The 922,746-nt window shown below is 46.1% G+C and carries 754 protein-coding genes, 18 tRNA genes, 2 other RNA genes, 2 pseudogenes, 2 riboswitches and 1 other annotated feature (2 of these 779 cut by a window edge); of the genes and pseudogenes, 478 read left to right on the top strand and 298 right to left on the bottom strand.

Annotation, left to right across the window (positions count from 1 at the left end; all coding sequences use genetic code 11):
• Window positions 1-128 carry the 3' portion of a putative RNA methyltransferase gene (locus K0H61_RS12965; RefSeq protein ID WP_220049778.1) on the top strand. The gene continues 697 nt to the left of window position 1, outside the view, so 128 of the gene's 825 nt are visible here — the last part of the coding sequence; its start codon lies off the left edge, out of view; it ends in the stop codon at window positions 126-128.
• Between the two features lie 648 nt (window positions 129-776).
• On the opposite strand, the gene K0H61_RS12960 is transcribed toward K0H61_RS12965, so the two are convergent.
• Window positions 777-1,043, bottom strand: coding sequence for an Lpp/OprI family alanine-zipper lipoprotein (locus tag K0H61_RS12960; RefSeq protein WP_011623648.1), 267 nt, complete (start codon window positions 1,041-1,043; stop codon window positions 777-779).
• A 256-nt stretch (window positions 1,044-1,299) separates the two neighbouring features.
• Window positions 1,300-2,529: a multifunctional CCA addition/repair protein gene (locus K0H61_RS12955; protein ID WP_220049777.1), complete on the bottom strand. Its 1,230-nt coding sequence runs from the start codon at window positions 2,527-2,529 to the stop codon at window positions 1,300-1,302.
• A gap of 155 nt (window positions 2,530-2,684) precedes the next feature.
• Between K0H61_RS12955 and K0H61_RS12950 the strand changes: the two genes are divergently transcribed.
• The gene (locus K0H61_RS12950) at window positions 2,685-4,340 is read left to right on the top strand and encodes an ExeA family protein (protein WP_220049776.1); all 1,656 of its coding nucleotides are present in this window, start codon (window positions 2,685-2,687) and stop codon (window positions 4,338-4,340) included.
• Window positions 4,340-5,446, top strand: coding sequence for a general secretion pathway protein GspB (locus K0H61_RS12945; protein ID WP_220049774.1), 1,107 nt, complete (start codon window positions 4,340-4,342; stop codon window positions 5,444-5,446). Before K0H61_RS12950 ends, K0H61_RS12945 begins: the two co-directional genes overlap by 1 nt.
• A 73-nt stretch (window positions 5,447-5,519) precedes the next feature.
• Here K0H61_RS12945 and nhaD read toward each other — a convergent pair whose 3' ends face one another.
• The 4 genes from nhaD to K0H61_RS12925 all read right to left on the bottom strand — a co-directional run bounded on the left by nhaD (window position 5,520) and on the right by K0H61_RS12925 (window position 11,548).
• Entirely contained in the window at window positions 5,520-6,767 is a 1,248-nt protein-coding gene (nhaD, locus tag K0H61_RS12940) for a sodium:proton antiporter NhaD (protein WP_220049773.1), read from the bottom strand.
• A gap of 534 nt (window positions 6,768-7,301) precedes the next feature.
• Window positions 7,302-8,588 (bottom strand): glutamate-1-semialdehyde 2,1-aminomutase, encoded by a 1,287-nt coding sequence (gene hemL, locus K0H61_RS12935; RefSeq protein WP_220049772.1) that lies wholly within the window; start codon window positions 8,586-8,588, stop codon window positions 7,302-7,304.
• A 26-nt stretch (window positions 8,589-8,614) separates the two neighbouring features.
• Entirely contained in the window at window positions 8,615-9,634 is a 1,020-nt protein-coding gene (locus K0H61_RS12930; RefSeq protein ID WP_220049770.1) for an aspartate carbamoyltransferase, read from the bottom strand.
• A 189-nt stretch (window positions 9,635-9,823) separates the two neighbouring features.
• Window positions 9,824-11,548 (bottom strand): chloride channel protein, encoded by a 1,725-nt coding sequence (locus K0H61_RS12925; protein ID WP_220052706.1) that lies wholly within the window; start codon window positions 11,546-11,548, stop codon window positions 9,824-9,826.
• Between the two features lie 72 nt (window positions 11,549-11,620).
• Between K0H61_RS12925 and K0H61_RS12920 the strand changes: the two genes are divergently transcribed.
• Window positions 11,621-12,424, top strand: a complete 804-nt coding sequence (locus tag K0H61_RS12920) for a DUF6776 family protein (RefSeq protein WP_220049769.1) — start codon at window positions 11,621-11,623, stop codon at window positions 12,422-12,424.
• Window positions 12,417-12,767, top strand: a complete 351-nt coding sequence (erpA, locus tag K0H61_RS12915; protein ID WP_007649973.1) for an iron-sulfur cluster insertion protein ErpA — start codon at window positions 12,417-12,419, stop codon at window positions 12,765-12,767. The genes K0H61_RS12920 and erpA overlap by 8 nt, the downstream gene beginning before the upstream one ends.
• A gap of 70 nt (window positions 12,768-12,837) precedes the next feature.
• Here the strand turns inward: erpA and K0H61_RS12910 are convergent, their stop codons facing one another.
• From K0H61_RS12910 to K0H61_RS12890, 5 genes are all read right to left on the bottom strand, one after another.
• Window positions 12,838-13,287, bottom strand: coding sequence for a hypothetical protein (locus K0H61_RS12910; RefSeq protein ID WP_220049768.1), 450 nt, complete (start codon window positions 13,285-13,287; stop codon window positions 12,838-12,840).
• A gap of 25 nt (window positions 13,288-13,312) precedes the next feature.
• Window positions 13,313-13,693: a DUF2750 domain-containing protein gene (locus K0H61_RS12905; protein WP_220049767.1), complete on the bottom strand. Its 381-nt coding sequence runs from the start codon at window positions 13,691-13,693 to the stop codon at window positions 13,313-13,315.
• Between the two features lie 145 nt (window positions 13,694-13,838).
• The gene (aqpZ, locus tag K0H61_RS12900; RefSeq protein WP_220049766.1) at window positions 13,839-14,534 is read right to left on the bottom strand and encodes an aquaporin Z; all 696 of its coding nucleotides are present in this window, start codon (window positions 14,532-14,534) and stop codon (window positions 13,839-13,841) included.
• A gap of 531 nt (window positions 14,535-15,065) precedes the next feature.
• Window positions 15,066-16,196 (bottom strand): anhydro-N-acetylmuramic acid kinase, encoded by a 1,131-nt coding sequence (locus tag K0H61_RS12895; RefSeq protein ID WP_220049765.1) that lies wholly within the window; start codon window positions 16,194-16,196, stop codon window positions 15,066-15,068.
• The gene (locus K0H61_RS12890; protein WP_220049764.1) at window positions 16,196-17,605 is read right to left on the bottom strand and encodes a peptidoglycan DD-metalloendopeptidase family protein; all 1,410 of its coding nucleotides are present in this window, start codon (window positions 17,603-17,605) and stop codon (window positions 16,196-16,198) included. The genes K0H61_RS12895 and K0H61_RS12890 overlap by 1 nt, the downstream gene beginning before the upstream one ends.
• Before the next feature lie 125 nt (window positions 17,606-17,730).
• Between K0H61_RS12890 and tyrS the strand changes: the two genes are divergently transcribed.
• Window positions 17,731-18,927 (top strand): tyrosine--tRNA ligase, encoded by a 1,197-nt coding sequence (gene tyrS / locus K0H61_RS12885; protein ID WP_220049763.1) that lies wholly within the window; start codon window positions 17,731-17,733, stop codon window positions 18,925-18,927.
• A gap of 85 nt (window positions 18,928-19,012) precedes the next feature.
• Here tyrS and K0H61_RS12880 read toward each other — a convergent pair whose 3' ends face one another.
• From K0H61_RS12880 to gltB, 8 genes are all read right to left on the bottom strand, one after another.
• Complete coding sequence (locus K0H61_RS12880; RefSeq protein ID WP_220049762.1) at window positions 19,013-19,441, bottom strand: hypothetical protein; 429 nt, start codon at window positions 19,439-19,441, stop codon at window positions 19,013-19,015.
• 115 nt (window positions 19,442-19,556) lie between these two features.
• Complete coding sequence (locus tag K0H61_RS12875) at window positions 19,557-20,042, bottom strand: nuclear transport factor 2 family protein (RefSeq protein ID WP_220049761.1); 486 nt, start codon at window positions 20,040-20,042, stop codon at window positions 19,557-19,559.
• 1 nt (window position 20,043) lies between these two features.
• Entirely contained in the window at window positions 20,044-20,670 is a 627-nt protein-coding gene (locus tag K0H61_RS12870) for a trimeric intracellular cation channel family protein (protein ID WP_220049759.1), read from the bottom strand.
• Window positions 20,667-21,044, bottom strand: coding sequence for a DUF2721 domain-containing protein (locus K0H61_RS12865; RefSeq protein ID WP_220052705.1), 378 nt, complete (start codon window positions 21,042-21,044; stop codon window positions 20,667-20,669). Before K0H61_RS12865 ends, K0H61_RS12870 begins: the two co-directional genes overlap by 4 nt.
• 55 nt (window positions 21,045-21,099) lie before the next feature.
• On the bottom strand, window positions 21,100-22,089 hold the full coding sequence (locus K0H61_RS12860) for a cobalamin biosynthesis protein CobD/CbiB (protein WP_220049758.1): 990 nt from the start codon (window positions 22,087-22,089) through the stop codon (window positions 21,100-21,102).
• A gap of 21 nt (window positions 22,090-22,110) precedes the next feature.
• The gene (locus tag K0H61_RS12855; protein WP_220049756.1) at window positions 22,111-22,818 is read right to left on the bottom strand and encodes a 5'-methylthioadenosine/adenosylhomocysteine nucleosidase; all 708 of its coding nucleotides are present in this window, start codon (window positions 22,816-22,818) and stop codon (window positions 22,111-22,113) included.
• Between the two features lie 227 nt (window positions 22,819-23,045).
• Window positions 23,046-24,467, bottom strand: coding sequence for an FAD-dependent oxidoreductase (locus K0H61_RS12850; RefSeq protein ID WP_220049754.1), 1,422 nt, complete (start codon window positions 24,465-24,467; stop codon window positions 23,046-23,048).
• A gap of 6 nt (window positions 24,468-24,473) precedes the next feature.
• Entirely contained in the window at window positions 24,474-28,922 is a 4,449-nt protein-coding gene (gene gltB, locus K0H61_RS12845; protein WP_220049752.1) for a glutamate synthase large subunit, read from the bottom strand.
• Between the two features lie 587 nt (window positions 28,923-29,509).
• Between gltB and mnmL the strand changes: the two genes are divergently transcribed.
• The 3 genes from mnmL to oxyR all read left to right on the top strand — a co-directional run bounded on the left by mnmL (window position 29,510) and on the right by oxyR (window position 32,104).
• Window positions 29,510-30,448, top strand: a complete 939-nt coding sequence (gene mnmL, locus K0H61_RS12840; protein WP_220049750.1) for a tRNA modification radical SAM protein MnmL/YtqA — start codon at window positions 29,510-29,512, stop codon at window positions 30,446-30,448.
• A gap of 173 nt (window positions 30,449-30,621) precedes the next feature.
• Entirely contained in the window at window positions 30,622-30,987 is a 366-nt protein-coding gene (locus K0H61_RS12835) for an Hpt domain-containing protein (RefSeq protein WP_220049748.1), read from the top strand.
• 205 nt (window positions 30,988-31,192) lie between these two features.
• Window positions 31,193-32,104, top strand: a complete 912-nt coding sequence (gene oxyR / locus K0H61_RS12830; RefSeq protein WP_220049747.1) for a hydrogen peroxide-inducible genes transcriptional activator OxyR — start codon at window positions 31,193-31,195, stop codon at window positions 32,102-32,104.
• Between the two features lie 72 nt (window positions 32,105-32,176).
• Here oxyR and K0H61_RS12825 read toward each other — a convergent pair whose 3' ends face one another.
• The gene (locus tag K0H61_RS12825; protein WP_220049746.1) at window positions 32,177-33,253 is read right to left on the bottom strand and encodes an adenylate/guanylate cyclase domain-containing protein; all 1,077 of its coding nucleotides are present in this window, start codon (window positions 33,251-33,253) and stop codon (window positions 32,177-32,179) included.
• Between the two features lie 123 nt (window positions 33,254-33,376).
• Complete coding sequence (mutH, locus tag K0H61_RS12820; RefSeq protein WP_220049745.1) at window positions 33,377-34,048, bottom strand: DNA mismatch repair endonuclease MutH; 672 nt, start codon at window positions 34,046-34,048, stop codon at window positions 33,377-33,379.
• Between the two features lie 689 nt (window positions 34,049-34,737).
• Here mutH and rppH point away from each other — a divergent pair.
• From rppH to K0H61_RS12770, 10 genes are all read left to right on the top strand, one after another.
• The gene (rppH, locus tag K0H61_RS12815) at window positions 34,738-35,262 is read left to right on the top strand and encodes an RNA pyrophosphohydrolase (protein ID WP_220049744.1); all 525 of its coding nucleotides are present in this window, start codon (window positions 34,738-34,740) and stop codon (window positions 35,260-35,262) included.
• 23 nt (window positions 35,263-35,285) lie between these two features.
• Window positions 35,286-37,520: a phosphoenolpyruvate--protein phosphotransferase gene (ptsP, locus tag K0H61_RS12810; RefSeq protein ID WP_220049743.1), complete on the top strand. Its 2,235-nt coding sequence runs from the start codon at window positions 35,286-35,288 to the stop codon at window positions 37,518-37,520.
• Between the two features lie 61 nt (window positions 37,521-37,581).
• On the top strand, window positions 37,582-38,382 hold the full coding sequence (locus K0H61_RS12805) for a sulfite exporter TauE/SafE family protein (protein ID WP_220049742.1): 801 nt from the start codon (window positions 37,582-37,584) through the stop codon (window positions 38,380-38,382).
• 44 nt (window positions 38,383-38,426) lie between these two features.
• Entirely contained in the window at window positions 38,427-39,233 is an 807-nt protein-coding gene (lgt, locus tag K0H61_RS12800) for a prolipoprotein diacylglyceryl transferase (RefSeq protein WP_220049741.1), read from the top strand.
• Entirely contained in the window at window positions 39,233-40,027 is a 795-nt protein-coding gene (gene thyA / locus K0H61_RS12795; protein WP_220049740.1) for a thymidylate synthase, read from the top strand. Before lgt ends, thyA begins: the two co-directional genes overlap by 1 nt.
• Window positions 40,028-40,144: 117 nt before the next feature.
• On the top strand, window positions 40,145-41,320 hold the full coding sequence (gene nhaA, locus K0H61_RS12790; RefSeq protein WP_220049739.1) for a Na+/H+ antiporter NhaA: 1,176 nt from the start codon (window positions 40,145-40,147) through the stop codon (window positions 41,318-41,320).
• On the top strand, window positions 41,317-41,703 hold the full coding sequence (locus K0H61_RS12785) for a hypothetical protein (protein ID WP_220049738.1): 387 nt from the start codon (window positions 41,317-41,319) through the stop codon (window positions 41,701-41,703). Before nhaA ends, K0H61_RS12785 begins: the two co-directional genes overlap by 4 nt.
• 92 nt (window positions 41,704-41,795) lie before the next feature.
• Window positions 41,796-42,704 carry a transcriptional activator NhaR gene (gene nhaR / locus K0H61_RS12780; protein WP_220049737.1) on the top strand — a complete coding sequence of 303 codons (909 nt, stop codon included), beginning with the start codon at window positions 41,796-41,798 and terminating at the stop codon, window positions 42,702-42,704.
• A gap of 83 nt (window positions 42,705-42,787) precedes the next feature.
• A complete protein-coding gene (locus K0H61_RS12775) occupies window positions 42,788-43,036 on the top strand; it encodes an FAD assembly factor SdhE (protein WP_220049736.1) in 249 nt (82 codons plus the stop codon).
• A complete protein-coding gene (locus K0H61_RS12770) occupies window positions 43,017-43,457 on the top strand; it encodes a protein YgfX (protein ID WP_220049735.1) in 441 nt (146 codons plus the stop codon). Before K0H61_RS12775 ends, K0H61_RS12770 begins: the two co-directional genes overlap by 20 nt.
• 26 nt (window positions 43,458-43,483) lie before the next feature.
• On the opposite strand, the gene nadB is transcribed toward K0H61_RS12770, so the two are convergent.
• Window positions 43,484-45,097: an L-aspartate oxidase gene (gene nadB / locus K0H61_RS12765; protein ID WP_220049734.1), complete on the bottom strand. Its 1,614-nt coding sequence runs from the start codon at window positions 45,095-45,097 to the stop codon at window positions 43,484-43,486.
• 189 nt (window positions 45,098-45,286) lie between these two features.
• On the opposite strand from nadB, the gene rpoE reads away from it, so the two are divergent.
• The 12 genes from rpoE (at window position 45,287) to K0H61_RS12705 (ending at window position 55,443) form a co-directional block, all read left to right on the top strand.
• Entirely contained in the window at window positions 45,287-45,865 is a 579-nt protein-coding gene (gene rpoE / locus K0H61_RS12760; protein ID WP_220049733.1) for an RNA polymerase sigma factor RpoE, read from the top strand.
• A gap of 26 nt (window positions 45,866-45,891) precedes the next feature.
• Window positions 45,892-46,500, top strand: a complete 609-nt coding sequence (locus K0H61_RS12755; protein WP_220049732.1) for a sigma-E factor negative regulatory protein — start codon at window positions 45,892-45,894, stop codon at window positions 46,498-46,500.
• A gap of 12 nt (window positions 46,501-46,512) precedes the next feature.
• Window positions 46,513-47,445, top strand: coding sequence for a MucB/RseB C-terminal domain-containing protein (locus K0H61_RS12750; RefSeq protein ID WP_220049731.1), 933 nt, complete (start codon window positions 46,513-46,515; stop codon window positions 47,443-47,445).
• A gap of 7 nt (window positions 47,446-47,452) precedes the next feature.
• Window positions 47,453-47,920, top strand: coding sequence for a SoxR reducing system RseC family protein (locus tag K0H61_RS12745; protein ID WP_220049730.1), 468 nt, complete (start codon window positions 47,453-47,455; stop codon window positions 47,918-47,920).
• Between the two features lie 168 nt (window positions 47,921-48,088).
• On the top strand, window positions 48,089-49,879 hold the full coding sequence (gene lepA / locus K0H61_RS12740; protein WP_220049729.1) for a translation elongation factor 4: 1,791 nt from the start codon (window positions 48,089-48,091) through the stop codon (window positions 49,877-49,879).
• Window positions 49,880-50,059: 180 nt separating this feature from the next.
• Entirely contained in the window at window positions 50,060-50,977 is a 918-nt protein-coding gene (gene lepB / locus K0H61_RS12735) for a signal peptidase I (protein ID WP_220049728.1), read from the top strand.
• Window position 50,978: 1 nt separating this feature from the next.
• Window positions 50,979-51,659, top strand: coding sequence for a ribonuclease III (gene rnc, locus K0H61_RS12730; protein WP_220049727.1), 681 nt, complete (start codon window positions 50,979-50,981; stop codon window positions 51,657-51,659).
• Complete coding sequence (gene era, locus K0H61_RS12725) at window positions 51,656-52,675, top strand: GTPase Era (RefSeq protein ID WP_220049725.1); 1,020 nt, start codon at window positions 51,656-51,658, stop codon at window positions 52,673-52,675. The genes rnc and era overlap by 4 nt, the downstream gene beginning before the upstream one ends.
• Before the next feature lie 21 nt (window positions 52,676-52,696).
• A complete protein-coding gene (gene recO, locus K0H61_RS12720; protein ID WP_220049724.1) occupies window positions 52,697-53,446 on the top strand; it encodes a DNA repair protein RecO in 750 nt (249 codons plus the stop codon).
• A gap of 111 nt (window positions 53,447-53,557) precedes the next feature.
• Window positions 53,558-54,295: a pyridoxine 5'-phosphate synthase gene (pdxJ, locus tag K0H61_RS12715; RefSeq protein WP_220049723.1), complete on the top strand. Its 738-nt coding sequence runs from the start codon at window positions 53,558-53,560 to the stop codon at window positions 54,293-54,295.
• Complete coding sequence (gene acpS, locus K0H61_RS12710) at window positions 54,295-54,678, top strand: holo-ACP synthase (protein WP_220049722.1); 384 nt, start codon at window positions 54,295-54,297, stop codon at window positions 54,676-54,678. The genes pdxJ and acpS overlap by 1 nt, the downstream gene beginning before the upstream one ends.
• A gap of 228 nt (window positions 54,679-54,906) precedes the next feature.
• Window positions 54,907-55,443, top strand: coding sequence for an Mpo1 family 2-hydroxy fatty acid dioxygenase (locus tag K0H61_RS12705; RefSeq protein WP_220049721.1), 537 nt, complete (start codon window positions 54,907-54,909; stop codon window positions 55,441-55,443).
• Between the two features lie 77 nt (window positions 55,444-55,520).
• On the opposite strand, the gene K0H61_RS12700 is transcribed toward K0H61_RS12705, so the two are convergent.
• Both K0H61_RS12700 and K0H61_RS12695 read right to left on the bottom strand, forming a co-directional pair.
• Window positions 55,521-56,792 carry an HlyC/CorC family transporter gene (locus tag K0H61_RS12700; RefSeq protein WP_220049720.1) on the bottom strand — a complete coding sequence of 424 codons (1,272 nt, stop codon included), beginning with the start codon at window positions 56,790-56,792 and terminating at the stop codon, window positions 55,521-55,523.
• A 103-nt stretch (window positions 56,793-56,895) separates the two neighbouring features.
• Window positions 56,896-57,684, bottom strand: coding sequence for a cytochrome C assembly family protein (locus K0H61_RS12695; protein ID WP_220049719.1), 789 nt, complete (start codon window positions 57,682-57,684; stop codon window positions 56,896-56,898).
• 285 nt (window positions 57,685-57,969) lie between these two features.
• Between K0H61_RS12695 and ffh the strand changes: the two genes are divergently transcribed.
• The 10 genes from ffh to K0H61_RS12645 all read left to right on the top strand — a co-directional run bounded on the left by ffh (window position 57,970) and on the right by K0H61_RS12645 (window position 67,667).
• A complete protein-coding gene (gene ffh, locus K0H61_RS12690; RefSeq protein ID WP_220049718.1) occupies window positions 57,970-59,343 on the top strand; it encodes a signal recognition particle protein in 1,374 nt (457 codons plus the stop codon).
• A gap of 219 nt (window positions 59,344-59,562) precedes the next feature.
• Window positions 59,563-59,814 (top strand): 30S ribosomal protein S16, encoded by a 252-nt coding sequence (gene rpsP / locus K0H61_RS12685; protein WP_220049717.1) that lies wholly within the window; start codon window positions 59,563-59,565, stop codon window positions 59,812-59,814.
• 20 nt (window positions 59,815-59,834) lie between these two features.
• Window positions 59,835-60,365: a ribosome maturation factor RimM gene (rimM, locus tag K0H61_RS12680; protein ID WP_220049715.1), complete on the top strand. Its 531-nt coding sequence runs from the start codon at window positions 59,835-59,837 to the stop codon at window positions 60,363-60,365.
• Between the two features lie 15 nt (window positions 60,366-60,380).
• On the top strand, window positions 60,381-61,127 hold the full coding sequence (gene trmD / locus K0H61_RS12675; protein ID WP_220049714.1) for a tRNA (guanosine(37)-N1)-methyltransferase TrmD: 747 nt from the start codon (window positions 60,381-60,383) through the stop codon (window positions 61,125-61,127).
• Window positions 61,128-61,161: 34 nt separating this feature from the next.
• Window positions 61,162-61,515, top strand: a complete 354-nt coding sequence (gene rplS / locus K0H61_RS12670; RefSeq protein WP_220049713.1) for a 50S ribosomal protein L19 — start codon at window positions 61,162-61,164, stop codon at window positions 61,513-61,515.
• 290 nt (window positions 61,516-61,805) lie between these two features.
• Window positions 61,806-62,897 carry a 3-deoxy-7-phosphoheptulonate synthase gene (locus K0H61_RS12665; protein WP_220049712.1) on the top strand — a complete coding sequence of 364 codons (1,092 nt, stop codon included), beginning with the start codon at window positions 61,806-61,808 and terminating at the stop codon, window positions 62,895-62,897.
• 23 nt (window positions 62,898-62,920) lie between these two features.
• Entirely contained in the window at window positions 62,921-64,060 is a 1,140-nt protein-coding gene (tyrA, locus tag K0H61_RS12660; RefSeq protein ID WP_220049711.1) for a bifunctional chorismate mutase/prephenate dehydrogenase, read from the top strand.
• Between the two features lie 254 nt (window positions 64,061-64,314).
• Window positions 64,315-65,979 (top strand): hydroxylamine reductase, encoded by a 1,665-nt coding sequence (hcp, locus tag K0H61_RS12655; protein ID WP_220049710.1) that lies wholly within the window; start codon window positions 64,315-64,317, stop codon window positions 65,977-65,979.
• 65 nt (window positions 65,980-66,044) lie between these two features.
• Entirely contained in the window at window positions 66,045-67,151 is a 1,107-nt protein-coding gene (locus tag K0H61_RS12650) for an FAD-binding oxidoreductase (protein ID WP_220049709.1), read from the top strand.
• Window positions 67,152-67,331: 180 nt separating this feature from the next.
• On the top strand, window positions 67,332-67,667 hold the full coding sequence (locus K0H61_RS12645; protein ID WP_220049708.1) for a hypothetical protein: 336 nt from the start codon (window positions 67,332-67,334) through the stop codon (window positions 67,665-67,667).
• A gap of 164 nt (window positions 67,668-67,831) precedes the next feature.
• Here the strand turns inward: K0H61_RS12645 and K0H61_RS12640 are convergent, their stop codons facing one another.
• On the bottom strand, window positions 67,832-69,826 hold the full coding sequence (locus K0H61_RS12640) for a chorismate mutase (RefSeq protein WP_220049707.1): 1,995 nt from the start codon (window positions 69,824-69,826) through the stop codon (window positions 67,832-67,834).
• Between the two features lie 38 nt (window positions 69,827-69,864).
• Window positions 69,865-69,984 (bottom strand) — a sequence feature (Phe leader region).
• Window positions 69,985-70,154: 170 nt separating this feature from the next.
• Window positions 70,155-71,663, bottom strand: a complete 1,509-nt coding sequence (gene pepA / locus K0H61_RS12635) for a leucyl aminopeptidase (protein ID WP_220049706.1) — start codon at window positions 71,661-71,663, stop codon at window positions 70,155-70,157.
• 252 nt (window positions 71,664-71,915) lie between these two features.
• Between pepA and lptF the strand changes: the two genes are divergently transcribed.
• Both lptF and lptG read left to right on the top strand, forming a co-directional pair.
• Complete coding sequence (gene lptF / locus K0H61_RS12630; protein ID WP_220049705.1) at window positions 71,916-73,028, top strand: LPS export ABC transporter permease LptF; 1,113 nt, start codon at window positions 71,916-71,918, stop codon at window positions 73,026-73,028.
• Window positions 73,025-74,083 (top strand): LPS export ABC transporter permease LptG, encoded by a 1,059-nt coding sequence (gene lptG / locus K0H61_RS12625; protein WP_220049703.1) that lies wholly within the window; start codon window positions 73,025-73,027, stop codon window positions 74,081-74,083. The genes lptF and lptG overlap by 4 nt, the downstream gene beginning before the upstream one ends.
• A gap of 87 nt (window positions 74,084-74,170) precedes the next feature.
• Here the strand turns inward: lptG and K0H61_RS12620 are convergent, their stop codons facing one another.
• The 5 genes from K0H61_RS12620 to K0H61_RS12600 form a co-directional block, all read right to left on the bottom strand.
• A complete protein-coding gene (locus K0H61_RS12620) occupies window positions 74,171-74,680 on the bottom strand; it encodes an RDD family protein (RefSeq protein WP_220049702.1) in 510 nt (169 codons plus the stop codon).
• 40 nt (window positions 74,681-74,720) lie between these two features.
• Entirely contained in the window at window positions 74,721-74,975 is a 255-nt protein-coding gene (locus K0H61_RS12615; protein ID WP_220049700.1) for a DUF2960 domain-containing protein, read from the bottom strand.
• A gap of 37 nt (window positions 74,976-75,012) precedes the next feature.
• Window positions 75,013-75,363, bottom strand: a complete 351-nt coding sequence (locus K0H61_RS12610; RefSeq protein WP_037415674.1) for a DMT family protein — start codon at window positions 75,361-75,363, stop codon at window positions 75,013-75,015.
• Between the two features lie 13 nt (window positions 75,364-75,376).
• Complete coding sequence (locus K0H61_RS12605) at window positions 75,377-75,859, bottom strand: GNAT family N-acetyltransferase (RefSeq protein ID WP_220049698.1); 483 nt, start codon at window positions 75,857-75,859, stop codon at window positions 75,377-75,379.
• A 124-nt stretch (window positions 75,860-75,983) separates the two neighbouring features.
• Window positions 75,984-77,477, bottom strand: a complete 1,494-nt coding sequence (locus tag K0H61_RS12600; RefSeq protein WP_220049697.1) for a carboxypeptidase M32 — start codon at window positions 77,475-77,477, stop codon at window positions 75,984-75,986.
• 76 nt (window positions 77,478-77,553) lie between these two features.
• Here K0H61_RS12600 and K0H61_RS12595 point away from each other — a divergent pair, with 76 nt between their 5' ends.
• From K0H61_RS12595 to K0H61_RS12580, 4 genes are all read left to right on the top strand, one after another.
• A complete protein-coding gene (locus tag K0H61_RS12595) occupies window positions 77,554-78,120 on the top strand; it encodes a DsrE family protein (RefSeq protein WP_220049695.1) in 567 nt (188 codons plus the stop codon).
• Between the two features lie 105 nt (window positions 78,121-78,225).
• The gene (locus K0H61_RS12590) at window positions 78,226-78,861 is read left to right on the top strand and encodes a YqiJ family protein (RefSeq protein WP_220049694.1); all 636 of its coding nucleotides are present in this window, start codon (window positions 78,226-78,228) and stop codon (window positions 78,859-78,861) included.
• Window positions 78,862-78,903: 42 nt separating this feature from the next.
• Window positions 78,904-80,670 carry a flotillin family protein gene (locus K0H61_RS12585; RefSeq protein ID WP_220049692.1) on the top strand — a complete coding sequence of 589 codons (1,767 nt, stop codon included), beginning with the start codon at window positions 78,904-78,906 and terminating at the stop codon, window positions 80,668-80,670.
• Between the two features lie 410 nt (window positions 80,671-81,080).
• Window positions 81,081-82,013 carry a diguanylate cyclase gene (locus K0H61_RS12580; RefSeq protein ID WP_220049690.1) on the top strand — a complete coding sequence of 311 codons (933 nt, stop codon included), beginning with the start codon at window positions 81,081-81,083 and terminating at the stop codon, window positions 82,011-82,013.
• Window positions 82,014-82,153: 140 nt separating this feature from the next.
• On the opposite strand, the gene K0H61_RS12575 is transcribed toward K0H61_RS12580, so the two are convergent.
• From K0H61_RS12575 to K0H61_RS12560, 4 genes are all read right to left on the bottom strand, one after another.
• The gene (locus tag K0H61_RS12575; RefSeq protein ID WP_220049689.1) at window positions 82,154-82,789 is read right to left on the bottom strand and encodes a DUF2913 family protein; all 636 of its coding nucleotides are present in this window, start codon (window positions 82,787-82,789) and stop codon (window positions 82,154-82,156) included.
• A gap of 203 nt (window positions 82,790-82,992) precedes the next feature.
• Window positions 82,993-84,294, bottom strand: a complete 1,302-nt coding sequence (locus K0H61_RS12570) for a DEAD/DEAH box helicase (protein ID WP_220049687.1) — start codon at window positions 84,292-84,294, stop codon at window positions 82,993-82,995.
• 337 nt (window positions 84,295-84,631) lie between these two features.
• Complete coding sequence (locus tag K0H61_RS12565; RefSeq protein WP_220049685.1) at window positions 84,632-86,197, bottom strand: methyl-accepting chemotaxis protein; 1,566 nt, start codon at window positions 86,195-86,197, stop codon at window positions 84,632-84,634.
• Between the two features lie 360 nt (window positions 86,198-86,557).
• On the bottom strand, window positions 86,558-88,357 hold the full coding sequence (locus K0H61_RS12560; RefSeq protein ID WP_220049684.1) for an aminopeptidase P family protein: 1,800 nt from the start codon (window positions 88,355-88,357) through the stop codon (window positions 86,558-86,560).
• Between the two features lie 359 nt (window positions 88,358-88,716).
• Window positions 88,717-88,804, top strand: a riboswitch (cyclic di-GMP riboswitch).
• Window positions 88,805-88,908: 104 nt separating this feature from the next.
• Between K0H61_RS12560 and K0H61_RS12555 the strand changes: the two genes are divergently transcribed.
• The gene (locus K0H61_RS12555) at window positions 88,909-91,518 is read left to right on the top strand and encodes a glycosyl hydrolase family 18 protein (RefSeq protein WP_220049682.1); all 2,610 of its coding nucleotides are present in this window, start codon (window positions 88,909-88,911) and stop codon (window positions 91,516-91,518) included.
• A 91-nt stretch (window positions 91,519-91,609) separates the two neighbouring features.
• Here K0H61_RS12555 and bamJ read toward each other — a convergent pair whose 3' ends face one another.
• The 3 genes from bamJ to K0H61_RS12540 form a co-directional block, all read right to left on the bottom strand.
• Complete coding sequence (gene bamJ / locus K0H61_RS12550) at window positions 91,610-92,080, bottom strand: BamJ family beta-barrel-assembly machinery protein (protein WP_220049680.1); 471 nt, start codon at window positions 92,078-92,080, stop codon at window positions 91,610-91,612.
• A gap of 124 nt (window positions 92,081-92,204) precedes the next feature.
• Window positions 92,205-92,549, bottom strand: coding sequence for a DUF1294 domain-containing protein (locus tag K0H61_RS12545; protein WP_258406059.1), 345 nt, complete (start codon window positions 92,547-92,549; stop codon window positions 92,205-92,207).
• Between the two features lie 154 nt (window positions 92,550-92,703).
• The gene (locus tag K0H61_RS12540) at window positions 92,704-93,921 is read right to left on the bottom strand and encodes a DUF418 domain-containing protein (RefSeq protein ID WP_434086589.1); all 1,218 of its coding nucleotides are present in this window, start codon (window positions 93,919-93,921) and stop codon (window positions 92,704-92,706) included.
• Between the two features lie 279 nt (window positions 93,922-94,200).
• On the opposite strand from K0H61_RS12540, the gene K0H61_RS12535 reads away from it, so the two are divergent.
• Window positions 94,201-95,115, top strand: coding sequence for a polyprenyl-phosphate transporter (locus K0H61_RS12535; RefSeq protein ID WP_220049677.1), 915 nt, complete (start codon window positions 94,201-94,203; stop codon window positions 95,113-95,115).
• Window positions 95,116-95,187: 72 nt separating this feature from the next.
• Here the strand turns inward: K0H61_RS12535 and K0H61_RS12530 are convergent.
• Window positions 95,188-96,463 (bottom strand): annotated as a pseudogene (locus K0H61_RS12530) (L-cysteine desulfidase family protein).
• A gap of 485 nt (window positions 96,464-96,948) precedes the next feature.
• On the opposite strand from K0H61_RS12530, the gene K0H61_RS12525 reads away from it, so the two are divergent.
• The 5 genes from K0H61_RS12525 to K0H61_RS12505 all read left to right on the top strand — a co-directional run bounded on the left by K0H61_RS12525 (window position 96,949) and on the right by K0H61_RS12505 (window position 116,421).
• Complete coding sequence (locus K0H61_RS12525) at window positions 96,949-98,160, top strand: NnrS family protein (protein WP_220049675.1); 1,212 nt, start codon at window positions 96,949-96,951, stop codon at window positions 98,158-98,160.
• Window positions 98,161-98,179: 19 nt separating this feature from the next.
• Window positions 98,180-99,544, top strand: a complete 1,365-nt coding sequence (locus K0H61_RS12520; protein ID WP_258405949.1) for an ammonia-forming cytochrome c nitrite reductase subunit c552 — start codon at window positions 98,180-98,182, stop codon at window positions 99,542-99,544.
• Between the two features lie 410 nt (window positions 99,545-99,954).
• Entirely contained in the window at window positions 99,955-114,285 is a 14,331-nt protein-coding gene (locus K0H61_RS12515) for a tandem-95 repeat protein (RefSeq protein ID WP_220049672.1), read from the top strand.
• On the top strand, window positions 114,282-114,947 hold the full coding sequence (locus tag K0H61_RS12510) for a porin family protein (RefSeq protein WP_220049670.1): 666 nt from the start codon (window positions 114,282-114,284) through the stop codon (window positions 114,945-114,947). Before K0H61_RS12515 ends, K0H61_RS12510 begins: the two co-directional genes overlap by 4 nt.
• Before the next feature lie 1,096 nt (window positions 114,948-116,043).
• A complete protein-coding gene (locus K0H61_RS12505) occupies window positions 116,044-116,421 on the top strand; it encodes a hypothetical protein (RefSeq protein ID WP_220049669.1) in 378 nt (125 codons plus the stop codon).
• 132 nt (window positions 116,422-116,553) lie between these two features.
• On the opposite strand, the gene K0H61_RS12500 is transcribed toward K0H61_RS12505, so the two are convergent.
• Window positions 116,554-117,225 (bottom strand): hypothetical protein, encoded by a 672-nt coding sequence (locus K0H61_RS12500; protein WP_220049667.1) that lies wholly within the window; start codon window positions 117,223-117,225, stop codon window positions 116,554-116,556.
• 204 nt (window positions 117,226-117,429) lie between these two features.
• Here K0H61_RS12500 and K0H61_RS12495 point away from each other — a divergent pair, with 204 nt between their 5' ends.
• Window positions 117,430-118,740: a hypothetical protein gene (locus K0H61_RS12495; protein WP_220049666.1), complete on the top strand. Its 1,311-nt coding sequence runs from the start codon at window positions 117,430-117,432 to the stop codon at window positions 118,738-118,740.
• 309 nt (window positions 118,741-119,049) lie between these two features.
• Window positions 119,050-119,718: an inovirus Gp2 family protein gene (locus tag K0H61_RS12490; protein ID WP_220049665.1), complete on the top strand. Its 669-nt coding sequence runs from the start codon at window positions 119,050-119,052 to the stop codon at window positions 119,716-119,718.
• A 76-nt stretch (window positions 119,719-119,794) separates the two neighbouring features.
• Here K0H61_RS12490 and K0H61_RS12485 read toward each other — a convergent pair whose 3' ends face one another.
• The 5 genes from K0H61_RS12485 to radC form a co-directional block, all read right to left on the bottom strand.
• Entirely contained in the window at window positions 119,795-120,520 is a 726-nt protein-coding gene (locus K0H61_RS12485; RefSeq protein WP_220049664.1) for a lecithin retinol acyltransferase family protein, read from the bottom strand.
• A gap of 84 nt (window positions 120,521-120,604) precedes the next feature.
• The gene (locus tag K0H61_RS12480) at window positions 120,605-121,171 is read right to left on the bottom strand and encodes a site-specific integrase (RefSeq protein ID WP_220049663.1); all 567 of its coding nucleotides are present in this window, start codon (window positions 121,169-121,171) and stop codon (window positions 120,605-120,607) included.
• A gap of 108 nt (window positions 121,172-121,279) precedes the next feature.
• The gene (locus K0H61_RS12475) at window positions 121,280-121,687 is read right to left on the bottom strand and encodes a DUF2787 domain-containing protein (RefSeq protein WP_220049661.1); all 408 of its coding nucleotides are present in this window, start codon (window positions 121,685-121,687) and stop codon (window positions 121,280-121,282) included.
• Between the two features lie 120 nt (window positions 121,688-121,807).
• The gene (locus K0H61_RS12470) at window positions 121,808-122,170 is read right to left on the bottom strand and encodes a hypothetical protein (protein ID WP_220049660.1); all 363 of its coding nucleotides are present in this window, start codon (window positions 122,168-122,170) and stop codon (window positions 121,808-121,810) included.
• Between the two features lie 49 nt (window positions 122,171-122,219).
• Window positions 122,220-122,702: a RadC family protein gene (gene radC / locus K0H61_RS12465; protein ID WP_220049658.1), complete on the bottom strand. Its 483-nt coding sequence runs from the start codon at window positions 122,700-122,702 to the stop codon at window positions 122,220-122,222.
• Window positions 122,703-122,832: 130 nt separating this feature from the next.
• On the opposite strand from radC, the gene K0H61_RS12460 reads away from it, so the two are divergent.
• The gene (locus K0H61_RS12460) at window positions 122,833-123,018 is read left to right on the top strand and encodes a helix-turn-helix transcriptional regulator (RefSeq protein WP_220049656.1); all 186 of its coding nucleotides are present in this window, start codon (window positions 122,833-122,835) and stop codon (window positions 123,016-123,018) included.
• Between the two features lie 504 nt (window positions 123,019-123,522).
• Here the strand turns inward: K0H61_RS12460 and K0H61_RS12455 are convergent.
• Together K0H61_RS12455 and K0H61_RS12450 are read right to left on the bottom strand one after the other, a co-directional pair.
• Window positions 123,523-124,260, bottom strand: a complete 738-nt coding sequence (locus K0H61_RS12455; protein WP_220049655.1) for a GTPase — start codon at window positions 124,258-124,260, stop codon at window positions 123,523-123,525.
• 11 nt (window positions 124,261-124,271) lie between these two features.
• Window positions 124,272-125,180 (bottom strand): GTPase, encoded by a 909-nt coding sequence (locus K0H61_RS12450; protein WP_220049653.1) that lies wholly within the window; start codon window positions 125,178-125,180, stop codon window positions 124,272-124,274.
• Between the two features lie 406 nt (window positions 125,181-125,586).
• Here K0H61_RS12450 and dptF point away from each other — a divergent pair, with 406 nt between their 5' ends.
• The 6 genes from dptF (at window position 125,587) to K0H61_RS12420 (ending at window position 136,117) form a co-directional block, all read left to right on the top strand.
• Window positions 125,587-127,179 (top strand): DNA phosphorothioation-dependent restriction protein DptF, encoded by a 1,593-nt coding sequence (gene dptF, locus K0H61_RS12445; RefSeq protein ID WP_220049651.1) that lies wholly within the window; start codon window positions 125,587-125,589, stop codon window positions 127,177-127,179.
• 1 nt (window position 127,180) lies between these two features.
• The gene (dptG, locus tag K0H61_RS12440; RefSeq protein ID WP_258405948.1) at window positions 127,181-128,506 is read left to right on the top strand and encodes a DNA phosphorothioation-dependent restriction protein DptG; all 1,326 of its coding nucleotides are present in this window, start codon (window positions 127,181-127,183) and stop codon (window positions 128,504-128,506) included.
• Complete coding sequence (dptH, locus tag K0H61_RS12435; RefSeq protein WP_220049650.1) at window positions 128,487-133,583, top strand: DNA phosphorothioation-dependent restriction protein DptH; 5,097 nt, start codon at window positions 128,487-128,489, stop codon at window positions 133,581-133,583. Before dptG ends, dptH begins: the two co-directional genes overlap by 20 nt.
• 136 nt (window positions 133,584-133,719) lie before the next feature.
• Window positions 133,720-134,232, top strand: a complete 513-nt coding sequence (locus tag K0H61_RS12430) for a hypothetical protein (protein ID WP_220049648.1) — start codon at window positions 133,720-133,722, stop codon at window positions 134,230-134,232.
• 2 nt (window positions 134,233-134,234) lie between these two features.
• Window positions 134,235-134,828, top strand: coding sequence for a hypothetical protein (locus tag K0H61_RS12425; protein WP_220049647.1), 594 nt, complete (start codon window positions 134,235-134,237; stop codon window positions 134,826-134,828).
• Between the two features lie 14 nt (window positions 134,829-134,842).
• Window positions 134,843-136,117 carry a DNA sulfur modification protein DndB gene (locus K0H61_RS12420; RefSeq protein ID WP_220049645.1) on the top strand — a complete coding sequence of 425 codons (1,275 nt, stop codon included), beginning with the start codon at window positions 134,843-134,845 and terminating at the stop codon, window positions 136,115-136,117.
• Between the two features lie 14 nt (window positions 136,118-136,131).
• Here the strand turns inward: K0H61_RS12420 and dndE are convergent, their stop codons facing one another.
• The 4 genes from dndE to dndB are packed head-to-tail and all read right to left on the bottom strand — an operon-like array spanning window position 136,132 to window position 141,242.
• A complete protein-coding gene (gene dndE, locus K0H61_RS12415; protein WP_220049643.1) occupies window positions 136,132-136,500 on the bottom strand; it encodes a DNA sulfur modification protein DndE in 369 nt (122 codons plus the stop codon).
• Between the two features lies 1 nt (window position 136,501).
• Window positions 136,502-138,466 (bottom strand): DNA sulfur modification protein DndD, encoded by a 1,965-nt coding sequence (gene dndD / locus K0H61_RS12410; protein WP_220049642.1) that lies wholly within the window; start codon window positions 138,464-138,466, stop codon window positions 136,502-136,504.
• On the bottom strand, window positions 138,463-140,124 hold the full coding sequence (gene dndC / locus K0H61_RS12405; protein ID WP_220049640.1) for a DNA phosphorothioation system sulfurtransferase DndC: 1,662 nt from the start codon (window positions 140,122-140,124) through the stop codon (window positions 138,463-138,465). Before dndC ends, dndD begins: the two co-directional genes overlap by 4 nt.
• A 23-nt stretch (window positions 140,125-140,147) precedes the next feature.
• A complete protein-coding gene (gene dndB, locus K0H61_RS12400; RefSeq protein ID WP_220049639.1) occupies window positions 140,148-141,242 on the bottom strand; it encodes a DNA sulfur modification protein DndB in 1,095 nt (364 codons plus the stop codon).
• Between the two features lie 113 nt (window positions 141,243-141,355).
• Between dndB and dndA the strand changes: the two genes are divergently transcribed.
• On the top strand, window positions 141,356-142,480 hold the full coding sequence (gene dndA / locus K0H61_RS12395; protein ID WP_220049638.1) for a cysteine desulfurase DndA: 1,125 nt from the start codon (window positions 141,356-141,358) through the stop codon (window positions 142,478-142,480).
• Complete coding sequence (locus K0H61_RS12390; RefSeq protein ID WP_258405947.1) at window positions 142,477-143,286, top strand: restriction endonuclease; 810 nt, start codon at window positions 142,477-142,479, stop codon at window positions 143,284-143,286. Before dndA ends, K0H61_RS12390 begins: the two co-directional genes overlap by 4 nt.
• A gap of 1 nt (window position 143,287) precedes the next feature.
• Here the strand turns inward: K0H61_RS12390 and K0H61_RS12385 are convergent, their stop codons facing one another.
• From K0H61_RS12385 to K0H61_RS12375, 3 genes are all read right to left on the bottom strand, one after another.
• The gene (locus K0H61_RS12385) at window positions 143,288-145,309 is read right to left on the bottom strand and encodes a DNA phosphorothioation-associated putative methyltransferase (RefSeq protein ID WP_220049636.1); all 2,022 of its coding nucleotides are present in this window, start codon (window positions 145,307-145,309) and stop codon (window positions 143,288-143,290) included.
• Window positions 145,310-145,316: 7 nt separating this feature from the next.
• Complete coding sequence (locus K0H61_RS12380; RefSeq protein ID WP_220049635.1) at window positions 145,317-145,886, bottom strand: hypothetical protein; 570 nt, start codon at window positions 145,884-145,886, stop codon at window positions 145,317-145,319.
• 88 nt (window positions 145,887-145,974) lie between these two features.
• Entirely contained in the window at window positions 145,975-148,701 is a 2,727-nt protein-coding gene (locus K0H61_RS12375; RefSeq protein WP_220049633.1) for an ankyrin repeat domain-containing protein, read from the bottom strand.
• Window positions 148,702-148,873: 172 nt separating this feature from the next.
• Here K0H61_RS12375 and K0H61_RS12370 point away from each other — a divergent pair, with 172 nt between their 5' ends.
• Window positions 148,874-149,794: a viperin family antiviral radical SAM protein gene (locus tag K0H61_RS12370; protein ID WP_220049631.1), complete on the top strand. Its 921-nt coding sequence runs from the start codon at window positions 148,874-148,876 to the stop codon at window positions 149,792-149,794.
• Window positions 149,795-149,889: 95 nt separating this feature from the next.
• Window positions 149,890-150,045 carry a hypothetical protein gene (locus tag K0H61_RS12365; protein ID WP_220049630.1) on the top strand — a complete coding sequence of 52 codons (156 nt, stop codon included), beginning with the start codon at window positions 149,890-149,892 and terminating at the stop codon, window positions 150,043-150,045.
• 23 nt (window positions 150,046-150,068) lie between these two features.
• On the opposite strand, the gene K0H61_RS12360 is transcribed toward K0H61_RS12365, so the two are convergent.
• From K0H61_RS12360 to smpB, 3 genes are all read right to left on the bottom strand, one after another.
• Complete coding sequence (locus K0H61_RS12360; protein WP_220049628.1) at window positions 150,069-151,289, bottom strand: integrase domain-containing protein; 1,221 nt, start codon at window positions 151,287-151,289, stop codon at window positions 150,069-150,071.
• A 199-nt stretch (window positions 151,290-151,488) separates the two neighbouring features.
• Window positions 151,489-151,843, bottom strand: a transfer-messenger RNA (tmRNA) gene (gene ssrA, locus K0H61_RS12355).
• 72 nt (window positions 151,844-151,915) lie between these two features.
• Complete coding sequence (gene smpB / locus K0H61_RS12350; RefSeq protein ID WP_220049626.1) at window positions 151,916-152,407, bottom strand: SsrA-binding protein SmpB; 492 nt, start codon at window positions 152,405-152,407, stop codon at window positions 151,916-151,918.
• Window positions 152,408-152,674: 267 nt separating this feature from the next.
• Here smpB and K0H61_RS12345 point away from each other — a divergent pair, with 267 nt between their 5' ends.
• The gene (locus K0H61_RS12345; protein WP_220049625.1) at window positions 152,675-153,112 is read left to right on the top strand and encodes a type II toxin-antitoxin system RatA family toxin; all 438 of its coding nucleotides are present in this window, start codon (window positions 152,675-152,677) and stop codon (window positions 153,110-153,112) included.
• A complete protein-coding gene (locus tag K0H61_RS12340) occupies window positions 153,102-153,434 on the top strand; it encodes an RnfH family protein (RefSeq protein ID WP_220049623.1) in 333 nt (110 codons plus the stop codon). Before K0H61_RS12345 ends, K0H61_RS12340 begins: the two co-directional genes overlap by 11 nt.
• Before the next feature lie 93 nt (window positions 153,435-153,527).
• Here K0H61_RS12340 and K0H61_RS12335 read toward each other — a convergent pair whose 3' ends face one another.
• Window positions 153,528-154,019, bottom strand: a complete 492-nt coding sequence (locus K0H61_RS12335; RefSeq protein ID WP_220049622.1) for an outer membrane protein assembly factor BamE — start codon at window positions 154,017-154,019, stop codon at window positions 153,528-153,530.
• 374 nt (window positions 154,020-154,393) lie between these two features.
• Here K0H61_RS12335 and K0H61_RS12330 point away from each other — a divergent pair, with 374 nt between their 5' ends.
• The 7 genes and pseudogenes from K0H61_RS12330 to K0H61_RS12300 all read left to right on the top strand — a co-directional run bounded on the left by K0H61_RS12330 (window position 154,394) and on the right by K0H61_RS12300 (window position 164,101).
• A complete protein-coding gene (locus tag K0H61_RS12330) occupies window positions 154,394-155,185 on the top strand; it encodes an SAM-dependent methyltransferase (protein WP_220049621.1) in 792 nt (263 codons plus the stop codon).
• 57 nt (window positions 155,186-155,242) lie between these two features.
• Window positions 155,243-155,458, top strand: a complete 216-nt coding sequence (locus tag K0H61_RS12325; protein ID WP_220049619.1) for a hypothetical protein — start codon at window positions 155,243-155,245, stop codon at window positions 155,456-155,458.
• A gap of 48 nt (window positions 155,459-155,506) precedes the next feature.
• Window positions 155,507-157,273, top strand: coding sequence for a tetratricopeptide repeat-containing diguanylate cyclase (locus K0H61_RS12320; RefSeq protein ID WP_220052696.1), 1,767 nt, complete (start codon window positions 155,507-155,509; stop codon window positions 157,271-157,273).
• 204 nt (window positions 157,274-157,477) lie between these two features.
• A pseudogene (locus K0H61_RS12315) lies at window positions 157,478-159,248 on the top strand (monovalent cation:proton antiporter-2 (CPA2) family protein).
• Window positions 159,249-160,216: 968 nt separating this feature from the next.
• Window positions 160,217-161,863 (top strand): malate synthase A, encoded by a 1,647-nt coding sequence (gene aceB, locus K0H61_RS12310; protein ID WP_220049617.1) that lies wholly within the window; start codon window positions 160,217-160,219, stop codon window positions 161,861-161,863.
• A gap of 149 nt (window positions 161,864-162,012) precedes the next feature.
• Complete coding sequence (gene aceA / locus K0H61_RS12305; protein WP_220049616.1) at window positions 162,013-163,335, top strand: isocitrate lyase; 1,323 nt, start codon at window positions 162,013-162,015, stop codon at window positions 163,333-163,335.
• Between the two features lie 397 nt (window positions 163,336-163,732).
• Window positions 163,733-164,101 carry an acyl-CoA thioesterase gene (locus K0H61_RS12300; RefSeq protein ID WP_220049614.1) on the top strand — a complete coding sequence of 123 codons (369 nt, stop codon included), beginning with the start codon at window positions 163,733-163,735 and terminating at the stop codon, window positions 164,099-164,101.
• Window positions 164,102-164,161: 60 nt separating this feature from the next.
• Here K0H61_RS12300 and K0H61_RS12295 read toward each other — a convergent pair whose 3' ends face one another.
• The 4 genes from K0H61_RS12295 to K0H61_RS12280 all read right to left on the bottom strand — a co-directional run bounded on the left by K0H61_RS12295 (window position 164,162) and on the right by K0H61_RS12280 (window position 167,681).
• Entirely contained in the window at window positions 164,162-164,365 is a 204-nt protein-coding gene (locus K0H61_RS12295) for a hypothetical protein (protein ID WP_220049613.1), read from the bottom strand.
• Window positions 164,366-164,566: 201 nt separating this feature from the next.
• Window positions 164,567-164,932, bottom strand: coding sequence for a cytoplasmic protein (locus tag K0H61_RS12290; protein ID WP_220049612.1), 366 nt, complete (start codon window positions 164,930-164,932; stop codon window positions 164,567-164,569).
• Between the two features lie 663 nt (window positions 164,933-165,595).
• Window positions 165,596-166,744 carry an L-threonine dehydrogenase gene (gene yiaY / locus K0H61_RS12285; protein WP_220049611.1) on the bottom strand — a complete coding sequence of 383 codons (1,149 nt, stop codon included), beginning with the start codon at window positions 166,742-166,744 and terminating at the stop codon, window positions 165,596-165,598.
• A 301-nt stretch (window positions 166,745-167,045) separates the two neighbouring features.
• On the bottom strand, window positions 167,046-167,681 hold the full coding sequence (locus K0H61_RS12280) for a peptidylprolyl isomerase (RefSeq protein WP_220049610.1): 636 nt from the start codon (window positions 167,679-167,681) through the stop codon (window positions 167,046-167,048).
• 519 nt (window positions 167,682-168,200) lie between these two features.
• On the opposite strand from K0H61_RS12280, the gene malQ reads away from it, so the two are divergent.
• The 10 genes from malQ to K0H61_RS12230 all read left to right on the top strand — a co-directional run bounded on the left by malQ (window position 168,201) and on the right by K0H61_RS12230 (window position 187,073).
• On the top strand, window positions 168,201-170,465 hold the full coding sequence (gene malQ / locus K0H61_RS12275; protein WP_220049609.1) for a 4-alpha-glucanotransferase: 2,265 nt from the start codon (window positions 168,201-168,203) through the stop codon (window positions 170,463-170,465).
• Window positions 170,466-170,521: 56 nt separating this feature from the next.
• Window positions 170,522-172,765: a 1,4-alpha-glucan branching protein GlgB gene (glgB, locus tag K0H61_RS12270; RefSeq protein ID WP_220049608.1), complete on the top strand. Its 2,244-nt coding sequence runs from the start codon at window positions 170,522-170,524 to the stop codon at window positions 172,763-172,765.
• Window positions 172,762-174,972, top strand: coding sequence for a glycogen debranching protein GlgX (gene glgX, locus K0H61_RS12265; RefSeq protein WP_220049607.1), 2,211 nt, complete (start codon window positions 172,762-172,764; stop codon window positions 174,970-174,972). The genes glgB and glgX overlap by 4 nt, the downstream gene beginning before the upstream one ends.
• Window positions 174,973-174,974: 2 nt before the next feature.
• The gene (locus K0H61_RS12260) at window positions 174,975-177,491 is read left to right on the top strand and encodes a glycogen/starch/alpha-glucan phosphorylase (RefSeq protein ID WP_220049606.1); all 2,517 of its coding nucleotides are present in this window, start codon (window positions 174,975-174,977) and stop codon (window positions 177,489-177,491) included.
• A gap of 118 nt (window positions 177,492-177,609) precedes the next feature.
• On the top strand, window positions 177,610-178,872 hold the full coding sequence (glgC, locus tag K0H61_RS12255) for a glucose-1-phosphate adenylyltransferase (protein WP_220049605.1): 1,263 nt from the start codon (window positions 177,610-177,612) through the stop codon (window positions 178,870-178,872).
• Between the two features lie 84 nt (window positions 178,873-178,956).
• Window positions 178,957-180,543, top strand: coding sequence for a glycogen synthase (locus tag K0H61_RS12250; RefSeq protein WP_220052695.1), 1,587 nt, complete (start codon window positions 178,957-178,959; stop codon window positions 180,541-180,543).
• A 110-nt stretch (window positions 180,544-180,653) separates the two neighbouring features.
• On the top strand, window positions 180,654-183,704 hold the full coding sequence (locus K0H61_RS12245; RefSeq protein WP_220049604.1) for an EAL domain-containing protein: 3,051 nt from the start codon (window positions 180,654-180,656) through the stop codon (window positions 183,702-183,704).
• Between the two features lie 199 nt (window positions 183,705-183,903).
• On the top strand, window positions 183,904-185,259 hold the full coding sequence (locus K0H61_RS12240) for a DEAD/DEAH box helicase (protein WP_220049602.1): 1,356 nt from the start codon (window positions 183,904-183,906) through the stop codon (window positions 185,257-185,259).
• Window positions 185,260-185,347: 88 nt separating this feature from the next.
• Window positions 185,348-186,445 carry a CobW family GTP-binding protein gene (locus K0H61_RS12235; RefSeq protein WP_220049601.1) on the top strand — a complete coding sequence of 366 codons (1,098 nt, stop codon included), beginning with the start codon at window positions 185,348-185,350 and terminating at the stop codon, window positions 186,443-186,445.
• Window positions 186,446-186,551: 106 nt separating this feature from the next.
• Window positions 186,552-187,073 (top strand): DUF3087 domain-containing protein, encoded by a 522-nt coding sequence (locus K0H61_RS12230; protein ID WP_220049599.1) that lies wholly within the window; start codon window positions 186,552-186,554, stop codon window positions 187,071-187,073.
• Between the two features lie 57 nt (window positions 187,074-187,130).
• On the opposite strand, the gene K0H61_RS12225 is transcribed toward K0H61_RS12230, so the two are convergent.
• Window positions 187,131-188,672, bottom strand: a complete 1,542-nt coding sequence (locus K0H61_RS12225; RefSeq protein WP_220049597.1) for an MFS transporter — start codon at window positions 188,670-188,672, stop codon at window positions 187,131-187,133.
• 384 nt (window positions 188,673-189,056) lie between these two features.
• On the opposite strand from K0H61_RS12225, the gene K0H61_RS12220 reads away from it, so the two are divergent.
• Both K0H61_RS12220 and bdpA read left to right on the top strand, forming a co-directional pair.
• Window positions 189,057-190,403: an MATE family efflux transporter gene (locus K0H61_RS12220; RefSeq protein WP_220049596.1), complete on the top strand. Its 1,347-nt coding sequence runs from the start codon at window positions 189,057-189,059 to the stop codon at window positions 190,401-190,403.
• 161 nt (window positions 190,404-190,564) lie between these two features.
• Window positions 190,565-192,076 (top strand): BAR domain-like protein A BdpA, encoded by a 1,512-nt coding sequence (bdpA, locus tag K0H61_RS12215; protein WP_220049594.1) that lies wholly within the window; start codon window positions 190,565-190,567, stop codon window positions 192,074-192,076.
• 101 nt (window positions 192,077-192,177) lie between these two features.
• Here bdpA and K0H61_RS12210 read toward each other — a convergent pair whose 3' ends face one another.
• Complete coding sequence (locus K0H61_RS12210; protein ID WP_220049592.1) at window positions 192,178-193,242, bottom strand: HD domain-containing phosphohydrolase; 1,065 nt, start codon at window positions 193,240-193,242, stop codon at window positions 192,178-192,180.
• Between the two features lie 285 nt (window positions 193,243-193,527).
• On the opposite strand from K0H61_RS12210, the gene K0H61_RS12205 reads away from it, so the two are divergent.
• Window positions 193,528-193,884: a DUF1428 domain-containing protein gene (locus K0H61_RS12205; RefSeq protein WP_220049590.1), complete on the top strand. Its 357-nt coding sequence runs from the start codon at window positions 193,528-193,530 to the stop codon at window positions 193,882-193,884.
• 81 nt (window positions 193,885-193,965) lie between these two features.
• Here K0H61_RS12205 and K0H61_RS12200 read toward each other — a convergent pair whose 3' ends face one another.
• Window positions 193,966-196,779, bottom strand: a complete 2,814-nt coding sequence (locus K0H61_RS12200; protein WP_220049589.1) for an FAD-binding and (Fe-S)-binding domain-containing protein — start codon at window positions 196,777-196,779, stop codon at window positions 193,966-193,968.
• Between the two features lie 195 nt (window positions 196,780-196,974).
• On the bottom strand, window positions 196,975-197,853 hold the full coding sequence (nadK, locus tag K0H61_RS12195) for an NAD(+) kinase (protein ID WP_220049587.1): 879 nt from the start codon (window positions 197,851-197,853) through the stop codon (window positions 196,975-196,977).
• 99 nt (window positions 197,854-197,952) lie between these two features.
• Here nadK and grpE point away from each other — a divergent pair, with 99 nt between their 5' ends.
• Entirely contained in the window at window positions 197,953-198,573 is a 621-nt protein-coding gene (gene grpE, locus K0H61_RS12190) for a nucleotide exchange factor GrpE (protein ID WP_220049586.1), read from the top strand.
• A gap of 141 nt (window positions 198,574-198,714) precedes the next feature.
• On the opposite strand, the gene dxs is transcribed toward grpE, so the two are convergent.
• The 3 genes from dxs to xseB are packed head-to-tail and all read right to left on the bottom strand — an operon-like array spanning window position 198,715 to window position 201,728.
• Window positions 198,715-200,583 carry a 1-deoxy-D-xylulose-5-phosphate synthase gene (gene dxs, locus K0H61_RS12185; protein WP_220049584.1) on the bottom strand — a complete coding sequence of 623 codons (1,869 nt, stop codon included), beginning with the start codon at window positions 200,581-200,583 and terminating at the stop codon, window positions 198,715-198,717.
• Between the two features lie 21 nt (window positions 200,584-200,604).
• Window positions 200,605-201,486, bottom strand: coding sequence for a (2E,6E)-farnesyl diphosphate synthase (ispA, locus tag K0H61_RS12180; RefSeq protein WP_220049583.1), 882 nt, complete (start codon window positions 201,484-201,486; stop codon window positions 200,605-200,607).
• 2 nt (window positions 201,487-201,488) lie between these two features.
• The gene (gene xseB, locus K0H61_RS12175; protein WP_220049582.1) at window positions 201,489-201,728 is read right to left on the bottom strand and encodes an exodeoxyribonuclease VII small subunit; all 240 of its coding nucleotides are present in this window, start codon (window positions 201,726-201,728) and stop codon (window positions 201,489-201,491) included.
• Window positions 201,729-202,041: 313 nt separating this feature from the next.
• On the opposite strand from xseB, the gene pomA reads away from it, so the two are divergent.
• The 3 genes from pomA (at window position 202,042) to thiI (ending at window position 205,406) form a co-directional block, all read left to right on the top strand.
• The gene (gene pomA / locus K0H61_RS12170) at window positions 202,042-202,809 is read left to right on the top strand and encodes a flagellar motor protein PomA (protein ID WP_220049581.1); all 768 of its coding nucleotides are present in this window, start codon (window positions 202,042-202,044) and stop codon (window positions 202,807-202,809) included.
• Between the two features lie 3 nt (window positions 202,810-202,812).
• The gene (locus tag K0H61_RS12165) at window positions 202,813-203,739 is read left to right on the top strand and encodes a flagellar motor protein MotB (protein ID WP_220049580.1); all 927 of its coding nucleotides are present in this window, start codon (window positions 202,813-202,815) and stop codon (window positions 203,737-203,739) included.
• A gap of 212 nt (window positions 203,740-203,951) precedes the next feature.
• Window positions 203,952-205,406, top strand: coding sequence for a tRNA uracil 4-sulfurtransferase ThiI (gene thiI / locus K0H61_RS12160; protein WP_220049579.1), 1,455 nt, complete (start codon window positions 203,952-203,954; stop codon window positions 205,404-205,406).
• An 89-nt stretch (window positions 205,407-205,495) separates the two neighbouring features.
• Here the strand turns inward: thiI and K0H61_RS12155 are convergent, their stop codons facing one another.
• On the bottom strand, window positions 205,496-205,744 hold the full coding sequence (locus K0H61_RS12155) for a hypothetical protein (RefSeq protein WP_220049578.1): 249 nt from the start codon (window positions 205,742-205,744) through the stop codon (window positions 205,496-205,498).
• A gap of 176 nt (window positions 205,745-205,920) precedes the next feature.
• Here K0H61_RS12155 and K0H61_RS12150 point away from each other — a divergent pair, with 176 nt between their 5' ends.
• The 4 genes from K0H61_RS12150 (at window position 205,921) to rlmM (ending at window position 209,260) form a co-directional block, all read left to right on the top strand.
• Window positions 205,921-206,832 carry a transcriptional regulator GcvA gene (locus K0H61_RS12150; protein ID WP_220049577.1) on the top strand — a complete coding sequence of 304 codons (912 nt, stop codon included), beginning with the start codon at window positions 205,921-205,923 and terminating at the stop codon, window positions 206,830-206,832.
• Complete coding sequence (locus K0H61_RS12145) at window positions 206,813-207,472, top strand: alpha/beta fold hydrolase (protein WP_220049576.1); 660 nt, start codon at window positions 206,813-206,815, stop codon at window positions 207,470-207,472. Before K0H61_RS12150 ends, K0H61_RS12145 begins: the two co-directional genes overlap by 20 nt.
• Before the next feature lie 105 nt (window positions 207,473-207,577).
• Window positions 207,578-207,964 (top strand): DUF423 domain-containing protein, encoded by a 387-nt coding sequence (locus K0H61_RS12140; protein ID WP_220049575.1) that lies wholly within the window; start codon window positions 207,578-207,580, stop codon window positions 207,962-207,964.
• Window positions 207,965-208,174: 210 nt separating this feature from the next.
• On the top strand, window positions 208,175-209,260 hold the full coding sequence (gene rlmM, locus K0H61_RS12135; RefSeq protein WP_220049574.1) for a 23S rRNA (cytidine(2498)-2'-O)-methyltransferase RlmM: 1,086 nt from the start codon (window positions 208,175-208,177) through the stop codon (window positions 209,258-209,260).
• Between the two features lie 245 nt (window positions 209,261-209,505).
• Here rlmM and K0H61_RS12130 read toward each other — a convergent pair whose 3' ends face one another.
• Window positions 209,506-210,513 carry an isocitrate dehydrogenase gene (locus tag K0H61_RS12130; protein ID WP_220049572.1) on the bottom strand — a complete coding sequence of 336 codons (1,008 nt, stop codon included), beginning with the start codon at window positions 210,511-210,513 and terminating at the stop codon, window positions 209,506-209,508.
• A gap of 254 nt (window positions 210,514-210,767) precedes the next feature.
• Here K0H61_RS12130 and K0H61_RS12125 point away from each other — a divergent pair, with 254 nt between their 5' ends.
• Entirely contained in the window at window positions 210,768-213,629 is a 2,862-nt protein-coding gene (locus K0H61_RS12125) for a prolyl oligopeptidase family serine peptidase (protein ID WP_220049571.1), read from the top strand.
• Window positions 213,630-213,746: 117 nt separating this feature from the next.
• On the opposite strand, the gene K0H61_RS12120 is transcribed toward K0H61_RS12125, so the two are convergent.
• The 5 genes from K0H61_RS12120 to K0H61_RS12100 all read right to left on the bottom strand — a co-directional run bounded on the left by K0H61_RS12120 (window position 213,747) and on the right by K0H61_RS12100 (window position 220,272).
• Complete coding sequence (locus K0H61_RS12120) at window positions 213,747-214,154, bottom strand: DUF3192 domain-containing protein (protein ID WP_220049569.1); 408 nt, start codon at window positions 214,152-214,154, stop codon at window positions 213,747-213,749.
• 44 nt (window positions 214,155-214,198) lie between these two features.
• A complete protein-coding gene (gene xni / locus K0H61_RS12115; protein ID WP_220049567.1) occupies window positions 214,199-214,978 on the bottom strand; it encodes a flap endonuclease Xni in 780 nt (259 codons plus the stop codon).
• A 10-nt stretch (window positions 214,979-214,988) separates the two neighbouring features.
• Entirely contained in the window at window positions 214,989-216,344 is a 1,356-nt protein-coding gene (gene ppnN / locus K0H61_RS12110) for a nucleotide 5'-monophosphate nucleosidase PpnN (protein WP_220049565.1), read from the bottom strand.
• A gap of 59 nt (window positions 216,345-216,403) precedes the next feature.
• Entirely contained in the window at window positions 216,404-217,960 is a 1,557-nt protein-coding gene (locus K0H61_RS12105) for a GGDEF domain-containing protein (RefSeq protein WP_220049564.1), read from the bottom strand.
• A 146-nt stretch (window positions 217,961-218,106) separates the two neighbouring features.
• On the bottom strand, window positions 218,107-220,272 hold the full coding sequence (locus tag K0H61_RS12100; protein ID WP_220049562.1) for a tetratricopeptide repeat protein: 2,166 nt from the start codon (window positions 220,270-220,272) through the stop codon (window positions 218,107-218,109).
• A gap of 135 nt (window positions 220,273-220,407) precedes the next feature.
• Between K0H61_RS12100 and K0H61_RS12095 the strand changes: the two genes are divergently transcribed.
• Entirely contained in the window at window positions 220,408-222,219 is a 1,812-nt protein-coding gene (locus tag K0H61_RS12095; protein WP_220049561.1) for a M61 family metallopeptidase, read from the top strand.
• Window positions 222,220-222,381: 162 nt separating this feature from the next.
• Here K0H61_RS12095 and rdgC read toward each other — a convergent pair whose 3' ends face one another.
• On the bottom strand, window positions 222,382-223,296 hold the full coding sequence (gene rdgC, locus K0H61_RS12090) for a recombination-associated protein RdgC (protein WP_220049559.1): 915 nt from the start codon (window positions 223,294-223,296) through the stop codon (window positions 222,382-222,384).
• Window positions 223,297-223,587: 291 nt separating this feature from the next.
• On the opposite strand from rdgC, the gene K0H61_RS12085 reads away from it, so the two are divergent.
• From K0H61_RS12085 to K0H61_RS12065, 5 genes are all read left to right on the top strand, one after another.
• Complete coding sequence (locus K0H61_RS12085; protein ID WP_220049557.1) at window positions 223,588-224,532, top strand: porin; 945 nt, start codon at window positions 223,588-223,590, stop codon at window positions 224,530-224,532.
• Window positions 224,533-224,718: 186 nt separating this feature from the next.
• Window positions 224,719-225,408: a phosphate regulon transcriptional regulator PhoB gene (phoB, locus tag K0H61_RS12080; RefSeq protein WP_220049555.1), complete on the top strand. Its 690-nt coding sequence runs from the start codon at window positions 224,719-224,721 to the stop codon at window positions 225,406-225,408.
• 80 nt (window positions 225,409-225,488) lie between these two features.
• Entirely contained in the window at window positions 225,489-226,787 is a 1,299-nt protein-coding gene (gene phoR / locus K0H61_RS12075) for a phosphate regulon sensor histidine kinase PhoR (RefSeq protein ID WP_220049553.1), read from the top strand.
• Window positions 226,788-227,009: 222 nt separating this feature from the next.
• Window positions 227,010-227,981: a PstS family phosphate ABC transporter substrate-binding protein gene (locus K0H61_RS12070; protein ID WP_220049552.1), complete on the top strand. Its 972-nt coding sequence runs from the start codon at window positions 227,010-227,012 to the stop codon at window positions 227,979-227,981.
• Between the two features lie 431 nt (window positions 227,982-228,412).
• On the top strand, window positions 228,413-230,221 hold the full coding sequence (locus K0H61_RS12065; protein WP_220049550.1) for a M1 family metallopeptidase: 1,809 nt from the start codon (window positions 228,413-228,415) through the stop codon (window positions 230,219-230,221).
• Between the two features lie 592 nt (window positions 230,222-230,813).
• Here the strand turns inward: K0H61_RS12065 and K0H61_RS12060 are convergent.
• On the bottom strand, window positions 230,814-231,299 hold the full coding sequence (locus K0H61_RS12060) for a glutathione peroxidase (protein WP_220049548.1): 486 nt from the start codon (window positions 231,297-231,299) through the stop codon (window positions 230,814-230,816).
• A 150-nt stretch (window positions 231,300-231,449) separates the two neighbouring features.
• On the opposite strand from K0H61_RS12060, the gene K0H61_RS12055 reads away from it, so the two are divergent.
• The 3 genes from K0H61_RS12055 to K0H61_RS12045 all read left to right on the top strand — a co-directional run bounded on the left by K0H61_RS12055 (window position 231,450) and on the right by K0H61_RS12045 (window position 234,110).
• Entirely contained in the window at window positions 231,450-232,820 is a 1,371-nt protein-coding gene (locus tag K0H61_RS12055; RefSeq protein ID WP_220049547.1) for a magnesium transporter, read from the top strand.
• A gap of 66 nt (window positions 232,821-232,886) precedes the next feature.
• Entirely contained in the window at window positions 232,887-233,390 is a 504-nt protein-coding gene (locus K0H61_RS12050; RefSeq protein ID WP_220049545.1) for a GNAT family N-acetyltransferase, read from the top strand.
• Between the two features lie 165 nt (window positions 233,391-233,555).
• A complete protein-coding gene (locus K0H61_RS12045; RefSeq protein ID WP_220049543.1) occupies window positions 233,556-234,110 on the top strand; it encodes a YfaZ family outer membrane protein in 555 nt (184 codons plus the stop codon).
• Window positions 234,111-234,174: 64 nt separating this feature from the next.
• Here K0H61_RS12045 and K0H61_RS12040 read toward each other — a convergent pair whose 3' ends face one another.
• From K0H61_RS12040 to K0H61_RS12020, 5 genes are all read right to left on the bottom strand, one after another.
• Window positions 234,175-235,032, bottom strand: coding sequence for a DMT family transporter (locus K0H61_RS12040; RefSeq protein WP_350355044.1), 858 nt, complete (start codon window positions 235,030-235,032; stop codon window positions 234,175-234,177).
• 440 nt (window positions 235,033-235,472) lie between these two features.
• On the bottom strand, window positions 235,473-235,631 hold the full coding sequence (locus K0H61_RS12035) for a small highly charged protein (RefSeq protein ID WP_220049542.1): 159 nt from the start codon (window positions 235,629-235,631) through the stop codon (window positions 235,473-235,475).
• A 276-nt stretch (window positions 235,632-235,907) separates the two neighbouring features.
• Window positions 235,908-237,296, bottom strand: coding sequence for an RsmB/NOP family class I SAM-dependent RNA methyltransferase (locus tag K0H61_RS12030; RefSeq protein WP_220049541.1), 1,389 nt, complete (start codon window positions 237,294-237,296; stop codon window positions 235,908-235,910).
• A gap of 166 nt (window positions 237,297-237,462) precedes the next feature.
• Entirely contained in the window at window positions 237,463-238,131 is a 669-nt protein-coding gene (locus K0H61_RS12025) for a glutathione S-transferase family protein (protein ID WP_220049539.1), read from the bottom strand.
• A gap of 45 nt (window positions 238,132-238,176) precedes the next feature.
• Entirely contained in the window at window positions 238,177-238,803 is a 627-nt protein-coding gene (locus tag K0H61_RS12020; protein ID WP_220049538.1) for a glutathione S-transferase family protein, read from the bottom strand.
• Window positions 238,804-238,955: 152 nt separating this feature from the next.
• On the opposite strand from K0H61_RS12020, the gene K0H61_RS12015 reads away from it, so the two are divergent.
• Window positions 238,956-239,543, top strand: a complete 588-nt coding sequence (locus K0H61_RS12015) for a TetR/AcrR family transcriptional regulator (RefSeq protein WP_220049536.1) — start codon at window positions 238,956-238,958, stop codon at window positions 239,541-239,543.
• 70 nt (window positions 239,544-239,613) lie between these two features.
• Here K0H61_RS12015 and K0H61_RS12010 read toward each other — a convergent pair whose 3' ends face one another.
• Window positions 239,614-240,309, bottom strand: coding sequence for a DUF2461 domain-containing protein (locus K0H61_RS12010; protein ID WP_220049534.1), 696 nt, complete (start codon window positions 240,307-240,309; stop codon window positions 239,614-239,616).
• Between the two features lie 351 nt (window positions 240,310-240,660).
• On the opposite strand from K0H61_RS12010, the gene K0H61_RS12005 reads away from it, so the two are divergent.
• The 3 genes from K0H61_RS12005 to K0H61_RS11995 all read left to right on the top strand — a co-directional run bounded on the left by K0H61_RS12005 (window position 240,661) and on the right by K0H61_RS11995 (window position 243,162).
• Window positions 240,661-241,224: a PhnA domain-containing protein gene (locus K0H61_RS12005; protein WP_220049532.1), complete on the top strand. Its 564-nt coding sequence runs from the start codon at window positions 240,661-240,663 to the stop codon at window positions 241,222-241,224.
• Window positions 241,225-241,492: 268 nt separating this feature from the next.
• On the top strand, window positions 241,493-242,506 hold the full coding sequence (locus K0H61_RS12000; RefSeq protein WP_220049530.1) for a succinylglutamate desuccinylase/aspartoacylase family protein: 1,014 nt from the start codon (window positions 241,493-241,495) through the stop codon (window positions 242,504-242,506).
• 35 nt (window positions 242,507-242,541) lie between these two features.
• Window positions 242,542-243,162 (top strand): fumarylacetoacetate hydrolase family protein, encoded by a 621-nt coding sequence (locus K0H61_RS11995; protein ID WP_220049529.1) that lies wholly within the window; start codon window positions 242,542-242,544, stop codon window positions 243,160-243,162.
• A 45-nt stretch (window positions 243,163-243,207) separates the two neighbouring features.
• Here K0H61_RS11995 and K0H61_RS11990 read toward each other — a convergent pair whose 3' ends face one another.
• Window positions 243,208-243,459, bottom strand: a complete 252-nt coding sequence (locus tag K0H61_RS11990; protein WP_220049527.1) for a hypothetical protein — start codon at window positions 243,457-243,459, stop codon at window positions 243,208-243,210.
• Between the two features lie 307 nt (window positions 243,460-243,766).
• Here K0H61_RS11990 and K0H61_RS11985 point away from each other — a divergent pair, with 307 nt between their 5' ends.
• Complete coding sequence (locus K0H61_RS11985; protein WP_434086588.1) at window positions 243,767-244,201, top strand: DUF3224 domain-containing protein; 435 nt, start codon at window positions 243,767-243,769, stop codon at window positions 244,199-244,201.
• Between the two features lie 103 nt (window positions 244,202-244,304).
• Here K0H61_RS11985 and pfaD read toward each other — a convergent pair whose 3' ends face one another.
• From pfaD to K0H61_RS11960, 5 genes are all read right to left on the bottom strand, one after another.
• Window positions 244,305-245,957, bottom strand: a complete 1,653-nt coding sequence (pfaD, locus tag K0H61_RS11980; protein WP_220049525.1) for an eicosapentaenoate synthase subunit PfaD — start codon at window positions 245,955-245,957, stop codon at window positions 244,305-244,307.
• A gap of 93 nt (window positions 245,958-246,050) precedes the next feature.
• Window positions 246,051-252,083, bottom strand: a complete 6,033-nt coding sequence (locus K0H61_RS11975; RefSeq protein ID WP_258405945.1) for a hotdog fold thioesterase — start codon at window positions 252,081-252,083, stop codon at window positions 246,051-246,053.
• On the bottom strand, window positions 252,080-254,578 hold the full coding sequence (locus tag K0H61_RS11970; RefSeq protein ID WP_258405944.1) for a PfaB family protein: 2,499 nt from the start codon (window positions 254,576-254,578) through the stop codon (window positions 252,080-252,082). Before K0H61_RS11970 ends, K0H61_RS11975 begins: the two co-directional genes overlap by 4 nt.
• Entirely contained in the window at window positions 254,575-262,590 is an 8,016-nt protein-coding gene (locus tag K0H61_RS11965; RefSeq protein ID WP_220049524.1) for a type I polyketide synthase, read from the bottom strand. The genes K0H61_RS11970 and K0H61_RS11965 overlap by 4 nt, the downstream gene beginning before the upstream one ends.
• A complete protein-coding gene (locus K0H61_RS11960) occupies window positions 262,587-263,444 on the bottom strand; it encodes a transcriptional regulator (RefSeq protein ID WP_220049523.1) in 858 nt (285 codons plus the stop codon). The genes K0H61_RS11965 and K0H61_RS11960 overlap by 4 nt, the downstream gene beginning before the upstream one ends.
• Before the next feature lie 393 nt (window positions 263,445-263,837).
• Between K0H61_RS11960 and K0H61_RS11955 the strand changes: the two genes are divergently transcribed.
• Window positions 263,838-264,845, top strand: a complete 1,008-nt coding sequence (locus K0H61_RS11955) for a 4'-phosphopantetheinyl transferase family protein (RefSeq protein WP_220049522.1) — start codon at window positions 263,838-263,840, stop codon at window positions 264,843-264,845.
• Between the two features lie 111 nt (window positions 264,846-264,956).
• Here the strand turns inward: K0H61_RS11955 and queF are convergent, their stop codons facing one another.
• Complete coding sequence (gene queF / locus K0H61_RS11950; RefSeq protein ID WP_220049521.1) at window positions 264,957-265,817, bottom strand: NADPH-dependent 7-cyano-7-deazaguanine reductase QueF; 861 nt, start codon at window positions 265,815-265,817, stop codon at window positions 264,957-264,959.
• A gap of 59 nt (window positions 265,818-265,876) precedes the next feature.
• On the opposite strand from queF, the gene syd reads away from it, so the two are divergent.
• Entirely contained in the window at window positions 265,877-266,527 is a 651-nt protein-coding gene (syd, locus tag K0H61_RS11945; RefSeq protein ID WP_220049520.1) for a SecY-interacting protein, read from the top strand.
• 105 nt (window positions 266,528-266,632) lie between these two features.
• Here the strand turns inward: syd and K0H61_RS11940 are convergent, their stop codons facing one another.
• On the bottom strand, window positions 266,633-267,406 hold the full coding sequence (locus K0H61_RS11940; protein WP_220049519.1) for a Zn-ribbon-containing protein: 774 nt from the start codon (window positions 267,404-267,406) through the stop codon (window positions 266,633-266,635).
• The gene (locus K0H61_RS11935) at window positions 267,406-267,795 is read right to left on the bottom strand and encodes a hypothetical protein (RefSeq protein WP_220049518.1); all 390 of its coding nucleotides are present in this window, start codon (window positions 267,793-267,795) and stop codon (window positions 267,406-267,408) included. Before K0H61_RS11935 ends, K0H61_RS11940 begins: the two co-directional genes overlap by 1 nt.
• Window positions 267,796-267,942: 147 nt before the next feature.
• On the opposite strand from K0H61_RS11935, the gene K0H61_RS11930 reads away from it, so the two are divergent.
• A complete protein-coding gene (locus tag K0H61_RS11930) occupies window positions 267,943-268,347 on the top strand; it encodes a DUF3192 domain-containing protein (RefSeq protein ID WP_220049517.1) in 405 nt (134 codons plus the stop codon).
• Between the two features lie 118 nt (window positions 268,348-268,465).
• On the opposite strand, the gene K0H61_RS11925 is transcribed toward K0H61_RS11930, so the two are convergent.
• The gene (locus K0H61_RS11925) at window positions 268,466-268,699 is read right to left on the bottom strand and encodes a DUF2789 domain-containing protein (protein WP_220049516.1); all 234 of its coding nucleotides are present in this window, start codon (window positions 268,697-268,699) and stop codon (window positions 268,466-268,468) included.
• 145 nt (window positions 268,700-268,844) lie between these two features.
• Between K0H61_RS11925 and K0H61_RS11920 the strand changes: the two genes are divergently transcribed.
• Window positions 268,845-269,483 carry a GNAT family N-acetyltransferase gene (locus K0H61_RS11920; protein WP_220049515.1) on the top strand — a complete coding sequence of 213 codons (639 nt, stop codon included), beginning with the start codon at window positions 268,845-268,847 and terminating at the stop codon, window positions 269,481-269,483.
• A complete protein-coding gene (locus tag K0H61_RS11915; RefSeq protein ID WP_220049513.1) occupies window positions 269,476-269,811 on the top strand; it encodes an Mpo1-like protein in 336 nt (111 codons plus the stop codon). Before K0H61_RS11920 ends, K0H61_RS11915 begins: the two co-directional genes overlap by 8 nt.
• A 1,596-nt stretch (window positions 269,812-271,407) precedes the next feature.
• Here K0H61_RS11915 and K0H61_RS11910 read toward each other — a convergent pair.
• Complete coding sequence (locus K0H61_RS11910; protein ID WP_220049511.1) at window positions 271,408-271,800, bottom strand: DUF3301 domain-containing protein; 393 nt, start codon at window positions 271,798-271,800, stop codon at window positions 271,408-271,410.
• Window positions 271,797-272,810 carry a DUF3549 family protein gene (locus K0H61_RS11905; protein WP_220049510.1) on the bottom strand — a complete coding sequence of 338 codons (1,014 nt, stop codon included), beginning with the start codon at window positions 272,808-272,810 and terminating at the stop codon, window positions 271,797-271,799. The genes K0H61_RS11910 and K0H61_RS11905 overlap by 4 nt, the downstream gene beginning before the upstream one ends.
• Before the next feature lie 147 nt (window positions 272,811-272,957).
• Here K0H61_RS11905 and K0H61_RS11900 point away from each other — a divergent pair, with 147 nt between their 5' ends.
• Window positions 272,958-273,278: a YqcC family protein gene (locus K0H61_RS11900; RefSeq protein WP_220049508.1), complete on the top strand. Its 321-nt coding sequence runs from the start codon at window positions 272,958-272,960 to the stop codon at window positions 273,276-273,278.
• Entirely contained in the window at window positions 273,265-274,104 is an 840-nt protein-coding gene (gene truC / locus K0H61_RS11895; protein ID WP_220049507.1) for a tRNA pseudouridine(65) synthase TruC, read from the top strand. Before K0H61_RS11900 ends, truC begins: the two co-directional genes overlap by 14 nt.
• A gap of 30 nt (window positions 274,105-274,134) precedes the next feature.
• On the opposite strand, the gene K0H61_RS11890 is transcribed toward truC, so the two are convergent.
• On the bottom strand, window positions 274,135-274,329 hold the full coding sequence (locus tag K0H61_RS11890; protein WP_220049505.1) for a hypothetical protein: 195 nt from the start codon (window positions 274,327-274,329) through the stop codon (window positions 274,135-274,137).
• 122 nt (window positions 274,330-274,451) lie between these two features.
• On the opposite strand from K0H61_RS11890, the gene K0H61_RS11885 reads away from it, so the two are divergent.
• The 3 genes from K0H61_RS11885 (at window position 274,452) to purU (ending at window position 277,418) form a co-directional block, all read left to right on the top strand.
• Window positions 274,452-274,916 (top strand): flavodoxin, encoded by a 465-nt coding sequence (locus K0H61_RS11885; RefSeq protein WP_220049503.1) that lies wholly within the window; start codon window positions 274,452-274,454, stop codon window positions 274,914-274,916.
• Window positions 274,868-276,349 (top strand): PTS transporter subunit EIIC, encoded by a 1,482-nt coding sequence (locus tag K0H61_RS11880; RefSeq protein ID WP_220049501.1) that lies wholly within the window; start codon window positions 274,868-274,870, stop codon window positions 276,347-276,349. Before K0H61_RS11885 ends, K0H61_RS11880 begins: the two co-directional genes overlap by 49 nt.
• A gap of 172 nt (window positions 276,350-276,521) precedes the next feature.
• The gene (gene purU / locus K0H61_RS11875) at window positions 276,522-277,418 is read left to right on the top strand and encodes a formyltetrahydrofolate deformylase (protein ID WP_220049500.1); all 897 of its coding nucleotides are present in this window, start codon (window positions 276,522-276,524) and stop codon (window positions 277,416-277,418) included.
• Between the two features lie 86 nt (window positions 277,419-277,504).
• On the opposite strand, the gene K0H61_RS11870 is transcribed toward purU, so the two are convergent.
• From K0H61_RS11870 to map, 4 genes are all read right to left on the bottom strand, one after another.
• Window positions 277,505-277,858: a DUF3718 domain-containing protein gene (locus tag K0H61_RS11870; RefSeq protein ID WP_220049499.1), complete on the bottom strand. Its 354-nt coding sequence runs from the start codon at window positions 277,856-277,858 to the stop codon at window positions 277,505-277,507.
• 234 nt (window positions 277,859-278,092) lie between these two features.
• Complete coding sequence (gene dapD / locus K0H61_RS11865; protein WP_220049497.1) at window positions 278,093-278,917, bottom strand: 2,3,4,5-tetrahydropyridine-2,6-dicarboxylate N-succinyltransferase; 825 nt, start codon at window positions 278,915-278,917, stop codon at window positions 278,093-278,095.
• A 23-nt stretch (window positions 278,918-278,940) separates the two neighbouring features.
• The gene (gene glnD, locus K0H61_RS11860; RefSeq protein ID WP_220049496.1) at window positions 278,941-281,526 is read right to left on the bottom strand and encodes a bifunctional uridylyltransferase/uridylyl-removing protein GlnD; all 2,586 of its coding nucleotides are present in this window, start codon (window positions 281,524-281,526) and stop codon (window positions 278,941-278,943) included.
• Between the two features lie 78 nt (window positions 281,527-281,604).
• A complete protein-coding gene (gene map, locus K0H61_RS11855; RefSeq protein WP_220049494.1) occupies window positions 281,605-282,402 on the bottom strand; it encodes a type I methionyl aminopeptidase in 798 nt (265 codons plus the stop codon).
• Window positions 282,403-282,710: 308 nt separating this feature from the next.
• On the opposite strand from map, the gene rpsB reads away from it, so the two are divergent.
• The 17 genes from rpsB (at window position 282,711) to tilS (ending at window position 302,631) form a co-directional block, all read left to right on the top strand.
• Complete coding sequence (gene rpsB, locus K0H61_RS11850; protein WP_011790028.1) at window positions 282,711-283,439, top strand: 30S ribosomal protein S2; 729 nt, start codon at window positions 282,711-282,713, stop codon at window positions 283,437-283,439.
• A gap of 120 nt (window positions 283,440-283,559) precedes the next feature.
• Window positions 283,560-284,411: a translation elongation factor Ts gene (gene tsf / locus K0H61_RS11845; protein WP_220049493.1), complete on the top strand. Its 852-nt coding sequence runs from the start codon at window positions 283,560-283,562 to the stop codon at window positions 284,409-284,411.
• A 70-nt stretch (window positions 284,412-284,481) separates the two neighbouring features.
• Complete coding sequence (gene pyrH / locus K0H61_RS11840; protein ID WP_089067413.1) at window positions 284,482-285,210, top strand: UMP kinase; 729 nt, start codon at window positions 284,482-284,484, stop codon at window positions 285,208-285,210.
• Between the two features lie 29 nt (window positions 285,211-285,239).
• Window positions 285,240-285,797: a ribosome recycling factor gene (gene frr / locus K0H61_RS11835; RefSeq protein ID WP_220049491.1), complete on the top strand. Its 558-nt coding sequence runs from the start codon at window positions 285,240-285,242 to the stop codon at window positions 285,795-285,797.
• 82 nt (window positions 285,798-285,879) lie between these two features.
• On the top strand, window positions 285,880-286,707 hold the full coding sequence (uppS, locus tag K0H61_RS11830) for a polyprenyl diphosphate synthase (RefSeq protein ID WP_220049490.1): 828 nt from the start codon (window positions 285,880-285,882) through the stop codon (window positions 286,705-286,707).
• 19 nt (window positions 286,708-286,726) lie between these two features.
• Entirely contained in the window at window positions 286,727-287,584 is an 858-nt protein-coding gene (locus K0H61_RS11825; RefSeq protein ID WP_220049488.1) for a phosphatidate cytidylyltransferase, read from the top strand.
• A gap of 4 nt (window positions 287,585-287,588) precedes the next feature.
• The gene (gene ispC / locus K0H61_RS11820) at window positions 287,589-288,779 is read left to right on the top strand and encodes a 1-deoxy-D-xylulose-5-phosphate reductoisomerase (RefSeq protein ID WP_220049486.1); all 1,191 of its coding nucleotides are present in this window, start codon (window positions 287,589-287,591) and stop codon (window positions 288,777-288,779) included.
• Between the two features lie 41 nt (window positions 288,780-288,820).
• Window positions 288,821-290,191: a sigma E protease regulator RseP gene (gene rseP / locus K0H61_RS11815; protein ID WP_220049485.1), complete on the top strand. Its 1,371-nt coding sequence runs from the start codon at window positions 288,821-288,823 to the stop codon at window positions 290,189-290,191.
• A 31-nt stretch (window positions 290,192-290,222) separates the two neighbouring features.
• Complete coding sequence (gene bamA, locus K0H61_RS11810) at window positions 290,223-292,703, top strand: outer membrane protein assembly factor BamA (RefSeq protein ID WP_220049483.1); 2,481 nt, start codon at window positions 290,223-290,225, stop codon at window positions 292,701-292,703.
• Window positions 292,704-292,769: 66 nt separating this feature from the next.
• Window positions 292,770-293,267: an OmpH family outer membrane protein gene (locus K0H61_RS11805; protein ID WP_220052688.1), complete on the top strand. Its 498-nt coding sequence runs from the start codon at window positions 292,770-292,772 to the stop codon at window positions 293,265-293,267.
• A 3-nt stretch (window positions 293,268-293,270) separates the two neighbouring features.
• On the top strand, window positions 293,271-294,296 hold the full coding sequence (gene lpxD, locus K0H61_RS11800; protein ID WP_220049482.1) for a UDP-3-O-(3-hydroxymyristoyl)glucosamine N-acyltransferase: 1,026 nt from the start codon (window positions 293,271-293,273) through the stop codon (window positions 294,294-294,296).
• A gap of 30 nt (window positions 294,297-294,326) precedes the next feature.
• Window positions 294,327-294,785: a 3-hydroxyacyl-ACP dehydratase FabZ gene (gene fabZ / locus K0H61_RS11795; RefSeq protein WP_220049480.1), complete on the top strand. Its 459-nt coding sequence runs from the start codon at window positions 294,327-294,329 to the stop codon at window positions 294,783-294,785.
• Window positions 294,786-294,788: 3 nt separating this feature from the next.
• Complete coding sequence (gene lpxA / locus K0H61_RS11790) at window positions 294,789-295,559, top strand: acyl-ACP--UDP-N-acetylglucosamine O-acyltransferase (RefSeq protein WP_220049479.1); 771 nt, start codon at window positions 294,789-294,791, stop codon at window positions 295,557-295,559.
• A gap of 212 nt (window positions 295,560-295,771) precedes the next feature.
• Window positions 295,772-296,950, top strand: coding sequence for a lipid-A-disaccharide synthase (gene lpxB / locus K0H61_RS11785; RefSeq protein ID WP_220049477.1), 1,179 nt, complete (start codon window positions 295,772-295,774; stop codon window positions 296,948-296,950).
• Window positions 296,950-297,579 carry a ribonuclease HII gene (rnhB, locus tag K0H61_RS11780; RefSeq protein ID WP_220049475.1) on the top strand — a complete coding sequence of 210 codons (630 nt, stop codon included), beginning with the start codon at window positions 296,950-296,952 and terminating at the stop codon, window positions 297,577-297,579. The genes lpxB and rnhB overlap by 1 nt, the downstream gene beginning before the upstream one ends.
• Window positions 297,580-297,692: 113 nt before the next feature.
• Complete coding sequence (dnaE, locus tag K0H61_RS11775) at window positions 297,693-301,169, top strand: DNA polymerase III subunit alpha (protein ID WP_220049474.1); 3,477 nt, start codon at window positions 297,693-297,695, stop codon at window positions 301,167-301,169.
• Between the two features lie 22 nt (window positions 301,170-301,191).
• Window positions 301,192-302,631, top strand: a complete 1,440-nt coding sequence (gene tilS, locus K0H61_RS11770; protein WP_220049472.1) for a tRNA lysidine(34) synthetase TilS — start codon at window positions 301,192-301,194, stop codon at window positions 302,629-302,631.
• Window positions 302,632-302,685: 54 nt separating this feature from the next.
• On the opposite strand, the gene dgcS is transcribed toward tilS, so the two are convergent.
• Window positions 302,686-303,576: a diguanylate cyclase DgcS gene (dgcS, locus tag K0H61_RS11765; RefSeq protein ID WP_220049470.1), complete on the bottom strand. Its 891-nt coding sequence runs from the start codon at window positions 303,574-303,576 to the stop codon at window positions 302,686-302,688.
• A 167-nt stretch (window positions 303,577-303,743) separates the two neighbouring features.
• Here dgcS and K0H61_RS11760 point away from each other — a divergent pair, with 167 nt between their 5' ends.
• The 8 genes from K0H61_RS11760 to K0H61_RS11725 all read left to right on the top strand — a co-directional run bounded on the left by K0H61_RS11760 (window position 303,744) and on the right by K0H61_RS11725 (window position 314,766).
• Window positions 303,744-305,690, top strand: a complete 1,947-nt coding sequence (locus K0H61_RS11760) for a monovalent cation:proton antiporter family protein (RefSeq protein WP_220049469.1) — start codon at window positions 303,744-303,746, stop codon at window positions 305,688-305,690.
• Window positions 305,691-305,932: 242 nt separating this feature from the next.
• Window positions 305,933-309,190 (top strand): DEAD/DEAH box helicase, encoded by a 3,258-nt coding sequence (locus tag K0H61_RS11755; RefSeq protein ID WP_220049467.1) that lies wholly within the window; start codon window positions 305,933-305,935, stop codon window positions 309,188-309,190.
• A gap of 48 nt (window positions 309,191-309,238) precedes the next feature.
• On the top strand, window positions 309,239-309,997 hold the full coding sequence (locus tag K0H61_RS11750; protein ID WP_220049466.1) for a phosphatase: 759 nt from the start codon (window positions 309,239-309,241) through the stop codon (window positions 309,995-309,997).
• Window positions 309,990-311,132 (top strand): SDR family oxidoreductase, encoded by a 1,143-nt coding sequence (locus K0H61_RS11745; RefSeq protein WP_220049465.1) that lies wholly within the window; start codon window positions 309,990-309,992, stop codon window positions 311,130-311,132. The genes K0H61_RS11750 and K0H61_RS11745 overlap by 8 nt, the downstream gene beginning before the upstream one ends.
• Window positions 311,133-311,426: 294 nt before the next feature.
• Window positions 311,427-312,185: a 3'(2'),5'-bisphosphate nucleotidase CysQ gene (gene cysQ / locus K0H61_RS11740; protein WP_220052686.1), complete on the top strand. Its 759-nt coding sequence runs from the start codon at window positions 311,427-311,429 to the stop codon at window positions 312,183-312,185.
• Between the two features lie 48 nt (window positions 312,186-312,233).
• Window positions 312,234-313,154 carry a fructokinase gene (mak, locus tag K0H61_RS11735; protein ID WP_220049463.1) on the top strand — a complete coding sequence of 307 codons (921 nt, stop codon included), beginning with the start codon at window positions 312,234-312,236 and terminating at the stop codon, window positions 313,152-313,154.
• A 132-nt stretch (window positions 313,155-313,286) separates the two neighbouring features.
• Window positions 313,287-313,985 (top strand): YdcF family protein, encoded by a 699-nt coding sequence (locus tag K0H61_RS11730; protein WP_220052684.1) that lies wholly within the window; start codon window positions 313,287-313,289, stop codon window positions 313,983-313,985.
• A 97-nt stretch (window positions 313,986-314,082) separates the two neighbouring features.
• Window positions 314,083-314,766: a DUF2982 domain-containing protein gene (locus K0H61_RS11725; protein ID WP_220049462.1), complete on the top strand. Its 684-nt coding sequence runs from the start codon at window positions 314,083-314,085 to the stop codon at window positions 314,764-314,766.
• 91 nt (window positions 314,767-314,857) lie between these two features.
• On the opposite strand, the gene K0H61_RS11720 is transcribed toward K0H61_RS11725, so the two are convergent.
• From K0H61_RS11720 to galU, 6 genes are all read right to left on the bottom strand, one after another.
• Window positions 314,858-317,128 (bottom strand): OmcA/MtrC family decaheme c-type cytochrome, encoded by a 2,271-nt coding sequence (locus K0H61_RS11720; RefSeq protein WP_220049460.1) that lies wholly within the window; start codon window positions 317,126-317,128, stop codon window positions 314,858-314,860.
• A gap of 493 nt (window positions 317,129-317,621) precedes the next feature.
• The gene (locus K0H61_RS11715) at window positions 317,622-318,590 is read right to left on the bottom strand and encodes a LysR family transcriptional regulator (RefSeq protein ID WP_220049458.1); all 969 of its coding nucleotides are present in this window, start codon (window positions 318,588-318,590) and stop codon (window positions 317,622-317,624) included.
• 166 nt (window positions 318,591-318,756) lie between these two features.
• Entirely contained in the window at window positions 318,757-319,185 is a 429-nt protein-coding gene (locus K0H61_RS11710) for a bactofilin family protein (protein ID WP_220049457.1), read from the bottom strand.
• Window positions 319,186-319,301: 116 nt separating this feature from the next.
• A complete protein-coding gene (gene napF, locus K0H61_RS11705) occupies window positions 319,302-319,790 on the bottom strand; it encodes a ferredoxin-type protein NapF (protein ID WP_220049455.1) in 489 nt (162 codons plus the stop codon).
• 107 nt (window positions 319,791-319,897) lie between these two features.
• Entirely contained in the window at window positions 319,898-320,911 is a 1,014-nt protein-coding gene (galE, locus tag K0H61_RS11700) for a UDP-glucose 4-epimerase GalE (RefSeq protein ID WP_220049454.1), read from the bottom strand.
• On the bottom strand, window positions 320,911-321,819 hold the full coding sequence (gene galU, locus K0H61_RS11695; RefSeq protein ID WP_220049452.1) for a UTP--glucose-1-phosphate uridylyltransferase GalU: 909 nt from the start codon (window positions 321,817-321,819) through the stop codon (window positions 320,911-320,913). Before galU ends, galE begins: the two co-directional genes overlap by 1 nt.
• A gap of 323 nt (window positions 321,820-322,142) precedes the next feature.
• Here galU and phhA point away from each other — a divergent pair, with 323 nt between their 5' ends.
• The 7 genes from phhA to ompW all read left to right on the top strand — a co-directional run bounded on the left by phhA (window position 322,143) and on the right by ompW (window position 329,062).
• A complete protein-coding gene (gene phhA / locus K0H61_RS11690; RefSeq protein ID WP_220049451.1) occupies window positions 322,143-322,955 on the top strand; it encodes a phenylalanine 4-monooxygenase in 813 nt (270 codons plus the stop codon).
• A gap of 73 nt (window positions 322,956-323,028) precedes the next feature.
• Window positions 323,029-323,367: a 4a-hydroxytetrahydrobiopterin dehydratase gene (locus tag K0H61_RS11685; RefSeq protein WP_220049449.1), complete on the top strand. Its 339-nt coding sequence runs from the start codon at window positions 323,029-323,031 to the stop codon at window positions 323,365-323,367.
• Window positions 323,368-323,622: 255 nt separating this feature from the next.
• The gene (tyrR, locus tag K0H61_RS11680) at window positions 323,623-325,161 is read left to right on the top strand and encodes a transcriptional regulator TyrR (RefSeq protein ID WP_220049448.1); all 1,539 of its coding nucleotides are present in this window, start codon (window positions 323,623-323,625) and stop codon (window positions 325,159-325,161) included.
• 366 nt (window positions 325,162-325,527) lie between these two features.
• Complete coding sequence (locus K0H61_RS11675) at window positions 325,528-326,514, top strand: fumarylacetoacetate hydrolase family protein (RefSeq protein WP_220049446.1); 987 nt, start codon at window positions 325,528-325,530, stop codon at window positions 326,512-326,514.
• Window positions 326,515-326,646: 132 nt separating this feature from the next.
• On the top strand, window positions 326,647-327,297 hold the full coding sequence (maiA, locus tag K0H61_RS11670; protein WP_220049445.1) for a maleylacetoacetate isomerase: 651 nt from the start codon (window positions 326,647-326,649) through the stop codon (window positions 327,295-327,297).
• 190 nt (window positions 327,298-327,487) lie between these two features.
• Entirely contained in the window at window positions 327,488-328,099 is a 612-nt protein-coding gene (locus K0H61_RS11665; protein WP_220052673.1) for a nucleotidyltransferase family protein, read from the top strand.
• 318 nt (window positions 328,100-328,417) lie between these two features.
• On the top strand, window positions 328,418-329,062 hold the full coding sequence (gene ompW, locus K0H61_RS11660) for an outer membrane protein OmpW (protein ID WP_220049443.1): 645 nt from the start codon (window positions 328,418-328,420) through the stop codon (window positions 329,060-329,062).
• Window positions 329,063-329,179: 117 nt separating this feature from the next.
• Here ompW and K0H61_RS11655 read toward each other — a convergent pair whose 3' ends face one another.
• Window positions 329,180-329,932 (bottom strand): SDR family NAD(P)-dependent oxidoreductase, encoded by a 753-nt coding sequence (locus tag K0H61_RS11655; RefSeq protein ID WP_220049441.1) that lies wholly within the window; start codon window positions 329,930-329,932, stop codon window positions 329,180-329,182.
• A gap of 117 nt (window positions 329,933-330,049) precedes the next feature.
• On the opposite strand from K0H61_RS11655, the gene K0H61_RS11650 reads away from it, so the two are divergent.
• From K0H61_RS11650 to K0H61_RS11595, 12 genes are all read left to right on the top strand, one after another.
• Window positions 330,050-330,529: a YbaY family lipoprotein gene (locus K0H61_RS11650; protein WP_220049439.1), complete on the top strand. Its 480-nt coding sequence runs from the start codon at window positions 330,050-330,052 to the stop codon at window positions 330,527-330,529.
• A 65-nt stretch (window positions 330,530-330,594) separates the two neighbouring features.
• Window positions 330,595-331,536, top strand: a complete 942-nt coding sequence (metA, locus tag K0H61_RS11645) for a homoserine O-acetyltransferase MetA (RefSeq protein ID WP_220049438.1) — start codon at window positions 330,595-330,597, stop codon at window positions 331,534-331,536.
• 399 nt (window positions 331,537-331,935) lie between these two features.
• A complete protein-coding gene (locus K0H61_RS11640; RefSeq protein ID WP_220049436.1) occupies window positions 331,936-333,126 on the top strand; it encodes a thiolase family protein in 1,191 nt (396 codons plus the stop codon).
• 302 nt (window positions 333,127-333,428) lie between these two features.
• Window positions 333,429-334,928 carry a CoA-acylating methylmalonate-semialdehyde dehydrogenase gene (locus K0H61_RS11635; protein WP_220049435.1) on the top strand — a complete coding sequence of 500 codons (1,500 nt, stop codon included), beginning with the start codon at window positions 333,429-333,431 and terminating at the stop codon, window positions 334,926-334,928.
• Window positions 334,929-335,123: 195 nt separating this feature from the next.
• Complete coding sequence (locus K0H61_RS11630; RefSeq protein ID WP_220049433.1) at window positions 335,124-336,281, top strand: acyl-CoA dehydrogenase family protein; 1,158 nt, start codon at window positions 335,124-335,126, stop codon at window positions 336,279-336,281.
• A 53-nt stretch (window positions 336,282-336,334) separates the two neighbouring features.
• The gene (locus tag K0H61_RS11625) at window positions 336,335-337,108 is read left to right on the top strand and encodes an enoyl-CoA hydratase (protein WP_220049432.1); all 774 of its coding nucleotides are present in this window, start codon (window positions 336,335-336,337) and stop codon (window positions 337,106-337,108) included.
• Window positions 337,108-338,286, top strand: a complete 1,179-nt coding sequence (locus tag K0H61_RS11620; RefSeq protein WP_220049430.1) for an enoyl-CoA hydratase/isomerase family protein — start codon at window positions 337,108-337,110, stop codon at window positions 338,284-338,286. Before K0H61_RS11625 ends, K0H61_RS11620 begins: the two co-directional genes overlap by 1 nt.
• Before the next feature lie 115 nt (window positions 338,287-338,401).
• Entirely contained in the window at window positions 338,402-339,304 is a 903-nt protein-coding gene (mmsB, locus tag K0H61_RS11615; protein WP_220049428.1) for a 3-hydroxyisobutyrate dehydrogenase, read from the top strand.
• A 19-nt stretch (window positions 339,305-339,323) separates the two neighbouring features.
• On the top strand, window positions 339,324-340,082 hold the full coding sequence (locus K0H61_RS11610; RefSeq protein ID WP_220049427.1) for an SDR family oxidoreductase: 759 nt from the start codon (window positions 339,324-339,326) through the stop codon (window positions 340,080-340,082).
• Window positions 340,083-340,314: 232 nt separating this feature from the next.
• Complete coding sequence (locus tag K0H61_RS11605; RefSeq protein WP_220049426.1) at window positions 340,315-340,557, top strand: hypothetical protein; 243 nt, start codon at window positions 340,315-340,317, stop codon at window positions 340,555-340,557.
• Between the two features lie 61 nt (window positions 340,558-340,618).
• Entirely contained in the window at window positions 340,619-342,655 is a 2,037-nt protein-coding gene (locus K0H61_RS11600) for a S9 family peptidase (RefSeq protein WP_220049425.1), read from the top strand.
• A gap of 304 nt (window positions 342,656-342,959) precedes the next feature.
• Window positions 342,960-344,552 (top strand): ABC-F family ATPase, encoded by a 1,593-nt coding sequence (locus tag K0H61_RS11595; protein WP_220049423.1) that lies wholly within the window; start codon window positions 342,960-342,962, stop codon window positions 344,550-344,552.
• An 87-nt stretch (window positions 344,553-344,639) separates the two neighbouring features.
• Here the strand turns inward: K0H61_RS11595 and K0H61_RS11590 are convergent, their stop codons facing one another.
• Window positions 344,640-345,170, bottom strand: coding sequence for a lipocalin family protein (locus K0H61_RS11590; protein ID WP_220049422.1), 531 nt, complete (start codon window positions 345,168-345,170; stop codon window positions 344,640-344,642).
• A gap of 44 nt (window positions 345,171-345,214) precedes the next feature.
• Window positions 345,215-346,117 (bottom strand): DMT family transporter, encoded by a 903-nt coding sequence (locus K0H61_RS11585; RefSeq protein ID WP_220049420.1) that lies wholly within the window; start codon window positions 346,115-346,117, stop codon window positions 345,215-345,217.
• Between the two features lie 526 nt (window positions 346,118-346,643).
• On the opposite strand from K0H61_RS11585, the gene K0H61_RS11580 reads away from it, so the two are divergent.
• The 5 genes from K0H61_RS11580 to K0H61_RS11560 all read left to right on the top strand — a co-directional run bounded on the left by K0H61_RS11580 (window position 346,644) and on the right by K0H61_RS11560 (window position 351,639).
• Window positions 346,644-346,991 carry a hypothetical protein gene (locus tag K0H61_RS11580; protein WP_220052672.1) on the top strand — a complete coding sequence of 116 codons (348 nt, stop codon included), beginning with the start codon at window positions 346,644-346,646 and terminating at the stop codon, window positions 346,989-346,991.
• A gap of 182 nt (window positions 346,992-347,173) precedes the next feature.
• A complete protein-coding gene (locus K0H61_RS11575; protein WP_434086620.1) occupies window positions 347,174-348,085 on the top strand; it encodes an HlyD family secretion protein in 912 nt (303 codons plus the stop codon).
• Window positions 348,086-348,152: 67 nt separating this feature from the next.
• Window positions 348,153-349,118, top strand: a complete 966-nt coding sequence (locus K0H61_RS11570) for an ABC transporter ATP-binding protein (protein WP_220049416.1) — start codon at window positions 348,153-348,155, stop codon at window positions 349,116-349,118.
• Complete coding sequence (locus K0H61_RS11565; protein WP_220049415.1) at window positions 349,108-350,229, top strand: ABC transporter permease; 1,122 nt, start codon at window positions 349,108-349,110, stop codon at window positions 350,227-350,229. Before K0H61_RS11570 ends, K0H61_RS11565 begins: the two co-directional genes overlap by 11 nt.
• Window positions 350,230-350,352: 123 nt before the next feature.
• A complete protein-coding gene (locus K0H61_RS11560; RefSeq protein WP_220049413.1) occupies window positions 350,353-351,639 on the top strand; it encodes an acetyl-CoA hydrolase/transferase family protein in 1,287 nt (428 codons plus the stop codon).
• A 93-nt stretch (window positions 351,640-351,732) separates the two neighbouring features.
• On the opposite strand, the gene K0H61_RS11555 is transcribed toward K0H61_RS11560, so the two are convergent.
• From K0H61_RS11555 to K0H61_RS11540, 4 genes are all read right to left on the bottom strand, one after another.
• Window positions 351,733-353,298 (bottom strand): S8 family serine peptidase, encoded by a 1,566-nt coding sequence (locus K0H61_RS11555; protein ID WP_220049411.1) that lies wholly within the window; start codon window positions 353,296-353,298, stop codon window positions 351,733-351,735.
• Between the two features lie 460 nt (window positions 353,299-353,758).
• The gene (locus K0H61_RS11550; protein WP_220049409.1) at window positions 353,759-355,327 is read right to left on the bottom strand and encodes a S8 family serine peptidase; all 1,569 of its coding nucleotides are present in this window, start codon (window positions 355,325-355,327) and stop codon (window positions 353,759-353,761) included.
• 495 nt (window positions 355,328-355,822) lie between these two features.
• Complete coding sequence (locus K0H61_RS11545; RefSeq protein ID WP_220049408.1) at window positions 355,823-356,374, bottom strand: DUF1415 domain-containing protein; 552 nt, start codon at window positions 356,372-356,374, stop codon at window positions 355,823-355,825.
• Between the two features lie 33 nt (window positions 356,375-356,407).
• Window positions 356,408-357,001 (bottom strand): LysE family translocator, encoded by a 594-nt coding sequence (locus K0H61_RS11540; protein ID WP_220049406.1) that lies wholly within the window; start codon window positions 356,999-357,001, stop codon window positions 356,408-356,410.
• 339 nt (window positions 357,002-357,340) lie between these two features.
• Between K0H61_RS11540 and K0H61_RS11535 the strand changes: the two genes are divergently transcribed.
• On the top strand, window positions 357,341-357,940 hold the full coding sequence (locus K0H61_RS11535; protein WP_220049405.1) for a hypothetical protein: 600 nt from the start codon (window positions 357,341-357,343) through the stop codon (window positions 357,938-357,940).
• A 287-nt stretch (window positions 357,941-358,227) separates the two neighbouring features.
• A complete protein-coding gene (locus K0H61_RS11530; protein ID WP_220049403.1) occupies window positions 358,228-359,886 on the top strand; it encodes a diguanylate cyclase in 1,659 nt (552 codons plus the stop codon).
• A 263-nt stretch (window positions 359,887-360,149) separates the two neighbouring features.
• On the opposite strand, the gene K0H61_RS11525 is transcribed toward K0H61_RS11530, so the two are convergent.
• Window positions 360,150-360,974 (bottom strand): DUF2797 domain-containing protein, encoded by an 825-nt coding sequence (locus K0H61_RS11525; protein WP_220049401.1) that lies wholly within the window; start codon window positions 360,972-360,974, stop codon window positions 360,150-360,152.
• A gap of 309 nt (window positions 360,975-361,283) precedes the next feature.
• Between K0H61_RS11525 and K0H61_RS11520 the strand changes: the two genes are divergently transcribed.
• Window positions 361,284-362,171 carry a DMT family transporter gene (locus K0H61_RS11520; protein WP_220049400.1) on the top strand — a complete coding sequence of 296 codons (888 nt, stop codon included), beginning with the start codon at window positions 361,284-361,286 and terminating at the stop codon, window positions 362,169-362,171.
• 76 nt (window positions 362,172-362,247) lie between these two features.
• Here the strand turns inward: K0H61_RS11520 and K0H61_RS11515 are convergent, their stop codons facing one another.
• On the bottom strand, window positions 362,248-362,748 hold the full coding sequence (locus K0H61_RS11515; protein WP_220049398.1) for a glycine cleavage system transcriptional repressor: 501 nt from the start codon (window positions 362,746-362,748) through the stop codon (window positions 362,248-362,250).
• Window positions 362,749-362,946: 198 nt separating this feature from the next.
• Between K0H61_RS11515 and K0H61_RS11510 the strand changes: the two genes are divergently transcribed.
• The 4 genes from K0H61_RS11510 to phoU all read left to right on the top strand — a co-directional run bounded on the left by K0H61_RS11510 (window position 362,947) and on the right by phoU (window position 368,616).
• Window positions 362,947-365,205, top strand: coding sequence for an ABC transporter permease subunit (locus K0H61_RS11510; protein ID WP_220049396.1), 2,259 nt, complete (start codon window positions 362,947-362,949; stop codon window positions 365,203-365,205).
• Window positions 365,206-365,264: 59 nt separating this feature from the next.
• Window positions 365,265-366,923: a phosphate ABC transporter permease PstA gene (gene pstA, locus K0H61_RS11505; RefSeq protein WP_220049394.1), complete on the top strand. Its 1,659-nt coding sequence runs from the start codon at window positions 365,265-365,267 to the stop codon at window positions 366,921-366,923.
• 33 nt (window positions 366,924-366,956) lie between these two features.
• Window positions 366,957-367,775: a phosphate ABC transporter ATP-binding protein PstB gene (gene pstB, locus K0H61_RS11500; protein WP_220049393.1), complete on the top strand. Its 819-nt coding sequence runs from the start codon at window positions 366,957-366,959 to the stop codon at window positions 367,773-367,775.
• A gap of 130 nt (window positions 367,776-367,905) precedes the next feature.
• Window positions 367,906-368,616: a phosphate signaling complex protein PhoU gene (gene phoU, locus K0H61_RS11495; protein ID WP_220049391.1), complete on the top strand. Its 711-nt coding sequence runs from the start codon at window positions 367,906-367,908 to the stop codon at window positions 368,614-368,616.
• A gap of 67 nt (window positions 368,617-368,683) precedes the next feature.
• Here phoU and K0H61_RS11490 read toward each other — a convergent pair whose 3' ends face one another.
• The 3 genes from K0H61_RS11490 to K0H61_RS11480 form a co-directional block, all read right to left on the bottom strand.
• A complete protein-coding gene (locus tag K0H61_RS11490) occupies window positions 368,684-370,555 on the bottom strand; it encodes a sensor domain-containing diguanylate cyclase (protein ID WP_220049389.1) in 1,872 nt (623 codons plus the stop codon).
• 101 nt (window positions 370,556-370,656) lie between these two features.
• On the bottom strand, window positions 370,657-371,043 hold the full coding sequence (locus K0H61_RS11485) for a hypothetical protein (protein ID WP_220049388.1): 387 nt from the start codon (window positions 371,041-371,043) through the stop codon (window positions 370,657-370,659).
• Window positions 371,044-371,410: 367 nt separating this feature from the next.
• Entirely contained in the window at window positions 371,411-371,806 is a 396-nt protein-coding gene (locus K0H61_RS11480) for a VOC family protein (RefSeq protein ID WP_220049386.1), read from the bottom strand.
• Between the two features lie 159 nt (window positions 371,807-371,965).
• On the opposite strand from K0H61_RS11480, the gene K0H61_RS11475 reads away from it, so the two are divergent.
• From K0H61_RS11475 to K0H61_RS11465, 3 genes are all read left to right on the top strand, one after another.
• Window positions 371,966-372,562 carry a DUF502 domain-containing protein gene (locus K0H61_RS11475; protein WP_220049385.1) on the top strand — a complete coding sequence of 199 codons (597 nt, stop codon included), beginning with the start codon at window positions 371,966-371,968 and terminating at the stop codon, window positions 372,560-372,562.
• 301 nt (window positions 372,563-372,863) lie between these two features.
• On the top strand, window positions 372,864-374,840 hold the full coding sequence (locus K0H61_RS11470) for a BCCT family transporter (protein ID WP_220052671.1): 1,977 nt from the start codon (window positions 372,864-372,866) through the stop codon (window positions 374,838-374,840).
• Between the two features lie 87 nt (window positions 374,841-374,927).
• Window positions 374,928-375,290 (top strand): YajD family HNH nuclease, encoded by a 363-nt coding sequence (locus K0H61_RS11465; RefSeq protein ID WP_220049384.1) that lies wholly within the window; start codon window positions 374,928-374,930, stop codon window positions 375,288-375,290.
• Window positions 375,291-375,357: 67 nt separating this feature from the next.
• Here K0H61_RS11465 and K0H61_RS11460 read toward each other — a convergent pair whose 3' ends face one another.
• Entirely contained in the window at window positions 375,358-375,591 is a 234-nt protein-coding gene (locus K0H61_RS11460; protein ID WP_220049382.1) for a DUF1289 domain-containing protein, read from the bottom strand.
• 192 nt (window positions 375,592-375,783) lie between these two features.
• Between K0H61_RS11460 and K0H61_RS11455 the strand changes: the two genes are divergently transcribed.
• The 8 genes from K0H61_RS11455 (at window position 375,784) to K0H61_RS11420 (ending at window position 386,439) form a co-directional block, all read left to right on the top strand.
• Window positions 375,784-377,091, top strand: a complete 1,308-nt coding sequence (locus tag K0H61_RS11455; RefSeq protein ID WP_220049380.1) for a methyltransferase — start codon at window positions 375,784-375,786, stop codon at window positions 377,089-377,091.
• Window positions 377,092-377,335: 244 nt separating this feature from the next.
• Window positions 377,336-378,385 carry a 3-oxoacyl-ACP synthase III gene (locus K0H61_RS11450; protein WP_220049378.1) on the top strand — a complete coding sequence of 350 codons (1,050 nt, stop codon included), beginning with the start codon at window positions 377,336-377,338 and terminating at the stop codon, window positions 378,383-378,385.
• 78 nt (window positions 378,386-378,463) lie between these two features.
• The gene (locus K0H61_RS11445) at window positions 378,464-379,423 is read left to right on the top strand and encodes an alpha/beta fold hydrolase (protein ID WP_220049376.1); all 960 of its coding nucleotides are present in this window, start codon (window positions 378,464-378,466) and stop codon (window positions 379,421-379,423) included.
• Between the two features lie 65 nt (window positions 379,424-379,488).
• Window positions 379,489-381,240 (top strand): olefin beta-lactone synthetase, encoded by a 1,752-nt coding sequence (gene oleC, locus K0H61_RS11440; protein WP_220052670.1) that lies wholly within the window; start codon window positions 379,489-379,491, stop codon window positions 381,238-381,240.
• Window positions 381,241-381,272: 32 nt separating this feature from the next.
• Window positions 381,273-382,364, top strand: coding sequence for a 2-alkyl-3-oxoalkanoate reductase (gene oleD, locus K0H61_RS11435; RefSeq protein WP_220049375.1), 1,092 nt, complete (start codon window positions 381,273-381,275; stop codon window positions 382,362-382,364).
• 382 nt (window positions 382,365-382,746) lie between these two features.
• Window positions 382,747-383,715: a TerC family protein gene (locus tag K0H61_RS11430; RefSeq protein ID WP_434086587.1), complete on the top strand. Its 969-nt coding sequence runs from the start codon at window positions 382,747-382,749 to the stop codon at window positions 383,713-383,715.
• Between the two features lie 459 nt (window positions 383,716-384,174).
• The gene (locus K0H61_RS11425) at window positions 384,175-384,480 is read left to right on the top strand and encodes a hypothetical protein (protein WP_220049372.1); all 306 of its coding nucleotides are present in this window, start codon (window positions 384,175-384,177) and stop codon (window positions 384,478-384,480) included.
• A gap of 237 nt (window positions 384,481-384,717) precedes the next feature.
• Window positions 384,718-386,439 carry a phospho-sugar mutase gene (locus K0H61_RS11420; protein WP_220049370.1) on the top strand — a complete coding sequence of 574 codons (1,722 nt, stop codon included), beginning with the start codon at window positions 384,718-384,720 and terminating at the stop codon, window positions 386,437-386,439.
• A gap of 90 nt (window positions 386,440-386,529) precedes the next feature.
• Here K0H61_RS11420 and panP read toward each other — a convergent pair whose 3' ends face one another.
• From panP to K0H61_RS11400, 4 genes are all read right to left on the bottom strand, one after another.
• A complete protein-coding gene (gene panP / locus K0H61_RS11415; RefSeq protein ID WP_220049369.1) occupies window positions 386,530-388,179 on the bottom strand; it encodes a pyridoxal-dependent aspartate 1-decarboxylase PanP in 1,650 nt (549 codons plus the stop codon).
• 237 nt (window positions 388,180-388,416) lie between these two features.
• A complete protein-coding gene (locus K0H61_RS11410) occupies window positions 388,417-389,589 on the bottom strand; it encodes a glycerate kinase (protein ID WP_220049367.1) in 1,173 nt (390 codons plus the stop codon).
• Window positions 389,590-389,644: 55 nt separating this feature from the next.
• On the bottom strand, window positions 389,645-391,003 hold the full coding sequence (locus K0H61_RS11405; RefSeq protein ID WP_220049366.1) for a GntP family permease: 1,359 nt from the start codon (window positions 391,001-391,003) through the stop codon (window positions 389,645-389,647).
• Window positions 391,004-391,272: 269 nt separating this feature from the next.
• The gene (locus K0H61_RS11400; RefSeq protein WP_220049364.1) at window positions 391,273-392,526 is read right to left on the bottom strand and encodes a sugar diacid recognition domain-containing protein; all 1,254 of its coding nucleotides are present in this window, start codon (window positions 392,524-392,526) and stop codon (window positions 391,273-391,275) included.
• Between the two features lie 359 nt (window positions 392,527-392,885).
• Between K0H61_RS11400 and K0H61_RS11395 the strand changes: the two genes are divergently transcribed.
• Entirely contained in the window at window positions 392,886-394,382 is a 1,497-nt protein-coding gene (locus K0H61_RS11395; RefSeq protein WP_258405943.1) for a M4 family metallopeptidase, read from the top strand.
• Between the two features lie 68 nt (window positions 394,383-394,450).
• Here the strand turns inward: K0H61_RS11395 and K0H61_RS11390 are convergent, their stop codons facing one another.
• The 6 genes from K0H61_RS11390 to K0H61_RS11365 form a co-directional block, all read right to left on the bottom strand.
• The gene (locus tag K0H61_RS11390) at window positions 394,451-395,188 is read right to left on the bottom strand and encodes a uracil-DNA glycosylase family protein (protein ID WP_220049361.1); all 738 of its coding nucleotides are present in this window, start codon (window positions 395,186-395,188) and stop codon (window positions 394,451-394,453) included.
• Between the two features lie 228 nt (window positions 395,189-395,416).
• Window positions 395,417-397,504, bottom strand: a complete 2,088-nt coding sequence (locus K0H61_RS11385) for an MtrB/PioB family decaheme-associated outer membrane protein (RefSeq protein ID WP_220049359.1) — start codon at window positions 397,502-397,504, stop codon at window positions 395,417-395,419.
• Between the two features lie 12 nt (window positions 397,505-397,516).
• Window positions 397,517-398,506, bottom strand: a complete 990-nt coding sequence (locus K0H61_RS11380; protein ID WP_220049357.1) for a DmsE family decaheme c-type cytochrome — start codon at window positions 398,504-398,506, stop codon at window positions 397,517-397,519.
• Between the two features lie 68 nt (window positions 398,507-398,574).
• Window positions 398,575-400,533, bottom strand: coding sequence for an OmcA/MtrC family decaheme c-type cytochrome (locus K0H61_RS11375; RefSeq protein WP_220049356.1), 1,959 nt, complete (start codon window positions 400,531-400,533; stop codon window positions 398,575-398,577).
• 331 nt (window positions 400,534-400,864) lie between these two features.
• Window positions 400,865-403,033: an OmcA/MtrC family decaheme c-type cytochrome gene (locus tag K0H61_RS11370; RefSeq protein ID WP_220049354.1), complete on the bottom strand. Its 2,169-nt coding sequence runs from the start codon at window positions 403,031-403,033 to the stop codon at window positions 400,865-400,867.
• Window positions 403,034-403,442: 409 nt separating this feature from the next.
• Window positions 403,443-404,687 carry an MtrB/PioB family outer membrane beta-barrel protein gene (locus K0H61_RS11365; protein WP_220049352.1) on the bottom strand — a complete coding sequence of 415 codons (1,245 nt, stop codon included), beginning with the start codon at window positions 404,685-404,687 and terminating at the stop codon, window positions 403,443-403,445.
• Window positions 404,688-405,255: 568 nt separating this feature from the next.
• Between K0H61_RS11365 and K0H61_RS11360 the strand changes: the two genes are divergently transcribed.
• From K0H61_RS11360 to glnS, 3 genes are all read left to right on the top strand, one after another.
• Window positions 405,256-405,495 carry a FeoA family protein gene (locus tag K0H61_RS11360; protein ID WP_007647118.1) on the top strand — a complete coding sequence of 80 codons (240 nt, stop codon included), beginning with the start codon at window positions 405,256-405,258 and terminating at the stop codon, window positions 405,493-405,495.
• Window positions 405,488-407,782 carry a Fe(2+) transporter permease subunit FeoB gene (gene feoB, locus K0H61_RS11355; RefSeq protein ID WP_220049350.1) on the top strand — a complete coding sequence of 765 codons (2,295 nt, stop codon included), beginning with the start codon at window positions 405,488-405,490 and terminating at the stop codon, window positions 407,780-407,782. Before K0H61_RS11360 ends, feoB begins: the two co-directional genes overlap by 8 nt.
• A gap of 359 nt (window positions 407,783-408,141) precedes the next feature.
• A complete protein-coding gene (gene glnS, locus K0H61_RS11350) occupies window positions 408,142-409,812 on the top strand; it encodes a glutamine--tRNA ligase (RefSeq protein ID WP_220049349.1) in 1,671 nt (556 codons plus the stop codon).
• A 150-nt stretch (window positions 409,813-409,962) separates the two neighbouring features.
• Here glnS and K0H61_RS11345 read toward each other — a convergent pair whose 3' ends face one another.
• Window positions 409,963-410,559 (bottom strand): Yip1 family protein, encoded by a 597-nt coding sequence (locus K0H61_RS11345; RefSeq protein WP_220049347.1) that lies wholly within the window; start codon window positions 410,557-410,559, stop codon window positions 409,963-409,965.
• Between the two features lie 277 nt (window positions 410,560-410,836).
• Here K0H61_RS11345 and miaE point away from each other — a divergent pair, with 277 nt between their 5' ends.
• The gene (miaE, locus tag K0H61_RS11340) at window positions 410,837-411,634 is read left to right on the top strand and encodes a tRNA isopentenyl-2-thiomethyl-A-37 hydroxylase MiaE (protein WP_220049345.1); all 798 of its coding nucleotides are present in this window, start codon (window positions 410,837-410,839) and stop codon (window positions 411,632-411,634) included.
• 61 nt (window positions 411,635-411,695) lie between these two features.
• On the opposite strand, the gene K0H61_RS11335 is transcribed toward miaE, so the two are convergent.
• Together K0H61_RS11335 and K0H61_RS11330 are read right to left on the bottom strand one after the other, a co-directional pair.
• Window positions 411,696-412,415, bottom strand: a complete 720-nt coding sequence (locus K0H61_RS11335) for a UDP-2,3-diacylglucosamine diphosphatase (RefSeq protein WP_220049343.1) — start codon at window positions 412,413-412,415, stop codon at window positions 411,696-411,698.
• A 9-nt stretch (window positions 412,416-412,424) separates the two neighbouring features.
• Entirely contained in the window at window positions 412,425-412,919 is a 495-nt protein-coding gene (locus K0H61_RS11330) for a peptidylprolyl isomerase (protein ID WP_220049342.1), read from the bottom strand.
• A 140-nt stretch (window positions 412,920-413,059) separates the two neighbouring features.
• Between K0H61_RS11330 and cysS the strand changes: the two genes are divergently transcribed.
• A complete protein-coding gene (gene cysS, locus K0H61_RS11325) occupies window positions 413,060-414,439 on the top strand; it encodes a cysteine--tRNA ligase (RefSeq protein WP_220049340.1) in 1,380 nt (459 codons plus the stop codon).
• An 82-nt stretch (window positions 414,440-414,521) separates the two neighbouring features.
• On the opposite strand, the gene folD is transcribed toward cysS, so the two are convergent.
• Window positions 414,522-415,376 carry a bifunctional methylenetetrahydrofolate dehydrogenase/methenyltetrahydrofolate cyclohydrolase FolD gene (gene folD, locus K0H61_RS11320; protein WP_220049338.1) on the bottom strand — a complete coding sequence of 285 codons (855 nt, stop codon included), beginning with the start codon at window positions 415,374-415,376 and terminating at the stop codon, window positions 414,522-414,524.
• A gap of 254 nt (window positions 415,377-415,630) precedes the next feature.
• On the opposite strand from folD, the gene K0H61_RS11315 reads away from it, so the two are divergent.
• From K0H61_RS11315 to K0H61_RS11275, 9 genes are all read left to right on the top strand, one after another.
• Window positions 415,631-415,707 (top strand) — tRNA-Pro (locus tag K0H61_RS11315).
• A gap of 115 nt (window positions 415,708-415,822) precedes the next feature.
• A tRNA-Arg gene (locus tag K0H61_RS11310) sits at window positions 415,823-415,899 on the top strand.
• Between the two features lie 9 nt (window positions 415,900-415,908).
• Window positions 415,909-415,984: transfer RNA gene (locus tag K0H61_RS11305), tRNA-His, on the top strand.
• A gap of 260 nt (window positions 415,985-416,244) precedes the next feature.
• On the top strand, window positions 416,245-417,549 hold the full coding sequence (gene tig, locus K0H61_RS11300) for a trigger factor (RefSeq protein WP_220049337.1): 1,305 nt from the start codon (window positions 416,245-416,247) through the stop codon (window positions 417,547-417,549).
• A 91-nt stretch (window positions 417,550-417,640) separates the two neighbouring features.
• Window positions 417,641-418,249: an ATP-dependent Clp endopeptidase proteolytic subunit ClpP gene (gene clpP / locus K0H61_RS11295; RefSeq protein ID WP_220049335.1), complete on the top strand. Its 609-nt coding sequence runs from the start codon at window positions 417,641-417,643 to the stop codon at window positions 418,247-418,249.
• A 99-nt stretch (window positions 418,250-418,348) separates the two neighbouring features.
• Window positions 418,349-419,629, top strand: coding sequence for an ATP-dependent protease ATP-binding subunit ClpX (clpX, locus tag K0H61_RS11290; RefSeq protein WP_220049333.1), 1,281 nt, complete (start codon window positions 418,349-418,351; stop codon window positions 419,627-419,629).
• 131 nt (window positions 419,630-419,760) lie between these two features.
• On the top strand, window positions 419,761-422,118 hold the full coding sequence (gene lon, locus K0H61_RS11285) for an endopeptidase La (protein WP_220049332.1): 2,358 nt from the start codon (window positions 419,761-419,763) through the stop codon (window positions 422,116-422,118).
• 261 nt (window positions 422,119-422,379) lie between these two features.
• Window positions 422,380-422,652 (top strand): nucleoid-associated protein HU-beta, encoded by a 273-nt coding sequence (gene hupB, locus K0H61_RS11280; protein WP_220049330.1) that lies wholly within the window; start codon window positions 422,380-422,382, stop codon window positions 422,650-422,652.
• A gap of 224 nt (window positions 422,653-422,876) precedes the next feature.
• Window positions 422,877-424,742, top strand: a complete 1,866-nt coding sequence (locus tag K0H61_RS11275) for a SurA N-terminal domain-containing protein (protein WP_220049328.1) — start codon at window positions 422,877-422,879, stop codon at window positions 424,740-424,742.
• 88 nt (window positions 424,743-424,830) lie between these two features.
• Here the strand turns inward: K0H61_RS11275 and K0H61_RS17840 are convergent, their stop codons facing one another.
• The 8 genes from K0H61_RS17840 to pspF form a co-directional block, all read right to left on the bottom strand.
• The gene (locus K0H61_RS17840) at window positions 424,831-424,980 is read right to left on the bottom strand and encodes a TOBE domain-containing protein (protein ID WP_258406055.1); all 150 of its coding nucleotides are present in this window, start codon (window positions 424,978-424,980) and stop codon (window positions 424,831-424,833) included.
• Window positions 424,981-425,218: 238 nt separating this feature from the next.
• On the bottom strand, window positions 425,219-426,421 hold the full coding sequence (gene fabV, locus K0H61_RS11265; RefSeq protein WP_220049327.1) for an enoyl-ACP reductase FabV: 1,203 nt from the start codon (window positions 426,419-426,421) through the stop codon (window positions 425,219-425,221).
• A gap of 105 nt (window positions 426,422-426,526) precedes the next feature.
• Entirely contained in the window at window positions 426,527-427,312 is a 786-nt protein-coding gene (locus tag K0H61_RS11260; protein WP_220049325.1) for a peptide ABC transporter ATP-binding protein, read from the bottom strand.
• Window positions 427,293-428,300: a peptide ABC transporter ATP-binding protein gene (locus K0H61_RS11255; protein WP_220049324.1), complete on the bottom strand. Its 1,008-nt coding sequence runs from the start codon at window positions 428,298-428,300 to the stop codon at window positions 427,293-427,295. Before K0H61_RS11255 ends, K0H61_RS11260 begins: the two co-directional genes overlap by 20 nt.
• A 3-nt stretch (window positions 428,301-428,303) precedes the next feature.
• Window positions 428,304-429,194, bottom strand: a complete 891-nt coding sequence (locus tag K0H61_RS11250) for an ABC transporter permease subunit (RefSeq protein WP_220049323.1) — start codon at window positions 429,192-429,194, stop codon at window positions 428,304-428,306.
• Complete coding sequence (locus K0H61_RS11245) at window positions 429,181-430,212, bottom strand: ABC transporter permease (RefSeq protein WP_220049322.1); 1,032 nt, start codon at window positions 430,210-430,212, stop codon at window positions 429,181-429,183. Before K0H61_RS11245 ends, K0H61_RS11250 begins: the two co-directional genes overlap by 14 nt.
• Window positions 430,212-431,837, bottom strand: a complete 1,626-nt coding sequence (locus K0H61_RS11240; RefSeq protein WP_220049321.1) for an ABC transporter substrate-binding protein — start codon at window positions 431,835-431,837, stop codon at window positions 430,212-430,214. The genes K0H61_RS11245 and K0H61_RS11240 overlap by 1 nt, the downstream gene beginning before the upstream one ends.
• Before the next feature lie 69 nt (window positions 431,838-431,906).
• Window positions 431,907-433,022 carry a phage shock protein operon transcriptional activator gene (pspF, locus tag K0H61_RS11235; RefSeq protein WP_220049320.1) on the bottom strand — a complete coding sequence of 372 codons (1,116 nt, stop codon included), beginning with the start codon at window positions 433,020-433,022 and terminating at the stop codon, window positions 431,907-431,909.
• Window positions 433,023-433,199: 177 nt separating this feature from the next.
• On the opposite strand from pspF, the gene pspA reads away from it, so the two are divergent.
• From pspA to ffs, 7 genes are all read left to right on the top strand, one after another.
• Window positions 433,200-433,883, top strand: coding sequence for a phage shock protein PspA (gene pspA / locus K0H61_RS11230; protein ID WP_220052669.1), 684 nt, complete (start codon window positions 433,200-433,202; stop codon window positions 433,881-433,883).
• Between the two features lie 17 nt (window positions 433,884-433,900).
• Entirely contained in the window at window positions 433,901-434,140 is a 240-nt protein-coding gene (gene pspB / locus K0H61_RS11225; protein WP_220049319.1) for an envelope stress response membrane protein PspB, read from the top strand.
• The gene (gene pspC, locus K0H61_RS11220; protein WP_220049318.1) at window positions 434,127-434,513 is read left to right on the top strand and encodes an envelope stress response membrane protein PspC; all 387 of its coding nucleotides are present in this window, start codon (window positions 434,127-434,129) and stop codon (window positions 434,511-434,513) included. The genes pspB and pspC overlap by 14 nt, the downstream gene beginning before the upstream one ends.
• A gap of 95 nt (window positions 434,514-434,608) precedes the next feature.
• Window positions 434,609-436,069, top strand: coding sequence for a YcjX family GTP-binding protein (locus K0H61_RS11215; protein WP_220049317.1), 1,461 nt, complete (start codon window positions 434,609-434,611; stop codon window positions 436,067-436,069).
• Window positions 436,066-437,253, top strand: a complete 1,188-nt coding sequence (locus K0H61_RS11210) for a TIGR01620 family protein (protein ID WP_220049316.1) — start codon at window positions 436,066-436,068, stop codon at window positions 437,251-437,253. The genes K0H61_RS11215 and K0H61_RS11210 overlap by 4 nt, the downstream gene beginning before the upstream one ends.
• Before the next feature lie 309 nt (window positions 437,254-437,562).
• Window positions 437,563-437,916: a ComEA family DNA-binding protein gene (locus K0H61_RS17895; protein WP_220049315.1), complete on the top strand. Its 354-nt coding sequence runs from the start codon at window positions 437,563-437,565 to the stop codon at window positions 437,914-437,916.
• A gap of 217 nt (window positions 437,917-438,133) precedes the next feature.
• An RNA gene (ffs, locus tag K0H61_RS11200) (signal recognition particle sRNA small type) lies at window positions 438,134-438,231 on the top strand.
• Between the two features lie 209 nt (window positions 438,232-438,440).
• On the opposite strand, the gene K0H61_RS11195 is transcribed toward ffs, so the two are convergent.
• The 6 genes from K0H61_RS11195 to dinG all read right to left on the bottom strand — a co-directional run bounded on the left by K0H61_RS11195 (window position 438,441) and on the right by dinG (window position 443,939).
• On the bottom strand, window positions 438,441-438,719 hold the full coding sequence (locus K0H61_RS11195) for a late competence development ComFB family protein (RefSeq protein ID WP_220049314.1): 279 nt from the start codon (window positions 438,717-438,719) through the stop codon (window positions 438,441-438,443).
• A 20-nt stretch (window positions 438,720-438,739) separates the two neighbouring features.
• Window positions 438,740-439,654 (bottom strand): histone deacetylase family protein, encoded by a 915-nt coding sequence (locus K0H61_RS11190; protein ID WP_220049312.1) that lies wholly within the window; start codon window positions 439,652-439,654, stop codon window positions 438,740-438,742.
• Window positions 439,655-439,717: 63 nt separating this feature from the next.
• Entirely contained in the window at window positions 439,718-440,416 is a 699-nt protein-coding gene (locus K0H61_RS11185; RefSeq protein ID WP_220049311.1) for a DUF2057 domain-containing protein, read from the bottom strand.
• 9 nt (window positions 440,417-440,425) lie between these two features.
• On the bottom strand, window positions 440,426-441,088 hold the full coding sequence (locus K0H61_RS11180; protein ID WP_220049309.1) for a primosomal replication protein: 663 nt from the start codon (window positions 441,086-441,088) through the stop codon (window positions 440,426-440,428).
• Entirely contained in the window at window positions 441,085-441,858 is a 774-nt protein-coding gene (locus K0H61_RS11175) for a sulfite exporter TauE/SafE family protein (RefSeq protein ID WP_220052668.1), read from the bottom strand. Before K0H61_RS11175 ends, K0H61_RS11180 begins: the two co-directional genes overlap by 4 nt.
• 8 nt (window positions 441,859-441,866) lie before the next feature.
• Complete coding sequence (gene dinG, locus K0H61_RS11170; protein WP_220049308.1) at window positions 441,867-443,939, bottom strand: ATP-dependent DNA helicase DinG; 2,073 nt, start codon at window positions 443,937-443,939, stop codon at window positions 441,867-441,869.
• Window positions 443,940-444,042: 103 nt separating this feature from the next.
• Between dinG and K0H61_RS11165 the strand changes: the two genes are divergently transcribed.
• The 9 genes from K0H61_RS11165 (at window position 444,043) to K0H61_RS11125 (ending at window position 456,518) form a co-directional block, all read left to right on the top strand.
• Entirely contained in the window at window positions 444,043-446,466 is a 2,424-nt protein-coding gene (locus K0H61_RS11165; RefSeq protein ID WP_220052667.1) for a DNA polymerase II, read from the top strand.
• A 219-nt stretch (window positions 446,467-446,685) separates the two neighbouring features.
• Window positions 446,686-447,894 carry a porin gene (locus K0H61_RS11160; protein ID WP_220049306.1) on the top strand — a complete coding sequence of 403 codons (1,209 nt, stop codon included), beginning with the start codon at window positions 446,686-446,688 and terminating at the stop codon, window positions 447,892-447,894.
• A 362-nt stretch (window positions 447,895-448,256) separates the two neighbouring features.
• Window positions 448,257-451,016, top strand: a complete 2,760-nt coding sequence (locus K0H61_RS11155; RefSeq protein ID WP_220049305.1) for a TonB-dependent receptor — start codon at window positions 448,257-448,259, stop codon at window positions 451,014-451,016.
• Window positions 451,017-451,564: 548 nt separating this feature from the next.
• Window positions 451,565-452,347: a DUF3450 domain-containing protein gene (locus K0H61_RS11150; RefSeq protein WP_220049303.1), complete on the top strand. Its 783-nt coding sequence runs from the start codon at window positions 451,565-451,567 to the stop codon at window positions 452,345-452,347.
• Entirely contained in the window at window positions 452,347-453,705 is a 1,359-nt protein-coding gene (locus K0H61_RS11145) for a MotA/TolQ/ExbB proton channel family protein (RefSeq protein ID WP_220049301.1), read from the top strand. The genes K0H61_RS11150 and K0H61_RS11145 overlap by 1 nt, the downstream gene beginning before the upstream one ends.
• Entirely contained in the window at window positions 453,705-454,232 is a 528-nt protein-coding gene (locus K0H61_RS11140) for a MotA/TolQ/ExbB proton channel family protein (protein WP_220049300.1), read from the top strand. Before K0H61_RS11145 ends, K0H61_RS11140 begins: the two co-directional genes overlap by 1 nt.
• Window positions 454,233-454,245: 13 nt before the next feature.
• The gene (locus K0H61_RS11135) at window positions 454,246-454,650 is read left to right on the top strand and encodes an ExbD/TolR family protein (RefSeq protein ID WP_011623215.1); all 405 of its coding nucleotides are present in this window, start codon (window positions 454,246-454,248) and stop codon (window positions 454,648-454,650) included.
• Window position 454,651: 1 nt separating this feature from the next.
• Entirely contained in the window at window positions 454,652-455,272 is a 621-nt protein-coding gene (locus tag K0H61_RS11130; RefSeq protein ID WP_220049298.1) for an energy transducer TonB, read from the top strand.
• A 1-nt stretch (window position 455,273) separates the two neighbouring features.
• Entirely contained in the window at window positions 455,274-456,518 is a 1,245-nt protein-coding gene (locus K0H61_RS11125; RefSeq protein WP_220049297.1) for a tetratricopeptide repeat protein, read from the top strand.
• A gap of 72 nt (window positions 456,519-456,590) precedes the next feature.
• Here the strand turns inward: K0H61_RS11125 and K0H61_RS11120 are convergent, their stop codons facing one another.
• Window positions 456,591-457,100 (bottom strand): diguanylate cyclase domain-containing protein, encoded by a 510-nt coding sequence (locus tag K0H61_RS11120; RefSeq protein ID WP_220049295.1) that lies wholly within the window; start codon window positions 457,098-457,100, stop codon window positions 456,591-456,593.
• 79 nt (window positions 457,101-457,179) lie between these two features.
• Here K0H61_RS11120 and K0H61_RS11115 point away from each other — a divergent pair, with 79 nt between their 5' ends.
• The 9 genes from K0H61_RS11115 to K0H61_RS11075 all read left to right on the top strand — a co-directional run bounded on the left by K0H61_RS11115 (window position 457,180) and on the right by K0H61_RS11075 (window position 467,712).
• Window positions 457,180-459,003, top strand: a complete 1,824-nt coding sequence (locus K0H61_RS11115; RefSeq protein WP_220049293.1) for a DUF885 domain-containing protein — start codon at window positions 457,180-457,182, stop codon at window positions 459,001-459,003.
• 177 nt (window positions 459,004-459,180) lie between these two features.
• Window positions 459,181-459,459 carry a peptidylprolyl isomerase gene (locus K0H61_RS11110; protein ID WP_220049292.1) on the top strand — a complete coding sequence of 93 codons (279 nt, stop codon included), beginning with the start codon at window positions 459,181-459,183 and terminating at the stop codon, window positions 459,457-459,459.
• A 66-nt stretch (window positions 459,460-459,525) separates the two neighbouring features.
• Window positions 459,526-460,062 carry a GNAT family N-acetyltransferase gene (locus K0H61_RS11105; protein ID WP_220052666.1) on the top strand — a complete coding sequence of 179 codons (537 nt, stop codon included), beginning with the start codon at window positions 459,526-459,528 and terminating at the stop codon, window positions 460,060-460,062.
• Between the two features lie 72 nt (window positions 460,063-460,134).
• Window positions 460,135-460,365 carry an RNA-binding S4 domain-containing protein gene (locus tag K0H61_RS11100; protein ID WP_220049290.1) on the top strand — a complete coding sequence of 77 codons (231 nt, stop codon included), beginning with the start codon at window positions 460,135-460,137 and terminating at the stop codon, window positions 460,363-460,365.
• Window positions 460,366-460,386: 21 nt separating this feature from the next.
• On the top strand, window positions 460,387-460,779 hold the full coding sequence (locus tag K0H61_RS11095; RefSeq protein ID WP_220049288.1) for a ribonuclease E inhibitor RraB: 393 nt from the start codon (window positions 460,387-460,389) through the stop codon (window positions 460,777-460,779).
• Window positions 460,780-460,956: 177 nt separating this feature from the next.
• Window positions 460,957-461,727 carry a TSUP family transporter gene (locus K0H61_RS11090; RefSeq protein ID WP_220049286.1) on the top strand — a complete coding sequence of 257 codons (771 nt, stop codon included), beginning with the start codon at window positions 460,957-460,959 and terminating at the stop codon, window positions 461,725-461,727.
• Between the two features lie 230 nt (window positions 461,728-461,957).
• Entirely contained in the window at window positions 461,958-463,100 is a 1,143-nt protein-coding gene (locus K0H61_RS11085; RefSeq protein WP_220049283.1) for an exonuclease SbcCD subunit D, read from the top strand.
• Entirely contained in the window at window positions 463,097-466,153 is a 3,057-nt protein-coding gene (locus K0H61_RS11080; RefSeq protein ID WP_220049282.1) for an SbcC/MukB-like Walker B domain-containing protein, read from the top strand. The genes K0H61_RS11085 and K0H61_RS11080 overlap by 4 nt, the downstream gene beginning before the upstream one ends.
• A gap of 263 nt (window positions 466,154-466,416) precedes the next feature.
• The gene (locus tag K0H61_RS11075; RefSeq protein ID WP_220049280.1) at window positions 466,417-467,712 is read left to right on the top strand and encodes a peptidoglycan DD-metalloendopeptidase family protein; all 1,296 of its coding nucleotides are present in this window, start codon (window positions 466,417-466,419) and stop codon (window positions 467,710-467,712) included.
• A gap of 183 nt (window positions 467,713-467,895) precedes the next feature.
• On the opposite strand, the gene K0H61_RS11070 is transcribed toward K0H61_RS11075, so the two are convergent.
• The 4 genes from K0H61_RS11070 to K0H61_RS11055 form a co-directional block, all read right to left on the bottom strand.
• Window positions 467,896-468,408: a hypothetical protein gene (locus K0H61_RS11070; protein ID WP_220049279.1), complete on the bottom strand. Its 513-nt coding sequence runs from the start codon at window positions 468,406-468,408 to the stop codon at window positions 467,896-467,898.
• A gap of 109 nt (window positions 468,409-468,517) precedes the next feature.
• Entirely contained in the window at window positions 468,518-469,030 is a 513-nt protein-coding gene (locus K0H61_RS11065; RefSeq protein WP_220049278.1) for a M48 family metallopeptidase, read from the bottom strand.
• Window positions 469,031-469,071: 41 nt separating this feature from the next.
• Window positions 469,072-469,509 carry a DUF3010 family protein gene (locus tag K0H61_RS11060; RefSeq protein ID WP_220049276.1) on the bottom strand — a complete coding sequence of 146 codons (438 nt, stop codon included), beginning with the start codon at window positions 469,507-469,509 and terminating at the stop codon, window positions 469,072-469,074.
• A 140-nt stretch (window positions 469,510-469,649) separates the two neighbouring features.
• Entirely contained in the window at window positions 469,650-470,996 is a 1,347-nt protein-coding gene (locus K0H61_RS11055) for a DEAD/DEAH box helicase (protein ID WP_220049275.1), read from the bottom strand.
• Window positions 470,997-471,296: 300 nt separating this feature from the next.
• Here K0H61_RS11055 and rssA point away from each other — a divergent pair, with 300 nt between their 5' ends.
• The 7 genes from rssA (at window position 471,297) to K0H61_RS11020 (ending at window position 478,745) form a co-directional block, all read left to right on the top strand.
• Entirely contained in the window at window positions 471,297-472,244 is a 948-nt protein-coding gene (gene rssA, locus K0H61_RS11050; protein ID WP_220049274.1) for a patatin-like phospholipase RssA, read from the top strand.
• A 142-nt stretch (window positions 472,245-472,386) separates the two neighbouring features.
• Window positions 472,387-473,352, top strand: a complete 966-nt coding sequence (locus K0H61_RS11045; protein WP_220049273.1) for a hypothetical protein — start codon at window positions 472,387-472,389, stop codon at window positions 473,350-473,352.
• Window positions 473,353-473,787: 435 nt separating this feature from the next.
• Window positions 473,788-475,905 carry an anaerobic ribonucleoside-triphosphate reductase gene (gene nrdD / locus K0H61_RS11040; RefSeq protein WP_220049271.1) on the top strand — a complete coding sequence of 706 codons (2,118 nt, stop codon included), beginning with the start codon at window positions 473,788-473,790 and terminating at the stop codon, window positions 475,903-475,905.
• An 86-nt stretch (window positions 475,906-475,991) separates the two neighbouring features.
• Window positions 475,992-476,453 carry an anaerobic ribonucleoside-triphosphate reductase-activating protein gene (gene nrdG, locus K0H61_RS11035; protein ID WP_220052664.1) on the top strand — a complete coding sequence of 154 codons (462 nt, stop codon included), beginning with the start codon at window positions 475,992-475,994 and terminating at the stop codon, window positions 476,451-476,453.
• A 111-nt stretch (window positions 476,454-476,564) separates the two neighbouring features.
• The gene (locus tag K0H61_RS11030; RefSeq protein ID WP_220049270.1) at window positions 476,565-476,921 is read left to right on the top strand and encodes a YibL family ribosome-associated protein; all 357 of its coding nucleotides are present in this window, start codon (window positions 476,565-476,567) and stop codon (window positions 476,919-476,921) included.
• Window positions 476,922-477,135: 214 nt separating this feature from the next.
• Entirely contained in the window at window positions 477,136-477,747 is a 612-nt protein-coding gene (ribA, locus tag K0H61_RS11025) for a GTP cyclohydrolase II (RefSeq protein WP_220049269.1), read from the top strand.
• 194 nt (window positions 477,748-477,941) lie between these two features.
• Window positions 477,942-478,745, top strand: coding sequence for a hypothetical protein (locus K0H61_RS11020; RefSeq protein WP_258406053.1), 804 nt, complete (start codon window positions 477,942-477,944; stop codon window positions 478,743-478,745).
• Between the two features lie 12 nt (window positions 478,746-478,757).
• Here K0H61_RS11020 and K0H61_RS11015 read toward each other — a convergent pair whose 3' ends face one another.
• From K0H61_RS11015 to K0H61_RS10995, 5 genes are all read right to left on the bottom strand, one after another.
• Window positions 478,758-479,300: a hypothetical protein gene (locus tag K0H61_RS11015; RefSeq protein WP_220049268.1), complete on the bottom strand. Its 543-nt coding sequence runs from the start codon at window positions 479,298-479,300 to the stop codon at window positions 478,758-478,760.
• Between the two features lie 208 nt (window positions 479,301-479,508).
• Window positions 479,509-479,898, bottom strand: coding sequence for a VF530 family protein (locus K0H61_RS11010; RefSeq protein WP_220049266.1), 390 nt, complete (start codon window positions 479,896-479,898; stop codon window positions 479,509-479,511).
• A gap of 130 nt (window positions 479,899-480,028) precedes the next feature.
• Window positions 480,029-481,477: a carbon starvation CstA family protein gene (locus tag K0H61_RS11005; RefSeq protein ID WP_220049265.1), complete on the bottom strand. Its 1,449-nt coding sequence runs from the start codon at window positions 481,475-481,477 to the stop codon at window positions 480,029-480,031.
• A 330-nt stretch (window positions 481,478-481,807) separates the two neighbouring features.
• On the bottom strand, window positions 481,808-482,518 hold the full coding sequence (btsR, locus tag K0H61_RS11000) for a two-component system response regulator BtsR (protein WP_220049264.1): 711 nt from the start codon (window positions 482,516-482,518) through the stop codon (window positions 481,808-481,810).
• Window positions 482,515-484,197, bottom strand: a complete 1,683-nt coding sequence (locus K0H61_RS10995; RefSeq protein ID WP_220049262.1) for a sensor histidine kinase — start codon at window positions 484,195-484,197, stop codon at window positions 482,515-482,517. Before K0H61_RS10995 ends, btsR begins: the two co-directional genes overlap by 4 nt.
• A 127-nt stretch (window positions 484,198-484,324) precedes the next feature.
• Between K0H61_RS10995 and K0H61_RS10990 the strand changes: the two genes are divergently transcribed.
• Window positions 484,325-484,609: a YecH family metal-binding protein gene (locus tag K0H61_RS10990; RefSeq protein WP_220049261.1), complete on the top strand. Its 285-nt coding sequence runs from the start codon at window positions 484,325-484,327 to the stop codon at window positions 484,607-484,609.
• An 80-nt stretch (window positions 484,610-484,689) separates the two neighbouring features.
• On the opposite strand, the gene K0H61_RS10985 is transcribed toward K0H61_RS10990, so the two are convergent.
• The 5 genes from K0H61_RS10985 to K0H61_RS10965 all read right to left on the bottom strand — a co-directional run bounded on the left by K0H61_RS10985 (window position 484,690) and on the right by K0H61_RS10965 (window position 487,402).
• On the bottom strand, window positions 484,690-485,025 hold the full coding sequence (locus K0H61_RS10985; RefSeq protein WP_220049260.1) for a ribbon-helix-helix domain-containing protein: 336 nt from the start codon (window positions 485,023-485,025) through the stop codon (window positions 484,690-484,692).
• Window positions 485,012-485,680, bottom strand: a complete 669-nt coding sequence (locus tag K0H61_RS10980; protein WP_220049258.1) for an AAA family ATPase — start codon at window positions 485,678-485,680, stop codon at window positions 485,012-485,014. The genes K0H61_RS10985 and K0H61_RS10980 overlap by 14 nt, the downstream gene beginning before the upstream one ends.
• 74 nt (window positions 485,681-485,754) lie before the next feature.
• Window positions 485,755-486,057 carry a PilZ domain-containing protein gene (locus tag K0H61_RS10975; protein WP_220049257.1) on the bottom strand — a complete coding sequence of 101 codons (303 nt, stop codon included), beginning with the start codon at window positions 486,055-486,057 and terminating at the stop codon, window positions 485,755-485,757.
• Between the two features lie 155 nt (window positions 486,058-486,212).
• Window positions 486,213-486,617, bottom strand: a complete 405-nt coding sequence (locus K0H61_RS10970; RefSeq protein ID WP_220049256.1) for a phosphate-starvation-inducible protein PsiE — start codon at window positions 486,615-486,617, stop codon at window positions 486,213-486,215.
• A gap of 275 nt (window positions 486,618-486,892) precedes the next feature.
• Window positions 486,893-487,402 (bottom strand): DUF2062 domain-containing protein, encoded by a 510-nt coding sequence (locus K0H61_RS10965; RefSeq protein WP_220049254.1) that lies wholly within the window; start codon window positions 487,400-487,402, stop codon window positions 486,893-486,895.
• 32 nt (window positions 487,403-487,434) lie between these two features.
• Here K0H61_RS10965 and K0H61_RS10960 point away from each other — a divergent pair, with 32 nt between their 5' ends.
• Genes K0H61_RS10960 through K0H61_RS10945 form a run of 4 tightly spaced genes read left to right on the top strand, consistent with a single transcriptional unit; the run spans window position 487,435 to window position 492,825 of the window.
• Window positions 487,435-489,780 (top strand): DNA internalization-related competence protein ComEC/Rec2, encoded by a 2,346-nt coding sequence (locus K0H61_RS10960; protein ID WP_220049253.1) that lies wholly within the window; start codon window positions 487,435-487,437, stop codon window positions 489,778-489,780.
• Between the two features lie 32 nt (window positions 489,781-489,812).
• The gene (msbA, locus tag K0H61_RS10955; protein ID WP_220049251.1) at window positions 489,813-491,615 is read left to right on the top strand and encodes a lipid A export permease/ATP-binding protein MsbA; all 1,803 of its coding nucleotides are present in this window, start codon (window positions 489,813-489,815) and stop codon (window positions 491,613-491,615) included.
• Window positions 491,616-492,641 (top strand): tetraacyldisaccharide 4'-kinase, encoded by a 1,026-nt coding sequence (gene lpxK, locus K0H61_RS10950; protein ID WP_220049249.1) that lies wholly within the window; start codon window positions 491,616-491,618, stop codon window positions 492,639-492,641.
• A gap of 4 nt (window positions 492,642-492,645) precedes the next feature.
• Window positions 492,646-492,825, top strand: coding sequence for a Trm112 family protein (locus K0H61_RS10945; protein ID WP_220049247.1), 180 nt, complete (start codon window positions 492,646-492,648; stop codon window positions 492,823-492,825).
• Window positions 492,826-492,967: 142 nt separating this feature from the next.
• Here the strand turns inward: K0H61_RS10945 and K0H61_RS10940 are convergent, their stop codons facing one another.
• A complete protein-coding gene (locus K0H61_RS10940) occupies window positions 492,968-493,468 on the bottom strand; it encodes a hypothetical protein (protein ID WP_220049245.1) in 501 nt (166 codons plus the stop codon).
• A 259-nt stretch (window positions 493,469-493,727) separates the two neighbouring features.
• Between K0H61_RS10940 and K0H61_RS10935 the strand changes: the two genes are divergently transcribed.
• Window positions 493,728-494,417: an energy-coupling factor ABC transporter permease gene (locus tag K0H61_RS10935; RefSeq protein ID WP_220049244.1), complete on the top strand. Its 690-nt coding sequence runs from the start codon at window positions 493,728-493,730 to the stop codon at window positions 494,415-494,417.
• Window positions 494,418-494,508: 91 nt separating this feature from the next.
• Here K0H61_RS10935 and K0H61_RS10930 read toward each other — a convergent pair whose 3' ends face one another.
• Both K0H61_RS10930 and K0H61_RS10925 read right to left on the bottom strand, forming a co-directional pair.
• The gene (locus K0H61_RS10930; RefSeq protein WP_220049243.1) at window positions 494,509-494,865 is read right to left on the bottom strand and encodes a glutaredoxin family protein; all 357 of its coding nucleotides are present in this window, start codon (window positions 494,863-494,865) and stop codon (window positions 494,509-494,511) included.
• 298 nt (window positions 494,866-495,163) lie between these two features.
• Window positions 495,164-498,334 (bottom strand): DUF748 domain-containing protein, encoded by a 3,171-nt coding sequence (locus K0H61_RS10925; RefSeq protein ID WP_220049241.1) that lies wholly within the window; start codon window positions 498,332-498,334, stop codon window positions 495,164-495,166.
• 303 nt (window positions 498,335-498,637) lie between these two features.
• Here K0H61_RS10925 and K0H61_RS10920 point away from each other — a divergent pair, with 303 nt between their 5' ends.
• From K0H61_RS10920 to K0H61_RS10910, 3 genes are all read left to right on the top strand, one after another.
• Complete coding sequence (locus tag K0H61_RS10920; RefSeq protein WP_220049240.1) at window positions 498,638-499,342, top strand: DUF445 domain-containing protein; 705 nt, start codon at window positions 498,638-498,640, stop codon at window positions 499,340-499,342.
• 70 nt (window positions 499,343-499,412) lie between these two features.
• A complete protein-coding gene (locus K0H61_RS10915; protein WP_220049238.1) occupies window positions 499,413-499,763 on the top strand; it encodes a VOC family protein in 351 nt (116 codons plus the stop codon).
• On the top strand, window positions 499,744-499,959 hold the full coding sequence (locus K0H61_RS10910) for a DUF1289 domain-containing protein (RefSeq protein WP_220049236.1): 216 nt from the start codon (window positions 499,744-499,746) through the stop codon (window positions 499,957-499,959). The genes K0H61_RS10915 and K0H61_RS10910 overlap by 20 nt, the downstream gene beginning before the upstream one ends.
• 81 nt (window positions 499,960-500,040) lie before the next feature.
• Here K0H61_RS10910 and cdd read toward each other — a convergent pair whose 3' ends face one another.
• Window positions 500,041-500,931, bottom strand: coding sequence for a cytidine deaminase (cdd, locus tag K0H61_RS10905; RefSeq protein WP_220049234.1), 891 nt, complete (start codon window positions 500,929-500,931; stop codon window positions 500,041-500,043).
• A 249-nt stretch (window positions 500,932-501,180) separates the two neighbouring features.
• On the bottom strand, window positions 501,181-502,593 hold the full coding sequence (gene sbcB / locus K0H61_RS10900; RefSeq protein ID WP_220049233.1) for an exodeoxyribonuclease I: 1,413 nt from the start codon (window positions 502,591-502,593) through the stop codon (window positions 501,181-501,183).
• A 177-nt stretch (window positions 502,594-502,770) separates the two neighbouring features.
• Between sbcB and K0H61_RS10895 the strand changes: the two genes are divergently transcribed.
• From K0H61_RS10895 to K0H61_RS10885, 3 genes are all read left to right on the top strand, one after another.
• Window positions 502,771-503,592, top strand: coding sequence for a hypothetical protein (locus K0H61_RS10895; RefSeq protein ID WP_220052661.1), 822 nt, complete (start codon window positions 502,771-502,773; stop codon window positions 503,590-503,592).
• 74 nt (window positions 503,593-503,666) lie between these two features.
• Complete coding sequence (gene rlmA, locus K0H61_RS10890; RefSeq protein ID WP_220049231.1) at window positions 503,667-504,485, top strand: 23S rRNA (guanine(745)-N(1))-methyltransferase; 819 nt, start codon at window positions 503,667-503,669, stop codon at window positions 504,483-504,485.
• Between the two features lie 303 nt (window positions 504,486-504,788).
• Window positions 504,789-504,998: a cold-shock protein gene (locus K0H61_RS10885; protein ID WP_011072720.1), complete on the top strand. Its 210-nt coding sequence runs from the start codon at window positions 504,789-504,791 to the stop codon at window positions 504,996-504,998.
• A 403-nt stretch (window positions 504,999-505,401) separates the two neighbouring features.
• On the opposite strand, the gene K0H61_RS10880 is transcribed toward K0H61_RS10885, so the two are convergent.
• Together K0H61_RS10880 and rne are read right to left on the bottom strand one after the other, a co-directional pair.
• Window positions 505,402-506,958, bottom strand: coding sequence for a SulP family inorganic anion transporter (locus K0H61_RS10880; protein ID WP_220049229.1), 1,557 nt, complete (start codon window positions 506,956-506,958; stop codon window positions 505,402-505,404).
• A gap of 143 nt (window positions 506,959-507,101) precedes the next feature.
• Window positions 507,102-510,344 (bottom strand): ribonuclease E, encoded by a 3,243-nt coding sequence (rne, locus tag K0H61_RS10875; RefSeq protein ID WP_220049228.1) that lies wholly within the window; start codon window positions 510,342-510,344, stop codon window positions 507,102-507,104.
• 597 nt (window positions 510,345-510,941) lie between these two features.
• Between rne and rluC the strand changes: the two genes are divergently transcribed.
• Both rluC and K0H61_RS10865 read left to right on the top strand, forming a co-directional pair.
• Window positions 510,942-511,901, top strand: coding sequence for a 23S rRNA pseudouridine(955/2504/2580) synthase RluC (gene rluC / locus K0H61_RS10870; RefSeq protein WP_220049226.1), 960 nt, complete (start codon window positions 510,942-510,944; stop codon window positions 511,899-511,901).
• 124 nt (window positions 511,902-512,025) lie between these two features.
• A complete protein-coding gene (locus K0H61_RS10865) occupies window positions 512,026-512,721 on the top strand; it encodes an HAD-IIIA family hydrolase (RefSeq protein ID WP_434086619.1) in 696 nt (231 codons plus the stop codon).
• Between the two features lie 73 nt (window positions 512,722-512,794).
• On the opposite strand, the gene K0H61_RS10860 is transcribed toward K0H61_RS10865, so the two are convergent.
• The gene (locus K0H61_RS10860) at window positions 512,795-513,379 is read right to left on the bottom strand and encodes a Maf family protein (protein WP_220049223.1); all 585 of its coding nucleotides are present in this window, start codon (window positions 513,377-513,379) and stop codon (window positions 512,795-512,797) included.
• A 262-nt stretch (window positions 513,380-513,641) separates the two neighbouring features.
• Here K0H61_RS10860 and yceD point away from each other — a divergent pair, with 262 nt between their 5' ends.
• The 11 genes from yceD to K0H61_RS10805 all read left to right on the top strand — a co-directional run bounded on the left by yceD (window position 513,642) and on the right by K0H61_RS10805 (window position 522,453).
• On the top strand, window positions 513,642-514,166 hold the full coding sequence (gene yceD, locus K0H61_RS10855) for a 23S rRNA accumulation protein YceD (RefSeq protein WP_220049222.1): 525 nt from the start codon (window positions 513,642-513,644) through the stop codon (window positions 514,164-514,166).
• A gap of 17 nt (window positions 514,167-514,183) precedes the next feature.
• Complete coding sequence (rpmF, locus tag K0H61_RS10850; protein WP_220049220.1) at window positions 514,184-514,354, top strand: 50S ribosomal protein L32; 171 nt, start codon at window positions 514,184-514,186, stop codon at window positions 514,352-514,354.
• A 15-nt stretch (window positions 514,355-514,369) separates the two neighbouring features.
• Window positions 514,370-515,398, top strand: a complete 1,029-nt coding sequence (gene plsX / locus K0H61_RS10845; protein ID WP_220049218.1) for a phosphate acyltransferase PlsX — start codon at window positions 514,370-514,372, stop codon at window positions 515,396-515,398.
• Between the two features lie 9 nt (window positions 515,399-515,407).
• A complete protein-coding gene (locus K0H61_RS10840) occupies window positions 515,408-516,367 on the top strand; it encodes a beta-ketoacyl-ACP synthase III (protein ID WP_220049217.1) in 960 nt (319 codons plus the stop codon).
• A 108-nt stretch (window positions 516,368-516,475) separates the two neighbouring features.
• On the top strand, window positions 516,476-517,402 hold the full coding sequence (gene fabD / locus K0H61_RS10835; RefSeq protein WP_220049215.1) for an ACP S-malonyltransferase: 927 nt from the start codon (window positions 516,476-516,478) through the stop codon (window positions 517,400-517,402).
• A 9-nt stretch (window positions 517,403-517,411) separates the two neighbouring features.
• Window positions 517,412-518,152: a 3-oxoacyl-ACP reductase FabG gene (fabG, locus tag K0H61_RS10830; protein WP_220049213.1), complete on the top strand. Its 741-nt coding sequence runs from the start codon at window positions 517,412-517,414 to the stop codon at window positions 518,150-518,152.
• A gap of 162 nt (window positions 518,153-518,314) precedes the next feature.
• A complete protein-coding gene (gene acpP, locus K0H61_RS10825) occupies window positions 518,315-518,548 on the top strand; it encodes an acyl carrier protein (RefSeq protein WP_006081231.1) in 234 nt (77 codons plus the stop codon).
• A gap of 236 nt (window positions 518,549-518,784) precedes the next feature.
• Window positions 518,785-520,023, top strand: a complete 1,239-nt coding sequence (fabF, locus tag K0H61_RS10820) for a beta-ketoacyl-ACP synthase II (RefSeq protein WP_220049212.1) — start codon at window positions 518,785-518,787, stop codon at window positions 520,021-520,023.
• A 250-nt stretch (window positions 520,024-520,273) separates the two neighbouring features.
• Window positions 520,274-520,639 carry a hypothetical protein gene (locus K0H61_RS10815; protein WP_220049210.1) on the top strand — a complete coding sequence of 122 codons (366 nt, stop codon included), beginning with the start codon at window positions 520,274-520,276 and terminating at the stop codon, window positions 520,637-520,639.
• Window positions 520,640-520,755: 116 nt separating this feature from the next.
• The gene (locus K0H61_RS10810; protein WP_220049209.1) at window positions 520,756-521,235 is read left to right on the top strand and encodes an acyl-CoA thioesterase; all 480 of its coding nucleotides are present in this window, start codon (window positions 520,756-520,758) and stop codon (window positions 521,233-521,235) included.
• Window positions 521,236-521,577: 342 nt separating this feature from the next.
• Complete coding sequence (locus K0H61_RS10805) at window positions 521,578-522,453, top strand: NAD(P)-dependent oxidoreductase (RefSeq protein WP_220049207.1); 876 nt, start codon at window positions 521,578-521,580, stop codon at window positions 522,451-522,453.
• Between the two features lie 86 nt (window positions 522,454-522,539).
• Here K0H61_RS10805 and K0H61_RS10800 read toward each other — a convergent pair whose 3' ends face one another.
• Entirely contained in the window at window positions 522,540-523,388 is an 849-nt protein-coding gene (locus tag K0H61_RS10800; protein ID WP_220049206.1) for a D-hexose-6-phosphate mutarotase, read from the bottom strand.
• A 224-nt stretch (window positions 523,389-523,612) separates the two neighbouring features.
• Between K0H61_RS10800 and K0H61_RS10795 the strand changes: the two genes are divergently transcribed.
• Both K0H61_RS10795 and K0H61_RS10790 read left to right on the top strand, forming a co-directional pair.
• Entirely contained in the window at window positions 523,613-525,403 is a 1,791-nt protein-coding gene (locus tag K0H61_RS10795; RefSeq protein ID WP_220049205.1) for an acyl-CoA dehydrogenase C-terminal domain-containing protein, read from the top strand.
• A gap of 197 nt (window positions 525,404-525,600) precedes the next feature.
• Window positions 525,601-526,584, top strand: coding sequence for a patatin-like phospholipase family protein (locus tag K0H61_RS10790; protein ID WP_220049204.1), 984 nt, complete (start codon window positions 525,601-525,603; stop codon window positions 526,582-526,584).
• Window positions 526,585-526,742: 158 nt separating this feature from the next.
• Here K0H61_RS10790 and asnB read toward each other — a convergent pair whose 3' ends face one another.
• The 5 genes from asnB to purM form a co-directional block, all read right to left on the bottom strand.
• Window positions 526,743-528,407, bottom strand: a complete 1,665-nt coding sequence (gene asnB, locus K0H61_RS10785) for an asparagine synthase B (protein WP_220049203.1) — start codon at window positions 528,405-528,407, stop codon at window positions 526,743-526,745.
• Between the two features lie 458 nt (window positions 528,408-528,865).
• Entirely contained in the window at window positions 528,866-530,539 is a 1,674-nt protein-coding gene (locus K0H61_RS10780) for a M28 family metallopeptidase (RefSeq protein WP_220049202.1), read from the bottom strand.
• A 271-nt stretch (window positions 530,540-530,810) separates the two neighbouring features.
• The gene (locus K0H61_RS10775; RefSeq protein ID WP_220049201.1) at window positions 530,811-531,557 is read right to left on the bottom strand and encodes an HAD-IIA family hydrolase; all 747 of its coding nucleotides are present in this window, start codon (window positions 531,555-531,557) and stop codon (window positions 530,811-530,813) included.
• Between the two features lie 226 nt (window positions 531,558-531,783).
• Window positions 531,784-532,428, bottom strand: coding sequence for a phosphoribosylglycinamide formyltransferase (gene purN / locus K0H61_RS10770; RefSeq protein WP_220049200.1), 645 nt, complete (start codon window positions 532,426-532,428; stop codon window positions 531,784-531,786).
• On the bottom strand, window positions 532,428-533,465 hold the full coding sequence (gene purM / locus K0H61_RS10765) for a phosphoribosylformylglycinamidine cyclo-ligase (protein WP_220049199.1): 1,038 nt from the start codon (window positions 533,463-533,465) through the stop codon (window positions 532,428-532,430). The genes purN and purM overlap by 1 nt, the downstream gene beginning before the upstream one ends.
• 325 nt (window positions 533,466-533,790) lie before the next feature.
• Between purM and upp the strand changes: the two genes are divergently transcribed.
• Window positions 533,791-534,417, top strand: coding sequence for a uracil phosphoribosyltransferase (upp, locus tag K0H61_RS10760; protein WP_220049198.1), 627 nt, complete (start codon window positions 533,791-533,793; stop codon window positions 534,415-534,417).
• 83 nt (window positions 534,418-534,500) lie between these two features.
• Here the strand turns inward: upp and K0H61_RS10755 are convergent, their stop codons facing one another.
• Window positions 534,501-535,820, bottom strand: a complete 1,320-nt coding sequence (locus K0H61_RS10755) for a Na+/H+ antiporter family protein (RefSeq protein WP_220049197.1) — start codon at window positions 535,818-535,820, stop codon at window positions 534,501-534,503.
• 374 nt (window positions 535,821-536,194) lie between these two features.
• Between K0H61_RS10755 and K0H61_RS10750 the strand changes: the two genes are divergently transcribed.
• Window positions 536,195-536,800 carry a peroxiredoxin C gene (locus tag K0H61_RS10750; protein ID WP_220049196.1) on the top strand — a complete coding sequence of 202 codons (606 nt, stop codon included), beginning with the start codon at window positions 536,195-536,197 and terminating at the stop codon, window positions 536,798-536,800.
• 78 nt (window positions 536,801-536,878) lie between these two features.
• On the opposite strand, the gene rnt is transcribed toward K0H61_RS10750, so the two are convergent.
• A complete protein-coding gene (rnt, locus tag K0H61_RS10745; protein WP_220049194.1) occupies window positions 536,879-537,568 on the bottom strand; it encodes a ribonuclease T in 690 nt (229 codons plus the stop codon).
• A 141-nt stretch (window positions 537,569-537,709) separates the two neighbouring features.
• Here rnt and motY point away from each other — a divergent pair, with 141 nt between their 5' ends.
• The 17 genes from motY (at window position 537,710) to K0H61_RS10660 (ending at window position 547,288) form a co-directional block, all read left to right on the top strand.
• Complete coding sequence (gene motY, locus K0H61_RS10740; RefSeq protein WP_220049192.1) at window positions 537,710-538,579, top strand: flagellar protein MotY; 870 nt, start codon at window positions 537,710-537,712, stop codon at window positions 538,577-538,579.
• A gap of 984 nt (window positions 538,580-539,563) precedes the next feature.
• The gene (gene ybgC, locus K0H61_RS10735; protein WP_220049191.1) at window positions 539,564-539,965 is read left to right on the top strand and encodes a tol-pal system-associated acyl-CoA thioesterase; all 402 of its coding nucleotides are present in this window, start codon (window positions 539,564-539,566) and stop codon (window positions 539,963-539,965) included.
• Complete coding sequence (gene tolQ, locus K0H61_RS10730) at window positions 539,955-540,641, top strand: protein TolQ (protein ID WP_220049190.1); 687 nt, start codon at window positions 539,955-539,957, stop codon at window positions 540,639-540,641. Before ybgC ends, tolQ begins: the two co-directional genes overlap by 11 nt.
• Window positions 540,641-541,075: a protein TolR gene (tolR, locus tag K0H61_RS10725; RefSeq protein ID WP_220049189.1), complete on the top strand. Its 435-nt coding sequence runs from the start codon at window positions 540,641-540,643 to the stop codon at window positions 541,073-541,075. The genes tolQ and tolR overlap by 1 nt, the downstream gene beginning before the upstream one ends.
• On the top strand, window positions 541,076-542,125 hold the full coding sequence (gene tolA, locus K0H61_RS10720) for a cell envelope integrity protein TolA (RefSeq protein ID WP_220049188.1): 1,050 nt from the start codon (window positions 541,076-541,078) through the stop codon (window positions 542,123-542,125).
• Window positions 542,126-542,134: 9 nt separating this feature from the next.
• Window positions 542,135-543,463 carry a Tol-Pal system beta propeller repeat protein TolB gene (gene tolB, locus K0H61_RS10715; protein WP_220049187.1) on the top strand — a complete coding sequence of 443 codons (1,329 nt, stop codon included), beginning with the start codon at window positions 542,135-542,137 and terminating at the stop codon, window positions 543,461-543,463.
• A 47-nt stretch (window positions 543,464-543,510) separates the two neighbouring features.
• Complete coding sequence (gene pal, locus K0H61_RS10710) at window positions 543,511-544,044, top strand: peptidoglycan-associated lipoprotein Pal (protein WP_220049186.1); 534 nt, start codon at window positions 543,511-543,513, stop codon at window positions 544,042-544,044.
• Between the two features lie 23 nt (window positions 544,045-544,067).
• Window positions 544,068-544,829 (top strand): tol-pal system protein YbgF, encoded by a 762-nt coding sequence (gene ybgF, locus K0H61_RS10705; protein WP_220049185.1) that lies wholly within the window; start codon window positions 544,068-544,070, stop codon window positions 544,827-544,829.
• Window positions 544,830-544,971: 142 nt separating this feature from the next.
• Window positions 544,972-545,047, top strand: a tRNA-Lys gene (locus K0H61_RS10700).
• Between the two features lie 54 nt (window positions 545,048-545,101).
• Window positions 545,102-545,177: transfer RNA gene (locus tag K0H61_RS10695), tRNA-Lys, on the top strand.
• A gap of 33 nt (window positions 545,178-545,210) precedes the next feature.
• A tRNA-Lys gene (locus tag K0H61_RS10690) sits at window positions 545,211-545,286 on the top strand.
• Between the two features lie 32 nt (window positions 545,287-545,318).
• A tRNA-Lys gene (locus tag K0H61_RS10685) sits at window positions 545,319-545,394 on the top strand.
• 33 nt (window positions 545,395-545,427) lie between these two features.
• Window positions 545,428-545,517: transfer RNA gene (locus tag K0H61_RS10680), tRNA-Lys, on the top strand.
• A 33-nt stretch (window positions 545,518-545,550) separates the two neighbouring features.
• Window positions 545,551-545,626 (top strand) — tRNA-Lys (locus K0H61_RS10675).
• Between the two features lie 33 nt (window positions 545,627-545,659).
• Window positions 545,660-545,735: transfer RNA gene (locus K0H61_RS10670), tRNA-Lys, on the top strand.
• A 33-nt stretch (window positions 545,736-545,768) separates the two neighbouring features.
• Window positions 545,769-545,844, top strand: a tRNA-Lys gene (locus tag K0H61_RS10665).
• Between the two features lie 280 nt (window positions 545,845-546,124).
• Window positions 546,125-547,288 carry a DcaP family trimeric outer membrane transporter gene (locus K0H61_RS10660; protein WP_220049184.1) on the top strand — a complete coding sequence of 388 codons (1,164 nt, stop codon included), beginning with the start codon at window positions 546,125-546,127 and terminating at the stop codon, window positions 547,286-547,288.
• 57 nt (window positions 547,289-547,345) lie between these two features.
• Here K0H61_RS10660 and K0H61_RS10655 read toward each other — a convergent pair whose 3' ends face one another.
• From K0H61_RS10655 to acs, 3 genes are all read right to left on the bottom strand, one after another.
• Window positions 547,346-547,606 (bottom strand): GrxA family glutaredoxin, encoded by a 261-nt coding sequence (locus K0H61_RS10655; protein WP_220049183.1) that lies wholly within the window; start codon window positions 547,604-547,606, stop codon window positions 547,346-547,348.
• 60 nt (window positions 547,607-547,666) lie between these two features.
• Window positions 547,667-549,421: a DNA repair helicase RadD gene (gene radD / locus K0H61_RS10650; RefSeq protein WP_220049182.1), complete on the bottom strand. Its 1,755-nt coding sequence runs from the start codon at window positions 549,419-549,421 to the stop codon at window positions 547,667-547,669.
• Between the two features lie 195 nt (window positions 549,422-549,616).
• Complete coding sequence (gene acs, locus K0H61_RS10645) at window positions 549,617-551,569, bottom strand: acetate--CoA ligase (protein WP_220049180.1); 1,953 nt, start codon at window positions 551,567-551,569, stop codon at window positions 549,617-549,619.
• 174 nt (window positions 551,570-551,743) lie between these two features.
• Between acs and K0H61_RS10640 the strand changes: the two genes are divergently transcribed.
• Window positions 551,744-555,163 (top strand): hybrid sensor histidine kinase/response regulator, encoded by a 3,420-nt coding sequence (locus tag K0H61_RS10640; RefSeq protein WP_220049178.1) that lies wholly within the window; start codon window positions 551,744-551,746, stop codon window positions 555,161-555,163.
• Between the two features lie 23 nt (window positions 555,164-555,186).
• Here K0H61_RS10640 and bioA read toward each other — a convergent pair whose 3' ends face one another.
• Window positions 555,187-556,527 (bottom strand): adenosylmethionine--8-amino-7-oxononanoate transaminase, encoded by a 1,341-nt coding sequence (gene bioA, locus K0H61_RS10635; protein ID WP_220049177.1) that lies wholly within the window; start codon window positions 556,525-556,527, stop codon window positions 555,187-555,189.
• A 121-nt stretch (window positions 556,528-556,648) separates the two neighbouring features.
• Between bioA and bioB the strand changes: the two genes are divergently transcribed.
• From bioB to bioD, 4 genes are all read left to right on the top strand, one after another.
• On the top strand, window positions 556,649-557,701 hold the full coding sequence (bioB, locus tag K0H61_RS10630) for a biotin synthase BioB (protein WP_220049175.1): 1,053 nt from the start codon (window positions 556,649-556,651) through the stop codon (window positions 557,699-557,701).
• Between the two features lie 152 nt (window positions 557,702-557,853).
• Window positions 557,854-559,062: an aminotransferase class I/II-fold pyridoxal phosphate-dependent enzyme gene (locus K0H61_RS10625; RefSeq protein WP_220052653.1), complete on the top strand. Its 1,209-nt coding sequence runs from the start codon at window positions 557,854-557,856 to the stop codon at window positions 559,060-559,062.
• Window positions 559,063-559,147: 85 nt separating this feature from the next.
• Window positions 559,148-559,921 carry a malonyl-ACP O-methyltransferase BioC gene (gene bioC, locus K0H61_RS10620; protein WP_220052652.1) on the top strand — a complete coding sequence of 258 codons (774 nt, stop codon included), beginning with the start codon at window positions 559,148-559,150 and terminating at the stop codon, window positions 559,919-559,921.
• 34 nt (window positions 559,922-559,955) lie between these two features.
• Complete coding sequence (bioD, locus tag K0H61_RS10615; protein WP_220049173.1) at window positions 559,956-560,645, top strand: dethiobiotin synthase; 690 nt, start codon at window positions 559,956-559,958, stop codon at window positions 560,643-560,645.
• A gap of 23 nt (window positions 560,646-560,668) precedes the next feature.
• On the opposite strand, the gene K0H61_RS10610 is transcribed toward bioD, so the two are convergent.
• From K0H61_RS10610 to pepE, 3 genes are all read right to left on the bottom strand, one after another.
• Window positions 560,669-560,818 carry a hypothetical protein gene (locus tag K0H61_RS10610; protein ID WP_220049172.1) on the bottom strand — a complete coding sequence of 50 codons (150 nt, stop codon included), beginning with the start codon at window positions 560,816-560,818 and terminating at the stop codon, window positions 560,669-560,671.
• 326 nt (window positions 560,819-561,144) lie between these two features.
• Entirely contained in the window at window positions 561,145-562,686 is a 1,542-nt protein-coding gene (locus K0H61_RS10605; RefSeq protein WP_220052650.1) for a glucan biosynthesis protein G, read from the bottom strand.
• A gap of 321 nt (window positions 562,687-563,007) precedes the next feature.
• Window positions 563,008-563,718 (bottom strand): dipeptidase PepE, encoded by a 711-nt coding sequence (pepE, locus tag K0H61_RS10600; RefSeq protein ID WP_220049171.1) that lies wholly within the window; start codon window positions 563,716-563,718, stop codon window positions 563,008-563,010.
• A gap of 288 nt (window positions 563,719-564,006) precedes the next feature.
• Here pepE and htpX point away from each other — a divergent pair, with 288 nt between their 5' ends.
• Together htpX and cctA are read left to right on the top strand one after the other, a co-directional pair.
• Window positions 564,007-564,870, top strand: coding sequence for a protease HtpX (gene htpX, locus K0H61_RS10595; protein WP_220049170.1), 864 nt, complete (start codon window positions 564,007-564,009; stop codon window positions 564,868-564,870).
• A gap of 327 nt (window positions 564,871-565,197) precedes the next feature.
• Window positions 565,198-565,551, top strand: coding sequence for a tetraheme c-type cytochrome CctA (gene cctA, locus K0H61_RS10590; protein WP_220049169.1), 354 nt, complete (start codon window positions 565,198-565,200; stop codon window positions 565,549-565,551).
• 71 nt (window positions 565,552-565,622) lie between these two features.
• Here the strand turns inward: cctA and K0H61_RS10585 are convergent, their stop codons facing one another.
• On the bottom strand, window positions 565,623-566,366 hold the full coding sequence (locus K0H61_RS10585) for a cytochrome b/b6 domain-containing protein (protein ID WP_220049168.1): 744 nt from the start codon (window positions 566,364-566,366) through the stop codon (window positions 565,623-565,625).
• 291 nt (window positions 566,367-566,657) lie between these two features.
• Here K0H61_RS10585 and K0H61_RS10580 point away from each other — a divergent pair, with 291 nt between their 5' ends.
• Window positions 566,658-567,293 (top strand): LuxR C-terminal-related transcriptional regulator, encoded by a 636-nt coding sequence (locus K0H61_RS10580; RefSeq protein WP_220049167.1) that lies wholly within the window; start codon window positions 566,658-566,660, stop codon window positions 567,291-567,293.
• A gap of 124 nt (window positions 567,294-567,417) precedes the next feature.
• On the opposite strand, the gene K0H61_RS10575 is transcribed toward K0H61_RS10580, so the two are convergent.
• Window positions 567,418-569,184, bottom strand: a complete 1,767-nt coding sequence (locus K0H61_RS10575) for a M61 family metallopeptidase (RefSeq protein ID WP_220049166.1) — start codon at window positions 569,182-569,184, stop codon at window positions 567,418-567,420.
• A gap of 143 nt (window positions 569,185-569,327) precedes the next feature.
• On the opposite strand from K0H61_RS10575, the gene hinT reads away from it, so the two are divergent.
• The 11 genes from hinT (at window position 569,328) to K0H61_RS10520 (ending at window position 578,766) form a co-directional block, all read left to right on the top strand.
• On the top strand, window positions 569,328-569,684 hold the full coding sequence (gene hinT / locus K0H61_RS10570; protein WP_220049165.1) for a purine nucleoside phosphoramidase: 357 nt from the start codon (window positions 569,328-569,330) through the stop codon (window positions 569,682-569,684).
• Window positions 569,681-570,682: a PaaI family thioesterase gene (locus K0H61_RS17935; RefSeq protein ID WP_220049164.1), complete on the top strand. Its 1,002-nt coding sequence runs from the start codon at window positions 569,681-569,683 to the stop codon at window positions 570,680-570,682. Before hinT ends, K0H61_RS17935 begins: the two co-directional genes overlap by 4 nt.
• Before the next feature lie 27 nt (window positions 570,683-570,709).
• Window positions 570,710-571,117, top strand: coding sequence for a YcfL family putative periplasmic lipoprotein (locus K0H61_RS10560; RefSeq protein ID WP_220049163.1), 408 nt, complete (start codon window positions 570,710-570,712; stop codon window positions 571,115-571,117).
• A gap of 96 nt (window positions 571,118-571,213) precedes the next feature.
• Window positions 571,214-571,346: riboswitch (TPP riboswitch) on the top strand.
• A gap of 53 nt (window positions 571,347-571,399) precedes the next feature.
• Entirely contained in the window at window positions 571,400-573,601 is a 2,202-nt protein-coding gene (locus tag K0H61_RS10555) for a TonB-dependent receptor (protein WP_220049162.1), read from the top strand.
• A 108-nt stretch (window positions 573,602-573,709) separates the two neighbouring features.
• A complete protein-coding gene (locus K0H61_RS10550) occupies window positions 573,710-573,970 on the top strand; it encodes a hypothetical protein (protein WP_220049161.1) in 261 nt (86 codons plus the stop codon).
• A 42-nt stretch (window positions 573,971-574,012) separates the two neighbouring features.
• Window positions 574,013-574,663 carry a nicotinamide riboside transporter PnuC gene (pnuC, locus tag K0H61_RS10545; RefSeq protein ID WP_220049159.1) on the top strand — a complete coding sequence of 217 codons (651 nt, stop codon included), beginning with the start codon at window positions 574,013-574,015 and terminating at the stop codon, window positions 574,661-574,663.
• 62 nt (window positions 574,664-574,725) lie between these two features.
• A complete protein-coding gene (locus K0H61_RS10540; RefSeq protein ID WP_220049157.1) occupies window positions 574,726-575,931 on the top strand; it encodes a phosphotransferase in 1,206 nt (401 codons plus the stop codon).
• 73 nt (window positions 575,932-576,004) lie between these two features.
• Window positions 576,005-576,868, top strand: coding sequence for a DUF6279 family lipoprotein (locus tag K0H61_RS10535; RefSeq protein ID WP_220052648.1), 864 nt, complete (start codon window positions 576,005-576,007; stop codon window positions 576,866-576,868).
• Window positions 576,869-576,927: 59 nt separating this feature from the next.
• The gene (locus K0H61_RS10530; protein ID WP_220049156.1) at window positions 576,928-577,557 is read left to right on the top strand and encodes an HvfX family Cu-binding RiPP maturation protein; all 630 of its coding nucleotides are present in this window, start codon (window positions 576,928-576,930) and stop codon (window positions 577,555-577,557) included.
• Window positions 577,558-577,693: 136 nt separating this feature from the next.
• On the top strand, window positions 577,694-578,242 hold the full coding sequence (locus tag K0H61_RS10525; protein WP_220049155.1) for an NAD(P)H nitroreductase: 549 nt from the start codon (window positions 577,694-577,696) through the stop codon (window positions 578,240-578,242).
• 26 nt (window positions 578,243-578,268) lie between these two features.
• A complete protein-coding gene (locus tag K0H61_RS10520) occupies window positions 578,269-578,766 on the top strand; it encodes a GNAT family N-acetyltransferase (RefSeq protein WP_220049154.1) in 498 nt (165 codons plus the stop codon).
• A 158-nt stretch (window positions 578,767-578,924) separates the two neighbouring features.
• Here the strand turns inward: K0H61_RS10520 and K0H61_RS10515 are convergent, their stop codons facing one another.
• Window positions 578,925-580,241 carry a BamA/TamA family outer membrane protein gene (locus tag K0H61_RS10515; protein WP_220049153.1) on the bottom strand — a complete coding sequence of 439 codons (1,317 nt, stop codon included), beginning with the start codon at window positions 580,239-580,241 and terminating at the stop codon, window positions 578,925-578,927.
• A gap of 744 nt (window positions 580,242-580,985) precedes the next feature.
• Here K0H61_RS10515 and K0H61_RS10510 point away from each other — a divergent pair.
• Both K0H61_RS10510 and K0H61_RS10505 read left to right on the top strand, forming a co-directional pair.
• On the top strand, window positions 580,986-582,392 hold the full coding sequence (locus tag K0H61_RS10510) for a carboxypeptidase-like regulatory domain-containing protein (RefSeq protein WP_220049152.1): 1,407 nt from the start codon (window positions 580,986-580,988) through the stop codon (window positions 582,390-582,392).
• Window positions 582,393-582,791: 399 nt separating this feature from the next.
• Entirely contained in the window at window positions 582,792-583,592 is an 801-nt protein-coding gene (locus tag K0H61_RS10505) for a hypothetical protein (protein WP_220049151.1), read from the top strand.
• Window positions 583,593-583,726: 134 nt separating this feature from the next.
• On the opposite strand, the gene K0H61_RS10500 is transcribed toward K0H61_RS10505, so the two are convergent.
• Complete coding sequence (locus tag K0H61_RS10500; protein ID WP_220049150.1) at window positions 583,727-585,934, bottom strand: M3 family metallopeptidase; 2,208 nt, start codon at window positions 585,932-585,934, stop codon at window positions 583,727-583,729.
• A gap of 297 nt (window positions 585,935-586,231) precedes the next feature.
• Between K0H61_RS10500 and K0H61_RS10495 the strand changes: the two genes are divergently transcribed.
• Complete coding sequence (locus K0H61_RS10495; protein ID WP_220049149.1) at window positions 586,232-587,905, top strand: dipeptidase; 1,674 nt, start codon at window positions 586,232-586,234, stop codon at window positions 587,903-587,905.
• A 150-nt stretch (window positions 587,906-588,055) separates the two neighbouring features.
• On the opposite strand, the gene ggt is transcribed toward K0H61_RS10495, so the two are convergent.
• A complete protein-coding gene (ggt, locus tag K0H61_RS10490; protein WP_220049148.1) occupies window positions 588,056-589,804 on the bottom strand; it encodes a gamma-glutamyltransferase in 1,749 nt (582 codons plus the stop codon).
• A 139-nt stretch (window positions 589,805-589,943) separates the two neighbouring features.
• Between ggt and K0H61_RS10485 the strand changes: the two genes are divergently transcribed.
• The gene (locus K0H61_RS10485) at window positions 589,944-591,302 is read left to right on the top strand and encodes a GNAT family N-acetyltransferase (RefSeq protein ID WP_220049147.1); all 1,359 of its coding nucleotides are present in this window, start codon (window positions 589,944-589,946) and stop codon (window positions 591,300-591,302) included.
• Between the two features lie 108 nt (window positions 591,303-591,410).
• Here K0H61_RS10485 and K0H61_RS10480 read toward each other — a convergent pair whose 3' ends face one another.
• The 5 genes from K0H61_RS10480 to cysP form a co-directional block, all read right to left on the bottom strand.
• A complete protein-coding gene (locus K0H61_RS10480; protein ID WP_220049146.1) occupies window positions 591,411-592,034 on the bottom strand; it encodes a LysE family translocator in 624 nt (207 codons plus the stop codon).
• Between the two features lie 254 nt (window positions 592,035-592,288).
• Window positions 592,289-593,431 (bottom strand): sulfate/molybdate ABC transporter ATP-binding protein, encoded by a 1,143-nt coding sequence (locus K0H61_RS10475; RefSeq protein ID WP_220049144.1) that lies wholly within the window; start codon window positions 593,429-593,431, stop codon window positions 592,289-592,291.
• The gene (gene cysW / locus K0H61_RS10470) at window positions 593,428-594,294 is read right to left on the bottom strand and encodes a sulfate ABC transporter permease subunit CysW (RefSeq protein WP_220049143.1); all 867 of its coding nucleotides are present in this window, start codon (window positions 594,292-594,294) and stop codon (window positions 593,428-593,430) included. Before cysW ends, K0H61_RS10475 begins: the two co-directional genes overlap by 4 nt.
• 9 nt (window positions 594,295-594,303) lie before the next feature.
• Window positions 594,304-595,149, bottom strand: a complete 846-nt coding sequence (cysT, locus tag K0H61_RS10465) for a sulfate/thiosulfate ABC transporter permease CysT (protein ID WP_220049141.1) — start codon at window positions 595,147-595,149, stop codon at window positions 594,304-594,306.
• Between the two features lie 162 nt (window positions 595,150-595,311).
• Window positions 595,312-596,319: a thiosulfate ABC transporter substrate-binding protein CysP gene (cysP, locus tag K0H61_RS10460; protein WP_220049140.1), complete on the bottom strand. Its 1,008-nt coding sequence runs from the start codon at window positions 596,317-596,319 to the stop codon at window positions 595,312-595,314.
• A gap of 234 nt (window positions 596,320-596,553) precedes the next feature.
• Here cysP and cysM point away from each other — a divergent pair, with 234 nt between their 5' ends.
• Complete coding sequence (gene cysM, locus K0H61_RS10455; protein ID WP_220049138.1) at window positions 596,554-597,432, top strand: cysteine synthase CysM; 879 nt, start codon at window positions 596,554-596,556, stop codon at window positions 597,430-597,432.
• 113 nt (window positions 597,433-597,545) lie between these two features.
• On the opposite strand, the gene hppD is transcribed toward cysM, so the two are convergent.
• Window positions 597,546-598,586 carry a 4-hydroxyphenylpyruvate dioxygenase gene (hppD, locus tag K0H61_RS10450; RefSeq protein WP_220049137.1) on the bottom strand — a complete coding sequence of 347 codons (1,041 nt, stop codon included), beginning with the start codon at window positions 598,584-598,586 and terminating at the stop codon, window positions 597,546-597,548.
• Between the two features lie 188 nt (window positions 598,587-598,774).
• Window positions 598,775-599,935 carry a homogentisate 1,2-dioxygenase gene (locus K0H61_RS10445; protein WP_220049135.1) on the bottom strand — a complete coding sequence of 387 codons (1,161 nt, stop codon included), beginning with the start codon at window positions 599,933-599,935 and terminating at the stop codon, window positions 598,775-598,777.
• Window positions 599,936-600,171: 236 nt separating this feature from the next.
• Between K0H61_RS10445 and K0H61_RS10440 the strand changes: the two genes are divergently transcribed.
• Complete coding sequence (locus K0H61_RS10440) at window positions 600,172-601,086, top strand: LysR family transcriptional regulator (protein ID WP_220049134.1); 915 nt, start codon at window positions 600,172-600,174, stop codon at window positions 601,084-601,086.
• Between the two features lie 180 nt (window positions 601,087-601,266).
• On the opposite strand, the gene K0H61_RS10435 is transcribed toward K0H61_RS10440, so the two are convergent.
• The gene (locus tag K0H61_RS10435) at window positions 601,267-601,641 is read right to left on the bottom strand and encodes a hypothetical protein (protein WP_220049132.1); all 375 of its coding nucleotides are present in this window, start codon (window positions 601,639-601,641) and stop codon (window positions 601,267-601,269) included.
• A gap of 103 nt (window positions 601,642-601,744) precedes the next feature.
• On the bottom strand, window positions 601,745-602,206 hold the full coding sequence (locus K0H61_RS10430) for an EVE domain-containing protein (protein ID WP_220049131.1): 462 nt from the start codon (window positions 602,204-602,206) through the stop codon (window positions 601,745-601,747).
• Window positions 602,207-602,439: 233 nt separating this feature from the next.
• Here K0H61_RS10430 and K0H61_RS10425 point away from each other — a divergent pair, with 233 nt between their 5' ends.
• The 4 genes from K0H61_RS10425 to K0H61_RS10410 all read left to right on the top strand — a co-directional run bounded on the left by K0H61_RS10425 (window position 602,440) and on the right by K0H61_RS10410 (window position 607,300).
• Window positions 602,440-604,152, top strand: coding sequence for an AMP-binding protein (locus K0H61_RS10425; protein WP_220049129.1), 1,713 nt, complete (start codon window positions 602,440-602,442; stop codon window positions 604,150-604,152).
• Window positions 604,153-604,412: 260 nt separating this feature from the next.
• Window positions 604,413-605,180 carry a substrate-binding periplasmic protein gene (locus tag K0H61_RS10420; protein ID WP_220049128.1) on the top strand — a complete coding sequence of 256 codons (768 nt, stop codon included), beginning with the start codon at window positions 604,413-604,415 and terminating at the stop codon, window positions 605,178-605,180.
• A gap of 120 nt (window positions 605,181-605,300) precedes the next feature.
• Window positions 605,301-606,383 carry a M14 family zinc carboxypeptidase gene (locus K0H61_RS10415; RefSeq protein ID WP_220049126.1) on the top strand — a complete coding sequence of 361 codons (1,083 nt, stop codon included), beginning with the start codon at window positions 605,301-605,303 and terminating at the stop codon, window positions 606,381-606,383.
• Entirely contained in the window at window positions 606,383-607,300 is a 918-nt protein-coding gene (locus tag K0H61_RS10410; RefSeq protein ID WP_220049125.1) for an alpha/beta fold hydrolase, read from the top strand. The genes K0H61_RS10415 and K0H61_RS10410 overlap by 1 nt, the downstream gene beginning before the upstream one ends.
• Window positions 607,301-607,411: 111 nt before the next feature.
• On the opposite strand, the gene K0H61_RS10405 is transcribed toward K0H61_RS10410, so the two are convergent.
• The gene (locus tag K0H61_RS10405) at window positions 607,412-607,822 is read right to left on the bottom strand and encodes a YccF domain-containing protein (RefSeq protein ID WP_220049123.1); all 411 of its coding nucleotides are present in this window, start codon (window positions 607,820-607,822) and stop codon (window positions 607,412-607,414) included.
• Window positions 607,823-608,075: 253 nt separating this feature from the next.
• On the opposite strand from K0H61_RS10405, the gene K0H61_RS10400 reads away from it, so the two are divergent.
• Entirely contained in the window at window positions 608,076-608,999 is a 924-nt protein-coding gene (locus tag K0H61_RS10400) for a pyridoxal-phosphate dependent enzyme (protein ID WP_220049122.1), read from the top strand.
• Between the two features lie 570 nt (window positions 609,000-609,569).
• Here K0H61_RS10400 and K0H61_RS10395 read toward each other — a convergent pair.
• Window positions 609,570-609,743 (bottom strand): hypothetical protein, encoded by a 174-nt coding sequence (locus K0H61_RS10395; protein WP_220049120.1) that lies wholly within the window; start codon window positions 609,741-609,743, stop codon window positions 609,570-609,572.
• A 662-nt stretch (window positions 609,744-610,405) separates the two neighbouring features.
• Window positions 610,406-610,966, bottom strand: coding sequence for an LON peptidase substrate-binding domain-containing protein (locus K0H61_RS10390; RefSeq protein ID WP_220049118.1), 561 nt, complete (start codon window positions 610,964-610,966; stop codon window positions 610,406-610,408).
• 93 nt (window positions 610,967-611,059) lie between these two features.
• On the opposite strand from K0H61_RS10390, the gene K0H61_RS10385 reads away from it, so the two are divergent.
• A complete protein-coding gene (locus tag K0H61_RS10385) occupies window positions 611,060-611,689 on the top strand; it encodes a class I SAM-dependent methyltransferase (RefSeq protein ID WP_220049117.1) in 630 nt (209 codons plus the stop codon).
• A 168-nt stretch (window positions 611,690-611,857) separates the two neighbouring features.
• Window positions 611,858-612,805 carry a chemotaxis protein CheV gene (locus tag K0H61_RS10380; RefSeq protein WP_220049115.1) on the top strand — a complete coding sequence of 316 codons (948 nt, stop codon included), beginning with the start codon at window positions 611,858-611,860 and terminating at the stop codon, window positions 612,803-612,805.
• A gap of 120 nt (window positions 612,806-612,925) precedes the next feature.
• Here K0H61_RS10380 and K0H61_RS10375 read toward each other — a convergent pair whose 3' ends face one another.
• Together K0H61_RS10375 and K0H61_RS10370 are read right to left on the bottom strand one after the other, a co-directional pair.
• The gene (locus K0H61_RS10375) at window positions 612,926-613,567 is read right to left on the bottom strand and encodes a hypothetical protein (RefSeq protein ID WP_220049113.1); all 642 of its coding nucleotides are present in this window, start codon (window positions 613,565-613,567) and stop codon (window positions 612,926-612,928) included.
• Between the two features lie 48 nt (window positions 613,568-613,615).
• Window positions 613,616-613,978 (bottom strand): DUF2750 domain-containing protein, encoded by a 363-nt coding sequence (locus K0H61_RS10370; protein ID WP_220049112.1) that lies wholly within the window; start codon window positions 613,976-613,978, stop codon window positions 613,616-613,618.
• A 401-nt stretch (window positions 613,979-614,379) separates the two neighbouring features.
• Here K0H61_RS10370 and K0H61_RS10365 point away from each other — a divergent pair, with 401 nt between their 5' ends.
• The 4 genes from K0H61_RS10365 to K0H61_RS10350 all read left to right on the top strand — a co-directional run bounded on the left by K0H61_RS10365 (window position 614,380) and on the right by K0H61_RS10350 (window position 618,019).
• Complete coding sequence (locus tag K0H61_RS10365) at window positions 614,380-615,678, top strand: lytic murein transglycosylase (protein WP_220049111.1); 1,299 nt, start codon at window positions 614,380-614,382, stop codon at window positions 615,676-615,678.
• 85 nt (window positions 615,679-615,763) lie between these two features.
• Window positions 615,764-616,252, top strand: a complete 489-nt coding sequence (locus K0H61_RS10360) for an FKBP-type peptidyl-prolyl cis-trans isomerase (protein ID WP_220049110.1) — start codon at window positions 615,764-615,766, stop codon at window positions 616,250-616,252.
• A gap of 815 nt (window positions 616,253-617,067) precedes the next feature.
• Window positions 617,068-617,295: a DUF3389 domain-containing protein gene (locus tag K0H61_RS10355; RefSeq protein WP_220049109.1), complete on the top strand. Its 228-nt coding sequence runs from the start codon at window positions 617,068-617,070 to the stop codon at window positions 617,293-617,295.
• 58 nt (window positions 617,296-617,353) lie between these two features.
• Window positions 617,354-618,019 (top strand): alpha/beta hydrolase, encoded by a 666-nt coding sequence (locus K0H61_RS10350; protein WP_220049108.1) that lies wholly within the window; start codon window positions 617,354-617,356, stop codon window positions 618,017-618,019.
• Window positions 618,020-618,128: 109 nt separating this feature from the next.
• Here the strand turns inward: K0H61_RS10350 and K0H61_RS10345 are convergent, their stop codons facing one another.
• Together K0H61_RS10345 and K0H61_RS10340 are read right to left on the bottom strand one after the other, a co-directional pair.
• Complete coding sequence (locus tag K0H61_RS10345; RefSeq protein WP_220049107.1) at window positions 618,129-618,488, bottom strand: TraR/DksA family transcriptional regulator; 360 nt, start codon at window positions 618,486-618,488, stop codon at window positions 618,129-618,131.
• 168 nt (window positions 618,489-618,656) lie between these two features.
• Window positions 618,657-619,601 (bottom strand): tRNA-dihydrouridine synthase, encoded by a 945-nt coding sequence (locus K0H61_RS10340; protein WP_220052646.1) that lies wholly within the window; start codon window positions 619,599-619,601, stop codon window positions 618,657-618,659.
• Window positions 619,602-619,859: 258 nt separating this feature from the next.
• On the opposite strand from K0H61_RS10340, the gene K0H61_RS10335 reads away from it, so the two are divergent.
• The 14 genes from K0H61_RS10335 (at window position 619,860) to nadE (ending at window position 635,602) form a co-directional block, all read left to right on the top strand.
• Window positions 619,860-620,288: an HvfA family oxazolone/thioamide-modified RiPP metallophore gene (locus K0H61_RS10335; RefSeq protein ID WP_220049106.1), complete on the top strand. Its 429-nt coding sequence runs from the start codon at window positions 619,860-619,862 to the stop codon at window positions 620,286-620,288.
• Window positions 620,289-620,431: 143 nt separating this feature from the next.
• Window positions 620,432-621,283 carry an HvfB family MNIO-type RiPP peptide maturase gene (locus K0H61_RS10330; RefSeq protein WP_220049105.1) on the top strand — a complete coding sequence of 284 codons (852 nt, stop codon included), beginning with the start codon at window positions 620,432-620,434 and terminating at the stop codon, window positions 621,281-621,283.
• A gap of 14 nt (window positions 621,284-621,297) precedes the next feature.
• Complete coding sequence (locus K0H61_RS10325) at window positions 621,298-622,038, top strand: HvfC family RiPP maturation protein (RefSeq protein WP_220052639.1); 741 nt, start codon at window positions 621,298-621,300, stop codon at window positions 622,036-622,038.
• Between the two features lie 358 nt (window positions 622,039-622,396).
• Window positions 622,397-622,762, top strand: coding sequence for a YbaN family protein (locus K0H61_RS10320; protein WP_220052632.1), 366 nt, complete (start codon window positions 622,397-622,399; stop codon window positions 622,760-622,762).
• Window positions 622,763-622,974: 212 nt separating this feature from the next.
• Window positions 622,975-623,526 (top strand): adenine phosphoribosyltransferase, encoded by a 552-nt coding sequence (gene apt, locus K0H61_RS10315; protein WP_220049104.1) that lies wholly within the window; start codon window positions 622,975-622,977, stop codon window positions 623,524-623,526.
• 131 nt (window positions 623,527-623,657) lie between these two features.
• Entirely contained in the window at window positions 623,658-626,849 is a 3,192-nt protein-coding gene (gene dnaX / locus K0H61_RS10310; RefSeq protein WP_220049103.1) for a DNA polymerase III subunit gamma/tau, read from the top strand.
• A 160-nt stretch (window positions 626,850-627,009) separates the two neighbouring features.
• A complete protein-coding gene (locus tag K0H61_RS10305; protein ID WP_220052630.1) occupies window positions 627,010-627,339 on the top strand; it encodes a YbaB/EbfC family nucleoid-associated protein in 330 nt (109 codons plus the stop codon).
• Window positions 627,340-627,350: 11 nt separating this feature from the next.
• On the top strand, window positions 627,351-627,950 hold the full coding sequence (gene recR, locus K0H61_RS10300; protein WP_220049101.1) for a recombination mediator RecR: 600 nt from the start codon (window positions 627,351-627,353) through the stop codon (window positions 627,948-627,950).
• Window positions 627,951-628,189: 239 nt separating this feature from the next.
• Window positions 628,190-630,103, top strand: a complete 1,914-nt coding sequence (htpG, locus tag K0H61_RS10295) for a molecular chaperone HtpG (protein WP_220049099.1) — start codon at window positions 628,190-628,192, stop codon at window positions 630,101-630,103.
• A gap of 188 nt (window positions 630,104-630,291) precedes the next feature.
• Complete coding sequence (locus K0H61_RS10290) at window positions 630,292-631,155, top strand: co-chaperone YbbN (protein WP_220049098.1); 864 nt, start codon at window positions 630,292-630,294, stop codon at window positions 631,153-631,155.
• Between the two features lie 140 nt (window positions 631,156-631,295).
• Window positions 631,296-631,940 (top strand): adenylate kinase, encoded by a 645-nt coding sequence (gene adk, locus K0H61_RS10285; protein ID WP_220049097.1) that lies wholly within the window; start codon window positions 631,296-631,298, stop codon window positions 631,938-631,940.
• 82 nt (window positions 631,941-632,022) lie between these two features.
• Complete coding sequence (hemH, locus tag K0H61_RS10280; protein ID WP_220052626.1) at window positions 632,023-633,060, top strand: ferrochelatase; 1,038 nt, start codon at window positions 632,023-632,025, stop codon at window positions 633,058-633,060.
• Between the two features lie 198 nt (window positions 633,061-633,258).
• Window positions 633,259-634,563, top strand: coding sequence for an inosine/guanosine kinase (locus K0H61_RS10275; RefSeq protein WP_220049096.1), 1,305 nt, complete (start codon window positions 633,259-633,261; stop codon window positions 634,561-634,563).
• 208 nt (window positions 634,564-634,771) lie between these two features.
• Window positions 634,772-635,602 carry an NAD(+) synthase gene (gene nadE, locus K0H61_RS10270; RefSeq protein WP_220049095.1) on the top strand — a complete coding sequence of 277 codons (831 nt, stop codon included), beginning with the start codon at window positions 634,772-634,774 and terminating at the stop codon, window positions 635,600-635,602.
• A 67-nt stretch (window positions 635,603-635,669) separates the two neighbouring features.
• Here the strand turns inward: nadE and K0H61_RS10265 are convergent, their stop codons facing one another.
• Window positions 635,670-636,143: a DUF6942 family protein gene (locus K0H61_RS10265; RefSeq protein ID WP_220049094.1), complete on the bottom strand. Its 474-nt coding sequence runs from the start codon at window positions 636,141-636,143 to the stop codon at window positions 635,670-635,672.
• Window positions 636,144-636,294: 151 nt separating this feature from the next.
• On the opposite strand from K0H61_RS10265, the gene K0H61_RS10260 reads away from it, so the two are divergent.
• The gene (locus K0H61_RS10260) at window positions 636,295-637,761 is read left to right on the top strand and encodes an alpha/beta hydrolase (protein WP_220049093.1); all 1,467 of its coding nucleotides are present in this window, start codon (window positions 636,295-636,297) and stop codon (window positions 637,759-637,761) included.
• Between the two features lie 162 nt (window positions 637,762-637,923).
• Here K0H61_RS10260 and K0H61_RS10255 read toward each other — a convergent pair whose 3' ends face one another.
• Window positions 637,924-640,101: a sensor domain-containing diguanylate cyclase gene (locus tag K0H61_RS10255; RefSeq protein WP_220049092.1), complete on the bottom strand. Its 2,178-nt coding sequence runs from the start codon at window positions 640,099-640,101 to the stop codon at window positions 637,924-637,926.
• 344 nt (window positions 640,102-640,445) lie between these two features.
• On the opposite strand from K0H61_RS10255, the gene K0H61_RS10250 reads away from it, so the two are divergent.
• A tRNA-Pro gene (locus K0H61_RS10250) sits at window positions 640,446-640,522 on the top strand.
• A 199-nt stretch (window positions 640,523-640,721) separates the two neighbouring features.
• On the opposite strand, the gene K0H61_RS10245 is transcribed toward K0H61_RS10250, so the two are convergent.
• The 3 genes from K0H61_RS10245 to K0H61_RS10235 all read right to left on the bottom strand — a co-directional run bounded on the left by K0H61_RS10245 (window position 640,722) and on the right by K0H61_RS10235 (window position 644,367).
• The gene (locus K0H61_RS10245) at window positions 640,722-642,077 is read right to left on the bottom strand and encodes a sigma-54-dependent transcriptional regulator (protein WP_258405940.1); all 1,356 of its coding nucleotides are present in this window, start codon (window positions 642,075-642,077) and stop codon (window positions 640,722-640,724) included.
• A gap of 284 nt (window positions 642,078-642,361) precedes the next feature.
• Window positions 642,362-643,378, bottom strand: a complete 1,017-nt coding sequence (locus K0H61_RS10240) for a GGDEF domain-containing protein (RefSeq protein WP_258405939.1) — start codon at window positions 643,376-643,378, stop codon at window positions 642,362-642,364.
• Between the two features lie 122 nt (window positions 643,379-643,500).
• The gene (locus K0H61_RS10235; protein WP_220049090.1) at window positions 643,501-644,367 is read right to left on the bottom strand and encodes a LysR family transcriptional regulator; all 867 of its coding nucleotides are present in this window, start codon (window positions 644,365-644,367) and stop codon (window positions 643,501-643,503) included.
• A gap of 100 nt (window positions 644,368-644,467) precedes the next feature.
• On the opposite strand from K0H61_RS10235, the gene K0H61_RS10230 reads away from it, so the two are divergent.
• Window positions 644,468-645,562, top strand: a complete 1,095-nt coding sequence (locus K0H61_RS10230; protein WP_220049089.1) for an NADH:flavin oxidoreductase/NADH oxidase — start codon at window positions 644,468-644,470, stop codon at window positions 645,560-645,562.
• A gap of 79 nt (window positions 645,563-645,641) precedes the next feature.
• Here K0H61_RS10230 and K0H61_RS10225 read toward each other — a convergent pair whose 3' ends face one another.
• Window positions 645,642-647,432: a DUF3413 domain-containing protein gene (locus tag K0H61_RS10225; RefSeq protein ID WP_220049087.1), complete on the bottom strand. Its 1,791-nt coding sequence runs from the start codon at window positions 647,430-647,432 to the stop codon at window positions 645,642-645,644.
• Between the two features lie 66 nt (window positions 647,433-647,498).
• A complete protein-coding gene (locus K0H61_RS10220) occupies window positions 647,499-647,717 on the bottom strand; it encodes a YejL family protein (protein ID WP_220049085.1) in 219 nt (72 codons plus the stop codon).
• Window positions 647,718-647,794: 77 nt separating this feature from the next.
• On the opposite strand from K0H61_RS10220, the gene yejK reads away from it, so the two are divergent.
• The 3 genes from yejK to K0H61_RS10205 all read left to right on the top strand — a co-directional run bounded on the left by yejK (window position 647,795) and on the right by K0H61_RS10205 (window position 651,137).
• A complete protein-coding gene (yejK, locus tag K0H61_RS10215; RefSeq protein WP_220049084.1) occupies window positions 647,795-648,823 on the top strand; it encodes a nucleoid-associated protein YejK in 1,029 nt (342 codons plus the stop codon).
• 358 nt (window positions 648,824-649,181) lie between these two features.
• Window positions 649,182-650,066: a 6-carboxytetrahydropterin synthase gene (locus tag K0H61_RS10210; RefSeq protein WP_220049083.1), complete on the top strand. Its 885-nt coding sequence runs from the start codon at window positions 649,182-649,184 to the stop codon at window positions 650,064-650,066.
• Between the two features lie 153 nt (window positions 650,067-650,219).
• Window positions 650,220-651,137, top strand: coding sequence for a M23 family metallopeptidase (locus tag K0H61_RS10205; protein ID WP_220049082.1), 918 nt, complete (start codon window positions 650,220-650,222; stop codon window positions 651,135-651,137).
• Window positions 651,138-651,248: 111 nt separating this feature from the next.
• Here K0H61_RS10205 and K0H61_RS10200 read toward each other — a convergent pair whose 3' ends face one another.
• Together K0H61_RS10200 and K0H61_RS10195 are read right to left on the bottom strand one after the other, a co-directional pair.
• A complete protein-coding gene (locus K0H61_RS10200) occupies window positions 651,249-651,605 on the bottom strand; it encodes a GvpU-like protein (protein WP_220049081.1) in 357 nt (118 codons plus the stop codon).
• Between the two features lie 378 nt (window positions 651,606-651,983).
• A complete protein-coding gene (locus tag K0H61_RS10195; RefSeq protein ID WP_220049080.1) occupies window positions 651,984-653,369 on the bottom strand; it encodes an FAD-binding oxidoreductase in 1,386 nt (461 codons plus the stop codon).
• A gap of 504 nt (window positions 653,370-653,873) precedes the next feature.
• On the opposite strand from K0H61_RS10195, the gene K0H61_RS10190 reads away from it, so the two are divergent.
• On the top strand, window positions 653,874-654,413 hold the full coding sequence (locus K0H61_RS10190; protein ID WP_220049079.1) for a DUF3332 domain-containing protein: 540 nt from the start codon (window positions 653,874-653,876) through the stop codon (window positions 654,411-654,413).
• Window positions 654,414-654,700: 287 nt separating this feature from the next.
• Here K0H61_RS10190 and K0H61_RS10185 read toward each other — a convergent pair whose 3' ends face one another.
• The 3 genes from K0H61_RS10185 to K0H61_RS10175 all read right to left on the bottom strand — a co-directional run bounded on the left by K0H61_RS10185 (window position 654,701) and on the right by K0H61_RS10175 (window position 656,394).
• Window positions 654,701-654,961: a DUF5062 family protein gene (locus K0H61_RS10185; RefSeq protein ID WP_220049078.1), complete on the bottom strand. Its 261-nt coding sequence runs from the start codon at window positions 654,959-654,961 to the stop codon at window positions 654,701-654,703.
• A gap of 223 nt (window positions 654,962-655,184) precedes the next feature.
• The gene (locus K0H61_RS10180; protein WP_220049077.1) at window positions 655,185-655,793 is read right to left on the bottom strand and encodes a VOC family protein; all 609 of its coding nucleotides are present in this window, start codon (window positions 655,791-655,793) and stop codon (window positions 655,185-655,187) included.
• Between the two features lie 85 nt (window positions 655,794-655,878).
• Window positions 655,879-656,394 (bottom strand): L,D-transpeptidase family protein, encoded by a 516-nt coding sequence (locus K0H61_RS10175; protein ID WP_220049076.1) that lies wholly within the window; start codon window positions 656,392-656,394, stop codon window positions 655,879-655,881.
• Window positions 656,395-656,573: 179 nt separating this feature from the next.
• On the opposite strand from K0H61_RS10175, the gene K0H61_RS10170 reads away from it, so the two are divergent.
• Window positions 656,574-657,437, top strand: a complete 864-nt coding sequence (locus K0H61_RS10170) for an ion transporter (protein WP_220052624.1) — start codon at window positions 656,574-656,576, stop codon at window positions 657,435-657,437.
• A gap of 59 nt (window positions 657,438-657,496) precedes the next feature.
• Here the strand turns inward: K0H61_RS10170 and K0H61_RS10165 are convergent, their stop codons facing one another.
• Together K0H61_RS10165 and ppk1 are read right to left on the bottom strand one after the other, a co-directional pair.
• A complete protein-coding gene (locus tag K0H61_RS10165; protein ID WP_258405938.1) occupies window positions 657,497-659,041 on the bottom strand; it encodes a Ppx/GppA phosphatase family protein in 1,545 nt (514 codons plus the stop codon).
• 42 nt (window positions 659,042-659,083) lie between these two features.
• Window positions 659,084-661,240, bottom strand: a complete 2,157-nt coding sequence (gene ppk1, locus K0H61_RS10160) for a polyphosphate kinase 1 (RefSeq protein WP_220049075.1) — start codon at window positions 661,238-661,240, stop codon at window positions 659,084-659,086.
• Between the two features lie 373 nt (window positions 661,241-661,613).
• Between ppk1 and yegD the strand changes: the two genes are divergently transcribed.
• From yegD to K0H61_RS10110, 10 genes are all read left to right on the top strand, one after another.
• Window positions 661,614-663,080, top strand: a complete 1,467-nt coding sequence (gene yegD / locus K0H61_RS10155; protein WP_220049074.1) for a molecular chaperone — start codon at window positions 661,614-661,616, stop codon at window positions 663,078-663,080.
• 143 nt (window positions 663,081-663,223) lie between these two features.
• Window positions 663,224-663,724 carry a CreA family protein gene (locus tag K0H61_RS10150; RefSeq protein ID WP_220049073.1) on the top strand — a complete coding sequence of 167 codons (501 nt, stop codon included), beginning with the start codon at window positions 663,224-663,226 and terminating at the stop codon, window positions 663,722-663,724.
• An 857-nt stretch (window positions 663,725-664,581) separates the two neighbouring features.
• Window positions 664,582-665,271 (top strand): hypothetical protein, encoded by a 690-nt coding sequence (locus K0H61_RS10145; protein WP_220049071.1) that lies wholly within the window; start codon window positions 664,582-664,584, stop codon window positions 665,269-665,271.
• A 167-nt stretch (window positions 665,272-665,438) separates the two neighbouring features.
• Window positions 665,439-665,633: a hypothetical protein gene (locus K0H61_RS10140; RefSeq protein WP_220049070.1), complete on the top strand. Its 195-nt coding sequence runs from the start codon at window positions 665,439-665,441 to the stop codon at window positions 665,631-665,633.
• Window positions 665,634-665,763: 130 nt separating this feature from the next.
• On the top strand, window positions 665,764-666,207 hold the full coding sequence (locus tag K0H61_RS10135) for an Imm26 family immunity protein (RefSeq protein ID WP_220049069.1): 444 nt from the start codon (window positions 665,764-665,766) through the stop codon (window positions 666,205-666,207).
• Between the two features lie 86 nt (window positions 666,208-666,293).
• A complete protein-coding gene (locus K0H61_RS10130; RefSeq protein WP_220049068.1) occupies window positions 666,294-666,827 on the top strand; it encodes a hypothetical protein in 534 nt (177 codons plus the stop codon).
• Window positions 666,828-666,935: 108 nt separating this feature from the next.
• Complete coding sequence (locus tag K0H61_RS10125; RefSeq protein WP_220049067.1) at window positions 666,936-667,415, top strand: DUF1851 domain-containing protein; 480 nt, start codon at window positions 666,936-666,938, stop codon at window positions 667,413-667,415.
• Window positions 667,416-667,493: 78 nt separating this feature from the next.
• The gene (locus tag K0H61_RS10120) at window positions 667,494-667,901 is read left to right on the top strand and encodes a DUF4386 domain-containing protein (RefSeq protein WP_220049066.1); all 408 of its coding nucleotides are present in this window, start codon (window positions 667,494-667,496) and stop codon (window positions 667,899-667,901) included.
• A 76-nt stretch (window positions 667,902-667,977) separates the two neighbouring features.
• Entirely contained in the window at window positions 667,978-668,550 is a 573-nt protein-coding gene (locus K0H61_RS10115; RefSeq protein ID WP_220049065.1) for a hypothetical protein, read from the top strand.
• Between the two features lie 118 nt (window positions 668,551-668,668).
• A complete protein-coding gene (locus tag K0H61_RS10110; RefSeq protein ID WP_220049064.1) occupies window positions 668,669-668,989 on the top strand; it encodes a hypothetical protein in 321 nt (106 codons plus the stop codon).
• A 171-nt stretch (window positions 668,990-669,160) separates the two neighbouring features.
• On the opposite strand, the gene K0H61_RS10105 is transcribed toward K0H61_RS10110, so the two are convergent.
• From K0H61_RS10105 to pdsR, 3 genes are all read right to left on the bottom strand, one after another.
• Window positions 669,161-670,360 carry a cystathionine beta-lyase gene (locus K0H61_RS10105; protein ID WP_220049063.1) on the bottom strand — a complete coding sequence of 400 codons (1,200 nt, stop codon included), beginning with the start codon at window positions 670,358-670,360 and terminating at the stop codon, window positions 669,161-669,163.
• Between the two features lie 204 nt (window positions 670,361-670,564).
• Window positions 670,565-672,754 carry a proteobacterial dedicated sortase system histidine kinase gene (gene pdsS, locus K0H61_RS10100; RefSeq protein WP_220049062.1) on the bottom strand — a complete coding sequence of 730 codons (2,190 nt, stop codon included), beginning with the start codon at window positions 672,752-672,754 and terminating at the stop codon, window positions 670,565-670,567.
• 8 nt (window positions 672,755-672,762) lie between these two features.
• Complete coding sequence (gene pdsR, locus K0H61_RS10095; RefSeq protein WP_220049061.1) at window positions 672,763-673,455, bottom strand: proteobacterial dedicated sortase system response regulator; 693 nt, start codon at window positions 673,453-673,455, stop codon at window positions 672,763-672,765.
• A gap of 235 nt (window positions 673,456-673,690) precedes the next feature.
• Here pdsR and pdsO point away from each other — a divergent pair, with 235 nt between their 5' ends.
• The 5 genes from pdsO to K0H61_RS10070 all read left to right on the top strand — a co-directional run bounded on the left by pdsO (window position 673,691) and on the right by K0H61_RS10070 (window position 679,341).
• Window positions 673,691-674,446, top strand: coding sequence for a sortase-associated OmpA-like protein PdsO (gene pdsO, locus K0H61_RS10090; RefSeq protein WP_220049060.1), 756 nt, complete (start codon window positions 673,691-673,693; stop codon window positions 674,444-674,446).
• Between the two features lie 84 nt (window positions 674,447-674,530).
• A complete protein-coding gene (locus K0H61_RS10085) occupies window positions 674,531-676,819 on the top strand; it encodes a marine proteobacterial sortase target protein (RefSeq protein WP_220049058.1) in 2,289 nt (762 codons plus the stop codon).
• 193 nt (window positions 676,820-677,012) lie between these two features.
• Window positions 677,013-678,626: a M28 family metallopeptidase gene (locus K0H61_RS10080; protein WP_220049057.1), complete on the top strand. Its 1,614-nt coding sequence runs from the start codon at window positions 677,013-677,015 to the stop codon at window positions 678,624-678,626.
• A 157-nt stretch (window positions 678,627-678,783) separates the two neighbouring features.
• On the top strand, window positions 678,784-678,894 hold the full coding sequence (locus K0H61_RS17910; protein WP_220049055.1) for a DUF817 family protein: 111 nt from the start codon (window positions 678,784-678,786) through the stop codon (window positions 678,892-678,894).
• 186 nt (window positions 678,895-679,080) lie between these two features.
• Window positions 679,081-679,341, top strand: a complete 261-nt coding sequence (locus K0H61_RS10070) for a hypothetical protein (RefSeq protein WP_220049054.1) — start codon at window positions 679,081-679,083, stop codon at window positions 679,339-679,341.
• 233 nt (window positions 679,342-679,574) lie between these two features.
• Here K0H61_RS10070 and K0H61_RS10065 read toward each other — a convergent pair whose 3' ends face one another.
• Together K0H61_RS10065 and K0H61_RS10060 are read right to left on the bottom strand one after the other, a co-directional pair.
• Entirely contained in the window at window positions 679,575-682,196 is a 2,622-nt protein-coding gene (locus tag K0H61_RS10065; RefSeq protein ID WP_220049052.1) for a WD40 repeat domain-containing protein, read from the bottom strand.
• On the bottom strand, window positions 682,196-682,801 hold the full coding sequence (locus tag K0H61_RS10060) for a hypothetical protein (protein ID WP_220049050.1): 606 nt from the start codon (window positions 682,799-682,801) through the stop codon (window positions 682,196-682,198). The genes K0H61_RS10065 and K0H61_RS10060 overlap by 1 nt, the downstream gene beginning before the upstream one ends.
• A gap of 361 nt (window positions 682,802-683,162) precedes the next feature.
• Here K0H61_RS10060 and K0H61_RS10055 point away from each other — a divergent pair, with 361 nt between their 5' ends.
• Window positions 683,163-683,576 carry an EAL domain-containing protein gene (locus tag K0H61_RS10055; RefSeq protein ID WP_220052622.1) on the top strand — a complete coding sequence of 138 codons (414 nt, stop codon included), beginning with the start codon at window positions 683,163-683,165 and terminating at the stop codon, window positions 683,574-683,576.
• A gap of 255 nt (window positions 683,577-683,831) precedes the next feature.
• Here K0H61_RS10055 and ylqF read toward each other — a convergent pair whose 3' ends face one another.
• On the bottom strand, window positions 683,832-684,773 hold the full coding sequence (gene ylqF / locus K0H61_RS10050; RefSeq protein WP_220049049.1) for a ribosome biogenesis GTPase YlqF: 942 nt from the start codon (window positions 684,771-684,773) through the stop codon (window positions 683,832-683,834).
• Window positions 684,774-684,898: 125 nt separating this feature from the next.
• Window positions 684,899-685,738 carry a 2OG-Fe(II) oxygenase family protein gene (locus K0H61_RS10045; protein WP_220049047.1) on the bottom strand — a complete coding sequence of 280 codons (840 nt, stop codon included), beginning with the start codon at window positions 685,736-685,738 and terminating at the stop codon, window positions 684,899-684,901.
• Between the two features lie 450 nt (window positions 685,739-686,188).
• Between K0H61_RS10045 and K0H61_RS10040 the strand changes: the two genes are divergently transcribed.
• The 8 genes from K0H61_RS10040 to rnd all read left to right on the top strand — a co-directional run bounded on the left by K0H61_RS10040 (window position 686,189) and on the right by rnd (window position 694,144).
• Entirely contained in the window at window positions 686,189-687,091 is a 903-nt protein-coding gene (locus tag K0H61_RS10040) for a bifunctional methionine sulfoxide reductase B/A protein (protein ID WP_220049045.1), read from the top strand.
• A gap of 247 nt (window positions 687,092-687,338) precedes the next feature.
• Entirely contained in the window at window positions 687,339-688,049 is a 711-nt protein-coding gene (gene tsaB / locus K0H61_RS10035) for a tRNA (adenosine(37)-N6)-threonylcarbamoyltransferase complex dimerization subunit type 1 TsaB (RefSeq protein WP_220049043.1), read from the top strand.
• A 187-nt stretch (window positions 688,050-688,236) separates the two neighbouring features.
• Window positions 688,237-688,560 carry a hypothetical protein gene (locus K0H61_RS10030; protein WP_220049042.1) on the top strand — a complete coding sequence of 108 codons (324 nt, stop codon included), beginning with the start codon at window positions 688,237-688,239 and terminating at the stop codon, window positions 688,558-688,560.
• Window positions 688,553-689,278 carry a M50 family metallopeptidase gene (locus tag K0H61_RS10025; RefSeq protein WP_220049041.1) on the top strand — a complete coding sequence of 242 codons (726 nt, stop codon included), beginning with the start codon at window positions 688,553-688,555 and terminating at the stop codon, window positions 689,276-689,278. The genes K0H61_RS10030 and K0H61_RS10025 overlap by 8 nt, the downstream gene beginning before the upstream one ends.
• Window positions 689,279-689,399: 121 nt before the next feature.
• Window positions 689,400-690,212: a class I SAM-dependent methyltransferase gene (locus K0H61_RS10020; RefSeq protein WP_220049039.1), complete on the top strand. Its 813-nt coding sequence runs from the start codon at window positions 689,400-689,402 to the stop codon at window positions 690,210-690,212.
• Between the two features lie 21 nt (window positions 690,213-690,233).
• The gene (locus K0H61_RS10015) at window positions 690,234-691,106 is read left to right on the top strand and encodes an alpha/beta fold hydrolase (RefSeq protein WP_220049038.1); all 873 of its coding nucleotides are present in this window, start codon (window positions 690,234-690,236) and stop codon (window positions 691,104-691,106) included.
• Window positions 691,107-691,289: 183 nt separating this feature from the next.
• Window positions 691,290-692,963, top strand: a complete 1,674-nt coding sequence (gene fadD, locus K0H61_RS10010; RefSeq protein ID WP_220049036.1) for a long-chain-fatty-acid--CoA ligase FadD — start codon at window positions 691,290-691,292, stop codon at window positions 692,961-692,963.
• Between the two features lie 71 nt (window positions 692,964-693,034).
• Complete coding sequence (gene rnd / locus K0H61_RS10005; protein WP_220049034.1) at window positions 693,035-694,144, top strand: ribonuclease D; 1,110 nt, start codon at window positions 693,035-693,037, stop codon at window positions 694,142-694,144.
• Window positions 694,145-694,230: 86 nt separating this feature from the next.
• Here rnd and minE read toward each other — a convergent pair whose 3' ends face one another.
• Genes minE through minC form a run of 3 tightly spaced genes read right to left on the bottom strand, consistent with a single transcriptional unit; the run spans window position 694,231 to window position 696,016 of the window.
• Entirely contained in the window at window positions 694,231-694,488 is a 258-nt protein-coding gene (gene minE, locus K0H61_RS10000) for a cell division topological specificity factor MinE (protein ID WP_220049033.1), read from the bottom strand.
• A 2-nt stretch (window positions 694,489-694,490) separates the two neighbouring features.
• A complete protein-coding gene (gene minD, locus K0H61_RS09995) occupies window positions 694,491-695,300 on the bottom strand; it encodes a septum site-determining protein MinD (protein ID WP_220049031.1) in 810 nt (269 codons plus the stop codon).
• A gap of 26 nt (window positions 695,301-695,326) precedes the next feature.
• Window positions 695,327-696,016, bottom strand: coding sequence for a septum site-determining protein MinC (minC, locus tag K0H61_RS09990; RefSeq protein WP_220049030.1), 690 nt, complete (start codon window positions 696,014-696,016; stop codon window positions 695,327-695,329).
• Window positions 696,017-696,139: 123 nt separating this feature from the next.
• Between minC and K0H61_RS09985 the strand changes: the two genes are divergently transcribed.
• The 3 genes from K0H61_RS09985 to K0H61_RS09975 are packed head-to-tail and all read left to right on the top strand — an operon-like array spanning window position 696,140 to window position 697,928.
• On the top strand, window positions 696,140-696,418 hold the full coding sequence (locus K0H61_RS09985) for a YcgL domain-containing protein (protein WP_220049028.1): 279 nt from the start codon (window positions 696,140-696,142) through the stop codon (window positions 696,416-696,418).
• A gap of 29 nt (window positions 696,419-696,447) precedes the next feature.
• On the top strand, window positions 696,448-697,431 hold the full coding sequence (locus K0H61_RS09980; RefSeq protein ID WP_220049027.1) for a lytic murein transglycosylase: 984 nt from the start codon (window positions 696,448-696,450) through the stop codon (window positions 697,429-697,431).
• Window positions 697,432-697,487: 56 nt separating this feature from the next.
• A complete protein-coding gene (locus K0H61_RS09975; protein WP_220049025.1) occupies window positions 697,488-697,928 on the top strand; it encodes a YcgN family cysteine cluster protein in 441 nt (146 codons plus the stop codon).
• Window positions 697,929-698,043: 115 nt separating this feature from the next.
• On the opposite strand, the gene K0H61_RS09970 is transcribed toward K0H61_RS09975, so the two are convergent.
• A complete protein-coding gene (locus K0H61_RS09970; RefSeq protein ID WP_220049023.1) occupies window positions 698,044-698,538 on the bottom strand; it encodes a peptidylprolyl isomerase in 495 nt (164 codons plus the stop codon).
• 31 nt (window positions 698,539-698,569) lie between these two features.
• Window positions 698,570-700,051 carry a DEAD/DEAH box helicase gene (locus K0H61_RS09965; RefSeq protein ID WP_220049022.1) on the bottom strand — a complete coding sequence of 494 codons (1,482 nt, stop codon included), beginning with the start codon at window positions 700,049-700,051 and terminating at the stop codon, window positions 698,570-698,572.
• A gap of 354 nt (window positions 700,052-700,405) precedes the next feature.
• On the opposite strand from K0H61_RS09965, the gene K0H61_RS09960 reads away from it, so the two are divergent.
• The gene (locus tag K0H61_RS09960) at window positions 700,406-702,175 is read left to right on the top strand and encodes a DUF885 domain-containing protein (protein ID WP_220049020.1); all 1,770 of its coding nucleotides are present in this window, start codon (window positions 700,406-700,408) and stop codon (window positions 702,173-702,175) included.
• A 182-nt stretch (window positions 702,176-702,357) separates the two neighbouring features.
• Here the strand turns inward: K0H61_RS09960 and K0H61_RS09955 are convergent, their stop codons facing one another.
• Window positions 702,358-702,678: a hypothetical protein gene (locus tag K0H61_RS09955; protein ID WP_220049018.1), complete on the bottom strand. Its 321-nt coding sequence runs from the start codon at window positions 702,676-702,678 to the stop codon at window positions 702,358-702,360.
• A gap of 218 nt (window positions 702,679-702,896) precedes the next feature.
• On the opposite strand from K0H61_RS09955, the gene K0H61_RS09950 reads away from it, so the two are divergent.
• Together K0H61_RS09950 and K0H61_RS09945 are read left to right on the top strand one after the other, a co-directional pair.
• On the top strand, window positions 702,897-703,391 hold the full coding sequence (locus K0H61_RS09950; protein WP_220049016.1) for a putative 4-hydroxy-4-methyl-2-oxoglutarate aldolase: 495 nt from the start codon (window positions 702,897-702,899) through the stop codon (window positions 703,389-703,391).
• A gap of 43 nt (window positions 703,392-703,434) precedes the next feature.
• Window positions 703,435-705,249: an AsmA family protein gene (locus K0H61_RS09945; protein ID WP_220049015.1), complete on the top strand. Its 1,815-nt coding sequence runs from the start codon at window positions 703,435-703,437 to the stop codon at window positions 705,247-705,249.
• A 95-nt stretch (window positions 705,250-705,344) separates the two neighbouring features.
• Here K0H61_RS09945 and K0H61_RS09940 read toward each other — a convergent pair whose 3' ends face one another.
• On the bottom strand, window positions 705,345-706,889 hold the full coding sequence (locus tag K0H61_RS09940) for a LysM peptidoglycan-binding domain-containing protein (protein WP_220049013.1): 1,545 nt from the start codon (window positions 706,887-706,889) through the stop codon (window positions 705,345-705,347).
• Between the two features lie 249 nt (window positions 706,890-707,138).
• Window positions 707,139-707,942 (bottom strand): hydroxyacylglutathione hydrolase, encoded by an 804-nt coding sequence (gene gloB / locus K0H61_RS09935; protein WP_220049012.1) that lies wholly within the window; start codon window positions 707,940-707,942, stop codon window positions 707,139-707,141.
• 221 nt (window positions 707,943-708,163) lie between these two features.
• Between gloB and K0H61_RS09930 the strand changes: the two genes are divergently transcribed.
• Window positions 708,164-708,901 (top strand): methyltransferase domain-containing protein, encoded by a 738-nt coding sequence (locus tag K0H61_RS09930; RefSeq protein WP_220049010.1) that lies wholly within the window; start codon window positions 708,164-708,166, stop codon window positions 708,899-708,901.
• A gap of 19 nt (window positions 708,902-708,920) precedes the next feature.
• Window positions 708,921-709,823, top strand: a complete 903-nt coding sequence (locus tag K0H61_RS09925; protein ID WP_220049009.1) for a LysR substrate-binding domain-containing protein — start codon at window positions 708,921-708,923, stop codon at window positions 709,821-709,823.
• Between the two features lie 156 nt (window positions 709,824-709,979).
• Here K0H61_RS09925 and rnhA read toward each other — a convergent pair whose 3' ends face one another.
• Window positions 709,980-710,450: a ribonuclease HI gene (gene rnhA / locus K0H61_RS09920; RefSeq protein WP_220049008.1), complete on the bottom strand. Its 471-nt coding sequence runs from the start codon at window positions 710,448-710,450 to the stop codon at window positions 709,980-709,982.
• Between the two features lie 70 nt (window positions 710,451-710,520).
• On the opposite strand from rnhA, the gene dnaQ reads away from it, so the two are divergent.
• The 5 genes from dnaQ to K0H61_RS09895 all read left to right on the top strand — a co-directional run bounded on the left by dnaQ (window position 710,521) and on the right by K0H61_RS09895 (window position 715,487).
• Entirely contained in the window at window positions 710,521-711,249 is a 729-nt protein-coding gene (gene dnaQ, locus K0H61_RS09915) for a DNA polymerase III subunit epsilon (protein WP_220049006.1), read from the top strand.
• 10 nt (window positions 711,250-711,259) lie between these two features.
• Window positions 711,260-712,741 carry a TIGR03503 family protein gene (locus K0H61_RS09910; protein ID WP_220049004.1) on the top strand — a complete coding sequence of 494 codons (1,482 nt, stop codon included), beginning with the start codon at window positions 711,260-711,262 and terminating at the stop codon, window positions 712,739-712,741.
• A 163-nt stretch (window positions 712,742-712,904) separates the two neighbouring features.
• Window positions 712,905-712,981: transfer RNA gene (locus K0H61_RS09905), tRNA-Asp, on the top strand.
• 117 nt (window positions 712,982-713,098) lie between these two features.
• Window positions 713,099-713,175: transfer RNA gene (locus K0H61_RS09900), tRNA-Asp, on the top strand.
• 386 nt (window positions 713,176-713,561) lie between these two features.
• Window positions 713,562-715,487 (top strand): cation:proton antiporter, encoded by a 1,926-nt coding sequence (locus tag K0H61_RS09895; protein ID WP_220049002.1) that lies wholly within the window; start codon window positions 713,562-713,564, stop codon window positions 715,485-715,487.
• A 92-nt stretch (window positions 715,488-715,579) separates the two neighbouring features.
• Here K0H61_RS09895 and fadE read toward each other — a convergent pair whose 3' ends face one another.
• Window positions 715,580-718,027, bottom strand: a complete 2,448-nt coding sequence (fadE, locus tag K0H61_RS09890) for an acyl-CoA dehydrogenase FadE (protein ID WP_220049000.1) — start codon at window positions 718,025-718,027, stop codon at window positions 715,580-715,582.
• Window positions 718,028-718,270: 243 nt separating this feature from the next.
• Here fadE and K0H61_RS09885 point away from each other — a divergent pair, with 243 nt between their 5' ends.
• The gene (locus tag K0H61_RS09885) at window positions 718,271-719,062 is read left to right on the top strand and encodes a class II glutamine amidotransferase (RefSeq protein WP_220048999.1); all 792 of its coding nucleotides are present in this window, start codon (window positions 718,271-718,273) and stop codon (window positions 719,060-719,062) included.
• Between the two features lie 133 nt (window positions 719,063-719,195).
• Here the strand turns inward: K0H61_RS09885 and K0H61_RS09880 are convergent, their stop codons facing one another.
• Both K0H61_RS09880 and K0H61_RS09875 read right to left on the bottom strand, forming a co-directional pair.
• Entirely contained in the window at window positions 719,196-719,996 is an 801-nt protein-coding gene (locus K0H61_RS09880) for a DUF3108 domain-containing protein (RefSeq protein ID WP_220048997.1), read from the bottom strand.
• Between the two features lie 161 nt (window positions 719,997-720,157).
• The gene (locus K0H61_RS09875; RefSeq protein WP_220048996.1) at window positions 720,158-720,580 is read right to left on the bottom strand and encodes an MGMT family protein; all 423 of its coding nucleotides are present in this window, start codon (window positions 720,578-720,580) and stop codon (window positions 720,158-720,160) included.
• A gap of 213 nt (window positions 720,581-720,793) precedes the next feature.
• Between K0H61_RS09875 and def the strand changes: the two genes are divergently transcribed.
• Window positions 720,794-721,285, top strand: coding sequence for a peptide deformylase (gene def / locus K0H61_RS09870; protein ID WP_220048994.1), 492 nt, complete (start codon window positions 720,794-720,796; stop codon window positions 721,283-721,285).
• Between the two features lie 110 nt (window positions 721,286-721,395).
• Here the strand turns inward: def and K0H61_RS09865 are convergent, their stop codons facing one another.
• The 8 genes from K0H61_RS09865 to K0H61_RS09830 form a co-directional block, all read right to left on the bottom strand.
• The gene (locus K0H61_RS09865) at window positions 721,396-722,340 is read right to left on the bottom strand and encodes a GGDEF domain-containing response regulator (RefSeq protein ID WP_220048992.1); all 945 of its coding nucleotides are present in this window, start codon (window positions 722,338-722,340) and stop codon (window positions 721,396-721,398) included.
• Window positions 722,333-727,141 (bottom strand): CHASE domain-containing protein, encoded by a 4,809-nt coding sequence (locus tag K0H61_RS09860; RefSeq protein WP_220048990.1) that lies wholly within the window; start codon window positions 727,139-727,141, stop codon window positions 722,333-722,335. The genes K0H61_RS09865 and K0H61_RS09860 overlap by 8 nt, the downstream gene beginning before the upstream one ends.
• A complete protein-coding gene (locus K0H61_RS09855) occupies window positions 727,138-729,219 on the bottom strand; it encodes a two-component system response regulator (RefSeq protein ID WP_220048988.1) in 2,082 nt (693 codons plus the stop codon). Before K0H61_RS09855 ends, K0H61_RS09860 begins: the two co-directional genes overlap by 4 nt.
• A gap of 383 nt (window positions 729,220-729,602) precedes the next feature.
• Window positions 729,603-729,986: an SMU1112c/YaeR family gloxylase I-like metalloprotein gene (gloA2, locus tag K0H61_RS09850; protein WP_220052620.1), complete on the bottom strand. Its 384-nt coding sequence runs from the start codon at window positions 729,984-729,986 to the stop codon at window positions 729,603-729,605.
• Between the two features lie 69 nt (window positions 729,987-730,055).
• Window positions 730,056-732,029, bottom strand: a complete 1,974-nt coding sequence (locus tag K0H61_RS09845) for an alpha-amylase family protein (RefSeq protein ID WP_434086618.1) — start codon at window positions 732,027-732,029, stop codon at window positions 730,056-730,058.
• Window positions 732,030-732,144: 115 nt separating this feature from the next.
• A complete protein-coding gene (locus tag K0H61_RS09840) occupies window positions 732,145-734,223 on the bottom strand; it encodes a glycoside hydrolase family 13 protein (protein WP_258405936.1) in 2,079 nt (692 codons plus the stop codon).
• A gap of 131 nt (window positions 734,224-734,354) precedes the next feature.
• Window positions 734,355-735,842, bottom strand: coding sequence for a tryptophan halogenase family protein (locus tag K0H61_RS09835; protein WP_220048986.1), 1,488 nt, complete (start codon window positions 735,840-735,842; stop codon window positions 734,355-734,357).
• Window positions 735,843-735,959: 117 nt separating this feature from the next.
• On the bottom strand, window positions 735,960-738,680 hold the full coding sequence (locus K0H61_RS09830; protein WP_220048984.1) for a TonB-dependent receptor: 2,721 nt from the start codon (window positions 738,678-738,680) through the stop codon (window positions 735,960-735,962).
• A gap of 489 nt (window positions 738,681-739,169) precedes the next feature.
• Between K0H61_RS09830 and K0H61_RS09825 the strand changes: the two genes are divergently transcribed.
• The 3 genes from K0H61_RS09825 (at window position 739,170) to K0H61_RS09815 (ending at window position 743,780) form a co-directional block, all read left to right on the top strand.
• Complete coding sequence (locus K0H61_RS09825; protein WP_220048983.1) at window positions 739,170-740,804, top strand: alpha-glucosidase family protein; 1,635 nt, start codon at window positions 739,170-739,172, stop codon at window positions 740,802-740,804.
• Window positions 740,805-741,077: 273 nt separating this feature from the next.
• Window positions 741,078-742,349: a sugar MFS transporter gene (locus K0H61_RS09820; RefSeq protein ID WP_220048981.1), complete on the top strand. Its 1,272-nt coding sequence runs from the start codon at window positions 741,078-741,080 to the stop codon at window positions 742,347-742,349.
• A gap of 216 nt (window positions 742,350-742,565) precedes the next feature.
• Window positions 742,566-743,780, top strand: a complete 1,215-nt coding sequence (locus tag K0H61_RS09815) for an RsmB/NOP family class I SAM-dependent RNA methyltransferase (RefSeq protein ID WP_220048979.1) — start codon at window positions 742,566-742,568, stop codon at window positions 743,778-743,780.
• 121 nt (window positions 743,781-743,901) lie between these two features.
• Here K0H61_RS09815 and K0H61_RS09810 read toward each other — a convergent pair whose 3' ends face one another.
• Window positions 743,902-744,912, bottom strand: a complete 1,011-nt coding sequence (locus K0H61_RS09810) for a D-alanine--D-alanine ligase (protein ID WP_220048977.1) — start codon at window positions 744,910-744,912, stop codon at window positions 743,902-743,904.
• 328 nt (window positions 744,913-745,240) lie between these two features.
• Window positions 745,241-746,641 (bottom strand): asparagine--tRNA ligase, encoded by a 1,401-nt coding sequence (gene asnS / locus K0H61_RS09805; protein WP_220048976.1) that lies wholly within the window; start codon window positions 746,639-746,641, stop codon window positions 745,241-745,243.
• A 152-nt stretch (window positions 746,642-746,793) separates the two neighbouring features.
• Here asnS and K0H61_RS09800 point away from each other — a divergent pair, with 152 nt between their 5' ends.
• Window positions 746,794-747,129, top strand: a complete 336-nt coding sequence (locus K0H61_RS09800; protein WP_220048974.1) for a hypothetical protein — start codon at window positions 746,794-746,796, stop codon at window positions 747,127-747,129.
• An 18-nt stretch (window positions 747,130-747,147) separates the two neighbouring features.
• Here the strand turns inward: K0H61_RS09800 and K0H61_RS09795 are convergent, their stop codons facing one another.
• Both K0H61_RS09795 and pabB read right to left on the bottom strand, forming a co-directional pair.
• Window positions 747,148-747,735 (bottom strand): CoA pyrophosphatase, encoded by a 588-nt coding sequence (locus K0H61_RS09795; protein ID WP_220048972.1) that lies wholly within the window; start codon window positions 747,733-747,735, stop codon window positions 747,148-747,150.
• Between the two features lie 39 nt (window positions 747,736-747,774).
• Window positions 747,775-749,229, bottom strand: a complete 1,455-nt coding sequence (pabB, locus tag K0H61_RS09790; RefSeq protein ID WP_220048971.1) for an aminodeoxychorismate synthase component I — start codon at window positions 749,227-749,229, stop codon at window positions 747,775-747,777.
• Window positions 749,230-749,350: 121 nt separating this feature from the next.
• Here pabB and K0H61_RS09785 point away from each other — a divergent pair, with 121 nt between their 5' ends.
• The 5 genes from K0H61_RS09785 (at window position 749,351) to K0H61_RS09765 (ending at window position 755,655) form a co-directional block, all read left to right on the top strand.
• Complete coding sequence (locus tag K0H61_RS09785) at window positions 749,351-750,895, top strand: fumarate hydratase (protein ID WP_220048969.1); 1,545 nt, start codon at window positions 749,351-749,353, stop codon at window positions 750,893-750,895.
• Window positions 750,896-751,154: 259 nt separating this feature from the next.
• The gene (locus K0H61_RS09780; protein WP_220048967.1) at window positions 751,155-753,206 is read left to right on the top strand and encodes a dipeptidyl-peptidase 5; all 2,052 of its coding nucleotides are present in this window, start codon (window positions 751,155-751,157) and stop codon (window positions 753,204-753,206) included.
• 178 nt (window positions 753,207-753,384) lie between these two features.
• Entirely contained in the window at window positions 753,385-754,338 is a 954-nt protein-coding gene (locus K0H61_RS09775) for a M14 family metallopeptidase (RefSeq protein WP_220048966.1), read from the top strand.
• Window positions 754,339-754,566: 228 nt separating this feature from the next.
• On the top strand, window positions 754,567-755,199 hold the full coding sequence (locus K0H61_RS09770) for a YchE family NAAT transporter (RefSeq protein ID WP_220048964.1): 633 nt from the start codon (window positions 754,567-754,569) through the stop codon (window positions 755,197-755,199).
• Window positions 755,200-755,567: 368 nt separating this feature from the next.
• A tRNA-Ser gene (locus tag K0H61_RS09765) sits at window positions 755,568-755,655 on the top strand.
• A gap of 191 nt (window positions 755,656-755,846) precedes the next feature.
• On the opposite strand, the gene K0H61_RS09760 is transcribed toward K0H61_RS09765, so the two are convergent.
• The 3 genes from K0H61_RS09760 to xisR all read right to left on the bottom strand — a co-directional run bounded on the left by K0H61_RS09760 (window position 755,847) and on the right by xisR (window position 758,620).
• Window positions 755,847-756,770: an IS5 family transposase gene (locus K0H61_RS09760; protein ID WP_220048962.1), complete on the bottom strand. Its 924-nt coding sequence runs from the start codon at window positions 756,768-756,770 to the stop codon at window positions 755,847-755,849.
• Window positions 756,771-757,142: 372 nt separating this feature from the next.
• Entirely contained in the window at window positions 757,143-758,426 is a 1,284-nt protein-coding gene (locus tag K0H61_RS09755; RefSeq protein WP_220048961.1) for a tyrosine-type recombinase/integrase, read from the bottom strand.
• Window positions 758,423-758,620, bottom strand: a complete 198-nt coding sequence (xisR, locus tag K0H61_RS09750; RefSeq protein ID WP_220048959.1) for an excisionase family protein — start codon at window positions 758,618-758,620, stop codon at window positions 758,423-758,425. The genes K0H61_RS09755 and xisR overlap by 4 nt, the downstream gene beginning before the upstream one ends.
• Before the next feature lie 331 nt (window positions 758,621-758,951).
• On the opposite strand from xisR, the gene K0H61_RS09745 reads away from it, so the two are divergent.
• The 11 genes from K0H61_RS09745 (at window position 758,952) to K0H61_RS09695 (ending at window position 773,495) form a co-directional block, all read left to right on the top strand.
• The gene (locus tag K0H61_RS09745; protein ID WP_258405935.1) at window positions 758,952-760,241 is read left to right on the top strand and encodes a tyrosine-type recombinase/integrase; all 1,290 of its coding nucleotides are present in this window, start codon (window positions 758,952-758,954) and stop codon (window positions 760,239-760,241) included.
• A 96-nt stretch (window positions 760,242-760,337) separates the two neighbouring features.
• Entirely contained in the window at window positions 760,338-760,727 is a 390-nt protein-coding gene (locus K0H61_RS09740) for an H-NS histone family protein (RefSeq protein WP_220048958.1), read from the top strand.
• Window positions 760,728-761,157: 430 nt separating this feature from the next.
• Window positions 761,158-762,075 carry a fructokinase gene (gene mak, locus K0H61_RS09735; RefSeq protein WP_220048957.1) on the top strand — a complete coding sequence of 306 codons (918 nt, stop codon included), beginning with the start codon at window positions 761,158-761,160 and terminating at the stop codon, window positions 762,073-762,075.
• A 289-nt stretch (window positions 762,076-762,364) separates the two neighbouring features.
• Window positions 762,365-763,390 carry a helix-turn-helix domain-containing protein gene (locus tag K0H61_RS09730; RefSeq protein ID WP_220048955.1) on the top strand — a complete coding sequence of 342 codons (1,026 nt, stop codon included), beginning with the start codon at window positions 762,365-762,367 and terminating at the stop codon, window positions 763,388-763,390.
• 115 nt (window positions 763,391-763,505) lie between these two features.
• Window positions 763,506-764,540 carry a 5'/3'-nucleotidase SurE gene (locus K0H61_RS09725; RefSeq protein ID WP_220048954.1) on the top strand — a complete coding sequence of 345 codons (1,035 nt, stop codon included), beginning with the start codon at window positions 763,506-763,508 and terminating at the stop codon, window positions 764,538-764,540.
• Window positions 764,541-764,551: 11 nt separating this feature from the next.
• Window positions 764,552-765,163: a hypothetical protein gene (locus K0H61_RS09720; RefSeq protein ID WP_220048952.1), complete on the top strand. Its 612-nt coding sequence runs from the start codon at window positions 764,552-764,554 to the stop codon at window positions 765,161-765,163.
• Window positions 765,164-766,432 carry a sugar MFS transporter gene (locus tag K0H61_RS09715; RefSeq protein WP_220048950.1) on the top strand — a complete coding sequence of 423 codons (1,269 nt, stop codon included), beginning with the start codon at window positions 765,164-765,166 and terminating at the stop codon, window positions 766,430-766,432.
• Between the two features lie 51 nt (window positions 766,433-766,483).
• Window positions 766,484-767,803, top strand: a complete 1,320-nt coding sequence (locus tag K0H61_RS09710) for a carbohydrate porin (protein ID WP_220048949.1) — start codon at window positions 766,484-766,486, stop codon at window positions 767,801-767,803.
• Window positions 767,804-767,830: 27 nt separating this feature from the next.
• The gene (locus K0H61_RS09705; RefSeq protein WP_220048947.1) at window positions 767,831-769,516 is read left to right on the top strand and encodes a glycoside hydrolase family 1 protein; all 1,686 of its coding nucleotides are present in this window, start codon (window positions 767,831-767,833) and stop codon (window positions 769,514-769,516) included.
• A gap of 221 nt (window positions 769,517-769,737) precedes the next feature.
• Window positions 769,738-771,264: an NADP-dependent phosphogluconate dehydrogenase gene (gene gnd, locus K0H61_RS09700; protein ID WP_220048945.1), complete on the top strand. Its 1,527-nt coding sequence runs from the start codon at window positions 769,738-769,740 to the stop codon at window positions 771,262-771,264.
• Between the two features lie 512 nt (window positions 771,265-771,776).
• Window positions 771,777-773,495: a carboxylesterase/lipase family protein gene (locus K0H61_RS09695; RefSeq protein WP_220048944.1), complete on the top strand. Its 1,719-nt coding sequence runs from the start codon at window positions 771,777-771,779 to the stop codon at window positions 773,493-773,495.
• Window positions 773,496-774,143: 648 nt separating this feature from the next.
• Here K0H61_RS09695 and K0H61_RS09690 read toward each other — a convergent pair.
• Window positions 774,144-774,365: a hypothetical protein gene (locus tag K0H61_RS09690; protein WP_220048943.1), complete on the bottom strand. Its 222-nt coding sequence runs from the start codon at window positions 774,363-774,365 to the stop codon at window positions 774,144-774,146.
• A gap of 898 nt (window positions 774,366-775,263) precedes the next feature.
• Here K0H61_RS09690 and K0H61_RS09685 point away from each other — a divergent pair.
• Entirely contained in the window at window positions 775,264-776,064 is an 801-nt protein-coding gene (locus tag K0H61_RS09685) for a hypothetical protein (protein ID WP_258405934.1), read from the top strand.
• Between the two features lie 523 nt (window positions 776,065-776,587).
• Here the strand turns inward: K0H61_RS09685 and K0H61_RS09680 are convergent.
• From K0H61_RS09680 to K0H61_RS09665, 4 genes are all read right to left on the bottom strand, one after another.
• Complete coding sequence (locus K0H61_RS09680; protein ID WP_220048941.1) at window positions 776,588-776,986, bottom strand: hypothetical protein; 399 nt, start codon at window positions 776,984-776,986, stop codon at window positions 776,588-776,590.
• 1,066 nt (window positions 776,987-778,052) lie between these two features.
• Window positions 778,053-779,231, bottom strand: a complete 1,179-nt coding sequence (locus K0H61_RS09675) for a hypothetical protein (protein WP_220048940.1) — start codon at window positions 779,229-779,231, stop codon at window positions 778,053-778,055.
• A 299-nt stretch (window positions 779,232-779,530) separates the two neighbouring features.
• A complete protein-coding gene (locus K0H61_RS09670) occupies window positions 779,531-782,029 on the bottom strand; it encodes a glycoside hydrolase family 15 protein (RefSeq protein WP_220048938.1) in 2,499 nt (832 codons plus the stop codon).
• A gap of 70 nt (window positions 782,030-782,099) precedes the next feature.
• Entirely contained in the window at window positions 782,100-783,728 is a 1,629-nt protein-coding gene (locus K0H61_RS09665) for an MFS transporter (RefSeq protein WP_220048936.1), read from the bottom strand.
• 538 nt (window positions 783,729-784,266) lie between these two features.
• Between K0H61_RS09665 and K0H61_RS09660 the strand changes: the two genes are divergently transcribed.
• The 3 genes from K0H61_RS09660 (at window position 784,267) to K0H61_RS09650 (ending at window position 787,872) form a co-directional block, all read left to right on the top strand.
• Entirely contained in the window at window positions 784,267-784,815 is a 549-nt protein-coding gene (locus K0H61_RS09660) for a YbhB/YbcL family Raf kinase inhibitor-like protein (protein WP_220048934.1), read from the top strand.
• Window positions 784,816-785,262: 447 nt separating this feature from the next.
• Window positions 785,263-785,697 (top strand): PaaI family thioesterase, encoded by a 435-nt coding sequence (locus tag K0H61_RS09655; protein ID WP_220048933.1) that lies wholly within the window; start codon window positions 785,263-785,265, stop codon window positions 785,695-785,697.
• A 201-nt stretch (window positions 785,698-785,898) separates the two neighbouring features.
• Window positions 785,899-787,872 (top strand): RecQ family ATP-dependent DNA helicase, encoded by a 1,974-nt coding sequence (locus tag K0H61_RS09650; RefSeq protein ID WP_220048931.1) that lies wholly within the window; start codon window positions 785,899-785,901, stop codon window positions 787,870-787,872.
• Between the two features lie 112 nt (window positions 787,873-787,984).
• Here the strand turns inward: K0H61_RS09650 and eco are convergent, their stop codons facing one another.
• From eco to K0H61_RS09630, 4 genes are all read right to left on the bottom strand, one after another.
• Window positions 787,985-788,536 (bottom strand): serine protease inhibitor ecotin, encoded by a 552-nt coding sequence (eco, locus tag K0H61_RS09645; protein ID WP_220048929.1) that lies wholly within the window; start codon window positions 788,534-788,536, stop codon window positions 787,985-787,987.
• A 270-nt stretch (window positions 788,537-788,806) separates the two neighbouring features.
• A tRNA-Val gene (locus K0H61_RS09640) sits at window positions 788,807-788,883 on the bottom strand.
• A 49-nt stretch (window positions 788,884-788,932) separates the two neighbouring features.
• Window positions 788,933-789,009 (bottom strand) — tRNA-Val (locus tag K0H61_RS09635).
• A 251-nt stretch (window positions 789,010-789,260) separates the two neighbouring features.
• Window positions 789,261-790,637 (bottom strand): MATE family efflux transporter, encoded by a 1,377-nt coding sequence (locus tag K0H61_RS09630; protein WP_220048928.1) that lies wholly within the window; start codon window positions 790,635-790,637, stop codon window positions 789,261-789,263.
• A gap of 34 nt (window positions 790,638-790,671) precedes the next feature.
• Between K0H61_RS09630 and K0H61_RS09625 the strand changes: the two genes are divergently transcribed.
• Window positions 790,672-791,292 (top strand): riboflavin synthase subunit alpha, encoded by a 621-nt coding sequence (locus K0H61_RS09625; protein WP_220048926.1) that lies wholly within the window; start codon window positions 790,672-790,674, stop codon window positions 791,290-791,292.
• 57 nt (window positions 791,293-791,349) lie between these two features.
• On the opposite strand, the gene K0H61_RS09620 is transcribed toward K0H61_RS09625, so the two are convergent.
• Window positions 791,350-791,550 (bottom strand): CPXCG motif-containing cysteine-rich protein, encoded by a 201-nt coding sequence (locus K0H61_RS09620; RefSeq protein ID WP_220048924.1) that lies wholly within the window; start codon window positions 791,548-791,550, stop codon window positions 791,350-791,352.
• 471 nt (window positions 791,551-792,021) lie between these two features.
• Here K0H61_RS09620 and thrS point away from each other — a divergent pair, with 471 nt between their 5' ends.
• The 4 genes from thrS to rplT all read left to right on the top strand — a co-directional run bounded on the left by thrS (window position 792,022) and on the right by rplT (window position 795,150).
• Entirely contained in the window at window positions 792,022-793,950 is a 1,929-nt protein-coding gene (gene thrS / locus K0H61_RS09615) for a threonine--tRNA ligase (protein ID WP_220048923.1), read from the top strand.
• A gap of 3 nt (window positions 793,951-793,953) precedes the next feature.
• Complete coding sequence (gene infC, locus K0H61_RS09610) at window positions 793,954-794,496, top strand: translation initiation factor IF-3 (RefSeq protein ID WP_084294816.1); 543 nt, start codon at window positions 793,954-793,956, stop codon at window positions 794,494-794,496.
• 86 nt (window positions 794,497-794,582) lie between these two features.
• Complete coding sequence (gene rpmI, locus K0H61_RS09605; protein WP_011072303.1) at window positions 794,583-794,777, top strand: 50S ribosomal protein L35; 195 nt, start codon at window positions 794,583-794,585, stop codon at window positions 794,775-794,777.
• Window positions 794,778-794,793: 16 nt separating this feature from the next.
• The gene (gene rplT, locus K0H61_RS09600; protein WP_182676207.1) at window positions 794,794-795,150 is read left to right on the top strand and encodes a 50S ribosomal protein L20; all 357 of its coding nucleotides are present in this window, start codon (window positions 794,794-794,796) and stop codon (window positions 795,148-795,150) included.
• 311 nt (window positions 795,151-795,461) lie between these two features.
• On the opposite strand, the gene trxB is transcribed toward rplT, so the two are convergent.
• A complete protein-coding gene (gene trxB / locus K0H61_RS09595) occupies window positions 795,462-796,415 on the bottom strand; it encodes a thioredoxin-disulfide reductase (RefSeq protein ID WP_220048921.1) in 954 nt (317 codons plus the stop codon).
• 248 nt (window positions 796,416-796,663) lie between these two features.
• Window positions 796,664-797,779 carry an alanine dehydrogenase gene (ald, locus tag K0H61_RS09590; RefSeq protein ID WP_220048919.1) on the bottom strand — a complete coding sequence of 372 codons (1,116 nt, stop codon included), beginning with the start codon at window positions 797,777-797,779 and terminating at the stop codon, window positions 796,664-796,666.
• A gap of 179 nt (window positions 797,780-797,958) precedes the next feature.
• Here ald and lrp point away from each other — a divergent pair, with 179 nt between their 5' ends.
• The 7 genes from lrp to K0H61_RS17830 all read left to right on the top strand — a co-directional run bounded on the left by lrp (window position 797,959) and on the right by K0H61_RS17830 (window position 805,431).
• Entirely contained in the window at window positions 797,959-798,465 is a 507-nt protein-coding gene (gene lrp / locus K0H61_RS09585; RefSeq protein ID WP_220048917.1) for a leucine-responsive transcriptional regulator Lrp, read from the top strand.
• A gap of 321 nt (window positions 798,466-798,786) precedes the next feature.
• Window positions 798,787-801,546: a DNA translocase FtsK gene (locus K0H61_RS09580; protein ID WP_220048915.1), complete on the top strand. Its 2,760-nt coding sequence runs from the start codon at window positions 798,787-798,789 to the stop codon at window positions 801,544-801,546.
• 109 nt (window positions 801,547-801,655) lie between these two features.
• A complete protein-coding gene (gene lolA / locus K0H61_RS09575) occupies window positions 801,656-802,282 on the top strand; it encodes an outer membrane lipoprotein periplasmic chaperone LolA (RefSeq protein WP_220048913.1) in 627 nt (208 codons plus the stop codon).
• 4 nt (window positions 802,283-802,286) lie between these two features.
• A complete protein-coding gene (locus tag K0H61_RS09570) occupies window positions 802,287-803,618 on the top strand; it encodes a replication-associated recombination protein A (protein ID WP_220048912.1) in 1,332 nt (443 codons plus the stop codon).
• Window positions 803,611-803,985: a fluoride efflux transporter CrcB gene (gene crcB / locus K0H61_RS09565; RefSeq protein ID WP_220048911.1), complete on the top strand. Its 375-nt coding sequence runs from the start codon at window positions 803,611-803,613 to the stop codon at window positions 803,983-803,985. The genes K0H61_RS09570 and crcB overlap by 8 nt, the downstream gene beginning before the upstream one ends.
• A gap of 18 nt (window positions 803,986-804,003) precedes the next feature.
• Window positions 804,004-805,290 carry a serine--tRNA ligase gene (serS, locus tag K0H61_RS09560; protein WP_220048910.1) on the top strand — a complete coding sequence of 429 codons (1,287 nt, stop codon included), beginning with the start codon at window positions 804,004-804,006 and terminating at the stop codon, window positions 805,288-805,290.
• 18 nt (window positions 805,291-805,308) lie between these two features.
• Complete coding sequence (locus tag K0H61_RS17830; protein ID WP_258405933.1) at window positions 805,309-805,431, top strand: hypothetical protein; 123 nt, start codon at window positions 805,309-805,311, stop codon at window positions 805,429-805,431.
• 90 nt (window positions 805,432-805,521) lie between these two features.
• Here the strand turns inward: K0H61_RS17830 and K0H61_RS09555 are convergent, their stop codons facing one another.
• The 6 genes from K0H61_RS09555 to punR all read right to left on the bottom strand — a co-directional run bounded on the left by K0H61_RS09555 (window position 805,522) and on the right by punR (window position 808,891).
• Entirely contained in the window at window positions 805,522-805,860 is a 339-nt protein-coding gene (locus tag K0H61_RS09555; protein ID WP_220048909.1) for a TusE/DsrC/DsvC family sulfur relay protein, read from the bottom strand.
• Window positions 805,854-806,135: a sulfurtransferase complex subunit TusB gene (gene tusB / locus K0H61_RS09550; RefSeq protein ID WP_220048908.1), complete on the bottom strand. Its 282-nt coding sequence runs from the start codon at window positions 806,133-806,135 to the stop codon at window positions 805,854-805,856. The genes K0H61_RS09555 and tusB overlap by 7 nt, the downstream gene beginning before the upstream one ends.
• Entirely contained in the window at window positions 806,135-806,491 is a 357-nt protein-coding gene (tusC, locus tag K0H61_RS09545) for a sulfurtransferase complex subunit TusC (protein WP_220048907.1), read from the bottom strand. Before tusC ends, tusB begins: the two co-directional genes overlap by 1 nt.
• A 14-nt stretch (window positions 806,492-806,505) precedes the next feature.
• Window positions 806,506-806,895, bottom strand: coding sequence for a sulfurtransferase complex subunit TusD (tusD, locus tag K0H61_RS09540; RefSeq protein ID WP_220052615.1), 390 nt, complete (start codon window positions 806,893-806,895; stop codon window positions 806,506-806,508).
• 59 nt (window positions 806,896-806,954) lie between these two features.
• Window positions 806,955-807,614: a Bax inhibitor-1/YccA family protein gene (locus tag K0H61_RS09535; RefSeq protein ID WP_220048906.1), complete on the bottom strand. Its 660-nt coding sequence runs from the start codon at window positions 807,612-807,614 to the stop codon at window positions 806,955-806,957.
• Window positions 807,615-807,988: 374 nt separating this feature from the next.
• Entirely contained in the window at window positions 807,989-808,891 is a 903-nt protein-coding gene (gene punR / locus K0H61_RS09530; RefSeq protein ID WP_220048905.1) for a DNA-binding transcriptional activator PunR, read from the bottom strand.
• Between the two features lie 116 nt (window positions 808,892-809,007).
• Between punR and punC the strand changes: the two genes are divergently transcribed.
• Together punC and K0H61_RS09520 are read left to right on the top strand one after the other, a co-directional pair.
• Entirely contained in the window at window positions 809,008-810,273 is a 1,266-nt protein-coding gene (gene punC, locus K0H61_RS09525) for a purine nucleoside transporter PunC (protein ID WP_220048904.1), read from the top strand.
• Window positions 810,274-810,363: 90 nt separating this feature from the next.
• Window positions 810,364-810,454, top strand: a tRNA-Ser gene (locus K0H61_RS09520).
• Between the two features lie 364 nt (window positions 810,455-810,818).
• Here K0H61_RS09520 and K0H61_RS09515 read toward each other — a convergent pair.
• Window positions 810,819-811,136: a hypothetical protein gene (locus tag K0H61_RS09515; protein WP_220048903.1), complete on the bottom strand. Its 318-nt coding sequence runs from the start codon at window positions 811,134-811,136 to the stop codon at window positions 810,819-810,821.
• Window positions 811,137-811,825: 689 nt separating this feature from the next.
• Here K0H61_RS09515 and K0H61_RS09510 point away from each other — a divergent pair.
• The 5 genes from K0H61_RS09510 to K0H61_RS09490 all read left to right on the top strand — a co-directional run bounded on the left by K0H61_RS09510 (window position 811,826) and on the right by K0H61_RS09490 (window position 817,364).
• Entirely contained in the window at window positions 811,826-813,499 is a 1,674-nt protein-coding gene (locus K0H61_RS09510) for a ribulokinase (protein ID WP_220048902.1), read from the top strand.
• A 1-nt stretch (window position 813,500) separates the two neighbouring features.
• Complete coding sequence (locus K0H61_RS09505) at window positions 813,501-814,196, top strand: L-ribulose-5-phosphate 4-epimerase (protein ID WP_220048900.1); 696 nt, start codon at window positions 813,501-813,503, stop codon at window positions 814,194-814,196.
• A gap of 37 nt (window positions 814,197-814,233) precedes the next feature.
• Window positions 814,234-815,736: an L-arabinose isomerase gene (gene araA / locus K0H61_RS09500; protein ID WP_220048899.1), complete on the top strand. Its 1,503-nt coding sequence runs from the start codon at window positions 814,234-814,236 to the stop codon at window positions 815,734-815,736.
• A 79-nt stretch (window positions 815,737-815,815) separates the two neighbouring features.
• Window positions 815,816-816,421 (top strand): beta-phosphoglucomutase family hydrolase, encoded by a 606-nt coding sequence (locus K0H61_RS09495; protein ID WP_220048898.1) that lies wholly within the window; start codon window positions 815,816-815,818, stop codon window positions 816,419-816,421.
• Window positions 816,422-816,647: 226 nt separating this feature from the next.
• On the top strand, window positions 816,648-817,364 hold the full coding sequence (locus K0H61_RS09490) for a FadR/GntR family transcriptional regulator (RefSeq protein WP_220048896.1): 717 nt from the start codon (window positions 816,648-816,650) through the stop codon (window positions 817,362-817,364).
• A gap of 94 nt (window positions 817,365-817,458) precedes the next feature.
• On the opposite strand, the gene K0H61_RS09485 is transcribed toward K0H61_RS09490, so the two are convergent.
• Complete coding sequence (locus tag K0H61_RS09485) at window positions 817,459-818,394, bottom strand: glycoside hydrolase family 43 protein (protein WP_220048895.1); 936 nt, start codon at window positions 818,392-818,394, stop codon at window positions 817,459-817,461.
• 178 nt (window positions 818,395-818,572) lie between these two features.
• Between K0H61_RS09485 and K0H61_RS09480 the strand changes: the two genes are divergently transcribed.
• From K0H61_RS09480 to K0H61_RS09435, 10 genes are all read left to right on the top strand, one after another.
• Window positions 818,573-820,306, top strand: coding sequence for an IlvD/Edd family dehydratase (locus tag K0H61_RS09480; RefSeq protein ID WP_220048894.1), 1,734 nt, complete (start codon window positions 818,573-818,575; stop codon window positions 820,304-820,306).
• A gap of 58 nt (window positions 820,307-820,364) precedes the next feature.
• Window positions 820,365-821,135, top strand: a complete 771-nt coding sequence (locus tag K0H61_RS09475) for an SDR family NAD(P)-dependent oxidoreductase (RefSeq protein ID WP_220048893.1) — start codon at window positions 820,365-820,367, stop codon at window positions 821,133-821,135.
• 77 nt (window positions 821,136-821,212) lie between these two features.
• The gene (locus K0H61_RS09470; RefSeq protein WP_220048892.1) at window positions 821,213-822,265 is read left to right on the top strand and encodes an aldose epimerase family protein; all 1,053 of its coding nucleotides are present in this window, start codon (window positions 821,213-821,215) and stop codon (window positions 822,263-822,265) included.
• 95 nt (window positions 822,266-822,360) lie between these two features.
• Entirely contained in the window at window positions 822,361-823,302 is a 942-nt protein-coding gene (locus K0H61_RS09465; RefSeq protein WP_220048891.1) for an ABC transporter substrate-binding protein, read from the top strand.
• Window positions 823,303-823,332: 30 nt separating this feature from the next.
• Complete coding sequence (locus K0H61_RS09460; RefSeq protein WP_220048890.1) at window positions 823,333-824,832, top strand: sugar ABC transporter ATP-binding protein; 1,500 nt, start codon at window positions 823,333-823,335, stop codon at window positions 824,830-824,832.
• Window positions 824,833-825,969, top strand: a complete 1,137-nt coding sequence (locus K0H61_RS09455; protein ID WP_220048889.1) for an ABC transporter permease — start codon at window positions 824,833-824,835, stop codon at window positions 825,967-825,969.
• Window positions 825,966-826,928, top strand: coding sequence for a galactofuranose ABC transporter, permease protein YjfF (yjfF, locus tag K0H61_RS09450; protein ID WP_220048888.1), 963 nt, complete (start codon window positions 825,966-825,968; stop codon window positions 826,926-826,928). Before K0H61_RS09455 ends, yjfF begins: the two co-directional genes overlap by 4 nt.
• A gap of 37 nt (window positions 826,929-826,965) precedes the next feature.
• On the top strand, window positions 826,966-828,030 hold the full coding sequence (locus tag K0H61_RS09445) for a glycoside hydrolase family 43 protein (protein WP_434086617.1): 1,065 nt from the start codon (window positions 826,966-826,968) through the stop codon (window positions 828,028-828,030).
• 235 nt (window positions 828,031-828,265) lie between these two features.
• Window positions 828,266-829,267, top strand: coding sequence for a family 43 glycosylhydrolase (locus K0H61_RS09440; protein ID WP_220048886.1), 1,002 nt, complete (start codon window positions 828,266-828,268; stop codon window positions 829,265-829,267).
• Window positions 829,268-829,537: 270 nt separating this feature from the next.
• Window positions 829,538-830,530, top strand: a complete 993-nt coding sequence (locus tag K0H61_RS09435) for a sensor domain-containing diguanylate cyclase (protein WP_220048883.1) — start codon at window positions 829,538-829,540, stop codon at window positions 830,528-830,530.
• 265 nt (window positions 830,531-830,795) lie between these two features.
• Here K0H61_RS09435 and K0H61_RS09430 read toward each other — a convergent pair whose 3' ends face one another.
• The 3 genes from K0H61_RS09430 to K0H61_RS09420 form a co-directional block, all read right to left on the bottom strand.
• Window positions 830,796-831,497, bottom strand: a complete 702-nt coding sequence (locus K0H61_RS09430; protein ID WP_220048881.1) for an SDR family oxidoreductase — start codon at window positions 831,495-831,497, stop codon at window positions 830,796-830,798.
• 455 nt (window positions 831,498-831,952) lie between these two features.
• Window positions 831,953-834,301 (bottom strand): glycoside hydrolase family 127 protein, encoded by a 2,349-nt coding sequence (locus K0H61_RS09425; protein WP_220048880.1) that lies wholly within the window; start codon window positions 834,299-834,301, stop codon window positions 831,953-831,955.
• Between the two features lie 147 nt (window positions 834,302-834,448).
• Window positions 834,449-835,852, bottom strand: a complete 1,404-nt coding sequence (locus tag K0H61_RS09420) for an MFS transporter (protein ID WP_220048878.1) — start codon at window positions 835,850-835,852, stop codon at window positions 834,449-834,451.
• Window positions 835,853-836,061: 209 nt separating this feature from the next.
• On the opposite strand from K0H61_RS09420, the gene K0H61_RS09415 reads away from it, so the two are divergent.
• Together K0H61_RS09415 and K0H61_RS09410 are read left to right on the top strand one after the other, a co-directional pair.
• Window positions 836,062-837,129: an arabinan endo-1,5-alpha-L-arabinosidase gene (locus tag K0H61_RS09415; protein ID WP_220048876.1), complete on the top strand. Its 1,068-nt coding sequence runs from the start codon at window positions 836,062-836,064 to the stop codon at window positions 837,127-837,129.
• 2 nt (window positions 837,130-837,131) lie between these two features.
• On the top strand, window positions 837,132-839,039 hold the full coding sequence (locus K0H61_RS09410; RefSeq protein WP_220048875.1) for a family 43 glycosylhydrolase: 1,908 nt from the start codon (window positions 837,132-837,134) through the stop codon (window positions 839,037-839,039).
• Window positions 839,040-839,816: 777 nt separating this feature from the next.
• Here K0H61_RS09410 and K0H61_RS09405 read toward each other — a convergent pair.
• The gene (locus K0H61_RS09405; protein ID WP_220048873.1) at window positions 839,817-842,606 is read right to left on the bottom strand and encodes a TonB-dependent receptor; all 2,790 of its coding nucleotides are present in this window, start codon (window positions 842,604-842,606) and stop codon (window positions 839,817-839,819) included.
• 586 nt (window positions 842,607-843,192) lie between these two features.
• Between K0H61_RS09405 and K0H61_RS09400 the strand changes: the two genes are divergently transcribed.
• The 3 genes from K0H61_RS09400 (at window position 843,193) to K0H61_RS09390 (ending at window position 848,753) form a co-directional block, all read left to right on the top strand.
• A complete protein-coding gene (locus K0H61_RS09400; protein WP_220048871.1) occupies window positions 843,193-846,534 on the top strand; it encodes a LamG-like jellyroll fold domain-containing protein in 3,342 nt (1,113 codons plus the stop codon).
• A 105-nt stretch (window positions 846,535-846,639) separates the two neighbouring features.
• Window positions 846,640-847,488 (top strand): DMT family transporter, encoded by an 849-nt coding sequence (locus K0H61_RS09395; protein ID WP_220048869.1) that lies wholly within the window; start codon window positions 846,640-846,642, stop codon window positions 847,486-847,488.
• 332 nt (window positions 847,489-847,820) lie between these two features.
• Window positions 847,821-848,753 (top strand): SMP-30/gluconolactonase/LRE family protein, encoded by a 933-nt coding sequence (locus K0H61_RS09390; RefSeq protein ID WP_220048868.1) that lies wholly within the window; start codon window positions 847,821-847,823, stop codon window positions 848,751-848,753.
• Window positions 848,754-848,801: 48 nt separating this feature from the next.
• On the opposite strand, the gene K0H61_RS09385 is transcribed toward K0H61_RS09390, so the two are convergent.
• Complete coding sequence (locus tag K0H61_RS09385) at window positions 848,802-850,328, bottom strand: EAL domain-containing protein (protein WP_220048867.1); 1,527 nt, start codon at window positions 850,326-850,328, stop codon at window positions 848,802-848,804.
• Between the two features lie 469 nt (window positions 850,329-850,797).
• On the opposite strand from K0H61_RS09385, the gene K0H61_RS09380 reads away from it, so the two are divergent.
• Window positions 850,798-851,739: a hypothetical protein gene (locus tag K0H61_RS09380; protein ID WP_220048865.1), complete on the top strand. Its 942-nt coding sequence runs from the start codon at window positions 850,798-850,800 to the stop codon at window positions 851,737-851,739.
• Between the two features lie 460 nt (window positions 851,740-852,199).
• On the opposite strand, the gene K0H61_RS09375 is transcribed toward K0H61_RS09380, so the two are convergent.
• Window positions 852,200-852,556, bottom strand: a complete 357-nt coding sequence (locus K0H61_RS09375; RefSeq protein ID WP_220048863.1) for a HopJ type III effector protein — start codon at window positions 852,554-852,556, stop codon at window positions 852,200-852,202.
• A gap of 272 nt (window positions 852,557-852,828) precedes the next feature.
• Between K0H61_RS09375 and K0H61_RS09370 the strand changes: the two genes are divergently transcribed.
• The 7 genes from K0H61_RS09370 (at window position 852,829) to K0H61_RS09340 (ending at window position 861,790) form a co-directional block, all read left to right on the top strand.
• Entirely contained in the window at window positions 852,829-853,245 is a 417-nt protein-coding gene (locus tag K0H61_RS09370; protein ID WP_220048862.1) for a CBS domain-containing protein, read from the top strand.
• Window positions 853,246-853,372: 127 nt separating this feature from the next.
• Entirely contained in the window at window positions 853,373-857,254 is a 3,882-nt protein-coding gene (gene hrpA / locus K0H61_RS09365) for an ATP-dependent RNA helicase HrpA (RefSeq protein ID WP_220048860.1), read from the top strand.
• Between the two features lie 491 nt (window positions 857,255-857,745).
• Window positions 857,746-857,904, top strand: a complete 159-nt coding sequence (locus K0H61_RS09360; protein WP_011716898.1) for a periplasmic nitrate reductase, NapE protein — start codon at window positions 857,746-857,748, stop codon at window positions 857,902-857,904.
• Window positions 857,905-857,948: 44 nt separating this feature from the next.
• The gene (locus K0H61_RS09355) at window positions 857,949-858,206 is read left to right on the top strand and encodes a chaperone NapD (protein ID WP_220048858.1); all 258 of its coding nucleotides are present in this window, start codon (window positions 857,949-857,951) and stop codon (window positions 858,204-858,206) included.
• Between the two features lie 2 nt (window positions 858,207-858,208).
• Window positions 858,209-860,698 carry a nitrate reductase catalytic subunit NapA gene (napA, locus tag K0H61_RS09350; RefSeq protein WP_220052612.1) on the top strand — a complete coding sequence of 830 codons (2,490 nt, stop codon included), beginning with the start codon at window positions 858,209-858,211 and terminating at the stop codon, window positions 860,696-860,698.
• Window positions 860,699-860,708: 10 nt separating this feature from the next.
• The gene (locus tag K0H61_RS09345; protein ID WP_220048856.1) at window positions 860,709-861,194 is read left to right on the top strand and encodes a nitrate reductase cytochrome c-type subunit; all 486 of its coding nucleotides are present in this window, start codon (window positions 860,709-860,711) and stop codon (window positions 861,192-861,194) included.
• An 8-nt stretch (window positions 861,195-861,202) separates the two neighbouring features.
• The gene (locus K0H61_RS09340) at window positions 861,203-861,790 is read left to right on the top strand and encodes a cytochrome c3 family protein (RefSeq protein WP_220048854.1); all 588 of its coding nucleotides are present in this window, start codon (window positions 861,203-861,205) and stop codon (window positions 861,788-861,790) included.
• Between the two features lie 197 nt (window positions 861,791-861,987).
• Here the strand turns inward: K0H61_RS09340 and K0H61_RS09335 are convergent, their stop codons facing one another.
• Complete coding sequence (locus tag K0H61_RS09335) at window positions 861,988-864,084, bottom strand: glycoside hydrolase family 97 protein (RefSeq protein WP_220048853.1); 2,097 nt, start codon at window positions 864,082-864,084, stop codon at window positions 861,988-861,990.
• Between the two features lie 193 nt (window positions 864,085-864,277).
• On the opposite strand from K0H61_RS09335, the gene K0H61_RS09330 reads away from it, so the two are divergent.
• Entirely contained in the window at window positions 864,278-865,078 is an 801-nt protein-coding gene (locus tag K0H61_RS09330; RefSeq protein ID WP_220048851.1) for a tRNA (adenine(22)-N(1))-methyltransferase TrmK, read from the top strand.
• A gap of 77 nt (window positions 865,079-865,155) precedes the next feature.
• Window positions 865,156-865,686, top strand: a complete 531-nt coding sequence (locus K0H61_RS09325; RefSeq protein WP_220048849.1) for an NUDIX hydrolase — start codon at window positions 865,156-865,158, stop codon at window positions 865,684-865,686.
• A 130-nt stretch (window positions 865,687-865,816) separates the two neighbouring features.
• On the opposite strand, the gene trhA is transcribed toward K0H61_RS09325, so the two are convergent.
• Entirely contained in the window at window positions 865,817-866,500 is a 684-nt protein-coding gene (gene trhA, locus K0H61_RS09320; RefSeq protein WP_220048847.1) for a PAQR family membrane homeostasis protein TrhA, read from the bottom strand.
• Between the two features lie 303 nt (window positions 866,501-866,803).
• Between trhA and K0H61_RS09315 the strand changes: the two genes are divergently transcribed.
• Window positions 866,804-867,067 carry a chemotaxis protein gene (locus K0H61_RS09315; protein WP_220048845.1) on the top strand — a complete coding sequence of 88 codons (264 nt, stop codon included), beginning with the start codon at window positions 866,804-866,806 and terminating at the stop codon, window positions 867,065-867,067.
• Window positions 867,068-867,069: 2 nt separating this feature from the next.
• Window positions 867,070-868,914 carry a putative metalloprotease CJM1_0395 family protein gene (locus tag K0H61_RS09310; RefSeq protein WP_220048843.1) on the top strand — a complete coding sequence of 615 codons (1,845 nt, stop codon included), beginning with the start codon at window positions 867,070-867,072 and terminating at the stop codon, window positions 868,912-868,914.
• Between the two features lie 108 nt (window positions 868,915-869,022).
• Here K0H61_RS09310 and K0H61_RS09305 read toward each other — a convergent pair whose 3' ends face one another.
• The 4 genes from K0H61_RS09305 to cmoA form a co-directional block, all read right to left on the bottom strand.
• Window positions 869,023-869,931 carry a LysR family transcriptional regulator gene (locus K0H61_RS09305; RefSeq protein WP_220048841.1) on the bottom strand — a complete coding sequence of 303 codons (909 nt, stop codon included), beginning with the start codon at window positions 869,929-869,931 and terminating at the stop codon, window positions 869,023-869,025.
• A 214-nt stretch (window positions 869,932-870,145) separates the two neighbouring features.
• Window positions 870,146-872,074 carry a M2 family metallopeptidase gene (locus tag K0H61_RS09300; RefSeq protein ID WP_258405932.1) on the bottom strand — a complete coding sequence of 643 codons (1,929 nt, stop codon included), beginning with the start codon at window positions 872,072-872,074 and terminating at the stop codon, window positions 870,146-870,148.
• Window positions 872,075-872,278: 204 nt separating this feature from the next.
• Window positions 872,279-873,271 (bottom strand): tRNA 5-methoxyuridine(34)/uridine 5-oxyacetic acid(34) synthase CmoB, encoded by a 993-nt coding sequence (gene cmoB, locus K0H61_RS09295; protein ID WP_220048839.1) that lies wholly within the window; start codon window positions 873,269-873,271, stop codon window positions 872,279-872,281.
• Window positions 873,268-873,999, bottom strand: a complete 732-nt coding sequence (gene cmoA, locus K0H61_RS09290) for a carboxy-S-adenosyl-L-methionine synthase CmoA (RefSeq protein ID WP_220048838.1) — start codon at window positions 873,997-873,999, stop codon at window positions 873,268-873,270. Before cmoA ends, cmoB begins: the two co-directional genes overlap by 4 nt.
• A 147-nt stretch (window positions 874,000-874,146) precedes the next feature.
• Here cmoA and K0H61_RS09285 point away from each other — a divergent pair, with 147 nt between their 5' ends.
• The 11 genes from K0H61_RS09285 (at window position 874,147) to K0H61_RS09235 (ending at window position 888,658) form a co-directional block, all read left to right on the top strand.
• On the top strand, window positions 874,147-876,957 hold the full coding sequence (locus tag K0H61_RS09285; RefSeq protein ID WP_220048836.1) for a transporter substrate-binding domain-containing protein: 2,811 nt from the start codon (window positions 874,147-874,149) through the stop codon (window positions 876,955-876,957).
• Between the two features lie 183 nt (window positions 876,958-877,140).
• The gene (gene aspS, locus K0H61_RS09280; protein WP_220048835.1) at window positions 877,141-878,916 is read left to right on the top strand and encodes an aspartate--tRNA ligase; all 1,776 of its coding nucleotides are present in this window, start codon (window positions 877,141-877,143) and stop codon (window positions 878,914-878,916) included.
• 294 nt (window positions 878,917-879,210) lie between these two features.
• Window positions 879,211-879,957, top strand: coding sequence for a YebC/PmpR family DNA-binding transcriptional regulator (locus tag K0H61_RS09275; protein WP_220048833.1), 747 nt, complete (start codon window positions 879,211-879,213; stop codon window positions 879,955-879,957).
• Between the two features lie 187 nt (window positions 879,958-880,144).
• On the top strand, window positions 880,145-880,666 hold the full coding sequence (ruvC, locus tag K0H61_RS09270; protein WP_220048831.1) for a crossover junction endodeoxyribonuclease RuvC: 522 nt from the start codon (window positions 880,145-880,147) through the stop codon (window positions 880,664-880,666).
• Window positions 880,663-881,280, top strand: coding sequence for a Holliday junction branch migration protein RuvA (gene ruvA / locus K0H61_RS09265; protein ID WP_220048829.1), 618 nt, complete (start codon window positions 880,663-880,665; stop codon window positions 881,278-881,280). Before ruvC ends, ruvA begins: the two co-directional genes overlap by 4 nt.
• An 88-nt stretch (window positions 881,281-881,368) precedes the next feature.
• Window positions 881,369-882,373 (top strand): Holliday junction branch migration DNA helicase RuvB, encoded by a 1,005-nt coding sequence (gene ruvB / locus K0H61_RS09260; protein WP_220048827.1) that lies wholly within the window; start codon window positions 881,369-881,371, stop codon window positions 882,371-882,373.
• A gap of 977 nt (window positions 882,374-883,350) precedes the next feature.
• Window positions 883,351-885,912: a TonB-dependent receptor plug domain-containing protein gene (locus K0H61_RS09255; RefSeq protein ID WP_220048825.1), complete on the top strand. Its 2,562-nt coding sequence runs from the start codon at window positions 883,351-883,353 to the stop codon at window positions 885,910-885,912.
• A 172-nt stretch (window positions 885,913-886,084) separates the two neighbouring features.
• Window positions 886,085-886,756 (top strand): response regulator transcription factor, encoded by a 672-nt coding sequence (locus K0H61_RS09250; protein ID WP_220048824.1) that lies wholly within the window; start codon window positions 886,085-886,087, stop codon window positions 886,754-886,756.
• 170 nt (window positions 886,757-886,926) lie between these two features.
• Window positions 886,927-888,054, top strand: a complete 1,128-nt coding sequence (locus K0H61_RS09245; protein WP_220048822.1) for a M14 family metallopeptidase — start codon at window positions 886,927-886,929, stop codon at window positions 888,052-888,054.
• A gap of 8 nt (window positions 888,055-888,062) precedes the next feature.
• Complete coding sequence (locus K0H61_RS09240) at window positions 888,063-888,380, top strand: zinc ribbon domain-containing protein (RefSeq protein ID WP_220048821.1); 318 nt, start codon at window positions 888,063-888,065, stop codon at window positions 888,378-888,380.
• Window positions 888,377-888,658: a YeaC family protein gene (locus K0H61_RS09235; RefSeq protein WP_220048819.1), complete on the top strand. Its 282-nt coding sequence runs from the start codon at window positions 888,377-888,379 to the stop codon at window positions 888,656-888,658. The genes K0H61_RS09240 and K0H61_RS09235 overlap by 4 nt, the downstream gene beginning before the upstream one ends.
• A 122-nt stretch (window positions 888,659-888,780) precedes the next feature.
• Here K0H61_RS09235 and ansA read toward each other — a convergent pair whose 3' ends face one another.
• Window positions 888,781-889,794 (bottom strand): asparaginase, encoded by a 1,014-nt coding sequence (gene ansA, locus K0H61_RS09230; protein ID WP_220052607.1) that lies wholly within the window; start codon window positions 889,792-889,794, stop codon window positions 888,781-888,783.
• Window positions 889,795-889,954: 160 nt separating this feature from the next.
• Window positions 889,955-891,799, bottom strand: a complete 1,845-nt coding sequence (gene sppA / locus K0H61_RS09225; RefSeq protein ID WP_220048817.1) for a signal peptide peptidase SppA — start codon at window positions 891,797-891,799, stop codon at window positions 889,955-889,957.
• A 165-nt stretch (window positions 891,800-891,964) separates the two neighbouring features.
• On the opposite strand from sppA, the gene K0H61_RS09220 reads away from it, so the two are divergent.
• The 3 genes from K0H61_RS09220 (at window position 891,965) to K0H61_RS09210 (ending at window position 895,437) form a co-directional block, all read left to right on the top strand.
• Window positions 891,965-893,983 carry an NADPH-dependent 2,4-dienoyl-CoA reductase gene (locus K0H61_RS09220; protein WP_220048816.1) on the top strand — a complete coding sequence of 673 codons (2,019 nt, stop codon included), beginning with the start codon at window positions 891,965-891,967 and terminating at the stop codon, window positions 893,981-893,983.
• Window positions 893,984-894,626: 643 nt separating this feature from the next.
• Window positions 894,627-894,923 carry a hypothetical protein gene (locus K0H61_RS09215; protein ID WP_220048814.1) on the top strand — a complete coding sequence of 99 codons (297 nt, stop codon included), beginning with the start codon at window positions 894,627-894,629 and terminating at the stop codon, window positions 894,921-894,923.
• Between the two features lies 1 nt (window position 894,924).
• A complete protein-coding gene (locus tag K0H61_RS09210; RefSeq protein WP_220048813.1) occupies window positions 894,925-895,437 on the top strand; it encodes a hypothetical protein in 513 nt (170 codons plus the stop codon).
• Window positions 895,438-895,792: 355 nt separating this feature from the next.
• Here the strand turns inward: K0H61_RS09210 and yfaE are convergent, their stop codons facing one another.
• From yfaE to ubiG, 5 genes are all read right to left on the bottom strand, one after another.
• The gene (gene yfaE / locus K0H61_RS09205; RefSeq protein WP_258405931.1) at window positions 895,793-896,221 is read right to left on the bottom strand and encodes a class I ribonucleotide reductase maintenance protein YfaE; all 429 of its coding nucleotides are present in this window, start codon (window positions 896,219-896,221) and stop codon (window positions 895,793-895,795) included.
• A 32-nt stretch (window positions 896,222-896,253) separates the two neighbouring features.
• Window positions 896,254-897,384, bottom strand: coding sequence for a class Ia ribonucleoside-diphosphate reductase subunit beta (nrdB, locus tag K0H61_RS09200; RefSeq protein ID WP_220048811.1), 1,131 nt, complete (start codon window positions 897,382-897,384; stop codon window positions 896,254-896,256).
• 60 nt (window positions 897,385-897,444) lie between these two features.
• Entirely contained in the window at window positions 897,445-899,733 is a 2,289-nt protein-coding gene (nrdA, locus tag K0H61_RS09195; protein ID WP_220048809.1) for a class 1a ribonucleoside-diphosphate reductase subunit alpha, read from the bottom strand.
• Between the two features lie 630 nt (window positions 899,734-900,363).
• Window positions 900,364-901,041 carry an HAD family hydrolase gene (locus K0H61_RS09190; RefSeq protein WP_220048807.1) on the bottom strand — a complete coding sequence of 226 codons (678 nt, stop codon included), beginning with the start codon at window positions 901,039-901,041 and terminating at the stop codon, window positions 900,364-900,366.
• A 1-nt stretch (window position 901,042) separates the two neighbouring features.
• Entirely contained in the window at window positions 901,043-901,753 is a 711-nt protein-coding gene (gene ubiG, locus K0H61_RS09185) for a bifunctional 2-polyprenyl-6-hydroxyphenol methylase/3-demethylubiquinol 3-O-methyltransferase UbiG (RefSeq protein WP_220048806.1), read from the bottom strand.
• Window positions 901,754-902,137: 384 nt separating this feature from the next.
• Between ubiG and gyrA the strand changes: the two genes are divergently transcribed.
• Both gyrA and serC read left to right on the top strand, forming a co-directional pair.
• Entirely contained in the window at window positions 902,138-904,900 is a 2,763-nt protein-coding gene (gyrA, locus tag K0H61_RS09180; RefSeq protein ID WP_220048804.1) for a DNA gyrase subunit A, read from the top strand.
• A 104-nt stretch (window positions 904,901-905,004) separates the two neighbouring features.
• A complete protein-coding gene (serC, locus tag K0H61_RS09175; RefSeq protein ID WP_220048802.1) occupies window positions 905,005-906,099 on the top strand; it encodes a 3-phosphoserine/phosphohydroxythreonine transaminase in 1,095 nt (364 codons plus the stop codon).
• A gap of 241 nt (window positions 906,100-906,340) precedes the next feature.
• On the opposite strand, the gene K0H61_RS09170 is transcribed toward serC, so the two are convergent.
• Window positions 906,341-907,531: an amino acid aminotransferase gene (locus K0H61_RS09170; protein WP_220048801.1), complete on the bottom strand. Its 1,191-nt coding sequence runs from the start codon at window positions 907,529-907,531 to the stop codon at window positions 906,341-906,343.
• Between the two features lie 457 nt (window positions 907,532-907,988).
• Here K0H61_RS09170 and aroA point away from each other — a divergent pair, with 457 nt between their 5' ends.
• From aroA to K0H61_RS09120, 10 genes are all read left to right on the top strand, one after another.
• Window positions 907,989-909,269 (top strand): 3-phosphoshikimate 1-carboxyvinyltransferase, encoded by a 1,281-nt coding sequence (gene aroA, locus K0H61_RS09165; protein ID WP_220048799.1) that lies wholly within the window; start codon window positions 907,989-907,991, stop codon window positions 909,267-909,269.
• 166 nt (window positions 909,270-909,435) lie between these two features.
• Window positions 909,436-910,128 (top strand): (d)CMP kinase, encoded by a 693-nt coding sequence (gene cmk, locus K0H61_RS09160; protein WP_220048798.1) that lies wholly within the window; start codon window positions 909,436-909,438, stop codon window positions 910,126-910,128.
• A 116-nt stretch (window positions 910,129-910,244) separates the two neighbouring features.
• Window positions 910,245-911,912, top strand: coding sequence for a 30S ribosomal protein S1 (gene rpsA, locus K0H61_RS09155; RefSeq protein WP_089067834.1), 1,668 nt, complete (start codon window positions 910,245-910,247; stop codon window positions 911,910-911,912).
• Between the two features lie 73 nt (window positions 911,913-911,985).
• Window positions 911,986-912,273: an integration host factor subunit beta gene (gene ihfB, locus K0H61_RS09150; protein ID WP_220048796.1), complete on the top strand. Its 288-nt coding sequence runs from the start codon at window positions 911,986-911,988 to the stop codon at window positions 912,271-912,273.
• Window positions 912,274-912,395: 122 nt separating this feature from the next.
• Complete coding sequence (locus K0H61_RS09145) at window positions 912,396-912,671, top strand: LapA family protein (protein WP_220048795.1); 276 nt, start codon at window positions 912,396-912,398, stop codon at window positions 912,669-912,671.
• Between the two features lies 1 nt (window position 912,672).
• On the top strand, window positions 912,673-913,833 hold the full coding sequence (lapB, locus tag K0H61_RS09140) for a lipopolysaccharide assembly protein LapB (RefSeq protein ID WP_220048793.1): 1,161 nt from the start codon (window positions 912,673-912,675) through the stop codon (window positions 913,831-913,833).
• Between the two features lie 44 nt (window positions 913,834-913,877).
• Window positions 913,878-914,573, top strand: coding sequence for an orotidine-5'-phosphate decarboxylase (gene pyrF / locus K0H61_RS09135; RefSeq protein ID WP_220048791.1), 696 nt, complete (start codon window positions 913,878-913,880; stop codon window positions 914,571-914,573).
• A gap of 49 nt (window positions 914,574-914,622) precedes the next feature.
• Window positions 914,623-915,450, top strand: a complete 828-nt coding sequence (locus K0H61_RS09130; protein WP_220048789.1) for an SDR family oxidoreductase — start codon at window positions 914,623-914,625, stop codon at window positions 915,448-915,450.
• A gap of 28 nt (window positions 915,451-915,478) precedes the next feature.
• The gene (locus tag K0H61_RS09125) at window positions 915,479-916,021 is read left to right on the top strand and encodes a DUF2058 domain-containing protein (protein WP_220048787.1); all 543 of its coding nucleotides are present in this window, start codon (window positions 915,479-915,481) and stop codon (window positions 916,019-916,021) included.
• A 273-nt stretch (window positions 916,022-916,294) separates the two neighbouring features.
• Complete coding sequence (locus tag K0H61_RS09120) at window positions 916,295-918,052, top strand: acyl-CoA dehydrogenase C-terminal domain-containing protein (protein ID WP_220048786.1); 1,758 nt, start codon at window positions 916,295-916,297, stop codon at window positions 918,050-918,052.
• 140 nt (window positions 918,053-918,192) lie between these two features.
• Here the strand turns inward: K0H61_RS09120 and dacB are convergent, their stop codons facing one another.
• Window positions 918,193-919,878, bottom strand: coding sequence for a D-alanyl-D-alanine carboxypeptidase/D-alanyl-D-alanine endopeptidase (dacB, locus tag K0H61_RS09115; protein WP_258405930.1), 1,686 nt, complete (start codon window positions 919,876-919,878; stop codon window positions 918,193-918,195).
• Window positions 919,856-920,032: a hypothetical protein gene (locus tag K0H61_RS09110; RefSeq protein WP_220048784.1), complete on the bottom strand. Its 177-nt coding sequence runs from the start codon at window positions 920,030-920,032 to the stop codon at window positions 919,856-919,858. The genes dacB and K0H61_RS09110 overlap by 23 nt, the downstream gene beginning before the upstream one ends.
• A gap of 416 nt (window positions 920,033-920,448) precedes the next feature.
• Here K0H61_RS09110 and K0H61_RS09105 point away from each other — a divergent pair, with 416 nt between their 5' ends.
• From K0H61_RS09105 to K0H61_RS09095, 3 genes are all read left to right on the top strand, one after another.
• A complete protein-coding gene (locus tag K0H61_RS09105) occupies window positions 920,449-920,781 on the top strand; it encodes a DUF1904 domain-containing protein (protein WP_220048782.1) in 333 nt (110 codons plus the stop codon).
• Between the two features lie 11 nt (window positions 920,782-920,792).
• Window positions 920,793-922,106: a CDP-diacylglycerol--serine O-phosphatidyltransferase gene (gene pssA, locus K0H61_RS09100; RefSeq protein WP_220048781.1), complete on the top strand. Its 1,314-nt coding sequence runs from the start codon at window positions 920,793-920,795 to the stop codon at window positions 922,104-922,106.
• Window positions 922,107-922,372: 266 nt separating this feature from the next.
• A protein-coding gene (locus K0H61_RS09095; RefSeq protein ID WP_220048779.1) for a tRNA-uridine aminocarboxypropyltransferase crosses the window boundary here: on the top strand, window positions 922,373-922,746 show its start. The gene runs 385 nt beyond the window's last position; only the first 374 of its 759 coding nucleotides appear in the window; it begins with the start codon at window positions 922,373-922,375; its stop codon lies beyond the right edge, outside the window.

Raw genomic sequence — 922,746 nt, 5'->3', positions numbered from 1 at the left:
AGGCGTTAATTCTATTGGAGATGGCACCATTCGCATGGCGTGTATCGGATAAGACTAAACAAAGCATTCGCTCACAACAATTCGATGATCTGGAAATCGACTTTTTATTGATATTGGCGCAGAAATAGCCGAACTGAGCTAAATTGTCTGAAAATAGCGTTTAAATTTGGAGTTAGGTAATTTTTTCAGTAGCTTAACCGATGCGTTTTTGGAGGGTTTCATTAGGTCAATTACGCAAGTACATGATAGTAATCGACCTTTTTTGTTGTTTATATGTAAATAGTAATTGTCATATAGCAAATACTTGCCTTGATACTTTTTTAGTCCCCAATAATAGCCTTACCTGATTGTCCTCTAGCACTTTAATTGTGAATGCTAGAGCAGTTTTATTTTCTTTATATTGGGGAGAAAAAACGTTACTAAAAATAAAATTCCTGAATATAAGCTTAACGAAAAGAGCAAATGTTTAAATTAACTATTGGATAGGGATTTTTAATTCTGTAAATAAAAAAGTCGCCGTGCGGTTAACTGTTGGTTTTAATTTATTCAGCAGTAAATGGTCGCGGTATATAAAGATGAAAGGCTTAAAGAGACTGTGATGAAACTTGCTAAAATGCTGTTAAAGAATTCAGTGTTTTATATTGAACAATTAGGATAGCTTTGAAAAGAGAAATAAAAAAGGCAATAAAAAAAGGCTTGATTGGATGTGCTCATCGCTAGCATCTCATTCAAGCCTTTCAGGTTAACCTGTTGAAATACAGGTTATTTACTTATCATTACTTCTTGTAACGAGAAGCAACGTTGTCTAAACGGTCGTTAGCGCGCTTAGCTTCTGCTTGTGCGTCCATAGCTGCTGCTTTAGCATCTTTAACGTCTGCAGACAGTTTGCTTTGCTCTGATTTCAGAGAGCTAACATCAGCTGATAATTGATCAACTTTGTTGCCCAGAGTAGCAACGCTTTCTTCTAGAGCAGTAGTGTTTGCACAACCACCTAGCAGGGCAGTCATTGCTAAACCAGCAATCATCAGTACTTTTTTGTTCATTGTAAAAAATCCCTTAAAATAGGTTGGATTTGAAAGTTTCGCCACTTTAGAATCGAAACTTCCCTAATTATGACATAGCTATTTTAATTTGCTACGAATATTAATGGGTTTAACCACTATAAACATATAAATTTTTTTAAAAAGCGTTTTTTCCCCTTTATTCCATCATTTTTCATCGAAAAAAAGGACCAAATTTACCAGAAAGTGTGGCTATTTTTACATTTTTGCTACATATTCGTGGCGCTTTTTATTCAGCCTAACAATCTGTTAGTGCCTTTAGTTGCTGGACAGCTTCGATACGCTGTAAATGGAGCTGTTGTTTAATCTCAGCACCCTTAAATCCCGCCTCAATAATTGCACCGACATTGACCTTACTTGCCGTTGAAAAACATGCCCTCAAGTAATTGGCTTGAGGATAATCATGCTCCTCAAATCCAGTTCTGCCACGCATATCGGCGATGCAAACAAGCAGTAGCTGCTCAAGACGTTCAGGTTTTCGCCAAAAATCGGCTTTATCGAACAGTTTGACGATGGTTTCAGCTCTTAGCTCGAAGGCTTGATGTACATTCTGATGCTTATCGCTCACTAACAGGGCAAGATCCCGGTATTCATTTTGAATTCGAAGGCGAGTACACAGGGCATTAATCAGCGGAAGCCCCTTTTGTCCATGTCCGTGATGCTTAGGTAAATGCGCCTTGGGGCTTAATGCCTTGCCAAGGTCGTGTACTAAGGCGGCAAATCGAACTGCGCTAGCTTGGCTGAGGCGTGTTGCCTGCGACAACACCATTAGAGTGTGAACCCCTGTATCGATTTCTGGGTGCCATTTTTCAGGCTGAGGTATACCAAATAGGGCATCGATTTCAGGAAATAACACCTTTAAGGCGCCGCATTGGCGCAGCACTTCAAAGAAGATTTCTGGATTTGGCCCCTTTAAACTTCTATCGACTTCCTGCCAGACACGCTCTGGCGTGATAGCATTAAGCTCATCGCTATGGCTCATTTGCTGCATCAACGCCATGGTTTCGGAAGCGACTTTAAAGCCTAACTCGTAAAAGCGGGCGGCAAATCGAGCGACGCGAAGCACCCTTAAAGGATCTTCCGCGAAGGCTGCTGACACATGGCGCAGCTGCCTAGCTTCAATATCTTTTATCCCATTATAGGGATCATAGAGATTGCCTTCGTCGTCCTTTGCGATGGCATTAATGGTCAAATCTCGGCGAAGTAAGTCCTGCTCGAGAGTGACATCGGGGCTGGCATAACAGCTAAAGCCACCATAACCTAAGCCCACTTTACGCTCAGTACGTGCGAGGGCATATTCCTGTTGGGTGGTGGGGTGAAGGAACACGGGAAAGTCCTTCCCGACCTGACGATAACCCAATTGCAGCATCTGCTCGGGCGTCGCGCCAACGACCATAAAGTCTTTATCTTTGATAGGAAGATTGAGTAGGCTGTCACGTACAGCCCCGCCGACTAAATATATTTTCACTGTTATGCGATTGCTAATGTGTTCTTACGATAGCTTAACATGATAATTTGAGCGCAAACATGTATTGAGTGTTCCCCACGGCCGCAGAGGCTTTGACAATGTCTTTAGGACGTTTTAACGTGGGGCGACTTTATTAGCTTAGGATGATTGGTGGTATGTACAAGGCCTTTTACGGACTCAGTGATAACCCTTTTTCAATTGCACCAAACCCCCATTATTTATTTTTAAGTGATAGGCATAGGGAGGCCTTAGCCCATTTAACTTATGGCCTAGGTGAAACCGGCGGCTTTGTGTTGTTAACGGGGGAAGTGGGAACAGGCAAGACCACGGTTTCTCGCTGTTTACTAGGACAATTACCCGATCATACCGATACTGCATTTATTCTTAATCCCTCGCTGACAGAGTTAGAGTTACTTGCAACACTTTGTGATGAACTAAAAATCAGCTATGGAGAAAATCCAACGCTTAAGCAACTTACCGATCATTTGAGTCGCTTCTTACTAGCAAACCATGAAAAAGGCCGCAATACGGTACTGATTATTGATGAAGCGCAGCATTTACGTGCTGAGGTATTAGAGCAATTGAGGTTGTTAACTAACCTCGAAACCGATACCAAAAAACTGCTGCAGGTGATCCTTATTGGCCAGCCTGAGTTACAGCAACTGTTAAGGCGTCAGGAGTTGAGACAGTTAGCTCAACGCATTACTGCCCGTTATCATTTATTGCCACTCAACGAAGATGAAATTGCGCTTTACGTGTTACACCGTTTGCAGGTGGCAGGCCGTTTTGAACCTTTGTTTACCCGCAAAGCCATTAAAGTTCTTCACCATTACAGTGGTGGGATCCCCCGTTTAATCAACTTATTATGTGAACGTGCCCTGATGGCAGGTTATGCCCAATCTAAAGTGCCAATAGATCACCGCATGGTGAGGCAAGCCGCTGCAGAGGTGTTGGGGGAAGAAGAACAAAAACCTAATAAATTATTGTGGCCGAGTGCCAGTGCTGCGGCCTTACTTATTGCCTTTGGTGTCTCTTATTGGCTATTTACTGATCTTAAAGCTGTCGCTACAGAGTCGGTAAAAATTGAATCGCAACCGCATTCGCCTAGCGAATCGCAATTGTCTTTAAACGCCAATCAGGCGTCGATACAGCCAGCCGCCAAGCAGGTTCAAACTGATGTAACCGCTTCATCAAGTCTGCGTATATTGCAGGATGCGATTCAGCAGAGCCGGAATATCGATACCGCTTTCGCAGGACTTTTCAGCGTCTGGGGCAAAGTGCCCTATAAGGGCTTAACGGCATGTCAGTCAGCCTTTGAGCAAGGACTTTCCTGTTATCAGCAGCAGGGCAATTGGATGTCGTTAACTCGGTTGAATTATCCTGCTGTGGTGTATCTTGTGGATGACAATCAACAGGATTTTTATGGCGCTGTGGTTGCTGTTGATGGTGAGCAGCTACTTATGCAGTTAGGTGAGCAACGCCTTTGGGTGGATCGCGCTTGGTTTAATCAACACTTTAGCGGCACCTTTGAAATTCTCTGGCAGGCGCCTAGCTATCCCATGCTGGAAATCGGTCAAAAATCCAATCAGGTTCAAGTGCAGTGGCTCGAAAACGCGCTGGCTCAGGTCGCCAATCGCAGCCCGAGAAATATTTCGCAATTCGACGTGCAATTAGAAATCGACCTTAAAACCTTCCAAAGCCAACATGGCCTCAAAGCCGATGGTATTGCAGGAAATCAAACTTTAGTGAGATTGAATTTGTATTTAAGTGAGCAGGGGCCGCGCCTAACTGATAACGGAGCGCAGAGTTAATGTCTATTTTACTCGATGCGGTAACCCGCAATAAGCAGCAACAGACATCTCCTTTACCTGATGCGGTTTTTACCCCTAGGGTGAATTACCCTGCGCCGCGTGAATCGCGCATTCCAGTGGCAAAACTATCATTACTCGCCCTGGCGATGAGTGTCGGCGTTGGTGCTGCGTGGGGGCTTTCTGTATGGCAGCCTCAAATACAGTCAACCTTGTCTGTACAAACGGAGAATGCCACTGTTAAAGGCCAAGCACTAACTAATAGCCAAGCATTAATGGAACAATTTGTATCTGGCCAAAGTTCGCCTGTTCAACAAGAGCAACGTCTTGAGCTGGGAAGCGCGGGATCATCCACTGATACATCGGGTATCCGTCTCGCAGGCAAAGTCGCGCTACCTCGGGCACAGGTGTTTTCTGAACCCAATCGGATAGATTCAATACCAGTAGGAAATGCGACAGCCCAAACGATGCAAATGGCACCCAGCGGGCGAAACGATCCAAGTTATGATGACTATCTTGAAACCTCATCTGCGTTAGATGAATCACTTAACCAGAACGCAAATGATGATATTGCTTATCCAAATAATATTGCTGAGACTCGCGACGACCCTTATGGCGAAACATTGCCTTCAGAGCCACAGGAAATCGCCCTGGGCGCTAATGCCGAACGCTATAATCAAGCTCAGCTGGAGGCGCTACGACTGCAGGTGAGCGCCGCTGCCGCCGATGTTGGGCTAGATAAAGTACCTCCTCGCCGTAATGAACAGCAATTAGCTGAGACCTTTCAAGAGGCATTGAAAGAAGTTGAATATGTTAAGTCGGCAACCACGCCAGTAACAGAGCCAAAACTAGATCCTATTCCAAAGCCCCAAGGAGATAACATTCCTAAATATGGTCAGCTACCGGCGGCAGTGCAGTTACAGGTGCCAGAATTTAATATTGTTGCCCATGTCTATTCTACTAATGCCCGCCAGCGCTGGCTTAATGTCGATGGCGCTGAATTACAGGAAGGCGATAAGATTCGTGGTAAGTTAACGATTGTTTCCATTCGTCCAAGGGATGTAGTGCTCGAAATAGAAGGAACCCAATTTAAGGTGCCAGCGATTTAATCGATTCGATACCGTTAAAAAAGCACCAAAAAACAAAAGGCGCCAATTGGCGCCTTTTCGTTTGCAGTCAAGGTTAAGCAAAGAAGTTATAGGCGATAAACAGGGTTAACGCATAACCAACGCTGTAGCACAGGAGAAGGGCAGGAACGTATTTAAGGTAGCTCACGAAAGTCAGTTCCTTAACTTTGCTCATAGCCACGATACCGGCCGCAGAACCAATCACCAGCAGAGAGCCACCTACGCCAACACTGTAGGTTAAGCCTAACCATTCTGGGGTGTTTAGAACTGGGTTAGCTTTAAGCAATGCAGCAGTTAACGGCACGTTATCGATCAGTGCTGAACCCATACCTGTAACGAAGTTAGAAATGTTAGGGTTAAACATTGCATAGGCTTCAGTCAGCATATCTAAAGTACCGATTTCTTTAAGCATACCAACTAGCAGCAGAATACCTAAGAAGAACAACAGGGTGTCGTATTCCACTTGGCGAATGTATTCAAGAATTTTGACTTCCTCTGAATCGCTACGAAAGATATGGCCAATCAGGAACATGATCGACAGGCCGCTTAAGAAGGTCAGTACTGGTGGTATACCAAAGAGAATGTTCATTACCATGGTCATGATAATGGTAATGAAGAAGACCAGTGCGATCAGCAAATCGACGGTTTGGTAGCTTTGCTTGAGCGGAGTCGTGCTAACCACACCTTCGGCTTTTAATGAGAACAGCGTCGCTAGCAGGATAACACTCAGTGCGGCTGGCACGAACAGCACGAGAAGTTCAGAAATATGAACATGGCCACCGAGGAAAATCATCAGAGTAGTTACGTCACCAGTGATTAGTGCCACACCGCCTGAGTTAACTGCGAAGATAATTAACACCGCCATTCTACGGCGCATTTGTTTCTCGAGTTTAAAGGTGGTTAACAGGCCAAGAGACACCAGCGTCGCGGTTACGTTATCGCAGAATGCTGATAAGACGAGGGCAAATAAAGCAACTTGGATCATCAACATACGTACAGAAACTTTTTGAGGGAACAGCTTCTGCACCATAATCTGGATCATGCCTTTGGCGTTGAGATAGGCTACAAAAGTCATAGTTGACATCAAAAATAGCCACAGAGTAGCAATTTCCAGCAGGTTTTCATTGAGTTGGTGTGCCACTAATTTCTCATGGCTGGGGTCACCGGCGGCCATAAATAGTGCAATCCAAGAAATACAACCAAAGAACAGAGTCGTCTTGGCTTTATTAAGGTGGGTCACTTCTTCGAAAATAATACTCAGCAATGCAAGCACCGCCAGTATGATAAGAAAGGTATGTAACATAACTGCAATTCCAACTGCTGTTTTATTGTGTGGCCGCTCGTAGCTGAGCGATGGGTTGGCGTCTCTATAGTGACCTATTTAGGCCAGCCCTATGAACGCGTGCGGATCAGAACATAATGGGGTAAATAACGCAACTGTTAGCCGTGACTCAGTTTTGGGTAGGTTTGTGATGCTTACCACGAAAAAATAGGTTGTTTTGTAGTCATGCGTGCTAAGTTGGTGTCATTTTGTGGTGATATATGTGGTTATCTATAAGTAAATTATCGAGTGTAAAGTTAAATCTACGATGAAATACACTTGGGCCTAACTGAAGATCCTGCAATTAAATTTTCTTTATAAATGAAATTTTGCGAGAAAATGCAATTTGCTCGATTTTTGAAGGCTAGATTTGTCATTGCAGATAGCGATGCTGTTCATTTTTAAAAACAATCGAAAGGGGCACTTTTCTCCTTTTTGACGACAAGCGTGACTACTCGGCCAGTGATAACAAAAAGGGACGCATGAGCGTCCCTTTTTAATGGGTTATCAAAAGCCTTAGCTTGCCATACGCGCCAGAACACGATCAGCCGCTTCTAAGGTTAAGCGTAACTCATCTTCACCGTGAGCCATCGACAGGAAGCCTGCCTCATAGGCGCTCGGTGCTAAGTAAACGCCTTCGTCTAACATGCCGTGGTAGAAGGTACGGAAGTGCTCGATATTGCACTGAGTCACTTGGTCAAAACGGGTAATTTCCGCTTGCTCGGTAAAGAAGAAACCGAACATCCCGCCAACATAGTTAATGGCCATTGGAATACCGTGCTTATCAGCTGCCGCTTTAAAGCCTTCGGCGATACGTTTGGTTTTTGCACTTAGCGCTTCGTAAAGTCCTTCTTCACACAGGGCTTCCATTTGTGCTAGACCCGCTGACATCGCAATCGGGTTACCCGACAGTGTGCCCGCTTGGTAAACTGGGCCGCTAGGTGCGATAAACTGCATCACTTCTTTACGACCACCAAAAGCTCCTACTGGCATACCACCACCGATCACTTTACCTAGGGTGGTTAGGTCTGGTGTGACCCCGTAGTAGCCTTGTGCACCACTTTTAGATACACGGAAACCTGTCATGACTTCATCGATGATCAGTAGCGCACCGAACTCATCACAGATGTCACGCAGGCCTTCAAGGAAGCCTGGGATAGGAGGAATGCAGTTCATGTTGCCGGCAACAGGCTCGATGATGATGCAAGAGATGTCAGTTGGATACTGCTCAAACAGGGTACGTACAGAATCTAAATCGTTATACACAGCGGTTAAGGTGTGTTTTGCGAAGTCTTCAGGGATCCCTGGAGAGCTTGGTTGACCCAATGTTAATGCGCCAGACCCCGCTTTAACTAATAGGCAATCGGCGTGACCATGGTAGCAACCTTCAAACTTTAAGATCTTGTCACGATTCGTGAAACCGCGCGCTAAACGAATCGCACTCATGGTCGCTTCAGTACCTGAGCTCACCATACGAACTTGCTCAATCGAAGGCACCATAGAAATCACTTTCTCGGCCATTTGTACTTCGAGTTCAGTGGGGGCTCCGAAAGACAAACCGTTTTCTACCGCAGCAAGAACCGCTTCGCGGATCTTAGGATGATTGTGACCTAAGATCATCGGGCCCCAAGAACCGACATAGTCGATATAGGCTTTGCCATCTGCATCGTAAATATAAGCGCCATCGGCTTTTTCAATAAACAGGGGAGAGCCACCGACACCATTAAAGGCTCGTACGGGTGAGTTAACACCGCCGGGAATGGTTTTTTTAGCCTGTTCAAATAGCGCTTCGGAACGGGTCATGTTGAGTCCTTAAAGTTTGTCGCCGATTAGCGATCGGCTTTACGTGAATACCAGTTAACGGGACACTCGTATTTTTCGAGTTGCGATTCTACGCCGAGTGTCAATGCAAACAGTGCCATACGAATTAGCAGTCCATTGTCCGCCTGTCTGAAGATAGCGAGATTAGGGTGACTGTTCAAATCATTATCTAACTCATTGGCTTGCGCACGTGAATCCCTTGGAAGTGGATGCATGATCACAGTGTTAGATTTGCAGTGTTGAGTATAAATACTTTGGTTTAAACGGAATTTGCCGCGGTATTTATTGGCTTCCTCCTGTGAGGGGAAGCGTTCTTCTTGAATGCGGGTCAGATACAGAATATCGGCTTTATCTAAATTGCCTTCAAGTTGGTCTGTTATTTTGATGCTATGGCCAGCATTTTCAATGGCAGAGATCACATAGTCAGGCATTGCTAATTCACTTGGTGAAATCAGCGTGAAGCTAATGTTTTTGTACATGCACAACAAGCGAGAAAGCGAATGCACTGTACGGCCAAACTTCAAATCGCCAACCATCGCGATATGCATGCCATCGATGCCACGACCCGCGTGACCCAGTTCCTTTTGGATGGTGAACAAATCGAGCAAAGCTTGGGTTGGATGTTCATTTGGGCCGTCACCACCGTTGATGACGGGCACACGGCTGCCTTCGGCAAACTCTCTGACCGAGTAAGCATCGGGATGGCGCATTGCAATCACATCTGAGTAGGTCGATAACACGCGGGCGGTGTCGTATAGAGATTCGCCCTTCGACAATGATGAAGACGCCATACCGGTTGTTTCACGCACATGACCGCCAAGTAAGTTAAAGGCACAGCCAAAACTTACGCGGGTACGGGTGCTAGGTTCGAAAAACAGGTTACCTAAAATGGCGCCATCGAGCACTTTGGTGCGCTTCTCGCGAAGTGCGTAGGGCGTCATACGGTTAGCGACATTAAAAATAGTTTGGATTGAATCAAGATCTAACTGGTTTACTGAGAGGATGTGGGATCCTTCGAACTGGTTCATCAGCCTGTTTTCCAATTTTGGGGGGCGTTAAAGTGCATATTCGCGCTTTGCCCTGGGTGTATATGTAGGGTGGCTGAGGCGCAATTCTAGCAGATGCACTCTGGCAACGAAATAGCAGCTGCGCCCTAGCAAGGCTTTTTTAGGGCGCTAATACAGTATTTTGTGAATCTAAGCGCAACTTTGCAGGACTTAGACTTGGCCAGAGCGGATTTCCTGTTGCAGGTTTGACCAACTTATAACCCCTACAACATTTTCTGGACTGCCCTGATAGATAAAGACTTCGCCACTTCGTTTGGCAGAAAGCAACAAATACACTTCGTCTAAGGTTTTTGTGTCACTTAAGCCCTGCATTGGATGGCGCGAAAGGGTGACATTATCATCGTAGGACTGCATTTCAAGGCTGAGCATCTCAATGACCCCATCGGCATTACGTACTAGCACTGGGCGACCTTCGGCGCGTTTTAATACCTCAAGTAGCAGTTCGTCGTTGTTATTGACGATAACAAAGCGTTTATCCATCAGTGAGCGCACGCCCTTTTTCTGCAGCGCTAAATTGACCGGCGCGACCTTGTAGCCCAGTCCCATAATGTCGAGCTGTTTAAAGAAAATGGAATCGGTTTTAAAGCCTTGATAGGCAATCAAAAATGCAGGAATAGTCACAAACATCGCTGGCAAAATAATACTGGCGTCATTGGTCATCTCGAGTAATGCAACTAACGCCGCGAGCGGCGCACTTAAGCAAACCCCCATCATGGCTGTCATGCCAATCACGGTATAGAGTCCGACATAGGGGGCAATAGAAGGAAATATAATGGCGCTGACCAAGGCGAGAATGGCGCCAATCAGTGCGCCAATGCCATAGAGTGGGCCAATCAAGCCCCCTGGAATACCTAGGCCAATTGCCGCAATAGTCGCGATAATTTTAGCGGCCAGCAGCGCCATTAATAGCAATAAACTCGGGTGCTCGCTGATGGCTTCACTTATGGCTAAATCACCACTGCCCAGAGCTTGGGGCAGGATTAGACCAATGAGTGTAGTGATGCTACCTGCCAGTAATAGCCGATAAATCAACGGCCAGTTTTGCCCTGTTGCGGTTACTTTAAGCAGGGTGTAATTAAAGAAGGCAGCGGCGCAGCCAAGACCAATACCGCCTAAAGCTAAAATTGGATAGTGATCGAGCGGAATATGGATCACTTGAATGCGGTCAAATTCGTGAACATTCCCAAACACCAACTGGCTAGATACTGCGCCGCATATGGCTGAGAGCATAATTGGGAAGAAGTAATGGACTTTGTATTCCCGAACAATCACTTCAAGCACGAATATCACCGCTGCGAGTGGCGCGTTAAAGGTGGCGGCAATCCCCGCGGCAATACCGCTGGCGCACATGATGCGCACGCTGTTATCGGGGAGATTAAATTTCTCCGCAAGTACACTGGCGCTCACTGCACCTAGGTGAATCGCAGGGCCTTCTCGACCGACTGAAAAGTTAGTCCCCAAGGCAAATAGCGCTTGGAAGAATTGTCCTGGGGCTGATTGAAGTGGGATTTTGCCGTAGTGCAATTTCACCCTATGCAGTACGTAAGCGATGCCCATACGTTTGTATCGCTTAGACCCCAACCGTGCCACAATCCAAATTAATAATGCGCCCAAAAGTGGCAGTATCACTCGCCAATCGGCGGCGTGGCTCGTAAAATCCATCTCTTCAATTTGGGTATATTGATTTGCCCAAAGCAGAAGTAGTCTAAACAATATGATGACGCCAGAGGCGAAGATGGCAAACAAGAGAGCCAAGAGGCAGAGCTGTGCACTGATTTTGGCCTGAGATAAGTGATCCCTAAGCTCGGTTGCAAGGTATTTTTTTAAAGCGACAATGGCTTGCTGAATCGCGACTTTATTTAGGGTTATTTGCACTGCAATGGCCTGAGTTGTATTGTATCGCACTCATTATTGAGTTGACTGTATTTTATAAGGGGCTGTTACCTAATGCCAAATTATCATCGTTGGCTAGATCGGCTGCAAGTGATGGACCGCAAGTATCGGCCATCTACAGTGTATTTATTGCTTTTAGTCCTCGTGGCTTTTGTCCTTGGTGCTTGGGTCAGTTTTATGCTGCTAAACAGTGACGACCCCGTCGTTAAACATATCGGCGGTAAAACTCAGAGATTAACCGCTGAGCTTGAAGCGCAGACCCAACTTTTGGCTTCAAAAAATTTAGAACTCACTGTAGAGCGAGAGGCCAACGCCCAAATGCAGGGCATGTTTGCCGAGCAGATGAAAAAACAAAAGGAATTGGAACGCGATTTAGCCTTTTATCGTAGCATTATGTCGCCCGACGATAATGCCGAAGGGGTGGCTATCCATGGGATGGAAATGACCCAAGGTGCGTTGAAAAATGAATTACTGTTTAAATTGATTTTGACCCAGCTACAGAAGCGAAAGCAGGCCGTTCAGGGGCGCACTGAAATAACCTTGATTGGTGTTCAGGATGGTAAGCCTGCTGAGCTTAGTGTGAACAAACTCACGGGGGGAAAGCTTGAATTTGATTTTCGTTATTTTCAGGTGATAGAAACCAAGGTCACTCTGCCCGATGGCTTTAATTTGTCCCAAGTTAAGGTGAAGGTAGTCGTCCCATCGAGCCGCTGGACCAAGAATTCGCAGACTGAGCATGTCTACAGTGTCCCTGAGTTATTACAGGGTGAAAAAGAACCGCGGGTAATACTTGAACAAAATAGTCAGGTAACGGATAATTTGCCCCAGAAAACTGATGTAAGAGGTAGTAATGACTGATCAAGCTGACGCAGCAATGCCAATCAAATTTACCGATGCGGCAGCCGCTAAGGTGAAAGGCTTGTTGGAAGAAGAGCAAAATCCTGCACTTAAGCTACGTGTCTATGTGACCGGTGGCGGTTGTTCTGGATTCCAGTATGGTTTTACCTTCGATGAAAAGGTCAATGACGGTGACTTTACCGTCGAGAAACAAGGCGTCCAATTGGTCGTCGATCCAATGAGTTTACAATACCTTGTTGGTGGCGAAGTGGATTATACTTCGGGTCTTGAAGGTTCACGCTTCTTCGTTAAAAACCCAAATGCAACAACAACCTGTGGTTGTGGTGCGAGCTTCTCAGTATAAGATTTCGTCTCTTATTGAGAACAAAAAAGCCGTCGATAAGACGGCTTTTTTATGGCTGTGTTAAGGGCCATTAATTCATGATATTAAGGTTAAGCTGCGGCTTAAACCATAATTTCACTTTTTTATCGAATGCTATCCAAACTTGGAGGAGCGACAGGATTATCAGCACGGAGAAAATAACATAGTCAGGTAGTTTTCCTTGCCATTCACCAAAGTGTACTGTCGTTGGACCTGCCACAAGGTTATCGGGATCGTACATTATTACCGGCAGCATGCTAATAAGTGCAAGTTGCAATAAGGTATATCCCCTTAGCATGATAAGCCCAGCCTTTTGACGGCCTAAAATCCCTAGCACCATAAACAGGGTAAGCACACAGAATAACACTCCTTGCTTAGCCATTATGCCACTTACGGAAGCGGCTACATAGACAAGGAGCAACACTATCAGTCGTTTGGGTAAACGAGGGCGGGACGCTGCTACAGCGTCTTCTTTAGGTAATGTCGCTTGGTGCTCACTCATAGTTTTTCTCGCTTAACTTAGCCTATTAGTGGCTTTGCTTAGTGATAAGGCGTTGATCTAACTCATAAGGTGGGATTACAACACCAAGATCGTCCTGCACTGGGAATACGGCCACAAACAGGTCATCATCTTCCATCCCTGGCACCCAACGCTCATGCCACTCATCGTATGGAATCGCTAACGTTTGACATTCGCTCCAATCGTCAACGGCCCACGATTCTGCCGCTTCTTCAGTTGGCCACAATGGGATGCAATCTTCATCTTCGGTTGTTAGCATTACGCAACCGTCTTGATCCTGCAGTGTCCATAACACTTTGCTCGCTTTAACTTGTTCAACGAGGTAGTCGTAACGACCCTCTGGCGTCATGGCTGCGGCTTCGGCGAAGGTTTTAACTGTCTTGCTCATGAAAATATCTCTTATGCGTGGATTGGGCGAAGCCTGTTGTGTTTGACATCAACACAGCAAAAGTCACCGGATAGCGAAATGGTAACATTAGAGCGAGGTTTGAAAAAGCACAACAGCGCCAAGTGGGCGCTGTTGGCTCATAGGGCTATTTAGCTTCGTTAAAATAGCGGTAAATAAAGCCTGCGATAATTGCACCAAGGATAGGAGCTACCCAGAAAATCCACAGCTGCGAAACCGCCCAATCACCAACAAATAACGCAGGACCGGTACTGCGAGCGGGGTTTACTGAGGTGTTTGACACTGGAATGCTAATAAGGTGAATCAGGGTCAAACAGAGACCGATGGCGATAGGGGCAAAGCCCTGTGGGGCTCTCGAATCGGTTGAGCCCAAAATCATTAACAAGAAGAACAGCGTCATCACTATTTCACAGATAAGCACCGACATCATGCTATAGCCGCCGGGAGAGTGTTCGCCAAATCCGTTAGACGCAAAACCCGCAGCAAGGCTGAATCCTTCTTGGCCAGAGGCGATTAAGAACAAAATGCCAGCCCCTGCAATGCCGCCTGCTACTTGGGCAATGATATAGGGCAGTAACTCTGCGGCAGGAAAGCGACCGCCAGCCCAAAGGCCAAAAGATACTGCAGGGTTGAGGTGACACCCTGAGATATGACCTATGGCAAATGCCATAGTTAGCACGGTTAAACCGAAGGCGAGTGAGACGCCAAGGAGACCGATGCCAACATCGGGGAAGGCTGCAGCCAATACTGCGCTGCCACAACCGCCAAGTACCAACCAAAGTGTACCGAGAAATTCTGCCGCCATTTTTTGTGACATATTCATTGTTAAATTTCCTATTCAATGACTTAGCTATGATCATCAGCTTATTTTGCTGAAGTTCTGCATAGGCCAAGCGCATAAGTCTGGATTATCAGGCCATGGGAAGCGCGAGATAGTGTTTTATTCCCTTAAAATAAGTGTGATTGCGCACAGTAATGCCATTACATTATGCCAAAACTAAAATGCCCTAAGGCAATACTCGAACGCTAAATGCAACGTCGTTACTGCTTAGTTAACAATGACTTTAGCTTGAGTAGATGACACTACTGTGATTAATCATAGACGGATTTTTATACTTCGTATTTTTATCAAAGTAGGATTAAAAGCGAGAAATGCGGTTACAGGCGGGGTACTGCGAAAATGCCTAGTTCAAGGTATGAGGGGAGAAGCGGGGGAGGGGATGAAAGGCGAAAAATTGTTAGTTGCTAAAAACAGGGTTGCTTGAATTCATTAGACCAGAAAGTAAAAGTGCACAAATGCCTTTTTTATTAGGCCTTTATGCACTTTTGATTAAAAAGGTTGAGCTAAAGCGATTTATTTAGCGCTAAATCTTCCGCCAAGCACAGCTTCACGGGAGGCGCCTGTGACGGCGGGAAGGTTTGCCGGCAGCCCCAAATGATGACGCATCGCGAGCCAAGCAAAGGCGATACCTTCGGCCCATTTAGGGTCGACCCCAAGGGCTGATGTGGTCTCTATGCTGTAACCTGGCAGAAGCGTGCTTAAGCGCTGCATCAATTCGCGGTTAAAGGCGCCGCCCCCACAGACAAACAATTCACCCTCAGGGGAAAGTTTACCGATTTCCATCGCGATGCTGTGGCAGGTTAAATCCAGTAAGGTCGATTGAATATCTTCTTCATCTAACTGATTAAAAGCCGATAATTGCTGCTCTAACCAAGCCTGATTAAAGAGTTCACGCCCCGTACTTTTAGGATAAGCGAGGGAGAAGTAGGGATGAGAGAGCATATGGGATAGGAGCTGGGGATCCGTTTTCCCCGATGCGGCCCAATCACCATCCCTATCAAATGACTCACCTTTGACCTGTTGGATCCAGGCATCTATCAAAGTGTTGCCAGGGCCAGTATCGAAACCTAATACCTCTTCGCTGTTGCCTGGCAAATAGGTAATGTTGGCGATGCCACCAATGTTGAGGATCACGCGCTTTTTACCCAATCGGGCAAAACTTTGCTGATGGAATGCGGGAACCAGCGGCGCACCTTGTCCACCTAAGGCAATGTCTTTACGACGAAAATCGGCAATCACATCGATGCCTGTTTCAGTCGCAATGGTATTTGGGTCACCAATTTGCAAGGTGAAGCCGACTTCGAGGTTTGGCATATGGCGCACAGTTTGGCCGTGGCTGCCGATGGCGATAATGTCTTCTTTGGGGATATCGGTTTTGGCTAACAGGTTATTGACCGCCAAGGCAAATAACTGCCCGACACTGCGATCGATGCGTCCGAGTCTGTTAATTTCATCGGCGCCCGGAATACAGAGACGTTGTAGCCCTTTGAGCAAATGGGTCGGAATAGTTTCGGTATGGCTGCTAATCAGCTTAGGCTGCTCAGATGCAAAATCGACCAATACGGCATCAACCCCATCCATACTGGTGCCCGACATTAGCCCAATATAATAGGCATGTTGTTTAGCTTGATAGTTTTCCGTCATTATTGCATCGCCAATTCAGATTGCTTGCTTTGCGAAATTGTAGCCATCAACTGCTTACTTAGGGCATCAAATTGCGGTTTTTCTTTCTGCGCTATGGCTTCAGCCTTAGGTAAGGTCACGGTTCTTGGGTTGCGGTGCACGCCATTAACGATGAACTCATAGTGTAGGTGAGCGCCAGTCACACGACCTGTTTTGCCTAAAGTACCAATAATTTGGCCCTGTTTTACACTCGCGCCTTTGCTCACATTGCGTTTAGTTAAGTGCAAATACTTAGTGGTGTAGGTATCGTTGTGTTTGATAAACACATAGTTACCGTTGAATTGATTGTATCCAGCTTCAATGACCTTACCGCTACCCGCCGCCTTAATGGGTGTGCCAATCGCCGCAACGTAATCCACGCCGCGGTGGGCTTTTACTTGGCCAGTTACAGGGTGTAAGCGTTTGGGATTGAAATTAGAGCTTACGTACTTGAAATCGACCGGTGAGCGCAGGAAGGCCTTACGCATACTCGTACCGTTTTCGGAGTAGTAGTTGCCGTCGGTATAACGAATGGCGGTATAGCGCTCACCTTGGTTGATAAATTCGGCGGCTAAGATATTCCCATTGCGCAAAAATTCGCCTTCGGCATATTCCTGCTCATAGACAATGGCAAAAGTGTCACCTTCACGTAAATCTAAGGCGAAGTCGATGTCCCAGCCAAATACCGTAGATAGTTGCATGATTTGGTTTGCATTTAAGCCGGCATCGACAGCAGCATTCCAAAAGTTACTCTTGATCTTGGCATTGACGAAGTGGCTACGAATTTCGATATCTTTCTCGGAAATCTTTTCGTGGTATTGATCGTTCTCTTTACTGATGACTAAGGTTGAGGCCGCATTAAGACGATAGCGCACTTCAGTAAGTTCACCATTAATATCCTTAGAGATCACAATTTCTTCCCCTGGGATAATTTTCAGTAAATTCTGTTTAGCCAGAGGAAGTTGAGTAATTTGGTATACATCCTTACTGCTCAGGCCCGCGCGTTCAAATACCGCGGCTAAGGTGTCACCGTTTTTCACATTAAAATGCTCCACATCTCTGTGTTGGGCATTTTCTCGGGTTTCGATGTCTAACTTAGCCTCGCCCGACGCCAGTGCGGCTGCAGATGACATTGGCTCTGCACCATTGAGGTTGCTAGGTTGTGATTCTTCACTGATTAAGCCTTCAGGGCGACCGGGTGTGCGAAAGGCTAACGGCACATCATAACGGGTGTTAATCTGTGCGTTTTCAACTATACCCGCCGTCTGTCTTGAAGCTTGCGCTTCTTCTGATGGGAAGAGCATGGTTATCATAGTGATAACAGAAAGAATGCTGAGGAGAACTTGGTGCTTTTTTGGCAACAATTTAAATAACGTAATAACCTTTCCCATTAACGCCGATACCGATTACCTGTGGCTTGAATAATCCCGATAGTGTACACACTTTCAATTATGGTGGCTAACAAGTAACATAAGTCTCTTTAATTTTGACCATGGCCTTAGGAGTCCCCGCCGAGATGGCTGATTTAGACCAAGTATTAGCAGAAATTAGACGTGGCACTGACGAGATCCTACTCGAAGCGGATCTGCTGGAAAAACTCAAAGAAGGACGTCCATTACGGATTAAATTAGGTGCAGACCCAACCGCACCAGACATCCACCTTGGGCACACGGTAATTTTAAATAAATTAAGATTATTCCAAGAGTTAGGCCATGAAGTCATTTTCTTGATTGGTGACTTTACCGGTATGGTCGGTGACCCAAGTGGTAAAAACAGTACTCGTCCACCGCTGACTCGTGAGCAGGTGTTAGCCAACGCTGAGACCTATAAAGAGCAGGTGTACAAGATTTTAGACCCAGCCAAAACCCGAATTGAGTTCAACTCAAGCTGGTTAGAGCCATTGGGCGCAGCGGGTATGATCCGCTTAGCTTCTCAGCAAACCGTTGCCCGTATGATGGAGCGTGACGACTTTAAGAAGCGTTATGCAGCTGGTCAATCGATTGCCATTCATGAATTTATGTACCCATTACTGCAGGGTTATGACTCTGTCGCATTGAATGCCGACGTTGAGCTTGGCGGTACAGATCAGAAGTTCAACCTACTGATGGGCCGTGAGCTGCAAAAAGCCGAAGGCCAAAAACCACAGACAGTAATTATGATGCCGCTGCTGGTGGGCTTAGATGGCGTGAAGAAAATGTCTAAGTCGGCCAACAACTATATCGGTGTAAGCGAGCCTGCCAACGAAATGTTTGGCAAGATCATGTCGATTTCGGACGATCTGATGTGGAGTTACTTCGAACTGCTGTCTTTCCGCCCCTTGGCTGAAATTGAGCAATTCAAACAGGATATCGCCAACGGTGCGAACCCTCGTGACACTAAGATTGCTCTGGCGAAGGAAATCATTGCTCGCTTCCACGACGAAGCGGCGGCAGAAGGGGCGCATCAAGCCTTTATCGACCGTTTCCAGAAGGGTGCAATTCCAGACGATATCCCAGAAGTGGAGCTCGCAGCGGGTGAAGGTCTTGCAATCGCTAACTTGTTGAAAGACGCAGACTTAGTCGGTTCAACCTCAGATGCGATGCGTATGATTAAACAAGGTGCGGTGAAGATGGACGGCGAAAAATTAGAAGATAGCCGTTTGACGCTGCCAGCGGGCACAGTTGCCGTATTCCAAGTGGGTAAACGTAAGTTTGCTAAAGTAACGCTTGTATAAATAACCTAAGGGGTTAAATGCAAGAATAAAAAGAGCGCCTAGTGGCGCTCTTTTTGTTTGTGATGTGATAACTGAATGAGAAATATTAGGGCGCGCTGCCGGCTTCGTGCCTGGCGATATTGCATCTTTCGGTACCAAAGTGCTGACCTTCGCGACATTTCCACGCGAGCTGGGCTGAATCGACCTGCCAAAGCTTGGCATTTTTCTTCAATGACATAATCAATAGCATCTGCGGATGCTGCGCTGACATTTCACTGAGCTGATAGGTCAGCATGCCATTCTTATTGGGCTGGGTGCGCACTAAGGTGAATTTTTTTCCGGCATATTCACTGCTGATCTGCGCAGGGTTATCACTCCAGGCTTGATGCTCTGCCTGTGCTTTTTTAAGCGCTTGATTGAAGTGGCTTACAGGCTGTACCGCATAGGAGACGATAATAGGTTGTATTGCATGTGCTTTGGCTATCAGCACTAGGCTACCTAGGGCGAGTAGGGCCAGCCGTCCCAAATATCTCATACGAACCTCATTGCAATGTCGGGCGTCAGACCATAGCGGGCTGACGTAAATTCATTCATTGCAGGTTTCGACTATCAATAAGCGTTCAAGTTTCCGACGGGGGGAAAATTTGTGACTACTGCAGCGCTAATTGATCCGACATGGTTTGGTAATCGATAAGATCGACATGTTCTGTCACGCGATGACTTCGCATGTCTAGTTTAATGCTAGTGACACCGGGAATGGCTACGTCGATGATTTTTCCCGGCTTACCAAATTGCTCGCCAGGCCCCTTAAAGTGGTAGTTGCCGATCATTACCACGAGTGGGCCTGCGTTATACATGTGTTCGATATTGAAGGTGTATTCGAGCACGCCCTCGTGGGCACGTTCGAGAAAGTCGATAATGAAACGGCCGCCGGTATATTTGCGATTAGCGGTTTTGTCATAAAACACACTGTCGCGATTGTAGAATTTGCTGAGTGTTCTGTAATCGTGTTCTGTAAGTGCAGTGATGTATTTTACCGCTAATTGTTGTTCCTCCGGCATTTCACCCGAATTGGCTTGGGCCGCCAATACACTCGGAACAAACATAAGGCACACTAAAAGCCACAATATTCGCAAATCATTCCCTCTTGCTCTTGAGATCGAAGGCCGGTAACGACAAGTGCCATTTGATGGCACATAGGCGGATAAACAAGGTACTTGTCATGGCTAGAAACAGCGCCATTTTATCCCCCATCCCGTAGGCTAAGCTTACGGTATAGCCTATTCCCCCAAAAATTGAGGCGGTGGCATAAATCTCTGTACGCAGCACCATAGGGATTTGCCTGCACAGTATGTCTCGAATAATGCCTCCTCCCACGCCAGTGATCAACCCCAAGACCACGGCAATCATGCCACTTAGGCCGAGATTGAGGGCTTTTTCAGCACCAATAATGGTAAAGAGCGCCAGACCAAAGGCATCAGCAACGGGTAGGGCATATTGTGAGATGCGATGCGGGCGGCGTACCATAGCAAGACATATAAGCACTGTTACCAATATCACTATGATGTAGTTATGGTCGCGTATCCAAAAGACGGGCGTTGCGCCAATCAAGGCATCACGAATACTTCCCCCACCAATGGCGGTCACAGATGCTAGAACTATGACGCCAAAGGGATCCATTCGATGCTTACCAGCAGCAAGGGCGCCTGAGAGCGCAAATACCGCAGTGCCACACAAATCAAAGAAATAAACCCACTGGCTCATTTACTCATCTCTTTGATATGAATATTTAAGGCATCGACCGAGATGCGAATTTCAATCACTGATAGAACTAAGGAGTAGAGCAGCAATAGCAGGCTTGCGCCAAAAATTACCGAACCGGTCTTATTAAAACCAACATAGATAAAAATCATGCAGAGCACACACAGAGCGAAACTAAGCACACCCGCTTCCTGCATACGGCGGATGATATTGATCCGCTGGCTTAGGTTTTTTATCTGATCCTGATGAACGGGTTTGGCTTCGCTGCTTAAAGTGCGGATAAGCGCAGCAAGGGCAAAGAAACGATTAGTATAGGCGAGTAGCAGCAGTGAAATGGCGGGAAATAATAGCGCGGGTGTTGTTAATGATACATGCATGTTCTCAAACATAGGAGCCATCCTTTAACCCAGTTTTTGACTACAAGAAAGCATATCACAGGCTTTGTAAGTAACGTAAACCCGCCCATAGAATGGGTAATAAGGTGATGAAACCAAACCAGATCCCACTTGCGCGAGAGGTTAACTGCACTGCAGGGGCGATAGCATCAAAGTGTGGCTGTGGGCCGTAGACAACTTTGGCGATTTCGACGCGCTGACCAGCTAATTTTTGTGGTCCGCCAAGTTCTATCTGCAAAATACTCGCAACCATGTTCACGCTCATCACATAACCACGAACCCCGGGATGATTTTTAGGAAGGGTAAACAGTTTACTAAAGGAAGTTGGGCCGCCTTGCATGGCAATCGACAAGCTCCATAACCAAGCGGGAATGGCAAGCAACACTGTCGATAGTGCATTTACCGAGCGGGAGAAATACTGATATTGCGGCTGGATTGGTGGCCAGCTGATTTCGAGCTGCTTTAGCATTCGCACTGCCAGTACCATAGGTGCGCCGGCAAGGGCGAAAAAGAAAATAGTCGCAGCGGTGCCGTAAATTGGCGCCGTGGCGAGCTTTTCGATAGTGGCTTTAGTGATTCCCACTTCGGATAGACTTTCGGTATCACGCACAACCCAGGGCTGGAGCAGCTTTTTCGCGCTAGCGTTATCCTGGCGTTTAAGTGCCTTGGCGATTTCATCGGCTACTTGGGAAAAAGCTGAGTCAGTTAAACACAGGTACAGCACTAAGAATTCGAAAAACCAAGGGAAGGCGGCAAGTTCAAGCAAAAAGGTAATAATGGCCCAGAAGGGAAACACCAACAGCAGCATGGCTAAAAAGCCAGCGGTTGTTTGCTGATTGGCACCGCGCTCTGGGCGATTCACTTTTGCTGCGAGCTGCTTAGCTAAATGGGCGAACCAAATAAGCGGCTGCATTTCACGTGGCAGTGGCGCAAGACGCGCCAGCAACAGTGCGAAAAAAAGTACCAAAAAGCCTTCAAACAAAGCGCCATCAATCTCGACAAGTTGTTGAAACAAAGAGCTGTGCATCTGGTACTTTCCAATCTTTACTTAAGCGGCCTTAGGGGCGATATGTTGCAGTAATTCCATCACCATCAATGCTGAATGGTAACCTGCCTTAACAATGTAGGAATCGAAATCGACTGGCGAGTCGTTATTGGCATTGTCAGACAGTGATCGGATCACCACAAATGGTACGCAAAACTGGTGACAGACTTGGGCAATGGCCGCACCTTCCATCTCACAGGCCGCCATCGTTGGGAAGTTTTGACGCATGGTTTGGGTACGTACTGGATCGCAAATAAAGCTATCACCAGTACAGATTAACCCTTCAATTGCTTTCACTTCACCTAATTGAGTGATGGCTTTGTTGGCCGCAGCCACAAGCTCTGGTGATGGCATAAACGCGGCGGGTTGCTGTGCCATCTGGCCAATTTCGTAGCCGAATGCAGTAACATCTACATCGTGGTGGCGCACTTCAGATGAAATCACAATATCGCCAATTGATAGAGAATCGACAAAACCACCGGCCGAACCCGTATTGATCACCGCATCTGGGGCATATTTTTCAATTAGCAGTGTGGTGGCAATACTGGCGGCCACTTTGCCAATACCAGAGCGGGTGACGACAACGTCTTTGCCCGCCAAAGTGCCTGCGATAAATTCAATGCCAGCAATCGTTTGTGAAGATGCGTTTGTCATAGCAGCAATCAAATGCGCTACTTCTGGCTCCATAGCGCCAATAATACCAATTTTCATGGGAGACCCTTTCTATTCAACACGTAACACGTGGGACGATGGAATGGCGGCTAATATATCACACTTATGCCCAGTCGTTATTGCCCGATTGTGCCGAATACAAAGTGGTTGTTAGCCCAATTGATTAGATCATAGTTTGAGGGATAAAAAATGCGCCATTTGGCGCATTTTTCTTTAAAGCTTAATCAGATACAGCGCTTTAATTGAACTTTGATAAGTAAATTCAATTAGTCGAGGAAGTTTAAAATCCCCAGGGCTGCATCACGGCCTTCGGCAATGGCGGTGACCACTAAGTCCGAGCCACGAACCATGTCGCCACCGGCAAATACCTTAGGATTGCTGGTTTGGAAGGGATTCTCATCGAACTTATTAGCTTTGACTCGGCCCCATTGGTCGAGCTCAATGCCATATTCGGCAAACCAAGGTGCTGGGCTGGGTTGGAAACCAAAGGCGATGATCACCGCATCGGCTTCGAGTAACTGTTCACTACCGGCAATCACTTCGGCCTTTTGACGACCGCTGGCATCCGCTTGACCCATTTGAGTCTCGACGCATTCAACGCCAATCACTTTGCCGCCCTCGGTTTTAATCGCAACTGGTTGACGGTTAAAGAGGAAGTTTACCCCTTCTTCGCGGGCATTTTGCACTTCGCGGCGCGAGCCTGGCATGTTGGCTTCATCGCGGCGGTAGGCGCAAATCACGCTGCTCGCGCCTTGACGTACGGCGGTGCGGACGCAGTCCATCGCGGTATCGCCGCCCCCTAGCACTACCACTCGCTTACCCTCAAGGTTTAGGTATGGGGTGTCAGCACTGCTGCTGCCCATCAAATGATGGGTGTTGCCAATAAGATAGGGCAGGGCTTGGTAAACACCCGTTGCATCTTCGCCTGGGAGCCCCGCTTTCATCGCGGTGTAGGTGCCCATGCCGAGGAACACGGCATCGTATTCCTCTAGTAGCTGGTTAAAACCGACATCCTTACCCACGGTTTCTTTGCCAATAGTGACGCCAAGTTTAAACTCGATACCCATGCCTTCTAATACACTACGGCGAGTCGCCATTACGGATTTATCGAGCTTGAAGGCGGGAATGCCATAGGTTAGTAGTCCACCGATTTGTGGATACTTGTCAAAAACCACAGCTTTAACACCATTACGTGCGAGGATATCGGCGCAGCCTAATCCCGCAGGGCCCGCGCCAACAATAGCGACCTTTTCCTTTCGGGGCGTCACTTTGCTCATATCTGGGCGCCAGCCTTGAGCAATCGCTGTATCGGTAATGTATTTCTCAACGTTACCAATAGTCACGGCGCCAAAGTCAGCGTTAAGCGTACAAGCCCCTTCGCAGAGGCGGTCCTGTGGGCAAACGCGGCCGCATATTTCCGGTAGGGTGTTGGTTTCATGCACTAAATCCGCCGCTTCCATAATTCGGCCCTGCTGTGCAAGCTTGAGCCAGTTTGGAATATAGTTGTGTAGCGGGCACTTCCATTCACAGTATGGGTTACCACAATCTAAACACCGGTCCGCTTGCTCTGTGACTTGAGCTTGTGCAAAAGGCTGATAAATCTCAATAAACTGAGTCGAACGCTTTGCCGCTGGGTGTTTGTGTGGGTCTTTGCGACCCACTTCAATAAATTGAAAATCGTTACTCATCGGCAATTACCCCACTTTTACCGCTAGTTCCGGGCTCGATTGCTCTAATTTCAGCAGATCGGCTACGGCAATATTTTTAGGTTTTACTAACACGAAGCAATCTAACCAGTTCGCAAAATCACTTAAGATCATTCTGGCATGTTCACTGCCAGTTTCTGCGACGTGCTCTTCGATTAAGCCCTTTAAATGTTGCTGATGAATTGGTGATTCGAGTTTTTGCGTATCGACTAACTCGGTATTCACGCGGCGTTTAAAGCGGCCAAATTGATCGAACACATAGGCAAAACCGCCAGTCATACCTGCACCGAAATTAACGCCCGTTTTGCCGAGTACGACTACAATACCGCTGGTCATATATTCACAGCCGTTGTCCCCTAAACCTTCGACCACTGCGATGGCGCCTGAGTTACGTACGGCAAAACGCTCGCCCGCTTGACCTGCGGCGAAGAAGCGGCCTCCGGTAGCACCATATAGACAAGTGTTACCAACAATGGCACTGCGCTCGCTCTGGAATGGGCTGCCTACTGGCGGATAAATGACAATCTTTCCGCCGGACATGCCTTTACCGACGTAGTCGTTGGCATCACCGCACAGTTTTAGCTCAAGACCTGGGCTGTTCCACACACCAAAGCTTTGACCTGCACTACCGTTAAAGCTGAGTTTAATCGGTGCTTTGGTGCCTTTTACGCCTTGGGTCGTCGCGATATAGCCTGATAGACGAGCGCCCACTGAGCGGTCGGTGTTGTTGATGCTGTATGCCGCATCAAAACATTCACCCTTATCCACGGCTGATTGGCACTCGTTCAGCAGATGCTGGTTGAGTAAACCTAAGTCCGCTGGTGGGTTGGTTTCCTTCCATGTGCGAGAGGTGGTTGCTTTCACCTTTGGCTGATACAAAATCGGCGCGAGATTAAGGCCTTGCTGCTTCTCTGTCTGGCCTTCTAAGGCGTGTAACCACTCACTGCGGCCAACTAAATCTTCAAATTGGCTTACGCCTAAAGCCGCCATCCATTCACGTACTTCCTCGGCGACAAACTCAAAGTAAGTCATCACTCGCTCTGGCAGGCCGTGGTAATGGTTATCGCGCAGTTTCTTATCTTGAGTCGCAACCCCGGTTGCACAGTTATTCAGATGGCAGATACGTAGGTACTTACAACCTAAGGCAATCATAGGCACAGTACCGAAGCCAAAGCTCTCGGCGCCGAGTAATGCCGCTTTTATCACGTCGGTTCCGGTTTTTAAGCCGCCATCGACTTGCAAACGGATTTTATGGCGCAGACCGTTTTCAACTAAAGACTGATGCACTTCGGCAAGGCCTAACTCCCATGGGCTACCCGCATATTTCACCGAGGTAATAGGGCTTGCGCCTGTGCCGCCATCGTAACCCGAGATAGTAATCATATCGGCATAGGCCTTCGCCACACCGGTTGCGATTGTGCCAACGCCGGGCTCAGACACTAATTTGACTGAGATCAGTGCTTTAGTGTTGATTTGCTTTAGGTCGAAAATCAGCTGGGCTAAGTCTTCGATAGAGTAAATGTCGTGGTGCGGCGGCGGTGAAATCAAAGTCACACCAGGGCGAGCGTGACGCAGCCCTGCGATTTCAACACTGACCTTATGACCTGGCAGCTGACCGCCTTCACCGGGTTTTGCGCCCTGCGCGACCTTAATCTGCAGTACATCGGCGTTCACTAGGTAATGTGCGGTAACACCAAAGCGCGCCGAGGCGATTTGCTTGATGGCGGAATTTCGCTCGGTATTAAAGCGGCGAGCATCCTCACCACCTTCGCCCGAGTTAGAGCGGCCACCTAAACGGTTCATCGCAATGGCTAGTGCTTCATGGGCCTCAGGGCTTAATGCACCGATACTCATGGCTGCGCTATCAAAGCGAGGATAGAGCGCGGAAGCGGCTTCAACATCAGCAACATCGATAGCCGCTTGGCTACCCTTAATGCCAATTAAATCCCTTAAAGTGGCAACTGGGCGGTCATCGACTAAGCTTGCAAACTTTTTATAGGTCGCGAAGTTTTTATCTATCAACGATGCCTGCAGCGTGTTGACGACATCAGGGTTAAAGCAGTGGTACTCGCCGCCCTCAACGTATTTGAGTAAACCGCCCTGCGGTAGTGGAACATGGGCGCGGTAGGCTGCTTTATGCAGTAGTGCTTGATCTTTGGCGATATCGGCAAAGCTTGCGCCTTCGATACGACTCACTACGCCCTTAAAGCACAGCTCAATCACATCGCTGGCGATACCGATAGCTTCAAACTGTTGGCTACAGCGGTAGGAGCCCACGGTACTGATGCCCATCTTCGACATAATCTTACGCAGACCCTTCTCGATGCCGTAACGGAAGTTAAGCATCAGTGCTGTGGTGTCACTTAGATTGTGGCGTTTCGCTAAATCTGAAATTGATTCATAGACTAAGTACGGATAAATTGCCGTCGCACCAAAGCCTAGCAGCACCGCAAAATGGTGCGGATCGCGGGCTGATGCGGTCTCAACGATAATGTTGGTGTCGCAGCGCAGGCTCTTGTTCACTAGCATTTGCTGCACTGCACCGACGGCCATGGCTGCAGGGATTACCTGCGCCGATTTATCAATGGCGCGATCCGACAGGATCAGCAAGGTAGTGCCGCTGCGTGCTAAACGCTCGGCTTCTGCGGTAATACGGCGAATCGCGTTTTCTAAGCCTTCATTAGGATCGTAGTTAAGATCGACGATGTTGGCGCGATAATAAGTACTATCTAACCCGAGTAATTGGTTGAAATCACTGAACAACAGAATCGGTGAATTAAACATCACCCGATAGGCGTGGCCCGTGGTTTCGTTAAACAGGTTTTGCTCGCGGCCAATACAGGTCGTCAACGACATCACGTGTTTTTCACGCAATGGGTCGATTGGAGGGTTGGTCACTTGGGCAAATTTTTGTCTGAAATAGTCGTAAAGCGAACGAGATTTCTTAGACAACACCGCCATTGGTGTATCGTCACCCATAGAGCCGGTGGCTTCTTCGCCCTGTTGTGCCAATACCCAAATGACTTGCTCGAGTTCCTCGCGGGTGTAGCCGAATTGTTTTTGGTATTGCAGTAACTGTTCGGGGCTTAACTCGCTGGCGCCGTGCTGCTCGCTTGCGAGCTGCTCAGCTGGCACTAGGGTACGGCTGTTCTTCGCCATCCATTCTTTGTAGGGATGGCGACGTTTTAAGTCATCGTCAATCTCAAAGGATTGATATAGTCGCCCATTTAGGGTGTCGAGTACGAGTAATTCGCCAGGACCTACGCGGCCTTTCTCGATGACTTCATCAGCGGCGTAGTCCCAAATACCGACTTCCGAGGCCAGTGTTAAAATCCTGTCTTTTGTGATCACATAGCGTGATGGGCGCAGACCATTACGGTCGACGGCGCAAGCGGCATGGCGACCGTTAGTCATTACGATACCCGCTGGACCATCCCAAGGCTCCATATGCATGGAGTTAAAGTCGTAGAACGCCTTTAATTCGTCATCCATTTCAGGATTACTTTGCCATGCTGGCGGGATCAATAGGCGCATGGCGCGGTATAAGTCCATACCACCGGATAACAGCATTTCGAGCATGTTATCAAGTGATGATGAGTCTGAGCCAGTTTCGTTCACAAAAGGCGCTGCTTGCTGCAAATCGGGCAGCAATGGCGAATTAAACTTGTACGCGCGGGCGCGGGCCCATTGGCGGTTACCCGTAATGGTGTTGATTTCACCGTTATGAGCTAAGTATCTGAATGGCTGAGCTAATGGCCATTTAGGGGAGGTGTTGGTCGAAAAGCGTTGGTGGAATAAACAAATAGAGCTTTTAAGACGGATGTCTGCCAAATCGGGGTAAAACGCCGGCAGATCCGCAGGCATCATCAGACCTTTATAGACAATGACTTGGCCTGAAAGGCTGGCGACATAGAAATCTTTGTCGTCAGTGATTTGTTGTTCGAGGCGGCGACGCGCCATGTATAGGCGACGCTCTAAGTCTTTCTCACGCCAACCAATAGGGGCGTTGATCAATACCTGATAAATTTGTGGCAGGCTCGATTTACCAATTTCACCTAATACATCTGCGTTGACTGGCACTTTACGCCAACCCGCAATGCTTAAGGTTTCACGTTCCAGCTCACGCTCAAGAATGAACTTGGCTTGATCAGCACGTTCTTCATCCTGACTTAAAAACAGCATGCCCACGGCAAACTTGCGACTTAAATGCCAATCATTTTCCGAAGCGATTGCCTCAAAAAATTGAATTGGTAATTGCATGAGAAGACCACAGCCGTCCCCAGTACGGCCGTCGGAGGCAATGCCACCACGGTGCTTCATGCGATCGAGGCCATGGATGGCGGTGCGCACGATACGATGGCTCGCTTCGCCATCCATCTGCGCTATCAACCCAAAACCACAATTGTCCCGCTCAAAACTGGGATGATATAAGCTCATACAAAAACCTCCCTAGACCCCAACTAAATACCCCTCGGGAGAAATAACAATGACTTTCTATAGATATGCACCCGAACCACCCAAATTATCCTGAGATTCATCAAAGGTCAAACCCAATATTTGCATAAAATCAGTATATAAATTCATGTTCGTTATAAAAGATACATTAACCTTACGTTAACGTTAACTGGTGATTTGTCTGTATAACATTATGAATAAAAAGAATTTTAAAAAATGGCGAGCATGGTGTTTACTTTTTTGTAACAGTGATTTGCATTGGCTCTGATTTAAAAATAGTGATTTTTTTTGCAAACACAGTGGTTGTATAAAAAATTAAAATAAGTGAATTGTTATTCTTTTGGGGGGAGAGTTGTTTCACGTTATCTGAACTTGATGTGAGTTATGACTCAAGTTTGTACTTAGCGCTTGAACTGACTGGGCTGAGTTTGATTAAGGCCTAAGAAATTCTTAGTTAATTGGTTTAGTGTAGAGTTTTGTTCTGAAAAATCCCTTTTGGATGTTGCAGTTTTGAGATTTTATCTGGATTGTTTTGTCCTAAGTTGTATGAAATCAGGTTGGGGGAGATTATGGGATTAGATGCATACGTGAACACTTTTGGGGCCGTGTGTAAGGCTCGCTATGGGCAACGGCTTCGTAAGCTCACGATTGATGCCAAGTTCACTTGCCCGAACCGTGACGGCAGCCTCGGGCGCGGGGGCTGTACCTTTTGTAATGTCGCTTCTTTTAGTTATCAAGAATCCGAACCTCTCACTATTACTCAGCAATTGCAGCGGGGAAAGGAGCGTTACAAACAGGCAAAGCCAAAGCTGACTGCTGATAAGTTTATTGCCTATTTTCAAGCCTACACGAGTACCTACGACGAGTATCAAGTGTTGATGGCGAAATATGATGAAGCGGTTGAAGACGGTGAAATTGTTGGTTTGTGTGTCGGGACTCGCCCCGACTGTGTACCCGATAACGTGCTCGATTTACTTGTGAGTTATCAACGGCGAGGCGTAGATGTTTGGCTCGAACTTGGTCTGCAGACGGCGAATGATTTGACCTTAAAGCGGATTAATCGTGGTCACGATTTTGCTTGTTACTGTGATACGGTTAAACGCGCTCGGGAGCGAGGCTTAAAGGTTTGCACCCATCTTATCCTTGGCTTGCCGGCTGAAACTCATCACGATTATATGACGACGCTTAACGCGGTGTTAAAACAGGGAGTAGATGGTTTGAAGCTACATCCCCTGCATGTGGTTGAAGGCAGTACTATGGCCAAATCTTGGCGCGCTGGCCGTTTGCCACTTTCAAGTATTGAAGAGTACGCTCAAAGTGCAGGAGAGCTTATTAGGCACACGCCTAGGAATGTGATTTTTCACCGAGTCACTGCCTATGCTAAGAAACCGATGTTACTTGCGCCAGATTGGTGTGGCTATCGTTGGAATGGCTTAGTCGCCATCACCGAAAATTTGAGGCAATACGGTGGGCAGGGGAGTGCATTGGTGGTTAGTAATGTGGGCTGAAGACCAGGGAATGCTGCAATTTCTTGATAATCAAGCGCTCTCAATAATGTTGGGGTTTTGTTAATATTGTAATAGTTTCAAGCTCATTTGCGGCCAGCAGTTGCACTGCCGATTTTAGTGGGTATCATGTCTTAAACCTGTGTTAAGAATTGGACTACTTAAGGGAGGCCTAGATGGCCACAGTGGAATTAGAAACAATCCTAGATCTCAATACGTTAGAGCAATACTGCAGTGCAATTGGTGCTGGCACTCTGCTTAAAAGCGTGATTTTATTTGAGCAATTAATGCCTGAATATGTTGGAAATCTAGTTAAGGCTAACGAAGCTGGCGATAAAGACACTCTCTGCTCTGAAGCTCATAAGTTTAAAGGGGCAGCAGGTTCAGTTGGCTTAAAACGCATTCAGCAGATTGCACAGTTATTGCAACACGGTGATGAAGCAAAATGGACGACTGAGCATAGCACATGGGTTGCGCAGATTGTTGAGTTTGCCAGTGCGGATTTACAGCATTTGAAACAGTTTTTACAGGCAAAAGCCTAATCATCAATAATTAAGGTGCAGCATTTTAGCTGCACCGAGTGATTTTTAAGATATCGCTATCTAATCTTACCCCTCATTATTTCATTCCCCTTCGCTAATATCGATTCTGCTCACAATATTACATAGTTAGATTGTCCGCTTATTGATAAGTTAAGCTATTGTTGATTTAATTTGTTAATTCAAAATTAGTGCGGCAATCGATTAAATGAAAAGCTTACCTAGCCTTAAAAATCTCTACTATCTGGTGAATCTGCATCAGGAGCAAAATTTTAACCGCGCCGCTAAGGTGTGTTTTGTCAGTCAATCAACGCTGTCTAGCGGTATCCAAAATTTAGAGGAGCAGTTAGGGCACCAGCTTATCGAACGTGACCATAAATCCTTTATGTTCACAGCTATTGGCGAGGAAGTGGTGCAGCGTTCACGTAAGATTTTAACCGACGTCGATGACTTGGTTGAACTGGTAAAAAACCAAGGTGAGCCGATGACAGGAGACATCCGACTAGGATGTATTCCGACAATCGCCCCTTTCTTACTAAGTCGTGTGGTCAAGCAATGTCAGCAGTCCTATCCAGCCATGAGTTTATTGCTTAAGGAAGACACGACTGAACGCTTATTGGATGCACTGGGTAAAGGTGAGCTTGATTTACTTATTCTAGCGCTCCCCGTAGATACCAGTGGTTACCATAGCATGAAAGTCGGCATTGACCCTTTTAAGATGGTGATCCATAAAGATTTAATTGGAACTGTACATCAGCCAGTTGATTACCAGACGCTGCCAGATGAGAGCATTTTCCTGCTGCAGGGGGAGCATTGTATTACGGGCCATGCAATAACTGCCTGTAAACTGGGTGATAGCGCTAAGATTAATCCCTTTGCAGCAACCAGTTTGCATACCTTAGTGCAAATGGTGGACAGTAAATTGGGGACGACGTTCTTACCACAGATGGCGATTGATGCGGGGATCTTAAATGATACCGATCTTGAAGTGATGACGCCTCCGGGCGAAGCGCCTTACCGCGATATTGGTTTAGTTTGGCGTCAGACAACCAGCCGTATTTTGACCTTCCGTACCCTTGGCTTACTGATTCAAAAACTGTTAGCCAAAGAGAGCCAATAATTGGGCGTCCTAGAGCCTAATTTGATTTAGGTTCTAGGTTTGGTAGGTGTCTTATGTTCTCAATGGGGAGATTTATTGAACAGACTTGGGAGTAACGCCAAACACTTCAATAGAGTGTTGTTTCCCTTTTAATTTGACGTGACCCAGATTTGTTAGTTGATATTCACTATTGGGGTTTTCTAAACGACCTGCTAATGCGCCTGAAATCAACATACGCTGACCTAGTGGATTACATTGATCCTGCAGGCGAGCTAATGTATTTAGCACATCACTAAAGAAACTAATCTCTTGTTTTTGCACGCCGACGACAGCTGCGACAACTTGCCCACAGTGGGCAGCGGCTTTGAACTTAGGCACAAAGCCATAGTGTTCTTCAAAGTAACGTCTTTGCCAGTTAAGCTGTTGACTGAATTCATAATAGATATTCATACAGCGATCGTGTACTACACCTTCTTCTAACGGCCAGTGAATCAAGACCGCATCCCCCATATAGCGATAAATCTCGGCATCATTATTGGTTATGGTGTCCGAGAGTAGGCTAAAACAATCCTGAATAAGCCTGCTAAAACGATAATCACCGAGGGATTCAGCATGAGTCGTTGAAGCCACCATATCCAAATACAGGAATAAACGCTGTTCGTATCTGGGTCTGTGGTATTTACCTAAACCAATGTTAAGCAGAATACGTGGGCCAACGAGCAGCGCCATTTGTTCGACAAAAGCTAAGCTGACCCGCACCACCACTAAATACACAATTAATGCCTGGAAGGATGGGCTGTAGAGAATATGTGCCGTTAACATTTGTCTTAGGGTAGACATATGGTTTTCAATGGCCCACATATTCAAGAATTGGGTCATATAGGCGAGTGTTGTTGCCCCAAGCAAGAGAAATAATCCCTTGAAAATTACTGAAAAAATATAAGGAAGTCGATTAATGGCGCTAAAGTCTGCAATCAGGTTAGACATCCAGTGCAAACTACCAAAAATGATCCCCATATAAATTGCCAGGGTCGCAAGATCGGCCGAACCCACCGCCCACTGCGGTAGTTCTGGCGATTGCGCGTAACGAAAAAACACGAACGCAGCCATAGCAATTGCCCAAGCTAATATGGCAAACAGAAGTTTTGTGGCTTGTCTACGTGCTCTCACAGATTACTAGTTATCCGAATACGGCAGTTATTTTCAGGATGCGGTAGTTTATAGAAAATCATCTGTCCTGTGCCAGTCATATTTGTGATCTGGATCAATCGGAGCCCATATCCTTGCGAAAATTTATCCAAAAACTTTTCTCAAAATCATGGCAGTGAACGCGGTCTTCAAATAAAAACCACGGGGATTCGTCATTTTTAGTCCGCCATCCTCAGCAATACTTTGGGTTAAAGTCCTGCTGTTAGCCGCCTTGGGTCTTAGCTGAAGTACTTCGCCATGCCTTGCGGTGAGTTTCTCAACTCTACCTAGGGCAATTTGCTCCATGATTTCTTCCCAATCTTGCTGCAGTAATGCTTGTTCCTGCTGGTCTGGCTCCCAAAGAATAGGAGTGCCTATTCTGCGTTCAGCAATGGGGATATGGCGCTCACCTTCAACGGGAACCCAGAGAACTCGTTGTAACTTGTGGCACACTAAACTGTTCTGCCATGTTAAACCTTCGATATTCGTTAAGGGAGCTACGCACACATAGGTGGTTTCTAGGGGCTTGCCTTGGCTGTCGATGGGGATGGTTTTTAATTCAACCCCAAGGTGGAGGAAATCCTGTTCAGGTTTTGAGCCTGCGGTTGCACCAAGTTCCATTTCTATTAGTTGGCCAACCCAGCCCTTATCACGCTTGAGATCTTTAGGGACTGACACCCCGAGACTGGCTGCAATTTGCGATAGGTTAACGCCCGCCATCATATCAGCGCGTTTTAGCAGTTCATCAAGATCTTGGGGGGGAATTATTGATTTCATGGGGGAATATTACTGGAAAATACATCTTTAGCAACGCTGTATAAAAAATGAGCTTAATAATTTCATCATGTTTTACTGATAGCTAACTTCTGTAAGTGCATGATTATATTTTGTTTGTCATTAACAGCACCCTTAAAGGGGAAGAATATTCAAAGTTACTCGCGGCTTTCCCTTGCGTTTCTCACACATTTATCCACAGATATTATGGATAACTCACAAAAAATGAGGGCTTAACCGATTAAAAAACTCAAGTCAACAGTAAATACGGCCATTTTTAACGACTTATGTGGGCAATTCAGGGAGAGTGCTGTGTATAACATAAGTGATGTGAACATGTGAAAAAATCAAAATAAGGGTAGGTTAAAAAATGTTCTATTTGAGTTTTTGTTATAAATAATCGATCTTCACCTTAACTAAGTGGTTGAAGTGTAATGTTTTATTATTTTTGTGTTTAAACAGGTTTTTATGGGGATAAGATGTTTTTTGAACGATATCCAGAGTTTAAGCCAGTTTCGAACAGAGATATCCACAGAATTTGTGGATATCCACGATGTTCTCTCCCTGCAGTTGTTGATAAAACTGATACTTTGGCAGAATTATCCCAGTGCTCGCATGAAATAGAGGTTTGCTGAGAGACTTGCTTTGTGAAACAATCAGTTTATTAAAAGTTATCCTTATTTGGAGTCCATGTGATTGATAGCGACGGCTTTCGCGCAAATGTGGGCATAATAATTTGTAATAGATACGGTCAAGTGATGTGGGCAAGGCGTTTTGGCCAACATTCATGGCAATTTCCTCAGGGTGGTGTTGATGATGGTGAATCAGCTGAGGAAGCGATGTACCGAGAATTATACGAAGAAGTGGGTTTAAGACCTGAGCACGTTACGATATTAACCTCGACACGTTCTTGGTTAAGGTATCGTTTGCCTAAACGTTTAGTCAGGCAAGACAGTAAGCCTGTGTGCATCGGTCAGAAACAAAAATGGTTTCTGTTACAACTAAAAAGCCAAGATAGTGCGATTAATTTGAGTTCTTCAGGTCACCCCGAGTTTGATGATTGGCGCTGGGTCAGTTATTGGTATCCTGTGCGTCAAGTTGTATCATTTAAACGCGATGTTTATCGTAAAGTAATGAAAGAGTTTGCGGTGACCGCATTGTCATTCCAGACCCAAGAAATACCTAGGAAACGGGGAAGGCAAAAGGCAATAGGCTGATTTTCAAAAGAGGATTGAAAACAGTGTTAAATACGCTCAGGGATATTACTCAGGCAGTGGCTTCAGCCCACAGCCTCGATACTGCGTTAGAGGTCCTAGTTTCATCTACAAAAGCGGCGATGGAAACTCAATGTTGTTCGGTCTATATCCTTGATCAGAATGAGCTAGTGTTATCTGCCACCGACGGTCTTGAAAAAAGTGCGGTCGGCCATGTCCGTATGCCCTTAACTCAAGGTTTGGTGGGCTTGGCCGCCGAGAGGGAAGAGGCGGTTAACCTTGCCGATGCAAGACTTCATCCCAGATTCAAACTCTTTCCTGAAGTTGCCGAGGAAGAATACCGCGCCTTTTTAGCCGTCCCGATCATTTACCAAAAGGCTGTTGTTGGCGTTATTGTTGTACAACAGGCGAGTGCTCGCCAATTTAGCGAAGGTGAAGAAGCCTTCCTGATGACCCTAGCTGCCCAGCTTGCGATGGCGGTTCGTGGTTTAAAACAAAAAGCCCAAGTTAGCTCACTCGAACATCAGATATTATTCCAAGGCACAGCTGCTTCAAATGGCATTGCGATTGCCCATGCATTTGTGCTTGGTGGTGAGATTTCCATCGAGCAGCCAGAAGTCAAATGTGAAGACATAGCACTAGAATCGGCTCGTCTAATGGCGGCGATGGGGCGTTGTAAGGAAGCGGTAAGTGCATTATCCCAACGTTTTGACCGTGAGCAGGATGAAGAAGTCGTATCTATCTTCAATGCGTTACTGCTACTTCTCGACGATGCCAGCCTAGGTGGTGAATATGCCCGTGAAGTACAGCAAGGCTGGGAAGCCGAGTCTGCGGTAAGCCGTGTGTCCCTTCGCTATATCCAGCAATTTATGGCTATGGAAGACCCTTATCTTAAAGAGCGCGCCAGTGATATTCGCGATCTCGGACAACGGGTGTTACGTCAGCTCATTGAGCCTGAGCGATTAGAGCTTGAACCCGATAAGCCTGTGATTTTAGTGACCCGTGAAGCCGATGCGACTATGCTCGCCGAATTTCCACGCCAAAAGCTTGCCGGTATTGTTACCGAACTTGGCGGGGTAAATTCCCACGCCGCGATATTGGCAAGGGCGTTAGGCGTGCCTGCTATTACTGGGGTTGAGCAGTTACTTTCCGCCGATATTGATCAAAAACTGTTAGTGGTTAATGCTAGCCGTGGCCAATTGATGGTATCGCCATCGCCTGCAATTGTGAGTGAATATCGCAGCCTCATTTCAGCGCAAAAGGCGTTGCAACGCCAATATGCCCAAGAATTAGCGCTACCTTCGATAACTCTCGATGGCAGCCGTATCCGCTTGTATTTAAATGCCGGCTTATTGAGTGGGGTAGCCTCAGAGATCGCTGAAGGCGCCGATGGGATAGGGCTATACCGAACCGAAATTCCGTTTATGCTGCAGCAACGTTTCCCAAGCGAGTCGGAGCAGATTAAGGTCTATCAGCAGGTGTTATCTGCTGCATCTGGCAGACCCGTTGTGATGCGAACCCTTGATGTGGGCGGCGATAAGCCATTGCCTTACTTCCCCATTAAAGAGGATAACCCCTTCCTAGGTTGGCGGGGGATTCGTCTATCGCTCGATCATCCCGAGCTGTTTTTAGTGCAATTAAGGGCGATGTTACAGGCGGGCAGTGATGGCAAGCAGCTCAGTATTTTGCTTCCTATGGTTAGCAATTTAGATGAAATTGACCAGTCATTAGAATACTTGCATCAGGCCTATGATGAGCTCAAAAATGATTTTGATAGTCAGTTAGTGATGCCGCGTATTGGTATTATGCTCGAAGTACCAGCGCTGCTTTATCAATTAGATGAAGTGGCAAAACGGGTGAATTTTGTCTCTGTGGGCAGTAACGACTTAACCCAGTACCTGCTAGCAGTTGATCGAAATAATCCGAGGGTGAGTTCACTATTTGATAGTTATCATCCTGGCATTTTACGGGCGCTGCATCAGGCCCGTCTGGATTGTGATTACCACAAGCTTGATATCAGTATTTGTGGTGAATTGGCGGGCGAGCCGATTGGTGCGATTCTGTTAGTGGCGATGGGGTACTGTCATTTAAGTATGAACCAAGGCAGTTTAGCGCGTATTAATTACCTACTGCGCCGAGTTTCTCGTGATGACTTGGATTCGTTGCTGGCACAGTCATTGAGCCTATCTAACGGTTTTCAGGTGCGGGAGTTGGTTAAAGAATATTTAACCCAAAAAGGCCTAGAGACCATTCTTAACTAATTAACTAATAGTGTCTTTTGCATTAAGCTAGGGCATCGTTTATCACGCAGTAGGGATTCGAGTGGATAGTTTGCTGTCGGTATTTTTTATTTGCCTTGGGCTTGGCGCATTTGTTGGATTTATGGCTGGGCTATTGGGAATCGGCGGCGGTTTAATTGTGGTTCCCGCGTTAATTTATATCCTGGCTTCTGTGGGTATTGCCGCAACCAATTTACCCCATATTGCGATTGCTACTTCCCTTGCAGCCATCATTCTAACCTCCATTTCTTCAGCGAGGGCTCACCATAAGCGGGGGAATGTGCCCTGGCCACTGTTTCGCACTATGATGCCGGGTATCTTGCTTGGGGCGTTAATGTCAGGCTTTATTGCCGAACAAATCCCTGCAGCAACGCTGCAATCAGTGTTTGCAGTCTTCGTGATTCTAATGGCTGTTCAAATGGCTTATCCGGTTCAGGCGCAATCACATCGCCAGTTACCTGCTCAAGGTGTGCTTTTTGTTGTTGCCGTAATAGTGGCCATTATTGCGGGGTTGATGGGGATTGGCGGAGGAGTGCTTTTAGTGCCGTTTTTAACCTTCTTTGGTCTTGAGATGCGTAAAGCCGTCGGATTTTCAGCCGCTACGGGATTATTAATCTCCTTGTCGGGCAGCTTAGGGTATATAATTGCGGGTTTTAATACGCCGGATTTACCTGATGGCACACTAGGTTATATCTATTTGCCTGCGCTGTTTGGCCTGATTATGACATCAATATTGATGGCGCCAGTAGGAGTTAAGGCGGCGAGCACTTGGCCTACTTCCGTACTAAAAAAAATATTTGCAGTTTTACTCCTTTGTGTCGGCTTCAAGTTAATTCTGAGCTGATGTTCGTTTTGAGTCCTCGATTTGAGGCAGTTGATGGATAAGTTATGGCATTGAATTTTCCTAATATTGATCCTGTGATCGTCAAGTTTGGTCCCTTTGATATTTTCGGACAAACCTTTGAACCCGCGCTACGTTGGTACGGTTTTACCTATTTGGTGGGCTTTGTGGCGGCGATGTGGTTACTCAACCGAATGGCGGATCGCTCAAATGGCTTGTGGAGTCGTGAGCAGGTGTCTGATCTGTTGTTTTATGGTTTTCTAGGGGTGATCTTAGGTGGCCGTATCGGCTATGTGATTTTCTATCATTTTGATTACTTTCTCGCCAATCCAATGTATTTATTCAAGATTTCCGAAGGTGGTATGTCATTCCACGGTGGATTGATGGGGGTGATTACCGCCATGATTTACATCGCTTGGAAACAAAAACGCACCTTTTTTGCGGTAGCTGATATGGTTGCACCAGTGGTACCTATTGGGCTAGGAGCTGGACGTATCGGTAACTTTATCAATGGTGAACTCTGGGGACGTGTTACTGATGTGCCTTGGGCCATGGTGTTCCCAACCGGTGGTCCGGAGCCGCGTCATCCTTCGCAGCTATATCAATTTGCCCTCGAGGGCGTTGCTTTGTTTCTTTTGCTTTATTGGTTTAGCAAGCGAACCACTAAAGTGGGGGCGGTATCGGGCATGTTCCTCTTAGGCTACGGTGTGTTCCGCGTTATTGTGGAAACCGTAAGACAACCTGACTCGCAGTTGGGCCTCTACTGGGGCTTTATGACGATGGGACAAATACTCTCAGTACCGATGATTTTATTCGGTTTATATCTCATTCTTCGTCCACAGGGTAAGCAGTAATGCAACAGTATTTAGACTTAATGAAGCACATCTTAGCGGAAGGTGTGGATAAAACTGACCGTACTGGAACGGGTACTCGCTCGGTTTTTGGCTATCAAATGCGGTTTGATTTGAGCAAGGGGTTCCCCTTAGTCACGACTAAGAAATGCCATTTACGCTCGATTATTCATGAGCTGTTGTGGTTTCTGAAGGGCGAAACCAATATCGCTTACCTACGTGAGCACAATGTGAGTATTTGGGATGAGTGGGCCGATGAGAACGGTGATTTAGGCCCTGTTTACGGCGCCCAGTGGCGCAGCTGGCCAACTCAAAGTGGCGATGCCATAGACCAGATTTCCCAAGTTATTGCCCAAATTAAGGCTCAACCGGATTCTCGCCGTTTGATTGTTTCAGCGTGGAACGTTGGGGAGCTAGATAAGATGGCGCTGGCGCCTTGTCATGCTTTCTTCCAGTTTTATGTGGCAGACGGTAAGTTGTCATGTCAGTTATATCAACGTAGCTGTGATGTGTTTCTAGGTTTACCTTTCAATATCGCGAGTTACGCGCTGCTGACCATGATGGTCGCCCAACAATGCAATTTAGCATTAGGAGACTTTGTTTGGACTGGCGGTGATACCCATTTGTATTCTAATCACATGGAGCAAACGGCGCTGCAATTAACCCGCGAGCCAAGACCTCTTCCAACAATGACGATTCTGCGTAAACCTGACTCCATTTTCGATTATCATTTCGAAGATTTTGAGTTAACGGGTTACGAACCTCATCCTCATATCAAAGCTCCTGTCGCCATTTAACGGTTAAACTTTCGACTGATACCTCGGGATTATCGAGGTTTTCAGTCGAAACTATCGATTATATTTGTTTTATAGCTTCGTCTACACTGATTCAATGATGAATTTATGGAGAGTGAGATGGAAAAAGCTATTCGAAATTTCTTAAGTCAGGAGTCCGCCGGAGGCATATTGCTGTTAGTGGCGGTTGTCTTGGCGATGCTGATGGCTAACTCACCTTTAGCTGGGTTATATCAGGGATTTTTAGGGACTGAAGTTCAAGTACGTGTTGGTGCATTAGATCTACATAAGCCACTGTTGTTATGGATTAACGATGGTTTAATGGCATTATTCTTTTTACTTATTGGCCTAGAAGTTAAGCGTGAACTGTTAGAGGGCGCATTGTCGAGCGTGGCTAAAGCGTCCTTGCCTACCTTTGCGGCGATTGGCGGTATGCTGGTTCCTGCTGCTATCTACTTAGTATTCAATTATGGTGATCCGGTAACTCAAGCGGGTTGGGCTATTCCGGCTGCGACCGATATTGCCTTTGCGCTGGGGATTATGGCGCTCCTTGGTAGCCGCGTCCCTGTGGCGCTTAAGGTATTCTTGTTAGCGTTAGCGATTATCGATGACTTAGGTGTCATTGTGATTATTGCGCTGTTCTACAGTAGCGATCTGTCCACCATCAGCTTGATTGTTGCGGGTATTTCGATTGTCGGCCTGGTTGCACTTAACCGAAAAGGGATAACTGCATTGGCTCCCTACGGTGTATTAGGATTAATCCTGTGGATTGCAGTACTTAAATCCGGCGTACATGCAACGCTGGCTGGTGTGATTATCGCCTTCTGTATACCGTTACGAGCTAAAGATGGCAGTTCACCGTCAGAGCATTTAGAGCATAGCCTGCATCCTTGGAGCACATTCCTTATCCTGCCGGTGTTTGCTTTTGCTAATGCGGGTGTTGCGCTAGATAACATGAGTTTAGAGACATTAATTTCCCCTGTGCCTGTGGGTATTGCGCTGGGCTTGATGTTGGGTAAACCCATAGGTGTGATGTTATTTAGTTTTGTCGCGGTAAAACTCAATCTTGCCAAACTGCCTGACGGTATTGGTTGGAAACAGATTGCTCCAGTTGCAGCAATGTGTGGTATTGGTTTTACCATGTCGATGTTTATTGCCTCTCTGGCCTTTGAACAGGCTGCTCCACTCTACGGCGATCTCGCTCGTTTAGGGACGTTAATCGGTTCCATTTTGGCAGCAACCATAGGCTATTTCTGGTTATCAAAAGTGTTACCTGAAAAAGGAGCATCAAAATGATCAAAAACAAGTACGTGTTATTGACGTTGTTACTAGGAATGTCTTCTGGCGTCATGGCCTCGCAGATTGAAGCTTGTAATCAGCAAGCTACATCACCTACCTGCCAAAGTTACCTTGAAGGGATTGTTGATGGGGCTCTGATGTTCAAATCCGAGGCCCTAGGCGCAAGGCTTGAAAGCAATGGTTATGAGTCTCGCGCGCTTAAATATCGTAGTGGTAAACGATTCCAAGAAGCTAACCGTACCTATTGTGCTAATCGTATACCTGATCGTGATGATTTAGTTTCAGGTGTAACTGAAGCCGTAAGTACTGGGACTGCGGAGGATTTAGATCAATTGCAGGCAATAGTTGTTAACCTACTGGATTGTCAGCGGTTAAAATAAATACGTATCGCGTCTGCGCGTACTACACACTTTTTAACTTTTAGATGTCATTTGCCGCCCGAAGCGGTATTAGCTAAAGGACTGCTGTGACAATGCTGCACCTTAATTACAATCACTTGTATTATTTTTGGATGATCAAGAAAAAGGGCTCGGTCGCGAAGGCGGCTGAAGCACTTTGCCTTACCCCGCAAACCATTACTGGACAAATCCGTGCTTTGGAAGACAGATTAAATGGCAGTCTCTTTAAGCGTGTTGGGCGAAATTTAGAGGCCACAGAGCTGGGTGAATTAGTTTATCGCTATGCCGAAAAGATGTTTTCCTTAAGCTACGAAATGCTCGATTTACTCAATTATCAAAAGGATAATGCGATCCTATTTGAAGTGGGTATTGCCGATGCGCTTTCTAAAGCCCTATCGAGCAGAGTACTACTTTCGGTTGTGCCCAATGATGGTTCCATGCACCTTGCTTGTTATGAAGCGACTCACGAAAGCTTAATGACTCGCCTTAGGGAGCATAAACTGGATATGATCCTGTCTGATTGCGCAGGTGAGTCCCTCAAATATCCTGAAATTCTGTCCAAAAAGCTCGGTGAATGCGGGGTCAGTTTTTTTTCCGCCGAAACCTATAGCGCCGATTTTCCCGCCTGTTTAGAACAAGCGCCACTGCTTATTCCTGGTCGTAGAACCTCCCTTGGTCAGCAGCTTTATCGATGGTTCGATGAGCAAAACCTGAAGGTGAGCATTTTGGGGGAATTTGATGATGCAGCGATGATGAAAGCTTTTGGCTATCTTAAACGTGGTATCTTTGTAACCCCCTCAGTGTATCCGCAGGAGGTGATTTCCAATGGCATGCACCTTCTAGGGGAAACCCTCGATGTGAAAGAGGAATATCATGTGATGTTTGCCGAACGGATGATCCAGCACCCTGCGGTAAAACGTCTCTTAGAGACTGACTTTAGTGATTTATTCGCGGGCCTCGATACTCAGGTGAAGCCCTGCTAGCCTAGAAAGTGAGTTATCCACGCATCGACACCTTCGCGCCTAAACTGCTAGACTATGCGCAAATTTGTTAGGGGAGATAGACCTTGGAATTAATGAACATCGCGCGGGTTCGCTGGGCATGTCGCCGCGGAATGCTGGAATTAGATGTATTGTTTCAACCATTCGTCGAGAATGTATATCAACAATTAAGCGATGAAGACAAAGCCTTATTCGTTCGTCTGTTAGAGTGCGAAGATCCCGAGTTATTTGCTTGGTTCATGGGCCATGAAGCTTGCCCTGATGCCGAACTAGCCCGCATGGTTGTACAAGTCCGTGGAAGAGCGGCGCCATAGTTTTAGCGTTTCCTCTTCATTCGACCAGCGTCTCTCGCTGGTCGTTTTTATCCTTGTCTGTTCAACTTCTTTTCTCGTTTGGCCATCACCCGATAACCTTCTATTAAGGCTATTTAAATATGTGCTTATTGCTGTGGTATTCGTCTTTTTAATACACAGTTTGTGGCGCTTAGGGGATTGGCAGCGACGTTTCAGCCTCAATGCTAATGGGGAAGGGCGGCTAGAGGATGGTGAGGTCTTTTATATTTTAAAGGAGACTCGGGTAACGCCGTTTGTCTGCCTTATCTATTACGTGGCGAATGATAAAAAGCAGTTATTACCCATCTGGGCGGATATGCTAAGTGATACTGATTATCGCCACCTTTGCCGATTATTGCTGCAGGCCAAAACAAAACAGGCTAAATCCCATCTCGAGACTTAGCCTGTTGTTATTCAATCACCACCGACTTATTTTTCCGGTTGCAGAATGGTTGGCATTGGTGAATCTAACTTCTCGGGGTGGTCAATGTTGTAGTGCAGACCTCGGCTTTCTTTGCGGTCCATCGCGCAGCGGATAATCAGTTCTGCTACTTGCACTAAGTTACGCAGTTCGAGCAGGTTGTTACTCACTCTAAAGTTACTGTAATACTCTTGGATTTCTTGCTGCAGCATCAGGCAGCGGCGTAGGGCGCGCTCTAAACGTTTGTCAGAGCGCACAATACCCACATAGTCCCACATAAAAAGACGCAGTTCATGCCAGTTGTGGGCAATTACCACTTCCTCATCAGAGTTACAGACTTTGCTCTCATCCCATGGCGGGATTTGCCCTGGCATTGGAATTTTAGCGAGCTGGCTTTCAATATCTTCCGAGGCGGCACGGGCAAAGACTAAACACTCGAGCAGTGAGTTACTCGCGAGGCGGTTCGCACCGTGCAGCCCCGTGTAGGCAACTTCGCCGATAGCATAGAGGCCATTAAGATCGGTTTGACCGTGAAGGTCTGTCATCACGCCGCCACAGGTGTAGTGGGCCGCAGGCACAACAGGGATAGGATCTTTCGTGATATCGATACCAAGATCTAAACAGCGACTGTAAATAGTCGGGAAGTGCTTGATTACAAAGTCACTGTCTTTATGACTGATATCGAGGTACACACAGTCGGCACCTAAGCGTTTCATTTCATAGTCGATAGCGCGGGCAACGATATCGCGGGGGGCAAGTTCGGCACGCTCGTCAAAATCCGGCATAAAACGGCTGCCATCAGGGCGGCGCAGGTAGGCGCCTTCACCACGAAGGGCTTCGGTCAGCAGGAAGTTACGTGCATCAGCATGGTATAGGCAGGTTGGATGGAATTGGTTAAATTCCATATTGGCAACGCGGCAACCCGCACGCCACGCCATGGCGATACCATCACCACTGGCAACATCTGGATTTGAGGTATATTGATAAACCTTAGAGCTACCGCCTGTGGCTAGAGCCACAAATTTAGCTTTTATAGTTTCGACCTGCTCGGCATTACGGTTCCAAACATAGGCACCAAGTACTCGGTTGCCTGGGCGATTGAGTTTACGGGTCGTGATTAAGTCGATGGCGTTATAGCGTTCAAGCACCTGAATATTGGGATGCGACATAGCGCGTTCTTGCAACGTTGTTTGCACCGCTTTACCTGTTGCATCGGCGGCATGCAAAATACGTCTGTGGCTATGGCCACCTTCACGGGTTAAGTGATAGGGTGCGTCTTGCTCATTTCCATCATTGGTTTCTTCTTTATCGAAGGCAACACCACACTCGATAAGCCATTGCATCGAGCTTTTGGCGTTTTCTGCCGTAAAAGTCACGACGTCTTTGTCACACAGGCCTGCACCGGCAACTAACGTATCTGAAACATGGGATTCGATGGTATCCCCTTCATCAAAAACCGAGGCGATGCCGCCCTGTGCGTATAACGTAGAACCTTCCGAAAGAGGGCCCTTTGAGAGTAAGATGACTTTAGCTTTTTCAGCGAGATGCAAAGCGAGTGTCAGACCTGCGGCACCGCTACCTATGACTAATATGTCAGATTGGTGTTCAACGACTTGTTTCATCGAGTATCATGATATGGCTGAGAGTGCTGTCTATGGTAAACCAACTGATGAATTATGGGTACTTTCCTTTTAGCCTTACTTTTTTTGTATAATTTTTAGAACTTTTTTACATGCCGCTAGTCTACATAAGGGAATATGATTCGAGCGACTGAGAAATCAGCATTTTAGATTTGGGAGAAGTCGGCTCGGATGAGTGGACAATTAAGTGATCAACAATTAGTTGAGCGCGTACAACGGGGTGATAAAAACGCTTTTAACCTGTTAGTGCTTAAGTATCAGAGTAAAGTGATCAGCTTGATTTCACGTTATGTGCGTAATCAAGCGGACGTTACCGATGTGGCACAGGAAGCCTTTATCAAAGCCTATCGAGCTTTGGCAAATTTTCGAGGGGAAAGTGCGTTTTACACTTGGTTGTACCGCATTGCAGTAAACACTGCGAAGAATTATCTCGTATCACAGGGGCGCCGCGCGCCAGCAAACGATGTTGATGCAGAGGAAGCTGAATATTACGAAGGCAGTGATGCGCTAAAGGAGTTTGCCTCCCCCGAGCGTTTAATGTTGTCCGATGAAATCAAAAAAGTGGTTTTTGAAACATTAGAGACATTGCCTGAAGAATTACGCATGGCTATCTCGCTGCGTGAGCTCGACGGTATGAGTTACGAAGATATTGCTATCATCATGGATTGCCCTGTTGGGACAGTAAGATCACGTATCTTCCGTGCCCGTGAAGCAATCGATAAAAAACTCCAGCCTTTATTGGAAGAGTAACACCCTTAAATTTAGACAGGTGAATAATGGATAAATTAGGTCAAGAATGGGTATCTGCCGCTGTCGATGGAGAGACGGATGCACAGACGTTGGCAGAATTAGCCGCTGATACACATTCGCATAATAAATGGCATAACTACCATTTAATTGGTGATGCTATGCGAGGTGAATTGCCTCAGACAATGGTGTTAGATCTTTCTGCAAGTATTGCCGCTGCAATTGAGCTTGAACCTGCCATTGTGGCACCACAAGCGGCATCAACTGCAACGCCAGCAGTGGTCAATTCTGCTCAAAGCAAGGTTGTGCCACTGTTCAAGCAATTTGGCCAATACGCTATTGCTGCAACGGTTGCTATGTTTGCGATTGTTGGCGTACAGAATTTTAGTGAGCCAAGCGATGATGCAGCGTCTCCATCGCCAGTGTTAATGACCCGTCCTCTTGTGGGCAGTGCATCACCTGTGAGCTTACAGACGGGACCTGCACCACAAAACCAAAGCTATACTAATGATCAGATGAATGAGCAACGTCGTCGAATTAATACTTATATTCAAGATCATATGTTGCAACAACGATTGAATACCGGTGCAGTTGTTGAAGACAATAGCGAGGTTATTCCGGTTCCTGTCAATCAGTAGTAAGGAGTTAGCTTGCGTCTAATCCTGTTGGCTTTGTTAGCTTTCGTCTTCCCAGTTGTTGCCGCGGAAGATATGCCTGCCAAGGTTTGGCTTGAGAAAATGAGCCAAGCCTTAAAAGAGAAAGAATTTAAAGCATCGATTATTCAACTTCAGGCCGATCATATTCGGCCTTTGGTTTATCTTCATGGTAAGGTAAATAATCAAGAAGTCGCTTTCCTCGAATACCTCAATGGTCCACCGAAAAATGCCGTTCGAGTAGGCAACAGAGTCACCTTTATCGAACACGACCAGCCTGCTTACAGTATTCAATCTAACCATATTCAGGGCGTGTGGCCTGCGGCATTTTCGGCCAAAATGAGCGATTTGGAAGTGGGTTATCAATTTGTGCTCGGGGGCAGAACTCGTATTGCGGGACGTCCTGGGCAGATGATCCGCCTATTACCTAACGATGAGTATCGCTACGGTTTTCAAATCTGGCTTGATATGGACACCTATTTACCACTGCGTTACGACATGTTGACTCAAGATAAACAATTACTTGAGCAAATCATGGTGATTGAGCTGGTTGAGTTTAATGAGCCGCCTTCAATCCTGCAGGAAGCCTTTAAGCAAGAATGGCCCGCAGTGATTGACCAAGCCGAGCGTCAAGATGGACAAAACTGGCAATTCTCATGGTTACCAGCGGGCTTTAGTGTAGTTGTTCGCGATCACCATAGATTAATAGGCAGTCACGAAGCCGTCGAGTACATCGCGCTTACCGATGGCCTTGCCAATATTTCTGTTTATGTGGCGAGAGCCGGCTCTACGCCCTTACCAGAGGAACTGATTACCCGTAACGGCCTGTCGTTGGTTTCTGAGAGTGTGGGCAATGCCGAGGTGGTTGCAGTGGGTAAAGTCCCAACTGAAACCTTAGCTCGTATCGCTAAGAGCTTGATGCTGGAGTAGTTATCCTATGATGGAGGAAGTGGCGCGCGTCATTGGTAGTGATAATCAGGGGTGGCTGACGGTTGAAGTTGAGCTAAAAAGTACCTGCAAAAACTGCAGTAGCAGTGAGTCCTGTGGCACATCTGCAGTAGCACAAGCCTTTAGCGCCAAAACCCAACAATTTTCGATTCAAAGCGAGCGCGCCTGTGATGTGGGCGAGATGCTTAAATTAGGCTTGCCCGAGAGCGTTATCTTAAAAGCAGCGGCACTGGTTTATGTCGTACCACTATTAGGCTTATTTGTTGGCGCACTTTTAGGCCAGTTTCTAGCCACTTTCGTTGAGCTTAATAGCGATTTATTGGCCATCGTGTTTGCAATGTTAGGTACTGCAATAGCTTGGTTATTTGGTAAAGCTAAAGCCAAACAGCTCGAAGGCGAGTCACAGCCAGTGATTTTGGCCTACCTAGGGAAAACAATCACCGTCGAAAATCAATAACTCTATACCCATTCAAAGTCGTTAATTGATCAATACAGGTGATTTAATCCGTCGTTTATTAGCTCAAAGGACAAGGATGAGTGAATCTGATTGGTATTGAAACCGCAATCAGGTACAATTTCGCACCTTTGAATCGTATCCATTTTCAGTAATAGTCATTGCAGCATAATGAAACACATTAGAAACTTCTCAATTATTGCCCATATCGACCATGGTAAATCGACGCTATCAGATCGTCTAATTCAGGTTTGTGGCGGTTTATCCGATCGTGAAATGGATGCTCAAGTTCTTGATTCTATGGATTTAGAGCGTGAGCGTGGTATCACGATTAAGGCGCAAAGCGTTACGTTGGAATACAAAGCTAAAAACGGCGAAACATACCAACTTAACTTTATTGATACGCCTGGTCACGTGGACTTCTCCTATGAAGTTTCCCGTTCATTAGCCGCCTGTGAAGGTGCTTTGCTGGTAGTCGATGCTGGCCAAGGTGTTGAAGCGCAAACCTTAGCAAACTGCTACACCGCATTAGACATGAATCTTGATGTGGTGCCAATCCTGAACAAAATCGACTTACCACAGGCCGATCCTGAGCGCGTAGCCGCCGAGATTGAAGACATCGTGGGTATCGATGCGATGGATGCAGTGCGCTGCTCCGCCAAAACCGGTGTGGGTATCGATGACGTATTAGAAGTTATCGTTGACCAAATTCCACCGCCTGAAGGCGATCCTGATGCGCCACTTCAAGCACTTATCATCGACTCTTGGTTCGACAGCTACTTAGGCGTTGTCTCTTTAGTACGTATTAAAAATGGTGTACTGAAGAAGGGCGATAAGTTCAAGGTGATGTCTACTGGACAAAACCACACCGCCGATCGCGTGGGTATTTTCACGCCAAAACAAACCGACAAAACCGAGCTTAAAACCGGTGAAGTAGGTTTCGTTATCGCGGGTATTAAAGAGATTCACGGTGCGCCAGTAGGTGACACCTTAACGCTGGCTAAGCATGGCGCAGAGAAGCCATTACCTGGTTTTAAGAAAGTGAAACCTCAGGTTTATGCCGGTGTATTCCCTATTTCTACCGATGAATACGAGAACTTCCGTGACGCACTGAACAAGCTGAGTTTGAACGATGCTTCCTTATTCTTCGAACCAGAAAGTTCATCTGCATTAGGCTTTGGTTTCCGTATTGGTTACTTAGGCTTGCTCCACATGGAAATCATTCAGGAGCGTTTAGAGCGTGAGTATGATCTTGACCTGATTACCACAGCTCCAACGGTTGTGTACGAAGTCGTGTTGACCAGCGGCGAAACCATCTATGTTGATAACCCAGCAGATTTACCTGCCATTAATAACATTGAAGAGATGCGTGAGCCAATCGTTGAAGCTAACATTCTGGTACCAAAAGAATACTTAGGTAACGTAATCACTCTATGTATCGAAAAACGTGGTACCCAAGTGAACATGGTATACCACGGTAACCAAGTGGCTGTGACTTACCATCTGCCAATGGCGGAAGTGGTGATGGACTTCTTCGACCGTCTGAAATCAACCAGCCGCGGTTATGCGTCACTCGAATATAACTTTATTCGCTTCGATCCTGCTGATATGGTGCGTTTAGACATCCTGATCAACGGTGATCGCGTTGACGCGTTAGCGATGATTATTCACCGCTCTAACATTCGTCACCGTGGTTTGGCGTTGGTTGAGAAGATGAAAGAACTTATTCCACGCCAAATGTTTGATATCGCGATTCAGGCCGCCGTAGGCAGCCAGATCATTGCCCGTTCTACCGTAAAAGCCCTGCGTAAAGACGTCACGGCTAAGTGTTACGGTGGTGACGTTTCCCGTAAGAAGAAACTCTTAAATAAACAAAAAGAGGGTAAAAAACGGATGAAACAAGTGGGTAACGTCGAAGTACCACAAGAGGCCTTCCTCGCGGTACTGAAGCTAAACGAGTAAGGCTCGATTAGCACAAGTTAGCCTGATTATTGCGCCGCAGTTTGCGGCGCTTTATTTAGCTTATCGTTTGTTCAGTGGTGTTTTTTCACCGATACGGTAAGTTAACTAAAGTTCGATAATCTACATACAATAGTCGCTGAGTTTGGATCTTTACATTTCAAGGCAGGAGTTCAATAAGTAATGGCAGCCTATTTTTCCCTTATTTTAGTGCTGGTCACCCTGACATCAGGGCTGATTTGGTTAGTCGATGTGCTGGCATTTGCCCCCAAACGCCGTGAAAGTTTGGCCCAAGCAAAGGCCGCTCAGCCTGAGTTGAGCGAAGAGGCTGAATACAATATAGTTCGTGAGCCTGCCGTGGTTGAAACCGCGCACTCTATCTTCCCGGTTATCGCTTTTGTATTGATTCTCCGCTCATTTATTTATGAGCCATTCCAAATTCCATCGGGTTCTATGATGCCAACCCTGTTGGTTGGTGATTTTATTTTGGTCGAAAAGTTTAGCTATGGCCTTAAAGACCCGGTTTGGCGATCTAAACTGATTGAAACGGGTGAGCCTAAGCGCGGTGATGTGATTGTGTTTAAATATCCAGAGAATCCGCAAATTGACTATATCAAGCGCGTCATTGGTTTACCGGGTGACAGAATTATTTACCGCAATAAGCAGTTGATGATTCAAAAAGCCTGTGATGAATCCCAAACCAACTGTCCAGAGCCAGAAGTCGTTGCCCGTACCGAAATTAGCCGTGGCGATTTTACGCAGGATGGCGTGCCTTTACTGCGCTATCAAGAGCAGCTTAGCGATGTGGCACACGATATTTTAATTAACCCGAGTCGCCCTGACATGTTGGGCTATTTTAAACGTGAAGCAGGACTCCCTGCGGGGGAGTTCTTAGTGCCAGAAGGTCATTACTTTACTATGGGGGATAACCGCGATAACAGTACCGATAGTCGTTTCTGGGGCTTTGTACCAGAGGCTAACTTAGTCGGGAAAGCAGTCGCTATTTGGATTAGTTTTGAATTTGACCGCACAGAAGCAGATTTCCTGCCGACTTGGGTACCAAGTGGCGTGCGTTTTGAGCGAGTAGGTGGAATTAAGTAGCATGGAACCGATTAAGAATTTGCCACGTCTGTGCCGTACCTTAGGTTATGAGTTCAAAAATATGGACTTATTAACCCAGGCATTGACCCATAGAAGTGCGGCAAATAAGCACAATGAGCGTTTAGAATTTTTAGGCGATTCGATTCTATCAATTGTGATTTCGGATGCGTTATATCACCAATTTCCAAAGGCAACCGAAGGTGATTTGAGTCGTATGCGGGCAACGCTTGTTCGCGGTGACACCTTAACGCTTATTGCGAAGGCATTTAAGCTAGGGGATTATCTGTTTTTAGGCCCTGGTGAGCTGAAAAGTGGTGGCTTTAGACGTGAATCCATCCTTGCCGATGCGGTTGAGGCCATTATCGGTGCGATTTACTTAGATTCGGATTTAGAGGTTTGCCGTAAACTGTTACTTAACTGGTATGCAGAGCGTCTCGCCGAAATCCAACCAGGCGTGAACCAAAAAGACGCTAAAACCCTATTACAGGAATATTTACAGGGCCTTAAGAAACCGCTTCCCGATTACCAAGTGATCAATATAGAAGGCGATGCCCACGATCAAACATTCACTGTTGAATGTCGTATAAATGACTTGAGTCAGAGCGTTATCGGTGTCGCGAGTTCGCGTCGTAAGGCCGAGCAAATTGCCGCTGCTCAAGTATTGGAGTTACTGAAGAAATGACCAAAAAAACAGACTTGCCAGGTATCGATGCCGCAAACGCGAGCAATGAGCCGAGCTTAGATGAATTACTGGCAAGGATGAATGCAGCAAGTACAGCTGCGCCAACGGTGCACTATGATGTGACCTATTGTGGTATGGTAGCGATTGTTGGCCGCCCAAACGTGGGTAAATCGACCTTACTGAATCGTTTGCTTGGGCAAAAAATCAGTATCACCTCGAAAAAACCGCAAACCACTCGTCATCGCATCATGGGTATTCATACCGATGGTCCGCGTCAAATCGTGTTTATCGATACCCCAGGTCTGCACATTGAAGAGCAGCGCGCCATCAACCGTTTGATGAACCGCGCCGCGGCAAGTTCATTAGCCGATGTGTCTATGGTCATTTTTGTGGTCGATGGCATGACTTGGACCGCTGATGACGAAATGGTGCTCAGCAAATTACGCCGTGGCGGTGAAGAGCGTAAAACCGTTCTTGCTATTAACAAAGTCGATAATATCAAAGACAAAGAAGCGCTTTTCCCTTATTTGGAAGAGATTGCGAAGAAGTACCCCTTCGATGAAATTCTGCCGGTTTCAGCGAGTAAAGGCACTAACGTTAAACGCATTCTGGATATGGCATCAGAATCTCTGCCCGAGAATCCCTTCTTCTTCCCTGAAGATTATGTGACCGACCGTTCCCAGCGCTTTATGGCCTCTGAGATCGTCCGAGAAAAACTGATGCGTTTTTTAGGGGATGAATTACCCTACGACGCCACGGTGGAAATCGAGCAGTTCAAGATGATGGAGAACGGCGTATATCAAATTAACGCCCTAATCCTTGTTGAGCGTGAAGGCCAAAAACGTATGGTGATTGGTAGCAAAGGTGAGCGCATTCGCACCATCGCCACCCAAGCCCGTCTCGATATGGAAACCCTGTTTGATAACAAAGTGTTCCTCGAAGTGTGGGTGAAGGTGAAATCCGGCTGGGCCGACGATGAGCGCGCCCTACGAAGCCTTGGTTACGGCGACGATTAATCGAGCCTGAGCCGCTGACAGATGAAACGTGGTTATGTTCTGCATCATCGTCCCTATCGCGAATCCAGCGCACTGGTCAATCTCTTGGTTGATGGTGTAGGGCGCGTTGATGCAGTTGCCAGACTCGGCAGTGGCAAACGTTCGATTAAGAGTATTCTTCAGCCTTTTCAGCCGCTAATTTTCGAGTTCAGCGGCAAGTCCGAGCTAAAAAACTTAACCCAAATTGAGGCCGCGGCGCCCGCCATTCCCTTAAGCGGTTATAGCCTCTATGCTGGCATGTATATCAACGAGTTGTTGATGCGTACTCTATCGGTACACCACAACGCTGAAGCGCTTTTTTTTATCTACCATCAATCCTTGATAGCGCTAGCAACGGAGTTTTGTGAGTCCAAACTGCGTTACCTTGAGTTGGCACTGCTAAGGGAGCTCGGCGCTATGCCATCGCTTATTCGAGATACCCAAGGGGAGCCTCTAATGAGCGACTATTTTTATCAACTCATCCCTGAACATGGTTTTCAGTTTGTACTCAATAGCCGAGCGAGACACGCATATCAAGGTGAGATGCTTATCGCTTTGAATGATAATCAACTGATTGAACCGCAGTTTATGAGCGCTAAGCGTTTGATGCGCGCTATGCTGCAGCCTTTACTTGGCAATAAACCGCTCGTAAGCAGGCAGTTGTTTATCAATGCGGCTCATTCAACAAACTCAACTAGTTTAATAAGCTCAACTAACGCAACTAAATCACAGCCCAATACAGGGAATAATTAACCCAGAGTCTGTATTTCGCTGCGCCTACCAGTACAATAGACGCATTGTTTATTTTAAAAGTTTGCATTAACTGCAGGCTCAAGTATTAGTCCTACAAACAAGGAGTTCCCGATGAGCGGTATTTTATTGGGTGTCAACATCGACCACATCGCCACTTTGCGTAACGCCCGTGGTACTAGTTATCCAGATCCCGTTCATGCAGCAGCCGTTGCAGAGCATGCTGGCGCCGATGGTATTACCATTCATTTGCGTGAAGACAGACGCCACATCATCGACCGCGATGTTTATTTACTGGCTAAGACCCTGAAGACGCGAATGAACTTCGAGTGCGCCGTCACTGAAGAAATGCTCAATATCGCCTGTGAAGTCAAACCCACTTACGTTTGTTTGGTCCCAGAGAAGCGTCAAGAAGTGACCACTGAGGGTGGTTTGGATGTGGCGGGACAATTAGACAAGATCACCGCAGCAGTGACGCGCTTAGCCGCAGAGGGCATTAAAGTGTCATTATTTATCGATGCCGATAAAGACCAGATTGACGCAGCACATGCCTCTGGCGCGCCATTAATCGAAATCCATACCGGTTGTTACGCCGATGCGAAAACCGACGAGGAAGCGGCAAAAGAGCTTGCTCGCATCACCGAAATGGCGAAATACGCCCACGGCAAAGGCTTAATTGTCAATGCAGGTCATGGATTGCATTACCACAACGTTAAACCGATTGCGGCCATTCCTGAGCTCTATGAGCTTAATATCGGTCACGCAATTGTCGCCCGTGCGGCAATTGATGGTTTAGCGACGGCGGTTAAGGATATGAAAACCCTGATGCTAGAAGGGCGCAGAGGCGAGTAATGGCAATTGTCGGTTTAGGTACAGATATCGTTGAGATTGGGCGCATTGAGGCACAGGTTGCACGTGGCGGTGACCGGTTAGCAAAGCGAGTGCTAACGGAAGCTGAGCTTGAGATTTACCTAAATCATAGTCAGCCAAGTCGATACCTCGCCAAACGTTTTGCGGCAAAGGAAGCCGCCGCTAAGGCACTAGGAACGGGTATCGGCCGAGGCGTGTCGTTTCAACATATCCACATTGGCAACAATAGTGATGGTGCGCCGACCATTCAGTTTACCGATGGTGCGCGCTCAAGGCTCGAGTTACTTAAGGGCGCGGTTGGCCATATCTCTATCGCCGATGAAAAGTCCTACGCTATTGCTACGGTTATACTCGAATCTGTTTGAGTATAACCGCACTTGAGATAAGTCTTGATTGCTCATAAGAAAGGGAACCTCTGGTTCCCTTTCTTATATCATCCAACCCATCATCATTTTATTGCAACATTTAATTAACTTTATCTGTTAAGTAGGCTACTTTTGGGCTAGGTTATGACTTCACGTGCATTTGTGTGTTAGATACGAATGCAGTGGCAAGTAGGAAGTCCTTTATCGGTAGAAATCGAGGAACTTGAGATGAAATCAGCCGTCGAGCAGTTATCAACCTATAAAAGTGTGCACTTGGATAAACGTAATATCCAAACCCACTTTATTGGCATTCCAATGATTATCTGGGCGGCTTTTTTACTGCTAGCGACGATTCGCATTTCCCTTGGCCCCATAGGTGAATTAAGCCTTGGGGTGATTTTAGGCGCCTGTGTATTGGCTTACTATGTACGTTTACATTTGCGCCTAGCGCTTGGACTGTTTTTATTTGTGATCCCCGTGGTCTATACCACAGAGCTTGCAGTACGCTCCGCCGATGCCTTATGGCTAGGGTTAGGCGTATTCATTATTGGATGGATATTCCAACTCATTGGTCATCATTATGAAAAGGCAAAACCTGCCTTTGTCGATGATTTAAACCAATTACTAATTGGGCCATTTTTTCTGATGGCAGAACTGTATTTTATGTTGGGGCTTGAAAAGCCACTTAACGATGAGATTACGCCGATAGCCCTTGAAAAGCGACGCCAACTGGAGGCAAGACTTAAAACACAAAGCGTAAGATAGGTTATCTCGGGGGAGAGGAGAAACGGCTGATTTCCACTTGGATTCAGCCTTTTTTTCTTTTGTTGTAAAGTTTAATTTTAGCGTGGCTGCTGATAATGCTGTGGGATAATACGTACTGTTTTAATCATATTATCGGCGACCTCGATGACTTCGAGGGGGTAGCCAGCGAGGCGTAAACTGGTATTTTCCGACGGGATATCCTCTAAATATTCCAAGATAAGACCGTTGAGTGTTTTCGGGCCATCGGTTGGGAAGTCCCACTTCATTTCTTTATTGAGATCGCGGATGGTGATGCTGGCATCGATTAAGTAGCTGCCATCCTGCTGCACGTTAATATCTTCGCTCGGAGTGGCGAGCATTGAGGTGGTAAAGTCCCCAACAATTTCTTCGAGAATATCTTCAAGTGTCACAAGGCCTTGAATATCACCGTATTCATCTACAACTAAGCCGATACGCTCTTTGTTATGCTGGAAATTAGCCAGCTGCACGTTGAGTGGCGTGCCTTCGGGAATAAAGTACAGTTCTTTTACGGCGCGAAGTAAGGAAGACTTACTGAATTGTTCTTTAGATTGTAAGCGAAGAGCATCGCGTAAATGGATAAAACCAACAGCATCGTCAATGGTATCGCGATAAACCAGTACGCGGGTGTGTGGGCTTTGGATTACCTGACGATTGATATATTTAAAGTCATCATTAACATTAATGGCATAGATATCCGAGCGTGGCACCATGATGTCTTCTACTGTGACTTTTTCTAAATCTAGAATCGATAACAGCATTTCTTGATGGCGCTGGGGGATAAGGGCGCCGGCCTCATGAACAACGGTACGAAGTTCCTCTTGGCTGAGAGCCTCATTAGTTTTCACCGAATGAACCCCAATCAGGCGCAACAACGATGAGGTAATGATGTTCATTACCCGTACCAATGGTGACAAAATCACTAATAACCAGCGGAGTAAAAAACTGGAGGGGAAGGCGATAGGTTCTGGGTGCAACGCCGCCAAGGTTTTGGGAGTCACTTCGGCAAATACCAGTACAAGTAGAGTTAAGACGCCAGTTGCAATGGCCATCCCCATGTCGCCGTATAAACGCATGCCTATGATGGTCGCAACCTGCGCAGCTAAGATATTGACAAGGTTGTTGCCGATGAGGATCACGCCGATTAGTTTATCTGGGCGATCGAGTAGATGCAGTGCACGCTGTGCCCCTTTGTGACCATTTGAGGCGAGATGTCTTAAACGATAGCGGTTAAGGGTCATCATGGCGGTTTCTGAGCCTGAAAAGTAGGCTGAGATGAGGATTAGCACTAGCAAGAAAAGAAGGAGTGCGCTTGTCGATATAGCGTCCAAAAAAATAGGCTCCAATTAGGCCGCAAAGAATATGTAAATACCGAGAATAGGCTTGAGTGTCAAGTCAGCAAAGGCAATAACTGCCTTTGCTGACTTGAAATTATTAACTAAGGATTAACTCTTTGACAATGCGAGCGCCAAAATACGCCATTGACAATAGTGTGGCACCGGACAGGGTATAGATGACTGCCGTGCGGATTTTGCAGCCCACGGAATATTGTTGCCACAGCATGGCGATATAAACAAACCAAGCAATGATAGACAAAATGGCTTTGTGCCCTTTGCCGCCAACGAACATGTCATCGAGGAAAATAAAACCCGTTGCTAGGGATAAGCTCAGTAAGATCACCCCGATTATGACTAAATGATAGAGCTGCTTTTCTACCGTCATTAACGGTGGAATGCTTGGGCTTAACATCAACTGCTTTTTCTTCAGCTTACTTTGGATTAGGGACAACTGAATTGCATACAGCGCCGCAATCATTAGCGCACTGTACGCCATAAGCGAGAGCACCACGTGGGCCAACACTTCGGGATAAAGCTCAAAATGGGTGATGAATTTGGGAGGTAACAACCAAAGCAATGCCACAGACAAAATGGAGCAGGCGTATACCACGGGCACGACGACGATAAGTTTTAACCTTGGCATCAATATGGTGAAGGTGAAGGCGATAATCCAGTTCACCAGTGATATCACATTGGTCAGACTGAAGTTTTGACCATTTGGGGTGAATATCGCCATATAGAGGGCAACGGCATGTAAAATCACACCTATGCCTGCAACAGTGGCAACGGCTTTCCGATTCGGGCCATCAGGATGCAGCAAGCGGCTCGTTACCAATACCAAGGCGATGCAGTAAAAAAACATGGCTGAGGCAGAAAAAATGACCATGGGTACTTAACCTATTTGTGTTGTTAATGGTGCCTAAGAAGCACTGCAAGCAGATCAATATTTCCCCTAGAATAACATGAGCGCTTGGCAAATGGGCAGTGACATAAGTTGCAAAATTAAGCAGATTCTTATTGTTAGATAAAAAAATTGTCCTCTATACGCAAAATTTAAAGCTGGGCGTAAGAACAGCTAATTAACCCAAGTGTTGTGTGACAGTAGCATAATACGTCCGCATCGTTATAATACAGGCCATTAATCGAGATCCTAAAGGTATAGAGCAGGACGATGTTTGAGAATCTAACCGACAGACTGTCACGCACGCTGAAAAATATCAGTGGCCGTGGTCGCTTAACTGAAGAAAACGTTAAGGAAACCCTGCGCGAAGTGCGCATGGCGCTGCTGGAGGCTGATGTTGCCCTGCCTGTAGTGCGTGAATTCGTTAACAATGTGAAAGAGCGTGCCGTAGGCCAGGAAGTCGCTAAAAGCTTAAGTCCGGGTCAAGCCTTTATTAAAATAGTTCAAAGTGAACTTGAAAAATCCATGGGTGAGGCAAACCAAGCCCTAGATTTAGCCACTCAGCCGCCTGCGGTTGTCATGATGGCCGGTCTTCAAGGTGCGGGTAAAACAACCAGCGTTGCTAAGCTCGGTAAATTGCTCCGTACTCGCCATAAGAAATCAGTTCTGGTGGTCAGCGCCGACGTTTATCGTCCAGCGGCGATTAAACAGCTAGAAACCTTAGCGTCTGAAGTCGATGTGGAATTCTTCCCATCGGATGTGAGCCAAAAGCCAATTGATATTGCTAAAGCAGCAATTGCCCACGCAAAACTTAAGTTTATCGATGTAGTTTTACTCGATACCGCGGGGCGTCTGCACGTCGATGAAGCCATGATGGATGAAATCAAGGCGCTACATGCCGCGGTTAATCCAATTGAAACCCTGTTTGTAGTCGACGCCATGACGGGTCAAGACGCGGCCAATACCGCTAAAGCCTTTAACGAAGCGCTGCCACTGACCGGTATTATCTTAACTAAGGTTGACGGTGATGCGCGCGGCGGTGCGGCGTTATCGATTCGCCACATTACTGGCAAACCGATTAAATTCCTCGGTGTGGGTGAAAAGACCGATGCACTTGAGCCTTTCCATCCGGATCGTATCGCGTCACGCATTTTAGGTATGGGCGATGTGCTGTCGCTTATCGAAGAAGTTGAGCGCGGTGTCGATAAAGAAAAGGCGATGAAGCTGGCTTCAAAGGTGAAGCAGGGCGGTAGCTTTGATTTAGAAGATTTCCGTGAGCAGCTGCAGCAAATGAAAAACATGGGCGGCATGATGAGCATGATTGAAAAGCTGCCAGGTGTTGGCCAATTGCCACCAGAAGCGCTCTCTCAAATTCAAGACGGTAAAATGACCCGTCAAATGGAAGCTATCATTAACTCGATGACAGCCAAAGAACGTCAAAACCCTGATTTAATCAAGGGTTCACGTAAGCGTCGTATCGCTGCAGGTTCTGGCACTCAAATTCAAGATGTAAACCGTTTGTTAAAACAGTTTACTCAGATGCAAAAGATGATGAAGAAGATGTCGGCCAAGGGCGGCATCCAAAAGATGATGCGTGGTATGCGTGGCATGATGCCAGGCGGAATGAAATTTCCAGGCCGTTAATGGTCGCCATTTGCACCAAAGTTAATGTTTTATCAGTTGGTTGATAGGGTTTGACCCAAGGACTGCAGCCAATCTAGCGATTTAATAATCGCCAGATTTGGTTGCATTCGTTGAAAAGTCAGGTAAAATCTTCCGGCTTTCTTTCTGGGACTCTTCGCGAACACGGGGTTCCAGTTTTTATTTTTGCTTCAATGCAAATCATTAGAGGATTGAAAACGCATGGTTACCATTCGTTTAGCTCGTGGCGGCGCTAAAAAGCGTCCATTTTACAACATCGTTGTTGCTGACAGCCGTAACGCTCGTGACGGTCGTTTCATTGAGCGTGTTGGTTTCTTCAACCCATTGGCTCGTGGCCAAGAAGAAACTTTACGTTTAGACCTAGCTCGTGTTGAGCACTGGGTTGCGAACGGCGCTGCGACAACTGATCGCGTAGCAAAACTGATCAAAGACGCTCGTAAAGCTGCTGCTTAATAGCGTTAAGGTATAGATTGATGAGCAGTAACCAACAGCCAGTCGTACTGGGGAAATTAGGCTCCTGTCATGGCATTAAAGGTTGGCTGAAAATCACCGCCTATACCGATTCTGTTGAAGGTATCTTTGACTATTCACCTTGGCTTATTAAAGAAAACGGTGAATGGCGTGAAATAAAGGTCATTCAGTGGCGTTACCAAGGCAAGGCGGTTGTCGCCGAGCTTGAAGGTGTCACCACGCGGGAGCGAGCGCAAATGCTCACCAATTGCGAAATTGGTATCCTGCCAGAACAGATGAACGATTTGCCAGAAGATGAATTCTACTGGCGTGACCTCATCGGTTGTGAAGTGATTAATACCAATGGTTATAACATGGGGGTTGTCGCTCAAATCGTGGAAACCGGTTCGAACGACGTGCTACTCGTTAAAGCCAATGCCAAAGATAGTTTCGGCAAAGTGGAGCGTATGCTTCCCTTTGTCCCAGGACAATTCATCCTGAAGGTGGATGTCCAAGGTAAACAGATTTTAGTGGATTGGGATCCTGACTTCTAAGTCGAGGTACAACATATGTGGTTAGGGGTTATCACCCTGTTCCCAGACATGTTCCGTGCCGTAACAGACTTTGGCGTTACGGGTCGTGCCGTGAAGAACGGTCTGCTTGAGTTGCATACGTGGAATCCTCGCGATTTCACCCATGATAGACACAGTACGGTGGATGACAGGCCTTACGGCGGTGGCCCCGGAATGTTGATGATGGTGCAACCCTTGCGCGATGCCATCCATGCTGCGAAAGCCGCAGCAGGCGAAGGTGCGAAGGTGATTTATTTGTCACCTCAAGGACGTAAGCTGGATCAGCGAGGCGTTACTGAGTTGGCTGAATCACCCCGGTTGATTTTGGTGTGTGGTCGATACGAAGGTATTGATGAGCGCATTATTCAAACGGAAGTGGATGAGGAGTGGTCGATTGGGGATTACGTGCTTTCGGGCGGCGAATTACCCGCGATGACACTGATTGATGCAGTATCGAGATTGGTTCCTGGCGTGCTAGGAAAACAAGCTTCAGCGGAGCAAGACTCTTTCTCCGATGGATTACTGGATTGTCCTCACTACACGCGTCCCGAAAGCTTGGATGGACTCGATGTACCAGCAGTACTGCTAAGTGGCAACCACGAACAAATTAGACTCTGGCGTTTACAGCAAAGCCTTGGTAGGACTTTTCTGAGACGACCAGAATTATTGCAAAATCTAGCTCTGACTGACGAACAATCGACTCTTTTAGCGCAGTTCGTTGAAGCAATGGACAAGAATGCTTAGTCGTAGCTCAGTTAATTCTAGAACGGAGTAAGTTATGAACAACATCATTAAAATGCTCAACGATGAGCAAATGAAACAAGACGTACCTGCGTTTGGTGCTGGTGATACAGTAGTAGTTCAGGTTCGTGTTAAAGAAGGTGATAAAGAGCGTTTACAGGCTTTCGAAGGCGTTGTAATTGCTAAACGTAACCGTGGTCTGCACTCTGCATTCACAGTACGTAAAATCTCTAATGGCGAAGGTGTAGAGCGTGCATTCCAAACGCACAGCCCGCTGATCGCTAGCATTGAAGTTAAGCGTCGTGGTCGCGTTCGTCGCGCCAAACTGTACTACTTACGTGAGCGTTCAGGTAAATCTGCACGTATCCGTGAAAAGCTGGCAACTAAGTAATAGTACCCGCTACAGAAAACAAGACGTAGTGTTCGCACAGAAAACCGCCCTCGTGGCGGTTTTTTGTTGCCTGCAATTTGTTATTGAAACCGCAAATTGTCTCAATTTTGCTAAAGATGTGAATTCCTCCTTGATCTTCCCTCTGTGAACAGGCATAGTGGTCGCTCATTGTAATGATGTAGCATTACAAAATTACATTAAGCGGTAGACTCACATTTTCTTAAATCCCCAAGGTGCATTTTAAGCAGCCAATGTAATAGGGTCATTAACTTAGGTTTTAGGTGATAAACATGCAGCAAGATACGATTAACAACGTCCATATCAGTTCAGAGAAAGTGTTAATTACGCCGCAGGAGCTTAAAGAGGCTCTGCCGCTATCTACGCATGCATATCGCTATATTCTTAACGCCCGTCAAACCGTTGCTGATATCGTCCATAAACGTGATAACCGCGTGCTTATCATTACTGGCCCTTGCTCTATTCACGATACTGATGCTGCCAAGGAGTACGCCTTAAAGCTTAAAAAACTTCACGACGAGTTAAGTGATGAGTTCTACATCCTGATGCGGGTCTACTTTGAAAAACCACGCACTACGGTTGGTTGGAAGGGGATGATAAACGATCCCGATATGGATGAATCCTTCGATGTCGAGAAGGGCCTTAAAATGGCGCGCGAGCTGATGATTTGGCTAGCAGAATTAGAACTTCCTGTGGCGACTGAAGCGCTCGATCCTATTAGTCCGCAGTACATTTCTGAATTGGTCACTTGGTCAGCCATCGGTGCCCGTACCACCGAATCACAAACCCACAGGGAAATGGCATCGGGGCTTTCTATGCCCGTTGGTTTTAAAAATGGCACCGATGGCAAACTCGATGTAGCTATCAACGCGCTGAAATCGGCGGCAAGTAGCCATCGATTTATGGGCATTAACCAACAGGGGCAGGTGGCGCTTTTGCAAACGGCGGGTAATCCTGACGGCCATGTGATCCTCCGCGGCGGCGCAACACCAAACTACGATGCCGCGAGTGTGGCCGAGTGTGAGGCGCAGTTACATAAGGCAAAACTTAACGCTCGCCTGATTATCGATTGCAGCCATGGTAACTCTTCCAAGGATTACACCCGTCAAGTGCCCGTGTGTGAGGATGTGTTTGCGCAAATCTACAATGGTAATAAATCCATTATTGGCGTCATGTTAGAGAGCCACTTAAACGAGGGTAATCAAAGCTGTGATAAACCGCTAAGCGAATTAGCCTATGGAGTGTCGGTCACAGATTCCTGTATTAATTGGGAAAAAACCGAAAGCGTTTTACGTGCGGGGGCTTCGAAGTTATCTTCAGTATTGGCAACGCGTTTTGATATGCTCAAAGTTGCTAATGCATAAACGCTATGGTCAAGGACTAGATGATGAGTGAAAAAACAACGGCGGAATTAGAGCACCTTCGTGGTCTAATCGATGGCGTGGATCAGCAGTTATTGCATTTACTGCGTAAGCGGTTAGATCTTGTCGCCCAAGTCGGCACGGTGAAACATGCTGCAGGTTTACCTATCTATGCACCGCAGCGCGAAGCTGCAATGTTAGCTAAGCGCCGAGATGAAGCAAAAGGAATGGGAATAGCCCCACAGCTTATTGAAGATATTCTTAGGCGTCTCATGCGTGAATCCTACTTAAACGAAAAGGATGTGGGCTTTAAGCAGGTTAAAAACGATCTTGGCACCGTGGTGATTGTCGGTGGTAAGGGGCAACTTGGTGGTCTGTTTAAACAGATGTTTTGCTTGTCGGGCTATCAAGTTGAAACAATCGATAAGAACGATTGGCAGCGTGCTGAAACTGTGTTTGCGGATGCGGGATTAGTGCTGGTCACTGTACCAATTGCCATTACCTGTGAACTTATTCGCGACAAGCTAAGCCGATTGCCTGTGAACTGTATTTTGGCAGATCTCACCTCGATTAAGGCTGAGCCCGTCGATGCAATGATGGCGGCGCATCCTGGCCCTGTAGTAGGCTTTCATCCTATGTTTGGCCCAGATGTCGGCAGCTTTGCGAAGCAAGTTGTTGTGGTTTGCCATGGACGTGAACAAGATAAATACCAATGGCTGCTCGATCAGATCGCCATTTGGGGCGCGCGTTTAGTCGAGGCTGAAGCGGAACGCCACGATAATGCCATGCAACTAGTGCAGGCAATGCGTCACTTCTCGACTTTTGTCTACGGTCTTAACCTTTGTAAGGAAGAGGCGGATATTGAAACGCTATTGCAGTTTAGCTCGCCCATATATCGATTAGAGCTTGCTATGGTAGGGCGTTTATTTGCCCAAAGCCCAGAGCTCTATGCCGACATTATCTTTGCCCAGCAGGACAGTCAGCATGCGATAAGTGACTATTTAGAGAATTACCGTGATGCGCTTGAGATGCTTAAGCGTGGCGATAGGCCAGAGTTTATTGCCCAGTTCAAGACAGTTGCTAAATGGTTTGGGGATTTTGCGCCGCAGTTCCAGCAAGAAAGCCGAGCAATGCTCCAGTCCGTCAATGATATGCGAACAAGTTGATTGATACGCACAAGTCATCAATAAGATTTTTAGCAAAGTGCCCATCATCGATGGGCATTTTTTTATGCAAAAAGCGCAAGACAATAAGGTCCACATTGCCACCCTTTTAATTAATGCTAACGAAAAGTTAATAAGTGATCCTTCTCTAAGATTTGCGATATGAAATGAAAAAGATCTATCACTTATACGCCGTTTCGGTAGACTGTTTTTAACATGTATAAATAATGCATGAATTAAATATAAGGAGTCTATCCATGTTCTGTATTCAGTGTGAGCAAACTATTCGTACCCCAGTTGGCAATGGTTGTAGCTATGCCCAAGGCATGTGTGGCAAGTTGGCAGCCACTTCAGATTTGCAAGACCTATTGATTTATATGCTTCAGGGCGTTTCAGTTTATGCGGTGAAGGCGCGTGAATTTGGCATTATTGATTCGCAAATCGACAGCTTTGTCCCCAAAGCATTTTTCTCTACTCTGACCAATGTTAATTTCGATGATGAGCGAATCGTTGAGTACGCTAAGCAAGCGGCGACATACCGTGAAAGTTTAAAAAATGCCTATGAGGCCGCTTGTGCACAGGCTGGTAAAACGCCAGAACATGTTCCTGAGGTGGCGCAGTTAATCCTAGGAACCAGCAAGGTTGAAATGCTCACTCAAGCGCCGATAGCCGCACTGAATAAAGATAAAAATGACATTCATGAGGATATCTTAGGCTTAAGATTACTTTGTTTATATGGCCTTAAAGGCGCGGCAGCTTATATGGAGCACGCCCGCGTACTCGGTAAAACCGACGCTGATATCGCCGCCAGTTTCCATCAGATGATGGCGTTCCTCGGTGAACCGAGTGTCGATGCTGATAAGTTATTTTCAACTGCGATGGAAATTGGTCAGCTGAACTATCGCATTATGGCGATGCTCGATGCGGGTGAAACTGAAGCCTTCGGTCACCCTGAGCCTACAGTGGTAAACACTAAGTTTGTTAAAGGTAAGGCGATTTTAGTCTCTGGTCACGATATGAAAGACTTAGAGCTTATCCTTAAGCAAACCGCTGGCAAGGGCATTAACGTTTATACCCATGGTGAAATGTTGCCAGCGCTTGCCTATCCAGCCTTTAAAAAATACCCGAATTTAGTGGGTAACTACGGCAGTGCTTGGCAGAATCAGCAAAAAGAATTCGCGAATTTCCCTGGCGCAGTTGTGATGACGTCTAACTGCATTATCGATCCGAATGTTGGCCACTATAGCGATCGTATTTTTACCCGCAGTATCGTTGGTTGGCCAGGTGTTACCCATATAACGGGTGATGACTTCTCGGTGGTGATTGATAAAGCTCTGGCATTAGATGGTTTCCAATTCGATGAAATCCCCCACAACATTACGATTGGTTTTGCCCGAAATGCGCTAATGACTGCGGCACCGACTGTGGTTGAAAATGTGAAGAATGGTTCAATTAAGCACTTCTTCCTTGTGGGTGGCTGTGATGGTGATAAGTCTGAGCGTAGCTATTTCACCGACTTAGCGAAATCGGCGCCGAAGGACTCTGTCATTCTGACCTTAGGTTGCGGTAAGTACAAATTCAATAAATTGGACTTTGGCGACATCAATGGGATTCCACGTTTACTCGATATCGGCCAGTGTAATGATGCCTACTCGGCTATCCAGTTAGCGATTGCGCTGTCTGAAATCTTCGAGTGCGATATTAATGAATTACCACTGAACTTAGTACTCTCATGGTTCGAGCAGAAGGCGATTGTGGTGCTGCTAACCCTGCTGTCACTTGGGGTAAAAAACATTCGCACTGGCCCAACGCCGCCGGCGTTCTTAACGGCGAATCTTGCCAAGATTCTGGAAGAAAAATTTGGTCTGCGTAATACCACCACGGTTGAAGCCGATCTTAAGACCATGTTGAACGTAGCATAAGCAGTTCAATCCAAATATGCTCGGCGGCTTTAGACAAAAGCCGCCGTCTAATGGATACACAAACTATGAATATCAGTACTATATCGAATGAATTTTCGCTTTCGTTCACCACATCTCAAACCGTTTTTAATCAACTAGTCTGTGTCGAGCGTTGGGATGAGACTGCAGACGTGGTGAGTTTTCGCTTTCAAGCCACAGAGCCTATGAGATTTGATTATAAGCCGGGTCAATTTATGACCTTTGTGCTCGATATCAATGGTGAGCAAGCTTGTCGTAGTTATACCCTGTCTTCTTCCCCCTCTCGGCCCTATTCGTTAATGGTGACCATTAAGCGCGTAACGGGTGGACTCGTTTCTAATTACTTGATTGATTATCTCCAACCAGGTCAGTCCGTGAGGGTATTACCGCCGACAGGGCAATTTAATCTGTTTGATATTCCGGCTGAAAAGTACCTATTTTTGAGTGCAGGCTGCGGCATTACACCTATGTATTCGATGTCGCGTTATTTGACTGATACTCGGGTGCATGCCGATATCGCCTTTGTTCATAGCGCTAAAACGCAAGCCGATATCATTTTTAAATCTTCTTTACAGACCCTTGCGCAGAGCAAACATTATTTTAAATTGTGCTATATGGTAGAGGAGGTTACAACCGATTCGGCCTGGCATGATGAAAATGTTGTACATGAACTGGGGCGTTTAACTGCGGAAAACTTGATTAACCTCGTGCCTGATTTGGCGCAAAGAACGGTTTTCTTATGTGGCCCAGAGCACTATATGCAGGCGGTAAAACACATACTCACAGAGCTTAATTTCGACTTAAGTCACCTTTATCACGAGAGTTTTGCTACCGCTGTTAAAGAGGCGCAGTGCCAAGTTTTGCAAGCAAAATCGCATGCAGCTCCCCCTTCAGCGAATGGTTTTATGTTATCCATTGGAGACAAAACGCGATTACTGTCGCTTGAGCAAACTTTACTAGAGGGAATTGAGGCCGAAGGATTGCCCATTATTGCGGCGTGTCGCTCGGGCGTGTGCGGCGCCTGTAAATGTCAGGTCGTGGAAGGGGATACAGAATCCACAAGCCAGATGACATTGACGCCAGCTGAAATTGAATCGGGTTACGTGTTAGCCTGCTCAACCAGGCTAAAGTCGGATGTGAGATTAGTGCTTTAAATGTGTCCATCCTGTAAAGGCATTTAGCCGTGATGCGCTGACATATTCCTTTGTGTGGTGCTTGCTTTGGTTGATAAGGTAAATATTTTTCCGACTTGGTTGCGAATATATTCGCAAGAACGTAAGGTTAAATAGAGGTGCTAATGTAGAGCTTATCCATCGTCTGGCTGGAGTCTTTCAATGACAACGACAACCACTTATGCCGCAAAAGTTGAAGACCGCAGCTTAGGCCATTTGCTTTATGCCTTAATGTCTGGCTTTCCATTATTGTTAGTGCCGTTGCTGCTAAGTTTGTTTATTAATTTGTCGCAGCGCCAAACTTCGGCCAATACCCTGTTAAATTCCCACCTTCGTTGGCAGCGTTATTCCAACATCATTTTTTTAAGTCTGCTGGTATTGGGTTATCTTGTGCCGACTCTTTGGCTTAGTCTGTCGATTTATCTTTTTGGCATCATTTGGTTTTGCCATCGGATTATTAAGGGTTGGTTAAGCTTAATTGATGGGTTAGAAGTCTAATCACCTCCTGGAATGCAGTTGTGCTTAGATAGACCATTTTCGGTATTAGCGTCTAGGTTCGTTCTATTAAAGCAAAAGCCCTTAACATTGAGACGCGATGTTAAGGGCTTTTTCTTTATGGCTTTTTTACTGTATGGGCAGACAGTGCCCTTAAGATTCAAGCGCTAGCGATATAACTCGCGCACGACCTCGGCCATCATAGGCAGTGAATCCTGTTCTCCCTCTTCCCCTAGGGTGCAATTTAGCACTAAACCATCGGCATTTAGCTGTTTAATGCCTTTTGTTTGCAGTAGCAAGGCGTCAGTTGTAATGGCATTGCAGGGATTTATCACAATCGGTAAGTGGCTAGTGGCCTTAATTTGAATAAGGCTAGCTAAGTCCAAGGTCGGTAGATTGGCATTATTAAAAGTGCGAATGCCTGAGTCACACAGTATCAGCTGCTGATTGCCTTGGCTTAAAATGACTTCAGTCGCTGCAAGGAATTCTTCTAAGCTTGCCATCTCATTGCGCTCAAGAATTAATGGCATGGGCAGGGTTCCTGCCTGTGCCAGCAAAGATTGATTGAACATCTGTTTGCCCGTCAACAACAGCATGTCCCCTTGTTGGGTTGCCACTGTCAGATCGCTACTTTGTTCAATTGCCACAATGCACAGCAAATCATATTGATGCAATGTTTGACGAAGTTTAGGCAGCGTCAGTTCAGTTGAGGGAAGTCGCTGACAGCCCTCTAGGATAACGGCTTGGAATCCAGCCGATTTTAACTGTTTTGCCCTATGCTCAAAACTTGAGAGAACAATATTCGGCAGCGCATCGGTTAAGGTGATTTTTGCGATAGCACCAATATGGCCAGCGCCAATAGTGAATGGGCCGCACTGGATTTCACTCGCATTGGCTTTATAGGCTTTGCTATAACGGACTGGCTGGGCGGCTGACTCCGCCTGTGGCTCACTAATCACTTGAGACTTTGAGGTATTTGGCTCAATCAACAGTTGACTGTTACTGAGCTGAGTAGGCTTTACTGTCTCGCATGGGTAGCAACCCAAGACTTTAATAAAGCGAGTTATCCGCTCTAACTGCTTTAAACCTTCCTGCATGGCTGCGCTGGAGATATTGGCATCAATATCTAAATAGAACATTTCCTCCCAAGGGGTTCCTGGGATGGGGCGAGACTCCAACTTGCTCATGTTTAGTTGATGGGCTTTCAGTACCAGTAGCGCTTCGACTAAGGCGCCAGCCTTTTGGCCTGTCGCCATAATTAGCGTAGTTTTAGCGGGCAATTGTTCTGGCACAGCAACAGCCTTGCGAGCGACCACTATAAAGCGGCTCTGATTTATCTTTTGATTGGCAAGGCCCGATTCAATCGACTCTAACTGATAAAGCGCACCACCTTCGGCGCTACCGATGGCTGCAGCGCTATTGTCGCGACATTGATTAACCATCTCCATCGCTTCGGCGCTGCTTGAGCAGTATTCCAGCTTTAATTCCCTGTGCATACTGAGATAGCGACTGCATTGGCTAATGGGCTGCGGATGGGCGTAAACGGTTTTGATATCGGATAATTTACTGCCAGGTTTACCTAACAAACAGTGGCTTACTTCGATGGTGGTTTCACCCACAATCGACAGACTGGTGTGCTGCAACACATCGTAGACTTCGTTAATCGAGCCCGATGAGGTGTTTTCAATCGGTAAAAAGCCATAATCGGCATGGCCTAACTCCACCGCCTGCACAATTTCATCAAAGCTCTGGCAGCCTAAATCCAGCATTTCCACTTGACGGCGCTGGCAATAACGTGACGCGGCTAAGTAGGAGTAAGAACCACGAGCACCTAAGTAGGCAATGCAGTATTGCTGCTTTTGGGTTTCAGGGTTGGCGCGGCCATGGAGATAAGCCTGTTGATTCAGCACTGAGTCTTCGATAATGCTTTGGTAGAGCGAAAGTACGTAATGGGCATCTAAGCCCTTTTCACGGCCAATGGTGACGAGGCGAGCAAGTAACTCCTTTTCCCTTTGGGTGTCGCGAATGGGTCTGATATCGACTTCTTTGCTGCGAGCAACTTCGAGGCTTAAGCGTCTGCGTTCGGCGAGTAATGACAATAGCTCATTATCAAGATTTGTAATTTGCTCTCGCGTTTGATTTAAAGGCTGTGGTTTTTGCATTCTGACCTCATGTGCCGCCGCAGTTAACAATCGAATTAGACAAAAAAGCCTCCCAGTTGGGAGGCTTTGGATTTTTACTTTCGTTTTTACACAGTAAATCCGCCTCCTAGAGTGGGGGTGTAAAAAAGAAAGTAAAAAAAGCAGAAGTAATCGTTTTCATGGAATTTAAACTAATGGGCGAGGGCGTGACTGTCAATCAAAATTTACTCATAAAAGAGCATCTTATTTGGCTTTCAAACGTTTTGCCGAACATTGTCAGCGATAGTGCCGAAGATAAATAAAAAAGGCGAAGCATTAAGCTTCGCCTTTTCATTAATCATCGTGATGATTACTCGCCTAATTCGACGCCAGCACGGTTAATCAGGAACTGAGTTAAAATCGGCACTGGACGACCCGTTGAGCCTTTGTTTGCGCCGCTGTTCCATGCAGTACCGGCCACGTCTAAGTGAGCCCAGTTGTACTTTTTCGCAAAGCGAGACAGGAAGCAAGCCGCAGTGATAGCGCCAGCTGGACGACCACCTAAGTTAGTCATATCCGCAAACGGGCTATCTAACATGTCTTGGTATTCATCCCACAGTGGCATGCGCCATGCGCGGTCACCACTTTGCTCGCCCGCATTTAACAGCTCGTGGGCCAGTGGGTTGTGCGATGAGAACAGACCTGAAGCGTGTTTACCTAGTGCAATAACACAGGCGCCGGTCAGGGTGGCGGTGTCGATAACTAACTCTGGATCGAACCGTTCAACGTAGGTTAATACATCACACAATACTAAACGGCCTTCTGCGTCGGTATTCAATACTTCAACAGTTTGGCCAGACATAGTAGTTAAAATGTCACCTGGACGGTAAGCATTGCCCGATGGCATGTTTTCACAACCAGCGAGAATACCGACAACGTTGATTGGCAGTTTCATTTCACAAATGGCTTTCATGGTGCCGATAACACCCGCAGCGCCGCCCATGTCGTATTTCATTTCGTCCATGGCTTCGCCAGGTTTTAATGAAATACCGCCTGAGTCGAAGGTTAAGCCTTTGCCAATCAATACGATAGGTTTTTCAGTGCTATCGATTGCGCCCTTGTATTCCATCACTGTCATAATGGATTCGTTCGCGCTTGCACGGCCAACGGCAAGGTATGAGTTCATGCCTAATTTAGCCATCTGCTCTTCGCCAATCGTAGTCACGTGCAGGTTTTCATGCACTTCACCCAGTTGACGGGCTTGAGAGGCTAAATAGGCTGGATTACAGATGTTCGGTGGCATGTTAGCCACGTCGCGGCATAAATGCATCCCCGCTGACACTGCCATACCGTGTTCAATGGCGCGCTCACCTAAGGTCAATTCACGGCGAGTGGGTACGTTGAATACCAATTTACGCAGTGGACGACGGGTTTCCCCCTTACGGGTTTTTAGTGCGTCAAAGCTGTACAGGGTGCTGTTAGTCGTCTCAACTGCTTGACGAACTTTCCAATAAGTATCACGTCCCTTAACATGTAACTCGGTCAAGAAACACACGGCTTCCATTGAACCAGTTTCATTTAAGGTATTGATTGTTTTTGTGATAATTTGTTTGTATTGACGTTCGTCCAGTTCACGTTCTTTACCGCAACCGACTAACAGTACACGCTCACTGAGGACATTGGGAACGTGGTGCAATAATAGCATCTGGCCAGGCTTGCCTTCTAAATCACCGCGACGCAGTAGATTACTGATGTAACCTTCGCTAATCTTGTCTAATTGCTCGGCGATACCGGATAGACGGCGGGGTTCATAAACACCGACAACGATGCAGGCTGAGCGTTGTTTTTCGGGGCTACCGCTCTTTACGCTAAACTCCATGAGCACTCCTAGATTCTTAAAGACAAATTTTTATATTTATTGGATAATGTCTGCCTGTCCCGAAAGGGCCTAAGTTATTACTCCAAAGGTGATTTATTATAGGCAATTGCATCATGTTTTGTGAAAATTCGTGATACTTAAGTTTGCCATAATCCCCTGAAGCTGGTCAGAAAACTACCAAAAGTGGACAGTTTACATGAAAGTTAGTCTGTTTCCAGTAAAAAGATAAGATTTAGAGGTCGGATCCTACCTGTGATTGTATTTAAATACCTTATTCGAGAAGTTTTAAAGGCGCAAATTGCCGTACTTTTTGTACTGCTAACTATTTTTATTAGCCAGCATTTCGTTCGCATACTGGCCGACGCCTCAGATGGGGAATTTCCCGCATCTCTCATCGCGACCTTAATCGGTCTTAATCTCCCCTATTTAGTGGTATTGGTTTTACCTTTAAGTTTATTCCTTGGCATCTTGATGGCCCACGGCCGGATGTACGCCGAAAACGAAATGGTCATTCTTCACGGTGTTGGCGTCAGTGAATGGTATGTCACCCGAGTAACCTTAATTCTCGCCATCCTGAACATGTTGTTTACGGGGTATTTGTCCCTCTATGTTGCGCCATGGGCTGAGGAGCTGCAGAACCAAGTGCTTGAAAAAGCGCAATCTGAGGCCGGTCTTGCCGCACTTATTCAAGGCCGTTTTCAGGCGAGTCCCAATGGCCGCGCAGTGCTGTTCGTTGAGCGCATAGGTAAAGACAATGAACTTGATAAAGTGTTTGTTGCCCAGTTACCCGATCCGAATGATGAAATCGGTTTGACTAACGTGGTGGTTGCCAAGGGCGGACGTGTCATTGAAGATCAAAACGGCGCACAGCAATTGCAGTTAAACGATGGAGTGCGTTATCAGGGCAGTCCACAGCAAAAAGACTATCAAATGATTGAGTTTGGTGGTTATAAAATGCAGATAAAAGAGCAGCAAATTGATGAGCGTCGTCGGAAATTATCGTCGCTGCCTTTGGCTAAGTTGCGCGAGGTCGAAGGCCCTGAGGCCGTTGCCGAGTTTCATTGGCGTTTAGCGATTCCACTTGCCATCCCAATTATGACCTTAATCGCTGTACCTCTTGCGAGGGTGAATGTGCGTCAGGGTAAATTTGCCAAGATGTTACCTGCAGTGCTGCTCTATCTAGGGTACTTCGGCCTGATGGTCGCAGGTAAAAAGGCGCTGCAGGATGGCGTTATCCCGCAATATTTAGGCATGTGGTGGATCCATGTGTCGGCGTTGATTATGGGTATTTTGCTGCTCGGTAAAGACAGACCGCTATTTGGGCGTTTAACAACGGCAATGGCGCGCCGTAAGGTGGCTGCATGAAGATTTTAGACTTATATATCGCTAGGGTTTTGCTCAGCACTTCGGCATTGTGTTTGTTGGTGTTAACTGGGCTTTCGGGCATTATCAAATGGGTCGATCAGCTACGTTTAGTTGGCCGAGGCAGTTACAGCATGATGGATGCAGGTATTTACGTGCTCTATCTGGTGCCACGGGATATCGAAATGTTCTTCCCGATGGCGGTGCTGCTCGGTGCACTGATTGGTATGGGCATGCTGGCCTCAAACTCTGAGCTGGTGGTCATGCAAGCATCGGGGATGTCCCGTCTGCAAATCACACTATCGGCAATGAAAACCGCAGTACCGTTAATGTTAATGGTAATGGCGTTAGGCGAGTGGGGCGCGCCCGTTGCCGAGCAAAGGGCAAATGAGCTGCAAGCGATTAAAATTTCTGGTGGTAGTTTGATTAAATCCCACCGCGGGATTTGGGCTAAGGATGGGGATTTATTCGTGAATATCGGCGAAGTTGCCGACATCGATAAACTTAATAACATCACTCTATATAAGTTTAATTCGGATCTTAAACTCACCAACGTAGTACACGCCAAGAGCGCGCAATTTAATGGCGAAAGCTGGCACCTTATTGACGTTAAGCGTACCGCTTTAAGTTATGATGAGGTCAAGTTGGAGCAGCTTAATGATGACAATTGGCGTTCGAGTCTGACCCCAGACAAGCTCAGTGTGGTATCGGCAAAACCCGAGGCCCTTTCCATTCGTGGCCTTATGGGCTACCTCGAATACTTGAAAAACAACAGTCAAGATCCTAGTCGTTACGAGTTAGCACTGTGGCGCAAGTTGATGCAGCCGATAACAGTAGGCGTGATGATGTTGGTGGCACTGTCGTTCGTGTTTGGACCACTTCGTACCGTAACTATGGGCGCCCGTGTATTACTCGGTGTGGTGGCCGGCTTTAGCTTCTACATCAGTAACGAGATTTTTGGCCCCATGAGTATGGTTTATGAGCTTCCCGCCTATGTGGGGGCGATGGCGCCGAGTCTACTGTTTACCTGTATCGCCTTTTATTTTATCAGGCGATAATATCGGTTGGACTAAAGACATAAAAAACGACGCTTTCGCGTCGTTTTTTATTATTTCAATCTAAGTGGGTTTGCTGATTATGCGTGCTTAAGCGCCGTGCCAGTTGCGCATTTGATTGGCTTCCTTTGATAGCACAACCACTTCGGAGCGGGTCATCATATCCTGCAGCGCGAGCTTATCGGCATTGATTAACACCCAAAGATTACCAATCCCAAGTAGCGACCAAATGATTCGAGCATAGGCGGTGATTAAACTTAAGTTTTGGCCATTAGGGTGCTGGATTTTAAGGCGCCAGGCGCGCATGCCGAGGGTTTGACCGCCCTTGCTCCAAAACAGCGCATAGAAGGTGCTGACACATACTACCAACCAGAATTGATAAATGCCGTGGTAAATGGGCGTGCCATTAAGTGCATCAGACACATGCTCAAAGCCATTTATGCTGATAAGGTTGGTGGTTGTGAGGCCAAAGAAAATCCCGAAGCCGATGGCTCCGGAAAACATATACACGGCAACTGCAAGCAGCAGATCGTAAATGATGGCGCCAAGGCGACGGAAAAATCCCGCTCTGGGAAAATTAGCATGTTCAGTGTTTATCATCGGCTCTTCCTGATCCTAAAAATGAGCTTCATTGGGAGGATTACTCTTGTTCATCGTCACGCACAAAATGAATGTTACTAAAACCAAAGCGCGCAAACTCCACCTTACGGTAATCCTTTTCAGCCTTGGCGCCCTTGCGCGAGGTCATAGCAATCTGTTGTTCCATTGCCAAAAACTTTGTTAAATCGATACCTTCCGCTGCGGCGACCGCCTCATATAAATCATGGTGTTTAGCGTAACTGAAGGGAATGGTTTTCGTTTGACCTTTAAAGGTGTACGTCACTTGACGGGCCATGGATGACTCCTAGATTCTGTTATAAATTGTGCTTAAACTAATTGAATTCGCTTCTAAAAATAAAATACACCGCGCCTAAAATGCACAGCCCCGCCCACAGGTAATCGAGTTTTAATGGCTCTTTCATATAGAAATAGGCGAAGGGCACAAACAGGCTTAAGGTAATGACTTCCTGTAGGATTTTTAATTGGCCTACATTCATCACTGTGTAACCGATACGATTGGCAGGTACCTGCAATAGATACTCGAACAAGGCGATGCCCCAGCTGACAAGGGCGGCAATGATCCAAGGCTTTGAACCTAAGGATTTTAAATGACCATACCATGCGAAGGTCATAAAGATATTACTTAAACAGAGTAAACCAATTGTGGTGAGGGTTGGGTTCATTTGTTCCTCTGTGCTATTGCAGCGCCAACACCATATACATGGCGTCATCGGTGTAACTACTTAGGTCCTTTTCGATTGCCTTTGGGGTAAATCCCATCTTACGCCAATAGCTATCGGCGCCTTGTACCGCGACAAGGGAAAGACTATTAAGCGTAAGTTGATGGGCCAACTGTTTGAGTTCATTGAGCGCTTGAGCGCCAGCGCCTAATCCCTGTGCCTTAGCCGAAATCGCAATATCGTGCAGATACAAAGTATCTGCCACAGGCAGGTTGCTCAGTTCTTGATAGAGAGCTGGCGGCTTATTACTTGTCCAAGGGTGTGCGAGGCAATAACCCACAACGGTATTATTGGCTTCGATAACAAAGCAGGATTGTGGTGAGACCAGCCATTTACTCTGAAGTACCTCCAGAGGCTCGGGCTCTAATTGGGAATAACATTCATCCTGAATAGCTAAAATTGCGTCCCAATCCCCTTGGGTAATGGCTCTTAATAACATGCTCAACTCTTTTACTTATTGGCTACGGATTAGCGCTAATATTTTGTGACTCATCGAGGCTTGGCATTATATACCCAAACGCCCTTAAAAGCTGTGAAACTCGAAGGGCAAGGCTTGAACAATCCTAACCTAAATAGCGCGAGCGTAAATGGCGTTCGAGGTATTGTCCATTTAGCGTTTCCCCCGTCGCTTGCGTGATTAATTCATCCGTCGTTAGTAGTGATGCCTTTGACCAAATATTGTCCTGTAACCAGTTAAATACCATCGGTAATTTACCTTCAGCTATTAGAGTCTCAATAGGACCTAGTACTTTTTCCATCGCAAAGCGGCACTGGGCTGCGTACATGGCACCTAAGGTATAACTTGGGAAATAGCCAAGCTCACCCACAGTCCAATGAATATCTTGCATACAGCCGTCTTTGTAGTTGCCATCGGTATTGAGCCCTAAAAGTTGTTGCATCTGACTCGACCAAAAATCCGGTAGGTCATCGACGTCTAAGCTGCCATTAACAAAGGCTTTTTCCGCTTCATAGCGAAGTAAAATATGGCAAGGATAGGTCACTTCATCAGCATCGACACGGATAAGACCAGGACTCACACGAGTGTAATGCATGGCTAATTGCGCAGCGCTTAAATCAAGGTTCAAGTGGCGCTTGATGAGCGATTGCAGCTGAGTTAAAAACGCAGGATTTGCCCCAAGCTGCATTTCACAAAACAGGCTCTGGCTTTCATGAATTCCCATTGAGCGCGCAAGCCCTGCTGGCTGCCCCTTCCAAGCTTTAGGGAGCCCCTGCTCATAACGAGCATGACCCGTCTCATGGATAATACCCATAATGGCGCTGCTAAAATCTGCCTCGTTATAGCGGGTGGTAATACGTACATCGCTTGGCACGCCGCCACAAAATGGATGACTGCTGATATCCAACCTGCCGTGGTTAAAATCAAATCCTAATAGCGCCATCACTTCCTTACCCATAGCTTGTTGGGCACTGATATCGAAGGGGCCCTTCAGCACCAATTTAGGCTCAGAGACTTGTTTAGCTTGCACTTCTTGGATCAGGTTGGGTAACCAAGTCTTAAGAGCACCAAAGGTCTGCTCGAGCTTAGCGCTGGTCATCCCAGGTTCAAACTTACTCATTAGGGCATCGTAGGGGAGGATATTTTGTGCCTTTGCTCTAATAGCCGCCTCTTCCTTTGCGAGCGCAATCACCGCTTTGAGATTAGGCTTAAATCCCTGCCAATCATTGTTTTTTCGCTGCTCACGCCACGCATTTTCGCACTGATAGGCCATCTTGGTTTTGGCCTGAACCAGCTCCCCTGGCACGACAGTGGCTTGCTGATATTGATAATTCATTTCCCGAAGGTTAGCGCGCTGATTGGAACTTAAGGCTTCGTCTGCTGCTAAGGCTAAGTTATCTGCAACTTGAGTTGAGGTTTTTAGTTCATGGATGTGTAGGGCGAGTTCCGCCATTGCATCACCACGCTCCACTCCGCCACCAAGTGGCATCATCGCCGCCTGATCCCAATCCCCCAATGCGCTAAAGTGTTCAAAATGTGAAATTTTCTGGAAATGAGCTGCAAGTTTATCGTAACTTGGGGTTGGTTCGTTGGTATGCATAGGGTATCCATTACCGAATGAGGGCCGCTGGCGGTATGCCAGTATTAAAATATAACAATAACAGGATGATAATATAATGATGCCTAAACCGTGTAGCACAAAACTGCGCTTTGGAATGATGTGTTTGATACTTGCAGGTTATGCCAACCTTACCCATGCAAAGGAGGATAAATTCAATCCCGGTATGGCTATACCTGAGTTTGGTAAAATTGCGTTTGTTGATAGCAGCATGCCAATCCCTAAGGGCATGAAATTCAAAGTGGCCTTCGATATGAGTAAGGCAGCTGAAGCGGGGAAAGTGAACCGTCAATTAGACAGTCTAGCGCGTTTTATCAATATGCATGTGGCCGCAGGCGTAAAAGAGAGTGATATTAAATTAGCCATGGTGCTTCACGGCAGTGCGGTGGCCGATGTGGCCAATGATGCCTATTACGCTAAGCAGAATCCAAACGCTCAGAACGGCAATAAAGCGCTCATAAATCAACTGATTGCCCACGGTGTTAAATTTTACGTATGTGGCCAGAGCGCGGCCTATTTTGATTTACCCAAAGATCAATTGCTTCCCGGTGTCGATATGGCACTTTCCGCCATGACAGCCCATGCGATTTTGGCGCAGCAGGGCTATAGCCAAAATCCATTTTAGACTTAAAGTTCTATTTAGAAGTGAGACTGCCTTTGCTATCATGTTGCGCGTAAGTTGATAAAAAACCGCAATAAATGGAATGCTGTATTGTTAAAGGAGATAACCATGTGGGCATTTTTAGTCGAGCAGCCTAACCTTCCCTATACCATTGCCATTGCCTGTGTCATTTTCCTCGGTATTTTCGAAGCCTGTGCTCTTGTGTTTGGTTTAAGCCTGTTGGGGGCTTTTGACCAATGGGTACCCGCAGATGTGGATTACGATGCGGACATTAACGCCGGTGGCCTGACGGGTATCGCAGGCTGGTTGTGCTTAAATCGCTTGCCGCTGTTGATCTGGTTTGTACTTGCCTTCAGTAGCTTTGCCATCGTTGGTTATATCGTTAATTTTGTGAGTTTAGTGATAACTGGTGCGTTATTGCCCGAACTTTTTACCTTGCCAACGGCCGCGCTGGGCTGCGCGATTGCCTGTCGCTACCTTGGTCGCATGCTTGCCGATGTGCTCCCTAAAAATGAATCCTCTGTAATTTCTCTCGATGATTTAAGTGGTTACGTAGGGACTATTACCTTAGGTTGTGCCATGAAGGGTATGCCATCTGAGGCTGTCGTTCGTGATAAATACCAACAGAAACATTATGTGTTGGTTGAACCCGAAACCTCAGAGTGTGAATTTGTAAGTGGGACTCAAGTCGTACTGCTGAAACGAGTCGGCAGAGTCTGGTCTGCAACTCGATTTGATAGCTAAAAACCAATAATCATTAATAAAAACCCATAAAAAGGAACTTAAATGGCGCTGTTAAATGACGCTGCAAATTCAGGCAATTTTGTGTTGTTAATTGCTGGCCTTGTGTTGATAACTCTGATTGTTATCGGGCTGATCTTTGCCAAATTATATAAAAGAGCCACCAAGGAAATGGCCTTTGTTCGCACTGGTTTTGGCGGCGAGAAAATTATTAAGGATGGCGGTGCAATCGTTCTGCCCGTGTTACACGAGACCATTTCGGTCAACATGAATACCCTACGTATCGAGGTGGAGAAAACCCAAAAGGATGCGCTGATCACCAAGGACAGAATGCGTGTCGATGTGAAGGCCGACTTCTACCTACGAGTGGCACCGAATGCCGAAGGCATTTCGATGGCCGCGCAAACCTTAGGCACGCGTACTACCCGTGTCGAAGAGCTGAAAAAGCTGATGGAGTCCAAATTTGTCGACGTGCTGCGTGCCGTCGCCGCCGAGATGAGCATGACTGAAATGCATGAACAGCGTGCCGACTTTGTGCAGCGAGTACAGAATAATGTGGCTAACGATCTCGAGAAAAACGGTCTAGAGCTCGAATCGGTCTCATTAACCGGCTTCGATCAAACTGACCTGTTATTCTTTAACGAAAATAATGCCTTCGACGCAGAAGGTCGTGCGCGTCTTGCAAAAATTATTGAAGAAAAACGTAAAGAAACCAACGATATTCAGCAGGAAAACCGCATCAAAATCGAGCAGCGAAATTTAGAGGCCGAGAAGGAATCACTGGAAATTGAAAAGGCCGAGGAAGAAGCTCGCCTTATCCAGCAACAATCACTCGAATTCAAGCGCGCCGAGCAAAAGGCTGAAATCATTAAGCAAAAAGAAAACAAGGCCCGTGAAGAGCGCGAAGCTGAAATTGCTAAAGAGCGCGCTATTGAGACCGCCGAAATCGAGAAGACCAAGGATATTGAAACCCGCGAGATTGAAAAGCGTAAGTCTATTGAACAGGCGCGCATTCAGCAGCAGCGTGATATCGAAGTCGCTGAGCAGGAAAAACACATTGCGGTAGCCGCGAAGTCGGAAGAAGAGTCGGCAGCCCGTGCCCGCGCTGCTGAAGCTGAAAAGACCAAAGTTGAGAAAGAAGAAGCGGTTATTACGGTGCGCCAAGTGGCAGAAGCTAATCGTCGCAAAGAGATTGAAGTCATTGATGCCCGTAAAGAAGCGGAACGTGAAGCGGTTGGGGTGACGGTTCAAGCCGAAGCCGAGAAGCGTGCATCAGAAGACAGATCGAGTGCTATCTTGATTGAAGCGCGTGCCAGTGCCGATGCTAAGAAGCTCCAAGCCGAGGCAGATGAGAAGGTTTATGCGGTGGAGGCCGCAGGTAAGCAGGCGTTGTATGAGGCTGAAAACGTGCTCCGTGATGAGCAAATTGCCCTTCAAAAATCCCTCGCAATCCTTAAGGCGCTGCCTGAGATTGTCGCTCAGGCAGTTAAACCACTTGAAAATATCGAAGGGATTAAAATCCTGCAGGGTTATGGAATGGCTCATCAATTTGCCTCGGGCGCTGATGGAGCAAGTGTTAATCAAGGTGGAATTGCCGAGCAGGTGACCAGCGCCGCACTGAACTACCGCGCAAATGCGCCTGTGGTGGATGCTATGCTGCGGGAATTAGGCCTAGTTCAGGGGGACACTGGCACTCTGAATGATTTACTCAACGGCAATAATGCCCTGACCACCGAGGCCTTAGATGTAGTCAAATCGGCCAATACGAGCCTGAATGGACATGTGCATAAAACCAATGGTCATTTAAGCTAGAGAGTATTGGAAATAATAGATTAAGGCTCTGAACTTCATGCCTAATCTTGAATGCCTTCGTAGTGGAAAACAAAAGCGCTTTTGGGCGCTTTTGTTATTTAAGCGAATTGTTCGGCGATTTATTTACTCACGCCATTTGGTGTAATCACTCCTAAGAACTCTTTTAATCTTAGACGTTATCTTCTTGAATGGCAGTTAGATTTATATCTCTTATACTCGATAAGTGACTGACACTTTTCGTAAAGACTTAGGATAATTTTCCTTTAATAGGCGCTATGGCTTGTACTACGGAATTCTTACGTGTTGTAGGTCGCTTCATCAGGGGGGGGAGCATGTTTGCTAGCTAACGCCTTTAAGACACTTAATAAAGTCTAGTGCCAACTTTTAGATAACAGTATTGGGATTGCAGGATGAAGGTAAATGCCATTAAAAATGTAGGCAAAGCTCGCTACAGTTTTTCACCCAAGGAAGCTGAAAGTTCATTGGCGGCATTAGACTTAGCCATCGAAAACCACCGAAATTGGTATATTCATTTACATGAAGGATTACTTTGTAATCAGATGTTTAGCGACACAGTCACAGATATTGCTGCCCATACTAAATGTAAATTAGGCTGCTGGTATTATAATGTGGCGAGCGAGACCATTACATCCCACCCAGATTTTCAAGAGCTTGCCAAGGCTCATCAATCTTTGCACGACCAAGCCCGTAAATTAGTGACTGAGTTTAAATCGGTGAGAGTGGTCGATATCAATGAATACCGTTTGCTAACGGAAAAACAAATTGAAGTTATGAACCTTTTAGTACGTATGCGAGATTGCATTATTGATCAGCAACATTGCTTTGACCCGCTGACAGGATTGCTCAATCGCAAGTCGATGGGATTACTTCTCGACAAAAATCATACTCAATTTTTAAGCCATAGTGCGCCCTATGTGATTGCCATGTTGGATATCGATTTTTTTAAAGCGGTAAACGATACCTACGGACATTTAGGCGGAGATGAAGTGCTTAAATCCGTTTCAAATTATCTCTCATCGGCGATAAGGGATTCCGATTGCATTTGTCGTTATGGTGGTGAGGAGTTTCAATTATTGTTGCCCAGTACCACATTAGAAGTGGCAGAACGGGTATTGGAAAGACTGCGCCAAGGGATAGCCAATGTCAGTGTGCCCTTTGAGTCAAAAAATATTAAAGTCACTATTTCAATTGGTTATGCTCTATCTAAGGCTGATATTGGTATTGGTGCCTTGGTCAAGCAAGCAGATATCGCTCTCTATCAAGCGAAAGCCTCAGGTCGTAATCGAGTGGTGCAATACGATCCGGATATCGAAGGTAAGTAAGTAGGTTTGATGATGTTTTTGCTTAATTCTGCTCGTATTCGATTCTGTTTTGTTCCACCTGTATCCTAAGGTGTTGTGATACCACAAAAGCACCTTAGGATGTGATGTATTTAGATCAAGACTTGCTATATACCCCGCATTTAATTTAACAATAAACACAGCGCAGGTTGCTGATTTTGTGGATAAATCACATAGGTTTTATGGTGTTTGATTAAGCTGGTTTTCTTATTGCCTTGACTGATTAAGAGACCATGTGACAGGGCTATTTGGGCAAATGTCTGCTCATCGGCTCTCACGTACAGATGGGTAGGTTTGATAAGTTCACCATCTTGAATATGTTGGCTAAACTCTTTTACATCAATCACTATGCTAGATAGTCCATCGCCATCGAGTTTTAATTTCGTGTTCACTTCGGTATCGGTAAAGACTAACCACTCGGCTTCAAGTAACTCGTTAATCATGGCATTTAAGCCATGTCCTAGCCCTGTATTCGCATTTTCAACGGTTTGGTATTGAAACACGATACGTTCTAGCAAGCGTTTTAGCTCCGCGCCAGCACCTTGGCTGCGGGCAAGTCTTATCCAAGCGGTAAGATCATCGGCAACGAGTTTGGAAAAACGCTTTTCCTTCAGGGACTCAACCATCCAGTTACAGATAAAATGGCTTTCTTGGGCGGGTGTGCGCTGTGCTTTTTTAGTTTGTGCAGAGGAGGTTAACTCGGCAAGGCCTGCTAGGGCTAATTCTAAAATGGCTTGGTTATAGGTTTGAGAATTCATTATTACTCCGCCGCGATTTGAGGATTATGCCGTTTAACAGAGGGGGATTTGATTGCGGCAAACTAGTTTAACAAAGCCAAAGTCAGATCAACATCTATTCTTATTTCATCACAAGTTGTGAAGCGATCTTTGCCTTAGGCTACCCAATAAAAAGCGTCCATTTGGACGCTTTTCTATTTTCTCTGCAAAATACAATTTAGCCGTTATTTTAGCTTTTTAGCCTTGCTGGGGGCTTGACCTACTTTTACCTTTACGCGGCGGCCTTGCATGCTCTTTTCTGCAACAATTTGCGCGCTAACGTTATCGCTGCGCTGTTGTTTTTTGGCAAAGCTGCGGCGGGTTTGTAGGTGTTTAAGCAGTAAATCACGGCTGCCGACTTCATAGCCTGGCACTGTGATGCGGCGAATTTTTTGGCCAATGAGTTTTTCGATATCGGCAAGCGTGCGCTCTTCTTCGCGGCTGACGAAGGAGATGGCGACACCGGATTTACCCGCGCGGCCGGTACGACCAATACGGTGCACATAGTCTTCGGCGAGGAAAGGTAAATCGTAGTTCACTACGTACTCAAGACTTGGAATATCCAAACCACGGGCGGCCACTTCGGTTGCGACTAATACGCGTACTTTACCCGATACGAATTCACGCAGGGCGCGGCGACGACTGCCTTGCGCCTTTTCGCCGTGGACGACTTCCGATGGAATACCGTCGAGATTGAGTTCTTTTACAAGATTGTCAGCATCTTCACGGGTCGCGGTAAACACCAGTACCTGCTGCCAGTTCTTCTTACCAATCAGTTCGGATAACAGCTCGCGTTTACGGCGCTGCTCGACTGGATATACCACTTGGCTCACGGTGTCCGCTGTGGTGTTTTGCTTATGTGCGCTGATCACCTGAGGTTTAACCATCATTTCGTTAGCGAGTTGTTTTACGGCGCTTGAGAAGGTGGCAGAGAACAACAGGTTTTGGCGCTTCTTGCCCACGGCCTGCATGATTTTTTGAATATCGGCGTTAAAGCCCATATCTAACATACGGTCGGCTTCGTCGAGTACTAAAAACTCCACGCTCGAAAGGCTTAAGTTACAGGCGGTTAAATGCTCGAGTAAGCGGCCTGGGGTCGCAACGATAATGTCGGCGCCGCGCTTGAGTTTTTGCGCTTGGGTCTCAACTTTTACGCCGCCGAAAATGGTTAACACGCTGAAATTAAGATACTTGCCATAGGCGACAATGTTATCTGCCACTTGAGCGGCAAGCTCACGGGTTGGCGTTAAAATCAGTACGCGGGTGTTAGATTTTTGAGTCTCGCTTGGCTTTTCAACCATCTTTTGCAGGATAGGCAGGGCAAAGGCGGCGGTTTTACCCGTACCGGTTTGCGCACTGGCGAGTACGTCCTGACCGCGGCGAATCGCAGGCATGGCTTGCTGCTGAATAGGTGTCATTTGTTGATAACCGCAATCTGAGATAGCGCGTAAAATCTCGGGGGAAAAACTAAAAGATTCAAATCTCATTTTGGATTCCTGTCATTCACTTATTCAAACATTCAAGTGTCAATTCGACCTGAAGGTACGTTTACCCCCTAAGCATATCGAAAGATAACGTAGTGGGGTATTTTACCTAGGCGGCGAACTGAGACCAAAAGGCGGGGGCGGAGTATAGCAAAGTTTTAGGTTAAAACCTGTACTTTTTAACCCCTTGATGGATTATCAATGATAAAAATAAAAAAGGATAACGCAGGGTAACGTCTTCACCCTAAAGTACAGTAAGCGTTGAGCTGTCTCGCATGTAGATTTATGCGCTATTAGCCATTGGCGGCGAATAGCGCATAAAAGATGACAACTAGCCTCGTTAGCCAAAGGCTTTACGCAGTCCCAATGCCTTTTCAGCGTTGAGCTTGAGATGATTCACCGCATCACCAATTTGATGGGTGGCTGCTAGGTTTTCGCTACTGCTTTGGCTGATGGCATGGATATTATTAGTGATTTCATTCACTACTTGACGCTGCTGAACCGCGGCGACCGCATTTTGCTGCGCGAAGTTATGGATCTCACTTACTTCTCGATAAAGGATGTCCACATTGTTGGCCGAATTTTGAATATCGGTTGCGCAGGTCTCAGCATGGGTGCGGCTCTGTTCCATCTCTTTTGCCCAGTCACTGAGCATGCTGAACATCTTATCCACGCTTTGGGAGATACTGTTGGTGGAGAGCTGGGTGCGACTCGACAGCGCTCTAACCTCATCGGCCACCACGGCAAAACCACGACCTTGTTCGCCGGCACGTGCGGCTTCGATGGCAGCATTAAGAGCAAGCAAATTAGTTTGCTCAGCGATTGAGTCAATTTCCCCCATGGCATTCGCTACACGTTGGGCTTCTAAATTCAGTTGCTGGGCATTATGGGCTGCATCGGCAACAGATTGTGCTAATGACTCAATTTTTTGGGTATTTGCCTTCATATTGGCACTGCTTTTAAGGCACAGGTCATAGGCGGTGGTGATACTGTTTGAGGTTTGCTGGGTATTATTGGCAACCTCGGCAATAGTGGAGTTCATTTCTTCCATGGCGCTGGCGAGCTGCTCAAGCTGGTGTTTCTCCTGATCTAAGCTGACATAGGTTTGCCCCGTGGTCACGACGAGTTGATTGGCGATATCATTTAATTGATTTGCCTGATCTTGAGTACGACCTAAAACGCCATTCATTTTAGCTTGCTGCATAATCAGCTGAAAATCGAGGATGGATGAAGTATCGGCCCCCGAGTAGATATAGCGACTGACTGAGTCGTATTTTGCCTTCATCTTCATCAGCTTTGCGGGAATACGAAAAGCCTCGTCATAAAAGATGGCAAGATTTATCCCCATTAGCAGGGCCCCTGCAAAGATAACGCCCCATCCCCAAATAAAGCCGGCAATGCCAAGACCCGATGCAGCCACTATGGCTGATACAAGGCGTTTTTGCTCCAAGCTTAAGGGTTTAGGAATGGCTTTACCCGTATTAAGCTGTTGGTAGAGTTTTGTTGCCTTGGAGACATATTTTAGCTGCGGTTGCACCCGTACCGATTGATAACCAACGATTTTCCCATTTTCAAACAGCGGTGATACGAAGGCATCGACCCAATAATAATCGCCATTTTTACAGCGATTTTTCACTATGCCGCGCCAGGATTGGCCCGCTTTCAATTTTTCCCACATTTCCTTAAAGGCGGCGCTCGGCATATCGCCATGGCGAACTATATTGTGTGGACTACCAATAAGTTCCTGCTCGCTGTAGCCACTGATTTCGGTAAAGCGTTCATTGACATAGGTAATCACGCCGCGGCTATCTGTGGTGGAGATCAATTCATCTTGAGCATTAAGACGGACTTCTTGGGAATTGGATTTAAGCTGATGGGTTGGTCGACTCGGCTGACGCGGGCTCATGTAAAGGTTCCATTTAGATCAGGCTTGCGGGCCTTTTATCACAGGCTAGGGGATGACACTGCCCCGATAAAACGGCGGATTTGTGATAATGGTACCATTTTTGTGTGGATATTAGAGAGGGGTTTTTAACGTTATCCTTAAATATTTTAATGTTTTAAATTTTGTTAATTACTTAAAAAGGTTGTGTTTTTCTATTGGCTTAAGCGCTTGGATGGCTAAGACTTTTAGTGATGCACTCCGTTTACATAAATGAGCTAGGCTAGCGCAATCGTGGCTCGGCAGATGACGCCTTAGGTGAAAAACAAAAAGCCCGAGTGATTCACTGGGGCTTTTTTATATCGAACTACTCAAACCGCAAAATTAAATGGCGCGGGTTGCCTGAGTCAACCAAGCCAGTTCATCACCCGACATCAATGGAGATAGGGTATTAAACACTTTTTGGTGGTAGGCGTTAAACCAAGTAACTTCTTCTTGAGTTAACAGTGTCTTATCGATAAGACGCGAATCCATAGGAATGAGTGTCAGTGCGTCAAATTCATAGATTTCACGCTCGGCGCCTTTCAAGGCTTCACATGGCTGTACTACGACGAGGTTTTCGAGGCGAATACCGAAGCAGTCGGCGCGGTAATAGCCAGGCTCATTGGATAACACCATGCCAGGGAGTAATTGAACGGCGTTAATGTTCTTGCCGATGCGCTGCGGCCCTTCATGTACGCTCAAGAAATGTCCCACGCCATGGCCCGTGCCATGGTCGTAATCGAAGCCATGTTGCCACAGGTATTGACGGGCAAAAGCATCGAGCTGTTGTCCGGTAGTGCCCTTGGGGAAGCGTGCTTGATCGAGTGCAATATGGCCTTTTAATACCAAGGTCACCATTTTTTTCTGCTCATCGGTCACCTTACCGATAGCGATGGTGCGGGTAACGTCGGTTGTGCCATCGAGGTACTGGGCGCCAGAATCCACCAAATAAATGCTGTCCATGGCCATCAAAGCTGGCGTGCCATTGTTGTGGTTGTAATGGCACATGGCCGCATTTGGGCCGGCGGCAGAAATGGTATCGAAACTTGGCTCGCGATACTGTGGATCTTCGAGGCGGAAGCTTTCTAACTTATCGGCAAGTGTGGCTTCATCGTGCAGACGCTTGGCTGCAACTTCATTGTCTAACCAAGCCAGGAAGCGACTCACGGCGACACCATCGCGGATATGACAGGCACGCATGCCAGCAAGTTCGGCGGCATTTTTCTGCGCCTTTGGTAAGGATACTGGGTCTATGCCAGCGATTAACAGTGCGCCAGCTTCACGGGCAATATTTTGCGACCAAGCGTTGGCAGAATTTGGATCGGCAAGCAGCTTCACGCCCTTAAGGCTTGCCAGCGTATCTGCGAGTGACGTTTCAGCCTTAAAGCTAACGCCTGTGCCCACATGGGCTTCGATACCCTCTGGAAGCTTGGTTAAATCGGTGAATAACTGCATGTCGCCATTGGCGTGCAGCAGGGCAGAGCCTAGTACCACAGGGAAGCGTGGTACATCGTTTCCACGAATGTTAAGTAACCAGCAGTAGGAATCCGGCGCGGCAATCAGTGCTACATCGGCGCCGGCTTTTTTCACTAACGCACCAATTTCTGTACGTTTCTGCTGACTGGTTTTGCCTGCACTGTCATTGCTGAACAGTAAAATCGGTGCACTTGAGAGCGCAGGTCTATCCTGCCAATGTTTGTCGATGGGGTTTTGCTCAACATTGACGAGTTCAATGTGTGCTTTTGCCAGTGTCGCCTTGGCATTTTCAAACCAAGCTAGGGTATGAAGGCGTGCATCAAAACCCACACGAGAATGGGCTGGCAGGGTGTCGCACAACCACTCAATTTGTGGTGTGTCGGTTAAGCTTTCATAGCTAAATAGATTGGCATCGACCTGTAGGCGCACCTGCACTGTATAACGGCCATCGGTGAAAATGGCGGCCTTATCCCTGAGCACTATCGCCATACCGGCCGAGCCGGTAAAGCCCGTTGCCCATAGCAGGCGCTCATTATGCTCAGGCACATATTCACCGAGGTATTCATCGGCACGGGGAATAATAAAAGCATCGAGATTAGCATTGGCGAGTTCGCCACGAATGGCATCGAGGCGGCTGGCAATTGCTTGAGATGGGTTTGACGGCATAGGGACTCCAATTGGGCGGCAATCACGACACATTAATGCTAACCATAGCAAGGTTCGTAAGCCAAGGAATAGGCGTGATGATTCTAGTTGATACGCTAATGGGCTGGGATTATCGCAAACAATGACCAAGATGCAAGGGGAGCTAGATAGGATTTTGTATACAAATTTTAATGGCTTTTAGCTTGGCAGCCATCGCGTGGGATTATTTACACATTCGGCATCACTATTACGCAGCGGCCTTGGTTCGACGTCAGCTAATGGAGAAATATTCAAATCTACTTAACCATTTTTTGTTAATAATAAGTTGCATTCTAAATCAGCTCGCGTTTATGCTTAACTCGTTTTGACAGCGCTGTCAAAATTGTGAAAGGCAAACCAGTTGAAAGACTGGGACGCAAAGCCTCCGGTCTAAGGGTATGTGGTACCTATGATAGCGGGGATACCGCAGGTTGTTTCTTCATGCGCCTCAAGTGCATGGTTTTAAGAGTGTTGTTTCCTGTCTACGCGTTGTTTGCCTTATTGATAAATAGTTTATTCAATAGGGATTTCTCATGTTTAAGACTCAATTATCTACCCCTGCGCTGCTGGTGGCTTCGGTTCTGGCTTCTGCCTGCAGTTTCGATGCACTGGCCGCTAAGCCTGGCAAACCAACACTTGCTTGGGGGGAAACTAAGTTCGCGATTGTCGAGGTCAATCAATCGGCCACGGCCTACGAACAGTTAGTCACAGTGAAAGATGCCGCCGATGTGTCGGTCAGTTGGAACCTTTGGAGTGGCGATGTTGGCAATACCGCTAAAGTGTTGTTAAACGGCCAAGTGGCATGGGAAGGACCCTCGAGCGCATCTGGCACAGCAAATTTTAAAGTGAGTCAGGGCGGTCGTTATCAGTTGCAGGTGCAACTGTGTAATAGCGAGGGCTGCACTGCAAGTGATGCGCGAGAGATCCTTGTCGCCGATACCGACGGCAGTCATTTGTTGCCATTAAAATCGGCACTGGCTGAAAACAACCGTCCCTACGTCAATAAGTCGGGCAAAGTGGTGGGTAGTTACTTTGTTGAGTGGGGCGTCTATGGCCGTAAATTCCCTGTCGATAAAATCCCAGCACAAAACCTGACCCATATTCTCTATGGCTTTACCCCGATTTGTGGTGGCAATGGCATTAACGACAGCCTTAAGGAAATTGAAGGCAGTTTCCAAGCGCTGCAGCGCGCCTGTAGTGGCCGCAGCGATTTTAAAGTAGCGATTCATGACCCTTGGGCCGCAATTCAAATGCCGCAGGTCGGTGTGAGTGATTACTCCGACCCATATAAAGGTAACTTCGGCCAATTGATGGCGCTCAAGCAAGCCTATCCTGATTTAAAAATCCTCCCCTCGGTGGGAGGCTGGACGTTATCCGATCCCTTTTTCTTTTTAGACGATAGTGCCAAGCGTGCGACCTTTGTCGCTTCGGTCAAAGAGTTTTTACAAACCTGGAAATTCTTTGATGGGGTGGATATCGACTGGGAATTCCCAGGCGGTAATGGCGCCAACACCAGCTTAGGAAAGCCAACCGATGGCCAAACCTACGTGACCCTTATGCGGGAACTGAGGGCCATGCTGGATGAGCTCAGCGCCGAAACCGGTCGCAGTTATGAGTTAACCTCGGCGATTAGTGCGGGTGACGATAAAATTGTGAAGGTGGATTATCAGGCTGCTCAGCAATATATGGATTACCTGTTCCTGATGAGTTACGACTTTAACGGTGGCTGGAGTAATACCGAGCTTGGTCATCAGACCAACCTCTATGAAGCGAGTTGGGATCCTAACATTCGCTATACCACTGACAATGGCGTTAAAGCGCTATTAGCCCAAGGCGTGACACCGAGCAAAATTGTTGTAGGTGCTGCTATGTATGGCCGTGGCTGGACTGGCGTGCATGGTTATTCGGGCAATAACCCCTTCACAGGGACTGCTACCGGAAAAGTAAAAGGGACTTGGGAGGCTGGGGTTGTCGATTATCGCCAAATCGTAAATGACTATATGGGCGCAGGCTGGAGTTATAGCTACGATGAAACCGCCGAGGCGCCCTCGGTGTTTAATGCTGCTACTGGCGATCTAATTACGTTTGACGATCCGCGTTCGGTGAAAGCCAAGGGGCAGTATGTGTTGGCAAACCAATTAGCTGGGTTATTTGCCTGGGAAATCGATGCCGACAATGGCGATATCCTCAATGCAATGCACGAAGGGCTTGGTCATGGTGAGGGTGTCACTCCTCCTGCTAACAAGGCGCCAATCGCCAATGCGGGCAACGATATCGTGGTCACAGGCCCAGCAGACGTTGTGCTTTCTGGCAGTGCGTCACGGGATCCTGAAAACGGCGCATTAACCTACGAATGGACGCAAACCTCAGGCCCGAGTATCGCCATCAGTAATGCCGATGTTGCCGATGTGTCGATATTCCTTGGTGCTGTCACTGTCGATACACAATACCGTTTTACCCTTACTGTGACCGATTCAGAAGGCTTAAGCGCCAGCGATACAGTGATGATCACCAATAAAGCACTAACGGCTAATCAAGCACCTGAAGTTTCTGTTACCTCTAGCGCAACAGTCGAAGCGGGGAGCGCTGTAACCATCAGTGCCAGTGCCACTGATGAAGATGGCGATGCTCTTACCTACGTTTGGTCTGTGCCCGCTGGGATCAGTGCTTCTGGGATTAATAGCCCAACACTGGTGCTGACAGGGCCTAATGTTACGACACAAACCCAATATGGTCTCAGCCTGCTGGTTTCCGATGGCGCCTTAGATACCACTGCCACGGTCAACCTAACCGTTACGCCTAAGGCCACAACTGGCGGTGGTTGCTCGGCGATAGATCCCAATGCGGGTAATTACCCCGCTTGGAGCGCAGCAAAGATTTACAATACGGGCGATACCGTTAGCTATAACCAACTGGTGTGGAAGGCAAAATACTGGACCCAAGGTAATACACCGTCACGCACAGCTGACCAATGGCTGCTACTAAGCCAAGTCGAACTCGGTTGGGATGCGCAGGTAGCCTATGTTGGCGGCGCGACCACCATTTACCATGGTCGTCAATGGCAGGCCAGTTACTGGACTAAGGGCGATGTACCAGGCGCTTCTGCCGTGTGGGTCGATATTGGCGCGGCGAGCTGCCAATAAGCTCAGGTCTAGCCGAAGCCATAAATAAAAAGCCCTGCAATGTTGCAGGGCTTTTTTAGCCATGTTTTAAGCCAAGACTTTAGTCCAAAGCTTAGTTAATTTTTAATAGCTCAACATCGAAAATTAGCATAGAGCCAGCGCCGATTTTACCCATGCTGCGATTGCCGTAGGCGAGTTCACTCGGGATAAAAAAGCGGTACTTGTCACCTTCAACCATGAGTTGCACTCCTTCAGTCCACCCCTTAATAACACGATTAAGTGGGAAGGCAATCGGCTCGCCTCTGTCGACGGAGCTGTCGAACACTGTGCCATCGATAAGCGTACCGTGGTAGTGCACAGTTACGCTATCGGTTGCCTTTGGATGAACTGTGCCAGTGCCTTTAGACAATACTTGGTACTGCAGGCCAGAGGCTGTTGTCACAACGCCTTCTTTATCCTTGTTTTGGGCGAGAAACTCCTGCCCACGTTGGATATTTTCCAGCGCTTCCTTAGGATTGTTTAGCGAGGTAAAAACATAAAAAATGGCCCCAGTAAGCACCAGAATCACAAGTAACAATTTCATAGTGTATGCACCTTCAATAAATTTGCGGCATGGTAGCAGTTTCACCCTGCTGAGGCTATATCCAATGGGGTTTTCTCCCCTTTTGGCTGGAATTAAGTGACTGTTCTTAAGGTAAAATTCAGCTTTAGATAAAGCGGTGGATTTGACCACTTTGGATGCCATAACCCAGCAGCGCTAGATTGACGACAACCGACAGCCAATAACGGGTTCTAAAACTCGTTTTTACCGATTTATGCCGCAGCAGATTTTGCGCCATCAAAGCGCCAGGCCAACCACCAAAGAGGGATAATAGGTGCAGCGTGCGCTCCTGTGTGCGCCAGTTACCGCGTTTGGCTGCAGATTTATCCAAGGCATAGACAATAAATGTCATCAAACTTAAGCCCAGATACAACCCTGTGATAACTAAAGGGAAAAAATGCCAATAACAGGCCGCAGTTAACAAGCCTAAAAAGCTTATCGCGAATAACACTGGCAACGAACTGCGCGTTTTGGCTTTGGATCTTGGTTTAGAATAAGTCCTAGGCTTAGGGTTGACCTGTCTTGATTTGGGTGGTGTTCTCACTGTCTTAGTAGGTTGACTCGATTTGTCTGTTTGTTGACGTGGCGGCATCTTTTTAATTACATCATTTAGTTATATCAGTGTGGCCGCTGTTAAAGGCCAAGTAGCGCCAGAGTTTTTCCAGTGGTCCTTGATTAAACCAACGAAAATAGAGCGTTGCAATCAGCAGTTGTACTAGGGAATAGCTCAATGCCAGCCCGAAATAGCCCCATCTGTCTAAGGTCAATAATAATTCGGGTGCCAAGTAGCGGAACAAGAGTACACCGACAATGGACTGCAGTATGTAGAGGCTAAAGGCGAGTTTCCCTACTCTTTGCAGGGCGTCTACAAAGGGGGAGGGATTTTGGCAGAATTTCACCAGAATATGAACATAAATCAGTGCCATTGGGATGGCGCTCAACATGACCAATACATCGGCAATGGCTTCAAGAGTGCTGTTATGTGAAAAGCCAAAGACGGTATCTAGAGTGGAAAGCACCAGCGTCAGCAGCAGAAGTTGGAGCAGGCTGCGCCGACTAAATCCACGTTCGAAATGCCCTTCTTGATAAAGCGCGATGCCAAGTAGCATAAGGCCTGCACTAAACCACATCAATGTAAATGGGATGATCATTACCATATAGCCAATCTGTAATAAGTGCAGTTTTAACTGGCTAGCGTAGCTTGCGGTCCAAGCACTGTACTGGGAGGCAAAAACAGGAGACTCGCGGGTAAAGACTACATCATCACCGTTTAGGGTGATCAGCGCGACAAACACTAGACCAATGAAAATAAATAACCCCGCCCTGAGCTTAAGGCTGGCGATACTGTTACCTGAGTAGCGCAGGGCTAAAAATCCGCTGACCCCATAGGTCAGCAGAATATCCCCCGGCCAGATAAGAATGCCGTGTATGAGTCCAAACACAATAAGCCAACGTAATCGCGCGTGGATTAGCGACGTTGTGTTTCGCCCTTCGAGTTTGAATTTTTGAGATTGAAGATAGATACCTATTCCAAACAACAATGAAAACAAACTGATAAATCGCCCCTCAATAAACAGATTTTGAAAGGTTTCAATAATCTCATCGAGGATTAAGGGCGTGACGTGTCCGGCATAACCAAAAAAAGTGATTCCCATAAAATAGATATTCATAAAGAAAATCCCGAGCAGGGCAAAGCCCCGAATCGCATCGAGTAGGATAATGCGTTGTTGGGGGACTATCTTCAGCTCTGACAGCTCGGATGATGCTGTATTGGCGTAGTGGCTATGAGCCAAATTCTCCTTGGCATTTTCTTGGGTCGGCAAAATAGCAGGGTTCCTTTGGCTATGTTGTATATTTAAACATCATTAACAGTAACTTATCAGACACCAATCCCATTTAATATAGCTGTTCAGCTTACCCTACCAATTAAATCGTACTCTCTTAAAAATTGTGCTTTGGCGGTTTATTTAGTCTTTATATACAGCCTTCAGACATCCTGTGTTAATTGCAAACTTAGTTCCCCCTTTGATGTGAGACACCGTATAATCCCTGCGCATTGATGGTGTTAAGCCGAAAACTCATATTAACCACAAGGACTCACAGTGAAATATTTGCTGACCTATTTTAAGGGGATGGCCATGGGGGCCGCCGATGTTGTGCCAGGGGTGTCGGGCGGCACTATCGCCTTCATTACGGGTATTTTGGATACCCTACTAGAGAGTGTAAAAAAGATTAATCCTTCGCTGTTTGGGGTAATTAAAGCTCAAGGGATCAAGGGGGCATTTATCCACATAAATGGCGCTTTTCTTATCAGTTTACTTGCGGGGATCCTGACCAGTATTTTTAGCTTCGCCAAACTGATTTCGTGGCTGCTGGTGACTCATCCCATTCCGATTTGGTCGTTCTTTTTTGGACTGATTATTATCTCTGTGGTGCACATGCTTAAGCAGGTGAGTGGCTTTACGTTGGCGCGTTTAGGCCTCTTCGTTTTAGGCGTGTTGGCCGCTTGGGTGATTACGGTGCTTAATCCCGTGTCGGTCGATGCCAGTTATGTAAATATCTTTTTTGGCGGCGCAATTGCGATTTGTGCCATGGTGCTTCCTGGGATTTCGGGCAGTTTTATCCTTTTATTATTAGGACTTTATCCTGTGGTATTAGGCGCGGCTAAGAACCTGCAGATTGATATCCTGGCGTGCTTTGCCGTTGGCGCTGTGATTGGTCTATTAAGCTTTAGCCATCTGTTATCGGCGCTACTTCGCAAATATCACGATGGCACTGTGGTGTTTTTAACGGGATTAATGTTAGGCACTCTAGGCAAAATTTGGCCTTGGAAACAAACTTTGACTTGGCGCACCAATTCCCACGGTGAGCAAGTGCCACTGCTGGAGCAAAATCTTTCGCCTTTTCAGTTCGAACAATTAACCGGACAACCTTCGCAAATGTGGATTGCGCTAATCTGTATGTTGGCCGCTATTGCGCTGGTGTGGGGATTAGAAAAGGTGGCACAGCGGGATTAAGCAAACGCTAGTAAAAGGTAGATCAATAAGGACTAAGATTTCGATATCTCAGTCCTTTTTACTTTAAAGTAATTACTGCGACATAATATTGATAATGGTGACATCGGTGGATGACATGCCGTTCAGCACCATGTTGCCAATATTTTTAATGGTCTTTTCAACGTGGTTGGCGATGATGCCCTGACCGGAAACGTTCTGGCTATTAAGCGCCATTAAAAACGAGCGCACAGCCGCACTTGAAGAGGTGCTGACTTTCATGGCACAGGAAGCTTTTGCGCCATCGCACACCATGCCTGAGCTATCACTTATCACATTTTGAATGGCATAACAGGACTGCTCAAAACTGCCGCCTGCAAGATACACCATGGCCATGGATGCTGCTGCGCTGGTCACCGTATTACCGCAAAATGCAGATAGTGGAGGGTAGTGGGACTTGATATAGATCGCCCCTAGGTGACTCATAATCAGCGCCCGCGCGAGCTGTTCTTCGCTTACCTTGTAGCACTGGGCTGTGATCACCACAGGAATGGTAGCGGCTATGCCTTGATTGCCGCTACCTAGATTACTCATGGCTGGTAAGTTTGCACCACCCATGCGTGCATCCGATGCGGCCGCAGTTAACATCACGATTTTATTAAGTAGATCTTCACCGATAATCCCCGCGGCAATACCGTTTTTCATGGTGCGACCCACTTCTAAACCGTAGGGTTTAGCCATGCCTTCATCCGACAGCTTAGTATTTAACTCGGACGCCTTAAGGATAAACTGAATGGCTTCGAAGGGAACTTCGAGGGCGAAGCGATAAATCGACTCGATATTGATATCGACGCCATCACAGATAGAGCCAGTCGCTTTGGCTTGAGTGTTATCGGCGGTAAATACCGGTACACCATTAAGGCGTTTCTCGGCGATGAGCGTGTGGCCGCCACAAATTTTAACCATTGCTTCTTGCTCACCCGATCTTAAGGTCACGCAGCAATAGATAAACTCATCGGTTTCGGTGCGCTGAACATTAACCTTGCCCGCATCGATTAGGCTCTGTGCTCGAGTCACCTGCTCAGGTGTTACATTGGCGAGCACTTCTAATCCTGAATCGGCATTTCCCGCGAGAGCCCCAGCCGAGGCTGCGATGGCTAAACCTATTTTGCCCGTGCCCGGAACATAGACCCCCCATGGAGTTTTTATAGAGGTTGTCAGATACCTGAACATGAATGGCATCGGGCTCTGCACCCATTAGCGTTCTTGCAACGGCGGCTGCATAGGCCGCCGCTATAGGTTCGGTGCAGCCTAACGCAGGTTTTACAACTTGATTAATGATCTGAAGATACTGCTGCCATTGAGGTTTCATGCGGCTACAACCCGATTGCTATGTTTTTAATGTTGTTCAAAGGTTAACAGGCTTTGGCTTTCGAGGGACTGCACAAGCAGATAGTTAAGTGCTTCTAAAAAGCGTTCACTAATCCAGTTTATCGCTCTACCTGCATTTTTTTATGCGCAAACTAAAGCACAAATGAGCGCTAATTCGGCGCAACATTATTTGTACTCGTTAACAATATTGCAAATGTTTATGCAAGTTTGAGTGACTCGGGGACGTCGCAAAGTGTTTTTAAAGCTTTACAGATAATACACTATTCCTAATTGAGTATTTTTAACCTATGTGTATGAAATTAAGATATTTAGATCCTTAGCTGGATGATTTGAAGTGTAGTTGCTTTATAGGATTTTTACTCAGTCTGAGACCTCTATACCAAATCGAGCGTTCGCATTTGTAATCGCAGTACCAGTTAAATAACATGCTTTATATATGCACGTTTTATTTTGGCAAGGTGACCTGTGATTAATATCGATGATCCTAAACAAACTGAAACTACGCCTGCGATTTGGCGTTTAGGTTTTAGGCCATTCTTTCTCGGTGGCAGTGTCGTTGCGGCGATTTATATCCCCCTGTGGCTGGTGACTTGGCTATTGCCCCAATACAGTCCATTCAATACTTCCTTTTGGGCAAAGGTACTGCCGCTTTGGTGGCATCCCCATGAACTGTTGTTTGGCTTTGCCATGGCAATTGTGGCGGGATTTTTGTTAACCGCAGTACAAAATTGGACCAATCAACCTTCACTCAAAGGCTGGCCACTGGCGCTGACCTTCGGTTGCTGGGCGCTAGCGCGACTGCTGTTATTACTGCCGATGCAAATTCCGGTGTTACTGCCGGCGCTGTTTGATGCGCTCTTCCTAAGCACGGTAGCTATCACACTGTGGCGCTGTATTTATCGGGTTAAACAATGGCGCAATATTGGTTTTCCAATAATGATTTTCGCGGCATTGGGCATCAATTTATACAGCTATTACACGCTATTGCAGAGGGACTTTATTGTTGCCCATCAGATTTGGCAGGCAATGCTATGGTGGCTTGCACTGTTAATCACCATTGTGGGTGGCAGGGTGATTGCTTTCTTTACCGCAATGCGTATTAAAGCCACTAAGGCCGAACCGTTACCATGGATAGAATATCCCTTAATTGCGGCGATGTTACTGCTGGTGTTGCAGGCGCTGACAGATTTCGATGCACCGGTACTAAAGCAGGCCCTTTTAGTCATTGCTGGCGTGTTACATTTGATTCGCTTTTCTCGCTGGCTGCCCCATAAAACCTTAAAGGAACCTATGCTGTGGTCGCTGCATTTAGCCTATGTCACATTGCCAATCAGTCTGCTATTGATGAGTTGGTATATCGATGATGAATATGCCTATCGATGCCTACTACACTTATTTGCAATAGGTTGTATGGCCATGCTGTGTTTATCGATGATATCGAGGGTGTCCCTCGGCCACACCAGCCGCAATATCTACGAAGGCCCCAATATGCGCTTAGGGTTTATTTGCTTACCCTTAGCAGCGGTATTTAGAGCATTGATGCCAATCTATTTTCCCGAGAATACCTCGCTATGGTTATGGCTTGCAGCTGGGTGTTGGTTCGGTGCATTTGCCCTATTTGTGTGGCATTACACACCTATTTTAACGCGCCCCCGAATCGATGGTCGCCCCGGATAAAGAAGCAAAGGATCGAATAATGAAATTAACACTTAAAACCCTATTGTTACCAACGTTAGCCGTTATCTTCCCCTTTGTTGCAAGTGCGATTGCTGATGAATCCCAACAGGCCATGGCGGAAAAGTATCCACAGCAATACCAAAGCTGGGATGCCACTTTAGAACAAAAAGAACGTGAAGATGTGCTGGCTAAGAATCCACACAATATCATCCTTTGGGCGGGCTCTTCCTATGCCAAGGAATACCATAGTCCCCGCGGCCATCAATTTGCGGTGGCGGATGTGGCACAAACCCTGCGAACAGGAGTAGCGCCTAAAGCGGGGGACAAGGGATTATCGGCAAGTTGCTGGACCTGTAAGACCCCCGACGCTCCTAGACTCATCAATGAATTGGGGTTTGAAGGCTATGCGGCGAAAAACTTTACCGATTTGGGCCGTGAAATTAAAAGCGTCGTTTATTGCACTGACTGCCATGAAGCAGGTACTGAAAAACTCAGTTTACCTCGTCCCCATGCGAAGGATGCGATGGCCAAAATTCATCTGCCTTTTGAGGAACAAAATGCTTCGATGAAAGGCGCGCAGGTGTGCGGGCAATGTCATGTGACTTACTATTTTCGTCCCGAGAAAAGTAATATCGTCAATATTCCTTGGATCTTCGGTAATACCGCAGATTTAATCGAAAAATATTACGATACCCGCCGTTTCTACGAGTGGATCCATCCCTTATCGCAAACCCCAATGTTAAAAGCCCGCCACCCAGAATTTGAACACTGGAGCCGCAGTAAGCATGCAGAGGTTGGCGTGACCTGCGTGACTTGCCATATGCCAGCCGCAGAAGACGACAAAGGCAATGCGTTTACTAGCCATAAAGTAGATAAAGCGCTCCCCAACTTCGACGTTAGCTGTAAAGGTTGTCACAGCAGCCAAGAAGCGATGACAACAAAACTTAGCAACTTAAAAAAACAGATTGAAACCAAAGCCCATGAGGTCGAGGATCTCTTAGTGAAAGCCCATTATGAAGCAAAAGCTGCTTGGGGTGCGGGGGCCAATTGGGAGCAAATGAATGATGTCATTATGGATATTCGTCATAGCCAATGGCGTTGGGATTTTGCCATGTCATCCCACGGTATTTATGCCCATAACCCTGATGAAGCCATGCAATTGCTTACCAAAGCTAGTGAGCAGGCCAAGAGTGCCCGTGCTGGATTAGCCAAAGTCTTAAAGCAACTTAAGGTCGAACAAGTGTCTTACCCTGATATCAGCACTAAGGAAAAAGCTCAGCAAGCAGTAGGTTTGGTTGAAGCAGATTTAGTCAAAGAAAAACAACAGTTTATTGAAGATGAAATCAATAAACACTGGGATCCTATCGCCAAAAGAGGGTATTAGTTTTGGAGAGTGCGAAGCGCAATGACACCAAAACAGCAATGTCGGTTTTTTGGCGTGTGTTTTTTGAGCTGTTGTTATCCTCATAAACTTCATTTGCAAACTTGTATTTCATCCGCAATCGAAAAGATGGCATATCCCAGTTTTCCCTCTACCTAGAAAGGGTTATTAGTAACCTGCAGGCGGGTTTAGTTTAGTGACTTAAGCTTGTTTGGGGAACGCGATGCTTAGCATTAGCTTAGTAACTTTTGGAAACAATTTTGTTACCTTTTGCTAGCTTTTTTTATCGGACGTCTATACTGATTTCTAAGCTTAAAAGATGCTCAGTGGTTCGATGAAAGACCAGAAGATTTATTTTATTGATGTCTTCCCGAGAGTCTTTGGCATGTGGCGCACTATCTGGGATATCACAAATGAATAAAAATTATCTCATCAAACTTGTCACTTCTGCTTTCAGTTCTTTTGCTCCATTGGCTCGAACTTCACCGCGACCTGATATAAAAAAGACTGGCTTTAGTGCAGCGCCGAAATGGCTGTTTTCCCTTAAGGGGCTTGCAGCTGCCTGCCTATTATTCTGCAGTGCGGCAGCAAATGCTGACATTACTATTGTGGCTTCAGATACCGTAAAGACAAATTGTACCGACAACTCAGGTAGTTTTACTGAACTTGTCGATTGCGAAATTTTAGTTGCTGACATTTCTGCTTATCTTAATGCTGATACGGATGTAACGATTTCTAGTACCGGCTCAATTTCTATCAATTCGGATATTGTTAAAAGTGGTGGCTCCACTTCCACGCTAACCCTAAAAGCAAACTTGAGGTTGTTCGTTTATGCAGGCATTACAACGGTTTCTGGAAGCCCCTTAAATATTATTCTTTGGAGTGATACGGGAAACACTAACACTGCTGGAGTGACCTTGGGTAGTACTGCTTCAGCTAACTTAATCACAGCTGGCGGCCATATATGGATTGGGGGCAGTAATAGCGCTGGAGGAACCTCGACTTGGAATGGCCTTACCGTCGGGGATGGCCCTTCAGTCGGAAGTGTTGCTTCTAATAATAACGCGATAGATTTTGTCCGAAGCAATTTTAATACTTCGGGTGGGGATGTACTTATTTGGGCAGGCCTAGGATCGGGACTTGATGGTTTAGCTGTTTCTGCCGCAAATCTAAATCAAATCAACACGGGTAGCGGTGATATCACCATTATTGCAGATAACATTGTCCGACGTGACTCAGGCTCAAACCCTATTCAGCTCACAACGACAGGCCATTTTACCCTGTTACCTCATACACCTACGCAGGCAATGAACTGGCAGCATGATGAAAATGCGAATGGCAATATTCAGTTCAATAGTAGCCAATATCAATATCTTAAGTTCAATTCTGATTTTCGCACCTTAACTGGCGTTACTCTTGGGGATTACACCGGTATGTCCGGTGTAAACTTTGGCTATCAAGGCGTAGTCACGCTTAACGACAGCATTTCAGCTAATGGCCCTATTTCGGTATACGGCGGTCGTATTTCTCAAGCTTCTACTGCACCAATAACCGCCACCAATGGCGATATTATTTTGGATGCCGATACGGGCGCTGATTTAACGCTTGGAGCTACAAGTGCCGCTTTGTCACTCAATGGCACCATCAGCACGTCAACAAGTGGTAATATTTCACTATTTGCTCGCACTCCCAGTGATGCTGTCGATAATGGTGCGATCACCGCATCTGCAGCTTCAATCAATTCTGCAGGAACATTGACCTTACAAAATGCTAAGTCTGCGATCGGCGGCGGTTACCGCGGGATTCAACTTAATAACTCAAATTTGACTGCTGTGGGTAATGTGCTAGTCGACGGTTCATCTGGTACTGTTTCTGGTCGGGATATTTTGGTCTACGGCACCACAGTGACCAGTACCAGTGGTGACATCATATTAATCGCGCAAGGTGTTGAACAAAATGATGTTTTAGCATTCCAAAGCGATAGCGGGGCTAGTCCCAATGTCCTGACGGGTAAGAATATTACGTTTCGCGCAGATAGGTTTGATGTTCAATTCAACCTAAATAACACCACATTGAATACCACGGGGATTTTTACTGTTGAGCCAACCCACGCCTCCTTCGATTTCGATAGTGATTTAAATTACGGGGAATTAACAGAAGATCTGTTTACTTGGAGTGGTAGTGGTTCGCCCGATTTCACTTTATCTGGCATTTTAAACAAGGTCGTCATTAAAAATATCGCCAGTCTTGGCGGTCTTGTTCTCGGAAAATCCACCAATACAGGGGGAATGACCCTTGCGAGTGCGACAACCCTTAATGGTCCGGTTTCGGTGTATGGAAGTGAGATTCAAGTCAACGGGGCACTGACTACGACTTCAGCCACGAGCAGTGGTAATGTGCTATTGCAATCTCATCAAAATGTTACCACAGTCAGCAGTCCCATTACGGCGAATGGCACTATTACAATGACTGACGGTGGGGAAATCGCCATTAATGCTGCGTTAAATACCAGCAGTGCTGGTGCTAATGGCAATATCTCGATGAAAGCCCTAGGCGGTATTTCTAATGTTAGTGGCAACATAATCACTAATGGCGGTAGTGTCATTTTTTGGGCTGACTCAGATGGTGATGGTGGCGGCTCCATCGGTGTTGGAAATATCACCACAGCGGGCGGCCATGTCTGGATGGGAGGCGGCTCGGGTTCTGCCACTTGGAATGGTCTTGCTGTGGGTAATGGTTATGCTGGAACAAACTCGGCTAATGCGGCAATTACCTGGGATTCGAATGTGCGTACAGTCAATACCGGAGGTGGGGACTTTTATGCAGCAGGGCGAAATCGAGCGTCAGCAAATCATAACTTAGATCACGGTATTTGGATTCGCTCTGGTGGACAGGTTATTACTGGCACAGGGGATGTAACCCTTATTGGGGATATTGATACCGCGACGAATCTTGGTCATGTTGCAGGGGTGGGGATTGACCTTGGCAGCACTATCACGACCACCAGTGGTACGATTGATATCACAGGTTCATTAACGTCAGTGGGGACTGTCACTAATAAGCAGGGGATTTGGATTGGCCTGCAGATGAACAATAGTACTAGTCCTAAGGGGCAACTGACCACCACTAGCGGTGATGTGTTGCTTACCGCGGTTAACGGTGATATTCACTTTGACCCAGCAAGCGCAACGACGACATCAGGGCTGTTATCTTTAGAAACCAACACAGCCCTTACCCTTGGCTATGCCATTAATACTGCAGGTGAGTTTAGTGCAACTGGTAAAACCATTAGCCAAACTGCAAGCGTTACCGCAGGCGGTGGCGTCACCTTCAATGCCACGGATACCGCTTTAGATACCCAAGATGCGATTACTGTTTCTGCTGCCGTTGACGGCGGTAGCGGTGATATCAGCATGACCAGCCAAACCGGCGATATTGTGATTAATGCCAATCTTACGACCACCTCGGTATCTGCAACTGCGATTGAATTAACGGCTGGGGATGCTGCTACGGCAGGTACCGAAACGGGGGGGGATGTGGTGTATCAGTCTGGGGTGCTCACGACCGGCAGCGGTGGGAAAATCAATATTTACACCGGTAGCTTCCTTGACTCGACAGGGGTTGCTGATTTGGTCAGCGGTGATGATGGGGCCTCCTATTACAACTCCGATGGCACAGGGGTGACTTGGATTGCTGATCTAAATGCAGTATATCGTCAGGCGACACCGCCCATGCCCAAGGCGCTCAATTTTGATGCTGTGAGGGGAAGTATCAGTATTCCCACTACGGGCTGGGCCCCACTCTCAACGACCAACATTATCACCATTGAGACTTGGGTGAAATTTAACACCACCGATGATATGAATTTCATCGCTCGCCATGATATCTCAACTGCCGAATATGGCGCGATGACTTGGGGATTAGGTTATCGTAATAACACGTTAATGATGCATATTGGTGGTAGCGCTAATTACATTCGCTGCTATGGAAGTTCACACCCCGCGGATGATGGCCAATGGCACCATGTTGCAGGTGTTTTTGAAAGCGGAGTGGGAATGACGCTGTATGTCGATGGCGTTAAAGAAACCCCATCAACGCCCTGTCAAACCGGTGGACTGGGTGCTAGCTCAAACATTCTCAATACAGGCACAAATGTTCGAATAGGTATTGGAACCTCGGGAAGTACCTTTTTGATGAATGGACAGCTCGATGAAATGCGAATTTGGAATTCAGTGCGAAGTGAGCAAGACATTCGCGATAATATGTTCCGTACCTTAGCAAACCCCAAGTCTCAAACATCGTTACTCGCCTATTATCAAGCAAATGCCAGTAGCGGCACCAGTCTTTCAGACGACAGTGGTAAGGGACATGACGGTACCTTGAATAGCATGATTGAACCTAATTGGGTCGATTCAAGCTCCTTCAACACTTGGCTAGGTTATACCTCGGATTGGACAGACGCCAATAACTGGTCATTGCAACGCGCACCTATCGATACCGATAACGTGGGTATTACCAGTAAAACGACGGTGTTACCTTCGATTGCAGCTGTGCCTACGGTCAATCTTTTCGGTATCACCAGCACTTCGTCACCCACACTGTCGACTGACATGACAGTCAACAGTTATTTCTTCCTTTCAACGACTTTAGACTTAAACGGCCAAACCATTAATATGGGGCCAAGCGCCTACCTGTTTGAGCAAGGTCTACTCTTTGATACCCTCGGCACAGGGGAAATCACGACCACAAGGCCTTTAAGTAACATCAGCGCGCAGAACGTTGCAGGTTTAGGCGCGATTTTGACCACCGCCGCCGATATGGGCTCAACCACAGTGAGCCGCAGTCATGGTGTAGGATTTACGGGCTTAGGTATCAAACGGGTATATGACATCACCCCAACTAACGATACAGGCCTGAATGGCACCTTGGTTTTTAACTACGATGAAAGTGAACTCAACGGCATTGATGAAACGAGTTTACTCCTCTATAAATCGACCGACAGCGGTGTGACTTGGATTAAACAAGCTGCAGCGTTTGATGACACGCTCAATACCTTCACCCTGACAGGCATCAATAGTTTTTCAACTTGGACTGCAGCGCTTGATAGCATAGATACCGATGGCGATGGCGCGCCTGACGCTATCGACCCCGATGATGATAATGACGGCTTAAGTGATACCGACGAGGCTACCTATGGCACTAATCCACTGCTGACGGATACCGATGGCGATGGTATAACCGACGGCGATGAAATCGCCAATGGTAGCGATCCCCTCAATGCCCCGCCAGTGATTGCGCAATCTGCGCCGCTCACCGTGACGATTGATGAGGATGAGTCGCCTATTGCTTGGGTTGCGCCGAGTGTTACAGCCGTTGATTTAAACATTGGTGACACCCTCACTTGGAGTCTGGAAACCGATGGCCTGCATGGTACTGCCACGGTAAGTGGCACGGGATCGAGCCCAAGCGTGTTGACCTATACACCAGATGCTGACTTTTATGGTGTTGATTACTTCAAGATTAAAGTCACTGACGGCATCGAAACCGATTACCTGTTAATTAAAGTGATTGTTAATGCTCAGCCAGAAGCGGGCGATCCGAATGCCGGCGGCTCAAGTGCTATCAATAATTTTATTCCCTACACCGTGGGCGGTCAGGTGGTGTACGACCATGAAAGCTCAAGCGATCCCACCAATGGCGGCGCGGCGGTGCAGCCATCGGCTATCGATATTGCTTCTTGCTCAGCCGATGGTGCAAGCCCCGGTGCTATGCCCAGTACTTGGATTAAATACGAGGATACCGATACTAATCTTGCCACCACCAATGATGCGTATCTCGTGCTGAGGATGCGTCTCGATGCTAACCCATCGGAGAGTGGTCGTAATGGTCCTGGCTTACAAAGTGCCCACTGGGATTTCTTGATTGATATCGATAACGACGGTACTAATGACTACATTATCGATATCGACGGCACCTATGCGTCGAGTAAGCTCGATAGGGTCTGGCTCTATCAAGACACCAACAGCAATTATCTGATTGATGATGGTGCGGCGGTGAAAGATTATATTGCCGCGGGCTCTAATGCGACTGCTGCCGATAAGGCGCTATCCGCTGTTACCGTGACCGAAGATACCTCAGTGATTTGCGGTAAGAGTCACGATTTTTACCTCGATGTACGCATCCCTGTGGATGACTTCCCAGACTCCTTCGCCAACTACGATGCCAATGTTGGCATTGGGGTGTTCTATTCCTCTTCTGCGTCTAACACAGACCCACTGCAAAAAGACTGGCAGGGTTTCCGTGATGTGCCGCCCGATACCTTTGAGGCGGTGAATGGTGGCTTTGCAGCCCCTGTAGGGTCTATCGCGGGCACCGTATTTGTCGATGATAATGGCGATGATACCTATCAAGTCGGCACTGAATCGGCTTTCGGTTCTCAAGCGGTTGAGATCTTCACCGAAGCCGGTGTGCTGCTGACTTCTGGCGTGGATTACACCTTTGTTGATAACGGCGACAGTTACAGTGTGACGGGATTTGCCGCGGGGAACTATCGCATCCGCAATGCGTTGGCCTCGGGTTATACGCAAACCACTAAAAATGTCACTGTGATTGGTGCATCGACCGCTGCCATTGATATTCCAGTACGAGTGGTTTCTCACATCACCGTCTTTACCTTCGATGACCTCGACGGCGATGGGGTTTTCGATACGGGTGAACCCAGCCTTGATGGTGTGGCCATTAATCTTGATGGCGGCAGTGCAGGCACGACCAGTGGCGGTGGTTTGTTGTCCCTTGATTTCACCTCGAGCAGCAGCGGTGTTTACACTATCTCTAATGTGGGTTACCCCTCAGGCTATATTCCCAGCTCAGCGGTCAATGTCACGGTCAATTACACCAGTGGCAGTAATCTTTCGGTGAGTTTTGGTTTGGTCGCCGAAGGCGAAATACGCGGAGTGGTCTACTACGACAAGGATGGTGACGGCGCTAAAGATGGCTCTGAGTCGGGTCTATCTGGTGTAACCGTGACGGTGACCGACGAGTCCAGTGCCGTGGTGGGAAGTACCACTACGGCAAGTGATGGCAGTTACAGTGTTACCGGTCTTGCCGCCAACACCCGTTATTATGTGACCGAAACTAACCCTGCGGGCTATGTCAGTAGCACCAGCGATATGTTGCCCGCCTCCTTCGCCTCAGGTGGTAGCGCGATAGTGAATTTTGGTGACCTCGGAGCAGGGAGTCTTTCAGGGTTTGTGTTCAGTGATGATAACGGCAACGGCCGCTCCGATGATGGTGAGCAAGGCCTGCAATATGTGGTTATCACCATTTACAACCAAGGCAGCAGTGCGGTATTAATCGATGGCGTAACCTACCAACCTGGGGATATCGTCACTGCTGTGCTGACCGATGCCGATGGCTATTACAATGTGACCTTGCCAGAGGGGCGTTACCGCGTCGAAGAGCAAGACCCATTAGGCTATGTCAGTGTGACCAGCAATTCTAAAAATATCACCCTGCCAAGTTCACAGACGGTGGCCAACTTTGCTGATATGAAGCGGGGCGTGGTGACGGGGCTAGTGTTTAATGACCTCAATGCCAACGGTGTCTATGACGATGGCGAGCCCGGCGTTAATGGCGTGGTGATGACCATTACCGCAGGCCCTGTAACGGACACGACTCAATCCGATGGCAGCTTCTATTTCGGTAATCTTGCCGATGCAACCTATAGCTTGAGCATCACCGTGCCAACGGGCTTTGTGGCGACCACAGCCGAAACTAAAACGGTGATTGTGAGCGACATTAACGTTAATGCCGGTCTGCAGTTTGGCATAAAAGTCTCAGGCACCATCGATGGTGAGGTGTATCACGACATTAACGGTAACCTGCGCCGGGATGCGGGTGAAAACGGCATTGGTGGGGTAACGATTAGCTTAAATGGTGGCGCAACGACCCAAACCTTAGTCAATGGCCAGTACAGCTTTACGGGCGTGACCGCCAGTCAAACCTATACGGTGGAGGAAACTGACCCAACGAACTATGTCAGTACCACAGCCAACAGTGTGTCGGTTACCCTAGACAGCAATGGTAAGGCCGATATCCCAGCGGTATTTGGTGACCAATTTTCGGGCATTGTGGCAGGGACGGTGTTTGAGGATATCGACGCTAACAGTGTGCAAGATGCGCAGGAACAGTCGCTACCTGGTCTGACCCTCAGCCTAACGGGCTTTACCGATACCGTGACATCAAGCAGTGGTACTTTTGAGTTCATGCGGGTATCGGGCAGTGGACTGTCGTTGAGCCTGACGGTGCCCCAGGGCTATGAGGTGACCACCAATAACAACCCTGAAACCATTAATATGACCTCCTATGATGGCAGCAGCAATTTCGGTCTGCAGCCCGATGCCACTGTGTTGGTGTATGTGTTCAGTGATGCGAATAACAATGGGGTGCAGGATGGTGAAGAACTGCCCTTAGCTGGGGTGACGGTCACCATGACTTCGGGTGAAACTGGGGTGAGCGATGCCAATGGCTTAGTGCGCTTAACGGGCATTACCCCTGGGGTAAATACGGCGACGGTGTCTGCGTTTGGCGGGTACACCGATACCACTCCAACGAGTGTGGTGCTGTACGCTGAAGCGGGCGAAACTGCGCCGGTGCGCTTTGGTAAGTTTATCAATGAAGCGCCCTGGGCACGCCCTGAAACCATTGAGGTTGCCGAAAACACCGCAACGCCACTCTCACTGGTGACCGTGGTCAGTGGCGATAACAATGGTGATAGCGTGACCTACAGCATCACGGCCGGAAATAGCGCGGGTAAGTTCAGCATTAATCCGACCACGGGTGAAATCACCCTGATTGGAACACTCGATTATGAGACCGTTAACAGCTATAGCCTGACAGTACAGGTCAGTGATGGCAGCTTAACGGGTTCGGCCATCGTTACCATTAATGTCACCAATGTGAATGAAGCGCCGGTGGCGAACTCGCAAAGTCTGAGTACCAATGAGGATGTGCCGTTAAGCATCACCTTAACCGGCAGCGATGTTGACGGTAACAGCTTAAGTTACACCTTACTGAGCTCGCCAACCCGTGGCAGTGTAACGGGGAATGCACCTAATCTGGTTTACACGCCGACGGCAAACTTCAACGGCACTGACAGCTTCACCTTTAGTGTTTCTGACGGTTCCTTAACCTCCAACATTGCGACGGTGAGCATCACAATAAATGACATCAATGACTTACCTATCGCCAATGCCCAAAGTCTGAGCACCAATGAGGATGTGCCACTCAATATCACCTTAACGGGCCTTGATATCGACGGCAGCATTGTCGGCTACACTTTGGTTGGCCAACCAAGCCACGGCCAGCTTTCCGGCACGGGGGCAAGTCGAGTCTACACGCCAGCGGCGAATTATTTTGGGACAGACAGCTTTACCTTCACCGTCACCGATGATGACAGCGGTGTGTCGGCGTTAGCAACCGTTGTCATTACGGTTGCGGACGTGAATGACTTGCCTGTCGCCAATGCCCAAAGTCTGACCACCAATGAGGATGTGCCACTCAATATTACCCTGACGGGCACCGATGTGGACGGCACTATCGCCAGTTACACACTTGTCAGTCAACCCAGCCATGGTCAACTGTCGGGCAGTGGCGCGAACCTCGTTTATACTCCTTCGAGCAATTACTTTGGCTCCGACAGTTTCACCTTCAGAGTCACCGATGATGACGGCGGAGTGTCTGCACCTGCCACCATAGTGATTAACGTCAGTGATGTGAATGACCTGCCTGTCGCTAACGCCCAAAGCCTGACCACCAATGAGGATGTGCCGCTGAATATCACGCTGTCGGGCACCGATGTGGATGGCACGATTGCCAGTTACACACTTGTTAGTCAACCCAGCCATGGTCAACTGTCGGGCACTGGCGCAAATAGGGTATATACACCTGCGGCCAATTACTTCGGTCCTGACAGTTTTACCTTCACTGTGACCGATGACGACAGCGGTGTGTCGGCGTTAGCAACCATTGTCATTACGGTTGCAGATGTGAATGACCTGCCTGTCGCCAATGCCCAAAGTCTGACCACCAATGAGGATGTGCCACTCAATATCACGCTTACAGGGCTGGATGTGGATGGCAGTATCGCCAGTTACACACTTGTCAGTCAACCAAGCCATGGCCAATTGTCGGGCACTGGCGCGAACCTCGTCTATACCCCTGCCAGTAATTACTTTGGCAGTGATAGTTTCACCTTCAGAGTCACCGATGATGACGGCGGAGTGTCTGCACCTGCCACCATAGTGATTAACGTCAGTGATGTGAATGACATTCCTGTCGCCAATGCCCAAAGCCTGACCACCAATGAGGATGTGCCACTCACTATTACCCTGACGGGCACCGATGTGGACGGCACGATTGCCAGTTACACACTTGTTAGTCAACCCAGCCATGGTCAACTGTCGGGCACTGGCGCGAATAGGGTATACACACCTGCGGCCAATTACTTCGGCACTGACAGCTTTACCTTCAGGGTGACCGATGACGATGGTGGCGTTTCAACGGTGGCCACGATTGCGATTAACGTGGTAAGCGTGAATGACGTACCGGTGGCAGTTGATGATGTGTTGACCATGGAAGAGGATGGCGGCCCCGTTACTGTTAATGTACTGGGTAATGATACCGACGCCGATGGCGATACCCTGACAGTGACTTCAGCAATCGCCACCTCTGGGCAAGTGAGCATCAATCCCGATGGTAGCTTAAGCTTTACGCCCGATGCGGATTTTAATGGCACCGTCACTATCACCTATACCATCTCCGATGGTAAGGGCGGCACCGCCACCGCCACCGTGACCATCACGGTGACCTCGGTCAATGATGCACCTGTGGCCATTGACGATGTCACTTCCACCCTAGAAGAAACCCCAGTGACTATCGATGTCTTGGCCAATGACAGCGATGATGATAACCGCCTCATTCCATCGAGCGTTATCATCACTCAAATGCCGTTGCATGGTGTTGTTTCTGTGAGTCCCACCAACGGTAGGGTGACCTATACCCCAGCGCTGAACTTCAACGGTGTGGACAGTTTCAGCTATCAAGTGAGTGATAATTTGAAAGTCAGCTCCAATGTGGCGAGTGTGACGATTAACGTGATTGAGGTCAATGATGCGCCACAAGCCATCAGCGATGCGGTGAGCACCGATGAAGACCTGCCAGTTGATATTGATATTCTGCAAAACGATATCGATATCGATGGGGATGACTTGGATGTCAGCAGCATCGTGATTGTGCAGCAACCGGCACATGGTCAAGTGAGTGAGCAAAATGGCGTGCTGACATTCACTCCGGATACTGACTTTGTTGGTAATGATGCACTGCAATATAAAGTCGCCGATGAACATGGGCTAATGAGTAATGTGGCAACAGTGTACTTTACCGTGCTTGATGTGAATGATGCGCCCGTTGCCGAAGACGATACCGCGACAGTGGATGAAGATGCTTCGGTCGAGATTGATATACTGGCGAACGATACTGATATCGAGGACGGTAAACCCGATCCCGCAACGGTATTGATTATTCAATCACCACAACATGGCCGAGTGAGTGTCGACCCCATCACTGGTGTGGTCACTTACACCCCAGATAAGGATTACTTTGGCCCTGATAGCTTCGTCTATCTGGTCGATGATAGCGGTAATGCTTCACCCGAAGAGCCGCCCGTGCACTCTAACCCTGCGACGGTCACTATCACTGTGAACCCCGTAAACGATGCGCCAGTGGCTAAGGATGATGACATCATTCTGGAGGAAACCGACTTACCCGTGGTGATCAACATCCTCGGTAATGATTTGGATGTGGATGGCACAATATTGGGTTCTAGCGTGACAATCGTCGCCCAGCCACAGCTCGGCACGGTCGCCGTAAACCCCGTGACAGGCTTAGTGGAATACACCCCAAGTTTGAATTACAACGGTTACGATGAGTTCACGTACCAAGTGAAGGATGACCAAGGCGCCATCAGTAATATTGCTAAAGTGCTGTTGAGTATTGTGGCGGTGAACGATGCCCCCGTTGCCGATGAGCAATCGATTAACCTCGATGAGGACAGCAGTGCCAGTGTGATATTAACGGGTTATGACATCGAGGGCAGTGCGCTGAGCTTCACTATCATTCAGCTCCCTGCACACGGCACCCTGTCTGGGGATGCGCCTACCTTGGTTTACACCCCTAATGCGGGATTCTCTGGAGAAGATACGCTGGTATTTAAGGTATCCGATGGTGAGCTGGACTCCAATGAGGCCACCGTGACCTTCTATGTGGCAGCGGGTAATGATGCCCCGGTGGCGATGCCACTTGAACTGAGCACGGCGGCTAATCAGACCTTACCGATTGTGCTTGATGGCAGTGATGAGGATGGGGATACCCTTAGCTATGTGATAGTCACCGCGCCACTGCATGGCACGCTCACAGGGACAGGACCTAATGTGATTTACACCCCAGATGCAGATTACGTCGGGGCGGATAGCTTTACCTATCTGGTTAATGATGGTCGCCTTGATTCTGTTGCTGTAACGGTGAACATAAACGTCACTGTGGCTGCGGTGGCCTTCGATGCGGTGGATGACACCTTCGAGGTGCCAGCGAATACCAGTACCTTATTGGATGTGTTGCTCAATGATATTGGCCCCCAAGGCCTATTAGCCTTGATCTCGGCTAAGACCTCCCTTGGTTTGGTTGAGGTCGTGGATGGCAAGCTGTTATTTACGCCGCCAGAAGGGTTCAGCGGTGATGTCATTATCCATTATCTGGTGAGAAACGATGACGGCACTTTCGATACCGCAACGGCGACTATCAAGGTGATAGGCGATGCCAATGCCCCCGTCGTAACGGCACCTGCAGCGGTATTTGTAGACGCTAACGCGCTTTACACGAAGGTGGATTTAGGTGTTGCAACAGCCGTTGACCGCTTTGGTAATCCTTTGCCAGTGTCTTTAGTGTCGGGCGTGCCATTCTTTGAACCTGGGGTAAACCGCGCCCTTTGGCAAGCAACGGATGCCGATGGTAATCGCTCGACCGCCCAGCAGTTAGTCTATGTGCGGCCGCTGATTTCCCTAAGTAAGGATCAGAAAGTGATTGAAGGGCAAAACGCCACTATTGGTGTGCACTTAAACGGCGTGTCGCCCACCTATCCGTTGGCGATCCCCTATACGGTGTCAGGTACCAGCGATAGTAGCGACCATACCTTAGTATCTGGCGTGCTAACGATAACTAAGGGCACGGAAGGGGTCATCAATGTTGCTCTCCTCAAGGACAATACCGCCGAGAGCGATGAAACTCTGATTGTATCCTTGTCCGGTGATATCAATATGGGCAATAAGCGGGTGCATACCATTACCATCACCGAAGGTAATATCGCGCCTCAAGTTAGCCTGAATATGGTTCAAAATGATCATGAAAGGTTGACGATAGCGAAAGACCAAGGTCTTGCGCTAATTAGCAGTCAGATTTTCGACCCTAATGAAGGCGATAGCCATAGTTATCACTGGCAGGTTACCCGTGGCAGCTTTAGTGATGTCGATGCCGATGAGACTAGCTTTACGGTTGATCCTAGCAGTATGGCGGAAGGGCTATATGTGGTGCAGATGACGGTGACCGATGACGGCGTGCCAGCGTTATCTCAAGTGGTGGATATTTACTTTGAAGTGGTGAGTTCGCTTCCTGAACTAGGCTTGAGTGACACGGATGGTGACTTAATACCCGATGTCATTGAGGGCTTTGCCGACAGTGATCAGGATGGTATTCCTAATTATCTGGACTCCCGTGATGAGTGTAACGTGCTACCAGAGCAGGGACTTGAGCAGGATGCATTTATGGTAGAAGGGGATCCTGGGGTGTGCTTACGCATCGGTTTATACACTTACAGTGGTGAATACTCGGGTGCCCAGTTAAGTGACGCCGATATCGATAAGCCGGACGATGAACTGATCCCTGACCCCGATGCGGACCATGTTGGCGGTATCTTCGACTTTATCGCCCGCGGCTTGCCTGAGTTTGGTCAAAGCTACCAAATCACGTTGCCTCAACGTACGGTTATTCCAGATAACGCTGTATATCGTAAATTCAGTGCAGAAAAAGGCTGGTTCAACTTTGTTGAAGATGATACGAACGCGGTGCACAGTGCCCAAGGTGAGTCTGGTTTCTGTCCGCCTCCGGGTGGGGATGTATGGCAACCTGGCTTAGTACCGGGTTATTGGTGCGTCCAGTTAACGATCTCCGATGGCGGTCCGAACGATGATGATGGTTTAGCCAATGGCACCATTGTCGACCCGGGTGGGGTTGCAGTGCTTCTTAGCAATAATCAATCGCCCGTGGCAATGGATGACACCGTGAGCATGAAGCAGGACTCGCATATCGACATCAATGTGCTCGGTAATGACACAGACCCCGATGGTGATGTAGTGCGGGTACTGTCTGCCTCGGCTAATTTTGGCACTGTGGTGGTCAATGCGGATAACACCTTGACCTTCACACCGCCGGTGGGCTTTGTCGGCACGGTAATCATCACCTACAGTATTGCCGATGGTAATGGCGGCACCGCGACGGCCAGCGTGACGGTAACGGTTGAAACCAACCTCGTCATAAACGATGAGTTAGTGACTAAGGGCGGCGGGGCATTAACCCTTTACTGGTTACTGTTATTGATAATGGGATTAGGGATTACACGTAGGGGCAGACTATGAACATCAAAGATAAAATCCTCTTGTTATCGCTAATGTCGGTGATGTTTTCCGCACAGGCCAGTGAGTATTCGACTCGGGCAGACCAACAAAAACAGGGGAAACCTTGGTATGTTGGCGGCTCCATTGGCTGGGCGAATAGCTCAGCCAGTTTAGGTGACATGAATCACCGCTTTACTGCCACAGGGATGAATGCAGTCGCGACAGAAGTCGATGACAAAGATACCGCCTATGATGTAAGGATTGGCTATGCCTTTGACCGCCATTGGAGTTTGGAGGTGGGTTATAAGGATTTAGGTGAAGTGTTAGTGCGATTTACCGGAAGATATCAAGACGCCGATGCGTTTTTCGATGCAGTTGAGCATGTGCATCCCGAATCGGGAGAGGGGTATTTTATCGCGGGGAATTACCATTATTACTTCACCGATGAGATAGCCGTGTTTGGGAAATTGGGGTACTTCGATTGGGAAGGTAAATACGTGACTACCGATGTGGGCGATCCCGTCGGCCACGATAAAATGAAGGGCAATACTTGGTTCTATGGCCTTGGTCTGCAATACGATTTATCCAAGGATTGGGCGGTGGATGCCAAGTGGGAGCAGTTTGATTTTGATAATGACACCACAAACGTGTTGAGTGTCGGGGTAGTCTATAGGTTTAAATAGTGCTGAGTATGAGGGATTGGAGTTACCGTGTCGTGAAGAGAATAGGTGCAAATTTTATCAGGGGAGTGGTGTCTACAAATGTTCCTCATTTGTTCCCCGTCTCCTTAACACATGATACTGCGGGGCAAGAAAGGCTCGGATAAGGTGATACTCTAGAATGAAGGGATAATCATTAGAAGGCAATCCCCCTGCCTATCCGCAAGCTTCAGAAAGCACAAAGGCTTAGTCAATTGAATGAGCTAAGCCTTTGAAGAATATGGTGGCCCCTCACGGACTTGAACCGTGGACCTAACGATTATGAGTCGTGTAGTGAAATTGTGATTCAGATTTCATTAGCGGCGGCGTCATCTGAACAGGTGATGCAAGGCTTTGTTTATTATGATTTTTCTTTGGTTTGACTTTTGTGTTGGTAATACCAAATGGAATACCAAAACCAGAAGTGTTGTTTTACCATGAATTTCAGTATTTTGTATAATTTTTAATGATTTATACAATTTTCCCTGTTTGGGAGCTGAATCGGCGTCCTGATAGCATCAATTCAGCCATATTACTGATTATAGCTTCAGTGGGGTGAGTCTACTAATTGCTTATTTTGTTACTCTGATTTCAATTGAGCTTTATGTCATACATGACTTGTAGCGACGAGTTGTTCGATGCATTGATAGTCACTCTGATACAACCTTTGATAGCTTATTCTTTCTTTTATCTGCATACCAAGAAATCGACACTAGCAGAGTAGAGGTTGTGACTTCCTCTTCTTAAAAACACTGTCGATTGTGATGCCTCACTGAATTTACTTGCTGGGTGAAATCTTTCGTACTAGATAGCTGTATCAGAACTTTAATATTGAAAAATAAAGAATTCCCTCTTTTAAACATGTTATTAAATTAATTGGGTTTTACCTCCAGTTAATTTTGATTAAGTAGATTAAGTATATGTTTTTTGTAGTTTGTTTTTTAAATAAAAAATTACCTTTAATAAATTAAAAAGTGAGCTAACATTAAATTGGTCTTCGTATGTTAAGAAATTCTTTACTTGCAGTTATAGGATCTAAAAGCGGTCACTCTAAGTCTTATATATTGGTGGAGATTTATTTATGAGTAAAGTGACATATGTTTCTACGCGTAATCAATTAAAATGGGCACTTAAAAATGAGGATAAGTATATTGTCATTACTGAACCTGATTTAGCTGGAAATGTTAAAGTCCTTAAATATACATCGAGGGCTGTTATTTTAGCCGCATTAAGTATAACTGCAATAGCTGTAACTAATGTATGGAATCCTATTGGTTGGGGGGCTGGCTTTATCGGTATTGCTGTGGTTAGTTCTACAGTCACAGTTATATCAGCCATAGGGATTAGTGCTGGATTGATATGGTTGATATATGACAGTTACGATATTATTGCAAGGGGGAGGATTGAATTACCAGATGGAACAATACTTGAGGGTGAAGTGATTTTGAAGAGAAATTGATTTAACTTAAGATATTAATGTTAATATTGGGTTTTATCCTGATTTTTATACGTATCATTCATTGTTATATTTATAGCTTTGTATTTAAAATGTTTGTTTAAGGTGCGCAATATGGTTTTGCGCACTTTTTGTTTAAATTTTATTTATTTTATTTTTTGTTTTTATATTGAATTTTGTAGGAGTTTTGTGAAGCTCATTGGCCTTGGTAAAATCTGCATCAGAGATGCATGAGTTATTTTCTTTTGAATGTTTTATGATATTGAAAAGTTCTGTTGTTATTTTTGATATATTTTTTATGTTCTCTTCAAGTATTTTATTTTTTTCAGTTAAGAATGAAATTTCATTCTCTATTTTTACGCGGTCTTGGAGATTAATTTTGAGTTTTTCACTTTTAATTTCTAGTTTTAATTTTTCTATTTCTTCTTTTGAATAACAAAAGTTCTTATAGTTATCATTGATCAAATTCTTAACTACTTCTGACTTAACGAATCCTTTGCTCATCTCGGTCAACTTTTTAATTACATCAGGTTCTAGAGAAACTGATAAAGGACGTTTACTATTGCTTTTTCTTCTGCTCTGGCGAGTCCTCCAAGCATTTCTAAATCTTTGAATAAGCCTAACATGCGCAACATTTTGAGGGTCAATATAAGCTTTTAATTGGCTTTTTAGCTCACTCATGTCCTCGTTAATATTATTGAGAGGTACACCTCTTTTTAGCAGATAGTTCTCACACCAACGAGCACTATGCATTGTCAAACTATCAATAAAATTTAACTGATCAACATTATTATCTTCTATGTGCATTTTTATAACCCAGATGATTTTAAAGCATTTAAGAAAACAGATTGATATTTTTACTTTGTTACATGTATCAATGCATGTATCGTTACATATAAATTTGTAGCGTTACTATAAATTTACATGTATCGTTACATGTATGTAAGTGGTAGTCAATATCAGTTTTTATTGGTTTTTTTTGGAAAATATCAAGTTTTACAGGTGTAAATCATGAACATCCTTGAATCAATGACGGGTGCATCACCAGAAACGAGATTGTTCTTACTTAAATTTTTTAATTACTATGGTGAGAATTTAGTTTCGATGAATGCTTCTATGCTGAGCAAAGACTTGTTAATGCCGAAAAAATCAGTGGCTACCGCGCTGCAGTATTTGGTTGAAGAGGGTTATATAACGCGAATAATTAATCAGGATAAATATGTTAGTGGCTTAGATTTGGATATGAGGGGTGTTAAGGAGACAGTATCTAGATATAGATTTCAACTAAAACCACTTGCCTTTAAATGGTGTAATAAATTAGTCGAAGCAACAGGCATAGAGCCTAAATTTAAAGTTATTTTTTATAAGCTGTCACAAGGTGATGGGAGGTTAAAAACACTTCTTGCTATTGCACTCATGATATCTATGAATTCCACTGGTTATATTTTGGGGCAAGTCGAAAAGTTAAAGCAGATGACAGGGTTTTCTGATGCTCAATTAGAGGGTGAGGCGAAAGCTTTAGTAAATGTTGGGTTTTTGTCAATTGTTAAAGGAGTGTCTAGGAGTGAATTACTTTCGACATTAAGAACAATCTATCATGTTAATATAGCCTGGCTTGAATTTCCGAGGTTATACATTGGTACTGATTTAAGAGAGTCTGAAATCACATATTCTAGATTTTTTGAATTTAACGATATGTATCATGGAAATTTGTACTCGTCATCGAAAATACTAAAGTCATTTCCTGGGTTTGAATTTTTTGAAGATATTACTAAATCTTTGTCTTTGAAAAATGTGCAGTATATTTTTGCAGTTAAAGAGTGGGGGTTTTCTGAGCTGATGCTGCGGTATTTGTCAACAGGTTCTTTTGCCTTTATGGATGTGTATGATGACTGCGTTAATTTTTTTAAGCATCATTTACCTCCTAGTGCTGACTTTGGGTCAGACTCTAATGATAAATCTGAAAAATATTCAAGGCTATATGAGAGTCTTATAAAAACGTTATCTGAGGAATTGGCTTCAAAACTAGATGTTTATTACGAATCTTTCAAGTTTTTACCTAAGTCATATAAGAAATCTATCCTCAGTATTGACTTGGTTTTGAAGAAGAGAATGGTTGTTATGTTAGATGATAAAAATAATACTTCACTAGTTTCATCATCTTTGTTTTCTATGCGAACCAACCACGGAGTGAGTCTTAAAGATGTGCTTATAAACTCTGAGGCTATCTTAAGTGTTAATTCAAAAGTTTCATTTGTTGATGACTCGAAGGTCGAGAGCCTCAAAATTGTTGATGTTAAGAGGGAAGAATCAATTTTATAAATTTTAATTAGAGAGTGATGCTTCATCTTAATTGATGTTTTTTATCTTGATTTAATAGTGAAATTGTTCTTGTTTTTTGTATTTTATCCTATATCTATTCATTCTTAATGTCTGTTTGTTATTACTATGTATTTCTTATCAGTAATATATCTACAGTTACTCATTCCTTAATCCTCTTAAGAATATCCATAAGTAGATTGGTAAATGAGCATCTCGTTAGCTAAGTACAGTAATGGACTGTGATGTACTCAAGTTGAAATTTACGTAACCCATACACGTTATGTACAATAACCAATATGGGAAATTAAAATGCGTAATCGTTATTCAGCTAATACCAATCTAACCGTAATCAATAATGGCCTGTATCGAGGCTACGCTGTTTATCCGAGGCCATTAAGTGCTGAGTACTTAGAGGCTATCTATAGGACCATGAACGCGGCATTGGACGAACATCCTAGAACACTATTGATAAGATTTGATTTGCATCTACCTCAACTTAACTTCCCGGATTCGCCAACGGTGTACGATTCAACAGTTATCACTAAGTTCAACAAATCACTGAATGCAAAAATCCTGCATGATAGGCACATCAAGGGCCGCGATGGGAAACGTGTGCATCCTTGTTCAGTAAGTAATACTTGGGCTAAGGAGCGAGCTGATGCAGATACCGACCATTACCACGTGGCAATTTTGCTTAATGCAGATGCGTATAACCATCTAGGGAATTACCGACATAACGGCCAAAACCTAAGTACTAAAATTGTAGAAGCATGGGCTAGCGCCTTGGGAATAGATGCTCATGGAGTTGAGCATCTTGTGCATTTCCCTGAAGATACTCCCCTCTACTATCTCAATCAGAATGCGCCTGATTTTGAGGAGACCTTTGCGAAAGCTTTCTTTCGTTTAAGTTACTTAGCCAAGCTAGATACCAAGCACTATGGTGATAGGACGCGTTCCTTTGGGTGTAGTCAAGGTTAATGAATGCCGTTCCTAACGAAAAAATAACGCAGTAACTCAGGGGCATTAAGCCCCTGTGTTCACTATAGGCAAAATCTCAGTAGCGCAGCCATAGCCAGATATCCTTCCCGATATCTGCGACAGCAACGATACCATCACCGACCACTTTAATCGGTGTCACTAGCGTTGCTTCTACGGTTGTCGATACAGCCCCTTTAACTAGGGAACTTGCCGCTTTGCCGTAATCACCATCACGCAGATGGTCTGCCGAGGTTGATAGGGTATTACTGGTGCCGTTAATCAATGACTCAATGGGCTTAGCGACTAAATCACCTGGCGTACCAATTACCTTGTTCACCGAGTCAGGTAGACCGATATATTCACCAGCCATCTTAGTTACCGTTGAAGCTAACGCGATATTTGCCGCGCTCCCTTGGACAATACGTTTAGCTGCTAATCCAAGCAAGCCTGCTCTAGCACTTATCTGAGTCGCTAGGTGCAGGTTATTGCTGACTTGATCTGAGGTGTAGGTTTCGTCAATACACCAGTTAACGAAGTGCTCGCAGTTGCTGTCTAGCAAGCGATAGGGTTGGTTACCCAGTAGGCTACGGGCACGTTCAACCGCACCATCCCTATCATATGCAATAGCCTTGCGTCTGACCTTAGCTCCTTCGGCAAACTCTTCTAAGCTGACTTGTTCAATAAAGCCATCTTTACGCTGATGGATAACTTGGTTTTGACCTACGCATAGGCCATGGTGTTTCGTGAGACCTAAAGGGTCGATATTAACGACAAGGTGATCACCAGCTTTAAACTTCTTCATAGGACGCTCCTAAATAAAAAGAGCCGGACCTTAAGGGGCCAGCTCTGGTTGGGGTTTACTGAGTGGTGTTACGTAGTGAAGGGGTTAGATTTCCAGCTCAACAAAATCCTTATCGATTTGCTGCTGGGTGATACCGATATAGCGCAGTGTTACGGCTTCGGATTGGTGGCGGAGCATACGCATCACTCGCCCAATATCCTTACTGGCTTGGTACAAGTGATAACCTCGGGTCTTACGCATTGAGTGGGTGCCTAGGGCGAGCTTGATATCCTCCCCGACATAGGCGAACGCCCTAGCGACAGCACGGCGCGTTAATGGCTTCGCGGGGGCATGCCAATCCTTGGCCTGGCTTGAGCGGTAGGATTGGAACAGATACACATGCTCTGGGTGACGCTCATGTATCGCATCAATCAGCGCCTTGGTCTTATCGTTGAGCTTGATGTTGGCTGGCTTACCCGTCTTCTGCTCAATGATGCTTAAGCGATCCCCTTGGATATCACTGAACTTAATCGCCAGTAAGTCAGAGATCCGCAGCGCTAGGTTCAGACCAATATTCCAGACATCGGCCATCTGCTGGCCAAAGTGGCGCTCCAGCAGGTAGCTGATAAGCTTGATGGTGTCGCGGTTCTTGACCGCTTCGACTTCTTTCATCGTTGCTTCCCTCTTTTGGCTATTGCGTGAATATGAGAAGCAGCCATTCCCAAACCCGCATCGGGCCTAGGTTTACTGCTTCCCACAATACCTTTGTGGGCACCAACCTTAGTCGGCGCTGACCTGCAGCTGATACACCTCCATCTCGATGTAGTTACAGAAGTTCTCCAGTAGCAGCCGAACCAAGCTGTCAGCATCACGAAGGTAACAACGGCCAAAGAAGCTGTTGTAGACCTCCTTCTCCTGAAACAGCACTTCCATTTCTTTCTCAAGCTCAGGGAAGGGGCCGCCGCAGTAGGCAAAGTCAGTGAAGTAATTGAGGTACCAGTAATCCCCTTGGCGGTAGAGATTGATTTCTACCGGGTGATAACCGCCGCGCTCATAGCTGTAGTCGGGATCACGGTAGTTAAAGGTGACGATGTTGATGTTGGGGTTATTGAGTGCTGCCAGTTGTCGTTCTAACACTTCATAAAAGGGCTCTGGCAGTGGCAATGTGGTTTCGCGGTAGATTTTCATGCTGGACTCCAAAACAAAAAGCCCACCAGCGCTAAGCACTGTGGGCATGGGGTGTGGGGGGTAGTAAAGGGAAACGGGTAAAGCGTGCTTAAGTGCAGACGGGCTTGTGTAAGTACGAGCTTAAGTGTGACTGCTCCACTGCGGATGGGCATTGTCACCGTGGTTGTAATAACTGCCATTTAAGATCATCCGCCACTCACCGTGGGGCGTGCCGTACTTGTCGCAATCGCGGACCATATGACAAAAACCAATTTCTTTGGGCAGGTTATCCACCATGTCGCGCTGGCAAACAAACAGCTGCGTTTTGCGGATGCGGTCGGGGGGAATGATTTCTGCAGGGCCGCAGATATCGCCATATTCATCCCGTGGGCGGATAAATATCGGCAAGGTTAATTCTAGGCAGATGCGTTCCAGCAATGCCGGAAAGGCTGAGCAGGCCTCTGCAACCGCCGCCTGGGAAAAGCTATCGGTAAATTCAATCATGATGCACTCCAGCGCATAAAGGGCTCCCAAGTGGGAGCCCTTTATGCCGTTATGGATTTGAGATATAGCCGCGCTCGGCGAAAGAAACGCAGGTATCACCGACGACGATGTGATCCAGTACCGGCACATCGATGGTAGTGAGAGCTTCGATGAGCCTTTCTGTGATCCTCCGGTCGGCAATAGATGGCTCAGGACAACCCGAGGGATGGTTGTGGGCGAAGATCACCGCAGCGGCGTTACACAGCAGCACGGCTTTAACCACCTCTCGTGGGTACACACTGCTGCAATCGATCGTGCCGAAGAACATCTCATTAAACTCAATCAGTCGGTGCTGACTGTCGAGCATCATCACGCCAAACACTTCGCGCTGGTGCTGGTGAAGCTTAAAGCGCAGAAAGTCCATGGTGGCCTGTGGGTTACAGAAGGCATCGCCGCGCACAAAGCGCTCAGCGACTATGCCTGCTGCGGTTTCTAAGATTTGCGATGAGGTTTGTGACCAGCTGTTGCGGGGTAGGGTAATCACTTTGTGCATAGCGCCTCCAAGGTTGCTAAATCGGTATATGCACAGCGGTGATATATATCTGAAAAGGTTTGGAAATCGGAAAAAAGTTAAAAATTACTGGAAGCGCATATGTGATGAGACAATAACCAAGGAACTCATCATGAAGCTCATTAAACTGAAAGAAGTCATTGAAATCACTTGTCTAACCAAAGCAACAATTTATCGCATGATTGCGGCCGGGAAGTTTCCTAAACAAGTGTCATTGGGTGATAGGGCGGTGGCTTGGATAGAAAGTGAAATAGAAGGGTGGATTAATGAACGAATTGTTGAGCGAGATGCATTGTGATGTGTTTTATAAATGAAAGTTGTTTTGTGGGGACAAGCGCTGTTTAGCTGCACTTGTCCCGTTTTTGGCTTAGAGGTGTGGTCTAAAGCTTTTCGCTTTAGTAAATATCTCATGGTATCGATTTTCTAAATCATTGTATTCAATAAATGGAGCAAATGTCTTGCAACCAAAGGCAAGTTCAGCCCCACTCTTATAAAATAATAATCCTGTTATTTCAGAATGTTGCTGAATAGCTTGATCACTACCACAACATCCGCATCCACAAGTACACCAATCATTATTTCTACAGCCAGAGCAACATTCGCACATGCACATAATCGTCCCCTCGTATTCCATAGAGTCCTACTAGATAATAAGTGAATAATAAAAGGTAGCAGCATTGAGCTTAAGGGAGAAAAAAATAGAGAAAAATTAAAATAGCAGGCCAAGAGATCATCTTGGCATAGTAATATCTAAATTTACACTTTAAGTAGGATGAAATTTTATTATAAATTCAGCCTATGGCTAGGCTTTCCTTAAATGGTTTTGCCGAATTTTTTGTATACTAGGATAGACAACTAATGCCTGCAGTATCTTTTCATATAGCGTGGGCATCCATGTCTGCCCGTTAGGAAGTGTTTTTAAATTGTTAGAAAGGCTGACGACCGAGATTTGCTCTTCAACATTAATTTTTGAAAAGGCGTATATAGTTTCCTTTAGTAGCTCAGATCTTTTGGAAAGTACACTTTCGTAGTCTTGGGATGAAGTTCTATCTGTTCCAGTGAATACAATTATAGATTGATTCCAAACTGTCTTACCCAATGTTTCAGTTAACATCTTTATTGCTCTTTTCTCATCACTAGCAACTCTTGATGAGTCTATTTCTGTTATATAGAGTAAACAAAAAGACCCAGCGATGCGTTTTTTTAACTCAGTTAAGTTTTGAATGTCTTTTCGCTCTTCTTGCATTGAATCACAAAGTCCTGGAGTATCAGTAAATCTAAATTTGATACCTCCATACTCGCGCTGAAACGTCATTATTTCAGTCGTGCCTGTTTTATATCTGTCAACATTAGTCACCTTTTTATCCATCAAAGTGTTTACAGTGCTGCTTTTTCCTACACCTGCTCGGCCTGCTAAGATTACATCGAAGAATATATTGTCAGAGCGAACTTCTTTGAATAGCCTTTCGACTAGAGCATCTTTAACTGAAATAAAATCATCTGGTAGAGATACAACATTATCGCGATTTATAGAAGTCATTTTTTACCCCATTAATCTGAAAATAATCCACACAGGAAGCCTATAATTGCTCCTGCAATTACCCCCGGTTTACCAAAGTATTTCCCAACAGCAACCCCAGCAGCAGTACCCGCTGCAGCGTTTTTAAGCCTGTCCAACGCGTTGATTCTTATTCTTTGTTGTTGGCCTTTTGATAATGGAATGCGTGGAGGTTCAATATGCTTTTTGCCACTAGTTTCATGTTTCTCGCCAATGCCTATATCATTTCGCATTGAGATCAGAAATTTGATAGCGACTCGCTCGTTGATCTGTTCGAATATTTTAGTGAAAAGTTCACCAAGCCAATGGGTTCCATCTGGAAGTAAACTGCTAGAATTGCTTATCGCTATTGCGGGAATATCTGATTTTAATCTTGGAGCATTTTTCCTGATCTCTGAGTGAATAATACGTGTTCGTTCTTTCAGATCGAGATTAAAGGACTCTTCATCTGAGAAGTCAGCTCGTGTAAATACAATTATTGCGTGCTGCCAAATTTTAGGTCCCATTGCTTTAGTTATTAGTTTTATCCCTTCTCTTTCTGCGCCAGAAAGTCTTGTTGCAGAGAGTTCAGTAACAAACCAGAGCAGGTCAATTTTTTTTACTGTATCTGAGATTTTTTTCAGATATTTATCATTGTTTCCTTGTTCTGGGAGGTCATCACAAAGTCCAGGAGTATCGTAAATTTGGTAATCAATATCGTCATGTGTATAGCTGTATGATGTTATATCCATCGTTGTGGGATTGAATTTGCCTACTGGAGCTAATTCAGTTCCCAATAATGAGTTGATAGTGCTTGATTTACCTACGCCAGTCCTACCAACCAGTAAGAACTTAATAGGGCCTCTATCATCGGCGATAGCCGCAATTTTTCGTTTTAGCTCTTGCTCAACTTCACTTTCCATTGACTGATTCTTCTCTTTTCCTTGAAAACATAAAGTTAGCGCAATAATCGTGAGCTTGCGAATACCTTGTGAATTTCCAGATATCGATTTTCCGATTAACCAAATTCAGATATCTATGTAGTGTCAGCTGGCATCTTTGCTATTTGGTTTAAAGAGACTTTTTTAAAGACTGAACAACTTATTTAACTAATTGTAAATCAGTGAATTGAGTAAGCGTAGTAATGACAAAGCACCAATACTAATACTTTATATGGTTTCAACGTCTGTATAGTTGATTATTTGATCACATTTGGACTGGAATGAAATTAATACATTGTTCAGGTTTTGCAAAAATATTGATGACTTTCTTATAGTTAAGGAGATAAACTTAAAGAAATTTGTTCTTTCTTCATCCAGGGAGTGGTCATTGAAGCTCATTGATGCCTTGTCTATTCTGTCCAAATCCTCACCATTTGCTGTGAGCACTGACAGAGTTGCTGAAAGTGTCCTATCTACTTTCAAAAAATACATCTACATCCAGACTGATATTGAAGCTGATTTTAAAAACAAGCTGCAGCAGTGTCAGCCCGGACAGATTGTCTTCCTGTGTGGCTCCAGTGGGGATGGCAAGTCAGAAATCCTCACCCAGTATAAAAATCAATGGAAATCAAAAATAGACTTCCATCTAGATGCTACCCACAGCTTTAATCCCGACCAAACTGCTATTAATACCCTTGATGAGCGTTTTAGGCAGTTTAAAGAGTCAGGCCGTCCACTGGTGGTAGGCATTAACATCGGGATGCTGGGTAATTACGCAGAAGAAGGGAGTAAAGAGCACGGCGAAATCACTCTAGCCATTAAGTCATTTTTGTCTGGTCGTCGGGAAGATATACCAAGCAAGTATGTGTTTTTGGATTTTGAAGATTACCCTAAATTTTCGCTCTCTGATGCAGGGAATACTTCTGATTTTGCATTGCAACTTATTAAGCGGTTAACAGCACAAACTCTTGATAATCCATTTTATGCACTTCACCAGAATCAAGTTCAAAAGTATGGACATGATAGTGTGACAGCTAATTTTTCCTTGCTTGCATTACCTGCAGTACAACAGTCAGTGATAGATCTTTTGCTTAAAGCTAGGCTGATAAAAGACCAATTTTTAACCGCACGTGCCTTATTGGATTTTTTGTTTCAAATATTGGCAATGAAAGGTTATTTATTTGACAACTTGTTTTTAGGTGGCGATAACGAGCTTTTACAACATATAAAAACCTTTGACCCCAGTAATTTACATACCCGAAATATAGATGAATTTGTCTTGCAATATAGTTTGGGAGTAACGGGAGATGATTTTGAATTACTCAAAAATCAATTAAAACCTCTAGGTGTTTACGAGCTAAAGTCAGCAGCATCCTGTTTACGACTAGCTTATATTCTCCGTAATGATGGCGGTATGAGCTTAGGATTTATTGATTCATTCAAGGCTGATTTCAATAATATCCTAGTTGATCAATATTCCTCTATCTGGTTGTTACATAAGAATTTTGATGGTTCAGGTAAGCAAAAAAAGGTATTGAATTCATTTTACAAGGAAACCTTGATTGCAGCAGTGCATCGATATTGTAATCGTCATGCACATACACTTGATAAAGATGCTTACTTTATTAGCGAATACAACGGCTTCAAAACAGCGGTTGAGTTAGATGTTAAGCCAAACTTCGTTGCGATCTCACAAAATGCTTCAAATAAAATAGGTGCATTTTTTGCTCAACTCCTTGTAGATGATAAACCACTCAAACCTATGCCAATCAGCATGAACCTTTTTGGGCTATTGCAGCGCATAACTCAAGGTTATCGTCCTAATAAACATGATAAAAATGCGGTCTTATTGCTCGATGAAGTGATTGAGCAAATAGTGTCTGTCGCCAATAAAAAGGAAACACTATTAATCCTCAAGTCCGACAAAAGATACAAGGTAACCAATCAAGACAATGAGTATTTTGAAGTGAGTGGCCTTTGAGATGATGACAGATAAATTTACTATGCCGATAAACGCTGAGTTACCACAAACAGAAAAAGACATTCCTAATAAAAATAGTCTTAATAGCTATTTGCCTATTAGAACAAAGGGCAATGATTTTGAATGGGATGCTGTTATTGGCCTAGTGTTACGTGGGTTGCTGCGCAAAAAAGTTGAAAAATACGAATACGATCAGTTTGTCACCGATTGCAGAAATACACTGCAAGAGAAACTAGGCGAAGAAGCCTTTTGGGATGTACTTAGGGAGATGTACTTTGATAATAAAGACATCTTTGCTGTGAGTCCTGAGTTATTACTATTTCGTGCCCAAAAAGAGCTCATTAATGCTGGTGATAGCAGAATTGCATCTATGTTTACCAATCTCGCGGGAGGGCAAAAGATTGAATCCTTTAATGGCAATCTAAATTTTCTTGAGCGCGAGATGTTAGAAACTTTACGTCGCGAAATGAAAGACGATGGCGCGTTTGAACCTTCTGAGCGACCTTATTTACCTTTTTTATCCAAAGTGTTCCGTAAAGACTTAAGGTTTTTGGCAAGCCGCCCAAAGTACTTGCTGAGTGAAATTGAGCATTTTTTGTCTTTCTACGGTTTTACTTATACCGCGCAACTGAGTTTGTCACTTCCATCTTGGCTAGAAGGTAAAGAGCCAAGTGCTAAACCTCTGTACTTTATCATGGATCATGAGCGAGCGAGCAATGAGCGCAGCCATGTAAAAAACCATGGATACATTATGTTCAAAGCGTCAGCTGAACGCTTATTTCCTATGTTGACCATGCTGGAGCTACTCCAACTCAAAGATGTCGAAAAACGTCCGTTATGGGAAATTGCCCGAGATGTGATTGACTGCCAATTAGATTTAAAGCCTAAGCTGGAGGCCTTTGCGTATGCGTTTCGGAGTCAAAGGCAACTGGTTACGGAGTTTATCCGCTCAGATTCTTCATTAGATTGGCTTGAAAACATTATGAAGCTTGCGATGGCGCAGTTTAATTTCGGTGAGCGCCTCAATATTAATAAAAAATACGTACAAGAAGTTGAAACCCATCTTGCGGCCAATTTTGTCCAATCGAGAGGTCGCTCTGGAAAAGTGCTGGTCCTCAATCAAGATCACATCATATTGCTGACCAATATTGTTATTGGCGATGAAGAGAAGCTTCGCTTCCATGATTTATTGGAAGAATTCAAATTGCGTGGCATTTTCGTCGATAAGCAAACCGAGCAAGAGCTGATTAAATTTTACGAGCGCATAGGTAACGTGGAGCGCATGAGCGACAGTGGAGATGCAGTATATGTCCGTAAAACCATTTGAGACATTTTTGGTTGAACAATTTTCAGGCAAGGCTGGCGCTGTTGTTGAGGCTGGCTTTCGTTACCAGTTTAAATCGCCCGATAGTGAAAACAGCAGCCGTTTATACCAAGCATTAATAGCCTTAAAAGCAGGTGATATTTCTTCGGTTCATGGAGTATTACTACCTTATCTTCAGCTTGGTAGCAGTAAAGTTGTACCAGTTATTCAGAGTGAAAATCCTCATGAGTTTATGGGCTTTACTGAAAATTATATTTCCTTATTACGTGATGAAGTTGCCGGGCAAGAAGGATTTTTAAAGGGCTGCGCGCTGCTCATTATTCACAATAGTTTGCTCGATACCGTTATTAACTCTGCAGAAGACTTATCTCAACCCGGGCAGGTGTGGAGTACTGAGGAAATTAAGCGGGCATTAAAGGGACTGATAGATCAGCAAGATACAGGTAGAGGAGTATCTCTGTGTCTGCTTGAAGATCAGTTTGATGCCATTCTAGAAGATGGCGCAACCATGTTTGGTTTCGAAGCCTTATATAACGCAGTGCGCGATGGTGATTTGCGTTTTAACGAGCTGGGAATGCTCAATGACCCACAAATTGAGCTTTATGAAGGCCAACCCGCTCAGCTTCGTCGCCGTCTTGCTGAAAACAGAGCTTTGTATGAGGAGCTGAGTTTTGAAGTGGAGCATTTTGGTGATCAGCTTGAAGATCGGTTGAAATCCTTTGGTGAAAAATTTATCCGCGAACACTTTTCCGAGACGGATAGCTGGAAAAACGTCGATTTTCAACATTATTTGGATGAGATGAAGCGTAATTCCACTCAGCAGTTGATACTGGAAGATGAGCAAGGCATTAAAGGCATGACCGTCATTGCTCGCAATAAATCGGAATCCAAAGCAGGCATGCGCGATAGGCATATCATTATCGAACTGGATGATGAGGTAAATGAGTATGAGCTCAAGCTTAATTTTGCGGGTGCAAATAATCTAGATAAGAGTCAATTCAGCCTTAAACCAGCTAAGGGCATAAAGGTTGATTATCAAATCAGCGCCAGAAATAATCCACTTCATGGATGTAGCGCAACGCTAAAGGCGACATATGCGCATGAGCCGCAGTTTTTTAACCTGCAGTTAAAGCGTGAAAATAAGTCTGAAGTTTATAACTTCCGCTGTTTAGTTGTGCGTAAAGGTGAGTTTTACATCGAACCGATTAAAAACTTGTTTTTGATTGAGCCAGCTAAAATGCGCCTCACCCTTAATATGGATGAAAACAAGCTGCAAATAAGTGAAGGCGGTACAAAAGCCGTGTCATTATTTGATGCTAAGCAGGTGGTCAATAAAGCGGAATATGGTTTAGTTGATTTTGAAGCACTTGCAAATGAGTCTGACGAAATCGATTTTATTGTGCAGTCGGGTGAGAACCAGCTTTGTTTTAACGTCGAAGGCGCTGTCGCGACCGATTCATTAACGATACCGCTACTGCTTAATCGAGGACGTTTTCACAAGTTATTTAACGATAGCTATAACGGTGAGCTGCTATACCTAAAAGGCAAAGTTAACTTAGATAACAGCGAATTCGTTGTCCCAGGGTTACGCCTAAAATTACTGCGTTGGGAGCAAGATTTCGTCAATAACCGTATCGTTGCGCAGCTCGACAATAAGCCCATTGAACTGAGTCAGCTGCTGGCTGTAGACGATAACATTCACAGTGCTTACCTGGAACTATTCGAATATCTATCGACCCACAACACGATTCCATCATTGGTGTCTTGGGGAGTTAATTTCACCGCAATCGTTTCTCGACTCGTGGATGCCTATTTAAGGCTTTTTGAAGCCATACCCACAGGTGGCATGCTTTCAAGCGCACAAAAATTAGCGATTAAAATCGGAGTCATCTCGGCTGATGGTGAAGAATACTATTCGCCTTACCATCCTTTGTTGCTGGCCTATAACCTCTATCTAAGTCAGACAATGCAACGGGATAGTAGCTTTGAAGATTTACCCGATGTGACCTTTGAGCGGCTGTCGGCAACAGGCTTACTGCCTTATGTTTATCATCCCGAATATGGCTTTGCCTATAACCAAAGGGTTAGAGAAAACGCTTTTTGGCTGCGCAGTGTGCCACAAGAAAAAAGTGCACTGACCTTTGTGCGCAAACTGGTAAAAGAAAAGTTAGATGAGTTTCAGCTTGCTTTTACTCAACTGTTTAGTGGTAATGACAACAGCATTTTAGTGAATGCCGTTAACCAAGATGCTGCTAATGAGCTGTTTTTAGGTTTGGTCGATTACATCCGCACAAACATGGATAAGTCGGCTGCGATTCACGTTAACCTGTACGATGATGACCTATCGTTTAACGCCTTTGACCGCTTTGCTGAAACAGCAAACTATGATGAGTTAAAAGAATGGCTTGAGCTCAATAAAGGTAAAGCCCGTGAGACAGCGGATACTGTGATTGATCTGCTACGTACCCGCCTGACTTACAGTAAATTTACCAATGCCCAGGGTGACTCTGCCGGACAAGCTTATGCACATTTAACCTTTTTCCGAAATAACAATAAGGTTGATTGCACCAGTATCGCTATCGACAGCATGGTTTCGGGTATTGCCTGCGATGGTTTATTAGCGGGTGAGGCCTCAAAGAGTGATAATGGCTCTTACCTAACTGGATTTGGCTTGCAGGGGGTGGAATATAGTGATTTACCACACCTGAAAATGGCTAAATATATTGGTTCACTAATCAAGCCAGCATTACAGCCAAATACACCTTATCAAGGGACTGACGCAGTCGTTATTGCGGTCAATGAAGATTTTAAAACCTTGCTAAAGCGCTCATACGAGAGTTCTATTTGGACCACCATTATTGACCCTAAGGTCACCTTGGACTTTTTTCACAGCAATGAAGATGTAGTGCTGATCCATTACTCTGACCAATACACCAGCTCTGCGAGTTATGATGCAATTACTGTAACAGCTCAAACCCAGTTATTTGAGCGCGTAATACAGCAGGGGGAAGGTGGCAGACTAAATGAGTTCAACGCCTTTAATGGCGATTGGTTACTTAAGATGATGACCTGTACACCAAAGGTGAATAAAGAGCGCAAGGGAATTATTGGTGCCTACAAGTTTATTGTGAGTCTTTTGCACCAATCCGATATCACTTGGGTGCCATTGTCTGTAGGTGAGATGATCCGCGTTGCTGGTAATATTGGTTTGAAAATTTCTGAAAGTGATTTTTCGTGCAAACTGAATGGTTACGTTAAAGGGGCGATATCTGACGATGTGCTTTTGGTTGGCTTTAAAGCGCAGCAAGTCTATTTATTGCCGCTTGAGGTAAAAACCGGCGCAACGCCAAATTATCAAAAGGCTGTCGCTCAGGCTAAAGAATTACTTCGTTATTTGAGCGTTGATATTCTGGGTAAATCAACGGTCGCAGGAAAGCTGCATCGTGGTTTATTTATGCGCCAAGTATTGATGCAGATTGATAAATATCGTCTCTATAACGTCTTTAATCCTGGTTATTTTGATGGATTACTTACCGAAAAAGAGCTGTGGTTAAAAGGTGATTTCGGACTTGCTTGCATTGCAGACTATCCATCGGGCTTTGTGGTCAGTCACCTTGAAAGTGATGCTGTATTTGAACCTGACTATCAGCTGGTAGATGGTATTCTGCGTATCGATTTACCCATGGCCATTCTTAAAACTTTGGTTGAAACGCCGCTGCAGCAGCTGTTAACAACAATGGATATCGCAAAACTTTGTCATGTTCCAACAAAGTACGTTTTAACAAGGGATTACAGCGGAACTCCGATAGATTCCGTAGTAGAAGAAACCGAAGAGCTTAGTACTGGTAATAAATTCACGCAGCCAAATGTAAATACTGATGAGGTTGAGAATATTGATAACAAAACTCAGCAAGAGTCTGAGTCTACGATAACCACGCAAAGGTTAAATACTGCCACGAGTGGGCACTTGTCAGTACTATTTGGTCATAATGCCACTACCGAAGCACCGTTAAATTGGGAGCCTACTAATACTGCCAAATTTATGAATACCAATACGGGCATTATTGGCACCATGGGCACGGGTAAAACTCAATTTACCAAGTCGGTCATTACTCAACTGCATCGTAATCAAGCGGATAACGTCAATGGCGCGCCCATCGGCATGCTGATTTTTGATTACAAGTCAGACTATGTCGACGATAAGTTTATCGATGCGACACAGGCCAAAAAATACAAACTTCACAAGCTGCCCTATAACCCGCTGAGCCTCTATGGCGATACGCCAATGCTGCCCGTGCATACGGCGCGAGGTTTTGCTGAGACTATGGGTAAAGCCTTTAACTTAGGCCAAAAGCAGCAGTTAAAGCTGCGTAAGTTAGTTGGCGAGGCCTACGAGCTTGCGGGGATCAATAAATCTGACCCAAACACATGGCAAAAACTGGCACCAACTATCGCCGATGTGTGGGAGTTGTTTATTGAAACCGAACCCGATGAAGACTCACTTTATGCAGCGCTCGAAAGCTTGTATGAGCTGGAGATTTTTGAAGACAAAAATGACCAATGCATGAGTCTGTATGATCTGATTAGTGGCATTACTGTTGTAGAGCTGGCGGGATATCCCTCTGAGGTTCAAAACCTGGTGGTGGCGTTAACCTTAGACTTGTTTTACTCGCAAATGCAAAAGCATGGCAAACCCGAAGTTGTTGGTGATTTTCGTCAAATCACCAAGCTTGTGCTGGTGGATGAGGCCGATAATTTTATGTCACAAAACTTCCCCAGCCTGCGAAAAATCCTTAAAGAAGGGCGAGAATATGGTGTTGGCGTGGTGCTCTCTACTCAGGATATTACTCACTTCCAAACCGGTGAAAATGATTATTCCAGTTATGTAATGACTTGGGTGGTACACCGCGTTGCCAAGATCAAACCCCAAGATATTAAGGCGATATTCAGTGTTAACGAAAAATCCGAACAAGAAAGACTGATGGAAACTATTAATAAGCTTGAAAAGCATAACAGCTTATATATTGATGGGTCTAAAAAATTACAAAAGATGCGGGATAGGGCATTTTGGGAGCTTTGATTGTTAATATTTAAGCAGTTGGTTATTGATGTGTCAAAATTTATCGATGACTGTAGTGAAAGTTGAAATATATTTTTCAGGCAAAAGGTTAGGAGTTACAAGTCATGATAGTTGGTTGTGTCATAAGAGATTATATATGAGTTATACAGAAACAATATTACTCGGTGTGCCGAGCGGAATCGTATCAGCGTTGATTGTGTGGTTATCTATAACTACATGGTCCAATGTGGTTACACCATGGATAAGAAAACAGATATATCGCGGTGTAGAGGTTACTGGCGAATGGACATCTGTGTTAATGACGGATGAGGATGACATCAGAGTTGACGATATATCTAAAGCTTTTAAGACTATGAGTTACAGCCTAACAATAGAGCGCCAATATGGCCACGTGCTAAAAGGATGCTTTTTTCAAAGTTATAAAAGCCAAGATTCAGAGTCTCAGGGGCGATATAGATTCAAAGGTCAAATAATGGATGGTGTTGTCATGCTTTCACTGGAACCAGAGGTAAAAAGCAAATCAACTTTTGGAACTCTATTAATGTATGTTACATCCGCAGGAGGAGAATTAAATGGAATGTTTACGTTTAAGGGCGCTAAATCAAATATGATAAAGACAACTGATTTAATTCTTAAAAAGAGAATCTAACTATGGAGAAATCGCTAGCCAGATATAAGACGTCTGAAAGTAATCCGTTAGAACTGTCTTATCCCATGGAGTTTCTCCAGGATAAAATTTTCTGTAGCGCTCTCATTGAAGATTTAGAAGCTTTCAGTGATGGATGGGAGCGCATTCAAAACTTATCATCAAACTCATCAGCATTGATTCCGGATCGTAAAGGAGTATATATGTTTGTTTGGAGACCGAGTATTGAATTTAAGCTGCATAATGAAAGTTATAATTTTAGGTTTGTCGTTTATGTTGGGGCTGCTTCTAAGGGAGAGAGCAGTATACTTAGTAGGTTTAATTCAGACTATAAATCATTAATAAATAAAAAACCAAGTGTCCATTGGACAGAGAACAATCCTCATGATCGAGAAAGTCGTCTGAGAAAAGTGTTAAATCTTTGGGATTTAGAGTATTGGTACGCTACGATGGATAACGCAAGTTCTGAACAGATTCTTGATATAGAGAAGAGACTTATTAACGTTTTTAATCCACCAGGAAATAAATCATTTAAGCAACAGATAAGAGCCAAGATAGATATACAAAAGAAGACTCCAGCATTTGAACCAGCTTTTTAAATAAGGATTAAACTATGTCAAATAAAACTCTGATACCAGCATTGAAAGCTAAAGTTGGTGACTGGGATTACTATATATGTGTAATGAAATATGCACAGGTTGCAAAAGAAGTTAACTTTGCATATGAATTAGGCGGGAATGATGAGCTTAATTCGCTTATACAGAGGGGGATTTCTGAGCGTACTAAAGAAATCACAGAATACCTCTTAAGATCAGAACATCGATTTCTTGGCTCATTAATTGTTGCTGCTTATGGTGGTGATCCTCATTACATGCCTGTGAGAATGGTGGATAGTGAAGAGATTCTAAATGGGCTTGATAATAGCTTCGGTGTTCTTACATTTGACGGAGGTCAGCAGTACTTCGCATTAGATGGGCAGCATCGTCTTAAAGCGATTAAAGACGCTATTAAGAAGAATCCGGAACTTGGTTCAGAGGAAATTAGTGTTATTCTAGTTAGTCATTATGATACCGAAGAAGGTAAAGAAAAAACTAGGAGGTTGTTTACTAACATAAATAAGAATGCTAAGAGTACTACACGAAGTGAGAACCTCGCTCTTGATGAAGATGATGGTTTTGCAATTTTAACGAGACGACTTATTAGTGAAAACAACTTTTTCAGTGAAGAAGGGCGAGTTGCCGTATTTACAAAACAAGGTGAAAATGGCGAGCTGTCAATTGCTTCGAGTGTAAGAGATACTGATAAAAAGGCTGTGACGTCAATTAAGCAGCTGTATGAAATTGTTGGCGACTTGTCTTTTGGTACGCCTCTTGAAGGGGTGTCATTGACGAGAAGACCAACAGATGACGAGCTTGAAGACTCTTATAAAATAATTTCAAAAAGGGTAGAAGAACTGTTTGAATCATGCGGTAATATTGTATCTAAAGCTAGCAAAACAGATGATCTACGTGGTTTGAGAAAGAACAAACTTTCACCTGGAGTTGAAGAAGCATTTTTGAAGGGAATAGTTCAACGGTGTGTTTCTGAGTCTGTCAAAATAATAATTGAGCAAAGGCTCTTAACATGGGATGAGGTGTTGGCTAAATTAAAAGAATTATCTTGGAATTTAGGGGATGGACCTTGGTCAAGTGTATGCGTAATTAGTGAAGATAAGCTGAAAATGCAAACGAGTAGAGAGTTTGCAAGCTTGCTAAGCGAATTATTGCTTGTTCATTTAGCTCCCAATAGTAAACAACAGATAAAAAGAGCTAGGAAGCTATACTCAGAAGTGAAAAATCAAAACTATGTATTCACTCAGGAAGAGTTAGAAAAAAACCTGACCGAATAGAGTGGTAACTGGCCCTAATGGGCCAGTTCTACAAGCTCATCTATATTGGAAGTATTGTTCCCTAAATATGATATTCCTCGGTGTAGATGAAGTCTAAAATAATAATTAAGTTTAGACTCATCTATTTCATTATAGTCAATATAAATTCTATGAATTAGCATTGTGGTATAAAGATCTGAGTATTCACCCGAGAAAACTTTCCACGTCATTTCTACATTACTATCTGTAGGGATATTCTCGTGTGGTGGAATGCTGGTTTCTCGTAATGAAAGCATAAATGCCCACCGACAGAGTACGTTCCAGTTTTCGATACCCGTCTTTCTTTTTAAAACAATTAGCTGATTTTTGGCTTTCTCTGAAAGTTTAACACTATCTATTTTCATTTTAACTTCCAAAATAACCTACTGAAATGGTTGATGTCTTCAACGTCTCATTGTATTGAATATGGTACTCTTTGGCTATGAATGGTTTTAATTCATTGTAGTACTGACCCATTATCTCTTCATCAGTAGATAAAAGGATCACCTGATCAGATGCGAGTGGGAAGTAATTTTTTATTAGTTTAGTCCTGTGCTGCCCATCAAGACGTCCCATAGGTGTGTCTATTACAGAGGGTATTTCTTTTCCTGATGTGCTAGCAAGCGCCCACAGAACAGCAACAGAGATGAGTTGTCTTTCACCAGCTGATAGTCTAGAAGGGGATAATGGTTGCCCATCTATTCCTATCAAAGTTAAAGTGTAATTTTTAGTATCAATTTTAACCTGGCTAATTAAACCTGATTTTCGCTCTAGTTTTTCGAACATAAGTTTAATTTGTCGCTCGAGTTTTATTATGTTCTCATCGATTAATTTCTCTTTGAAAGAGTCCACGATCAACTTAATATTTTCTATATGTCCAACTATTTGGCTTCCTCTTATTTCCTCAAAATTCTGAATATTCTCTTTCAATAAGGCGGAGTTTAGCCTGAGTTGCTGGTCTCGAAGTTGAGACTCAATACTTCGAAGTTCTTCTACTGAGGCTGCAAGTTGACTGTTTTTATTACTTAGTTCATGTTCGATTATAGCAAGTGACTTTATCTCATCTGCGACGTTTTGAAAACTTGGAATCGACTCAAGCTTTTGTTTTATAAGCACTAGTTTATCATTGAGCTCTTTCTTTTCCTTGATTAGCGATTCAGTTTCACGTAAATCACTATCAATTGCCGATTTGGCAATATTAAATAGATCAATGCTCACTCTGGTTAAGTGTTGGGGAGAATTACTTAGATCTTCATCTTTGTGTAACTTTTTTAATTCAGACTTTATGATATCTAAAACTTCACCACTTATGCTTTTAGAACATGAAGCTAAAAATAGCTTCTCATGTTCGGATATATACTTCCTTGCAATACTATATTCTTTAACTCTTATTTCTTCTGTAGCTCTTTTTTCAACTTCAGAGAATAATTGACTGGCTACTTTCAGTGGCAACGCACCAGCAGCATGTTTCTTTAATAGACTATTTATTGCAGAAATACTATTTTCTAGATTTTTCTCTTCTTCTTTCAAGCTATCTAATTCATCTAAAAGAAAAGCTCCTGAGTTTTGAAGTTCCGCACGTTTCTGCTCTACTTTAAAATCCAGGTCATATATTTTTTCGGTAATACTATCTACTTCATTGCTTTTTGTAGAAATATTTAACTCTAATTTTATGATGCCTTCTCTAATTTCATCAACTTTTGCTGACGCCCTGTCATCCAGTAATGTTGCTTGTTTCTTTTGTTTCGCAATATTCAAATCTTTTGATAACTGTGATAGTAAATCTAATCCAAGTAATGCTTCAATACCGGTCTTTATGAGTTTTGCTGAATTTAATGGGTCAGCCAAGCTTTCAATCTTTTCGCCGTCAAAGAAAAACAACTCAGACAGATTCTGAGGTATAAACTCTGAAACAAAGTCATCCCAATGCTCAGACAAAAATGCATCTTGCTGGTTATTGCATTCAACGGTTACATTTTCATGAACTTGTTTTTTGTCCGAGGCCTTCCAGCTTCTAGATATTTTATATTTTTGCTCTTTTGTACCGTGCTTATGCCTAAATTCCATGCAGATATATGCATGCTTTTCTGGACTAAAGCGGTTGATAGATTGGTACAAGAAATCATGATAGGCTAACCTTCCACGATTAGAGCACTTCGCGTTTTTTCCATAAAGTACAAGCTGTAGTGAATCGAGGAAAGTTGTTTTTCCTCCTCCATTCAGTCCACCAAATAAAATGACGTTTTTTTCGATATCATTAACGTTTAAATCGATTTGATGTGTGCCTTGGTATATGCCAAAGTTATGTAGTGTAACTTTTTCAATGATCATGATTGAAGCTCTTCGGTGGAGATAATATCTTGCTCTAACAATACTTGGTCTCTGAGCGCCATCTCGACTTTTTCTATCTTTTCTCGAATCTCTTTTATGCTAATCTCGTCAATTCCTTGCTGTTCAAGCTTTATTATTAGCTCATTCTTAGTTCTATTTAGAGCGAACTTTCTGGCATCATCTATGTTATTAAATGCGCCTTTGTCAATTGCTTTTTCAAGCTCATCGAAGAGCTTTGTTCTTCTTAGTTGGTGCTTATATCTATCTGTAATTGATAGTAATGTCCTGACTTGCTCATATTTGAGATTATCGTTATCGCCAAATTGACCGCAATGTTCCTTTAGTTTGTTTAATACTTCATTATTTAATAAAGGGTGATGGCTTCTCTTCGTGCCAATATAAGTTTTACCAGTTGCTTCTTTATATATTTTTGGCAAACTATCTTCAATTTCATTTTTACTTTCTATCCAAATTCTACGTATTTCTTCCAAATCTTCCAAAGACAGTAATTCCAAGTTCTTAACGTCTTTGGGACCAACACTCTGCACGTAACATTGAGCTTCGAGTACTTTTTTAAGCATGTATTCTCTAAACTCTTGACGATAAGGCCCTCTAACAATATCCGCCCCATGGTCAGCAATATGTACGGTAAGACTACCGTTCATTCTACGAAAGTCTCGGTTCGATTTGTCTCTATTTATTTTAGCAATTTTTCGTTCTTTATTAGAGTCATTAACGTCTATTTCGTTACGAAGTTGAAGTAAAGGCAGCATCCATTCCTTTTCTTCATCGTTGGCTATCATTGCCGCCATAGACTTATCTTCACCAACCATTGTGCAGACATAGCAACCAAATCGACTATCACCGCAACTAGGTGTTGATTTGTCTACAACTAAGGGACATTCGCCTCCTTCAGTTGCACCTTGATACATTCCGAGTAGATCTGTGTTGTTAAAACCCCATGGATTTTTGACTTGAGTTAGGTAACTCCAGACATCATCATTTGTCCAATCTGCAATAGGTGTGTATACCCATACTCGATCAAGTTCTTTATTTACGGTGAGTCCGTCGTCTTTACGAGTATTATCAGCACGATTTTCATAACCTTCCATATTGGCTGCGCGAACAGTACTTTCATGTTTGCGCGTACCAAGGACCAGAATTGCTTCGCCATTTTTCTTAACGACATCCTGAATAAAGGTATTGGATGGACTTATTTTTAATCTATCTGTACACCATCTAAATTTATAACGCGGCGCTGGATAACCTCGACCAATGAGGTTAACCCAAAATCTATCTGTTACTTTTGGAGTTAATCTATGAGCTTGTATTGGCAGCTTTTGCTGGTTGTATGCTATACGCATGTGATGCAGTGATTTTTCTACCCATAGTGCAACGATGGGGTTTTCAACCAAAGTGTCAGTACTAATTACATGAACTAACTTTTTGGATTTACCTTCTGCCGTTAGTTCTTGAACTGCATTCCAGACAATTTGCAAAATAGCTGTAGAGTCTTTGCCACCACTGTATCCTAGGACCCATGGAATATCGTCCTTCAGGTATAGCTCTTTAGTTTTATCTATTAGATCTCTAATAGTTTTTTTAAACCCTAATTCATTAAATGCCGAATAGTTAGGGATATATGTATTTACAGTCATGATAATCACTTAGCCTTGAGAGGCTATTTCCCGTGCTTTTGTTGCTTAAATTTTTGTTCTTCACTCTTTTCTTTTGTGTTAAGAGGAATTCCTAAATAATGCTTGATTCGATTAGCGGTTAACTTGGTTGCGACAGAGTTATTACGCATTGCTCCGTTTACTACACAACGACCATCCCAGTCTTTTTTATTAGCTCTTGACCAGTTCAGAAGTGACAACCTTTCTGTGGTCTTTTTCCACTTGAGATCGTTTTTTAGGAGCCAGTTTCCTACTATGCCTAGAGCTTGGAAAGTTACAGAGTGCGCATGTATGGATTCTTCACGCACTTCACCGCCAGAAATTTGTTCTTTGTAAACTAGGTTCCAAGCAGGTATAACCTGCACAAGGTGCTCCCAGTATTCAGTCGCAATTGGTATCTGCAGGTCGATGCTTTCCTTCTCAATTACATCGAATAGTTCACAGGTTGCTTTGTTGAGAGCACTGTGACTTACAAGCTTTTTCGAGCGAGGCCCTAAGTTGCTTTTCTCCATGTGGATTAGTTTTGACAGTATTTCACTGTTGAAAACTATGTTTTTAGACAGAATGGCTCCCGGTTCGTCATCGTAAGTGATACTTAGCGAACTATCCGTTTTCACAGGATAAAGGTTCAAATCCTTAAAAATCTTTTGTCGTTCGGGGAGTGACTTACCAACAAAAAATACTACTGAGATACTTTCATCACCTAGAGAAGGATCTTGTTGAAGCGCTTCCAGAATAGCAGCATTTCGGTGTTGCCCATCGGTGATGTAGACTTCGGCATCATCATCGATAGTCAGTGTGCCGATTTTTTGCTGGTGTCGACCTTCACCAACAGGTTCAAATTCTGTTTCACCGTCGATACAAGCCGTAAGTGCTGAAAACACATAGCTATCTCTATTGGATAGGATGTAGTTACTGATTTCAGGTATACGTTCGGTATTTAAGATACGTTGTGCGCGTTCATTTACTGGTAAAGTGCTCTCATCAAACGTAAAGATTCTACGTAATCTTTTCAATGGGCACATCACTGTATAGAACTCTGTTTCAGCTTGTATCCCTTTGATTGCCGGGAAGGATGTGCCAGAAATGATTTTAGTCATGAATTTATAATCTATTTATTGTTTTTAAGAACATTGACTGTTGTTCGTACGAACAGGGCTGTACTATACGTCAAACCATTATTATTGTCTTCACGTTTTAAAGGAATTTTCAAGTGACAGTCTATTTAGATTGCAATGCAACAACACCAATGTCTCCTGAGGTTTCACTTATCGTCGGTCGTTATCTGATGGAAGAGTTTGGGAATGCTGGAAGTCGAACCCATGAATTTGGTGTCATCGCAAAACAAGCAGTGGAACAGGCGAGGCAGTTCGTGGCAGAAGTTGTTGATGCAGAAAAATCAGAAGTTATTTTCACTAGTGGAGCTACAGAAAGTAATAACTTAGCGATTTTGGGGCTTAAGGACTATGCCGAAAAAATTGGAAAAAAACACATCATAACTACTCGCATAGAACATAAAGCAGTTTTAGAGCCTATTGAAGAACTTGTAAAACAAGGGTTTGAGGTTACTTACTTAAACACAGATGGTTCAGGAATTGTTTCTGCAAAACAACTTAGTGCAAGCCTTAGGGCTGATACTTTTTTAGTTAGCATAATGCACGTGAATAATGAAACCGGTTCGATACAACAGATTGAGGACTATTGCGAAGTATTGAGTGAACATGAGGCATTTTTCCATGTTGATGCAGCTCAAAGCTTTGGGAAGTTAAATCTTCCCTTACGCAATAAGAGATTGGACTTAATAAGTGTTAGTGGGCATAAATTTTACGCACCTAAAGGCGTTGGCGCTCTTATCTGTCGCAGGCGTGGTTTCAAAAAACCACCTTTGAAAGCTTTAATGTTTGGTGGTGGACAAGAAAAGGGGCTCCGTCCAGGAACCTTACCTGTCGCACTTATTGCTGGTCTTGGTGAGGCCGCTCGGCAATCTATTCTAAATGCTGACGAAAGGCATAAGCGTTGTGAGGTAATAAAACTAAATGCTATTGAAAGGCTTCACGAGTTAGGGGCTGTTATTAATGGCGCAAACACAATGCCACATGTCTTAAATTTTTCGATCCCAGGTTTGAATTCCGAAACAGCTATGGTCGCACTTAAAGGTTTAGTTGCAGTATCGAATGGCTCAGCTTGCACTTCTTCAAGCTATACTCCCAGTCATGTTCTTACGGCGATGGGATTGGATGAAGAGAATATTGAAAATGCTATTAGAATGTCTTGGTGTTATATGACTAAAGATATACCATGGGACCAAATCATTGATAAATTGAAACAATATCTGTGACGACTAACCACACTATATCCAGTGCAGCAGTTGCTGCTCTTACTGAACTCGGTGGCCGAGCCACCTTAGAAAGCATACTTGATGTTATTGTAAAGCATGAGCTATATGTGTTTGGCGCGAGTTCACCAATAAGTGTTTTACGTGTAACGTTAGGCCGACATTGTATAAATAAATCGCTAAGCAATATGTACAAGGAAAGGTACTTCGTTGCCTATTCTGACGGAACATATGCCCTTATTTCTAAGAATGATACAGAAGCAGACCAAGATGCCATTTTGATTTGTGAAGAAATTGCAGTTGGTGATTATATAAGCAGGATTAATGAGCTTGCCATGGAACAGCGTGAGCGAGTCAAAGGTGAAATACTGGCATCCCTAAGACAGTTAACGCCATCACGTTTTGAAGAGTTCAGTCAAATATTTCTGAGTCGTTATGGCTTCACACGCATGAATGTGACGAGTTTAAGTCGTGATGGAGGGATTGACGTTAAAGGATTGCTCAAAATCGGTTTGGCTGAAATGCGTGTAGCTGCTCAATGCAAAAGATATGCAGAAGGAAATAAGGTTGGACGGCCTGATGTTTCCCAATTTAGGGGGGATATTACTGGTGACTTTGAGCAAGGGATCTTTATAACAACAAGCACATTTACAAAAGAGGCTCAAGAGATTTCATTTAAACCTGGATGTGTTCCAATTATCTTGATCGACGGTGAACAACTTGCCGATATTATGATCGACAAAGGTATTGGGGTTCAAAGACAGTCGATTGACGTATATGACTTTGAGGCAGACCTGCTGTTTGCGTAGATTAGTGAGATACATTTACGTTTACGATTTGAAACCCCTGAATACGCTTAGATGTTTCGCTAAGTGCTTGTTCAAACTTAGCTCTGCTCATTAAGATTTCTTCGGTGTCAGTAGTTCCAAATAGTTTTGCTAAACGTTTATCGAAGCTTTGCTGCTTATGAAAATGATCGCTGTCTTGGTGGAGATATAGCGAGCGGTTCAACAAAGGCGGTCGCTTTGCTTCATTGATGTAGTCAAAAAAGTCGATTTCCTGCTCGGCCATTTTTATCTTCACGCGTTCCCTCAGAAAGGGAACTGCTTTTTCAAAATCATCATAACCTGTGAGCGTGAGCTTGCCCGAGGTGATATGGATTTTGATCAAATCTATGTCGTCTAATTCACCATAGAGCTGTAGCCCTGCACCGACATAAACTCTGAGGAGTAGTGGTAGGGATGTGATAAATTTTTTGTGCAGGATTAGCGAGTGCTTGGGATTCAGTAATGAGGCGGGTAAGAGTTTATGAGCTTCATTACAGGCTTGTTCAATCGCTGCAGTATTGGCAATGCTAAATAAGAGCTCGGATGCCTGTGTTAGTGCTGTTTGAGGCTCACCAAAAAACACTTTGATATCCCGCTTTATATTTTCGGGTAGCCGTGTATAGGGTTTGCGTTTTTCAAATTGGGCCATCGCAAAGAACAGCAGTAGGTCTTGGGTGTGTTGCTCTACAGCTTGGTTGTATTCTTCTCTGCCTTCTATCTCTAGCAAAATTCTAAGTGCCTTGGCTGGCGTGCCTACGATGGTTTTAAGGTCGGTTAGTTGTTCAAACTCATCCATTTGGGGCAGTCTACCGAGGTCGAGTACCGTTTGCCAAAATGCAGTAAATAGCGCTTGGTGTTTGGCAACTAAAAGACGTGCTTTATCACCTTGTGTTGGCCTAGTTAATTGCTTCCACTGTTTATCTCTGCGATAGCGCCGGGATAAAAATTGTTGTTCTTCAACCTTGTCTTTAAAAATGTAGAAAATCCCAGGTGCAACCGCGATTGCACTTTCATCCAATGTGCGTTCAATAAAGGACTTAATTTCTGCTTGCTGATAGTACTTTTGGAAGGTGTTGCGGCTGGTGATTACCCCATCCCTGAAAGGTGTAAATTGAGCGATAAACTCATCATTCGCCAACATAACACTTACAACCATGAGACGCTGAGTTAATTCCCAAGCCTCTAGCAATGCTTCTAGTCGTTCGTGTTTATCTTCTATTACGTTTAGTACAAAGCCAAGGTTAACTATATCTGCTGGTGATTTGTCTCCTTCGGGAAAATGGTTAGGATCCCAACCAAGTGCATCTAAACCATGGCATTGTAATTCTCGTAGATCATCTCCACGGCCACAGCCGTAATCGAATACTGAATAGTTGCCACTGAGGAATCCATGCTTAGCTAGAAACTTCATTGGCGCCGATAAAGAATGGCGTACTAATGCCGTTTTATGACGGTCAATTGAGAGCGATTCATTATCCTGCAGCATTGATGCTCTGAAGAGTCTGCCATCAACTAGTACATATCCGTGCTTAGTAATGTGAGCTTCCCATGAAGCTTTAAAACCGATTAAGTGAGTATTTTCATATAAACCTGCTGTTTCACCTTCAATCGTAATTGTTCTAAATGTGTTGAACTGGGGATGTTCTGGCAGAATAAATAACTCTTTTCGGTGCAATATAGGGGGATTATCAGAGTCAGTGTAGTTCACGATCTTATGGGTCAATTTTGTTAAATCGACACTGATACTTTTAACTAAACCTGGGTAAGCCTCAGAGAAAAAAGTTGGATAATGGAGAAGGGATAATCCAAATTGGCGTCTGGAGAGCTTTACGATATTCCAATGCTCATCTTCAACTTTTAGGGCCTGTGAGACAGCTTTTGCGAAATTAAAGAGACGTGGGTTACTTGCTTCCAGAGTATCTCGATGAAGGTAAACTGCTTCTGGTAATTTTTTACCAATAGATAAAGCTTCTACATCCCGCTGGAACTCTGTTGCCGATAGCATACTTACCTCATCCGTTATTAGCTAAATTGGTCAGATTTTCCAAGGTAATCTGCCTAGGAATAAGTCTATTCCCAAAATTTTTTAACCAAATGATCTGTCGATTATTCTGCGGTCCAATACTGATATGGAGCGGTCGATCACTTCCGTAATAATAGAGTCTATCAAATGGTAAGTTGCTTGCGGCCCAGATAGCTAGTATCTGAGATGATGTATTGATAACCTTCAAATCGATAGCTGCACCACCACGAGGACAAATAAGTCCACCGCTTTGATTTAGTTCATAAGCTGCATGTTGATCTAGATTTGGGGCTATTCTGGGGCGATCTTTTTTGAGGATAAGATTACGAAGTTGCTTACCGCAGAAACCGAAGGAAAGATGAATTTCCCCAAATTGCTCTGTGAGGGGGTCTAGAATCTCAGTAGCGATCTGAGAGTAAGCAGTCCAACTTTGTGGTTGGGATGGAAGGTTGTCACATTGTGAGTAAAGCCATGTTTCTCCACAGTGGAACAAATCCCTGAATCGATAGTGATGACTACAGTACTTATCAAGTTTTTCGACTAGCTCTTGATTGGTCATTTTATAAAATTCAAATGGTTACTGAACTTTAATTATGCTCTAATTTCATTTTTGTAAAGAATGAAATTAGAGCATGAAAAGTATAGCATCAGTGTGTAGTTTTTAACTCTGTCGAATATTCAACCAATTCGAGAGTTGAATATACTTCTTTCAGTTTCGCTTTTGATAGCGGAGCATATCCTTCTTTCTGTACTCCTATATTATAACTTTCAAAAAATGCAGTATTGTTTAAGAGCTTTTCAACCAACTCTAATGGAGTTGGTGCTCCTTGATATCTTGTCCAGACCAGCATCGGATTAGCTGTAGTTAAAAGTTTTACAGCTTCAAGATTTCCTCTCCAGCAGGCAGTATGAAGAGCTGTCATTCCATCGTAAGTTGTAAGATCAAGATTGTGCTGTCTTTCTAATATTGCTTTTATGATGTCTAAATTTCCTGATTTTATCGCCGCATGAAGAGCTGTTCGACCTTTAAAATCTTGTAAATCAGGGGCTGCACCATTGGCAAGTAGTGTATTAACCAATAAAGTATCGCCAGTTTGAGCAGCTAACATCAGAGGCGACTGGCCTTTAAAGTCTGTTACGTTGACAGACTTTGGTATGGTCTTGATGATAATACAAATGCTGTTATGCCAAAAAGATAACTGCTGTTCTAAGCGGTTCATATCGTCTTTTAGCTCATGCGGAATATGAGGCTTTCTAATTGACAAGCGGTTAATCCAGTCATTTCTCATTTTTATCCATGTGAGTAGCAGTGTGTCACCTCTGACATCAGCCATAGATTTTTCAAGACGTACTCGATTTTTTATTAACCAGTTAGCGAGTAAGTTTTCATCTTGGCTGAAAATGATTTTGGTCGATTGTTCAAATAGGTCTATATCTTTGTGGTTCTGTTTGGGATACTGCGGGTATGTTTTGTACAAAGTTCCCCAAAATAGCTCGGAGCAATCAATTGCTATATCTTCAATATCAGGAATAGTGCGAGATTTAATAATTCCTTCGAGTAACATCAATCTGAAATATTTTTGATGGTTATTGGGATTTACTTTGTTGCAGGCCACTGCAACACAAAGTGCATCTTTAGCTAAAGTGCCTTTAAGGGAGCCATATAGTCCTTGTTCACATTCATCAATGGCTTGACGAAAATATCCCTCAGCACTTTTAAAGTCATTAGAGTAGAGTGCGTGAAAGCCTCTTGATCTGAGAATAACTGGATTTGACATCCCGCTGTGCGCAGTTTCATCGATTTGAGATAAAAGTTCTTCTACTTGCGCTTTTGTTGATTTAGTGAGCTTTAGTTCAGGTCGACCGATCAAACTTTCAAGCTCAATGCAAAAAGCTAAAACGAGTTGATCTGGAGTGGCTGCTAACTCTTTTAAACGCGCACAAGCGGCGGATTTTGCGTCAGGAGTTAGTAATGAATGCTGTGCTACTTGGCTTACTACCCAAAAGCTCGATTCTTTTTGTAAGGCGCGCCAAGGCGAAGATGTTGTGATTCTGGACAGTAGATTATTGATGGAACGATCAATAACTAACTCGTTGTTAATTGTATCCTTGGTTTGTATTAAAATTGGTTCCAATTGTTCAGGAAGTAGCGCAAAAACATCTTGCAAGGACGATTCAGGCGACATTAGCCAAAATTGTCGAGTTAAATCAGACGCTAGCGCTTTAACACCATTCGTTTTCATTGATGGTAGAATTGACACTAGCATTGGACGGTAAGGGATTGGTATGAGGCTTTCAAAGTGCTCGTTTTCAGCATCTAAACCAAGGTGTTTTTTCTGTTTAGATGCCTCGATCGTAGCGTTGAATATCATTTCGTAAATAGCGCTCGCTTGGAGTAATTTATTTTTAGCTGGATCAGCGCACAATCTGTCTACTTCGGGGCAAAGAAAGTTGAGTAACTTGATGTAGCCTTCTTGCGCAGCCCTGGCTACAAGAAGTCGTTGACGTATCGTTTGCATTGACGGCTTGGAGTATCTCTCGACTATGCAATTGATGAAGCATAGTTTTTCGTCATCACTAATATTGCCTTCGAAAACTTCCTCTAAACGACCCTGTTCAGTCATTGGTATTTCAAATCTCAAGTTCTCTGGCGTTAGGTCTTTCTCACAAACAAATGTTAATGCTGATTGAAATGCTTCATTTAGTGACTGATTTTCTCTAAGCGTAAAAGCTCCGCTAAACGGCAGTACCACATCATCATTAAAGTATTTTCGTATTGTACTTGCCTCTGGCAAAGTATCATTCATCCACTTATAGAGGGAGCGTCTTAGCGCGTCATGAACACCATCTGTCGCTTCACTGCGTGTATCAGCGAGTGTTTCGATAGATGTTCCAATCAAATCGATTAGCCATTCGATGACCTGAGAGACTGGCATTACAATTTTAGTTTGAGTTTCAGAGCTTCGTCTTTCTGGTAGATACCAAAATTTTCCCCCCGGCATACCGCGATCCCATCGTTCTTCAAGTTGCCAATTCGCCATATACCGAGCTAATCCAGGAATAAAATGATGGGTGAGCAACATCCAAACAACTTGCCTAGAGCTCGCCTTGAACGTCCATAGGTTGCTATATAGCTCAGTTAGCCCTGAGCTAAATTCAAGGATATTGGCCAAGGCGTCGTCCCTTGCTTGGTTATCCATTTCTGTGGCGTCAAAGATATCCTTACAGAGTTGTAGATTAAGGCTCATTAGCTTTTCTAGACTACAGTCACCGCTAAAAAATTTGTTTTTCAACTCACTATTGCCTGGCCATTTACAAGCAAAAATTTGGTGGACGTTCAGTAAAATTGATTGCAACGAAGGGACTTTACTCATAGTGGATAATCCTTAACTTAATATCGAAATTCCATTTTCACTATTTCCTCGGCATGAACACTGAATAGAGCTGTCCCCCCCCCCAATAATCAGGGGGGGACAGCTCTATTCATACCGTTTGGAATGGGGCTTTTGCATGATTATAACTCTAAACTATTTTAGGAGTTGTAACATGAAATCAAATAATAATCAGCTGGTTATAAATTGGCATTTAACTGAACTGTGTAACTATGAATGTCAGTACTGCTATGCAAAGTGGAGTGACAGTGATTACAGAAAGAACATTATTATCGAGCCTCACTCTAGGACACGGTTGCTCGATGAGTTGTACGCATTTTTCCGGCCCGATAACCCAAATACCCCATTAATGCCGCAACTTTCATGGTCTCGAGTTCGCTTGAACTTTGCGGGCGGGGAGCCGCTCATTTATGACAAATGGCTTCCTGATAGCGCAAGTCAAGCATCTTCGTTAGGCATGGATGTATCTTTGATAACGAATGGCTCTCGCTTGGGTCGTTCTGCATTTAAAAGATTACTGCCTTTTTTAACCACCCTTGGCGTTAGTATCGATTCTGCATGTGACCAAACTAACAATCTTATTGGTAGAAAAAGTCGTTTAGGTAGCCCTATGGATGTCAGTCAAATTTGCGAACAATTGATTGAAACAAAGAAGGCTTATCCACGTTTGCAGCTAAAAATTAATACGGTCGTAAGCTCGTTGAATTACCATGAAGATTTGACCGATTTGATAACGGATTTATCACCAGCCAAATGGAAAGTGCTGAAAATGCTTCCTGTTGTGGATGACAAGTTAACGATTACTGATGCGCAGTTTTGTCAATTTATTTCACGACACAAAGCCTTGAGCTCCATTATGTATCCTGAAAACGGTACCGATATGCGAGAGTCATACATCATGATAGATCCTTATGGTCGTTTCTATCAGAATGTACCTGACGGCATTGGATATCAGTACAGCGCTTCAATACTAGAGGTTGGTGTTGAACAGGCCTTTAGACAATTAACTTTTAATTCCCAGCGATTCGAGAATAGATATTTGGCTCTTAATCAGAGGGTTAAGTATGAAGTATAGTTCTAACAAGGATCTTAACCAATGTATAAGAGAGCTAGTTAAGAATGGATGGATTTATTACTCAAAGAAAAAACATGGCCGTTTAGTGAGTTCAGATGGCAGAACCAAAATTACTGTTTCTAAATCCCCCAGCGATTGTAATGCGTTTAGACAGCTACAAAGAGATATTAGGCGAATATCATTGGACAATGTTTGGTTTGCATAATGTACTGCGTAGAGCAGAGACTAAAAATATAGCCTCTGCTCTTTAAGGGATTTTCTGGCTAGGGGGATGTTATTGGCTCCCTAACGATAGGTTCCCCTCGGCAGATTTTTCAATATGCTCGCTCCACCAGCACATCATTGGGCGCCTAAGTTCCAGATATGTAGCACGGTTATATGCTGTACGTACCTCGTTAGCGCCTACGTGAGATAATGCTGATTCTATCCAGTCAGAATTGTAGCCCTGTTCGTTTAGAGTGGTACTCGCTAATGAACGAAGCCCATGGCTTACTAACTTTCCATGAAATCCCATACGCTTGAGCGCCATATTAGCCGTTTGAGTATTACAGTGAGTTTTGGGTTCCCTGTCGGCAGGAAATATGTATTCTCTATGGCCGCTGATGGGCCTTACTGCTGCTAGTACTCCAAGCATTTGTGGCGTAATCGGGATCAAATGTTCTAGTTTATTTTTCATTTTTTCAGCTGGAATAGTCCAGATCAGCTTTTCTAGATCTAGTTCTGCCCAACGTGCTGTTGCTGCTTCAGAGGGGCGAGTCATAGTGTGCAACTGCCACTCAATCAGACATCGAGTTACACGCTTAATCGAAGCTTGTGAAAGGGCTCGCATTAAATCAGGTAGCTCCTCTGGGCTTAGCGTGGCCATATGTTCTTTTTTAGGCTTTTTAAATGCAGCACGAATGCCCACTAATGGGTTTGCTGCGATATATCCACAGTTAACACCATAATTCATGATCTCATTCAGTCGCTGGTTGAGTCGTTTTACTGTTTCTAAGCTGCCCTTAGCCTCGATAGGGCGGAATAGAGTGATAACATTTGGAGCTGTGATTTTGATTAGAGGTGTCTCACCAAAATCAGGAAATACATATCTCTCTAATGATTGCCAAATTTTTCGACAGTGATCCTCTGTCACTTCATCTCTTTTTACCTCTAACCACTCAATTGCTACATTTTTAAGGGTGTAGAGTACCTCTTGTTTATTTTTGAATGATTCTTGTTCGCGTTTGTCTTTTGGGTCTATCCCACTAGCAACAAGCTCTCTATACTCTGTGACCGCTTTTCGAGCTTTAGCCAGAGATATTTCTGGATAGGGGCCAATCCCAATATTGACGCGTTTCTTAGTTGTTGGATGGTAATAGTTGAAGTTCCAGAGTTTGGAACCATTAGCACGAACCCTTAGCTGAAGGCCATCACCATCTGAGAGAACAATATCTTTTGGGCCTGGCTTTTGGTTTTTGATTTGAGTGTCAGTTAAACGAGTTGTGCTGGTGGCCATAAGTCTCTCAATCGCTCAATATGGGGGATTTCTACCTTGGTATACCAAAGATAGGCTAAAAATCCTTGGCATACCAGTTGAAATACCATTGCTCTGAGCTTTAGTGAGACGCCCCAAGACCTTTTGATACTATAAGTCATTGATTTTATTGTTTTTAGATAAGAAAAAAGACGTCCTGAGACGTCTTAATCCTTACATTTGGTGGAGGCGGCGGGACTTGAACCCGCGTCCAGAAAACCTACATCCAAGGCGCTACATGCTTAGTCTTTCTATTGTTTAACCGTCTGAACTCCGAAAGACAGGATCCCACACGGTGAGTCCGGTACTGTTTCGCGGTTCACCCCCGGACAGGGTTCCCTCGCTAGCACGATGTAAGATGACCATCAAATCCACTGCCCATGTGCAAAGCGTGTGGTAGATGGCTAGCGGCATTAAGCGGCTAGAGCGTAGTTATCGTCGTTTGCAACTATAACTTTGCGGCTTTTTACGAGGCCAACCGCCCCTCGGCATGCTCCCAGGGTTTCGTGAATCCTGTCGAATCCAGAATCGCCCCCAAGAAATTTGATTGTAACCCGTAGCATTAAGATAACCTAGTATCATTTGCTGCAAGTTCAATCGTTTGTTCATTATCCGCGCGTTTTTTCCTTTTTCATTACGCGGGCTTTTTCAACTTCCCACTCGCGCGCTTTGGTATCTTCACGCTTATCATGGTCTTTTTTACCTTTACCTAGGCCGATTTCCACTTTCACCCAAGCCCCCTTACGCCAGTACATTGAGATAGGGATAATCGAGTAGCCTTGGCGTTCCACAAGTCCGGCTAATTTGTCTAACTCTTTACGGCTTAGGAGTAATTTCTTGAGTCGGATTGGGTCACACACCACATGAGTTGACGCGGTATTAAGTGGAATAATGGTACAGCCGTGCATAAAGGCTTCGCCATTTTTGATAAAAACATAACAATCCGACAGGTTGACTTTGCCCATACGGATAGACTTTACCTCCCATCCCATGAGGGACAGGCCTGCTTCCATTTTCTCTTCGAATCGATATTCGAAGGTTGCGCGCTTATTGCGTGCGATTGTCGCAGGCGCGGCTTTTTTCGAGTTTTTCTTTACCATAGTGGCGCCATTATACGCACGGTGAATCAATTTGAAATGGATATAAGGGTTTATTTGACTGAATTCAAGCCCTAGGCATATTGTTGGTGGTTTTTTGTGCTCAATAAGGCATAAATTCATTGGCTTAGATGAGCGGTTGAGTAAGGGATGCGTTTTTTGTGTATCGTGGTAGAATCCCAATCAATTTTGTTAGCTTCCCTCGTTTGTTAGGGCGCGCGGAGTTCGCTTTCAATCGCGTGATTATTTTGATTAAGAGTGCCAAAAGCGATGCCACAAATTTCTCGCAGTGTGTTAGTCCGATTTAGTGCGATACAAATGTATGATTTAGTTAATGATGTTGAATCATACAAAGAGTTTTTACCCGGTTGTGTCGGCGGTAAAGTACTCGAGTTTGATGGCAAAACCATGGTGGCGTCGGTAGATGTGAGTAAGGCTGGGATACGTAAGACCTTCACGACTCGCAACCAAGTTGTGCCTGGTAAGCGCATTGATTTACAACTTGAAAACGGGCCGTTCAAGCACTTGCTTGGACAATGGCGATTTACCGAATTAACTGAAGATGCCTGTAAAGTTGAATTCGATTTGAACTTCGAATTTTCTAGTTCATTAGTCGATATGGCATTTGGCAAAGTGTTCAACGATCTTATGGTTTCAATGGTGACGGCATTTACGAGCCGCGCTAAGGTAATTTACAGTGGTAAATGAAGCAGATAAATTTGTGGTCGATGTCATTTATGCATTGCCAACACAACAAAAAGTCATCTCTGTGAGTGTGCATCCGGGCACTAGTGCGATTGAGATTGTTCGCCAGAGTAATATGGTAAGCTTTTTTCCTGAGATTGATTTAGACACGGTCAAACTAGGGGTTTTTAGCAATCTCGTGAAGCATGACCAAGTCATATTACCAGGGCAACGAGTTGAAATTTATCGTCCCTTGATTGCCGATCCTAAGGATGTTCGCCGTCGCCGCGCCGATAAGGCAAAGGATGAAGGACGCGCTAACAAGGTGACAGGCGGCAGAGTTTAACGTCAACTTGGCACTCAATTTAGCTGTAAAATATGTTTTGAAATTCAAAAAAAGCGCCTTAGGGCGCTTTTTTACTGCTCAAAAGAGGTCAAACTACTTTATCGGTTTTTGGACCTGAGCTTCCGGATCATTTTCTTTCACTAATGGCTTTTCATCAGGGCGCTCGGCAGGTACCAATGGTGCCGATTCCTTTGTATTCACCATCGGTAACTTACTCTGTTCAAGTGGCGTATTAAACTCAGGGCTTAAATCGTAATCGCCTTTAACTAAGCTTAGTTTGTTACCGGTAAAATGCAGGATCAGTTCTTTGTGGGTGATGCTGGCATCACGGCCACTTTTATAATGGTAAACATAATACCAAGTATCGTCGGCAAAACTGTCTCGAAGAACGGGGCGACCCAAAATATACTCGGCCTGCTCCTTGGTCATGTCGATACGTAGCTTTTCAACCTGTTGTTGCTCCATATAGTTACCTTGTGGAATATCGGGCTTATAGATAAGCCAATCGAACATGCTACAGGCACTGAGCGAGACAGAGAGCGCAAAAGCGCTCAGCAGGGTAATACTTTGCTTTTTATTAATCATTGTATGCGCTACTTCTGAAAATCTGGCGGCCATCATACCCAAGCATTCCCCCTGCTGACAAGGGTAATTGGGTTTTGCACGCGTCCTAGTTCAAATTGTGTGAGTTTTCGACCAAGAACCAATGATTTAGTTCAGCTTCGAACAAGATATTTATTTTAAAACTTTCTGGTAATTTCAATGTTACTAAATTGTAAGCTTTTGAATGTATTTAATTGTGAATTAGCGGCTAAGATGATGTATGTGTGTAGAGTTTTTGTAAAATTATCGGTAGAGTTATTGCGGTAACAACTTTAATTAAATCGGTTTTTCAGCCAACAAAGGCTGAGGTGCGCCCAAGCTTGGTATTTGGCGAGTAAATAATGGGCGGAGGTGGGATGGGGTCTTTAATCTGTGTTGGTACTGGATTGCAACTGGCTGGTCAGGTGAGTGTGCTCAGTCGCAGTTATATTGAACATGCCGATATAGTATTTTCACTCTTGCCAGACGTTTTCGCACAACAGTGGCTTAAATCTATTAACCCAAGCGTTGTGAATTTGCAGCAATTTTATGCTCAGCAGGGGGAGTTTAAGAATCGCCGCGATACCTATGACGAGATGGTGAATGCAATTTTAACGTCAGTACGAGCAGGTAAAAATACGGTTTGTGCGCTTTATGGTCACCCAGGTGTTTTTGCCTGCGTTGCACATATGGCCATAGAGAGGGCGCGCGCAGAAGGGTTTGCTGCCAAGATGGAGCCTGGGATTTCAGCAGAAGCTTGTTTGTGGGCGGATTTAGGGATAGATCCTGGCAGCTTTGGTCATCAGAGTTTCGAGGCCAGCCAATTTATGTTTTTTAAGCACGCACCGGATCCCACTGCATATTTATTACTGTGGCAAATCGCCATAGCTGGCGAGCATACATTGACACATTTCCATACCAGCAGTGACAGATTACAAGTGTTGGTCGCCCAATTAAATGAGTGGTATCCACTAGCACATGAAGTCATTATCTATGAGGCGGCAAATTTACCTATCCAAAATCCACGAATTGAGCGTTTACCGCTATCTTTGTTGCCCGAGGCTAATCTAAGTCCCATTAGTACTTTGATTATTCCACCTGCAATGAAACTGGAATACAACTATGCTATTTTAGCTAAGCTAGGTATTCGCCCTGAGGATTTAGGATAAGTCACCGCGTAATTTTGCGACCTAAAATTAAAAATTTATCAATAATAGGGAGAATACATGTCTAATTTATCAGATTTTTTTACTCAGTTAGGTCAAGATGCACAATTAATGGATGCCTATAAACAAGATCCAGAATCCGTAATGCGTGCCCACGGGTTAAATGATGAAGAGATTAGTGCGGTGATGGCGGGCGACATGGAAAAACTCAAAGCACTCAGCGGCGAAGAAAACTATCAGTCCTATCTAATTATCTATCAAGGAAATGGTGAGTAATTGAAGCGATTCAGCGCGTTAATAGGTGTGGTGTTGGGTATCTTTTGTATGCCCTTAGTTGCCGCGACCGTGGATTATGATGTCGCGCTGAATGAAATTGCAAAATTACAGTACACAGATTTATCTGCTGTGGCGGCTAAGCTTCCAGTGTTAGAAGCCGATTTTGAGCATATGACGCACCAGCAACAGGGACGTTTCTTGATTTTTAAAGGGGCGTCACTGACTTTTAATGGTAAGTATCAAGAAGCAATTGAAACTTTAAGACGTGTTGAACTCTTAGTGCATGATGTGGATTTGCTGTTTTCTGCATATAACTATCTTGCCACAGCGAATGTTGCCCAGCGCAATTTCAAGGATGCCTTCGATGCACTGGCAAAAAGTTTGGCGCTTATTGAACGCATTGAAAACGTGAATTTTAAACGCACATCTTATATCCGTATTGCCGGTCTATATATTGCGATGGGGGCGACAGAGGATGTGGGAATTTATGCTTCAAAAGCGCTTTCACTTGCCACCGAAAAGGACACCAAAGATATTTGCTTTGCTAAGTTATATCTGGCAGTGCATAGCTTAGAGTTTAAAAATTTTGCTATTGCCTTTGATGAGTTTCAATCCACAAGAACTTATTGTGATTCAGTAGAAGTACCTTTGGTTGCAAATATTGCCTTAAAGGGCATGGGTGAATCTAAACTGAAACTAATGCAACCTTCAGAGGCTATTCCCTATCTTTTGGATGCCCTCAAAAAATACGAACTGTTCAAATATCAGCTTGAGATTAACAGTGTGCATGCCCTCCTTGCGGAGGCCTACCTCGGTATTAAAGATTTGCAAAAGGCGAATGAGCATGCCCAGTTTGTGATGGGGTTAGCGGATGAGCCTAGTACCACAGAGCATAAATACAAGGCTACGCGCGTCATGGCACAATTGTCCGCTCAGCGAAATGATTATCAGCAAGCCTATGAATATTCGAATAAAGAGCAGGGTTATAATCAGCAGATCCTCGATGAGGCTAAAATTAAAAACTTGGCGTATCAGTCGGCCAAATTTAACGCCGATGAGCAAATACGCGAAATAAATCTGCTTAATAAAGAGCGTGAACTTTATATCGCCCAGCAAACAGTTAAAGAACGTGAATACACCAACATGCTGATGTTCATTACGATTTTGGTTGGTGGCATATTCTTCTTGGGGATATTGTTGGTGGTGGGCACCTTACAAAAACGTAAGTTTATGCGTATGGCTAAAATAGATGCGCTCACTGGGGTGCTCAATCGTGGCGCAGGCCAAGATCTCGGCGAAAACTTGTTTGTGCAAGTGGCTGCTCGTGGTGGTGATTTTTGCGTGATCCTATTCGATCTTGATTATTTCAAACAAATCAATGATTCCTTTGGGCATGGCACTGGTGATTGGGCCTTAAAGAAAGTAGCTGAATCTCTTAAATCCTGCATCCGTAATGGCGATGTACTTGCCCGCATTGGTGGTGAGGAATTTGCGATATTTTTACCCTACGCCAATGTCGAAAAGGGGAGAGAGGTTGCAGAATTATGCCGAACTAAAATCGCTGCAATCGATACCCATCTATCGGGACATCAATTTAATATCACCGCCAGTTTTGGTGTAAGTGGTTTAAAGCAAGATGATTTGAGTCTTGATCCTCTCTTACACCGTGCGGACATGGCTCTTTATGCCGCTAAATCAAGCGGCCGTAATACCGTATGTTGTTATGCCGAGACTATGGTTTCAAGTAAACGCGCTACTAACATCAATAAGCCGTTAGTTAATCAGCCCGCGGTCGAGTCGACTAAAGCACTCTAATTCGCTTTCCATGGGCACTATCAATTCTGGTTTGCACTTTTAGGATTATCTAGACAGGTCAAGTCTATCAATATGTTGTGCGAACATAATTTGATCAATAATTGTTCGGTTCAACAGGGCAGACTTGGCGTATCATTGTAAACGTCCACTCTTAATTAGTGATTAAGACCTTATTGGTCTTCATTCTTACCCTGTTGGAGTGTCATGGAAGATTCAAGCATGCTCTCGTCGGTATTGTTATTCCTGTTAGCTGCAGTGATTTTTGTGCCACTTGGGAAGCGTTTCGGCGCAGGCCCTATTCTTTCTTATCTTGCGGCTGGGGTTATTTTAGGTCCCGGCGGTCTGGCGTTAGTCTCTGAGCCTTCTGCTGTATTACATTTTGCCGAGCTGGGTGTCGTACTCATGCTGTTTGTGTTGGGGCTTGAGCTCAACCCCACTAAATTGTGGGAACTGCGCAGCGCTATCTTTGGTTTAGGTAGCGGTCAGTTACTGCTCTCATGGCTTGCGATTGGTGGCATTGCTTGGAGTTTAGGGCTTTCAATTGAAGCGGCGGTAATTGTTGGTGCGGCCCTGTCATTGTCTTCAACCGCCTTTGCTGTACAACTGATGAGTGAGCATCGATTGCTGACAACCCACCTTGGTCGCGATGCCTTTGGGGTGCTGTTGATGCAAGACCTTGCCGTTATCCCCATGCTGTTACTCACTGCTTACCTCGCCCCTCATTCGGCGCAAATTGCTCACCATGCTGTGCCTTGGTACTGGACCTGCGCCGCGTTAGTCGGATTTGTGTTAGTGGGTAAGTACTTGCTGCCCCGGATATTAGCTATCGTTGCCAGTAGTGGCGTACGCGAAGTGCTAACCGCATTTGCCTTGCTACTCGTGATGGGCAGTGCTGAACTTATGGCCATACTCGGTTTGTCTGCGGGGATGGGCGCCTTCCTTGCGGGGATCATGCTTGCTAACTCAAGCTATCGACATCAGCTAGAAACCGATATCGAGCCCTTTAAGGGGCTGCTGTTAGGCTTATTCTTTATGGCGGTTGGGATGAGTATGGATCTTAAGCTCTTCTTAACCGAGCCCTTACTCATTGTCGCTACACTTTTAGGCATGCTGGCGATTAAGACGCTGATGTTGATTTTCCTCGGGCGTTTACGCCACCACACTTGGCGACCAAGTATTGCGCTAGGATTGATCCTCGCCGAGGGCGGTGAGTTTGCCTTTGTGTTGTTATCCCAAGCTCAGCTTTCCAATATTGTGGACGTTAGAATTGCGCAAGTATTAGTGCTTGCAATTGGCTTATCGATGGCAATTACACCGATGATCTTCAGCCTGTTCCGTTCAACTAAGTCTAAAGTGGTTGAAACTCGATTACCTGATACCATCAATCCCACTGACTCTGAGGTGATTATCGCGGGTTTTGGGCGAGTAGGGCAGATAACGGGTCGTATTCTTGCTTCATCAGGTATTCCATTCGTCGCCTTGGATAAGGACGCCAGTCATGTGGATGTTATCCGTAAATACGGGGGGGGAAGTCTATTTTGGCGATGCCCGCAGGCTAGATATGCTGATGTCGGCGGGGATTGCCCGTTCAAGGCTGTTATTACTTGCAGTGGATAACGTCGAAGATTCGCTCGAAATTGCCCATCAAGTGATGACCTATTTTCCCCATATTCATATCGTCGCTCGGGCAAGGGATCGTAATCATGCCTATCGGTTACTGAGTTTAGGTGTCACCGATGTGTATCGTGAAACCTTCGGTTCGGCATTATCGGCCAGTGAGAAAGTCCTCCAAGGCTTAGGTTTATCGCAAGTGCAGGCCAATGAACGGGTTAAAATCTTCGCCGAGCATGATAAGAACCTAGTGATTGCCGGAGCTGCACATCAAGACGACTTAGCTAAACTCTTGGATATATCAACTAAGGGGAAGGCCGAGCTCGAATCGCTAATGCGTGGCGATCGGGAAAATGTCAACTAAGCCATTATTTGGGGAGCACTGATATTACAGCGAATGGCGTTTTTAGTTATGAGTTGCTCTCTTAATTGAATTCATTACTTTTCCCTAATCGATTATATGGCGTTACAGAGCAATGTTCGATGACAACCTAATTTGGTGTAGTTGTCTTAATACGCCATCTCTGCAATGGAATTGACCGAAATATTGGCTCTAACATCATCCATCCCCACGTTATTACTTGATATTCAAGCTCCATAGACAATGAATACTTCGTCAGACAGTACCTTTTCTATTCATCCTTTTTCACTGAGCGGCCGCAAATTTCCACTATTTTTATCCCACCAAAGATAATGTTTCATTTTTTTTATAAAAAAGTAATTTTTTTGCGAGTTAACCAAGTCAATTGTGCTTGTTGATCGAGAAACACGACTTGATTACTGGTATTCATTTTATCGATGTTGCCGTATGTTTACGTAAAGGTAAGGTTTAAACGGTTGTTTGAATTTATTGCTTGTTGTTAATTTGTTAAATTGCTGTTTTTATTAATTTTTTGTACTTTCCCCTTGCGTGAGTTCAAAACATATGGTGAATACTACTAAAGTGGAGTATGTATAAATAAATGTAAACATTTAAAATATTTAGGTAATTAAATTACGTAATAAATTACATCGATATCTGATTGGTAAAGTTGTCAGACAAATTTCATGCTGAAAAAGTAATTATAATTTTTAAATTAAATAATTTATTTATAATCAGTAATTTATACTTGTATTTTCGGCTTGGTCATACCAATTGTAAAGTGTGATTTGGTCAATTTTTGCAGGTTTTATGGCACTTTTGGATAGTTGCAAATACAAATGTTTGCCTGTAAGTTTTGGTTCTAAACGAACATTTGAATGTTTTGCGGATGATATTTGTTCGATTGGTGAGTCGTATTCGCCAATGGTGGCAAGTCGCAAAATGGAAGAGCCTTTTGGGGAGGGCGTAAGATGACGCAACATACATATAGTGAACAGCAATTACAGTCAGCGAAGGGGCAGGATAATACCCAAAGCTTAACTATCGTCGGTGAACATATCGCAGGCCAAGAAGTTATCTTTACTGAAGGTGCAATTGCATTACTCGAGTCACTTTGCCGCGACTTTGGAGGAGAAGTCCCAGCATTACTTGCCAAGCGTAAGGAAAAGCAAGCGCGTATCGATAAAGGGGCTTTACCAGACTTTTTACCCGAGACACGCGCTATTCGTGATGGCGCGTGGCAAATCCGAGGCATTCCCGCCGATCTTCAAGATCGCCGCGTTGAAATCACGGGTCCCGTTGAGCGAAAAATGGTGATCAACGCCTTAAACGCCAATGCCAAAGTTTTTATGGCTGACTTTGAAGATTCCCTCGCGCCAAGTTGGCAAAAGGTGGTAGAAGGCCAAATCAATCTGCGTGATGCGGTGCGTGGTGATATCGAATACACCGCGCTTGAAACCGGTAAACACTATAAGCTTGAGCCAAATCCAGCGGTATTAATCTGCCGCGTTCGTGGTCTGCATCTTAAAGAAAAACATGTGGAATTTAACGGCCAAGCAATTCCTGGCGCACTGTTTGATTTCGCCCTGTATTTCTACCACAACTACCGCCAGCTACTTGCTAAGGGCAGCGGTCCATACTTCTATATTCCTAAACTTGAAAGCCATGTTGAAGCACGCTGGTGGGCAAAAGTCTTTGCTTATGTGGAAGAAAGATTCTGCCTGCAAGCTGGCACGATTAAATGTACCTGCTTGATTGAAACCTTACCCGCGGTGTTTGAAATGGATGAAATTCTCTATGAATTACGTTCAAACATCGTCGCACTGAACTGTGGTCGTTGGGACTATATCTTCAGTTATATCAAAACATTAAAACGCCATAGTGACCGTGTTCTGCCGGATCGCCAAGCGGTAACTATGGATACGCCTTTCTTAAGCGCCTATTCACGTTTACTAATTAAAACCTGTCATAAGCGCGGCGCACTGGCGATGGGCGGCATGGCAGCCTTTATTCCAGCCAAGGATCCCGCGCAAAACGAATTGGTGCTGCAGCGCGTTCGTAAGGATAAAGAGCTCGAAGCCCGCAATGGCCACGACGGTACTTGGGTAGCACACCCAGGTCTTGCCGATACTGCGATGGCCATTTTTAACGAATACATAGGTCAGGGGCATAGCAATCAACTGCATATTACCCGTGATGTTGATGCGCCGATTTTAGCCTCTGAATTGTTACAAACCTGCGATGGTGAGCGTACTGAGCAAGGGATGCGTCTGAATATCCGTATCGCACTGCAATACCTCGAAGCGTGGATCAGCGGTAATGGTTGCGTGCCGATTTATGGATTGATGGAGGATGCGGCGACCGCTGAAATCTCCAGAGCCTCTATTTGGCAATGGATCCAACACGGAAAATCCCTATCGAACGGTAAGTTAGTCACTAAGCAACTGTTCAAGGACATGTTGGTTGAGGAACTCGCTAACGTGAAAAAAGAAGTGGGCAGTGACAGATTCACCCACGGCAAGTTTACCCAGGCGGCGGTGTTGTTAGAGGACATCACTACCTCCGATGAGCTGGTCGATTTCTTAACCTTACCCGGTTACGAGATGCTGACGGCTTAAGTAGGACAGTTTTACCCGTAACGTTTTCATGATGAATCGGTGCTTAGCATTCAGTGTCTAAGTACCACAAAACTGATTGTTTACTCAATCCAAGCATTGCATGAACCCGGGGGGCATTCATGCTACGCAAACCCACAAAGGAGAGCACTATGACTAAGGCAACACAGACTTCACGTCAGGCACAAATTGACGCGTTAAAGAAAGATTGGGCAGAAAATCCACGTTGGAAAAACGTGCGTCGTCCATACACGGCTGAAGAGGTTGTGGCGCTGCGCGGTTCTATCGTGCCAGAAAATACTATCGCTTCACGTGGTGCAGCTAAATTGTGGGAGTTGGTTAACGGTGGGGCTAAAAAGGGTTACGTTAACTCATTAGGCGCATTGACTGGCGGCCAAGCGGTACAACAGGCCAAAGCCGGTATCGAAGCCATTTATCTGTCAGGTTGGCAGGTAGCGGCCGACGCTAACCTTGCGGGCACCATGTACCCAGACCAATCTTTATACCCAGCGAACTCGGTACCAGCTGTCGTATCACGTATCAACAATTCATTTCGCCGTGCTGATCAAATCCAATGGAGTAACGGTGTAAATCCTGAAGATGAAAAATTTGTTGATTACTTCCTGCCAATCATTGCCGATGCGGAAGCGGGTTTCGGTGGCGTATTGAATGCATATGAGCTGATGAAGTCGATGATCGATGCGGGCGCTGCTGGTGTTCACTTCGAAGACCAATTAGCGTCAGTGAAAAAATGTGGTCACATGGGTGGTAAGGTTTTAGTACCGACCCAAGAAGCGGTACAAAAACTGGTTGCAGCGCGCCTTGCTGCAGACGTGAGCGGTGTACAAACCCTGGTTATTGCTCGTACCGATGCTAACGCTGCAGACTTACTGACCTCTGATTGCGACCCATACGATCGCGATTTTGTGACCGGCGAGCGCACCAGTGAAGGTTTCTACCGCGTGAAAGCCGGTCTGGACCAAGCGATTTCCCGCGGTCTGGCTTATGCACCTTATGCTGATTTAATTTGGTGTGAAACGGCTAAACCAGATTTAGAAGAGGCTCGCCGTTTCGCCGAGGCTATCCATGCCCAGTACCCAGATCAATTGCTGGCCTATAACTGCTCACCTTCCTTCAACTGGAAGAAAAATTTGGACGACGCGACGATTGCACGCTTCCAACAAGAGCTGTCAGACATGGGCTACAAGTACCAGTTCATCACGTTAGCCGGTATCCATAACATGTGGTACAACATGTTTGACTTGGCTTACGACTACGCTCGTGGTGAAGGCATGAAGCATTATGTTGAGAAAGTTCAAGAAGTAGAGTTTGCAGCAGCGAAGAAAGGTTATACCTTTGTGGCGCACCAACAGGAAGTGGGTACAGGTTACTTTGACCAAGTGACCACGGTTATCCAAGGCGGTCATTCTTCCGTAACCGCTCTGACAGGCTCGACTGAAGAAGAGCAGTTTTAAGAATCTTATTAACAGTAAGATGTTGTAATTGTAAGTCTTGTGTTTGCTGCTATGCAGCTGTCGTTCCCCGTGCAGTTTTCCTACATTAGCTGCACGGTTTTTAAGTCAGCCCTTGTGACTTAACCATATTTAGCAATTTTGCTTGCCTGTGCTTGGCGACTCCTAGAGTCGCCATTTTTTTGCCTTAGGTCTGGGGATGATGGGAATAATCTATTTGCGGATTTTATGGTGCAGCGCTGAATCTAAATGGTGCAAAAGTTCAACACATCGAATCAGTGATATTTATATCTTGTTGTTATTGAATGAATTTTAAAGATGGCCTGATTAATGCTCTATGGAAAGTGCAAGTATTAATGCATTGAAGCTGTCCGTTGGCATTCACATTGAGGTCACCGCCATGAAATATTACAGTCGTCGTTTAGTCAAACCTGAACATTTAAATCCTGCAAATACCCTGTTTGGCGGCCAGCTGCTGAGTTGGATCGACGAAGAGGCCGCAATCTTTGCCGCCTGCCAGATGAAGAGCAGCAGTCATGTCACTAAGCTTATCTCTGAAATCAATTTTATGACCCCTGCTCGCCAGGGAGATGTGCTTGAATTTGGCTTGGAATTAGTGAGCCTAGGTCACAGCTCAATTACGGTCAGTTGCCAAGTGCGCAATAAAATGACACAAGCCCCAGTGGTAAGTATCGATAAGATGGTGTTTGTGAACGTGAATGCCCAGGGGCTACCTGTGCCCCATGGTATGAGAGCTAATGCTGCCTAAGTTAGGATTGCGTGAATCTAAGTGCAAGCTCAAAAGCCGGTGATGCCGAGGCGTCACTGGTTATTCACATAACGCTTCTTTTACTGACGTCACCGCATCGCAGGAGGCATGCCCAATTGCCTTGGTTGTATCACAAGCAGCATGTCCAATGGCCTTAGTGACATCCTTTGTAGTAGTGCCAATGGCACGGCCAGCATCTTTTAAATCGGCGCTTGCAGAAGTTCCGAGCACTATAGCTAACATCACGACAACGGTTTTTAGCATCGGAATGAACCCTGATTAACACTGCTTATTGCAGCCTTGCATCGCAATATCAAAGTTCTTAAGTTGGGACATCTGTTCAACAATTGAAATCGGGCTTTCACACATTGAATAGAAAACGCCAGTGGCAATGCACTGGCGTTTGAAGATGTGATGCTTCATCACCCTGAATCGGGTCATTTCACTTATTTGGGTTAAATTGGGCTAATCTAGTTTGGCGAGACGCTGCTGATAATCCTGAATGAGGTGTTGCATAATTTCTTCGGGGGCAGCATCGTCACAGCAGGTATCGAGGAAAATCTTAAAGGTAACTAATGCATGTCCATCGTTTTTAAGCCTATCGCTCTGCATCGAGAAATAAGCCTGTTCATTATCAGCCTTGCGAACAACGAATTTATTGGTTTCAAAAGATTTTGAGCCAGATAGCTCATGCCATTTAGTGATACGGTTGAGGGCAATTTCACAGGATTGATTTAATTCAATGTGGTTTAACCAACTGACGGGATGCTCGGGATCTTTGTAGTGGGGACATCTAACTGTGTAGTTATATACATGAGTAATTGCTGTCATAGCTTACCTACCTGTTGCGGATGTTACTGCCATCATAGGCATCATTTTTTATTTCGGTCAATCATTAATTAGTTGGTAAAACATCAAGTTAACCTTCAGTGTATGATTGCAAATTATCATCCAAATGAATCAGTTAATGACTGCGCTGACCCTTTTGTAACATGAGTCTTTGCCTAATAACTTTGTGCTATCTCTCAGTTTAGGATTCAAATTCGAATTCGCTTAATTACTGCTTAATAAATCAGCAATGATTGCAGGTAAGCTTCTCTATTTTTGGACTAACGCATAGGGATACAAGAATAAAGGAAGAAACAGATAAATATGGGGTAGATGGACAGAGGCCCATTCCTTAAGAACGGGCCTCTCAGCTGGCTTCATCTTTTGCAGGGAAAAAGCGAACTGGGTTCAGTCTAACGTATTAATTCAGAGCTGTAACCAATAAAGATCACGTTTTTGTGTTATTTCGGATACCTTGGGAGGCATAGATTTTGAGGGGAATTATTGCCGACGAGTCAGTGGAATGTATGAGCTTGTCTTTCCTACATTATTTTCTCTGGGATGGTGTCATCATAGTGATGATTTCGAGTACAAATATTTTAAAAGGCCCAATCAGTCAACTTGATTGAGCCTTAAGTATGACTCGCACCGAACTAAATCTAAGCGTTACAGTGCATTAGTGAAGATTTGACAAATCTCTTCATGGGTGGCTTGTTTCGGGTTAGTTAGACCGCAAGCATCCTTGAGCGCATTTTCAGCAAGTGTTGGAATATCTTCCTCCTTCACCCCAAGTAGAGTCAGATTTTCAGGAATATTGACCGAAACCGACAGGGCTTTGATGGCGTTGATTGCTGCAGCAGCACCTTGCTCATCGGATAAATTAACGACATCAACTCCCATGGCTTTGGCGATATCCTTTAAACGATGTGGCACAACGTTAGCGTTGTACTCTTGTACGTGCGGCAGTAATAGGGCATTACATACACCGTGGGGCAAATCGTAGAACCCACCTAATTGGTGCGCCATGGCATGCACGTAGCCAAGGCTTGCGTTGTTAAATGCCATCCCCGCTAAAAACTGGGCGTAGGCCATTTGCTCACGGGCGGCAAGATTGTCGCCATGGTTGACTGCATCAGCAAGGTTAGCTTGGATAAGCTCTATCGCTTTGATGGCGCAGGCATCTGTGATGGGGTTTGCCGCTATAGAGACATAGGCTTCAATCGCGTGGGTGAGTGCATCCATCCCCGTTGCAGCGGTTAAGCTTGCAGGTTTTTTCAGCATAAGCTCTGGATCGTTCACCGATAAAATGGGGGTTGTGTGCTTATCGACAATAGCCATTTTAATATGGCGCGCTTCATCTGTGATGATGCAGAATCGAGTCATCTCACTGGCAGTGCCTGCAGTAGTGTTAATGGCTACTAAGGGTAATTGAGGGCGGGCGGATTGATCTAGCCCTTCATAATCTTTGATGCTGCCGCCGTTAGTGGCAACCAGTGCAATCCCTTTGGCGCAATCGTGCGGAGAGCCGCCGCCCAATGAAATTACAAAGTCACAGCCCTTTGCTTTAAGTATTGCAAGGCCCGCCTCAACATTGCCTACGGTTGGATTAGGTTGTACCCCGTCAAATACTGTAGAAACAATGCCTTGACTCCCCAATTTTTCAGCAATCTCACCCACTAAACCGATATTCACTAAGGGCTTATCGGTCACAATTAACGCGTGTTTAAAGCCTAAGGTTTTGATATCGCCAATCGCATCGTCCACTGCGCCTTGGCCGAGTACGTTTACTGAAGGGATAAAAAATTTAGCAGCCATAAGGTCCACCTCTTTGCTTGTAAATGAAATCTGTTGCGTTTGAAATTAAATTACCAATTTAGGGGTAGGCCAGTTGTGACTTCGATCGGGATTGGCCAATTTTTGCTGATAATGTCTGCAGAAATTGGAACTAGATAACTAAAAGCTCGGTTTTTATGACAGGGATCGGTAACGTTGCCTTAGTCCTATAGGACGAATGCACTTTGTAAAAAGACGACCAAAGGTAAAGGATCACAAAGAGGGCAAATCAACTAATAAATGAGTTAAAGCACTGCCCAAGCAGTGCTTTAACCTTGAATGTTTAAACCGCAGGGCAGCTAACTTCGCTGATGCTTTCAATCAGAATTTCATCCACTGGTGTATCGTTAAAACCATTGATGGATGTCGTTGGCACAATACTGATTTGGTCGACCACGTCCATGCCTTCAGTGACTTGGCCAAATACCGCGTAACCATAACTGCTGGCACTGGCATCGAGATGAGGATTATCTAAAACGTTGATAAAAAACTGTGATGTAGCACTGTCTGGGGCTTGGGTTCTTGCCATCGCAATCGTGCCACGTTCATTGCTAATACCGACTGCTGCTTCATTTTTAATTGGCTCGTCGGTGTCCTTATGATTTAAACCCGAGGTAAAGCCACCTCCCTGAATGACAAAGTTATTTATCGTTCTGTGGAATAGGGTGCCATCGAAAAAAGACTTATCGACATATTGTTTGAAGTTTTGCCCTGTGATTGGGGTGTTTGTCAGGTCTATGGCGAGGGTAATATCACCAAGGGTGGTTTGCATTAAATAGCAGGCATCCGCGGATAACTCGGGTGGTGTTTGATCCGGCGTTGGAATTGTTGGGGTCTTATCGGCGTCACTGCTACCGCCACATGCGGTCAAACCGAAACTTAACGCTAGCGCCAGACTTAATCCTGATAATACTTTCATCTTCATTCCTTTATGCTTCAACAGGTTCTGCGTCCTTCACTTTTGACTCAAGTCAAGCAGAGATGCTGACGCGGTTGAAAGTAGAGAATGCATAATTAGGTCGAATGTTGTCAGAGATGCTCAATGGGTATCAAGGTTGAAAAGCAAATTGATACAAAGTGTTGCACCTATGTGTCACTGCTATTGACATAAAAAGAGGCATTTTCGACTACCAATTTCGGCTTGCGGTATAAAAATGACCTTTAGCAATCTTTGTGTTGAGGTTGGAGCGTTCAATGCCCTTAACTAGCGCATTGCACCTTTTTTAACCGTATTGCGCCTCATTCTGGTGCAATTTTAATCCATTCCCGGGTAGTCGAATCTCAATTTGTATCTCGTATTTATTTGTTAAGTTAATGATTTTAAGCTGATATTTTTTGTCATTGGCTTGAAATAAATCTGTCATCTTGTTGTTATTTTGTACTGGCATGGTTAGTGCCTAACTATTGCTATGGATGGGCTGTCGCGGAGGCGACAAATATGGGGCTGGAGAAGTTACTGTATTTACGGGGCGTAGGAGCAGACTTTACTGACTGCTTCGGTCAGTACATCCGTATACCCGAGACTGACAGGCAAGGGATATTAGCCTGTATGCTCGCTAACCAAAATGCGCTACAGGATACCAAGCAGATTACTTCGATGGCCGATGAGCCACCCAGTGATGCTGAGATTGAAGCACAGATTTATCAATTAGATGCCCATCATTGGACGCAAATTATCCCCGCTTTTCATTGGTGTTATGTCGATGAGCCTTGGGTTTGTTTTTACCTGCCAAGTGACTTTGCTGGATCATTAAGACTGACTTTAGAGTGTGAGTCGGGTGCAATGCTCGTTTTTGATGTGCTTAAAGAGGCCTTAATCCCGATTGGTGATTATTGCATTCAAGGCATAGATGGTGTCGATGGCAACTATGTAAAATACCGCTTCGACCTCCTAGGAAAACTCTGTATCGAGTTGCCTCGCAATCGCCAAAATATTCAGTCTGTGGCCTTAGATTCCCCTCTACACAGTAAACACCTATCGGATTTTTCAGCACTTTCATACGGTTATCATCACATTACAGTAACTACTCACTCAGCTATTACTGATAATAGTGTACAGACTACTCACTCAGGTACTTTGATGGTCGCGCCCCGAACAGCCTATCAAGGGATATTGGCTGAAGAAAATAAGGGGCAAGGATCTAAGCCTTGGGGAATTAGCATTCAGCTATATAGCCTTCGCAGTGAGGCGCAGTGGGGCATTGGTGACTTTGGAGATTTGGGAGAACTTATTGAGGAGATCGCGCCCCATGGTGCTGACTTTATTCAATTAAATCCACTACATGCTCTAGATATCGCAGCTCCTGATAATCCAAGCCCCTATAGTCCCTGCGATCGCAGACGGCTTAATCCTCTCTATATTTGCATTCAAGATGTGCCTGAATACCAACTCCTCACGCAGGAGTTTTCTAAGGCGTCTTGGCAGCAGGATATTCTTCAGCTCAATCAGGGGGAGTGGCTTGATTATCCCAAGATTAGTGAACTGAAATACCGTGCCTTTGAAAAACTATACAGTGCATTTTGTGAGCATCATTTAGTACCTAAAAGCTTAAGGTCGCAGGAGTATCAAACATTTGTGGCGGAGCAGGGCGGTGCGCTTCTCGAATTTGCCAAGGAAGAATCCCATCGTTCCCCAAGTACTATCCTCCAAGACGAAGGCTTTTATCTCTATCTGCAATTTGTTGCCGAATCCCAATTAAAGGCTTGCCAACGTAAGGCGCAATCTATGGGGATGCAGCTTGGGTTAGTGCGTGATCTCGCGGTGGGTGCCGCTTTACATGGGGTTGAAGTGCAGGCTAATGCCGCGCAGTTTTGCTTAAATGCCAGCATAGGCGCACCACCCGATCCCTTCGCGCCCCAAGGTCAAAATTGGGGCTTAACGCCGCTTGATCCTATTAAGCTTAAACAGCATGATTTTCAGCATTTTATCGCGCTGACCCGCGCCAACATGATCTATTGCGGAGCGTTGCGTATCGACCATGTGATGGGGCTACTGCGTCTTTGGTGGTGGCCATTGGAGAAGCAACTGGGACATGGCGCCTATGTGTATTATCCGGTCGAGACCCTGTTTGCGATTTTGTGCCTAGAGAGTCAAAGGGCGCAATGCATCGTCATAGGTGAAGATCTTGGCATAGTGCCGCCCGACATTATTCACAGGCTGTATATTGACGGTATTTACTCCAATGAACTGTTTTATTTTTGCAAAGACCATCAAGGCTTTAAGCATCCGAGTCAATACAAATCCCAAAGCCTAATGATGCTCGCCAATCACGATGTGCCCACTCTAGTCGCTTGGTGGACGGCAAGCGATTTGCAATTGCGGCGTCAACTCAATCTCTTTGACAGTGATCAGCAATTGGCTGATGCCTTAGGTGGGCGCGAGCATGAGAAATATCAATTATCAAGGATGTTAATTTCTAACGGCTACTTAGATGAGGCCGAGGTATCTCAGATCGATTTAGATGCATTACTCACCGCCTGGATGGGATTTGCCGCCTCGGGAAACAGCGCACTCTATAGCGTGCAATGGTGCGATCTGCTTGGCGACCGCCATGCGGTCAATATTCCTGGCACTTGGCACGAATATCCGAATTGGCAGCGGCGGTTACCGACAAGCATTAAGACTGCATCGACCGACATCAATGTGCAAACAAGGTTAAGGCATATCGCAGCTAAACGAAAACAGCCCTCGGGCACTCAGTAACCGGACGCAAACTTGATTGAACTCGATACACAAAATTGAATGACATTGGAAGCCAAATGATGACCCAAGCTAATACTTACTTCTATGACGGTGCCGATGTGGCCCTGCTGAATGGTCAATATACCGATGTGTTTTCGCTGCTCGGTATGCACAGCACCGAGGATGGAAAAGGCCTGATAGTGCGCTGCTTTTTACGTAATGCGATAAGTGTCGATGTCGTCAGCCTTAAGGATGGGCGCCGCGTTGCAGGCCTTGAGAAGGTTAATGATGCGGGGTTATTTGCGGGCACCCTAGGGCGAAGAGTCAAACCCTTTCCTTACTTGCTGCGGGTGGAATATCCACTGTGTCACGAGGATATCATCGACCCCTATCAATTTGGCTCCTTACTCCATGCCGATGATTTGTATCTCTTTGGTGAGGGTAGTAGTGAATGTGCTTATCGGTTTTTAGGGGCAAATTGGCGTGAGGTGCAGGGTATTGAGGGCGTTCATTTTTGTGTATGGGCACCGAATGCGAAACGGGTTTCCGTGGTGGGTGATTTTAACGATTGGGACGATACCCGTCATGTGATGCGCCAGCATCTTGCCAATGGCCTGTGGGAAATCTTTTTACCCAATGTGGCCGAGGGCTCGCACTATAAATTTGATCTTGTGTATCAAGACGGTGAGCGTCACGCCAAGTCAGACCCTATGGCGACGCAAATGGAATGCGCGCCTCATAATGCCTCCATAGTGCCGAAGAAAAATGGCCACCAATGGCAAGACAATCACTGGATGGCAGCGCGTGAGTCGACGCCTTGGCATACCCGCCCCATGTCGATTTATGAGGTGCATTTAGGTTCTTGGCGCCGCAAGGGCGAACAGGGCGAGCAGTATTTTGATTATTATGATTTGATAGACCAGCTCATTCCCTATGTGAAGGAGCAGGGCTTTACCCATATCGAACTCATGCCCATCAGTGAGTTTCCCTTCGACGGTTCATGGGGCTATCAACCCGTCGGGCTCTATGCACCCAGTTATCGTTTTGGCGATGCGCAAGAATTAAAAGCCTTTATCGATGCTTGCCATCAGGCCAATATCGGCGTGTTACTCGATTGGGTGGCGGCACATTTTCCTAAGGATCCCCATGGCTTAGTGCGCTTCGATGGCACTTGTTTGTATGAGCACGAAGATCCGCGTAAGGGCACTCATCCCGACTGGGATACCCTTATCTATAACTACGACCGTGGTGAAGTGCGTAGTTTTTTACTCAGCAATGCCTGTTACTGGTTACGGGAATTCCATATCGATGGCCTGCGTTTAGATGCCGTTTCATCAATGCTGTACCTCGACTACAGCCGCGAGCCGGGCCAATGGTTACCCAACGCCTACGGCGGCCGCGAAAACCTCGAGGCAATTCATTTCCTGCAGATGCTCAATCAGCGTTTGTATCAATCTTTCCCCGGTATTTGCATGATTGCCGAAGAGTCCACCGCCTTTGCGGGTGTGACTAAGCCGACTGACAGCGGTGGCCTAGGTTTTGGCTTTAAGTGGAACATGGGCTGGATGAACGACACCCTTAATTACCTCGGGCGCGATCCTATCTATCGGCAGTACCATCACCACCAACTGACATTTAGTTTGATGTACGCCTACTCTGAGCAATTTATGCTTTCTATCAGTCACGATGAAGTGGTGCACGGCAAGGGCTCTTTGCTGCATAAAATCCCGGGGGACGATTGGCAGAAATTCGCCACCCTACGTGCTTACTACGGTTTTATGTGGGGGCATCCGGGTAAGAAGCTGTTGTTTATGGGCAGCGAGTTTGCCCAGCGCAATGAATGGAATCACAACCATAGTCTCGATTGGCATTTGCTCGCCTATGAGCCGCACCAAGGTGTGCAGCGCTGGCTTAAGGATTTAAATCATCTTTATCAATCCCTAGGAGCGCTTTCGGTAAAAGACTACGATACCCAAGGCTTCCGCTGGCTCGATTGCGATAATGGTAACGACAGCATCTTTACCTTTGTGCGTTACGGTGGCGAGCAGGACGCGCCATTAGTGTTTGTGGTGAATATGACGCCTACCGTGCACCAAGGTTTTAGGGTCGGTCTGCCCTCATTGGGTAATTATTGCGAGTACCTCAATAGCGACAGCCAGCACTATGGCGGCAGCAATCAAGGTAATGCGGGTGTGGTGGTGAGCGAGGCACTATCATGGCAGGGGATGGACTCGAGCGCCCTGATTACAGTGCCGCCCTTGGGCTGCTTGATTTTAGGGCCCGAATGGGGCTTACCTAGCGTGAGGCCGTCATCCCTATGACCAACACTGCGCGAGTCGATAGCAATACTGCATCATCTTACGTGTTAAGCGCCGGAAAGCCTTTCCCGCTTGGGGCGAATGTCGATGATAAAGGCGTGAATTTTGCGTTGTTTTCGGCCCATGCAACCGCGGTGGAGCTGTGTCTTTTCGATGATACAGGAACTCAAGAGCTGGCCCGTATTCCCCTCGGCGAACAAACCCAACAGGTTTGGCATGTCTATGTTGAAGGCCTAAACGCAGGGCAGTTATATGGTTACAGAGTGTATGGCCCCTACGAGCCGCAGCTTGGTCATCGATTTAACCCCAATAAATTGCTGCTCGACCCTTATGCGCGCCAGTTAGTGGGGCGTTACCAACATAACGAGGCCAATTTTGGCTACGAGCTTAATCATGTCAACGAAGACCTGTCCTTCTGTACCTTAGATAACGCCGCCTTTATGCCCAAATGCCGCGTGGTGGATATTCGAGAGCTTCAAGCTGCCGTGGATGATTCGCCGATTCGTCCACTACAGCATTTGGATAATCCAAGGCCGCTTGAGCAGTGCATTATCTATGAGATGCACGTAAAGGGTTTTACCGCGACTCATCCTGAGATTGACGAAAACCTACGTGGCACTTTTGCGGGCCTTGGTTCCTCCCAAGCGATTGAATACTTAGTGAACCTTGGGGTGACTTGCGTCGAATTGCTACCAGTGCAGGCGTTTTTCTCCGAGCCCTTTTTGCTTGAAAAGGCGCTGACAAATTACTGGGGTTACAACAGTATTGGCTTTTTTGCCCCTGAGCCAAGCTATCTGTCTTCGAACGATATCGGGGAATTTCGCGCTATGGTGGATGCACTGCATGGCGCGGGTATCGAAGTGATCCTCGATGTGGTTTATAACCACAGTGCCGAGGGCAGTCGCCTTGGCCCTACCTACAGTTTTCGCGGTATCGATAACCACAGCTACTATCGCTTACATCCCAACGATAAACGCTTTTATATCAATGATACTGGCTGCGGCAATACCTTAAACCTCAATCATCCGCGGATGTTGCAGCTGGTGCTTGATTCACTGCGTTATTGGGTTGAAGTCATGGGCGTCGATGGGTTTAGATTCGATTTAGCCGCTTGCCTTGGCCGCGAGGCCTATGGCTTTGACCCAGGATCTGGCTTTTTCGATGCGCTTTTGCAAGATCCCGTTTTATGCCGCGTTAAACTGATTGCCGAGCCCTGGGACATAGGCCCAGGTGGGTATCAGTTAGGCAATTTCCCCGTGGCTTTTAGTGAGTGGAACGACAGATACCGCGACACTATGCGCCGCTTTTGGCGTGGCGATCATGGCATGTTGCCAGAGTTTGCTCGGCGTTTTCACGGCTCGGGGGATTTCTTCGAGCACAGCGGCCGTACGCCATCGGCCAGCATCAATTTTTTAACCAGCCACGACGGTTATACACTCAAGGATTTAGTCAGTTATTCCCAGCGCCACAATGAGGCTAATGGTGAGGAAAACCGCGACGGCCACCATGAGAATTTCAGTCATCACTATGGCGAGGAAGGTTCAACGACCAATCAATCAATATTGGCCATCAGGGCGCGTCAACAACGTAACTTGCTGACGACCTTATTTTTATCCCAAGGCGTGCCTATGTTGCTATGCGGTGATGAAACCGGTCGCACCCAACTGGGTAACAACAACGCCTATTGCCAAGACAACCCTTTAAATTGGTTCGATTGGTCAACTAAGGGGATGGATGAGGGATTACTCGCCTTTACCAAGCAGCTTATTCAGTTGCGTAAACGATTTCCTAAGCTCTGCGCCAAACGTTTTATTCATGATCAACTCATGGTTCAGCCGCTGGCAGAGCCCGGTATTCGCCTCGATTGGTTTAGTCGTCACGGTGAGCCCATGACTAAGAGCCTCTGGAGTGAGTCCATGTGCCGCAGTCTGTGTGTGGTGTTATCGGGCAATCTCGACACCGCGGAATGCACCCCTAAAGAGAATCATATGCAGGCGCTACTGCTGATGGTGAATGCAGATGAGAACCCCTTGGCATTTACCCTACCAAAGGTCGCGGACTTACACCCGTGGCAGTGCCTGCTGTATACCCAAGCCGAAGTGCAACAGATTGATATAAACGATGGGCTGGATGCTCAGTCCTCACCGACGCGTTACCTGCTTCAGGATCGCAGTCTTATGTTGTTTCATGCTGATTTTATGAGGATTTGACTATGAGTAACGACAGTGAATTGAGCCAAAATACCAGTGATGCTTACAAAACAAAGGCCACAACGCGCAAAAAGAAAACTGAAGCCGTGCAAAGACATGAACCCTGTGAGCCCTGCGATGCATTGCCCGCCTGTTTTGAGCGTCACGTGCGTTACGGACTTAGCCGAGGCGAAGTGGCTCGAGGCGAGTTGTTTCAAGCGCTCGCCATTAGTGTTAAAGAGCAAATGTTAGATGATTGGCGCGAGACCCGTATCAAAGATAGTCGCTATGAGAACAAGCAAGTCGCCTATCTGTCACTTGAGTTTTTAATGGGCAGGGCACTCGGTAATGCCTTGTTGAACTTAGATTTAGAGCAAGAGAGTCGCGATGCTCTTAGCCAATATTGCGTGTCTTTAGAGGATCTAGAAGAGGCTGAACACGACGCCGGTTTGGGCAATGGCGGCCTTGGTCGTCTTGCTGCTTGTTTTCTCGATAGCTGCGCCAGCATGGATTTAGCAGTGACGGGTTATGGCATCCGCTACGAATACGGCATGTTTGCTCAAAAGATTGTTGATGGTTATCAGATAGAGCGCCCCGATCGCTGGCTGCGTGAGGGCAATCCGTGGGAGGTGCGTGTCCCCCACCATAATGTGACAGTGCGTTTCTTTGGCCACACGGAGTCCTATGTCGATAAAAATGGCCGTAGACACATGATTTGGGTCGATACCCACGATGTCCTCGCGGTAGCCTATGACATGCCCGTGCCCGGTTATCGCAATGGTCGTGTCAATGCCTTGAGGCTATGGAAGGCCGAAGCGACCGATGATTTTGATTTAGCAGAGTTTAACCAAGGGGATTACACCGAGGCCGTGGCCTGTAAAAACCTTGCCGAGCAGATCACTATGGTGCTCTACCCCAATGATGCCAGTGAGAATGGCAAAGAGTTGCGCCTGCGTCAGCAATACTTTTTATCCTCTGCGAGCTTGCAGTCGATTTTGAAACGTTGGGTGCATCATTACGGGACTGACTTTACCGATTTTGCCGCTAAAAATGTGATCCAGCTGAATGATACTCACCCCAGTATTGCGGTGCCTGAACTCATGCGCTTGTTAGTGGATGAATACGGTCTGGAATGGGATGAGGCGTGGGCGATTACCACTAAAACCATGGCTTATACCAACCATACCCTGTTGCCCGAAGCTTTGGAGCGCTGGCCTGTGCGTATGATGTCTCAAATGCTGCCGCGGATTTTAGAAATCATCTATGAAATTAATGCTAGATACTTAGATTTGGTCGCCCATCATTGGCCTGGGGATGGCGCAAAGCTAGCCAGTATGTCGATTATTCAAGACGGTCCTGATCCGCACGTGCGCATGGCTTACTTAGCTATCGTGGCGAGTTTTTCAGTAAACGGTGTGGCAGCGCTGCACACCCAGTTACTTAAATCGGGTCTCTTTAAAGACTTCTATAGCCTGTGGCCAGAGAAGTTTAATAATCGTACCAATGGTGTCACGCCAAGACGTTGGTTAGCCCACTGTAATCCAGGTCTTGCCAAACTGTTAACCAGTCATTTGGGCGCTAATTGGGTTACAGACTTAAGTCAGTTAACCGCGCTTAATGCTTTAACCCAGGATGCCAGCTTTATTCAAAAATGGCGCGATGTGAAGCAGGCCAACAAGGCGACGCTGGCTAAGATGATAGCCCAGGAATGCGGCGTCGAATTCGACCCTACAATGCTGTTCGATGTTCAAGTAAAACGCATTCACGAGTATAAACGCCAGCTACTTAACATTTTGCATGTAATTCATTTATATCATCAAATTCAACAGGGTAATACCGAGCATATGGTGCCGCGCTGTGTACTGATTGGCGGTAAGGCCGCGCCTGGCTACTTTATGGCAAAACTCATCATCAAACTTGCGGGCAATGTGGCGCACATGGTTAATTGCGATCCTGTGGTGGCGCCTTATCTGCGCTTTGCGTTCCAGCCTAATTACAACGTGAGTGCGATGGAGAAAATCTGCCCAGGTACGGATCTTTCCGAGCAAATTTCCACCGCAGGCAAGGAGGCTTCTGGTACTGGCAATATGAAATTTATGATGAATGGTGCGCTGACTATTGGCACCTTAGATGGCGCGAATATCGAAATGCTTGAGCAGGTCGGGGAGGAGAACTTTTTCCTTTTCGGGCTCAATGCAGAGCAGGTCGCGACAGCTCGCTGCGACTATCAACCTAAACGCATTATCGAAAATTCCCCCGCATTATCTGATGTGATGGCGCTATTAAAAAGTGGTCATTTCAATTTGTTGGAGCCCGGAATTTTTGACCCGATTATTTCCGCTATTGAGAGCAGCGATGACCAGTGGGTCACCGCCGCAGATTTTGACAGTTATCGCTTAGCCCAAGAGGCCGTCGCCAAGGCCTACAAAGATCCTAAAAAATGGACGCAGATGAGTATTCGTAACAGTGCCGCCAGTGGCCGTTTTTCGAGTGATGTCACGATTGCGGGCTATCGAGACGAAATTTGGAAATTAACTTAATCCGAGGAATATCAAGGAAGGGGGGCGTAAATGGAAGCGGTAAAAATGCAAAGTGTTTGGTGCACTTTGTTGGGGAAAGCACTCATCGGCACCACAGTGCCATTAATGGAGTAAAGCCATGTCTAATGTACGTTATATCAGTAATTTAACTCGTGAAACCTATGCATTGATTCTGGCTGGTGGCCGAGGCTCGCGTTTACATGAACTGACGGATTGGCGCGCTAAACCTGCGCTGTATTTTGGTGGCAAGTTCCGTATTATCGATTTTCCGCTATCTAATTGCATCAACTCGGGCATACGTCGTGTGGGCGTAGTGACCCAATATAAGTCCCACTCATTAATTCGCCATGTAATGCGTGGTTGGGGGCATTTTAAGAAGGAGCATGGCGAGTCGGTTGAAATTCTGCCCGCCTCACAACGCTATTCCGAAAACTGGTACCAAGGCACCGCCGATGCGGTATTCCAAAATATCGACATCATCCGCCACGAGTTGCCTAAGTATGTGATGGTGTTGTCTGGTGATCACGTGTATCGCATGGATTATGCGGGCTTGTTGGCGGCGCATGCCGAATCCGGCGCTGACATGACTGTATCTTGCTTAGAGGTTCCCGTTGCGGAAGCTGCTGGCGCCTTCGGGGTGATGGAGGTCAATGAGGATATGCGCATATTGGGCTTTGAAGAAAAACCTAAAGTCCCCAAACACAGCCCTGGTAACCCTGAAATGTGCTTAGCCTCCATGGGGAACTATGTGTTTAACACTGAGTTTTTGTTTGACCAGCTGAAAAAGGATGCCCAGAACGAGAGTTCGGATCGTGATTTTGGTAAGGATATTATTCCCTCAATCATCGAAAAACATAAAGTGTATGCCTATCCCTTCAAGAGTGCTTTCCCCAATGAGCAGGCTTACTGGCGTGATGTGGGAACCTTGGATTCCTTTTGGTTGGCAAATATGGAGTTATTGTCGCCGACTCCTGCGCTTAATCTTTATGATGCCAAATGGCCGATTTGGACCTTTCAGGAACAATTGCCCCCCGCTAAATTTGTCTTCGATGACGATGACAGACGCGGCATGGCGTTAGACTCAATTATCTCTGGGGGCTGCATTATTTCAGGCTCGACGGTGCGTCGCAGCGTGCTCTTTAACGAAGTGAGAGTGTGTTCCTATTCCGTGGTGGAAGACTCGGTTGTTTTGCCCGATGTTGTGGTATTGCGCCACTGCAAAATCAAAAATGCCATTATCGACCGGGGGTGTATCATCCCAGAAGGGATGGTGATTGGTTACAACCACGACCACGATAGGGCTAAGGGTTTTAGGGTATCGGAGAAGGGCATTACCTTAGTTACTCGGGATATGTTAGGTTTACCAGTAGGTTATGAGTAAATCTTAGCAATTGGCAGTGCATCATTTAATAACATCATTGGGTCATCATGTCTGGGAGTGCGCTTGTAAGTGAAAAGAGTATTAATGCTGGCGGCTGAGAATGGGGCACTCGAAGGGGCAAAGGTTGGCGGCATGGCGGATGTTATTCGTGATCTGCCCGAAGCGTTAGCAAGCGTAGGGGTTGTTGTCGATGTAGTGATGCCAAGTTATGGCTTTTTAACTTCATCGAAAGCCACCTTACTCGGTGAATTAGAGGTGCCTTTTACTGGGCGCACTTTAAGGGTAAAGCTATATCGGATGCCCCATCCTGCGGTCGATAACGCCAGTATCTACCTACTTGAGCACGGCCTATGGCAATCAACACCAGGTAAAATATACAGTCAGGGGACGAGTGAGCGCCCCTTTGCCGATGATGCCACTAAGTTTGCCCTGTTGTGCTCAAGTTTTGCTAGTGCATTAGTCTCTGGGTTAATCCCCCAGCCCGATATGCTGCATTTACACGATTGGCATACGGGCTGTTTTGCGATGCTAAGAGCTTTTGCCCCTGAATATCAATCCCTTAAATCCATCGAATGCGTATTTTCTATTCATAATCTTGCCCTGCAGGGCATTCGCCCATTGCAGATGGATGCTTCCTCACTTGCGGCATGGTTTCCCGCATTGTTTGCAAGCCTAAATACCAAGCAACTGGCGGCGATTAGCGATCCCCGCTATCCCCATTGCATCAATCCGATGCGGATGGGCATAGTGCTCAGTGATAGGGTGCATTTAGTGTCGAAAACTTACGCTAAAGAGGTGCTACTTGCCTCAAAACCCGAGCTCGGTTTTTTCGGCGGAGAAGGCTTAGAGGCGGACTTACAATCTAAGGCAGAGCAGGGCAATGTGTTTGGGATTATCAACGGCAGCCATTACCGTCCCTTAGATGCCGAGTTGGCACCAAGAATGCGAGTCGCAGATTTTAAATCATTGTTAACCCATATCGATTCGGCGCTCGCACAATGGCAGGCGACAGCCACTCAAGTATCTGGGGTAGATATGATTGCCTGTATACGGACTCAGGCATTATGGCGTCAGGCATTATCGGACAATTTACCTCCCCTATTGTTGACCTCGGTTGGACGCTTGACGGATCAAAAAGTATTGATTTTACGCCATATCCTGCCGACAGGCTTATCTGTACTCGAAACGTTGATGTTAGCGTTACAGCAAGATGAGCCCGAAGCACTGTTTATTATGCTTGGGAGTGGCGATGCTCAAATTGCCATTGAATTTCAACGCATTGCCGCCAAATTTAGCAATTTCTTATTTTTGCATGGCTATCATGAGGCGTTATCGGAAAGCTTATACAAGGTGGGGGATATGTTTATCATGCCAAGCTCCTTCGAGCCCTGTGGCATTAGTCAAATGTTGGCAATGCGTCAGGGGCAACCCTGCATTGTCCATGGTGTGGGCGGGCTTAAAGATACCGTTGTGGATGCCGAGGATGGTTTTGTGTTTTATGGTGATTCTATTGAGCAGCAGGGACTGAGTTTTATGAATAAACTGTGTGAGGCCATCGCGCTCTTTAAGACTGAGCGCTGGCAACAAGTCAGACAAAATGCACACCAGAAACGCTTTAGCTGGGGCGATATTGCCAAGGAGTATAAAACTCAGCTGTATCACTTTTTATGAGCACCATTCTGTAATTAGACCATGATTTGTAAGCTATTCTGCTACACTATTGGTGGGGACGTCATTCCGCGATTCTTATTCTCTCATCAATGGAGCTGCTCCCACTTTTTATGGACACAAGCATTTTTTTTCCGCTCATTCAGAATGCGGCATTATTACTCGCATTGGTCTTTTTGTATGACGCGATACCAAAGAAAAACCAGCGTCAGCATTTTGTGCTGTGGCGGATTGGTATTGGGTTTCTGATTGCCGCCATTGGCGTGACGATTATGAGTACGCCGTGGATGTATGAGCCAGGCATTATTTTTGATACTCGATCCGTGCTTCTTGGTGTTTCTGGCTTGTTCTTTGGTGGCGTATCTACTGCTGTCGCCATTATTGTGACTTCTCTTTATCGTCTTACCATTGGCGGCAGCGCCGCGTGGATTGGTATTGGGGTGATCATTACCTCCGGACTCATTGGCATTATTTGGCGCAAATTTCGAAAATATCAGCTCGCATCAATCTCGGCTCGCGAAATTTTCACCTTTGCTTATGTTGTCCATCTGGCAATGCTGGCATGGTTTCTCCTGCTTCCCGGCGATTCCGCTTGGCAAGTATTACAAAAAATCTCCCTTCCTGTGCTTACGGTATACCCCATAGCAACCTGGCTATTGAGCCGATTACTATCACGGCGATATGAGCTTGAACGGGATGAGCAAATTCGCTTGCAGGATGACTTTTTGTTCCGAAGCCAGTTTGATGTTGGCAACATAGGAATTGCCATCACGAGCCCCGAACAGGTCTGGATTAAGGTCAATCCTCGATTGTGCAAAATGCTGAAATACACGGAGGATGAGCTGCTGAACCTGTCTTGGAAACAACTTACCCATCCGGAAGATGTTGAAGCTGATTTGGTGAACTTTGAGCTGATGCTGGCGGGGAAAATTGATAATTATGAGATGGATAAGCGTTTTATTGCCAAGGATGAGTCCATTGTTTATACCCATATGATGGTGGCCTGTCAGCGCAGTCATAATGGGGTTCAACTTGTTATAGCTGGATTTTTAGATGTCACCGCGCAAACCCTCGCCGACAGTGAAGTATTGGCGAGTCGCGAGCAGCTTGAATTGGTACTAAGCAGCAGTGAGTTAGGATTGTGGGATTGGGATATCAAACGGGATCTCATCGAGCGTAATGCTCGTAGTGCTGACATTTTGGGTTGTGATATTAACGAGCTCAATGCAAATAGCCGCCTGTGGATGGACGCTATTTTAGCTGAGGATAGGCCTAAGGTGCTGCATTCGATAGAGGCTCATATTCGCGGCGAAACACCGCAGCACAGAATGGAATACCGACTCAATACCTTTGAGGGAAAGGTTCGCTGGATTTTGGATACTGGCAAAGTTGTCAGTCGTGATGCAAACAACAATGCGCTGCGTATGTGTGGCACCTACACCGACATTACCGATTCAAAACTGATTGAAGAGTCGTTAAAACTCTCGGCGCTGGTCTATGAAAACAGCTCTGAGGCCATGAGTGTGCTCGATGAGCGGGGGGTTATCATTACGGTTAATGCCGCCTTCTGTGAGATTACCGGCTATAAGGCCGAGGAAGTGGTGGGCGAACATATTCGCATCATGTATTGCGACCTCAACGGACATGATTTTTATACCAATATGAATGCCTCTATCCGTGAAACCGGAGAATGGCAGGGGGAGATGTGGCAGCGACGCCGCAACAAGGAAGAATATGTAATATGGCTGACTATCAACACCATTAAGGACAAAGATGGCTTACCCTTTCGCCGCGTAGCGCTGTTTTCAGACATAACGGATAAGAAACAAAGCGAGCATTTAATTTGGAAGCAAGCTAATTACGATACTTTAACAGGACTACCAAATCGGCGAATGCTGCTCGAATATCTCAGTGCAGAAATTAAACATTCCGATCGTAATCGGAATCATTTTGCCTTGTTATTCTTAGATTTAGATTACTTTAAAGAAGTCAACGATACCCTCGGGCATGCCATGGGGGACTTGTTGCTTATCGAAACCGCGGCAAGGCTTAAAGCCTGTGTGCGTGATACCGATGTGGTTGCACGCCTTGGGGGGGATGAGTTCACCGTCGTACTCAGTGCCATGGTCGATCACAAGGGCATAGAGCGTGTTGCCGAGCATATCCTTCGTAGCCTTGCCGAACCCTTTGAATTAGGCGAGGAAACTGCCTACATCAGTGCCAGTATTGGGATCACCTTATATCCAGATGATGCCACCAGCATTGAAGGGCTACTTAAACATGCCGATCAGGCCATGTATGCGGCCAAGGATCAGGGACGTAATCGCTTTAATTATTTCACCGCCTCGATGCAGGAATACGCCAGATACCGCATGCGTTTAATTCAAGATTTGCGTATGGCGCTCACAAATAATGAGTTTGTGCTGCATTTTCAGCCCATAGTGACCTTAGCTAACGGTTGTGTTTCCAAAGCTGAGGCGTTGCTGCGTTGGCATCACCCCGAACGGGGACAGGTGTCCCCCGCGGAGTTTATTCCCATCGCTGAAGATACTGGGCTGATAGTCGAGATTGGAAATTGGGTATTTGAGCAGGCAGCGCGTCAAAGTGCACAATGGCGTGAGACCTTAGGCGTTGAGATCCAAATCAGTGTGAATAAATCTCCCATCCAGTTCCGTGATGAGGGAGCATTACTTAACAACTGGTTAGAATTGCTTCAAGACTTAGATATTACCGGTTCAGGGGTGTGCGTCGAAATCACTGAAGGTCTTTTGTTGGATGCCAGTATGGGGGTGACGGAAAAACTGCTGGCCTACCGTGATGCAGGGGTACAAGTGTCACTGGATGACTTTGGTACAGGGTATTCTTCGCTGGCATACCTTAAAAAATTTGATATCGATTATTTGAAAATCGATCAATCCTTCACCCGTAATGTGGATTCCGACGAAAACGATCAAACGCTGTGTGAAGCTATTATCATGATGGCCCATAAATTAGGGATGAAGGTGATTGCCGAAGGCGTTGAAACGCAGGCGCAGCGACAGGTATTGCTCGATGCGGGCTGTGATTATGGACAAGGTTATTTATTTGCCAAACCATTAACAGCCGATGAGTTTGCTAAGAGGTATATAAAACCTTGCACTGATAATACTTCGGCAACAGTGTAATAGGGATTAACGATGAACGCGTAAACACTTGCCTATAAATACGGAGGGGAATTTGTTAGACTCCGCGGCCTAAAATACGAGGTCGCTAGTTAGGCGTTGATGTTAAGCGTAGCTAACCTTGCGTTTGTTGGTCACTATTTTCCTTTAGTGGATTTCTGAAATTTTACCTTTCAATACGGCCTTAGGCTAAAGAGTTGCTATGAAATTTGACACACTCGGATTAACCTCCCCGATACTAAATGCCATTACCGAGTGCGGTTATCAAGAGCTCACCCAAGTTCAAGAGCGGGTTATCCCACTCGCTTTACAGGACAAGGATATAATGGCCTGCGCGCAAACGGGAACGGGCAAAACGGCTTCCTTTGCACTACCCGTGCTTGAAAAATTGGCCAAAGACACCTGTGATACCCCAAAACTGCGCGCACTGGTGATGACCCCGACCCGCGAGCTAGCGATTCAAGTCTGTGCCAACATTCAGAAATACAGCCAGTTTCTGCCATTAAAAACCCTTGCGGTTTATGGCGGCGCCAATATGAATCCACAGCGTAAAGCACTGGAGCAGGGCGTGGACATTTTGGTGGCAACGCCAGGGCGTCTATTCGACATTATTGGTCAGTTCAATTTATCCCTCGCCGATGTGACTACACTCGTTGTCGATGAAGCCGACCGCATGTTGGACTTAGGCTTTGTGCGTGATATCGAAAAGGTTAAACGTTTGATCGCGCCTGTTCATCAAACGCTACTTTTCTCAGCGACTTACAGCGACGCTGTTAAAGCTCTGTCCCATAAGATGCTCAATCAACCCGAGTGGGTGAACGTGGCCGAAAACGCCACGGCATCAACGGTTGAACAGTTGGTTTACCGCGTTGATAAACGTCGTAAGGCAGAGCTGTTATCCGAGCTGGTGGGTCGTAATAACTGGCGTCAGGTGATGGTGTTTGCCAGCACCAAAGAGTGCGCTGAGCATTTTCTACAGGAACTGAGCTTAGATGGGATTAGCGCTGGGGTATTCCATGGCGATAAAACCCAAGGCGCCCGCAATCGAGTGCTTGAGGATTTTAAGACGGGCAAATTGCGAGTATTAGTGGCGACTGATGTGGCTGCAAGGGGCCTCGATATTGAGGCTTTGCCGATAGTGATTAACTTAGAACTGCCATTCCTTGCCGAAGATTATGTGCACCGTATTGGGCGCACAGGTCGTGCAGGGCTTTCAGGTCGCGCTATCTCTTTTGTGTCACCCTCGGATGATGAAATGCTCGCTGAAATCGAGGCGCTCATAGGCTTCACACTGCCGGTGTCTGTACAACCGGGTTACGAAGAGGGCTCGCCTTTACCTGCCCGTTACCGTGAGCTGCCAGCCGTGAAGACCAAAACCGCTAAATGGAATTACAAACCTTCTGTAATCGGGAAGTCTAGCGAAAGTCAGGCCCGTGCCCGTAAAACCCCCTCGCGAGAAGGCAAATATACTAAGGATAAGGCGAATCCCGATGCCAATAAAGGTAAGTCATTTAATGACAAGGCAAAGTCTTTTAAGGGAAAGCCAAAGGCTCGCTAGTCGTTAATGCTAACTGACGCATCTGTGCTGTTGAGCTTTATTGGGAATATCCCTACACTCAAAGCCCCTTAGCTGTGCAGGTGCGTCAATGATAGTCAAAGCCATTCCTACTAATATCATCACAGGTTTTTTGGGTGTTGGTAAAACCTCATTAATCAAACAATTACTCGCAGCCAAACCCGAGGGTGAAACTTGGGCAATTCTGGTCAATGAATTTGGTGAAGTGGGTATTGATGCAGGCTTAATGGATGCCAATAACAAAGGCGTGCAAATCCGAGAAGTGGCGGGCGGTTGTATGTGCTGCGCAGCGGGTGTACCGACTCAGGTAGCGATTAATCAACTTATCAGTCGTGCTAAACCCGATCGCTTACTTATCGAGCCCACAGGGCTTGGGCATCCAAACGAGATTATTAAACTCTTAAGCGCCCCCCATTACCAAAATGTCATCGACCTTAAGGGGACCTTTTGCCTCGTCGATTTGCGAAAACTCACCGATAGCCGCTACCTTGAACATGCGCTATTTCGGCTGCAGCTATTGGTGGCCGATATCATCGTCGCGACTAAGTCCGACTTATACCCAGAGTTTGAAGCCCAATGCACAGTGGTTTTAGATGATGCCTTGGCCTGCTTCCTTGAGCAAATTGGCCAAGCGGATGCGCAGGTATTACGCCATAGCAACCTTGTGTCAATTCAAGACGATAATAATGAGCTTGTTAAGTTGCTTAATCATCCTCGGATCAATAAGCGTCGTACCCATACGCCAATCACTCAACAGAGCAGTGTGTTATTGCCGGGGATAAATCGAATCGAACAGCAGGGGATATTTACTGCAATCCGTTCAGAAAAACCATTAGCGTTTGATGAACGTGGCATAGTAAGAAAACTCAATCAAAGTGACGGTTTTTTTAGCTGTGGATGGGTATTTCAGCCCAAGTTGGAATTTGATTTTGATGCGCTGATGACCTTGATTAAGCGCTTAGAAACCCAAAAATTAGTGGCTGGATTGTTGAGGTTAAAGGCGGTAATGATAACCACTGATGGTATTGCGGGTATTAACTGGATTGACGGTGAAATGAGCGTGTCTGAGCTGGAGGATTGTATGGATTCTCGCATTGAAATGATAAGCATGCACGAGCCGAATGTTGGCCCATTAGAGCAAGCTTTGCTTAGTTGCTTAGTTGCTTAGTTGCTTAGTCTTAAACGATTAAAAACTACTATCACCTTTTTAGTTAATATTCAGCTTATGATGCTATGTTAGCGCCAGCAAATTCACTCCTAAATTTGGACGCTTTATGAAGTTACAACAGGTAGATAAAAGTCGTTATCGCAAGAATATGAACTTATTTTTAGTGTGCTTGGTGGGTGGGTTGATTTTACTTTCCCTTGGGTTTGGCGCAGGTCTTATTGCGCTATTTGGTGTTGAGGCTATACCGGGTGAACCGACTGGTAATTTTCACTGGAATTTATTGGGAGTCATTCTGGCAGTACTCCTTTGTAGTCTTGTAGTTAATCAGTTAAAAACTCAACCTTTTTTTCATGAGATTTACTATGTTTGGCAATTAAAACAATTACAAAACCGCACCTATCGCAAACTCGCTAAGATTAAATCGGCTGCGGCAGAAAACCAGAGTAGTGCTTTGATAATTATGCTGTTTTACTATTCTAGCCTAAGGCTGGTTTATCAATTGGACGACAATACCCTGACACTGTCTCACCTTGAAAAGGAACTCGGGCAGTTGCAGTCGCAAATTGATGCGGCGGGATTAACCTTAAATGTCTCGCAATTTGAGGTGGGATTACTCGAAAAATATTAAGGTCAGTGAATGCTAAGCACTCACTGACCTATAGCAAATATGATAAATCGAAAGGGGTTAAGCTGCCTGCTGAGCCCTTTGTAACGTCAGTAACCACTTACCATAGATATAAATCCCCACTGCCGAGATTGTGCCTATTGCGGCAATGATGTACCACGCCATGCCAATATTGTGGCTATGATACAGGAGCTGAGTCAGCTCGTTAGCCGTTTGTCCGGTGTAACTGACTAGGGTAGTGAATGCTTCACCCAGGGGAATCGCGTCAACGTCGTTGGCGCTCATACCGCGCTCAAGCAATAATTCCCGAGAGAAAAGCTCTTTCGATGCAAAAATTTCATAGAGTTTAGGGCCAAAATAGCCTTCTAAACCCCAGCCTATCCCCTGAGGTAACATGACAAAGCCGAGGTACATGGCTTTTTTACCCTCTGGAGCAATGTTACCCATAAATTCGTTTTTCTTCGGGCTTATCATCATTTCGCCGATGGAGAACATCGCAATGGCCAACACGATAAACCAGGCTGCATGGAATGCGCCAATGAACACAAAGGCTAAGATACTGAGCAAACAGCCAATCAGCATCGAAGTGGTTATACGATATTTAGCGGTTAGGGCAGCGATGATAAAACAGCTGGTCATGATAAGGCCTGCGTTCAGGTTTAACATGCCCTCAGGCATGACCTTAGTGCCTTCGTTATTCAGCCCAAGCCAAAATTGTAAAATGCCATTACTTGTGCCTTCAGTGCCAAATAACGAGGTGACAATCACACTGGTATCGACCCACTCGGAAATATGGATAGGCAGTACGTCAAAAAGGGAGTTAAACAGGAACCAAAAGCCTGAAAATACCAGCATGTAATAGATAACAATGGGCTTTTTGAGTTCATGCCAAGCATCTCGCCACAGGGCATCTTGTTGGATGTTACCTGCGCGTATTTGGGCATTTCGGGCGAGTCGCTCTTCCTTGCCTGGCTCTTTGTAAGTTAATAAAAACAGGAAATTCAGAGAAATAATGGCCGCACAGGCAAAGAACACATTATCCCATGACAGCTGGCGCATATGCACCGCAACTAAGGGGCCAAGGAAGCCACCAATATTCACCACCTGATAGAAAATACCCCACGCCATCGAAGTATTATTGCGATTGGTGGAGAGCACTAAGGTGCCCTGAATGCCGGGTTTAAATATCCCTGTACCTGTCGCTAGCAGTAATGACCCTGCCAGAAAGCCCCAGAAAGAGGGGAAGAAGGCCATCGTCAGATAACCTGCAATCTTGATGATGGTGGAGGCGAAGATCGTTTCCTTGTAGCCCACGCGGTCAGAAATACCGCCGGTGAAAACTGGCACAAAGGTCTGCATAATCGCCCATAGCGAGATGATAACCCCGTAATCGCTTAGGCTGATACCTAAACCACCCGCCGATTCAGGTGCTTTGGCATAGAGACCGGCGCTGGCTTTTACCCCGTAGTAGGCGATGCGTTCGACTAACTCCATGCCGCCTACTAACCAGAAAATATAACTTAGGCTAGCGATGGATGCCCACATCCCTAACTGTTTGACTTCTCTCAGATCATTCTCTGAATTTGGACTATTTTGCTGCATGTCCTTTCCTTTGTTCTTGTTATTGAGTTTTTATGATTTAACTCTTTGTTATATAGCATATTAATGATTTTCTTTATGCCAAGTTCGTCATAAAGAAAAGCGATTAAAGGCTATTTTTTGCCAACACTTTACCTAATTAAGCGAGAAATACCAAAAAAGTGGTGAAAATAATGTTTTTTCAAGACCAATATTTTTTTCTCTAGCAAGTTAATGATTTGATTATTAAATAATGAATTTTACAAGTATCTGTCTCGTAAGGTTTTTTCTCAGAAAGGTGATAAATTACGGTTTGGTTTACATGCCAAAATTGGGTACAATTCGATGCCGCATTTTTGAACATCCATATTATTTTCCTCCCATGCGTGCCTAAGGTGATACAGGGTTATGACAACCAATACCGCAAGTGCGGATCAACGCCTGCTACAGGAACCTATCGTTAAATTATTTTGGCGCTATGCCATTCCAACGATTGCCTCCATGTTAGTGACGGGTGTTTACGTTACCATCGATGGGATTTTTATTGGCCATTACTTAGGTGAAACTGGGCTTGCGGGCATGATGTTGGCTTATCCCGTTGGCGCAATTTTGTATGCCGTTGGCGCGATGATCGGCATGGGCAGCGCGGCGTTAGTGTCGATAAACTTGGGCCAAGGCAATGTGGCAAAGGCGCGAAAGCTCCTCGGTAATGCTTTTAGTTTGTGTTTACTGGCGGGCAGCATTTTTGCGCTTTTAGGCACAGTATTCTCCCAGGATATTTTGACTGCCCTTGGCGCCGAAGGGGCAATCCTTCATGACGCTAACGAATACTTGTTCTGGTATTTCGCCCTGTGCCATTTCCCCATTATCTCGATGGCGTTTACGTCACTGCTTCGCAATGACGGTCGGCCGACGATGGTGACCTATGTCCTAATCTTAGGAGGGGTACTCAATACTTTCTTAGATTGGCTGTTTATCGCGGTATTTCCCTTTGGTCTGGCGGGCGCTGCGATTGCGACAATGTTGTCGCAGGCGGTCACGGGCTTATTGTGCCTGCAGCATTTTTTCGGCGATAAAACCCAGCTTAAGATCAATCTCGAGCAGATGAAGCTAAACCTTGACCATTGTTTGAATATCGCTCGGGTCGGCTTACCTAGCTTTTTAATGAATCTGTATCTTTCTATTGTTTTAACCCTACACAACACGGCTTTTTTGTGGGTGGGTGGTCCCTTGCATGTCGCTGCCTATGGGGTGGTGAGTTATACCGAAGCCTTCTTTTATCTTATTTTTGAAGGGATTGCCCTCGGTACTCAGCCTATTTACAGCTTTAATACCGGTGCAGGACGGTATGATAGGGTAAAGCAAGCGCGCAATATTGCGTTTGGTATGACGCTACTGACTGCCGCCTGCGGTTTGGCGTTAATTTATTCTCGCCCTGAATGGTTGGTGTATCTATTTGCCGGAGACAACCCAAATCTAGCGCCTGTGGCAATTGAAGGGATGCGTTATTACTTCTGGGGATTACCCTTTGAAGGATTAATATTAGTTGGAGCAAGCTATTTTCAAGCGATTAACTGCGCCAAGCAGGCTTCTATGCTAACTGGTACTAAACTGCTACTGATTGCAGCCATTATTTATTGTTTTGCTTGGGCTTTTGGCGTCAATGGGGTATGGGTATCGCTCGCAACTTGTAGCACTATGCTGGTGGTTTGGATGTTTTGGGCGTTAAAGCGTCTCGACCATTCCCATCGATAACGGGGGGCGATGTATCCCTAGGGGCTAGCGTGTTGCCAAGGGCTCTGATACATTGCGCTGGTTTAATCCCTGCTTAAAAATAAGCCAGCTTATGGGATTGATTACAGAGTCCTGCTGCTGACTCTTTACCTTATGTTTTTATTATGTTTTATGAGGCTTTTATGCGCACCGCTGCAGTTATTTCAATGCTGTTGTTTGGCGTGTTAACCAGTGTTAATACCAGTGCCAAAGAAAATGAGTTAGTGTTTGCCAGTGATTTTGAAGGTAACCGGCTCGCTCAACCTTGGTCTTGGATCATGGGATGTCAGTTTGAAGGCGCCGAGCCCCATAGTGGTGAAAGTGCGCTGTTATGTGCCGAAGGCAATAGCAGCATTGTGAGTAAATACCCGATTGCTGAGGCCGGGCTATTGGAATTTTGGGTCAAGACTCAGAACCTTCAAACCCAGTATCGCATCAATGTACTGACCTCACCGGTATTAAAACTCGATGCCCAGTGGCAACATGTTGCGCTAATTGATATTGCACCGGGCCATACTGAATACCTAGCACACCGAGTGTCGATTGACGATCCGAGCCGTCAATATCTTCGCCTTGATATTGAGGCTATTAATGGTCCTATTAGCCTCGATGACTTAACCCTAGATAAAATTCACCTCGATATTGCCCTGCAAAAAAATGAGCAAAAAATCATTGGTGGCATCCTTGATAAATTAAAAGCGGATAAAAACTACGAGGTGCAGGCTGAGTCCTTTAGAACCTTAGGTAAGAACTACGCAGCGCAGCTTGAAAGCCAAAGACAATATCTCGAATATTCTAATGCGATTTATTCGAGCATTACTTTCGTGTTAGCGACATCTGAGCGTAATAAGATGTCTAACCCATTGGGTTATAACACCTTTAGAAATGTACTTAAGGATGCCAAACGGGTTGCTTCGCCTATTCAGCAGGCACGCTTAGGTTCTATGGTTAAACCCTTCGGAGACTTAGCGACCGCAACCTTAAACGTGGTCAGTGCAGGAGCATATTCGGCCTTTGCTGAACCTTTTAAGTCATTTTTGGCGGCGACCTTCGACCGTTCAAACTACGAAAATGGCGATCTCAGCCGCAGTGACAGAAAATTTGCCGAGGAAAATGGCCTTAAGATTTACCAACAGGCCGAACGCTTTATGGCGGAAATAGAGAAAGAGTTGCAGCAGGTCACCGCGCTCGATAATGATTTGATTGCGATGCAGAAAAACTTGGATACTTTCCGTAAGGATTTGGACAAGCATCTGCGTGGTTACTTACAGCACGCCAGTATTGCTCGCACCCCTGAAAATTACAGCCAAGTGATGAGTAAAGATGAGCAAACCCGTGCGCAAATCATGGCGGAAACGAGCACGAATATTAGTACTAAGGCGGAGGCATTATTAGCTGCGAATAATAACGCTGAGCTTGTGCAGTATATGATTAAAACCACTGAAAAAATGGATGAATTCCAAGAGTTTAAGGAACGATTTAATCAGATTACCTCGGCGATGTTGACCTATTATGACCGCTTCGAGCGTTCTATTGCCGCTGAACAAAACCCCTTCACTGAGGCAAGTGATCGGGCGGTATGGGAGCAACATGCCCAAACGGCGCGCAATTATATTCGTCAGTCGAAGGAAGCCTTTACGGAAGCTTTTATGTAAGGCGGGTTAACTATCAAGGCTAATTAGTGCCGTAAAATGACAAAAGCGCATTGATTTCATATAGAAAGTAATGTGCTTTTTTATTCATTAGGGTTTGCTGTTTACGCGCGATTATCCCGATAACTTTCTTTAATCGTGAGAATTTTATCAAGGTTAGCTACAAATAAGCGTACTAGATCAGGATCAAATTGCTTTCCGGATTTCTGATTGATTTCTGTTAGAGCATCTTCGACGGACCAAGCCTCCTTATAGGGGCGTTTAGTGGTGAGTGCATCAAACACATCACAAATTGCGGTGATCCTGCCCTCAATTGGAATTGATTCCCCCTGTAACCCACTGGGGTAGCCCGTTCCGTCCCAGCATTCATGGTGAGAGAGGGCAATAGTTGCGCCCATATTCACTAAAAGGGATTGATGATTTTCGAGCAGTGCTGCGCCAATTTTTGTGTGCTCGTTCATCTTAAGCCGTTCTTCAGCATTTAATTTTCCGGGTTTAAGCAAGATAGCGTCGGGGATGCCAATTTTACCGAGATCGTGCAGAGGCGCCGCTTGTTCAATCATAAAACACAGATCACCGGGCAAGTGCAGAGCTTCGGCCAACACCCTCGCATATTTACCGACTCTCAGAACGTGACGACCAGTGTCGCAGTCCTTAAGCTCTCCCGCCTTTGCTAAGCGTTCGATTAATAAACTGTTGGCTATTGAGAGTTCTTTGGTGCGCGCTTCAACTTGGCGTTCTAGTTCATGTGCATGGTGCTGCATCGCACTATAGGCACGATACACATTGAGTGCATTGCGAATTCGAAGTAGCGTTTCAGTCTGATCGAAGGGTTTATTGATAAAGTCGGCAGCACCGCTTTCAAGCGCCCGATTACGGGTTTCGGCATCCTGCCGACCTGTCATGATGATGATCGGAAAATACTCATCGACCACTTGGGTTTCTCGGATCAACTCCATAACATCAAAGCCACTCATTTGCGGCATTTCGATATCGAGAATAAGACACTGATATCCCCCATTGGCCAGTTCGGGAACCACTTTTTCTGGGATTGTTAATGTGGTGATAAGCTCGTAGCCAGCATCTTTTAAATACGCGCTGAGAATGAGGGTGTTAGTGATGGAATCATCGCAAATCATGATTTTTGCGTCTTGGTCTTTCACAAACATAACGCACTTATTCCTTTAAAAGTTCGGCATTTTTACTGATATGTTTGAAGAAGTGTAGGTGATAATTAAAAATAATAAAGGACGCTGTCCTATATGCAAGGCAAAGATATTTACTGTTGTAGCCCCAGAGTGTTATATCGCTAACCCTTTGGAGGTAATACATTTTTGAGTGCTTTATATCAATAATCACTCATCTTGTTATTAGCTACCGAAAATGACTTACAACACACGCCGAGATTTATAGGCTATTTTTAGAATAGATTCACCAAAATAGGAAATTATTGAATGAGTTATGTCGATGGATATGTGATCCCTGTACCTAAAAAAAGTCGGGAAAAATACCTGCAATTAGCCCAAGAAGCCGCCGTAGTGTTTAAGGAGCATGGTGCATTGGCTGTGGTTGAGAATTGGGGTGACGATGTGCCTGATGGGGTACAAACTTCTTTCCCTATGGCCGTAAAGTGTGAGGCCGATGAAGTGGTGGTTTTCTCTTGGATTGTATGGCCGTCCAAGGAAGTAAGGGACGTGGGCAACGAAGCGGCGATTTCCGATCCAAGAATGCAAAATTGGGATCCTAAGGATATGCCATTCGATGGTAAACGCATGATTTTTGGTGGCTTTACTACGATTGTTTCCTTTTAGTATGGCATTGGTTTTCACGGTTAAGCCCCAGGTCAAACCTGAGGGAGTGCTGTGCCACTCCCTTAAGGCCTAAAACTTTATTTAAAATTCCTCACGGCTACATTCCTCGAGTAAATAGGCTAAATGGCGGTAGGAGATGCCGCTGTGCTGGGTGAGCCCCACTTCACACATGCGGTTGGCATAATAACCCTCACGTATTTCGGCGGGGAGCAGTTTTTTGATGTTACGAAGGGCGCTGGCATTGATCTCGGGTTTATACAGCCCCTTTTCCCCCGCATAGCCACAGCAATCGATACCCGCAGGTCTATGCACTGTTGCTGCGCAGGCATCGGCAATCGCTTGCATTTTAGGTTCGATTTTCATCTTACGGGCGCTGCAACCTAAGTGAAGGGCAACATTCGTTTTTTTGTTGATGGTCAATTTGGCAAGCAAGTCATCGTGCATAAAATCCACTAAGTCGATAATGGGTATCTGTGTTTCACCGGTTAAGGTGCGGTAGGTACAGGAGAGCGCATCGACAAGCACAGGATATTTACCCCCTTGGGAAAGTCGGCTCATGTGTTCGATAAGCTCATCACGTTTGGCATTGGCGTTTTTAAAATCCCCTTTAGATTCCCACATTTGTCCGCAGCAGAGCTCACGGGTGTTATCGGGAGTAATCACGTTATAGCCCGCGCGCTCAAGCAAAGTGACTACTACTTCTGGCAATGTACGGTTATCGGGATCTTTTGGTGTCGGTCCAAAGGTTCTGCCGCCACAGGCAGGGAAATAAACCACGGTTTCTTGCCCAGCTTTGGCGGGCGAGGGGGTAGGTAATTTTCCGCCCTTAGGGAAATCTGGATTCCAGTAAGGCACTTCCTTGGAAATTAATCGCCCCGTTTTCATCAGCGCATTAGTGATGCTATCGCCAGTAATTTTGTGAATGACCCCAAGCACATCAAATCCTGTGCTAATGACTTGATTGACCGCGCCAAAATGCTTGGCTTGGAAATCCAGTACCTTTTGTTCGGTGGTGGTGATGTAGGGCGTACGCAATTTTCGAACAAGCTGTCCCATGCTGTTATCGACGGGGCAGGCAATAGTGCAAAGCTGACAGGCTGCGCAGGTATCGACGACATCGTACTTGGCATCATGGCGCATTTTATCTGCAGCCGCGTTATCACCTGATTGCTCAAGCCGTTCAATCTCCCTAAGGGTGGCAATACGTTGGCGGGGGGAGAAGTTAAGTGCAGACGTAGGACAGGTTTTTTCACAAAAACCACACTCGATACATTTATCCACATAGTCATCAACTACAGTGCAGGACTTAATGTGTTTAACATGCACGCTGAGGTCATTGTTAAGGATAACACCGGGGTTTAATAGGCCTTCGGGGTCGAAAATATGCTTAATCCGCTGCATCAGAGTATAGGCATCCGAGCCCCACTCCATTTCTACAAACGGTGCGACCGCACGGCCCGTACCGTGCTCGGCTTTCATCGAGCCATCGTATTTATGGATAACCATGTCTGCGACATCACTCATAAAGGCTTGGAAACGGTCGATATCGGCTTGGGTGGCAAAGGTTGGGGTGATAATAAAGTGGAAATTGCCCGCTAAGGCGTGACCATAGATCACCCCTTCGTGATAGCCGTGTTTTTGAAATAGCGCGGTTAAATCGGCGGCGGCGTCTGCTAAGTGCTCAACATGAAAGGCCACATCTTCAATGATGACTGAGCTGCCCTTAGGCCGCTCACCACCAATAATGGGGAAAAGCCCTGAGCGCATGGCCCAATATTGACTGTAAACACTGGGATCGCTGCTAAAGCTTAAAGGGCGCTCGGTTTGAATGAATTTCAGTTTATCAATCACATCTTGGGTATAGGATTCGAGGGTTTTGGCATCGTTAGCACGGGACTCAATCAATAAAATCGCCGCGCCTTCGGGTAGGCTATTAATCCACTCTGGCATGCCTTTTTTGCCCATTACCGCTTTAATGGATGCCCAATCGAGCAATTCAGCGGCGGCAACACTGGGACCAATCAGCGGTGGTACGGCACTTGCGGCATCGACCATATTGTAAAACACCACCATGGCCGAGGCTTTAAAGGCGGCGTCCTCCACTGTGTTGTAGGTGACTTCTTCAACAAAGGCTAGGGTGCCTTCGGCACCGACAATCAAGTGATTTATTAAATCGAAGGGATCGTCAAAATCCACGAGTGCATTAATGCTGTAACCTGTAGTGTTTTTAATTGCGTATTTTTTGCGAATTCGCTGGGCTAATGCTTCGTTATTGCGGGTGAGCTTGGCAAGGTCGCTAAGGGACGCTAACAATTCCCTATGGGATTCATTAAAGGCCTTTTTAGAGGACTCTGAACCTGTATCTAGTTCTGTTCCGTCAGCAAATAATAACTTGGCTGAGGCGATGGTTTGGTAACTGTTTTGCGCCGTGCCGCAGCACATACCCGAGGCATTGTTAGAAACAATTCCGCCCACCATGGCTGAGGTTAAGGTGGCGGGATCAGGGCCAATTTTTTTATTGAAGGGTTTAAGCGCGGCATTAGCGTCGCTACCAATTACGGCTGCACCTAAGGTAATTTGCGAACTGTCGGGACTGATTGTTAAGGTTCTAAAACCATCGTGGCCGAGCATCAACAAAATGCCTTCGCCTATCGCTTGGCCTGAAAGGCTTGTGCCAGCTGCGCGGAACGTCACGGGCACTTGATATTTGCTGGCGACGCTTAGGGTGTGTTTCACTTGTGCTAGGTGTTCGGCGTGCACCACTATTTCGGGCACGATGCGAAAATAACTCGCATCCGTTGACCAAGCGAAGCGGCGAACAGGATCCTTGGTAACGGCAGTTTCACCTAACAGGTTAATTAAATCTTGATAAACAACATCATAATTGATGGACATTGGCAACTCCCTGCGCACAAACCCTATTCGATGGATGTTTTTTATCGATAATTTTAGTCGGGTTAGCGGATATCGCCGCAATCAATTAGCAGGAGCTTTGATAGCCGTCACACTGGATGGAGTGTTTGGTGTCGAAGGAAGCTCATTGCCGTAAACACGGCAATGAGCTAAGGCGTAAGCTTGATAATCAAAAGCTTAAAACAATTTACTACCCCAGCCTAATTTTGAGCGCAACACGTGGAAATAGTTATGGCCCTTAGGGTGGATAAGACATAACTGCTCTGCGCTGCGGCGCACGATAATTTCATCCCCTGGCAGTACGGCTAAATGCACGTGGCCATCGCAGCTGACCTCTAAATTCTCACCGTTATCGGGGGAAACCACCATTTTTATGGTGCTGCAGGCATCGACGACAATCGGGCGGCAGGAAAGGGTATGGGGGAACATGGGCACTAAAATCAAAGCTTGCAAGTTGGGGGTTAAAATCGCCCCACCCGCAGAAAGTGAATAGGCTGTAGAACCCGTAGGGGTTGATACAATCATGCCATCGGCACGTTGGCTATACATGAATTGGTCGTCGATATAGACTTCAAATTCAATCATATGGGCGATTTTCCCCGGATGGAGCACCGCTTCGTTTACCGCTGTATTACTTGCTTTAAGTTGGCCGTGGCGATAAACCTCGGCCTCTAATAGGAAGCGATGTTCGGTATCAAATTCGCCATCGAGTACTTTAGCCAGCGCCTCTTCAAAGGCATCGGGCGGTAAATCCGTTAAAAAGCCGAGGTTACCACGGTTAACACCAATCACGGCCACATCGAAACGCGCCAGCACCCTTGCTGCCCCCAGCATATTACCGTCACCACCGACGACGATAGCTAAATCGCAGCGCTGACCAATTTCGAGTAACTCAACGGCTTCAACACTGCTGCCTAACTCGGAGGCAACCCGCTCTTCGACCAACACTTCATAACCTTGCATCGTCAGCCAGTGGTGCAGACGTTTTAAGGTTTGATTGGTCCCAGAATGATGGGGCTTGCCGATTAGGCCGATAGTGTGGAACTTTGTGGTCATATTTAAGTTTGATCTGCCCTTAGGCCTTGAAACGACAAAATTGATCCCCATAATATGCCCAGAGTATTTAGAAACAAAGCATTTTTAGCTGGAGTGAAAATGAGCAACGAGTCGATTAAAGCAGAACAGGATCTGATCCAAGAGGGTGTAGAGACTGAAGTTTCTACCGAAGAAGCGAGTCTGATTGACGAGCTTACCCACGCCAATTTCCGTATTGAAGAGCTGGAACAGTTACTCGCTGACGCTTTGGCGAAAGTTGATGAGCAGAAAGATTCAGTTATCCGTGCCGCCGCCGAAGTAGACAACATCCGTCGCCGTGCTGCCATGGACGTGGAAAAGGCCAATAAGTTTGCCCTTGAAAAATTCGCCAACGAATTATTACCCGTCATTGATAACATGGAGCGTGCACTTCAGGGGACTAATCCTGAGGATGAGACCACCAAAGCCATTTATGAAGGTGTCGAATTAACCCAAAAGAGCCTGCTGACTGCAGTCGCTAAGTTTGGTGTTAAGCCAATTGACCCACAAGGTCAGGCGTTTAACCCTGATCATCACCAAGCGATTGGCATGCAGCCAAGTGCCGAGTTTCCCGCGAATACGGTAATGCTGGTGATGCAAAAGGGTTATGAGCTGAATAGCCGTCTGTTGCGTCCAGCTATGGTAATGGTGTCCCAAGGCGGCCCAAGCCAAGAAACAGCTTCAATCGATATCGAAGCTTAATTGCACGTTTAGCTGTCGCAATAAAAAAGGACTGCCATAGCAGTCCTTTTTTATTTCAATCTCGGGTGGACCTTGGGATTAATATTGCCGCCTATTTCCTCGATGAAGAGTGTGTAAGCGGCCAATTCCCATTACTGAGCGCTACTTGGCAAGATAGGCCTGAATTTGCGCTAACATACCTTCCGCATCGAGTTGTAACTCATGGATCACTTCTTCTGGCGCACCATGTTTAATGAACTCGTCTGGTAGACCGATTTGCAAGACTGGTTTTGGCATCTTAAGGTGTTGCAGTAACTCAATAACCCCAGAACCTGCACCGCCCATAATCGCGTTTTCTTCAACCGTGACCAAGGTATCGTGGCTTGCGGCCATTTCTTTAATCAGCTCAACGTCTAATGGCTTAACAAAGCGCATATCGACAACTGTTGCATCTAAGCTTTCAGCGGCTTGACTGGCGGCTGCAAGCGTGGTGCCGAAGTTTAGGATAGCTACATTTTTACCGCGACGTTTAACCACGCCCTTACCGATAGGCATCGCCGTCATTTCTTCAACTTGGGCAGCCCCCGTTGCACTGCCCCTTGGGTAACGTACCGCTGTTGGGCCTTCGTTGTAGCAATAGCCTGTATAGAGCATTTGGCGACATTCGTTTTCATCCGATGGCGCCATGATCACCATATTCGGGATGCAGCGCATAAAGCTTAAATCGAATGCACCTTGGTGGGTTGGGCCGTCAGCACCGACAATGCCGCCACGGTCAATCGCAAACAGCACGGGTAATCGCTGCAGAGCCACATCGTGAATTAACTGATCGTAACCCCGTTGCAGGAAGGTCGAGTAAATCGCTACCACTGGTTTAAAGCCTTCACAGGCAAAACCTGCACCGAGCGTCACTGCGTGTTGCTCGGCAATCGCTGCATCGAAATACTGTTTCGGGAAACGCTGTGAAAACTCCACCATGCCTGAACCTTCACGCATTGCTGGCGTAATACCGAGCACTTTTTCATCCTTCGCCGCAATATCACAAAGCCATTTGCCAAAGACCTGCGAGAAAGTCGGCAGGCCAGGTTTAGTGGCAGGCTTTTTAAATTGTGATGGGTCGAATTTTGGCACTGCGTGCCAACCGATAGGGTCTTTCTCAGCAGGCTCATAACCACGCCCTTTTTTGGTCATGATATGCAAAACCTGCGGGCCCTTGAGGTTACGCATATTGCGCAGGGTTTCAACCAGTGCGTCTACATCATGGCCATCGATAGGGCCGATGTAGTTAAAACCTAATTCTTCAAACAAGGTGCCGGGTACGACCATGCCCTTGAGGTGCTCTTCGGTACGCTTAGCCATTTCCTTGATAACAGGCATGCCCTTAAGGACTTTTTTACTGCTTTCACGGATGGTGGTGTAAAGACGACCTGACATCAACTGCGCGAGGTGATTATTGAGTGCGCCGACGTTTTCTGAAATCGACATCTCGTTGTCGTTAAGTACCATCAGCATATCGTTATGCAGATCGCCAGCATGGTTCATGGCTTCGAACACCATGCCGCCTGTCATTGCGCCATCGCCAATCACAGCAACCACTTTACGGCCAGCTTGCTCTTTTTCGGCGGCAACGGCCATACCCAGTGCCGCACTGATAGACGTACCTGAGTGACCCACGCTGAAGGTGTCGTATTCACTTTCTTCTCGCCATGGGAATGGGTGCAAACCGTTCTTTTGGCGAATGGTGTGCATTCTGTCCCGACGACCTGTCAGGATTTTATGGGGATACGCCTGGTGGCCAACGTCCCAAATCAAACGATCGAAGGGAGTGTTGTACACATAATGCAAGGCCACGGTCAGTTCAACCGTACCTAGGCCTGAGGCAAAGTGTCCGCTGGACATGCCAACAGACTTAAGGAGAAACTCCCGCAGTTCATCGGCCAATTGGGGTAACAGGGCCTGAGGAAGTTGGCGGAGTTCATTTGGAGTATTGGCCTGCGCCAACACGGGAAACTGGGAAATGTCCAAACTCATAGCGAGATACTTCGTCTCTTTTTATATTCTTCGCTCAATGATATAGCGTGCGAAGTCTGCAATTAACTGACTATTGTATGGCAATTTTGCCAGCGCTGATAGTGCTTCTTGGATGAGTTGCTCGGCAGTGTCTTGAGCCCCTTCTAATCCAAGCAGTTGCGGAAAGGTACTCTTGTTCGATTCCAAATCAGAACCTTGAGGCTTACCAAGCTCCTCGGTAGTGGCTGTGATATCAAGAATATCGTCCTGAACTTGGAAGGCTAATCCAATTGCATGGGCGAATGCCCTCATCGATTCAGCTTCAGCCTGATTGGCGTCGGCTACAATTAACGCCAATTCAACGGCACAGCTAATCAGCGCACCGGTTTTTAAATTATGTAACTGGGTTAAGGCCTTAAGATCGATTTGCTTATTAGTTGAGGCTAAATCGATGGCTTGGCCGCCACACATGCCGCGATAACCCGAGGCTTTGGCCAAGACTTTTACCATGGCAAGCTGTTGTTCGCTGCGAATGCCAGGAATGGATTCGGTGATAATTTCAAAAGCTAAAGTTTGCAGCGCGTCACCGGCTAAAATGGCGGTGGCTTCATCGAATGCAATATGCACCGTTGGTTGACCGCGGCGCAAGTCGTCATCGTCCATAGCGGGTAAATCGTCATGGATTAACGAGTAGGCATGAATACACTCGATAGCTGCGGCGCAGGCGTCGAGTTTTTCAAGCTCCACCCCAAACATCTGTCCAACGCTATAAACGAGGAAGGGGCGAATGCGTTTACCGCCGAGCAGGGCGCCATGGGTCATGGCGGCTTTGAGCTTGGGTGCAACCTCTTCGAGCGTAGTGAAACGCGCTGTTAATTGGGCATCAACGCGTTGTTGATAGGTTTTAATGGCATCGGCTAACACGCTTATTCGCCCTCAACGACATAGGGAGACAGCGGCGCATTTTCATCTTGTTTAAGTAGAATGGCCACTTTTTGTTGGGCTTGTTCGAGTTTGGCTTGGCTGTTTCGGACTAAATTTATCCCGCGCTCGAATTGTTTTAACGCATCATCGAGGGACACATCGCCCTGTTCTAGTTCGGCTACAATGCGCTCGAGTTCGCCAAGGGATTCTTCAAAACTGAGATTTTCGGGTTTCTTAGCCACGTTAATAATTCCTTTGAAAGAGCGGACACAAGGTATATCAGGGCGGCTCAAGGGTCAAATTCAGACGCTGGATATTTGCTCAATAGCACGCTTTGTTGCTGAATTTTTTTCAGAAAATTTAAATTGTCGCTAAACTTGCTGTGGGCTTGTCCGATAACTAACAATAACAGCATTTTGTTTATGGTCATCTTTTCGCATCAGAGGGATAAGGCTCAGGTAATTTGGGGAATGTTAGCCGGTATGGATAACATCGGTATTATTTTACTAATAGAGTCAGTATGATGTCGTTTATACCGGATATTGAGGAGCCGTTGTGGATTTAGCAACACTAATAGGACTTATTGGGGGCCTAGGGTTTATCCTTTGGGCGATGATTTCAAGCGGTGGCTTGATGATTTTCGTCGATGTGGCTTCCATTCTCATTGTCTTCGGTGGCTCCTTTTTCGTTGTGATGATGAAATTCAATTTAAAGCAGTTTTTCGGCGCGGTTAAAATCGCGGTGAAAGCTTTTACCTTCAAAATTGATAAACCAGAAGATCTCATCGAACAATCAGTGACCATGGCCGATGCGGCTCGTAAAGGTGGCTTTCTGGCCCTCGAAGAAGCGCAGATCTCCAATAGCTTTATGCAAAAAGCCGTCGACATGTTGGTAGACGGGCATGATGGTGAAGTTGTGCGCGCTGCACTTGAGAAGGACATTGCTTTAACCGAAGAGCGCCATCGCAATGGTATTTCCATTTTTAGATCCTTTGGTGATGTGGCGCCTGCGATGGGGATGATTGGTACACTTGTGGGGTTGGTTGCCATGTTGTCCAATATGTCCGATCCCAAATCTATTGGCCCTTCGATGGCGGTTGCGCTGTTAACCACGCTCTATGGCGCTATGCTGGCAAATATGGTGTGTATTCCGATTGCGGATAAGTTGAGTTTGCGCATGGGCGAAGAAATGCTTAACCGTAATCTTATTATGGATGCGGTGCTAGCGATTCAAGATGGCCAAAACCCAAGGGTGATCGAAGGTTTCTTAAAGAATTATTTGGCTGAAAAACAGCGCCAAGTCGATACGACGGACGGGGAATAGTCCATGGCTAAGTGCAACTGTCCACCACCGGGAGCCCCGCTCTGGCTGGCTACATTTGCTGACTTAATGTCACTTCTGCTGTGCTTTTTTGTGTTGTTGTTATCCTTCTCCGAAATGGACGTGCTTAAGTTTAAGCAAATTGCAGGCTCGATGAAGTATGCCTTCGGTGTGCAAAATAAGGTCGAAGTCAAAGACATTCCTAAGGGTACTTCGGTGATTGCACTGGAGTTTCGCCCAGGTCGCCCCGATCCTACGCCGATTGAAATCATTAACCAACAAACCAACGAGATGACCGAACCTGTACTCGATTATCAAGCCGGGCAGGATGAAAGCTCTGGCGGAGTACAGGAGCAGAATGGTTCCCAGCGTGGTGGTGAGGCGAGTGCCACCGCTCAGGAAAGTGCCGATGCTGTCAAGGCTGATGCCTCTGCCGCTCAGGAAAAAATCAATCAGCAGGTCAAAAAAATGGCCGAAGAACTCAACAAAGAGATTATTGACGGCGCGATTGAAATAGAATCCTTGGGTCAGCAAATTATTATCCGTATCCGTGAGAAGGGGTCCTTTGCCTCGGGTTCGGGCTTCCTGCAGCCAAGATTCAAACCAGTAGTTCGCTCAGTGGGTGAGTTGCTTAAGGATGTGCCAGGCATTATCACAGTATCGGGTTACACCGATGATATGCTTATCAGTGATGAACTTTATAGCTCTAACTGGGATCTCTCTAGTAAGCGTGCTGTTGCGGTGGCCGATGTGCTATTACAGGTTAAAGGCTTTGACTCTAAAAGATTAAAAGTGGTGGGCATGGCGTCAAATAATCCACTCGTGCCCAATGATTCACCTGACAGCCGTGCCCGCAACCGTCGCGTAGAAATTGCTATCGAGCAGGGGAAGGCCAAGGAGTCAGAAGAGATCCAAGTAGGGAATTCGCCCTAACCGCAAAGTAATTTTTGAGCAGAACAAGCCGTGCTACAACGCATGGCTTTTTTTATTGGTGGTTTTTGACTATAAGTTCAAGTGTGCTTCAGCTCAGGTCTTGAGGGGCTGAAGTGCCGAAACAGGTGCGCCAATCGCGGTGAGTTTGTTATAATCGCCTGATTATTCTTTTAACCAATTTTGCTGTTTACAAAATTGCCCGCGGAAATCCCATGAAGTTTATTGTAAAGCTGTACCCAGAAATCATGATGAAGAGCAAGCCGGTACGCATGCGCTTCACCAAAATGCTTGAAACCAATATCCGTAACGTACTCAAGAAAGTTGACGAAGAGGCCAAAGTGCAACGTCAATGGGACCGTATTTGGGTTAAGGTGCCTAAGGATAAACCTGAATTAGCTCAGGCTTTTGGTGAGCGTTTAGCATGCATTCCTGGTATTGCCCACGTGGTTCAAGTGGACGAATACAGTTTTACTTCGGTCGATGATATTTATCAGCAAGTGCTGCCCGTTTACCGTGACCAAATTGCTGGCAAAACCTTCTGTGTACGTGTAAAACGTACTGGCGACCACGATTTTAACTCCATCGAAGTGGAACGTTATGTGGGTGGTGGTTTAAATCAGTTTACCGATGCCGTAGGCGTGCGTTTAAAGAACCCTGAAGTGACAGTTAACCTCGAAATTGAGGGCGATAAACTGTACATGGTAACTAAACGTATCGAAGGCTTAGGTGGCTTCCCAATGGCGACACAGGAAGATGTGTTGTCCTTAATTTCGGGCGGGTTTGACTCCGGCGTTTCGAGCTATCAGTTCATCAAGAAGGGGGCCCGTACCCATTACTGTTTCTTTAACCTAGGTGGCGCGCAGCACGAAATTGGGGTTAAGCAGGTTGCCTATCATCTGTGGAAAACCTACGGTGAGTCCCACAAGGTGAAGTTTGTGTCGGTACCGTTTGAGCCTGTGGTTGCCGAGATTTTAGAGAAGATTGACAACGGTCAAATGGGCGTGGTGCTTAAGCGCATGATGATGCGCACTGCGGCGCGTATTGCTGAGCGCATGGGTATCCAAGCGATTGTCACCGGTGAAAGCTTAGGTCAAGTATCGAGCCAAACCCTGACCAACCTAAATGTTATCGACCGCTGCACTGACATGTTGATTTTGCGTCCATTGATCGCCATGGATAAGCAGGACATCATCAACGAATGTCGCCGTATTGGTACTGAGGATTTCGCTAAATCGATGCCTGAGTACTGCGGCGTGATTTCACAAAAACCGACGGTTAAAGCGGTACTGGCTAAGGTTGAGGCTGAGGAAACTAAGTTCTCCGAGGACTTGATTGACCGTATCGTAGAACAAGCTGTTGCGATTGATATCAGGGAGATAGCAGATCAAATGAATACGCGTATCACTGAAACCGAAACCGTAGTCGCTATCGATACTAACGAAGTGGTGATTGATATTCGTGCTCCTGAGGAAGAAGAGAATAAGCCGCTTGAAATCGACGGCGTTGAAATCAAGCGTATTCCATTCTTCAAGTTAGCGACCCAATTTGCCGATCTCGATAAGCAAAAGACTTATCTGCTCTATTGTGAACGCGGCGTGATGAGCAAATTGCAGGCCTTGTACCTGATTGAGCAGGGCTATCACAATGTGAAGGTGTATCGCCCTTAGGCGATTTCGCTCTCGGTAATACAATTTAGATAAATAAAAGCCGCATAAAGATGCGGCTTTTTTTGTATTTGAGGATTAGACCGTTTAAATTATTTGGTCAAAACTTGCTCATTCATCTCTGTATCATCAGCAATCAGCAGCGTGGGCTCCTGCAGGGCTTCGCGGTGCATCTGCGCCATAGTGTCATTCAGTTCTGCTTGAATATTTGCCTGCAAATCGGCGGTATCTATGGTAATTTCAGCATTGATAGTGCTGCCGTTACTGAGCGCCGCTGCGCTAACGTTTACGCTCAGTAAAGTCAGTATTGTTACTGCAAAAAGAGATTTTAAATTGGTCATCGTCGCCTCCGGGCTGACATAAAATTTCTGTCAGACATTCCCATCACCATTTCGAGACTGTCCAACCTAAGTGTTTCAACGGCGCAAAATTTAACCAAAACGGCTGGCTTTTACAAACGATTAAATGTAACAATAAGGATTAGAAAAACTAATTAAAAAATGCGATAGAGATCACTATGTCAAGACGATTGCCCCCCCTCAATGCGGTAAAAGCTTTCGAGGCTGCCGCTAGGCATTTGAGCTTTACTCGAGCCGCGGAAGAATTGTTTGTCACCCAGGCTGCGGTGAGTCACCAAATTAAGGCATTAGAGGACTTTCTCGGATTAAAATTATTTCGTCGAAAGAACCGCTCATTGTTACTCACTGAAGAGGGGCAGAGCTATTTCCTCGATATTAAAGATATCTTTACTCAACTCACCGATGCTACCGACAGACTGTTAGCCCGTAGCGCGATTGGTTCCTTAACAGTAAGTATGTCGCCTAGTTTTGCAATTCAATGGCTTGTACCGCGTCTGTCTAAGTTTAGTGAAAAGAATCCCGATATCGACGTGCGTATTAAAGCCGTGGATAGCGAAGCGAGTTCTTTGACCGACGACGTGGATGTGGCGATTTATTATGGTCTGGGCAATTGGCCAGGGCTACGTGCCGATAAGTTGCGTAATGAAGTGCTTATTCCCGTGTGTTCACCCATGTTACTTAATGGTCCTAAGCCGCTTTCAAAGCCTGAAGATTTAAAACATCACACCCTACTGCACGACATGAGCCGCCACGATTGGCAGGCTTGGTTTAGACAATGTGGGATTAATGATATTAATGTGAATCAGGGGCCGATATTCAGTCATTCATCCTTGGTGTTGCAGGCGGCTGCCCATGGCCAAGGTGTTGCGTTAGGTTATAGCGTATTAGCTAGACCCGATATCAAGGCGGGCCGTTTAGTGTGTCCATTCCAAGAGGTGTTGGTCAGTAAAGATGCCTACTATTTGGTGTGTCAGCAAAATCATGCCGAGCTAGGTAAAGTGGTCGCGTTTAGGGAATGGATGCTAGATATGTTCGCCGAGGAGTCCCGTAGTGAGTTGTTACCCGGATAATATAAATAGTGAAGAGTCCGCCTATATCTTTGATGGCGAGCCTAGCGAGACGTTGATCCTATTTGCCCATGGGGCAGGAGCGAATCGCGATTCTGACTTTATGCTGCAAATGGCAAAGGGATTAGCTACTAAGGGCTATCGCGTGATGCGCTTTAATTTTCCCTATATGCAGGCCAATGCGATTGACGGAAAAAAACGCCCGCCCGATAGAGCGCCCAAGTTGCTCGCCTGTTTTACCGAGATGTTAGACATAGCCAACGCGCAATCGGGCGTTAAGCGTGTGGTACTCATGGGTAAATCCATGGGGGGGCGGATGGCGGCGCTCCTTGGCTGCGATCCCGCGCTTTCATCCTCAATTGATTCTATCGTCTGTCTAGGTTATCCCTTTATTCCACTCAAGGGCGGTGAGCCAAGATTAGCGCCCCTTAACGACTGCCAAGTGCCAGTGTTAGTACTGCAGGGTGAGCGAGATAAATTTGGTAGCAAAATACAAATTCCGACTTGGCCCATTAAGGCCGACATTCATGTCGAATACTTAGTCGATGGCGATCATAGTTTTGTACCAAGAAAGTCGTCAGGGACCAGTGAAGCGGCTAACCTAGCCCAAGCTATCGAGTTAGCCGTTAATTTTATTAAATAAAGTCTTTGTCTGAGCCTGCATGCCTTAAATCACGGTCGATGGCTAGGCATTTTAAAAATGGATTTATCGCGGCTTAATTAGGTTTTACGATATTTGGAGAAGGGAATGAAAAAAGGTTTGTTGTTACTCGCCGCCGTCAGTGGTTTTTTAGCGGTGGCCCTTGGGGCATTTGGTTCCCATGGTTTAAAGGCGGTGGCACCGCCGCATTTGATTGAAGTATTTAGCCTTGGGGTTCAGTATCAGTTCTACCACACCTTTGCCATTATTGCGGTGGCTTTTACCGGGCATTGGATCCGTTCACGCTTGCTAGATTGGGCTGCGTATTTGTTTATCGCAGGCATAGTGTTGTTCTCGGGCTCCCTCTATGGTTTAGCGCTGATGGGCAGCAAATGGTTAGGGCCCATTACTCCCTTAGGTGGTACTTGCTTCCTTCTCGGTTGGCTCTTATTAGCCGTGGCTGTTTGGCGCCACCGAGTTGTCGATGGCAACTAATTGAAATCACGCAAGTGAAAACACCTAAGTAAGAACAATTTGTTCAAATGAAAGCCTAGGATAACCTAGGCTTTTTTTATCGTTGGACGTTATGTTCAAGCATAAAACCTTAGGACAAGGCAAATAGGGCATTTGTGTCTTGAAATTGCTATACTGACGCCCAAATCGATTGTCAGCCAGTTTTATGGCTTGGATTTCTTAAGGATCTCCATGAAAAACCTATTTTTATTTTGCCGCGCAGGTTACGAGAAAGAATGCGCAGCAGAAATTCAGCAGCGTGCCGGCGAGCTTAACGTCGGTGGCTTTGTAAAAGCGACTAATAACGACGCCTATGTGGTCTATCAATGTTTTGAAGACGGCGGCGCTGATACGCTAGCAAAAGAGTTGTCACTGGATTCGTTGATCTTCGCAAGACAGATGTTTGCAGCCAGCGAGTTACTCGCAGACTTACCCGAAAGTGATCGAGTAAGCCCTATTGTTGAGGCGTTAGCTGAGGTCAGTAAAGCGGGTGAACTGCGAGTTGAAACCCCTGATACCAACGAAGCGAAAGAACTATCGGCATTTTGCCGTAAATTCACTGTGCCACTGCGTCAACATTTAAAAAAATCCGGCAGTTTACTCGCTCAGGAAAATCCGAAGCGTCCGATTATCCACGTGTGCTTTGTTGGCCCTGGTCGCGCCTATGCGGGATACTCTTTTAGTAACAACAGCTCTCCTTACTTTATGGGGATCCCTCGGCTTAAGATGGCCGCTGATGCGCCAAGTCGTTCAAGCTTAAAACTCGATGAAGCCTTTGCGCAGTTTGTGCCTAAAGAAGAGCAGGAAGAGCGCGTTCGCAGCGGCATGAATGCCGTTGACCTAGGCGCTTGCCCTGGTGGTTGGACCTATCAGTTAGTGCGTCGTGGCATGATGGTTTCCGCGGTCGACAATGGCCCGATGAACGAAAAACTGATGGAAACAGGCCAAGTGAAACACTACCGTGAAGATGGTTTTCGTTTCGAGCCGCAGCGTAAGAACATCTACTGGTTGGTGTGCGATATGGTCGAAAAGCCCGCGCGCGTTGCTGAATTGATGGAAGCATGGGCTATCAATGGTTGGTTTAAGGAAGCGATTTTTAACCTTAAACTGCCGATGAAGAGCCGTTATAAGGAAGTGACGGCCATTCTGTCGACCATGAAGGAAATCCTGAAGGAAAATGGCATCAACGAATTCCAAATCCAGTGTAAGCACTTGTACCACGACCGTGATGAAGTGACTGTGCATCTATGGCTTCGTCCAAGTCAGGCTTGGAATTAAACCTGATTTGACGGATTTCTGTGGCGCTAGCACCCGTTTAAGTAGTCATACTTCGCGATATAACGTTAGCTGACATAAAGACCATTGTTTGAATCATAAAAAGCCCCAATCTCGGTTGGGGCTTTTGTATGAAAGGGCTGTAAATATCACAGTGATAAAAAAACGCACCTTAAGTTGTAACTTCAGGTGCGTTATTCTTATCTAATGGGCTATCTACTTACTTGATAGCTATCAATAGATAGCGATTACAGACGGTCTAATACTGACTGAGTGAAGTCGGTAGTACCGTGAGTGCCGCCTAAATCGCGAGTCGTTCGGTCGCCTTCTTCGATCACCGCTGATACGGCTTTACGGATAAGCTCAGCTTTGTCTGCCATACCTAAGTATTCCAGCATTTGGATTGACGCTAGGATTACAGAAGTTGGGTTAGCCAGGTTTTTACCTGCGATGTCTGGCGCACTGCCGTGAACCGCTTCGAAAATCGCCGCGTTACGGCCGATGTTTGCACCCGGCGCCATGCCTAAACCGCCAACTAAGCCCGCACATAGATCCGACAGAATGTCACCAAACAGGTTGGTGGTCACGATCACGTCAAAGTTTTCAGGGTTCATCACTAACTTCATGCAAGTCGCGTCAACGATCATTTCTTCAGTTTGGATATCTGGGTAGCGTTGGCTCACTTCACGTGCCACTTTCAGGAACAGACCTGAAGTTGACTTCATGATGTTTGCTTTGTGAACGATAGTCACTTTTTTACGGTTTTCTTTGCGCGCTAATTCGTAGGCGAAAGTCGCGATTTGCTCAGCACCTTGACGAGTTACGATGCTGGTCGCTTCAGCAGTGGTACCGTCTTCAGAGACTTTCTGGCCGTGACCAGAGTACATACCTTCGGTGTTTTCACGAACGGTGATGATGTCGATATTCTCGTAACGGGCTTGAGTACCTTTGAAAGACAGTACTGGACGAACGTTAGCATACAGACCGAACTTCTTACGCAGAGTTACGTTGATAGAGGTAAAACCTTCACCGACTGGTGTGGTCAGTGGACCTTTTAGGGTGATGCTGTTTTTCTCAATCAGATCTAGGGTGCGCTGTGGAAGTAGTTCACCGTGTTTTTCCAGTGCAGTTAAACCTGCATCTGCAAATTCATATTCAAAATCACAACCCGCCTTATCAAGAATTTTTAAGGCTGAATCAATAATACTTGGACCAATTCCATCACCAGGAATTACGGTTATTGTTCTTTTTGACATGGAGAAATCCTTCCACGGTTCGTCGTTACTGCAATCTGTCAGCTCCGGAATGGGCCGGAGGGCATGACAATGAATTCGATTTTTTTCTGCGCGGTATTTTACCCGCGTTTGATCCAAGTTCACAGGATTTAGTGAGCAATATCACTCATTTTTCTGGGGTAAAACTTGTAAAAATATCGGCTTCTAAGGATGATGGTGACGCAATGGTTAAAAAACTCTACTTTAGTCTAACAAATACGTAAAAGAGGAAGACATTGAAGTTACTCCCACTCACATCTTTGGTGCTGTTATCCTTGGGCATCGTGCCTTCCGTGCAGGCTGACACCAGTACAAAACCGCTCACCCTAACCGACATCATGCATTTCGTATCCCTTGAGAAACCTGTCATTGCCGACAATGGACAAGTGATTGCGGTAGAAGTGGCTCCCGATCGTGGTGATAGCCATGGCTTAGTGAAGAAAGTGCAGTCGGGGCAGCAATTTATCATCGAAGGGGGATCCGACCCAATCATCAGCCATAATGGACGCTTTGTGGCAATGGCGGTTAAGCCTAGTCTACTCAAAGTCGAAACCAGCGATGCTAAGGCCAAGAAAAAACTTAAGTCCGATATGGTGTTATTCGATACCCAAACCGGCAATCAAACTCGCTTCGAGCGCGTTAAAGAATTTGTTTTTAGTGACGATGGCGAGCACCTAGCGATTTGGTTTGAAGCCGATGACGAAGCTAAAAAAGCTGCGGATGCTCAAGAGGTTGACAAGAGTGCTTTGGGCGCCGAAAAGTCCAATGAAGAAAAACGGAAGGATGAAAAACCAAAAATCGATAAATTCGATGTGGGTCGCAGGTTCAGTTTAGTAAATCTTAACAATCCACAATTGCGTATCGATGTCGAGCATGTCACTGCTTATGTCTTTGATAAAGCGAGCCAAAGATTGGCGCTGGCCGTAAATGATGGTGAGGCGAAGCTTCATAGTCTTAAACTGATTTCACTCGATACTTACCAGCAATCAACGGCATTTGAATCCTCTTCAGAGCAGATAGGTGCACTCGCACTTGCTAAGAATGGCCAGTGGTTAGCCTTCACTCACGGTGATGCAGCAGAGTTACCTTTTGGTCGCCGTTACCAGTTAAGTCTGATTGATGTAAGCGCTGGAACAGCTAGCACGGGCAAGCTGCGCCAAATTAAAGATTCCTCTGAATGGGTATTAAACCGTTACGCCAATTTAAGTTTCTCTGACGACAGTGAGCGTTTATTCTTTGGCCGAGTGCCCGAGGTGAGTCAGCAGTTATCCCTTAAGAAAATCACCGAGGAGCAAGATCTCTTTGATAAAGCCATAGTGACAGGGCAGCGCGGCCTTAAAGTGTGGCACGGTGATGATCCTGTTATTAAGCCGCAGGAACTTAAAGCATTTGAGAAGGAGCAGCAACGCACCTATCTCGCTGTATTGCATCTCGATGCGAACAAAGTGGTGCAGTTGGCGGATAAAACCGTCCCGGATGTGGCATTATCCCCACAACAGCGCCGCTTTTTGTTAGCAAGTTCCGATGTGCCATACCGCAAAATGGCGACTTGGGCGGGCGGACATCAGGACTATTACATTGTCGACACCAATACTGGCCGTAAAACGTTATTTTTAACCCAGCAGTCGAGCGAAGAGTTGCCGACGCTGTCGGCCGATGGCAAATATGTAGCCTATTACCAGTTAGGTCAGGTGTACCTTTATGATGTGGTAAATGGTCGTCGCAGCAATTTGACTCAATCCCTAAACGTCAGCTTTGCCGATGAGGATCATGATTATCCATCCAATGCGCCTGGTTATGGTTTTGGGCCTTGGCTTAAGGATGACGCAGGCATTCTGGTTTACGACAAGTTCGATGTTTGGCAGTTTGATACCGAGACTAAACAAGGGATTAACTTAACTGCAGGCAAAGGACGCGCGAAGAAAATCCAATACCGCGTCGAAGGTTTAGTCGATAATCAAGATAAACCAACAGTGCTTGAAAACAATCAACTCGTATTGCTGCACGGTTATAGTGATAAGACAAAGGCCGATGGTTTTTATCAGGCGAAGATAGGTCAATCAGGGGTAACCACTCTGATGGAAGGGGAGTACAAACTCACAGTGCTTGGGCGCAGTAAAAATGACGACACTATTGTGTTTTCCAAGGAGCGCTTCGATTTATTCCCAGATCTTTACACTGCAAGCTACAGTTCGCCGCAGCAAGGCATAAAGCAAACCGATTTCGATAAGCAGCGCCAAGCGTTTAATTGGAGTCAGGCGGAGCTTATTCATTGGACCAATGGCGACGGTAAGCCGCTCGATGGTGTATTGATTAAGCCGACCAATTATAAAGCGGGTGAGCGCTATCCTGTGCTGGTTTACTACTACCGCTTTATGACGGACAGATTGCATGCTTTCCCGCAAATGAAAATCAACCATAGACCGAATTTTGCTTGGTATATCAATAACGGTTATGCGGTATTCCTGCCGGATATTCGCTTCGATATTGGCTTCCCAGGTGCAAGTTCAGTCCAAGCCTTAACCTCTGGGGTGCAAAAGCTGATTGAGTTAGGCATTGCCGATCCTGATGCTATTGGCCTACAGGGCCATTCTTGGAGTGGGTATCAAACAGCATTTGCGATTACCCAAACCAAGATGTTTAAGGCTGCGGTTGCGGGCGCACCTGTGGCTAACATGACCAGTGCCTACAGCGGTATTCGCCACGGTACAGGTCTTGCGCGTCAATTCCAGTATGAACAGGGGCAGAGCCGTATTGGTGCTAGCCTTTTTGCTGCGCCGCAAAAATACATTGAAAACTCACCGGTATTTTATGCTGACCGTATTCAAACGCCATTGATGATCATGTTTGGTGACAAGGACGATGCGGTGCCTTGGGAGCAGGGTGTTGAAATGTATTTAGCCATGCGCCGCGCGGGTAAGGATGTGGTGTTTTTACAGTATGAAGATGAGCCGCATCACCTGAAGAAATACCCGAATAAGCTCGATTACACTATCCGGATGATGGACTATTTCGACCATTACCTTAAGGGTAAACCAGCACCAGAATGGCTTTCAAAGGGGGAGGCCTATGTCGAATTTAAGAATGACGCCGAATAATGAATGGTAATGGTCTTTATCAAAGTTAAGCAAACGCCACCCTAGGGTGGCGTTTTTATGAGGTATTTAGTGAAGGATACCTTTGTTAGATGTGCTGTTATACACCAACTGAGTGGATTAAGGTGCTGGCGGCTTTGGCTCGCTGTTATCACTTAAACCAATGAATTGTTGATATGTCCCTTCGCCCCAAGCAATTAACTTATTATTTTTAAAGACTAGGGGCGTGCATTCGTCCTTTGAGGTAACGCCATCGGCTATCTGTTTATGGGTGCGATAAAAGAGGATATGCAGTTCCTCATCGTTAAGGGAACTCGCCTCCGAAAAATCGGCATTGCCCATCAGCTTGACGACTTCAGTGATGTTCTGTCCTAGCGTTAGCTCGGCTAATTTTTGGCGATTATAAAGTTGTCTATCTTCCCAGTTCATTTCATCGGGGGAAGGTTCATAAACTAAAACAATTACCGCCACAAAGGCGATATAGGCTGCGAAAATTGAGCCAATAATAACGGACAATTTTGATTTCATTTATATTCTCTAATGATACTCGCCTAAGCGATTGCCGCTTAATCTTACTGTGGTTGACCCACGATTGGGTTAGGCGCCCTAAAATCCTTCAAGTTTATATTAAGCGGTAAATCTGTCTGCAATTGAGCGAGTTTATAACTTAAGCGCGCCATCTCTTTGCCTTCGGCAAGTTTTCTCGCCTGTTTGGCTCCTAGGTTTGAAAGCGATGAGAACAAGGTGGCTAGCGTTCGAAAAGTACGTAGTAACTCCGCTGCCGATTTAGGGCCAATACCCGCAATGCCTGGGATCTTATTACCGCTGTCACCTGCAAGCGCCATAAAATCAAGAAATTGCTTACGGTCAACGCCAAGTTTATTCTCCAGTTCAGTAATATCTAAATACTGCTGATTAAAATGATCCCACTGTAAAATGCGCGGATGATTGAGCTGACTGAAGCCCTTATCGGTCGATACAAGAATGGCCTCTCCCTGAGCTTTAACGGTTTTTACCGCCAATGTCGCAATCACATCATCGGCTTCTGATGCGGCGTAAATCGAATTGATATGACGTTGCTGTAATTGTTGCTGCAGCGCCGCAAGTTCCTTCGCCAAAGGTTCGGGCATAGGTTTACGGCCTTTTTTGTAATCGGGGTAGAGTTGTTTGCGCCAGGATATTTCATCACCGTCCCAGACGATGGCGACATGGGTTGGCTGGTGAAAGCGCATCAACTTAGTGCAGGCAGAAATCACTCGCTCCCTTAGGCTGTCCATGTCGTTTTCATCTGGGATCGCCGCATAAATGCGCCGAACAAGATTTAGTCCATCGATTATCAAGAATTTATTCATGCTGCATTTATTACTTCACAATGTCGTAGCAGGGAACGTAGGCACTCCCCGGAAGCTTCATCCTATGCTGTGTCACAAAGGCATTTAACAGATTATCCATTAAGGTCATCAACCTTGGGTCACCCTTCAGTTTGAAGGGGCCGAGTTTCTCTATCTGCTTGATAGTATCCGTTTTTACATTACCGGCCACAATACCCGAAAACGCCTTTCTAAGATTGGCAGCCAATTCGGCCTTATTAGTTTGAAAGTGTAAGTTCAAATTCGCCATAATGTCATGGGTCGGGTTAAAGGGCAGCTGAAACTCCGGCTCAATCTTGAGTGACCATTGGTACTGATAGGCATCGCCTGTGACCTTGCGGTGACTTTTGACCTGTTCCATGCCTTGCTTCATTACCCGTGCGACTTCGGCGGGATCATCGATGATAATTTGGTATTTTTGCCGTGCCTCTTCACCTAAGGTTGCAGAAATAAACTCATCGATTTCAATAAAGTAATCCGCACTTTCAACGGGGCCTGTTAGCACGAGCGGGAAGGGGGTTTGCTGATTTTCCCTATTAAGCAGAATCCCAAGAATATAGAGCAGTTCCTCTGCTGTACCCGCACCGCCAGGGAAGATAATGATGCCGTGACCGAGCCTGACAAAGGCTTCTAAGCGTTTTTCGATATCAGGCAGGATAACTAACTCATTGACGATTTGATTGGGGGGCTCGGCGGCGATGATGCTTGGCTCAGTCAAACCAATATAACGGGCATTCTTAACCCGTTGTTTGGCATGACCAATGGCCGCGCCCTTCATTGGCCCTTCCATAGCGCCTGGCCCGCAGCCAGTACAGATATTCAGCTCCCTTAACCCCAGTTGGTAACCCACTTCACGGGTATATTGATATTCGTGGGCCTTAATACTGTGGCCGCCCCAGCACACCACCACATTGGGGTCTTTCATGGGGGCGATGGCGCGGGCGTTCCTTAAAATATCGAATACTACATTGGTGATATGACTGGCGTTGGTGAGGTTGATATGTTTGAGGGTGTCGTATTTGTCACTGATATAAAGAATATCCCGGAGCACTGAGAATAAATGTTCTTGAATACCCGTGATAATTTGGCCGTCGACAAAAGCCTGCTCAGGGGGATTAATCAGTTCTAGTTGAACCCCCCGTTCACGCTGCAATACGTTGATATCGAAATTACTGTACTGCTCGAACAGGGCTTTTGAATTGTCGGTTTTAAGGCCCGCGGCTAGTACTGCCAGTGAACAGTTGCGGTAGAGTTGATAGAGGCCGCTTTTAGCGCTTTTTTTGAGACGGTCAACTTCAAGTTGCGAAAGCTGATCCATGCTGCCCTTGGGGCTTACTTTGACGATCATTAATCACTCCTTCGGCAAGACAGGAGTGATTAAAACCAAGGCGTGCAGTTTAGATGTGGCTACACGTCAATCACGACCCTGTCTCTGCTCTCATTTTTAGCTTTGTAGAGGGCCGCATCCGCGCGCTCGAAGGTTTCATTGATGAGCTCGTTCCCCATAACCTGAGCAGCCCCTATAGATACTGTAACCGTAATTCGCTGATTTTTAAATTTAAATGGAATATTTTTTACTTTTTCTCGTACTCGGTTTAAAAGTTGGGCTATATCACCATCACTGATCTCTGGTAGCAATAACACAAATTCCTCACCGCCGTAACGAGCCACAAATTCGGTATCCCTGAGGGAGTTTTTAAGTGCCATAGCAATGACTTGTAAAGTCTTATCCCCTGTGCTGTGGCCAAAGCTGTCATTGATACTCTTAAAGTGATCGATATCGGCCACCGCAATCCATAGCGGAGTCCGTTGCCGTTGGTAATTGCGATACTCCAATTCCATCCTTTCTTCGAGTGCGGCCCGGTTGGGAAGCTGGGTAAGTGCATCCAGTAAATTGAGTTTTTGCTGCTCGAACAGACGTTCTTTATAGCTATTGGCCTCACTGCTGAGTTCATTGAGCTCCTTACGCATGGTTTCCATCGATTTGCGCAGCAGTGCCTGCTCACGCTGTTCAAGTGCTTCTTTTCGTGCGAGGGCAGAGCGAATGGAATTGAGCTGTTCGGTCAGTTGGATTTTGAGATTAATGATATCGTCGACATCGACAATTAATTCCCCGGCATTTTCGACACGGGAATTAATTTCTCTGTTTAATTGATTTTTAAGCTGAAAACTACGTTGGTTGTGGTTATAGGATTCGCTAACAATTTCACGCACTGCAGAAAGTGCGTCATTGAGTGCATACAGGAATTCCTGAGATGCTGATTTTTCCCGCGCAATATTATCGATGAGCAGGGATAGAATCGTCTGATATGCATCGAGCAGGGTGTCTAAATCGATTTCGCTGGCTAAGACTTCTTTGATCACGAGTACCTGATCACGTTGGTCCTTACGGAATTCGATTTCCGAAATCATATGTGCCAACTCGTGCGCGAGTTGTCGATGTTTCGGCAGGACTTCGAGTTTTTCTGGCTCGCCAAATTGTTGCTGCAGAATTGTATCGTAGAAGCCAATCAATTGTTTTACTTTAGGAATATATTCCCAAACCGTGTGGAACGGCTTAGAAAGATCCTGCTTAAAATAATTGACTTCTTTTTTGAATTTTTCAGGAACCGAATTTATCCGCTGAATTTGGCGGATGACATGGCTGAGGCTGCTGCGGCTTTCTTCTAGCTGCGCCATTACATGGTGATATTGCCCTTTTAAAAGGCGCTCAACATCAACCAATTCAGGGAGGGCTTCATCGACCTGTTCAAAGCTGTTTAAACTGTGACGTAGCTTAGCCAGCTTATTATCAAGTTCGAGATTTTGCCCCTTACAGGCAAGACTTAAATGACCAATCAGTTGCAGAAGGGTCTGTAATTTTGCATTCCTATCTTCATTGACTTCATCGAGCGCCAATTTCGCTGAGTGAAGTTTTTGTTGTAGTAATGGCAGTTGTGCAACTGACTCACTGGTATCCTTCATCTGGAGTATTTTCCTAACTTTGCAAGGCTAAAAGCATGACGTCACTGTCCAGATTAGCGGTTAATACATATGCTATTAATGGTATAACAACGATGTAAGAGTGCAAATCTGTTTGCTTGCATGAATGTGTTTAATTGCAATAACGATCAAATATTTTCCAGTAAATGTCGGTCCTGATTATGCTCCCAACGTGGCCAGATAATGTCTTCTTTACGGCCATTGGTCTCAAAGCGAATTAAACCTCGTTCTATACCTTTCTCTAAGTGAAGGAATATTGGGTTTGCAAATAGGCTTGATGGCACAAAATCTAACGCCCGCAGGCTGACGTAATGATTGTGGTCTCTTGATAGACTCCGACATCCCGCCAACGCCATTTGAGCACATTCAAACTTAAGTTTAGGATCCATATTGATGTCGGATTTGCCCAGTAAGGGGAGATTTATCATCCCCATATTAAATTGATGCGTTAGCAATTGGGAACGCATCTGTTCTGTGAGTCGCGAAAGTAACATTTCGGCCTGTACAGATTCAGTAAAGCGAATCGCAAAGAGTCCTTGGCGCACAACATAAACGGGCATGGCAAAACAGTCGTTTAGCAGTTGTGTGAATTGTTTTGTGACGGCATTAGCAAAATATTGGCCGTGATTAAGATCGGACTTCAAGTGGGCAGGGAATTCAACCAGAACCAAGGCTTCTGTCGCTGGCTCGTTAGGTGTTCTGTCGTCTAGATCTGCGATTAGTGCGGTGTAACCAGGATGTTGAGTGAAAGGATCCTGTTGACTTAAGGTAATCAGCATTTGGTTTTGGGCGGTTAACTTACTGCGTTTTTTCAATAGAATCAGTAGAGTGATTAAAAATAGCGTCGCAAGCAGCGCACAAAGAGCCAACAATCGATTGGTATTTTTAGTGCTGCGTTGGGCCTCTGAGAGCTTACCTTTTACTACATTGAGTTCAAGTTTGAGTTGTTGCTCGGCAAGTAGCGATGCTGAAACCGCGGAGTCAACCTCGGCTTCGGGCTTTTGCTGCCCGAGGGCGATGATTTGTTTCTGGGTACTGATTAACTTATTCGTGTCACCCATCTGTTCTGATGCGAAGGCGATTTGCGTTAAGGCTGATCTCTGTTCATCGGGTAGCTTTAAGTCCGTTGCTAGGCTTAAGGCTTTTTCGGCGTGGTTTATCATCAAAGTCCAATCCTGCTTGGTTTGGGCAATCTCGCCAATTAACAATTCGTTGTAGACCTGATAGTGGTAGCTCTTTTTATCGATAAACACTTGGTTTGCCATCAGTAGGTATTTAAGTGCATTTTCCTCATCATTGATATGGGAATAAGCTTGACCAAGGTTATGGAAATTTAAGCCCTGGGCGATATAGTTGCCGTTTTTGGCATCCAACTGCTGGGCGTTAAGGTAGTAATCGATGGCCTTATTCCAATCCCCTTGCTCGCTGTAGACCATGGCAATCACTGTCATACAACTCGAAAGATAGGTATCGTTGCCCAATTTTTTAAAGCCTGCGGCAGCCTCATGGGCGTTTTTAAGGGCCTCATCCCATTGCTTTAAATCCCGATATACCTTAGCCAATTGCAGCTGAAGATGGGTTTTCATTGTAGGGTAATTAGATTGGTTCGACAGACGAATCGCCTCACTATAATGTTGCAGCGATTTTGTGAGTTGCTGATTTTTATTGTAATAATGCCCAAGTTTTGCCTCGGCAGCGGCGATGAGATAATCATTTCTCAGTTTGTAGGCGATATCGCGGTAGGTGTGAAAATGCATTAGCGCAGGCACATCCTGACGAAGCACTAAATGCAGTCCACCTAAGTGTTCGTGAATGGTGTGTTTAAGCAGCATTGACTCAATGTCATAGCTGTCGTTGATGCGGGTCAGGGCCTCATTATAAAAGGCAATTGCTTCTTGGTATCGCTGCGCAGTTCTTCCAAGGTTTCTCCCCCTTAACATGGCTACGCTTGCTTTTTCGTAGGGCGACTCGGCAATACTGGCTAAAAGTTCGATTAATTGTGTGGCATCGAGGCTACCCTGAGCTGACTTTACACTGGGTTCCATCGTTAAACGGGCGAGCAGCAATAACTTATGTTCAAGTTCATCATTGTCGTAGCCCTGGGATGCGGCTTGCTGCTCAAACTGTTCCCGGTTCTTAAAATCAATGGGTAAGGACACTGACTGACTAATTTTGTCGTACATGGACTGCGGGGCTTCACGCAGTTCGACCTCTTCAGATTCGAGATCGCGAGCCAACACATTGACCGAAAATATCAGTAACCAAGACGCCAATATCACAGTGAGTTTATGCATTTGTAGTTAAGTCCATCTTTCCTATGTCAAGGAACTTATTTTGTTAGCTTTTGTTAGCGCCTAATGAGGATGCCACATCGACTTGTTATACTTGGAAAAATTTAATAAAAAGCATAATAACAGAAGGAAGTAAGAGTGAAACCCAGCAGTTTATCTATCTTGGTTTTAAGTGCGCTATTTTCGGCCAACGCCCTCGCTGAGGTAGATTATAAAATCGATTTAAGCCAGCCAGAACATCATCTTGCACAGGTAACAGTGACCTTCCCCGAAGCTAAAGCCGGTGATTTTATTGTTAATCTTCCCGTTTGGCGCACGGGTAAATACCAAGTATTACCGCTAGCTGATGGTGTGCGCTTATTCAATGCAAAAGACAGCGACGGTAATGCACTTAACTGGAAACGTACCGCCAGCGGTGAATGGCAAGTGGCGTTATCAAAGCCGACGAAGGTGAGTGTGACTTATCAGCTGTATGCCAATGAACTAGGTCAACGTGTTCGTCATATTGATGCGAGTCACGCCTATCTCGATGCGAGCGGCGTGTTTATGTATAGCCCCGCATTTCGTGACCAAAGTGTGGCAGTGCAGCTAACCGTGCCTGAAAGCTGGAAAAGCTATTCGGGCATGAATACGGGCAGTCAGGCTCATTCGTTTGTTGCGCCAAACTACGATGTACTGATTGATTCACCAATCGAAACGGGCATCAGTACCCATAGGCAGTTTAGTGCTAATGGCAAAGACTATGAGGTGGTGTTTTGGGGGGAAGGGAATTACGACACTGTTCAAGTGGTGAAGGATTTAACCGCGCTAAGTGGTGCGGCTAAAGCGATTTGGGATGGTTACCCCTTCGAGCGCTATGTGTATATGGTGCATGCCACCAGTGGCGCTGGCGGCGCGACTGAGCATTTAAACTCGACGGTCATTCAGTTGCCGCGGTTTAGCTTCCGTGAGCGTAAGGATTACCTGCGATTTATTGGTACGGCCTCTCACGAGTTTATCCATACCTGGAACGTTAAGGCATATCGCCCTGATGGCTTAGTGCCCTACGATTATCAGCATGAAAATATGACCGAACTGCTGTGGATTGCAGAGGGTTCAACCAGTTATTTCCAAGGACAATTATTGCTGCGTGCAGGGGTGATGACACCTAAGGAATTCCTCGAGGATTTAGCCAAGCGCGTGGAGAAAAGTGAGTTAACACCGGGTCGTGAAATTCAATCTGTGGCCGAGGCGAGCGCGGGTGAGTGGAGCAGCACAGGTGGTGACTATGCCATTAACCATAGCGTTAACATTTACTCAGAAGGCTATCTAGCGTCTCTCGCGCTGGATTTCGCCTTATTGAAAGACACAAAGCTTGCGCATTCCTACCGCGATGTTCACCGTCGTCTTTATAACGAACACCGTGTACCTAATGGGTATAGCGTGAGTGATGTTCAGCAAATTCTGAAGGACTTATCGGGTAAGGATTATGCCCCATGGTGGCAGGCGCATGTGAATAGTCCACTGAGCCTCGATTTTAAAAATTTACTGGCTCAAGCAGGTCTTGTCTTGTCCTACGGCAAAGACGCGAAAACCGAAGCCTTTACTGGCATGACACTGAGCAGCGAACATGATTCATTGGAACTTAGCCAAGTGCTACGCGATGGGCCTGCTTGGAAGTCGGGCATTACAGCGGGTGATGAAATCATTGCCATTAATGACCTTCGAGTGACGGCCAAAGGTTTTGATAAGCGTATTCAAGACTTTAAAGCGGGCGATACCATTAATCTCACCCTGTTCAGTAATGACAAAATTAAACAAGTTGCAATGACCTTAGGTTCGAAACAAAGCGGTAAACTTGAATTGAAGGGGGATGCTAAGGCGAGTAAGGAGCAAAAAGCTTTCTTCAAAGCTTGGTTAGGCATCGATTGGCCTTTTGATGATAAAGGCGAATTAACCGCTAAAAAATAAGTCTATTTATTAGCTCTAAACGCTTGTAGCGTATTGAAATAGAAAAGGCGCAGGGATTTTCCCTGCGCCTTTTGTTTTAGTGAATGTTTTAGCGATTCATTCAGCGATCGGTTCAGCTTATACAGCAAAGCGTTTTCTCGCTAAAGCATTTACAGGCTGAGACTAAGCTTGAGTCTCTTCGAGTCCGCCGAGGGCCGAAACCAGCGCATGCATCAGCGCCACGAGTTCGCTTCCCATCAGGGCGAAGTCAGCGTCTAATCGTGCCATCGGATCTTCATTGCCGAGTTCATCGTTACCGGCTCTAAATTCCTCGGAGAATTTTAAGCGTTTCACGCTGGCATCGGATTGCAATAAGAGTGCGATGGATTGACCAAAGTGCAGTGCCATTTTGTGGACTTCTTTACCCGTTTCAAGGTGTGCAAGCACTTCATCTTCTTTTAAATCCTGCTGCTTAAAGCGCACGATTCCACCCTCATCTGCGGCGGATTTCAGCTCAGCTTCATCTTGCATTTCAAAGGGTAATGGCGCGCTGCCTTCTTTTAACCATTGGGTTAATTGGCTTTCGACCGGTGCTTTAAAGGAGAGCGGGATAATCGGCAGACTGCCCAATGCTTTACGCAGCAGCGCCAGTAATTCTTCGGCTTTAGTGGCGCTCGAGCTGTCCACTAGGATCATTTCAAGCTCAGGTAAAATCAGCGCGCGAGTTTGGCTGCGACGTGAAAACGCACGTGGTAACAGACTCGTGGTGATTTCATCTTTTAGCGCATCTTTTTCTTTCTTTGCTAATTTGCGGTTTTCTTCATCTTCAATCTGCGCCACTTTTTCTTCGAGGGCTTCTTTGATGACTTGGCCTGGAAGAATTTTCTCTTCCTTAGTCACGCAAATCAGATGACGGTTGTTAGCACTATGAACCAGTGAGCTGCCCTGTTTGCCTAATGCATTAGAAAAACCAAATTTGCTGATGTCTTGGCTGCCGCAGGGGGAAAATGTGAAATCGGCTAACGCGGTTTCAAGGGCCTCGGTTTCGATAGCAAAAGGTTTATTGAAACGGTAAAGAGTAAGATTTTTAAACCACATAGAATGCGCTCATTGGAAAATAAAGGGGCAGTTTACGGCATAGTTTGCGCGGGGTAAACCTTGTCAAAAGCCGTAATTTTTAGCTAAGTCGCAGAATTCATTAAAATGTAATATTCGAAAAAATCACGCTGTAACCCTTGGTATTAATGGGTTTTTCGCTTGCGATGTTGCGCTGTTTTTTCAAGGGGAATCGCAGTTGTCACAATTGAAATAAAACTGAAATAGAATCATTGCACACTTTCGCTCGTTCCAAACCAATAACCAAGACGAACAGAACGTCGAAAGGATTAAATGATGAACGTTTTTTGTAAAACTCTACTTGCTTCTGCGCTAGCTTCTGCAACTCTGGCTTCAGCTTATGCCGCTGAACCTTTGACTGTTTACGGTAAGTTAAATGTGACTGCTCAATCCAATGATGTGGATGATGAATCAGAAACGACGATTCAAAGTAACGCTTCACGTTTTGGTGTTAAGGGCGATTTTGAACTGTCTAGCTCGTTAGAAGCCTTCTATACAGTTGAATACGAAGTGGATACAGGAGCTGATTCAAGCAATAACTTCAAAGCACGTAACCAATTCGTTGGTTTGAAAGGTGCATTTGGTTCTTTCTCTGTGGGTCGTAACGACACGTTACTGAAAATTTCTCAAGGTAACGTTGACCAATTCAACGACTTATCAGGCGACTTAAAAAGTTTGTTTAAGGGCGATAACCGCTTAGCACAAACTGCAACTTACCTGTCGCCATCCTTTGGTGGTTTCGTGTTCGGTGCAACCTATGTAGCCGACGGCGATGCTGAGCAACAAGGCCAAGACGGTTTTAGCTTAGCGGCCATGTACGGTGACGCTAAACTGAAAAAATCACCAATTTATGCTGCAATCGCCTATGACTCGGACGTGAAAGGTTATGAAGTTCTGCGTGCCTCTGTGCAAGGTAAAATCGTGGGTATCACCCTAGGCGGTATGTACCAACAGCAAGAGGAAACCTATAAAAATGACTTACCAGTAAATAGTGACAGCATTGATGGGTTCCTGTTCAGCGCAGCCTACGACATTGATGCCGTGACCTTAAAAGCCCAATTCCAAGATATGGAAGACAAAGGTGATTCATGGTCAATCGGCGCCGATTACAGCCTAGCTAAACCCACTAAACTGTTCGCGTTCTACACTAGCCGCTCATTAGATTCATCTGACAATGATGACAGCTACTTAGGTATTGGCTTAGAACACAAGTTCTAATCCCTAGGTAATAGGTTGGATAAAGGAGGCGAATGCCTCCTTTTTTATTGCTATAAACAAATGCTTATATAAAATTAATATGACAATTATCGCTACTATATAGCCTGTTCAGTCTAGTTATTCATAAATTTGTAATAAAAATGACTAATAATGGCTAGGTTGACATTCACTGACAGAAAATCACTTATGACTGCAAGGATATTAATAGTAGAAGACGAGTTAGCCATCCGTGAGATGCTGACTTTTGTGATGGAACAGCATGGGTTTACCACCTCTGCTGCTGAGGATTTTGATTCGGCCATTGCGCTGCTAAAGGAACCTTATCCTGATCTCATTTTATTAGATTGGATGTTTCCAGGCGGAAGTGGTATTCAACTGGCTAAGCGACTCAAGCAGGATGAGTTTACTCGCCAAATTCCCATCATTATGCTCACTGCCCGCGGCGAAGAGGAAGATAAAGTCAAAGGCTTAGAAGTGGGCGCCGATGACTACATTACCAAACCTTTTTCCCCTAAGGAGCTGGTGGCACGCATCAAGGCGGTACTACGTCGCAGCGCGCCAACACGCTTAGAAGAAACCATCGATGTGCAAGGTTTATCACTCGACCCAGTGAGTCACAGGGTCAGTGTTGGCGAAACCGTGCTCGATATGGGGCCGACGGAGTTCCGATTATTACACTTCTTTATGACCCACCCAGAACGGGTTTATAGCCGTGAACAGTTACTCGACAACGTGTGGGGGACTAATGTTTACGTCGAAGACAGAACCGTGGATGTACATATTCGTCGCCTGCGAAAAGCAGTTGAAGAATCGGGTCATGACAGACTCATTCAAACGGTTCGTGGTGCAGGTTATCGTTTCTCAACACGCATTTAGCGCCAAATTAGAGATAGGCACAAGTTAGCTTTTAGGCTATCTTGTGCTTCTCTTATTTAGCCTGATGCTTGGGTTAATTTATGTTTGACTCCTATTCAGGGTACCGGATGTATTCGCGTCTAGCGGCCTATTTGCTGCTATGCGTCGTAATTGGTTTATTGGTCGGGAAACCTCTCTGGATACTGATTCTTGGTTTGGGCGGTTTATTGTTGTGGCATTACCGTCAGCTAGCACGCCTTAATTTTTGGTTATGGCGTGATAGAAAATTAACACCTCCCCAAGGCAGTGGCAGTTGGGAAGGAGTGTTTAATGGGATTTATCGTCTTCAAGGCAAAAACCGTCGCCGACTTGGGCAATTAGCTGCACTTTTAGGCCGATTTCGCCAAGGCGCTGAGGCCTTACCCGATGCCGCCATCGTGCTCGATTCTGAGCTTAATATCCTTTGGTGCAATAAGTTAGCACAATTGATGCTGGGCTTAGTCTGGCCGCAGGATAATGGTCAGCGAATCGATAATTTACTCCGCCATCCCGATTTCTCCCTCTATATTAAAGCGGGCAAGTTCAAGGAACCCTTGGAGCTGCCATCCCCTGTGTCCGATAGACGCTTAATCGAGATTAGGATCATGGGTTACGGCGACAGACAAATGTTACTGATCGCGCGGGATATCACCCGAATTCGCCAGCTTGAAGGGATGCGTAAGGAATTTGTCGCTAACGTGTCACATGAGCTTAAGACCCCCTTGACTGTGCTTCAGGGTTATCTCGAGATGATGCAGAGCATGGCTGAGCCCGGCTCAATGAATGCTAAGCCATTGAGTTTAATGCAGCAGCAGACCCAGCGAATGCAGTCTATGGTTGAGCAGTTATTGATGTTGTCCCGTATTGAGGATGCCTCGGATATTAATCTCGAGGAAACCGTCAATATGACACTGATGATGGAAGTACTTAAGGAAGAAGCCATGGCGCTGGCCCAAGACAGGTACGAATTAACCTTTAGCTGCGAAGCGGGACTCGATACCCATGGTAATGAACTTCAGCTTAGAAGTGCTTGTTCTAACTTGATTTCTAACGCGATTCGTTACACTGAACCTGGTGGTAAAATTACCGTCAAATGGCAAAGGGTGGCGACGGGGGCGCGCTTTAGTGTGACTGATACCGGTGAGGGCATAGCACCGCAGCATATCAATCGTTTAACTGAACGGTTTTACCGCGTCGACAGTGCACGTTCACGACAAACGGGCGGCACCGGGCTTGGGCTCGCGATTGTGAAACATGCCCTAAATCATCACCACAGTGAGCTCAACATTAGCAGTGATTTGGGTAAAGGCAGCACTTTTAGCTTTGTTATCCCATTACATCTGCTCGAACAGAGTAAGTAGTGGTTTATCTTGATTATTTCGTTATCAAAAACAGGCCATAGGTGCCTGTTTTTGTTTTTAAGGGTTGAATGCGACAGTTTTTATTTATCAAAGGTCGAAATAATCTTTGTCTGTCATCTAAGCGTCATATTACGGACATAGAATTGTCACTGTAGCGATTGATACTGGCTGCGTCTGAAAAACTTGAGTTAGAAATTAGTTAGCTTATTACTGGAGCACATAATGAAACTGAAAAAGCTTGTCGGCGCGATGACGATTACAGCCGCTGGTGTATTCTCTACAGCTGCAATGGCAACTGTTGATCAATCTCTGCCAACCTATGAAAAAGCAAGTGGCGTATCCGGCAACCTGTCTTCTGTCGGTTCAGATACCTTAGCTAACATGATGACGCTGTGGGCTGAAGAATTTAAACAGATGTATCCAAACGTCAATATCCAAATTCAAGCTGCCGGTTCTTCTACCGCGCCTCCAGCGTTAACTGAAGGCACTTCACAATTCGGTCCTATGAGCCGCAAGATGAAGCCTAATGAAGAAGAAGCCTTCGAAAAACACTATGGCTATAAGCCAACTGCTATCCGTGTAGCGATCGACGCATTAGCCGTGTTTGTACACAAAGATAACCCAATCAAAGGGTTAACCGTTGAGCAAGTGGATGGTATTTTCTCTTCTACCCACAAATGTGGTAGCACGGACGTCCAACGTTGGGGTGACTTAGGTCTGGACGGTAACTGGTCTGCGAAAGATGTACAGTTATACGGTCGTAACTCAGTATCGGGAACCTACGGTTACTTTAAAGAGCATGCCCTGTGTAAAGGCGACTTTAAAGCTAACGTGAACGAGCAACCAGGTTCTGCTTCTGTTGTGCAATCTGTATCTCAATCACTGAACGCTATCGGTTACTCTGGTATCGGGTACAAAACTGCTGGCGTCAAAGCCGTGGCGATTGCGAAGAAAGGTAACGAGTTTATCGAAGCAACCGCCGAGAACGCAGCAAACGGTACTTATCCATTATCACGTTACCTCTACGTTTACGTGAATAAACAACCAAACAAAGATTTAGCGCCGATGGAAAAAGAATTCATCCGTTACGTGCTCTCGAAGCAAGGTCAGCAAGTGGTTGAAAAAGATGGGTATGTCACTCTGCCTAAAAGCGTAGTGGCTAAAGATTTAGAACAAGTAGGCATCCGTCTCTAGTCTAAAATAATCATCCTAAAGGGTCTCTTCGGAGGCCCTTTTTGTTTTGCAGACTAAAATCTGAGGGAAATCAGACATAAAAAAAGCAACCTAATCAGGTTGCTGTAAATTCCAAGTTGGAATTTTTGGATGGTCGCGCTAGAAACCATCGAAGGGAGAATGATGATGAACAATGAAACCTTGCAGAGAATCTGTTCATAATATCTGACCAGAGGCTTTAAGATTAGTTCAGCATTTTTAAGAAAATAAATAAAATTTTTAAATAAGTGAACTTGCCTGCTGTAAAGTGCTGAAATTATTTAGTTTTATTATTTCATGTAAAATACACTATTGAACAATACCTCTATCTATAGCATCAGGATTCTATTTGCTACTCACTCTCGCCTCGGTCGATAATAGCTAGAAATCATTTCAATAAGGTTAACTAGGTTATGACGTTAGGCAGTACTGGCAGGATGAGCAGCACACAATGGGATCTAAATCGTGATTACCATTCCTTTGCCAATAGCGACCAAATCCAAGTGACTCATCTATCATTGGATTTGAGCGTTGATTTCGACACTCAATTAGTAGCGGGCAGTGCGACGCTATCGCTGACTTATTTAGATGAAAAGGTGACTGAGCTATGGCTCGATAGTCGCGAATTAAAGATTCAATCCGTTGTCACCGAGTCAAATCAAGCATTAGCTTTCTCGTTCACAGAGACGAGCGACATCCTAGGGCAGAAGCTGTGCATTCAATTGCCTGCTAGCCATTGCACCCACATCACTATTCAGTATCAAACCTCACCAAGTGCACAGGGCTTACAGTGGTTAACGCCTGAGCAAACTGCGGGTAAACGGTTACCCTATTTATTTAGTCAGTCACAGCCGATCAATGCTCGCAGTTGGCTTCCACTTCAGGATACGCCGAAAGTGAGAATCACCTTTGATGCTAAAGTCACAGTGCCTAAGGGCATGCGCGCAGTCATGAGCGCGATGAATCAACCCGACACACCGCTTGAAGGCGTATTTCAGTTCGAGATGGAAAAACCAATCCCGACACATTTAATGGCATTGGCGGTGGGGGATTTAGCCTACCAAGCCATTGGCCCTCGAAGTGGTATTTACACTGAGCCCAGTATGCTCGCCGCCGCAGTTGCAGAATTCAATGATACCGAGCACATGATAGATGTGGCCGAATCTCTGTTAGGTGCATACGCTTGGGGGCGCTATGACATGATTATTCTGCCGCCGAGCTTTCCCTTTGGTGGAATGGAAAATCCCCGTTTAGCTTTTTTAACGCCAACATTAATTGCTGGCGATAAGAGTCTCGTTTCCACCGTTGCCCATGAACTGGCTCATTCTTGGACCGGTAATTTGGTGAGTAACGCAACTTGGCGCGATCTCTGGTTAAACGAAGGCTTTACCACTTATTTTACCAATCGGATTGTCGAGGCCGTTTATGGCAAAGAGCAGGCAGAATTGGAGTGGGTGATTGAATTCGGTCGCTTAAAAGAGGAAATGGCAGTATTACCAATCGAAAGGCAAACCTTGCCCGCCAATGTGCAGCTAAGTGATCCTAATCTGGCTTTTAACCGATTTACCTACGATAAGGCTTCCATGTTTGTGCACGAGCTTGAGTATCGTCTCGGTCGCTCCGTTTTTGATAAGTTCTTATTTGAATACGTTGAGCACTTTGCCTTTAAGGCCATTACCACAGAGATGTTTGTCGAATACGCTAAGCAGGCATTAGTGGCAAAGCATAGCGATAAGATCACCGAAGCCGAATTGTTGGAATGGATTTATGGTGAAGGTTTGCCTCAAGGTTTTTGTGGCCCGACATCCCAAAGCCTAGATAAAGTCGAGGATGCATTGCAGAAGTTTTTACAGGGCTTCGCGGCCAACAAACTCGATGTAAAAGGTTGGCGAGTGCACCATTGGCAGTATTTTCTGACCCAATTACCTGAAGTTTTATCTCAAGTGCAACTGATGGATTTAGATGACACTTTTAAACTAACTGAATCAACCAATGCTGAAATTGCCTGTGATTGGTTTAGGGTTGCGATCCGTAACCATTACGATCCGGTATTGCCTGCGCTTAGTGCGTATTTACAACGTATTGGGCGTGGCAAGTTTGTACGCCCCTTATATGCGGAATTACAAATTGCTGGATATCAGACCGAGCTACGTGACATCTACGCCAAAGCGAGGGCGGGTTATCATCCCTCACTTCAAGTGCAATTAGATCAGAGTTTGTAAGGGTAAATTGGGCTAAATCGAGAATAAAAAAATGGCAACCAAAGGTTGCCATAAAGAAATCAAATTAGGAGACAATGGAATATATTGCGCTAGCGTATTCGATTGTTTCCCAAAAGGGAGATGATGATGAACGACCAACCAATTAGATAAATGACGTAAAACTAAAATTGTTTCATAGAAGCAAGTGACTAATCTAATACACTTAATTCTTAACTACGCTAAATCCAATCCGTTAATCCTTACGTTAAATCAGACTGGTCACTTTTAATAAAGTTCATCCCAATGCATAAAATTATCAGAAAATTTTTAATTAATTTTGCTTATGAGTTTTTACTAACGTTTATTGCAAAGTGATTGAACAATTGTATTACATACAAAGTGTCGAGATAAAAAAAGGCAACCAATCGGTTGCCTAGTGACCTATTCCTAGGTCAAGGGGGCTGCGCTAGAAGCCCCAGGGAGAATGATGAACATGAAAAAGACATTCGCTGTTCACTATATTTGAGGGAACGATACGGTTAAAGTTCCATCGCATTTCTAAAAAAATTGAATTAATTTTTAAAATAATAAAATTCAGTTAGATACGAGCTAATTATTTTAAAAGTTCAGCAATTTTTGCGCTAATGGCTTCGGGTTTAGTTGTTGGCGCGAATCGCTCAACCACTTCACCCTGACGATTAATTAAGAATTTGGTGAAGTTCCACTTAATGCCTTGGGTGCCTAACATGCCTGGAGCCGCTTTTTTCATAAATTGATAAACGGGATGGGCGTTTTCACCGTTGACTTCAATTTTAGCGAACATCGGAAAACTAATACCGAAATTGAGTTCGCAAAAACTTTGTATGCCTTGCTCATCGGCTTTTTCCTGGGCACCAAATTGATTGCAAGGAAAACCTAAAACCACAAATCCTTGATCTTTATATTGTTGATAGAGTTCTTCTAACCCTTTGTATTGAGGTGTAAAACCACAGGCACTGGCAGTATTAACCACTAACATTACTTTACCTTCGAATGTGGAAAGCGGGGTGGGTGTGCCTTGAATATCAGTCGCGGTATGTTCAAAGATTGTGCTTGCCATTGTTAACTCCTTAAATGTGATAATTCAGCATAGTGAATATATAAGTTACAAACAATATATTTGTGTGCAAGGTATTTTGCGGGTTTGCCAAATATCTCAAATATCCATATAGTTACGCTAAATTTTTTTAAGCAGCAGAAGGGCCTTTACGTGACTGAGTATGAAGCCGAATACGAAACCAATACTCAAGCCGATGTAGGGCAAGTCGTTCAACAACTTACAGAAGTTGAAGGGGAAGAACAGGCTGAAGTTTTCAGTGAAATTTTAGGGGAGGCGGAACCTGGTACCATCGCCCTCGCACTGGAATCCTTGCCCTTAGATGAGCGTTACGAGCGTTGGCAACAGGTTGAATTTGGCGAGCGAGTCACGGTTTTAAGCTTAATGCGCGCCGATCCTCGGATGGGGATCCTAAAGCAGATGCCCGACAATGAGGTGGATCTGCTGTTTGCTCAATTGAGTCCTGAGGATTTGATTGAGTGGAGTGACTATCTCCCCGAGAGTTTTACCGATCGCGCGCTGGCACAAATGGGCGAGCGTCAACGTCAGCGCTTCGAGTTATATGATCAATATTCTGAGAACGAGATTGGTCGTTATACCGATCACCAAATGTTGGTGCTGAGCGACAAGGCGACTGTTGCCCAAGCGCAGCGATTCTTTCGACGGATTGAACTCGATTGTAACGATAATCTGTTTATTGTCGACGAAGACGATAAGTACCTTGGCACCGTTAGGCGCTACGATATTTTTAAGCATGATCCTGATGAGTTATTAATTTCCTTACTCTCCGAAGATAGCCGTGCCCTAATGGCCGATACCACTTTGCTCGATGCCGCAGAGGCGATTGAACATAGCCGAGAAATTGAATTGCCGGTTATTGATGAAGAGGGCGAACTCATTGGCCGAGTGACATTACGGGCCGCAACGGCGCTGGTGCGTGAACATTATGAAGCCCAGTTAATGGCAACGGCCGGTATGGATGAATCCGACGACTTATTCGCCCCCATTGTGAAGGGGGCGCAGCGCCGCGCCGTATGGCTTGGGATCAATTTACTTACCGCATTTTTAGCCTCGGCGACTATTGGTTTATTTGAGAATGTGCTTTCACAGGTGGTTGCCTTAGCGGTATTGATGCCAATTGTTGCCTCCATGGGCGGGATTGCTGGTAGTCAGTCGTTAACACTGATGATCCGCGGTATGGCAATGGGGCAGATCTCGGCGGGTAACTTGTTCTCCTTAATGAAGAACGAGCTGGGGATTGGCCTCGTTAATGGCACGCTGTGGGCTATTGTGATTGGTATTGTTGCTGGCTGGTGGTTTGCCGACACTACTATAGGCATTGTCATCGGCTGCGCGATTTTAATCAATATGGCGGTGGCGGCATTGGCGGGTGTGTTTGTGCCGATGATTTTACAGCGATTTAATCAGGACGCGGCACTTTCCGGTTCGGTGATCTTAACCACAGTCACCGATGTGGTGGGTTTTTTCACTTTCTTAGGTTTGGCGACTGTGCTTTATCTGTGATGGGTATAAGCATTGTTAGATACTGGATAACTCGGTTTGAGATTGGGCGTGAGAGTCGTGTGATAGATGAATAGGTTTCAGTACGTGCTGTGTCAAAACGATGCCGAATTAGCAGCAGCTGCTCAGCTGATAGAGAACCGTGATGATAACGCCCACCCGCTAGACCATAGCGTATTTGCTCGCTCAAGGGCGGTTGTCCTAGCTAAAAACCTTCAAGGGGAGATTGTTGGCTGCGCCGCAATTAAAGCGGGCGAGGGCATAGTTGGCGAGCTTGGCTATTTGGTCGTTGCGCCACTTTATCGACGTCAGGGGATTGCTCAGGACTTGACCCTCAAGCGTATCGAAGTCGCTAAATCCTTAAATATCAAATTGTTGTTTGCTACTATTCGCGACGAAAATACTGCCAGTCGAGTTAATTTGCTTAAGGCGGGATTCCGGTTTTGGCGTAACTATCTCAGTATTCGAGGTACAGGTAATACCATAGGTTGGTTTTACTTAGCCCTTGATCCTCAACTTGATATTGAGCGGATGATGCTTAATCTGGTGGGGGATCGCGTGCAGGTTAAATAAATGTTTTAAAATGGACGCTTATTTGATCTTTTTATGTTTGGTTTTTATATTAATTTGCTTCAAAAATCCTCAATTACTTTCTGTTCAGCTCAAAATCAGCAAATTTCTTCGTTTTATTCGGTATGATGCGCGCCATTAACCCATGGTCATTATGAAGGTGTTTTTATGGCTAAGTTCAAACTAGCAAGTGTCTTATTATTGGGCGCAGCCGCGCTACAAGCGAACGCAACGGAATTAAATGTTGGACTGAACAACGATGTAGTGCTGACGGAGTTAGAACTGCAAGTTGATAAGGATATCAATGGGGTATTAGGTTACACCTATTCTGACGATAGCGGCCATATCGCATCGGGTGCACTGCACATGACCTATGATGCTGGCGTACATCACTTCGAAGTGGGTGGTAAGTTAAGTCAATTGTGGTCTTTCTACACTCCTAACGGCAGCACCATCTCTGTGGGCGGTCGTTATGCGCTGACGCTAAATCAAAATATTTCCTTGCATGCTGCGGCCTATTTCGCGCCATCAGTACTGTCCTTTGGTGATGTCGATGGCCAGTATGAGCTTGATGCGAAGGTGCAATACCGCCTGAAACCAAACATGGCATTCTATGTGGGTTACCACAAAATTGGTTACGACTACGATCATGACCGTTATGCCCACGAGCATAACTTCACATTTGAAGACGGTGTGTATATTGGCGGCAAATTCCGCTTCTAATCACAAAAGCGGTCTCGTGTAGCACCAAAGAAAAACATTGTTTATTGATAAAAGCCGGCGAAGGTTACCTTTGCCGGCTTTTCCATCTGGACTTAAGTTCACTATAACTTGGCAAAATGGATGAAAAAATCACCAATAAAATGCCAATAAAGACCAATAGGCTAATGCTTTCATCTAAGAAGCACCATCCTAAAATTGCCGCAAAAATCAGCCCTGTATATTCAACGGGGGCCATTTGGCTGGCATCGGCGCGTCGATAGGCGTGAATGATGCAGTAGGTCATGCCGACATAAAAGAGGCCTAGAGTTAATCCCACTTTGGCGACAGGCAGGCTAAATTCGGCGCCCTCATACCAAGTGGCCGGAATTAAAAACACCATGGCAAAGGCATTCGACCAGAATAGGGTCGAGAAGGGATGCTCGTGGGTGGAATAGGTTTTAAGGATCAAACTATTCAAGGCTGTAGTCATGGCGCCGAAAAAGGCTAAACCAATATAGAGGTTAAATTCGGTCGGTTGCGAGATAAGCAAAATCCCCGTAAAGCCGATAATCCCTGCCACAGTACGCCGATAACCTATGCGCTCCTTTAAGAATATTGCTGACAGTACCAGTAGCATTAGCGGAGAGGTGTAAATCACCGCGGTGACGGTCGCGAGTGGCAGATGCAATACTGCCAGCATAAAAATGGCATTCCCGAGACCAATCAGCAGCGCTCGGCTTAAGTGCACTTTATAGAAGGGACTGATTTTTAAATTGCCCTGCAATCTCCAGACAAACGGCAGCACCAGCAAGGTGGCAAATAACTGACGATAAAGCACTAGTTGAAACACGGGCGCACTGGTTTCAAGCAATTTTACTAAGAGGTTACCGCTAGCAATCATTAACTGCGCGGCTAATATCAACAATAATGGAGGTGCTTTTATCACGAAATGGTTACCACTAAAAAGTAGGGCGCTATAGGGATTTAGGGCTTGGCTTTATCGAAAAATACTGACGATTAACAGTCATCGTTTATAAAAGCGTCATGGGTTGTACTGATGTGGCTCGAGGCCAATTGCATGATTGCGGCATACCTTCACTCAGTTTCGGTTTCAAGGTTCCAGATTTACCTCCTATATTCTAATCAATTTATGAATGAATAACTTGAGCTTATGCAATTTAATTTTGCGATTGCTTATACAGGGAAAATAACTCAGCAAGTGATTTTGCGCTGGTAAATTTAAGAGTTTTCAAGTGCAAATTGAGGAGATATGTTGAAATAAATTAGCAAGTTGGAGTTAACCAACTTGCTGTAATTTGACAGGCTTTATGAGCCGTTAGGGATGAGCGAGAATTTGCGAGGGCAAATCAGAGTTGCAGGTGATTATTTGGTTTTATATTGGTAAAAATCCACCTCTGAGTCATCCGAATAACGACGCTTGGTGTCCCTGCGACGTTGTTTTACGCGTTTGTTCTTTTGTTTACCTTTAACGTGATCGCCCCATGGCGCATCATCGTCGTCAAATTGATAGGAGTGTGACATGGTCAAAATTCCAAAAATACCTGTGCCATTTGTAGCACTCGATCTTTTTACCCAAAGGAAAGGGTAAGCTAAAGCGAAATATTTCTTCGCTGATGGTGAAAAGTTTTGTCCAATAAGCTCCTTTTAATACATGCAATTAGGACAAAGCGCTTAAATTAATGGCGTATAAAATTATCTTATTGATAAATAATGAGTAAAAATAACTGAAAGAGATGTTATGGGAAGGGGCGCTCTTAGAGCGAGCGCCAAGTTCTAATAAAAAAGAAGGAGTTAGGACTAAAGCTTACGCTGCATTCGCGCAACAAACATCCCATCGCTGTTAGCTTCAAAGGGCCAGACGGTCAACATTTCTGTTTGTTCACCGGTAAAGGGGTGCTTAACAGGCACTAGGCTGAATTCGCTGTGTTGCTGTAAAAATGCCTTCACGACGTCTTCGTTTTCAATGGGGGACAGCGAGCAGGTGGCATATACTAATGTGCCCGCAGGTTTTACCGCCTGGCTACTGCGACTCAAAATATCGAGTTGCAGTGCAGCTTTATCGGTAACGGCTTCGACTGAATCTAGCCAGCGCATATCGGGATTTCGGCGCCAAGTGCCAGTACAGCTGCAGGGGGCATCCACTAACACGCCATCGAAATGCTTGCTTGGCACTGGTAGGGCATCACTCTTCCAGCGGGCGACTTGAATACCGTCGAATTTGGCCCGTGAAGCGCGTTTAGTGAGTTCCTCCAACGCATGGGAGCGAATATCTGAGGAAATAATTGAGCCCGAGAGTTTAACCTTCTGCGATTTGGCTTCAATTTGCATTAATGAGCGCAGTTGCAATGTTTTTCCGCCCGCGCCGCTGCAAGTATCCCACCAATTATCGGCAGGTTTTGGCGCACAGGTTTGGCCTATTACCTGGGAAGCTAAATCTTGGATCTCAATTTTTCCGTCTTTATAAAGCGAGATTTCATTAAGGTTTATGCTTTTAGAACCGAGGCTTAAGGCATCATCAAAGTAATGACCCGCACTTGCATCAATCCCCAACTGCTGCAATTGAGTTACCGCGCTTTGGCTGCTGATGCCTTGAGCACGTCCCCAAATCGGTGGGCGACTGACCATGGCTTCGATCAGTTGTGCTTTACGTTCTGGTGCAATAGGGCACACATCCCAAAACCAGTTAGGCAGTAGATCTTCAAGCGCAAACAGCGCACTCGGGAAGAGTTTTTGGGCAAGAGCTAACTTGCCATCAAGACTATCAACATCAAGGGATTGAAGCGCTTCAAAGTCCGTGCTTAATTGGGCTAATTCATGCCAAGCCTTAGCGATATCCTGCCAAGGGTGAGCTTCGATTAATGCGGCGGCCGAGAGCTTGGCAAAGAAGCTGCTAATTTGGTTATCTTCTAACTTTTTAAACCAACCCCACCAACGAAATAGGCTAAATAGCGATTCGCGGATGACCTTGCGATCCTTTGAACCGTGCTTTTTATGTTCCCTAAAGTAGTTGGCAAGTACGCGGTCGGCGGGTTGCTTGCTCGAGAAAATGTCATCAAACAATTGCTTAATGGTATTTGCGTAGCTTAGTGCGCGTTTTTGTGAAGGGGTGTGAGTATCCACATTTAAGCCCATAGCTGAGGATGTATCATGAGTCGTTGGTTGAGATAAGCTGGTTGGATTGCCCATAAAAGTAGCCTGATTAATGTCTCGGTAACTCGCTAAGCTTAGGCTTTGCGCGACGGAGTTGTGCCAAAAATGGTGCAGAGTGTAGCAGTTTTACATCTTACTGGCAGTAAAAAGCCCCAAATGACGTTGAGTCTTTGGGGCTTAACCTTGTTTTTAAACATTAATACTATTTAGTCACCATCTTTTGGATTTGTTTCGCGCGCTCTTCGTCACTGAGATTCGATGGCGGCGGCGTGACAATGCCCTTCTGACAGGCGGGTCTTTGGGCTAATTCGTCGAGCCAACGCTGAAGGTGTGGTAATCCTTGCATATCCACACCGCTCCACTCGTGAATACGTACCCAGGGCCAAGTCGCGATATCGGCGATGGTATATTCATCCCCCGCGAGATATTGATGTGTGGCTAATTGGGTATTCATTACCTCAAACAGACGGCGACCTTCCTTTTGATAACGTTCAATGGCGGCGGGGATTTTTTCAGGAAAGTAGCGGTAGAACACATTCGCCTGACCCATCATGGGGCCGACGCCACTCATTTGGAACATTAACCATTGAATGACCTGCGATCGTTTTTTCGCATCAGTTGGCAAAAACTTCCCCGTTTTTTCAGCTAAGTAAAGCAGAATGGCGCCTGACTCGAACACTGTGAAGTCATCGTTATCGCGGTCGATAATCGCAGGGATGCGACCGTTGGGATTGATGGCGAGAAACTCAGGTTGTTTCTGCTCATTGCTGGTCAAATCTAGCTGATGCACACGGTATTCTAGGCCCATTTCTTCCAATGCGATGGAAATCTTAAAGCCGTTGGGTGTTGCGGCTGTGTATAAATCAATCATTTCATTCCCGTTAATACTGTAAGTTAACAGATTGGATTAACAAGCTTAGTTTTTAGGAGTCAGTGACAGTACCGCTGGGCGCTGGGCAATTTTTTGATACCAAGCATGGATATGCGGCAGATTACCTTCGGTGTGGATCTCAAGGTTTTTGATAAAGCTAATAAATACAAAGGCGGAAATATCGGCGATGCTGAAGTTTTCGCCAGCAACATAGGGGGATTGTGCCAATTGGTTTTCCAATGTTGGCAGAAATTCAACGACACGCTTACGTGACTCTGTGCCCCAGGCTTCGACACAGGTTTCACGGTCTTTATAGACGCCCGTCAGGTTTCTAAAGGCTTGAAAGCCCGCGGTGATCCCTTGAAGTTCGATGATGCGTTGCCACATTTCAACCTTAGCACGCTCCAGTGGCGAGTTACCAAAGAGTGAAGTTTCGCTTGGATGAATTTCTTCTAGATAGCGGCAAATGGCTACGGATTCACATAGGTAGCTGCCATCGTCGAGTTCGAGCAGGGGAATACGGCCATTTAAACTTTTGGCTTTAAATTCTGGGCTAAGGTTTTCGCCACCACGAATATCCACATGAACCCTTGGCACTTCTATACCTTTTTCGGCAAGGAAAATACTCACACGGCGCGCACTCGGGGTTGGGGCTAATTCATAAAGCTTCATGCTGATTCCTTTGTTGTATCATCTGGTGCAATTAAATTGGGCTTTAACTGAACGTTCGGTTAGGATAAAATTTACGTCATATCTAAACGGTCAGTCAAGAATGATTTTGTGCCGAAAAGGGTGTTATTTAGGTATTAAGTGGATGGGTAATCATGGCGCGAACGTGCAATTTTGATAGGCAGGAAAAATTAACCCAGGCGATGGATCTTTTCTGGCAAAAGGGCTTTGCGCAAACCTCGATTGCCGATTTGGTCGACCATTTAGGGATTAACCGTTTCAGTATCTACAACAGCTTTGGCGATAAACAGACTCTGTACCGCGAGTGCCTGCGGTTTTATCTCGAGCATGTGTCCTTTGGAGCGCAAGATAAGCTGCTTCATCAAGAGGCGGGAATAGCTGAATTAAAAGCGTATTTGAGAGGTTTTATCGATGTTCAGCGGGAGCAAAAATTTGGCTGCTTTATGCAAAATGCCATCCTTGAGAAGTGTCTCGACGATGATTGCGTTCAGCAGGAATGCCAGCGTTTGATGGCGCAGTTACAACAGCGCTTCATCCAAGTGTTAAGCCATAGTCAGGCTAAAGGCGAGCTTTCCCAAACGTTATCGATTAAGGACATTGCCGCGTTTCTGGTGCTGCAATTACAGGGGATCCGAGTACTGGGTAAGGCGGGGGAATACGCCCTTCTAGATAATGCCTATTCGGTATTAGAGGCTTATTTAACGAGCCTGCAGCGGCCTTAGTAAGCCGCTGGCATCGCTTTAATCAGTTTGGTTTAATGACTTAATGTAATGACTTAACTCATTTCGCACATCAAAAATCCAGTTCAAGTGCAAAGCAGAGATAGGCCATCAATTGGCGGCAATGGCTAAATTCCTTGGCTAGCACACTTGCAGCATCCTCTTGGCATAAAAGCGAAAAATCGAAGGGTTTAACTGCAATAAAATCTTTTCGTTTAAGTTCACTAAGCATTGGATGATGCTTATCAAATCCCTTAGGCGGCCGAGTTAAACTGTCGCCATCCATCTGAAATCCATGCGCTTCAAGACAGGCTTTGGCCTTTTTATAGCTATTGGGGTTTTCATCGAGGCAGGTACGAATGGCACTGAGCGCCTTGGATTCGGGATGCCACATACCCGCAGCAATAAAACAACCATCGGTTGCAATATGCAAATAGAGGCCTGGAGCATGCACATCTTTGCCCTGAAAATGGCGGAATTGGATCCCGACATTGGTCTTATAGGGCGTCTTATCGTGGCTAAAGCGGCTGTCCCGTTGCGGGCGCATCAAACTGCCACCCACCTTTTTGGCGACTGCCGTTAGCCGCGGTGAAATGTCGAGAATAAGGGGCTGAATTTGCTCAATCAATTTAAGGGCAGGGCTTCTTACCTTGTCTTCGTATTCTGCTTGATGGGTCTTAAACCATTCTCTGTCATTGTTCTGACTTAAGCGGGTTAAAAAATCTAGGCAATCGTTTGAGAAGGGAGCGTTAGAGGTTTGGTTAGCCATGTGAAATTGTCCGTATTTTGGCGCGCAATCTGTAGATTTTAGGTGGGATCTTATATTGCAGAGTCAGCACAGGCGAGTTGTTTACTTAAAAACGGCTTAAAAAATAGGATTATTTGAAAAGGTGAGTGTGCTTTAGTTCACAATTAAGTGAATCCTCTTTCTTTGTACACTGTTGTATGACTCGCAATAGGGGCGATATTAGAGATTGATTAATAAGGACAAAATTTTAGATAGCCGATCACAGTTTAATTTTTATGCTTAGATAAAGTAGGGATATTTGTGCTAAGCCCCTGCCGTGTATAGTGAATTTATGGCATAATTCGTTTTTTATTAGGTATGTAGGCGCAAAAAATGACTGAAAATGAATTGCTAAGTCGCTGCGGTGGCAAATGTGAACTCTGTGGGAGTGATGTTGAACTCTCTATTTATGACTTACCCGCATCGGATGGCCGCGAAAACGAGATCATGATTTGCGAAACCTGCAGTAGTCAAATTGCAGCACCAGATACTATGGACATGAATCACTGGCGTTGTCTGAACGATAGCATGTGGAGTCCAGTTCCTGCGGTGCAGGTGATGTCCTACCGTATGCTGAAGCGCTTAAACAGTGAAAGCTGGGCGCAGGATCTGCTCGACATGTTGTATTTAGAAGACGATCTAAAAACATGGGGCGATGCAGAAGCCGCAGCGGCCAGTGAAGATACACCACCGACCTTAGACAGTAATGGCGCGGTGCTAAACGCTGGAGATACTGTGGTGATCATCAAAGACTTAAACGTTAAGGGCACCAGTTTTGTGGCTAAACGCGGCACCGCGGTGCGCAATATCTCTTTGACTAACAATCCAGAACATATCGAAGGCCGTGTCAATGGCACTCGTATTGTGATTCTGACTTGCTTTGTGAAGAAGTCTTAAGTTCTCCTTCCAAATTCGTATCTCAAAAACCGTCCCATACAGCATGGGACGGTTTTTTTATGGGCATTTTTTTCCTAAGAGGAACAACATAGTCTGTCATAATCAGCAAGCAGGGCTTTAAGCCGTTTCATCACCTATGGCATTATGTACCCCAAAGATTTAGATTTAAGCCTTTGATTAGGATTAGTTTGCTCGGTATGTTTGTTTCTAAACTGTCTCAGTTTTAAGGGGAAGCGGGCATTGGGGCAAAGTGCATCAGGGAGTCTCTATGGCAAAAAAACGTGAAGCATTTGAACTGGCTGGGAATAAGGTCAGTGCCGGGACTCAGCTGGGGATAAAACTGCCCGCCGCAAAGCTGTATACCGATACCCAACTCGATATCTATGTCGAAGTTTTCCACGGCTTAAAACCCGGGCCAATCCTGTTAGTTTGCGCCGCAATCCATGGCGATGAACTTAACGGTATCGAAATTTGTCGCCGCCTGCTTGTGCGGGTGAATCCTAAAAATCTATCGGGTACCTTAATTGTGGTGCCGATAGTCAATGTCTTTGGTTTTATTCAGCAATCCCGTTATTTGCCCGACAGACGCGATCTTAACCGCTGTTTTCCTGGCTCTGGTAAGGGGGCGCTGGCAAGCCGTTTAGCGAATTTGTTCGCAACGCAATTATTGGTACATGCCACCCATGTGATTGACCTTCACACTGGTGCTATTCATCGAGACAATCTGCCGCAAATTCGCTGTGATACCACTGATGAGACTATGCTCGCCATGGCCAATGCCTTTGGTGCGCCGCTGATCATGCACTCAAAGGCGCGCAGTGTATCGATGCGAGGCTATGCCAATCAGCAGGGCATTCCGTGTATTTTGTACGAGGCGGGTGAAGCATTACGTTTCAGTGAGTTATCGATTAAATCGGGCCTTAAGGGCGTACTCAATGTGATGCGAAGCCTCAATATGCTTAAGGGGCGAGTCAGTAATAAGGGCGGTAGCGTAAAAGCCATTCGCAGCTATTGGGTTCGCAGCGAATCCGATGGATTAGTGAATATGAAACTTAAACTCGGCCAGCGGGTGAATAAGGGCTACATCATCGCCCATATTGTGAGCCCACACGGCGGCGACAGCGTCGCGATTCGCGCGCCGACCGATGGCATTATTATCGGCATTAGCAATATCCCCGTTACCAATGAGGGGGAAGGCATGTTCCATATCGCCCAATTTGAGGGGGATGAAATTGAGATGGCAAACGAGCAGCTCGATGAATTCTTAATGGAATATGCGTAAGTACGCTCTGTATTCCACCACTTTTAAGGAATGAAATGAAATCAGTCTTGACCCCAGAAGGTACCGTGAGCCCGAGTAAAATTCTCTGTATTGGTCGAAACTATGTGGACCATATCCACGAGTTAGGTAATGAAGTGCCTGAGGATATGGTGGTGTTCCTAAAACCTAATTCGGCGCTGTCAGACACCCTCAACAGTCACCATTTAGAGGATGTGCTGCACTTTGAAACTGAGCTGTGTTTCATGTTTGAGCAAGGGCGTTTTAGCCATGTGGGCATTGGACTCGATCTCACAAAGCGTGAGCTGCAAAACAAGCTTAAAGCTAAGGGATTACCCTGGGAAAAAGCTAAGGCCTTCGATGGTGCGGCGCTATTCAGCCCCTTTGTAGCCATTAAAGATGCCAGTATGCCATTTGAATTTGAATTAAAAATCAATGGTGAAACTACGCAGCTTGGCCATGCGGATTTGATGATCTATAGCCCCGCCACCATCTTAACTGAGCTGCAATCGATTTTTAGTTTAGAAGATGGCGATATAGTCATGACGGGCACCCCTAAGGGAGTTGGGGTTATTCCTGCCAACACGCTCTTTGAGGTGAGTTTAAGAGGCGGAGAAACCAAAGCGCCGCTGCTTGAGTGGCAATGGCAATCTAACTGATTGTTTAATTTGTTTTAGGTGAAAAAGAAGCGCGAGTGCAATGGATTATTGCGCTATCGCTTCCATATCCAGTTCGATATCCGTACAACCTTTAGCGCAATAAATGCCCGCCAGTTGCTCCGCCTTCACCTGCTCGGGCAGTATCACTTTTAGTGATTGTTTACAGCTGGGGCATTGGGCGGCTTGTCCCTTCAACACACGTTTGATCAGGTTTTTTTGTTCATTAAACGACGCAGCTGTGCTCTTATTTAATACGCCGAAGGGATTAGATGGTGTGCTGGTATTTGGGTTTGTCATGGAATTGTCATTCTTCCCGCTGAAAATCTGATAAAGGTAGCAATAAGCTTGACCTAATGCTGGGATTATACCCCGAGCATGCAAGGTTTAAAAATGGCAATTTACCCGCGTTTACTGTATTGCGTAACTAGTTGTGTTATTTGCTTTTTTAAACCCTGAACTAAGTTGATTTAACTTGATAGCCTTAAAGCGCATATGTGGTGGCGAGTAGGTGATTCGAAATAAGCAATGGCTCAGAGTCTGTTGGGGGCTTGGGAAGTGAATATCTCTTGATAATGCCAATTAATAACACGATAAGGAGAGTGTCATGGATATGACCAATGCAGATATCACTAAAGTCAGCGGGACATTCGAGGTAAAGCTTGAACCACACTCTGCCTATGCAACGGGTGTGGGCGGGATGAATCTTGGCCGCATGACCTTAGATAAAGCCTTCATAGGGGAGCTCGAAGGGCGCAGCCAAGGGGAAATGCTAAGCGCCATGACCGCGAAAAAGGGCTCTGCAGGCTATGTGGCGATAGAGCAATTTGTCGGCAAACTTTGTGGTAAGCAGGGCAGTTTTGTGTTGCAACACTTTGGCATTATGACCGATGGTCAAAACCGCTTGCACCTTGAGGTTATCCCTAACTCTGGGGCGGGGGAATTAACCGGACTCTACGGCAATATGGCCATCACCATCGAAAATGGTCAGCACTTCTATGAATTTAGCTTCAGTATGGCCAAGGAAGAAGAGCCCATGTGATAGGTTTGACCTTAAGCGCTGGGTGAGTATTTCATGCTTAGCAACAATAAAACCAGCCGCAGCTGGTTTTATTGATTATGGTATCTTAAAACTGATACAACAGTTAGCAGCGCTGTAATGGTTTCCAGCGTTGCAGGCTCACAGGAATTGTCACTCCTTGGGATAACAACAGGTTAATTCGCGCCTGATAGGCGGCGCCGAGCATTAAGTGTTTCGCTAAATCGACCGCATTTCGCTCGCGGTAATCGTCTAAGTAGCTGCCCTTGGCCCAGGCATTAAAGGCGCCAAGTGCAGGACCAGCCCAAATTTGATAATCCATTTCACGGCCGATTTCGCCCGTGTTTGACCAGCGGCTCGAAAGACCCAAATACCAGCGGAAAATCAGTGCCATCTTGCGTTTTGGATTATCCAATGCGCGCTCGATTTGCTTAGGATCGCGCTCATTAAAGTGGGCAACCGTGCCCGCCCAAATTTCATCTAGGGATGCGCGAAAAACCTGCTCTTCAAGCTTTTGACGCTCATCCAAGGGGATGGCTTCGATTGAGTCATAGCGGGTGTAAATCTCATAGAGTTTGTTGGCCCGCATAGGGAACAGGGTGCCGCGCTTAACGACTTGTAATTTAACGCCCATTTCGAACATATCGGCGGCTGGCGCCATAGTCACATCGGCCATTTCCGTGGTCGAGAGTAACTTACGGGTATGCTCGCTCGCGCCCGCTTCGACGCAGGCTTGGTTAATCGAGCCTGTGACTATGTAGGCCGCGCCCATGTTGAAGGTGGCGAGCGCCGCATCGGGCGTACCGATACCACCGCCCGCACCGACGCGAATGGGGGTTTTGTATTGGTATTTGGCTTGGATTGCATCCTTAAGGGCCAAGATGGTGGGCAGCAAAGTAACCAGTGGGCGATTGTCGGTGTGACCACCGGAATCGGCTTCTGCGGTAATGTCATCGGCCATAGGCACTGATTGCGCCATCGCCATTTGGTCTTCGCTGATAAGCCCTTCATTGACCAATTGCTGCAGCATTTTGACTGGAGCTGGCTCCATAAACTTAGTGGCGACTTCGGTGCGGCTGATTTTCGCTATCACTTTATTGCCAATCACAATCTCGCCATTGGCATCGCGGCTTAACCCCGCGGCGCGGTAGTAAACGATTTGCGGCGTTAAGGCGAGGAAGGCGGAGGCTTCAACCGTGCGCACTTTATGCTTGAGGAATAGCTCAACGCTACCACGCTCTAGGGCGGGTTCGCTCGGGCTGTGAATTAAGTTAAAGGCGTAAGGGCCATTGGGTAGTGCCGCTTGAATGCGGTTAATGGCCGCTTCGACTCGAGATGGGATTAGTCCCGCCGCGCCAAAGGAGCACAATATACCTGCTTGCCCTAGGGCGATAACTAGCTCTTCCGAGGCAATACCATTGGCCATCGCGCCCGCGTAGTAGGCGTATTTTACTCCATGCACGCGGCGAAAATTACTGTCACCTAAGCTTTGGGTGCCAAGGGCGGGGGCGAAGGCGCTCACTGGGTGCCATCCATGATTTGACTCAAGTTCCTTAGCACTTTGAGGCTCAGCAAGGCCGACAACCTCGGCGCTTTGGGCAATGCCTAAGCCCTTTTCGGCATGATTGACCAAGTAGCAGGCCTGATTGAGATCTTTGAGTTTTTTACTTAACGTTTCGGCATCGAAGCTAATGGCGGCATCGCTCACCTGCCATGGCCAAGGACTGAGTTTATTGTTATCGAGTGTTGCGTTTGTCATGTTGGGCTTTTCACTTTTGCGTGTTTGGGGCCTAAATTGTTATGCCGCAGTGGTTAAAGTCGAATGCGTTAAATCAGCTTAAGTTAAGCCGAGTTAGGCTTCCTCAATGCAGATAGCGATATCGGTCACTTCATAGATGCGAAGGCCATCCTTACTCAGGTTGGCATCGCCCTTAATAATGCGTTTTCCGTCTTTATCTTCGATGCTGGTGATATGGACATCCAGCGACATCTGTTTGTTTAAGGGATTAATTTGACCACGGTATTTCCATTTTATGGTCGACAGAATTTGGCCAAATTTGGGATTGGTAAAGCCCGCGCCTAAATCCTTTTCGATGGCATAGGTCTGCATTAACTCGATAATCGCCTCCACCCCGAGGGAGCCTGGCATTACAGGGTCCTGATGGAAATGGAATTGGAAGAACCAATCACTCGGGTCAATGGTACGCTCGGCATATAAATAACCTAAGCCCGCCTTACCGCCGCTATTAACAATTTCAACATGGTCGATAAAGTTAAGTTGGCCACCCGCGAGGCGGTAATGTGGTTTACCAACTGGGGCGACAAAACTGCGGCCATTTTTATCCAATAGATTGATTTGGCAGTCGGCTTTTATACCACGTTCCCTATGCCACGCCTGCGTAATTCGGCCGTTATCAATCCCTAGCTGATTCTTAAGTGCATCGCCTTTAAAGTAGCCGAACACCGCATTGCCGCGGTAGAAGGGCTCACCATCACAGCTCAGCTCAAAGCTGAAGTTTTGAATGATATTGCTGCCCGCAATCACAGTGCTGAGAAGGCGCGAGTCGTTGACAATGGTTTTGCCGCGTAAATCGACTTCACGTAGCAAGGTGCCGTTACCGTCGAGGTTACGGAAGAATAACTCTTGCCCCACAAAGCCTAAGGTCGTGCCCATATAGCCCGAGATAAACCCATTGGGCTGCAGAGAAATTTCCATCAGCACAGAGTAGGGCATCAGGCTTGCGTGGCTATTTTTCGCGTAATACCACGCATCCCTTGGCACTTCATATTCTGCGATACAGGAAGACGGTTTTTTCAGTTCGCCCCTTTTACCTTCAATCGCGACTACACGGGTGGTGAGCTGCAAATCGCCACACGGCGTGCGCGGCGGAATTAAACCGCGGTAAATGCTAAAATCTTCGCCGAAGCAGTTTTCGATATCACCGGTGGCAAACTCAAACAAATGATAGGGGGTAAACGGTAGGGTATCGGGTACCCGGTTAGCATATTTTGAGCCCTGCGGTGCAATCGGTGCCGCCACATGCTTAAGGGGAATAACGCCCTTATTGCTTTGAGCGGTGAGATCGGGAATTTGCGCCATTAGTGGGGCCACTTGAATGTTGGCCTCGTTATTTACAGGGTTGTTTATGTGTTTGTTTTCCTGAGCGTTTAGTTCTGCAGTTTCCGGAGTCAACGTGGCTTGCATAGCGGGAGACGAGTAACGGGTACACTGCGCTTCTTCTTTAATCATCACCCCAAGGTTTTGGAAATCCACCACCACTTTGCCATTTAGCAGAATATCGATATTGGCCTTAGCATAGGGGCGTGGACTCATGCCGATTTCCGTGACTTCCATGCGATAGGTGAGCGTACCCGATTGAGGCAGCACTTGACCGCGGCAACGGACTTTTTGCGATGCGTTTTCAAGGGGTTGGAAGCGGCCATTGTTAACATTCACGTGCATACCAGTATGGAGCATAAAGAATTGCAGTAACTGGCCGCAGCCTTCCGCCATCAATGAGCCTGCCATGACTTGGTCGCCCTTAAAGTGGCAAGGGAAATACCAGTGGTTGGCCTCTAATTGTTTATGGCCTTCGACAAAGCCTAAGCCCCAAGCGCCGCCGTGGACCTCGAGTCTGCTCACATGCTCAATCATCAGGAACTTTTCTGAGGCGAAGCACAGCGAAGGTTGAACACCAAACTTCGCCTGATAGGCCGCGTGCTCACCACCAAAACAGCCGCCGATATCGGCGCTAAGTAAGCGATGGATTTGACTGTAGCTAAAGGCCGTTTGCGCGCAATTAAGCAGCGGCTTGAAGCGTGGCTTATTGCCAGTTCGGGCATATTCATTTGCAAGGGCTAATTGTGCCTCATCCCTTGCTTTGATTTCGGCATCGGTGCGGATAACGCCTTTGCCATCGGTGAGCTCTTTATCGGTAAAGAAGCCCGCGCAGCCACCATCCATTTTTAGGATCAACTTATCGCCCACAAAACATTCGTAGGAGAAGAAGAACAGCAGAGTATCGCCATTTCGGGCAAAGTGATTGATGGAAATATCGTAACGTAGGGTATCGCCGCCACGGGGTAAATCGCCAAGGAAGGTCAGGGTGCAATCGAGCAGGCGATAGACGCGCTCGCCCTTGTTTTCAAAGTCGATGCCTAAGTAACTGATGAGCATGAGATCGCATTGACCGGATTCCACCGCAACCGCCCAAGGGATTTGACCGTCGACGAGGAAGGGCGCATCCACCGGAATGTCGTACTCGGTCGTCATAGTGCTCGGCTGATAGCGATTCATCTGTGCGTTGAGCTTAGTCACCCGCGACACCAGCAGGTAGTCAGAGGTCGGTAGACGCACGCGGCGCGAATAACTGTCAATAATGGCGTAGTCTTTGCCAAAGACCTTGGCAATATCACCCTCGGCGTATTCCACTAAGTCATGGTAATCCCAAATGCAGGGCTTAAGCGCAGGAATAGGCGGCGTGTAGGGCTGCACTCTAGCATGATTAGGTGCAAGCTCTGAGGTATTCGTGGATTTATGCGCTGGGATTGGCGTAGCACAGTTTGATTCACTCTTTATCGCATGAGTTATCGCACTGTTCGTCACAGATTGCGCTGCAAATGAGCTTGCAGTGGTACCAGAGGCAAATTGTGCCTTTAACAGTGCATCAGCCAATTTAAGCCCCTGTTCGCGGCTCTGTAAAAAGGCCAAATGCGCCTCACGGGCAAGTTGCTGATTTTGCAAAAATGCAGCGCTGTCTGAGGGCTGCGGCGCAAGCCTTGTGGTGCCTTCAGTGCTAGCTGTATTTGTTAAGTGAGTTGGGAAAGATGACATACCGCTAAAGGTCTCTGTTATAAACGTTTTTTCACTATCTGTTTTTATAGAATCTGCTTTTTGAATATCTGCAGCTGCATTTGACGCGCTCGTTGTTACAGTGCTCGTTGCTAAAGCCGCAGGGCTTTCAATCTGTTTTAAGGGCTGTAACTGCTGCATCTTGAGTTGAATGGCGTCGAGCCGTGCAAGTGGCGCATCGACAATATATTGATAGATATCGCGGCCGCCTAAGGTCACCTGTTTTATCAGCTGCTTTTGCTCGCTATGGCTTAAGTCTTGAGTCAGGCGCTGCTCAAGCTGCTTTGCTTGAATAGCATCCTGACTTAAGAGCAGTAAGGAACTCACGCCTGGGCTTTGGGTCGATACCAATGCTTGACGTTGTGAGTTAAGAGCCTGATTTTTTTGAGCCTGAATTTTAAGAGTTAGGAGGGCACTTAATATACTGGCCATCCCCGCGGCGGCAAAGTTATGCCCTAGGGTATGGGCGACCTGACTGAATTGAGCATCGGGGAGCGTTAATTGGGATGATCCTTGAGTTGATTCGAGCAATTCCTCAGGCGCAATACATTGTTCGACAAGGTTAATCACATTCTCACCAGCATGGCTTGCCAGAGTCGTTTCAGTCAGTAATCTATCTAAGCTGTTAGCGAGTTGATGATGAGCGCCAAATACTAGGCCATTGATTTGGCCATAGCCTAGGGCTTTTTGATTGGAACTGAGGACTATGGCACCAGCTCCTTCACCGGTCTTCCATTGGTTTGCTTTGTGCTTATTTTGGCTCGATTGGTCCACGCTTGCGCTCAAATCCACCTTGGCAATGGCGTTTTTCAGCACCACCTGTTCTATGCTGCCACTTAAATCCACCGCTGCAATGACGACTCCGTCGAGGGCTTCTTGGGAGAGTAAGTTTTGCGCCACATCAATACAGCGGGCGACCGATTGCTCCGCCGCTGAAATGGTAAATGCAGGCCCATTGAAGTCCCAAAGCGAGGCGATGCGAGACGCCATAATATTGCCAATAAAGCTGGTGTATTGATTGAGCTTGGCGGCATCGAGCACGCTGTCCATCGCAATGGCTTCGAGGGCTTGGTATTCCTCATTAGAGAGCTTAACCCCTTGCTTTGAAAGACTCTGTGCCAGCTGGGTATGCAGATTCACTCGGCCGCGGAATTGATGCAGCTCAAGCTCGGTTTCCATCGCAACTAAGACAGCTACTTTACTACCTGGGGCGAGCTTAGCATCGCGAATCGCCTCATCGGCCACCTTTATCAGCAGCAGCTGCTGGGAGATCAGTCTGTCATCCTCATTAGGCGGCACCTTAAAGCGCAGAAAATCGAAATCGAATTGCTCAATATAGGCGCCTTTAATACCTACACTTGGCTCAAGGCCAAATTGCTTAAGGATTTCAGGGTGTTTATCAAGTCCCTTCCAGCGTTTTGGCGGCAGCGGGATAAAGGCATCTTGTTTAGCTTTAAGGCTATTATCCAACGCATTGATGGAGGCTAATGGACCGAAGTGGGCTGCAAGGCCAATGATATTGAGCGGCGTTTGCTTAAATTCGCCTTTGGCTGTGCTCTCTTTAGATGCGGCTTTCTCTGCGTCGTTCGCATTGTAGGATTCGAGCAGCAGGTGGGCATTACAGCCACCAAAACCAAAGACAGATACCCCTGCACGGCGACGGTCGTTCCCCGTTTTATCAGGCCAAGCGTGCAGCTCAGTCGGCAGATTATTACTGCTAAAGAGCCCCTTGGGCGATGAAATTGGCGCTGATAAATTGATACTTGGCGGCAGGATTCCTAAGCGCATCGCAAAGATCATTTTCATGATCCCAGGCATGCCAGCAGCGGTCAGCAAGTGTCCAAGGTTCGATTTGGCTGAACCAATCAATGGCGCCTTGCAGCCTTCGAGTTTGTCCTCGAAAAAACGTTCCATCGAGGTCAGCTCAACCTTATCGCCGAGCGGTGTGCCGGTTGCGTGACATTCAATCACTTCGATGGAGCTTGGGTGAGTATTGGCCGCAGCATAGGCGCGCTCGAAAGCCTGCACTTGCCCCTTGCTGTTGGGGCTAAGCACAAACTGCCCCTTTCCATCGTTTGATAGACCAATGCCACTTACCACCGCATAGATTTTATCGCCATCGCGCTGTGCATCTTCTAAGCGTTTAAGCACTAATACGCCAGCGCCTTCACCCGCGAATAAGCCTTTGCTATTGCGATCAAAGGGGGCTGAAATGCCATGGTCGGGATAGGCGTGGAAAATCGAGAATCCCATATTGATAAAGAAGGGATCTGCGCCCGAGACGGCGCCCGCGAGCATCATATCCGCCTTGCCCGTGGTTAAGTAATCACAGGCAAGTTTTAGGGCATAGACTGAGCTTGCGCAGGCCGCATCGAGACTAAGCTGCGCGCCGCCAAGACCTAAGGCGTCACTCAACAGCTTTGATGCCGTATGGGCGATGGCGCCATTTGCCGCCTTTTGCTGCCCTGTCACTTGTGGGGCAATGTTGTCGTTATTGCTAAAGGGCGTTAACTCAAACTTAGGCTGCTTAAGTTTGGTTTTTAAGGCCTTTTCAACGGCTTGGTGGTAAATCGGTAAAAACAGCTCGTTTGAACTCGCCGTTGGGAAGGAGAGGGTGCCCATCACCACCCCAGTGCGTACAAGCACTGGGTTATTTAAGTTCACGCCTGCATCGATAAGCGCTTTTTTACTGCATTGCAGCGCCCATAAAAAGCTTTCATCTAACCCAGCAAAGTGCGCTTCTGGCAGCTGATAACCCGTGGGGTCGAAGCGGAAGTTTTGAATATAACCGCCTTTGTCGCAGTAAAAACGGTCATTCTCGCCCTGAACACCTTGGTAATCCTCTGGATTGGCGCCCAGTTTAGCCGCATCAATTTGACTGCGGGAATCCCTTTTATCGAGCAGGTTCTGCCAGAATTTTTCCGGCGTATCGGCATCGGGGTACTGGGCGGCAAGGCCGACGATGGCAATCTTTGGGGCTGCCTTTGGCGCTTTCTCTAGTGAGCTAATCGGGACATGTTGCTGAGAACTCAAAGGGGTTCTCCTTCTTGAAATACGTTTGAAAAATGGCTTGAAGAACAAATCGGTGCGGCGGGCGACAAAGGCGCAAGTGACATATGTTTTAGTGACAAGTGTTCAAGTGACAAAGGTGTCATTGAAAGAGGCACTCTGTGGCTGATTAGCTGACTTAAGCACTTGAGCAAGGTGGTGATAGTGTCAGCACCCTTGGCATTGGTTGCTAGCGCAATCGCCTGTTCATGTTGCTGTTCAACTTCAGGTTCAATCTGATGTGTCGCGTTTTGCTCAAGCTGGCGAAAAATTTTATCGATAAGCGTACTGGTTTGCCTATCTGCACCGACCTCTACAAAGAGCCGAGCACCTTGGGCGTAGGTATTTTGAATAAGCGCGGTAAAATTAAGCGGCGCACAAAAGGTATCGGCAATGCTTTTAGCAATGCGGTGGCTATCCACAGTCACGGGCTGGGACTGTGAAGCGCTGATAAATCGAATCTGACTGCGTTTTGCCCCATCCTTAATGGCTTGGTTATAAAACTGCTCAAGCTTGGCATGCTGCGAAAGCGATGGGGCAGTGTGCATCGCGGTTATTTTATTGCTGGCAATGCCGCGCTTTCCGAGTTTGGCTAATAGCTGTCTACAGCTCGTCTCACAGCCAGCAATAATGCAGGTATCGCCCTGCTCGATGGCAAGATACACCCTCGGGAATTCAGTTAAAACGGCGTTGATTTCATCACCAGTCGCGCGCACTAAAAAGCTATTCCACTGCACAGGCGCATCATCACTTAGCCCCCATTCATGGCGCACGGCTTCGAGTTTGCCCGAAATCTGCTGGTTGAAAATATCGCTGTTTTGGGTTGCGTGAATGAGCGCGTGGGGTGTTTGCCAGATATCTAAACTGGCCCACATGGCGGCTTCGCCCATGGAATAACCGAGCGCAAATTGCGGCTTAATGCCAAAGATTTGGGTTAGAAGCTTGGTAAAGACATAACTTGCGCCAACTCCGCTAATGGCCTGCTCGCTTAAGCTCATGTCCTTCCTGTCTGTGTCTGTTACATCCGCCGTGTAGATGGCTTCAGCCTGCAACATGGCAGCTAAATCCCCCTCGCGCTCCAGCTCACGGTAAAGCGTTGGAAAGTAGCTATGCAGGTCGTTGAACATATTGGGGTACACAGTGCCAACGCCGGGATAAACGAAGGCCAGTCCCTTATCCCCAAGTGGCTTATGAGCGAAATAGCTGCCCGCAGGGGTTTTGAAGCTCCATGCTTTCGGGGTGTTCTCATCAATCCCCTCAATAAAGGCCTGCATGGCGTTGGCTTCTTGGATTAATTCCTTTGCAGATGTTGCCATCAGTACTAGCGCGAGTTTATCGCTTGCTCGATAGCGCGATAGCCATGTCTGGCAGAGGGCTAAGGGGAAATCTGTATCCATTTCCCCTTGTAGCGTTTTTACAAGGCCCTGGTTTATAAGATTGAGGAGTTCACTCTTAAGGTACTCAATGCTATCGCCACTGATGGGAATAAATAAACGCTGTTGAGTAAGCAATGGCTTAGCGCTTAGTTGACTGCCCTGGGTCAGGACAAGGCTCTGCACCGTTTCAGTAATTGCGGGTTGAGCACTTTCAGCTTGAGCATTGGCATCGTTATCAGCGGTTTTTTCATTGCTAGTTGGATCGGCACTTTTACTGAGCAAGGTTAACCCTAATACCCGCGCTTGATGCTGCCTGCAAAACCAATATCCCTGGGCGCTATTTAGCTCGTTCTGGGTTGATTGCCCAAGTGACTGTGTTTGTGTCTGTATCTGTGAGAATGAGCCCTGTGACGCTAAATTTTCTACAGAGCGCAGACTTAAGGCGCTCACCCCTTGAATTAAGGTATCAAGCTGGCTGTTAAGACCGCCCACTTCGAATGAATAATGCATGGCATCAAAGCGCTTGCGCTTGGCCATGGCAAAGGCGCTTTTAATACTGGATTCTAAAGCCTTGGTGCTCGTTTCGGCGTTTGTTTCAAGGCTTGTCTCATTGAACGCCGAAATATAGGCCTCTGGATGAAGGCATAATTGGGCAGCAAGCAGCCCATCAAGTAAATAAAGTTTTTGAGCCTGATTTGCACCCTTAGTTGAAGAATGAGCCAAAGATTGAATATGCGCAGATGCACTTATCTCGATGAGCTTATTCGCTTCAATGTCTGGGCGCAGGGCATTTAGCAAAGCCACAAGTGAGTGCTTAACAGCTTGTTTTACTTGAACGTCTGTTTCAGGAGCTGTAGTTTCAGCTGCTCTTGTTTCAGCACTGTCAGTATCATCGATGTTGATTTGGACTCTTGATTCAAACAGTGCCTGTAGCGCAATGGCATGTTGCGCTTGAGCATCCCTTAATCCGCTAAGACCAGCATCGCCAAGCCTAGCATCATCAAGCAAGGTATTGCCAAGAAACAGCGCGATACGCAGTGACTTGGCATCTTGTGCCTCGCTGTTATGCGCGCCTAATTTCAGCGCTTCGGATGTCGGTGTCAAAGCACACTTTCTCCGAACTGTTGAACATCAGCTTGCAGCACATCCGATACAGCTTTGTTGTTTAGAAACGCACTATTAAGCGTTTTGCTGATGGTAACCTTGGCGTGTTTCATCTCGCAGCTTAAACGGCCATCCTGATGGTAGAGGGCAATATTGGCTTCTACCTGCCTCGGTGTATGTTTTATCACTTCAAGCACTAATACACCCTTTTCACCGAAGGCAAGCGGTGCATGGGAGATAAACTCGCCAATGGCGCTTGGTAGGCTCGCCGCTTGATATTTAAAGCGTGCCCAAACCAGCATGGCTTGCAGCAGCAGATCTTCGGCAAAGGGTTGTGAGCCTTTATCTTCTAGGATGGGCGCAAATTCACCGCAGTCGGATAATGTCACTAACGGTAGCTCTATTTTTGCCATTAAGCCATTGTCATCGAAGGCCGTTACAGCACTGATGCCCTGCAATCTAGGACCATGGAACAGGGTGCCATCCCTGTAGAGTGACTCGCCTGTGGCAATAACCGTTGATGATCCCAGACTTTGATTTTCTACCAATGGCAAAAATCGACTAGCCGTTTGTGCCTCGACTGAATCTGGGATGAGTTGCGCCTGATATTGTGGGCGCCCCTCGAAGCTTATCAGCGCTTGATATCCCTCTGCATTTGTTAGTAGTGGCGTTAGCGAGAGTTCAAGCTCGATAGGCTCATTCTCAGCTCTACTTAATAAGGTTTCATCGAAGATAATCCCCTTAAGTAATTGATAGTCCTGTACCTTAAATGATTCGCCGTAATGCTCACGGGCGGCTTCACGCATCCAGTCAATGGCGCACACCGTTGGCAAAACGGGATTGCCATTAATGCAATGATCTTCAATAAAGATCATGGCTTTAGGATCCAGCGTGCGGGTGAATATAGCCCCCTCAACTGAATTGGTGGCTTGATGTGCCATAGCCTGCGGATCCAACGATGAAGTTAGATCCGCTTTAAGCTTTTTTACATCGGCGCTTCTTGCAGCGATAATTGTTTCTTCATGGCTGATACCGGTCGTTGCAGCAATAACGGCGCTATCGGTACTAGTCACATCGGACTCAGTCGCGACAGTGCCCGAATTGCCCTGCATATCGGTGCCTATGAGTAATTGTGCGCCCGATGTACTGAGTAACTTATTGGCAAAAAGCTCAGCGCCCGCTTTGAGTGGAATTACGTAGACGCCGCGCTCAACAAACATCTTTTTCAGCGCAGGATTAACCATGCCGCCATCCCAAGGACCCCAGTCAAAGCTCATCACCTTGGCTGAAGGTAATTGCTGCGACAATTGCAGCGCAGCCTTATTGAGGATGTCGTTGGACATGGCGTAATCGCTTTGGCCGGTATTGCCGTAAAATCCCGCCGCCGAAGAGAACAGGGCGACGAGTTTCAACTGGTGTAAATCCAAAGCTGCAAGCAGGTTATGTAAACCTGTGACCTTAGTGCCATAAACACGTTCAAGCTCATTTAAGCTCTTGTCTTGAATATGTTTATCGGCAAGCACTCCTGCGCCGTGGATAATCCCAGTAATAGGTGATAGGGCGCTGATAGGGGCAATTGTGCTCGCAATGGCGTCGGGATTATTCACATCCACGCTTAGGTATTCGGCGCTGGCGCCTGCATCTTCAAATGCTTTTAGGGCATGGCTGATTTCAAGACTGCTTTGCACCGGCCATACTAAGGCATCCACTTGTTTTGGCGTAGGTTTCTCGCCCATGGATTGAATATGAGCGATGGCCGCGGCTTTTAGCTCGCTGGCATTTTTACCCTGCGCCCAGTTAGGAATGGCCTGATGGGCGCTGCGACCCGCCAGAATAAAATGGGCGCGAGAGCGTTTAGCCAGGCTTAACGCACATTCAAAAGTCACGCCCTTAGCGCCGCCTGTCACCAGAATTTTGTCAGTGGCGCTAAGTGCAGCCGCTTGATGTTGAATAGCGGCATCGCCTGCGACTAAGGTCGCGCGCTCAAGATGGCTGTTGATGCCGACTTCCACCGGCGCATCTTCAGTAAAGAATTCCTGCACAATGGCATTGGCGACCTTTTTAGCATCAAGCTGGGGGGCTAAATCCAGTGCGCGGCAAACCACACCCGGCCACTCATGATTGAGGGTTTTGGTCAGTCCAGACAGCGCCGCCTGATTTAGTTCAGCGTGTTTGATAAGCGGCTGCTCATCACAGTTATACTCACCGTTGTCGCCTTGGTTGTTAGGATCAATGCTGTGATAACCAAAGCCACCGTCGATACGGCTTACCGTCATAAAGCGGCAGTGATCTCGCTCTGTCAGCAAAGGTTGCAAGTGCTTGGCAAACAGGAAGGCCTGCTCAACACTGGATTTCGCCTCGTTTGAAAGTACTAAGCCAGCGGTAAAATCAGCATCCAAACTATCTGAAGCATTAAGTGCAGACTTAAGTTGCGGTTGCAAATGGATAAAACCGGCAATTTGACCCAGTTCTTCAATGTCATTGATGACGTCAAGAATGTTGGCATCGTCAATAGCCTCCAAGGTGAAACTGGCGATATGACTATCAAGCGGCGATGCACTGGTTACGACCGATTTAGGCGAACGTACTACGGCTACAGTCAAGCCTTGGGCATGGAGTTTTTCGGCGAGTACGCCCGCGTTGTGGCCATCATCTATGATGACCACGCAGTTGTTGGCTGTAAGTGTTACTTTGCTGCTGCCTAAAATGTGCGCTAACTCAGCCGCCGCTGGCAACTTTTTTAGCATGACCTCGCTATGGGGCGGCAGTACAATGGGGTGATTAAGCTCGCCTAGATCAGACTCGGTATTGGTTTTAGCACTGGAACTGTCAGTTGCCTGCGCGTCTGCGTTTTGGTTATCGGCGTAAAGCGCGACAATCTCACTTAAGGTGCGACACTCCGCTAAATCCTCAGGGCTTAATTCCGGCAGATTCGGCAGTTGGTCTTGGACTGTGCCTAAAATCTCAACCCGCTTAATGGAATCGATACCTAAATCGGCTTCCATATCCATGCTAAGTTCGAGCATTTCAACGGGATAACCTGTCTTGTCGGCCACGACCGCCATCATGGTTTGCTCGATGGCTTGATGGCTGATTTGGGCTGAAGCCTGATGAGTTGATAGTGAAGCCGTTGCAGAGTGTTGGCTTTCAGGTTGTGATTGACTAAAAAGCGCGACAATCTCACCCAGGGTGCGACACTCCGCTAAATCCTCAGGGCTTAATTCTGGCAGGTTCGGCAGTTGGTCTTGAACCGTACCTAAAATCTCAACCCGCTTAATGGAATCGATACCTAAATCGGCCTCCATATCCATGCTAAGTTCCAACATTTCAACGGGATAACCTGTCTTATCGGCAACAACGGTCATCATGGTTTGCTCGATGGCCTGATGGCTGATTTGGGTTGAAGCCTGATGGGTTGGAATTGAAGCTGTTATTGGGGCAGCTACGTTTGATGCTTGGCTAGCTAGTGATTGATTGAAAAGCGCGACAATCTCACCTAAGGTGCGACACTCTGCTAAATCCTCTGGACTTAATTCTGGCAGGTTCGGCAGTTGGTCTTGAACCGCACCTAAAATCTCCACCCGCTTAATAGAATCGATACCTAAATCGGCCTCCATATCCATGCTAAGTTCGAGCATTTCAACGGGATAACCTGTCTTATCGGCAACAACGGTCATCATGGTTTGCTCGATGGCCTGATGGCTGATTTGGGTTGAAGCCTGATGGGTTGGAATTGAAGCTGTTATTGGGGCAGCTACGTTTGATGCTTGGCTAGCTAGTGATTGATTGAAAAGCGCCACAATCTCGCCTAGGGTGCGACACTCCGCTAAATCCTCAGGGCTTAATTCCGGCAGATTTGGCAGTTGGTCTTGAACTGTACCTAAAATCTCCACCCGCTTAATGGAATCGATACCTAAATCGGCCTCCATATCCATACTAAGTTCGAGCATTTCGACAGGGTAACCCGTCTTGTCGGCCACGACTGTCATCATGGTTTGCTCAATGGCTTGATGGCTGATTTGGGCTGAAGCCTGATGAGTTACTGTTGAAGCCGTTGACGCTGATGCTTGGTTAGGTTGTGTTTGACTAAAGAGCGCCACAATCTCACCTAGAGTGCGACACTCCGCTAAATCTTCTGGGCTTAATTCTGGCAGGTTAGGCAGTTGGTCTTGCACTGTACCTAAAATCTCCACCCGCTTGATGGAATCGATACCTAAATCGGCTTCCATATCCATGTTAAGTTCGAGCATCTCTACAGGGTAACCCGTCTTATCGGCTACAACAGACAACATAGCTTGCTCAATTTGCTGTGCCGCTAATCCGGTATTTGACGCGCCTGGTGCGAGAGTGCTCTGCTGGGCAGGGATTACCGTCGTGGCCACATGTTGAGGTTCAACTTTTGTAGGTTCAACAATCGTTGGCTGGTGTGGGGTTTGTGGCATCAGTGGCGTTATCGCCGCTGGCGGCACGGGAGCTGTAAGGGTTGTGGTTGCTGCCTGTGTTGAATAAGCGACTGGCGTTGGCGCGGCTTGAACTGTCTGAACTGGCATTTGACCTAACAGGGCTAAGGCTGCCTGACTGGTGCTGCTTTGAAGCTGCATAAATTCGGTATGACTCTTTAGGGTCTGTGCTTGATGTTGGTGGAAAAGCTCCATTGAGCGTTGCAGGCTCTCAGGAATGGCAATGCCAAGACTGGCCATTTTTGCCTGCTCCGCCATCAGGGCGCTAAAGGTATCGCCGTATTGCTGCGGGATTGCTAAAAATTGCTGGTGCAATTGCGCCGCCTGGGTTTGAGCGGCAAAAAAGGCGCTCAGGGCATCTTGATTTACCTGTCCTGCGGTAAAGCTGGCTGGCTGTACAGGCGTTTGCTGTTGAATATTATTGTTATTTTGTGCCACTGGCTTTTCCACTTCGACAACCTTTTCTTGAATTTTTTCGACAATCACTGGTTTTTCAACGATTTTCTCAACCACTTTTTCAACTAGGCGATCCACATACTGCACTTGGCAGGTAATTTTGCCCGATTGCAGCGAATCGACCATTTTGCTGCGGGTAGCAGGGCTGATGTAGTTAGTGGCATTGAGCTTAATGTTCATGGCCGAGCTTGCTGCGGGTGCCATCAGCGGTGCCTGATAGGGGTCTAACTCGGTAAGCGTTACACCTGCAACGGCAAGTTGTACTGCCGCGAGGCGCATCTGGCTATCGGCATCGGACTTCGGATTAGGGTTAATGCTAATAAGGCAAAGCTCGTCTAAGTATGGGCTTAGGGTGTTCTCAACGAGTTTTTGCAGAATATTTTTAGGACCAAATTCGACAAACACCCGCGCCCCCGCCGCATACATGGCTTCAAGCTGCTCGCTAAAGTGAACCGACTGCAGCATGTGATCTTTAAATGCAGCTTTAATGGCATCGCCATCCAGTGGATGTAATTGACCTGTGCCATTGGCATAAAGCGCAGTTGTTGGTGTATTAAACTTAACTTTATCAATGGCTTCGCTAAATGGCTTTTGTGCATGGGCGACAAGTGGTGTGTGGAAGGCGCCCGATACGGGCAATGCAATGGCCTTAAAGCCTAATTCGCCAATGGCCTTAGCGGCCCCATGGGTCTGCTCGGTTGCGCCTGCAATTACCAATTGGGTTGGCGAGTTGTAGTTAGCAATCTTCACACCATCGAATTGGGCTAAGCAGTCATTAATGGTATCAATGTCTTGTTTTTGCTTAAGGATAATGGCGTACATCACACCGCTATCTATAATCCCATACTGATTAAGCGCATCCTGTGGTGACTGCGCCATTGCCTGACCACGTTCAAAGGCAAGCTTGATGTAGTCATCCATTGAAATCACACCAGCGGCGCAAAGGGCTGACAGTTCACCAAAGCTGTGTCCAGCCAGCATATTCGGCACAAAACCCGCTTGGGTAAACAGGGAGTATTGAGCCATAGAAATGGCGCCAATCGCACTTTGAGCATAGAGGGTATTGGTGAGTGCCTGTTCCTGTGCCTTACGGGTTGCATCATCAAAAGCGGGAATGGGGTAAAGCACACTTGAAAGCGCTTTTTGCCCGTGGGCGTTAAACACTTTATCACTCGCCAAAATTTGTTGGCGCAGTTCTGGGAAGTTGTTAGCGATTTCCAGCCCCATATTCAGGTACTGTGAACCTTGGCCGGCAAAGAGTGCGGCGACCTTATTGTTATCCTTGACCAGTGCTTGGGCGCGGAAACTTATCCCTGAGGGTAACTGCCAGCTCTCTGCGTGATTGGATTCTAGCTGCGCTATCGCTTGAGTTAACAGAGTCTGTAATTGGGTATAGTCCTTGGCGATAAATCCAAGGCGGGCCGATTGCGGCGCCAGTTCACGCAGGGCGTAGGATTTTGCAAAGGCAACAAAGTGGGCCTTCGAAATATCAGCCTTGGCCGCAGTGGCTTGCTGAAGCGCGGCTTTTAACTCGCCAAGGAGCGCAGTTTTGTCTGTGGCGGCAAATAACCAGCTTTGTGCCACGCTGCGCTGGCGATAGGCTGTATGAGTAGTGCTTGCGCGCTGATGCTCTGGACTGTATTCCTCTAACACTAAGTGGAAGTTAGTACCGCCAAAACCGAAGGAGCTAATGCCTGCGCGGCGCGGCGTATTGTCGCTGCGTTGGATCCAAGGGCGCGCCTCGGTATTAAGATAAAATGGCGATAGGCCAATATTCAACTTAGGGTTGGGTTGACTTACGTTAATGGTCGGCGGCAACACCTTGTGGTGCAGTGCAAGCGCGGCCTTAATCACCCCGGCAGTGCCAGCGGTAGACTTAGTATGACCGACTTGGGATTTTACCGAGCCCAGTGCAATATGCTGTAACTGCTCATTATCCTTTGAGAATACTGAGGTTAAGCCATTAAATTCGGCCACATCCCCAGCCGCCGTGCCCGTGCCGTGGGCTTCAATCAGGCCAACTGTGTGCGGCGCAAAGCCCGCATCATCGTAGGCGCGCTCTAATGCCTTGGCTTGACCCTCTGGGCGCGGCGCATAAATGCTCTTAAATTTGCCATCCGATGAGGCGCCAACCCCCTTGATAACGGCATAAATTCGGTCGCCATCGCGCTCGGCATCCTCGAGGCGTTTTAGCGCCACCATGCCGATGCCTTCACCAATCATCATGCCTTTTGAATCGATATCAAAGGGTTGAATTTGCTCATTGGTGGTAAAGGCAGGGGTTTTTGAAAAGCTCATGTACATGTAGGGCGAGTTGTCGGTACAGACGCCGCCTGTGATCATCATGTCGCTTCGACCTTCGGTCAGCTCGGTCAGTGCCATGCGCATTGCCGCGAGTGAGCCTGCACAGGCTGCATCCACCACGCAGTTCATGCCACCTAAGTCGAAACGGTTAGCGATGCGGCCTGCAATAACGTTGCCAAGGGAGCCAGGGAAGGAATTCTCCTCCCAGTGCACATATTGGTCTTGGTATTTTTTGATGAGAAGCTCGCTGTCTTCATCACTGAGACCACTGCTTTTAAATACTTTTTTTAGTACTGGATATTGCAGGCGCGCGTTTAGGCTGTGACTGAGCTTTTGTCCGCCACCAATCCCTAGGGTGATGCCGATGCGATCACGGTCGTAATCGTCAGGCAAGTTAGCATCTTGCAGCACTTCTTTAGCGACGATAAGTGACAGTAACTGCGAGCTGTCGGTAAGTTCTAAAATGTTTGGCGGCAGACCAAATTCCATCGGGTTGAAGTCAACCTCAGGCATAAAACCACCGCGTTTACAGTAGCTTTTATCGGCTTTGGACTTGTCGGCATCATAGTAATCATCGGCCGACCAATGGGTTTCTGGCACGTCGGTAATGGCATCAATCTTGTCGCAGATTAAATCCCAAAACTGATTCAGATAGCGGGAATTAGCGAAAATGCTAGCCATACCGACGATGGCGATCGGCATATCTTTTAATCTCTTATTTAGGCGCTTATCCGTTTTTGTCGCCTCGTCATTCATCGAAGGTGACTGTGCATCGGTTGGGCTATGGCTCATAGCGGATCTCCACTGGCAAAGCGGTGTGGGCTTGCCTTGTTTAGGGATTTAGCGACTTCCTTAGGGGATTGCACACCGGGGAAGCGGGCTAAGAATGTGTGATAGTTGCGTACCAGCAATTTACGCAGGTGAAATGGGCCATCTTTAAGCACATAGGCAATATAGCGATTGGCCGCCTGAGTGTTACTGTCTTGATAAATATCGATGTAAATCCAATCACTTGCGGTATCAATACCCAGCAGTACGGATTTGGGTTCAGCCCCGGCTTCTGTCTCACTCAGCTGCGGCGGTAGTGTTAAGGACACGACCTGCACTACGGTATCGCCATCGGTACTGGGCAGGGCGAGCGCTTTGGCAAGGGTTTCGGAATTGACTGTATAGGTTTGCACATCGCTGCCCTGGGTGATGGGCAATTGATTAAAATATTGCTTAGGGAGCAGGCTTAGGTCGAATTCGTCCAGTCGAGATACCCCATAACGCTTGAGGCAGCGGGCAAGGCCAGACCGGGAGACATTCGGATTGATAAAAGTTTGGGTCGCTTTGAGCAGTCTATCCAGCGGCAGTTTGAGCTGATATCGCAGACCAACCACCACATACTCCTCCATCGCCGTAAGGGTCGTATTGAGGTGGTGCGGGGTGTTGGATGCATCATTCACGGATTGTCGCTTTCGCCATTTGCGCACAGTGGCTTCAGTGATATTTAAAATCTTGGCGAGTTGGCTCACACTCAATTCAGATTGCTGAATAAAGTGACGCATTTCGGGAGTTGTGGTGGCGTTACCATGTCTCGCGGCAGCTTTTGGGGAGGCTTTAGCGGCTTTGCGAGGCTGAGTTTCTGTGCTGCGACTGCCCATTAATAATTATTATCATCCTGCATAATCTATCGGTACTCCCTGCCTTATGACTTTGGTTTAAAACCTCAGCCTAAAACCTTAGCAAAATATGGGCTTTATCCCATTGTTAGCGCCAGTTCTATTAGAGAATGGGCACAATGGTGTAGCAGATTACCTGAGGTTTCGGGACGATACAATCATATGGGACTAATAAGGGAAAATTTGAGGCTCTTATGAGCGGAAAATGTCGAAATGGGAGCAAAAATGTGTTGTTATGGGGTAAATGGTATTTTGTGATCTCATGCTAGCAATGCGAATGGATATCTTAGCCGTTCGAATTAAGGTAGGATAACGAGCATAACGCTCTATGGGCGCTGACTTACCAAAATCCATCCCAAAGGTTTGAATATAGAGATGAAGTTCAAATTATTTTTCATCCCTTTAACAGCAATGCCGCCCGCTTTAGTCGATAAGGCGTTAGCGCTTTTAAGCGAGGATGAGCGGACTAAAGTGGCACGGTACCGTTCTCCCCAGGCGCAAAATAATGGTCTAGTGGTAAGGGCAGCGCTGCGCTCTTTACTCTCAACTAGCGCGCCGCTTCAACCTAATGAGTGGTGTTTTGAGTATGGAAATCGTGGCAAACCTAGCCTTACTCAAGAGCAATATAAACTCACGGGACTCGATTTTAACCTAAGCCACAGTGGAGACTGGTTATTAATTGCGTTGTCTACTCAGCCTGAGTGCAAGGATAAGTCAGCTTTATTGTTTGGTGTGGATATAGAGCGAGAGCGCGTTAAAACCGATATCCATCCGATTTTAAACCACTATTTTTCCCCCGCTGAAACCAATGCGCTGTTAGCATTAGGGGATGAAAAATTGCAGCGGCAGCGATTTTTCGATTTATGGGCACTAAAAGAATCTTACATTAAAGCGACGGGGCTGGGGCTCGCGCAGTCACTCAAATCCTTTGCCTTTAAGCTGCTACCGGACAGTTTACATACTAACGAGCAAACTGATTCAACTGCAGCAAATGACGTTAATCACCTTGGCAAGAAATCTCCAACTTTGCCGCCATTACAGCGCTTTGATGATGTAGCAGAAAATGGTGCTGACATTGCTAAAAGTACAGCTAACCATTTGCCACTATTTTCTCAAATTGAGCTGGAAACGGGGCTTAGCGTTAACCCCGATAGTACGGTTAAGCATGCAGACTTATCACTAAATAGCCAATCGAGTTTGCAGTGGCAGAGTGTTTTTGGCCGATTAACAGAGGAATATCGATTTGCTCTCACTATCGGGTCTAAAGCAGGTTCTCAAGATACTGAATATAAGAGCGATAGAACACACTGCACAAACCGCTTTTCGCTTGAAGACTTGTCATTGTTTCAGGTCAATATTGAAAGTTTGTTGGCAAAGTACTAATGACCTTTGAGTAACATCCAGAAACAACATCGCCCCGTATTTTTAAGGTTTTCTTGAAAAGAGTGCCTTTAAAAATACGGGGCGTTTAATGCAGACATTAATGCTTACGGATTACTGTCTTGCTAAGCGATGGCTTTCACCTGGGTGCTCAAAATCACTGCGGTAGGGGTTAATGTCTAAACCGCCGCGACGGGTGTAGCGGGCATACACAGTTAATTTAGTGCATTTGCAGTAGTGTTTTAAATCAACAAAAATGCGCTCAACACATTGCTCGTGAAACTCATTATGCTGACGGAAAGAAATCAAATAGCGCAGCAGTTTCTCACGGTCAATCTTAGGACCTTGGTAGCGGATCATCACGCTGCCCCAATCCGGCTGAGAGGTGATTAAACAGTTAGATTTTAGCAGGTTAGAATTCAATGTTTCGGCAACGATCTGCTTTTCATCTGTGCTGTTTTCAAGGTATTCGGGGTTAAAGTCGTAGTCGCTGACTTCAATATCTAAATCATCGATACAGGTGCCAGGCAGCTCGACGACACGTTGAATGCCAAATTGCTTAGGCTCGATAATTCGAACACTCACCTCACCTTGAGCGCAGTTACTTAGGTCTTGAACTAATGTTTTTTGCACTGCATCGACGCTATCGAATTTCGTCTGGTTAAAACTGTTTAAGTAAAGTTTAAAGGATTTTGACTCGATCAGATTCTGGCTTTCAAAGCTAAGCTGAATGTCAGCAATGGCAACCATAGGCTTGCCCTTAGCGTTTAGCCAAGACAACTCAAAGGCCGTCCAAATATCAACACCATGGAAGGGCAGGTTGCCTTCATTGAGGTCGATAGCGTTACGGTTGAGTGAGCGAGGAACCCCTTGCAGCAGCGATGCATCATATTCGGCTTGATAGTCTGTCGCTTTACCTAAGGTTAAGCCAGCAAGCTCTTTTGCATCACTATAGGGATCGTGATTGTGTGTCATCAATACGGTTTCCATGTCAAAATAGGTGCACATTATACCCGAAAATGGATTGTGCTTAAGTGTCTTGTCAGCCTGCTCTCGATAAATTTTTAGATAACTATTATCGCTCCTACCTATCAACTTTAGGTGAATTGCCGAGATATTACCCGCAGGGGGAGACATCTTTGTGCATTCAAGGGGAGTTTGATGTCGACTCCGATGAACCCGTATTTTGGCAACCCGTAAAGCGTGAAACGCAAGGCAGCTTTGCCAATATTGAGCATGCACTTGAGTTAACGCTGCTCCCTGAAATTAATGATTTTTACGGGCAATTTTTTGCTGCACCCTTATTGTTTGATTCTGAGTGGGGCAGCGGCGAACTGCTACAGGTGTGGAATGAGGACGACTTTGATAGCCTGCAGCAAAATATCATTGGGCACTTAATGATGAAGCAAAAGCTCAAGCAGCCACCGACCTGGTTTATTGGACTTCTTGACGAAGGAGATAAGATGCTTACCGTCGATAATAGCGATGGCAGCGTGTGGATTGAAATCCCTGGGCAGTTACCCTCACAGCAATTAGCGCCAAGTTTAGCGGAGTTTATAGCATCGCTGTCACCCAGAATTGCACCACCCGTGAAGCACGAGGAGTTGCCCATGCCTGAGGTTGAGCATCCTGGGATTTTTGCCAGTCTTAAACGTATGTGGCATAACTTAATGGGTAAGCATTAAGCGCTGAAAATAAAGAAATTAGGCATCTTCAATAAGTCATCGTACTTAGCTTGAGTGTTAAAAAGCCCTAAAGAGTTCTACGTTTTAGGGCTTTTTAATCACTGTTTACTGATGATCCCAGGAAAGATTGGACACAATCCGGCAAGGTTCACAGCGAAAGTGGAACATATCGAGCAAAGGCTCGTCGAGTTTCCACTCGTGGCTGCCACAGCGTGGGCAAGGACGTGCGAGTTCGGATTGCAGATCCTGACCACCCACGCGGTACAGGTAATAGTAGGTCGGGATTTTAGTTAAGTATTCTATGCGACCACGCAAATCCCAACCTCTTCGAAATAAATCACTTTGCGGGCTGGATAGCTCCTCAAGGGCGGCAAATTCCGCTTTAGTTGCCGCCGCCATCTGCAGTTCATCGCAGGCCTGCCACTCCGTCTGCCAGCGGATCACCCGTTTATGATCGCCATTGAATGTCGGCGGAATGTGGTAAAGCGGAATAGGCAGTAAATTGTCGCCGCTACGCAAGGGGGAGCACATATGCACATAACTGGTATAGAGTAATTGCCAGCTTGGCGGTTCAGTGTTGCTGACCTCGGAATTGATGTCCTGACCAATGAATTTCTCACGTGGAGCGAGTAACTTCGCATCGGTCAATTCTGCAAGTGCTTTTTTCACCCAAGCACTGTGATGGCGGTGGGCGAGGCTGGTTTTTTCAGGTGTTAATAATCGCACTCTGAATTCGCCCTCGTTAAAGGCGACGGCAAACTCCCGCCCAAGTACTTGGCCATTGGCTCGGTAGGCTTCAAGCAACTGATTTATTGCCCGTTCCGCCGCGCTAATTGTTGTATCGGCAAAACATTCAAAACGCAGTTCAGTCACAAACATTAACGGTCATTTCCTTGGGATTCGAGTAGTTGTACGCGTTGTTTAAGTTCGAGCAATTCGTTGTGAAGTTGAGTGAGCTCATTATTTTTTTGAGTGATGAGCTGCTCAAAACGTGCCTGCTGATAAGCGAATTGCTCGGCCATTTTTTCAGCCAAGGTATCGAGGGTGATGCTTGATTCAGTTGATGACGCTTCTACTACAGGGGATTGCAGTTTCGATAAACGCTCTCGCTCAGCCTTTGGCATGGACTTATATTGTTGTAAACCTTGAATAATCATTGGCATAGGGATCTTGTTGCTGATACGGGGTTTTATCAGCGCAAGGCTTGGCACTTTACCGCTTTCTTCGAGGGCGCGCGCCGCCGCTAATACTTGGTCAATTGGACTCATATTAAGTGAAATTCCTTACATCATTTGGTGATTTTTACTAACGCGCCGAATCGATATTAGTTTTATTTATATAAAACAGAAGGTTAATCTTTGGCATTTATTTTGCTTTTAAAGAGCTTCAAAAATCATTATCCAGGAAGTTATAAGATGAACGCTACTTTTACTCGCAAATTTATCGCCGTTACCTTTTTGGGGCTAGCAAGCTTAGGTCTTAGTGGTTGTGTGGTCAATGTTGGCGATGGCGAGACCGATTGGGATCGTAAGGAGTCTTGGGAGAAAACCCAAGAGAAGAATCGAAATAACTTAGTCAAACTCAGCCTAGGCATGAGTAAAGATCAGGTGATGACCCTGATGGGAACCGCCGATTTTAGCGAAGCCTATATTCAAAAAGGACAGGCGATGGCTGAAGCGGATAAGGAAGTGCTAGTGCTGTTTTATCGCACCCAGCATAGCCGTAGCGATAATAAGACCACTAAAGATGAGTGCACACCGATTGTGTTAAGTAATAATGCACTAGTGGGCTGGGGCGAAACGGCGTACAGCAAAATATAAGGGCAAAGCCTGCTTACTGAGCTGTTAATTGATTTTTGACTTATTTCATGTGCAGTAGTAAGCCACTATCTGCGGTAAGTTGCTATCGAACTTTAGCCTAAAGCCCTTTGCATTTGTCTTAGGGCTTTCTTAATTGGGTATCTAATTGCTCAATTAATTCCGTCCATTCGGCATCAGCTTCTAGGGCTTCAATAATGAAATTGCGCTGGGCTTCGTTCCAAAAGGTCGCGTCACTCAAATGAGTTTTGGCGCTGAGTTTATGACCGGCAATAAATGTCGACATGGCTTGGGGCTGGTTATCTAATCCTAACTGCTCAAAGAGGTGGCTTAGGTCTACGGGGGTGGTATCCATTTGTGACTCCTTAATTGCTCTCCTCAAACTAGGTTATGCCAGTCTGTCAAAAATGCAATTAATGATTAACATTTGCACTTTTGGCTTTCCTTGTTACATTGATAAAGACTCATAAGAGTGTGATCTAAAACAAGGAATTCTAATAATGGACAATAATGCCTTGGATGAGTACCGCGCCGTATATCTCACCGCCGAAGATTTACGTATTGCTGCTTCAATTCTGTATAACGCTTACCACGACGACCCTTTTTTTGTTAATGCTTTTAGTGCATCCGATAAAGCTGCCTACGAGCAAAAATTGCGTGCAGCCATCCGCGAGGAATTAAACACCCTGTGGCAGGAAAAGCAGGCGCTGATAGGCTTATTCGAGCAGGAGCGATTAGTGGGATTGGCTTGCGTTATTACTCAAGAAATCCCTCTAGGTGAAGCTCGCTTTTGGCACTGGCGTTTAAAGATGTTGTTGGGGACTGGTTGGCAATCGACGCAAGCACTGATCCACAAGGAATCAAAAATTGTCGAATTATTGCCGAGTAACCACTGCGCTATTTTGCAATTTATCGCCCTTGCACCGACAGAGCAGCATAAAGGTTTAGGCCATCAATTGGTGCAGGCGGTTGTGAGTTGGTGTGATGAGCAGCCTGATCTCGATGGCGTCGGTGTATTTAGTGCAAAAGAATCGCATACTCATTTATTCACTCAGCATGATTTTGTTTCTCTTGGGGAACTTGAAATCGGGAGTGTCGCGGGACAATTACTTTTTTATGCAGGCCAACAGGATGAATGAGAGATATAAAACCTTTGCTGAGTTTTACCCCTTTTACCTTTCTCAGCATCAAAATAAGACCTGTCGTTGGTTGCATGTGCTTGGTAGCGGCTTAGTTTTATTCATTTTGATTGCAGCAATCGTGACGCAGGCAAGTTGGTTGTATTGGTTAATGCCCATTGCGGGTTATGGATTTGCATGGATTGGCCATTTTGTTTTCGAGCACAATCGACCTGCGACTTTTAAGTACCCTATTTACAGCCTGATGGGGGATTGGGTGATGTTTGTACAGATACTGACCGGTAAATTAACCTCTCATAAAAGTAACTCCCTGAAGCACAAGGATTGATTATCCGTTATCGGCTTACAGGTGTGTGAGATATTGCTTACAAAGCCTGTAAGACAAATGGATTATGTATTGATTGTTTCATAAACATATCTTTTATTAATCTTTTGTAAAACAGTGTATTATGTAATCTGTTGGCGCCAAAAGTTGAGCCACGGCTCACAGAATGTTTATCCAAAAAAAACAAAAGCCGTGGTTTTGTCGTAGAATTATTTCATCGCCAATATCAATGGATTGCAAGGATAGCAAAGTGGGCGAAAGGGAAGCAGGAGGCTACTCATTTAGGTTATTTGGATTTAGGTTCTTTGGATTGAATCTTTGACAGTAGGAAAACTGTCAACTGCCTAGGATAGGCTAAGGAAAAGCAGGGCTGCTTATTCAAGGAAGATATCGGACATCAACTGTTAGGATAATGGGGCTCAGGGAAGATGTTGGACAGGCTGAGGGATTGGCTGCTGCTCGTAAAGGATGTCGAGTAACAGGATAGGTATAAGGGTGAACAGCTTGTACTCAATCTAGGGATGGCTAAGTCTAAGGAAGACGAAGGGATACGTCACAGGATGTGATAGGTTCCAGATTCGGACGTCTGGTTCAAGGGATTGAGTGTTAATTAATTTGTTAGCACAGGGAAATGCAGGGAAAAGGGACAGCAGGACGCAATCATACGCATGGACGGTGCAGGGAGCACGAATCGAGCAGGAAGGCTTAAACGGAACAAATGGGGCGCACTGGTTGCGCCCTTTTCTTTTTGTTTATTTCTATTACCATCTATTTGCCCGTAGACAGTCATTTTACTGTGTGCCATTCAGTTTACTCAAATTAACCTTCTTGCAATCACTCTGAATACTATCAAATTTTCCCTGTAACTACGGTTAACTGCAGTTGATTGAGTTATTGCTAAACTCAATTGGTAATATGGTAGATGTGCCCGATATCGTGTGAGATATATCTCACAAGGCTGTAAGTTATTTGTAAGTCATTCTTGAGGGATTTGCTACCTATAAAGTGGTAAGTTAATTTGAATCAATATGTTACAGGTCGTCTTTGATTATGTATTTAATATTTCAGCTGACATTTTTGTGCTAAAGCGCTATTAGCAACTGTGGCCTGGCGTAGAATCTATTTGCACAAGGAAATGCACCTAACAGGACGTTGTCGGTCAGGATGACTGGTCAGTGTTAAATGGATTAACACTTAAGGATTGATAGGGATATGTCTTTCAGGATGAAAGCAATCATACGCTAGGGAGAGGCTGACTATCACGGAAAGATAGCCTAGTTGCAGAGGATTGCAATGGCACAGGAGTGCAGCCGAAGGGAAGCCAATCACCTAATCATGGATGATGTGGGAACCGCTCAGGAAAGAGCAAGCTTGGTAAATGGATTGCCAAGAGGTAGGGAAGTACCTTAGGGTAAAGGGAACCATCAAGGAATAGACCAAGGATGAAGCAGGACGCGCATAAACGCATGGATGGTGCAGGGAGCACTCAAATAGCAGGATAGCTTACAAGCAGTCAGGAGGGCGTGGACTTTGGACCACGCCCTTTCTTTTTGGCTTAAATTTCATGCCTAATTAAGCTCAGCCTAGGAATTGTAAAACTTAACGGCATTTTCCTGAATTACAGCTACTTTGGCTGCTACCACCGCAGCTGCCAAATTTCCCCTTCGCTGTTGGTGCTTCCATCCATTCTGGCTCTGGGAAAATCGGCCATTCAATTTTTTGAATTTTATTGCCCGTCATCCAGATATGACCACGGAACTGATTTAATCCATCGCTACTGAATTCAAACAGATATTTTGCCTTCCAGCAAATGCCAGTCGTACCGCCCACATAGGGATAGGCGGACTCCATCGCGATTGCTAAAAGTTGCACTTTTTGTCTGGCACATTCTTTTTCAGCAAAAATTCGGCTTAGTTCGGCCATTTGGCGCAGTTGCCAGAAAAATGCAGCAACCACGACTAAAGCAATAATTAACAGTAAATCTGACATCATCTCGTTGCAGCCTTAAACAGGCCACCAATGGCCTGAGATAGTTGAGCACTACGATTAGGGTTTCTTAACTCGCCCAATAAGTAATTACGTAAACTTGGTATGGCCACGATATCAGCAAAGACCTGATTGAAAAAGGCTTGGGGCTGAAGTGCGAGTGCCTCTAAGTAAATACTGCGACACAGCTCCTGCTTTAAAACGGTCCAGTTTCGCCCAGCAATACTGATAAGCGCAGTGGCATCGAGTAGTGCATTCTGTTGCAGCCAAGATAACGCCTGCTGACTGAGTTCGGTATGTGATGCCAATGCACGTAGGAAGTAGGCACGATATTCGTTGTCTACTTGCTGCATCCGCTCAAACAGTTTATCGGCTAAGGCGGCGCTGATATGCATATGTTCGAGGCTCTGACAAAGGGCTATTTGCACCTCAATCGCACCGCTCTCTAAGCAACTCAGAATATGCTGCTCATGGTCAAGCTCATTGACTCGCACGCATACATCGGCAATACCCTGCAGACCCACATGTTGCCAGTGGCTAGCATCGATTTGACCTGACAAATACTGCATCGCAAATTCGTACTGAGAAGACGCCGTCTGGCCTAACTGCTTACGCACTAGAGCATTAAAGACCGCCAGTTTTTCCTGGCTAGGTTTAAAGCTGAAGGGGTTATTTGCCAGCCTATCTTGCTGCTCTTCACTCAAAGGTTGAGTGGGGTCTTGGCCAAGCGCATTGAGTACCATTTCAATAAATTGTGAACGCGGTGCAGGTGATAGGAGTCCCTGTTCATCTAATTGTAATTTTAAGAACCAAATAAAATGCTGCTGACTCTCATTCCAAAACACGATGGCGAATTGGGCATGGCCTTGAATCGGGTAAGGGTAAGGCGTGACTAAAGATTCAATTTGATGGAACGCCAGCATGTCGATGTGCTGCACGCGACGACCTAATTCATACACTTGGAATTGGGTTTTGGCTGTGGTTAAAAATTGGCTCAGAGTGGTAATTTCAGTCATTTGGCTGCCATATCAATCAAAAAAGGCTCAATAAATTGGCGACATTATAGGGGGAAGTGGACTGCGATGGTATGATTGCAGAACTTTTATCGAGCCAATACACGGCCTTTGTTACTGATTTCTCGCTGTGAGCCTGGAGCCCCATCGATGTTATATAGTCAAACCCAATCCAAGTTAGCGCAGATTGCCACACTACTTAACGACGCGGGGATGTGGTCAGCAACAACACCTTCCGATGCTGCTATGGCCAGTACTGCTCCCTTTGCCTGCGATTTGATGCCACTTGAGCAATGGCTGCAGTTTATATTTATTCCTCGGATGCAATCGTTAATCGATGCGGGTCAGCCCTTGCCTTCGCGCATTGCGATTGCGCCAATGGCGCAACATGTATGGCAAGATAACCCAGATTTACTGCCCTTGATATGTGTTTTAAACGAATTGGATATGTTGCTCAATGAACCAAGATGATTTGTACCTTGAAATACCCGAATCTGAACTCAGTGCCATGGAAGAGAGCGATGAGCAAGCGCCTGAGCTCACGATTCTCTTTGAGGATGAGCATCTTGTGGCTATCCATAAGCCGGCGGGATTATTGGTTCACCGAAGCTATCTTGCCCGTCGTGAGCGTTTTTTTGCGATGCAATTAACCCGTGATCTGGTTGGTTGCCATGTGTTTCCGGTTCATCGTTTAGACAGACCAACGTCCGGCGTGCTGCTCTTTGCCAAAAGCAGCGAAGTAGCCAGTGATCTCTGTGAGCAATTTGCATCCCACAGTATTGAAAAACAGTATTTGGCGTTAGTACGTGGCAATATGCACGAGCACGGGGTATTGGATTACGCATTAAAAGTAGAGCTTGATGATCTGGGTGATAAATTTGCCAGTCAAGATAAAGCTGCCCAAGATGCTGTGACTTTGTACGAACCGCTACTAAATACTGAAATTTCCTATCCTTCTGGGCGTTATGCTACCAGTCGATTTGCTTTGGTGAAACTCAGCCCAAAAACCGGCCGTAAACATCAGCTAAGACGCCATATGGCTCATTTACGACATCCAATTATTGGTGATACAACCCATGGCGATGGCAAGCAAAATGCTTTCTTTAGGAATCATTTCAAGATAAATCGTCTATGGCTTATCGCGAAAAAACTCACTTTTACTCATCCAGTTACAAAACTAAGACTCAATATTGAAACTGAGCTGGAGTCAGAGTGGGAACAAGTATTTGAAGGGCTTGGATGGAATAATGATGTACTTAGTGAAGTGCCAAGCCTATTGATTGCAGAGGATAACTAATTTCGTCGGCAATAGGGTTCGCGAGTCTTTCTAATCTTGGATATCTGGGATATCGCTTGGTTTTTGACGAATGCGTAGCATTAATGCCGCGAGAGTCGAAAAACCGGGGCTTGAAGGCAGTGGAGAGGGTAAGTGTTGTTGAGCCGCATGGAAGTAATGCTTACGTCTGATTTTCGTGTTCTTGTGCTGTTGCTTGAGGTGATTTTGCCTGTTGCTGCGGCGCATTAATTCGTTTCCCCATGCTCAATAACTTGATTCATAAATCATAACTTAGTTGCTTGCCCTGCGATGCCGCAATAAAGTAACTTTTGCTCAATTGCGATTACGCACGTGGTACGGAGTATATCATGAAAAAAGTTAATCTGGTCTTTGGTACAGTGTATGGTAGCGCACAGTTTACGGCAGAAACTCTTGAAAAAGCGCTTATCGAACTCGGTTTTGATGCCAAATTATGGCAGCCCAATGAGATTGGTCAGTTTGTTCCTCCTGAGAACGAGTTATTGATTGTGGTCACCTCGACCACAGGGCAGGGGGATTTACCCGAAGACATTTTGCCTTGGTTTTATAACTTAAGAAACTCTGCACCCTATTTGCCCAAATTAAAATACAGTGTGATTGCCCTTGGGGATTCGAGTTACGACACCTTCTGCGGCGGTGGCAAATCGGTGGATGAATTACTTGCCGAACTTGGTGCAAAGAGTATTGTCCCACGCCTTGAAATTGATGCCTGTGAAACCATGGAACCTGAGGTAGAAGCGATAAAATGGCTGGAAAGCTGGAACAAAATCGTTCAATCCGAGCTCGCCGCTTAGGCCACTATATTACTCAACAGTGGTTTAAATTTGCCCAGCGTTTGAGTCAGTCGCTGCTAATTCCCATTGCGATTTTACCCGCCGCAGGGGTGATGCTTGGTTTAACAGTCAGCCGTATTCCTTTTATGCCGGAAGTGCTTAACGTGCTGATGATGGCTGTAGGGCAACTTATTTTTGCGATTATGCCCATCCTCTTTGCCGTAGCGGTAGCGATTGGTTTTTGTCGTGATCAGGGCATTGCCGCCTTTTCAGCGGTCTTTGGTTATGGGGTGATGACGGCCACTTTAGCCGCGCTTGCCGATTTATATCAGTTGCCGACCCAATCGCTGCTTGGCATGGATACCTTAGATACTGGCATTGCTGGAGGGATGCTAATCGGTGCTATTACCTGCTTAGCGGTACGCTTAAGTCAACATATTCGTCTACCAGCTATTTTCTCTTTTTTTGAGGGACGGCGCAGTGCTTCCTTGTTGATTATTCCTCTGGCTATGGCACTAGGTTATGTGCTTTCCCAAGTTTGGCCACCCATGTCACTGTTGATAGAACGGGTTTCAGATTGGGCGGTTTATCAAAAACCGGCCGTTGCCTTTGGCGTTTATGGTGCCCTTGAGCGTTTACTCATCCCATTGGGCCTACACCATATTTGGAATGCCCCTTTCTACTTGGAAGTTGGCCAATATCAAATTCAAGGTAGTGAAGTTATCCGTGGTGAAGTGGCACGCTATTTAGCGGGCGATCCACAGGCGGGTAACCTTGCGGGTGGCTATTTGATTAAAATGTGGGGACTGCCCGCAGCAGCGCTGGCGATGTGGCGCTGCGCCGATCCCGCCGAGCGTAATCGTGTTGCAGGGATTATGTTATCCGCCGCGACCGCAAGCTGGTTGACAGGTGTAACTGAACCGATTGAATTTGCGTTTATGTTTGTGGCGCCATTGCTGTTTTTGGTTCATGCCTTAATTTCTGGCTTGGCCTACTTTGTGTGCATAATGCTCGATATTCACCACAGCATTGTTTTTTCCCACGGGCTAGTGGATTTCAGTTTGTTGTTCTCACTGTCGCATAATAGCGGATGGTTTGTGATACTCGGCCCGATAACGGCAGTGATTTACTACATTCTGTTTCGAGGCAGTATTTTAGCCTTCAACTTAAAAACCCCAGGCCGACTTGAACAGGGAGAAAGGATACAGGCCAAAGAAAGCCTTAGGGCGATAATTGCGGCCTTAGGTGGCCGTGAAAATATCGTTGAGCTTAATGCTTGTCTGACTCGCCTTCGATTAAGTGTTCACAGCCCTGAGTTAGTCAATAAAGTGCGACTAAGCCAGCTGGGTGCAAAGGGGGTGATTGTGATTGGGAAGGGTGTACAAGTGGTGTACGGCACTAAGGCTGAAACCCTGCGTAAAGTGTTACAGCGCTACTTAGACACTCGGCGATAATCTTATCGGCGTATGGTGCGGTTAAAATTGTTGTTTATTGAATTTAAACGCCAAATTTTTAAATATCATCCGTCTAGCACATAACTTTTTGGACTGAAACTTAGAATCTCCCCCCTTAAATACTGTGTAATTATGCTCCCTATGGCACACTCAAACTCATGCTGCTTAGAGAATGCCGCCTAGAGGAGATGTTATTTTGGATACACAGCACGAACCTGCTCAAACCCGCTCGCCCATTGAGCGCAAAATCCTGATGACAGATTGCGCCGATGCCCAAGGGCTAATTGCTAAAATCACCAGTGTCTGCTTTCAACATCGGCTCAATATCATTAAAAACAGTGAGTTTGTGGATAACGACCAAGGGCGATTTTTTATGCGCACCGAACTCGAAGGCCATTTCAATAGTGGGCAACTCCTTGAAGACTTGCGAAGTGTACTCCCAACTCAGAACCATATGACGCTGGTGAGTGCGGGTAAAAAACGCATTGTGGTCCTGGTAACTAAAGAAGCGCATTGCCTTGGTGATTTGCTAATGAAAGCCTATTACGGTGGCTTGAATGTAGAGATTGCCGCCGTTGTGGGTAACCATGAGGTGTTAAGGGAACTGGTTGAAAAATTTAATATTCCCTTTCACTTAGTCAGCCATGAGGGGCTGGATAGGACGCAACATGAGCAAGCCTTATTGGCAGCTGTCGGACAATACGAACCAGACTATCTTGTGTTAGCCAAATATATGCGAGTACTCACGCCGGATTTTGTTGCCGAGTATCCCAATCGGATCATCAATATTCACCACTCGTTCTTACCCGCTTTCATTGGCGCTGCGCCCTATCGCCAAGCCTGGGAGCGCGGAGTGAAAATTATCGGGGCGACCGCCCATTTTGTGAATAATTGCCTCGATGAGGGGCCGATTATTAAGCAGGATGTCATCCCAGTCGATCATAGCTATAGCGCCCTTGAGATGGCAAAAGCAGGACGTGATGTCGAGAAAAGCGTGCTGAGTAAGGCATTGCAATTGGTACTCAATGAGCAAGTGGTCGTGTACGGTAATAAGACTATTGTCTTCTAGGTGCATAGTTCACTTTGCTTAAAACCTAAGCTCCCAATCAATACAGAAGGCACCAAATGGTGCCTATGCTTGCAAAACATAATGGCCTAAAAATTCACGGCATACACTTCATCCATTGAATTCATTGCCAAATCTTTGATAGTGACTGTGCCTTTATAATACCGACCGATCCGCGCGGCAGTTTTATCTGCCCCTTGGCTAATGGCAAATTGATGGAAGTTTTCGCCATTACACATCAGGCGTGGGAACACCCGATTTTCGTTAATTCGATATTCACGCATTGTGCTACCGAAGGTCACTAGATTGTTGCTGGCGCCCGCTTTACAAACTGCCACCAGTGTTTTTTCGATTTGAGGGTCCATTGCTGCAAAAGCTTGGCTGCACATGCCTAATCCGCAGAGTACTGCTACACCTCCAAATTTAGCGAATGATGATTTCATCTTTAGCTCCTTGTCGAGTGAGTATGCACTTTTAGTTAAGCTGCATTTATATGGCTTTGCAGAGGTGTTTCGGCGCGTAAGTGTATCGAAATGTGGAGTTTGGATCAGCATGTTGCTAGGCGTAACCAGATGTGTCATGAAAGTGATTTTTAGGCTTTCTCCTAACAATAAAATATAAAAATGCCAAGCTCTAGGCTTGGCATTTTTGGGAAAATATCACGCTGGGCGCGTTGCTTAGTCAACGATACGTAATAGTTCGTTGATGCCCACTTTACCGCGGGTTTTCGCATCCACTTTCTTCACGATAATTGCAGCGTATAAGCTGTATTTACCGCAAGCCGATGGCAGGTTGCCTGAGACAACCACAGAGCCTGCTGGTACGCGGCCGTAGTGAATTTCGCCGGTTTCACGGTCATAGATACGGGTGCTTTGGCCGATGTAAACGCCCATCGAAATCACAGAGCCTTCTTCAACCACAACACCTTCAACGATTTCTGAACGTGCGCCGATAAAACAGTTATCTTCAATGATAGTCGGGCCCGCTTGCAGTGGCTCAAGTACGCCACCGATGCCTACGCCGCCCGATAAGTGAACGTTCTTACCGATTTGTGCACATGAGCCCACGGTTGCCCAAGTGTCAACCATAGTGCCTTCATCAACGTAAGCACCTAGGTTTACGTAAGATGGCATTAATACCGTATTTTTACCGATGAAAGAACCTTTACGAACGGTTGCAGATGGTACAACACGAATGGCTTCAGCTTTGAAGCGAGCTTCGTCGTACTCAGCAAATTTTAAAGGGACTTTATCGAAATATTTGGTCTCTGCGCCGTCAATAACTGCGTTATCGAAAATACGGAATGACAGTAATACCGCCTTCTTCAACCATTGATGTACATGCCATTGGCCGTCGATTTTTTCGGCGACACGGAGTTCACCTTTGTCGAGCATATTGATGACATTTTGCACGTCTTCACGCACGCTGGCGTCGACTGTGCTAGGGCTGATGTCTGCGCGCGCTTCAAAAGCGGCCTCAATACGTTGGCGTAAAGCCTCCATATTACTTCTCCAATTTGTGCTAGTTAATGAGTTGATTCTGTATTGATTGCACTAAGTGCGCTAATCAATGCTTCCCTAAGGGTGTTTTCTTGGGTTTCATTTAATTGTAAACCGTCGTTGGTTTGCAATATAAAAAAGTCTTCTGCTCGTTCTCCAATGGTGGTGATCTTTGCAGACAGTAATGTGGTGTTACAGCGATAAAAAATATCACCCACTTTAGCTAATAATCCCGGCGTATCCAAGGCGATAAGTTCCATCATGCTAGTCCCGTGGCGGGTACTTTCGAGAAAACTGACCTGAGTTGGTACATTAAAAGGCTTCATTTTACGGGATAATTTTCTAAAACGTGGCAATTTAGGGTTATCGCTCGACAGCGCTTTTTCAAGTGCCTTACGGATACTTTGAATCCGAGATAATTGGCTGACAGGCTCGCCATCCTGCTCGAGGATAACGAAGGTATCAAGCGCATAATTATCCTTCGACGTCATAATGCTCGCATCATGGACATTAATATTTTTATTATCGAGCACCGCCATTACGGTCGCAAACAGCTTTGGCCTGTCCTGGCAATAGACGAATAACTCAGTGCCGCCGCGGGTGGTGTGTTTTGATATAAGCACCAAAGGCTCATCAAGCTGTTTATGTTTAAGAATCGCTTCGGCATGCCAGGCAACCTGATTGGGCTGATGGCGTAAAAAATAATCCGCCTTAAAGCGTTGCCACAGGGTATCGAGATCTTTTTCCTTAATGCCGCGGCGAAGCAGTTCCTTTTTCGCCTTGGCCTGATATTCCCGGACCCGAGCGCGAATATCGACGGGTTTTTCCTTACCTCGAGCGAGCACCCTTTGGGTAGAAAAGTATAAGTCCCGCAGGAGCGAGCCTTTCCAGTTGTTCCAAGTTTTTTCGTTAGTGGCACAAATATCGGCAACTGTTAAGCAATACAAATAGCTTAAATGCACCGCATCGCGCACCTTGCTGGCAAAGTCTGCAACGACATCGGGATCTGAAATATCGCGGCGCTGTGCAGTGACTGACATCACTAGGTGATTCTCAACAAGCCATGCCACTAAGCGCCCATCGTGGTCGTTTAAGCCATGGAGCTTACAGAAATCGAGCGCATCACGGCTTCCGAGTTTACTGTGATCGCCGCCGCGACCCTTGGCGATATCATGGAAAATCGCGCCTAACACCAACAACCCTTTTTTGGGCAGCTGGTTGATCAGTACAGAACCGAGTGGAAATTCTTCCCGCTGTTCGGGCTGGGAAAAACGGTCGATATTGAGCAGAAGTCTGTGGGTGTGCTCATCCACGGTATAGGCGTGGAAGAGATCAAACTGCATCTGACCTTCGATATTACGCCAAGCGGGTAAATAGGCCGACAGTACCCCGTGTTTGTGCATCAATGAGAGGGCTGTGATACCACGAGGATGCTTTAAAATTTCCATAAAGGCTTGGCGGCACTGTGGATTTTCCTGCAAAGGCTGCAATTGTGCTCGGCGGGCGCGGCGCAGCGATCTTAGTGTCGGTGCGTAAATGCCTTTAATGTTTGAGTTTTTGGCAACATGTACAAACAGGCGAACAATTTCTTCACCGCTATCGAATAGGTCATCACTCAAGGCCTCGATAAAGGCACCGCGACGTTGATAGTTGTTGTCAATCGCTTGGATTTCTAATGCCTTAATGTGCCCGAGCGTTGCCCGCTTAAAGAGTTGCAGTAGCATCTCGTTAAGCTCCATCACCCGGCGCACCGTGCGATAATAGCGTTTCATCATTTGCTCGACGGCTAACTGAGTGGCGTCTTCATAGCCCATCATCTCGGCAACTTGGCGCTGCACATCGAACAATAAACGGTTTTCGTCGCGACCAACCACCATGTGCATGGCGAACCGTAATTTCCACAGAAAATGCTGACATTCGAGTAGCTCTTCCAATTCGGCGGGTTCTAAAAATTCGTATTGAACCAGTTCTTCTAATCGAGAGGCCCCAAAGTGACGCATGGCGACCCAAGCGATGGTTTGAATATCTCGAAGGCCGCCGGGGCAGCTTTTGATATTTGGCTCAAGATCGAAGGCGCTAGCTTTGGCATGGCGGGCATTTTGCTCATCACGTTTAGCGATAAAGAATTCACTCGAGGTCCAAAAGTCACTTTGACGAATCGCATCGTAAAGCTGGTCAAAGAGGGGCTCGGGCCCTGAGAGTAACCTTGCTTCAAGTAAGTTGGTCGCAATGGTGATGTCTTTACGACCAAGGATTAAGGTGTCTTCGAGTGTGCGAACGCTGTGGCCGATTTCAAGACTCGCATCCCATAAAAAGGCGATAAATTCACTCAGCGCAGCCTCTGCAGCTTGGCACAAATCACCCTCGAATAAAAATAACAGGTCGACGTCGGAGTGGGGGTGTAATTCACCTCGCCCATATCCGCCTACGGCGATAAGGGCGATGGGGTAAGTATCGAGGCCGTGTTGCAACCATGCCTGTTTGACGAGGGCATCGACGAACTGGCAGCGCTGGCTCACTAGCTCTTCAATCGGGGTTTTAGCCTTGAATCTAGCTAAAAGCGCTTGATTCTGTTCGATTAATGATTGTTTAGCGAGCAGAGCTGTATTCATCGAGTCCCTTGTTAGAATGGTTTTTGTCGGTTATCCAAGGCGTCCCGACATGACGCTCTCCTTATGCTTATTAATCGACTAGTGATTAATAATGCGTGGGAAATCCTCTTCATCACGAAGGGTCAGTACTTCTACACCGGTTTGGGTCACGAGTAATGTGTGTTCCCATTGGGCCGAGTTTTTACCGTCTGAGGTGGTTACTGTCCAGTTATCATTGCGATCCAGCACTGTGGTGTGGCGACCTGCGTTGATCATCGGCTCAATGGTAAAACACATGCCTGGGCGTAGAACCGTGTTGTCACTATTGCGATAGTGCATGACCTGTGGCTCTTCATGGAAACCCGCGCCAATACCGTGACCACAATAATCTTGTACGATGGAATATTTCTCAAGACCTGTTTTGCTGGCTTTGATGAATTTTTCGATAGTATTACCGATTTCGCCTAATTTTAAGCCAGGACGTACTTTACGAATGGCCAAATACAGACTTTCTTGGGCGATACGGCACAGACGCTTATCTTTCGGGCTCACCTCACCAATCAAAAACATTTTAGAGGTGTCACCGTGGTAGCCATCTTTAATCACGGTAATATCCACGTTAAGAATATCGCCATCCTTAAGCACTTGATCGCTTGGGATACCGTGACAAATGACGTTGTTTAACGAAGTACAAATCGATTTTGGAAAACCGTGATAGTTAAGCGGCGCGGAAATTGCGCCTTGCTCTTCGGTATATTTAGCGCAGATATCGTTGAGCTCGTTAGTCGTCACGCCCGCTTTAATGTGCGGCGCAATCATTTCTAACACCTGCGCAGCCAATTTACCTGCGGCACGCATTTTCTCAATTTCTTCTGCTGTCTTGATGACTATACTCATTACGTTTTCTCTTGTGTCTTCAATGTCTGTTGGACACGCTAACCCAGCGCAAAAATTTGTGCTTCAGGGTGATTTATGGTATAAAGCGCGCCGTTATGTTTAAGTCTTGCAAGATTGTCTAAGGTCAGCATTTGCTTCCTTAATCGATACCAAGACTAAAGATGACCGCCATTATACATGGCAATTTATCTAAATACTAAATCACACACGTGTCGACACATTCTTCGGGGTGCCCTCAGCCTAAATCTGCGGGGTCGAAGACATGGGATACGTGGAGGTCTAACCCCCTAAATTGTAAGGTAATAGAAATGACTACAGTTTCAATGCGCGATATGCTCCAGGCCGGTGTACACTTCGGTCACCAAACCCGTTACTGGAACCCAAAAATGAAGCCATTCATTTTCGGTGCTCGCAACGGTGTTCACATCATCAACCTTGAGCATACTGTGCCAATGTTCAATGAAGCGCTGGCTTTCATCAGCAACGTAGCTTCAAAGAAAGGTAAAGTATTATTCGTTGGTACTAAACGTGCTGCTGGCGAAGCGATCAAAGAAGCTGCAATTTCTTGCGATCAGTACTACGTTGATCACCGCTGGTTAGGCGGTATGCTGACTAACTGGAAAACCGTTCGTCAGTCAATCAAACGTTTGAAAGAGCTGGAAAGCCAATCAGTAGACGGTACTTTCGACAAGCTGACCAAGAAAGAAGCGCTGATGCGTACTCGTGAGCTTGAAAAGCTGGAAAAATCTTTAGGCGGTATTAAGAACATGGGCGGCCTGCCAGACGTATTATTCGTTATCGGCGCTGACCACGAGCACATCGCTATTAAAGAAGCTAACAACCTGGGTATCCCTGTTGTTGCAGTTGTTGATACTAACTCTGCTCCAGACGGTGTTAACTACATCGTTCCTGGTAACGACGACGCAATGCGTGCTATTCGCCTGTACACTACTTCTGTTGCTGCAGCTGCTAAAGCAGGCCGTGGTCAAGATTTAGCTGTTCAAGCTGAGCAAGACGGTTTCGTAGAAGCCGAATAATAATAAGGCGGGATGAGTTTCATCACCCTTATTAACCAAGATTTATGATTGGTTAACAGGGGCCATGCGGCCCCTGTTTTATATCTGCAAATTAGTCGAATTTTTAGAGAGGATTTAACAATGGCAATTTCTGCTGCCCTAGTTAAAGAACTGCGCGACCGTACTGGCGCAGGCATGATGGATTGTAAAAAAGCGTTAGAAGAAACCAACGGCGACATGGAGTTAGCAATTGACAACATGCGTAAGTCTGGTGCTGCTAAGGCTGCCAAGAAAGCTGGTAACATCGCTGCTGACGGTACTATTCTGATCAAGAACGGCGAAGGTTTCGCGGTTCTGTTAGAAGTTAACTGTCAAACAGACTTCGTTGCTAAAGATGCTAACTTCTTAGGTTTCGCTAACGCTGTATTAGATGTTGCTGCAGCATCTAAAGTTGCTTTAGAAGACTTAAAAGCGCAATTCGAAGAAGCGCGTGTTGCTCTAGTTGCTAAAATCGGTGAAAACATCAACGTTCGTCGCGTTGAGTACATCGATGGCGCTAAATTAGCTTCTTACCGTCACGGTGAGCGTATCGGTGTTGTTGTAACTGGTGACGCTGATGACGAAACTCTGAAGCACATCGCAATGCACGTTGCCGCTTCTAAGCCAGAATACGTTAACCCAGAAGACGTTCCAGCAGACGTAGTTGCTCGCGAACAAGCTCTGCAAATCGAAATCTCTATGAATGAAGGCAAGCCTGCTGACATCGCTGAGAAGATGGTTGTTGGTCGTATGAAGAAGTTCACCGGTGAGATCTCTCTGACTGGTCAAGCTTACATCATGGAACCAAAGAAAACTGTTGGCGAATTCTTGAAAGAGAAAGGCGCTAGCGTAACTAACTTCATTCGTTTAGAAGTTGGTGAAGGTATTGAGAAGAAAGAAGAAGATTTCGCAGCTGAAGTTGCTGCTCAAATCGCCGCTTCTAAAAAGGCTTAATCGCCAACGCTAAATACCCCCAAGACCGCAGCCATCGCTGCGGTCTTGTTATGACCAGGATATAAAAATTATGAGCACCAATCCAAAACCTGCATTTAGACGCATCCTTCTAAAATTAAGTGGCGAAGCATTAATGGGCGACGAAGGCTTTGGCATCGACCCAAAAGTGTTAGATCGCATGGCTCAAGAAGTGAAAGAGCTGGTAGAGTTAGGCATTCAGGTGGGTGTGGTCATTGGTGGTGGCAATCTATTTCGCGGTGAAGGCTTGGCAAAAGCCGGTATGAACCGTGTGGTGGGCGATCACATGGGTATGCTGGCAACGGTAATGAATGGCCTCGCCATGCGTGATGCCCTGCACCGTGCCTATGTTAATGCTCGCCTGATGTCTGCTATCCCGTTAAAAGGGGTGTGTGATGACTACAATTGGGCTGAAGCAATCAGTTTATTAAAATCTGGCCGTGTAGTGATTTTCGCTGCAGGGACGGGTAACCCATTCTGCACTACCGATTCAGCTGCTTGTTTACGCGGCATTGAAATCGAAGCAGAAGTCGTGCTAAAAGGCACTAAAGTTGACGGTGTTTACTCAGACGACCCGATGAAAAACCCTGAAGCGGTTAAATACGACGAGTTATCTTACACTGAAGTACTCGACAAAGAATTAAAAGTAATGGACTTAGCTGCCTTTACTATGGCGCGTGACCATGACATGCCGATTTTGGTATTCAACATGAACAAACCAGGCGCATTACGCCGTGTGGTCATGGGTGAAGAAGAAGGCACGCTGATCCGAGCTAAATAAGTTTTTAATGACCAAGAAGGACATTTAACGTGATTGCAGATATTAAACAAGATGCTCTAGAGCGCATGGGTAAGTGCGTAGAAGCAACCAAAAATCAAATGGCTAAAGTACGTACAGGCCGTGCACACCCAAGCTTACTGGATTCTATCCAAGTGTCTTACTATGGCACCATGACACCACTGAACCAAGTGGCTAACGTGGGTGTTGAAGACGCGCGCACCCTGTCTGTGACTGTGTTCGACCGTAGCGCTATTCAAGCGGTTGAAAAGGCGATTATGAGCTCGGACCTGGGCTTAAACCCAATGTCTGCTGGTGCGACTTTACGTATTCCATTACCGGCACTGACTGAAGAACGTCGTAAAGACTTTATCAAAGTGGTGCGTAACGAAGCCGAAGGTGGCCGTGTGGCTATCCGTAACGTACGTCGTGATGCGATTTCTGAAGTGAAGAAGCTTGAAAAAGCGAAAGAATGTACTGAAGACGATGTACGTCGTTTTGAAGATGAAGTACAAAAACTCACCGATGCTAACATCAAGAAAGTTGATGAAATTTTAGCAGCGAAAGAAGTTGAGTTGATGGAAGTCTAATCTCAGCTTCGTTAAGCTAGAGTTGCAGCGCCGTGTAGGGGTATACTACACGGCGTTTGTCTATTTTAAAGGGTTGTAATAGATGTCATCCACAGTGGAATTTGAGCCGCAGACAAGGCCGTCTGAGCAGGATGCCTGCAGACAGACAACCTTACCGGAAGCTTTGCCCGAACGGGTTAAGCAGTCATTACCTAAACATGTCGCCATTATTATGGACGGTAATGGTCGTTGGGCCCAAACCCAAGGTCAACCCAGGGTGATGGGGCATAAAGCGGGAGTTAAGGCGGTTCGTCGCGCGGTAAGTGCAGCGAGTCAACTAGGCATTGAGTCGCTGACGCTGTTTGCGTTTTCAAGCGAGAATTGGCGCCGACCCGATAAAGAAGTCAGCCTGTTGATGGAACTGTTTTTTACAGTCTTGCAACGGGAAATCAAGTTGCTGCATAAAAACCAAGTACGACTCAATATCATCGGAGATATCAGTCGTTTTTCTGCGCGCTTGCAAAAACAAATTAAGGCTGCTGAAGAAAAGACAGCAACCAATCAGGGGTTAACTCTTAATATTGCCGCCAATTACGGTGGTCGATGGGATATTCTGCAAGCTGCTCAAAAGTTAGCTGAAAAGGTGGAAACTGGCGAAATGACCAGCAGTCAGTTCACCGAAGAGGCCTTAAATGAGCATTTATGCATGCAAAATCAGAGTGAAGTTGATTTAATGATCCGCACTGGCGGTGATTATCGGATCAGCAATTTTATACTCTGGCAGGCTGCCTACGCAGAGTTAGTGTTCTTGGACACCCTCTGGCCTGATTTCGATGAACAGGCATTTCATGAAGCGATTGCCACTTTTAACAGTCGCCAGCGCCGTTTCGGTTTGACGGGCAGTCAAATTGAAGAGATGCGCGCATTGTAAACATCGTGAGGAATTTTTTTTGCTAAAACAACGTATAATAACAGCAATTTGGTTGATTCCATTGGTGTTGGGAGCCATTTTCATACTCCCAGTTCAGTATTTTGCTTGGGCATTAGTGGCGGTATTTCTGATCGCAGCGAAGGAGTGGGGCAGAATTATTGACAGTCAATGTCATGTGACTCAGTGGAGTTTTACAGTGACGGTCGGGGTCTTACTCGTCGCATTAAACCTGATAGTGCCCGCCGACACCATTTGGCTTCGGGGGCAAATTCATCCCATCTATTTTGCGGTCATGGCGATTGGTGCTATGTGGTGGGTACTCTCCTTATTGTTAGTGCTGACTTACCCTAAAAGCGCCAAGTTATGGCAAAACAATCCCATGCTCAAATCCATGTTTGGGCAGCTCACTCTGGTGCCATGTTTTGTGGCCTTAATCGCGCTTAAATCGATTAGCTCGCAGTTATCACCATACTATGGAGCATCACTGGTGTTTTTAGTGATGTTAGTAGTGTGGGCCGCTGACTCGGGGGCTTACTTTGTGGGTAAAGCGATTGGTAAAACAAAGCTGATGCCAGCCGTTAGCCCTGCTAAAACCCTCGAGGGATTGATGGGCGGCCTAGCGACAACGTTAGTCGTTGCGGCGGGGGTGATGTACGTTTCACCAGAGCAAGAGCTGGGGTTAGTGATTACTGTTACGATTTTTGTGGCGCTGATTTCGGCTCTGGGTGATTTATCCGAGAGTATGTTTAAACGCGCTGCCTGCATCAAAGATTCTGGCACTATTCTGCCAGGTCACGGCGGCGTGCTAGACAGAATCGACAGTTTGACTGCTGCATTGCCAGTATTCACGCTGATCTACATTGCTTTCTGGATGTAATGCTATGCAAAATATGGTGATTTTGGGCGCGACCGGCTCAATCGGTGCAAGTACCTTAAGTGTGATCTCCGCGAACCCTGAGGCTTATCAGGTGTATGGACTTGTGGCAAATGCCAGTGTCGATAAGATGCTCGCATTATGCTTAGCCCATAGGCCGCAAGTCGTACACATGGTCGATTCAAACGCGGCTAAAGCACTGAACGACCAACTACCTTCGAGCCTTAACATCCAAGTCACTAGTGGTGAAGACGAGCTTATCAGTCTCGTGACTGCCCCTGAGGTGGATACTGTGATGGCGGCCATCGTGGGGGCAGCAGGTTTAGTCCCCACCTTGGCCGCAGTCAAGGCTGGTAAAAGAGTCTTACTTGCCAATAAAGAAGCACTGGTGATGTCTGGCGAATTGTTTATTGAAGCCACTAAAGTCTCTGGTGCCACCTTGCTGCCTGTCGACAGTGAGCACAATGCCATTTTCCAATGTTTACCCGAGGAAGTTCAGTCCAATTTAGGACGCTGTGATTTAGCCGCTTCAGGTATTTCCCATATTCTGCTCACAGGATCCGGTGGCCCGTTTTTGACGGCAGAGCTTTCAAGCCTTGCCTCGATGACACCAGCCCAGGCCTGCAAACACCCTAATTGGTCCATGGGGCCTAAGATTTCGGTCGATTCGGCAACCATGATGAATAAGGGGCTCGAGTTTATCGAAGCCCGCTGGTTGTTTAATACCCAAAAAGATCAATTGAAGGTCGTTATTCATCCGCAAAGCGTGATTCATTCGATGGTGCAATATCGCGATGGCAGCGTGATTGCCCAAATGGGTAATCCTGATATGCGTACACCAATTGCACACTGTATGTCCTATCCCCAAAGAATTTTCTCTGGTGTTGAACCTTTGGATTTTTTCAAAGTCGGACAGTTAAGCTTTTGTGAACCCGACTTTAATCGCTTCCCCTGTTTAGCCCTTGCCATCGAAGCCTGTGCTCAGGGGCAAGAGGCGACGACAGTGCTAAATGCGGCCAATGAGATTGCCGTTGATGCCTTCCTGAAGGGACTGATTGGTTTTACCCAGATTGCCAAGATCAATGAAGCCTGCTTAACTGCTTTGCCTAAAACGGCGATGGGCAGCATTGACGACATTATTGCCTTAGATGCGCAGACTCGGGTATATGCCCGTGAACTGTTAGCCAAATTTGCCTAAATCAGTCGAGTTTAGGGAAGTAATACGACGTAAGGAGCGGAATGTTAGACTTTTTTTGGAACTTAGGTTTTTTCATCGTTGCACTTGGGTTGTTAATTACCGCCCATGAGTACGGTCATTTCTATGTTGCTCGCCGCTGCGGCGTAAAAGTCGAGCGTTTCTCCATCGGTTTCGGCAAAGCGATATGGCGTAAACAGGGGCAGGATGGCACTGAGTATGTGCTCGCCATGATCCCGCTTGGTGGCTATGTCAAAATGCTCGATGAGCGTGTCGAGGATGTCCCCGAGGAATTAAAGCCCCAGGCTTTTAACCGCAAGAGCGTGTGGCAGCGGATTGCCATTGTCGCCGCTGGCCCCATCGCAAACTTTATCTTTGCAATTGCAGCCCTTTATCTGATGTATCTGATTGGGGTGCCTTCACTTAAACCTGTTATCACTTCTACAACGCCAAATACCGCTGCCGCACAAATTCAAGTGACAGAGCCTTTGAAGGTGACTGCAATATCAGGGCAAACCGTTCGTAACTGGGAAGAAGTGAATTTAGCCCTCGTAGGCCATATCGGTGATGATAGTTTAAGTGTGTCGGTTGCTCCGCTAAATGCACTCGAAGGTTTGGACACGCCAGCGCGCACTTATACCTTAGATACCCGCGATTGGCGCTTCGATCCGGAGAAAGAATCGCCGATTACGACATTAGGGTTAGGGATTTATCGTCCTGAGATTGAACCAAAGATAGCATCGATTAGTCAGAACAGTGCTGCCGCGAACAGTGAACTGAAAGTGGGCGATCTAATCGTGGCAATCAACGGTGAAAATTACACTGATTGGCCTGCTTTTGTTGACATTATTCAACATTCTGCCAATGTGGCTATTGATTTAACGGTACGTCGCGGCGCAGATCAGCTTAGTGTGTCGGTGACACCAACGGGCGTTGAAAACAGTGAAGGCAAACTTACCGGTGTTTTAGGCGTGAGTCCAACACAGGCACAGTGGCCTGAGAACATGAAGTTACAGTTGGAATACGGCCCAATCGATGCAATCGGTATCGCCGTTGATAAAACATGGCAACTTGTTGCCGTGAGCTTTAAGATGATTAGCAAATTATTTACTGGCGATGTGTCGGTGAAGAATTTGAGTGGACCTATCTCCATCGCACAGGGTGCGGGCAATAGTGCAAACTATGGCTTGGTCTACTTTCTCGGTTTCCTCGCGCTTATCAGTGTCAATTTAGGCATCATTAATTTGCTGCCGTTGCCTGTGCTCGATGGGGGACACCTGCTGTATTACTTCGTTGAAGTAATCACTGGCAAACCTGTATCAGAAAAGGTACAGGAAATAGGATTCAGATTTGGGGCAGCGCTACTGCTGATGTTGATGAGCATTGCGCTTTTCAACGATTTTGCCCGACTCTGAGCAAGGACAGACTAATAATTAGAAGTGCTCTATGAGATTGAATAAACTTTTTGCCTCGATGTTATTCGTCGGTGCGTCGTTTTCAGGGAATGTGTTGGCTGAATCTTTCCAACCCTTTGAAGTGACCGACATCCAAGTTGAAGGTTTGCAGCGAGTCGCACTGGGTGCTGCCTTGTTAAGCTTACCAGTGAAAGTGGGTGATACTGTTGACCAGTTAAAAATTCAGCAGGCGATTAAGAGCCTGTATGGTTCAACGAACTTTGAAAATATCTCCATCAGCCACGATGGTGGTGTCTTGATTGTGAAAGTGACCGAGCGTCCGACGATCAGCGCCGTGACCTTCGAAGGCAACAAAGATATTAAAGACGAGCAGTTACAGGAAAGTTTGGACGGCAGCGGCGTGAAAGTCGGTGAGTCTTTAGACCGTACTATGCTCTCTGGCATTGAAAAAGGTCTGCAAGATTTCTACTACGGTGTGGGTAAATACGGCGCTAAAGTGGAAGCGCAAATCATTAACTTGCCCCGTAACCGCGTGGAATTAAAATTCAAGTTTACCGAAGGTTTGGCGGCGGAAATTCGCCAAATTAACGTCGTCGGCAATAAAGAATTCACCGATGCTGAGCTTATCGGCATGCTAGAGCTCAAAGATTACGTCGCTTGGTGGGATCTTTTTGGTGAGCGTCGCTATCAGAAACAAAAGCTGCAAGCTGACCTTGAGACCATTAAAACCTATTACCACAATAAGGGTTATATCCGCTTTGAAGTCACTTCGACTCAAGTGGCGATGACACCTGACCGTAAAGGTTTATACATCACCATCAACGTCAATGAAGGTGAAAAATACACAGTTAAAGACGTTAACTTAACCGGTGATTTAATGGGCCGTGAAGAGTTAATGAAGTCCATTCTGCCAATTAAAGCCGGTGATATGTACAACGGCGGTGATGTGACCTTCACCGAAGAAATGTACAGCAAGTACCTAGGCCGTTTTGGCTATGCCTATCCAGAAGTTAAAACTTACCCAGAGATTGATGATAAAACTAAGGAAGTGACCTTAAACATCAACATTAAACCGGGTAAACGCGTCTATGTACGTTCGGTTAACTTTACCGGTAACGCCGTGACCAAAGACGAAGTGATGCGCCGTGAAATGCGTCAGATGGAAGGTGCATGGTTAAATTCAGCGCAAATCGAGCAGTCTAAATCGCGTTTAAACCGCTTAGGTTTCTTCGAAACAGTGGACACTGAAACCATTCAAGTGCCAGGTACTGACGATTTAGTCGATGTGGCGGTGAAGGTAAAAGAGCAGCCATCGGGCTCATTTAACGCCGGTGTCGGTTATGGTACTGAATCGGGTTTAAGCTTGCAGTTTGGTGTGCAGCAATCTAACTTCCTTGGCACGGGTAACCAAGCTGGGGTGAGCATCAGCACTAACAAGTACTCTAAAAACGTGAACTTATCTTATACCGACCCTTATTGGACTAAGGATGGTGTGAGTTTAGGTGGCAGCGTTTACTGGAGCGAGTTTGATGCTAACGAAGCTAACCTTGAGCGTTATAAAAACAGCTCCTACGGTGTGGCGTTAAACTCTGGCTTCCCGATTAACGAATACAACCGTATTAACGGTGGTATAGGCTATCGCCACAACTCGATTTCGGAAATCTCGACCTACGAACAGGCGCTGCGTTTCTACAATATTTATCGTGAAGATGACCCGAATTCGGATTTAAGTTTCGATAACTTTGAGCTGAGTTTAGGCTGGTATCGTAGCACCTTGAACCGCGGTACCTTCCCAACGGACGGTTCGTCACAGCGCTTAAGTGGCAAGATGACAGTGCCAAGTTCGGATCTGCAATACTTCAAGACCGATTTTGATACTAACTTCTACTTCCCAATCAACCGTAGTCACAGCTTTGTGTTCTTGGCCCGTGGTCGTTTAGGCTATGGTAACGGTTACGGTCAGTACAATGATAACGACCAAATCCTGCCATTCTGGGAAAACTATTACTCAGGCGGTAGCACTTCACTGCGTGGCTTTAAATCTAACTCGGTCGGCCCTCGTTCATTCTACATTGACCGTGATATCGAGCCTTGCGCCCCGGATCCAACCGGCGAGAGCTGTAGTTTAGCCGGTGATCCAAGCACTGTGGGTGTCAGTTCTGGTCGCTCTATTGGTGGTAACGCCATTGCAACTGCAAGCTTAGAGTTGATTGTACCGACGCCATTCCTCGATGAGGCTTATACTAATTCGGTTCGTACCAGCTTCTTCGTCGATGCGGGTAACGTATGGGATACGGAGTTTGATTACGCGTCCTATATGACCTTGCCAGCAGACCAATTTGATAAGCTACAGGACTACGGCGATCCAAATCGCATCCGCGCGTCTTGGGGGATGAGTTTACAGTGGTTATCCCCAATGGGACCTATGGTGTTTAGCTTAGCTTGGCCATTAAAAGAGTATGAAGGCGATGACACAGAGATCTTCTCCTTCAATATTGGCAAAACTTTTTAAAAGGCATACACTCGGCAAGTTTTGCTGAATATAACAAAAGGTAACAAGGAGTCTATTTTGAACAAGATGGTAAATCGTGCCCTAGTGACGTTAGCTTTATTAGGTGCACCTTTAGCGGCGCAGGCAGAAAACATTGCTGTAGTTGATATGGGCGCTGTGTTTGAACAGTTACCACAACGTGAGCAAATCTCTAAAGAGCTGAAAGCCGAGTTTGGCGATCGTATGGCTGAAGTTCAGAAAATGCAGGAAGAAATGCGTTCTCTGATGGAGAAGCAGCAACGTGATGGCGCGTTAATGAATGACACGCAAAAAACTGAGCTGGTACGTAAAATGGACTCCCTAAAAGCTGACTATCAGCTAAAAGGTAAAGCATTGGATGAAGACTTACGTCGTCGCCAAGGTGAAGAGCAAAACAAACTATTAGTTAAGGTGCAAAAAGCCATTAACACTATCGCTGAAAAAGAGAAGTTCGATCTCGTTTTACAACGTGGTGCGGTTATCTATGTTAAGCCAAACGCTGACATCAGTGCCAAAGTGGTTGAAGCCTTAAGCAAAGGCAAGTAATTAATGAAAAGTGTGACTTTAAAAGAGTTAAGCCTGTTATTAGATGGCGTGGTTCAGGGCGATGAAACGATGGTGATAGCCAGCGTTGCAACCCTAGAGCACGCCAAAGCGGGTCAAATCTCTTTTTTAGCCAACAGCAAATACCGTGCTCAGCTTGAGTCTACTCAAGCTGGCGCGGTGTTATTGTCGGCTAAAGATGCTCAGGACTATTCGGGTACGGCATTAGTCGTCAAAGACCCCTATGTGGGTTTTGCTCGAGTGGCACAATTGTTAGATACCACGCCTAAAGCGGCATCAGGCATTCATCCAACGGCAGTGATTGACCCATCCGCGCAGTTAGGCGAGGGGGTTGCCATTGGTGCTAATGCAGTTATCGGGGCGAATGTGATCCTCGGTGAAAACGTGCAGATTGGTCCAGGTTCTGTGATTGGACAAGATTCTATTATCGGTTCTAACAGCCGTTTATGGGCCAATGTGACTGTGTACCATAATGTCCAATTAGGACAAGATTGTATTATCCATTCGGGTGCTATTTTAGGTTCGGATGGTTTTGGCTATGCTAACGAGCGTGGTCAGTGGGTTAAAATCCCGCAAACCGGTGGTGTACGTATTGGCGATCGCGTTGAAATCGGTGCAAATACCACGATTGATCGCGGCGCATTAGGCCATACTGAAATTCACAACGGTGTGATCATCGACAACCAAGTGCAGGTTGCCCACAACGATATTATTGGTGAAAATACCGCAATTGCCGGTAGCACCACAATCGCTGGCAGTGTCACCATTGGTAAATATTGTATTATTGGTGGTAGCAGCGCGATTGCGGGTCACTTATCTATTGCCGATGGTGTGCATGTGTCAGGTGGTACTAACATCACCAGTAGTATGCAGGAACCAGGTTTATATTCTTCGGCAACAGTCGCAATGGATAACAAGCTGTGGCGTAAAAATACAGTTCGCTTCCGTCAATTGGATGAACTGTTCCAGCGTGTGAAAAAGCTGGAAAAGAATTCAACTACACCAGACTAATTGCGTAAGGCAATTTGAGGAATCAGGTTCGTGCCTAATCAAATGAACACTATGGATATTACGGAGATCCTTAAGTATCTGCCGCACCGATATCCATTTCTATTAATCGACCGCGTATTGGATTACACCCCAGGTGAGACCCTTAATGCGATTAAAAACGTGTCGATTAATGAACCGTTTTTCCAGGGACACTTCCCTGTTCAGCCTGTGATGCCAGGCGTATTAATTTTAGAAGCTATGGCTCAGGCAACAGGATTGCTTGCCTTTAAAACCATGAGTGATGACGTGCCGCCTCCTGGTGTGTTGTATTACTTTGCCGGTATCGATAATGCCCGTTTTAGACGTGTTGTTGTGCCTGGCGATCAAATTCACTTCGAAGTGAAAATGATTAAAGAACGCCGCGGGATTGGCGTTTTCTACGGTGAGGCCAAAGTGGATGGTGAAGTGGCGTGTTCCGCTGAAATCATGTGTGCCCGCAGAGAGATTTAATCAGTGATAGATTCATTAGCGTTTGTGCATCCCGATGCAAAAATTGGTAAAAACGTCACCATAGGTCCATGGAGCTATATTGGCGCCGGTGTTGAAATTGGCGATGACTGTTGGTTAAGTTCCCACGTCGTGGTGAAGGGCCCAACGGTGATTGGCAAAGGCAACCGCATTTTCCAATTCGCCTCAGTGGGTGAAGAGTGTCAAGACAAGAAATATGCAGGTGAGCCCACACGTCTGATCATCGGAGACAATAACGTTATTCGTGAGCACGTGACCATCCACCGCGGTACGATTCAAGACAACAGCGAAACTCGCATCGGTTCTAATAACTTGTTTATGAACTACGTGCACATTGCCCACGACTGTGTGGTTGGCAATAACGTGATTCTGGCAAACAATGCGTCTATCGCAGGTCACGTGCACGTGGGCGACTGGGCAATCCTCGGTGGTATGACTGGGGTTCATCAATTCGTTAAAATCGGTGCCCATGCATTCACAGCGGGTTGCTCACTAGTGCTGCAGGACGTGCCACCCTTCGTGATGGCTTCGGGTCAGCCAGCGATTCCACGTGGTCTAAATAGCGAAGGCATGAAGCGCCGTGGGTTCTCTAAGGAATCGCAACTGGCGGTTCGCCGTGCCTACAAAACTCTTTATCGTAGTAGCTTGACTGTGGATGAAGCGGTTGCTGCATTAGCCGAAGATGCGCAAAACGACCCACAAGTGAAAGCAATGCTGGATTTTGTGACATCATCGGATCGCGGTATTATTCGCTAGTTTTTAGCTACCCACATCGCGTGATGAAATACTAGGGATGAAGCGTTTAGGCGTTTCATCCCTTTATTCATAGTACAAGCTGAGATACTGACAGTATTGAATCGCTTCGCTAATTTTTTAGATATAAACTAATGGCCATAATGAAACATAGGTTTTTAGTTTGAGGCTTTACGGCATAGCTTTGCCATTCACTTTTTAGATGTGAATAATTTATGAGCAAAAATTCGCAATTAGTGTTTGCCATGGTCGCCGGGGAAATCTCCGGCGATATTTTAGGTGCAGGGTTAATGGCTGCACTGCAAAAAACACATCCTAATGCCCGCTTTGTTGGCATTGGTGGCCCAAGAATGGAAGCACTTGGCTTTGAGTCCCTTTTCGCGATGGAAGAGCTCGCAGTGATGGGGATTGTCGAAGTCTTGTCGCGCCTGCCACGCCTCTTGCATGTGCGTTCCTCTTTAATCAAAACCATGACCGAGCTAAAACCCGATTGCTTTATCGGCATCGATGCGCCGGATTTTAATATCGGGCTGGAACTCAAACTCAAGGCGCAGGGCATTAAAACCGTGCACTACGTGAGTCCATCGGTATGGGCATGGCGACCAAAACGCATTTTTAAAATCGCCAAGGCGACCAATATGGTGTTGTCTCTGCTGCCCTTTGAAAAGGCCTTTTACGATAAACACCAAGTGCCTTGCACTTTCGTTGGCCACACGCTTGCGGACGATATTCCGTTGGAGAGTGATAAGGCTGCTGCCCGCAAGCAATTGAATTTAGATGCCGACGCAGAATACTTAGCCATTCTTCCTGGTTCACGCGGCGGTGAGTTAAAACAGCTCGCCGAGCCTTTTGTGAAGGCGGCGCTGCTGATCAAGCAGCAATTCCCCGACATTCGCTTTGTCACGCCGCTTGTGAATCAAAAGCGTCGCGAACAGTTTGAGCTGGCATTGAAGACCTTTGCGCCTGATTTAGAAATTACCCTGATTGAAGGTCAATCCCGTGAAGTGATGGCCGCATCCGATGGGATTTTATTGGCATCCGGCACTGCAACTCTTGAGGCCATGCTGATTAAACGTCCTATGGTGGTGGCCTATCGCGTGAGCCCCATTACTTACCGTATCGCCAAGGGCATGATGCAGGTCGATAGATTCTCCTTACCTAATTTATTGGCAGGGCGGGATGTTGTGCCTGAACTTATCCAGCACGATTGCACGCCTGAGAACATTGCCGCAGCGGTTGCTGTTGAGCTAAATCGGGACTTCACGCCGCTTCACAGCGAGTTTGAACGTCTGCACCAAATGCTTCGCTGCGATGCCAGCAAAAAGGCGGCAGAGGCCGTTATGGCGCTGGTGCATCATGGAGAGCCTGTTAGCAATGATAAGGAAGCCCATTGATGGCAGTGTTTAAGACATTAACTGAGGCCGATCTGGTATCCTTTCATACGGGTTTGATTGCCGGTGTAGATGAGGTGGGCCGCGGCCCGCTAGTTGGCGATGTTGTCACTGCAGCAGTGATCCTCGACCCTAATCGCCCGATTGCAGGGTTAAACGATTCCAAAAAACTCACCGAAAAGCGTCGTATCGCGCTCTTCGATGAGATTTGTGACCAGGCGTTAAGTTTTCATGTGGGGCGCGCAAGCCCAGCCGAAATCGATGAGCTCAATATCCTGCATGCGACAATGCTTGCCATGCAGCGCGCGGTGGCAGGGCTTAAGTTGACGCCTGAGCTTGTGCTCGTTGATGGCAATCGTAGCCCTGCTTTTGATCATCAAGGCAAGGCGCTGACGAGCCACAGTATCGTTAAAGGTGATGGCCTAATCGCCAGCATCAGTGCAGCCTCCATTATCGCGAAAGTGACCCGTGACCGTGAAATGGATGCCCTCGATGTCGCCTATCCCCAATATGGTTTTGCCAAGCATAAGGGCTATCCGACAAAGGCGCATTTTGAGGCGATTGCCGAACACGGGGTATTTGATCAATATCGTAAAAGTTTCAAACCCGTCAAAGAGATATTGGAACGATAATTGATTTGTTGCTTGTTACTTCGATAAGGACAAAGTCACTAGCCCAAGGCCTGTGACTTTGTTAGTCTGCGTTTTAGTGTTTGTTAACCCGTTATTCTAAGATAATTCTAATTATGTCCGATCCTCGTTTTGTGCATCTTCGTGTCCACAGTGACTTTTCCATGTCCGATGGCGTGGCCAAAGTAAAACCCATCCTTGGCCAAGTCGAGGCGATGGGAATGGCCGCGGTGGCATTGACGGATCAAAATAACTTCTGTGGTCTAGTGAAGTTTTATGGTGGTTGCCATGGGGCGGGGATAAAGCCAATTATCGGTGCTGACTTTTGGATGCAAGTGCCCGGCTTTGACGGCGAGTTTTGTGCCTTAACGATTATCGCGATGAATAATGAAGGTTATCAGAACCTCACCCAAATCATTAGTCAGGCCTATCTGCGTGGCCAAGTTGCAGGTCGTGTGGTAATCGATCAAGAGTGGCTGGTGACCTATAACGAGGGCATATTATTGCTCTCGGGGGCTAAAGAAGGGGATGTGGGTAAGGCATTACTCAAGGGTAACAATACGCAAGTTGAGTCCTTGTGCGAGTTTTATCAGCAGCATTTTGAAGGCCGTTATTTCCTCGAATTAATTCGTACCGGCCGCGCCGATGAGGAGCGTTACCTGCACATGGCGGTAGGGCTTGCTCAGGAGAAGGGCATTCCTGTTGTGGCCACCAATCAGGTAGTATTTTTAAAACCCGATGACTTCGAGGCCCACGAGATTCGCGTCGCCATCCACGATGGCTTTACGCTCGCCGATCCGCGCCGTCCTAAAAAATACAGTGAGCAGCAATACCTTCGTAGCGAAGAGGAAATGTGTGAGCTTTTTGCTGATATTCCAGCGGCGCTTGCCAATACCGTTGAAATCGCTAAACGTTGTAACGTCACCATAAGGTTGAACGAATACTTTTTGCCAAATTTCCCCACCGGCGACATGTCGATTGAGGACTTTTTAGTTGATTGCTCCAAAAAAGGCTTAGAAGAACGCCTAGAATTTCTATTCCCCGATCCTGCTGTTCGCGCTGAGCGCCGTACAGAGTACGATGAGCGCCTCGATGTCGAGCTTCAAGTCATTAACCAGATGGGCTTCCCCGGTTACTTTCTTATCGTAATGGAGTTTATCCAGTGGGGTAAGGATAACGGCATTCCGGTGGGGCCTGGTCGTGGCTCGGGTGCGGGTTCGCTTGTCGCCTATGCTCTTAAGATCACTGACCTTGACCCGCTCGAATTTGACCTGCTGTTCGAACGTTTCTTAAACCCAGAGCGGGTCTCGATGCCCGACTTTGACGTCGACTTCTGTATGGACAGACGCGACGAAGTGATTGATCACGTGGCCGAGCTTTACGGCCGCGATGCGGTATCGCAGATCATTACCTTTGGTACTATGGCGGCTAAGGCCGTTATCCGTGACGTGGGCCGGGTGCTCGGTCATCCCTATGGCTTTGTTGACCGAATTTCTAAGCTTATTCCACCAGAACCAGGGATGACGCTCGCCAAGGCCTTCGAAGTTGAGCCGGAATTACAAAAATCCTACGATGCCGATGAGGACGTAAAAGATCTTATCGACATGTGCCGTAAGCTTGAGGGTGTGACCCGTAACGCGGGTAAACACGCGGGGGGCGTGGTGATTGCGCCCACCAAAATTACTGATTTTTCGCCACTATATTGCGACGCCGAAGGAAAAAACCCGGTCACCCAGTTCGATAAGAACGACGTGGAAACCGCAGGTCTAGTGAAGTTCGACTTCTTGGGGTTAAGAACGCTAACTATCGTCGACTGGGCGCTGGAGATGATCAACAAGGTGGAGGTCAAAAACGGCAGGCCACCGGTGCGCATCGAAGCCATCCCGCTGGACGATCCTGCATCCTTTCGCCTATTGCAACGTTATGAAACTACAGCGGTATTCCAGCTCGAATCCCGCGGCATGAAGGATTTGATTAAGCGTCTGCAACCCGACTGCTTCGAAGATATGATTGCACTCGTGGCGCTGTTCCGCCCAGGTCCGTTGCAATCGGGCATGGTAGATAACTTTATCGAGCGTAAGCACGGCCGTGAAGAAGTCTCCTATCCAGATTCCCAGTACCAACACGAATCCCTAAAAGGACTTCTGTCACCAACCTACGGCATTATTCTCTATCAAGAGCAGGTAATGCAGATTGCGCAGGTGCTGTCGGGTTATACCCTTGGCGGCGCCGACATGCTGCGCCGCGCCATGGGTAAGAAAAAGCCCGAAGAGATGGCCAAGCAACGCGGTACCTTTAAGGAAGGGGCAATTAAGAACGGCGTCGACGGCGAGTTGGCGATGAAGATCTTCGACTTAGTAGAAAAGTTCGCAGGTTACGGCTTTAACAAATCCCACTCTGCAGCCTATGCATTGGTGTCGTACCAAACTTTGTGGCTGAAGACTCACTATCCCTCGCAGTTTATGGCGGCGGTAATGTCCGCCGATATGGACAACACAGATAAAATCGTAACGCTCGTGGATGAGTGTGAGCGTATGGGACTCACCATTATTCCGCCGGATGTGAACAAAGGCTTGTTTAAATTCACCGTCGATGACGAGCTGAGGATTGTCTATGGTATTGGTGCAATCAAAGGCGTTGGTGAAGGGCCGGTTGAGTCGATTCTAGAGGCGCGTAAGGATGGACCTTTCGTCGACTTATTCGATTTTTGCGCTCGCATCGATCTTAAAAAACTTAATAAGCGGGTAATTGAAAAACTGATTTGTGCTGGCGCATTAGATGCCCTTGGGCCGCACCGCGCCGCTATGATGGCAACTTTGCCTGAGGCCATGAGCGCCGCAGACCAACACGCTAAGGCGCAGGCCATTGGTCAGCACGATATGTTCGGTTTGCTTAATAGTGACCCTGAGGATAGTAAGCAGCAGTTTGTCGAATGCACTCCGTGGCCGGATAAAATTTGGCTTGAAGGGGAGCGCGAAACCTTAGGGCTGTATTTAACGGGTCACCCCATTAATCAGTACCTAAAAGAGCTCAAGCATTACACCTCGGGACGCCTCAAGGATGTGCACCCAACCGAGCGCGGTAAAACGGTTAAAGCTGCAGGTCTTGTGGTGGCGACTCGGGTCATGCTCACTAAACGTGGTTCGAAAATGGGCCTCTTAACGCTTGACGATAAGAGCGCGCGCCTCGAGGTGATGTTATTTACCGAAGCCTTCGAGAAGTTCAATCACCTACTAGAGAAGGACAGGATCCTTATCTGTGAAGGTGAGGTGAGCTTCGATGATTTCGCTGGCGGTAACCGCATGACAGCGCGTAATATTATCGATATCAGCGAAGCGCGCAGTCACTTTGCTAGCGCCTTAGAAATCGATTTAGATGCCGCCCAATTAACCCCTGTGATGCTAGATAACATCGAGCAGGCCATTAGCGCATGGCGAAATGGCGCCGTGCCTGTGATGGTGAATTACAGCCAGAGCCAAGCAAAGGGACAATTTCGGCTAGCCGAAAGTTGGCGAGTCAATCCGAGTGATGAGCTGGTATTTGCCCTCGAGCGTATTCTGGGGCCAAATAAAGTGCGGATTTTATTCCCCTAGTTGGGGTTAGATGGGGGAAGGGATGGCTGAGCCAAATTTGAGTGCGCCTGTTTTAACAGAGCCTGATTTAACTGCCCATATTAATAGGTTTCTGGACTCGCTGGATCTCGCCCCATCTTGCAAGTTAGTACTGGCTTACAGTGGTGGCATCGATTCTGAAGTGCTGGCCTATGGCTTAAGCTGCTATGCAAAGCTTCATCCCACATTCCGGTATCAACTCATTTATGTGCACCATGGCTTAAGCGCTAATGCCGATGATTGGGCAGGGCATTGCCAAGCCCGCGCCGCCGTGTACGAATTACCGCTAAGCGTCGAGCGGGTCAAGCTTGAACTTGGCCCTAGGGTGAGCGTTGAAGCCGAAGCAAGAGCTCAGCGCTATCGCGCTATTTCTAAGCATCTTTCGCCTAAGGATATACTCCTCACCGCCCACCATGAGGACGATCAGCTCGAAACGATTTTGCTTGCCTTGAAGCGCGGGCAAGGGCCGAAGGGCCTTGCTGCCATGGGGCAAATTCAGATGCTGGCATTAGGTGACGGCTCCCTTGGAGAAAAGCAACATTGTTTGCAGGTGCGTCCCTTGCTGGATATTAGCCGCAGCGCGATTGAAGCTTTTGCGAAAGCGCATCAACTTCTCCATATCGAAGATGAAAGTAATCAAGATGATAAATACGATCGTAACTTTCTGCGCCTTGAGATTATTCCCCGTTTAAAAGCACGTTGGCCGAGTATTGCAACCACGGCGTGTCGCAGTGCCAAGCTTTGCGCCGAGCAGCAGGCACTCGTCGATGTTGAGGTTAGTGAGCGTTTACCTGAGTTGTTAACTAAGGCGCCCTTTAATGGCCAGACAGTGTTTAACTTAAGCCAAATTGAGAATTTAACGAGCGATTGGCAGGCTTTGTTGCTGAGGGCATTTATCGAATCCCAAGGTTTTTCTTTGCCCTCCTATGTGCAATTGCAGCAAATTTTGCAGCAGTTACTCTCCGCAAAGGATGATGCTAAGGTGTTTATCCGCATTGGTGATTGGGTGCTGCGCCGTTTTGCTGGCAAGGTATATCTGGATGCAGCCTGTAACACAAACGATGCCATTTCATCTGAAGCCGAGCTAATAGCAGGGAAGATTTTTGAGGGATTAAGCCTTGGAGGGCAACTCACTCTGGGTAAGCAGGTATTCACGCTCAAGGATAGCGGGATCAGGCTGCGTTTGCCTTTGGCTAATGAAGTCGTTAGTCTCAGATATCAGTTACCGGGGCAGTTTCGTTGTCAGCCGCATTTTCGCGATAAAGGTCGTGAGCTTAAAAAGCTGATGCAGGAATGCGCCGTTCCACCTTGGCTGCGTCCTCAAGTCGGATACGTGTTCTACGATGATAAATTGGTGATGGCCTTAGGTCTTTGGGTCGAGAAAAATTTTTGTGCGGCAGATGATGCGCTTGGCATTAGTTTTAAGTCTTCATTTTTATCTTAAAAAAACGCGCTAAGCTGCCAGAGCAGAGTCGTGCTCAGTTAACACTCAAAAGGACTAGGACAATTGGGTTTGACTGAGTTTATAGCAGTTTCGTCCCGATGCTTTAGCTTGATACAGCGCCTTATCCGCCAATTCGTACAGTTGTTCAGGTTCTACTATATGGCTTGACTCTGCTGCACCTAAACTGCAACTCACACCAAATTGATGAAAGCTGGCGTGATGGTTAATAGCACTGACAATGCGTTCACACAGTAAGCCCGCAGCATGGAGCCCACCCTGCACTAAAATCACAAATTCATCGCCACCGATACGAAAGGCCTGATCTGTGGTTCGTACGCTGCTGCGAATAATGTCACCAAATTCCTTCAGTAAATAATCACCACACTTATGGCCAAATCGGTCGTTAAGCTGCTTAAATTTATCAAGATCTAATACAATTAAGGCAATGTTTGCCTGTTGTCTTTGCACTAGTGCCAGAGCCTTTTGGATACTCTGGACGTAATAATGACGGTTCCCTAGGCCTGTAAGGGCATCGAACATCGCTTGTTGGGACATTTCCTGATATTGCATCGCATTGATAAGGGGCTGCAGTAACAGTGTTTCCAATTCTTCTAGGATGAGGTCTTGGGATGGTGTAAGTTGGTGAAGCAACTGATAATCAATGTGTAATGGAGTGCCTTTACATAAGATTTGTCGATTGAGATTAACCCCATGGCGATTACCCCAACTGAGCTGATATTCATCGCTTTCTAGGTGAACGCCTTGGATCGGCAGATGTTGTCCCAGTATTTTGCCATAACAGGCAAAGACTGTCCGAGGATCTAAACTTGAGTGCAATTGCTGGATAATTTGCACAAAATTAACAGAGACTTGGCTTGGATGATAGGTCTCAGTTTGGTAGCCATATTCGTCGCTAAATGACGTTGAAGCTAGGCCAAAGTCCATTCGTAATACTCCAGCAAGTTGATTTGCTATTTAATGATGTTGATTTAACTAAGCAATTAATATGCCGAAATGTTGGCGCTATTTTTTTGATTTAATATCAGCATCTTATTTTTGAGGTGTTCATTATTCTTTAACATGCCAGTAATTTGACAGGAGTTCACCTGCCTATGGAGCACGGTTTTTTGGTCCAAGTTCTTTTTATGCTGTTGATTGCTATTGTGGCGATTGCAGTGTTGCGGCGGATCGAAATGCCTGCCATTTTGGCTTACCTATTTACTGGCGTCGTCAGTGGTCCTAGTGGATTCCATTGGTTTACCCAACAACAAATGCAATCGGTTGCCGAATTAGGTGTGGTGCTGCTGATGTTTACCTTAGGGCTTGAGTTTTCGGTGCCAAGACTTTGGGCCATGCGCAGAACCGTTTTTGGATTGGGCAGTGCTCAGGTCGTGGTGACGACCTTGTTCACTATGTTGATAGCCTTTGTCTGTGGTCTCAATGGGATTGAGGCGCTTGTAATAGGGTCTGCGGTTGCGCTTTCATCAACTGCGATTGTGCTTAAGCTTCTCAATGATTTGGGCTGGCTTAGAAGGCGACACGGTGAGCTCTCCGTCAGTGTGTTGTTATTCCAAGATTTAGCTGTGGTTCCGCTGCTGATTTTATTACCGCTTTTAGCCAATAATGATGAACCTTTGATGCTAGCCGCCGTTTTGATGGCGCTCGTTAAGGGCATATTGGCCTTCTTTTTGTTATTAGCCTTTGGCAAATGGGCGCTGCCTAAAGTGTTCGATGAGGTGGCGCGTTCACGATCGAATGAACTTTTCGTGTTATCTACCTTAGTCGTGTCATTGATGACAGGGGCATTTACTCAGTGGTTAGGATTATCCATGGCCCTTGGTGCCTTTATGGCAGGAATGCTCCTCGGGGAAAGTCAGTATCGGCGACAAATTGAGGCGGACATCAGGCCATTTCGTGATTTGCTGATGGGGCTGTTTTTTATCTCCATCGGCATGATGCTCGATTTTGGCCTAGTGCTGAATTTTTGGTGGCAGATATTATTGATCCTATTTTGCATCGTGTTTGGCAAAGTGCTCATTACCCATGGTTTATTACGCTTAGCCGGAGAACCTAGCCGTATCGCATTAAGCACGGCGTTCACCTTGGCTCAAATCGGCGAGTTTAGCTTTGTACTCTTGGCTCTCGCTGTGACATACAAGTTGTTAGATACTGAAATCAGTACCATGTTGGTCATGGTCGCCGTACTTTCCATGAGTATTGCACCTTGGCTGGTACGTCACAGTGTCGATATCGCTAAATGGGTGTTAGGTGTGCGCCAGTCCCAGCACAAAGATGATGTGGTGCCTATCGCCCCCGACGAACAGGAGCTGGTGCTGATTTTGGGTTATGGTCGTGTGGGCCAAACGATTGCGCGTTTCTTAAAGTCTGAAGCTGTGCCCTATCTGGTGCTGGATTTAGACCCTGCCAGAGTCTCCGAGGCGCGCCGCGCCGGTGAGCAGATTTACTTTGGCGATGTGTGTAAGCGGGCGATTTTAAAACAGGTCGGGATCCGCCACGCCAAAATGATCGTGATTACTTTCTGCGAGACCCGAAGCCTTGAAGAGGCCTTGCCCCTGTGTAGGCAGTTAGCGCCAGAGGCGAAAATTTTGGTGAGAACGCGGGATGACACTGACCTTGCCCAACTACAACAGGCGGGCGCTAATCAAGTGATCCCTGAGACCTTAGAGGGCAGTTTGATGCTGGTGTCCCAAGTGCTTCACCAATGTGGGGTGCCACTCGCACGGATTTTAAAGCGCCTTGAGTCTGAGCGGCGAAATCATTATCAATTCTTGCATGGTTTTTTCTCGGGTACCGAAAACGACTTTTCCTTGGAATCCTTGCATGCGGTATTGCTGCCAAGGGGGGCCGATGTGGTCGGTAAGAGTGTCGCCGATGTTGATTGGGAATTGCTGCGTGTTGAGCTTAGGGCGGTTCGTCGAAGAGGACTTGAGGTTGAAAAACCGGACTCAGGTTGGGTGTTCAGCGCCGGGGATATTTTACTGATTGTGGGCAAACCGAGGCGATTGGAGAAGGCTGAGGCTAAATTGCTGCATGGATAACATGGATTAAAGGTCGGGCTTTTATTCAATCGTGGCTGTTAGTTAAGGAGCTGCGCTACAGTGAAAGCTAACTTGAATAAATGCTAACTTAGATGGCTCAGTGTCGATCTGACCGACAGTTAGCGGCGGCTATTGTGGTAATCCGTTGGCGCTTTCAATACAATTCTCCCTTACGTTGATAAATACTTAAGTGTTGCAATGACATTGTCTGCTTGGGTATTTCTGAGTTTCAAGGTTTACGCATGAATCGCCCGTCCCTCCAAGAGCCTATTCAACTGACTCAAGCCGCCGTTGAATCCCTATTCACGCCACCAACCCTAATGCGCGCCCGTGACTATGTGATGCAGGGCAGAGTGGTAATGGCTAAGGCCAATGCGGACTTTCGTCATATTGAAGGCGAGGTGAGCGGCAGCGAAATGCAGCCTTACCATCAGGATATTCGCCTGATCAGTATCAATCACACCCTGATCATGAACGGTTTTTGCTCCTGCCCCGCAACGGGTGATTGTAAACATATGGCGGCGGTGCTTTATAGTTTGCTGACGGATAAAACCGTTGAGGATCAACGCATCGCCCAGTGGTTACAATTGCTCGATGAAGCCGACGATCCCACGCTTCATAATATCGAATCTCTTTATGAGGACAGGGTGTTATATATCCTCTCTAAAGACGATAGCGGCGTCTTTATCGAACTGCGCCGCGGCAAGTTGGGTAAAAAGGGCAGTTACAACAAAGGCACTAAAATTGCCCTTTCCGATGTGCAGTACTATATGCCGCCTTGGATTGGTACTGGCGATGTGATGATATTAAATCTCATTATGTCTAGTCGCCGCCAAAGCGCTTCTCGTTTGTACTTAAAAGGCGAACTGGGTGCCGTTGCGCTCGAAAAAATGCTCGCTACCGAACGCTGTTTTTGGGAGGAGAGTCGTCTACCACTCACTCAAGGCGAGGCGGTCACCCCCCAATTTAGTTGGCGAGATATCGACAGCGAGCATAAGCAGATGCAGCTAGTGTTACCCGAGAAGGAAAACTGGGAACTCATCGTCACCGCGCCGCCTTTTTACATCGAGCTGGATTATTTCAATATTGGCGCGATAGTCACCGACATCAGTGTCGACAAGCTGGAACTCCTTAGCCAAATGCCGCCGGTGCCAAGCTCGCAGGTGGAGCTGGTCAGTCATAGACTCATTAAACATTTTTCGGCCAAAACCGTGCCGCCACCGGGTCCTATCGATTTCGTTCAAGTCTCGGATGACTTAACCATTCGATTAACCCTGCAGATGGCAAAGGCCACTAAACAATCGGGCGGGATTAAGCAGCCACAGCTATTACTCGAATTTGTTTATGGCAATTTGTTGCTTGCGGGGGATAGTCCAAAAGAAGCGTTAACCTTAATCAATCAAAAGGGCACTACCTACCAGATAACCCGTGAGCTTGAGGCCGAATCTCAAGCGGTCGATTTACTGCAATCCTTAGGTTTTATTGCATTAGAGAAGCCAAGTGGTCACAGGCAGCAAACTAAAGCTGAGCTAGACAAAAACGCCATCAGCGCCCTTTGGACGTTAGGTGCTCTCCCCGATGCCATGCATGGGTGGCTTCATTTTATCGAGCAGCAAGCGGCGGATTTGACCTTAAGGGGCGTGGATATCAGGTTTGCTTCAGGATTTAGCCTGAAAGTCATTGAAGCCCCATTAATGGTTGAGCTCGATGATACGACCCAAGGCTGGTTTTCCATGTCACTCAATGCCGATATTAATGGTCAGCAGGTGCCAATGTTACCGCTGGTGGCCACGTGGCTTAAGCAGCATGGCGAGCCGTCAGATGATACCGAATTATTGCTGCCAAGCCCCAATGGCGATTGGTTAAAGATAAAGGCTCGGGTCATCAAACCGCTGATGAGCATTATTGTTGAGCTATTTGAGCAGCATAAAGGTCAAGGCATTGTATTACCTAAATATCGCGCGCATCTTTTAAATGAGCTGGCCGAAACAGACATTAAGCTGATTAATGGCGACAGGGTACGCCAGCTTGCCACTAAGCTCGAGCAATTTAATGGCGTGAGTGACGTTGAGCCGCCTGCAAATCTTAATGCGACCCTGCGTCATTACCAGCAGCAGGGGCTCAATTGGCTGTGCTTTTTAAAGCAATATCAACTCGGCGGGATTTTGGCCGACGATATGGGACTGGGTAAAACCATCCAAACCTTAGCCTTTTTGTTGAAACAGCAGGAAATTAATAATCGCGAAAGTCATAGTCCACGCTTACCGAGCTTGATTGTCTGCCCCACCAGTTTGGTCGGCAACTGGGCTAAGGAAGCGGCTAAGTTTGCCCCATCACTTAAGCTTGTGGTGATCCACGGCGCCCAGCGCCAATCGCAGCTCGAGCAAATGGCCAATTACGATGTGGTGGTCACCACTTATCCCTTAATGGTACGCGACAGTGACTATTATGAGGCGCAGGCTTTCGAACATATTGTCCTCGATGAAGCGCAGCAAATTAAAAATGCCCAGGCGAAAGTAAGCCAAATTATCAAAGGATTACAGGCACAATTCAGGCTCTGTTTATCGGGCACGCCGCTTGAGAATCACCTTGGCGAGCTTAAATCCTTGATGGATTTCTGTGTGCCAGGACTGCTTGGCACCACAGCCTTTTTTAATAAGGCTTTCCGTTATCGAATAGAGCGATATCAAGACGGCGACCAGGCAAAGGTATTAAGCAAACGGATTGCGCCCTTTGTACTTCGCCGCACTAAGGATGAAGTGGTAACAGAACTGCCACCGAAAACCGAGATCTATCAGACCCTAGAGCTTGAAAAGGATCAGCGTAATCTCTACGAGAGTATTCGCCTGAGCATGGAGAAAAAAATCCGTGAACTCTTTGCCACTCAAGGGGTTGCTGGCAGTCATATCGAATTTTTGGATGCACTGTTAAAACTTCGCCAAGCCTGCTGTGACCCTCGTTTAGTGAAACTCGAGCAGGCACAGAAGGTAAAAAACAATGCCAAGCTTAACTGGCTTAGCCAGAATTTACCTGAAATGGTGATGGAAGGACGTAAGATCCTGATCTTCAGTCAGTTCACGAGTATGTTGATTCTGCTCGAGGAAGTACTGCAATCCCTCGGCTTAACCTACAGTAAATTAACGGGACAAACGCGTCTACGCCAAGAGCAAATCGATAATTTCCAAGAGGGCGATACTCCTGTGTTCCTCATCAGCCTAAAGGCGGGGGGCACGGGGCTTAATCTCACTGCGGCGGATACGGTGATCCACTATGATCCTTGGTGGAACCCAGCAGCAGAAAGACAGGCAACCGACCGAGCGCACCGGATTGGACAAGAGCGCCCGGTGTTTGTTTATAAACTGATTGCTGAAGGCACCGTTGAAGAAAAGATCCAAGAGATGCAGCAGCATAAGCAGGGACTGGCTGACAGCATTCTTGAGGGCAATGGCGAAAGTGCTTGGCATGGCAGCGCCGATGAACTGCTGTCACTATTCAATTAAACCGATGTCCGCGATTAAGTTTGGCTAATGATTAACTTGAGGTGAAACATGCAGTATCCCGTCGACACCCATACCCATACGGTCGCATCAACCCATGCTTATAGCACCATTCATGATTACATTGCTGTCGCGAAGCAGAAGGGGATTCGCCTGTTTGCGACAACCGACCATGGGCCAGCCATGGCCGATGCACCGCACTTTTGGCATTTTGTGAATTTGCGGGTGTTGCCGCGAATGGTCGATGGTGTCGGCATTTTGCGTGGCATCGAAGCCAACATTAAAAATGTCGCAGGTGAGATTGATTTCTTTGGGGATTATCTTGCCGAGCTTGATATTGTGCTGGCGGGATTCCATGAGCCCGTCTTCCCACCATCAGACAGGGAAACCCATACAGAGGCCATGGTTAACGCGATTAAAAGCGGTAAGGTGGATATTATCACCCACCCAGGCAATCCTGCTTATCCGATTGATATCCACGCTGTAGTTAAAGCCGCGGCCGAATACGGGGTGGCGCTCGAAATTAATAACTCCTCCTTTGAAACCTCGCGTCGTGGCAGTGAGGCTAACTGCACTGCGATTGCCAAGGCGGCTAAAGAATTTGGGGCAACCTTAGTGATGGGCTCTGACTCCCATGTGGCGTTTAGTCTTGGGGGCTTTGATAGGGCCATAGCTATCATAGAGAGTGTGGATTATCCCAAGTCACAGCTACTTAACCGTAGCCCAATAGCGTTGCTGGATTTTTTAGCAAAACGTGGCCATAAATCCATCGCGGATTTTACCCCGCTCTTTAGTGATGAGCATGTCTAATTCTGTTATCCCCAAAGCCTGTCACGCTAGCGTGAACAATCAACTCCCGCAGACAGTGTTAATCACCGCTGCCGATAGCCAGCTCGCCAAGGCGCTGCTTAGCACCCATGCATCACTTTTTACATCGACTCTGACTCATCAAAATACGGGAAGTCCGGTGAGGATGATTGCCTTAAGCCACACACAATTGGATATCACAGACGAGGAGTCTATTGCTCAAGCTTTTAAGCAATATGCGCCTAATGCTGTAATCAATTGCGCCGCCTATAATGCCGTGGATAAAGCAGAGGATGACAGGGAAATGGCTGATAAAGTTAATGCTTTCGGCCCTGAGTTACTGGCGAAAATGTGCCAAAAGCAGGGTGCTCGATTGGTGCATATCTCAAGTGACTATGTATTCAACGGCGGTTATGTGTTCAACAGCGATTGTGTATTCAAAGGAGACGGTGTGTCGGATGGTGACTGTGTTGTTGATGGCGGCAATGTGCGTGATGGAATAAATTCCACACATCGACCATACCGTGAAACAGATATCGCTCGTCCGTTGTCCGTCTATGGTCAGAGTAAGTTGGATGGCGAGAAGGCAGTATTAACCCTTTTGCCAGATGATGCCATTGTGGTACGTACCGCTTGGCTCTTCGGCGTGGATGGCACTAACTTCGTCAAAACTATGCTTAAGTTAATGGCAACTAAACCTAAGTTGGAGGTGATTAACGACCAACTGGGTTCACCGACGTGGAGTTATGCCTTAGCAATGGTGATTTGGCAGTTACTCCTAACACGGCAGTCTGGGTTGTTTCATTATGCAGGGGCTGGGCAATGCAGTTGGTTTGAATTTGCCTGTGAAATTCAGCGTCAGGCCCTGAGTTTAGGCCTGTTAACTCGGCAAGTGCCCATCTTGCCGATAACAAGTGCTGATTATAATGCACAGGCAATTGCGCAGGGCAGGCGATTGGCAACTCGGCCCAATTACAGCGTGTTAAATTCTTACAAAACCAAAGCATTGCTTGATGTTGCATTAGCCTCAAACGAGGGCAATCTTGTCCCATTCACAAATGAGGTGCCCTTGTGGCAGGATTGGCGGTTGCAACTGCAAACCATGCTTGAGGCATATCAAGATACAACTATTGGTTAACCCGACGTTGTGAATACGAATGCAGCCTATAGCTTAACGCTTTGCTGCGGGTAACTCATCCCTTAGACTCCTACAGAGTTACTCTGTCTCATTTTTCAGGGCTAGGCTTCGCTTAGTCAATTTTGCACAATCATCGATGAATATGTTCTTAATTATCAATGAATGCCAGTGGCATAATGGTTATCAATCTTCATTTTAATGCAGAGTGCTTACTAAAGAGTGCTGAATACATCTAAGGGCAGAGCAGTGACAAAAACAGTATCCCAAAAACCGTCGTTAACTAAAGCTGAGCTAATGCAGGTCGTTGACATTGCTAAGTCTGCGGGTGAGGCAATTATGGCGATTTATGGTCAAGATGACTTTGCTGTTTGCCAAAAGCAGGATGATAGCCCAGTGACGGCAGCCGATTTGGCGGCGCATCGGGTGATAGTGGCGGCGTTGAGCGCGCAATTTACAGATATTCCCGTGATGTCGGAGGAAGCCGCCGATATTCCATGGGACGAAAGACGCGTCTGGGAAAGTTACTGGTTAATTGACCCTTTAGACGGGACAAAAGAATTTATTAAACGCAACGGTGAATTTACGGTCAATATTGCCCTCATTCACCAAGGTGTTGCGGTGGCCGGCGTTGTCTATGCCCCAGTCCTTAACAGCTTTTACTATGGTGCTAAGGACCTCGGGGCTTGGCGTTTATGCGAAGATAAAGAACGAGCGTTAAAGGCTAATAAAGCATCGCGGAAAACGGCGATTGTGGTCGGCAGTCGTTCACATTTAAGCCCTGATGTGACGAGTTATCTTGAAAAGGTGGGCGAGCATGAGTTTTTGAGCGTAGGCAGTTCGCTTAAATTTTGTATGTTGGCGGAAGGAAAGGCCGATATTTATCCACGCCTAGGGCCAACGAGCGAATGGGATACGGCGGCGGCCCAAGCGGTACTTGAGAGTGCCGGCGGCAAAGTATTGCAATACGATTCAGGTTTACCTTTGACCTATAACCAAAAGCCTGATGTTTTAAACCCTTATTTTATTGCCACAGCCCCAGGCTGGGTAGCATAACCAAGGCGGGCGAAAGATTGCCCTGCTAAGTAACTGGAGTAGCGATTAATGATACGCATCGGCGTCGATTTAGGCGGAACAAAAATAGAATTAGTGGCACTGAGTGAAGAAGGTCATGAACTTTTTCGTAAGCGTGTCAGTACGCCGCGCGACTATGAAGGTACACTTGGGGCGATTGTTGGGCTGGTGAATGAGGCAGAAGCAACTGTCGGCCAAAAGGGGACTGTCGGTGTTGGGATCCCTGGGGTGATTTCGCCTTTCTCTGGTTTAGTTAAAAATGCCAATTCAACTTGGATTAACGGTCATCCGCTGGACGTGGATTTAGGTGCGCGTCTAGACCGTGAAGTGCGCGTTGCCAATGATGCTAACTGTTTTGCGGTCTCCGAGGCGGTCGATGGCGCTGTTGCGGGTAAGGGCGTGGTGTTTGGTGTGATTGTGGGCACGGGCTGCGGCGCAGGCGTTGCGATCAACGGTAAAGTGCACGCGGGTGGCAACGGTATTGGTGGCGAGTGGGGGCACAACCCATTGCCTTGGATGACCAAGGAAGAATTCAATACCACCCGTTGTTTCTGCGGCAATCCTGATTGTATCGAGACATTTATTTCTGGCACAGGCTTTGTGCGTGACTACAACGCTGCGTTATCGGCCTCTGCCGTTGACCGCGCACCCGTTAGCACAGGCAATGAAATCATGGCCTTAGTGGATGAAGGCGATGCCTTAGCCTCTGCTGCGTTTGACCGTTATATGGACAGACTCGCACGTTCTTTAGCCCATGTGATCAACATGCTTGACCCTGATGCCATTGTCTTAGGTGGCGGAATGTCACACGTGGAGGCGATTTACCCAAGATTGCCAGCACTGTTAACCCGCTATGTGGTGGGCCGCGAGTGCCGCACTCCTGTTGTACAAAATATGTATGGCGGTTCGTCGGGCGTTCGCGGTGCAGCTTGGCTGTGGGAAAAGCAATAACGAGCCTTGAGCGCATCGTCCAATTTTTGCTGGGCGATGCGTTTCATTATTTTGATGTTATGATGGCAACCCTTTGGTTTTTTAGGTGCTGACATCATGTTTTGGCTCAAGAAAGTTGTCTCCCAGGCAATTATGCCGCTTCCTTTTGTATTGTTGTTATTGTTCCTTTCTTGGTTGCTTATTCGTCGGCAATATCGCGTTAAGTTCTTACTGGGTAGTACGTTGTTTATCCTGTTGTTTCTGAGCAGTCAATTTAGCATCCAATGGTTAGTCAAACCATTAGAAACGCAGTACGCCAGCAATTCAACGCCGATTAATCATTCCTGCATCGTCATGGTATTAGGCTCGGCTCACTCAGACATTGAAGGTGCCACGGCGGTGCAATCCCTTTCGGCGGTGGCCTTGGCAAGACTTAGTGAAGGTATTCGGCAACTGCACTTAGGAAAAGACTGTAAACTCGTGGTCAGCGGTTGGAGTGGTCAGCTTACTAAGGTTGCCCATTCTGAGGTGATGGCAAATGCAGCCATTGAACTTGGCGTTGAGCCTGAGCACATTTTTCAATTTCCACTTGCCCGCGATACTGAACAAGAGGCGCATTACTTTAAGGAGAGCTTTGGGGATGTAGAGGTTCGCCTGGTCACGTCAGCGACCCATATGCCCAGGGCGATGGAAATTTTTGCCAGCAAAGGGCTAACGGCAACAGCTGCGCCAACGGACTTTATAGCCCGAAAGGATTTTTACTGGCGCATTACCGCCGATAACTTGCTGGCTTCACAACGAGCACTGCATGAATATATTGGCAGGCTTTGGCTTCGCATTAAACAGGAGTAAAGCGACTTATGCTCAGAGCGATTTCATTGATTAAAGTGCTTGGCTAAATCAAAACATATTAAAAAATCGAATATTTCACAATAAGCAGGACATTAGCATGACCACAGAACCTCAAGTGATTTCGGTTCGCCCCCTCTCTAAACGAAATGGTTTTACGTTAACTTGGCTTGGGGCATTTGCTTTTATCCTAGGCTTTAGTCTGTTTGTGCTGTTTCCGGATTTATTTGCCCTAGGGTTAGTATTTTTTAGTCTTGGTGCTATCGCCCTCGTATTAGGACTTGCCAAGGTTTATGAGCCAGAAACCAGTTTAAGTATCGATGAAAATGGGCTGACCTATTTCCATCGCCGCGGCAACGTCTTTATTGGATGGGATAATATTCAACGGGTCGATAATCCGCGCATTACTCAAGGAATAGAGACCCTTGAGCTTTCCTATATTGGCATCAAGGTTAAAAAGCTGAACCCCATTCTGGATAATATTTCCCTGCGATTAGCGGCGGGGCTGTTAACGGAGCAGCGGCCATTGTTGGTGACGGCTGCTTCGCAGCAAGAAGATTTAGCGACCCTTGAAACCTACCTTGGCGCTGAATTTAGCCCTTTGACATTAGAAGGGGATAGATACCGCGGCGTGCTGGCGATGTTTGGTCACCGCTGCGTAATGCTTGATAGTCGCTTAGGTTTCCATCTGTATATCCCTAACGACAGTTTAGACCGTGAACCCAATGAATTTATTACGTTATTGCGCCAACGCGTTGCAGCGCATATTCGAAACAGCGATTAATACAGCAATAAAAAAGGGGCCCCGATGGGGCCCCAATCATTTGCAGAGTGAAAATATGGGCTGTTGCAGGGGCAGCCCAAAGGTACTAGTACTATTGTGCTACCTCTGCGTGTACCTTATCTACGCCATAGGTTTTACCTTCAGCATGGCAGGTCGCGCATGATTCGACTGGCAGGACGGCAGAATCGTCTGGAATATCTGTAGTCGTTGCACCTTGTGACTTGAAGTGAGCCAAAGCAGCATCGCTGGTATGACAGCTGCGGCATGATTCAGCAATTGGGCTGATGTAACCACCAGTAACAGCTATGGAGCGTTTACCTGAAGTTAAACCACCATCTGCCGCAAACAGTGTCGCGCCATCCCTGTGACATGCGCTGCAATCGCCTTGAACGCCTGGGTAACCAACAACTTCTAACTCACCTGAGCGACTGTTAGTTGCAGTATGGACACCTTCGACTGTATCAAAGTTACCTGAGTGATAACGGTGAACGACAGTGACTAAGTCGCGGTTTTTAAACGGAGTCATCGCTTTAACTGCTTGATTACCATCAGCATCTTTGTACCAAGCGTTTGGATGGTAAGAGCCAGCATAGTCGTTGTTATGGCAATCCATACATTGGTCAAACGTATAGACACCATGGCCACCGCCTTTGGTGACGTCTAATGAGTTGTGGCATGCTTCGCAGCTTGCAACGTCAACTGTGATTTTATCAGTACCAGCAAAGCGAGCGCTTGTTCCTGCATCAGCAGCATCTGTAGTATCTAAATTGAAGAATTTAGTTGTCGCAGTTACACCAATAGCAGTTGTGAATACCGGTGAACCATGTACAACTTCAACGGGGTTGCCGTAGGCAAGATCAGCAGTGGCATCACAAGTTGCCGCTTTCTTATTCTGATCGACACAGAAGGTGGCTTCAGTGCCGACATAAATCGTTCCTGTTGCTTCTTCAGTGGTTACTGGGCGAGTCAGAACTAACTTACCTACAGCGCTAAAGCTACCTGTGGTTAATGCTGGACGAGAAGACCAACGATGTACTTCGCCTTTTGAGTCCACATTCCCCATTAGCGTTGATTTAACACCAAGGACAGATAGGTCAGAAGACAATGCACCATTTACTGTAACGTCAGCTGTAACTGTCAGTGTTCCGCTATTTACGCTTGCACCGGTGAAATTAATCTGTACCAAGCTTGCCAGTTCTTTACGCTCGCCAACTCGGTGTGCATTCATTGGCGATATGGCACTAGCGCCGTGACATGATACACAGTTACTGTCATCAGCTTGCGCGAGAAGAAACTCTGAGTGGCCTTTACCAGTCTCGAAGTCGATGTTGGAGTGACAACCAGTACAAGCTGCGCGTGTTGGTTCATCATTCCAAGTGGTTTTACCTTCTTCGGTGCTATGGCACACAGTACATTCATTTAATGGCGCTGGATAACCGATTTCCGCCCATTCTTCCGCTTGTTTAAAGCCATAGACAGATAATGCCGCTAAGTGTTCACCTCCGTGGATACGGTGAATCATCGCAGGCATGTCAAACACATAGCCTTCTTCTGCTTGGGTTGCACTTGGCTGTCTTGCAGGGTTGTGACACTGAATACAGTTTTCAACGCTTTCATAGTTGCCATGCGCACTAATGTTCGCAATTTTTCCTGTGGCGGCGCTTTCACCGTGACATTTCTGACAAACAGCGTCAGGAACCGTATCTTTACCACTGGCCACGTCAACGGTACCCGTTGATGGTTGATAAGTCAGCGTTTCTAAAATCTTATCAGAAATGGCATTGCCATTAGCATCGGTGACGTTATAAGCACGGACCATGATGCGGTGAGGTGCAGCCAAATCGTCTGAAGCACTCATGATTGAGGGGGCGCCATCATAAGTCCATGAACCAGTGTAGGTGCCTGGATTCTCAGCATCTTCAACCAGAGTACAGGCATTTGATGTGCCATTTAGGCCGGTTAAAGTACAGTAGAGAGAACCGTTACTCTGCCAATAAATAGCAGGGCCATCTGCAGTTGTGTTTGTCGCTGCCGTTGCTGAGTAGATGCGAACTTGACTTAAACCAGTAAGAGGTTTATCTACACCGGCTTGGTTTTTTGCAGTGGCAGTAAATTTCAGTGCAAAAGTACCGTCTCCCGCCAGTACGCTTCCGCTTGTGTCAACAGAGATTTTAACGTCGCCTGCTTGATAGACTGTGGTTACCACATCACCAGCATTTAGACCATTTTGCCCATTTTGGCCGTCAGAACCATCGGCTCCGTCCACGCCATCCACGCCATCTTTACCGTCCCCGCAGGCGGTTAAACATAGGGCACTAGTGAGCGCTAGTGCCAGTAGTGATTTATTGTAGTTTTTCATCATCGCGTCCCTTTATTTCTATCAGACTGCGTCTGCAGTGACTCTAATATAGGACTTAACACCTACTTATAAAGTGGTATTTAAAAGTTTGTATCTGTTATGTGAACGATGATTTAACACGCTTAAATAGCAATTCTAAAATTTGAAAATAGGTATTTTAATTATCAAAATAACTGTCGGTTTTTATGATATTCATCCCAATTAATTACTCTTAATTTTAATGTGTTAACTGGTTTATATTCTGATTTTTAATAGACTTAAATGCGGGTGTTTATTATTGTTTGTACGTATTTTGTGGGTAGTTTGGTGGAATTTACAGCGCATGCTTTATGCCATTTAACATTCGGATAGGACGTAGTTTGCAGTGCACTTAAGTTATTTAGGATCCTCGATATAATCCTAAAGAGATGAATATTGGCTCTGATTTACATCATCCCCAAATAAAAGCCTAGATTTATCTACTTTAATTTAATCTACAACCTTTCTATTCCAATTCTTAGGGAGACAGGGCGCTCATTAGTGATCGAATCACTACATTAGCTTGCTCCTGACTGTAACGTCTGTGGCTATGGGGTTTCTCCACTAAAAAATATTGTGGCGGCATAATGCTATCGTGTAAGCGCTGTACTTCAAAGGGGGGGAGCGGCACTAATTTCAGCCCAGGCATATGTTTGATGGTTTGCATGTCGATACTTGAGCAGAACGCAACGCTCTGCATGGTGAGGAGGTGGGCATACCATTCCTCTCTATCCTGCACCTGTTCAATGGAAGGGAGGAACAATCCCTGGCACTGACAAAAGAGTTCGAGCGGGTCGATTTTACTGTTGAATCCCTTCATCTCAATACATAAGAAGGGATGGCGACAGATGTGCTCAAGGCTAATGCCGGTCTCCATCTCCCAAAGAGGATGTAACTTGGAGGCGACGATATAGACATTTGAAATATGGCCTAAGCAGGTATAACTGAGTTCCTTATTATCATTATTTTCTAACGTGATCCCAAAATCGAGTTCACCCGAATGGATAAGTTCGGCACTATTTTCTTGCCAGGGATAAAGTCGTACACGGCCCAAAAATTCGATGACTTCAGGTAGGCTTAATTGTGGGGCAAGAAATCCTAACAATCCCTTATCAACGGCGATACGTAAGGGTAAATCTACTGGACAGGAGGCATTTTGGATTTGCAGTGCCGACTGTTCAAGGTGATATACGGATTCGGTAAATTGGTTGATCGCGAAATAGAGACTTTCAGCAAGCGGTGTTGGTTTAAGCCCCTGTTGTCGGCGATAAAATAGCTCATCGTTAAAGGTGAGTCGCAGAGCGTTTAAACAACGACTGATTTTCGGCGCAGAAACATTGAGCTCTTTTGCGGCGCTATTCGCATGGCCAGTGTCGTAAATGCTTTTAAACACCAGCAAGGTGAACACATCGAGTTCACATATTTGTCTAAGTAACGGATTTGTCATTGGGCCGTGACGTTAAATTACAATCGGGAATGTGGGTTAAGATAGCATTCACCCATAGGATGAACTGTGATCCCAACAGCTAAATTAACGACTGATTAACCCAAGCCCATTAAGACTTGCTATTCAAACGACATTACTACTTATGAATTGTGAATCGTATGTCGATTCAGCGGTTTGCGGGATCCTGAGGTAACACTTGGGGGGGCGTATCTAAGGAGGGCAGAACATGGGTACGGATAGTATTGCTATCTTCCTTAATCCGACGTCCGATAAATTGGCCGCCTGAAAGGATTTGCATATGGGTACTGGCAACTTCCCCATCGACGATGCCGTTATGCTGTATGATAATGCGATCGCAAATCAAACGACCCTTAAAATAACCATTGACGATAAACTCGTGGCATTTGATTTCAGCCTTAACTTTGCCGGTCTGCTCGATAACGACATTTGCTTGCGACAAAATTTGACCGCTAACATCACCACCAATCAGCACATCACCACTAAATTCCATTTGGCCAGAAAGCGTAGTTCCATTGGCGATATAGCTAAGGGCTGGCGTTGATTTTGATGAAGAAAATAATTTTTTTGCGAACATGACCAGTAGGTAGCTCAAAGGTTAAGTGCTGAAATACTACATTATCTGCATTAATAAACCCAGTTGCCTCAGGCAATATTCCGATTCAGTGAAATGCCAAATGCAAGGGCGTTCGGTTAGTCATTCACGCATTTTATCGTAATGGCTTGGCTAGGGCAGGGACCAACACAGGCGCCGCAGCCAGTACATAAATCGGTATTGATGGTCGGCATTGGTGCTTTGCCAATATTTAAGGTGAACTGTATCGCCCTTGGCTCGCAGGCATCTTTACAGCTTTGGCACCAAATACCTTGATGCGTTAAGCAGCTATCTAGAATTTGCGCTTTATGTTGCCAAGGCGTTTGGTTAAGGTCGAAAAGTCCCTTTTCAGGGCAAACGGTCGCGCACTGTTTACAGAAGGTACATTCATTATCCTTGAAAGAAATTTCAGGAAACCCACCATCTCCTCGATTAATTATCTGGGTTTCACAGGCATTAATGCACTTATCACATCGAGTGCAAATGTCAGTAAACTCAATCCCTTGTTTAACCCATGGTGGCCTGATTGAATCGGTCTTACGGCGACTAAAAAGATTACGACGACTGTGATTGATACTCTCTGACATATCTCTCCTGAGGGATAACATAAGGCTTTTAAGTAGTTAGCGATTATCGTAAAAGCCTAAGCTGAAAGAAAAATGGCTTGGGTTTACACCTCAAGCCATTTAGTCAATTAGCTTTTATAACCGTTGGGATTGTTAGCTTGCCAATGCCAGCTGCTACTCGCCATCTCCTCCAATCCGTGGGTGGCCTTCCAGTCCAAATCAGTTTTTGCATGATGTGGGTCTGCATAACAGGCGGCAATATCCCCTGGGCGGCGCGGCGCGATTTGATAAGCAATGGTTTTACCACTGGCCTTCTCAAAGGCTTTTACCATATCTAACACACTGTAACCTTGACCTGTGCCTAAGTTATAGGTAACAAGGCCGGAATTAGTCGCCAGCTTATCGAGCGCCTTTAGGTGACCAAGCGCTAAATCCACCACATGGATATAATCACGAACACCGGTGCCGTCATGGGTCGGGTAATCATCTCCAAACACACTTAGCACTGGGCGTTTACCTACGGCAACTTGGGCAATAAAAGGCATCAAGTTATTTGGAATATCGTTAGGATCTTCACCAATTAAGCCGCTGGCATGGGCGCCGACGGGGTTGAAATAGCGAAGGCACGCGATATTCCAACTTGAATCGCTGTGATGTAAATCCGCAAGTATATGCTCCACCATTAACTTAGATTGGCCATAGGGGTTGGTTGCCCCCGTGGGGAAATCTTCCGTAATGGGCAAACTTGCGGGATCGCCATACACAGTGGCAGAGGAGCTAAACACGAGATTTTTAACCTTATGCTCAGCCATAACTTGGCAGAGCACTAAGGTACCAGTGACATTATTCTCATAGTACTTGAGGGGTTTAGCGACCGATTCACCTACGGCCTTAAGGCCCGCAAAATGAATCACCGCTTGAATACTGTGATCGCTAAACACCTTTTGTAATAAGGCTTTATTAAGAATATCGCCTTGGTAGAAGGTGACCGATTTACCGGTAATTTGCTCAACGCGGTTTAAGGCTTCGATACTTGAATTAGACAGGTTGTCTAACACAACCACATCGCTTCCCGCATTGAGTAATTCAACTACGGTATGGGTGCCAATATAGCCAGCACCGCCGGTCACTAAAATCGTCATTACTTAATTCCTTTTACCAACGTTTTTAAATATTGCGCGAAATCTTCCCCGATTTCGTTGTGGCGCAGCGCGTATTCTACGTTAGCGCGCATATAACCTTGCTTGTTACCACAATCATGGCTCTTGCCCTGCATGTAGTATGCGTTAACGGTTTCGTCTTTCATCAGCATAGCGATAGCATCGGTGAGCTGAATTTCATCGCCAGCACCAGCAGGGGTTTTTGCCAGCAGAGGCCAAATGGCAGCCGGTAGCACGTAACGACCGACTACCGCTAGGTTCGATGGCGCTTCATCAATAGCTGGCTTTTCAACCAGCTCTGCAAGTGGCAGTGATTCACCGGGTTTTAACTCTAAGCCATTCACATCGGCGATACCGTATTGGTTCACTAATTGATGGGGTACGCCTTCCACCATGATTTGACCTACTTGGGTTTCATCATAGAGGTTAACCATAGCCGCTAAGTTGTCGGTGTTTAGGTTGCAACTCGCTTCATCGATGATGACATCCGGCAGCAGTACCGCGAATGGGGCGTCACCCACCACAGATTTAGCGCACAGAATCGCGTGACCTAGACCCTTAGCCTGGGATTGGCGCACGCTGATAACCGTTACGTCCTTTGGACAGATAGATTGTACGGCTTCAAGCAGTTGACGTTTAACGCGGCGCTCTAATTGGGCTTCGAGTTCAAAGCTGGTGTCGAAATGGTTTTCGATGGAGTTTTTACTGGCGTGGGTCACCAGTACGATTTCTTTGATGCCCGCGGCAATAGCTTCGCTAACGACATATTGAATTAATGGCTTATCAACAACGGGAAGCATTTCTTTTGGAATGGCTTTTGTCGCAGGGAGCATACGAGTGCCCAGACCCGCGACTGGAATTACGGCCTTACGAATTTGATGTTGTTTCATTGCGAACCTTTAGATTAAGGAGATGCGGTTATTGGGCAATATTGTAAATGACCTGCACAGAAAAGCTATTTGCAAACACTGAAATTTGTCGATATTTCTGCGTTTTATACGATGATAATCGGGCGCTGAATAATGGCCTGTCAAGCTTTGCTACCAGCAAGTTTGAGGGTGATGAGCCATGGCATATGCATTTTAAACGCTTTGTAATATTTGCTTTACGTTTACGTCACATCTTGAGACTAACAATAAACTAGCGGGGAGTTAACAAAAAACGAGGCTTAGATCACTATTGGGGGAGTAGCGTCATCCATGAAGTGAATTTTATGACTAAAGATACCGCCCTCATCGCCCCCTATGTGGCGAGAAGCGCCGATGAAACTGGGTATATCCGTTACCCACAGGAAGAACATGAGATTTGGCGTCAACTATACGCCCGCCAAGCCGTTAATTTACCTGGCCGCGCCTGTAAGGAATATCTGCAGGGTTTAGATGCCTTAAACATGCCAAAGGACCGTATTCCCCAATTAGCTGAAATTGATAAAGTGCTGCTTGAGACTACCGGCTGGAAAACCGCGGCTGTGCCAGCGCTAATTTCCTTTGGTCGTTTCTTCGAGTTACTTGCCAATCAGGAATTTCCTGTAGCGACTTTTATTCGCCGTAAAGAAGAATTTGATTACCTGCAGGAGCCGGACATTTTCCACGAAATTTTTGGTCACTGTCCGTTATTGACTAACCCTTCCTTTGCGCGTTTCTCCCACATGTATGGACAGTTGGGATTAAACGCCAGTAAGGAAGACAGGGTGTTTTTGGCGCGTTTATATTGGTTTACCGTTGAATTTGGTCTGCTAAAACCCCAAAACGGTGAACTTACCATCTACGGTGGGGGCATTTTAAGTTCACCTGGTGAAACTCTCTATGCGATGGAAAGTGAAGCGCCAGAGCGTAAAGCCTTCGACTTGCTTGATGTACTGCGTACTCCCTATCGCATCGATATTATGCAGCCCATTTACTATGTAATTGAGCATATCGATATGCTCGATGAAATCGCCAAGATGGACATCATGAACTACGTAGCAAAAGCCAAACAATTAGGCTTGTTTGCCCCTAAATATCCGCCTAAGGCCAAGGCGAGTTAACTAATCTAAAAATCAAAATATGGCAGGGACTCAAATAACGTCAGAGTCCAAGTTGTCGCCAAAAGGAGAAAGTATGTCAGCGTTAACCGAGATGAAATGTGAAGCTTGCCAGGCCGATGCGCCAAAAGTGACCGATGCCGAGCTGGCGGAGCTGGTGCGTATGGTGCCAGATTGGAGCGTACAAGTACGTGACGGCGTGATGCAGCTTGAGCGGGTATTTAAGTTTAAAAACTTCAAACTGGCGATGGCGTTTTCAAACAAATTGGCCGATTTAGCCGAAGAAGAATTCCACCATCCAGGTATCTTCACCGAGTGGGGCAAAGTGACCGTGACCTGGTGGTCGCACTCAATTAAGGGCTTACATAAGAACGATTTCATTATGGCGGCCAAGACTGACCAGTTACTCGACTAATATTTTACAATTCAATATCAGCGTCTTAGCATAAGCGAGACGCTGATTTATTCTTTCTGTTACAAATATGCTGTAAACAAGACTTGCCACTTACCTCATTTCCTTCTAACGTATACGCGCCCTGCTATTAATCCTACCCTTTACGTTTGCGTAAGGTGTGTTCAGCTATGCGCACAACACTTTACCCAATCACTTGGAAATAGCTCAGCACGGTTTATCCCAAAATTCGAATCAAAACAGGGAATATCACTCATTATGCGCTTGGAAGTTAGCTGTCAAGACCGCGTGGGTTTAGCGAAAGATATCTTAGTCGTGTTAGAACGTTATGGCATCAACTTGATTGCCATCGATGCAAGTAACCAAGGCTTTTTATACCTGCAATTTGCCGAGGTGAGTTTTGATACCTTAAGTGCCTTGATGCCTCAGATCCGCAAAGTGGAAAGTGTCCACGATGTGCGCACTGTGTCATTTATGCCGTCAGAGCAAGAACATTACGCCCTAAAAACCCTACTTAAAACCCTACCAGACTCGGTATTCTCCATCGATGTTAAGGCCCGTATTCGTATCGTGAATGAATCGGCGTTACTCAACATGGGCATGGGGGAGCACGAAGTGCTGGATGAATCCTTAAATCACTGGGTTCAGGGCTTTAACTTCAGCCGCTGGCTCAGCGAGAGCCAAGTGTTGCCCCAGGCTGCGCGGGTCAACATTGGCCAAAACGAATACTTGGCCGAAATGCTACCGATTTACCTCCCCGATGAAGATGATAAAACCATCCTCGTAGGCGCCGTAGTGTCACTCAAATCGCCTGCGCGCGTCGGTAAGCAATTCAATGCCCTGCAAAATCAAATCGCAGGCTTTGAAAACGTGCTGGCCAGCAGCGACAAGATGAAGGATGTGCTCAAGCAGGCGCGCCGTATGGCGCAGCTCGACGCACCGCTGCTTATCACCGGTGAAACTGGTACGGGCAAAGAATTAATGGCAAGGGCCAGCCACGATGCCAGTATGCGCCGTGAAAAACCCTTTATCGCAATTAACTGCGCGGCACTGCCCGACAGCGCTGCCGAAGAAGAACTCTTTGGTTATGTGAGTCAGGGTAAAGTGGTTAAACGCGGTTTCTTCGAAGAGGCGAAGGGCGGTACCGTATTCCTCGATGAAGTAGCCGAAATGTCAAAAGCGGCGCAGGTAAAACTGCTGCGTCTATTGCAGGATGGCACCTTTAGACGCATAGGGGGCGATGAAGAAGTGCGCGCCGATGTGCGTATTATCTGCTCAACCCAAAAGAATCTGGCAGAGCTTTGCCAAACCGGTGAGTTCAGGGAAGATTTGTACTATCGCATCCATGTGTTGAGTTACCACATTCCCTCCCTGCGCGAACGTAAGGTCGATATTATCCCGCTTACCGAGATGTTCCTCGAACATTACAGTCAGCAGTTATCGAGCCCGGTTCGCCGTATTTCGGCCCAGTGCCGGGATCATTTACTGACCTACGCTTGGCCAGGTAACGTGCGCCAACTCAAAAACGCAGTGTTTAGAGCCGTCTCCATGTGGGATGGTTCGGCAGAACTTACAGTTGAGCAACTTAAATTGCCATCCTATGCCGAAGGTTTTGGCTACTTCGATAATGCCTTCGAGGGCAATCTCGACGATGCCATGAAGCAGTTTGAGGCGAGCTTGTTACGCCGTTTATATCCGGCGTACCCGAGCACGCGCCAGTTAGCGAAAAAGTTGGGGGTTTCCCACACTGCAATCGCCAATAAGCTCAGGGAATATAAGATTGCCAAGCCAAAGTAGGTTCGGCGCTGAACAAGCCGCTTAGCAGCCAATTGAGATTGTAATGCTGGCGTTCCACTCGCCTGTTAATGGAGTCGCCTATTTTGCGCTATATCATTCACAGAGCGGGTGAGAAGTGGCTACAAATTCAGTGCTGTAATGCATAGTTTACAAAATGTGAAATTTAAGGGTGAACTGTGATTTGGTTCACGCTATAGGAATCCGTGTCTACATCGGGTATTTCTACGCGCAGCAAATCCCTAGCACCAAAAAATGCGTACTGCGAGTGCCTAAGTAAGGCCTTTTAAGTCATTCTAGAGTCGAGTTTCACCTCACTCCTAAGCGGTACGCGAAGCCCGAGAAAAGCATAGAAGCACAGGAGCAGTTATGAAACTTGCCAGTTATAACAATGGTCGCCGCGATGGCCAGTTGATGTTAGTTAGCCGTGATCTTACTCAAGCGGTTGCCGTTCCGGCGATTGCCCACACCATGCAGCAACTGCTTGATGGTTGGGATTTGCTACTGCCACAGTTACAAGAACTGTACGACGCGTTAAACGAAGGCAAGTTGGACAATGCCCAAGCCTTTGATGAAGCCAAATGTTTATCACCGCTGCCACGCGCCTACCAATGGGCCGATGGTAGCGCCTATGTTAACCACGTGGAATTAGTGCGTAAGGCGCGCGGCGCAGAAATGCCAGAAACCTTCTGGACAGATCCTCTGTTCTACCAAGGTGGTTCAGACAGCTTTATCGCGCCTAAGGCCAATATCGAGCTTGCAAGCGAAGATTGGGGCATTGATTTCGAATCTGAAATCGCCGTGGTAACCGACGACGTGCCGATGGGCGTGAGCGTTGAAAATGCCGCTTCCCACATTAAGTTACTGATGCTGGTTAACGACGTGTCACTGCGTAACCTCATTCCGGCTGAATTGGCTAAGGGTTTTGGTTTCTTCCAATCAAAACCTTCTAGCAGCTTCTCACCTGTTGCGGTAACGCCAGATGAGTTAGGTAATCGCTGGGAGGATTCGAAGGTTCATCTGCCATTAATCACCCATTTGAATGGTGAACTGTTTGGTCGCCCAAATGCGGGCGTTGATATGACCTTTAACTTCAGCCAGTTAGTTAGCCATGTGGCTAAAACCCGTCCATTAGGCGCGGGTGCCATTATCGGCTCTGGTACTATCTCTAACTATGACCGCAGTGCGGGTTCGAGCTGTTTAGCCGAAAAACGCATGTTAGAAGTGATCGCAGACGGTAAGGCTAGCACGCCATTTATGCGCTTCGGTGACAAGGTTCGCATTGAAATGCTGGACGACAACGGCGCTTCAATTTTCGGTTCAATCGACCAAACGGTTGTGGAATATAAAGCCTAAGTTGGCATAACCAGCTTAAAGCCAGCGCTTATATTAGTACTTAACATTAGCGCTTAACTCTTTGTAAAACGGGGCCGATGCTATCACCAGTTCGGCCCCGTTTTGTTAACGTTTTTTGATAGGGATTTTTCAATGAAACTCTATGGTTATTGGCGTTCAAGCGCCGCTTATCGGGTGCGTATTGCGCTGAATTTAAAGGGACTCACTGCCGAGCAATTATCGGTACATTTAGTGCGTGAGGGCGGTGAGCAGCATAAGGCTGAATATATCGCCTTAAACCCGCAGGAATTAGTGCCAACCTTAGTCGTTGAAGGCAAGCAGGGCACGGATAATCTGACTCAATCGCTAGCGATTATTGAGTATTTGGAGGAGTTATATCCCCAATCACCACTGTTGCCAACATCACCATTAGCACGTGCTCAGGTTCGTGCCTTAGCGCAATCCATCGCCTGTGAAATTCATCCCCTAAATAACCTGCGGGTTCTGCAGTATCTCACCCAGACGCTGGAAGTGGATGAAGCGGCGAAAAATGCTTGGTATCACCACTGGGTGAATACTGGCTTTAGCGCGCTGGAAAAACAACTTGAGCGTGTGAGCGGCCGTTACTGCTTTGGCGATTCGGTGACGATTGCTGACTTGTGTTTAATTCCGCAAGTTTACAATGCTAAGCGTTTTAATGTGGATTTAACGCCATACCCCACAATTGTGCGTATTTGGGAAGCATGTAATCAACTTAAAGCCTTTAGCGACGCGGCGCCAGAAGTGCAGGCGGATGCGGTTTAACAACGGCAAGTCTTGTAAGTGATGTTAAAATTAGATGGCCTAGGTCATTTTTACCTAGGCCATTTGTAGCTTTCGTCCTGATGTTTTTGCTGGTCGCTTAATCTATTCCAAGCAGCTTATACCAAAAGAGCCACTTTCTATGTCTACAGCACTGATACCAACAGCAGTGTCTTTATGTTCATATAAATCGATGAACGATGCTGCGTTATCACAGCTCATTATTGATTGGATAAGGCTGGATAGTGCGCGTTTGCAAGCCCTTGAGTGGGCAGCACAGTGCGCCGATATTCATAACATGGAGCAGTGGTGCCTAGCGGCGGGTTTTGTGCGAAACCTAGTGTGGGATAGGCTGCATGGTTTTTGTAATCAAGAAAATGCTCAAAGCATGATCCAGGTGGAACATACTCATCACTCAAATGCCCTTAATGATATCGACCTGATATATTTCTGCCCCTTGGATTTCCGCCCAGAACGGGACTTGGCAATTGAGGCTTATTTAAGGCAGTTATCGCCAGCGCTGCCTTGGTCGGTAAAGAATCAGGCGCGTATGCACCTTAAAAATCACGACAGGGCCTATACCTCCTGTGAGGATGCCATGTCCCATTGGCCTGAACTTGAAACCGCTGTCGCTGTGACTCAGGATTTGAAAAGTGGTGAGTGGAGGATTTTGGCGCCCTTTGGTTTACAATCGCTATTTAACCTTCAACTCACCCATAATCCGCTGCGCAAAAGGGCGGTATTTGAAACGCGTATTGCTGATAAAGGGTGGTTAACTCGATACCCACAACTAAGCTTACGTTGACTCGAACCAAACGGGGGTTGTCTTAACGCTCTGTGCTAACGCGCTGAAATTCTGCTCTGCATTTAAAGCCTTACTTTTCGTCTCTACAGCGCTAGTTTCACCTCAAATGTCGTCTTTTGCTCACAAAATCATCTTCCCTAGACAATAAAAACAATGCGTTACGTGACAGAGATCGCAACTGTTGCGCATCGGTTCTGGCATCGCTCCCTACCTTGATTTGGATCAATAAGGTTAAATGTTTTGTCTGGCAGTGTAAGCATCAATTGTTAAGGATGTAACGCAAAACAACATGCTGTGTTGTGCATTTGGAGAATGATAATGAAAAAAAGTACTGTCGCTACCTTGATTGCCGCCACTCTGCTGACCGCAGGTTTTTCTTCAGCGGTTTTAGCCCATCAAGCGGGTGATATTCTGGTCAGAGCAGGCGCCGTAGTGGTCGCACCCAATGAATCGAGTGATGATGTTGCTGGTTTTGGCGAGTTTCAAGTTAACAATAACACTCAATTGGGGCTGAACTTTGGCTACATGCTGACTGACAATGTCGGCGTAGAACTGCTTGCCGCAACACCGTTTAGTCACGATGTGTCACTACATGGCGTTGGCAAAATTGCTGAAACTAAGCACTTACCCCCCACCTTAGTTGCCCAGTATTACTTCGGTGATGCCCAATCTGTGCTGCGCCCCTATGTTGGTATCGGTGTTAACTTTACTAACTTCTTCGACAATGAATTTACTAACGATTTAGACGGCGCTTTAACAGACTTGAGCATCAGCAACTCTTGGGGTATTGCGGCGCAGGCGGGTGTTGATTACCAAGTCAATAAACACTGGATGGTCAATGCGTCTGTTTGGTATGCGCAAATCAACAGCGACGTAAAATTTAAGCTGGCGGGTAACGATGTAGCTATCGACACAGATATTAACCCATGGGTTTATATGCTAAGTGTTGGTTACCGCTTCTAGGTGTTAACCCCATTGTCGGCGGTTTATTTATAGGCAAATGATCGCCGTCACGCCTCGTTCACTCCCAACTATCCCAAGAAAAAGGAGCCATTAGGCTCCTTTTTTCGGTTTAACACCTTAATCGTTAACCTTTTTAGTTTTTTTAGGTTTCCAGTGGCGGGTGTTGTAGATAAATTCGGGCAACATCAGAGTCAACCACGCGACCAGCCGCCAACGTTTAGTCACATACACTCGGCGCTTACCCTTTTGCATGGCGTTAATAATTTGCGCTGCGACTTCGGGCAGGGGAGCGAGCCAGAGTGCACTTTTCTGCATTGCGGCTTTATCGAGCAGTCCGAGTTGTATATCGGTGATGGTAATAGGTAATTTTAGGCGCTGGGCATGCATACTCAGGCCCTCAAAATAATTCTGAGCGAAGGCCTTTGAGGCATGGTAGGCCACGCTTGGACCACCGCGCAGACCCGCAATGGAGTTTATCGCCGCCAACTGACCATAACCCTGATCGCGAAATAATCTAAAGGCGGTATTACAGATGGCGGCAAAGCCTCGTACGTTCACATCGATAATGTCCTGCTCTGGTAGCCAGGGCAGCTCTGGGTCGTAGCTATTGAGCCCCGTATTGACTAGGACTAAGTGGGCTCCACCAAGTTGCTGCCAGACTTCTTCGAGCTGACGAATGAGGGTTTGAGGATCTTCAATTGTGAGTTCAAACACCTGAACTTTAGTAGGGAGAGTGGCCGCGAATTCTTTTAGCATGTCTACATCTTGGGCAAACAGGGCTAACTCAACCTCTTGCTGCGCCAATTGTTTTGCTATTTCTCGACTTAACTGTGAGCTAGCGCCCACAATTATCGCTGTGGCTTTTGTCATAAATTTTTCGGCAACGAAATGGTGGCTTATCATAGAAATAACTGCCCGCTAAGACAAGATTTATAGCGTGGACATGTAGACATCCAGAAGTCTTTATGTATGATTAGGAGAATAGAAATGGAACAAGGGTTTAGTATGAGTGAAGTGCCTTCGATGTTAACCAAATGGTCGACAATGGTGATCTTAACACTGGCTACAGTCGTATCTGGATGTTCAGCATCAAATTCGTCTACAAACAAGGAACTCAAAATGACCTCATCACTGTCTGACTCAGTCATCGAGATTAAGGGAGAGGCCCTATATCGCGAACGTATCCTCTTGCCAAATGAGGCAAACCTTATTGTTCAGCTGCTTGATGTTTCTCGTATGGACGTGCCTGCAACAGTGCTAGCCGAGCAGGTCAATAGCGGAGCTAAATCACCCACACCTTTTAGTTTTAAAATTGAGCGTGATCGACTCGTTGCAGGGCATACCTATGCTGTTGGCGCAAGGATTATGCTTAAGGACAAATTATTGTTTATTAATACTCAGGCCTATCACATTGACCAAAATTCAACGCAGCCGATGACGATAGTGCTTGAGAAAATCGGTCGCTGATGCGTTAACTCATCGAGTGGCATCGGCACCAACACCCTACACAAGATCAAGATAAGAGGCGCGGTATGCCAGTTAAAATTCCGGATCATCTGCCAGCGGCGGGGATTTTAGAATCAGAAAACATCTTTGTGATGTCCGAAACTCGGGCGGCGAATCAGGATATCAGACCGATGAAGGTGCTGATTTTGAACTTGATGCCGAACAAAATCGAGACAGAAACTCAACTGCTGCGCCTTTTGGCAAACACGCCGCTTCAAGTGGATGTGGATTTATTGCGTATTCATGATAAGGAGTCTAAGCACACCTCAATCGATCATATGAATGCCTTCTACCGTGATTTTGCTGACGTAGCCCATAAAAACTACGATGGCCTCATCATCACAGGCGCGCCACTTGGGCAAATGGACTTTGAGGAAGTCACCTATTGGGAGCATATCCGTGAAATTATCGATTGGTCACAGGATCATGTCACTTCTGTGTTGTTCCTCTGCTGGGCGGCGCACGCGGGTCTTTATCACCTTTATGGGCTGAACCGTAAAATTCTTAAAGAGAAACGTTCAGGGGTGTTTGTTCACCGTCGCACCTGTGAGCATTTTCCGCTGCTACGCGGTTTTGATGATGAGTTTTTTGCCCCCCATTCACGTTTTGCCGAAATGGATATTGAGGCAATTAAGGCGCATCCTGAGCTGCAAGTGTTAGCAGAATCAGACGAAGCAGGCGCTTATTTGATATTGAGCCGTAACAATCGCAACCTGTTTGTGACGGGTCACCCCGAATATCAAAAATCGACTCTGAACGATGAGTACAATCGGGATTTAGCGCTTGGACTCAACCCTAATGTGCCGCAGAACTATTACCGTAATAATGATCCGTCACTTGACACCATCGCCCGCTGGCATAGCCATGGTTCACTGCTTGTCAGCAACTGGCTTAACTATTACGTTTACCAGTTAACGCCATACGATTTGAGTGATATGACGGCTAGAACGCCTTGGGAATCCCAATAGTTATCGATTGCATGGCCCTTGACTGTTCACACCAAGGGCCATTTTTTATGGGGTAGGAGGTCTGTGTTTCGCTTTTTTGTACGACCCTAGACAATGCGTGGTACAGCTATTGCGCAATCATAAGACATTAAGTGTTTAGGTAATTACTTTTACGATAGCGCCTTCGCTGCCTACAGTTTATTCGCCCTAAAGCATCCTTTTCATCGCAATGCTTTTTGTTATTAATTTTTAACCCATCCTTAGCTGTAAATCCTGACTGACAATTTTCTTAACAGAAATTCGACATATTAGACCAATGAACACTTGCTTTACGTTCGCGTAAACGTCAGAGTGGTTCTATTGAGATTATTTCCCGCCGCTGGCGCCATTTTCGCCGTGGCATATTTGCTTGGAGTTTCCATGAGTACACAACAATTACCTCAAGATGTCGTTATCGTTGCAGCTAAACGCACCCCTATGGGGGGGTTTCAAGGTAGCCTTTCAGCGGTAACCACACCGACGTTAGCGGCCACGGCCATTAAGGCGCTGTTAGCCGATACTAAACTGGCGGGTGATAAGGTGGATGAGGTGCTGATGGGCTGCGTACTGCCAGCGGGTCTGGGGCAAGCGCCGGCTCGTCAAGCGACTCTAGGCGCGGGTTTACCGCTGTCTGTTGGCGCGACAACAGTGAACAAAGTGTGTGGCTCAGGCATGAAAACCGTGATGCTGGCCCACGATTTAATCAAGGCTGGTAGCGCGAATATTGTCATTGCAGGCGGTATGGAAAGCATGAGCCAAGCACCGTATTTGTTAGATAAAGCGCGCTCTGGCATGCGCATGGGCCATGGCAAAGTCATGGATCACATGTTCCTAGATGGTTTAGAAGATGCCTACACCGGCGGCGCGATGGGTACTTTCGCCCAGAAGACCGCCGATGATTTTGGCTTAAGTCGCGAGCAAATGGATGCTTTCGCCTTAAGTTCATTAGAAAAAGCCAATGCGGCAATTAACTCGGGTGCCTTTAAAGCGGAAATCGTGCCTGTGACCGTAAGTTCTCGCCAAGGCGATATGCTGATTGATACCGACGAGCAGCCAGGTAATGCTCGCCCTGAAAAAATCCCTACACTGCGCCCAGCTTTTGCCAAAGACGGCACTATCACTGCCGCTAACTCAAGCTCAATTTCGGACGGCGCGGCGGCGCTGATGCTGACCACTCGAGCCGAGGCCGAGCGTTTAGGTTTAGCTGTGATGGCCACCATTAAAGGCCACACCACCCACGCTCAGGAGCCTGCGTTATTCACTACTGCACCTGTTGGCGCGATGGCAAATTTACTGGGTAAAGTGGGTTGGTCAAAGGATGATGTGGACCTATTCGAAATCAACGAAGCCTTCGCTATGGTGACTATGTTGGCGGTGTCTGAGTTAGGTCTGGATATGGCGAAGGTTAACGTCAATGGCGGCGCCTGCGCCCTAGGTCACCCCATTGGTTGCTCTGGCGCCCGTCTGCTTGTGACCTTAATCCATGCACTGAAAGCGCGCGGTCTAAAACGCGGCGTTGCGTCACTGTGTATCGGTGGCGGTGAAGCAACGGCGATGGCAATCGAGCTGTAATGTATCCAGCGTTAACTGGCCTCGCTATGTCGAGAGTGACTGTATCGTACTGACGTACCAACTAAATTGAGTCAAGCCAGTTAACGCTAACTGAAAGAAACAAAAGCTAATTCAACAAGACACATACTCAATAAGGCCAAGCTGGCAGGGGCAACACTCCCAAAGAGGACGCCTAAAACTGCACCCCAATCTCTGAGTGAACCAGAGTATCTGAGTACTCAAAAGTACCAGAGTGCAATAAACCAGAGTGCAACAAAACAAATGCACCGCCAGCAAGGTCAAAAATAGAAAAGGATTGCAAAATGACCACACAAGTTAAGCATTTTATCGATGGTGAGTTTATTACAGGCTCGGGCAGTAACCAGATTGTGGTGACTAACCCTGCCAATAACCAAGCTATCGCAACCATCAACTGCGCGACTTCTGAAGAAGTGCACGCGGCGATTGCCAGCGCCAAAGAAGCCTTCAAAACCTGGCGTGAAGTGCCAGTATCAGAGCGTGCGCGCGTGATGCTCCGCTACCAACATTTGCTTAAAGAACACCACTATGAGCTGGCGACAATCCTTGCCAAGGAAACCGGTAAAACCTTCGAAGACGCTAAGGGCGACGTCTGGCGCGGCATCGAAGTGGCCGAACACGCATGTAATATTGCATCACTGTTGATGGGCGAAACCGTTGAAAACGTGGCCCGTTCAATCGATACCTACAGCTACACTCAGCCGCTTGGCGTATGTGCCGGTATTACCCCATTTAACTTCCCAGCGATGATCCCGCTGTGGATGTTCCCACTGGCGATTGCCTGCGGTAACACCTTTATTTTAAAACCATCAGAGCAGGATCCAATGACGCCGCAGCGTCTGGTTGAACTCTTTATGGAAGCTGGCGCGCCGCGCGGCGTGCTGCAATTAGTCCATGGCGATAAAACCGCAGTGGATATTCTGCTGGCAGACCATGCTATTAAGGCCATTTCCTTCGTGGGTTCTGTGGCCGTGGGTCAATATATCTATAAGACAGGTACCGATAACTTAAAACGCGTACAGGCCTTTGCCGGTGCGAAAAACCACTGCGTGATCATGCCTGATGCTAACAAGCAGCAAGTGATCAACAACCTGGTTGGTGCTTCTGTCGGCGCGGCGGGTCAACGCTGTATGGCCATCTCGGTTGCCGTGTTTGTTGGCGCGGCTAAAGAGTGGATCCCAGAGCTTAAAGAAGCCCTAGCCAAAGTGCGCCCAGGTCTTTGGGATGATAAAGACGCGGGCTACGGCCCATTGATCAGCCCAGCCGCCAAGGCGCGCGTGTTGAAACTAATTGCCCAAGGTAAGGATGAGGGCGCTGAGTGTCTGCTCGATGGTAGCGACTTTACTGTGCCAGGTTTTGAGTCGGGTAACTGGGTCGGCCCAACCATGTTCACTAACGTGACCACGGACATGAGCATTTACAAGGAAGAAATCTTTGGCCCTGTGCTGTGCTGCATGGAATCTGATTCATTAGAAGATGCCATCGCATTAGTTAACGCCAGCCCATACGGTAACGGCACCTCAATCTTTACCGCCAGTGGCGCCGCTGCACGTAAATATCAACACGAAATCGAAGTTGGCCAAGTGGGTATTAACGTGCCAATTCCTGTGCCATTACCGTTCTTCTCATTTACGGGTTGGAAGGGCAGCTTCTACGGCGACCAACACGCCTATGGTAAGCAAGCTGTGCGTTTCTATACTGAAACAAAAACCATTACTTCTCGCTGGTTCGAGTCGGACATCGCGGTCGCCGCAGGTCCGAACATGAGTATTAACCTACGCTAAGGTGTTGTTTAACAACCACATCAGAGTTTTAGCGTAAAGTTACTCATAAAAGTTACTCATATCAGCTTATCATCGGCGCCACTAGTGCGCCGATGATAAATAAACTGTTTATCAACTCATTGTTTTAACTTTTGTTTTGATCGTGAGAAATGACCAGAGAGTCATAGGAGAGCGCTATGGCTTTAGGAGAACAACATGGATTTTAATTTCAACGAAGACCAACGCCAATTTGCCACACTGGCGCACCAGTTTGCCGCAGATGAATTAGCCCCAAACGCTGCCAAGTGGGATGAAGAACACCATTTCCCAAAGGATGTGATCCAAAAAGCTGGTGAGCTCGGTTTTTGCTCACTCTATTCGCCCGAGTCTGAAGGCGGCATGGGGCTATCGCGCCTCGATGCATCGATTATTTTTGAAGAGCTAGCTAAGGGCTGCACCGCGACAACTGCGATGCTGACCATTCACAATATGGCGACATGGATGGTGACCACTTGGGGTACTCAAACCCTTCGCCAAGCGTGGTCTGAAGCCTTAACCACGGGCCGCATGTTAGCTTCTTACTGCTTAACAGAGCCGGGCGCGGGCTCGGACGCGGCATCACTGCAGACCAAAGCGGTTCGCGTGGGTGATGAGTATGTGATTTCCGGCTCGAAAATGTTTATCTCTGGCGCGGGTGCAACCGAGCTATTGGTTGTGATGTGTCGCACGGGCGGCGCTGGTCCTAAGGGCATTTCTGCCATTGCAATTCCCGCCGATAGCCAAGGCATTATCTACGGCAAGGCCGAAGATAAAATGGGCTGGAATGCCCAGCCGACACGTCTTGTGACGTTCGACAATGTGCGTGTGCCCGTTGCTAACCTGCTGGGTGAAGAAGGCCAAGGCTTTACCTTCGCCATGAAAGGCTTAGACGGCGGTCGCATCAATATCGCCACTTGCTCCGTAGGCACGGCGCAGGCGGCACTTGAGCGTGCGACCCAATATATGAATGAGCGACAACAATTTGGTAAGCCGTTAGCAGCCTTCCAAGCACTGCAATTTAAACTGGCGGATATGGCAACTGAACTGGTTGCTGCCCGTCAAATGGTGCGATTAGCGGCCTTTAAACTCGATAGTGGCGATCCAGAAGCCACGGCATATTGTGCCATGGCAAAACGTTTTGCCACCGATGTGGGTTTCCAAGTGTGTGACGCAGCGCTGCAAATTCACGGTGGTTACGGTTATATCCGCGAATATCCACTGGAGCGTCATTTCCGCGATGTGCGTGTACACCAAATTCTTGAGGGCACTAACGAAATCATGCGTCTCATTATTGCCCGTCGTTTACTCGATGAAAACGCAGGAGAAATCCTCTAATCCACCTCAAAAATGCGCTATGGTTTAGACGGTAAAGAATGGAGTCCACAGGAATGGAATATTTAATCGAACGTATCGAAGGTCACACCGCGATTGTGACCATGAACAACCCGCCGGCCAATACTTGGACGGCCGAGAGCCTAAAGGCACTCAAGGCTAAGGTGCTTGAACTTAACGCTAACAAAGACATCTATGCGCTGGTCTTAACCGGTGAAGGTAATAAGTTTTTCTCTGCGGGCGCGGACCTTAAACTGTTTGCCGACGGCGACAAAGGTAACGCGGCGAGCATGGCCAAATACTTTGGCGAGGCCTTTGAAACCTTAAGTCAGTTCCGCGGCGTGTCTATCGCGGCGATTAATGGTTACGCCATGGGTGGCGGTTTAGAAGTGGCGCTGGCCTGCGATCTGCGAATTGCCGAAAGCCAAGCTGTGATGGCACTGCCTGAGGCCACAGTGGGCCTGCTTCCCTGCGCGGGCGGCACCCAAAACCTCACTGCATTAGTGGGCGAGGGCTGGGCAAAACGGATGATCCTCTGCGGCGAGCGCGTGACTGCGGATAAAGCGCTGAGCATTGGTTTAGTCGAAGAAGTGGTGGAATCCGGTACTGCCTTAAGTGCTGCAATTGCGCTGGCGGCCAAGGTGGCAAACCAAAGCCCAAGCAGTGTGACGGCCTGTAAGACGCTTATCCAAGCGGGACGTCAAATGCCGCGAAGCCTTGCATTACCGATTGAGCGCGAACTCTTTGTGGGCCTATTTGATACCGAAGATCAGGCCGAAGGCGTGAATGCGTTCTTAGAGAAACGAAAAGCACAGTGGAAGAATGGCTAATGACCAATCACCTCGAAACAAGTCATATCGAATCAAGTCAAATTGATCCAAATGTAACGAGTACAGCAACCCCTAAAGTGGTGTTTCAAACCTTAGCCACTGCATCGGGAAAATTTGTCGGTATCGCGACCCTCAATGTAGAAAAGGCACTTAATGCCCTCGATCTTGATATGGTTCGCGCCTTATCCGTGCAGCTGAGTGCTTGGAAAAAGGATTCGAAAATTGCCTGCTTAGTACTAGATGGCAGCGGTGAGAAAGCCTTTTGTGCCGGTGGCGATGTACGCGCACTTTACCATGCCTCTGTCGCTGCGAAGGGCGAAGTCACTGAAGTGGCTAAGGTGTTCTTCGAAGAAGAATATCGCCTAGATTATTTGCTGCACACCTTCGGAAAACCCGTCTTGGTGTGGGGAGATGGCATAGTGATGGGCGGCGGCCTTGGCCTGATGGCGGGCGCGAGTCACAAAGTGGTGACTGAGTCATCACGGATTGCCATGCCTGAGGTCACTATCGGCCTGTACCCCGATGTGGGTGGCAGTTATTTCCTTAATCGTATGCCGGGCAAAATGGGACTGTTCTTAGGGTTAACCGCCTATCAAATGAACGCCGCAGATGCTCGCTATGTGGGACTTGCCGATCATTACCTGAATCGCGATGACAAAGAGCTGATGTTTGATGCCATGGCGACCCTCGATTGGAGTGATTCGCCCGCGCTTAACCATCAACGCCTCGATGGCATGATCAACGAGCTATCAAACCGCGTGCAAATCCCGAAGGGCGAGAGCCTACTTGCCGAAAATCAAGAGCTTATCGATAAGCTGATGGCGGGAAGTCTTGAGGATATCGTTGCGCGTATGCAACACCTCGATACTACGGAAAAGTGGCTTTTAAAGGCGCGCGATACCCTACTAGCAGGCAGTCCTATCAGCTGGCACTTAGTTTACCGTCAGGCGCAGCTGGGCACTAAATTTAACTTAGCCGATTGCTTTAAGTGGGAGTTAACGCTGAGCACCAACACCTGCGCTTCTGGGGATTTTTGCGAGGGTGTACGCGCCTTACTTATCGACAAGGACAGACAGCCAAAATGGCAATTTGCCGATGTAAAATCGGTACCAGACGCTCTGGTGGAACAACTATTGACCTCGCCTTGGGAAGAACATCCACTGCATACCCTGGCATAGGCTAAGCTCCAAAGCCATGCATTTAGCCAAGCAAGATTGAAGCTGAGGTCGTGTCCGAATTCACTATGAATGAATTAGGACGCGGCGCAAAACAAAGGATTATGGGAGTTGTGGCATGAGTACAGTAGCATTTATTGGTTTAGGTAATATGGGCGGCCCTATGGCGGCCAATCTGATAAAAGCAGGCATGACGGTACGGGTATTTGACCTCGTGCCAGCAGCGGTGCAATCGTTAGTCGATCAAGGCGCCATCGCGGCGAGTACTGCCTGCGGCGCAGCGGCGGGCGCAAATGTGGTAATTACTATGCTGCCTGCAGGCAAGCATGTTAAAAACCTCTACTTAGGTACAGAGACAGACAAAGGCCTGCTCGAGGTGGTTGCGGGCGATACCTTACTTATCGATTGCTCAACGATTGATGCACAAAGTGCACAATTAGTGGCGGCAGAAGCGGCCAAGAGCGGTATTGAGTTTATGGATGCGCCGGTATCTGGCGGCACAGCGGGTGCGGCTGCGGGCACGTTGACCTTTATCTGCGGCGGCTCGGATGGCGCCTTTGCCAAGGCACAAACCGTGCTCAATGCCATGGGGAAAAACATTTTTCACGCGGGCGCTGCGGGTGCGGGCCAAGTTGCCAAAATCTGCAATAACATGCTGTTATCTGTGCTGATGGTTGGCACTTCAGAAGCGCTGCAAATGGGTATCGACCACGGTTTAGATCCCAAAGTGTTGTCCGACATTATGAAAGTCAGCAGTGGCGGTAATTGGACATTAGAAAAGTACAATCCTTGCCCAGGCGTGATGGAGAATGTGCCTTCTTCTAAGGACTATCAGGGCGGCTTTATGGTAGATTTGATGGTCAAAGACCTCGGTCTATCACAGGAAGCGGCGTTATTGAGCAATTCCAGCACCCCAATGGGCGCACTCGCCCGCAGCTTGTATGTCAACCATGCCAGACAGGGCAATGGTCGCCGGGATTTCTCCAGCATTTTTGAACAATTTGCACCACTTAAAAAATAGATAAACAAGGGATACCCAGATGGATTTAAAAGATAAGGTTGTCGTCATTACTGGCGGCGCGGGTGGTTTAGGTCTAGCCATGGCGCAAAACTTTGCCGAGGCGGGCGCAAGATTAGCCCTTATCGATGTGGACCAAGAAAAATTGGAGCGCGCCTGCGCCGATCTGGGAAGCACCACAGAAGTGCAAGGTTATGCTTTAGATATTACCGACGAAGAAGATGTAGTGGCTGGTTTTGCCTATATTCTGGAAGACTTTGGTCAAGTCAACGTGTTGGTGAACAACGCGGGGATTTTACGCGATGGCATGCTGCTTAAGGCGAAGGAAGGCAAAGTCACCGACCGTATGTCCTATGAGCAATTCCAATCGGTGATCAATGTTAACCTGACGGGCAGTTTCCTCTGTGGCCGTGAAGCAGCAGCGGCGATGATCGAATCCGGTCAACCTGGTGTTATCGTTAATATCTCGAGCCTAGCTAAAGCGGGTAACGTAGGTCAGTCTAACTACGCGGCCTCAAAAGCCGGTGTGGCGGCCATGTCAGTGGGCTGGGCGAAGGAATTGGCGCGTTACAACATTCGTAGCGCGGCGGTTGCACCCGGCGTCATTGCCACCGAAATGACGGCGGCGATGAAGCCAGAAGCCTTAGAGCGTCTTGAGAGGTTAGTGCCGGTGGGCCGTTTAGGTCAGGCGGAAGAAATCGCTTCTACGGTGCGTTTTATTATCGAGAATGACTATGTAAATGGTCGGGTGTTTGAAGTGGACGGCGGTATTCGCCTGTAACTCACTTTGTTTATGATGTTAAAAGCCGAGCATAGCTCGGTTTTTTATTTTGCAAAGTAAGTTTATGGTGTGCTTTTATGCTGCGTTAATAGTGATGACTGGTGAGATATTCATACCTACACAAGACGGTATTAATGTTGACATTTGATCCGTATCCTTCAACAATCCCCCTCCACTTTGTTTACATCTTTGCTAGCAGGACTGGCGTTTTCGTGATGGGGTAGTTGACGAAATGTCTTGGAAGGAAAAAGCCCTTTGGCTTGAAAAAATCACAAAACGCATGTTGTTAACCGTTGGCGTTCTTGGTGTAGTAGTCATTTATGGCGGCTTCTTTTTCCTCATGGTGAGTGGTCGTTCAGTTGCGTTAATCCCTTGGTTTTTCTTATTATCCCCTTGGATTTGTATTTATTTTGGTCTAAGTCAAACTCAACAGATTAAAGTGCTCCATTGGTTTGTTAAAAAAGTAAAAAAATAACAGAGCCAAAATGCACCCACAGGGGAAATGGGTAGGGTAGATTCACCAATTTGGGGAAATAATGGAGTTGAGAGGTTATTTTTTACATGCGCTACCGATGGTTCTGTTGCTCATCGGTGGTTGTATGCCCGCACAGACTGATGACTCGTTCTCACATGGTAACGAGGTGCAAGTTGCGCCCTACGGAAGCTGGCAATCCCCACTCTCAGCGACCGACGTATTTGAACAGGTTGATGAAATCGACGATTTGCAAAGCATCGGTAATGCTATTTATTTCTCCGAGGTCAGTGGTAGTGCTCAGGGTAAAGTTGGCATTAAGCGCCTGATAGAAAGAAATATTGTCACTCAAGTAGTGTCCCCTGAGTTTAATGTTAAATCCAGAGTACATGAATATGGTGGCGCCGCTTTTTTAGGCTTGGGCAAGAGCCTGTTTGTAACGAAAAAACAGGACCAACTGTTTTACCGTATTGCGCCAAATCAGGAACCTTTCCCTTTGACACCCAATGGCACTCGTCACGCCGATTGTGTGCCTTTCAGTCGCGGTTCGCGGATTATCTGTGTTCGTGAAGATCATCGTGTTGGAGCAGAACCCAAGGCCAGTTTAGTGGCGCTAAATCTCAATTATGCTGGCGAAGGAGAGACCTTGGTCTCGGGGCACGATTTTATTTCAACGCCAGTGATTTCCCCCGATAATGCCCAATTAGCGTGGGTGACTTGGGAACACCCTTATATGCCTTGGGATAATAGTGTCCTTTGGTTAGGCGACTTAGATAGAAAGGGGCAATTGAGCAATATTCGGCGTATTAATACTCCAAAGGATTCATCTGTTACCCAGCCGCTATTTAGCCCCGACGGTAAATTGTACGTGATCTCCGACCTAAATAATTGGTGGAATATCTATCGAGTATCGGCTAAAGGGCAATTACAACGTGTACTGACTAAAAATGCCGATTTTGCCGCTCCCGATTGGCGATTGGGTAATCATAACTACGCCTTTGAAGACGCGAATACTGTGATCGCCAGTTACATTCAAGGCAGTCAAGCTGCACTGGTACGAGTCCGTTTAGATACGGGGATTACCGAATCCCTAGCTGTGGATTTTGCTGAAATTTATCAAGTGGTTAAAGGTGGTGATGGCGTGTATTTTATTGGCGCCAAGTCAACCCCTGAAAAGGGCATTTATCGTGTTGTAGGTCGAGGCACTGAGCTAGTCTATGCCCCTGCACTAGTAAAACTCGACCCCAATTATATTTCGCGTTCGCGTTCAATCGCCTTTGCCACAGGTAAGAACGAGCAGGCTTACGGTTACTACTACGAACCCCATAACCCCAATTATGTGCCTCTCCACGATACACGGCCACCACTTATCGTGATGATCCACGGCGGTCCAACGGCGCGGGCAAGCCGTGCCTATCGCAGTGAGGTGCAATATTGGACTACCCGTGGTTTTGCAGTACTCGATTTAAACTTCCGTGGCAGCAGCGGTTTTGGCCGTGCCTATCGCCAAAGTCTCTATGGCAAATGGGGCGAGAGTGACGTAGAAGATGCGGTTAATGCGGCGAAATACTTAGTCACAAAGGGCTGGGTTGACGCAAATAAACTCGCTATCCGTGGTGTCAGTGCCGCGGGGTTAACCGTCATGTCATCTTTGGCGTTTTATGATGTCTTTCATGCGGGAGTCAGTTATGAAGGGATCAGTGATTTTGAGCAGCTCGCCAAGGGGACCCATAAGTTTGAATCGGGCTATCTTGAACAATTGGTCGGTCCATACCCTGAAAATAAAGCCAGATATCGGCAGTTATCTCCCCTTAATCACCTCGATGGTCTTAATGAACCCTTATTGATTTTTCAAAGCCTTCGAAACTCCATCGTGCCAGCCGCTCAATCGCAACTAATTTATGAGGCGCTTAAAGAGAAGGGCGTACCTACAGCGTACATTACCTATGGTGATGAAAATAATGGGGGAAGAACCCCAACCCAAAAGGCATTGGGGCTTGAAACTGAACTTGTTTTCTATGGCAAAATCTTTAAGTTTACCCCTGCGGGAGAACTGCCCAAACTAACGTTGGATAACGAACCTGTGCTGGGTTCAAAGTAGTTTTTCCAATTAGAAAAATAAGCATTTTTTAGGCAATACAGGATTAAAGTTCTAACTGGGTATTTTTTATGAACATTAAAATTGCAGCCTATAGTTAGCGCGATAATCAGTGTAAACAGCAGAGTTAGTCATTGATTCAATGGCTTACTTTAGGCCTTTTTAGTTGATAATTTAGCCCAAACTGCTATAGTGCCACGTTTATTTTTACCCCCTCAGGTTTGACATATTGGTGTCAGCAAATAGGTTTATACTTAGTTGCGTTTGCTAAGACGTCGGCCCACCTAACTCGATTTGGAAGTTCATTTTGATCACTACAGCGAATATCACCATGCAGTTTGGCTCTAAGCCACTGTTTGAAAACATCTCAGTCAAATTCGGCGGCGGTAACCGTTACGGTCTTATCGGTGCGAACGGCTGCGGTAAATCAACCTTCATGAAGATCCTTTGCGGTGATCTAGAGCCGAGCAGCGGTAACGTATCCTTAGACGTCAACGAGCGTTTGGGTAAGTTAAGCCAGAACCAATTCGGTTATGAGGAATTCACCCTCATCGATACCGTTATCATGGGCCACCGTGAACTGTGGAAAGTAAAACAAGAGCGTGACCGTATTTATTCTCTGCCTGAAATGAGCGAAGAAGACGGCATTGCCGTGGCAAACCTTGAGATGGAATTTGCCGAAATGGACGGTTACACCGCCGAATCCCGTGCCGGTGAACTGCTGCTCGGTGTGGGTATTGGTATTGAAAGCCATTTTGGTCTGATGTCTGAAATCGCTCCAGGTTTAAAACTGCGTGTGTTATTGGCGCAAGCCCTGTTCTCAGACCCAGATGTACTGCTGCTCGACGAACCAACGAACAACTTGGACATCGACACTATCCGTTGGTTACAGGACGTTCTGAACCAACGTGACAGCACCATGATTATCATTTCGCACGACCGTTACTTCTTAAACTCAGTCTGTACCCATATGGCGGACTTAGACTACGGTGAACTGCGCGTTTATCCTGGTAACTACGACGAATACATGCAAGCAGCGACCCAAGCCCGTGAGCGTCTGCTGGCCGACAACGCTAAGAAGAAAGCCCAGATTTCTGAGCTACAAACCTTCGTTGCGCGCTTCTCTGCGAACGCCTCTAAGGCAAAACAAGCGACTTCTCGCGCCCGTCAAATCGATAAAATTAAGCTGGAAGAAGTTAAGGCCTCTAGCCGCGTTAACCCATTCATTCGTTTCGATCAGGAAAAGAAACTGTTCCGTAATGCATTAGTGGTTGAGAACCTGGCGAAAGGTTATGACACGCCGCTGTTTAAAGACTTAAACCTGATTGTAGAAGTGGGCGAGCGCATCGCCATCCTAGGCGAGAACGGTGTGGGTAAAACGACCTTGCTGCGTACCTTGATCCATGATATTCCACAGGATGAAGGCCATATCCAATGGTCTGAAAACAGCAATATCGGTTACTACGCCCAGGATCATGAGTCAGATTTTGCTAACGACATGACTCTCTTCGAGTGGATGAGCCAATGGCGTAAACCGGAGGATGACGACCAAGCGGTTCGCGGTATTTTAGGCCGTATGCTGTTTAGCGCCGACGACATTAAAAAGTCTGTCAAAGTGCTGTCGGGTGGTGAAAAGGGGCGTATGTTATTTGGTAAGCTCATCATGCAAAAACCAAATATCCTGATGCTCGACGAACCAACCAACCACATGGATATGGAATCGATCGAATCATTAAACAACGCGCTGGAAAAATACGAAGGCACTTTACTGTTTGTGAGTCACGACCGCGCATTCGTATCGTCACTGGCGAACCGTATTCTTGAAATCACGCCAAACGGTGTAAATGACTTCAAGGGCACCTACGATGAGTTCCTAGCAAGCAAAGGTATCGAAGGTTAATTTTGACCCTAATTGCTAACAAAAACACCGCTCAATGAGCGGTGTTTTTGTTTTCGGCGTTTGTCTTGGTGTTATTTGGGTAGAGGGTTATTGCTTTACCTCGGCTTTTTGCTCGACATAAATCAAGTTGTCAGTATCAAAGCCTCGTGCGCTCGCCATCTCGACAAATTGCTTAATCACCTCAGGGGATAACGTCGGCGTTCTTGCCAGAAGCCATAGATAATCTGTATCAGGCCCTGAGACAAAGGCATATTGATAGGCTTGTTTGTCGAGGCCAAAGACCACATAGGCGCCATAAAATGGCCCAAAGAAGGAGACTTTTAAGTAGGCTTCGTCAGCTCCATTGACAAAATAAGCTTTACCTTCGGCCTCTTTCCATTTTTGTTTGGCGGCATTGTAGCCACGATTAATCACTTTAACACCGCCATCAGGCTTAAGACTGTATTCGGCAGTCACTTGGGATAATCCACGCTCAAAGGAGTGATCTAATCTAGCAATTTCATACCATTGACCTAAATATCGATTTAGCTCAAAGTCCTTAACGGGTTCGACATTGTCGGGGAGTCCTGTACACCCCTGCAGGATTAATGCACTCATGATCAGGAGGAATTTTTTCAAGTGATACTCCTTTTAAATAAACGAACTTCCCATTTCCCTATAAATCAATTATGGCAAACTGAGGAGGCTTTAGTGCATTTTGAGTTATGTCGCTGGCTTAAAAAGCCTTGCGCTATACCTGCAAAGATAATTAATGCGACGCCAGTAAGTTGAATCATGCTTAATACCTCACCAAAAAGTGACCATGCCAGCACTACGACCACCACAGGCTCAATATAGGAAAGGGTGCCATAGGTGACAGATGGCAATTGCCTTAAGGCTTTTACCGCAAACAAAATCGCTAAAAATCCAGGAAAAAAACCAATCGCTAACAGCCAGCCAAATTGCTCGGCGCTTGGCAGCGATGGTGATTGCAATACGAGTGGCAATAGGCACAGAGCACCGACACTGAGCTGTACCAGCGTACTTTGATAGGGTGAACTGGCGCTGGGTTTACGGTTAATCAGGATAAATCCGCTATAGGTGAAGAGCGCCAGCATGGCATAGAAATAACCCCGCAGTTCTGACTCATATATTGTTTGGCTCGATGTCATCGGCAGCATCAACACAAAGCCTATCATCGCAATCACCACCCCAGTCACATTGAGGCGATTAAGCTTCTCGCCATAGACAAAATGGGCAAACACGGCCGACACCAAGGGGGCTAGATAGATAATCATGATCACATTCGCCATTTGGGTGTATTGAATAGCCTCGATATAAAAGGCCATAAAACCCGAAAGCATGGCACCATTAATTAAGGTTCGTTTACTGGGTTTATGCCAAATTTCGCGGCCTTTGCCGGTGAAGAGCATAAATGTCATTAAAAATAGTGAGCCCAGCAAAAGACGATAAAAAGTAATTTGTTCGGCAGGTAGGTCGGTAAATCGAGCAAATACACCAATTGTGCCCATCAAGCTAGCAGCAAGTAGCGCCAGCACGATGGCAAATGCGGGGGAGGGATTCATATTGTCCTTAGCGTTTCATTCGTTGGAATCGGTCTTAAATAGCGATTTTGATCCAGATATCGACTGAGAGATAGTGCACAGAAGTCTGACTTCCGAGTAATTTGCCGAGAAATTTTGCCTGATAAACACTCACGATTCCAGCAGGAGTTAACTGGTGATGATGAATTTATTTACAGAGCCTGAAGCGCCTTTTTATTATCTTTCAATCACCAGTTCATTATCTTTCTATTATCGTTAAATCGTTGCGATAACCGATGAAAAAAGGCTTATGGTTTACGGTTGGGATAAAAGTACTGTTATTGATACTAAGTAACTGCGGTATTTTTATGTTTGCTCACTCAGTATGTTAAGGTTATTAATGCGTTATCAGCGCAAAGGATATAGCCTGTGGAGCTGTAAACAGCGTTTTCATCAAATCCATTTGCCAGCCATTTTGCGTCTGACATATGTTGGAATATATACGCCAACATCATACGGACGTACTTAATACTTACGGAGAGTCAGCTTGGCTATTACACAAAATGAAATGGTATCTTGCTTAAATAAGCTGCAATGTCGTAGCAATTTCAGCATCAAAAACATCACCGAATATATGCTTTTTGGCACTAAAGAGGCCATATATCTGCATATCGATGGTAAATCTGCAAATTTAATTATTCGTCCAGCATTTGAAGTGTTTTCAAGTGAGCTTGCAACCATCGCAGGCGTGCATGCTAAATACGATTATTATCATAACGGCGAAATGACCCGCTTTCCTAAACGTTTACACAAGAGCTTGACCGAAACCCACTACGGCCTTGCCTTCAGCTTTGATTCTGTCGATGCAGTGCAACAGTTTATCAGTCGCTTAAGTGCCATCGTAAAAGGGGAATAGCACAAGATGGCCGATCTTTTATTGGAGTCGATTTAAGTTATTAGCGTTAATCAAGGGCGAGTAGCGTGCCACCATGGCGTGCTATCCAAGGAGTTTCCATGACAGGACATCGAGTGGCAAATAGGCGCGTAATGTATAGATTATTTGGCTTATTTCTCAGCGGCGTATTCTTAGGTAGTTTAATGCTACTGTTGCAGGGCTGTAGCGATGATTCGTCTCGGGTGTATGGAACCGTTGAGCGCGATAGATTAACCCTCAGCGCCCCCGTTGGTGAGCTTATTTCAACGATCTATGTGGTTGAGGGGCAAAGGGTGGCCGCGGGAGCCGTCTTGCTCGAACTCGATAGCACCTCAGCCAAGGTGCGCCTTGCGATGCGTCAAGCCGAGTATAAGCAGGCGCAGGCAAAGCTTGCCGAGGCAGTAACAGGTTCACGTGCTGAAGACATAGATAAAGCCCGCGCGGCCCTCAATGGCGCCAATGCCAGTGTTAAAGAGGCGCAGAATAATTTTGAGCGCACACGGCAATTATTTGTCACTAAGGTGCTCAGCCAAGCGGATTTAGATGCGGCTCGCGCGGCGCGCGATACCAGTCTTGCCAAGCAGGCCGAAGCGGAGCAGAGCTTAAGGCTGTTACAAAACGGCACCCGAAGTGAGCAAGTTGAACAGGCTAAAGCCGCGGTGGACATTGCATTGGCCGCCGTGGCCTTGGAACAAAAAGCCATCCAGGATTTAACACTGGTGGCTGCCCGCGAAGCCGTAGTCGACACCCTACCTTGGCGTGAAGGTGACAGAGTCGCCGCTGGCACGCAATTACTCGGCCTATTGGCAACGGATAATCCCTATGTGCGGGTATATTTACCTGCGACTTGGCTGAGCAGTGTAAAGGTAGGTTCCCATGTCAATATTCTGGTCGATGGCCGAGCTAAAGCGATTGCCGGAACCATACGCAATATTCACAGTCAGCCGGCCTATACGCCGTTTTATGCGCTAAATGAGCGTGACCGCTCAAGGCTGATGTACCTGACGGATATTACTCTTTCCGAGGAGGGACAGGATTTACCGACGGGGATGGCGCTGGAAGTACAGTTGCCATGAACGGCCAATTAGCCCTCAGGGATGCGTTTGCTAGGAGTAGAGGAGCGGGGATGAGTAGGGATTGGACATGAGCCAAAAGTATGCCATCGAAACCCAAGGCATGACCCGCGCCTTTGGCGGCGTGAATGCGGTCGAAAACCTCGACTTAGCCATCCCGAAGGGGACGATCTATGGCTTTCTTGGCCCTAATGGCTGCGGCAAATCCACCTCTATTCGCATGCTGACAGGGCTTTTGAGCCCAACTTCGGGGCATATTCGCGTGTTAGGGGAAACCCTGCCGGGCGGCGAGGAGAAACTTAGGCGCCGCATCGGTTATATGACCCAAAAATTTTCCCTCTATGAGAACCTCTCGGTACGGGAAAATCTCGAGTTTGTCGCGCAAATCTATGGTCTTAATCGAATAGAGACTAAAATTCGCTTATCTGAATTACTGGAGTTATACGATTTAGCGAAGCGTGAGAAGCAAATGGCGGGTTCCATGAGTGGCGGTCAGCGCCAGCGGTTGGCATTAGCCGCAGCAACCTTGCATAAGCCCGAGTTACTCTTCCTCGATGAGCCCACCTCGGCGGTCGACCCTGAGAATCGCCGCGAGTTTTGGGAGCGATTATTCGACCTCTGTGCACAAGGCACCACGATTTTAGTCTCGACCCACTATATGGATGAGGCTGAGCGCTGCCATAGCCTAGCGATTCTAGAACGGGGAATTAAACGCGCCGATGGCTCGCCACAGCAACTTATGGCGGCGATGGGCGCTTGGGTGGTTGAAGTCAGCGGCAGCTCCCTTCGCGCGTTGAAACAATCCTTATTAATGGATGATGCCGTGTTATCGGCGGCGCAAATAGGCAGTCGATTAAGGGTGTTAGTGCGACAGGAGATTAGTGAGCCGCTGGATTGGTTAGCGCCTAGGGTTGCTGGTAGGTCAATGGAAATGGTGCGTCCAAGCCTTGAGGATGTGTTTGTCACGTGCACTGGGGAGCGGGCGTTGCCGAGCGGTATTGGCAACAATCGGCAGGAGGGCGGCCATGTGGCTTAGGATTTTCGCTATCCTTATCAAGGAGCTTAGGCAGCTATCTCGGGATCGTATGACCTTTGGCATGATAGTGATGATCCCGCTGGTGCAGCTCATGCTGTTTGGTTATGCCATCAATACCGACGCGCGCCACTTGCCCGCAGGTCTGGTGAATTTAGCAGATTCCAGCTATAGCCGTGCGCTCATTAAGGCGGTTGAAGAGACTCAAGTAGTGGATTTTAAAAAGACCTATTATAGCGCCAGTGAAGCCGAAGATGCCATCACTCGGGGCGAGGTGAAGGCCGTGCTATACCTTGGCAAAGATTTGGATGAGCGCATTATCCGTCACCCGAGTTTTGTCGGCCCTAGCTACCTCAGCGAACCCGTTGGTCAGTGGTTGGTGGATGGCTCAGATACGGTTGTGGCCTCGACGATAAAGGGGCTTCGGCAGATGCCGCTGGATGAAGTGGCGGGCAGGGAAGTTAAAGCCAGTACGCCCACCTTTGAGGTGGTGCTGTATTTCAACCCAGAGCAGCGATCCGTTATCAATATCGTGCCAGGGCTATTGGGGGTTATCCTGACCATGACCATGGTCATGTTCACTTCGGCCGCGATTGTGCGTGAGCGTGAACAGGGCAATATGGAGTTTTTAATCACGACGCCGGTAAGGCCACTTGAGTTGATGTTGGGCAAAATAACCCCCTATGTATTAGTGGGTTTTATCCAATTAAGCATTATTTTGACCGCGGGGCATTTTTTGTTTGGCGTGCCCATTCGCGGCGGTATTGATTCTATCGCACTCGCTGCCATGCTGTTTATCTGCGCCAGTCTTACCTTAGGGCTCGTCATTTCCACCATTGCTAAAACCCAGTTGCAGTCGATGCAGATGACAGTATTTATTCTGCTGCCCTCAATCTTACTCTCAGGATTTATGTTTCCCTATGAGGCCATGCCCGTCGCGGCGCAGTGGATTGCCGAGGCGCTGCCGGCAACCCATTTTATGCGGATGTCCCGTGCTATTGTGCTTAGGGAAGCCGAAGTGATGGATTTACAGTTTGACGCCCTGTGGCTGGTCGCGTTCACCATTATTGGATTATTAGTCGCAAGTCTAAGATTCTCTAAGCGTTTGGATTAGCTTGATAGGCTTTTTATGTTCAGTAAAAGTGCCATTAGCTGATTAAAATCAAATCATTGGCAGGTTAAATCCCGTAGGCTGATGGTGTGAGAAGTGCATGCTTAAATTGCAGAGGAAAGGTAAATGCCAGCGATAAGATGTCAAACCGCGCTCGATGCGGTGTCCCTAATCCAAAGTGGGGAGACCCTTTGGACTCACTCCATGGGGGCAACGCCACGTATTTTGCTTGATGCTTTAGCCGTACATGCCCGTAATCTTGAAAATCTCACCCTACTGCAACTCCACACCGAAGGCGCCGAATCCCTAAGTCATCCTGATTTAATTGGCCATTTGCGCCATCGCTGTTTTTTTGGCGGTGTGCCGACAAGGCCATTATTACAACGGGGCGAGGCGGATTATGTGCCGATTTTCCTCTCCGAAGTGCCTAAGCTATTTCGCTCCGGCGAGCAAAAAATTGATACAGCAATAATCCAAGTCTCACCGCCGGATAAACACGGTATGTGCTCACTGGGGATTTCCGTAGAGGCAACGCTGGCGGCCTGTCAGGTGGCGGGTAGGATCATTGCCCATATTAATCCGCAGATGCCCCGTACCCACGGCGATGGTTTTTTACATATTGACCGCTTCGCCGCCATTTATGAACAGAGCGTGGGTTTACCAATCCATTCATTTTCAACGGGAGATGAGGTGAGCCTTGCGATTGGGCGGCACGTCGCAACGTTAGTGCGCGATGGAGATTGTTTGCAGATGGGAATTGGCGCAATACCCGATGCGGTGCTGTCGTGCTTAACCGAGCATCACGATTTAGGTGTGCATACCGAGCTGTTTTCCGACGGGATTTTGCAGCTGGTGGAAAAGGGCGTCATCAACAACAGCAAAAAACACTTTTATCCAGGCAAGTTAGTCACAGGCTTTGCATTAGGGAGCCAAAAGCTTTACGACTTTGTGGATGATAATCCTAATGTAATTTTTATGGACATCGAGCGGGTGAATGACACTGCCATTATCCGCAAGAACCCCAACGTGATGGCGATAAACTCGGCGCTGCAGGTCGATTTATCGGGTCAGGTTTGCGCCGATTCCATCGGCACTCAAATCTATTCCGGCGTGGGTGGGCAGATGGATTTTATCCGTGGCGCGGAATTATCCGAGGGCGGCCGTGCTGTTATTGCCCTGCCAAGTACCGCAGCTGGTGGGCGGATTTCCCGTATCAGCGCCGTGTTATCCCCTGGGGCGGGGGTGGTGACTACCCGTGCCCATGTGCACTTTATTGTGACCGAATACGGGATTGCGAATCTTAAGGGGCGCTCGCTAAGGGAGAGGGCGCAGGCCTTGATTGACATCGCTCACCCCGATTTTCGTGGGCAGCTTCGCCGTGAAGCACAGGACGTTTGGGGGCTGAGTTGGTGAACTGTTTAGTGCACAGGAGTGAGTCCCCAATAAAAAACCAGCCCTAGGGCTGGTTTTTACTGTATATCGAGCGCTTAACTAAACGGTAAGAGCTTATTTACCTGAGCAGCCGTAGGTAGTGAGGTAGACATCGGCAGCCTTGGCATTCACGATACCATAGCCAAATTTGTCGTCTTTACCCGCAGCCCCAGCATCCATTGCCGTGGCTTTAAGCGCATTACGAATTTGCGTACCAGTACATTGGCTGTGATTCGACCAAACTAGCGCGGCCATTCCTGATACCGCAGGGGTCGCCATTGAGGTGCCGCTCATAAAGCCATAGTCTGCAGCTTCAATCGCCACCGACGCGTTAGCCGCAGCGACTAATGCCGCTCTGTCTTCCAACGCTGCGCCAACCGCAGGAATACTGGTTTGGTTAGTATCACCTAAGGTGGCGTAGAGCATACCAGAGACGTTGTTGATGATGATCGCACCGACACCACCTGAGTTTTCACAGTTAAGCACTTTGTCGTGGAAGGAAATCACGCCACGGTCAATCACACACACTTTACCATTGGCGCCAGCATCCACAGTTTGTGCTGTGCCCATAAAGTAAGTGTTACCCGAGGCTACACCCGCGTTTTCCATCGAGGAGGTGGCAAAGTTTGTGTTATCGGCGGTGAGGGTCGCCACTGTTGCCATGCCTGCGGGGTAGGTTGATAGGGTATCAACACCGCCTGCGGTGACTTCAACACAGATGCCATCATCGCTAGTGGCCTTTTTACCGCGACCCGTCACGCAGGTTGGGTATTGTGAGAAGTCGGCAATTTGATTATTGGCATCGTTAGCACCAATCATCATTACCGATGGATATCCCGCTGGGTAAGAACGCACAGAATTACCATCATTACCGGCTGCCGCCACCACTAAACCACCCGCAGCGGTAAAGTTATCGAAGGCGGTTTTTTCCGTGATGCTTGACGCGCCGCCACCTAAGCTCATGCTGATAATTTTGGCGCCCGCATTGCTACATTTGTTTGCCGCAGCGGCGAGGGTTGACGAGTAACCCCAGCCGGCAGCATTGAATACTTTGATGATGTGCATTGGTACGCCTGGCGCCATACCAATAACGCCGACGTTGTTATCTTTAGCGCCAATGGTACCCGCTACGTGGGTGCCGTGTGGACCACCATTTTGGAACCAATTGCCTGTGCCAGGATCATTATCGCCGGTGATATTGTTCCATTCAAAGTCAGGGTTAGAATTGTCTAAACCTGAGTCGATGATACAAACTTTCATGCCAGCGTTTGGGTTGAAGCTGACTTGGTTGGCCTTAGATTGATAAACGGCGTAGGGCGTGACTTGCTGCGTCATTGGATTGCCAGCATCGTCATTAAATATTGCCATTGGGTAACGGCGCACATCTTCTTCAATCAGAGTGATATGAGGGTTGTTAAGTAAGCCTTTTACTTGGGCTAAGTCCTTGCCCGAGAAAGTAGCAGCAAAGAATTCGTCACCTTCGACTTGAATTTCTCCGCCGAGTTTTTTCGCCAGTGCTTTAACAACGCCCTTATGATCGGGGTCTACTTGAATAACATAACGATTGTCGTCCGCATGGGCCTGTGAAATGGCACCAACGGATAAGGCCATGACTGCACTCGCTATTTTGTTTAACTTCATGTTTTGCTCCAATTGTTATCTGGGTTGAATGCCCTAAGTGACATTGGGTGTCTACTGCACCTTAGTTTGTCGCTGGCTTCTGCCAAAGGTCCTTAGGTGATTTCAAGCTAACACAGGAAAAAAACCTTAACAAATGATTAACAATGGTAGCAATTTGTAACCTTTACGCTTTGTAAATAAAAGATTACAAATCTAACGGGTATTTCCCATTATGAATCTACAGCTGTGTATAAAATTCAATTAGATAAAACAGATTGTTGTTCCATAAAATATTTTTTAGCACATGAAGTATGTTACCGCTTGATAAAAGGTTTTATCGTTTAGGGATTGAATTTTTAATTTGATTAAATTGCGAACTACTAAGTTTAAGGGAATTACCCAAGTACTCAGTCTGGGGGGCTCATAGGCCAAAAAAAACCAGCCGTAGGCTGGTTTTTTTGAGGATAGTGGTGAGGTTAGCTTATTTACCTGAACAGCCATAGGTCGTGAGGTAAGCATCAGCAGCCTTGGCATTGACGATACCATAACCAAACTTCTCATCCTTACCCGCATCGCCCGCATCCATTGCCGTGGCTTTTAAGGCATTACGGATATCAGTGCCGGTACATTCGCTATGGTTAGACCATACCAGCGCGGCAATACCCGATACTGCTGGGGTTGCCATAGAAGTGCCGCTCATATAGCCATAGTCCACAGCTTCAATCGCCACAGTTGCGTTAGCCGCAGCCACTAAGGCGGCTCTGTCTTCCAGCGCTGCGCCAACCGCAGGAATACTGGTTTGGTTAGTATCACCTAAAGTGCCATAAAGCATGCCAGACACGTTATTGATAATGATCGCGCCAACACCACCGGATTTTTCACAGTTCAATACTTTGTCGTGGAAGGAAATCACGCCACGGTCAATCACACACACTTTACCATAGGCGCCAGTATCCACAGCTTGAGCTGTGCCCATAAAGTAAGTGTTACCCGAGCCAGAGCCAGCGTTTTCCATCGAGGAGGTGGCAAAGTTTGTGTTATCGGCGCTGAGGGTTGCCATCGTTGCCATACCTGCTGGGTAAGTAGACAGGGTATTGACGCCACCTGCGGTCACTTCGACGCAGATAGCATCATTTTCGGTCGCTCTTTTACCTTTGCCTGATACACAGCTTGGGAATTGAGAGAAGGCTGCAATGTTATTGTCGGCATCGTTAGCACCAATCATCATCACCGATGGATAACCTGCTGGGTACGAGCGTACGTTATTACCGTCGTTACCGGCAGCTGCCACCACTAAACCGCCGGTTGCGGTGAATGCATTGAAGGCACGTTCTTCAGTTTTGCTGGCGCGGCCACCACCTAAACTCATGCTGATGATGTTGGCACCTGCATCGCTACACTTATTTGCCGCAGCCGCTAAGGTCGAAGAATATCCCCAACCGTCGGCATTGAAGACTTTAACGATATGCATAGGTACGCCTGGCGCCATACCGATAACACCGAAATTGTTATCTAATGCGCCTATTGTGCCTGCTACGTGGGTACCGTGTGGGCCGCCATTTTCGTCCCATTTACCCGTACCGGAATCGTCGTCACCAGTGATATTGATGTCCCAGTTAAAGTCAGGGTTAGAGCGGTCTAAACCTGAATCGATAATACAGACTTTCGTGCCACTGTTTGAATTGAAGGTGACTTGGTCGGCCATAGATTGATAAACCGCATAGGGAGTCACTTGCACAGTAGTTGGATTACCTGCATCGTCACTAAATGCTGCCATTGGATAACGGCGCACATCCTCTTCAATCAGGGTGATATGGGGATTATTGAGTAAGCCTTTCACTTGGGCTAAATCTTTGCCTGTGAAAGTCGCGGCAAAAAATTCATCGCCTTCAACGTTAATTTCGCCGCCCAGTTTTTTCGCTAGCGCCTTTACGACTCCCTTGTGATCTGCGTCGACTTGGATCACATAACGATTGTCATCGGCATGGGCCTGGGCAATAACGCCAATGGATAGTGCCATGACCGCACTCGCAATTTTGCTTAACTTCATGTTTTACTCCAATTGTTGTTTTGAATTATATGCCTAAGGCAGGGAGTCTCTTTGTACTCTTTTCACTCTCGTATTCGCTTTAGTCGTCACGGTTGTAATACCGTAAATCGCCGATGCCAGAGCCCTTAGGAACGCCCAAGCTAACACAGGATATTTTTGCTAACAAATAGGTAACATTTGGCTTTGGTGGCTGAGAGCGTCTTTTGTCAGGAAATGATTACATAAAGACCAAAAATGATGTGCTGATTGACGGCTAAGGCGAGTTATTTCAATTGGATGGCTTTGGGTGTTGTACGGTAAAAATTTTTTATCGCCTATGGCTTTTGTTACGAGAAAAGTGTGGAAAATATAAAAGTAAATAAATTGTGAATGCAGTCCGATGTTCACGCTCAACTACCAAGCAACTCATGTTAAGGATTAGAGCAGTTACGCGAGGTGGTTAATGTCTGTTTTGAATTTAAGAAAGCGAATTAAGCTCGTTTAGATATAGGAAGCTTAATGATTCCCCATACATTCGGCGAGCAGTTTGACAAAAAAGTCACTGCCTTTACGCTCGCAGAAATTGATGTTGCGCTCGGGGATCGTCTCGGGATCATTGTAGTTAGCCAGAGCTAACTCCATGCTGGCTTCACGGATGATATGCAGTGTCGGGTAGGGGGAGCGATTAGTAAAATTGCTCGGTGCATCCTGAGGTTCCCCGTCAAAACAGTAGTCAGGATGGAAGGTTGCCAGCTGGTATATGCCTTCGTAGTCATTGTCGATAAGTTCATCGTTCGCCATATCAACAAGGTCTAGGTAGGGATAAAACCCCTCAAAACCACAGGGCAGGATAAACAGTGTGGTTTCGGCTTCGGGGTGAGTATCTAAGTATTGGCACTCTTCAATGAGTGCCTTAAGGACTTGCTTGACCTTGGTTTGTTCGACCACCAGATAACGAATACTGCCTCTTTCGACCTCACGGCGGGCAAAGGGGCAGATATTGTATTTCATGATCACTTTTTTCACCCAGTTATCGGTTTGTTCAATGATCAGGTCGAGTTCGTTCATTTGGTCTAAGGCTCTGTATCGCTTTGGCAAAAATTAGGGTGCGATCATAGGGATGATAGACGCCACAAGCAAGACTGCCATAGTGATATTGAAGATTTTCTGTTGGCGCTGGTTTTTCAGAATGCGCTTAAGGGCGACTCCAAAACCCAGCCAAACAATGGCGCAGGGAAAGGCCACACACAGAAACACCGAGGCGATGGTGATCACCTGAGGAGTTAAATCCTGCTGCACTGAGGTAAAAGTGGCAATGGCGCCCACAGCCATAATCCAGCCCTTTGGATTCACCCATTGAAATGCCGCAGCCTGTAAAAAGCTAAAGGGTTTCGCAATGGCCTTACCCTCCATTTTGCTACTGCTGTTGGCAATGAGCCAAGACAGGTACAAGAGGTAGGCAATCCCTACCACCTTAATCACTTGGTGGATAATGGGATAGGCTTGGAACACAGTGCTTAGACCAAGGCCAATGGCCAAAATCATGGTTGGGAAACCTAAGCTAATGCCCATCAGGTGGGGAATGCTGCGCTTTACTCCAAAGTTGACTCCAGAGGTCATCAACATAATGTTATTTGGGCCTGGGGTGATCCCCGATGAAAAGGCAAATAAAGCGATAGCGAGTATTAACTCCATAAATCCCAACCTGTTATTGTCGTTCTGTGTTAGTGCTGTTTTGTTTAGCTGGTGAGAGCAGTGTTGTTTGTCGAGACAACAGGCAGAAATCTGCGCTGTGCTTGGCGTGGCATTCTAGCGGTTAAAGATTGCCGCGCCTATATGGTGAATAGGCTTAAGCTGACAAAAAATAATAACAAAATATGTAAGCCGCATCGCCAGCTGGGAGACTGTGGGGGGAATTTAAGCGATGACTACCTTGTATTTCAAATGTGTTTAGTTTAACACTATGATGTATATAGATTTTAAGTAATGAGATTTGCACCTATTCTAAAATCAGCAATACAGGGGAGCATGAATATGTACTTACCACACTGGGCTTGGCGGTTTTTAGCGATGATGGTATTGGGCGTTGTTAGCTTATCGGCATGTGTGAGTGACAGCGACAGGGAACTTCGTACTACTGTGGTGATGGCGGGGGATTTGAGCCAGTTACCCGCATCGGCAATGACCTACAGTTGGCACCCCAAGTTACAAAAAATCTTTGTCGATAGTCACTTCGACGAGAAGTCGGTGTCACTGCAGATGCAGGAAACCCTTAAAAAGGTACTGTTAACTAAGGGGTTTCGCTGGGTACAGGACCCACAATTGGCAGATTTTCAAGTGGGTTATGGTATCGCGCTGGGTAAGGCGATGAGCGATGAGCAGATCCTCGCCGCTGCAGGTCTAGTCCCAGGATTGTCTTCGGCGGGCGTCGATCCTAAAAAGTATGAAAAGGGCTCTGTATTGGTAAGCTTTTTTAAGCGCACGGGGGATTCGGCGCAAGCGACAGAGCAGTTCTGGCGCGTGCTTGCCCAAGGCTTTGCCAATATGAGAGACAGGGATGAACTTAAAGCGGGTTTTGATTCATTGGTTGATGAAATGCTGTTACCGATACCTGCAACCCATGCATTACAATAATGTAAGGGATTGAATAAAGAGGACGAGCAGTTTACTTGTCCTTTTTATTTGCGAGCAAAGTGAATGTCATTCCACTCGGTATTCTTATGTCCCCCATGACTTGGCCTTTAACATAGCTATGTACCCCTCGTCGATTTACTTGTGTGGCTGGGCTTAGGATTCTCGTTTCGATAATTTGGTTGACTCACTTTTGGTTCTTCACTTATTGAGCCACTGACATTTTGGTGATTTGCGGATTAAATACATGATTAGTCATAAATCCTCGCTTTGAGATGAGGTTAAGTACTTTGAATATTTTTAAATGGTTAAATTCGCTGCGTTACAGGCTCACCTTCTTTTTTGGTGGGATCAGTCTTATTTTCAGTTTAGGTTTTACCGGTTATCTATCTACGATGGCCTCAGATAAATTGTTAAGCTCCTACGCTAATCAATTAGCCATGCTCGGTACATCGATTGAAACAACCATCTCAAACAATATTGATGAACGTGCAAGAGAAATCACTCTGCTAAGCCAGCGAATGATATTTTCGGACGACTATCCAAAGATCCGACACAGTTTAGATAACATCAAAGCATCCTACGAATATTACTCTTGGTTGGGGTTTGCCAATAAAGAGGGGATTGTTGAATATGCCGCAGACGGGATTCTTGAAGGACAAGATGTGTCCAAACGGCCATGGTTTATTCAAGGTCAGGCGGGGATGTTTATTGGTGATGTTCATGAAGCCGTGTTGCTGGCGAAGGTATTGAATATCGATAAAAACGACCCTTTACGGCTAATCGATTTTGCCGCCCCCGTTTACGATGCCAACCAGCAGTTATTAGGGGTTGTGGCCACCCATTCAAACTGGAAATGGGTAAATAGTGTCATTGAATCCGCACTTTCCAGAAGTGAACAGCAAACGGGTATTGATGTGCAGATTGTGAGTCATGATGATGTCATTCTGTATCCTCAGGCATTAGCGAATAATGCCATTCCCCATGATTTACTGCCCAAGAATAACAGTAGCAAGCTCATTCAATGGCCCGATGGCCATGAGTATTTAACAGGTGTGACGGCACTTAAATCCTCACTCAAAGAACCACTAGGTTGGCGAATTATTATTCGTATTCCAAAGGATGTAGCCATTCAAGAAATCACCGATTTACAGCGAAAGTTATTATGGGTGAGTGGCGTGGCCATTTTGCTCTGTCTGTGGTTTGTCTATCAAATGTCAATCTCTGTGAGTTTACCCCTTGAGCGGTTAAGTAAAGTCACCCAAGAAATTCAAGCAGGTAAGGACTTAGTCCAATTTCCTAAATCCGATGGTTTGATCGAAATTTCGTTTCTAATTGATGCCATTAAAACAATGACCTCTTCACTCTTAAAACAAGAGAAATCGCTGCTTGAGATGAATCAAACCTTAGAAAATAAGGTGTTAGAGCGAACCAAAGAATTAGCAATGGCCAACCAAGAACTCGAACGCCTGAGTCGACGGGATCCCTTAACGGATCTCTACAACCGCCGCGCCGCTGCGGATTATCTCGAAAATGAATTCAGTCGGTTAAGACGCTTTGGCTTAGCCTACACCGTCGTGATGGTGGACATAGATCATTTTAAAAAAATTAACGACACCTATGGACATGAGACTGGCGATTTAGTGTTAATCGAAGTCGCAACATTGTTAACGCAATCAGTGCGTAAAACCGATTTAGTTGCCAGATACGGTGGCGAGGAATTTCTGCTGGTACTGACAGGGACTGAAACGAAAGATGCACTAATCGAAGCTGAAAAAATTAGGGCAAGTATCGAGGGAACAAACTTCAGCCATATTAAACATGTGACTGTGAGTATTGGTCTATCAGCCGTCGAACAACAGGATGAAAATGCCTATGACGCGGTGAGACGAGCCGATTCGGCACTCTATTTAGCCAAAACATCGGGTAGAAATAGGGTGTGTTTGTAAATCGTTTGGCATGGCGCTTTCACTGTCTTTGGAACAAAACTGATTGATAACCATATTGAATGTGCGAGTGTTATTGCTTGATAACAACGTCCTTGGGTGAGAGTTTTATGGAAGTACGATATTTCCAAATTGACGCTTTTTTCACTCATGAGTTTGGATTGAACTGAAAGCCAATGGCGAGTTCGAGTGCCTAAAAGAGAGTGCTGATTGCTGAAGGGCAACGAGTTACGCCTCCAGCAAGAGTCATCATTATCTCAAACTGATTATTCAGCGTGTTCAACACTCACTTCGTAGGCCGTGAACTTACGGATATTAATCACGCCGGTATCGAAGATTAAGTACTGGCCCTTAATGCCTTGCAAAATGCCGCTGACCACGGGCTCTTTATCGAAGTTATGTGAAGCGATTTTCTTTGGGAACGACTCAATTGGGTAGTCAATGGGTTGAATCTTCTCGTGCAGACGCTCGATGCTGTAATCGCCTTTTTGCATGCCGATTTCGTGCAGTTTAGCTTCAATCTGTGGAATTAATTCTTCGGCTTTTACATTGAGGTCGATATCGTCGGCGTGTCCTTTCAGCATGGCCTGCCAGTGGGTTTTGTCATTGATGAGCTTAGCAAGTTCCACTTCCACTAGGCCTGAAATCTGCCGCGTTGCTACCTTAAAAATCGGTAACCCTTGGGTTGCGCCTTGGTCAATCCAGCGGGTCGGTAATTGCGTATGGCGGGTGATACCGACCTTAATCCCTGAGGTGTTTGACAGGTAAACATAGTGGGGGACAAAACAATGGCTCTGCGCCCACTCGGGCTCGCGGCAGGTGCCTTGGTCAAAGTGGCAGGTTTCGGGTTTCATGATACACATATCGCAGCTGGCAAGCTTTTGCATGCACACAAAGCAGTGGCCTTGTGAGTAACTCTTTTTGGTCTTCTTACCGCAGTGACAACAGAAGATATTACCCGTGTGCGTTAAGGTGAGTGATTTACCAATCAATGGGTTAAGCGCTAATTGCTCATCTCCAACGACCAATTGATATTGTACCTTGTGCGACTCATCTAATTGAGCACGCATTTTTTTTAGCGTTCCTAACATAGGGGTTCCTAAATGATTGGCCACAAACTCGTCGATCCACTGCGGACTTGTTGCAGGAGGTTGGCAAGATCCAAGCATGTCAACGGTGTTGGCTGCGTAAATAGTACTGCAATGGGGCTGGCTTTGGGTCAGTATACAAAAAAAGCGCTCAAGTTTGCCTTGGAATTATCGATTGGCGAGGTCAGAAGGCGTGATTGACGGATTAACAACCTAATCTTAAGTAAGGTTAGGCGCTGATGACGGCATTGTATTGGATTAACGTAGGCCAACTGGTAACCTTGTCATCCTTTTATCTGCCGAGGATGTATCTTGCCTGCTAATCTGTTACTGCTGCTCGCCGCCGCAATTTGGGGATTTGGTTTTGTTGCCCAAACGTTGGGGATGGAGCATCTTTCCCCCTTTGCCTTTAACGGTATTCGTTTTTTAATTGGAACCGTCTCCCTACTTCCTTTAGTGTGGTATCTACATTGGCAGAAAAAAATCCATATTGGGACGACACAGGACTTCGCTATCGGGAGTCTTGTCGTAGGTTTATTGTTGTTTGCGGGGGCATCGTTTCAGCAGGTAGGGCTTTTACATACCACAGCGGCCAACGCCGGCTTTATTACCGGTCTTTATATCGTGCTGGTACCGATCTTGGGTTTAGCACTTAAGCATGCAACGGGTGCGAATACTTGGCTTGGCTGCGCGATAGCGGCTATCGGTTTGTATTTTTTAAGCGTTAAAGAGGGTATGACGATAGGTTATGGCGATGCGTTGCAGCTCGTTGGGGCGCTTTTTTGGGCGATGCATATTTTAGCAGTGGATCACTTTGCAAAGCGTATTTCCCCAGTGCTGCTGGCGATGATGCAGTTCTTTGTCTGCGGGGTGTTGAGTCTAATGGTGTCGGCGGTGATGGAAGTGACGACCTTAGAAAATGTGGCTTCGGCTTGGGGCTCACTGGCCTATGCGGGGCTAATTTCAGTGGGGATTGCCTATACCCTGCAAGTGCTGGCACAAAAACATGCCCATCCAGCCCATGCGGCGATTATCTTAAGTTTGGAAACCGTGTTTGCGGCCATTGGCGGCATCATGTTCCTTGGCGAATCCCTTGGTCTGCGTGCGCTATTGGGTTGTGGCTTGATGCTACTCGGGATGTTGATTTCCCAAGTGCCGCTGCGTTATTTGATAAAATCGCGCCACCAAAAGGTCGCCTAATCCTTGAACTAGATATGTAATAAATTTGTAAAAAACGCCGCAGGATTGCGGCGTTTTTTATGGCGTTTTAACTGAATCAACGACTAAGTTTATCCAGTACTAAATCATCGCCGAGTGAATAGAGGGAGCGCACCAGTTGATCTTCCTGTGAAAGGTCGGTCAGCCCAAGGCCGATGGTTGCCCTAAATAGCGCAATCCCTGTGTGGCCTGCGGTCTCGAATTGACTACTAAATTGCTCGATATTGATACCTAAGGCGGTGATGCGATTAGAAATATCTAACACTAAACCCGGCCTGTCATAGGCGACCAAACTGTAACTTAAGCGCTTGATGGGTTTTTGCGGAAGCGAGGTTTTGGAATAGGTCAGGGTGAGATGGTCAATACATTCGAGCGACTCAATCAATTCATCCATTTTTAGGGATGGCACTTCGAGTAATAAAATTGCGGCAAAGATCCCATCGATATGGCGCAATTCGGAATCGAGCCAACTGCCGCCATGGCGGCTGACAGCGTGGGCAATCTGTTCGACTAATCCTTTTCTATCAGGTGCTTGCAATGTAATTAAGTATCGTAGCATCTGGTCAAACTCCTATTTTTGTAAAAGGCACCTGTTTTCACTCGGGATGTAACACAACTGTCATGTTTGCGTCATATAATTCGTCGCACTTAGAATGAAGGGTGTTGTTATTGCTCAGTTTACATTCATTCAGTGTAATCAGAGCGAAGGGCAAATCCTAGCGAAAAAACTCGCAGGCTTTAATAATAGAGGTTCTTAATGGAAAGTCAGGTCATTCAACCTGGTTCAACACCGCATAGTTTGCTCAAGGGCGGACGTTCGAACCGCAGGGCATTTAAGGATAGAGCGGCGCAAATTGGTGTCACCGTTGGTGGCACTATGGTTTTTGTTGCCTTACTGTTGATTTTCTTCTATTTGCTGTACGTGATAAAACCGATATTTGATAGCGCTGATGTGACTTCGGTGAAAAGTGTCAGCTATCAGCATGCTGACGTGGCGACCCTGATGGTCGGCGCCGATGAGCAAAACGAAGTCATGTACCGCGTGACAGTTGACGGCCAAGTGGCTTTCTATTCTGCGCTTGATGGTAGTTTACTTGCTGATTTTGCTCCGCCTTTACCCGAAGGGGTGAAAGTGACGAGCGCTGCCGTCGCCGCACCGAGTGAACAGCGATTTGCCCTAGGGTTAAGTAACGGACAAGCCCTTATCGTTGGCATTGAATTTGGCCTGAGTTATCCCAATAACAAACGCGTAATCACCCCAAAACTGCGTTACAGCGCGGGTGAAACGCCTATCACTATCGACGGTTCCGGTAGTGCTATTCACCATTTAAGTTTTAGCTACAGCAGCGACAAAATTAGTTTCGCCTACCAAGACGATAGTGGTGTTTGGCGTATCAGTCGTCTCGATGGTCAAGAAAACATGATGACCGAAGAGGTGGAGTGGACGTCAACGGGTTCAATTATCCCCGATGCCCCTAAAAAAGTTGATCATCAACTGATGACCCCAGATCAACGTCAATTGATGTTGCAGATGGGCAGCAAGGTCTTTATCTACAATATTCGTGATGCCGAAAGCATTGAGCTGATTCAGGTACTTAATGCTGAAAAAGCCAAGGCCAAAGTGAATAATATTGCCCTGTTGGCTGGCGCGAGCTCAATTCTGGTGAGCTACGACACGGGGATAGTGACTCAATACTTCCAAGTGAATGGCCCTAAGGGGCGTCTATATCAAGAAATTCGTGAGTTCACTGACCTCAAACCTGTTTCTTCAATTGCCTCAGAGTTCTACCGTAAAAGCTTTGCAGTAGTGAGCCCAGAGGGCGAACTAACACTGCTCTATACCACCAGTGAGCGTGAACTCTTTACTGAAAAGTTTAACCTTAACAATGCCGGCGCCATGGGCTTTAGCCCACGCTCGAATGGCATAGTGGTTGAAGCCAATAAGCAGTTGAATCTGTTCCATGTTGAAAACGCCCATCCAGAAGTGTCATGGAGTGCGCTGTGGAACAAGGTATGGTACGAAGGGTACCCTGAGCCTAAGTTTGTGTGGCAATCGACCTCAGGCAGCGATGATTTTGAAGCTAAGCTCAGCCTAATGCCACTGGCCTATGGCACGATGAAGGCGGCTTTCTATGCGATGTTATTTGCCGTGCCATTAGCGATTGCCGGCGCCATTTACACCGCTTACTTTATGTCGCCAAAGGTGCGGGGTTTAGTTAAGCCTACCATCGAAATCATGGAAGCACTGCCGACGGTTATCTTAGGTTTCTTAGCAGGTTTATGGTTAGCGCCGCTGATTGAAGAACATCTGCCGGGCATTCTATTGCTGCTGATTTTACTGCCAAGCGCGATTCTCCTCTCTGCTTACAGCTGGAGTAAGTTACCGGCAACTTGGAAACATCGCTTACCTGAGGTGTATCAGGAGCTGATGTTAGTGCCGGTGATTTGCTTTGTGGGCTGGCTCTCTTTTGCCATCAGTCCGATGATCGAAGTGGCGCTGTTCGATGGCAACACCCGTCAATTTATCACTAACGAATTAGGTATTACTTTCGATCAACGTAACGCGCTGGTGGTGGGTATTGCCATGGGCTTTGCGGTCATTCCAACTATCTTCTCGATTGCTGAAGATGCGATTTTCTCTGTGCCGCGTCACCTGTCTAACGGCAGCTTAGCCCTCGGTGCAACCCCATGGCAGACACTGACTCGCGTTGTGCTGTTAACGGCAAGTCCAGGTATTTTTTCTGCGGTGATGATGGGCCTTGGCCGCGCCGTGGGGGAAACCATGATCGTGCTAATGGCAACGGGTAACACTGCCATTATGGAATGGAGCGTGTTCCAAGGCATGCGTACCTTGGCGGCTAACATCGCGGTGGAAATGCCTGAGTCGGCGATTGGCAGTTCGCACTACCGTGTGCTGTTCCTCGCGGCCTTCGTTCTGTTCGTATTTACCTTCTTCTTTAACACTATTGCCGAAGTGGTTAGACAGCGTCTGCGTGACCGCTATAGCTCGCTGTAAGGAAGATAAAATAATGATACTAAAAATGTTTTCGCCAGTGACCTTAAGAGGCTTGTGCAATGGGTAAGTGGGTAAAATCAGGCTCGCCGTGGATTTGGATGACAGGCGGCGCGGTGAGCATCAGTTTGATTGCGGTTTTAGGCTTATTACTGCTGATCGCATGGCGTGGCCTAAGCTTCTTTTGGCCTGCGACGATTTATCAGTGGGAGCTTGAAGATAACACAGGAGCACGTTCAATCCTTATCGGTGAAATCTACGATAGGGAAGAAGTGCCAACTGAGCGTTTAGTGGCGGCGGGTCATGTATTTAAACAACAACCTGGCGAGTTTGTGACCCGTTATCTGGTTAAAACCGGTAACCGTGAATTTGTCGGTTTAGATTTCCGCTGGATTTTAGCGACTGACATCATCAGCCGCAGTGAGCCAACGGATGTCGCCATGTTAGAGCGTGCGAAGAACGGTAACTTCTACGGTTATCCTGTGGCTGTTATTGAAAACGGTAAGCGCCTTGAGCTAACAAACGATGCGATTGAGTCGTCGTTAATGGATCACATCGAGCGTGCCGTCGGGTTGTCTGAAGAAGCGCTGTCGTTACAAAAACAAGATATTGGTTCAATCAACTATGCAATTGAAAAACTGCGCTTAAAGGAGCGTCGTTATGAACTTGATGGCGAGCTGACCGATAGCCGCAAGTCAGAATTGGCTGCCGAGAAGGATAAGCTGCAGCAGGATTATAAAGTACTCGAGAAACAGCTTTTTGCGTTGAGGGATGAGGCTGCCCGCGACTCAGTAATAGTGCGCGATATGCGCGGTGAGGAAGTCGAACTCAAGTTAGATACAGTGCTCGATGTTACCTACGTCAATCACTTAGGCCTTTTCGGCAAACTGGGTAAATGGTTCAGCGGGCTTGGCCACTTTTTAAGTGACGACCCTCGAGAAGCCAATACTGAGGGCGGCGTATTCCCCGCGATTTTCGGGACAGTGTTTATGGTGCTGTTAATGGCGATTATCGTGACGCCATTTGGGGTGATTGCGGCGATTTACCTACACGAATACGCCAAAAAGGGCCCAATTACTAAGATGATCCGTATTGCGGTCATCAACTTAGCGGGTGTGCCATCGATTGTTTACGGCGTATTTGGCTTAGGCTTCTTCGTGTATATGCTCGGCGGTTCACTCGACCAACTGTTCTATGCCGAAGCACTGCCATCACCGACCTTCGGATCGCCAGGGGTGATTTGGTCGGCATTGACGCTGGCGATTCTAACTTTACCTGTAGTGATAGTGTCGACCGAAGAAGGCTTAAGCCGGATTCCGAGTGCGGTGCGTCAGGGCAGTTTGGCGCTCGGCGCGACTAAAGCCGAAACCCTGTGGCGAATCGTAATCCCGATGGCAAGCCCTGCGATTATGACGGGGCTGATTTTAGCCGTTGCCCGCGCCGCGGGTGAAGTGGCGCCACTGATGCTGGTGGGTGTAGTAAAACTCGCGCCAACACTGCCCGTAGACCTTAATTTCCCGTTCGTGCATTTAGAACGCAAATTCATGCACTTAGGTTTCCATATTTACGACGTGGGTTTCCAGAGTCCTAACGTGGAAGCGGCGCGTCCTCTGGTATACGCCACCTCTTTCTTATTGGTGACTGTGATTGTGGCACTGAACTTAACCGCGATCAGCGTGCGTAACCACCTGCGCGAAAAATATCGTTCGCTAGAGCATTAATCAGCGATTATCCTGAAAGTATTAGGACCGAATATGATTTCTATAGATCCAACGTCAATGAAAACAAACCACTTTGATTTAGCTAACCTGAGCCAGACCGATACCGCGCTTGAGATCCGCAATCTGGATTTACGCTACGGTGATAAGCAAGCGCTGTTCAATGTGTCGATGAAAATCCCTAAGAAACAAGTCACCGCGTTTATCGGCCCGAGTGGTTGTGGTAAATCGACACTGCTGCGCTGCATCAACCGCATGAATGACTTAGTGGATAACTGCAAAATTGACGGCGAAATTTTGCTGCACGGTCAGAATATTTACGACAAAAACATCGACGTGGCCGCGCTGCGCCGTAACGTCGGTATGGTGTTCCAGCGTCCAAACCCTTTCCCTAAATCGATTTATGAAAACGTGGTGTATGGCCTGCGTCTGCAGGGGGTGAATAATCGCCGTGAACTCGATGAAGCGGCCGAGCGCTCACTTCGCGGCGCAGCGATTTGGGACGAAGTGAAAGACCGTCTGCATGACAATGCTTTTGGTTTATCGGGCGGTCAGCAGCAACGTCTTGTGATTGCCCGTGCGATTGCGATTGAACCAGAAGTACTGCTGCTCGATGAGCCTACTTCGGCGCTCGACCCGATTTCGACCTTAACGATTGAGGAGCTCATCACTGAGCTTAAAACCAAATACACGGTTGTTATCGTGACCCACAACATGCAACAAGCCGCCCGTGTGTCGGATCAAACCGCCTTTATGTACATGGGTGAACTGGTCGAATACGCCGACACTAATACGATTTTCACTACGCCTAAAAAGCGTAAGACCGAAGATTATATTACTGGCCGTTACGGCTAATCGTGACCGCTAAGTCAGTATGCGCTGAGTGATGCGACCTGTCATGGAATAGGCTGCGCTCCAGTAAATGCGATTAAATCATTGAAATGTCGGCAGCGGCGTTGGTACAGTTGAGTAAAAGGTTGGCCAAATGGAAAACATGAATTTAAACAAACATATCTCAGGGCAGTTTAATGCCGAGTTAGAGGACATTCGAAATCGTGTGCTCGCCATGGGCGGTTTAGTTGAGCGCCAATTAGAGCAAGCCATCGATGCCTTAAGTACCTTAGATGCCGAACTGGCGCAAAAGGTGATATCTGGCGATCACAAGGTCAATGGCATGGAAGTGTCTATCGATGAAGAATGCACCCGCATTATTGCTAAGCGTCAACCTGCGGCCAGTGACCTGCGTCTTATCATCGCGATTTCTAAATCGATTGCCGATCTTGAGCGTATCGGTGATGCCTGCGTGCGTATCGCTAAGGCGGCATTAGATAAGCGCTCGAACAATCAGCAACCACTTCTGGTAAGTATTGAAAGCATGGGTCGTCACGCGATTCGTATGTTGCATTCAACCTTAGATGCTTTAGCGCGAATGGATGCCGATTCTGCATTAGAGCTGCATAAGGAAGACGCAAAGCTTGACCGTGAGTACGAAGGTATTATCCGTCAGTTAATGACCTACATGATGGAAGATCCACGCTCAATCCCTGACGTATTAGACGTATTATGGGCGGCGCGCGCGGTGGAGCGTGTGGGCGATCGTTGTAAAAACATCTGTGAATACATTATTTACTATGTGAAGGGTAAAGATGTACGCCATACGTCCTATGAGGACATGGAAAAGGATATGCGCGAGTAAGCGAAGCAGTCTGAGAGGCAAAACGCGCTGCAATTTGGCAGCGCTTTTTATTGATGAACATCCTACCCTAGTCGGGTAAATATACCACTTGGTTACGCCCTTGCACTTTGGCAAGGTACAGCATGTCATCAGCGCGTTTAAGCAAGCTTTCGGCATTATCGCCAATATGAAATTGCGCGACACCGATACTGACGGTAATTGAAACGTTAATGCCGGCGTGTTCAATGGGCGTTGCAGCGACCTTATGCCTGAGTCGCTCGGCGATTTCTAAGGCATCTCTTGCAATGCAGCTGGGTAATACCACGGCAAATTCTTCTCCTCCGTAGCGACAAAGTCTGTCTATCTTACGTATGCAGGATAATGCCCGTTCAGTAAATTCACAAAGAACAGCATCGCCCGCATCATGACCATGCTTGTCGTTGACCCTTTTAAAGTAATCTAAATCGAGCATTAAAACGGCCAGAGGCGATTCTCCACGGCGAACGCGCTCGGTTTCATTTTCCAACAGTTCTAGCAGGAAACGACGGTTATACACACCGGTTAATGCGTCGGTATTTGCCTGTCGCGCAAGCTGTTCATTGGCCTTCTGTAGTTCATGGGTTCGAGCCGCAACTTTTCGTTCTAGGGCGGCATTATTCCGTTCAAGTTCTTGGAACAAACGTCGGCGTTCACTGAAGGCTTGCACTAACTCATTGACCCAGGGGATCCAAGCTTGAGGGACTTTTGGGGGGCTGCTAGTGGTTTGAGTTACGTAGCTTGCGACAAATCGAGCCACCCTGAGGGAGGGAGCAACATACATGTGCCAGAGTATCAGGTTGATGACCACAACCGCGATAATTAATGCGAGGGACAATTGCAATTGGGATGAATAGGATTTCAAAATCCGTTGTCGAATTAAACTCTTAGGCAATAGAAAAACGATTGTCCATCGAGGATTTTCCAGTGAGGAGGCCAGTAGCAAGTTTTCATCCACATACAGGCCATTCATTTTGTCTAATGAATTTGTGGTGGATAGGTCTACTGGCAATATGCTGCTGAGGTTGGCAATGGTTGTGTTTTTAGGTTCCGTGTCTTCCCTGTTGGCGAGAATTTGATTGTGCTCATTATTAATCAATAATGTGCCTTCGGGATCTGGAAAGGTTTTTAAAAGTTCGTTGAGGAAATTTAGCAATACATCGGTGGCGACAATGCCAATAAACTTTTCTTCCCAGTAAACGGGTTGAGCGTGGGATACCATGAGTCCCGCACCCGCTTGGTCAATATAAGCGGCTGTCCAGTACGGTTTACGCTCGGGATTATTACTCGGTAACCCTAGGCGTGTGACTTCATAATCCTTCCAAGAGCTTTGAAGATATAATTCAATGGACGGCGCGGTACCTAGGGCGTCTTGACTCGAGACCCAAGGCGTGAGTGCTAACAAGTCTTCGTTTGCCGAAAAAAAGTAAGTCCAGCGTAAAAAGTCTGAGGTCATTTGACCGTTGCTCATTCTATCAAGAAGTGAAGCGGCGAGATTGGCAGGGGACACCTCATAGGGTGGAATGGGGTCATTGGCGCTTGTCAGCGCAATTATCTGCCCGAGACGATCCTTTGCCGGACGATTATCAAGAGTATCCAGGGTAAAAGCGCCATCAATCGATTGAGCTATTGCCTTAGCCAAGGTCTGTTGCAGGGGCTCTGAGCCAACATAAGGGGTATGATTGATAAATTCATTCGACCATTGAGTCAGTTGGGTGACCTGATCGCGGGCGGTTTTGATCACCGCCTCTAAGTGTAAAGCGGTTTCAAACACTTGTTGTTTGGCGCGTTCAATTTCAACAGCCTCTTGACGATGCCATCCAGTCCAGAGGGTTAACCAAACCACACCTAAAAAGATGCTAGCGCCTAGAATCATTATTCGGCGGTAATATAACCATAGGTCATTAGCGCTAAGGCGAATCATAGCTAATCTGCCCCATATAAAGGGGATTGAGCACAGTCGAAGCCAAACGAACTAACCTTTTTAATCATATGTTTATATAGTTTTTGTGTTGGTTGTGCTATCTATTGAACTTGCCGATACAGGGTGGTTATCACACCGTCATCGGTACGATATTTAAAAATTGAATCGGTTACCTCAAGAATTTCATCGCACCAGCTTTCACCCACAAACTCCATATAGGGCTGGGACTGGGTGACGGTGAGACAGGCAAAGGTGCCAAATTTCACCTTGATCCGATATTGCGCTTCCACCCGAAATGATTTATCGCTTTCAGGGAGGGTGCCCCAGGATTTGATGGTACCGTTTGCAAAATATTGGTCGAATCCCCAAAAGGTTTTACCGCCATCATCGGAGCTGCCCCAGGTGCCGATAAGTTTCTCAATTGGGACTGATTCGCAGTGACCATGGCCCATGAATAACAAACCCGCCAACAATATAAGTGCCTTCAAGGTAACACCTCAACTTAATGGGAATCTCAATATTACTTAAACCCGAAACCAAACCAGAACTGGTGCTTGAGAACGATTAAGCATAGGTCGTAATTGAGGACTTTTCGTCAACCATACATAGGTTTAGCTCAGCGATTTTTGGCCACAGCAGTGCTTAATGGCCGACATTACATGCCTTATTGTCACGGCATGGAATTGCTTTCGTTAGGCATCAATTAAAACTTAGGCTGCGCAAACTCAGACTTTTTTAGACTAAGTATGAAAAGCTTAGGCCATAAAATTTAAAAAATTGCGAAAAATTTGGGGGAAGGTTATTCAGTTTTGATGAAGCCTTGCGCTAATCAATACAGGGCAAGGCTGATTTACATTATTGAGAGCAGGCGGGCAGATATTCTGAAAGTTCTAACAGGTTTAAATCAGGATCGCGAATATACACTGAGTTGATGCGACCCGTCGCACCGGTGCGCTGCACTGGCCCTTCGACAATGGCGATATTCAGCGCTTGCAGATGCTTAAGTACTTCAGTGATACTGTGGCTGACCACAAAACACAGATCGGCACTGCCTGGGGTAGCGCGTTCTGCCTTAGGTTCAAACTCGGCACCCGCTTGATGCAGGTTGATTTTTTGATCGCCAAAATTTAAGGCGATACGGTCATTGGCAAACACGGATTTTTTCATCCCGAGTACGGACTGATAGAACTGTACACTGGTTTCTATGTCTTTTACCGTCAGTACCAGATGATCTAAGCGGGTCACGCGCATTCTTATTCCCTCGATGCTTTTGTTTATTGTTATCGGTCTTGCGGGCTTTACCATACATCAATTGCTGGTACAAAAGTGATGCTGTGATAGCATTTAACGCGCTGTTTTAGCGTAAATATTTTATGCCTAATTGTATCTTATTGATTTTATGAGACAGAAATGAAGAAAACCTTAGCCCGTGGCTTGATGAATCTACTGCCGATGGCCCTAAGCCTGTGGTTGTTTTGGTCCCTATTTGTATCCTTGGATGGATTAGGGATTTTTATCTTAGAACTGCTGGGGATAAATCAGCATTTTGTAGGGGCCGGCTTTCTCCTCGTCGTCGCTATTGTGTTTGCGGTTGGTTTACTGTTTTCAGTCAGTCCTATCGTGTGGCTATATGGCTGGCTTGAACGCCAATTAATGCGTTTCCCACTGTTCAAGTCTGTTTATGGCAGTATCCGCGATATTGCTAATCTGATGAATCGCGATGGAAAATCAAACACCCAACAAACCGTATTGGTGAGACAGGCTAATGGCGGATATGTTGTCGGCTTTATCATGACAGATTCACCACCAAAACCATTACTGGACGCACTGCCCGAGGGGGATTGGGTTCCTGTATTATTCCAATTGAGCTATCAAATGGCGGGGGTGACCAGTTTGGTCAAAAGAGACGACTTGATTATGGTCGATTGGTCCTTCGAGGAGGCGATGCGTTTTAATTTAACCGCAGGGATTTCGCAAACGCCCACCAAAGCAAGTAAAAGGCTTTAGTGCTTGAGATAACATTCTGATATTAATGGCTCGATCAACACTTTGGATTAGTGTTAGGATATTTATTAGTAAAATGATTTGGCGAACCTGTTGTTCGCCATTTTTTTTGCTGTTAGCGGTTTTATCTTTCCTTGGCATAGTGAAAATAGAGCCAAGCATTTAGGCATTGCCCGCCATCTTAAGGAATATTTTTCGAATTGATGCCTTCAAACGACAGGGCTGAAAAGAGTCATCTATTATTGGATGAGCAGGACAAAATGTCTGAAATTTAAAAGGGAACTTGCCTGAAGTAGGGAGTGATATCTTGATCAAGTCCAGTATAAACCCACCCGTTTTTTATTCCTCGGTGTTCTTTATTGCCCTCATGGTGATGATTTGTGCCATTTGGCCAACCGAAGCTAATTTGTTCTTTAAATCCATGCAATCATGGCTAGAAGCTAAAGCCGGCTGGCTGTATATACTCGGAGTCGCTATTTTTCTGGTTTTCATCATCTTCGTGATGGTCAGTCGATTTGGGGACATTAAGTTAGGGCCTGACCATGCAGTACCTGATTATTCCTATAAGAGCTGGATTGCCATGTTATTTTCCGCCGGCATGGGTATTGGGCTTATGTTTTTCGGTGTGGCAGAGCCTGTAATGCATTATTTGGCCCCCCCGGATGCGACGCCTGAAACACTTGCTGCTGCCAAGGAGGCGCTGAAAATCACCTTTTTCCACTGGGGGATCCATGCTTGGGCTATTTATGCTGTGGTGGCTTTAAGCCTTGCCTATTTTGCTTATCGGCATAAGTTGCCTTTGCTTCCTCGCAGTGCGCTTTATCCATTAATTGGTGAACGTATTCACGGCCCCATAGGTCACTGTGTCGATACCTTTGCGGTCATGGGAACCATGTTTGGGGTGGCGACGTCATTAGGGTTTGGGGTGCTACAGGTCAACTCGGGCTTAAGTTACTTATTTCAGCAACTACCCAATAACACCGTAGTGCAGGTATCGCTGATTATTGGCATCACGCTTTTAGCGACACTGTCAGTCTTTTCAGGGTTGGATAAAGGAGTCAAACGACTCAGTGAACTCAATCTAATCCTCGCTTTGCTGTTGTTGGTCATCGTATTGCTGGTTGGCCCCACAGTAATGTTATTGCAAGCTTTTGTGCAAAATACCGGTAGTTATCTGAGTGATATTGTGAATAAAACCTTTAATCTTTATGCCTATCAGCATAAGGAAGATTGGCTTGGTGGCTGGACGTTACTCTATTGGGGCTGGTGGATTTCATGGTCCCCTTTTGTGGGGACCTTTATTGCCAGAGTAAGCCGCGGACGCACCATAAGAGAGTTTCTGGTAGGGGTGTTATTTGTGCCCTCGACGTTAACCTTTTTATGGATGACGGTATTTGGCAACTCGGCCATTGACGCCATTATGAACCAAGGCGCTACCTATCTTGCTGAAGCCGTCAATACCAATGTACCCGTAGCGTTGTTCGTGTTTTTTGAGCACATGCCATTTCCTAATTTATTGTCAGGTATCGGCATTTGTTTGGTGGTGACCTTCTTTGTGACCTCATCGGATTCAGGTTCTTTGGTGATAGATAATCTCACCTCGGGGGGCGACAATAATGCCCCTGTGTGGCAGCGAGTTTTTTGGGCGCTGCTCCAGGGTGTTGTTGCTTCAGTGCTGTTACTTGCGGGGGGGTTACAGGCGTTGCAAACCGCTGCCATAGCAAGTGCGATGCCGTTTTTATGTGTGATGCTGTTAATGTGCTTAGGACTTTATCAGGCGCTAAAGGATGACTGGTTAAAAATTAACAGTGTGCAACTCCATACCACGAGTGTGCAGTACGCTAAGACCAACATCAGTTGGGAAGAGCGTATCGATGTTTTGGTTTCCCATCCCACTGAAGAAGAGGCACAGAATTTCCTGAATAATGTGGCAACACCGGCACTGTCCAAAATATGCCAACAGTTTATGAGTAAGGGCATCACCGCTGAGTTAGAATATTATGAGCGCAGAGTGCGCTTAGTGATCAGCAATGACGCCTATTTGCCTTTTGTTTATGGGGTTAGGATCAACAGTTTTGAAATTGTTAATCCTGTGGGTGAGGAGTTAGAGCAGGGTAATACTTGGTATTACCGCGCAGAAGTTTATTTGGAACAGGGTGGCCAGCAATATGATGTAATGGGATACACGGAAGAGCAGCTACTAGCCGATGTGGTGACCCAGTACGAGAAATACTTGCATTATTTGCACCTCTCTAATGCCGATTTAGGCAATGTTTCCTAGTTAAAACCCTGCTGCAATCATTGCCCCAAGGAAAAACTGAGATTATCCTTGGGGCAATATCCAAGGTTGTATGAGTTAGGTGTGAAGATGTCTGTAAATCAAGGCCAAAGCAAGTTAGATCAAGTGTTAGCCCAAGAGCGCGAATACCGCGCAAAACGTGAGGGCGGCTATCGGGAACAAGCCTTAAAACTGTATCCTTGGATCTGCGGCCGTTGTACCCGTGAGTTTACCTCAAAAAACCTAAGTGAATTAACCGTTCACCATAGGGATCACAACCACGACAATAACCCATCCGATGGTTCAAATTGGGAGTTATTGTGCCTCTATTGTCACGATAACGAACATTCCCGATTTGAAGAGCTTATTCGTTACGGTAGCACAACCGAAACTAAGCAGGCGGCAGCAACATACAATCCCTTTGCCGATTTAAAGGCGATGATGAAAAAATAAGTCGGTATTGGGTTGGGCTTAAATAACGTCAGCCTATCGAATTAAGCCGTGTCGCACCATCAAAGTATTAAGCTTTCTCACTGATCCGCGCCTCGGCTTCAAGCCATTTGGCTCGGCTAAGGGTGTGTTGATTTTCCTCACCGACGAAGTCTGCTTTTCGTGATGCAAGTTTATCGACAATAGCCTGCTGCTCAGCTTCAGTACTGGTGCGCCAAGCAACGATTTCGTCAATATGGCGAAAACAACCCATGCAATAGTCGTCATCATTTAGGCCGCAGCGGGCAACACAGGGGGAAATCATCGCTATTCTCTTCTTGAGTGGGACTTTCTTCGATTGCTTTGACTTATGCTCTCGAAGGCCGTGTTTAATTCTTTCGCCGCGGCATAGTAGCAGTTTTAGGATTTAAATCCCTTACCTTGCAAGATAATCCCCCCTCGGATTGTGTGAGGCTTAAGGCAGAGATTATTTACACGAGCTAAATACGGATTTAGGGTGAAACAAATCAATTATCCATCATCACATCGTCTACTTGAGTATTTTACCAAGCTTAATCAGTTGCTTGAGAAAAGTACTCCGCTCTGGCAAGTGCGCGCCTTTGAGGCTAAAGCGCTACCTTGGGAAGGGATGTTTCCATCACTTGCAAAGGCGGTGTGGACGCTCGACGATGACAAGCTCGATGGTTTAGATGCCAACCAAGCTGCCCTAGTTGAAGCCTTAGCGCCTGCCTTAACTGAGGATTTGGCCGCCCTTGGGGTTGACTGGGATTTATCACTGTTAACTCAAACCCTAAGTGATATTTCAGGGGCGGTACTCTCAAAAACTAACGAGCTCGACACTAAAGGATTAGCGCACTTTAGTGCCCATATTAAGGGTCGAAAGTGGGAGCAAATTACCGCGTTCGTGCAGCATTTACCTCAGTATGGTTTACCCGTACTCGAGTGGTGTGCGGGTAAGGGCCATTTAGGGCGCCTCATTGCCAAATCGCGGGGCGTTGATGTCGTAAGCCTTGAATGGCAGGAAGCCCTATGCGAAGAAGGTCAAGCCTTTGCTGAAAAATGGCATTTGACTCAGCAGTTTGTTTGCGCTGATGCCTTCGCTATCGAACCTAAGGGTCATCGCACTAGGCAGCAGCAAACGACAAATCCCTTTAGAGAAGAACAGCAGGCTGTAGCACTGCATGCCTGTGGCGATTTGCATGTACGTTTGTTACAACTAGCCGCTACGGCAAACACTCAAGCGCTAGCGATTTCCCCTTGCTGTTACCATTTAATTCACGCTGAGCAATATCAAGGCTTATCCAGTCTTGCAAAGGCGAGTGCGTTAAGACTAAGCCGCCACGATCTACAGCTGCCGTTGCAGCAAAGTGTCATTGCGAACCCTAAGCAACAATCCCTTCGCCTTCGTGAGATTGCCTGGCGGTTGGGTTTTGATGCATTACAGCGCGAGTGCCGTGGTATTGATGCATATCTCCCTCTTCCTGCCATCAAGCAGAGTCAGCTTAGCGACAGTTTTGAAGCTTTTTGCCATTGGGCGGCCCAGCAAAAATCAGTATCCATTGGCAATATTAGTGATTTTCAGTCATGGCTTGCCATTGGGCAACAAAGACAGCAATTAACTAGACGAATTGATTTAGTGGCGCACCTGTTTCGCCAAGTGTTAGAACAATGGCTTATCTTAGATCGTTGCTGCTTTTTACAAGAACAAGGATACCGCGTTCAGTTGGGGGAATTTTGTCCAAACAGTGTAACACCTCGTAATGCGTTGATATTGGCATTCAAAACAACGGAGTTCTATGGCTAACACAGACAGTGAAGGTTACTGCATTGTTTTTAATGAGTTATTTCTTTATTGGCGACTTTTGCTTTACCAGTTTAAAGCGATAGTAAGCGGATAAGCCCACAGATGAACTGAGGCAAGTCTAAGCCCTTCGGTGGTTTTTTATTGAATCATCGGGCTTTTCTTGTTCAAATGTCGCGTTAATAACCTATAACAACGTCAAACTGGTGCTAAGCCAGTGGTTCGAGTGAGCGAATAAAACAGTTCCATGAAATATTCCCGCGTATTTATTAATAGTCTTGCCTATGAATTGGCGCCTGTGGTGGTTTCGAGTAGCGAGCTTGAATCCCGTCTTGCCCCTTTGTACCAAAAGTTTCGCATTCCGATGGGGCAATTAGCAGCGTTAACTGGGATCACCGAACGTCGCTGGTGGCCTAAGGGGCATCAGTTGTCCGATGGAGCCATTAAGGCGGCGCGTAAGGCCATTGCAGAAACCGGAATTGACGTTGAGCAGTTAGGCGCCGTGGTTTACACCGGGGTGTGCCGCGATCAGCATGAACCCGCAACTGCCTGTCGAATTGCCGCCGAGCTTGGTGTGTCAAAGGACACGGCCATTTATGACATCAGTAATGCCTGTCTTGGTGTGTTATCGGGCATTTTAGATATCGCAAACCGCATTGAACTTGGCCAGATTAAGGCCGGTATGGTTGTGTCCTGCGAATCGGCGCGCGATATCGTCGATGTAACAATCGATAATATGCTTGCCGACCCAACAATGCAGAATTTTGCCCAGTCACTCGCAACCCTTACTGGGGGCTCTGGTGCCGTTGCTGTTATCTTGACAGATGGCAGTTTACCGCTTTCAAGCGCCCGCCAGCATCAGTTACTTGGCGCATCGCACTTGTCGGCACCAGAGCATCACCAGTTGTGCCAGTGGGGGTTACAGGAAGCGGGTCAGAATCTCTACCGTGAGTTTATGCGAACCGATGCTGTAACCCTGCTAAAAGAAGGGGTTGAGCTTGCCAAGCACACTTGGGAGCATTTCTTGGCCCAGCGCGATTGGTTGGTGGAGCAGGTCGATAAAGTGATTTGTCACCAGGTTGGCGTTTCGAATCGTAAACAGGTGCTGAGTGCGTTAAATATTCCACCTGAAAAGGAATTCCCGACTTATCAGTTCCTTGGCAATATGGGGACAGTCTCGTTGCCTGTAACAGCCGCGATGGCCCACGATGAAGGATTTTTACGCCCCGGCGATCAGGTGAGTTTTTTAGGTATTGGCAGTGGCTTAAACTGCATGATGCTGGGCATTAAGTGGTAGTACTGGGTAACAATCTATACCCAGTGTACTTTTCCAATGTATTCGCTTGATAAATAAAATTAAAAGATAGGAAGCGTCATGTTAGACATTCTGTTGCCGTTTAAACGTCATTTTCTCAGCCGTAATGGCAACAAATTGCATTACATCAACGAAGGACAAGGTGAGCCCGTGGTCATGGTTCACGGCAATCCTAGCTGGTCTTTCTATTACCGAAATTTGGTCAGTGCACTTAAGGATACATACCAGTGTATTGTGCCAGATCATATTGGTTGTGGGCTCTCGGATAAGCCCGATGATAGCAATTATGATTACACCTTAAAAAGCCGTATTGATGATTTAGAGGCGCTGCTCGACAGTCTCAATGTTAAAGAAAACATTACGTTAGTCGTTCACGATTGGGGTGGCATGATAGGTATGGGCTATGCGGCCCGTTACCCTGAGCGCATCAAGCGTTTAGTGATTTTAAATACCGGTGCTTTCCATTTGCCTGAGACTAAACCGCTGCCGATTGCGCTGTGGATTTGCCGCAATACGCTGCTCGGTACCGTGTTGGTGCGTGGATTTAATGCTTTCTCTTCTATCGCCTCCTATGTGGGGGTAAAGCGTCAGCCTATGTCTAAATACATCCGCGAGGCCTATGTAGCGCCGTTTAATTCTTGGGCGAACCGTATCTCGACACTGCGTTTCGTGCAGGATATTCCGTTGCAGCAGGGCGACCGCAATTATCAATTAGTTTCTGATATTGCTGAGAGTTTGCCTAAATTTGCCAATGTTCCAACCATGATTTGCTGGGGCATGAAGGACTTTGTTTTTGATAAGCATTTTTTACGTGAATGGCGTAAAAAAATGCCCCATGCCACAGTGCATGAATTTGCCGATTGCGGGCATTACATCCTAGAAGATGCCAGTGATGAGGTGATAGCCCATATCAAGGGCTTTATGGCTATGCCAAATCTGGTTGCAGTATCGCCAACCAGAGAGACCGAATCCGCTGCTGAAGCTGAACTCGTAGAAGATGTACCGCAGGCTGCAGTTTAATGACGATACTCGGGGAGGTTCATTCTGTGGCCGAGGGCGTTTCGTCGTCGGATATCTTAGGCGAGATGGCTAACCTTAAGCCTGAGATACTCAAGGATGCGAATCTCTGTCGTCACCTTAAGCAGGCTGCGCGGGATATTCCCCATCATCTAGCCGTGGCGGTACAAACCGCCAATGGCAAGGGCATCGAAAATTTAAGTTACCAAGAGCTGGATTTTATTAGCTTAGATAAACAGAGCGATGTGATTGCCTTTGCGCTTGAGGCCTATGGCCTTAAACGCGGCATGAAGGCGGTGTTGATGGTCACGCCAAGCTTAGATTTTTTTGCCTTAACCTTTGCGCTGTTCAAAGCGGGAATTATCCCTGTGTTGGTTGACCCAGGTATGGGGATTAAAAATCTAAAACAATGTTTTATCGAAGCGGCCCCCGATGCGTTTATTGGCATTCCTAAAGCCCATATTGCACGCCGCCTCTTTGGTTGGGCAAAGGGCACGGCTAAGCATTTTATCAATGTGGATGGGGGTAAAGTCGGCTTTTCGGTAATGGCATCAAAATGGTTAACAGCGGCCCCGAGTTTAGCCTCGATTATTGATACATATACCCGGCCCCAGTTTAAACAAAATACCCAATCCGAGTATCCCATGGCCATGCTTGGTAAGGATGAGATGGCGGCAATCTTGTTTACCAGTGGCAGTACAGGTACACCAAAGGGCGTTGTCTACAGCCATGGCATGTTTGAGGCACAAATTTCCGCCCTAAAAAAAGATTATGGTATTAGCCATGGTGAGCGGGATTTAGCGACTTTTCCGCTTTTTTCGCTCTTTGGTCCGGCACTTGGGATGGCATCGATTGTGCCAGAGATGGATGCCAGTAAACCTATTACTGCTAACCCCGATTTTTTATTTGCCGCTATTGAGAAATATCAGTGCAGCAATATCTTCGTTAACCCCGCGTTACTTGAGCGTTTAGGCCGCGCAGGTGAGCAAAAGCAGCACAAATTAACTAGTGTACAGCGGGTCATCTCGGCGGGGGCGCCAGCAACTATTTCATCCATTGCTCGCTTTAGTAAAATGCTAAATCCAAATGTGCCGGTGTTTAACTCCTATGGCGCGACCGAGTCTCTTCCCATTAGTATGATTGCTAGTGAGTCGTTATTTGAGACGACAGAAATTACCGATAATGGCGGTGGCATTTGTGTCGGGCAGGCTATCGATGGCGTAAAGATTGCGATTATCGACATTACCGAAGCAGTCATTACCCAATGGGATGACAGTCTTTGTTTAAAGCCCGGTGACATTGGCGAGATTGTGGTGCAGGGCGCCATGGTGAGTCAGACCTATTATCAAAGGGATAGCGCCACCCAGGCCGCTAAAATTTGGGATAGTGAGGCGCAAACCTTTAGACACAGAATGGGCGATCTTGGTTATCTCGATGAGTCTGGACGATTATGGATGTGTGGCCGTAAGGCGCACAGCGTCGATGCGACCAAAGCTGGAAAATTGCATAAGCGTTATTTCTCCATTCCAAGTGAGCGGATTTTTAATACCCACCCTAGCGTGAAACGCTCGGCCCTTGTCGGTATTAAAGTGGGCAATGAGATTGAGCCACTAGTTTGCCTTGAACTTAATAAGTCGATTGCCTGTAATCAGAGTCAGCAGCTCTATAAGGAGCTTATTGAGATTGGCGAGCGTTTTTCCCACACTCAGGGGATAAAACGTTTCCTTATTCATCCAGACTTTCCGATGGATGTTCGCCATAACGCTAAGATTTTTAGAGAAAAATTAGCAATATGGGCACAGTCACAGCTTAAAGCTTAAGTGCCTCATCCCTGCCTTCACGGATTAAGATAATGACTCAAAACACCGCTCCCTGTTTAGCATTAACTCAATTGCATGCGAAAGAGCAGCGAGTCTTAGGGGAACTTGCCACTCAGGTTCGCCATGCCTTTGTTACGGGGGCGGGGGGCTTTTTGGGGAAGGCGATTTGCCTAAGATTACTCGCCGCTGGCATTAAAGTGACGGGATTTGCGAGGGGCCATTACCCTGAGCTTGTGGCGCAGGGCGTGACTATGGTGCAGGGTGATTTAGCCAATGCTGGGCAGGTGTTATCTGCCATGCAGGGCTGCGATATGGTCTTTCATGTGGCATCGAAGGCGGGTGTATGGGGCAGCAAACAGAGTTACTTTGAGTCCAATGTAAAGGGCGCTGAAAATATACTCGATGCTTGCCGCAAACTTAACATTAGTACACTGGTATACACCAGCACCCCGAGTGTCACCTTTGCAGGTGTTGATGAATCTGGCATCGATGAGTCTACGCCCTACGCGGCGCAGTTTTTAAATCATTATGCCCACTCCAAGGCCATTGCCGAGGCGATGGTATTAAAGGCCGCATCTGAAATGGGCAATGACGGTTACCATTTAAAAACCGTCGCAATTAGGCCACATTTAATTTGGGGACCAGAGGATCCCCACTTGGTTCCGCGTGTGTTAGCACGAGCCCGTGCGGGTAAACTTAAGCTTGTGGGGCGTGAGGATAAGCTTGTTGACACTATCTATGTCGACAATGCGGCCTATGCACATCTTTTAGCTGCCCTTGAATTGTGCCAAGCGCAGCCTAAATGTTTGGGGAGGGCCTATTTTGTGAGTAATGATGAGCCAGTGACTATGGCACATATGCTAAATCTGATCCTTGCCTGTGATAATTTGACGCCAGTGACTAAACGAGTGCCTAAATCCATTGCCTATGGCGTTGGCGCTCTGCTTGAGGGCATTTATCACCTGCTTAAAAAGCAGGAAGAACCCATCATGACCCGCTTTGTGGCGCGGCAACTCTCCTGCAGTCATTACTTTGATATCAGCGCCGCCAAACGGGATTTTGGCTACACTGCCTTAGTGACAATCGAAGAGGGTATGGCGCGTTTAAAAGCCTCTATCACTTAACGGTATTTTTAAGAATTTATGTGTTGTTGCACTTGGTTTCTTTCGCTCTTTATTAGGGCTGATGAAATTTTCAAGTAAAGCACTGCCTTTTATTTAAGAGGGGTACGACGGCTCTTTTTGAGCTACATTTCTTTATTTCCGCCTGCATTCAGCTTCTTGTATTTCACCATGGTTTAATTTCATCTTGGGATTTTTTCCTTTGTTTAGTCATTAGGTCAATGTGGCTACATTTATTTTGCCTAATGCTGCATTTCAGCTTGGCTTAACGGATAAATGTTACACACTTAACTGCAGTGTTAGCATAACTAAGCTTATGAATTTAAAAGTTTGCTCCAACTTTTAACAGGGGTCAATAACTTACATTGGATAGGATATGGACGGGTTGAGTGCAGTTTTTCTAAATTACCCTGTATGGGTTTGGATGATGTTTTTTGGCTTTGTGGCAGCGCTTTTAGCATTCGATCTTGGGGTGTTGCATCGTAAGCAGCAGGAAATTTCCGTCGCTCAGAGTCTTAAACTATCTGCTTTTTATATCTGCATGGGGTTGTTATTTGGTGCTTGGCTGTGGTGGTATCGGGGAGCCACTGCGGGATTGGAATACCTGACGGGTTATCTTATTGAGAAATCACTTTCGATGGATAACGTTTTTGTTATTGCCCTGATTTTTAGCAGTCTTGGCATTCCACGCAAATACCAACATCGAGTCCTGTTTTGGGGCATTATCGGTGTCATTGTATTGCGCGCCATTATGATTGGACTTGGAGCGGCGCTGGTCAGTCAATATCAAGGGGTGCTGGTTTTATTTGGGATCTTTTTAATTTATACCGGTATTAAAATTCTTTTTAGTGAGGAGCAACACAGTGACATTCGAGATAATCGTTTTTATCTGTGGTTAAGGCAAAGGCTGCGTTTTACACCTACGCTGCATGAAGAAAAATTTTGGGTGAGGGGAGAAGACCATCAGTTAGCCGCTGGGTGGTGGGCAACGCCCTTGCTGCTGACCTTGATTTTAGTTGAGGCGGCGGACATTGTTTTTGCTGTTGACAGTATTCCCGCGATTTTTGCGATAACTCAAGATCCCTTTATCGTTTATACCTCAAATATCTTTGCCATTCTTGGCCTCAGAGCCCTTTATTTTGCGCTGGCCGCCATGGTGCATCGCTTTGAATATCTCAAATATGCATTGTCTGTGGTGTTGATATTTATTGGTGTCAAAGTGTGCCTTGTATATCTAAACCATCAAGGAATAGTGAATTTTCAGATTCCAACGGCATTATCACTCAGTGTGACCTTTGGTTTGTTATTAGCGGGGGTACTGTTTTCGTTATGGAAGACTCGGGCTGAGAAATAACTTAGTTTTGCGCTCAGAGTTGATCGAAAGTGGGTTTTATTGCAATCGCGCAAACTTAAGACTATGTGGTTCAAAATCTAATCTTTGTCCAGCTTTAAAAGATAAATAAATCGTATGTTTAACCTATATATCGCCATGGAAAAACAGCCCAAGTTGTTCTATTTTTCGTAAAGCTAGACAGTGAAAGATGTGTGAGTCATTGCTCAGACTTTTTTAGAAAATAGTGGCTTAAAACATTAATAGCATATTTAAAAATATAATAATAACAACAAGCTACCGGCAGGGTTGTATTGTTTATGTGCCCGAGTGCGTAAGCACATATCTGAACTGAATGAAAGGATTTGCTTAATCTGGTCTAACATTAAGAGTGGATGCGGCAGTAATAATCGAAAGTCTACTCAGAAACAGATAAAAATCAGTGTGATGCCAGATTATGGCTCGCACTATGAGGAGAAAATCATGTCGATGGTGAGTGCTAAAGAATTTGCCCATTGGTTGAAGAAGCGGTTTGAAGGTGTTGAAAAAGGGGTTAGCTTGACCCGTGAAGACATCAATCAGTTGACTGGACGCCAAAACTTTTCGTTGGTGTTCGTTAACGATATCCACTACGAATTAATGCGATTTGGCATCGCCTTTGTGACAGACACTGGGCGAGATACTTTTTACCTCGTTCGGGTGTTTGATAAACCTTGGCGTACCCAATTAGAGCAGGACTCTGAAAAGGAGCTTTTGTCTAACGTGGTTTCGATTAATTTACTGCGTTAGGTTGATGGCGATGGATCGTGGGTTAATACAAGTTATGTAATGACTTCTGTCAGTGATTCTTTGGAACCACTGCCTGAAGTTATGGGCGTGTAAGATAATCTCCCCGTCTTATGGTATTTGAGGTCATAATCTTTTCATCTTCTCGACAATTATTCTCCTTAAACAATCTTATTTGCCTTGTCGTTCTGCGCTGTTTTTTCTATGGTGATTGGACATGTTGTTTCGTTGAGGTCTCCTATGAATAACCATTTGCAATTACAGATTCAGCAATGGCTGCAAAATGATCCCGACCCCCGCACAAAGGCGCAACTTCAAACGCTTGTCGATACAGGGAATGAAGCCGAACTTAGCGCGCGTTTTGCTGGCCGGTTAGCCTTCGGTACTGCAGGTCTTCGCGGTGTCGTGGGTGCAGGCCCCATGGGGATGAACCGTCTAGTGATAAGGCAAACCTCAGCGGGGCTAGGGGCATATCTTTTAGCGCAATTTTCCGATGCAGCGGAGCGCGGAGTGATTATTGGCTATGATGGTCGCCATGATTCCAAAACCTTTGCCCATGATGCGGCGAGTGTGTTGGCGGCAATGGGCATTAAGGTGCGTTTAACCTCTAAAGTCGCCCCGACCCCCCTAGTCGCATTTGGGGTTCGCCATTTCAATGCCGCCGCCGGTATTGTTGTCACCGCGAGTCACAATCCCCCCGAATACAATGGCTACAAGGTCTATTGGGATAATGGCGCCCAGATAATTCCGCCCCATGATGCGGGGATTGCCGCCCAAATTGACTTAGCTGCGACCCTGCCGATTCCCTTTATGGACCATGATAGTGCTGTCAGTACAGGCAAGTTAATTTGGCTAGGGGATGAATATTACGAATGCTATCGCCAAGGTGTTAAGCAAGCTGCTGTGCTTCGCAATCATACGGCGCCTGAAAAGGTGACCCTTGCTTACACGGCCATGCATGGCGTGGGGGCTGAAATGGCTGAAACCGTGCTTAAGGATGCAGGATTTACCCAAGTCTACTCTGTGGCCTCACAGCGTGAGCCCGATGGCGATTTTCCGACGGTGAACTTTCCTAACCCTGAAGAGAAAGGGGCGATGGATTTAGTTATCGCGGAGGCGAAAAAACATGGCGCGATGCTGGCCTGCGCCAATGACCCCGATGCAGACCGTTTTGCCGTGGCTGTGCGAAAGGACGATGGGGAATACCAGATGCTCACGGGCGATCAAGTGGGTGTGTTATTCGGTCATTATCTCCTAAGTCATGCACCTACCAATCAGCGTCTCGTTGGGACAACCATTGTCTCATCAAGTCTTTTGTCTAAGGTGGCTAAGGTTTTCGGTGCTCAAAGCTATACCACACTCACGGGGTTTAAATGGCTGATGAATGTGGGGCTTGTAAACAGCTGCGCCAATAATCAACTGCTGTTCGCCTACGAAGAAGCGCTAGGATATTGCGTTGGTGATATGGTGCTTGATAAGGACGGTTTATCGGCTTTAGTTGCCTTTGCGCAGCTAACGGCAGAACTTATTGCTAAGGGGCAAACCATCTGGGATAGGCTAGAGCAAATTTACCGCGAGCATGGTTTCCATTTAAACGCCCAAGTCAGTATTGCCCTTAAACCCGAAACGCCAAATATTGGTGCTTACCTGCGTCAGCATCCTCCTGTTGAAATTGGCGATGTAGCCATCAGTAGCACTGAAGATTTGAAGGCTTTAGCGCGCAAATATGCCGATGGCAGAGTTGAAAAAATTGACCTGCCACCGAGTGATGTATTGACCTATTATTTGGCAAACGGCGCGCGGGTGATTGTACGGCCTTCAGGTACTGAGCCTAAGATAAAATGCTACTACGAGGTGGTGGAACCAATGGCAGCCTCGGATTCGTTAGCGGATGTTCAAAGCCGAGCTAAACAAACACTGGATGTTTTTATTAAAGCGCACCAAGCGAGTCTACCCCAATAGGAGCCCCTGTAGGATTCAGTGCATTGAGCAAAAAGGCGACCTTAGGTCGCCTTTTTCATCTGTATTATTGGATAACAATGCCCGATTCGATTACTGCTCAGCCAGCGCCAGTAATGCGGGTAAAAACTCGGTATCAAGCGTTGCTATTTCACATTGTTCCACTAAGACTCGATTTAAAATCTCATTACTTGTCAGAGGGTTAGCTAGTACGACCCGGAACACCACGGTTGCTTGACGTCCATAACGCGCAGGTTTGATGCGAGTACGTGAGACAAAGGATTTACCTTGCTCACGTTGATGTTTCTGAATAAATTGAGTTAAACCATCGAGCAACTCATTAAATTGGGCAAGCGTTTGAGTGTCACCCGCATCGATGGCTCTTTGCAATGCCGTTTGTACTTTGGCAGGAACATAACGGTAGGTCAAAAGACACAGCTCGGGCGCTGTGACTAATTCAAAATCCGCATGGGCGCTAATCTGCTTAGCGAAATAACGCGCCTTTTCTAGGCTGTTATTGATAAGGATTTCATAACCATCACGGCCAATAATTTGCAAACAAGCATGTACTAGCATGGCCATACCTGGGCGTGAGCCCTCAAGGGTTTGGCTACCTAAATCCTTAGAGCCTCGGCGCAGAATATATTCGGCGTGGTGGGCAATGGCGTGGGCAAATTCGGGGTTTTTAAATAACACCATACCTGCTCCCATCGGCACATACATCTGCTTATGGGCATCGATAGTGACCGAATCGGCAAGCTCAATACCGGTGAGTAGGTGGCGGTATTTAGTTGATAGAAGGCTAGCACCGCCCCAAGCGGCATCTACGTGAAAGTGGCAGTTTAGCTCAGCAGATAACGCGGCTAAGTCAGTAAGCGGGTCAATATTGCCCGTCTCAGTTGTGCCCGCGACCCCCACAATTGCCATTACTTTAATGTTGTTGCTGGCAAGTTGCTCGGCGATGCTGCGCATCTGCTTAACATCGACTTTATTGTCTGCGTCGGTTGGAATACTGATGATATTGTCGCGGCCAATACCGAGTAAGTCCGCGGCCTTACCGAGGGAGTAGTGACCTCTTTCCGACACTAAAATGGCTAAATCATCATAGCCGTAATGGCGCAGCGCTTTTAATAAGCCTTCGCGAGTTACTCCCTTAAAATCGCCATCGGCCTTTAATAATTGATTTCGGGCGATCCATAGGGCGGTGATATTAGCGACCGTGCCGCCAGAGCAAAATGCCCCCAAAGAATGGTTAGCGCTGTGCATCCAGTTTTGGTAGAAATCGGCCTCTTCGGCGTAGATCAGGTGATGCATCATCCCCAGCACTTGGCGCTCGAGTGGCGTAAAGGCCTTTGAGGTTTCGATTTTGACGAGGTTTTGGTTAAGTCCCACCATCATCTTCGACAGTGGCAGTACAAAGTAGGGTAAGGCCGATGTCATATGGCCGATAAAACTTGGGGCGGCTGTGTGTACCGAGTGCGCCACCAGATTCTGCATAATTTCGTCGGTATAGTCGGAGACAAACCGTGGCAGAGTAGGAATTTCAAAGGCCTGAAAATCGGTTTCAATTTCTGATAGCGGTTTTTCGAGTGCGGCGATGCTCTCACCTAAAAATCCCGCTAAATCCTCGGAAAGCTTCTGTTCGATTATGCTTAAGGTGGAATCTGCATCTTCGGGCACAGTAAAAATACGCATCAGGCTGTCTTCAGATGCGATGGCTTGGCGAGGAAGTTTTTGGGTCATGGGCTTGCCGTCTATTAATTCTTATCGTGAAACCGCTAAGTACATTGCAGAGTATACCGAAAGGCGCAGCTATCGGCACCCATTGGCGGGTTACCAAAAAGGTGCTCACTTTACTGCAAGCCCATTTAGGCATCAAGCGTTAAAATTGCCCTTGGGTTGACACTTAAGTAAAAAATAAACAAAGGCGCCAATCTGGCGCCCTATCATGATGATTTTTTACTCTATGTCTGATTTGGACTAGGACTTGAGTTGGCTGCCCAATCGGAGCAGGGCGGCAATATTACGCGCGGTATTGCTCAGATTGACTTTCGCATTGGCGAGCACATCATCGAGCGGGCTTAATGCTGGAATAATCGGGAAAATAGCCGACATCCCATGTTCTAGCACTGCCTCGGCGTTATCCCCAAGGCAACCTGCAATGCCAATGGTTGGAATATGCTGCAACTGTGCTTGCTTGAGGACACCCATTGGCGTCTTACCAAACACGGTCTGGCCGTCGATGCGACCTTCACCAGTGATGACTAAGTCTGCACCCTGGAGTTTTTCCTTAAGCCCTACGGTTTGCATTACAATCTCGATGCCAGGTTTTAGTTCGGCATTGAAAAACGCCATCACGCCAAACCCCATACCCCCCGCAGCGCCAGCTCCCGCTTGATTGCGGTGATCGGCAATATTGTTTTGGCTAAGGATATCGGCAAAATGGCCAAGGGCGGCATCTAAGCTGTTTACCATCTCAAGGGTTGCGCCTTTTTGAGGACCAAAAATGGCAGATGCACCGCGTTCGCCGCAAAGGGGATTATCCACATCGCAGGCCACTTCAAAACGGCATTCCTTCAGTAGCGGATGAGCCTGACTCAAATCAATTTTTGCAAGATTGCTGAGGGCTGCGCCGCCGGGTGGTAGGCTTTTGCCTTGGCTATCGAGCAATAGGATATCTAGCGCTTGCACCATCCCTGCGCCACCATCGTTAGTCGCACTGCCACCTAAGCCAAGAATGATGTGCTTTATCCCCCGATTAAGCGCATCACAAATCATCTGTCCTGTGCCATAACTTGTGGTTATCAGTGGATTTCGCTCATCCCTTGGCACATGATGCAGACCCGAGGCTGAAGCCATCTCTATTACCGCAATGGGGCCTTGGTTACTGGCACTTTGAGGTGCATTAGGGCCCAAAATCCCATACTGCGCTTGCACCTTCTCTCCGAGTGGCCCAATGACATCAAGGCTCACTATAGTGCCATTAGTGGCATCGACCATGGATTGCACAGTGCCTTCGCCACCATCGGCAACGGGCACTTTGACAATATCACATTCAGGGATGACCTGTTTTAAGCCATGTTCGATGGCATTAGCGACATCGAGCGCAGTTAAACTTTCCTTAAAGGAATCGGGGGCGATCACTATCTTCATGAATAATCCTACGGCTTATTGGGCGCAGAGTTGCGCCCAAGGAAAGATAAAGGGCTTACAGTAACACCAAGCTTAATACGTACACGGTTAGCATGGCGGTAACACCTTGGATTAGGGTTGCCATGGTTTGGGCTTTATAGGCTTGTTTAACGCTCATGCGGCTAAATTGTGTCACCACCCAGAAGAAGCTGTCGTTAGCGTGGGATACGGTCATCGCGCCAGCGCCAATCGCCATAACGGTCAGTACACGGCCCATGTCACTGCCAAGACCGATATCACCGAGCATTGGCGCAACGAGGGCAGAGGTGGCTACTAAGGCAACAGTCGATGAACCCTGGGCGGATTTTAATGCCGCAGCAACGATAAAGGGCATAAAGATACCGACACCTAAGGCCGAGAGCGAGCTACCTAAAAAGTCGCCAATAGGCGTAGCTTTAAGGACTGCACCAAAGGCGCCACCTGCACCCGTGATCAGGATAATAGGTGCTGCAGCCACTAAGCCTTGGCTGATACGTTCGCTAAATTCGGCGATTTTGTTGTCACTTTTTAGAAGCAATAGCGACAGGAATAAACCAATAAGCAGGGCGTTTACGGGTTGACCCAAAAACACTAACGCAGTGAATAAACCTTCTTTACCTAATGGGGCGGAAGGAAAGTTGGCAATAGAGCCTAAACAGATTAAAAGGATAGGCACAAAAATCGGTGCAAATGCCTTAAATGGGCTTGGCAGGGTGCCATAGCTCTGTTTTAGCGCTTCAAAATCATTCACTTGAGCAGTAATTTCTTCAGCGCCTTCACCGTCAGGCTCAACCTTTGCGAAGCGATTCGCCCATAGCATGCCCGCAATGGCTGCGATGGCTGCAACAAATAAACCGACACCAATTACTAAGCCTAGGTTTGATTCTAAGCCGAGGTTACCCGCTGCGGCGATAGGACCTGGAGTGGGGGGGACAAAGGTATGGGTGGCATAAAGTCCCGTCGCTAGGGCGACACTCATCGAAACACTCGAGACCTTCATGCGATTGGCCATGGACTGTTTAAGCGAGTTTAAGATCACAAAGCCTGAATCACAGAATACGGGAATAGAAACTAAATAACCGATGATTGACATCGTAAGCGTAGGAAAACGTTTGCCCAATACTTTAATAACGACATCGGCCATGGTGATGGCGGCACCACTCTTTTCGAGAATAATCCCGATAATGGTACCAAGAACAATCACTAAGCCAATGTAGCCAAGGATGTTACCAAAGCCAGTGGTAATAGTTTTGGCAATATCGCCGCTAGGAAGATCATAGGCAAAAGCGGCGATAAACGCAGCCAAGATCAGGGTTAAAAATGGGTGAAGTTTAAATTTGGAGGTTGCAATGACAATAAAGGCGATGACGCCTATGAGTATCAGCACTAAGTTCATAGTTTGTCCCGTTCAGTTCTTTGCTGAGGTTTGACGATGCGAGTAGAGTGCAGCCGAATTAGATCCCACACCTAATTCGAAATGCGATAAGGTCAGGCTCATTATTAAGCAGAGATTAAAAAATTGCTTTGGCGAATATCACGGATTTAAGGGTTAAATCTGCGTCATTTTTGTGCGTAAGCACAAAATTGTGTACCTAAGTGCTTATTGTTTACTGTGCAGCTTGTAATTTAAATACAACTTATCTCCGTTGAAGGATTGATAAGTTTTTAGGGTTGGATGAGTTGCCCAAGATATAGGCTTAATAGGCCGTGAAGGGACTGTAAATCCGCCTTAGTTATTTGCTGAATTTTATCGAGGCGATACCTTAGGGTATTTCTATGTATAAACAATGTATTAGCGCATTTCTGCGTATCACCGAAGTGGTTGATATAGGCAGCAAGGGTTTTACGCAGCTGGCCGTTTTTATCGGCCTTTACCAGTTGTTGATAGGGCGTTGATAGTACTTGTCCACGCCAATCCTGTTTAAGTCCCGATAGCAGCACCTGTAAGGCGTAATCTTCAAACAGGTATTTTTCAGCTTGGGGATGTAGCTGTTTGCCTAAGAGCAATGTTTCCTGCGCGGTTTGGTAGGAGCGGGCGATGCCGCCAGTTTCAGGGAAAAAATGCCCTAGCGCAATTTTGAAATCCAGCCCCATTTGGGCAGGCAATCGCTGTAACAATTTATCGATGCGTTGATTTTCAAGTTCAGGATCCCATTGTTTTCCATCTAAAAATGCGGGTTTTAAGATAACCAGTTGTGACATTGAGGTCATAGCAATTAAATTGCCGCGGTCGGGATTTTGCAGCAGATGCAAAACTTGCTTTAAGGTTTCACTGACCCTAGGACTGCGTTCCTGCACGCTTTTATCGCTAAAATTAGCATCACTTTTAGTTTGTTTGTGGTCACTTGCTGCATTTGCCAATCCTGTTACTGGATTACTAAAGTGCTTCACACCCAAGTTAGGGGTTTCGCTGACCTCTATAATCGCCGCTACCCGTGGCAGATGAATATCGATATCGAGCTGTTTGGCCCAGCGTTGTAATTGCTCGTCATCGGTCTGTGCCTTAATGAGTTGCAGGATAAACTCCTCCCGCTGGCGATTTTCCCACTGCTGTTTATCCTGCTGATTTGCCTGCTCGACAATCATTTCGGCAGTCATTTTTAGTAGCTCACCATAGTGGGTAAGCTCCGAGGGTGAACCCGTAATCCCAATCACACCGATGATTTGTCCTTGGTAATGTAAGGGCAAATTTATTCCGGGTTTGACGCCATGAAGACCCGATGCAACGTCATCATTAAGCTCGACATTGCGATTTTGAGCGATGGCGAGCAGTGCGCCCTCATGGATAGAACCGATACGTTTAGGATCGCCGGAACCTAGGATGACTCCTTGACCGTTCATCACGTTGATATTGTGTCCGAGAATTTTCATCGTTCTGTTCACAATTTCTTTGGCGATTTGTTGATCCAACACGTACATAAGTCACCTAAAGCTCAAGCAAATGGGTTAAAAGAAAGTAGAGTCACGCAATGGTACTGATTGCAAAGTGGATCTTGCTCATTAGCAGCTCCAATGTAGCCGAATCCACCACGGGGGAGAAGTTTAGTCCAGTGTTTATCTTCTATACTCAAATTGAACCCCTTGCTTGCAACCTATTTTTAATAATTAACGGCGTACATAATACCTAAATTGATACTGAAATTGGCTGCTGACACACCGCAAACTGCTCTGGGCAACGTGGTTCTGAATCGAGCCGTTCCTTTAACTCTCTAAAACCAAGGGCAAAGGATATCAATATGAAAACTTACCTCCTCCCCTCAGTTGTTGCCATGTGTGTCATGGCGAGTCTGCAAACACATGCTGCAAGCTTCAAGATTAATCATGGACAATCTATTCAAGCGGCAATGGGACTTAGTCAAAAGCATGAGTTTAAAGCGGTAAATTCGGTCTCGACTAAGCGGGGCGTGAAGACTAAGGTCAGGCAATATTACGACGGTGTAATGATCTTCGGCAGGCACTTGGTCGTGGATGATGATCCAATGGAACAGACCGCCGTGGGGGACATAGCACAAATTGACGATGGTTTTTCGATTGTGCCGCAAATCACTCGTGGCCAGGCCATTGCGGCGCTGAATCAGTTATATCCAGGTTCCAGTACGTCCGGTAAAAAGGATGTGCAGTTAGTGATTATGATGGAGCAGGAGTTACCTCGGCTTGTCTATCATGCTTCCTATTTAAGTGAAGGTGGCGATGAGCCCTTAAGACCCGCCGGATTTATCGATGCCCAGACCGGAGAAGTTATCCAGCACTGGAATAATATTATGACGGCAAAAGGAAATAGACCCAATAAAGGAGGGGGAGGTTCAAATACGACGATTACTGGCGTTAAAGCGGGAGGCCCTGGAGGTAACGAAAAAGCAAATCCTGATGGTCCTTACCTTTATGGAATTGATTACCCTTATTTTCTTGTGACATCGCAAAGTGATGTTTGTTATATGGTTAACGACAATGTCAAAACCATCAATATGGCCAATTCGCGAATAATTGGCTCTGTTTTTTCCTTCAATTGCCCAAAGCAAGGTGAACCCTATAACGATTATCGATTTGTTAATGGAGCTTATTCTCCCCTCAATGATGCTCACTTCTTTGGTGGGATAATTTTTAACATGTACAAAGAGTGGTATAACACTGCACCTTTAACCTTTCAGTTGCAGATGCGGGTGCACTATGGTGTTAATTTTGAAAATGCCTTCTGGGATGGTACAGGCATGACTTTTGGTGATGGTTTTTCAACTTTTTATCCATTAGTTAGCTTGGACGTTTCTGCCCATGAAGTAAGCCATGGTTTTACCGAGCAGAACTCTAACTTGGTTTATAGCGGACAATCGGGCGGGATTAATGAATCCTTTTCAGATATTGCCGGTGAAGCTGCAGAATTCTTTATGCGCGGGAGTAATGATTGGATGGTTGGTTTTGAAATTTTTAAATCTCCAACTGCGGCGCTGCGTTATTTTGCTGATCCCACTCGGGATGGTCGCTCAATCGATAATGCAGTGAAATACTATGATGGGCTAGATGTACACTATTTATCAGGTGTATTTAATAAGGCGTTTTACTTGCTTGCTACCAAATACGGTTGGGGGACACAAAAAGCCTTCGATGCCTTTGTGCGAGCTAATCAACTGTATTGGCGTGAAACCGATGGATTTGTTCAGGCGGCTTGCGGTGTTGAACTTGCTGCAGGTTCAAATGGCTATTCAACTGCAGATGTAAGAAATGCGTTTTCTTCTGTGGGAGTGAATTACAATACCTCCGCCGATTGTTCAAAAAGATAAAGTGCATTCAACTGTTAGAAAAGCCCGATATTGGGCTTTTTTATTGCCTTTTTAGCTAGACAAATTATTTATTTAAAGTTGAGTAACTGATGTATACGGGTTTTTAGCATTGGCAAAATGTGTACTTCAAATTCGGGATGTTGTTTAAGCCAGAGATTATTTCTAGGGCTAGGGTGAGGCAGGGCAATGATGTTAGGCCAATAGTCCTGCCAATGGGCGATAGTTTGGGTGACGGTGAGTTTTGGCCGTTTCAATATCTTGGCATCCAGGGCCTTTGCGTCTGTCAATTTTGCCAGTTTCTGTTTATTTGCGAGATGGGTTAAGTATTGCCTCTTCTCATCGACAAGCTCGTCAGTGCTGAGCGGGGATAAATGGTAATCGATGGCGTATTGTCCAAGGACGATAATGAGCTCAATGTTCGGCATCAGCGCCAGCAGCTGTGAGTGCCAGGTGGCTGCGCATTCTGGGCGTGGCGGTTTATCCCCTTGCTTTTTACCGTTACGCTCGATACTTCCCGGAAAACAAAATCCCATCGGGATAATGGCAAATAGTTTTGGATCGTAAAATTGTTCTCGGCTGATATTAAGCCAGTTTCTTAATCTTTCGCCGCTAGCATCGTCAAAGGGGATGCCTTTGTGGTGGGTTTTTACGCCCGGAGCTTGGCCTGCGATGAGGATCTTTGCGTGACTGCTGGCCTGTAAAATGGGCTTAGCGGGCAGGGGTAAGTCTTTTTGGCAAAGGGAGCAGCTGCGGATCTGAATCAGTAGTGTTTGTAATTGATGTTCATACTCTTCAGCGGTTGTCATGTTTCTCTGCTTTCTCATTTTTTGACCGTCATGATCTCATTCTTGAGCTAATGGTTTGAATAAGATGGCCTGTTCGTCTGTTTGTCTACGTTAACAAACTGCGAAGGTGTCGGGCCGAAGCCGTGACTTAAGGACGCCCAAAAAGCGACATAATAGCTGCTATAGCGGCGTTTAACACAATGGCATAAAAAAGCCCGCTATTGCGGGCTTTGTCTAACATAAAGTCGATTACAGTTTGTAGTTCACGCTGAACATAAACATCATGGCGTTGTAATCATGGCTATTGTTGCCAAAGCCAACCACGTTCCAAATACTGTCAACGGCAAGATCGTTCGCAGCATCGTTATCTTTGTAATTCTCAAATTTATAATCGAAACGCAGGCCTAACTTTTCAGTCGCTTGGTATTGCGCATATAAATTGAGGTTGTGAACTTTGGCAAAATAGTCGCCATAATCACCAGAAATACCCTGTCTAACTTGAGTATTACTGTCAGAGTCGGAATAGGTGTAATCCAATCCGAGGCGAAGTTTATTTTCCATTAAATTGTTATAGCTAACACCTGCACCAAAGACATCGACATCATCTTCGATAAAGCCGTTCCAAGTAGGTGTACTGTAGTTACTGCTACCCGCTTGTTCAGACTTAATCGTTTGATGATTATAGAAAGTGGTCGCCAAGATATCGTCAGTGATCATGTAGCTGATATTGGCATCATAACTTGTGTCTTGAGACTCAGTTAACCCAATAACAGTGTTGTTATAATCATCTAAGGCGTAGCGGGCACCCACATCAATCGTCAGACTGTCAACGGGCGTGTGGCTTACCCTCGCTTCGATTTGAGTTCGTTCGCGATCCGCTAAGTGATACTTACGCAGCAGGCTGTTGGTCTCAGAGGAGGTCCATTCCGATGCTTCGTAATGTGAACCACCACGGTTGCCATAACTGCCCTTAATCCACATATCGAAGTTTTCGAAGCTGTTTACCCGTAAGCGTGTCCAGAGGGTATTTTCATCCGTGGTTTCACGGTCTTGGTAATCCCGTTGTTCACGTTTGAAGTCATAGCCGCCGTCGAGCTTGATATCGTGGGTAATACGGTAGTCACCTGCCACTTTAAAGCGTTGTGAACGATTGTCGTAAGGCGTGTTGTAGGCAACTTTACCTGTTACGTCATTGATGCTGATTTGAGTCCACTCTTGGACTTGGGTGTTGTTGTCTCGGTCGTAGTAATCGTAACTGCCGGTAACACGCACTTTACTACCGACTTTACTCACCACTTTGAGGTTCATTCCCAACAAATCAACTTTGGCATCGACGGCCTCAGTTGGCAGTTGATAACCATATCCGGAGCTGATGAGGGCTTCATCTTGGCTCATTTGTCCAGTCATGATACGACCGGATAATGAATTGAAACCGTCATTATACTGGCCCAGTAGGGTTACTGTATGCGACTGGTTGTCGGGATCGAGTGCCTTAGTTCCCGAGGTTTGTGCGCCAAAGGTTGGGTTAAATGCGCTCTCAAAATTCAATTGGCTATATTCATTTTTGAAAATAGAACCATTGTAATTTAAGGCTGTAAACCAACGGTCACCTTTGAGTTTTACCCCTGCTTCGATGGTATCTGTAGTGTAATCCACAGGTTCTGGAAGCATGATTGACTGGTTAAAAAATCCACCCGATGTTTGTTTGAGACCGGTTTTTTCTTCACGCATGAAGTTAACGTAGGCACTCCAGAGTGACTCACCTTGATACTCAAAGCCTAAACCTTCTCGTTGACGCTTAAGTGATAGCTCAAAGGGATTAAGGCTGCTAATTAGCCCAGGCATTTGGCTACTGGAACCCGCAGTAACCCAATTATCGGGTAGGGTTAAGTCGTTACCACCGATGCCCAAATAGGGTGACATGGCATCGTTAGTATCGTAGGTCGCGATTTCACGATAGTTAACATTAACGTTGTATTGGCCAAGTTTGCCCGCATTAATATCTAAACGACCACCGTCCATTCCCAGTTGGTAGGCTTCAACACTGGCGCGGTATCCATTTTCACCGCGAAATGTTACATCGGCATCAAATTTAGCAGCAACGTCACTATCACTACCAAAGGCATTGGCGGAGTGGATATCATCTTCGCCGTTATAGCCAAACCCGCCACCGACAGAGCCTGATACACCAGTCTCCACGATACAAGCTTTACAGGCCCAAGCTGCTAACTTCACCTTATCTGTGTTGGCATTGGCAAGGCCGTAACCATCGGCTGCGACGGCAATACCAGTATTGGCTAATAACGCTAACGTAATTAGATTGAGTTTAAATTTCATATACTCGTCTCCTTAGCGCTGTAAAAGCTTGCCAGATGGATGGTTAGAACCATGAACCTGACTATGGCAATTTAAGCAGCTTCTTCCACCCGTAAAGGCATTGTCACCTACGGTGGCGCCTAAACCAGTGTTGCCTAAGTAGGCATTGCTGGCGTGACCATCACTGGCGTGACATTGCTGACACAATTGTGGGGCACGGGTTTTGAGCATCGCGTCATTCACGCTTCCGTGTGGGTTATGACAGGTCACACAATTCTCGGTGACCGGTGCATGTTCCCACAGTTTGGGGCCGCGTTTTTCGGCGTGGCAGGAGTAACAAGTGTCATTGATGCTGGGCTTATTTAGATCGGCATCTGCTACGCTCCCATGGGGATTATGGCAATCGCTACAGGTCATTTGCGCCCATTTAAGTGGGTGACTAGAGCGTTTGTTCATATCTGCTTTCTGCTTGGTATGGCAGCTAGTGCAAACTTCCATTTCGGTGTTTTTGGACAGCACAGGATCTTTAGCCACGTGCACTTGGTGACATGAGGCACAGGCAACATCCGCATTGTCATGGTGACCACCGTTCCAAGCCATACGTTTGTCGTCTTGGTGACAGCTTAAACAGACGCTGTTTTGCTTATTTGCCGATAAGGTCGATTCTTTACCGAAGGTGATCATCGGTTCGTTCCCGCCCTTATTGTGTTGCCCTAATGGACCATGGCATGCCTCGCATTGTAGACCAGCCATTGGGCTCTTAGAGGACTCAATAGCACCGTGGACACCTTTAAAGAGGTCCATGACTTTTTCAGATTTTTTATGGCACATCAAACAAGTATCTGCACCCTTTGAGGAGTAGTTACCCTCGGCAAATTTCTTGTCTAAGGTCGCTTCAACTTGCTCTGGGGTCATTTTTGCATCCCACTTGGCAGCGTGCGCACTCGGAGTGATGCTAAATGCTACTACTACTGACACTATGATTGCCGGTAATAGATTTTTGATTTTTATTTTGTTCTTCATAATAAGCTTCCCAACTTGTCCCAATGATATTCCAGTTTGGGGGAGCTAGCTCCCCCAGCTTGGGCAAATTACAAGTTCACTTTGGTGTGATCTGCTGGTGTTGGGGCGTGGCAGTAGAAACAGGTTTCTGACTGGGCCGCTTGGTTAGCTTGGGTATAGTCACCATCAACAATTGCACCCATATTTTCTAAGCCATGGCCAATTGAAGATACCGCATGGCAAGATGTACAAGTCGCTGTGATTGGGGTGGTGTACTTACCCGCTGAAGTGGCCAGAGCGCCTTTCTTCTTGAAAGCATCCAAGTTGAAGTCGTTATGGCACTGAGTACATTCTTTGATAACACCTTGTTCACCGTGAACAACGTGCAATTTCATTTCGAATGCACCTTTGTTGGCACCACTTGCATAGGTGCCATCAGGCGTATGGCAGACCACACAAGCGTCGACACCGATAATGGCTTTACCGTTAGCATCTGTAGTGTGCGACAACTGTTCAGTCATCAGGAAGCCTGCGTGATACCCCTTATGCAGCTCGAAGGTTTCACCGTGACATTGTTGGCAGGCGCCGAAGTTCACAGAGTTCACGTGGCGAGTGCTAGGTGCATTACCTGATTTCGTGCCGAACACTAAATCTGCTTTCATTGAGGTTGTGTCTGTAGCAGAAGCACATGCAGTGATAGTGCTTCCAGTGTTACACATCTCAAGACCGATGAAAGTAAATGCAGTGTCTGTGTCTGTACCACTTGCTCCAAATGGAAGGGCAGGGATGGTGAACACAAATTTACCATCGACGATGGTAACATCGCTTTGCAGTGTGTTAGCAGACACTAAATCTTTAACGACGTGGGCCAAACCACTACCTGGGCTCTTGTTATATCCCATGATTGGGAAGTTAGGACCCACGTTAGTGATGGTTTCGATACGTTTGATTTTGTCCAGAACAGTGTTGGCATCAATCGCTGCACCACTCGCGTCCAGAATCGATACGGTTAATACCGCAGTATCGTCAGATTGGCCTACTAACGTTGAGGTCAAGCCATATTGCGCTTGAACTGCTTTTTTAGTGTTTGTGGTGCTGGTGTGTAACTCTTCTGTCCAAGCGCTGTTATGGCAGGCTATACAGTTTGAGTTGTCGAGTTGTTGCGAGTGACCTTGGCCTGCTGCGAAATCAACGCCAGTATGGCAGCTACCACAGGTTGCAGCGGTGGGCACTCGCGTCCAATTGCCCCAATCAGGAGCTGCGTCATTTTGGTTATGGCAGCTTTGACAGCTTTCCAATGAACCTAAGCTCAGATCCTTATGCTTAGCATGGATAAGCACATTGAATTCTTTGCCCTCTCTTACTTTTCCTGTTGAGTGGCAGGTTGCGCAGTAATTTACATCTGAATAACCTCCACCGTGAATCACGTTTGCAATATCTTGGTGACAAGCGTTACAGCTCTCGTTCGCAACGACTTTGCGGCTGTAGCTAGGTTCTGCACCAGAATCTGCGGTGAAGTCAACGAACGCGTTGCTATTAGGTACAGTAGTACCGTCGGGTAACGGGGTGTTATAAGCGCGAATTAATACACGTTGCGCTAACTCATCGTTATAGGTGAACGTTGTGTTTTCGCTTAGGTTCATTTTGAAGGTATAGCTGTAATGGCCGTTTTTCATGTCCACGAATGTGCCAGGACAGGTTGAGGCGACATCACAAGTTTCATCGCCAAAGTACTGCCATTGTGAGGCATTACCTGCACCAGTCGCTCCCTGAGGGATGAGTTGTGCTGCAGCAAAACGCATTTTTTGTAAACCAACAACGGGTAAATCATCTTCGTTGGTCACTACAAATTCCACGCTTGGAACGCCATTAGTGACCATGGCTTTATTGAAACTAAAATTAAGAGTTTGAATCGCTGGTGCTGGCTCGCCACCTGGATCGCCAGGTTCGCCATCTTTTCCATCGCTACCACCACAGCCTGTTAAGGCCATTGCGGCAGCACTTGCTGCAAGCAATAGTGCAATTTTTGATTTGTGTGCGTTCATCATTTTTTTCCCTGCATAGGTTTGGCATCGCTTAGAGAGCTAATGTTCTTGGCCCGACAGATTCTTTGTCTGTACTTTGGTCTTGAGGGCGCTTTAAGTTGATGCTGGAAATAGAATTCCCCAAAGAAAGGCTAACTCAACATTACCTTAAAATCTTCAAGGCTTTTGCTAATGTGTGACTTGGATCTTTCTATTTCTAAAGAGGTAGTTAAACCCTCGGCCCAATTTAATTTTAGTACAAAAAATAGCTGGAAAAGGGGCTTTTAAAAAAAAGAGAGAGGTAATCCTCTCTCTTTAATAATTTTGTCTCTATCGACTAAATAGAAAGTATGACTTAGTTACCGTGAGCACTGCGTAACTGAGTTGGAGTATGGCAGGTTGAGCAGCTTTCTGAGGCTCTTGATTTTGCATCTTCAGCACTTGTGCCATCTAAGACACCACCATTTCCTTCAATATGTGCCTTAATCGAATCGGTCACAAACTTTTGGTGACAACTCAAACAAGCACCCGTATCGGAAGAAACCCAAATATCAGCGCCACTATTATTAATATCTCCATAGCGCCACGTTCTTTCTGGAGCGCGGCCTAAGGCAATACCATTATCAGTGTGGCAGGTTGAACAATCTGTCTTTAATACAGTGCCAGATTGAAGACCATAATATTTAAGGTAATGGCCTTCACGTTCATGGGCTTTCCAAGCAAAGCTGGTTGGGATCTTGCCGCCTGGATAGGCTGCATCTGCCGTCAGAGTCTTATCCGATGTATGACAAGTTTGGCAGTTTACGCCGTTGTCATTGTGGTAGATTTCCTGATTGTGGCAACCTTGACATTTAGTTGGGTCGATGATTTCACGACGTGTGTTAGCGGTTGCAGCGCTATCTACACCTGTGTCTTTCCAAACGAAGTGGTAAGGGGCTTCTTTCACGGGCACTTTGCGCACGTTCGTCACACTACAATCGGTTGGAACGATTTCAGCAACACCGTAACCACCTTTGTTGAAACACACTGCTAATGTTGACCAGAGTTCAAAGGTTTTACCGTTCGCATCCGCAGGTAAGCTGGACGAAGTACCAGTTAATGTATAGGTTTTGGTCGCTTCGTTATAAGTGCCCTCGCTCAGTCGGACACGACGTTGGTTATAAGGGGCATCTGAATAACTAGGGAAATCTTTATCAGAATCCCATGCCACAATAACGCGTGAACTTTGGTCTACAAATGTTTTATCGATAGCATTGCCGTCTTTATCGACCACTTGAACGTCGAAGGTTATTTGGTTTGTGCTATTTACACCGATATTGCTGAACTTAACGCCCATCGCTTCAGTTTCAGTGTAGGCTTTTAACACATCACCATGGCGTTTAGCAGCATTACCTGTACCAGGGTATGTATCAGTTGCATTATGGCATGACATACAATTGGTACTGCTGTGATTTGTAGATGGTTTTTCGGAGTGACAAGCTATACACGCTTGATTACTTAAATCAGATTTGAATAAATCCGCATTGGCAGGTGCATTGGTGCCTTCAACGTGACAAGCAGAGCAATCCGCAGCGGGTTTGAATGGAAAACCGACTTTGCCATAGTCATATACACTGCCACCATAGCCAACGACTTTGTAAGGAGAGTCAACAGTAGCTCCAGATTCATCGGTAGTTGTACGCTCACCACCTTTATGAATTGCATGGATCATATAGGTGAATTCGATACTGTTACCTGACTCAGGATCTCCCGATGTGGCTGTATGGCAAGATGCACAGTTTTCAAGGTCGATGCGACGACCACCATGCAAAGCCAAACTTTCAGGTTGGTGACAGTTGTAACAGGTCTCAATTGAAACCACATTACGGGTTTGGATGCCTTCAGATTTACCAGTAGAAGGTTGCCAATCAAAATGCCCGTTGGTAGTGACCTGTGGCAGTTTGAGCTCTAATGTTGCACGTTGAGTCGCATCAGCACTATAGGTGACTGTTAGTGGGTCGACAACATTCGAAATGTTAACTTGGTAGGTATATGAATAGCTGCCGTCGCCATGATCGACTAAACAGGTATCACATTTGCTTGCTTGTTCTACTCCTGCTTGATATTGGGTAGAGGGATTAAGATTTTCTACACCTTCAGGTGCGGTTTTAGGCTCTACTTTAGAATTGATATAAGCTTGCCATTGGTAACCACGGTCTTGAGCTATGTCATCGACAGTTTCAGTCACCTGTGTTAGTTGAGCTATTCCGAAACGTAGATCGTAATCTTTAGTTAAGCCAAGCACTGCAACACCGTTGGCATTCTCTAAATTAAAATCCACAGTCACTTTACCGGCATCTACGGTTGCATTGGTAAAGATTGCTTTTAATGTTGAGGTGGAATCGATATTTACGCCAACGACACCAGGTTTTCCGTCTTCACCGTCTTTACCGTCACTGCCACCGCAGCCAACAAGAAGAAGTGAAAGTAATCCGGCACCCAACATCGCTTTTGATGCGCTATTGAAATTGAACCGTTTCATCATGATATTTCCCTGCAAAAGTAGTATTCATCATCAAACTCAGTTATCAAGAATAGTTCCTATTAACCGCATTCAATGTGTGGAATTATTTTCCAATTCTAAGGCTAACCAACTTATCTGTATTTATCAGTCACTTTAGGCGGGTTTTGTGATTGATATCTGACTATTTCTTTAGGGGTAGATTGCAACATAGTACGACTTCCATGGTTGTTGATAATCAATGACCTTTCAGGCCAATTCCATTACTCGAACTAACAAATTATTGACTAAAGCTTATTGCTGGCTTTGGGGTTTTGGATGAAACAACACATTTATTAGTGGTTTTGTATTGTTTTATCGCCAATAACTATATTAGTCATAGCTGCAGGAGTTGCACTGTGTAGCGCATATTTTTGATGCAATTGATGGGGATCTACATTTGGTAGCTCAATGTCAAACCAAGAAATTGAGCGTTATTTTCTTGATTGATTTCATTACGTTTTAACTGGCTAGGTGACATTTCAGAATTGGGGTTTTGATATTGCCAATGTGAAGAGTGTGACTTTTCTATCAACCAGTCGAATCTTAGCTTGAGACTGTTGCCAAACTGGTATTTGGCGTAGGCATTGAGATTGTGTTTATGGTTAACAGCGTCGAGAGAGTAGTTTGCTGCAGTTTCGAGACGCTCAATCTCATAGCCTCCATCGGAATAGCGGTAATCCAAACCCAGATTTAGCCGCTCGGTCATCACATTTTGATAATTAATGCTTGCGCCAAGCATTGTTGAGGCGTCTGAAATTAGACTGTCGCTTCGTTTGATATTAGAAATAAAAGGGTTTTCCAATATAGATAGCATTTGCCATTTTTTATCGAGGTAATAATTAAGGCTCAAATTTTCCGATATAGGAAAGAGTCCTGCGATGTTAACGCCCTGGTAGCTTGCTTGCGTTGACGCAGTTAGGCTGGGGTCATAGTCTTCTTCAATCTGATAAAAATCTAAACCAATCAGAATCCTATCGTGATTGTAGCCAGCGTGCACAATGAGCTTATGCTCATTAAAGTCGTTTAATTTGGCGTAGCGTTCCTCATGTGTTTGAAATGCAAATTGATTGCTGGCAACGTTTACATCAGTAGTATCTGTCGTGCTAACCTCGCCCTTTACCCATCCTGACCAAGAGGGTGAGAAACGGTAATTCAATTTAGTAACATAGGATGTACCGAAAAGCGGAGTTCTATTGGCCGATAGTTTGATATATTCGAGTTGCTCGAAACCCATTTTTACATTGTCATTGCTTGGAGATGGATTTTGGGCTTCAGGGTAAAGGTGACGATTGGCTGACTGTGGGGTCTTTACAAATCCTTGCAAATAACTGCCATCAGCGGTGACCCAGCTCGAAAGAGTTACAGGCAATAAACTACTTTCTTGGGAGGTTAGCTGTTGCAGATTAAATTGCGAATCGAAATTATGGAGCTGATTTTGCGGAGTTAATTGAGTTTGATTGGGGATAAGATATTGGCACTGCAAGCAGTTATTAGTCGAGATTGTAAGGCTTGTTGTATTTGAAGCCGTTGAAGCAAAATCTAAAGCTTGGCACGGAGTAATTAGGCCCGAGACGACTATGGTCACGATGGCGATGTTAATACGTTTCATTGAAAGATGAATCGCTGTAGTTAACATTGTTCTACCCTAATCATTTATTTTTAGAATTGTGCATGTTCTATCTGTTTGCCTATGCAAACTCACCTTGAGTCTAAGCGTGTATGATGTGCAATCACCCAACATAGACGTCGCAAGAACGGAACATCCCTTTTGGGGATAGTTGTAAGGATTATGTCTGTTTTATTGGGTTTTAGACTGAAATGGATTCTGCACTTGATACATAAATCAATACTAGGACAGTCGTACAACATCTGCTTAACATATTTCGTGTTTTTAATCGGAGTATCTGATTTAAGTCGTTACTAACTTAGTAAAAGTGGCTGATGAGTCGACTCAATTTTGTCCAATTACAAACCAAATTTCCCTTCACAATGGGTTAAAAATCACCTGAATGCGCTTTAGGAATTTTTTATTTTCAGTAGGGCGTTTATTCATTGGGATTTTTATCACATAATACCCAACACAATTGAAAACTATTATCGTTACCAGTTAAAAAGATTGATCTAGGTAAAATTATTAGCTCAATCACTTCGTTAGAATAACGACAGTTTTTCAAGCTGAAGCTGTTACTAAGGTAGAAAACGTAATGAAGTTAAGCGAACTTAGCCCGGGTGATCGCGGCATTATTTCTGAAATCGGGCGTTTGGATCTGCCGCAGACAGTTAAGCGAAAATTATTATCTATGGGGATTACCCCAAACACACGATTTGCTTTGATTCGACGTGCACCAATGGGCTCAGGTTTAGAGCTGGATATTCGTGGTAGCAAACTTTGTATGCGCAGAGACTTGGCAGATATTATAGAGGTGGAAAAGGCGAATGACTAAGCAGTTTCATTGCGTCACTGTCGGCAATCCCAATGCGGGCAAGTCGACACTCTTCAATGCGCTCACAGGTGCAAATCAACAAGTAGGAAACTGGTCTGGGGTGACTGTCGAAAAGAAGACGGGTCACTTTACCCTAAATGGTGCCGATGTTTACCTCACTGACTTGCCAGGTATTTACGATCTTCTTCCAGCTGGGAATAGTTGTGATTGCTCCCTTGATGAGCAAATTGCCCAGCAGTATTTGGCCGAACAACGTGTCGATGGCATCATTAACTTGGTTGATGCAACGAATATCGAACGCCACCTCTATTTAACTGCACAGCTACGTGAATTAGAAATCCCCATGGTGGTGGTGCTCAATAAAATTGATGCGGCCACCAAGCGCGGTATTCGTGTCGATATTCACAAGATGAGCCAAGAATTGGGCTGCCCTGTTATAGGTGTTTGTTCACGGGAGGCGGCTGACGTTGCTAAAGTGCAGGCTCAAGTGCTGGATTTGCTTCAAGGTCGTGTATCTGAAGCACCATTAATCCTCGATTATGACCCACAAATTGAAGCGGGTGTGCAAATGCTTTGCGCTAAGGATGCTGAACTTAGCCGCGGACGTGCTTTGGCCATGCTTGGCAATGGTTCAGGTTGTGGTAGTTGTAAAAACGCCCAGTTACAACACGAAGTGAATAGCTGCACTCAGCAGATTGCACAGCAAGGCCATGATATTGAAGTACTGGTGGCGACAACGCGCTTTGATTTTGTTGAGCGTGTATTCCGAGGTTCGGTAAACGAAGATGGATTTCAGACATTAAGCGATAAACTCGATAAATTAGTGCTGCATCCTATTCTCGGTATTCCGGTGTTTTTGTTTGTGATGTATTTGATGTTTATGTTTAGCATCAATATCGGTAGCGCCTTTATCGATTTCTTCGATATTTCAGTGGGGGCACTGCTAGTTGACCACTTAGGGGCATTCTTAACCGATATTGGTTCCCCTGCTTGGTTAGTAACATTACTCGCTGGTGGTGTGGGTCAAGGTATTCAAACGGTATCGACCTTTATCCCTGTAATCGCGGCGTTATTCCTAGGCTTATCTATTTTAGAAAGCTCAGGCTACATGGCTCGCGCAGCATTTGTGGTTGATGGACTCATGCGCCGCATTGGTTTGCCGGGTAAAGCTTTCGTCCCTATGATTGTTGGCTTTGGTTGTTCAGTTCCTGCGATTATGGCCACCCGAACCTTAGGCAGTGAGCGTGAACGTATCGTTACCGGCATGATGGCACCGTTCATGTCCTGTGGTGCACGTTTACCTGTATATGCGTTATTTGCTGCAGCCTTCTTCCCCGATTCAGGCCAAAACCTCGTATTCCTGCTATATGTTATCGGGATTTTTGCGGCAATTGGTACGGGTCTATTACTGCGTAATACTTTATTGCCAGGAACGAGCAGTGCAGTAGTTATGGAGCTACCAAGCTACGAGCTGCCTAAGTTTAAGGCGGTAATGGTTCGAACTGGCAAACGTACTAAGAGCTTCATTCTTGGTGCGGGTAAGACTATTGTCCTCGTAGTGACCATGCTGAATTTTGTGAATGCTATTGGCGTTGACGGTACCTTTGGCCATGAGGACAGCCAAGAGTCGCTGCTCAGTGTCACTAGCCAAAAGATTACTCCCATTTTTGCACCTATGGGTATTGAGCAGGAAAACTGGCCTGCTACTGTGGGTATTATCACGGGAATATTTGCCAAGGAAGCCGTTGTCGGAACGTTAAATAGCTTGTATACCGACGCGAGCCAAGATGATGATGGACTGACGCCATTATCCGAAAGTTTCAACGAAGCCTTAGCGACCATTCCTGCTAACCTCTTTGGGTTAGATTTAGAAGATCCGCTGAAAATCTCTGTGGGTGATGTATCCAATACTGAGGTTGCCGCTGAGGAACAGGGTGTTGAAACCTCAACATTTAGTGCGCTGCAATCGGGCTTTACTACTAAGATAGCGGCATTTTCTTATCTGCTATTCATCCTACTCTATACCCCGTGTGTGGCTGCAATGGGCGCATTAGTAAACGAATTTGGCTCACGCTGGGCAACCTTTGCTGCGACTTGGACCTTCGCTTTAGCCTACGGCTCGGCAACGGTGGTATACCAAGGGGCAACCTTTAGTTCGCATCCATTGCAATCTAGCCTGTGGATCGGCTTCTTTGTAATAGCTTTGGTGATTTTCTACCAATGGCTTAAACGTAAAGGGCGCCGTACTCAGCAGATTATCCCAGGGATCAGGATTATTACCGAGTAGCAATTTCGAAGTATAAACAAGTGGTGACTGAGCAAATAATGTCAGCTCAGTCGGCATAGAGATAAAAGCAGCTTTTATGGCTGCTTTTATTGTTTTACTATCCCAGCATTTTCGACATTTAAGCATATTGTTTCGACAGGGCTGTTTAGGTTTGCATCGAGTTTTATCTGTATCTGCGCAAAATGCATTTGCCAAGTGCTAATATTTTCAGTGTTAAGCGCCTGTTTAAAAAACACCCTTAAATGTCATTATACCTAGCGCCATTACATAGTTTTTGGCTTTGGGCATTGTAACTGGCACAGATCTATAGGATCATGCTAGTTTTGTTAAAATAGCCATTGTTCGCAAAGAGGAATTCCATGAGTCATGTGGACACTGAAGTACGTCCGAGTAACTTTATTCGTAACATCATCGATGAAGATCTGAAAAGTGGTAAGCACTCCAGTGTGCAGACCCGTTTCCCGCCTGAGCCAAATGGCTATTTGCATATTGGTCATGCTAAATCTATTTGCCTAAATTTTGGTATTGCCCGTGATTACCAAGGATTGTGCAATCTTCGTTTCGATGATACCAACCCTGAAAAAGAAGATATCGATTATGTTAACTCGATTCAGGAAGACGTACGTTGGTTGGGATTCCAGTGGGATGGTGACGTTCGTTATTCATCTAACTATTTTGACCAGTTACATCAATATGCGGTTGAGCTGATTAACAAAGGTTTAGCTTATGTTTGTTTCTTAAATGCAGAAGAAACCCGCGAGTACCGTGGCACTTTGAAAGAGCCAGGAAAGAACAGTCCGTATCGCGATACACCTGTTGAAGAAAACCTGCGTTTATTTGAAAAAATGCGCTTAGGTGAATTCAAAGAAGGTGAGTGTGCACTGCGTGCCAAAATCGATATGGCATCGCCATTTATCTGTATGCGCGACCCAGTGATTTACCGTATCCGTTTTGCTCACCATCACCAAACCGGTGACAAGTGGTGCATTTATCCAATGTACGACTTTACTCACTGTATTTCGGACGCTATTGAAAACATCACTCATTCTCTGTGTACCTTAGAGTTCCAAGATAACCGTCGTCTGTACGATTGGGTGCTGGATAACTTAGATGATTTTCAAGCGCCAAATCGAACCCGTCAGTACGAGTTTTCACGCTTGAATCTCGAATACACGTTAATGTCGAAGCGTAAACTAAACGATCTTGTTACCCGCAAATTGGTTTCTGGTTGGGATGATCCACGTATGCCAACGATTGCTGGCCTTCGCCGTCGTGGTTACACGCCAGCCTCTATCCGTGAGTTCTGCCAACGTATCGGTATCACTAAGCAAGAGAATATGGTTGAAGTGGCCATGCTCGATGCTTGTATCCGTGAAGAGCTGAACGAGCACGCGCCGCGCGCGATGGCGGTATTGCGTCCATTGCGGGTGGTAATTGAGAATTACCCAGAAGGTCAAATCGAGACCATTCAAGCTGCTTCACACCCAAGTGATGAAAGTATGGGCAGCCGTGAATTAGCCTTCGGCCGTGAACTGTTTATTGATGTGGCAGATTTTAGAGAAGAAGCCAACAAGCAATACAAGCGCTTAGTCACGGGTAAAGAAGTGCGTCTGCGTAATGCCTATGTCATTAAAGCTGATCGTTGTGATAAAGATAGTGAAGGTAATATCACTACGGTTTATTGTACCTATGACGCCGATACTCTGGGTAAAAATCCAGCAGATGGCCGTAAAGTTAAGGGTGTTATTCACTGGGTTGAAGCAACTACCGCTAAACCTGCTGAGTTCCGTTTATATCAACGCCTATTTACCGATCCAAATCCGGCGGCCGCTGAGACCGTGGATGAAGTGCTAAACCCACATTCACTTGAGGTGGTACAAGGTTTAGTTGAGGCAAGCCTAGTAAATGCACCTGCTGAAAAAGCGTACCAGTTCGAGCGTGAAGGTTATTTCTGCGCCGATAACAAAGACTCTTCAGCCGAGCATTTAGTATTCAACTTAACAGTGGCTCTACGCGATTCTTTTGAATAACAGGTGTTGAAATAACACGTTTAGTGAGTTGTTAGGAAAACGGCTTTCGAACAACAAAAAGAAGACCCGTAGGGTCTTCTTTTTTTATCTGTGTTATTTGCTCATAGCGGATGCCCGTAATGAATTTGGTCAGAGCAATGTCAGTTCGGATTATTGGTACATAGGACCAAAGCCGATGCTCCACAGAATGACACTCGATGCCATTAATCCAACCAACAGAACTAATCCCGCCGTCACCATTGAGCTGGCATAGATAAAGCCTTTCTCTTCAGGGATGTTCATTATGATGGGGACACCCGCATACAGCAGGTATACCGAGTAGGCTAAACCAACCAAACCAACAACCATAATAAACCATAGTACAGGGTATAGCGCGGCGATGCCCACCATAAACAGCGGTGTAGCCGTGTAAGACGCAAGCTCAAGAGCTTGGGTAGGTGTAGGTTGTGCATCAAAGGTTTTTGCCATCCAATAGGCAAGATAGGCGAGGGCAAACACGCCACCGATTAGGCCGAAATACATGCCCACCGACATATACATTGCACTCAGCGGCGTGAGGTAAATTGGTTCACCAGCGCCAGGATTCCACCCAATGTAGGCGGTGGCAATAAAACTACAGACGGAGGGAATTAACGCGATAATTAATACATGGGTGAGGCTGCTCTTAAGCGCCTCGTGATTCTGTTCTATCGTGTGCCACTCTTGTTTTGGATGAGTGTACAACCCCATTAAGTGATTCAGTATCATTCTAGTTATCCTTGTTCAGCATTGATGTTTGCTCGCCAAACAACAGACGAGCTGTAGCAGCTCCACAGTCGAGTTAAATGGCTCTCCAAAATTTAACGCCAGACTGGTTCCCATAAAGACTTCGAGGCTACCCAAACAAGGCCTCATATCTTGAGGGTGTAGGTTATATATTGAACAAAAAGCCCTCTGCGTCAAGTTTACTGCAGCCTAGCGCTATAGCTTAAAGATAACTTGGCGTAAAATAAGCCGATATTGATTAGATGATATTGAGTAACCTATGCAGCAATTATTAGCTCCCGTACATGCGTTTTTGCGTTGTGAAACCCCGCGAACTTGGATTGAGGCCGCGCGGGACCCATCTTCGTTAAATGAGCTATTGATTGATCATTGTAATTGCGAGCTAAAGGCGGCGCAGACGGCGATGTTCCTGCTAAGACGTTATGCATTAGATAAAGACAGTGGTCAGTCATTGCTCACTTGGGCAAAACCTTACGAAGAGTTCGTGTACTTAAAAGATAGGGATATTGAGCAGTTTCTAGCACGGGACGTAAAGAAAAATGAGCTAGTCGCTAATTTACAACCTAATCCGCATTTTACCTACGCTCAGGATTTAATTCCGCCGTTAATTCGTTTAATCAAGGAAGAGTTTCATCATTTCGAACAAGTGCTCGAGCTGATGCACGCGCGAAATATTTCTTACCAAAATATTCGTGCAGGGCGTTACGCGAAAGGGATGATGGGTTTTGTCACTACCCATGAAAAGCACATTTTACGGGATAAGTTGATTGTCGGTGCTTATATCGAAGCGCGCTCCTGTGAGCGTTTTGCTAAACTTGCACCCTATTTAGATGCAGAGCTTAGTAAGTTCTACGTGTCCTTATTACGCTCTGAAGCACGTCATTTCGAGGATTATCTTAAGCTTGCTCAATTGGTCTCGAGCGAAGATATCAGTGAACGAGTGGCTTATTTGGGTGAGAGAGAAGCCGAGTTGATCCTAGCGATGGATGAAGAGTTCCACTTCCACAGTGGCCAGCCTGCTATTAAGGAAGAGTGCATGGCACAGGGCCTAAGTTAACGAAAACTAAGATATATTGACCATCAACAGAATAAGCAGCTCTTAATGGTCAATAGCTTTCTTAACTAGCTCGAAATGGAAGGCTTTTTAACTGAATCCCATCGGCATGTATGCTAAGTACGCTGCCTTGTTCATACCAATCCCCTACCACAATCCGTTTACAGCCATTATCTAACTCATGGATGGCGGGTCTGTGGGTATGGCCATGGATCATCTGCTTAGTATGGGTTTTCGCAAATAGGTCGTTCACCGCGCTGGGCTCAACATCCATAATCACATAGCTTTTTTGCTTATTGCTAGTCTGACTATTACTGCGGATTTTATTGGCAATGGCCTGGCGCTTCTTTTTTGGTAAACAGCTATAAAGCCAGCGGGCAAAACTAAAACTGCGAAGTTTACGAAAGCGTTGGTAGGCAATATCCAGGGTACACAGGCTGTCGCCGTGTAGGATAACGGTTTCAATACCGTATAAATTCAAGCAACTGACTTCAGGCAGCATTTGCATACCAGCAGCTTTAGCAAAGTGTTTACCTAGCATAAAGTCACGGTTGCCATGGATAAAATAGACAGGGAGTTTTTGTGAAACCTTTTTAAGCTTTTGTGCCAGTTCGAGGGCAAAGGGCGCGGCTAAATCGTCACCCACCCAAACCTCAAATAAATCACCAAGAATATAGAGGGCGTCGGCATCATCAAGCTCGGTCTCGAGAAAATGAGTAAATGCTTGGGTGATATCGGGGCGATCGGCACTTAAGTGCAGATCGCCAATAAATAAGGTTCGCATCCTAAGGAATTAGGCCGCTACGCTGACTTTTTCAATGATAACGGCTTCTAATGGCACATCTTGGTGCATGCCACGGTTGCCAGTGCTCACTGATTTGATTTTTTCAACGATATCCATGCCTTCAATCACTTCACCGAATACACAATAACCCCAACCTTGCATGGTTTCAGATTTGAAATCTAAGAAGGTGTTGTCGTTCACGTTGATGAAGAACTGAGCAGTGGCAGAGTGTGGATCTGAAGTACGCGCCATGGCGATAGTACCAGTACGGTTCGATAAGCCGTTGTTGGCTTCGTTCTTCACTGGCTCGTGGCAACGTTTCTGGCTCATTTCAGCGGTAAAACCACCACCTTGGATCATAAAGCCGTCAATTACACGGTGGAAAATAGTGCCGTCGAAGAAACCTTCGTCAACATATTTCATAAAGTTTGCCACGGTTAACGGTGCTTTTTCGGCATTCAGTTGCAGTTTAACGTCGCCAAAATTGGTGTGTAATGTGATCATGATTTTATACTCTCCGTAAATAGTGGCGCGATTCTAACTTATCTCGGATTGCGCGCAAAGGGCAGTATTCAAAACCTGCTTCTACATGGTAGACTGACCCCTTGATTTTACACTTGAATCTATCGTTAAAGAGAATACCGATGTTGAAGATTTACAACAGTATTACCCGCCAAAAACAGGAATTTAAGCCAATTACTCCCGGAAAAGTAGGGATGTATGTATGTGGTGTGACCATATACGATCTCTGTCATATTGGTCATGGTCGTACTTTTGTTTCCTTCGATATGATCGTTCGTTACCTGCGTTACGCAGGCTATGAGGTCAATTTTCAGCGCAATATTACCGATGTTGACGATAAAATCATCAAACGCGCCAATGAAAATAACGAAAGCTGTGATGCATTAACCGAGCGTTTAATTGGCGAAATGCACCGAGATTTTGATGCGCTAAATATGGTGCGTCCAGATTTTGAGCCGCGTGCGACGTTGCATATTGCTGAAATCATCGAGATGGTTGAACTTTTACTCGAGCGTGGCCATGCCTATGTTGCTGCCGATGGTGACGTGCTGTTCAGCGTGGCTTCATACCCAGAATATGGCCGTTTATCGGGCCAAAACCTCGATCAGCTGCAAGCCGGCGCCCGCGTTGAGGTTGACGAAAATAAACAAAATCCAATGGATTTCGTGCTCTGGAAAATGTCTAAGCCGGGTGAACCTACTTGGGAATCGCCATGGGGACCGGGTCGCCCTGGGTGGCATATCGAATGTTCAGCGATGAACAGCAAACACTTAGGCTTACATTTTGATATTCATGGCGGCGGTTCCGATTTACAGTTCCCGCACCACGAGAATGAAATCGCCCAGTCATGCTGCGCCCACGATACGCCGTATGTTAACTACTGGATGCACACCGGTATGGTGATGGTTGACCGTGAGAAGATGTCTAAATCCCTCGGTAACTTCTTCACTATCCGTGATGTGTTAGGCCACTATGATGCTGAAACCGTGCGTTATTTCCTGCTGTCGGGGCATTATCGTAGTCAGCTGAATTACTCAGAAGAAAACCTCAAACAAGCCCGTGCCGCACTCGAGCGTCTATACACAGCCATTAAAGATGTCGACATGACAGTTGCTGCCGCGCCAGCAGAAGAATTTGTGGCTAAGTTCAAGGCGGCAATGGATGATGATTTTAATACGCCAGAAGCCTACTCAGTGCTGTTCGACATGGTGCGTGAAATCAACCGCCTGAAAACTACCGATATGACGCAGGCGTCTGCCATGGCGGTTGCCATGAAGCAACTTGCCGATGTACTGGGTCTGTTAAGTCAAGATCCGGATGCTTTCTTTAAAGGTGAGGGCAGTGATGATGAAGTGGCGGAAATCGAAGCCCTGATCGTTGAGCGTAACCGTGCTCGCGCTGAAAAAGATTGGCCAGCAGCCGATGTGGCCCGTAACCGCTTAAATGAGTTAGGTGTCGTCCTAGAAGATGGCCCAAGCGGTACGACTTGGCGCAAGAAATAATCCCATCGCCTAAGTTTGATTCTCGTAAACAATAAAAAAACCTGCCAATGGCAGGTTTTTTTATACTTGCGGAACTTAGAACCTAGTCGTGGTATTGCTCAGCGGCATAAAGGGTGTTTTCAAGCAGACTGGCAATGGTCATTGGGCCAACACCACCAGGCACAGGTGTAATAAAGCTAGCGTTTTGTGCTGCCACTTCATATTGCACGTCACCTACCAGGGTGCCGTTATCTAGGCGATTAATACCTACGTCAATCACGATAGCGCCGGGTTTAATCCACTCTCCTGGGATAAAGCCTGGTTTACCCACCGCGACCACCACTAAATCCGCTTGACGAATTTTTTGTTCAAGGTTTTTAGTGAAACGGTGGCAGGTGGTTGTGGTGCAACCTGCTAGCAGTAATTCCAGTGTCATTGGACGGCCAACGATATTCGATGCGCCAACGACAACCGCATCTAAACCGTAAGTGTCAACACCTGTCGATTTGATAAGCGTCATAATACCCATTGGGGTGCATGAACGTAGTACTGGAATACGCTGGGCTAAACGGCCCACGTTGTAGGGGTGGAATCCGTCAACGTCTTTGTCGGGACGAATGCGCTCGATAACCTTTGAATCTTCGATATGCGCTGGCAGTGGCAGCTGCACCAGAATACCGTCGATGCTGGGATCATCATTTAGCTCGTCAATCAGGGCGAGCAGCTCTGCTTCAGTGTAACTTGCGTCTAAATCATATGAGCGAGAGATAAATCCGACTTCTTCACAGGCTTTACGTTTACTTCCAACATAAACCTGAGATGCAGGATCGGCTCCCACTAAAATGACGGCTAAACCCGGAATGCGAAGTCCGGCCTCTTTGCGGGCTGTTACTTTTTCGCTGAGTTTAGTGCGGATGGATTGAGCAATCGCCTTGCCGTCGATTATTTGGGCTGTCATGGGTGTAGGATATCCTTTATATGGGCGATGGTTAAAACGTTCTAACACAGAGATTGGCAATCGGCGGCTATTTTATCAGGGCATGGCGGGTGTGTCATGGTTAAAGCCGTGACCCATTGGATAAAAAAAAGCGTATTCGCCTGATAATTCAGCATCTAGTGACAATGATTAAAAAAATCGTTGACGGGTTTAAAGTGAGGGGCTAAGATGCGCTCCGTTCTCAGGCAGATGTATTCCTTTGCTAAGAGACAATTCGGTGATTAGCGCAGTCCGGTAGCGCATCTGGTTTGGGACCAGAGGGTCAGAGGTTCGAATCCTCTATCACCGACCAATTTATATTATTGGCTCATTAAATTCATCATGAACTAGAATGAGCGGGTAATAGGAATAGCTTAGATAAAAAGTTATTCCGCCTAGGTTAGGATACAGTAGATTCTGTAAACCATGCGCCCGTAGCTCAGTTGGATAGAGCATCCGCCTTCTAAGCGGATGGTCGCAGGTTCGAATCCTGCCGGGCGTGCCAGTTTCAGTGGTGATTGTAGCTCAGTTGGTAGAGTCCCGGATTGTGATTCCGGTTGTCGTGGGTTCGAGCCCCATCAGTCACCCCATTATTCGTACAGCATGTACAAATTAAAAAAAGCGACCAGAGGTCGCTTTTTTTATGCCTCAGATTCGGCCGTAGAGGCTCGACTCTGCACAAAACGGTGGCTATAATGTCGCGTCTTGATAGATATCAACTAACAACGACTAGTGCCAAAGCCAATAGCGGTGGGCATTGTAGTCAAATTTAATGATCAAGAAACGAATACGTGAATAGTTGATGACTCGGCTATTACAAAGGACGTTAGACAAATTTCGAGGTAAAACAATGCAAGTTTCTGTTGAAGCAACACAAGGCCTAGAGCGTCGCCTGACCATTTCTGTTCCTGCTGAACAAATTGAAAAACTGGTTAAAGACAGTTTACAACGTGAAGCTAAGCGTGCTCGTATCCCAGGTTTCCGTCCTGGCAAAGTGCCTGTAACTGTAATCAACAAACGTTATGGTGCTGCAATTCGTCAAGACATCACTGGTGAAGTGATGCAACGTAACTTCATCGAAGCAATCATCGCTGAGAAGTTAAATCCAGCTGGCGCACCTACTTTCGTTCCTGGTGCAACTGACGGTGACAAATTCGAATTCGTAGCAACTTTCGAAATCTACCCAGAAGTCGAATTAAAAGGCTTAGATGCAATCGAAGTTGAGCAACCAAAAGCCTCTGTTACTGATGCAGACGTTGACAGCATGATTGAAACGTTACGTAAGCAACACGCTACTTTCGCTGCTGTTGAGCGTGAAGCTGCCGATGGCGACAAAGTGAAAATGAACTTTGTTGGCAGCGTTGACGGTGAAGAATTCGAAGGCGGTAAAGCTGACGACTTCGAACTTCAATTAGGCAGCGGCCGTATGATCCCTGGTTTTGAAGCGGGTATCTTAGGTCACAAAGCCGGTGAAGAATTCGTTATCGACGTGACATTCCCAGAAGAATATCACGCTGAAAACCTGAAAGGTAAAGCGGCTAAGTTTGCTATCACTTTAACTGAAGTGTTAGCCGCTAACTTACCAGAAGTTAACGATGAATTTGCTTCTCTGTTCGGTATCGCTGAAGGTGGTTTAGACGCACTGAAAGCTGAAATCCGTAAGAACATGGTTCGTGAACTTGAGCAAGCGTTAAAAGCTAACGTTAAAGACCAAGTGATCACTGGTTTATTAGCTAACAACGAAATCGAATTGCCAAAAGCATTGATTGACAGCGAAGTTAACGTTTTACGTCAACAAGCGATGCAACGTTTCGGTGGCCAAACTGCCAACATGCCAGAATTACCAGCTGAGCTGTTCATCGAGAACGCGACTCGCCGTGTAAAAGTGGGTCTGTTATTAGGCGAAGTGATCAAGACTAACGAACTAAAAGCGGAAGACGAGCGCGTACAAGCGTTGATCGCTTCTATGGCTTCTGCATACGAAGATCCAAGTGAAGTTGTTGCCTACTACAACGGCAACAAAGAGCTGATGCAAAACATGCGCAACGTTGCTTTAGAAGAGCAAGCGGTTGAAGCACTGTTAAAATCTGCAAAAGTAACTGAAAAAGAAGTCGCTTTTGAAGAATTTATGAACAAGGCTACTGGTCGCGCATAAGCTTAGCTTGACTTAATCGGCTGTTCGCCATTTATAATGGCTCGTATGAGGCTCACCTCATGCGAGCCATTTTTATTTAGGGAAATGAATAATGCATAATGCGTCAGACATACAAAGTGCTTTAGTGCCCATGGTGATCGAACAGACTGCTAAAGGTGAACGCTCATTCGATATTTATTCTCGTCTGTTAAAAGAGCGAATTATCTTCTTGGTGGGTCAAGTTGAAGAGCACATGGCGAATCTGATTGTGGCGCAGTTGCTATTCCTCGAGTCAGAAAGTCCAGATAAGGATATCTTCCTTTATATCAACTCACCAGGCGGTTCAGTCACTGCGGGTATGGCGATTTACGATACCATGCAGTTTATCAAGCCAAACGTAAGCACGGTTTGTATTGGCCAAGCAGCAAGTATGGGGGCATTCCTACTGGCTGGCGGTGAGAAGGGCAAACGTTTCTGTCTGCCAAACTCACGCGTGATGATCCACCAACCACTGGGTGGCTTCCAAGGTCAGGCCTCTGATATCGCGATTCATGCCCAAGAGATTTTAGGTATCAAGCACAAGTTAAACTTGATGCTGGCCGAGCACACGGGTCAACCGCTCGAAGTGATTGAGCGTGACACTGACCGTGACAACTTTATGAGTGCAACCCAAGCGGTTGAATACGGTTTAGTCGATGCTGTGATGACTAAACGCGACTGATTTTTGCCTTTGACTGGGCTATGCTCTTAAAAGCGTGGCTTGGTAAAAGACGAGCAAGTTTAAGATAAGCAGTAGAGCAGACTGCAAATGAGGTAATGAATGGGCGACAACAAAAATAATGGTGACAGCGGTAAGTTGCTGTACTGCTCTTTTTGCGGTAAGAGCCAGCATGAAGTCAGAAAACTAATCGCTGGTCCCTCAGTATATGTGTGCGACGAGTGTGTTGAGTTATGTAATGACATCATTCGTGAAGAGATTAAAGAAATCTCTCCAAAGCGTGATCATGACAAACTGCCAACGCCACATGAGTTGCGTGCGCATTTAGACGATTATGTTATCGGCCAAGACAGAGCCAAAAAAGTGCTATCTGTTGCGGTATACAATCACTACAAACGTCTGCGAAATTCCTCTCCAAAGGATGGCGTTGAGTTAGGTAAGAGTAACATTCTGCTGATTGGTCCAACCGGTAGCGGTAAAACGTTGCTGGCTGAAACCTTAGCGCGTTCACTTAATGTGCCTTTCACAATGGCGGATGCGACTACCTTAACTGAAGCTGGTTATGTGGGTGAGGATGTTGAAAACATCATCCAGAAACTGCTGCAAAAGTGCGACTACGATGTTGAGAAGGCCCAGCGTGGTATCGTCTATATCGACGAAATCGACAAAATCAGCCGTAAATCTGACAACCCTTCAATCACCCGTGACGTATCGGGCGAAGGCGTTCAGCAAGCTTTACTTAAACTGATTGAAGGCACAATCGCGGCAGTCCCTCCACAGGGTGGTCGTAAGCACCCTCAGCAGGAGTTTTTGCAGGTTGATACCTCTAAGATCCTGTTTATCTGTGGCGGCGCCTTTGCAGGCCTTGAGAAAGTGATTGAGCAGCGTGCTCACGTCGGTTCAGGCATCGGCTTCGGTGCTCAGGTGAAAGGCGAGAAGGATAAGATCACTATCTCTGAGACCCTGTCTCAAGTTGAACCTAGCGATTTAGTCAAATACGGTTTAATTCCTGAGTTTATTGGTCGTTTGCCCGTGGTTGCGACGTTAACTGAACTTGACGAAGAAGCTTTGATTCAAATTCTGTCTCAACCTAAAAACGCGCTCACTAAGCAATACGGCGCGCTATTTGAGATGGAAGGCGTGGAGCTTGAGTTCCGTGAAGACGCTTTAAAAGCGATCGCCCAAAAGGCGATGTCCCGCAAGACCGGCGCTCGTGGTCTGCGTTCAATCGTTGAAGGTATTTTACTCGATACTATGTACGACATTCCATCGATTGAAGGTGTTGCCAAAGCGGTTGTTGATGAGTCCGTGGTCAATGGTGAGTCTGCACCTATCCTGATTTATGAGCACAATGACGCGCAGGCAGCTTCAGGCGAACAATAATTGTACGCTTTGCTAATAAATTGAAAATCAAGGAGTCCAATGGGCTCCTTTTTTTATTTTGCCCATTGAAACGAAACTAAGCGCCCCAATATACTCCTTATTAATCCTATTCATTTAAACGGAATCGAACTATGACCTTAGAGCGTGAAGCGCATATCGAACTCCCCGTGCTGCCACTGAGAGATGTGGTGGTATACCCCCATATGGTTATTCCGTTATTCGTAGGCCGTGAAAAATCCATTCGTTGCCTCGAAACGGCCATGGCCCAGGATAAACAAATTATTTTAGTGGCTCAGCGTGATGCTGAGTTAGATGAGCCCACCAAGGACGATATCTTTGATGTGGGCACAGTGGCGTCAATTCTGCAACTGCTTAAACTGCCAGACGGTACCGTTAAAGTATTGGTTGAAGGTGGTCGCCGCGCCCGAATTAACCGCTACACCCAAGAGAAGGAATTCTTTGTTGCTAAGGCTGAGTATTTAGAATCTGAGCCACTAGAAGATAAAGAAGAAGAGGTGCTCGTTCGCAGCGCTATCGGACAGTTTGAAGGCTATATCAAGCTGAATAAAAAAATCCCGCCTGAAGTATTAACGTCACTTTCCGGCATCGATGAAGCTGCGCGCCTTGCAGACACTATGGCGGCACATATGCCACTTAAACTTGAGGATAAGCAATCAGTCCTTGAGATGACGAATGTCGGTGAGCGCCTAGAATATTTAATGGCGATGATGGAATCGGAAATCGACCTACTGCAGGTTGAGAAGCGTATCCGCACCCGCGTTAAAAAACAGATGGAAAAGAGCCAGCGTGAGTACTATCTGAATGAACAGATGAAAGCCATCCAAAAAGAACTGGGTGACTTAGACGAAGGCCACGATGAGTTCGAAGCGTTAAATCGTAAGATTGAAGATGCCAATATGCCAAGCGATGCCAAAGAAAAGGCGCTGGCTGAGTTGAATAAATTACGCATGATGTCGCCAATGTCCGCCGAAGCCACTGTGGTTCGAAGCTACGTGGACTGGATGACCTCTGTGCCTTGGAGTCAACGTTCTAAAATCAAACGCGATTTAGCAAAAGCCCAAGAAGTATTGGATACCGACCACTATGGCCTCGAGAAGGTCAAAGACCGCATTCTGGAATACTTGGCAGTGCAGAGCCGTGTTCGCCAATTAAAAGGCCCCATCCTATGTTTAGTGGGACCTCCAGGTGTGGGTAAAACTTCTTTAGGCCAATCGATTGCTAAGGCGACTGGCCGTAAGTATGTGCGCGTGGCACTTGGCGGCGTGCGTGATGAAGCGGAAATTCGTGGTCATAGACGTACTTACATTGGTTCTATGCCGGGTAAAGTGATTCAAAAAATGGCTAAAGTGGGCGTTAAAAACCCATTATTCCTGCTCGATGAAATCGACAAAATGAGCTCAGATATGCGTGGCGATCCAGCGTCAGCCCTATTAGAGGTGCTTGACCCTGAGCAAAACGCGACGTTTAACGATCATTACCTCGAAGTCGATTACGACTTATCGGATGTGATGTTCGTGGCAACCTCTAACTCAATGAATATCCCAGGTCCGCTTTTAGATCGTATGGAAGTCATTCGTTTGTCGGGTTATACCGAAGACGAAAAGCTTAATATCGCAAAACAACATTTGCTAACTAAGCAAATTGAGCGTAATGGCCTTAAAGCGAGTGAAATCACAATCGATGATAGCGCGATAGTGGGCATTATCCGTTACTACACCCGTGAAGCAGGTGTGCGTGCGTTAGAGCGTGAATTATCTAAGATTTGCCGTAAGGTCGTGAAAATGATCCTGCTCGACAAGTCAATTAAGTCGGTCAGTGTGACGGCGGATAACTTAAAGTCATTCCTTGGCGTTCAGCGCTTCGACTATGGGAAAGCGGAGTCGAACAACCAAATTGGCCAAGTGACGGGTCTTGCGTGGACTGAAGTGGGCGGCGATCTACTGACTATTGAAGCAACCTCAGTTCCTGGCAAGGGCAAGTTGACGTACACAGGATCGCTTGGGGATGTGATGCAGGAGTCCATCCAAGCGGCAATGACCGTAGTTCGTGCCCGCGCCGAGCAATTAGGGATTAACGCGGACTTTTACGAGAAGCGTGATATCCATGTGCATGTGCCTGAGGGAGCAACACCAAAAGACGGTCCATCCGCAGGTGCTGCAATGTGTACTGCCCTGGTGTCGAGCTTAACCGGTAACCCAGTTCGCGCCGATGTGGCGATGACAGGTGAAATTACCTTACGTGGTGAAGTATTACCTATCGGTGGTTTAAAAGAGAAACTGCTGGCAGCGCATCGCGGTGGCATTAAATTGGTCCTCATTCCAAAAGAAAACGAGCGCGATCTGGAAGAAATTCCTGCCAACGTGATTGCCGATTTGGAAATTCGCCCAGTTCGTTGGGTCGATGAAGTGTTAAAACTGGCCCTTGAGAGACCCGTGGAGGGCTTTGAAGTGGTTAAAAACTTGGCATAACGCAAGAAAATGCGCTATCACGCTAAAAAAAATGAAAAAAGGGGCTTAACAAACCGCAGACCTGTGGTAGCCTAGGTCTGTGGAGAGTCAGTTGCTCCAATCCCTTGGGGCAACTGGCTTTGAGCTGTAATCCAGTTTTATTTATTTGGTTTTCCAACTCAGCTTGAACTTTGAATTCAAGCTTGTTATAAAAGCCTCCGCTGACCGCTCTAAAGACGGACTTGGTTGCGGCGCTAAAAAAATTACATTCAAGGGGATGACATGAACAAATCTGAACTAATCGAGAAAATCGCTTCTGGTGCTGATATTTCTAAAGCCGCTGCAGGCCGTGCACTGGATTCTTTTATCGCTGCTGTGACCGAAGGTCTGAAAGATGGCGATAAAATTTCTCTTGTTGGTTTTGGTACTTTTGAAGTGCGTGAGCGCGCAGAGCGTACTGGTCGCAACCCACAAACGGGTGAAGAGATCAAAATCGCAGCAGCAAAAATCCCTGCTTTCAAAGCAGGTAAAGCTCTGAAAGACGCTGTCAACTAATATTGATATCGTGGCCTTTGTAAGGCATTCGTAAGCAATAAGCACTGTTTAGACAGTGCTTTTTACGAATTGAAAGTAATGGATTATGTAAGGTTTTCACCCATTACTCGGGGTTTTAGCACTTACCATTGGTAGCGTCTGAATAATCCCCATAAATTACAGAAAGGCGCATCTCAAATCGATGCGCCTTTTTATTTTGTTAATCGCAACAAGCGAGAAATCTGATGTTAGAAAAGATCCGCGAAGGTTCGCAAGGCGTGATTGCTAAGGGCATTCTCGTACTTGTGATTTTATCTTTTGCATTTGCAGGCGTAAGTAGCTATTTAGGCTCTACAACCGACGTTCCTGCCGCAGAAGTCAATGGTGACGTGATCACTAAAGCCGAGTTAGAACAAGCTTACCAGAGTGAACGTGCTCGTATGGAGCAACAACTCGGTGAGATGTTCGCTGCGCTAGCTGCTGACGAAAAATATCTAGAAAGCATAAAGCAGAGCGTACTCGAGCGTTTAGTGGCGGACAAATTAATTGACCAAGCCGCCACTGCCATGGGATTACGTATCTCCGATGAGCAAATTATTGCGGCGATCAAAACGGAACCGGCTTTCCAAACCGACGGTAAATTTGATAATGACCGTTACCAAGCGATTTTGCGTCAATTGGGTTATCAGCCAACGACGTTCCGCAGCATGATGCGTGTTGATATGACTCGTCGCCAGTTAACTGCGGCATTAGTGGGCACTGAGTTCGTACTGCCAAGTGAAGCTAAGCAATTAGCAGAGCTACAAAATCAAACCCGTGATATTCGTTATGTAGTGGTCGATTCAGCGCCGTTCTTAGCAAGTGCAACAGTGACCGATGAGCAAGTTAAGAGCTACTATGATGCAAACCAAGGCCAATTCATGAGCCCTGAGAAGGTGAGCTTAGAGTATGTTGAGCTTAATGCGGCTGACTTTGCCAAAGACAGCAAAGTGACTGACGAAGAAGCGCAAACTTATTACGATGAGCATAAGACACAATATGTTTCGAGTGAAAAACGTTTAGCGGCCCATATCTTAGTGACGTCAGGCAGCGATGACGCAGCTGCTAAAGCAAAGGCTGAAGATTTGGCTAAGCAGTTAGATAATGGTGCGGACTTTGCTGCGCTGGCTAAAACCAACTCTGAGGATACCTTAAGTGCAGAGCAGGGGGGTAAATTAGACTGGTTCGAACCGGGTGTGATGGATCCAAGCTTCGATGAAGCCTTATTTGCGCTGCAAAAGGATGCTCACTCTGGCGTGGTTAAAACCGACTTCGGTTTCCATATCATCAAGCTGTTAGACATTCAGCCAGGTACCACAGTGCCATTTGCTGATGTAAAAGCGAAGATTGTTGCTCAGCTGCAAGACAAAAAAGCGGTTGATCAATTTTACAGCTTACAAAGTAAGTTAGCCGATACCAGCTATGAAGTGCCTGATACTTTAGCTGAAACCGCTAAAGCGGTAGGTGTTGATATCAAAACTACGCCACTGTTCTCACGTGATGATGTGCCCACGGCACTGAATAAGCCTGATGTAGTGAAAGCGGCATTTTCAGATGCAGTGATGTTGCAGGGGTTAAATAGTGAAGTTTTAGAACTTGAACCAAACCACGTTGTTGTTATCCGTGTGAAAGAACATCACGACGCAGGTACGCTGCCATTCGGTGAAGTTAAGGCAGATATCAGCGAGCGTTTAAAGCAAGATCAAGCGAATGAAGCTGCTCGTGCTAAGGCTCAGGAACTTGTTGCTCAGGTAAAAGCAGGTGCCAGCGATGTGACCTTAACAGCTAAAGCCAAGTTAGCTCGCGGCGAACGTGAAATAGATGCATCTATCGTTGGCAAGGCCTTCCAAATGCCAACACCAGCCTCCGGTGCTGTGGTTGACACCGTTGCACTGGCTAATGGTTATGCGGTTGTTGCTGTAGACAAAGTGAATGCTGCGGAGTCGGTGAGCGATGAATTAGTGAACGGCCTGAAACAACGCCTAGTTTCCCAATACAGTGAAGCGGACTACCGCGCGCTGATTGAGTCTCTCAAATCAACTGCTAAGGTTGAGTATCCAGTAGAAGGCTAATTCCTTCGGGGTATTAACCTTAAAGATAAAAAGGCCAAGTATTGACTTGGCCTTTTTATTTTTTAAATTCGATTTAACACGATTCCTGTTATTTGAGGTTCGTTGACGCTTCGTCAGCGATGCCAATCACTACGCTGCTGGCTTTAATCACTGCATAGGCGGCATCGCCTACTTTGAGCCCTAGTCGTTCACAGGAGGTTTTTATGACGACTGAAGTTAAAACTACCCCTGTTGACAGTTATATCGTGATTTCGTTATTAACAGAGCCAATGGAGATATCTGTTATGGTGCTACTTAGGCTATTGCGGCCGCTGATTTTCATACACTTTCCTTTTGTATTTATACTTGAAAATGGGATTGACTAAGAAAGTGTAGATAAGTTGGATAAGAACGCCGTAAGCAGGGCAGTAGTATCCCTTGCAAATAAAAACGCCACCCTAAGGTGGCGTTTAACGTTTCACTAAGCTCGGATTGAATTAGAGCTCAATCACATCGAATTCAACGTATGGATTAACATCTGCATCGTAGTCGATGCTGTCAATACCAAAACCAAACAGTTTAATGAACTCGGCTTTGTATTCTTGATAATCAGTAAGCTCTGACAGATTCTCCGTGGTCACTTGAGGCCATAAATCGCGGCAGTGTTGCTGAATATCTTCACGCAATTCCCAATCGTCTAAACGTAGGCGGTTGTCGCTGTCAGTTTCTGCTTTTGCGCCATCGGCACGGAACAGACGCTCACTGAACATACGGTAGATTTGCTCCATACAGCCTTCATGCAAGCCTTCTTGGCGCATTTTTTTGAATACCATAGCGATGTACAGCGGCATAACAGGGATTGCAGAGCTTGCCTGAGTGACTACGCTCTTCAGCACGGCAACGTTAGCGCTACCACCCTTAGGGGCTAATTGTGCATTTAAGGCGTGAGCAGCGCGGTCTAAGTCCATTTTTGCCTTGCCCAGTGCGCCGTGCCAGTAGATTGGCCAAGTCAGTTCGGTTCCAATGTAGCTGTAGGCAACGGTTTTGCAGTTGTCACTCAGTACTCCCGCTTCAGACAGTGCTTTGATCCACAGTTCCCAATCTTGGCCGCCCATCACAGTGATGGTATCGGCAATCTCTTGCTCAGTTGCTGGCTCAACAGTGGCTTCAATGATGCAATCTTTGTTGGTATCAACGGCAGTGGCGGTATACACCTCGCCGATAGGTTTCAACGATGAGCGGATAAGTTCACCCGAATCTGGCAATTTACGCACAGGTGATGCGAGGGAGTAAACCACCATATCCACTTGACCGAGGTCTTGTTTGATAAGTTCAATTACTTTTTGCTTAGCTTCATGGCTAAAAGCATCGCAGTTGATGCTCTTAGAATACAAACCTTCGGCTTTGGCGAATTTGTCAAAGGCGGCAGAGTTGTACCAACCGGCAGTTCCAGGCTTGCTTTCGGTGCCTGGTTTTTCAAAAAATACACCGATGGTCGCAGCATCGCTACCAAAGGCTGCAGCAATACGTGAAGAGAGGCCATAACCGCTTGAAGAACCGACAACCAGTACTTTTTTAGGACCGTTGGCGATTTTACCTTTGGCCTTAGTTAACGCGATTTGCTCTTGTACGTTGGCCTCACAACCAACTGGATGAGTGGTGGTACAAATAAATCCACGAATTTTGGGTTTGATAATCATGTTTTAGCTTCTTCTATCAAAATGACCAATAGGATAAATAGTTCGGCGGCGAAATGGCATTACTTTTTAGCCATTTCGCCTGATTATTTAAGTGGTTGGAGCAGTTTAACGTTTATGTACGAACAGACTCTGCTCCTGTACTAGCCTTTGGGTATACTCGTGCTCAGGGGAGTTAAATATCTGTTCTGTAGGTGCTTTCTCAACCATTACGCCCTTATGTAGCACCATAATTTTATCGCTGAAATGGCGAATAATATTGAGGTTATGGGACACGAAAATATAGGACAGGCCAAGATCTTTTTGTAATTTGAGCAGCAGATTAAGAATTTGCGACCTAACTGATAGGTCAAGTGCCGTCAATGCCTCATCGGCGATGATGATTTTAGGGTTTAACATCAATGCGCGAGCTACAGCCACCCGTTGTTTTTGCCCCTCAGAAATCATATGCGGGTAAAAATCAAAGTGCTCGGGGAGCAAACCCACCTTACGCAGGGTATCGACGACTTGTTGCTGGCGTTCCTTGGCCGGCAATTTGCTGTTAAAGCGAAGCGGTTCTGCCAATAACTGGCCAATAGTCAATCGAGGATTGAGTGAGGTGTTCGGATCTTGGAAAATCATCCTAATTAAGCGGCAGCGCTGCTTAATGTTGCGGCTATCAAGAGCTTCCCCTTCAAAGAAAATTTCACCGCCACTGCGGGGTTCCGCGCCGACTAAAATGCGGGCGAGGGTACTCTTGCCTGAGCCAGCTTCACCCACAATGGCGAGTGTTTCACCACGATTGAGCTCAAAGGATACGGGCGCTAACGCATTTTCATACTGGCGGCTAAAGCCCTTATAGCCAGTGTCATAGCGTTTGAAAAGATCGTTAACTTTAAGCAGTGGTGTCGTCATTCGTCGTTTCACTGTGGTATGGGAAATGGCAGGCAAAGTAGCGGTCACGTAAATGACTCAAACTTGGCTGATTAACACATTTTTTTTGCGCTTCAGGGCACCGTGGTCCAAGGCGACAACCAATGGGTAAATGCTGCAGTGCGGGGGCAGAGCCTGGCAACGTTGGCATAATGGCTTTACGTGCGCCGAGTGAAGAGTAATCCGGCATATTATCCAGCAAAGCCTTGGTATAGGGATGGTAGGGCTGCTGGATCATCTCCTCGGTTGGTCCCGATTCCATCACCTGACCACAATAAAGTACGGATAGATGATCGCACCATTGGGCGAGTGTCTCTAGCTCGTGACTAATAATTAAAATCGACACGTTTTGAAGTTGGTTTAGCTGGGATAACAGGCGAAAAATTTGCGCCTGAGTGCTCAGTTCCATCGAGTTTGTTGGTTCGTCAGCAATTAACAAGCGTGGCTGGTTAGCAATCGCCATTGCAATCATGACCTTTTGGCATTCGCCCTCAGACAGCTCCCAAGCGTAGCTCGACATCACTTTTTGTGGATTCTTAATCCCCACTTTGTGTAGCCACTTTTGCGCCGTTTGTTTGGCATGTTTGTGTTTTTGCCAAAAATAGGACTTGGGATTTTTTGGCATTGCCTGAATGAGTTGGCTGCCGACGGTTTGTGAAGGGTCGAGGCTGCCCGATGGGTCTTGGAAAATCATCGCGATATCCGAGCCCATCAAGTTACGCCGCTCCTTCGAACTCATGGTCATCAGGTTTTGACCATCCCACATCATGCGATCGGCGGTAATTGTCCAATTGGGGCCCGCAATGCCTAAAATGGCCCGCGCGAGCAGGCTTCGACCCGAGCCCGATTCGCCCACTAAGCCGTGGATTTCCCCCGCGTTGAGGGTAAGGCTTACCTTCTCAAGCGCTCGCACTCTGCCGTGAGGGGTGTCGAGTTCGATGGTAAGATTACGTACGTCGAGTAGTGGCATAGGTTAGTTTCTGATGGGCGCAAGCGCCGATCTTAAGCCATCGCCGACCAAGTTAATGGCAAGCACACTAAAGAGGATTGCAAGCCCTGGAATAGTGACGGTCCAAGGTGCGGTTAACAGGTTGTCCATTCCTTGTGCGACCATTGCACCCCACTCAGGGCTTGGTGCCTGAGCGCCTAGGTTTAAGAAACCCAGCGCTGCAATATCCAAAATGGCGGCAGAAATCGCCAGCGTGGTTTGAATGATCACGACTTCCCACACGTTTGGCATAATCACATACCAGAAAATCTGAATCGCGTTAGCGCCATCGAGCTTTGCTGCAGTCACATATTCCTTTTGCAACTCTTCATGCACGGATTGGTGAATTGCACGAACAAATTGCGGCGTTAGGGCAATGCCCACGGCCCAGAACACATTTTCAAGTCCTGGCCCAGTAACGGCAACAACTAAAATAGCCATAAGTAAGGACGGAATGGAGAGCAATGCATCTAATAAATGGCCAAGAATGCTCGATTTTATGCCTTTCATCATGCCGGAAATTGAGCCGATGATAAATCCCATGCCAAGCGCGGTGCCGACAATCATCAGCGCCATACCAAAGGTTAAATGCGCGCCGTGAAGCAAGCGGCTGAAAATGTCACGTCCAAGGTCATCTGTGCCGAGGAAATAATTCACCGTGCCGGATGGATCCCAAGAGGGCGGGAGTAATAATGCTCGAGGATCCTGATATTCGGGCGAGAAGGGGGCAATCATCGGGCCAAACACGGTCAGGAGCAGCAAGCAAACAATAGTCCATAGCCCCGCGAGGGCAAAGGGGTTTGCCGAAAAGTTTTGCCAAACTCGCATCATCGGCGATGCGATGCGGTCTTCCTGATAAATTTTAATTGGAGGCATACAGCTCTTTTCTACTCAATGGATTAAAGACAGTGTGCAACACTTCAATCAAAATACTTAAAAAGATGATCAGTAGGGACACGGCCAAAATCCCGCCCTGCATCACAGTATAATCGCGCTGATAAATTCCCGATACTAGCCAAGAACCTACCCCTGGCCATGCAAAAATCATTTCTACCACAATGGCGTAGCTTGCAAAGGCGCCTAGCATCAGGCCCAAGTGTCTCAATACTGGGATCAGTGCGTTTGGCAGCGCATGGCGCAAAATAATGGTGCCGGTGTGCATACCCCTTGCTTCTGCGGCGCGGATGTAGGTTTGGTTCATGACATTCATCATCGCCGAACGGGTGCTACGAACCACTACCGTGAAAGGTAACACGGCGAGTGTGGTGGCGGGCAAAATGATGTGCAGCAGCGCATCCTTAAAGGCAGGCATCGCATATTCGGAATCCGATAACAGGGTATCTATCAACATAAAGCCAGTGACGGGGCGGATTTCGTATAAAAGGTTGATTTGGCCTGAAATAGGTAACCATCCTAAATCGACCCCAAACCAAAGTGACAGGTTGAGCCCTAGCCAGAATACGGGTACCGAATAGCCCGTCAGCGTCACGGCCATAATGGTGTTTTGGGTTAGTTTATGTTGGCTTTGGGAGGCCAAAACCCCAAGCGGCACACCAAGCAAAATAGCAATAAAACCTGCCATTAGCGCCAGTTCGAATGATGCCGGAAGCACGGAGCTCAGCTCGGTCAATACATCCTGTTGTGAGGTAACTGATACCCCTAAATTGCCTGTCAGTCTCTGGTGCATGTAGGCGACAAACTGCATCGCTTTATTACTGTCTAACTTGTAATCATGGTTGATTTGTTCAAGTTGGGATTCGCTCGGTGTATGGATGCCAGATAGGGCGAAGCTTTGATCGACAGGGAATAAATTGGTGGCGTAAAACAGCACACCAATCATCACTAACGATGTGGCCAAAAACAGATTGAGGCGCCGAAAAAGGTATCTCAGCATCAGTTTGCCTCCGTCGTGGCTTGGCTCGTTTGTGAGAAAGATATCCCGCCAAAGGGCGTCAATTGCATATCATGGATATCGTTACGGGTGAGGGCGACCCGTTTAGCGTGGGCTAGACTCAGCATTGGTACTTGGGCCGCCAAGAAGGCTTCGGCATCTTGATAGATTAATTTTCGTTCCGTTTGAGTGGTTACTTCACGGGCGCGATTTAAGATGTCATCGAAGTGCGGATTACACCAACGAGAGCGGTTACTGTTGGAATCCATTGCCGAGCAACTCAGTAGCGGGGTGAAAAAGTTATCGGGATCGCTGTTATCTGCGTTCCAACCTATGAGTACCGAGTCATATTCATCGCGGCTTAAGCGTTGACTGAACACGCTCCAATCGTAACTGACGATATTCACTTTAACGCCGATATTGGCAAGATCCGACTGAATAAGCTCTGCAGTCTTAAGGGCATTCGGGTTGTAGGCGCGTGCCACAGGCATTGCCCAAATATCGATGCTAAGATTGCTCACCCCGGCTTCTTTAAGTAATTCACGCGCCCTTGGCGGGTCATAGTTAATCAGGGATTTATTACTGTCGTAGGCCCAAGAGGCAGGAGGCAGTATGCCAATCGCTTCAATCGCCGTATTTTGATATACGGCACGCAGGATGTTTTGTTTATCGACTGCGTAGGCTAAGGCGCGGCGAACTCGCACATCATCCAGCGGTGGCTTTTGCGTGTTAAAGGCCCAAAAGGCAACATTCAGGCCTGGCTGGGATTCGATATTAAGATTGTTATGCTCGGCAATAACAGGTAGCTCACCCGCCTTAGGTAAGGCTGAGACACTGCAATCTCCAGTGATCAATTTAGCCAAGCGTACTGTGCTCTTTGGGGTGATGTCGAAGACTAACATCTCGACTTTGGCTCTCTCACCCCAATAGTCTTCGTGCCGACGATAGCGAATATACTCATTTTTAGCGTACTGGACTAAGGCAAAGGGGCCTGTACCAATGGCGAATTGGTCAACATTTTCAGGATGCCCCGCAGTGAGCTGCTCATCGGCATATTGCGCGGAAAGTATTACCGCAAAATCGGTGGCAAGGTTCGATAAAAACGACACATCCTTGCGGGCTAAATGAAAGACAACCTCATGGTCATTCACTTTTTCGATATGTTTAACTTGTTCTGCAAAACCAATACTTTGGAAGAAGGGATAACCGGTACGCGAGACATTATGGTAGGGATGATTTGAGTCAATAGTACGATTAAATGAAAACAGCACGTCATCGGCGTTAAAATCACGGCTTGGGGTAAATCGACTGGAGCTTTGGAACTTGACGTTTTTGCGCAAGGTAAAATGGTAACTCAGTCCATCTTCACTCTCACTCCAGCGGGTGGCTAGCGCGGGGACTAATTGCCCAGTTTTGGTATCATAGTCGACTAGACGACTGTAAATCTGATGCGATGTGGCATCGATAGTGGTGCCTGAGGTGATTAACTGCGGATTAAAGGTCTCGGGATTGCCTTCGGAGCAATACACCAAACCAGAGGGGAGTTTTTGCGGGCCACAGGCAACCAACAAGCAACTCATGCAGGATACGGCTGTTGTGAGCAATAGGCGTCTAATCAGCACACTCATTTATAAATCATTATTTTATCGACTATGAATGGCTATTTTAGCAGTGCATCTCCCCAGTGAGCAATCTGCTTATGCTTTATCGAGCAAATTGTATTTTTTGAGGATCCCGCGTAGCTGGTGATAACTCAAACCTAGGATTTCAGCGGTTTTCTTCTGGTTGTATTGGCTTGCTGACAGGGCTTGTTGAATAAGCTCCATCTCATATTTTTCGGTCTGCTCCTTAAAATCGAGGGGGAAACTAAATCCACCGATTTGAGACTCTGGGTTCGGCGCCGCTTCTTGCACGGTTAGTTGGCGTGGTTTATCTGCATCAAGCACCTCTGTACTCGCTGGTGCATTTTGTGCGTTTGAGCCAAACGGGGTAAGTTGGCGCTCACGGGTCTTCACCCTCGAGATTGGGCGATAGGGCGATGCAAATGGGTCGAGAATAATTTGATCGATAGGGCGGTTTTCACTGCCGTTGCGATAGACGCTACGCTCGACGACGTTCTTCAGTTCGCGAATATTTCCCGGCCAAGTGTGGGTCATTAATTGCTCGACCGCTTGTGGGCTAAAGCCGCTAAATAACTCGAGTTTTAACTGGCGCGCCATGCCTACAGCAAAGTATTCCGCGAGGGTCATAATGTCCTCTTGGCGGCAACGCAGCGGTGGCAGGGTGATCACATCAAAGGCTAAACGGTCGAGCAAGTCGGCGCGAAATTCACCCGCTTCAGCAAGTGACGGTAAGTCTTCGTTAGCAGCGCAAATTAAGCGAACATCGGTCTGAATGGTGCGACTGCCGCCGACACGTTCAAACTCACCGTACTCAATCACCCGCAGCAGTTTTTCTTGGATTAAACCAGAAGTGTTTGCTAACTCATCCAAAAACAGGGTGCCGCCGTTAGCGCGCTCAAAGCGGCCTTCATGCTTGCCCTTAGCACCAGTGAATGAGCCCGACTCATGGCCAAAAAGTTCACTCTCGAGTAGGTTTTCGCTCAAGGATGAACAATTGAGCTTAATAAAACTTTGATCCCAGCGCTTTGATAGATAATGTAGCCGCTCAGCAATCAGCTCCTTACCCGTACCACGCTCGCCAATAATGAGCACAGGTTTAGAAAGCGGTGCAATTTGGGAGACATGTTCGAGCACTTCGAGCAGGGCGTTGGATTGACCGATAAGGTTATCTTGCTGAATGTTATTATCCACGATATTTTTTAGTCGTTCGCGCTAAAATTTGGTGAAATTGATGATAAGTGGCTTAAGTCTTAAAATAAAGAAAAAGTTTGAAAACAACGTATGTGACTGTATTTAAGTGATTAATTAATGTTGGCACGGTTAGTGTATTACTCCATGCGAGACCAACATCAATTTGAGGATAGCATTATGGGAATTTTCTCTCGCTTCGCCGATATCATTAATTCGAATATCAGCGCATTACTGGATAAAGCCGAAGACCCTGAAAAAATGGTTCGCCTGATTATCCAAGAGATGGAAGATACATTGGTAGAAGTACGTTCTACCTCAGCAAAGGTACTGGCTGAAAAGAAAGAGCTGCTGCGCCGTATCGGCCGTGTGGAAGAGCAAGTTCAGGATTGGCAAGATAAAGCCGAGCTGGCGTTATCTAAGGATCGTGAAGATTTGGCCAAGGCCGCTTTAGTTGAAAAACAAAAGGCAGCAGGTTTAGTCGATACCTTGAATCAAGAGCTAGCGGTGATTGAAGAGCACATTGCTCGCCTGAAGGATGAAGTTGGTTTGCTGCAGGAAAAACTGCTCGATGCCAAAGCGCGCCAAAAGACGATTATTCTGCGTAAGCAAACGGCTTCTTCACGCTTAGAAGTGAAAAAGCAATTGGATTCAAGCAAAATCGACAATGCCATGCTCAAATTTGAGCAATATGAGCGCCGCGTCGAAGGCTTAGAAGCTCAGGTTGAATCCTATGATCTTGGTAGTAAAAAAACCTTGGCCGATGAATTTGCTGCATTAGAGGCTGAAGATTCAGTGAATGCAGAACTGGCAGCCTTAAAAGCCAAGGTAAAAGGCAAAGCATCAACTAAATCAAAAGAATAACCATTCAGAGGTGAGTTATGGATATGGACATACTAATAGCGCCGATCATTGTATTCTTAGTCGTGGTTGCGCCTATCTGGTTAGTTCTTCATTATCGCAGCAAGCGACAAGTGAGCCAGGGACTCACTGAGGAAGAGTTTTCACAGCTCAATGATTTGATTGCCAAAGCCGATAAAATGGCAGCTCGGATTGAAACCTTAGAGGCGATTTTGGATACGGAGTCGCCCGACTGGAGGGGGAAAAATGAAAGGAACTAACGGTAAAACACTCTACCGCATCCCCCAGTCAGGTAAAGTTGCAGGGGTTTGTGCTGGGATTGGTGAATACTTTTCCATTGAAACCTGGTTAGTGCGTGTGCTTGCGGTCTCCATCTTTCTTTTAGGTGGCTCAGGTGTGGTGTTTATTATCTATGTTGCCCTCTGGGTAATTTTAGATATCAAGCCGCATAATCATTCCGATAGGGATGATATTGAAGTGAAGAAAAAGCCCTGGCAAACGGGGGAGCCGGCAACACAGGCGCTGAGTGATGTGAATCGTCAATTTAGAAGCCTTGAGGTTAGACTGCAAAATCTTGAACGCTACGTCACTTCAGACAATTTTGATTTGAAAAGACAAATCAACAACTTGTAACTCCTTCTAAGGGCGGTCTTGACCGCCCTTAATATTTAATCTCGCCAAAATTCCAGTGTATAGTTAATCTGAATTCGACTTTGTAGGACATTCATATGGGATTGCTTGATGTTTCGCTGCATAAGCTCAGTCAAAAGGGCCAGTCATTATTACACCGTTCGGCGGACAGGCATTTACGTCTCGCTGTGACTGGCTTGTCCGGCGCAGGCAAAACCGCCTTTATTACGGGATTGGTCAATCAACTCTTGCACAGCGGCGCGCCGTCCCAGTTAACCCATTCCCGCAGTGGCAGTGCGTTGCCCCTTTGGCAAGTTAGCCGTGAGCAGAGGCTTCTAGGGGTAAAACGTGCGATGCAGCCTGATCTTGAAATCGCCAGTTTCGATTATCAAGGGGCTATGTCGGCACTAACATCGGATCCTGCGACTTGGCCTGCTTCAACTCGCACCATTTCTGAATTACGGCTGGCGATAAAATATCAACCCCAGAAGGGGCTGCTTGCTAAGCTTGCCGATACCGCCACCTTATATTTGGATATTGTTGATTATCCAGGAGAATGGCTGTTGGATTTACCTATGCTAAAGCTTGAGTTTGTTGACTGGTGCAAGTTGCAGCAACAACGTATCGATGCGTTATCAAGCTCGCCTTTGTATGGAGAGTTCCAATCGCTGCTACAGAAATTGGATTTAAGTGTCACAGCCGACGAGCAGCAGTTAAAGCTGATTGCTGAAGGTTATCAGCAATTACTCAACGATTTAGTGCATGTGCAGGGTTATTACCAAGCGCAACCTGGGCGAATGCTTTTGCCGGGGGAGTGGCAGGGTGCGCCGCTATTAGCGTTTTTTCCTTTACTTGGCACTGCTGAGTCTCAATGGACAGAGCTTAAGCAAAGTGTTAAGCACAGTGCGTTCCATGTGCTTGAACAACGCTATCAAGAATATGTCGCTAAAGTGGTTAAGCCCTTTTATAAACAGCATTTTGCTAATTTCGACCGTCAAGTGGTGCTAGTCGATTGTTTTACGGCGCTTAATCGTGGCAAAAAACAATTTGAGGATATGGCCAGTGCACTTAATGCGATTATGGAAAGTTTCCAATATGGTCAGTCGAGCTATTTAAGGCGTTTATTTGCACCTCGGATAGACCGATTACTCTTTGCCGCCAGTAAGGTCGACCACGTGACACGGGATCAGCAAGGTCATGTATTATCGCTGCTCACCGATATGCTCAAGCATAGCCAACATTTTGCCAGTTTCGATGGTTGCAAAGTCGAAACCATGGCCATTAGCGCCATTAAATCCACTCGCCATGGAATGGTGACTACCTCGGATGGCGATGTTGAAGTCGTGCAGGGCAGGGGGCTCGATGGTAAAGCGCAGACGCTGTTTCCAGGCGAAGTACCTACTCGCTTACCCGAAGCCGATTTTTGGAAAGCTCAGGGATTTCATTTCGTTGGCTTTGCCCCACCCGAGACAGGCTCAAGTGATAGCGCATCAGTGCAGTTTGACCATATCCGACTCGACCATCTATTGCAGTATTTAGTAGGGGATAAACTCGAATGAGTGATCAAGCATCGAAGCATTCAAACCAAAGCACTGATCAATTATCGCATGTTGCAGAGCCTTATTCGCTTAAAAAACAGCGAGTATTCACAACGCAGGAGGCAAACGTGACTGCAGAAAACCTTAGTATTAAGGGGGCACAACGGTTTGAGTCTTCAAGCCAATTTAAAGATATCGAAATAGAACAAACCCTCGAAGGTGCTATTGCTAAGCACTCGCTGGAGTTTGACGAACCCACGCTTAATGTGAGTCAATCTAGACGATTTTCTTGGTTAGCGCGCTTAAGCCTAAGCGGATTAATGCTTCTGGTTGTGATGCAAACATTGTTAGGCCTCCGTGATGCTTGGCTTGAAAGCCCATGGCTATTTGGATTCTATGGGACGGTGTTAGCCCTTGTGAGTCTGTGGGCGTTGGGCGGGGCATTAAGTGAGTATCGAAACCTTAAGCGCCTAAAACAGGTTGAAGATACTCAAGCGACTGGAGCAAGGCTTGCCTTAAGTATGCAGATGGGGGAAGCGGATGGGTTTATCAATAACATTGTGCGCCATTATCCCCAAAGTCAAGGTGTTGAAAAGCTTAAGCGCTCACTAAAGGATGAGCACAACGACGCTGAAAAGGTGATGTTGTTCGAAGATTTAGTGCTGACCGAGCGTGATGATATTGCTAAAAAAATTGTGCGCCGTTATGCAGCAGAATCTGCATTACTGCTGGCGGCAAGTCCCTTGGCGGCGCTAGATATGGCGATTATTTTGTGGCGCAATCAGCGCATGCTAAGGGATGTGGCTAAGTGTTATGGCATCGAGCTTGGCTATTGGAGCCGAATTAAGCTTATTCGCAGTATCGTTGTGAATATTATCTACGCAGGTACTAGCGAATTAGTCACCGATATTGGTACTCAGTTATTGTCGGTTGAAATGACAGGCAAAGTGTCAGCCCGATTGGCCCAAGGGTTAGGCGGGGGCTTATTAACGGCGCGTCTTGGCTATCAGGCCATGGCATTGTGTCGTCCCATTCGCTTTAGTGAAGACAAACGACCTAAACTTTCTAAAATTCACCAAGAACTTCTCACTGAGCTAAAGCAGTTTGCTGGTAAGATGCTGACCAAGGATGGACGCAATGCGCTTATGGGGCAGTTAGATGAAAGTGTTTTGGAAACTGCACAGAGGCCAAAGGATAAACTTTAATTCCATCACCTCAGCTAATGATTTTTAGTGCATTTTTATATCAATAGAACGCCTTGGCTTAGAGCAAGGCTTTATTCAATTGTTTCATTGATGCAAATTTTTCAACTAACATCACAGCCACTCTCATTTTGAAAACCACTTTTATACAAAGTAACAAATACTTGGTTATTGTGATTAACGTTTACTTCAGCAAGGTTGAATATTCTCTTCTATAGAGGATGGCATTCTCTAAATTTGTTGACTATGTTTTTTCTGTGGCCAAGGACATCGGATTTAAGGCCCGTTAACATGGACAAGAGGACACAATTTATGATTATGCAACATCGTTTATCTGCGATGGCGACAGCCATTGCATTTACTGCCCTAATAGCACTTCCAGCTCTAGCGGCTGTACCTGTTAAAGAAGCCAGTACAGTACAAGCTCAGGCCAAGGAGATGGCATCGAGCACCAAGGCCGCAGCCCCAGATATCACAAGCGTCAATATTAATACCGCCACAGCCGAACAATTACAGAGCCTTAAAGGTATCGGTGTCGCAAAGGCTAAGGCGATAATTGATTATCGGACTCAAAACGGCAAGTTCAAATCGATTGATGATTTAGCCAATGTGTCAGGGATTGGTGCGAAATTGATTGAAGATAATCGTCACCTTATCGAGCTTTGAATCCAAAGGGATTATTGGAATAAAGCTTTGCTTGAATAAGTTAAAAGCCTGCAAATGCAGGCTTTTATTATTTAGACCTACGTATTGCCTATAGATTGGTCAATTAGACAAGTTATTTGGCAAACCCTAAGATTAGCACTTGATCCCATTCGGACCATAGGGGATAATCCGCGTCGTTCAGTCATCTCGTTAGGATGTACTCGAAGTTATGGTGACCCTAGGGTCCCCCCGCAATGATAACTTGTGAACTCGGCCAGGTCCGGAAGGAAGCAACCGCAGCAAGCGACTCGTGTGCCGGGGTGTCGGCTCTAGGGGAACCTCCAAATTCCCCTTAAATCAATACCTTATCCCAGTAATCCAATGAAACTCATCGAGTGGTACACTTGGTGGTACATTCATGGCTAATGCTTCGAGAAAGGGTCTCGATAAATCTCCTGCTTATTTGTTCAAATCTCGACATGGCATTGGGTATGAAAAAATACCTGTAATCCCAAAATCGGGTATTCTCGATATTTCTCGTTAACTTATTGTTCTTCCTCAAGCCGCCGCTGCAGATTTTGCTTTAAAAAGGCGCGAGATTTTTCGAGTGCAGCTTGGATTTCCCGTTTGAGTTCTTGAAGTTCGTTGTAGTCTTCAAAAAAATAGGTATCCACCAGATGGCGAATATATCGCGTGGGGAGTTGGTTTAAGGTGACACAGCAGAGGTCAGCTAAGTAATCTTCCGGCAATTCATCCATTAGTCCTTCATCTTTTAGCATTTCCATTAACAACACTTCGTAATAATTACGGATCTCAAGTTGCATCGCTACGCTCCCTACTGGAGTTATTGAGTTTGATGCCATAACTGATTGGCAGCAATAAAGAGTTGGCTATGTCGTTGGCTTAATTGTAGTTCGTCTCTACTGTAACCGCCGCCAATCACTGCCGCAACGGGAACATTTGCAGATTTTGCCATGCCAACCACAGCTAAATCCCGCTGGTATATCCCATTTTGACTAACGAGTAAGTGGCCTAAATCATCATCTTGATGGATATCGACACCCGCATCGTAAAGAATCAAATCCGGTTGATACATACGGATAAGTAAGTCGAGGCTTTGCTCTACCGTTTCTAAATACTGTTTATCATCTGTGCCTTTGGCAAGCTCAATATCATGGTGGGACTCCTGCTTTCGACTGGGGAAGTTTTGCTTGCAATGAATTGAGCAGCTAATGATTCCTTGGTGCTGGTGACTCATGGTAGCGCTGCCATCGCCTTGGTGTACATCGCAATCAAAAATCAGTACCCGGTGGAGCTGATGCTCATCAATTATTCTTTTCGCGGCGAGAATTAAGTCATTAAAAATGCAATAGCCGCTGCCAAAATCATAGTGGGCGTGGTGATAACCACCAGTTAAATGCAATGCAATTCCATGACTTAACGCTTTATTTGCTGTAAGACTCGTGCCTGAAAGGGAGTGGAGTGTGCGCTCGACTAAAGCTTCGCTCCAAGGGAAACCAATTCGCCGCAGCGCAGGGGCGGGCAGAGTTCCTGCGATAAACTGCTCGACATATTCCCGTTGGTGCACCTGGATAATATCTTCAGCTGTCATCGGTGATGGCGCGAAAAACTGCTCTGGCATAGCCAGTTGGTTATCGAGTAAATATTGCTGCAGCCGGGCGTATTTAGTGGTTGGAAACCGATGGTGAGCGGGTAGGGCGAGCTTGGAATAACTGGGGTGGTAAACGAGCGGGATCATAGCTTTGCTTCTTTATGTGTATCGCGCTGAACAAGTTGCCCCTGTTCAGCGCTTAACGACTTTTTAGAGCTGCGAAATCGCCCAGCTCATAAACTCTTTACGGGTTTTTTCATCGGCCTGTAACCACCAATATTGCAGCATTTGCTGTGGGCTCGCGTCACTATTAGGATTAGCTTGGTTTGTCGCGGCTGGCGCCGTTGCGTTAACGGCGGCTTGGGTAGGTGTGGCAACTGTGGTTGGCGTAGCAACTGCGGCAGTGGTGACTGCAGCACCAGTTGCGACTGCGGCGGAGTTTGAGGCATCACTTGACTGATTGCCGCTAAAGAGGCGTGAGACGAAGCTTTCTTCTTCGATATTCGTGTTAATCACTTTGTAAGAGACAGGGCCTTTATCCGCGCGAGTTACAATTACCTGCGGATTTTGGGCAAAGGTTTTGGGTCTTTTAACCACTTCACCTTCGGCTGCTTGCAGATGGTATTGGTGATCGCCATCGACAAACAGGGTCAGAATAAAGGGGGAAGACTTTACGAAACTTTGGCTATCGCTAAAATCATCTTCCACCATTTCGTGGTAACGAATCGCAATTTTATGGCTGCCATTGGTCAGCGCTAATTGACTCTTATGATTAAAAGAACTGGTTTCAATCTTAACGCCATCGAGCGCAAGATATTCAAAAGACATCGGAATATTTAAGTCTGCTGCAAATACAGAGGCAGAGCTAATTAACGCGAACATGCCGCTGATTGGCAAAAGTGATTTCATTGTTGCTCCTTAACGATTAATACTTTGATGCGGACGTTCAAATGCCTGAATACGATCTTCAATGTAACTGATAGCTTGCCTGCATTTTCCTAGACGACGATGCATCAAAAGGATGTCATTTTGCAAACGGATTTTGTCAGCACTATGACAATTTTCAAGATTTGATTCCATCTCGGCAATTTTCTGCTCAAATTTTTTAGCCCAATTGAGGTGTTTATTTAGCTCTTCATAGATTTCATGGCTATTTTGCATCACATTGCTGGCAATCCAGCCAAAACCACTGGCTTGGTGGGATTGTACCTGCTGTTTGGCAAAGCGTGCCCTTTGGCTGGCACGTTGCTGATTTTTAGCCTTCAAATCGATGGTTGTCGTGGCCAGCGCCCGTTTCACCGCGGTGAATCTGTCTTGAATTCGCTCACAACTTAAGGCGATGGTTTGTGGGGCAAGTTTTAGGGCAATTTGTTTTTCAAGCTGACTAATACTGCTGCGGATCTGTTCGATACAGGGCATTAACTGTGCACCATGTTGAATAAACAGCGATTGGTTGAATCGCTCTACATCCTGCAGCAGTTTTCGTTGTGGTGGCGCGAGCTGGTTATCGTGTTGTAGCACTTCCTGCTCGAGGGTCTTAAGCTGGTTTTTTAAGATATTTACAAGTTGTAGAGTATTCAAAACCAGGCGCTCCAGGCGAGATTAACTGCAATCGATAGTACGACCAATATAAACAATGGCTTAATAAAAGGCATCCCGAATTTTATGGCGCAGCGTGCGCCTAAAAAAGCGCCTAGCATCATGCACAGGCCTAACCAGAGGCCAATGAGCCAGTTTACTTGACCAAGGCTTGCAAATACCACGAGCGCGGTAAGGTTACTGGTGAAGGTCATGGCGCGGGCAAGGCCGCAGCTATTGAGGAGGGGCAGTTTGTATAGCGCACCAGCGCTCACCGTCCAAAAGGCCCCAATACCGGGACCGGCAAAGCCATCGTAGGCGCCCAAGATGAGTCCTTGAATACTTTGAATCAATTTTGACTGGGGTTTTTCAGGCAATTGACTATTGTCGTCGGAAATAGCGTTTGGGCTCACGAGACTGAATATTGCTATGCCGATGATCAGCAGAGGCAGTGACTTTTCAAGCCAATTTGCATCGATTAAATACACGGCAACACTGCCAATCGATGCGCCGATAAAGGTGGCAATAAAAGCGAAGTACCAAAAGCGAGGATTAAAAAATTGCTGTTGATAGTATGTCCACGCCGCCATGGAGGAGCCAAAACTGGCGGCAAACTTGTTGGTGCCAAGAGCCGTGTGGGCAGGAATGCCTAATGTGAGTAGGGCAGGAATGGATAACAAGCCACCGCCACCGACCACTGCATCAATAAAACCAGCCACTAATCCAATAATGGCGAGTAACATCCAGTGGCTGGGATCGAGGATAAACTCCAGCATCAAAGTTACTCAATCACGCGTCTAAAGGGCGGCAGGGCATCGAGTAAGGATTTTCCGTAGCGCTTAGTCACAAGGCGGCGGTCTAGAATCGTGACTCGGCCATAATCTTGCTCCTTACGGAGTAGCCGGCCGCAGCTTTGGATAAGCTTGCGGGACGCATCGGGAATGGTCAATTGCAGAAATGGATTTCCCCCTTTGACTTTGACATATTCGGCGTGGGCCTGCTCCACCGGTGAGGTGGGCACAGCGAAGGGCAGTTTAGTCACAATCAAGTTGGTTAAGTAATCACCGGGTAAGTCTAAGCCTTCAGAAAAGCTACCAGTACCGAAGAGAATACTGGGTTCACCCTTATCGCATTTGGCCTTGTGGGTGTCGAGCAGTTGTTGCCTTGGTGCATTGCCTTGAATAAGCAGCTCTATGTCGAGTTTGCCCTCGAGTAACTCGGCGACCTTTTCCATCTGCCAGTAGGACGCAAACAGCACCAGCGTCGCCATTTCTCCTTCGATAAGCTGTAAAATGTGCTCGGCAAGCTCATCGGTATAGGCATCATCTGTAGGTTCTGTTTTCATCCTAGGCAGATACAGCGTCGCGTTATTTGGATAATCGAAGGGAGATTGCAGGGCTAAATAGCGGCTGCCATCGCGCACAGACAATCCCACCTGGTGGGCAAAATGGTCAAAATTGTTGAGTGCTCTTAAGGTTGCGCTGCAGAGCACGACGCCTGCGGCTTTTTGCCAAAGCATGGTCTCGAGCATAAACCCCACCTCAATTGGGGAGGCACTCAAAAGATAATCGACCTGTTTTCCGGTGAGTAACTCAATCCAGCGCGCCATCGGGGCGCCTTTGCTCGAGTCCACTTTTGCCATCATCTTCCATAGCTTGTGCAGATTTTCAAGCCGTTGCAACATAAAGCCCATGTCAGTTTGGAGCACTTCGGCTTGATGCTTAGGCATGTCACCGTCTTTTATAGCCTCGGCCAGTAACATCTGCATCTTGTTAAATTGCTTAAGGGCAAGGCTAGATGTGGTCGCAAGGTTTTCTGCGGGGATTTTTAGGGCGTCGGGGATTTTACCGTGCTCGAAGCGATAGCGACTCTCGGGATTCGCAAATTGCTTGGTTTGGGTATCGCAGTAATGGGCCACTTGATTGAGCTGGGCAATTAAATCACCAATATGGTCCTGCATCGCCTGGGCGGGGCCGATGATATTGTTGCTTTTAATCTGATTTTGTAGCTTGGCACTGAGTTTCCCGACCTTTTCTAGCCAATCGGATGCGCCGCGAAGGGTGGCCTGCGCACTCGAAAAGTCACGCGCCACAATGGGTAAGTGATGGGCCTCATCGATAACATAAAACACGTCTTCGGGATCCGGCAGAATAACCCCGCCGCCAAGTTCTAAATCGGCAAACAATAGACTGTGGTTGGCAATCAATACATCCCAAGTATCCACATCTTCTCGTGCCTTATGAAAGGGGCAGTTGCGATGACTCGCGACCTGGCGATGACAACTGTGTTTATCGCAGGCGATTTGTTGCCACAGATGATCGGGCAGGGGCGCAGCTAGGGTGTCTAACTCACCATTCCAGCGGCCTTCTTGAAAATCCTTTAGGAGTTCCTGCAACATCGCCACTTGGCTGTTATCGGGTTTGGTTTGCCACATGGCCATTTGGCTGCTGTTATCATCACCAATTAGCATGGCCAGTTTTGAGAGACACACGTAACGTTGTCTCCCTTTGACTAAACCGAAGCGGAAATTGAGCCCCGATTGCGCCAGAAAAAAAGGCAGATCTTTATGCAGTAACTGTTCCTGCAAAGCTACAGTAGCAGTCGCGATGCACACTTTTTTCTTACTGGCGAGTGCTAGAGGGATAGTACCTAGAATATAAGATAATGATTTACCAATGCCCGTACCCGCCTCAACGACGATGATGCGCCTGTCTTTGTCGTAGTCACCTGCGAGGGTTTTTGAGATCTCGGCCACCATATAATTTTGCTCACGACGTGGCCTAAAATTAGGCAAAGAGGTTGAGATATCTTTATATATGGCTCGGATCTGGTTTTTTACATTATCGGGTAACATGCGGCACTACTTTCTCGAATTAATGCTGTACATAATAACAGTGATTACGTAGCCTAAGAAACTTTTCTGCCAATTAAGGGCATTTTTATTGAGAACCCCAGTGATGACGGTCGAAACTAAGGCTTCAGGAATACCTCAGCCTGTGAGTGTACAGGGGCGAGTGTTGACTCGCCACGCAATTATGCGCCAAGGCCGATTAGTGCTGCAGTATTATCTCGCGACCATGAACGGCCCTGTGCTGGTGGAACTGCCTGATTCTGAGTACCTGTGCTTTTGCCATCAAAGCGAGGTGAATTCGCTTAAGCTGCAAACGCCACATATTCCATTGCGTTTTGTCTCACTGAGTCATCAAAGCTTTATGCGCCAAAGCGTGAGTGCGATTTATGCAAAATCCACAAGCGATTTTAGAACCTTACAACGTATTGCTAAGGATGCGGAGATTGCCCTATTTGAGGCGGATATTCGACCTGAACAGCGTTTTTTGATTGAGCGTTTTGTCGCACTGGATGTGGCATTTTTAGGGCATTTCATTGATCCCACTCAAGATAAGCAACCTACACAAAATCCCATTCCCGTGTTTACGGCCCTAAAAGCAAAAAGCATTGCACCACAGAGTGACATCATGCTCCGTTGTATTTCCCTCGATTTTGAATGCAGCTTCGAGGGGTTACTCTATTCGGTGGCTTTATATGGCAAAGACTCGCAGGGCACAACCTATCAAAAGGTTATCATGGTGGGTGAAGCGCAAAGTGATGCCGCAGCTTATATCGAGTGGGTAGTAAACGAGTCAGCACTCATCCACCGCTTGATTGCTTGGTTTGCTAAATACGATCCTGATTTGATCATAGGTTGGTCTGTGGTGACCTTCGACCTAGCACTGCTTTATCGGCGCGCCGCAGTCAATCGCATCCCGTTGAAGATTGGGCGGGGAGGTAAACTTCTTGAGTGGAAAGTCGACAATAAATTTCGCCCCGAAACCTTAAGTTTACCGGGAAGGGTAGTGCTGGATGGCATCGATTGGCTAAAGGCGGCTTTTTATCAGTTTGAACGTTATTCGCTGGAATTTGTATCACAAGCCCTTTTAGGTGAGGGCAAGGCCATTGAAAATGTGGAGAATCGTGCCACTGAAATTGATGAGCTATTTACAAAAGATAAGCAAGGATTAGCCCACTATAATTTAACCGATAGTCGGTTAGTGTGGGATATTTTCGAGCACACCCTATTATGGGATTTCGTGCTGGCTAGGGCTGAATTGACAGGGCTTGAGCTTGGGCGTGTTGGTGCATCGGTCGCGGCTTTCTATCATCTTTATTTACCCCATTTACACCGCAGCGGATACGTTGCTCCAGCACAGCCCGCAAGCCAAGGGATAGAAAGCCCAGGCGGGTATGTGATGGATTCAGTGCCGGGATATTATAGAAATATCCTCGTATTTGATTTTAAGAGTCTGTACCCATCGATTATTCGTACTTTCTTGATTGATCCAAAAGGGCTTATTGAAGGTTTAGCAAGTGATGAGGAAGATTGTGTCCCAGGATTTTTAGGCGCGCGTTTTAACCGAAAATCGCCAATTTTGCCTAAGCTGATTAAAAACCTTTCTGAGCAGCGTGAAAAAGCTAAACGCGAGTCCAATGGGCCTTTATCTCAGGCGATTAAAATCATCATGAATTCGCTCTATGGAGTGTTGGGTTCCCAAGGCTGTGTATTTCATGATGCCAAACTTGCCAGTTCAATTACCATGCGCGGGCATCAAATTATGAAACAAACCAGGGCATGGATAGAGGAGATGGGCTGGCAGGTGATTTATGGTGATACCGATTCGACCTTTGTTTGGCTAGGTGACGAAGCGATTGAGCAAGATATAGCCCATTTAGGCCTGCAAATCGCAAATGATATTAATCAAAAGTGGCTTAAGAAATTGAAGCGAGAATTTCAGCTAGAGAGTTTTCTTGAGTTGCAATTTGAGCGACATTACGAGCAGTTTTTTATGCCAACTCTTCGTGGGTCTGATGAGGGCAGTAAGAAACGCTATGTTGGGGCTTGGCGGGATAAAGAGGGCAAACTTGCAATAACCTTTAAAGGTATGGAGCAGGTGCGCAGCGATTGGAGTCCGCTTGCGAGGCAACTTCAAGCTGAACTCTATCATCGGATGTTTAACCAACGGGATATCAGCGATTTTTTAACGGGTGTGATTGAGGAATTATTGAACGGCAAACGGGACGATGAATTGGTTTTTAGTAAACGCATGCGCCGAAACCTAGAAGAATACACGGCAAAATCATCGCCCCATGTAAAGGTTGCGCGTCAACTCTGTGAGTTAACAGGAAAGGCATCTTTTGGCAAGCGCGGTGCGCAAATTGATTACCTTATAACTGTAAATGGCCCTGAGCCAGTTTTGTGCAGATCGTCTACAATTGACTATCAATATTACATAGATAAACAAATTAGGCCGATCGCAGAGCCAGTATTTTCAATAATGAAACTCAATTACAACGACCTGGTGTCCAAACAGTTGTTGTTAATATGATGTTTTTGTTGTTTCTCATCTGTTTAAGAAGCAGTGTTTTATAGTGATTTAATCTGTTTGTTAGTGGTTAAATGGGCTAGTTTCGTGATTTTAAGCTGGAATTTCTTAAGGTTTCACTTGGAGCAATATTGTAATGTTTGCTACTCTTCGAGGAAATTGTAAGGAAATTTAACAACGGAATGGCGTTGATAAATTATAAACGAGAAGGTTAAGCACCAAATGAACAAAACGTTAGTAGCAAATGCACTGGCTGCATTATTTCTAGCACCTACCGTATCTGCGATTGAAATTTATAAAGATGATAAAAACGCAGTCGAAATAGGTGGATTTATTGATGTTCGTGTCATAAATACCCAAGGTGAAACTGAGGTTGTGAATGGTGCTTCTCGCATTAATTTTGGTTTCAGTCGTGAATTGACCAATGGTTGGAGTGCCTTCTCTAAACTCGAATGGGGTGTTAACCCGGTTGGTAGTAGCGATATTGTGTATAGCAACCGTTTTGAATCTGTGCAGGATGAGTTTTTCTATAACCGTTTAGGGTACGCAGGGCTCAGCCATGATGACTACGGTACACTGACCATCGGTAAGCAATGGGGTGCTTGGTACGATGTTGTTTACAATACCAACTATGGCTTTGTTTGGGATGGTAATGCTGCGGGTGTTTATACATACAATAAAGACGATGGTGCAGTAAACGGCGTAGGTCGCGGCGATAAAACGGTTCAGTATCGTAACAGCTTTGGTGATGTCAGCATCGCCGTTCAAGCCCAGTTAAAAAATAGCAGTTTTTATACCTGTGATTTTAACGATATAAGCCAAGATGACTGTGAAGCATTATGGGATGCGGGTCAGAAGGAAGCCCAACAGGTTACTTTCGATTACACCTATGGTGCATCGATTACCTATAAAGCGACTGATAAACTGAGCTTAATGGCTGGTTTGAACCGCGGTGAATTCGATGTTGAATTTGGAAATGGCGATCAGAAAACGGCGGTTGACTTAATCTACGGTGTGGGTATCACTTGGGGTGATTTTGAGGCTAATGGCCTCTATGTTGCGGGTAACATTCACCGTGAAGAGAATCACGACACCGATAACATTGGTCGCCTAATTAAGGATGCATACGGGATTGAGACTTTAGTCTCTTATAAATTTGACAATGGGTTACGTCCTTTCGTTTCCTACAATATCCTCGATGCCGGCGATGACTACGTAATCCAACCTAACTTTAACGCCGACCCAAACGATGTGTTTGAACGCCAATTTGTGGTTGCGGGCTTACACTTTGTTTGGGATTCAAACACGGTTCTTTACATTGAGGGGCGCAAAGACTTTAGTGACTTTACCAGCGCCGATAAAGCTCAAGAAGCTAGAATGGCAATTTCTGAAGATGACGGTATCGCAATCGGTATTCGTTACACGCTCTAACGATTTGTAAACGTTAACTCATTAAGCACAAGAAGCCAGTCAGTAATGACTGGCTTTTTTGTTAAGCAGAATGTCTGATTGAATAATAAGCTCTATTACTAATTTATTTAATGAACTTATTTCATTGCATATTTAAAACTGCGCTGAAAGGGTTGTTACAACATTACGCGTTTGAGTAGATTAAGTTGAATGTATTTGTATTTCAAATGGGGCTTTTGGTTATTTTGTGTTGATAAAAGGTTTTGTTTGTGATTTTATTGTTGCCGCCAAGTCTGGCGTACTATTGGTAGTACACTGGTATTTAACTGCTAACCGAATAAGCAGAAAATAATAAAGACATATTATGTCCAGGGAGATAGACAATGCATAAGAATAATCTAATTGCTCAATCAGTGCGTTTTGCACTGATTGCAGGCGTTAGTGCGAGTGTTTTAAGCGCACCAGTAATCGCTGCAGACGAGACTGCAGATGTTGCAAAAGTAGAGCGTATTGCGGTAACTGGTTCACGTATCAAGCGTGCAGATCTGGAAACAGCAAGTCCAGTAAGTGTTATTGACGCTTCAGCCATTCTTTCTTCTGGAGCAGTATCTATTGATGATGTGCTGCAAAAAATGACATCAGCGGGTGGTGCTATGACCAACGCTGGTATAAACAACGGTTCAGGTGGTAACGCTCGAATCAACTTAAGAGGTTTAGGTACGAGCCGTACATTAGTTCTTGTTAATGGTCGCCGTATGATTGCATCCGGTACTGGTGCATCATCTACTGTTGATTTGAACACAATCCCTGTATCCATGATCCAACGTGTAGAAGTACTGAAAGACGGTGCTTCAGCAGTTTATGGTACTGATGCTATCGCTGGTGTTGTTAACATTATTTTAAAACGTGATTACGAAGGTTTTGAAGTTAATGTCCAAACTGGTATCTCTGCTGATGGCGATGCTGATGAATCTACTATTGATCTGACACTTGGTAACACTTTCGATAAAGGTAATATTGTTTTTGGCGCTCAATACACTAAACGTGGTGAAGCAAGCCAAGCAGACCGTGGTTTCTCTGATTGCCCTATTACCGAAACTAGACCAAATGCAAATGGTGAAATTAGCCTGTATTGTGGTGGTAGTTCATACAACCAAGGCGGTCATATTTGGGGTGACTATAACTTTGGCATCGTAGGGTCTGGTGAAAATGGTAAGTATGCCATAGGCGATAAAGGATACTACGGTCAATACGTTGATAATGGTAAAGGTGAAGCTAAATTCGAATATTTCGATGGTATGTCTGAAGCAAACATAACAGGCCGTGGTGGTAGTTACCATGATTATGCTACTGCTAATGATGCGTATAACTATGCAAAAGATAGTTATTTGTTTACGCCTATGGAACGTTTGAATTTAACTGTTTCTGGAACTTACGAATTAACCGACACAACTCGATTCTTCTCTGAAGCCATGTACTCTAAGCGTTGGTCTAATCAGCAAATGGCTCCACAACCTATTTGGAACAACGATCCTTGGGTTTATGATCCTATCTCTGCTGGTGGTTGGATGACCGATGACCTCTTACCTTGGGTTCAACCAGGTGAAGAGCTAGCCTACGGCCGTCGCATGGTTGAATCTGGTACTCGTGATTTTGATCAAGTTGTCGATACCATCCGTATTGTATTGGGTGTTGAAGGCGAATTTGAAAACGGCTGGAGCTGGGATCTTTCTTATAACAAAGGTCGTAACGACTCAGTTGATACTTTAGCTAACCTACACAATCTAGGCTCAATTAATGATGCAGTATTAGCCGGTGATTTCGATCCATTCCTACAATCTTCATGGATGGGTGATAGCATCGCTCCGTATATCTATACAGAAGTTAATAGTGGTGGTAGCGAGTTAGATATCGCAGCTGCAACTTTAACGGGTGATATTTTAGATTTACCTGCCGGTACAATGGGCTTCGCTGCTGGTTGGGAACACCGTAAAGAAGCTGCTCACTACACTCCTGACTCATTAACTGCCCAAGGTCTGGCGAACGATCCCCCAGTAGAATCTACTTCTGGCGAGTTCAGTGTTGACGAAGTTTATGCTGAATTAGCTGTTCCTTTACTGAGCAATTTGCCGTTAGTAGAACAACTGGACTTAAGTGCTGCAATGCGTTATTTCGACTATAGCTCTTTTGGCAGTGATACTACTTGGAAGCTAGGTCTGACATGGCGTGTATATGATGATTTAATGCTGCGTGGCGGTTTATCTACAGCATTCCGTGCACCAACAGTAAGTGAGCTTTACGGTGGTGCATCACCGTCGTTTGATCAAATTGTTCATCCAGCTACTGAGCAAGACCAAGCTGAAGTGACAGTTGGTGGTAACGATTTGCTGACTCCAGAAGAAGCTGATATCACAACTGCAGGTTTAGTGTACTCACCAAGCTTCGTAGATGGCCTGTCAATGACTGTTGACTACTATGATATTGAGATTTCGAACACTATTACATCAGTTGATTCTAACTATGTAGCCAACATGTGTATGGATGCATCTGGTAATAAGATCAATACTAATACTGCTTTGTGCCAAGCAGCTGATATTTCTATTGATAATAGTGGCCGAATTAAGTTTAACAACGGTTTACAAAATATTGGTGAAACAAATACCTCTGGTTTCGACATCAACGTAGCTTATGCGTTTAATGCACTGTCAGTTGATTGGTTAGTGGGTTGGGATACTTCAATTTTAACTAAGTATGAAGAGTTTGACCCTGATGGTAATGCGGTAGACTACCGTGGTTACATTACTGGTGGTGTTGGTGCATACGCAAAACTTAAGAGCAATATCAATGTTACTGCTAATTTAGATGATTGGAGCTTCACTTACGAAGCTCGTTACATCGATGGGATGGATTCGTTCGCATGTCAAACTAAAGCTTGTTATGCTCCTACTGTTGGCAGTGTTGTTTATCATGACCTTTCAGGGTCTTTTGATTTAACACAAAATATCCGACTGTCAGGTGGTATCAACAACCTGTTTGATAAAGAACCTCCTTACTACACAGGTAACAATGATTCGAACACCGACCCTTATACTTATGATGTATTAGGTCGCTACTTCTTTGTTCGTGCAAGCATGAAATTTTAATCAACATTTCGAAGAAACCTGATTAAAAATTTAGAGCCCTAGGTCAACCTAGGGCTTTTTACATAAAAGTCCTCGTTATACCCCGTAAATTAATCTCCTAGTTACATTTTCCTTAGACACTTTCTGTTTTGTAAACTTATTATTTCTTAAGTTTAAACCTCAATTATTGTTACTTGACAAACAGAGTGATGAAAATATTGCTAAGTAATTGATTTGGATAATTAAATTTAAAATAGTGAACATTTGGGACTGAGATAAATAATCATATTAGTATATAAGTTGTTTATAAAACGGCCTGTTAGTACCAAGATTTGGCTTAAACTTTTTCAAAGTAGATTTTTTGCTAATTCTCAATGTTGACACAGGTCAACATTTTGTGAAATGATGCCAGCGGGTCTATGCCTGTAAAGGCATAGGAAAGGGAAGAAAAAACTAAGAAACACAAGAGAAAGACGAACTTAGCTAAAACATCATTCGAAGCATGTCTTGCTGAATATGATGTTACTGTCGAGTTAAACTTTTTATTCACTTCAAATTGGTTGGGAACTATGTCCAAGGTAAGCAATAGAACAAAAATCGCTACTGCACTTGTTGGCGTGCTGGCACTAGCGAGCAGCAACTTAGTGGTTGCAGATCCTCTTACCGACGTGCAAAAAGCGGATAGTATGATCCATGCTGATGCTGCTGCGTCGCAAAAGAATGTTGATAAATATTTCGATCAAGCACAAGACATGCTGTTTGAGTATGGTTCAGTTGCTGATGAGCGCGAGTCTCTGAAATCATATAACGATTACGTTGCCAGCTTAGTAGCTGATCAACAAAAAACAATGGATGCCGTTCAGAACGACATCAATGGTGTTGATAAACTGCGTCAAGGCGTAGTGCCTTTAATGTTTAAAATGGTTGAGTCTTTAGAACAATTCGTTCAATTAGATTTGCCTTTTAACTCTGAAATTCGTGCTAACCGCATTAAAGAATTAAAAACACTTTTAAACACTGCGGAAGTTACATTAGCAGAGAAATACCGTTTGATCTTGGATGCGTACAGCATCGAGCGTGAGTATGGTAGTGCTGTAGCAGTCAACCCAGGCAAACTGACCTTAGATGGTAAAGAAGTATTAGTAGACTTCTTCAACTTAGGCCGCGTTGCTCTGTATGCTCAAAGTTTAGATCAAAAGTCTGGCTGGATATACAACGCTGAAACTAAGGCTTGGGACAAGTTAGACGATAGCTACTTGCGTGACCTGACCAAAGGTATCCGCATTGCCCGTAAACAAGGCGCTCTAGATCTATTCGCGTTACCAATTCCTGCTGCGGAGACTGCACAATAATGAAGAAGTTAATTACTACAGCTGTTTTAGCTGCAAGTTTCTCTTTAACTGCTGGCATGGTGAGCGCTGCTGATGTTGCGCCAAAGACCATCGACCAATTGTTGCAACAAGTTAAAGTTGACCGTGCTGCAGAAGGTAAAGTTAACAGCAAACGTGAACAAGAGTTCCAAGCTGAACGTGGCGATAAAGCGGCACTGTTAAAGCGTGAAAAAGATGCTTTAGCAGCTGAAAAACAACGCGGTAAAGACTTAAACCAAGCTTTCTTAGATAACGAGCGTAAAATTGCTCAGTTAGAAGAAGACCTGAAAACAGCTCAAGGTGACTTGGGTGAGATGTTCGGTGTGGTTAAAGGTGAAGCAGGCGATTTCGCGGGTAAACTAGCCAGCTCTAACGTCAGTGCTCAGTACCCAAATCGTGACAAGTTTGTTGCTGATTTAGGTGCTCGTAAGCAACTACCAAAAATTGAAGAGTTAGAGCAATTCTGGCAAGAACAATTATTCGAAATGGCACAATCTGGTAAGGTTGTTAAATTCGAAGGTTCTGTGACTGGTATCGACGGTAACGTTAAAAACACCACTATCCACCGTATCGGTGCTTACAACTTAACTGCCGATGGCAAATACGTTGTTTACAACCCTGAATTAGGTTTAATTCAAGAGTTATCACAACAGCCTGAAGGTTACCAAGTTAGCGCAGTTGGCAAGTGGGAACAAACCGCTTCAGGTACTGCTCCTTTCTACATCGACCCAGCTCGCGGCGTACTGTTAAACATCTTCACTAACAAAGCTAGCTTTGAAGATCGTTTAGAAGCAGGTGGCACAATCGGTTACATCATTATCGGTCTGTTAGTTTTAGGTCTGCTGATCTCTATCGAACGTTTAGTGACTATGACTATCATCGGTTCAAGTGTTAACAGCCAACGTAAGAACATTGATAAACCAGGTAACAACGCCTTAGGCCGCATCCTGAAAGTTTACCAAGAAAACAAAGACGTTGACGTTGAAACTTTAGAGCTGAAACTTGACGAAGCAATTCTGAAAGAAACACCAGCGCTTGAAGCGCGTATTTCAATCATCAAAGTATTAGCAGCTATCGCTCCTATGATGGGTCTGTTAGGTACTGTAACCGGTATGATTGCAACGTTCCAAAGTATCCAATTGTTCGGTACTGGCGATCCAAAACTGATGGCTGGCGGTATCTCTATGGCGCTGATCACAACTGTACAAGGTCTGGTTGCTGCTCTGCCACTGATGTTAATGCACGCAGTTGTTGTTGCACGTAGCAAGTCAATCGTACAAGTTCTGGAAGAGCAAAGTGCTGGTATCATCGCAGCACACGCTGAGAAGAGGGCTAACTAATGATGCTATACCTGATGGACATATGGGATTCCGTCAGGGGCTTCATGGCCTCCGGAGGCGACGTCCTCTGGTTAGTTGCGGCTGTACTGTTCTTAATGTGGGTATTGATGCTTGAACGTTACTGGTATCTAAATTGGATATCGCCAAAGCAACATCAAGCAATCGTTGCCGCATGGGATGCTAGAGAGGAAACCACCTCTTGGTATGCACACCGTATCCGTGAAGCTTGGCTGTCCCAAGCGAAGCAAGATTTGAATGCACGTATGCTGATTATTAAAACCTTAGTGGCAATTTGTCCAATGATAGGTTTGTTAGGTACCGTTACCGGTATGATTTCAGTGTTCGATGTGATGGCAGTTCAGGGGACGAGTAATGCTCGTTTGATGGCGGCTGGTATTTCAATGGCGACTATGCCAACTATGGCTGGGATGGTTGCAGCATTATCGGGAGTATTCTTCAGTACTCGCCTTGATGCAAAAATGAAAATCAGTTTAGAAAAGCTAAAAGACAGCATGCCGCACCACTAGAGAGAGATTGAACATGGCACGTAAAAAGCATTCCAGTGTAGACGAGGAAGCGCAAATTGATATGACCCCGATGCTCGACATCGTGTTCATCATGCTGATCTTCTTCATTGTAACAACGTCATTCGTGAAACCATCTGGTTTGGACTATAACAAACCAAAAGCTTCACAAGCGACTTCAAAGCCTTCGGCTAACATCTTTATCGGCGTCAGCAAAACTGGCGTGATCATGATGGAAAACCGTCAGGTTGATATCGAACGTGTAACAGCAAACGTTGAGCGTATGCTTGCAGAAGCCCCTGAAGCAGCTGTGCTGATTCAAGCTGACAAAGATACGCAACACGGTTTAGTGGTTAAAGTTCTAGACCAAGTCAAAGCGGCTGGTATAGATAAGATTTCGGTATCTGCGGGGAACGATTAATATGCTAAGAGCACTAGTATCAATCCTTATTGGTGCTGCTGTGACTTTTGGTCTGTTCGCTTTTATGGCGTTCTTGGTCGGTGGAGGAGCGCAACGCGCCGAAACATCGACTGAGACCCCTGTAATTGAAATCACCATGGATAGACAGGACGCAAAAGCACAGAATAAGCCAAGGGTGGTGCCTAAGCCGCCACCACCACCAGAGCAACCTCAGAAGCCTGAGGCGACTCCACCAGATACCTCGACCAACATTGATACTTCAATGTCGTTCAGCATGGGTGGTGTTGAAGCAGGTGGCGCAAGCACTGGCTTTAAACTGGGTAATATGATGACTCGTGATGGTGATGCAACACCTATCGTTCGTATCGAGCCTCAATACCCAATTGCAGCAGCCCGTGATGGTAAAGAAGGTTGGGTGCAATTGCGCTTTACGATTAACGAGTTAGGTGGTGTAGATGATGTTGAAGTGATAAACGCTGAACCTAAACGTTTATTCGATAAAGAAGCGATTCGTGCACTGAAAAAGTGGAAATACAAGCCAAAGATTGTTGATGGCAAGCCGCTGAAGCAACCTGGCATGACAGTTCAACTTGACTTCACCTTAGACAAAGGAGGCAACTAACATGCGTAATGCAAATAAAATCGCAACAGCGCTATTGCTATCCCTTTGTGGTGTTACCTTTGCTAGCTCTGCTGTAGCTGCAGGTAACTGCGAGATTGACAAACGTCAGTCAAAGGCTGTAGGTGAAAGTGCTGCTAAGAAAGTTCAGAAGTCATTCGAAGCCTATACCAATGGCCAATTGGACCAAGCGATTTCTATTTTGCTTGAAGCTAACGCTAAGAATGATTTCGACAAGGCCTATGTCGCCCGTATGTTAGGTAACTTCTATGCCGAAAAGGGCAAGATGGATACCGCGGTTAAGTACCTAAAGCAAGCCGTTGATGCGGACATTTTAGGTGGTACTGATCATGCTGCGACATTGCGTCTCTATGCGGACTTGTTATTACAAGAGAAGAAGTTTAAAGAAGCCATTTCCTATTACTATAAGTGGATGGATTTCACCTGTAAAAACGATGCTCAAGTATATCGCCGTATTGGTATTGCTCACACAGAACTGAAACAGTGGGATAAAGTAATTGAAGTGGCTGATAAAGGCCTCGCACTTGCTGAATCTCCTGATAAAGGTCTGTATCAGATGAAACTGACGTCGTACTTCAACCAGAAGAAGTACAAACAAGCCGTTGGTGTGTTAGAAGTCATGGTTCCGTTATTCCCAAGTGACGGTAAATTATGGGTTCAATTAGCACAGTTTTATCTGATGGTAGAAGATTACGATAAATCGCTAGCAACTTATGATTTAGCTTACCGTAATGGTTTCTTGGATACGGGTGCAAATATCACTCGTTTAGCTCAGCTGATGGCACAAAAAGGTGCGCCATATCAAGCGGCTAAAATCTTCCAGAAAAACATGAAGTCTGGCTTAATCACTGAAGATGCAAAATCTCTTGAGATTTTAGCGGGCTTCTATCAAAACGCTAAAGAGTTCAAGTTAGCTGCTGAGTACTATGGCAAAGCTGCTGCAATCAATAACGATGGCAAGCTTTACCTGAAACAAGGTCGTTTACTGAGCTTAAGCGAGAAATATTCTGAAGCCATTCCTGTGCTTGAGAAATCACTTTCTCTGGGCGTAGACCACCCTGGTGAAGCAAACTTTGAATTGGCGTTAGCCCATTTAAGTTTAAAACAGTATAAGTCTGCTTATAACCGTGCAGTGTTAGCTGCCAAAGATAAGAAGACGGAGAAGAGTGCAACCAGCTATATCTCTTACATTAAAGAGAAAGCGCGTATGCACAACGTCGAGCTGTAATTCACCGATACCGTCGGTATTAAAAAAGCCCCGAAAGGGGCTTTTTTGTTGCTGCCATTTACAAAGCAATCGTTACTGTAAGTGGATTAATGCCTTGGTTTGCTGTTGATTTCGTTCTAGATCTAATGAAAGTTGCGACACATTGGCAAATAGTGATTCTATTTTGTGTGCATTCGTTGGCAGGCAAATACAGCCCGCTAATTTATAGTCAATTTTAAGCTTGTGATTTTGCGCAATTTCCCTATTGAACTCGCCAATTTGTTCCTCAATCCGTTTGAGCACCACCTCAGTACCATCTTCATCGATATTAAATAACCCTAGCGCAAAATGATTGTGATCCATTCTGGCAAGTAAGTCGGTGGCTCTTAGCAAAGCTTCTTGTACTTGTTTAGTAAAGAATTCTAACAAATGAGGTTGTTTGACTGTTTCATGTATATGGGGGCAAAGATACAATAATGCCAAGCTTTGATGTTCCCTCATATGTCTGTGCCACTCTCGATGAAAGACCTCCATAAAGTAGGTCTGGTTGTAGACACCCGTTTCAGGATCGCGAAAACCTGAATTACGAAATGAGTAGATCATTGATGAGTCTCGTCAATATGCTTTAGCTAAGTATAGGAAATGTTCGGCAATCACGAACGCCAGTGGAGAATTATAAATAATGAGAATCAGTTTAATAGCGGGTGCGATGGCCTTAGCATTTACGCTTCAGGGATGTTCAAAACCTCAGATTGCACAGTCTGAATCTTCAGCAGCACCGAGTGCTGCTCAGGTGACAGCTCAAACGGCCGAGGCTAAATATTCAACCTTAGTCGACGCTTACTTTAAGGACTTATTAAAACTTGAGCCCCTATATGCCACGTTTGTTGGGGTTAACGATTACAACGCTGATTTTGGTGGGGACTTAACTGAAGCCTATTTAAAAGCCCGTCATGATTTGAATAGCCAATATTTAGCTCAAGTTAAGGCTATCGATATTGAGCAATTGCCGAGTGATTTACAGTTGAGTTATTCGCTGTTCGTCTATGATCGCAACATGGCGCTGGTCGACGAAACTTATCCTTCGCGTTTTATCCCTATGAGCCAGTTCTACAGCACCGTTATTACTATGGTGCAACTGGGCAGTGGCGAGAGTGCGCAACCCTTTAAAACAGTTCAGGATTACCGCAATTGGTTACAGCGTTTGGATGGTTTTATTAACTGGACTAAACTGGCTCAGAACCGCATGAACGAGGGGATTGAAAGTAACGTTGTGTTACCCCATGTATTAGTTGAGCGTATTATTCCGCAATTAGACGCCACTTTAGTGGCAGATCCAACTGAGAGCATTTTTTATAATCCAATCAAACAATTCCCAGAGAGTTTTACCGAGCAGGAAAAATCGGAATTAACGGCAAGTTATGAAGCGATGATCAGTGAGCGTTTAATGCCAGCGTTAACTTCGCTTCGTGATTATTATAAAAACACATATCTATCAAAATCCCGTGGCACCGATGGCTGGTCTGCACTGCCAAATGGCAAAGCTTGGTATCAACATTTGGCCAATATGCACACCACAACCACAATGCCCGTGGAAGAAATTCATCAAATGGGGCTAAATGAAGTGGCGCGTATTCTGTCTGAAATGGATAAAGTGCGTGAGCAAGTTGGCTTTAAGGGCGATTTAAAGGCATTCTTTGCCTCTTTATCTTCTGAACCTCAGTATTTTTACAATGACCGTCAAGGCTTAATCGATGGTTATATGGTGTTAAAGGATAAAATTAATCAGGTACTTCCCCAGTACTTTAACGTGATGCCAAAGGCTGACTACGTGGTTAAACCGGTAGAAAGTTTCAGGGAGCAATCTGCAGCGGGGGCATCCTATGAATCTCCGGCCGTTGATGGTAGCCGTCCAGGGGTGTTTTATATCAATACCTATAACCTTAAGGCGCAGCCTAAGTGGGGGATGACCACATTATCACTCCATGAAGCCGCGCCTGGTCATCACTTCCAAATTGCGATTAAACAAGAGTTAACCGGTGTTCCTGAGTTCCAACGTTTCAGTGGTTACACGGCCTTTGAAGAGGGCTGGGCACTTTATGCTGAATACTTAGGGATTGAAATGGGGTTATTTACTGACCCTTACCAATACTTTGGTAAGTTATCCGACGAAATGCTGCGGGCAATGCGTCTTGTCGTTGATACCGGTCTGCACGCTAAGGGCTGGAGCCGCGAGCAAGCCATACAATATATGAAGGACAATTCGCCGATGGCGGAAACCGACATCATCGCCGAAGTCGAGCGTTACATGGCAATTCCAGGACAAGCGCTTTCCTATAAGGTGGGGCAGCTTAAGATCCTATCGCTACGTGATCGCGCCGAAAAAGCACTCGGCGATAAGTTTGACGTTAAAGCCTTCCACGATCAAATCCTCACTTCAGGTTCACTGCCAATGGCCGTGATGGAACAGAAGATAGATCGCTGGATTGCGGCCAACCAAGCTTAAGTCCGCTATCTACAATGTTTGCTGTGGTATTGATACAGCGCCACCGCAGCAAGTTTTAATGTTTTGTAATTACACGGAATGTTCTTATACTGGATATTTCAAAGCGGCTGTTAGTTTATAACGGCTGCAACATTAGCAATTTGGGGCAAGTGTCTCAGCATTTTAAGGGGTTTTACCATGGTTCAAGCAACAGCAAGACATTTGTTAGTCGCTAGCGAAGCACAATGCCAAGAACTAAAACAACAGATTTTAGACGGTGCGGATTTTGCGCAGCTGGCGCGTGCCCATTCTTCTTGTCCATCGGGCGCGCAAGGCGGTGAGTTAGGTTCGTTTGGTCCTGGAATGATGGTGCGTGAATTTGATGAAGTGGTATTTAGTGCGCCATTAAATGTGGTGCAAGGCCCTGTTAAAACCCAATTTGGCTACCATTTATTAGAAGTCACCAGCCGCAGTTAATCGGGCTGATTGAGTAAAATGGCAGCCACTGAGCTGCCATTTTTTATTGGTATCAAAGGAGGCGTGATGGTCGAACTCTATAGCGACAGATTAAAACTCAGAAGCCTTAAAGAGGAGGATTGGCCGTATTTCTTAGCCTTAAATCTCGATCCTGAAATCAATCAATTCGTCCGCATTCCTGAATCTGAAGAAGTTATTCGCAAAAAATTTATCGAGCGTTCTGCAAGCTGGTTATATAGCTCGGGTGATTGGCTAACGCTGGCGATAGAAACCATAGATTCGGGTGAGTTTGTTGGATTGACCGGACTTCATTGCCAGCACTTTGAAGAGCAGCGCGCCGAGGTTGGCTACCTACTGTTAAAAGAACATCATGGTAAAGGCTACGCCAGCGAAAGCCTGCAAGCGGTGGTCGACTGGGCCTGTTTACGTTTTGAAGTGCATAAGTTTGTCGGCCACTGCGCAAAAGACAATATTGCTTCCGCCCGCGTGCTCGAAAAATGCGGCTTTCAACTTGAGGGCGTGCACCGCGAGCAGTTTAAAATCGGTGATGTGTGGTTGGATGAACTGAGCTTTGGTCTGCTGGCTCACGAAAGGCAACGATAAGCAAAATTATCTGCAACGCATTTGGGGACATACTGCTATAATGCGGCAGGTTTTTTTATTGAGGCTGTTTAAGTGGCGCAAATTAATCAGTTAGCTTTGCATCCAGGTGAAGATTTTATCGAATTGTACAAAGTGCTAAAAGTACAGGGCATGTCTAACGCTGGCGGCGAAGCCAAGCATTTTATTGACGAAGGTTTAGTGTCAGTGAATGGCGAAGTTGAAACTCGCAAACGCAAAAAAGTGGTAGCGGGCGATATCGTCAGCTTTAACGGTGAATCGGTTCAAATCATTGCGGCTGAATAAGCCATAGAAGTGGAGCAAGACATGCAATTTCCAGATGATGACAATGGTAAAATGCTGGCCGCAATGGCTGAAGCGGGTATCGATTTAACACAGCCTTTAGATGTTGATTACTTTTTGGTTTTTGATGATCAACGTGATGCTGAATCTGCACTCGAAGAGTTAGCCAATTCCGATCTCGAAGGGGAAGTCGAACTCAATCTAAACGATGAACTCGGTAAGTGGGAAATCATTGTTTGCATCAACATGGTGCCAGATTATGACGATCTTGTTGAGCAAGAGACTGTGCTTAACGACTTCGCGGCAGAGTTTGGTGGCATGACCGACGGTTGGGGCGTAATGCAACACCAAGAAGGCGACGATGAATTCATGGACGATGACCATGAACATGATGAGCATTGTGGCTGCGATCACTAATCTTGAATTTGAGATGGATGTAACGCAGAAAGAAACCACCTTAAAGGTGGTTTTTTTATGCAAAAATGGCCAACTTTGACCCAGCCAAACGGCTTGTTTCAAAACACCTTTGCATTCGCTCGTTAAACGCAGTCTAATGCGAAGCCTTAGCACTTTAACAATCAACTAAAAATTATTATGGAATTTGAGCTAACTCTACAAATCGCCGCGCTTCTGTTCATGGTCGCTGTGTTGGCGGGCTTTATCGATTCAATTGCTGGCGGTGGTGGTTTGTTAACGATACCGGCACTGATGTGGGCGGGTCTTCCTCCTGCCATGGCGCTTGGTACCAATAAACTCCAAGCCTGCGGTGGTAGCTTCTTCGCCAGTTTGTATTTTGTGCGTAAAAAAATGGTCGATTTAAACGCCGTTAAGTTAGCGCTGCTCTGTGCCTTTATTGGGTCGGCGCTGGGGACGATTTTCGTGCAGATGGTCGATACGAAAGTGCTCGAGTTAGTATTGCCATTCTTAATTTTGGCAATTGGTTGTTATTTCTTGTTTTCAAAGAAAATCTCTGAAGATGATAAACATCAGGTATTAACGCCAACGGCCTTTGCCTTTACTGCGGCCTTGGGTGTTGGCATGTACGATGGCTTTTTCGGTCCAGGAACCGGAAGCTTTTTTGCGTTAGCATTCGTGAGTCTTGCAGGTTTTGGTCTTGCTAAAGCAACGGCCCATGCCAAGTTGTTAAACTTCTCGACTAATATCGCTTCGCTAATTTTCTTTACCCTCGGTGGAAAAGTGGTGTGGGTTTTAGGATTGGTGATGCTTGCGGGCCAAGCCATTGGTGCCACAATCGGTTCGCGCTTGGTCGTGACCAAGGGCACCAAAATTATCAAACCTCTGGTGGTGACTATGTCACTTGCCATGAGTATTAAGCTGCTCATTACTCAATATCAATTATTTTAATCCCTTTGCACATCGCTCATCCCTGTTTGGCTTTTACTTGGTGATTGAAGAGATACCAAATAGGGAGGGCGTTCCTGATAGCACTATACTCAAGCCCAAGTTTTCCTTAGTATAACTGGGTATTTTTAAAGGTATTTTCCTCTACGGCCTGTGATTAGGCCTAGATATGGTTTTTGCCATCCTCGTGATTTAGCCAAAGACAGCATCATCCCTTAAGGATTTGGACAGTTATGAAATTTATCCATACCTCCGATTGGCATATTGGCCGCCAGTTACACAATCAATCCTTGCTCGAAGACCAAGCCTTTGTCTTAGAACAAATTGTGTCACTCGCCAAGGAGCACATGGTGGATGCCGTGATTGTCGCTGGGGACATCTATGACAGGTCTATTCCACCTACCGCCGCGGTAGCGCTGTTAGACAAGGTTGTAAGCCAATTAGTCACAGAGCTTGGGATACAGGTTGTGATGATCGCTGGGAATCACGATGGCCATGAGCGCCTAGGCTTTGCCGCAAAGCAAATGGCGTCAAGCGGTTTACATATCGTGGGGCCTGTTGAAGAGGTGGCTCCCATCCGCTTAACGGGTTTTTCGGGCGATGCGTACTTTTATCCTTTACCCTACGCCGAGCCTGCGGTTGTTCGCGAGGTATATCAATGTGAAGCTGCGACCCATCAAGAAGCGCTAGGCGTATTGCTTGAGCAAGTGAAAACTCACGACAGTGAGGGACTGCCAAAGGTGGTGGTCAGTCACTGCTATTTAGATGGTGGCAGCGAATCGGAATCGGAGCGGCCCTTAAGCATCGGCGGCGCCGATAAAATTTCTCCCTTGCTTTTTACCGAGTTCAATTATGTTGCCCTCGGCCACTTGCATGGCCCTCAATATAAAGGCGAGCAGCATGTTCGCTACTCGGGCTCAATTTTGAAATATTCCTTTAGTGAGCAACATCAGCATAAGTCCGTGACCTTAGTCGAATTAGCGGCAGGGTTGCCAGCCGAGATCCAATTGCTACCCCTAAGCTCACTTCGCGATGTTCGCATTATTGAGGGCGATCTTGCCAATTTACTCACCCTTGGCCAGACCGATGCTAAGCGGGAGGATTACCTGATGGTAAGGCTTCTGGATAAACACGCCATTTTGGATGCCATGGGGAAACTGCGCAGCGTTTACCCCAATGTGCTGCATTTAGAGCGCACGGGGTTAATGGCGCAATCATCCCAAGTCGCCCTCAGTCGCGAACATATTAAGAAGGGGGAGCTGGATATGTTCAGCGATTTTTTCAGCCAAGTCTCCGGTGATCCAATGACCGCTGCGCAGCGGCAGGTGCTCGATGATATTTTAACAATGCTGCACAAGGAGGAGCGCCAAGCATGAAACCCTTAACGCTATCGATGTCAGCCTTTGGCCCTTTTGCGACAACACAATCAATTGACTTTACCGCTCTTGGCAGTAACCCGCTGTTTCTGATTAACGGCCCAACGGGTGCGGGCAAGACCACCATTCTTGATGGCATCTGTTTTGCGCTCTACGGCAAAACCACAGGTAATGAGCGTGAAGGTGCTCAGATGCGTTGTGACCTAGCAGATGATGCGCTCCTTACCGAGGTGACATTTAAGTTTCAGCTAGGTAGCGCGACGTATAGTATCCGCCGCGTACCTGAGCAAGAAAGAGCTAAAAAAAGCGGTGAGGGCTCGACGCTGCAAAAGAGCGAAGCGCAGTTGTTTCGAATCGATGCTAATGGCGAGCAAACACTGATTGTTGCCAATAAAGTCTCCGAGGCAACGGCTGAAATAGAGGCATTAACGGGGCTCGACGTCGAGCAATTTCGACAGGTGATGGTGCTGCCTCAGGGCAAGTTTCGTGAACTGTTAATCGCGGATTCCAAAGCCCGTGAGCAGATTTTTAGCCAGTTATTTCAAACGCATATTTATAAGCGAATCGAAGACACTCTAAAAGCCAAGGCGGCCGATATTCGCGCGCGGGTAAAAGATCAGCGCTCACGTCGCGACGGCATTTTACAAACCGCTGAGCTTAATTCAGACGAGGAACTAGTCGCTGAGTTGAGCCATCTAGAGACCGAGTTTTCAATTGCTAAAAATGCTAAAGACATGGCAACAGCCAGTCATCAGCAGGCAATAAAACAGCACGATGGTGCTCAGCAGCTTTTGGCTGAGTTTGCACGCTTAACAGGCTTAGAAGCCGAGGCGCAACAACTTGAAGAGCAGAAGCAGCTGATTGAGGTGCAGAGTCAAACACTTAATGTTGCTAGGCAGGCGCAGCGCGTAAAACCGCTGTTAGATAATGCGATTGCCCGCGAGCAAGAGGCTCATTCGGCTGACCGACTCTTTGTCGAGGCACAAAACGCTTTAAGCCTTGCACAAAATGAGCAGACTAAAGCCGACTACGAGGCGCAGCAGTTGGTCGCCCTTGAGCAAACGCTAAAAGAAACTGAGCAGCGCGTTACTTCATTATCTTCTCTCGTGCCTGAGCTCAATGAGTTGATGCTGCTATCCAAAGCTGTAGATGATGCCAAGCTTCAACTCGATAGTACCAAGGCCAAAGGGCAGGGCAGTAAAACGGCATTGGCAGAGTTAGTTCAAAAACGCAGTGAACAAGAGCTGCTACTTCCCAAGCTTCAAATGCAAAGCGAGCTTTTGCTTTCAAGTCAGCAGGCGCTATCTCAACATAACCATATGTTTGAACAATTTAAGCAGTGGCAACAGATTGAGGCCAAAGTCAGCGCATCCCAAGCTGCGTTAACTCTTGCGGGTGAGCATGGCCGCATCCTTAAAGATGCACATCAACAGGCGCAGCATCTTGCAAAATCATTACAGCTCCGCTGGTTTCAGGGCCAGGCGGCGATACTTGCTCGGGAGCTTAAGACCAACGAGCCTTGCCCAGTGTGTGGTAGTAGCGAGCATCCTAATCCTGCCGTTGCCCACGAGGATTTGCCAACAGATGCGCAGTTACAACATGCGCAGGAGCTAGAAGCTCTCTCGCTCGATAACCTCAGTAAAGCCAGAGCGGACTATAAGGGGCTGCAGAAACAGCTAGAAACCCAACAGCAGCAAGCGAGCGAGCTTTCGCTGAGCTTAGGCGATTTTGTTCAACAAACGCTGGAGTCACACCTCGAAAAGCAGCAATTGTTAGTGACTAATGCAAAGGCGGCTGAAAGTGCAAGTAAGCAACTGATAAATTTACAGCAGCAACTTACTTCGCTACAGCAACAGGAGCGAGCACTCAATGAAAGGCTTGAACTTGAACGTGAGCAGTACCGTGAGCATGAAACCCAACTTGAGCGCTTATCGGGGCAGTTAGCCGAGAAATCTCAAAGGATCCCCGAAGACTATCGTGCCCTCGATATGCTCAATCAGGCGATTAGCACCAATGAGCAACAGTTAACAAAGCTAAAAGCGTCAATCGAGCTGATTAGAAACACCCAGCAATTGGCATTGCAACGAACCGTTGCCGCCAACGCCGCCTTAAAGGCTGCCGAGCAGACTAGGGAAATTGCCCTGCAGCAGCAAACTAAGGCGCAAAACGCCCTTGATACTGAGCTTAATCATGTCGGTTTTGCAGATAGGGACAATTTTCTTCAAGCTATGCTCTCCGATGATCGGATACAGGCGCTGAGTGAGGACATTGAGGGTTACCACAGACAATTCGCGCTTAATCAATCACAGTTAAGTCAGCTAAAGTCTCAGCTAAGTGGTGCCGTAATTCCAAACATTGAGGAGCTCAAAACGCAATTAGCTCTGTTGGCGGAGCAACTGCAACTTGCCGAGCAAGCTTGGAATCACTTACACGCAAGATTAACCCTGCTCAAGCAAACCCACTCTCAGCTTAAGCTGGTGGACCAAAAGTCAACTTCCCTTGAAGATGAATATGCCGTTATTGGCACCTTGGCGGATGTGGCTTGCGGTAATACGGGGAATAAAATTTCCCTGCAGCGTTTTGTGTTGAGTGTACTGCTCGATGATGTACTCCTCGCTGCAACCCACAGATTGCATCTGATGAGTAAAGGGCGTTATCGATTACTTCGTAAGGAAGATAGAGCAAAGGGCAATAAAGCGTCAGGCCTTGAGCTTGAGGTTGAAGATGCCTACACCTCTAAAGTGCGCCCAGTGGCGACATTAAGTGGGGGAGAGAGTTTTATGGCTGCGCTGTCGATGGCACTTGGATTATCGGATGTCGTGCAAGCCTATGCGGGCGGAATTAAGCTCGATACCTTATTTATTGACGAAGGATTTGGCAGTTTAGATCAGGATTCATTGGAGCTGGCGATTCGAACCTTAGTTGATTTGCAATCTGCTGGACGGATGATTGGCGTCATTTCCCATGTAACGGAAATGAAGGAACAGATCGGATCTCGTATCGATATTCTTAAAAATTCCCATGGCAGCGAAATCCGGCTTATTTTGCCTTAGTTAAGACTAAGTGGCAGAAAACATAACTAACTCGCTGTTTTTGTTATGTATGCGTGGATGGAAATGTTGCATTTAACATTTGAGGTTAAAGTACGCAATCCACATAAAGTGCTAACTGAAGCATATTTTCAGGAAATTGCACGTTTCAAGTGCAAAATAGCGTTTGTCTTAATCGGCTTTTTGGGATAAGTTGAGAAAATTAGGGGCTCCCGCTTTGGGATTTGTAAAAATAGATAGTGTAATAACAAGAAAAAGGTGCAGCATTGCAAACAAGCAAGCCACAATTGATTAACTTTTCGCAAATAAGATTGCAAAATTTATCATCAGCGCATAAAAACATTCTTCTGGTCGGTGGTTTACTCATTGGCGCAGCAATGTTAATGCCTAATGCTAATCATGTGGTGCCTACCGCACAGCGTATTCCCGTTGCCCTCGATATTGAATCTATTTTACCGCAAGCTTCTGCCCCAGTGGCACCACAACTTATTATTGATAATGCGCCGCACTTCGAGCGTGTTATTGAATCCGGCGATACCTTAAGTGCGTTATTTACTAAAGCGGGTGTCGATCAACAAACCATGTACAAAGTATTAGAAGCCGATTTAAATATTCTGGCATTAGATACGTTATTACCGGGTAACCGAATTCAATTTTGGCTGGATAATGACGGTCAATTACAGAAATTAGAGCTGTATTTTAATGCTGCTCGCCAAGTCGTATTTAGCCGTTATGAAGATGGCAGTTTCAACGTTGAAGAAGTCAACGTTGAGGGTGTTTGGCAAAATAGAATTGTGACCGGTGATATTAAAGGTTCTTTCTATGTATCAGCGCAAAAAATGGGTTTAGCCGCAGGTGATATTCAGCGGATTGAAGATTTACTCAAAGAGAAAGTGAATTTTGCACGGGATTTACGTGCGGGTGATACTTTTTCTGTTTTGGTCAATGATCAATATGTTGAGGGTGAACAAACGGGCAGTAGCCAAATATTAGGTGTCAGCCTTAAAACAGGTCGTTCGGAAATTAGCGCTTACCAGCATACCGATGGCAGTTATTATGATGCTAAGGGTCGCAGTTTAGTACGTGCATTCCAACGTATTCCTCTGGCTAAACAGCCTCGTATGAGTTCACGTTTCAATCCGGCCCGTAAACACCCTATTACCGGTCGTATTTCACCGCACAATGGTACTGACTTCTCATTACCTATTGGTACTAAAGTGATTGCACCAGGAGATGGTGTTGTGAGTTTAGTAACAGATCACCAATTTGCGGGTAAATACATTGTGATTGAACACGGTAGTAAGTATCGCACCCGTTATTTACACCTTTCTAAAGCCTTAGTACGTAAGGGCCAACGAGTAACACGTGGTCAGGTGATCGCGTTATCGGGTAATACTGGTCGCTCTACTGGGCCTCATTTGCACTATGAGTTCCATGTAAATGGTCGAGCTGTTGATCCGATGAAAGCTGATATTCCAATGTCGAGTCAGCTAGCGAATCAAGAGATGAATGACTTCACTCGCATTGTTCAAGCTCGACAAGCATTGATGAATTTAGGTTAAATTAACACCGCTGTTAAGATAAGATTCGATAAAATACAAATGCCGCAGGTTTTAATCTGCGGCATTTTTTTATTGCTTAAATCGACGATACAGTCGGTGGTATCAGGTCAAGCGAGTGTTCAAAAAACTAGCAACATTATTTAAGCTGATAGGATATTACTTAAGTTTAAGCTGCTAAATGTATTAACTTGCCTGACGTTTTTGAATCAATTTTAAAGCACATTTACATAAACTTCCCTTTAGTGCAGGACAGCTTTTACAGGGGGATTTTTTATAGGGATGTAATGCGAAACTTCGATCAGAGGGTAGGGGAGATAATTTTTTAATCACAGTTGTCGCTAAAAAAGACGCATCATTAGCGGCTTTTAACTCAGCTTTAATTCGTTTTAATTGTTTTTTTCGGTGGGATTTGGGCAGTGTTTGCAGCTGCTGTTTTGCGACATATTTGCTGAGTATTACCTTAAGTTTTTTTCGCTGAACTTTTTTTGTTGGTGCGGGTTTACTCAAGGTCTTTGTATCTAGTGTCTTACTATTTTCAAACTGGTTTTTATGAGTCGAATTGGTTAATCCATTGGCAAGCCAAGCGGATTCACAAAAAATACTTTTCAGGCCAGTTTTACCTTGGCGTTTTTGTAACTTCTTTGCTTGTTTTTTACACCATTTATCAAGCTTGCTATCAAGTTGATGCTCTTTCATACGACTCAAAGGCGAATAATGAATTGACTCCTGAATTATAAATGAGAACTATTATCAGTCAATTAATTCTTTTAAAAGTGCTTTTGAGATGGTTTAAATGTGTGATCTACTAATCAGCGCGATAGGGAAAAAGATTGGCATCAATGCAAGTGAGTAATAATCTTAAGTCGAATTCAAACTGGTGATAATCAGGTTCCATATAAGTGCACAAATTATAAAATGCCTTATTGTGATCCTTCTCTTTAAGGTGTGCGAGTTCGTGAACCACCACCATTCTGAGCATTGGTTCAGGCACACGTTTTAACCGAGAAGAAATGCGAATTTCATTCTTTGCTTTGATTTTTCGCCCTTGCACCCGAGAAACATAGGAATGTAAACCAAGTGCATGATGGCTCATGCTTATTTTGTCGTCGAATACCACTTTGGATAGTGGCGCCGACTGGCGTAAAAAGCGATTCTTTATTCCCTGGGTGTAGTCATAGAGGGCTTTGTCTGTTCGTACATCATGAATATTGGGGTGACGGCGCAGCAACACATCGACAAGCTTGCCATTGTCTAATAGGTTTTGAACCTGGTGCTGAATATCGGGGCTATAGCCACTTAAGTATTTAAGAGTCGACATAGAAATGGGGCTCCTCATAAAGGAGCCCTGCATTTGAAGGGTTAAATCTTACCGAAGATACGACGGTTTTGCTGGGCAAATGCGGCTTCGAAGGCGGGCAGTTGCACACGTTTTAGCTCTAATGTCTCAAAATCAACCTGTGGTGGATTACGCTTGTTTTGCTCTTTAATCGCAACAGGTGATAACAGCGTTACAGGCAGATCGCCTAACTGAATGGCGGCTTCTAATTTAAAGCTGGTGGCAGAACCTGCTAGTTTGCCCTTTTGCTCGCGCTCGATGATCACAATTTCATCGACCTTGTAGTCTTCCATCAGTTTGTGGAAAGCAAAGTGAAACTCACGAATCGCTTCCGCTGAGGCTGACTGAGATACCGCAAATGATGCCTTGCGGCATGAAGGTACGTTGAAGGTTTCACCTTCGTAACTCAGTAGACTGATGATGGCCTCGCCACCTTTTAATTCAACACCACAAATTCGCATGTTTCACCTTTCAATATCTAAACTTTGCTGCAGATTGTTGGTTTTTACTTGAATCACCAACATGTTGCCAAAACTGTTCCCTAAGTTAGCTTAGGGATGTTGGCTAATTTCATTAAGACGTCACGCTAAACTGCTAAGGGCTATTCGTCGCTATCGTCTTGTAATACGGGCGCTGATGCTCTTCTACGCATTGGCGCATCACCTACATCTACGCCGGTAATGAAGCGTTTATCACGGGATGGTGCTGCTTTAGTTCTTTTGGCCTTAGCCTTAGTGTTAGCCGCCGTTGCCGCTTTGGATTGACGTTTCACTGGCGCCGATTTCGGTTTGTCCCTCAGGCCTGTAAATTTGGCTTTAAGTCCTTCAATGACACTGATCTCAAAGGTTTTTCGAAGGAAGAGTTGGACTTTGTTGAAGTTTTCCCAATCCTTTGGCCCAACGAGGGAGATAGCATCACCTTTTGCGCCAGCCCTGCCAGTACGACCGATTCGGTGGACATATTCTTCAGCAAATTTAGGCATGTCGAAGTTGATGACTAAAGATACATTGAGTAAATCCAGACCACGTGATGCGACATCCGTAGTCACTAAGATTTGCTGTTGACCGCGGGCGAACTGATCCATGATTTGATTACGGGCCGCTTGTTTTAACTCACCGCTGAGTGCTGCGGTGGCAAAACCTTGCTCGGATACCTTAGCGGCTAGTCGCTCAGTATCGGCACGGGTGGCGGTGAAGATGATGACCTGCTTATGGGTTTCATCCTTTAATACTCTGCTCAGTAATGCCTCTTTGTGGTCGAGGTGATCACAAAGGTAAATTCGCTGGTGAATATCATTATGCTCTGCGTGGGCGGCACCAATCGCCACATGGGACGGTGTTTTTAACAGTGTGGCGGCAATTTCATTGATTTCACCATGATCTAAGGTCGCTGAAAACATCAAGGTTTGACGACGCTTGTGATCCGCCGCAGTGTTAATGGCCTTGAGTTGCGGCGCAAAGCCTAGGTCTAACATTCTGTCGGCTTCATCGAGAATTAACAGCTCTAAACCATTGAGGAACAGGTTTTTCTGTTCTAAATGATCGGCGATTCGGCCAGGGGTTGCCACGATAAAATGGGGCTCTTTTGCCAGCGCTTTGGCTTGGTCGTTAAAGTTCTCGCCGCCTAATACACTGATGGCCTTGTATTGGGTATTGGCGACCAGTAAACGCAGTTGGCTATAAACTTGGTGAGCAAGCTCGCGGGTCGGTAATAAAATCAAAACCCTAGGATCGCGTTTTGTTAACGCGCGGGTGGAAATAACCCTTTGCATGGCGGGCAGCAAAAACGCCAAGGTCTTACCAGACCCAGTTTTTGATGATGCCATTAAGTCTTTACCTGCCAATGCGATGGGCAGGGCCTGTTTCTGGATGGCGGTTGGGGTTGCAATCCCCATGTGTTTTAAGCTTTGTAACAGACGCTGGTCCAGAGAAAAATCAGTAAACTGCAAAGGTATATCCCCTAAATCTGAGTGAGGGCAGATTATAGCCTTAAACGGCCTTTCTCAGCTATCTCGATTACCAATTATCTTAAGCTTATCCCAAGACTTGTGTTGATTTTGGGCGTTATCGCCCATGGCGTGTGGATTAAAATTCCCTTTACAATTTGATTCTGATCCTTGTTGATTCAGCGCTTTTTGTCGTAATTTCTAGTTTTACCTAACATTTAATGGCGTTAATCATTTCAGATTGACATAAGTAGAGGACGCCATTTAGGTTAATGCTTGGGTTTATAAACAAGGAGAATTTTGATGGTTAAGGGCACCGCGCCAACCATTGGCATTGCATTAGGAAGTGGCGCTGCAAAAGGGTGGGCGCATATTGGGGTGCTTAATGGACTTGCGGCTATGGGGATTAAACCCGACAAGGTGGCGGGCTGCTCGGTCGGCGCCTTGGTGGGCGCTGCCTATGCACACGATCATCTATCCGAACTTGAGGAATGGGTCAGGAGTTTTTCCAGCTGGGATGTGCTTGGCCTAATGGATATTCGTTGGCGAAAGGGGGGATTGATTGGTGGGGAAAAAGTATTCGACGTGCTGCAATCTCGCCTAGGGGATATCGATATTGAGGAACTAAAGCGCCCCTTTGCAGCCGTGGCTACGGATCTCTACTCCGGACAGGAAATCTGGTTCCGTCAGGGGGACTTGCGCCAAGCGGTTCGTGCCTCTTGCTCTATGCCTGGGATATTATCTCCTGTTCGCCATGGTGATAGGTGGTTGGTCGATGGTGCGGTCGTCAATCCCGTTCCTGTATCAGTCAGCCGTGCCATGGGCGTTGATATCGTCATTGCGGTGGATTTAAGTGGATTTCAGTCGGGGCGTTTACAAGTGTTGCCCGTCAATCTCACCAGTCAAAAAGAATTGCCAGAAGATAGAGAGCCCCTTGTCCGTCAAGAAACGGGTTTTATGGACCTTTTTGCGAGGGGGCGAGAGTATGTCAGCAATTTAAGTGACAAATTCTCCCTAGGCACAAAATCAAATCCTGGGATGATAGCGGTGATGTCGCAGTCAATGGGGATTTTAGAGCAGCGCCATAAACGGGCGCGGCTGATGGGCGATCCGCCTGATATCTGTGTCGTACCTGAGGTGGCCAATATTGGTACGATGGAATTTCATCGAGCCGATGAAGCGATTGCCGCGGGTGAAGCCGCGGTGGCAAAAGTCGCTCACCTTATCGAAGCGGCAATCTGGAAAGGGTAAGTCTGCAAGATTAAGTGATTATCAGCTTTCAAGCCTTTGGTCTGATTGCTCGATTTTCATCCAAATAAGTTGTAAGTCAATGGGTTACTGGCTTGTATCTTGCTTTCAGTTGTTTTTGCCTTTATTTACTCATTTTTTGACGATGAATTCCCTTCTCAATGCTTTTATCCTTAAACGCAGCAGTGTTGCCGATGCCTATGGACTGGCTGAACCTAACCGCAAAGCGCAATCGGGCTTAGGTCAAGCATTGGCAAGCGAGCGTGCTACGTCGGTTTCTACAAGCACTAAAAATGTGCAAGCGACTAACACTGCTAGCTCGAAAGGGAATCGTGAAGAGGTTGCATTTTCCGCTCGGGCGATGCGAGCCCAAAGGATCCAAGCGCTGTCTGAGGTCTATTTTGCTAGGGGGGATTTTAAACTAGCAAACTTACCTTCGGTGCTTACTCAAGCCAATGCCGAAGGGCTGTTAACCCAATCACAGGTTGCAAGGCTTGAGGAAAATGCAACAAGCTTTAAGGACTCCAGTGCCTTACCATCGCTTAACACCTTTATTGATAACAAGCTTAAGCCATTGTCAGCAAAAGAGAGTCTGATATCTGAGGGTGTGGCTGAAGTGCGTGACGCAAATGGTTCCACGAGGACTGGCATCATGGTTTTGCGACCGGAAATGATTAAAGCACTTAAGGATGCCAAAACGGTACTGGCCAATATGGGAGATGCTCAATCGAATCAAATGTCGGCTCTGGCAAATGCGGTGAGTCGGCGAATCGGCCAGTATCTCAACTTTGAGAGCACTCATGATGACAGCCCAAACGATGAGAGGGCTAATTCAGAGCGCATTGGTTCAGAGAGTATTGGTTCAGAGAACCTAAGCGCAGAGAATCTTAGCGCAGTGTACCTAGGCGTAGAGAATGCCAGCTTAGTCCAAAATTTAGAGGCTGCACAATCCCACGAATCTTCATCTGAGCTAAAAATAATAGAGTTAAATACAATAGAGCGGCGTTTATGGCAGGGGCTGCAAATTACAATGCAGTTTGCTGCATTATTGGGTAACGCCCAATCGCCGATGGGACAAGTCAGCCAATATCTGTCATTAGCGAAACGTTAATAGTTGATTGCTGCATCTAGGGACTATGATGTGGCGCCTTGGTGATACCCCTTTAATGGATTAATCAGCTCCTCAGTCATAGTGTATTTTCTGCATTAAAGCCTGTATCAGCCAGTGTAGCGCATCTGAGTTCAGCGCTTTCGCTCCGTGTTTGTTACCAAGCTTATGTGTACCATGAAGGTTAATCTTTAATCACCTAAACCACTGTTTTTACCGCTTACTATCCCGCTTTATCTTTTAGGTCAAGGACAGACTTCTAGATCATTGGGCTTGGCTGCAGTTCTGATTTGTTCTTTGTAACCCATTTAAAATTCATGATCTGGATCAAGGAAGTTTGCCCTTCATTGGCGCTTAATTGTCTACATATTGTGTTTATATTTCTGGTAATCACTATATGTAGTATCAATTTTAATCAGGATGGAGAGGAACTGAACAATGCCAGTCGTGATCAAGCGGGATGGTTGCCGCACACCTTTTGATGAAACAAGGATAAGAGATGCAGTTATCGCCGCTGCAAGCTCAGTTGGGATAGAGGATGCAGACTATGCCGCAACGATTGCAGCCTGTGTGAAAGAGCGCGTTGCCTCTTTGACTGAAGTCGATATCCACCACCTGCAGGATGCGGTCGAAAACCTGTTGATGGAAGGCCCCTATAAATCGATTGCAAGGGAGTATATTGAGTATCGTCACGACCGTGATATTTGCCGTGAAGCGACCAGCAAACTCAACCTCGAAATCCGAGGTTTAGTCGAGCAAAGTAATGCCGCCTTGTTGAACGAAAACGCCAATAAAGATTCCAAGGTTATCCCCACCCAGCGCGATTTGCTCGCGGGGATTGTGGCTAAGCATTACGCCAAGAGTCATATTCTGCCAAAGGATGTGGTGGCCGCCCATGAAGTGGGGGAGCTCCATTACCACGATTTAGACTACTCGCCGTTTTTCCCAATGTTTAACTGCATGCTAATTGATTTAGCGGGCATGTTGACCCATGGCTTTAAGATGGGTAATGCCGAGATTGAAACCCCTAAATCGATTTCTACCGCGACTGCGGTTACGGCGCAAATCATTGCCCAAGTGGCGAGCCACATTTATGGCGGCACCACCATCAATCGCATCGATGAAGTCTTGGCGCCTTTCGTGGCTAAAAGTTACGACAAGCATTACCAAATCGCCCTAAATTGGCAGATTAAAGATGCCAAGGCCTACGCCACGGCGCAAACCGAGAAAGAATGTCACGACGCCTTCCAGTCGCTGGAATATGAGGTCAATACCCTGCATACCGCCAATGGCCAAACGCCCTTTGTGACCTTTGGTTTTGGTTTAGGGACCTCCTGGGAGTCGCGTTTAATTCAGCAATCTATGCTCAAAGTGCGCATGGCGGGGCTTGGCAAAAACCGTAAAACGGCGGTGTTCCCCAAATTGGTGTTTGCAATTCGTGATGGCATTAATCATAAAGCGGGCGATTGCAATTACGATGTAAAACAAATGGCGCTTAAGTGTGCGACCATGCGCATGTACCCCGACATCCTGAACTACGAACAGGTTGAGCGTGTAACAGGCTCTTTTAAAACGCCGATGGGTTGCCGAAGCTTCTTAGGCGCCTATAAAGAGAACAACGAGTTAGTCCATGAAGGGCGGAATAACTTAGGTGTGGTGAGCCTTAATCTGCCGCGTATCGCACTAGAAGCTAAGGGCGATGAAGCTGCGTTTTACCGCATTCTCGATGAGCGTTTAGTGCTGGCGCGTAAAGCCTTAGATACTCGCATCGAGCGTTTAAACGGCGTTAAAGCCCGCGTGGCGCCCATTCTCTATATGGAAGGGGCCTGCGGCGTGCGACTTCGGGCTGACGATGACATTGCTCAAATCTTTAAAAATGGCCGAGCGTCAATTTCATTAGGTTATATTGGACTACACGAAACCGTGAATGCACTTTATGGCACCAAGACCCATGTGTTTGATGATGAAGTGTTGCGCCAAAAAGCCATCGCTATTGTTGCCCACCTTAAGGCCGCTACTCAGGCTTGGAAGGAGGAGAGCGGTTATGGCTTTAGTCTTTACAGCACCCCGAGCGAGAGCCTCTGTAGCCGTTTTTGCAAACTCGACGCCAAACAGTTTGGTGTGGTTGAGGGGGTAACGGATAAGGGCTATTACACTAATAGCTTCCACTTGGATGTCGAAAAACGGGTAAATCCTTACGATAAAATTGACTTCGAGCAACCATACCCTGAAATCGCCAACGGCGGTTTTATTTGCTACGGCGAATACCCCAATATGCAGCACAATTTAGAAGCGCTCGAAAACGTCTGGGATTACAGCTACAGCCGCGTGCCATACTATGGCACTAATACACCAATCGATGAGTGTTACGACTGTGGTTTTACCGGTGAATTTAGCTGCACCAGCAAGGGCTTTACCTGCCCCAAATGTGGTAACCATGAGCCGAGCCGGGTATCGGTGACGCGCCGTGTGTGTGGTTATTTAGGCAGCCCAGATGCAAGGCCCTTTAACCATGGCAAGCAGGAAGAAGTGAAACGCAGAATCAAACATCTGTAACATTTTTAGCCTGTATCCCTTGTTACACTGATTAACGCAGTCGACCCTTCGGCTGCGTTTTCCATTTATCCCGTTGGAAACCGATGATGAATTATCACCAATATTATCCCGTTGATGTCGTCAATGGTCCTGGCACAAGAGTCACCCTTTTTGTTTCTGGTTGTGAGCACCAATGCCGTGGTTGCTATAATCAAAGCACGTGGGATGTTCGCTCTGGGCATTTGTTTGATTCCTCCATGGAGGAGCGCATCATTGCCGATCTCAAGGATACGCGCATTAATCGCCGCGGTTTGTCATTATCCGGGGGCGATCCACTCCTGCCGGCCAATTTGGATACCATTTTATCCCTAGTGAAACGGGTTAAAACCGAATGTCCCAATAAAGATATTTGGCTGTGGACGGGTTATGTGTGGGATGAACTGAGTGATAAACAGCGCGCAGTGCTGAAGTACGTTGATGTGCTGGTAGACGGAAAATTTGAGCAGAGTTTAGCGGATCCCAGCCTGCCATTTCGGGGGAGCAGTAATCAAATAATCCGTTTGTTATAAAAGCGGTAACGAGGATCGTAAACTTGCTGTTATAATCCCTTTCCTAGAAACAGTGTTTGAGTTTTATCCCATGGATAATACTGAACCACTTAGGTAATTTAAGGTAACAACATGAATTTAAAGCAAGAGCTGCAGCAGCTAAACGATAAGTTAGATAAGTTTCGTCGTAAATTAGCGGCGGCTGAGCAACGTGGCGATGCCATAGTGATTGCCCAGTTCAAACGCGAAATCGCTGCAGTCACTAAGCAAATCAACAGTGTTAAAACCCAGCAAACCCGTGTTTTACAACGTCAAGGCGATGATATTAAACATCTGCCGTTTAGCCGAGCCTTAACAAAGGCTGAGCAAGCCGATATGGGGCAACTGAAGAAATCCGTTAAAGGTTTGGTGGTTGTTCACCCAATGACGGCACTTGGCCGTGAGATGGGGTTAACCGTTGTGACAGGGTTTGCACCTGCGAAGTTTTAATTGCGCTTAATGCCATAGGGACAAACGGATTTTCTGTGTCAGCCGTTTGTCCTAATAAGTGATATGGCAATAGTTGATAAAATTACTAAAGTATTCCGTGATTGCGTAAAACGCTTTAGAATAAGTGCACAACAGGCTATTTTGGCCGATTTTGATTTTAGTTATGGATGTTCCTTCTGTCTCAAGGAATGAGAGTAGTCGTTAAGGTTAAGTCATGTCGATAAAATATATCGCGACATCAAAATTACCCACCCCTTGGGGCGTTTTTGCCATGCACGGTTTTGAGGACACTCAAACGGGCAAGGAGCATGTTGCACTCACCTTTGGAATCCTCAGTAGCGACGAGCCAATGTTAGGCCGTATTCATTCTGAATGTTTAACAGGTGACGCACTGTTTAGCTTACGCTGTGATTGTGGTTTCCAACTGCAAACGGCAATGCAAAATATTGCAGAGACCGGCCGCGGTTTTATCCTTTATCTGCGCCAAGAAGGGCGTGGTATTGGTCTGTTAAATAAAATCCGTGCCTATGAGTTACAGGATCAAGGCGCCAATACCGTTGAGGCCAACGAGCAATTAGGTTTTCCTGCGGATATGCGCAAATACGATATGATCCAGCCGATGCTAGAACAAATCGGGGTCAAGCAGGTTCGTCTCATGACCAATAACCCCCGTAAAGTGAAGGCGATGAAGGAAATCGGCATTCAGGTGGTTGAGCGGGTGCCTCTGCAAGTAGGTAAGAACCGCTACAATGAAGCCTATTTAAAGACTAAGTCGACTGAACTTGGGCATATGATGTCTGAGTATCATTTTAACGACGAAGAGTAAGCCTAGGGCAATATAGGCAGTATCAGCACGAGTGTTATGCTGCCTTTCCTCAATTGAGCAGGATTTGATTGCGTAGTTTAAAACCACAATTTTGGCGCTTAATAAAAACCTCGCCTTTTCTCCTACTGTCGGCTATTTTCTGTGCCGTACCACTTACACTTTGTGCCTCAGAAATATCCACCGCGTCAACATCAATTCAGCCCCAGTCCTCGTCATTTAGCTTTATCGCGGAGCTTCCTATCGATGCGCAAAAGAATCCCAATTCCGTTTATGCCTTTGGCAGTTACTTAGGTACGGGCGTTTATCGCGCGCCTGAGCAAAATGCGACGGTAGTCAGTATCCCGTTAACGTTCGATCTGCAAAAGAATAGTGAGAGTCAAACCTGGATACGTTTACCCTTATCTTTTGGTTTCTTTGATTATTTGGCCAAAGACATTGCTGATGGAGAGCTACCTTCATCGGTCGGCACCATGACGGTCACCCCAGGTGTTGAGCACCACTGGCATGCGAGTGAGAATCAGCGAATGGAGGTATACCTCGATTTAGGTTTTGGAACTAATTTCGAGGCCAGTACTAATGTGGCAATTCTTGCGACAGGGGTAAGCCATCTTTATGACTTTTCATTCGCAGGGGAGGACAGTGTTTGGGTTTCGCGACTTAACTTTGCAGGATATAGCGAGAAAATTAATAAAGTCACAGATCAATTTGCTGTGCTGCAGACCGGTGTCGATATAGGTCTTTCACCCCGTTGGCAATGGAGGAATATTCAGGTGCAACCACGCCTGTTTGCCGCTGCCTATTGGTATTTTAACGAACTGGATTTTAGCCAGTATAAGGAGGATCAAAACCTAGTGTCGGGCAGTATCGAAATGGGTGTAACGCTGGCGTTCTCAAAACCCATTATCATTGAGATGTTTGGCATTGATCGTTTCGGCATCAGTTATCGAACCGGTGATGGCCTAGATATTTGGCGTTTATTGTTTAGTTTTCCGATTTAGTTGGGTTCGCATTTAGGCATTTGGAGCTTTTTGCTGCGCCTCACGTATCTTTTGTTCTACTAATCCCATCAGCTGTTGACTGAGCTGCATCATTTGTTGTTGTAATTGCGTACGTTGCTGCTTGGCCGCCTCAGACTGATTGCCCGCGAGTTTATTCAGCATCTCCTTTAAGGCTTCCATCTGTGCCTCGATGCGCTTTATCTCTTTATCGATAACGCTGTCTTCTTCACTTTCCTTGGTCTCATTGGCTTTAGCACTTTTTTCGCTACGGTTGAGCTGTTGTTGATGTAGCGTTTGGCCGATTTCGGCGGCCAGTGCTTGTTTACCTGCTGCGGAGATAGTGACAGTTGTTTCAGAAACTATTGTTCCAGAATCAATCGTCTCAGAAAATGAGGTTTGAGAACTTTCAGTTGCACAAAAGCGGCTAGCGGGATTTGAATAATGTGGGATGTTGAGCGTTTGTGTTGAAGAATACGTGGACGTAGCAAGTTCTGTCTGGCGATACGCACCACTGTTACTCAGAGTTTGATAGTCCCCTAATCCTTCAATACTCATGTTGGCAATCCCGTAACAAGTTATCCTATGGCTATCGGCTTGTTGCGGAAAAAGTGAAGCAGATTATTGGAAGAGATGAATACGAGTGCTGCTCAATATTAAACAGACGCTGGTACAGCAGAGTAAAAAGTTTCCATTTAAATGGTTTAGTCAAAACCAACGACTAAACCATTCCACTAAAACATTTTACAGCAGCATACAGAAAAGCTTAGTCACGCTTGCCCCAGATATGGCTGTTGATCGGTTCAGCCGAATCCGACGCAGTGTTTGAAACAGGCTTTTTATTTACCTGTGATGCCGCTTTAGCTTCAGGCCTGCCAGCAGGCTTAGCCGATTTATTAGCGGCTTTTATGGGCGCCACAGCTGTTTTAGGCGCAGGCAGGGGCAGTTTTTTCATCTTAAGGTACAAATATTCCACTTTTTCCCGCGCCCAGTCGGTTTTACGTAGAAAACGTAGGCTGGATTTGATACTGGGATCATGGGTAAAACAGCGGATCGTAATGCGCTCAGCGAGCTCTTCCCAACCGTAGTGCTCGACTAATTCGGTTACTATGGTTTCCAGCTTGATACCGTGTAATGGATTATTTGCCTGTGTCATATTGTCTTAATCACGATGAATATTGGCGCGATTATAGCAGTTTTACGGTGCTAGATGTTTCTACTTGTGGATAAAAAAACGGGCACCTAAGTGCCCGTTAAATGGTAGCTATTAACTAATCCGTTACGTTTTATGCTTCTTTCGGTAATTCGTTATCGCTATCGACTTCGCCTTTACCCTTGGTCTTAACAATAAGCAGGGCAGTGATCACTAGGGTCGATACCACACCCGCAATGGTTGATACCGTCATTGGCAGACCTGCACCTAAAGTGGCAGAGTTAAGCAGGAAGGTAATGACGACTGTTGTCATAAACATCGCTGGGATAGTGGTGATCCAGTGCAGCTTATTGTGGCGCAGTAAGTAAGCTGAAGCAGTCCACAGCATTAATACTGCAGTCGCTTGGTTAGCGACACCAAAGTAGCGCCAAATTACCCCAAAGTCGACTTGGGTTAACAGGCCGCCAATCACAAACAATGGAATAGCGAGCATTAAACGTTTTGGCAGTGCCACTTGAGGCATATTAAAGAATTCAGCCAAGATAAGACGGGCAGAGCGGAATGCGGTGTCACCGGAGGTGATTGGCAGAATGATAACGCCAAGGATTGCCATAAAGCCACCGATAGCACCCAGCAGGCCAGTTGATGCTTCATAAACTACGTTTGCAGGGTTACCCGCCATACCTTCACTTAAGCCTTCAACACCGTGGAAGTAAGACAGGGCAATCGCACACCATAATAGGGCGATAATCCCTTCACCAATCATGGCGCCGAAAAATACGAAACGGCCATTGCTTTCATTTTCAACACAACGCGCCATCAGCGGTGATTGTGTCGCGTGGAAGCCTGAAATCGCACCACAGGCAATAGTGATAAACAGGGCAGGCCACAGTGGCATGTCTTTAGGGTTTAGGTTTTGGAAGAAGTCACCCGCTTGGACATTTGGCAGCAATGCATGGTCGTTTGAAAGAATAATCGCAAATGCTAGACCGAAGGACATAAAGAACAGCAATGCACCGAAGAACGGATACAGGCGGCCGATAATTTTATCAACGGGTACTACAGTTGCAATCAGGTAGTAAACGAAGATGATGCCAACGAAAATACTGACATCCCAACCTGTTAATTTACCCAATAGACCCGCAGGAGCCGAGATAAATACTACACCAACAAGCAGCAGCAGAATGATGGCGAACACGTTCATAAAGTGTTTCGCACTCTTACCCAGGTATTTACCCGCAAGGTTTGGTACAGATTGACCGCCATTACGTACAGAAAGCATGCCAGAGAAGTAATCGTGTACGGCACCGGCGAAGATACAGCCGATCACAATCCACAGCATGGCCGCAGGACCATAGAGTGCACCTAGAATTGGGCCGAATATTGGGCCAACCCCAGCGATGTTGAGTAATTGAATTAAATATACTTTGCCCTTAGACATTGGAACATAGTCCACACCGTCGGTTTTGCTAAAGGCGGGCGTTTGACGCTTCTCGTTGATGCCAAATACTTTTTCGACGAAAGTACCATAGATAAAGTAGCCGCCGATCAATAGACCGACGCACAGTAGGAACCACATCATTTTAGTTATCTCCCCATTTTGAGTTGTGCAGAGTCTAAATGACAAATAAAGGCAAAAAAGCGGATTCTGATTGAGCGGTCGATAATGCAATGTCAGCGGTAATAGCGGGGACTGAGCGGTTGAATACGTATGCGAGTGGTCCCTTATTTAGCACCAAGCGGTATGGAAATGGACTAAGCGGTGCTATTGCTTAACTTAATGGTATTGACCCGACGCTTAGAGGAATCTTTAAACTTTAACAGGGGAAGGGAACATTCGGCCACATAACCGCCAAAGATGATAAGTGCGGCATGATGTGGGGCTTTAATTTGAATGTGCGTATTGAAAGGACTATTGAAAGCCAAAGAGTTGCTTGAGGCTTTTAAGATAACGGCGTGATACAGGCACTTTATCACCCAGTAGCGTAGTGACCTCTGCGCCCGTATCTAGGATTTCAATCTCGGCAATGGCCTTTGGTGAGATAAGATATTGACGATGGCATCGCACCAATGGGGTTTTTTCTTCGAGTACTTTAAGGGTTAATTGGGTGTGAACCTTACCCTTATTACTGGCAACGTGGATACCGCTTAAATCGCTAAACACGTATTCGACATCCTGAATTGCTATGACTTTTAATTTATTACCGCTGTAGCAAGGTAAATGCTCAAGGCTGGCTGGCGCAATTAAATTCACCGCCTGCGGAGTTAAGTCCTTTCGCACCCGTTTTAGGGTTTGATTAAGTCTTAGTGCATCTATAGGTTTGAGCAGATAATCGAAGGCGTGATGGTCAAAGGCCTTTACCGCAAACTCATCGAAAGCGGTAACAAATACAATCTTCGGTAAAGTGTCAGGCTCGAGCATCGCAATTAATTCCATGCCTGAAATCCGCGGCATTTGGATATCGAGGAAAACCAGTTGCGGCTTTTCCTTCGTAATAGTTTGCAGGGCTTCAATGGCATTACTGCATTGGCCAATAATCTCAATATCGGCCTCAGTGCTTAACAAATCGATAAGCTCTTCGCGGGCAAATAATTCATCGTCGACAATAAGACAAGTGATCACGTAACTGTTTCCGTTTGTTCTATGGGTAAGCGAATGGTCACTTGGGTAAACTCATCCGCCTTACAGGCGACTTCAATACCATATTGTGTCCCAAACATGTTTTGGATCCGCTTATGGACAAGATTCATGCCTAGGCCTTCGGAGCGGGCACTGGGTTGATACAACCCCGCATTATCGGTCACTTCAAGTTCTAGCACTTGATTATTTAAGCGGCCAGAGACCTTGATTTGCCCTTGCTCAATCATATGCGAGGTGCCGTGTTTCACCGCATTTTCGATAATCGGTTGCAGGGTAAACGCTGGTACCTTACAGTGATACAGTGACTCAGGGATTGCGATATTTATCTGTAATTTATCAATAAATCGTGCTTTTTCAATCGTTAGATATGAGGCAATGTGATCGAGCTCATCCCCTAAAGTGACTAGCCCTGTGGTGCGCTTTAAATTGATCCGTAAAAACTGCGATAACTGCTGCAGTAGCTGTTTGGACATATCCGGATCGCGTTTAATAATCGCACTAATGGTATTGAGGGCATTAAATAGAAAGTGCGGATTGACCTGTGCCTGCAGGAGTTTTAACTCAGCTTGAGTGAGCAGGTTTTGCTGCTGCTCGAAACGACCAAAGAGAATCTGGTTAGACAGCAAACGGGCGATGCCTTCACCTAAGGTACGGTTAATGTTTAAGAACAGCTTATTTTTGGGCTCGTACAACTTGATCGTACCAATCACTTCGTTGTCGCTGCGAAGGGGAATAACCAAACTCGAGCCTAACTTGCAATGACTTGAAATTGAGCAGGCGTATGACGTTTCCACACCATCGGCGAACATTACTTTATTTTGGTTAATCGCTTCGAGGGTGATCTGTGATGAGATTGGGGTGCCGGGAATATGATGATCTGCGCCTATGCCGATAAAGGCCAATAATTTTTCCCTGTCGGTAATCGCAACAGCGCCGACATTGGTTTCTTCAATCACAATTTTAGCGACTTTACCGCTACTGTCTTCGTTAAATCCCTTAGAAAGCAAACCGACGCTGCGTTCGGCAATCTTTAAGGCCTTAGTTGAAAAGGCCGAAGACAGTTTATCGAACATGGTCTTTTGATCTCGCACCATGCTCATAAATAGGGCGGCACCAATCGAATTGACTAATAACATAGGCGGGGCGATTTGCCTCACTAATTCCCATGCATCATCAAAGGGACGGGCGATTAATAATATAATGCTCATTTGCATCATCTCGGCATAAAAGGTCACGCCCCAGACTAACCAAGGGTTATAACAGAGTTCACTTTTCCCAGCGCGGCGCAGATAGTAACTTATCATCCCCGCAGAGAGCCCCTCAAAGGTGGTGGATATCGCGCAGGCCACATCGGTAAAGCCTCCCATGCTGTATCTATGTAATCCGCCAGTAAGCCCCACCAAAAATCCGGTAACGGGGCCACCTAACAGACCTCCTAATACGGCTCCCATCGCGCGGGTATTGGCGATCGCGCCAGAGGTTTGTTCACCAAAATAGGTGGCCATAATGCAAAAGCTTGAAAAGATGAGATAGATTAAAATTTTGTGAGGCAGGCGTGACGAGGTTTCTGCAAACACTTTGAATAGGGGGGTTTTACTGAACAGATAGACGATCACTAGGTACAGCGACATCTGTTGGGTCAATAGCAGAATTAGAGACATACTCGCTCACTTTATCATCACATCGAGCTGCGCTGCCGCTTAGTTTAGCAGTCTGTGCGCAGGATCAGGGTTAAAGTTTAACAGTTAGGATATAAAGCTAAATATAATATGCATCTTTGGAGGCTTTATGTCTGATTCTGTCCACGGCCATGACGTGATGGCGCTGATGGTAGCGCAAGCTACCCCTGTTTTAAAAGTAGAATTGCTGAGCAAAATGTCACACGCCTTTGGTGAAAATGCGCGCTATCACACCTGCAGCGCAGATAATCTCACTGCAGAGGGGCTTATTCTTTTTCTCATGGGTAAGGGGAAACTGACCGAGACAACTGAAGGGATTTCCCTTGCAGGGATGCGTTGTAATCATTCAAGCTATGAGTTGCGTGGTGTAACACAAGACCACGCTATTAGGTAAAAGCACGACAAGTTGAACATCGGGTTAATCGAATAACAGATTTGCGGGTATCATAGAGTGGTTAAGGGTTGCCTAGAGAATCAGTTTTTATTCTTATTGACCACACTTATCTGTTCATCAAAGGATTTACGACTGAATTCGTCAATCAGAATACGCACCAAGCGTGATTTGGCGATTTTGGTTTCTTTGGAGAGTTCATCAAGTTGAGAGATGCTGCTTTCTGTTAGCGTAAAGGTTGCATGGCGATACATCTTGGTCGATTTTTTATCGAGCCCCTTAACTAACGGCGGGGGCTGAGTCGACAAAATACTTGCCTTACCAAAAGCGTAGTTATTGGCATCTTCAATAAAATCTTCAACTGAAACAGACTTGATAACCTGTTTTGGTTTCTTACGTTTAAGATCAGTTAAGCTCATAGCTATTTTCTGGCGGTATGTTAAATATCTCATCCACAATGGCACGGATTTCTTCCGCTGCCTTGCCATCGGGCTCGATTTCCATTACCGAGGAGCCTTTCTCTTCGCTGTCATCGTATATGTTGCGAGAGAACGTCACCGAATTGAGGACTCGAAGGCCAAATGACTGAACAACCTCTTTAGCCTCTAAAATTCGTTTTACCTGCGTTGGCAGTGCAGGGCACTGGGTAAGCACAATGTTAGCCACCATTTTTGGGTTGACCATTTTACAGGTGCTGAGCATATCTTCCATATGGGGAAGGGTCTTTAGGTCACGACGTTTGGGGCGCAGTGGGATCATTACATAGGTTGCGACGGACATCGCGGCACGCATTGCAAGGTTATCTTGACCACCACAGTCGACAATGACGTAATCGAAGCGTTCATTGAGGCTTAACAAGTCGTTACGGATCTTACCGTAGAGCTGAATACAATTAATTGCGGGCAGAGAAGGGTCGTTGTTCCGAGCTTGGATCCAGTCAGATGTAGTTCGTTGAGGGTCACAATCGACCATCAGAACATTGGCATCGAATTTCTGTTTGATATAAACAGCCATGTTCTGTGCGAGGCAACTTTTGCCACTTCCTCCTTTTTCTCCACCTACCAGCAAAATCATGGTTATAACCCTCGCGAAAATTCAATGTATTTAGTGTAGGACAGACCCATCAAGCCTGCGTAATTTGTTAAAAATTAAAGCAGTTGCATCGCAATATGGTAGCTAAGATCGTGACGCTTAGAGCAGCGGCATACCTGACCTTTAACGGTGTTTTCTGTTTCTGTGTTGGGGTTAAATGTCACGCTAACTAATTCGCCCAGAGCGAAGGGTTTTTTATACTCGAACAGAACGCCTTTACGGGATAAATCGATACAAATCCCTTCTTCAGTATGATTAACGCCTGTCTGATCGTTCCAATGTAAAAGTACGCGTTCTGCTTCCAAATCCACACGTAGCGACCCGCGTTTTTCTTCAAATTCCGTTGGTTGGTCACCCATAACACGATTGCCCTGTTAAATAATTGATCTTAATGAAACTAGCATAATTGCTTTTTAGCAGAATACCAATCCTTATCCTAGGTCTTTGATAATTATTTTAAAAAGAGACTCTAAGGCACCAAGGCTCAAGCCTTGGTGTGCAGTCAATAATTGCCTTAGTTATCGTATTCTTGATTTTTAGGGTAGGGCATTTTTAATTGTCCCCAACGGATAACGATGACTGTGCTGGCAAGGACAAGGGTTGAGACTGAAATTGCCACAATTCGCCAATCGTCCATGCTTTTCATGTCTAAGATCAGGTAACGGGCGAGGGCGACGATGCCAATATAAATTGGCATGCGCACGGGTAATTTCCCTGATTCGGCGTAGTTTCCGACCATGGCTAGGACTTCAAGGTAGATGAAGAGCAATAGCAAATCGGCGAGGGCAACTTTACCCATTTCGAAGATATGGACTATTTCCTGACCGATAGCGACAACGGTCGCAATGGCGATGATCACTAACACAAAATGCTCAACGGCTTTTAAACCTTTGGCACCATACTGGCGATAAAAAGGCATGATGATTCCCTACTCATTATTTTTATTAATAATAACAGTAAAAATGAGTATAGCTGAGAGCTGAGGAGCCAGACATCTGTGATGTTATTCACAACAATAGCAAGCATCTCAGCAGCTTAGATTAAAATCTATCGCAAACCAGAGTTCATCGATTAATCAAGAAAGTCGCTAGATATTGTTTTTATGAATTGGGTGTAAGTTAAGACATAACGATGCGGGCGGGAATTATTGGCTTAACGCATCGGTAAAAATGGTTAAGCCATTAATAAAAAATTTTATTTTTGTTTTCTTTTTTGCCATTTAAACATGATCGAGTATTTCCAGATATTACTGATCATTAAATATCCTACGGCTGCAAATACTACTCCCAGTACCAGACATCCCAGTAAAAATGCAGGGCCAATGGTTGCCAATGAGGATTCAATCCAATGCCAACTTGCTTCAAAGGCAAATTCCTGCGGCGCATGGCCTAGAATTTTCGCCCCTAGAAGATAGGCGCCGTAGAACATTACCGGCATGGTGATGGGGTTAGTAACCCACACTAAGGCAACGGATACTGGAATATTCACATTAAACATAATGGCTAGCGCTGCGGCGAGGATCATCTGAAAGGGCAGAGGGAGCCAAGCGACAAAGAGCCCAACGGCAAAGGCGCCGGGCGCTGACTTACGATTAAGTGCCCACAGATTTGGGTTATGTAACAAGCTACCGAACATGCGTAAGTGTTTATGCTCACGTAAGGTTTCAGGCTTAGGCATAATTCTTTTTAATAATTTTTTTGGCATAGGATGAATTTGCTGTCTTAACTTAATTCACTATGAATCGGTTCATGTTGGGCTTTAGTGCCACCTTATTGTCAGCGATGTTGTGGCCATCGCTGCCGCCACTGGTTTCTCTCCCTTTTCTCTGCCTTGGGGCCATTGTGTTGACTCGAAGAGCGCCTATTGTCTCAGGTGCGCTCCTTGCTGTTCTGTGGCTCACAGGGTTTTGTTTATTGTTATCTCGGCAGGGCGTCCCCGTTTCACAAGGGCCATTCTCACAAGAACCTATTCAGGTGCGGGGCGAAATCATATCACTAGTTTCTCAAAACCGCGACTGGCTAAGTTTGGATATCGAAGTCGATGAGAAAAAATTAATCTTCAGCCCTAAACGAAGGTTACGCTTAAGTTGGCAAGCATATGAAAAGGTTGAAGTTGGCCAGGTTTGGTCTTTTAAGATAATCCCAAAAACAATCTCGAGTGTGCTCAATCAAGGTGGCTATAACGGGCAAAAGCAATTACTCAGCCAACATATTGTCGGTAAAGGGCGAATTATTGAAGCAAAGTTCATTGAATCGCGATATTCCTTAAGAAGCCACTTGATTGAACGATTGTCACCAGAGCTTAGCCACTTATCTCAAGGGGATATCTTACTCGCACTACTGCTTGGCGATAAGAGCCTAATTACACAGGATAAATGGCAGGATTTAAGGCAGACTGGTACTGGGCATTTAGTGGCAATATCGGGTTTACACCTCTCGGTGGTCTGTGCTTGGTTTTACGCCATCTCCTTTTTCAGCCTATGTTATTTTGCACCTACCTTTGGCCGCCGAAACTGGGCTATTAGCGTGGTGTTCTCTGGACTCGCTGCGCTGCTTTATGCCTATCTAGCGGGGTTTGGGATCCCAACTCAGCGGGCCATTGTGATGATTTTATTAATTATTTTCCTCAGCCTTTTCAGTCGTTTTTCAACGACTTGGGATCGATTACTGTTTGCTCTTTTCGTGGTGTTACTGATTGACCCTTTGTCCTGCCTGAGTATGGGATTTTGGTTATCCTTCTGTGCCCTTTGCATTATTATTCTCACTATAGATACGCCCTTAATGACTAAGGAAATAACACTAAGTGTGACGCAAGAGAGCACGCTTTGGGGGCGATTAAAACCTAAGCTCTGGCAGTTTTGGGCCATTCAATGGCGATTAACGCTTTTTTTGGGCGTCCTACAGGCCATATTGTTTGGGGGCGTGAGTATTCACAGTCTTTGGATAAATTTGCTTGTCGTGCCTTGGTTTAGCTTCATCGTTATCCCGCTTGCCATATTGAGTTTTGTGATTTGGTGTATCGGGTTGCTCATTAGCCAATCCTGGTTAGGATTGCTTCAAATGGCAGATTGGACACTGAAACCCTATGCCTATTTGCTAGAGCACTCAGCTGATTTGCCCGCATATTGGCAAGTTACTCCCGATAGACTACTTGGGCTGACCTTTTTGGTTATCCTCGCGGGGATTGTCTGGCGATATCTGCCGAGGGAACGTCAATATTGGCAATGGCATATGTTAATGACGTTATTGTTACTGCCAATGGGATTGTATGCTGGACAATGGTTTCAGCCGAGGTCTTATCCGTGGAATGTACATCTACTCGATGTGGGTCAGGGGCTTGCCGTCGTAGTTGAAAAGGACGGTAGGGCACTAATTTATGATACCGGCGCAAGTTATGGTGAGGATTTTAGTTATAGCGAGCGTGTCATCATCCCCTTTTTGCATTATCGAGGTCTTAATGAAATAGACTACATTTTTGTCAGCCACAGTGATAATGATCATGCTGGAGGAGCCAGCAGTTTAATAGAACGATTCCCTATGGCAACTCGAATCAGTGATGTATCCTCGATTAATGCCAAGCCCTGTCATATCAAGCAAAAGGAGTGGCAATCACTTAAGTTACATTGGGTGGCTCAGCAGCATTTTTCAGGCAACAACAGTTCTTGCGTACTACGGATTGATGATGGAAGGCACAGTGTACTGTTAACTGGTGATATTGAGGCGCAGGCCGAGCAAGCCTTAATGGCTCTCAATGAATCCTCAGTTCTTAAGCTTGAGAGTCAGCTGTTGATTGCACCGCATCATGGCAGTCGCACTTCTTCTACTCAAGCATTTATTCAAGCCGTAAATCCGCAAATCGCGCTCTTCCCCGCAGGGTTAGAAAATCGTTACGGTTTTCCAAAAGCGGATGTGCTCAACCGATATCAGGCGCTGGGTATTGACACTTTCACTACGGGGATAACAGGGCAAATCAGTGTGACTATTGATGAAAATGGGCCAATAGTGAAAACCTATCGGCAGGATTTGGCGCCATTTTGGTATAACCGTTTGTTTAGATTTGGTGACTTGATTAATCCAGAGTAGAATGGGCACTTTGCCATAATTTAGTGTTTTCCATGACAGCATCTCCTAATGACGAAATGTGGGTAGTATTCAAACGATTACTCGGCTATCTCAAACCCATGAAAGGCATGTTTATGCTTTCAGTCGCAGGCCTCATTGTTTACGGCTTGGTCGACGCGGCGTTTATCTCTTTTATTGGCCCTTTTATTGATAAGGGCTTTAGCAGCGCCCCTGCAATCAGTAACGGTATTGCCTTACCCGCTAATCAGGGATTCAGTGCCGATAACAAGGTGCTGCTGATGGCACCGCTGGTGGTCATCGGCATGTTTGCCCTGCGCGGTTTTGCAAACTTTGTCTCGACCTATGGTATTTCTTACATGAGCTCCCAGCTCATTATGAATATGCGTCAGCAAGTATTTGAACATTATCTTAGACTTCCCGTCAGTTTTATGGATAAGGAAAATACCGGTAACCTAATTTCGAAAGTGACCTTCGATACCGAGCAAATCGCCCGTGCATCGGGCAGTGCCTTGATTTCGATTGTCCGTGACGGTGTGACCGTGATTGGGATGCTGGCACTGATGTTTTACAATTCTTGGAAGCTGTCACTCTGTATCTTAGTGATAGGTCCTGTGATGGGCTTAGTGATCACCATTGTGAGTCGTCGTTTCCGCAAAGTGTCTAAGCAGATCCAAACTGCGATGGGTGATGTTAGCGCGGCGACCGAGCAGATGATCAAAGGCCACAAAAACGTCCTTGCCTTTGGTGGACAAGAAACCGAAACGGCGCGCTTTGCTAAGGTGAACGATAGAAACCGTCACCAAAACATGAAGTTGGCCGTAGCGCAAGCCATCAGTCAGCCGCTTATTATGGTCATAGGCTCTTTTGCCTTGGCCTTTGTGCTCTATGCGGCAAGTTTTGATGGCATGAAGTCTGAGCTTACCGCGGGTACCTTCGCGACCATTCTTGGTGCCATGATGGCCATGTTGCAACCTATTAAAAACCTTACTCGCGTTAATGCCGAGTTCCAACGGGGTATTGCGGCTTGTACCACAGTATTTGAGTTGCTTGACTCATCGCCCGAATCGGATACGGGTACTTATTCTATCGAGCGTGCTCAGGGGAACCTGCGCTTTAGCGGCGTGACCTTTAGCTATCCAGGGCAGGAGCGCCTTGCGCTGGATAATATCGATTTTGAGGTGACTCAGGGCCAGACACTGGCACTGGTGGGGCGCTCAGGTTCGGGTAAATCGACCATTGCCAGTTTAGTGACCCGTTTCTATACCGGATTAGAGTCGGGTGATATTAAGCTCGATGATGTCAGTATTTACGATTACTCGTTGAAATCATTGCGTAATCAAGTGGCATTAGTGTCGCAGCAGGTGACGTTGTTTAACGATACGATTGCCAACAACATCGCCTATGCATATCCCGGAGAAGTGACCCGCGAACAGATTATCGAAGCGGCGACGCTTGCTCATGCAATGGAGTTTATTGACCAATTGCCCGAGGGCTTAGATACCCAAGTGGGTGAAAACGGTGTACTCCTCTCGGGTGGTCAACGTCAACGTATCGCGATTGCCCGTGCGATGCTCCGTGATGCGCCGGTGCTTATCCTTGATGAGGCAACCTCTGCACTGGATACTGAGTCTGAAAAAGCCATCCAGCAGGGTTTAGATAACCTGCGGCAAAACCGTACCTCATTGGTGATTGCTCACCGTCTTTCGACGATTGAAAATGCCGACCAAATCCTCGTGGTCGAGCAGGGCAGAATCGTCGAACGTGGCAACCATAAGTCGTTGTTAGAGCAGGGCGGAATGTACGCCAAGCTTTATCAAATGCAGTTTGGTAGCTAAATGCAGTCGCTGGTTAATAAAATTTGGTATCAAGGCCACCCATTACGGTGGCTGTTACTGCCATTTTCTTTACTGTTTGCGCTTATCACGACTTTCCGTCGCAGTTTATTTCGTTTAGGAATTAAGTCTCAAACCCAGCTTCCTGTGCCCATTATTATTGTTGGTAATATTACCGTCGGGGGGAGTGGTAAAACGCCAACCGTCATTTATCTTATCGAATTGCTGAGACATCATGGTTTTAACCCTGGGGTGATCAGTCGAGGTTACGGCGCGGATATCCAAGGGGTAAAAGTCGTATCGCCCGATGCAACGCCTAAAGATGTAGGCGATGAGCCTGCGATGATCGTTGCCCGCACAGGTGTGCCTATGGTCGTGGGCTCAAAACGCGTCGATACTGCAAATAAGTTAATTTCTGAGTTTGGTGTCGATGTGATCATCAGTGATGATGGTTTGCAGCACTATGCTCTAGGCCGTGATATTGAGCTGGTGGTGATTGATGGTCAGCGTCAGCTTGGTAATGGCTATCTGTTGCCAGCAGGCCCTTTACGAGAGGGGGCATGGCGGCTCAACCAAGCGGATTTTGTGGTGGTAAACGGCGGGCCTGCAACCCAAGGTCAATTTGAGATGCAGCTTGTACCATGCGGTGTATTGCCGGTCAAACCTCACTCAGTACTCGAATTTGATGCAAATCAAGACCTAGTGGCAATGGCGGGGATTGGTAATCCAGAGCGATTTTTTGATGCCCTGCGTCAGCAAGGCTATCAAATAGCGTTAACCCACGCCTTTGATGATCATCAGGCCTACGATAAAACGCAGTTAAGCGATGTGGCAATTGGGCGACCGTTGCTCATGACTGAAAAAGATGCGGTTAAATGTCGCGATTTTGCACAAGAAAACTGGTGGTATTTGGCCGTGGATGCCAAGCTATCACCCACTTTTGATGAACAGCTAATGAGTCGCCTGCGCGCAGTGATTGCTGCTAAAAACGAGGCAGACTGCAATAACAGACGCAAACTGAAGGAATAAGCCCATGGCATTTGATAAAAAACTACTAGATATCGTTGCTTGCCCTGTGTGTAAGGGAAAACTGGAATACGATAAAACGGCGCAGCAGTTAGTCTGTAAAGCCGATAAACTGGCATATCCTATTACCGAAGGAATTCCAGTATTGCTTGAAAACCGTGCAGTACCCTTAAGTGAAAACGCCTAAGCCAAAAAGGCGTTATTGATAAAGAATTTAAGACAGCGCGGCCTTAGGTGTATCTTCTCGATTCAACTTTAGGACGCGCCTTTCGTTTATCAGTGGCGGCGGGGTATTTTTTTAGCCAAGCCATAGCCGTTAACGCGACGTGTTAATAGCGTACAAACTTTTGCTTATCTGCATCCGTTGCACCGTCTTTGCATTCTCCACGTATTTCACCACGGCCCGATTCGATATAGCGGCTTAATTCGAAGTAACCGTCACGGCAATAACCTGTCATTTCAAGGGTTTTAGTCAATCCCAATTCAACCTGTTGACCCCAAAGCTCCAAATCTTCAGTTTTATTCATGTCATTTCGGCCTTGTTCTCGGCCACCTTGACTATGTTGGCGCATCGGTCCTTGTCTTGTGCCTGATTCTGGTCGTGAACCTTGACGTGACATATCTTGGTCACCATCGGGCTCACCCCTAAGGCCTCTTTGTTCTACGATACTGGCTTGATAGGTAAAAAATTTGAGGCCGTCAGCGCGAATATCTGTGGTGAATTTATCTTTTAACTTACCCGCAAAATCCTGGGGTTTTACGGGCGCTGAGCTGCAGGCGATCAGGGAAAAGCAGCCAAATAGGCCTAGACCGATGGTTCTCAGTGGCATAGCGATTCTACTCTTTGTCAGTTAACTATGTGAAGAATACCTCAAGAGGCCTATTAATATCATACAATTATTCGGTATCAACCGATTAAATATCCGCTCAATAATTGCTTGAAATTGGATAGGGTAAATGTCTTGAAGTTCGGCAACTTAAATGTAAATTCTCGTAAAGTTAAGGCGTACCTTGGGAAGGCTAACGGGGGGCATGGGGACAGAAGCAAATCAATGTTGACTTAATTGAGTGGCTAAGGAGTGTGAGTCGATGAGGGGATCTTGGTCTAATTGGTTTGCGCAAATCGACTGGAGTATCAGTTTACTTCAATGTGTGGCGATGGTGCTATTAGCCGTTTGGATATATGCCATTTGGCCACGCAGCGAACTGCAACAGGTGCTGCGTGAAAAAAGCCTACAGTGGCGCCTGCTTTATGTGTTGCTAGCCATTAATACGCTTTGGCTGGTCAATGCCAGTATCCAATCGGGACTGCATTTGCACTTTCTGGGAATAGTCACTTTTCTGTTAATGTTTGGCTGGCGTTTAGCCACTGTGGTATTGCTTCTTCCCAGCGCATTTTTTAGTGTTTTTGTATTAAAGCAGCCGGCAGAATTCGCCGCTTTTAGCCTTTTTTCCGTGGCGATACCGTTGTTTTGCGCCTTTATTTTCTACAGCCGCAGCTATCACCTGTTACCCAAACATATCTTTGTGTTTATCTTCGTCGGCGCCTTTATTAATGCGGGGTTGTCGATGGTTTCCCACCAGTTCAGTTGGGCGATTTGGATGTGGATATCCTCGGATTATGAATGGAGCGTATTGCTGGACAATTATCTTGTTCTTATCCCCTTATTGGCGTTTCCCGAGGCGCTGTTAAATGGCATGGCCGTCACTTTAATGGTGGTGTATCAGCCCCAGTGGTTAATTGATTTTTCAGACAGGGAATATCTTTGGCGTTCCTAATAAGGGCGCTTTTGGTCGTTTGGTAATTAACCAAAGACGCCCTCAATATGCTCAGGGACACAACACTCTACAAAAGTCGAGTTATAAGTGATTAGGCAAAGCGTTGATCTAAATATTGAATAATGTCTTTAGACTCATATAGCCATTGCACTTTGCCAGCTTCTTCGATGCGAAGACAAGGCACTTGCTGTTTTCCACCGAGGTTTTGCAATTCTTCTTTAAAAGGTGACTGTTTAGCATCGCGGGTTTGGATGTTCAGACCTTGACGACGCATGGCGCGGCGCACCTTTACGCAGAAGGGGCAGGCTGGATATTGATAAAGGGCCAGTGATTGAGTTTGAGCATCAATTTGTTGTTGCTCTGCGCTTGGGCGATGGCGCTTTTTAGGGGCGAATACAAAGTTAAGTAACAGGATAATTCTGCCTAAAATCCAGCGAATAATGAACATATTGACCTCTTAAAAGGGGTGAGTAATGCAGCTCATCTATCTTGAGCATAACCTTCGTTATCTGCTCAGGTTAGATTCACTCAAGATGTCTCTGATACTGCGCACATAAAGCTTGGCAGTGTAACCTAAGCGATTGTTGAGGCCAAGGCATCAGCGTCATCGAGTTTGGGTAAATTGAGGATTAACCCAGGAGGTAAGCGTCCAACATGCCGTATCAAAAATGGCGAATACTTCAAATAGTCCATCAAGAATGAATGCTTCCAGTCTTGATGGACTCTGTCGCAATTAAGGCAAAGTGTTAGTTAGCATCTAGGCTCATGGTGACCTGCGCCGCCTGTTGATTGAGACTGACTCGACTCTCTAGCAGGAATATCCGCTCATGGGCAATCGCCTTAGTATCTACCAGATAGGCTTTTACCGCTTTTGCCCTGTCCTGAGCTAAATCACCGAGCATGGCTTGGGTGACCTGTTGGTTTTTTACAATCAGGTTATAAAGGGCGATATGCCAACGAGTTAAGAGCTCCTCATCCGATAGGCTTGTTTGCGCCTCCTTAATGACGTCCTCTTTAATCAGCTTGGGATCGGTTTTCAGATCCTGTTCATAGAGTGTCACAAGCGCATCGGCTAAAGGACCCTGTGTTGGGAATTGGCTTGGGCTTAAATCCGTCGGTAAGTCATTAAATTGCACGTTAGCCGTCCGTGCCAATTTGCGTTTTAGGATCCGTTCGGCAATGCCTTGGCTATCACTGACAAGATCGACGCTGCCTTCAAGATTGAGCTTGAGCATCGGACGATCGTTTAATGCCTTGGCCAGTTTCTCTAGGTTCTTTTCCTCTTTGGCATTTATCTGGTATTTACCTGGGGCAAAGTTGACTTGATCTAAGCTTTCATCGGAACTGACAAGCCCTGCTAACAGGCTAAAGGGCGCGGTTACCGCCTTAGTCACCACATTGGTTAGCGCCGTCATAAGAATGCTACCAATACTAAAGCTTGGGGAGTTCAAATCTCCCGAAACATCGAGGCCTAGGTCAATGACACCATGTCTGTCTTGGAGCAGCGCGATAGCAAGGGTGACGGGTAAACTGGTCGCTAAGTCACTGTTGCTTCGCTTACCCAGTTTAAGTTTGTCGACCACTAAGTGGTTGCTGCCCTTGAGTTTGTTATCTTCTAGCTGATAATTGAGGGCGAGGGATAGCTGTCCTCTGTCGATGTAATAACCGGCATAGGTGCCCGAATAGGGGTTAACCGACGTAAGCTCCACATTTTTAAACACTAAGTCTAAGTCGAGATAGGGTTTCTCTAGCAGTGGGTTGATATCGCCTTTCAGCGTCACGGGGGCATACCTGTCAATTTTCCCTTGAATATTAACCGAAGCTTTGGTGCCTGGTTTAGACGATAAATGATTGATATAACCTGAAAGTTGCTCGATTCCCGAGGCAAAATTGGGCGTCAGTGAGTTATCTGCGAAAAAGGCTGAGCCATCGTTTACAGTGATTTTTTGTATATCTAAGGTCAGCTCGGGTGTGTTAGCGCCGCCAGTGCTCGCGATCTGTGTTGCGGAATGCTCACTTGCCTCCAAGTGAGTAACGGTTTGTACTTTAGGCTGGGTTGTCGCTGCTTGGCTCTCTGGCTGTTCAACGAGCAGTTGGCTGATATTGGTTGTTCTATCCTTGGCAATCACTACCTTCGCATAGGGTTTATCTAAGCTGAGGTTATCGATTTGGATATGGTTTGTCGCTTGGTCAAAATCGAGCTGATTGACTGTCATCTTTTGCCATTTCAACAGCGGAGACTTACGGCTCTTATCGGTAACGGTCAGCTCATCTATCCCAATACTGCCTTGAAAAATCGCTTTGCCCTTGGCATCTGCACTGAGCTGTCCTTCAGAGCTTAACAGGCCGCTCTTAAGATAAACATTCACGTAGGGCGTAAGGTAGGGTTGGAACTGAGCCAAATCGAGTTTATCCAGTTGTAACTTGGCATCGATTGCCTCATTACTCGGATCCAGTTGCCCTTGGGATGCGAACTGTCCCTTATCATTGATGTTAAAAGAAAATTGGTAATCAATGGGTTTATTCAGTGCGCTGGTGATTTTTTGGGTTGCCAGATTCAGTGGGTAAATACGCCATTGCAGCGCATCGGCGGTGAGTTTGTGCTCCGTTAACTGAATATCGTAATTTTCAACATTGATCCTATTGAGCGTGACAGACCAAGGGTGGGATTTTGGATTTTCAGTGGTGGTTTGCGGCGTGATTGCAGTTTGCTGAGCTGTGATATTTTCGATGGATTTAGGGGTAAATAGTGAGCCTAAATCAAGGCCTTGTTCATCGAAAATGGCTTTTAGGGTTAAGCCCTTTGTGTACAGTTTGCCGATATTGACCTTTTGCAATGCCAAATCGCTACTAATGTCATTCAAACTGAACAATGGCAGCTTAACAAAGGGTTGCCCTTGATGAGTAAAGGTAAGGTTTTCGAGGGTAACTTTGCCGTTCTGGGTTGTCAGTTCGAGCGGTTTACCTTCGTTAAACATAACTTGGAATTGGCTATTGGCGCTGAGCTGTCCATCTGTCAGCGCGGCCGTAAATTGCTCGTCGATAAAGGACCAAAGCGGTGCAAATTTGATTTTACTGATTTGGCTGTCGCCTACAAGTTTAAAGGGGTATAGCTGAAACTCGCCTTTGAGGGTGATAACTCCGTCGTGGTTATCCTTAAGTGCAGCGCTTAATTGATTGTACTTAAGAGTATTATCTGTAGGTGATTGCGGATCTTCATTTAGATTGACATCAAGCGTGTTTGGGCTGTCGCTTGGCTTATCGTTTGTGCTTGAGGGGGGATTTACTGCGGTATCGACCAGTAAATGAGCTGAGTCGAACTGCGATAGGGACAAGGCAATATCAGGGTAGTGGATTTCGGCATTGGTCGTTTTGTCGAAGAAATGTACCTGACCGGCCGTTAGAGTGAAATCCCCTAGGATAATGCGTGCAGGGCTAGTGTTAACGGCGGTGTCGGGTTCATTGTTTACGGCTGGTGTGTTTAGGGCTGCGAGGATATCGTCAAAGTTAAATTGGGTTTCACCCGTCGGGGATAAGGCGCGTTCAATATTTGCGTACGGGCCTTCAAGCTTAATGTCCTTAATGACCAACGCTTGTTTAAGCGCTGACTCCCAGATATTGAGCTCAAACTCTAGCTGGCTTATTCCTGCAAATGGCCTTTTATCTATTTCTTTAAGTTCAAGCCCGACAATTTTTACCCTTGTGCTGAAGGGATTGATACTGACATCGTGAAGATTTACTGGGCGATGCAGTAGTGCTGAAATCTTCTCGGGTGCTATGGCAACTATCGATTGGGGTATTATCCATCCCAAGGTGGCAAGGTAACCAAGGTAAGCCGCTGAAGTATAGAAGAGAATACGTTGATAACGAGGGCGACTGCTGAAGGCGAGTTTTAATCGGGAAAGTTGCATAGGCATGGTAAGTCTAAGGCTCCAATGCATGAAAAGTGCACAAATCTGTCGGTGAATTCTGCTTAGGTTTTTGAAGGATGGGCAAGTGTACACTAGATGTTTTATAAAATCTTGATTAAATCCACAGGGTTAGCGAGATGCAGTACTGAATAAGTTAGCATATCTGTGTGATATTGACGGTATTTAAAGGTGAGTCGTCGCAGGTAATTTATGTCGATTATCACCTCGCATCATTAGACCAAAGTGTTCATCCATGGGTAAAATAGCCAGCATTGCTATTAGTTCATAAGCATCTAAGGGGATGAAAGATTGAATAAAAGTTTAGTGACTAATGCGTTAGCGGCCATCTTTGTACTTGTGGGCTACGGTTTTAGTTTGCCAATCGTTTTTAATGTGGGGTTGTTTGCGTTATCGGGGGCGATAACCAACTGGCTTGCGGTGTACATGTTATTTGAAAAAGTTCCGGGATTATATGGTTCGGGTGTGGTGCCGTCGCGTTTCGAAGAGTTTAAGGCGGGCATTGCCCATTTGATGATGAATCAATTCTTTACTACCGAAAATATTGACCGCTTCCTATCCGAGAAAGAAGGATTAACCAACTTCGATTTAGCGCCGGTAATCGATAAGGTGGATTTAGCGCCGTCATTCGATGCACTGGTGAATACCGTCGCGCAATCTTCCTTCGGTGGCATGCTGGCCATGTTTGGTGGCACAGAAGCGCTCGTGCCCTTAAAGGAGCCGTTTATTGAGAAGATGAAGGCTTCTTTAGTTGAATTGGCCAATAGCGAGAAATTTCATGAATTACTCAAGGAAGAAATTGAGCAGCCTAAAATGATGGCCGATCTTCAGAGTAAAATTGCTAACATTGTCGAGCAACGCCTCAATGAGTTAACGCCGCAGATGGTGAAGCGCATAGTGCAGGAAATGATTGAAACCCATTTGGGCTGGTTAGTGGTCTGGGGCGGGGTATTTGGTGGCGCCATTGGACTTGTTGCCGCTTTGCTCCAGGGGTAATCTGGCAACCGACTATACTAACAAGGGGAGCATAGGCTCCCTTTTTTGTTCGATGATTTCAGGGATGGCTATGAATAGACACAACAGCATCAATTATTTAGAAATTCCAACTGCAGATATCGCCAGTTCAAAAGCATTTTTCAACAAGGTGTTTGGCTGGCAGTTTCAAGATTATGGTCCCGAATACAGTTGCTTTCTCGACGCAGGTATCAACGGCGGTTTTTATCAATCCAATGCGCTGTTTACCCTAGAGAAGGGCTCTCCCCTGATAGTGCTGTACAGCAAAGCATTAGATGAGACGCAAGCGGCGATAACTGCGGCCGGCGGTACGATTTGCAAGGCTATTTTTAGTTTTCCTGGTGGACGGCGATTCCATTTTACTGAACCCTGCGGCAACGAATATGCAGTCTGGTCAGAATAAGAATAATAGTGACAGCATCAGTAATCCCTGCGTGCGAAATTGTTGCCTCGATCAGCAGGATATTTGCATGGGATGTTTTCGCCATTTAGACGAGATATTAGGCTGGCGCACCTTTACGGATGAGGAACGATTTGCCTGTTATCAGCGAATGGCGGAGCGTAAAGCGACGTTTCAGCGCACGCTAAAATGGAGATAAGCCACTGGGTTGAAACACCCTGACCAATCTCCATTTTGTTTTAGTTCAAGCCTAAATAGGGCATTCGCTTTAAGCTGGGGACTAAATAGGATCGACTACAATATGTTCAAGTTCAATGGCGGCAACGGCATGCAGCGCATCCATGGTAGCACCCACGAGACTTATTTTCCCTTGGGACGACTCGACTAATACCGCGCGGCGGATTTCACTAAAATCACGGTTGTGGCGAATGAGGGTAGATAGCGCCATCTGCATTGGTAGCATAGAAGGGTTAAAGGCGGCATTCTCTGCATAACGACCGCAATAGGTTGCGCCATCGGAGGTTTCAAGTACGACGGCAGCATAGCTTTGGGTATAGGGCGCGTAGCTTAATCCTGCATGATCTAAGGCTTCAATCACCATAGGATCGCTACTATCTAGGGCTAATTCGATTTGCCGTTTTGCCAGTAGAGGAGTATCAACGTTGAGATCCTTTGGCCCAAATGCATAGGGTAAATAGTAGGATAGCATGTGAGTATCTTGGCTGGGTAAATGAACTTTGATTTTCCCCCCATCAACTAACTCATTCATAAATTGTCGACAATGGCCGCATGGCGTGGCATTGACAATCATATCGACGATTTGAGTTTCACCACTCAGCCAAGCATGGCTGATAGCACTTTGCTCGGCGTGCACCGAATGGAATAGGGCTTCGCCTGGAACTTCCAAATTGGCGCCCATATAGATATCACCACTTTTTCCCTTAGCAATAGCACCGACATAAAACTCGCTGATGGGTGGTTTAGCTAAGGCTGCGGCAATCGGCAGGAGAGCGAGTAACAATGCTTCCTCACTCATTTGACAGCTTTGTTTTAAGTCAGCGAGTTGCTGCGCATCAATATGCCCAGCAAAGTTGTGGTGCAGCAGGGGAATAATTGCATCGGCCAAAGGCCTTGGCAGTTGGGTTATGCTGCGAATAAATCTGTCTTGCATCTCCCGACTCCTTGTAAATTGAATGTATGGGCGAACATTTTAGTCATTCTGTTTCAGACTAAATGCGAGCAAAATCGCGTTTAGCCATTGTTTTGAGGCTTGTTCCCGTTAGAGACTTACGGTGAGCAAGCCCTTGTATTAAATAGCTTGGTATAGTGAGTAACGTGCTCACAAGCCGCGGGTGCTCTTATTTTGAGTAAGGACGACTTTTGACACTAACTCATCATCGAGCGCAATATCGACAGTTTTCTAAAGACCCCGTAAATAATGGCACAATGCGGCTAACAGCTTTTGTTTTTGCTCATCTTCCTCAGTATCTTGCAACAGATTTTCAAGTTTTAGCAGATAATCGGGATCCGATAGTCGCTGTTGGCAAAAATTCCGCCAGCGTCTAGCTTCTTGATCATCGAGTAACTCGGGATAGTTGCGTGCCCGAAAACGAAATAGCATCTCAGGGATACGTTCATCATCGAATTGCAGATCGAGTGCCGCTAAATTGTGAGGCAGAGTATGGCGGATGATTTCCATTTTTGCTTTGTCCGCAGGGCTGAAAAAGCCGCCGGAATAGAGCATTAAATCGGGGTCAGTTGTGTTTAAGTCGCCGTCATGCTCAAACAGTTGGGCTAATTTTTCACGAACCTCTGGTTGACTCTTTAGGCGTTTATACTGCTCACGGGCAAAGGCTTTATCAATATTTAAGCGCTCGGCCTGAGCATCATCCAAAATTTTGGCTGAGGTAATAAAAGGGCATTTATTCAGGTGGATTTGTTTTACCGGTATAGGTAATTCATCCTCTGCTAACTCGCTTCGCGGCGTATACATACGCGTTTTGATTTGCTCGACGTCCAACTCAAACAATGGGGTTAAATCCATGGCTAAGTTAACACAAATTACGGCATTTTTATTACTCGGATGATATGCAACGGGCGCTATCAATGTTGTACAGCCGTGTAGGGCACTAATTTTTGAACTGACATGGGCAAGAGGTTGCATATTCAGCACATCCACTTGCGCCGCGACATGTTGTTTACGGCGTAAATCGAAGTAGTACTGAAATAGCTTAGGTTGTTTTTCTTTGATTAACTTTGCCAGTGCAATAGTGGCGTACACGTCACTCATCGCATCGTGGGCCTTATCGTGGCTTAAGCCGTTTGCAACGGTGAGATGCTCTAATTTAAAACTGGGACTGCCATCTTCCCTAAGCGGCCAGTTAATTCCATCGGGTCTAAAGGCATAACATGCACGTACCAGGTCAATAATATCCCAGCGAGAATTGCCGTTTTGCCATTCGCGGGCGTAGGGGTCGATAAAATTGCGATAAAAACCATAGCGGCTTACTTCATCGTCAAATCTTAAAGAGTTGTAACCCGCAACGCAGGTATTGGGCTGGCTGAATAAACCATGAATGCGGCCCATAAATTCAGTTTCGGGTAATCCCTTTAAATTGGCCAGTTGTGGAGTGATCCCTGTGATCAAGATGGCTTCAGGGGACGGCAGATAATCCGTTGCCTGTTTGCAGTAAAAGGTTTCTGGTTCGCCGATGATATTGAGGTCTAAGTCAGTGCGGATCCCGGCGAACTGTGCAGGTCTGTCTTTAGCGGGGTTGGCACCAAAGGTTTCATAATCGTGCCAAAAGATACTTGGCTGGGATTGTGTATACATAATATAAATCGAATGACTGTTTTGTCGAATCATAGCATCTTAACACTTAAACTCCCTGTAATAATATTTTGCATGAAATCGCCAAGAGAAATTATATTGAAAAGAGAAGCGGTTAACGGGTGACCTTAAGCACAAATGGACGTTACAATTCGCCTCGATAAGGGAGATGTCTTGCTGATGCATCATCAATATTTTAACGAACCTATGTTACTCGATGTTGGACAGACATCCATTTTGACCTTAACCCTGCCTGTGCATGTCAGTGATTTTTCGCTATTACAGGCAATAGGTGCGCCTTTACTCGAGTTAATTGTGGTTTCTATCGGCGATAAACCGCAAATTGCAGTGCGATTTCAGCCGTTGTTCGCTTTTAAAATCCATCCGTCAAGTGATGTTACTGTACAGCCCAATCAGACATTAATCGAAAATAGTGTGGTTCGCGGTGTGGGGCAGGGCGTTAGGCTCTATAACCGCATGGGCACTGCGCCTAAGTTTTATACCCAAGAATTACGCGAGGGCTTATCGCTCAATATCGATATTGGGCAAGGGCTCTCAATCGCCCTTAATCAAGGCGCTAAATTTGAGTTAATAACACTTGAGTCGGATGTTCGAAGCACCCAGGAGCCTAAAGTGTTAACGTTAGCCAAGGCGTTATTGGCGCGAAAATACGATTATGATGTGAGTGCCGAAACCATTGCCGTTTATTTGGCAGAAATTGAACAAATTCGCCTAGAACTACAGGCATTTTGGCGTGGTGAATTGGGCGTTTGTCATCAAGGGCTTGCCAGCGATGCAATGAAACTTGAGCCCTTGCTACAACAAAAGCGCCAGTGGCTGTATCGCACCTATACCCATCTTTTTGAACGTTCGAGCTATGGCCGAGCTTCAAATGACGGTCACGATATCGATCAAGCTATGAGAAAACTACAATGTTTCGAATTGCTTGCGTCACCAGAGCTCTCGGAAATGGTAGAGCGTCTAATGGAGGATGAAGTTTAGCTGCAAGAATTGATCGCTTAGCTCTATCACGAACTTGTTACATTTGTTGCTTTTAAATTTTTCAGAGTATCAGTATGCAATATCTATGTCCCCTGTGTTCCTCGCCGCTATCACTCGTTGATCGCACCTGGGGATGCGCTAACTCCCATAAATTTGATATGGCTAAAGAAGGCTATGTGAACCTTTTGCCCGTGCAAAAGAAGAACTCAAAGGAGCCCGGTGACAATCAACAGATGATGTTATCTCGCCGAGAGTTTTTAAATGCCGGTCATTATCAGCATTTAAGTGATAGGGTAAATGAGCTTGCTAAGGAATATGCCAAAGGAGCCATACAGCTGCTCGATATTGGTTGCGGTGAAGGCTATTACAGTCACCGTTTGTATCAGACACTAAGTCAAGATAAAGCCTGCACACTTCAGGGGATTGATATTTCCAAATCGGCGATTCGATATGCGGCCAAGCGTTATCCCGAACTGCGATTTTGTGTCGCAAGCGCATATGAGATGCCCATTGAAACCGAAAGTGTGGATTTAGCCATTCGTATCTATGCACCATCGAAGGTTGAAGAATTACAGCGTGTAATGACCCAGGGGGGAGTATTGATCACGGTTTCTCCTGGTCCTTATCATCATTTTGCCCTGAAACAGCAGATTTATGCTGAACCAAGGTTGCACCCTGAGTCAGTTGCCAAGATTGATGGCTTTGAATGTTTACACCAAGAGAGACTTAGGTCTCAACTTGAACTTAAAAACAGCGAGCATATTGCGCATTTTCTCGAAATGACACCCTACGCCTGGAAGTTCAGCAGTGAACAAAAACAGCAATTCACCCAAAATGGCTTACTTTGCGAGCTTGATTTTCAGATAGAGGTTCACCGTAAATCAGTCGACTGACTGATATTAACCTATTGAAATTATGAATTTAAAATGCTTAACTGAAACAGCTAAATTCATAGAAGTGAATTCTTCTATGAGCCGGTTGTAAAGCCTAATTTAGCTGGTGTCTAAATAAATTTTTCAAAGTGTCGCAGTAGGTTGACTTATCTTTAGAATGGTTTATAGTCTTACTAGCTTGAAGGTTGGGCTTATATTTATGTGTTCAATACGACCAGTTCGTCCTGTAAACATAAGTAATACCGGCATTTTCCAGCTCCACCGCCGTTAAGGCTTTAATATTTTATTTACAGGATTTATATCATGTCTCAAGTTACTGGTGTTGTTAAGTGGTTCAACTCTGACAAAGGTTTTGGTTTCATCGAGCAAGAGTCTGGCCCAGACGTATTCGTACACTTCCGCGCTATCAACTCTGACGGTTTCAAGACTCTTGACGAAGGTCAAAAAGTGTCTTTCACTGTGACCCAAGGTCAAAAAGGTCCACAAGCTGAAAACGTAACTGTAATCGGTTAATTTTCAGTGCTTTTAGCTTAGTGCTAAAGGCAATGGATTATTAGAGCTGTGGTTAATACCATGGCTCTTTTTATTTGTGCTGCTTTTAACTTCCTGCTTTAATTCCCAGCTATTATTTCTTCGACTTAATTTTTATTTTTTCTGATTTTCTTCCCATGAAGTTCCATTCGCTAACCAGCGACACAGCAAGTCATTTAGCGCTATTTCCATTAAAACACTTCAACTTCAAACGCGCTTAAACTGTTAACTATGTTAGTGCGTGTAAGGTTAGTGAGAACAAGTTAAGTGATACACTGGTGTGGGAATTTATGTCTGTCTGGGGCAAGTGATAGGGTTTTAAAAATTCCACAGCCAAGAATTCACTTGACTGTGGTAATGACCAGAGCGTGCTTAAGTTAATTGCTTAGTCGAGTTTATCGTCAGCCACCTTATAGTGGGGGTCATCAAGAAGGTTTACTTCAACCAAATCGCCCGCCTTTTTAAGTAGAGCCTTACAATCGGTGCTGAGATGCACCAAATGCAATTTCTTACCTAGCGACACATAGCGTTCGGCGAGGGTATCGATGGCCTCGAGGGCTGAATGATCGGCAACACGTGAGTGTTTAAAGTCGATTATGACATCCTGTGGATCGTTAGCCGCATCGAATAGCTCAAGGAATCCTGCCACTGAGCCAAAAAACAGTGGACCATTTAATTCATACACCTTCCAGCCCTGGGCGTTTTGCGTCTCACGCACGCTAATGTGTTTAGCATGCTGCCAAGCAAATACCAATGCGGATACGACAACACCAACAAAGACGGCGAAGGCGAGATCGGTAAACACAGTGACCGTGGTTACCAGTACAATCACAAAGGCATCATGTTTAGGGACTTTGCCCATAAACTTAAAGCTTGCCCATTCGAATGTGCCCAAAACCACAATAAACATCACGCCAACTAACGCTGCGAGCGGGATGACTTCGATGAAAGAAGCGCCAAACAGGATAAAGGTCAACAGTCCAATAGCAGCGGTAATGCCCGATAAACGACCGCGACCACCAGAGTTGATGTTAATCATCGATTGACCGATCATCGCACAGCCGCCCATGGCACCGAAAAATCCGCTGGTAATGTTACCGACACCTTGGCCAATGCATTCTTTATTCGTGCGACCACGGGTGTTAGTCATCTCATCGATGACTGTTAAAGTCAGTAATGATTCGATTAATCCCACTGCAGCCAAAATAAAAGCGTAGGGTAGGATGATTTTTAACGTCTCAAAGTTAACTGGAACTTCTGGTATAGCAAAACTGGGTAGTGAACCTGCAATGGTTGCACTGTCATCACCGCTCATGGTTTTAAGGAAATCTAAAACATTGCGAGTGTCTAAATCTAAACCGACTACGATGGCGGTCACAGTAAGAATCGCTACTAGAGAAGAAGGCACTGCAGTGGTAAGTTTTGGCAGGAAATGGATAATCGCCATCGTGAGCGCGACCAAGCCCAACATTAGCGTTAAAGGCTCAGCTGGTAGCCAAACGAGATTACCCGCCGCATCTTTCACCTTAAACTGCCCAAGTTGGGCGAGAAAAATCACAATCGCTAAACCGTTTACAAAACCTATCATCACAGGATAGGGCACGATGCGAATAAATTTTCCCAATTTAAAAACACCGGCTGAGATTTGGATAAGTCCTGCGAGCACCACGGCAGCAAACAGATATTGCACTCCATGTTCGACAACGAGAGAGACCATGACAACAGCCATCGCGCCGGTTGCACCGGAAATCATCCCTGGACGACCACCAATGAGCGCGGTCACCAATCCCATGATAAAGGCGGCATACAAACCGACCATAGGTTCTACATTTGCCACGAAGGCAAAGGCAACGGCCTCGGGAATGAGGGCTAAAGCAACCGTTAAACCAGAAAGTATATCGGCTTTATGGCTGGAAGTTTTGTGACGAAAGAGATCGAACATGACACCCCTGTTACTAACTTGTTGTTTCCAAAATAGCCGCGAATACTAACAAAAATCGCTTGTGAGCTGAACCTTAAATACGACTTAATTTGGCGGAAATAAAAAAGCCATGCAATTGCATGGCTTTTTCAATGAATCAAGGATTATGGACGAGCCATACCCGATTCTGCGCTGTTGCTTTGCTTAACCTTTGGCGTTGCGGCTTCTGCGGTACTTGGCTCGTATTCACGGCCCTTTGGTACTTCCACTTGAGCACGGCCTTCAACCACAGGTTTGGTCATCTCTGAAGAGACCATAGAACCAAAACGGCTTGCCACTTTTGGCTTGGTCGCGGTGGCTTCGTTAGCGACTGGCGCGGCTGCGCTGGCAACTTGAACTTTAGCCTGTGGCTTAATGATTGGTGCTGGTTTTGCCATTGGCGCAGAAGCGACTGACTTAACAGCTGGTTCTTTAGCTTCAACGGTCTCAGCAATCGTGACTGGCGCCTCTACTTCAGCAGGAGCGGGTGCTTCAACTACTGCCACTGGCGTTTCAACAATCGGTGCCGTTTCAACAGGCTCTGCCACAACTTCTACTGCCTTTGGCATTTCAACTACAACAGTTTCAACTACAGGAGTTTGAACGGCTTTAGTCTCAATAGCGGCTTCAACAGCGGGTTGCTCAGCCACCGATACAGGTGCAACTGTTTCAGATTCAACTGCTTTGGTTTCCGTCGCAACAACAGTAACAGAAGGCGTTTCTATCGCAACAGTTTCTGTCATTGGCGCTTGCACAGCGACTGCTGCACTTTGCGATTCAGTAACGGCTTCAACTGTGACAGTTTCAGTTTGCTCTTCAGATCCAACCATAGCCGCTTGGGCAGTTGGGTATTCTTGATCCGCACCTAAGGCATCATTTGGAATGAATTGAGCAGGTGCTGTAGCACCTTGTTCATCTTCATCACGACGACGGCGTTGACCAGCAGCCCTTAAGTGACGTGGGCTGCGGCGACTGCGACGTTGACCGTCACGGGCTTCACGCTTACCTTGTTCATCGGTATCGGCATCGTTGCCTTCAGTAGATACTGACTCAGTGGCAACCTCAGAGGTTTCAACTTTGGTATCTACTTTTGCGTCTGTAGCCACTTCAGCCACGTTGGTTTCAACGGCTTCTTCAGCGGTTTCCGCTTCAGTAACGGCCGTTTCTTTACGTGGTTGACGGCGTTGACGTGGTGCTTTCGGCTCTGCTTGAACTTCAGTAACGGATTCTGTTGCAGCATTTACTGCAGCGACTTCTGCTAATACCGCTTCTTCTGCAGTTGCTTCTACGGCCTCGTTACCATTGTCGATACGGACTTTGCGGCGCAGATTGCGGCGTTGACGGCGCTCACGGGCCACTTCTTGCTTAGGTGAATCGTCTTGTAGATCAACGGCGGCCTCTTTTGGCGCTTGATTACGACTCTTAGCCTCAGATTTAGTATTACGTTTGGCACTATCGTCTTTATCACGTGTTTGACGTTCTTGTACCGGCGCGGCATCAGCGGTTTTCTTCGCATTACGTGCACGTGGCTCGCGGGTGGTTTCTTTCGCTTTGTCCGTATCTTGACTGTTGCGGTTACGACGCACGTCATTACGACGGTTACGACGATTCGCATTGGCGGTTTTGCTGTCGGTCGCTTTCGCTTCTGGTGCTTTTGGCGCAGGAGCACTTTCGCTTGTACCAAAAAGTGCACTGATAGCGCCAATTAGTTTGCTAAAGAATCCAGGTTTAGCGTCATCAGTTTTTGCTGCAGCAGGGGCTACTTGCTCAACTTTTTGCGGAGCAGTGAAGCCTTTTAAGGCAGGAGCAGGGGCCGCAGTACGCTCAAGTTTACGTGGCTCGTATAATTTGGCTTCTGGCTTGTCGATACGTTTGTAGCTTGATTCATCGATTTCATCGTCGGTGCGGTGACGAATCACGCGATAATCTGGGGTCATCATATGCGGATCAGGGATCACATAGACTTCCACATCGTGGCGTTGTTCAGTGATGCGAATCGCTTTACGTTTTTCGTTCAGCAGGAACGCCGCCACATCGACAGGCACAATAGCTTCGATTTGTGAGGTGTTCTCTTTAATCGCTTCTTCTTCCATCAGACGCAGAATCGACAGCGCTAAAGATTCGGTACTGCGAATTGTGCCTTGACCATGACAGCGAGGGCAGATGTGCGCAGCAGATTCTTCCAATGATGGACGCAGACGTTGGCGCGACATTTCCATCAAACCAAAGCGAGAAATACGGCCTAATTGCACGCGGGCACGGTCGTGGTGCACAGCATCACGCAGGCGGTTTTCAACTTCACGCTGATGACGCACTGGCGTCATATCGATGAAGTCGATAACGACTAAACCACCTAGGTCACGCAGACGTAATTGACGGGCAATTTCATCGGCGGCTTCAAGGTTAGTGTTCAATGCCGTTTCTTCGATATCGCCGCCCTTAGTTGCGCGGGCAGAGTTGATATCGATTGAAGTTAAGGCTTCAGTCGGGTCAATAACAATCGAGCCGCCTGAGGGCAGGCGCACTTCACGTTGGAAGGCTGATTCGATTTGCGATTCGATTTGGAAGTGGGTGAACAATGGCACTTCGGCTTCGTAGAGTTTTACGCGTTCAACGAAATCAGGGCGCACAAGAGCAATATGCTGTTTGGCTTCTTCAAAAATGCGTGGGTGGTCGATTAAAATTTCGCCCACATCACGGCGTAGGTAGTCACGGATTGCACGGACAATCACGTTACTTTCTTGGTGGATCAAGAATGGCGCGGCTTTGCTTTGTGCTGCTTCGGTAATTGCCGCCCAGTGGTGTTGCAGTACTTTCAAGTCCCACTTAAGCTCGGCAGATTCTTTGCCCACACCCGCAGTACGCACGATAAGCCCCATACCGGCTGGGACTTCTAAATCGGCCATCGCTTCTTTTAATTCGGTGCGCTCATCACCCTCGATACGGCGAGAAATACCGCCTGCGCGAGGGTTGTTTGGCATTAATACTAAGTAAGAACCTGCAAGGCTGATAAAGGTGGTGAGTGCCGCGCCTTTGTTACCACGTTCTTCTTTGTCAATTTGAACAATAACTTCTTGTCCTTCACTGACCACTTCTTTGATGTTTGGGCGACCTTGGAAAGAATAGCCCTTAGGGAAATATTCCCTAGCGATTTCTTTTAATGGTAAGAAACCGTGGCGCTCAGCACCGTAGTCAACGAAGGCGGCTTCAAGGGATGGTTCTACGCGGGTAATTTTACCTTTGTAAATATTAGATTTTTTTTGCTCGTGACCAGGACTTTCGATATCCAGATCGTACAGTTGTTGCCCGTCAACAAGGGCAACACGCAACTCTTCTGATTGAGTTGCATTGATTAACATACGTTTCATGATGACGTCATTCTTCTTTAAATAGAGGTCATCAAACAATCGCGTTTCGCTGCATTACGGGCCTAGCAGTAGATAAACAAAGCCTCACGGCTAGTGGCTAGGCAAAGGTGCGCATTACTGTAAGACGCAGTCGCTGCGTGTCGCATCCTATTTATGGCTTATTTTTTAATGATTACAAAAACAAGGAATTCGTTGTAAAACATCAACCAACCCCATAAATTCTTTAGTTTCGTTCCGGTAATGCCCAAGTCGAATCGGTTTGTCTGACGACAAGTTAAAATTTGTTTATTCGAAATCGGTGAGAAAAACTCTAGATAATCCCTGTAATAATAAGGTTGAATCTCGATTTAATCGTAAAAAACGCATTTTGGTATTTTTACTCTGTATACGATTTGCAAATCAATGAGTTGCTATCGAGAAATTCATTTTCAATCTATCAAGTTTTTCACTTGGGACTGGGACCATGTGAACACTTTATTCACGGCTTATCCCTAATCGCTGTCGAAATATAGCAATATTCAAAAAATTCAGCAATGGAAAGGCACAATTCTTGTGACTTGTTGTACAATGACCGCCGTTATAAGCAGATGGCACATCATGAATACACAATCTTCACAGCAGCAGGTGCAGTTAATTACGATTGACGAAGACAACCTGGATCAACGAATCGACAACTTTTTAATCACAGTGCTTAAAGGTGTTCCTAAGAGCATGATCTACCGTATCGTCCGAAAGGGCGAGGTAAGGGTGAATAAGAAGCGCATTAAGCCTGAGTACAAATTGCAAATCGGCGACGTCGTACGTGTGCCGCCAGTCAGAATGGCCGAGCAGGATAACCGTACCGCGCCTTCTGCCAATTTGAGTCGAGTGTCGCAGCTCGAAGATCGAATACTGCATGAAGACAATCATTTGATCGTACTAAATAAGCCTGCTGGTATAGCGGTACATGGCGGTAGTGGTGTCGATTATGGTGTGATTGAGGCGCTGCGATCCTTGCGCCCTCAGCAAAAATTCCTCGAGTTAGTGCATCGCCTCGACAAAGAAACATCGGGTGTGTTACTCGTTGCCAAGAAACGCAGCGCGCTTAAGCATATGCATGACCAACTGCGTCATAAGAAGATGCAAAAGGATTACCTGGCCCTCGTTAAAGGTGAATGGTCGGCCAAGGATAAAGTGGTAAAACAGCCGCTACTGAAGCTGACACTCAAATCCGGTGAGCGTATTGTGCGCGTTAATGCCGAGGGTAAGCCATCTGAAACCCGCTTTAAAATTGTGCAGCGTTACCAAGGTTGTACACTTGTGCAGGCAAGCCCTGTGACGGGTCGTACCCATCAAATTCGCGTACATTGCCAATATACGGGTCATCCTATAGCCTGTGATGAAAAGTACAGTGAGCAGGCCTTTGACGACAGCATGCGTGCCATCGGCTTAAGTAGATTGTTCCTGCATGCAGCGCAGCTTCAGTTTATTCATCCAGAAAATGATGAAGTGATGCAAGTGTCGGCGCCGTTAGATGACAATCTAAAGATGGTATTAGATAAGCTAAAACGCGCTTAAGTTTTCCTTTATTTATATGTCTAACCACCCTAAAGCTTGTGTGCCAAATAACCTAAAAGTGCCGTCTTTGCTTGAAAGCGATCGAAAATACGACCTAGTGATTTTCGATTGGGATGGCACTCTGATGGACTCTATTGGCAAAATCATTAACTGTATTGAGAATATGGCGATGGCATTGGCGTTGCCAGTGCCATCGCAAGCGGCTATCCGCGATATTATCGGTTTGTCTATGACGCAGGCGCTGCAGACACTTTTTCCTGCGGGACTGACTTCGCAGTTAAGTGTGGAACAAAATGTTAGGCAAGAGACTGCATCCCACAAAGCTTATCAGCAAAAGTTGGCATCACGCCTAGTGACAGGAAGTGATGACGATTACATTGCCATGCGCGCCGAATTTAAAACCCAGTATCTGCAACTCGATACCACACCAACGCCGATATTCAATAACGTAGTCCCTCTTTTACAAACACTTTCAAGCCAAGGGTATTTACTGGCCGTGGCGACGGGTAAGGCAAGAGCTGGGCTAGAACGCGTGTGGGAGCAATCGGGTTTAGCCCATTATTTTATTGGGGCACGCTGCGCCGATGAAGCAATGAGTAAACCCCATCCTGAGATGATCCAAAGTTTGCTAGCAGAACATAATATCCCTGCCGAGCGGACATTAATGGTGGGTGATTCGCTGCTCGATTTAACCATGGCGAGTAACGCGGGTGTCGATTGTGTTGGCGTGACTTACGGCGCCCACAGTGCGGCTAAGCTTAATCAGGCAAATCACATTGGTTTGATAGATTCCCCTGAGTTACTGCTGAAATATTTGTAGCACTGCCCAATAAGGTGACTGAACTCCTTAATCGGGCAGTTTTAATGATCCAATAAGGCCTAAGAGCTAAGACTTAGGACAGTACATCAACCCCTTGGCTAAGTAACATCTCAGTGAGTAGAATCAGCGGCAGTCCAATCAAGGTATTGGGGTCGCGTCCCTCAAGTCGATCGAACAATGCGATGCCAAGTCCCTCACTCTTAAAGCTACCTGCACAATAAAATGGCTGCTCTTTATCAACATAGGCGGTGATTTGAGTTGCTGTAAGCACGCGAAAATGCACTGTAAAAGCTTCAACATCAGCGCACATCGCATTAGTGTTTGCATTATAAAGCGCAAGCCCAGTATAAAAGGTGATGGATTTACCCGATGCCATGCTTAACTGCTTAATGGCATTATCGCGATTAAGCGGCTTACCAATGATTTTCCCATCGATAACGGCGACTTGATCTGAACCAATAATTAAACCTTGTGGAAAGTTTTTCGCGCCCGCTTTTGCCTTTGCCTTGGCAAGGCGTAACACGAGTTCTTTAGCCGATTCGTTCGAGTTTGGAGTTTCATCGATATCGGGGTTACAGGCTTCAAAAGGGAGGGCGAGTTTTTGCAGTAACGCCTGGCGATAAACTGATGTGGAAGCCAATACTAATTGCGATGACATGGACGATCCTTAAGAAAACATGACATATTGAGTGCAATCTTAACGAATTTCTGCAGGTTCTGCGTGCGATCGCGCGGATCTTTTTCTATAAGTGCGGCTATTTTAGACGTCTGATGCTTGTGTGTCGCCCTGTGCTTGGGTAAAATTTCGCTTCCGTCAATTTCAATGTTGGGGCTGGAGAAGCATGGATGTCGCAATCTGCGACCTAAGTGAGAAATTTTTCTTTGACTCTAGCGTTTTCAAACTATAATATGCGCGCCTTATGCAAACAGTAAAGATACCGGTTTCAATTGATCCTATCCGCGCCGCCTCGAGCCGATCAACCTATGAGGGGATTGTGCCTGGGCAGCAATTGAAAAGATTAAATGAGTTATGTGCCGGCGACTGTTCCGATGTGGCAGTGTCGATTGAATGTGGCGTAGATTTGCAGGGGATAGTCTACCTGAAAGGGAAGGCTGTGACGGAGCTCACTCTGGTTTGTCAACGATGCATGACGCTTTATACCACTGAGGTTACGGTCGAGTTTTGCTTCGGTCCATGCCGGACTAAGGCAGAAATCGATGAGCTCCCGGATGCGTATGACCCAATTGAGTGCAATGAAATTGGCGAAGTACGTCTGCATCAATTGATCGAAGATGAATTGATAGTCGCTATGCCGATAATTCCAATGCATGAAGATACTGACTGCAACATCGGGACTATGGACATAGTTGTAGGCGAGATCGAACCCGCTCAAGAGGAGCGTCCAAATCCGTTTGCAGTGTTAGAAAAACTGAAGAGCAAGTAATCTAGGAGACAGGGCCAATGGCTGTACAACAGAATAAAAAATCTCGTTCAAAGCGCGGTATGCGCCGTTCACATGACGCACTGAGCACTGCTCAGCTGTCTGTTGACGCTACTAGCGGTGAAGTTCATTTGCGTCACAACGTGACTGCAGATGGTTTCTATCGCGGTAAAAAGGTAATCAACAAGTAATTTGTTGGTTTCCTAATGACGAGTCTGACGCTCGCGTTAGATGCGATGGGTGGCGATCATGGCCCCCACGTCACAGTGCCTGCAGCCTTGCGGGCACTAAAATCTCACTCTTTTCTTAATATCATTTTAGTCGGCGATAAGACTGAAATAGACCCCTTACTGCGTCATGCAGATCCCCAATTAATTTCTCGATTAGACGTTATTCACACCGATGAAGTGGTAAGCATGTCTGACAGACCCGTGCACGCCCTACGTTCGCGTAAAAACAGCTCTATGCGTTTAGCGATTGAATTGGTGCGAGATGGTAAAGCGGATGCCTGCGTGAGTGCGGGGAATACCGGTGCGCTAATGGCCATGGCCAAGGTGCTACTCAAGACACTGCCTGGTGTCGATAGACCCGCCTTAGTTAGTTGTTTACCCGCGGTGACCCGCAAACCCGTTTATCTATTGGATTTAGGCGCGAACATTTCCTGCGACTCTGAAACCCTATTCCAATTTGCCGTGATGGGCTCAGTGCTCTGTGAAGTGGTCGATAAGCGTGCTCGCCCTAAGGTGGCGCTTCTCAATGTGGGCACTGAGGAAATCAAAGGTAACGACCAAGTGCAGCAGGCTGCACAAATTCTACAGATGACCCATCAAATCAATTACACCGGTTTTATCGAAGGCGATGAAATCTATTCCGGTAATGTCGATGTCATAGTATGTGACGGCTTTGTGGGAAATATCACTCTTAAGACCTCTGAAGGCATCGCCAAGCTGCTCGTTCATCAGTTAAAACGTGGTCTAACGCAAGGTTTCTTCGTCCGTTTATTGGCTAAACTCATCGCCCCACGTATTCAGGCTGTTCTTAGTCAAATGAACCCCGACCACTATAATGGTGCAAGTCTGATAGGATTGCGCGGAATAGTTGTAAAGAGCCATGGAAATGCTGATGAAACTGCATATTTACAGGCGATAAGTCTGGCAGTGACTGAGGCGCAACGTCGACTCCCTGAAATGATAAAAGATCGTTTAGAGTCGATTCTTTTAGATATTAATAACTGATTCCTCCTTATGCATACAAAAATTCTCGGAACTGGTAGTTATCTGCCAGTGCAGGTGCGTAGCAATCAAGATTTGGAAAAAATGGTGGAAACCAGTGACCAATGGATTGTTGAACGCACAGGTATTTCAGAACGTCGCATTGCGGCTGAAGATGAAACAGTTGCAACTATGGGCTACCGTGCGGCATTAAATGCGCTCGAGATGGCGGGAATAGAAGCCTCTGAACTCGACATGATCATTTGTGGCACGACCAGTGCTGCAAATGCCTTCCCTGCGGCGGCCTGCGAAATTCAAGCCATGCTTGGCATTCACACCATTCCTGCATTCGATATCGCGGCGGCCTGTTCAGGCTTTGTGTATGCGTTATCTGTTGCAGACCAATTCGTTAAAACTGGCGCGGCTAAAAAAGTGCTGGTGATTGGTGCCGACGTACTGTCTCGTTTATGTGAACCTGAAGATCGCACTACCATTATTCTGTTTGGTGACGGAGCGGGCGCTGCGGTGATTGGTGCCTCAGATGAGCCGGGGATTATTTCGACTCATATCTATGCCGATGGGCGTCAGGGCGATTTACTGAAATGCGCTTTCCCTCCGCGAGTTGGTGAAACTTCAGAAGCCGTTGGCTTTATGACCATGAAAGGTAATGATGTGTTTAAAGTGGCAGTAACCCAGTTATCCCACGTTGTCACTGAAACATTACGCTTGAATAATATCGATAAAGCAGATATCGATTGGTTAGTTCCCCATCAGGCCAACTTCCGTATTATCAATGCCACCGCGAAGAAGCTCGATATGAGCTTAGATAAAGTGGTGCTCACTCTTGCAAAACACGGTAACACCTCAGCCGCATCTGTGCCTATTGCACTCGATGAAGCCGTTCGCGATGGTCGCATTCAACGTGGACAATTATTACTGCTTGAAGCATTTGGTGCAGGTTTTGCGTGGGGTAGTGCGCTGGTTCGTTTTTAAGCGCATATCTTGAAGACTTGCAGATCGTTAATAACGTACATTTTGGGTGATAGTCTCAAAATGTACGGACGTTGTTCATTAAGTTAAGTTCGTCACAGGTAATTTGAGATGGAAAATGTAGCTTTTGTATTTCCTGGTCAAGGCTCACAAGCCCTCGGCATGTTAGCTGAACTGGCAGAAACACAGCCAATTGTAGGACAAACCTTTGCCGAAGCGAGTGACGTTTTAGGCTATGACCTTTGGGCGCTTATTCAAGACGGTCCAGTCGAAACCTTAAACGAAACCGACAAAACACAGCCTGCATTATTAGCAGCCAGTGTGGCTATTTGGCGCGCCTATGTCGCTTCTGGTAAAGCCATGCCAGCAATGTTAGCGGGCCACAGCCTAGGCGAATACTCAGCCTTAGTTTGTGCTGGCGTGATTGATTTTAAAGATGCCATCAAGTTAGTTGAACTGCGTGGTCAACTGATGCAGCAAGCCGTGCCTGCGGGCACTGGCGCTATGTACGCCATAATCGGTTTGGACGATGCGGGTATTGCTGCTGCCTGTGAAGAAGCAGCCCAAGGTGAAGTGGTCAGCCCTGTTAACTTCAACAGCCCAGGCCAAGTGGTTATCGCGGGTCAAAAAGATGCCGTTGAACGTGCCGCTGCCGCCTGTAAAGCCGCCGGCGCCAAAATGGCGGTAGCGCTTCCGGTTAGCGTACCTTCACACTGCGCGTTGATGAAGCCTGCTGCAGACAAGCTGGCTATTGCATTAAATGATGTTCAGTTTAACGCGCCAAGCATCACAGTCATTAATAACGTGGATGTGGCATCACCAACGGATGTTGCCGACATCAAAGATGCCCTAGTGCGTCAGTTATATTGCCCTGTGCGTTGGAGTGAAACCGTTGGATTAATGGCGGAAAAAGGTATCACTCAGTTAGTCGAGTGTGGACCTGGTAAAGTATTGACAGGTCTTGCCAAACGCATTAATAAATCTCTTTCTGCCCAAGCAGTTAATGACGTAGCTTCCCTGGCCGCCTTAACTGAATAAGGAGTTTGTATGAACCTGAATTTAACAGGTAAAGTTGCCCTAGTCACTGGTGCGAGCCGTGGTATTGGCCGTGCGATTGCTGAAACCTTAGTGGATGCTGGTGCTGTTGTAGTCGGAACTGCAACAAGTGAGAAGGGCGCCGCAGCAATTCAAGAATATCTGGGTGACAAAGGTTTCGGTTTAGTGCTTAATGTTACCGATAGTCAATCCGTCACCGATTTATTCGACTCGATCAAAGAAAAAGCGGGTGATGTTGATATTCTAGTCAACAATGCGGGTATCACCCGTGATAATTTGCTGATGCGAATGAAAGATGATGAATGGCAAGATATTATTGATACCAACCTAACATCATTATTCAGACTATCTAAACCTGTAATGCGTACCATGATGAAAAAGCGTTTTGGCCGTATCATCAACATTGGTTCTGTGGTTGGCACTATGGGTAATGCAGGTCAAGTTAACTACTCAGCTGCAAAAGCGGGTTTGATTGGATTCACAAAATCTCTTGCAAGAGAGGTTGCATCTCGTCAAATTACGGTTAATGCTATCGCTCCTGGATTTATCCAGACCGATATGACTGATGAGCTGACCGAAGATCAGCAAAAAGCTATCATGTCTCAGGTTCCGATGGAACGATTAGGGCAGGCGCAAGAAATTGCTAATGCCGTACTCTTTTTAGCGTCGGATTCTGCCGCTTATATCACAGGCGAGACATTGCATGTGAATGGCGGAATGTACATGGTTTAAGGCGGATGGCAGGGATACTGTCGCAACTTGAGTAGTGATCGGTATCTATTGGCGCGAGATTTCGTGGTTAGACCACGAAATCTAAGCTTGCATTGTCAGCCAAATCTAATAAACTACTCGCAATCTTACGCAAGTGCGTAATTTGAATAGGAAAGAAAACTAATGAGCAACATCGAAGAACGTGTAAAGAAAATCATTGTAGAGCAACTGGGCGTTAAAGAAGAAGACGTTAAACCAGCGGCATCTTTCGTTGACGATCTGGGTGCAGATTCTCTGGACACTGTTGAGTTGGTTATGGCTCTGGAAGAAGAGTTTGACACCGAGATCCCTGATGAAGAAGCTGAAAAGATCACTACTGTTCAAGCAGCGATCGATTACGTTTCTAAGAATCAGTAATCCTGAATTCTTGAAAACAGGCGGCAATTATGCCGCCTGTTTTTGTTTGGGCCTTTGTACTTAAACATCTGTTTTAACCCCGCCTCATTCTGCATTTGTGCCATTCATTTATCTCTGGATCTCAAGGTCTTTTTCCAAGAGATAGTCGCCGCAGATTGGCGAGTCCTGTAAATGATAGAAAATCCCGTTTTTATCTGTCATAACTTTATCTATTTAGCATTCAAAAGGTGACTGCCGTGTCTAAACGTCGTGTAGTGGTAACCGGTTTAGGATTAGTAACCCCCGTTGGGAACACCGTCGATACAACTTGGAAAGCACTGCTTTCGGGTACAAGTGGTATCGCACCTATAACAAAATTTGATGCCAGCGAATTCACTACTCGTTTTAGTGGTTCGGTAAAAGATTTTGATGTCGAGCAGTTCGTATCGAAAAAAGAAGCCCGAAAGATGGACCTCTTTATTCAGTACGGTATGGCTGCTGGCATCCAAGCTATCCAAGACTCGGGTCTGGATATGAGTAAAGAAAACCCAAGTCGTGTCGGTACTGCCATTGGTGCGGGTATGGGCGGTATGTGGCTAATTGAGCAAAACCACAATGCAATGCTGTCTGGCGGCCCGCGTAAGATTTCTCCGTTCTTTGTGCCAAGTACCATCATCAATATGATTGCAGGTCACCTGTCTATTATGTACGGCATGACGGGTCCTAACTTCGCTGTCACCACGGCCTGTACAACTGGCGTACATAACATTGGTTTTGCGGCGCGCACCATCGCCTATGGCGATGCCGATGTGATGATTGCTGGCGGCGCTGAAGATGTGACCTCTCCACTCGGTGTTGGTGGGTTCGGCGCGGCGAAGGCCCTGTCGACCCGTAATGACGACCCAACAGCAGCGAGCCGTCCTTGGGATAAAGACCGTGATGGTTTCGTAATTGGTGATGGCGCGGGTGTGATGGTGATGGAAGAGTACGAGCACGCTAAGGCGCGCGGCGCCACCATTTACGGTGAGCTGGTCGGCTTTGGGATGAGCGGCGATGCCTTCCATATGACATCACCACCAAGTGATGGTGCAGGCGCAGCTGCTGCCATGGTAAATGCCGTGAACGACGCTAAACTGCCATTCGATAAAATTGGTTATATCAATGCCCATGGCACATCGACTCCTGCGGGCGATAAGGCCGAAGCCGCGGCGGTAAAATCGGTGTTTGGCGACCACGCCTATAAATTACTGGTGAGTTCAACCAAATCGATGACGGGTCACCTGTTAGGCGCTGCGGGCGCAGTCGAAGCGATTTTCACGTTACTGGCGCTTCGCGACCAAGCGGTGCCGCCAACGATTAACCTCGATAATCCGGATGAAGGTTGTGACTTAGACTTTGTTGCCCACACGGCTCGCGACGTTACCTTGGAATATGCTCTGTGTAACTCTTTTGGCTTTGGTGGGACAAACGGCTCATTGCTGTTTAAGAAGGTCTAAGCTAAGTCGATGACTTTTGTTAATCCAGATTAAAGAACAACGAAATAAATGCGCCTCAGGGCGCATTTTTTGTTTTCGAATTAAGGCGCTTATTTAGATGAATTATGAATCAAAGAGTTGGGTGTTATCATGGGGTAAATTAAAAGCTAAACATCTGATCTCCTACTGATTAACCTTTGTTCATCCAGCTTGTAATCAAGGTTTTACACCCAATAATCTCAGGTAACTCCATAACGTAAGGAAGCCTGATATGTTAAATCCCATCGTTTTCCCCTTCGCCCTGATGATAGGCGCCATAACTGCAAATCTAACTGAACTTATCCGAGGTGACAGTAAGCATTGGCATCCAACACTAGAGATTGGCAGCAAAACATTTACAGTGGCAATCATTGCCTATGTCGTTGTTTGGTTTGCGCTGCTAGTCACCGCTATTCACATAGGAGATAGTGGTTTTGCTGCGGGATTTACGATTATTGGATTATTTATGGCGGGGCTTGGTGGTTATCAGAAATTACGTGCAACACGTTTCCTTAATTCAAACGCACAGCTTTGGCTCTACCGTTTGGCATTGCCCAGTTTCTTAGCCAGTTTCACGCTTATTGGCTATTTTGCTTGAATGGGTGATATCAACCAATTCAATCGGAATTATCCTTACGCAATTAGGGATTTCTATCGTAAACTCAGCTCATTGCAACAAATGATTCGGCCCTAAGGCAGTTAAGTTGAGGTTATATGGCAGGTGTAGATAGACAAATTACCCTAAGATTTTTGTCTGAACCCGCGGATGTGAATTTTGGCGGTAAAGTGCACGGTGGTGCCGTGATGAAATGGATTGACCTTGCGGCCTATGCTTGCGCGGCGGGCTGGAGTGGTAAGTATTGCATTACTGCCTATGCAGGTGGCATTCGTTTCGTACAGCCCATTTTGGTGGGTAATATTGTCGAAGTCAGTGCCAAGGTCATATACACCGGCAAAACCTCTATGCACATTGGTATCGATGTGCGCGCGGGCGATCCTAAGGTGTCCGAGCGTCAGTTAACGACCCATTGTATCGTTATCATGGTGGCGGTGGATGAAAACGGTCAACCAACGCCAGTGCCAGAATGGGTGCCACAAACTGAGCAGGATATTCACCTACGTGATTCGGCGCTGCGTTTGATGGAAATGCGTAAGAAGATTGGCGCTGAAATGGAAGCCCATGTACAGAAGTAAGAGCTGTTTACACCGTTAACATTGTTTAAATGTAAACAAGGGCGCCTAGTGCGCCTTTGTTGTTTGTTTCACTTTCACTGTTGCTTTGCGCGAAAAGAGCGTTTGCCCGTGGGGGCATTTTTACCCTGACGTGATTATTTGCCAGTGATAAACTCCGTTCAATATTTTTACCACAGTTGTTAAAGCGAATTACGCCTGATTTGAAACACTTGCTAGCATTTTTTAGTTTGGCTAGGTGTATTCTCGGCGTAAGATAGCCGCGCAAACCTCTGGCAGCGCACGCGTGTCTGACAGGTTTGACTAGAATCGTTCCACTTCGAATTAAATTAAGGAATTCCCTCCATGGCAAAAGTTGCATTCATTGGTTTAGGTGTAATGGGTTATCCCATGGCAAGGCATTTACTGCAAAAGGGCCATGAGGTTACCGTTTATAATCGCACTTTTGCTAAGGCGCAGGCTTGGGTTGAAAATTACGGCGGCCGCTGCTGCCCAACGCCAAAAGAGGCGGCCGTAGGCCAAGACATCGTGTTTACCTGTGTGGGTAATGATAACGATCTGCGTGAAGTGGTTTTAGGCTGCGAAGGCGTTATCCATGGTATGGACAAGGGTACAGTGCTCGTTGACCATACAACGGCCTCTGCCGATGTGGCCCGTGAACTACATAAAGTGTTGGCTGAGAAGGGCATCGATTTTCTGGATGCGCCAGTATCAGGCGGTCAAGCGGGCGCTGAAAACGGCGTTTTAACCGTTATGATCGGTGGTGAGCAAGCGGTGTTTGAGCGTGTTAAGCCAGTGATTGAAGCCTTTGCTCGCTGCGCCGAGCGTTTAGGTGAGGTGGGAGCGGGTCAGTTAACTAAAATGGTCAATCAAATCTGTATTGCAGGTGTGGTGCAAGGCTTAGCCGAAGCGCTGCAATTTGCCCGTAAAGCGGGTCTTGATGGCGAGAAAGTGGTCGAGGTTATCAGCAAAGGCGCGGCGCAAAGCTGGCAGATGGAAAATCGTTACAAAACCATGTGGGGTCAAACCTATGATTTTGGTTTTGCGGTTGATTGGATGCGTAAGGATTTAGGTATTGCGCTTGAAGAAGCCCGTCGCAATGGCTCGCATTTACCGCTGACGGCATTAGTCGACCAATTTTATTCTGAGGTGCAATCCATTGGCGGTAATCGCTGGGATACTTCAAGCCTATTGGCGCGTTTCGAGAAGACCACGAAATAATGTATTTATCTTACTAGGTGATTGAATTAAAAAGCCCAGAATAAGCACTGGGCTTTTTTTATGTGTCATTTCAGAAAATGAATCTATTAGTCTAGCCAGCGAATATGGGTCACTAGGGTATGACTTTCGCCCGGTGCGAGAATCAGTTTGTCCTCTAACACATTAGCCGCCTCTAGACACACCATGGTCAGGTAATCATCATCATTAAAGCGCGCCAAGCGCTGGGATTTATCAATCCAAGGGTTCCATAATACCGCCGAGTGGCTATTTTCACGGCTGACCTCAATGATGCCCTGTGGAGTATGCAGCTGCTGCACTAAGGTTAAATCGGTGTATACCCGGTCGGTTTCACGGGTAAATGTCACCTCATCGGTGGTTTGAGGGTAAGGGCCCTCGGCAAACTCGATATATTTAGCCCCTTCAAAACCCGTGGCCCTTAACTGGTGGATATCCTGAATCGGGAAGTAAGTGTGCAGTGCTTGGGTGATGGTTACAGGCACCTTATCTAAATTGGTGTTCACTAGGCTAATACTTAGGCTGTCTCCTAAGGTGAAAAGCACTTTTACTTGTGTGTTGTGAGGCCAATAGACACAGTCTTCTTCTGTTAGCGTCAGGCTAAAGCGTAAATCTACAAGCTGACCACGCATCTCCACCGAATCCAGTGTCCAAATACGGGTTCTGGCAAATCCGTGCTGCGGAAAGTCAGGCTCGCTACTCATACCAAACCATGGCCAACAGACAGGCACGCCACCGCGAATACCATTACCCGGCTGATAATCATCAGCCGATGACACCCACAGCAGTGGCGGTTTACCTACGGGTTGAAAATGCTCAATTTGCGCGCCCTGCAAAAATATTCTGGCTTCACAGAGGTGAGTATTTACCTCAATGTATTCGAGCCCATTGGCGTGCGTTTTAGTTGTAACAGAACCCATAGTCACAAAATCCTCAACCCTAATGACAAATAGAAATACAGACACTTAGCTTACAAACTTTTGCCCACGAGCATAAGGCCTTGTTGCGATCAATTTACGAATTTGTGGGATAAATCCGTAACAAATAATAAAGGCTTAAGTTGACACTACTTTCTTTTTCATTAGATTTCGCTACAGTGGTCAGAGCTCTAAGATAGAAGCAGATTAGAAAAAGGGAAGCCAATATGCCTGTGTACCAAGCGCCGCTGCGCGATTATCAATTTATCCTCGATGAACTCCTTCATATTTATCAACAAAACGAGCTTCAGGGTTTCGATGAAATCGACCCCGATCTGGTTGATGCGATTCTTCAGGGGATGGCAGACTTTACGACTGAGGTCATGTTACCTCTAAACAGTGTTGGCGATGTGCAGGGTTGTAAATTAGTCGATGGTAAAGTGGTAACCCCCGAAGGGTTTGCCGATGCTTACCAGCAATTTGTTGAGAATGGTTGGCCGACACTGACCTGCGATCCTGCTTTTGGTGGCCAAGGTCTGCCCGAAGTGGTCGGTATTTTTGCGACCGAAATGCAAACTGCGACTAACATGGCTTTTGCCATGTACCCCGGCCTGACCCATGGCGCCTATTCAGCCATTCATACCCATGGCAGCGATGCTCTTAAAAACAAATATTTAAGCAAGTTGGTAAGTGGTGAGTGGACAGGCACCATGAACCTGACTGAATCCCACGCGGGTACCGATTTAGCCCTTTTGCGAACCAAAGCCGTACCTGCTGCTGAGGGTTATTTTGCGATTAGCGGTGAGAAAATCTTTATCTCTGCGGGTGACCATGAACTTGCTGAGAACATCGTTCACTTAGTACTTGCCCGTTTACCAGACGCACCTGAAGGTGTGAAGGGGATTTCCCTTTTTGCCGTGCCTAAATATCGGGTGAATGCCGATGGCTCTTTGGGCGAAGCCAATAGCCTGTATGCGAGCGGCCTTGAGCACAAAATGGGGATCCACGGAAACTCGACCTGCGTGATGGTGTTCGATGGCGCCTTAGGCGAGCTCGTTGGTGAGCCGCACCAAGGCCTTCGCGCTATGTTCACTATGATGAACCAAGCTCGTTTAGGCGTAGGTGTTCAAGGTCTTGGTGTATCCGAAATCGCCTATCAAAATGCGCTTGCCTACGCAAAAGACAGATTACAAAGCCGCGCGCTGAGTGGCGCTAAGGCGCCCGAAAAGGCCGCGGATCCGATTTTGGTTCACGGTGACGTGCGCCGTATGCTGCTTTCACAAAAAGCCTTTAATGAAGGAGCCCGTGCCTTAGTGGGTCAGCAAGCGCTGTGGCTCGATGAAGCCGAGCGTCACAGCTCTCCCGAGAAAGCCAAAGTCGCTTCCCAATTAGCGGCCTTGTTCACTCCAGTGGTGAAGGGCTTTATCACGGGCCGTGGTTTTAATGCCTGTGTGGATGCGCAGCAAGTGTTTGGTGGCCATGGATATATCCATGAGTGGGGCATGGAGCAATTTGTGCGTGATTGCCGTATTTCGTTGATATACGAAGGCACAAATGGTGTACAGGCACTGGATTTAGTGGGTCGTAAGTTATTAAGCGATCGCGGCGCGGCGATGCAGCATTGGTCCGAATTAGTGACGGCGTTTATTAAAGCGCAAAGCAGTAATCCCAAAATGCAGCCCTATGTTGGCGCCTTAATGGAATGTGCGGCCGACCTGCAAAAGGCCAGCACTTATATCGCTACGAATGCGGGTAGTAATCCTGATATTATCGGTGCGGCGTCGATGGCCTATCTTGAGCTCTTTGGTGTTACTGCCTTAGCTTGGATGTGGGCACGTATGGCGGCTGTGGCGTTAGACGCGATTGAGCAGGGCACGTCAGATAACGCGTTTTATCAGTCAAAACTCAAAACAGCGGATTTCTACATGGCTTACTGGGCAGTACAGAGCCGTAGCCTGCGTAAACAATTGGAACTTTCGAGTGAGATGTTAACCTCAGTCGATGAGTCTATTTTCTAATCCATTTGGATTGAATTGGCATTCATCAAACTGTGAACCATTAAAAACCAGCGCTTATATCAAATAAGGGCTGGTTTTTTATTATATCCACATGGGTTTTAATAGATTTTATCTTTTAAATCGATAGATATTCTTCGTTTTTAACTTTTAAGCTAGGTGGCTAGACTGAATTTACGATTCACAAACCAGTTATTGCCATGCCGCTAGTTGTTTCTAATACCCCATCTCTTGATGCTGAAAAGTCCGCAAAAGTGGCCTTAGTGGCTGAGGGCGGCGGCCAGCGTGGGATTTTCACCGCGGGAGTATTAGATGCCTGGTTAGAAGCCCAGTTTGATCCCTTCGATATGTTCATTGGAACCTCTGCGGGCTCGCAGAATCTCACTAGCTTTCTGGCTCGGCAAAAGGGCTATGCTAAAAAACTCATTCGCGGGCTTACTCGCCATAAACGTTTTTATCAACTCGGGCGTGGTTTAGTAGGTGCCAATATTGTTGATTTAGATTGGTATTTTGAGCAGACTAGTCGCGGCAGCTTTAAATTGGATTTAGCCGCAGCAAGTCAATCCTTAGGACAGCGGGAGCTGTTTATCTCAACGACTAATGCCAGTGATCGTAAGGCATACTTCTTTAGCCCGCAGGGGCGGCAGCATTGGCGTGAGTTGTTAAAAGCCTCCAGCGCCTTACCTTTCTTATACAAGCAGGGCGTGAAATTAACCACTTGGTTTGAGCGCGAAGCTGCTAACAGCAATGATATCGGCGTTAAAGAGGCGATGGAGCAGGTTTATCTCGATGGCGGTTTGGCCGCACCATTACCTGTGATGGAGGCATACCGTCGCGGCGCCCGTAAGATTGTGGTTATCCGCACCGTAAATGATGGTTTTGCGCTGCAATCGGTCTGGGTTCATAAACTCAAAGCGTGGATCTGCGGCTCATCCTTTTGTCCAAGGACGATTGATTATTTAGTGCAGCATGAAAGGGCCTATCAGGCGGAACTTGATTTTATGGCCAATCCCCCTGCGGATGTGGATATAGTACAAGTGTTTGCAAATGACACGCTGCAAAGTAAGCTGCTCGGGAGCAGCGATGCAAACTTAAGATTTGATTATCAGCAGGGGCTTAAGGCGGGCAGACAATTTTTGGCGAGCAGTCATTTAGCGCATAGTCTGTTATCACAGGCGGTGTAGTTGGATGGAGGTTGACGTCGGCGGTTAAGGGGAGTTTAATCCGTCATTTTGATTTGCAAACTTAAGAAAATCTAAAGCCACCCAAGGGTGGCTTTTGTGTGTTTAAAATCTAGCTATTGAAAAGTATTTATTAGTCACTTGTGATAAGTGGTTTGGGATTAGTAACTTGCCGCATGCACAGAGCGAACGGCACGGCCCGAAGGGTCGATAATGCCGCGAAGGCTTTCATCCCACGCCAGTGCCTCTGGGGTAGAGCAGGCTACTGACTTACCCCCTGGAACCGTTTCTGCTGCACTTGGCAGTGGGAAATGTTCCTCAAAGAAGCAGCGATAGAAATAAGCTTCCTTGGTTTCAGGGGTGTTGTATGGGAAGCGGAATTTGGCGTTTGCCAATTGTAAATCATCCACTTGCGCCGCCGCATGTTCCTTCAAGCCATCAATCCATGAATAACCTACACCGTCACTAAATTGCTCCTTCTGACGCCATGCGACTTCTTTTGGCAATTTATGTTCAAAGGCTTGGCGCACTATGTGTTTCTCAATGCGGCCATCCTTAGACATTTTGGCTTCTGGGTTAATACGCATTGCCACATCCATAAACTCTTTATCGAGGAAGGGCACACGGGCTTCGAGTCCCCAAGCCGCCATGGCTTTGTTGGCGCGCAGGCAGTCGAACAGGTGCAGTTTATCCAGCTTACGGACTAACTCTTCGTGGAAGGCCTGGGCGTTTGGCGCCTTGTGGAAGTATAAGTAGCCGCCAAAGAGCTCATCAGCGCCTTCGCCCGATAACACCATCTTAATGCCCATCGCCTTGATTTTACGCGCCATTAAGTACATTGGCGTCGCGGCGCGGATAGTCGTGACATCATAGGTTTCGAGGTGATAAATCACTTCTTTAATCGCATCTAAGCCTTCTTGGAAGGTAAAGTTAATTTCATGGTGAATCGTACCGATAGCATCGGCTACTTTTTTTGCCGCGACTAAGTCTGGTGCGCCTTTTAAGCCCACGGCAAAAGAGTGCAGCTGTGGCCACCAAGCGCCGCTTTGATCGTCATCTTCAATACGGCGTTTAGCAAAGGTTTGGGTAATGGCCGAAATCACCGAGGAGTCTAAACCGCCTGACAGCAGCACACCATAGGGCACATCTGACATCAGTTGGCGTTTTACGGCCGCTTCGAGTGCGTCACGTAGCTCTTCTTGGCTCGCGCCGTTATCTTTAACCGCATCATAGGATTGCCAATCACGGGTGTAATACTTAACGGGCTCTACATCCTTCGAGTAGAGGTATTGGCCGGGTTGAAATTCTGCCACGGTTTTACACACCGGCATCAGGGCTTTCATTTCCGATGCCACGTAAAAGTTACCCGCCGCATCACGCCCTGTGTAGAGTGGAATGATGCCCATATGATCGCGGCCGATGAGGTAGGCATCTTTAGCTTTATCGTAGAGTACGAAGGCAAAAATGCCGTTTAATTTATCTAAAAATTCAGTGCCATATTCTTGATACAGCGCCAGAATCACTTCGCAGTCGGAATTGGTTTGGTAGCTGTATTTATCACCCAGTTGGGCTTTAAGTTCTTTGTGGTTATAGATTTCACCGTTAACGGCTAAGATAAGGCTGCCATCTTCAGTTAACAGTGGCTGGGCGCCATGTTCAATATCGACAATCGCCAAACGTTCATGGGCAAGAATAGCTTTATCGCTGGCGTAAATGCCTGACCAATCTGGGCCGCGATGACGCAGTAATTTTGACATTTCCAGTGCGACTTGGCGCAGTTCCTTCGCATCGGATTGAATATCGAGAATCGAAAAAATAGAACACATAACGCAACTCCTGACCACAGTATTAGATTTGAGGTAACTCAATTGAGTATCAATGTGCCAGTGATTTTTCGATTTGCCAAATGTTATTTTTGCGTTTTTATCTAAAACTGTATCAAATTAATGATTTTGATCGTTGTTATGTCATGCTTTAAATTAATTATATTCAATAAATCCTGTTTGTTTTTAAATTAATAACAATTGGAGGAGTGCTGTGTTGAAGGACTTTGGTGAATTCACAATGGATGTGAACTAAGTGACAATTCGCAATTTTGGATTAAAAACCTAATCAAATTTACAGATACTACCCACTGATTTAGTTCGTTTTTTAATCTAACCGAATTTAATATGAATGAAAATATCGTTTAAACCATTATTGAAAGCGTCAGTTAAAGCATTAAAAAACAAAAGGCACAGAACTCGCTGTGCCTTTCAGAGGGGAACTTGTCAAAATAACTGAGTTATTTAGTTGCGCCTGCTAGTTCCGTTTTCGCGGGGCGAAGGCTATTGAACTCAGTGCCTGCATAGTAACCCGGCCAATCTTGGCTGTTACCAAGAGTACGTGTGACTTGATAGTAAACTTCCAAATCTTGAATGGCGCCACTTAAGTCCCATTCTTCGTGGTACTCGTCGCACACATTGTGATAGCAGCCCTTCATGGTCGCCTGCATTTGGGTTTTGTAGTTGGCAGTCGCTTCATCCACGGGCTCGCTACCGCCACCCGCAAATACCGCAGGGACACCTAACTTAGCAAAGCTGAAGTGGTCTGAGCGGAAAAAGCCACCGTTTGCCGGATTTTTTTCTGCAGTGGCCACACGATTTTGACCTTTAACCGCATCCTCAAGGTAGCGCTCTAACTCAGACTTACCCTTGCCGACGATAGTAAAATCCTTGGTTTTACCGAAGATATTGGTGCTATCAAGGTTTAACACTGCAACGGTTTTATCAATAGGATAAATAGGGTTGGCGGCATAATGGCGTGACCCTAATAACCCTTGTTCTTCACCCGTAGTGGCGATAAAGGTCACTGAGCGCGCAAGGCCATGGCCCTGTTTGGCATTGTCGGACAGTTGTCTGGCGATTTCTAAAATACCAGCAATACCAGAGGCGTTATCCATGGCGCCGTTATAGATTTTATCGCCTTCTTTGGTGTCATCCATGCCAATATGATCCCAATGGCCGGTAAACAGGATGTGTTCATCCGCTTGCTGATTGCCAGGAAGGGTGGCGACTACGTTGTAGCTATTGGCGTACTCGGCTTTATTTTTAAACGCGATATTGGCCGTTTGCTGAAGCGGTAAGTTAATCGGGCTGTCGGCGGCGCGTGCCATGAGATTCGGCAATTGTAAGCCGGCCTTATCGAAAAATTTCATCGCAGTATCGAGGGTCAGCCAACCTTCAACCTGTACTCGGCTGTCTTGCTCGGCTTTGCTGAGCACTAAGTCTTGCTGCGGCCCTGTCCAGCTGTTTTCCACGACTGACCAAGGGTAAGCCGCAGGCTCAGTATCGTGGATGATCAGAGCGCCCAGCGCACCTTGGCGGCTGGCTTCTTCAAACTTGTAGCTCCAACGACCGTAGTAAGTCATGGCTTTGCCATTGAACTTGCCCGAATCAGGGCGAGCAAAGCCCGGGTCATTCACGAGGATAACGGCGATTTTACCTTTCATATCCAAGTCTTGGTAATCGTTCCAGCCGTATTCTGGGGCGTTGATACCGTAGCCAACGAACACGAGCGGCGCGTTTTGGATATCGACGCCACCGTTGTCATGACGGCTCGATACTACGATGTCCTTACGGTATTGGAAGGGGAGATCCGCAAGGGTGATTTGTTGGTTTTCGTCGGCTGTGTAGGTCACCATAGGTACTGGCTGTAAAAAGCTGCCTTGGAAGGCACCTTTTAGTCCCATGTCGGCAAACGCTTTAGAGAGATATTCCAGTGTGAGCTTTTCACCGTGGGTGGTTGGCGCACGGCCCTCAAATTCGTCTGAAGACAGGGCTTTTATATCGTTTCTAAAACGAGTCTCGTTGATTTGAACGGGTTTGAGTTCTGTTGCGGCTTGGATTTCAGTCTCGGCCGAATTTGGGCTACAGGCACTAAGAAGGGCAAGCGCGCACAGGGGCGTTAAACGTCGCATAGGTTAATCCTACTGTTATTGTTTGTGCTGATTTTTAGTCTAAATATGATGAATTTAGACGGTACTTTAAGGCGTATGCGGGCCTAATGATGAAGCAAGCTGCGAGGGGGCACAAGCTAAGTCGATTCGTAAATGTGTTACTTAATGTTGCTTGGCTTTTATGGCTTGGACAGTGTTACTCAAGTTATCTTGGTGAGGTTTTTGTCAAAAGAAGCATCACTGCATGACATGACTTGGGCATTTATACCCAAGCCGTTCACATCGCAATAAATTAGACCACGTCAATATCGCCAGCGCAGGCGAATACGTGATTCGGGCGGAAGGGCTCTTTATCGATATCTTCAACTTTACTGACGCCACTGGTCACTAAAATGGTTTCAAGCCCCGCTTGAAAGCCAGCCAAAATATCAGTGCGCATATTGTCACCAATAATCACGGTATTTTCAGAATGGCCATCGATATGATTTAGCGCCGAGCGCACAATCCAAGAGCTGGGTTTTCCGACATAAAAGGGCTTTTTACCCGTAATGCGTTCAATGGGCGAGCAGAGTGCGCCGCAGGCTGGACTGTAAGCTGGGCCATGGGTGTCGGGGTTTGTGGCAATAAAGCGGGCGCCATTGGCCACAAAGCCCGCGGCCTTATGGATCATGTCCCAGTTGTAGGAGCGGGTTTCGCCCACAATCACAAAGTCGGGGTTAATATCGGTAATAGTAAAACCGGCTTTATATAGCTCATGGGTGAGGGCCCCTTCGCCTATAACGAATGCTTTGCTACCTTGTTGATGTTTTAAAAAGTCAGCGGTCGCCATGGCCGAGGTGTAAAAGCATTCCTCAGGGATATCAATACCGGCAGCACTTAAGCGGTTTTGCAAATCCTTTGCCGTTTGTACGGGGTAATTGGTTAAGATAACCAAGGGGTTACCTTGCTTTAAAATGCGCTCGATAAACTTGTCGCTGCCAGGAATTAATTTATTGTCGTGCAGTAGTACGCCGTCGATATCACAAATAATATTTTTCATCGAAAAGTCCCGTATCGATTTAATGCTAAGGCGCTTGCTATGATCTCGAGCGCCTCATTTTAATGTCCTGTGAATGCCGAACTTGAAAAAGCCTTTAGGTTATCTAATGCCAACTTACCTGAGAAAACAATCCATTTAAATGAATAGGCATAAAAAAAGAGACCCTAGGGTCTCTTTTTTATTCTGCATGCTAACAATGACGTGAGTACAGTTTTGGTTTGGAAGCTTAATCGGGAGCGTAGCCGCTCGGTCCGATTAAGTTACCGTCGAGATAGGCGTTGCCATCTTGCATCTTTAGGCGCTGATGGCTGAACCATTTCACCACTAATGGGTAAATGGCATGCTCTTGTTCGTGGACGCGAGCAGCCAGAATCTCTGCGGTATCTTCTTCATAAACAGGGACTTTAGCCTGCAAAATCACAGGGCCTGCATCCAGCTCTGGCGTCACAAAGTGCACACTGGCGCCGTGTTCCGTTTCCTTCGCGTCAATGGCGCGCTGGTGGGTTTTTAGCCCAGGGAACTTTGGCAGTAGCGACGGATGAATATTGATCATGCGACCTAGATAACGGTTCACGAACTCGTCGGTCAGAATACGCATAAATCCAGCCAATACAATTAAATCAGGTTGGTATTTTTCAATCGTCGCCGTTAAGCGTGCATCATAGTCAGCGCGGGATTCGCCTTGGTGCGCTATCACGCAGCTGGTATCAACTTCACTGTGGTGGGCACGAACAAGGCCATAGGCATCGGGATTATTACTAATTACACCGACCACATCGGCCTGCAAGTTATCGTCACAACCATCGATAATCGCTTGAAGATTACCGCCATTGCCAGAAATTAATACTACTACACGACAGCTATGAGGCATTACAGGATCTCCACTTGCTCTTCATCGCCTTGGCGCTCAGCGATAGCACCGATTAACCATGCGTTCTCGCCTTCAGCGGCCAATAGTTCAAGGGCAGCGTCAACTTTGTCGGCTGGAAGCGCTACGATCATACCAACACCACAGTTGAAGGTGCGGTACATTTCGTACTCGGCAATGTTGCCGTTTTCCATCAGCCAGTTGAACACCGCAGGCCACTGCCATGAATCACCTTGAATAACTGCTTTGCAGTGTTCAGGCAGCACACGAGGGATGTTTTCCCAGAAACCGCCGCCAGTGATATGGGCCATTGCATGAACGTCAGATGCTTCGATAAGCTTAAGCAATGATTTAACATAAATTTTAGTAGGTTCTAACAGGTGTTCAATCAATGGCTTGCCATTGAGGTCCTGTTGAGGATCCGCTTGGCTCACTTCTAATACTTTACGTACTAAAGAATAGCCATTTGAGTGTGGACCACTTGAGGCTAGCGCGATTAGCGCATCGCCAGCAGCCACTTTGCTACCATCAATGATGTCGGCCTTTTCAACCACACCCACGCAGAATCCTGCGAGGTCGTAGTCTTCACCTTCGTACATGCCTGGCATTTCAGCGGTTTCACCACCGATTAATGCACAGCCTGATTGGAAACAACCTTCGCCGATACCGTTAACGACAGAGGTCGCAGTTTCAACATCCAGTTTACCAGTTGCGTAGTAATCGAGGAAAAACAGCGGCTCAGCGCCTTGAACGATCAGGTCGTTCACACACATTGCCACTAAGTCGATACCGACTGTGTCATGTTTTTTGTAATCGATAGCTAAACGCAGTTTAGTACCAACACCGTCGGTGCCAGACACTAATACAGGTTGCTTGTACTTAGTGGGTAATTCACACAGTGCGCCAAAACCACCTAGGTTGCCCATTACCTCTGGACGACGGGTACGTTTAACAGCCGCTTTGATGTTACTTACCAGTGCATTACCAGCATCGATATCAACGCCGGCATCTTTGTAGCTCAGTGGGGTAGGAGTGCTCACGGAGGATCCTCTCGGGTACATCGTTATTGGATTTTTATGCGGCCGTATTCTATCAGTTTGTGCTAGTGGTCGAAAGTCATGATTTGGATTAATCCTGAATGCGAGATTATTTTTGGCGTAACCTTCGCCATATCGGTCTTGCTCCGTATGTCGATTGCTCATTTATTGATACCTTAGCGACCGTATCTTAAGCGATCGAGGCCAAATCTTGGGATATTGCTCACGATTAGCTCGATTAGCAAAACTATATATTTTACCCAGTAAACAAATCATCTAAACTCTGAAAAATTTGCCTGAGAAATAACGCGAACAGTAGGAGAGAAAAATGAAAGTTGTTGAGGTTAAACACCCGTTAGTGCGCCATAAAATTGGTTTAATGCGCGAAGGCGACATCAGCACTAAACGTTTCCGTGAGCTCGCCGCAGAAGTGGGCAGCTTATTAACCTATGAAGCGACCGCAGATTTCGAAACTGAAACTGTGACGATTGAAGGCTGGAATGGTCCAGTTGAAGTCGACCAAATCAAAGGTAAAAAAGTGACCGTTGTGCCTATCCTGCGTGCGGGTTTGGGGATGATGGACGGCGTGTTAGAGCATATTCCAAGTGCGCGTATCTCTGTTGTGGGTATCTACCGCGATGAAGAAACATTAGAGCCAGTGCCTTATTTTGAAAAGCTTGCCAGCGACATGAACGAGCGTATCGCGCTGATTGTTGACCCAATGCTGGCAACCGGTGGCTCTATGATCGCAACCATCGACCTGTTGAAAAAACGCGGTTGTACTTCTATTAAAGCGCTCGTCCTTGTTGCTGCGCCAGAAGGTTTAAAAGCGCTAGAAGCGGCTCACCCCGATGTCGAGCTTTACACCGCTTCTATCGATAAGTGCTTAAACGAGAAAGGATACATCCTGCCTGGTTTAGGTGATGCCGGCGATAAAATTTTCGGTACTAAATAAGCCAATCAATGCTAGCAAATAATAAAGGGAGCCTGGGCTCCCTTTATTATTTGTACACGTAAGCTCAAAAGAGACTATTCGATTTAGAGCACCATTGCGGCAATCCAGCCGAATACTAATAGTGGAATATTGTAGTGAATAAAGGTTGGAATAACGCTATCGCGGATATGATCGTGCTGGCCGTCGGCATTAAGCCCCGATGTTGGGCCTAAGGTCGAATCCGATGCTGGCGAGCCCGCATCACCGAGCGCGGCCGCTGTGCCCACCAAAGCAATCGTGGCTGGCACTGAAAAACCAAAGCTTAACGCTAGCGGCACATAAATCGTGGCGATAATTGGGATAGTCGAAAATGATGAACCAATCCCCATGGTAATGAGCAGTCCGACTAATAACATCAAAAATGCCGCCAACGCCTTATTGTCACCAATAATGGCACTTAATGACGATACTAGCGTGCTAACCTCACCGGTTTCTTTGACCACAGCGGCAAAACCCGCCGCGGATATCATAATAAAGCCAATATTGGCCATCATCCGCACGCCTTGATTGAAAATATCTTGATCGGCGACGTGCTTGAGTGCACCGGAAAAACTGAAAATCATAAAACCAACGAGGGCACCGAAGATCATTGAGTCGGTTTCGAGTTGTACAAATAGGGTTGCCACTATGGCAATCGCGGCGATTATCATATTGCGTTTGTTTAGTGCTTCCTCGGGCTCAGCGAGTAGAACCTTTTGTTCATCGTAGGCGCGGGGCTTACGGTAACTAAAAAAGACAGCCGTTATGAGCCCAAGCAGCATGCCGGCGGCAGGAATAAGCATTGAAGGTGGAATTTGTTCACGTACTGCTTCTAAGCCGTTACTGGTTAGGTTCGATAACAGAATATCGTTTAAGAAAATGCCACCAAATCCAATGGGCAATATCATATAGGTGGTGACAAGGCCGAAGGTAAGGACGCAGGCAACCAAACGACGATCGATATTGAGTCTGGTCATCACATGCAGCAGCGGAGGCACTAAAATGGGGATAAAAGCGATATGAATGGGCAGAATATTTTGTGATGCCATAGACATCGCCAGCAGTGCCAGCAGCAGTAACCAACGTACCCATTTGGTATTGGTCGCGTTTGGATCTTGACCTAAGCCTTTAATGATAGCGTTAGACAGTAGTGTGGTTAAACCTGAATGGGAAAGGGCGACAGCAAATGCGCCGAGCAGGGCATAACTCAGGGCGATTTGGGCTCCACCACCTAGACCTGTGTTAAAGGCATCGATAGTTTGATGTAATTCCATACCGCCAACCAAACCGGCAACGAGGGCACTCACGGTAAGGGCTATGACCACGTTCACCCGAGCTAAACTCAGGGCTAACATCAAACAAACAGCGATTACGACTGCATTCATAGGCGAAATTCTTAATTATGTCATCCAAAAGGGCTATTTTTGACTGCAAAAGCCTAATCTGTCCAGTTTACAAATGGGATATCTTAAAAATATCTGAAAATGTGAAAATGAGGATTTTTTAGTGTTACGTTAATGTGTTGACATGCTTATAGGATAGGCAGTTTGCTGTATCGTTGAGCAGTGGTGGTTAATTTGCCTTGAAAATTGTGATAATGCTCTTAAATAGGTTGTCAGGCAGAGTGCACGACTTATAATGCCTAAAGATTTGATTGGTAAGCATGCGCATAGGATTGATTGCTATGTGGTTGCATTACATATTCAGTGCTAATGTTTACTCTAAAATAGATAGTTCAACTCATAGATGGAGATATTAAATGAGCGTATTAGTAGGCCGTCCGGCTCCTGATTTTACTGCTGCAGCTGTTTTAGGTTCAGGCGAAATCGTTGATAGTTTTAACCTGACTGCGGCTATCAAAGGCAAGCCAGCGGTAGTATTTTTCTATCCACTTGACTTCACTTTCGTTTGCCCATCTGAGTTGATCGCTTTCGATCACCGTATGGAAGAGTTCACCAAGCGTGGTGTTGAAGTGATCGGTGTTTCTATCGATTCTCAATTCACTCACAACGCATGGCGTAACACCCCAATCGAAAAGGGCGGTATCGGCCAAGTGAAATACACCTTGGTTGCTGACGTTAAGCACGACATTTGTAAAGCATACGATGTTGAGCACCCAGAAGCGGGCGTGGCTTTCCGTGGTTCATTCCTCATCGACAAAAATGGTATGGTACGTCACCAAGTCGTTAACGATCTGCCATTAGGCCGTAACGTTGACGAAATGCTGCGTATGATCGACGCACTGCAATTCCACGAAGAGCATGGCGATGTTTGTCCAGCGGGTTGGGAAAAAGGTGACAAAGGTATGAATGCAAGCACTGAAGGTGTTGCTGCCTACCTATCTGAGAACGCAGGCTCTCTGTAATTTTTTAATTATCTGGTGTACAAAAAAAAGCTGCCTTAAGGCAGCTTTTTTATTGCTCTAATTACAGCCGCTTAATATTTACTCTTCGGCATTGTTTAACGTAGCATCCGTATCAGTTGCGTCTGCTTCATCATCGGCTAATAATGGCCAACCACCTAGGGATTTCCAGCGGTTAACTATGTAGCAAAAGAGTTCAGCGGTGCGTTCGGTATCGTAAAGGGCTGAATGTGCTTCTTTGTTATCGAAGGGAATGCCCGCCATAATGCATGCTTTTGCCAGTACAGTGTGACCAATGGCAAGGCCTGCAAGAGATGCAGTGTCGAAAGTGGCAAAAGGGTGGAAAGGTGAACGCTTTAAATCGTTACGTTCAATCGCCTTACTCACAAAGCCATGATCGAAGGCGGCATTGTGGGCCACGATAATACTACGATGGCAATCGGACGCCTTTTGGGCTTTTTTCACCGCCTTAAAAATTTCTAAAAAAGCTTCTTTCTCACTGACTGCGCCGCGCAGAGGATTGGTCGGGTCAATGCCATTAAAGGCTAATGCCTCGGGCTCAAGATTGGCGCCTTCAAAGGGCTCAATATGGAAGTGCAGGGTTTTATCTATCCCTAACATGCCCTCATCGTCCATTTTTAATAATGTCACAGCGATTTCCAGTAACGCATCGGTTTTCGCGTTGAAGCCCGCGGTTTCGACATCAATCACTACTGGGAAGTAGCCTCGAAATCGGTGTTTCAATTTGTTTGCGTTGCAGATATCGCTCATGAATGGATCCCAGTAAAATAGCAGGTCGCTATTATGCTAAATGAACTAGGATCTGTCATGTTTGATTGCTGGTTTTATGAGCTAAAGAAACTAATTTCTTTGCCGATAAATCCTAGTAATGAATTCTATCGAGAAAGGGCTATGTGGCGAAAACTGATATTAGTATCAATTTTGTGCGTTCCAGCAACGGCTATTGCAGAACTGCGCCACTATGTGGCCACTATGGGCGAATCCCAATGGCGCGTGAGCCAAAATACCCCAGTAGTTTGCCGCCTTGAACATGACATCCCATCCTATGGTAAGGCCATTTTCACTAGCGAAGCAGGTAAAAAACTTAATCTCAATTTCACCTTAGATATGTGGGTGAAGCCCGATCAGGTGACCCAAGCTAAGTTAATGAGTCTGGCGCCAAAGTGGCGTCCAGGGGTGACCTCTAAAGAAATTACCTCCTTAAGTTACCAAAAGTATTTCAATGGTGAAGTGCCAAAGCGCGCGGCTTGGTCAATGCTGAACGAATTGAGCCGTGGTATGCAGCCGACTTTTTATTACGCCGATTGGTATAACCAAGCCGATAAGATAGCTGTGGGTTTATCTGCCGCTAACTTTAATCGTAAATACGCCGAGTTTAAAGCTTGTCTATCCCACTTATTGCCCTATAGCTTTGATGATATCGCCTTTACCGTGCTTAACTATGAAGAAGGTGGTACTGAACTAACGCGTTTTTCTAAACAGCAGTTAGATAAAGTAAAGGAATATCTCTCCTACGATTCTGACGTGGAGTTAGTGCTGGTGGATGCCTATACCGATAGCCATGGTGGCCGCTCAGTTAACCAAAAAGTGTCTGAAGAAAGGGCAAATTCAGTTAAGGATTTCTTCCTTGCTAGCGGTATTCCGCAGGACAGAATTTTAACCGCAGGTCATGGTGAACGTCGTCATGTGGCATCTAATGACGATCCTGAGGATCGTGCCTTAAACCGCCGAGTGGTGATCCGTTTGACTAAGCCAATGTAGGAATCTGAGTCGTTGTGAGAAATATGCTACCGTGATACTGCAGGTTCGCTGAATCAATGCCAAGTCAATGACTTGGCATTTTTTCATTTTCAGACTGTTGTTCTAATTAGCATTAAGCCTTGAACTGTTATTGATGATTGTTAAGTAAGGTGGTTGAATTTAGAGTAAAAAAAGCCCACTTAAAACTAAGTGGGCCGCAATAAAATGCATTTGCAATCAACAAATTGAAGGAAGGAAGTCAAGCATAAGAACCAAAAATGAAACTGCCGTTCAGAGAACACCAGTTTAAAAGTTCTTTGTTTCCATATCCGATTCGGATATCTCCTGAAAACAAGCACATTGTAGGGCTTGCATCGAAATGTAACAAACGAGAAAAATTGCCCATATACATTAGCAAAACTAATGATGGATAGGGTGAGCTAAATCACAAAAGTCATTATAACGTCCTAAATGTAATTGTATACCCAAAATAAGTGAATAAAAATGCACTTCATGATATTAGGGTTTGTTATTACTTTATTAAATTTGAACGCTGCCATAGAAAAGCTTATTTAAAGCAGGGAGTTGGAAAGGATATTTTTTCACTTAACCGCATGCAATTCTCCCAACTTCATTAGCCGTGCATGTCTAACAATCTAGACTGTGGTCTTAAATTGATAAGTATTTGTCATTAAGGTGAAGCTGCTGTGTAAACTGGGGCATGGAGTAAGCCATTAAGCCTCAATTTTGCGCTCGAGCTCGATAAAGGGGCTAATGTGAGCAATTTTGTTATAGGATGGCAATGGGCAGAATGGCCAAATTACAGTAATAAGCGTGAAGTTTGTTAATTAAAATGGCATGCGGGACAAAATTCTGATTTACAACTACCGAAATTAACCGCAAACCCGCGTTATTCCTATCTATATCTTTGTTGGGTCATTCACAAGTCTTGAATCACTAGGTATAGTAAGCGTCAATTTTTCAACCAAAATTTGCTGATTTCAAATGACGTTTAATTGGCCCATTTCAGTCTATTACGAAGACACCGACGCAGGCGGCGTTGTCTATCATTCGAACTACCTCAATTTTTTTGAGCGAGCACGAACCGAGTGGTTAAAAGCCCTAGGGGTAAGTCAGACTGCATTGTTAGCCGATGATACGGCGTTTGTGGTTAAGCGGGCGGAATTGGATTTTAAAAAAGCCGCGCGTTTTGAACAAAACCTCATTGTAGAAACGAGGGTTATCGAGTTGAAAAAGGCCTCGTTGGTATTCCATCAACGTTTGGTTGATCATCAAGGTGACTGTTATTGTGAAGGCACTGTGCTTGTAGCCTGTGTATCCCTATCACGTATGCGTCCCCGAGCTATTCCGTTAAATATTGTGCAGGAGTTTGACAGTGCAAGCTGATATGTCGATTGTTGGGTTATTTTTGCAAGCCAGTTTCCTCGTGAAATGTGTGATGTTCACGCTGCTGTGCTTGTCAATTATGTCATGGACGGTCATTTTACAACGCCGTAGCTTATTGGCATCTGCTAAAAGTAAATCGGCAAAATTTGAAGATAAATTTTGGTCGGGTGTGGATTTGAATCGCCTGTATAAAGAGTTATCTGCGCGTCCAGATAATACGGGTTTAGAATCCCTGTTTGTGACCGGTTTTAAAGAATACTCTCGTTTAAATAAATTAAACAGCAAAGTGCCAGATGCCGTAATGGATGGTACTGGCCGTGCAATGCGTGTGACCTTATCCCGTGAATTAGAGAAGTTAGAAGCCAATTTACCACTACTGGCAACTATCGGTTCGACTAGCCCTTATATCGGTTTGTTTGGTACGGTATGGGGTATTATGAATTCATTTATCGCGATTGGCTCAATGGAAAACGCAACCTTATCAATGGTTGCTCCAGGTATTGCCGAAGCCTTGATTGCAACGGCAATGGGTCTATTTGCGGCTATTCCAGCTGTTATTGCCTACAACCGTTTTGCTACCCAAGTCGAAAAACTGGAAATGGCCTACGCAAACTTTATGGAAGAATTCTCAAGTATCCTGCATCGCCAAGCGTACAGTGAGAAGGAAGGCGCATAATGCAAGTTGGTTATCAGCGTAAACGTCGTCGTCCCGTTGCCGAAATCAACGTAGTGCCTTATATCGACGTCATGCTGGTGCTGTTAATCATTTTCATGGTAACGGCGCCTATCGTGACGCAAGGGGTCAAGGTGGAATTGCCACAGGGGGCGGCTGAAAAGTTACCGACCGATAGCAAACCACCGGTTGTGGCTTCTATCGACGGTGATGGCACTTACTTTTTAAATTTAGGCGGCTCTAATAATGAAGAAATGGAATTAGAAGAGCTTGCAACGGCAGTCGCGGCATTGATGGTCACAGAGCCTGAGCGTCCAGTTGTGGTAAAGGCCGACCGAAATATTCCTTACGATAAAGTGATTCAGCTAATGGTAACACTGCAGGGTGCTGGCGTGCCTTCTGTTGGTTTGATGACGGATTCACCAAAGGAGAAATAGGTGGCGGATAATTCAAATGTTGCATTACCTCTGTCAGTTTCAGCAGGTATTCATATTGGGGTGATTATACTGTTGGCCATTGGCGTAGATTTCACCCATAAACCTGAACCTGTGCAACAAGTTAGCGCCCCTGCGGTACAAGCCGTGATGATTGATTCACAAAAAGTGGCCAATCAGGTTGAAAAGCTAAAGCAGCAAAAGCGTGATGAGGAGCGCCGCGAGCGTGATCGTCAAGCGGAGCTTGAGCGTAAAGCGCAGGAAGCAAAACAAGCACGTGAGCGTGAACAGGCACAACTTAAAAAGTTAGCCGAAGAACGTAAGCAGCAGGAAATTGAAACGCAAAAGGCTAATGAAGCGGCGAAAGCAGCCCAAGTGAAGCAGCAACAGGAAAAGGAAAAGGCGCAAAAGGCCGAAGCCGACCGTAAGCAAAAAGAACTGGAACGCAAAGTCGCTGAAGAAGCCGCTCAAAAAGCCGCTGAAAAGCGCAAGGTTGAAGAAGCCGCTGCAGCAAAAGCGGAAGCCGACCGCAAGCTGAAGGAAGAAGCAAAAGCTAAGGCTGATGCTGAAGCCAAGGCCAAAGCGAAGGCAGAAGCCGAGGCAAAAGCCAAAGCAGAGGCTAAGGCAAAAGCCGATGCAGAAGCGAAGGCCAAAGCAGAGGCTAAAGCAAAAGCGGATGCAGAAGCCAAAGCGCGCGCTCAGCAAGAACAGGAAATGGCCGATGCATTAGCGGCTGAGCAAGCTGCTTTATCACAAACGATGAATAAGCAGATGCAGAGCGAAGTGGGTAAATATACCGCCATGATTAAGTCGACTATTCAACGTAACTTAGTAGTTGATGAATCGATGCGAGGTAAAACTTGTACTGTGTCTGTGCGTTTAGCTAACGATGGCTTTGTGATCAGTGCGCAAACCCAGGGCGGCGATTCTAATGTGTGCCGTGCAACTAAGGCCGCGATTCAAAAAGCGGGTAAGTTGCCTGTCTCACCGGACCCAGCCGTTTATAACTTGATGAAAGAAGTTAACTTAATCGTTACACCTGAGTTTAATTAAAGGAGTCCCATGAAAACTTTGGCAAAATGGTTCGCACTGGCAGTGATGCTGTGCACTATGCCAGCAAAAGCAGCGCTGGATATTGTCATTACCGAGGGTGTGGACGCGGCGCGTCCCATCGCGATTATGCCATTCGTTTGGCAGGGTGCTGGTGCACCACCGCAGGCGATTGCCGATGTGGTGATGTCGGATTTAACCCGTAGCGGTACTTTTAAACCCCTGGATGAGTTAGCTCTGCCGCAACGCGGTATTGGTTCTCTCGCCCAATTCCAAGTTGGCTCTTGGGGTAATGTGGGTGCAGAAGCATTAGTTGTTGGTTCGGTTAAGCCCTATGGAGCAGACCAATATCTGGTGAGTTTCGATCTGATTGACTTAGTCAAAGCGCAGAACCAAGGCCTTAAGGGCGGTACAAGCGCGACTGAGTATTTGATGGATAGCCGCCAGACTGTTATTTCTGCAGCCCAGTTTCGCCAATATGGCCACCGAATTAGCGATATCGTTTATGAGAAACTGACCGGTACTCGTGGCGCATTCTTAACCCGTATTTCCTATGTCGTAGTTAACCATACGCAAAAAGCGGCTTATTCGCTAATGATTGCCGATTACGACGGTTATAACGAGCAAATGTTACTGCGCTCGCCAGAGCCGCTGATGTCACCATCTTGGTCACCCGACGGTCGCCGTTTAGCTTATGTTAGCTTTGAGAACAAGAAGGCTGAGATCTTCGTACAGGATCTCTACACCCAAGTGCGTACTAAGGTCAGTAGCTTCCCAGGCATTAATGGTGCGCCGACGTTCTCTCCCGATGGCCGCTCTTTAGCGGTGACGCTGTCGAAGGACGGTCAACCTGAGATTTACGTCATCGATATCGCCACAAAGGCAGCAAAACGTATTACCAATCATTACTCCATCGATACTGAACCATCTTGGTATCCTGATGGTAAGTCACTGTTATTTACCTCCGAACGCGGTGGTAGACCACAGTTATATCGTGTAGATTTAAATTCAGGCAAAGTGACCCGTGAAACCTTTGAAGGTGAATGGAATTTAGGGGGGTCTATTACCCCTGATGGTCGCAGCATGATTTTTGTGAATCGCACAAACGGTAAATTCAATATTGCACGTATGGATTTAAGTACGCGCTTTATGCAGGTGCTGACATCGACACGCTTGGACGAATCTCCAAGTGTTGCGCCTAACGGTACTATGGTGATCTATGGCACTACGTACCAAGGCAAGCAAGTATTGGCAGCTGTTTCTACGGACGGACGCTTCAAAGCGAGATTACCGGTAGGTCAAGGTGAGGTGAAATCACCTTCTTGGTCTCCGTTTCTCTAATGTATTAGTTTGAATTATTAACATTTAATTTTAAAAAGGAACATGTAATGGATCTGAACAAGTTGTTAAAAGCTATGTTGGTCGCAATTCCAGTTATGGCTATCAGTGCCTGTAGCTCAACTTCAGAATCAGAAACTGATGCAATGGGCTCTACCAGCGGCTCAGGTAGCGAGTATAATGGTGGCGTTCAAACTGGTGGTGTGGGCGGCATGTCTTCATTAGAAGAGCAACAACGTCAACAACTCGACCAATTACGTAAAGAACACATCATTTACTTCGATTTCGACCGCAGCGACGTTCAAACTGAATACGCAGCCGTTCTTGAAGCTCACGGTACCTACTTAGTAGAGCACCCAAGCGTACGCGTATTAATTGAAGGTCACGCTGACGAGCGCGGCACGCCAGAGTACAACATCGCTCTAGGCGAGCGTCGTGCTAAGGCTGTAGCGAAATACCTGCAAGGTATGGGCGTACAACCAAGTCAAATGAGCATCGTCAGCTACGGTGAAGAGAAGCCTCTCGATTTCACTCGTACCGATGATGGTTTTGCTAAAAACCGTCGTGCAGTTTTAGTTTACTAAGATTGAATAACGGAGAGTTATAGATGAAACGTGCCGTATTAATGACGGCAATGTTCTTCGGCGCAGGTGCTGCATTTGCAGCACCTGCACCTGTTGAAGATCTTGCTGGTGGTGGTTCTGGTTCTGGTGATGACAGACTTGCTCGTTTAGAGCGCATTGTAAAATCAAGACAACAAAGCGAAATTGACATGCAGCGTCGTCTCGATACATTGCAGCAAGAAGTACTCGACTTACGTGGTTTAACCGAACAACAAAATTATCAAATAGAGCAGATGCAGCAACGTCAGCGTCAGCTTTACGATGAAATTGCTAATTTATCCTCTAAAGCTGCGTCAGCTCCTGCAGCATCCACTCCAACAACACCTGCGGCTGCGACCGCAACGGCCAATGCAGCAGCCAGTAGCTTAAGCGAAACGGCAAGTTATGAAGGTGCTGTGAATCTGGTGCTCAAAGAACGTAAATACGATGAGGCTATTCCTGCATTTCGTTCTTTTATTAAACAATACCCAGATTCAGTCTATGCAGCGAATGCTAACTATTGGTTAGGTCAGCTGTTATTTAATAAGAGTGAGTTTGACGAGGCTAAGCAGGCTTTCAATACTGTAGTAACCCGTTTTAGTGATTCTAATAAACGCGGTGATAGTTTAGTGAAGCTTGGCATGATCGCCGAGAAAAAAGGTGATAAAGCCACTGCGATTCAATTTTATCAGCAGGTTGTGAATGATTACGCAAACAGCGCTGCGGCGCGAATTGCCCAGCAACAATTGGCTGCAATTAAAGCGTAATTAACTAAAAAACATACTCTTAGTCTGTTTTTCATGCAAACGACAAAAAATTGGGAATTTGCGCTTGCATGAGAAAATGAAAACGGTATTATAGGCGCCCTCGGAACGGCGAGGTCGTTCGGGGCGCAAAATACCAGTAAATGGGTCGTTAGCTCAGTCGGTAGAGCAGTTGGCTTTTAACCAATTGGTCGAAGGTTCGAATCCTTCACGACCCACCACTTACTCTAGTGAATAGAATAAGTTAGTTGGTTTGTTGTGATAAGTAAATCGTTGGGTCGTTAGCTCAGTCGGTAGAGCAGTTGGCTTTTAACCAATTGGTCGAAGGTTCGAATCCTTCACGACCCACCACTTATCTGAAGTGTAAAATCAGAATCCTTAGATGGGTCGTTAGCTCAGTCGGTAGAGCAGTTGGCTTTTAACCAATTGGTCGAAGGTTCGAATCCTTCACGACCCACCACTTTCTGAAGTGTAAAATCAGAATCCTTAGATGGGTCGTTAGCTCAGTCGGTAGAGCAGTTGGCTTTTAACCAATTGGTCGAAGGTTCGAATCCTTCACGACCCACCACTTATCTGAAGTGTAAAATCAGAATCTTGAGATGGGTCGTTAGCTCAGTCGCTTATGTATAAAGCAAGGGCAGTTGGCTTTTAACCAATCAGTCGAATGGTTTTAATCCTTCACGACCCACCACTTATCTGAAGTGTAAAATCAGAATCTTAAGATGGGTCGTTAGCTCAGTCGGTAGAGCAGTTGGCTTTTAACCAATTGGTCGAAGGTTCGAATCCTTCACGACCCACCACTTATCTGAAGTGTAAAATCAGAATCCTAAGATGGGTCGTTAGCTCAGTCGGTAGAGCAGTTGGCTTTTAACCAATTGGTCGAAGGTTCGAATCCTTCACGACCCACCACTTATCTGAAGTGTAAAATCAGAATCCTTAAATGGGTCGTTAGCTCAGTCGGTAGAGCAGTTGGCTTTTAACCAATTGGTCGAAGGTTCGAATCCTTCACGACCCACCACTCTCCTTGTTATACAATTCCAAGTTAGCTTTTAAGTCAGCTATAACTTTCTTTTTTTGTTATTCTCTGCATTGCTTTACTTCATTTCGTTAGATAATGCTTCTGATATGCCCCTTCTGTTTTATCTCACATAAATACATTTGAAATAACTTCGTTAGGTCGTACACAATACCGGTCAATTTACTTTCTACTTTTGTCTCATAGACTTATTGCTAATGTTTCACACTTGTTAAATTGTCCATATTGACCCTTGTAAATATAACAAGGGGAGATAAAAAGAATGAAAAAGGCAAAACTTAGCTTGTTATGCAGTGCGATGGGGTTGGTGTTTGCAGGCGCAGCCAATGCGGCATCTTTGAAAGATACCGATGTGGACTTTGGCGGATATATCAAAGCTGACATTATGTTCAGCGATTACAGTAACGGCGCGCCAGATTCTGGGGATCTATCGCGCCAGTTTTATGTGCCAGGCACGATTTATGGCAAAGAGGGAAATGGTAAGCAGGTTGTCGATTTCCAAGCCCGTGAAACCCGCTTTAATTTCAAAACTACCACCGATCTTGAGGGTCATAAATTATCGAGTTTTATTGAGCTGGATTTTATGACCCATACCGATGGTAACGAACGGGTATCTAACAGCTATTCTCCCCGCATTCGCCATGCCTATGTGTCTTACGATAATTGGACCGTTGGCCAAACGTGGACCACCTTCCAAAATCCGGCCGCCTTACCTGAAAACCTCGATTTTGTGGGGGCGGCCGATGGTACGCCCTTCGTGCGCCAGGCTCAGTTACGTTACACCACGGGGAATTTCCAGTTTGCTGTCGAAAACCCAGAGACAACAGTCTCTCCTTACCAAACTGGTGGACGCATCACCAGTGGTAACGGTGTCATGCCCGATTTTGTTGCCCGCTATAACCTAAAGACCGAGGGTGGCGCATCCTATTCCTTTGCGGGGATAGTGCGACAACTTAATCTTGAAACTAAGGTGGGGACAACTGAGGTTGACAGCTCTACCTTTGGTTACGGTTTAAGCGCGGCGGGTATTATTCCATTGGGTAAGGATGATTTACGCTTTACCGTGACCTATGGTGATGGTTTAGGGCGTTATATGGCCCTTAATTACATCAATGCGGGTGTGCTTGATGCCGATGGCGATATTGAAACTATCAGCACCTTTGGCGGCTTTGTTTCCTACCGCCATTGGTGGAATGAACAGTGGCGCTCCAGCATTACTTTCTCGGCGATGGAAGCTGACAACGATGTGGGCTTAACCGGATCTGGAGTGAATAAGGACGCCACATCGGGTTATATCAACCTCTTGTATTCACCGAGCAAGCCGTTAACCTTCGGGGTTGAATACATGTATGCCCAAAACACCAAAGAGAATGGTGACGATGGCGAGTTAAGTCGTATTATGTTCTCGGCGAAATACGTGCTCTAATGTGACATTCAAAACTAAAAAGGAGACCTAAGGTCTCCTTTTTATTTCACGCCAGCTTTATGCTAACAGGTTGTTCTCACGAACATATTGTTCGAAGTCGGTGCAACCACCTACGTGCTTCTCATCAACGAAAATCTGCGGAACCGTTTCAACAGGCTTACCCACAGTCTTTTCTAAATCGGCTTTTGAAATGCCTTCAGCGTGGATATCAACGTATCTGAATTTAAAGTCATCACGTTTTTCAACGAGTTGCTCAGATAATTGCACTGCGCGCACGCAATAAGGACAGCCAGGACGGCCAAAAATAACAACGTACATAATTGCTCCTTTGGATTACTCTCGCCGTTTTATACCATACGCCTTGGCGAATTGATAATGTCAGCTGAATTTATTTTCAATTTGATAGCGTCCTTGGTAATCGAAATAGCTTTCTACCAAATCCCAGCCTTTTTTCTGCTTTTTCAATAGCAACAGATCTGGCATGCGAAAAGCACCACGGTCTGCAATAAGCTCTGCTACGTTTCGATATTTTTTGACTTTTAACCCCGGTGTACGGCTATGGGGATGGATAAATAGCGCATATAGGGCGCGCCACTGGGCGGGTGTTTGCAGTGAAAAGCGTCTGCAAAATTCATTGCCATCGATATCTAAATACCGCACTTTGAGATTGCCCCCATCATCAATCAAGGCCATATGCTGGCAGCGAAACAGATGGTGGTGCTGCTTATTCAGTACTTGTTTTAGGCGTTTATCGGGGTCAATCAGTGTCGACTGACAATGCTGGCAGATGCGAGCAGCAATATCATTTTCTTCACCGCAATCGGGGCAGGATTTAGAACGAAATCGAAAATCGCACTGCTGTTTAGTTCCATTATGTTCGACTAATCCCTGACAGCGGCGGCCAAAGTGTTCAATGATATCGCCATCATCATCGGTCAAGCCCCAAAAAATATTGGCAAATTGGCACACAGGGCAGTGTACCTGCACGGGAACTGATTTGCTGTTAGGTTTTACTTGGCCGACCTCGGGGAAATACAAATCGTAACCGTTGGCGGCGTAATCGATGATAAGGCAGTCGGTTTTACCTTCGCAAATACGCAGTCCTCGACCGATCATCTGTTGAAAAAGGCTGACCGATGCCGTGGGTCTTAATATTGCAATCAAATCCACATGGGGCGCATCAAAGCCTGTGGTGAGCACCGCCACGTTAACCAGAAACTTAATCTCTTGCCTCTTAAAGGCTTCAATCAGGTTATCACGCTCATCATCTGGGGTCTGAGCGGTGATAAGCGCCGTTTGCTCTGGGCTGTCTCTCTCAAGCTGGGCAAATATCTCCTGGGCATGTCTCACCGTTGCTGCAAAAATAATGATGCCCTTGCGATGCCGGCTTAGCTCAATTAACTGCTTAATAATCGCCGTCGTGGCGCGACCTGCATGATTGAGCAAATCATTGACCTTTGCCTCAGGATACTCGCCATTTTCATTGGGTTTGATTTGACTGAAGTCGTACTGGGCACTTAAGCCATCGAACAGCGTGGGGGGCGTTAAGTAGCCTTTTTTAATTAAAGGACGAATCGGTAATTCGAAGATACAGTGCTCGAAAATCCCAAGTTCAGGCGAACCGACCCTGCCGTGGTAATGTTGTTTGTAAATCCAACCTAAGCCTAAGCGATAGGGGGTAGCGGTTAACCCTAATAGCCTCAACTGCGGATTTTTTTGTTGTAGGTGAGTTAGCACTTGTTGATACTGGCTGGTTTTCTCAAGGCTCACGCGGTGGCATTCATCGATAATCACCAGTGAGAAGGGCTCATCGAATTGGGAGAGCGCGCGCGCCGCAGATTGAATACTGGCGACCACGGTTTTACCCTCAGTCGTTTTTTGATTAAGCCCCGCCGAATAAATGCTGGCCTCTGCTGTTAACAGACCCACCTTTTGTGCATTTTGCGCGACTAGTTCTTTTACGTGGGTCAGCACCAGTACGCGGCCTTTGGCGATGCGCGCAAGCTCGGCTATCACAATGCTTTTTCCGGCACCCGTTGGTAACACTAACACGGCGGTGGCTGTCGTCTTTTTAAAATGGCTGATTGCGGCGTCAACGGCCTGCTGTTGATAGTCTCGTAGGGTAACTGACATGCTTAGGTTTACTGTTTTGCTGGGACATTTGGATCTAAAGGAGTGCCAGCTTAGCATATAAGCAAAACCGATAAGCAAAAAAATGCCCCTTGGTTGAAGGGGCAAGAGAGAAAGCAGTCTCTAAGGGTGGAATCAATTTCCAGGGTGGGATAAAAAAGCGCCCCATTGGGTTGAGCAATGGGGCGCGGTATAACATTATTCGGTGCGATTTAAGCGGGTTTCAATCAAGGTGTCGATGACAGAAGGATCGGCTAAGGTTGACGCATCGCCTAGGTTAGTGACTTCGTTGGCGGCAATCTTACGCAGGAAACGACGCATTATCTTGCCAGAACGAGTCTTAGGTAAGCCTGTTGCCCATTGGATAAGATCCGGTGTGGCGAGGGCGCCAATTTCCTTACGTACCCATTGGCGTAGCTCTTGGCGTAGCTCTTCGCTTTCTGGCGTGCCGCGGGTCAAGGTGACATAGGCATAAATTCCTTGACCTTTAATATCATGGGGATAGCCCACAACGGCGGCCTCTGCCACTAACTCATGGGCAACTAAGGCGCTTTCGACTTCTGCGGTACCTAAACGGTGACCCGACACGTTAATCACATCGTCGACACGGCCAGTGATCCAGTAGTAACCATCCTCATCACGGCGGGCGCCGTCACCGGTAAAGTACATACCACGGAAGGTTTTAAAGTAAGTCAGTACGAATCTGTCGTGGTCGCCATATACAGTGCGCATTTGGCCTGGCCATGAGTCGAGTAGTACTAAGTTACCTTCGGTGGCACCTTCTAAAATGTTACCCATGTTATCAACCAGTGCGGGCTGCACACCAAAGAAGGGGCGCGTCGCTGAACCGGGTTTCGTATCGGTTGCGCCCGGCAGCGGGGTAATTAAGATACCGCCGGTTTCGGTTTGCCACCACGTATCGACAATCGGGCAATGTTCATGACCAATCACTTCATGGTACCAGCGCCAAGCCTCTGGGTTAATCGGTTCACCAACCGAGCCCATAATGCGCAGTGAGCTGCCATCAAATTTATCGAAATGCTGTCTTCCTTCGGCCATTAAGGCGCGAATTAAGGTTGGCGCTGTGTAGAGAATATTCACTTTATGACGGTCAATCATCTCGCCTAAACGGGCGGGACTTGGATAGTTAGGAATACCCTCGTGAATTAATACGGTTGCGCCGTTCGCGAGCGGTCCATAAACCATGTAGGAGTGACCTGTGATCCAACCCACGTCTGCAGTACACCAGTAAATCTCACCCGGTTTGTAATCAAACACGTATTCGTGGGTCATTGAGGCGTACACCATATAACCACCAGTGGTGTGCAATACGCCCTTAGGATTGCCTGTAGAACCAGAGGTATAGAGCAGGAACAGCGGATCTTCGGCGTTCATCTCTTCAGCGACACAATGCTCAGAGGCAGTTTCAGTTAAATTGTGCCACCACACATCGCGGCCTTCCTGCCAATCGATATTGCCGCCTGTGCGTTTGAGCACAATGACGCGTTCAACCGTCGTCACATCGGGATGCTTTAGTGCATCGTCAATATTGCGTTTAAGCGGAATGGCGCGGCCGCCACGCATGCCTTCATCGGCGGTAATAAGTACCTTTGATTTACCGTCGATGACACGTGAGGCAATGGAATCTGGCGAGAAGCCACCAAACACCACAGAATGAATCGCACCGATGCGGGCACAGGCCAGCATAGCGACTGCGGCTTCTGGTACCATTGGCATATAAATAGTGACGACATCGCCACGGCGAACGCCTTGGCTACGAAGGGCATTGGCAAACTTACACACCTCAGTATGTAGCTCACCATAGGTGATTTTGCGTTGTTCGCTGGCGTTGTCGCCTTCCCAAATAATGGCAACTTTATCGCTGTTTTCGCCCAAGTGTCGATCGAGACAGTTAGCGGATGCGTTTAGTGTGCCATCGTAGAACCAATTGATAGATAAGTTATTATCATCAAAGGACGTACTTTTGATTTTAGTGTAGGGTTTTATCCAATCAATACGCTTACCGTGTTCTCTCCAAAAGCCTTCTGGATTAACAACGGACTCTTGGTACATTTTTTTATACTGATCGTTATTGATAAGTGCATTAGCAGCGGTATCGCTGGAGACTTTGTAGAGAGACTGCGAGCTCATAGGGCTTCCCTTTCTAAAATTTGCGTGTTCTGAGTATGGTATGCAAGGGGGATGCAACTCCATTAGACCTTGGTCTAGTTTTAAAATCCCCTTTATATTTAGGCTGTTGCCGTTAATATCTGGCTAGATTTCATACTTTGTTTAGCGCACAATAATGGGAAAAAAGAGTAAAATATGAATTTAACCCTCGTCGTTGCTGTTATTGCGGTTTGTTACGTTTCCCTGTTATTCCTATTAGCCTATGGTGCGGAGCGCTGGTTTAATGGCGTGACTAAAAAACTTCAGGTGAGTATCTATGGGCTAAGTCTTGCTGTCTATTGTTCTTCTTGGAGTTTTTTGGGGACAGTCGGGCAGTCCGCTAAGGATTTATGGTCTTTCCTACCGATTTTTCTCGGTCCGATTCTGATTTTTACCCTAGGCTTTGGGTTACTTCGCAAGATGGTGTTGGTGTCCAAGGCGCAAAATATCACCTCGGTGGCTGACTTTATCGCCGCACGCTATGGCAAATCCCAAACTTTGGCGGCCATCGTAACCTTGATTGCACTCTTTGGCATCATGCCTTATATCGCACTGCAGCTTAAGGCCATGGTGTTCAGTCTTAACCTGTTCCAACCGGTGGACTCGCCCCTCAATGGCGGATTTATCTCCCTATTAATTACAGTGTTATTGGCCATATTTGCAATCTTGTTCGGTACTCGAAAACTTGATGCCTCTGAGCATAACCCTGGCATGATGCTCGCGATTGCCTTTGAGTCTCTGGTCAAGCTCGCCGCCTTTTTAATTGTCGGTATCGTGATTAGTTTTGGGGTGTTCGATGGTTTTGGTGACATATGGGATCAGGCTATGTCGCGGTCATTGATCAACTACCCTAATCCTCGCATCGAAGCCCTGATGCCTGAGCTGTTGGTGGGTATCGCTGCCTTTTTATGCATGCCGCGCCAGTTCCATGTGATGGTGGTGGAATGCGCCAACGAGTCAGTGCTCTCTAAGGGGCGGTGGTTATTCCCGATTTATTTAGCACTCTTTGGACTGTTTGTTGGGCCGCTTGCGCTGGCGGGTAAGCTCATCCTTGGCGATAGCGTTTCCGCCGATACCTATGTGATCAATTTACCGCTTGCGCTCGATCAACCCTTACTTGCGATCATTGCGCTATTAGGGACATTATCTGCGGCAACGGGGATGGTGATAGTGGCTGTGGTGACCATCAGCGTGATGATCAGTAACGAATGGCTGGTTCCCATGCTGTTACGCACTGGGCATATTCGCGAGAAAAACTTCAGCCAATTCTCCATCATGCTGCTCAATGCCCGCCGTTTAGCCATTGTGATTATTCTTGGCTTAGGTTATGGCAGCTATTTGGCCCTGGCTGACAGCGACTCTCTGTCTCATTTAGGTATGCTGTCCTTTGGCGCCTTCGCGCAACTGGCGCCTGCCTTAGTGGGGGGGCTGTATTGGAAACACGGTAATCGTGGAGGGGTATTTTTAGGTTTGGGCGTTGGCTTTAGCCTGTGGATTTATATCATGCTGCAGGGGAGTGGTATTGGGAGTGGTATAGCTAACTTCGATATGCTTGACTCAATTACCCCCAATGTGCGCGATGCCTTAACGGCGCTTTTTGCTAACACCGCCTGTTATATTATTGGATCTATGTGGTTCAGGGCTGGGGTTGCCGAGCGTATTCAGGCTAGCGCGTTTGTAAGCCCTGGCAAGCTTAAGAAAAGTGACAATAAAAAGAATGCACCGATTTCCCAGCAGGATTTATTGATTCTGGCGAGCCGCTTTGTCAGCCCAACCCGGGCATTCGAAAGTTTTAGCCGTTTCTCCAACGAGTCAGTTAAAAGCGACAGTTGGCATAAGGCTGCAACCCCTGAGCTTATTTCCCATACCGAACGCTTGCTTGCTGGGGTGCTTGGGGTGTCGAGCGCGGCGCTAGTAATGGATTCGGTACTCGAAGGTCGTGACTTGGCGCTCGATGAAGTATTCAGCTTAGTGGATGAGGCTTCATCCAAAATCATGCTGAGCCAAGATATGCTGCGCGGTGCAATTGAGCATGCCTATGAGGGCATGAGCGTGATTGATCAGGAGCTGAATCTGGTGGCATGGAACTTTAAATACGCCGAGTTATATCAATATCCTGAAGGCTTTTTACAGCAAGGGATGCCAATTAGTGAGGTGATCCGTTTTAATGCCGCTCGGGGTTACTGCGGTGAGGGTGAAATTGATGAGCACGTCGAAAAGCGAGTTCAGCATATGCGAAACGGCACCCCCCATACCTCAGAGCGTCAACGCCGTGATGGCAAAGTCATCAAAATTCAAGGCAACCCAATGCCGGGCGGCGGCTTTGTCATGACCTTCACCGACATTACCCAGTACCGCGATCAAGAGCGTGCGTTATTGGAGGCTAACGAGACGTTAGAGAGTCGTGTAAAAGAGCGTACCTTTGAGCTTGCAATGTTAAACAGTGAGTTACTTGAGGCAAAAGCGCAGGAGGAAATGGCCAACGCCTCTAAGAGCCGTTTCCTCGCCGCCGTTGGCCACGACTTAATGCAGCCGCTTAATGCAGCCAGACTGTTTACCGCGTCCTTGTCCCAATATCCAAATCTTGATCAGGAGGCACGCACCACGCTATCCCATGTGAATAGTTCGCTCAAAACCGCAGGGGAGCTCTTAACTGACTTATTGGATATCTCCAAGCTGGATTCTGGCATGGTGGAAGTCAATCGCCGGGATTTTGCGATTTCGGAATTGCTCAATGGGTTATCGGTCGAGTTCGAGGCCATGGCATCCGATAGCCAAATTCGGTTTAAAATGTTGCCCTGTAGCGCGACGGTCAACTCCGATCCCGCGCTACTTAGACGGGTGCTACAGAACTTTCTAACCAATGCCTATCGTTATGCCAGGGGCGGTCGGGTGCTGTTTGGTTGCCGACGCCGTGGGTCTGAGTTAGAAATCCAAGTCGTGGACACGGGTTGCGGGATTGATGAGGTTGAAACGCGGGAAATATTCAAAGAATTTAAACGCTTAAATAACCCTCGTAGCAATAGTGTCAGTGGTTTAGGTTTAGGGCTTGCGATTGCCGATCGTATTAGTCGCGTTCTTGACCACAGTATTCAAGTCTCGTCGCAGTTGGGGCGAGGCTCGGTATTTTCGATTTGCGTACCGCTAGGTGAAACCGTCAGTCAGCCGCAACCTCAAGTTACCTTAAGTCTGCTACAACCGCTTGCGGGCATAAAAGTGCTGTGTATTGACAATGAGGAAGCGATTCTGGCGGGACTTGAGAGTTTACTGAGCCGCTGGCAATGTGAGGTGATTTGCGCGCGGGACTTATCCGATGCGAGAATCAAACTCGGCCTTAAGGGGGTAGCCCCCGATATCGTTTTGGCGGATTTCCACTTAGACGATGGCCAAAATGGAGTGGATGCGATGGATGGGATCAGAACCCTCTATGGTAAAGATTTACCGGGCATTTTAATTACCGCCAATACCAGTAAGGAGCTGATTGAGGATGTGCAGCGCCGCGGGTATCACTATATGGCAAAAATGGTTAAACCCGCAGCACTACGCGCGCTGATCTCAAGTCTGGTAAAGAAATAGCCTAACTATATCAGTACTCATGGTTAACCATGGCTAATAGTACTTGAATCTTCTGAAGAGGTTGCCGCTCCAATTGTCGCGGCAACCTGTTTCATGGCGCTAGTCAGTTGACTGAGTTGCGAAGTGCTAATGGTGTAAGGTGGCATAATATAAATCAGATTGGCAAAGGGGCGAACCCACACGCCAAGGTCGACAAACTGTTGCTGCAACTGGGCGGTATTAACACTCTGGTGCATCTCAAGTACGCCCACCGCGCCTAATACCCGCACATCTTTAACGCTGGGAATATTGGCTGCATCTTTAAGCTCTTCACGCATTTGTTGCTCAATCGCACTCACCTGCGTGGGCCACTCACATCTATTGATGATATCAAGGCTGGCGCAGGCGGCCGCGCAGGCGAGGGGATTGCCCATAAAAGTGGGACCGTGCATAAATACTCCCGCAGGAGATTGACTAATGCCGCGTGCCACCTCATCGCTGCACAGGGTCGCGGCAAGACTGATATACCCCCCCGTGAGCGCTTTACCGAGGCAGAGAATATCCGGCGTAATATCGGCGTGTTCATAGGCAAAGAGTTTACCCGTACGGCCAAATCCGGTGGCTATTTCATCAAGAATTAACAGCACTTTGAATTCATCGCATAGGCTGCGAAGGCCTTTCAAATAGTCGGCGCTATAGAAACGCATGCCGCCTGCGCCCTGCATGATAGGCTCGATGATCACAGCGGCGATGTCTTGATGGTGCTTGGCTAACATCTCCCGCATCGAACTTAGATCATCGACTTGTAGCACTTCACCAAAGGGCGTTTGGGGCGCATCGACAAACCACTGTTTTGTAACAGCATCACCAAACATGGTATGCATGCCACCTTCGGGATCGCAGACACTCATGGCGGCAAAGGTATCGCCGTGGTAACCCTTTTTCACGGTTAAAATGCGTTGCTTTTGAGTCGCTTGCGGATTGGATGCGATTTTCCCCTGCCAATACTGCACTGCCATTTTGATGGCAACTTCTACTGCAATAGACCCCGAATCACACAAAAACACCTTTGTCAGCGGTTCACAGGTCATGGCGACCAATTTTTGGCAAAGCTCAATGGCTGGTGAGTGGGTAATGCCGCCAAACATCACATGACTGAGTTGGTGTAGCTGACGCTCCATCGCACTTAGGATGTCTGGGTGACCATAACCATGCACACAGGCCCACCAAGAGCTTGTCCCATCGACGAGTTTGCGACCATCGACTAATTCCAGCTCGCAGCCCAGTGCACTGTGCACGCCATAGACGGGTAATGCACGGGTCATCGAGGTGTAGGGATGCCAAATATGGTTGCTATCAAAATCGAAATCGAGGGTCGGCTGCATATTAGCTCACAATGCTGTTTGAAAAATGTACTTTAGTAAACTGGTGTCACTGGTTGGCGTTGACAGTTTAAGGTCTGAGGTTATCCTAGCCAAGACAAAATACAGAATAAAAGGTTGAAAAATGTCGCAGTTGCAGATTCGTCATGATTGGAAACGGGAAGAAATCGAAGCCTTATTCGCGTTGCCGATGAATGATTTGTTGTTTCAAGCACACAGCATTCATCGTCAAGTATACGATCCCAATGAAATTCAAATCAGTCGCTTACTGTCGATTAAAACCGGTGCTTGCCCAGAGGATTGCAAATACTGCCCTCAGAGTGCCCGCTATGACACTGGCCTTGAAAAAGAGCGCCTGTTAGCAATGGAAACCGTGTTGACCGAGGCCCGCAGCGCAAAAGCTGCGGGTGCGACTCGTTTTTGTATGGGCGCCGCCTGGCGTAATCCGAAAGAAAAAGACATGCCGTACCTGACCCAAATGGTGCAGGAAGTCAAAGCCCTCGGCATGGAAACCTGCATGACCTTAGGCATGTTAAGTGCTGAGCAGGCGAGCGAATTAGCCGAAGCGGGCTTAGATTATTACAATCACAATCTCGATACTTCGCCCGAATACTATGGCGATGTGATCACGACGCGCACCTATCAAAACCGGTTAGATACCCTAAGCCATGTGCGTGCGTCTGGCATGAAAGTGTGCTCCGGCGGTATTGTGGGTATGGGCGAGAAGGCCACTGACCGCGCGGGTCTGCTTCAGCAATTAGCCAACTTACCTCAGCATCCAGATTCTGTGCCGATTAACATGCTGGTTAAAGTGGCGGGTACGCCCTTTGAAAAGCTCGATGATTTAGACCCATTAGAGTTTGTTCGCACTATCGCTGTTGCCCGTATCATGATGCCCAAATCCCGCGTACGTTTATCGGCGGGTCGTGAGAACATGACCGACGAGTTGCAGGCTATGTGCTTCTTTGCTGGGGCAAACTCGATTTTCTACGGTTGCAAATTACTGACCACGCCTAATCCTGAAGAAAGCGATGATATGGGCCTATTCCGCCGTCTGGGTTTACGTCCAGAGCAGGGCGCTGCCGCTACTGTGGATGACGAGCAGGCGGTACTTGCAAAGGCCGCGGCCCATCAGGACAAAGCCAGTGCGCCGTTCTACGATGCTGCTGCGCTGTGATAGCACAGTCTCAATTGTGATAGCCGATGGTATGACTGGGCGAGCCTGATTTGGCAAAACGAAATATGACAAAGCCTAATGTGACATTAAGTGATGTGAATGAGCATATGAGTCAGCCGCTAATGAGTGTTGATGATGGCCAATGTCATTTAATGCCACAACCATCGAGCCTAGAAGCAAAGATTGCCGCAAGAAAGCGGACCTTGGAAAGTCAGGGTCTGCTTCGGCGAAGACAGTTACTCTCACCTCACCCCATTGAGTCTAAAAGCACACAATTTGTGCACCAAGGGCAAGTCATGCTGAATTTTAGCAGCAATGACTATTTGGGCTTATCCCGCGAGCCAGCTCTTGCGAGAGCCCTCTATCAAAGCGCACTGAAATACGGTGTCGGCAGCGGCGCATCCCCACTAGTAACAGGTTACAGCGAGGCGCATTTTGCCCTTGAGCAAAAGCTCTGTCAGCAAACAGGCCATGAAGCGGCGCTGTTGTTAAGCTCCGGCTTTAGTGCCAATACCACCTTGATGAAAACCTTGTTTGATAAAACGGATGTGGTGCTGGCCGATAAGCTCGTTCATGCTTCGATTATCGATGGACTCAAGGAAAGCGGCGCCGAGTTTAAGCGTTTTTTACATAACTCCCTAGAGGGGGCCGAGCGGCTTTTAAATACCCATTCGGCTGCAGCGCTTATCACTGAAAGTGTGTTTAGTATGGATGGAGATAAGGCGCCGATTGCCGAGTTGTCGAAGCTTTGCCGCGCAAAGGGTGTGTGGCTGATTGTCGATGATGCCCATGGCTTTGGTACTGACACCCAATTCATCAATGCAGAAGATACTTCGAAACATAATGCAACGGATGCAGAGCAGATCGATGTGCAAATTGTGACCTTTGGCAAAGCATTGGGCTGTCAGGGTGCGGCGATTTTAGGCAGTCAGGCATTGATTGACTTTCTAGTCAGTAATGCACGGGAATATATCTACTCCACCGCATTATCGCCAGCGAATGCTGCGCTTGCTTTAGCTTCGCTTGAGTATATCGAGCAGCACAGCGAATTGGTCGAAAAGTTAAATTCTAACATCAGTTTATTTAAAGGCTTATGTGCTGCTGCGGGTATTAAGTTACACGGTTCTGATACCGCGATTCAGCCACTTGTTATTGGTGATGCACAGCAAACTATGGATATTGCCTTGAGGCTTAAATCCTTGGGGGTATGGGTGGGCGCGATTCGGCCACCTACCGTGCCTCAGGGTTCGGCGCGGCTTCGAATAACCCTAAGTGCTTCCCACAGTGAGGCCGATATTGCCCACTGCATTGCTGCGCTCGCGAAGGTATTACCCGATGAGCTTAAAAACGCGGCCCAATGACTGTGAAAACAGTAAAACACAGGTAAACCACACGTAGGCTTGGTGAGATTAAGTTGTGATCCCAAATCAGATATACTGTCCTAAAATGCTCGCGCCTGCGAGCGATGAAATCGCCGAGCGATTTTCTGCAGCGGCAGATCATTACCATGAGCACAACTCAGTGCAACGTATGAGTGCTGCAAGTTTATTGGCACAGTTCCAACCTAGGGGGTGTGTGCTGGATATCGGTGCGGGTCCTGGCACTGCGTTTTCAACCCAGTCGAATGGCGAAAAAGATATTAAGGTATTTGCCCTTGATATTGCCCTTGGCATGCTGCAAAAACTGAAACAAAGTTTCCCCCGTTATCAGGTAATTTGTGCCGATGCCGAGCAACTCCCTTTATTGGGACACAGTATCGATAGCATTTACTCTAATTTAGCTTTGCAGTGGTGCGGAAATTTCCCCGCAGCAATTGCCGAGTTTGAGAGGGTGCTTAAAGTGGGTGGTGAGTGCCATTTGAGCATAGTGGCCGATGGCAGTTTAGCGCAGCTTTCAACGCTGGGATTAAGGGTGAATGGTTTTTTAACGATTGAAGTATTGAAGGCTGCGTTTTGTCACTCTAAGTGGCAATTTATTGAGGCCGAACTTATCCCCATGACGGTGTATTTCGAGAGCTTAAAAGACTTGCTGTATTCGATTAAAGGAGTGGGGGCATCGGTGCATTCGAGTCAAACGTCACTGCATTCTGATACTCAGCAAGTGCAGTTGCGTGGCCGAAAAGACTGGCAAGCATTAGTGGCTAAAGCGCAAAATCTACGCCAGGCTGAGGGCATACCATTAACCTATCAAATTGCGCAGCTGCGTGTACGCCGCTTATAACCCGTTAGCTGCAGCAAAATCCCGAGGAAAGAAGATGTATTTTGTGACCGGCACCGATACCGACAGCGGTAAAACCTTAGTTTCCAGCGCGCTATTAGAGGCGGTCAATCTAAGAGCCTCTCAGACGGGGATTACCTGTTCAACCCTCGGGGTTAAACCCATCGCGTCGGGCTGTGAGCAAACTGCGGATGGGCTTCGCAACAGCGATGCGCTAAAGCTGATGATGTCATCCAGCGTTAAATTAAACTACGAGCAAGTTAATCCCTTTAGTTTTGAACCCGCAATCGCCCCCCATGTGGCCGCAAAGCAGGTGGGCGTTACGCTATCGCCAGAGCGGATTATTGATTCATTAGATTTAGCGCAATTTCAGCTCGCAGATTTTTGTTTAATTGAAGGGGCTGGTGGCTGGCGGTTACCACTCGGGGAGGGGCGCTTTTTATCTGAGATGGTTCAGCAACTCAATCTGCCGGTCATTTTAGTGGTTGGGATGAAATTAGGCTGTTTGAACCACGCACTGTTAACCCAAGAAGCCCTGATTGCTGATGGTTTAATCATTGCGGGTTGGGTGGCCAATCGTGTTGACCCTAATATGAGTGTGTTCGACGAGAACCTTGCAACCCTCAAAGAAGAAATGCGTGCACCTTTCTTGGGTTGTATTCCCCATTTAGCGGAAGCAACCGGCAAAAATGCCGCACAATATCTGGATATGTCGAGCTTGCTATAAGTGATTGCAGACGAATCGCCAAATTAAATCAGAATATAGCTTAGCAGCACTAGGGCTAACCAAAAAATTCTGCCGACCATAGGGAAGGCTGCAATTAGCATCAAAATTCCGATAATAAGGGTAAGATTATAGGGTTTATATAAATCCGATAATTCAAAGCGGAGCTGTTTCATGAAGTTGGTTTATCTAGACGGCTAAAATTAGATGGGTGCAATAGGGTGAACCGCTTGAAAACAGCACCAATATTGGACAAATTTGTGCGGCAATATACCGCTAATTTATATTAGAGTAAATGCTCTGGTGATAATGCTGAATAAGCCATTTTTAATGTAAAAAAAGAGAATTTGAAAATTTCCTTATGGGCGAATTAGTTGCCGAATATCCTTAATGGAAATATCAAAACCAGGCTGTATTTTCGATGGTCAAATTTGATGAAAATAAACGCCAGCAGTGCTGGCGTTTTGTTTAGGGGATTAAATTAACTCAAACAGATTTTAATCTATGGCCAATCATCCCCATTCCAACGATAGAGCCATGTTGAGGCGAAGGGTTTTTCATCCTTGCGTAACTGGATCCGCAGCTCTGCCACATTGGCACCTTCAGGGTCGAAACTCACATAGAGCCTCGCGCCGTTGATACTGGGGTGAGGCACAATGCGTGACGAGAGAATTTTGCCACGGTTAATACCGGCTTCAACGCTAACTTTTTCAAGATCTTGTGGATTGATATTACTGTAATCAATCAGAATTTCTTTACCCTTAGCGAGTCTTTGCCCTTTTGAACTGCGTACAATGCGTGCCTTATTGGCTACATTAGGGCTATCGTTATACGAGCTAATGCGGTAGCTAAACTGATAGGGTTCGCCCTGTTTTAATCCACCCTGCGGCTCCCAATAACTCACAATATTATCATTGGTTTCAGCATTCGATGGGATTTCAATCAGCACTAATTGGCCTTTGCCCCAATCGTTTAATGGTTCAATCCATGCAGAAGGCCTGAGCTGATAGTTGGCATTTAAGTCTTGGTAGTAATCGAAATTACGGTGACGCTGAATTAAGCCAAAACCCTTAATATCTTCATCGCCAAAAGCGCTGATTTGGAGTTTGTTTGGGTTATTGAGTGGTCGCCATAGACGCTCGCCATTACCCCTATCAATTTGTAACCCTTCAGAATTATGCACCGCAGGGCGATAATCACTCTTGTCTGGAGTATCTAATCCGCCATAGAGGAACATAGAGGTGAGAGGGGCTAGCCCAACATGGGCAATATCGCGGCGAGGGAACAGGGTGACTTCCACATCGACGCGTGTCGGTTCGCCAGGATATATACCAAAACGATAGGCGCCGGTAACGCTCTGACTGTCTAACAGGGCATGTACCACGATTGCAGTTTGGTATTTCGAAGGGCGTTCAACCCAAAAACGTTTGAATAATGGGTATTCTTCTCCCTTTGGCTGGGCGACATCGATGGCTAAACCACGATTTGACAGACCATAGGTTTGTCCCTTAGATAGGGTGCGAAAGTAGCTGGCCCCCTGAAACATAATAAACTCATCTTTTACATCATCGCCGTTGATGGGATAGTGCAGACGAACTCCTGCATATTGACCTACTTGGGTCAGTAACTTCTCGATAGCGCCACTGGGGACACTGAAAGATGATTCCGTTAATTCAATTGGAATGGCGCGGCTGTTCTCGACCACATCGATATCCACGAGGTTTTTATATAAAAAACCAGGGGCGAATAATTGCACCGAAAACTTGGTCGGTGTTCCCCCCCAAATTGCCGCATCCTCCTGATAGTTGATTTTGCCATAGGTGGCGTAATCTAAATCGACGAGTTCTTTTGGGGCTTTTCGGGCTTCTTTAAAGGGCTTTTGCGCTAATTTCTGCGCCAAATCCACTACAGTTTCGTGGGAGAAACTATTAGCTTTAGGTGTACTGGCTTTTGTTTCACTAGCTTTTTTGGGGGAGACAGGCTCAGCATTCACGGCAGGAGCAAGTGTTCCTGCAGCGATTGCGCCAACAAAAAGAGTGCGAATAAGGCGGTTAAATAGGCCATGCTGGCTTGGATTAACCTGGGGGCTGGCACTTGGATGCTTTAGAGGGAAACGCAGTCTCAAAATGTAAACTCCTCAGTAATAATTAATTAAAACTTGCAGGCCAAAAGGTTCATTGGATCCTAGGCTTTTTCCCCATTATTTGCTCCTGCAATGCGCGGCGTTAATGCGAGAGGCTGGGGCTGTTGAGATAGAATGTTTGCACCGGTCTCCAAGGTGTAGGGTTAGAGGCCGGTCTTATCTCAACCTTTGAGCGAGCAATCATCTTAGCAGCTTGCTGTGATTGATGCTGTCGAGTCTGTCTTATTTCAACAAATGAGATAAGTTGCTACCAACGGGGATTAGGATTTCCTGCTGATCACCACAGAACAGATAGGCGGGATTTTCCCCAAGCAGTGACAATGTATCCCCCTGACGCCACAACGCACTACCTTCAACAATACCGATCACAGGGGTTTCTGGGTCTACACGGGTAAACTCCAGCAGACGTTGTGCACGGGTTTCACCGTTATGGCCTGGCGCTTGGTAGTTAGAATAATGGGGGTTTAATTGGAAGGGTAAAATATTGAGGGCCTTGAATGAGGGCGGCTCAATAATCGGCATATCATTGGTGGTTCTAATGCTTAACCCTGATACGTTCGAACCCGCGCTCCAGCCAACATAGGGTTTGCCGTTCATTACTTCATCACGAATCAGGTGAATAAGATCGTGCTTATAGAGCTGATGAAGTAAGTGAAAAGTGTTACCGCCACCAATCAGAATACCGTCGGCTTCTTTTATCGCCTGCTGTGGGTCAGCGTGTTGGTGAATACCACTGATATCGAGCTCAAGCTCGCTAAGTCCTGTGACCACAGAGGCGAGGTAGGTATCGTAACTCATGCTCACCCCAGCATAGGGGATGAAAATCCATTTTTTAGCTTCGCTGGTCAGCGGTTTGATAAAGGGAATTGCATGGGCAAGATAAGGCGTATCACCGACTCTGGAACTGCTCAGCAGTAAGGCATTAACTGTCATCTTCGTATCCTGAAAATCTCGGAATGTGTTGGCATGTTAACAAAGTTCAATCCCGATAAACATAGAGAATTACACATGTATTTTCCCCAATAGCAGACAGTACTTAGATTTAAGTTTCGATTAATATACGAACCCTAGACTCACGCACAATTAAAGACAGTGCTGAATTGAGAGAATTATCGTCAACCAGAAAAAACTCTTATCTGAATTACTTGAAATTCGGTTATTTGGACATATTATGTCTTTAAGCAAAGTTAATTGGCATGTATATGCCCTAAAGGAGCTGAAATGAAGCGTATTTTTTTATTGATTGTGACTAACCTAGCCGTGTTGCTGGTGGCCTCAATTGTGATGTCTATTCTGGGCGTTAACACGTCAACTATGGGTGGACTTTTAGTGTTCGCTGCGATTTTTGGATTCGGCGGGGCCTTCATCAGCTTAGCCATATCTAAATGGATGGCGAAAAAAACGATGGGTTGTGAAGTGATCACAACTCCTCGTGACGAAACAGAGCGTTGGTTAGTCGATACTGTGGCTCGCCAAGCGCAGCAAGCTGGGATCAAAATGCCAGAAGTGGCTATCTACCAATCGCCAGAAATGAACGCCTTCGCAACTGGCCCGAGCAAAGATAACTCTTTGGTTGCGGTGAGTACGGGTCTTCTTTACGGCATGAGCCAAGATGAAGTCGAAGGTGTACTTGCACACGAAGTGAGCCATGTGGCAAACGGTGACATGGTCACTTTGACCCTGATCCAAGGCGTGGTAAACACCTTTGTGATTTTTGCTGCCCGTATAGTAGCAGGTATCATCAATAACGTCGTTTCTAGCAACGATGAAGAAGGTGAGGGATTGGGTACTTTTGCGTATATGGGTGTGGTGTTTGTACTGGATATGCTGTTTGGTATTTTAGCGTCAATCATCGTCGCTTACTTCTCACGTATTCGTGAATTCCGTGCCGATGAAGGTGCTGCTAAATTAGCGGGCAAACATAAAATGATTGCTGCCCTTGAGCGTTTACGCCAAGGTCCCGAAACTGGTGCAATGCCAGCGCAAATGTCAGCATTAGGTATTAATGGCAAACGTTCAATGGCGGAATTAATGATGAGCCATCCACCATTAGAAAAACGTATTGAAGCCTTAAAATCTCGTTAATCTCGATTGCTGTACTGTTACTTAAAGGAGACATTATGTCTCCTTTTTATTTAGGGCTTTTCTTTTTTTACGCTTTAGGATAGGGCAATTTAATACGTAAGTTTTACGCCGTGACAATTTGTAAAACTCCCATATAAGCATGTGGTTACATGATTTGGCGCACAGTTTAATGTTCAATTAATTGATAAAGTTATTTCACATAGTTATGGGTTGATTATTGTTCAATTCTTAACTAAGTTAAGTTGAGTCGTGCTGTATATTTGGTTGCGAGATGGAAGTCACCCTGACAAGAATTTCCACTGTCAATCGCCATTGGAGGATACAATTGTGAGCAAAAAACTATTGAGTGCACTGTTCGGAGCCAGTCTCGCTGCGTTAGCTTTATCACCAGCTGCTTTTGCTGCCGATCAAAAATTATCTGATTTTCACGCTGAAAATAATGGTGGCTGTGAAACCTGTCATAAAGACGGTTCTCCATCTGCTGACGGTGCTTTTGAATTTGAACAATGTCAAAGTTGTCACGGCGGCTTAGCTGAAATGGACGCTGTTCATAAGCCACACGATGGTAATTTAGTGTGTGCTGACTGTCACGCTGTACATGATATGAATGTAGGGCAAAAACCTACCTGTGAAAGCTGCCATGATGACGGCCGTACTCCAGAGAAAGTTATGGCTAAATAGCCCTATATTCACGCTTGAATTGAACATAAAAAACGCCAGCATTTGCTGGCGTTTTTGTTATGGGATAAAGGCTATTCTTCGTCCTTAGCCTTGCCATGTATCAGTTTTATCCCCGAAAACATCGCCGAGATGATGCCTGGTTGTATGTTCACTTCGGTATAAATCACCGCAAAAATATGTAAGACAATTAATAGTAATAACAAATAAAAACCCATTTCATGGATTTCACCCGTAAAGCCCTTAAGCGGTTTTAAGGCATTGGCTTTTTCTTCATTAACGCCTGTAGGATCATAGGGTTTGATACTGCTTGCATCGACATTATCAGCAGCGATATAGGATTGAACTGCGCCACCAAAGGGGGGATAGTAAATATCGGTTCCCGCGCGAATCAATCCAGTTAGCATCATAGTGACTAACACCAACAAAACAGCAAATACCGCGAGTTTGCCCTTAGGGCTGTGGCCCAAATATTGCGGCACATTCCCCGCGGCTACCGCCGCTTTATCGCTTTTAAGTGCATTGAGACTTTTGCTGCTTGGGATAATTTGCCCAAAACGGGCGTATTTATTACCTATAAACCCCCAAATAATGCGGATAATTAAATTAATGGCAAAGCCATAACCAAATAATACATGGAGGGTTTTTAAGCCTATTCGGCCAGAGGTTTCTGTAATGCCTAGTTCAGTTCTGAACATCATCATTATGCCTAGAAGGGTTAAGGCAAACACTAATATGACGTTCAACCAATGGAATAACCTTGTCGGTTTATCCCAGACTGAATGGGAGCTGAATATGACGTCTTTAGGGTTAGACATGTTATTTCCTTATAATATATGGTGAATTCATATTACCCTTTTTGTATGAAAATGCAGCATCATGCTCTGGGGCTAATTAAATATATTTATGGTATTTATTGTGGTCAATCCAGCTGAAATTACTGATATTTGTGCGGTAAATATTTTTTTACTCGGCAGTTGAATCTGTTTTTTTAGATGATAATATCGAGACAGCAATAGACTCGGAAGTCTATTGAATGGATGTAGAAGTGGTGTTAGGGAAGCTTAGCTTTCGACATGAATTCGTAAACAAGACAGGGAGTGAGCAGGATGTTCAAAATCCTTCATTGGATGGTAGTGTCAAGATCGCAATTATTAATGGAACTGCTGGCAGGACGTTGGCCACAGGAGTTTTTGGTTAAATTGACTCAGGTCAGCCCAGAGGCCATGTGTGATCAACTTAATGACAACCAAGCATCCTTGGTAGTGATTGACCTCGCAACGGTCGATCTACAAAAAGCCTATCAATTTCAGCGTATGCTGGCCCGTGAACACCCTAGTGTGCGGGTGGTCTATATTCAATTTCCAAAACTGGTTGACGCCCGTTTCCTGATGAATGCGGCAACAACGGCAGGTGTATTTTACTTAGATACAGGTTTAACCGAAATAAGTTTGGGTTTGACCAATATTTTACGTGGTCACCGAGTGCTACCAATCCAACTGGTTAACGGTGTTAACGACGACTTTGGCCTGTTTGAGGATACTGAGCCCCTCACAGTGCGTGAGCGAGAAGTGCTGCAGGCTCTGCTCTCGGGCAGTACAAACCTTGATATCGCCAATCAGCTGTTTGTCAGTGAAAGCACCATTAAGACACATCTCTACCGCGTGTTTCGTAAAATAGGGGTGTCGAGCCGTGGTCAGGCAATTGCGTGGGCGCAAACTTATCTGCATGATGTGGTGGTTTAAGCGATAGCCATTTAGCAAGTTAAACCGATATATAAGTGAATAAATGATTCAACAAAAGGCAGACACATATGTATTGTGGTCTGCCTTTATTGTCTGTCTAAATGCCTGTTCTGAAAACTGATTCTTAACGCTTTAGCCAAGCGGCGAGTTTGTCCGCATCATTAATACTGAGGTTCACGGTATCTTTGACCGCTTCGCTAATCACAAATTCGCCCGTCATCAGCTCATCTCTTCTAAACCAATGTAATGTCAGACGTTGACCTATAGCATATTGCTGCAACTGGGCTTCAAACTGTGCAGTTACTTGCAGATTATCGGCGGCAATCAGCACATCGCCCGCACTTAAGCCTGCAAGGTGAGCTGGGCTGCCTTGGGCTACTGTCACGATTTTAAGACCGAGCGGCGCGGCCTGCGTCTTAGCACCAAAGCCAATCTCATATCCCTTAAATTGCTTGCCGCCGTTGTCTTGTCCGCCTTGGCTTGCTCTCAAACTAAAGTCGACACCAAATTTGGCTAACAGCGGCGCGAGCGGAATATCATCTGTGTTATCGAGATAGGCAAACAAATCTTGGCAATCGCGGCCCAGTAGCTCCTCAACAATGCGTTGATGGCAGTTATCTGTGGTGCCTCGGTTTTGAAGACCATAGTCCTGCCACAAAATACGCATCACATCATCTAGGCTGTATTTGCCTTGGGTTTCACTGCGAAGGGTTAAATCTAAATACAGCGCGAATAGGCCCCCCTTAGTGTAATAACTGATAATGGCGTTTTGGGCGTTTTCATCCTGCTTATAGAACTTGGTCCAAGCATTGAAGCTGGAATCCTTAATGCTCTGCTTAAAGCGGCCTTGGCTGCGATACACCCGAGTAAAGGTTTCACTCAGCATATCGAGGTAGCTTTGCTCATCCACCAGTCCTGCACGGTAGGTTAAAAAGTCATCGTAGTAGGAGGTAATGCCTTCGTAGGCCCAAAGCTGCGGCGTATAGGTTTCGGCCTCTAATTGATAGGGCAAGAAGCACTCGGGTTTAATGCGTTTCACGTTCCAGCTATGGAAATATTCATGGCTGCAAAGCGATAAATAAGTGCGGTAGTCGTTATTCATAGGTGCTGTCATCGACAGCGGTAAGTCTTTACGTGAACACATTAACGCGGTCGATGCGCGGTGCTCCAACCCCCCAAAGCCGTTATCCAGCACTGTGGTCATAAAGAGATAGCGTTTGAAGGGGGCGGGCGTGCCAAAGAATGTAATTTGGTACTCGCAAATGGCTTTTAAATCTTCACACAGCCTTGGCATACATGCGCGGTGACGTCCGTTTAACACGATATCGTGCTTAACACCGCAGGCTTCAAAACTTGCTAAAGTGAATAGTCCCATCTCCACAGGGTGGTCGATTAAATCGTCGTAGTTTTCGGCGCTGAACTCACCAAAGGCAAAATCATCGCCACTTTCGCGGGTCATGCTGGTGGCAAGTCTCCATTCACTAAGCTCTGGCGCAGTGGGTGGCAGCATAGTCACTTTATGGATCGATGCTTCAAAACCCTTAGCCTCGAGGAACACACTGCTGCCATTAAAAAAACCATGGTTAGTGTCTAAGTGGGCGGTTCTTACCGACAAATCCCAAGCATACACTTGATAAGTGAGTGTGATATTACCGCCTTGGCTGCTGACAACCCAGGTTTGTTTATCAAGCTGCTTAAGGCTAAGGGGCTTTGCATTGCTGTCCATCGCCTTAAGTTCAATGATGTTTTTGGCAAAATCACGCACCATATAACTGCCCGGTAGCCACGCGGGAAGACTTAATACTTGTTCAGATAGTGCGTTTGGCACATTCATCGTCACAGCAAACAAATGGGCCTTGGGGTCAATGGGAATGATTTGATAATGGATCATATTTTATCCTGAAAAACCGATGCGTTTTGTTGGGCGTCATGCTGCCAAAAATGCCCAAAACAGGCAAATGAAACTAAAATAACGGCGACACAAAGTGTTGAATTGCTAGTATACTATGCCAATTGGACCAAGGAGGACTTCAAATGGCCGAAGAAACCATTTTCAGTAAGATTATCCGTCGCGAAATTCCCGCCGACATTTTATATCAAGATGACCTAGTCACTGCGTTTCGAGATATATCGCCAAAGGCACCGACCCACATTTTAATTGTGCCAAATCATCTAATCCCAACCGCAAACGATATCAAAGCCTCCGATGAAGCTGCGCTTGGACGTATGATGACAGTCGCGGCCAAACTGGCGGCCGAAGCGGGGATTGCAGAGGATGGTTATCGCCTCATCATGAATTGTAACAAGCATGGTGGACAGGAAGTTTATCATATCCATATCCACCTCGTGGGCGGAGAGCCGTTGGGACCCATGTTGAGCCAAGGTCGATGAAAGTTAATCCAGAATTTTTCCCGCTAACCCAGTTAGCTCAGCGCTTTGTTAACCAGTTGGCCCAATGCCGCCGCCTTGGATTGTCGGTATTAGAGGCGAGCGAGCATCATGTGTTAATTGAGCTGCCCTACAGCACAGAGATCATCGGCTACCCAGAAACTGGCGTTATTCATGGCGGGGTGATCACCACCTTAATGGATACCGCCTGTGGCAGTGCGGTGGTGAGTGCAATTTTCAAAAAATATCAATCTGTTGAGATTTCACCCACCCTAGATCTTCGCGTCGATTATATGAAACCGGCCAAGCCGAATCGCCCTGTGTATGGTTTCGCCGAGTGTTATCGTCTGTCCTCTAACATCGCTTTTACCCGTGCGATTGCCTATCAAGACAGCATCGATGATCCAATTGCCCACGCCGTCGGTTCTTTTATGCGAATAAGCCCAGAAATGGTGGGGGATGCCTTTAGGGAAGCGCTTGTGGGTGAATCTGATACTACGCTCGTGCTGCCGATGAGCGTCAATAAAGTCGATGTTTCCGCAACCCCAGAGCAAGTCGAAGCCAGAGCGCTCGATGTGCAAAGCATTGTCAAACGCGCGACCGAGCTTAACGATTTTGGTTATCTGCTGGAACATGTTCCCTACGCGAAATTTACGGGTATGCAGGTGGAGCGTTTCGGTGATGAGCTGGTGTTTAAGCTGCCCGCCAAGGATGACAATATCGGTAACCCGATCCTGCCCGCCATTCACGGCGGCGTGATTGCAGGCTTTATGGAAATGTCTGCCATCGTGCAACTTATGGTGTTTATGCAAACCACTAAGGTGCCGAAGGTGGTCGACTTCTCGATTGATTATCTGCGTGCTGGTCTGCATAAGGACACCTTTGCTGAGTGCCGAATTACTCGCCAAGGTCGCCGAGTGGCCAACGTTAGTATCAACTGCTGGCAAACTAACCGAAAGCAATTAATTGCCACCGCTCGGGCGCATTTCCTGCTCGATTAACAGGTAGCAAGTGATAGGGAGAACAGGATGAAACCTATGAAATGCGGATTACTACTGAGTTTGGCGTTAGCCTCGGTATTTAGCCTTAGTGCCTGCGTGCATAACACCGCGGGAGTTTGGATTAATTCCCAGGGTGAAAGTGGTATCGATAGTGGTGGTTTCGCCCGCAATATTGCCCTCGAAGGCATTACGACGCGCCGCGTCGGCGATTTACTTCAAGGCTCGACCCTACTTATCAACAAAGCCTCTGGCGATATGCGCGTGCAGTATAAATTTACATGGTACGACGCTAATGGGCTGACCGTTGAAGAGAGCTCAACCAGCTGGCAATCGGTCAAACTCCACGGCAAGCAGCAACTGCAAATAAGTGCCGTTGCACCTAATGCCGAAGCCATTAAGTTTGAAGTGTACGTGCGCGAAACCCTCTCCAACTAGTTTGCTCTTATGCCGCTTAAGTGAATGAAAATGCCAGCAAATGCTGGCATTTTGTTTTTTAATGGTATTTTTTGTTTCCGATTGTCATGTATACTAAGCACCGCCAAGGGGTGTTTGCCGAAACTTACGCATTAAAAGGTGTAATGTGCGGCAGGCTGAGATGTCAGATGACGAACCCTTAGAACCTGATCCGGCTAATACCGGCGTAGGAATGGGCCAATCTATAGCACACTTCTGAATCGCTTATTCGATGCCGGATCTCAAACATATATTTGAGGTCCTATGTCTACAAAATTTGTTAATTCTGTTTCCATCCGTTTTGCTCAAGCGCCGTTGGCGCTGGCTGTGTCTGCGGCCTTAACTACCTCTGCCTTTGCACAAACCGAAAACCTCAACGACACCATTGAGCGCGCCGAACCATCCAAATCGATGGAAGTCATGGTGGTCACGGCGGATTTTCGCAGTGCCAGTCTCGATGAAATGCCCTCGAGCATTACTGTGATTGATTCTGAGCAAATGCAGGACGAAAGCGCCCAGCACTTCGAAGATGTGCTTAATTCTATTGCCAACTTTAACTGGTCTGGCGGTAGCTCGCGGCCTAAGTATTTCCAAATTCGCGGCGTGGGTGAGCAGGAGCAATACCAAGGCGCACCTAATTCGTCGGTTGGCTATATCGTTGATGATATTGACCTTTCTGGCATTGGTATGGTGTCGAGCATGTACGATTTGCAGCAGGTCGAAGTGCTACGTGGCCCGCAGGGCACACGCTATGGCGCCAACGCCTTAGCGGGGTTGATTTACCTTAAGAGCAATGACCCAACTGAAGTGTTCGAACATGGCGCTGAGGTATCTGCGGGTAATGATGATTTACTGACCTTAAGCGGTTACAGCTCGGGCCCATTAACCGATTCGGGCAAGCTTTTATACCGCGTGGCGCTGCAGCAGCATCAACAAAACGGTTACCGAGATAATCTCTATCTGAATCAAGATGATACCAATGGCCGTGACGAATTTACTGGCCGTGCCAAACTGCGCTGGTACGCAAGTGATGATCTGCAGCTCGATTTAACCCTAATGCACGCAGATTTTGATAACGGCTACGATGCTTGGAGTCTGACTAACGATCCAAAGCATACCTTATCGGATGCGCCGGGCGTTGACAGTCAACGCACCACAGGCGTCGGTTTTAGGGCTGCTTATACGGGTGCTGAGCAATTTGAATTAACCTCGTTAACTTCATTTGCGAGTACCGATCACCATTACAGTTACGATGGCGATTGGGCTAACCCCGAATACTGGGCGGCAAAGACCTGTGATGAGGGCGAGGGCGGTGTGCCATGCCAATACGATTATTTTTGGGATAAAACGGGGCAACGTAAAACTTTGTCCCAAGAGTTTCGTGTAAGCTCGACCGAGCAGGGCCGCATTTTTTCAGCTTCAACCGATTGGTTACTCGGCGTTTATGCCATGAACCTTCAAGAAGATAACCAATTGTATTCTGAATACAATACCTGGCCAGATGAAGTGCTCGATTCTGAATACGAGGCCACCAACTACGCGCTTTTTGGCCAGTTAGATACCGATTTAGGGAATGATTATAATTTGTCGCTGGGGCTGCGTGTAGAGCGCCGCGATACCGATTATCGCGACACTAATGGCGATGATTTCGACCCGAGCGAAAGCATGTGGGGTGGCCACCTTGCCCTGAGTAAAGCATTAAGTAACACGCAAAATGCCTATGTGCGCGTGGCGCGTGGCTATAAGGCAGGTGGCTTTAATATGACGCTGCCAGTCGAACTCAGTGATAAGAAAGAGTTCGATACCGAGACACTCTATAACTATGAAATTGGCTTAAAATCCCAATGGTTAGACGGCGTTATCGACAGCAATTTCGCGCTTTTCTATATGGATAGGCAAGATCAGCAGGTCGCCGCCTCACAGCAGGATCCCGACAAGCCGCAGCGTTTTGTGCTTTATACCGAAAATGCCGGTAGCTCCCATAACTATGGCGCCGAGTTCGATGCCAATTGGTACGCTCTCGATGGTCTTAAGCTTTACACTAGCCTGGGCTGGTTAGAAACCGCCTACGGCAATTATGAGTATCAAGACAAATACGGCGGTTTAGTGGACTTAACGGGTCGTGATTTGGCCCACTCGCCGCATGTTACCTACAGCCTTGGCGGCACGTACCGCGCGAATTCAGGCTTTTTCGCTAACCTTAATCTCAGCGGCAAGAGCGAGTTTTACTACTCCGACAGCAATGATTCGCGCTCAGAGCCCTACACTATAGTGAATGCCCGTGTAGGTTACGAGGCTAACGTGTGGGCGGCTTATCTCTGGGGTCGTAATTTATTCGATGAAGAATACGGTGTGCGCGGCTTTTATTTCGGTAACGAACCGGATAACGGTTGGGCCGATAAACAATATATTCGCTACGGCGATCCGCGCCAAATAGGCGTGACCTTTAACTTTAAGTTTATGTAAGCAAAGTTAAATTTTGGCTAACGCTGCCAAGCCATTGCGGCTTTTGTGCAGCGTTCGTACAGTTTTAGTGCAGCGTTAGCGCAACCGATAAGATGAATAGGATGAAAAATGAAATTAACCGCAGAAATCAGCATGTATCCCTTTAACGAAAACTATCTCGATCCCATCAAGTGGTTTATCGGCCGTGTCGACAGTTACGCCAATATTGAGCGCGTGACCAATGCAATGGCGACCCAAGTGTGCGGCGAATATCAGGATGTGATGGCCATGCTTGCCAGTGAAATGCAGGCCGCCCACGAAAAGTGGGGTAAGGCGGTATTTGTGGTCAAGTTTATCGGTGGTGAGCTGAACTTAGCCCACAGTGAGTAATCGCAGCCTCGCTGCTCTTAAGTCGTAAGTGAGACCGAGCCAATGACAGATCTCTGGTTAACCTTAGTCAGTAGCCTTAATGCGGCGCTGGGCGAAATCCATGTGATGACCGCCTGGGAAGCGTTAGCAGTGTTGATGGCCATGGCCTATTTACTGCTCGCCATGAAGGCCAGTGTCTGGTGCTGGGCGGCGGCCTTTGTCAGTACGGCGATTTATACCGTGCTTTTTTGGAAGGTGGCGCTGCTGATGGAGTCAGTGCTCAATGTCTACTATATGGCGATGGCGCTCTACGGCTATTGGCTTTGGACTCAGGGAGGCGACAAGCATCAAGGGGTTAAGGTCACCACATGGCCCCTTAAAACCCATCTGCAGTTGATTGGTCTAACAGCCTTAGTTTCCCTTGGCGTCGGGCATGGCATGGCGACTTTTACCGAGGCTGCTTTTCCGTACCTCGATGCGGCAACTACCTGTTTTGCGGTGATGACGACTTATTTAGTTGCCAAAAAAGTGCTTGAAAATTGGCTTTACTGGGTCGTTATCGATTTGGTATCCATTTACCTTTACCTCAATAAAGGATTGATGCTGACCTCACTGTTATTTGTATTTTACGTGGGTCTTGCTGTAGTCGGTTATTTCCTCTGGCGCGGCACTATGGTTGAGGCGCGTTTGAATAGCGATGAAGCCCCCTGTTAGATGGCAGTTAGCGTATTGATTTAAGTGCTGATATCAGACAAAGATTGGATTTAGTAGAAATAATGGCAGATAAAACGACAGTGATATCAGAGGATGACACCACTCTGCCTAAATCTAAGGTGGAGTTACAGCCTATCTTAGATACGATTTTTCAATCCATATCTAGCGACACCTCTGATCCTATTGCTGATGTTGCCACGCTTAAAATGATTACCCACTGTGAGCCGCTATCCGGTGGCTTGAGTAATCAAAATTTTCATCTTAAAACGCCAACATCAGACTTTGTGCTGCGCATTAACACCCCAACATCGGATAGTCTCTGCTCCCGCGAGCGGGAGCTTTTTTATTGGCAGCATTTAGCCGAGGCAGGGCTTGCTCCAACGCTGCACTATGTGAGTGACGACAGGCGTTTATATTTAAGCGATTTTATTAAAAGCGAGCCACTTTTATGCCAAGGGCTAGAAACTGAGTTATATAAAATCGACTTGCTTAAAACCGATTCGATTGCGCAAAAGCCGCTAGAATTAGCTGACACTGGCTCTTCAAGCCTAAGCTGGCAATGCCTTGAAACCCAGTGCAGTGCCGCTGGCTTTACTCAAAGTCGCTTTGCTTTAAGCCGTTCTCATCAAAGTCCGTGTTCGCAAAATAGCGATATCGGCTTCCCAAATCAGGCGCACGTGTTGCTACTCAGCTTGCTTCAGGCGCTACAAATTCAGCCAAAGGGCGATTATCATATCAGTCTTACCGAGCAATGGCAGGCCTATCACCAGCAGCTCACTGCTTTAGTCGAAAAAGTCGAGAACCGAACAAATGCGATATGGCAGGCGAGGGTGGATGCGTTACTCGCAAAACATGATGACTTTGCAGCCTCGCTTAAGGCAATAGAAGCTTGCCAACTGTCGCCGCAGTTTTGCCATCGTGATCTTAATCCCCACAATCTGCTGCTTAAGGATAATCGCCTCTATTGCATCGACTTTGAGTATGCGATTGCCTCCCATCCTTTGTGTGATATCGCGGCGGTGCTTGCCACCCACAACCTAACACCAAGCCAGCAGGCCTATCTGAGTCAGCATTATCTAGATAGCCATCCTCATTTATCGGCAGATGCGCAGCGGTTACTTCCCGCTGCGATTGAAATGTACTGGGTGTTTGCCTGTTATTGGGCGCTATTAATGGCGGCGCGCAGCGAACAAGGTAAGCAAATGGAATACCTAAATTGGTTCGATTCCTTCTTTGCATGTATTACCTCAAATCAAAAGCTAGGCTAGTATCAAGCTAAATAGCTCAAGCTTTAGTGATGTGTGAGTTCAGCGGGTAATAACAAAGGAATGGATGCGATTGATCAAAAAATACCTAACGCTGTTGGTGTTAGTCCTTGGGCTTACAGCATGTTCTACTAAATTAAGTTACCATTTTCTAGACTGGGTCATTGGCTGGCAGCTCGATGATTATGTAAGTCTTAATCGGTCGCAGCAAAAATCCTTCGATACATTAGTCGATAAATTCATCCTCTGGCACCAAGCCGAAGAGCTTAAGGGCTATGTCAGTCAGCTCACAGAACTTGAAGGTCATATTAAGCAAAAGACCCTAACCCCAGAGTTGTGGCTCGCCCAAGTCAAGCTCGCCGAGCAGCAATGGTATCGGATTTTTGAATTTATTCTGCCCGACTTACAGCCTATCATTAGCTCGTTAACAGATCCGCAGGTAAAGCAAATCCTGAAGCAGCTAGGTGAGGATGAGCAGGAACTTTCAAAAGACTTTGCAGGTAAATCGAGTGAGCAGTTACAACAGGATGCCGATGAGAGGCTAGGTGACTTTTTCGATGAATGGCTCGGCAGTGTCACATCCGAGCAACAAGCGCTTATCCATCAATATAATCAGCAGCGACTCTCGACCTTGGATATGTGGCTCGACTATCGCCACGAGTGGCTTAGGCAGTTTGATATTGCCCTTAGTCAGCGCACCTACCACTCTGTGCTGCGTGAGCGCTTAACTTTACTGATGACCCGTCCGAACAGCCTTAAGAGTGATAAACACAAGCAGCTTATTGAGCAAAATACCGTGGCCTTTGGCGCTATGCTGATTAATATCAATGCTTCGCTAACCCCAAAGCAGTCCAAGCATTTTTACCGCAAGCTAGATAAATTGATTCAAGATCTTAAGGACTTAAACCAAGAGGGGATCGAAAACCTTGCCAAGGAGTGAAATCAAGGGCGCGATGCCGGGGTCTTATTGGTAAATTCCCAACGAAAAATGAGACCAGCATGTTATCTCACCGCTTTTGGGGCGATGCCAAACAATCCCTACTTAAGCTAGAACAGGTTACATTAGCAATAGTTAAGTGGCTTCAGCCATTTGATGGGCTCGCCCCACTTGCCATTCGGCTCTACCTTGCTCCTATTATGCTTCAGGCTGGTTACACCAAAGCGCTGCACTTTGATGACACTGTGACTTGGTTTGGCAACCCAGATTGGGGTTTAGGGTTACCTTTGCCAAGCTTAATGGCTACGCTCGCAACAGGGACTGAACTTGTGGGCGGCGCGTTGTTACTCATTGGACTTGCAACGCGGCTTATCTGCATTCCGTTAATGTTTACAATGTTGGTGGCCGCCTTTAAGGTGCACGGCGACAACGGCTGGCTGGCGATTGCCGATGGGAGTTCGTGGCTTGCCAATGACAGAGTGTTGGCGGCGGGGGATAAGCTCTCGGCAGCAAAGGATATCCTTAAGCAGCACGGCGATTATGACTGGCTCACGGAGTCTGGCAATATTGTCATTCTCAACAATGGGATGGAGTTTGCCATCACCTATTTTGTCATGCTGCTTGCGCTGGTCAGTCTCGGGGGCGGGCGTTACACCAGCGTTGACTATTTCTTAAAGAAAATGAACACTTGATTAAGCACTCGAATGAATTTTTGAATAAGTGCTAAAGCAATCTGTTGTCTAGGGGAGGTTAAGGGGATTTTATTAGCTGTTGCCTCATGGGATTTGCTATGCTTGTTGCCAATTAATATCGAACTAGGATAATCACTTGGACGCCATCGAACTCTTATTGACCCGCCAATCTACGCCTCGTCTCACCGCCCCTGCGCCCAATGAGCGCGAATTGAAAATTATCTTAGATGCCGCCATTCGTGTTCCTGATCACGGCGCGCTAGCACCTTGGGAATTCATCATTGCCACCGGCGATGGGCTTGAGAGGCTTGCTGAAATCTATGTTAACGCGGCTAAAGCCAATGGCGCGGATGACGATTTTATCAATAAGGCCAAGGGCATGCCGATGCGTGCGCCTATGGTGATCACTGTTGTGGCTAAAACGGCGCAGCACCCGAAAGTGCCCGTGCTTGAGCAGCAGATCGCGGCGGGCTGCGCGACGATGGCGATGCAGCAGGCGGCGTTTGCCTTAGGTTTAGGCGCAGTATGGCGCACCGGGGATTTTGCCTTTAATGCGAATGTGAATGCGGCATTAGGTTTGGCGGCAGAGGATCAAATCGTTGGCTTTTTGTATGTTGGCACCCCAGCGGTGAATGCGCCGATAAAACCGCAAAAAGATGGCAGTCAGTACGCCCGTTATCTATAACCTCCTTATTTGATTGGAGAGATGCTATGCAAGTGGCACAAACCCCAAGGCTAATCTTAAGGCAGCTTACCGAAGATGATGCGTCCTTCATTCTGGTACTGCTTAACACCCAAGGTTTTATCGACAACATCGGTGATAAGGGGGTACGCAGTCTGGTAGATGCACGGGAGTATATTGCCAGCGGCCCCGTTAAAAGCTATCAAGAACATGGGTTTGGGCTATTTGCAGTGGTGTTAGCCGACAATGGTTTTCCTATCGGCATGTGCGGTTTAATCAAACGGCCAACCCTCGACAACGTTGACCTAGGTTACGCCTTCCTCCCCCAATACTGGGGGCAGGGCTACGCCTTCGAAGCGGCAAAGGCCTCTTTGGAACTTGGTAAAAGCCTCGGCATCGAGCGCATCGTCGCCATCGTCAGTTCCCACAACGATGCTTCTAAATCCCTCCTCAATAAACTCGGGATGCAGTTTGAAACTACACTCCAACTCACGCCTGATGATGAACCTGTTGAGTTGTTTAGCTAGATTCATATGATTTAAAAGCGAAAAGGGTTAAGAGGTGGGATGTATTAGCCCCAGCACCGCCAGCGGCGGTGGTTTGTGGATGACAATCAAATAAACACTTTGAAAAGGACTGTTTCGAGTTAACTTTATTAAACTTAATGGGGATAAATCGGAAAAGACTAGAACGCTTGATTCACCATGACCCACACTTGACTTTCATCACCACCAAAAGCAAATTCGGTGCGCACGACGATCTCCTCGACTTCGAATCGCGCCCCAACGCCGTAAATGCTCTTCATATCTTGGTGTAAATCGCTAAAATTAAACTCATTAGTCACATTACCCACCTCCGCAAAAACCACCCATTCCCACCAAGGCACATTGTAAAGCTTAAACAGCGGCCAATGTTGCAGTGGTTGCCAATGGGGACGCACGCGGTATTCCAAGGCGTAATCGACAGCGCTGCGACCCGTAAATTGCTTGGAGGTATAACCTCGAAGACGCCTAAATCCCCCTAAATACACCCCTGCGAACGATGGAGGCCGATGTAACATGGCATCATCGCCACTATTCCAAGTTGGTGTATCTGCAAGGTAAAAATTCGCCGCTAATACTTGCTGTTCGAACCAGCTATTGTCCCCAAGGGGCAAAAATGCGCTTTGTTCGAACTCCCAAGTTGTCCAGCTTGCACTATTGCTATCGCCAAAATCGCGGTTCAGGGTCAGCGTTGTTTGCCCACCACGGGTACTATCGAGGCGGCTGTCGCGGTTATCCCAATTAAGCTCTAAGGTAATCCCTTTTGCGTCATCGGGCAGCTCATCGAAGTTTTCTAAATTCTGGCTGCGGTAAAAGGGCGTCAACTGAATACTCGATACACCCGAGGTTAACGGGTTCCAAGTTAAGCTGTCTTTGATTGGCGCGAGGCTCGCCACAGCGCCATTGCGGCCATGCCCCCATGGCACAATGTATTTCATCTTCAACCGATAGAAGGCTTCATCGCCAACGGTCACGATTCTTTGGGTGTCGTCCGGTCCGGGGTTAGTAATGTTGTCATCGGGAAGACTAAGATAGTAGATACCCTCTTGAAAATGGCCCCGATAACCTTCGAGGGCAAATAACCATTGGGATAATTGTGGGATCTGATAATTAAAAAAGCCCAAGTAACTCATCCAACTATCGTTGCTGGAATAAAGCCCAATCCCTAATGCCACCGCCTGTTGCTGACCTGCATGCTTGATCACACCCGCCGCGCCCACTGCGGTACTCAGCATCTTGGTGGCAAAAATAAAGGGAACCGCTACAAATTCGGGATTGACTGATTTGGACGAGTTCGAATTTGTGCCCGTTATGGCAGTTTGGGTTGAGATAGGCTCGGCGACTTCACCCTCGCGGGGTAAACTCTGGCCCACAATGGGGGCTTCGTCAGCCGCCGTCGCCAATTGCACTGCACCCACACTCGCCCAAATAAACCCTATAACCTGTTTCCAATTTAACATACGATTCCCTGTAAATATGTCGTACTCATTGTTGAACTAGATTAGGCTCAATTAAGGTGAATGGCGACCCTAGGTGTAAGGTTAGTTGCTAATTTATAAGTAATAGGGTTAATCGAACTGGGCTAATTAGCTACCAATTAAAGTCAAAAGCAGTCATTAGTTTCACATTGACTGAGCGTGAGATATTGTCACGGTTTTTCCCGGAGACAGTTCTGCTTCTGTTCTAAAGTGAGAGGCTGTGAGGGCTAGGCTAAGTCCATGGAGAAAATGATTTGAAGTTCAACTGTGCTCGGCGCTACTGATAGATTATCGCAAATAAAAGAACGTTATCACATTAAAAGGATCTTAGTACTACGCGCTTCCGTAATAGTAATCAGCTCTATCTTCAAAACTGACATACGATTGGTGAAGGAGCGGCATAAGCACCTCTAAAGCCTGTTCAGCATTTCGTATCAGACTAAAACTTAGACAGCATCGACGATGCCATTCTGACTAAGTTTGGCTGTCCAGTTGGTACTCGTTTTGATAAATATCTGACACTCAAGTCTAAAGGTAATTTTTCATTAAAATCATAACATTAAAATTTCACATACAGTCTAAATATCTTTACTAAATATTTATTCGTCAAAATTACGTCGTTTTTAAAGTTCTGTTCTATAGTTATTTCGACTTTAAGTGTATGCCGTACCCTTTGAAGGGCGCACGGTCAAAAGGATGTTCAATCAACTAAATGGAAGAAAACTTATGTCTATACGCCCAAACCACCTATACAGACCGTTAATGATTGCTAGCTTAATGTTACCTTGTGCTGCGTTCGCAGTCCCTGTCACCGTTGTTGTAAAAGATAGTGGCGGTGCTCCTATTGAAGACGTGACCATCGCCTATGGCGTAGGAAACAACTCAAGTACATGGTATTTTGGCAGCAAAACCGATGCCGCTGGCAAGACTACAGCTGATATTCCAGAAGGCAGCTACAGTTTTGAGGCGCGTTACCGCAATAGTAAACAAGTTCGCAAACTCGATACGAATGTCACTCTTAAAAACCTTGTGGAATTTCAAACTGCAAAAGTAACGATGAAGCTCTCCGCCTGCGATACAGGAGAGGGTCTTGCGAACGCTCATATTCGATATGGTGCAGGCAGTAATTACTCTAGTTCTCACTGGCCTGGCGGCAACACTGACGTGAATGGTGAGAGCACCGCCGAGCTGTTCCCTGGCGTGTATTCATTTGAAATGTCACTTAATAACGGCATCAATGTTAAGCAGAATGTATACGTAGACAGATCAAGTCCGACAGTAGAGTGGGAAGCCAGCAAAGTAACATTTGCCCATAGTGGTGCAATCTCTTATGGTGGCTCAAATGGTGGGTCGGGTTGGTTTAGTTCACCACAGTATATGCTACCGAGTGATGTCGTGTTTAATTTTAGTAATTTTGCAAGTGGCCCTCAGACAGTTAGTATCAATGAATGTGATTTCAATAAAATTGCTGCTTTTGTATCAGTAAAAGCGTCTGAAGATGATAGTGAAGTCAATCATGGCTTACAGTGGTATAGATGGGGCAGTGCATCAAATAAGCATACGGTCACTGTTACGGCAGGAAAGAAAACTCTCTTGTTACTCGATCCTGAAGAAGTAAATGGTGGCGATGTTGCTGTTCAGGTTACTCGTAACAATGTCACCAACACACTACGCCAGAATCCGGTTGAAGAGTCTGAATATCAGTTCCAGACCATTACTGCACAAGTGGAACTGCGTGATTCTGATGGGGCGGTTATTGGCGCACCTGCAAAACTACAGTTTTACGGCTGGGGTAGTGCGGTGCAAACGCTTGAGCAAGCGTGGCTGCAAGGTGGAATGGCCCAATTAGAAGATCTACTACCTGGCAAATATGGATTTGTACTTGAATATAACCATACAAGTGATAATCAACAGCAAACAATTAGTGAAGGGGATAGTCTTGTAACCTTCCAAACCGTAAAAGTGCAAAATGGGACTTTTAATGCAATCCGCTACTATCAAAACGGTGAGTCAAATAACAAGCAAGACTTCGAAACCCCAATGCAATTGTTACCCGGCCTTGTGAAATTCGTTGATGCTGACGGCAAGCAGACATCTGTAAACTTAAAGGCAGATAATGTCACTTTAAACTAAAAGCCGAATTATCTTAACCAAGCCACCATCATCTTACTTATTCAAGATTTTGTGCAAGGTGGTGGCTTTCTTCAATTCTCGATATTCATTCCACACATATATTCTAAAGAGTTCTTTAGTCAATCATTTAGAGCTAAATCCTAAAGTATTTGAAAGCACTTTAGTAGCACACTCACTTAATGAAGATTAGGAATTGAGATGGTGCTTATGCTCCTATTGCCTATTCATCCCTTTTCCTTAAATCTATTCATGGCAAAGCCTGCTAGGCTATTGGTTGTTTTACGGGCTTTTTATGGTGTTTTTATCGCCACTATTTCACGAGACAACTTGAAGTAGTGGTGGGGGCACTATAGATTGAATAGGTCGATACCCAGTTAACATGACGTGAAGAGGGTGAGTATGAAATGGATGCCGTTAATCTCAATATTATCGCTTCTCGGTTCGGCCAATGCCTTGGCTGCTGAAGGGCAAACCCCTAACAACGAAACCAAACTTGCCGACGATCCCACTAAAGTTATCACTAAAGCCGGTCTTTCCTACGCCAATAACTTCGATTTTGATGATGACGCCCTGTCATTTTCGGGATCGCTTGCCTTTGATGCCGCCCGAAAAATTAACGTGCGTCTTAATAGCGACGGTAGCGAGTGGCGCATTGGCGGCTCTTGGTTATTTCCCCTAGGGATAGTGAACTTTAACTTAGGCAAAAACGAGTATACCAACGGCGCGGATCAGACCAACTACAGTATTGGTACCTTTGTACCATTGAGTTACTTTGGCATTCAGCCCTGGGGAATGCAGATTTTCCCAACGGCGGGTTACACCTATAACGACGGTGAATCGCCACGCTGTACCGATCCCGAAGGGGATTGTTCGACTCTGTCTGACTTTACTGGTATGCCCAATGCGGAAAACGGTTTTAGTATGGTGGAAGTCTCTGGCAGCAGCGGTTATCTCGGCGCCTTCGCCCTAAAACCCTTGTCAGCCGAAATGACTTTATTGGGCTTTATGGTCGGTACCTACGGCTCGAAAAACGATGAGGGTGATCATTATAAAGGTTATTTTATGGGACTAGGCTTAGGTTACCTTGTGAACAAGCGTCATTCCTTCAACATTATGACCTTTATGATGGATAACAACACCTACTTAGACAGCGCAGATGAACGGCTGATTTTATCCTACACCTATCAATTTGGAAGCTAAGCGGTTTACGCACGGCCTATCAATGCAAACGTGATTGTAGCGCTGAATGCAAACAATAAGGGGAGCTTAGCTCCCCTTATTTTATGGCTGAATGAGTAAGGTCTTACTCAGTCGCTTGTAGCTGGATTTCTTCCTTATTCAGCTAAGAGGCCACGGCTACGCAGCAGCGGCTCGATGCCTGCTTCCTTACCGCGGAAGTTTTTGTACATCAGCATAGGATCGTCGCTGCCACCGCGTGACAGGATGTTATTGCGAAAGGCATCTGCTGTGGTTTTATCGAAAATGCCGTTTTCCTTAAAGGCTTCGAAGGCATCGGCGCCGAGAATATCCGACCACAGGTAGCTGTAGTAACCCGCAGAGTAACCGCCCGCGAAAATGTGCGAGAAGTAAGTGCTGCGATAACGTGGGCTGATCTCAGAAATCAACCCCATCGCGGCTAAAGAGTCGGCCTCAAACTTGGCGGTGTCCTTTGGCGTAGTGTCGGTTAGGGTGTGCCAATCCAGATCCAGTTTAGTCGCAGCCATATATTCCACGGTGGCGAAACCTTGGTTGAACTTACTGGCGGCTTGGATTTTCTTCACTAACTCCTGCGGGATCACTTCACCGGTTTTGTAGTGTTTAGCGAACTGGGCGAGCACTTCAGGTTGGGTCATCCAGTTTTCGTTCACCTGCGATGGGAACTCCACATAGTCGCGTGGCACTGCGGTGCCGCCTTGAGAGCGGTATTCCACCTTAGATAACATACCGTGCAGGGCGTGGCCGAATTCGTGGAACAGGGTGCTGGCTTCATCGAAGGTCAGCAGCGCGGGTTCATTGCCTACAGGGCGTGGGAAGTTAAGTACGTTAACGATAATAGGCAGCGAGTCCACGCCATTCATATGGTATTGCTTACGGTAGGAGTTCATCCACGCGCCGCCACGCTTACTGTCGCGGGCAAAGTAGTCGCCCATAAAGATCGCCATCAATTTGCCGTCTTTATCGTACACCTCGAAGGTGCGGACTTCGCTGTTGTATTTCGGCAGATCGGTACGTTCCTTAAAGGTCAGGCCGTACAAGCGGTTAGCCGTGTAAAACACGCCTTGAATGGTGCAGTCGAGTGAAAAGTAAGGGCGGGTTTGCTGCTCGTTAAAGCTGTATTTAGCAACGCGAATTTTATCGGCGTAGTAATCCCAGTCCCACGCCTGTAGCTTGAACTTGCCGCCTTGACTGTCGATCAGGGCTTGCATGTCGGCGACTTCGGCCTTGGCTTGGGCAAGCGCCGCAGGCCATACTTTGTTAAGCAGGCCATAGACGTTTTCAGGCGTCTTAGCGGTGCGCTCTTCGAGCACGAAATCGGCGTGGGTCTTGTAACCCATTAACTGGGCGCGTTCGGCGCGAAGGGCGGCAATTTTCGCCAGAATAACTTTGTTATCGTTGGCGTTATTGTTGTTACCGCGCTCGATATAACCCTTGTAGATTTTCTCACGCAGCTCGCGATTTTCGGCGTAGGTTAAAAATGGCGTAATGGATGGGCGAGAGGTCGTAAATACCCATTTGCCTTCGTGGCCGCGCTTCTTGGCGGTTTCGGCGGCACTGGCAATCACATCATCTGGTAGGCCAGCCAGATCGGCCTTGTTATCAATCACTAATTCAAAGGCATTGGTCTCGGCTAACAGGTTGTCGCCAAAGCTTAGGCTTAACTTGCCGATTTCCTCGTTTAGGGCACGCAGTTTGGTTTTATCCTGCTCGCTTAAATTAGCGCCGCCACGGGTGAAGGCTTTGTAGGTATCTTCGAGCAATTTAGCCTGCGCGGTATTGAGCTTGAGGCCGTCTTTGGCGTCATAAACGGCTTTAACACGTTGGAACAGCTTATCGTTGAGTAGAATGTCGTCTTCGGCGGAAGACAGCATGGGTGACACTTCTTTCGAGAGTGCCTGCAGCTCTGGGGTCGTGTCTGCGCTGGTCAGGTTATAGAATACGTTCGATACGCGGTCTAATAAGTCGCCAGAAAACTCCATCGCTTCAATGGTATTGGCAAAAGTTGGCGCGGCTTTGTTATCGATAATCGCTTGAATTTGCTCGTGCTGCGCGGCGATACCCGCTTTAAAGGCTGGTAGATAATGCTCGGCCTTGATCTTGTCAAAGTCTGGGATTTCTACAAAGGTGCCGTAGGGCTTAAAGAATGGATTGCTGGCGTTCTCGGTAATGATTTGCGTAGATACCGCATTTGGCGCAGCGGCGGCTTGAACGGCGGCGTCACTCTGTTGAGAACTGCAGCCACTCATGCTACTGAGGGCTAAGGCCAGTGCAATGGCACTGAAGGTGAATGTCACAGCGCGCGGTTTGAGGGTTAATCCCTTCATTATCTATTCCCCGTTTGTTGATTGTTGTTTGTGTTGAATGCAAGTTAGCTGCATTCATTTTATTTTAAGGTAACTGTTTAACATGTAACCGCTTAGGGCTTCCAACGATTTTATGTTTTGTTTGTAACAAATGGTTAGGATGGGGCACTTAAGAATGAATTTGTGGCAAACTGCTGCACGAATGTCGCGATCATGGGCGCAAAAACCGAAATCAATAGCCAAAAGCCCTTATATATCAAGATAATTCATATCAAGACGTTAGGTCAGGTTCAAAATTACATAATAAATAGGACTCCTATGAGCTCGCCCGTTAATTCTCACGCCAATTCACTCCTCAAGCGTAGCCGTGCTTTACCTCTGTCACTCTTTATTGCGAGTGTGTTAGCGCCCCAAGCTACATTTTCATCACAGACTCAAGCGCCAACCGTCGCGTCTGAAACCAAAGCGCCAGCAACCGTTCAAACGTCAGCATCGGCCCCAACAACACTCAGTGAAAATGCCATGTCGGTTGCGGAATACGCCGTGGCGACTTACCAAAAGGACATGGTCGACAGTCTCACTCAATTGGTGAGTTTTAATACCCAGGCGGTCGAAGGCCAAACGCCGGACACTAACCCCGCGTTTGTGGACTTTAAGGCAAGTTTAAAGGAGTTGAGTCAAACCCTTGGGCTCGATTATGCCGACCACGGTTATGTGCTGCTGATTGGCTTAGATGCCAATGTTCTGACCAAGGATATGAAAAAACTCGGTATTGTCACCCACGGCGATGTGCAACCAGCTAACCCTGCACTATGGGCGAAAAGCCCATACGAATTAGACACAACCTCCGAGCCTGGAAAATTAATCGGCCGTGGTACGGAGGATGATAAAGGTGCCATCGTCACCGCCATGTATGCAATGAAGGCGATTAAAGATAAGCAAATTCCGCTGGATAGACGTATCGAGTTGGTGGTTTATCTTGCCGAAGAATCCGACTGGGCGCCGCTGAAGGCATTTTTAAAGGATTACACGCCAGCGCAAATTAACATCACCATAGACGCCGAATACCCTGTGGTCACGGCTGAAAAGGGGTGGAGCAAGATCAGCTTTACCGTGCCTAAGATGATGCCTAATAATGACGACTTAGCGAATACCCAAGCACCGATTCTAACCTCCTTCTTTGGCGGTTATTTCGCGAGCCAAGTACCGCAACAGGCCGAGGCACAAATTGTTGGCTCAACCCCAGCGTTATTAGCCTCACTCAAGAGCAAAGCGGCAGCGCAGAAGGGCATGAGTTATCGCTTTGAGAATCAGTGCGACACCCAGCCATGCCACTTGCATATTTTTGCCGACGGTAAGGCTGCGCACTCATCGACCCCTGAGGATGGGGTGAATGCGGTTACGCATCTCGCAGCGTTACTCGCCAACGAGCCTTGGCCAAAAACCAATGCGGCGATGACCATGACGGCAATGAATGAGCTGGTGGGTTTAGGTTTATACGCCGAGCAGTTTGGTGAGATTGCCTATAGTGACAGCTTTATGGGCCCGATGACGCTATCCCCAACCGTGGTGGCAGAAACCGATAAGGGCACTGAGGTAACCATCAATTTACGCCGCCCTGTGGGCAAAACCCCTGCGCTATTATCTAGCCAAACCTTAGATGCCTTAAATGCGTGGCAGAGCAAACATCAAATCAGCTTGAACGATGTGACAAGCTACTGGGGCGAGCCTATGGTGATGAAAGATGCGCCGCACCAACAAACCCTGCTGGATGTGTTTGCCCATTACACCCAAATCCCCGATCCAAAACCTATCGCCATTGGCGGCTCGACCAACAGCAAATTGTTCCCGAACGCCCTCAGTTTTGGCCCAGCCATGCCGGGTGCGGAATACACGGGTCATACGGAGAAGGAATTTATTACTCTTGAGCAATTTATGCTGAACCTGAAAATGTATACCGCCGCCTTTATCGAGTTATCGGCTAAGCGCTAGGTTTTACATTCTTCAACTTGAGTTCATCTCAAGTCGCTTTTACTGCAACAGGTAAAGTGCCAAGGCAAAAGTGCTAAACAAAAGCCCTGTTTCATGAGTGAAACAGGGCTTTTTTGTTAAGGGGTTATGTTCGAAGGTGAATATAACGACTTAATATCCAACCGCTTCGCTGCCGGAGCTTCTAAGATCCGAGGCGCCAAAGATGCCCTGGTCTGTCACCATAATCGATTGAGTGCTGCCCATGGCCGATTGCACCTTCACCTTGTGTCCTTTAGCTTCGAGTAAGGAAATGGTGTCGCGGTTAAGGCTAGATTCGACCCGCAATTCATCGGGCAACCATTGGTGGTGAATTCGAGCCGCATTGGACGCCTCGGCAATATTCATCCCGTGATCGATAACATTCATAATGATTTGTAACGTCGTGGTGATAATCCGTGAACCACCCGGGCTGCCTGTGACTAAGAAGGGTTTGTTATCCTTCATCACAATCGTTGGGCTCATTGAGCTTAATGGGCGTTTATTGCCCTCAACGGCATTGGCATCACCGCCCACTAAACCGTAGCCATTGGGGGTGCCAGGTTTTGCGGAAAAGTCATCCATTTCGTTATTGAGTAAAATGCCCGTGCCCTTGGCGACTAAACCTGAGCCATAGCTGAAGTTAAGGGTATAAGTGTTGGATACCGCATTGCCCCACTTATCGACAACTGAGAAGTGGGTGGTTTGGTCGCTCTCGTAGGGCGCGAGGTTGCCTGGTTTGATTTCGGTGCTCGGCGTGGCCTTATTGACCGCAATTTGTGCAGCAATCTTTTTGGCATAGTCGGTGCTGGTTAACGCTGTGGTCGGCACCTTGTAAAAGTCGGGATCCCCTAGGTATTCACTGCGATCGGCGTAGGCATGTTTCATGGTTTCGGCCATTAAGTGAATGGTTTGCGCTGTGTTTTGGCCAAGTTTATCGATGGGGAACTGCTGCAACACATTGAGCATTTCGATGATGTGCACGCCGCCTGAAGATGGCGGCGGCATAGAGACTACCTCATAGCCGCGATAGGTACCGTGGATGGGCTCTCGCTCGACCGCCTTGTAGTTTTTAAGATCGGCTAAGGTCATGATGCCGCCCGCATCCTTGACGGCCTCCACCAATTTAGTGGCGGTTTCCCCCTCGTAGAATCCCTTAACGCCATGCTCGGCAATTAAACGCAGAGAATGGCCCAGTTCCGGCTGCTTTAATACCTCGTTAACTTGATAGTCGCTGCCATCGGCCTTGTAGAAAATGGCGGCTGTGGTTGGCCATTGCCCCACGCGGCGTTTAAGGCCCGAGAGGGAAACCGCAAGATCTGGAGTAACACTAAAGCCTTGCTCGGCAAGCTTAATCGCAGGGGCAATCACTTGGGCGAGGCTCATAGTACCGTATTTTTCGAGGGCTAAATTCATTCCCATTACAGTGCCGGGCACACCAACGGCGAGACCGTGTTCGCGGCTAAGTTTATCGACAGCATTACCCTGTTCGTCGAGGAACATGTCCTTATCGGCGTGGGATGGCGCCATTTCGCGGTAATCGATGGCAATGGTTTTATTATCCTTGGCAAGGTGCACTAGCATAAAACCTCCGCCGCCAATGTTACCGGCGCGGGGCAGGGTCACTGCAAGGCTAAAGGCTACGGCGACTGCGGCATCGACCGCATTGCCGCCCTGTTTTAGGATCTCAACCCCCACGTGGCTCGCGACCGACTCTTGACTCGCCACCATGCCATGCTGGGCCCAAACCGGCTGGGCTGTGGCCATATAGCTAAAAATGGGCTCATCGGCGTAGCTTGGCGCGGATAACAATGGCGAAGATAGCAATGGCAATGCCATGGCGATGGCAAGCATAAGGGGTCTAAATGGCTTGGCGGAACGCATATTCAATCCTGAATTTATTTTCATTTTGTTTCATTATGACTATGCAATGTGCCGAGATTTAGGCTTAATTGCAACTTTGGTCCCTCGATTCATTGTTTGAAAGCAGCTAATTTATGCTTGAAAGGACAGGATTTATCCGATGAAGCCCCTAATCGTTGCCTTAGCCTCTGGTGTTGCCAGTATTAAGCCTGCCCGTTGGAATGCGCTGATGGGGGAGGATAATCCTTTTACGCGCCATGAGTTCATCCATACCCTCGAAGACAGCGGTTCGGCCTGCGCTAAAACAGGCTGGATCCCAAGGCATTTGTGCGTATTTGATGCGTCAGAGCTCACAGGATTAGGCATCGAAGAGCCAAAGGGTCTGGAACTCGAGTCGCAAGAGCCAAAGCTGCTAGAAAATGCAGTGACCTTGAGCCCGCTCGATGCCACTGAGTTTGCAGCCTTGCCCCTTTTAGCTGTGATGCCCATTTATCAAAAGTCCCACTCCTACGGCGAGTATGTGTTCGATTGGGCGTGGGCTCAGGCCTATGAGCGCCATGGCATTGAATATTATCCTAAATGGCTTAATGCGATTCCTTTTACGCCAGTGCAGGGCAAACGTATTGGCTTTGCGGCAAGTTTATCTGAAGGCGAGCAGCGCGAAATGGTGAAGCTGTTGCTGCAAGTGCTTGATAGTCAATTTACTCAAGCAGAATCCAGAGAGCCGGGTGAGCAAGTGGAGCACATAGTGCAAAGGAAGAATCAAAAGGGCATTTCATCCTGGCACAGTCTATTCGTTAGCCCAAACCAGCAAGGGATTTTTGAACACTCGGGCCACAGCGTGCTAAGGCGTCTGGGCACTCAGTTCCATTGGCACAACAGGGGCTATCAAGGTTTTGAGGATTTTTTAGCAGCGCTTACCTCCCGTAAACGTAAAAATATCCATAAGGAGCGCTCGATGCTGCAATCCAGTGGCCTTGAATTTAGCTTTGTCAAAGGTGAGCACATTCAGCCTGAGCAGTGGCAACGTTTTATGCTCTGTTATCAGTTGACTTACCTTAAACGCTCTGGACATCGAGGTTATTTAACCCCACGTTTTTTCGAGCAGTTACTCGCAGCAATGCCTAAACAAATTGTGCTCTTGGTTGTAAAGAATACAAAAGGGGAGATGATTGCCGGTGCGCTGTACTTTATTGGTCGAAATGATGCGGGGCAAAGCTGCCTTTATGGTCGCTATTGGGGCACTACGGTCGAGCTTGAAGGACTACATTTTGAGGCCTGTTATTATCAAGGTATTCAATATTGTATCGAGCATGGGATTGAGCTGTTCGATGCGGGCGCGCAGGGGGAGCATAAGGTGTTACGCGGTTTTGAACCTGTGCCTATGTATTCCTACCACAATATTGCCCACTTAGGCTTTAAGGACGCGATTGCCGATTTCACCCTTGATGAAGCCGAGCAGATGCGGGTGTATATGGAAGAGATGCGAGGTGCGCTTCCCTATAAAGTCAGCTGTTAACACTAATAAAAAAGCCCACCTCTGTTTCAGATAGCGGGCTTAATTAATGTGATGGCTCAATTTGTTCATGGACTCAAATTATAGGTGAGTCGATTTATCTATTGAACCTTAGCTCACCGCCAACCAAATGCCGACGGCAATCATCAGACTGCCGGCAATGCGGTTCATCCAGCGGATATTATTGCCGCGACTTAAGAACAATCTTAGGCTCTTGCCACCACTGGCGTAGGCAAGCATAGAGCTAAATTCGGTCACCATAATAATACTCAGCAGCGCCAGTAATTGCGGTGCAACGGCTCTGTCGGTATTGATAAAGGGCGGCAGCAGAGACACCATAAAGGCCCAGCCCTTAGGATTGGCAATCGCGGTAATAAAACCCTGTGACATCAGCGCAAAGTTACTGGCGCGTGGTGTGTTGTCATCACTTGATACTACGGCCATTTTACCGCGGGCACGCCACATTTGCACGCCCACATAGGCTAAATAAATGCCACCCACCCATTTAAAAATTTGAAAGATTTCTGGGTAATTAAGCATGATGCTAGCAACACCCATGACGGCTAAGGTGGCCACTAGCGCCACCCCAGCAAGCTCGCCAATCATCATCCACAGCGTGCGGCGCACACCAATGCTCATGCCAAGGGTCATGGCGAGTGTCATACACATGCCAGGGGTGATGGAAACAAAGAAAAAAGTCGGGATAAACACGGCGAGTAAGGCAAAATCTGGCATGGTTTACTTCTATATTAATGACGGATTTAGATGAGTTTTATCAAACGATTCGCGAATTTAAGTACTTTGCAATGTTACACGCCTTGCTAAGGCAAAACGTATTGCGCCTTCGTAGAGGGCGTTAGTGTAAAGAAAATTACTCATTTCGCCAATGGGTCAATTTTCAGCAAATCTACTGCCTGAAATCGAAGCAGAGCCAATCATCGAGTGATTGGCTCTGTATCAACTCAGTGCTAAATGATCAACCTCACTCATTAAATATCAAAGGCTAAGCTGCCCGGTGGCAGGAATGGCCAGTGGAGACGCGCAGGTGCACCGTCACCTTTAGCGGCCTTGTCGGTGCTAAAGAAATAACCCGTGCGCGGTGTGCCGTAAACCACACTGCCTTTTTGCAGTCCTAACTCCTGCAGATGGTGGTGAGTGAAAGTAGCTTCCCACAATTCCTCACTTTGCCAACCGCGAGGCGAGAGTTCTAATCGCACTTCGGCACCAATCGGATTAATCGCGACTATCTCGAAGGGCAGATGCGCCTGGCTGTTCGGTTTATCGGCCAAGGCGAGTTCGTGACTGCGCACATAGATAGCGCCATTTTGCTTGAATTCAGCCTCATCCGGCGGCACTAAAAATGCCTCGCCATTGCGCCAGCGATTGTTCTGCCAATCGGCTTCAAACACGTTAACGTTACCTAAAAAGTCGAATACGAAACGGCTATTGGGTTGGGCATACAGCTCAACTGGGGTGTTGATTTGCTCGATATGACCATTGCTCATGACGACTACGCGATCGGAGAGCTCTAAGGCTTCATCCTGATCGTGGGTAACAAACACGCTGGTAAATTTAAGCTCATCGTGCAGGGCGCGTAACCAGCGGCGAAGCTCCTTACGTACCTTAGCATCGAGTGCACCAAAGGGCTCATCGAGCAGTAATACTTCGGGGCGAGTTGCTAATGCACGGGCAAGGGCAATACGTTGTTTTTGACCACCAGAAAGTTGCTCTGGGTAGCGCTGCGCTAAATGGCCAAGCTGCACCATTTCGAGTAAATGGGCGACGCGCTTTTGAATTTCAGCCGCTGAGGGGCGCTGTTTTTTCGGCATGACTTCGAGGCCAAAGGCCACGTTATCGGCCACCGTCATATGGCGGAACAGGGCGTAATTTTGGAACACAAAGCCTACGCGGCGGTCGCGCACATGGATTTGGGTCACGTCGCGATTGCCAAAATGGATCTGGCCACTGTCGGCGCCCTCAAGGCCTGCGATGATCCTAAGCAGGGTGGTTTTCCCCGAACCCGAAGGGCCGAGCAGACCGATCATTTCCCCTTCTTGGATATCAAGACTGAGGGGGGATAGCGCCTGAAACTGTCCAAATGTTTTGGAAATATTACTAAGACGAATGCTCATACTGGACTCTGCTCTTTATTATCATTGGCGGATAAACTGCGTTCTTGACGCCATTCAACTACGGCTTTAAGCACTAAGGTGCACAGTGCAATCAGGGCTAATAATGACGCACTGGCAAAGGCGGCTTCGGCCTGATAATCCTCGTAAAGTAATTGCACATGCAAGGGTAAGGTGTTGGTTTCACCGCGTATATTTCCAGATACAACGGCTACCGCACCAAACTCACCAATCGCGCGGGCGTTGGTGAGGATAACACCGTAAATCAGCGCCCATTTGATATTGGGCAGCGTGACGCGTCGAAACAGTTGCCACCAAGAAGCGCCGAGGATAACGGCTGCTTCCTCCTCCGATGGCCCTTGCTGTTGCATGAGGGGAATAAGCTCACGGGCGACAAAGGGGCAGGTCACAAAGATTGTCACCAGCAAAATGCCGGGCCAAGCAAACATGATTTGTAAATCGTGCTCAAACAGCCATGACCCCAGCCAACCACTTTGACCATAGAGCAGCAGATACAATAAACCGGCAACAACCGGCGATACCGCAAACGGGATATCAATTAGGGTAATGAGTAACTTACGACCAGGGAACTCGAAGCGGGTAACGCTCCAAGCGAGCATTACACCAAAGACTAAGTTAATCGGCACCGTCAGAGCGGCAACAATCAAGGTTAAACCAATGGCATGCAGTGAATCGCTTTGACTCAAATGGCTAATGTATTGCTGCCAGCCATTGGCAAAGGCCTGCTGGAAAATACTGAGCAGTGGCACTAGTAGCATCAGCACCGCGAGGAATAGCGCTAGGCTAATCAGGCTCCATTTGATAAGGGGCGATTCGCCAACCCTCAAGGGTTTAAATGAACTCATGCTTGCTCCTTAACGTCCATGAATACGGCGCAAATAGCGCGCCTGCCAGATATTGATCAGCAGCAATAACATCAGGGATGTCATTAACACTATTGATGCGATAGCGCTAGCGCCAGCAAAATCAAATTCTTGTAATTTAACGAAAATCATCAATGAGGTGATTTCGCTGATATAGGGCATATTGCCGGCAATAAAAATTACCGCGCCAAATTCACCTAGGCTGCGGGTAAAGGACAGTGCGATACCAACCATTAGCGCAGGCCAAAGCGAAGGTAAAATGACCTTCCAAAAGACGGTGCTGTCGGTCGCGCCAAGTGTCATGCCCGCTTCTTCTTCATCGTTGGAGAGCTCTTCAAGCACGGGCTGCACTGTGCGCACCACAAAGGGGATACTGGTAAAAATCATCGCCACTACAATACCCAGCGGCGTATAGGCGACCTTAATGCCCAGCTCGGCGAGTACACTGCCGATTTGGCCATTTTCGGCATAGAGGGTGGCAAGGGTAATCCCGGCTACCGCCGTCGGTAGGGCGAAGGGTAAATCGACCAACGCATCGAGGAGGCGTTTCCCAGGAAACTCGTAACGCACTAACACCCAGGCGAGGAGTAAACCAAATAGGCCGTTAAAAATCGATGCGGCAAGTGCAGACAAAATGGTGACTTTATAACTTGCTACCACACGGGGATCGCTGATAACGCCCCAATATTCGGACCAGCTCATGGAACTGGTCTGCATAATCAGTCCGGTTGTGGGGAGCAGCAGGATAAGGCTGACGAACAGCAGGGAAATCCCAAGACTGATGGTAAACCCCGGCAGCACCCGCTTGTGGCGTAATCGTCCGTTCTTAAAGATCACTAAATATTCACCTATAAAGTTAGTCGTGTTAGCGAGTTAAATGAGTTAGCTAATTGAGTCAATCTAGGCAATTGCACCTTGGCCAGCGTTTTATAAACGCCATTTAGCCATAAACCCGGGACGGTGCCCGGGTTTGATTTTAAGCCTGAACCACCATTGGGATTAGCGCTTTAATAGTTGGTCCAGTTTGGCGCCGTTGGCGAACTCGGATTTCATCGCATTATCCCAGCCACCAATAATTTGCTCAACGGTCAGCAAATCAACCGCTGGGAACTGCTTAGCAAATTCAGCTACCACTTTTTCGTTGTGCACGCGGTAGTTGAAACCGGCTAACAGACGTTGGGACTCCTCACTGTAAAGGTAGTTTAAGTACTCTTTTGCCAGTGCTTCGGTGCCATTTCGCTTGGCGTTTTTCTCCACCACGGCCACAGGAAACTCGGCAAGGATAGAGGTTTTAGGTACTACAACTTGATAGTCATCGGCACCGTATTGTTGGCGAATATTGTTCACTTCTGATTCGAAGGTGATCAATACGTCACCAATGCCACGTTCTACGAATGAAGTCGTTGCACCACGACCACCGGTATCGAATACTGCCACATTACCAAGGAATGTTTTGAGGAATTGATCAAGAGATGCCTGATTATCCTTGCCAAAATTTTTCTGGGCATAACCTAAGGCGGCTAAGTAGGTATAACGGGCGTTGCCTGAGGTTTTTGGATTTGGGAACACCAATTTAACATCATCTTTAACCAAATCGCCCCAATCGCTCACTTGCTTAGGGTTACCCTTACGCACTAAAAACGCGATGGTTGAGTAGTATGGCGAGCTGGCATTGGGCAGCAGTTGTTGCCAGTTCTCGGGGATCAACTTACCGCGGTCATGCAGAATTTGTACGTCGGTCACTTGGTTAAAGGTCACCACATCGGCAGGTAACCCCTGCAGAATAGAACGTGCTTGAGCCGATGACCCCGCATGGGATTGTTTAATTTCAACGGTTTTGCCAGTTTGTTCCTGCCAGTGTTTAGCAAAAACAGGGTTATAGGCGTTGAACAGTTCCCTTGCGATATCGTATGAAGAGTTCAACAGGGTTTGATCCGCTGCGGCAACATTGAGCGTGGTTCCCAGAAAGAGGGTTCCCAGCAGGGCTTTGGTCAATTTTACTGGCATAGTACATTCCTTAGTCTGGCAACTGCGTTAGTTGTTATAGCAAATAGATTAATAGAAGAATTTATTTATAAAAAGACAGTTAAATAGAACTTTTTTGAATAACTATGAGCGATTAATTGTATGCTGAAGATCATAATCCCCGTGTAAGCCTTAGCTATCCCCCTTAGAATAGTCTAGTGCTTAACTGTTGTTGTTAAGTATTATTGGGTCGTTATCAAGTAAAGGAAAAACCGAGTGTCTGACTTTCCAACCATTGAAGCCTGTATTGGCCAAACGCCATTAGTGCGTTTACAGCGAATCGATTGCGGTAGCTCTACCGTACTTTTAAAGCTCGAGGGGAATAATCCTGCGGGTTCGGTGAAAGACCGTGCTGCGCTAAATATGATTAATCAGGCCGAGCTTCGCGGTGAAATCAGCCCAGGTGACACCCTAATCGAAGCGACGAGTGGCAATACGGGTATTGCACTGGCGATGGCGGCGGCGATCAAGGGTTACAAGATGATCCTGATCATGCCGTCGAACTCGACCCAAGAGCGTAAGGATGCGATGCAGGCCTACGGCTCCGAGTTATTGCTGGTGGATAATATGGAAGTGGCGCGGGATTTAGCCCTAGCAATGCAGGCCGATGGCCAAGGCAAAGTGCTGGATCAATTCAATAATCATGATAACGCCAATGCTCACTTTTTAACAACAGGGCCTGAGTTGTGGCAGCAAAGCCTTGGTAAGATGACCCACTTTGTCTCCAGTATGGGCACCACGGGCACCATTATGGGGGTGTCGAAATACCTGAAAGGCCAAAATCCTGCTATCACTATCGTGGGGTTACAGCCCGCCGATGGCAGTTCTATCCCAGGCATTCGCCGCTGGCCAGTAGAATATTTACCGGGCATTTTCGATGCCAGCCGAGTCGATGTGGTGATGGATATTGAGGAGCAGGATGCCAAGCAGATGGCGCGCACTTTAGCTCGTGAGGAAGGCATTTGTGCGGGCGTAAGTTCCGGCGGCGCCGTATTTGCTGCGGTAGAAGTGGCGCGAACGAACCCTAACTCTGTGGTAGTGGCAATCGTGTGTGACAGGGGCGACCGTTATCTGTCGTCTGGACTTTTCTCTTAATCGCTCGTTTATTCACAAATTAGACAAACAAAAACGGTACGCATTGCGTACCGTTTTTGTTTGTTCCTAAGCCAATGGTGCGTTGTCATTTATTGGCTTCTTTACGCATTGACTTACAGTACGCCGCGGCGCATTTGGTCACGTTCAATCGATTGGAACAGGGCGGTGAAGTTACCTTCACCGAAACCTAAGTTGTTCTTACGTTGAATGATTTCGATAAAGATTGGGCCAAACAGGTTCTTAGTGAAGATCTGCAGCAGGTAGCCAGACTCGTCACCGTCCACCAGAATTTGGTGGTGCTTGATGCGTTCACGGTCTTCGGTGACTTGTGGCAGTTTGTCGAAAATGGTGTCGTAGTATTCAGGGATAATATCCAAGCACTGGATGGAGCTGCCTTCCATCGCATCTAATGATTTCACAATGTCACGGCTTCTGAACGCTAAGTGTTGTACGCCTGGACCATTGTATTCCTTCAGGTATTCATCGATTTGGTTTTTATCGTTGCCTTTACCTTCGTTGATGGGGATACAGAAGCTGCCATCGGGCGAGCGCAGAGCATAAGATACTAGCGCTGTTTGGACACCGCTGATGTCGAAGTAACGCACTTCGGTAAAACCAAAGATGTTTTTATAGAAGTTGGCCCAATGTTCCATGGTGCCTTTGTAGACGTTATTGGTTAAGTGATCGACTTCAATAAAGCCTTTTTCTTGGGTGATCACTTGCTCGCTTAGGTCTTCAAAGTCTCTGGTGTAGATGTTGTTGTCGGCGCCGAAGGTGTCGATGAAATAGATTAAGCTGTCGCCAATACCGTAAATGGCTGGGTAGGGCAGGTCCTTCGCTGCATCTTCAACTGCTTTTGCACCACGTTGCACAGCAACGCGATGGGCAAAGCCTGCGTCTTCTACGCGCCAGCCCATAGAGCAAATGGCTGGACCGTGTGACTTAGCAAATTCCGCAGAGAAACCAGTGCGTTCTTTATTCAGCAGGAAGTTAATGTCGTTTTGTTTGTAGTACAGAATGTCTTTGTTCTTGGCTTTTTTCAGCAATGAAAAACCAAAATCGATAAAGACTTGGTGCATAAAATCCGTGTCTGGGCTGGCAAATTCAGTGAATTCGATTCCTAACAGGCCCAGTGGGTTGAGTTCGCTTGCCATGGTGTATTCCTCATTGTTTTATTTGAACTCGCAGTCACTTAATGGCCGTTGTTGACATAATTCTGGCTAAATGGTGACTTAAGTGGCTATTGCTTAAGCAATTGATTCTTTGATGACGAAATCAATAGCCACTTGAGCGAGTTGGCTGACTTGGGTGAATGACTAACCTCTCTATTGCTAGATAAGGTTTAGTTTTCAATCCAAGAGCGGTTGTAATCCTGACTCATGCAATTTTGCACATGCTCGGTTAATTTCAGTGGGGCGAAGGTGTCGACCATCACTGCATATTCATAGGTTTCTTTCTTACCGATAGACGCTTCGGTGCGGCCTGGTTGTGGGCCGTGTGCTACGCCCTTTTGGTGTAGGGTCATGTAACCCGCTTCGATGCCGGTGCGGCTCATAAAGTCGCCGTCTACGTAATAAAGCACTTCATCGCTATCGATATTATTGTGATAGTAAGGCGCTGGAATGGCGCGCTCGTGGAAGTCGTATGGACGCGGCACAAAGTTACACACCACAAAGTTGTGGGCGGTGAACACTAAGTGATCCGAAGGCGGTAAGTGGATTTTGCCGACTTTTGGTGCGTATTCGGTGATATTGAACGCCCATGGGTAAACGCAGCCGTCCCAACCCACGAGATCGAATGGGTGCCATTCGAGGGTGGTAAGCTGATATTTATCGCCAAATTTACACACTAATGGGAAGGCGCCGCGGTCAACAATCGCTGCCTGCAACTCTGGTGTGCGGATGTCGCGCTCGCAATAGGGGGCAGATTCTAATAATTGGCCGTATTCATTACGGAAATGCTTAGGCACTTCAACCATAGAGAAGGCTTCAATCACGAACAGGCGTACATTGCTGTAATCGTTAAATTTTAGCTGGTGAGTTGTGCCGCGAGGGATAACTAAGTAGTCCCACTTTTTAATGGCTAAGGTGCCATATTCGCTGTAAAGCGTGCCTTCACCTTCGTGCACAAACACGATTTCGTCGGCGTAGGCGTTACGGTAAAACTCGTTGGTATCTTGCGTCACTTTTGCGGTATAGAGCGCCACATCATTGTTAAAAAAGATCTTATTACGGGCGCTGAAGAAATTACCTTGGCGGTCTGCGACGCGAGAATCCAGTTTGTAGTTTTGAACTAACGAATCTTCCCACTGCGCGCCATGCTTAAGTGAATAGGGCGCCACTTCTAATGCCTTAGTTGGCATGTTGTGGTGGTATTTATTCGAATAAATGTTGGAGAAACCATGGGTTGAAAACAGTTCTTCACGGTAGAGTTCACCGTTTTCTTTTTCAAATGCGATATGGCGCTTGTGGGGTACTTGGCCTTGTTTCACATAAAATGGCATGGTTATTCCTTCGATGTTGCACTGCAGGTTTCCCTACATCGCGAGTTGTTATGTTGCAAGTTGCATTAGTGTGATCCTCTTATCAATTTAGTTGCTTGAATGAACAAAAAAAAGAATAATTAATCTGTTATCTCCATCAAAAAAATAGATGGTATTAACAGCTTTACGCTTCGTAGTTTTTCCGTGACATTTTCAAGCGCCTGCAAGGGCACTGTTATTTATGCTAAGGAATCCCTATGCGCATCGATATTGATGCCTTCAATGTGTTGCAAGTGCTTGTAGAAGAAGGCAGTTTTGCCAAGGCTGCCGAGCGTTTACATAAAGCGCAATCGGCGGTGAGCTATCAAGTGAAGAAACTTGAGGAGCACCTTGGGGTGCCATTATTTAGCCGAGAACAATATCGCGCCGAGTTAACCAATGAGGGCAGGGTGATTCTGGCAGAGGGGCAAAGGCTACTACAGCATCTTGCCAATATTGAGCATTTGGCCAGTCGTTTCAGCGAAGGCTGGGAGCCAAAACTGGAGTTGGTTATCGATGGCGCGCTGCCGATGGAGCCGATTATGACCGCCCTAAAGCGCATGGCCGAGCATCAAATCCCCACCAAGATTCAGCTGAATATGGAGTTTTTAGGCGGGGTGCAGCACCGATTTGAGCGGGATAATTCCGACTTGATGTTAGTAAAGGACTATCGCACAGGGCCCTATTATCATCCGCAGCCGTTGCCGCCGATTACCAGTATTTTGGTGGCGAGTGCAACGCACCCGCTAGCGACACAGACCGATATCAGCCTCACCGAATTACAGCAGCACGTTGAACTCACCATTGAGGATTCATCGCCGGTGAAAAGCTATCGTGATGAGATGCAATTTGGCGGCGATAAAGTGTTTTATCTCTCGGGCTTTATCATGAAAAAGAACGCCCTATTAAAGGGACTTGGCTTTGGTTGGTTGCCGGATTTTCTGGCCCAGGAGGAACTTGCAAGCGGTGAGCTAGTTGAAATCGATTTTGTCGGAGGAAGTCGCTATCGTTTTACGCCACAACTGGTTTCAACCCTTGAACGTCCCCTAGGCCGCGCGGGTAAATTGTTTACTGAGTTGATTTTAGAGGAGTTTGCCAAAGCCCAATCCTTTAAGGGTGTTGGGTTAGGTTAGGATTAACGGTCCTGATTGATGATGGACACCGGTTGCTAATTTGATATTAACTATCGAAGAGCACGCAACCAAGACTGGATCCATTGTAGGATTGGATAGCTTTTTAAGGTGACTGGTAGATGCGAACACTATAAAAGGAAACGCCCGCGATTGCGGGCGTTTCTGATGAATAGTGTCAGCTTAGTAGGTCACTACATTGACTATATCTAGGATTTTACGGCTCTTTTCATCAAGCTTAATGATGGAACCTTCGACTTCGATACTGACACGACCGTCTTTATCAACGGGGACGACAATACGGCCACGGTCATAGATGTCGTAATCTAAAATGTCGCCGCGATTGAGTTTTTTCTGCCAACCGGGTGGTAATGGCTTACCCTTGTCGTATTTTTTCTCAAGTCCAGGGGGTAAATCGCCTCGTCTATCCGAGTCATGTTTTTCGTACTTATCGTGCTTGTCGTGCTCGTGTTCACGCTCATTTTTCGCAAAAGACGTTATCGGGGCAACTAAACTCAGTACTAAGCCACCGATAATCACTGCCGTTGATTTCTTCATAATTGCTCCCGTAGATGTTCCATTTCAGAGTCACAATACTCATGCCTAAATGAACCTTAGCTGAACGTCACCAGTGGTGAATATCAGTGGGTCGTATGATTTATTAGCGTTTTAACATTAGCACAGCTTGCCATTCTTCGGCGGTCACTGGTTGCACACTCAGGCGTGACCCCTTTGAAACCAGGTACATGTTCGCTAAGTGAGGCTTACTCTTGATTAGAGTGAGTGGGATAACATCCTCAAATTTTTCGACAAAGCGGATATCGATACTCATCCAACGTGGTGTTTCTGTTGTGGATTTAGGATCATAAAAGGGTGACTCGGGATTAAATTGTGTTGGATCAGGAAAGGCTTCACTTGTAACTTCTGCAATCCCGACCACGCCAGGTACCTTGCAGCTGGAATGGTAATAAAAAATCAAATCACCAATGCGTAAATCGTCGCGAATAAAATTACGGGCCTGATAATTGCGGATCCCATGCCACATTTCTGTTTGGTTTGGGGCAGTGCGCAGATCGTCGATGCTGTATTCATCGGGCTCCGATTTCATTAGCCAATAATTCATGCTTATTCCTTTTGTTTTTACTTATTCAATTTGTTGAGTTTACCTTATTTTGGCAGTGCATCCTAAGTTCGTTTTTTGTCCATTTTTGCCAATTAATTGCGTCTTGTTAAATGTTTACGGGCAATCGTGCGACTTATGCTTTGGTCTAATAGGCTGCTTTTTAGCTTGTGACACCGTCTACGGATTGGGTAGGTTGAAGTGGTAAATCATAATAAAAATGCACGGAGGCCTCGATGTCACAATTACAAGCTCAAGTTATTCAATCATTATCATACAGTGAGTTCAGTGGGGAAAACTCAAGCGTATTACTCGAAAAAACCATAGGCCAATATCTTGATGAGATTGCTGCTCGTTACCCTGAGCAATTGGCCGTGGTGGTTAAACACCAAAATATTCGTTGGAATTACCGGCAGTATCAGGCGCAGATTGACTCCCTCGCTACGGGTCTACTCAAACTCGGTATTAAGCCGGGTGATAGGGTAGGCATTTGGTCACCCAATAATATTGAATGGTGTTTAACTCAGTTCGCCACCGCCAAAATTGGCGCCATTATGGTGTGTATTAATCCCGCCTATCGCCCCGAAGAACTGCAATATGCCCTGACGAATGTGGGCTGCCGCGCGGTAATTTGTGCCGAGAAATTTAAATCTAGCCACTATCTGCAGATGTTGTACGAATTAGCCCCCGAATTACATGTTTGTGAAGCGGGTAAGCTAAAGTCGCCAGCCTTACCTGAGCTAGAGTTTGTTATTCGCATGGGGGCTGAAAAATCAAAGGGTATGCTGAACTTTGATGATCTATTACTGACGGTAGAAAGTGAGGACAGGGCAAGGCTAAACAATCTCGCTAAGGAATTAAGTCCCTATGATGCCATCAATATCCAATTCACTTCAGGCACAACGGGTAATCCCAAGGGCGCGACGCTCTCCCACCATAACATATTGAATAACGGTTACTTAGTGGCAAAAGCAATGAATTTTAGCTGCCACGATAAACTGTGTATTCCGGTGCCTTTGTATCATTGTTTTGGGATGGTGCTGGGTAATTTAGTCTGTATCGCGGCGGGCGCTGCCGCAGTTTTTCCATCTGAGGCATTTGAACCTTTAACGACGCTGCAAGTGGTGGAAGAGGAACGCTGCACCGCACTTCATGGTGTGCCGACCATGTTTATTGCCGAGCTTGAACATCCACAATTTAGTGAATTTGATTTGAGTTCTCTTCGAACAGGTGTCATGGCGGGGGCCACCTGTCCCGAGGAAGTGATGCGCCGAGTACAAAACCTGATGTACATGAAGGAAGTCCTCATTGGCTACGGCCAGACCGAGTGCAGCCCGCTTAACCATATTACTGAAATTGATTCACCGATTGAGAAACGGGTATCGACTGTTGGTCGCGCACTGCCCCATACCGAAGTGAAGATTGTCGATGAATTTGGCGACGTGGTGCCCATCAATCAACCCGGTGAGGTCTGCAGCCGAGGTTATTGCATTATGCAGTGCTATTGGAATGATCCCGAAAAGACCGCAGCCACTATCGATAGCGAGGGTTGGTTACACTCGGGCGATATAGGCCAAATGGATGAGCAAGGCTATGTGCAAATCGTTGGTCGCATCAAGGATATGATCATTCGCGGCGGCGAGAACATTTACCCGCGGGAGATTGAGGAAAAACTCTACACCTTAAGCGATGTTCAAGATGCGGCTGTCTTTGGGGTGCATAGTGATAAATACGGCGAAGAGGTTTGTGCTTGGATTAAGGTGCGAAGCGGTTCAACCATTTCAGAGGATGAGGTGCGGCATTTCCTGACCCAAAAATTTGCCTACTTTAAGGTGCCACGTTACATCAAGTTTGTGGAACAGTACCCAATGACAGTGACGGGTAAAATTCAAAAATTTAAGATGCGTGAGCTGATGTACCAAGAGTTGTATGAGGATATCAATGCATAACCGGGCAACCGCCTTTGATTATGCGAAAGTTAACGCAAAAGCCCGTGTGTGACTTGTTCATCCCCCAAGTTTTACTTGGGGGATTTTTTATCATGTAAAAACAGACTATTAAAGACGAAAAAATATTGGCATTGCCGAGGAGGCCACATTTTAAAGTTAAGCTTAGGTTTGTAGCATTATACTGAGTAATACGCTATCCATTTGGCAAGCTTACATTATTTAGTCATTGGGCTCATGCAGAAGGTGAGATTGGGAGTGATATGGGAACGCGCTGGGTACTGATACTTTGCTGTGTTGTAGGATGCTTACAAACTCAGGCCCGGGCGGAAACCGTAAAGCTCTCTACACTCTATTGGCCTCCCTATTCAGGACAAAAATTGGCTCAGCAGGGCGCGAGTATCGCCGTGGCAAGAGTCGCATTTGAGCGCATGGGGCATCAACTGGAGGTGGAGTTCTTTCCCTGGAGCCGCGCGGTAAAAGTGGCCTTAATGCCCCATTCAGAATATATAGGGTATCTTCCCGAATACTTTTTTGAAACCTCAGCCTTCGTGTTTTCTAACCCTATAGGCCGCGGGCCATTGGGCCTGATTGAACTGAAGGAACATCCGATTAGTTGGAACCATATTGAAGATCTCAATCGTTATACCTTGGGTGTAGTCAAAGACTACGTCAACACCGGGCACCTTGATGCCATGATTGCCAAGGGAGTGCAAACTGTCGAAACCGTGAATTCAGATGAGCAAAATATCAAGAAGGTTGCGGCTGGGCGTATCGATGGGGCGGTGATTGATGTGCATGTGTTCAATTATTTGCTTAAGCAGCAGGATCTTAAATCCCTCGTCAACCGGCTGCAAATGAATCGTCAATTACTGGCGGATAAGCAGTTATACGTTGCCTTCAATAACACAGAGGAGGGAAGACGCTGGCGGGATATTTTCAACCAAGGTTTGGCGCAAGTCGATGTAGAAGCCATTATGGAGGAGCTATTATTTGGCGAGGAAGAACAGGTCAAATCATCTTTAAAATAACACCTTACAAGAGTCCTTAACTTTTCTAACTCCCTGGCGTCAGTGTCATAAATTTGTCTTAGTCTCGCATTACTATCTCTACCAGCTTTTCAATGTTTTCATTTTGTTAGCTGGGATGATATGCCTAAATTGCCCCCTGAATCGCTGCGAGAATGTTCCGTTGAACGTCCATCTTTGCCCTTAGAATACCCCTTCGAATTAGCCTCTCTTGAGCGGTTGATTGAGTTACATAGAGCGCAGCTCGATTGCCAAGTGCTGACCCATATTCGCTACAAAAAAGCACAATTTCCCCTCTACTCAATTGAACTGGGTGCTCGGCATCAAAGATGTCCAACGGTGTTATTTGTCGGTGGTGTTCACGGCGTTGAGCGGATTGGCACCCAAGTGATTTTAGCGCTATTGAGTAGTCTGCTTGTGCGATTACATTGGGACACGCATTTGCAGCATTTGCTGATGAGGATCCGCCTTGCCTTTGTGCCTGTGGTGAATCCCGTGGGCTTACTCCTTGGCAGTCGTGGGAATGGCAATAATGTGGATTTAATGCGAAATGCCCCGATTGAATCCCAAGAAAGAGTGTCTTTTCTTGTGGGTGGGCAGAAATGGTCGGCATATTTACCTTGGTTTCGTGGACAGAGCGAGATGGAGCAGGAGACCACCGCGCTGGTGAAATACGTACAGCAACTTCTCAATCGAAGTTCGAGTTTAATTTCACTCGATGCTCACTCGGGATTTGGCCTTAGCGATCATATCTGGTTTCCCTACGCCCACACCCGCGCCCCCTTCGAGAACGCAAATATCATCTTCCATCTCAAGCAGTTATTTGAGGCAAGCTATCCACATCATTTGCATTATCGCCTTGCTCCCCAGAGCCAATTTTATCGTACCCACGGCGATATTTGGGATTTCCTGTTTTGTCAGCATCAACGCCTTTCGTCACTGTCGAGGATCCCCTTTTTACCTTTGACCTTAGAGATGGGCTCATGGGCGTGGATTAAGAAAAATCCAAGACAAGTTTTCAATTTTGCTGGGTTTTTTAACCCACAAAAAACACACCGACATCATCGAATTTTGCGCAGGCACACAGTCTTAATGCAGTTTTTAATGGAAGCTGCCTATGCGCGGGAATTAGAACAATTAACCACCGAACGTTTAGACGCCTTAACCTTCGCGGCCAAACAGTTCTGGTATCGGGAGAAAACCTGATGGCAACTTGGGTGCTATTGCGGGGATTGATGCGGGATAAGCGTCATTGGAACGGTTTTGACCAAAGATTAAGGCAAAGGGGATTTAGGGTGGTGACGCCAGACTTGCCCGGAAATGGGGAATTGTATGGGGAATTGAGCCCACTCAATATCGCTGATTATGGCGCTGCGGTTTGGCAACAGCTTGAAGAACAGGGGGCCGTTCCTCAAAGCGGTATAGAGTTGACTGACTCTTACCGCGAGAGCGGCAATATGGCGGATACTGCACGGGTTGGCGATACAAATGTTGGGCCTATTTATTTACTTGGTTTGTCTATGGGCGGCATGGTGGCACTCGAAATGGCGCGTCAGCGTCCTGTACTCATCAAACATTTAGTGCTGCTAAATAGCAGTGCCGCCAATCTGTCTCCTTGGTATCACAGATTTAATCTTATCAACTCGTTAACTGCTTTTTTACTGCGTAGGCGGGGTGATAGGCTTCATCCTATAGAGTCAACCATCATCAGGTTAACGAGCTGTCGTCATCAGCATAATAATGAGTTAATTGCTCACTGGAGTCAGTTACGTGGGGAATTGAAGCCTAAGTTTAACAATGCACTTCGCCAGCTTTGGGCTGCTTTTAAGTATCAATGCCCTGACGCACTTAAGGTGCCTGTCAGTGTGCTCTGTGGTGATAGGGATTCACTGGTGAATATCAAAGCCAGTAACGCCTTGGCTCGTCATTATAAGTTAGAACCTATAGTGCTTGCCTACTGCGGGCACGATGTGACTATCGATGCTCCGGCCAAGTTAGCCCATTGCCTTGCGAATATCACAAGTGGGTATAACCAAGGGGAGCCAAGCATTGATGGCTTCGCCGGTAAGCAAAACTTGCTTGAGGATATTCAAGGGCGTGAGTTGGAGTTAGAGCCAAGTTAATAACTGGCAGAGGAATGCGAAATCACGGCCTCTGTTGTCAGTCGGGCAAACATTCAACTCATTGGCTAGCATGGCACGTTAGGGCATTCACGCCAAACCGTGCCCTGTATTTTAATAGGCTTTTGCAATGACTTTTTGGCCAATAGGAGTCAGGCTTAATAGCGCCAACTTGATATGTTGAATACCAAATGGGATCCCAATAATGGTGATAAAGCAGGCGAGGGCGTGAACTAAGTGGCCAATCGCGAGCCAAATGCCAAATAGTAGGAACCAAATAATGTTACCGACCATGCCAAAGGCTCCTGTGCCAATATCTTCATGGCCTGTTAATTGGCGACGATTAACCAGTTCCTGTCCAAAGGGCCAGAAGGCTAACTCTCCGATAACGAAGCAGGCGCGTCCAAAGGGGATACCGATAATGCTGATAAAACAGAGGATGCCCGCTAACCACCAGGCTAGTCCCATCACAAATCCGCCAAGGATAAACCAAGCAATATTAAAAATAAGGCGAAGTACTGGCATGTAACGCTCCTTTAGAAAGTGGGTAATTCTTCAAATCTTTAGTCTGATCAAATGGTGAATGCATAATAGTGCTGAATCAATATAGCGATAACCGTGCCAAGATTTTAAACATTACAATTCAATAAGATATATTGTTGCACTGGTTGCTGACTGGTCATTTACACTAAAAAGTCGTGTAATTTCTTAAATCTTGAGGGTCATAGGTTCAAGGGATACACTATGGCTCTTTAGGCTAAAACTCCAAAGGATATAGATGTTTGCCACGAGCCCTGTCGAATCGTTTCAGTTTGCGAATAGGCAACTTTATATTAAACGGGACGATTTGCTCCATCCTGGTTTCAGTGGTAACAAGGCTCGTAAGTTTGCCTATTTTCTCGACCATCAATTTGATGGCGTGACTAAGGTGATTGGGTATGGCTCGGCCCAAGCCAACTCACTCTATTCTCTGTCTGTATTGGCGAAGATGAAGGGCTGGCAATGTGATTTTTATGTTGACCATATTGCTAGTCATATTCGTGAAAATCCCAGTGGAAATTACGCCCACGCATTAGCCCAAGGCGCTCGGGTGATTGATTTGCAGCAACAACTTATCGAATCCGGTGAGTCACACAAGTGGCGATGCGAGGATTATATTCAGCAACGGGTGCTTGTTAATGAGCCAAATGCGCTCTTTATTCCAGAAGGTGGCCGATGCAGTTATGCCAAATACGGACTCGATAAACTGGGCGCAGAAATTATTCACTGGGGACAAGTACATGCATTGTCGAAATTAAAAGTATTTTTTCCCTCTGGGACAGGGACGACTGCGTTATTTCTGAATCAATATTTTATTGAAAATGGCTCGGATATCCGAGTACTGACCTGCGCTGCAGTGGGAGGCGATGACTATCTTCGCTTTCAGTTTTTACAATTAAACTCCAATGAGTCCCTGCATCCCGTGGTGTTAAATACGGGGAAAAAATACCATTTTGGTAAGCTTTATGCCGAATTTTACGCCATGTGGAGGCGTGTTTGTGCCCAAGGGATCGAATTTGAGCTGCTTTATGATCCCCTCGGTTTTTTAGTGCTTGAATCTTATCTGAGGGCAGATCTTCACAGTCCCATCTTGTACCTTCATCAGGGAGGACTGCTCGGTAACGAAACCATGTTGCCGCGTTATCAGCGCAAATTTGGTTAAGTCGCTTAAGCAGAGAGTTGTTTCTGTATAATACTAAATTCTGCCTTGAGGTATTAATTTATATCGCCTGAACAGCTTATGGGGGATAGTTAGGTTATCTTACTCTTTGAGGTCTTTCACCCAACTCGGTCACTTGAGCTTTGCCCAGTCACTGTGTTCAGTCTCAAGCAGCTCCATCTTGTTTTTCAGCTAGCCATCACAATTACCTTGGTATATCTATGCAGCGGCTTGGGTAAATGGGATGTGTTGTTCAATCAGGACTATTCATAGCTGCATTTCCATCAAACAGCTGTGTTTGTCATGATGGTGGATACTCACCATAGATGGGGCATTAAGATAACACTCTTTGAAAGGCAATTGATTTTAGCAGGATGGGTATTTTACGTTTGGTTCGGCACGTATCTGCGTGATTTAGATACCGCCAGAACCAAACTTGATTGTCTATTCGACAGGATATAGCAGTGCGATTTCAGACTTGCTATTTGTAGCTTAGGTATTCGGCATGGCGAGGAAAATGAAGACCGCAATCACCTAAATTTATATCGCTTTATCCACTAAAGCGGATTCATTTTATTTATTGGTCGTTAACAACCATTTCATAAAATTAAGGGCTTCAGTGCGTTTAGAAAAGGTCTGTTTGTTTTTACCTTGTCTATCGGTAAACGCGATGGAAGTTTTATTAACTGAAATAGAATCCACAGGGAAGTTTACTGTGATTTCATGTCCATTAAATTTGTATGACATAGTCACACTCCTTTTATATTAATTCACCCATAGGTGAGAAAGTTTTAACAATAAAATATCCTTAGCATACTTGCGAAAGATGTTACTTATGATTTTTGAGATTACCCATCATTTAACGGGTATTCAAGGGATTTCCTATTGATAATTAATGCATAAAAGCGATTGTGTCAATGGAATATCTCATTTTAGCCAGTTAAACATAACAAGATGACAATACAATGACGTCGGTATAATTAATGATTTGACCGGACCGTAAATTCATTAAGATGCTATTTAAACTGGGGTTTTGCTTGTAGTAGGCTTTCTTTGTGAGGTTCAGTTCTGCTGGTATATCGCACACTGATTAAAGAGGGTAACAACAAGATGTATCTCAAAACGATGTGCAGTATATCAGCAAACAATCCGTTGGCAAGTTTATTTTTTAATCTGTTTGAAATAGTTTGATGTTATTTTTTTGTTTTTTTCTTGTTCGATATATGTGGGCGAAATGCCGAATTAAACATATGTTATTTAAAACAGAGGGTAAATGCTTAAAGTGCGTGTTTATAGAGATCGATTCGGATCTTAATATCTACAAATTGAGTTGAAAGTGAATCCATATTTAAGCCTGTTTATTTTTAGTTTTCACTTACCTTTTATTTTAGAATAATATCGAGCTTGAATTAGCTTTCTTCCTTCATCATATCGCCAAGCAGTGCCAAGGTTAATTGATGATCTAACGAATTGATACAAGTGTATTTTTCCTCCTGTCGAACCGGCAAGATCTCTAACCAACGTTGGCATACCCAGCTAATATCTTCAAATTTATTGACATCAAAATGTTGTAGATGTTTGGGATACTCTTCAAGAATATTTTGCAGCATTCGGCTTAGGTAACGATCCTTTGCTTTAATAGGACAGGCAGGCCAATTTTCAAGTGGGCTCACCTCGGCACGTTTTAGGCCATCGCTTTCAATCATGACATCGGAAAAAGTAAAGCGTTGTCCGCCTTGAATACTGACCCCAAGCATGCCATCTGCTAAAGTTTCAAAGTCGATGATATGCACTATCGTGCCAATCGGCAGGATCTGTTTGCCGTCTTCGCTGGTCATGCATAGGCCAAAGCCTTCTGCGGATTTGAGGGACTCAGCGACTAAGCGTTTATATCTTGGCTCAAATATTCGCAGTTGTGTAAACCCCTCTGGTAACAGACAGATAGGTAAAGGAAAGAGCGGTAACTTCATACTGGCCTCGGCATTATTGAGCAGGATATGATAAGAACATAGCGAAATGTTGTAGCCATTTTCAAGCACTAATCGACTCGGAAAGAGGATGTTATGAAGTTAAACCAATTCGAAAAGAAATTGGTGCAGCACCCGATACGTTTTTGGATCCAAAATCACATCGAAGCCCCATTACTGACGTCTATGATGCCAAAACCTATGGCCAATATTGAACAGGCACTGGAGATTGGCTGTGGGTTTGGTAATGGTATCCAGTTGATTCGCCATCATTTCGGTGCTGATTCAATTACCGCTGTAGACCTCGATCCTGACATGGTGCAAGCCGCGAAAGTGCGCTGGAAAACGGAGAATGCTAATAAGGGATTGTATTTCTCAGTGGCAGATGCGACCCGTTTACCCTTTGAAAACGCACACTTTGATGCAGTATTTAATTTTGCTGTGTTTCACCATGTGCCCGATTGGCAGCAAGCCATCCGGGAAGTCGTGAGAATTTTAAAACCCGATGGTTACTTTGTGGTGGAGGATTTATACCGCGCAGCTATCTGTAATCCCATCAGTCGTAGACTATTTGAGCATCCGCAGCAGAATCGGTTTAATCACGGTGAGTTTTTGGCTGAGCTTAGGGAAGCAGGGATGTTGATAATCTGTGAGCGCAATATTTTGGGGCTCGGCGGGATGATTTTAGCGCAGAAAACCCTGCGCTTGGGTGGAGCATCCTACTGAATCAGTTAGCCACTTGGGCGGTACGGACCTCATTTGTTGTTCTGACTGATTGTTATTTTTAGATAAATCGATATTGAGCACGGATAGTCTGTTTTATCCCGCACTATAATTGTGTCTTCATGGGTAAATGCAGATTAGGGCTCTTTTAGCCACTGTTAGGATGGCGTTATGGCAAATGTGTTATCAACAGTTGATCAACGCACCAAATTAGTGGGTGAGAATCGACTCGAGCTGTTGCTGTTTAGAATAAATTCTACTCAGCTTTTTGCCATCAACGTTTTTAAAGTCAAAGAGGTCGTCAAACTTCCAGCTTTAAGCGCAATGCCAGGCAGCCATCCTCATATTTCGGGCGTGGCCAATATTCGCGGTACGTCCATTCCCGTGATTGACCTTCGCGGGGCCATTGGTTTTAATCCGATACCGCCAGCCACTGATGCCAACATGATCATTACCGAATATAACCGCAGTGTGCAGGGCTTTTTAGTGGGAAAAGTCGAACACATTGTAAATATGACCTGGAGCGATATTCTGCCGCCACCCAAAACCGCAGGAAGAAATAATTATCTGACGGCAATAACGCGTGTTGATTACCAGGGGCAGCAACAGTTGGTTTCCATTATCGATGTTGAGAAAGTGCTGTCGGAGATCATTCACTATGATGTACGTCTATCAGACGGAGTGTTGGATGAGCATTTGTTGTCGGAAATGCAAGGTCGTAAAATACTCATCGTTGATGATTCTTCTACCGCTAGACGTCAAGTTCGCGAAACACTTGGGTATCTTGGCATCGAATTAATTGAAGCGTCCGATGGTTTAGAAGCGTTGCATTTACTGCAGAAATGGCGGGATGAGGGCAAGGATATTCCCAATGAGCTGTTAATGATGATCACCGATGCTGAAATGCCCGAAATGGATGGTTATCGCCTAACCTACGAAGTACGAAATGATAGCGCGATGTCAGACTTGTTTATCACCTTAAACACATCCTTAAGTGGCAGTTTTAATAATGCCATGGTTGAAAAGGTAGGTTGCGATCGTTTTATCTCAAAATTCCAACCGGATATGTTGGTAGAAGTGGTTCAAGAACGTTTAAAAGAGGTGTTGGCTAAAACCTAACGCAGATCGAATTTCGCTCTAGGATGACCCCAGAGCTATTGGCGCTATGAGACAACGCATTGTTAAGGGTTATGTTCACATCAGATCTCGCGAGGCTTTAAGCCTCGTCATCTCAATACGTTAGTCTTTAACGTCGGCTTGCACTTCCGCGAGGACTTGGCGTTTCATCTCTTTGGCTGAGGCGATATGAATACGCGCCAGACGCAATGCAAAGCCAAAACGTTGTCTGCCAACGAGTCTCACTAGCTTGGCAAAAAACTCACTGTCTAAGGTAAATTGCTGACTGTAATAGTGAATTGCAGCATGTACTGAAGTGTAATTTACCCCATCAAATTCAAAGCTGGTGCTGTTATGCTGACAATCCAGCTCGACCCCATCGATGTGAATAGGCCAACCGGGGTAATTAACCCTATCACGGGCAATTTGGTACATCATCCAAGCGCTTTTTTTAAAGCCTGCAAAGACTTTGCAGGAAAACTCCGACTCGGCAAGTTCTTCTTCTGTCCAGTTAATGCCAATGGCTAAATGCTTAGCGTAGATCCGCATGAGGGCATCTTTAACAGCGACTCGGCATTCCCAAATGGAAGTGAGCGGTTGTTTTTCAGCAAGTTTTACACATTCATCACAGGCGGGCAGTGCAAGTGATGGGTGAGGGGCATTTCCTTCGGCATAATAGGCTAAGTTTTTGCGGCAGGGTTCACCACAAAACCAACATTGATAGCGCCTATCGAAGGGAATATCGATTTGGGGAGGGGATGACATCAAGGTTGGAATACCCCATTCCTTGATGTCAGTAATGCAGGCTTGATGTTATTTAAGTTCTTCAACATCGACTAAATCTTTGGCCAGCACGATTGGGTCAAGTTCTAAACAGTCTTCGTCTGTCTGCCAATCAACGCCAATTAATACGCCGTCATCGTTCAGATCGGATACCCAGTATTCCAGAAATTCATCTAAGGTAATCGCAACAGCTTGGTAATCTTTCCATTCTTCGGTGCAATGTGACTTGGCTTGTGCCTCAGTCGACCATAATGGCATCACATCTGTGTCTTCGTATTCACCCGAGTCACAAACAACCCAACCTTCGCCAGTTTCATCCATCAGGCCCCACAGGGTTTGATGTTGTTTTACGTTATCGATAAAGCCAGCTAAAGCCGCATTCATTTCAGTCATGGTAGGTCTCTTTGAGTATGCTGTTAACTCACTCATTATACGGCAACATCCTCTGAGGCCAAGGGATTCTTTGGTAAGAATTCGTCGATGTTGCTTAACTGAGCAAAAAGCGATTATATGTGCGCTTTTAAGCTTTTAACCATTGTGTTACTCGTCGCTATCGGTCAGGATGTTGGGGCAAAGCCTTGCTATAGCTCGATTTGAACCAAGGCTGTGTGATTTTCCTGTGGGGGAGAAATCAATTTTTTATATAGTTCGCTGCCGATGCGTATTTAAGGCTATGTTTAATTCATTGCATTTTATGGTAGCCGTTCTCAACCCACGCGGTGAATGCCACTTCTATTGGGCATTGCCTGTTGTCGCCAAGAAGCGCCTTGGCTGTATATTTAGGAGTCATCGTTTTGATTAACGTGAAAGGAATTATCTATTTAAGTGTTTGTATTGCGGCATCTTTAGGTGTCAACGCCTGTTCAAGTACCAAGGTTACGCCTCAAGTCGCACCAACACCAGTCCCCCAAATTCAGCCCCCGAAACCGGTGAAAACCGTGGACATTAACGCCCTTATTGAGGCAAATGCTGCTGGATTCCATGATTGCTTAGTGCAGTTACAAAATCGCGCCACACGTGAAGGGATTTCAGATGATACGGTTATGGACACAGTGGCGAAATTGCAATTTGTCCCTAAGGTGATAGAGCTAGATAACGCTCAACCTGAATTTAGCCAAACTTTCTATAGTTACTTTACGAAACGCGCTACCGACTGGCGCATCAGTGAAGGACAGCGTTTGCTTCGTGAAAACCGCGCACTGTTAAATCGCTTAGAGCAACAATATGGCGTGCCGCCTCAGTACCTACTTTCATTTTGGGGACTTGAGACTAACTATGGCACCTATAAGGGCAAAATGTCGGTGCTGGACTCTCTGGCGACACTCGCCTGTGAGCAACGCCGCGCTGAATATTTCACTACTGAGCTGATGCAAGCTCTTAAACTCAAAGAAAAATATGGCTTTGATAAGTCCACCATGGTCGGCTCGTGGGCTGGGGCGATGGGCCATACACAATTTATGCCATCGGCCTATGCGAAATATGCCATTGATGGCGATGGTGACGGCAAGGCCGATCTGTGGAACAGCACCGCCGATGCCTTAACCTCTGCGGCAAATTTCCTGCAACAGCTTGGTTGGCAGCGCAGCGAGCGCTGGGGGCGTGAGGTAACGCTGCCCGCGAATTTTAATTATCAACATTTAGGGGCAAAGCAGGCGCAACCTTTATCCGTATGGGCTAGCGAATCAGTGCGTGAAACTAACGGTAAACTGCTGCCTTCTCTGCCCATGAAGGCAGCACTGTATTTGCCATCCGGTCATACAGGCCCCGCGTTTTTAGGCTATGAAAACTTTAACGTGATTATGCGTTGGAACCGCTCGGAGTTTTATGCCATTACGGTAGGGCATTTGGCCGACCGGATTATGGGTGGTGAGCCGCTCAAGGTGACTCCGCCGGATCTTCCCCGTTTAAGTCGTGAGCAGGTTAAGTTACTGCAAACCAAACTTAATGAGGCGGGATTTGATGTTGGCGCCGCTGATGGTGTGCTTGGGCGTAACTCGGTTGCTGGGATCCAAGCTTTCCAGCGCAGTAATAATATGATTGCCGATGGTTTTCCAAGCCCCGAGGTCTTTAATGCACTCGGTATCGCCCTCTAAGCTTGGGATAAAACAGTGGAGTGGCAGGGCCAGTTTTGTTAAGCTCGGCCGACATTTAAAATCGAAGTAGATCAAAGGATATTCGATGAGCATTAAAGACGATATGGTTGTGCAGTTTAATTACACCCTGCGCGACGAAAAAGGCGATGTGATTGAGACTAACGAAGGCCGTGAGCCAATCGCCTATTTACATGGTCACGATAACATGATGCCAGGTGTAGAAAACGCGATTAATGGCAAAGCCATTGGTGAAAAGTTTACAGTGACTTTACCTTGCACAGAAACCTACGGTGAGCGCATCGAAGGTGAAGCGGCGCAGCAACGCGTATCGGTAAAACACTTATTAGGCGCAACTGCGTGGAAACCAGGTATGACAGCCGTGGTGCATACTGACCATGGTCAACGTCAAGTGACTATCGTTAAGGTGGGTAAATTTATGGCGACTGTGGATGTTAACCATCCATTAGCGGGTCGCGAACTGACCTTCGATATCGAAATCGTAGGTGCTCGCGATGCTAGCGATGAAGAAATCGCCCATGGTCATGCCCACGGGGTAGGTGGCCATCACCACTAATCTTAAGGGGCTAATCTTCACGCGAGATGCCCTTTAAGTCGATTAATTTAAGTTTTAAATTAATCGCAATAAAAAGCCCAAACCTTAGGTTTGGGCTTTTTATTTATCCGTTTGACGGTCATTGCTTAATAAAGGTTAGTTTAGTCATCATGGTGCGCAGTCAATGCAACATCACTGAAGAGTCTATCGAGGCTCTCCTTGCTTCTGCGTCGTTATTTGGGGTTGTTCGTGGTGAATGAGTTGCGTCTGCGCGAGGGCAAATGTGTTGTGACTGACAAGTGTAACGCCTGCAGCGAACACCAGCTGAGCACCAAAGAGCGCTTTGCTCAGGCTCGATGGATTTGATGGGGTTGATAAACGAATTGGCATAGTCGTCCGTATTAACAAGATATAGGGCTGGGTATGTGCTTGGATAGTCGTCGCAATCTAAGTCGGTAAGCTAAACCTAACGCGACATATTTACTCACGCTCAAGGAGTGCAGAGTACAGTACACTATTAACTATCGTTAGCTATCCAGCTTTTTAAGGGCGATTCTACGCGAGGGTTGTAACGAGATGCCAGAAAACGACAGCATTTACACCACACAAAAATGTAATCAACGTTTATTGGCCACAAAACTGAACAGCCTCTGACTTTAAAGCCCGTGGTTTATCGCCAAGATTGTCTTATTTGCACTTAATGAGATTCGCACCCTTCGATTCTCCCTGTTAGCCATAGTGACGTCTTATTGGCCGCTAAATTTGCTCGGGAAAGGTCACACTCTTTTGATATCTTTGTTAATATGGCGCGCGTTAACACAGAGTGGGTGTATTTGATGGTCATCGATTTTTCGCAGGGGAAGCTGATTGTGACTGAGCATGAAGTTCAGCTTCGCCTAAATGTTGCCAATGTGGTGCTGCAATCGCAGGCTGAGGATATCAGCCTGCGTCATTCCCCCCCAATGTTAATTGCCAATGGGGGTTCGGTGCGTTGGAGCCTTAAATTAGATAATGAGATCCAGCTTCACACATTGGCCGAAATCCTAGGAGTAGAGGTGCAATAGCCGTAAGACTAGGAACAATAGCGCTTTTTTAATTTAGCTTTATGAAGGATTTGTCAGCATGACACTGGAAAGAATTGTTGTTGAGCCGCAAACGACCGCCACGGCGGCGGTGATTTGGTTACATGGTTTAGGGGATTCGGGGGCCGGTTTTGCGCCCGTGGTACCCGCATTGGGGTTACCCGCGGGGCATAGCATTCGTTTTCTTTTCCCCCATGCCCCAGAGCAAGCGGTAACCATTAATGGCGGTTATATCATGCGCGCATGGTACGACATTAAGAGTATGGATTTGCACGATCGCGCCGATATGCAGGGCGTGATGGCATCGGAACTGAGTGTTAAAGCGCTGATTGAAGAGCAAATTGCTGCAGGTATTCCAAGTGAGCGTATTGTGCTGGCAGGTTTCAGCCAAGGCGGCGTGATGAGTCTTTTCACCGGTCTACGCTTTGAGCATAAGCTTGCGGGGATTATGGCACTCTCTTGTTATTTGCCAACTGGAGACGTGCTGCCTGCCCAGTTAAGCGCCGCCAATAAGGACACGCCTATATTGCATCAACACGGTGAACAGGACGATGTAGTGCCATTATTTGCCGGCAAGTTAGCTAAGGATGCTTTAGTGGACGCGGGTTACAAAGTGCAGTGGCAAACTTATCCCATGCCCCATTCGGTCATTCCTGCGCAATTAAAAGATATCAGTACTTGGTTACAGCTGCGTCTGCTTAGCTAAGTGTTCAAACGCTGTCATCCTAACGCGTGCCAGAATGAAAAAATGCCACCCTCGGGTGGCATTGATTTTTGGTTCATTTGCACCGAGCAAACTTCCCATCATTTTTACATTAATGGCTTAAGCGCAGCTCATGGCGGTGTTCATGCTGATAATGCTCGGCGCAGGCGCTGCAGCGTTGCTCGGTGGGATCTTGGTTCAAGCGTACCTGCTCAATTTCGGCTTCACAATCGGAGCACAGCCCATAGAGGCCTAAATCCAATTGGCATAGGGCAGCATCGAGGCGATTTAACCGCAAAAACAGTGGATGCTCGGTAAGGTGGCTCGATGCGAGCCTATCAATCATTTCGCCTAGGCTAAGGTGGGGGTTTTGGGCTCCCAGTACATCAATAAACTGTGGGAGCGTGTCGATTTCCTTCCTTAGACTCACTTCAAGCTCTGACAATTCTTGTCTGATGTGGGTGATACTCACGAAAAATCGCCTGTGTTAGATGACATTAGTTTTCAGTCTAATGTTTTAACCCTGACTGACTATGATAAAGATCAAGTCTCGAGACGATTTTCAGTTTTTTACATTGATTGACATAACAATTTATCCCTCTATCAACGGATAATGCTGTAATGCTATCAATCTTGGGGATTAATTCAGTGATTGTTGTGCTTTTTCTAATACCTGCACGATTTCTTCAGTGGTTTTAAATACCCTTAATTCCCTAAACAGGGTATCGGCCTCAGGATATTGGCGGTTTAAGTAACTGAACCACTGTTTAATGCGGGCGGGATAATAATCGCTTTTACGACCACTGAGTTCCCTTTGGGTGTAACTTAACATTAGGCCTAAGGTTTGCTCCCAACTATAGGGCACTGCACCTGTCTTAATGGTATCGGCAAGGTTAGGCAGCGAGATAGCGCCGCGGCCAATCATAATGCTGTCGCAACCAGTGACTTCCATGCAGCGCTTGGCATCTTCACTGTTCCAGATCTCACCGTTGGCAATCACGGGGATCGGCAGGCGGTTTCTTACTTCGGTAATGTATTCCCAATAGGCAGGCGGCTTGTAACCATCGACTTTGCTGCGGGCATGAATCGCAAGTTCAGTCGCACCCGCTTCATATACGGCGAGGGCATTTTCCATGAATAGGGACTTGTCTTCATACCCTAACCGGATTTTGGCGGTAACGGGCTGCTCCTTAGGAACGGCCTGACGCATGGCCCGGACAATATCGTGAATCGTATTAGGGTATTGCAGGAGCACGGCGCCGCCATTGCTGCGGTTAACCATTTTTGCTGGGCAGCCAAAGTTGGCATCTACGCCGTGGGAGCCAAGCTCGATAGCGCGCAGTGCATTTTCGGCCATGCATTGGGGTTCTTGCCCGAGTAATTGCACACGCACAGGTGTGCCCGATGGGGTAAAGCCGCCGTTGAGTAACTCAGGGCAGAGCTTTAAAAATACTTTTTCTGGCAGCAGCTGGTCAACGACTCTAACAAACTCAGTAACAAGGAGATCGTATGGGTTGATTGAAGACAGGATATCCCGCATCAAATCATCTACAACACCTTCCATCGGAGCCAAAATTACGCGCACTGCCACTACCCACATCAGTTTATAAAGGGCGTGCATTCTATCCTATTGGCCATGGGTTACAAAGTAGCACAGCAAGTAACGTCCCTGGAATATTGTGAATATGCCCTTAAATGGAGGTTGCCTACCTCGATTTTTTGTCCATTTCTGTGATTTAGTGTTACTTTTGAAATGAATTTAGCTGGAGTCGGGTCTTTTTGATAAACCAGCTTCGTAAACTGTTGTTGGTCTTTATTACTCAATAAACAAGAAGGATAGGTTATGAAAACAGTCAAACAAACAGCAGTCGCAGTGGCGTTAGGAACGGTAGTGGTAGGCTCGGCTTTTACTGTTAACGCACAAACCAATCCCTTTGGCTTTGAAGCCATGGATGCGGGTTATCAAATTGTGGGCTCAGAAGGGAAATGCGGTGAAGCCAAATGCGGTGAAGATATGAAGAAGGCCGCAGCCGAAAAAGCCAAGGAGGGTAAATGTGGCGCTGAAATGAAAGCGATGGGTGATAAAGCCAAAGAAGGCAGTTGTGGCGCTCAGATGAAAGCCGCTGCAGACAAAGCCAAAGAGGGCACTTGTGGTGCCGACATGAAAAAAGCGGCCGACAAAATGCAAGAAGGTAAATGCGGTGGTGAGATGAAAAAAGCCGCTGACAAAGTTGAAGCGAATACCGACGCCGTTAAAAAAGAAGTCAAGTAACAAAGGTGTTCTAGCTCAGAACCTGCTGGTTTTACATTAAGGCCAGGTGACGCTGGCCTTATGTTTCGCTTATTGACGTGCGAGTTGAGCTGTAATTACATTTTCAGGTCTATACGCAGTACGGCTTAAGTATTAGGGGGAATATGCAATCACATCTTGGCACCGTCGGCCTTGGGCTTAGGCGGGAAATGCTCAGTGAATTTTGCAATGCTGTACCAAGTCCAATCAATTTTTTCGAGGTTGCCCCCGAAAATTGGATGACCTTAGGCGGCAAATACGGCAAGCAATTTAAACAATTGACCGAGCAGCACACATTTTATTGCCATGGATTAAGTTTATCCATCGGTAGCCCGGCACCGCTTGATGTCGACTTTGTCCGCCGCATCAAAACCTTTTTAGATGAACACCAGATTCAGGTTTACTCGGAGCACTTAAGTTATTGCTCAGGCCTTGGTCATCTCTACGATTTAATGCCCATTCCCTTTACCGATGACGCCGTAAGGTATGTGGTAAATCGGGTAAAACAGGTCGAGGATATTTTAGAGCGGCCGCTCATCCTCGAAAATGTCTCCTACTATGCCGCCCTTGGAGCGCAGCTGACAGAGCTTGAATTTGTTAAAGCGGTGCTAGATGAGGCAAATTGTCGATTGCTGCTGGATGTAAACAATATCTATGTGAATTCGGTGAATCATCAATACGATGCCAGTGCATTTTTGAAGGCGATGCCCAGCGAGCGTATCGCTTATTTGCACATTGCTGGGCACTATCAACAGGCAGAAGATTTATTGATTGATACTCACGGCAGCGAGATTAATTCCCCCGTATGGCAACTTTTGCAGGAGTGTTATGCCCACCATGGGGTATTTCCCACCCTGTTAGAGCGTGATTTTAATCTGCCGGAAACAGCAAAGCTTATCAACGAAATCGAGCAAATTCACCTTTTCCAAGACGCTGCGCTGCAAGCGGGGAGTGTAGAAAAGAGGTTTGCCTCGTGAACCAGACGAAACAAATGGATTTTAAGGCCCATCAGCAAGTCTTTATGGACTATATCCGTAATCCCGAAAACCCTTTGCCTAAAGGGATTGCCTTTGAGCGGATGCAGGTTTATCGCGAGCTCTTTTTTAATAATGTATTTGGTTTTGTATCTAATGGTTTTCCTGTCTTAAAAAGTCTTTATTCTGCTAACCAATGGCTTGACCTCGTGCAGGCGTTCTTCAGTCAACATGATTGTCAGTCACCGATTTTTATTGATATCGCGGGGGAGTTTTTACATTTTTTGCAGTTCGAGTACCAGCAGAAGGAAGATGATCCTCAATTTATGCTGGAACTGGCCCACTATGAATGGTTGGAACTGGTGGTCGCCACTGCGAAAGCCGAACCAAAGACGCAGAGCACGACGCCCCGTGACATTAAAACCGCAATACTCAGCTTTAGCATTTCGGCAAGGGTAGCGCAGTATCATTATCCTGTGCATCAAATAAGCCCTGACTTTCGTCCAAGTGCCCCTTTATCCAGTCCGGTCTTTTTCTGTCTTTATCAGGATGAAGATTGTGACGTGACATTTTTACAGTTAACGCCATTAAGCGCTCAAGTACTGGGATATATCGCACAGGAGGGAAGAGTAGAGTTTGCTGCTCTCATCGATTGGCTCAATGTTACGTATCCCGAGATGGATAAAACCACACTGGTTTCTGGCTGTTTACCCTTAGTTGAACAATTAGTCGGTAAAGGTGTATTGGCTGCACACTAAGCGAAATGTAGTAAAAATCATCAAAAAAATTAATACCCACACAATAAAAGTGTTTTTATTGGCTACTTTAGCGGCTACAATGGCGCGCATTTTGTGATCTCGGTCACTGTCTAATTTCTGCAAACTAAATCTTACACACATTTGAGGAGCTGTAATGAGCAGTCAGCCGTTTAAAGACCCGTTTAACTTTATGTATTTCATCGGTTTTATTCTAGTCTTACTATTGCCTACGCTGCCTGCCAGCCTGACTTTGTTAAAGCAATTTGGTTTAATTTAAGCGGGTTTTAATCTCAAATTGAGTATAATACTGCCACTCAATGAGTGGCTTTTGTTTTTCAATTTGGGGCTTTTTAACACTATGGTACTGAAGCGTGGTTTCTTTCTATTGCTAGGTTGTTTAGCTCTGGCCCTAGGATTGCTCGGTATTGTGTTGCCTCTGCTGCCGACAGTGCCTTTTATTCTGCTCGCGGCTTTTTGTTTTGCGCGCTCGAGCGAGCGCTTACACCATTGGTTAATGAACCATCCTTGGTTTAGCGATGCACTTTTGCAGTGGCAAGAGAAACGGGCTATGCGCCCTACACTGAAGAAAAAGGCGATGTGGTTAACGGGACTGAGTTTTTGTATCAGTATCGCCATTGTGCCTATTGTGTGGGTGAAGTTTTTACTACTGTTAATGGCATTGGGCCTACTCTGGTACTTGAAATCAATACCGGAAATTGACTGACTTAGCGCGATTTTGTGTTAACCCTGATTTGATCTAAGGCACAAAATATCGACCAAATTGACCCTAGAGTGTGCTGGTTGTTGCAACTCTAGACAAAGCGGCATAAGCTTGGTGCGAATTACAACGCTCGTCCACACTCGCTGTGGACGTTTTGTTTTTATTGCCTGCAAATAGTATGGCGGCATGATTAAGTAACTTTTGAAGTAAATTAAATGGCTATGAATACCGAAACCTTATCCTTGATAAAACAGAGCATTAAAACCATTCCAAATTATCCTAAGGAAGGGATTCTTTTTCGCGATGTGACCAGTCTACTCGAAGATGCGCAAGCCTACAGAGCCACGATTGATTTGTTGTATCAACAATACCGTGAGCAGGGTTTTACTAAAGTTGTGGGTACTGAAGCCCGTGGCTTCCTGTTCGGGGCACCTCTAGCGCTAGCATTAGGTATCGGTTTTGTGCCCGTGCGTAAGCCTGGCAAGTTACCCCGTGCTACGGTAAGCCAAAGCTATGAGCTTGAATATGGCCACGACACCTTAGAAATCCACACCGATGCAATTAACTCCGGTGATAAAGTACTGGTGGTGGACGATTTATTAGCCACTGGCGGTACCATCGAAGCCACTGTGAAACTTATCCGTCAACTCGGCGGTGAAGTAAACGATGCGGCTTTTGTTATCTCTTTACCTGACTTAGGCGGTGAAGCGCGTTTAGAAGCCTTAGGTCTTGAGTTGGTTAAACTTTGTGAGTTTGAAGGCGAATAATTCTTCAGCTAAAGGCGCCTTGGGATAGTTTAATGGCATGTCGTTAAGTGACATGTTATCTTGCCATTATCCTGGGGCGCGATCCCCTTATTTGTACCACGCCATTCTTATATTGCACATTGGGGAGTGACATGTCATATCAGGTGTTAGCCAGAAAATGGCGACCTGCCACATTTGAACAAATGGTTGGTCAAAGCCATGTACTTCATGCATTAACCAATGCCTTGAGTCAGCAGCGTTTACACCATGCTTACCTTTTTACTGGCACCCGTGGTGTGGGTAAAACCAGCTTAGCGCGGCTTTTTGCCAAGGGCTTAAACTGTGAGAAGGGCGTAACCGCTTCCCCCTGTGGTGTGTGTGGCAGTTGTGTCGAAATTGCCCAAGGCCGTTTTGTGGACTTGATAGAGGTCGACGCCGCGTCCCGTACTAAGGTCGATGATACCCGCGAATTACTCGATAACGTACAGTATCGCCCGACCCGTGGTCGATTTAAGGTCTATCTCATTGACGAAGTGCACATGCTCTCGAGAAGTAGCTTTAATGCACTGTTAAAAACCTTGGAAGAGCCCCCCGAGCACGTTAAATTTCTACTGGCGACCACAGATCCACAAAAGCTTCCCGTGACAGTGTTATCCCGCTGTCTGCAATTTAATTTAAAAAGCCTGACCCAGCAGGAAATAGGTAACCAGCTTGAGCATATCCTGTCCCAAGAGCAATTGCCGTTTGAGCAGGAAGCCTTAAACCTGTTATCTAAGGCTGCTAATGGCAGTATGCGCGATGCCTTAAGTTTAACCGATCAGGCCATCGCCTTTGGCGGCGGCACTGTGATGCTCAATCAAGTGCAATCTATGCTGGGCAGTATCGATGAGCAACATGTATTAGGGCTGTTAAAAGCACTCACCGATGCCGATATTGCGGTGTTGATGCAGACCTGCAGCCAAGTGTTGGCCTATGGCGCCGATGCACAAGAAGTGCTGCGTAGTTTGCTCGAGTTATTACACCAAATAACGCTTACTCAATTTGCGCCAGCAGCGGCTCAGCAATCCCTTTATAGCACGCAAATTCAAGCTTTTGCCGAGCAGTTAATGCCTGAACAAGTGCAGCTTTATTATCAAATTTTGCTGACCGGCCGTAAGGATTTAGCCTATGCGCCGGATCCAAAATCGGGCCTTGAAATGGCGCTGTTACGTGCCGTTGCCTTTGTACCTGAAAAAAGTGTTCAGCGTTGGCAGGTGGAAAATGTCGCTAATGTAAGTTTGCCGGCAGCTGCTTCTGCTGAGGAGCAAGCGAGCCAAACTAACCGTCAACACTACACCCAAAGCAAAAGTGAAATCATTTCAAGTACAGGCGCAAAGCCAAACAGCTTGGAAAAAAAAACACTTGAACCCCGAGAGTCATTGTCTGAAACGGCACAAACCCCAGATAACTTAGTTGCTAATCCACAGGCAAACATGGATCACGGGAACGGGGCTAAACATGGAAGTGAACCAACAAATGGATCTGAGCGGAGCGGTGCCGCCCTGTCGGAGGCCGTTGCAGTAGAATTAACTTCAGTGGCGCCTTCGCTTCATCAGTCTGAAGCAGCAGACGATTTAGTCGATGACGAGGCGCTAAGTGCATCGCTCCAAACTGAGCAGCAAATTATTTTAAGCCAAGCTCAGAGCCAAGGTTTTGGAGCTACCGCAAGCTCGTCAACACCATCAAGTGTAGACGCCTTTAGCGATGGCGTAGATAGTGCCACCGATACCCAATCTGCAATTGAGGCAGAATTTTATTTATCTGAAGCCCCCTTAGAGGCCTATCAGAATGATTATGCTGAGGGCGAGTTTGACTACGATTATGTTCAAAGCAATGGATATTCCCCAAGCGATGAGTATGTGCAAAGTCAAGACTTGCAAGCCGATGTTTCGAACAGTGCTGATTCTGCAGGTGCAGTAACTGGAAACTCAATTGCAGAAGCCTCGGTAACGGATTATCTGCAAAATGGTAATCCGGTCTCAGGTGGTTTAGCTAAAGATAACTCTCAGTCTGCGATCACTGCATCTCAAAATATCAACTCTTCAGGCTTTGCCCTCGATGACGATGATATTTTATCCCAAGTATTAGCTGCCCGTGAATTACTGTTAACCGACCTCGATGCCTTGAGCACCAAGGACGGTGAAGAAAAAAAGCGTTCGATTGATGTCAAAGTAAAGCCGCAATTCCAATCAGAATCCCAGCCGAAGTCGATGAATAGACCAAAGGCTGAGTCACACAGTATGAGTGAAAGCACGGTAGAAATGCCTGCTCAAGTTAGTGGCTTAAGCGATATTGATTTCGATGATGACTTTGGCCTTGATGTGGATGCTGATTTTGCGCCTGAATCTCATTCTGAAAACGTTTCATTCGCAACAGAGACAACGATGGAGGCTGCGACATCGGCCATTGACACAACCGCTAATCGAGGCATTCATCCGGAACATAAACTGGATCCCAATGATCGCCCGCCTTGGGAAGAACCTTTAGCTCCAATACTTTCAGTAGAGCAAGGGTCAGCGACTCATAATTTGGCTGGTGAGGCTGCAATTCAGCCTATGGCAGACAGTACTGAAGCTAACTTGTCCGATGTCAACGGCCAAGAACAGCAGCCGGCTGTTGTACCATCGACTGAGGCTAAGGCGGTTATTGAAGGGACTGAAATCGAAGCCATCAATGCGAAGAAAGTCGATACGAGTATTGAAATTCTTGCCGCTAGCCACAACTTAGAGAGTAAACCGCAGAATCAAAACGAAGGCAGTGCAGTTGCCAGTAATGTGATCCCTTTGCATTCTACATCGCGTGAAACGTCGATGAGTAATGCTACAGCCATCAGTTTGGCGGTGCCAATCACCGGTCATCCGCTAGATCTGCATTGGTACAAGTTGATGGCAAGCCTTGAAATTGGTGGCCGGGTACGGCAATTGGCGGTCAACTCGATTTGTCAGGCATTGGAAAACCCATTGCCACTGCTGCTTAAACCTGACCAAAAACACTTAGCTGCACATATTGCCATTGAGCAGTTAGAACAAGCATTAACCGATGCCCTTGGTAGCCCAAGGCAAGTGTTGGTTAGCGTAGGTAGCGATAATAGCCGCGAAACGCCGCTAGACATGCGTAAACGTTTCCATCAGGAATTGTTACAACAGGCGCAGAAGTCGTTAATGACAGATGATAATGTGCAGTGGTTAATTAAGCGATTTGGTGCCGAGCTTAACAACGATACGATACAGTATCCGCAGGAATTACTAACTCAGCGCAGTAGCCTTATCGAGTCGCTGCCAGAGGCTGGCACTCAATTAGGTTGATGTTTTTTACCTCGTGGGTTATGCCGATGGGGGAACATCACTCAGACTGAGTGCACAAGTTTACCCTTGGGAGCGTGGCATTGATTGCCAATCCCATTTATTTCAGTAAGATTAGCCAGCTTAAAAGCTTGCGATTCACCTTAATAGAAGAGAAATGACTATGTTTGGAAAAGGCGGTATGGGCAATCTGATGAAACAAGCCCAGATGATGCAAGAAAGAATGGCAAAAATGCAGGAAGAAATTGCCCGCATGGAAATGGTCGGTGAAGCGGGTGCCGGTCTGGTTAAAGTGACCATGACAGGTGCACACACAGTGCGTAAAGTAGAAATCGATCCAAGCCTGATGGAAGACGACAAAGAAATGTTAGAAGATTTGATTGCCGCAGCCTGTAACGATGCTGCCCGTCGAATCGAAGAGAACCAAAAAGCCAAGATGGCCGAAGTGACTGGCGGTATGCAATTACCACCAGGCATGAAAATGCCATTCTAATTGGGAAGAGCATGAAATTCAGTCCACTGCTCGACGAGTTAATTCAGTCCCTGCGTTGCTTACCTGGAGTTGGGCCAAAATCGGCCCAACGTATGGCGTTTCAACTGCTTGAGCGTGACAGAAAGGTGGGCTTAAAGCTTGCGACCTCACTGTCGAATGCGATGAGTGAGATTGGTCATTGCCAATCCTGTCGTACTTACACTGAAGAGTCGCTGTGCCCGATTTGTGCAAGCCACAAGCGCGGTACCTCATCGACCATTTGCGTGGTCGAGACCCCAGCCGATGTACTTGCCATTGAAGCGGGTGGACATTTTTCTGGTCGTTATTTTGTCTTACTTGGGCACTTATCGCCCTTAGATGGCATAGGACCAGATGAATTGGGCTTATCCCTACTCGAGCGCCATCTTGCCTCGGGTGATGTGGCTGAACTCATTCTTGCGACTAACCCTACGGTGGAAGGTGAAGCGACGGCCCATTTTATTGCTGATATGGCAAGGCGCCACCAAGTGACCATTAGCCGTATCGCCCACGGCGTACCTGTGGGTGGCGAGCTTGAATATGTCGATAGCACAACCCTAGCGTTATCCTTTAATGGTCGCGTACCGTTATAGATAACCGCAGTAGCGCAATTGCTGAACTCATCGAAATAACCCGCACCGCCACGGCTATGCGGGTTTTCTTTTTTCCGTCTTCTAGTCGTTTCTAAAATTCGTTTATCCATTTTGTGCATTATTTTTAGCCAGTTAAACCCTGATTTTATCCTGCCCCTTGAAAAGCCATTTTACAGCCCCATTTATTCATCATTAAGCGGTTGCTTTAATTAACTTGCGTAACAAAAAAGGAAAATTTCATGTCACAAGTCGAAACTCATGGCTTTCAAACCGAAGTCAAACAGCTGTTACATCTGATGATCCACTCTTTGTATTCCAACAAAGAAATTTTCTTGCGTGAATTAGTCTCTAACGCTGCCGATGCGGCCGATAAGCTGCGTTACCTAGCGTTGACCAATGACGCCCTTTATGAAGGTGATGGCGAGTTACGTGTACGCATTAGTGCCGATAAAGACAAAGGCACTGTGACCATTGAAGACAATGGCGTGGGTATGACCCGTGATGGCGTGATTGAACACTTAGGCACGATCGCGAAATCGGGCACAGCCGAGTTCTTCAAAAATTTATCCGGTGAAGCGTCTAAAGATTCGCAATTAATTGGTCAGTTCGGCGTCGGTTTCTACTCCGCCTTTATCGTGGCGAAGAAAGTTACCGTGCGTACCCGCGCGGCGGGTCATAAGGCCGATGAAGCGGTATTATGGGAATCGGAAGGTGAAGGTAGTTTCACCGTTGAAACCATCACTAAGGCCAGCCGTGGTACCCAAATTACCCTGCATCTGCGTGATGAAGAAAAAGAATTTGCCGATGATTGGCGCCTACGCTCGATCATCACTAAATACTCAGATCATATCTCTGTGCCTGTAGAAATGTGGCAAGAAGGCACGCCCGAGCGCGATGGTCCTGATGGCGAAAAAGTGCCAGCAACCGAGGGCTTCTGGAAGGTGATGAACAAGGCAACTGCGCTGTGGATGCGCAATAAGTCTGACGTCACAGATGAAGAATACCAAGAATTTTATAAGCACATTTCACATGATTACACCGACGCGCTCTTGTGGAGCCACAACCGCGTTGAAGGTAAACAGGAATACACTAACCTACTGTATATCCCATCAAAAGCACCATGGGATCTGTGGAACCGCGACCGCAAGCACGGTCTGAAGTTATTCGTTCAACGCGTGTTTATCATGGATGATGCTGAGCAGTTCATGCCATCTTACCTGCGTTTTGTGCAGGGCTTGATTGACTCGAATGACTTGCCACTGAACGTGTCTCGCGAAATTTTGCAAGATAACCACATCACGAAAGCGATGCGCACCGGTATCACCAAGCGCGTGCTAGGTATGTTGGAAAAACTGGCCAAAGACGATGCAGAAAAATACCAACAATTCTGGGCTGAGTTTGGCCAAGTCTTAAAAGAAGGTCCTGCGGAAGATTTTGCAAATCGCGAGCGTATCGCAGGTTTGCTGCGTTTTGCGTCGACCCATACCGGCAGCGCGGCGCCAACCGTGTCACTCGATGACTACCTAAGCCGTATGAAGGAAGGCCAAAGCAAGATTTACTATATCGTTGCCGACAGCCACGATGCGGCGGCCAATAGCCCGCACCTAGAATTGCTGCGTAAGAAAGGCATCGAAGTACTACTGATGTCAGAGCGAATCGATGAGTGGCTAATCAACCACTTAACTGAGTACAAAGAGAAACAACTGCACTCAGTGACCCGTGGCGATTTAGAGCTAGGTGAGCTTGAAGATGCGGCTGAGAAGGAAGCGCAGGAGAAGCTTGCAGAGGAATCCGCGCCGCTGCTAGAGCGTTTTAAAGCAGCATTAGGCGCAGCTGTGGCCGATGTGAAGGTAACGTCTCGTTTAACCGATACCCCAGCCTGTGTGGTAACCGGTGAAGGCGAGATGTCGAGCCAGATGATCAAACTGATGCAGGCAGCGGGTCAACCGGTGCCAGAGGTTAAACCGACCTTTGAAATTAACCCTGCTCACCCATTAGTGGCGCGCTTAAATGATCTTCAGGACGAAACCGTCTTTGCCGATTGGTCGAATCTGTTGCTCCAGCAGGCGCAGCTTTCTGAGAAGGGCAGCCTTGCGGATCCATCGGCCTTCATTAAGCTGATGAATCAGATGTTACTGGCGAATATGAAGTAATCATAATGTCAACCCTGGGGCGCATTAGTTTAGGCTAAGGCGCCCCAAAGCATTTATGCCGTATCACTGCTAAACAATGTGATACTCAACAAAGTTGGCACTTAAGCTGTTTTAGCGACGACTCACTTTCATGTGGCAGTGCAAGCTGCGACAGATTAATTGCCTACTTTGGATCTAAAGGGAATACCATGGACAATATCCTCGATCTAACTAAAGAAAATATTCAGCAAGTCGTTGATGCTTCAATGCAGCAACTGGTGGTGATGGTGTTTTGGGCTCAGCCTCAGCCACAGAGTGTGGCCATGGTGCAGACACTCGAGCAAATTGCGACGCAAAATGCTGGCCGTTTTGTACTGGCGAAAGTGAACTGCGAAACCGAATTGGAAATTGCTAATTATTTCCGCATTCAGGCGCTGCCAACGACCTTAGTGCTCGACAAAGGTCAACCCATCGATGGTTTTGCGGGCCAGCAGGACGCCGCGCAGGTCAATGCCATGCTTGAGAAGCATTTACCGCCACTGTGGAAGCTGCAATTAGAGCAAGCCAAAGCCGTATTAGGCTTAAGCCAAGTATCCGATGAGGACTTAGCGACGGTCACTGTGCTGCTTAAGGATGCACACGCGAGTTCTAATCAGAACGCAGAAGTCACCCTGATGCTCGCCGACGTGTACCTGATGCAGGCTGAATTAGCGCTGGCGCAAAGTCTACTTGAGACTATCGGCCTTGCCGATCAAGATAGTTACTACCAGAGCCTTAAAGCCAAACTGACACTCGCCTTAGATGCGGCAGATACGCCTGAAATTCGTGCATTACAGCAGCAATTAGCGAATGAACCACAAAATTTAGTGTTATTACTCGAACTCAGTAAAGCCCTGCATGCGGCCCACCGCGAAGAGGAAGCGTTGGAGCATTTATACGCGGTACTACTCAAGGACTTAACTGCAGAAAATGGTAAAGTTAAACAACTGTTTATGGAGATTTTGACCGCGATAGGACAGGGTAATGCCCTCGCGAATCAATACCGTCGTAAGCTGTATTCTTTGCTCTATTAACTAACATATTTACTACAAAATCGTAAATAAATAGTGGGTTTTGAGGCTAAAGTCGAAGTTAAAAGCCTTCTAAATGGCGGTCAGATGTGCGAAGATCGCCGGCCTAAGAACAATATCAATGCGAAAAGAGGACTCTTGAGATGCGCATTATCCTATTGGGCGCCCCAGGTGCCGGTAAAGGTACCCAGGCCCAGTTCATTATGGAGCAGTACGGTATCCCACAAATTTCTACTGGTGACATGTTACGTGCTGCAGTTAAAGCGGGCACACCACTGGGTTTAGAAGCGAAAAAGGTGATGGATGCGGGTCAACTGGTTTCTGATGATCTGATTATTGGACTGGTGAAAGAGCGTATCGCCCAGGACGATTGTGCTAAAGGTTTCCTATTAGACGGTTTCCCACGCACCATCCCACAGGCAGACGCAATGGCCGCTAACGGTATCAGCATTGATCATGTGATTGAAATCGACGTACCTGACGAAGAAATCGTTAAGCGTATGAGTGGTCGTCGTGTTCACCCGGGTTCTGGCCGTGTTTACCACGTTGTGTTCAATCCACCTAAAGTGGAAGGCAAAGACGATGTGACGGGCGAAGACTTAGCTATTCGTCCAGACGACGAAGAAGCAACAGTACGTAAGCGCTTGGCGATTTACCACGATCAAACTAAGCCATTAGTTGAATACTATGGCAATGTTGCGGCTGCGGGTAATACCCAGTACAACAAGTTTGACGGTACTCAATCTGTTGCTGCCGTGAGCGAGCAATTAGCCAGCGTGCTGAAATAAGCCCTAGCCAAACTAATTACGAGAACAAGTTCTCAAATTAGGAAAAAGCCTGCATTTGCAGGCTTTTTTTATGGCTGAGTGGATGTTAGCCTGCGGGGGTAATTGGCTGATAAAAGGTACCACTTTGACTTCTCCTTCTCCTGCGTTTGGTGTGTTATTAGTGAATCTTGGCACTCCAGATGAACCTACTCCTCGCGCGGTTAAACGCTTTCTCAAACAATTTTTAAGTGATCCCCGCGTGGTCGATATGTCCCCTTGGCTTTGGCAGCCAATTCTGCAGGGCATCATCCTAAACACCCGTCCCGCAAAAGTGGCCAAGCTCTACGAGAGCGTGTGGACAGAGCAGGGCTCGCCGCTGATGGTGATTAGCGAGCAGCAGGCACAGAAGCTGGAAGCCGATCTCAGTGCCACCTTTAATCAACACATCCCCGTCGAACTTGGCATGAGCTACGGCAATCCCTCCATTGATGCCGGTATTGAAAAACTTAAGGCTCGAGGCGCTGAGCGTATCGTTGTGCTGCCATTATATCCACAGTATTCCTGCTCTACCGTGGCGAGCGTATTCGATGCGGTGGCGAACTATTGCACTCAGGTGCGCGATATTCCAGAGCTTCGCTTTAGCAAGCAGTATTTCGATCATAGCGCGTATATTGAAGCCCTAGCGCAATCGGTTCGCCGCCATTGGAAACTAAACGGCCAAGCGCAAAAGCTGATTTTATCCTTCCACGGCATTCCGCTGCGTTATGCCACCGAGGGTGATCCATATCCACAGCAGTGCTTCGCTACGGCCAAGTTACTGGCGCAAACCCTAGGGCTTGATGACGACCAGTGGCAGGTGTGTTTCCAATCTCGATTCGGTAAGGAAGAGTGGTTAACGCCCTATGCCGATGAATTACTCGGTCAATTGCCTGCAAAAGGCGTAAAAAGTGTGGATGTGATTTGCCCTGCCTTTGCCACCGATTGTCTCGAAACCCTAGAGGAAATCTCCATCGGCGGCGCTGAAACCTTCCTGCATGCGGGCGGGGAGAAGTATCAATTTATTCCCTGTCTTAATGATGATGAGTTACACATCGAGCTATTAAGACAATTAGTACAGGAACAGGCACAGTCCTGGTGTTAATGTAAACAGTCGATTTTACTGCCTTAATCTCAGCATTAAGCCTCTAGTTTCATGCTGATTTTATGGTAGAATCTGCGCCCCCTGAGGCAGGGAGTGGTTTTTTACACTTCCTCGCCTAGACTCATCATTTATTAGGACATGGCGGATATTTTTCGTCATTATGCCCATTAGCATGGATGCCAGGAAAAGAGAGCCACTATGAAGTTTCCCGGTCAGCGCAAATCGAAACATTATTTTCCGGTCAAAACCCGAGATCCTTTGCTTGAGCAACTGACTCAGCAACCTCAGCCTTTTGCGACCTATATCAGCGGTATCGACCAAACCTTGGTGGATATCGAGGCCAAGGTAGAAGATGAGCTGCTAAGTCGTTATAACTTACCTAAGGGCAATTCCACCTTAATCGATGATGCTAAGGCCCATGCGCTTTACCAAGAACTCAAAACGAACAATATGATTAGTGACGAGTTTGCTGGTGGCACTATCGGGAATACCGTCCATAACTATTCGATTTTGGCCGACGATCGCTCAGTGTTGTTTGGCGTAATGAGCCAAAACATTGAAGTCGGCAGTTACGCCTATCGTTATCTGTGTAATACCTCCTCAAAAGTTGACTTAAATTTCCTCCAGCCAGTAAATGGTCCTATTGGTCGCTGCTTTACCCTGATTTCCGATTGCGGCGAGCGTACCTTTGCAATTAGTAAGGGGGCGATGGATAAATTAACGCCTGAATATATCGATAAAGATGTGGTGCAGGGCAGTGCGGCGTTGGTGTTAACCGCCTATTTGATGCGTGCGAGCGGTGGCGATCGCATTACCGATGCCGCCATGTGTGCTATCGAATACGCAAAAGAAGCCGACGTGCCTGTGGTATTAACACTAGGCACCCGCTTCTTAATTGAAGAAGACCCGGTTTGGTGGCAAAACTTTATCAGTGAGCATGTCACAGTGCTCGCCATGAACGAGGATGAAGGCGAGGCGTTAACCGGCTTTCGTGATCCTTTGCTTGCCAGTGAAAAAGCACTGGAGTGGTGCGATATGGTGCTCACCACCGCTGGGCCCATTGGGCTTTATACCGCAGGTTACACCGATGATGCTGAAAAGCGCCAAACCACCCATACCTTGCTGCCAGGCGCGATTCCTGAATTTAACCGCTATGAATTTTCGCGTCCAAAACTTCAGCGTGACTGTGAAAACCCCATCAAGGTTTATGCGCATATTTCACCCTATATGGGCGGCCCTGAAAAAATCGGTAACACTAATGGTGCCGGTGATGGCGCGCTATCGGCCCTATTACATGACCTTGCGGCAAACACGTTCCACAAGACCAATGTGCCAGGTTCGAGCAAGCATAAGCGTGACGGCCTATGTTATTCATCCTTCTCGCAAATTTGTAAATACGCTAACCGCGTGGCCTATGAGGTGCTTGCACAGCACAGCCCTCGCTTATCCCGTGGGTTACCTGAGCGTGAAGACAGCTTAGAAGAATCCTATTGGGAAAGATAAGTTTCCAAAAGTGTACAAAAGGGCAGTAGCGGCTAGCGTTATTGCCCTTTTTGTTCTAGGGCTATAACGCCCTTAGTGACTGTGTGACATTTTATCAACAATTAAACTTAGGCTGCCCAATTTTTGCTACAGCCCATATCGAATAAGTGGTAGTGTTAGACCATTTACGTGCTCCCAATAACAGTGAATGGTTAAGGTGGAATTTTCGGTGAAAGCGCAGATTTTAAGAGAAATGAAGGTGCTTCAGGCTATCGAGCCTGAATTTGAAGTGCAGCGCCGTGTGGCGTTTATTAAAACTAAACTGAAAGATGCCCGCAGCAAGACCTTGGTGCTTGGGATAAGTGGTGGTGTAGATTCCTCCACCGCGGGCCGTTTATGCCAATTAGCGGTAGATAGCTTAAACAGCGAGCAACCAGAGGGCGGCTATCAGTTTATTGCCATGCGCTTACCCTATCAGATCCAAAAAGATGAGCATGAAGCCCAATTAGCCTGCCAATTTATCCAGCCGACTAAACTGGTCACGGTAAACGTACACCAAGGAGTGGACGGTGTGCATCAATCCACATTAACAGCGTTTGTGGAAGCTGGTCTACGCTCACCGGACGCGGCAAAGGTGGATTTTGTAAAGGGTAACGTCAAAGCGCGAATGCGTATGATCGCTCAATACGAAATGGCGGGCCTTTTAGGCGGCTTAGTGGTGGGAACCGATCACAGCGCTGAAAACATCACTGGCTTTTACACTAAGTGGGGCGATGGGGCCTGCGACTTAGCGCCTTTATTTGGTTTAAATAAACGCCAAGTGCGCCAATTAGCAGCCTACTTAGGTGCGCCAGAATCCTTAGTTTATAAGGCTCCTACCGCGGATTTAGAAGACAATCAGCCGCTGCTTGAGGATGAAGTCGCCCTCGGCTTAACCTATGAGCAAATCGATGATTTCTTAGAAGGCAAAGCGGTGGATGCGGCAGTGGAAGAGAAGCTTATCAATATCTATAAAGCGACTCAGCATAAGCGCCAAGCGATACCAACGATTTACGATTGATAGTCAGTCTTTTAAAAAGCACCCATTCGGGTGCTTTTTTGTTGGCATAAATTTGTGGGTTAAGGTGCTAGTTTGCGGCAATATAGGCACGGGTGAGTTCGATTAACGCATTGGAATATTGGCGATAATCCAGATAGGGAGTCGATAGGCAATGCTTAATGCTCGGACTGCCCAATTCAGGCTGGATGATATGGATTTTGCCTTCGGCATCTAATGTCTTGTGATACAGCGGAGTTAACCCCAAAAGCGTTGTTGCGACTTGACCGCAAACAAAATGGGTTTGTGCATGGGGGTGAAATGTGCGGCTACCAATCAGGATAACCTCATGTTGCTTTAGCAGTAAATTGTCGCGATAGCTGCGCCAGTCATCCCCTACAACACAAATTTTTGCCATAATAGTGAGGACCTTACGCCAATGATTCCCATTAAGTGCGATAAGCTTTTCACAGGCATCAGGGTGCTGAACATCCCAATTAGTATCTAGTAATGGGGCATTGGGTAGATAAAACGCATAGCTTGGGTTGGGGGCGCCAATTAGCATGAAGGTTCACTTGACTGGTTAAAACTGGTGCCATACTAACGCGAAATCCGTTGAGCGAAAACGTTAATTAAGCGAGAGCGGCATTAGCCTTGATAATTTTATGACTCGCAATTCATTGTCATTGTTTGATTTTTAACGCCTAGGGGCATAAATGAAAGCCATTATTATTGGTTCGACTAAACATCTGTTGATGGCTGCAGGCTATGCCTTGCTCGGGATTATACTTACAGCCCTGATCGGCGGCATTTATTTTTTGAACTCCCGCCCCGATTTATCCCTGTGGCATACCACAGAACTTAAAAATGAATTTCGCTATAACACTAAAATTGAACACTTTAGTGAATACTTGGCCCTTGAGGACAAATTGTTTGCCGAGCTAGAAACTAAGGTGTTACAGAAAGTGCCTGCGTCGGAAGTTTCTCCGGTAAATCGCTATGTGAAGGACAGTCTTTCAAATCCAAGTCATTGGCGAAACAATTGGAATCGCAGTTTCGAGTGGCCAAAGGAAAATGCCGAGTTTGGGGTGTTATTGCTCCATGGTATGTCAGATTCACCCTATGCGATGTCGAATTTGGCCTTACATTTTAAGGGTAAGGCACATGTGTTGGGGCTGCGATTACCTGGTCACGGCACGATTCCAAGCGGTTTAGTTAATCTTTATTGGCAGGATTTAGCCGCTGCCGTAAATTTAGCGACAGCCCATATGAAACAAAAGTTAAACGGCAAACCTTTATTTGTTGTTGGGTTTTCAACAGGGGCGGCAACAGCGCTTAATCATGAGTTAGAACGGATTAACCAGAACCAGCCGGCGGATTTTGCAGGGATGATCTTTTTATCCCCAGCAATTGCCCTTGACCCAATTGCTGCCGCGGCGCGTTGGCAGAGTTGGTTAGGACGGGTGCTTAATTTGGATAAATTGCAATGGAACAGTATTCAGATGGAATACGATCCTTTTAAGTACACCTCATTTGCAGTGAATGCGGGGGATGTTGTGTATCAATTAGCACTGCGTAACCAAAGTCTGTTGAGTGGTTTAACCGCAGAGCAGTTATTACAAATCCCATCCATTCTGACTTTTCAATCCGTTGTCGATGCGACAGTATCGACTCCCGCGGTCTTACAGCAGCTTTATCAAGCATTACCCGAACATGGGCATGAGTTAGTGTTGTTTGATATCAATCGGATTGCGCTGAACAGCAAGATGATGCCAGATGATCCTTTAGCACTGTTATTACCGCCAGTTTCGCAGCAGGTGCATTACCGCGGCACATTAATTGAGAACATCAATAGCGACACAACGCAGGTTCAAGCGCGTGAGTTTGGGATTTCGACAGGGGAAAATCTCGCGCCTCAGATTGAACCACTCAGTCTCGAATGGCCTGCTGGCGTGTACTCCTTATCCCATGTGGCATTGCCATTTTCGGATAATGACAGTCTTTATGGTAATAAAACCCGTGAGAATGCGACTCGCATTCAAATCGGTGCATCTGCGCCAAGGGGAGAGCGGGGTGTTTACAGTGTGCCCGCGGCCGAAATGCTGAGGCAAAAGTGGAATCCCTTCTATGGCTATATGATTTCGCGCATTGATCAATATCAAACGGCCCATATGGGCAATTGAGATATTGAATATCTATAGTGTTCACTCAGCACAGCTTGCGTTTCGAAGACAGAATTGATCCGTGTTGAGTGTTCTGGTTCTGATTGGGCTGAGCTTAATAGGATTGATTTTGATAACAGGGCTAACGATTTAGCCCTGTTGTTAATTCTAGTGCAGAAAAGGCTAGCCAATGAGCGTGCACACCACGCAATTGCGTCCTTTTTCTTTTGCCGCATACAGGTTTTCATCGGCCTGTTTTAACCAAGACTGTAGATCATTACTGTAGGATGCATCGGCGATTATGGCACCGATACTTACGGTCACACTAAAGGTCATGCCGTCGACAGGATTGATGATAGCTGCGGTTGAAAGTTTTTCACGGAATTCATTAAGGTGTTGCTCCACCTTAAACACATTGCACATGGGTAGGATCAGCACAAATTCTTCACCACCATAGCGACATAGCAAATCGACATCCCGTTTAAAGTGTCCCGATAATACTTCAGCCATCACTTTTAAACATTCATCCCCGGCTAAATGACCATAGGTATCATTGACTTTTTTGAAGAAATCTAAGTCGAGGAGTACTACCGCAATGGCATCATCACCACGTTCACATAAGTCCTGAATTTGTAAAAATTGTTTCTCCGTATAGCGGCGATTATAGAGGTTGGTGAGGGAGTCGCGCTCAGCCATCTCCTTTAATTTCAGGTTAGCAATTTCCAAATCTTGGGTTCGTTGTTTAACTTTATCTTCGAGTTCAAGTTGGTTATTTAGCAAGGCCTGTTGATTTGACTCTAGGCTTTCATATAGCGAATAAATCTCTATTGGCGTGCTGCTGTCGAGTAATCCCTTGGCAAACTTTTCTTTATTGATTTTGCCATCTTCACCTTGGCTAAAATGGTTTGCGAGTAGGGCTAGAGGGGTGGTTGTCAGTCGGCTTATCGCTTTAGCTATGATGATTGCGCCCGCCATGCTAACGAGCAATAACATAATCGTTTTCGTATATTGTTCTTCCGTTAACTTCAGCAGCGGAATGAAAGGTTCAAGCACATAGATTTGCCAGCCATTTTTCAGAGTATGGTGGGCATAAATAAATTCTGGGGTCTCTGTATCTGCCTGATTAATGTTCATTAAGTGCAGGTTTGTATGATAATCGTTGTTACCTAAGGTGAAATTAAACTTAGTTAAAGGGCTCAGCGCTAAGTTATCTGATGCATAAACAATGTTGGATTTATCGTCAAGAATGACAATTGACTGGGTTTCGTGGTGCTGGTTCTGGTTGTCAACATGGTCGAAATAGTTCAAATCTAAGCTACCTTCGACTATACCGATGGCCTTTTCTTGAGCCTCATCGAATATAGGTGCACTGATGGCAATAATAATCCCTTGCCCGATACCGCGGCCAACGAATACTGGTGAAACAAAGGTTCTATGATGTTTGAAGGTTTCGATAAAGTAATCCCTGTCTTTAACATTAATATTTTTATTCATATTGTTGATTTGATGTAATCTTTCAAGTGGACTACCCGCAACGATTTCTCCCTGTTCATTCGCGATTAACATCGTATTAAAATTGTTATTTAGGCTTTGCACACTACTCAACATATCCTGCCATTGGTCGACGGGGATTTTGGCTGCGCTGATAAATTTCCCCATAATAGATACGGCACGGGTATTCGTATCGAGGTAGGTCTCGGTGGCATGGCTTAGAAAAATACCTGTATCGTTAAGGTTACGTTTTATTAGCTCTTGCTGCTTATTCAAAAAGTAATGGTTAAACACTAAAGAAGAGGTCAGTAAACTGATGGTAGTGATAATGATAAAGAGATAGCTCAAATGGGAACTAAAACTGCGGCGGTTGTGATACTCAAGTTTATTTTTCATGTGCCACAGTTTGGGAATGGCAAAAACGCAAAGCTCACCTAACGTGGTGTAAAATATCCCATTAAATGCCTGTTTTATGGTGGTAAAAGGAATATGGCTGATTGACATTCCGGTAATCAACCAAAGATACAAACCCATTAAAGGCAGCCCGAGGAAAACCCAATAACCAATATTGGCGTAAAGTATCGGAAATTCCTTGCGTCTGGCATAACCGAGCCAGACCGCTTCCAGAAGAAAGACTAAGTAAACGTGGGCACTCGACCAAGCAATCATTAAGCCAGTAGCCGTAAATAAAGCGGTAAACAAGGCGTACCAAGGGCCGAGTAAAATGGCAACAATGACCACAGCAGCATTGCCCAAGATTAACTGGACGTTAGCGAAAAGTGGTATCGGATAGAGATTTAGCAACAGACCAATCAGGCCTAATGCGGTCGCCAACTTTAAATGTGTGGCATTCACAGCGGATAGACGCAAATTTAAATCCCTTTAGTCAAAATAATGCTTATAAAGCAATCGATTGCACTAAACTTTCAGCTATTCAAGCTTAGCAGATGTTTGTTGATTGGATCTTTTAATACATTCGTTACTCCGTTTTAAGTCTCGAAAAGTATGAACTGCACTGAATTAACGGGATTATCCATAAAAAACTAACACTTCAGCTTAGAAACTAATCAGTTAAGCAATAACAGCACATTAACCACTTGCGTCGTGGCAGGGCACTTGCTAAAGTCTGCCTCACTTAGGATAAACCCCATCAATTGTGTTCTAAGTAAAGTGGTTAGGTTGTCCAAAATAAACTCTTAACTACTCGAGATATTCGGTATGTAGCGCAGCCCGGTAGCGCACTGTCATGGGGTGTCAGGGGTCGGAGGTTCGAATCCTCTCATACCGACCAAATTATAATACATCAAAGCCTGCAACTAGCTAGTTTGCAGGCTTTTTTGTTTTCGTCACTTGGCAGATTCAGTTTAATTGCGGTGCTCGCAATTCGTTATCCCCAAGCCATAAGTACCTATTTCACTCATTCATCATTCACGTAAAATCATTTGCTTTATCGTAATATGTCAGCTGTTTAGGTTAGGCGATGTATGGTATTACAGTTTGATTTGACACTTTTTTATCAGCCGATAAAAGGTACTTCGTGAAACATTAAGTTGCCTTGCGGCGGCCGAAATATTGTGTTTATTGTCTATGATGGCCTTAAGTAAGTTTTCCGCATTGAGTAGGGAATTCTCGGAAGGATTTTGTCGCCTTGAAGTTATTAACTCTTCTAATCCTAAATCCCGTGGGCTAATTGATGGGGGTTCAGCCATCACGGCTCCACGGCGGATCCGGTTCTGTAGTTCACGTACATTGCCTGGCCAGGCATAATGTTTAATAGCATGTTTGGCCTCATCACTAAATGACAACAGCGGGTAACTTGGGTGTTCTTGAGCCAAAAAGAGTTCCGCTATTACCATAATATCACTCATATATTCTCGTAAAGAAGGGACATGCAGACGCAGCACATTGATTCGATGGAAAAGGTCCTCCCGAAAGCGTCCCTCCTCAACTGCAGTCTCCAAATCTTGATGTGAGGCAAACAAAAGACGACAATCAACGGCTTGAGCTTGGGTTGAACCAATGCGATAAATGTGTTTTTCATCGAGGAACTGTAACAAATTAACCTGTAATTCGAGGGGGAGGTCGGCGATTTCGTCGAGAAATAATGTTCCCCCCTGTGCTTGCTCTAGATAGCCTAAATAGCGTTTCTCTGCGCCAGTAAAGGCACCTTTTTCAAACCCAAAGAGCGTTGATTGAATTAATGTGGGGGGAAGGGCTCCACAGTTTAGTGCAATAAAGGGGCCTTCGTGCCGAGCTGATAAATGGTGTAGCCATTTGGCACATAATCCTTTCCCTGTTCCAGTTTCTCCACTTATTAAGACCGTTTGATCCGATTGACCCAATTTGTCTAAATCCTTTCTTAGCTTTTGAAGACTAGGATGCTTGCCTAGAATGGGTGGCAGTGTTTGGGGATATAAAGAGGATGCTAAGGTTTTACCATTCAGTTTGGCCATACCGTAGGCGTGGCCCAGTGAATCGTTTAAACGTAACCAATCTAATGGCTGATGAAAATAATCATTAAAATGCTCAGCTAGAATGTGCTTACAGTCCCTATTAAGCTGACCCTCTGTAATGGCTGTCCAGCGTAATTTGGGATGAAAAACTTTAATTTTACTCAGATTTTCAGTCAGTTCCTTTAAATGCAATGGCTTGGCGTCGACCGTGGCGATTGCCACATCGATTTGATAATTATCCATAATCTTAAGTGCTGATTGCGCATCCAGTGCTGTAAGAACGAACCAATCAAATGGCGCTAGCTGCTGTTTTACATCGGGTAACTTTTCATGGGGATCCAGTATTAACAGCTGGCGTTGATTGAAGCTCGCTAATTCGGGTGTTGCCGGCATAGTTGGGCGCATACACGTCAGAGCGTTGGAGTGCTTCTGCAGTTAAGTGTAGGTTGTGCATTCTGCGGCCTCAAGCTTGAAAACATCAACCTTTGGATCTAGCGTAAAATTAAATTGACTATTTTACAGTGTGATATGTTTTAAATTGAGATGATGGAAAGATCAAACAGAACCCTGATGAGGTTCAAGCAGCAATTGGCTATGTTCACCAATATCGGCAAAAGGGGTGACAAGTAAGTAGTTTGCTTAGTTTATGCTATAAACCACTAGGAAGCGTGATTGGACTAACCAAAGCTGAGTTCTAATGAACGACAAATACGATTTCTGCCCTGTCGTTTAGCATTAATCATAGCTTCGTCGGCAAAATTGACTAATGCACTAAGTAACTGCAGGGGATCATAGTCGGGTGCGATGTGTTCAAGGGCTAGGGAGGTAACCCCAAAACTCGCAGTGCAGTAGATTTTTCGCCCATCATACTCCAAAGGCGTACTAGCAAATGCTTGCCTTATGCGTTCTGCCAACTGCGCGGCGTGTTCTTGAGTGGCATTAGGAAGCAAAATGGCAAACTCTTCGCCTCCAATTCTGGCCAGTATATCGGTTTTGCGAATAATGTCCTGTGCAAGGTGAGCAACGTGTATCAAAGCCGCATCTCCCGACGCATGCCCCCATAAATCATTGATTTGTTTAAAATGATCAAGATCAAACATGATTACCGCTAAACTTTCCTTTAGTCGATGGGTTTGATGAACCATTTGTATACCCAGATTAAAAAATGCACGACGATTATTGATCTGGGTGAGCATATCGGTATCAGCTTGTTTTTCAGCAAGGGATTTTGCGATTAACAGCTCCATTTCCATGGACTTTCTGTCCGTAATGTCGAAGGCGATTTCAATCCTTACGAGGCGTCCATCTGTCCAACGAATAGCCTGATCGCGACATTGGTACCATCTACCATTAAGGGTATTTTGAAATTCCCAAACATATACCCCATTCGGATTCCCCTCAGTATCAAGCAGTCTATGATTAGTGCAAAAATTGCAGGGTGAGGTTTGACCCGATTGAAGCAACTGATAACATTTTTTGTTTCTTGCGCTGCCCCATTGAGCAAGGCCGTAGTCGTTTAGATACAGTACTTCGTATGTTTTGAGATCGGACACATAAACCAGTGCGTCCAAACAGTTCAGGATAGTATCAATTGCTTCTTTATCGTGGGAAGTGTTTGTTCCCTGGGTTGCTTTCGTCATTGAGAAACCGTTATTCAATAAAACACTAAGTCTATGTATAAACAATTGTGCCAAGTTGTTTCTAAGGAATACTCGTAAAGAATCAGCATGTATAAGATGATTTAACTGTGATTATGGTGATTTATTTCTATCAAGTATAGATAGGGTATTACTTTCTATGTTACTTAATTAAAAGTCTAAATTTTACTTCTTAAAAACTTGATAGCTTTCTGCGCTCTCTGGGTTAGAGGCCATTCGGCGCGGTGAATAAGCCAGAGGGTATCGACGACCTGACTACCACATTCAATCACGCTGATTTCCTCTTGCCGCTCAAAGGCTTTACGGGCGTAGCGTGGCAGTACGGTAAAACCAAGTCCTTTAGCAACTGGTTCGAGTATAAGGCTGATTTGATTCGTAAAACCACGACAAGGTATTTCTTGAATACTGCGGCTTCCTGGATATTTTCGGCTCAATAGCCGAGTTGCCATTGCTTCCCCATCGGGGTGAGAGATAAAGCCAAGTCGTTGTAAATCTTGCCAGTCTTCAATTTGCATTCCTGCAGGTACCACGAGTTCAAGCGGCTCCTCGGTAAAGTGACTACTGCAAATACTGGGATCCGTTGGTTTAAAAGCCACTATGCCAATTTCGTGTTGATTGTTAAGGATGGCATTGAGAATTTCCTTATCCGGCGCAAACCGATGATGAATCGTAAGCTTAGGATAACTAGCTTGTAATTCAAGCAGTAGTGGAAATAGGGTTAAGCCAATGCTGCCAGGGGTAATAAGACTGATATCGCCGGTATGGGGATCATCTTCTGTCAGCTTTTGCTGCAGTCGTTTTTCGGCGCAGGAAATGTCATTAACATAGGCTAAGAGGCTTTGACCTATCGGAGTAATTTCGAGTTGGCGACTGCGGCGGATAAACAGTGGTCCATATTCGGCTTCAAGTCGACTGATGTGTTGACTCACTGCTGCTTGCGTAATGCCGATGGTTTCAGCGGTACGGGTAAAGTTTCCCTTTTCAACCAACACGGCAAAGGTGTGGAGCCACAGTGGATTAACCATAATAAATTTTTATCAAAGCCATAATCTATAGATACTTTTAATTATGACACTTTAGCCTTAGTCTGTCGTCAATGTTGTTCATTACAATCTAGAGATCCCCATGTCACAGTTATTTTCTCCTTTTAGTTTAAAAAGTATCACCTTGAAGAACAGAATCGCCGTGGCGCCTATGTGTCAGTATCAGGCAAAAGATGGCTTAACCAACGAGTGGCACCATGTGCATTATGCGAGCCTTGCCCGTGGCGGTGCTGGCCTTGTCGTGGTTGAAGCTACCGCAGTTTCCCCAGAGGGACGTATTACACCAAGGTGTTTAGGCCTTTGGAATAATGAACAGGCCGCAGGACTTGCCAAGGTTGCAAGTTCAATTAAGGGAGCTGGGGCCGTTGCAGGTATCCAAATTGCCCACGCGGGTCGCAAGGCTAGTGCCCATATTCCGTGGGAAGGGGATGACCATATTAAAGACGGTGAGGAGGCTTGGGATACCATTTCGCCATCCAATGTTCCCTTCGGTGCTAATTTAGGTAAAGTGCCTAAAGCAATGACAAAAGCGGACATCGAGCGGGTTAAGGCAGATTTTGTGGCGGCTGCGAAGCGTGCGTTAGATGCAGGCTTTGAATGGCTAGAACTGCATTTTGCCCACGGTTATTTAGCCCAAAGCTTCTTTTCAACTTATGCCAACCAACGTACCGATGAATACGGTGGTGATGCCGCTGGTCGTGGTCGCTTCTTGCTCGAAACCTTAGCCGCCGTTCGCGAAGTATGGCCAGATCATTTGCCATTAACAGCGCGTTTTGGTGTGATTGAATTCGATGATAAGGATGAGCAAACCCTTAATGAATCTATTCAGTTGGTAAAGCAATTTAAACAACTGGGCTTGGATATGCTAAACGTGAGTATTTGCTTCTCGACCCCTACGGCGAATGTGCCTTGGAGCCCTGCCTTCCTCGCGCCGATTGCTGAGCGCGTGCGCCGTGAGGTCGGCTTACCTGTGGCGACTTCGTGGGGAATGGATAATCCACACCATGCCGAGCAGTCGATTCAAGACGAGCAAATGGATTTGGTGATGATTGGTAAAGCGTTTTTAGCCAATCCAAATTACCCATATCAGATGGCGCAAATCCTTAAGGTATCTCGCCCATCTTGGGTGTTGCCTTCATCCTACGCCCACTGGCTTGAGCGTTACTCGACGGTTTAATCCACTTAGGGTTTCACTTTTCGATAAAAAAGCCCCACAGTGTGGGGCTGTTAATATTTAAGGCAATCCCGCTTACTGTTTAATGGTTGTATAAGCGTCTGCCTTCACGCATCACTTCAATCAGCTCTGGCGCACTCATTTTTTTGCGTAATCGACGCTCAAACTGCTCATCATAAATGCGATACTTACCGTGACGGTCGATGACAGTCACTTCGTGTTGTTGGTAGATGGCAAAGATGCGGCTGTCACCGATATAAATCCACGTTTCTTGATTTGGTTGCAGCAAGCTGCGCCCAGCACTGTAGTCTGAAGTATTGTTGGTGCAACCCAGTACATGGGTCATTAAGGTTGGCACTAAGCCATAGTGGCTGGTGCGATAGTTAACCTTTGCCGCAACTGGATTTGGCCAATGGATAACCATCGGCACTTTGACACTTTCGGGGGATAAATTACGCATGGCTTCATCGGTGTTACTGGTAAAGACTTTTCCGTTAACCCCAGTTATAACGACTAAGGTGTCCTTAGGCAATTGCGTCACTATCGACTCAAGTTGCTTGTCGATGAAATTTAACGACTGGCGATATTGATTGAATAACACCTTTTGCGCTGGTTTTAACGGATTGGTGGGTTTTACCGTTTCAATCCCAAGGAAGCCTACGGGTGTATCGAAGTTTTCTGGCGCTTTAAGATTAACGAGGGCAAACCAAGGTACAGTTTGTTGACCTTGCCATTCAGTAAAGCTTGCGGCCGAATGTAAATCCGCATCGGCGCTACCGTTCGTTTCAACAGCTATTTTGGCGTTAAAGTCGCTGAACATCGCCTGTGCTGAGCGCTGATTCATATTACTTTCACCGATAAACAGACCTAATTGATAACCCGCCTGCTTAAAGGTTTCGGTTAACACGGGGCGAGTGGTGTTAAACACCCTTGCATCGCCATAGCTGCCCTGCAGACCGTACATGAGGGCGAACATGCCAGACTTAAACTGATTTCCACCACTAAAATGCTCGGTGAAATTCTGATTTTGCTGCATAAATTGAGTTAAAAAGGGCATGGTCTTGGCATCGACCATATCGGCCCGCAAGCTGTCGATGGTGAGCAGTAATACATTAGGTTTGCTATCGGCCTGACATTGCAGTGGTTCTGTCGGATAGTTTAATGTCGAATTGAGGCGATTGACCTCTTCTTCTGTCTGAGGCGCACCATCAATCCCGTGACTTTCCATAAAGGAGCGCGCGGTCGCAGGGTATGATAAAGGATAGGTTTCATCGAAACGGGTAATTTCAGTGATGTCAGCGGCATCGGCCCAAATATGCACTAAATGACTGCTGACAAAACAAATCCCGACAACAGCAAGTACCTTGTTGCCTAATTGCAGGCGCTGAATTTTATCGATGCGCTTCCAAAGGAAATTGGCAGCGGTGAGTTCAATGAGCGCGATGGCAATAGGCGTAACAATATAGGAAGTCCCATGGAGCAGGGCACTTAAATCTGCCCAAGCCAAGTCGAAGGCAAAGGGACTTAAGTGCAGGCCGTAGTCGGCGTAAACGATGGTGTCGTAAAGCAAGATACACAGACTGATGGTCGCAATGAAGGCGGCGACGCCCCGTAATATCTTGGAATAGGGTAAAATCAATGTCAGTGGGAACAGGCAGACCAAATAGACGATAAAGGCGAGAAAGCTGAACTGGCCAATGGTACTGACGGCTAAGTAGCCCCAACCAAACCAAGTCTCGGGGTATCCGACGGTACTGAGATAACGGCTACCGACTAACATGGCGAGAAAGCCATTAAAGAAGGCGAACCAATGTCCCCAGTTGACGAGACGAGATACGCGATCGCGACTCATTTGCTTTTTACGCTCGACCATAATGATCCGCTTATTCCTCAAAGACGTTGTATCTTATTATGTTTTAACGATGATAACTCGTCTAACTTAATTGGATTTCACCGATTGTGCGAGCGCTTTAGCAAATTGCTCCGCCACGGCTTGGCGAGATTCACTCGGCACTTTGCGCTCCAGCAAATGGGTAACACAGTTACCTAAGGCCATCAGACTTAAATCAGTGGGGGCTTTGTGCTTTTCGAGTACCGCTAAAATCTCGGTGATCAATGATTCAACTTGCGTATTTGAGTATTTCGATTGGATTGCCATAATCAAAAAATGTTTCACTTTGGAATGGATTAGCGGCATATAATAACGGATTTATTCCAGCATCACTATCAGGGCTTATGAGTATTAACATCGAACAAGCAATTATTCACGAGATTTCCCAGGACAGTCAGGGTCAATTACGTTGCCGATTACGGCCCCAGCCATTGCTGAACAGCCAAGCCGTTGAGATGATGTTGGATGAATTGCATCAAACCTACACCAGTAAATCCGGTAAGGGCTTTGGCTTTTTTGGTGTCCATGGTGACGATGGTGAGGCCAATCCTGCCTTTGCCAATGCCCTGAGTGAATACCGCGCCGGCAACTTGGGCTTTGTGGATTTCTCCGGTCAGGCGAGTAAATTGCTGCAGGAAGAGTTAGCCAAATACGATTTTAGCCAAGGCGGCTTTTTGCTCTTATCTTGCTACACCCATATGGCGAGTGACTTCCTCTTTGTGGCGCTACTGAGTGCAAAATCGTCGATGACGGTACTTGACGATATGGAGCTGTCACAAAACAATCACTTAGATTTGAGCAACATTCAACTTGCGGCTCGAATCGATTTAACCGAGTGGCAAGCCGATAAAGAGTCACGTAAGTATATCTCCTTCATTCGTGGCCGCGCTGGCCGTAAGGTTGCCGACTTTTTCCTCGACTTTATGGGCTGCGTCGAAGGGGTTAACACTAAAGCGCAAAACAAAACCCTGATGAACGCCGTTGAAGACTTTGTCGCCAGCAGTGAACTCACTAAGGAAGAGCGTCAGCAGTGTCGCGATAAGGTATTTGAATATTGCTCAGAGCGTTTCGATGCGGGTGCTGATATTGAGATCAAGGACTTAGCCGATGAACTTGCCGATCAAGGTATGGATTCCTTCTATGACTTTGCCCGTGGCGGCAGTTATGAGCTGGATGATGAATTTCCCGCCGATAAATCGACCCTAAGACAACTGAAGAAATTCTCTGGCACGGGCGGTGGCGTCACCCTAAGTTTCGACGGCGGCCATTTAGGCCAGCGAGTTATTTATGACCCAATTTCGGACACGATTTTGATCAAAGGTGTCCCTGCAAACTTAAAAGATCAGCTGGACCGTCGTCTAAAGGGTGAATAATCCATTCACTGAATTGATAAAGAAAGCCGAGGTTTATCCTCGGCTTTTACTTTCCATCAATTGATAAGGAATCGGAGCAACTTACACGCACTTATCCTTTGGGCTGTTCCTAACTCGCTCCTAAAACTGGCAATTTCATCACTCGGTTTTATGGCCTATGCTGTTGCTTTGGGCAAAAAACACCGCAGGACAATTCATTGCTCGCGGTGCGCGGCATAATTGATTAAAATCCTGAGTCTATATCTGGGTTGTTTGAGTGACCTTATTCAAGTGTGATTGCTCAAATGAGTGTGCTCGGCTATTGCCAAGTGGCACTGTACCCTGTTGTGGTGGACTGTTTTTCCGCCGAGGAGCGTAAATGCAACTGTTTGTTAAAGATTTAACTGTGATTGATTTTTCCTATCTGTGCCCAGTTCGCGGCATGGTAGGGGAAAGTTGGATTGTTGATGTATTGCTTGAGGGCGGGCTGGATCACCAAAACATGGTGCTCGATTTTGCCAAGGTAAAACGTACCATCAAGCACACCATAGATGCGGTGGCCGATCACCGTTTATTAGTGCCAACCGCTTGTAGTAGTGTTCGTTGGCAGCAACAAGGTGACCGAGTCTGGATGGACTTTGATAGTAAAGCCGGTGAAATCCACCTCGCTTGTCCATCACAGGCTTTTGCACTGGTTCCCTCCGAGCAGATTGATATCGAAAGCGTGACCGCCTTCCTGCAAAAAGCCCTGCGCGAAACCCTGCCAGATAATGTTGAGGGGATTACTTTAACCCTGAGACATGAAGTGTTAGAGACACCTTATTACCATTACAGCCATGGTCTGCGTAAACACGACGGTAACTGCCAACGTATCGCCCATGGACATCGCAGCCCTGTCAACGTGTTCGAGAATGGTGCTGCGGCGCCAAAATGGGATGAGTATTGGGCTAAGCGTTGGCACGATATCTATTTAGGCAGCGAAGAGGATTTAGTGTCTGTTAAGAGCCTTAATCTGTCACCGCAAACTAAAATTAGCGATGATAGCCACTATGGTTTTCATTATCAGGCGCCGCAGGGGGATTTTCAGCTTGCTATGCCAAAGAGCAGTTGCGATATCATTCCCCACGATACCACGGTAGAACTGCTCGCCGATTTTATGGCAACAACGTTAGCGACTCAGGTGCCAAGTAGCCACTTTACTGTGATTGCCTATGAGGGTGTCGGTAAGGGTGCCATCGTCTCTAAGGGCGCGTCATCACGCTAGCGCCTAAGTGAGATAAATCATTCAATAAAGCCCACCTTGGTGGGCTTTATTGTTACGATAACTACGAATGTTCGACTTGTTGAGCGTACCTACAGTGTCTAGCCTGTGGTTTCGATGTCGATTTACCTAAGCTTAAAATAAGGATTTGTGAAAATGTTTGCATGGTTAAATAAAGTACCTGTGGTGAGTAGCTCTGCTAACTTCTCTTTAATTTCATTCATTCGATCAAAAAAATTCAACGCAGTTTTGGCATTATTATCCTTGGTGAGCCTGTCTGCTGCCGCGGAGGTGAGCTTCGAAGGGAAATTTGAGCAGGGCGCTCTTATTCGTGGTAAAGCGCCAGCAGGCACAAAAGTCAGTTTAAATGGCGAAGCGCTTAAGATGACAAGCGATGGGCATTTTGTCTTTGGGTTTGATAGGGACGCACAACTCTCACAGCAATTAACCTTGGTTTATCCCGATGGTTTGACTGAGGTTAAACCTTTGTCAGTCGTAAAGCGTGAATACGATATTCAAAGTGTTAAGGGGATCAGCAATAAAATCATGAAGCCCGATCCCGTAGCTCAAGAAAGAGCGGCCAAGGATACGGCTCAAGTGAAAGCGGCGCGTAATACTTTTAGCGAGCAAACCGCATTTTTACAATCCTTTATCTGGCCTTTGACGGGACGTATTTCTGGCGTTTATGGCAGTCAGCGGATTTATAACGATGTGCCGGGTAACCCACATTTTGGTGTCGATGTGGCCGCAAAAACCGGCACTGTGGTGGTCGCGCCCGCCGATGGGATGATTAGCCTGTCTGTACCTGATATGTTTTATTCTGGCGGTACCCTTATTATCGACCATGGCTATGGCGTGAGTTCAAGCTTTTTGCACTTAAGTAAGCTCTATGTAAAGTCTGGGGAAACCGTTAAACAGGGGCAGGCTGTAGCCGAGGTGGGCGCAACCGGTCGTGCCAATGGCCCGCATCTCGACTGGCGTTTAAATTGGTTCCAAATGCGACTCGATGCCAGCACGATAGTGCCGCCAATGGCTGAGGTGTTAGCGGCAGAAAAGGCGCAGAAGCAAAAATAGTTCAATAAGCGCGATGGCCACCAAGGAAGGTTGGCCATCGTGAAGCCAGTGATTGTATTCACTGAACGAGATACCTGCGAAGGTCGTAAATTTAATCCGCTGGTAGGTTAATTACGAGGATTGCAAAATGCCAAGGTTAAAACCGGAGATTTTTTCTAGCGCGATACGGCAGAATATGGCCTCATTCTCAGGGATTGGGGGTTGGCCAGGAGCATAATATTTAGCGTCACGAAGGTGAATAAAATTCCTTTCACCATTATCGAGTGGTTCATTTTTTTGATTTTTTGACAGGTAATCTCGTATCCCTTCATCAATAGAGGAGGTGATGAAATTGTTCTCCATGAATTTATCTTTGCTAATGATAAATCCAGACACTAGAAATCCATCGACAAGAAGCGTGATGCCAGTTTCAATAGGGGCTTCTGATTCTGAGAATTTAACCACAAGTTCCAAAATTAAATCTTTCATGCTGTATCCCTCGGCTTACTTAAGTATCTAACTCAGACGTTTCAGTAAACCTAGCTTGAATTGCCTTAATTCTCAATGATTGAAAACAAATAATTAATACACAACAGTAGGTTAATGGCATCAAAAAGCGAGATAAACTCAGTTCTACATTGTTTCAATGCTGCAACTCGAATTACACGTAGATGCAATCACATTGTTATTTTCGAGTAAATTACCCTTTCCCTTGCTGGCCAATCATTTAATGTGATGTTCGATTGTGAACTGAAAATGGTGTTAGTTTCGCTAAGCTCATGTTTAATCTCGAGCAGGGGTAATTGCAGTGAGGGAAAGTGGCCAACGGCTTCAAACGAATTGAAGCCGTACGTTATTGTCACAGGGCTAAAGCGGCTTAATATTCTGATTCATCCTGAAAAAGTTGTTCGGGTCGTATTTGGTTTTAATTTCCTGAAGTCGCTGATAGGTTGGGCCGTAGGCCGATTCAGTTCGCTCGGTTTCATCTTGAGTTAAAAAGTTCACGTAAGCGCCACCACTTGCAAAGGGCTTGGTATCGTTGAAAAAATTACGCGCCCATTGAATACAGTGATTGTCTTCCTCTGCGCTTTCCCATCGTCCGTGAACATTCAGCACGTATTTGGCATCCCGACAAGAATAGGCCATGGCTTCTGGATCGGGTGTTGCCGTTGCGCAGCCAATCGATGCGATAAAGATTTCACATTGATTGGAGGGCAACGTACTGGCGTACTTGATGACGGCGTCAATGGCACCTTCAGTTAGCACGGTAAAATTATGGGACTTCCAGTAATTTCTGGCTCCCGGAGTGAGCAGTGGATCGAAGGCTTGCTGCCAAAGACTAAATGGTTGTACGCCAACGTGCTCGCCATAGGGCGTGCCAAACTTGCGTAAGGGGGCTATCAATTTTTCACCTTCAGACGGTTCACCAAGATAGCAGAGGGCGAGGGCAACGATTTCTTTCCCATGAACGTCTTCTGGGAGGAAGGGCAATGGCGGCGCTTTGCGAGTGACCATCCAGACACTTAAATCAGCCGGTGCACTGGCTGTAAACGCGGCCAATTGGGTGATGATGGATTTTGCCTGCGTAAATGGAAACACGATGAGTCCGCTAAGCACATCGGGCCCTACGGTATGCAGCTGAAATTCGAATTCGGTGACAATCCCGAAATTGCCTCCGCCGCCTCGTAGCCCCCAAAATAGATCGGCATTTTCGGTATCGCTTGCCTTTAGAACTTGGCCATCGGCGGTCACTACAGTTGCAGAAACAAGGCTATCAATGGTCATTCCGTATTTACGACTTATCCAGCCAAAGCCGCCACCTAAGGTTAACCCTGCAATGCCGGTCGTCGAGTTAATCCCGACGGGAACCGCTAAACCATGTTTTTGTGTTGCGTCATCGACATCGGCCAAGGTACAACCCGGTTCTACCAATGCTATCTTTGTTTCTGGATTTACTTTGATTTGGTGTAAGAGGGAGAGGTCTATCATCATGCCATCATTGCAGACCGCATTTCCCGCAATGTTATGTCCGCCGCCACGTACTGCTACCAATAATTGATTTTCCCGAGCAAAATTAACAGCTTTGACCACATCTTCGCAGGATTTACAACGAGCGATCACTGCAGGCTTACGATCGATCATGGCATTCCAAATTTGTCTTATTTCGTCATAGTTGGGATCTGTGGCTAAAAGGACGTCACCGCCAAAGTGGGTTTTGAAATGTTCTATGCCCTGTTTTTCTATATTAGTCATACGATTCACCTCATCTGGCTGATATGAGTAATCGCGAACATAGAAATGTATTATTTCCAACGACATTCAGAATACTCACTACAAAACAGAGACTTAATAGCTCTGTTTACGATTTCTGTCTGAACTGTGTTTTGCATGTAATATGAAGCATTCTATTAATTTTAGACTTCAACGCCAACCAATGTACAAGCAGGTTTACTTCCCTTAGCTGTTCTTTGTAAGTAAGTGTTATCTTTAGGTCGATTTATTGCTCATGACTTAGGGCTGAATTGCAATTAACAGTATTGCTAACTGTAAATGGTATTAAACTTTACGTTTAAGTTTTTATCTGCAGAGTTAACATTTATCGGAAAAATTTATTAATCTAACTCACAAAACTCTCTATCATTTAAAAACCTCTGGAAAAGCCCATTTATTTAATCCATTATGATTTAGGATGAAGAGTAAGATTCTGTGCGAAGGGTAGATTATCTGAGCGCATTAATTAACAGATGGAGATGTTTTATGAAAAAGATGATCATTAGAGTTTGTTTGCTTGGCTTTGCAACTTCGATTCTTTCTGGCTGCGTAGGCAGTAATGCTGTGACCGGTTATGTTATGCAATTTAACTTACAGGCAGTCGATAACCGTTATGCCCGTGGTGGTCTTAACATTCTAATGGCGCCAGTATATGGGATTTCAATTGCCGCCGATTATATCGTGTTTAACTCACTTGAATTTTGGACGGGTCATAACCCTCTTAATGGCAAGCCCCATATCTTTGATACTCACACTGACACTTATATCGATATTAACGATAAAGTGCATGATTCACTTAAAACGGCTCCAGTTAAGCCACTGACAAACAATCGCATTATCCACAAAGGTCAAATGCAACAAATTGATGAAAATACGGTACGCATGGATATCACTTACAATAACGGTGAAACGGCAATTTTAACCGGTGAGCGTAACGGTAACTTAGTCACCTATTATATCGATGGTAAAGTTGTTTCTCAGACGTCAATAGAAGAGATGCAGGATTTTCTTAAGTCACGCGTTTAAAAATCAGCCTTAATTATGACTGGCTATATGATAAATGGATGCATTATTGCATCCATTTTTATATATTGATTCTGGGAGTTTATTTTTCAGGATGATAATAGGTGTGATGTGCGGTATTTTATCGGTAATCACTCGCTTAATTAGAGAGTGATTTATTTTATGATTGAATATAAGAGCATCATTAAAAAGGAGGATACGCGATATAAGGATGTTGATATATCCAAGTGAGTGCTCACAATAGTTCAATTAGAAATAGCGTTAAATACAAACATTCCGACAATATAGATTTACTTTAACAGCGGATGGTTTTCGGGGAGGTGACGGATAATCCAGAGTGTGAGTTTATGTTTCATATTAGGACCATCTTCTTTGTCCTTGGCGAGGGGTTGAATCAGGTTATCGTTTACCAGTAACCGGTAGATACATTCCACCTTATCTTTAGCCGAAACGCCTTTACCAAATTCATCGAAGCCCCGTTTTTTGGCATAACCCATGCCGATTTCCATCGCCAGTTTAAAGAGTTGAGCTTCATTTTTATGGGGCTTCATCGTGCATCCTTGTATTTTGTATGGTCGGCGTTTACTTGCTTTGGGAGTGTCATGATCTGCAACTGATTCGTGCGTTAGGAATGCAATCACATTAATAACATGAATTCCATCAAGTTTTCATACTAAGTGTGGAGCATTTTAGAAAAACAGCCACATCAAATAGGTCCATTTTTTTAAATTGTGAAGCTGGGCAAACCAAAAGCGTTAGGGCATCGTTTGGCTATTATTGTTCGCTGGCAATCACGTCTTTAATGCCATGGGGATGCACCTTGATGCATACATCCGGCCCCTTAAAGGCAATGGTGGGGTTTGCTAAACGTTCTTTATCGCCCTTGGGTGAGCTTAACTTTACCTTGATATCTGAAAACTCCTCAGGCTTAGCTGTAAGATTGCTAAGTAATGGGAAGAGCGCGGGGCAACGTTGTAGCAGTTCCTCTGTCAGTCGCTCGCAATCCCTAGCAGCACTTGGCAGCACCAGCTCAATATGCTCCCATCCCTCTTGGGGATATACAGTATCACCTGGGTAGGGCAGTTCTACGCACTCGATTGAAAATGCACCTAATTTCAGCGGTGTGTTTAGCTCAATGATAAGAATGCTGCGACCATTGATCTGATTATCAGAGATAATTTTCCCTATTTGGCTAAACTCGGCGCGCAGGGCATCGGCACTTGCGATACTGTTAACCCTTAGCGCGACATGGTCACAAAAAAAGTTAAGATCCTTCAAATGCAGCTTTGTGAGCAGGGATAATATTTTTGCTTCAAATTCTGGCCAATTTCGCTGTAATTCTGACAAGCTCAGCATGGATGGAACTGTTTGAGGGAGTGACATAAAAGCTCCTAAAAAATTTGATAATGAGGTGGGAAGGGGATAAATAAAAACGCCCATTTGACTGGGCGTAAGGAAGATTTTGAGATTAAGGCCAGATCTCAATCGGCGTGCCGGGATCAATTGCTTTCCACAATTCATCCATTTCGGCATTAGTAATCGCAATACAACCATTGGTCCAGTTATATTGCTGCGCCTGTTCAGGTGGCAATGGTGAACGGGGATTTTGGCCATGGATCATGATCATCCCGCCTGGTTTAATGCCCAAGGCTTTTGCACGTAGCTTATCTTCTTCATTTGGGTAGGAGATATGGATTGATTTATAAAAGGCACTGTCGGCTTTTTTGTAGTCGAGGATATAACGCCCTTGGGGCGTGCGTTGATCGCCTTCTTTAATCTTATGGCCTGTTGGTAGATCGCCCATGGCAATGCGGTATTGCTTAAGCACTTTGCCGTCCCTTAACAAGGCCATGTTGGATTCAGACTTAGTGACCACCACTAAATCGACTTTACCAATTCCAGATGAAGCAAGCACTTGTGGGGAGAGCAGTGCTGAGAGCGAAACGGCCATGGCAGTGAAAGTGGAAATGAGAGAAACGCGCATGTCATCCTCGAAAATTACGCAGCTAAATTAGAACATTCAGGTTTTTGGGCATCATACCGTAATTTTAGCCGTCTGTGACTAGAATATTTTGAGCAAGTTATCTGCTCGTGGCAGACTCGAGAAAATGATTATGGGTTAAAAGCAGTTAACCCAATTTACCGCAAGGAAGTTTTACCATGATGTCCGACCATCAACCTGAAAAAAATGACACTGAGAGTGCATTAAAGCGTCAGCTCCGCACCATCATTTTCGGTACCGATACCCCCGCGGGTAAGTACTTCGATATCGCCTTGATGGTCTGCATTGTGATGAGCGTTGCGCTGGTATTTATCGACACCGTGGAAGTGTTCCACCGGGACTATGGCCATATTATCCGTATACTCGAATGGGTGTTTACCATCATCTTTACCATTGAATATGCGGCTAGGATCTACTGCGCCACTCAGCCGTTGCTCTATGCCCGCAGTTTTTACGGCGTGGTAGATTTACTCTCAGTGCTCCCCAGTTATCTGGCGCTGTTCCTACCTGGGGCGAATTTCACGCTCGTTATTAGGATATTAAGGCTATTTCGGATTTTCAGAGTACTTAAATTATTGCGCTATTTAAGCGAAGGTAATTTATTACTGCGAGCCATGTTGCAATCGAGTCGTAAAGTGTTCCTTTTTTTCTTCTCCGTGAGCCTGATTATCATGGTGCTGAGCGCCGTGATGTACGTGGTTGAAGGGCCAGAAAACGGTTTTAGTTCAATTCCTAAATCTGTGTATTGGACAATTGTGACTATTACGACCGTTGGTTATGGTGATATCACCCCAAAAACAGAGCTAGGTCAGGCAATTGCCGCCTTTACTATGTTGCTAGGTTACTCGATTATTGCCATTCCAACGGGGATTTTAAGTGCGGAGATTTCACAGGAAGTGGGGCGTCATCGGGATCTTCGCGAGTGTAATCAATGCCATAAAATGGGGCACGATCTCGAAGCTGCTTTTTGCAGTCGCTGTGGTTGTGAGTTAGACAGACTCGAACCGCCAAAGCCGAAAAGTTGATGAATTGATTTAGCAATGTTTGCTCCCTCACCGTAAAAGGGAGCAAGCTGGTTTTGCCTCTAAATGGCTTTTTTTACTGCATTTTTACTGAATTTTTCATCGTGTGACACGAGGCTTGAGACTAGCTGAAGCTGCATACCTAGCATTGCCATGTGTTTTTGTTCGCGTTGTAAATCCTTCATAAAGAGTATGATTTTTCGTTTTCGACTCGGAAGTACCAGCAGTAAACCGCCTTCAATGACTTGAATCTCCTCTAATACCAACGCCTTGGCGAAACGGCCAAGGTGCATGAGCACCGCCAGACGCAGCAGGCAGGCGAGTCTTATCAGGGTGAGTTTATGGTTAGGGTCAAGTTCGGCGACAAACAACTCGTTAGGTTTTTTGCGATGGTTGGCGATGAGCCGTGCTAAATCCTGTTGTAGGCTTTCATCAAACCCTGGTAAGTCACTGTTGCTAATGATATAGGCGCCATGTTTATGCAACGCCTTGGAGTTTATGTGGAGCCCAATTTCATGCAGCATGGCGGCGTAGGATAACAACCTTGCATGGGGTCTTAGGCCCCAGTCATCGGCCACTTGCTCAAAGAGTGCCATGGCGGTATCGCGCACCTTGGAGGCGTGTGGTATATCCACATGGTATAGCTGAGCGATGCTGTCGACGGTACGGTGGCGAATATCTTGATACTGGCCGATTTTTGCCAGTTCGTAGAGCACGCCTTCACGCAGTGCGCCAGGGCTAAATTCAAGTTGGCTTACAGGTAAACGTCTAAAGAAACTAATTAAAATCGCAAGTCCCGCGGGTACGAGTCGGGTGCGCTTATCATCCACATTGGCAAATTGCACATTGCTTATCGCACCAAATCGAATGAGTTTAAGCTTTAATTGCTTGAGCCTTGCAAGGGTTATGGTTTCATCGCCGTGATCTTCACTGATGGCTTCGCAGATGGCTTTCACTGTGCCTGAGCTGCCAAGGCTTAAGTCCCAGTCGCCAAGAAAATATTCCTTAGATAAAGAAGCGAACTGTTTATCCGCGGCGCTTTGGGCTGCGCGAAAAGCGGAAGCTGAAATTTGACCGCCGATAAAATAGCGTTCGTTAAAACTTACGCAGCCGCAGCGCAGGCTCGATAACTGGGTTGGGGTGTTTTTCTGGCCGAGTACCACCTCGGTTGAGCCGCCACCGATATCGATGACGATATTGCGTTTGCCGAGTACTTGGCTTTGGGCTATCCCATTGTAGATAAGCCGCGCTTCCTCATGGCCCGAAATCACTTCAACGGGGTAGGGCATGATCGCAAGCGCTGCCTCGATAAATTTGTCACGATTTTTGGCTACCCGCAGCGTATGGGTGGCGACAAGGCGAACCTGCGCTTGGTCAAGATTCGAGAACCGTTGGTTAAAATCCCTTAAGCAGTTTAGGCCACGATTGATGGCATCATCACTCAAGATGTTTTGGGCATTTAGCCCGATGGCGAGCTGAACCTGCTGTTTTTCTTTGTGTAAAATCTGCAGGCTGCCATCCTGCTCGCGGGCAATCACCAAGTGAAAACTGTTTGAGCCCATATCGATAGCGACAAAGTGTCGTGATTGTGGATGTGTGGCAACCAATTAGATAATCCTTCGGCAATCGTGATGATAAAGGTCAGTTGATTAGCTGGCCTTGGCCTGTAATGCGTCGTTGATGGCTGGCGAAGATTCTTCAGCCTGTTTTTGCTCTTCAAGCTGTGCGATAAATTCCTGCTGGCAACGTTTTTCGTAATTAATCAGGTATTGATAAATGGCGATTTGCGAGCGCACCTTACGTTTATTTCCACGATTGCGATAGGGGTTTGTTTGCTCCTTATTGATGATGCGCGCCTTGGTATTGTCGTTAAATTGCAAGGATAAAATGTCCATCACCATCTGCTTTAGACGTGGATCATAAATCGGTACACTCACCTCGACACGGTTGTCGATATTGCGGCTCATCCAGTCAGCGGAGCAGACAAAGAGTTTGTTTTCTCCGCCCGCATGGAACAACATCACCCGCGAGTGTTCAAGGAACCTATCGACAATACTGTAAACCTCGATATTTTCACTCACACCCGGAATTTGTGGAATGAGCGAACAGATACCGCGAATAAGCAACTTGATTTTTACCCCCGCAGCCGACGCCTCATATAGCTTTTGAACTAAGGTTTCATCCAGCAGGTTATTAAGTTTTAAGGTAATGGAAGCCTTGATATGGCCCTTTGCATTCACAATCTCATTATCGATTAAATGGCTCAGCTTTTGCCTTGCATCGTAGGGTGAAACAATCAAATGCTGGAAGTTATCCCGGCGGTAGGGGTGTTCAATGAGATCAAACACCTGCTCAACTTCACGGGCAATTTCCTGATTGGCGGTAAATAGCGCCAAATCCGTATACACCCTTGCGGTACTTTCGTTAAAGTTACCCGAACCTACATGGCAATAGAGGCGCATTTCGCCTTGCTCTTCACGGCCAATCAGACACAGTTTAGAGTGCACCTTAAGGCTTGGAATACCGTGGTGCACCTTCACCCCCGCTTCGGCTAATATTCGCGTCCACTCGATATTGGATTGTTCATCGAAACGTGCCCGCAGCTCAATCACCGCAGTGACCTGTTTGCCGTTTTTCACCGCATCAATCAGGGATTGCATTACATGGGATTTTTTCGCCACCCGATAAAGGTTAATCCGTATAAAGCGCACCGCCGGATCGTAGGCTGCCTGACGTACCATTTCAGTAAAGTGGGCAAATTTGTGATAGGGATAATTGAGCATAATATCGCCCATTTTTATCGCATCGAAACTGTTGGCGCTGCGGGCAAAACCAGTGCTGTTCAGTGCATGCAGTTTTTCGTTCTCAAGATAATCCCTCCCAGGATTAGGAAAGCCAATAAAGTCCTTAAAACTGTGGTAACGGCCGCCTGGAATTAAACACTCGGTCGAGCTGATGTTAAGATTGCCTTTAAGCATTTCTAACATATGTTCGGGCATTTCCTTGTCATACACTAAACGCACAGGCTCGGCGGTGAGGCGTTTTTTTAACCCTTTGGTCATTTTCTCGAGCTGGGTTTGTTCGAGTTCGTCGGTGATATCAAAATCGGCGTCGCGGGTCAGCTTCATCGAAAATACTTCAATGGATTCGAATTCAAAGAAGGGGCCAAACAGCTCGTCCACACAGTGGCGGATAATGTTATCTAAAAGAATTAAATACTTCTTCGCTTTAGATTTTTCGGCGGGCAATTCCACAAACCGCGGCACGTTTTTAGTCGGCACTTCAACCAACGCATATTGGCGGCGGGTTTTAGAATATAAGCACACACATAAATAGGTGGCCTCGTCATTAATGTGTTTGAGCAGATCGCGGTTGTTATTGACGATAAGCGGGTTGATATGGCGCTTTAGGTGATCGCGAAAATGCTTTTTAAGCCAGTTACTGTGGAACTCATTTAACTGTTTCTCGTTGATTAACAGAATATTGCGCCTTACCAGTTCGCGCATCAGATCTGAATAGATGTTGTCGAAGCGCTCCTGCAGCGTCATTACCTTAGACTGAATTTTTGCCATTAGATGGCGGCTGTTGCTGCGACCTTCCTGCAACGATGAGAGTAAAATGGCGCGGCGTACGGCGGCTACCCGCACACGGAAAAACTCATCCATATTATTTGAAAAAATGCCGAGGAAACGGACTCGTTCTACCAGCGGAACATTGGGATCGCAGGCTTCCTGCAGCACGCGCTCGTTAAAGGATAACCAAGACAGTTCTTTATCGATAGAAAGTTTTTCGGTGTTAGGGGACACTGCACAGCTCCTTTTAGCAAGCGTCATGGCAAATATACAATAGCATTCATTGCAACCTTGGCAATGGCATTTAATTCCAGCAGATTTAATGGCTCATCAACTTAGGTGTACCGTATAAAGTACATAAACATTAACAGCTTATCGAGGTCTGAAGATAAGGGCTAGCTATTTCAGAAATATGACATGTATGACACTGATGTGACTGAATTATTTAAGCCTGCTTACGCGCTAAATGACTTAGTGGTTTGACACGCGATGCCTCAATTATCTGTACCCATTCCCTTAGGTAATCATTGGGTCTTAGCATTAGCCGCTTTGGGAATAGGGTGTTTTGTGATAGTTTGGACGGCTTTTTGATTGTTGGAGTAAAGCGATGTTTGTCGGATTTGATTATGGCAGTGCTAACTGCGCCGTTGGGGTGATGCTGGGTGATGATGTAAAACTCGTGCCGCTTTCTGCCAATTCCGCTTATTTGCCATCGACACTTTACGCCATGGACCGAGAATTGATCGCGGAGGCGGTGTACCGTGCTCTGCCCGATGCTCAAAAGGCCGATTACGCCAAAAAACGCGCGGCGCAACTGAGCCGTGCCCGCATGGTTCGTCATGAACTCGATCTTGATACCGATACCCCCGCCGTGTTTGTGGGGGAAAAGGCCGTTGAAGCTTACCTTGAAATGCCCGAAGAAGGTTTTTATGTCCGATCGCCCAAATCTTTCTTAGGGGCGACGGGGCTTCGCCCTGAACAAGTCGCACTCTTTGAAGATATCGTCACTCTGATGATGCAGCACATTAAAGAACGTGCCGAGGCGGTGCTTAATCAGGATAGCCATTTTCAGGATAGCCAAGCTCAAGCTAGAGCAACCATTACCCACGCCGTTATCGGTCGTCCGGTGAATTTTCAAGGCATTGGCGGTGAAGAGAGTAATCGTCAGGCCGAAGCCATTTTAAGCCTTGCCGCAAAGCGCGCAGGTTTCGTCGATGTGGATTTTCTGTTTGAGCCACTTGCGGCAGGGATGGACTACGAGGCGAGCTTAACGGAAAACCAAACCGTGCTCGTGGTCGATGTGGGAGGCGGCACCACCGACTGCTCGGTCGTCAAAATGGGGCCAAATCATAGGGCTGAGTTCAATAGGAGCGCCGATTGTTTGGGTCATAGCGGGCAGCGTATTGGCGGGAACGACTTAGATATCGCGCTGGCCATGAATGCCTTTATGCCACATTTTGGTTTAGGTTCGTTGATGAATACAGGCAAACCTATGCCAAGTAATCCCTTTTGGAACGCGGTGGCCGTGAACGATATCAGCGCCCAGCGGGAGTTTGCGACCTTAAGCACCCGTAAATTAATTGACGATCTGATTAAGGATGCCGAGCAACCGGCTTTACTGGGTCGACTGTTAAAAGTGCATAAGCAGCAGCTTAGCTATCAAATTGTGCGCCTCGCCGAGCGTGCTAAAATTGCGCTTTCCGATAGCCAGCACACGGCAATGGCTCTTGATTTTATCGAAAAAACCTTAAACGCTGAGGTGAGCCGAGAGATCTTTGAAAATGCCATAGAGCCATCGCTTGTTAAGGTTGAAGCCCTTATGCATCAAGCCTTAACACAGGCCGCCAAGAGTCTTGCGTCTAATGGCCTCGCGCCTGAGGAATTAAGCCTTGAAGTAGATGCAATCGAGTGCAAGCCTGATGTGATTTACGTGACCGGCGGCACCGCAAGAAGCCCAGCCATTTACGCTAAAATCACGAGCCTCTACCCTGAAACGCCAGTGGTCGTCGGGGATCATTTCGGCTCGGTGACCGCGGGCTTGACCCGCTGGGCGCAAAAACGCTTCGCACAGTAGGGCTGTTTAAGCCGTGTTAGCGACTCAACCTGTGCTTTATGAGGTAAAACTGGGCGTCGACGCGAAGTACTCAAGTAAACGGCAGCAATTAACCTTGCACTAGGCTTGGCTGAACATCAGGACATTTAATTAAGGATAAAAGCATGAAACTAGTTAACACGTTAGTACTGGCATCAAGTGTATGGATGTTAAGTGGCTGCGGTGATGATGTCGGCAAAGTTAGCCTTGGGCTTTTTACCACTAAGGATGTGATCATCGATGCCAAGCAGGACCCTAAAATCCCTGGCGTGACCTGCCACATTAGCCGTATCGAAGCTAATTTGGATTTTGCCGATCCCTCGGATATGAGCATCAGCTGCCGTCAAACTGGGCTCATCACGGCAGCGGATATCGCCAAAATTGATAAGAGTAAAAATGGTGAAATTGTGTTTACCGAGTCTTTAAGTATTTTATTTAAGTCCTTAAAAGTGCGCCGTATCTTCGATGCTCAAAATCAAACGCTATTGTATTTATCCTATTCCACCAAGGAAACCAATGGCAGCCATAAGCATGCGCTGTCAACTGTGCCGTTATATGGTTCCGAAGCATGGGTGAGTCCTGCCTTAACAAATACACCAACCACTTCAGCGATGAATAACCCATAGTGAAATGCTTTTAATCGGTTAGTGGCAAAAGTGTCTAGTGATCAAGCGGCTAACCGAATTGCGCCCCAAAACTTGCTCGCACTCGTTTATTCATTCGGGACTTTACGAACGAGGCATCCTACAAAATCTCATCTATTAGCCGTCCACTTTTAGTGCTTCTCTATAACAGCTGAAAACTGTATGGATATACAGTCATATCTTAAATACGCTTATTTTGAGTGTTTTAAAGCAATATTCGTGCGCGTTTTCTCAATGGAAATAATTTAAAGTCATTTAAAATCAGCAGGATATTATCTAAAAAGGTTAGATAATAGGTTTGGAAAACGCGCATGCGCGTTTTTCCGGATGGTATATTTGATAAAAAGCTGATAACTTTCGCATAAACAAGTAGTTAACTGTGCGCGTTTTTACTGGTCTAACCTGATAAATGCGCATGCGCACGAATAAAATGTTGTTTGCACGGGGAGACAGCGCGATACCTTAGAGTGTAGCTGTAAATTCTAAAAGCGCTGTATATTAATACAGTATAAGAATTTTTGTGTTTATGTGAAAAGGGTATTGGAAGGAGCATTGACAGCGCACTACTCTTTATCAACCTAGAGAATAAGTAGCGGCCGCTGAACAAGTCGTGATTTGTTCCAGTGGACAGCTACTTATTCTCTAGGCAGAGCGGTGAGTTGTCATACAGTTTCTCCCTACGCGCTATCTCCCGGAAATTGCCACATTACATGCCTGAGTCAGTAGGCATTGGTTCAGTGTTGGCAATCAAACAACAATACACAGAAAGAGACCGCGTAAAAAAGCACGCGGCTCTTTTGTTAAGCGTTATATTTCATTCTCGACTACAGGTGATTTCCATGGATGACGATTTAGATTTCGACTTCGAAGAGTTTGAACGTGAGTGTGAGTTACACGAAAAAGAAATGGACATTCTAAATGCTGAAATCGACAATGCCTTCGAATGGATAGATCTTTTATTTGAACTTAAATCTTCAGTTGAAAGGTTCAATGAAAATATGAATTCATTAAATGAAGCAATTGAAAGTCAAAAAAATGAATCTGACCTTAACTCTTTTTTATATGGAACTTTGCTTGTAGGTATAATTTCTGTCTATGAAGGTTTCATTCATGAATTATTTAGTGCTTGTTGCAACAAAACAGACTATATAAAACTTGCATTATCAAACATTAAAAAACTTAATGATAAAGATGCCAATTACTTAAAGATAAGCTCCCAAAAAACACTATCAGAAGATGAGCTAAAACAAAAATTGCTCAGAGCAACACTTCATGACCCCATTCAAATCTCTAGGCTTTCGGATGCATTGTTTGGATTGAAGATGCCAACGATTAAAAATGACTTCTCTAAAAAATTATTAGATCTCAGAAATGCCTTTACTCATAACAATGGTTATTTAGGTGGTCAGTATGTTAAACCAAGCCATCAGGATGTAAAAACAGTTCATTACCTTTTCGTTGCTTTAATTAACGGTTACGTTAATAGTATTACCAAAAGTTCTGAGGTGGATTTAGAGTTAATGAAATAGGTGCTATTGAAATATAACAAGTCAATTCAGCAGGACAAAAAAACAGTTGGTTTTTCTCCTGCGTCGCCAATATTAACCAACTGTTTTTTGCCTCTGATTGAGGCGTTATGTGTACAGTTAAAATTTAGTATCTGCTCTAACAAAAATTTCATTAGGATAAATAGTTAATGGATCCATATTTATTAGCTGGTGTAATGATCAATCTATTTATGATTTGCATTGGAGGTTACATGGTTATTCGTGGAAAAGCTTTAAAAGCGAACCTTGTTAATCAAGGCACGGCAATCTCCCCAAATGCTTTGATAATAATTGGTGTATTACTTATTAGCATAAACGCTCTTAAAATTGTTGGTATTGGCTAATAAGTACACCTAACAAGTGCCTAAACAAAGGACGCAAAACAGCAGGCTTGCGTTCCTTCGTCGCTAATTTTAGCCAAGCATTTTACGCCTGTTAAGCGGGCGTTGGTATGACTATGCGTAGTGGAGAATCATGTCAAGACAGATAGCTAAAGTCGGCGATATTTTTTGGGTGCCAATTGAAGATGATTCTTCGGTCCTCGGACAGATTGTTGAAATACAAAAAGAAGTTTTGAATTCGATAACATGCGCATTCTTTACCGTGCGAAATACAGATGAAAACTGTGATATCGAACATCTATTCAGTCCTATTTCGGTTCAGTTTGTGACCAAAGATCTTTTTAATAATGGGACATGGAGTCGTATCGCAAATACCCCAGTACAAATATCAAATTGCAAACTTCCATATCGAGAAGCAGAGACAGATGGGTGGATTGGAGCTACGGTTATTGGTTCGGGTAACATCCAAATGTTTTTATCGGCTTTCTTTGGTTTGCGTGCATGGGATGAAATGCATGACCCAAATTATTATCAAAAGCTGTTATTACCTGGGGTGCAGCGGCATGGCTACGCATAACAATACGCAGCACTCGCTCCCGCTGGTCGCTGGGACGCCAACCCGCTGCGCGGCCTGTCGCCCGTGTGTTTTGCGTTAGGTTTACTATGGATAGGTTCATCTTCATCACATTACTATTTGTTGCAATATCTGGTTGCTCATCAAAAGGAGGTTTTGTTAAATATGCCAATCCTGATGAACAATTTATTGATATTCATGGAAATATTGAAAAGCCTTTAACATATGAAATCAAGGTTGAGTACAGAACACACTCACACCTAAGCCAATGTACTAATTATCATATAGCGCTCGGTAGAGATGTACCCCAACAATTTGAAATCAATTATCGACCTGAAATAATTGGTGAATTACATTCAATAAGAGTTCCATTGCAAGAGTTAGATCCTACTACTATTTGTAAATGGAAACCCGTAATGGCCTTTGTTTGCATTGGTTCAGAAACTAAAGAACCAACAAGTTGTACTAGTGTATTTTCATTTAGAGGGGTTCACGATATTGATCCGATTACCACTCTGGAGTGCTCGGAAAATAGCTTTTGTTTTGACAGTAAAAGTAATATTAAGTCAGGTGCTATTAATGAGTTTAACAAAAAGTATCAACTGAATTTGGTGATAAAGTAAACCTAACAAGCGCATTAAGTATGGGACTGCTAACAGTTTGCTCGGTTCCGCTCCGCTTCACATTTTAGCAAACTATTATCAGCCCCTTATGCGGGCGTTAGGCTAATAATGAATCTAGAAGATATCACTATTGATCAAGATGGGATTGACTGGCAGAACTGCCTCCAGTACTGGGCGTGGATTCTGAAAAGGAATCCAGAATTTAATATTCTTTTAGTTACAAAATTTGGTGAAATATTTGTCATTCTTGATAATGGTGAAGTTTGGTTTCTTAGTACTTCAAATGCCAGCTATGAAAAAGTAGCAGATACTAAAGAAATATTTATCAGTCAATTAGAAGACGAAGAGTTTATTGACTATTATTTTTTATCAAAAGTTCTGACCATGTTGCAAAAAACCGACTTAAGATTAGAGAAGGGGGAATGCTTTGGCTTTCATATCCCATGCGTCTTTAAGGAGTGCTCATTTGATACAGATAATTTTAAAAAAATAGAAGTTGAGAAATATTTAATTGGGTTAGGCGATTTATTGGGAAAATTTCAAAATACACCTAGCGGCGAAAAAGTGAGTTTTAAAGCAATTGAATAGCCTAACAATAAAATCAACTAGGACAATTTTAAGCGCTGGCAGCGCTCAAAATTGCCTGTTATTTAGGCGTTAAATGCCATGGATACATTAGAGAAACTTGCAGAAAAAAATAAAGCTCAAGAAAAGCACAGACGTAATGAGCACTTTCTTACAACCGTCATGTTGCTGGTTTTATTTCCATTTTTCTTTGGTATTGCCATAGATGTCGGCATAATTGCGTCATCTGTAAATTTCAACCTTTGGCTGTATGGCTTAGGTGCGCTTTGTTTTGGTTTACCATTAGCAGCAATGGGCGATTTAATGCTTTTTTCACGTTGGTTAAAGTTATTGGGTTTAATTGCTGCCCAAGGTTGGTTTGTTTACTTTTGGGCTTTTCAAATGCAATCTTGGTTAGCATTCGTTCCTCTAGCACCAGTATTTATTTGGTTGCAAATACAAATGCCAAGGATCAAACAACAAGCTAAGCGTGAGCAAAATGGCATTTAACAAGTTAAATCATCGGAAAACCACTCGCTTCGCTCGCGTTTTCCGCTGTTTAAAGCGTTATATGGCTAAGGAAAGTATGCGTAAATTTTTAGTTTTGATGGTATTTTTAGCTTCTAGCTTAGTTTATGCCGACTCTGACCCTTGCGAGTCAAATCAGTACCCTGTTAAATGGAAATCCGATTTAAGCCATCCCGTATCTTATGAGCTACCTGCAATTTTCTATAAAACTAACAACTCAAAAGTTATTGTCTCTGTTTCAAAAGCGATAAATTTTGTTGAAGGTAATATGGCAACTCATAAACCTTATTTGAAAAGCGCCAAAGAATACATAATTAATAGCTTGTCTGTATTACCGAAAAACAAACTTGTGGATCATTCAATCCTTTGGATCGCGACAGAAGGATTGCAAGGGCAAGAGTTAAATAAAGCAATTCATGTTATGGCGGGTTACCAAGGGTTATTCGAAGGCTTATTGTTAAACAATGAAGCATCGGTAAGTATTAATGAAAAACTAATTGCTTCAACTAATACTGTGTATATGGTTGGTAAAGACCCAGCCCCTGTTCATAGTTTGGATTATGTTCACAAGCTTATTGTTTCCAACTCTAATGACATAGTATTTTCTAAATGTTGGCTAGACAGCAAATAGCCATATAACAAACGCATTAATGAATGGACGTCTAAAGCTTGGCTGCGCTCATTTTTCGCTAATTTTAGCCAAGCTTAATCCGCCCATTATGCGGGCGTTATACGTTTAGGAAGGATTTATGCGTTGCATTTTGGTTTTAGTTTTTCTTTTCATAACCAGTGGCAAAGCCCTAGCCGATGAGTCAATCACAATTTTTGTAAAGGAAACGAGCTATTCAATAAACACCTCGGATGAAGAGCTGAACTCGGCAGAATTGGAAAGCAAGCTGAAACAACTCAAGTTTTCATTGGTAACGTTAGACGTTGATTATTGTGCGGATCCAGTGATGGTTGCTGAGGTTTATGTAGCACTTGCAAATGCTAACCCTTCAGTTTCAGTTAAAGACGTTCACCTAATAGTCAGTGGCAGTCATGAACAAAGCAAATGCAAAAACGCATAACAAATATGGATAGGCCTCGCGAAGCCGAGCACTCGAACAAAAACACAATGCCGATGTGGAAAACATAGCATTGTGTTTTTTGTCCCCAAATTGCCAGACTTGAGGTTTTGCTGGCCTAGCAATTTGATCAGTTAGTAGAGTCAATCAGCAACTGACGTACTCACTCAATCCTTATTTCACCTTTGCAGCTAGAGCAGCATTAAAGCGGTCGAAACCTGCACTTAAATCGGCAATCAGATCGTCAGGATCTTCAAGGCCAATATGCAGGCGAATTAAAGGTTTGCTTGAATCCCACTTGGTGGCGCTGCGAATACCATCGATGCCGAAGTAGCTCAAGATCAAACTCTCGTAGCCGCCCCAAGAGAAGCCCATTTTAAAGTGGCTCATATTTTCTAACAGGGCAGTGACTGAGGCTGAATCTCCTTGCTTTAATACAAAGGAGAACAGGCCGTTAGAGGCGCTAAAGTCGCGTTTAAAGAACTCATGGCCTGGGCAGGTTTCAAACGCAGGGTGGCGTAGGTGGTCGACCTCGGGGCGGGTCAGCAACCAGTTTGCCACTTTGAGGGCATTCTTTTCGTGCTGCGCCATGCGTACCCCTAAGGTGCGTAATCCGCGGGTCGCTAAGTAAACATCATCGGGGGAGGTGGTTTGCCCCATTAAGTAACTGTTTTCACGCAATTGCGGCCAATATTTCTCGCTCGCGGTGGCGGTGCCAATCATCACATCAGAGTGGCCCACAATGTATTTGGTGGCCGCTTGAATCGAGATATCGACGCCCAGCTCAAAAGGTCTGCTGTTAATTGGCGATGCCCAAGTGTTATCTAGAATCGCTACTATCCCATGCTCGTGGGCAATGTCGCACAGTGTGGGGACGTCTTGCACTTCCATGGTGATAGAGCCAGGTGACTCTAAAAACAACACTTTAGTATTGGGCTTAATCAGCTTGCGAATACCCGCTCCAATGAGAGGATCGTAGAAAGTGGTCTCAATTCCTAAACCTGCAAGCAGTTTAGTGCACAGATCCCGCGTCGGTTCGTACACACTGTCGACCATTAGCAAATGATCGCCAGATTTTAAAAATGACATTAAAGTCGCGCTGATCGCTGCGGCGCCCGATGGGTAGAGCGCAGTACCAAAACCACCTTCTAACTCAGCAATCGCGGCCTGAAAAGCAAAGTGGGTTGGGGTGCCGCGACGGCCATAGAACATCTCGCCATTGGTTTTGTTTTTTGCGGCGTAGCGCATGTCTTCCATGGTATCGAATACGATAGTAGAAGCACGAAACACCGGCGGATTAATCACGCCTTTAGTCCACTTTTTGTCTCTACCGGCACTGACGATTTGCGTGGCTTGTTGGTGTTTTTCCGTCATAGTTCATTACCTTAGCGAGTCAGTTTCAATTAATTTTTTATCATGAGTGGCGGTCATCTTAGCATTAAGCAAACAAAATGACAGGAGGCAGAACGATGACTTTGCCTCAAGTTGCTAAGGATATACCGCAAGCTTATTGAGGATGGTTGATGGCTGTTTATCTAGGAAAACCGATAAAGATTGCTATCGGCGGGCTTTGCCTTGCTATTTATCAATAAGTGGCAGGGTCACCAAAATGTCGACCCCGTTTTGCTCACGGCGGTTGCGGGCAAGAATTTTACCCTTGTGGAATTGGGTCACAAGACGCGCGATATAGAGTCCAAGCCCAAGGTGGGGTTTATTCTGGGCTTGATTGATGCGCACCGACACCATGGAGTCGAAGATTTGCTCCGACATATCCACGGGGAGCTGTGGGCCTAGGTTACTGATCAGCAGGGTCGCCTGTTTACCGACCTGAGTTAACGTCACTTCGATGGCGCTCCCCTCAACACAAAACTCAATGGCGTTGGCGATAAGTTTATCCATTAACTGGGCGATATATTCGGGCACTCCCTGCATCATCAGCGGCTGTTCAGGGACTTTCACCGTAAACGGTTGTTCTGGATAGGTGATTTGATAGCCCTGCATACAACCACTCACCACCTGTGACAGTGGGAATTTAGTGACATCGGCCTGGGTCAAACTCTGTTCAAGGCGGGTTGCCTCACTCATATTGTTCAAGATAAGGCTTAAACGACTGACGCCCTCTTGGGCGCGGTCGACATATTTTTGGGTGTCTTTATCGAGGGTCTGCAGGTTTAAATGCTCAAGGGATGAACGCACCACGGCAACGGGGGTACGAAGTTCGTGTGAGAGCCTTGAAGACATATTTTCAAGGTAGTGGGTGTATTGGCCGAGTCGTCCAACAATACTGGCAAAACTGCGGGAGAGATCGCCGATTTCATCCCTTGCTCTCGATGGTTTTAAGTGGTTTTTCACCCGTCCTTGGCTATCGATGGCGCTTTCCGCTTCGTCCCTTAATCGACGGATACGATTGGAAATACTCGATGCAAAGATAAACAGCGCAAAGGTGCCTAAGCTCATGATGGTGAGGATGACGTTAAACAGTTTTTCCAGCGCGCGGTTACGCAGGGTGCGAATACCGTGGGTGGTTTCTTCGGCCACTACGGCGCCCATCACATTGTTATCAATCCAGATCGGCGAAGCCGCTGCCAGCACCACGGCTTTATTATCTGGAGTCAAACGCCAGGTTGAGCTCTGCTGACCCGACAATGCTTTTTGAATATGGTTACCGTCGAGCTCAGTCGAATCCTGCAGTGAGTCGATAAAATCCTTCGGCGGTTTAGTCAAAAACTTATAGTACAGCGGGTGCAGGTATTCGCGCTTAAAACTTTCCCATGCACCTTTAGCATTGTCATCGTCGACAGTGCGTCCCCATACACTGCTGTTGGCGCGAATGTCACCGGATTTTGCTAGCACGCGGCCGTGTTTATCTACCACCCAAATGCGTGAGCTATAGTGGCTCATCCCTTTAATAATGCTTTCAATTTCAGGGGAGGGAACCAGTACTGTACCGAGTTTATCAACCGTATCGAGGGCTGAGGTGCCCACGACAGCTTTAATATCGTGGTAGCGAGTATCGTCGACATCTGAAATGGTAAAGCCAAGTTTGCTGCCGACCATGTCGAGCGGAATACGCAGCTCGATATTGTAACCCACATCCGTGGTTGCCCATTGTCCTTGGATCCGCACTTCGGGGGTGACAGGAGAGGTCAGCTTAGGGTTGGTGGGCAGTTGGAAAGCACTGATCCAGCCGGGTTGTGGTGTGGCGACTATATAGCGCTTAAATTTGTTATCAGGCGAAAGGGTGGCAATTGTGAGGTGATCGTTTTTATCGACTCTTAGGACATTGCGTCCCCTCAGTACAACATCGGGGTCGACCACTTCAAAAAATGCATAAAGATAGCCATCGTATTGGCCAACCATATGGGTGAAGCTGATAGCGACGGGCACGTCAGGATCCGCTCGCATAATCTGGTTGGCCTCGCCATATTGAATGAAACGATGGCGATATTCCTGCCACTCGTTGAGTTTACCGTCGAGCTGAATAGCACCATTGAGCGGATAGGCGTAGAGATCGCGTCCCTTTTCGACCTGCTTTAAAAAGCTTGCTTGGCTGTCAAACAGTTTTGGCCTTTCATGCAGCGCGGTGGCCACAGCTTGTGTGGTGCCTTCGAGAGTCCGTTCTTGCCCTAGACGCAGGTACTTTTCCATCTCCCACACGTATTGATACCCAAGCCAAGGCAGGCAGAGTAAGAACAGACTCAGCCCAATAACTTTAGTGCGAAGGCCGAAGGGAAAACGGGTGACCGCGTGGCGCAAATACTTCTTCATGGACGTGATTATGCTAGCGTATCCCAGCGATAGCCCATTCCATAGACGGTATCAATACAATTGAATTCAGGGGCAACGGCCATAAACTTCTTACGAATGCGCTTTACGTGCGAGGTGATGGTACTGTCGTCGACAAAAATCTTCGCTTCCTGCATCAGCTCGTGGCGGCTACGTACGTGGCCTGGGTGCTTAGCAAGGGCATGCACCATCCAAAATTCGGTTACGGTTAATTCTATAGGGTGATTATCCCAATAGACCTGCATACGGTTAGCATCAATGGTCAAGGGGCCGCGCTCAAGCATATTTTCCTGCGGCGTTTGGCTCATGGCTAATTCCGAGCGACGAAAGAGAGCGGCTAAACGTGCCGTTAAATGGGGGAAACTGACTTCCTTGCTTAGGTAATCATCAGCACCGAGGCGCAGACCACAGACAGTATCAAAGTCACTGTCCCTCGCGGTTAAGAAAATGATGGGCAGGGTATTGGACATCGCACGCAGGGATTGGCACAGCATAAAACCGCCATCGATTTCATTGCCAAGCCCTATATCAATAATGGCTAAATCAGGCAAACGCGTGTTGAAGGCTTGCATAGCAGAAGGGCGGTCGGCGTAGGTTTGGACGCTATAACCGTGTTGTTGCAACACATCCTTGTAGTTTTCGCGAATGGCCGCTTCATCTTCCACAATGGCAATACGTTTCATCAAGCCATATTCCTATCGGTGTCAGTTAAAGTTGGGCGTGAACTATACAGCATTTGACTGCAGATTAAAGTCCCGTGGGTTAATTGCCATATTGTTGCCACAATTCATAGCTGTATTGCCATAATCCCTCCCCGTTAATGCCATTGCACTTGTGTTTAATACCCCACTCTTAATTTGCCCCCGTATTTTGCTGATAAAGCCTGGCAAACATATTGAATCCACAAGGAATGCGTTAATGAAGAAGTCACTGATCAATCTGCTGGTCTTAAACCTGGTCAATGGACCGGTCGTGCAGGCAGCCTATCAACAAAACAGTGACGCTGGCCATTATGTTTATCACTCATCAACTCGCGTTGAAAGCCAATCCCATTTTAAGTCAATGCCATTGATAGGTTTAGGGGGCGGAGCCGTGGTGGGGGCCATGGTGGGCGGGCCGATGGGGGCCATTATTGGTGGTTTTACAGGTTCAGTGCTTGGGATCACCCTGACTGAAAGTGTTGCCGAGGCGTCAGATGATGCCGTGCCATTGCAGGGGCAATTAACGTCTTTAGCTTTTAATCGTCAGGGCAGTGATATCTCAGCGGGACGTTACAGCTTGAGTCAGAACCAGATACTAAGTGAGCTCGCCCTAGGCATGAATGTGCTGTTTCATCAGGATTCCTGTGAGCTTGACGCCGCATTTTTACCTCAGCTGGACAAGGTCGCCAAGGTATTACGTGAAGCCACGTCATCGAATCTAGAAATCAAGGGCTATACCGACCGTCACGGCGATCTCAATTATAACCAAGCACTGTCGGAGCAGCGTCTACTTGAAGTCCGTGGCTATCTCGTTAAACACGGCGTTGCGCCCGAACGCATTACCACCCAAGCCTTCGGTAGTCGGCAGTCACTTAATATTGACGCCGATTTAGAAGCCGAGCTTTTTGATAGTCGCGTCACGCTGACGATGCAACCACAGCGAACCTTAATGGCCAATATCGCTGACGAGTAAGCAGTGATAACAACTAAAAGTAACGCTTGACCAATTAGTGACAGCCGTTAGTACAACGTGAATGAATCCCAGGGAGAGTTATACATGAATACCGCGAAAAGGGTAAAAGAAGTGGCCTGTTCTTTAACCACGTTGGTTGTAGCCGCCGCTATCTGCTGGTGTTTACCTTTGACTGTGATGGCATCTCCCAGCACTGCGGGCACGCTATCCGAGCCTGAAAACATGGCTTCAGCTTATCATCGTCAGTCTCGAAACGTGACACCGAGCTTTAATGCAGATGATGTTACCCAAGGGATGATGCTTTACCAAATGCCAAATGGCGATCCAATGCCAGCATTACCCCTAGATACTGATGTGTCGATGCAGATTTCGGGGTTAACTAACAGGGTGAGTGTGAAACAGACCTTTCGTAACCAAACCACCAATGTGTTGAGTGGCCAATATCTGTTCCCATTACCCACTGGTGCTAAGGTTGACGCCTTAAAGCTGCAGATTGGTCAGCGTGCAGTAGAAGGGAAAATTCAATCAAAGCAGCAGCCTAATAGCCTTGCACCAGCGTCAGATGAATCCAGCATGTTGGATATAAATACTCAATCACACGGCAATATGTTTACCACTGAAATCACCCGCCTAGCCCCTGAGGAACAATTGATTGTTGAGATAAGTTACCAAGAAACCCTGCACTATGATGAAGGGGTATTCAGTTTACGTTTTCCTCTCGTCGTGGCACCCCGTTACATTCCGGGTCTTATGGCCCAAGGGTTAGGGCAGGAGGATGAGCCTGAGGCCTTTTCACAGCAAATTCGCGATCTTGAAAGAATCGTTGCGCCATTGCATGACTGGAATTTTGAGCAAGAAGTGCCATTACTCGCTGACATTAATGTCAGTTTTGCCGAGGGCATAGACACAGACTCCATTGTCAGTTTGTACCATAGCGTGACCCTTGAACAAGGGATGGATGCGGTATCGGTAAGCTTGGCAGAGCCGGTGGTGGCCAATCGTGATTTTGTGTTGCAGTGGCGTCAGCAGCAGGGTAAAACAGCGCGCGCATGGGTATTCAATCAAGATGGTAAAACCCATTTTACTGCCGGTGGAAGTGGTGTTCCTGTTGCCAACGACGATGCTTACAGTCTACTAATGTTAATGCCGCCAAAATCCATTGCCGACGAAAAGGCCATTTTGTCACGCGAGCTTATTCTGGTAATCGACACTTCGGGTTCTATGGCGGGTGAGCCGATTGTTCAGGCAAAAAATGCCCTGCGCTATGCCCTAAGAAGTTTGAATGAAGAGGACAGATTTAACATTATTGCCTTCAATTCTAAAGTGTCGTCATTAGCCAATTCGCCACTAAGGGTCACTAAGGCCAATCTTGATAAGGCGCAACAATTTGTCAATCGTTTGACCGCCGACGGTGGCACTGAAATGGCCTCAGCCCTTGAAATGGCGTTGACGGCGAAAGTGGCCAAAAACAAACGCGGCGATCGCAGCGCCCTGCGGCAGGTGATTTTTATGACCGACGGCTCAGTGGGGAATGAGGAGGCCCTGTACGATTTGATTCATCAGCATTTAGGTGAATCAAGGTTATATACCGTTGGCATTGGTGCGGCGCCAAATTCGCACTTTATGCAGCGTATTGCGCAAATAGGGCGTGGAACTTTTACCTCCATCGGGCATATTGAGGAGGTAGAGCAGCAAGTTACCGAGCTCCTCACCAAAATACAATATCCCGTCCTGACCGATATTAAAGCGCGTTTTGATGACGGATCCATTCCTGACTTTTGGCCTTCGCCAATTCCCGATTTATATCGCGCCGAGCCAGTGCTGATTAGCTTAAAGCGCCATGGGAAGGATCCCCGCGCCGTGGTGATTTCGGGGCGTCAAGGGCATAAGCATTGGCAACAGAGTTTGTCGTTGTTATCGAATAATGGTGATGGGAACTCTAGTTTGGGTTCGGCTCACTCAGGCCGTGGCTTGGATTTGATTTGGGCGCGCAACCAAATTGCGGCAATGGAATTGACGAAAAATGGTTCAAACGATGCACAAATTGAAGCGCAGATCACTGCACTTGCGATGAATTACCATCTTGTGAGTGACTATACCCGTCTAGTAGCTATCGATGAGAGTCCAGCCTCAAGTAGTGGGATCAGCCGCGACAGTGTGGTAAGGCAACACATGCCGCTAGGCTGGTTACCCTTTGGACATTTTCTGCAAATGGCAACATCGAGCCGCTTAGACTTCTTGCTTGGGCTTTTTACGTTGCTCCCCGCGTTGTTTGTGGGATGGAGAATGTTAAGGCATAGAAGACAAGAGCGTTCAATCACTCAGGCTTTTGAACGTCAAGCCTTTGAAAATCAGCGTGTTGAAACTTGCTAAGACGTTTAACGGCCTCACTATATGCACCACTCAAACATCGACACAGGGCAAATGACGGACAAGTTGGCACAAAAGCGTGAATATCACTTAGCACCAAATGGTTAGTTAGTAATTGTAAATGGGACTCACAAGCAATCTAGCTTATGGTAGAGTCCTGTTTTACATCCAAAAACGATAATCATGGGAGAAAGTCTTGAAACATTTCATCCTAGGTGCTGCCCTAACTGGCCTTGTGTCCTTACCTAGCTTTGCCTCGATGGACAATAGCCTATCCGCCTTTACTACCAGCTTTGATGTAACTCAGTATCGTAATGATGTGCAAACCTTGGCCAGTGACGCCTTCGGTGGCCGCGCACCGCTGTCTGAGGGTGAGCAGTTAACGATTAATTACCTTGAAAAAAGTTTTAGGGAAATGGGCTTGCAACCTGCCTTTGGTGACAGTTATTTACAGCCCGTTCCCCTTGCCAAAATCACCGCTGACCAAAACATGCAGCTCAATATTGGTGGGATCAACTTTACCAATGGCAGCGAATTTACGGCTCGCACCCAACGCATCAGCGAAAAGGTCACACTCGATAACAGTGAAGTGATCTTTGTTGGCTATGGCATTAACGCCCCTGAATACGGCTGGAACGATTATCAAGGCCTAGACGTAAAGGGCAAAACCGTCATTGTCTTGGTGAACGACCCTGGCTTTGCAACGCAGGATCCCAAGGTCTTTAAAGGTAACGCCATGACCTACTATGGCCGCTGGACCTACAAATATGAAGAGGCTGCCCGCCAAGGTGCCGAAGCCGTCTTTATCGTCCATGAAACCGCGCCTGCGGCCTACGGCTGGAACGTGGTGCAAAATTCCAATACCGGCACTAAGTTCACTCTGGTCGATGCCAATAATAACCAAGGCCAAGTGGGTGTAATGGGTTGGGTACAACATGAAGTTGCGCAGAAGCTGTTTGCAAAGGCGGGCATGGACTTTGACATGCTAAAGCGTGAAGCCGCAAAACCCCACTTTAAACCGATACCCTTAAACCTGAAGGCGCAGCTCACCCTCCAAAATCAAATTGAACGTGCCCAGTCCCATAATGTGGCGGCGATTCTGCCGGGTAAGACCCATCCCGATGAAGTGGTAATGATGCACGCCCATTGGGATCACTTAGGTACAGTGATGGAAGGGGGGAAGCCTGTGATCATTAATGGTGCCGTGGATAACGCCAGTGGTGTGGCGGGGGTACTCGCCCTTGCTCGTTACTTTAAGCATCAGGCCGATAAAGCGCCGCTTGCGCGTACCCTCGTATTTAGCTCCTTTACCGCCGAGGAAACAGGGCTGATTGGTGCACAGCATTTTGCCCAGCATCCAATTGTACCGACTAAGGATATCGTTGCCTTTTTAAATATCGACGGCATGAATATGAACCAAGGTGTAGATTACATTCTGCGCTACGGTGAGGGCGTAAGTGAGCTTGAAGCTTATTTGGATAAGGCCGCCAAGGCACAGGGGCGCACTGTTAAGGCCGATCCCCGTCCACAAAACGGTTTGATGTTTAGATCGGATCATTTCGCATTGGCGCAGCAGGGCGTGCCTGGTTTGCTGTTTATGAGTTTAGGGGATACGGATCCCGATTATATCGCTCATAAGTACCATCAAGGCGCCGATGATTACGACCCCAATTGGACCTTAGGTGGCGTGACCCAAGATTTGGCGTTAATGGCGAGTATGCTTAAGGCGCTGGCCAATGGGGCCGATTGGCCGCGTTGGTTGGAGTCATCGGACTTTAAAACGAAACGTGAGCAGACTGGTCGCGACTAAATCTGTAAGTCAAACTGTGGCATAAAACTTTGAATAGGGCGCTTTAGCGCCCTTTTTCCCAATCTGGTGGCGACCTTGTTTGCCTTCCTAGTCTACACCAATGTCTAGCCCCACGACCGTTTGCGTAAAATGCCGTTACAACTCGCCTTTATGTTGATTGGAATTTTTTCGGCTTGCAGAAAATATCAGTTCTTGCTTTGGCATATGGCAATCCCCCATTCAAATAGGCCCTTGGTCTGTGGTGCATGTAGGCAAATGGAGTTCCTAGCCTTTGCTATGCATTATGACGTTTATGAACATAGTGAATTTAATGCATGTGAAGGTGCTCATTCATGTCGCTGTCTAGGATTGAGCCACTAAAACTAAGCAGAGTGGCTAACAAGAGAGGGTAATACTGGGCAAGGATAAACTTCACATCCGCCAGCTGGTGGCGACTTGGTTACCAGCGACCTAAGTGGGTCATACTCAAACCTTGATGTCATTGATCTCATTGATGACGGAGGATGCGGTGTTCTTGCTGCTGGGGCAGGTGAAAAATAAAGTCGATTTTGAAAAGGCATCGCAACAATCTAAGGGCGTGGGCGATCCTCTGCTTACATTATTAAGCGACATCATTGAAATTAACGTCTTAGGTGAATGGGTATTTATGCGCTCGCATTTAATTCAGTATCACGTTGCCAAATGCTCCAAATTCTATCAAACACACGGGTCATAGTCTGACAATATGCCAAAACCTCAACGGTAACTGGCTACTGACAAGGTATGCAAATTTAATGGTAGCGGTGGAATAAATTCAAATAGGTTAACAAGGTGAAGACTGAATGCTTAAGCGACTAGGATAAACCGAGAAATAAAAATGGCCCTGTGCGTAAAGAGCAGAAGGGCCATTTTGTATCTCGCTATGTGCCTGATAAGGCTAATGGTTTATTAGCCTATTTGTTTTAGCAATTAGTAGCTATCGTTTACGTGGGCACAGCGGCCAAATTGGGCGCCGCCTTTAACAGCCTCTACGACCTGTTTCGGGAAGGCCAGTTCTTGGTCTACACCGTTATTACACACAAACGCTTTGTTGGCATTGATGTCGATAGTCAGCGGCGTTGGAAGACCAACGATACCCGCCATCATTTCAGAACCGTTGCCACTGACGCCTAGGATTCCATTGGTCATCGCATTTTTCGCTTCAACGACACCTTGTTTAGCAAAGAAGCTTTGACCCGTCATCCAGCCGAGACCTTTCATGTAAATGCTTGAGCCCGCTGGTGTACCATTGATCAGAATGCGACCTGTGATCAGTGAAAGATCATCATTTGCATCTAATACCATGTTTAATGGCAGACCAGAAGTTTCGGCAATTTCATCGTGGGTCATGTAATAAGGTGAGTAACAATAGGTGTTAGGCACATCATCACACCAACGCAAGCCACCGAGATGAGTGATTTCATTGGTATCGGCGTTCCATACTTGTACTCCTTTACCAAAGGCGCGGCGGCCAAAACCATCCTGCGCACCGAAGGCGACATATTTACCATCGCTTGAAATCACTGACGAATTTAAAGCGCCATATTCTCCGTAGAGATCCTTCAATTTACCGTCGACCCAAGCGAGCTGTGTAAGGTTGTTGTTACCCGAACCTGTTACAGTTCGACCGTTACCCGAAATTTTGTCAGCGCGAACCCAAGCTTCTTTACGATTACCATGAATCCAAGCTTCGATAAGGGTACTGCCAGGACGTTGGATAAATTCTATTCCATCGGTTAACAGCGTTGGCTCACCTGTTTGTGCATTCCAGATCGTTGGTACGCCATAGGAATATGCAGCTTGACCTGGGGCGCACTCGTTACCGCCATCTCTTGGTTTGCGAGAGTTACCGACAACGGTTTGACCTAAATCGTCAATATCCCAAATGGAGTGTGAACTAATACCCGATTGAGAGCTGATTGCACAGGTATTGTTGCTTGGATCTTTAAGCACCGTCAGCTTGTTAGAACGGATATCCCAGACCGCACCTTGACCAATACCATCACGGTCTAGATCGGCAATGACCGCGGCTTTGGTCGCATTCTTGTTCATTGCAGCGGTCGTGGCCTTGAGCACTGCAAAGCCATTAAACGTTAGGGTTTCAAAGGTCTTGTGCATGCTGCTGTACAGGAATGGTGTGCCACCATGGGTAACGCCAAAGGCAGTTTTGCCGTTTTTAGCAAAATCGTTAACCCATGCGCCAACCAGCGGCGTGTATTGGATACCATTGGTATAACCGTTGAAATACATGGCCACTTCTTTGGTTTCACCACCCGCCACTACGATTGGCGTCATATCACAGTGATGATCCGTTGCAGGTGATGCACTTTCACCTTCGTTCCAGTATTCGTTTTCAGACAGAATACCGGTCGGCGTGGTAGGGTAGCCGCCAGCAATAATCGGATCCATATACAGGGCATAACGGCCGCCAGGTGTTAAGCCATTGATAGTGAAAGAACCATCAAGACCGATTCTACCCTGTGACATGTTACCGCTTTGTTGGGTGATCACATCGTACAGCGGGTTATCCAAGTTACGGGCAACCATGTTCATGCCAGCATATTCAACGCCATTTTTGGTGAAGAGTTTACCCTTGATGGTACCGTAGTTAGTTTTGTATTCCGCTGTTGGATAAAGGTCAGAAATGTTGACGATATCGTCGCGTACGTTAACAGTGCCCTGTTGACGGCCTTCGTTGCCACGTACGTTGATAAATGGGTACATGGTTTCGATGCTATCGGCCGGTATACTGTTACGGCCGGTATAACCGGTTGTGCCTGGGCAACCTGGTACACCATCGTATAGGCGATAGGCGTTGGTTGCCGCATAGGTAAAGTGGCCGTTTGCCTGTGAGTGGGACATGTTCAGCGCATGGCCAAACTCATGGGTAAATACCCCTTGCACCATCTCGCCTTTGGTATCGTTAATATCGACATACCAACCGTTCATCAGTGCGGTTGCTTCGAGGATTTCACCGGTTTCTTCGTCGGCCCATTCCGGGAAGGCGATACCTAGCACTTGGCTACGTGAAATACCAAAGTAGTTTTCCAAAATGGAACCATCGGTATCGTAGTTAACCCAAAAGCCATAGCCGTTCTCTGCACCATAGATTTGGTCAACGTTTGATGCGTTGACATCGGCCATACCCGTTTGGCTGGCGATAGTGCCTGCTAGCACCATATCCAAAGTCGATGTCTCAACGTTTGACCATTCCGCTACGGCTTTAGCAGTAATCGCGTTGGCTTGCTCGATGGTTAAGAAGGTATAGTCGCGATCCAGCGCGGTATTTTTAGGGAGCACTGTGCCATCGGGCAAGGTGATGTCCAAGTTATACTTGGTACCTTTCTCTAGCACGGTAAAGGATTGAACCTCATTGCCGTCTTTGTCTTGGATGAGTTTGCCGCCGTCGGTCCAAACGGGAATGGCACCTTTGCTGGTGTCCCATTTGTAAGGCTGCATGGTTTTATCAAGGATATACAGTGGGCCGCCTGCTACAGCACTAGCCGAAAGGGTTGCCAGAGCGATACCGGCAGCAAGTTTAGTGAGTCTCATTATTGTTGGCCTCCAGCCATCTTGTTGACCAGATTCATAAAGATATTAACGTCTACGCCACCTGGATTGGTCAGCATATTACGTTCTTCATCACTGATAGCGGAGGTATCGATATTTTCAAACAGGCCTGTGTTGGCAAATTCGTTCATCACTTTGCCGTCGCGTACCACAAATTTACCTTGGGCCATGCCGGCTGTGGTTTGAAAACCCGTGATCGATGCGGGTTTATACATAAAGGCCACCACGTTTTCGCCTACGTGCCATTTGGCAAAACCATCGGGCGTGACACCTAAGTAGACTTTGCCATTACCCATAGAGCGTGGTTTGATTAAACCAAATTGGCGGAAAGTGTAGGTGGATTCATCTTTTAACTTGCCCTTGGCATCATGGCCTACGGCAATGGTGACTTCAGTGTAAGGGCGATTGTTATCAAAACCATCGGTCACTTTAACCACTTCACCGGCAATAATGTTTTGTGATTCAGCGGTCAGTTCTTGCAGATTTAACGATTTAAGTTTCATTGCGCTCGCTGGCAAGGCCATTGCCATAGTCGCAGCAACGGCTAAGGCAATCGATGCCTTTTTGAGGAATGACTTCCTTCTCATTGGTTTTTCTCCATTGATGATTTGTTGTTTTGGCCAGAGTTCCACTCTTGGCTCTGTTAATAAAATGTTTCATTAACGAAGGCGATGGAAGTTTAATCATGTAGCAATTTGTAGCAAAAAATAAGGCGAGGCAAATGGCTGTCGCCTGTCAAAATAATGACATTAAGTTTAATTAAAACAGAGTGTTGTAAAGTATTTGCGGTTTGAATTGCCTAGTGGCAGGTGATAGTAACTAAAACGTTAGAATTAACAGTGATGTGAGTTGTGTTTTTATTTTGTTAATATAAAGAAAGGGTTTTTTGAATTTCACGGCTTTGTTTCCCAATTCGAATGACGGCACAAAAACCACTTAATTGTTTAGATATCACTCGATGTAAGCGCTTTTAACTCTACCAATCTCCGTAAGTTTATTCAGCGCCTTGATCATCGGCATCATCATTTTTTCCACCGATTTAGCAAACAAAGCCACTACTTACATAATTTGCTGCCTAAATTTGTAGAGCTTAAGGTCACCGAGTCTACGGCGTTGAGTGATGTGGAATTTATGAAACGGGTGCTGTTGCAGTTAAGGAACATTGGCGTTGCGATTGCTATCGATGATTTTGGCACCGGTTATTCATCCTTAGGTGCCCTTCATCAATTGCCCATTCATCGGCTGAAAATCGATAAATCCTTCGTTGAAAAGATTGAGACCAATACCGATGATGTTGTGATTGTGCAGATGATGATTGAGTTGACTAAGCAGCTAAAACTCGACGTTATTGCTGGGGTGTAGAGAATGAGCAGCAAAAGATCAAACTTGCCAACGTGGGCAGCCAGCAAGGGCAGGGCTACTTGTTTGCCCGTCCTATGGCAGACAGCCAACTAAGGGAATGGCTCCATAGGACTCGATGTTTGGCCGATAACGCACCTGACTAAATACAATCCTATTGATGTTACCACGTGTTGGATTAAAGGCCTAAAAAACGATTTTACCTGCAAACGTAAAAGCCAGCTTACTTGCTGGCTTTTTAATGAGTGTGAAACGCGATTAATCGTTATGGCGTTTACCGGAGCGTTTCAGTTTTTCCGCTTCTAATTTTGCTGCTTTTTCCGCCGCCTTTTCAGCAAGAATTCGCTCAACTTCGGCCTTTTCTACTTCGGCCATCGCTGGGGTTTCTAAGGATAATAAGCCGATTCTTCCTGCGCGGTAGTCGTGTAATAACACTTCTGAGGCTTTGTGCAAATCAATGCGGCCACCTGGGCGAAGGGCGCCACGTTTACGGCCGATTTCTTCTAGCAGGGTAATATCATCGCTAGGTAATTCATTGATGTTGTAGCGCTCGCAAATCTCTTTTGGGTAAGCCTTGAGGAAATAACCTGCGGCGAACAGGGCCACGTCTTCATATTCCATCGCCGTGTCTTTAATGGCGCCTGTGATGGCTAAGCGATAGCTACTGGCTTCGTTATCAACCTTCGGCCATAAAATCCCTGGGGTGTCGGAGAGCACAATGCCGTTACGCAGGTTGATGCGCTGCTGACTTTTGGTTACGGCGGGTTCGTTACCGGTTTTAGCGATAACACGGCCCGCTAGAGTATTAATGATGGTTGATTTCCCTACGTTGGGAATGCCCATGATCATAGTGCGAATGTCCTTTTCTACCTTATCGCGACTCGGTACCAGTTTACGGCACAGATCCGGCAGCATTTTTAGCATGCCCGGTTGCAACGTCGTGATTGCAGAGGCCTTAACACCTTGCTCGCGCTCGAGGTATTCAATCCATTGGGCGGTGATTTCAGGATCGGCTAAGTCAGATTTATTCAACAACTTAATACAAGGTTTGTCGCCACGTAGCTTAGACACCATCGGGTTTTCACTACTGTAGGGAATACGCGCATCGAGCACCTCGATAACGAGATCGACCTGAGGCATGGCCTCTTCGATCTCTTTGCGTGCCTTGTGCATATGCCCTGGATACCATTGAATTGCCATGATAGCGCCTTGTCCTGAATCACTAAAAAGAGGGTTATTCTACCTCGATGATAGCGAATGTCATAAAAAAAGCGCCTTAAGGCGCTTTAATCACTGTATTTTGATGGATTTTTAGGCGAGATGCCTTAAAGCACACCCAGCTCACGCAATCTTTCCGTCAGGTAACTTTCGGCGGTGTAACGTTCAGACAGCACCACTGGTGGATTAGCGTGCAGGAATAACGGCAGTGAAATTCGAGATTTGGTTTTATCCGTTCCTTCTGGGTTAATCACTCGATGGGAGGTCGATGGGAAATAACCGCCCGATGCTTCCTGAAGCATATCGCCGATATTAATGATGATATTGCCAAAATCGCTAGGCACATCAATCCACGAACCATCCTTTGCCTTAACCTGTAAACCTGGTTCATTGGCCGCAGGTAGAATGGTGATAAGGTTAATGTCTTCGTGGGCCGCGGCGCGGATAGCCCCCATTTCTTCATTACCCGTCATTGGCGGATAGTGCAAAATGCGCAGCAGGGTTTTTTGGCTTTGGGCAATCATATCTGGCAATGGCATCGAGAACTTAGCCTTAACCTCAGCGGGGGAGTGCGCTTCAATCCAACCTAAAAGTTCAGTTGCTAGGTCATTAGCATTTTTATAGTAAGCAAGAATATTGGCACGTAAAGAATCTGGGATGCGGCCCCAAGGATAAACGTGGTAGTACTCTTTAATGTCCTTAACCGTATGGCCCTTGGCCTTTTCAGAAATCGACGCAGGGAAGAAACCATCGTGGGTTTCACGGTTAAACAGGAACGCGTTTTTTTCTTCTGAGTTAAAAAATGCTTGCCATTCTTCGTAAATGGTCTCGACCAGCGCTTTATCAATAGGGTGGTTTGATAACACTCCAAAGCCGGTTTCACGTAGGGATTCAACAAAGTGTTTTGCGCTGTCAGGGGCGCGGTAATCAATGGTTTCTAATTTCATCGCGTTTCTACTTGTTATGCATCGTTGTAACGCCAACACCGTGCTTGTCAAAATGAAGGTAAAAGGTCATTGCCGTTTATCTCATCATCTTATTGATGTTTTAGCCCTAGTTGCTTAAGCATCAGACAGCAGGAATTGGGTAGTGATTTGACCCGATGCAAGTTTAGCCTTGAGCTGTATGACGTGCAAACATTCGGGTTATTGTTGCCGAAGTAATTGCTGTTTTTTCCTTCACTTATGAAAGACTCCTCTGGCTAGGCCGGATATTATTCACTAAAGTCGCTACTATGCTTGCAAATAGACATTTAACCTTGATGGGGTTCCGTGTTGTAAAGCGGCTGCTATCGAGGGTAAAACGGCGAAATTTTTACATAGAAAGGGCGGTCTTTAGCCCCAGATAGGCATCTGGAAACAAACTGCCTAGCACAAAACAGTCAATGGGATAACAAGATGAAAAAACTGACAGATTTTGAACGCTATGTGATTGAAGAAAAGGGCACAGAACGCCCCTTTAGCGGCGAGTATTACAATCACACCGCGAAAGGGGTTTATTTCTGTAAAAAGTGTGATGCCCCCCTATATCGTTCGGAGGATAAATTTAATGCCCACTGCGGTTGGCCTGCCTTTGATGATGAAATTGAGGGCGCCGTGAGTCGTCATATTGATGCCGATGGCCGCAGGGTCGAAATTGTTTGTAGTCGTTGTGGTGGCCACTTAGGTCATGTGTTCGAGGGTGAGTACTTAACCGAGAAAAACATCCGCCACTGCGTGAATTCAGTGTCGTTAACCTTTAAGAGCTTGGATGAACATTATCAACCTGTCACGACTGGGCTTGCGACCTTTGGCGCGGGTTGTTTTTGGTGTGTTGAGGCGGTATTTAAAAGCTTAAAAGGAGTGAATAAAGTCACCTCGGGTTATGCGGGAGGCGATGCTAAGGATGCGGATTATCGCTCCGTCTGTTCTGGGCGCACAGGCCACGCTGAGGTTGTGCAAATTGAGTTTGACCCAGAGGTGATAAGTTTTACGACACTTTTGCAGGTGCTGTTTGAAAGCCATGACCCCACAACGTTAAATCGTCAGGGAAATGATAAGGGGCCGCAGTATCGCTCAGTGGTGTTTGCCCACGATGCTGAGCAGGTAGAGCAGACCAATAAGATGATTGAAACACTCAATCAAGCGCGGGTATTTGACGCTCCAATTGTCACCCAAGTGGTTGCCTTCGAATCCTTTTATCCTGCAGAGGCATACCATAACGACTATTTTGCCCTGAACGGTGAACAGCCCTATTGCCAAATTGTGGTGAGACCAAAGGTCGAGAAGATCCGCGCCTTGTTCGCAGAACTACAAAAGTAGGCACAGTTAAAGTGAGTGTGGAGAAACATCGAGCCGACATTTGTTCGATGTTTCGAGTTTCAGCACAAAGGGTCTTATATTGCTGAGCTTCTGCCTCGTCTTTTGTTCAACATTTCGCTTAGTATCTCATTGGCCCAATGCTTTGTTTTCGACTATTTGATGGTATTATTTGGTCCATTTACCCACGGTCACCGTTCGGCCTTTAATTGGCTAGCTTTTTCGGGGTGACCCTATGCTTGGTTTTATTATGACAACACTTCAAGACACCACTTGTATTCTTGCCCTCGACACTTGTACCGAAGCCTGCTCTGCAGCGCTGTTATACCAAGGTAAAGTCTTCTCAGAATCTGCCGATGCGCCACGCGAACATAGTCAGCGTCTGCTGCCCATGGTTGACTCGGTCATGAAGCAAGCCAATGTTGGCTTAGATAAATTAGATGCCATAGCCTATGGCCGCGGCCCTGGAAGTTTTACCGGTATTCGTATTTGCACTAGCATGACTCAAGGCCTAGCGCTTGGGTTAGATTTACCTGTTATTGGTATTTCCACTTTGGCAGCAATGGCGCAAATGGCCATCGATGAACATCAAGCAGAACAAGTGCTTTGTAGCATTGATGCGAGAATGGATGAGGTTTATTGGGGGCAGTTTATTGCCATTAAGGGGATTGCGACCCTTGTGGGGAAAGAAGTGGTGAGTGCACCAAGCTTAGTTACCCTCGAGCTTGATACCGCTAAACCTATCGTGGGTTGTGGCACAGGCTTTGACGCCTATCCTGAGTTGTTAACCTTGGGTGAAGGTGTAAACCGTTTGGCCGAGGTGAATTTCCCCGACGCGAAAGCCATGCTAAAACTGGCTCAAGTGGGGATTATGGCGGGGCTTGCGACCACAGTTGATGAGCTTGAGCCGGTGTATTTACGCGATACTGTTACCTGGAAAAAGTTACCGGGCCGTGAATAATTTGTTCACAGATGCTGGCGTTGAGTTAGAATCAAATGAGGTCGTAAACCGTATACTAGGTTAAATTGCAAAAAAGTTTACGGTCTCATTTAACGAATTGCGCCAACACTATTAAGTGTTCTAGATTTGAATAACTTAACTACAAAGGCTCATTCAACTCCTAGGATATGGACATAAAGGCATCTCGATGCAGGTGAATATTCAACAAACTAGTTTAACTCAGGCGGTTGCAAGCAATCGTCCGAATGCTATTCAAGGTTTGGGATCTACATCTGCGACCCAAGCTGTTGCTGGTCAAGGGATTGGGGAAGCGTATCGAGAGAAATCTAATCAAGTCATTGAGCTTGTTGAGGAACCCTCCGCCAATCTAAAAGATCGCCTAGGTGCCCATTTAGAGTACGAGCAACAAACCCAAGCCAATCAAGGGGCTATCGCCCGTTATCTGCAAACCCAGCATGCCGCTAAACGCGAGGAAATTCAGCAGATGGTGGGCGTGGACCTCTATGCCTGATCGTCATTTGCTGGCCGCAAATTCAACAGCGTTGAATTCCTCCGTATCGGGCCTCCCTAGCCGTGGCCTGTTTATCATTGAATTTGTACTTGCGGTTCTACTCACTCGTATTCCTTACCTCAGCTTACCTTTCAAGTGGCTTGAAAGTTATTTTCACGAACTCTCCCATGCCATTGCTACAGTATTGAGTGGTGGCATCGTCAGTCATATTCAGTTATTTCCCAATGGCGCGGGTTTTTGCTTTAGTCAGGGTGGGGCACCCTTATTCATTGGATTTGCGGGTTACTTTGGTGCGGCCTGCTGGGGATATTTAATCTACCTATTAGCGACTTGGCCTAAGGGAATTCGGATTAGCTTTGCTTTTCTTGGGGGGCTGGTGGTGCTGAGCGCACTGTTTTGGGGGCGTGACTTACTGACATTGGCGATTCTGGCCATGCTGACCATAGTGCTGTTGCTCCCTTTAAAATTAAGTCAAAACAAAATATTGACTCAATTTCTACGCATCATTGGTTTAATGATCATGCTTAATGCTTTAACGAGTCCCACTGCGCTTTTGGGGGCTGATCAGCAGGGCGATGGTTACTTATTATCCCAGCAATCATGGATCCCAGCTTGGGTTTGGGTGGGCATTTGGCTGCTATCGAGTGCATGCGCCTTACTACTGGCTTGGCGGCGAATTGATTCTGCCGCAGCGCAATTATCCTCAAGTATTAAGTAGTCAATTTCCCCATCATTCATTATAACGGTTGCCAACTTACCCAATATCACGCTGTTGGTAATAGTTGGTTTTTTCAACCTAGACTGCTAAGTTAAGCCATCGATATACAAGGAGAATTAAAATGAAAAAAGTCACATTAGTTGCAGGTATGCTGCTCGCTTCACTTTGTTCTGGAGTGAGTTTTGCTGATGATGCGCTCAATAGCGCCATCAAAAGTGATTTTCGCCAAGCAAAAAATGTCAGTCGAGATACTTACCGTCATCCCGCAGAAACCTTGAGCTTTTTCGGAATTAATCCTAAGCAAACTGTGGTCGAGCTTTGGCCTGGAAATGGTTGGTACACTGAAATCCTAGCCCCCTATTTGTCAGCCCAGGGGCAATATATTGCCGCGAGTTTTGAAACTTCCCCAGCAACTGATACCCCAGGCAATAAATATCGCGCCAATGCCGGTACTAAGTTTGAAACTTGGATGACTGCAAATGCAGCAACCTTTGGCAAAGCCAAGGTGATTACCCTTGATCCCCCAAATAAACTTGCACTGGGTGACGATGGCAGTGCCGATCTCGTGCTGACCTTCCGTAACCTGCACAACTGGGCGAATAGCGATCAACTCGAAAATGTCTTTACTGCATCTTATAAGGTGCTGAAAGATGGCGGGGTATTTGGGGTTGTCGAACATCGCGCTAATAAGGGTATGAACCTAAGCAGTGGTTATATGGAGCAGGATGAGATCATCGCCTTAGCGCAAAAAGTGGGTTTCACCCTAGAAGCCACCTCTGAAGTTAATGCCAATCCAAAGGATACAAAGGATTATGCCAAAGGGGTGTGGACCTTACCGCCATCCTTTGCCATGGGTGACACAGACAAGGAAAAATACCAAGCCATTGGTGAGAGTGATCGCATGACGCTCAAATTTGTCAAAAAGTCCCGCTAATCACCTGACAATAGAGGCAATATGTGGCAATCTTTCGCCCCCAAAAATCAAGTCGAATTGGTGTTACCCCATATCAAGTTAAGTGGCCGAATTTGGGGGACGAAGGATAAACCGCTGCTGCTTGCGCTGCATGGCTGGTTAGACAATGCCAACAGTTTTGAGCCATTAGCCGAGCACCTTACGGAATATCAACTGCTGGCGATTGATTGGCCCGGCCATGGTTTTTCGCAGCATAGACCCGGTCATTACCCGCTGCATTGGGTGGATTATCTTTACGATTTAGATGCGCTGTTGGCAATATTGCCACAGCGCCCCGTGGCGATTATTGGACATTCCTTAGGAGGCATTATTGCTTCGGCTTATACGGCGACCTTTCCTGAAAAGGTTAATCGCCTAATTTTGATTGAAGCATTAAGTCCGCTGTTTGAGGCTCCTGAACAGGCTAAATCACGCCTTCGGAAAAGTTTTTATCAACACGGTAAACAGTTAACGGCGCAAAGGCCAAGTAAAGGCTACGAGACTATCGAAACCGCTGTGCGTGCTAGAGCCCATTTAACGGGCATGGGTGAGAATTGGTGCCGCTTATTGCTTGAGCGCAATCTGCAAACCAGCGAGCAGGGGATACGTTGGCGTAGCGACCCAAGGTTAAAACTCGATTCGCCGATGCGGCTCACCTTTACGCAGGTGGATGCCTTAATGCAGGATGTCGCTGTCGAGACTTTACTGATTTGTGGTAAGCAAGGATTTAGTCAGTTACGCACGGCCTTACCAAAGGCGCGTAACTGGTTCCATCACCTTGTCGAGCATATTATTGAAGGCGATCACCATGTGCATATGGACAACGCCGAGGGTGTGGCTCAGCTCATTAGAAAATTTGTAGAGCAATTGCACTAAGTACGATAAATCTCGCTAGGATTTTTGTTTTATTTATGTGATGATGCTCAAAATTAAAACGCTTGTATGAGTCATATAAGCTATCAATAACAATAAAATGTAAGTCGGTATTTAACCCAGTATTTTTGGGTTCTACGGTAAAATGGATACCGTTTCCGCAGTTGTGGGTTTTAGGAGAACGTTGTGGATCAGCCTTGGATTAATCAATTACCTAAAGATGTGCCTGCTGAGATAAATTTGGAGCAATTTTCATCCCTCGTCGAAATGTTTGAAACGGCGGTGGCCAAATATGCGGATCAACCTGCTTTTATCAACATGGGCGCCACGCTTACCTATCGTAAATTAGAAGAGCGTAGCCGTGCCTTTGCGGCCTATTTACAAAACGAATTAAAATTGCAAAAGGGTGACCGTGTCGCCTTAATGATGCCTAACTTGCTGCAATATCCCATTGCACTTTTCGGTGTCCTTCGTGCGGGCATGGTCGTGGTTAACGTCAACCCGCTTTATACCCCGCGCGAACTCAAACACCAGCTGATTGACTCGGGTGCTAAGGCGATTGTGGTGGTCTCTAACTTTGCTCGCACCCTTGAAGAAGTCGTTGAACAAACACCAGTTGAAAGTGTGATTATCACCCGTCTTGGGGATCAACTTAGTGCACCTAAACGTACCTTAGTCAACTTCGTTGTGAAGTACATTAAAAAGCTGGTGCCGAAATACGATTTACCCCAAGCCTTATCGATGCGAGAGACGTTATCCCGTGGGCGTCGTATGCAGTATGTTAAACCCGCTATTCTTCAAGATGATTTGGCGTTTCTGCAATATACAGGCGGTACAACAGGGGTGTCTAAAGGCGCGATGCTTAGCCATGGTAACGTGGTCGCAAACGTGCTGCAGGCAAGTGGCGCCTATTCACCGGCCCTTCGCGATGGTAATGAATTGGTGGTGACGGCGCTACCGCTTTATCACATTTTTGCGTTGACAGTGAACTGCTTACTGTTTTTACATAAGGGCAGCCAAAACCTGCTTATTACCAACCCGCGTGATATTCCGGGCTTTGTGGCCGAACTGAAAAAGTATCCTTTTACGGCGCTGACTGGGGTAAATACCCTGTTCAATGCGCTCGTCAATAGTGCCGATTTTGCACAGTTGAATTTTTCCGGTCTAAAGCTGGCGATTGGCGGCGGTATGGCAGTTCAACGCGCAGTCGCCGATAAATGGCAGAGTATCACTAAGACAAAGTTACTCGAAGGTTACGGCTTAACCGAAGCTTCGCCACTGTTAACTTGCTGCCCCTATAACCTCGATGGTTACAATGGCTCAATTGGTTTACCTGCGCCCTCGACCCTGATCCAAATCCGTGACGATCAGGGTAATGTGTTACCCCAAGGTGAAACTGGTGAGCTATTTGGTAAAGGGCCACAGATCATGAAGGGTTACTGGCAGCGTCCTGAGGAAACCGCCAAGGTCATTGATAAGGATGGTTGGTTAGCCACTGGTGATATAGGGTATATGGATGAAAAAGGTTTCTTCTATATTGTGGACCGTAAGAAAGACATGATTTTAGTTTCCGGCTTTAACGTATTCCCGAACGAAGTCGAAGAAGTCGTTGCCCTGCATCCTAAGGTGCTTGAGGTTGCAGCGGTTGGTGTGCCAAATGAGGCCAGTGGTGAACTCGTTAAAGTTTTTGTGGTGGCTAAAGATAAATCCTTAACAGAAGAAGATGTGATAACACATTGCCGTGCGCATTTAACGGGATATAAAGTACCTAAACTGGTAGAATTTAGGGATGAGTTACCTAAATCGAACGTGGGTAAAATCCTGCGCAGAGAACTTCGAGACGAAGTGAAACGCGCATAAGATTGAAGCCGGCAACGCGCCGGCTTTTGTTTTTTGTGATAGTGATCGCCCGACAGGAACTGGAGAAGAATTTGTCAGTGTTTCAATATGTGAGTGACGAAGCGAGCCTCAATGCCCTTGTTGCCCAATATCAACAGAGTCAACTGCTGGTATTAGATACCGAGTTTGTTCGCACCCGTACCTACTACGCCAAGTTAGGTCTGATCCAAGCCTATGATGGTAAGACCTTAGCGTTAATCGATCCGGTTGCTGTCCCGAATTTAGCGTCGTTTTGGGCTCTACTTACCAATCCGAATATCATTAAGCTAGTGCATTCCTGCAGTGAAGATTTAGAGGTCTTCGCCCACTACGGCAATTGTCAGCCAACACCTTTATTTGATAGCCAAATAGCAGCCTCTATCTGTGGTATGGGACACGGTGTTGGCTATGCAAAATTAGTTGAAACCTGTTTGGGCGAAGTCATCGATAAGGGCGAATCTCGCACCGACTGGATGCGTCGTCCACTGACCGATGCACAGCTAAACTATGCGGCAAACGATGTACTCTATCTTTACCAATTGTATCCTCAGCTCGAAACTAAGTTAGTTGAGCAAAACAGATTAAATTGGCTCTATGAAGAAGGCGAGCGGATGACAGTGGGGCGTCTTGAAACCCCTGATCTTGATACTGCTTACTTAAGAGTGAAAAACGCCTTTCAACTCACCGAAGTGCAGTTAGCGTACCTTAAGGTACTTGCCAAATGGCGGCTCGAAAAAGCCCTTGCTCGGGACTTAGCGTTAGGTTTTGTGATTAAGGATCATGGTCTTATCGCACTTGCCAAGAAGCAACCCAAAAGCATGGGCGAATTGTTAAAGCTTAATGATTTGACCGAGCAGGAAAAACGCATCCATGGGAAGGATATTTTAAAGGTGATGCAGGGCGCCGATCTGGTTAATTTACCCGAGGTGGTCGATGTCATCGCATTAAAACCTGGCTATAAGTCTGCCTTTAAAGCCATCAAAACCTGTTTAACTGAGATTTGCGAGCAGCATACTGTGCCGATGGAAATGCTGGGTTCTAAGCGTCATATCCATGAATATTTGCAGTGGCGTTGGAATAAAGGGCAGGGGGAATTACCGACAGTGCTGACAGGCTGGCGGGCGCAGTTAGCGGGCGAGGCGCTAGCGCAATTGGAACTTTAACTTAGCAGTCTTAGCTAATACAAAATGAGCGTCATTTCAAAGGAAATGACGCTGCAGGCCTCGACAATCTTCCCAAGGAGCTCGAATTAGCGGTCAGGTAAGGTGACGTTGAGTTCGAGTACCGACAGATTGTCGTCATTCTGATCTAACTGTACAGACACCTGATCATCAGAAATCTGCACATACTTACGAATAACGGCGATGATTTCTTGCTTCATCATCGGGAAATAGTCAGGTGTGTCGCGCTGACCACGTTGATGGGCCACAATAATTTGTAGGCGCTCTTTTGCCATTACCGCTGTGCTTGGCTTTTTCTTGCTTCTGAAATAGTCGAGTAAAGACATAATTAGCTACCAAATATTCGTTGTAAGAAACCTTTCTTCTCTTCCGTGATGAAACGCACTGGTACTTCTTTACCCAGTAACCGCGCCACAGTATCACTGTAGGCAGCACCAGCATCACTCTCTTCATCGATAATCACAGGAACACCTGAGTTTGACGCCTTGAGCACCGATTGAGACTCAGGGATAACTCCCAATAATTCAATGGCTAAGATCTCTTGCACATCATCAACACTTAACATTTCGCCCGATTTCACCCGACTCGGTGAGTAACGAGTGAGCAGTAAATATTCTTTGATGGGTTCTAAATTTTGTTCTGCGCGGCGTGAGCGGCTTTGTAACATCCCCAGAATGCGGTCAGAGTCACGGACCGAACTGACCTCAGGGTTAGTCGTTACAATGGCTATATCGGCAAAATACAGTGCCATCATTGCGCCTTGCTCAATCCCTGCTGGTGAGTCACATAGAATGTAATCAAAATCTTTGCCTAATTCTTCGAGTACGCGTCCCACACCTTCTTTAGTGAGTGCATCTTTGTCGCGGGTTTGAGAGGCGGGCAACACGAATAATTTATCGCAGCGTTTATCTTTGATCAGTGCTTGGTTCAGGTTGGCTTCACCGTTGATCACATTGACAAAGTCGTACACTACGCGGCGTTCACAGCCCATGATTAAATCTAAGTTACGCAAACCTATATCGAAATCGATAACAACAGTTTTATGCCCTTGCATTGCGAGTCCAGTTGCAATGGCCGCGCTCGATGTGGTTTTACCAACACCGCCTTTACCTGAAGTGACAACAATAATTTGTGCCATGTTTATCTCTATCCTTTTTTCCGCCATTAGAGGGGCAATGATTCAACGATGAGTGACTCGCCATTGAGGCGAATGCAGCCGCTTTTCGCTGAGCTATGTTGTTGTAGATTTTCCGTAAGCCAATATTGTCCCGCGATTGACACGAGTTCGGCCTCAAGGGAATGGGCGACGATGACGGCGGTGGTATCTCCCGCAGCGCCAGCCATGGCTTTTCCCCGTAATGCGCCATAAATATGAATGCTACCATCGGCAATGACTTCTGCGCCATTACCAACAGCACCAAATATGATTAAATCGCCATTTTTAGCGTACACCTGCTGGCCAGAGCGAATATTTTGTTTAAGTACCTTAGTTTGCCGAGGAACTGGCGCTGGTGCGGGGGCGACAATTTGAGCAGTTGCAATGCTTTGCTTACCCGATTTAACAATGGCAAGGCCGAGGTTTTTAGCTTCTTCGGTTAATTCGCTATTTGCACCTGTGACGCCGACAATAATCAGTTGGCGCGACTGCAATAATTCTTTGAGTCCGTGTAAATTAAATTGAGGTTCAGTGATGGCGCTTAAATTAATGACTAATGGCGCGCCCAGAAAAAATTGTGGAGCTTGAGCGAGTTTATTGTCTAATTCGGTTATCACAGCATCAATATCGCTGCTATTAATATGAAGCACTGAAAGAGTAAAAGAAGCGCCTTTTAATTCTAAACTCGGTTTTGACATCCCAGAATAATTCTCCAGCAATCATCAGTCGGTACGCTGATTTTTACAATTAATTACTAGTTGTCCATGTTATAGTGTGCACCATTGACTGGCAAGTTTGAACTATTGGATATTGAGACTCTTATGCTATGTGCCGTATATAAAAGTAGCCGTAAGGCAGATACCTATTTATTTGTGAACAAACGAGACTGCTTTGATGATGTGCCAGAGGCGCTGATGCAGGTTTTTGGCGTACCGCAATTAGTGATGGTATTTCCGATCGCTAAAAGGGAATCCTTGGGCATTGCCGATATTGTAAAGGTCAGAGCGGCATTAGAAGACCAAGGCTACTATTTACAAATTCCGCCGCCGCAGGTTAACTTATTGTCTGAGCACAAACAAAGTCTTGGGATTAAAGACTAGCGAAATTAAACATAACAACGGACAGTTAGATGTTAAAGACAATCAAAAAACGCTTTCATGCGTTAACCCTCACCGTGTTGCCTTTACTTAGTCTTACGGCTCAAGGGCAAGAGATTAGCTTTGACGATTATCTGCTTCAGTTAAAACGCGATGCCCAAGCCCAGGGCATCAGTCAACAGACCCTCGATGCGACTATCCCGCAAATTAAACGCTTTCGTAAAGCGAATGCGAGCCAAGACACTGCTACCTCCCAAACCCTAGAAACCTATCTGCCTCAAGTCATTCCCGATTGGAAAGTCGATACCGCGCGGGTACTGTTTAAGGAAAACGAACAGCTGCTCAACCGAATTGCCGATAAATATCAGGTTCAGCCCCGCTTTATTGTCGCGCTTTGGGGCTTGGTATCTAACTTTGGTGAATCATCCGGTAATTATCCAGTCCTGTCTGTCACGGCTTCTCAGGCCTATAATGGTGAGAATGAGGCCCTGTATCGCAAGGAATTTTTAGCGGCAATGACTATCTTGGACAAACAGCAAGCTAAATTTGACGATCTCAAAAGTAATGGGGATGGTGCCATGGGGCAAACCCAATTGAGTCCGAGCGATTTTATTGCCTACGCCCAAGACGGTGATGGTGATGGTCGAATCGATATCTGGCATAGCACTGCCGATGCTTTCGCTTCGGCGGCTAATCTACTCAAGCAACAGGGCTGGAATGGCGAGGATACTTGGGGGCGCCAAGTACAAGTTCCCGCAAAAATTGATATTAGATTGGTAGGCTTGGATAAGCCGCAATCCCTCGCAAAATGGCAGAAACTTGGTGTCAGGCGATTTGATAATACGGATTTGCCCAATCGTGACGATATTAAGGCATCGCTTATCATGCCCGACGGTGTGAAAGGACGAAAATACCTGGTTTATAGTAACTATCGTGCATTGATGCATTGGCAAGCATCGGATTATTTTGGGATCTCCTTAGTGCATTTTTCCGAGAGAATTAAAAACAACTCATAAATTCGTGTAAAATGGCCCGCAACAGCGGGCTTTTTATTAGGTAATTGGGTAAAGAAATGGCGTTTTGGCAGACTAAGGCACTTGCAGACATGACAAGCACGGAGTGGGAATCACTCTGTGATGGCTGTGGTAAGTGTTGTTTAAATAAATTAATTGATGATGAAACCGAAGAGCTTTATTACACCAATGCTGCCTGTAAACTGCTAGATCACAATACTGCCAGTTGTAAGCACTACGACGATCGTTTCACCCATGTGCCGCAATGCACCGTCATCACTCCTGAGAATGTTAATGAGCTGACCTGGTTACCGGATAGCTGTGCCTATCGGCGACTCGCCTCAGGGCGTGAATTACCGAGCTGGCATCCGCTGTTAACTGGCTCTAAGGATGCTATGCACTTAACGGGGATGTCGATTCAGGGTAAGGTGGTGGATGAACGCCGTATCAAAGATATTGAAGATCATATTGTGCTTTGGCCACTAAAGGATATGGATTAATTCCGCTAGGCGGTAATTGATAATCAAAATATAAGTGCATGTCACAATGTAATAAAAAGGGAGCGACTTAAAAATAGCGCTCCCTTTTTATTGGCTTAACGTCTGAGAATAGGATTTATCGCACGATAGTGACTTTTTCGATAATGATTGGCTCGCGAGGAACATCATCGTGGCCTGCAACACGGGTGGTTTTGACCTTTTCAATGTCGAGCACAATATCGAGACCTTCAGTCACCTTGCCAAAAACCGCATAACCCCAGCCTTGATTGGTGGTGGCTGTGTGATCCAGAAAATCATTATTGGCGGTATTGATAAAAAACTGCGCGGTTGCAGAATGTGGCGCATCGGTGCGAGCCATGGCAATGGTACCAAAGCTGTTCGACAGTCCCTTGTTGGCTTCATTTACGATAGGAGCGTGGGTCGGCTTTTCTTTCATCTTGGCAGTAAAGCCACCACCTTGGATCATAAAACCTTTGATCACGCGGTGAAAAATCGTGTGCTCGTAAAAGCCTTCTTCGCAATAACGGATAAAGTTTTTCGCGGTGACTGGGGCACGCTCCATATCCAGTTCGATATGAATGTCCCCTAAATTGGTGGTAAAAATAATCATAATCTTCTTATCTCTTCGCTTTTAAGCGTATTTATTTATCGTTTCGACCACTTAGCCATGGATTAAAAGGCTGCTCTGATTTTGAGTCAGCGGATGGCTTGGCTTTTTCGGCAGCCTTAGGCTGCGTTTTTTGAATGGTATGGCTAGTTGGTGTACCGCTCTGTTGCCATGGGCTTGTTTGCGCCGTGTCATTGTTAGCAGAATTGTGCTTGGCCTTATCTTTGACCGGCGGCTTGGATTTCGCACTACGGTGTTTTTTAGCCTGACTGACTTCAAAGGTGCCAGGCTTCGCACTTTGATAGGCGGCTTGCTCATTCGCTTGGACACGTTTTGGCGGTTTATTTTTGGGCACAAAGTCGAGTATCGAAATGGGAACGGCTTTTTTAGGCTCAAAACCTGCGATATCACGGCGCTCAATAATGTGCCCAAGGCGGCGCTCGATGGCACAGAGATTTTTAAAATCATCTTTGGACACAAAGGAGATGGCTTCACCTTGATTGCCTGCGCGGCCAGTACGACCGATGCGATGGATATAGTCATCGGCTTCATCGGGTAAATCGTAGTTCACTACGCGAGAGAGAGAGTCGATATCAATCCCCCGTGATGCCACCCCCGTCGCAATCAAGAACGGGAATTTCCCTGCCTTAAAATCAACCAACAGTTGCTCGCGAATAGCTTGACTACGGCCGCTATGGAAGGCTTCGGCAACGATACCGCGTTTTTCTAATTGGCTTACAAGCTTGGCCGCGCCGTGTTTGGTCTGAATAAAAATCAGCGCCTGGTTCCATGACTGTTCATTTATTAAATGACTTAACAGTGCAGACTTTTTGTCCTTATCGACCGTGGTAAGCCACTGCTCGATTTTAGGGGCTGTTTGGCTGTTTTTACTGACATCAATCTCTATTGCATCGGTAATGGTGGTACGGGCAAGAGCGCGTACTTGCTTAGACAGCGTCGCCGAAAATAGTAAATTTTGGCGATCTTCAGGCAATTTCTCGATGATGCTGTTGATGTCCTCGATAAAGCCCATATCGAGCATGCGGTCGGCTTCATCGAGAACGAGCACCGAGACTTCATCGAAACGAATCGCGCGTTGGGTATACATATCCAGTAGGCGACCTGGGGTGGCAACTAACAGATCAACACCTTCAATCAAACGGCGTTTTTGTGGCGCACTGTCGACACCGCCGTACATCGCCATGCCCGTTAACGGTAAGTGCTTTGCATATTGATTGATATTTGCTTCAACCTGTAATGCAAGCTCTCGGGTCGGTGTGAGGATAATAGCGCGAACTCGCTTTGGGCGAATTTTTGGGGATTCGGCGAACCGTTCCAGCAGTGGCAGCACGAAACTCGCTGTTTTACCTGTACCGGTTTGGGCGGCGGCGAGGACGTTTTTACCCGAAAGGATGACCGGAATGGCTTTAGTTTGTATTGCCGTAGGCTTGGAATAACCAAGTTCAGTGACAGCTTTAACAATCGCGCTGTTTAATCCAAGTTGGGAGAATGGCATTGGGGATCTCAATAAAGGTTTATTGGCGAACGGTTTATGGTATTCACCGTTAAGCAGGAGGCTATTATAGCAGTAGGCTTGGGGAAATAGGGGATTATCTTTCATCTGTCGAGGCAGGCTTAACTCGCTTTTTGACATGACAAATTTGTAACTGTCGATGTATTCCTAGCTATCACAGCTGCAATTCCCGAGGCAATGTGATTATATTAAGCCACTTTAATTTATGATGTTGATTTAGTTCGTTGTATTAGCATCTTGTTTTTCAACTTTGAGTTGTGGGCCTGCTTGGATATCAAGTGATTACGCCCTTAATTTGCATTTGTTACCCTTCAGAACGATAAAAAGGATAAAAGAATGAAAAAAACCACACTTTCATTGGCGATGGTATTGTCGCTCGCCGGCCTTGCGGGTTGTCAAAGCCAAAGCACCACAGCGCCAACGCAAGCCAGCCAAGTGCAAGTTGCCTCATTTGGTCAGTTTAGCAGTGCCTTTATCGATGCCCTATGGGAGTTATCGCCAACGTGGGCACTTTACAGTGGCAAACATGTGAATGATGGTTTTTTAGAAATTCCCGATGAAGCGAGCCGTGCGAAAACCTTAGCCTTTGTTGAGGCGCAAAAGGCAAAATTAGCGCAGTTTGATACTAAGTCATTAAGCTCAAATGAACTGATTGATTATCATCTGATTGAGAATTTACTCGGCAGCATGGCTTGGGAAATCACTACCTTTAAATCGTGGCAATGGGATCCTTCAAGTTACAACATCGCTGGCGGATTTGCGCAAATCATCAATGAAAATTTTGCCCCGCTCGATGACAGATTGCGTTCTGTTTTGGCGCGTATGGAAAACATTCCTGCTTACTATGCTGCCGCTCGCAGCAATATTCAAAATCCCACCCTTGAGCACTCTGAGTTAGCTGTTTTACAAAACCAAGGGGCATTCTCTGTATTTTCAGAAGATCTCCTCAAACAAGTGGCGGACTCGGGTTTATCTACGGATGAAAAAGCCCTATTTAAAACCCGTTTCGATGCCGCAACGGCCGCAATTAATGAGCAGATCAGTTGGTTAAATAATCTAGTGACCGGTCTTAAAAAAGACGGCGCTCGCAGTTTCCGAATCGGTGAGGCCTTATACGAGCAAAAATTTGCCTTCGATATTCAAGCGGGCATGACGGCGAAACAACTCTATCAAAAGGCGATGGCCGATAAAGAAAGGGTACAGGGCGAAATGGCTAAGATCACTGATAAGCTGTGGCCTAAATACTTCACTACTGTCAAACCTAGCGATAATAAAATCGCAATTCGTCAGTTGATTGATAAATTATCGACCCAGCATGTGAAGCGTGATGATTTTGTGAGCGAAGTGCGTAAACAAATTCCTGAGCTGATTGATTTCGTCAATCAAAAACAATTAGTCATGCTAGATCCTAAAAAACCGTTAGTGGTTCGTGAAACCCCTGAATATATGCGTGGCTATGCCGGCGCTTCTATCAGTGCGCCTGGCCCGTACGAAAAAGAAGGTAATACCTATTATAACGTCACGCCACTCGATGGTATGAGTGATGAGTCGGCTGAAAGTTATCTGCGTGAATACAATCATTGGATTCTACAGATCTTAAATATTCATGAAGCAATTCCTGGCCATTACACCCAATTGGTGTATTCAAACCAATCACCGAGTCTCGTGAAGAGTTTATTTGGTAATGGCGCCATGATCGAAGGTTGGGCGGTTTATACCGAGCGTATGATGCTTGAAGAAGGTTATGGTAATTTCGAGCCAGAAATGTGGCTGATGTACTATAAGTGGAACCTGCGCGTTATCTGTAACACCATTTTGGATTACAGCATCCATGTTAACGGCATGACGGAGGCGCAGGCCATTGCGCTAATGAAGGATGAAGCCTTCCAGCAAACGGCTGAAGCAGAAGGTAAATGGCGCCGTGCAACCCTAAGCCAAGTCCAACTCGCGAGCTATTATTCCGGTTACCGTGAAATTTATGATTTCCGTGAAGAGTATAAACAACTCAAGGGCAATGAGTTTGATTTAAAAACCTTCCATGAGAAGTTTTTAAGTTACGGTAGTGCACCGGTTAAATATGTTCGTCAATTGATGTTAGAAAAGTAAAACGAAAGATGGAAATAAGGCGCTAACACAGCGCCTTATTTTTTACCGAATGTAGGTTAGATATTTGATTTTGAGATAAATACACTTAGTCAAGTATTCGTCATTATATTGGCAGAACGGAATAAGACCAAGGGTGAATTCAAAATTAAAATAACCCAATAGTAGGAGAACATACCTATCGGTTATTTAGATTTTGGCAGCTTCGCCATAATCGCAACCACTTCTTCGTAGGAGAGATTAAGCTCTCTTGAAAGATTAATGATTTTAGTTTTATAGGTTTGAATACTTTCCTGTTGTGCGAGCTGATGCTTCTTCTCTTCAACAAGTTCATTTACGGTCTCCTGCAATACCTGCAAGCGGCGTAAACTGTAATCTAGGGATTTGAGATATTTTCCCATTTGTTGCTTATTTCGAGCTTGCTCCAAATCCATTGAAGCTTTTTTGTCATATCCATATTCATCTAACGCAGCGATAGCGCTACTTAAATCGAGATCTGTTGTCATTAACTGCTCGCTTAAATACAAAAATTTAATAAGCTGAAAGAAATTTTATTGGCCATGAAGGGAATCGCGGCGAATTACAAAGGGAAATTATAATCGTTAAATCAATACACACCAAGTCATACTTGTGTAAAAAATATTAAAGGTCATTCAATTCCTATTAAGCTTGTTCACCGAGATAATATTCAGTAGTCTAAATTTTTATAGAAAAGGAGATTCAAATGCTTGATCTACTGCCTGATTTATTCGACCAATTTCCAGCTGAAATGACATATCTTCCTCTCGCATTTAAATCCTATGGTGGCAAGCCCTTATTTTGGGGTGAAGTGGTGACAGTCAAATGCTTTGAAGATAACTCTAAGGTCAAAGAGATACTTTCACAACCCGGTAAAGGAAAAGTATTAGTCGTCGATGGGGGAGGCTCTAATCGTCGGGCGTTGTTAGGTGATTTAATCGCCCAAAGCGCGGTCGACAATGGCTGGCAGGGCGTTGTGATAAATGGTTATGTTAGGGATGCCGCCAAAATAGCAACCTTTGATCTTGGTGTATTTGCCCTAGGCGCGATGCCGATTAAAACGGAAAAATTAAATCAAGGACAGATAAATGTGACCGTTGAAATTGCCAATGTGTTGATTAAGCCAGGTATGACACTCTACGCCGATAAAAATGGCGTGGCATTGAGCGGGGAGTTGCTAGATTTAACGCAAATCAACTAGGGTTAGAGTTACCATTTTAGTTGCGATTGATAAGGATGTTTGTATGAAATTCATTAAGTGGCTTCTTGGCATTGTGGTGATATTGGTATTGGCCGTCACCTTATATCTCACGGTATTTTTCGACCCTAATGATTTTAAACCCGCAATTGTTGATGCGGTTAAAAAGCAAACTGGCCGTGAGCTAGTCATTGCAGATGACTTAACTTGGACTTTTTTTCCGACCGTTGGGATTAATTTAGGCGGTGTCACCTTTTCAAATCCCGAAGGGTTTGAGCCCAAATCCATGCTTGAAGTCAATCAAGCCGTTGCGGAAGTGGAGTTAATGCCATTAATAAGTAAGCAAATCCAAGTGGCATTATTGAGTTTGGATGGCGCGAAATTCAATCTTGTCAGTCGTAAAAATGGTAGCTCGAGTTTCGATGGGCTTTCAGGCAATGGCTCAAAGCAGGCTGATAAGACAACGACTCAAGCCAATGCCCAATTGGCGAGCCTCGATGTGGGCGGCGTTTCAATTCTTAACACCGAAATTAATCTGATTGATGAAACTCAGGGACAAACACAAACCTTAACCCTTAAAAAATTAACCTTAGGCAGGTTTTCCCTCGACCAATTTGCGGACTTGGAATATGAACTCACCGCATCACTAACGGATATGAAACTGGCAAGCAAAGGTAGTGGGCAAATTAAACTGAGCAACGACTTTAGTCAGTTACAGCTAGAAAAGTTTTCGACTCAATCGCAAGTTGAAGGTGAGGGGATCCCCAACAATACACTTGAAGCTAAGTTAGATTTAAGCGCTGCACTCGATCTCAACAAACAGCAGTTGTCGGCGCAAATTAGTCAGCTTAGTGCGGCGAATATCAATGCAACGGGGAGCGCTTCAGTTAATTTCGGCGCTAAAATCCCACAAATAAAAGGTGAGCTTGATGTTGGCGATGTCGATTTAGATGCGCTTTTACCTCAATCTCCATCCGAGCAGACCGCTGCAGATAGTGAAAAAGCAAGTGTCATGAGCGAACCTGATTTAACGGCTCTCAAGACGCTAGATCTGAGTGTTAAATTGAAGGTTAAATCGGTCAAAGTCCTCAATATTGCGACCCAAAATTGGGCTGTCGAACTGGGAATTCAAAATGGCATGGTTAACCTCAAGCAGCTAAAAGCCGAACTGTATCAAGGCAGTGTATTGGCAAATGCTCAGCTCGATGCTCGTCATCCCGTCGCCAGTTATCAGTTTGATAAGAAGATCAGTGGCATTCAAATTCGCCCATTGCTAATGGATTCGGCCGATGTGGACATACTCGCAGGTGCTGCCAATATCGAAGTGAAGGGCAGTGGTAACAGCCTTATCCCCGAACAATTAAAGAAAAACCTGCTCGCTACGGGCAAGTTTGATATCACTGATGGTGCTCTTTATGGGGTGAATATTCCGCAGATGATCCGTGGTGCCCAGGCAAAATTAAAGGGTGACCTGTCTGAAGATAAAAAAGCCGAGAAGAAAACTGACTTCTCGAGTTTAACAGGGACCTTCTCCATCGAAAATGGTATCGCGACTAACCCTGATTTGGCCATGTCCTCACCATTGTTGCGGGTGGCAGGTAAGGGGAGCGCGAACCTCATGACTGAAGCTCTGGATTATCGTTTAACAACCAGTTTAGTGGATTCCTTTAAAGGCCAGGGAGGCAGTAGTAAAGATACGTTGACGTCTATCGATATCCCTTTGCTCATTACCGGTACTTTCGAAAAACCTGAATATAAGCTCGATACAGAAGCACTTTTCAATAATCAGTTAAAGGATGAGACCAATAAGGCTAAGGATAAACTGAAGGATTCACTACTGAAAAAACTTGGTGGTTTTTAATCATGTAGTTGCGCTAACGCGGACATGAATTAAAAAGGCAGCATCTGTGATGCTGCCTTTTGTTATTAAACGTTAGCTTTTACGTATTAAAGCGATTAAGCATTAAGATTACTTTCGTCAACAACCAGTTTTAACACTTGGCCTGGTTGAATAAATTGCGAGGCAGAAAGACTATTCCACTCGAGTAACTCCGCCACGGTGACGTTGAATTTATTGGCGATGCGTGCAAGTGAATCACCCGATTTCACTTTGTAACTCACAGTACGGATTTTATCCGATACTGTTTGTTCATTCGGTGCAACTATCGTCAATTGCTGACCTAAACGTAAGTTACTGCCCTTTAATTGGTTCCAAGCCATCAATTGCTTAACGGTGACTTGGTGCATCTGGGCTATTTCAGACAGGGTATCGCCAGATTTCACGTTGTATGTCAGCTTGCTACCTGAAGATGAACTGCGGGCTTTCTTCGGTAATGTTTGACTGCTCGACATGGCATATAGCTGCTTATCCTCAGCTGATACCGGAATAATCAGATGTCGACCCGCAACAATTTTATTGTTTTTCATGCCGTTAGCAGCACGAATCGCATTAATTGAGGTGTGATGTTTCTTCGCGATAGCACCGATACTGTCACCGGATTTGATGGTATATCTTAGCCAGCTGACACGCGCATCAGTTTCGGTTTCGGCTAACGCTTTTTTAAATTCCTCTGACTTATCGATAGGCAACACTAAGGTATGCGGCCCCATCGGCGAAGTCGCCCAGTGGTTGTAACCAGGGTTGAGTTTTTTCAAATCGTTAGTGGTCATATTGGCAAGCCCGGCTGCCATCGCTAAGTCGATTTGGCTGTCGATATCGACCACTTCAATGGTCGGACTGTTATCGATAGGGGCGAGACTAATGCCATACTCATCCGCATTTTTAATGACTTCAGCAAGAGCAAGTAACTGTGGCACATAGCGTTCAGTTTCTTTAGGTAAGTCAAGCGACCAAAAATCGGTTTTCTTACCTTTTTGCTCATTGCTCTTAATGGCATTAAGAATACGAGATTCACCTGAATTGTAGGCCGCAATGGCATAGAGCCAATTGTTGTTGGTCTTTTCGTACAGGTATTCGAGCATATCCAGTGCTGCGATAGTCGACGCTGGCACATCACGGCGACCGTCGTACCACCAATTCATTTCTAGGCCAAAATGGTTTGCCATCGGTGTAGTGAATTGCCAAAGGCCAGAGGCTGCACTGGCTGAAGATGCACTTGGATCAAATGCACTCTCAATAATTGGCAGCAAGGCAATTTCAATTGGCAGATGGCGCTTTTCTAACTCTTCCACGATCAAGTACATATAAGGTGCCGCACGCTCCGAAATCACTTCGAGGTGTTTTGGATTCTTAATGTACCAATCACGGTAATGATCGATCAGTTTCTGATCAGGGATAGGCAGTTGCATTCCCTGACGAATTCTTTCCCACACATCGGTTATTTGCGCCGATTCGGGTTCGGTTGCGAGATAATACTGTGGGACGGTATTTTCGGTTTTGACTGTTTCAGCTTCTTGCTGGTTGACCATTGGGGGTTCAAACGTTTGACAACCCGCGAGCAAGGCAAATCCCCCTGCTACAACATAAAGTGATACTCTCATGAAAAACGATAGTCCTCTGTTAGTGCCCTAGCTATACTGAAATCTCATCAATAACCTAGTAAGGTTTTGATTTTAATTGAGATTAAGCTAATGCATCGCGCAAAGTATTCACGCAAAAACACGCCATTCTATGGGATCTTTCCTGTCTTGTCCCTTAATTATCGTACATCTTCTATGGTAATTTTTGATTTACATCATCAACATGGCGAAAAACTGTTTATTTTTCAATCAAAAGTAAAACGTCATTTTCTAAAAAATATCTTTCCACTGTCTTAGTAGGCTAAAACAGGTGAGAGTATCAAAATGAGTGAGATTTTGATCACAAAAGTGCTGTTTTATGTTGTGCTGGATCTGTGCGTCTCTGGCGCGAAGGAAGGGGTTTATGGCCAGTTCAAGGCCGATGGTTGATGGAATTGTTGCTATCCCTTTAGCTCTGAGCTCAGTGACTTTGTCCATATAATAGCGTAACTGGGGGTTTTGCGGGTCGACTCTTAGGGCAAATTTGAGGTTTGATAAGGTATATTCGTGGGCACAATAGACCTTAGTTTGGCTGGGCAACTGAGTCAGCTGTGAAAGTGAGTGGTGCATTTGTGCACTGGTGCCTTCGAAGAGGCGTCCACAGCCAGCACTAAAAAGCGTATCACCACAAAAAAGATTATCTTCAATCACATAGGCAATGTGACCTGCGGTATGTCCTGGTACACTTAAGATAGTAACCTTAGCATTGATATAGGGGATGTTTAACTCATCAATGAGCTTGGGATCTATGGGCTGATTCACCCCGGCAATATTTTCTTGCTTAGGACCATAAACCCTAAGTGTTTCACCCGTTGTGTTGCGAGTGTATTCACTAAGCTTTGCGATTCCCCCAGTATGATCCCTGTGGTGGTGGGTAATTAAAATCCCGGCGAGCTGAAGCTGATTTGACGCTAAATAATTGATAACCACATCGGCGTCACCTGGGTCAACCACATAGACATGACTTTGGGTATCTTGTTGTAAAACCCAGATATAATTGTCATTAAATGCGTTGACAGCTGTTATAGTGAGCATAGCCTTGCCCATCCTGTGCAAAAGTGAGTTAGGGTTATTATCTATCACCTTAATGGGCTTGGCGACCATTGTTATTCACTATGTTGCAGTGGACTATCAATGCTGAATGTCACCTTGAAAGCATGATACACAGTGGTAGTTTTATACAATGTGAACAGGGCAAGGGGCTTTGCCATTCCACAGAGGGTGGATTCGGTGAAGTAGAGATTAGGGAGGATGGTGTGACCAATTTTGCAAGTGCACGTAAACCCGCGCAGTGGGAGGACCTGCCTAATGGTGCTGCGTTACAGCAGGTTGTTGCTGAAAAACTCAGTGACTGGTGGCCTAGGATGTTTGGCTATCACCTTTTAAAAATGGGCCCATTAGGGGCTCAGCTTTCAAGCATGGAATCCCCTGTTGCCCATCATTTTTCCCTCTGTCATGAGCTTAATGCCTCTCTCATAGGTGATTATTGCCATTTACCACTGCAAAATGGGGTCATTGATGCAGTGGTGATGAGTTTGCTGCTCGAGTTTGAAGCTGATCCCTATCGAATATTGCGTGAAACCGACAGGGTGCTTATTGCCGGCGGGTATTTAGTGATTGTGGGATTCAATCCATTAAGCCCTGTATTTATTGGGAAACTTTGGCCGAAATATCAGGAACAACTGCCTTGGTGTGGCCGATTTTTTATGCCCTCAAGGGTGAGGGATTGGCTGGGGCTCTTAGGTTATCAAGTGGTGAGCGATGAGCGTTTAGTGTATCACCCGCTGATTGGTGAATTTAATGAAGGGCGGTTCATGCAGCAGACACTGGCCTCCTGGTTACCGAGCACAGGCAGCTTGTATTTGATTGTTGCACGTAAATTAGAATCCCCACTGACGCCAGTGCGTGATAAACGCAAAATTATACAGCCTAATTGGTCAACGGCTCCCACGGCGGGACGGGCTGGTCGATTAGCTGAGAAAACAGAAAAATAATTCAAAAGTTGGACGTGACATGCGAATAACGCTTAAGCAGCTCCTTGTGTTCGAAGCGGTTGCCCGCAGTGGTCAAGTGGCGAAGGCGGCGGCACGGGTGAACCTTTCCGCCCCCGCGACATCGATGGCGCTAGCGGAACTCGAAAAGCAACTCGATACTCGTTTGTTTGAGCGTATGGGTAATAAATTACAGCTTAACTCGCAGGGCATTTTATTGTTGCCGCTTGCAACCGATGTGCTGCACCGCGTTGAGCAAATTGAGCAGGTTTTTAGCCGGCAAAGCGCGGATCTTATTGGGCAACTTGCTATTAGCGCAAGCTCAACTATTGGTAATTATCTGCTTGCCAAGGCGGCTGTTGCTTTTTGTCAGCAACATACCCAGACCCATGTTGACGTGGCCATCACTAATACTCAAGAGGTGATTCAATCCGTTGCTCAATTTCGATCCGAGATAGGGTTTATTGAGGGGTATTGCACTGATAATCGCCTAAACATTGAGCTATGGCATAGGGACAGATTATTGGTTTTTTGCCATCCGGCGCATCCCTTAGCGGGCTGTCATGTTAAGCCGCATGAGCTTAAGGGACAAACTTGGGTGCTGCGCGAAGAAGGTTCAGGAACGCGGGAATATTTTGTGAATGCTGCCAATGAACTCGATATGCAACCCGAAGTGAAATTTTGTTTTGCCACGCCCGATGCCATTAAGCAGGCGGTGAAGCAGGGCGCAGGTTTAGGCGTATTGTCGGAGCTGGCGTTAGACAAGGAGCTAAATCGTAAGGAATTGGCCTTAGTGCATATCGAAGGTTTGATGCTTGAACGGCAGTTTTACAGGATTACCCATAAGAGTCGTCAAGTCACCTCGTTAGGGCAGGCTTTTGTGGATTTTTGCAATAATTTTTTGCAGGTGAAACTGCCAATATAGTTGGACTCAGGTGTTGACCCAGATAAAGTCAATCCGCCAATAGTGGCATTCAAACAGTGGCGAATGTTAGACGTCACCGGGTGTTACAGCAGGGCTCTTTAGGAGCCCTTAATGGGGGTAAATGGTCATTGCGATTGATGGTCGAACTGTGCTGAATTATGCTTGGTAGCCTTCGTCAATCTGGGTTGGTTTGGCTTCAGCCGCGCTGCGGGCAAGCACATCACAACGCTCGTTTTCGGTGTGGCCTGCATGGCCTTTTACCCAGCGCCAATCGATGTCATGGATTTGTGAAGCTTTATCAAGGCGTTTCCAGAGATCCACATTTTTAACTGGGGTACGGTTGGAGGTCATCCAGCCTTTCTTCTTCCAGCCATGGATCCAAGTCATAATGCCCTGGCGCATATATTGGCTATCGCTGGTAAGAATGACTTTGCAGGGTTCTTTTAATGCTTCAAGGGCAATAATGGGACCGAGTAATTCCATGCGGTTATTCGTCGTTAGTGCAAAACCGTCGGACATCTCCTTTGTATGGCCCTTATAATTCATTACAATGCCATAGCCACCGGGGCCAGGATTGCCTAAGCAGGAGCCATCGGTGTAGATGTGTATCAGTTTTAGTTCAGTCATCAAGTGGTTACCATCGCCGTGAATTTCGGCCGAGTATAACGAAAAAAAGTCATCAGAAGCGTAATAAAGTATGAATATTATTTCAAACGCCAGTCGTCAGGTTATTTTGGATACCGAAACCACAGGTATGAACCAAGGTAGTGGCGCCGTGTATTTAGGTCACAGGATCATTGAAATCGGTTGTGTCGAAGTAATTAATCGCCGATTAACGGGACGTTACTTCCACCAATATATTAACCCCGGACAAGCGATTGACCCCGAGGCGATTGCAGTTCACGGTATTACCGATGAGCGTGTGGCCAATGAGCCCAGATTCCACCAAATTGCCCAGCAGTTTATTGACTTTATCGACGGCGCCGAAATTGTGGCCCATAACGCAAACTTCGACGTGAGCTTTATGGATCATGAGTTTTCCTTGCTGCAACCCTTAGGGCCAAAGACGTCAAGTATCTGTAGCATTTTAGACTCCCTTGAAATCGCCAAGTTTTTACACCCAGGGCAGAAGAACAACCTCGATGCACTGTGTAAACGTTATGGCATCGATAACTCCCGCCGTGAATACCATGGCGCGCTGCTCGACGCTGAAATTCTTGCCGACGTTTATTTGGCGATGACTGGTGGTCAGACGAAGTTCAATTTGTCAAACGAAGAAGTTGGTCAAGAGGCGGGCGGTATTCAACGATTTGATCCTGCATCACTCAATCTTAAAGTTGTTAGTGCATCGGCCGATGAACTGGTCATGCATGAACAGCGCCTTGATTTAGTCGCAAAATCAGGGAAATGCCTCTGGAGAGGATAGATAATTTAATATGACGATGCCGCTGCGAACAGTCCTTTTTACGACCACTATATTCCTAAGTACAAGTTATGTTGGCGTGATAAGTGCCGCAGAGATTGCGCCCAGCACTGTGGCTGAACCATCACCTACGGTGAAGGCGGCCGAGGTCACTGCGGCGCAAACAACACCTGCTAAAGTCAAGGTTGCTGAAACCAATGAATCATCTAGCAAAGCGGCTACTAAAGCGGTCGTGAGCCCACAGCTGACACGTAAAATCGTGCCCTTAGATACGGCATCTGAGCTTAAAAACCGATTCCGCGTTGATCATTTGGTCAGTGATATGACGTTAATTATTGAGCGCGAATATGGTTCATCTCCCGTGATTGTTGTATTGCCCGATGGAAGTAAATGGTACGCCAACCGTCACCCTGAGGACGTGCAATGGGTCGATGGCCTTACCGGCGACATTATTTATATTCCTTCTCCCCAGCCAGGGCCGTGGCAATTGGTGGGTAAGGTAGTACAGGGCTCTAAAATCAAGAAGGTATCAAAACTTGAGATTGAAGTGCAGCCACTGCCACAGCCGCTGTTTCAGGGGGAAGACATTAAAATCTTTGCTCAACTGATGGGGGATAAAGAGCGCTTAAGGATGCCAGGTTTGGATTTTCTGGTGGAATGGACGGTGCATTTTGTCAGTAAACACAATGTGGGTGATGAAAATTATGCCACGGGTGACATCATTGTGGGTTCTTACAAGGATAATGGTGAGAAGTACGATGAAAAGCCTGACGATGGTGTTTTCACCAGTGACATCAATCTAAAGCAGCCATGGGGTAATTATAACTTTGTTGTGAATGCGCGAAATAACGTATTCGATCGACAAATTTCCTATCCTTTTCTATTGTCACCAAGACCGATAAAGGTGGAGGTTATGACCCCCGATGATCCACTATCGGGTCAATGGAAACTTAGAGTACAAGCTGATGAGTCTGTTCTTAAACTTTCAGACACCCATGTATCATTAGAATTAACGGGGCCCGCTGGATTGCAATTACCCGTTATTATGAAAGGAATGCCTCAGGCTGAAAGTATTTTACCTCTACCCCGTGTGACAGAATTCGGTAGTTACCGCATAAAAGGTTCCGTTGCGACCACCACAGTAACAGGGCGTGAAATCGTCCTAGATGTTCCTGAGCTGTTTTTTAATTTAGTTCAGCCACCAGAACCTCCGCCAAGCGCTGAAGAGCTGGCTGCGATTGCAGCACAACAGGCCGCCGAAGAGGAAGCAAAAGCCAAGTCCGATGCCATGTTCTGGATTATTACCGTCAATGCTTTATTGCTTTTCCTTGGTGTCGCGGGGTTAATACTGTGGCGTAAACGCCAAAGTCTTGCACAAGCCCTCGCGGCAGCAGAACAGCGGATGTTGGAAAAGGGCACAGAAGGTGCTTCGAGCAAGCTTACTCACGATGATATTGATTTAACGATGCCAGATGATCCACCCAGAAGAAGATAAAGCAGAATTTGTCTTTAGGTTACATGGTTTTTTTGATTGTATTTTGTTCATTAATCGAGGTTTTTTAGTTCTGTTGGCGAAATTTTAGCTAAACGATTAAGTTGCGTGAAAAAAACGGTTGACGCTGTGATAACGCCCCCGTATTATTCACCGCAACTTGAGTGGAGCGGTAGTTCAGTTGGTTAGAATACCGGCCTGTCACGCCGGGGGTCGCGGGTTCGAGTCCCGTCCGCTCCGCCAATCAAGTTACTCTGTATAGAGTTTGAAACGGTGGTTTGTAAATTTAAATGTCGTTTTATTTCAACGGTCTATCACGTGAAATAGCAGTTAATCTGTCAATTTGGATAGAAAGAATTTGGAGCGGTAGTTCAGTTGGTTAGAATACCGGCCTGTCACGCCGGGGGTCGCGGGTTCGAGTCCCGTCCGCTCCGCCAAATAGGAATAAGCCTCATCGAAAGATGAGGCTTTTTTCTTTTGCGCGTTTTGATTTAGCATCCTGTCCTATGTGTATTCATCAATTTGTTTTCTAACAAGAGTGTCTCGATGACATGCCTTTTTCTTGTTGTTCGTAGACAGTTTTTAGCTGTTACTGTCGGACAGACGTTTGCCTAATAATACATATACCTTTATCCCACTGCGGCGATTTAGCTTTTAGCCGTTAGCCAAAAATAAAATTTCATTCTGCTTGCCTGAGCACAATCGCTTTATACAGTAAGTCAGTTTTTGCTGCTATTGTTAACACCAATAGTTCATTTTTCTACGTGAAAAAAGCATGTTAGCTTAAATGATACTCTGACAGGGCTGGATTAAAGGATGTTATATGGTTGAAAAAATCACTGGGATGTTAGCCTTAATAGGTGTGTTGTCTCTCTTTTGCCAATGGTTAGGGTGGAAGCTAAGGCTACCTGCAATTCTCCCCCTGTTGATCTGTGGACTGATTTTAGGACCGGCCTTGGGGGTACTCAATCCCGATGCGGTCTTTGGTCATTTGTTATTCCCCATTATTTCCCTCGGTGTCGCCGTTATTTTGTTTGAAGGTGCACTCACGCTTAACTTTAAAGAGATTAAAGATCATGGCCGCATGGTGACGCACTTAGTCACGATAGGCACCGCCATTACCTGGGGCTGTATTAGTACCGCGACCTTTTATTTGCTCGATTTCAGCTGGGAAGTCGCCATGTTATTCGGTGCCTTGGTCGTTGTGACAGGGCCAACAGTGATAGTGCCGATGCTTCGAAGTGTGCGTCCTAAGTCTCAGCTGGCAAGCATTTTACGCTGGGAGGGGATTGTTATTGATCCCATAGGTGCATTGCTTGCGGTACTCGTCTTTGAATACATAACAGTTTCAGGAAATCCAACTAGCCATGTGCTGTATTCTTTAGGTTCGATGCTTTCGATTGGCTTAGGCCTAGGGGCGGCGGCGGGTTACTTAATTGGTCAGGTGCTGCGTCACGATTTATTACCCCATTACCTGCGTAATGCCGCCGTGTTAACCCTGATGCTGGGGATTTTTGTAGGTTCGAATCTTATTCAAGAAGAATCGGGGTTATTAACCGTGACTGTGATGGGGATATGGCTTGCCAATATGCGCGGAGTGGATATTGCCGAAATATTGGAATTTAAAGAAACCCTGACGGTACTGTTGATTTCTGCCCTGTTCATCCTGTTGGCCGCGCGCCTCGATTCCAGCGCAATGGTCGATTTAGGTTGGGGTGGTTTAGGGGTATTGGCGGTGACTATGCTCATTGCCAGACCTCTCAGTATCTGGGTATCAGGAATTGGTACGACATTATCGAAGGCGGATAAATGGTTTTTATGTTGGATTGCCCCGCGAGGGATTGTGGCGGCAGCGGTCTCATCATTGTTTGCGATAAAATTAGAAGAGAGTCATGTGCAGGGAGCGGAGGCGATTGTGCCACTGGTGTTCCTTATTATTATCGGCACTGTGGTTATCCAGAGTTTAACCGCGGGTAAGTGGGCCAGAGTGTTGGGGGTAACCTCGGGCAGTGCTCAAGGCTTGTTGATATTTGGGGCCTCAAAATTCTCCCGTGAACTGGCTAAAATCCTTCAATCTAAGGACATCAAAGTGTTGCTGGCAGACAATAACTGGGACAATATCCGGCTAGCGAGGATGGATAATATCCCAGTGTATTTTGGCAATCCTGCCTCTGAACATGCCGAGACCTATATGGACCTCACAGGTATTGGTCGAGTGCTAATTATCTCACCATACCGCCAACTAAACCCCTTAGTGAATTTTTATTTTCAGGATGTGTTTGGTGAGAAAAAGGTATTTGGACTCAATAACACTGAGTCGGGCAGTGCGCGCCATCAATTTTCTGAATCCTACAAACAGCGATTGACGCTGTTCGGCGATACCGTAAGTTATGCCAAAATTGCCAGTTTAATGGCCAAGGGGGCGCAGCTAAAAGTCACTAATTTAACTGACAACTTCACCTATGAACACTTTTGTAAGCGATATGGTGAAACAGCAATGCCTTTGGTGTATCTCACTAAAGAAGGCAAAGTCAATGTTGTATCTGGCAATGATACCCAGTTCCCGAGTGGGATAGAACTAATCAGTTTATTACCCGTTGAAGCATTGGAGGAAGCCAAAGTGCAGCAGGCAATTGCCGAGCAGGAGGCACAAGAAGCCCAGGCCCGCGCCGCTGAAGAAGCGGCAATAGCAGAAAAAACTGAGCAGTCTGGCGCCACTGATCAGCAAGGACTCGACCAAATGCATTAAATCCGGGGTAATGTCTCTGATTAAATGAAAATAAAAAGGAGGCCAATGGCCTCCTTTTTAATTAGGAATCGACTTAAGCGGTGTTTAATCGCTTATGCCGCGCGTTCCTGTGATGTAGATGCAACGGTTTCAGCACGCAGCTCAGCGGGATCGAAGTCATCTACGTTGATGGTCTTCATACGGCCAATTTCAGCGCGTTCCATTAGTTGCACTTCAGTGTCACTCAGTACGCCTAATGCTTTACCTTCAGCAGCCACCTTATCTAGCCACATAAATGGCAGACGTTTACCGCTAGCTTTGCAGACTTTGTCGAACAATGGCTCGGCGGCAAGGATATCTTTAAGCGTTTGCTCTTGGATACCAACTGCGTTGTGTTCAGAGTTCGTCCAGTATTGGCCTTTACCTAAACGGTCGCGACTTTCACATGGCGTTTGCATGATTTTCGCCACTTTATGATCCAGCACATCGCTAGGACGTTTCAGTGGACGACCGAATGGGAACATCACAACGCGCAGTACGCCGCCAAGACCCATAGGGAAGTTATCTAACAATTCATCCAGTGACGACTGTAACTTATACAGCGCATCTTCAACCGCCCATTGCACTAATGGTAAATCGGCAGTTTGACGACCTTCGTCCTGATAGCGTTTCAAGGTCGCAGAGGCAAGGTACAGCTGGCTTAACAGATCGCCTAAACGGGCAGAGATACGCTCTTTACGTTTAAGGTTGCCGCCTAATGTTGCCATCGCTAAATCCGACAGCAGGGCTAAGTTGGCACTGAAACGGTTCATATGCTGATAATAACGCTTGGTTTTATCAGAGTATGGCGCGTTTGAGAAACGGCTTGAGGTTAAGCCTAACCAGAAGCTACGGATAAAGTTACTGGTCGCAAAACCGATATGACCGAAAATCGCTGCATCGAAGTTGGCTAAGCCTTGACCGGATTCGTTATCGAAGGCCGATTGCATTTCAGCTAACACGTAAGGATGGCAACGGATTGCACCTTGTCCGTAGATGATCATCGAACGGGTCAGAATGTTTGCGCCTTCAACAGTGATCGCAATAGGCGCCGCTTGGTAGCCACGACCTAAGTAGTTGTTAGGGCCTAAACACACACCTTTACCGCCGTGGATGTCCATCGCATCGATAATACATTTCTGCATTCTGTCGGTGAGGTGGAATTTAACGATGGCAGAAATCACCGACGGTTTTTCACCTAAGTCGATACCCGTCGTGGTTAATGACGTTACTGCGTCCATCAGATACGCGTTACCGCCGATGCGCGCCATTGGCTCTTCAATCCCTTCTAACTTACCGATAGGCAGTTTGAATTGACGGCGAATGCGGGCGTAGGCACCTGTTGCCAATGCTGCGGTTTTTACACCACCAGCTGAGTTTGACGGCAGGGTGATACCACGACCCACCGATAAACACTCAACCAGCATGCGCCAGCCTTGGCCAGCCATTTTCGGACCACCGATGATAAAGCTTAATGGCACGAACACTTCATTCCCGCGGGTTGGACCATTTTGGAACATACAGTTCAGCGGGAAGTGGCGACGACCAGTTTCAACGCCTTCAACGTCAGTTGGGATAAGGGCGCAGGTGATACCTAGCTCTTCCTTATCGCCGAGCAAATGTTCAGGGTCGCGCAGTTTAAATGCCAGACCTAATACCGTCGCAACCGGGGCTAGGGTGATATAGCGTTTGTTCCAAGTCAGTTTCATACCGAGAACTTCTTCGCCTTCCCACATGCCTTTACAAACGACACCAAAGTCAGGAATAGAACCGGCGTCACTACCCGCTTCTGGGCTGGTTAATGCAAAGCAGGGAACTTCTAAGCCTTTTGCTAAACGTGGCAAGTAGTGGTTTTGCTGCTCAGGCGTACCATAGTGCTGTAATAACTCACCAGGGCCTAAGGAGTTAGGCACACCTACGGTAGAGGCTAACTCGCTGCTTAAGCCTGCAAGCTTTTGCAGTACGCGTGATTGGGCATAGGCAGAGAATTCTAAACCACCATACTTTTTCTTGATGATCATGGCAAAGAAGCCATTATCTTTAAGATATTGCCAGATTTCGACTGGTAAATCAGCAAGTTGGTGTGAAACCTGATGTTGATTTAACATCTTGCACACTTCTTCTACTGGACCGTCGAGGAAGGCTTGTTCCTCGCTACTTAGGCGAGCAACAGGGTAATTATGAAGTTTTTTCCAGTTAGGGTTGCCGGCAAACAGGTCAGCTTCCCACCAAGTAGTACCGGCTTCGATGGCTTCTTTTTCGGTAGAAGACATTTCAGGCATGATGCCACGGTACACTTTCATCAGCGGACGGCTGATCACATTTTGTCTAAACGCACTGATATTGAGGGGAAGCGCGATCACAAGGAAGATAATCCAAGAGATTGGGCCAACAACGTCAAGTGTCCATCCTGCTGTCATCACAACAGCGGCTGCAGCAGTGGCCGTGAGCAAGGATACCCGAAGGTATGCTAACGCACCGAGCACAAAGATCATGGCGATGATCCAAAGTAGGGTAGTCACTGTATTTCTCCTTATAGATGACCTAATGCCAATCACAGGTGATAGCAAATGTTGTTGATTACGATCACAATTATAGCTTGTGGTCTGACCTGTGTCGCATAAAAGTTAAACCTAAGATTGTTTGAACACAAGTGTTTTTCAAACAATTGTTTAAATATTTTGTCTTCATCGTACATTCCACAAATATCTTCAAATAGTTACAATGCTGCAAAGAGGTAGTCGTACAACCAATAGGCGAGAAATATGTGTGAATTACTGGCAATGAGTGCCAATGTCCCTACCGATATTGTGTTTAGTTTTACTGGCTTAGCCGAGCGCGGTGGTGTGACAGGTCCCCATGTCGATGGCTGGGGCATTACCTTTTATGAGGGTAAGGGGAGTCGTACCTTTAAGGATGCGAGCCCTAGCAGCGAGTCACATATTGCCAAATTAATTAAATCCTACCCCATCAAAAGTGAAGTGGTGATAAGCCATATCCGACAGGCGAATCGCGGCTGCGTTTCTTTAGAAAATACGCATCCATTTACCCGCGAACTTTGGGGGCAATATTGGACCTACGCCCACAATGGCCAATTAAGCGATTATCAGGACAAATTCCAAGTGTCCCGCTATCAAAGCGTGGGGGATACCGACAGTGAACTGGCCTTTTGTTGGATTTTAGAGCGAGTCGCCACTCAGTTTGGCGATAAGCGCCCTGAGGATATGACTCTCGTGTTTCGGTTTATTGCCACGCTCGCCGAGGAAATCCGTGCCCTCGGGGTGTTTAATATGATCCTAAGTAATGGTGAGTATTTAATGAGTTTTTGCAGTAACAATCTTTGTTACATCACTCGCCGCGCGCCCTTTGGCAAAGCCAAATTAATTGATACTGATGTAGTGATTGATTTTAATCAGGAGACCACGCCACACGATGTCGTGACCGTCATTGCGACTAGACCATTGACCGAAAATGAACAGTGGCATGTGATGCAGCCTGGTGACTGGAAACTGTTTCGGCTCGGCGAACTTATCATCGATTTACAGCATCGACATTGATTCAAAGATAAGGCCAAACTGCTGAACTCCATGTAGAGTGCGAGTTTGGCCTTTGATTAAGTGGTTGTTAATCTATGGAATCTACAACAGCAAATCTTCGTAACAACAAAGTCTTAGTAAGCAGCTATTAAGCTTACTGGGCTGAGTTACCAAGTAATTTAGGGATCTTTTTTTCAGTCCCTTCCGCCGTGGCTGAGTTTGCCGCATTTGGAACATCGTCAAATTGGTAATTCAGCAGTTTTATATCGAGCTGCTTGCTGCCTTTTTCAAAATGGGTCAAGCGGATAGGTAAATAAGCCAGTTCAGGTGCCATCCAGAAAAAGGTTTGCCTTTTTTTACGCTTTTTCTCATCGCGAACCACTTCAATTTTTACTGTCTCATAGCTGCCGCTTTCGATAGTGACGCGCTCTTTGCCGACGACATGAAATTGGTATTCATCAATTTCATTGTCTTTTATCATTTTAAAATCAAGAGGTTGTTTTCCTGAGCTGATGTCTAGCCTGAACTGCAATTGCACCATCAGTGGATCAAACACATCGCCATTAAAGGGAAACTTCCCCTTTTCATCCTTGTAGCGGGTGAAAATCATTCCCTGATCCTGGGCGAAAGCGGTTTGTTCAGTGAAATTGGGCCCAACACCTTCACGCTTATGCAGGTAACGCATGGGGATGAGTCGCTCTCCCTCCTGCGCAAATTCACTCACAACATGCCGCACATCGGTTAATAACAGTAAACTTAAATCGCTGTCGAAACTGTATTTATAAATACCATCCTCCATTTTAGGGAGTTGGTATTTCGCTTTACCCAATTCGACATCACCAAAATTGACTTGATATTCAGCTGTTTGGGGAGTTAATGGTGATGGAGCTGCTTGGGCAATGGTACTTTGGCCTAGGGCACAAAGACTCGCAACGAACAGGGGGATGGTACGCAAATAATGCTCCTTATGTCACAAAATGTTTGCGATGATCACGTTGGAACAGCAAAACATGACTTAACTCGGTAGTACTTCAAAACGTCACCAAACCGGCGCATCTCTTAGTTTATAGCCTAGCTGATATTCCATGTAAACAGTCTATAGATCAAGACATTAAACTAAAATGACAAAGACAGTACTAAAGTTGCTAAATCCGGTTGCCACTCATATTCAGACAAATCTACTTTGCCACAGTTCACCGCAATACCGTCAATACGTAATAATTCCAATTGTTCCTGAAAGTAGGCTGAATTTTTTTCAAAGGAAATTTTCCCTTGGCTATTAAGTACCCTAAACCAAGGTAGGGCGAGATGTTCGGGCGCCGCTTTCAGCGCCTTAGAGACGTATCGCGCCCTACCGGGGAGTCCGGCAAAGTCGGCAACCTTGCCGTAGCTTGTGACTTTTCCTTTCGGGATCATCGCGATGACTTGCCATATTCTGGCCATAGGGTGGACTTGTGCTGTGGATTTGGCTTGGTTTGTGATGCGTTCATCCTGCGCTAATAAGGCTGCTATCGGTGAATGTTCCTTTGAGTACCCCATAGTACCGACTGTCTCTTGTGATGTGACTGATAAGCTTATGCCGCCAGTCTACGTCAAAGCTCAAACGGCGAGAAGGTCTTTCATTACTGGTACATAAATCTATAAAAACGATTGCGTTGATTTTTATTAAACTAATTACTCTTTCATATTGAGAAAATACTGGAATAGTTCATAATGACGCCTCATTTTTGACCCATTGAGAGACGAACAGGCATGGCTGTACTTCCTATTCTGACTATTCCGGACGAGCGTTTAAAGCGTAAGGCTCAACCTGTAAAGGATATTGAAGCGATTCAAGGTTTTATTGATGATCTCATCGAAACAATGTATCACACCGATGATGGTATTGGTTTAGCTTCAACCCAAGTGGGTAGCACAGATGCAGTTATCGTGATTGACTTATCCGAAGATCGCTCAGAGCCTATGGTGCTGATTAATCCTGAAATTGTTGAAAAATCTGGCGAGTATGTTGGCGAGGAAGGCTGTCTTTCGATTCCTGGCTATCGTGCTAAAGTGACTCGCTTCGAAAAAGTCAAAGTCACGGCACTTGACCGTAAAGGACAGCCACTAGAAATTGAAACTGATGACTTTTTAGCAATCGTACTGCAACACGAAATCGATCATTTGCACGGTAAAGTGTTTATCGAGCATTTATCTGCACTAAAGCAACAAATCGCCCTTAAAAAAGTGCGTAAGTACGCTTAATCCGTTGCTAGTCTGTTCAGTTTGACTTAAAGCGTTAAAACGGACGCAAATAAAAAAGCCGCATTTTAAGCGGCTTTTTTATTGCTTTACATTGACCATTAAGTGCCTCCCTAATGGTATGCTTGGGAAAGTGATTCAAAGGTGCATCGGTTGCGGCCATTGTGTTTAGAGATATACAGCGCTTTATCTGCAGCCTGCAATAGATCTGTTGCGGTGAGGTTTTGTTCGCACTCTTCGGCGGCCAGAGTAGTATAACCCGCGGAGATAGTCACCACGCTGTGCATTGCATTAGGGGCATGGTGAATACTCGACTGCTCAACCCGATTAATCAGTTCCTTCAGAATGACTTTAACGCCAGGTGCTTGGGTATTTGGCAATATCAGCGCAAACTCTTCACCGCCATAGCGCGCCGCTAAGTCGGCGGGGCGTTTGGTTATGCTACTTAAAATGTGGCCTATGTTGCGGATACATTCATCGCCAGCAAGATGGCCAAAATGGTCATTGTATTTCTTAAATTCATCTATATCGATAAGGACTAAGGTTAAGGGCTCATGTTGACGCTTAGCTCGGCGAAATTCTAAATCTAGTTGTTCATCAAAGGTGAGACGGTTGGCGAGGTTCGACAGACTATCGGTATGGGCTAATTTGTTAAGTTGCTCCATCGCCCTGTGATAGGCGAGGTGGGTTTGTACCCTTGCTGCCACCACTCTTGGTTTGAGCGGCTTAACGATATAGTCAGACGCGCCAGCATCGAAGACTTTCTCCTCAAAACCCGTCTCGATATTGCTAGTGATAAATAACACAGGGATCCCTTTGGTCTCGTGATTCGACTTGAGTTTAGTGCATACCTCAAGGCCATTCATATCAGGTAGTTCGACATCGAGCAGGATGAGATTAGGTTTAGCCTCGTTTATCATTTCAAAGGCTTGAGTGGCGTCACTGGCAAAGCGAATGCGACCGATATGACACAATACCTTGTGCAAGGTGATAACCACGGTACTGTCGTCGTCGATGATCAAAATATCGGGGAGCGCTTCTTCAACGGGGTTATTCATTTACTGTTCCTGTACGCTTTATCGGGGCTTCAAGGATTGTCTTAGCCTGTTTAAAGTTTAGCCGTCTAAGAGAGTCTAGCAATTCTTCAAAATGATTGGCGCCCAGTGTCACCAATAAACTTTCTCGATGTTGCTCGACGAGATCCAATACACTCAGATCCTGATCCGACAGTAATTGCAAAAGATGGTTAAGGGTTTCTTGTGAAATTTGTTCACTCAATTGGCTGGCATTTTCAGTCAACGTTTGTTTAATTGATTGATCCCATTCTTGAAGACTGTCTTTGCTAGCACTAGTTAACTGACTGAGTGCAGAAATTAATTTGCTCAATGTTCCATAGGATTGGCTGTTATCCTCGCGTAATTGCCGCTCGGCGTCGGTGGCTAAAGTATGGATAATTTCAGAGCCTATCATCCCTGCTGCGCTGCGCATTTTATGCACTTGGGCTGCGAGGGAGAGGCGTAATGCTTGATTGTCGGGTTCATCTATATCTTCAATCAGTTCCGCCGTGAGATTGCTGTTCTCTTCAAGCAAGTGCCTTAGTGTGGTGTAGAACAATTCCTTATTACCGAGCAATAATTCCTGTGCTCGTTCACTGTTAAGGCCTTCTATGCTCGGCCATTCACTTTCATCATTGGCGGTGGGTTTAAGTTCTTCGATGGCGAGCTCGTGGCCTCGACTCCTAGCAATTTGTGACCGTAGTACACTGATTAAACGTGAAGGACTTATGGGTTTGGTTAAAAAGTCATCCATCCCTGCTGTCAGTGCTCGACGTCGTTCTTCAACTAAGGCGCCTGCCGTCAATGCAATGATGGGCAGCTTGGTGTGCCCTAGGGTTTCGCGGATATACCGAGTTGCCTCTAAGCCATCCATTTCTGGCATTTGTACATCCATTAACACCGCGTCATATGGCCTGTCAGCCATCTCCATTTTTTGAATGGCCTGTTTACCACTGCTCGCTGTGGCGGCGATGGCCCCCGTTTGGTTAAGAATGTATGCGGCGACCTCTAAATTGGTTTCGCTGTCGTCTACAACTAACACTCTTACGTCGGGCAACCATTTGGCTTTAATGGCATCGGTGGCTGTGGCATGTAATACCTTTTCGTTAAGGCCGGTATGTTGGCTCACAACCTCATTCACGGCATTGAATAATGTTGAGGGATTGACGGGTTTTTGGAGAATACTACCAATTAAGTGCTGGGTATCTTCGATTGCAATCTGGTTACGATCATGGGCGGATACCATCAGTACAGCGGGCAGGTTTTCTCGGCCGACGGTTTGAATTAACGCTTTTAGGGCTTTTATGCCATCAAGGTTAGGCATTTGCCAATCGACTAATAAGGCATCGGGCAAGCGCAGATTTTGATTTAGCCGGCTGGTAAATAGCTCTAATAGGGCTTTACCATCAGGCACGATATCTGCACGCCAGCCAAGCGAGCGGGTTAATGATTGTAATACCTGAGCATCCTGCGAATTATCTTCAGCAATCATGACATACAGCGATTGATGCGTATGTTCTGGAAGAGAGGTCTCCTCTAAATGATTAGTGTCGAAGGGCAGTTCAACCCAAAATTGACTGCCTTTGCCATCGGTACTATCCACACCGAGGGTGCCTTGCATCAAAAAAACCAATTTTTGTACAATAGACAGTCCAAGACCCGTGCCACCAAATCGGCGTGTCGTGCTGATATCCGCCTGAGAAAAGGGGTTAAATAATCGCTCCTGTGCACTGGCTGTTATGCCAATTCCTGTATCTGTTACTGTAAAACGGATCCGCGTGGTGGTCTCCTGACTTTCTTTGTCATCAAGGTCTGCGACGACTTCAGCACTGAGCGTGATTTCCCCTAGGGAGGTAAATTTAAGGGCATTACTCAGTAAGTTGACCAAGATTTGCCTCAGTCGAATGGCATCGGCATTGACTCTCAGAGGTAAATCTTGACTAAGATGCAGCGCAAAATGGAGGTTTTTGGTTTCCGCTTGAATGCTAAATATACTGCCAATCTCATCCAAAAAGTCCTTTAACTCGAGGGGCAGCGGCTCTAGCATCATTTCGTTGGCTTCGATTTTAGATAAATCCAGCACATCGTTGACAATTCCGAGCAAAGATTTACCAGAAAGGCTAATTTTTTCAACTATTCGACGCTGTGCTTCGGTCAGATTTTCATTGGATAACAGGTGGGTTAACCCGATAATCGCATTCAATGGAGTGCGGATCTCATGGCTGGTATTGGCTAAAAATGCACTTTTTGCCTGGGTGGCTTGTTCAGCATCTTCAAGTGCTGTACGTAATTTACGTTCAATATCAAGTCGTTCGGTAATGTTACGCACCGACACTGACACTAGCATTTCGTTTTCCATCGACACGGCGCTAAGGCTGATTTCAACAGGAAATTCAGTACCCTCGGCATTGATGGCAAATAAATCCTTGGTTGCCCCCATCCGGCGAGTTTTTGGATTTGCTGTGTAATTCTTAATATGGGTGGCGTGGTGATGCCTAAGTTCTGAGGGGATCAGCCTTTCGATGCTGTAATTTTCAAGTTGCTCGCGGGTATAACCGAACATTTTTTCAGCTTCAGTATTGACCATTTTGATTAAGCCGTACTGATCCACAATCAGGGTGGCTTCGGGTGACGATTCAATCAAGCCCTTAAAGCGTAGTGTTTCCTTTTCCTGCTGATGGCGTAGCTGTGCATTCCATTTGTCTTTTTCTGCGACAAGGGTGGTGAGCCATAACCAGTACTGCACGGCACTGCTGATGAATGCCAGAATGAATAAGAGGAGTCCAAGTAACAAAATTTTACTCCCAACACTGATAAGTGTTGGGAGCTGAGATACGGTACTGTGGAGATTGATAACGCGAGGATTAGTCGCGCTCTCCATATTAAACTGCTGACTTTGTTCCCAAATTCTACCTTGGTGACTCGTAAAACTATGACTGTTATCCACATCAATATTGATTGAACTAACCGGTTGAAACTCATCCTGCCAGCGATAGGACTTACCCTGTTCAAATACAAACATTTTTGAGGGATCCGGATGATAAATAAATTCATCATCTGCATTAGTTAGATAAGTTGTTACTGCAGCTGAATTGTCGTTGATTATCCCTTTGATAAAGGGCAATGCACTGATATTGATAATGATGATGCCAAGTGGTTCTCCATCATCATAGAAAATAGGGGTTGAGAAACGCCACACAGGACGTTCAGGGTATTCGATGCTGCCATGCTCTCGGTTGAGATTGATATTGGACATATATACCCCCCCCGCAGCAAAACGGAGGGTATCTTTGATGTAAGGCTCATGACTCTTGTTCTGTAGCGATTTATCTTCGTATCGGACTAATTCATCACCTTCGCGTTGGATTTTTACCTGTTCATGCCACCCTGACTCTGCCGTAATCAACCTGACTTGAAAGATATCCGGTGTTGTTAGCATATAGGCTTTAAAAATATCGGCGAGGCTATCACGCCAGCTCTTATCCGCAGCACTAATGCTGGATAATGATTGATGTTGAAAATCCCTTAACTCTTGAATCGGCGGCGTATTAGCGAGGAAGATGGCATCTTCAGAGTATTTTTTGGCAGTATCTTCAATTGCGCTGATGGCGGCTTTGGCGCTATTACGAAGTTTAATTGAGACGGTTTGTTGCTCCTTATCCAGAATTAGCCAAGAAGTAGAACAAAAAATCAGTATGAGAATGCAAAGTGCAGAGGGCCAGGAGCGTTTAACGGTATCGCTCCTTAAAAATAGCCCCATGCTTTTAACGCCTCGGGGGATTTCCTGAGATTCATCAACGTTTTTAACGGCCCGTGTTGTGATTAAGTTAAGGACAAAGATACACACAAAGGTCAGTGTGAGGCCAAGGGTCACAATCCAAGGAATGTTCCAGCGTTGGTGTTCAAAGGCTAAGGAATTAGGGACTAAGATGAGGGTCCATTGCTGACCGAATACCCGTATATCGCGAGAAACCTGCTCAGTCGGAAAATAGGCAGTGTTTGTTAGGCGCTCGGTACTAAAGAAAGTGTCGTTATCAAGCTTACTCACTAAGACGATTTGCGCTTGGCCCATGACATTATTGAGATCGGCTAACACATCATCCACAACCAGAGGCGCATAGGACCAGCCTTTAACTTGCGCTTCTCTCTGCTCAGGCGTATCCAGCGGCACATTGCTCGCATAAATAGGTAGCATTATCAGTACACCACGGCGTGCTTTTTTATTTGCCTGAACCAAAGTAATTGGTGCTGTTATACGGGCTTTATTTTCCCTTGCTGAATTAAGCGCAGCATTGCGGCGATTGGATTCGGAGCCAATATCTAGACCCACTGCCTGCTGATTGCGGGCAATAGGGTAAATATATTGAATAACAAAGCGGTCACCATCATGGGGATTGAGGGTTTTAATCTTAAAGTTTGGCGCGCCGTCCAATCTGGCGGCTTCAACAAACGCGGCTTCCTCGGCCATTGGGACTCTGCGAATAAAGCCAAAACCTAATGCGCCAGAAAATTCGGAATCAATGTCACGGCTATCCATATAATCTTCAAATTGTCCGCGGGTGATTTGATTTACCCCAGCCGCAATCACGGCCCCCCGAGCGCCCCGCAAACCGTATTGAAACAGTTCAAACCGTTGGATAATCATTTGCTCTGCCTCATTGGCAAGGCTTCTAACATGGGCAGCGTTATCGATTTGATTTTGATAGTGAAGCAGGCTAGCAAAGCAGGTTGTTAGAAATAAACCAATCAGGAGGGGGGCCCACCATACAATGGTATTAATGCGATTAAATATCCGATTGATCATAGTGGGTATTCCGCTTTAATTGCATCGGCGGGGATGGGCCTTGAAAAGTAATACCCCTGTAATAGTGTGACCCCCATTTCATTTAATCTTTTGACTTGATATGCACTTTCAACTCCTTCTGCAACGGACTTGAGCCCCATACCCTTTGCAAGCTGGGCAATGGTGTGCACTAATGCGTGATCCGCATTTTGATCCCAAAGCGCTTTCACAAATGTTCTATCAATTTTAAGGACATCTACGGGTAAGTCCTTTAAATAGCTAAGACAAGAATAACCAGTGCCAAAGTCATCTATGGAGATTGAAATGCCCAGATTGCGACATTGCACCATATCACAGGTGACCTGTTGCAGATTTTGCAGCATTAAACTCTCGGTCACTTCAAGTTCAATCAGATCAGGTTTGACTCTATGGCGCTCAATAGCACTGAGGAAGAAGGGGACAAAATGAGGATCGAGAAATTGGATAGGGGAGATGTTGAGGCACATGCGCAGGTTAAATCCCTTCTCATGCCAATCCCTCAATTGCGCCAAGGCAATATGGATCATTTGCTCGCCAAGGGGAATGATGAGCCGTGTTTCTTCGGCTATCGAGATAAACTCATTTGGCGGCACTAAATTGTTATCGTTGTCTTTAATTCGCATCAAGGCCTCTACGGCTTCGACTTTACCCGTGGTCGCATTCACCATGGGTTGATAAAGGGCGATGACTTGCCTGTGGGTAATGGCATTTTTAAGCTGGATATAACGGGCGCGGCGCGAAATATTGTAGGACTCCATCTCATCGGAATAGAAGCAAACACCGTCATGTCTGGCATCACGCTTAGCACGGTTTAGCGCCGCATCGGCATGAAGCATTAAGGTTTGGGCGTTGGTTGCGTCCTCGGGAAAAATACTTAATCCCATACTGATGGAAAAATTGTTAATTTCGGGATGGAGTTTGGCAAATTGAGCGATGTTTTCTTTAAGGGCTAAGGCAAAATTGGCTAAGTCGCTGGGGTGGTTAATGTCAGGGACTAAAATCATAAATTCATCGGCATTATGTCGGCTGACGATTTCGCCATTATGTAAAAGACCTTTGATACGAGAGGCGATTTTCTTGAGGAGTTCATCGCCGAAGTCAAAGCCAAAATCCTCATTAATCAGTTTGAATCGATTAATATTTAACAGTATGAGTCCGAGTTTATTTTGATTGTGCTCGGTTTTTTGCATCTCAGCACTCAGATGCTCCATCAGTAAAAAGCGATTGGGCAAATTCGTCAGTTGGTCGTGTTGCAAGGTATGGGACATCTTAAGCGCCATAGCGCGGGACTCGTTGATATCGTCAAACACAATCACGCCACCAATCACTTCACCCGACTCTGAAATCAGTGGGGCGGCACTGTCTTCGACGGGAATCCAATGTCCTGCTTGATTATGTAACTTGCAGTTCAGAGCCATGCCCACCACACGTTGCTCATCCATCGCGATTCGGACAGGGTTAATGTGGATAGGCCCGTCATCGCCGATTCGAAGGGGCATGACCTCCTCGATCGCTTTGCCTTTTGCATCGCTTGATGTCATCCCAATGAGTAATTCGGCGGCGGGATTCATATAGGTGATAGCGCAATGTTTATCGGTTGTGATCACTGCATCGCCGATGGAATCTAATGTCACCTGGGCATGGCGGTAGAGATCGACCAATTGCCTTGCTTGGTTGCGGATCATCAACTGTGTTTGCACCCTCGCGGCCACAATTGCCGGATGCAGGGGTTTGGCAATAAAGTCCACCGCACCGTCATTGAGACAACGGAGCTGATCTTCTATTGAGTCCTGCGAGGTAATAAAGATCACTGGGGTATTTTGAATTGCAGGGGTGGCCTTAATTTGGGCTAACACTTGATAACCGTTAAGCCCTGGCATTTGGATATCGAGCAGGATGATATCGGGTTTAATATTGATGGCTTGGGCAAGGGCATCATGGCTATTTTGCTCAAAATACACCTGACCAATCGCTTTCAGCACTTGGTTAAGTAATGTTATTTGGACCGCATCATCATCAATTAAGAGAATGCGTGGTGTCGATCCGCTGACTGAAAACATCCTTTCTCCTGACATCATTTAAGATGTGGTGTGAGTTGTATTAGTTATCAAGTACTGTCATTACGCGAAAAAGCCCGCATTGTATGTTTCAATTTTGCCAGATTGGGGGCAAGTGAAGTCCCACATGCAATGGTTTTGTAAATAGAGTGTAGAAGATCTTTGTAAAGAAACATCAATCTAGGGACTCTATTTCAAGTGGTTAGTTGAAAATCTGATACGTCGTACGGAATTTTTCAACGTTGAAAGTGGTGAGGGTGAACATAGAGTAAAGCGTCACCCTAGGTATTTTTACGGAAGGCGTAAACATGGATGCTTGGATGTTAAAAGCGTTGGGACTGAAACAGCATGTAATCAATTGGTCGGTTTTTCTTAGCCTTAATTCATTAGCATTGATAAAGCTCGATAGGCAGTCCATCTGGATCGCTAAAAAAAGTGAATAGCTTTCCAGTGTACTCATCGGTACGTACGGGCTCGACCTCAATTTGATGGGCGTGAAGATGGTCGATGATAACGTTAATCGATTCCACCCGAAAGGCGAGGTGCCTTAGGCCACAGGCTTCGGGATAACTTGGACGTGGCGGCGGGGCATTGAAGGAGAACAGTTCAATTTGGCAGTTGTCCGGTAATAACAGGTCAAGTTTATAGGAGTTACGTACCTCACGAAAATGCTCAGCCAGCACCTTAAGGCCTAGCACCTCAACATAGAAGTGTTTTGATTTTTGATAGTCGCTGCAGATAATTGCTGCGTGGTGTATACCGAGTAGCATGGGGTCCTCTAGATAACAGGTTGGCGTCACCCAAGGTGGGTGACGCATGTTGAGATGCTGTTGGTTATATTAGTGTGCTGAAGCGGTGATTGACAGCACTGCGGATGCAAGTGGTTCAAGTGTAAGCGTAATTTGCCCTTGACCAGCAGTCACAGTTAATTTGCCTTGGTGGGATTCAAGTAAATCCTCAAGTCGATAATCGCCATCACTAAGCTGCCACTTTGCTATTAAGGCGTTGGGTAGAGTTAAGGTGAGTTTTTTCGGCTCTTTTGCGCTGAAGTTACTGACAATAATGAGCTTTTGGCCCTTTTCGGCGCTATCGCTGGTTACACTTTGACTGCGAGCAAAGGCGAAGGTGCTGTTATCGTAGCCAGTGTGCGCCAAGCTGCGATTAATGCTGTCAAGACTAATATACTCACCAAGAAAGGCTGGCTCCGTTTTACTCAAATGCAGTAATTTTTGATAGTAGGCCCGCAGGGATTTTTCTGCCTCAGTCGCCTGACCACCATCGAACTTACCGTTATTCATCCAGCGCTGGTGGGCGGGTACACCCGCATAGTCAAAAATACTGGTGCGCGTGGCTTTTCCAAAACCAAGATCCTGAAAAGCCGCTTCACCAACTTCTTGACCGAAATAGATCAGTGTCGGTGAGGTGCCAAGGGTAGCGGACACCACCATAGCGGGTAGCGCGTAGCGGGCATCAACCGCGTCTTTGTTAGTGTTGCCCGTGAAACTGCCTAAAAATGCGGCATTGCCAATACGTTGCTCGTCGTGGTTTTCTAAAAAGTGCAGCAAGTGAGATTCAATGTCCTGCACTTTAAGGCGATCAGCCTCAATCTGTGCGGTACTTTTTTGCCCCGCCATGATTGCCTTAAGAGTGTCGTATAGATCAACCTTATCATAGAGATAATCCATTTTCCCTAGCTGGATATAATCGCGGTACAGGCTGGGGTTATAGACCTCAGCCAGAATAAAGGCATTGGGGTTTGTGTGCTTAATATGGCTATTTAAATAGCTCCAAAATTCGACGGGCACCATTTCGGCCATATCGTAACGGAAACCATCAACCCCCTTGGCGAGCCAGTATTGGGCGATGTGATTGAATTTCACCCAGGAGTTTGGCAGTTGATCGACATGTTGTTGCCAGTAGCGGTAATGGGCGCTGACATTGCTTGTGGCCATGTCCTTGGGCAGGGAAGGGAAATCATGGCTGCCGTCTGGGCGAACTCCGTAGTTGATTTTTACTGTCTCGTACCAGTCGTTGACATCGGGTTTGGCAAGGCGTGAACCATTACCCGTCCATTTGGCTGGGGTCTCAGCAAATTTGCCATCACTTAAGGGGTGTGGTTCACCATTAAGCGGCTGCAGCCCCTTCGTAAAATCAGGTACTTCAAAGGCTTTAGCTTGGTTGTTCTCTATGACATAGTAAAAGTTATTATGCTTAGCATATTCAAGCTGTTGATTGTCATCTTCGCCAAAATCACGCACGCCCTCAGGTTTACTAATGGAGTGATAATTACGCGCCACATGGTTTGGCACGATATCGATAATCACTTTAAGGCCTAGCGCATGGCACCTTGCGATCAGTGCTTCAAACTCCTGTAGGCGATTAGCGGGATTGACGGCTAAATCAGGATTAACATTGTAATAGTCTTTTACGGCATAGGGTGAACCTGCACGCCCTTTGACGACATCTGGGTCATCAGAACTCACGCCAATACTGCTGTAATCGCCAATCAGATCGTGATGGGGGACACCCGTAAACCAAATATGTGTCACCCCAAGATTTTTGATGCTTAAAAGGGCGGTTTCATCAATGTCATTAAATTTACCAACGCCATTATCGCCAATAGTGCCCCAGGGTTTGTTGGTGGTGATTTTATTGCCATAGAGGCGAGTAAAAATTTGGTAAACCACAGGTTTTATCTTGGGCGCTTGCTGATCTTGGATGCGTTCGTTCTGATGCGTTGGCATTTGCGGCTGTTCGCTTGCCCCATGGCTTAAAGGGGCGAAACTCAATTGAGTCAAGCAGGCAAAAGCCATCAGAGCAAATGGGCGTAAAAGCGTACGCTGTTTTTGAAATAACGGAGATAAAGGAGACAATGAAAAATCCTTTGAGTTAATGGAAGCTTGATTGATGGTCATGGGGATCATGTCGTTATTTATGCTTGTCAGTTGCAGGGGGCGTCATCGCCGCCGCTTTGATCTCAACGATGCTGACCCCCTTGGTTGAAAGCACCAATGGTTTATTGAGTGAAATAGCAGCATCTGTTAGTGCATCCGTGGCGGCGGTATGGCCGCTTAGCACTTCAGCAAAGCGGCTCAGTTCGAGACTGCTCTCTTTGCCATTTTTGTTATAAATCACCATGACTTTTTCGGCTAAAGGATCGTGGCAGGCAGACTGAGTTTTAGCGCCTTGCGTTAAGCATCTAAATTGCACATAGACACCATCTTTGGGCACAAAATGCAGTAAATCTCCCTCTTGCAGCACATTAGACTGCTTACGATAGTTCAGCAGTTTAGTCACAAAGGCTTGTGCCTGTTGTTGCTTATCCGAAAGGCCAAGACCCGTGAAGGCATTGGCCACGTTTTGCGAAGAACCGCTTGCAAAACCGCCGGGGAAATCGCTGCGTACGACACCATCGTGGCGATCTTTGGTCGGGCTTGTCATTAAGACTTCTGTGCCATAGAAAATTTGTGGGATCCGTTTGGCGGTAAACACATAGGTTAATGCCATTTGATAGAGGGCAAAGTCCTCTTTCACGAGGCTGTATAGACGATTGGTATCGTGGTTTCCTTCGAATAACACTAAGTTAGCTGAATTAGGATATACCACATCGTTAGTCAGTACTTCATAGAGTTGTACAAGACCTGTGCCCCAATCCTCCGCTGCATTTAGGCTCTCGATGAGTTTCTCGTAGACTGGAAAATCCATCAGACTAGGCAGACTCGTCTGATAGCCGTCAGCGTTAATTTTGCCCTTTTGCCAGTAAGATACGGTAATGGGGTTATTGCTCCATTCCTCACCCACAATATTAAAGTTAGGGTATTCATCCATTAGCGCCTTAGACCACTGGGTTAAAAAGGCTTTATCGGAATAGGAATAGGTGTCTTCACGAATACCTGTGAGCCCAGCGTATTCCACCCACCAGATACTGTTTTGGATAAGATAGGTTGCAAGCTTGGGATTGCGCTGATTTAAATCCGGCATGGTTTTGTCGAACCAACCGTCGGTGAAATCCTCAGTGTCCACTGTGCTTGCGTAGGGGTCCTGCACTGTCGTGCGCCGATGGCTGCTGTATATGAACCCTTCATTTGGTTTAGTAGTTTGGTTATCTGGCATATTCAGCCAGTCTTTACTTGGCAAATCCTTCAGCCACCAGTGGTTAGAACCAATATGGTTTAAGACCACGTCCATAATGATCCCAAGACCCTGTTGTTTAGCTTGTTGTGCAAGGGCTTGATAATCCTGATTGCTGCCAAATCGTGGGTCGATGCGGTACAGATCCGTGATGGAATAACCATGGTAGGAATAAGCCTGCTGGTTATTTTCAAGCAGGGGATTGATCCAAAGCTGCGTGACACCGAGCTTGGCAAAATAGTCAAGATGCTGAGCAATACCGGCAATGTCCCCCCCATGGCGACCGTCGGGATTGGCTCGGTTGACCTTCTCGAGCATATCGGGGTGATTGTCATTGGCACTATTGCCGTTGGCGAAGCGGTCGGGGGTGATGAGGTAAATCGCATCTTTGCGACTAAAGCCTTGGCGTTCACGGCTACCGGTTTCGCGTTTTTCAAGCGTGTAGGGGATGCGATAGAGCAGCGTATCACCATCACTGACGGTTATCTCAAATTGCTGCGCTTTAGCCGCCGATAAATCAAGATTGATAAATAAATAGTGGGGATTGTCGGTATCTTCTGAGCCTAGCACTTTGATATCAGAGGATGACACTTCGACCTTAAGATGTTGATGATTATTTGGTAGTGATAAGCCATGGAGCATTAATTGCAGCTTGGGATTATGCATCCCAGCCCACCAAAAGGCAGGTTCGAGTCTCACGGATTTTGGACTAAGTAGTTGAGCGCTGATTTCTAAATTGGCATGAGCTGAAGTCGATTCGGCTTTAACTGCAGCGGATCCAAGAACTAACACCACACCTAAGCCGACATTGAACAGCAAACTGAGCGGATTGTTTTTGAATACGTTCTTAGTGGTGTTTTTAAACATATCAGACATAAATTTCCTCGCAGACCGATGAAGGTCGTTGGCCATCTGTTGAGGTCGAGACTGACCTATCGTCTTACCCTCGAATCGTCTTAAAAGGTTAGGCGGTGATTACACCAAGCGATGTACAGTCAAAACGATGATTAATGTAGACTCGCTAGATATTGCCGATGGCTAGGTAACTGATTGACAGCATTATTAATAATTTGCCGCATATTCGATAAAAGCTCAGTGAGCGCCGCATCATCAATACCATTGGCAAGTGGATTAAAATCATTAGGGAAGAGTCCTTGTCCCAGCATGACTTGAACCCACGCCGCCTCCGTAAAGAGTTCATCCTTGTGCCTAAACACTGTACCCGTTGCCTTAAACAGCGCTATTTTTTGTTTGAGACTTTCAGGAATATCCATTTCGGCGCAATGCTGCCACAGGTCGTTGTGCTCTGCGCTGCGTTGATTTAAGCAATAATGCAGGATGATAAAGTCGCGAATTTGTTCGAATTCCAGTTGTGACTGGCGATTAAACTCATCGATATTGGCCTGCTCAATCCCTTGATGGGGAAAGAGTTTCGTGAGGCGGATAATCGCCGCTTGCACTAAATGGATGCTGGTGGATTCCAGCGGCTCTAAAAATCCACTCGCAAGTCCAATGGCGACACAGTTATGGCGCCATTGTTCGAGGCGTCGACCCGGCGTGAAACTGATCTTACGGGGTTCTGCCAAGGGCTTGCCCTCTAAGGTACTTAATAGTGTTGCCTTGGCCTCATCATCACTCATATAACGACTGCTATAGACGATGCCATTACCCGTGCGATGCTGCAGGGGAATTCGCCACTGCCAACCCGCCTTGTGAACGATGGCGCGGGTATAGGGCTTAAGTGCGCCTGCATTTTCACAGGGGACGGCATAAGCGCTATCACAGGGAAGCCAATGGCTGTAGTTCTCATAACCCACCTTTAAGGTTTTTTCGATAAGAAGTGCCACAAAGCCGGAGCAGTCAACAAAAAAATCCCCCTTAATGGTTTCGCCTGAGGTGAGGGTGACAGACTCAATATGGCCATTGTCTAAGGTGGATACGGTTTCAATCTTGCCTTCAATCCGTCTAACGCCTGCTTGCTCGCTATAGCGGCGCAGCATTTGCGCATAAAGCGCGGCATCAAAATGATAGGCATGGGTGATCCCCGCCATCGGTGAGTTCGGGATTTGTTGCAGCGGCTGGAATTTATTGTGAATGGCGGCCTGATAATTTAACGAGTAATCCCAAAATGCCGCGGCATCTTGAGGTTGGCTTTTCAGCCAATAGTGGTGGAACTGGGTGAAACCTATGTCCTTGCCGACATTACCAAAGGCATGCATATAGGCATCATTGGGTTGATTCCAACCCTCGAATTGAATACCGAGTTTATAGGTTGCTTGGGTGGCGTTAACAAAGTCTTTTTCGCCGATCCCAAGGACATTATTAAATAATTGCAGCGGGGGGATGGTGGCTTCGCCCACGCCTATGGTACCAAGGGCTTCGGATTCAATCAGGGTAATATTGAGGTTCTGCTTGAACAGCCTGATTAACATGGCCGCAGTCATCCAACCAGATGTGCCGCCGCCAACGATAACGATATCTTTGATTTGGTTCATTTACTTAGCCCTTTTATTTTTTATATTAAGGTGCTTGATGTAAGGGATAAATAGAAATTCGTCATACGCGTAAAAGAAAAAGCCCCTGATTAACAGAGGCTTTTATCAGTTGATAGGTTAGAACTTGTAGTTCGCACCTAACATAAAGTTACGACCGTAGTTTTGGTAGTCACGCACCAAACGTTGGTCTGAGCCTGTGTAAGAAGTGAACGGCTCGTTGGTTAAGTTGTTCACTTGGAACAATACCGATAGACCATACAGAGACTCGATACCGCTTTCGCTGAAGTCGTAGCTCACCTGAGCGTCCACCACGGTTTCAGCTTTGATGTTTACGTTTTCACGTTGCAGACTGATTTTCGTCACTTCACCTAGGAAGTCACTGCGGTAACGTGAACTCACGCGGGCTTCGAAACCTGAGTTTTCGTAGTAAACCGTGGCGTTCAGCGTCTTCTCTGACAGACCCGGTAGTGTCGTGGGTTCGCTCGTTGGGGTTTCTTTCACTTCGCTGTCGTTGTAAGAACCGCTAACCACTGTACCAAAACCGGTTAACACATCGGCAAATACTCCGAAATCGACGTTAACAGAGGCTTCGATACCTTGAACGTAACCGCCTTCACCGTTTTGTGGCTGGGTGATATCTCCGATTGGATTGCCCGCTACATCTGGGAAGAGTGTACTGAAATCGAAATCTACGTGTTGATCGTAAACATAGTTTTCAAGATCTTTGTAGAACACTGCAATTGAGAAATAACCTTGATCGCTAAAGTAGTTTTCGTAGCTTAGGTCGAATTGACGCGCTAACCATGGACGTAGCTCTGGGTTACCCGCACTACCAGACCAGTTAACACCGTCGTTTGGGTTTTCTGTGTAGCTGTAGTTCAGGTTGGCGTTCATTTTGTCCATACGTGAACGCGTCAATGTACGGGCAGCAGCAACACGAACCACTTGGTCTTCCGCTACTTCAAAGCTTAAGTTCATGCTTGGTAGCAATTCGAAGTAACTATCACCTGCAGTACGTGGGGTGAGGTTAACAATGCCATCTTCAACGGTCGCAACGGTACCGTCAGATGATTGGTCGGTGTATACACCCTGAAGACCAATGTTACCTGTGTATGGGATGCCAAAGAGTTCTGACTCAAGGTTTGCCATCACATAACCTGTAGTCACTTCTTCTTGAACCGCCCATGAGTTAGTTGCACGGCTTAAGTCCACATCGGCTACGTCAGTTTCGATATAGTTGCCATCGTTGTAGAAGGCTAATGAATCGTAACTTAATACATCGCCCATGCCGAAGAAGGCGAGGGAGGTTGGGTCTAATAGGTATTTGTCAGGCACGGACATGGTGTAGTTGTCAGAGCCATCGTAACCTTTGAGGGTCAGGTAGTAACCTTTGTCTAATTTAGTCTTATCTCGGTCGGTACGGTTTACACCAAACTCAACGCTGCTCACCATGCCAGAGTCTAAAGTGTATTCAGCGCTTAGGCGGAAGGATTGCAGTTCGTCTTCAATTTCAGGTTTGTTGATAAAGCCGTCCTGAGTGCTTGCACCCAGTGGACTTCCCCAACCTAATGGATCGCCTAATTGAATGACACTCGGGTCTGCATAATCTAACGCGTGGTCAAAGACGTAACCGCCGTTACCATTGTAAACAAAGCCTAAGTCATCAACTGCACCCACACCAGTTCCACGGCCTGTACCTGAGTAGCTTTCCATACCGATGTCGGTTCTGTCAGCTTTTGATAGGGCGATGTCTGCTTCAATGGTCCAGCTGTCGTTGACCATGAACTTGTTGTTCCAACCAATAGACAGGGATTCAGCATCACGTTTGTTCACATCATTTCGCACAACCACTTCTGCGCCGTGAATTACGCCTTCGGTCACAAGGCCATCGACGGTAGTGATGGCTTCAACGCCACCGTTGGTGCCCCAAGCACTCGGAATTTCAATACCACGTAGACGTTGATCGTCGGTGAATTTTGAGTAGTACATATCAAGCGTTGAATGGAAACGATCGCTTGGCGCGTACTCAACCACGGCTAACACGCCATCACGCTCTAATTCGCTTGAACGTACGAAGGGTTTAGCACCACCTAATACACTGTCACCATTGGCGTTTTCTGGGTAACCCCAGGCTTGCCAACGCTCTTCTTGGTTAGGCGACATCATGCGTGCGTAACCGATTGCAATACCTAGGGTATCATCGGCAAATTGGTCGATATAGGAGATACTGCCACGGTAACCCGTGTCTTCAGAGCCACTGTTAAGCGCCCCTAAATCGTTTTTCTCACCACGTAAACCGAAAGCGAAGGTTTGTTCGCCATGGGTCAGCGGGCTGATGGTTTGCATATCGACAGTTCCGCCGATAGCTTGTGCCATCACAGAGGCATCAGGGGTTTTGTAAACCACAACGCGGTTTAATAACTCTGAAGGGTATTGGTCGAATTCAACACTGCGGTTGTCGTTAACTGAAGCTTGTTCACGGCCATTGAGTGTTGCAGTGGTGAAATCTGGGCCCATACCACGGATTGAAATGACGTTAGCACGACCATCAAGACGTTGAGCAGAAACACCGGGTAAACGTGCCAAGGATTCGGCAATACTGACATCGGGTAATTTACCGATGTCTTCGGCTGAAATCGCTTCAACAACGGAAGACGATGACATTTTTAACGATTGTGATTCTTGTAAGCTTCGACGAATACCTGTTACCTGAATAACTTCGATATTGTCATCTTGCGCCGCTGGTTGCTGATTAGCATCATCGGCTGCGTAGGATTGTAAACTAGCGCCTGCAGCAACGAGTGCTAAGGTCAGCAGGCTGGGTTTAAATCTCATCATCTATTATCCCCTTGAAGTCGCTTGTATCGCTTTTATAGAGCGTTTTATCGTTATCACCGCTTTTGCGGTTTTTATGGTATCTCGGCGCTTAAATGACTACATAAGTGCTGCGTTTTTAACCAAATTGTTATGCAACAGTGAAATACTACTCTCTGAATTTAAGGGCTAACAATATTGTGCATACGTATTCAATGGCGTAAGCGGTCTGTAAACCAAGGCTTTTTCGTTGAAAGTGTAGTTGAAAATTGACGCATTTTTTAATTCAACACCTTGTTAATAAAAAGATATTTTTATACACAACCTTGCATGACTTTGACTGTGAATCCTGCATACGTATGCAGGCGTATTGAACCTTATTTCCCACATCACGTATCCTCAATAACACTCTGACCAGCCATTTCACTCCCCACAATGAGGTATAGATACCGTGGGTAACAGTAAGTGACAAAGGCGGTATTTAGCTGATAAATAAGAATTAAAGGGGCATTAATGAGTAACTTAACTTGGTGGCGAGGCGCGGTCATTTATCAAATTTATCCGCGTAGCCTATTAGATACCAATGGTGATGGCGTAGGCGATCTGCGCGGCATTATCAGTAAGTTAGACTACATTGCCAGCCTGAATGTGGACGCCATTTGGATTTCCCCTTTCTTTAAATCCCCCATGGCGGACTTTGGATACGATATCAGTGACTACCGCGAAGTGGACCCCCTCTTTGGTACCATGAATGACTTTGATGAGCTGATTGAAAAGGCCCACGCACGTGGCATTAAGGTCATTATCGATCAGGTGCTTAGCCATACGTCTGACCAACATGCGTGGTTTATTGAGAGCCGCGAGAGCAGAACTAACCCTAAGGCCGACTGGTATGTGTGGGCCGATCCTAAGGAAGACGGCACAGCGCCTAACAACTGGTTAGCGATTTTTGGTGGTTGTGCTTGGGAGTGGGAACCTCGCCGTCAACAGTACTACTTACATAACTTTCTGCGTAGTCAGCCAGATGTGAACTTCCATAATCCTGAAGTCCGTCAAGCCGTGCTCGATAACGTCGAGTTTTGGCTCAAGAAGGGCGTTGATGGTTTCCGCCTTGATGCGATCACCTTCTGTTACCACGATGAGCAGCTGCGTGATAATCCTGCTAAACCTAAGGACAAACGCCAGGGCCGTGGCTTTAGCGAGGATAACCCCTACGCCTACCAGTACCACTACTACAACAATGACAGACCGCAGACCATCGAATTTATTGAAGACTTGCGCGCACTGATCAACAAATACCCTGGTGCGGTAACCCTAGGCGAAGTCTCCGCTGAGGACTCATTGGCTGTGATGGCGGCTTACACTAAGGGCGAAGGGCGCCTGCACATGGCTTACAGCTTCGAGCTGTTGACTAATGACTACAGCGCGGCTTATATCCGTCAAACCGTTGAAGAACTTGAAGCCAGTATTGGTGATGGTTGGCCATGTTGGGCGATTGGTAACCACGATGCGCAGCGTGTGGCGAGCCGTTGGGGTAAAGCCAGCACTTCGGGCACACAAAACACCGATATGGTGAAAATGCTCAATGCTATGCTGTGTTCACTGCGCGGCAGCGTGTGCAGCTACCAAGGTGAAGAGTTAGGCTTGACCGAAGCGCCAATTGAGTTCCATGAATTGCAGGATCCCTTTGGCAAAACCTTCTGGCCAATGTTTAAAGGGCGTGATGGGTGCCGCACTCCAATGCCTTGGGAAAAAGATGCCCCCTTTGCAGGCTTTACCCACAATGCGCCTTGGCTGCCCGTTGCTAACGCACACTTAGCGGCCGCAGTGGATGTGCAGGAGGCGGACGCCCATTCCAGCCTTAATGGGTATCGTCAGTTCTTAAACTGGCGTAAGACGCACCCAGTATTGGTTGTTGGTGACATTCAATTTATCGATGCACCTGAGCCACTTCTGGCTTTTGTGCGTAGCTTAGGCGATGAAAAAGTCTTAGTGTGCTTTAACCTTAAGGAAGATGACGCTGAGCTTGATTTATCGAGCCTTGCGATAGGCCGTGAACTGACTGGCCATGGTTTAAAGACCGCGACATTGGAGGGGACAACCTTAAAACTATCTGCCCATGCCAGTTACTATGCGATGTTGAAATAACCCTTTACCAGATCCTCTGAATCGATTGAAATATTTAGGTGATCTATCGGGTGTGAATTTAAAATCCTATAGATTTCAGCATAATCGCGCAGGTTGAATTTTAGAAAATTGTTAATGACTTCGAGCAGACGGTAAGACCTCCTTTTACCGCCTGCATTTGTACGAAAACGCCTAGGGAATGTTTTGCTTGTTTTTGTGTTTCTGTATTTAGGAACCTTATAAACAACGGCTTAGCACCCTACAGATAATAAAAACACAATAGAGAGCGTATTTATGGCGTCAATGATCAATACCAGCAGTCAGACGAATGGGGCTAATACTGCACAGGGCGGAAGTTATCGCTTTGCGCTGGTATCTCTGACTTCACTGTTTTTTATGTGGGGTTTTATCACCTGCTTAAACGACATTCTTATTCCGCACTTAAAGGCGGTTTTCTCCCTTAACTATACCCAAGCAATGCTGATCCAGTTCTGCTTCTTCGGCGCTTACTTTTTGGTGTCGATTCCAGCGGGTCAATTAGTTAAGAAGCTCGGTTATCAAAAAGGTATCGTCACAGGTTTAGTGATCGCAAGCTTTGGCTGTGCGATGTTTTACCCTGCCGCATCCTTTGCAGTTTATGGTCTATTCCTTGCGGCGCTGTTTGTGCTTGCATCGGGTATCACCATTTTACAGGTGGCCGCTAACCCATACGTTAACGCTTTAGGTAGCAGCGAAACCGCTTCAAGCCGTTTAAACCTGACCCAAGCCTTCAACGCACTGGGTACAACGGTGGCACCATTCTTTGGGTCTATGTTAATTCTTTCGGTGGCTGCGACCGTTTCTTCAGAAATGGCGAAGGCGAGCGCTGAAGCGGAAGTGGTAAAGCTGCCTTATCTGATGCTCGCAGGGGCACTCGCGGTGTTAGCGGTTATTTTTGCCAAGCTTGATTTGCCGACTATCAGTGAGCACACCGAAGCCGCACCTGGCGAAGTGCAGACCCATATGGGTAAAACCAGCGCACTGCAAAGCATTCACTTAGTGTTAGGCGCCGTGGGCATTTTCGTGTACGTGGGCGCTGAAGTGTCCATTGGTAGCTTCTTAGTCAACTTCCTCGGTGAGTCACACATTGTCGGCATGCCAGAGGAGCAAGCGGCCCATTACATCGCCTATTATTGGGGCGGCGCGATGGTGGGACGCTTCATTGGTTCTGCGGTGATGCAAAAAATCCCTGCGGGCACAGTGCTGGCCTTCAACGCCTTTATGGCGGCGTTACTGGTCGTTGTTGCCATGACGACTAGCGGCAGTGTGGCCATGTGGGCAATCCTAGGTGTGGGACTATTTAACTCGATTATGTTCCCAACTATTTTCAGCTTAGCGCTGCGTGACTTAGGCCCTCACACATCACAGGGCAGCGGCGTGTTGTGTCTGGCGATTGTGGGCGGTGCGATTGTGCCATTGCTACAGGGCGTGCTAGCGGATAACTTAGGTATCCAATTAGCCTTCTTCCTCCCAGTCATTTGCTACTGCTTTATTATGTTCTACGGCGCTAAAGGCTCAAAAATGTAGCTGTAGCTGTAGCTGTAGCTGTAGCGCTAGCGAATCGATGAAAAGGCGATCCTATCGGGTCGCTTTTTTTATTGAGTCGGATGTTAATGTCTTGAAAAGAGTTGTATTGATTGCGGCTTTTTTTGCACGAACAACTTAACTCTTGCCCAGTTTGCTTGCGTATTACCGCCTGACCTCCTATGATCCCCCGGTTTTATCATCCACGGTGACCTTTAAATGTTGAATTCTCCGCTTTCTGCCAGCTCAAACGAATTAGTGATCAGTATCTTGGCGATGGTACTGAGCGAAGGTAAACCCCTCGATAGGGCTTATTCTCAGCATTTTTCCGGCTTAAAATTGGTACCCGCCGAGCAGGCGCGTATTGCTACGGTTGCCGGTGATATTCTGCGCCGTTTAAACCTTTACTGTTTCTTGGCCGAAATCAAGCCTGAGGAAATGGAGCGTTTAGGCTCTAAGCTGTTAAACGTATGGCATTTATTCCATAACCTCGATCTGCCGAAAATGCAGTACTCGCTGCCAGTCGATCCCGAGCACTTAGCCGAGCGTATTGAGCAAGCTAAAGCCAAGCCTGTACTGTGGGATGGTTGCCCTGAATGGTTAGATACCATGGGCCGTGAGCAGTTAACTGAAACCTGGGAGAAGGAGCGCGCCGCATTAAGCACGCCGCCAAAACGTTTCCTTCGCGTAAACGGCTTAAAAGTGAGTCGTGATGAATTAGCGCAAAAGTTAGCCGCTGAATTTGTGACAACCCAAGCCGTTGATGGCGTGGAGTCGGCATTAGAAGTGACCTCAGACTCGGCATTGTTTCGCACCAACAGTTTTAAAGACGGCCTGTTCGAGCAGCAGGATGCGGGCTCGCAGCGCGTTGCTGCAGCGCTCGATGCGAAACCGGGTATGCGCGTGATTGATGCCTGTGCCGGCGCTGGTGGTAAAACCTTACATATTGCCGCGCAAATGCAGGGTAAAGGTCGCTTACTGGCGATGGATGTTGAGCAGTGGAAACTCGATAACTTAAAAGAACGTGCCCGTCGTAATGGCGCCCACAATATCGAGACTCGCCTGATTGTCGGCTCTAAAACCATTAAACGCTTAAAGTTGAGTGCCGACAGAGTGCTGCTGGATGTGCCATGTTCTGGCCTTGGGGTATTAAAGCGTAATCCCGATGCCAAATGGCGCGATACGCCGGATCGTTTGCCTGTGCTGATGGATTTGCAAAAACATATTCTTGGCAGCTACAGCCGCATGGTGAAGGTGGGCGGTATCGTGGTTTACGCGACTTGCTCGATTTTCCCCTGTGAAAACCGTGGTCAGGTGGATGCCTTCCTTGCTGAGAACCCAAATTTCCGTCTAATAGAAGATGAAACCATTAGCCCTGCCGATAGTGGCTTCGATGGCTTTTATCTTGCAAAACTTGAACGGATCGCCGAATAGGCTTGTCGGCTGTTAGCTGTTATTAGCAACTAGAGTAGTTTGAGAGAAGTTACAGGGTACAAATAGAAAGAGCGCCTTTATGGGGCGCTCTTTTTGTATTTATCATCTAATAAAACTGAGATTATTTAGCTGCTACTTGGCTTAAGATCAACTGGCTTAAGTACTCTGTAAAATCGTGGCCGTGGTTCTGCAGCATTTTCGGGAACATCGAAATCGGTGTAGAACCTGGGAAGGTGTTGATTTCGTTGAGCAGAATTTCATTATCTTCGGTTAAGAAGAAATCAATACGCGATAGATGTCTTAGCTTCATGCCCTTAAAGGCTTTGATTGCGTATTGACGAATTTGCTCGCTAATCTCTGCAGGCACGTTTTGCGCTACCACATCGGTGCGCGCCTTACTGCTGCTGGCATACTTCTCATCGAAGGTGTAGAAGGTGTTGGTATCACAGATAATTTCCCCAGGCAGAGTGGCAACCACTTCACCTTGGTACTCGTATACCGCAACTTCTAGCTCACGGGCCTTAATGGTCTTTTCGACTATTACATAGGGCGCGTAACCAAAGGCATCCTTTAACACTTCGCTGACCTTATTGGCATCATCCACTTTGTAGCAACCTACGGATGATCCTTGGGAGGCGGCTTTAACAAAAATTGAGCCCCAATTGGCAAGCGCGGCTTTGGTTTCGGCTATCGCGTCATCATCATACTGATTTAAGAAGATATAAGGCGTGTTTGGAATGCCTAAGGCGCTAAACCACATCTTGGCGGTGATCTTGTTAAAGCAGTTACTGCTGGCTTCAGATTCGCAGCCGAAGTAGGGCAGTTGAATTAAGTTAAAGTAGGACTGAATGTCGCCGGTCTCACCTGGGTAGCCATGGATACAAGGGATAACATAATCCACTGGCCATGCGGGTTTAGTTTCATCGCGAAAACGAATTTCGCGGTTATTGGTCAGTTCACAGTCATCGCCAGCGGCGGTTTGATATTGGCCAAATTTATCCAGCACCACGCGCAGCACATTGAATTGCTCAGATTTTGCTAATGAGGATTCAAAATAGTTAGCCGACAGTAGGGAAATATCGTGTTCCGCACTTCCACCGCCGCACAGCAAAAGTAAATTGATTTTAGACATTAGGGTTCCTCGATTGAGCGAAATGCTGTTAGGTTGCCGGTAGTCGTTATTCTACCGTTTAACCGCAGCCATCTTAGATTTCTTGCCCTAGTCAGTGCAAGGACTGCAGTAAAAGACTTTGATCGAATGATGAATTTTAACGCATTTTTCAGCCGCGATTCAGCTAACTAGCCTAAGGGCGATTGCAATTGTTACCGTCTAAAATGCAGGTGAAGCTCTACTCAGTTCGACAGTTGCATAGCTTAAGCTAATGACTGCGATTGTTCGCCAATAAAAAACGCGCCGAAGCGCGTTTTAAATATCATTGCTTTGACTTGACGATCCGCAATTAGAAGTTCGCGGTGCGTGGTGCACGTGGGAACGGGATCACGTCACGGATGTTCGATACGCCCGTCACGTAAGAGACTAGACGCTCAAAGCCCAGACCGAAACCTGAGTGTGGCACTGTGCCATAACGGCGAAGGTCGCGGTACCACCAGTAATCTTCTTTGTTCAGATCCATCTCGGCTAAACGCATATCCAGTACATCTAAACGCTCTTCACGTTGAGAGCCACCGATGATTTCACCGATGCCTGGGGCTAACACGTCCATTGCGGCAACGGTCTTACCGTCTTCGTTAAGGCGCATGTAGAAGGCTTTGATATCCTTTGGATAGTTCTTCACCACCACAGGGGCTTTGAAGTGCTCTTCAGCGAGGTAACGCTCGTGCTCAGAGGATAAATCGATACCCCAAGAGACTGGGAATTCGAATTCACGGCCACATTTTTGCAGAATGTCTACTGCATCGGTGTAATCCACTTGGGCGAAATCGCTCGATACGAAGGATTGCAGGCGCTCGATAACGGTTTTATCGACGTGTTGGGCGAAGAATTGTAAATCATCCATACGCTCAGTTAAAACAGCGTTGAAGGCGTATTTCAGCATACCTTCAGCAAGGCTTGCGATGTCGCTTAAGGTCGCGAACGCTACTTCTGGCTCAACCATCCAGAATTCGGCTAAATGGCGGCTGGTGTTTGAGTTTTCAGCACGGAATGTTGGGCCGAAGGTGTAAATTTTTGACAGGGCGCAGGCGTAGGTTTCGCCGTTCAGCTGGCCCGATACGGTTAAGAAGGCTTCTTTACCGAAGAAGTCTTTATCGTAATCTACTTTGCCTTCGCTAGTGCGTGGCAGGTTTTCCATGTCCAGTGTGGATACACGGAACATTTCACCTGCGCCTTCACAGTCAGAGGCAGTGATAAGCGGCGTTGATACCCACACGAAACCGTTTTCATGGTAGAAACGGTGAATCGCTTGGGATAAACAGTTACGTACGCGGGCAACGGCACCGATGATGTTAGTGCGTGGGCGCAGGTGTGCTAATTCGCGTAAATGTTCGATTGAGTGACGTTTTGCCGCCATTGGGTAAGTGTCTGGATCTTCAACCCAACCTGTGACTTCAACGTCAGTCACTTGCAGTTCATAGGCTTGACCCGCACCTGGAGATTCAACAATCTCACCGGTCACGATCACAGAGCAGCCAGCGGTCAGCTTTAACACTTCGTTTTCGTAATTTTCTAAGCTATTTGGCACAACACCTTGAATAGGGTTGAAGCAGGAGCCGTCATAGACTGCCAAAAAAGAGATGCCAGCTTTAGAGTCACGACGGGTTCTTACCCAGCCACGTACCGTGACTTTCGAACCGACGGCGTACTCGCCATTAAATACAGAAGCGACAGATGCAATGCTCATTGTTGCTTAGTTCTCCAACGAAACGTTTTTATATGAAAAATTTGGAGGTTTATATTACCTTGCTGGTGGCTTTTCTCAAGCTGAAAAAGGTATCCTGAGGTTAATATTACTAATATTAAAGTAATACTGTGCCTTAAACCCTTGGAGGCGATATGCGGAAAGTCAAAATATTCCAGATTATTCTCGCCACATTATCCATTCTAGGCTGGACGCTGGCAGTGTATGCGCTGTTAGTGTTCGGGGAGGCTCGTCCCGAACGTGAGCTGGGCTCCTATCTGAGTCGCGGCGAGAGCTTTAGGCAATATTGGGATCCCGGAGAAACTGAGCTCCTTATCTATTTGATCTGGTGCTGCGGGGTGATAAGTTTGCTAAGTCTTGCGTTTAACTATTATGTTGCCCACCACAGTAAACTCGGTTACTGGTTTAATATCCCATTGCTATTGCTAACCTCCCTCGTTGCGGGACTCTATGTACACTTCGTCATTTAGTGCAGTTTTAGCGACTGACTAAATCAAATCTTCAGGGATGGTTAAATGGCGGCAGAGGTGATCGATAATCGCCGCCGTTGCGCCCCAAATAAAGCGCTGCTCATAGGGAATAAAGTGCACGCAATAGTATCGCCCATGGCGTAAGAACTGCTTACGGTGACGATTCTCTCTCCCCATAAAAAAGTGCAGGGGCACAGTAAAGCAATCGGCGACTTCACCTGGGTCGAGCTTAAATTCAAACGGCGTTTTTACCATGCCAATCACTGGAGTGATTTCAAATCCGGTAAAGGTGTTGTGGGCGGGAAAGGTGCCGATGACGTCGACATTGTCGCAACGTAATCCAATCTCTTCTTCGGCCTCACGCAGCGCTGCCATGACCGCATCGGCATCTGTGGGCTCAATTTTGCCGCCGGGAAAACTGATTTGCCCCGGATGGGCGCGAAGGTGCTGCGGCCTTTGGGTCAGGATAATGTGCAGTTCCCCGGCAATTTCAAGCAGGGGGATAAGCACTGCGGCTTTACGAAGACTGGGGTGAGGAAAAGCGGCAGGATCGAGGCTTGCTAAAGGGTGCAGATTAAATCTGAGTTTAAATTCCGCTTGATCCATGAATTGCCTTTTCCTTGAAACACTTAATCCTACTTTCTACTATGCCTTTCCCAATAGGGGTAAAATGCGGCTGACCTTATCGAAACTTTCTTGATACTCGGCATCCACATTGGAGTCAGCCACAATGCCACCACCTGCCCAGCAATAGAGTTTGCCGCTGTTTGTAAGTGCATTTGCGGCCACACCTCGTTCTGCCACTTCTGCAACAATCGTACGGATAGTAATGCTGGTATCCATCTGACCGTCTTGGCTAAGATAGCCAATAGAACCACAATACAGACTACGCCGTGAGGGTTCCAGCTCTTCAATGATTTCCATGGCGCGAATTTTCGGTGCCCCGGTTATCGAGCCGCCGGGAAAGGCCGCTCTGAGTAGATCACAGGCATGATACTGACTATCCAGTTTTGCGGTCACTGTGCTGACTAAGTGGTGCACCGCGGGGAAACTCTCTACCTCGAATAAATGCGGCACGCGTACACTGCCAGGCGCTGCGACTTTACCAATATCATTACGCAGCAAATCCACAATCATCACGTTTTCGGCTCGATCCTTAGGGGAATTGGCAAGGGTAATTGCTGTTTCCTTATCAAGCAGTGGGTCGCTATGGCGCGGCAGTGTGCCTTTAATGGGTTTGGTTTGAATATCCTCACCCCGCAACTGAATAAAACGTTCGGGCGAAATCGATAAAATGGCGTGGTTATCAAGGCGCATAAAAGCCGAGAAGGGCGCTTGATTAGCACGGCGAAGCTGCTGGTAGGCCGTCCACTCATCGCCCTGATATGACGATTCAAAGCGTTGGGTTAAATTAATTTGATAGCAATCACCGCTCTGTAGGTAGCGCTGAACTTGGTCAAATTTTGCTACGTAGTCTGCTTTAGTGATCTGTGCCGCCCATGGGCTTTTAAGGTTGAAATCGCTGTGGCTGACTGCTTTGCTTATTTTGTCTTCAATAATGTTCAATTGCGCATTGAGAGCCGCTTCTCCCAAATAATGCACTAGAGACCATTTTTGTTGCTGGTAATCAAATATCAGCGCCCAATCGTAGAATCCGAGGTTTAACTCGGGAAGATGGATATCATCGGCGGCGATGGTGGGCATGACCTCAATGCGCCGGCCTAAATCGTAGCTAAAGCTGCCCATCGCGCCGCCACTAAAGGGGATGGTCAACTCTGTTGGATTACAGGGTAACTTTCTTGGGTACCAATGTGTTAGCAGGGTATTTATTAAGTCAAAGGGGTCATCTTTTGGTGAAATACCGCAAGGAAATGATAGGCCGCCGAACTTGACTTGAATGTCGCTTGTTCCACCTTTAGTGACTATGGTCGCAATGGGATACGCGCAAATTATATCGAATCTGGCATCCTGATGGGGCGCATTGGCCGAGTCTAATAGGATTGCCCATGACTCGTTTGCAAAGTGCGAAAATAGTTCTGTTGTGTCGAAAGTCCAGTCAAGTTGGCGTACTGCCAGCGGTAATGCCGCCCTATTTGCCATCAATTAACCCTATCTAAAATGTGATGTAGCCCAAAAAGGTGGGAAAGAGTATCATAACGGCCCAGAAAGCATTAAACAAAAAACAAGTAACGCCGTACAAGGCTGCTGGAGCGCACCTACTATGTCATCCCATCACGAAACGTCTGAAAATGTTGTGATTAAACAAGCCGACTTTATTGAAAGTGTGGCAGATGCCCTGCAATACATCTCCTATTATCATCCAAAGGATTTCGTTGACGCCATGAGCGAAGCTTACGAGCGTGAGCAAAGTGCGGCGGCGAAAGATGCAATTGCCCAAATTTTGATTAACTCGCGTATGTCTGCTGAAGGTAAACGCCCACTGTGCCAAGACACAGGTATCGTAACCACCTTCGTTAAGATTGGTATGGGTGTTAAGTGGGACAAAACCGATATGACCGTGCAAGAGATGGTCGATGAAGGTGTTCGCCGTGCTTACACCAATCCAGATAACCCACTGCGTGCATCGATTGTGGCCGACCCTGCCGGTAGCCGTAAAAACACCAAAGACAACACGCCATCGGTTGTGCACATCGACATGGTGCCGGGCAACCACATTGAAGTGGCTATCGCAGCGAAAGGCGGCGGCAGTGAAAACAAAGCTAAGATGGTGATGTTAAACCCATCTGACGATATCGCCGCTTGGGTAGAAAAGACCCTGCCAACCATGGGCGCGGGCTGGTGTCCTCCAGGAATGCTCGGTATTGGTATCGGTGGCACCGCTGAAAAAGCGGCAGTGCTGGCGAAAGAAGCCCTGATGGAAAGCGTGGATATCCACGAGTTAATGGCGCGCGGTGCAGAAACCAGCGAAGAAAAACTGCGTTTAGATATTTTCGAGCGTGCTAACAACCTAGGTATTGGTGCGCAGGGTCTAGGCGGTTTAACGACTGTATTAGATGTGAAAATCAAATCTGCACCGACCCACGCAGCATCAAAACCTGTGGTCATGATCCCCAACTGCGCAGCAACGCGACACGTTCACTTCCACTTAGATGGCACAGGTCCTGCGGATCTTGCGCCGCCGACACTCAGTGATTGGCCAGAAATCACCCGCGAAGTGGGCAGCGATGTTCGCCGCGTGAACTTAGACACTGTGACTCAAGCCGATATCGAGCAGTGGAAGAGCGGTGAAACCATTCTGTTAAGCGGTAAAATGCTGACCGGTCGTGACGCTGCCCATAAACGTATTCAAAGCCTGATTGAAAGCGGCGAAGGTTTACCTGAAGGCGTGGATTTCACTGGTAAGTTCATTTACTACGTGGGCCCCGTTGACCCAGTCGGTAACGAAGTTGTCGGTCCTGCAGGCCCAACAACGGCAACCCGTATGGACAAGTTCACTGACTTGATGCTGGATAAAACCGGTTTGATGGGCATGATTGGTAAAGCTGAGCGTGGTCCCGCGACTGTTGAGTCTATCAAGAAGCACAAAGCTGTGTACCTTATGGCCGTTGGCGGCGCTGCTTACTTAGTGTCTAAAGCGATCAAGAAATCACGCGTAGTGGCCTTTGCCGATTTAGGCATGGAAGCGATTTACGAGTTTGACGTTGAAGATATGCCAGTGACCGTGGCGGTTGACTCAAACGGCGTGAACGCCCACGAAACAGGTCCTGCGATTTGGAAAGTTAACATCGCGAACGCTAAGGCTTAATCTGCTTTAGTGACGGCAAAGCTACATCGGCTAACTTGGCTATGTTTTGAAGTTAGTTTCGGGATCCGGTTTAGCTTTTGTGATGCAGTCCTTGATGACAATTTGTCACAAAATAATTCGCTCAGGTGTGCCTTTTGGCTTGCCTGAGCGTTTTTGTTTCGTTAGTGTGGCAACCTTATCTTCAAGGATACAAAGTTATCGTTTTTACTGTGCCTAAGATGTTCAGTCTTATGGCATTTAACATATGATGGACATAACAATGAAAATAGCTCCTCTCCTTTTGGCGCTCAGCGCAGCAGGACTAGCCTGTTCAGCGCAAGCGGCTGCCCCAACGCCTTTTAACGTGCAGCAATTAGTAAAACTTAACAAATTGCACTCAACGACTGTGTCTCACGATGGCACTAAACTGGTTTACGGACTGAAAACCTTTAATGAAAAGGGAGAGGCGAGCTCGGATCTGTTCTTATTAGATTTGACCGCTGCCAATGCCAAACCCGTGCAGTTAACCTCAGCTGCAGGTACTGAGCACGATGTGGCCTTTGCGAAGGATGATAAATCCATTTACTTCCTTGCGAGCCGCAGCGGTTCAAGCCAGTTATATCAGCTGCCATTATATGGCGGTGAAGCGAAGCAAGTGTCTGATCTGCCGCTCGATATCGATGGCTACGAGCTATCCAACGATGGCACTCAAATTGTGTTAAGCATGCGCGTATTCCCTGAGTGTAAGGACTTAGCCTGTTCAAAGGACAAGTTCAAGGCAGAAAGCGATCGTAAATCCACTGGCCGTGAATACAAGCAGCTCATGGTTCGCCACTGGGATACATGGGAAGACCATGCCCGTAATCACCTGTTTGTAGGCGCATTAAACGGTGAGAAGCTGACCAAAGTAGTGGACATCACCCAAGGTTTAGACACTGAAACCCCACCTAAGCCATTCTCGGGTATGGAAGAAGTGACCTTCACGCCAGACGGAAAATACGTAGTTTACAGCGCAAAGGCGCCAAGCAAAGATCAAGCTTGGACCACGAACTACGACCTGTGGCAGGTGAGTGTTAACGGTGGCACTGCCACAAACTTAACTGCCGATAACATTGCTTGGGACGCTCAGCCGACTTTCTCTAGCGATGGTCGCTACATGGCCTACCTTGCCATGACCAAACCAGGCTTTGAAGCTGACCGTTACCGCATCATGCTGCGTGACACTAGCACTGGGCAAACCAAAGAAGTGGCACCGTTGTGGGACAGAAGCCCAAGTTCGCTGATGTTTGCGCCTGACAATCGTACTCTGTACGTGACGGCGCAGGATATTGGACAAGTATCTATTTTTAAAGTGAATACCCAGTTTGGTGATGTGCAGTCTGTTTATAGTGACGGCAGCAACAACCTAATAGCGATCGCAGACGATCAACTGATCTTTGACAGCAAGACCTTAGTTGAGCCGGGCGATCTGTACCGTATCAACACCGACGGTCAAGGCCTAAAACGTCTGACCGAAGTCAACAAGGACAAGCTGGCAGAAATCAAATTCGGTGAATTCCAACAATTTAGCTTCAAGGGTTGGAACAACGAGGATGTTTACGGTTACTGGATCAAACCTGCTAACTATCAAGAAGGCAAAAAGTACCCCATCGCTTATTTAGTGCACGGTGGGCCGCAAGGTTCATTTGGTAACTCATTTAGCGGTCGCTGGAACGCCCAGTTATGGGCGGGTGCAGGTTACGGTGTGGTGATGGTCGACTTCCACGGCTCTACGGGTTACGGCCAAGCCTTTACCGATTCTATCAGCCTAGATTGGGGCGGTAAGCCATTAGAAGATTTACAAAAAGGTCTAGCAGCTGTGAGCCAACAACAAAAATGGCTCGACCCACAAAATGCCTGTGCGTTAGGAGGGTCCTACGGCGGTTACATGATGAACTGGATCCAAGGCAACTGGAACGATGGCTTTAAGTGTCTCGTTAACCACGCGGGTCTGTTCGATATGCGTTCTATGTACTATGTAACTGAAGAAGTGTGGTTCCCAGAGCACGAATTCGGCGGCACCTACGCAGACAATAAAGCGCTGTATGAAAAGTTCAACCCAGTAAATTACGTTGAAAACTGGAAGACGCCAATGTTGGTTATCCATGGTGAAAAAGATTTCCGTGTACCTTACGGCCAAGGTTTAGCGACATTCAGCTTTATGCAACGTAAAGGTATCCCATCTGAGTTATTAGTCTTCCCAGATGAAAATCACTGGATCTTAAAACCAGAAAACCTAGAACAGTGGTACGCAAATGTGTTCCGTTGGATGGACAGCTGGACAAAGAATTAAGCTAAGTCCCTTTTTAGGTTAGCTAAACAGTGAAAAATAAAAGCCAGAACCCTGTTCTGGCTTTTTACTGAGTCATCTTGCTTAAGCCAAAATAGGCAGGAGCGAATGTATCAAGTCACATCTATTAGTTTAAGTTAACCTAAATATTATTAATCATTATAAGAAGTAGAGGCACGCGATGAGCAGTAAAGCAGCGGCAAAATTATCCTTTTATCCTATTGGAAATGCGGGCGAAAAATGGGGCGATGCTGAAAAAGCGGCATGGCTTGCAAGCACACAAATCAAACGCTCATATCAAGATGATGTGGTAGCACCCCTTAAGGCCATGGCAGATAAACTCGAAGCAATTGGCTTAAGCATTGAGCAATATGGCACGCTGCCAATTAATCCAGCGCGGTATCCCTTATTCGCGGTAAAAACGGCTAAGTTTGATGCCGCAAAACCTTCTGTATTAGTGACAGGCGGCGTTCACGGTTACGAGACCAGTGGTGTACATGGCGCGCTGGCATTTTTAGCCGATTCTGCCGCTGAGTATGTCGATAGAGTGAACCTCGTTGTTGCTGTGTGTGTAAGCCCTTGGGGTTATGAGACCATCAACCGCTGGAACCCAAACGCCATCGATCCAAACCGTTCCTTCTATGAAGGCAGCCCAGCCGAAGAGTCTGCATCTTTAATGGCGCTGGTGGCCTCCATAGGTCATCCATTTGATGTGCATGTGGATTTACACGAAACTACAGATTCAGACGAAGCAGAGTTTCGCCCAGCCTTAGCCGCCCGCGATGGCAAAGACTATGCACCTGGCACTATCCCAGACGGTTTCTATGTGGTGGGTGACACTGAAAACCCGCAGGATGCGTTCCAAAAGGCGATTATCGATGCCGTTAGTAAAGTTACTCATGTTGCGCCAGCGGATGAAAAAGGCGAAATTATAGGCTCACCTGTGGTGCAACATGGGGTAATCAATTACCCGCTTAAATCGTTGTTTTTGTGCAGCAGCGTTACAGGTTGTATCTACAACACGACTACAGAAGTGTATCCAGACAGCGCCAACGCAACAGCGCAGGAATGTAACCTCGCGCAGGTAGCGGCGATCACCAGTGCGATTGACTATGTGCTCGGGCGAGTAAAATAAGTTAGCTGTAACATTAGATCTAAGATAACTAAATAAGATAACTAAAGCCCTCGAAAGAGGGCTTTTCTTTTTCCCACAAGCCAGCTGGCGATTTTAGAATGCAACTATTATTCAAACTTGTGATTAACCCTTAAAAATCTCATTTTTCAGTCATCTGTGCTTAAGCTACTATAATTGGCTTGGAATTTAGTCCGTTTAGTCACTGGTTTTAGACATAAAAGGTGCCCCTTGGAGCTGACACTTTACGTTAAATTTTTCTTAGGTCTGGTCGCGATTATCAACCCCGTGGGCTTGCTCCCCGTATTTGTGAGTTTGACCAGCCATCAAACTGAAGCCGAGCGAAACCATACGGGTAAAGTCGCTAACTTCGCCGTGGTGGTGATTTTGCTGGTGACCATAGTCGCGGGGCAGCATATTTTGAATATGTTCAGCATCTCGCTATCGGCCTTTAGGATTGCCGGGGGGAGCCTGATTGCCATTATCGCAATGTCGATGCTGCAGGGGAAACTTAGCGAAGTAAAACGTAACCAGGAAGAGGACAGGGAATCCTCAGCCATGGAGTCGGTTGCCGTGGTCCCTTTAGCTTTACCTTTGATGGCGGGCCCCGGCGCGATCAGTTCGGTAATCGTGTTTGCCGCTGAGCACGATTCGATGGCAAACCTTATCGGCATGTTTATTACCGTGATTCTGTTTGGCCTGATAAGTTTTGGTCTGTTTAGAATGGCGTCCATCATTTACAAAATCCTTGGTAAGACAGGGATCAACGTGATTACCCGTCTAATGGGCTTATTAATGTTGTCTATTGGGATTGAGGTAATTGCTGCTGGGCTTAAGGGCTTATTTCCACAGGTGTTAGGTTAGCAATGCTTAGTTAAAAAAATCCCCAGTTAAAACCACACACTCAATTGTTTGTGGTTAATCCCTTTTTTAAGCCGTAGACCATGGAGAAGGGGACCTGTATTCGTTGGCTATAAAACTACATTCCTTAGCCTCAATTGCTAGCGCAGTTCGTTAGGTATTAAATGGCCTTTTGGTGATGAAAACTTTAATATTTCAGTAAGTTTGTTTAGCAATTGCGCAACCGCCTGAAATCGAGTCTTTTTTGCTTGACCGTTCAACCCCTTTTGCGTACAGTACCGCTCCGTTAACGATGAAACTGTAGCGAATATTCCTGACAGCCGTTAATCAACGTGAAAGATTAAACACGTAAAAATAAATCACAACAATCTGGTGAGATGTCCGAGTGGCCGAAGGAGCACGCCTGGAAAGTGTGTATACGGAAACGTATCGAGGGTTCGACTCCCTCTCTCACCGCCAAACAAAAGCAACAAAAACAGCAACTTAAGTGAGTTGCTGTTTTTGTTTGTGCAGTTTCGGGAACTGTCTCGGGAACTTTTCATCGCTCAGTATCGTACTTTTTTAAGTACAAAAACTCAAAATTGAATTCTGACAGGGCTTTGTTTCCCAAATCGAATGTCGGCACAAATTCCCTCTTAATTGGTTAAATATCAAACTACATAGTGAGTTTCAGGCATACCTAGCCCTGTGAGTTTATTCAGCGCTTTGATCATGGCGTAAGTTTCGCCCACCTGAGCGTTGTAATTTCGCATACTCAAACGGCCACCCAGCAGCTGCTTTATTCGATACATGGCCGTTTCTGAGATGGAGCGGCGGTGATAGCCATAGCGCTGCTTCCATTTCTTATTGGAACCATAAAGCTTCTGAAAACTCACTGCGAGATTACGCGGATGCCCTTGCTCCCAGTATGCCGCGCCTTCACGGGGCGGGATTAAGGTAAATGCCTGTTTACGCCGGATAGCTTCGTGGCACTCACGCGTGTCATAGGCACCATCACCTGAAATGGTGTGGATTTTACGTTGAGTTTGTTTGAGTAAATTGGGTAACACTTCAGCATCAGTGACATTCGATAAACTGAGCTCCGCCGCGATAATCTCGTGTGAGTGAGTATCAACGGCGATATGCAGTTTACGCCAAACTCGGCGTTTACCGTCTGTACCATGCTTCTTCACTTTCCATTCCCCTTCGCCATAGACTTTAAGTCCCGTAGCATCAATCGCTAAGTGGGTAATGGCACCACGCGTTTTGGTTTTAAAGGCAATGTTGACAGTCTTCGCACGTTTGCTGATACAAGTGTAATGCGGGCAGACCAGTGGCACCTGAGCCAGCTGAAATACTGAATTAATAAAGCCTTGTAACGCTCGCAGAGGCATGGCGAAAATGCGCTTAACCATAAGCGCGGTGGTGATGGACAAATCACTAAACAACCGTGGACGACCTTTCTTACCTTGCTCAGCTTTAGCTTGCCAACTGGCGATAGCTTCTTCATCAATCCAAAAGGTAAGTGAACCTCGGTTGATTAAAGCTTTGTTGTATTGTTTCCAGTTGGTCGTTTGGTAGAAGGGTTTAGGCACAGTTATAAGGTAAGTCAGTAAATGATGCCGATCTGATCATCGGCTTCGAAATGAGTTCAACCGATTTTGGAAACAAAGCCTTCTGACAGCTACGCATCACTCACCTTAAAACGCGAATTTCCTAAAACTCATTCCCAACACTTGTTCACACTCAAAATGCAAGTGAGCTGATGTCTTGTTAATGATTTTTATTTGTTACTGAATGGAATCTGCATTTGCTTGTGACAAAGGATTGAAGCAAAGAAATGAAAGTGATTGATGGCCTTAAAATGTAAAAACCAGCACTGAAATGAAAATAACGAAGTGCTGGTTCTTTATACGCTTAGCTTGTTCTGATGTTAACAACAGCTGCGTGATGTGTTTTGTTTAAATTTAAGCAGCAATAGCATGTAATGATGAAATGTTTGGGAAAAAAGATGCTAATGCTTGCGATGCTTGATCGCGAACAGCTTTATTGAGCTTACTAATGAAAATATAATAAAATTTTTCAGTTGTTTTAACGCTAGAATGCCCTAGTTGAATAGAAATATAATCGATTTTTGCCCCCGCGCTGATCAAATTTGAAGCGAAAGTGTGTCGACAATGTCCCGGTGTTTTCTGCTTGATCTGACAATCTTGTAAGAATTGGTTAGTTTTTCGTCTGAAAATTTGCTCAAAATGGTTTGTATTGTTAGTTCCCATGCATTGCAAAACGAATCGTACTCTTTCTTTTTGAAAAGTTTTATTATCACTATTGAGTTTTTGAATCGTTTGTAATTTTGATTGATGGAAAAAATGGTTCTTCATTTCAATTAATAAATCAAATGCAGGATCTAAAATATCAACTTGTCGATAATTACAACTTCCAACTTTTAAAGATTTAATTTGACGATTAACAATCGCTCTTTTCACATGAATAATTCGATTATTAAAATCAATGTCTTCCCAAGCAAGCCCCATTAGCTCTGAAAATCTTAAACCAATACAACAATTTAGTAGAATTAACAATGCAATAGGCGGATTTAACGGTATGTTATTTCCAATGGAAAATAGATCTTCTTTTGTGAACAAATCACTTTCAGTTAGTGGAGACTTTTTATTCGACTTAGATTTTATGAGATGGTGATTAAATGGAACTTTATTAATCACATTATCTTCAACAGCAATGTCAAATAATCGTTTTAGTAATCTTATCGTTTCGTTAGTTGTTTTCCCTGAAAATTTTAATCTCAACGCTAATTTGAAGTCTTTAACATCATCAGCTCGAATTTCATTGATGTTTACGTTACCGAATTTTTCAGCAATACGCTCCAGATGAGCGTTATAGCCACCTTTTGTTGATAGAGCTAACCCGTCAAAGTAATATTTACGAAACTTCTCAATAAACGTGTTCAAATTAGGATTAGCATTAAACCCCTTTTTGTTAAAAAGCGCCGCAGATTTTCTGATTTCGACCTCCGGTAATGTTTTCCATTTTTTTACAATATCATTTAATGCAAGAATATTGCGCAGAGTTAGAGAAATATTCAGTTTTTCTTTAACTAACTTGCGATCTTTTTTAAAGATTACACGTAATGATTTCCCGTGAACTTCAATGTGCTTTACACGCAATTCTCTAGCTAATACTTTAGCTTTTTCAGGAGTTAAAATTTCATCAAGCTCAGGCAATGGATTCAATTAGATTGACTCCCAGCGATCAATGCATCGATTGCTTCATAGTTGTACATAATCGCACCGTCAAATTTTTTGTAGTGCACATCGCGAGTGAATACTTCGCGACGTCTCTTACTTTTGAGTGCGTCTTCCGTAAAGCCTTTAAGCTTCACTAACACGCTTGCAGTTACCCATCCGATGTTATGTTTATGTGTCATTAACTCATATTCCTCATTTTTGAATAAGGAATGTATTGTTATAGATGTACTAAAAATTCTTAAATTTTGTGAGTTTTTGCGTAAGTCAATATTTTGCTGATAAGGTATTGTTTTATATATGTTTTTGTAAATAAAGTTTAAATTTTTACATAATCAGCAGTGTAAAGAAATGTAAAGATATAAAGATTTTAAAAATCTTAATGACAGAAATGGGCTGTAGAAAAATAGTAGATAGCTAAGGAATTTAAGCTGAGTTTCACAGTGAAGATTCCTTTTAATATCATTTATTTAGAATAAAATCAAGACAGTCTAATTGTCTTGAGAACCGTATATGTTAATGTCAGTGGAAGAAGCAAAATCGTTTTGTAAGCAAAGAAAGCTTAAATATCTCGAAATTCGTTCGAACACTAGTGTCCGAATGATTATGAAACACAAGTCAAAACTTTATCGTATGGCATTAGATGGAATTGAATGCACAGAGCAAGGGTTGTTACAGGCTGCTGACATTGTGAATGAGCTTAAAATGTTAGCTAAGTATAATCCTGAGCAATTTCTGAAACGTATTGGCGGTCAACATTTTATTCATACAAACCATAAGCTTGATTCACCCGAATCAATGATTGAGTCAAAATTAGAGGTAGCAAAAAATCAGCCTTTGTACGTTGGACATTACATTGACTCTTTTTTGAATGCGAAACGAAATAAGTTGGCACCATGTACTTTGAAAAACTATCAAAACAAGATCTCGACCCATATCGGTCCACGTTTTGCTAATGTCGCTATTGATACCATTAAACCCTCCGATATCGAAGCTTGGATGAATACCAAACTGTCTTATTTAAGCAATAAAACGATTAAAGAAATTTTAAGTATTTTAAATCAGATATTTACCTTTGCCATTCTCGATGAAACTCTTGCGATAAATCCATTGGATAAACTCAAGGCCTCTAAGGTGACGAACCTAAAGGTATTGTTGCAGGAGCCAGATCCCTTTTCAGCAGAAGAGATTGCCAAATTTGCTTCCATGCCTACGGATAGACAATCGGAGGTCAATATGATTGTTTGCAATTGCTTTATGGGACTTCGAGTAAGCGAGCTTATGGCGCTTGCCTGGGAAGATATTGATTTTGATAACAATGCTATTTATATATCGCGTGCGGTGGTTGAAGGTATCTATAAGAAACCCAAAAATCATTCGAGTAATCGACAGATTGAGTTATTGCCTCAGGCTAAAGCGATCCTCTTAAAGCAGCGTGATATTGCTAAATCACGATCCGAGACGGTCAAGGTGCTGCGTGAAGACAATAAGTCGATAGAGAGTCAGACAATCCATTTTGTGTTTATTAATACTCAAACCAATAAGGCGTACACATCAGATGTGCACCTTAGGCAGCGATTTTACTTAACCCATTTAAAGAATGCACAAATACGATTTCGAGGACCAGGCCAAACCCGACATACTTTTGCATCCCACTTAATCTCCGCGGGTTTACCGCTCACTTGGGTTGCGAGGCAAATGGGACATACTAGTATCAAGATGATTGAAAAACACTATGGAAAATGGCTGCCCACGCAGAAGAATAGTATTTTGGATATGGCCGAAAAAGCCTTTACATTCTAAATGTGTACCATCATCCAATTTAATTGGATAGCTCTATGGCTTTGTTGAATTGAAATCCGTTATATTGCGAGGAATATCTTTTATTTAGGAAAAATAATGTCTGAATTTTTAGAGATTTTAACCCATGCTCGTCGTCTTAAAGCTTCTGTTAAAGACTTATCAGTTGCAGAACTCAAAGATGTATACGAGAAGCTCGGTAAAATAGTTGCAGAAAGAGAAGAAGAAGCGAGGGCAGAAGCTGAAGCGAATGCTGAGCGCATCGCTAAAATTGCAGAGCTTCATAAAATGATGGAATCGGCGGGTTTGTCCATTGATGATTTAGGTGGCGTGGCAGCTAAAGTAAAAAGCACTCGTGCACCTCGTCCAGCAAAATACTCAATCGTTGTTGAGGGCGAAACCGTAACTTGGACAGGGCAGGGTAGAATGCCAACAGTTTTCAAGCAACAAGTTGAGAGCGGTCGTTCAATTGAAGATTTCTTGATTTGAATTTCCTCTGAAACAAGAACAGGCTTCGTCAGTCTGTTCTTTTGCCTAAAGTTTGTTAGCACTAGTTTGTTCATTCGGGACTTTACGAACGAGTTAACCTAAAAATCTCATCTATTAGCCTTTAATCTAGTGTTTCGCCATTGTAATGCTACAAAGTGACTACTGTAATAGTGGCGATTCACTGTTTAAAATTTATGTAATTCTCGAATTAATTTGCTTTCAACATGGCAATTCAGAAACCACTACATAATGTCTATCCAGAGTGGTAAGGGTAATTTGAGGCGGGATGATATGGACTTGTCGTTGACTAAAAACTCCAAACCTGAAATTTTATGACCCATTATTCTATGCCACGGCATAAGTCTGTGGACGGTTAAAAATGGTTAAATGCAGTAGTACGTTTAACCAGAAGTAATGGGAGAAGTGGTGAATGTTACGTATGGGAGTTGATTTAGGTGGCACTAAAATTGAATTGGTTGCACTGAACGAAGAAGGTATCGAACTGTTTCGTAAGCGAGTTCCAACCCCTCGTGAGTATGAAGGTACTCTACAGGCAGTTGTTGGATTAGTGAAAGAAGCTGAAGTCACATTAGGTGAAAAGGGGACAGTTGGAGTCGGTATACCTGGAGTAATTTCGCCCTTCACTGGTTTGGTTAAAAACGCAAATTCAACTTGGATAAACGGCCATCCCCTTGATGTGGACCTAGGAGAACGACTTAATCGCGAAGTGCGCGTTGCCAATGATGCTAACTGCTTTGCGGTGTCTGAGGCTGTGGATGGCGCAGCTGCTGGTAAAAGGGTTGTATTCGGGGCCATCATTGGTACCGGATGTGGTGCTGGTGTTGCAGTAAATGGAAACGTACATTCGGGTGGTAATGGAATTGGTGGGGAATGGGGTCATAATCCTTTGCCTTGGATGACGAAGGATGAATTTAATAGCACCCGCTGTTTCTGCGGTAATCCGGATTGTATCGAAACCTTTATTTCCGGCACTGGCTTTGTGCGGGACTACAATTCAGCTTTAGCGGAATTAACTGTTGACCGTGAGCCTGTCAAAGCTGGCCACGAGATCATGGCTTTAGTCGAGGCAGGCGATTCGATTGCTATCAAGGCATTCGATATCTATATGGACAGACTAGCTCGTTCACTTGCCCACGTTGTCAATATGCTTGACCCCGATGCAATTGTGCTCGGTGGTGGTATGTCTAACGTCGAAGCGATTTATCCAAGACTGCCAGCATTGTTAAACAAATATGTTGTTGGAAGGGAGTGCAACACACTTGTTGTTCAGAATAAATTTGGTTGTTCATCAGGCGTACGCGGAGCGGCATGGCTCTGGGGACGGTAGTTATAATCAAAAAGCATACCCAATTTGGGGTGGGTGCGGTGCCTATTAAAGTGATGATGGTTTCCTGTATTTATATGGGATAACCATCTTTTATCCAATGCGGGATATTATCAATAAATTAATCATTTACATCATAAATTGGAGATCAAACTAACGGTAAAAGCGATAGAAATTCTACAGCTTTTGCAGGTTGAGGCAAAATGATAAGGTTTGAATCTGAGTTTGTTAATTTACTTATGATATAATTTAAAAACTACTTTTAAGGCTTAATTTTCAGGTTTTATTCTTTATGTCTGGTCATTATGTTAGTCATATGGTTGAGTTGGGATTCCAACTTGCAGAACGACTGGGCGCCTCTAAAACTGAAATCTATCAAGCAACGAAAATTAACAGTTCTTGGATTAACAATAACTTAAATAGCTTCTATCCAAATGATGATAGTGTACTACGTTTGTACCATCTTCTAAGTGAACAGGGTTATTACCATAATCGAGAACTCATCTACCTCAATAAAATTATGCAATCAACGCCAACTAACTCGCTGATTGTGAATCCATTCAATGCTTTGATGAATACTAAAAATTTGCAGGAGTTTTTATTATTTCTTTGCAGGTTCCAGAACGTATGGCGTTGCTGGAGAGTAGATTTGGAAATTGTGGGTAAATATGCCTATTTGACCCATGAATTTACAACAAAAGAACGAGATTTCAATACTTCTCAAGGAGCTTTATTTGGGTTGTCAAAATTAATAAAAGATAACTTCCCTAATATTGAGTTTACACCAGAGTTTTTATTTTATAGCCGAAGCATTCAAGATGAAAAAAACTTCAATATCCATTGTGGTGATTTTTGGCGATTTAACCAAGTAAAATCAGCACTCAAGTTTGATGTTAATTTACTCAACGCACCAAACCCCAATCATAATCCCAGAATTTACACTTTCACCAACAAATTAGGTGATGTTGCATTGCTTGAACTGGAACAGCAGTCCTCCATTTGCGGTGAAGTTAAATTAATTCTTGAACGAAAGATTAAACAGGCTGATACCGATCTAGATATCAATACGATTGCCTACCATCTCAATACCAGTCGAGCAAGTTTGCAAAGGATGCTATCAAAAGAAAACTCTTCATTTTCAATGATATTGGAGCAAGTTCGTAAAACTGAAGCCACTAATCTTCTGAAAAATTCGAATGCGAAAGTGAGTAATATCAGTGATGTCCTCGGTTACACAAACGTAACTGCATTTAACAAAGCTTTTAAACGATGGTATGGCGAAACCCCAAATGACTACCGTTTTATGAACAAAGTATGAACCAAAATTCATCTGAGGTGAAATGATAGCCTGTATATGTTCGTAGGATAGCCAGTGTAATAGCAATGTTATTTAGAATCCTTGATGTTTATTAATAATAATAATTGGGGATAATATGAACGCACGCATGATTGCTATCTTGGGGCTCGTTACAACATTTCAATCTCAAGCGATTGATATTCTAATAACTAACGATGACGGTTTTGAAACGCCTAATATTCAATCTTTATATAAAAAATTAAAAGAAGACGGGCATAGAGTTATTATTTCTGCTCCTTATGGAGCACAAAGTAGTCAGGCGGGAGCTTTACACGCAGGTCCTATTCCTACTCCAACTGAAGATAGTCCTAAAGGCACACTCAAAGCAGGAGTTTCGGGTCTTGGATGTCTAGAATCAGATCCAAATATTTGCTATGTAAACAGCAAGCCTGTTGTATCAATGGTTTATGGCTTAGATGTTGTAGCATGGAAATTATGGGGAAAATCTCCTGATTTAGTGATTTCTGGACCGAATGAAGGGTTCAATTTTGGTGTTACGATTTTAGCGTCAGGTACCTTGGGTGCTGCTTCAAATGCGTTGCACCGAAATATTCCAACTCTTGCTATAAGTGCTGCAGAGTCGACGAAAGATAATGAGGTTACGGCACCTGAAGTAGCAAGTATCGCTGCAAAAGTTGTATCTCAGCTTGTTGCTAACCCTTTTAGCGAAAGTAAACTGTTACCAGATTACACTGGGGTAAATTTAAACATTCCACAGTTTGACGCTGGTCAAGGTAGCCAAGTCGGATTTAGATATACCCAAATGGGTCATTATGGTGGTTATCCTGTATTTTTCGAGGACATGAGCACTATTGAAAGCCCAATCATCCCTGTCAAATTTCCCGCTATCCCAGGTGCATTTATCGCTATTCCTAGCCCTAAACAAGGCTTCCCAGCCCCCCTCGCTGGTCCAGCAAGCTTTAATGTGCCTTTTGATGAAAACCCTGAGTCAGAAGGGGTATACACATTTAGTCAATTCCTCCTTTCAATGCAAGGCATGCTGCAGGGGCCTGCTGATGCAACAATTACAATTATTGATGCTGATTATACAGCCAAGGAACGTAAACAAACTTTAGTACGTTATCAATTATCAAACTTAGTAAATCAATAAGGGACTAAATAATGAAAAAACTATTAGTCCTATTTTTATTGGGCAGTCTAACTGCATGCGATAAGGATTACTCCTCTGAACCCAAGAAAGATAATGACTTGACGGTTGACTATTTGTCGAGTGGTTTTCATCACGGAGTTGCAAACGTTTCCGGTTCTGAGAAAACTTTTAATGCATTTTTTTCTGCAAGTGGCAGCTACATTCTTGCATATGATGAAACTGGTTTATCCAATATATATTGGAAATCTGGCGAAGAATGGCAAGGGTATCGTAGTGAAAACTTTTCAATAATGTTTAATGAGATAGACCGTCAAGTACATGCTCTTAATCAAGAACATTTGAAGTCTTTAATAACACACTCTGAAGGTTATTCTGGGTTTCTAGAATTAGATGAAGGGGAATTTAAGGCTAGTTGGAGTGGTTGTGATGCATTTGGTTCAATGGTTAAACACTTTGGCCATGTGAAAATATGGGACCTTCAGATTTCTAATTGTGAAAATGAAGGAAGTTTTACGGCATTGACTATTGCTACTAATAAAGAAGGTATTAACGGGGTTGATTTAATTGCATATAACCAAGAAAGAAATTTAGAAGTCAGTTTCGTTCAGATGGGGAGTAATTAAATGTCAACGAATCAACCATTCATTGGTATCGCAAAAAATGAAGAATTTCATTCTGGGAAAAACTCAAGCATGGCACTAAGTGCTATGACATTGTTATTTTTCCTGTGGGGATTCATTACTTGCTTAAATGACATTTTAATCCCTCACTTAAAATCAATTTTTGAATTAACATACACGCAAGCTATGTTGATTCAGTTTTGCTTTTTTGGGTCGTATTTTTTAACTTCCATACCTGCTGGAAAGTTCGTTGAGAAATATTCCTATCAAAAAGGGATTGTTATTGGATTGGTGATAGCGTCAGTCGGTTGCCTTAGTTTGATTGCTGCCGCAGAGATGCATATTTATGTGTTATTTCTTGCAGCATTATTCGTGCTTGCAAGTGGCATTACAATGCTCCAAGTGGCGGCAAATCCATATGTGACACTAATTGGACCTGCTCAAACTTCAGCAAGTAGATTGAACTTAACTCAAGCATTTAATTCATTAGGTACAACTTTAGCGCCGATTATTGGTGGTGGATTAATTCTGAGTGCTATTAGTTCTGGCACTGAAATGTCCCCTGAGTCTCAAGCTCAGTCACTGCAAACGCCATACTTAATCCTTTCAGCGTCTTTAGTATTGCTAGCATTTATATTTTCATGGCTTAAATTACCTAAAATTCAAAAATCTCAATCGGTAGAGTCTTCTCACTTTTTTGAAGCTCTAAAGGTGAGAAATCTAAAATTTGGAGTTTTAGGCATTTTCCTCTATGTAGGTGCAGAGGTAGCAATAGGTAGTTTCTTAATTAACTTCTTAGGTCAAGAACATATCGCAGGATTAAAGGAGAGTGAGGCTGCAAATTACATCGCCATATATTGGGGCGGTGCAATGGTTGGTCGATTTATCGGTGCTGCTTTAATGCAAAAAATCAGTGCAGGTTCGTTATTAGCTTTTAATTCATTGGCATCAGTAATAATGCTATCTATTGCAATATCTTCATCAGGCGATGTTGCAATGTGGGCTGTTCTATCTGTTGGTTTGTGTAATTCAATTATGTTCCCGACCATATTTAGCTTGGCATTAGCCAATCTAGGGTCCTTAACATCACAAGGGTCTGGCTTACTTTGTTTAGCTATCGTTGGTGGTGCAATCGTTCCTGTTCTCCAAGGGGTTATAGCAGACGCATTTGGAGTTCAAATATCATTTTTATTACCTCTAATCTGTTATCTCTATATTGCATTTTATGGAATTAACGGAAGCAAGGTTATAAAAATTGAGAGTAGTAAATAAGAAGTAAAAAATTATAAATCTAATTAATAAATTATGTTGATGGGGAAATATATGAAAAATATTATTCGTAATGCTGTTGTTTTAGCTCTTTCTGGATACTCTGCTACTAGTTTTGCAAATACCAATATCAGTTCTGGTTTTGAATTCACTGGTTATGGTCGTGCTGGTATTTCGACAACGTCTAAAGGTGGTGAACAATACTGTTTTGGTAGTGGTGCCAAAGGCCATTATACAGGACGATTAGGTGATGAGTGTGATACTTATGCTGAATTAGGCTTAAACAAAATGGTCGTTGATCAAAATGGTGTTCAAGTAAAAGTTAACACCATGCTTTCTTACCAGACAGATGCTGGTGCTCAGTTTAATGATTATCAGTCCGTATCGGAACCAGGTTTAAATACCAGTAAAGGTGATGTTGCGTTTAGACAATTCAATGTAACGGCGAAAGGTATGCTTGAGTCTGCGCCTGAAGCGACTCTGTGGGCTGGTAAACGATTTTATGATCGAAAAGAAGTTAACTTGCTTGATTTATTTTATTTAAATAATTCTGGATATGGCGCAGGTGTCGAAGGTTTCAAGTTAGGTACAGGTGAGCTGTCATTGGCTTGGCTTACATCCGATGAAGAAGGCTATTCAGGTAAGATGAATACTGGTTCACAACGGGTTGTTCAAATTAACAAAGCTGATGTTAGATATGCACTTCCTCTAGGGGAAGACACTCGTCTCGAATTGACAGCAATTTTTGGATATGCAGATGCAACTGAAATTCAAGAGGCTGCTGGTGAAAAAACCGATAACGGATTATTCCTTACGGGGGAGTTAATCCAGCACTTCGGCGAATTAGAGAATCATTTTGTAATGCAATATAGCTCTGACCTACTTGGTGAGGCCGCATGGCGAAATGCAAGTGGTTCACGTTCTAATAACACCCCAGCATGGCAAGGCTCTTTGGAGAGCACTTTGCGTTTCATTGATTGGGGCCGTTATAAAGTCAATAGTAAAGTGGAATTTGGATATTCAGTGATCTATCAGCAAGGTCAAACGTACGACGACCTGAATGTGTCAGAAACCGATCCTACACGTACAAGTGTGGTATTGAGCGGTGCGTATACTTGGAATGACTACATGACAACTCGATTAGAAGTTGGTTATGACAATGTGCATGAATCAGATATGGTTGAATCTGAAGATCTTCAGAAGGTTATGGTATCGCAAGAATGGTCGCCATTAGGTGGTCTATATTCTCGTCCTACAATCCGCTTTTATGCTGGCTCTTTCTTCGGTGCCCAAGCTGAAAAAATTCGTATCGGTACCTCTGATGGCGAAGATGGCAACATCCGTTTTGGCGTTCAAGTTGAAGCTTCTTGGTAATTTTCGCTGAAACAAAGGTGAACTCGCATGAATAAATCAATCAAAAAAGTGCTCCTCGGCATCTGCTGTTTTGCGAGCACTGTGTTGACTGGATGTGGCGGTGGTGATGATTACCAACATCCAACAGAAATGCAATTCGATCAAGCTACTCTGACTTTCCCGAAAGACTTTCTATGGGGGGCAGCAACTTCATCACATCAAATCGAAGGAGCTTGGCAAGAAGGTGGTAAAGGATTATCGAATTGGGATTTTCTAACTAACAATCTCCGTTTAGCTAATGGTGAAACGGCAAACGTTGCTATCGATCATTACCATCGTTATAAAGAAGATATTAAGCTCATGAAAGCGGCGGGCTTGAAAACATATCGCTTTTCAATTGCGTGGCCTCGGATTTATCCAACAGGATTTCCATTCAAGCTGAAAGCAGATATGTCAGGCCCAGAGCTGGATGAGAATGGTAATCCGATATCAGATCTCAATATGGAGGGTATCCAGCACTACAACGATCTGATCAATGAGTTAATTGCCAATGATATTAAACCTATCGTGACCTTGTTCCATTGGGACATGCCGATTGCATTGATGGGTATGGGTGCATTCAATAATCGTCAAGTAACTGATTTATATGCAGCTTATGCAGCAGCATGTTTCCAACACTTTGGAGACCGCGTTGACACTTGGATTACTTTCAATGAACCATTTATGTGGAATACCTTTGCAGAGGGTATGCTTGGGATGGCGCAAGATTTGATCAGTCAAGGTGCTGAATTTAATTCAGGCACTATGATGTCGCTGATCAAAAATACTGGGCTAGAGACATTTCTTGGTAGGCAAATGACCTATATTCATCACACGATGTTAGCTCATGCCAAAGCAAAGGAAATCCACGATCAAATGGTACAAGCAGGCTTGATATTGGATGGTGGTGTAGGAATTAGTTTTGATTTCACGCTCGGTAAATCTGCTACAGATTCACCAGAGGACATTGAAGCAACAAGGCTATACAATGTAATTCGAAATGAATTTTATACAGGTCCAGTATTAACAGGTAAATATCCACAAGAGGCATTAGATCTTCTTGCTGGTGATGGATATTTTTTCAATTTATCAGATACTCAATTAGCTGAAGATTTGGAATATATTCATAAGCAGGGTATTGACATTATGGGTGTGAATTATTATACGCGCCCAGTTGTATCGGCAGTTAATTATAACGAAGGATTCTATAATAACTCATCAGCTTTCTTTCCTAACCAATCATTTATGGCCGGAATTTTATTTGATAGTTTAGAAACTGGAATACCGACTGAAAGTCCTGGTTCAGAGAACGGATTGTACGATCCAAAGGGATTTTATGACACATTAATGTATGTGACTAAAATTTCTGGCGGAATGCCAATCCTAGTTTCTGAAAATGGTGGAGGTTATCGACACCAAGAGTATCTAACAGATGATGGAAAAGTGCATGATACATTGCGTATTAGGTTCTTAGATGGTCATCTCAAAGCCATGTGGCAAGCTATTCAGGATGGTTCAAATGTTATTAGTTATAATGCTTGGTCATTATTTGATAACTTTGAATGGTTTGGTGGTTACTCTGGACGATTTGGTTTAATTTATATTGACTATGAGGATGACTTAAAGAGATATCCTAAAGATAGCTATTATTGGTATTCTGAAGTTATGAGAAACAACTTCATCAAAACAGAGTAATATTTAAATTAGAGGCCGAGTGAATAGATGTTCGGCCTCTTTAAATAACAGTGGAACTTGTTTCTACAATTAAAACTTCAGGATATTACTTTGACTTTTATCTTTTAATTTCCTGATAGCTCTATGGTTACGTCATATCTAATTTATTCAGTACCGTTTATGCAGCTTATTTATCTCTAAAAATTTATTTGTATTAAGTTTTACCCCTTTGGATGGTATAAATGAAAAGCCACAGAAATCTTAATGATGTTGGCGTGATTGGTCTTGGCGTAATGGGTAAAAACCTTGCGTTAAATATTGCAGACAATCACTATCGCGTAAGTGCATTCGACCTCGATACTGTCAAAGTTAATGGCGTTTTACAGCAAGAAAAACAAGAACGTAATGGTCAGGATCTGCGGATCACTGGCTGCGCCAATTTCCACGAAATGTTAGCTAGCCTCGCTAAACCCCGCATTCTGGTACTATCTGTCCCCGCCGGAGCACCCGTTGATGGCGTGTGTCAGGCATTGCTTGCCGCAGGGGTTGAATCAGAGGATATCGTTATCGATACTGGTAATAGCCAGTGGACTGACACCGTTGAGCGCGAAGCGCGTTACAAAGGTCAGTTTATTTTCTTCAGCTCCGCCGTCTCTGGCGGTGAAGTAGGCGCCCGTTTTGGCCCGTCCTTAATGCCAAGCGGCGATGAGTCGGCATGGCAACATGTCGCACCGATTTGGCAGGCGATTGCCGCTAAGGTTGATCCGAAATCGGGTCTGCCGATTGAGCGATTTGAGCCGGGTAATCCTGTGACTGAAGGTGAGTCTTGCACGACTTATATTGGTCCTGCGGGCTCTGGCCACTATGTCAAAATGGTGCATAACGGCATTGAATACGCCGATATGCAGCTTATCTGTGAAGCTTATCAATTGCTCCATGACGGCCTTGGTATGAGCGCCGACGAAGTGGGTGATGTGTTTGAACGTTGGAATCAAGGTAGCTTAAACAGCTATTTAATGGGTATTAGTGCAGAGGTGTTGAAACAGGCCGACCCGATGACGGGTAAGCCGCTGGTTGAGATGATCCTCGATAAAGCGGGTCAAAAGGGCACGGGTCTTTGGACGGCGGTGAGCAGTTTACAGATTGGCTGTCCAGCGCCGACCATTGCCGAAGCGGTTTATGCCCGTTCGGTCAGTACCCAAAAATCCCTGCGTGTGCAGTTAAGCTCAAAGCTAGCTGGGCCTGCGGCTATCAGCCTCGATGACGCGCAAAAAGCGGCATTGATTGAAGCACTTGAGAGTGCACTTTACTGCGCCAAAGTGTGCTGCTATGCCCAGGGCTTCCAACTGATGGCGATGACGGCAAAAGAGCAGGAATGGCAACTCGATTTCGCTGAAATTGCCAAGATTTGGCGTGCAGGCTGTATTATCCGCGCGACTTTCCTTCAATCGATTACTCAAGCCTATGAAGCGAAAGCAGATTTAAGTTGTTTATTGATGGCTGATAGCTTTGCTGAGCAGCTATCACTAAAACAAGGTGCGTGGCGCACTGCGGTGTCGGCGGCGATTATGCAGGGTATTCCAGTGCCTTGTATCAGTTCTGCGCTGGCTTACTACGACAGCTATCGTAGCGAAACCCTGCCAGCTAACCTACTGCAAGGTCAGCGGGACTTCTTCGGTGCCCATACCTTCGAGCGCATCGATACCCCAGCAGGCGAGAAATACCACTTAGTTTGGAGTGCCAAAGATCGCACATTAAGTAAAGTTTGAATCAAGTGGAGCCTCAACTCACCCTTTCAAAAGAGGCTCCACTCTGTGGGGAAAAGTTGCTTGTAATGCCGTTCTTGTTGAGGTCGCAAAACGGCATCTTTGTTGAGCCTTATTTGCTCAGCGTCATTGCGGTCACTGTTGATGCAGGCAGTGACCGCTTTTTTTTGAGTGAGACTAATACGTATTTGGTGACCAGGAACTGACAATGAGCTTAGCATTTGAATTTATAAATTTGAAAAACGTCATCATTTTTTGAAGTAATATATTTAGAATGAAAGAATAATTTAAAGCATTTTAATGGTAATTATTAAAGCTTATTTGCAGATTGTTTTTTTAAAATCAATTTTTGTTATTTCATAATTAACTTCCCGTAAACCTATATGGTTCATTTTTTGTTAAATTAACGTTATTTGATGCAAGATGATAATCATAATCTGAAATTTCTAACATAAAATATAGCCTCAGCGATTGACATTTCATGATTTTTATTTTGATAAACTCTGGGGAGATTTATGAAAGTTAATTTTAATAAGAAGGCTATTGCAGCTGCTCTAGTGTTAACAAGCTTAATAGGGTGTGACAACAGCAATAACGAAAACACTCAACAAGAAATTAAGTTCACTCCAAACTCGACGGTTCAAAAAACATTTAATGGTTCTTACCAAGGTGCATTATCAGAAGATGGCGTCCTAAGTTGGTTAGGTATTGCCTACGCAGAGCAACCTGTTGATGCTTTACGTTGGAAAAAAACAAAACCACTTTTGTCTTGGGAAGGCGTCCGCGAGGCAACCTCGTTTGGGGAGAAGTGTTTACAAAAAAATACAGTGAATGGAAAGGTTATAGGAAATGAGAGTTGTCTATTTCTCAATATCTGGCGTCCTGATAATACCGATGAAAGCCTACCTGTTATGGTATTTTTACATGGTGGAGGGAACCTTAACGGTTCAGGAGAAGATTTTATTGGCGATCAGTTATCCAAAGCGACAAATTCAGTCGTTATTTCGATTAACTATCGACTAGGGCCCATGGGATTTTTAACATTACCAGCATTAAAAGATGGGGATAAACTAACTGATTCGGGTAACTTTGGTACCTTGGATGCGATTGAAGCCTTAAATTGGGTGCAAGCAAACATTGCAAGCTTTGGTGGCGATAAAAATAATATTACCTTAGCAGGTCAGTCTGCTGGTGCCCGAAACGTATTGGCGCTAATTCTGTCACCTTTATCAAAAGGATTGATCCATAAAGCCTTTGCCATGAGTGGTGGCATGACGATTGCCGATTCATCCGAAGGTCAAGCTTTTGCTGAAAAGTTTGTTAGTGATCTTTTAGTCAAACACAAGTTTGTATCAGATGAGTCTGAAGCCGCTCAATACATGCAAAATCCAGAAAATGTGGTTCATTTTTTGAGAAGTTTACCTGCATCTGATTTAGTCTCTCAAATGCAAGATGTTGCAATTCGAATGGCGCCATTTCCCCATCTGTTTAATGATGGAAATGTATTACCAGTTGATGGTTTCCATGAAATTGCAGTTGGTAACTATCAGCAAATTCCGTTGATGCTCGGAAGTACAAAATCGGAATTTGCGACGTTCGCATTTTTTGATCCAAATTTAGGTATTTATCCCAAGTTGGTTACTGGTACTTTATTCCAAGATACAGAAACACTACGCTTGTTTAGCCTGAGTAAAAATTATGGTAGTAGGATTTATTCAGGTTTTGCGCTCGAAAATGTTGTAGATACTTTAGCTAACAACCCTAAGCAGCCAGCTATTTATGGCTATCGTTTCTCTTGGAGTGATTTAGGGCAAGTCACGAAGCAACCCGCTGCTCTATTAGGTGCTACCCATGGCTTTGATGTTGACTTTGTTACTGGTCGAGAAGATAGCCAAATTAATGCGTCTTTTGGTGGTGCTTTATATACTGACGCAAACAAAAATGGACGCGTGGCATTAGTTAATTCTATTCAGGGTTATCTGAAAAACTTCATGTTAACAGGTAATCCTAACGGTAGTGGATTAGTTCAATGGGATACGGCTAATTCAGGTTCCATTCAACTATTGGATGCTGATTACGAAAACGCACACATTTCAAACACAGTAGAGTGGCAAGAAAAAGATGTTGTCTTAACTGAAATGGAACAATCATTATCAACTAGTGATTATAGTTTTATTAAGGATACAATTCTTTCTGGAAGATTCTTTATGGATTACTGGAAAGACAGTAACTAATTTTAGTAACCTATAATCCACAAAAAGCCCTGTTCATAGGGCTTTTTGAACCTCCATGTGCCCTATTTGTGATCATCAAATTCTTGTAGCAAATTCAACTATCAAGATAGTTGAGCCCGATCTTCAATTTAATGTGTCTTCCTCTGCTCGAATTGTTTAACTTTTATGAAGCGTTAGTCATAGAAATTTTAATCCTAAAAACATGAATTAGAACTGAAGTTCTAACAAGCTTTTGTCCCCTTGACGAGTTTTTTTGCCCATATAATTTATTTCCCGTTTGTGAGCTAAGAGTGTTAGTCAAAAAATGATAGTGGCCCAATAATAAAAAAGCCGCTTGAACATTCAAGCGGCTTTTTCATGACAACAACTATGGACTCTTTCTATGGACAAACTAACTACTTTAGAAAAACTTAAACATCGTGTACTTAACCCTTATCCAAGGGTCATCAGGCTCGTTCTCAGGGGTATAGCGCCTTTCATAGGCGTAGATCCCAAAAGCCTGCTTCAGGTAAAGCAAAATATATGGCAGGAACCAGTCCTTATTACGGGTTAAATAATACCCCGTCGTGCAAACCAACATCACTATTATCAAAATGATAATGGGCAGCAGGCGGACAAATTTTTTATTGTTCAGAAGACCGCGCATCATCAGAAATCATCGCCAAAACTGCTGCTGAATGAATCGTCAAAACTGCTACTGAACGAATTATCAAAGCTTGACCAACTATCGTCATTTGCACTGCAACTAAACAGCGACGAGTCGTGGTTTGTGACGCCATATGGGTTACCGTGAACATCGATGCCCGAGTCGCCCATCATAGGTGTACCGTCTACGTTTACGATTGGGCCTGTAGGAGTTTTATGAGTCATTTTGCTATTCCTTTTATGTGGTTATGAGTAACACTCCTAAAATGACCTTAATGAAATAAAGTCCGTTTTCAAGCTCTTTTTTTACTTTTTTTTAACAGCAAAATTGTCGAGTATTTTTGATGTTTTTTGTCGTGTTCTGCGTTTTTAGGGGGAGCTTATAGGCGACGTTGAGGGGGATTTTTTACCGCAACATGTGCAGGTTTGCTTTCACAGAATGTGGCTTTAAATAGCAAAAATCGGGACGATTTTCTGCGACAAAAGTGCTTGTGATAAACAAGCTTTCAAGCGCGGATTTGGGCGATTACGCAGTAATGGCTCAAAGGAGCACGCGCATGTACAGCTGGTCTGTACTAACCGTATTTTAGTTTTGCCTTAGCAAAATTTAGGGATGTATTTGGCACAAATACGTCCCTAAACCAGAGACTTTTCGTTAGAAAAGTGAGCGAGACGAGAGGGGAGAGCCGATGGCACATCGCCCCCTCGTCGTGAGCGGCGAAAATGCGGTTAGTACAGAGCGTAGCTCAGTACATGCGCGTGTGATGTCATGAAGTGCTAGAACGGAGTTCGTAAGCCAGCGTCGATGACGAGTCATCAGAGCTGGCGGGCGCTTCAGGGCATCTGAGTCGTTTGCGAAGCAGTCGACTCATTAGCCGAAGGCTGGCTTGGTCGCGATATTCATCGCGATTTTCATTCCGACAGGAAGAAACCAGTTTGTCGTGATGATTATCGGTACTTTTCGATGGTGCAATTAAGCAAATTGGTAAAATTTGTCGCGTCGATGACTAGTTATGAATATCCAATCATCAACAGGTATTTTTTAATGTCATCTCCTAAAAGCACATCAGATAAATCAACCACAAATACGCCCAACTTATACGCACCTTATTTGGATTTCGATATGCAATATCAACCTGGTGCAAATAATAATCTCACGGGCAAAATCCGGCGGGAATTTACCATGATGTTAGTGGCACGTTTTGGCCTTGTTTGCCCCAGCAATCTTGCTTGGTTGTACGGCATCAAGTACCGAATGGCGCTAGCGCATTTGAACAAGCTTGTGGACGAGGAATTGCTTACTCTTGTTACTACACATCGCTCTCTCGATGGGCGTGTGTATGTGTTGTCATACAGCGGCGCAAAATTTGCCGAAGAATTGCTAAACATTGCGGTCTACTTTCGCTCAAAAGAGCATCCTGCTTTACAAGTCAATCAGAACACCTTAATGCATGACCTCATCATGCAGTTTGTGATGCTCAAAGGCATACACAATCAAAAGGCCAGCGGCCAGCCAAATCCATTATGGGATGCCATCGTTACAGAGCCTGAATTTAAACGACGTTTTACCAGCACAGATATTCGTAACGTGGATGGGATTGTACGAGAGATAGATGGCACGATTTCGGCCATCGAAATGGAGCATTCATTTAAGACAAAAGCGGCTAGGCAAACGATATTACTGAAATGGCACTATGGCATTAGCCACGGCTATTACGACAAGGTGATGCTATTTTCCCCCTCGCAGCAGATATTTAGTGATATTAAACGCCTACATGAGGCGCTATTTGAGGAGATGACGACGAGGCGAGATAAGAAAACAGGCCAGTCACTGTTAACGCAGCAAGAGGCCGAATCACTCAAGAGCAAAATTATCTATCGGACGTTGCTTTGTAATGAATTGACTGAACGATTTTATCGTTAAAACACAACGACGAACGGCATCCACTGATGCCGTCGAAGGGTACACAAATTGTATGTAATACCAGTAGGTTAAAGTGGCGCACCTTTTGATACAACCAACTGAAACAACATCATTAATATTATTTCAGCACCTTGCGGTCTTCGTGAGCGCATCCTTGCTCTCATAAATAAATAGTTTTTCTGCGGGGAAATTAACTGACTTTTTCGAAAAAATTTCGAAACAAATACTTTTCTTTGAGCGGTAAAACGACAAATTGCCACAGTGGTGGCAATTTGAAGAGCATACAAGCGTATACTAGTAGGCGAAGCAGGTCGCACACGCTTTCGATGCTTCCACCTGAAACAATATTTTCATTATTTCAGCCATTTAGGTCTTCTATATAGGCACATCCGTGTCTCCTACATTTATAAATAAGCACAAACGTGGGAAATTTATAGAAATAATTTGATTATTTTATATTTCGACAAAAAATGAAAACGAACCCGAATGGGTTCGTTAGTAGTTGAGCATTACAAGATTAAGCTTACGCCTCAGCTTGAATCATCTCTTCTGCCCAGAATTGTTCGGCGGCGTCAAAATAGATGCTCGGGGGTAACCCAAAAACCTGTTTAAACTCATCAGCAAACATCTCACAAAAGGCAGAAATGTCATCTTTATACATCAGCAGTAGCATTCTCATATCGAAGTCTTCTAAATACTGAGAGTCAAACTCAGTATGTTCTTCAAGAAGAGATTTGCTAATACTTATGCCAAGATGCTGTCCTCTTTCATCACGATGCAGGTAAATATATCTCGTAAATTGCAGCGCATATTGATCACTACTTGTTTCGTCGATGTCAGCCAGCAACAACAATGTACTGTGATCATCCCAAGGGCTTTTAGATTTACGTTGATAGATTCGTATAAACTGTGATTGACTCATGATTAACTCCTAGTTATGTCCTCATCAGTAACTAGGTTCAGTGCGAGAAAATTTGGGCGTTTTGATGTTAACTAAAGTCCTTAACCTGTCCTTTACTACGTTTTATCAAAAAAACTCGGTTATCAAAAAGATGTATTAGACGTCAGTCCAGTATTAAGAAATCGCTCCGTAAACGTGAGGGTGTGCTCTATCTCAATAGTGGACATTTGTACTCGCGCTAAGCGCTTTTCGAGTCGATATAAAAGAATATCTTGCTCAACATTGTCTTCATAACAAACGCTATCGCAGTGTGGCAGCGAATGCTGAACCTCATCGAGCATTAACGTTAATGTTAGAAGTAGATTTTGTAATTTTTGTTCAAACATGGACGAGTTCCTTTATTGTGTTTAAGTCACAAATAAGTAGAAACACCCAATGCAAATTCTTGGAATTGACAAAATTTTAAAGGAGTCGAATTAGTGGGCGTACTCCTGTTTGATAAAAAATGAGGGTGAAACCGTGTTGATTGTGCGGCGTCGGGGAACAAGCATTAAAAAATGCTTGATTGGGAACTTTTTGCAGTGATTTGGGAACCAAATTCGCTCTTTGGGACCCTCATAGACCCTCTGGAAGCCAATAAAATGGTTGACAAGTGCGTAAATATAGGGTTCGACTCCCTCTCTCACCGCCACATTCTAAGAAGCCGCAATTACTTATATTTCAAGTGATTGCGGCTTTTTGCTTTTGCGGAGAAGCGCTGGTGTACCAATTAGGTGTACCAATATGGCTACTTATCTTCACAAAACCGCAACGGCAATGACTACTGCCGCATTCCATTTCCTGCCAGTTTAAAAGCTGTTGGGTTTCCCGCTGAAGTAAGGTTCTCCTTCAGAACGAAGGATAGAAACGAAGCAATGGTTGCTAACCTTGAAAATGTTTAAAAACAGCGTGATGGTTTATAGAGTCATAGATGGGCTCAATGCAATTGAGTTAACAAGCAACCATTAATATTGAATGTTATCGACTCCTTTGGGGCTGTATCCACTATTGCCCGCCGGGATAATCCATGCATTCTACTTAGGGCATGTTAATAAATAACTTTCGTTTTTAACTGATTCTGGCTCAATATGTTTTGCTGCAGTTTGCTGACCATACTGGCGCGCTGATTTTCAGTTTCGCGGAATCGTTGTTCGAAGGAGACCAAGGAGGGCGAACTGGAACAAAGTAGCAATTTACCAAAGGGATTAATAATATAATCCTTAAATTTATCTGAGCATTTAGCTGATGCAGGGGAGTCAAGGTCTGCTGCTGGATTTAACAGCTCAACATAGCGATTGGCGGTATCTTGTTGCTGAGTCAGTGGTAACAATAACCAAGTGATGAATTTGGTTACAAGTGGCGCTTTGGCATCATCTGGGCTATTGCCCTTAATGAGATACCTATAGTAATTCCATTCCCTCACTTTTACCTTTTCGAAGGAGAATACGGCGTCAGGTAGGGCACTTTGCCAACTGGCGGGTAGGGCTTTCATTTGCTTTGCCCCACCGAGCCTTGCAATCACTAATTCGCCCCACTTTATATTGTTGGCCATAAACGCATTGGCAATGAGTTTAGTTTCTAGGTTATAGGTGTCACTGGCGACCGTTTGCCAAAATACCATTTCTTGATTAAGCATCGATGAAATATGTTGAGGGTCGAGTTTATCGACATGACTGAGTACTCTCAGGAAGGAAAGTTGCTGTGCAGCCTGCAAACTGGTAAATGGTATGAGCGGGTGATAGTACTCAAATTGAGCGGTATCCTGCCAATGATCAAAATTGATCAGTTGTTGATAACGGCTGATAAGCCATTGGTAATCAGTTAATAGCGCAGTCATCTCTGGGTTGGCAAGCAAGGTAACAACACAGGCAGATGGTGACTCCGGTGCGTTTAAGCAGTTGTTTATCTGGTTAAATACATTGGGCAATTCGGCTTCTTGTGTCGAAATCGCTGCGTCAACTTCATATAACAGCTTAAGGCGTTGTTTGCCGAGTGCCATCGGTGACTCGATTTGTGGTGCGGTAAATCCAAGGGCAAAAACATAACCATTACTGGCATCTTCCGAGGTAGTATCTTTAATTCGGGCGATTTGATTCTGATAATCAATGGCCAGCACACTGGGTTTGGAATCAAAAAGATTGATGCCAGCTAACAGCAGGTAAAGGCCAACGGGAAGCAACAACACCGCTGGGACAAGCCATTTTATTGCCTTTACAAAACTGTTCATTCCTTCCCTCAAATACCGTCCTTTATCGTTGTGGGCTAATCTAGCAACTGCTAAGCCCAAAGTGAAGGGGACATAGGTGGATTTGATTCGAAAGCACTAATTGAAGGAATGAATAGCTTGATTTCCCTTAGCGTTTCACTTGAAATCAGAGCAAGTAAACGGCTTGGAGCCTGAAACAATAAAGTAGCAGGCTGCTACTCTGAAAGCCTGATAGGTATTAACCTCGCAGAAATACAAAGGGATACTAAGCCACATATGGCATCAGTATCCCTTATTGGTGTTAAGGTATTTCAATAAGCTTATTTAGTAGCCAATGCTTCTGGCACGATAGGGTAGCTATCCCATACTTGGCCATCGGTCATCGAGCGCACTAATTTCACGTATTCTGCGTGGGTCCAAGCCAATGGTGTAGCCGAATTGGTTCCCTGGCCATATTGGTACTGGTAGCGGCTGTCATTACCCACACCATCCCAGGCCTGTTCTGGGAGCATCATTCCCTCGTTTGCGAAGGTTTCCATCCCTTGTACGTAGGTGTTGATTAGCTGCGATTTGGTCTCATTGGCTTTATCACCGCTCAGTTCCTCGTTGGCTGCCGCTAGGGCGAGTGCAAAGTGACCCCGTTCGCCCGTGAAGAATGGCCAAACTCGACCGCGTTGGTTATCGCTGTCGCGACCAGATTCGGCGTAGTTTGCCCCCGTTTGGGTATCTTCTCCGTAACCGTCGTTGCCATAACGTCTAAAGCCTGGAACGCTGCTACCGTCCTTTGCGGTAAAGTTGTATTTAACGCGTAAATTGTCCTCAAGCTCGGTGTTATCCAACATGGCAAGACTTTGGTTTATTAGCTTGTCCGTTGCACCGCGCACACCATAACGCACTAATTCTAAAAAGCCCGCATCGAGAATTTTGCGTTGGTCTAATCCCGCTCTACCATTATTGGCCGCCAAACTGTCATTGTTGTTTGGATTGCCATTAGGGCTTAAACGCAGATAGTAAGGTGTTGTTTCACCCTGTAAATTGGTGAGGACTCCTTGAGTAGTGACCAAATGTTGCTCAAGCTCATTACTTAACTGTCTGGCAGAGTGAAGGAAAGTATTACTTGCCTCGATGTCATTGGCATTTTTGGCGATTTCACTCGCCGCCACTAGACCAGCGATGACTGCCGCAGTGGTCGAAGGAGAGTATCCTGCCTGTTCTTCCCAGCGTTCCTGTTGGGTCTTGGGCGGTGTTATCTTGCTGTGGTTCCAATCAAGGTTTATTTCACCGCCCGTCACTAAAAACTGTGCAGCAGGTTTGAGCATGTGCTGGTACCAATAGCTGATGTCATCACTGCTAAGTACTCCCGCCTGCCAAAGTTTCCAGCCGAGCATGATTGGCATCGCCGTTTGATCTAATTGCACGCCAACCCATTCAACTTGGCCATCGACATGGGTCTTTTGCAGGAACCAGCCCGGAGTGCCACTAAACCCAGGGGTTTTATTGCTAACTTGAACCTTTTTTAAATACTCAAAGGCCACCTTTGGTGTTTGATTATCACCCATGGCTAAAAAGGCCATCGCACACTGGTAGAAATCCCGAGGCCATACTGCTTTATAACCCGTACTCGGTTTAACCGCCGATACTGTGTCGCCCCAAGGGTTTGAGAGTGACGCAATCAGCGCGCCCGCATGGGTTTTATCTTCCTGTGCCTTAAGCACCATGGCGCTGGTGTACAGCAGTTTGCCATTGTCTGTTGTGTTTGTTGCCATTGTTGGCAGACTGGCAAGTGAAGCTAAATAGTTATGCCAACCCGATTGATAATGACTGCGTACAGCATCGTAACCCGCATTAAGGGTCGCATCGGCATTGGCGAGACTGCTTGCCTTATCGTGGCCAAAACCTATGACCAGATTGATGTTCGTTGGGGTATCGGGCGCAAGCGTTGGGTAACTTGTGGTAAAACCGATATTACCGACACTAGTGTTGTCATTGCTGGTGCGCGAATATGGGGTGTCGATTTTGCCGTTGTCGGTGAGATCGGCAAGACCATCGGATAGGCCCACAAAACCTGTGGTCGCAGTGGTGAAATCAACATCGGTTTTCACCGTCATGACACTGCTGTTTTGCTCGGCGGTGTAGGCGATAAGCGCCTGTCCTTCGATAAGGCCAATGTCATTTCCACCGGCATTATCGATATGGGGATTAACATATAAATGCGGCGTGATCCCTGGCTCAAACGCGGTAAAGGTCACTCGCATCATTAGGCTGTCACGGTCTGGGTCGGTAAAAATATGTTTTTCTATCTGATACTTACCTTCCACATCCTTATTAATAATCCTATAGGCAAGGGATTGTGGGCGGCCATGGGTATCCGTATCCAAATACTCGATATGGCTGACTGTGTTCTCTTTTTCGGTATCGACAAAGCCATTACCTGTGATCACAAATTGCAGTTCTTTAAGCTGAGCATTGTGGATGAGGCCATACATGGTTTCGGTCAAAATCCCCTGTGCGAGGGAAAACCACACGCGGCTCACGGGATTTTGAGCGCTGTCTTGATATTGACCTTGAACATAGGGCTCATAGGAGGTGCCAATACCGGTTTTACCCGAATAGGCCCAAGTTGGCGCCTTACCTGGTGCGCCTGGGGCGACATTATCGGCCGTTACTGGGCTCGCGCTTTGCTCATTCTGAGAACAGGCGCTGAGGCTCAAACTGCCAAGTAAGATAGCTGTGGTGGCAAATGCGGCTTTCGTTAGTTTGATCTCAGGTCTTTTCAACGGTGTAGCTTGCCCATTTTTAATAGAAGTAAATAAGGTCATTATCATTCCCTAATCAATTTTTATTGTTATAGCTTTGGAATCGCTTTATCTGTTTCCACTGCGCTAAGTTTCAGCGTGGTGCTTGAGTTTCACCTTGATCGACAAACAACACGGCAATGCCAGCGCAAATCATCAACACGCCACCTAGAACTAAGGCATAAATCGGTTTACCCTCAAATAAGCTGTTGAGGATCAACCCCAATACACTGGCGGCTAGCAACTGTGGGATCACAATAAAGAAGTTGAAAATACCCATGTAAACACCCATTTTTTTGGTTGGCAACGCGCCCGATAACATGGCGTATGGCACCGACAAAATTGAGGCCCAGGCAATGCCGACGCCAATCATGGGGAGCCATAATAGACTTGGATCTTGAATAAAATAGAAACTAATTAGGCCAACGCCACCGCAGCTCATGTTGAAGGTGTGGGTGAGACGAATACCGATGCGTTTAGCAAGCTGTGGAATAAACAGTGCGGCAACGGCAGAGAAACCACTGTAGGAGGCAAATAGCACCCCAACCCAATCTGCCCCTTCGTTATAGGCTTTAGAGAGGACATCAGTGCTGCCATAGTGATAGGAAGTCACTGCGGCGGTGCTGTAAATCCACATGGCAAAGAGGGCAAACCATGAGAAAAATTGCACGACTGCCAATTGCTTCATCGCCCTTGGCATATGAAACATATCGTCTACCACGCTAAAGACTAATCCGCGGGACTTAGGTGTTTGTAAGTGGTCGAGGCTTGCAGTAGGGCGTAAACGCATTGCACAGTAAAGTTGCAATGGGCCAAAGGCTAAAATGCCTAAGCTTAAGATATAAAGCTGTTTGTCTAAGTCCTGCGACCAAATCGCTAAGGTGAAAAGGGCACCTAAACCCATCCAAATATAGCCACCTAACTGGTACTGTCGTTGACTGCGGCTGCGACCCGTTGCAGTTTTGACTGGATTGGATTCGTCAAAATGGAACGAGGCAAGCTCCTCAGGCGAATACTCTTTGGTTGAAAATACGGTCCAAGCAACGGCTAAAAACAGCACTGCACCGCCAAAATAGAAGGCATATTTAACGGAATCGGCTATTTCACCTTCAGCGGCCGTATTGGCCACACCAAAATAGTTACTCAAAATATAGGGCAGAGCCGAGGCGATTACGGCGCCAATCCCGATAAAAAAGCTCTGCATCGCATAGCCTTGGGTGCGCTGACGTTTAGGTAAATTGTCACCCACGAAGGCACGGAAGGGTTCCATGGCGATGTTTATCGATGCATCCATGATCCATAACATCCCCGCCGCAATCCACAGGGTTGGCGAGTGTGGCATGATAAACAGTGCCAAGGTGGTAAACACTGCGCCTATTAAAAAGTAGGGGCGACGGCGACCGAGTCGCCCCCAAGTGTTATCACTTAAATAACCAATAATGGGCTGTACAATCAGCCCCGTTAACGGCGCGGCAATCCAGAGAATAGGAATGTCATCAATTGAGGCGCCGAGGGTTTGGAAAATGCGGCTGACGTTGGCATTTTGCAGGGCAAAACCAAATTGGATCCCAAGGAAACCAAAGCACATATTAAAAATCTGCCAGAAACTGAGCTCTGGTTGTTGTCTCGCAAGGGGGGATTGATGTGCTGTAGACGTTGAGGCTGGGGTGCTTGTTGCAGCTAGGCTGCTTGCGTGAGTATCTGAGAGCTGTTCCGCAGACATGGAGCTTCCTTCTTTAGCAGCTTAAGCCGCCTTGAGTCATTTATCGTTATAATTGGCGAGTCAGTACTGTGCTGACCTTAGGCTCAGTGTTATTCGCTAATTTCGGATGCGGTCAACATCCTGCTTTATATCCACAACTTTATATTAGCTAACGTGAAATATTCAAAAGCAAAAAGCCTCGGGCGAGAAAACCGTGAAAAAATGGCGAATATCCTTCAAAGAAGCATATTCGCCCATGATTGCATTCCTAAAATGCTTAGCTAAAGCTTCGCTTGGGCTAAGAAGCAGAAAAGAACCAAAGCCTGACAGCCATCCTCAGTGGAAACTACCAGAAACGACCTCACAGTTTTCAACCCCACAAGCCGAGGTTGAAACTAGCGAATTTATAGTAGCCTTGGCCTTAAGTGACAGACAACCGCTTACATACGTATTCATCATGGGGTGATAACTGTGTAGGAACAGGCCGATAACCTGTATCTTGGGTATAGCGATGGAATTGAACTAACGTAAATAGGCTCAGTAACAAAAGGAGAGTGTGATGAAGCAGGTTTATAAATCGATAATGGGACTCGGGATTTTCGTGGCGTCATTAGGCTGTGCGCAGGCGATAACCCTCACTAGTACCGATATTGCAGAGGGTGAAAAGTTATCTGAACAGTTTGTTTTTAAAGGTTTTGGTTGTGATGGTGGTAATCTCTCGCCGCAACTCGCTTGGAAGGATGCACCAGCAGGAACCAAAGCCTATGCAATTACCGCCTATGACCCCGATGCCCCTACAGGGAGCGGCTGGTGGCACTGGGCGGTTTATAATCTCGGTGGCGATCAACAATCATTAGCCCAAGGTGCAGGTTCAAAACCCAATGGTTTACCTAAGGGGGCCATTGCGCTCAAAAACGATTTTGGTACGACTGACTTTGGCGGCGCGTGCCCACCAGAGGGACATGGGCTGCACAGATATGAGTTTACCGTATGGGCGTTGCCCAGCGAGCTAGAGTTACCAAAGGATGCATCCCCCGCGTTATTAGGATTTATGTTAAGGGCCAACGCACTCGCTAGCGCCAAGCTCACCGCTGTTTACCATCGTTAATCGACGGGGCTGATGCAGGTTACGTGCGTAAGCTTATCGGATAAGGTTCGTTATCCTCTAAATCCTGCCATCAGCCCGTTATTTGCTATAACACTTAGAATTATCCCGCGAGCGATGTGACGTTATTAGACTGATTGCTTTGTATTTGCCGGCATTGTATTGAACCTAACAGGTTAGCAACACAAATCCGTATCCACTGCGCGATGCCAAGATGATCCCATCAAAAGTGATTTATGGGGAATTGTGGGGTAAGCGTAAAGTGTCAAATGAACTTCAGGCCAGAGTGACAGCATAATGCGTAAAAGCGCTTTTTTAGGGCGGCATCCCTTAGTCAAAGTCAAATGGACACAACATGCCGTAGCCGAACTTTCTTTAATTTGATATCAATTACTTTAATAATTTTATAACATTATCAAATATATAAATAAATTCCTAATTAGGTGCGACATGAAAGTTGAAAATATGAACGGCGTTGAATTGTTAACTGCGATGATTGAGGGGCATTTGCCCGCGCCCTCAATATCAGAAACAATGCCAATGCAGCTGATTGAGGTTGCTGTTGGCTACGTTAAATTCAGTGCCAAAGCGGATGCACGCCATTTAAATCCAATGGGGGGAGTGCATGGTGGCTTTGCCGCAACTGTTTTAGATTCCGTCTTAGGTTGTGCCGTGCATTCGGCACTTGAAGCCGGAGTTGGATACGGTACCGTCGATTTGAACATTAAAATGGTGCGGCCAATCCCGCAAAATACCGATCTGTTTGCGGAAGGGCGCTTGATCAATCTATCGCGTAACCTCGGGATCGCTGAGGGGTCGCTAAAAGACGCTGCCGGTAAACTCTATGCCCATGGAACAACCACCTGCAGCATTATTCGTCCTTAATGACATGGCTTAGCTTTTAAGCATATTTAGCGTATGGGTTTTGAGGTTGCTTTTGCTTTAATTGCATGTAGAACCCTGTGGCAATGTCCAATTACTTGAGAGAAACACCCTTAGCCTATGCCTGATTTTGATTCCTCGTTTTCACCGTCGCCGCACGAGACCTCCTCATTAACGCAAGCGGCGAAAGCCTCTGAGCCACTTATGCACGATGATATAAGGCAGCTTAACCAACAGCTTGCTACGCAGTTTGGCTTCGATGGCTTTCGAGAAGGGCAATTTGAGGTCGTGACACAGTTACTAGCGGGGCAGTCGAGTCTTGCGATATTTCCAACGGGTTCGGGCAAATCCCTGTGTTATCAATTTACGGCGTTGCAGCTTCCCCATTTAACCTTAGTGGTTTCACCATTATTGGCACTGATTAAGGATCAATTAGCTTTTTTACACTCCAAAGGAATTAATGCAGCGAGTATCGATTCGACGCTCTCGCACGAGGACGCGCAGCAGGTGATGCGTGATGCACGCTCGGGTAAATTAAAGCTGTTGATGGTGTCGGTGGAGCGATTTAAGAATGAGCGTTTCAGGCAATTTATCGAGTCCATCCCCATCTCAATGCTGGTGGTCGATGAGGCGCACTGTATTTCGGAGTGGGGGCATAATTTTCGACCCGACTACCTCAAACTCCCTATCTACCGCGAGCAGCTAAATATCCCGCTAGTGTTACTGCTAACGGCGACCGCGACCCGCAAAGTCAAGCTGGATATGGCAAAACGATTCGCGATTGAGCCGCAGCATATAGTGCAGACGGGGTTTTACCGCGCAAATCTTGATTTAAATGTGCTGAGCGTGCCAAGCCATGACAAAATCGCCCAGCTTAAGCAGCAAATTAGTGGCTTAAATGGGGCGGGGATTGTTTATGTCACCTTGCAGAATACGGCGGAGGAGGTTGCACAGGCGCTCATCGATGCGGGTATTCATGCCAGTGCCTACCATGCAGGATTTGATGATACCAAGCGGCAACACATTCAGCAGGCGTTTATGGAGGATAAGGTGCGTGTGGTGGTGGCGACCATCGCCTTTGGCATGGGAATCGATAAGCGCAATATACGCTTTGTGATCCACTATGACTTACCTAAGTCGATTGAAAACTATTGTCAGGAAATTGGCAGAGCAGGGCGCGATGGTGAGCTTTCCCATTGCATCACATTGGCAAACCTCGACGGCATTAACACAGTCGAAAACTTTGTCTACGGCGATACACCAGAGCTAAGTAGCATTAATCAGGTGCTTACACATATTCGTGAGGCTCAAATTCAATCACCACATGCGCCAGCGCCACGCTGGGAAGTGCAATTACTGCGGTTGTCGGATTTGAGCAATATTCGCCAGCTCCCCCTTAAAACGTTACTGGTTCAACTCGAAATGCAGGGCGCGATAAAACCGCTTTACGCCTATTCCGCCGATGTGCGTTACCGCTTTATTGCGGACAAAACCGCCATTTTGGCCATGTTTAACCCCGAGCGGCAGCAGTTTTTAACCCAAATATTTCAACATACCGACATGAAACGGGTTTGGGGGAATGTCGATTTTAATGGTCTTTATGATGCCCAAGGGATTGAGCGGGCTAGAGTCCTTGTAGCACTAGAATACTTGGCCGATAAGCAACTTATCGAGCTTGAGGCTAAGGGCATGACTGAGGTGTTTGAGGTCAATCCATCGGCGATTGACAACCCAGAACTTGGCGAACTGCTCCACGACTACTTTAGCAAAAAGGCCGGGCTTGAAATCGCAAGAATCGCTCAGCTTGTTAGGTTCTTCGAGCTTAGCTCTTGCCTTAACTACAATCTTGCCTGCTACTTTGATGATGGCGCTGCGCCATCACAATGCGGCCATTGCAGTGTTTGCCGTGGGCATATCGCGACCTTAACCAATTCATCGCCAATGGCATGGCCGAGTGATGACGTCCTTAAAGCGGATTTAATGGCACTCTCAAAACAGGCCAATGCGAAGGGGATAATGGATATTAGCCTTGAAACCCAATGCCGTTTCCTTGCGGGGATGACTCTGCCCATCTTAAGCAAAATTCAGGCGCGAAAACTTGCGGGTTTTGGTCGCTGCGAATCTCAAAGATATAGCCAGATCAAACACAAAGTCACATCGATTATGGGCGAGGGATAAGGGGACAACTTTGGTTTTAGACTCTAGGACATAATCCCCAGGGCCTAAAACCTAATACCTAGCGCTAGAACTAAGAGCTAGCACTAAAACCTGCACCTAAAACATAATGCGATTACTTAGCGTAAAAGAAAGTTGAGTCAACTTTCCAGGTTCTAAAACGCAGTTCAGTCCCTTCAGGCAGATAAAAAACTTTAGGTAAGCGACTGTCGTACTTGATTTTCATTTCAGCTGGAATACTTACAAAGGCTTCTTGCTGTTTGTTGTCGATACAGGCCTTCATGGTGCTAGGGCCCTCGCTTACCGCCAATAATTGGTAATAACTGTAGCCCCAGCCCTTAACCGTTTCTTCAGTTAACTCACCTTTTAGAAAATGCAGATTGCAGTCGACCATCTTGGTCTGGCCTATCTGTATTTCGAGCATATAGTTATCTTCATTTTCGAGTTTCGGCAGGGTCAGAATATGTTGCACCATGCCCGTTTCTGGCGCAGGGAACATCTTAGTCGCTTCCTGCTGCACATAATTTTTGGGGGTAAAACTGCTGATGCTAACCATAGGTGCGTTTAATCCCGTTGGGTGAGGTGGACTGACCGACAGTGCGCTGGGCGAGACCAGTGTTAAGGCTAACGGCAGGACAGCGGTGCAAATAACATGACTTAATCTCATTATATTCTCCTTTAAGAATCACCCCATCTTAGTGTTGAAGCTACGGGGTATCATCGGAAACAGATCCAAAGATAATCACTATAAACGGTCTAAAAGCCAAAAAGGGTTAACTAATTTAAAAAATCAGTAAATTTAACGTCATTCTAGAGGTTAGTAAGGGGAATAAGCTAGTCAATGAATGTTTTTTGAAACCTTGGTATGAGGAAAAAATAAGATGATGATTTATTAAAAATTAACTTTTTAACGTTAAGATAAGGATAAGAGGAATTTTGGTACACCCGAGTGGACTCGAACCACCGACCCCTACCATGTCAAGGTAGTGCTCTAACCAACTGAGCTACGGGTGTAACGTTTGCTTTTTGATAGGTAATCACTGTTTAGACTCTGTGAAAAGAGTGGTACACCCGAGTGGACTCGAACCACCGACCCCTACCATGTCAAGGTAGTGCTCTAACCAACTGAGCTACGGGTGCATCGTTTTGTTCTTGGTACTTATTGAGAGCAGTACGTCTTAGAACGAGCGCTATATTAGGGGGATAGTCATGGCCAAGCAAGTAAAAATTGCAAAATTAACGTCAAATGGTGATTTGCTGTGCAACTTGCCGAGTGTTTCAGCAAAGTTGCTGATAAAAATTGATTTTATGGTAATTCGTTACGCTGTTTTGTTGTATAAAAACACCCCAAGGCGAGCGTGTTACTGCTCGCCTTGGCATTTGAGTTCAAATTAGTGATGGATTTGGCCTGTCATATCATGGGACTGAATAGGGTGTTTCTGGATGTAACGCAGGCGAATAAAAAACAGCAGTGCCGCGCAGGTTAGACCCGCGACCAGACCCGTCCAGAATCCGTGTGCGCCCATTGCTGGGACTATGATATCCGTATAAGCCAAGGTATAACCGAGCGTCATGCCCACCGCCCAGTAAGAAAACAACGTGATATAAAAGGCACTACGGGTATCTTTATATCCCCTAAGTGCACCTGCGGCGACCACTTGCACAGAATCTGACAATTGGTAAATCGCTGCAATCAACATCAGGCTACCTGCAAGGGTGACAACTTCGGGGTTGGCGTTATATACCTCTGCAATTTGGTATCTAAACAGCACTGTAATAATGGCGGTGCAAAATGCTATCGAAAGCCCAAGGATTAAGCCCACCTTAGTGACAATAGCCGCAGTGTCGGCGCGTTCTCGACCAAGGTAATAGCCAATGCGAATCGAGACGGCAATACCAATCGACAGTGGCAACATAAATACAATCGATGAAAAGTTAAGGGCAATTTGGTGGCTTGCGACCACAGTGGCCCCTAATGGTGATAGCATCAGGGCGATAATCGCAAATAGGCTGATCTCAAAAAACAGCGCCATTGCAATAGGAAGGCCAAGCTTAGCCATTTTCAACATGGTCTTAAGATCGGGTAAATGGAATGCTTTAAAGGGGGCAAGTTCGGCAAACCTTTTGTGGAACTGCATATAAATCGCCATGGCGATAAACATGGCCCAAAACACTAATGCTGTAGCAACACCGCAACCAGCGCCGCCCAGGGCAGGCACGCCAAAATGACCGTAGATGAAGATATAGTTAGCGGGAATGTTAACCGCTAAACCAACAAAGCCGATGATCATCGTCGGCATAGTATATGAAATGCCTTCACTACAACCGCGTAGGACTTGATATAGCACAAATGCAGGCGCGCCCCACATAAGACCGTCGATATAACCTAAGGTTAGGTTGTACAATTGGGGCTCGAGATCCATTTGGTTAAGTATCAGCGATGCTGAACTTAAAAAGGCAATCATGCCAGCCGACCCAATTAAAGCTAAATAGGCTGCTTGAAAGGCGAGTGGTTGAATTGCCTTTTGATTGTTAGCGCCATTATGGTGGGAAAAGAGTGGTGTAAAGGCCATTAGTAGTCCTTGAACAAACAAAAACGGTGGCCACCATAGGCTAGTGCCTACAGCCACGGCAGCCATATCGACCGCACTCACGCGACCTGCCATCACAGTGTCGATAAAGCCCATCATGGTTTGGGTGAGTTGGGCGATAAACACCGGCAGTGCGAGTTGCATTAAGCGTTTGGCCTGAAAGCCTACTTGATTCATAAAAACAGCCTTGTAACGATAGAGCGAGCAAATAATGTTTACTGGTATAGTTCAAGCCACCTGCGAAGTGGTAGCAATACATAAGAAAGATGGCTTCAATACCCTTGAGGTATCTTTAAATCCTGATTTGCGTGAGGGACTTGCCATTGGCGCAAGTGTGGCAAATAACGGAGTCTGCCTAACTGTGACTCAGGTCGTGGATGATAGGGTATTTTTCGATGTTGTGGAAGAGACCTTAAGGCTCACAAATCTCAAGGATTTAGTCGTTGGACAACGGGTGAATATCGAGCGTTCGTTAACCTTTGGCAGTGAGATTGGCGGTCATATCTTGTCGGGCCATATCCATACCAAAGCCAAAATCGTAAACATCAGTAACACAGAGCAGCATTACGATATACAACTTACCCTTGATCCTAAATGGATGAATTATGTGTTTTATAAGGGATTTGTTGGTGTAAATGGATGTAGCCTGACTGTTGGCGAAGTAACTGACAACAGCTTTATGTTGCACCTTATCCCTGAAACGCTGAAACTGACCAACCTGAGTCAATGCCAAGTGGGCGATGAGCTTAATATCGAAATCGATAGTCAAACTCAGGTGATTGTTGAGACCGTTGAGCGTGTATTAGCAAGACGCTTCGCTGGCCAAGTGTAATAGGCACATGGCACAAGCCTTTGATAAAAGGCTAATGTAAGTGAACCTCACCAGCACTTAATAGACTTGCTCGTCATCGGCATCGATATAGAGTTCGATGGTACGTCTAGCGTCATCGACATGTAATCGTAGGTGAATAGGATTACAGCAGACGCGGCAGTCGTCGTAATATTCTTGGTCACCGCTGCTGGCATCGATACTGATATGTTGATGGTGCCCGCAGTGGGGGCAGGAAATCACTTTGTTCATGATTTTCATGGCGCAACTCCTTCTCTCGCGTGAACGGTAGAATCTTGTTTGTTGCTCAGGCTTAGCGGGATAACTAGGCCTTTATAGGAGTATACAAGAATTAAATTTGCGGACTTAGATAAAGTCGGAATCAAAACACGCCAGACTAGATGGAATAAATTGCGAGCAGCCATTAACTATTCTCCTAGTCAAAGTACCCGCATGCCCTGTTACCTGATATTTATCGCAAGTCGTACTGCTAGAAAAAGGTAAGGTCTATTCCTGTTTCAGTTAGTATTCGTAATTAATGTGATGTTTACAGACATAAATCCGCTTATCAGCCCAATTTACTTGCACCCGTTAAAGCCTATCCCGTAGAATGGCTGACCTGCTACGCAAGGCGGCTAAGACTCCTGTACTGTCTTAACCTCGCGAGCATTTTAAAATTACTTAATCACCATGTGGCCCTACGTGTGGGTCACCACTGGACAAGGATATTTCATGCCTGTTATTACACTTCCCGATGGTAGCAAACGCGAGTTTGCCAATCCTGTATCGACCCTCGATGTAGCTGCGGACATTGGTCCAGGTCTTGCTAAAGCCTGTATCGCTGGTCGCGTGAATGGCGAACTAAAAGACGCCTGCGATCTCATCGAAGCAGATGCACAGCTGTCAATCATTACCGCTAAAGACGAAGAAGGTATTGAAATTCTTCGCCACTCTTGCGCGCATTTATTAGGCCATGCAATCAAGCAATTATGGCCACAAACCAAGATGGCGATCGGTCCTGTTATCGACAACGGCTTCTATTACGACATCGACCTTGAGCACAAGCTGACTCAAGAAGATATCGAAGCCCTCGAAAAACGTATGCTTGAATTGGCAAAAACCAATTACGACGTAGTGAAACGCGTTGTGAGCTGGCAAGAAGCCCGTGATACCTTTGCCGCGCGCGGTGAAGAATACAAGATGGCGATTCTGGATGAGAACATCAGCAAGGACTCAACCCCTGCGCTGTATCACCATGAAGAATACACCGACATGTGCCGTGGCCCGCACGTGCCTAACATGCGTTTCTGCCACCATTTCAAATTAATGAGCATTGCCGGCGCTTACTGGCGTGGCAACTCAGAAAACAAGATGCTGCAACGCATCTACGGTACCGCTTGGGCGGATAAAAAAGCCCTGAGCACGCATTTAGCGCGTCTTGAAGAAGCCGCTAAACGTGACCACCGTAAGATTGGTAAGCAACTTGACCTGTACCATATGCAGGAAGAAGCGCCAGGCATGGTGTTCTGGCACAACGATGGTTGGAGCGTTTACTTAGAATTAGAACGTTTCATCCGCCGCAAGTTAAACCAATACACTTACCAGGAAGTGAAAGGTCCATTAATGATGGACCGCGTGCTGTGGGAACGTTCGGGTCACTGGGACAAATACTCAGAGGCGATGTTCACTACCAACAGCGAAAACCGTGAATACGCGGTTAAGCCAATGAACTGCCCAGGTCACGTGCAGATATTCAACCAAGGTTTGAAATCTTACCGCGATCTGCCACTGCGTATGGCGGAATTTGGTTGCTGTCACCGTAACGAGCCATCGGGTTCACTGCACGGTTTAATGCGCGTACGTGGCTTTACTCAAGACGACGCACACATTTTCTGTACCGATGATCAAGTACAATCGGAAGTGAGCGCGTGTATTCGTATGGTTTACGACACATACTCAACCTTCGGTTTCGAGAACATTGTCGTAAAACTATCTACTCGCCCAGAAAAACGTATCGGTGACGATGCGATGTGGGACAGAGCAGAAGAAGCGTTAAAAGAAGCACTGCGTGCCAACAACATCGAATTCACCATTTTACCGGGTGAAGGTGCGTTCTACGGTCCTAAAATTGAATTCACCCTGCACGATTGTTTAGACCGTGCATGGCAATGTGGTACTGTGCAGTTAGACTACGCGCTGCCGAGCCGTTTAGGTGCAACTTATGTCGCCGAAGATAACAGCCGTCAAACGCCGGTGATGATCCACCGTGCGATTTTAGGCTCGTTAGAGCGTTTTATCGGTATTCTAATTGAGGAATACGCGGGTCGTTTCCCAACATGGTTAGCGCCAATGCAAGTTGTGGTGATGAATATCACCGACAAACAGGCTGATTATGTTGAAGAAGTCGTCAAATTCTTCAAAGAACAGGGCATTCGTGCCTCTTATGACTTGAGGAATGAGAAAATAGGCTTTAAAATACGCGAGCACACCTTAAGGCGTGTTCCTTATTTATTGGTCGTTGGCGATCAGGAAATGGAAAATAAGGAAGTTGCGGTGCGTACACGTGATGGCGTTGACTTAGGTAAGATGCGAATCGAAGATTTCGCCGCTAAGATCCATCAACAAATTTCGCTCCGTAGTCTCAAATTGTTGGAGGAATAGGTCATAAAGATCAAGAAAACAGCAGGGCGTCAGCTGGCCCCTAATAGAATCAATGAAGAAATTACAGGTGTACCGGAAGTACGCTTAACTGGCATTGATGGTGAAGCTATTGGTGTGGTAAGCATCAGAGACGCTCAGAATTTGGCAGATGAAGCGGGTGTTGACCTTGTAGAAATTAGCCCAAACGCTGAACCTCCTGTATGTCGCATTATGGACTACGGTAAGTTCCTATTTGATAAAGCTAAGGCTCAAAAGGAACAAAAGAAGAAGCAAAAACAGGTTCAGGTTAAGGAAATTAAATTCCGTCCTGGAACTGACGAAAACGACTATCAGGTAAAACTACGCAACCTGATACGTTTTCTGGAAGACGGGGACAAAGCGAAAATCACGCTGCGTTTCCGAGGTCGCGAAATGGCTCACCAAAACTTAGGTATGGATCTTCTGAACCGTATCAAAACAGATTTGGATGAGTACGCAATTGTTGAATCCTTCCCGAAAATGGAAGGCCGACAAGCCATTATGGTGCTAGCGCCTAAAAAGAAATAAGTAGGGCAACCTATAAAAGTAGCGAAGGCTATTAGGCATTCGCTCGCCTTGCTTTTTATTTAACATCCCAATGCGGAGTTTTAGTAATGCCTAAAATGAAAACCGACAGAGGTGTAGCGAAACGTTTTAAGAAAACCGCCAATGGTTTCAAACGTAAGCAAGCCCATTTACGTCACATTCTGACCAAAAAGAGCACTAAGCGTAAGCGTCACTTACGTAACAAGTGTTTAGTTGCTAAAGTTGACGTTCCAGCAATCGCGCGTCAATTACCATACGCTTAATTTAGGAGATTAGAAAATGCCAAGAGTTAAGCGTGGTGTAACCGCACGTGCTCGTCACAAGAAAGTTTTAAAATTAGCTAAAGGTTATTATGGCGCTCGTAGCCGTACTTACCGCGTTGCTGTTCAAGCAGTAACTAAAGCTGGTCAATATGCTTACCGTGACCGTCGTCAGAAAAAACGTCAATTCCGTCAACTGTGGATTGCACGTATTAATGCTGCAGCTCGTCAAAATGGTCTGTCTTACAGCCGTTTCATCAACGGTCTGAAAAAGGCGTCTATCGAAATCGATCGTAAGATTTTGGCTGACATCGCTGTGTTCGACAAAGTTGTATTCGCAACTTTAGTTGAAAAAGCAAAAGCGGCTTTAAACTAAGAAATTAGTTTGTGGCACTTAAGAAGGGACCATCTGGTCCCTTTTTTTGTAGCTGTTTTTGGGGATATCGTATGTTTTAGCTAGGCTGAATACACAGTTAAATAAGAGATTTAACTTTATGTGCAGCTTGAGTCATAACGACTACAACTTTGACTTAACTTATTCAGTTTGAAGCGTGATTAGGGTTTTGCTAGCTAAATAAAGTTAGATATGTGCAGATAAAAAAATAGCAGGATAGAGTGTTAACCTTGCCTGCTATTTGATTGGAGTTCTCGTTAAGCGCGAATGACCGAGAAAATAACTAGATATCGTTATTTTTTAGCGTCTAAGTAACGCTCAGCATCCAATGCTGCCATACAACCGGTACCTGCAGAAGTAATGGCTTGACGGTAATGTTGGTCCATCACATCGCCAGCAGCGAACACGCCTTCGATGCTAGTTTGAGTAGCGTTACCTTGCAGGCCGCTTTGGACTTTCAGGTAGCCGTGGTTCATTTCTAACTGACCTTCGAAGATGCCGGTATTGGGGCTGTGACCAATTGCCACGAACACACCTGCAACGGCTAGATCAGATACTGAACCATCTTTGGTGCTCTTAAGCTTAATACCAGTTACACCCATAGCATCACCAACCACTTCGTCCATGGTTTGGTCTAAGTGCAGGATGATGTTGCCGTTAGCGACTTTATCCATCAGACGATCGATTAAGATTTTTTCCGAACGGAAAGTATCACGACGGTGAACTAAGTGCACTTCCGCGGCGATATTACTTAAGTAAAGTGCTTCTTCAACGGCAGTGTTACCACCACCAATTACTGCTACTTTTTGGTTACGGTAGAAGAAACCATCACAGGTCGCACAGGCTGATACGCCGCGGCCCTTAAACGCTTCTTCAGATTCTAACCCTAGGTAACGGGCAGAAGCACCCGTTGCGATGATCAGTGCATCACAAGTGTACTCGCCGTTATCGCCTTTTAAGCGGAACGGACGTTCAGTAAGTGTCACTTCATTGATGTGGTCGAATAGAATTTCAGTATCAAATTTTTCGGCATGCTTTTGCATACGTTCCATTAATGCAGGACCGGTTAGGTCATCAGCATCGCCTGGCCAGTTTTCAACTTCAGTCGTCGTGGTTAATTGACCACCTTGCTGCATACCAGTAATCATTATAGGTTTTAAGTTTGCACGCGCTGCGTATACTGCTGCAGTGTAACCTGCAGGGCCTGAACCTAAAATCAATAGGTTACTGTGTCTCACTTGGCTCATTTTATTCTCCGTGCCTTTAGCAAATTGCATGGATTGTAGGGAATTTAACACTAGGGGTAAAGCATTGAAGCGTGATTCTTTTAGATTAGTCTAATCGAGTGGAACGGCAGGATGACAGCCAAGATTATTCTGCAGATGGAGAGGGGAAAGTTCAGTGAATTTTATAAAAGCGGAATAAAAAATCGGCCCCATTGATAGGGGCCGATGAATGCTTAACCATTACTAGCTAATGCATGTATTTACTTGAATTAGGCTAATAAAGCAGTGGCTTCTGTGTATTCAAGATTTAAAGCGTGGGCAACTTCTTTACAAACCAGTTTGCCGTGGATCACGTTCAAACCGTTCAGTAAGTGTTTGTCCTGTAGCAGGGCTTGTTTGTAACCTAAGTTGGCTAGTTTCAGGATGTATGGCAGGGTGGCGTTATTCAGTGCAAATGTTGAAGTACGCGCAACAGCACCAGGCATGTTTGCAACACAGTAATGTACTACGTCATCAACGATGTAGGTTGGATCTTGGTGAGTTGTCGCGTGCGATGTTTCAACACAGCCACCTTGGTCAATTGCCACGTCAACGATCGCGCTGCCTGGTTTCATGCGAGAAATCATATCGCGAGTAACCAGTTTAGGTGCCGCAGCACCAGGAATTAACACGCCACCGATCACTAAATCAGCCTCAACGACATGACGCTCAATCGCGTCTGCAGTCGAGTAGATAGCTTTAACTGCTGAGCCAAATTGTACGTTTAAACGACGCAGGGCATCGATGCTACGATCTAGAACAACCACGTCAGCGCCCATACCTACAGCCATTTGCGCTGCGTTGGTACCGACCATACCACCACCGATAATAACGACTTTAGCAGGTTCTACACCTGGAACACCGCCTAACAGCATGCCACGACCACCTGAAGATTTTTCAAGTGCCATTGCACCGGCTTGAATTGACATACGGCCAGCCACTTCAGACATAGGTGCTAATAACGGTAAACCGCCACGGTCATCGGTCACTGTTTCGTATGCAATACAGACTGCACCACTTTTAATTAAATCTTCAGTTTGCGGTAAATCCGGCGCTAAATGCAGATAAGTGAATAAAATCTGGTCGTGACGCAACATAGCGCGTTCTACTGCTTGAGGCTCTTTTACCTTTACAATCATTTCGGCTTTCGCAAAAACTTCAGCGGCAGTTGCTAAAATTTCAGCGCCAGCATCAATATAATCTTGATCTGAAAACCCAATACCCGTACCCGCATTTGTTTCAACGAATACTTCATGACCTTTAATTGTCAATTCACGCACGCTTGAAGGAACCATACCAACGCGATACTCGTGGTTTTTAATTTCCTTTGGTACACCAATTATCATTTTGAGCCTCAATTGCCTGAAAAACCCACTATTAATGGGTATATTTGTTATTTTATCGTGACCTGAACGTGATTAATTCAGGGGTTTCTAGTATAGTATTGGTCACGCAGTTTATGCTGCTGTACTTTCGACTTACGTAGAATAAAATATTGTTTTAGCGATAAAGCAAGGTTAAAAAAATGGCATATAATAAAAAGAGTCCTGTAAAAGACTTGGATCGCATCGATCGCAACATTCTTAATGAATTACAAATTGATGGCCGCATTTCAAATGTAGAACTATCTAAAAGAGTTGGCTTAAGTCCAACTCCGTGTTTAGAAAGAGTGAAACGTCTCGAAAAGCAAGGTTATATCAACGGCTATACGGCTTTGGTTAACCCGCATTTTTTAGGTGCATCCCTACTGGTTTTCGTAGAAATCACATTAAGCCGTGATACCCCAGAAGTTTTTGATAAATTCAATCGTGCAGTTCAACTGCTGGATGATATTCAAGAATGCCATCTGGTGTCTGGTGACTTTGATTACCTATTAAAAACTCGCGTTTCTGACATGTCGGCTTACCGCCGATTGCTCGGTGAAACATTACTGAAATTGCCTTCAGTTTCTGACACTCGTACTTACGTAGTGATGGAAGAAGTCAAACACACCAGTCGTGTTGCGATTAATCATCTGCTCTCTGATAACTAATACCCTTACCAGTTGTAAATAAGGGGCCGACTAGGCCCCTTATTTATTTTCTGCATCTTACCTATCTGGGCTTTAACCTTTCTGTAAGCTTTTATGCTGCTTTATATGGCGGCAGAGACACTGTTTTGAATGCCATGAAATGTACAATATCTTATGGAAAGCTGAACCTAGGCTGTCAAAGTCGAAAGGTTTATTATTTTTGCGGTTAAAATTTGGCTAATGCCTAGAATTCTTGGGATAAAAGGGCCTAAGGTGCTCCACATTTAGCGGGATTCTGGTATCGTTAGTCTACCTGTTTCAATTTTTTATGGATTACCTCGTTTGTCTCAAGGAAATAGTGTACGCACGCTCTCTGGCCTGCAGCGTCTGCTCGAAGGTGGACTGTTTATTTGCTGTGTTTTAGCCACCTATATATTACTCGCATTAACCAGTTTTAGCCCCTCGGACCCTGGATGGAGTCAAGCCCATTTTCAGGGTGAAATTAATAACTGGACCGGCGCCGTGGGTGCTTGGTTAGCCGACATATTGCTCTACTTTTTCGGGGTTACAGCCTACATCATGCCGCTTATTGTCGCTTCTACAGGCTGGTTGTTGTTTAAGCGCGCCCATGATCTCCTCGAGGTTGATTACTTTTCCGTTGCGCTACGCATTATCGGTTTCTTGCTGTTGATCCTCGGTTTTTCAGCCTTGGCGAGCATGAATGCCAATAATATTTACGAATTTTCGGCGGGCGGTGTTGCGGGTGATGTCATTGGCCAAGCCATGCTGCCCTATTTTAATAAGCTAGGCACCACCTTGTTATTGTTATGTTTCCTTGGTTCGGGTTTTACGCTGTTAACTGGGATCAGTTGGTTAACTGTGGTTGAAAAAGTGGGGGCTGCAACCATCTGGTGTTACAACCAGCTTAAACGTTTACCTCAGTTGTTTAAGCGTGAAAATGAAACCGAAGATACACGTGGTTTCATGTCTGTAGTCGATAAGTTTAAGCAGCGCCGCGATTCACAACACTTAATCGACAACGAAAAATTTGAACCCCAGCCAAAGCGTTTTATTAAAACTGCGCCTTCGGTAACGACTGAACCAGAAATAGATTTTAATACCGACTTAACTGATGAAAATGCCCAACAGGGCATTATCACTGAGCCAAGTTCTGGCGGTAAGTTGTCAGCCCTTGCGAAGATTTTAAGCCTAAATGGTGCCAAGAAGTCCAAAGCTAAAGAAACCGTGGTACAACGTGTTGAACCACAAATTGATAAATCAATTGCCGCAGATGAGCACGGACATTTTGACGCGCCGCCATGGGTTGCAGGTGCAGATGAGCGTCTAGATTTCCAAGATGAGTCTGAATTCTCCACGAACGGCTTTGATATCGATGACGACGAACCCGTCTTTAATCCCCAAGCCTTACATGATGAAGACGATGATGAGGGCTTTAACGATGACGATGTCATCGATTTTGATACTAAGGCATCAACGGGCGCGGTAACGCAGAAACAGCGTATTAAGGAAGCGCCTAAGGCAAAAATTGTCGATGGTATCGTGGTGCTACCAGGCCAAGATAAACCTGCTGTTGTAGTGCCAAAAGATCCATTGCCGAGCATCAGTTTACTTGATGTGCCAAATCGTAAGAAAAACCCAATCAGTCCAGAGGAGTTAGAGCAGGTTGCTCGTTTGGTTGAAGCAAAATTGGCCGATTTTAATATTGCTGCCACAGTGGTCGGTGTTTATCCAGGACCTGTGATCACCCGTTTTGAGCTTGATTTAGCGCCAGGCATTAAAGCCTCTAAGATTTCGAACCTCGCTAACGACCTAGCCCGTTCTTTACTTGCAGAACGTGTCCGTGTGGTTGAAGTCATTCCAGGTAAATCCTATGTGGGTCTGGAGCTGCCAAATAAATTCCGCGAAACCGTGTTTATGCGCGACGTGCTTGACTGCGCTGCATTTACCGAGAGCAAGTCTAACCTGACTATGGTGCTGGGGCAGGATATCTCTGGCGAGCCAGTGGTGGTTGACCTAGGTAAGATGCCGCACTTACTGGTCGCGGGAACCACGGGGTCGGGTAAATCGGTTGGTGTTAACGTGATGATCACAAGCCTCTTATATAAGTCAGGCCCAGAGGATGTCCGATTCATCATGATCGACCCTAAGATGCTTGAATTATCGGTTTACGAAGGCATTCCGCATTTATTATGTGAAGTTGTTACCGACATGAAGGAAGCGGCTAACGCACTTCGGTGGTGTGTTGGTGAGATGGAGCGTCGCTACAAATTAATGTCTATGATGGGCGTTCGTAACATCAAGGGCTATAACGCGAAAATCGCCGAGGCTAAGGCTAATGGTGAAGTGATTTTAGACCCAATGTGGAAGTCCTCCGATAGCTTTGAGCCAGAGGCTCCTGAACTTGATAAACTGCCTTCTATTGTTGTGGTGGTAGATGAGTTCGCCGACATGATGATGATTGTCGGTAAAAAGGTTGAAGAGCTCATTGCCCGTATCGCCCAAAAGGCGCGTGCTGCAGGGATTCACTTAATTCTTGCCACACAACGTCCGTCGGTTGATGTGATCACTGGTTTAATTAAGGCGAATATTCCCACCCGTATGGCCTTCCAAGTGTCATCGCGTATCGACTCGCGGACTATCTTGGATCAGCAGGGCGCAGAAGCGCTACTCGGGATGGGCGACATGTTATATCTGCCACCGGGTACAGCTAACCCAAACCGTGTGCACGGCGCTTTTATCGATGACCATGAAGTTCACCGTGTGGTTGCGGATTGGTGTGCACGCGGTAAACCGCAATACATTGATGAAATCTTAAATGGTGTCAGTGAAGGCGAGCAGGTGCTGTTGCCGGGTGAAACCGCCGAGTCTGATGATGAATACGATCCACTGTACGATGAAGCTGTTGCCTTTGTGACCGAAACCCGCCGTGGTTCTATTTCAAGTGTGCAACGTAAGTTTAAAATCGGTTATAACCGTGCCGCGCGCATTATTGAACAGATGGAAATGCAGGGCGTGGTTTCTGCTCAGGGCCATAACGGTAACCGTGAAGTGTTAGCGCCACCAGCGCCTAAACACTATTAATGGTAGAAACCATTGTAATAACAATTTTTTGCTGATGTATGTTCAGCTAAACGTCATTTTCAACCAGCGATACTGCTTTTGTTTATGACGTTTAGTTCAAAGGATAAATATGAGAAAACTGTTGTGCGCTGTGCTGTTATCGCCTTTATTTTACAGCAATGCTGTGTACGCCGATGATGCTAAATCATTACGCGATACCTTGCTTAAAACCGATTCACTGAAAGCGAACTTCAAGCAAACTGTAACCGATGTGAATCATAAGCTGATTCAGTCGGGCGAAGGGGTTTTTGCGCTTGCTCAACCTAATCAGTTTTATTGGCACTTAACGGCGCCAGATGAGTCGCAAATTGTTGCCGACGGTAAAGATTTGTGGATTTACAATCCCTTCGCTGAAGAAGTGATGATCATGGATTTTGCCCAGGCAATTAATGCATCACCGATTGCGTTGTTAGTGCACAGAGACGATGCGACTTGGTCTAAGTATTCAGTAAATCGTAAACAAGATTGTTTTCAAATCAGTCCTAAGGTAAAGGATGCCGGCATTAGTGCGGTGAATGTGTGTTTTAAAGATACAAAACTCACCCAATTTACGGTTCTGGATGATAAAGGCAACTTAAGCCAATTTGATTTAAGTGGTCAACAGACAATTAGCTCAGCTGATAAGGCATTGTTTAAGTTTGTGCCGCCGGCGAATGTTGATATCGACGATCAGCGTAAAATAACTGCCGTAAGGTAAAGGTGTGACAAGTCTATCCTTTGATTTTGCACCCGATTTTCGTCCCTTAGCGGCGCGTATGCGTCCAAGGACGATTAGCGAATACATAGGACAATCCCACTTATTGGGAGAGGGGCAACCCCTGCGCAAAGCATTAGAAGCAGGGCGTGCCCACTCTATGATGCTGTGGGGGCCTCCTGGCACGGGCAAAACCACACTTGCCGAACTTATCGCCCATTATTCCAATGCCCACGTCGAGCGTATTTCGGCGGTAACATCCGGCGTTAAAGAAATTCGTGGTGCCATTGAGCAGGCTAAAGCCATTGCCCAATCCCGCGGCCAACGAACTTTACTCTTTGTCGATGAAGTCCATCGTTTTAATAAGAGTCAGCAGGATGCTTTTTTACCTTTTATTGAAGACGGCACAGTCATTTTTATCGGCGCTACCACCGAAAACCCGTCCTTCGAAATCAATAATGCGTTGCTCTCTCGTGCAAGGGTTTATCTTATAAAACGCCTAGAACAGGATGAGATTGTCCACATCATCCAGCAGGCATTAACCGATGCTGAGCGTGGCTTAGGTAATCGGCAGTTAATGATGCCTGAGGCTGTGCTCAATAATCTGGCCCAGCTTTGTGAGGGCGATGCACGCAAGGCGCTTAATCTGCTGGAACTTATGAGTGATATGGTCGCTGATGGCGGCAGTTTCACCCAGGAGATGCTGGTTCAGGTCGCAGGCTATCAACTCGCGGCCTACGATAAAAATGGCGATCAGTTTTACGATCTCATTTCGGCGGTACATAAATCGATTCGCGGTTCATCCCCCGATGGCGCGCTGTATTGGTACTGCAGAATTCTCGAGGGCGGCGGCGATCCGCTTTATGTGGCAAGACGCTTACTTGCCATTGCATCTGAAGATGTGGGTAATGCCGACCCCAATGCCATGACAGTGGCGCTTAATGCTTGGGATTGTTTCCACCGCGTGGGGCCCGCGGAAGGTGAGCGTGCCATTGCTCAGGCGATTGTCTATTTAGCGAGTGCGCCTAAGAGTAATGCGGTGTACACGGCCTTTAAGGCGGCGAGGGCACTTGCCCGTGAAACTGGCCAAGAAGCCGTACCGTATCACCTGCGCAATGCGCCAACTAAGCTCATGGCCGAAATGGGCTTTGGGGCTGAGTACCGTTATGCCCACGATGAACCTAATGCCTATGCCAGCGGTGAGAATTATTTTCCTGAGTCCCTTAAGAATGCACGTTTTTACTATCCGACCGAGCGTGGATTTGAGAAGCGTATCAAGGATAAATTGGCGCAATTAGCCCAATTCGATGAGGCTTCTGGGACAAAAAGGTATGAATAATCTCCTACTTGTGGCCCTTGGTGGTTCCATTGGCGCGGTTTTTCGCTATCTTATTTCAATATTCATGATCCAAGTATTTGGCAGCAGTTTTCCTTTTGGTACACTGTTGGTCAATGTCCTCGGTTCATTTTTAATGGGCGTCATTTACGCACTGGGACAAATGAGTCATATCAGCCCAGAACTCAAAGCGTTAATAGGTGTTGGCCTCTTAGGTGCTTTGACAACGTTTTCAACCTTTTCGAATGAAACCTTGTTGCTGATGCAGCAGGGATTATGGTTGAAGGCCGTTTTGAATGTGGTGCTGAACCTAAGCCTATGTTTATTTATGGTTTATCTAGGTCAGCAACTGGTTTTTTCTCGCATTTAACTATTAAGAATATATCACATGTTAGATCCTAAATTTTTGCGCAACGAATTAGCTGTGACCGCTGAGCGATTAGCTACCCGTGGCTTTATTCTCGACGTCGCTCATCTTACTCAATTAGAAGAAAAACGTAAGTCACTGCAAGTGGCGACAGAAGAGCTTCAAGCATCCCGTAACGCGATTTCTAAATCCATTGGTCAAGCAAAAGCCCGTGGTGAAGATGTTGACGCTATCATGGCGCAAGTTGGGGATTTAGGTACGCAGTTAGATGCGAAGAAAGTGGAACTGGCCGCGGTACTTGAAGAAGTGAACGCGATTGCCATGTCTATGCCTAACCTACCGGACGAATCTGCGCCAGTCGGCGCCGATGAAAAGGAGAACGTCGAAGTTCGCCGTTGGGGCACACCACGAAGCTTTGATTTTGAAGTGAAAGATCACGTTGCCATTGGTGAAGGTCTCGAAGGTTTAGATTTTAAAAACGCGGTTAAGATCACTGGCTCTCGTTTCATCGTGATGAAAGGTCAAATTGCGCGCTTAAACCGTGCATTAGGCCAATTCATGTTAGATCTTCATACTAACGAGCACGGTTATACCGAAGCTTACGTGCCATTACTGGTTAACGAAGCAAGCTTATTAGGTACAGGTCAATTACCAAAGTTTGGTGAAGATCTGTTTCACACTAAACCTGCGACCGAAGAAGGCCAAGGCTTAAGCTTAATCCCAACTGCAGAAGTGCCATTAACAAACTTAGTGCGCGATAGCATTGTGGATGAAGACGAATTACCACTTAAACTCACTGCGCTAACTGCGTGTTTCCGTAGTGAAGCCGGCTCTTACGGTAAAGATACCCGCGGCCTTATTCGTCAGCACCAGTTCGACAAAGTGGAATTAGTGCAACTGGTGAAACCTGAAGAGTCAATGGCAGCCCTTGAAGCCTTAACTCAACACGCAGAAACCGTACTGCAGCGTTTAGGTCTGCCATACCGCACTGTTATCCTGTGTACCGGTGACATGGGCTTTGGTTCAAGCAAAACCTACGATATCGAAGTCTGGTTACCTGCTCAAAACACATACCGTGAGATTTCTTCATGTTCTAACATGAAGGATTTCCAAGCCCGTCGTATGCAGGCCCGTTACCGTGCTAAATCGGACAACAAACCTGCACTGCTACACACACTGAACGGTTCAGGTTTAGCCGTGGGTCGTACCTTAGTGGCCATTCTTGAAAACTATCAAAACGCTGACGGTAGCGTGACTATTCCAGAAGCACTACGTCCTTATATGGGCGGGTTAACTCAAATCGGTTAATCGAGCTAAAAGGACGCCATGGATAAAGGTCAACGTTATTTTCGTTGGCTTTCCTATACTGCAGTCATCGCGGTGTTCATCGCCGTGATGTTGGCAACCTTAGGTAAGGCCGTATTGATCGTTTTAGAAAACGTGAATTAAGCAGTTTGAATGACTGTACCAAACAAAAAAGGCATGTAGAAATACATGCCTTTTGTTTATCTATTGAATGCTAACTTATGTAAGCAATCATTAGATGCATTTGGCAGGCTTTGGTAATCCGGCGATTTTAGTTGCCTGTTTTGCTGGGCCCACTGGAAATAAGGTATATAGGTATTTAGAGTTACCTTTCTCTGGTCCCATGCTTTGGCCAATGGCTTTAACCAATACTCGAATAGCGGGGCTGGTCTTAAACTCAAGGTAAAAATCACGGACAAAATTGATCACTTCCCAGTGGGCACTGGTCAGTTCAATTTGTTCCTCTTGGGCTAACAGAGGCGCCATGTCAGGATGCCAGTCGGCGACATTCTTTAAATATCCCTGATGGTCACGTTCAATTTCAACACCGTTAAATAGCAGCGGATTTACCACGTTATCACCTTATTGTGTAAAAGGGATTGAGCGACAAAGTCATTGTAATCAATCGTTGTCACATTTTTGAGTCGCTCGCTTAAACCGCGGGCAATCACATCATCTTTTAATACCATCACCTTGAAGGGTGAGAGCGCCATGGCCCATTGGCGAAGCAAAAGGGCATTGATTCCATCACCTGAAAGTAAAATCGCATCTTCCTTTAAGGCGTAGCGTAAACACAGTTTAAGTGCGCTATCACGGCTAGGGGAGGTTTGAATATGGTGTAAAATCATCAGAATACTAAGACCTCATCCACGGATGTTAAATGGGCTGAAATGGTTTCGTCATTGAGGATTTCAACGGGGATTGACAGCAGACTATGGCTTAAACCGAAATCTGCGAGGGATTGCTTACAAGCATACACAGAATCAATATCGTAAAAGGGTAAAGCCTTGAGTGTGGCGAGGTAATCCTTGCCGCCAATCAGCTCGCTCTGTTGATCTTTGAGTAAATGCAGTACGCCTTCATCCACAAAGATAAGACTGACTTCTTGCTCGAAGGTGGCACTTAATAGGGCAAAGTCTAAAGCTTCACGCCCCTTGCTGGTTCCGTGGGGGGCGCTTCGGAACATAACGCAGATTTTTTTCATAAAATTTCCGAAGATTAGAAACACATCAGGCGGTCAGCCGCTTCAATACCGGTTACTAGTTCACCGAGGCCGCCCATGACAAAGGAGCTGCCAACATTCCAGTGGGGTAAACCATTTTCCTTAGATTCCTGCTCCGATACAATGCCTCGTCTCAGCGCAGCCGAGACACAGTTCACCAAGGATACCTGATGCTCAAGGGCAAGTTGTTTCCAGGCGGCGACAATATCAAACTCATCGGATGCGGGAAGATTAAAATCCGTGGTGTTATAGACCCCGTCTTGATAGAAGAATACGCAGTGGATTTCATGGCCACTCGATAACGCGGCTTGAGTGAATCGCAAGGCTGAGTGACTTGCCGACGTGCCGTAGGCTGGTCCATTCACTTGAATAATAAATTTGCTCATCATAAAAAAAATGACCCTAAAAGTAGGGCCATTTTAGCGTAAGTTTCCCAAAAAAGGGATTAATCATCGTTACCCATGCCCAGTAAATGCAAAATCGCCATAAACAGGTTTAAAAAGTCCAAATAAAGCGAGATGGTTGCACGGATGTAGTTGGTTTCACCACCATTCACTATTCGGCTAGTATCGAACAGGATAAAGCCTGTCATCAGCAGCGCAAGACCTGCGTTAATCGCCATAAAGGCAACGCTGTTACCCACGAAGATATTGATGATAGACGCCGCAATCACCACGATTAAGCCCGCGAACAGGAAGCCACGCATAAAGGAAAAATCCTTTTTGGTGGTGACCGCATAGGCAGAAAGAGCAATAAAAATGACTGACGTCAGGCCAAGGGCTTGCATGATAAGCTCTGAGCCGTTGGTCATGCCCGCATAATGATTCAGCATGTATCCTAAAGATGCACCTTCCATTCCTGAAAAGGCAAATACCCAAAAAATACCTGCAGCCGTGTCAGCTTTACGAAGGGTGACGAATAATAACACGAGACCACCGATTGATAGGCCCAATGACATTAAGGGGCCAATATTAATCGCCATTGCAAGACCTGCACACAATGCAGAGAAGGCAAGGGTCATGGCCAGTAACAGGTATGTATTTTTAAGAAGTTTGTTCACTTCAAGTGTGGTGGCACTCGTTGAGTACAAGGTTTGCTGTGTCATATCTTTCTCCATTAAGTGGGAAATCCCTACTAAGGCGATTACCGCTAAAAACAATCATGCTATAGCGTTTGATTTTTATTGCTGATGGGAGTTCCCCACCTATGCCAATCTGTCTTGCTTATTGCTTTTGGTACCGACTCGTTTTAACAACGTCTTACTTGCATAGTATCCAATTTGCAATAAGTATCAGAGTAATGTTGTTAATAACCGATTGTAAAGACAGTTTTTTTAATCTGTTTTATACCGTAATAAGCGATGCATTCCAATCGAGTGATGTCGGCTAAGGTTGCTGATAAGCCTATGTTCTCAGTATCTCTCAAGACAAGTTAAGCAAAAGTGAATTAAATCAAACTGAATTGCGCCATCCAAAAGGTTTAGGCTAACCATTCACGATGCAACTTGTCGGTATCTCCTAAATACTCCAGCACCCAAGCAAGGGCGGGAGACATTTTGTCAGCATTCCAAGCAAGACAACAGGGGCTTGTGTGCTTTGGATTTTCGAGTTGCTTTTCAATTAATGCGCCCGCTTTAATAAAAGGACTTGCCAAATGCAGCGGCATATAACCGATGCCAAGGCCTTCGCGGAAACAATTAATAGCCCTGATCCAATCGGGCACCACTAAACGGCGTTGATTCTCAAGCAGCCACGTCATGCGTTTAGGGATTTCGCGGGAGGTATCCTCAAGGCAAATTGAGGGGAATTCTCGTAATTCACTATCGGTCAATGGGCGGTCAATACCGGCGAGGGGATGATTTTTACTGACAAGAAACGCCCATTCAATATCGCCCATGTCTTTGTATTGATAGACACCACCAACGGGTATCGCAGTAGTTGCGCCGATGGCAACATCACTGCGCCCAGTGGCAAGGGCTTCCCACACACCGTTGAACACTTCAATACGGATAATGAGCTCGATGTCATGAAAATGGCGATAAAAATCCGCAATTAATACGCTGATACGATCAGCACGAACAATGTTATCTAGTGCTATAGAAAGTGTTGGTTGCCAGCCATTGGCGATTCTTTGGGTACTGCGCTTCATTTCATCCATTTGGGAGAGGAGTTGTCTGCTCTGTTTGACGAAATGCTCCCCTGCAGTGGTTAAGCTCACACTACGGTGATGGCGCTCGAACAAAATCACCCCCAATTCTTCTTCAATTTGCTTTACCGCATAACTCACAGCAGAGGGCACCTTGTGGAGTTGTGACGCCGCCGCAGTGAAACTCCCCACTCGAGCAACGATATCAATCAGTTCTAATGCTTGTTCAGAGAGCATAACCTTGACTCCATTGGTTTGAAAAATATTGAAGGCTTTGTTCAAAAATAAACGTTTCTCATTGCCATAACAAGTCTCTAGACTGCGTGGCACGATCTTTTTTAACAGTTTAACTTATGACTACTACCAAAAATACCGCTGTAAATTATACCTTTTATATATTCCTTCTGTATTTATCCCTGTTAAGCATGTTGGGCTTTATTGCCACTGACATGTATTTGCCTGCATTCAAAGCAATTGAAAGCTCTCTTGATGCCACGACCTCTCAGGTGGCATTCTCATTAACTAGCTTTTTGGCTGGTCTTGCGCTTGGGCAATTCCTATATGGTCCATTAGTTCACCATTGGGGTAAAAGACGGGCGTTGGTGTTTGGATTAAGTGTTTTTGCACTTTCGAGTTTAGTGATTGCAATTAGTGACAACATACTGTTGTTTAATGCAGCGAGGTTTTTTCAAGCCATTGGTGCATGTAGTGCAGGGGTGATTTGGCAGGCGATTGTCATTGAAAGGTATGATGCGAAACGCGCTCAGGGCATCTTTAGCAATATCATGCCTTTAGTTGCGTTATCTCCGGCTTTGGCCCCGATTTTAGGGGCGTATGTATTAGCGGTCCTAGGTTGGGAAGCCATCTTTATTAGCTTAAGTGCTATTGCAGTATCGCTCATATTGTTGACTGTTTACTTTGTTCCTAAACCTATCACAGACAACAGTGAGCCTAGTTCTGATGCGGTTTCCTACAAGGCACTCTTTGGAAATACTCACTATATTGGCAGTGTTGTTATATTCGGTGCTTGTTCAGGTGCTTTTTTTGCTTATCTTACTTTATGGCCTGTGGTGATGGCACAGCATGGGTATGATGCTGATGCTATTGGATTAAGTTTTATCCCTCAAACAATCATGTTTATGGTGGGCGGTTTTGCGAGTAAAAAGCTGATCACTATTCTTGGAAGTGAAAAGGCGCTAAATGTACTGCTTGTGCAATTTGGTGTGTGTGTTGCCGCGATTGTGCTTTTTAGCATAGTGATAAAGGTCGACAGCATTTATCCACTGCTGATTTCATTTTCAATTATGGCATCAGCCAACGGAGCGATATATCCTATCGTCGTCAATAATGCGCTGCAGCAATTCAAGCAAAATGCTACTAAAGCCGTAGGGTTGCAGAATTTTTTACAGATCAGTATCGCCTTTGGTGCATCAAGCCTAGTCGCTTTGTGGGCACAATCGGGGGAAGTTGCCATCGCTTGGGGCATTTTAGGCTGCGCACTATTAGTGTGTGCAGGTTATCGCTTACAAAAGTCTCATGATTGGGATGAGATTAATGGCTGCTTTACCACGCCAGATCCAGCTCGATTAAGTCATTGTGATGATTTTGAGGGAAAATAGCGCAAATTGAGCGTGTTGTGAGCAAACGATGCAAAAAACTCAGTTAGGGCTTTACAGCCATAAAACTAACTTATATTATTCGCGTCGTTCGGAGGGGTGGCAGAGTGGTTTAATGCACCGGTCTTGAAAACCGGCGTGGGTTTATAGCCCACCCAGGGTTCAAATCCCTGCTCCTCCGCCATATTCTACGGAAAAGCCATCAGCAATGATGGCTTTTTTGTTATTTGTTTTATTATGCAATTTGAACCCTAGGGTTCCTGATTTTAAGCGCCGCTCCTGCGTCATATTCCACGTAAAGACCATCAGCAATGATGGCTTTTTTGTTATTGGTTTTGATTAGGTCATTTGAACCCAAGGGTTCCTGATTCTAAGCGCAGCTCCTGCGTCATATTCCACGTAAAGGCCATCAGCGATGCTGGTTTTTTTGTTATTGGTTTTATTATGTTATTTGAACCCTAGGGTTCCTGATTCTAAGCTCAGCTTCACTGCCTTGCAGTAATAAAAAGGGGATATGTATCATCCCCAATTAATATTAATCTGCTTAGCTATATCGCTTTTAGCTTGTATTTCACCAGTTCAAGCGCGAGCTGTGCATAAAATGCCTCGGTATTAGACGGCGCATTAGCAGCAGTTAGGCCCTGAATTTCTAACAATCCCAGATAATCATCACGATTGACCACAAAGAATTGCCGTTTAAAGGGCAAAAGCAGAAGTTTAGGATCTGTAGCACTGAATGCCTGTGCCTCAGTAAGGTCAGTAAACCAGTGGTTGAGCAGGGTATCGCAGCGGCGAAAATGAAATACCCCCCCTAGGTCTAAACACAAATCTTCACTCAAGTCTTCGACAAAATTGTCATTACTCATCTTATCCAAAGCCGCAGCCGACAGCACTCTCTGACAATGATTAAAGTCATTAAAGCCAATCTGGCGTGATAGTAATAATTGGCAGTGTTTGAGCTGGAGCTCACTGGGTTCAATGCCGACTTTTTTGCAGTATGCACTGACTTTTACCAATGATTCTGGATCAGACGCTAAGCAGGACTTAAGCAGCTTTTTGGCGTGGAATTTGACTTACAACAGGGCGCTTTCAGCATTTAAAAGGGTGAAAAAAGATGGTTTTGTGGTATTCACGCACAATTCTCCTCAGTTTTGTTGGCATTTCCGCTAAGCCCAACCAATTGAAATTGTCGTGTAATGCAAGATAAGCGAGGTATCAAAATTACTCAGAGTGATGTCATCTTCTGCGGATAGGCGTCTCTGCAGCCCTTTAGCCATTATTTTAATTAATGCCGATTAAGTCAATCGCTGTTTTCGATCTATACGCCCTACATCATCTGTTTGAATTATTAAGTGTTAAATACTGGTGAAAATGCGTCACAGCGCATGTTTCAAGTGGGTAAGGTTAACCTTGCCGATGTTAAAAAAATCCCCCATACTTGATAAAAATAATATTGTAATACTATTGAGCTATAGTAATATTGTACTACTAAATAAAATTCACTCTACCTGCGTGTTTTTACAGTACGCAGAGATAAAAAAGTACGGGGATGCGAATGTCTAATGTTTTAGGTTCTTACGCATTAGGACTGGATTACGGTTCTGATTCGGTGCGTGCGTTACTGGTTGATACCCAAACCGGCGCAGAGGTAGCGACAAACGTTGTTTACTACCCTCGTTGGAAAAAAGGGCTCTTTTGCGATCCGACTAAAAATCAATTTAGACAACATCCCCTTGATTATATTGAAAGTTTAATTGAAGTGGTTCAAGGCCTTTGGGCAAAAGCGCCGCAGGGTGCCGCTCAAAAAGTGTGTGGTTTAAGTGTCGATACTACAGGCTCGACGCCGATTGCTGTTGACGAAATGGGTACCGCACTGGCTCTTAAACCAGAGTTTGCCGAAAACCCAAATGCGATGTTTCTGCTGTGGAAAGACCACAGTGCGATCTTAGAAGCCCAGCAAATTACTGCTGCGGCGAATGCATCGAGCGAAAACTACCTCAAATACGAAGGTGGTATTTATTCATCCGAGTGGTTCTGGGCAAAAGCTCTGTATGTACTGCGTCACGACAGTGATGTAAGAGACGCGGCCTACAGCTGGGTTGAGCACTGCGACTGGATCACAGCCATCATGACTGGCACGAACCATCCAAACCAATTCAAGGCGGGTCGCTGCGCCGCGGGTCACAAGGTCATGTGGCACGAGTCATGGAACGGTTATCCACCAAATGATTTCTTCGTTGGTATCGACCCACTGTTAAATGGTCTGCGCGACCGTTTACCAGCCGACACTCAAACTGCTGATAAAGTGTGCGGCACCTTGACAGCAGAGTGGGCACAAAACCTAGGCCTATCGACCGATGTTATCGTGTCTTTCGGTTCATTCGATTGCCACGCAGGAGCGGTAGGCGCGAACGTTAAACCAGGCGTGCTGACTAAGGTTATGGGTACTTCAACCTGTGATATTACCGTTGCCAGCTACGAAGACATTGGCGATCGCTGCATTAAAGGTATTTGTGGCCAAGTAGATGGCTCAGTATTACCGGGTTTAATCGGTCTTGAAGCGGGTCAGTCAGCCTTTGGTGATTTATACGCCTGGTTCAGAGATTTAACCACTTGGCCTATCAAGCAAATCAATACTTCTTCGCTTTTTGACGAAGACGTCAAAGCCAAGCTGATTGAGCAATTAGAAAACGAAACGTTGGCGCAACTCGGTAAGGCAGCAGCCTTAATTCCTGTTGGCGAAACCGGTATTACCGCACTCGATTGGGTGAACGGTCGTCGCACCCCTGATGCTGACCAATCGGTTGCGATGGCGATCAGCGGTTTAACTATGGGTAGCCATGCTCCGCAGGTATTTAAAGCCTTAGTTGAAGCCACTGCCTACGGTGCTCGTGCAATTATCGAGCGCTTTAAAGAAGAAGGCGTAACGATTGATCATGTCGTGACCATCGGCGGTATCTCCAAAAAATCAGATTTTATTATGCAGACCTGCGCCGATGTGTGGAACTGCAACATCGATGTACTGGAAAGCGAGCAAAGCTGTGCCCTAGGTGCGGCCATTTACGCTGCAACCGCTGCCGGCGTATACCCAGATGTATTAAGTGCGCAGGCGGTAATGGCATCAAGTGTTGAGAAAACCTACACGCCAAACCCTGTAAATGCAGACAAATATCAATCGCTGTACCAAGACTATTTAGCGCTTGGCAAATATGTAGATGGAGCGAAATAAGATGTCATTCCTTGAACTTAAACGTGAAGTTTACGAAGCCAACATGGAGCTTGAGAAGCGTAAACTGGTGACATACACCTTCGGTAATGTGTCTCAAGTTGACCGCCAACGCGGCGTAATTGGTATTAAACCAAGCGGTGTACCGTACGAAGATTTACAGGTTGACGATATCGTTATCGTCGATCTTGAGAACAACATCGTAGAAGGGCGCATGCGTCCCTCTTCAGATACTAAAACCCACACCTTCTTATACCGTCACTGGGACAGTATCGGCGGTATCACCCATACTCATTCTACCTACGCTACCGCATGGGCACAGGCGCAAATCGCGATCCCATGCCTTGGTACCACGCAGGCGGATTATGTGTATGGCGATATTCCCTGCACTGCAGTGATGCGTAACGACCAAATTCTGGGTGACTACGAAGAAGAAACGGGCGTACAAATTTTAGATTGCTTTGCCGACAGAAACCCTAACGAGTCACCAATGGTGATTGTTGCGGGCCATGCCCCTTTTACTTGGGGCGCGAATGCGGCTAAGTCTGTTTACCATGCAGTGCTGCTCGAAGAGATCGCCCGCATGGCTTATTTAACAAAAACGCTGACGCCAGGCATTGCCCCATTAAAGCAAGAGCTTATTGATAAGCATTATCTCCGTAAGCATGGCAAAGATGCTTACTACGGCCAAAGCAAGTAAGTACCACTAGGGTCAAATTTTAACGAGAGAGAGCACTATGAAACCTTTCAAACAAAAGCAAGTGTGGTTTATCACTGGTTCGCAGGATTTATACGGACCAAAAGTATTAGAGCAAGTCGCAAAGAACAGTGAGCAAATCGTTCACGGTTTCAACGCTTCTGAAGCCATTTCTATGGAAGTGGTTTACAAGCCAACTGTTAAATCTCCACGTGAAATCCACGCCGTTTGCCAAGCTGCAAACAGCGATGAGAACTGCGTGGGCGTGATCCTGTGGATGCACACTTTCTCTCCAGCTAAGATGTGGATTGCTGGCCTGAATGAGCTGAGCAAGCCATTCATGCACTTACACACCCAGTTCCATGCTGAGCTCCCATGGAGCGAAATCAACATGAACTACATGAACACCCACCAAAGTGCTCACGGTTGCCGCGAATTTGGTTTCATCGGCACTCGTATGCGTAAAGAGCGTAAAGTGGTTGTGGGGCACTGGCAGTCTACTGACGTTCAAGCGCAGGTTGACGACTGGTGCCGTGCGGCGGCTGGTTGGCATGAGAGCCAAAACCTGCGCGTAGCGCGTTTTGGTGACAACATGCGTCAAGTAGCGGTAACTGAAGGCGACAAAGTTGCTGCGCAAATCCAATTCGGTTACGAAGTTCACGCCTACAGCTTAGGTGAGCTGAACGAAGCGATTGAAGCGGTTGCAGAAGGTGATGTAGCAGCACAGTTAGACCGTTACGCAAGCGAATACCAAATCGGTAACGAACTGTTCAGCGATGAATACCAGTTAGATCGTTTAACCAAAGAAGCCAGAATCGAACTGGGTTTAACCCAATTCTTAACCGCCGGCGAATTTGGTGCTTTCACTAACTGTTTCGAAAACTTAACCGGTATGACTGGTCTGCCAGGTCTGGCGACGCAACGTCTGATGGCGAACGGTTTCGGTTACGGCGGCGAAGGCGACTGGAAAACCTCTGCTATGGTTCGCATCATGAAAGTGATGGGCCAAGGCCGTACTGGTGGTACTTCATTCATGGAAGACTACACCTACAACTTCGGTACTACTGACCAAGTATTAGGTGCGCACATGTTAGAAGTGTGTCCATCTATTGCGGCTGCTAAGCCTCGTTTAGAAGTTCATCGCCACACCATCGGTGTGCGTTGTGACGTGCCACGTCTGCTGTTCACTGGTAAAGCTGGCCCAGCAATCAACGTATCGACTATCGATTTAGGCAACCGTTTCCGTATCATTCTGAACGAATTAGACACAGTAACACCGCCACAGGATACGCCTAACCTGCCAGTGGCTTCTGCACTGTGGGAACCACGTCCAAATCTGTCTGTTGCGGCAGCGGCTTGGATCCACGCAGGTGGCGCGCATCACTCGGCATACAGCCAAGCCATCACCACAGAGCAAATCACTGATTTCGCTGAAATGGCTGGTGTTGAGCTGGTCGTTATTGATGCTGATACTAAGATCCGTGATTTCAAAAATGATCTGCGCCAAAATTCCGTATATTACGGTTTAGCAAAAGGGTTATAATCCCTCGCAGTCCTAAAGCCGCCTTCGGGCGGCTTTTTATTTCTCGGTTTGAATCGATTTTCCAACGTGAGTTGTAGATATGTACCCAGAGTTTGATGGCATTATTTTCGATATGGACGGCACCTTGGTCGACAGCGGTCAACTGCATGAGCAGGCTTGGCGACAAACCCTAAATCACTTCGGGATCCCCGTCGATGCGCCGTTAATGCGTTCCTTAGCCGGCGTGCCTACCATCGGCACCTTGGAAATTCTCATTGCCCATTTTGGCGTGACGCCAAGCGCGAGCTGTGAAGAGATGAACGCCTATAAAGAAGCATTAGTGCGTGACACTATGCATTTGCATGTTAAACCTACTGCGCTTGCAGAATTTGCCAAACAAAACCACGGCAAGCGTCCAATGGCGGTAGGTACGGGCGCTTATACCGAAGAAGCCCATGAAATCCTAAAGCTCTGCGGGTTATTCGAGTTAATGGATTTTGTGGTGGGTGCCGATCAGGTGAATGCACCAAAACCTGCACCCGATACCTTTTTACGCTGCGCCGAGTTGATTGGCGTTGCACCAGAGCGTTGCATTGTGTTTGAAGATGCCAAGACCGGCATGCAGGCGGCCGAAGCGGCGGGAATGTTTGTGGTGGACGTGTTAGCCGAATTTGATATTAAGAACGATTATTTTCTAGGCGAATAAACCGTATACCGCTGTGGATTTTGCACCAATTTGGGACTCGATGTATTTACATTGTTACGATTTAGCGTAAGGTAATGGCACCAAATCGGATTAAAACCTCACGATTTCTGAGCCTTAACAAAATACTTGTTATCAATCGGCTGAAAGGTAGTATCATAACATTTGAAAGTAATGATGCTGTCCGATGATTGGATGTTGCATAGCTATTGAGATTTAAGAGGGAACTATGACAAGTCAGGCAAATAACCGTCCGCAAAATATCCATACATGGGTGGCCAGCGAACTGGGTTCACGCATTGTGGGTGGCTATTATGCCCCTGGTGAATATATCCCTAACGAAAATGCTATCTGTGAAGAGCTTGGTGTTTCCAGAACGTCTTTGCGTGAAGCATTTAAGGTATTAACAGCAAAGGGGTTAATTGAGTCTCGTCCAAAGCTGGGTACACGCATTCGTGAGCGTCGCCACTGGAATATGTTCGACCCCGTCATTCTTAACTGGTTCTCCCAATCTAAACCTTCACCGGAGTTCTACTCATCACTCTACGAAATCCGTGAAGTGTTTGAACCTGCAGCCGCAGAGCTTGCAGCGAAAAAACGCACACCTGAGCAATTAGCCGTGATAGCTGCCGCTTACGCCAGAATGGAGTCGGCCGAAATAGGCACCGATGAGGTATACACCTCAGATATCGATTTCCATATGGCGATTCTTGATGCGACCAATAACGAGTTTATGATTTCCTTAGGTGTGTCGATTCAATCGGCGCTGCTTGAAATCTTCCGCTTAAGTAGTACGATTCAGGATGATTTTATTAAGTCTCTTCCTGGCCACAAGGCGATTTACACTGCGATTGAAGCGGGTGATAGTGAGCGTGCTAAGGCAGAAATGTGCCAGCTGCTCGATACATCTCAAGATACGCTGCAAAAGAATATAGAGGCTAAGTAGGGCGCTTCTTTACCTTTAACGACAAGCTTTTTCGGTTGAATTCAAGAGACAAAAAAGGTGAACCTAGGTTCACCTTTTTGTTTTAGTCGCTCAATTACTGCGGCTCGACAATACCTTCAGACGTCATCTGGATGCGCTTGATGGTGCCATCTTCATTGTAGTGAAGTGGGTCGATGGCCACTGAGCGTCTGAATTCACCACCACCATCCTGCGAAGCGCCAGTGTGGTAAATAAAGTAGGACTTACCCTTAAATTCGATAATCGATTGGTGGTTAGTCGGCGAGTTACCCGCGACTTCGTTTAAGATCCCCTGATATTTCCAAGGGCCAGTGATACTGTCGCTGGTCGCATAGGCAATTTTTTCGGGGAAGCCTGAGGCGTATGAAAGATAATAGGTTTTATCTTTTTTATGTACCCACAGCGCTTCAGTAAAGTTAGGCAAATCGATGGCGTGGATTGGGCCATCCAGCTCAATCATATTGTCCTTTAATTTGGCGTAACGTGGCTTAGTGTTACCCCAGAACAGATAGGCCTGTTTGTCATCATCGATGAATACCGCAGGATCGATATCGTCCCAATCGATGTCGGTATCAGTGGTCATGTCATTGGTGATAATGGCTGTGCCACGGGCATCCTTAAAGGGACCTAATGGGCTGTCGGCGACCGCGACACCAATGGCAAAACCATTGATTTTGTTGTGGCGAGCAGTGACGTACCAGTAAAACTTACCATCTTTTTCAATAACATGGCTCGCCCATGCATCACCTTTGGCCCAGCTGAAATCTTTAACGTGTAACTTGCTGCCGTGGGCAGTCCAGTTAACCATGTCCTTAGAACTGAACACTAACCAATCGTGCATCTCAAAAAAGGTGCGATTGTCCTTGGCAACGTCGTGGCCAGTGTAAAGATAGACGGTATCTTGATGAACGATTGCCGCAGGATCAGCGGTAAAGACATCGGTAAATATCGGATTGGCAGCAAATGCTGCTGAATTGAAGGCTAAGCATAATCCCAAAAGTGCCTTTTTCATATTTCCTCTATTGTTTTTTGATATTTTGGTATTATAGTAATACCAATACTTTTACGTTCAAGCAATGCTTAACGTTGTGAATGTCGCGACTTAATGTAAGCACTTGAATGTTTTGTCTACGTACACGGTGGCAAAAGGGGCTGAAATCACTTCGGCTCTGTAAAACGAAGGTGTCAAAATGAATAATAAAAAATTGAAAACACTTCGTTCGGCTAGTTGGTTTGGCAGCGATGATAAAAATGGTTTTATGTATCGTAGCTGGATGAAAAACCAAGGTATTCCCGATCACCATTTTCAAAATAAACCCGTTATCGGCATTTGTAATACTTGGTCTGAATTAACCCCTTGTAACGGTCATCTGCGTGAAATTGCCCAGCGTGTAAAAAATGGCATTCGCGAAGCGGGCGGTATTCCCGTCGAATTTCCTGTGTTCTCTAATGGTGAGTCTAATCTTCGCCCCAGCGCCATGCTAACCCGCAATCTCGCGGCCATGGATACCGAAGAAGCAATTCGCGGCAATCCTATCGATGGTGTGGTGCTGCTGGTGGGCTGTGATAAAACCACGCCAGCATTATTAATGGGGGCGGCGAGCTGTGATTTACCTACCATAGTTGTTACTGGCGGCCCAATGCTCAATGGTAAGCATAAGGGCAAGGACGTGGGTTCTGGCACCTTAGTGTGGGAACTTCACCAAGAGTATAAAGCGGGTAATATCAGCCTTGCGCAATTTATGGATGCCGAAGCCGATATGTCGCGCTCAACCGGCACCTGCAATACCATGGGCACGGCATCGACCATGGCCTGTATGGTTGAATCATTAGGCATGAGTTTGCCCCACAATGCCGCCATTCCTGCGGTGGACTCCAGACGTTACGTGCTTGCCCATTTATCGGGGATGCGGATTGTCGACATGGTCAATGATGACCTAACCCCAAGCAAAATTCTCACCCGAGATGCCTTTATTAATGCGATTAAAGTCAACGCGGCGATTGGCGGCTCTACCAATGCGGTGATCCATTTAAAGGCCATTGCCGGTCGTATCGGCGTGGATTTACAGCTCGATGATTGGTCACATGGTTACGATGTGCCCACGCTGGTGAACCTTAAACCCTCTGGCCAATATTTGATGGAAGATTTTTACTACGCAGGCGGTTTACCGGCTGTACTAAAAGAACTCTTTAGCCATCAACTGTTGAATCCAAGCACCTTAACTGTCAATGGCCACACCCTGTTTAGTAACGTTAAAGACGCGCCTTGCTATAACGAGGATGTCATCAAATCTGTTGCATCACCTTTGGTTGAGCAGGGGGGTATTCGTGTGCTTCGCGGTAATCTCGCGCCACGTGGCGCCGTGATTAAGCCGTCTGCTGCCAGTCCCCACTTAATGAAACACCGCGGCAAAGCTGTCGTATTTGAAAGTTTTGCTGATTACACCGCCCGCATTAATGATCCCGATTTAGAAATTGATGAAAGTAGCATTATGGTGCTGAAAAACTGTGGCCCTAAGGGATATCCGGGGATGGCCGAGGTCGGCAATATGGGGCTGCCACCAAAGCTTCTGAAAAAGGGCGTTAAAGATATGGTGCGAATTAGCGATGCGCGCATGAGCGGCACCGCATTTGGCACAGTCGTGCTGCATGTAGCACCCGAGGCGCAGGATTTAGGACCGTTAGCGGCGGTGCAAAATGGCGACATGATTTTGCTCGATACCTTCGCGGGTGTACTGCAATTGGACGTGAGTGAAACCGAGTTGGCTCAACGTTTAGCCAAGCTCGAAGCGGTAAAACAAATCCCCGTGGGCAGTGGTTACTTATCACTTTTCAAGGAGAGAGTGCTACAAGCGGATGAAGGGTGCGATTTTGATTTTCTAGTGGGCTGTCGCGGAGCAGATATTCCTGCACATTCCCATTAAATCTCAATACGTTTTCTTTTATAATGAAACCCATTAATTATTTTTCATAGGTTGAGTTATGAAGTTGACTAATCAATACCCGAGTTTACAAGGCAAAACCATTTTCATCAGTGGTGGTGGCACGGGTATTGGGGCCTGCATGGTGCGGGCCTTTATCGAGCAAGGAGCCAAAGTCGCCTTCGTTGACATTCTGATGGAAGAATCAGCGCAACTGGTTAGTGACTTAACTCAAATACACGGCGATGGTTGCGTTAAGTTTTATCCCTGTAATTTAGTGGATATCGCAGCGCTAAAATTTGTGGTAGCGCAGGTAGAGCAAGATGTTGGCAGTATTTCAGTACTGATTAACAACGCCGCGTGCGATCAACGCCACACTATTGATGAAGTCACGTCTGAATATTGGGATCAGTGCATCAATACCAATTTGAAGCACTATTTCTTTGCCGTACAGGCGGTAAGACCGCAGATGCAAAAACTCGGTGGTGGCTCTGTTATCAATATGGGCTCCATGAGTTGGCACAATCGCCAGGGCGGCATGCCAGGTTATACCGCCTCAAAAGCGGGTGCTATGGGCTTAACCCGAGGTTTGGCCTCAGATCTTGGCAAAGACAAAATTCGGATCAATACCCTAACGCCAGGTTGGGTGATGACCAAACGACAATTGACCCATTGGGTCGATCAGGATACGGCTAAACATATCGAGCATAATCAATGCATTAAAGAATATGTTATGCCAGAAGATATTGCTGCGATGGCCTTATTCCTCGCGGCGGATGACAGCAGGCTCTGCACGGCACAAAACTTTATTGTGGATGGAGGTTGGATTTAACCCTCCCAATAAAGCAAATCCTTTCATAGGGAAGGTGAGTGCAGAGCCAATATTAATAAAAGGTGAAAGCACTCATTATGCAACTTTCCGTCTCTATCCAAACCCTAGAAAATTCTGCCTTTCCGGCTCCATTGCAGTTAGTGACATTAACCAACAGTCACGGCCTTGAGGTGAAATTGTCGACCTTTGGTGCCAGCATTTGGGCGGTGAATTTACACGGCAAAGAAGCCACCCCCATCCCATTAAGCGTTGGCTACCAGAATATCGAAGACTGGGCGACTAACCCTTATTATTTCGGAATTACCGCGGGCCGCGTGGCCAACCGTATCGGTAAAGCCGAGTTTCCACTTGCGGGTAACACCATCAAGTTATTAGCGAACGAGCGTAACAACCAGCTTCACGGCGGTCCAAAGGGCTTAAGCCATTGCAACTGGGACGTTGGAACTATTCAAGATGACAATAGCGTTGCGGCCATTTTCTCTATCACAAGCCCAGATGGCGACCAAGGTTTTCCAGGTAACTTAGCGATTGAGCTTGAGTACCGCTTAACCGAAGCCAACGAGCTTATTCTGACTTACAACGCAACGAGCGATAAAACTACGCCCGTGTGTTTAACCAACCACGCTTACTGGAACTTAGCCTCAAGCAAGGCCGATGGCATTGTGGGTCATGATTTACACATTCAAGCCAGCAATATTCTGGCCTTAGATGCCGAGCAAATTCCAACGGGTGAGCTCACTAAGGTCGATAATGGCCCATTCGATTTCCAACAGACTAAGTCTATTGGCCGCGACATTAAGGCGCTGGATAACGGTTACGATCATTTCTTTGTGATGGACAGAGACACTGCGGGCCCAAGTCTGCAGACCATCGCGGTACTAACCGATCCTGTGTCTGGCCGTGCAATGGAAATCAGCACCACAGAATTAGGCGTGCAGTTTTACAGCGGTAACTTCCTAGATGGAACCCATCAAGATGCCCAGGGTAATCAGGTTAACAAGTACCACGGTTTATGTTTAGAAACCCATGGTTACCCAAATGCGGTGAATGTCAGTCATTTCCCGAGCGTGATGCTCGAGCCAAATGCTAAGTACACCCAAGTGACGGTCCACAGCTTTAAAAACCTCTAAGGCGAGAGTTCAATATTTAACACACTGACACAGAGATTGACCCTGTCTTACAGGGTCTGGGGACCTCTGTAACCTACAATAAAAGGGAAATAATAATGAAAAATTATAAATTAGTTTCTGCATTTGGATTATGGGCTGTTGGCGCAAGCTGTGCGTACGCGACGACAGTGGGCTTTTCACAGGTGGGTTCTGAAAGTGGCTGGCGTACCACCTTTAGCGAGGCGGTAAAGGCCGAAGCGAAACAACGTGGTATCGATTTGAAATTCTCCGATGCCCAGCAAAAACAAGAAAACCAAATTAAAGCGGTTCGTAGCTTTATCGCCCAAGGTGTGGATGCCATCATCATCGCGCCTGTGGTTGAAACTGGCTGGAAGCCAGTGCTGAAAGAAGCTAAACGCGCCAAAATCCCAGTGGTGATTGTTGACCGTAACATCAAGGTCGATGATGACTCATTATTCTTAACCCGTATCGCCTCTGACTTTACCGAAGAAGGCCGCAAAATTGGTAAATGGCTGATGGATACGACCCAAGGCACCTGTGATATTGCAGAGCTGCAAGGCACAGTGGGCGCGACGGCAGCCATCGATCGCGCCACAGGTTTTAACGAAGTGATCGCCAATTACCCAAATGCCAAAATCGTTCGTAGCCAAACCGGTGAATTTACCCGCGCTAAGGGTAAAGAAGTGATGGAAGGTTTCCTGAAGGCTCAAAATGGTCAACCACTGTGCGCCGTATGGTCACATAACGATGAAATGGCACTCGGCGCGGTACAAGCCATTAAAGAAGCCGGTCTTAAGCCAGGTAAAGATATCCTGATCGTGTCAGTTGATGGTGTACCTGATTACTTCAAAGCCATGGCAGATGGCGATGTGAACGCGACCGTAGAACTGAGCCCATACCTAGGTGGCCCTGCGTTTGATGCAATAGATGCGTATCTTAAAGGCAACAAAGATCAGCCTAAGCTCATCAGCACCACGGGTGATGTCTACACGCAAGAAACTGCAGCCGCCGAATACGAAAAACGTCGTCAGCAATAATTGAGTTCGTAGTTTCTTGGGAGTCGCTCTATGAGCCTTATCTTAGAACTCAAGCAAATCAGTAAGCTCTATCCTGGCGTTAAGGCGCTTGAGGATGTGAGCTTACGCCTATTTGCTGGGGAAGTTCACGCCCTGTTGGGCGAAAACGGTGCGGGTAAATCCACACTGGTCAAAGTGATGACGGGCGCCCAGTCAAAAGACATGGGCGATATCCTGTTCCTTGGACAAAAACAGCATTTCGACACGCCAATGGATGCGCAAAAGGCGGGGATCAGTACCGTATACCAGGAGGTGAACCTCGTTCCAAACCTGACTGTTGCTCAAAACCTGTTCCTCGGCCATGAGCCGCGTCGTTTGGGATTAATCCACTTTAAGAAAATGTACTCAGATGCACGCGCGGTATTGACCCAGTTTAAACTGGATATCGATGTCACCGCGCCGCTGTCGGACTTCTCCATTGCCGTGCAGCAACTGATTGCGATTGCCCGCGGTGTGGCCATGTCTGCCAAGGTATTGGTGCTCGATGAGCCAACGGCGAGTTTAGATGCCAAGGAAGTCCAAGTTCTATTTGGCATTTTAAATCAGCTTAAGGCCAAGGGCGTTGCCATTGTCTTTATTACCCATTTTCTCGATCAGGTTTACCAAATTAGTGACCGCATTACCGTGCTGCGTAACGGTCGCTTTATTGGCGAATACTTAACCGCCGAGCTGCCACAACCTAAGCTGATTGAAGCTATGCTGGGCCGCTCACTGCAGGAACAGTTAGTCGAGAAGCAAGAAAAAGAGCAAACCGTGGCAAGCGCCGAAGCCGTGCTGTTATCCCTTGAGGATGTGTCGGTGAAGGGCTCCATTCAAGCCATGAACCTCACAGTGCCTAAGGGGCAGGCGGTTGGTTTGGCGGGGCTTTTAGGCTCGGGTCGAAGCGAAGTCTGTAATGCGGTTTTTGGTTTAGATTTAGTTGATAGTGGCAGTATTCACCTTGCGGGTAAAAAGCTGAACCTGTCGCAACCCGTGGATGCCATCAGTGCTGGTATTGCCCTGTGCCCAGAAGATCGCAAGATTGACGGCATCATTGGCCCCTTATCCATCCGTGAAAATATCATCCTCGCGCTACAGGCGCGTGTCGGTTGGTGGCGCTATTTATCAAAAGCTCGTCAGCAGGAAATTGCCCAGTTCTTTATTGATAAATTACAAATCGCGACCCCAGATGCCGACAAGCCAATTGAGCAACTAAGTGGCGGCAACCAGCAAAAGGTGATCCTTGCCCGTTGGTTAGCTATTGAGCCCATCCTGTTGGTACTCGATGAGCCAACACGTGGTATTGATATCGGTGCCCACGCTGAAATTATCAAACTTATCAGAACCCTGTGTGATGACGGTATGTCGCTGCTGGTGGCATCGTCTGAGCTTGATGAACTCGTTGCCTTTGCGAATAAGGTGGTGGTACTTCGTGACAGATACGCAGTACGAGAATTGTCAGGTGCTGAACTGACTTCGCAACACGTTATGCAAGCAATTGCGGAGGGATAAATGAAAAGTTCAGCTGATACATTTTCAACAGAACCTATGTCACCCGAGCTGATGGCAACGGCACAAAAGCCTCGAGTGGAGGAAAGCCAAAAGGCTATGAACCAAGAAAAAAATGATCGTTATCAAGCGGGTAAGTCCAAGTCGATTGGCCGTTACCTGTGGCCATTATTGGCGTTAAGCTTGCTGTTATTAACCAACCTGTTTATCGATAGTCATTTTTTTAATATTACCTATCAGGACGACAGATTCTACGGCTCACTGATTGATATCTTAAACCGCAGCGCCCCCGTAGCACTGCTGGCAATTGGTATGAGTCTTGTGATCGCCACCGGCGGTATTGACCTGTCGGTTGGCGCCGTGATGGCGATTTCTGGCGCCGTGTGTGCCAACCTGTTGCTCGTGCCCGATATGAACCTGTTTACCGTGATTGCGGCGGGGCTTTGTGTGGGTCTGATTGCAGGTTGTATTAATGGTGGTCTTGTCAGTTACCTTGGCATTCAGCCTATCGTGGCAACGTTGCTGCTGATGGTGGCGGGTCGCGGTGTGGCGCAGCTTATCAACCAAGGACAGATCATTACCTTCCAAAACCCTGGCTTTGCGGCCATTGGGGTAGGTAAGTTCCTTGGTCTGCCAATGCCTGTGTGGATTGTGATTGGTATGCTTGCCTTAACGCAGTTACTGATGCGTAAAACAGCCTTGGGACTTTTCATCGAGGCTGTGGGTTGTAACGCTAAGGCGAGTCGCTACTTAGGCATCAACGATAAGTCCATTAAGTTGTTCGCCTATGCGATTGCAGGTCTTTGTGCTGCGTTAGCGGGCATGATCAGCACAGCGGACATTCAAGGCTCAGACGCTAACAACGCGGGTCTATGGCTTGAGCTCGATGCGGTACTGGCGGTGGTGATTGGCGGCGCGGCATTAACGGGCGGTCGTTTCTCACTGTTACTCTCGGTCGTTGGCGCGCTGATTATCCAAACGCTGGCAACAACGATTATCGTCAGTGGCTTACCGGCCAAGTTTAATCTGCTGATTAAAGCGATCGTTATCCTGACCGTACTGCTGTTGCAATCGGATAAATTCAGAGCCCAATTGTCGACGCTCTTCAAATCAAAGACTGCAGTTGGAGATAAAAAATGATGTCTAAACGTTTTATCCCACTGTGGATCACAGCGTCTTTGCTGGTGACTATGTTCCTCGTGGGCACCTTTCAGTTTGAAGGGTTTGCCAGTGCCCGCGTGGTAACTAACCTGTTACGTGACAATGCCTTTTTGCTGATCACAGCCTTAGGCATGACGCTGGTGATTATCTCCGGCGGTATCGATTTGTCCGTGGGCTCGGTTATCGCCTTAAGTGGTGTTGCGACTAGCTTGCTTATCACTGAATATGAATGGCATCCGCTGCTAGCCTTTGCGGTGATCCTGCCTCTTGGTACGCTGTTTGGCGCGCTGATGGGCACCATTATCCATGTGTACAAGTTGCAGCCATTTATTGTGACCCTTGCGGGGATGTTCCTTGCCCGCGGCCTGGCAACCACCTTAAGTGAAGAGTCGATTGCTATCGATCATCCGTTCTACGATGCGGTTGCCGAGGTGAGCATTAGTCTGCCAGGTAATGGTGCGCTGGATTTAAGTTCACTGATCTTTATCCTGTTCTTCGCCATTATCGCCATTGTGATGCATTACACCCGTTTTGGTACCAATGTGTATGCCATCGGTGGCAATAAGCAATCTGCGGAGTTGATGGGGATTTCTATCGTCAGAACCACCATCAGCATCTATGCGATCAGCAGCTTTTTAGCGACACTCGCAGGTATCGTATTTACCTTCTACACCTTCTCAGGTTATGCGCTGGGCGCGATTGGTGTAGAGCTCGATGCGATTGCCGCCGTCGTGATTGGCGGCACGTTACTCACGGGTGGCAGCGGTTTTGTGCTAGGCACCGTACTTGGGGTGATTTTAATGGGGGTTATCCAGACTTACATTACCTTCGATGGCACCCTAAGCAGCTGGTGGACGAAGATCGTGATTGGACTATTACTTTTCTTCTTCATCGTTTTACAAAAATTGTTAAATGGACGCAAAGCAAACCATGGATGATCGTAAACCATATTCTCAGGTATTAAAGCTACTGCCGATGGTGAGTGTGTTATTGGGTCTGAGTGTTGCAGGCACCGCAAATGCGGTTCCAGTACTCGAAATCAGTCAGGCTAAAACGCACACTACCGCCATCGTGAACACAGTGAACGCAAACGAGCCGTTTATCGAAAGAAGGGCGGATCCTTGGGTTATTCAGGATGATGATGGCAGCTACTACTTTATTGCCTCAGTACCTGAATTTGACCGTATCGAACTGCGCCATGCCAAAACCATTGCAGGTTTAGCGGAAGCGATGCCTAAAAACCTCTGGTTCAAGCATGAAACGGGACCGATGAGTATCGATATTTGGGCACCTGAGATGCACAAAATCGATGGTCGCTGGTATATCTACTATGCCGCCAGCAATAAGGACGTGCGCTTCCATAACCGCATGTTCGTATTAGGTCTCGAAGGTGATGACCCTATGACGGGAGAGTGGAAGGAACTGGGCAAAATTCAATCGGCGCGGGATGCATTTTCCCTCGATGCGACCAGTTTTAGCCATAAGGGTGAACGTTACTTTATTTGGGCGCAGCAGGATAAAGCCAAAAGCTACAACACCGGGCTAGTGATTGCTAAAATGGTGTCGCCGACCCATATGTCTGATAAAGAAACCATTATTAGCGAGCCTTTGCTGGATTGGGAGCGTTTGGGCTTTAAGGTCAATGAAGGCGCTGCGGTATTAGTGAAAAACGGTAAAGTGTTTGTCACTTATTCGGCCAGTGCCACCGATGACCGCTATGCCATGGGGCTGTTATGGGCCGATGAAAATGCCGATTTACTCGATCCCAAAAGCTGGCATAAGTCACCTAAACCGATTTTTACCACGGATGAAAATCTACTGCGTTTTGGCCCAGGCCATAACAGCTTTGTGCTCGCCGAAGACGGTAAAACCGAGTTGATGTTCTATCACGCCCGTAATTACCTCAAACTTCAGGGAACCCCGTTAACCGACGGAAATCGCCATACTTATTACCGCGCGATTTCATGGTCGGAGGATGGCTTCCCCGTATTCGGTAATGAGATGAGTGATGCACAGACACTTGAGGCGGTTTCGCAGTAAGTTTAATTAACTAAATGAAAAAAAAGAGGCAGCAACTATTAGGGTCGCTGCCTTTTTATTAACTAAGGCAATTTTATCGTGGTTTTAATGCCATAAATGGCACGGCGTTAAAACAGGGAGGCTAATTGCTCAGCAACTCATGCATTGGCTTAAGCTTCTGCTTTGAGTGTGATTTTATTTGTAATACAATTAGCCTAATGCCAATAACAATCACCAATAACAATCAGGTTGAACGATGACGACTGCAACAAACAGCCCTTTAGTTGAGCAACGTGCCGATCCCTTCGTGTACAAACACACCGATGGCTATTACTACTTTACCGGCTCTGTACCGACCTATGACCGTATCGAACTGCGTAAATCAAAAACCTTAGACGGTTTAAAAGATGCCCAGACATTCGATGTGTGGTTTAAACATGAAAGTGGCCCAATGAGCCGCCATGTGTGGGCGCCGGAAATCCATTACCTCGATGGCAAATGGTATATCTACTTTGCCGCCAGTGAAGAAGAAAACATTTGGGCTTTGCGTCCTTATGTGCTTGAGTGCCAAGGCCAAGATCCATTAAATGATGAATGGATTGAGTTGGGTATGATGCAGGCCGCCGACGGCGATATGAAATCCTTTATCGATTTCTCTTTAGATGCGACCATTTTCGAGAGTAACGGCAAACGTTATTTCTGCTGGGCAGAAAAAACCGGTGGCCAGTTCGCCGCATCTAACCTGTATTTGGCGGAGATGGAATCACCTATCAAGCTGAAAACCACCCAGTTTATGCTGACCACGCCCGATTACGATTGGGAACGTGTCGACTTTTGGGTCAACGAAGGTCCGGCGGTGATCAAAAACAACGGCAAAATCTTCATTACCTTCTCGGCAAGTGCCACAGGCGCCTGCTATTGCATGGGTTATATGGAAGCCGATGAGAATGCCGATCTGTTAGATCGCAACTCGTGGAAGAAAACCCGTCAGCCTGTACTTGGCACCGATGTTGAGAAGAAAATCTTCGGTCCTGGTCATAATAGCTTTACGGTGGCAGAAGATGGTGTGACGCCAATCTGTGTCTACCATGCCCGCGACTACGAGCATGCGGTAGGCGACCCAGCAGTAGTACCCAAAACCGACACCCGTCCGCTGGAGGCCATCGTTGCCGATCCGCTATACGATCCCAATCGTCATGCCCGTATGTTGGAAGTGAAATTCGATGCTGAAGGTCGACCTCTGTTTGAGCTGTATTAATTACATGTTCACAGTGGGCTTTGACTACTAGCTTCTGTAACCGTTAAGTATCACCAATTAAAAAACGGTCTCTATCAGGAGACCGTTTTTTTGTTTAAGCCTTGCGCGTAAAACGCAAAGTACAATGCAAACCCCTCCATATCCTGCTAGATTTAAAGCTAATTTGTCGCGATATTCAGTTGTGTATCAATGACTTCACACCCTGCTAGTCCGCATTGTTAGCCGCGACAACTTTGACATTTGCCTATTGTTTAAAATGGACTTTTAACCATGCCATCGAATGAGAAGTTACTCCAAGTTATCAACATTCAAACGGAATTGGCCAAATTAGGCTTAGATTTAGGTGCGGTGATGCAATTTACTGTCGAGCAGGTATTACCCCTGATTGATGCCGATGGCGCCGTGATTGAATTAGCCGAAAAGGGCGATATGGTTTATCGCGCCGCTTCGGGGATTGCCGAAGATAAATTGGGTTTACGGTTAAAAATGGATTCCAGTCTATCTGGCCGCTGTGTGAGTACCGGGGAGGTATTAACCTGTGCGGATAGTGAGATAGACCCTAGGGTTGACATCAATGCCTGTCGGCAAATTGGTCTGCGTTCTATGTTGGTGGTGCCGCTGAAACATTTAGGCACGACAGTGGGCGTGCTTAAGGCCATGTCTACTCGGGTGAATAAGTTTAGCGAACCAGAGCTGCAACTCCTTAATATGATAACCGAAATGGTGGCGGCGATTATGTTCCTGTCCGAGCGTTATGATCGGGATGCACTGTTTATCAAGGCGACTCAGGATGGATTAACAGGGCTTGCGAATAAAGCCTTCTTTATGGACAGATTACGCAGCACGTTAACTCAAAAACAAGCAATTAATCAGTCCATAGCCATTGTGATTTGCGATATGGATGGACTCAAACAAATTAATGACAATCTGGGGCACAGGGTAGGTGATGCGGCGATTCAGGAGTTTGCCAATCGGATGCGTCTTGTCACGACCGATAAGGATCTGATTGCGCGTTTAGGGGGCGATGAATTCGGTATTATCTCTCCAATTAAGCAGAACCAGGACATTGATGATTTAGTGACTCGATTGCAAGCCGAATTGTTGCTGCCCTTGTTGTTCGAATCTAATCCCGTGCAACTAAAAGCGAGTATCGGTTTTTCAATTACCCCAGCGGAGGGAATTGAAATTGATCATTTACTCGATCTTGCCGACAAGCGAATGTATAGCGTAAAACGCGCTCGTTATGCAGCCAAAATGAAGTAGCTTCGATTGAAACATGCAATAAATGCTAACTGTGATACAGCCCCAAACATGTAAAAGGGTGATCAAATTCAATTTGTTCACCCTTTTAATTGGCTGATTAGTGCTAGATGAATAAGTTGTATAAGGCTTTAATGAGTTAGCTAAGCTGCCTAATTTAGTACATAACTGCGTTGAGAAGTGGCCATTATTGTCCAATTATCCCTGTAAAGATCCCTAAAATGTTGTAGAACTTTGTGCTGTCAGTATTTAGCTCTCTGAATTAATGTCATTTTTGTGGCAAATACACTGGATTTTCTGTGTTAAGTCCTTGCTTAACATATTGGGTAATATCGTCGGCTAACACTTCATCGAGATTGGCCTCTAGCCCATTGAGTGCACGGGTGACAATGTCCGTCGAACTGCTTTTAGGTATATCGAAATCGCGGGTTAAATCCGTATCAACATAGCCCATATGTAGCGCAAGCACCTGAGTTCCCTGTGCAGACAACTCATGTCGCAGAGAATTGGTTAGCGACCATGCCGCTGATTTACTCGCGGCATAGGCCGCAAGATTGCCGTCATTGACCCAAGAGGCGACGGATAATACGTTGATGATGGCACCCCCCCCATTTTGTTTTAGGATGGGAGCAAAGGCTTTACACATGTGCAGCACACCATAAAAATTGGTTTCGAAAATGCGCCGTGAAACTTCTACACTGTCCTCAAGGAGAAATCCCCCCGGTTGAGCAATCCCCGCATTATTAATGATTAAGGTGGCATCTAAGGCCTGTGCAGCCGCTTGATTCACTTGGTCAACATGGGTGACATCCAATGGAATTGGATAAACATTTGCAAGGTTTACCCTTGATGGATCACGTACCGCTGCGTAGACCTTTTTAGCGCCTCGCTTGAGTAACGCTTGGGTAAACGCAAGCCCGATACCGCGATTCGCCCCTGTCACTAGTGCAACTGAATTTCTAATGTCCATGTCAAATACCTTATGTCGTCAATGATTACCGCAGATTATCTGTATGACTCGATGGATTCGGCTCTTACATGATTCAGGGCGGTGTCGGTCTCGCTGTTTTTATCGTTAAAGTATGTGCAGTAAGTCCGGTATTTTCCGCTTTTACATGGCATGGTTTGCTACCAAAAAGTGATAACAAAGCCGCAATCATTAAATCAGTGCCATACGCTAATCAATGCAAGTACTCGCTAAGCCATGTTTTTGCCTTGGGAAAAGTTCTCGATATTGCTTACTAAGACGTAGGTCTTTTTGCGCTTCGCCCATGACGTGACGTGATGGTGTGACGATTTAGCACGCTAAAGTGATAGGAATGAGGTGATAGGAATGGGGTTAGTGGGATACAAAGCGTATAGCTAGAGAATGTGATAGCCAGTCAATAGCCGAATTTAGCGGCTATTAACTGGCATTTAATAACCTTACTCAGGCCTTAGTAATCTTACCCCGTATAAGCCCCCGGCAATGGAGCCGGGTTTAGCGACAAATTTGACGGTAAAGGACACTGCCGGATCTGCTAGCAGTTCTGCAGGAATAGGGTAGTCAAGGGTATAAAAAACAGGACCTTTTCCTTCCGCTAAACTGACTTCAGCAAGGCGTTTTTCATTGATCAAGATATCGAAATGGCGACCCGCATCGAGACCAAAATAAGTCAGTTGCAGCACCGGATTTTGTACACCCTTGGCATTCAGTTGATAGCTGAACCAATCGTGGGCGTGGCGCCAGTGGCGGATGCCATTAAGGCCTGCTTCACTTTTTGATGCCTTAAAGAAATGATCCGATTCGGGTTGCTGCTCACCTGGTGTCACTAAATCTAAGGTCTGAGCCGCTATCTTGGCTTCTTGCTGTGCCTTTAGAGCTAACGCCTGTTGTTTTTGTTGCCATTCATTGGGTGCGCTTTGGCCAAAATACAGGGTGTAGCGGCTATCATGCAGACGAAAGAACGGGATAAGCTCTATGGGCTTTGCCTGATTGGTGGAAGCTTTACCCGTGGTAAATTGCAACTGACTAACAGGAATGCGGCGAATGTCTTTTAAGAAGCTAGTGCCATCGCTAATAAAGACTGGTGCCTGGGTGGGTTCGCACATTGGCCCGCTGGCAATGTGTCCCATACGGCTATCATCGCCAATAAAATTGAGCGTCTCATTAGCAATCGGTTGGGTTTTAGCCGCAAGCACGATTGGGCCGTAGAGCACCGAATAATAAGCGCTCTTGTCGGGGATTTGCTCAATGCTGATTTCCATCGGCAGTGTGATGGTTACTGCATCGCCTTTTTGCCAATGGCGTTTTAATGGAATGTATTGTCCCTGAGTCGCGGTGATATTTTGTTTTTCACCATTAATGGTGACGGTGACATCCCCCTTAGCCCAGCTTGGGTAGCGCAGGTTTAAGGTAAAGTCAGCCTCCTTATTGATGGTCATCTCAGCGCTGTTGGTATCGGGGAACAGGGTTTTTTGGGTGAGGGTGATACCCTTTGCCTTCCAATTCACTTCTGAATCCACAAACAGATTTACATAGAGATTATTGTTTTCCTCTGCATAAATCAGTTCGCCGTATTTGGCATGGTTTTCAATCCCTGAACCCACGCAGCACCACATGCTTTGCTGCGCATTTGAATAGACGCGGTAATGATCTGGGCGCATCGGGGTGAAATACACCAGACCGCCTGTTTGCGGATGCTGGGATGAAAGAATATGGTTGTAGAGCGCGCGCTCGTAGTAGTCGATATAGCTTAAATCACGTTTTTTTTCATACAGTAGCTTTGAGAGTTTCAGCATATTGTAGGTGTTACAGGTCTCAGGGCCTTCCACCGAGTCGAGCATACTGCTGAAATCTTCACTGGGGTGAAAATGCTCGCGCACACTGTTACCGCCAATCGATACTGTGCGTTGCTGCACGACCTGCTGCCAGAAGTAATCGGCACTGTCTAACCAGTCTTTGTTGTTACTTAGCTCAGCAATGCGTGCCACTCCCACAATTTTGGGGATTTGGGTGTTTGCATGAAGGCCGGTGAGTTTATCTTGATGCTGCAGTAGCGGTTGTAGCAGGCTCTGATCCGTATAGCGTTTTGCAAGGCTTAGGTATTTATTCTGCCCAGTGATAGCAAAGACATCCGCTAGGGTTTCATTTAAGCCGCCGTATTCGGTGCGTAGCATGAGTTGCAGCTGCTCATCGCTTAGCCCTTTGCTTAAGTGCAGCATCCAGTCGGCAAACTTAATTAACATTTTCTTCGCGGTTGGGTTTTGACTGTAAAGATAGGCATCCCTTAGGCCGGCAAATACCTTGTGAACATTGTACCAAGGCACCCAAGCTTGGTTGAGGGTAAAGAGATCGGCTTCGATTTTACCTTGCTGGATTTGTTGCCACAGCTTGGCACCATTGGGCACGCCGCCAAGATAACCATTACCGTGGGCCTGCTGACATTTATTTAGTTCTTCAACCATATAGTTGAGGCGTTCGAGCACGGCCTTATCACCCGTTGAGGCGTACATCAATGCTAATGCTGACAGATAGTGGCCGCCAATATGACCGTCAAGGCCGGTATTTTCCCAGTTAGGGTAATTTTCGGCATCCGTCGCGATTCCCGCTTCTTTACGATAGGGGGCAAGTAGACGCTCGGGGTCCATCGACATGATGTAGCTTAAGTCCGTTTGCTGCGCGTGCAGAAAGGGACCATTGGTGAGGCGCACATCATTTAAGGGGATGGGGGTTATATTGGCAAAGGCCAATGGAGTGGCGAGGCAAAGGCCAAGCAATAGGGCGGTTCTCATGTTAGCTCCCTTGATTTTGTCTTTGTTTTTAATGAGCAGAGCGGCGTACAGCGTCATCGCCAAACGTATAAAACCTTTCTATAAAAAAGCCCCTCGCAAGGGGCTTTGTGACGCTTATTCAGTGAGTAAAGAGCGTAAACGAATTAACTATGCTGATGCCTGAGCGACGTCTGATGACTTCAGGTTATGACGTGAAGACGACTCATTGTGGTGCTCTTGGTCTGGCAATGACTGTTTGATTTCTTCGTAAACGCGGTCAGAAATCTTGTATTTGAACATCAGTAATCCCATCAGGGCGTGGAAGGCACCAGGGATGATGGTCAGCATTAACGAAATACCGGTCAGTGCGAATGCAGTTTGGGTTTCACCTGGTTGATAGTTGAAGTAGGTGAGTAACATACCGACCACAAAACCTGCCGCGCCCATGCCTGCTTTTTGCGCGAATGAAATGCCGCCAAAGGCCAGACCCGATACGCGGTGGCCAGTTTTCACTGTGCCATAATCCACAGATTCTGAAATCACAGACCAGAAGATAGGCGCATGTAAATCCACTACGAATGAAATGGCGAAGTAGAGTACAAAGGCCAGCATAATGTCGCCAGGTTGAACGGCGAAGAACATGATGACACTTAAAATACCCACAGCGATTTGGCTGTAGCGGAATAGCTTAAGTTTGCAGTACCGCTTAGTGATCCAAGTCGATGCCACCATGGCTAAAATAGCCGCGCCTACACCAGTTGAGAGAAATGCCGACAGCATCTTGGCATTGCCGCCCAGGTAATAAGTCGCATAATAAGCGGCCACCGAACCACGGATAACATAACCAATGGTGCCGATAACGCAGATGGCGGTTAGGATTAACCATTGATCGTTTTTAAACAGTAAACGTAATTGCATGCCAATAGGTTTAGTCTCAACTTTATAGGCAACACGTTCTTTAGTGGTAAAGAAGCAGAACAGGAATAACAGGGTCGCCATCAGCGCCATCACACCCATGGCCTTTTGGTAACCCGCGGCAATGTTCTCACCGCCCCAAGCCGATGCCAGAATAGGTACGATAATAGTCACTAGGAAGGCGGCAATTTTAGCGAAGAATAACCGGTAACCGTTGGCCGACAGACGCTCTTTAGGGCAATCGGTGATGACACTAATGATGGAAATGTAAGGAATGGTCACCGTGGTGAAAATAATGGTCACCAGAATATAGGTCGAATAGGCCCAAATCAGTTTGGCGTTGTAATCCCAATCAGGGGTTGAAAAAGTTAAGAAGACTGAAATGCCAAAGGGAATGGCCATGATTAGGAAATAGGGTCTGTATCTGCCCCAGCGGGTGGTGACTTTATCGTTGATGATACCCATTAACGGGTCGGTAATCGCATCAATCAAACGCACCAGTAGGAATAATATCCCGACGTCGGCGGGTTTCAGGCCAAAAATGTCGGTGTAGAAGAAGGTTATGATTAACATCATTGAAGAAATTACGACGTTAACGGCCATGTCCCCGGAACCGTAACCGATTTTTTCAATGACTGATAATTTGTGAGAACTCATCAGGAATCCTTATTATATTTTTTATTAAACAGCGAGTTATGTTTTCGATAGCGTAGTTAACATCACGCTATTCTAACTCATTTCGCGCTGTTAATTTTCTCGCATTGGATTGTTACTTAGTTTTCTTGATAGTATGATAATCCAATTCATCATACAATAGCATAAAAGTTCCATTAATAAACGGTATTTTGAATCATTAAGGAGTATTGATGCCTTCTCTGCCTACGCCCTCAAAAACACGCCTTACTCGTCAATTAACATGGCTTAGCGTCGCACTGTTTGGCCTTGTTGGTGCAACAAGCCAGGTGACGGCCAGACAGGTCGATATTCACGACCCTGTAATGGCAAAGGAAAAGGGGCAATATTATCTCTTCAGTACCGGTCCTGGCATTACTTATTACGCTTCAAAAGACAAAATCCATTGGGAATTAGCAGGCCGCGTGTTCGATACCGAGCCAACGTGGGCAAGAGATGTGGCACCTGGTTTTAACGGCCATTTATGGGCGCCGGATATAATCGAGCACGATGGTCTCTTCTACCTTTATTACTCAGTCTCCGCCTTCGGCAAAAATACCTCCGCTATTGGTGTGACGGTTAACAAAACGCTAGATAAAACCTCAAAAGATTACCAGTGGACAGACAAAGGCATCCTGCTGCAATCGGTACCCAACCGTGATGCTTGGAATGCCATTGACCCAAATATCATTGTCGATGAAAAGGGCACGCCTTGGATGAGCTTTGGTTCCTTCTGGCAGGGGCTAAAACTGGTCAAACTCAACCCCGATTTCATCTCTATTGCTCAGCCAGAAGAGTGGCACACTCTGGCAAAATTAGAACGTCCTGCATTACTGGCTGAAACTGAGCCTGGACCTGGGGAGATTGAAGCGCCATTTATCTACAAGAAAGATGACTATTACTACCTATTTGTTTCCTACGGCTTATGTTGCCGTGGCGATGACAGTACCTATCACTTAGCCGTTGGCCGTGCAAAAGAGGTCACTGGACCTTACCTTGATAAAGAAGGAAAAGACATGGCGCAGGGCGGGGGTTCAATCCTACTAAAGGGCACTAAGGCGTGGCCAGGTCTTGGGCATAACAGCGTTTATGACTTCGACGGCAAAGACTACCTTGTGTTCCATGCCTATGAATCCTCGGACAACGGCTTGCAAAAACTCAAGATGGCGGAACTCACGTGGCGCCAAGGTTGGCCTGTGGTCGATCCTAAGGCGCTTGATACATACCAAAGTGTATTAGTTGAACCAGTAGGAAAAAAATAATAATGACACATTCTATTAATAAGTTGATGGCTGCGATGTCCCTTGCATTGGGACTTGGCGCGACCTGCTTGGGGGCAGGCAGTGCAATGGCAGCGCCAAGCGTGGATGGCAGTGTGAAAAATAACCGCATTACCGCTGACACCTTTGCTAACCCGTTATTTCGCAATGGTGCCGATCCTTGGCTTGAATACCATAACGGTAACTATTATCTGACGACCACCACCTGGACGTCGGAATTAGTGATGCGCAAGTCGCCAACCATTGCCGGTCTTGCCGATGCGCCAGCCCACAATATTTGGACCGGTGCCGATAAATCCAACTGCTGTAACTTCTGGGCGTTTGAGTTCCATCCGCTGCAAACGGCAGAGGGTTTACGCTGGTATGTGATTTATACCTCGGGCGTTGAAGAGAACTTCGATGGTCAACGTAACCACATTTTGGAGAGCGAAGGCAGCGATCCCATGGGGCCTTACAAGTTTAAGGGCACCCCGATGCCGGATCACTGGAACATTGACGGCAGCTACCTAGAGCACAAGGGCCAGCTATATTTCCTCTGGTCTGAATGGCACGGTAAAGATCAAGTTAACCTGATTGCGAAAATGGAAAACCCATGGACGCTGGTGGGTGAACACAAGGTGATCACTAAACCGATCCACGATTGGGAAAAATCGGGACTCAACGTGAACGAAGGCCCTGAAATTATTCAACGTGACGGTAGAACCTTCCTGGTTCACTCGGCAAGTTTCTGTAACACCGAAGATTACTCCTTAGCTGTGGTAGAGCTGACAGGCGATGATCCTATGGATCCTGCTGCATGGACTAAATTCGACAAGCCGTTTTTCAGCAAAGCTAACGGCGTTTATGGCCCAGGCCACCATGGCTTCTTTAAGTCACCCGATGGCAAAGAGGACTGGTTAATCTACCACGGTAATTCATCGGCATCGGACGGCTGTAGCGGTACCCGTTCAGCGCGTGCGCAGCCTTTCACTTGGGATGACAAAGGGTTACCGAAATTTGGTGAGCCAATGGCGGATAAAAAACAATTGCCAGTGCCAAGCGGCGAATTCGGCCCAATGACCACTAAGGTGGAAGGCGTTAAATATCGCATCGTTAGCCGTGAAGTCGACCAATGCTTAGTGACCAATGCGAAGGGCGAGGTGAGTGTCGGTAAGTGTGACGATGAAAATAGCCAATGGGTGATCGATCCTAGTAACGATGGACTCTACCGTTTTGCGAGTGCTGCACAGGGCACATTCTTAACTCAAGCCCAGTGTCAGGATGAATCATCCTCAGCACTGAGTACATCACCTTGGGTGGCATCACGTTGCCAACGTTGGTCTGTGGATTCAACCCGCGAAGGGTGGTTCCGTTTCGCTAACGATCGCTCGATTAACAATCTTCAATTGAAGAGCTGTAGCAAGAAGTCGGGTAGCGAAGTGGTTGCCGGTGAAAACCGCGTCAGCGAGTGTACCGATTGGCGTTTAGAGCCTGTGTCTAAGTTCGCTATTGTTAACGCCCACAGTGGCCGCGTAGCCACTGCCGAGCAATGTAAGACGAAGGCTAATGTCAACGTAGCGCAATTTGAATATACGGGTGATGCCTGTCAGCAATGGCAAGCCAAACCGACATCCGACGGTTTTTACCGCCTACAATCGATGCAATTATCAAGCAAATCAGTGCCTCAGTGTCTTGTGACCAATGAAGGCAATCTGCAGCTTGGTGGCTGTAACGAGATGGACAGTGAGTTTCGCAACGAATTAATGCCAAATGGCTCGCTGCGCGTTGTGTCCCGTAAGGGCGGTTCTTCAATGAAAGTGGTCAACGGCTCTTATGCTAATGGCGACAACATCGTTGAGGATGTGTGGAAGAATACCATTTCGCAACAGTTCTATTTCAGAGAGGTGAAATAGGCCCTGTTGTGGGTAAACGGTGCTTGTAATGTCGTTTAAGTTGAGGTCGCTTAACGGCATCTTTGTTGAGCCCTAATTGCTCGGCGCCTGAGCCGTAACTGTGTATGCAGTTACGGCTTTTTTTTACTTTTTTAAGCTTAATGACCCATCCCAAATAGCGTTGTAGTCCTGATCTCTATCCCCGTACTAAGTTACTCGTAGTGAAAAATTAGATTCATTTTGCCTTATAGGATTCAGACTGAATGCTTCTTCGTAACGTACGGCTAACCCCTTAAGCAAATGTATAGCATCGAACTTTTCAATGCAGAACGCTATTAAATACCGTGGACGTAAGGAACGCATTAAAAATGATGCGGTGGGAAGGAATTGTATCTAGAAAGCCTTTTGAGGTTCCAAGGCTGTTGTGGGGTAAGAGGGTATGATAAAGGCTTAGCTTAAAACTATCGCTATAGAGCCAAAAAATAAAAGACTGCAGTTATGTACTATTTTGGCCATGATTTAAGTTAAGCGCCGTAGCGATTAAGGGGATTTGGACTAAACAGTTTAACTGGGGTACTTAAATTGGGCATTCAAATTTTTACGGTTCTAAAGCGCTAAATAGTGACGTTCACCATACAGTCAATCGCGAGTTTTGTGATTAATCGGTAAAGCGATTACGGGGTAAGGGCGTTTGCTAATAAACTAATTAATGGTGATGCAAAGTAATTACAATGAAAAATAAAAAAGCTAATCCGAAGATTAGCTTTTTAGAATTATCAGTTTAAGTCGTTAAACGACTTAGAATGAGTAACGAACACCTAATGAGAAGGTACGGGTGTAGATACTGTTAGTACGGTTAAAGAGTACAGAATCTTCATAGTATTCTTGGTACACGTCATCTAACAAGTTAGTCGCATCGAAGCTGATCATCAAGTCATCGTTGATGTTGTAGTTCATCTGGAAGTCTAATGATTGCTCTGGCTTACGGTAAATACCACGTGGAGTGGCAAATAACGCTGGGTCGTAAGAGTTCAAGAACTTACTGCGCCATGTGTACGACATACGGGCACCGAAATCTTCTTTTTCGTAAATCAGTACCGCACTGTAGGACTCATCCGATACACCAAACATTTCACGAGTTGAGTAGCCAATTTTGGCGCCAGTTGCACTGTCAAACTCTGGAATATCTTGCGAAGAGTCCAGAAGTGTCGCACTTACTTGAGTACCTAAACCGTCTAACATTTCAGGCAGATCTTCAGGGAAGTAAACAGCACCTAATTCAACGCCTGATAATTTACCATTGGAGGTGTTACCTGGACGACTAAGAATAAATGGTTCTTCCACGCCATCACCATCACTATCGTACATAGTTCTTGTTAAAGAACCATATACTAAACCTTCGATATCACGGGTAAAGTAGGTACCGTAAATCGAGTTACCTTCACCGAAATAGTATTCTAAGGTTAAATCGATGTTCTTAGAGGTCACAGGATCTAAGTCAGGGTTACCACCATTTGCTTGGCCGTCAGTATTTGTGACGGGAGGCATGTAGTAGGTAAATGAGTTTAGGTCAGCAAAGTTTGGTTGACGAATTGTCTCGGTATACGCGAAACGTGCTACCAGATCATCCGTTAATGCATAACGCATGACTAAACTAGGTAATAGTTTTGACGTTGATGTGTCTGCATGACTAATATCAATAAAGCTGTTGCCAGATTCATCAGTAGCATCATTATCGTAGAAAGTCATGTCGGCTTTTGTGCCTTCATAGCGTACACCTAACTGACCGTCTAAACGTTTACCAAACAGTTCGGTATCAAAGTCCGCCATGGCATAACCCGCCCAGGCTTTTTCTGTAATGTCGAAGGTTTTTAGCATGGTTAGGTCTTCTTCAGTAAAGCCCCATAATGCTTCAAATTCCTTACGGTTGTTATATAGGTTGTAACCGTTAATCACAGCCCATGAATCGGGAACATTAGCACGACCTTCGAAAAAGCCAGAAGTCACTAAATACATTGATGGGTCTAGGTCTTCTAAACCAATATTTTTTACAGCGTTTGCAGTACGACTCGAGCTTGTTGCACCACGTTGCTCGAAACGGGTTCCAAATTTTAATTTGGTGAAAATGCTGAAATCAACATACATGTCACCATCTAATGTCCATTGAATCGAATCGCCATCGTCTTTACCGGCGTTATCGTAGAAGTCTGCAGTTTGCCATAGGGCTGGGTTGGTCAGATCTGACTCGTCCAGTGCAGTATCAGGGTTATCTAAGTAAGTCCAAGATGGAATTCCATCTTTATCATTATTATCAATCGAAACGCCATATACGGTTGCGATACCGCGCATTGCAGTAAAGTCAGATTCGAAGGTACTTTGTTGGTAAACCACTTCAGATTTTAATTGGAAATCGTCGGTCAGAGCCCATTTACCGCCTAATGCGTAAACGAAACTGTCAGTGCTACCTGTAGCATGGTCACCACTGGTAAAATTATCGGCATTATAAACGGTACGAGATTTGATTACGTTGGTGCCATCGTAAAGTTCAATACCATCATCAAGAACTTGTAACCAGTTAGCTGATGAGTCAACGTTGCTGAAAAGCATAGAGTTGAAACTTTCGTTGCGATAACCGTTATAGAAGGCTTCGAAGGTATATTCAGATTTTTCGTTCGGCGCCCATTGGAGTGAAATGTTAAATGCAGGGCGCTCACGCTCACCTTCAAGCATGTTACCGAACATCGCGTCACGGCCAATTAGATATTCTTTACCGTCAATTGTTGCGCCAGCAGTAGTATCAATACCATGGGTACTACCTTGGTTCCAACCGCTGGTGATACGAGAACCGTCTTCAACAAAATAAGGGAAGCCTGCACCTGGCGCTACACTTTGGTCATTATAGTTTGTACGAATGTACGAAACGTTAACCATGGCACCCACATCACCGATGCTGGTATCCCAACGGTCACTTAACAGCGCACTGAAGTTTGGATCGATTTGATCCGGTTGATCAGAGTAAATACCCTTGGCTGCAATAGTCGCTTTACTGCCTTCAAAGTCGAACGGCTTGTGGGTGCGAATATCGATTTGACCCGCAATACCACTGCCAACTTGAGAGGAAGAGCGAGTTTTAAAGACTTCAACACTACCCAGTAGGGCAGCTGGAATATCAGCAATCGCAACTGAGCGGCCAGTTGCAGTAAAAATTTGACGTCCGTTAACTGTGGTAGTCACGTCGGTTAAACCACGGATACTAACAGTGTTAACTTCACCTGACGCGCGGTCAGTAACTTGAATACCTGTTACACGTTGCAGCGCTTCAACAACGTTGTTATCAGGGAACTTACCAATATCTTCGGCTACGATAGCATCTACTACTTGGATATTTTGGCGTTTTAGTTCTACAGCTTTGTTTAAACTTCCACGGATACCCGTAACTTGGATGATTTCCATCTCTTCATCTTGCGGGGCTGAAGCTTTAGTTACTTCAACTTGTCCCTCTTGATTTACATCATTCTCTGCCGCAAAGGTAGTTTGACCAGCGAGAGCTAAAAAAATAGCACTTGCCAAATAAGTCTGTTTAAACATCGAGTTTCATCTCCGGTAGTTTATTATTTGACCCGGTTAGCCTAAGACACCATCTGACGTCCCGGTCTTTTTTATTCCACTTCAGAGTCACGGACTTCCCCAACAGTGTCCCTGAAAAGTTAAGAATCTTATAGCTCACTCTGCATCTTATTGACGCGTTTCGACTTATTAAGCATACAGAGTTAACAATATATCAGAACTGTTAAAATCATATTGTATGACTATTATTGTGTCAACTTGTGGATTCACGTGAAGGTAAAGCTAAGTCACATTTAATTAAAACAAGGTTAATTTTTGGCTAACCCAATATCTTTCTGTAATTAAATGAGAAAACTGAAAGTTTTTTAGCGTTTTTAATGTTTGGCTATAGCAGAGTAGTTGGTTGATATCTCATCATTTTGCATTGACCTTTACGTCAACTTGCTCACATTTCCGATGAAAATCCTTTTACAAGATATTTACTTCTTTAATCAGAATGCTAATGTTACGTTTGGTGTTACAGTAGTATTGTATTACTTATATGGTTAATACATTTAATACACGACAAACCAAAATATTAAACACAACAATAAAAGGAACGACGCTCATGGTGCTTAAACGCTCATTCGTGTCCGCAAGCTTAATAATGGCACTTGCTTCCTGTGGTGGGGATGACAGCAGCTACAGTGCTAACGACACAAATACCTTTACACCTCCGGCTCCAGTCACATCAGCGGACCCTACAATCGCAGGTGAGGTGAGCTATCAAAACGCAGTGGTCCATGACCCCTCAATCGTTAAAGACACTGATGGTACTTATTACGTATTTGGTTCTCATCTAGCGGTTGCCAAGTCAACTGACTTAATGAATTGGGTACAGGTCGAAAATGATGGTGTCGCTTCAAGCAGCTTGTTTGACACCTATGAGACTGAAATTGCTGAAGGTACTGCCTGGACGGGTGGTTTCGTTGGCTCATGGGCGCCGGATGTTAAGAAATTAGCTGACGGTAAATATCACTTTTATTATGACTTCTGTGCAGGCCCTGATGTTGATGCGTGTGTATCACGTTCATATTTAGGTATGGCAACAGCTGACACTATTCTTGGTCCTTATGTCAACCAAGGTTTGATCTTAAAATCAGGTCAAGTCGGTGCTGAAAATCCTGGGGTAAATGGCCAGAACTACAATGGTTTTACCGATCCTAACGCAATCGATCCCGCTGTCTTTAACGATAAGGACGGCGGTCTGTGGATGACCTACGGTTCATACTCTGGTGGTATTTGGGTTATGCAGTTAGACCCAACGACGGGTTTACCATTAGAAGGTCAAGGTTACGGCACCAAAATCATGGGTGGTAACTACAGTGCCATCGAAGGTTCTTACGTAATCTATAGCCCAGAATCTGAATACTATTATATGTTTACTTCGTTTGGTGGCTTTGCCCAAAACGATGGTTACAACATCCGTATTTCACGTTCTAAAACGCCAAATGGCCCCTATGTTGATGCAGCGGGCAATGACATGATTGGCGCAACTACAGCAGCTAACATTGCCGACTATGGCGTTAAGCTGATGGGTGGTTTCCAATTTGTGACTCACCCAGGTGATACTGGCAGTGCACATGGTTACTTATCTCCAGGTCATAACTCGGTTTACTACGATGCAGAAGCCGGTAAATATTTCTTAGTATTCCACACGCGCTTCCCGAACACCGGCGAAGGCCACAGTGTTCGCGTGCATGAGATGTTCCTTAATAGCGATGGTTGGTTAGTCGCTTCGCCACAGCGTTACGCCAAAATTGATGGCGCGAACATCGTCGACGAAATCGACGTAGTGGGTGATTACCAATTTATCAACCACGCTAAGGACATCAACACTGAAGCCCATAAGTCAGTTCACATTAAGCTGTCTCGTACTTGGACTAACAAAGGTACTGTAACAGGCGATGTAACAGGGACTTACGAGCAAACAGACGAGAATCAAATTACCCTGTTCTTAGATGATTTGGGTACGTTTGAAGGCGTGCTGTCATGGCAGTGGGATCCTGAGCAAGATCAATTAATGCCAACCTTCAGCGCAATTTCAAATGATGGCTTGAGTGTTTGGGGCGTTAAATTAACTGACAAGACAACTCAAGAAATTCTCAACGCGACTAGCGAAGCCATTTCTTTACCAACAGAAGCGACTGAAGCCTTTATCACCTTACCAACTGAAGGTACCCGTGGTTCTACCATTTCGTGGGCTTCAAGTGATGAGTCAATCATTGCGACTGACGGTACTATCGTGCGTCCAAACGTGGGCGAAGGCGATAAGGTTGTTACCTTAACGGCTACTATCATGGTAGACGGTAAGAAAGTAACGAAAACATTCCAAGTAACTGTTTTCGCTCGTAAGACCTATAACCGTATTGCGCAGTTTAGCTTTGAAAATGATCTTAAGGATACCTTAGGATTATTCGCTGAAGGCCAAGCAACGGGCGATAGACTGTTCAAAACGACCACCGATGCGGTTGATTTCACTGCGGGTTATGCTGGCCAAGCGCTGTCATTAGATGGTGCGCATGGTGTGTTACTGCCATCGGGTCTGATTTCAAGCTATGAGTACACGGTTTCGTTCTGGGCTAATCCATCGGTGATCACTGGATTTACCACTGCATTCTTCGGTGCGGTGAATGAAGTCACCAACGAGGATGGTTCAAAAGTCTCTAACACCTGGATTAGCTTGCTACCACAGGGTTGGGACGGTAATACCATGTTCTGGAGTAATGGTACTGCTTGGTTTGATGGTGTAACCGGTGAGCGTATCGGTGAAAACACATGGTCTCACTTAGCTTTCTCCGTGAACAATGGTCTGGTTAAAGTGTTCATTAACGGTGTTGAGAAATTCAGCAGCGGTAACTTAAGCAACTACTTCACCGGTGCGCAAGGTGTGTTTGGCCTAGGTGTAAACTATTGGGATCTGCCATACAACGGTTTAATCGACGAGCTGAAAATTTACGAAGCGGCTTTGACCGTTGATGAAGTTAAAGCGTTAGATATCGATAAGTTACCTGATAGTGAGCTGTTGTCATCGGCAACGTCAATCCTTGACCTAGGTGATTTAACCGCGGTTCGTGAAGACATTAAGTTACCTGTTACTGGTCCTTATGCTTCTGCAATTTCATGGGAATCATCGGATCCAACCGTTATCGATACTAAGGGTGGCGTTACTCAACCAGGACGTGATGATACCGATAAGGTTGTGACCTTAACGGCAACATTAAAACTGGGCAGTGAGACTCAAACTAAAGTCTTTACTGCGACCGTGAAATCTAAGGCACCTCCATCACCAGTAGCGGTATACAGCTTTGAAGAAAACCTAGCTGATAGTACGGCTAACTTCGGTGCAGGTACTGTCGTGGGTAACTTAATTGGCGTTGCAGGTGGTGAAATCACTTACGTTGATGGCGCAGTGGGTAAAGCCGCGGTGTTCAACGGTTCGTCTGGTGTTGTGTTACCTAACAACCTGATCAAAGATTACACCTACTCAGTGTCAATGTGGTTAAACCCAGAACAGCTCAATACTTATACTACTGCGCTGTTTGGTTATGCGACTGATTCAAGCTGGACCAGCGTATTACCTGGTGGTCAGAATGACTACGAGAAAGTGGTACTGTGGTCAGGTACAGCTTGGTACGACGGTAGAACCGGTTATGTGATGCCAAAACAAACTTGGACTCACTTGGCTTACACTGTTAACAGTGGTGATGTGAAGGTTTATATCAACGGTGAGCTTAAGTTCAGCGGTGCAAACTTCCCGAACATTTTCTCTGTGGCTAAGACTCAATTTGCCGTCGGCGTGAACTTCTGGGACGTACCTTTCAAAGGTGCGATCGATGAAATCAAGTTCTACGACGAAGCCATTACTCAGGAAGACGTAACTGGTTTATTTGATGAATCTAATCAATAAGCTGAGTTAATTCTCCTATACTGAAAGCACCCGTGAGGGTGCTTTTTTTTGCCTGAAATTGACGATTAGACTGGGTTAGATGCGTTGTTACTATTGAGAAAATAAATGACATCATTGCGTTTGTTTTTACTGACTTCATTGACCATGTTGGCCTTTGCCTGTAATTCGATTCTATGCCGATTAGCGCTTAAGGATGGCAGTATCGATGCCAGTAGTTTTACTGCTATTCGTTTGATCTCAGGCGCGCTGATGCTTTCGCTGTTATCTATGAAAGATCACAAGGTTAAAGTGAGTGGCCAATGGGGCTCAGCCCTGGCGTTATTCAGCTATGCGGCGGGGTTTTCTTACGCTTATATCCATATGACGGCCTCTATGGGTGCATTGTTACTGTTCGCTGCTGTGCAAGCGACCATGATAGGTCACGGGCTATATAACAAAGAAAAATTCAATCAATTTCAATGGGCTGGGTTAGTTTTTGCGGCCCTTGGGTTGGTATTTTTGTTGTTGCCAGGGCTGAGTGCACCGCCTTTATTCAGTGCATTTTTGATGATAGTTGCAGGTATTTCCTGGGGGATTTATTCGATTCGAGGGAAAGGGGCTAAACACCCAATACAAAGTAGTGCAGGGAATTTTATTCGAACCATTCCATTGAGTCTGCTGCTACTGTTTGTGCTGTCTAACCCGTTATCTGTGAGTGGCAACGGCATCGTGTATGCCATTTTGTCAGGGGCGTTGGCCTCCGGTGTCGGTTATGCCATTTGGTATAACGTACTGCCTTCTTTATCTTCAAGTGTTGCCGCCACAGTGCAGTTAAGTGTTCCGTTAATCACAGCTGTTGCTGGCGTACTCTTTCTCGGCGAGTCTTTTAGTTTGAGGCTATTGCTTTCATCCTTAGCGATTTTAGGGGGAATTACATTAGTGGTGCTCAAAAAAGATACAATTAATTCAAAATAATAAAAAATTTTATCGCTGAGATTAATTTGATTAGCGTTAGCTTAACCACGGGATGAGTCTCAATTAATAACAGCTTTTGTTGTAAGCTAATTTCGTATTTTTGAAAACTGTCTGAAAGTCGCAACATTATTTCCCTTAATTGCAGATTAAAATGTTATTAATCTGTAGTTATTCTCGTTTTTACAGCGCATCAAGTGCTGGTTAATTCAGCAAAAAAGATACTTTGTGATACAAAGCTATACATTTATCTTGACCTAGTGCCTTGCTTCATCCCATGGGTTGTTTAAGAATAAGACTTTGTTAATTTAAGGCGCTGGAAACTGGATAACATAATGCAGTCGGTAACCGTTGGCAAACTTTTAATGACCATACCTGTGGCCAATCAGTTAGGTGAAGGTGTCCAATGGGATGGGGCACGCGAATCCATTTGGTGGACCGATATATTGTCAGCAGTTATTTACCAGTTTCATTTACCTAGCAAAACCTTAACATCATTCCCGATGCCGCACAGAGTCGGGTCCTTTGGCTTGACCATAGACCCTAACGAGTTAATTGTTGCCTTTGATATTGGTATTGCTCGTTATCATCTGAAACATAAAAGTATTAAATGGCTTGCTAAACCAGAGGCGCATTTAGCGGGTAACCGATTTAATGATGGAAGAACGGATAGGCAGGGTCGATTTTGGGCGGGCACTATGGTTGAAGTGCGTCAGTCTTCATCTCAAAGTGCAGCACTTTATAGTATTGATATTGAAGGTCACTGCCAGCAACACATTAGTCAATTGCAGATTTCCAATGGACTGTGTTGGAGTCCCGATGGAAAGACCATGTACCACGCAGACTCGCCATCACATACTTTATTTCAATATGATTTTAATACGTTAACAGGAAAGGTCAGCAATAAGCGGGTATTTGCGACAACGCCAGAGTCCTTTTTCCCTGACGGCGCTGAAGTGGACGCCCATGGATGCGTGTGGAATGCCCATTGGGGCGGAGGGCAGGTGGTGCGTTACCGAGCGGATGGTAGTGTGGATTTAACCCTCAGATTACCAGTAACTAATCCAACGAGTGTTGCCTTTGGTGGCCGAGATCTGGATTTACTGATTATTACCAGTGCTAAACATGCGCTCACGGTGGAACAATTAGCCGATGAGCCAGAAGCGGGAAATGTGTTTATTTTCCAACTTGAACATATCCATGGACTTGGTAGTCTTTATTGTCAAATCAATGCAAACCTGTATGCCAATGCTGACATCTTAAGCTAATTTCCCCTTGGGTGTTTGTTGTTAGTCCTTTAAGCTCGAGCGCTTTGCTTAGAGCAGCATGCCTTGCAACCTGTCAATGCTCATGGGGCGACCAAACATATAACCTTGGCCATAAGGCACCCCTAATTCACGTAATGCTTGATGTTGCTGTGTATTTTCAATACCTTCGGCAACTACACACACATCCACTTGGGCTGCGATATCAATGATATGGGGAATAAGGGTAGAGCGTATACTGCCATCTTCCATTTCGTTCACGAAGGAACGATCGATTTTAAGAATATGGCAATTGTATTTTTTCAACTGGCGAAGATTTGAATAACCTGTGCCAAAATCATCAATCGCAATTTGAAAACCAGCGTTAACTAAATCTTGTAATACTTGCTTACTCTTACTGTTGGTCAATTGTTCGTTTTCAATAATCTCTACCACGAATTGAAATTGATCATTCACCAATAATTGATCTTTTACCAGTTCCATAATGATGCCCGAGTCAATGTCCTGTGGGAAAAAATTGAGATTCACTTTGAATTTTTCTGCATTTGATTCGAATTGTTGTAAGTCAACTTGGCAGCGTTTGATCATGCTTTTGGTAAAGGGCCAAGTTTTTTTTAGCCCTACGATGAGTGGAATAAACAAATCGGGATAAAGTTCGCCATCCTTATCCTTAAATCTAGCTAATACTTCGCAGCCAATGATTTTTTTGGTTTCTAGTTCCACAACCGGCTGATATAGGCAGTAAAATGAACCATTTTTAAGGCCTCGTAGTACTCTTGATTCCACTGAACGATAGCGTTCGAGCATCGAGCTAAAGAGGAGATAACAGATAAAGAACACAAGAATGGCCAAGGCAATGCACCCCACAAGGGATGCATGGTATTGCTTGAAGAAAAAGCTAGGTGATGCAGTAATGGCGACACAATAGGGGATCTTATCACTACAAATACTGGCATTATGGTTTTGAGCTACTTCGGAGGCATGTTGAATTATTGACTGATACAAACCTTCTGTACCTTTTATATGTTTCTGTTGAGCTTCAAATTTAAAAATAAATTCCCAGTCAGTATCCAATGAGACTAAATCAGCAAGAAAGTCCTGTGATAGTACGGCATTATAATTACCTGAACGGACAATTATGGCAGAGACTTCATTTTGAAAAAGCACAAGTGAACTGTTGATCCACACCTCTGCTTTTTCTGGGCCGACAAAATCGGGATTGGTTTCAATTAATGGCGGAATAACCGTTCCTAGGCCAGTACTGCAAATGAGCTTATCGCCTTCAAGGTATCCTAAATCTTTGACGTGTTTTAGCAGGAACAGTTTTTTGCGAAGGTAGGTTAAGGCTCTGTCATCGCAGCCTTTTATAGGCTGCTCATTGAGTTCGCGTAATGTTCTAACCACCTCAGAGTTGATTTTATCGACATTATTAAGGGCAAGTTGTGCACTTTCCTTAAGTCGCTTATCAAAGTCGTATGAAAAAAAGGTACTTCCTCCCCAATACGCCGCCAGTGCAATGATCCCACTTAAAAACACTATGCTAATAATGTCCAGTGTCTTACGCATTGAACTATTCATTAGTCCTTGTCTCCTAAATGATTAGCGATAAGAGTGAGATAACATAATTTGCATTGACCTTTGCTGCTTCAAACCTGATAGAGCAAAGTTTTATGCAAGGATAAGCATAAACCAATGATTAACATTACAAATAAGGAATGATTAGTTTAGTGCTTAAAGTAGAATTTAGCCGAAAGCTAGGATAATTGCTTAATAATTATGGTTAGTTAAAGCCCGTTCCTTCTTTAAACATTAATGATTAAACAGTAAAGGATTTTGTAACACATATTCTTCCATCCAATTTTGTACTATTGAGTCTCCTTTTATCTTCCTAGCTATACTCAAGGTATTATTCTAAAGACTATTACACCTGCCAAGTTGTAGAGGTCGCATTTGGTCACTCCATATGCGTACGTGCATTTTTGATTGGAGAGCGTAATAGTTTGCTTTAACTGGATATTTTGGACATTACCAGTATGAAGTATTCGTTATGAGAAACTTGCAATATCAATGTATTGCGATTGTGTATCTTGTCATTCTATCTATGTTGCTTCTCTCGAAAGTACTTATTGCCGCGCCCGATGAGGCTAGTGGTTACACTGTCACCCTAAGTCTATCCAGTCTTAAAAAAATGGATAGAAGAAAGCAAAAGACAAAAAAATCACCTGCTTATCTAGACGCAGTCGGTAAAATTAACGTCCTATTAACTAAAGATGCAGAACTGCTTCGCTGTTCGGGTACTTTAATCGCTGCGATGCCTGGGGAGGCGAGTCGTGTGATTAAATCGGCAGGACATTGTTTTGGAAGTACCAAAACCCTAAAGAAATACCCTATCCATAAAATTACCTGGCAGGTTAATACTCAGTCCGGTGAGTCCATTGAATTACCACTCACCTTAGAATATTTATCGTTAGAACAAGACAGTGCACTCTTAAGCCTTGAAGCGAAAATCCCCTTTATGACGATTAAACCTGCATTGGTGATCAAGCCGAATCAAGGTGATAAAGCGTTCGAACAGGTAAAGTTTCTTATTAGTGTCAATCCGGAATATAAATTGATCTCCGCCGGATTTAGCGCTGATACCCACAAGGGCAAAAATGGCGACATCCTTACCTTCGACGATGTGTTAAACGTCAAGCATATTAATGATGAAAGTGCTAAAGAATATGATTTTAGTATTCGTACTGTTTCATATACGGGGGCAAGTGGCGGGGCGTGTTTACTACACAGCGATTTGACGAAATCTGGAATAAACAACCCTCATCGTCAAGTTATTTATCTTGGTACAACATTAACGATTCGCGGAGACAATGGTTTATATCGAAATAGATTAGACGGTATTATGGGATCTCCGCTCACATTTTATAATAGTTTTAATGAGATAGACTTTGAGCAAGTAAATAATCTAAACCGACATTCAGTCACTGATTAGTCATTTCGATAGCCGCTTCCTTCGACTGATTTAAATAGATGAATGCTACGGATGTTTCAACGTGTAAATCTCATATAGATTCTGGCTTTATCAGTCGCAGTATCCGTAAAAAACCAAGCGTGTTTTTATAAACGCATTTAATCCCTAGGAATGTGATATTAAGGGTAGCTCACGATATCGTTCAAATAACAGAGCGAAGTGTCGTGCAGTTAACTCTTGTTAGTATTATATATTTTAATGTGCTAGCGAGCTTGAAAGGTTGAAGTTGACTAAAAATTGATTTTATAAACTAATTAGATTGTTTTGATGAGTGAATCTTATGATCAAATGCGCGTTCATTCCTCTTTATTCTTGGTAGTTTTTTGCGCAGTCGCATGAAAAATAATAAATCAGATAAATTAAGTGATGCTAAAACAGCAAAAGCTTCATTCGATAAATGAAGCAATTGAATTACTGATTGTTATGCTTTTAATGCTAGAGGGAAAGTCTTAAAGTTAACACCGCCATGACCTGTCAGCATAAAATTGCGGATGTTGGCATGATCTGTGCCATCTGGATGTTGTAAAACATCGACGCGATAAAAGCTGCCAAACAACGCTAAGGTCTGTTCCTTTGAAAGCTTAAGGTACTGAGCAAGCGACAGTAATTTACAAGAACCATTATTTTGATTGGCAGGATTATTCACTTGGCCATTGGTAAATTCGGTGGGGGTAAAAGTGAATGTGGAATCAATCAATGCAATAACGTCATTAAATTCGACTTGTTCTGGCGCGTGATTGAGCTGAGTGATTAACTCAGCCGTATTGTGATAGGTCATGTCAAACTCCTTTAAGCAAAGGACCTAAAATTTGGACGCATTATGGTTGAGTAACACTCATCTTACAACCACTTATCGATTACTCCGGGGCCTGCAGGCATCTATTACGGCATGCTATGCATCGTCTGTAATCGCTTATGGCGCTTGTTTTAAAGGCTAGATAACCTCAATCGATATTAATCACTTACCCCATGGTGGATTTTGACTAAACTCAAAGCATAACTGTTAGTGTTGGTAAGCGGATTAATACAGGAACCTTTGGGGAGATTGTTATGGATTCAATTAAAATACGTGATCATATGGACCGACAACCGGTATTACTGCGCGCCAATATGTCATTGGCGACAGCGGTTGAAAAATTATTAGAAAACAATAAGAACGGCGCGGCGGTAGTGGATGAAAGTGGTCATCTGGTCGGCTTTTTATCCCAACAAGATTGTTTGGCCGTAATGCTCAAAAGCAGTTATCACTGCGATATGACCTCAGTGGTGAAGGATTGTATGCGTAGCGAAGTGCTGTTTGTTGCCCCCGATGACAGTATTTTACAGCTCGCGGAGCAGATGCTCGGCGCTAAGCCCAAAATCTATCCCGTAGTGGATAATGGTAAGGTTGTCGGCACCATTAATCGCACTAATGTGCTGCGGGCGATGAATGTCTATATGCAACAATGCTACTTAGCTCCTGCCTAACTATTTAAGCTAAGCCTTTCATTGGCGGATTATTTTGTCTAGTTTTCATCCTGTTGATGTCAAATTAGTCGTACCAATACGCCACATTCCTTGCTAGGATCGCAGCTTTCGATGCTAGCAATGGAATTTGGTTTTGAACTCTGACACTCATCCGCTATCGAGCGCTTTTCTCAAGCAGTGCTTTCAAAGTGATGCCTCGCGGATCCGCCGCCGTTTATTTAAGCTCAATAAAGAAGCCGATTCTGATAAGAAAACCCAAGAATTAGCTAAACTTGCTGAGCAGGCGCAAGCAGCGTTCGAAAAGGTAGAGCAACGTCTTAAGGCTCGCCCTAAAATCCATTATCCCGACAATTTGCCCGTGAGCGGCATGCGCGATGAAATCGCTAAAGCCATCAGTGAGAACCAAGTCGTGATTATCGCCGGTGAAACGGGGTCGGGTAAAACCACCCAGCTTCCTAAAATCTGTTTGGAATTAGGCTTAGGCAGCCGCGGATTTATCGGCCATACCCAACCAAGGCGGTTAGCGGCGCGCAGTGTGGCGAGTCGTGTTGCCGAAGAATTGCAAAGCCCGCTCGGCGAAGTCGTCGGCTTTAAGGTGCGTTTCGCCGATGCACTCAAGAGTGAGTCCTACATTAAGCTGATGACCGACGGTATTTTACTGGCGGAGCTCACATCGGATCGCTATTTGGATCAATACGATACAATCATTATCGACGAGGCGCACGAGCGCAGTCTTAACATCGATTTTATCTTGGGTTACTTAAAGCAAATTCTTAAGAAGCGCCCCGATCTCAAAGTTATCATCACCTCGGCAACCATCGATGTAGAGCGTTTCTCTAAGCATTTCAATAATGCGCCTATTATCGAAGTCTCGGGCCGTACCTATCCGGTTGAAACCCGCTATCGCCCATTAGTGCAAGACAGCGAGGCAGATCTCGACCAAATCGAAGGTATCTTTGCTGCTGTTGATGAGCTAGTGGCCGAAGGTCTTGGCGATATTCTGATTTTTATGAACGGTGAGCGTGAAATTCGCGATACCGCTGAGCAGTTATCTCGACGTAATTACCGCGATACCGAGATTTTGCCGCTGTATGCGCGGCTTTCCTACGGTGAGCAATCGAAGGTCTTCAGTAGTCACACTGGCCGTCGCATTGTACTGGCGACTAACGTGGCTGAAACTTCATTAACTGTGCCCGGCATCCGCTATGTGATTGACCCAGGTACGGCGCGTATAAGCCGTTATAGCTACCGCACTAAGGTGCAGCGTCTGCCAATTGAGCCGATTTCACAGGCGAGTGCTAATCAGCGCCAAGGTCGCTGCGGCCGTGTTGGGCCAGGTATATGTATTCGTTTATACGACGAGGCGGATTTTAATAGCCGTCCAGCCTTTACCGATCCTGAAATTCTGCGAACCAACCTTGCATCGGTTATTTTGCAGATGCTCTCGATTGGCCTCGGCGATATCGGTGCATTCCCTTTTATTGAGCCGCCCGATGCGCGTCATATCCGCGATGGTTTCTTACTACTTGAAGAATTACAGGCGGTTAAGCAGCAGAAGGGAAATCTGGTATTAACGCCGCTGGGGCGTCAATTATCGCAAATTCCGGTAGACCCACGCTTGGCGCGCATGGTAGTCGAGAGTCATAGCCTTGGCTGTTTACAGGAAGTGTTAGTGATTGCCGCGGGCCTGTCGATTCAGGATCCGCGCGAGCGTCCGATGGATAAAAAGCAGGCGTCCGATGAGGCCCATCGCCGCTTTGCTGACGCAAATTCCGACTTTGTCGGCTGGGTCAATCTGTGGCAGTACTTGAAAGATCAACAAAAGGAATTATCCGCCAGTCAGTTCCGTAAAAAGTGCCGCGATGAATACCTAGCGTACCTGCGCGTGCGAGAATGGCAGGATTTATATACTCAGCTTAAGCAGGCGGTGCATGACCTTAAGTGGCGTTTAAATGATACGCCAGCAAGTTACGATGCGCTGCACCGCGCGTTGTTGTCTGGACTACTAAGCCATATCGGCTTTAAGGACAATAACAACGAATATTTAGGTGCCCGTAACCGCAAGTTTTTTGTGTTCCCAGGTTCGCCCTTAGCCAAAAAAGGCCCTAAGTGGATCATGGCCGCGGAGCTGACAGAAACATCTAAACTCTTTGCCCGCTGCTGCGCCAAAATTGAGCCAGAGTGGCTCGAGCCATTAGCCGTGCATCTGATTAAAAAGAATCACTTAGAGCCCCATTTTGAGGCCAAGCAGGGCAGTGTGATTGCGCTTGAAAACCAAGTGCTCTATGGCCTAACTGTTGTGCACCGCCGCCGTGTGCAATATGGCCCGATTAATCCCATTGAAGCCCGTGAGATTTTTATCCGTAGCGCGCTGGCCGAAGGGCAACTGCAGACGAAAGAAGCCTTCTTTATTGCTAACCAAAAGCTGCTCGAGGACGTTGAAGCACTTGAGCATAAATCACGTCGCCGCGATATTTTGGTGGACGAGCAAGTGCTGATGGATTTCTATGAGCCACGTATTCCCGAGGGCATTTACAATGCGCCTAAGTTTTTTACCTGGTGGAAGGAAGCGCGCCGCACTCAGCCCGACTTACTCGATTTTAATAAGTCACTGTTAATGCAGCGCAGTGCCGATCATATCTCTGCGCTCGATTTCCCGGACAGTTGGCATAAGGGCAATATCCGCCTGCAGCTTAGCTATCATTTCGATCCGGCTGCCACAGATGATGGTGTTTCAGTGCATATTCCGGTGGCGCTACTTAATCAAATCGATGATACCGATTTCGATTGGCTGGTGGCGGGAATGCGTGAGGAGAAATGTGTCGCGCTAATTAAATCCCTCCCTAAGGGATTAAGACGTAACTTTGTGCCCGCGCCGGATTATGCCCGCGCCTGTGTGCAGGCGATGCAACCCTTTAGCGCCAGTATGCTCGATGCCATGTGCAAACAGTTACTGCGCATGAGTGGCACTAAGGTCACGCCTGAGGATTTTGATTTAACTCAGCTAGGGCAGCATTTACAGGTCAATTTTAAGATTGAGGACGACAAGGGTAAGTTAATTGCCGAAGGTCGGGTGCTTGATACCTTAAAAGCCGAGCTGCAGGGCGTAGTAGCCAAGGCCATTCGTCAGGTAGCGGATAAGGGCATTGAGAAAGAAGCGTTGACCGAATGGTCATTTGGCGACTTACCGAAACAGTTTGAGCAGCAAAAGGGTAATTATCAGGTGCGGGCATTTCCTGCGCTAATTGATAATAAGGATTCAGTTGCTATCAAATTATTTGATGATGAATTTGAGGCACAATCAGCCCACCGCCAAGGTTTAAGACGACTGCTGTTACTCAATATCCCATCACCGGTAAAACACCTGCAGCAGGCGCTGCCTAACAAGGCAAAACTGGCGATGTATTTTAATCCTTTTGGCCAAGTGCAGATTCTGATTGATGACATTATTGCAGCGGCGGTGCAGCAACTTCTCGATGAGAAAGCGCTCGATGTGCGTGATGCGGCGCAGTTCGAACAAGCTAAGGATTGGGTGCGTCAGGAGCTTAATCCTAAGGCTGAACAAATCGCGTTAAAGGTTGAGCAAATCCTCACAATTTACCAAGCGATTAAAAAGCGCACTAAGGGTAAAATTAGTTTAGATGTCGCCTTTGCGATGAGTGATATTCAAAGCCAATTAGACCATTTAGTGTTCAAGGGATTTGTTGAGGCCTGTGGCTGGGAACGGTTAAGCGATGTGGGGCGCTACCTAAAGGCAATTGAAACCCGTATCGAGAAACTGCCCGTAGATCCGACCCGTGACCGTTTGCATATGCAAAGTATCACTAAGGTGCAGGATGCACTCACTGCGCAATTGGCTAAGGTGCCACGCTCGCAGCCCACCCCCGCTGCACTGATTGAGGCGCGCTGGATGATCGAAGAATACCGTGTGTCTTGCTTTGCCCAGGCACTTGGTACCGCATATCCGATTTCTGAAAAACGGATTTTAAATCATATCCTGCTAAGTTAATTTCGCGTAACGATTCACGTCATTTACTTTACCCGTTAAGAAAGCCGAGTCAGTGTCGTACTGACTCGGCTTTTTTATCTAGAGGAGAAAGGTGATTGGAAAATCCGTATCTTTAGCTTCTTTTTCTTAACGAGTTGTTGTCCGTTCACGACTTCACACTAGCAAGGCCAACAATGTTCTTGTGTTCAGTGATTTATATTCCCCGCTTAAGCCATTTCTTAATCAATCTGCGTCATTCCTAATCAGTTAATTCAATTAAAAGCTACTCAAATAACTTGTTAAAGTACTTAAAAACCATGAGCTAACTGAAAATATCGCTAAATAGATGATCTGGATCAACTCAGGCTCGGTTTACCAATTACGAGGTATACAGTTTGTTAACAGCTTAATGCTATGATTGCTATGTAGATCAAAGATGTAATCGATATACCTTTTATTCCTGCATTGGCGAGAGAGTTATCCATCACAGGAACCGGTCTCTTGGAGGACGCATGAGTGCTAACAGCGCAGCAGAAAAATCCTTAGAACTTAAAATTTTTATCTTTTTAACCGTATTTCTTGCACCACTGCTTTCGGTGTTGCTGGTCAGTGGATTGGGCTTCGCCATTTGGTTTAGCCAAATATTTACCGGTCCACCTGGGGCAGGTTAACTCAAAAAAGAACAATAACTACAGGTTTTTATGCGGAGTGTCAGATGAGTAAAGAGCTTCATATCACAAGTCTCGTGGTGCAAGTTATGCCACAGAAAATGGCAGACGTTAGGCAGCACATTATGGCGATTGAAAATGCCGAACTCTCTGTCAATAACAACGTAAAACTCGTTGTCGTACTTGAAGGTGATTCCCAACGTGCCTTGATGGACGGTATCGAAAAAATCAATGCCATTCCTGGCGTCCTATCCGCCACCATGGTTTACCACCAGAGTGAACAACTCGAAGAAGGTGAAGAATGAACATGAATAGACGTGACTTTATCAAAGCGAATGCCGTGATTGCTGCAGCCGGAGCTGCAGGCTTAGCCCTACCTGCTGGGGCAAGTAATTTGATCACCAGTTCTGAGCAAACCAAATTAGAGTGGAATAAAGCGCCGTGCCGTTTTTGTGGTACCGGATGCTCGGTTATCGTGGCCACCCGTGATGGCAAAGTGGTTGCCACCCATGGCGATGCCAACAGTGAAGTTAACCGTGGTCTGAACTGTATAAAAGGCTATTTTTTATCGAAAATCATGTATGGCAGCGACCGTTTAACCACGCCAATGCTGAGAATGACCAATGGTCAATATGACAAACACGGTGAGTTTACCCCCATCAGTTGGGATAGCGCTTTTGATATCATGGCGCAAAAATGGAAAGAGACGATTAACGCTAAGGGACCAACAGCGGTGGGCATGTTTGGTTCTGGCCAATGGACTGTGTGGGAAGGTTATGCTGCCGTTAAATTGATGAAGGCAGGTTTTGGCTCTAACAATATCGACCCGAATGCGCGTCACTGTATGGCTTCTGCGGTTGTGGGCTTTATGCGTACCTTCGGTATCGATGAGCCAATGGGCTGTTACGATGATATGGAAGCGGCTGATGCCTTCGTGCTTTGGGGCTCCAATATGGCCGAAATGCACCCAATTCTGTGGACTCGCGTGACTGATCGTCGCCTCAGTGCTCCCCATGTAAAAGTGGCAGTGCTGTCTACCTTCGAGCACCGTTCATTCGATTTAGCGGATATCCCTATGGTGTTCACGCCGCAAACCGACTTGGCCATTCTAAACTTTATCGCTAACTACATCATTCAAAACGATAAAGTGAATTGGGACTTCGTGAACAAACACGTCAACTTCCACAAAGGTACCACAGACATTGGTTACGGTTTACGTCCAACTCATCCGCTTGAACAAAAAGCCAAAAATGTGAAGACGGCGGGGGATTCTACCCCAATCGACTTTGATACCTTCAAGTCGTTTGTCGCTGAGTACACGGTTGAGAAAGTCAGTAAGATGTCAGGTGTGCCAGAGGATAAGTTGATTGCACTGGCTAAATTGTACGCCGATCCCGATACTAAAGTGACCTCATTTTGGACCATGGGCTTTAACCAACATACCCGTGGTGTGTGGTGTAATAACCTGATTTATAACATTCATTTACTGACAGGTAAGATTTCAACGCCCGGTAACAGTCCGTTCTCCTTAACCGGTCAACCTTCGGCCTGCGGTACTGCCCGAGAAGTCGGTACCTTCTCACACCGTCTACCAGCAGATATGGTCGTAACGAATCCTGAGCACAGAAAACACGCTGAAGAGATTTGGAAAATCCCAAGTGGCATTATTCCGCCAAAACCGGGCTACCATGCGGTTGAACAAAATCGCCGCCTGAAAGATGGCGACTTGAACTGCTACTGGGTGCAAGTGAATAACAATATGCAAGCTGGCCCGAACATCAATGAAGAAGGGCTTCCAGGCTATCGCAATCCCGCTAACTTTATTGTTGTCTCCGATGCTTACCCAACGGTTACCACTCAAGCCGCAGATTTAATTCTACCCACCGCAATGTGGGTTGAAAAAGAAGGCGCCTATGGCAACGCCGAACGTCGTACCCAGTTCTGGCACCAAATGGTACAAGCACCGGGCGAGTCCCATTCGGATCTATGGCAGTTAATGGAGTTCTCAAAACGCTTCACCACCGATGAAGTGTGGCCGAAGGAAGTGTTAGCGGCCAATCCTGAGTTTAAGGGCAAAACCCTATTCGAAGTGTTGTACATGAACGGTAATGTCGACAAATTCCCACTGAGTGATACCGATCCTAAGTTTATGAATAACGAAGCTAAACACTTTGGCTTCTACGTGCAAAAAGGCTTGTTTGAAGAATATGCGACCTTTGGTCGAGGTCATGGTCACGACTTAGCGCCGTTCGATGCCTACCACGAAGCCCATGGTATTCGCTGGCCAGTTGTCGATGGTAAAGAAACCAAATGGCGTTTCCGTGAAGGAAGTGACCCCTATGTTAAACTAGGCAAGGGTTTTGAGTTCTACGGTAAACCCGATGGTCGCGCGGTCATTTTTGCCCTGCCATTTGAGCCACCAGCGGAATCGCCCGATGACGAATACGATATCTGGTTATCAACAGGTCGAGTGCTGGAGCATTGGCATTCTGGTTCAATGACACAACGCGTACCTGAACTCTATCGTGCCTTCCCCGATGCGGTGTGTTTTATGCACCCTGAAGATGCGAAAAAACGCGGTTTACGCCGTGGCGATGAAGTTAGAGTTATCTCTCGCCGGGGTGAGATTAAAACCCGTGTTGAAACCCGTGGTCGTAACAAACCGCCAGTGGGTTTAGTGTTTGTGCCTTGGTTTGATGCCAGCCAGCTGATTAATAAAGTCACCCTTGATGCGACAGATCCGCTGTCAAAACAAACCGACTTTAAGAAATGTGCTGTGAAAATCGTCAAGGCATAAGGAGTACAGGATGAAAACATTCAAATTAATTTCAACACTGGGTTTACTGGCCTTCGGCACATTGATGATGAGCGGCGTATCGGCAAACAGTATTCCCGATGACAAAATCGATACTCTACGTAAGGCACCGATCGATGTTGAGTTGACACCGCCAGCGATGCAAGCGGTGCTCAATAAAGACGTTAAGCAAGTGCGTAATTACCCAATGCAGCCACCCGTTATCCCGCATAAGATCGATGGCTATCAGCTCGATCTAAAGGTCAATAAGTGTATGGCTTGCCATGCGAGACACCGCACTGGCGAGTCTCAAGCACCTATGGTCAGTGTGACTCACTATATGGATAGGGATAACAACTTTTTAGCAGAGCTTTCTCCAAGACGTTATTTTTGCACTCAATGTCATGTGCCTCAGTTAGATGCAAAACTGTTGGTCGAGAACGACTTTGTGGATATGGATCATCTGATTAAAGCCAATGCAGAACAGAAAAGCCATTAGGAGTCAGCATGTTAGATAAACTCAAAAAAATCTGGCAAGTGCTTAATCGTCCAAGTGTGCACTATAGTTTAGGGTTTTTAACCTTAGGGGGCTTTATTGCGGGGGTGATCTTCTGGGGTGGTTTTAACACGGCGCTGGAACACACTAACAGGGAGGAGTTTTGTATCGGTTGCCACGAAATGGAAAATAACGTCTATCAAGAGTTACAGACGACCATCCATTTCACCAACCGCAGTGGTGTGAGAGCAACGTGCCCAGATTGCCATGTGCCGCATAACTGGACAGATAAAATTGCCCGTAAGATGCAAGCATCGAAGGAAGTGTGGGGCAAAGTGTTCGGCACCATTAATACCCGCGAAAAGTTTGAAAGCAAACGTCGCGAGTTGGCAGAGCATGAATGGGATAGGTTAAAGGCGAATGACTCACTCGAATGTCGTAATTGCCATAACTTTACCTATATGGACTTTACCAGACAGTCTCCAAGGGCCGCGCAGATGCACTCGACATCCTTAGCCAGTGGCGAGAAAACCTGTATCGACTGTCATAAGGGCATAGCGCATCATTTACCCGATATGTCAGGGGTGAAAGGCTTCTAGTCTGTAATGACCATCCTTTAAAAAGGCCAAGCTTTTGCTTGGCCTTTTGTTTAGGTTCAAGCTGCAAATACAAAGGGCGCATTGCGTTATTACTCCTCAATGCGCCCATCTACTTATAGATTCATACCCGCCACTTTGATTATTGCCGTTGAACAATCATCAAAACCGCTTCGACGAAGTGTGATACTTATACTCGGTTAAAGCTGCTTAAAGCGAATGGCGGTGCCGCCACTGCTTGCCATGTTAAGAGTGAGACTGTCCTTTGCATTCACTTCTTTGGTTTCAATAACATAGTCGTAGGGATTGGTTTTCCAATCGGCCTTAGCGCCGTCGCGGTAAATTTGCGCCTGATAACGTTTAGCGGGTTCGAGGAAATCCAGTTTGATCGTGACATTACGCGGCTTCTCATCGGTCAGCGCCCCCAAGAACCAATCCTTTTGCGCCTTGTCTTGACGGGCAAAGACCACGTAATCACCGACTTCCCCCGCAAGGGCGATACTTTGATACCAATCCGTTGGAACATCGCGGATAAACTGAAACGCATCCATGTGTTTACCGTAATTGCGTGGTAAATCTGCTGCCATTTGGATTGGGCTGTAAAGTACGACATAGAGGGCGAGCTGTTTCATCAGTGTGGTTTGCACGCGATTTTCGGCGTCTAGCCCTTTTGGCGCGAGGTCGAAAATGCCCGGCGTAAAGTCCATTGGACCTGCTAGCATACGGGTGAAAGGCAACATGGCCGTGTGTTCAGGGCTGTTTGGTGGGCTGCCCCAGGCATTGTATTCCTGACCTCGGGCACCTTCGCGGGCAATCCAGTTAGGGTAGGTACGGCGCAGGCCTGTGTCTTTAATCGGCTCGTGGGTATTGATGCTGATATGGTGTTTTGCCGCCTCAAGGACGTTATTTAAGTATTCACCCACCATAAATTGGCCATCGTGCCATTCCTTACGGGCGATGCCATGCTCGTCGATGCGTTTGATATTACCGCCGTCCGCCACATAACCCGTTTTGACTTGGGTGATGCCGTGTTTCTCATAGAGGGCGAAGGCATCTTCCATTTGTTTACGATAATGGGTGACTGAGCCTGCGGTCTCATGGTGACCTATGAGGCGCACGCCTTTTTTAGCGCCATAGGCGGTAATGGCGGACAGATCGAAATCATCGTAGGCTTCGGTGAAGCTGAATTGATCGCCATTATGGAACCAATCACCGTCCCAGCCTTTATTCCAACCTTCGACTAACACGCCATCGAAATTGTACGTGGCGGCAAAGTCCATATAGCGCTTGGTTTCACTGGTGGTGGCGCCGTGGCTTGGGCCAGAACCCCAGGTATTTTCATTGAGATGCATTCCCCACCAAATACCGACGTATTTTCCCGGTTTCACCCAAGACACATCACCTAATTTATTCGGCTCATTTAAGTTGAGGATGAGACGTGAATTGAGTAACCCCGTCGCTTTATCGGCAATTTGAATGGTTCGCCACGGGGTATAAAAACCTGCGTGGGTTTTAACGCGAATGCCATCTGACCAAGGCGTGAGATCGGCTTTTAACTTACCGTCACGCTGCTGATCTAGCGTCATCGCTGCATAGTCCACCAGCGCTGCCTCGTGGATACTTAAATGTGTGCCATCGCCGAGCTTAAAGGTGAAAGGTGTATGCACCCGGTCGATTTGATTAAGGCTTGTCGTGCGATACAAGTATTCGTAGCGGTTCCAGCCGCGGGATGGGATCCACCAGGCTGTGGCCTTATCGCTTTGGCCTACGTTGAACTCGGTGATCTCATCGGTGATATTAAGCGGTGTTCCTGCGGGAAGGGCTGATTGTGCCGCTAAGTAGTAGCGAAAACCAACACCATCATCAAAAGCTTTGAATTCGAGGGTTAAGTCATATTTGCCATTGCTTAACACTGTGGTGAGCGAGTTATGGTGATCGCGGATCCATTCCTGCTCGCCCCAAGGTTGCTGCCAAGTCTGGTCTGCGGTTTGACTTTGGCTCGATTTTATCTGCATGCCTTGGCCAAGTTCACCTAGGGTTGCAAACACCAACCCTAAACGGCTTGGCTCAATAACGGTTTTGCCATGGAAACTCACCTGATACTCGGGTTTGCCAGTATCATCACTGAGGCGAATTTCTATTTGTTTATCGGGGGAACTAACACTGACGGTTTGCGCCATGGCCTGCGATGCAAAAAAACTGCCGATAGTGAATGCAACGAGTGAGGGGGTGAAGGTCTTAGCTAGGCATTTTGAGGCCATGCCTCTTGGTTTACGGGTGAATGGTCGAATAAACATTCCCTGATCCTTGTTTTTATAATGAATTTGGCTAATTGAATACTAGTGTCGATGGCTTTTTTGCCGCAATGGTTTGCATACGTATTCAGTTGGTCAGGTCGGTTGAGTGACTTCTAAGGAAATCAAGGGATGTGCTGGTTCACATACTCGGGTAGAATGCGCGGCTTTAAAGGGCTCTACGTGGGGTTTTGCCGTGAAAATCAGTCAGCGACTACAGCAAATAAACCAAATGGTATTAGGCGAGTACGATCATATTTGGGATTGCTGCTGCGATCATGGATTACTCGGCATGTTATTACTGCAACGACAGGCAGCACCGACTGTGCATTTTGTCGATTGCGTTGAGCCCATAATGACTAAACTCATGGTGGCTTTAGCACGGTTTTTCCCAGAGCAACAAGCCAAAAGCACCTCTAAAGCTCAAGCTTCTATGCCCTGTGATGCTTTACATGACAACAGGGATAAACAGCAGCAAAGCTGCTGGCAGGTGCATTGCCAAGATGTGGCTGCATTACCCTTAGACCTTTATGGTAAAGAGGCTAAACACCTGATCATTATCGCCGGTGTGGGTGGTGAGTTACTGGTGCAGTTGGTCGACGCAATAGTGCGAGCCCATCGGCATTTTGACCTCGAATTTATTTTGTGTCCCGTACATCATAATTATTTTGTGCGTGAGTCATTGGCAGAGTTGGGGTTGAGTCTTAAATCTGAACTGTTACTCGAAGAAAATCGCCGTTTCTATGAGATTTTGCATCTCACCAATATCCAGCCACAGGATGAAGAGGCTCTACAGGACGCCTTAATCATGCCAGCAGGCTCACACATGTGGCGAAATTTAAGCCTCAATGCTAGCGCCAAGGCGAAGGCGTATTTAGAGCAAACTATTCATCATTACCAGCGCATTCCCGAGAATAAACTCACCCAGAGTCAACGGATTGTTGAATCCTACCAAGCGGTTTTAGCTGAGGTGACTGGCAAAGGTAGTGTTAACTAGCGTAAGTTATTACCTAAGTAAACTTCTGCCTTGGCATATAACCCCATAAGTGATGTGACATAATAAGAGCGACAGAAATGCGACTACTTAAATCGACCCAAGATCCCGCAGTTAACTTGCGAACGGCAAGGGTATTCTATCGCCGCGCTGCACGCGCCATTGTGTTATCTGGGGAAGATATTTTGCTGCTTTATACCCAAAAGTACCGCGACTATAGTTTGCCGGGTGGCGGGATTGATGATGGCGAAAGTCTAGAGCAGGGGCTTATCCGAGAAGTGCAGGAAGAAACTGGGGCGCTTTTTGTTGAAGTATTGTCTCCCTTTGGGCGTTATATTGAGTTTCGACCTTGGTATCGAAGTGGCTTTAATGTCGTCAATATGGAGTCATTCTGCTATCAATGCCGTATTGATACCTCCTTAGGGGATAGGGGACTTGGGGAAACGCGTTTCGAGGCCCATGAAATTAAAAATGGGATGCGCCCCGAGTGGATCAATATTCATAGGGCGATTGCCCATAACGAAGACATTATTCAGAACCATCCGCAAAAGGGTCAATCGATAGAGCGGGAAACCTTTTTACTCAAGCGTATTGTGGCAGAATTGTTTTAGCCTTCTATTGTGCTTGCTGCAGGTTGATCAGTAGCCATTAAATACAAAAGGCCCGCATGATGCGGGATCTTTTGTATTTAATCACATGCTAATCAAGATTCAATTTTGACAGCGAATATGACCTACCGAATTAGATGACGGTTAAGTACACACAACAGAAATGACTCAGCGCACCCGCTAACACAAATAAATGCCAAATTGCGTGGTTATAGGGAATGCGTTTACCCACATAGAACACCACCCCAAGGGTGTAGAATACTCCGCCCATCAACAAGAGTGTGAAGCCTAATTCCGACATAGCTGCGGTCAAATCACCAATGACGGTCACACATAGCCAGCCCATGGCAAGATAGAGCACCAGACTTAACTTTTTAAAGCGATGAATAAAAAGAGTTTTAAAGAGGATCCCCGCGATCGCCAGCGTCCAAATAGCGCTTAAGATGATGGTCGAAAGTTTACCCGGCAAACAGATAAGCATTAGTGGGGTGTATGTCCCTGCAATTAACAGGTATATGGCGCAGTGATCGGCGATTTTGAGTTTATGCTTAAGGGCATTGCTGGTAACACTGTGATAAAGCGTTGAACTTAAAAACAATAGAATAAAGCTTAAACCATAAATAATTACGCCTGTAAGCTGAACTTGATTTAAGTGTTCGCCCCCTTTTTGTAGCATCAAGCATAAGCCTATGACGCCTGTAATAACGCCAAGACCGTGACTGACACTGTTGGCAATCTCTTCGCTTAGAGTATAGCCACTAATATTTAATGGTTTTTCTGTTTTTATTGGGGTTTGGGTCATGCTTTGGCTTGGCATAGGGCGAATTCAATAGTGGTCGAGATGTTATCAGTCTAACAGTAGATAGTATTGAAATCTATATTCGGCTTACACTTGTAAGCTAATTTTTGTGGCATCACAAATCTTGCTTTAGCGTGGGTTAGGCAGACAAAGGGTTATTTAAGGATGGGGAAGTCTGCTTGGCGTAAGGGCTAATGGTTCTTTAGTCATCTTAAGTAACCACTGCAGTGAGGATGGCCCAGTTAGTGTATTTGTCACTGTACTTTGCATTTGAGCTGGTTAATAATTAACCCTATGTTCAACAATGATTGACAGACCATTATGCAAATTCAATCCGCTTATGCATCTGGCCTACAAGGCTTGCAAACCGCTCAATCAGGTCTTACCCAAGCAACGATTGATGTGGCTAAACCAGCGCCATCCCAAACGAGTTCTCCTCAAGATCCAACGCAGGCCGTTGAGCAAGTTGATAAGATATCAGCGCTGTTGTCGGCGAATGAATCCTTAAGGTTAGGTGAGGCCTCGGCTAAGGTGCTCGAAACCGATTCTGAAACCATCGGAACCTTGATTAATATTAAGGTGTAATTATGGCGCTATCTGCCGGCATTGGAGTGGTATCTTCCAGCGTTGGAGCGACATCCCCTACACATGGGGCAGACAAAACCGCTGCACAAAATAAGCCTTTTTTAAGCCATCCCTCCAATCGTGCACCGAATTTAGTTAATACTGTTTCTTCCAGCAGTGATGTGAGTCATTTGAGTGGCAATGCAATAGCAAGCTTGCAAATCGACGCTCCGGCTACCACGCAATCCAATGTGATTCCTTCCACTGTTTTTTCATCTGTTCTTGATGTCGCGAGTACTGAACTTGCGAGCGGAGCAAAAGCGACATTACATGCTGAATTCAGTGGTTTTAATTTACTCACAGGTGCTAGCACCATTGGCAGTATGCGAGAAGGGCAAATCGTTACCACTCCTGCGGTGACATCAGTTACGACAAAACCGATTTCAAGCATTGACTCGGTAACGACGGGAGGCATTACTACCGTCGGCTATTCAACTATTACACCCGTCATTCCCTTTAACACTGCATCTCCCAGCCCAATATTTGCTGCCTCAACGGGAGTTAGCCGTGTGCCTTCAAAGATAACTCCGTTAGCCGATATTTTTACGGGGGAGGTTCCAGCTAATTCAGTTGCTAGCCAAGCGCCTTTTACGCCCTTTGATAATTCCGTCTCAAAAGCTGCAAGCGAAGAAACTATTCGTGGCGCTTCAACTACGCAAACCGAGTCCATAGCAGATGACATTCAAGCTGTAGCGGATAAGCGACAACAGAGGCAACAAGCATTAGCCGCCATTTTTAACAAGGAGCAACATCAGGCTCAAAACCAAGAAGAACAAGAGAGTACCGAGGCTCAGCAAAAAGCGGCGCAGGATCAACAAAAAGACCAAATTAATAAGGTTAAGGAGCAGGCTGCGGCACAGCAGCAGGCACAGCAGCAGGCACAGCAGCAGGCACAGCAGCAGGCACAGCAGCAGGCACAGCTGAATGCATTAAAATCCCGTGATGCTGAGGTCAAAGCCCACGAACAAGCCCATGCCACCGTCGGCGGGCAATATGCCCAAAGTCCCAGTTTTAAATATGAAAATGGTAGCGATGGTCAGCGATACGCAACAGATGGTGAAGTCCAAATCGATGTATCTGCCGTTGCAGGCGATCCACTGGCAACCATCACTAAGATGAAGCAGGTATACGCTGCCGCCATGGCCCCTGTGGATCCTTCATCTGCTGACTTAAGGGTAGCGGCCGAGGCCTTAAGTAAAATTAACGATGCTAAAGCGAAATTGGCAGAAGAGCGGCAGTCTCAGGTTATCGAGCCTGAAACGGCACAAACCTTGATTGGTGCGCAGGCCGAAATCGACCAACTGCCTTCCATTGAACCCCGTAAAATTGCAGTGTCTGGTGAGGTAGATGCCAATGGCAATATCGTTCCTGCGCCTGAATCACCTACATTAGTTTCCGAGACGGTCAATCGACTGAAACAAACCATTGCGAAGCCAGTTGCAAATGCAATTAACGCTAACGCGGTAGAGGGTGAAAATCGTGTTGACGCTAAATCTATCGAATTGCCAACGGCAACCTTAGCTGTAAAACAAGATACACTTGATGTCAGCGAAGAGAAGTCTGAAGTCGAGTTACCTTCCCACGCCGCCGATCGCGAGGCGCAGCAAAATGCCTCGGTGCGTTTTTATCGTAATGTTTATGATAATGAAACCTGGGCGAGTGGTAAGGGCAGCACGTTAGAGGCGGCTGAAACAACCCGCCCCTCAGTGTTAGCGTCAAATAAGGGAAGCCAACAGGAGCATCGCGGGCTATTTAATGCTTCCACGATAGGGATCCACAGTGCGCAATTACTGGATATCAGTGCTTAAGCTTTATGTAAACAGTGCAAGCGATTATTCAAGGCGTTAATGACTTAATTGCGACATTGACTTCCCATTAATTCTAAACTGGCTATGGAACTTTTTGCCAAGGTAGGATTAACCTTTTTCCGACTCATCAATGCCGTGGTGCTTTAATATCAAGGATGCCAGCAATCTTGAAGCGGGCCCCTGTTGATCGCGATTTGGGATCACGAGGCTTAACATAATGCGGCGTTTTTGACTGCCCTTAAGGTGTAAGCGTACTAATTTTCCTGCGGCGAGTTCCTCTTGTACAAGAAAGGCAGGGATCCAACAAAAACCAATCCCTTGTTTGAGAATGGCTTTAGCTTCATGGAAGTTAGATACCGTCCAGCGCTGCTCGGCCTTTAACCAGCCAATATCGATATTGGACTGAACTCCAGTATCTTTAATCACGAGCTGCAGCTGTTGGGCGAGTAGTTTATCGTCTTCGAGTATGCCCATCTCCGCCAAGGGGTGGCTCGGATGGCAAACAAGGTGCAGCTCCTGCTCACACAAGGGTTCAGATAAATAGCCCTTAGGTGGAATCCCCGCGCAAATGGCAATATCGACTTTGTTTTGCAGTATCAACTCTTGGGTGCCCGTAATCACCGAATCGAGCATGATGATCCGAGTGCCGCGACTCTCAGGTAAAAAGTCATTGAGTGCACATACTAAACTTTCCATGGGATAGATTATTTCACGGGCGATGGTGAGGGTAGGCTCCCATCCCTGTTCTAAATTACTCGCCAGTTGCTCTAACTCGGTAACGGCTTGGGTTACATGACGAGAGCGGCGCAATAATACTTCACCCTGGGCCGTGAGATAGGCTTTGCGCCCCTTAACCTCAAGGAGTTCAATCCCTAACTGATGCTGTAACTTTGCCACGGCATGGTTAAGTGAAGACTGGCTCTTATTGAGTTTCTCTGCCGCTTGTGCATAACCACCGTAATCCACGACAGCCTGTAAAATACGCCATTGTTCAAGGGTCGATTTCGCGCGGTGCATATATATCCTATTTAATGCCTGTAGGGCTCCATTAACGTCGCTGGCAATTAAGTCGCTATTGGCAACATTGATGTTGATGTAACGAGTTTAGCATTGGTGTCTGCTTTATCATTCGGCGGGCCACTTTATCGCTATATAGTGACAAGCCAAGATCATTTGTTCAATCACTGAAAACCTTTGTCATGACCTTAAACTTATATGTATGGCGAAGGCATTAAAGCAGGCATGTTAGCCCTGAATCTATCTTTGGCTTAGCCTTAACGTGCTCTAACCTTGTTATTCTTTGGATAAGTGAACTGGCATCGGTGGGCTCGCCAATGACGGCTTTAAGCTGCTCATTAATATCAAGAGAAGCCTCATTAATCACCAAAACTTCAAATAACTTGGCTTGATCATTACAGTTTTTAGAATACTCAAACAGAAGACTTGCCACTGCATCCTGCCATAGGGATTGATAATAGAGCGGGCCTTCGTTTGCGATGGCATTGAACGAATAGGGATAGTCCAGCGTATTCGGCCATGCTTGACCAAAGCTTTTAATAAACTCTTGGTTTAAATCGATGTTTAATGGGGCTTGCGTTGACTGATAAAAGCTTAATGCAACTTTCGCCCTAAAGACTTGTAGCTGTTTGCGATAGGCGCTAGCGAGGGCATCTCGGGAATGGGCAAGCTGTTCTACATCGGCAACCATTTGAGCTTTTAAGGCGTTAGCCAACCATATACGGGAAATTTGCTCGCTATCTTGGCTCGTTCCTCGGGTATTGTTGATATAAAAATGCGCACCGCGGGCAAGACTTGTGACCGACGCGGTCACGGCTTCAATAAAGTCGTCACGATCCCGCGAGTTTCTAAGCTCGGGTTTTAAATCCAGTGCCTGTTGGCCAAACTGTTGACCAATTACACTCTGGCGCAACCGGGTTTGGTCATTGTGTTTAATACTGTCATTGAGGTTAATGTAAAGCTCCCCGAGTAATCGCTGCTGGTGGTATACCCGAACTAATTTTTGTTTGTTTTCAGTCGTTGCTGCTTTGATTGTTGATTGGGAAGGGGAGTCGCTGCCAATCTTTGTCTCTAACTCTTGTTCGAAAACATCTTCAAATTCAAGTCCCCAACGGCCTAATAGTTTAAATGCATTCGCTAATTGCTCGGCAGTATTGAGTGACTTAAATTTAGCGGCAGGTAGATTTGCCAAATCTTGGCCGATATTCCAAGGAGTTGTCGCAACCAGTTGGGTTTGGCTTTCCAAAAAGTCCATTACTAGGCTGGGCTGAGATAACTGCTCAAAACGTAAACTGTAGCTGGCGTAATCCTTGAAGCCAGCTTGGTTGGCCATTTCTTGTCTGAGCGCCAAAATTTGCATTAACGCTGCTTGATTATGGCGCCGTGCACGACCTTGATAGGCTTGCCACAGCGTGGCTCGACACTGTGCATCTTGTTGTTTAAGCAGATAACTGGCGATAGTTTGCGAAAAATCGACTTGTGCAGGGTCATTGACCGCCATCGTATTTTCTGCTGGTAAGGTACACTTGGGCTCTTGAATATCGAGGGTAAATTGTTGACTGCTTAAGCCATTGCGAATGCCCGCCTGTGCGGTATGCAGCTTAGCCTTTTCCGCCATGCTGAGATGTTGACTCTTTAGTATTAACAGCTGTTTGCCAAGTTGCTGTTGCTCGTTATTGCCGTTTATCAAATCCTTGGCTAATGCAGTAAATGCTGCTTGGTTTATGAGCTGCGAGAGGGAGTCCGCAAGGTGTAACTGGCATTGTAACAAGCCTTGCCGCTCTTCGGCGGAAAGGGGAAAACCTCGGTAATAGCCGAGCCTTTCGTTGATATTATTGAGCCCGATAGTTTGCTGCTCAAACACCAGCGCCCGCTGACTAACACTTAAGGTGTGCTCGCCGATGTTGAATTTTGTTGCCGTTTTTTTGAACTCATCGTTCAAATCAATGCTTGGAAGACGCAGGCATTGCTCGACCAATAAGGGAACTGGGCTTGGGGCTGCAACGACATTGGCAGTGAAAACATGGCCAAAGCCAATAAGGCTTGCCAGCATGAACATTTTTGCATGAGGTTTTACGGTGGGTAACAGCGTGCGCATCCGTTGCCTTGAGTGATGAATCCTAAAGATTAACATGGTCTGCATAAAACGCCTTTTTGCCATCAATGTCAAATGCGCGGCGAGTGTGAATAAAAATTTTAGTATGTCGGCTGAAATCCCTTAACACCGTCGAAACGATTTTATTCACGCCATGCAAATATAATAAAACGCCTAGGTATGTGTCATGTCCTAGGCGTTTTATGGGCCAAGCGATTGGCTTTGCGCTTTTGTGGCTTAGCGCTGTGTCGATTAAATTAAATCCTGATTCGGCTGATTTTTTATCGCAATGATGGTGGCCCGTTTTGGCGCGGGATAACCTTCGACGGTTTTGGTTACATCGTTTGGGTCAAGGTATTCAGCCAAGGATTCGTTTGGCATCCAACTGGTGCGGCGCTGCTCATCGAGAGTCGTCACATCGGTATCCACGCAGCGAATATCGGTAAAATCGCACTTTTTAAGCCATAGCATCAACGCGGCAACCGAGGGGATAAACCACACGTTATTCATTTTGCCGTACCTGTCCTGTGGAACCAGCACCGCATTTTCATCGCCGTCGATGACGAGGGTTTCTAACACTAACTCACCGCCCATACGCAGTTGATCGCGCAGTTGCAGCAGATGATCGATAGGGGATTTACGGTGATACAGTACACCCATGGAAAACACGGTGTCGAAGGCATCCAGCGGCGGCAGTTCTTCAATTCCAAGTGGCAATAAATGCACCGGATGATGTTCACCACTAAGGCGCTTAACTGCCTCAAACTGACATAAAAACAGCGGCGAAGGGTCTATACCCACCACGCGTTTTGCGCCAGCACCGAGCATTCGCCACATATGATAACCACTGCCACAACCCACATCTAACACGGTACGGTTTTTTAAGGGAGAAATATGTGGACTAACGCGGTCCCATTTCCAATCACTGCGCCATTCGGTATCGATATGCACGCCGTGGAGATGGTAGGGGCCTTTGCGCCAAGGCATAAAGAGGCGTAGCAGGTTTTCTAATTTTTCTTTTTCACCCGGACTTAATTGCTCGCCGCTGCCCACGGTTACGCTATCGACAAAGTCGACTGTATCTGGTGCGGGATAGTGCAATTTGTTCAGCACCTTTTCCCACTTCGGCAAGTTGCCGTGTTTGTGTTCACGTTGCCATTTGCCAAGAATTGAAGGCAGGGTTTCTAACCAATGTTGCAGGTTAGAATCGGCAATTTGTTGGTAAAAGGAGCTAAAGCTAATCACTTGATGGCCACCATTGAAGCAAAGTTAAAACATTGGAACCACAGACTCACGTGACTGAACCCTTGGCGAGTAAGACGTTCTTGATGGATGGCAAAGGTATCTGGTTTCATCACATTTTCAAGGGCGCTACGTTTTTGACTGATCTCAAGCTCGCTATAACCGTTAGCGCGTTTAAAATCGAGGTGTAATTCTTCGAGTAGTGACTGTACCGGCGCATCGTCAAATCGGAGTTTTTCCGATAATACTAAGATACCACCTGGAATTAATCCCCGATAGATTTTAGCAATGAGTGCCTCTCTGTCTTCAGGGGGCAAAAATTGCAGGGTAAAATTGAGCACGACAAGGGAGGCGTTGTTAATTTCGATATCGCGGATATCACCACAAATCAATTCAACCGCGGTGTCACTCACATAGGCGTTGAGATTTTCTTGGCAGCGGGTCACCATGGACTCACTGTTGTCGACCGCGATGATACGGCAGTCTCGGCCGTGGATTTGACGGCGAATGCTTAGGGTGGCCGCGCCAAGTGAACAACCCAGATCGTAAATTTGGGTATTAGGTTTGACGAAACGATCCGCAAATTCGCCTATAGTATTAATAATTTGCGTATATCCAGGCACCGAGCGGCGGATCATGTCACTAAACACGCCGGCAACGCGGTTATCAAACTGGAAATCGCTAATATGGTCGCTCGGTTGAGCGTAGATAGTATCTTGGGAAGTGTTCATCTGGGCCATCTCGAAAATTCAACCCAGCATTTTAACGAATCCCGTTGACTAGCAGCAAGTCTCAGGTTAGTAATTTGCGGCATTTTTATGTGTAATAGACACAATAACCGTTTTAATACACTGTACATCAAGTACTAGGGATAGCTTTTGAAGTTCGTGTTACCACTTCTGTCGATGCTGTTTTGTTTGGCTTTGGGTTATACCCCTAAGGCAAGTAGCGAAACACACTCTCCTCTGATAATTGTGATGGGGGAAGACACGTTTCCCTATCAATATGTGGATAACGAGGGGGAACCGACGGGATTATTGGTCGAACTTTGGAAGGAGTGGGGAAGACAGAACAACTCAGAACTGGTGTTTGTGGCGCGTCATTGGCAAGACTCCCTTGAACAACTCGAGCAGGGTAAAGCTCAAATTCACATTGGCATGGGACAAACCCCTGAACGCGAACAGCGCTTCGATTTTGCTGAGCCGATTTCCGATGTTGGCACCTACCTTTATCTGCATAAATCGTTGCAGGGTAAAAAAAGTATTCATGAACTGATCCCTTATCAAATCGGCATTGTGTCTGGTTCTTCCCATGAGGAAGAATTACGCCGTATTGAACCTCAAATTGCGTTTAAGTACTACGAGAGCCGTGAAAAATTATTGGCAGGCGTCGCTTCCGGCGAAACCGTGGTGTTTGCGGGACTTGAAGGTTATCTTAAAGATCCCTATGCGGTGCAGGCAATTGCGGCCAATTTTCCCGTGAATCAGCGGATCCAAATCAAAGCATCGCATTTTGTACCTGCGGTAAAAAAAGGCAACAGCGCACTTATCAAGCAAATTAATCAGGGGTTTAAGCGGTTAGACCCGCAGATCATTCGACAATTAGAGCGACGTTGGCTCGGATACTACAGACAAAATTCAGGTTTAGTGATTGCGATGCACCTTGGCGTAGAACCCTTTGTCGATGTGGGCCTCGACGGCTTGCCCCACGGGTTGTTTGTCGATATGTGGAAATTGTGGTCCGAAAAAACAGGCATCACGATCGATTTTATTTCCGGTGACATGAATACAAGTGTTAATGATGTGCGACTTGGACTGGCTGATGCACATATAGGTTACCCAGAAAGTGATGAGCTTAAGACGGGGCTTAATCGTGCATGGCCCCTATACACGGTTAAAAGCAGACTGTTTATGTTTGAACCGGTTTCGGAGTATGAGAAAGATTTATTAGGAAAACGCATAGGTGTACTGCCGACATCCACCTATCTGGTTGAGCTTAAAAAGGCATTACCCGATGTCACGTTTCGATACTACGACAGCCTAGAATCGATGGTTGAAGCATCTCAAAAAGGTGACATAGCAGGGTTTATGGCGCCAAGCGCGTGGACCGCCCACTATCTGCTGATGCATAAAAGCTGGGCTCAATTTAGCCAATATCCCGCACTGGAGTTTTTAACGCAGGTGTATGTGTTAACCCGCAGTGACGATCCTGGGTTAGCGCAACGGATAGTCAATGGCTTTAATAATATTAATGTGCAGGAATTTGCACGTCTCGAACAGAAATGGATGTTAAATCCTCGGGATCACATCTTTAAAATGGAGGATAAGTCGCAGTTATTATTGTCCGAAGCGGAGAAAGAGTACTTAGCAGGACTTAATGCGCTCAAACTCGGTTATCTAAAGCAGTGGCCACCGATGGAATTTAGTGATGCAAAGGGGCAATTTTCGGGAATTAATAGTGACATTGCAAAATTAATCGCGGACGAACTGAATATCACAATTGAACCTGTTGCCTTTAAAGATTGGAATGAGTTAATCGCTGCACTTCAGCGCGGCGACATTGATCTTGCAGGCAGCGTTGCGAAAACCGCGGAGAGGCAACAGCGTTTGGCGTTTAGTGATCCCTACTGGCCATCCCCTTGGGGGCTTGTGTCCACGTTGGAGCATGTGGCCATGTTCAATATGAGTCAACTCGCCGGTCAACGTGTAGCTGTAGTAGAGGGCTATCATCTGGTCGCCCAATTGATGGCGTTGCAACCTAGCCTAAAATTAATCATGGTTCCCAATGTCGATGCGGGACTCGAGGCGGTCGCCAAGGGCAAGGCGGATGTTTTTATTGATAAAGTGATTACCTTGGCATCCGAGCTCAAACAACAAGATTATCCCAAGCTTAAAATGGCATTACTGAGCGATTTGACGGAGCAGCAGAGCCATTTTGGCTTTAGTACCCAACTAAGTCCGTTAGTGCCTTTGGTGAATAAAGCCCTAGAGCGACTTGATTCGCAGCGGCAACAACAGATTTATAATCGCTGGGTAACAGAGTCGACGTTTGATACATCAGTCTCTGGCCTTAAATGGTATAGCTATTTGCTGGGGCTGCTTATCCTATGTGGTCTCTTATTGTTACTTTGGGGCATGAATCGACGCCTTAAGGTCGAAATGGCGTTGAGACGATCCGCTGAAAGTCGTTTACAGCATGCCCATGACCATGACAGCTTAACGCGACTACCTAATCGGCTGTTATTCGACGATAGATTATCCCAAGCGCAGCTTTTCCATACCCGCGAACACTGTCATTTTGCATTGCTGCTGATAAACCTTGACCGTTTTAAGAGGGTCAATAAACAGTTTGGCCATGGTGTGGGGGACGCGCTACTGCAAAGTGTGGCCGAGTTACTTGAGCAAAGCTGCCGCGATTCAGACACAGTTGCGCGTCTTGGCGATGATGAATTTGCTATATTACTGCAGCGGGTACAGAGCCGTGATGCAGCCGGGCAAGTGGCCGATAATATCCTGCATGCTTTGTCGAAGACTTTTGTTATTGAGGGCGCAAAAGTCCAGATTGGTGCCAGTATTGGTGTAGTATTATATCCTGACGATGCGGATACCTCGGCTGACTTACTCAACAAAGCGTCGAGTTTACTGCAGGACGCCAAATCCGATGGTGGTCATTGTTATCGTGTTGCTTGATGCTTTTTTGAACGCTCATGCAAATATCGTGATATCCCCACTAGTCAAGGGCCTAAAACTGTTTGATACTTCACCGCCTAAGAGTCAAGTACTTTGGTAATCGGTATTATTTGACTATAATGCCGCTTTTACTCGTTTTGATTGTTTCCAAAGCACCGGTTTGTGGATAAAGGATAGAGTTAGATGCGCAGTCATTATTGTGGAGACGTCAATAAGTCTCACGTTGGTCAAGAAGTTACCTTGGTAGGTTGGGTTAACCGTAGTCGTGATTTGGGTGGCGTTGTCTTTTTAGATTTAAGAGACAGAGAAGGTCTCGTCCAAGTGGTTTATGACCCAGACTTGCCAGCGGTGTTCGACGTTGCCAGCACCCTGCGCGCCGAGTTTTGTGTTCAGGTAAAGGGTATCGTACGTGCTCGTCCTGACAGCCAAGTTAACTGTCAAATGAAGACCGGTGAAATCGAAGTATTAGGTAAAGAACTGACCATCATTAACAGTTCAGAGCCGCTGCCACTGAGCTTAGATAACTACCAAAACAACAGCGAAGAACAGCGCTTAAAATACCGTTACTTAGATTTACGTCGTCCAGAAATGGCGCAACGTTTAATTTTCCGTGCCAAGGTCACCAGCGCAGTACGCCGTTTCCTTGACTCAAACGGTTTCCTGGATATCGAAACCCCAATTTTAACGAAGGCGACCCCTGAGGGTGCGCGTGACTATTTAGTACCAAGTCGTACTTACAAAGGTCAATTCTTCGCGCTGCCACAGTCTCCACAGCTGTTCAAACAGTTGCTGATGATGTCAGGGTTCGACCGTTACTATCAAATCGTAAAATGCTTCCGTGACGAAGACTTACGTGCTGATCGTCAGCCAGAATTCACTCAGATCGATATCGAAACCTCATTCATGACATCAGAACAAGTGATGGCAAAAACTGAGGAAATGATGCGTGGTCTGTTCCTAGAGCTACTGAACGTCGACCTAGGCGAATTCCCACGTATGACCTACAACGAAGCGATGCGTCGTTTCGGTTCAGACAAGCCAGATTTACGTAACCCATTAGAGCTGGTGGACGTGGCTGATTTGCTGAAAGAAGTCGAATTTGCCGTGTTCTCTGGCCCTGCGAACGACGAAGAAGGTCGTGTTGCTGCGCTGCGTATCCCAGGTGGTGCTAGCTTGTCCCGTAAGCAAATCGACGATTACACTAAGTTTGTTGGCATCTACGGTGCTAAGGGACTAGCGTGGATGAAGCTAAATGACCTGACCCAAGGTTTAGAAGGCATTCAATCTCCAGTGCTTAAGTTCTTAAATGAGAGCATTGTGAACGAAATCATTAGCCGCACCGGCGCACAGACCGGCGATATCATCCTGTTTGGTGCTGACAATGCGACTGTGGTGGCAGAATCGATGGGTGCACTGCGTCTGAAAGCCGGTGAAGACTTCAACCTGCTTGAAGGGCAGTGGCGTCCACTGTGGGTAGTTGACTTCCCAATGTTTGAGAAAATCAACGGCAGCTTCCACGCGGTTCACCATCCATTCACGTCACCTCGTGGTGTCACGGCAGCAGAACTTGAAGCAAACCCAGCAAACCGTGTATCCGATGCCTACGACATGGTACTGAACGGTTGTGAATTAGGGGGTGGTTCAGTGCGTATCCACAGCCAAGAAATGCAATCTGCGGTATTCCGTATTCTGGGTATTACCGACGAAGAAGCAAAAGAGAAATTTGGTTTCCTACTCGAAGCGCTGCGCTACGGCACGCCGCCACACGCGGGTCTGGCCTTCGGTTTAGACCGTATTATCATGCTGATGACGGGCGCGAGCTCAATCCGTGATGTAATGGCCTTCCCGAAAACCACCACAGCGGCATGTCCATTAACCAATGCCCCAGGTTTTGCCAATCCTCAGCAACTGACTGAACTCGGTATTGCGGTGGCAAAGCCTGCTAAAACTGAAGAGTAATCTTAGGTTTTGATCTGACCCTATCAGATGTTAAGGTCAAATAAAGGTGATAGAAGTCAGACCGAGGCCTTTGCCTCGGTTTGTTTTTCTGATGTTTTTCAATTTTTATATAATTGTTTGAGCGTCATTTCATTTCTTATCACATTTCTTATCAATAGCGGATGCTTTCGTGCCAGCTATCTATCTGTCGTTGGATAATGCAGTAAGCGCGATAAAAACCTCTGGCTATCGATAAGATGTGCGATGCATTTTTAATGCAAAAAGTTAACGCAAAATGCGTAAAGGAGCACACCCATGGCAGGTCACAGTAAGTGGGCTAACATCAAACACCGCAAGGCAGCACAGGATGCCAAACGCGGTAAACTTTTTACTAAATTTATCCGCGAATTAACGGTCGCGGCCCGAGAAGGCGGCTCGGACGCGGATTCTAATCCACGCCTGCGTATCGCTATCGATAAGGCGCTAGGCGGCAACATGACCCGCGACACTATCGAGCGTGCGATTAAACGTGGTGCGGGCGAGCTTGAAGGTCAACAACTTGAAACCATCGTCTATGAAGGTTATGGACCTGGCGGCACTGCTGTGATGGTCGAAACCATGACGGATAACCGCAATCGTACCGTGAGTGGGGTGCGTAATGCTTTTAGTAAGTCCGGTGGTAACTTAGGTACTGACGGCTCAGTATCCTACCTTTTTACCAAGCGCGGCGTGTTGTCCTATGCGCCAGGTACGGATGAAGATGCGCTGATGGACGCAGCATTAGATGCGGGCGCAGAGGATGTGGTGAGTTACGATGACGGCGCCATTGATGTGTTTACCGAACCAACCGAGTTTTATGGCGTAAAAGATGCGCTGGACGCAGCGGGTTTTGTCAGTGATAACGCTGAAATCGCGATGATTGCGTCGACCAAGGCAGAGCTTGATGCCGATACAGCTGAAAAGTTTATGCGCTTAATCGATACCCTCGAAGAACATGACGATGTACAAGAGGTTTACCATAATGCTGAAATCTCCGATGAGGTAATGGCGACACTGGGATAAAACCTCAGTCTGTTAGAGCTTCAATTGGCTTGCTTATGGCGCTGGCGATAATGCCAGCTGCTGACGCAGGCTCGTTAAAAATCACCTATCTAACAGGTGATTTTTTCTTTAGACTTGTTTTAATTTTTTGTGCAGCCAAAAGAAAGGTTTAATAACTTCTTTTGTATTTGATTGTATTAGGTATTTAATGGCAATTATTTTAGGTGTTGACCCAGGTTCAAGGATCACGGGATATGGCGTTATCCAATGCCAAGGCCGACATCAACTCTATTTAGGTAGCGGCTGTATTCGCACATCAGGTGATGATTTACCGCAGCGTTTAAAGCAAATCTTTGATGGGGTGAGTGAGATTATTCGCCAGTATCAACCCGATGAGTTTGCAATCGAGCGAGTTTTTCTTGCCAAAAATGCCGATTCTGCCTTAAAGCTAGGTCAAGCGCGTGGCGCCGCCATCGTTGCGGCCACAGTGGCCAATTTATCTGTTGCTGAATACAGTGCTACGCAAATTAAAAATGCCGTCGTAGGCACGGGCCGTGCTAAGAAAGAGCAGGTTCAGCATATGATCCAGCAATTATTAAAACTTCCGGCAGCACCACAGGCCGACGCGGCGGACGCGCTCGGCGTGGCGGTATGCCATTACCACACCAGTCAAAGTTTGGTTGCTTTGAGCGGCAGAGCTTCGGCAAGAACATATGGACGGTATAGATGATTGGTCGTTTACGTGGCGTATTAATTGAGAAACAAGCGCCAGAAGTCTTGATTGATGTGAATGGCGTAGGCTATGAGCTACAAATGCCATTAACCAGTTTTTATGAGTTACCCGAGGTGAATCGCGAAACCGTGGTGTACACGCACTTTGTGGTCCGTGAAGATGCGCAGTTACTCTATGGTTTTATCACTAAGCAGGAGCGCTCCTTGTTCCGTCTGTTGATTAAAGCCAATGGCGTGGGGCCTAAATTGGCACTCACCATTTTATCGGGCCTTACCGCCAGTGAATTTGTCGGTTGTGTCGAACGTGATGATATTGCAACGCTTGTAAAACTCCCCGGCGTAGGTAAGAAAACTGCCGAGCGTTTATTGGTGGAAATGCGCGATAAACTCAAGAGCCTAATGGAAGCCTCGGTGGGCTCAGAGCGCGAGTTTGTGTTGCAATCAAACTATTCACCTGCGCCGCTGCCCAATAGTGCAGAAGAAGATGCCATCGCAGCCTTAATTTCGTTAGGCTATAAGCCTCCTCAGGCAAGTAAGGCAGTATCCTCAGCCTTTAAAGATGGCATGGATAGCGAAAGCTTAATTAAAGCCGCGCTCAAATCAATGCTCTAATAGCGAATAACGTAATTGACCTATGTGGGATTTAGCAAACCGAAAGAGAGTAAAGGTAAGTTAATTCGCCACGCGAAGGATAATATAAATGATTGAGGCAGATAGACTGATACAGCCGCAGTTGCAGGGGCAGGATGATGTCATTGATAGGGCAATGCGCCCTAAATTACTCGATGAATATACTGGGCAGGATGATACCAGAGCCCAGCTCAAGGTTTTTATTCAGGCGGCGAAAAATCGCGCCGAAGCCCTAGATCATATGCTGATCTATGGCCCACCGGGGCTGGGTAAAACCACGCTCGCGATGATTGTCGCCAATGAAATGGGCGTGAATATAAAATCCACCTCGGGCCCCGTGCTTGAAAAAGCGGGGGATTTGGCCGCACTACTAACCAACCTTGAAGAGGGCGATGTGCTTTTTATCGATGAAATTCATCGTTTAAGCCCTGTGGTTGAAGAGATTTTATATCCAGCAATGGAAGACTATCAGCTGGATATCATGATTGGTGAAGGTCCCGCTGCCCGCTCAATTAAACTGGATTTACCTCCATTTACCCTTGTTGGCGCCACAACGCGGGCAGGGGCGTTAACATCGCCACTTCGCGCGCGTTTTGGGATCCCGCTGCGCTTAGAGTTCTATAACGTCAAGGATTTAAGTTCTATCGTAACCCGTTCGGCCCATGTGATGGGGCTGGAAATTGACGCGGCAGGTGCCACCGAAATTGCAAAACGCTCCCGTGGCACGCCAAGGATCGCCAATCGACTGCTGCGAAGAGTGCGCGATTACGCCGAAGTCAAACACGATGGTGCAGTGACTCAACATGTGGCGGAGCAGGCGCTCAATTTACTCGATGTGGATAGCGAAGGTTTCGATTATATGGACCGTAAACTGCTACTCGCCATTATCGATAAATTTATGGGGGGGCCGGTAGGTCTTGATAACCTTGCTGCGGCTATTGGTGAAGAGCGTGAAACCATTGAAGATGTGCTCGAACCATTTCTTATTCAGCAAGGCTTTATTCAACGTACGCCACGTGGTCGATTAGCGACAGCGAGAGCCTACCACCATTTTGGCCTGCATAAAGCAGAATAATTCGCAAATTTACTCTGTGAAATTGAGACACATTAAAGCGACTTTAGGTCGCTTTTTTTATCTCACAATATTATGAAATGAGTATTACTTTGCACGAGGCACCCAGTAAGCATGAAAATGTAATGACAACTGAAGGACTTATAATGAGTACAATCGTTCAGTAACTGCTCAGCATAAAAGTTCAATTTAAGCACTGTTTCTGTGAACCCAAACAGATTAACCACTGCGGAGATATTCGTTACAATTTGTAAAATGTTACAAAAATAGCTTGCGGTATTTAACAACACACATAAGACAACACTGTTCTCGTTATTGATCAATCATCCGTCACGCCTCGGTCAATACGCAAATTATACAATTATATCAAGTACATAGGATGATCGTGACGAAAACAAAACAAGCATATGTTTAAATAATGGCTGCCAGTTGCGCTTGTTTGCGCAAAGTTTGATTTGTATTTTTCCTCCATCATTCCTCATAACCAAGTTCTGTACCAATAAATTGCATAATTATTGTGAAATATTCATTTTTTAGCGGTTAAAAAATCATTTTATGCCGATTTTTCACACAGTTTGCCATCTAGATAGAAATGGATATGCACTAATTGTTGCGATGTTTTAGCAATTTTTAGGGCGTAACACTTTTATTAATTATTTAAAAAGTGTGATGCGCATCACATTTATTAAGAGTCGCAGTGTTGCTGGTATGTTGTCGTATTAACAGTGTAAGCTTGGCAAAAATATGTGAATTAGGTCACTAAAGCTGTTGCTTAGCCTTGGTTGGCTAAATCATGTTCGACATTAAGCATCGATGCAACAATTTGTGAAAATAAACTAAACAAATGGTTTTTTTTAGTTAAAAAAATGGTCATTGACGGAATAAGAGTGAATCCTCAGTATCAAGCGCAACAGTCGTACACATCAGTTGTACAAGCTGTGAGCATAAAAATAAGAGTAAGATCTAGGGAGCATTCATTCATGATCAAAAGAACCAAAGTAGCGTCGGCTATCAATTTAGCTTTCGTTACCTCTATCGCTGCAGGCACATTTGTTGCTTCAAACGCATTCGCTGCTGAAGAGACTGCAAAAGTTGAGCGTATTGAAGTAACGGGTTCACGCATTCAACGTCAAGATATGGAAACAGCTTCTCCTGTTACCGTTATTGATGCCGCAGCGATTAAAGCTGAAGGTTTCACTTCAGTAGACCAACTGTTACAAGTTCAAACTTCTATGGCAGGTGCTGCTGTAGGTTCAACTACCAACAACGGCTCTGACGGTGTGGCTCAAGTTGACCTACGTGGTATGGGATCACAACGTACATTAGTTCTGTTAAACGGCCGTCGCATGGTGAACTCTGGTTCAGGTGCTGACAGTGCTGTTGACTTGAACTCAATCCCAGTTGCGATGATTGCACGTGTTGAAATCCTGAAAGACGGCGCTTCAGCTGTTTACGGTTCTGACGCAATTGCAGGTGTTGTGAACATCATCACTAAGAAAGATTTCGAAGGCTTCCAGTTCGATATGAACGGTGCGGGAACCGACAAAGGCGATGGCCAAAACGGTGACGCAAGCGTTCTTTACGGTTTCAACACCGATGGCGGTAACTACACATTTGGTGCAGCTTACTCAGACCGTCGTGGTGTAGTTCAAGGCGACCGTAACTGGTTTGATCCATCTGAAAATACTAGTACAACTATCCCTACTGGTGCCTTAAATCAGAAGGTTTTAGATTCAAACGGTAATTGGGTTAAAAGAACTAAGACTTATGATTTTTCGAATGACGTGTTTTTCCAAACACCGAGTGAACGTCGTAGTTTGTTCGCTAACATGACTCAAGAACTGGGTAATGATGTGGTATTAACTGCTGATGCTATTTACACCAACCGTCGTTCTAATCAACAACTTGCAGCGCAACCAGCTGTAATTAAGTTGAATGTATGTGGTGATGCAAAAGTTACGAATCCTTCAGCTGGTTGTCTTGCACTTGATCAAGGCATGATTGACGCGGGTGTTAAAGCTGATGCTCGAGGTCAAGTTGAATATAGAAGACGTATGAAGGACGTCGGTCCACGAATCTACTCTCAAGATACCGATACTTGGCGTTTATCTGCTGGTTTAGCGGGTTCGCTAGATGTTCATACAGGTATGAACTGGAACGTCGATTATACTTTTGGTAAAAACAAAGCAGCTACTAGTGTAGCGAACTCAATCAATGCAACTGAGATGGCAGCTTCAATCTATGCAGATCCTTATGCTTGGTTTGTAGGTTCACCACTGACTGCTGAAATGATGGATGTCGCTTATTTAGAGCAGACTACTGGCGGTAACGAGCAACAAACTCTGGCAGCAGGTATTAACGGCGAGCTGTTCGACCTGAGCGCAGGTGCTGTTGGCTTCGCTTTGGGTGCGGAATACCGTCGTGAAAGTGGTTTTTACACGCCGGATGCGGTTATCGTTGCGGGTGATGGCACTGCTGCTCAGCAAGATCCAACTGATGGTAACTACAACGTAATCTCTATTTTCCAAGAAGTAAGTGTTCCATTTACAGAGAAGTTAACTGGTGAATTCGCGCTGCGCTTAGACGATTACTCAACTTTTGGTAAAGCGACTACTTGGAAAATTGGTTTAACTTATACTGCAACTGATGAGCTTATGGTTCGTGGTGTAGCAGCCACAGGTTTCCGTGCACCAAGCGTTGCGGAACTTTATGGCGGTAATTCAGGATCTTATGACTATTTAACTAACCCTTGGTTAGCATTAAGTGATCAAACAGGCCAAATTTTAGTAAACCGTACGGCTGATCCAGATCTTAAACCAGAAGAATCAGAGTCGTTCACTGCTGGTTTGGTTTACTCTCCAGATTATATTGACGGTATGTCAGTGACTCTAGATTACTGGCGTTTTAAGGTCTCTGATGCAATTGCTCGTATGGATGTTCAAGCTGGTCTAGATGCCTGTAAGGGTGGCGTTGCAACAGCATGTAATACATTCAATATTACTGAAGATGGTGATTTATTTAATCTAACAAGTGCTTTGACTAACGTAGGTTCACAGGACACAAGTGGTATTGACTTCAACCTCGCTTATAGCTTCGAGCTGTTTGGCTTAGATTGGAAAGTTAACAACGATATGACTTACCTTGTTCAATTTGAACAGGATGGTGAAGAGTACACTGGTACTATCGACGGTAACTTCGGTGCTTATGCTCGCGTTCGTAACAACTTTAGTGTTTCTGCAGGCCAAGACGATTGGACTGTGACTTATTTTAACCGTTATATCGGTTCTATGACTGATATTTATACTGATTATGACGAAAATGATGATCCATTTACTGCTTATGCTGATGTTGATTCAATCATTTATCATAACGTATCTGGTTCATATCACTTTGGTGATAACACCACACTGACTTTAGGTGTGAAGAACTTCACTGATGAAAAACCATTATACGTAACTAATGGTAGTGATGCAGGTACTGTTCCAGAAGTTTATGACACTATCGGCCGTACTATCTACGGTGGTGTGACTGTCAAGTTCTAAGATTTATCTTGGAATACATTTAAAAAAGCGCCTTAGGGCGCTTTTTTATTGGTTTCTATTAGTTGGGCTGATGCAATTCATCATACTGGAGTAGGGTTTACGCTTGATGCACTAGCCATCTATTTATCATTATAGTAATATAAATGATAATGGTTTGCATTAAGGATTGTTTGTGAGCAGGATACTACTGGTCGATGATGACCCCACTTTTCGCTGTTGGTTGAATGAGGCCTTAGTGGCGCAGGGACACCAAGTTATCTGTGCTAGCAATGGGCTTGAAGGGTTAAACCTCATTTCAGATTTTTGCCCTGATGTGATAATGCTGGATTTATTGATGCCAGTGATGTCGGGTATTGAGATGTTGGAAGGAAAGAACTGTTTAACGCCCGTTATTGTATTTTCATCAAAGGACTGTGAAAAAGATAGGATCCGCAGTTATGAACTTGGTGCCGATGATTATCTATGTAAACCTTTTAGTATTAAGGAGTTAAATGTTAGGTTGCAAGCGCTAGAGAGGCGGCTTTATCGTAAAACAGCCACACCGGAATCCCTAACGTCCCCCCAAATTCTGCTGGATGAGCTTGGTCAGAGCTTATTAATTGGTAGCTCTGTTGTCTGTCTCACTCAAACCGAGTTTAAGCTGTTTAAATACCTTTTTGAGCGAAAGGGGCAGGTTGTCACCAAACAAGAATTGCAAAAATCGATTTTGCAGCGTGATCTTGGCCGTTATGACCGAAATTTAGATATGCACATTAGTAACACTCGACGCAAAATTGCGAAGAATCTCGACAGTCGGAATGTGATTAACACGGTAAGGGGACAAGGTTACAGTTTTTGCTTTTAACCTCAATTAAATTTTCTCTGGGTTAATTAAACGAACTGAATGGCTTTTACTTATTCGATTTTAGTCGCTTTCATTTTGCCCTGATCCCGATTTAGTTTATCCTATGGCACATAAATACAATGTGCGTTGGTCTTTGGCCATCAGCTGTACAACCCTCTAGGAATCACACTATGCGAGTCAGTGCCAATTTTGATGGCGGTAATATCCAAGTCATTAATCTTGATAATAAAGACGATATCCAACTTGCCATTCGTCCCGATGCCGGCGGTGAGTTCTATCAATGGTTTAACTTCCGCTTCGAAGGTGAAGTCGGTAATCATTACACTCTTAATATTATCAATGCGGGCAATGCCTCTTATCCAAAGGGTTGGCAGGATTATCACGCGGTAGCAAGTTATGACCGAGTGCATTGGTTCCGTGTGCCAACACAATATATCGACGGCAAATTGAGTATCGAACTTACGCTTGATTGCGATGCGATTCAAATTGCCTACTTTGCACCATACAGCTATGAGCGTCACTTAGATTTACTCAGCGGCGCGCAGTTGCACCCAGATGTCAATCTTGAGCATTTAGGGCTGACCTTAGATGGCCGTGATATCACTCTGATGAAAGTGGGTGATGGCGATCCTTCCAAGCGAAATATTTGGATCACCGCACGTCAACACCCAGGTGAAACTATGGCAGAGTGGTTGGTGGAAGGTTTGGTTAACCGCCTACTTGATAACGATTGCCCAACGTCAAAAGCACTGCGTGATAAAGCCAACTTTTACATTGTGCCCAACATGAACCCTGACGGAAGTGTTCGCGGCCATCTGCGTACCAATGCTATAGGCATTAACTTAAACCGCGAATGGCAAAACCCGAGCTTAGAAAAAAGCCCTGAGGTATATCATGTGGTCAACAAAATGAAGCAAACCGGCGTGGATTTATTTTACGATGTCCACGGTGATGAAGGCTTACCCTATGTGTTCCTCGCGGGTTGTGAAGGGGTTCCTGCCTATAACGACAGACTCGCTCAGTTACAGGCGGAATTTAGCCAAGCGTTAACGCTGGTTAGCGCGGATTTCCAAACTGAATTTGGTTATGCCAAGGATGAGCCAGGTAAGGCGAACTTAACCGTAGCATCTAACTGGGTAGCGCAAACCTTCGAGTGTTTATCTAACACCCTCGAAATGCCGTTTAAAGATAACAACAACCTGCAGGATCCATTTGTGGGTTGGTCACCTGAGCGCAGCATCTACTTAGGCGAAGCCTCATTAGTTGCCATGCTCGCGGTGGTTGATAAATTACGATAGGTATTACCATGGCATTAATTGAATGTCCCGTATGTCGCAAGCGAATGTCCAGTAAGGCAAAGTCCTGCCCAAACTGTGAAGCTAAAGCGTCTGGCGATAATAGCTCGCAGGTGCGCATTAACCATATTCAGCAGTCAAGCTCACTGATCAACCAAAGCTTTGTGGCGATGACGCTGTTTATCGCCGGCGTGGTGCTGTGGATGTGGGGCGGTGAACCTGCCGAAGGCATGCGTGCCTATATTTCAGGGGTATGCGTGGTATTTGGATTTGTGGGTTATTTGGTAACCCGCGTCAGAATTGTATTACATAAGCGAAAAAGTGTATGACAGACATTAATCAGATGATCGATCAAATGCCGGTCGAAGTGTACGAGAGACTTCGCAGTGCGGCTGAGTTAGGTAAGTGGGAAGATGGTACAGTCCTCAGTGAAGCGCAGCGCGAATCGACACTACAAGTTGTGATGCTATACCAAGCGCGCCGTATGGATCAGACCGAGCATTTCACCATTGCCGCGGGCGGTAAACTTAACGAATTGTCTAAGGCAGAGCTTAAAAAGCAGTTCCGCGGTGAATCTATTGCCGAGTTTAGTGCCGAAGAGATTTAATCCTATCGCAATTAATTTAAACACAATAAAAAAGCCCATATCGATGGGCTTTTTTATTACTCAAATAAGACGATTACAGTTGAATTTGCTTAAATATTTTAACCGAGTCTTGTCAGGTCGCCTTAATCTATGCTCAATTCACCCACCAGATTTTGTTGCATCGCCGCTTTAATCTCACTGGGTTTAAGATCCTTCGACAGCAAATAATGCAGTTTAGCTAATGCTGCTTCAATAGTCATATCGGCACCTGAGATCACGCCCGCACGGGCCAGCGCATTACCGGTCGCATAGCCGCCCATATTCACCTTGCCTTGGAAGCACTGGGTAAGGTTGACTAGCACGATGCCGCGCTCATCCGCCTGTTTAAGGGTGTTCAGTAACTCAGGATCCTGCGGCGCATTCCCCACGCCAAAGGTTAATAAAATAAGCGCTTTAACGGGCTGCTGCAGAATGTTCTCAAAAATTTGGGTTGAGATCCCAGGGTAAAGCGTTACTACACCCACAGGCTGCGGGCTGATATTCACCACTTCTAGCGGTTTGTTCGAGGGTACGGCAATCTTGCCAGCACGTAGGTTAATTTTAATACCCGCCTCGAGCAGTAGCGGAAAGTTGGGTGACGCAAAGGCATCGAAACCGTCTGCATGGGCTTTAGTCGAGCGATTACCACGAAACAGTTTGTTATTAAAGAATAAACACACCTCAGCAACTGGATAATTTGCCGCAATGTAGAGTGAATTCAATAGATTCGTTTGGCCGTCTGAGCGTAACTGGGCTAATGGAATTTGCGAGCCGGTCACAATCACAGGTTTAGACAGGCCTTGCAACATAAACGACAGGGCAGAGGCGGTGTAGGCCATAGTGTCTGTGCCGTGGAGAATCACAAAACCGTCGTATTTGTCGTAATTGGCTTTGATATCATCGGCAATCATCTGCCAATCGGTCGGCGCCATGTTGGATGAGTCTATCAACGGACAGTATTCGTGAATGACAAAGTGTGGCATTTCAGCGTGGTAGAACTCAGGCATGGATTGCACGCACTGGGTTAAAAATCCGGCGACGGGGGCAAAACCATTATCGGTTTTTTGCATGCCGATAGTACCGCCCGTATAGGCAACATAAATAGAGCGTTTAGTCATTATTGTCATGAGTGTTGCTGCAAGTGGGCTTATTATACGATTTCGCAGTAACAAACCCAATAAAAAAGCCCGAGAACTCGGGCTTTTACAATGGGATGGGATGTAACTATTTCGGTACTAAAGTGATTGAGTATACATCTCATCGCTTCACGTTAGTGAGCTAGTTAATTAAACAATGCTCACAGTACACATACACATGGTTAGGATCGTTAAAGGAGGCTAAGGTTTTTAAGTTTCCTGTCCATTGCTTTAACAGTTGCTCCAATACACTGGATTGGCCGATTGAGGCAGGCAGATAGCTCGATACCGAGGCAAACATCTCCTGTACAAATAACTGCTCAGGGGTCAGTTCCTGTTGGATAACGCGGGTATCGAAATTATCTAACTTGGCAAGTTCAGCTGCTTTCCCAATGGCGTCATCGATATCGCCTAATTCATCCACAAGGCCAAGCTCTAAGGCTTTTTTACCGCTCCACACATGTCCTTGAGCAATATTGTCGACTTCTTCTAGACTCATTTTACGCTCCTTGGCGACCAAGGAAATAAAGTCTAAATAACCGCGCTCGATATGGCGCTGGATAACGGCTTCGACTTGTGGGGAGAGGGTACGTGTGACCGACAAGCCGGCCCAATCGGATGTCGCCACACCATCGGTATGGATCCCAAGACTTGATAGCGAATCTTCAAAGGTAGTAATCATACCGAAGATACCGATAGAGCCGGTGAGCGTTGTTGGCGTTGCATAGATATAATCGGCACTGGCCGAAATCCAGTATCCCCCCGATGCGGCAAGGCTTCCCATACTGACAACGACAGGCTTACCCGCTGCTTTTAGGGCGAGGAGTTCTTGACGAATTTGCTCGGAGGCAAAGGCGCTGCCGCCAGGACTGTCTACACGCATGACAACTGCTTTAACCTGTTTATCAAAGCGTGCTTTACGTAATAGCTCGGCTGTACTTTCGCCACCAATTTGGCCAGCAGGTTGTGAACCATTCAAAATCGTGCCGCTGGCAACGATGACACCAACCGTATCTTGTTCAGTCAAATTCGGTAACGGGCTTACAAGTGTCAAGTAGTTGTAAAAATCGACCTGCTTGAACGAGTCGCCTTTGCTGGCTTTACCTACAGCATCGAGCATGGTTTTACGGAAGTCTTCATCGGTCGCCAAGGCATCGACCCACTTCATATTCATCGCCATGGTGGCCGAATCGCCTTGAGCCTTATCTAATTCTGCAAGATAGGCGGGGGCATCGAGTACCAAAGAATGAGCATCAATATTACGGTTAGCCGCGACCGTTTGCGTGTAACTTTGCCACACGTCATCGAGTAACTCTTGACCCGCTTCCCTTGCGGCATCAGACATATCATCACGCATATACGGTTCAACGGCCGACTTAAAGGTGCCGACGCGGAAGATATGCGCTTTGATTTTGAGTTTTTCGAGGGCGGATTTGAAGTACTGATTGTACATGCTTAAACCATCGAGTGAGACGCTACCCTGCGGGTTTAAGTAGATGGTGTCAGCGAAACTGGCCAAAAAATACTGGTTTTGTTCATAGTAATTACCGATCGCCACCACTTTTTTACCGCTTTCTTTAAAGCGATTAAGGGCATCACCGATAGATTGTAGTTTGCTAATACCAGCACGTTGCAGCTGCGCTAAATCGAGCACAATCGAGTTAATACGTTTATCTTGAGCGGCGTTATCTATTACATAAATAATATCGGCTAGCAGGATTTCCCCTTCGCCATCAGCGCCTTTTCCTTGCTTAAGGAGTGCATCTAGTGGGTCAACTTGCTGTTTCTGATCGACGATCGAGCCTGCTAAATCAAGCACTAAAGCTGAGTTCTGTTCGACTTGGAATTGCTCATTGCTGCCAATACCAATCACTAGTAAGACCAGTAGGCCGAAGAAGATAAGGTTGAGGATAAGTTTGCGTATGCCGTTAACGACATTCCAAATGAACAAACATATTCTCTTAAAAAACGATGGGTTAGCCGACATTAGCCACTCCTTTACTAATTCAATCCGCCCATGCTAACCGAAATTATCGGTACAGGCGAAATACAATTGTAAGCTTTTTTAACTTTTCGCCCTCCGGTAACAGTTGAGCTTATACAGCACTCGAGGTATGCTAATTTCAATCAACTGTTTAAAAAGGACGTTTGAATGTCGTTTCCCCATTTATTAGAACCCTTAGATCTGGGCTTCACCCAGCTTAAAAACCGTGTGTTGATGGGTTCAATGCACACAGGTTTAGAAGAGGAAAAGGGCGGATTTGAGAAACTGGCAGCGTTTTATAAAGAGCGCGCGTTAGGCGGTGTGGGCTTAATTGTCACCGGCGGTATTTCTCCCAATCTCAGAGGCCGTTTAACGCCCCATGCATGTCAATTAAGTTTTCCATGGCAAGTGGGTAAGCACCGTTTAGTGACCGAAGCCGTACACGAAGCGGGCGGCAAGATTTGTATGCAAATTCTGCATGCGGGTCGTTATGGTTATCACCCGTTTTCACAGGCGCCGAGTAAAATCAAATCGCCTATTACGCCTTTTACGCCCTCAGCCATGTCGAGCCGTCAGGTGCGTTCAACCATTAAAGACTACGTAAGCTCAGCAGCTCTTGCTAAGCGTGCTGGGTATGATGGCGTTGAAGTGATGGGCTCTGAAGGTTACCTCATTAACCAATTTATTAGCGCACGCACCAATACACGCACTGATGAATGGGGCGGTAGTTTTGAAAACCGTGCCAAATTTGCCATCGAAATCGTAAAATCCATTCGAGAAAAAGTGGGCCGTGATTTCATCATTATTTTCCGTTTGTCGATGCTGGATTTAGTCGATAATGGCTCAACTTGGGATGAAGTAGTGAAATTGGCGCAGTGGCTTGAAGCCGCTGGTGTGTCAATTCTAAATACCGGTATCGGCTGGCACGAAGCCCGTATTCCAACGATTGCAACTAGCGTACCGCGCGGAGCCTTTGCCTGGGTCACCGAGCGTTTAAAATCGTCTGTTAATGTGCCTTTGATTGCCACTAACCGTATCAATACGCCAGAAATTGGCGAGCACATTATTGCCTCAGGTCAGGCGGATATGGTGTCGATGGCCAGACCCTTCCTTGCCGATCCTGATTTTGTGAATAAAGCGGCAGCAAATACGCCGGAGCTTATCAACACCTGTATTGGCTGTAACCAAGCCTGTTTAGATCACACCTTCTCGATGAAGCGCTCGACCTGTCTGGTTAACCCACGAGCCTGTTACGAGACCGAAATTAACTTCCTCCCGACCAGCAAGAAGAAGCGCATTGCGGTGATGGGCGCAGGTCCTGCGGGTATGGCGTTCTCGGTTTATGCTGCCATGCGTGGCCATGAGGTTGTGCTGTTTGAAGCGAAATCGGAAGTGGGTGGACAATTTAATCTTGCCCGTAAAATCCCAGGTAAAGAAGAATTTAACGAAACCATTCGTTATTTCCTCAATCAAATCAAACTGTACAAAGTTGATTTACGTTTAAACACCCGTCTTGATGCCGAGGTGTTAAAGACTGAACAATTTGACGAAGTGGTTATCGCTTCAGGCGTTGTGCCTCGTGATTTAAATTTGCCAGGCTTTGATAATCCAAAAGTGGTTAACTACCAAAAAGTGCTGACTGGCGAAGTCAGCATTGGTGAAAAGGTTGCACTGATTGGTGCCGGCGGTATTGGATTCGATATGGCGCACTTCCTGTGTGAAGCAGAATCGAGCACCCTCAATCCAGAGAAATGGCTCAAGCAATGGGGTATTGATAAAGAGTACCAACATGCGGGCGGCTTAATTAAACCGTCAAGTGAGGGTGAAAAACACCGACAGGTTTACCTGCTGCAACGTAAAACCTCGAAAATGGGCGCAGGTCTGGGTAAAACCACGGGCTGGATCCACCGCAGCGTGTTAAAGCAACACGATGTGAAGATGCAGACTGGCGTTAACTACGAGAAGTTTGACGATGCGGGTTTACATATTCGCGTTGGCGATAAAACTGAAGTCTTAGCCGTGGATAACGTTATCCTCTGTGCGGGCCAAGAATCTAATCGTACTTTAGTGGATTCAATGAAGGCGACTGGCTTGCCTGTGCACCTGATTGGTGGTGTGGATGTGGCCGCAGAACTTGATGCCAAACGGGCAATCCGCCAAGGTGCAGAACTGGCAATGCGTCTCTAGTTAATTCCGAATGACTCATCGTTGTTAGTGATTTCAAAAGCCTGAGCCATGCTCAGGCTTTTTTATTGATTTGAATTAAGTTACGTAAATGCAAATATAGCGAGGGAGTCGAACCCTCTCTACGTTTTCTAAGAAGCTGATTTACGCTGGTTTTGGTCAAAGGAAACAAACTCTTGTTACACCTTACTGTATTTCCTAAGTAATAGGAAAGTTCAAATGGTATCGACATTATAAAACAAAGGATCCTTTGAACATTCTACACGGGCTCCGAGTACACATATTGTTTGAAAATAAAATACCCAAATATCAACCCTCTGCATAAACACTGTTATTGTGAAAAACGTATAAAATTGCTTAAAATCGAGCCTATAAAGGTATCGATTTTTGCTTGGAAATCTATGCAATTTTATGGAAGCATTAGTCTTTCGCTTAAATCTTATTAATCACGTCAAAATGCTTCTACGAATGTAAAGTCCTGCTTTTCAGGATAAAAATATTGAAAGCCCACTAAGTCCAATGCTAACTTCTTGGGATAGTTGAATTATTTTTTCGCTTCACCCAAATACCTCACTCACTACTGTTTGGGTTTATTAGCAGTGTGGATAATACAATGTTAAGCTCATAGGGAAGAAAAGAGATATATATGGAACAAAAATTATTTGATATAGAGCTGGCATACTACATACTGTGTTTTGTAGCTGCTTTTGTTCTCTTTTTTAAGCTTCATAAAGATGGGGAGCCTCCATTTGCAGTCTTGGGGTATATAAATCCAGATGCTGCTCAGTCTGCATATGGGAGGTTTTTTGAGGCAATCCTTTTCGCGGCTTTAGGAGCACTAATTGGTACGTTGCTCACCATACCTACATCACCTGCTCAAGCTATCGCAGCAGGCCTAGGATGGACGGGACTTTTGTCTGCAACAAATTCAAGTGGAGGCTGATATGAATAACGATCATGATCAACAGTTAGTTTCCCAGTACGAAAGCATAAAATCTATTCTGAAATCTTTAGAGAAAGATTTTGAGCAAGAGAGCCAAGAATATGAAACTTTTAATAAGGTTTTAAGAAATTACTATGTTCACGAACTTAAGTATAAAGATACAGATAAAGCCAAATATACTGCATTAAAGTTCATTGAAAATAATAAGAATACATTGAAGAAAATTCAGTCTATTGAGAAGCGTGAAAATCGATTGTTTAGCACAACAAGTAATGTCGCGTTGTTGACAACTATTGGTGCAGCGGTATCGGCCTCTTTGGCTCCCGCTCTTGTTGTTCCGGCTGCTGCAATCGCGGCTGTAACTGCATTGGGTGGTTATATTGGAAAGCTAAAATTAGATAATGATGCCAAGGATGAAGCAAAATACCTCATCCAAAAAATGGGTTTGGAAGCCTTGAATGAAGAAGGCTTAGCAAATCAAGTAAGCGGGAGAACAAAAAGCAGAACTCCTTGATTGAAAAGTTACATCGATAGATTAATTTAGCTTCTTCCACTTTCAATGCTTAGTTCAGGTTGATTTGCTCAATCACTTTTAGATGAAAGCCACATCAGTATTCAGCATGTATACCTAACTGCTTATACTGCAGTCATTTAATTCGCTGGGATTCTAACCACAACTGAATACAGTCTTTGAGCCTTTTCTAAATATCCACAAGCTGAATACAGATAAATCTGCATATTCCCCTGATCAGCAATTGTGTGGGTTAACAAACAAAGGACGAAGGAGGTTAAACTTCAAAGCCTCCTATGCGTTGATAGAAAGCGTCGTTTACTACCATTTACCTAGGTTTTGGACTAGAACGCTGTGATTACTCTTCGCGGGCTTCTTGCTGAAGTACGGCTTTGCTTGCAGCGCTAGCAACAGACTTGGTTGACGGCTTAGTTTTATGGCGAGGATGGCTGACGACCATGGCGCCTTCAGGGGATAAATCGAGCTCGAGATCTTCTGCAGGAATACAGCAGCAGGGCAGACACTCATCGGCTTCGAGGTGGGCGAGGGGCTCTGTTAAATAGCTTACGCTGCCACTTAACATGCGGGTTTTACAGCCGCCGCAAAATCCATTGCGGCATTCAGAAAAAATAGTGACCTTTTTCGACTCTAATGCCTGCAACAATGACTCGTGCTGCGCAGTGAAGAGCAGCACGGGTTGACCTTGAAGGCGCACGATAGGCGCCTTAGTAAAGGGATTGTTAGCTTGTCTCAAGCTATTAGCAGCGCGTTGTGTTGATTTAGTCACTATTTTTTATGTTTTTGGTTTAAATAGGCATCTTAAAGATCAAAATCGAGGAACTCATCGCTATCGACGGCTGCATCGATTTGACCGACCAAATAGGATGACACTTCGACTTCCTGCGGCGCCACTTGTACGGCATCGCTTTCTAACCAGTTTTTCATCCATGGTAGCGGGTTCGTTAGCTCAGCGTAAGGCTGTGGCAGGTTAACCGATTTCATGCGTTGGTTTGTGATGAACTCAACGTATTGGCAGAGGATCTGCTCGTTAAGCCCGATCATAGAACCGTCTTTAAACAGGTATTTTGCCCATTCCTTTTCTTGCTCAGCGGCCTTAAGGAACAGGTTGTAGGCTTCCTGTTGACATTCAATGGCGATTTCGGCCATTTCTGGGTCATCTTTACCGCCCTGCATAATCGTGAGGATATGCTGGGTGCTGTTTAAGTGCAGTGCTTCATCGCGGGCAATCAAACGAATGATTTTAGCGTTACCTTCCATCAGCTTGCGCTCGGCAAAGGCGAATGAACAGGCAAAGCTCACGTAGAAGCGAATCGCCTCTAGGGCGTTAACCGACATCATACACAGGTACAGGGCTTTTTTCAGGGTACGAGTGTTGACTTCAATCGGCTCGCCGTCGATGACGTGGGTGCCCGCACCTAACAGGTGATAAATCTGTGTCAGTTTGATCAGGTTATCGTAGTACTCGGCGATGTCGGTCGCGCGGCGCAGAATTTGTTGGTTTTCCACGATATCATCGAAAACGACTGAAGGGTCATTGACGATATTACGGATAATATGGGTGTAAGAGCGTGAGTGAATGGTCTCAGAGAATGACCAAGTTTCAATCCAAGTCTCTAACTCTGGCAACGACACTAACGGCAAAAATGCCACGTTAGGCGAGCGGCCCTGGATAGAATCCAGCAGGGTTTGGTATTTCAGGTTAGAGATGAAGATGTGTTTTTCATGCTCTGGCAGTGCGTTGTAGTCGATTTTATCGCGGCTCACGTCCACTTCTTCTGGACGCCAGAAGAACGACAGTTGCTTTTCGATCAGCTTTTCAAACACTTCATATTTTTGTTGGTCATAACGGGCTACGTTTACCGATTGGCCGAAGAACATAGGTTCGCGGGTAGCATCGTTGGGTGTTTGACAGAATGTAGAGTAGGTCATGGTTCTTTGATTCCAATAAGTCGGGATCCCAAGGGATCCCGCAACCGTTAACAGTGAAGATTAGATCTTACATGCACCGCTGGCGCAGCCGTCGTCTTCTTTCTCTATGTTGGTGATGTCATCGTGTTGATCCGATGCACCATCGCGAGTGTTATGGTAGTACAGCGTTTTAACGCCCAACTTATAGGCATTGAGCAGGTCTTTCAGCAGCGTTTGCATTGGCACTTTACGGCCTTCGAAACGGGCTGGATCATAGTTAGTGTTGGCCGAAATAGCTTGGTCAACAAACTTCTGCATGATACCAACGAGCTGCAGGTAACCGTCGTTGCTTGGCATTTGCCATAACAATTCATAGTTGTGCTTCAGTTCATCGAAATCAGGAACCACTTGTTTTAACTGACCATCTTTACTGGCTTTCACACTGATTAAACCACGTGGCGGCTCGATACCGTTAGTCGCGTTTGAAATCTGTGAAGAGGTTTCAGATGGCATAAGCGCAGACAGGGTAGAGTTACGTAAACCGTACTCTTTAATGTCGCTTCGCAGGCTTTCCCAGTCTAAATGCAATGGCTCGTTGCACACTTTATCGAGATCGCGCTTGTAGGTATCGATTGGCAGAATACCTTGGGCGTAGGTGGTCTCGTTAAATGATGGACATGCGCCTTTTTCCTTCGCCAGTGTCATTGAGGCTTTCAGTAAGTAGTACTGAATCGCTTCAAAGGTCTTGTGGGTCAGGTTGTTTGCACTGCCATCAGAGTATTTCATGCCGTTTTTTGCTAAGTAGTTAGCAAAGTTGATCACGCCAATACCTAAAGTACGACGGTTCATTGATGAAATCTGCGCCGCCTTAATTGGGTAATCTTGATAATCCAAGAGGTTATCCAATGCGCGTACTGCTAAGTCCGCTAATGGCTCAAGCTCGGCTAAATCTTTGATTGCGCCTAAGTTCAATGCCGACAGGGTACACAGGGCGATTTCACCGTTAGGATCGTCAATGTTGTTCAATGGCTTAGTCGGCAGGGCGATCTCAAGACACAGGTTAGATTGTCTGATCGGCGCGACTTTCGAATCGAACGGGCTGTGGGTGTTACAGTGATCCACGTTTTGGATATAGATACGGCCTGTTGAAGCGCGCTCTTGCATCATCAGTGAGAACAAGTCCACGGCTTTTAATGACTTCTTACGAATGCTGCTATCGTTTTCGTATTGCAGATACAGACGCTCGAATTCGCCTTGGTCTTCGAAGAAGGCATCGTACAGGCCTGGTACGTCCGATGGACTGAACAGGCTGATGTTTTCACCCTTGATCAGACGTTGGTACATCAGCTTGTTGAGCTGCACGCCGTAATCTAAGTGACGGATACGGTTATCTTCAACACCACGGTTGTTTTTCAGTACCAGCAGGGATTCCACTTCTAAGTGCCAAATTGGGTAGAAGAGGGTTGCCGCACCGCCACGTACGCCGCCTTGTGAGCAAGATTTTACTGCCGTTTGGAAATACTTGTAGAAAGGCAAGCAACCGGTGTGGAAGGCTTCTCCACCACGGATTGGGCTACCTAAGGCGCGGATACGACCGGCGTTGATACCGATACCCGCACGTTGGCTGACGTATTTCACGATAGACGAGGCTGTCGCGTTGATAGAATCTAGGCTGTCACCACACTCAATCAGTACGCATGAGCTAAACTGACGGGTAGGAGTGCGTACGCCCGCCATAATTGGCGTTGGTAGCGAAATCTTGAAGGTCGACACCGCATCATAGAAATCTTTGATGTAGTTCAGACGGGTTTCACGTGGGTAACGGGCAAACAGACACGCGGCCACCAGAATATACAAAAACTGCGCGCTTTCGTAGATTTCGTGGGTAACACGGTTTTGCACTAAGTACTTGCCTTCTAACTGCTTAACCGCGGCATAGGAGAAGTCCATATCGCGCCAATGGTCGATATAGCTGTCCATGATATCAAGTTCTTCACGGCTGTAGTCTGCGAGGATGTGTGCGTCGTACTTGCCAAGCTCAACCAACTTAGTCACATGATCGTATAACTTTGGCGGCTCAAATTGACCAAAGGCCTTCTTACGCAAATGGAATACGGCTAAACGCGCAGCAAGGAACTGATAATCAGGCGATTCTGGCGAAATCAAATCCGCAGCAGATTTAATGATCGTTTCATGGATCGCTTCAGTTGGAATACCGTCGAAAAACTGTAAATGCGTGCGAAGTTCAACTTCAGAAACAGAAACGTTTTTTAATCCCTTGGCTGCCCAAGTAATTACGCGGTGTATTTTATCGAGATCAATCGTCTCACGAGCACCACAGCGTTTTGTGACTGTCATATTGCTATTCATTGAGGAGAGGCCTTGGTTCTGATATCTGTCTAGGTGAATATTTTCACCCTACGTTTCCTTGTAAAACAATCAACCTGAAAACCCATAATACTGCTGGCGATGGTGAACACTGCCGATTTAGCGGGGAACTTCTAGTGTGTCTGATTGCTACCTATACACAAGATATGGTGTTTTAAAAAATCTAAGATACAAGATAGTGAGGTTTGAGGGCATTTGCAAGCATCAATTCGGGGGGTATCTTGTGGATATCTTGAGGATAATAACAGGGGTTAGTAAAGACTAACCTTGAAGCTCAAATTCTCGTTAGCGTGACCGAATGAAGGGCATTTTTCATACAAAGATTTTGCATGAATCGATCGCTAAAATAAGCAGCGATCGTAAGCCTGATTATTGACAGCGTCAGAATATTGGAATATCTCGCTTACGGTTACTTCGTTAATTGGGCGTTGATTTGCGATAACACCCGGACGATTACCCCTAACAAAAGTGCAATATAAGCCAACATTTATCCATGCTATGCAAACTCGTCAGAGATGCGCTGAAGCTTGCTAAGCCAGAATATGGAACTCTACAGATAGCCTCTGTAGGCACAGCTTTGAAAGAGGTTAATCTTTAAGATGGAGTTACAACCTAATTTCGGCGAACATTATTCATCAGAGCTTGATGTAATCGCGTAGGTGTGGCGAATTGTGCATGGTGAGGCCAAGTATCTGGCTTATCGCTTTCACTCAAATAGCCCCAAAGCGCGACGCCACCTAACATGCCCGCGGCATTCGCAGCGATTAGATCGCGCTCGGCGTCACCTAAATACAAGATGTGCTGCGGCAAACATTGTACCTGCTGCGCCGCGAGCAGCATGGGGGCGGTATGGGGTTTAGCAAAACGGGTGGAGTCGCCACTGATCATCACACTTAGGCGCTGCTCAAGTTTAAGCTTCTTTAATAGTGGGCGGGTAAAGCGGGCGGGTTTGTTGGTAATAACGCCATAGGGCAGTTTAACGGCATCGAACCAATCGAGCATTGACGCTATGCCTTCAAACAACTGGCAATGATCGCCATTAACTTGCTGATAATGATTCAGTAGCCCCTGCTGCACGGCGAGTCTAAGCGCCTCATCGGCATCGGGAATGGCGGCATTAACTAAGGCCATACTGCCATGGGAAGCGGCGCTTCGAAGCTGAGTTTCACTTTGGCTTTGAATGCCGTGATCTTGAAGACTCAGGTTAAGGGCATTGACTAAATCCGGCGCAGTATCGGCGAGTGTGCCGTCGAGATCGAATAAAACCGCGGAAACCTGAGTCAAAGTCATCTTAATCTACCTTTTGGGTGGCAATCATATAGTTGACGTCCACCTTCGGTGTGTATTTAAAGATGCCTGTCAGTGGATTGTAGGTAATGCCAATGGCATCGCGGCAGATAAGGTCGGTATTGTCGACCAGTGCAATCAGCTCAGATGGCTTGATGAACTTATTATGATCATGGGTGCCAACGGGTAACATCTTTAATAGGTACTCGGCGCCGATAATGGTTTCGACAAAGGCCTTAAGGTTACGGTTGATGGTGGAGAAAAACACAAAGCCACCGGGCTTGACCATATCACAGCAGGCTTGGATAACAGATTGCGGATCTGGCACATGCTCGAGCATCTCCATACAGGTCACTACATCGTAGTATTCACGGTGATCTTCCCTGTGGGCCTCAGCGGTGTTTTTCACATAATTAATACTCACGCCCGTTTCCAGTGCATGTAGACGCGCCACTTCTAAGGGCTCTTCACCCATATCAAGGCCATCTACCTCAGCACCAATACGGGCCATGCTTTCAGACAAAATGCCGCCACCACAGCCAACATCGAGCACCTTCTTGCCAAAAATGCCACCGGCGGTCTGATCGATGTAATTTAATCGCAGCGGGTTTAATAGATGAAGGGGCTTAAATTCGCCGTTGAGATCCCACCACGTTTCGGCCATACGTTCAAATTTCGCGATTTCCTGTGGGTCTACATTGCTGTTGTGTTGCATCTTCGTACCTAAAGCGGCTGTATAGTGGCGCTATTATAACGACTGCGGGTGATAAACACAGCATAAGCACAATCTAAGTCTTTGTGGTTGAGTGAAATTTCAGCAATTGTGCGGCTTATTTATCGAAGTTGAGACTTTAAACGCAATTTCTGCTGACAGAATAAGCAGGCTTTTACCTAAATCGTCCAAACCCTAACCAATTTTTATGGCCTTAAATGCCCATTTTGACAGTGTTTTCATCTATTAAGCTACAACCTTTGCATTTCACCGTGCTTAGGTCTAGCGACATTAAATAACTGTGTTAGAATGCCAAATCACGTTTTTGGGCCGCTCAATGATACGGATTATACGTTGTCGGCTAATTTTCAGGGGAACGAGCAGTTTATGACTGATCTGGCATCATCTATTTCGCCAATTAATATCGAAGACGAACTAAAGAATTCGTACCTTGATTACGCCATGAGCGTCATCGTGGGTCGTGCATTACCAGACGTGCGTGATGGCCTCAAGCCTGTGCATCGCCGCGTGCTGTTTGCCATGAGTGAATTAAAGAACGATTGGAACAAGCCGTATAAAAAGTCTGCCCGTGTAGTCGGTGACGTCATCGGTAAATATCACCCCCATGGTGACTCGGCGGTATACGACACTATCGTTCGTATGGCTCAGCCTTTCTCACTGCGTTACACCTTAGTAGACGGACAAGGAAACTTCGGTTCGGTCGACGGTGACTCCGCAGCGGCAATGCGTTATACCGAAATCCGCATGGATAAGTTAGCGCACCAACTCCTTGCCGATCTTGAAAAAGAAACCGTGGACTATGTGCCTAACTATGATGGCACAGAACAAATTCCTGCGGTGTTGCCAACCCGTGTGCCTAACCTGTTAATCAACGGTTCATCGGGTATTGCGGTTGGTATGGCGACAAACATTCCGCCACACAACTTAACCGAGGTGGTCAAAGGCTGCTTAGCCTTAATCGCCGATCCTGCGCTGTCAATCGAACAGTTAATGGAATACATCCCAGGTCCTGACTTCCCAACCGCAGCGATTATCAACGGCCGTAAGGGCATTATCGATGCTTATAAGACAGGCCGTGGCCGTGCTGTCATGCGCGCCCTTGCAGAAATCGAAACCGAAGATAACGGCCGTGAACGCATCATCGTCACCGAAATTCCTTATCAAGTGAACAAGGCCAAACTCATCGAGAAAATCGCTGAGCTGGTTAAAGATAAGAAGATTGAAGGGATTAGCGGTCTGCGTGACGAGTCTGATAAAGACGGTATGCGTATCGTTATTGAAATTAAGCGCGGTGAGGTGGGTGAAGTTGTGCTGAACAACCTTTACGCACAAACCCAAATGCAGTGCTCTTTTGGTATCAACATGGTGGCCCTGACTAACGGTCAGCCTAAGTTGTTTAACCTGAAAGAAATGCTCGAGTGCTTTATTCTTCACCGCCGTGAAGTGGTCACTCGCCGTACTGTATTCGAACTGCGTAAGGCCCGTGAACGTGCCCATATCCTTGAGGCATTAGCGGTTGCGCTTGCCAACATCGACCCGATTATTGCGCTGATCAAAGCCTCGCCAACCCCAGCAGATGCCAAAGTTAAACTGGTTGAACAGGGCTGGGCACTGGGCCATGTTCAGGGCATGCTTGAGAAAGCTGGTGATGATGCCGCCCGCCCAGAATGGCTAGAGCCAGAATTTGGGATCCGTGATGGCTTATATTACCTAACCGAGCAACAGGCTCAGGCGATTCTAGAGCTACGCTTACACCGTTTAACCGGTCTTGAGCACGATAAAATCATCGCCGAATACGAAGAACTGCTCGAATTCATCGCAGGTCTACTGTTTATTCTGCGAAGCCCAGAGCGTTTGATGGAAGTGATCAAAGAAGAGCTAGAAGAAATTCTGGCCGAATACGGCGATGCCCGCCGCACGGTGATCAACGCCAACGAAATTGATATGAGTCTTGAAGACTTAATCAACGAAGAAGACGTCGTCGTCACTTTGTCGCACTTAGGCTACGCCAAGTACCAACCGCTGAGCGATTACCAAGCCCAGCGCCGTGGTGGTAAGGGTAAAGCCGCAACTAAGGTGAAAGACGAAGATTTCGTTGAAAAACTGCTGGTTGCTAACACCCACGATACCATTCTGTGCTTCTCAGATTTTGGTAAGATGTACTGGCTCAAGGTATATCAATTACCACTGGCGAGCCGCACATCCCGCGGTCGTCCGATTGTTAACTTACTGCCGCTGTCCGATGGTGAACGTATTACTGCGATTCTGCCGGTGCGTGAATACGCAGAAGATAAGTACATCATTATGGCGACCTCTAACGGTACCGTGAAGAAGACGGCACTGACGGCTTACAGCAACCCACGTGCAAACGGCATTATTGCCGTGAACCTGAAAGACGGTGACCAACTGATCGGTGTCGATATCACCAACGGTGACGATGAGATCATGTTGTTCTCGAACGAAGGTAAAGTGGTTCGCTTTAAAGAAGGCGAAGAAGTTGCCGTCGTCGATGAAAACGGTAACCCAGTATTAGACGAAGAAGGCAATCCACAGATCAACTTCAAGGGCGTGCGTCCGATGGGTCGCGGCGCGACCGGTGTTCGCGGTATCAAGCTTGAAGAAGGCCAAAAAGTCGTATCGCTTATCGTACCTAAGGGCGATGGCGCTATCTTAACCGTCACTGAAAATGGTTACGGTAAACGTACTGAGTTATCTGAATATCCATCTAAGAGCCGTGCCACTAAAGGTGTGGTGTCGATTAAGGTGAGTGAGCGTAACGGTGCGGTTGTGGGTGCGGTTCAAGTTGGTGGCAATGATGAAATCATGCTGATCAGCGACAAGGGAACGCTTGTGCGTACTCCAGCGAACGGTGTGTCTATCATCGGTCGTAACACCCAAGGCGTGACTATCATCCGCACTGCAAGTGACGAGAAAGTGGTTGGCTTACAACGTATCGATGAAATCCAGGGTGACGAAGATGACGTCGAGCTGGATGAAAACGGCAACCCAATCGTGCCCGTTGCAGTGGAAGGTGATTCTGTTCAAGAAGAGCCAGAAGCGTTAGATGACGAACTGGATGAAGAGTTAGAAGAAGACGAAGCGCTTGACGACGAGCAAGACGAAGACTAATTCTTAAGCCTTAAAACGAGCGTCCAATTGGGCGCTCGTTTTTTTCGTGGCAACGTTCTATTTTATGAATTCAAAAATCATGGTTGTAAAAAAGGAGAGGGGCTGTGAGCGCGATTTATAATTTCTGTGCGGGACCTGCAATGTTACCCCAAGCGGTAATGAAGAAAGCACAACAGGAATTACTCGATTGGAATGGTCTTGGCGTATCCGTTATGGAAGTAAGCCATAGAGGTAAGGAATTTATCGCGTTAGCCGAGCAGTCCGAAGCGGATTTACGTGAACTGATGAATATCCCTGACAATTACCATGTGCTATTTATGCATGGCGGTGGTCGTGGCCAGTTTTCCGCTATTGTGAATAATTTTCTTGGCGACAATGGCCGTGCTTTGTATTTGCTTAGCGGTCAATGGTCATCATCGGCCTTTACTGAAGCGCAAAAACTAGCGGGTGAAGCCCAGATTGATAGCCTGAATATTGTTGAAAAACACAATGGTCTCAATGCAGTAGTCATTCCTGATCTCCATAAATTTGATGCGGATTATCGCTATGTGCACTACTGTCCGAATGAGACAGTAGATGGCATCGAAATTTTTGATGAGTTAGACAGTCCATGGCCTGTTATCGCCGATTTATCCTCAACGATTATGTCTCGCGAGATTGATGTCAGCCGTTACGGCTTAATCTACGCGGGCGCGCAGAAGAACATTGGTCCTTCGGGTTTATCTATCGTTATCGTCCGTGACGATATGCTAAAACTGCCTACTCTGACGCAATCTTCCATCATGGATTACCGCGTGGCAGTGGAATTTGACTCCATGTTTAATACCCCGCCGACCTTTGCTTGGTATCTGGCCGCTGAAGTGTTTGCTTGGCTTAAATCTATCGGTGGTGTGGCTAGCATTGCAGAAATCAACAAGCAAAAAGCGCAGATGCTGTATGCGTGCATCGACGCTAACCCATTCTATAAAAATGGTGTGGTTGCGGCTAACCGCTCGAAAATGAACGTGACTTTCCAACTGAGTGACGAGTCGCTCGATGGTGAGTTTTTAAAGCAGGCGCAGGCGGCGGGATTACTTGCGCTTAAAGGTCACCGTATTGTCGGCGGCATGCGTGCTAGCCTTTACAATGCGATGCCACTCGAAGGTGTGGTTGCGCTCGTTAGCTTTATGAATGACTTTGCGGCGAAGCACAGCAAATAAGCATTTAGTACCGACATTTGTCGGTTACTTTTGTTTTAAGAAATGAGCCTAAATAAATTAATAGGGCACTTAGATAACTGAGTCTAAGTGCCCTTATTTTTCACTTAATGTTTAAGTGAATGTTGAGTGAAGCACGTTAAGTTACACCGCAAAAAAACTGCTTAACGAAAAAAACGAATGCCAAGGCATTCGTTTTTTGTGACTTTATTTAACTTTAAATCAAGGTGTTAATACTTGGGTGTTATAAAACTTTAGCAATCGATTGCGCTAGATAATCAACGTTATCTTCGCTGATCCCCGCGATGCTGATACGGCTCGAACCCACCATATAAATGCTAAATTCTTTTTTCAGGCGCTCAACTTGCTCTGGATTGACGCCAAGGAAAGAGAACATCCCTTTCTGACGGGCGATAAAGCTGAAATCACGGTCAACGCCATTGGCTTTCAGTTTATCCACCAGAATGGCACGGTTACCGTTAATGCGATCGCGCATCACTTGCAGCTCTGCTAACCATTCTTGCTTGAGTTCAGCAGACTCAAGAATCGTCTCAACAATCGCCGCACCGTGGGCAGGTGGCATCGAGTAGAGGCAGCGCACTACGTACAGCAGTACCGATTGGGCGATATCGGCACGTGCTGCATCTTTGGCAATCACAGAGCATGAACCGATACGCTCACGGTATAGGCCAAAGTTTTTAGAGCATGAACTACAGAGGATCATGTTATCAACGGCTGCCGCCATTTGACGGACACCGTAGGCATCGATATCCACACCATCACCAAAACCTTGGTAGGCCATGTCGATAAGTGGCGTAAAGCCTTGCTGTTTGGTCAGCGCCACCACTTTATCCCATTGTTCGGTCGTGAGATCCATCCCACTTGGGTTATGGCAGCAGGCGTGCAGTAACACGACATCGTCTGCACCGATTTGAGACAGGGCTGTTAACATCTCATCGAACTTTAATGACTTAGTATCATAGTCATAGTATGGATACGTTTTAACCGTAATCCCCGCCGCTTCGAACAGACCCACATGATTTGCCCAGGTTGGATCGCTCACCCACAGCACCGAATTGGGATTACAGCGTTTGATAAAGTCACCGGCAACACGAAGGGCGCCAGTACCACCTGGGGTCGATACGGTGCGAATACGATTAGCGAGAATCGCGCTGTGATCTTCGCCGAAGGCAAGTTCAGTCATTAAGGAATTGAATTTAGCTGAACCTGTCGGGCCGATGTAGACTTTTGTAGTTTCGGTATCTAAACGGAATTTCTCCGCTTTTTTCACGCAATTAAGGATGGGGGTGTTGCCCGCAGGATCCTTATAGACGCCGACACCTAAATCGATTTTTTGTGGGTGAGTGTCTTCGCGGTATTGTGTCAGCAGGCCGAGGATTGGATCCGCAGGCATTGCGATCAGAGAATTAAACATGGTTCCATCTACCTTTATGATTATTTAGCAAGAATGAGTTAGCAACATCAAAAATGGCATGTGATATGCGTTATTTTCCTTTAAAGCTAGAATAGCGTGTAAAGATCCCTAATTTAAAGTAAAAACTGTAACTAACGGCTAACTAAACTGGCAAAAAAGCCTGCCAAATTTGGTCGAAAATCACTAATTTGGCCTTAATAATGTGTATTTTTGTCATTTTTAAACTGCTTAGAACCATTTTTTAGCGTTAAAACCCATTTATTATAAAAAAACGGTTGAATCCTTTGCCACTATCGGTAATTTTATAACGACGAAGCACCAACAAGGCCCTTAATCTCCTTTTATTTGTAACTCTAACTTGACGCCCTCGGTTGACCTACAACCGCGTTGAGTTGTCAATTTACGTATTCAGCCCGCGTATCTAGTGATAACGCCATAAGAGAAAGAAGATTTATTCATGAAGCAATTACGTCTTGAACCTGTTGTGCAAGTCAGTGGTGAAGTCAACATTCCTGGCTCGAAAAGTATTTCTAACCGCGCCTTGTTATTAGCGACCTTAGCCAAGGGTACGACCACACTGACCAATTTGCTTGACTCCGATGATATTCGCCATATGTTGGCGTCGCTAAAACAGTTAGGTGTCGATTACCGCTTATCGCAAAATAATACCATCTGTGAATTGACGGGTTTAGGTGGCGTGATTTCATCTGATACCGCTCAAACCCTATTTTTAGGCAATGCGGGTACCGCCATGCGTCCATTATGCGCCGCGTTAACCTTAGGTCAGGGCCAATTTACCCTAACGGGTGAGCCGCGAATGGAAGAGCGTCCGATTGGCGATCTCGTCGATGCCTTAAGACAACTCGGCGCTAATGTGGACTACCTTAAAAATGAGGGCTTTCCGCCACTGACCATCAACGCGACGGGCTTAAGTGGTGGCAATGTTGAAATTGCAGGGGATTTATCGAGTCAGTTTTTAACGGCACTATTAATGGTGGCGCCCCTTGCTAAAGACAGCGTCAATATCCATGTAAAAGGTGAACTGGTATCAAAGCCTTATATCGATATTACTCTGGCACTGATGGCGCAATTTGGGGTTAAGGTGATTAACCATGACTACGCCCGCTTTGAAATCCCCTCAGGTCAACAATATGTATCACCGGGTAGAGTGTTAGTTGAAGGTGATGCTTCGTCTGCTTCGTACTTTTTGGCGGCAGGCGCCATTAAGGGCGGTGAGGTAAAGGTGACTGGGGTTGGCCGTTTAAGTATCCAGGGTGATGTTAAATTTGCCGATGTGCTCGAAAAAATGGGCGCCGATATCGAGTGGGGTGATGATTACATTATTGCCCGCGGCGCCCCCCTTAAGGCGGTGGATTTAGATATGAACCATATTCCCGATGCGGCGATGACCATTGCTACCGCGGCACTGTTCGCAGAAGGCACGACCACTATTCGTAATATCTATAACTGGCGGATTAAGGAAACCGACCGCTTAGCGGCGATGGCAACAGAATTACGTAAAGTGGGCGCGTTAGTGGAAGAAGGGCACGATTATATTCAAATCACCCCGCCGGAAACACTCAATACTGCGGAGATTGATACCTATAACGATCACCGCATGGCGATGTGTTTTTCGATGATGGCCTTTGCCGATTGTGGCATCACGATAAACGATCCTGACTGCACCTCAAAGACCTTCCCAGATTACTTCGCCCAGTTTGCGCGTCTGCACGCCTAAATTCGGCATCCTTAAGAAAAGTTTACAAAGCCGCTGCTTAGCGGCTTTTTTACTTCATAAAATTTCCACGGATTTTATTTGTAATTTATTGTACAATGCGGCGCGCTCATTTTCGGGGCTCAATCAATGAACTCACGGATGATGATTATTTTTTGCGGAGGAAAATATGTCTGAAAGGGCTCCTGTAGTCACAATCGACGGCCCAAGCGGTGCTGGTAAAGGGACAATTAGCCAATTGTTGGCTAAGAAACTTGGTTGGCAACTTCTTGATAGCGGTGCAATTTACCGAGTACTTGCGCTAGCCGCAATTCATCACAATGTTGAACTGGAAAATGAAGAATCCATTACCTTGCTCGCGTCACACCTTGATGTGAAATTCCTCACGGGTAATGATACCGATCCGGTTCAAGTGATTTTAGAAGGTGAGGATGTCACCACAGCGATTCGTACCCAAGAGTGCTCAAATGCTGCCTCAAAAGTTGCGGCCTTCCCAAGGGTAAGGGAAGCGCTATTACGCCGCCAACGAGCCTTCAGGGCAGTACCTGGATTAATCGCCGATGGCCGTGACATGGGAACAGTTGTTTTCCCTACGGCATCGGCTAAATTATATTTGACTGCTTCAGCTGAGGAACGGGCCCAAAGACGCTATAATCAGTTGCAGGACAAGGGCTTCGATGTTAATATCGAGCGCCTTTTAGCTGAGATTATCGAACGTGATGACCGCGATATGAATCGACCTGTGGCCCCTTTGGTCCCAGCCGAAGATGCGCTCATTATCGATACCAGTGACAAAAGCATTGACCAAGTACTTGAGCTCGCGCTCAATTACATCAACGAAAAATTATCCAACGTTAACTAAGTATTTTTAGCTAAGTTATTGACTGGATAGGCATTCGTATTATGGATGATACGGATTATTTGACTGACTCCACGTCTAGGATTGACTGTGGTTTATTACATTAAAGTAACTTAAACATGACTGAATCTTTTGCTGATCTATTTGAACAATCCCTTCAAACTCTGGAATTCCGTCCAGGTTCTATCGTTCGTGGTACTGTTGTTGCTATCGAAAACGGTATGGTACTGGTTGACGCGGGCCTGAAGTCTGAAAGCCCAATCCCAGCTGAACAATTCAAAAACGCTCAAGGCGTTTTAGAAATCGCAGTGGGTGATGAAGTTGACGTAGCTCTTGACTCTGTTGAAGATGGCTTCGGTGAGACTCAACTGTCTCGCGAAAAAGCGAAACGTCACGAAGCTTGGATCGTTCTGGAAAAAGCTTACGAAGATGCTGAAACTGTAATCGGTATCATCAATGGTAAAGTGAAAGGCGGTTTCACTGTTGAATTAAACGGTATCCGTGCCTTCTTACCAGGTTCTCTAGTTGACGTGCGCCCAGTTCGCGACACCGCTCACTTAGAGTACAAAGAATTAGAATTCAAAGTTATCAAACTAGACCAGAAGCGTAACAACGTTGTTGTTTCTCGTCGTGCAGTTATCGAATCAGAAAGCAGCGCTGAGCGTGATGCACTGTTAGAAAACCTGCAAGAAGGTCAAGCAGTTAAAGGTATCGTTAAGAACCTGACTGACTACGGTGCATTCGTAGATTTAGGTGGTGTTGACGGTCTATTACATATCACTGATATGGCATGGAAACGCGTTAAACACCCATCTGAAATCGTCAACGTTGGTGACGAAATCAACGTTAAAGTTCTGAAGTACGATCGTGAGCGCACTCGTGTGTCTTTAGGTCTGAAACAACTTGGCGAAGATCCATGGTTAGAAATCAGCAAACGCTACCCAGAAAACACTAAGTTAACTGGTCGCGTAACTAACCTGACTGACTACGGCTGTTTCGTTGAAATCGAAGAAGGCGTTGAAGGTTTAGTTCACGTTTCTGAAATGGATTGGACTAACAAGAACATTCACCCATCTAAAGTGGTTAACTTAGGTGATGAAGTTGAAGTTCTGGTTCTGGACATCGATGAAGAGCGTCGTCGTATTTCTCTTGGTCTGAAGCAATGTAAGACCAACCCATGGGATGACTTCGCAACTCGTTACAACAAAGGCGACAAGGTTTCTGGTAAGATCAAGTCAATCACTGACTTCGGTATCTTCATCGGTCTTGACGGCGGTATCGATGGTTTAGTTCACCTGTCTGACATTTCTTGGAACGGTACTGGCGAAGACGCAGTTTCTGAATACAAGAAAGGCGACGAAATCCACGCAGTGGTTCTTTCTGTTGACCCAGAGCGTGAGCGTATCAGCTTAGGCGTTAAGCAAACTGAAGACGATCCATTCAACGCTTACTTAGCTGACAAGAAGAAAGGTACTATCGTAAACGGTACTGTTTCTGCTGTTGATGCTAAAGGTGTTACTGTTGAACTGGCTGACACTGTTGAAGGTTACATCCGTGTAGCTGACATCAGCCGTGAGCGCATCGAAGATGCATCTACTGTTTACGCAGTAGGTGATGCTATCGAAGCTAAGTTCATGGGTGTTGACCGTAAGAACCGTTCTATCAGCCTGTCAATCAAAGCGAAAGACGAAGCTGAAGAAAAAGAAGTAATGGCGACCTTGAATAAACAAGAAGACGCTGTTATTAGTAATGCTATGGCTGAAGCGTTTAAAGCAGCTCGCAAATAATCGCCTGTTGTTTGGGGAGTTTTCTCCCCTTTAAAGGCGTCTGTGTTTGGCTTGATAATAGGGGATAGCAAGGATGACAAAATCCGAACTGATCGAAAAACTCGCCACCAGGCAGTCGCAGCTGTCGGCGAAAGAGGTTGAAGGCGCAATCAAAGAAATGTTGGAGCAAATGGCAACAACATTAGAAACCGGAGATCGTATCGAGATCCGTGGCTTTGGTAGTTTCTCGCTTCATTATCGTGCTCCGCGTACTGGTCGCAATCCTAAGACTGGATCTTCAGTCGAGTTGGAAGGTAAGTATGTCCCGCACTTTAAGCCAGGCAAAGAACTGCGCGAGCGTGTTGATGCAATCAATGCGTAATTAAACGTCTCATAAAAAGCCTCCGAAAGGGGGCTTTTTTATACCTAATGCAAGGCAATGCTGGTCAGCCCTGCAAAATTCTTGGATAATCATTCCATTGCACAGGTTCAAGGGAGAACGACGTGAAATCTTTTGTCGCAACCGTCATCGTGGCGCTGTTATTTATTGTGGCCTTAATCTTTGGTGCGCGGAATGAACAAGTCGTGACCATCAGTTACTTTGTGGCCCAGGGTGAATTTCGTTTACCTGTTGTGTTAGCGGTAGTGTTTTTTGCAGGCTTTATGCTGAGTTGGTTAGTCGCAAGCTATTATATCGTCAGACTTAAATTCGCGTTGGCGAGCACTAAAAAGAAATTGAACGCACAACTTGCCAAAACGACCCAATGTGTAGACGTCTAATATGCTAGAAATCCTCTTCCTGTTGTTACCGATCGCCGCCGGCTATGGCTGGTATATGGGGCGACGGAGCATTAGGCAGAACCAAACTAACCAACGTAAGCAAATGAGCCGTGATTATTTCACAGGGCTTAACTTTCTGCTTTCTAACGAATCTGATAAAGCAGTAGATCTGTTTATTAGCATGCTAGATGTCGATGATGAAACCATCGATACCCATTTATCCTTAGGTTCACTTTTTCGCAAACGGGGCGAAGTGGACCGTTCTATTCGAATCCATCAAAATTTGATTGCAAGGCCTTCGCTGACCAATGAGCAGCGAGATATCGCCATGATGGAACTGGGTAAAGATTACCTTGCGGCGGGATTTTATGACCGCGCCGAAGAGATATTCTTAAATTTGGTGAGTCAGGACGATCACAGTGAAGAGTCAGAAACCCAGCTTATTACGATTTATCAGGTTATTAAGGAATGGCAAAAAGCCATTGATATTACAAGGCGATTAAGCCGTAAGCGTCAGCAAGCACTTAAACCCACAATTGCGCATTTCTATTGCCAGCTAGCGGATGAAACTAGTGATGAAGCTGACAAGATAAAATTACTGCAACAGGCTTTGAAACAAGATCCAAACTGTGGTCGAGCACTGTTAACTCTGGCCAAAAAATTCCTCGAGATGAAGGATTATACCCAGTGCAAATCCATGTTAATTGCGCTTAAACAAGCTGATATTGAGCTCTTTGCCGATGCATTGCCTACCGCCAAACAAGTGTTTCGCGACACTGAGGATAAAGAGGGGTATCAGGAATTATTGGCGGGTGCTATGGCCGCGGGGGCGGGCGCATCCGTTGTGGTTGCACTGGCGCATCACTTGATTGCTCAAAACGATATCAAAGCTGCTGAAACCATGGTGCTTGATGCGCTTTATCGCCATCCCACCATGAGGGGCTTCCAACATTTAATGCAGCTTCATTTAAGCCAAGCAGAGGAGGGGCAAGCGAAACAAAGTTTAACTATGCTTGAGCAACTCGTAGAACAACAAATTAAATTCCGTCCTAGTTACCGTTGTAAAGATTGTGGTTTCCCCTCCCATAGCCTTTATTGGCATTGCCCCTCGTGCAAGCATTGGGGAACCATAAAACGTATTCGCGGTTTAGACGGTGAATAACCCATTGAAATACCCTCGTTAGTGTAAAACCCGTTGGAGAGATGATGACGACTAAACCTATCCTCGTAGCACTTGATTACGATAATAAAAACCAAGCATTAGCACTGATAGACCAGCTCGATCCCAACATGTGTCGCCTCAAAGTGGGTAAGGAAATGTTTACCCTGTTTGGTCCACAATTAGTCAAAGATATTCACGACCGTGGCTTCGATTTATTCCTCGATTTAAAATTTCACGATATTCCTAATACTGTGGCCAAAGCTGTCACAGCAGCGGCTGAGCTTGGCGTTTGGATGACCAACGTCCATGCCAGTGGCGGTCTTGCGATGATGGAAGCTGCCAAAAAAGCATTACAGCCCTATGGCAGCGATGCGCCAATGCTGATTGCAGTAACGGTATTAACTTCAATGAGCGACGATGACCTTAAATTAATCGGTATTGATGTGCCTGCATTTGAGCACGTACAACGTTTGGCTAAACTGACTCAACAAGCAGGTCTGGATGGCGTAGTGTGCTCTGCCCAAGAGGCAACTGTACTTAAGACGTTATTAGGTCAAGACTTTAAATTGGTGACACCTGGTATTCGTCCCGTTGGAAGCGATGTAGGTGACCAACACCGAGTCATGACGCCACCACAAGCGATAGCGGCGGGTTCCGATTATTTAGTAATTGGTCGTCCTATCACTAAAGCAGCAGATCCATTAGCAGCTTTGCAGGCAATTCATCAATCTTTAGCTTAATGCCGCTTTTGGGCATTAAGCCTGCGTGACAAAATAATAAGGAGATCCCATGCAGCAGACTTCATTAATTAATTACCAAGGCCAAAACGTAGTCGTGGTAGGCGGTACCAGCGGTATTAACCTGTGTATTGCTATTGAATTTGCTAAGGCCGGTGCTAACGTTGCTGTGGCAAGCCGTAGCCAAGATAAAGTGGATGCGGCAGTTGCTCAGCTAAAACAAGCCCATCCCGAGGGACTGCATTTTGGTGTGAGTTTCGATGTGCGTGATTTGGCCGCCGTTGAGCAGGGTTTTGATAATATTGCCAAAGCATTTGGGTTAATTGATGTGTTGGTGAGCGGCGCTGCGGGTAACTTCCCTGCGACAGCGGCTAAGCTTTCAGCCAATGGCTTTAAGTCAGTGATGGACATCGACCTTTTAGGGAGCTTCCAAGTGCTTAAAACCGCTTATCCACTGATGCGTCGCCCACAGGGAAATATTATTCAGATTTCTGCACCGCAGGCATCAATCGCTATGCCAATGCAGGCCCACGTGTGCGCAGCGAAAGCTGGTGTTGATATGTTAACCCGTACCCTTGCTATCGAATGGGGCTGTGAAGGTATCCGCATTAACTCTATTGTGCCAGGACCGATTTCAGATACTGAAGGTTTTAACCGTTTGGCACCCAGTGAGGCCTTGCAGCAACAAGTGGCTAATTCTGTGCCATTAAAACGTAATGGTGTTGGTCAAGATATTGCAAATGCGGCCTTATTCCTTGGCTCGCAGTACGCATCTTATATTACGGGTGTAGTGTTGCCCGTTGATGGTGGTTGGTCATTAGGCGGTGCAAGCGCGGCGATGACGACATTGAGTGACATTGCACAAAAGACTGGTCATTAATTTTTTTAAAGATAGCGGGTGAAAATCCATGGCTAATGCATTACAAGAGCAGCTATTGAAGGCTGGACTTGCCAGTAAACAAAAAGTACGTGATGTAAAAACCCAAAAGCGTCGCGACAAGAAATCCCGTGTGGATGATGGCTCAAGTGCTTTTAAGCAGGAAATTGCCGAACAGAAACGTCTGCAAGCCGAAAAAGACAGAATACTTAATGAACAGCGTTTTGCCGAAGCGTCGGCCCGTGGTCAAGTTCGTGGCTTAGTGACTGAATTCACGAAGTTTGCGATCACTATACCCACACATGCTGAGATTAAGTTTAACTATACCCTCGAAAATAAAATTTACGCTGTGTATATCGACGACAAGATCCAGTCTCAGCTGCTGAAAGGTCAATTAGGCATTGTGCGTTATGAGGATAAAAGCTATCTGGTGCCGCATAAACTGGCTGAGCGTGTTAACTTACTCGTACCACAATGGTGTGGCTATCTGTGGCAAGCAGACGATAACAAGCAAGTTATTGAAGAAGACGACCCCTATGCCGATTACGCTATTCCCGATGATTTAATGTGGTAATGGCTTTTTCAGCATAGTTTAAATGCGCAGCTGTCTACTCCTTAGCTGTAATGGTCGATTGAGCGTGAGTTTTAGCCCGGCAATCAGTTACATTTATTTTTAGATTAAAAACCCTTAAAAAACATTTAAGGGTTTTTTTATGCCTTGCAAAAAAGATGGTCATCTCAATCTAAACAGATAATTGTACTGTGAATTTGTAATGAGATTGTTTTCTCCTTTGAACTGGTATAGATTGAAACAACCGTTTAAATCTCACGTTTACGAGTGATACTAATGAATCCCTACCAAGCTCCACTGACTGATATGCGTTTCTTACTGGAACAGGTTTTTGATGCGCCTACAACCTGGTCTCAACTGGCAGATATTGCTGAAATGGTCGATATCGACACTGCAAACGCCATTCTTGAAGAGGCTGCGAAAATCAGCTCTGAATTAATTCATCCGTTAAACCGTCCTGGTGATGAGCAGGGTGTATTGCACGATGGCGATAAGGTCATTACCCCCGACGGTTATACCTCAGTATATGAGCAATATTCCCAAGGCGGCTGGATTGGATTGTGTGGCGATCCCGAGTTTGGTGGTATGGGCATGCCAAAAATGCTGGGTGTGTTAGTTGATGAAATGGGTTATAGCGCATGTAACGCTTTCACCCTATATGGTTCATTAACGGCAGGTGCTGCGTTATGTATCAATGCTCATGGAAGTGAAGACCTTAAAGAAACCTATTTACCAAAGCTATACAGCGGCGAATGGTCTGGCGCGATGGACATGACTGAGCCTCAAGCCGGTTCTGACTTACGCAACATCCGCACTAAAGCTGTTCCACTCGATGATGGCAGCTACGCCATTACCGGCAGCAAAATCTTCATCACAGGTGGTGACCACGATTTAACTGATAATGTCATTCACTTAGTGTTGGCTAAATTACCAGACAGCAAGGGGATTTCGCTGTTCCTCGTGCCTAAAATCGCTGTAAATGCCGATGGCAGCTTAGGTGACGCGAATGGCGTAAGCGTGGGTTCAATCGAGCATAAGATGGGTCTTAAGGGATCTGCAACCTGTGTGATGAACTTCGATGAGGCAAAAGGTTATTTAGTTGGCGAGCCAAACCGTGGCCTGGTTTGTATGTTTACTATGATGAACTACGAGCGTTTAGCCATTGGTATTCAAGGGTTAGGTAGTGCGCAGGCGGCTTACCAAATGGCGGCCGATTATGCCAAAGAGCGTAATCAAGGTGTTGCTGCTGGCGGCTCACCCACTGGCAGTGATTCAGACCCCATTATCGTTCACGGCGATGTGCGTCGCATGCTGTTAACCATTCGCGCAATGACCGAAGGCGGCCGTGCATTATCGGTATTCACTGGTAAGCAACTGGATATCGCCAAATACGGTGAAGGCGAAGACAAAGCTAAAGCGGCCCGTTATGTGGGGTTATTAACCCCTGTAGCTAAGGCGTTTTTAACCGACCGTGGTTTAGATGCCACCATTATGGCTCAGCAAGTCTTTGGCGGTCATGGTTATATCCGCGAAACAGGTATCGAGCAATTAGTGCGTGACACCCGAATTGCGCAAATCTATGAAGGCACCAACGGTATCCAGGCTATCGACTTCCTCGGCCGCAAAGTGACAGGGGATAACCTGGCTGCGCTGAATGAATTTGTATCTGAAATCAAAGGTCAAATGCGTGAATTCACTAACGTTGATGCGGTTAACGTGGCTGCTGTTTGCGCCCGTTTAGACGCATTAGTGGATGTGGCTGAAACCATTAACGAGCATAAGACTCAACAACCTGCATTGATCAACGCTAGCGCTGTCGATTTCTTAGATGCCTTCGGTTATACCGTTTACGCTTACTTCTGGTTAGCTATGGTTGATAAAGTCGCCACACATGAGGACAGTATTTTTGTGGAGCAGAAAAACTTCCTAGCGAAATTCTACTTTGACAAATTATTACCAAAAGCAGATTTCCACCTAGCGCAGGTTCGAGCGGGTGATGACAGCACTATGGCGATGCCAGCAGAGTTGTTCTAACTTTATAAATCCTGCAATTTAATCCTAAAAAAGCACTGAATATTCAGTGCTTTTTTATAGTCATTCAAAAACCACTGCCTGTGCAATTAACGCTTCAGCAGGCGATGTTCCTGACATAGAATTCATCGGCGATAGGATTATCAGTTGCCGAGGATTTTTTCTTGTCGCTTTGCTATCGGATTCGTTTGAGTCGCTGGCTTAACCTCATTATTAGCCTTGCTCGCAGACCCCCTTGGCATTCCCTTTAACATGGCGCTGAGGACATTGGCAGTGACTGAGGTTTTAGGGGATGATTTTTTGCGTTCAGGGCTAATGCCATTTTCAAGGATGACGAACAATATTTCGTGTGCTTGATGAGGTTCAGAATGGTTCACTTCAGCTTGTTTACTGTCATTGAGAGACATAAAACCGGCTAAATTTGATACCCCCTGCATGGAACCTGTTTTTGCAAAAACCTTGTTTTTAAGTGGAGGGGTAGTGAAGCCGAATCGATACTTTAAGGTCCCACTGACACCGGACTTTGGCAAACGTTGTTTAAGCCCCCTAAAGCGTGGTTCCTTATCAATCAGTGTTAATACCTGAGCGATCTGCGCCGCACTCAGTAAGTTGTAACGGGAAAGCCCCGAACCATCAACAATATTGGCACTATTAAGGTCGATACCCAATTCGGTAAGAATTTCCCGCATCGCCGCCGCGCCGCGCTCAAAGGTGCCCTGACTTTGATAATGACGCTCACCAACGAGCTTAAACAAACTGTCGGCAATCAAGTTGTCTGATTTTAGTAACATAGTTTCGAGCAACTCGGTCAGTGGAGCTGAGCGATGACTGGCGATAACTTGGGTTTTAGCAGGAAGGTGAGTGCCTATTTTAATTTGTCCGGATGTTAATCCGTTGATTTTAAGAAGGGACTGCACACTGTCTTTGGCAAATTTCTGTGGATCTGTTATCGCAATCGCAAGTGGCAGAGGTTGAGTGTGAGAATAGCAACCGCGAAGTTGATACCGATTTTGTCCTAGTGGGAGCAGTGCTAACTTACAAAATTCATCGTCTATTTGGTTTGAATACGTGGCTTCATTATCAACATTAACGCCTGCACTCGATGCTCTAAGTGTGACCTTGGACGTAGGCGCTGCTGGTTTGTTTGCATTTGTTTTGATTTGCTGAGGCAAAAATTCACCATAGACGCAGTTTTGATCGATGATAAAACGGGAAACTGGGGCGGCAAAACAGATCCCCAAATCATCCCATACCCAGCCGGGCGCCTGTAATTGCTCGTTTGTATCGCCGATGAGGATGACATTCCCATTGATACGATGGATCCCTTGTTGACTTAAATGGGCAAAAAGCGCATTTAGGTCCTCCCGTAACAGGGTGGGATCGCCACTGAATTTAAGATACACATCCCCGGCAATTTGTCCCTGCCGTAGCGGCGCATTGGTTAAGAGTTGGGTTTCATATCGGTAATCATGCCCTAGGGTTGCTAACGCCGTGACGGCTGTGAGCACTTTTTGGGTACTTGCGGGAATGAGTAGGGTGTCAGCTTGTTTTTCTAACAAGATTTCGTTGCTGTTAGTGTCAATCGCAAGGATAGATACCTGCGATTGTGGTGGAAGCAACGGTAAAATCAGCTGTTCAAATTGACCTTGTTGCGATTGACTGTGCTTTGGTGCTTGGCCGTCGAAGGTGAATGTAGCCGATGAGGGTAAACTTAAAAATGTGCACGATACTAAAATGGCAGCCGAACTGACAATATTGAACCGATCAGACAATCGATTCTTGTTAACCCCAAAGATGCTGATTTTGCTAGCGGTCTGAACTGTCATCATCTTTTTCCATGAGACGATAAAGCCTTAAGGTAACAAAGAGTACTAATACAATAAATAGGGGGAGGATCAGTAACCCAAGCTGAGTTTTAAAATGGAAGATACCCCAAGCTAGTACCAGTGTGAGGGCGAGGGTCAATAATATGGGTTTATTCATGTAAGTGGTGCATCTCATTAATGGGCAATGGCAATGCCGCCGAAATAAGCGGTGTATTACGCTGAGTCTACGTTAAAATTTAAGCTTACGGGATGGCTAGAAAAGTTAAACGCGACTAAAAACCTGATTTTGTGAGCCAATTGGCAACTTAGTTTCCATAGTCGTGTTTAGCACTTGTATAGATTCATCCCTATAGCCTGATACCACAAAATCAGCTTGAATTTACGTTATCATGTTAAAAACATCAGTTGCCCTTTTCGTGCTCATTTTGGGATTTAGCGATAATAAATGCTCAAATTAACAGCAAAATAGTGATGTTTGCTCTGGGTTTTTGCCAAAACCTCTTGCCGAGTCTGAACGAAGTCGGTAATTTCTACCCCTTATGATTTTAGGATCCCAGGTAACCACAACTTATCATGCCTCATATTAGTATGCGCGGTCTGCCGCAGGCGGTCGTTGCAGAGCTTAGCCAAACATTACTGCAGTCTTTGGCGGCTATATGTAAAGGTAGTGCAGACAGTTTTACATTAGATTGGAACCCCAGCATCAGTTATCGAAATGGTCGTATTGATCAACGTTTTGTCCAAATTGAATTGCTTTGGTTTCCTGTCGATCCCGATATCCATTTAAAAGTAGAACAAACAATAAGACTGGCAGTGGCAGAAGCCTATCCAGAGATGAGTCATATAGTGGTGATGTTTCTATCACTCACCTCAAGTGCATCTTATAGAGGAAGTCAGCATGTTTAAAGGAGGATACCTTGCTCACTAAGCTTGGTGGAATAGCCGTTCAACCCGAGGCAGTAACTTGGTTACTCATGCCTTGCCGTTTTAAGGCGGAGTTGCTGACACGTATCGCAAATGCAAAGGACAGCATCTATATCGCGGCGTTATATCTTGAAGATGATGAAGCTGGGCGTGAGGTCCTTAGCGCGTTAATGGCAGCTAAGGCGAATAATCCGGCATTAGATATCAAAATCTTAGTGGATTTTCACCGTGCGCGCCGTGGACTAATTGGACACAAGGGCGACAGTGGTAATTACCTCATGTATCGCAGGGTGATGGCTGAGGCTCTGCATCCTATTGATATCATGGGCGTGCCGGTTAAATCCCGTGAATTTATGGGCGTGTTACACCTTAAGGGCTTTATCATCGACGATGCGGTGATTTACAGCGGTGCTAGCCTGAATAATATCTACCTGCAGCAATATGAAAAATACCGCTTTGACCGATATCATGTGATTGAATCCGCTGAACTGGCTCGAAGTATGCGGACTATGATCCAGCGACATATTATTGCCGACCCTGCAGTATCGTCACTTACTCAAGATGCGCAGCTTGAAGTTTTGCCGCCTAAAAACGATATCCGCAGCTATAAACAACGTCTCTCGAAGGCACAATACGAGTTTGAAGGTACCCGCACTGGTAATCGGATAACGCCACTCTTAGGACTCGGCCGTAAGCATAACCTGTTGAATAAAACGGTGATTGCCATGGTTGAAGAATCAAAAGAAGCGTTGTTTATCTGTACGCCTTACTTTAATCCACCCTATGTCTTAGTGCGTGCATTAGCTAAGCACTTACGCAAGGGTAAGCGAATTGATATCGTCGTGGGTGATAAAACGGCAAATGATTTTTATATTCCGCCTGAGAAGGAATTCTCCACCATAGGTGCGCTGCCATACCTCTACGAGCAGTCACTGCGCAAGTTTGCAAAGCGTCAGCAGTGGGCAATCGATAATGGTCAACTCAATATTCATCTGTGGAAGCACGGGGTGAACAGTTACCATTTAAAAGGTATCAGTGCCGATGGTAAACGCCATTTGATTACAGGTTCAAACCTTAACCCTAGGGCCTGGGCATTAGATTTAGAAAATGGTCTGTTATTACAGGATGAAAGCGGTTGCTGGAAAGCACAGTTTGAGGCAGAGCAAGCCCATATCCTCGAGCATACCCAAAGGTTATATCACTATAGCCAAGTGGATACTTTGCAAAACTATCCTGCGCCGGTTAAAAAAATCATGACACGGATCAGACGATTAAAAGCCGACTTTTTATTAAGACGCATCCTCTAGTTGCACTCGTCGTTGACGTTGTTTCAATAAAAGCCCATCCACTGATGGGCTTTTTTATGCTCGGACATTGAAATAATCTAGGAAAGGATTGCTGAAGGCCGTTAAGTGGCCGTGAACCGTGGCCTTATAAGCTTATAGCGATTTTCGATAGCACGCAGTGCAGTCGATTGCATGGCAGCAAAGCAAAGGATACACTTCGCCATCGAAAAAACCGGCCTGTTTGTTTCGACAGCGCCATTGTCATACCTATGAGAGATTTGGCTGTTATGGCGTTAGCTCCCCACGCGGTTCATCGCTTATATGCATACCGCAAATCGTTGTCCACTAAGCCCTTTGGCGCCCGTGGAAAAAAACTGATTCGTTGTCACCTGTGTTTATTAGGGGAGCAATTTTGTACCTGTGCGCTGCGTCGTCAATTGCAGACACAGGCGAGCTTTTTGCTTGTTATGTACAACGATGAAGTGCTTAAACCGACCAATAGTGGCCGCCTAATTGCCGATCTCATCCCCGACACTCATGCATTTTTATGGAATCGTACCGAACCTCATCCTGAGCTACTTTCGTTATTAAAGTCTGACGATTATCAACCCTTTTTGGTTTTTCCTTCGCAGTATGCCGATAATGGTCAAGTTGTGTTAAA

The organism is Shewanella acanthi (assembly GCF_019457475.1).
In the GTDB taxonomy this organism is placed as follows: Bacteria; Pseudomonadota; Gammaproteobacteria; order Enterobacterales; family Shewanellaceae; genus Shewanella; species Shewanella acanthi.
Note: the sequence above shows the minus strand (reverse complement) of the source record. Positions and strands in the feature narration are given on the sequence as shown.

What these genes read in the sequence shown, in the direction of transcription:
- K0H61_RS12960 (WP_011623648.1), bottom strand. Translation starts at nt 1,043, where the DNA reads ATGAACAAAAAAGTACTGATGATTGCTGGTTTAGCAATGACTGCCCTG.
- K0H61_RS12950 (WP_220049776.1), top strand. Translation starts at nt 2,685, where the DNA reads ATGTACAAGGCCTTTTACGGACTCAGTGATAACCCTTTTTCAATTGCA.
- K0H61_RS12945 (WP_220049774.1), top strand. Translation starts at nt 4,340, where the DNA reads ATGTCTATTTTACTCGATGCGGTAACCCGCAATAAGCAGCAACAGACA.
- nhaD (WP_220049773.1), bottom strand. Translation starts at nt 6,767, where the DNA reads ATGTTACATACCTTTCTTATCATACTGGCGGTGCTTGCATTGCTGAGT.
- hemL (WP_220049772.1), bottom strand. Translation starts at nt 8,588, where the DNA reads ATGACCCGTTCCGAAGCGCTATTTGAACAGGCTAAAAAAACCATTCCC.
- K0H61_RS12930 (WP_220049770.1), bottom strand. Translation starts at nt 9,634, where the DNA reads ATGAACCAGTTCGAAGGATCCCACATCCTCTCAGTAAACCAGTTAGAT.
- K0H61_RS12920 (WP_220049769.1), top strand. Translation starts at nt 11,621, where the DNA reads ATGCCAAATTATCATCGTTGGCTAGATCGGCTGCAAGTGATGGACCGC.
- erpA (WP_007649973.1), top strand. Translation starts at nt 12,417, where the DNA reads ATGACTGATCAAGCTGACGCAGCAATGCCAATCAAATTTACCGATGCG.
- K0H61_RS12910 (WP_220049768.1), bottom strand. Translation starts at nt 13,287, where the DNA reads ATGAGTGAGCACCAAGCGACATTACCTAAAGAAGACGCTGTAGCAGCG.
- K0H61_RS12905 (WP_220049767.1), bottom strand. Translation starts at nt 13,693, where the DNA reads ATGAGCAAGACAGTTAAAACCTTCGCCGAAGCCGCAGCCATGACGCCA.
- aqpZ (WP_220049766.1), bottom strand. Translation starts at nt 14,534, where the DNA reads ATGAATATGTCACAAAAAATGGCGGCAGAATTTCTCGGTACACTTTGG.
- K0H61_RS12895 (WP_220049765.1), bottom strand. Translation starts at nt 16,196, where the DNA reads ATGACGGAAAACTATCAAGCTAAACAACATGCCTATTATATTGGGCTA.
- K0H61_RS12890 (WP_220049764.1), bottom strand. Translation starts at nt 17,605, where the DNA reads ATGGGAAAGGTTATTACGTTATTTAAATTGTTGCCAAAAAAGCACCAA.
- tyrS (WP_220049763.1), top strand. Translation starts at nt 17,731, where the DNA reads ATGGCTGATTTAGACCAAGTATTAGCAGAAATTAGACGTGGCACTGAC.
- K0H61_RS12880 (WP_220049762.1), bottom strand. Translation starts at nt 19,441, where the DNA reads ATGAGATATTTGGGACGGCTGGCCCTACTCGCCCTAGGTAGCCTAGTG.
- K0H61_RS12870 (WP_220049759.1), bottom strand. Translation starts at nt 20,670, where the DNA reads ATGAGCCAGTGGGTTTATTTCTTTGATTTGTGTGGCACTGCGGTATTT.
- K0H61_RS12865 (WP_220052705.1), bottom strand. Translation starts at nt 21,044, where the DNA reads ATGCATGTATCATTAACAACACCCGCGCTATTATTTCCCGCCATTTCA.
- K0H61_RS12860 (WP_220049758.1), bottom strand. Translation starts at nt 22,089, where the DNA reads ATGCACAGCTCTTTGTTTCAACAACTTGTCGAGATTGATGGCGCTTTG.
- K0H61_RS12855 (WP_220049756.1), bottom strand. Translation starts at nt 22,818, where the DNA reads ATGAAAATTGGTATTATTGGCGCTATGGAGCCAGAAGTAGCGCATTTG.
- K0H61_RS12850 (WP_220049754.1), bottom strand. Translation starts at nt 24,467, where the DNA reads ATGAGTAACGATTTTCAATTTATTGAAGTGGGTCGCAAAGACCCACAC.
- gltB (WP_220049752.1), bottom strand. Translation starts at nt 28,922, where the DNA reads ATGAGCTTATATCATCCCAGTTTTGAGCGGGACAATTGTGGTTTTGGG.
- mnmL (WP_220049750.1), top strand. Translation starts at nt 29,510, where the DNA reads ATGGGATTAGATGCATACGTGAACACTTTTGGGGCCGTGTGTAAGGCT.
- K0H61_RS12835 (WP_220049748.1), top strand. Translation starts at nt 30,622, where the DNA reads ATGGCCACAGTGGAATTAGAAACAATCCTAGATCTCAATACGTTAGAG.
- oxyR (WP_220049747.1), top strand. Translation starts at nt 31,193, where the DNA reads ATGAAAAGCTTACCTAGCCTTAAAAATCTCTACTATCTGGTGAATCTG.
- mutH (WP_220049745.1), bottom strand. Translation starts at nt 34,048, where the DNA reads ATGAAATCAATAATTCCCCCCCAAGATCTTGATGAACTGCTAAAACGC.
- lgt (WP_220049741.1), top strand. Translation starts at nt 38,427, where the DNA reads ATGGCATTGAATTTTCCTAATATTGATCCTGTGATCGTCAAGTTTGGT.
- thyA (WP_220049740.1), top strand. Translation starts at nt 39,233, where the DNA reads ATGCAACAGTATTTAGACTTAATGAAGCACATCTTAGCGGAAGGTGTG.
- nhaA (WP_220049739.1), top strand. Translation starts at nt 40,145, where the DNA reads ATGGAAAAAGCTATTCGAAATTTCTTAAGTCAGGAGTCCGCCGGAGGC.
- K0H61_RS12785 (WP_220049738.1), top strand. Translation starts at nt 41,317, where the DNA reads ATGATCAAAAACAAGTACGTGTTATTGACGTTGTTACTAGGAATGTCT.
- nhaR (WP_220049737.1), top strand. Translation starts at nt 41,796, where the DNA reads ATGCTGCACCTTAATTACAATCACTTGTATTATTTTTGGATGATCAAG.
- nadB (WP_220049734.1), bottom strand. Translation starts at nt 45,097, where the DNA reads ATGAAACAAGTCGTTGAACACCAATCTGACATATTAGTCATAGGTAGC.
- rpoE (WP_220049733.1), top strand. Translation starts at nt 45,287, where the DNA reads ATGAGTGGACAATTAAGTGATCAACAATTAGTTGAGCGCGTACAACGG.
- K0H61_RS12755 (WP_220049732.1), top strand. Translation starts at nt 45,892, where the DNA reads ATGGATAAATTAGGTCAAGAATGGGTATCTGCCGCTGTCGATGGAGAG.
- K0H61_RS12745 (WP_220049730.1), top strand. Translation starts at nt 47,453, where the DNA reads ATGATGGAGGAAGTGGCGCGCGTCATTGGTAGTGATAATCAGGGGTGG.
- lepA (WP_220049729.1), top strand. Translation starts at nt 48,089, where the DNA reads ATGAAACACATTAGAAACTTCTCAATTATTGCCCATATCGACCATGGT.
- lepB (WP_220049728.1), top strand. Translation starts at nt 50,060, where the DNA reads ATGGCAGCCTATTTTTCCCTTATTTTAGTGCTGGTCACCCTGACATCA.
- rnc (WP_220049727.1), top strand. Translation starts at nt 50,979, where the DNA reads ATGGAACCGATTAAGAATTTGCCACGTCTGTGCCGTACCTTAGGTTAT.
- era (WP_220049725.1), top strand. Translation starts at nt 51,656, where the DNA reads ATGACCAAAAAAACAGACTTGCCAGGTATCGATGCCGCAAACGCGAGC.
- recO (WP_220049724.1), top strand. Translation starts at nt 52,697, where the DNA reads ATGAAACGTGGTTATGTTCTGCATCATCGTCCCTATCGCGAATCCAGC.
- pdxJ (WP_220049723.1), top strand. Translation starts at nt 53,558, where the DNA reads ATGAGCGGTATTTTATTGGGTGTCAACATCGACCACATCGCCACTTTG.
- acpS (WP_220049722.1), top strand. Translation starts at nt 54,295, where the DNA reads ATGGCAATTGTCGGTTTAGGTACAGATATCGTTGAGATTGGGCGCATT.
- K0H61_RS12705 (WP_220049721.1), top strand. Translation starts at nt 54,907, where the DNA reads ATGAAATCAGCCGTCGAGCAGTTATCAACCTATAAAAGTGTGCACTTG.
- K0H61_RS12695 (WP_220049719.1), bottom strand. Translation starts at nt 57,684, where the DNA reads ATGGTCATTTTTTCTGCCTCAGCCATGTTTTTTTACTGCATCGCCTTG.
- ffh (WP_220049718.1), top strand. Translation starts at nt 57,970, where the DNA reads ATGTTTGAGAATCTAACCGACAGACTGTCACGCACGCTGAAAAATATC.
- rpsP (WP_220049717.1), top strand. Translation starts at nt 59,563, where the DNA reads ATGGTTACCATTCGTTTAGCTCGTGGCGGCGCTAAAAAGCGTCCATTT.
- rimM (WP_220049715.1), top strand. Translation starts at nt 59,835, where the DNA reads ATGAGCAGTAACCAACAGCCAGTCGTACTGGGGAAATTAGGCTCCTGT.
- trmD (WP_220049714.1), top strand. Translation starts at nt 60,381, where the DNA reads ATGTGGTTAGGGGTTATCACCCTGTTCCCAGACATGTTCCGTGCCGTA.
- rplS (WP_220049713.1), top strand. Translation starts at nt 61,162, where the DNA reads ATGAACAACATCATTAAAATGCTCAACGATGAGCAAATGAAACAAGAC.
- K0H61_RS12665 (WP_220049712.1), top strand. Translation starts at nt 61,806, where the DNA reads ATGCAGCAAGATACGATTAACAACGTCCATATCAGTTCAGAGAAAGTG.
- tyrA (WP_220049711.1), top strand. Translation starts at nt 62,921, where the DNA reads ATGAGTGAAAAAACAACGGCGGAATTAGAGCACCTTCGTGGTCTAATC.
- hcp (WP_220049710.1), top strand. Translation starts at nt 64,315, where the DNA reads ATGTTCTGTATTCAGTGTGAGCAAACTATTCGTACCCCAGTTGGCAAT.
- K0H61_RS12650 (WP_220049709.1), top strand. Translation starts at nt 66,045, where the DNA reads ATGAATATCAGTACTATATCGAATGAATTTTCGCTTTCGTTCACCACA.
- K0H61_RS12645 (WP_220049708.1), top strand. Translation starts at nt 67,332, where the DNA reads ATGACAACGACAACCACTTATGCCGCAAAAGTTGAAGACCGCAGCTTA.
- K0H61_RS12640 (WP_220049707.1), bottom strand. Translation starts at nt 69,826, where the DNA reads ATGCAAAAACCACAGCCTTTAAATCAAACGCGAGAGCAAATTACAAAT.
- pepA (WP_220049706.1), bottom strand. Translation starts at nt 71,663, where the DNA reads ATGGAGTTTAGCGTAAAGAGCGGTAGCCCCGAAAAACAACGCTCAGCC.
- lptG (WP_220049703.1), top strand. Translation starts at nt 73,025, where the DNA reads ATGAAGATTTTAGACTTATATATCGCTAGGGTTTTGCTCAGCACTTCG.
- K0H61_RS12620 (WP_220049702.1), bottom strand. Translation starts at nt 74,680, where the DNA reads ATGATAAACACTGAACATGCTAATTTTCCCAGAGCGGGATTTTTCCGT.
- K0H61_RS12615 (WP_220049700.1), bottom strand. Translation starts at nt 74,975, where the DNA reads ATGGCCCGTCAAGTGACGTACACCTTTAAAGGTCAAACGAAAACCATT.
- K0H61_RS12610 (WP_037415674.1), bottom strand. Translation starts at nt 75,363, where the DNA reads ATGAACCCAACCCTCACCACAATTGGTTTACTCTGTTTAAGTAATATC.
- K0H61_RS12605 (WP_220049698.1), bottom strand. Translation starts at nt 75,859, where the DNA reads ATGTTATTAAGAGCCATTACCCAAGGGGATTGGGACGCAATTTTAGCT.
- K0H61_RS12600 (WP_220049697.1), bottom strand. Translation starts at nt 77,477, where the DNA reads ATGCATACCAACGAACCAACCCCAAGTTACGATAAACTTGCAGCTCAT.
- K0H61_RS12595 (WP_220049695.1), top strand. Translation starts at nt 77,554, where the DNA reads ATGATGCCTAAACCGTGTAGCACAAAACTGCGCTTTGGAATGATGTGT.
- K0H61_RS12590 (WP_220049694.1), top strand. Translation starts at nt 78,226, where the DNA reads ATGTGGGCATTTTTAGTCGAGCAGCCTAACCTTCCCTATACCATTGCC.
- K0H61_RS12585 (WP_220049692.1), top strand. Translation starts at nt 78,904, where the DNA reads ATGGCGCTGTTAAATGACGCTGCAAATTCAGGCAATTTTGTGTTGTTA.
- K0H61_RS12580 (WP_220049690.1), top strand. Translation starts at nt 81,081, where the DNA reads ATGAAGGTAAATGCCATTAAAAATGTAGGCAAAGCTCGCTACAGTTTT.
- K0H61_RS12575 (WP_220049689.1), bottom strand. Translation starts at nt 82,789, where the DNA reads ATGAATTCTCAAACCTATAACCAAGCCATTTTAGAATTAGCCCTAGCA.
- K0H61_RS12570 (WP_220049687.1), bottom strand. Translation starts at nt 84,294, where the DNA reads ATGAGATTTGAATCTTTTAGTTTTTCCCCCGAGATTTTACGCGCTATC.
- K0H61_RS12565 (WP_220049685.1), bottom strand. Translation starts at nt 86,197, where the DNA reads ATGAGCCCGCGTCAGCCGAGTCGACCAACCCATCAGCTTAAATCCAAT.
- K0H61_RS12560 (WP_220049684.1), bottom strand. Translation starts at nt 88,357, where the DNA reads ATGCCGTCAAACCCATCTCAAGCAATTGCCAGCCGCCTCGATGCCATT.
- K0H61_RS12555 (WP_220049682.1), top strand. Translation starts at nt 88,909, where the DNA reads ATGTTTAAGACTCAATTATCTACCCCTGCGCTGCTGGTGGCTTCGGTT.
- bamJ (WP_220049680.1), bottom strand. Translation starts at nt 92,080, where the DNA reads ATGAAATTGTTACTTGTGATTCTGGTGCTTACTGGGGCCATTTTTTAT.
- K0H61_RS12520 (WP_258405949.1), top strand. Translation starts at nt 98,180, where the DNA reads ATGAAATTAACACTTAAAACCCTATTGTTACCAACGTTAGCCGTTATC.
- K0H61_RS12515 (WP_220049672.1), top strand. Translation starts at nt 99,955, where the DNA reads ATGAATAAAAATTATCTCATCAAACTTGTCACTTCTGCTTTCAGTTCT.
- K0H61_RS12510 (WP_220049670.1), top strand. Translation starts at nt 114,282, where the DNA reads ATGAACATCAAAGATAAAATCCTCTTGTTATCGCTAATGTCGGTGATG.
- K0H61_RS12505 (WP_220049669.1), top strand. Translation starts at nt 116,044, where the DNA reads ATGAGTAAAGTGACATATGTTTCTACGCGTAATCAATTAAAATGGGCA.
- K0H61_RS12500 (WP_220049667.1), bottom strand. Translation starts at nt 117,225, where the DNA reads ATGCACATAGAAGATAATAATGTTGATCAGTTAAATTTTATTGATAGT.
- K0H61_RS12495 (WP_220049666.1), top strand. Translation starts at nt 117,430, where the DNA reads ATGAACATCCTTGAATCAATGACGGGTGCATCACCAGAAACGAGATTG.
- K0H61_RS12490 (WP_220049665.1), top strand. Translation starts at nt 119,050, where the DNA reads ATGCGTAATCGTTATTCAGCTAATACCAATCTAACCGTAATCAATAAT.
- K0H61_RS12485 (WP_220049664.1), bottom strand. Translation starts at nt 120,520, where the DNA reads ATGAAGAAGTTTAAAGCTGGTGATCACCTTGTCGTTAATATCGACCCT.
- K0H61_RS12480 (WP_220049663.1), bottom strand. Translation starts at nt 121,171, where the DNA reads ATGAAAGAAGTCGAAGCGGTCAAGAACCGCGACACCATCAAGCTTATC.
- K0H61_RS12475 (WP_220049661.1), bottom strand. Translation starts at nt 121,687, where the DNA reads ATGAAAATCTACCGCGAAACCACATTGCCACTGCCAGAGCCCTTTTAT.
- K0H61_RS12470 (WP_220049660.1), bottom strand. Translation starts at nt 122,170, where the DNA reads ATGATTGAATTTACCGATAGCTTTTCCCAGGCGGCGGTTGCAGAGGCC.
- radC (WP_220049658.1), bottom strand. Translation starts at nt 122,702, where the DNA reads ATGCACAAAGTGATTACCCTACCCCGCAACAGCTGGTCACAAACCTCA.
- K0H61_RS12460 (WP_220049656.1), top strand. Translation starts at nt 122,833, where the DNA reads ATGAAGCTCATTAAACTGAAAGAAGTCATTGAAATCACTTGTCTAACC.
- K0H61_RS12455 (WP_220049655.1), bottom strand. Translation starts at nt 124,260, where the DNA reads ATGACTTCTATAAATCGCGATAATGTTGTATCTCTACCAGATGATTTT.
- K0H61_RS12450 (WP_220049653.1), bottom strand. Translation starts at nt 125,180, where the DNA reads ATGGAAAGTGAAGTTGAGCAAGAGCTAAAACGAAAAATTGCGGCTATC.
- dptG (WP_258405948.1), top strand. Translation starts at nt 127,181, where the DNA reads ATGATGACAGATAAATTTACTATGCCGATAAACGCTGAGTTACCACAA.
- dptH (WP_220049650.1), top strand. Translation starts at nt 128,487, where the DNA reads ATGTCCGTAAAACCATTTGAGACATTTTTGGTTGAACAATTTTCAGGC.
- K0H61_RS12430 (WP_220049648.1), top strand. Translation starts at nt 133,720, where the DNA reads ATGAGTTATACAGAAACAATATTACTCGGTGTGCCGAGCGGAATCGTA.
- K0H61_RS12425 (WP_220049647.1), top strand. Translation starts at nt 134,235, where the DNA reads ATGGAGAAATCGCTAGCCAGATATAAGACGTCTGAAAGTAATCCGTTA.
- K0H61_RS12420 (WP_220049645.1), top strand. Translation starts at nt 134,843, where the DNA reads ATGTCAAATAAAACTCTGATACCAGCATTGAAAGCTAAAGTTGGTGAC.
- dndE (WP_220049643.1), bottom strand. Translation starts at nt 136,500, where the DNA reads ATGAAAATAGATAGTGTTAAACTTTCAGAGAAAGCCAAAAATCAGCTA.
- dndD (WP_220049642.1), bottom strand. Translation starts at nt 138,466, where the DNA reads ATGATCATTGAAAAAGTTACACTACATAACTTTGGCATATACCAAGGC.
- dndC (WP_220049640.1), bottom strand. Translation starts at nt 140,124, where the DNA reads ATGACTGTAAATACATATATCCCTAACTATTCGGCATTTAATGAATTA.
- dndB (WP_220049639.1), bottom strand. Translation starts at nt 141,242, where the DNA reads ATGACTAAAATCATTTCTGGCACATCCTTCCCGGCAATCAAAGGGATA.
- K0H61_RS12385 (WP_220049636.1), bottom strand. Translation starts at nt 145,309, where the DNA reads ATGCTATCGGCAACAGAGTTCCAGCGGGATGTAGAAGCTTTATCTATT.
- K0H61_RS12380 (WP_220049635.1), bottom strand. Translation starts at nt 145,886, where the DNA reads ATGACCAATCAAGAGCTAGTCGAAAAACTTGATAAGTACTGTAGTCAT.
- K0H61_RS12375 (WP_220049633.1), bottom strand. Translation starts at nt 148,701, where the DNA reads ATGAGTAAAGTCCCTTCGTTGCAATCAATTTTACTGAACGTCCACCAA.
- K0H61_RS12370 (WP_220049631.1), top strand. Translation starts at nt 148,874, where the DNA reads ATGAAATCAAATAATAATCAGCTGGTTATAAATTGGCATTTAACTGAA.
- K0H61_RS12365 (WP_220049630.1), top strand. Translation starts at nt 149,890, where the DNA reads ATGGCAGAACCAAAATTACTGTTTCTAAATCCCCCAGCGATTGTAATG.
- K0H61_RS12360 (WP_220049628.1), bottom strand. Translation starts at nt 151,289, where the DNA reads ATGGCCACCAGCACAACTCGTTTAACTGACACTCAAATCAAAAACCAA.
- smpB (WP_220049626.1), bottom strand. Translation starts at nt 152,407, where the DNA reads ATGGTAAAGAAAAACTCGAAAAAAGCCGCGCCTGCGACAATCGCACGC.
- K0H61_RS12345 (WP_220049625.1), top strand. Translation starts at nt 152,675, where the DNA reads ATGCCACAAATTTCTCGCAGTGTGTTAGTCCGATTTAGTGCGATACAA.
- K0H61_RS12335 (WP_220049622.1), bottom strand. Translation starts at nt 154,019, where the DNA reads ATGATTAATAAAAAGCAAAGTATTACCCTGCTGAGCGCTTTTGCGCTC.
- K0H61_RS12330 (WP_220049621.1), top strand. Translation starts at nt 154,394, where the DNA reads ATGGGGTCTTTAATCTGTGTTGGTACTGGATTGCAACTGGCTGGTCAG.
- K0H61_RS12325 (WP_220049619.1), top strand. Translation starts at nt 155,243, where the DNA reads ATGTCTAATTTATCAGATTTTTTTACTCAGTTAGGTCAAGATGCACAA.
- K0H61_RS12320 (WP_220052696.1), top strand. Translation starts at nt 155,507, where the DNA reads ATGCCCTTAGTTGCCGCGACCGTGGATTATGATGTCGCGCTGAATGAA.
- aceB (WP_220049617.1), top strand. Translation starts at nt 160,217, where the DNA reads ATGACGCAACATACATATAGTGAACAGCAATTACAGTCAGCGAAGGGG.
- aceA (WP_220049616.1), top strand. Translation starts at nt 162,013, where the DNA reads ATGACTAAGGCAACACAGACTTCACGTCAGGCACAAATTGACGCGTTA.
- K0H61_RS12300 (WP_220049614.1), top strand. Translation starts at nt 163,733, where the DNA reads ATGAAATATTACAGTCGTCGTTTAGTCAAACCTGAACATTTAAATCCT.
- K0H61_RS12295 (WP_220049613.1), bottom strand. Translation starts at nt 164,365, where the DNA reads ATGCTAAAAACCGTTGTCGTGATGTTAGCTATAGTGCTCGGAACTTCT.
- K0H61_RS12290 (WP_220049612.1), bottom strand. Translation starts at nt 164,932, where the DNA reads ATGACAGCAATTACTCATGTATATAACTACACAGTTAGATGTCCCCAC.
- yiaY (WP_220049611.1), bottom strand. Translation starts at nt 166,744, where the DNA reads ATGGCTGCTAAATTTTTTATCCCTTCAGTAAACGTACTCGGCCAAGGC.
- K0H61_RS12280 (WP_220049610.1), bottom strand. Translation starts at nt 167,681, where the DNA reads ATGAAAGTATTATCAGGATTAAGTCTGGCGCTAGCGTTAAGTTTCGGT.
- malQ (WP_220049609.1), top strand. Translation starts at nt 168,201, where the DNA reads ATGGGGCTGGAGAAGTTACTGTATTTACGGGGCGTAGGAGCAGACTTT.
- glgB (WP_220049608.1), top strand. Translation starts at nt 170,522, where the DNA reads ATGATGACCCAAGCTAATACTTACTTCTATGACGGTGCCGATGTGGCC.
- glgX (WP_220049607.1), top strand. Translation starts at nt 172,762, where the DNA reads ATGACCAACACTGCGCGAGTCGATAGCAATACTGCATCATCTTACGTG.
- K0H61_RS12260 (WP_220049606.1), top strand. Translation starts at nt 174,975, where the DNA reads ATGAGTAACGACAGTGAATTGAGCCAAAATACCAGTGATGCTTACAAA.
- glgC (WP_220049605.1), top strand. Translation starts at nt 177,610, where the DNA reads ATGTCTAATGTACGTTATATCAGTAATTTAACTCGTGAAACCTATGCA.
- K0H61_RS12250 (WP_220052695.1), top strand. Translation starts at nt 178,957, where the DNA reads ATGCTGGCGGCTGAGAATGGGGCACTCGAAGGGGCAAAGGTTGGCGGC.
- K0H61_RS12245 (WP_220049604.1), top strand. Translation starts at nt 180,654, where the DNA reads ATGGACACAAGCATTTTTTTTCCGCTCATTCAGAATGCGGCATTATTA.
- K0H61_RS12240 (WP_220049602.1), top strand. Translation starts at nt 183,904, where the DNA reads ATGAAATTTGACACACTCGGATTAACCTCCCCGATACTAAATGCCATT.
- K0H61_RS12235 (WP_220049601.1), top strand. Translation starts at nt 185,348, where the DNA reads ATGATAGTCAAAGCCATTCCTACTAATATCATCACAGGTTTTTTGGGT.
- K0H61_RS12230 (WP_220049599.1), top strand. Translation starts at nt 186,552, where the DNA reads ATGAAGTTACAACAGGTAGATAAAAGTCGTTATCGCAAGAATATGAAC.
- K0H61_RS12225 (WP_220049597.1), bottom strand. Translation starts at nt 188,672, where the DNA reads ATGCAGCAAAATAGTCCAAATTCAGAGAATGATCTGAGAGAAGTCAAA.
- K0H61_RS12220 (WP_220049596.1), top strand. Translation starts at nt 189,057, where the DNA reads ATGACAACCAATACCGCAAGTGCGGATCAACGCCTGCTACAGGAACCT.
- bdpA (WP_220049594.1), top strand. Translation starts at nt 190,565, where the DNA reads ATGCGCACCGCTGCAGTTATTTCAATGCTGTTGTTTGGCGTGTTAACC.
- K0H61_RS12210 (WP_220049592.1), bottom strand. Translation starts at nt 193,242, where the DNA reads ATGTTTGTGAAAGACCAAGACGCAAAAATCATGATTTGCGATGATTCC.
- K0H61_RS12205 (WP_220049590.1), top strand. Translation starts at nt 193,528, where the DNA reads ATGAGTTATGTCGATGGATATGTGATCCCTGTACCTAAAAAAAGTCGG.
- K0H61_RS12200 (WP_220049589.1), bottom strand. Translation starts at nt 196,779, where the DNA reads ATGTCCATCAATTATGATGTTGTTTATCAAGATTTAATTAACCTGTTA.
- nadK (WP_220049587.1), bottom strand. Translation starts at nt 197,853, where the DNA reads ATGACCACAAAGTTCCACACTATCGGCCTAATCGGCAAGCCCCATCAT.
- grpE (WP_220049586.1), top strand. Translation starts at nt 197,953, where the DNA reads ATGAGCAACGAGTCGATTAAAGCAGAACAGGATCTGATCCAAGAGGGT.
- dxs (WP_220049584.1), bottom strand. Translation starts at nt 200,583, where the DNA reads ATGAGTTTGGACATTTCCCAGTTTCCCGTGTTGGCGCAGGCCAATACT.
- K0H61_RS12165 (WP_220049580.1), top strand. Translation starts at nt 202,813, where the DNA reads ATGGCTAAGTGCAACTGTCCACCACCGGGAGCCCCGCTCTGGCTGGCT.
- thiI (WP_220049579.1), top strand. Translation starts at nt 203,952, where the DNA reads ATGAAGTTTATTGTAAAGCTGTACCCAGAAATCATGATGAAGAGCAAG.
- K0H61_RS12155 (WP_220049578.1), bottom strand. Translation starts at nt 205,744, where the DNA reads ATGACCAATTTAAAATCTCTTTTTGCAGTAACAATACTGACTTTACTG.
- K0H61_RS12150 (WP_220049577.1), top strand. Translation starts at nt 205,921, where the DNA reads ATGTCAAGACGATTGCCCCCCCTCAATGCGGTAAAAGCTTTCGAGGCT.
- K0H61_RS12140 (WP_220049575.1), top strand. Translation starts at nt 207,578, where the DNA reads ATGAAAAAAGGTTTGTTGTTACTCGCCGCCGTCAGTGGTTTTTTAGCG.
- rlmM (WP_220049574.1), top strand. Translation starts at nt 208,175, where the DNA reads ATGAAAAACCTATTTTTATTTTGCCGCGCAGGTTACGAGAAAGAATGC.
- K0H61_RS12130 (WP_220049572.1), bottom strand. Translation starts at nt 210,513, where the DNA reads ATGTCAAAAAGAACAATAACCGTAATTCCTGGTGATGGAATTGGTCCA.
- K0H61_RS12120 (WP_220049569.1), bottom strand. Translation starts at nt 214,154, where the DNA reads ATGAAATCAAAATTGTCCGTTATTATTGGCTCAATTTTCGCAGCCTAT.
- xni (WP_220049567.1), bottom strand. Translation starts at nt 214,978, where the DNA reads ATGAATAAATTCTTGATAATCGATGGACTAAATCTTGTTCGGCGCATT.
- ppnN (WP_220049565.1), bottom strand. Translation starts at nt 216,344, where the DNA reads ATGATCGTCAAAGTAAGCCCCAAGGGCAGCATGGATCAGCTTTCGCAA.
- K0H61_RS12105 (WP_220049564.1), bottom strand. Translation starts at nt 217,960, where the DNA reads ATGAAGGATACCAGTGAGTCAGTTGCACAACTGCCATTACTACAACAA.
- K0H61_RS12100 (WP_220049562.1), bottom strand. Translation starts at nt 220,272, where the DNA reads ATGCATAAACTCACTGTGATATTGGCGTCTTGGTTACTGATATTTTCG.
- rdgC (WP_220049559.1), bottom strand. Translation starts at nt 223,296, where the DNA reads ATGTGGTTTAAAAATCTTACTCTTTACCGTTTCAATAAACCTTTTGCT.
- K0H61_RS12085 (WP_220049557.1), top strand. Translation starts at nt 223,588, where the DNA reads ATGATGAACGTTTTTTGTAAAACTCTACTTGCTTCTGCGCTAGCTTCT.
- phoB (WP_220049555.1), top strand. Translation starts at nt 224,719, where the DNA reads ATGACTGCAAGGATATTAATAGTAGAAGACGAGTTAGCCATCCGTGAG.
- phoR (WP_220049553.1), top strand. Translation starts at nt 225,489, where the DNA reads ATGTTTGACTCCTATTCAGGGTACCGGATGTATTCGCGTCTAGCGGCC.
- K0H61_RS12070 (WP_220049552.1), top strand. Translation starts at nt 227,010, where the DNA reads ATGAAACTGAAAAAGCTTGTCGGCGCGATGACGATTACAGCCGCTGGT.
- K0H61_RS12065 (WP_220049550.1), top strand. Translation starts at nt 228,413, where the DNA reads ATGACGTTAGGCAGTACTGGCAGGATGAGCAGCACACAATGGGATCTA.
- K0H61_RS12060 (WP_220049548.1), bottom strand. Translation starts at nt 231,299, where the DNA reads ATGGCAAGCACAATCTTTGAACATACCGCGACTGATATTCAAGGCACA.
- K0H61_RS12050 (WP_220049545.1), top strand. Translation starts at nt 232,887, where the DNA reads ATGAATAGGTTTCAGTACGTGCTGTGTCAAAACGATGCCGAATTAGCA.
- K0H61_RS12045 (WP_220049543.1), top strand. Translation starts at nt 233,556, where the DNA reads ATGGCTAAGTTCAAACTAGCAAGTGTCTTATTATTGGGCGCAGCCGCG.
- K0H61_RS12035 (WP_220049542.1), bottom strand. Translation starts at nt 235,631, where the DNA reads ATGTCACACTCCTATCAATTTGACGACGATGATGCGCCATGGGGCGAT.
- K0H61_RS12030 (WP_220049541.1), bottom strand. Translation starts at nt 237,296, where the DNA reads ATGGGCAATCCAACCAGCTTATCTCAACCAACGACTCATGATACATCC.
- K0H61_RS12025 (WP_220049539.1), bottom strand. Translation starts at nt 238,131, where the DNA reads ATGATTGATTTATACACAGCCGCAACACCCAACGGCTTTAAGATTTCC.
- K0H61_RS12020 (WP_220049538.1), bottom strand. Translation starts at nt 238,803, where the DNA reads ATGAAGCTTTATGAATTAGCCCCAACCCCGAGTGCGCGCCGTGTGAGT.
- K0H61_RS12015 (WP_220049536.1), top strand. Translation starts at nt 238,956, where the DNA reads ATGGCGCGAACGTGCAATTTTGATAGGCAGGAAAAATTAACCCAGGCG.
- K0H61_RS12010 (WP_220049534.1), bottom strand. Translation starts at nt 240,309, where the DNA reads ATGGCTAACCAAACCTCTAACGCTCCCTTCTCAAACGATTGCCTAGAT.
- K0H61_RS12005 (WP_220049532.1), top strand. Translation starts at nt 240,661, where the DNA reads ATGACTGAAAATGAATTGCTAAGTCGCTGCGGTGGCAAATGTGAACTC.
- K0H61_RS12000 (WP_220049530.1), top strand. Translation starts at nt 241,493, where the DNA reads ATGGCAAAAAAACGTGAAGCATTTGAACTGGCTGGGAATAAGGTCAGT.
- K0H61_RS11995 (WP_220049529.1), top strand. Translation starts at nt 242,542, where the DNA reads ATGAAATCAGTCTTGACCCCAGAAGGTACCGTGAGCCCGAGTAAAATT.
- K0H61_RS11990 (WP_220049527.1), bottom strand. Translation starts at nt 243,459, where the DNA reads ATGACAAACCCAAATACCAGCACACCATCTAATCCCTTCGGCGTATTA.
- K0H61_RS11985 (WP_434086588.1), top strand. Translation starts at nt 243,767, where the DNA reads ATGGATATGACCAATGCAGATATCACTAAAGTCAGCGGGACATTCGAG.
- pfaD (WP_220049525.1), bottom strand. Translation starts at nt 245,957, where the DNA reads ATGACAAACGCAACACTCGATAACAATAAACTCAGTCCTTGGCCATGG.
- K0H61_RS11965 (WP_220049524.1), bottom strand. Translation starts at nt 262,590, where the DNA reads ATGAGCCATAGCCCAACCGATGCACAGTCACCTTCGATGAATGACGAG.
- K0H61_RS11960 (WP_220049523.1), bottom strand. Translation starts at nt 263,444, where the DNA reads ATGGGCAGTCGCAGCACAGAAACTCAGCCTCGCAAAGCCGCTAAAGCC.
- K0H61_RS11955 (WP_220049522.1), top strand. Translation starts at nt 263,838, where the DNA reads ATGAAGTTCAAATTATTTTTCATCCCTTTAACAGCAATGCCGCCCGCT.
- queF (WP_220049521.1), bottom strand. Translation starts at nt 265,817, where the DNA reads ATGACACACAATCACGATCCCTATAGTGATGCAAAAGAGCTTGCTGGC.
- K0H61_RS11940 (WP_220049519.1), bottom strand. Translation starts at nt 267,406, where the DNA reads ATGTTTGTGACTGAACTGCGTTTTGAATGTTTTGCCGATACAACAATT.
- K0H61_RS11935 (WP_220049518.1), bottom strand. Translation starts at nt 267,795, where the DNA reads ATGAGTCCAATTGACCAAGTATTAGCGGCGGCGCGCGCCCTCGAAGAA.
- K0H61_RS11930 (WP_220049517.1), top strand. Translation starts at nt 267,943, where the DNA reads ATGAACGCTACTTTTACTCGCAAATTTATCGCCGTTACCTTTTTGGGG.
- K0H61_RS11925 (WP_220049516.1), bottom strand. Translation starts at nt 268,699, where the DNA reads ATGGATACCACCCCCGTAGACCTAAGCCACCTCTTTGAGCAGTTAGGA.
- K0H61_RS11920 (WP_220049515.1), top strand. Translation starts at nt 268,845, where the DNA reads ATGGACAATAATGCCTTGGATGAGTACCGCGCCGTATATCTCACCGCC.
- K0H61_RS11915 (WP_220049513.1), top strand. Translation starts at nt 269,476, where the DNA reads ATGAATGAGAGATATAAAACCTTTGCTGAGTTTTACCCCTTTTACCTT.
- K0H61_RS11910 (WP_220049511.1), bottom strand. Translation starts at nt 271,800, where the DNA reads ATGATGTCAGATTTACTGTTAATTATTGCTTTAGTCGTGGTTGCTGCA.
- K0H61_RS11905 (WP_220049510.1), bottom strand. Translation starts at nt 272,810, where the DNA reads ATGACTGAAATTACCACTCTGAGCCAATTTTTAACCACAGCCAAAACC.
- K0H61_RS11900 (WP_220049508.1), top strand. Translation starts at nt 272,958, where the DNA reads ATGTTATATAGTCAAACCCAATCCAAGTTAGCGCAGATTGCCACACTA.
- truC (WP_220049507.1), top strand. Translation starts at nt 273,265, where the DNA reads ATGAACCAAGATGATTTGTACCTTGAAATACCCGAATCTGAACTCAGT.
- K0H61_RS11890 (WP_220049505.1), bottom strand. Translation starts at nt 274,329, where the DNA reads ATGCGCCGCAGCAACAGGCAAAATCACCTCAAGCAACAGCACAAGAAC.
- K0H61_RS11885 (WP_220049503.1), top strand. Translation starts at nt 274,452, where the DNA reads ATGAAAAAAGTTAATCTGGTCTTTGGTACAGTGTATGGTAGCGCACAG.
- K0H61_RS11880 (WP_220049501.1), top strand. Translation starts at nt 274,868, where the DNA reads ATGGCTGGAAAGCTGGAACAAAATCGTTCAATCCGAGCTCGCCGCTTA.
- purU (WP_220049500.1), top strand. Translation starts at nt 276,522, where the DNA reads ATGCCGCCTAGAGGAGATGTTATTTTGGATACACAGCACGAACCTGCT.
- K0H61_RS11870 (WP_220049499.1), bottom strand. Translation starts at nt 277,858, where the DNA reads ATGAAATCATCATTCGCTAAATTTGGAGGTGTAGCAGTACTCTGCGGA.
- dapD (WP_220049497.1), bottom strand. Translation starts at nt 278,917, where the DNA reads ATGGAGGCTTTACGCCAACGTATTGAGGCCGCTTTTGAAGCGCGCGCA.
- glnD (WP_220049496.1), bottom strand. Translation starts at nt 281,526, where the DNA reads ATGAATACAGCTCTGCTCGCTAAACAATCATTAATCGAACAGAATCAA.
- map (WP_220049494.1), bottom strand. Translation starts at nt 282,402, where the DNA reads ATGAGTATAGTCATCAAGACAGCAGAAGAAATTGAGAAAATGCGTGCC.
- rpsB (WP_011790028.1), top strand. Translation starts at nt 282,711, where the DNA reads ATGACTACAGTTTCAATGCGCGATATGCTCCAGGCCGGTGTACACTTC.
- tsf (WP_220049493.1), top strand. Translation starts at nt 283,560, where the DNA reads ATGGCAATTTCTGCTGCCCTAGTTAAAGAACTGCGCGACCGTACTGGC.
- pyrH (WP_089067413.1), top strand. Translation starts at nt 284,482, where the DNA reads ATGAGCACCAATCCAAAACCTGCATTTAGACGCATCCTTCTAAAATTA.
- uppS (WP_220049490.1), top strand. Translation starts at nt 285,880, where the DNA reads ATGTCATCCACAGTGGAATTTGAGCCGCAGACAAGGCCGTCTGAGCAG.
- ispC (WP_220049486.1), top strand. Translation starts at nt 287,589, where the DNA reads ATGCAAAATATGGTGATTTTGGGCGCGACCGGCTCAATCGGTGCAAGT.
- rseP (WP_220049485.1), top strand. Translation starts at nt 288,821, where the DNA reads ATGTTAGACTTTTTTTGGAACTTAGGTTTTTTCATCGTTGCACTTGGG.
- bamA (WP_220049483.1), top strand. Translation starts at nt 290,223, where the DNA reads ATGAGATTGAATAAACTTTTTGCCTCGATGTTATTCGTCGGTGCGTCG.
- K0H61_RS11805 (WP_220052688.1), top strand. Translation starts at nt 292,770, where the DNA reads ATGGTAAATCGTGCCCTAGTGACGTTAGCTTTATTAGGTGCACCTTTA.
- lpxD (WP_220049482.1), top strand. Translation starts at nt 293,271, where the DNA reads ATGAAAAGTGTGACTTTAAAAGAGTTAAGCCTGTTATTAGATGGCGTG.
- lpxB (WP_220049477.1), top strand. Translation starts at nt 295,772, where the DNA reads ATGAGCAAAAATTCGCAATTAGTGTTTGCCATGGTCGCCGGGGAAATC.
- rnhB (WP_220049475.1), top strand. Translation starts at nt 296,950, where the DNA reads ATGGCAGTGTTTAAGACATTAACTGAGGCCGATCTGGTATCCTTTCAT.
- dnaE (WP_220049474.1), top strand. Translation starts at nt 297,693, where the DNA reads ATGTCCGATCCTCGTTTTGTGCATCTTCGTGTCCACAGTGACTTTTCC.
- tilS (WP_220049472.1), top strand. Translation starts at nt 301,192, where the DNA reads ATGGCTGAGCCAAATTTGAGTGCGCCTGTTTTAACAGAGCCTGATTTA.
- dgcS (WP_220049470.1), bottom strand. Translation starts at nt 303,576, where the DNA reads ATGGACTTTGGCCTAGCTTCAACGTCATTTAGCGACGAATATGGCTAC.
- K0H61_RS11760 (WP_220049469.1), top strand. Translation starts at nt 303,744, where the DNA reads ATGGAGCACGGTTTTTTGGTCCAAGTTCTTTTTATGCTGTTGATTGCT.
- K0H61_RS11755 (WP_220049467.1), top strand. Translation starts at nt 305,933, where the DNA reads ATGAATCGCCCGTCCCTCCAAGAGCCTATTCAACTGACTCAAGCCGCC.
- K0H61_RS11750 (WP_220049466.1), top strand. Translation starts at nt 309,239, where the DNA reads ATGCAGTATCCCGTCGACACCCATACCCATACGGTCGCATCAACCCAT.
- K0H61_RS11745 (WP_220049465.1), top strand. Translation starts at nt 309,990, where the DNA reads ATGTCTAATTCTGTTATCCCCAAAGCCTGTCACGCTAGCGTGAACAAT.
- cysQ (WP_220052686.1), top strand. Translation starts at nt 311,427, where the DNA reads ATGCAGGTCGTTGACATTGCTAAGTCTGCGGGTGAGGCAATTATGGCG.
- mak (WP_220049463.1), top strand. Translation starts at nt 312,234, where the DNA reads ATGATACGCATCGGCGTCGATTTAGGCGGAACAAAAATAGAATTAGTG.
- K0H61_RS11730 (WP_220052684.1), top strand. Translation starts at nt 313,287, where the DNA reads ATGCCGCTTCCTTTTGTATTGTTGTTATTGTTCCTTTCTTGGTTGCTT.
- K0H61_RS11725 (WP_220049462.1), top strand. Translation starts at nt 314,083, where the DNA reads ATGACCACAGAACCTCAAGTGATTTCGGTTCGCCCCCTCTCTAAACGA.
- K0H61_RS11720 (WP_220049460.1), bottom strand. Translation starts at nt 317,128, where the DNA reads ATGATGAAAAACTACAATAAATCACTACTGGCACTAGCGCTCACTAGT.
- K0H61_RS11715 (WP_220049458.1), bottom strand. Translation starts at nt 318,590, where the DNA reads ATGACAAATCCGTTACTTAGACAAATATGTGAACTCGATGTGTTCACC.
- K0H61_RS11710 (WP_220049457.1), bottom strand. Translation starts at nt 319,185, where the DNA reads ATGTTCGCAAAAAAATTATTTTCTTCATCAAAATCAACGCCAGCCCTT.
- napF (WP_220049455.1), bottom strand. Translation starts at nt 319,790, where the DNA reads ATGTCAGAGAGTATCAATCACAGTCGTCGTAATCTTTTTAGTCGCCGT.
- galE (WP_220049454.1), bottom strand. Translation starts at nt 320,911, where the DNA reads ATGACGATTTTAGTGACCGGCGGTGCTGGCTATATTGGCACCCATACC.
- galU (WP_220049452.1), bottom strand. Translation starts at nt 321,819, where the DNA reads ATGAAACAACATCAAATTCGTAAGGCCGTAATTCCAGTCGCGGGTCTG.
- phhA (WP_220049451.1), top strand. Translation starts at nt 322,143, where the DNA reads ATGACTAAAGATACCGCCCTCATCGCCCCCTATGTGGCGAGAAGCGCC.
- K0H61_RS11685 (WP_220049449.1), top strand. Translation starts at nt 323,029, where the DNA reads ATGTCAGCGTTAACCGAGATGAAATGTGAAGCTTGCCAGGCCGATGCG.
- tyrR (WP_220049448.1), top strand. Translation starts at nt 323,623, where the DNA reads ATGCGCTTGGAAGTTAGCTGTCAAGACCGCGTGGGTTTAGCGAAAGAT.
- K0H61_RS11675 (WP_220049446.1), top strand. Translation starts at nt 325,528, where the DNA reads ATGAAACTTGCCAGTTATAACAATGGTCGCCGCGATGGCCAGTTGATG.
- maiA (WP_220049445.1), top strand. Translation starts at nt 326,647, where the DNA reads ATGAAACTCTATGGTTATTGGCGTTCAAGCGCCGCTTATCGGGTGCGT.
- K0H61_RS11665 (WP_220052673.1), top strand. Translation starts at nt 327,488, where the DNA reads ATGAACGATGCTGCGTTATCACAGCTCATTATTGATTGGATAAGGCTG.
- ompW (WP_220049443.1), top strand. Translation starts at nt 328,418, where the DNA reads ATGAAAAAAAGTACTGTCGCTACCTTGATTGCCGCCACTCTGCTGACC.
- K0H61_RS11655 (WP_220049441.1), bottom strand. Translation starts at nt 329,932, where the DNA reads ATGACAAAAGCCACAGCGATAATTGTGGGCGCTAGCTCACAGTTAAGT.
- K0H61_RS11650 (WP_220049439.1), top strand. Translation starts at nt 330,050, where the DNA reads ATGGAACAAGGGTTTAGTATGAGTGAAGTGCCTTCGATGTTAACCAAA.
- metA (WP_220049438.1), top strand. Translation starts at nt 330,595, where the DNA reads ATGCCAGTTAAAATTCCGGATCATCTGCCAGCGGCGGGGATTTTAGAA.
- K0H61_RS11640 (WP_220049436.1), top strand. Translation starts at nt 331,936, where the DNA reads ATGAGTACACAACAATTACCTCAAGATGTCGTTATCGTTGCAGCTAAA.
- K0H61_RS11635 (WP_220049435.1), top strand. Translation starts at nt 333,429, where the DNA reads ATGACCACACAAGTTAAGCATTTTATCGATGGTGAGTTTATTACAGGC.
- K0H61_RS11630 (WP_220049433.1), top strand. Translation starts at nt 335,124, where the DNA reads ATGGATTTTAATTTCAACGAAGACCAACGCCAATTTGCCACACTGGCG.
- K0H61_RS11625 (WP_220049432.1), top strand. Translation starts at nt 336,335, where the DNA reads ATGGAATATTTAATCGAACGTATCGAAGGTCACACCGCGATTGTGACC.
- K0H61_RS11620 (WP_220049430.1), top strand. Translation starts at nt 337,108, where the DNA reads ATGACCAATCACCTCGAAACAAGTCATATCGAATCAAGTCAAATTGAT.
- mmsB (WP_220049428.1), top strand. Translation starts at nt 338,402, where the DNA reads ATGAGTACAGTAGCATTTATTGGTTTAGGTAATATGGGCGGCCCTATG.
- K0H61_RS11610 (WP_220049427.1), top strand. Translation starts at nt 339,324, where the DNA reads ATGGATTTAAAAGATAAGGTTGTCGTCATTACTGGCGGCGCGGGTGGT.
- K0H61_RS11605 (WP_220049426.1), top strand. Translation starts at nt 340,315, where the DNA reads ATGTCTTGGAAGGAAAAAGCCCTTTGGCTTGAAAAAATCACAAAACGC.
- K0H61_RS11600 (WP_220049425.1), top strand. Translation starts at nt 340,619, where the DNA reads ATGGAGTTGAGAGGTTATTTTTTACATGCGCTACCGATGGTTCTGTTG.
- K0H61_RS11585 (WP_220049420.1), bottom strand. Translation starts at nt 346,117, where the DNA reads ATGAATCCCTCCCCCGCATTTGCCATCGTGCTGGCGCTACTTGCTGCT.
- K0H61_RS11580 (WP_220052672.1), top strand. Translation starts at nt 346,644, where the DNA reads ATGGTATCTTGCTTAAATAAGCTGCAATGTCGTAGCAATTTCAGCATC.
- K0H61_RS11575 (WP_434086620.1), top strand. Translation starts at nt 347,174, where the DNA reads ATGCTACTGTTGCAGGGCTGTAGCGATGATTCGTCTCGGGTGTATGGA.
- K0H61_RS11570 (WP_220049416.1), top strand. Translation starts at nt 348,153, where the DNA reads ATGAGCCAAAAGTATGCCATCGAAACCCAAGGCATGACCCGCGCCTTT.
- K0H61_RS11565 (WP_220049415.1), top strand. Translation starts at nt 349,108, where the DNA reads ATGTGGCTTAGGATTTTCGCTATCCTTATCAAGGAGCTTAGGCAGCTA.
- K0H61_RS11560 (WP_220049413.1), top strand. Translation starts at nt 350,353, where the DNA reads ATGCCAGCGATAAGATGTCAAACCGCGCTCGATGCGGTGTCCCTAATC.
- K0H61_RS11555 (WP_220049411.1), bottom strand. Translation starts at nt 353,298, where the DNA reads ATGAAGTTAAACAAAATAGCGAGTGCAGTCATGGCCTTATCCGTTGGT.
- K0H61_RS11550 (WP_220049409.1), bottom strand. Translation starts at nt 355,327, where the DNA reads ATGAAGTTAAGCAAAATTGCGAGTGCGGTCATGGCACTATCCATTGGC.
- K0H61_RS11545 (WP_220049408.1), bottom strand. Translation starts at nt 356,374, where the DNA reads ATGAACGAACTCGACCTGATCATTGAACAAACCGATAACTGGGTGAAA.
- K0H61_RS11540 (WP_220049406.1), bottom strand. Translation starts at nt 357,001, where the DNA reads ATGGAGTTAATACTCGCTATCGCTTTATTTGCCTTTTCATCGGGGATC.
- K0H61_RS11535 (WP_220049405.1), top strand. Translation starts at nt 357,341, where the DNA reads ATGTACTTACCACACTGGGCTTGGCGGTTTTTAGCGATGATGGTATTG.
- K0H61_RS11525 (WP_220049401.1), bottom strand. Translation starts at nt 360,974, where the DNA reads ATGTTAGGAACGCTAAAAAAAATGCGTGCTCAATTAGATGAGTCGCAC.
- K0H61_RS11515 (WP_220049398.1), bottom strand. Translation starts at nt 362,748, where the DNA reads ATGCTACGATACTTAATTACATTGCAAGCACCTGATAGAAAAGGATTA.
- K0H61_RS11510 (WP_220049396.1), top strand. Translation starts at nt 362,947, where the DNA reads ATGGAAAGTCAGGTCATTCAACCTGGTTCAACACCGCATAGTTTGCTC.
- pstA (WP_220049394.1), top strand. Translation starts at nt 365,265, where the DNA reads ATGGGTAAGTGGGTAAAATCAGGCTCGCCGTGGATTTGGATGACAGGC.
- pstB (WP_220049393.1), top strand. Translation starts at nt 366,957, where the DNA reads ATGATTTCTATAGATCCAACGTCAATGAAAACAAACCACTTTGATTTA.
- phoU (WP_220049391.1), top strand. Translation starts at nt 367,906, where the DNA reads ATGGAAAACATGAATTTAAACAAACATATCTCAGGGCAGTTTAATGCC.
- K0H61_RS11490 (WP_220049389.1), bottom strand. Translation starts at nt 370,555, where the DNA reads ATGATTCGCCTTAGCGCTAATGACCTATGGTTATATTACCGCCGAATA.
- K0H61_RS11480 (WP_220049386.1), bottom strand. Translation starts at nt 371,806, where the DNA reads ATGCGCGTGACCCGCTTAGATCATCTGGTACTGACGGTAAAAGACATA.
- K0H61_RS11475 (WP_220049385.1), top strand. Translation starts at nt 371,966, where the DNA reads ATGAAGAAAACCTTAGCCCGTGGCTTGATGAATCTACTGCCGATGGCC.
- K0H61_RS11465 (WP_220049384.1), top strand. Translation starts at nt 374,928, where the DNA reads ATGTCTGTAAATCAAGGCCAAAGCAAGTTAGATCAAGTGTTAGCCCAA.
- K0H61_RS11460 (WP_220049382.1), bottom strand. Translation starts at nt 375,591, where the DNA reads ATGATTTCCCCCTGTGTTGCCCGCTGCGGCCTAAATGATGACGACTAT.
- K0H61_RS11450 (WP_220049378.1), top strand. Translation starts at nt 377,336, where the DNA reads ATGAAATATTCCCGCGTATTTATTAATAGTCTTGCCTATGAATTGGCG.
- K0H61_RS11445 (WP_220049376.1), top strand. Translation starts at nt 378,464, where the DNA reads ATGTTAGACATTCTGTTGCCGTTTAAACGTCATTTTCTCAGCCGTAAT.
- oleC (WP_220052670.1), top strand. Translation starts at nt 379,489, where the DNA reads ATGGCTAACCTTAAGCCTGAGATACTCAAGGATGCGAATCTCTGTCGT.
- oleD (WP_220049375.1), top strand. Translation starts at nt 381,273, where the DNA reads ATGACTCAAAACACCGCTCCCTGTTTAGCATTAACTCAATTGCATGCG.
- K0H61_RS11425 (WP_220049372.1), top strand. Translation starts at nt 384,175, where the DNA reads ATGTCGATGGTGAGTGCTAAAGAATTTGCCCATTGGTTGAAGAAGCGG.
- K0H61_RS11420 (WP_220049370.1), top strand. Translation starts at nt 384,718, where the DNA reads ATGAATAACCATTTGCAATTACAGATTCAGCAATGGCTGCAAAATGAT.
- panP (WP_220049369.1), bottom strand. Translation starts at nt 388,179, where the DNA reads ATGACCCAAAAACTTCCTCGCCAAGCCATCGCATCTGAAGACAGCCTG.
- K0H61_RS11410 (WP_220049367.1), bottom strand. Translation starts at nt 389,589, where the DNA reads ATGAAGATAGTGATCGCCCCCGATTCCTTTAAGGAAAGTTTAACTGCG.
- K0H61_RS11405 (WP_220049366.1), bottom strand. Translation starts at nt 391,003, where the DNA reads ATGAACTTAGTGCTGATACTCATAGGCGTCATCGCCTTTATTGTCATT.
- K0H61_RS11400 (WP_220049364.1), bottom strand. Translation starts at nt 392,526, where the DNA reads ATGTACGTGTTGGATCAACAAATCGCCAAAGAAATTGTGAACAGAACG.
- K0H61_RS11395 (WP_258405943.1), top strand. Translation starts at nt 392,886, where the DNA reads ATGGCGAGTCTGCAAACACATGCTGCAAGCTTCAAGATTAATCATGGA.
- K0H61_RS11390 (WP_220049361.1), bottom strand. Translation starts at nt 395,188, where the DNA reads ATGACAACCGCTGAAGAGTATGAACATCAATTACAAACACTACTGATT.
- K0H61_RS11385 (WP_220049359.1), bottom strand. Translation starts at nt 397,504, where the DNA reads ATGAAATTTAAACTCAATCTAATTACGTTAGCGTTATTAGCCAATACT.
- K0H61_RS11380 (WP_220049357.1), bottom strand. Translation starts at nt 398,506, where the DNA reads ATGAAGAACAAAATAAAAATCAAAAATCTATTACCGGCAATCATAGTG.
- K0H61_RS11375 (WP_220049356.1), bottom strand. Translation starts at nt 400,533, where the DNA reads ATGATGAACGCACACAAATCAAAAATTGCACTATTGCTTGCAGCAAGT.
- K0H61_RS11370 (WP_220049354.1), bottom strand. Translation starts at nt 403,033, where the DNA reads ATGATGAAACGGTTCAATTTCAATAGCGCATCAAAAGCGATGTTGGGT.
- K0H61_RS11365 (WP_220049352.1), bottom strand. Translation starts at nt 404,687, where the DNA reads ATGTTAACTACAGCGATTCATCTTTCAATGAAACGTATTAACATCGCC.
- K0H61_RS11360 (WP_007647118.1), top strand. Translation starts at nt 405,256, where the DNA reads ATGAAGTTAAGCGAACTTAGCCCGGGTGATCGCGGCATTATTTCTGAA.
- feoB (WP_220049350.1), top strand. Translation starts at nt 405,488, where the DNA reads ATGACTAAGCAGTTTCATTGCGTCACTGTCGGCAATCCCAATGCGGGC.
- glnS (WP_220049349.1), top strand. Translation starts at nt 408,142, where the DNA reads ATGAGTCATGTGGACACTGAAGTACGTCCGAGTAACTTTATTCGTAAC.
- K0H61_RS11345 (WP_220049347.1), bottom strand. Translation starts at nt 410,559, where the DNA reads ATGATACTGAATCACTTAATGGGGTTGTACACTCATCCAAAACAAGAG.
- miaE (WP_220049345.1), top strand. Translation starts at nt 410,837, where the DNA reads ATGCAGCAATTATTAGCTCCCGTACATGCGTTTTTGCGTTGTGAAACC.
- K0H61_RS11335 (WP_220049343.1), bottom strand. Translation starts at nt 412,415, where the DNA reads ATGCGAACCTTATTTATTGGCGATCTGCACTTAAGTGCCGATCGCCCC.
- K0H61_RS11330 (WP_220049342.1), bottom strand. Translation starts at nt 412,919, where the DNA reads ATGATCACATTACACACCAATTTTGGCGACGTTAAACTGCAACTGAAT.
- cysS (WP_220049340.1), top strand. Translation starts at nt 413,060, where the DNA reads ATGTTGAAGATTTACAACAGTATTACCCGCCAAAAACAGGAATTTAAG.
- folD (WP_220049338.1), bottom strand. Translation starts at nt 415,376, where the DNA reads ATGACAGCCCAAATAATCGACGGCAAGGCGATTGCTCAATCCATCCGC.
- tig (WP_220049337.1), top strand. Translation starts at nt 416,245, where the DNA reads ATGCAAGTTTCTGTTGAAGCAACACAAGGCCTAGAGCGTCGCCTGACC.
- clpP (WP_220049335.1), top strand. Translation starts at nt 417,641, where the DNA reads ATGCATAATGCGTCAGACATACAAAGTGCTTTAGTGCCCATGGTGATC.
- clpX (WP_220049333.1), top strand. Translation starts at nt 418,349, where the DNA reads ATGGGCGACAACAAAAATAATGGTGACAGCGGTAAGTTGCTGTACTGC.
- lon (WP_220049332.1), top strand. Translation starts at nt 419,761, where the DNA reads ATGACCTTAGAGCGTGAAGCGCATATCGAACTCCCCGTGCTGCCACTG.
- hupB (WP_220049330.1), top strand. Translation starts at nt 422,380, where the DNA reads ATGAACAAATCTGAACTAATCGAGAAAATCGCTTCTGGTGCTGATATT.
- K0H61_RS11275 (WP_220049328.1), top strand. Translation starts at nt 422,877, where the DNA reads ATGTTAGAAAAGATCCGCGAAGGTTCGCAAGGCGTGATTGCTAAGGGC.
- fabV (WP_220049327.1), bottom strand. Translation starts at nt 426,421, where the DNA reads ATGATTATCAAACCCAAAATTCGTGGATTTATTTGTACCACCACTCAT.
- K0H61_RS11260 (WP_220049325.1), bottom strand. Translation starts at nt 427,312, where the DNA reads ATGACGACACCACTGCTTAAAGTTAACGATCTTTTCAAACGCTATGAC.
- K0H61_RS11255 (WP_220049324.1), bottom strand. Translation starts at nt 428,300, where the DNA reads ATGCCACTACTCGACGTACGTAATCTTACCATCGAACTCGACACCCCT.
- K0H61_RS11250 (WP_220049323.1), bottom strand. Translation starts at nt 429,194, where the DNA reads ATGCCTCCAATTAAAATTTATCAGGAAGACCGCATCGCATCGCCGATG.
- K0H61_RS11245 (WP_220049322.1), bottom strand. Translation starts at nt 430,212, where the DNA reads ATGCTGAGATACCTTTTTCGGCGCCTCAATCTGTTTTTGGCCACATCG.
- K0H61_RS11240 (WP_220049321.1), bottom strand. Translation starts at nt 431,837, where the DNA reads ATGAGTGTGCTGATTAGACGCCTATTGCTCACAACAGCCGTATCCTGC.
- pspA (WP_220052669.1), top strand. Translation starts at nt 433,200, where the DNA reads ATGGGAATTTTCTCTCGCTTCGCCGATATCATTAATTCGAATATCAGC.
- pspB (WP_220049319.1), top strand. Translation starts at nt 433,901, where the DNA reads ATGGATATGGACATACTAATAGCGCCGATCATTGTATTCTTAGTCGTG.
- pspC (WP_220049318.1), top strand. Translation starts at nt 434,127, where the DNA reads ATGAAAGGAACTAACGGTAAAACACTCTACCGCATCCCCCAGTCAGGT.
- K0H61_RS11215 (WP_220049317.1), top strand. Translation starts at nt 434,609, where the DNA reads ATGGGATTGCTTGATGTTTCGCTGCATAAGCTCAGTCAAAAGGGCCAG.
- K0H61_RS11210 (WP_220049316.1), top strand. Translation starts at nt 436,066, where the DNA reads ATGAGTGATCAAGCATCGAAGCATTCAAACCAAAGCACTGATCAATTA.
- K0H61_RS17895 (WP_220049315.1), top strand. Translation starts at nt 437,563, where the DNA reads ATGATTATGCAACATCGTTTATCTGCGATGGCGACAGCCATTGCATTT.
- K0H61_RS11195 (WP_220049314.1), bottom strand. Translation starts at nt 438,719, where the DNA reads ATGCAACTTGAGATCCGTAATTATTACGAAGTGTTGTTAATGGAAATG.
- K0H61_RS11190 (WP_220049312.1), bottom strand. Translation starts at nt 439,654, where the DNA reads ATGATCCCGCTCGTTTACCACCCCAGTTATTCCAAGCTCGCCCTACCC.
- K0H61_RS11185 (WP_220049311.1), bottom strand. Translation starts at nt 440,416, where the DNA reads ATGAAATCACTTTTGCCAATCAGCGGCATGTTCGCGTTAATTAGCTCT.
- dinG (WP_220049308.1), bottom strand. Translation starts at nt 443,939, where the DNA reads ATGTTACCCGATAATGTAAAAAACCAGATCCGAGCCATATATAAAGAT.
- K0H61_RS11165 (WP_220052667.1), top strand. Translation starts at nt 444,043, where the DNA reads ATGACGGTCGAAACTAAGGCTTCAGGAATACCTCAGCCTGTGAGTGTA.
- K0H61_RS11160 (WP_220049306.1), top strand. Translation starts at nt 446,686, where the DNA reads ATGAACAAAACGTTAGTAGCAAATGCACTGGCTGCATTATTTCTAGCA.
- K0H61_RS11155 (WP_220049305.1), top strand. Translation starts at nt 448,257, where the DNA reads ATGCATAAGAATAATCTAATTGCTCAATCAGTGCGTTTTGCACTGATT.
- K0H61_RS11150 (WP_220049303.1), top strand. Translation starts at nt 451,565, where the DNA reads ATGTCCAAGGTAAGCAATAGAACAAAAATCGCTACTGCACTTGTTGGC.
- K0H61_RS11145 (WP_220049301.1), top strand. Translation starts at nt 452,347, where the DNA reads ATGAAGAAGTTAATTACTACAGCTGTTTTAGCTGCAAGTTTCTCTTTA.
- K0H61_RS11140 (WP_220049300.1), top strand. Translation starts at nt 453,705, where the DNA reads ATGATGCTATACCTGATGGACATATGGGATTCCGTCAGGGGCTTCATG.
- K0H61_RS11135 (WP_011623215.1), top strand. Translation starts at nt 454,246, where the DNA reads ATGGCACGTAAAAAGCATTCCAGTGTAGACGAGGAAGCGCAAATTGAT.
- K0H61_RS11130 (WP_220049298.1), top strand. Translation starts at nt 454,652, where the DNA reads ATGCTAAGAGCACTAGTATCAATCCTTATTGGTGCTGCTGTGACTTTT.
- K0H61_RS11125 (WP_220049297.1), top strand. Translation starts at nt 455,274, where the DNA reads ATGCGTAATGCAAATAAAATCGCAACAGCGCTATTGCTATCCCTTTGT.
- K0H61_RS11120 (WP_220049295.1), bottom strand. Translation starts at nt 457,100, where the DNA reads ATGATCTACTCATTTCGTAATTCAGGTTTTCGCGATCCTGAAACGGGT.
- K0H61_RS11115 (WP_220049293.1), top strand. Translation starts at nt 457,180, where the DNA reads ATGAGAATCAGTTTAATAGCGGGTGCGATGGCCTTAGCATTTACGCTT.
- K0H61_RS11110 (WP_220049292.1), top strand. Translation starts at nt 459,181, where the DNA reads ATGGTTCAAGCAACAGCAAGACATTTGTTAGTCGCTAGCGAAGCACAA.
- K0H61_RS11105 (WP_220052666.1), top strand. Translation starts at nt 459,526, where the DNA reads ATGGTCGAACTCTATAGCGACAGATTAAAACTCAGAAGCCTTAAAGAG.
- K0H61_RS11095 (WP_220049288.1), top strand. Translation starts at nt 460,387, where the DNA reads ATGCAATTTCCAGATGATGACAATGGTAAAATGCTGGCCGCAATGGCT.
- K0H61_RS11090 (WP_220049286.1), top strand. Translation starts at nt 460,957, where the DNA reads ATGGAATTTGAGCTAACTCTACAAATCGCCGCGCTTCTGTTCATGGTC.
- K0H61_RS11085 (WP_220049283.1), top strand. Translation starts at nt 461,958, where the DNA reads ATGAAATTTATCCATACCTCCGATTGGCATATTGGCCGCCAGTTACAC.
- K0H61_RS11080 (WP_220049282.1), top strand. Translation starts at nt 463,097, where the DNA reads ATGAAACCCTTAACGCTATCGATGTCAGCCTTTGGCCCTTTTGCGACA.
- K0H61_RS11070 (WP_220049279.1), bottom strand. Translation starts at nt 468,408, where the DNA reads ATGAAAGAGCATCAACTTGATAGCAAGCTTGATAAATGGTGTAAAAAA.
- K0H61_RS11065 (WP_220049278.1), bottom strand. Translation starts at nt 469,030, where the DNA reads ATGTCGACTCTTAAATACTTAAGTGGCTATAGCCCCGATATTCAGCAC.
- K0H61_RS11060 (WP_220049276.1), bottom strand. Translation starts at nt 469,509, where the DNA reads ATGCGAATTTGTGGTGTTGAATTAAAAGGTGGCGAGGCCATCATCAGT.
- rssA (WP_220049274.1), top strand. Translation starts at nt 471,297, where the DNA reads ATGGTTAAGGGCACCGCGCCAACCATTGGCATTGCATTAGGAAGTGGC.
- K0H61_RS11045 (WP_220049273.1), top strand. Translation starts at nt 472,387, where the DNA reads ATGAATTCCCTTCTCAATGCTTTTATCCTTAAACGCAGCAGTGTTGCC.
- nrdD (WP_220049271.1), top strand. Translation starts at nt 473,788, where the DNA reads ATGCCAGTCGTGATCAAGCGGGATGGTTGCCGCACACCTTTTGATGAA.
- nrdG (WP_220052664.1), top strand. Translation starts at nt 475,992, where the DNA reads ATGAATTATCACCAATATTATCCCGTTGATGTCGTCAATGGTCCTGGC.
- K0H61_RS11030 (WP_220049270.1), top strand. Translation starts at nt 476,565, where the DNA reads ATGAATTTAAAGCAAGAGCTGCAGCAGCTAAACGATAAGTTAGATAAG.
- ribA (WP_220049269.1), top strand. Translation starts at nt 477,136, where the DNA reads ATGTCGATAAAATATATCGCGACATCAAAATTACCCACCCCTTGGGGC.
- K0H61_RS11015 (WP_220049268.1), bottom strand. Translation starts at nt 479,300, where the DNA reads ATGAGTATTGAAGGATTAGGGGACTATCAAACTCTGAGTAACAGTGGT.
- K0H61_RS11010 (WP_220049266.1), bottom strand. Translation starts at nt 479,898, where the DNA reads ATGACACAGGCAAATAATCCATTACACGGTATCAAGCTGGAAACCATA.
- K0H61_RS11005 (WP_220049265.1), bottom strand. Translation starts at nt 481,477, where the DNA reads ATGATGTGGTTCCTACTGTGCGTCGGTCTATTGATCGGCGGCTACTTT.
- K0H61_RS10995 (WP_220049262.1), bottom strand. Translation starts at nt 484,197, where the DNA reads ATGTCTCTAATTCTGCTATTGACCCAACAGATGTCGCTGTACCTAGTG.
- K0H61_RS10990 (WP_220049261.1), top strand. Translation starts at nt 484,325, where the DNA reads ATGTCTGATTCTGTCCACGGCCATGACGTGATGGCGCTGATGGTAGCG.
- K0H61_RS10985 (WP_220049260.1), bottom strand. Translation starts at nt 485,025, where the DNA reads ATGAGCTTAACTGATCTTAAACGTAAGAAACCAAAACAGGTTATCAAG.
- K0H61_RS10980 (WP_220049258.1), bottom strand. Translation starts at nt 485,680, where the DNA reads ATGATTTTGCTGGTAGGTGGAGAAAAAGGAGGAAGTGGCAAAAGTTGC.
- K0H61_RS10975 (WP_220049257.1), bottom strand. Translation starts at nt 486,057, where the DNA reads ATGGGTGACCAACCAACGGAATTTGAAGAAAAACGCGGGTCGCTACGT.
- K0H61_RS10970 (WP_220049256.1), bottom strand. Translation starts at nt 486,617, where the DNA reads ATGCCTTTTTATCGCCAGTATGGTGCCAAAGGTTTAAAAGCCGTTGAG.
- K0H61_RS10965 (WP_220049254.1), bottom strand. Translation starts at nt 487,402, where the DNA reads ATGCCAAAAAAATTATTAAAAAGAATTATGCCTAAGCCTGAAACCTTA.
- K0H61_RS10960 (WP_220049253.1), top strand. Translation starts at nt 487,435, where the DNA reads ATGAATCGGTTCATGTTGGGCTTTAGTGCCACCTTATTGTCAGCGATG.
- msbA (WP_220049251.1), top strand. Translation starts at nt 489,813, where the DNA reads ATGACAGCATCTCCTAATGACGAAATGTGGGTAGTATTCAAACGATTA.
- lpxK (WP_220049249.1), top strand. Translation starts at nt 491,616, where the DNA reads ATGCAGTCGCTGGTTAATAAAATTTGGTATCAAGGCCACCCATTACGG.
- K0H61_RS10945 (WP_220049247.1), top strand. Translation starts at nt 492,646, where the DNA reads ATGGCATTTGATAAAAAACTACTAGATATCGTTGCTTGCCCTGTGTGT.
- K0H61_RS10940 (WP_220049245.1), bottom strand. Translation starts at nt 493,468, where the DNA reads ATGCCACTGAGAACCATCGGTCTAGGCCTATTTGGCTGCTTTTCCCTG.
- K0H61_RS10935 (WP_220049244.1), top strand. Translation starts at nt 493,728, where the DNA reads ATGAGGGGATCTTGGTCTAATTGGTTTGCGCAAATCGACTGGAGTATC.
- K0H61_RS10930 (WP_220049243.1), bottom strand. Translation starts at nt 494,865, where the DNA reads ATGTTCATTATTCGCTGGATTTTAGGCAGAATTATCCTGTTACTTAAC.
- K0H61_RS10925 (WP_220049241.1), bottom strand. Translation starts at nt 498,334, where the DNA reads ATGCCTATGCAACTTTCCCGATTAAAACTCGCCTTCAGCAGTCGCCCT.
- K0H61_RS10915 (WP_220049238.1), top strand. Translation starts at nt 499,413, where the DNA reads ATGAATAGACACAACAGCATCAATTATTTAGAAATTCCAACTGCAGAT.
- K0H61_RS10910 (WP_220049236.1), top strand. Translation starts at nt 499,744, where the DNA reads ATGCAGTCTGGTCAGAATAAGAATAATAGTGACAGCATCAGTAATCCC.
- cdd (WP_220049234.1), bottom strand. Translation starts at nt 500,931, where the DNA reads ATGCAAGACAGATTTATTCGCAGCATAACCCAACTGCCAAGGCCTTTG.
- sbcB (WP_220049233.1), bottom strand. Translation starts at nt 502,593, where the DNA reads ATGTATACACAATCCCAGCCAAGTATCTTTTGGCACGATTATGAAACC.
- K0H61_RS10895 (WP_220052661.1), top strand. Translation starts at nt 502,771, where the DNA reads ATGCATCATCAATATTTTAACGAACCTATGTTACTCGATGTTGGACAG.
- rlmA (WP_220049231.1), top strand. Translation starts at nt 503,667, where the DNA reads ATGCAATATCTATGTCCCCTGTGTTCCTCGCCGCTATCACTCGTTGAT.
- K0H61_RS10885 (WP_011072720.1), top strand. Translation starts at nt 504,789, where the DNA reads ATGTCTCAAGTTACTGGTGTTGTTAAGTGGTTCAACTCTGACAAAGGT.
- K0H61_RS10880 (WP_220049229.1), bottom strand. Translation starts at nt 506,958, where the DNA reads ATGTTCGATCTCTTTCGTCACAAAACTTCCAGCCATAAAGCCGATATA.
- rne (WP_220049228.1), bottom strand. Translation starts at nt 510,344, where the DNA reads ATGAAACGTATGTTAATCAATGCAACTCAATCAGAAGAGTTGCGTGTT.
- rluC (WP_220049226.1), top strand. Translation starts at nt 510,942, where the DNA reads ATGAATACACAATCTTCACAGCAGCAGGTGCAGTTAATTACGATTGAC.
- K0H61_RS10865 (WP_434086619.1), top strand. Translation starts at nt 512,026, where the DNA reads ATGGACTCTATTGGCAAAATCATTAACTGTATTGAGAATATGGCGATG.
- K0H61_RS10860 (WP_220049223.1), bottom strand. Translation starts at nt 513,379, where the DNA reads ATGTCATCGCAATTAGTATTGGCTTCCACATCAGTTTATCGCCAGGCG.
- yceD (WP_220049222.1), top strand. Translation starts at nt 513,642, where the DNA reads ATGCAAACAGTAAAGATACCGGTTTCAATTGATCCTATCCGCGCCGCC.
- rpmF (WP_220049220.1), top strand. Translation starts at nt 514,184, where the DNA reads ATGGCTGTACAACAGAATAAAAAATCTCGTTCAAAGCGCGGTATGCGC.
- plsX (WP_220049218.1), top strand. Translation starts at nt 514,370, where the DNA reads ATGACGAGTCTGACGCTCGCGTTAGATGCGATGGGTGGCGATCATGGC.
- K0H61_RS10840 (WP_220049217.1), top strand. Translation starts at nt 515,408, where the DNA reads ATGCATACAAAAATTCTCGGAACTGGTAGTTATCTGCCAGTGCAGGTG.
- fabD (WP_220049215.1), top strand. Translation starts at nt 516,476, where the DNA reads ATGGAAAATGTAGCTTTTGTATTTCCTGGTCAAGGCTCACAAGCCCTC.
- fabG (WP_220049213.1), top strand. Translation starts at nt 517,412, where the DNA reads ATGAACCTGAATTTAACAGGTAAAGTTGCCCTAGTCACTGGTGCGAGC.
- acpP (WP_006081231.1), top strand. Translation starts at nt 518,315, where the DNA reads ATGAGCAACATCGAAGAACGTGTAAAGAAAATCATTGTAGAGCAACTG.
- K0H61_RS10815 (WP_220049210.1), top strand. Translation starts at nt 520,274, where the DNA reads ATGTTAAATCCCATCGTTTTCCCCTTCGCCCTGATGATAGGCGCCATA.
- K0H61_RS10810 (WP_220049209.1), top strand. Translation starts at nt 520,756, where the DNA reads ATGGCAGGTGTAGATAGACAAATTACCCTAAGATTTTTGTCTGAACCC.
- K0H61_RS10805 (WP_220049207.1), top strand. Translation starts at nt 521,578, where the DNA reads ATGGCAAAAGTTGCATTCATTGGTTTAGGTGTAATGGGTTATCCCATG.
- K0H61_RS10800 (WP_220049206.1), bottom strand. Translation starts at nt 523,388, where the DNA reads ATGGGTTCTGTTACAACTAAAACGCACGCCAATGGGCTCGAATACATT.
- K0H61_RS10795 (WP_220049205.1), top strand. Translation starts at nt 523,613, where the DNA reads ATGCCTGTGTACCAAGCGCCGCTGCGCGATTATCAATTTATCCTCGAT.
- K0H61_RS10790 (WP_220049204.1), top strand. Translation starts at nt 525,601, where the DNA reads ATGCCGCTAGTTGTTTCTAATACCCCATCTCTTGATGCTGAAAAGTCC.
- asnB (WP_220049203.1), bottom strand. Translation starts at nt 528,407, where the DNA reads ATGTGTTCTATTTTTTCGATTCTCGATATTCAATCCGATGCGAAGGAA.
- K0H61_RS10780 (WP_220049202.1), bottom strand. Translation starts at nt 530,539, where the DNA reads ATGCGACGTTTAACGCCCCTGTGCGCGCTTGCCCTTCTTAGTGCCTGT.
- K0H61_RS10775 (WP_220049201.1), bottom strand. Translation starts at nt 531,557, where the DNA reads ATGAAAAATATTATTTGTGATATCGACGGCGTACTACTGCACGACAAT.
- purN (WP_220049200.1), bottom strand. Translation starts at nt 532,428, where the DNA reads ATGCCTCATAGCTGTCGTGTAGTAGTATTAATTTCTGGCAATGGCGGT.
- upp (WP_220049198.1), top strand. Translation starts at nt 533,791, where the DNA reads ATGAAAGTTGTTGAGGTTAAACACCCGTTAGTGCGCCATAAAATTGGT.
- K0H61_RS10755 (WP_220049197.1), bottom strand. Translation starts at nt 535,820, where the DNA reads ATGAATGCAGTCGTAATCGCTGTTTGTTTGATGTTAGCCCTGAGTTTA.
- K0H61_RS10750 (WP_220049196.1), top strand. Translation starts at nt 536,195, where the DNA reads ATGAGCGTATTAGTAGGCCGTCCGGCTCCTGATTTTACTGCTGCAGCT.
- rnt (WP_220049194.1), bottom strand. Translation starts at nt 537,568, where the DNA reads ATGAGCGATATCTGCAACGCAAACAAATTGAAACACCGATTTCGAGGC.
- motY (WP_220049192.1), top strand. Translation starts at nt 537,710, where the DNA reads ATGTGGCGAAAACTGATATTAGTATCAATTTTGTGCGTTCCAGCAACG.
- ybgC (WP_220049191.1), top strand. Translation starts at nt 539,564, where the DNA reads ATGACGTTTAATTGGCCCATTTCAGTCTATTACGAAGACACCGACGCA.
- tolR (WP_220049189.1), top strand. Translation starts at nt 540,641, where the DNA reads ATGCAAGTTGGTTATCAGCGTAAACGTCGTCGTCCCGTTGCCGAAATC.
- tolB (WP_220049187.1), top strand. Translation starts at nt 542,135, where the DNA reads ATGAAAACTTTGGCAAAATGGTTCGCACTGGCAGTGATGCTGTGCACT.
- pal (WP_220049186.1), top strand. Translation starts at nt 543,511, where the DNA reads ATGGATCTGAACAAGTTGTTAAAAGCTATGTTGGTCGCAATTCCAGTT.
- ybgF (WP_220049185.1), top strand. Translation starts at nt 544,068, where the DNA reads ATGAAACGTGCCGTATTAATGACGGCAATGTTCTTCGGCGCAGGTGCT.
- K0H61_RS10660 (WP_220049184.1), top strand. Translation starts at nt 546,125, where the DNA reads ATGAAAAAGGCAAAACTTAGCTTGTTATGCAGTGCGATGGGGTTGGTG.
- K0H61_RS10655 (WP_220049183.1), bottom strand. Translation starts at nt 547,606, where the DNA reads ATGTACGTTGTTATTTTTGGCCGTCCTGGCTGTCCTTATTGCGTGCGC.
- radD (WP_220049182.1), bottom strand. Translation starts at nt 549,421, where the DNA reads ATGTCAGTTACCCTACGAGACTATCAACAGCAGGCCGTTGACGCCGCA.
- acs (WP_220049180.1), bottom strand. Translation starts at nt 551,569, where the DNA reads ATGAGCTCGCAGTCTCTCTACAAAGTCTCCAGCGATACCGCTGCTAAT.
- K0H61_RS10640 (WP_220049178.1), top strand. Translation starts at nt 551,744, where the DNA reads ATGAATTTAACCCTCGTCGTTGCTGTTATTGCGGTTTGTTACGTTTCC.
- bioA (WP_220049177.1), bottom strand. Translation starts at nt 556,527, where the DNA reads ATGCAGCCGACCCTCGATTTCGATTTTGATAGCAACCATATTTGGCAT.
- bioB (WP_220049175.1), top strand. Translation starts at nt 556,649, where the DNA reads ATGTCGCAGTTGCAGATTCGTCATGATTGGAAACGGGAAGAAATCGAA.
- K0H61_RS10625 (WP_220052653.1), top strand. Translation starts at nt 557,854, where the DNA reads ATGCCACAACCATCGAGCCTAGAAGCAAAGATTGCCGCAAGAAAGCGG.
- bioC (WP_220052652.1), top strand. Translation starts at nt 559,148, where the DNA reads ATGCTCGCGCCTGCGAGCGATGAAATCGCCGAGCGATTTTCTGCAGCG.
- bioD (WP_220049173.1), top strand. Translation starts at nt 559,956, where the DNA reads ATGTATTTTGTGACCGGCACCGATACCGACAGCGGTAAAACCTTAGTT.
- K0H61_RS10610 (WP_220049172.1), bottom strand. Translation starts at nt 560,818, where the DNA reads ATGAAACAGCTCCGCTTTGAATTATCGGATTTATATAAACCCTATAAT.
- pepE (WP_220049171.1), bottom strand. Translation starts at nt 563,718, where the DNA reads ATGACAGTTAATGCCTTACTGCTGAGCAGTTCCAGAGTCGGTGATACG.
- htpX (WP_220049170.1), top strand. Translation starts at nt 564,007, where the DNA reads ATGAAGCGTATTTTTTTATTGATTGTGACTAACCTAGCCGTGTTGCTG.
- K0H61_RS10585 (WP_220049168.1), bottom strand. Translation starts at nt 566,366, where the DNA reads ATGTCTAACCCTAAAGACGTCATATTCAGCTCCCATTCAGTCTGGGAT.
- K0H61_RS10580 (WP_220049167.1), top strand. Translation starts at nt 566,658, where the DNA reads ATGTTCAAAATCCTTCATTGGATGGTAGTGTCAAGATCGCAATTATTA.
- K0H61_RS10575 (WP_220049166.1), bottom strand. Translation starts at nt 569,184, where the DNA reads ATGATCCATTATCAAATCATTCCCATTGACCCCAAGGCCCATTTGTTT.
- hinT (WP_220049165.1), top strand. Translation starts at nt 569,328, where the DNA reads ATGGCCGAAGAAACCATTTTCAGTAAGATTATCCGTCGCGAAATTCCC.
- K0H61_RS17935 (WP_220049164.1), top strand. Translation starts at nt 569,681, where the DNA reads ATGAAAGTTAATCCAGAATTTTTCCCGCTAACCCAGTTAGCTCAGCGC.
- K0H61_RS10560 (WP_220049163.1), top strand. Translation starts at nt 570,710, where the DNA reads ATGAAACCTATGAAATGCGGATTACTACTGAGTTTGGCGTTAGCCTCG.
- K0H61_RS10555 (WP_220049162.1), top strand. Translation starts at nt 571,400, where the DNA reads ATGTCTACAAAATTTGTTAATTCTGTTTCCATCCGTTTTGCTCAAGCG.
- K0H61_RS10550 (WP_220049161.1), top strand. Translation starts at nt 573,710, where the DNA reads ATGAAATTAACCGCAGAAATCAGCATGTATCCCTTTAACGAAAACTAT.
- pnuC (WP_220049159.1), top strand. Translation starts at nt 574,013, where the DNA reads ATGACAGATCTCTGGTTAACCTTAGTCAGTAGCCTTAATGCGGCGCTG.
- K0H61_RS10540 (WP_220049157.1), top strand. Translation starts at nt 574,726, where the DNA reads ATGGCAGATAAAACGACAGTGATATCAGAGGATGACACCACTCTGCCT.
- K0H61_RS10530 (WP_220049156.1), top strand. Translation starts at nt 576,928, where the DNA reads ATGTTATCTCACCGCTTTTGGGGCGATGCCAAACAATCCCTACTTAAG.
- K0H61_RS10520 (WP_220049154.1), top strand. Translation starts at nt 578,269, where the DNA reads ATGCAAGTGGCACAAACCCCAAGGCTAATCTTAAGGCAGCTTACCGAA.
- K0H61_RS10515 (WP_220049153.1), bottom strand. Translation starts at nt 580,241, where the DNA reads ATGTTAAATTGGAAACAGGTTATAGGGTTTATTTGGGCGAGTGTGGGT.
- K0H61_RS10510 (WP_220049152.1), top strand. Translation starts at nt 580,986, where the DNA reads ATGTCTATACGCCCAAACCACCTATACAGACCGTTAATGATTGCTAGC.
- K0H61_RS10505 (WP_220049151.1), top strand. Translation starts at nt 582,792, where the DNA reads ATGAAATGGATGCCGTTAATCTCAATATTATCGCTTCTCGGTTCGGCC.
- K0H61_RS10500 (WP_220049150.1), bottom strand. Translation starts at nt 585,934, where the DNA reads ATGAAGGGATTAACCCTCAAACCGCGCGCTGTGACATTCACCTTCAGT.
- K0H61_RS10495 (WP_220049149.1), top strand. Translation starts at nt 586,232, where the DNA reads ATGAGCTCGCCCGTTAATTCTCACGCCAATTCACTCCTCAAGCGTAGC.
- ggt (WP_220049148.1), bottom strand. Translation starts at nt 589,804, where the DNA reads ATGCGTTCCGCCAAGCCATTTAGACCCCTTATGCTTGCCATCGCCATG.
- K0H61_RS10485 (WP_220049147.1), top strand. Translation starts at nt 589,944, where the DNA reads ATGAAGCCCCTAATCGTTGCCTTAGCCTCTGGTGTTGCCAGTATTAAG.
- K0H61_RS10480 (WP_220049146.1), bottom strand. Translation starts at nt 592,034, where the DNA reads ATGCCAGATTTTGCCTTACTCGCCGTGTTTATCCCGACTTTTTTCTTT.
- K0H61_RS10475 (WP_220049144.1), bottom strand. Translation starts at nt 593,431, where the DNA reads ATGAGCATTCGTCTTAGTAATATTTCCAAAACATTTGGACAGTTTCAG.
- cysW (WP_220049143.1), bottom strand. Translation starts at nt 594,294, where the DNA reads ATGAGTTCATTTAAACCCTTGAGGGTTGGCGAATCGCCCCTTATCAAA.
- cysP (WP_220049140.1), bottom strand. Translation starts at nt 596,319, where the DNA reads ATGCCAGTAAAATTGACCAAAGCCCTGCTGGGAACCCTCTTTCTGGGA.
- hppD (WP_220049137.1), bottom strand. Translation starts at nt 598,586, where the DNA reads ATGGCAAGCGAACTCAACCCACTGGGCCTGTTAGGAATCGAATTCACT.
- K0H61_RS10445 (WP_220049135.1), bottom strand. Translation starts at nt 599,935, where the DNA reads ATGCCATTTTATGTGAAACAAGGCCAAGTACCCCACAAGCGCCATATC.
- K0H61_RS10440 (WP_220049134.1), top strand. Translation starts at nt 600,172, where the DNA reads ATGCGCATCGATATTGATGCCTTCAATGTGTTGCAAGTGCTTGTAGAA.
- K0H61_RS10435 (WP_220049132.1), bottom strand. Translation starts at nt 601,641, where the DNA reads ATGAAGAAATCAACGGCAGTGATTATCGGTGGCTTAGTACTGAGTTTA.
- K0H61_RS10430 (WP_220049131.1), bottom strand. Translation starts at nt 602,206, where the DNA reads ATGAATTATTGGCTAATGAAATCGGAGCCCGATGAATACAGCATCGAC.
- K0H61_RS10425 (WP_220049129.1), top strand. Translation starts at nt 602,440, where the DNA reads ATGTCACAATTACAAGCTCAAGTTATTCAATCATTATCATACAGTGAG.
- K0H61_RS10420 (WP_220049128.1), top strand. Translation starts at nt 604,413, where the DNA reads ATGGGAACGCGCTGGGTACTGATACTTTGCTGTGTTGTAGGATGCTTA.
- K0H61_RS10415 (WP_220049126.1), top strand. Translation starts at nt 605,301, where the DNA reads ATGCCTAAATTGCCCCCTGAATCGCTGCGAGAATGTTCCGTTGAACGT.
- K0H61_RS10410 (WP_220049125.1), top strand. Translation starts at nt 606,383, where the DNA reads ATGGCAACTTGGGTGCTATTGCGGGGATTGATGCGGGATAAGCGTCAT.
- K0H61_RS10405 (WP_220049123.1), bottom strand. Translation starts at nt 607,822, where the DNA reads ATGCCAGTACTTCGCCTTATTTTTAATATTGCTTGGTTTATCCTTGGC.
- K0H61_RS10400 (WP_220049122.1), top strand. Translation starts at nt 608,076, where the DNA reads ATGTTTGCCACGAGCCCTGTCGAATCGTTTCAGTTTGCGAATAGGCAA.
- K0H61_RS10395 (WP_220049120.1), bottom strand. Translation starts at nt 609,743, where the DNA reads ATGTCATACAAATTTAATGGACATGAAATCACAGTAAACTTCCCTGTG.
- K0H61_RS10390 (WP_220049118.1), bottom strand. Translation starts at nt 610,966, where the DNA reads ATGAAGTTACCGCTCTTTCCTTTACCTATCTGTCTGTTACCAGAGGGG.
- K0H61_RS10385 (WP_220049117.1), top strand. Translation starts at nt 611,060, where the DNA reads ATGAAGTTAAACCAATTCGAAAAGAAATTGGTGCAGCACCCGATACGT.
- K0H61_RS10380 (WP_220049115.1), top strand. Translation starts at nt 611,858, where the DNA reads ATGGCAAATGTGTTATCAACAGTTGATCAACGCACCAAATTAGTGGGT.
- K0H61_RS10375 (WP_220049113.1), bottom strand. Translation starts at nt 613,567, where the DNA reads ATGTCATCCCCTCCCCAAATCGATATTCCCTTCGATAGGCGCTATCAA.
- K0H61_RS10370 (WP_220049112.1), bottom strand. Translation starts at nt 613,978, where the DNA reads ATGACTGAAATGAATGCGGCTTTAGCTGGCTTTATCGATAACGTAAAA.
- K0H61_RS10360 (WP_220049110.1), top strand. Translation starts at nt 615,764, where the DNA reads ATGAGCATTAAAGACGATATGGTTGTGCAGTTTAATTACACCCTGCGC.
- K0H61_RS10355 (WP_220049109.1), top strand. Translation starts at nt 617,068, where the DNA reads ATGGTCATCGATTTTTCGCAGGGGAAGCTGATTGTGACTGAGCATGAA.
- K0H61_RS10350 (WP_220049108.1), top strand. Translation starts at nt 617,354, where the DNA reads ATGACACTGGAAAGAATTGTTGTTGAGCCGCAAACGACCGCCACGGCG.
- K0H61_RS10335 (WP_220049106.1), top strand. Translation starts at nt 619,860, where the DNA reads ATGAAAACAGTCAAACAAACAGCAGTCGCAGTGGCGTTAGGAACGGTA.
- K0H61_RS10330 (WP_220049105.1), top strand. Translation starts at nt 620,432, where the DNA reads ATGCAATCACATCTTGGCACCGTCGGCCTTGGGCTTAGGCGGGAAATG.
- K0H61_RS10325 (WP_220052639.1), top strand. Translation starts at nt 621,298, where the DNA reads ATGGATTTTAAGGCCCATCAGCAAGTCTTTATGGACTATATCCGTAAT.
- K0H61_RS10320 (WP_220052632.1), top strand. Translation starts at nt 622,397, where the DNA reads ATGGTACTGAAGCGTGGTTTCTTTCTATTGCTAGGTTGTTTAGCTCTG.
- apt (WP_220049104.1), top strand. Translation starts at nt 622,975, where the DNA reads ATGGCTATGAATACCGAAACCTTATCCTTGATAAAACAGAGCATTAAA.
- dnaX (WP_220049103.1), top strand. Translation starts at nt 623,658, where the DNA reads ATGTCATATCAGGTGTTAGCCAGAAAATGGCGACCTGCCACATTTGAA.
- K0H61_RS10305 (WP_220052630.1), top strand. Translation starts at nt 627,010, where the DNA reads ATGTTTGGAAAAGGCGGTATGGGCAATCTGATGAAACAAGCCCAGATG.
- recR (WP_220049101.1), top strand. Translation starts at nt 627,351, where the DNA reads ATGAAATTCAGTCCACTGCTCGACGAGTTAATTCAGTCCCTGCGTTGC.
- htpG (WP_220049099.1), top strand. Translation starts at nt 628,190, where the DNA reads ATGTCACAAGTCGAAACTCATGGCTTTCAAACCGAAGTCAAACAGCTG.
- K0H61_RS10290 (WP_220049098.1), top strand. Translation starts at nt 630,292, where the DNA reads ATGGACAATATCCTCGATCTAACTAAAGAAAATATTCAGCAAGTCGTT.
- adk (WP_220049097.1), top strand. Translation starts at nt 631,296, where the DNA reads ATGCGCATTATCCTATTGGGCGCCCCAGGTGCCGGTAAAGGTACCCAG.
- hemH (WP_220052626.1), top strand. Translation starts at nt 632,023, where the DNA reads ATGTTAGCCTGCGGGGGTAATTGGCTGATAAAAGGTACCACTTTGACT.
- K0H61_RS10275 (WP_220049096.1), top strand. Translation starts at nt 633,259, where the DNA reads ATGAAGTTTCCCGGTCAGCGCAAATCGAAACATTATTTTCCGGTCAAA.
- K0H61_RS10265 (WP_220049094.1), bottom strand. Translation starts at nt 636,143, where the DNA reads ATGCTAATTGGCGCCCCCAACCCAAGCTATGCGTTTTATCTACCCAAT.
- K0H61_RS10260 (WP_220049093.1), top strand. Translation starts at nt 636,295, where the DNA reads ATGAAAGCCATTATTATTGGTTCGACTAAACATCTGTTGATGGCTGCA.
- K0H61_RS10245 (WP_258405940.1), bottom strand. Translation starts at nt 642,077, where the DNA reads ATGCCGGCAACACCCGAATTAGCGAGCTTCAATCAACGCCAGCTGTTA.
- K0H61_RS10235 (WP_220049090.1), bottom strand. Translation starts at nt 644,367, where the DNA reads ATGGTTAATCCACTGTGGCTCCACACCTTTGCCGTGTTGGTTGAAAAG.
- K0H61_RS10230 (WP_220049089.1), top strand. Translation starts at nt 644,468, where the DNA reads ATGTCACAGTTATTTTCTCCTTTTAGTTTAAAAAGTATCACCTTGAAG.
- K0H61_RS10225 (WP_220049087.1), bottom strand. Translation starts at nt 647,432, where the DNA reads ATGGTCGAGCGTAAAAAGCAAATGAGTCGCGATCGCGTATCTCGTCTC.
- K0H61_RS10220 (WP_220049085.1), bottom strand. Translation starts at nt 647,717, where the DNA reads ATGGCAATCCAATCGAAATACTCAAATACGCAAGTTGAATCATTGATC.
- yejK (WP_220049084.1), top strand. Translation starts at nt 647,795, where the DNA reads ATGAGTATTAACATCGAACAAGCAATTATTCACGAGATTTCCCAGGAC.
- K0H61_RS10210 (WP_220049083.1), top strand. Translation starts at nt 649,182, where the DNA reads ATGCAACTGTTTGTTAAAGATTTAACTGTGATTGATTTTTCCTATCTG.
- K0H61_RS10205 (WP_220049082.1), top strand. Translation starts at nt 650,220, where the DNA reads ATGTTTGCATGGTTAAATAAAGTACCTGTGGTGAGTAGCTCTGCTAAC.
- K0H61_RS10200 (WP_220049081.1), bottom strand. Translation starts at nt 651,605, where the DNA reads ATGAAAGATTTAATTTTGGAACTTGTGGTTAAATTCTCAGAATCAGAA.
- K0H61_RS10195 (WP_220049080.1), bottom strand. Translation starts at nt 653,369, where the DNA reads ATGACTAATATAGAAAAACAGGGCATAGAACATTTCAAAACCCACTTT.
- K0H61_RS10190 (WP_220049079.1), top strand. Translation starts at nt 653,874, where the DNA reads ATGAAAAAGATGATCATTAGAGTTTGTTTGCTTGGCTTTGCAACTTCG.
- K0H61_RS10185 (WP_220049078.1), bottom strand. Translation starts at nt 654,961, where the DNA reads ATGAAGCCCCATAAAAATGAAGCTCAACTCTTTAAACTGGCGATGGAA.
- K0H61_RS10180 (WP_220049077.1), bottom strand. Translation starts at nt 655,793, where the DNA reads ATGTCACTCCCTCAAACAGTTCCATCCATGCTGAGCTTGTCAGAATTA.
- K0H61_RS10175 (WP_220049076.1), bottom strand. Translation starts at nt 656,394, where the DNA reads ATGCGCGTTTCTCTCATTTCCACTTTCACTGCCATGGCCGTTTCGCTC.
- K0H61_RS10170 (WP_220052624.1), top strand. Translation starts at nt 656,574, where the DNA reads ATGTCCGACCATCAACCTGAAAAAAATGACACTGAGAGTGCATTAAAG.
- yegD (WP_220049074.1), top strand. Translation starts at nt 661,614, where the DNA reads ATGTTTGTCGGATTTGATTATGGCAGTGCTAACTGCGCCGTTGGGGTG.
- K0H61_RS10150 (WP_220049073.1), top strand. Translation starts at nt 663,224, where the DNA reads ATGAAACTAGTTAACACGTTAGTACTGGCATCAAGTGTATGGATGTTA.
- K0H61_RS10145 (WP_220049071.1), top strand. Translation starts at nt 664,582, where the DNA reads ATGGATGACGATTTAGATTTCGACTTCGAAGAGTTTGAACGTGAGTGT.
- K0H61_RS10140 (WP_220049070.1), top strand. Translation starts at nt 665,439, where the DNA reads ATGGATCCATATTTATTAGCTGGTGTAATGATCAATCTATTTATGATT.
- K0H61_RS10135 (WP_220049069.1), top strand. Translation starts at nt 665,764, where the DNA reads ATGTCAAGACAGATAGCTAAAGTCGGCGATATTTTTTGGGTGCCAATT.
- K0H61_RS10130 (WP_220049068.1), top strand. Translation starts at nt 666,294, where the DNA reads ATGGATAGGTTCATCTTCATCACATTACTATTTGTTGCAATATCTGGT.
- K0H61_RS10125 (WP_220049067.1), top strand. Translation starts at nt 666,936, where the DNA reads ATGAATCTAGAAGATATCACTATTGATCAAGATGGGATTGACTGGCAG.
- K0H61_RS10120 (WP_220049066.1), top strand. Translation starts at nt 667,494, where the DNA reads ATGGATACATTAGAGAAACTTGCAGAAAAAAATAAAGCTCAAGAAAAG.
- K0H61_RS10115 (WP_220049065.1), top strand. Translation starts at nt 667,978, where the DNA reads ATGCGTAAATTTTTAGTTTTGATGGTATTTTTAGCTTCTAGCTTAGTT.
- K0H61_RS10110 (WP_220049064.1), top strand. Translation starts at nt 668,669, where the DNA reads ATGCGTTGCATTTTGGTTTTAGTTTTTCTTTTCATAACCAGTGGCAAA.
- K0H61_RS10105 (WP_220049063.1), bottom strand. Translation starts at nt 670,360, where the DNA reads ATGACGGAAAAACACCAACAAGCCACGCAAATCGTCAGTGCCGGTAGA.
- pdsS (WP_220049062.1), bottom strand. Translation starts at nt 672,754, where the DNA reads ATGAAGAAGTATTTGCGCCACGCGGTCACCCGTTTTCCCTTCGGCCTT.
- pdsR (WP_220049061.1), bottom strand. Translation starts at nt 673,455, where the DNA reads ATGAAACGTATTGCCATTGTGGAAGATGAAGCGGCCATTCGCGAAAAC.
- pdsO (WP_220049060.1), top strand. Translation starts at nt 673,691, where the DNA reads ATGAAGAAGTCACTGATCAATCTGCTGGTCTTAAACCTGGTCAATGGA.
- K0H61_RS10085 (WP_220049058.1), top strand. Translation starts at nt 674,531, where the DNA reads ATGAATACCGCGAAAAGGGTAAAAGAAGTGGCCTGTTCTTTAACCACG.
- K0H61_RS10065 (WP_220049052.1), bottom strand. Translation starts at nt 682,196, where the DNA reads ATGAGACTCACTAAACTTGCTGCCGGTATCGCTCTGGCAACCCTTTCG.
- K0H61_RS10060 (WP_220049050.1), bottom strand. Translation starts at nt 682,801, where the DNA reads ATGAGAAGGAAGTCATTCCTCAAAAAGGCATCGATTGCCTTAGCCGTT.
- ylqF (WP_220049049.1), bottom strand. Translation starts at nt 684,773, where the DNA reads ATGGCAATTCAATGGTATCCAGGGCATATGCACAAGGCACGCAAAGAG.
- K0H61_RS10045 (WP_220049047.1), bottom strand. Translation starts at nt 685,738, where the DNA reads ATGAAATTAGAAACCATTGATTACCGCGCCCCTGACAGCGCAAAACAC.
- K0H61_RS10040 (WP_220049045.1), top strand. Translation starts at nt 686,189, where the DNA reads ATGAAAAAACTGACAGATTTTGAACGCTATGTGATTGAAGAAAAGGGC.
- tsaB (WP_220049043.1), top strand. Translation starts at nt 687,339, where the DNA reads ATGACAACACTTCAAGACACCACTTGTATTCTTGCCCTCGACACTTGT.
- K0H61_RS10030 (WP_220049042.1), top strand. Translation starts at nt 688,237, where the DNA reads ATGCAGGTGAATATTCAACAAACTAGTTTAACTCAGGCGGTTGCAAGC.
- K0H61_RS10025 (WP_220049041.1), top strand. Translation starts at nt 688,553, where the DNA reads ATGCCTGATCGTCATTTGCTGGCCGCAAATTCAACAGCGTTGAATTCC.
- K0H61_RS10020 (WP_220049039.1), top strand. Translation starts at nt 689,400, where the DNA reads ATGAAAAAAGTCACATTAGTTGCAGGTATGCTGCTCGCTTCACTTTGT.
- K0H61_RS10015 (WP_220049038.1), top strand. Translation starts at nt 690,234, where the DNA reads ATGTGGCAATCTTTCGCCCCCAAAAATCAAGTCGAATTGGTGTTACCC.
- minE (WP_220049033.1), bottom strand. Translation starts at nt 694,488, where the DNA reads ATGTCTTTACTCGACTATTTCAGAAGCAAGAAAAAGCCAAGCACAGCG.
- minD (WP_220049031.1), bottom strand. Translation starts at nt 695,300, where the DNA reads ATGGCACAAATTATTGTTGTCACTTCAGGTAAAGGCGGTGTTGGTAAA.
- minC (WP_220049030.1), bottom strand. Translation starts at nt 696,016, where the DNA reads ATGTCAAAACCGAGTTTAGAATTAAAAGGCGCTTCTTTTACTCTTTCA.
- K0H61_RS09985 (WP_220049028.1), top strand. Translation starts at nt 696,140, where the DNA reads ATGCTATGTGCCGTATATAAAAGTAGCCGTAAGGCAGATACCTATTTA.
- K0H61_RS09980 (WP_220049027.1), top strand. Translation starts at nt 696,448, where the DNA reads ATGTTAAAGACAATCAAAAAACGCTTTCATGCGTTAACCCTCACCGTG.
- K0H61_RS09975 (WP_220049025.1), top strand. Translation starts at nt 697,488, where the DNA reads ATGGCGTTTTGGCAGACTAAGGCACTTGCAGACATGACAAGCACGGAG.
- K0H61_RS09970 (WP_220049023.1), bottom strand. Translation starts at nt 698,538, where the DNA reads ATGATTATTTTTACCACCAATTTAGGGGACATTCATATCGAACTGGAT.
- K0H61_RS09965 (WP_220049022.1), bottom strand. Translation starts at nt 700,051, where the DNA reads ATGCCATTCTCCCAACTTGGATTAAACAGCGCGATTGTTAAAGCTGTC.
- K0H61_RS09960 (WP_220049020.1), top strand. Translation starts at nt 700,406, where the DNA reads ATGAAAAAAACCACACTTTCATTGGCGATGGTATTGTCGCTCGCCGGC.
- K0H61_RS09955 (WP_220049018.1), bottom strand. Translation starts at nt 702,678, where the DNA reads ATGACAACAGATCTCGATTTAAGTAGCGCTATCGCTGCGTTAGATGAA.
- K0H61_RS09950 (WP_220049016.1), top strand. Translation starts at nt 702,897, where the DNA reads ATGCTTGATCTACTGCCTGATTTATTCGACCAATTTCCAGCTGAAATG.
- K0H61_RS09945 (WP_220049015.1), top strand. Translation starts at nt 703,435, where the DNA reads ATGAAATTCATTAAGTGGCTTCTTGGCATTGTGGTGATATTGGTATTG.
- K0H61_RS09940 (WP_220049013.1), bottom strand. Translation starts at nt 706,889, where the DNA reads ATGAGAGTATCACTTTATGTTGTAGCAGGGGGATTTGCCTTGCTCGCG.
- gloB (WP_220049012.1), bottom strand. Translation starts at nt 707,942, where the DNA reads ATGCTCACTATAACAGCTGTCAACGCATTTAATGACAATTATATCTGG.
- K0H61_RS09925 (WP_220049009.1), top strand. Translation starts at nt 708,921, where the DNA reads ATGCGAATAACGCTTAAGCAGCTCCTTGTGTTCGAAGCGGTTGCCCGC.
- rnhA (WP_220049008.1), bottom strand. Translation starts at nt 710,450, where the DNA reads ATGACTGAACTAAAACTGATACACATCTACACCGATGGCTCCTGCTTA.
- dnaQ (WP_220049006.1), top strand. Translation starts at nt 710,521, where the DNA reads ATGAATATTATTTCAAACGCCAGTCGTCAGGTTATTTTGGATACCGAA.
- K0H61_RS09910 (WP_220049004.1), top strand. Translation starts at nt 711,260, where the DNA reads ATGACGATGCCGCTGCGAACAGTCCTTTTTACGACCACTATATTCCTA.
- K0H61_RS09895 (WP_220049002.1), top strand. Translation starts at nt 713,562, where the DNA reads ATGGTTGAAAAAATCACTGGGATGTTAGCCTTAATAGGTGTGTTGTCT.
- K0H61_RS09885 (WP_220048999.1), top strand. Translation starts at nt 718,271, where the DNA reads ATGTGTGAATTACTGGCAATGAGTGCCAATGTCCCTACCGATATTGTG.
- K0H61_RS09875 (WP_220048996.1), bottom strand. Translation starts at nt 720,580, where the DNA reads ATGGGGTACTCAAAGGAACATTCACCGATAGCAGCCTTATTAGCGCAG.
- def (WP_220048994.1), top strand. Translation starts at nt 720,794, where the DNA reads ATGGCTGTACTTCCTATTCTGACTATTCCGGACGAGCGTTTAAAGCGT.
- K0H61_RS09865 (WP_220048992.1), bottom strand. Translation starts at nt 722,340, where the DNA reads ATGAATAACCCCGTTGAAGAAGCGCTCCCCGATATTTTGATCATCGAC.
- K0H61_RS09860 (WP_220048990.1), bottom strand. Translation starts at nt 727,141, where the DNA reads ATGATCAATCGGATATTTAATCGCATTAATACCATTGTATGGTGGGCC.
- K0H61_RS09855 (WP_220048988.1), bottom strand. Translation starts at nt 729,219, where the DNA reads ATGTTTTCAGTCAGCGGATCGACACCACGCATTCTCTTAATTGATGAT.
- gloA2 (WP_220052620.1), bottom strand. Translation starts at nt 729,986, where the DNA reads ATGCTACTCGGTATACACCACGCAGCAATTATCTGCAGCGACTATCAA.
- K0H61_RS09845 (WP_434086618.1), bottom strand. Translation starts at nt 732,029, where the DNA reads ATGGCTTTTGCCTGCTTGACTCAATTGAGTTTCGCCCCTTTAAGCCAT.
- K0H61_RS09840 (WP_258405936.1), bottom strand. Translation starts at nt 734,223, where the DNA reads ATGTCTGATATGTTTAAAAACACCACTAAGAACGTATTCAAAAACAAT.
- K0H61_RS09835 (WP_220048986.1), bottom strand. Translation starts at nt 735,842, where the DNA reads ATGAACCAAATCAAAGATATCGTTATCGTTGGCGGCGGCACATCTGGT.
- K0H61_RS09830 (WP_220048984.1), bottom strand. Translation starts at nt 738,680, where the DNA reads ATGATGAGATTTAAACCCAGCCTGCTGACCTTAGCACTCGTTGCTGCA.
- K0H61_RS09825 (WP_220048983.1), top strand. Translation starts at nt 739,170, where the DNA reads ATGAGTAACTTAACTTGGTGGCGAGGCGCGGTCATTTATCAAATTTAT.
- K0H61_RS09820 (WP_220048981.1), top strand. Translation starts at nt 741,078, where the DNA reads ATGGCGTCAATGATCAATACCAGCAGTCAGACGAATGGGGCTAATACT.
- K0H61_RS09815 (WP_220048979.1), top strand. Translation starts at nt 742,566, where the DNA reads ATGTTGAATTCTCCGCTTTCTGCCAGCTCAAACGAATTAGTGATCAGT.
- K0H61_RS09810 (WP_220048977.1), bottom strand. Translation starts at nt 744,912, where the DNA reads ATGTCTAAAATCAATTTACTTTTGCTGTGCGGCGGTGGAAGTGCGGAA.
- asnS (WP_220048976.1), bottom strand. Translation starts at nt 746,641, where the DNA reads ATGAGCATTGCATCTGTCGCTTCTGTATTTAATGGCGAGTACGCCGTC.
- K0H61_RS09800 (WP_220048974.1), top strand. Translation starts at nt 746,794, where the DNA reads ATGCGGAAAGTCAAAATATTCCAGATTATTCTCGCCACATTATCCATT.
- K0H61_RS09795 (WP_220048972.1), bottom strand. Translation starts at nt 747,735, where the DNA reads ATGGATCAAGCGGAATTTAAACTCAGATTTAATCTGCACCCTTTAGCA.
- pabB (WP_220048971.1), bottom strand. Translation starts at nt 749,229, where the DNA reads ATGGCAAATAGGGCGGCATTACCGCTGGCAGTACGCCAACTTGACTGG.
- K0H61_RS09785 (WP_220048969.1), top strand. Translation starts at nt 749,351, where the DNA reads ATGTCATCCCATCACGAAACGTCTGAAAATGTTGTGATTAAACAAGCC.
- K0H61_RS09780 (WP_220048967.1), top strand. Translation starts at nt 751,155, where the DNA reads ATGAAAATAGCTCCTCTCCTTTTGGCGCTCAGCGCAGCAGGACTAGCC.
- K0H61_RS09775 (WP_220048966.1), top strand. Translation starts at nt 753,385, where the DNA reads ATGAGCAGTAAAGCAGCGGCAAAATTATCCTTTTATCCTATTGGAAAT.
- xisR (WP_220048959.1), bottom strand. Translation starts at nt 758,620, where the DNA reads ATGACACATAAACATAACATCGGATGGGTAACTGCAAGCGTGTTAGTG.
- K0H61_RS09745 (WP_258405935.1), top strand. Translation starts at nt 758,952, where the DNA reads ATGTTAATGTCAGTGGAAGAAGCAAAATCGTTTTGTAAGCAAAGAAAG.
- K0H61_RS09740 (WP_220048958.1), top strand. Translation starts at nt 760,338, where the DNA reads ATGTCTGAATTTTTAGAGATTTTAACCCATGCTCGTCGTCTTAAAGCT.
- mak (WP_220048957.1), top strand. Translation starts at nt 761,158, where the DNA reads ATGTTACGTATGGGAGTTGATTTAGGTGGCACTAAAATTGAATTGGTT.
- K0H61_RS09730 (WP_220048955.1), top strand. Translation starts at nt 762,365, where the DNA reads ATGTCTGGTCATTATGTTAGTCATATGGTTGAGTTGGGATTCCAACTT.
- K0H61_RS09725 (WP_220048954.1), top strand. Translation starts at nt 763,506, where the DNA reads ATGAACGCACGCATGATTGCTATCTTGGGGCTCGTTACAACATTTCAA.
- K0H61_RS09720 (WP_220048952.1), top strand. Translation starts at nt 764,552, where the DNA reads ATGAAAAAACTATTAGTCCTATTTTTATTGGGCAGTCTAACTGCATGC.
- K0H61_RS09715 (WP_220048950.1), top strand. Translation starts at nt 765,164, where the DNA reads ATGTCAACGAATCAACCATTCATTGGTATCGCAAAAAATGAAGAATTT.
- K0H61_RS09710 (WP_220048949.1), top strand. Translation starts at nt 766,484, where the DNA reads ATGAAAAATATTATTCGTAATGCTGTTGTTTTAGCTCTTTCTGGATAC.
- K0H61_RS09705 (WP_220048947.1), top strand. Translation starts at nt 767,831, where the DNA reads ATGAATAAATCAATCAAAAAAGTGCTCCTCGGCATCTGCTGTTTTGCG.
- gnd (WP_220048945.1), top strand. Translation starts at nt 769,738, where the DNA reads ATGAAAAGCCACAGAAATCTTAATGATGTTGGCGTGATTGGTCTTGGC.
- K0H61_RS09695 (WP_220048944.1), top strand. Translation starts at nt 771,777, where the DNA reads ATGAAAGTTAATTTTAATAAGAAGGCTATTGCAGCTGCTCTAGTGTTA.
- K0H61_RS09690 (WP_220048943.1), bottom strand. Translation starts at nt 774,365, where the DNA reads ATGACTCATAAAACTCCTACAGGCCCAATCGTAAACGTAGACGGTACA.
- K0H61_RS09685 (WP_258405934.1), top strand. Translation starts at nt 775,264, where the DNA reads ATGCAATATCAACCTGGTGCAAATAATAATCTCACGGGCAAAATCCGG.
- K0H61_RS09680 (WP_220048941.1), bottom strand. Translation starts at nt 776,986, where the DNA reads ATGAGTCAATCACAGTTTATACGAATCTATCAACGTAAATCTAAAAGC.
- K0H61_RS09675 (WP_220048940.1), bottom strand. Translation starts at nt 779,231, where the DNA reads ATGAACAGTTTTGTAAAGGCAATAAAATGGCTTGTCCCAGCGGTGTTG.
- K0H61_RS09670 (WP_220048938.1), bottom strand. Translation starts at nt 782,029, where the DNA reads ATGACCTTATTTACTTCTATTAAAAATGGGCAAGCTACACCGTTGAAA.
- K0H61_RS09665 (WP_220048936.1), bottom strand. Translation starts at nt 783,728, where the DNA reads ATGTCTGCGGAACAGCTCTCAGATACTCACGCAAGCAGCCTAGCTGCA.
- K0H61_RS09660 (WP_220048934.1), top strand. Translation starts at nt 784,267, where the DNA reads ATGAAGCAGGTTTATAAATCGATAATGGGACTCGGGATTTTCGTGGCG.
- K0H61_RS09655 (WP_220048933.1), top strand. Translation starts at nt 785,263, where the DNA reads ATGAAAGTTGAAAATATGAACGGCGTTGAATTGTTAACTGCGATGATT.
- K0H61_RS09650 (WP_220048931.1), top strand. Translation starts at nt 785,899, where the DNA reads ATGCACGATGATATAAGGCAGCTTAACCAACAGCTTGCTACGCAGTTT.
- eco (WP_220048929.1), bottom strand. Translation starts at nt 788,536, where the DNA reads ATGAGATTAAGTCATGTTATTTGCACCGCTGTCCTGCCGTTAGCCTTA.
- K0H61_RS09630 (WP_220048928.1), bottom strand. Translation starts at nt 790,637, where the DNA reads ATGAATCAAGTAGGCTTTCAGGCCAAACGCTTAATGCAACTCGCACTG.
- K0H61_RS09625 (WP_220048926.1), top strand. Translation starts at nt 790,672, where the DNA reads ATGTTTACTGGTATAGTTCAAGCCACCTGCGAAGTGGTAGCAATACAT.
- K0H61_RS09620 (WP_220048924.1), bottom strand. Translation starts at nt 791,550, where the DNA reads ATGAAAATCATGAACAAAGTGATTTCCTGCCCCCACTGCGGGCACCAT.
- thrS (WP_220048923.1), top strand. Translation starts at nt 792,022, where the DNA reads ATGCCTGTTATTACACTTCCCGATGGTAGCAAACGCGAGTTTGCCAAT.
- rpmI (WP_011072303.1), top strand. Translation starts at nt 794,583, where the DNA reads ATGCCTAAAATGAAAACCGACAGAGGTGTAGCGAAACGTTTTAAGAAA.
- rplT (WP_182676207.1), top strand. Translation starts at nt 794,794, where the DNA reads ATGCCAAGAGTTAAGCGTGGTGTAACCGCACGTGCTCGTCACAAGAAA.
- trxB (WP_220048921.1), bottom strand. Translation starts at nt 796,415, where the DNA reads ATGAGCCAAGTGAGACACAGTAACCTATTGATTTTAGGTTCAGGCCCT.
- ald (WP_220048919.1), bottom strand. Translation starts at nt 797,779, where the DNA reads ATGATAATTGGTGTACCAAAGGAAATTAAAAACCACGAGTATCGCGTT.
- lrp (WP_220048917.1), top strand. Translation starts at nt 797,959, where the DNA reads ATGGCATATAATAAAAAGAGTCCTGTAAAAGACTTGGATCGCATCGAT.
- lolA (WP_220048913.1), top strand. Translation starts at nt 801,656, where the DNA reads ATGAGAAAACTGTTGTGCGCTGTGCTGTTATCGCCTTTATTTTACAGC.
- crcB (WP_220048911.1), top strand. Translation starts at nt 803,611, where the DNA reads ATGAATAATCTCCTACTTGTGGCCCTTGGTGGTTCCATTGGCGCGGTT.
- serS (WP_220048910.1), top strand. Translation starts at nt 804,004, where the DNA reads ATGTTAGATCCTAAATTTTTGCGCAACGAATTAGCTGTGACCGCTGAG.
- K0H61_RS17830 (WP_258405933.1), top strand. Translation starts at nt 805,309, where the DNA reads ATGGATAAAGGTCAACGTTATTTTCGTTGGCTTTCCTATACTGCAGTC.
- tusB (WP_220048908.1), bottom strand. Translation starts at nt 806,135, where the DNA reads ATGATTTTACACCATATTCAAACCTCCCCTAGCCGTGATAGCGCACTT.
- tusC (WP_220048907.1), bottom strand. Translation starts at nt 806,491, where the DNA reads ATGAAAAAAATCTGCGTTATGTTCCGAAGCGCCCCCCACGGAACCAGC.
- tusD (WP_220052615.1), bottom strand. Translation starts at nt 806,895, where the DNA reads ATGAGCAAATTTATTATTCAAGTGAATGGACCAGCCTACGGCACGTCG.
- K0H61_RS09535 (WP_220048906.1), bottom strand. Translation starts at nt 807,614, where the DNA reads ATGACACAGCAAACCTTGTACTCAACGAGTGCCACCACACTTGAAGTG.
- punR (WP_220048905.1), bottom strand. Translation starts at nt 808,891, where the DNA reads ATGCTCTCTGAACAAGCATTAGAACTGATTGATATCGTTGCTCGAGTG.
- punC (WP_220048904.1), top strand. Translation starts at nt 809,008, where the DNA reads ATGACTACTACCAAAAATACCGCTGTAAATTATACCTTTTATATATTC.
- K0H61_RS09515 (WP_220048903.1), bottom strand. Translation starts at nt 811,136, where the DNA reads ATGAGTAATGACAATTTTGTCGAAGACTTGAGTGAAGATTTGTGTTTA.
- K0H61_RS09510 (WP_220048902.1), top strand. Translation starts at nt 811,826, where the DNA reads ATGTCTAATGTTTTAGGTTCTTACGCATTAGGACTGGATTACGGTTCT.
- K0H61_RS09505 (WP_220048900.1), top strand. Translation starts at nt 813,501, where the DNA reads ATGTCATTCCTTGAACTTAAACGTGAAGTTTACGAAGCCAACATGGAG.
- araA (WP_220048899.1), top strand. Translation starts at nt 814,234, where the DNA reads ATGAAACCTTTCAAACAAAAGCAAGTGTGGTTTATCACTGGTTCGCAG.
- K0H61_RS09495 (WP_220048898.1), top strand. Translation starts at nt 815,816, where the DNA reads ATGTACCCAGAGTTTGATGGCATTATTTTCGATATGGACGGCACCTTG.
- K0H61_RS09490 (WP_220048896.1), top strand. Translation starts at nt 816,648, where the DNA reads ATGACAAGTCAGGCAAATAACCGTCCGCAAAATATCCATACATGGGTG.
- K0H61_RS09485 (WP_220048895.1), bottom strand. Translation starts at nt 818,394, where the DNA reads ATGAAAAAGGCACTTTTGGGATTATGCTTAGCCTTCAATTCAGCAGCA.
- K0H61_RS09480 (WP_220048894.1), top strand. Translation starts at nt 818,573, where the DNA reads ATGAATAATAAAAAATTGAAAACACTTCGTTCGGCTAGTTGGTTTGGC.
- K0H61_RS09475 (WP_220048893.1), top strand. Translation starts at nt 820,365, where the DNA reads ATGAAGTTGACTAATCAATACCCGAGTTTACAAGGCAAAACCATTTTC.
- K0H61_RS09470 (WP_220048892.1), top strand. Translation starts at nt 821,213, where the DNA reads ATGCAACTTTCCGTCTCTATCCAAACCCTAGAAAATTCTGCCTTTCCG.
- K0H61_RS09465 (WP_220048891.1), top strand. Translation starts at nt 822,361, where the DNA reads ATGAAAAATTATAAATTAGTTTCTGCATTTGGATTATGGGCTGTTGGC.
- K0H61_RS09460 (WP_220048890.1), top strand. Translation starts at nt 823,333, where the DNA reads ATGAGCCTTATCTTAGAACTCAAGCAAATCAGTAAGCTCTATCCTGGC.
- K0H61_RS09455 (WP_220048889.1), top strand. Translation starts at nt 824,833, where the DNA reads ATGAAAAGTTCAGCTGATACATTTTCAACAGAACCTATGTCACCCGAG.
- yjfF (WP_220048888.1), top strand. Translation starts at nt 825,966, where the DNA reads ATGATGTCTAAACGTTTTATCCCACTGTGGATCACAGCGTCTTTGCTG.
- K0H61_RS09445 (WP_434086617.1), top strand. Translation starts at nt 826,966, where the DNA reads ATGGTGAGTGTGTTATTGGGTCTGAGTGTTGCAGGCACCGCAAATGCG.
- K0H61_RS09440 (WP_220048886.1), top strand. Translation starts at nt 828,266, where the DNA reads ATGACGACTGCAACAAACAGCCCTTTAGTTGAGCAACGTGCCGATCCC.
- K0H61_RS09435 (WP_220048883.1), top strand. Translation starts at nt 829,538, where the DNA reads ATGCCATCGAATGAGAAGTTACTCCAAGTTATCAACATTCAAACGGAA.
- K0H61_RS09430 (WP_220048881.1), bottom strand. Translation starts at nt 831,497, where the DNA reads ATGGACATTAGAAATTCAGTTGCACTAGTGACAGGGGCGAATCGCGGT.
- K0H61_RS09425 (WP_220048880.1), bottom strand. Translation starts at nt 834,301, where the DNA reads ATGAGAACCGCCCTATTGCTTGGCCTTTGCCTCGCCACTCCATTGGCC.
- K0H61_RS09420 (WP_220048878.1), bottom strand. Translation starts at nt 835,852, where the DNA reads ATGAGTTCTCACAAATTATCAGTCATTGAAAAAATCGGTTACGGTTCC.
- K0H61_RS09415 (WP_220048876.1), top strand. Translation starts at nt 836,062, where the DNA reads ATGCCTTCTCTGCCTACGCCCTCAAAAACACGCCTTACTCGTCAATTA.
- K0H61_RS09410 (WP_220048875.1), top strand. Translation starts at nt 837,132, where the DNA reads ATGACACATTCTATTAATAAGTTGATGGCTGCGATGTCCCTTGCATTG.
- K0H61_RS09405 (WP_220048873.1), bottom strand. Translation starts at nt 842,606, where the DNA reads ATGTTTAAACAGACTTATTTGGCAAGTGCTATTTTTTTAGCTCTCGCT.
- K0H61_RS09400 (WP_220048871.1), top strand. Translation starts at nt 843,193, where the DNA reads ATGGTGCTTAAACGCTCATTCGTGTCCGCAAGCTTAATAATGGCACTT.
- K0H61_RS09395 (WP_220048869.1), top strand. Translation starts at nt 846,640, where the DNA reads ATGACATCATTGCGTTTGTTTTTACTGACTTCATTGACCATGTTGGCC.
- K0H61_RS09390 (WP_220048868.1), top strand. Translation starts at nt 847,821, where the DNA reads ATGCAGTCGGTAACCGTTGGCAAACTTTTAATGACCATACCTGTGGCC.
- K0H61_RS09385 (WP_220048867.1), bottom strand. Translation starts at nt 850,328, where the DNA reads ATGAATAGTTCAATGCGTAAGACACTGGACATTATTAGCATAGTGTTT.
- K0H61_RS09380 (WP_220048865.1), top strand. Translation starts at nt 850,798, where the DNA reads ATGAGAAACTTGCAATATCAATGTATTGCGATTGTGTATCTTGTCATT.
- K0H61_RS09375 (WP_220048863.1), bottom strand. Translation starts at nt 852,556, where the DNA reads ATGACCTATCACAATACGGCTGAGTTAATCACTCAGCTCAATCACGCG.
- K0H61_RS09370 (WP_220048862.1), top strand. Translation starts at nt 852,829, where the DNA reads ATGGATTCAATTAAAATACGTGATCATATGGACCGACAACCGGTATTA.
- K0H61_RS09360 (WP_011716898.1), top strand. Translation starts at nt 857,746, where the DNA reads ATGAGTGCTAACAGCGCAGCAGAAAAATCCTTAGAACTTAAAATTTTT.
- K0H61_RS09355 (WP_220048858.1), top strand. Translation starts at nt 857,949, where the DNA reads ATGAGTAAAGAGCTTCATATCACAAGTCTCGTGGTGCAAGTTATGCCA.
- napA (WP_220052612.1), top strand. Translation starts at nt 858,209, where the DNA reads ATGAATAGACGTGACTTTATCAAAGCGAATGCCGTGATTGCTGCAGCC.
- K0H61_RS09345 (WP_220048856.1), top strand. Translation starts at nt 860,709, where the DNA reads ATGAAAACATTCAAATTAATTTCAACACTGGGTTTACTGGCCTTCGGC.
- K0H61_RS09340 (WP_220048854.1), top strand. Translation starts at nt 861,203, where the DNA reads ATGTTAGATAAACTCAAAAAAATCTGGCAAGTGCTTAATCGTCCAAGT.
- K0H61_RS09335 (WP_220048853.1), bottom strand. Translation starts at nt 864,084, where the DNA reads ATGTTTATTCGACCATTCACCCGTAAACCAAGAGGCATGGCCTCAAAA.
- K0H61_RS09325 (WP_220048849.1), top strand. Translation starts at nt 865,156, where the DNA reads ATGCGACTACTTAAATCGACCCAAGATCCCGCAGTTAACTTGCGAACG.
- trhA (WP_220048847.1), bottom strand. Translation starts at nt 866,500, where the DNA reads ATGCCAAGCCAAAGCATGACCCAAACCCCAATAAAAACAGAAAAACCA.
- K0H61_RS09315 (WP_220048845.1), top strand. Translation starts at nt 866,804, where the DNA reads ATGCAAATTCAATCCGCTTATGCATCTGGCCTACAAGGCTTGCAAACC.
- K0H61_RS09310 (WP_220048843.1), top strand. Translation starts at nt 867,070, where the DNA reads ATGGCGCTATCTGCCGGCATTGGAGTGGTATCTTCCAGCGTTGGAGCG.
- K0H61_RS09305 (WP_220048841.1), bottom strand. Translation starts at nt 869,931, where the DNA reads ATGCACCGCGCGAAATCGACCCTTGAACAATGGCGTATTTTACAGGCT.
- K0H61_RS09300 (WP_258405932.1), bottom strand. Translation starts at nt 872,074, where the DNA reads ATGCAGACCATGTTAATCTTTAGGATTCATCACTCAAGGCAACGGATG.
- cmoA (WP_220048838.1), bottom strand. Translation starts at nt 873,999, where the DNA reads ATGAACACTTCCCAAGATACTATCTACGCTCAACCGAGCGACCATATT.
- aspS (WP_220048835.1), top strand. Translation starts at nt 877,141, where the DNA reads ATGCGCAGTCATTATTGTGGAGACGTCAATAAGTCTCACGTTGGTCAA.
- K0H61_RS09275 (WP_220048833.1), top strand. Translation starts at nt 879,211, where the DNA reads ATGGCAGGTCACAGTAAGTGGGCTAACATCAAACACCGCAAGGCAGCA.
- ruvC (WP_220048831.1), top strand. Translation starts at nt 880,145, where the DNA reads ATGGCAATTATTTTAGGTGTTGACCCAGGTTCAAGGATCACGGGATAT.
- ruvA (WP_220048829.1), top strand. Translation starts at nt 880,663, where the DNA reads ATGATTGGTCGTTTACGTGGCGTATTAATTGAGAAACAAGCGCCAGAA.
- ruvB (WP_220048827.1), top strand. Translation starts at nt 881,369, where the DNA reads ATGATTGAGGCAGATAGACTGATACAGCCGCAGTTGCAGGGGCAGGAT.
- K0H61_RS09255 (WP_220048825.1), top strand. Translation starts at nt 883,351, where the DNA reads ATGATCAAAAGAACCAAAGTAGCGTCGGCTATCAATTTAGCTTTCGTT.
- K0H61_RS09245 (WP_220048822.1), top strand. Translation starts at nt 886,927, where the DNA reads ATGCGAGTCAGTGCCAATTTTGATGGCGGTAATATCCAAGTCATTAAT.
- K0H61_RS09240 (WP_220048821.1), top strand. Translation starts at nt 888,063, where the DNA reads ATGGCATTAATTGAATGTCCCGTATGTCGCAAGCGAATGTCCAGTAAG.
- K0H61_RS09235 (WP_220048819.1), top strand. Translation starts at nt 888,377, where the DNA reads ATGACAGACATTAATCAGATGATCGATCAAATGCCGGTCGAAGTGTAC.
- ansA (WP_220052607.1), bottom strand. Translation starts at nt 889,794, where the DNA reads ATGACTAAACGCTCTATTTATGTTGCCTATACGGGCGGTACTATCGGC.
- sppA (WP_220048817.1), bottom strand. Translation starts at nt 891,799, where the DNA reads ATGTCGGCTAACCCATCGTTTTTTAAGAGAATATGTTTGTTCATTTGG.
- K0H61_RS09220 (WP_220048816.1), top strand. Translation starts at nt 891,965, where the DNA reads ATGTCGTTTCCCCATTTATTAGAACCCTTAGATCTGGGCTTCACCCAG.
- K0H61_RS09215 (WP_220048814.1), top strand. Translation starts at nt 894,627, where the DNA reads ATGGAACAAAAATTATTTGATATAGAGCTGGCATACTACATACTGTGT.
- K0H61_RS09210 (WP_220048813.1), top strand. Translation starts at nt 894,925, where the DNA reads ATGAATAACGATCATGATCAACAGTTAGTTTCCCAGTACGAAAGCATA.
- nrdB (WP_220048811.1), bottom strand. Translation starts at nt 897,384, where the DNA reads ATGACCTACTCTACATTCTGTCAAACACCCAACGATGCTACCCGCGAA.
- nrdA (WP_220048809.1), bottom strand. Translation starts at nt 899,733, where the DNA reads ATGAATAGCAATATGACAGTCACAAAACGCTGTGGTGCTCGTGAGACG.
- K0H61_RS09190 (WP_220048807.1), bottom strand. Translation starts at nt 901,041, where the DNA reads ATGACTTTGACTCAGGTTTCCGCGGTTTTATTCGATCTCGACGGCACA.
- ubiG (WP_220048806.1), bottom strand. Translation starts at nt 901,753, where the DNA reads ATGCAACACAACAGCAATGTAGACCCACAGGAAATCGCGAAATTTGAA.
- gyrA (WP_220048804.1), top strand. Translation starts at nt 902,138, where the DNA reads ATGACTGATCTGGCATCATCTATTTCGCCAATTAATATCGAAGACGAA.
- K0H61_RS09170 (WP_220048801.1), bottom strand. Translation starts at nt 907,531, where the DNA reads ATGTTTAATTCTCTGATCGCAATGCCTGCGGATCCAATCCTCGGCCTG.
- aroA (WP_220048799.1), top strand. Translation starts at nt 907,989, where the DNA reads ATGAAGCAATTACGTCTTGAACCTGTTGTGCAAGTCAGTGGTGAAGTC.
- cmk (WP_220048798.1), top strand. Translation starts at nt 909,436, where the DNA reads ATGTCTGAAAGGGCTCCTGTAGTCACAATCGACGGCCCAAGCGGTGCT.
- rpsA (WP_089067834.1), top strand. Translation starts at nt 910,245, where the DNA reads ATGACTGAATCTTTTGCTGATCTATTTGAACAATCCCTTCAAACTCTG.
- ihfB (WP_220048796.1), top strand. Translation starts at nt 911,986, where the DNA reads ATGACAAAATCCGAACTGATCGAAAAACTCGCCACCAGGCAGTCGCAG.
- lapB (WP_220048793.1), top strand. Translation starts at nt 912,673, where the DNA reads ATGCTAGAAATCCTCTTCCTGTTGTTACCGATCGCCGCCGGCTATGGC.
- pyrF (WP_220048791.1), top strand. Translation starts at nt 913,878, where the DNA reads ATGACGACTAAACCTATCCTCGTAGCACTTGATTACGATAATAAAAAC.
- K0H61_RS09130 (WP_220048789.1), top strand. Translation starts at nt 914,623, where the DNA reads ATGCAGCAGACTTCATTAATTAATTACCAAGGCCAAAACGTAGTCGTG.
- K0H61_RS09125 (WP_220048787.1), top strand. Translation starts at nt 915,479, where the DNA reads ATGGCTAATGCATTACAAGAGCAGCTATTGAAGGCTGGACTTGCCAGT.
- K0H61_RS09120 (WP_220048786.1), top strand. Translation starts at nt 916,295, where the DNA reads ATGAATCCCTACCAAGCTCCACTGACTGATATGCGTTTCTTACTGGAA.
- dacB (WP_258405930.1), bottom strand. Translation starts at nt 919,878, where the DNA reads ATGATGACAGTTCAGACCGCTAGCAAAATCAGCATCTTTGGGGTTAAC.
- K0H61_RS09110 (WP_220048784.1), bottom strand. Translation starts at nt 920,032, where the DNA reads ATGAATAAACCCATATTATTGACCCTCGCCCTCACACTGGTACTAGCT.
- K0H61_RS09105 (WP_220048782.1), top strand. Translation starts at nt 920,449, where the DNA reads ATGCCTCATATTAGTATGCGCGGTCTGCCGCAGGCGGTCGTTGCAGAG.